This window comes from Lentibacillus sp. JNUCC-1, from assembly GCF_009741735.1.
Taxonomy (GTDB): Bacteria; Bacillota; Bacilli; order Bacillales; family Amphibacillaceae; genus Lentibacillus_B.
This window is the reverse complement of record NZ_WHOH01000001.1, coordinates 1,038,086-1,960,831: the sequence shown is the minus strand read 5'-3', so window position 1 is coordinate 1,960,831 and position 922,746 is coordinate 1,038,086. Positions and strand designations below refer to the sequence as shown.

Annotated in this window: 822 protein-coding genes, 16 tRNA genes, 9 rRNA genes, 1 other RNA gene, 52 pseudogenes, 3 riboswitches and 5 other annotated features (2 of these 908 only partly in view); of the genes and pseudogenes, 491 read left to right on the top strand and 409 right to left on the bottom strand. The window is 44.7% G+C overall.

What is annotated here, in order from left to right; translation table 11 throughout:
- The 6 genes from JNUCC1_RS09200 to JNUCC1_RS09175 form a co-directional block, all read left to right on the top strand.
- Positions 1–1,154 carry the 3' portion of a dihydrolipoamide acetyltransferase family protein gene (locus JNUCC1_RS09200; RefSeq protein ID WP_156645141.1) on the top strand. Its footprint begins 199 nt before the window's first position, so the window shows 1,154 of its 1,353 coding nt (coding positions 200–1,353); its start codon lies off the left edge, out of view; it ends in the stop codon at positions 1,152–1,154.
- Positions 1,155–1,163: 9 nt separating this feature from the next.
- The gene (gene lpdA / locus JNUCC1_RS09195; RefSeq protein ID WP_156645140.1) at positions 1,164–2,576 is read left to right on the top strand and encodes a dihydrolipoyl dehydrogenase; all 1,413 of its coding nucleotides are present in this window, start codon (positions 1,164–1,166) and stop codon (positions 2,574–2,576) included.
- Positions 2,577–2,751: 175 nt separating this feature from the next.
- The gene (locus JNUCC1_RS09190; RefSeq protein ID WP_156645139.1) at positions 2,752–3,807 is read left to right on the top strand and encodes a PTS transporter subunit IIC; all 1,056 of its coding nucleotides are present in this window, start codon (positions 2,752–2,754) and stop codon (positions 3,805–3,807) included.
- Positions 3,808–3,822: 15 nt separating this feature from the next.
- Positions 3,823–4,740, top strand: a complete 918-nt coding sequence (locus tag JNUCC1_RS09185) for a phosphate acyltransferase (RefSeq protein WP_156645138.1) — start codon at positions 3,823–3,825, stop codon at positions 4,738–4,740.
- Positions 4,741–4,746: 6 nt separating this feature from the next.
- Entirely contained in the window at positions 4,747–5,844 is a 1,098-nt protein-coding gene (gene buk, locus JNUCC1_RS09180; RefSeq protein ID WP_156645137.1) for a butyrate kinase, read from the top strand.
- A gap of 16 nt (positions 5,845–5,860) precedes the next feature.
- A complete protein-coding gene (locus JNUCC1_RS09175) occupies positions 5,861–6,796 on the top strand; it encodes a 2-dehydropantoate 2-reductase (protein WP_156645136.1) in 936 nt (311 codons plus the stop codon).
- A 120-nt stretch (positions 6,797–6,916) separates the two neighbouring features.
- Here the strand turns inward: JNUCC1_RS09175 and JNUCC1_RS09170 are convergent, their stop codons facing one another.
- The 16 genes and pseudogenes from JNUCC1_RS09170 to JNUCC1_RS09105 form a co-directional block, all read right to left on the bottom strand.
- Positions 6,917–7,558 carry a LysR family transcriptional regulator substrate-binding protein gene (locus JNUCC1_RS09170; RefSeq protein ID WP_331713733.1) on the bottom strand — a complete coding sequence of 214 codons (642 nt, stop codon included), beginning with the start codon at positions 7,556–7,558 and terminating at the stop codon, positions 6,917–6,919.
- A gap of 8 nt (positions 7,559–7,566) precedes the next feature.
- Positions 7,567–7,785 carry a LysR family transcriptional regulator gene (locus JNUCC1_RS19490; RefSeq protein ID WP_442915450.1) on the bottom strand — a complete coding sequence of 73 codons (219 nt, stop codon included), beginning with the start codon at positions 7,783–7,785 and terminating at the stop codon, positions 7,567–7,569.
- 335 nt (positions 7,786–8,120) lie between these two features.
- Positions 8,121–9,914 carry a group II intron reverse transcriptase/maturase gene (gene ltrA / locus JNUCC1_RS09160; protein ID WP_331713660.1) on the bottom strand — a complete coding sequence of 598 codons (1,794 nt, stop codon included), beginning with the start codon at positions 9,912–9,914 and terminating at the stop codon, positions 8,121–8,123.
- Positions 9,915–10,443: 529 nt separating this feature from the next.
- Positions 10,444–12,003: pseudogene (locus JNUCC1_RS09155) on the bottom strand (IS3 family transposase).
- 588 nt (positions 12,004–12,591) lie between these two features.
- The gene (locus JNUCC1_RS09150; protein WP_156644833.1) at positions 12,592–13,641 is read right to left on the bottom strand and encodes a 2,3-butanediol dehydrogenase; all 1,050 of its coding nucleotides are present in this window, start codon (positions 13,639–13,641) and stop codon (positions 12,592–12,594) included.
- 440 nt (positions 13,642–14,081) lie between these two features.
- Complete coding sequence (locus JNUCC1_RS09145) at positions 14,082–14,567, bottom strand: NUDIX hydrolase (protein ID WP_156645133.1); 486 nt, start codon at positions 14,565–14,567, stop codon at positions 14,082–14,084.
- Between the two features lie 162 nt (positions 14,568–14,729).
- Positions 14,730–14,867, bottom strand: coding sequence for a hypothetical protein (locus tag JNUCC1_RS19225; protein WP_331713687.1), 138 nt, complete (start codon positions 14,865–14,867; stop codon positions 14,730–14,732).
- Entirely contained in the window at positions 14,861–15,046 is a 186-nt protein-coding gene (locus JNUCC1_RS19220; protein WP_331713686.1) for a hypothetical protein, read from the bottom strand. Before JNUCC1_RS19220 ends, JNUCC1_RS19225 begins: the two co-directional genes overlap by 7 nt.
- 375 nt (positions 15,047–15,421) lie before the next feature.
- On the bottom strand, positions 15,422–15,901 hold the full coding sequence (locus JNUCC1_RS09135; protein ID WP_156645132.1) for an ArpU family phage packaging/lysis transcriptional regulator: 480 nt from the start codon (positions 15,899–15,901) through the stop codon (positions 15,422–15,424).
- Positions 15,902–15,949: 48 nt separating this feature from the next.
- A complete protein-coding gene (locus JNUCC1_RS09130) occupies positions 15,950–16,213 on the bottom strand; it encodes a hypothetical protein (protein ID WP_156645131.1) in 264 nt (87 codons plus the stop codon).
- 20 nt (positions 16,214–16,233) lie between these two features.
- Positions 16,234–16,467, bottom strand: a complete 234-nt coding sequence (locus JNUCC1_RS09125; protein WP_156645130.1) for a hypothetical protein — start codon at positions 16,465–16,467, stop codon at positions 16,234–16,236.
- Between the two features lie 131 nt (positions 16,468–16,598).
- Positions 16,599–16,745 carry a hypothetical protein gene (locus JNUCC1_RS18245; protein ID WP_197431681.1) on the bottom strand — a complete coding sequence of 49 codons (147 nt, stop codon included), beginning with the start codon at positions 16,743–16,745 and terminating at the stop codon, positions 16,599–16,601.
- On the bottom strand, positions 16,746–17,540 hold the full coding sequence (locus tag JNUCC1_RS09120; RefSeq protein ID WP_156645129.1) for an ATP-binding protein: 795 nt from the start codon (positions 17,538–17,540) through the stop codon (positions 16,746–16,748).
- Positions 17,541–17,552: 12 nt separating this feature from the next.
- Positions 17,553–18,356, bottom strand: a complete 804-nt coding sequence (locus JNUCC1_RS09115; RefSeq protein ID WP_331713685.1) for a phage replisome organizer N-terminal domain-containing protein — start codon at positions 18,354–18,356, stop codon at positions 17,553–17,555.
- Between the two features lie 15 nt (positions 18,357–18,371).
- A complete protein-coding gene (locus JNUCC1_RS09110) occupies positions 18,372–18,596 on the bottom strand; it encodes a hypothetical protein (RefSeq protein ID WP_156645128.1) in 225 nt (74 codons plus the stop codon).
- Positions 18,597–18,631: 35 nt separating this feature from the next.
- Positions 18,632–18,859 (bottom strand): helix-turn-helix transcriptional regulator, encoded by a 228-nt coding sequence (locus tag JNUCC1_RS09105; protein ID WP_331713684.1) that lies wholly within the window; start codon positions 18,857–18,859, stop codon positions 18,632–18,634.
- A gap of 155 nt (positions 18,860–19,014) precedes the next feature.
- On the opposite strand from JNUCC1_RS09105, the gene JNUCC1_RS09100 reads away from it, so the two are divergent.
- The 3 genes from JNUCC1_RS09100 (at position 19,015) to JNUCC1_RS09090 (ending at position 20,845) form a co-directional block, all read left to right on the top strand.
- The gene (locus JNUCC1_RS09100) at positions 19,015–19,374 is read left to right on the top strand and encodes a helix-turn-helix domain-containing protein (RefSeq protein ID WP_156645126.1); all 360 of its coding nucleotides are present in this window, start codon (positions 19,015–19,017) and stop codon (positions 19,372–19,374) included.
- 122 nt (positions 19,375–19,496) lie between these two features.
- Entirely contained in the window at positions 19,497–19,715 is a 219-nt protein-coding gene (locus tag JNUCC1_RS09095; protein ID WP_156645125.1) for a hypothetical protein, read from the top strand.
- The gene (locus JNUCC1_RS09090) at positions 19,694–20,845 is read left to right on the top strand and encodes a tyrosine-type recombinase/integrase (protein ID WP_156645124.1); all 1,152 of its coding nucleotides are present in this window, start codon (positions 19,694–19,696) and stop codon (positions 20,843–20,845) included. Before JNUCC1_RS09095 ends, JNUCC1_RS09090 begins: the two co-directional genes overlap by 22 nt.
- A 96-nt stretch (positions 20,846–20,941) precedes the next feature.
- On the opposite strand, the gene JNUCC1_RS09085 is transcribed toward JNUCC1_RS09090, so the two are convergent.
- From JNUCC1_RS09085 to JNUCC1_RS09050, 8 genes are all read right to left on the bottom strand, one after another.
- Positions 20,942–21,014, bottom strand: a tRNA-Thr gene (locus JNUCC1_RS09085).
- A 12-nt stretch (positions 21,015–21,026) separates the two neighbouring features.
- Positions 21,027–21,101, bottom strand: a tRNA-Asn gene (locus JNUCC1_RS09080).
- Between the two features lie 103 nt (positions 21,102–21,204).
- Positions 21,205–21,320: ribosomal RNA gene (rrf, locus tag JNUCC1_RS09075) — 5S ribosomal RNA — on the bottom strand.
- A 119-nt stretch (positions 21,321–21,439) separates the two neighbouring features.
- Positions 21,440–24,360, bottom strand: a 23S ribosomal RNA gene (locus JNUCC1_RS09070).
- Positions 24,361–24,440: 80 nt separating this feature from the next.
- Positions 24,441–24,513, bottom strand: a tRNA-Ala gene (locus JNUCC1_RS09065).
- Between the two features lie 22 nt (positions 24,514–24,535).
- A tRNA-Ile gene (locus JNUCC1_RS09060) sits at positions 24,536–24,612 on the bottom strand.
- A 115-nt stretch (positions 24,613–24,727) separates the two neighbouring features.
- Positions 24,728–26,294, bottom strand: a 16S ribosomal RNA gene (locus tag JNUCC1_RS09055).
- The 16S, 23S and 5S rRNA genes sit together here with 4 tRNA genes alongside, the layout of an rRNA operon.
- A 323-nt stretch (positions 26,295–26,617) precedes the next feature.
- Positions 26,618–26,824, bottom strand: coding sequence for a hypothetical protein (locus JNUCC1_RS09050; protein ID WP_156645123.1), 207 nt, complete (start codon positions 26,822–26,824; stop codon positions 26,618–26,620).
- A 190-nt stretch (positions 26,825–27,014) separates the two neighbouring features.
- On the opposite strand from JNUCC1_RS09050, the gene pdaB reads away from it, so the two are divergent.
- The gene (gene pdaB / locus JNUCC1_RS09045) at positions 27,015–27,779 is read left to right on the top strand and encodes a polysaccharide deacetylase family sporulation protein PdaB (RefSeq protein WP_156645122.1); all 765 of its coding nucleotides are present in this window, start codon (positions 27,015–27,017) and stop codon (positions 27,777–27,779) included.
- 34 nt (positions 27,780–27,813) lie between these two features.
- On the opposite strand, the gene JNUCC1_RS09040 is transcribed toward pdaB, so the two are convergent.
- Positions 27,814–28,458 (bottom strand): KinB-signaling pathway activation protein, encoded by a 645-nt coding sequence (locus JNUCC1_RS09040; RefSeq protein WP_156645121.1) that lies wholly within the window; start codon positions 28,456–28,458, stop codon positions 27,814–27,816.
- A 177-nt stretch (positions 28,459–28,635) separates the two neighbouring features.
- On the opposite strand from JNUCC1_RS09040, the gene gerD reads away from it, so the two are divergent.
- Entirely contained in the window at positions 28,636–29,280 is a 645-nt protein-coding gene (gerD, locus tag JNUCC1_RS09035) for a spore germination lipoprotein GerD (protein ID WP_156645120.1), read from the top strand.
- A 28-nt stretch (positions 29,281–29,308) separates the two neighbouring features.
- Here gerD and JNUCC1_RS09030 read toward each other — a convergent pair whose 3' ends face one another.
- A complete protein-coding gene (locus tag JNUCC1_RS09030) occupies positions 29,309–30,379 on the bottom strand; it encodes an Mrp/NBP35 family ATP-binding protein (RefSeq protein WP_156645119.1) in 1,071 nt (356 codons plus the stop codon).
- Positions 30,345–30,569, bottom strand: a complete 225-nt coding sequence (locus JNUCC1_RS18675) for a hypothetical protein (protein ID WP_231784099.1) — start codon at positions 30,567–30,569, stop codon at positions 30,345–30,347. Before JNUCC1_RS18675 ends, JNUCC1_RS09030 begins: the two co-directional genes overlap by 35 nt.
- On the opposite strand from JNUCC1_RS18675, the gene JNUCC1_RS09025 reads away from it, so the two are divergent.
- Positions 30,552–33,599 carry a hybrid sensor histidine kinase/response regulator gene (locus tag JNUCC1_RS09025; protein ID WP_156645118.1) on the top strand — a complete coding sequence of 1,016 codons (3,048 nt, stop codon included), beginning with the start codon at positions 30,552–30,554 and terminating at the stop codon, positions 33,597–33,599. The genes JNUCC1_RS18675 and JNUCC1_RS09025 overlap by 18 nt on opposite strands.
- A gap of 57 nt (positions 33,600–33,656) precedes the next feature.
- On the opposite strand, the gene JNUCC1_RS09020 is transcribed toward JNUCC1_RS09025, so the two are convergent.
- From JNUCC1_RS09020 to JNUCC1_RS19485, 9 genes are all read right to left on the bottom strand, one after another.
- Positions 33,657–40,751, bottom strand: coding sequence for a Cna B-type domain-containing protein (locus JNUCC1_RS09020; RefSeq protein WP_197431680.1), 7,095 nt, complete (start codon positions 40,749–40,751; stop codon positions 33,657–33,659).
- 178 nt (positions 40,752–40,929) lie between these two features.
- A complete protein-coding gene (locus tag JNUCC1_RS09015; protein WP_156645116.1) occupies positions 40,930–42,051 on the bottom strand; it encodes a response regulator in 1,122 nt (373 codons plus the stop codon).
- Positions 42,052–42,127: 76 nt separating this feature from the next.
- The gene (gene cwlD, locus JNUCC1_RS09010) at positions 42,128–42,841 is read right to left on the bottom strand and encodes an N-acetylmuramoyl-L-alanine amidase CwlD (RefSeq protein ID WP_156645115.1); all 714 of its coding nucleotides are present in this window, start codon (positions 42,839–42,841) and stop codon (positions 42,128–42,130) included.
- A gap of 77 nt (positions 42,842–42,918) precedes the next feature.
- On the bottom strand, positions 42,919–44,091 hold the full coding sequence (locus JNUCC1_RS09005; protein WP_331713683.1) for a GNAT family N-acetyltransferase: 1,173 nt from the start codon (positions 44,089–44,091) through the stop codon (positions 42,919–42,921).
- Between the two features lie 48 nt (positions 44,092–44,139).
- On the bottom strand, positions 44,140–44,847 hold the full coding sequence (locus tag JNUCC1_RS09000) for an ABC transporter permease (RefSeq protein ID WP_156645114.1): 708 nt from the start codon (positions 44,845–44,847) through the stop codon (positions 44,140–44,142).
- Complete coding sequence (locus tag JNUCC1_RS08995; RefSeq protein ID WP_156645113.1) at positions 44,844–45,692, bottom strand: ABC transporter ATP-binding protein; 849 nt, start codon at positions 45,690–45,692, stop codon at positions 44,844–44,846. Before JNUCC1_RS08995 ends, JNUCC1_RS09000 begins: the two co-directional genes overlap by 4 nt.
- 220 nt (positions 45,693–45,912) lie before the next feature.
- The gene (locus tag JNUCC1_RS08990; RefSeq protein WP_197431679.1) at positions 45,913–46,491 is read right to left on the bottom strand and encodes a LytTR family DNA-binding domain-containing protein; all 579 of its coding nucleotides are present in this window, start codon (positions 46,489–46,491) and stop codon (positions 45,913–45,915) included.
- Complete coding sequence (locus tag JNUCC1_RS08985; protein WP_156645111.1) at positions 46,491–46,904, bottom strand: hypothetical protein; 414 nt, start codon at positions 46,902–46,904, stop codon at positions 46,491–46,493. The genes JNUCC1_RS08990 and JNUCC1_RS08985 overlap by 1 nt, the downstream gene beginning before the upstream one ends.
- A gap of 520 nt (positions 46,905–47,424) precedes the next feature.
- A complete protein-coding gene (locus JNUCC1_RS19485; RefSeq protein ID WP_442915449.1) occupies positions 47,425–47,634 on the bottom strand; it encodes a superinfection immunity protein in 210 nt (69 codons plus the stop codon).
- A 364-nt stretch (positions 47,635–47,998) separates the two neighbouring features.
- On the opposite strand from JNUCC1_RS19485, the gene tnpA reads away from it, so the two are divergent.
- The 3 genes from tnpA to tnpC all read left to right on the top strand — a co-directional run bounded on the left by tnpA (position 47,999) and on the right by tnpC (position 50,320).
- Complete coding sequence (gene tnpA / locus JNUCC1_RS08975; protein ID WP_156645110.1) at positions 47,999–48,325, top strand: IS66 family insertion sequence element accessory protein TnpA; 327 nt, start codon at positions 47,999–48,001, stop codon at positions 48,323–48,325.
- A gap of 26 nt (positions 48,326–48,351) precedes the next feature.
- Positions 48,352–48,675 carry an IS66 family insertion sequence element accessory protein TnpB gene (tnpB, locus tag JNUCC1_RS08970; protein ID WP_197431678.1) on the top strand — a complete coding sequence of 108 codons (324 nt, stop codon included), beginning with the start codon at positions 48,352–48,354 and terminating at the stop codon, positions 48,673–48,675.
- A gap of 67 nt (positions 48,676–48,742) precedes the next feature.
- Complete coding sequence (gene tnpC, locus JNUCC1_RS08965) at positions 48,743–50,320, top strand: IS66 family transposase (protein ID WP_156645108.1); 1,578 nt, start codon at positions 48,743–48,745, stop codon at positions 50,318–50,320.
- A 193-nt stretch (positions 50,321–50,513) separates the two neighbouring features.
- Here the strand turns inward: tnpC and rpsI are convergent, their stop codons facing one another.
- The 96 genes and pseudogenes from rpsI to spoIIE form a co-directional block, all read right to left on the bottom strand.
- Positions 50,514–50,906, bottom strand: coding sequence for a 30S ribosomal protein S9 (gene rpsI / locus JNUCC1_RS08960; protein ID WP_156645107.1), 393 nt, complete (start codon positions 50,904–50,906; stop codon positions 50,514–50,516).
- A gap of 19 nt (positions 50,907–50,925) precedes the next feature.
- On the bottom strand, positions 50,926–51,363 hold the full coding sequence (rplM, locus tag JNUCC1_RS08955; protein WP_156645106.1) for a 50S ribosomal protein L13: 438 nt from the start codon (positions 51,361–51,363) through the stop codon (positions 50,926–50,928).
- Positions 51,364–51,530: 167 nt separating this feature from the next.
- On the bottom strand, positions 51,531–52,121 hold the full coding sequence (locus JNUCC1_RS08950; protein ID WP_156645105.1) for a hypothetical protein: 591 nt from the start codon (positions 52,119–52,121) through the stop codon (positions 51,531–51,533).
- A 78-nt stretch (positions 52,122–52,199) separates the two neighbouring features.
- The gene (truA, locus tag JNUCC1_RS08945; protein WP_156645104.1) at positions 52,200–52,943 is read right to left on the bottom strand and encodes a tRNA pseudouridine(38-40) synthase TruA; all 744 of its coding nucleotides are present in this window, start codon (positions 52,941–52,943) and stop codon (positions 52,200–52,202) included.
- Positions 52,944–52,961: 18 nt separating this feature from the next.
- Complete coding sequence (locus JNUCC1_RS08940) at positions 52,962–53,765, bottom strand: energy-coupling factor transporter transmembrane component T family protein (protein WP_156645103.1); 804 nt, start codon at positions 53,763–53,765, stop codon at positions 52,962–52,964.
- Positions 53,758–54,630, bottom strand: a complete 873-nt coding sequence (locus tag JNUCC1_RS08935; protein WP_156645102.1) for an energy-coupling factor ABC transporter ATP-binding protein — start codon at positions 54,628–54,630, stop codon at positions 53,758–53,760. The genes JNUCC1_RS08940 and JNUCC1_RS08935 overlap by 8 nt, the downstream gene beginning before the upstream one ends.
- Positions 54,606–55,445, bottom strand: coding sequence for an energy-coupling factor ABC transporter ATP-binding protein (locus JNUCC1_RS08930; protein ID WP_156645101.1), 840 nt, complete (start codon positions 55,443–55,445; stop codon positions 54,606–54,608). Before JNUCC1_RS08930 ends, JNUCC1_RS08935 begins: the two co-directional genes overlap by 25 nt.
- Positions 55,446–55,600: 155 nt before the next feature.
- On the bottom strand, positions 55,601–55,954 hold the full coding sequence (gene rplQ, locus JNUCC1_RS08925) for a 50S ribosomal protein L17 (protein ID WP_156645100.1): 354 nt from the start codon (positions 55,952–55,954) through the stop codon (positions 55,601–55,603).
- A gap of 44 nt (positions 55,955–55,998) precedes the next feature.
- Positions 55,999–56,943 carry a DNA-directed RNA polymerase subunit alpha gene (locus JNUCC1_RS08920; protein ID WP_156645098.1) on the bottom strand — a complete coding sequence of 315 codons (945 nt, stop codon included), beginning with the start codon at positions 56,941–56,943 and terminating at the stop codon, positions 55,999–56,001.
- A gap of 196 nt (positions 56,944–57,139) precedes the next feature.
- A complete protein-coding gene (gene rpsK / locus JNUCC1_RS08915; protein WP_156645096.1) occupies positions 57,140–57,535 on the bottom strand; it encodes a 30S ribosomal protein S11 in 396 nt (131 codons plus the stop codon).
- A 22-nt stretch (positions 57,536–57,557) separates the two neighbouring features.
- Positions 57,558–57,923 (bottom strand): 30S ribosomal protein S13, encoded by a 366-nt coding sequence (rpsM, locus tag JNUCC1_RS08910; RefSeq protein ID WP_156645094.1) that lies wholly within the window; start codon positions 57,921–57,923, stop codon positions 57,558–57,560.
- A gap of 45 nt (positions 57,924–57,968) precedes the next feature.
- Positions 57,969–58,082 (bottom strand): 50S ribosomal protein L36, encoded by a 114-nt coding sequence (rpmJ, locus tag JNUCC1_RS08905; RefSeq protein WP_080876116.1) that lies wholly within the window; start codon positions 58,080–58,082, stop codon positions 57,969–57,971.
- 33 nt (positions 58,083–58,115) lie between these two features.
- Positions 58,116–58,334: a translation initiation factor IF-1 gene (gene infA / locus JNUCC1_RS08900; protein ID WP_156645092.1), complete on the bottom strand. Its 219-nt coding sequence runs from the start codon at positions 58,332–58,334 to the stop codon at positions 58,116–58,118.
- A 4-nt stretch (positions 58,335–58,338) separates the two neighbouring features.
- Positions 58,339–58,647, bottom strand: coding sequence for a KOW domain-containing RNA-binding protein (locus JNUCC1_RS08895; RefSeq protein WP_331713732.1), 309 nt, complete (start codon positions 58,645–58,647; stop codon positions 58,339–58,341).
- A 154-nt stretch (positions 58,648–58,801) separates the two neighbouring features.
- On the bottom strand, positions 58,802–59,440 hold the full coding sequence (locus JNUCC1_RS08890; RefSeq protein WP_156645090.1) for an adenylate kinase: 639 nt from the start codon (positions 59,438–59,440) through the stop codon (positions 58,802–58,804).
- A gap of 30 nt (positions 59,441–59,470) precedes the next feature.
- Positions 59,471–60,763 (bottom strand): preprotein translocase subunit SecY, encoded by a 1,293-nt coding sequence (gene secY / locus JNUCC1_RS08885; RefSeq protein ID WP_156645088.1) that lies wholly within the window; start codon positions 60,761–60,763, stop codon positions 59,471–59,473.
- The gene (rplO, locus tag JNUCC1_RS08880) at positions 60,763–61,203 is read right to left on the bottom strand and encodes a 50S ribosomal protein L15 (protein WP_156645086.1); all 441 of its coding nucleotides are present in this window, start codon (positions 61,201–61,203) and stop codon (positions 60,763–60,765) included. The genes secY and rplO overlap by 1 nt, the downstream gene beginning before the upstream one ends.
- Positions 61,204–61,236: 33 nt before the next feature.
- Positions 61,237–61,419, bottom strand: coding sequence for a 50S ribosomal protein L30 (rpmD, locus tag JNUCC1_RS08875; RefSeq protein ID WP_156645084.1), 183 nt, complete (start codon positions 61,417–61,419; stop codon positions 61,237–61,239).
- A gap of 13 nt (positions 61,420–61,432) precedes the next feature.
- Positions 61,433–61,935: pseudogene (gene rpsE, locus JNUCC1_RS08870) on the bottom strand (30S ribosomal protein S5).
- 21 nt (positions 61,936–61,956) lie between these two features.
- The gene (gene rplR / locus JNUCC1_RS08865; RefSeq protein WP_156645082.1) at positions 61,957–62,319 is read right to left on the bottom strand and encodes a 50S ribosomal protein L18; all 363 of its coding nucleotides are present in this window, start codon (positions 62,317–62,319) and stop codon (positions 61,957–61,959) included.
- A gap of 33 nt (positions 62,320–62,352) precedes the next feature.
- Positions 62,353–62,889 (bottom strand): 50S ribosomal protein L6, encoded by a 537-nt coding sequence (gene rplF / locus JNUCC1_RS08860; RefSeq protein WP_156645080.1) that lies wholly within the window; start codon positions 62,887–62,889, stop codon positions 62,353–62,355.
- A 30-nt stretch (positions 62,890–62,919) separates the two neighbouring features.
- Positions 62,920–63,318, bottom strand: a complete 399-nt coding sequence (gene rpsH / locus JNUCC1_RS08855; RefSeq protein ID WP_156645079.1) for a 30S ribosomal protein S8 — start codon at positions 63,316–63,318, stop codon at positions 62,920–62,922.
- Between the two features lie 29 nt (positions 63,319–63,347).
- Positions 63,348–63,533 carry a type Z 30S ribosomal protein S14 gene (locus tag JNUCC1_RS08850; RefSeq protein ID WP_068446093.1) on the bottom strand — a complete coding sequence of 62 codons (186 nt, stop codon included), beginning with the start codon at positions 63,531–63,533 and terminating at the stop codon, positions 63,348–63,350.
- Between the two features lie 24 nt (positions 63,534–63,557).
- Entirely contained in the window at positions 63,558–64,097 is a 540-nt protein-coding gene (gene rplE, locus JNUCC1_RS08845; RefSeq protein WP_156645078.1) for a 50S ribosomal protein L5, read from the bottom strand.
- Positions 64,098–64,124: 27 nt separating this feature from the next.
- Positions 64,125–64,436, bottom strand: a complete 312-nt coding sequence (gene rplX, locus JNUCC1_RS08840; RefSeq protein WP_156645076.1) for a 50S ribosomal protein L24 — start codon at positions 64,434–64,436, stop codon at positions 64,125–64,127.
- 37 nt (positions 64,437–64,473) lie between these two features.
- Positions 64,474–64,841, bottom strand: a pseudogene (gene rplN / locus JNUCC1_RS08835) (50S ribosomal protein L14).
- A gap of 41 nt (positions 64,842–64,882) precedes the next feature.
- A complete protein-coding gene (gene rpsQ, locus JNUCC1_RS08830; protein ID WP_156645074.1) occupies positions 64,883–65,146 on the bottom strand; it encodes a 30S ribosomal protein S17 in 264 nt (87 codons plus the stop codon).
- 19 nt (positions 65,147–65,165) lie between these two features.
- A complete protein-coding gene (gene rpmC / locus JNUCC1_RS08825) occupies positions 65,166–65,366 on the bottom strand; it encodes a 50S ribosomal protein L29 (RefSeq protein WP_156645072.1) in 201 nt (66 codons plus the stop codon).
- Positions 65,356–65,790, bottom strand: coding sequence for a 50S ribosomal protein L16 (gene rplP / locus JNUCC1_RS08820; RefSeq protein ID WP_156645070.1), 435 nt, complete (start codon positions 65,788–65,790; stop codon positions 65,356–65,358). The genes rpmC and rplP overlap by 11 nt, the downstream gene beginning before the upstream one ends.
- Positions 65,784–66,450: pseudogene (rpsC, locus tag JNUCC1_RS08815) on the bottom strand (30S ribosomal protein S3). The gene rplP and the pseudogene rpsC overlap by 7 nt, the downstream one beginning before the upstream one ends.
- 3 nt (positions 66,451–66,453) lie before the next feature.
- Positions 66,454–66,795: a 50S ribosomal protein L22 gene (gene rplV, locus JNUCC1_RS08810; RefSeq protein ID WP_156645068.1), complete on the bottom strand. Its 342-nt coding sequence runs from the start codon at positions 66,793–66,795 to the stop codon at positions 66,454–66,456.
- 19 nt (positions 66,796–66,814) lie between these two features.
- Positions 66,815–67,093, bottom strand: a complete 279-nt coding sequence (gene rpsS / locus JNUCC1_RS08805) for a 30S ribosomal protein S19 (RefSeq protein WP_156645066.1) — start codon at positions 67,091–67,093, stop codon at positions 66,815–66,817.
- A 57-nt stretch (positions 67,094–67,150) separates the two neighbouring features.
- A complete protein-coding gene (gene rplB / locus JNUCC1_RS08800) occupies positions 67,151–67,981 on the bottom strand; it encodes a 50S ribosomal protein L2 (RefSeq protein WP_156645064.1) in 831 nt (276 codons plus the stop codon).
- Positions 67,982–68,009: 28 nt separating this feature from the next.
- Positions 68,010–68,300 (bottom strand): 50S ribosomal protein L23, encoded by a 291-nt coding sequence (gene rplW, locus JNUCC1_RS08795; RefSeq protein ID WP_156645062.1) that lies wholly within the window; start codon positions 68,298–68,300, stop codon positions 68,010–68,012.
- Positions 68,300–68,923 carry a 50S ribosomal protein L4 gene (rplD, locus tag JNUCC1_RS08790; RefSeq protein ID WP_156645060.1) on the bottom strand — a complete coding sequence of 208 codons (624 nt, stop codon included), beginning with the start codon at positions 68,921–68,923 and terminating at the stop codon, positions 68,300–68,302. The genes rplW and rplD overlap by 1 nt, the downstream gene beginning before the upstream one ends.
- A 26-nt stretch (positions 68,924–68,949) precedes the next feature.
- Positions 68,950–69,582 carry a 50S ribosomal protein L3 gene (gene rplC / locus JNUCC1_RS08785; protein ID WP_156645057.1) on the bottom strand — a complete coding sequence of 211 codons (633 nt, stop codon included), beginning with the start codon at positions 69,580–69,582 and terminating at the stop codon, positions 68,950–68,952.
- 32 nt (positions 69,583–69,614) lie between these two features.
- Positions 69,615–69,923 carry a 30S ribosomal protein S10 gene (gene rpsJ / locus JNUCC1_RS08780; protein WP_156645055.1) on the bottom strand — a complete coding sequence of 103 codons (309 nt, stop codon included), beginning with the start codon at positions 69,921–69,923 and terminating at the stop codon, positions 69,615–69,617.
- 1,208 nt (positions 69,924–71,131) lie between these two features.
- Complete coding sequence (gene tuf / locus JNUCC1_RS08775; RefSeq protein WP_156645052.1) at positions 71,132–72,322, bottom strand: elongation factor Tu; 1,191 nt, start codon at positions 72,320–72,322, stop codon at positions 71,132–71,134.
- Positions 72,323–72,437: 115 nt separating this feature from the next.
- Positions 72,438–74,516, bottom strand: a complete 2,079-nt coding sequence (fusA, locus tag JNUCC1_RS08770; protein WP_156645050.1) for an elongation factor G — start codon at positions 74,514–74,516, stop codon at positions 72,438–72,440.
- 36 nt (positions 74,517–74,552) lie between these two features.
- The gene (rpsG, locus tag JNUCC1_RS08765; protein WP_156645048.1) at positions 74,553–75,023 is read right to left on the bottom strand and encodes a 30S ribosomal protein S7; all 471 of its coding nucleotides are present in this window, start codon (positions 75,021–75,023) and stop codon (positions 74,553–74,555) included.
- 49 nt (positions 75,024–75,072) lie between these two features.
- Entirely contained in the window at positions 75,073–75,492 is a 420-nt protein-coding gene (gene rpsL / locus JNUCC1_RS08760; protein WP_156645046.1) for a 30S ribosomal protein S12, read from the bottom strand.
- A 134-nt stretch (positions 75,493–75,626) separates the two neighbouring features.
- Positions 75,627–75,878 carry a ribosomal L7Ae/L30e/S12e/Gadd45 family protein gene (locus JNUCC1_RS08755; protein WP_156645044.1) on the bottom strand — a complete coding sequence of 84 codons (252 nt, stop codon included), beginning with the start codon at positions 75,876–75,878 and terminating at the stop codon, positions 75,627–75,629.
- 168 nt (positions 75,879–76,046) lie between these two features.
- Positions 76,047–79,670 carry a DNA-directed RNA polymerase subunit beta' gene (gene rpoC / locus JNUCC1_RS08750; RefSeq protein WP_156645042.1) on the bottom strand — a complete coding sequence of 1,208 codons (3,624 nt, stop codon included), beginning with the start codon at positions 79,668–79,670 and terminating at the stop codon, positions 76,047–76,049.
- A 112-nt stretch (positions 79,671–79,782) separates the two neighbouring features.
- Complete coding sequence (gene rpoB / locus JNUCC1_RS08745; protein ID WP_331713680.1) at positions 79,783–83,322, bottom strand: DNA-directed RNA polymerase subunit beta; 3,540 nt, start codon at positions 83,320–83,322, stop codon at positions 79,783–79,785.
- Between the two features lie 390 nt (positions 83,323–83,712).
- Positions 83,713–84,315, bottom strand: a complete 603-nt coding sequence (locus JNUCC1_RS08740; protein WP_156645038.1) for a class I SAM-dependent methyltransferase — start codon at positions 84,313–84,315, stop codon at positions 83,713–83,715.
- Positions 84,316–84,427: 112 nt separating this feature from the next.
- On the bottom strand, positions 84,428–84,793 hold the full coding sequence (rplL, locus tag JNUCC1_RS08735) for a 50S ribosomal protein L7/L12 (RefSeq protein ID WP_156645036.1): 366 nt from the start codon (positions 84,791–84,793) through the stop codon (positions 84,428–84,430).
- A gap of 33 nt (positions 84,794–84,826) precedes the next feature.
- Positions 84,827–85,327 carry a 50S ribosomal protein L10 gene (gene rplJ, locus JNUCC1_RS08730; protein ID WP_156645034.1) on the bottom strand — a complete coding sequence of 167 codons (501 nt, stop codon included), beginning with the start codon at positions 85,325–85,327 and terminating at the stop codon, positions 84,827–84,829.
- Between the two features lie 67 nt (positions 85,328–85,394).
- Positions 85,395–85,539 (bottom strand) — a sequence feature (ribosomal protein L10 leader region).
- 49 nt (positions 85,540–85,588) lie between these two features.
- Positions 85,589–86,284: a 50S ribosomal protein L1 gene (gene rplA, locus JNUCC1_RS08725; RefSeq protein WP_156645032.1), complete on the bottom strand. Its 696-nt coding sequence runs from the start codon at positions 86,282–86,284 to the stop codon at positions 85,589–85,591.
- Between the two features lie 138 nt (positions 86,285–86,422).
- Positions 86,423–86,848, bottom strand: coding sequence for a 50S ribosomal protein L11 (rplK, locus tag JNUCC1_RS08720; protein ID WP_331713679.1), 426 nt, complete (start codon positions 86,846–86,848; stop codon positions 86,423–86,425).
- 166 nt (positions 86,849–87,014) lie between these two features.
- Positions 87,015–87,548: a transcription termination/antitermination protein NusG gene (gene nusG / locus JNUCC1_RS08715; RefSeq protein WP_156645030.1), complete on the bottom strand. Its 534-nt coding sequence runs from the start codon at positions 87,546–87,548 to the stop codon at positions 87,015–87,017.
- Between the two features lie 145 nt (positions 87,549–87,693).
- Complete coding sequence (gene secE / locus JNUCC1_RS08710) at positions 87,694–87,873, bottom strand: preprotein translocase subunit SecE (RefSeq protein WP_197431677.1); 180 nt, start codon at positions 87,871–87,873, stop codon at positions 87,694–87,696.
- Positions 87,874–87,910: 37 nt separating this feature from the next.
- A complete protein-coding gene (rpmG, locus tag JNUCC1_RS08705; protein WP_156645028.1) occupies positions 87,911–88,060 on the bottom strand; it encodes a 50S ribosomal protein L33 in 150 nt (49 codons plus the stop codon).
- Between the two features lie 91 nt (positions 88,061–88,151).
- Entirely contained in the window at positions 88,152–88,883 is a 732-nt protein-coding gene (gene sigH / locus JNUCC1_RS08700; RefSeq protein ID WP_156645026.1) for an RNA polymerase sporulation sigma factor SigH, read from the bottom strand.
- 74 nt (positions 88,884–88,957) lie between these two features.
- Positions 88,958–89,464: an NYN domain-containing protein gene (locus tag JNUCC1_RS08695; RefSeq protein ID WP_156645024.1), complete on the bottom strand. Its 507-nt coding sequence runs from the start codon at positions 89,462–89,464 to the stop codon at positions 88,958–88,960.
- Between the two features lie 5 nt (positions 89,465–89,469).
- A complete protein-coding gene (gene rlmB / locus JNUCC1_RS08690) occupies positions 89,470–90,222 on the bottom strand; it encodes a 23S rRNA (guanosine(2251)-2'-O)-methyltransferase RlmB (protein WP_156645022.1) in 753 nt (250 codons plus the stop codon).
- On the bottom strand, positions 90,203–90,622 hold the full coding sequence (locus JNUCC1_RS08685) for a Mini-ribonuclease 3 (RefSeq protein WP_156645020.1): 420 nt from the start codon (positions 90,620–90,622) through the stop codon (positions 90,203–90,205). Before JNUCC1_RS08685 ends, rlmB begins: the two co-directional genes overlap by 20 nt.
- On the bottom strand, positions 90,619–92,031 hold the full coding sequence (cysS, locus tag JNUCC1_RS08680; RefSeq protein WP_156645018.1) for a cysteine--tRNA ligase: 1,413 nt from the start codon (positions 92,029–92,031) through the stop codon (positions 90,619–90,621). The genes JNUCC1_RS08685 and cysS overlap by 4 nt, the downstream gene beginning before the upstream one ends.
- Complete coding sequence (gene cysE, locus JNUCC1_RS08675; protein WP_331713677.1) at positions 92,021–92,680, bottom strand: serine O-acetyltransferase; 660 nt, start codon at positions 92,678–92,680, stop codon at positions 92,021–92,023. The genes cysS and cysE overlap by 11 nt, the downstream gene beginning before the upstream one ends.
- Before the next feature lie 94 nt (positions 92,681–92,774).
- Positions 92,775–92,991 (bottom strand) — a binding site (T-box leader).
- 52 nt (positions 92,992–93,043) lie between these two features.
- On the bottom strand, positions 93,044–94,513 hold the full coding sequence (gene gltX / locus JNUCC1_RS08670) for a glutamate--tRNA ligase (protein WP_156645016.1): 1,470 nt from the start codon (positions 94,511–94,513) through the stop codon (positions 93,044–93,046).
- Positions 94,514–94,640: 127 nt separating this feature from the next.
- Positions 94,641–95,735: a PIN/TRAM domain-containing protein gene (locus tag JNUCC1_RS08665; RefSeq protein ID WP_331713676.1), complete on the bottom strand. Its 1,095-nt coding sequence runs from the start codon at positions 95,733–95,735 to the stop codon at positions 94,641–94,643.
- 183 nt (positions 95,736–95,918) lie between these two features.
- Complete coding sequence (gene radA / locus JNUCC1_RS08660) at positions 95,919–97,292, bottom strand: DNA repair protein RadA (protein ID WP_156645014.1); 1,374 nt, start codon at positions 97,290–97,292, stop codon at positions 95,919–95,921.
- A gap of 168 nt (positions 97,293–97,460) precedes the next feature.
- On the bottom strand, positions 97,461–99,893 hold the full coding sequence (gene clpC, locus JNUCC1_RS08655) for an ATP-dependent protease ATP-binding subunit ClpC (RefSeq protein ID WP_156645012.1): 2,433 nt from the start codon (positions 99,891–99,893) through the stop codon (positions 97,461–97,463).
- A 17-nt stretch (positions 99,894–99,910) separates the two neighbouring features.
- Positions 99,911–100,975 carry a protein arginine kinase gene (locus tag JNUCC1_RS08650; RefSeq protein ID WP_156645010.1) on the bottom strand — a complete coding sequence of 355 codons (1,065 nt, stop codon included), beginning with the start codon at positions 100,973–100,975 and terminating at the stop codon, positions 99,911–99,913.
- Complete coding sequence (locus tag JNUCC1_RS08645) at positions 100,972–101,526, bottom strand: UvrB/UvrC motif-containing protein (protein ID WP_156645008.1); 555 nt, start codon at positions 101,524–101,526, stop codon at positions 100,972–100,974. The genes JNUCC1_RS08650 and JNUCC1_RS08645 overlap by 4 nt, the downstream gene beginning before the upstream one ends.
- A 12-nt stretch (positions 101,527–101,538) precedes the next feature.
- On the bottom strand, positions 101,539–102,006 hold the full coding sequence (locus tag JNUCC1_RS08640; RefSeq protein ID WP_156645006.1) for a CtsR family transcriptional regulator: 468 nt from the start codon (positions 102,004–102,006) through the stop codon (positions 101,539–101,541).
- Positions 102,007–102,184: 178 nt separating this feature from the next.
- Positions 102,185–102,883 (bottom strand): MgtC/SapB family protein, encoded by a 699-nt coding sequence (locus JNUCC1_RS08635; RefSeq protein ID WP_442915433.1) that lies wholly within the window; start codon positions 102,881–102,883, stop codon positions 102,185–102,187.
- A gap of 202 nt (positions 102,884–103,085) precedes the next feature.
- A 5S ribosomal RNA gene (gene rrf, locus JNUCC1_RS08630) occupies positions 103,086–103,201 on the bottom strand.
- 120 nt (positions 103,202–103,321) lie between these two features.
- Positions 103,322–106,242 (bottom strand): 23S ribosomal RNA (locus JNUCC1_RS08625).
- Positions 106,243–106,428: 186 nt separating this feature from the next.
- Positions 106,429–107,995 (bottom strand): 16S ribosomal RNA (locus tag JNUCC1_RS08620).
- A gap of 212 nt (positions 107,996–108,207) precedes the next feature.
- Positions 108,208–108,283 (bottom strand) — tRNA-Ala (locus JNUCC1_RS08615).
- A gap of 6 nt (positions 108,284–108,289) precedes the next feature.
- Positions 108,290–108,366, bottom strand: a tRNA-Pro gene (locus tag JNUCC1_RS08610).
- 6 nt (positions 108,367–108,372) lie between these two features.
- Positions 108,373–108,449, bottom strand: a tRNA-Arg gene (locus JNUCC1_RS08605).
- Positions 108,450–108,456: 7 nt separating this feature from the next.
- Positions 108,457–108,545, bottom strand: a tRNA-Leu gene (locus tag JNUCC1_RS08600).
- A gap of 19 nt (positions 108,546–108,564) precedes the next feature.
- Positions 108,565–108,639, bottom strand: a tRNA-Gly gene (locus tag JNUCC1_RS08595).
- 15 nt (positions 108,640–108,654) lie between these two features.
- Positions 108,655–108,736 (bottom strand) — tRNA-Leu (locus tag JNUCC1_RS08590).
- A 4-nt stretch (positions 108,737–108,740) separates the two neighbouring features.
- Positions 108,741–108,816 (bottom strand) — tRNA-Lys (locus tag JNUCC1_RS08585).
- 68 nt (positions 108,817–108,884) lie between these two features.
- Positions 108,885–108,960: transfer RNA gene (locus tag JNUCC1_RS08580), tRNA-Thr, on the bottom strand.
- 39 nt (positions 108,961–108,999) lie between these two features.
- Positions 109,000–109,075: transfer RNA gene (locus JNUCC1_RS08575), tRNA-Val, on the bottom strand.
- A gap of 9 nt (positions 109,076–109,084) precedes the next feature.
- Positions 109,085–109,200, bottom strand: a 5S ribosomal RNA gene (rrf, locus tag JNUCC1_RS08570).
- A gap of 120 nt (positions 109,201–109,320) precedes the next feature.
- Positions 109,321–112,240: ribosomal RNA gene (locus JNUCC1_RS08565) — 23S ribosomal RNA — on the bottom strand.
- Between the two features lie 186 nt (positions 112,241–112,426).
- A 16S ribosomal RNA gene (locus JNUCC1_RS08560) occupies positions 112,427–113,993 on the bottom strand.
- 428 nt (positions 113,994–114,421) lie between these two features.
- Positions 114,422–115,903, bottom strand: a complete 1,482-nt coding sequence (gene lysS / locus JNUCC1_RS08555) for a lysine--tRNA ligase (RefSeq protein WP_331713675.1) — start codon at positions 115,901–115,903, stop codon at positions 114,422–114,424.
- A gap of 127 nt (positions 115,904–116,030) precedes the next feature.
- Positions 116,031–116,249 (bottom strand): helix-turn-helix domain-containing protein, encoded by a 219-nt coding sequence (locus tag JNUCC1_RS08550; protein WP_156645001.1) that lies wholly within the window; start codon positions 116,247–116,249, stop codon positions 116,031–116,033.
- Positions 116,219–116,731, bottom strand: coding sequence for a 2-amino-4-hydroxy-6-hydroxymethyldihydropteridine diphosphokinase (folK, locus tag JNUCC1_RS08545; protein WP_156644999.1), 513 nt, complete (start codon positions 116,729–116,731; stop codon positions 116,219–116,221). Before folK ends, JNUCC1_RS08550 begins: the two co-directional genes overlap by 31 nt.
- Complete coding sequence (gene folB, locus JNUCC1_RS08540) at positions 116,728–117,093, bottom strand: dihydroneopterin aldolase (RefSeq protein ID WP_156644997.1); 366 nt, start codon at positions 117,091–117,093, stop codon at positions 116,728–116,730. Before folB ends, folK begins: the two co-directional genes overlap by 4 nt.
- Before the next feature lie 37 nt (positions 117,094–117,130).
- Positions 117,131–117,981: pseudogene (folP, locus tag JNUCC1_RS08535) on the bottom strand (dihydropteroate synthase).
- A 103-nt stretch (positions 117,982–118,084) separates the two neighbouring features.
- On the bottom strand, positions 118,085–119,011 hold the full coding sequence (cysK, locus tag JNUCC1_RS08530; protein WP_156644995.1) for a cysteine synthase A: 927 nt from the start codon (positions 119,009–119,011) through the stop codon (positions 118,085–118,087).
- 87 nt (positions 119,012–119,098) lie between these two features.
- Positions 119,099–120,004, bottom strand: a complete 906-nt coding sequence (locus tag JNUCC1_RS08525) for a peptidylprolyl isomerase (protein ID WP_156644993.1) — start codon at positions 120,002–120,004, stop codon at positions 119,099–119,101.
- 13 nt (positions 120,005–120,017) lie between these two features.
- Positions 120,018–120,902, bottom strand: a complete 885-nt coding sequence (hslO, locus tag JNUCC1_RS08520) for an Hsp33 family molecular chaperone HslO (RefSeq protein ID WP_156644991.1) — start codon at positions 120,900–120,902, stop codon at positions 120,018–120,020.
- Positions 120,899–121,681: a type III pantothenate kinase gene (locus JNUCC1_RS08515; protein WP_331713731.1), complete on the bottom strand. Its 783-nt coding sequence runs from the start codon at positions 121,679–121,681 to the stop codon at positions 120,899–120,901. Before JNUCC1_RS08515 ends, hslO begins: the two co-directional genes overlap by 4 nt.
- 195 nt (positions 121,682–121,876) lie before the next feature.
- Positions 121,877–123,942 (bottom strand): annotated as a pseudogene (gene ftsH, locus JNUCC1_RS08510) (ATP-dependent zinc metalloprotease FtsH).
- 144 nt (positions 123,943–124,086) lie between these two features.
- Positions 124,087–124,635, bottom strand: coding sequence for a hypoxanthine phosphoribosyltransferase (gene hpt, locus JNUCC1_RS08505; RefSeq protein WP_331713674.1), 549 nt, complete (start codon positions 124,633–124,635; stop codon positions 124,087–124,089).
- Between the two features lie 11 nt (positions 124,636–124,646).
- Positions 124,647–126,041, bottom strand: a complete 1,395-nt coding sequence (gene tilS, locus JNUCC1_RS08500) for a tRNA lysidine(34) synthetase TilS (protein ID WP_156644987.1) — start codon at positions 126,039–126,041, stop codon at positions 124,647–124,649.
- A 79-nt stretch (positions 126,042–126,120) separates the two neighbouring features.
- The gene (locus JNUCC1_RS08495) at positions 126,121–127,053 is read right to left on the bottom strand and encodes a serine/threonine protein kinase (RefSeq protein ID WP_156644985.1); all 933 of its coding nucleotides are present in this window, start codon (positions 127,051–127,053) and stop codon (positions 126,121–126,123) included.
- The gene (locus JNUCC1_RS08490) at positions 127,025–127,756 is read right to left on the bottom strand and encodes a vWA domain-containing protein (RefSeq protein WP_156644983.1); all 732 of its coding nucleotides are present in this window, start codon (positions 127,754–127,756) and stop codon (positions 127,025–127,027) included. Before JNUCC1_RS08490 ends, JNUCC1_RS08495 begins: the two co-directional genes overlap by 29 nt.
- Positions 127,757–127,837: 81 nt before the next feature.
- Entirely contained in the window at positions 127,838–130,282 is a 2,445-nt protein-coding gene (gene spoIIE, locus JNUCC1_RS08485) for a stage II sporulation protein E (protein WP_156644980.1), read from the bottom strand.
- A 379-nt stretch (positions 130,283–130,661) separates the two neighbouring features.
- On the opposite strand from spoIIE, the gene JNUCC1_RS08480 reads away from it, so the two are divergent.
- A tRNA-Met gene (locus JNUCC1_RS08480) sits at positions 130,662–130,735 on the top strand.
- A 93-nt stretch (positions 130,736–130,828) separates the two neighbouring features.
- Here the strand turns inward: JNUCC1_RS08480 and JNUCC1_RS08475 are convergent.
- From JNUCC1_RS08475 to metG, 27 genes are all read right to left on the bottom strand, one after another.
- The gene (locus tag JNUCC1_RS08475) at positions 130,829–132,055 is read right to left on the bottom strand and encodes an ISL3 family transposase (protein ID WP_156644978.1); all 1,227 of its coding nucleotides are present in this window, start codon (positions 132,053–132,055) and stop codon (positions 130,829–130,831) included.
- 187 nt (positions 132,056–132,242) lie between these two features.
- On the bottom strand, positions 132,243–132,626 hold the full coding sequence (locus tag JNUCC1_RS08470; protein WP_156644976.1) for a S1 domain-containing RNA-binding protein: 384 nt from the start codon (positions 132,624–132,626) through the stop codon (positions 132,243–132,245).
- Between the two features lie 103 nt (positions 132,627–132,729).
- Positions 132,730–133,107 (bottom strand): FtsB family cell division protein, encoded by a 378-nt coding sequence (locus JNUCC1_RS08465; RefSeq protein ID WP_156644974.1) that lies wholly within the window; start codon positions 133,105–133,107, stop codon positions 132,730–132,732.
- A 4-nt stretch (positions 133,108–133,111) separates the two neighbouring features.
- A complete protein-coding gene (gene yabQ, locus JNUCC1_RS08460) occupies positions 133,112–133,714 on the bottom strand; it encodes a spore cortex biosynthesis protein YabQ (RefSeq protein WP_156644972.1) in 603 nt (200 codons plus the stop codon).
- Entirely contained in the window at positions 133,711–134,016 is a 306-nt protein-coding gene (yabP, locus tag JNUCC1_RS08455; protein ID WP_156644970.1) for a sporulation protein YabP, read from the bottom strand. Before yabP ends, yabQ begins: the two co-directional genes overlap by 4 nt.
- Before the next feature lie 58 nt (positions 134,017–134,074).
- A complete protein-coding gene (locus JNUCC1_RS08450) occupies positions 134,075–134,335 on the bottom strand; it encodes an RNA-binding S4 domain-containing protein (RefSeq protein WP_156644968.1) in 261 nt (86 codons plus the stop codon).
- A gap of 6 nt (positions 134,336–134,341) precedes the next feature.
- Positions 134,342–135,796, bottom strand: coding sequence for a nucleoside triphosphate pyrophosphohydrolase (mazG, locus tag JNUCC1_RS08445; protein WP_156644966.1), 1,455 nt, complete (start codon positions 135,794–135,796; stop codon positions 134,342–134,344).
- A gap of 5 nt (positions 135,797–135,801) precedes the next feature.
- Positions 135,802–137,370, bottom strand: coding sequence for a putative polysaccharide biosynthesis protein (locus JNUCC1_RS08440; protein ID WP_156644964.1), 1,569 nt, complete (start codon positions 137,368–137,370; stop codon positions 135,802–135,804).
- 152 nt (positions 137,371–137,522) lie between these two features.
- A complete protein-coding gene (spoVT, locus tag JNUCC1_RS08435) occupies positions 137,523–138,056 on the bottom strand; it encodes a stage V sporulation protein T (protein WP_156644962.1) in 534 nt (177 codons plus the stop codon).
- 136 nt (positions 138,057–138,192) lie between these two features.
- Positions 138,193–141,723, bottom strand: a complete 3,531-nt coding sequence (gene mfd, locus JNUCC1_RS08430) for a transcription-repair coupling factor (protein WP_156644960.1) — start codon at positions 141,721–141,723, stop codon at positions 138,193–138,195.
- Between the two features lie 86 nt (positions 141,724–141,809).
- Positions 141,810–142,043: an anti-sigma-F factor Fin gene (locus JNUCC1_RS08425; protein ID WP_156644958.1), complete on the bottom strand. Its 234-nt coding sequence runs from the start codon at positions 142,041–142,043 to the stop codon at positions 141,810–141,812.
- A 128-nt stretch (positions 142,044–142,171) separates the two neighbouring features.
- On the bottom strand, positions 142,172–142,732 hold the full coding sequence (gene pth / locus JNUCC1_RS08420; RefSeq protein ID WP_156644956.1) for an aminoacyl-tRNA hydrolase: 561 nt from the start codon (positions 142,730–142,732) through the stop codon (positions 142,172–142,174).
- Between the two features lie 92 nt (positions 142,733–142,824).
- Positions 142,825–143,460, bottom strand: coding sequence for a 50S ribosomal protein L25/general stress protein Ctc (locus JNUCC1_RS08415; RefSeq protein ID WP_156644954.1), 636 nt, complete (start codon positions 143,458–143,460; stop codon positions 142,825–142,827).
- A 55-nt stretch (positions 143,461–143,515) separates the two neighbouring features.
- On the bottom strand, positions 143,516–144,469 hold the full coding sequence (locus JNUCC1_RS08410; protein WP_156644952.1) for a ribose-phosphate diphosphokinase: 954 nt from the start codon (positions 144,467–144,469) through the stop codon (positions 143,516–143,518).
- Between the two features lie 15 nt (positions 144,470–144,484).
- The gene (glmU, locus tag JNUCC1_RS08405) at positions 144,485–145,864 is read right to left on the bottom strand and encodes a bifunctional UDP-N-acetylglucosamine diphosphorylase/glucosamine-1-phosphate N-acetyltransferase GlmU (protein ID WP_156644950.1); all 1,380 of its coding nucleotides are present in this window, start codon (positions 145,862–145,864) and stop codon (positions 144,485–144,487) included.
- Between the two features lie 157 nt (positions 145,865–146,021).
- The gene (spoVG, locus tag JNUCC1_RS08400; protein ID WP_156644948.1) at positions 146,022–146,318 is read right to left on the bottom strand and encodes a septation regulator SpoVG; all 297 of its coding nucleotides are present in this window, start codon (positions 146,316–146,318) and stop codon (positions 146,022–146,024) included.
- A gap of 161 nt (positions 146,319–146,479) precedes the next feature.
- The gene (purR, locus tag JNUCC1_RS08395) at positions 146,480–147,301 is read right to left on the bottom strand and encodes a pur operon repressor (RefSeq protein ID WP_156644947.1); all 822 of its coding nucleotides are present in this window, start codon (positions 147,299–147,301) and stop codon (positions 146,480–146,482) included.
- A gap of 64 nt (positions 147,302–147,365) precedes the next feature.
- The gene (gene ispE / locus JNUCC1_RS08390) at positions 147,366–148,220 is read right to left on the bottom strand and encodes a 4-(cytidine 5'-diphospho)-2-C-methyl-D-erythritol kinase (protein ID WP_156644946.1); all 855 of its coding nucleotides are present in this window, start codon (positions 148,218–148,220) and stop codon (positions 147,366–147,368) included.
- Positions 148,221–148,350: 130 nt separating this feature from the next.
- Positions 148,351–148,524, bottom strand: coding sequence for a small, acid-soluble spore protein, alpha/beta type (locus tag JNUCC1_RS08385; RefSeq protein ID WP_331713672.1), 174 nt, complete (start codon positions 148,522–148,524; stop codon positions 148,351–148,353).
- Positions 148,525–148,614: 90 nt separating this feature from the next.
- Positions 148,615–148,965, bottom strand: coding sequence for an SCP2 sterol-binding domain-containing protein (locus JNUCC1_RS08380; RefSeq protein WP_156644945.1), 351 nt, complete (start codon positions 148,963–148,965; stop codon positions 148,615–148,617).
- A gap of 104 nt (positions 148,966–149,069) precedes the next feature.
- Positions 149,070–149,336: a biofilm formation stimulator Veg gene (gene veg / locus JNUCC1_RS08375; protein ID WP_331713671.1), complete on the bottom strand. Its 267-nt coding sequence runs from the start codon at positions 149,334–149,336 to the stop codon at positions 149,070–149,072.
- Between the two features lie 194 nt (positions 149,337–149,530).
- A complete protein-coding gene (yabG, locus tag JNUCC1_RS08370; RefSeq protein ID WP_156644944.1) occupies positions 149,531–150,442 on the bottom strand; it encodes a sporulation peptidase YabG in 912 nt (303 codons plus the stop codon).
- A gap of 162 nt (positions 150,443–150,604) precedes the next feature.
- Positions 150,605–151,489 (bottom strand): 16S rRNA (adenine(1518)-N(6)/adenine(1519)-N(6))-dimethyltransferase RsmA, encoded by an 885-nt coding sequence (gene rsmA, locus JNUCC1_RS08365; RefSeq protein ID WP_156644943.1) that lies wholly within the window; start codon positions 151,487–151,489, stop codon positions 150,605–150,607.
- A complete protein-coding gene (gene rnmV / locus JNUCC1_RS08360; RefSeq protein WP_331713670.1) occupies positions 151,479–152,051 on the bottom strand; it encodes a ribonuclease M5 in 573 nt (190 codons plus the stop codon). Before rnmV ends, rsmA begins: the two co-directional genes overlap by 11 nt.
- A 135-nt stretch (positions 152,052–152,186) precedes the next feature.
- Positions 152,187–153,440 carry a G5 and 3D domain-containing protein gene (locus JNUCC1_RS08355; RefSeq protein WP_156644941.1) on the bottom strand — a complete coding sequence of 418 codons (1,254 nt, stop codon included), beginning with the start codon at positions 153,438–153,440 and terminating at the stop codon, positions 152,187–152,189.
- Between the two features lie 261 nt (positions 153,441–153,701).
- Positions 153,702–154,481, bottom strand: a complete 780-nt coding sequence (locus JNUCC1_RS08350) for a TatD family hydrolase (RefSeq protein ID WP_156644940.1) — start codon at positions 154,479–154,481, stop codon at positions 153,702–153,704.
- 634 nt (positions 154,482–155,115) lie between these two features.
- Positions 155,116–157,074: a methionine--tRNA ligase gene (gene metG / locus JNUCC1_RS08345; RefSeq protein WP_156644939.1), complete on the bottom strand. Its 1,959-nt coding sequence runs from the start codon at positions 157,072–157,074 to the stop codon at positions 155,116–155,118.
- Between the two features lie 225 nt (positions 157,075–157,299).
- Between metG and JNUCC1_RS08340 the strand changes: the two genes are divergently transcribed.
- Positions 157,300–157,584 carry an AbrB/MazE/SpoVT family DNA-binding domain-containing protein gene (locus JNUCC1_RS08340; protein ID WP_156644938.1) on the top strand — a complete coding sequence of 95 codons (285 nt, stop codon included), beginning with the start codon at positions 157,300–157,302 and terminating at the stop codon, positions 157,582–157,584.
- Between the two features lie 32 nt (positions 157,585–157,616).
- Here JNUCC1_RS08340 and rsmI read toward each other — a convergent pair whose 3' ends face one another.
- From rsmI to JNUCC1_RS08285, 11 genes are all read right to left on the bottom strand, one after another.
- Positions 157,617–158,495 (bottom strand): 16S rRNA (cytidine(1402)-2'-O)-methyltransferase, encoded by an 879-nt coding sequence (rsmI, locus tag JNUCC1_RS08335; protein ID WP_156644937.1) that lies wholly within the window; start codon positions 158,493–158,495, stop codon positions 157,617–157,619.
- Positions 158,473–158,760 carry a GIY-YIG nuclease family protein gene (locus tag JNUCC1_RS08330; RefSeq protein WP_331713669.1) on the bottom strand — a complete coding sequence of 96 codons (288 nt, stop codon included), beginning with the start codon at positions 158,758–158,760 and terminating at the stop codon, positions 158,473–158,475. The genes rsmI and JNUCC1_RS08330 overlap by 23 nt, the downstream gene beginning before the upstream one ends.
- On the bottom strand, positions 158,753–159,493 hold the full coding sequence (locus JNUCC1_RS08325) for a tRNA1(Val) (adenine(37)-N6)-methyltransferase (RefSeq protein WP_156644935.1): 741 nt from the start codon (positions 159,491–159,493) through the stop codon (positions 158,753–158,755). Before JNUCC1_RS08325 ends, JNUCC1_RS08330 begins: the two co-directional genes overlap by 8 nt.
- A 69-nt stretch (positions 159,494–159,562) precedes the next feature.
- Positions 159,563–159,907 (bottom strand): DNA replication initiation control protein YabA, encoded by a 345-nt coding sequence (gene yabA / locus JNUCC1_RS08320; RefSeq protein ID WP_156644934.1) that lies wholly within the window; start codon positions 159,905–159,907, stop codon positions 159,563–159,565.
- A gap of 15 nt (positions 159,908–159,922) precedes the next feature.
- Positions 159,923–160,753: a PSP1 domain-containing protein gene (locus tag JNUCC1_RS08315; RefSeq protein ID WP_156644933.1), complete on the bottom strand. Its 831-nt coding sequence runs from the start codon at positions 160,751–160,753 to the stop codon at positions 159,923–159,925.
- Between the two features lie 6 nt (positions 160,754–160,759).
- The gene (gene holB / locus JNUCC1_RS08310) at positions 160,760–161,749 is read right to left on the bottom strand and encodes a DNA polymerase III subunit delta' (protein WP_156644932.1); all 990 of its coding nucleotides are present in this window, start codon (positions 161,747–161,749) and stop codon (positions 160,760–160,762) included.
- Positions 161,750–161,771: 22 nt separating this feature from the next.
- Complete coding sequence (locus tag JNUCC1_RS08305) at positions 161,772–162,212, bottom strand: YaaR family protein (protein ID WP_156644931.1); 441 nt, start codon at positions 162,210–162,212, stop codon at positions 161,772–161,774.
- Positions 162,213–162,243: 31 nt separating this feature from the next.
- Entirely contained in the window at positions 162,244–162,573 is a 330-nt protein-coding gene (locus JNUCC1_RS08300) for a cyclic-di-AMP receptor (RefSeq protein ID WP_156644930.1), read from the bottom strand.
- Positions 162,574–162,578: 5 nt separating this feature from the next.
- On the bottom strand, positions 162,579–163,226 hold the full coding sequence (tmk, locus tag JNUCC1_RS08295) for a dTMP kinase (RefSeq protein ID WP_331713668.1): 648 nt from the start codon (positions 163,224–163,226) through the stop codon (positions 162,579–162,581).
- A gap of 938 nt (positions 163,227–164,164) precedes the next feature.
- The gene (locus JNUCC1_RS08290) at positions 164,165–164,359 is read right to left on the bottom strand and encodes a sigma factor G inhibitor Gin (RefSeq protein WP_156644929.1); all 195 of its coding nucleotides are present in this window, start codon (positions 164,357–164,359) and stop codon (positions 164,165–164,167) included.
- 82 nt (positions 164,360–164,441) lie between these two features.
- Positions 164,442–164,705 (bottom strand): pro-sigmaK processing inhibitor BofA family protein, encoded by a 264-nt coding sequence (locus JNUCC1_RS08285; RefSeq protein ID WP_156644928.1) that lies wholly within the window; start codon positions 164,703–164,705, stop codon positions 164,442–164,444.
- Between the two features lie 98 nt (positions 164,706–164,803).
- Between JNUCC1_RS08285 and JNUCC1_RS08280 the strand changes: the two genes are divergently transcribed.
- Positions 164,804–165,055: a hypothetical protein gene (locus JNUCC1_RS08280; RefSeq protein ID WP_156644927.1), complete on the top strand. Its 252-nt coding sequence runs from the start codon at positions 164,804–164,806 to the stop codon at positions 165,053–165,055.
- A 29-nt stretch (positions 165,056–165,084) separates the two neighbouring features.
- Here the strand turns inward: JNUCC1_RS08280 and JNUCC1_RS08275 are convergent, their stop codons facing one another.
- From JNUCC1_RS08275 to tadA, 6 genes are all read right to left on the bottom strand, one after another.
- On the bottom strand, positions 165,085–165,303 hold the full coding sequence (locus JNUCC1_RS08275) for a YaaL family protein (RefSeq protein WP_156644926.1): 219 nt from the start codon (positions 165,301–165,303) through the stop codon (positions 165,085–165,087).
- A gap of 14 nt (positions 165,304–165,317) precedes the next feature.
- Positions 165,318–165,914, bottom strand: a complete 597-nt coding sequence (recR, locus tag JNUCC1_RS08270) for a recombination mediator RecR (RefSeq protein ID WP_156644925.1) — start codon at positions 165,912–165,914, stop codon at positions 165,318–165,320.
- An 11-nt stretch (positions 165,915–165,925) separates the two neighbouring features.
- Entirely contained in the window at positions 165,926–166,243 is a 318-nt protein-coding gene (locus JNUCC1_RS08265) for a YbaB/EbfC family nucleoid-associated protein (RefSeq protein ID WP_156644924.1), read from the bottom strand.
- 56 nt (positions 166,244–166,299) lie between these two features.
- Positions 166,300–168,006: a DNA polymerase III subunit gamma/tau gene (dnaX, locus tag JNUCC1_RS08260; RefSeq protein WP_156644923.1), complete on the bottom strand. Its 1,707-nt coding sequence runs from the start codon at positions 168,004–168,006 to the stop codon at positions 166,300–166,302.
- 180 nt (positions 168,007–168,186) lie between these two features.
- Positions 168,187–168,452, bottom strand: an RNA gene (ffs, locus tag JNUCC1_RS08255) — signal recognition particle sRNA large type.
- A gap of 62 nt (positions 168,453–168,514) precedes the next feature.
- Positions 168,515–168,997 (bottom strand): tRNA adenosine(34) deaminase TadA, encoded by a 483-nt coding sequence (gene tadA / locus JNUCC1_RS08250; RefSeq protein WP_156644922.1) that lies wholly within the window; start codon positions 168,995–168,997, stop codon positions 168,515–168,517.
- A 195-nt stretch (positions 168,998–169,192) separates the two neighbouring features.
- On the opposite strand from tadA, the gene JNUCC1_RS08245 reads away from it, so the two are divergent.
- A complete protein-coding gene (locus tag JNUCC1_RS08245; RefSeq protein WP_156644921.1) occupies positions 169,193–170,056 on the top strand; it encodes a cytochrome c oxidase assembly protein in 864 nt (287 codons plus the stop codon).
- 82 nt (positions 170,057–170,138) lie between these two features.
- Positions 170,139–171,425: a glycoside hydrolase family 18 protein gene (locus JNUCC1_RS08240; RefSeq protein WP_156644920.1), complete on the top strand. Its 1,287-nt coding sequence runs from the start codon at positions 170,139–170,141 to the stop codon at positions 171,423–171,425.
- A 44-nt stretch (positions 171,426–171,469) separates the two neighbouring features.
- Here JNUCC1_RS08240 and ytxJ read toward each other — a convergent pair whose 3' ends face one another.
- The 10 genes from ytxJ to JNUCC1_RS18225 all read right to left on the bottom strand — a co-directional run bounded on the left by ytxJ (position 171,470) and on the right by JNUCC1_RS18225 (position 177,254).
- Complete coding sequence (gene ytxJ, locus JNUCC1_RS08235) at positions 171,470–171,814, bottom strand: bacillithiol system redox-active protein YtxJ (protein WP_156644919.1); 345 nt, start codon at positions 171,812–171,814, stop codon at positions 171,470–171,472.
- 90 nt (positions 171,815–171,904) lie between these two features.
- Entirely contained in the window at positions 171,905–172,219 is a 315-nt protein-coding gene (locus JNUCC1_RS08230) for a DUF3139 domain-containing protein (protein ID WP_156644918.1), read from the bottom strand.
- Between the two features lie 15 nt (positions 172,220–172,234).
- A complete protein-coding gene (locus tag JNUCC1_RS08225) occupies positions 172,235–172,471 on the bottom strand; it encodes a DUF6429 family protein (protein WP_156644917.1) in 237 nt (78 codons plus the stop codon).
- 696 nt (positions 172,472–173,167) lie between these two features.
- Positions 173,168–174,409, bottom strand: coding sequence for an MFS transporter (locus tag JNUCC1_RS08220; protein WP_156644916.1), 1,242 nt, complete (start codon positions 174,407–174,409; stop codon positions 173,168–173,170).
- A 99-nt stretch (positions 174,410–174,508) separates the two neighbouring features.
- A complete protein-coding gene (locus tag JNUCC1_RS18240) occupies positions 174,509–174,679 on the bottom strand; it encodes a hypothetical protein (protein WP_197431676.1) in 171 nt (56 codons plus the stop codon).
- Between the two features lie 584 nt (positions 174,680–175,263).
- Positions 175,264–175,656 (bottom strand): hypothetical protein, encoded by a 393-nt coding sequence (locus JNUCC1_RS08215; RefSeq protein WP_156644915.1) that lies wholly within the window; start codon positions 175,654–175,656, stop codon positions 175,264–175,266.
- A 39-nt stretch (positions 175,657–175,695) separates the two neighbouring features.
- A complete protein-coding gene (locus JNUCC1_RS08210) occupies positions 175,696–175,968 on the bottom strand; it encodes a hypothetical protein (RefSeq protein ID WP_156644914.1) in 273 nt (90 codons plus the stop codon).
- A gap of 67 nt (positions 175,969–176,035) precedes the next feature.
- A complete protein-coding gene (locus tag JNUCC1_RS18230) occupies positions 176,036–176,197 on the bottom strand; it encodes a hypothetical protein (protein WP_197431674.1) in 162 nt (53 codons plus the stop codon).
- Positions 176,198–176,462: 265 nt separating this feature from the next.
- Entirely contained in the window at positions 176,463–177,035 is a 573-nt protein-coding gene (locus tag JNUCC1_RS08205; protein WP_156644913.1) for a hypothetical protein, read from the bottom strand.
- Positions 177,036–177,050: 15 nt separating this feature from the next.
- A complete protein-coding gene (locus tag JNUCC1_RS18225) occupies positions 177,051–177,254 on the bottom strand; it encodes a hypothetical protein (RefSeq protein WP_197431673.1) in 204 nt (67 codons plus the stop codon).
- 342 nt (positions 177,255–177,596) lie between these two features.
- Here JNUCC1_RS18225 and JNUCC1_RS08200 point away from each other — a divergent pair, with 342 nt between their 5' ends.
- Positions 177,597–178,304 (top strand): hypothetical protein, encoded by a 708-nt coding sequence (locus JNUCC1_RS08200; protein ID WP_156644912.1) that lies wholly within the window; start codon positions 177,597–177,599, stop codon positions 178,302–178,304.
- 119 nt (positions 178,305–178,423) lie between these two features.
- Here JNUCC1_RS08200 and acsA read toward each other — a convergent pair whose 3' ends face one another.
- On the bottom strand, positions 178,424–180,139 hold the full coding sequence (acsA, locus tag JNUCC1_RS08195; RefSeq protein ID WP_156644911.1) for an acetate--CoA ligase: 1,716 nt from the start codon (positions 180,137–180,139) through the stop codon (positions 178,424–178,426).
- A gap of 241 nt (positions 180,140–180,380) precedes the next feature.
- On the opposite strand from acsA, the gene JNUCC1_RS08190 reads away from it, so the two are divergent.
- Positions 180,381–181,097 carry a dihydropteridine reductase gene (locus JNUCC1_RS08190; RefSeq protein ID WP_156644910.1) on the top strand — a complete coding sequence of 239 codons (717 nt, stop codon included), beginning with the start codon at positions 180,381–180,383 and terminating at the stop codon, positions 181,095–181,097.
- A 51-nt stretch (positions 181,098–181,148) separates the two neighbouring features.
- Here JNUCC1_RS08190 and JNUCC1_RS08185 read toward each other — a convergent pair.
- Positions 181,149–181,220: transfer RNA gene (locus tag JNUCC1_RS08185), tRNA-Arg, on the bottom strand.
- A gap of 129 nt (positions 181,221–181,349) precedes the next feature.
- On the opposite strand from JNUCC1_RS08185, the gene JNUCC1_RS08180 reads away from it, so the two are divergent.
- Both JNUCC1_RS08180 and JNUCC1_RS08175 read left to right on the top strand, forming a co-directional pair.
- On the top strand, positions 181,350–181,991 hold the full coding sequence (locus tag JNUCC1_RS08180; protein WP_156644909.1) for a deoxynucleoside kinase: 642 nt from the start codon (positions 181,350–181,352) through the stop codon (positions 181,989–181,991).
- Between the two features lie 13 nt (positions 181,992–182,004).
- Positions 182,005–182,685: a deoxynucleoside kinase gene (locus tag JNUCC1_RS08175; protein ID WP_156644908.1), complete on the top strand. Its 681-nt coding sequence runs from the start codon at positions 182,005–182,007 to the stop codon at positions 182,683–182,685.
- A 689-nt stretch (positions 182,686–183,374) separates the two neighbouring features.
- Here JNUCC1_RS08175 and proC read toward each other — a convergent pair.
- Complete coding sequence (gene proC, locus JNUCC1_RS08170; protein WP_156644907.1) at positions 183,375–184,184, bottom strand: pyrroline-5-carboxylate reductase; 810 nt, start codon at positions 184,182–184,184, stop codon at positions 183,375–183,377.
- Between the two features lie 146 nt (positions 184,185–184,330).
- A pseudogene (locus JNUCC1_RS08165) lies at positions 184,331–185,808 on the bottom strand (SulP family inorganic anion transporter).
- A gap of 256 nt (positions 185,809–186,064) precedes the next feature.
- Between JNUCC1_RS08165 and JNUCC1_RS08160 the strand changes: the two are divergent.
- Positions 186,065–186,480 (top strand): annotated as a pseudogene (locus tag JNUCC1_RS08160) (universal stress protein).
- Positions 186,481–186,559: 79 nt separating this feature from the next.
- On the opposite strand, the gene JNUCC1_RS08155 reads toward JNUCC1_RS08160, so the two are convergent.
- A tRNA-Ser gene (locus tag JNUCC1_RS08155) sits at positions 186,560–186,652 on the bottom strand.
- 419 nt (positions 186,653–187,071) lie between these two features.
- The gene (gene serS, locus JNUCC1_RS08150; RefSeq protein WP_156644906.1) at positions 187,072–188,346 is read right to left on the bottom strand and encodes a serine--tRNA ligase; all 1,275 of its coding nucleotides are present in this window, start codon (positions 188,344–188,346) and stop codon (positions 187,072–187,074) included.
- Positions 188,347–188,414: 68 nt separating this feature from the next.
- Positions 188,415–188,642, bottom strand: a binding site (T-box leader).
- Between the two features lie 193 nt (positions 188,643–188,835).
- Here serS and JNUCC1_RS08145 point away from each other — a divergent pair.
- Both JNUCC1_RS08145 and JNUCC1_RS08140 read left to right on the top strand, forming a co-directional pair.
- Entirely contained in the window at positions 188,836–190,470 is a 1,635-nt protein-coding gene (locus JNUCC1_RS08145) for a glutathione ABC transporter substrate-binding protein (protein WP_156644905.1), read from the top strand.
- A 116-nt stretch (positions 190,471–190,586) separates the two neighbouring features.
- On the top strand, positions 190,587–190,751 hold the full coding sequence (locus JNUCC1_RS08140) for a hypothetical protein (protein WP_156644904.1): 165 nt from the start codon (positions 190,587–190,589) through the stop codon (positions 190,749–190,751).
- Between the two features lie 125 nt (positions 190,752–190,876).
- Here JNUCC1_RS08140 and JNUCC1_RS08135 read toward each other — a convergent pair.
- The 6 genes and pseudogenes from JNUCC1_RS08135 to guaB all read right to left on the bottom strand — a co-directional run bounded on the left by JNUCC1_RS08135 (position 190,877) and on the right by guaB (position 198,483).
- A pseudogene (locus tag JNUCC1_RS08135) lies at positions 190,877–191,922 on the bottom strand (ABC transporter ATP-binding protein).
- Complete coding sequence (locus JNUCC1_RS08130; protein WP_156644903.1) at positions 191,894–192,916, bottom strand: ABC transporter ATP-binding protein; 1,023 nt, start codon at positions 192,914–192,916, stop codon at positions 191,894–191,896. The pseudogene JNUCC1_RS08135 and the gene JNUCC1_RS08130 overlap by 29 nt, the downstream one beginning before the upstream one ends.
- Before the next feature lie 33 nt (positions 192,917–192,949).
- Positions 192,950–193,870 (bottom strand): ABC transporter permease, encoded by a 921-nt coding sequence (locus JNUCC1_RS08125; protein ID WP_156644902.1) that lies wholly within the window; start codon positions 193,868–193,870, stop codon positions 192,950–192,952.
- A gap of 15 nt (positions 193,871–193,885) precedes the next feature.
- The gene (locus tag JNUCC1_RS08120; protein ID WP_156644901.1) at positions 193,886–194,788 is read right to left on the bottom strand and encodes an ABC transporter permease; all 903 of its coding nucleotides are present in this window, start codon (positions 194,786–194,788) and stop codon (positions 193,886–193,888) included.
- A 209-nt stretch (positions 194,789–194,997) separates the two neighbouring features.
- Positions 194,998–196,314, bottom strand: a complete 1,317-nt coding sequence (locus JNUCC1_RS08115) for a serine hydrolase (protein WP_156645454.1) — start codon at positions 196,312–196,314, stop codon at positions 194,998–195,000.
- A gap of 699 nt (positions 196,315–197,013) precedes the next feature.
- Positions 197,014–198,483, bottom strand: coding sequence for an IMP dehydrogenase (gene guaB / locus JNUCC1_RS08110; protein WP_156644900.1), 1,470 nt, complete (start codon positions 198,481–198,483; stop codon positions 197,014–197,016).
- A 259-nt stretch (positions 198,484–198,742) separates the two neighbouring features.
- Here guaB and JNUCC1_RS08105 point away from each other — a divergent pair, with 259 nt between their 5' ends.
- Entirely contained in the window at positions 198,743–199,708 is a 966-nt protein-coding gene (locus JNUCC1_RS08105) for a YaaC family protein (RefSeq protein WP_156644899.1), read from the top strand.
- 7 nt (positions 199,709–199,715) lie between these two features.
- Here JNUCC1_RS08105 and JNUCC1_RS08100 read toward each other — a convergent pair whose 3' ends face one another.
- The 8 genes and pseudogenes from JNUCC1_RS08100 to dnaA form a co-directional block, all read right to left on the bottom strand.
- Positions 199,716–200,825, bottom strand: a complete 1,110-nt coding sequence (locus tag JNUCC1_RS08100) for an HD-GYP domain-containing protein (RefSeq protein ID WP_156644898.1) — start codon at positions 200,823–200,825, stop codon at positions 199,716–199,718.
- 86 nt (positions 200,826–200,911) lie between these two features.
- The gene (gene gyrA, locus JNUCC1_RS08095; protein WP_156644897.1) at positions 200,912–203,443 is read right to left on the bottom strand and encodes a DNA gyrase subunit A; all 2,532 of its coding nucleotides are present in this window, start codon (positions 203,441–203,443) and stop codon (positions 200,912–200,914) included.
- A 75-nt stretch (positions 203,444–203,518) separates the two neighbouring features.
- A pseudogene (gyrB, locus tag JNUCC1_RS08090) lies at positions 203,519–205,437 on the bottom strand (DNA topoisomerase (ATP-hydrolyzing) subunit B).
- 69 nt (positions 205,438–205,506) lie between these two features.
- A complete protein-coding gene (gene remB / locus JNUCC1_RS08085) occupies positions 205,507–205,797 on the bottom strand; it encodes an extracellular matrix regulator RemB (protein ID WP_331713667.1) in 291 nt (96 codons plus the stop codon).
- Between the two features lie 13 nt (positions 205,798–205,810).
- Positions 205,811–206,926 (bottom strand): DNA replication/repair protein RecF, encoded by a 1,116-nt coding sequence (gene recF / locus JNUCC1_RS08080; RefSeq protein ID WP_156644896.1) that lies wholly within the window; start codon positions 206,924–206,926, stop codon positions 205,811–205,813.
- A gap of 54 nt (positions 206,927–206,980) precedes the next feature.
- A complete protein-coding gene (gene yaaA, locus JNUCC1_RS08075) occupies positions 206,981–207,202 on the bottom strand; it encodes a S4 domain-containing protein YaaA (protein WP_156644895.1) in 222 nt (73 codons plus the stop codon).
- A 454-nt stretch (positions 207,203–207,656) separates the two neighbouring features.
- Positions 207,657–208,790 (bottom strand): DNA polymerase III subunit beta, encoded by a 1,134-nt coding sequence (gene dnaN / locus JNUCC1_RS08070; RefSeq protein ID WP_156644894.1) that lies wholly within the window; start codon positions 208,788–208,790, stop codon positions 207,657–207,659.
- Between the two features lie 193 nt (positions 208,791–208,983).
- Positions 208,984–210,339 (bottom strand): chromosomal replication initiator protein DnaA, encoded by a 1,356-nt coding sequence (dnaA, locus tag JNUCC1_RS08065; protein ID WP_331713666.1) that lies wholly within the window; start codon positions 210,337–210,339, stop codon positions 208,984–208,986.
- 632 nt (positions 210,340–210,971) lie between these two features.
- Here dnaA and rpmH point away from each other — a divergent pair.
- The 13 genes and pseudogenes from rpmH to JNUCC1_RS08000 all read left to right on the top strand — a co-directional run bounded on the left by rpmH (position 210,972) and on the right by JNUCC1_RS08000 (position 224,351).
- The gene (gene rpmH / locus JNUCC1_RS08060) at positions 210,972–211,106 is read left to right on the top strand and encodes a 50S ribosomal protein L34 (RefSeq protein WP_019377820.1); all 135 of its coding nucleotides are present in this window, start codon (positions 210,972–210,974) and stop codon (positions 211,104–211,106) included.
- Positions 211,107–211,180: 74 nt separating this feature from the next.
- Positions 211,181–211,525 (top strand): ribonuclease P protein component, encoded by a 345-nt coding sequence (gene rnpA / locus JNUCC1_RS08055; protein ID WP_156644893.1) that lies wholly within the window; start codon positions 211,181–211,183, stop codon positions 211,523–211,525.
- A 96-nt stretch (positions 211,526–211,621) separates the two neighbouring features.
- The gene (spoIIIJ, locus tag JNUCC1_RS08050; RefSeq protein ID WP_197431672.1) at positions 211,622–212,389 is read left to right on the top strand and encodes a YidC family membrane integrase SpoIIIJ; all 768 of its coding nucleotides are present in this window, start codon (positions 211,622–211,624) and stop codon (positions 212,387–212,389) included.
- Positions 212,386–213,096 carry an RNA-binding cell elongation regulator Jag/EloR gene (gene jag / locus JNUCC1_RS08045; RefSeq protein ID WP_331713665.1) on the top strand — a complete coding sequence of 237 codons (711 nt, stop codon included), beginning with the start codon at positions 212,386–212,388 and terminating at the stop codon, positions 213,094–213,096. The genes spoIIIJ and jag overlap by 4 nt, the downstream gene beginning before the upstream one ends.
- Before the next feature lie 788 nt (positions 213,097–213,884).
- On the top strand, positions 213,885–215,261 hold the full coding sequence (gene mnmE / locus JNUCC1_RS08040; RefSeq protein WP_156644892.1) for a tRNA uridine-5-carboxymethylaminomethyl(34) synthesis GTPase MnmE: 1,377 nt from the start codon (positions 213,885–213,887) through the stop codon (positions 215,259–215,261).
- Positions 215,262–215,288: 27 nt separating this feature from the next.
- Positions 215,289–217,175 (top strand): tRNA uridine-5-carboxymethylaminomethyl(34) synthesis enzyme MnmG, encoded by a 1,887-nt coding sequence (gene mnmG / locus JNUCC1_RS08035; RefSeq protein WP_156644891.1) that lies wholly within the window; start codon positions 215,289–215,291, stop codon positions 217,173–217,175.
- 15 nt (positions 217,176–217,190) lie between these two features.
- Complete coding sequence (gene rsmG / locus JNUCC1_RS08030) at positions 217,191–217,907, top strand: 16S rRNA (guanine(527)-N(7))-methyltransferase RsmG (RefSeq protein WP_156644890.1); 717 nt, start codon at positions 217,191–217,193, stop codon at positions 217,905–217,907.
- Positions 217,908–218,160: 253 nt separating this feature from the next.
- Positions 218,161–219,006, top strand: a complete 846-nt coding sequence (noc, locus tag JNUCC1_RS08025; RefSeq protein ID WP_156644889.1) for a nucleoid occlusion protein — start codon at positions 218,161–218,163, stop codon at positions 219,004–219,006.
- A 222-nt stretch (positions 219,007–219,228) separates the two neighbouring features.
- The gene (locus JNUCC1_RS08020) at positions 219,229–220,002 is read left to right on the top strand and encodes a ParA family protein (protein WP_156644888.1); all 774 of its coding nucleotides are present in this window, start codon (positions 219,229–219,231) and stop codon (positions 220,000–220,002) included.
- Positions 219,983–220,819 carry a ParB/RepB/Spo0J family partition protein gene (locus JNUCC1_RS08015; protein ID WP_156644887.1) on the top strand — a complete coding sequence of 279 codons (837 nt, stop codon included), beginning with the start codon at positions 219,983–219,985 and terminating at the stop codon, positions 220,817–220,819. The genes JNUCC1_RS08020 and JNUCC1_RS08015 overlap by 20 nt, the downstream gene beginning before the upstream one ends.
- A 177-nt stretch (positions 220,820–220,996) precedes the next feature.
- Positions 220,997–222,223, top strand: a complete 1,227-nt coding sequence (locus JNUCC1_RS08010; protein WP_156644886.1) for an ISL3 family transposase — start codon at positions 220,997–220,999, stop codon at positions 222,221–222,223.
- A gap of 232 nt (positions 222,224–222,455) precedes the next feature.
- Positions 222,456–223,610 (top strand): aminotransferase class V-fold PLP-dependent enzyme, encoded by a 1,155-nt coding sequence (locus JNUCC1_RS08005; RefSeq protein ID WP_331713663.1) that lies wholly within the window; start codon positions 222,456–222,458, stop codon positions 223,608–223,610.
- A 31-nt stretch (positions 223,611–223,641) separates the two neighbouring features.
- Positions 223,642–224,351, top strand: a pseudogene (locus JNUCC1_RS08000) (DUF554 domain-containing protein).
- A gap of 625 nt (positions 224,352–224,976) precedes the next feature.
- Here the strand turns inward: JNUCC1_RS08000 and yyaC are convergent.
- The gene (gene yyaC, locus JNUCC1_RS07995) at positions 224,977–225,588 is read right to left on the bottom strand and encodes a spore protease YyaC (RefSeq protein ID WP_156644885.1); all 612 of its coding nucleotides are present in this window, start codon (positions 225,586–225,588) and stop codon (positions 224,977–224,979) included.
- Between the two features lie 104 nt (positions 225,589–225,692).
- Here yyaC and JNUCC1_RS07990 point away from each other — a divergent pair, with 104 nt between their 5' ends.
- From JNUCC1_RS07990 to rpsR, 6 genes are all read left to right on the top strand, one after another.
- On the top strand, positions 225,693–226,712 hold the full coding sequence (locus tag JNUCC1_RS07990; RefSeq protein ID WP_156644884.1) for a YkvI family membrane protein: 1,020 nt from the start codon (positions 225,693–225,695) through the stop codon (positions 226,710–226,712).
- Between the two features lie 90 nt (positions 226,713–226,802).
- The gene (locus JNUCC1_RS07985; RefSeq protein WP_156644883.1) at positions 226,803–227,000 is read left to right on the top strand and encodes a DUF951 domain-containing protein; all 198 of its coding nucleotides are present in this window, start codon (positions 226,803–226,805) and stop codon (positions 226,998–227,000) included.
- 238 nt (positions 227,001–227,238) lie between these two features.
- Positions 227,239–228,339, top strand: a complete 1,101-nt coding sequence (gene ychF / locus JNUCC1_RS07980) for a redox-regulated ATPase YchF (RefSeq protein ID WP_156644882.1) — start codon at positions 227,239–227,241, stop codon at positions 228,337–228,339.
- A gap of 146 nt (positions 228,340–228,485) precedes the next feature.
- Entirely contained in the window at positions 228,486–228,776 is a 291-nt protein-coding gene (gene rpsF / locus JNUCC1_RS07975) for a 30S ribosomal protein S6 (protein WP_156644881.1), read from the top strand.
- A gap of 16 nt (positions 228,777–228,792) precedes the next feature.
- Positions 228,793–229,275: a single-stranded DNA-binding protein gene (gene ssb, locus JNUCC1_RS07970; RefSeq protein WP_156644880.1), complete on the top strand. Its 483-nt coding sequence runs from the start codon at positions 228,793–228,795 to the stop codon at positions 229,273–229,275.
- A 56-nt stretch (positions 229,276–229,331) separates the two neighbouring features.
- Complete coding sequence (gene rpsR / locus JNUCC1_RS07965) at positions 229,332–229,562, top strand: 30S ribosomal protein S18 (protein ID WP_156644879.1); 231 nt, start codon at positions 229,332–229,334, stop codon at positions 229,560–229,562.
- A gap of 52 nt (positions 229,563–229,614) precedes the next feature.
- Here the strand turns inward: rpsR and JNUCC1_RS07960 are convergent, their stop codons facing one another.
- The gene (locus tag JNUCC1_RS07960) at positions 229,615–230,121 is read right to left on the bottom strand and encodes a DUF1189 family protein (protein WP_197431671.1); all 507 of its coding nucleotides are present in this window, start codon (positions 230,119–230,121) and stop codon (positions 229,615–229,617) included.
- A 243-nt stretch (positions 230,122–230,364) separates the two neighbouring features.
- On the opposite strand from JNUCC1_RS07960, the gene JNUCC1_RS07955 reads away from it, so the two are divergent.
- The 4 genes from JNUCC1_RS07955 (at position 230,365) to dnaB (ending at position 235,240) form a co-directional block, all read left to right on the top strand.
- Positions 230,365–231,312 (top strand): YybS family protein, encoded by a 948-nt coding sequence (locus JNUCC1_RS07955; RefSeq protein ID WP_156644877.1) that lies wholly within the window; start codon positions 230,365–230,367, stop codon positions 231,310–231,312.
- Between the two features lie 77 nt (positions 231,313–231,389).
- Complete coding sequence (locus tag JNUCC1_RS07950) at positions 231,390–233,360, top strand: DHH family phosphoesterase (RefSeq protein WP_156644876.1); 1,971 nt, start codon at positions 231,390–231,392, stop codon at positions 233,358–233,360.
- The gene (gene rplI / locus JNUCC1_RS07945) at positions 233,357–233,803 is read left to right on the top strand and encodes a 50S ribosomal protein L9 (RefSeq protein WP_156644875.1); all 447 of its coding nucleotides are present in this window, start codon (positions 233,357–233,359) and stop codon (positions 233,801–233,803) included. The genes JNUCC1_RS07950 and rplI overlap by 4 nt, the downstream gene beginning before the upstream one ends.
- Positions 233,804–233,869: 66 nt before the next feature.
- A complete protein-coding gene (gene dnaB / locus JNUCC1_RS07940) occupies positions 233,870–235,240 on the top strand; it encodes a replicative DNA helicase (RefSeq protein ID WP_156644874.1) in 1,371 nt (456 codons plus the stop codon).
- Between the two features lie 428 nt (positions 235,241–235,668).
- On the opposite strand, the gene JNUCC1_RS07935 is transcribed toward dnaB, so the two are convergent.
- On the bottom strand, positions 235,669–237,153 hold the full coding sequence (locus JNUCC1_RS07935) for an IS1182 family transposase (protein ID WP_156644873.1): 1,485 nt from the start codon (positions 237,151–237,153) through the stop codon (positions 235,669–235,671).
- Positions 237,154–237,388: 235 nt separating this feature from the next.
- Entirely contained in the window at positions 237,389–238,852 is a 1,464-nt protein-coding gene (locus tag JNUCC1_RS07930; RefSeq protein ID WP_156644872.1) for an IS1182 family transposase, read from the bottom strand.
- Between the two features lie 612 nt (positions 238,853–239,464).
- On the opposite strand from JNUCC1_RS07930, the gene JNUCC1_RS07925 reads away from it, so the two are divergent.
- The 11 genes from JNUCC1_RS07925 to JNUCC1_RS07880 all read left to right on the top strand — a co-directional run bounded on the left by JNUCC1_RS07925 (position 239,465) and on the right by JNUCC1_RS07880 (position 251,968).
- Entirely contained in the window at positions 239,465–240,757 is a 1,293-nt protein-coding gene (locus JNUCC1_RS07925) for an adenylosuccinate synthase (protein ID WP_156644871.1), read from the top strand.
- Positions 240,758–241,024: 267 nt separating this feature from the next.
- A complete protein-coding gene (locus tag JNUCC1_RS07920; RefSeq protein ID WP_331713662.1) occupies positions 241,025–242,497 on the top strand; it encodes a peptidoglycan DD-metalloendopeptidase family protein in 1,473 nt (490 codons plus the stop codon).
- Positions 242,498–242,798: 301 nt separating this feature from the next.
- A complete protein-coding gene (gene yycF, locus JNUCC1_RS07915; RefSeq protein ID WP_156644870.1) occupies positions 242,799–243,494 on the top strand; it encodes a response regulator YycF in 696 nt (231 codons plus the stop codon).
- Between the two features lie 11 nt (positions 243,495–243,505).
- Positions 243,506–245,338 carry a cell wall metabolism sensor histidine kinase WalK gene (walK, locus tag JNUCC1_RS07910; protein ID WP_156644869.1) on the top strand — a complete coding sequence of 611 codons (1,833 nt, stop codon included), beginning with the start codon at positions 243,506–243,508 and terminating at the stop codon, positions 245,336–245,338.
- Entirely contained in the window at positions 245,335–246,651 is a 1,317-nt protein-coding gene (locus JNUCC1_RS07905) for a YycH family regulatory protein (protein ID WP_156644868.1), read from the top strand. Before walK ends, JNUCC1_RS07905 begins: the two co-directional genes overlap by 4 nt.
- A gap of 2 nt (positions 246,652–246,653) precedes the next feature.
- Positions 246,654–247,580 carry a two-component system regulatory protein YycI gene (locus JNUCC1_RS07900; RefSeq protein WP_156644867.1) on the top strand — a complete coding sequence of 309 codons (927 nt, stop codon included), beginning with the start codon at positions 246,654–246,656 and terminating at the stop codon, positions 247,578–247,580.
- A gap of 5 nt (positions 247,581–247,585) precedes the next feature.
- Positions 247,586–248,392, top strand: a complete 807-nt coding sequence (locus tag JNUCC1_RS07895) for an MBL fold metallo-hydrolase (protein ID WP_156644866.1) — start codon at positions 247,586–247,588, stop codon at positions 248,390–248,392.
- A 264-nt stretch (positions 248,393–248,656) separates the two neighbouring features.
- On the top strand, positions 248,657–248,947 hold the full coding sequence (locus JNUCC1_RS19480) for a hypothetical protein (protein ID WP_442915432.1): 291 nt from the start codon (positions 248,657–248,659) through the stop codon (positions 248,945–248,947).
- Positions 248,944–249,873 (top strand): S1C family serine protease, encoded by a 930-nt coding sequence (locus JNUCC1_RS07890; RefSeq protein WP_442915431.1) that lies wholly within the window; start codon positions 248,944–248,946, stop codon positions 249,871–249,873. The genes JNUCC1_RS19480 and JNUCC1_RS07890 overlap by 4 nt, the downstream gene beginning before the upstream one ends.
- Positions 249,874–250,190: 317 nt before the next feature.
- The gene (locus JNUCC1_RS07885) at positions 250,191–251,135 is read left to right on the top strand and encodes an ATP-binding cassette domain-containing protein (RefSeq protein WP_156644865.1); all 945 of its coding nucleotides are present in this window, start codon (positions 250,191–250,193) and stop codon (positions 251,133–251,135) included.
- Between the two features lie 2 nt (positions 251,136–251,137).
- Positions 251,138–251,968, top strand: a complete 831-nt coding sequence (locus JNUCC1_RS07880; RefSeq protein ID WP_156644864.1) for an ABC transporter permease — start codon at positions 251,138–251,140, stop codon at positions 251,966–251,968.
- 44 nt (positions 251,969–252,012) lie between these two features.
- Here the strand turns inward: JNUCC1_RS07880 and JNUCC1_RS07875 are convergent, their stop codons facing one another.
- Positions 252,013–252,408, bottom strand: a complete 396-nt coding sequence (locus JNUCC1_RS07875; RefSeq protein ID WP_442915429.1) for a DoxX family protein — start codon at positions 252,406–252,408, stop codon at positions 252,013–252,015.
- Positions 252,409–252,586: 178 nt separating this feature from the next.
- On the opposite strand from JNUCC1_RS07875, the pseudogene JNUCC1_RS07870 reads away from it, so the two are divergent.
- Together JNUCC1_RS07870 and JNUCC1_RS07865 are read left to right on the top strand one after the other, a co-directional pair.
- Positions 252,587–254,303 (top strand): annotated as a pseudogene (locus tag JNUCC1_RS07870) (ABC transporter ATP-binding protein).
- Between the two features lie 99 nt (positions 254,304–254,402).
- Positions 254,403–254,864, top strand: a complete 462-nt coding sequence (locus JNUCC1_RS07865; protein ID WP_156644863.1) for a hypothetical protein — start codon at positions 254,403–254,405, stop codon at positions 254,862–254,864.
- A gap of 259 nt (positions 254,865–255,123) precedes the next feature.
- Here JNUCC1_RS07865 and JNUCC1_RS07860 read toward each other — a convergent pair whose 3' ends face one another.
- Complete coding sequence (locus JNUCC1_RS07860) at positions 255,124–255,666, bottom strand: GNAT family N-acetyltransferase (protein ID WP_156644862.1); 543 nt, start codon at positions 255,664–255,666, stop codon at positions 255,124–255,126.
- 304 nt (positions 255,667–255,970) lie between these two features.
- Between JNUCC1_RS07860 and JNUCC1_RS07855 the strand changes: the two genes are divergently transcribed.
- The 4 genes from JNUCC1_RS07855 to JNUCC1_RS07845 all read left to right on the top strand — a co-directional run bounded on the left by JNUCC1_RS07855 (position 255,971) and on the right by JNUCC1_RS07845 (position 260,399).
- The gene (locus JNUCC1_RS07855; protein ID WP_156644861.1) at positions 255,971–257,089 is read left to right on the top strand and encodes a carbohydrate kinase; all 1,119 of its coding nucleotides are present in this window, start codon (positions 255,971–255,973) and stop codon (positions 257,087–257,089) included.
- Entirely contained in the window at positions 257,090–258,004 is a 915-nt protein-coding gene (locus JNUCC1_RS07850; protein ID WP_156644860.1) for a pseudouridine-5'-phosphate glycosidase, read from the top strand.
- Between the two features lie 224 nt (positions 258,005–258,228).
- Complete coding sequence (locus tag JNUCC1_RS18665; protein ID WP_231784096.1) at positions 258,229–258,639, top strand: hypothetical protein; 411 nt, start codon at positions 258,229–258,231, stop codon at positions 258,637–258,639.
- Complete coding sequence (locus tag JNUCC1_RS07845; protein ID WP_231784095.1) at positions 258,633–260,399, top strand: tetratricopeptide repeat protein; 1,767 nt, start codon at positions 258,633–258,635, stop codon at positions 260,397–260,399. Before JNUCC1_RS18665 ends, JNUCC1_RS07845 begins: the two co-directional genes overlap by 7 nt.
- 53 nt (positions 260,400–260,452) lie before the next feature.
- On the opposite strand, the gene JNUCC1_RS07840 is transcribed toward JNUCC1_RS07845, so the two are convergent.
- Complete coding sequence (locus tag JNUCC1_RS07840) at positions 260,453–260,989, bottom strand: CueP family metal-binding protein (protein ID WP_442915428.1); 537 nt, start codon at positions 260,987–260,989, stop codon at positions 260,453–260,455.
- A gap of 182 nt (positions 260,990–261,171) precedes the next feature.
- Between JNUCC1_RS07840 and JNUCC1_RS07835 the strand changes: the two are divergent.
- A pseudogene (locus JNUCC1_RS07835) lies at positions 261,172–262,580 on the top strand (LysM peptidoglycan-binding domain-containing protein).
- Between the two features lie 161 nt (positions 262,581–262,741).
- Here JNUCC1_RS07835 and JNUCC1_RS07830 read toward each other — a convergent pair.
- Positions 262,742–263,050: a hypothetical protein gene (locus JNUCC1_RS07830; RefSeq protein WP_156644859.1), complete on the bottom strand. Its 309-nt coding sequence runs from the start codon at positions 263,048–263,050 to the stop codon at positions 262,742–262,744.
- A gap of 159 nt (positions 263,051–263,209) precedes the next feature.
- On the opposite strand from JNUCC1_RS07830, the gene JNUCC1_RS07825 reads away from it, so the two are divergent.
- Positions 263,210–264,556: an MFS transporter gene (locus JNUCC1_RS07825; RefSeq protein ID WP_156644858.1), complete on the top strand. Its 1,347-nt coding sequence runs from the start codon at positions 263,210–263,212 to the stop codon at positions 264,554–264,556.
- Positions 264,557–264,579: 23 nt separating this feature from the next.
- Here the strand turns inward: JNUCC1_RS07825 and JNUCC1_RS07820 are convergent, their stop codons facing one another.
- Positions 264,580–265,281, bottom strand: coding sequence for a phosphatase PAP2 family protein (locus tag JNUCC1_RS07820; protein WP_156644857.1), 702 nt, complete (start codon positions 265,279–265,281; stop codon positions 264,580–264,582).
- Positions 265,282–265,733: 452 nt separating this feature from the next.
- Here JNUCC1_RS07820 and gvpT (JNUCC1_RS07815) point away from each other — a divergent pair, with 452 nt between their 5' ends.
- The 13 genes from gvpT (JNUCC1_RS07815) (at position 265,734) to gvpU (ending at position 272,095) form a co-directional block, all read left to right on the top strand.
- Positions 265,734–266,168 carry a GvpT/GvpP family gas vesicle accessory protein gene (gvpT, locus tag JNUCC1_RS07815; protein ID WP_156644856.1) on the top strand — a complete coding sequence of 145 codons (435 nt, stop codon included), beginning with the start codon at positions 265,734–265,736 and terminating at the stop codon, positions 266,166–266,168.
- 35 nt (positions 266,169–266,203) lie between these two features.
- The gene (gene gvpQ / locus JNUCC1_RS07810; protein WP_156644855.1) at positions 266,204–266,668 is read left to right on the top strand and encodes a gas vesicle protein GvpQ; all 465 of its coding nucleotides are present in this window, start codon (positions 266,204–266,206) and stop codon (positions 266,666–266,668) included.
- A gap of 26 nt (positions 266,669–266,694) precedes the next feature.
- Positions 266,695–266,955 (top strand): gas vesicle protein GvpJ, encoded by a 261-nt coding sequence (gene gvpJ, locus JNUCC1_RS07805; protein WP_331713661.1) that lies wholly within the window; start codon positions 266,695–266,697, stop codon positions 266,953–266,955.
- Positions 266,956–267,016: 61 nt separating this feature from the next.
- Complete coding sequence (gvpO, locus tag JNUCC1_RS07800; RefSeq protein ID WP_156644854.1) at positions 267,017–267,277, top strand: gas vesicle protein GvpO; 261 nt, start codon at positions 267,017–267,019, stop codon at positions 267,275–267,277.
- Positions 267,278–267,301: 24 nt separating this feature from the next.
- The gene (gvpN, locus tag JNUCC1_RS07795; RefSeq protein WP_156644853.1) at positions 267,302–268,222 is read left to right on the top strand and encodes a gas vesicle protein GvpN; all 921 of its coding nucleotides are present in this window, start codon (positions 267,302–267,304) and stop codon (positions 268,220–268,222) included.
- Between the two features lie 13 nt (positions 268,223–268,235).
- Positions 268,236–269,003, top strand: coding sequence for a GvpL/GvpF family gas vesicle protein (locus tag JNUCC1_RS07790; RefSeq protein WP_331713730.1), 768 nt, complete (start codon positions 268,236–268,238; stop codon positions 269,001–269,003).
- Positions 269,003–269,272, top strand: a complete 270-nt coding sequence (locus JNUCC1_RS07785; protein WP_156644851.1) for a gas vesicle protein GvpG — start codon at positions 269,003–269,005, stop codon at positions 269,270–269,272. Before JNUCC1_RS07790 ends, JNUCC1_RS07785 begins: the two co-directional genes overlap by 1 nt.
- Positions 269,269–270,072 carry a GvpL/GvpF family gas vesicle protein gene (locus tag JNUCC1_RS07780; protein ID WP_156644850.1) on the top strand — a complete coding sequence of 268 codons (804 nt, stop codon included), beginning with the start codon at positions 269,269–269,271 and terminating at the stop codon, positions 270,070–270,072. Before JNUCC1_RS07785 ends, JNUCC1_RS07780 begins: the two co-directional genes overlap by 4 nt.
- An 18-nt stretch (positions 270,073–270,090) precedes the next feature.
- Complete coding sequence (locus JNUCC1_RS07775; RefSeq protein ID WP_156644849.1) at positions 270,091–270,369, top strand: gas vesicle protein; 279 nt, start codon at positions 270,091–270,093, stop codon at positions 270,367–270,369.
- Positions 270,335–270,619 (top strand): gas vesicle protein K, encoded by a 285-nt coding sequence (locus JNUCC1_RS07770; protein ID WP_156644848.1) that lies wholly within the window; start codon positions 270,335–270,337, stop codon positions 270,617–270,619. The genes JNUCC1_RS07775 and JNUCC1_RS07770 overlap by 35 nt, the downstream gene beginning before the upstream one ends.
- A gap of 24 nt (positions 270,620–270,643) precedes the next feature.
- Positions 270,644–270,979 carry a gas vesicle protein gene (gene gvpJ / locus JNUCC1_RS07765; protein ID WP_156644847.1) on the top strand — a complete coding sequence of 112 codons (336 nt, stop codon included), beginning with the start codon at positions 270,644–270,646 and terminating at the stop codon, positions 270,977–270,979.
- 15 nt (positions 270,980–270,994) lie between these two features.
- Complete coding sequence (gene gvpT, locus JNUCC1_RS07760; RefSeq protein WP_156644846.1) at positions 270,995–271,657, top strand: GvpT/GvpP family gas vesicle accessory protein; 663 nt, start codon at positions 270,995–270,997, stop codon at positions 271,655–271,657.
- A 24-nt stretch (positions 271,658–271,681) separates the two neighbouring features.
- Entirely contained in the window at positions 271,682–272,095 is a 414-nt protein-coding gene (gene gvpU / locus JNUCC1_RS07755; RefSeq protein ID WP_156644845.1) for a gas vesicle accessory protein GvpU, read from the top strand.
- 54 nt (positions 272,096–272,149) lie between these two features.
- Here the strand turns inward: gvpU and JNUCC1_RS19020 are convergent, their stop codons facing one another.
- Positions 272,150–272,659 (bottom strand): aryl-sulfate sulfotransferase, encoded by a 510-nt coding sequence (locus tag JNUCC1_RS19020; RefSeq protein WP_269448162.1) that lies wholly within the window; start codon positions 272,657–272,659, stop codon positions 272,150–272,152.
- Positions 272,590–273,645: an aryl-sulfate sulfotransferase gene (locus JNUCC1_RS07745; RefSeq protein ID WP_156644843.1), complete on the bottom strand. Its 1,056-nt coding sequence runs from the start codon at positions 273,643–273,645 to the stop codon at positions 272,590–272,592. The genes JNUCC1_RS19020 and JNUCC1_RS07745 overlap by 70 nt, the downstream gene beginning before the upstream one ends.
- 157 nt (positions 273,646–273,802) lie before the next feature.
- On the opposite strand from JNUCC1_RS07745, the gene JNUCC1_RS07740 reads away from it, so the two are divergent.
- Positions 273,803–274,528 carry a DUF981 family protein gene (locus JNUCC1_RS07740; RefSeq protein WP_156644842.1) on the top strand — a complete coding sequence of 242 codons (726 nt, stop codon included), beginning with the start codon at positions 273,803–273,805 and terminating at the stop codon, positions 274,526–274,528.
- 279 nt (positions 274,529–274,807) lie between these two features.
- On the opposite strand, the gene JNUCC1_RS07735 is transcribed toward JNUCC1_RS07740, so the two are convergent.
- The 4 genes and pseudogenes from JNUCC1_RS07735 to JNUCC1_RS07720 form a co-directional block, all read right to left on the bottom strand.
- The gene (locus JNUCC1_RS07735) at positions 274,808–275,125 is read right to left on the bottom strand and encodes a hypothetical protein (protein ID WP_156644841.1); all 318 of its coding nucleotides are present in this window, start codon (positions 275,123–275,125) and stop codon (positions 274,808–274,810) included.
- A gap of 223 nt (positions 275,126–275,348) precedes the next feature.
- Complete coding sequence (locus tag JNUCC1_RS07730) at positions 275,349–275,900, bottom strand: YcxB family protein (protein WP_156644840.1); 552 nt, start codon at positions 275,898–275,900, stop codon at positions 275,349–275,351.
- 71 nt (positions 275,901–275,971) lie between these two features.
- Positions 275,972–276,205, bottom strand: coding sequence for a hypothetical protein (locus JNUCC1_RS07725; protein ID WP_156644839.1), 234 nt, complete (start codon positions 276,203–276,205; stop codon positions 275,972–275,974).
- 175 nt (positions 276,206–276,380) lie between these two features.
- Positions 276,381–277,072: pseudogene (locus JNUCC1_RS07720) on the bottom strand (sulfite exporter TauE/SafE family protein).
- Positions 277,073–277,403: 331 nt separating this feature from the next.
- Here JNUCC1_RS07720 and JNUCC1_RS07715 point away from each other — a divergent pair.
- The 3 genes from JNUCC1_RS07715 (at position 277,404) to JNUCC1_RS19475 (ending at position 278,912) form a co-directional block, all read left to right on the top strand.
- Entirely contained in the window at positions 277,404–278,294 is an 891-nt protein-coding gene (locus JNUCC1_RS07715; protein WP_231784094.1) for a hypothetical protein, read from the top strand.
- Positions 278,255–278,731 (top strand): hypothetical protein, encoded by a 477-nt coding sequence (locus JNUCC1_RS18660; protein WP_231784093.1) that lies wholly within the window; start codon positions 278,255–278,257, stop codon positions 278,729–278,731. The genes JNUCC1_RS07715 and JNUCC1_RS18660 overlap by 40 nt, the downstream gene beginning before the upstream one ends.
- Positions 278,732–278,849: 118 nt before the next feature.
- On the top strand, positions 278,850–278,912 hold the full coding sequence (locus JNUCC1_RS19475) for a putative holin-like toxin (RefSeq protein ID WP_442915448.1): 63 nt from the start codon (positions 278,850–278,852) through the stop codon (positions 278,910–278,912).
- Between the two features lie 226 nt (positions 278,913–279,138).
- Here the strand turns inward: JNUCC1_RS19475 and JNUCC1_RS07710 are convergent, their stop codons facing one another.
- Together JNUCC1_RS07710 and JNUCC1_RS07705 are read right to left on the bottom strand one after the other, a co-directional pair.
- Positions 279,139–279,399: a hypothetical protein gene (locus tag JNUCC1_RS07710; RefSeq protein ID WP_156644838.1), complete on the bottom strand. Its 261-nt coding sequence runs from the start codon at positions 279,397–279,399 to the stop codon at positions 279,139–279,141.
- A gap of 25 nt (positions 279,400–279,424) precedes the next feature.
- Positions 279,425–279,616 carry a hypothetical protein gene (locus tag JNUCC1_RS07705; RefSeq protein WP_156644837.1) on the bottom strand — a complete coding sequence of 64 codons (192 nt, stop codon included), beginning with the start codon at positions 279,614–279,616 and terminating at the stop codon, positions 279,425–279,427.
- A gap of 109 nt (positions 279,617–279,725) precedes the next feature.
- On the opposite strand from JNUCC1_RS07705, the gene rlmH reads away from it, so the two are divergent.
- The gene (rlmH, locus tag JNUCC1_RS07700; RefSeq protein WP_156644836.1) at positions 279,726–280,205 is read left to right on the top strand and encodes a 23S rRNA (pseudouridine(1915)-N(3))-methyltransferase RlmH; all 480 of its coding nucleotides are present in this window, start codon (positions 279,726–279,728) and stop codon (positions 280,203–280,205) included.
- Positions 280,206–280,551: 346 nt separating this feature from the next.
- On the top strand, positions 280,552–281,394 hold the full coding sequence (gene xerA / locus JNUCC1_RS07695) for a site-specific tyrosine recombinase/integron integrase (protein ID WP_156644835.1): 843 nt from the start codon (positions 280,552–280,554) through the stop codon (positions 281,392–281,394).
- Positions 281,395–281,641: 247 nt separating this feature from the next.
- Here the strand turns inward: xerA and JNUCC1_RS07690 are convergent, their stop codons facing one another.
- Positions 281,642–281,845, bottom strand: a complete 204-nt coding sequence (locus JNUCC1_RS07690; protein ID WP_156644834.1) for a hypothetical protein — start codon at positions 281,843–281,845, stop codon at positions 281,642–281,644.
- A gap of 575 nt (positions 281,846–282,420) precedes the next feature.
- On the opposite strand from JNUCC1_RS07690, the gene JNUCC1_RS07685 reads away from it, so the two are divergent.
- The 5 genes from JNUCC1_RS07685 to JNUCC1_RS07665 all read left to right on the top strand — a co-directional run bounded on the left by JNUCC1_RS07685 (position 282,421) and on the right by JNUCC1_RS07665 (position 288,795).
- On the top strand, positions 282,421–283,614 hold the full coding sequence (locus tag JNUCC1_RS07685) for an IS256 family transposase (RefSeq protein WP_156643798.1): 1,194 nt from the start codon (positions 282,421–282,423) through the stop codon (positions 283,612–283,614).
- A gap of 421 nt (positions 283,615–284,035) precedes the next feature.
- Positions 284,036–285,085, top strand: coding sequence for a 2,3-butanediol dehydrogenase (locus JNUCC1_RS07680; RefSeq protein ID WP_156644833.1), 1,050 nt, complete (start codon positions 284,036–284,038; stop codon positions 285,083–285,085).
- Between the two features lie 879 nt (positions 285,086–285,964).
- Positions 285,965–287,758 carry a group II intron reverse transcriptase/maturase gene (ltrA, locus tag JNUCC1_RS07675; RefSeq protein ID WP_331713660.1) on the top strand — a complete coding sequence of 598 codons (1,794 nt, stop codon included), beginning with the start codon at positions 285,965–285,967 and terminating at the stop codon, positions 287,756–287,758.
- A 399-nt stretch (positions 287,759–288,157) separates the two neighbouring features.
- The gene (locus tag JNUCC1_RS07670; protein WP_156644831.1) at positions 288,158–288,595 is read left to right on the top strand and encodes a hypothetical protein; all 438 of its coding nucleotides are present in this window, start codon (positions 288,158–288,160) and stop codon (positions 288,593–288,595) included.
- The gene (locus tag JNUCC1_RS07665; RefSeq protein ID WP_156644830.1) at positions 288,574–288,795 is read left to right on the top strand and encodes a type II toxin-antitoxin system HicA family toxin; all 222 of its coding nucleotides are present in this window, start codon (positions 288,574–288,576) and stop codon (positions 288,793–288,795) included. Before JNUCC1_RS07670 ends, JNUCC1_RS07665 begins: the two co-directional genes overlap by 22 nt.
- A 297-nt stretch (positions 288,796–289,092) precedes the next feature.
- Here JNUCC1_RS07665 and JNUCC1_RS07660 read toward each other — a convergent pair whose 3' ends face one another.
- Positions 289,093–290,211 carry a 5-methyltetrahydropteroyltriglutamate--homocysteine S-methyltransferase gene (locus tag JNUCC1_RS07660; RefSeq protein ID WP_156644829.1) on the bottom strand — a complete coding sequence of 373 codons (1,119 nt, stop codon included), beginning with the start codon at positions 290,209–290,211 and terminating at the stop codon, positions 289,093–289,095.
- Positions 290,212–290,386: 175 nt separating this feature from the next.
- Between JNUCC1_RS07660 and JNUCC1_RS07655 the strand changes: the two genes are divergently transcribed.
- Both JNUCC1_RS07655 and JNUCC1_RS07650 read left to right on the top strand, forming a co-directional pair.
- Positions 290,387–290,848: a metal-dependent hydrolase gene (locus tag JNUCC1_RS07655; RefSeq protein WP_156644828.1), complete on the top strand. Its 462-nt coding sequence runs from the start codon at positions 290,387–290,389 to the stop codon at positions 290,846–290,848.
- 324 nt (positions 290,849–291,172) lie between these two features.
- Positions 291,173–292,330, top strand: coding sequence for a C40 family peptidase (locus JNUCC1_RS07650; protein WP_156644827.1), 1,158 nt, complete (start codon positions 291,173–291,175; stop codon positions 292,328–292,330).
- Positions 292,331–292,395: 65 nt separating this feature from the next.
- Here JNUCC1_RS07650 and JNUCC1_RS07645 read toward each other — a convergent pair whose 3' ends face one another.
- Positions 292,396–293,124, bottom strand: a complete 729-nt coding sequence (locus tag JNUCC1_RS07645; protein WP_156644826.1) for a hypothetical protein — start codon at positions 293,122–293,124, stop codon at positions 292,396–292,398.
- 273 nt (positions 293,125–293,397) lie between these two features.
- Here JNUCC1_RS07645 and JNUCC1_RS07640 point away from each other — a divergent pair, with 273 nt between their 5' ends.
- The 5 genes from JNUCC1_RS07640 to JNUCC1_RS07620 all read left to right on the top strand — a co-directional run bounded on the left by JNUCC1_RS07640 (position 293,398) and on the right by JNUCC1_RS07620 (position 301,486).
- Positions 293,398–294,591: a trans-sulfuration enzyme family protein gene (locus tag JNUCC1_RS07640; RefSeq protein ID WP_156644825.1), complete on the top strand. Its 1,194-nt coding sequence runs from the start codon at positions 293,398–293,400 to the stop codon at positions 294,589–294,591.
- A 321-nt stretch (positions 294,592–294,912) separates the two neighbouring features.
- Positions 294,913–296,223 carry a DUF2399 domain-containing protein gene (locus tag JNUCC1_RS07635; RefSeq protein WP_197431669.1) on the top strand — a complete coding sequence of 437 codons (1,311 nt, stop codon included), beginning with the start codon at positions 294,913–294,915 and terminating at the stop codon, positions 296,221–296,223.
- Entirely contained in the window at positions 296,199–297,617 is a 1,419-nt protein-coding gene (locus JNUCC1_RS07630) for a hypothetical protein (protein ID WP_156644823.1), read from the top strand. Before JNUCC1_RS07635 ends, JNUCC1_RS07630 begins: the two co-directional genes overlap by 25 nt.
- Positions 297,565–298,278, top strand: coding sequence for a hypothetical protein (locus JNUCC1_RS07625; RefSeq protein WP_197431668.1), 714 nt, complete (start codon positions 297,565–297,567; stop codon positions 298,276–298,278). The genes JNUCC1_RS07630 and JNUCC1_RS07625 overlap by 53 nt, the downstream gene beginning before the upstream one ends.
- Positions 298,259–301,486: an AAA family ATPase gene (locus JNUCC1_RS07620; RefSeq protein ID WP_156644822.1), complete on the top strand. Its 3,228-nt coding sequence runs from the start codon at positions 298,259–298,261 to the stop codon at positions 301,484–301,486. The genes JNUCC1_RS07625 and JNUCC1_RS07620 overlap by 20 nt, the downstream gene beginning before the upstream one ends.
- Before the next feature lie 157 nt (positions 301,487–301,643).
- On the opposite strand, the gene JNUCC1_RS07615 is transcribed toward JNUCC1_RS07620, so the two are convergent.
- From JNUCC1_RS07615 to JNUCC1_RS07585, 7 genes are all read right to left on the bottom strand, one after another.
- Positions 301,644–302,756 carry a hypothetical protein gene (locus JNUCC1_RS07615; protein WP_156644821.1) on the bottom strand — a complete coding sequence of 371 codons (1,113 nt, stop codon included), beginning with the start codon at positions 302,754–302,756 and terminating at the stop codon, positions 301,644–301,646.
- Positions 302,757–303,490: 734 nt separating this feature from the next.
- A complete protein-coding gene (locus tag JNUCC1_RS07610; RefSeq protein ID WP_156644820.1) occupies positions 303,491–303,871 on the bottom strand; it encodes a VOC family protein in 381 nt (126 codons plus the stop codon).
- A 341-nt stretch (positions 303,872–304,212) separates the two neighbouring features.
- Positions 304,213–305,499 (bottom strand): 3-phosphoshikimate 1-carboxyvinyltransferase, encoded by a 1,287-nt coding sequence (gene aroA, locus JNUCC1_RS07605; RefSeq protein WP_331713659.1) that lies wholly within the window; start codon positions 305,497–305,499, stop codon positions 304,213–304,215.
- A gap of 12 nt (positions 305,500–305,511) precedes the next feature.
- A complete protein-coding gene (locus JNUCC1_RS07600) occupies positions 305,512–306,615 on the bottom strand; it encodes a prephenate dehydrogenase (RefSeq protein ID WP_156644819.1) in 1,104 nt (367 codons plus the stop codon).
- Entirely contained in the window at positions 306,612–307,721 is a 1,110-nt protein-coding gene (hisC, locus tag JNUCC1_RS07595; RefSeq protein ID WP_156644818.1) for a histidinol-phosphate transaminase, read from the bottom strand. The genes JNUCC1_RS07600 and hisC overlap by 4 nt, the downstream gene beginning before the upstream one ends.
- Before the next feature lie 17 nt (positions 307,722–307,738).
- Entirely contained in the window at positions 307,739–308,911 is a 1,173-nt protein-coding gene (gene aroC / locus JNUCC1_RS07590) for a chorismate synthase (protein WP_156644817.1), read from the bottom strand.
- Between the two features lie 12 nt (positions 308,912–308,923).
- Positions 308,924–310,021, bottom strand: a complete 1,098-nt coding sequence (locus JNUCC1_RS07585; RefSeq protein WP_156644816.1) for a bifunctional 3-deoxy-7-phosphoheptulonate synthase/chorismate mutase — start codon at positions 310,019–310,021, stop codon at positions 308,924–308,926.
- A 53-nt stretch (positions 310,022–310,074) separates the two neighbouring features.
- Positions 310,075–310,297, bottom strand: a binding site (T-box leader).
- Between the two features lie 35 nt (positions 310,298–310,332).
- Positions 310,333–310,556, bottom strand: a binding site (T-box leader).
- 486 nt (positions 310,557–311,042) lie between these two features.
- Here JNUCC1_RS07585 and JNUCC1_RS07580 point away from each other — a divergent pair.
- Positions 311,043–311,279 carry a type II toxin-antitoxin system prevent-host-death family antitoxin gene (locus JNUCC1_RS07580; protein WP_156644815.1) on the top strand — a complete coding sequence of 79 codons (237 nt, stop codon included), beginning with the start codon at positions 311,043–311,045 and terminating at the stop codon, positions 311,277–311,279.
- An 80-nt stretch (positions 311,280–311,359) separates the two neighbouring features.
- Here JNUCC1_RS07580 and pheA read toward each other — a convergent pair whose 3' ends face one another.
- From pheA to JNUCC1_RS07565, 3 genes are all read right to left on the bottom strand, one after another.
- Positions 311,360–312,229 (bottom strand): prephenate dehydratase, encoded by an 870-nt coding sequence (pheA, locus tag JNUCC1_RS07575; RefSeq protein WP_331713729.1) that lies wholly within the window; start codon positions 312,227–312,229, stop codon positions 311,360–311,362.
- A gap of 77 nt (positions 312,230–312,306) precedes the next feature.
- Entirely contained in the window at positions 312,307–312,852 is a 546-nt protein-coding gene (locus JNUCC1_RS07570) for a CBO0543 family protein (RefSeq protein ID WP_156644814.1), read from the bottom strand.
- A 26-nt stretch (positions 312,853–312,878) separates the two neighbouring features.
- Positions 312,879–313,343, bottom strand: a complete 465-nt coding sequence (locus JNUCC1_RS07565) for a CBO0543 family protein (RefSeq protein WP_156644813.1) — start codon at positions 313,341–313,343, stop codon at positions 312,879–312,881.
- A gap of 515 nt (positions 313,344–313,858) precedes the next feature.
- Between JNUCC1_RS07565 and JNUCC1_RS07560 the strand changes: the two genes are divergently transcribed.
- On the top strand, positions 313,859–314,926 hold the full coding sequence (locus JNUCC1_RS07560) for an RNA-guided endonuclease InsQ/TnpB family protein (protein ID WP_331713728.1): 1,068 nt from the start codon (positions 313,859–313,861) through the stop codon (positions 314,924–314,926).
- Positions 314,927–315,498: 572 nt separating this feature from the next.
- On the opposite strand, the gene JNUCC1_RS07555 is transcribed toward JNUCC1_RS07560, so the two are convergent.
- On the bottom strand, positions 315,499–315,924 hold the full coding sequence (locus tag JNUCC1_RS07555) for a globin domain-containing protein (RefSeq protein WP_197431667.1): 426 nt from the start codon (positions 315,922–315,924) through the stop codon (positions 315,499–315,501).
- Between the two features lie 163 nt (positions 315,925–316,087).
- Here JNUCC1_RS07555 and JNUCC1_RS07550 point away from each other — a divergent pair, with 163 nt between their 5' ends.
- The 14 genes from JNUCC1_RS07550 to JNUCC1_RS07485 all read left to right on the top strand — a co-directional run bounded on the left by JNUCC1_RS07550 (position 316,088) and on the right by JNUCC1_RS07485 (position 326,298).
- Positions 316,088–316,303: a helix-turn-helix transcriptional regulator gene (locus tag JNUCC1_RS07550; protein ID WP_156644810.1), complete on the top strand. Its 216-nt coding sequence runs from the start codon at positions 316,088–316,090 to the stop codon at positions 316,301–316,303.
- A complete protein-coding gene (locus JNUCC1_RS07545) occupies positions 316,300–316,722 on the top strand; it encodes a hypothetical protein (RefSeq protein WP_156644809.1) in 423 nt (140 codons plus the stop codon). Before JNUCC1_RS07550 ends, JNUCC1_RS07545 begins: the two co-directional genes overlap by 4 nt.
- A 261-nt stretch (positions 316,723–316,983) precedes the next feature.
- On the top strand, positions 316,984–317,781 hold the full coding sequence (locus JNUCC1_RS07540; RefSeq protein ID WP_156644808.1) for a MerR family transcriptional regulator: 798 nt from the start codon (positions 316,984–316,986) through the stop codon (positions 317,779–317,781).
- Between the two features lie 71 nt (positions 317,782–317,852).
- Positions 317,853–319,406 (top strand): MutS-related protein, encoded by a 1,554-nt coding sequence (locus JNUCC1_RS07535; protein WP_197431666.1) that lies wholly within the window; start codon positions 317,853–317,855, stop codon positions 319,404–319,406.
- Positions 319,407–319,576: 170 nt separating this feature from the next.
- Positions 319,577–319,897 carry a GRAM domain-containing protein gene (locus JNUCC1_RS07530; protein WP_156644806.1) on the top strand — a complete coding sequence of 107 codons (321 nt, stop codon included), beginning with the start codon at positions 319,577–319,579 and terminating at the stop codon, positions 319,895–319,897.
- 549 nt (positions 319,898–320,446) lie between these two features.
- Complete coding sequence (locus JNUCC1_RS07525) at positions 320,447–321,613, top strand: MFS transporter (protein WP_156645445.1); 1,167 nt, start codon at positions 320,447–320,449, stop codon at positions 321,611–321,613.
- A 284-nt stretch (positions 321,614–321,897) separates the two neighbouring features.
- Positions 321,898–322,377, top strand: a complete 480-nt coding sequence (locus tag JNUCC1_RS07520; protein WP_156644805.1) for a DsrE/DsrF/DrsH-like family protein — start codon at positions 321,898–321,900, stop codon at positions 322,375–322,377.
- Positions 322,378–322,431: 54 nt separating this feature from the next.
- Entirely contained in the window at positions 322,432–323,001 is a 570-nt protein-coding gene (locus JNUCC1_RS07515) for a sulfurtransferase TusA family protein (protein WP_156644804.1), read from the top strand.
- A gap of 13 nt (positions 323,002–323,014) precedes the next feature.
- The gene (locus JNUCC1_RS07510) at positions 323,015–323,251 is read left to right on the top strand and encodes a glutaredoxin family protein (RefSeq protein ID WP_156644803.1); all 237 of its coding nucleotides are present in this window, start codon (positions 323,015–323,017) and stop codon (positions 323,249–323,251) included.
- 44 nt (positions 323,252–323,295) lie between these two features.
- Positions 323,296–324,423, top strand: a complete 1,128-nt coding sequence (locus JNUCC1_RS07505) for an MBL fold metallo-hydrolase (RefSeq protein ID WP_156644802.1) — start codon at positions 323,296–323,298, stop codon at positions 324,421–324,423.
- A gap of 20 nt (positions 324,424–324,443) precedes the next feature.
- Entirely contained in the window at positions 324,444–324,671 is a 228-nt protein-coding gene (locus tag JNUCC1_RS07500; RefSeq protein WP_197431705.1) for a sulfurtransferase TusA family protein, read from the top strand.
- Between the two features lie 48 nt (positions 324,672–324,719).
- Positions 324,720–325,496, top strand: a complete 777-nt coding sequence (locus JNUCC1_RS07495) for a sulfite exporter TauE/SafE family protein (protein ID WP_331713658.1) — start codon at positions 324,720–324,722, stop codon at positions 325,494–325,496.
- Between the two features lie 50 nt (positions 325,497–325,546).
- On the top strand, positions 325,547–325,804 hold the full coding sequence (locus tag JNUCC1_RS07490) for a metal-sensitive transcriptional regulator (protein WP_156644799.1): 258 nt from the start codon (positions 325,547–325,549) through the stop codon (positions 325,802–325,804).
- 173 nt (positions 325,805–325,977) lie between these two features.
- Positions 325,978–326,298, top strand: coding sequence for a hypothetical protein (locus JNUCC1_RS07485; protein ID WP_156644798.1), 321 nt, complete (start codon positions 325,978–325,980; stop codon positions 326,296–326,298).
- Between the two features lie 180 nt (positions 326,299–326,478).
- Here JNUCC1_RS07485 and JNUCC1_RS07480 read toward each other — a convergent pair whose 3' ends face one another.
- Entirely contained in the window at positions 326,479–327,015 is a 537-nt protein-coding gene (locus JNUCC1_RS07480) for a GbsR/MarR family transcriptional regulator (protein WP_156644797.1), read from the bottom strand.
- Between the two features lie 251 nt (positions 327,016–327,266).
- Between JNUCC1_RS07480 and JNUCC1_RS07475 the strand changes: the two genes are divergently transcribed.
- Genes JNUCC1_RS07475 through JNUCC1_RS07455 form a run of 5 tightly spaced genes read left to right on the top strand, consistent with a single transcriptional unit; the run spans position 327,267 to position 331,838 of the window.
- Positions 327,267–328,394: a betaine/proline/choline family ABC transporter ATP-binding protein gene (locus JNUCC1_RS07475; RefSeq protein WP_331713657.1), complete on the top strand. Its 1,128-nt coding sequence runs from the start codon at positions 327,267–327,269 to the stop codon at positions 328,392–328,394.
- Positions 328,391–329,041: an ABC transporter permease gene (locus JNUCC1_RS07470; protein ID WP_156644795.1), complete on the top strand. Its 651-nt coding sequence runs from the start codon at positions 328,391–328,393 to the stop codon at positions 329,039–329,041. Before JNUCC1_RS07475 ends, JNUCC1_RS07470 begins: the two co-directional genes overlap by 4 nt.
- Positions 329,042–329,055: 14 nt before the next feature.
- Positions 329,056–329,970, top strand: a complete 915-nt coding sequence (locus JNUCC1_RS07465; protein WP_156644794.1) for an ABC transporter substrate-binding protein — start codon at positions 329,056–329,058, stop codon at positions 329,968–329,970.
- Between the two features lie 17 nt (positions 329,971–329,987).
- The gene (locus JNUCC1_RS07460) at positions 329,988–330,629 is read left to right on the top strand and encodes an ABC transporter permease (RefSeq protein WP_156644793.1); all 642 of its coding nucleotides are present in this window, start codon (positions 329,988–329,990) and stop codon (positions 330,627–330,629) included.
- Between the two features lie 30 nt (positions 330,630–330,659).
- Positions 330,660–331,838 (top strand): M20 family metallopeptidase, encoded by a 1,179-nt coding sequence (locus tag JNUCC1_RS07455; protein WP_156644792.1) that lies wholly within the window; start codon positions 330,660–330,662, stop codon positions 331,836–331,838.
- Between the two features lie 409 nt (positions 331,839–332,247).
- Here the strand turns inward: JNUCC1_RS07455 and JNUCC1_RS07450 are convergent, their stop codons facing one another.
- The 3 genes from JNUCC1_RS07450 to JNUCC1_RS07440 all read right to left on the bottom strand — a co-directional run bounded on the left by JNUCC1_RS07450 (position 332,248) and on the right by JNUCC1_RS07440 (position 335,117).
- Positions 332,248–332,544: a hypothetical protein gene (locus JNUCC1_RS07450; protein ID WP_156644791.1), complete on the bottom strand. Its 297-nt coding sequence runs from the start codon at positions 332,542–332,544 to the stop codon at positions 332,248–332,250.
- Between the two features lie 4 nt (positions 332,545–332,548).
- Positions 332,549–333,391 carry a hypothetical protein gene (locus tag JNUCC1_RS07445; protein WP_156644790.1) on the bottom strand — a complete coding sequence of 281 codons (843 nt, stop codon included), beginning with the start codon at positions 333,389–333,391 and terminating at the stop codon, positions 332,549–332,551.
- A gap of 706 nt (positions 333,392–334,097) precedes the next feature.
- The gene (locus tag JNUCC1_RS07440) at positions 334,098–335,117 is read right to left on the bottom strand and encodes a DUF3231 family protein (protein WP_331713656.1); all 1,020 of its coding nucleotides are present in this window, start codon (positions 335,115–335,117) and stop codon (positions 334,098–334,100) included.
- A gap of 153 nt (positions 335,118–335,270) precedes the next feature.
- Between JNUCC1_RS07440 and JNUCC1_RS07435 the strand changes: the two genes are divergently transcribed.
- The 13 genes and pseudogenes from JNUCC1_RS07435 (at position 335,271) to JNUCC1_RS07380 (ending at position 348,017) form a co-directional block, all read left to right on the top strand.
- Entirely contained in the window at positions 335,271–336,185 is a 915-nt protein-coding gene (locus tag JNUCC1_RS07435; protein WP_156644788.1) for a hypothetical protein, read from the top strand.
- A 98-nt stretch (positions 336,186–336,283) separates the two neighbouring features.
- Entirely contained in the window at positions 336,284–336,406 is a 123-nt protein-coding gene (locus JNUCC1_RS19015) for a hypothetical protein (RefSeq protein ID WP_269448143.1), read from the top strand.
- Positions 336,407–336,571: 165 nt separating this feature from the next.
- Positions 336,572–337,198: a DUF6088 family protein gene (locus JNUCC1_RS07425; protein ID WP_156644787.1), complete on the top strand. Its 627-nt coding sequence runs from the start codon at positions 336,572–336,574 to the stop codon at positions 337,196–337,198.
- Positions 337,199–337,293: 95 nt separating this feature from the next.
- Positions 337,294–337,644 (top strand): ASCH domain-containing protein, encoded by a 351-nt coding sequence (locus JNUCC1_RS07420; protein ID WP_156644786.1) that lies wholly within the window; start codon positions 337,294–337,296, stop codon positions 337,642–337,644.
- Between the two features lie 361 nt (positions 337,645–338,005).
- The gene (locus tag JNUCC1_RS07415) at positions 338,006–340,012 is read left to right on the top strand and encodes a type I restriction-modification system subunit M (RefSeq protein ID WP_156644785.1); all 2,007 of its coding nucleotides are present in this window, start codon (positions 338,006–338,008) and stop codon (positions 340,010–340,012) included.
- Positions 340,012–341,292, top strand: coding sequence for a restriction endonuclease subunit S (locus JNUCC1_RS07410; RefSeq protein WP_156644784.1), 1,281 nt, complete (start codon positions 340,012–340,014; stop codon positions 341,290–341,292). Before JNUCC1_RS07415 ends, JNUCC1_RS07410 begins: the two co-directional genes overlap by 1 nt.
- A gap of 15 nt (positions 341,293–341,307) precedes the next feature.
- A pseudogene (locus JNUCC1_RS07405) lies at positions 341,308–344,297 on the top strand (type I restriction endonuclease subunit R).
- A gap of 212 nt (positions 344,298–344,509) precedes the next feature.
- Positions 344,510–344,635, top strand: a complete 126-nt coding sequence (locus tag JNUCC1_RS19010; protein WP_269448142.1) for a hypothetical protein — start codon at positions 344,510–344,512, stop codon at positions 344,633–344,635.
- A 140-nt stretch (positions 344,636–344,775) separates the two neighbouring features.
- Positions 344,776–345,156 (top strand): DUF2513 domain-containing protein, encoded by a 381-nt coding sequence (locus JNUCC1_RS07400; protein ID WP_156644783.1) that lies wholly within the window; start codon positions 344,776–344,778, stop codon positions 345,154–345,156.
- A 220-nt stretch (positions 345,157–345,376) separates the two neighbouring features.
- Positions 345,377–345,559, top strand: coding sequence for a helix-turn-helix domain-containing protein (locus JNUCC1_RS07395; protein WP_331713655.1), 183 nt, complete (start codon positions 345,377–345,379; stop codon positions 345,557–345,559).
- A gap of 53 nt (positions 345,560–345,612) precedes the next feature.
- Complete coding sequence (locus JNUCC1_RS07390) at positions 345,613–346,461, top strand: DnaD domain-containing protein (RefSeq protein WP_197431665.1); 849 nt, start codon at positions 345,613–345,615, stop codon at positions 346,459–346,461.
- Positions 346,439–346,657: a hypothetical protein gene (locus JNUCC1_RS18220; RefSeq protein WP_197431708.1), complete on the top strand. Its 219-nt coding sequence runs from the start codon at positions 346,439–346,441 to the stop codon at positions 346,655–346,657. The genes JNUCC1_RS07390 and JNUCC1_RS18220 overlap by 23 nt, the downstream gene beginning before the upstream one ends.
- A 235-nt stretch (positions 346,658–346,892) precedes the next feature.
- Positions 346,893–348,017 carry an MBL fold metallo-hydrolase gene (locus JNUCC1_RS07380; protein ID WP_442915426.1) on the top strand — a complete coding sequence of 375 codons (1,125 nt, stop codon included), beginning with the start codon at positions 346,893–346,895 and terminating at the stop codon, positions 348,015–348,017.
- Positions 348,018–348,483: 466 nt separating this feature from the next.
- Here JNUCC1_RS07380 and JNUCC1_RS07375 read toward each other — a convergent pair whose 3' ends face one another.
- The 3 genes from JNUCC1_RS07375 to JNUCC1_RS07365 all read right to left on the bottom strand — a co-directional run bounded on the left by JNUCC1_RS07375 (position 348,484) and on the right by JNUCC1_RS07365 (position 351,022).
- The gene (locus JNUCC1_RS07375; protein WP_231784092.1) at positions 348,484–349,086 is read right to left on the bottom strand and encodes a sensor histidine kinase; all 603 of its coding nucleotides are present in this window, start codon (positions 349,084–349,086) and stop codon (positions 348,484–348,486) included.
- The gene (locus tag JNUCC1_RS07370) at positions 349,083–349,814 is read right to left on the bottom strand and encodes an MEDS domain-containing protein (protein ID WP_156644777.1); all 732 of its coding nucleotides are present in this window, start codon (positions 349,812–349,814) and stop codon (positions 349,083–349,085) included. Before JNUCC1_RS07370 ends, JNUCC1_RS07375 begins: the two co-directional genes overlap by 4 nt.
- 239 nt (positions 349,815–350,053) lie before the next feature.
- The gene (locus JNUCC1_RS07365) at positions 350,054–351,022 is read right to left on the bottom strand and encodes a glycine betaine ABC transporter substrate-binding protein (RefSeq protein ID WP_156644776.1); all 969 of its coding nucleotides are present in this window, start codon (positions 351,020–351,022) and stop codon (positions 350,054–350,056) included.
- A gap of 252 nt (positions 351,023–351,274) precedes the next feature.
- Here JNUCC1_RS07365 and JNUCC1_RS07360 point away from each other — a divergent pair, with 252 nt between their 5' ends.
- Positions 351,275–352,570 (top strand): GGDEF domain-containing protein, encoded by a 1,296-nt coding sequence (locus tag JNUCC1_RS07360; protein WP_197431664.1) that lies wholly within the window; start codon positions 351,275–351,277, stop codon positions 352,568–352,570.
- A 264-nt stretch (positions 352,571–352,834) separates the two neighbouring features.
- A complete protein-coding gene (locus JNUCC1_RS07355) occupies positions 352,835–353,896 on the top strand; it encodes a two-component system sensor histidine kinase NtrB (protein WP_156644774.1) in 1,062 nt (353 codons plus the stop codon).
- A 138-nt stretch (positions 353,897–354,034) separates the two neighbouring features.
- On the opposite strand, the gene JNUCC1_RS07350 is transcribed toward JNUCC1_RS07355, so the two are convergent.
- On the bottom strand, positions 354,035–355,054 hold the full coding sequence (locus JNUCC1_RS07350) for a DUF3231 family protein (protein WP_156644773.1): 1,020 nt from the start codon (positions 355,052–355,054) through the stop codon (positions 354,035–354,037).
- Between the two features lie 595 nt (positions 355,055–355,649).
- Here JNUCC1_RS07350 and ectA point away from each other — a divergent pair.
- From ectA to JNUCC1_RS07320, 6 genes are all read left to right on the top strand, one after another.
- Positions 355,650–356,129: a diaminobutyrate acetyltransferase gene (ectA, locus tag JNUCC1_RS07345; RefSeq protein ID WP_156644772.1), complete on the top strand. Its 480-nt coding sequence runs from the start codon at positions 355,650–355,652 to the stop codon at positions 356,127–356,129.
- A 703-nt stretch (positions 356,130–356,832) separates the two neighbouring features.
- Positions 356,833–358,143, top strand: a complete 1,311-nt coding sequence (gene ectB, locus JNUCC1_RS07340; protein ID WP_156644771.1) for a diaminobutyrate--2-oxoglutarate transaminase — start codon at positions 356,833–356,835, stop codon at positions 358,141–358,143.
- Complete coding sequence (locus tag JNUCC1_RS07335) at positions 358,124–358,513, top strand: ectoine synthase (RefSeq protein WP_156644770.1); 390 nt, start codon at positions 358,124–358,126, stop codon at positions 358,511–358,513. Before ectB ends, JNUCC1_RS07335 begins: the two co-directional genes overlap by 20 nt.
- 108 nt (positions 358,514–358,621) lie before the next feature.
- Entirely contained in the window at positions 358,622–359,668 is a 1,047-nt protein-coding gene (asd, locus tag JNUCC1_RS07330) for an aspartate-semialdehyde dehydrogenase (RefSeq protein ID WP_156644769.1), read from the top strand.
- 77 nt (positions 359,669–359,745) lie between these two features.
- Complete coding sequence (gene dapG / locus JNUCC1_RS07325; protein WP_156644768.1) at positions 359,746–360,960, top strand: aspartate kinase; 1,215 nt, start codon at positions 359,746–359,748, stop codon at positions 360,958–360,960.
- A gap of 131 nt (positions 360,961–361,091) precedes the next feature.
- The gene (locus JNUCC1_RS07320) at positions 361,092–362,042 is read left to right on the top strand and encodes a glycine betaine ABC transporter substrate-binding protein (RefSeq protein WP_231784091.1); all 951 of its coding nucleotides are present in this window, start codon (positions 361,092–361,094) and stop codon (positions 362,040–362,042) included.
- 57 nt (positions 362,043–362,099) lie between these two features.
- Here the strand turns inward: JNUCC1_RS07320 and JNUCC1_RS07315 are convergent, their stop codons facing one another.
- A complete protein-coding gene (locus JNUCC1_RS07315) occupies positions 362,100–362,666 on the bottom strand; it encodes a hypothetical protein (RefSeq protein ID WP_442915424.1) in 567 nt (188 codons plus the stop codon).
- A gap of 96 nt (positions 362,667–362,762) precedes the next feature.
- On the opposite strand from JNUCC1_RS07315, the gene JNUCC1_RS07310 reads away from it, so the two are divergent.
- A complete protein-coding gene (locus JNUCC1_RS07310) occupies positions 362,763–363,488 on the top strand; it encodes a MerR family transcriptional regulator (RefSeq protein ID WP_156644766.1) in 726 nt (241 codons plus the stop codon).
- Between the two features lie 336 nt (positions 363,489–363,824).
- Here the strand turns inward: JNUCC1_RS07310 and pdxR are convergent, their stop codons facing one another.
- Positions 363,825–365,228 carry a MocR-like pyridoxine biosynthesis transcription factor PdxR gene (gene pdxR / locus JNUCC1_RS07305; RefSeq protein WP_156644765.1) on the bottom strand — a complete coding sequence of 468 codons (1,404 nt, stop codon included), beginning with the start codon at positions 365,226–365,228 and terminating at the stop codon, positions 363,825–363,827.
- 136 nt (positions 365,229–365,364) lie between these two features.
- Here pdxR and pdxS point away from each other — a divergent pair, with 136 nt between their 5' ends.
- Both pdxS and JNUCC1_RS07295 read left to right on the top strand, forming a co-directional pair.
- The gene (pdxS, locus tag JNUCC1_RS07300) at positions 365,365–366,231 is read left to right on the top strand and encodes a pyridoxal 5'-phosphate synthase lyase subunit PdxS (RefSeq protein ID WP_156644764.1); all 867 of its coding nucleotides are present in this window, start codon (positions 365,365–365,367) and stop codon (positions 366,229–366,231) included.
- Positions 366,232–366,555: 324 nt separating this feature from the next.
- Positions 366,556–367,713, top strand: coding sequence for an MFS transporter (locus tag JNUCC1_RS07295; RefSeq protein ID WP_156644763.1), 1,158 nt, complete (start codon positions 366,556–366,558; stop codon positions 367,711–367,713).
- A 270-nt stretch (positions 367,714–367,983) separates the two neighbouring features.
- Here JNUCC1_RS07295 and JNUCC1_RS07290 read toward each other — a convergent pair whose 3' ends face one another.
- A complete protein-coding gene (locus JNUCC1_RS07290) occupies positions 367,984–368,295 on the bottom strand; it encodes a TIGR04104 family putative zinc finger protein (RefSeq protein WP_156644762.1) in 312 nt (103 codons plus the stop codon).
- A 14-nt stretch (positions 368,296–368,309) separates the two neighbouring features.
- Positions 368,310–369,527 carry an SEC-C metal-binding domain-containing protein gene (locus JNUCC1_RS07285; RefSeq protein ID WP_197431663.1) on the bottom strand — a complete coding sequence of 406 codons (1,218 nt, stop codon included), beginning with the start codon at positions 369,525–369,527 and terminating at the stop codon, positions 368,310–368,312.
- 159 nt (positions 369,528–369,686) lie between these two features.
- Here JNUCC1_RS07285 and JNUCC1_RS07280 point away from each other — a divergent pair, with 159 nt between their 5' ends.
- A complete protein-coding gene (locus tag JNUCC1_RS07280; RefSeq protein ID WP_156644760.1) occupies positions 369,687–370,625 on the top strand; it encodes an MBL fold metallo-hydrolase in 939 nt (312 codons plus the stop codon).
- Positions 370,626–370,688: 63 nt separating this feature from the next.
- On the opposite strand, the gene JNUCC1_RS19215 is transcribed toward JNUCC1_RS07280, so the two are convergent.
- From JNUCC1_RS19215 to JNUCC1_RS07255, 5 genes are all read right to left on the bottom strand, one after another.
- Entirely contained in the window at positions 370,689–371,228 is a 540-nt protein-coding gene (locus JNUCC1_RS19215; protein ID WP_156644759.1) for a 3D domain-containing protein, read from the bottom strand.
- A 101-nt stretch (positions 371,229–371,329) separates the two neighbouring features.
- Positions 371,330–371,677: a DUF2200 domain-containing protein gene (locus tag JNUCC1_RS07270; protein WP_156644758.1), complete on the bottom strand. Its 348-nt coding sequence runs from the start codon at positions 371,675–371,677 to the stop codon at positions 371,330–371,332.
- 23 nt (positions 371,678–371,700) lie between these two features.
- Positions 371,701–372,303 (bottom strand): hypothetical protein, encoded by a 603-nt coding sequence (locus JNUCC1_RS07265; protein WP_156644757.1) that lies wholly within the window; start codon positions 372,301–372,303, stop codon positions 371,701–371,703.
- A gap of 123 nt (positions 372,304–372,426) precedes the next feature.
- Positions 372,427–372,906, bottom strand: coding sequence for a DUF4188 domain-containing protein (locus JNUCC1_RS07260; RefSeq protein WP_156644756.1), 480 nt, complete (start codon positions 372,904–372,906; stop codon positions 372,427–372,429).
- A 20-nt stretch (positions 372,907–372,926) separates the two neighbouring features.
- Positions 372,927–373,079 (bottom strand): hypothetical protein, encoded by a 153-nt coding sequence (locus JNUCC1_RS07255; protein ID WP_231784090.1) that lies wholly within the window; start codon positions 373,077–373,079, stop codon positions 372,927–372,929.
- 103 nt (positions 373,080–373,182) lie between these two features.
- Between JNUCC1_RS07255 and JNUCC1_RS07250 the strand changes: the two genes are divergently transcribed.
- Positions 373,183–373,593 carry a hypothetical protein gene (locus JNUCC1_RS07250; protein WP_156644754.1) on the top strand — a complete coding sequence of 137 codons (411 nt, stop codon included), beginning with the start codon at positions 373,183–373,185 and terminating at the stop codon, positions 373,591–373,593.
- 103 nt (positions 373,594–373,696) lie between these two features.
- Here the strand turns inward: JNUCC1_RS07250 and JNUCC1_RS07245 are convergent, their stop codons facing one another.
- Both JNUCC1_RS07245 and JNUCC1_RS07240 read right to left on the bottom strand, forming a co-directional pair.
- Positions 373,697–374,203 carry a hypothetical protein gene (locus JNUCC1_RS07245; RefSeq protein WP_156644753.1) on the bottom strand — a complete coding sequence of 169 codons (507 nt, stop codon included), beginning with the start codon at positions 374,201–374,203 and terminating at the stop codon, positions 373,697–373,699.
- A 32-nt stretch (positions 374,204–374,235) separates the two neighbouring features.
- Positions 374,236–374,424, bottom strand: coding sequence for a DUF4177 domain-containing protein (locus JNUCC1_RS07240; protein ID WP_156644752.1), 189 nt, complete (start codon positions 374,422–374,424; stop codon positions 374,236–374,238).
- 183 nt (positions 374,425–374,607) lie between these two features.
- Here JNUCC1_RS07240 and JNUCC1_RS07235 point away from each other — a divergent pair, with 183 nt between their 5' ends.
- Positions 374,608–374,793, top strand: a complete 186-nt coding sequence (locus JNUCC1_RS07235) for a hypothetical protein (RefSeq protein ID WP_156644751.1) — start codon at positions 374,608–374,610, stop codon at positions 374,791–374,793.
- Between the two features lie 51 nt (positions 374,794–374,844).
- On the opposite strand, the gene JNUCC1_RS07230 is transcribed toward JNUCC1_RS07235, so the two are convergent.
- Complete coding sequence (locus JNUCC1_RS07230) at positions 374,845–375,534, bottom strand: nuclease-related domain-containing protein (protein WP_156644750.1); 690 nt, start codon at positions 375,532–375,534, stop codon at positions 374,845–374,847.
- 271 nt (positions 375,535–375,805) lie between these two features.
- On the opposite strand from JNUCC1_RS07230, the gene JNUCC1_RS07225 reads away from it, so the two are divergent.
- From JNUCC1_RS07225 to JNUCC1_RS07215, 3 genes and pseudogenes are all read left to right on the top strand, one after another.
- The gene (locus JNUCC1_RS07225; protein WP_156644749.1) at positions 375,806–376,171 is read left to right on the top strand and encodes an NAD(P)-dependent oxidoreductase; all 366 of its coding nucleotides are present in this window, start codon (positions 375,806–375,808) and stop codon (positions 376,169–376,171) included.
- An 87-nt stretch (positions 376,172–376,258) separates the two neighbouring features.
- Entirely contained in the window at positions 376,259–377,326 is a 1,068-nt protein-coding gene (locus JNUCC1_RS07220) for an RNA-guided endonuclease InsQ/TnpB family protein (protein ID WP_331713727.1), read from the top strand.
- A gap of 163 nt (positions 377,327–377,489) precedes the next feature.
- Positions 377,490–377,816 (top strand): annotated as a pseudogene (locus JNUCC1_RS07215) (NAD(P)-dependent oxidoreductase); the annotation flags it as partial.
- 59 nt (positions 377,817–377,875) lie between these two features.
- Here the strand turns inward: JNUCC1_RS07215 and JNUCC1_RS07210 are convergent.
- The gene (locus JNUCC1_RS07210) at positions 377,876–378,265 is read right to left on the bottom strand and encodes a DoxX family protein (RefSeq protein ID WP_156644747.1); all 390 of its coding nucleotides are present in this window, start codon (positions 378,263–378,265) and stop codon (positions 377,876–377,878) included.
- 266 nt (positions 378,266–378,531) lie between these two features.
- Here JNUCC1_RS07210 and JNUCC1_RS07205 point away from each other — a divergent pair, with 266 nt between their 5' ends.
- The 4 genes from JNUCC1_RS07205 to JNUCC1_RS07190 all read left to right on the top strand — a co-directional run bounded on the left by JNUCC1_RS07205 (position 378,532) and on the right by JNUCC1_RS07190 (position 381,516).
- On the top strand, positions 378,532–379,272 hold the full coding sequence (locus JNUCC1_RS07205; protein ID WP_156644746.1) for an ABC transporter ATP-binding protein: 741 nt from the start codon (positions 378,532–378,534) through the stop codon (positions 379,270–379,272).
- A gap of 14 nt (positions 379,273–379,286) precedes the next feature.
- Complete coding sequence (locus JNUCC1_RS07200) at positions 379,287–380,306, top strand: ABC transporter permease (RefSeq protein WP_231784089.1); 1,020 nt, start codon at positions 379,287–379,289, stop codon at positions 380,304–380,306.
- 13 nt (positions 380,307–380,319) lie between these two features.
- Complete coding sequence (locus JNUCC1_RS07195; RefSeq protein WP_156644745.1) at positions 380,320–380,934, top strand: TetR/AcrR family transcriptional regulator; 615 nt, start codon at positions 380,320–380,322, stop codon at positions 380,932–380,934.
- A 156-nt stretch (positions 380,935–381,090) separates the two neighbouring features.
- Entirely contained in the window at positions 381,091–381,516 is a 426-nt protein-coding gene (locus JNUCC1_RS07190) for a hypothetical protein (protein WP_231784088.1), read from the top strand.
- Positions 381,517–381,822: 306 nt separating this feature from the next.
- Here JNUCC1_RS07190 and JNUCC1_RS07185 read toward each other — a convergent pair whose 3' ends face one another.
- Positions 381,823–382,416: a hypothetical protein gene (locus JNUCC1_RS07185; protein WP_156644743.1), complete on the bottom strand. Its 594-nt coding sequence runs from the start codon at positions 382,414–382,416 to the stop codon at positions 381,823–381,825.
- Complete coding sequence (locus tag JNUCC1_RS07180; protein WP_156644742.1) at positions 382,413–383,294, bottom strand: hypothetical protein; 882 nt, start codon at positions 383,292–383,294, stop codon at positions 382,413–382,415. The genes JNUCC1_RS07185 and JNUCC1_RS07180 overlap by 4 nt, the downstream gene beginning before the upstream one ends.
- A gap of 207 nt (positions 383,295–383,501) precedes the next feature.
- Here JNUCC1_RS07180 and JNUCC1_RS07175 point away from each other — a divergent pair, with 207 nt between their 5' ends.
- Positions 383,502–383,942, top strand: a complete 441-nt coding sequence (locus JNUCC1_RS07175) for a cell wall hydrolase (RefSeq protein WP_331713654.1) — start codon at positions 383,502–383,504, stop codon at positions 383,940–383,942.
- A gap of 232 nt (positions 383,943–384,174) precedes the next feature.
- Here the strand turns inward: JNUCC1_RS07175 and JNUCC1_RS07170 are convergent, their stop codons facing one another.
- Positions 384,175–384,393, bottom strand: a complete 219-nt coding sequence (locus JNUCC1_RS07170; RefSeq protein ID WP_331713653.1) for a DUF2187 family protein — start codon at positions 384,391–384,393, stop codon at positions 384,175–384,177.
- A gap of 257 nt (positions 384,394–384,650) precedes the next feature.
- On the opposite strand from JNUCC1_RS07170, the gene JNUCC1_RS07165 reads away from it, so the two are divergent.
- The 8 genes from JNUCC1_RS07165 to JNUCC1_RS07130 all read left to right on the top strand — a co-directional run bounded on the left by JNUCC1_RS07165 (position 384,651) and on the right by JNUCC1_RS07130 (position 391,032).
- The gene (locus JNUCC1_RS07165; protein WP_156644739.1) at positions 384,651–385,106 is read left to right on the top strand and encodes an ASCH domain-containing protein; all 456 of its coding nucleotides are present in this window, start codon (positions 384,651–384,653) and stop codon (positions 385,104–385,106) included.
- Positions 385,107–385,121: 15 nt separating this feature from the next.
- On the top strand, positions 385,122–385,706 hold the full coding sequence (locus tag JNUCC1_RS07160; RefSeq protein ID WP_156644738.1) for a nucleotidyltransferase family protein: 585 nt from the start codon (positions 385,122–385,124) through the stop codon (positions 385,704–385,706).
- 147 nt (positions 385,707–385,853) lie between these two features.
- On the top strand, positions 385,854–386,615 hold the full coding sequence (locus tag JNUCC1_RS07155; protein WP_331713652.1) for an amidohydrolase family protein: 762 nt from the start codon (positions 385,854–385,856) through the stop codon (positions 386,613–386,615).
- A 31-nt stretch (positions 386,616–386,646) separates the two neighbouring features.
- Positions 386,647–387,018 (top strand): VOC family protein, encoded by a 372-nt coding sequence (locus JNUCC1_RS07150; protein WP_156644737.1) that lies wholly within the window; start codon positions 386,647–386,649, stop codon positions 387,016–387,018.
- Between the two features lie 122 nt (positions 387,019–387,140).
- Positions 387,141–387,671: a DUF6944 family repetitive protein gene (locus tag JNUCC1_RS07145; protein ID WP_156644736.1), complete on the top strand. Its 531-nt coding sequence runs from the start codon at positions 387,141–387,143 to the stop codon at positions 387,669–387,671.
- Positions 387,672–388,023: 352 nt separating this feature from the next.
- Positions 388,024–389,010: a ring-cleaving dioxygenase gene (locus JNUCC1_RS07140; protein ID WP_156644735.1), complete on the top strand. Its 987-nt coding sequence runs from the start codon at positions 388,024–388,026 to the stop codon at positions 389,008–389,010.
- 38 nt (positions 389,011–389,048) lie between these two features.
- On the top strand, positions 389,049–389,657 hold the full coding sequence (locus tag JNUCC1_RS07135; RefSeq protein WP_331713651.1) for an alpha/beta hydrolase: 609 nt from the start codon (positions 389,049–389,051) through the stop codon (positions 389,655–389,657).
- A 442-nt stretch (positions 389,658–390,099) separates the two neighbouring features.
- Positions 390,100–391,032, top strand: a complete 933-nt coding sequence (locus JNUCC1_RS07130; protein ID WP_197431661.1) for a GNAT family N-acetyltransferase — start codon at positions 390,100–390,102, stop codon at positions 391,030–391,032.
- Between the two features lie 969 nt (positions 391,033–392,001).
- Here JNUCC1_RS07130 and JNUCC1_RS07125 read toward each other — a convergent pair.
- From JNUCC1_RS07125 to JNUCC1_RS07115, 3 genes are all read right to left on the bottom strand, one after another.
- Positions 392,002–393,225 (bottom strand): IS110 family transposase, encoded by a 1,224-nt coding sequence (locus JNUCC1_RS07125; protein ID WP_156644566.1) that lies wholly within the window; start codon positions 393,223–393,225, stop codon positions 392,002–392,004.
- Between the two features lie 549 nt (positions 393,226–393,774).
- On the bottom strand, positions 393,775–394,521 hold the full coding sequence (locus JNUCC1_RS07120) for a MerR family transcriptional regulator (RefSeq protein ID WP_156644733.1): 747 nt from the start codon (positions 394,519–394,521) through the stop codon (positions 393,775–393,777).
- 85 nt (positions 394,522–394,606) lie between these two features.
- Positions 394,607–395,638, bottom strand: a complete 1,032-nt coding sequence (locus JNUCC1_RS07115; RefSeq protein WP_156644732.1) for a S66 family peptidase — start codon at positions 395,636–395,638, stop codon at positions 394,607–394,609.
- Between the two features lie 191 nt (positions 395,639–395,829).
- Between JNUCC1_RS07115 and JNUCC1_RS07110 the strand changes: the two genes are divergently transcribed.
- From JNUCC1_RS07110 to JNUCC1_RS07095, 4 genes are all read left to right on the top strand, one after another.
- The gene (locus JNUCC1_RS07110) at positions 395,830–396,663 is read left to right on the top strand and encodes a YitT family protein (RefSeq protein ID WP_331713650.1); all 834 of its coding nucleotides are present in this window, start codon (positions 395,830–395,832) and stop codon (positions 396,661–396,663) included.
- A gap of 72 nt (positions 396,664–396,735) precedes the next feature.
- Complete coding sequence (locus tag JNUCC1_RS07105; RefSeq protein ID WP_156644731.1) at positions 396,736–397,089, top strand: hypothetical protein; 354 nt, start codon at positions 396,736–396,738, stop codon at positions 397,087–397,089.
- 19 nt (positions 397,090–397,108) lie between these two features.
- Positions 397,109–397,768, top strand: coding sequence for a cobalamin B12-binding domain-containing protein (locus JNUCC1_RS07100; protein WP_197431660.1), 660 nt, complete (start codon positions 397,109–397,111; stop codon positions 397,766–397,768).
- Positions 397,752–398,510, top strand: coding sequence for an STAS domain-containing protein (locus JNUCC1_RS07095; RefSeq protein ID WP_156644729.1), 759 nt, complete (start codon positions 397,752–397,754; stop codon positions 398,508–398,510). Before JNUCC1_RS07100 ends, JNUCC1_RS07095 begins: the two co-directional genes overlap by 17 nt.
- A 30-nt stretch (positions 398,511–398,540) precedes the next feature.
- Here the strand turns inward: JNUCC1_RS07095 and JNUCC1_RS07090 are convergent.
- The 13 genes and pseudogenes from JNUCC1_RS07090 to JNUCC1_RS07035 form a co-directional block, all read right to left on the bottom strand.
- Positions 398,541–399,589 (bottom strand): annotated as a pseudogene (locus JNUCC1_RS07090) (NAD(P)/FAD-dependent oxidoreductase).
- 32 nt (positions 399,590–399,621) lie between these two features.
- Positions 399,622–401,601, bottom strand: coding sequence for a Fe(3+)-hydroxamate ABC transporter permease FhuB (gene fhuB, locus JNUCC1_RS07085; RefSeq protein ID WP_156644728.1), 1,980 nt, complete (start codon positions 401,599–401,601; stop codon positions 399,622–399,624).
- Complete coding sequence (locus JNUCC1_RS07080; protein ID WP_156644727.1) at positions 401,601–402,617, bottom strand: ABC transporter substrate-binding protein; 1,017 nt, start codon at positions 402,615–402,617, stop codon at positions 401,601–401,603. Before JNUCC1_RS07080 ends, fhuB begins: the two co-directional genes overlap by 1 nt.
- Positions 402,618–403,292: 675 nt before the next feature.
- Positions 403,293–403,628 carry a hypothetical protein gene (locus tag JNUCC1_RS07075; protein ID WP_156644726.1) on the bottom strand — a complete coding sequence of 112 codons (336 nt, stop codon included), beginning with the start codon at positions 403,626–403,628 and terminating at the stop codon, positions 403,293–403,295.
- 121 nt (positions 403,629–403,749) lie between these two features.
- The gene (locus JNUCC1_RS07070) at positions 403,750–404,271 is read right to left on the bottom strand and encodes a QueT transporter family protein (RefSeq protein WP_231784087.1); all 522 of its coding nucleotides are present in this window, start codon (positions 404,269–404,271) and stop codon (positions 403,750–403,752) included.
- A 148-nt stretch (positions 404,272–404,419) separates the two neighbouring features.
- A complete protein-coding gene (locus tag JNUCC1_RS07065; RefSeq protein WP_156644725.1) occupies positions 404,420–405,178 on the bottom strand; it encodes a 3-oxoacyl-ACP reductase in 759 nt (252 codons plus the stop codon).
- Positions 405,179–405,399 (bottom strand): annotated as a pseudogene (locus JNUCC1_RS07060) (DUF2829 domain-containing protein).
- Positions 405,400–405,450: 51 nt separating this feature from the next.
- On the bottom strand, positions 405,451–406,434 hold the full coding sequence (locus tag JNUCC1_RS07055) for a Gfo/Idh/MocA family protein (RefSeq protein WP_156644724.1): 984 nt from the start codon (positions 406,432–406,434) through the stop codon (positions 405,451–405,453).
- Positions 406,435–406,523: 89 nt separating this feature from the next.
- Positions 406,524–406,862, bottom strand: coding sequence for a PTS lactose/cellobiose transporter subunit IIA (locus tag JNUCC1_RS07050; protein ID WP_156644723.1), 339 nt, complete (start codon positions 406,860–406,862; stop codon positions 406,524–406,526).
- 12 nt (positions 406,863–406,874) lie between these two features.
- Positions 406,875–407,267, bottom strand: a complete 393-nt coding sequence (locus JNUCC1_RS19005; protein WP_269448140.1) for a PTS transporter subunit EIIC — start codon at positions 407,265–407,267, stop codon at positions 406,875–406,877.
- 5 nt (positions 407,268–407,272) lie between these two features.
- A complete protein-coding gene (locus JNUCC1_RS07045) occupies positions 407,273–408,169 on the bottom strand; it encodes a PTS sugar transporter subunit IIC (RefSeq protein WP_269448139.1) in 897 nt (298 codons plus the stop codon).
- A gap of 49 nt (positions 408,170–408,218) precedes the next feature.
- Positions 408,219–408,539: a PTS sugar transporter subunit IIB gene (locus JNUCC1_RS07040; protein WP_156644722.1), complete on the bottom strand. Its 321-nt coding sequence runs from the start codon at positions 408,537–408,539 to the stop codon at positions 408,219–408,221.
- Between the two features lie 43 nt (positions 408,540–408,582).
- The gene (locus JNUCC1_RS07035; RefSeq protein ID WP_156644721.1) at positions 408,583–408,843 is read right to left on the bottom strand and encodes a hypothetical protein; all 261 of its coding nucleotides are present in this window, start codon (positions 408,841–408,843) and stop codon (positions 408,583–408,585) included.
- A gap of 174 nt (positions 408,844–409,017) precedes the next feature.
- Between JNUCC1_RS07035 and JNUCC1_RS07030 the strand changes: the two genes are divergently transcribed.
- Both JNUCC1_RS07030 and wrbA read left to right on the top strand, forming a co-directional pair.
- Positions 409,018–409,479, top strand: a complete 462-nt coding sequence (locus JNUCC1_RS07030; protein WP_156644720.1) for a MarR family winged helix-turn-helix transcriptional regulator — start codon at positions 409,018–409,020, stop codon at positions 409,477–409,479.
- A gap of 105 nt (positions 409,480–409,584) precedes the next feature.
- Positions 409,585–410,193, top strand: coding sequence for an NAD(P)H:quinone oxidoreductase (gene wrbA / locus JNUCC1_RS07025; protein WP_156644719.1), 609 nt, complete (start codon positions 409,585–409,587; stop codon positions 410,191–410,193).
- Positions 410,194–410,257: 64 nt separating this feature from the next.
- Here wrbA and JNUCC1_RS07020 read toward each other — a convergent pair whose 3' ends face one another.
- The 5 genes from JNUCC1_RS07020 to JNUCC1_RS07005 form a co-directional block, all read right to left on the bottom strand.
- The gene (locus tag JNUCC1_RS07020; protein WP_231784086.1) at positions 410,258–411,334 is read right to left on the bottom strand and encodes a Na+/H+ antiporter NhaC family protein; all 1,077 of its coding nucleotides are present in this window, start codon (positions 411,332–411,334) and stop codon (positions 410,258–410,260) included.
- 13 nt (positions 411,335–411,347) lie between these two features.
- On the bottom strand, positions 411,348–411,683 hold the full coding sequence (locus tag JNUCC1_RS18645) for a hypothetical protein (protein ID WP_231784085.1): 336 nt from the start codon (positions 411,681–411,683) through the stop codon (positions 411,348–411,350).
- Between the two features lie 302 nt (positions 411,684–411,985).
- A complete protein-coding gene (locus JNUCC1_RS07015) occupies positions 411,986–413,242 on the bottom strand; it encodes an MFS transporter (RefSeq protein WP_156644718.1) in 1,257 nt (418 codons plus the stop codon).
- A gap of 106 nt (positions 413,243–413,348) precedes the next feature.
- Positions 413,349–414,104 (bottom strand): SDR family NAD(P)-dependent oxidoreductase, encoded by a 756-nt coding sequence (locus tag JNUCC1_RS07010; RefSeq protein WP_156644717.1) that lies wholly within the window; start codon positions 414,102–414,104, stop codon positions 413,349–413,351.
- A 222-nt stretch (positions 414,105–414,326) separates the two neighbouring features.
- Positions 414,327–415,610, bottom strand: a complete 1,284-nt coding sequence (locus tag JNUCC1_RS07005) for an acetyl-CoA hydrolase/transferase family protein (RefSeq protein WP_156644716.1) — start codon at positions 415,608–415,610, stop codon at positions 414,327–414,329.
- Between the two features lie 210 nt (positions 415,611–415,820).
- On the opposite strand from JNUCC1_RS07005, the gene JNUCC1_RS07000 reads away from it, so the two are divergent.
- The 4 genes from JNUCC1_RS07000 (at position 415,821) to JNUCC1_RS06985 (ending at position 418,997) form a co-directional block, all read left to right on the top strand.
- A complete protein-coding gene (locus JNUCC1_RS07000; RefSeq protein WP_156644715.1) occupies positions 415,821–416,624 on the top strand; it encodes an SDR family NAD(P)-dependent oxidoreductase in 804 nt (267 codons plus the stop codon).
- A gap of 165 nt (positions 416,625–416,789) precedes the next feature.
- On the top strand, positions 416,790–417,227 hold the full coding sequence (locus JNUCC1_RS06995) for a GbsR/MarR family transcriptional regulator (RefSeq protein WP_231784084.1): 438 nt from the start codon (positions 416,790–416,792) through the stop codon (positions 417,225–417,227).
- 114 nt (positions 417,228–417,341) lie between these two features.
- On the top strand, positions 417,342–418,025 hold the full coding sequence (locus JNUCC1_RS06990) for an isochorismatase family cysteine hydrolase (RefSeq protein ID WP_156644714.1): 684 nt from the start codon (positions 417,342–417,344) through the stop codon (positions 418,023–418,025).
- A gap of 18 nt (positions 418,026–418,043) precedes the next feature.
- Positions 418,044–418,997, top strand: coding sequence for a glycine betaine ABC transporter substrate-binding protein (locus JNUCC1_RS06985; protein ID WP_156644713.1), 954 nt, complete (start codon positions 418,044–418,046; stop codon positions 418,995–418,997).
- Between the two features lie 232 nt (positions 418,998–419,229).
- On the opposite strand, the pseudogene JNUCC1_RS06980 reads toward JNUCC1_RS06985, so the two are convergent.
- The 4 genes and pseudogenes from JNUCC1_RS06980 to JNUCC1_RS06965 all read right to left on the bottom strand — a co-directional run bounded on the left by JNUCC1_RS06980 (position 419,230) and on the right by JNUCC1_RS06965 (position 422,738).
- Positions 419,230–420,590, bottom strand: a pseudogene (locus JNUCC1_RS06980) (IS4 family transposase).
- A 518-nt stretch (positions 420,591–421,108) separates the two neighbouring features.
- Positions 421,109–421,351, bottom strand: a complete 243-nt coding sequence (locus JNUCC1_RS06975) for a hypothetical protein (RefSeq protein ID WP_156644712.1) — start codon at positions 421,349–421,351, stop codon at positions 421,109–421,111.
- 48 nt (positions 421,352–421,399) lie between these two features.
- Positions 421,400–421,993, bottom strand: a complete 594-nt coding sequence (locus JNUCC1_RS06970; RefSeq protein WP_156644711.1) for a hypothetical protein — start codon at positions 421,991–421,993, stop codon at positions 421,400–421,402.
- A gap of 208 nt (positions 421,994–422,201) precedes the next feature.
- Positions 422,202–422,738, bottom strand: a complete 537-nt coding sequence (locus JNUCC1_RS06965) for a Xaa-Pro aminopeptidase (RefSeq protein ID WP_156644710.1) — start codon at positions 422,736–422,738, stop codon at positions 422,202–422,204.
- 383 nt (positions 422,739–423,121) lie between these two features.
- On the opposite strand from JNUCC1_RS06965, the gene JNUCC1_RS06960 reads away from it, so the two are divergent.
- Entirely contained in the window at positions 423,122–423,262 is a 141-nt protein-coding gene (locus tag JNUCC1_RS06960; protein ID WP_156644709.1) for a hypothetical protein, read from the top strand.
- 156 nt (positions 423,263–423,418) lie between these two features.
- Here JNUCC1_RS06960 and JNUCC1_RS06955 read toward each other — a convergent pair whose 3' ends face one another.
- On the bottom strand, positions 423,419–423,856 hold the full coding sequence (locus tag JNUCC1_RS06955; protein WP_231784163.1) for a cupin domain-containing protein: 438 nt from the start codon (positions 423,854–423,856) through the stop codon (positions 423,419–423,421).
- Positions 423,857–424,031: 175 nt separating this feature from the next.
- Positions 424,032–424,355 (bottom strand): 4a-hydroxytetrahydrobiopterin dehydratase, encoded by a 324-nt coding sequence (locus JNUCC1_RS06950; RefSeq protein ID WP_231784083.1) that lies wholly within the window; start codon positions 424,353–424,355, stop codon positions 424,032–424,034.
- A gap of 164 nt (positions 424,356–424,519) precedes the next feature.
- Here JNUCC1_RS06950 and JNUCC1_RS06945 point away from each other — a divergent pair, with 164 nt between their 5' ends.
- Both JNUCC1_RS06945 and JNUCC1_RS19210 read left to right on the top strand, forming a co-directional pair.
- Complete coding sequence (locus JNUCC1_RS06945) at positions 424,520–425,167, top strand: hypothetical protein (protein ID WP_331713649.1); 648 nt, start codon at positions 424,520–424,522, stop codon at positions 425,165–425,167.
- 159 nt (positions 425,168–425,326) lie between these two features.
- Positions 425,327–425,515, top strand: a complete 189-nt coding sequence (locus JNUCC1_RS19210; protein WP_331713648.1) for a hypothetical protein — start codon at positions 425,327–425,329, stop codon at positions 425,513–425,515.
- Positions 425,516–425,615: 100 nt separating this feature from the next.
- On the opposite strand, the gene JNUCC1_RS06940 is transcribed toward JNUCC1_RS19210, so the two are convergent.
- The 3 genes from JNUCC1_RS06940 to mqo form a co-directional block, all read right to left on the bottom strand.
- Positions 425,616–427,049, bottom strand: a complete 1,434-nt coding sequence (locus tag JNUCC1_RS06940; protein WP_156644707.1) for an NmrA family NAD(P)-binding protein — start codon at positions 427,047–427,049, stop codon at positions 425,616–425,618.
- 65 nt (positions 427,050–427,114) lie between these two features.
- On the bottom strand, positions 427,115–427,579 hold the full coding sequence (locus JNUCC1_RS06935) for a small multi-drug export protein (protein ID WP_156644706.1): 465 nt from the start codon (positions 427,577–427,579) through the stop codon (positions 427,115–427,117).
- A gap of 543 nt (positions 427,580–428,122) precedes the next feature.
- On the bottom strand, positions 428,123–429,622 hold the full coding sequence (mqo, locus tag JNUCC1_RS06930; RefSeq protein ID WP_156645438.1) for a malate dehydrogenase (quinone): 1,500 nt from the start codon (positions 429,620–429,622) through the stop codon (positions 428,123–428,125).
- Between the two features lie 337 nt (positions 429,623–429,959).
- Here mqo and JNUCC1_RS06925 point away from each other — a divergent pair, with 337 nt between their 5' ends.
- Positions 429,960–430,073, top strand: coding sequence for a YjcZ family sporulation protein (locus JNUCC1_RS06925; protein ID WP_156644705.1), 114 nt, complete (start codon positions 429,960–429,962; stop codon positions 430,071–430,073).
- 661 nt (positions 430,074–430,734) lie between these two features.
- Here the strand turns inward: JNUCC1_RS06925 and JNUCC1_RS06920 are convergent.
- The 3 genes from JNUCC1_RS06920 to fabG all read right to left on the bottom strand — a co-directional run bounded on the left by JNUCC1_RS06920 (position 430,735) and on the right by fabG (position 433,369).
- Positions 430,735–430,974 carry a stage VI sporulation protein F gene (locus JNUCC1_RS06920; RefSeq protein WP_269448138.1) on the bottom strand — a complete coding sequence of 80 codons (240 nt, stop codon included), beginning with the start codon at positions 430,972–430,974 and terminating at the stop codon, positions 430,735–430,737.
- Positions 430,975–431,049: 75 nt separating this feature from the next.
- Positions 431,050–432,555: a class I adenylate-forming enzyme family protein gene (locus tag JNUCC1_RS06915; RefSeq protein WP_156644703.1), complete on the bottom strand. Its 1,506-nt coding sequence runs from the start codon at positions 432,553–432,555 to the stop codon at positions 431,050–431,052.
- A 67-nt stretch (positions 432,556–432,622) separates the two neighbouring features.
- Positions 432,623–433,369, bottom strand: coding sequence for a 3-oxoacyl-ACP reductase FabG (gene fabG / locus JNUCC1_RS06910; RefSeq protein WP_156644702.1), 747 nt, complete (start codon positions 433,367–433,369; stop codon positions 432,623–432,625).
- Positions 433,370–433,419: 50 nt separating this feature from the next.
- Here fabG and JNUCC1_RS18215 point away from each other — a divergent pair, with 50 nt between their 5' ends.
- Entirely contained in the window at positions 433,420–433,620 is a 201-nt protein-coding gene (locus tag JNUCC1_RS18215; RefSeq protein ID WP_197431659.1) for a hypothetical protein, read from the top strand.
- Here the strand turns inward: JNUCC1_RS18215 and JNUCC1_RS19205 are convergent.
- The 8 genes from JNUCC1_RS19205 to JNUCC1_RS06875 form a co-directional block, all read right to left on the bottom strand.
- The gene (locus JNUCC1_RS19205; RefSeq protein ID WP_331713647.1) at positions 433,586–433,996 is read right to left on the bottom strand and encodes an alpha/beta fold hydrolase; all 411 of its coding nucleotides are present in this window, start codon (positions 433,994–433,996) and stop codon (positions 433,586–433,588) included. The genes JNUCC1_RS18215 and JNUCC1_RS19205 overlap by 35 nt on opposite strands.
- Entirely contained in the window at positions 433,954–434,478 is a 525-nt protein-coding gene (locus JNUCC1_RS19200) for an alpha/beta fold hydrolase (RefSeq protein ID WP_331713646.1), read from the bottom strand. Before JNUCC1_RS19200 ends, JNUCC1_RS19205 begins: the two co-directional genes overlap by 43 nt.
- A gap of 21 nt (positions 434,479–434,499) precedes the next feature.
- Positions 434,500–435,516 carry a 3-oxoacyl-ACP synthase gene (locus JNUCC1_RS06900; protein WP_156644701.1) on the bottom strand — a complete coding sequence of 339 codons (1,017 nt, stop codon included), beginning with the start codon at positions 435,514–435,516 and terminating at the stop codon, positions 434,500–434,502.
- 39 nt (positions 435,517–435,555) lie between these two features.
- A complete protein-coding gene (locus JNUCC1_RS06895; protein WP_156644700.1) occupies positions 435,556–436,563 on the bottom strand; it encodes a branched-chain amino acid ABC transporter permease in 1,008 nt (335 codons plus the stop codon).
- 39 nt (positions 436,564–436,602) lie between these two features.
- The gene (locus tag JNUCC1_RS06890; protein ID WP_156644699.1) at positions 436,603–437,463 is read right to left on the bottom strand and encodes a branched-chain amino acid ABC transporter permease; all 861 of its coding nucleotides are present in this window, start codon (positions 437,461–437,463) and stop codon (positions 436,603–436,605) included.
- A gap of 13 nt (positions 437,464–437,476) precedes the next feature.
- Positions 437,477–438,184, bottom strand: coding sequence for an ABC transporter ATP-binding protein (locus JNUCC1_RS06885; RefSeq protein WP_156644698.1), 708 nt, complete (start codon positions 438,182–438,184; stop codon positions 437,477–437,479).
- Positions 438,168–438,935 carry an ABC transporter ATP-binding protein gene (locus tag JNUCC1_RS06880; protein ID WP_156644697.1) on the bottom strand — a complete coding sequence of 256 codons (768 nt, stop codon included), beginning with the start codon at positions 438,933–438,935 and terminating at the stop codon, positions 438,168–438,170. Before JNUCC1_RS06880 ends, JNUCC1_RS06885 begins: the two co-directional genes overlap by 17 nt.
- A 753-nt stretch (positions 438,936–439,688) precedes the next feature.
- Positions 439,689–440,918 carry a substrate-binding domain-containing protein gene (locus JNUCC1_RS06875; protein ID WP_156644696.1) on the bottom strand — a complete coding sequence of 410 codons (1,230 nt, stop codon included), beginning with the start codon at positions 440,916–440,918 and terminating at the stop codon, positions 439,689–439,691.
- 158 nt (positions 440,919–441,076) lie between these two features.
- On the opposite strand from JNUCC1_RS06875, the gene JNUCC1_RS06870 reads away from it, so the two are divergent.
- Both JNUCC1_RS06870 and JNUCC1_RS06865 read left to right on the top strand, forming a co-directional pair.
- Positions 441,077–442,087 carry a DUF3231 family protein gene (locus tag JNUCC1_RS06870; protein WP_156644695.1) on the top strand — a complete coding sequence of 337 codons (1,011 nt, stop codon included), beginning with the start codon at positions 441,077–441,079 and terminating at the stop codon, positions 442,085–442,087.
- Positions 442,088–442,296: 209 nt separating this feature from the next.
- On the top strand, positions 442,297–442,746 hold the full coding sequence (locus tag JNUCC1_RS06865) for a hypothetical protein (protein WP_231784082.1): 450 nt from the start codon (positions 442,297–442,299) through the stop codon (positions 442,744–442,746).
- Positions 442,747–442,782: 36 nt separating this feature from the next.
- Here JNUCC1_RS06865 and JNUCC1_RS06860 read toward each other — a convergent pair whose 3' ends face one another.
- Positions 442,783–446,034 carry a BTAD domain-containing putative transcriptional regulator gene (locus JNUCC1_RS06860; protein ID WP_156645436.1) on the bottom strand — a complete coding sequence of 1,084 codons (3,252 nt, stop codon included), beginning with the start codon at positions 446,032–446,034 and terminating at the stop codon, positions 442,783–442,785.
- Positions 446,035–446,132: 98 nt separating this feature from the next.
- A complete protein-coding gene (locus JNUCC1_RS06855; protein WP_156644694.1) occupies positions 446,133–446,567 on the bottom strand; it encodes an Rrf2 family transcriptional regulator in 435 nt (144 codons plus the stop codon).
- Positions 446,568–446,711: 144 nt separating this feature from the next.
- Here JNUCC1_RS06855 and hmpA point away from each other — a divergent pair, with 144 nt between their 5' ends.
- The gene (gene hmpA / locus JNUCC1_RS06850) at positions 446,712–447,941 is read left to right on the top strand and encodes an NO-inducible flavohemoprotein (RefSeq protein WP_156644693.1); all 1,230 of its coding nucleotides are present in this window, start codon (positions 446,712–446,714) and stop codon (positions 447,939–447,941) included.
- A gap of 197 nt (positions 447,942–448,138) precedes the next feature.
- Positions 448,139–448,318: a hypothetical protein gene (locus JNUCC1_RS18210; protein WP_197431658.1), complete on the top strand. Its 180-nt coding sequence runs from the start codon at positions 448,139–448,141 to the stop codon at positions 448,316–448,318.
- Here JNUCC1_RS18210 and JNUCC1_RS06845 read toward each other — a convergent pair.
- Positions 448,315–448,920, bottom strand: a complete 606-nt coding sequence (locus JNUCC1_RS06845; protein WP_156644692.1) for a nitroreductase family protein — start codon at positions 448,918–448,920, stop codon at positions 448,315–448,317. The two genes, JNUCC1_RS18210 and JNUCC1_RS06845, sit on opposite strands and share 4 nt — an antisense overlap.
- Before the next feature lie 195 nt (positions 448,921–449,115).
- Between JNUCC1_RS06845 and JNUCC1_RS06840 the strand changes: the two genes are divergently transcribed.
- From JNUCC1_RS06840 to JNUCC1_RS06820, 5 genes are all read left to right on the top strand, one after another.
- The gene (locus JNUCC1_RS06840; RefSeq protein WP_156644691.1) at positions 449,116–450,162 is read left to right on the top strand and encodes a tellurite resistance/C4-dicarboxylate transporter family protein; all 1,047 of its coding nucleotides are present in this window, start codon (positions 449,116–449,118) and stop codon (positions 450,160–450,162) included.
- Positions 450,163–450,431: 269 nt separating this feature from the next.
- Complete coding sequence (locus JNUCC1_RS06835; protein WP_156644690.1) at positions 450,432–452,009, top strand: cation:proton antiporter; 1,578 nt, start codon at positions 450,432–450,434, stop codon at positions 452,007–452,009.
- Between the two features lie 84 nt (positions 452,010–452,093).
- Positions 452,094–452,792, top strand: coding sequence for a hypothetical protein (locus JNUCC1_RS06830; RefSeq protein WP_156644689.1), 699 nt, complete (start codon positions 452,094–452,096; stop codon positions 452,790–452,792).
- A 73-nt stretch (positions 452,793–452,865) separates the two neighbouring features.
- Positions 452,866–453,189 carry a hypothetical protein gene (locus JNUCC1_RS06825; protein ID WP_156644688.1) on the top strand — a complete coding sequence of 108 codons (324 nt, stop codon included), beginning with the start codon at positions 452,866–452,868 and terminating at the stop codon, positions 453,187–453,189.
- A 42-nt stretch (positions 453,190–453,231) separates the two neighbouring features.
- Positions 453,232–454,533, top strand: a complete 1,302-nt coding sequence (locus JNUCC1_RS06820; protein ID WP_197431657.1) for an aminotransferase class V-fold PLP-dependent enzyme — start codon at positions 453,232–453,234, stop codon at positions 454,531–454,533.
- A gap of 372 nt (positions 454,534–454,905) precedes the next feature.
- Here the strand turns inward: JNUCC1_RS06820 and JNUCC1_RS06815 are convergent, their stop codons facing one another.
- From JNUCC1_RS06815 to JNUCC1_RS06800, 4 genes are all read right to left on the bottom strand, one after another.
- On the bottom strand, positions 454,906–455,217 hold the full coding sequence (locus JNUCC1_RS06815) for a hypothetical protein (protein WP_156644686.1): 312 nt from the start codon (positions 455,215–455,217) through the stop codon (positions 454,906–454,908).
- A 329-nt stretch (positions 455,218–455,546) separates the two neighbouring features.
- A complete protein-coding gene (locus JNUCC1_RS06810) occupies positions 455,547–455,849 on the bottom strand; it encodes a hypothetical protein (RefSeq protein WP_156644685.1) in 303 nt (100 codons plus the stop codon).
- On the bottom strand, positions 455,842–456,339 hold the full coding sequence (locus tag JNUCC1_RS06805) for an RNA polymerase sigma factor (protein WP_156644684.1): 498 nt from the start codon (positions 456,337–456,339) through the stop codon (positions 455,842–455,844). The genes JNUCC1_RS06810 and JNUCC1_RS06805 overlap by 8 nt, the downstream gene beginning before the upstream one ends.
- A gap of 185 nt (positions 456,340–456,524) precedes the next feature.
- Positions 456,525–456,938 carry a GlcG/HbpS family heme-binding protein gene (locus JNUCC1_RS06800; protein WP_156644683.1) on the bottom strand — a complete coding sequence of 138 codons (414 nt, stop codon included), beginning with the start codon at positions 456,936–456,938 and terminating at the stop codon, positions 456,525–456,527.
- Between the two features lie 205 nt (positions 456,939–457,143).
- Between JNUCC1_RS06800 and fdhA the strand changes: the two genes are divergently transcribed.
- Positions 457,144–458,361: a formaldehyde dehydrogenase, glutathione-independent gene (fdhA, locus tag JNUCC1_RS06795; RefSeq protein ID WP_156644682.1), complete on the top strand. Its 1,218-nt coding sequence runs from the start codon at positions 457,144–457,146 to the stop codon at positions 458,359–458,361.
- A 274-nt stretch (positions 458,362–458,635) separates the two neighbouring features.
- Here fdhA and JNUCC1_RS06790 read toward each other — a convergent pair whose 3' ends face one another.
- Both JNUCC1_RS06790 and JNUCC1_RS06785 read right to left on the bottom strand, forming a co-directional pair.
- Positions 458,636–459,928 (bottom strand): acetamidase/formamidase family protein, encoded by a 1,293-nt coding sequence (locus tag JNUCC1_RS06790; RefSeq protein ID WP_156644681.1) that lies wholly within the window; start codon positions 459,926–459,928, stop codon positions 458,636–458,638.
- A gap of 491 nt (positions 459,929–460,419) precedes the next feature.
- Positions 460,420–460,884 (bottom strand): DinB family protein, encoded by a 465-nt coding sequence (locus JNUCC1_RS06785; protein ID WP_156644680.1) that lies wholly within the window; start codon positions 460,882–460,884, stop codon positions 460,420–460,422.
- 211 nt (positions 460,885–461,095) lie between these two features.
- On the opposite strand from JNUCC1_RS06785, the gene JNUCC1_RS06780 reads away from it, so the two are divergent.
- The 7 genes from JNUCC1_RS06780 (at position 461,096) to JNUCC1_RS19190 (ending at position 467,921) form a co-directional block, all read left to right on the top strand.
- Positions 461,096–462,556 (top strand): protein adenylyltransferase SelO, encoded by a 1,461-nt coding sequence (locus tag JNUCC1_RS06780; RefSeq protein WP_156644679.1) that lies wholly within the window; start codon positions 461,096–461,098, stop codon positions 462,554–462,556.
- Positions 462,557–463,024: 468 nt separating this feature from the next.
- A complete protein-coding gene (locus JNUCC1_RS06775; RefSeq protein WP_156644678.1) occupies positions 463,025–464,095 on the top strand; it encodes a PTS transporter subunit IIC in 1,071 nt (356 codons plus the stop codon).
- A complete protein-coding gene (locus JNUCC1_RS06770; RefSeq protein WP_156644677.1) occupies positions 464,088–465,083 on the top strand; it encodes a D-2-hydroxyacid dehydrogenase in 996 nt (331 codons plus the stop codon). The genes JNUCC1_RS06775 and JNUCC1_RS06770 overlap by 8 nt, the downstream gene beginning before the upstream one ends.
- Positions 465,084–465,279: 196 nt before the next feature.
- Positions 465,280–465,786 (top strand): hypothetical protein, encoded by a 507-nt coding sequence (locus JNUCC1_RS06765; protein WP_197431656.1) that lies wholly within the window; start codon positions 465,280–465,282, stop codon positions 465,784–465,786.
- A gap of 41 nt (positions 465,787–465,827) precedes the next feature.
- Positions 465,828–466,754, top strand: coding sequence for a prenyltransferase (locus tag JNUCC1_RS06760; RefSeq protein WP_156644676.1), 927 nt, complete (start codon positions 465,828–465,830; stop codon positions 466,752–466,754).
- Between the two features lie 268 nt (positions 466,755–467,022).
- The gene (locus JNUCC1_RS19195) at positions 467,023–467,442 is read left to right on the top strand and encodes a hypothetical protein (RefSeq protein ID WP_331713645.1); all 420 of its coding nucleotides are present in this window, start codon (positions 467,023–467,025) and stop codon (positions 467,440–467,442) included.
- Complete coding sequence (locus tag JNUCC1_RS19190) at positions 467,439–467,921, top strand: hypothetical protein (RefSeq protein ID WP_331713644.1); 483 nt, start codon at positions 467,439–467,441, stop codon at positions 467,919–467,921. The genes JNUCC1_RS19195 and JNUCC1_RS19190 overlap by 4 nt, the downstream gene beginning before the upstream one ends.
- 89 nt (positions 467,922–468,010) lie before the next feature.
- Here the strand turns inward: JNUCC1_RS19190 and JNUCC1_RS06750 are convergent, their stop codons facing one another.
- Positions 468,011–468,724 carry a potassium channel family protein gene (locus JNUCC1_RS06750; protein ID WP_156644675.1) on the bottom strand — a complete coding sequence of 238 codons (714 nt, stop codon included), beginning with the start codon at positions 468,722–468,724 and terminating at the stop codon, positions 468,011–468,013.
- Between the two features lie 217 nt (positions 468,725–468,941).
- On the opposite strand from JNUCC1_RS06750, the gene JNUCC1_RS06745 reads away from it, so the two are divergent.
- A complete protein-coding gene (locus tag JNUCC1_RS06745; protein WP_156644674.1) occupies positions 468,942–469,328 on the top strand; it encodes a hypothetical protein in 387 nt (128 codons plus the stop codon).
- A gap of 184 nt (positions 469,329–469,512) precedes the next feature.
- On the opposite strand, the pseudogene JNUCC1_RS06740 reads toward JNUCC1_RS06745, so the two are convergent.
- Positions 469,513–470,708: pseudogene (locus JNUCC1_RS06740) on the bottom strand (DUF4317 domain-containing protein).
- 226 nt (positions 470,709–470,934) lie between these two features.
- On the opposite strand from JNUCC1_RS06740, the gene JNUCC1_RS06735 reads away from it, so the two are divergent.
- Positions 470,935–471,807, top strand: a complete 873-nt coding sequence (locus JNUCC1_RS06735) for a formate/nitrite transporter family protein (RefSeq protein WP_156644673.1) — start codon at positions 470,935–470,937, stop codon at positions 471,805–471,807.
- A 60-nt stretch (positions 471,808–471,867) separates the two neighbouring features.
- On the opposite strand, the gene JNUCC1_RS19000 is transcribed toward JNUCC1_RS06735, so the two are convergent.
- Positions 471,868–471,996 (bottom strand): hypothetical protein, encoded by a 129-nt coding sequence (locus JNUCC1_RS19000; protein WP_269448137.1) that lies wholly within the window; start codon positions 471,994–471,996, stop codon positions 471,868–471,870.
- Between the two features lie 142 nt (positions 471,997–472,138).
- Here JNUCC1_RS19000 and JNUCC1_RS19470 point away from each other — a divergent pair, with 142 nt between their 5' ends.
- The gene (locus JNUCC1_RS19470) at positions 472,139–472,282 is read left to right on the top strand and encodes a putative holin-like toxin (RefSeq protein WP_442915422.1); all 144 of its coding nucleotides are present in this window, start codon (positions 472,139–472,141) and stop codon (positions 472,280–472,282) included.
- 270 nt (positions 472,283–472,552) lie between these two features.
- On the opposite strand, the gene JNUCC1_RS06730 is transcribed toward JNUCC1_RS19470, so the two are convergent.
- The 6 genes from JNUCC1_RS06730 to JNUCC1_RS06705 all read right to left on the bottom strand — a co-directional run bounded on the left by JNUCC1_RS06730 (position 472,553) and on the right by JNUCC1_RS06705 (position 477,097).
- Entirely contained in the window at positions 472,553–473,131 is a 579-nt protein-coding gene (locus JNUCC1_RS06730) for an SCO family protein (RefSeq protein ID WP_231784081.1), read from the bottom strand.
- A 64-nt stretch (positions 473,132–473,195) separates the two neighbouring features.
- Complete coding sequence (gene tatA / locus JNUCC1_RS06725; protein WP_156644672.1) at positions 473,196–473,390, bottom strand: twin-arginine translocase TatA/TatE family subunit; 195 nt, start codon at positions 473,388–473,390, stop codon at positions 473,196–473,198.
- Between the two features lie 42 nt (positions 473,391–473,432).
- On the bottom strand, positions 473,433–475,187 hold the full coding sequence (locus tag JNUCC1_RS06720) for a GMC family oxidoreductase (protein ID WP_156644671.1): 1,755 nt from the start codon (positions 475,185–475,187) through the stop codon (positions 473,433–473,435).
- Positions 475,188–475,973 carry a gluconate 2-dehydrogenase subunit 3 family protein gene (locus JNUCC1_RS06715; protein WP_331713643.1) on the bottom strand — a complete coding sequence of 262 codons (786 nt, stop codon included), beginning with the start codon at positions 475,971–475,973 and terminating at the stop codon, positions 475,188–475,190.
- A 380-nt stretch (positions 475,974–476,353) separates the two neighbouring features.
- On the bottom strand, positions 476,354–476,710 hold the full coding sequence (locus JNUCC1_RS06710; RefSeq protein ID WP_156644670.1) for a hypothetical protein: 357 nt from the start codon (positions 476,708–476,710) through the stop codon (positions 476,354–476,356).
- Positions 476,711–476,740: 30 nt separating this feature from the next.
- A complete protein-coding gene (locus tag JNUCC1_RS06705) occupies positions 476,741–477,097 on the bottom strand; it encodes a cupin domain-containing protein (protein ID WP_331713642.1) in 357 nt (118 codons plus the stop codon).
- A 94-nt stretch (positions 477,098–477,191) separates the two neighbouring features.
- On the opposite strand from JNUCC1_RS06705, the gene JNUCC1_RS06700 reads away from it, so the two are divergent.
- The 4 genes and pseudogenes from JNUCC1_RS06700 to JNUCC1_RS06685 all read left to right on the top strand — a co-directional run bounded on the left by JNUCC1_RS06700 (position 477,192) and on the right by JNUCC1_RS06685 (position 481,526).
- Entirely contained in the window at positions 477,192–478,154 is a 963-nt protein-coding gene (locus JNUCC1_RS06700; protein WP_331713726.1) for an alpha/beta hydrolase, read from the top strand.
- A 78-nt stretch (positions 478,155–478,232) separates the two neighbouring features.
- Complete coding sequence (locus tag JNUCC1_RS06695) at positions 478,233–478,538, top strand: nucleoside triphosphate pyrophosphohydrolase (RefSeq protein WP_331713641.1); 306 nt, start codon at positions 478,233–478,235, stop codon at positions 478,536–478,538.
- A 16-nt stretch (positions 478,539–478,554) separates the two neighbouring features.
- Positions 478,555–480,995, top strand: a pseudogene (locus JNUCC1_RS18990) (DEAD/DEAH box helicase family protein).
- Positions 480,996–481,226: 231 nt separating this feature from the next.
- Positions 481,227–481,526 carry a hypothetical protein gene (locus tag JNUCC1_RS06685; RefSeq protein ID WP_156644669.1) on the top strand — a complete coding sequence of 100 codons (300 nt, stop codon included), beginning with the start codon at positions 481,227–481,229 and terminating at the stop codon, positions 481,524–481,526.
- Positions 481,527–481,573: 47 nt separating this feature from the next.
- Here JNUCC1_RS06685 and JNUCC1_RS06680 read toward each other — a convergent pair whose 3' ends face one another.
- Entirely contained in the window at positions 481,574–484,471 is a 2,898-nt protein-coding gene (locus tag JNUCC1_RS06680) for a DEAD/DEAH box helicase (RefSeq protein WP_331713725.1), read from the bottom strand.
- A 40-nt stretch (positions 484,472–484,511) separates the two neighbouring features.
- Positions 484,512–484,904 (bottom strand): (deoxy)nucleoside triphosphate pyrophosphohydrolase, encoded by a 393-nt coding sequence (locus JNUCC1_RS06675; RefSeq protein ID WP_156644668.1) that lies wholly within the window; start codon positions 484,902–484,904, stop codon positions 484,512–484,514.
- A gap of 168 nt (positions 484,905–485,072) precedes the next feature.
- Here JNUCC1_RS06675 and JNUCC1_RS06670 point away from each other — a divergent pair, with 168 nt between their 5' ends.
- Positions 485,073–486,125 (top strand): 2,3-butanediol dehydrogenase, encoded by a 1,053-nt coding sequence (locus JNUCC1_RS06670; protein WP_156644667.1) that lies wholly within the window; start codon positions 485,073–485,075, stop codon positions 486,123–486,125.
- A 143-nt stretch (positions 486,126–486,268) separates the two neighbouring features.
- Positions 486,269–486,631 (top strand): hypothetical protein, encoded by a 363-nt coding sequence (locus JNUCC1_RS06665; protein ID WP_156644666.1) that lies wholly within the window; start codon positions 486,269–486,271, stop codon positions 486,629–486,631.
- Between the two features lie 175 nt (positions 486,632–486,806).
- Here the strand turns inward: JNUCC1_RS06665 and JNUCC1_RS06660 are convergent, their stop codons facing one another.
- Together JNUCC1_RS06660 and JNUCC1_RS06655 are read right to left on the bottom strand one after the other, a co-directional pair.
- Complete coding sequence (locus JNUCC1_RS06660) at positions 486,807–488,858, bottom strand: catalase (protein WP_156644665.1); 2,052 nt, start codon at positions 488,856–488,858, stop codon at positions 486,807–486,809.
- 269 nt (positions 488,859–489,127) lie between these two features.
- Positions 489,128–490,471: an ADP-ribosylglycohydrolase family protein gene (locus JNUCC1_RS06655; protein ID WP_156644664.1), complete on the bottom strand. Its 1,344-nt coding sequence runs from the start codon at positions 490,469–490,471 to the stop codon at positions 489,128–489,130.
- A gap of 294 nt (positions 490,472–490,765) precedes the next feature.
- Between JNUCC1_RS06655 and JNUCC1_RS06650 the strand changes: the two genes are divergently transcribed.
- Entirely contained in the window at positions 490,766–491,230 is a 465-nt protein-coding gene (locus tag JNUCC1_RS06650; RefSeq protein ID WP_156644663.1) for a MarR family winged helix-turn-helix transcriptional regulator, read from the top strand.
- On the top strand, positions 491,227–492,885 hold the full coding sequence (locus tag JNUCC1_RS06645) for an MDR family MFS transporter (protein WP_156644662.1): 1,659 nt from the start codon (positions 491,227–491,229) through the stop codon (positions 492,883–492,885). The genes JNUCC1_RS06650 and JNUCC1_RS06645 overlap by 4 nt, the downstream gene beginning before the upstream one ends.
- Before the next feature lie 181 nt (positions 492,886–493,066).
- Here the strand turns inward: JNUCC1_RS06645 and JNUCC1_RS06640 are convergent, their stop codons facing one another.
- Positions 493,067–494,674, bottom strand: coding sequence for a sodium:solute symporter family protein (locus JNUCC1_RS06640; RefSeq protein ID WP_156644661.1), 1,608 nt, complete (start codon positions 494,672–494,674; stop codon positions 493,067–493,069).
- A 414-nt stretch (positions 494,675–495,088) separates the two neighbouring features.
- Here JNUCC1_RS06640 and JNUCC1_RS06635 point away from each other — a divergent pair, with 414 nt between their 5' ends.
- A complete protein-coding gene (locus JNUCC1_RS06635; protein ID WP_156644660.1) occupies positions 495,089–495,889 on the top strand; it encodes a class II aldolase/adducin family protein in 801 nt (266 codons plus the stop codon).
- 177 nt (positions 495,890–496,066) lie between these two features.
- Here JNUCC1_RS06635 and JNUCC1_RS06630 read toward each other — a convergent pair whose 3' ends face one another.
- From JNUCC1_RS06630 to JNUCC1_RS06620, 3 genes are all read right to left on the bottom strand, one after another.
- Positions 496,067–497,218, bottom strand: coding sequence for an MFS transporter (locus tag JNUCC1_RS06630; protein WP_197431653.1), 1,152 nt, complete (start codon positions 497,216–497,218; stop codon positions 496,067–496,069).
- A 50-nt stretch (positions 497,219–497,268) separates the two neighbouring features.
- Positions 497,269–498,138 (bottom strand): YitT family protein, encoded by an 870-nt coding sequence (locus tag JNUCC1_RS06625; RefSeq protein ID WP_156644658.1) that lies wholly within the window; start codon positions 498,136–498,138, stop codon positions 497,269–497,271.
- A 341-nt stretch (positions 498,139–498,479) separates the two neighbouring features.
- On the bottom strand, positions 498,480–499,760 hold the full coding sequence (locus tag JNUCC1_RS06620; protein ID WP_197431652.1) for an IS4 family transposase: 1,281 nt from the start codon (positions 499,758–499,760) through the stop codon (positions 498,480–498,482).
- A gap of 604 nt (positions 499,761–500,364) precedes the next feature.
- On the opposite strand from JNUCC1_RS06620, the gene JNUCC1_RS06615 reads away from it, so the two are divergent.
- A complete protein-coding gene (locus JNUCC1_RS06615; protein ID WP_156644656.1) occupies positions 500,365–501,495 on the top strand; it encodes an FAD-dependent monooxygenase in 1,131 nt (376 codons plus the stop codon).
- A 37-nt stretch (positions 501,496–501,532) separates the two neighbouring features.
- Here the strand turns inward: JNUCC1_RS06615 and JNUCC1_RS06610 are convergent, their stop codons facing one another.
- Together JNUCC1_RS06610 and JNUCC1_RS06605 are read right to left on the bottom strand one after the other, a co-directional pair.
- On the bottom strand, positions 501,533–502,069 hold the full coding sequence (locus JNUCC1_RS06610) for an NADPH-dependent FMN reductase (protein ID WP_156644655.1): 537 nt from the start codon (positions 502,067–502,069) through the stop codon (positions 501,533–501,535).
- 316 nt (positions 502,070–502,385) lie between these two features.
- Positions 502,386–503,090, bottom strand: a complete 705-nt coding sequence (locus JNUCC1_RS06605; protein WP_156644654.1) for an SDR family oxidoreductase — start codon at positions 503,088–503,090, stop codon at positions 502,386–502,388.
- Between the two features lie 137 nt (positions 503,091–503,227).
- On the opposite strand from JNUCC1_RS06605, the gene JNUCC1_RS06600 reads away from it, so the two are divergent.
- Positions 503,228–503,650: a pyridoxamine 5'-phosphate oxidase family protein gene (locus tag JNUCC1_RS06600; protein ID WP_156644653.1), complete on the top strand. Its 423-nt coding sequence runs from the start codon at positions 503,228–503,230 to the stop codon at positions 503,648–503,650.
- A gap of 213 nt (positions 503,651–503,863) precedes the next feature.
- Here the strand turns inward: JNUCC1_RS06600 and JNUCC1_RS06595 are convergent, their stop codons facing one another.
- On the bottom strand, positions 503,864–504,532 hold the full coding sequence (locus tag JNUCC1_RS06595; RefSeq protein WP_156644652.1) for a DUF4956 domain-containing protein: 669 nt from the start codon (positions 504,530–504,532) through the stop codon (positions 503,864–503,866).
- A 1-nt stretch (position 504,533) separates the two neighbouring features.
- A complete protein-coding gene (locus tag JNUCC1_RS06590; protein WP_156644651.1) occupies positions 504,534–505,295 on the bottom strand; it encodes a polyphosphate polymerase domain-containing protein in 762 nt (253 codons plus the stop codon).
- A 145-nt stretch (positions 505,296–505,440) separates the two neighbouring features.
- Between JNUCC1_RS06590 and JNUCC1_RS06585 the strand changes: the two genes are divergently transcribed.
- Positions 505,441–505,677: a hypothetical protein gene (locus JNUCC1_RS06585; RefSeq protein ID WP_156644650.1), complete on the top strand. Its 237-nt coding sequence runs from the start codon at positions 505,441–505,443 to the stop codon at positions 505,675–505,677.
- Between the two features lie 41 nt (positions 505,678–505,718).
- Here the strand turns inward: JNUCC1_RS06585 and ppc are convergent, their stop codons facing one another.
- On the bottom strand, positions 505,719–508,469 hold the full coding sequence (gene ppc / locus JNUCC1_RS06580) for a phosphoenolpyruvate carboxylase (protein ID WP_156644649.1): 2,751 nt from the start codon (positions 508,467–508,469) through the stop codon (positions 505,719–505,721).
- Between the two features lie 883 nt (positions 508,470–509,352).
- On the opposite strand from ppc, the gene JNUCC1_RS06575 reads away from it, so the two are divergent.
- From JNUCC1_RS06575 to JNUCC1_RS06565, 3 genes are all read left to right on the top strand, one after another.
- Positions 509,353–510,576, top strand: coding sequence for an IS110 family transposase (locus JNUCC1_RS06575; protein WP_156644648.1), 1,224 nt, complete (start codon positions 509,353–509,355; stop codon positions 510,574–510,576).
- 536 nt (positions 510,577–511,112) lie between these two features.
- Positions 511,113–511,328 carry a hypothetical protein gene (locus JNUCC1_RS06570; protein WP_156644647.1) on the top strand — a complete coding sequence of 72 codons (216 nt, stop codon included), beginning with the start codon at positions 511,113–511,115 and terminating at the stop codon, positions 511,326–511,328.
- Complete coding sequence (locus JNUCC1_RS06565; protein ID WP_156644646.1) at positions 511,318–512,592, top strand: NAD(P)/FAD-dependent oxidoreductase; 1,275 nt, start codon at positions 511,318–511,320, stop codon at positions 512,590–512,592. The genes JNUCC1_RS06570 and JNUCC1_RS06565 overlap by 11 nt, the downstream gene beginning before the upstream one ends.
- Before the next feature lie 31 nt (positions 512,593–512,623).
- Here JNUCC1_RS06565 and JNUCC1_RS06560 read toward each other — a convergent pair whose 3' ends face one another.
- The 11 genes and pseudogenes from JNUCC1_RS06560 to JNUCC1_RS06515 form a co-directional block, all read right to left on the bottom strand.
- Positions 512,624–513,367 carry a TerC family protein gene (locus JNUCC1_RS06560; RefSeq protein WP_331713640.1) on the bottom strand — a complete coding sequence of 248 codons (744 nt, stop codon included), beginning with the start codon at positions 513,365–513,367 and terminating at the stop codon, positions 512,624–512,626.
- Between the two features lie 299 nt (positions 513,368–513,666).
- Positions 513,667–513,945: a PH domain-containing protein gene (locus JNUCC1_RS18625; protein WP_331713639.1), complete on the bottom strand. Its 279-nt coding sequence runs from the start codon at positions 513,943–513,945 to the stop codon at positions 513,667–513,669.
- The gene (locus tag JNUCC1_RS18620; RefSeq protein ID WP_231784079.1) at positions 513,942–514,130 is read right to left on the bottom strand and encodes a hypothetical protein; all 189 of its coding nucleotides are present in this window, start codon (positions 514,128–514,130) and stop codon (positions 513,942–513,944) included. Before JNUCC1_RS18620 ends, JNUCC1_RS18625 begins: the two co-directional genes overlap by 4 nt.
- 76 nt (positions 514,131–514,206) lie before the next feature.
- Positions 514,207–514,773, bottom strand: coding sequence for a DUF6036 family nucleotidyltransferase (locus JNUCC1_RS06550; protein ID WP_156644645.1), 567 nt, complete (start codon positions 514,771–514,773; stop codon positions 514,207–514,209).
- Positions 514,760–514,984: a hypothetical protein gene (locus tag JNUCC1_RS06545; RefSeq protein ID WP_156645431.1), complete on the bottom strand. Its 225-nt coding sequence runs from the start codon at positions 514,982–514,984 to the stop codon at positions 514,760–514,762. Before JNUCC1_RS06545 ends, JNUCC1_RS06550 begins: the two co-directional genes overlap by 14 nt.
- 353 nt (positions 514,985–515,337) lie before the next feature.
- Positions 515,338–516,545: pseudogene (locus JNUCC1_RS06540) on the bottom strand (M20 family metallopeptidase).
- A gap of 18 nt (positions 516,546–516,563) precedes the next feature.
- The gene (locus JNUCC1_RS06535) at positions 516,564–517,427 is read right to left on the bottom strand and encodes a MetQ/NlpA family ABC transporter substrate-binding protein (protein ID WP_156644644.1); all 864 of its coding nucleotides are present in this window, start codon (positions 517,425–517,427) and stop codon (positions 516,564–516,566) included.
- Positions 517,428–517,450: 23 nt separating this feature from the next.
- A complete protein-coding gene (locus JNUCC1_RS06530; RefSeq protein ID WP_156644643.1) occupies positions 517,451–518,113 on the bottom strand; it encodes a methionine ABC transporter permease in 663 nt (220 codons plus the stop codon).
- Positions 518,103–519,127 (bottom strand): annotated as a pseudogene (locus tag JNUCC1_RS06525) (methionine ABC transporter ATP-binding protein). The gene JNUCC1_RS06530 and the pseudogene JNUCC1_RS06525 overlap by 11 nt, the downstream one beginning before the upstream one ends.
- A gap of 119 nt (positions 519,128–519,246) precedes the next feature.
- A riboswitch (SAM riboswitch) is annotated at positions 519,247–519,366 on the bottom strand.
- 167 nt (positions 519,367–519,533) lie between these two features.
- Positions 519,534–519,893, bottom strand: a complete 360-nt coding sequence (locus tag JNUCC1_RS06520) for a Lin0512 family protein (protein ID WP_156644642.1) — start codon at positions 519,891–519,893, stop codon at positions 519,534–519,536.
- Positions 519,894–520,160: 267 nt separating this feature from the next.
- A complete protein-coding gene (locus JNUCC1_RS06515) occupies positions 520,161–520,718 on the bottom strand; it encodes a YcxB family protein (protein ID WP_231784078.1) in 558 nt (185 codons plus the stop codon).
- Between the two features lie 111 nt (positions 520,719–520,829).
- Between JNUCC1_RS06515 and JNUCC1_RS06510 the strand changes: the two genes are divergently transcribed.
- The gene (locus JNUCC1_RS06510) at positions 520,830–521,996 is read left to right on the top strand and encodes a lactate 2-monooxygenase (protein ID WP_156644640.1); all 1,167 of its coding nucleotides are present in this window, start codon (positions 520,830–520,832) and stop codon (positions 521,994–521,996) included.
- 40 nt (positions 521,997–522,036) lie between these two features.
- Complete coding sequence (locus JNUCC1_RS06505; protein WP_331713638.1) at positions 522,037–523,692, top strand: FAD-binding dehydrogenase; 1,656 nt, start codon at positions 522,037–522,039, stop codon at positions 523,690–523,692.
- Positions 523,693–523,793: 101 nt separating this feature from the next.
- On the opposite strand, the gene JNUCC1_RS06500 is transcribed toward JNUCC1_RS06505, so the two are convergent.
- Complete coding sequence (locus JNUCC1_RS06500; protein WP_197431649.1) at positions 523,794–524,636, bottom strand: malate synthase; 843 nt, start codon at positions 524,634–524,636, stop codon at positions 523,794–523,796.
- Positions 524,637–525,007: 371 nt separating this feature from the next.
- Between JNUCC1_RS06500 and JNUCC1_RS06495 the strand changes: the two genes are divergently transcribed.
- From JNUCC1_RS06495 to JNUCC1_RS06480, 4 genes are all read left to right on the top strand, one after another.
- Complete coding sequence (locus JNUCC1_RS06495; protein ID WP_156644639.1) at positions 525,008–525,289, top strand: hypothetical protein; 282 nt, start codon at positions 525,008–525,010, stop codon at positions 525,287–525,289.
- 115 nt (positions 525,290–525,404) lie between these two features.
- Positions 525,405–526,601: a DUF819 family protein gene (locus JNUCC1_RS06490; RefSeq protein ID WP_156644638.1), complete on the top strand. Its 1,197-nt coding sequence runs from the start codon at positions 525,405–525,407 to the stop codon at positions 526,599–526,601.
- A 129-nt stretch (positions 526,602–526,730) separates the two neighbouring features.
- Positions 526,731–527,798, top strand: coding sequence for a Gfo/Idh/MocA family protein (locus JNUCC1_RS06485; RefSeq protein ID WP_156644637.1), 1,068 nt, complete (start codon positions 526,731–526,733; stop codon positions 527,796–527,798).
- A 120-nt stretch (positions 527,799–527,918) separates the two neighbouring features.
- On the top strand, positions 527,919–528,695 hold the full coding sequence (locus tag JNUCC1_RS06480; RefSeq protein WP_156644636.1) for a 3-hydroxybutyrate dehydrogenase: 777 nt from the start codon (positions 527,919–527,921) through the stop codon (positions 528,693–528,695).
- 151 nt (positions 528,696–528,846) lie between these two features.
- On the opposite strand, the gene JNUCC1_RS06475 is transcribed toward JNUCC1_RS06480, so the two are convergent.
- Complete coding sequence (locus tag JNUCC1_RS06475; protein WP_156644635.1) at positions 528,847–529,767, bottom strand: substrate-binding domain-containing protein; 921 nt, start codon at positions 529,765–529,767, stop codon at positions 528,847–528,849.
- Between the two features lie 136 nt (positions 529,768–529,903).
- Between JNUCC1_RS06475 and modA the strand changes: the two genes are divergently transcribed.
- The 3 genes from modA to JNUCC1_RS06460 all read left to right on the top strand — a co-directional run bounded on the left by modA (position 529,904) and on the right by JNUCC1_RS06460 (position 532,245).
- Positions 529,904–530,725 (top strand): molybdate ABC transporter substrate-binding protein, encoded by an 822-nt coding sequence (gene modA, locus JNUCC1_RS06470; protein ID WP_197431648.1) that lies wholly within the window; start codon positions 529,904–529,906, stop codon positions 530,723–530,725.
- Positions 530,726–530,744: 19 nt separating this feature from the next.
- Positions 530,745–531,428 (top strand): molybdate ABC transporter permease subunit, encoded by a 684-nt coding sequence (gene modB, locus JNUCC1_RS06465; RefSeq protein ID WP_156644634.1) that lies wholly within the window; start codon positions 530,745–530,747, stop codon positions 531,426–531,428.
- Positions 531,429–531,609: 181 nt separating this feature from the next.
- Complete coding sequence (locus JNUCC1_RS06460) at positions 531,610–532,245, top strand: ATP-binding cassette domain-containing protein (RefSeq protein ID WP_156644633.1); 636 nt, start codon at positions 531,610–531,612, stop codon at positions 532,243–532,245.
- A gap of 77 nt (positions 532,246–532,322) precedes the next feature.
- Here JNUCC1_RS06460 and JNUCC1_RS06455 read toward each other — a convergent pair whose 3' ends face one another.
- Entirely contained in the window at positions 532,323–533,015 is a 693-nt protein-coding gene (locus tag JNUCC1_RS06455; protein WP_231784077.1) for a CAP domain-containing protein, read from the bottom strand.
- A 140-nt stretch (positions 533,016–533,155) separates the two neighbouring features.
- Positions 533,156–533,545 carry a hypothetical protein gene (locus JNUCC1_RS06450; RefSeq protein ID WP_156644632.1) on the bottom strand — a complete coding sequence of 130 codons (390 nt, stop codon included), beginning with the start codon at positions 533,543–533,545 and terminating at the stop codon, positions 533,156–533,158.
- A 199-nt stretch (positions 533,546–533,744) separates the two neighbouring features.
- Here JNUCC1_RS06450 and JNUCC1_RS06445 point away from each other — a divergent pair, with 199 nt between their 5' ends.
- From JNUCC1_RS06445 to JNUCC1_RS06425, 6 genes are all read left to right on the top strand, one after another.
- Positions 533,745–534,071: a PadR family transcriptional regulator gene (locus JNUCC1_RS06445; protein ID WP_156644631.1), complete on the top strand. Its 327-nt coding sequence runs from the start codon at positions 533,745–533,747 to the stop codon at positions 534,069–534,071.
- Positions 534,072–534,081: 10 nt separating this feature from the next.
- Positions 534,082–534,381: a DUF1700 domain-containing protein gene (locus tag JNUCC1_RS18615; RefSeq protein WP_231784076.1), complete on the top strand. Its 300-nt coding sequence runs from the start codon at positions 534,082–534,084 to the stop codon at positions 534,379–534,381.
- Positions 534,381–534,623 (top strand): HAAS domain-containing protein, encoded by a 243-nt coding sequence (locus JNUCC1_RS18610; protein WP_231784075.1) that lies wholly within the window; start codon positions 534,381–534,383, stop codon positions 534,621–534,623. Before JNUCC1_RS18615 ends, JNUCC1_RS18610 begins: the two co-directional genes overlap by 1 nt.
- On the top strand, positions 534,616–535,425 hold the full coding sequence (locus JNUCC1_RS06435) for a DUF4097 family beta strand repeat-containing protein (protein WP_156644630.1): 810 nt from the start codon (positions 534,616–534,618) through the stop codon (positions 535,423–535,425). The genes JNUCC1_RS18610 and JNUCC1_RS06435 overlap by 8 nt, the downstream gene beginning before the upstream one ends.
- A gap of 168 nt (positions 535,426–535,593) precedes the next feature.
- The gene (locus JNUCC1_RS06430) at positions 535,594–535,920 is read left to right on the top strand and encodes an ArsR/SmtB family transcription factor (RefSeq protein ID WP_156644629.1); all 327 of its coding nucleotides are present in this window, start codon (positions 535,594–535,596) and stop codon (positions 535,918–535,920) included.
- 12 nt (positions 535,921–535,932) lie between these two features.
- Positions 535,933–538,377, top strand: coding sequence for a heavy metal translocating P-type ATPase (locus tag JNUCC1_RS06425; protein WP_331713637.1), 2,445 nt, complete (start codon positions 535,933–535,935; stop codon positions 538,375–538,377).
- A 40-nt stretch (positions 538,378–538,417) separates the two neighbouring features.
- Here JNUCC1_RS06425 and JNUCC1_RS06420 read toward each other — a convergent pair whose 3' ends face one another.
- On the bottom strand, positions 538,418–539,620 hold the full coding sequence (locus tag JNUCC1_RS06420; RefSeq protein WP_231784074.1) for a dicarboxylate/amino acid:cation symporter: 1,203 nt from the start codon (positions 539,618–539,620) through the stop codon (positions 538,418–538,420).
- Between the two features lie 246 nt (positions 539,621–539,866).
- Here JNUCC1_RS06420 and JNUCC1_RS06415 point away from each other — a divergent pair, with 246 nt between their 5' ends.
- The 5 genes from JNUCC1_RS06415 (at position 539,867) to JNUCC1_RS06395 (ending at position 543,508) form a co-directional block, all read left to right on the top strand.
- Positions 539,867–540,475 carry a hypothetical protein gene (locus tag JNUCC1_RS06415; protein WP_156644627.1) on the top strand — a complete coding sequence of 203 codons (609 nt, stop codon included), beginning with the start codon at positions 539,867–539,869 and terminating at the stop codon, positions 540,473–540,475.
- 78 nt (positions 540,476–540,553) lie between these two features.
- Positions 540,554–540,757 carry a hypothetical protein gene (locus tag JNUCC1_RS06410; RefSeq protein WP_156644626.1) on the top strand — a complete coding sequence of 68 codons (204 nt, stop codon included), beginning with the start codon at positions 540,554–540,556 and terminating at the stop codon, positions 540,755–540,757.
- A 102-nt stretch (positions 540,758–540,859) separates the two neighbouring features.
- Positions 540,860–541,474, top strand: coding sequence for a YpjP family protein (locus JNUCC1_RS06405; protein WP_156644625.1), 615 nt, complete (start codon positions 540,860–540,862; stop codon positions 541,472–541,474).
- A gap of 210 nt (positions 541,475–541,684) precedes the next feature.
- Positions 541,685–542,851, top strand: coding sequence for a TraB/GumN family protein (locus JNUCC1_RS06400; protein WP_156644624.1), 1,167 nt, complete (start codon positions 541,685–541,687; stop codon positions 542,849–542,851).
- A gap of 36 nt (positions 542,852–542,887) precedes the next feature.
- Complete coding sequence (locus tag JNUCC1_RS06395) at positions 542,888–543,508, top strand: class I SAM-dependent methyltransferase (protein ID WP_156644623.1); 621 nt, start codon at positions 542,888–542,890, stop codon at positions 543,506–543,508.
- Between the two features lie 43 nt (positions 543,509–543,551).
- Here the strand turns inward: JNUCC1_RS06395 and JNUCC1_RS06390 are convergent, their stop codons facing one another.
- Both JNUCC1_RS06390 and JNUCC1_RS06385 read right to left on the bottom strand, forming a co-directional pair.
- On the bottom strand, positions 543,552–545,117 hold the full coding sequence (locus tag JNUCC1_RS06390; RefSeq protein ID WP_156644622.1) for an FMN-binding glutamate synthase family protein: 1,566 nt from the start codon (positions 545,115–545,117) through the stop codon (positions 543,552–543,554).
- A 23-nt stretch (positions 545,118–545,140) separates the two neighbouring features.
- Positions 545,141–546,856, bottom strand: a complete 1,716-nt coding sequence (locus tag JNUCC1_RS06385; protein ID WP_156644621.1) for a pyruvate oxidase — start codon at positions 546,854–546,856, stop codon at positions 545,141–545,143.
- Positions 546,857–547,101: 245 nt separating this feature from the next.
- Between JNUCC1_RS06385 and JNUCC1_RS06380 the strand changes: the two genes are divergently transcribed.
- A complete protein-coding gene (locus JNUCC1_RS06380) occupies positions 547,102–547,929 on the top strand; it encodes an ABC transporter ATP-binding protein (protein ID WP_156644620.1) in 828 nt (275 codons plus the stop codon).
- Positions 547,930–548,174: 245 nt separating this feature from the next.
- Here JNUCC1_RS06380 and JNUCC1_RS06375 read toward each other — a convergent pair whose 3' ends face one another.
- Complete coding sequence (locus JNUCC1_RS06375) at positions 548,175–548,492, bottom strand: nucleotidyltransferase family protein (protein ID WP_156644619.1); 318 nt, start codon at positions 548,490–548,492, stop codon at positions 548,175–548,177.
- A gap of 5 nt (positions 548,493–548,497) precedes the next feature.
- Positions 548,498–548,902: a nucleotidyltransferase substrate binding protein gene (locus tag JNUCC1_RS06370; RefSeq protein ID WP_156644618.1), complete on the bottom strand. Its 405-nt coding sequence runs from the start codon at positions 548,900–548,902 to the stop codon at positions 548,498–548,500.
- Between the two features lie 318 nt (positions 548,903–549,220).
- Here JNUCC1_RS06370 and JNUCC1_RS06365 point away from each other — a divergent pair, with 318 nt between their 5' ends.
- Positions 549,221–549,958 (top strand): hypothetical protein, encoded by a 738-nt coding sequence (locus JNUCC1_RS06365; RefSeq protein ID WP_156644617.1) that lies wholly within the window; start codon positions 549,221–549,223, stop codon positions 549,956–549,958.
- 62 nt (positions 549,959–550,020) lie between these two features.
- Here JNUCC1_RS06365 and JNUCC1_RS06360 read toward each other — a convergent pair whose 3' ends face one another.
- Positions 550,021–551,151: a mechanosensitive ion channel family protein gene (locus JNUCC1_RS06360; RefSeq protein ID WP_156644616.1), complete on the bottom strand. Its 1,131-nt coding sequence runs from the start codon at positions 551,149–551,151 to the stop codon at positions 550,021–550,023.
- A gap of 140 nt (positions 551,152–551,291) precedes the next feature.
- On the opposite strand from JNUCC1_RS06360, the gene JNUCC1_RS18195 reads away from it, so the two are divergent.
- Positions 551,292–551,435, top strand: coding sequence for a hypothetical protein (locus JNUCC1_RS18195; RefSeq protein WP_197431647.1), 144 nt, complete (start codon positions 551,292–551,294; stop codon positions 551,433–551,435).
- 30 nt (positions 551,436–551,465) lie between these two features.
- A complete protein-coding gene (locus tag JNUCC1_RS06355) occupies positions 551,466–552,011 on the top strand; it encodes a D-glycero-alpha-D-manno-heptose-1,7-bisphosphate 7-phosphatase (protein WP_156644615.1) in 546 nt (181 codons plus the stop codon).
- 38 nt (positions 552,012–552,049) lie between these two features.
- On the opposite strand, the pseudogene JNUCC1_RS06350 reads toward JNUCC1_RS06355, so the two are convergent.
- A pseudogene (locus JNUCC1_RS06350) lies at positions 552,050–553,110 on the bottom strand (NAD(P)/FAD-dependent oxidoreductase).
- A gap of 155 nt (positions 553,111–553,265) precedes the next feature.
- On the opposite strand from JNUCC1_RS06350, the gene JNUCC1_RS06345 reads away from it, so the two are divergent.
- From JNUCC1_RS06345 to JNUCC1_RS06280, 14 genes are all read left to right on the top strand, one after another.
- Positions 553,266–553,745: a PaaI family thioesterase gene (locus JNUCC1_RS06345; protein ID WP_156644614.1), complete on the top strand. Its 480-nt coding sequence runs from the start codon at positions 553,266–553,268 to the stop codon at positions 553,743–553,745.
- A gap of 106 nt (positions 553,746–553,851) precedes the next feature.
- Positions 553,852–554,037: riboswitch (cobalamin riboswitch) on the top strand.
- A gap of 201 nt (positions 554,038–554,238) precedes the next feature.
- Positions 554,239–556,227: a prenyltransferase/squalene oxidase repeat-containing protein gene (locus JNUCC1_RS06340; RefSeq protein ID WP_156644613.1), complete on the top strand. Its 1,989-nt coding sequence runs from the start codon at positions 554,239–554,241 to the stop codon at positions 556,225–556,227.
- 36 nt (positions 556,228–556,263) lie between these two features.
- Positions 556,264–557,196 (top strand): DUF4430 domain-containing protein, encoded by a 933-nt coding sequence (locus tag JNUCC1_RS18985; RefSeq protein ID WP_156644612.1) that lies wholly within the window; start codon positions 556,264–556,266, stop codon positions 557,194–557,196.
- A gap of 150 nt (positions 557,197–557,346) precedes the next feature.
- Positions 557,347–558,225, top strand: coding sequence for an energy-coupling factor transporter transmembrane component T (locus JNUCC1_RS06330; RefSeq protein WP_156644611.1), 879 nt, complete (start codon positions 557,347–557,349; stop codon positions 558,223–558,225).
- Entirely contained in the window at positions 558,207–559,883 is a 1,677-nt protein-coding gene (locus tag JNUCC1_RS06325) for an ABC transporter ATP-binding protein (RefSeq protein ID WP_156644610.1), read from the top strand. The genes JNUCC1_RS06330 and JNUCC1_RS06325 overlap by 19 nt, the downstream gene beginning before the upstream one ends.
- Entirely contained in the window at positions 559,856–560,545 is a 690-nt protein-coding gene (locus JNUCC1_RS06320; protein WP_156644609.1) for an ECF transporter S component, read from the top strand. The genes JNUCC1_RS06325 and JNUCC1_RS06320 overlap by 28 nt, the downstream gene beginning before the upstream one ends.
- 61 nt (positions 560,546–560,606) lie before the next feature.
- Entirely contained in the window at positions 560,607–561,146 is a 540-nt protein-coding gene (locus JNUCC1_RS06315; protein ID WP_197431646.1) for a DUF5412 family protein, read from the top strand.
- Between the two features lie 121 nt (positions 561,147–561,267).
- A complete protein-coding gene (locus tag JNUCC1_RS06310) occupies positions 561,268–562,050 on the top strand; it encodes an ion transporter (RefSeq protein WP_156644607.1) in 783 nt (260 codons plus the stop codon).
- A 164-nt stretch (positions 562,051–562,214) separates the two neighbouring features.
- A complete protein-coding gene (locus tag JNUCC1_RS06305) occupies positions 562,215–562,757 on the top strand; it encodes a DUF6773 family protein (RefSeq protein ID WP_156644606.1) in 543 nt (180 codons plus the stop codon).
- The gene (locus tag JNUCC1_RS06300; RefSeq protein WP_156644605.1) at positions 562,744–562,947 is read left to right on the top strand and encodes a helix-turn-helix transcriptional regulator; all 204 of its coding nucleotides are present in this window, start codon (positions 562,744–562,746) and stop codon (positions 562,945–562,947) included. The genes JNUCC1_RS06305 and JNUCC1_RS06300 overlap by 14 nt, the downstream gene beginning before the upstream one ends.
- A gap of 15 nt (positions 562,948–562,962) precedes the next feature.
- Complete coding sequence (locus JNUCC1_RS06295; protein ID WP_156644604.1) at positions 562,963–563,832, top strand: ABC transporter ATP-binding protein; 870 nt, start codon at positions 562,963–562,965, stop codon at positions 563,830–563,832.
- Positions 563,829–564,545 (top strand): ABC transporter permease subunit, encoded by a 717-nt coding sequence (locus tag JNUCC1_RS06290; protein ID WP_156644603.1) that lies wholly within the window; start codon positions 563,829–563,831, stop codon positions 564,543–564,545. The genes JNUCC1_RS06295 and JNUCC1_RS06290 overlap by 4 nt, the downstream gene beginning before the upstream one ends.
- Positions 564,546–565,470: 925 nt before the next feature.
- On the top strand, positions 565,471–566,790 hold the full coding sequence (ltrA, locus tag JNUCC1_RS06285) for a group II intron reverse transcriptase/maturase (protein ID WP_442915421.1): 1,320 nt from the start codon (positions 565,471–565,473) through the stop codon (positions 566,788–566,790).
- A gap of 415 nt (positions 566,791–567,205) precedes the next feature.
- Positions 567,206–567,889 (top strand): phosphoribosylaminoimidazolesuccinocarboxamide synthase, encoded by a 684-nt coding sequence (locus JNUCC1_RS06280; RefSeq protein ID WP_156644602.1) that lies wholly within the window; start codon positions 567,206–567,208, stop codon positions 567,887–567,889.
- 52 nt (positions 567,890–567,941) lie between these two features.
- Here JNUCC1_RS06280 and JNUCC1_RS06275 read toward each other — a convergent pair whose 3' ends face one another.
- Entirely contained in the window at positions 567,942–568,964 is a 1,023-nt protein-coding gene (locus JNUCC1_RS06275; protein ID WP_156644601.1) for an LLM class flavin-dependent oxidoreductase, read from the bottom strand.
- A gap of 205 nt (positions 568,965–569,169) precedes the next feature.
- Between JNUCC1_RS06275 and JNUCC1_RS06270 the strand changes: the two genes are divergently transcribed.
- The 6 genes and pseudogenes from JNUCC1_RS06270 to JNUCC1_RS06250 all read left to right on the top strand — a co-directional run bounded on the left by JNUCC1_RS06270 (position 569,170) and on the right by JNUCC1_RS06250 (position 571,792).
- Positions 569,170–569,568 carry a hypothetical protein gene (locus JNUCC1_RS06270; protein WP_197431645.1) on the top strand — a complete coding sequence of 133 codons (399 nt, stop codon included), beginning with the start codon at positions 569,170–569,172 and terminating at the stop codon, positions 569,566–569,568.
- Between the two features lie 28 nt (positions 569,569–569,596).
- Positions 569,597–569,959, top strand: coding sequence for a DUF2085 domain-containing protein (locus tag JNUCC1_RS06265; RefSeq protein WP_156644600.1), 363 nt, complete (start codon positions 569,597–569,599; stop codon positions 569,957–569,959).
- 18 nt (positions 569,960–569,977) lie between these two features.
- Complete coding sequence (locus JNUCC1_RS06260) at positions 569,978–570,394, top strand: zinc ribbon domain-containing protein (protein ID WP_156644599.1); 417 nt, start codon at positions 569,978–569,980, stop codon at positions 570,392–570,394.
- Positions 570,395–570,419: 25 nt separating this feature from the next.
- Positions 570,420–570,551, top strand: a pseudogene (locus JNUCC1_RS19465) (zinc-ribbon domain-containing protein); the annotation flags it as partial.
- The gene (locus JNUCC1_RS06255) at positions 570,549–571,043 is read left to right on the top strand and encodes an RDD family protein (protein WP_156645425.1); all 495 of its coding nucleotides are present in this window, start codon (positions 570,549–570,551) and stop codon (positions 571,041–571,043) included. The pseudogene JNUCC1_RS19465 and the gene JNUCC1_RS06255, both read left to right, overlap by 3 nt.
- Positions 571,044–571,147: 104 nt before the next feature.
- The gene (locus JNUCC1_RS06250; protein WP_156644598.1) at positions 571,148–571,792 is read left to right on the top strand and encodes a DUF421 domain-containing protein; all 645 of its coding nucleotides are present in this window, start codon (positions 571,148–571,150) and stop codon (positions 571,790–571,792) included.
- Positions 571,793–572,349: 557 nt separating this feature from the next.
- On the opposite strand, the gene JNUCC1_RS06245 is transcribed toward JNUCC1_RS06250, so the two are convergent.
- The gene (locus tag JNUCC1_RS06245; RefSeq protein ID WP_156644597.1) at positions 572,350–573,084 is read right to left on the bottom strand and encodes an SDR family NAD(P)-dependent oxidoreductase; all 735 of its coding nucleotides are present in this window, start codon (positions 573,082–573,084) and stop codon (positions 572,350–572,352) included.
- Between the two features lie 209 nt (positions 573,085–573,293).
- Between JNUCC1_RS06245 and JNUCC1_RS06240 the strand changes: the two genes are divergently transcribed.
- A complete protein-coding gene (locus JNUCC1_RS06240) occupies positions 573,294–573,719 on the top strand; it encodes a PaaI family thioesterase (protein WP_156644596.1) in 426 nt (141 codons plus the stop codon).
- A gap of 25 nt (positions 573,720–573,744) precedes the next feature.
- Complete coding sequence (locus tag JNUCC1_RS06235; RefSeq protein WP_156644595.1) at positions 573,745–574,272, top strand: gamma carbonic anhydrase family protein; 528 nt, start codon at positions 573,745–573,747, stop codon at positions 574,270–574,272.
- 36 nt (positions 574,273–574,308) lie between these two features.
- Here the strand turns inward: JNUCC1_RS06235 and paaX are convergent, their stop codons facing one another.
- Entirely contained in the window at positions 574,309–575,166 is an 858-nt protein-coding gene (gene paaX / locus JNUCC1_RS06230) for a phenylacetic acid degradation operon negative regulatory protein PaaX (RefSeq protein WP_156644594.1), read from the bottom strand.
- Between the two features lie 348 nt (positions 575,167–575,514).
- On the opposite strand from paaX, the gene paaA reads away from it, so the two are divergent.
- The 10 genes from paaA to JNUCC1_RS06180 are packed head-to-tail and all read left to right on the top strand — an operon-like array spanning position 575,515 to position 583,673.
- A complete protein-coding gene (gene paaA, locus JNUCC1_RS06225; protein ID WP_156645424.1) occupies positions 575,515–576,423 on the top strand; it encodes a 1,2-phenylacetyl-CoA epoxidase subunit PaaA in 909 nt (302 codons plus the stop codon).
- A 25-nt stretch (positions 576,424–576,448) separates the two neighbouring features.
- The gene (paaB, locus tag JNUCC1_RS06220) at positions 576,449–576,802 is read left to right on the top strand and encodes a 1,2-phenylacetyl-CoA epoxidase subunit PaaB (protein ID WP_331713635.1); all 354 of its coding nucleotides are present in this window, start codon (positions 576,449–576,451) and stop codon (positions 576,800–576,802) included.
- On the top strand, positions 576,799–577,617 hold the full coding sequence (paaC, locus tag JNUCC1_RS06215) for a 1,2-phenylacetyl-CoA epoxidase subunit PaaC (protein WP_156644592.1): 819 nt from the start codon (positions 576,799–576,801) through the stop codon (positions 577,615–577,617). Before paaB ends, paaC begins: the two co-directional genes overlap by 4 nt.
- Positions 577,577–578,143, top strand: a complete 567-nt coding sequence (gene paaD / locus JNUCC1_RS06210; protein ID WP_331713634.1) for a 1,2-phenylacetyl-CoA epoxidase subunit PaaD — start codon at positions 577,577–577,579, stop codon at positions 578,141–578,143. Before paaC ends, paaD begins: the two co-directional genes overlap by 41 nt.
- A 24-nt stretch (positions 578,144–578,167) precedes the next feature.
- Positions 578,168–578,473, top strand: coding sequence for an EthD family reductase (locus JNUCC1_RS06205; protein ID WP_331713633.1), 306 nt, complete (start codon positions 578,168–578,170; stop codon positions 578,471–578,473).
- The gene (locus JNUCC1_RS06200) at positions 578,466–579,236 is read left to right on the top strand and encodes an enoyl-CoA hydratase-related protein (protein WP_156644590.1); all 771 of its coding nucleotides are present in this window, start codon (positions 578,466–578,468) and stop codon (positions 579,234–579,236) included. Before JNUCC1_RS06205 ends, JNUCC1_RS06200 begins: the two co-directional genes overlap by 8 nt.
- A gap of 3 nt (positions 579,237–579,239) precedes the next feature.
- Positions 579,240–580,025, top strand: a complete 786-nt coding sequence (locus JNUCC1_RS06195) for an enoyl-CoA hydratase/isomerase family protein (RefSeq protein WP_156644589.1) — start codon at positions 579,240–579,242, stop codon at positions 580,023–580,025.
- A gap of 44 nt (positions 580,026–580,069) precedes the next feature.
- A complete protein-coding gene (locus tag JNUCC1_RS06190) occupies positions 580,070–581,593 on the top strand; it encodes an aldehyde dehydrogenase family protein (RefSeq protein ID WP_442915420.1) in 1,524 nt (507 codons plus the stop codon).
- A 2-nt stretch (positions 581,594–581,595) separates the two neighbouring features.
- Positions 581,596–582,471, top strand: coding sequence for a 3-hydroxyacyl-CoA dehydrogenase (locus JNUCC1_RS06185; RefSeq protein ID WP_156644588.1), 876 nt, complete (start codon positions 581,596–581,598; stop codon positions 582,469–582,471).
- Positions 582,468–583,673 (top strand): acetyl-CoA C-acyltransferase, encoded by a 1,206-nt coding sequence (locus JNUCC1_RS06180; RefSeq protein ID WP_331713632.1) that lies wholly within the window; start codon positions 582,468–582,470, stop codon positions 583,671–583,673. The genes JNUCC1_RS06185 and JNUCC1_RS06180 overlap by 4 nt, the downstream gene beginning before the upstream one ends.
- Here JNUCC1_RS06180 and JNUCC1_RS06175 read toward each other — a convergent pair.
- Positions 583,644–583,919, bottom strand: a complete 276-nt coding sequence (locus tag JNUCC1_RS06175) for a hypothetical protein (protein WP_156644587.1) — start codon at positions 583,917–583,919, stop codon at positions 583,644–583,646. The two genes, JNUCC1_RS06180 and JNUCC1_RS06175, sit on opposite strands and share 30 nt — an antisense overlap.
- Positions 583,920–583,955: 36 nt before the next feature.
- Here JNUCC1_RS06175 and JNUCC1_RS06170 point away from each other — a divergent pair, with 36 nt between their 5' ends.
- From JNUCC1_RS06170 to JNUCC1_RS06130, 9 genes and pseudogenes are all read left to right on the top strand, one after another.
- Positions 583,956–584,939 carry an NAD(P)H-dependent flavin oxidoreductase gene (locus tag JNUCC1_RS06170; RefSeq protein WP_156644586.1) on the top strand — a complete coding sequence of 328 codons (984 nt, stop codon included), beginning with the start codon at positions 583,956–583,958 and terminating at the stop codon, positions 584,937–584,939.
- Between the two features lie 54 nt (positions 584,940–584,993).
- Entirely contained in the window at positions 584,994–586,145 is a 1,152-nt protein-coding gene (locus tag JNUCC1_RS06165) for a Leu/Phe/Val dehydrogenase (RefSeq protein WP_156644585.1), read from the top strand.
- An 18-nt stretch (positions 586,146–586,163) separates the two neighbouring features.
- Positions 586,164–587,222: pseudogene (pdhA, locus tag JNUCC1_RS06160) on the top strand (pyruvate dehydrogenase (acetyl-transferring) E1 component subunit alpha).
- Positions 587,223–588,233 (top strand): alpha-ketoacid dehydrogenase subunit beta, encoded by a 1,011-nt coding sequence (locus JNUCC1_RS06155; protein WP_156644584.1) that lies wholly within the window; start codon positions 587,223–587,225, stop codon positions 588,231–588,233.
- Between the two features lie 12 nt (positions 588,234–588,245).
- On the top strand, positions 588,246–589,487 hold the full coding sequence (locus tag JNUCC1_RS06150) for a dihydrolipoamide acetyltransferase family protein (RefSeq protein WP_197431644.1): 1,242 nt from the start codon (positions 588,246–588,248) through the stop codon (positions 589,485–589,487).
- The gene (locus tag JNUCC1_RS06145; RefSeq protein ID WP_156644583.1) at positions 589,488–590,933 is read left to right on the top strand and encodes a dihydrolipoyl dehydrogenase family protein; all 1,446 of its coding nucleotides are present in this window, start codon (positions 589,488–589,490) and stop codon (positions 590,931–590,933) included. It begins immediately after the preceding gene.
- 96 nt (positions 590,934–591,029) lie between these two features.
- Positions 591,030–592,025 carry an ABC transporter substrate-binding protein gene (locus tag JNUCC1_RS06140; protein ID WP_156644582.1) on the top strand — a complete coding sequence of 332 codons (996 nt, stop codon included), beginning with the start codon at positions 591,030–591,032 and terminating at the stop codon, positions 592,023–592,025.
- A gap of 91 nt (positions 592,026–592,116) precedes the next feature.
- Complete coding sequence (locus tag JNUCC1_RS06135) at positions 592,117–593,103, top strand: ABC transporter permease (protein WP_156644581.1); 987 nt, start codon at positions 592,117–592,119, stop codon at positions 593,101–593,103.
- 1 nt (position 593,104) lies between these two features.
- The gene (locus JNUCC1_RS06130) at positions 593,105–593,899 is read left to right on the top strand and encodes an ABC transporter ATP-binding protein (protein ID WP_156644580.1); all 795 of its coding nucleotides are present in this window, start codon (positions 593,105–593,107) and stop codon (positions 593,897–593,899) included.
- A gap of 20 nt (positions 593,900–593,919) precedes the next feature.
- Here JNUCC1_RS06130 and JNUCC1_RS06125 read toward each other — a convergent pair whose 3' ends face one another.
- From JNUCC1_RS06125 to JNUCC1_RS06110, 5 genes are all read right to left on the bottom strand, one after another.
- Positions 593,920–594,648: an SIR2 family NAD-dependent protein deacylase gene (locus tag JNUCC1_RS06125; RefSeq protein WP_156644579.1), complete on the bottom strand. Its 729-nt coding sequence runs from the start codon at positions 594,646–594,648 to the stop codon at positions 593,920–593,922.
- Positions 594,649–595,281: 633 nt separating this feature from the next.
- Positions 595,282–595,680, bottom strand: coding sequence for a hypothetical protein (locus JNUCC1_RS18600; RefSeq protein WP_231784072.1), 399 nt, complete (start codon positions 595,678–595,680; stop codon positions 595,282–595,284).
- A 38-nt stretch (positions 595,681–595,718) separates the two neighbouring features.
- On the bottom strand, positions 595,719–597,029 hold the full coding sequence (locus tag JNUCC1_RS06120; protein ID WP_231747009.1) for a sulfate adenylyltransferase: 1,311 nt from the start codon (positions 597,027–597,029) through the stop codon (positions 595,719–595,721).
- Positions 597,030–597,243: 214 nt separating this feature from the next.
- A complete protein-coding gene (gdhA, locus tag JNUCC1_RS06115) occupies positions 597,244–598,629 on the bottom strand; it encodes an NADP-specific glutamate dehydrogenase (RefSeq protein ID WP_331713631.1) in 1,386 nt (461 codons plus the stop codon).
- A gap of 374 nt (positions 598,630–599,003) precedes the next feature.
- On the bottom strand, positions 599,004–600,443 hold the full coding sequence (locus JNUCC1_RS06110; protein ID WP_156644577.1) for a DDE-type integrase/transposase/recombinase: 1,440 nt from the start codon (positions 600,441–600,443) through the stop codon (positions 599,004–599,006).
- 173 nt (positions 600,444–600,616) lie between these two features.
- Between JNUCC1_RS06110 and JNUCC1_RS06105 the strand changes: the two genes are divergently transcribed.
- The 4 genes and pseudogenes from JNUCC1_RS06105 (at position 600,617) to JNUCC1_RS06090 (ending at position 606,291) form a co-directional block, all read left to right on the top strand.
- The gene (locus JNUCC1_RS06105) at positions 600,617–601,522 is read left to right on the top strand and encodes a LysR family transcriptional regulator (protein ID WP_156644576.1); all 906 of its coding nucleotides are present in this window, start codon (positions 600,617–600,619) and stop codon (positions 601,520–601,522) included.
- 184 nt (positions 601,523–601,706) lie between these two features.
- A riboswitch (cobalamin riboswitch) is annotated at positions 601,707–601,885 on the top strand.
- Positions 601,886–602,583: 698 nt separating this feature from the next.
- Positions 602,584–604,805: pseudogene (locus JNUCC1_RS06100) on the top strand (ribonucleoside-diphosphate reductase subunit alpha).
- A gap of 27 nt (positions 604,806–604,832) precedes the next feature.
- Positions 604,833–605,267 carry a flavodoxin gene (locus JNUCC1_RS06095; protein ID WP_156644575.1) on the top strand — a complete coding sequence of 145 codons (435 nt, stop codon included), beginning with the start codon at positions 604,833–604,835 and terminating at the stop codon, positions 605,265–605,267.
- Complete coding sequence (locus JNUCC1_RS06090; RefSeq protein WP_156644574.1) at positions 605,248–606,291, top strand: ribonucleotide-diphosphate reductase subunit beta; 1,044 nt, start codon at positions 605,248–605,250, stop codon at positions 606,289–606,291. Before JNUCC1_RS06095 ends, JNUCC1_RS06090 begins: the two co-directional genes overlap by 20 nt.
- 1,013 nt (positions 606,292–607,304) lie before the next feature.
- On the opposite strand, the gene JNUCC1_RS06085 is transcribed toward JNUCC1_RS06090, so the two are convergent.
- The gene (locus JNUCC1_RS06085) at positions 607,305–608,570 is read right to left on the bottom strand and encodes a hypothetical protein (RefSeq protein WP_156644573.1); all 1,266 of its coding nucleotides are present in this window, start codon (positions 608,568–608,570) and stop codon (positions 607,305–607,307) included.
- Between the two features lie 154 nt (positions 608,571–608,724).
- Between JNUCC1_RS06085 and JNUCC1_RS06080 the strand changes: the two genes are divergently transcribed.
- Genes JNUCC1_RS06080 through JNUCC1_RS18595 form a run of 7 tightly spaced genes read left to right on the top strand, consistent with a single transcriptional unit; the run spans position 608,725 to position 613,717 of the window.
- Positions 608,725–609,654 carry a hypothetical protein gene (locus tag JNUCC1_RS06080; RefSeq protein ID WP_156644572.1) on the top strand — a complete coding sequence of 310 codons (930 nt, stop codon included), beginning with the start codon at positions 608,725–608,727 and terminating at the stop codon, positions 609,652–609,654.
- 20 nt (positions 609,655–609,674) lie between these two features.
- The gene (locus tag JNUCC1_RS06075; RefSeq protein WP_156644571.1) at positions 609,675–610,322 is read left to right on the top strand and encodes a DUF4129 domain-containing protein; all 648 of its coding nucleotides are present in this window, start codon (positions 609,675–609,677) and stop codon (positions 610,320–610,322) included.
- Positions 610,323–610,338: 16 nt separating this feature from the next.
- Complete coding sequence (locus JNUCC1_RS06070) at positions 610,339–611,331, top strand: DUF4350 domain-containing protein (protein ID WP_156644570.1); 993 nt, start codon at positions 610,339–610,341, stop codon at positions 611,329–611,331.
- Positions 611,328–611,477: a hypothetical protein gene (locus tag JNUCC1_RS06065; protein WP_231747008.1), complete on the top strand. Its 150-nt coding sequence runs from the start codon at positions 611,328–611,330 to the stop codon at positions 611,475–611,477. Before JNUCC1_RS06070 ends, JNUCC1_RS06065 begins: the two co-directional genes overlap by 4 nt.
- Positions 611,477–612,406, top strand: a complete 930-nt coding sequence (locus tag JNUCC1_RS06060; RefSeq protein WP_156645420.1) for an AAA family ATPase — start codon at positions 611,477–611,479, stop codon at positions 612,404–612,406. The genes JNUCC1_RS06065 and JNUCC1_RS06060 overlap by 1 nt, the downstream gene beginning before the upstream one ends.
- A complete protein-coding gene (locus tag JNUCC1_RS06055; RefSeq protein WP_231747007.1) occupies positions 612,357–613,400 on the top strand; it encodes a DUF58 domain-containing protein in 1,044 nt (347 codons plus the stop codon). The genes JNUCC1_RS06060 and JNUCC1_RS06055 overlap by 50 nt, the downstream gene beginning before the upstream one ends.
- A 2-nt stretch (positions 613,401–613,402) precedes the next feature.
- Positions 613,403–613,717 carry a hypothetical protein gene (locus JNUCC1_RS18595; RefSeq protein ID WP_231747006.1) on the top strand — a complete coding sequence of 105 codons (315 nt, stop codon included), beginning with the start codon at positions 613,403–613,405 and terminating at the stop codon, positions 613,715–613,717.
- Here the strand turns inward: JNUCC1_RS18595 and JNUCC1_RS06050 are convergent.
- Positions 613,695–614,674, bottom strand: a pseudogene (locus JNUCC1_RS06050) (stage II sporulation protein M). The gene JNUCC1_RS18595 and the pseudogene JNUCC1_RS06050 overlap by 23 nt on opposite strands.
- A 56-nt stretch (positions 614,675–614,730) precedes the next feature.
- Between JNUCC1_RS06050 and JNUCC1_RS06045 the strand changes: the two are divergent.
- Positions 614,731–615,549, top strand: a complete 819-nt coding sequence (locus JNUCC1_RS06045) for an RDD family protein (RefSeq protein ID WP_231747005.1) — start codon at positions 614,731–614,733, stop codon at positions 615,547–615,549.
- 168 nt (positions 615,550–615,717) lie between these two features.
- The gene (locus tag JNUCC1_RS06040; RefSeq protein ID WP_156644567.1) at positions 615,718–615,930 is read left to right on the top strand and encodes a TM2 domain-containing protein; all 213 of its coding nucleotides are present in this window, start codon (positions 615,718–615,720) and stop codon (positions 615,928–615,930) included.
- Between the two features lie 651 nt (positions 615,931–616,581).
- On the opposite strand, the gene JNUCC1_RS06035 is transcribed toward JNUCC1_RS06040, so the two are convergent.
- Positions 616,582–617,805, bottom strand: coding sequence for an IS110 family transposase (locus JNUCC1_RS06035; protein WP_156644566.1), 1,224 nt, complete (start codon positions 617,803–617,805; stop codon positions 616,582–616,584).
- 714 nt (positions 617,806–618,519) lie between these two features.
- Positions 618,520–618,897, bottom strand: a complete 378-nt coding sequence (locus JNUCC1_RS06030; RefSeq protein ID WP_156644565.1) for a PH domain-containing protein — start codon at positions 618,895–618,897, stop codon at positions 618,520–618,522.
- Positions 618,898–619,042: 145 nt separating this feature from the next.
- Between JNUCC1_RS06030 and JNUCC1_RS06025 the strand changes: the two genes are divergently transcribed.
- The 6 genes and pseudogenes from JNUCC1_RS06025 (at position 619,043) to JNUCC1_RS06000 (ending at position 626,523) form a co-directional block, all read left to right on the top strand.
- Positions 619,043–619,645, top strand: a complete 603-nt coding sequence (locus JNUCC1_RS06025) for a superoxide dismutase family protein (protein ID WP_156644564.1) — start codon at positions 619,043–619,045, stop codon at positions 619,643–619,645.
- 202 nt (positions 619,646–619,847) lie between these two features.
- Positions 619,848–620,915: an RNA-guided endonuclease InsQ/TnpB family protein gene (locus JNUCC1_RS06020; protein WP_331713723.1), complete on the top strand. Its 1,068-nt coding sequence runs from the start codon at positions 619,848–619,850 to the stop codon at positions 620,913–620,915.
- A 154-nt stretch (positions 620,916–621,069) separates the two neighbouring features.
- Positions 621,070–621,573, top strand: a pseudogene (locus JNUCC1_RS06015) (ATP-binding cassette domain-containing protein); the annotation flags it as partial.
- Positions 621,574–621,654: 81 nt separating this feature from the next.
- Positions 621,655–622,851: an MFS transporter gene (locus tag JNUCC1_RS06010; RefSeq protein WP_156644561.1), complete on the top strand. Its 1,197-nt coding sequence runs from the start codon at positions 621,655–621,657 to the stop codon at positions 622,849–622,851.
- A gap of 90 nt (positions 622,852–622,941) precedes the next feature.
- Entirely contained in the window at positions 622,942–626,109 is a 3,168-nt protein-coding gene (locus tag JNUCC1_RS06005) for a DEAD/DEAH box helicase (RefSeq protein ID WP_156644560.1), read from the top strand.
- Between the two features lie 81 nt (positions 626,110–626,190).
- A complete protein-coding gene (locus tag JNUCC1_RS06000; protein ID WP_156644559.1) occupies positions 626,191–626,523 on the top strand; it encodes a hypothetical protein in 333 nt (110 codons plus the stop codon).
- A 66-nt stretch (positions 626,524–626,589) separates the two neighbouring features.
- On the opposite strand, the gene JNUCC1_RS05995 is transcribed toward JNUCC1_RS06000, so the two are convergent.
- Positions 626,590–627,852 (bottom strand): hypothetical protein, encoded by a 1,263-nt coding sequence (locus tag JNUCC1_RS05995; RefSeq protein ID WP_156644558.1) that lies wholly within the window; start codon positions 627,850–627,852, stop codon positions 626,590–626,592.
- A 359-nt stretch (positions 627,853–628,211) separates the two neighbouring features.
- On the opposite strand from JNUCC1_RS05995, the gene JNUCC1_RS05990 reads away from it, so the two are divergent.
- Positions 628,212–628,589, top strand: coding sequence for a RidA family protein (locus tag JNUCC1_RS05990; RefSeq protein ID WP_156644557.1), 378 nt, complete (start codon positions 628,212–628,214; stop codon positions 628,587–628,589).
- 214 nt (positions 628,590–628,803) lie between these two features.
- On the opposite strand, the gene JNUCC1_RS05985 is transcribed toward JNUCC1_RS05990, so the two are convergent.
- A complete protein-coding gene (locus tag JNUCC1_RS05985) occupies positions 628,804–630,024 on the bottom strand; it encodes an MFS transporter (protein ID WP_156644556.1) in 1,221 nt (406 codons plus the stop codon).
- Positions 630,025–630,269: 245 nt separating this feature from the next.
- Between JNUCC1_RS05985 and JNUCC1_RS05980 the strand changes: the two are divergent.
- From JNUCC1_RS05980 to JNUCC1_RS05935, 10 genes and pseudogenes are all read left to right on the top strand, one after another.
- Positions 630,270–631,186: pseudogene (locus JNUCC1_RS05980) on the top strand (DUF1002 domain-containing protein).
- Positions 631,187–631,531: 345 nt separating this feature from the next.
- Positions 631,532–632,560: an ABC transporter ATP-binding protein gene (locus JNUCC1_RS05975; RefSeq protein WP_156644555.1), complete on the top strand. Its 1,029-nt coding sequence runs from the start codon at positions 631,532–631,534 to the stop codon at positions 632,558–632,560.
- The gene (locus JNUCC1_RS05970; RefSeq protein WP_442915419.1) at positions 632,557–633,579 is read left to right on the top strand and encodes an ABC transporter ATP-binding protein; all 1,023 of its coding nucleotides are present in this window, start codon (positions 632,557–632,559) and stop codon (positions 633,577–633,579) included. The genes JNUCC1_RS05975 and JNUCC1_RS05970 overlap by 4 nt, the downstream gene beginning before the upstream one ends.
- A gap of 28 nt (positions 633,580–633,607) precedes the next feature.
- Positions 633,608–635,350, top strand: coding sequence for an oligopeptide ABC transporter substrate-binding protein (opp4A, locus tag JNUCC1_RS05965; RefSeq protein WP_231747004.1), 1,743 nt, complete (start codon positions 633,608–633,610; stop codon positions 635,348–635,350).
- Between the two features lie 46 nt (positions 635,351–635,396).
- Positions 635,397–636,362 (top strand): oligopeptide ABC transporter permease, encoded by a 966-nt coding sequence (gene opp4B / locus JNUCC1_RS05960; protein ID WP_156644553.1) that lies wholly within the window; start codon positions 635,397–635,399, stop codon positions 636,360–636,362.
- A gap of 21 nt (positions 636,363–636,383) precedes the next feature.
- A complete protein-coding gene (gene opp4C, locus JNUCC1_RS05955) occupies positions 636,384–637,280 on the top strand; it encodes an oligopeptide ABC transporter permease (RefSeq protein ID WP_156644552.1) in 897 nt (298 codons plus the stop codon).
- Positions 637,281–637,469: 189 nt separating this feature from the next.
- Positions 637,470–638,267: a 3D domain-containing protein gene (locus JNUCC1_RS05950; RefSeq protein WP_156644551.1), complete on the top strand. Its 798-nt coding sequence runs from the start codon at positions 637,470–637,472 to the stop codon at positions 638,265–638,267.
- A gap of 326 nt (positions 638,268–638,593) precedes the next feature.
- Positions 638,594–639,661, top strand: a complete 1,068-nt coding sequence (locus tag JNUCC1_RS05945; protein ID WP_331713627.1) for an RNA-guided endonuclease InsQ/TnpB family protein — start codon at positions 638,594–638,596, stop codon at positions 639,659–639,661.
- A 353-nt stretch (positions 639,662–640,014) separates the two neighbouring features.
- A complete protein-coding gene (locus JNUCC1_RS05940) occupies positions 640,015–641,205 on the top strand; it encodes a glycine C-acetyltransferase (RefSeq protein ID WP_156644550.1) in 1,191 nt (396 codons plus the stop codon).
- Positions 641,206–641,836: 631 nt separating this feature from the next.
- Positions 641,837–642,772 carry an NAD-dependent epimerase/dehydratase family protein gene (locus JNUCC1_RS05935; RefSeq protein ID WP_156644549.1) on the top strand — a complete coding sequence of 312 codons (936 nt, stop codon included), beginning with the start codon at positions 641,837–641,839 and terminating at the stop codon, positions 642,770–642,772.
- 62 nt (positions 642,773–642,834) lie between these two features.
- On the opposite strand, the gene JNUCC1_RS05930 is transcribed toward JNUCC1_RS05935, so the two are convergent.
- Complete coding sequence (locus tag JNUCC1_RS05930) at positions 642,835–644,457, bottom strand: ABC-F family ATP-binding cassette domain-containing protein (RefSeq protein WP_156644548.1); 1,623 nt, start codon at positions 644,455–644,457, stop codon at positions 642,835–642,837.
- A gap of 247 nt (positions 644,458–644,704) precedes the next feature.
- Between JNUCC1_RS05930 and JNUCC1_RS18590 the strand changes: the two genes are divergently transcribed.
- From JNUCC1_RS18590 to JNUCC1_RS05920, 3 genes are read left to right on the top strand one after another with little or no spacing between them, the layout of a single operon-like run.
- Entirely contained in the window at positions 644,705–644,884 is a 180-nt protein-coding gene (locus tag JNUCC1_RS18590; RefSeq protein WP_231747003.1) for a hypothetical protein, read from the top strand.
- Positions 644,881–645,333 carry a hypothetical protein gene (locus JNUCC1_RS05925; RefSeq protein WP_231747002.1) on the top strand — a complete coding sequence of 151 codons (453 nt, stop codon included), beginning with the start codon at positions 644,881–644,883 and terminating at the stop codon, positions 645,331–645,333. The genes JNUCC1_RS18590 and JNUCC1_RS05925 overlap by 4 nt, the downstream gene beginning before the upstream one ends.
- A 51-nt stretch (positions 645,334–645,384) precedes the next feature.
- Positions 645,385–646,371, top strand: a complete 987-nt coding sequence (locus tag JNUCC1_RS05920; RefSeq protein WP_156644547.1) for a helix-turn-helix transcriptional regulator — start codon at positions 645,385–645,387, stop codon at positions 646,369–646,371.
- A 100-nt stretch (positions 646,372–646,471) separates the two neighbouring features.
- Here JNUCC1_RS05920 and JNUCC1_RS05915 read toward each other — a convergent pair whose 3' ends face one another.
- From JNUCC1_RS05915 to JNUCC1_RS05900, 4 genes are all read right to left on the bottom strand, one after another.
- On the bottom strand, positions 646,472–647,092 hold the full coding sequence (locus JNUCC1_RS05915; RefSeq protein ID WP_331713626.1) for a YpmS family protein: 621 nt from the start codon (positions 647,090–647,092) through the stop codon (positions 646,472–646,474).
- Positions 647,093–647,096: 4 nt separating this feature from the next.
- Entirely contained in the window at positions 647,097–648,032 is a 936-nt protein-coding gene (locus JNUCC1_RS05910; protein ID WP_156644545.1) for an SGNH/GDSL hydrolase family protein, read from the bottom strand.
- Between the two features lie 165 nt (positions 648,033–648,197).
- A complete protein-coding gene (gene rarD, locus JNUCC1_RS05905) occupies positions 648,198–649,106 on the bottom strand; it encodes an EamA family transporter RarD (RefSeq protein WP_156644544.1) in 909 nt (302 codons plus the stop codon).
- A 35-nt stretch (positions 649,107–649,141) separates the two neighbouring features.
- Positions 649,142–649,591 (bottom strand): hypothetical protein, encoded by a 450-nt coding sequence (locus tag JNUCC1_RS05900; protein WP_156644543.1) that lies wholly within the window; start codon positions 649,589–649,591, stop codon positions 649,142–649,144.
- A gap of 195 nt (positions 649,592–649,786) precedes the next feature.
- Between JNUCC1_RS05900 and megL the strand changes: the two are divergent.
- The 8 genes and pseudogenes from megL to JNUCC1_RS05860 all read left to right on the top strand — a co-directional run bounded on the left by megL (position 649,787) and on the right by JNUCC1_RS05860 (position 661,223).
- Positions 649,787–650,970, top strand: a pseudogene (megL, locus tag JNUCC1_RS05895) (methionine gamma-lyase).
- A 164-nt stretch (positions 650,971–651,134) separates the two neighbouring features.
- A pseudogene (gene cls, locus JNUCC1_RS05890) lies at positions 651,135–652,585 on the top strand (cardiolipin synthase).
- A gap of 30 nt (positions 652,586–652,615) precedes the next feature.
- Positions 652,616–653,134: an acyl-CoA thioesterase gene (locus JNUCC1_RS05885; protein ID WP_156644542.1), complete on the top strand. Its 519-nt coding sequence runs from the start codon at positions 652,616–652,618 to the stop codon at positions 653,132–653,134.
- Positions 653,135–653,381: 247 nt separating this feature from the next.
- The gene (hutH, locus tag JNUCC1_RS05880; protein WP_156644541.1) at positions 653,382–654,908 is read left to right on the top strand and encodes a histidine ammonia-lyase; all 1,527 of its coding nucleotides are present in this window, start codon (positions 653,382–653,384) and stop codon (positions 654,906–654,908) included.
- Positions 654,909–655,501: 593 nt separating this feature from the next.
- Complete coding sequence (hutU, locus tag JNUCC1_RS05875; RefSeq protein WP_156644540.1) at positions 655,502–657,160, top strand: urocanate hydratase; 1,659 nt, start codon at positions 655,502–655,504, stop codon at positions 657,158–657,160.
- A gap of 20 nt (positions 657,161–657,180) precedes the next feature.
- Entirely contained in the window at positions 657,181–658,434 is a 1,254-nt protein-coding gene (gene hutI, locus JNUCC1_RS05870; RefSeq protein WP_156644539.1) for an imidazolonepropionase, read from the top strand.
- A pseudogene (gene hutG / locus JNUCC1_RS05865) lies at positions 658,431–659,383 on the top strand (formimidoylglutamase). The gene hutI and the pseudogene hutG overlap by 4 nt, the downstream one beginning before the upstream one ends.
- 595 nt (positions 659,384–659,978) lie before the next feature.
- Entirely contained in the window at positions 659,979–661,223 is a 1,245-nt protein-coding gene (locus JNUCC1_RS05860) for an aminopeptidase (RefSeq protein ID WP_156644538.1), read from the top strand.
- A gap of 48 nt (positions 661,224–661,271) precedes the next feature.
- Here JNUCC1_RS05860 and recQ read toward each other — a convergent pair whose 3' ends face one another.
- A complete protein-coding gene (recQ, locus tag JNUCC1_RS05855; protein ID WP_156644537.1) occupies positions 661,272–663,428 on the bottom strand; it encodes a DNA helicase RecQ in 2,157 nt (718 codons plus the stop codon).
- Positions 663,429–663,779: 351 nt separating this feature from the next.
- Between recQ and JNUCC1_RS05850 the strand changes: the two are divergent.
- Positions 663,780–665,650 (top strand): annotated as a pseudogene (locus JNUCC1_RS05850) (cation:proton antiporter).
- Between the two features lie 219 nt (positions 665,651–665,869).
- Here the strand turns inward: JNUCC1_RS05850 and JNUCC1_RS05845 are convergent.
- Both JNUCC1_RS05845 and JNUCC1_RS05840 read right to left on the bottom strand, forming a co-directional pair.
- A complete protein-coding gene (locus JNUCC1_RS05845; protein ID WP_156644536.1) occupies positions 665,870–666,052 on the bottom strand; it encodes an SE1832 family protein in 183 nt (60 codons plus the stop codon).
- Between the two features lie 23 nt (positions 666,053–666,075).
- A complete protein-coding gene (locus JNUCC1_RS05840) occupies positions 666,076–667,131 on the bottom strand; it encodes an AI-2E family transporter (RefSeq protein WP_231747001.1) in 1,056 nt (351 codons plus the stop codon).
- Positions 667,132–667,314: 183 nt separating this feature from the next.
- Here JNUCC1_RS05840 and JNUCC1_RS05835 point away from each other — a divergent pair, with 183 nt between their 5' ends.
- The 3 genes and pseudogenes from JNUCC1_RS05835 (at position 667,315) to JNUCC1_RS05825 (ending at position 670,519) form a co-directional block, all read left to right on the top strand.
- Positions 667,315–669,051, top strand: a complete 1,737-nt coding sequence (locus tag JNUCC1_RS05835; RefSeq protein ID WP_156644534.1) for a phospho-sugar mutase — start codon at positions 667,315–667,317, stop codon at positions 669,049–669,051.
- A 232-nt stretch (positions 669,052–669,283) separates the two neighbouring features.
- Positions 669,284–670,043: pseudogene (locus JNUCC1_RS05830) on the top strand (TerC family protein).
- 107 nt (positions 670,044–670,150) lie between these two features.
- Positions 670,151–670,519 (top strand): DUF488 domain-containing protein, encoded by a 369-nt coding sequence (locus JNUCC1_RS05825; RefSeq protein ID WP_156644533.1) that lies wholly within the window; start codon positions 670,151–670,153, stop codon positions 670,517–670,519.
- 13 nt (positions 670,520–670,532) lie between these two features.
- Here the strand turns inward: JNUCC1_RS05825 and JNUCC1_RS05820 are convergent, their stop codons facing one another.
- A complete protein-coding gene (locus JNUCC1_RS05820; protein ID WP_156644532.1) occupies positions 670,533–670,784 on the bottom strand; it encodes a hypothetical protein in 252 nt (83 codons plus the stop codon).
- 47 nt (positions 670,785–670,831) lie between these two features.
- Between JNUCC1_RS05820 and chrA the strand changes: the two are divergent.
- A pseudogene (chrA, locus tag JNUCC1_RS05815) lies at positions 670,832–672,012 on the top strand (chromate efflux transporter).
- A 10-nt stretch (positions 672,013–672,022) separates the two neighbouring features.
- On the opposite strand, the gene ligD reads toward chrA, so the two are convergent.
- Positions 672,023–673,801, bottom strand: a complete 1,779-nt coding sequence (gene ligD, locus JNUCC1_RS05810) for a DNA ligase D (protein WP_231747000.1) — start codon at positions 673,799–673,801, stop codon at positions 672,023–672,025.
- Between the two features lie 115 nt (positions 673,802–673,916).
- Here ligD and ku point away from each other — a divergent pair, with 115 nt between their 5' ends.
- The 7 genes from ku (at position 673,917) to JNUCC1_RS05770 (ending at position 683,580) form a co-directional block, all read left to right on the top strand.
- Positions 673,917–674,774 (top strand): non-homologous end joining protein Ku, encoded by an 858-nt coding sequence (gene ku, locus JNUCC1_RS05805; RefSeq protein WP_156644531.1) that lies wholly within the window; start codon positions 673,917–673,919, stop codon positions 674,772–674,774.
- Between the two features lie 933 nt (positions 674,775–675,707).
- A complete protein-coding gene (locus JNUCC1_RS05795; protein ID WP_331713623.1) occupies positions 675,708–676,733 on the top strand; it encodes an acyltransferase family protein in 1,026 nt (341 codons plus the stop codon).
- A gap of 15 nt (positions 676,734–676,748) precedes the next feature.
- A complete protein-coding gene (locus tag JNUCC1_RS05790) occupies positions 676,749–677,576 on the top strand; it encodes a sugar nucleotide-binding protein (RefSeq protein ID WP_156644529.1) in 828 nt (275 codons plus the stop codon).
- Positions 677,577–677,724: 148 nt separating this feature from the next.
- Positions 677,725–679,389, top strand: a complete 1,665-nt coding sequence (locus tag JNUCC1_RS05785) for a PucR family transcriptional regulator (RefSeq protein ID WP_156644528.1) — start codon at positions 677,725–677,727, stop codon at positions 679,387–679,389.
- A gap of 159 nt (positions 679,390–679,548) precedes the next feature.
- Positions 679,549–680,754: a M24 family metallopeptidase gene (locus JNUCC1_RS05780; protein WP_331713622.1), complete on the top strand. Its 1,206-nt coding sequence runs from the start codon at positions 679,549–679,551 to the stop codon at positions 680,752–680,754.
- 37 nt (positions 680,755–680,791) lie between these two features.
- Positions 680,792–682,231 (top strand): aldehyde dehydrogenase family protein, encoded by a 1,440-nt coding sequence (locus tag JNUCC1_RS05775; protein WP_156644527.1) that lies wholly within the window; start codon positions 680,792–680,794, stop codon positions 682,229–682,231.
- Positions 682,232–682,266: 35 nt separating this feature from the next.
- Complete coding sequence (locus JNUCC1_RS05770) at positions 682,267–683,580, top strand: aminotransferase family protein (protein ID WP_156644526.1); 1,314 nt, start codon at positions 682,267–682,269, stop codon at positions 683,578–683,580.
- 349 nt (positions 683,581–683,929) lie between these two features.
- On the opposite strand, the gene JNUCC1_RS05765 is transcribed toward JNUCC1_RS05770, so the two are convergent.
- On the bottom strand, positions 683,930–685,285 hold the full coding sequence (locus JNUCC1_RS05765; RefSeq protein WP_231746999.1) for a YjiH family protein: 1,356 nt from the start codon (positions 685,283–685,285) through the stop codon (positions 683,930–683,932).
- Between the two features lie 230 nt (positions 685,286–685,515).
- Between JNUCC1_RS05765 and JNUCC1_RS05760 the strand changes: the two genes are divergently transcribed.
- The 4 genes from JNUCC1_RS05760 to JNUCC1_RS05750 all read left to right on the top strand — a co-directional run bounded on the left by JNUCC1_RS05760 (position 685,516) and on the right by JNUCC1_RS05750 (position 687,442).
- On the top strand, positions 685,516–685,818 hold the full coding sequence (locus tag JNUCC1_RS05760; RefSeq protein WP_156644525.1) for a phasin family protein: 303 nt from the start codon (positions 685,516–685,518) through the stop codon (positions 685,816–685,818).
- Between the two features lie 136 nt (positions 685,819–685,954).
- Positions 685,955–686,077 (top strand): hypothetical protein, encoded by a 123-nt coding sequence (locus JNUCC1_RS18980; protein ID WP_269448135.1) that lies wholly within the window; start codon positions 685,955–685,957, stop codon positions 686,075–686,077.
- A gap of 176 nt (positions 686,078–686,253) precedes the next feature.
- On the top strand, positions 686,254–686,532 hold the full coding sequence (locus tag JNUCC1_RS05755) for a DUF5327 family protein (RefSeq protein ID WP_156644524.1): 279 nt from the start codon (positions 686,254–686,256) through the stop codon (positions 686,530–686,532).
- A 541-nt stretch (positions 686,533–687,073) separates the two neighbouring features.
- Positions 687,074–687,442, top strand: a complete 369-nt coding sequence (locus JNUCC1_RS05750; RefSeq protein ID WP_156644523.1) for a DUF423 domain-containing protein — start codon at positions 687,074–687,076, stop codon at positions 687,440–687,442.
- 18 nt (positions 687,443–687,460) lie between these two features.
- Here JNUCC1_RS05750 and JNUCC1_RS05745 read toward each other — a convergent pair whose 3' ends face one another.
- The 3 genes from JNUCC1_RS05745 to hemQ form a co-directional block, all read right to left on the bottom strand.
- Complete coding sequence (locus JNUCC1_RS05745; protein WP_156644522.1) at positions 687,461–687,727, bottom strand: hypothetical protein; 267 nt, start codon at positions 687,725–687,727, stop codon at positions 687,461–687,463.
- A gap of 90 nt (positions 687,728–687,817) precedes the next feature.
- Positions 687,818–688,288, bottom strand: a complete 471-nt coding sequence (gerQ, locus tag JNUCC1_RS05740; RefSeq protein WP_156644521.1) for a spore coat protein GerQ — start codon at positions 688,286–688,288, stop codon at positions 687,818–687,820.
- A 177-nt stretch (positions 688,289–688,465) separates the two neighbouring features.
- On the bottom strand, positions 688,466–689,215 hold the full coding sequence (hemQ, locus tag JNUCC1_RS05735) for a hydrogen peroxide-dependent heme synthase (protein ID WP_156644520.1): 750 nt from the start codon (positions 689,213–689,215) through the stop codon (positions 688,466–688,468).
- A gap of 204 nt (positions 689,216–689,419) precedes the next feature.
- Here hemQ and pta point away from each other — a divergent pair, with 204 nt between their 5' ends.
- Positions 689,420–690,391 carry a phosphate acetyltransferase gene (gene pta / locus JNUCC1_RS05730; RefSeq protein ID WP_156644519.1) on the top strand — a complete coding sequence of 324 codons (972 nt, stop codon included), beginning with the start codon at positions 689,420–689,422 and terminating at the stop codon, positions 690,389–690,391.
- Between the two features lie 58 nt (positions 690,392–690,449).
- On the opposite strand, the gene JNUCC1_RS05725 is transcribed toward pta, so the two are convergent.
- Positions 690,450–691,382 (bottom strand): lipoate--protein ligase family protein, encoded by a 933-nt coding sequence (locus tag JNUCC1_RS05725; protein ID WP_231746998.1) that lies wholly within the window; start codon positions 691,380–691,382, stop codon positions 690,450–690,452.
- Positions 691,383–691,456: 74 nt separating this feature from the next.
- Between JNUCC1_RS05725 and JNUCC1_RS05720 the strand changes: the two genes are divergently transcribed.
- The 4 genes from JNUCC1_RS05720 (at position 691,457) to JNUCC1_RS05705 (ending at position 695,530) form a co-directional block, all read left to right on the top strand.
- Positions 691,457–692,773 (top strand): HD domain-containing protein, encoded by a 1,317-nt coding sequence (locus tag JNUCC1_RS05720; RefSeq protein ID WP_331713621.1) that lies wholly within the window; start codon positions 691,457–691,459, stop codon positions 692,771–692,773.
- Positions 692,763–693,257, top strand: a complete 495-nt coding sequence (locus JNUCC1_RS05715) for a YwgA family protein (RefSeq protein WP_156644517.1) — start codon at positions 692,763–692,765, stop codon at positions 693,255–693,257. Before JNUCC1_RS05720 ends, JNUCC1_RS05715 begins: the two co-directional genes overlap by 11 nt.
- Before the next feature lie 74 nt (positions 693,258–693,331).
- Positions 693,332–693,850, top strand: coding sequence for a YwhD family protein (locus tag JNUCC1_RS05710; protein WP_156644516.1), 519 nt, complete (start codon positions 693,332–693,334; stop codon positions 693,848–693,850).
- 780 nt (positions 693,851–694,630) lie between these two features.
- Positions 694,631–695,530: a transposase gene (locus tag JNUCC1_RS05705; RefSeq protein WP_156644515.1), complete on the top strand. Its 900-nt coding sequence runs from the start codon at positions 694,631–694,633 to the stop codon at positions 695,528–695,530.
- 38 nt (positions 695,531–695,568) lie between these two features.
- Here JNUCC1_RS05705 and JNUCC1_RS05700 read toward each other — a convergent pair whose 3' ends face one another.
- Positions 695,569–697,620 carry a transglycosylase domain-containing protein gene (locus JNUCC1_RS05700; protein WP_156644514.1) on the bottom strand — a complete coding sequence of 684 codons (2,052 nt, stop codon included), beginning with the start codon at positions 697,618–697,620 and terminating at the stop codon, positions 695,569–695,571.
- Positions 697,621–697,786: 166 nt separating this feature from the next.
- Between JNUCC1_RS05700 and JNUCC1_RS05695 the strand changes: the two genes are divergently transcribed.
- The 63 genes and pseudogenes from JNUCC1_RS05695 to fabZ all read left to right on the top strand — a co-directional run bounded on the left by JNUCC1_RS05695 (position 697,787) and on the right by fabZ (position 766,858).
- A complete protein-coding gene (locus tag JNUCC1_RS05695) occupies positions 697,787–698,209 on the top strand; it encodes a DUF1934 domain-containing protein (RefSeq protein ID WP_156644513.1) in 423 nt (140 codons plus the stop codon).
- Positions 698,210–698,231: 22 nt separating this feature from the next.
- Positions 698,232–699,902: an arginine--tRNA ligase gene (gene argS, locus JNUCC1_RS05690; RefSeq protein ID WP_156644512.1), complete on the top strand. Its 1,671-nt coding sequence runs from the start codon at positions 698,232–698,234 to the stop codon at positions 699,900–699,902.
- A 198-nt stretch (positions 699,903–700,100) separates the two neighbouring features.
- Positions 700,101–702,212, top strand: coding sequence for a (Fe-S)-binding protein (locus tag JNUCC1_RS05685; protein WP_156644511.1), 2,112 nt, complete (start codon positions 700,101–700,103; stop codon positions 702,210–702,212).
- 617 nt (positions 702,213–702,829) lie between these two features.
- Positions 702,830–704,177: pseudogene (locus JNUCC1_RS05680) on the top strand (IS3 family transposase).
- Positions 704,178–704,649: 472 nt separating this feature from the next.
- Complete coding sequence (locus tag JNUCC1_RS05675; protein WP_156644510.1) at positions 704,650–705,837, top strand: acetyl-CoA C-acetyltransferase; 1,188 nt, start codon at positions 704,650–704,652, stop codon at positions 705,835–705,837.
- Between the two features lie 25 nt (positions 705,838–705,862).
- Positions 705,863–706,714 (top strand): 3-hydroxybutyryl-CoA dehydrogenase, encoded by an 852-nt coding sequence (locus JNUCC1_RS05670; RefSeq protein ID WP_156644509.1) that lies wholly within the window; start codon positions 705,863–705,865, stop codon positions 706,712–706,714.
- Positions 706,715–706,746: 32 nt separating this feature from the next.
- Complete coding sequence (locus tag JNUCC1_RS05665) at positions 706,747–707,886, top strand: acyl-CoA dehydrogenase (RefSeq protein ID WP_156644508.1); 1,140 nt, start codon at positions 706,747–706,749, stop codon at positions 707,884–707,886.
- A gap of 515 nt (positions 707,887–708,401) precedes the next feature.
- The gene (locus JNUCC1_RS05660) at positions 708,402–709,541 is read left to right on the top strand and encodes an acyl-CoA dehydrogenase (protein WP_156644507.1); all 1,140 of its coding nucleotides are present in this window, start codon (positions 708,402–708,404) and stop codon (positions 709,539–709,541) included.
- Between the two features lie 55 nt (positions 709,542–709,596).
- Positions 709,597–710,544: a methylmalonyl Co-A mutase-associated GTPase MeaB gene (meaB, locus tag JNUCC1_RS05655; protein WP_156644506.1), complete on the top strand. Its 948-nt coding sequence runs from the start codon at positions 709,597–709,599 to the stop codon at positions 710,542–710,544.
- Positions 710,534–711,175, top strand: coding sequence for a TetR/AcrR family transcriptional regulator (locus tag JNUCC1_RS05650; protein WP_156644505.1), 642 nt, complete (start codon positions 710,534–710,536; stop codon positions 711,173–711,175). Before meaB ends, JNUCC1_RS05650 begins: the two co-directional genes overlap by 11 nt.
- A 42-nt stretch (positions 711,176–711,217) precedes the next feature.
- Positions 711,218–714,457 (top strand): fused isobutyryl-CoA mutase/GTPase IcmF, encoded by a 3,240-nt coding sequence (icmF, locus tag JNUCC1_RS05645; protein ID WP_156644504.1) that lies wholly within the window; start codon positions 711,218–711,220, stop codon positions 714,455–714,457.
- Between the two features lie 221 nt (positions 714,458–714,678).
- Positions 714,679–715,221, top strand: a complete 543-nt coding sequence (gene rpoE / locus JNUCC1_RS05640) for a DNA-directed RNA polymerase subunit delta (RefSeq protein ID WP_331713620.1) — start codon at positions 714,679–714,681, stop codon at positions 715,219–715,221.
- Between the two features lie 687 nt (positions 715,222–715,908).
- Positions 715,909–717,515: pseudogene (locus JNUCC1_RS05635) on the top strand (CTP synthase).
- A 191-nt stretch (positions 717,516–717,706) separates the two neighbouring features.
- Positions 717,707–718,072, top strand: coding sequence for a response regulator (locus tag JNUCC1_RS05630; RefSeq protein ID WP_197431642.1), 366 nt, complete (start codon positions 717,707–717,709; stop codon positions 718,070–718,072).
- Between the two features lie 179 nt (positions 718,073–718,251).
- On the top strand, positions 718,252–719,115 hold the full coding sequence (gene fba / locus JNUCC1_RS05625; RefSeq protein ID WP_156644502.1) for a class II fructose-1,6-bisphosphate aldolase: 864 nt from the start codon (positions 718,252–718,254) through the stop codon (positions 719,113–719,115).
- A gap of 102 nt (positions 719,116–719,217) precedes the next feature.
- Positions 719,218–719,859 carry a fructose-6-phosphate aldolase gene (gene fsa, locus JNUCC1_RS05620; protein WP_156644501.1) on the top strand — a complete coding sequence of 214 codons (642 nt, stop codon included), beginning with the start codon at positions 719,218–719,220 and terminating at the stop codon, positions 719,857–719,859.
- A 75-nt stretch (positions 719,860–719,934) separates the two neighbouring features.
- Positions 719,935–721,221, top strand: coding sequence for a UDP-N-acetylglucosamine 1-carboxyvinyltransferase (locus tag JNUCC1_RS05615; RefSeq protein WP_331713619.1), 1,287 nt, complete (start codon positions 719,935–719,937; stop codon positions 721,219–721,221).
- A gap of 108 nt (positions 721,222–721,329) precedes the next feature.
- Entirely contained in the window at positions 721,330–722,301 is a 972-nt protein-coding gene (gene glpX, locus JNUCC1_RS05610) for a class II fructose-bisphosphatase (protein ID WP_156644500.1), read from the top strand.
- 292 nt (positions 722,302–722,593) lie between these two features.
- Positions 722,594–723,871 carry a transcription termination factor Rho gene (rho, locus tag JNUCC1_RS05605; protein WP_156644499.1) on the top strand — a complete coding sequence of 426 codons (1,278 nt, stop codon included), beginning with the start codon at positions 722,594–722,596 and terminating at the stop codon, positions 723,869–723,871.
- A gap of 164 nt (positions 723,872–724,035) precedes the next feature.
- Entirely contained in the window at positions 724,036–724,281 is a 246-nt protein-coding gene (locus tag JNUCC1_RS05600) for a type B 50S ribosomal protein L31 (RefSeq protein WP_156644498.1), read from the top strand.
- A 148-nt stretch (positions 724,282–724,429) separates the two neighbouring features.
- Positions 724,430–725,050, top strand: coding sequence for a thymidine kinase (locus JNUCC1_RS05595; RefSeq protein ID WP_156645411.1), 621 nt, complete (start codon positions 724,430–724,432; stop codon positions 725,048–725,050).
- Between the two features lie 385 nt (positions 725,051–725,435).
- The gene (gene prfA, locus JNUCC1_RS05590; protein ID WP_156644497.1) at positions 725,436–726,506 is read left to right on the top strand and encodes a peptide chain release factor 1; all 1,071 of its coding nucleotides are present in this window, start codon (positions 725,436–725,438) and stop codon (positions 726,504–726,506) included.
- 1 nt (position 726,507) lies between these two features.
- Positions 726,508–727,392, top strand: coding sequence for a peptide chain release factor N(5)-glutamine methyltransferase (prmC, locus tag JNUCC1_RS05585; protein WP_156644496.1), 885 nt, complete (start codon positions 726,508–726,510; stop codon positions 727,390–727,392).
- Between the two features lie 453 nt (positions 727,393–727,845).
- Entirely contained in the window at positions 727,846–728,472 is a 627-nt protein-coding gene (gene spoIIR, locus JNUCC1_RS05580; RefSeq protein ID WP_156644495.1) for a stage II sporulation protein R, read from the top strand.
- A gap of 85 nt (positions 728,473–728,557) precedes the next feature.
- Positions 728,558–728,959 carry a GNAT family N-acetyltransferase gene (locus JNUCC1_RS05575; protein WP_156644494.1) on the top strand — a complete coding sequence of 134 codons (402 nt, stop codon included), beginning with the start codon at positions 728,558–728,560 and terminating at the stop codon, positions 728,957–728,959.
- Positions 728,960–729,244: 285 nt separating this feature from the next.
- Positions 729,245–730,294, top strand: coding sequence for an L-threonylcarbamoyladenylate synthase (locus tag JNUCC1_RS05570; RefSeq protein ID WP_156644493.1), 1,050 nt, complete (start codon positions 729,245–729,247; stop codon positions 730,292–730,294).
- 55 nt (positions 730,295–730,349) lie between these two features.
- A pseudogene (locus tag JNUCC1_RS05565) lies at positions 730,350–730,891 on the top strand (manganese efflux pump MntP).
- Between the two features lie 150 nt (positions 730,892–731,041).
- The gene (locus tag JNUCC1_RS05560; RefSeq protein WP_331713618.1) at positions 731,042–731,662 is read left to right on the top strand and encodes a low molecular weight protein arginine phosphatase; all 621 of its coding nucleotides are present in this window, start codon (positions 731,042–731,044) and stop codon (positions 731,660–731,662) included.
- 19 nt (positions 731,663–731,681) lie between these two features.
- Positions 731,682–732,974: a methyl-accepting chemotaxis protein gene (locus tag JNUCC1_RS05555; protein ID WP_156644492.1), complete on the top strand. Its 1,293-nt coding sequence runs from the start codon at positions 731,682–731,684 to the stop codon at positions 732,972–732,974.
- Between the two features lie 41 nt (positions 732,975–733,015).
- A complete protein-coding gene (gene rpiB, locus JNUCC1_RS05550) occupies positions 733,016–733,462 on the top strand; it encodes a ribose 5-phosphate isomerase B (RefSeq protein WP_156644491.1) in 447 nt (148 codons plus the stop codon).
- Between the two features lie 15 nt (positions 733,463–733,477).
- The gene (locus tag JNUCC1_RS05545; RefSeq protein ID WP_156644490.1) at positions 733,478–734,038 is read left to right on the top strand and encodes a TIGR01440 family protein; all 561 of its coding nucleotides are present in this window, start codon (positions 733,478–733,480) and stop codon (positions 734,036–734,038) included.
- A gap of 67 nt (positions 734,039–734,105) precedes the next feature.
- A pseudogene (gene glyA / locus JNUCC1_RS05540) lies at positions 734,106–735,339 on the top strand (serine hydroxymethyltransferase).
- A 476-nt stretch (positions 735,340–735,815) separates the two neighbouring features.
- Complete coding sequence (gene upp, locus JNUCC1_RS05535) at positions 735,816–736,445, top strand: uracil phosphoribosyltransferase (RefSeq protein ID WP_156644489.1); 630 nt, start codon at positions 735,816–735,818, stop codon at positions 736,443–736,445.
- Between the two features lie 48 nt (positions 736,446–736,493).
- Positions 736,494–737,611, top strand: a pseudogene (gene wecB / locus JNUCC1_RS05530) (non-hydrolyzing UDP-N-acetylglucosamine 2-epimerase).
- Positions 737,612–737,737: 126 nt separating this feature from the next.
- Complete coding sequence (locus tag JNUCC1_RS05525) at positions 737,738–739,981, top strand: S8 family serine peptidase (RefSeq protein ID WP_156644488.1); 2,244 nt, start codon at positions 737,738–737,740, stop codon at positions 739,979–739,981.
- 1,372 nt (positions 739,982–741,353) lie between these two features.
- The gene (locus tag JNUCC1_RS05520; protein WP_156644487.1) at positions 741,354–741,722 is read left to right on the top strand and encodes an ATP synthase subunit I; all 369 of its coding nucleotides are present in this window, start codon (positions 741,354–741,356) and stop codon (positions 741,720–741,722) included.
- Positions 741,723–741,745: 23 nt separating this feature from the next.
- A complete protein-coding gene (atpB, locus tag JNUCC1_RS05515) occupies positions 741,746–742,468 on the top strand; it encodes a F0F1 ATP synthase subunit A (RefSeq protein WP_156644486.1) in 723 nt (240 codons plus the stop codon).
- 85 nt (positions 742,469–742,553) lie between these two features.
- Positions 742,554–742,769 carry a F0F1 ATP synthase subunit C gene (atpE, locus tag JNUCC1_RS05510; RefSeq protein ID WP_156644485.1) on the top strand — a complete coding sequence of 72 codons (216 nt, stop codon included), beginning with the start codon at positions 742,554–742,556 and terminating at the stop codon, positions 742,767–742,769.
- A 115-nt stretch (positions 742,770–742,884) separates the two neighbouring features.
- Positions 742,885–743,409 (top strand): F0F1 ATP synthase subunit B, encoded by a 525-nt coding sequence (atpF, locus tag JNUCC1_RS05505; RefSeq protein WP_442915418.1) that lies wholly within the window; start codon positions 742,885–742,887, stop codon positions 743,407–743,409.
- Complete coding sequence (locus JNUCC1_RS05500; protein WP_156644484.1) at positions 743,406–743,951, top strand: F0F1 ATP synthase subunit delta; 546 nt, start codon at positions 743,406–743,408, stop codon at positions 743,949–743,951. The genes atpF and JNUCC1_RS05500 overlap by 4 nt, the downstream gene beginning before the upstream one ends.
- Positions 743,952–743,969: 18 nt before the next feature.
- Positions 743,970–745,481, top strand: coding sequence for a F0F1 ATP synthase subunit alpha (gene atpA, locus JNUCC1_RS05495; protein WP_156644483.1), 1,512 nt, complete (start codon positions 743,970–743,972; stop codon positions 745,479–745,481).
- A 105-nt stretch (positions 745,482–745,586) separates the two neighbouring features.
- Entirely contained in the window at positions 745,587–746,444 is an 858-nt protein-coding gene (atpG, locus tag JNUCC1_RS05490; RefSeq protein WP_156644482.1) for an ATP synthase F1 subunit gamma, read from the top strand.
- A gap of 39 nt (positions 746,445–746,483) precedes the next feature.
- Positions 746,484–747,895: pseudogene (gene atpD / locus JNUCC1_RS05485) on the top strand (F0F1 ATP synthase subunit beta).
- A 29-nt stretch (positions 747,896–747,924) separates the two neighbouring features.
- Entirely contained in the window at positions 747,925–748,320 is a 396-nt protein-coding gene (locus JNUCC1_RS05480) for a F0F1 ATP synthase subunit epsilon (protein WP_156644481.1), read from the top strand.
- Positions 748,321–748,345: 25 nt separating this feature from the next.
- Positions 748,346–748,483, top strand: a complete 138-nt coding sequence (locus tag JNUCC1_RS05475) for a hypothetical protein (protein ID WP_156644480.1) — start codon at positions 748,346–748,348, stop codon at positions 748,481–748,483.
- 109 nt (positions 748,484–748,592) lie between these two features.
- Complete coding sequence (locus JNUCC1_RS05470; RefSeq protein ID WP_231746997.1) at positions 748,593–748,823, top strand: DUF1146 family protein; 231 nt, start codon at positions 748,593–748,595, stop codon at positions 748,821–748,823.
- Positions 748,824–749,480: 657 nt separating this feature from the next.
- Positions 749,481–750,194, top strand: coding sequence for a YwmB family TATA-box binding protein (locus tag JNUCC1_RS05465; protein ID WP_156644478.1), 714 nt, complete (start codon positions 749,481–749,483; stop codon positions 750,192–750,194).
- 36 nt (positions 750,195–750,230) lie between these two features.
- Positions 750,231–751,555, top strand: a pseudogene (gene murA, locus JNUCC1_RS05460) (UDP-N-acetylglucosamine 1-carboxyvinyltransferase).
- A 1,048-nt stretch (positions 751,556–752,603) separates the two neighbouring features.
- Positions 752,604–753,545, top strand: a complete 942-nt coding sequence (locus JNUCC1_RS05455) for an ABC transporter permease (RefSeq protein WP_156644477.1) — start codon at positions 752,604–752,606, stop codon at positions 753,543–753,545.
- Complete coding sequence (locus JNUCC1_RS05450) at positions 753,542–754,498, top strand: ABC transporter permease (RefSeq protein WP_156644476.1); 957 nt, start codon at positions 753,542–753,544, stop codon at positions 754,496–754,498. Before JNUCC1_RS05455 ends, JNUCC1_RS05450 begins: the two co-directional genes overlap by 4 nt.
- Before the next feature lie 10 nt (positions 754,499–754,508).
- Positions 754,509–755,513, top strand: coding sequence for an ABC transporter ATP-binding protein (locus tag JNUCC1_RS05445; protein WP_156644475.1), 1,005 nt, complete (start codon positions 754,509–754,511; stop codon positions 755,511–755,513).
- Positions 755,514–755,527: 14 nt separating this feature from the next.
- Positions 755,528–757,204: a peptide ABC transporter substrate-binding protein gene (locus JNUCC1_RS05440; protein WP_156644474.1), complete on the top strand. Its 1,677-nt coding sequence runs from the start codon at positions 755,528–755,530 to the stop codon at positions 757,202–757,204.
- A gap of 61 nt (positions 757,205–757,265) precedes the next feature.
- Positions 757,266–758,225 (top strand): ABC transporter ATP-binding protein, encoded by a 960-nt coding sequence (locus JNUCC1_RS05435; RefSeq protein ID WP_156644473.1) that lies wholly within the window; start codon positions 757,266–757,268, stop codon positions 758,223–758,225.
- Between the two features lie 134 nt (positions 758,226–758,359).
- The gene (gene spoIID, locus JNUCC1_RS05430) at positions 758,360–759,517 is read left to right on the top strand and encodes a stage II sporulation protein D (RefSeq protein ID WP_156644472.1); all 1,158 of its coding nucleotides are present in this window, start codon (positions 758,360–758,362) and stop codon (positions 759,515–759,517) included.
- Between the two features lie 748 nt (positions 759,518–760,265).
- Complete coding sequence (locus JNUCC1_RS05425) at positions 760,266–761,072, top strand: M23 family metallopeptidase (RefSeq protein ID WP_156644471.1); 807 nt, start codon at positions 760,266–760,268, stop codon at positions 761,070–761,072.
- A gap of 181 nt (positions 761,073–761,253) precedes the next feature.
- Positions 761,254–762,279: an AimR family lysis-lysogeny pheromone receptor gene (locus JNUCC1_RS05420; protein WP_156644470.1), complete on the top strand. Its 1,026-nt coding sequence runs from the start codon at positions 761,254–761,256 to the stop codon at positions 762,277–762,279.
- Positions 762,280–762,711: 432 nt separating this feature from the next.
- Positions 762,712–763,023 carry a sporulation transcriptional regulator SpoIIID gene (gene spoIIID / locus JNUCC1_RS05415; RefSeq protein ID WP_331713617.1) on the top strand — a complete coding sequence of 104 codons (312 nt, stop codon included), beginning with the start codon at positions 762,712–762,714 and terminating at the stop codon, positions 763,021–763,023.
- A 225-nt stretch (positions 763,024–763,248) separates the two neighbouring features.
- A pseudogene (locus JNUCC1_RS05410) lies at positions 763,249–764,249 on the top strand (rod shape-determining protein).
- A gap of 24 nt (positions 764,250–764,273) precedes the next feature.
- Entirely contained in the window at positions 764,274–765,080 is an 807-nt protein-coding gene (locus tag JNUCC1_RS05405; protein ID WP_156644469.1) for a flagellar hook-basal body protein, read from the top strand.
- Positions 765,081–765,093: 13 nt separating this feature from the next.
- Positions 765,094–765,924, top strand: a complete 831-nt coding sequence (locus tag JNUCC1_RS05400; protein WP_156644468.1) for a flagellar hook-basal body protein — start codon at positions 765,094–765,096, stop codon at positions 765,922–765,924.
- A 105-nt stretch (positions 765,925–766,029) separates the two neighbouring features.
- Entirely contained in the window at positions 766,030–766,239 is a 210-nt protein-coding gene (locus JNUCC1_RS05395) for a hypothetical protein (RefSeq protein ID WP_156644467.1), read from the top strand.
- The gene (locus tag JNUCC1_RS05390; protein WP_331713616.1) at positions 766,236–766,415 is read left to right on the top strand and encodes a DNA-directed RNA polymerase subunit beta; all 180 of its coding nucleotides are present in this window, start codon (positions 766,236–766,238) and stop codon (positions 766,413–766,415) included. Before JNUCC1_RS05395 ends, JNUCC1_RS05390 begins: the two co-directional genes overlap by 4 nt.
- Positions 766,416–766,438: 23 nt before the next feature.
- Positions 766,439–766,858, top strand: a complete 420-nt coding sequence (gene fabZ / locus JNUCC1_RS05385; protein ID WP_156644466.1) for a 3-hydroxyacyl-ACP dehydratase FabZ — start codon at positions 766,439–766,441, stop codon at positions 766,856–766,858.
- A 103-nt stretch (positions 766,859–766,961) separates the two neighbouring features.
- On the opposite strand, the gene JNUCC1_RS05380 is transcribed toward fabZ, so the two are convergent.
- Entirely contained in the window at positions 766,962–767,396 is a 435-nt protein-coding gene (locus JNUCC1_RS05380; RefSeq protein ID WP_156644465.1) for a hypothetical protein, read from the bottom strand.
- A gap of 57 nt (positions 767,397–767,453) precedes the next feature.
- Here JNUCC1_RS05380 and JNUCC1_RS05375 point away from each other — a divergent pair, with 57 nt between their 5' ends.
- Positions 767,454–767,747 (top strand): hypothetical protein, encoded by a 294-nt coding sequence (locus tag JNUCC1_RS05375; RefSeq protein ID WP_156644464.1) that lies wholly within the window; start codon positions 767,454–767,456, stop codon positions 767,745–767,747.
- Positions 767,748–767,843: 96 nt separating this feature from the next.
- Here the strand turns inward: JNUCC1_RS05375 and JNUCC1_RS05370 are convergent, their stop codons facing one another.
- The gene (locus JNUCC1_RS05370; RefSeq protein ID WP_156644463.1) at positions 767,844–768,032 is read right to left on the bottom strand and encodes a YjfB family protein; all 189 of its coding nucleotides are present in this window, start codon (positions 768,030–768,032) and stop codon (positions 767,844–767,846) included.
- A gap of 243 nt (positions 768,033–768,275) precedes the next feature.
- Here JNUCC1_RS05370 and JNUCC1_RS05365 point away from each other — a divergent pair, with 243 nt between their 5' ends.
- The 7 genes and pseudogenes from JNUCC1_RS05365 (at position 768,276) to JNUCC1_RS05340 (ending at position 777,651) form a co-directional block, all read left to right on the top strand.
- Positions 768,276–768,761, top strand: a complete 486-nt coding sequence (locus JNUCC1_RS05365) for a competence protein ComK (RefSeq protein ID WP_156644462.1) — start codon at positions 768,276–768,278, stop codon at positions 768,759–768,761.
- A gap of 163 nt (positions 768,762–768,924) precedes the next feature.
- Positions 768,925–769,809, top strand: a complete 885-nt coding sequence (locus JNUCC1_RS05360; protein ID WP_156644461.1) for a TetR/AcrR family transcriptional regulator — start codon at positions 768,925–768,927, stop codon at positions 769,807–769,809.
- A gap of 59 nt (positions 769,810–769,868) precedes the next feature.
- Positions 769,869–770,741 (top strand): efflux RND transporter periplasmic adaptor subunit, encoded by an 873-nt coding sequence (locus tag JNUCC1_RS05355; RefSeq protein ID WP_156644460.1) that lies wholly within the window; start codon positions 769,869–769,871, stop codon positions 770,739–770,741.
- Positions 770,738–773,815 (top strand): efflux RND transporter permease subunit, encoded by a 3,078-nt coding sequence (locus tag JNUCC1_RS05350; protein ID WP_331713615.1) that lies wholly within the window; start codon positions 770,738–770,740, stop codon positions 773,813–773,815. The genes JNUCC1_RS05355 and JNUCC1_RS05350 overlap by 4 nt, the downstream gene beginning before the upstream one ends.
- 1,021 nt (positions 773,816–774,836) lie before the next feature.
- Positions 774,837–775,124 carry a hypothetical protein gene (locus JNUCC1_RS18585; protein WP_231746996.1) on the top strand — a complete coding sequence of 96 codons (288 nt, stop codon included), beginning with the start codon at positions 774,837–774,839 and terminating at the stop codon, positions 775,122–775,124.
- A complete protein-coding gene (locus JNUCC1_RS05345) occupies positions 775,097–776,053 on the top strand; it encodes a CynX/NimT family MFS transporter (RefSeq protein ID WP_231746995.1) in 957 nt (318 codons plus the stop codon). Before JNUCC1_RS18585 ends, JNUCC1_RS05345 begins: the two co-directional genes overlap by 28 nt.
- 138 nt (positions 776,054–776,191) lie before the next feature.
- Positions 776,192–777,651: pseudogene (locus tag JNUCC1_RS05340) on the top strand (APC family permease).
- On the opposite strand, the gene JNUCC1_RS05335 reads toward JNUCC1_RS05340, so the two are convergent.
- The 4 genes from JNUCC1_RS05335 to JNUCC1_RS05320 form a co-directional block, all read right to left on the bottom strand.
- Positions 777,599–778,126: a threonine/serine exporter family protein gene (locus JNUCC1_RS05335; RefSeq protein ID WP_331713614.1), complete on the bottom strand. Its 528-nt coding sequence runs from the start codon at positions 778,124–778,126 to the stop codon at positions 777,599–777,601. The pseudogene JNUCC1_RS05340 and the gene JNUCC1_RS05335 sit on opposite strands and share 53 nt — an antisense overlap.
- Positions 778,127–778,870, bottom strand: a complete 744-nt coding sequence (locus tag JNUCC1_RS05330; protein WP_156644458.1) for a threonine/serine exporter family protein — start codon at positions 778,868–778,870, stop codon at positions 778,127–778,129.
- Positions 778,871–778,959: 89 nt separating this feature from the next.
- Positions 778,960–779,388 carry a DUF2935 domain-containing protein gene (locus JNUCC1_RS05325; protein ID WP_156644457.1) on the bottom strand — a complete coding sequence of 143 codons (429 nt, stop codon included), beginning with the start codon at positions 779,386–779,388 and terminating at the stop codon, positions 778,960–778,962.
- A gap of 78 nt (positions 779,389–779,466) precedes the next feature.
- Positions 779,467–779,868, bottom strand: coding sequence for a hypothetical protein (locus tag JNUCC1_RS05320; RefSeq protein ID WP_156644456.1), 402 nt, complete (start codon positions 779,866–779,868; stop codon positions 779,467–779,469).
- A gap of 910 nt (positions 779,869–780,778) precedes the next feature.
- Between JNUCC1_RS05320 and JNUCC1_RS05315 the strand changes: the two are divergent.
- A pseudogene (locus JNUCC1_RS05315) lies at positions 780,779–782,126 on the top strand (IS3 family transposase).
- Between the two features lie 121 nt (positions 782,127–782,247).
- Here JNUCC1_RS05315 and JNUCC1_RS05310 read toward each other — a convergent pair.
- From JNUCC1_RS05310 to JNUCC1_RS05290, 5 genes and pseudogenes are all read right to left on the bottom strand, one after another.
- A complete protein-coding gene (locus JNUCC1_RS05310) occupies positions 782,248–783,198 on the bottom strand; it encodes an ABC transporter permease (protein WP_156644455.1) in 951 nt (316 codons plus the stop codon).
- Positions 783,198–784,247 (bottom strand): ABC transporter permease, encoded by a 1,050-nt coding sequence (locus tag JNUCC1_RS05305; RefSeq protein WP_156644454.1) that lies wholly within the window; start codon positions 784,245–784,247, stop codon positions 783,198–783,200. Before JNUCC1_RS05305 ends, JNUCC1_RS05310 begins: the two co-directional genes overlap by 1 nt.
- Positions 784,244–785,773 (bottom strand): ABC transporter ATP-binding protein, encoded by a 1,530-nt coding sequence (locus JNUCC1_RS05300; RefSeq protein WP_156644453.1) that lies wholly within the window; start codon positions 785,771–785,773, stop codon positions 784,244–784,246. The genes JNUCC1_RS05305 and JNUCC1_RS05300 overlap by 4 nt, the downstream gene beginning before the upstream one ends.
- Positions 785,774–785,948: 175 nt before the next feature.
- Positions 785,949–787,091, bottom strand: coding sequence for a BMP family lipoprotein (locus JNUCC1_RS05295; RefSeq protein WP_331713722.1), 1,143 nt, complete (start codon positions 787,089–787,091; stop codon positions 785,949–785,951).
- A 159-nt stretch (positions 787,092–787,250) separates the two neighbouring features.
- Positions 787,251–787,975, bottom strand: a pseudogene (locus JNUCC1_RS05290) (GntR family transcriptional regulator).
- 319 nt (positions 787,976–788,294) lie between these two features.
- Here JNUCC1_RS05290 and JNUCC1_RS05285 point away from each other — a divergent pair.
- The 3 genes from JNUCC1_RS05285 to JNUCC1_RS05275 all read left to right on the top strand — a co-directional run bounded on the left by JNUCC1_RS05285 (position 788,295) and on the right by JNUCC1_RS05275 (position 792,218).
- The gene (locus tag JNUCC1_RS05285; protein WP_156645406.1) at positions 788,295–789,386 is read left to right on the top strand and encodes a glycosyltransferase family 4 protein; all 1,092 of its coding nucleotides are present in this window, start codon (positions 788,295–788,297) and stop codon (positions 789,384–789,386) included.
- 81 nt (positions 789,387–789,467) lie between these two features.
- Entirely contained in the window at positions 789,468–790,880 is a 1,413-nt protein-coding gene (gene gndA, locus JNUCC1_RS05280) for an NADP-dependent phosphogluconate dehydrogenase (RefSeq protein WP_156644451.1), read from the top strand.
- 744 nt (positions 790,881–791,624) lie between these two features.
- Positions 791,625–792,218 carry a hypothetical protein gene (locus JNUCC1_RS05275; RefSeq protein WP_156644450.1) on the top strand — a complete coding sequence of 198 codons (594 nt, stop codon included), beginning with the start codon at positions 791,625–791,627 and terminating at the stop codon, positions 792,216–792,218.
- A gap of 106 nt (positions 792,219–792,324) precedes the next feature.
- On the opposite strand, the gene JNUCC1_RS05270 is transcribed toward JNUCC1_RS05275, so the two are convergent.
- The 3 genes from JNUCC1_RS05270 to zwf all read right to left on the bottom strand — a co-directional run bounded on the left by JNUCC1_RS05270 (position 792,325) and on the right by zwf (position 795,974).
- The gene (locus JNUCC1_RS05270) at positions 792,325–793,344 is read right to left on the bottom strand and encodes a nuclease-related domain-containing protein (RefSeq protein WP_156644449.1); all 1,020 of its coding nucleotides are present in this window, start codon (positions 793,342–793,344) and stop codon (positions 792,325–792,327) included.
- Positions 793,345–793,832: 488 nt separating this feature from the next.
- The gene (locus JNUCC1_RS05265; protein ID WP_156644448.1) at positions 793,833–794,456 is read right to left on the bottom strand and encodes a cyclase family protein; all 624 of its coding nucleotides are present in this window, start codon (positions 794,454–794,456) and stop codon (positions 793,833–793,835) included.
- 30 nt (positions 794,457–794,486) lie between these two features.
- The gene (zwf, locus tag JNUCC1_RS05260) at positions 794,487–795,974 is read right to left on the bottom strand and encodes a glucose-6-phosphate dehydrogenase (protein ID WP_156644447.1); all 1,488 of its coding nucleotides are present in this window, start codon (positions 795,972–795,974) and stop codon (positions 794,487–794,489) included.
- A 110-nt stretch (positions 795,975–796,084) separates the two neighbouring features.
- Between zwf and JNUCC1_RS05255 the strand changes: the two genes are divergently transcribed.
- The 12 genes and pseudogenes from JNUCC1_RS05255 to JNUCC1_RS05200 all read left to right on the top strand — a co-directional run bounded on the left by JNUCC1_RS05255 (position 796,085) and on the right by JNUCC1_RS05200 (position 813,497).
- Positions 796,085–796,267 (top strand): hypothetical protein, encoded by a 183-nt coding sequence (locus JNUCC1_RS05255; protein WP_156644446.1) that lies wholly within the window; start codon positions 796,085–796,087, stop codon positions 796,265–796,267.
- Between the two features lie 340 nt (positions 796,268–796,607).
- Positions 796,608–798,284, top strand: coding sequence for an aryl-sulfate sulfotransferase (locus JNUCC1_RS05250; RefSeq protein WP_156644445.1), 1,677 nt, complete (start codon positions 796,608–796,610; stop codon positions 798,282–798,284).
- A gap of 854 nt (positions 798,285–799,138) precedes the next feature.
- On the top strand, positions 799,139–799,837 hold the full coding sequence (locus JNUCC1_RS18975) for an LTA synthase family protein (RefSeq protein WP_156644444.1): 699 nt from the start codon (positions 799,139–799,141) through the stop codon (positions 799,835–799,837).
- Positions 799,831–800,514 (top strand): LTA synthase family protein, encoded by a 684-nt coding sequence (locus JNUCC1_RS18970; protein WP_269448134.1) that lies wholly within the window; start codon positions 799,831–799,833, stop codon positions 800,512–800,514. Before JNUCC1_RS18975 ends, JNUCC1_RS18970 begins: the two co-directional genes overlap by 7 nt.
- A gap of 55 nt (positions 800,515–800,569) precedes the next feature.
- Positions 800,570–802,075 (top strand): murein biosynthesis integral membrane protein MurJ, encoded by a 1,506-nt coding sequence (murJ, locus tag JNUCC1_RS05235; protein WP_156644442.1) that lies wholly within the window; start codon positions 800,570–800,572, stop codon positions 802,073–802,075.
- Between the two features lie 24 nt (positions 802,076–802,099).
- Positions 802,100–802,993 (top strand): PIG-L deacetylase family protein, encoded by an 894-nt coding sequence (locus JNUCC1_RS05230; RefSeq protein ID WP_156644441.1) that lies wholly within the window; start codon positions 802,100–802,102, stop codon positions 802,991–802,993.
- A 21-nt stretch (positions 802,994–803,014) separates the two neighbouring features.
- Entirely contained in the window at positions 803,015–804,061 is a 1,047-nt protein-coding gene (locus JNUCC1_RS05225) for a GNAT family N-acetyltransferase (RefSeq protein WP_197431641.1), read from the top strand.
- A gap of 104 nt (positions 804,062–804,165) precedes the next feature.
- Positions 804,166–805,208 (top strand): annotated as a pseudogene (locus JNUCC1_RS05220) (glycosyltransferase family 4 protein).
- 906 nt (positions 805,209–806,114) lie between these two features.
- The gene (locus JNUCC1_RS05215) at positions 806,115–807,383 is read left to right on the top strand and encodes a nucleotide sugar dehydrogenase (RefSeq protein ID WP_156644439.1); all 1,269 of its coding nucleotides are present in this window, start codon (positions 806,115–806,117) and stop codon (positions 807,381–807,383) included.
- 5 nt (positions 807,384–807,388) lie between these two features.
- The gene (locus JNUCC1_RS05210) at positions 807,389–808,111 is read left to right on the top strand and encodes a WecB/TagA/CpsF family glycosyltransferase (protein ID WP_156645405.1); all 723 of its coding nucleotides are present in this window, start codon (positions 807,389–807,391) and stop codon (positions 808,109–808,111) included.
- 627 nt (positions 808,112–808,738) lie between these two features.
- Positions 808,739–811,093: a cell wall-binding repeat-containing protein gene (locus tag JNUCC1_RS05205; RefSeq protein ID WP_331713613.1), complete on the top strand. Its 2,355-nt coding sequence runs from the start codon at positions 808,739–808,741 to the stop codon at positions 811,091–811,093.
- Between the two features lie 409 nt (positions 811,094–811,502).
- The gene (locus tag JNUCC1_RS05200) at positions 811,503–813,497 is read left to right on the top strand and encodes an acyltransferase family protein (RefSeq protein ID WP_156644437.1); all 1,995 of its coding nucleotides are present in this window, start codon (positions 811,503–811,505) and stop codon (positions 813,495–813,497) included.
- Between the two features lie 458 nt (positions 813,498–813,955).
- Here the strand turns inward: JNUCC1_RS05200 and JNUCC1_RS05195 are convergent, their stop codons facing one another.
- Positions 813,956–815,374 carry an O-antigen ligase family protein gene (locus tag JNUCC1_RS05195; RefSeq protein WP_156644436.1) on the bottom strand — a complete coding sequence of 473 codons (1,419 nt, stop codon included), beginning with the start codon at positions 815,372–815,374 and terminating at the stop codon, positions 813,956–813,958.
- A gap of 151 nt (positions 815,375–815,525) precedes the next feature.
- On the opposite strand from JNUCC1_RS05195, the gene JNUCC1_RS05190 reads away from it, so the two are divergent.
- From JNUCC1_RS05190 to JNUCC1_RS05155, 9 genes are all read left to right on the top strand, one after another.
- The gene (locus JNUCC1_RS05190; protein ID WP_442915417.1) at positions 815,526–816,617 is read left to right on the top strand and encodes a glycosyltransferase; all 1,092 of its coding nucleotides are present in this window, start codon (positions 815,526–815,528) and stop codon (positions 816,615–816,617) included.
- Between the two features lie 720 nt (positions 816,618–817,337).
- Complete coding sequence (locus JNUCC1_RS05185; protein WP_156644435.1) at positions 817,338–819,044, top strand: cell wall-binding repeat-containing protein; 1,707 nt, start codon at positions 817,338–817,340, stop codon at positions 819,042–819,044.
- Positions 819,045–819,303: 259 nt separating this feature from the next.
- On the top strand, positions 819,304–820,266 hold the full coding sequence (locus JNUCC1_RS18965; RefSeq protein ID WP_156644434.1) for a S8 family serine peptidase: 963 nt from the start codon (positions 819,304–819,306) through the stop codon (positions 820,264–820,266).
- On the top strand, positions 820,263–823,568 hold the full coding sequence (locus JNUCC1_RS05175; protein ID WP_156644433.1) for a cell wall-binding repeat-containing protein: 3,306 nt from the start codon (positions 820,263–820,265) through the stop codon (positions 823,566–823,568). The genes JNUCC1_RS18965 and JNUCC1_RS05175 overlap by 4 nt, the downstream gene beginning before the upstream one ends.
- Before the next feature lie 79 nt (positions 823,569–823,647).
- Positions 823,648–827,592: a S8 family serine peptidase gene (locus tag JNUCC1_RS05170; protein ID WP_156644432.1), complete on the top strand. Its 3,945-nt coding sequence runs from the start codon at positions 823,648–823,650 to the stop codon at positions 827,590–827,592.
- 638 nt (positions 827,593–828,230) lie between these two features.
- Positions 828,231–828,620 (top strand): BsuPI-related putative proteinase inhibitor, encoded by a 390-nt coding sequence (locus tag JNUCC1_RS05165; RefSeq protein WP_156644431.1) that lies wholly within the window; start codon positions 828,231–828,233, stop codon positions 828,618–828,620.
- A gap of 618 nt (positions 828,621–829,238) precedes the next feature.
- Entirely contained in the window at positions 829,239–831,644 is a 2,406-nt protein-coding gene (locus JNUCC1_RS18960; RefSeq protein WP_269448133.1) for a S8 family serine peptidase, read from the top strand.
- A gap of 44 nt (positions 831,645–831,688) precedes the next feature.
- On the top strand, positions 831,689–833,839 hold the full coding sequence (locus tag JNUCC1_RS19175) for a cell wall-binding repeat-containing protein (RefSeq protein WP_197431639.1): 2,151 nt from the start codon (positions 831,689–831,691) through the stop codon (positions 833,837–833,839).
- Between the two features lie 813 nt (positions 833,840–834,652).
- Positions 834,653–839,782, top strand: coding sequence for a S8 family serine peptidase (locus JNUCC1_RS05155; RefSeq protein WP_156644430.1), 5,130 nt, complete (start codon positions 834,653–834,655; stop codon positions 839,780–839,782).
- Positions 839,783–840,805: 1,023 nt separating this feature from the next.
- On the opposite strand, the gene JNUCC1_RS05145 is transcribed toward JNUCC1_RS05155, so the two are convergent.
- From JNUCC1_RS05145 to tagD, 3 genes are all read right to left on the bottom strand, one after another.
- Positions 840,806–841,792, bottom strand: a complete 987-nt coding sequence (locus JNUCC1_RS05145) for an LCP family protein (RefSeq protein ID WP_156644429.1) — start codon at positions 841,790–841,792, stop codon at positions 840,806–840,808.
- A gap of 216 nt (positions 841,793–842,008) precedes the next feature.
- Positions 842,009–843,184, bottom strand: coding sequence for a CDP-glycerol glycerophosphotransferase family protein (locus tag JNUCC1_RS05140; protein ID WP_156644428.1), 1,176 nt, complete (start codon positions 843,182–843,184; stop codon positions 842,009–842,011).
- A complete protein-coding gene (gene tagD / locus JNUCC1_RS05135; protein ID WP_156644427.1) occupies positions 843,177–843,575 on the bottom strand; it encodes a glycerol-3-phosphate cytidylyltransferase in 399 nt (132 codons plus the stop codon). Before tagD ends, JNUCC1_RS05140 begins: the two co-directional genes overlap by 8 nt.
- 686 nt (positions 843,576–844,261) lie before the next feature.
- Between tagD and JNUCC1_RS05130 the strand changes: the two genes are divergently transcribed.
- The 9 genes from JNUCC1_RS05130 (at position 844,262) to JNUCC1_RS05090 (ending at position 856,564) form a co-directional block, all read left to right on the top strand.
- Positions 844,262–844,813, top strand: a complete 552-nt coding sequence (locus JNUCC1_RS05130; protein ID WP_156644426.1) for an SLOG family protein — start codon at positions 844,262–844,264, stop codon at positions 844,811–844,813.
- Positions 844,814–844,887: 74 nt separating this feature from the next.
- The gene (locus tag JNUCC1_RS05125; protein ID WP_156644425.1) at positions 844,888–847,005 is read left to right on the top strand and encodes a CDP-glycerol glycerophosphotransferase family protein; all 2,118 of its coding nucleotides are present in this window, start codon (positions 844,888–844,890) and stop codon (positions 847,003–847,005) included.
- A 30-nt stretch (positions 847,006–847,035) separates the two neighbouring features.
- Complete coding sequence (locus JNUCC1_RS05120; RefSeq protein WP_331713611.1) at positions 847,036–847,860, top strand: ABC transporter permease; 825 nt, start codon at positions 847,036–847,038, stop codon at positions 847,858–847,860.
- Positions 847,861–847,869: 9 nt separating this feature from the next.
- On the top strand, positions 847,870–849,192 hold the full coding sequence (gene tagH / locus JNUCC1_RS19170; RefSeq protein ID WP_331713721.1) for a teichoic acids export ABC transporter ATP-binding subunit TagH: 1,323 nt from the start codon (positions 847,870–847,872) through the stop codon (positions 849,190–849,192).
- A 59-nt stretch (positions 849,193–849,251) separates the two neighbouring features.
- Positions 849,252–849,983, top strand: a complete 732-nt coding sequence (locus tag JNUCC1_RS05110; RefSeq protein WP_156644423.1) for a WecB/TagA/CpsF family glycosyltransferase — start codon at positions 849,252–849,254, stop codon at positions 849,981–849,983.
- 401 nt (positions 849,984–850,384) lie between these two features.
- Positions 850,385–851,242: an alpha/beta fold hydrolase gene (locus JNUCC1_RS05105; protein ID WP_156644422.1), complete on the top strand. Its 858-nt coding sequence runs from the start codon at positions 850,385–850,387 to the stop codon at positions 851,240–851,242.
- A 458-nt stretch (positions 851,243–851,700) separates the two neighbouring features.
- Positions 851,701–853,488 carry a S9 family peptidase gene (locus JNUCC1_RS05100; protein ID WP_156644421.1) on the top strand — a complete coding sequence of 596 codons (1,788 nt, stop codon included), beginning with the start codon at positions 851,701–851,703 and terminating at the stop codon, positions 853,486–853,488.
- A 23-nt stretch (positions 853,489–853,511) separates the two neighbouring features.
- Positions 853,512–854,774, top strand: a complete 1,263-nt coding sequence (locus JNUCC1_RS05095) for a M20/M25/M40 family metallo-hydrolase (RefSeq protein ID WP_156644420.1) — start codon at positions 853,512–853,514, stop codon at positions 854,772–854,774.
- A 200-nt stretch (positions 854,775–854,974) separates the two neighbouring features.
- Positions 854,975–856,564, top strand: coding sequence for a glutathione ABC transporter substrate-binding protein (locus JNUCC1_RS05090; RefSeq protein ID WP_156644419.1), 1,590 nt, complete (start codon positions 854,975–854,977; stop codon positions 856,562–856,564).
- A gap of 324 nt (positions 856,565–856,888) precedes the next feature.
- Here the strand turns inward: JNUCC1_RS05090 and JNUCC1_RS05085 are convergent, their stop codons facing one another.
- The gene (locus JNUCC1_RS05085) at positions 856,889–858,322 is read right to left on the bottom strand and encodes an LCP family protein (protein WP_156644418.1); all 1,434 of its coding nucleotides are present in this window, start codon (positions 858,320–858,322) and stop codon (positions 856,889–856,891) included.
- Between the two features lie 297 nt (positions 858,323–858,619).
- Between JNUCC1_RS05085 and glpK the strand changes: the two are divergent.
- From glpK to JNUCC1_RS05030, 11 genes and pseudogenes are all read left to right on the top strand, one after another.
- Positions 858,620–860,112: pseudogene (gene glpK / locus JNUCC1_RS05080) on the top strand (glycerol kinase GlpK).
- Positions 860,113–860,311: 199 nt separating this feature from the next.
- The gene (locus JNUCC1_RS05075; RefSeq protein ID WP_156644417.1) at positions 860,312–861,073 is read left to right on the top strand and encodes a YveK family protein; all 762 of its coding nucleotides are present in this window, start codon (positions 860,312–860,314) and stop codon (positions 861,071–861,073) included.
- On the top strand, positions 861,048–861,746 hold the full coding sequence (locus tag JNUCC1_RS05070) for a CpsD/CapB family tyrosine-protein kinase (RefSeq protein WP_156644416.1): 699 nt from the start codon (positions 861,048–861,050) through the stop codon (positions 861,744–861,746). The genes JNUCC1_RS05075 and JNUCC1_RS05070 overlap by 26 nt, the downstream gene beginning before the upstream one ends.
- Positions 861,747–862,349: 603 nt before the next feature.
- Positions 862,350–863,339 carry a substrate-binding domain-containing protein gene (locus JNUCC1_RS05065; RefSeq protein WP_156644415.1) on the top strand — a complete coding sequence of 330 codons (990 nt, stop codon included), beginning with the start codon at positions 862,350–862,352 and terminating at the stop codon, positions 863,337–863,339.
- Positions 863,336–864,781, top strand: coding sequence for a sensor histidine kinase (locus tag JNUCC1_RS05060; protein ID WP_231746994.1), 1,446 nt, complete (start codon positions 863,336–863,338; stop codon positions 864,779–864,781). Before JNUCC1_RS05065 ends, JNUCC1_RS05060 begins: the two co-directional genes overlap by 4 nt.
- Positions 864,769–866,202, top strand: a complete 1,434-nt coding sequence (locus JNUCC1_RS05055) for a response regulator (protein ID WP_156644414.1) — start codon at positions 864,769–864,771, stop codon at positions 866,200–866,202. The genes JNUCC1_RS05060 and JNUCC1_RS05055 overlap by 13 nt, the downstream gene beginning before the upstream one ends.
- A 97-nt stretch (positions 866,203–866,299) precedes the next feature.
- Positions 866,300–867,604: an ABC transporter substrate-binding protein gene (locus tag JNUCC1_RS05050; protein WP_331713610.1), complete on the top strand. Its 1,305-nt coding sequence runs from the start codon at positions 866,300–866,302 to the stop codon at positions 867,602–867,604.
- 634 nt (positions 867,605–868,238) lie between these two features.
- Positions 868,239–869,213 (top strand): carbohydrate ABC transporter permease, encoded by a 975-nt coding sequence (locus JNUCC1_RS05045; protein ID WP_156644413.1) that lies wholly within the window; start codon positions 868,239–868,241, stop codon positions 869,211–869,213.
- Positions 869,213–870,034 (top strand): carbohydrate ABC transporter permease, encoded by an 822-nt coding sequence (locus JNUCC1_RS05040; RefSeq protein WP_156644412.1) that lies wholly within the window; start codon positions 869,213–869,215, stop codon positions 870,032–870,034. The genes JNUCC1_RS05045 and JNUCC1_RS05040 overlap by 1 nt, the downstream gene beginning before the upstream one ends.
- 86 nt (positions 870,035–870,120) lie before the next feature.
- The gene (locus tag JNUCC1_RS19460) at positions 870,121–870,282 is read left to right on the top strand and encodes a hypothetical protein (protein WP_156644411.1); all 162 of its coding nucleotides are present in this window, start codon (positions 870,121–870,123) and stop codon (positions 870,280–870,282) included.
- Positions 870,282–871,097 (top strand): formylglycine-generating enzyme family protein, encoded by an 816-nt coding sequence (locus JNUCC1_RS05030; protein ID WP_156644410.1) that lies wholly within the window; start codon positions 870,282–870,284, stop codon positions 871,095–871,097. The genes JNUCC1_RS19460 and JNUCC1_RS05030 overlap by 1 nt, the downstream gene beginning before the upstream one ends.
- Before the next feature lie 390 nt (positions 871,098–871,487).
- Here JNUCC1_RS05030 and JNUCC1_RS18175 read toward each other — a convergent pair whose 3' ends face one another.
- Positions 871,488–871,760: a hypothetical protein gene (locus JNUCC1_RS18175; RefSeq protein WP_197431638.1), complete on the bottom strand. Its 273-nt coding sequence runs from the start codon at positions 871,758–871,760 to the stop codon at positions 871,488–871,490.
- Between the two features lie 35 nt (positions 871,761–871,795).
- On the bottom strand, positions 871,796–874,870 hold the full coding sequence (locus JNUCC1_RS05025; protein ID WP_156644409.1) for a beta-galactosidase: 3,075 nt from the start codon (positions 874,868–874,870) through the stop codon (positions 871,796–871,798).
- A gap of 201 nt (positions 874,871–875,071) precedes the next feature.
- On the opposite strand from JNUCC1_RS05025, the gene JNUCC1_RS05020 reads away from it, so the two are divergent.
- From JNUCC1_RS05020 to JNUCC1_RS04925, 20 genes and pseudogenes are all read left to right on the top strand, one after another.
- Positions 875,072–875,305: a winged helix-turn-helix domain-containing protein gene (locus JNUCC1_RS05020; RefSeq protein WP_197431637.1), complete on the top strand. Its 234-nt coding sequence runs from the start codon at positions 875,072–875,074 to the stop codon at positions 875,303–875,305.
- A complete protein-coding gene (locus tag JNUCC1_RS18955; protein ID WP_156644407.1) occupies positions 875,302–875,736 on the top strand; it encodes an ROK family protein in 435 nt (144 codons plus the stop codon). The genes JNUCC1_RS05020 and JNUCC1_RS18955 overlap by 4 nt, the downstream gene beginning before the upstream one ends.
- On the top strand, positions 875,733–876,287 hold the full coding sequence (locus tag JNUCC1_RS18950) for an ROK family protein (protein ID WP_156644406.1): 555 nt from the start codon (positions 875,733–875,735) through the stop codon (positions 876,285–876,287). Before JNUCC1_RS18955 ends, JNUCC1_RS18950 begins: the two co-directional genes overlap by 4 nt.
- A 45-nt stretch (positions 876,288–876,332) precedes the next feature.
- Positions 876,333–877,247, top strand: a complete 915-nt coding sequence (locus tag JNUCC1_RS05005; protein ID WP_156644405.1) for an ROK family protein — start codon at positions 876,333–876,335, stop codon at positions 877,245–877,247.
- Between the two features lie 53 nt (positions 877,248–877,300).
- On the top strand, positions 877,301–880,009 hold the full coding sequence (locus tag JNUCC1_RS05000; RefSeq protein WP_156644404.1) for an alpha-mannosidase: 2,709 nt from the start codon (positions 877,301–877,303) through the stop codon (positions 880,007–880,009).
- 71 nt (positions 880,010–880,080) lie between these two features.
- The gene (locus JNUCC1_RS04995; protein ID WP_156644403.1) at positions 880,081–881,382 is read left to right on the top strand and encodes a glycoside hydrolase family 125 protein; all 1,302 of its coding nucleotides are present in this window, start codon (positions 880,081–880,083) and stop codon (positions 881,380–881,382) included.
- A gap of 164 nt (positions 881,383–881,546) precedes the next feature.
- The gene (locus JNUCC1_RS04990; RefSeq protein ID WP_156644402.1) at positions 881,547–882,167 is read left to right on the top strand and encodes a YesL family protein; all 621 of its coding nucleotides are present in this window, start codon (positions 881,547–881,549) and stop codon (positions 882,165–882,167) included.
- A gap of 24 nt (positions 882,168–882,191) precedes the next feature.
- Entirely contained in the window at positions 882,192–884,441 is a 2,250-nt protein-coding gene (locus tag JNUCC1_RS04985) for an AraC family transcriptional regulator (protein WP_156644401.1), read from the top strand.
- Between the two features lie 255 nt (positions 884,442–884,696).
- On the top strand, positions 884,697–885,644 hold the full coding sequence (locus JNUCC1_RS04980; RefSeq protein ID WP_331713720.1) for an ABC transporter permease: 948 nt from the start codon (positions 884,697–884,699) through the stop codon (positions 885,642–885,644).
- Between the two features lie 14 nt (positions 885,645–885,658).
- On the top strand, positions 885,659–886,570 hold the full coding sequence (locus tag JNUCC1_RS04975) for a carbohydrate ABC transporter permease (RefSeq protein ID WP_331713609.1): 912 nt from the start codon (positions 885,659–885,661) through the stop codon (positions 886,568–886,570).
- A gap of 91 nt (positions 886,571–886,661) precedes the next feature.
- Positions 886,662–888,269 carry an extracellular solute-binding protein gene (locus JNUCC1_RS04970; RefSeq protein WP_331713608.1) on the top strand — a complete coding sequence of 536 codons (1,608 nt, stop codon included), beginning with the start codon at positions 886,662–886,664 and terminating at the stop codon, positions 888,267–888,269.
- A gap of 80 nt (positions 888,270–888,349) precedes the next feature.
- Complete coding sequence (locus tag JNUCC1_RS04965) at positions 888,350–891,472, top strand: alpha-mannosidase (RefSeq protein WP_331713607.1); 3,123 nt, start codon at positions 888,350–888,352, stop codon at positions 891,470–891,472.
- 112 nt (positions 891,473–891,584) lie between these two features.
- Positions 891,585–892,588, top strand: a pseudogene (locus tag JNUCC1_RS04960) (asparaginase).
- A gap of 15 nt (positions 892,589–892,603) precedes the next feature.
- Entirely contained in the window at positions 892,604–893,632 is a 1,029-nt protein-coding gene (locus tag JNUCC1_RS04955) for a family 20 glycosylhydrolase (protein ID WP_197431636.1), read from the top strand.
- Positions 893,633–893,653: 21 nt separating this feature from the next.
- Positions 893,654–894,525: pseudogene (locus tag JNUCC1_RS04950) on the top strand (sugar phosphate isomerase/epimerase family protein).
- Between the two features lie 20 nt (positions 894,526–894,545).
- A complete protein-coding gene (locus tag JNUCC1_RS04945; RefSeq protein WP_156644399.1) occupies positions 894,546–895,490 on the top strand; it encodes a Gfo/Idh/MocA family protein in 945 nt (314 codons plus the stop codon).
- On the top strand, positions 895,490–896,473 hold the full coding sequence (locus JNUCC1_RS04940; protein ID WP_156644398.1) for a Gfo/Idh/MocA family protein: 984 nt from the start codon (positions 895,490–895,492) through the stop codon (positions 896,471–896,473). The genes JNUCC1_RS04945 and JNUCC1_RS04940 overlap by 1 nt, the downstream gene beginning before the upstream one ends.
- A 28-nt stretch (positions 896,474–896,501) precedes the next feature.
- A complete protein-coding gene (locus JNUCC1_RS04935) occupies positions 896,502–897,368 on the top strand; it encodes a sugar phosphate isomerase/epimerase family protein (protein ID WP_156644397.1) in 867 nt (288 codons plus the stop codon).
- A gap of 22 nt (positions 897,369–897,390) precedes the next feature.
- Positions 897,391–898,454 (top strand): annotated as a pseudogene (locus tag JNUCC1_RS04930) (Gfo/Idh/MocA family protein).
- A 66-nt stretch (positions 898,455–898,520) separates the two neighbouring features.
- Complete coding sequence (locus tag JNUCC1_RS04925) at positions 898,521–901,598, top strand: glycoside hydrolase family 2 TIM barrel-domain containing protein (RefSeq protein WP_156644396.1); 3,078 nt, start codon at positions 898,521–898,523, stop codon at positions 901,596–901,598.
- A gap of 149 nt (positions 901,599–901,747) precedes the next feature.
- On the opposite strand, the gene JNUCC1_RS04920 is transcribed toward JNUCC1_RS04925, so the two are convergent.
- Positions 901,748–902,779, bottom strand: coding sequence for a Gfo/Idh/MocA family protein (locus tag JNUCC1_RS04920; RefSeq protein WP_156644395.1), 1,032 nt, complete (start codon positions 902,777–902,779; stop codon positions 901,748–901,750).
- Between the two features lie 290 nt (positions 902,780–903,069).
- Here JNUCC1_RS04920 and JNUCC1_RS04915 point away from each other — a divergent pair, with 290 nt between their 5' ends.
- The 8 genes from JNUCC1_RS04915 (at position 903,070) to JNUCC1_RS04890 (ending at position 916,038) form a co-directional block, all read left to right on the top strand.
- Positions 903,070–904,707, top strand: coding sequence for an alpha-L-fucosidase (locus tag JNUCC1_RS04915; RefSeq protein WP_197431635.1), 1,638 nt, complete (start codon positions 903,070–903,072; stop codon positions 904,705–904,707).
- Positions 904,708–904,730: 23 nt separating this feature from the next.
- Entirely contained in the window at positions 904,731–905,438 is a 708-nt protein-coding gene (locus JNUCC1_RS04910) for a ThuA domain-containing protein (protein WP_156644393.1), read from the top strand.
- Positions 905,439–905,476: 38 nt separating this feature from the next.
- Positions 905,477–905,914, top strand: coding sequence for a sulfatase-like hydrolase/transferase (locus JNUCC1_RS18945; RefSeq protein ID WP_269448132.1), 438 nt, complete (start codon positions 905,477–905,479; stop codon positions 905,912–905,914).
- Complete coding sequence (locus JNUCC1_RS18940) at positions 905,872–906,468, top strand: sulfatase-like hydrolase/transferase (RefSeq protein ID WP_269448131.1); 597 nt, start codon at positions 905,872–905,874, stop codon at positions 906,466–906,468. Before JNUCC1_RS18945 ends, JNUCC1_RS18940 begins: the two co-directional genes overlap by 43 nt.
- A complete protein-coding gene (locus tag JNUCC1_RS18545) occupies positions 906,381–906,869 on the top strand; it encodes a sulfatase/phosphatase domain-containing protein (protein WP_331713604.1) in 489 nt (162 codons plus the stop codon). The genes JNUCC1_RS18940 and JNUCC1_RS18545 overlap by 88 nt, the downstream gene beginning before the upstream one ends.
- A gap of 319 nt (positions 906,870–907,188) precedes the next feature.
- A complete protein-coding gene (locus JNUCC1_RS04900; protein WP_156644392.1) occupies positions 907,189–909,525 on the top strand; it encodes a glycoside hydrolase family 31 protein in 2,337 nt (778 codons plus the stop codon).
- Between the two features lie 720 nt (positions 909,526–910,245).
- Positions 910,246–915,093 (top strand): 5'-nucleotidase C-terminal domain-containing protein, encoded by a 4,848-nt coding sequence (locus JNUCC1_RS04895; protein WP_231746993.1) that lies wholly within the window; start codon positions 910,246–910,248, stop codon positions 915,091–915,093.
- A gap of 120 nt (positions 915,094–915,213) precedes the next feature.
- Positions 915,214–916,038, top strand: a complete 825-nt coding sequence (locus tag JNUCC1_RS04890; protein WP_156644391.1) for an SLAP domain-containing protein — start codon at positions 915,214–915,216, stop codon at positions 916,036–916,038.
- A 117-nt stretch (positions 916,039–916,155) separates the two neighbouring features.
- Here the strand turns inward: JNUCC1_RS04890 and JNUCC1_RS04885 are convergent, their stop codons facing one another.
- Positions 916,156–916,521, bottom strand: coding sequence for a hypothetical protein (locus tag JNUCC1_RS04885; protein WP_156644390.1), 366 nt, complete (start codon positions 916,519–916,521; stop codon positions 916,156–916,158).
- Positions 916,522–916,798: 277 nt separating this feature from the next.
- On the opposite strand from JNUCC1_RS04885, the gene JNUCC1_RS04880 reads away from it, so the two are divergent.
- The 5 genes from JNUCC1_RS04880 to opp4C (JNUCC1_RS04860) form a co-directional block, all read left to right on the top strand.
- The gene (locus JNUCC1_RS04880; protein ID WP_156644389.1) at positions 916,799–917,797 is read left to right on the top strand and encodes an ABC transporter ATP-binding protein; all 999 of its coding nucleotides are present in this window, start codon (positions 916,799–916,801) and stop codon (positions 917,795–917,797) included.
- Entirely contained in the window at positions 917,787–918,839 is a 1,053-nt protein-coding gene (locus tag JNUCC1_RS04875; RefSeq protein WP_156644388.1) for an ABC transporter ATP-binding protein, read from the top strand. The genes JNUCC1_RS04880 and JNUCC1_RS04875 overlap by 11 nt, the downstream gene beginning before the upstream one ends.
- A gap of 585 nt (positions 918,840–919,424) precedes the next feature.
- Positions 919,425–921,176, top strand: coding sequence for an ABC transporter substrate-binding protein (locus JNUCC1_RS04870; protein ID WP_156644387.1), 1,752 nt, complete (start codon positions 919,425–919,427; stop codon positions 921,174–921,176).
- Positions 921,177–921,241: 65 nt separating this feature from the next.
- Entirely contained in the window at positions 921,242–922,201 is a 960-nt protein-coding gene (locus tag JNUCC1_RS04865) for an ABC transporter permease (RefSeq protein ID WP_156644386.1), read from the top strand.
- Positions 922,202–922,212: 11 nt separating this feature from the next.
- Positions 922,213–922,746 carry the 5' portion of an oligopeptide ABC transporter permease gene (gene opp4C, locus JNUCC1_RS04860; RefSeq protein WP_156644385.1) on the top strand. Its footprint extends 378 nt past the window's final position, so only the first 534 of its 912 coding nucleotides appear in the window; its start codon is at positions 922,213–922,215; its stop codon lies off the right edge, out of view.

The following is a 922,746-nucleotide window of genomic DNA, read 5'->3' as shown; positions in this document are numbered from 1 at the left end:
CTAAAGTCGGCGAATCAATTGTTGAAATAGAGATTTCCGATGACGAAGCTAAAAAAGTCGATTCTGATGACGGTGCTGCAGATAGCGGTGAAGAAGAAATCACTCGCGAAAAAGGTACAGATACCGTAGCAATCAGCAATGAAGAAAACAGTCATCTAAATCCATCTGAAGCTCCTAATCAGCCAGCCAATCAACAGCCGGCAGGTAAAAAACATGACTCAGATGTTGATATTAGAATGATTGCAATCCCTGCTGTACGTAAATATGCAAGGGAAAAAGATGTCGATATCACTCAAGTTCCTGCTACAGGTAAAAATGACCGAGTAACCAGAGAAGATATTGATCGCTATCTAGCTTCAGGCGGCGAGGCTGCACAAGCTCAAAGCTCACAACCAGCACAAGCCAAACAAGCTGAACAACCAGCCAAAGAAGCATCTGCTAACGAATCAGAAACTCGTGTTAAAATGACGTCTACTCGTCGCGCCATTGCAAAAGCCATGGCCAACAGTAAGCAAACATCACCACACGTTACTGTTCTTGACCGTGCTAATGTTTCTAAATTGGTAGAACATCGTGACAGATTCAAAGTCATTGCCAAAGAACGCGGCATTAAATTAACTTATACAGCTTACTTTGTTAAAGCACTTACTGCTGTCTTGGCTCGTCACCCAGAGCTAAACGCTTCACTAGATGAAGAAGCTGGAGAAATTGTTTATAAAAACTATATCAACGTCGGTATTGCAACAGATACAGACAAAGGCCTATTCGTTCCGGTTATAAAAGAAACAGACCGCAAGAGCCTATTCCAAGTAGCTCAGGATCTTTCTGAGAATACAGAAAAAGCTATGAACGGTACATTGTCAAGTGCTGATATGAAAAATAGTTCCATGACAATTACAAACGTTGGCTCACTTGCAACCAGTGGTGTTTGGTCAACTCCAATCATCAATCAGCCTGAAGTAGCTATTTTGGGCATGGCAAGAATTGAAGATGAAGTTATTCCAGATGAAAACAAACAACCTATTGTTGCTCCAATGCTGAAATTATCCTTTGGATTTGATCACCGTATTATTGACGGCGGTACAGCACAAAGAGCTATAAACGACTTAAAAGAGTATCTAGAAGATCCAGATTTACTTTTTGTAGAAGGGTAGTGAATAGTAATGGTCGTAGGAGATTTTGCTGAAGAACTGGAAACGGTGGTGGTTGGTTCTGGTCCGGGAGGCTATGTTGCAGCTATTAGAGCTGCACAGCTCGGCCAAAACGTAACCATTATCGAAAAAGATAATATTGGCGGCGTATGTCTTAATGTGGGATGTATTCCTTCAAAAGCATTAATCAATGCAAGCCATCAATATCAGTCAGCGCTTGATTCTCAAATATTAGGGATTCATTCTAAAGAAACAACCATTAACTTTGAAGAAACACAGGATTGGAAAGATAATCAAGTCGTTTCTACTTTGACAAACGGTATTGAAATGTTACTTAAGAAAAACAAAGTCAATATTATCAAAGGTGAAGCGTACTTTATCGACGGACAGACACTCCGTGTTGTCTATGACGATGAATCCGGTCAAACGTATAATTTTAAAAATGCAATTATCGCAACCGGCAGTCGTCCTATAGAACTTAAAGACTTTAAATTCGACAAACGTGTCATCGATTCAACCGGTGCACTGAATTTGAAAGAAATCCCTAAGAAATTAACCGTTATCGGCGGCGGCTATATTGGTATGGAGCTTGCCGGTGTCTATGCTAACTTCGGTACAGAAGTGACTATCTTAGAAGGCACTAAACAAATTCTGCCAGGCTTTGAAAAAGACATGGCTAAATTAGTTGAAGATAACTTTAAATCTAAAAACGTTACAATTGTGACCGAAGCAATGGCAAAATCTGTTAAACAAACTGAAAAACAAGCAACTGTCACGTATGAAGTAAACGGTAAAGAAGAAACAGTAGATTCAGATTATGTACTGGTCTCTGTTGGACGTAAACCTAATACAGACGATCTTGGTCTGGAACTTGCAGGTATCAAAACAACTGAAAAAGGTCTCATCGAAGTTGATGAACAAGGCCGCTCCAATAAGAAGCATATTTTTGCTATCGGAGACGTTGTTCCAGGTGCAGCACTTGCTCATAAAGCAAGCTATGAAGCTAAAGTAGCAGCTGAAGCTGCTAATGGCAGCAAAGGTGCAGCAGTTGATTACCTATCAATGCCAGCAGTATGCTTTACAGATCCTGAATTAGCTACAGTTGGCTATACGAAAAAAGAAGCAAAAGACTTAGGCTATAACGTTAAAGACAGTAAATTCCCACTTTCAGGCAATGGAAGAGCCCTTTCTTTAAATAAAACAGAAGGTTTTGTAAGGCTCGTTACTGAAAAAGACAGTGGTGCACTGCTAGGTGCACAAGTTGCCGGTGTAAGTGCTAGTGATATCATCGCTGAGCTTGGTTTGGCTATTGAAAATGGCTTGACAGCTGAAGACATTACACTGACAGTCCATAGCCATCCTTCAATGGGTGAAAGTGTCATGGATGCAGCTGAGCTTGCTCTAGGAATGCCAATTCACATTTAATTAATATAGAAAGTCAGGGCTTTATCAACATCGTTCCTTATTCTCCTTGGATAAAGCCCTAAGACTTTACTATATAGAGTTGGTACCTGTGATAATTTACTTTAAATAGCCTTTTTGGCATGTGAATAAATGATCAAACTGATTGTCTTTATTACCTAACAAAGGAGAATTTTCTATGGGCGAACAAACTGTAACACCTAAGAAATTTACAATGAATGTATTAAATGGCGTTGCTATTGGTACCGTTTTAGCATTAATACCAGGTGCATTATTAGGAGAGTTATTTAAAGCTTTACTGCCCTTTTTCCCTCAAGGTCAATTTGTGTTAGATGTTACTACAATGTCTAATTCACTTTTAGGTCTTGTCGTAGGTGTTGTCATAGGGTATCAATTCAAATTCACACCAATACAATCAGCCTCACTCGGACTTGCAGTAATGGTCGGCGGTGGTGCTGTTGACTTTACCGGAGAAGCATTGACCATGTCCGGCACAGGAGATGTTATTAACATGGTCTTTACTGGTGCAATTGGTGCTGGCATTATTCTTTTACTTGGTTCACGTTTAAAAAGCTATAGCATTATCTTAATTCCACCCATTCTTTTGATTGTTGGTGGCGGTTTAGGCTATGCTATTTTGCCATTAGTAGGTGAAATTACAACCGTTATTGGTCATTTTGTATCACAATTGCTTACATTGCAGCCGGTTATCATGAGTATACTAATAGCTGTACTGTTTTCTATCCTTATCACGACGCCGATTACCACAGTTGGAATTGCTTTGGCTGTTTCGCTGGCAGGTATTGGATCCGGTGCTGGAAACCTCGGTGTTGTTGCTGCAGGATTTGGGCTCGCTATCGCTGGTTGGAAAGTAAACTCAGTAGGAACATCACTCGCTCACTTTATTGGTTCACCAAAAATGTCCATGCCTAACGTTTTTGCCAAACCGAAAATTTTGTTGCCCGTCATTTGTAATGCAGCATGTCTCGGTGTCTTGGCAGCACTTCTAAACATTCAGGGCACTCCTCAGAGTGCAGGCTTTGGATTTAGTGGATTAGTTGGACCTGTTAACCATCTTAACTTAGCAGACGGTGGCTGGTCAGCTGGAAATATCTTAATTACCATCTTAGTATTTGTGGTCGCACCTATTGTTTTAGGTTTCTTTTTCAACTACTTGTTCACTAAAGTATGGCCAATTATTAAACCGGAAGATTATAAACTCGATGTAGAATAACAGGAGGCTTATAACATGTTACACGATTTTGAGGAATTAGAACAAAAGATTGCAAACATCGAAGAACCCAAGAAAGTCGCTGTTGTCAAAGCAGCCAATAATCATGCTTTAGAAAGTATTTTTGAATTGGCCGACCAAGGAATTGTCATTCCTTATCTGATCGACAGTCAATCAGAACTGGAAACATTAATTAGCAAATTGGGAATTCAAAACACTAATTATCACATCATTAATGAAGAAACTGATGAAGATGCTGCTTTTAAAGGCGTCGAACTCGTTAGAAATAATCAAGTCGATTTTATTATGAAAGGCGATATCCCCACTGGGAAATTGCTAAAACAGGTCGTCAACCGTGAAACAGGTATCCGAGACAAGGATGTTCTATCACATATGGCCCTCATTGACGTCCCTGCATATGATAAGTTGCTTGGTGTAACTGACGGCGGTATGCTTCTAACACCAGATGTCGATCAAAAAGAGGCACTGATTTACAATGCACTTGATGTGATGAAAGCTCTTGATTATGATAATCCAAAATTCGCTGTTCTATCAGCTGCAGAAGCAGTTCAACCTAAGCTGCCTGCTTCAACTGATGCAGTTGAATTAACAAAACGATTTGAATCAAACAGTGAATGCACTGTAGAAGGTCCGATTTCCCTTGACTTAGCTATTAATGCTTCCATCGCAGAAGAAAAAGGATACCAAGGTAAAATTCAAGGAGATGCCGATGTCTTAGTTGCAGCTGAGGTCGTTGGCGGAAACACACTTTCAAAAAGCATGTTGCTACTGGCTAATGCTTATATGGCAGGGGTTATTCTAGGTGCTCAAGTACCGATAGTTCTTACTTCAAGAAGTTCTTCCTCAGCCGAGAAAAGATATTCTCTTTTACTCGCATTACAAGTCAGTCACGCCAAAGAAGTGAAAGGAGAATAATTAGTTATGGCAGATCGTGTTTTATCCATAAACCCCGGTGCAACATCTACCAAAATAGGCTATTTTGAAGATGATGTGCTAAAATTAAAAAAAGAATTCACTTATTCTTATGATGATGTACAAAAGTATGACACCATCATGGATCAAAAGGAGTTCCGTTTTAACGACATTGCTGACTGGTTAAAAAGCAATGGCATAGAAAAAGGTTCTCTCGATGCTGCTGTTGGTCGTGGAGGATTACTCCCTCCCGTCAATGCCGGCGCTTATATAGTCAACGATGAAATTATTGATTGCCTGACCCATCGTCCAGTTTTGGAACATGCTTCTAATTTGGGTGCCAGTTTGGCAAGACAAATTGCCGACGAATTTGGCACACCTGACTGTGAGGCATTCATCTATGATCCTGTAACAGCAGATCAAATGGATGATGTTGCACGAATCTCCGGTGTCGCTGAAATTGAACGTAAAAGTATTGGTCATGTGTTAAACATGCGTGCAGTCTGCATGAAAATTGCAGAAGAAGAACTGCAAAAACCCTACGAAGAATCTAACTTAATTGTTGCCCACGTAGGCGGCGGCAGCTCAGCCAGCGTTCATAAACAAGGCAGAATGATTGACTTAATTTCAGACGATGAAGGCTTGTTCTCAACAGAGCGTTCAGGCGGACTTCCAATTAAAGAAGTTATTCCAATGTGTTATGAACATACCCAAAAGGAAATGACAGATCTAACACGTAAGCAAGCTGGTCTTGTTTCTTATTTTGGGACGAATGATGCCAGAACTGTTGAAGAAAAAGCTGAAAATGGTGATGAACAAGCACAACTTGTCCTTGAAGCCATGGCTTATCAAATTGCCAAAACAATCGGCGAACTCGCAACAGTTCTAAAAGGAAACGTTGATGGTATCATATTCACAGGAGGATTAGCTCATTCTGATTTAATCACTCGTATGGTTAAAGAAAGAACTTCCTTCCTCGCGCCTGTATATTTCGTTCCTGGGGAAGCAGAATTGCTTGCTTTAGCCAAAGGAGCACGTCGTGTTATTACTGGCCAAGAAGAAGCAAATATTTTTCATGAAGCAAGTATAGAATCAGCCCACAACTAACTTAAAAGGTGATAACATGAAAGTTGCAATTGCAGGCTCAGGAGCAATCGGGAGTCGATTTGGCTACATGCTCCATAAAGCCGGAAATGACGTTATACTCATTGATAAATGGCCTGAGCACGTAAATACGATTCGGAGCAATGGTTTTACAGTTGATGAAGACAACAAACAGCATGTTGTTAATATTCCCATTTATTATCCAAATGAAGTTAATGATGTCGTGGATGTTGTATTTATGTTTACTAAATCAATGGGGCTCGGGGATATGCTTGAAGATATCAAGCCTATCCTCGGTCCAAAGACAAGTGTTGTCAGTCTGTTAAATGGTATTGGGCACGAAGACGTGTTGAAACACTATATTCCCATGGAAAATATTTTCCTGGGTGTTACCATATTGACTTCGCATTTAGAGGGACCAGGACATGTTGCTTTTTCAGGAGCCGGAACGACTGAAATTCAAAACTTTGTCCATGGAGAATCAGAGGCTCAAATGGCACGTAACATTGTCAAAATGCTTGATGATGCAGGATTAAATACGAGCTACAGTGAAGACGTTAAATTCTCTATTTGGAGAAAGGCATGTGTCAATGGGGCCATGAATGCAACCTGTGCACTACTGGACTGTAATTTGGCCGAATTTGCAGCGACCAATCAGTCTGAGCCAATTATCCGTTCTATTGTTAAAGAATTTGTTAACATTGCTTCTCAAAAAGGAACACAATTGGATGAAGGTGAGATGGTCCAGTATATTCTGGAGTCAGCCAGAAATATTGGAAGTCACTATCCTTCGATGCATCAAGACCTTGTTCAGAATCATCGTCTAACAGAAGTAGACTTTTTAAATGGAGCTATTGCCAGAATGGCTTCAGAGGATTTTAATACGACAGCTCCTTATAATGAATTAACGACCCGACTTATTCACGCAAAGGAACAAGTATTAGCAACAAGGTGATTCAGATCAACTCAAAAATATATTTTAGGAAATAGATATAAGGATAGAAGCAGCAGCTTGATTAATCGTCATGACTGCTGCTTTACTTTTTATAGAGGATCGCTTGCCTCAAATAACAAGCTAGTTATGTTTGATATGGTCAATAAACTTAACAGCAACCGAATTTAATTGTTCATCTTTTCGCTTAGCTACACCGATTTCAAATTGATTAGCTTTATCGTCTAATGGAATCCATACTAATTCACCGAAATTACTCAATTTTTTCAGTGGAGTAGGCATAAATGTTATTCCACCGGTTGTTAATGTGTTCTGTAAAATAACTTCCCAGTTACTATTCGTAAAAATAATATTGGGATGAAAACCATAGTCATGGCAACGTTCTTCAATTACCCTGCCTAAAACATAACTATCAGAAAGAGAACATATCTTATACCCCTCAAGATCAGATATTTTAATAGACTTCTTATCTGCAAGCGGATGGTCATAAGGCATGACCACAGATACATCATAACTGTGATGAGATGTTTTAAGCTTTTGAATCGTAATCGATGGTTCATAATTAGGAAACGACAAAAGGCCAATATCTATTTCTTTAGTAGCTAACATTCTTTGTAATTTAACAGAGCCGCCTTGGGCGAACGCCAGTTCAACATCAGGATTCATTGTTATGTAATGAACAATTTGATCCATATATTGAATCGCGAACAAGACTGTCATACCAACTTTTAATTTCTTGTTCTCTTTTTTAACTTCTTCTTCGATATTTGTGATCAGACTACCAACATCAGCCAGAATTTTTTCGAACCTTCATAAAAAATTTGGCCTGGTTGAGTTAATCTTACACTTTGATTCGACTTATCGAATAAGTTAACATTCAATTCCTCCTCCAACTTTTGCATGTTCCACGACAATGTCGGTTGAGTCACAAATAAGCTTTTAGCAGCCTCGGAATAACTTCTCGTATTAACTATTGTAACAAAGTATTTCATTTGTCTATATTCCACGTCAGCTCACCTCTGGATGAGAAATAATAATTGCAAGGTGGAAAATGTATTTGACCTGTCAAAAACAAGCCCACAGCCCATCTTCATTATACCATGAATACAGAAATCCTACTATCTGGATGCTTTATTTAACAGTATTGCGTCTTCACTTACAGGGCGCATATTCTTGTTCCAGAATAGTTTGCAATAGGTAAGCCTTTGAGGTCATCTCCAGCTTTTCCCCTGCTCCACACGGAGCGTGCAGGTTTCCCCGCACTCCGCGTTCCATCTAACAAAATATACTGAGTTATAAGTTCCTCGTTACTTCATGTTTGGAATTTTTAAATCGTTTCAAGCTCACATTTCCTACGGAAACGATTGACTTTATTTATCATGTCTCCAGTAAGCTGAAATCCTTTTATAAGTCCATCAATCATCTTTTTATTAGTGGCATGGATTAACTTGTGTATTCCTTTATGAAGGATACGGAGATTATCAAATTGGTCATTTCCGCCAAGGCTTAATGGTACATAATGGTGACAGTGAACATCAGCCGCAGGCAATTCAGCGCCTGTGATTTCACATTTTCCCATCTTCATACTGTACCTGCTGATTCGGTTATCCATGTATTCAATACTTCGGTTTGGAAGTGTTGATTTCATGAGTAAGCCTATTTCGCTTTGGATGTCTGAACGCAGCTTTTTGTGTATCATATTCCTTCCTTCTTCCGTGAAAGGCGTCATTTTTGGAGTAAATCCAAAGGCATTCAACGTTTTTACATCCGAAAGTGGGAATAGATATACACCAGCAATTTGAAATGTTTTAAATCTATTAGGATACATCTTTTTATAAGTTGGTGGCGGATTAGCTGGATGACCGTATTTGCCCACTGGTCTAAGATGATTGTAAATGAACGCACCTAAATCATAGGCAAGACGTGAAAACTCGAGATTAACCTTGGTAGCCCTTTTGAAATATTGATGAATTCCTAAAACAAAACTATTGAAAAGCAACGCATTCATTGCCGAGGGAGAGGTTCTAATTCTCCGAATTAGTTTCTTAGCCTCTTCTTTGATTTTGCGTTTTTTACTCGCTTTAATGCCAGTGCGTGCAACACGCTTTTTACCCTTTTTGTCAGCTCGGATGGTGAATCCTAGAAATTCGGATTCTCTTTTCCGTAAATTCACTATCTGTGATTTTTCAGGCGAAATATCCAGTCCCAAACGGTCTTTGAGAAATAGCCTCACGGCATGGTACCATTTTTGGGCTGTTTTTCCATCCTTACATAAAATTTTAAAATCATCCGCATAGCGAACGAGATAGCCTTCCTTCAGATTAGTACGCTTTTTGGCTAGTGTTTCACCAGTCCTAGATTGAAAAGATTTGGAAAGAGGGAAGAATTCCCACTGTCCCGCAACCCATTGGTCGAGGTCATTCAGCACAACGTTTGCAAGTAAAGTTGATAACAATCCACCCTGCGGAACGCCTTGAGATGGTGTTCCTTCACCATCTATTTCAGCTTTGAGCATTTTGCCAATACAAGCTAGTACTTTTCGGTCTTGGATTCCCATATTCCATAGTTGCTTAATAAGCAATGTATGGTTAATATGGTCAAAGAATCCCTTTATATCAATGTCCACCACAAAATGAAAATGGGCTTGATTGATTAAAGATTGAATTCTTGCCATGGCGTGATGCGCAGAACGTAATGGTCTAAATCCATAACTATGATTATAGAACTGGGCTTCCGCAATCGGTTCAAGCACTTGTTTAAAACATTGTTGAATGATTCGATCTAATATACAAGGGATGCCGAGGGGTCTCCACTTTCCATTATCTTTTTCAATCCATTTTCGTCTAACCTTTTTCGGACAATAGTTTTCTAGCTGGTTTCGGATTTCCATCATGAGTTTTTCTTCAGACCATTTTTTCATATCACTTATCGTTCTTCTATCCGTTCCAGGTGTCTTAGACCCTTTGTTGGACTTGATAGTACGATAAGCAAGCAAGATATTTTCTCTTGATATGATAACATCGTAAAGATGTGAAAAAGCTTGTTGATTCAAACTTTTATCATATAAATCCGTAAACGTTTCCGTCATATCGTAGTAATCCCAATATCGTAAAGCTTGCACTGTGGCATCCCTCCTGTTGGAGTGATGTTCCCACGTTCCTACCCGACCGGTGCAATGCACGTATGGAAAATAACTTTTCATTTTATTAGACTTGGGGCTGTTCCTCCATTCCCATTACAGGAAATTCATCAGTCATGCCCCTACCCTCACAAGGATAAATGCCCTTCGGCATAAGTCTTATAGCAAACGTTTCGGATGACAGTCCTTGTTTCAACGTTCCTTGTTTTCCAAGTCCCTTACAACCTAGCTATCCGTACTGAACTTAGGTGTCCCCTGGAAGCCTGTGAGCTGGATACCGCCTTTGTTCGGTATAGCGTGTTTCATAGGGCGCATTTTTACTGCACACCACTCACCCCATCGTTGGATGCGGTGTTTGTCAACATAGTTGTCGCATGAAGCAGTTTAGCTTCTTTAAATTTCACGCCATATGACCATAGCTACCGCGCTTTGCTTGCTGCCCTGATGATTTGAAATGAAAGGGAAACCATTCTTTCATTTCAAATCATCAGGTGATAAAAAACCCATTCTATTAATCTCCTATAGCCAATAAAGTCTCTTCACGCATAGGATTCAATGCAACCTCTTCATGAGGTGACCAACCCCTTGTGTTTCTTGCGCCCCAGCGTTCTGGATGATGTTGCTTTGCTTGTTCATATACGTCATGCCTTTTTGCCAATATATCTTTAAATTCTCCACTATGGCATTGTGCAGGGGTCACGAAATTTAAACCGCTGTGTAAATGAACCTCGTTGTACCACTTAATAAACTGTCCTGCCCACTTTCTCGCATCCTCCAAGGAAGCAAACCCTTTATGAGGGAACTCAGGACGGTACTTAAGTGTGCGGAACATTGCCTCCGAAAATGGATTGTCATTGCTTACGCGCGGCCTAGAGAACGAGCTTTGAATGCCCAAGGTCTCAAGTAACCCAAGGAATGTCGCGGCCTTCATAGGGCTGCCATTATCAGAGTGTAGTACCAAAGGGCTGCCTTTTATCCCCTCTTTAAGCACAGCTTTCTTTACGAGTTTCTCAGCGTATTGGGCCTCCTCTGATTCCCATACTTCCCAACCCACAGCTTTGCGACTGAACAGGTCAAGAATCAAATACAGTCGGTAGAACAGTCCTTTCACAGGCCCCCAAGCCATGTGATATCCCATGTCCAAACTTGGTTCGGCGCAGTTGCTAGATGGCTTTCAGGAACCCGTCTTTTGGGCTTCTGACTGCGGCCACGATGATTCTGCATTTCTTCTTCACGCAGTACGCGATAGAAGGTCGATTCAGATGCGATATACTTCTCCTGATCGGCCAGTTGCGGCACAATCTGAGTAGGAGGTAAATCGGCATATTCTTCTCGGTTCACAACTTCTAAAATTTCTGCCCTTTCTTCTTCCGATAGTTTATTTTTAGGCGTGGGCCGTTTGGCATGCGGGCGCTGATCGACTTTGACATCGCCTTCAGACACCCACCGCTGATAGGTCCGCACATGAATATGCAATTCTTCACATGCCTTTGAAAGACGTGCGCCATTTCGATTAGCTTCTTGAATCAATTCCACGGCACGTGCGCGATCTGGTGGGCCTATCATTCGTCCTCTTGGTCCCCCAAATCGCTCGGGCCTTTTTTCTTAGGAGTAACAATGCGGCAGCTTCTGCCAGCGCCTTCTCCTTTTTTTGAAGATCCTTTTCCAATGTTTTGGATCGCTGTTTTTCCTCTTTTAGTTGTCCAGTTAACGCTTTGGCTTGGTTAAAAGCATTGCCGTTTGCCTGAAGACAAACTTGTTGCCAAGCATTAATCTGTTCACGGTACAAGCCTTTCTTGCGGCAATACTCCGCTATCTCTTCCTCATTCATGGCATATGTTTCCATAACAATCAAAAACTTATCTTCACTGCTCCAACGGTCGCTGTTTTGTCCGTTTCCAGGTGTTGCCGCACCTGACTCCCTGGCCTCTTTCCGCCATTTATACAACGTTGCGTCGGAAATACCTACTTCCTCACTTAATGCCTTTACGGATTCATTTTGTGGTGGCATCATCCGCTTCACTATCGCAGCCTTTCGTTCTTCTGAATAACGTATCCCATTATTTGTCATTACGATGACCTCCGTGTTATTTAGTTAATCATACCACGTTTGCCTCGTACGACAACTATCCTAACAGAGGGGGATGGGACATAAGTTTCCCTATGTTCAAACTTTAGACCTGTATATTCGGTTATTCGTCAGCTCCATATCTTTGAAGCCATTCTCACCATATCCAGTTTTTCAGCCGTAGGGCATATCCGTTGGCATACCTTCTCCGTGGGAGTGGCTTCAGCCTTCGTTCTGCCTTATCCACCTGTACTTCAAACCCTGTAACCTGTCAGTCACAACGCATGCAGGAGTATTGACGGGATGGTTTTGGGAAACATGGTTCCGTCATTCCCTTCCTTGGTTGTAAAGTTAGAATTCATTTATGAATTCTCCGCCTTTCACGCTTGGTAGCGTTTATAGCAAAGCTTGTCGCGCGCGCCCGTTAATGGAATTATCCACTTCTACTATTAGCTGGTATTGCAGAATATCGTCAATATTCTTCTTAAAGAAGAGTTCAATATCACTTCGCTAATTTATCTACCTGGACCTAGCTGACAGTGATAACAAAACCCCAAGTAACAGCTGCTACTCAGGGTTAAATAATACATTTTATTTCTCACCACTTAATTCAACTACTATTTTTGCTTGTGATTTATCGTTTGTCAATGCTTCGAATCCATTTTCAACAATATCATCCAATTGAATTTGGTCTGTAATAATTCCCTGTGGTTTTAATTGTCCTGTTCCCATTAAATCTACAGTTTGTTGGAATGTAGTAGGTGTATATGCGATTGTTGATGTAACTTTTACACCTGTATTTGTAAGCTGTATTGGATTCCATTCAATCTCCCTAGCAAATATAGACACAATAACCATTGTTCCACGTGCTCTTGTTGAATCAATTGCTTGTTTAAATGTTGGTGCTACTCCGGCAACTTCAAAGGAAACATCTACTCCATCTGGAACAATTTCCTTGATCGCTGTAACAGCATCTTGTTCGCTAGAGTTAACGACATGGGTTGCTCCTAATTCTTTTGCTTTCTCAATTCTAGTTTCCGACAAATCTAAAGCAATAATCTTGCTGGCACCAGCAGCTTTAGCTGCAATAATTGTCATTAAACCAATTGGACCTGCACCAAATACAGCTACCGTATCACCAAACTGCAGTTTCCCTTCTTTTACAGCTTGTACGGCAACCGCAGTTGGTTCTACTAAAGCTCCATCCTGTAGTGTTAAAGATTCTGGAAGTAGATAAACGTTATCTTCCGGTACATTTGCGTATTTAGTAAAACCACCGTCACTGTGAAGACCAATAAAGCTAAACCCATCATAAGGATCAAGGTCTTCCGGCTTATTTCCATAAGTGATTGTTGGATTAATTGCTACTCTATCGCCAACTTTATATTTTGTCACCTTTGGACCTACTTCTTCAATAACACCTGCAAATTCATGCCCCATGGTTAGCGGAGCGATTTCTCCAGTTAACGGATCCTCTTTTTCATTTGGTACAAACACCGGTCCCTCTTCATACTCATGTAAATCACTGCCACAAATACCTGCCCAAGCTACCCTTACTTTAACATCGGTATCTTTCGTTTGTTTTAGTTCTATTTCGTCTACCCGTAAGTCTTTTTTTCCATACCAGACTGCAGCTTTCATTGGATATTACCTCCTGCTTAATTAGTAGAAAATAGTTATAAGAATACTATATTGAAGGAATAATCAATATTAATTCCTATGATTTTATTATACTATTGATTTTTCCAACCTTCTATTAAATAGACTTTAATTTCTAACCAAATACACATATCTCATTAACAGTTTTGCGATTGTTTATTTTAATTCGGTGGCATGGTTTATTCTCGGGTCTTTGTTCATATAATTTTACCATTCCACGATATTTACCTTTTTACTTATCCAGTTTATTCAGTGAACTTTTATTTAACCGTACAAATATCATAAGAAGAATTCCCCCTCATCTGAATCTCTTTTTATTTTCATCGTATATGGATTATTTTATTCAATAATATGACCCTTATATATGATGCTCACGCTAATCCTTATTCAAGAATGGCGCCCTATTCTGGAACAAAGATGATTTATTTTAGAACCTGCCAATCCGTATAAACATTAGCATCTATTCCCAAGTCTTCTGTCTTTAACCATTCAAACGCTTTTAGAACTAATGGAGAAGCATTCTCAAAAGAAATATCTTTTTCTTTTACCCACACGGCACCTAATGAGTCCTGCCCCTCAAATTGTTCAGGTGTTTGTAATTTCCCGCCAATTTTTCTCACAAGGTAATAGACGGCAATATGATGGACATCCGTAAACTCTTTCCACATCCAAGGCAGCTTAAAATCCGTAGCCCCAATGTTTTTTACAATTTCAATTTCAATACCCGTTTCTTCAAGGAATTCTCGTTTCATAGCCTCCGATAAAGTTTCGCCATCTTCCAAACTTCCACCAGGTAAATCGAAACGGTTTATGTATGGTCCACCATTCTTATTTATAACTAACAATTCTTCATCTTCCACAAATATTCCATAAACTCCAAAAGCCCTGTGAAATTTATTATCGGCCATATTAAGTCCCCCTATTTCCGTTTTACTTTATGCAACAAAATGGCCCTAAACCAATACAGATTGGCACTGCCTTATTCCGCGAAAGCGCACGCTTATTGAATTGAAATTTATTCATGTTTGATTGAAGGACGCCTTCTTATTCAAGGAAAGCGCCCGATTGTTTTACAAAGCACCCCTATTCCGATGTAAAAACAACGTAAAGACATTTAATAAAATGGTAACAATGACAAGTACCGTTGAAGCAACAGCTACACCGCGCATTGTATCCGCCAGAGCAGCAAAGTCTTCAATCTTTACCAAGTAAAGGTTATAAAAGATTTGAAAACATATTGCGATAGCGCAAGCGCTGAAACTGATAATGGTAAGAGTAACCCATTTATTATTCTTTTGTTTTTTTCCACAAGATTAATAGCAGGGATTATCCAAGCTACTAACCCAAGAATCAAACTGCCGATGTTAAGCCAACCAGCATCAATCATATTTCATCCCACCCCATTTTCCCTTCTAAATTTTTCCTCAACAAACTGGCCCGTTTGTGGCATACTGGTATGTTATTTCAGCACAACAAATCCCTTTAGGTAATTATATCTAAAGGGATTTAAGGTTACAACTCTATTCAACAAAATCTTAAGCAATATTTGAACAAAACACAAAAAATAAAACAAGTAACGGAATACCTAACACCCATATCCAAAACTCAACAGATCCAACCATACTCAGATAAAATTCAGTTTGCATAAACCACTGGAGTGTAGCCAGAAATACAATCCCACATAAAGTGAAGAAAGCAATAAACAGTATTAGCAACAATATAGCTAATACTGTTTTCTTAACCCCCTTCGTCAAAACAACCATTACGACCATCCTCTCTCGCTAAATAAACCATATAAATTTCTGCCCAGCATTTCTAAAGCTTCCTTTTTTAGCTCATAGTATCTTGTCTTTCCGATAAACAATTGAGGATAAATGACTTCATCACTGTACCTGGACCCATCATTACGCTTCTTCATGTACTTCATTTCTATTAATTTCTGTTCAGCTGAAGTAAGCGACTCCATTGCATAAAATAATGTATCTAACCACTCACTAGCTTGAATAGATTTCAGAGCAAATTGCTCTGTTTTACTATGATTAAGATTTGAACCACCTGGCATATCTGATATAACGGAAGTAATGCTTGGTACATGTGTTTTTTGTGACATCGCCTTTACCTTGAAATATCGGTTCAGCCAGTTTTCCTCTGCATAGTCAATATAAAATTGTTGTTCATCCCTTAGAAATGATTCTATTTCTTCTCTCGTAAAAACCCCTTCGATATCAGCAGCAAAATTCATTTACCGTCATCCTTTCATTATTTATAGTAAAGCTCCCACGCATTCTGCTTAAATTCTTTCACAACCTCCCAAGGGAAGGGCATTCAGTAAAGCATTAATCTGTTCATATAAAGATTGAGCCGATGAATAACATTCGTGCTGTTCAGTTGATACAATTTCATACATCCCAAATCTATTTTTTGTTATTTGCATGTTTGTTTCAGGAATCTGGATAGACTGATTGACCTCTAATTCGGCTATTTTGTTATAAAGAGGATCATTTTCTATTCCAAGGTATTCATAAACATGCATTTGCGTATTCACATCAAGCATGTTGTTCCCCCCTCCATACTTCAAATTTCCATTTCTAAGCTATCTTTCTCGCTCTCATGCCTTCTCTTTTTAACTGATGGATTTCTAATTGCATACAACAGTTCATCGATATATTTTTCCTCTTCGCTATTCATCCCATAAAGTCGCTGCACAAGAAACCGATGGGATGAAAGAGCTTCACCAATAAAATGTGCTTCTGAATAACTTGCCTGTATTTGAATTTCCTTTTTATCAGTATTGTTTACAGCTCGCAAAATAAAGCCTCCCCAATTAAATCGCATACCCTTTATTTAACTATCCGTCAATGAATGGTATAATATCTAAGCATGTGTTGGGAACGTCAGAAGATACTAGGCATATCTTTTACCATGACGTTCGCCTTCTATTAATCTTTTTTAGTTTCCTCTGCCGTTGGTACATATTTGTCACCAACGGCGCTTTTATGCCGGTTCCATTCAATCCATTTACGTTCGGTTTCTTCTTGACTATCCTTTGAGTCAAATACCATTACACTTTTCATTCCTTCCCACATTTAAAACCTCTCCTTTCGTCTGTAACTTTCTCCTTCAAGGCGTACGGCTTTTGTCAGGTCCATCATCCGATCAATAATACGGCCTCCGTGATTTCCATATTTCTCAGTAAGCATTTTTTCAGAGTAATTCGTTGAGCAAATAACCGATTTATTGAGTCGCATATCGAATATTTTATACAACACATCAGATGCCCAGCTTTCATGTCCATATTCGTTTGCCTTTACATATTCAGAACCAATATCATCAAGCACCAACAAGTCTAACTCGTCTGCCATTTTGAAGATCTGCATCTCATCTAAATTTGAATTAGGTTTGTACGTGTTTTTGATAAAATCAAATAGATCAGTGACCTTTATATAGAGCGTTTTATAACCTTTTTGCCGCAGCTCTTTAGTAATTGCAAAAGATAAATGGCTTTTTCCGAGGCCACAACTTCCGCTAAACAGAAGTGAATGAACACCATCAAAGGTTTTGACATATTGTCTGGCTACTTCTTTTGCTTTCGACTGTGATGTTTCTGTCGGTATATAGGAATCAATCGTTGCTTCCTTCAAATCGTGTGTAACTCGTTCAAAAGTTGCAATAAACCGCTTTTCTTTTAGCCTTTCTCTTTCTTCTTTTGTTGGCACGTTTAGCTCCTTTAATAGTTGATGGTCCATACAATGTTTACATGCTCCAAGAACGCCTTTAGGTGTTTCATATAATTTGTACAGACTTCCACATTGCTCACATTCTTTTTCATGACATTCTTTAAAAGGGAATGACTTTTTAAGAAGTGATCCAGCTGCTTCCATCGATAGCACCTCCTAAAATCTATCTCTATTCGGATCGTACTCTATTTGACTTACAACTTGTTTATTTCGGGTTTTGTGATTCTGGTCGATTTCTTCAACGGTTAGTAAAGATTCCTTTTCCCAATTCTTTAAGATGCCTTCCGCATATTTAAGTCGTCTAGCATCATTTTCACAAGCAATATTTAATGCTTTTAAAATGATTTCGCCAGGATCTTTAAAAGAAGAATCATCCAACCACAACAACAACTGTTTTTTTGCATGAATATTATTCACACCAAATCCGTTTTCATCCCAAAACTGAACAATCTTCGCTACATCTTTTTCTTGTTCTTTTTCTATTTCTATATCTTGTTCTTTATCTAGTTCTTCTTCTGTACCGTCACGTGACGTCACGCTAACGTCCTCGGGTTTATCTTCTATTAGTTGCTGCTTCTTTCTTTCACGATATCTTTTATTACGCTCTGCATTCAGCTTTCTTACACGGTCCATTCCTTCAACATTTTGATGCTTTTCCCAGTTTGATATCCGGATAAAGGAATCATCATCAATAAAGATCATCCCGAACTCTCTTAACGTTTTTAAGGCAAGTCTCACTGTATTGAGTGACCTATCGAATATAGTAGCAAGCATTTCCTCCGTATAAGGGACATTTTCGTTCAAATAAATATAACCGTTGGCATTTGTTCTCCCAGCTTGTGAAAGCAACTTAATCCAAATGATAAGAATGGTATCAGCTTCTGGAAGCTTTTCTATCAGTCTTATTTTCTCATCATCGAACATGGCGGTGCTTAACTTAATCCATTTAATATTGCTCACTTCAACACCCCCTAATTAAATAGATCCATAGTCTTCATGTAATAACCACTCATCAATTGCATTCAGATTAAATAATAGAATGCCGGCACTTGGGCGGTTAAATGGAATGTTTTCTTGTTTGATTAACCGATATATTGTTGCCTCCGACATCTCTATACCAATTTCATTAAGTAAATAGCGTGATAAGCTTTTCGCTCCTCTAACTACTCGAACTTTAGTTTCTCTTTCTACAGTTTGCATTTATATTACCTCCTTCTGTGTTTGTACCTCATCTTCTAAAGAACATTTTGTTTCACATCGTTACATTCGTGTTCAAAAAAAATAGTCCAATCAAATTGAAGATAATCTGCTATATTCTTCGCTACTTTTGTGCTTGGATTTCTTTTTCCATTTTCGATCATATTATAATACGATCTTTTAATGTCAACTTGTCGGGCAACCTGATCCTGGTTGTATCCCTTTAAATGCCTATATTGTTTGAGCCATGTTCTTTTTGTTTCCACATATACCACCTCCCACATGTAACAATTCGTTACATTTATAATAGTATCATTTTGTTACATAGTCAAGGGTAAAAATACTTTTTTGTTTCGTTTTGTTACATTACCTTTATTGTAACGAAACGTTACAGTATAATGAACTTACTAGGAGGAGAACAATGCTAAGTAAAAGGCTGATTTATTTAAGAAAGCAAAAAAACTTGACGCAAGAGCAAATATCCAAAATTATTGGTGTTTCAAGACCTGCTTATACAGCATATGAAAAAAAGACGCGAACACCCGATTATGATATTTTACAATCTCTTGCCGATTATTATGAAGTTAGTATTGATTACCTTCTTGGAAGAACAGATAACCCTACACCTATAGATAGAAAAGATGAGAAAGAGTTTTTCAAGGCAATAACAGACCCTGACTTAGAAAGATGGTACACAGAGTTGCCTCAATCTGACGAAGAGGACTTAAAGAAATTACGTAGAATGTGGGAAATAATTAAAAGCGATCCTGACAGAAAATAAAATTAGTTACGATCTCTAGTTGAACTAGAGATTTATTTTTAACACAAAACAGAACATGTGTTTGCATTATATGATAGGAAGTATATAATAAAAAAAAAATAGCGGTAATTGGAGGTGCTCTTTTGGAAGTTCATGTATACTTTTTAGAAGGACACAGCGAAGTTAATACATTAAATGGAGAGGTAAATGTCTTTCTAAATAAGAACGACGAACAACAAAAGATGTGGTTTGAACTCATTAATTACTTGAACCAGATGACCGAGCTTAATGACGCACAAAAGTGCAAAATAACCATTTCAAGTGAAAAGGAGAATCAACAATGGCTTCATTCGTCGAATTAATACCAAACAAAAAATACAAATTGTTCGTGGAATTAGAATCAAATCCTGATGGTTCGAGAAACAGACGGACAAAGGTTATTCAAGCAAGTGGGAAAAGGGAGGCAAGAAGACTTTTAAGTAAATTTGAGCAAGAAATCATGGAGAACTCTCATTTATCTATTGATAATCCATACATGCCAGCCTTTATAGATAGATGGAGAACAAACTACGCACAAACGGAATTAGATATGGCAACACTTGAAAGTTATGATATTTCTTTAAAGCAGATAAAGAGGTATTTTAAAAAGAAAAAAATAAAGGCTATCAAACCTTTACACATTATTGAATTCTATACTGAGGAAAGAAAAGCTGGCAGAGGATCATTGGAAACGAAACATAAGGTATTGCAATCCTTATTTAAGCATGCGATCGTATGGAAATATATTGACAAAGAAGAGAATCCCATGGAGGACGTTTCTAAACCTAAAACGCAAAAGAAGCAACATAAGGACTTCTACAATAAACATGAATTAAAAGAACTTTTTAAGCTGCTAGAAGACCAGCCCGAGCATCATCAACTAATGGCAAAATGCGCTTTATACGGTGGTTTAAGACGTGGAGAAGTACTTGGAATAGCTGATGACTCAATTGATTTTGAAAGCAATACAATAACTGTAAAACGCTCTCTACAATGCACTAAGTCAAAAGGGATTGTATTAAAGGAAACGAAAGGTAAAGATGCTAGAATCATCATACTTCCTGATAAATTCATGGAGGAATTACAAGCTTATCATAAAAAGAAATTACAATTAAAAAAGGATATGGGAACTTTATGGACAGGCTTTGAGGACCAAAATAAGAAGAAAGTCTTCCTTTTATTCAGCGATGTACATGGCAAACCTTTTCGACCAGACTCTGTAACTCAACTGTGGGGCAGATTCATGAATCGTAATCAAGATAAAATCAAACGTATTCGATTCCATGATTTAAGACATTCGTCTGCATCTTTAATTTTAAGCGAAGGTGTCAACATGAAAATCGTGCAAAAAAGATTAGGACATAAAGATATTAGGACAACGTTAAATATGTATTCACATATCACAACAGAGGATGAACAAAAGGCCAGTGACGTTTTCAACGTTTTATTCTAGTTCGTCACTCGTTCCGTCACTCGAACCAAATACTTGCCTTTTATATACATGCAATAAATAAAGCGTATCCCTTATTGCCCAAGGGATACGCCGTAGAGCTTCCAGCCAGATTTGAACTGGCGACCTCTTCCTTACCATGGAAGCGCTCTACCTGCTGAGCTATGGAAGCATATGAAGTTTTTGGCTCCACAGGCAGGATTCGAACCTGCGACCGATCGGTTAACAGCCGATTGCTCTACCACTGAGCTACTGTGGATTAAATGGAGTTGTATATGTACTCTCAGATATTAATAAACCCAATGATATATAAATATCACTGAGTATTAACAAACTGTTTAGAGGTTTTAAAAACATAGTTTGCCTGGCGGCGACCTACTCTTGCAGGGGCGATGCCCCAACTACCATCGGCGCAGAAGAGCTTAACTGCTGTGTTCGGCATGGGAACAGGTGTGACCTCTTCGCTATTGCCACCAGACCTTTATGCTGTTTTAAGGACAAGAACTATTATAGCATTTTAATCGAAAAATGCAAGTTCTTTTTTAAATTTGTACCCTGAAAATCAAATAAGAGGTCAAGTCATCATCGTACTTTACGCTAGTTAAGTCCTCGATCGATTAGTATCTGTCAGCTTCACGTGTCACCACGCTTCCACACCAGACCTATCAACCTCATCGTCTCTGAGGGATCTTACTCACTCGAAGTGATGGGAAGTCTCATCTTGAGGGAGGCTTCATGCTTAGATGCTTTCAGCACTTATCCTTGCCACACGTAGCTACCCAGCTATGCTCCTGGCGGAACAACTGGTACACCAGCGGTGTGTCCATCCCGGTCCTCTCGTACTAAGGACAGCTCCTCTCAAACTTCCTGCGCCCACGACGGATAGGGACCGAACTGTCTCACGACGTTCTGAACCCAGCTCGCGTACCGCTTTAATGGGCGAACAGCCCAACCCTTGGGACCGACTACAGCCCCAGGATGCGATGAGCCGACATCGAGGTGCCAAACCTCCCCGTCGATGTGAACTCTTGGGGGAGATAAGCCTGTTATCCCCGGGGTAGCTTTTATCCGTTGAGCGATGGCCCTTCCATGCGGAACCACCGGATCACTAAGCCCGACTTTCGTCCCTGCTCGACTTGTAGGTCTCGCAGTCAAGCTCCCTTCTGCCTTTGCACTCTGCGAATGATTTCCAACCATTCTGAGGGAACCTTTGGGCGCCTCCGTTACCTTTTGGGAGGCGACCGCCCCAGTCAAACTGCCTGCCTGACACTGTCTCCGGACCGGATCACGGTCCTGGGTTAGAATGGTCGTACAGCCAGGGTGGTATCCCACCGGTGCCTCCACGTAAGCTGGCGCTCACGCTTCCAAGGCTCCCACCTATCCTGTACAAGCTGTACAAACATTCAATATCAGGCTACAGTAAAGCTCCACGGGGTCTTTCCGTCCTGTCGCGGGTAATGCGCATCTTCACGCATAGTATAATTTCACCGGGTCTCTCGTTGAGACAGTGCCCAAGTCGTTGCACCTTTCGTGCGGGTCGGAACTTACCCGACAAGGAATTTCGCTACCTTAGGACCGTTATAGTTACGGCCGCCGTTTACTGGGGCTTCAGTTCTACGCTTCGAGCCCGTAGGCTCTAACGCGTCCCCTTAACCTTCCAGCACCGGGCAGGTGTCAGCCCCTATACTTCGCCTTTCGGCTTCGCAGAGACCTGTGTTTTTGCTAAACAGTCGCTTGGGCCTATTCACTGCGGCTCCTCCTTAAAGGAGCACCCCTTCTCCCGAAGTTACGGGGTCATTTTGCCGAGTTCCTTAACGAGAGTTCTCCCGCTCACCTTCGGATTCTCTCCGCGCCTACCTGTGTCGGTTTGCGGTACGGGCACCTGTGACCTTGCTAGAGGCTTTTCTTGGCAGTGTGGATTCAGACACTTCGGTACTCAATTTCCCTCCCCATCACAGATTGGGATTGTTGGACGGATTTACCTATCCAACTCCCTCGCTGCTTGGGCGCACACGTCCATCGGTGCGCTTGTCCTATCCTCCTGCGTCCCCCCATCGCTCAAACGGTCACGAGGTGGTACAGGAATATCAACCTGTTGGCCATCGCCTACGCCTTTCGGCCTCGGCTTAGGTCCCGACTAACCCTGAGAGGACGAGCCTTCCTCAGGAAACCTTGGGCTTTCGGTGAAAGAGATTCTCACTCTTTTTTCGCTACTCATACCGGCATTCTCACTTCTAAGCGCTCCACCAGTCCTCACGGTCTGACTTCACAGCACTTAGAACGCTCTCCTACCATTGTTCGAAGAACAATCCGCAGCTTCGGTGATACGTTTAGCCCCGGTACATTTTCGGCGCAGTGTCACTCGACCAGTGAGCTATTACGCACTCTTTAAATGGTGGCTGCTTCTAAGCCAACATCCTGGTTGTCTGTGCAACGCCACATCCTTTTCCACTTAACGTATACTTTGGGACCTTAGCTGGCGGTCTGGGCTGTTTCCCTTTCGACTATGAACCTTATCACCCATAGTCTGACTCCCAAGCATAAGTATCCGGCATTCGGAGTTTGACTGAATTCGGTAACCCGATGAGGGCCCCTAGTCCAATCAGTGCTCTACCTCCGGTACTCTGATCTTGAGGCTAGCCCTAAAGCTATTTCGGAGAGAACCAGCTATCTCCGTGTTCGATTGGCATTTCACCCCTACCCACACCTCATCCCCGCATTTTTCAACATACGTGGGTTCGGGCCTCCTGTCAGTGTTACCTGACCTTCACCCTGGACATGGGTAGATCACACGGTTTCGGGTCTACGACTACATACTCATACGCCCTATTCAGACTCGCTTTCGCTGCGGCTCCGTGTCTACCACTTAACCTTGCATGCAATCGTAACTCGCCGGTCCATTCTACAAAAGGTACGCCGTCACCCATTAACGGGCTCCGACTACTTGTAGGCACACGGTTTCAGGTTCTCTTTCACTCCCCTTCCGGGGTGCTTTTCACCTTTCCCTCACGGTACTGGTTCACTATCGGTTACCAGGGAGTATTTAGCCTTGGGAGATGGTCCTCCCGGATTCCGACGGAATTTCTCGTGTTCCGCCGTACTCAGGATCCACACCGGAGGCTGCTTCTTTTTGACTACCGGGCTGTTACCGTCTTTGGCTGATCTTTCCAGATCGATTCGTCTAACAAACAGCTTTGTAACTCCATATGGTGTGTCCTACAACCCCGACAGGCAAGCCTGCCGGTTTGGGCTGATTCCGTTTCGCTCGCCGCTACTTGGGAAATCGCTTTTGCTTTCTCTTCCTCCGGGTACTGAGATGTTTCAGTTCCCCGGGTCTGCCTCACACATCCTATGTATTCAGATGTGCGTACTGCTCCATTACGAACAGTGGGTTCCCCCATTCGGAAATCCCCGGTTCAAAGCTTACTTACAGCTCCCCGAGGCATATCGGTGTTAGTCCCGTCCTTCTTCGGCTCCTGGTACCAAGGCATCCACCGTGCGCCCTTATTCACTTAACTGGCGTGTTTTATTTCAATGAATAAACATACGATTTATTTGATGTCTTGATTGCTCTTATTTGGTTTTCAAGGTACAAAAATGGAGCCTAGCGGGATCGAACCGCTGACCTCCTGCGTGCAAGGCAGGCGCTCTCCCAGCTGAGCTAAGGCCCCATGTGAAATATATATAATTGAATGGTGGGCCTGGGAGGACTTGAACCACCGACCTCACGCTTATCAGGCGTGCGCTCTGACCAACTGAGCTACAGGCCCATTCAATATAATGAGAAATTTACTCCCTCAAAACTGAACAAACAAACGAAGTGATGTCTTTCCGTTAATTTAGCTGTGATGCCGTTTGACGGGCATCTATGCTAGATATCCTTAGAAAGGAGGTGATCCAGCCGCACCTTCCGATACGGCTACCTTGTTACGACTTCACCCCAATCATTGGCCCCACCTTCGGCGGCTGGCTCCATAAAGGTTACCCCACCGACTTCGGGTGTTGCCAACTCTCGTGGTGTGACGGGCGGTGTGTACAAGGCCCGGGAACGTATTCACCGTGGCATGCTGATCCACGATTACTAGCGATTCCTGCTTCATGCAGGCGAGTTGCAGCCTGCAATCCGAACTGGGAATGGTTTTATGGGATTTGCTACACCTCGCGGCTTCGCTGCCCTTTGTTCCATCCATTGTAGCACGTGTGTAGCCCAGGTCATAAGGGGCATGATGATTTGACGTCATCCCCACCTTCCTCCGGTTTGTCACCGGCAGTCACCTTAGAGTGCCCAACTAAATGCTGGCAACTAAGGTTAAGGGTTGCGCTCGTTGCGGGACTTAACCCAACATCTCACGACACGAGCTGACGACAACCATGCACCACCTGTCACTCTGTCCCCGAAGGGAACACGCTGTCTCCAGCGCTAGCAGAGGATGTCAAGACCTGGTAAGGTTCTTCGCGTTGCGTCGAATTAAACCACATGCTCCACCGCTTGTGCGGGCCCCCGTCAATTCTTTTGAGTTTCAGCCTTGCGGCCGTACTCCCCAGGCGGAGTGCTTAATGCGTTAACTTCAGCACCAAGGGGCGGAAACCCCCTGACACCTAGCACTCATCGTTTACGGCGTGGACTACCAGGGTATCTAATCCTGTTTGCTACCCACGCTTTCGCACCTCAGCGTCAGTTACAGACCAGAGAGTCGCCTTCGCCACTGGTGTTCCTCCACATCTCTACGCATTTCACCGCTACACGTGGAATTCCACTCTCCTCTTCTGCACTCAAGCCCTCCAGTTTCCAATGACCGCTCACGGTTAAGCCGCAAGATTTCACATCAGACTTAAAGGACCGCCTGCGCGCGCTTTACGCCCAATAATTCCGGACAACGCTTGCCCCCTACGTATTACCGCGGCTGCTGGCACGTAGTTAGCCGGGGCTTTCTGGTCAGGTACCGTCAAGGCGCCGCCCTATTCGAACGGCACTTGTTCTTCCCTGACAACAGAGCTTTACGATCCGAAAACCTTCATCACTCACGCGGCGTTGCTCCGTCAGACTTTCGTCCATTGCGGAAGATTCCCTACTGCTGCCTCCCGTAGGAGTCTGGGCCGTGTCTCAGTCCCAGTGTGGCCGATCACCCTCTCAGGTCGGCTACGCATCGTCGCCTTGGTAGGCTCTTACCCCACCAACTAGCTAATGCGCCGCGGGCCCATCTGTAAGTGATAGCCAAAGGCCATCTTTTATCCTCTCACCATGCGATGAAAGGTGTTATCCGGTATTAGCTCCGGTTTCCCGGAGTTATCCCAGTCTTACAGGCAGGTTGCCCACGTGTTACTCACCCGTCCGCCGCTCGATCCACAGGCGCATGCCCCGAAGGGCAATTGCCTGCTTCACGCGCTCGACTTGCATGTATTAGGCACGCCGCCAGCGTTCGTCCTGAGCCAAGATCAAACTCTCCATAAAAGTTTGGGTGTTCATCGACACCAATCGATGAACGGTCTTAGCTTCTCAAAAAATTGATTCAGGGTTTAAAGTTTAAAACTTCTTACCTCTGACATCTGTTTTACAGACATCTGCTTCGTTGTTTGTTCAGTTTTCAAGGAGCAAATAATATGTCGTTTTTTGACGACGAAATATAATTTATCATGGCTGCGTTTTTTTGTCAATAACTTTTGAAAATAAATTTTATTTCTTTTTTCAAAAGCCACATCAATAACGGCAACAGAAAATACTATACCATATTAAAAAAGCTAAATCAACAGTTTGATTAAAAAAAATGATTGAAATTACTTAGGTATGTATCTTAAGCACTCTTGTTCAGGGGCTACGCGCTTGAATAGTTGGAATAACACACGATATCTTTTCTCCATCGCTTCTTTTATAGTCCTATCAATTCGTTCATCGTTCAAATCGAATAACAGTTCATCAAGTTCACGTTGGAGAACATATGTCATTTCTTTTTGTTCATCTTCATTAATTAATAGACCCAGCATGTTCCATCACCTCTTTGAGAATACGTTATATAATTTCCTTGTTCCTTACACATACATTTACTTCTACCCATTTAATGAGTACTTTATCCATTCTTAAGGAAATTTTTATATCTTATCCCAATAGGAATTCATATTACACCTGTTCTCTTCATAAGTTTTTAATAAGGACAAGCCGAGGGGGGCACAATGAATGGATCACTTTTATACCATCAGGTTAAATAAATGGAAACGGATATCAGTGATTGTTGTTTTTGCATTGTTTGCAGCGCTGTTTATTTGGTTTGAACGTAACGGAACTTTGTCGATCCTGTCTAATCAAACAGCTCAGCCTGCAGCACTTTCAAAAGGGGATTCAGATGAGAATGCCATTGCTTTAACATTTAATATCAGCTGGGGTGAGGAACGGGTGCACGATATTCTCGATCTGCTTGAGAAGCATCAAGTACAGGCGACGTTTTTCATAAGTGGTGAATGGGCAGAGAAACATCCGGATATTTTGGAGTCAATTAGTGATGGCAAGCATGAGATTGGAATGCTTGGGTATCGATATAAAAGTTATCTTGAAATGGAAAAAGAGCAGATTCAAAAGGATTTGCGTCACGCGAAAGAAATCTTCCGGAAGCTTGGATACGAAGACATTACACTCCTCAGACCGCCAAATGGCCAGTTTGATCAAGAAATTCTTGAGTTGACAGATCAGATGGGGTATGACGTTGTCCATTGGAACGTGAACCCAAATGATTGGGAAAATCCAGGCACAGAAAAAATCGTGAATACGGTTATGAAGAACACGAGCAATGGGGACATCATCCTGATGCATGCCTCTGATGCCGTTAAACAGACGTCTGAAGCAATCGATGCCATTCTGCCAGGGTTGAAGAAGAAAGGCTTTCAATTTGTACCTATATCAGAATTGATGAGTCAAGCACATGCAGAGTCAGAAATGATTGAATGAAACGAACCGCTCCATTGCAATGGAGCGGTTCGTTTTACTTTTTATTTGTCTGTTGATTTTTGCCATTCGTTTCAATAGGCTGCCCATGTTCATCTCTTGTCAATTTGTGCAAAACGAGCAATTGGTAGGTGTTGCACGCCAATAAAGGAACGATCATCAGCCATGCATAGTCTGTTCCTTCTGCCCGCAGTGCGGGAACCCATTCTACAGAAGTCATCACGACCATAAGAAACAGCGCTGGTACAAATGCCCGCTGATTCGTTTGCGAGGCCTTAATTTTAGCAATGATCAACCCATAGCCAACAATCGCCGCACTCATTAAGATATACCAATAAAGTGCCACTTCACCCTTAGTTTCCTGGTACGGAAAATAAACAAGATCAAATGCAACGAACGCAATTAGGAGAACCTGTACAGCCGGCCACATGCCTTTAAAGAACCCAAGTCCGAAGCGGTTAATAAACAAATAAGCAAAAAATCCCGTCTGGCTTACCACACTCGATAAAAATCCAAATCCTGTATAAAAAATAACCAACCCGATCAATTCTTTGACATTAACCGGATCTAGATAGGTTGTATAAATACCATCTGTATTGACAAAAAAGCTTGTGATGAGACCTGTTATGCCGCCAATTAATAATGTTTTAAAAAATAAACCAACAAGCTTGCGACTGTTCAATGTATAATCCTCCTGCCGAATATCCTCTATGTAGTCATGCTTCGTTCCATTTTAACACGAACAGCACGTTTTTTCCCGTGATACGTGCATATTCTTCCCGTAAAAACTCATATTAAAAATATGAAGACACGGTACACGCCTGTTTTTATGCGTTTGCCAAGAAAAGGAGGCCATTTGATGATACGCAAAATCATCATGTCGCTGTCTCTCTTATCCATCATCGTTATCTCCGCATGTGGAGGAGAAGGTGAGTCAGCAAAAGAAGCCGATTATGAGACGACGAAAAAAATGGTCGTTGACATATTACAGACAGAAGATGGCAAAAAAGCCCTTAATGAAATTTTATCAGATGAAAAAATGAAACAGCATCTCGTGATGGAATCGGATATGGTTAAAAATGCGATTAACGAATCCATGGCTTCCGAAAAGGGGGCTGAAATGTGGAAGAAGTTGTTCGAGGACCCGGAGTTTGTTAAAAAGTATGCAGAATCCATGTCTAAAGAACAAAAGGAGCTCATGAAAGCCTTAATGCAAGATGCGGAGTTTCAAAAACAAATGCTGGAAATATTAAAGGATCCAAAAATGACCGAGCAATACTTGACTGTGATTAAAAGTCAGGAATTCAGCGCCCATCTAGAGGAAACGATCCAAAAGACACTGGAAACCCCGACATTTCAAGCAAAGATGCAAGATATCTTGCTAAAAGCAGCCGAAAAACAAGCAGCTGGGAAAGAAAGCGGAGGAAAGAAGGAAGAAGAGCAACCTGAAGGCGGTGGAAGTGGTGGAGAAGGTGGAGGTGGAAGCGGTTCAGAAGGCGGATAAGCTAAAAGGAAGGGCTGGGCCCTTCCTTTTATACTTCTTCCGCTTCTTCAATTTTCGCAACAATTTTTGACGCCATTCTGTGGTACTCCTGACCTAATGGATGGTCCTGCTGATAAACAGATGGTGCGAATTCATCTTCATCTTCATAGGGCTGCATGAGCGGAAGATGACCGAGTACTTTTGTGCCGAGAACTTCAGCAAGCTTCTCTCCGCCGCCTTTACCGAAGACGTATTCTTTTTCTCCGGTCTTCTTGCTTTCATAATATGCCATATTTTCAATGACACCGAGTATTTCATGTTCTGTCTTGAGTGCCATCTGCCCTGCACGTGCTGCGACAAATGCTGCAGACGGATGCGGGGTTGTCACAATAACTTCTTTACAGGATGGCAGGAGGTCATGGACGTCCATTGCAATATCTCCTGTTCCTGGTGGCAGGTCGAGAAGTAGGTAGTCCAGATCGCCCCACTCCACTTCCGAAAAGAAGCTATTAATCATTTTGCCGAGCATCGGCCCGCGCCAGATAATCGGTGAATTATCTTCAACAAAGAAACCCATGGAAATGACTTTCACCCCAAAGCGATCAACCGGAATAATCTTCTCTCCGCGAACAGCCGGACGGTATTCGATGCCCATCATATCCGGTACACTGAAACCATAAATGTCCGCGTCAATTATCCCGACACGCTTACCCAGCCGCTTCAACGCCATAGCAAGGTTTACCGTGACAGTGGATTTACCCACACCGCCCTTGCCACTTGCTACTGCTATAAACGTCGGCTGTGAACTGCCGCCAAGTATGGTATCTTTTTTATCATCGCCAGCTGTATCCTGATATTTCTGAATCACTTCATCAGGGAGCTGTTCGAATCTTAAACCAACTGTTGTCGCCCCATTCTTCTTCAAAATCTGGACGATCTCCTGCTGCATCTGCATCTGCTCACCAGTGTTCAGCTTGGAAATGCCCACTTTAACACTCACATGGTTTTTCTCTTCCTTGACGGTAACACTGACAATTCCATCAGTTTCCTCAAGCGTTTTATGTAAAAATGGGTCCTTTACAGGGTTAAGCAGATCTATTACTTCTTCTTTCGTCAACAATCTGATTCACCATCCCTTTCAGCCATCTGTCAAGATCAAACATCGCCAGCTTGACCTTCATGTCCAAGTATAACATAAACACTGTATTTTCTAAGTGATACGAATCATAGGGTGCAAAATAGTCACTGGTCTCGTATACTTGAGTTACGAAGCATGACCCGGGGGACACACTATGAATCAAACCAATCAAATCATGTCAAAAAAGAACATCTTCTTAACCATTATCATTTTTTTGATTTTGCTTTCATCTTTCCGGCTTGGGTGGCTTTTCTATCATCAGCCGATTGACGGACCGAAAGCCGAAAATGGAATAATTGATTTAAGTGATATGAGCTTTACTGACAATCATCTCTACTCCTTAGACGGCCAATGGAGATTTTATCCTAATACCTTCGTCAAACCTAATAAACCTTTGCAATCAGCAAACGGTGTTGACGTACCAGGGGATTGGCGTCAAGTGGTGGACAAACAGGGGGATGAGCCTGCATATGGTTATGGCAGTTACCGGCTGTCTATTCAGTTGCCGGATGATGATCAAACCTTTTATGGCTTGCGTTTCATGAGCATTTCATCTGCTGCCGAAGTATACATTAACGGTGAGTTGGTGGGGCACCAGAACGCTGTGGACACAGAAAAGGGTGCTGGGAACACTGAAAAAGGACCTTTCGTTGTCCCATTCCACTCAAATGCTGATGAAATTGATCTGATCATTCACACATCCAATTTTGAGATTCCTTTTTCCGGCGGGTTAAAAGAGGCAGTAAAAATCGGGACAGAAACGGCTGTTTATCAAGAGATGAATCATTCAACAACCTTACAAATTGCAGTGAGCATTCTTTACCTCATGCATAGTTTATATGCGTTTGCCATATTCCTTCTCGGGAAAGGTAGATTTCAACGGGAACTGCTTTATTACGGAGTCATGCTGATATTGTCAACAATTGCAATCTTAATTGATGATGAAGTCGTTGTTCAATTGCCGCTGCAGCTGGAAACCCAGTACAAGCTGCTTTTGTTGTTATTTAACACCACGTTGTTCACGATGTTATTATTCATTAAGCACTTATTCGGATTAAAAACACGATTCTATTATGTATTGTACTTTTTATATGGCTTATTTTGTCTCGGACAGCTTCTAGTCCCGTTTGAGCATTATACATACCTGATAAATATGATTGCGATTTATTATCTCACAGCCATTACATTTTTATTCTATCAAACCATTAAAGCTGTGCGACGAGGTTTCCCTGACGCTATGCTTATTTTGCTTTTTATTACAAGTTACAGCTCCAATGTTCTTTGGGGAGCGGGCATTAAAGCAGGGGCCATAACAATTCCGTACTACCCATTTGATTTCATTGTCTCCATCTTCGTTATCGCACTGCTTTTATTCCGAAGACATATTCGTGTCATGGATCTGAATAAGCAACAGACCGAAGAACTGAAAGAGACCGATCGCAGAAAAGATGAATTTTTGGCCAACACATCACATGAATTACGAACACCGTTACAGGGGATTGTCAATATTGCCGACTCGGTCCTGGAAGATAAGAAAGCGCAATCGACTCATGATTACCAACAGCTCAATACACTACGTCAGCTCGCCCAACGTATGACATTTAGCTTAAATGACCTATTGGATGCAACACGGCTTAAAGATCAAAGCATCAGATTGAACCCCGTCCGTTTTAATCTAAGTGCACTTGCAACAGCAGTAGTTGATATGACCCGGACGTTCTCACAACATAAGCCGATTACATTTAAGATGAAAATAGATTCCGCGTTTCCAGAGATTTATGCAGATGAGAACCGTGTGATACAAATTATGTTTAACCTGCTCCACAACAGCATTAAGTTTACCAATTCAGGCACGGTTACGATTTCAGCCGATGTCGATGATGAGACATCAATGGCGCTTATCCATGTTACGGATACCGGAATTGGTATACAGCCCAAGCATCTGAAAACCATTTTTCAGCCTTATGAACAAGAACAGAGTACAAACCATGTACAAGAAGGGGTCGGGTTGGGTCTATCCATTTGCCGCCAATTGGTTGAACTTCACGGCGGCTTTATTATGGCAGAGTCACAGCCTGGAAAAAGAACCACCTTTACATTCTCCCTTCCACTCGCTGAAGCAGGAAAAAACGAGAAGGTTGCGATAGCCGAAACAGCCGCTACAAGTAATGAAGGGGCATTTGCGCATAATCCAGATGATACTGAAGGCACACTGGATGAACGGGCTAAAGTGCTGCTGGTGGAAGATGACCCTGTCAATCAGCAAATCCTTCATCAGATTCTGGCCGAAGACTATCAGGTAACCAGTGCCAGCAGCGGTGCCGAAGCTCTTGGCTTTCTTAAAGAAGGCGAATGGGACTTGATCATCTCAGACGTCATGATGCCGGAAATGTCAGGGTATGAATTCACCCGACAGGTACGCAAAACATATACCATTGCAGAATTACCAGTAATTCTGCTCACCGCCCGACAGCAGCAAGAAGACATTGATACGGGCTTTAAAGCGGGCGCAAATGATTACGTCACAAAACCCGTCACAGCTGTAGAGCTTAAAGCACGCGCAGCAGCTCTGACATCGCTGAAATACGCAGTCAAAAGACAACTCAGAACTGAAGCTTCCTGGCTACAAGCCCAGATTCAGCCCCACTTCTTGTTTAACACACTCAACACCATCGCGGCATTAAGTGAAGTGGACCACGACAAGATGATCCAACTTTTAGATGCCTTTAGCGATTATTTACGCAAGAGTGTTGATTTCTTTAACACAGAAGACCTGATCACCATTGATGCAGAAATCGATTTAATGAAGGCTTATTTATATATTGAACAGGCGCGGTTTGAAGACCGTGTGAAAGTGATATGGAAGATTGATGAGCACGGCACCATCCTCATTCCGCCACTCTCAATCCAGCCACTCGTTGAAAATGCCGTCAAACACGGCATCCTGAAACGGCCGGCTGGCGGGACCATTTGGATTAGAGCGCTCGACACAGATGACCATTGGGTCGTCGAAGTAGAAGATGACGGTGTAGGAATGGATGAAGAGAAAGCACAGTCTCTTCTAAAAGAAGGATCGGAAAATGGAAGTTCCGTCGCCCTCGCCAACACAAACAAACGACTCAAACAACAATTCGGAAACGGTCTGATCATCCAAAGCCAAAAAGAAAAAGGCACTAAAATGCGCTTCATAATTCCGAAATGATATAAAAAGGGCCGGGCCTCCTGGAATTAAAGTTCTGGGGCCCGGCCTTTTCTTTTTTTATGCTTCTCTACGTTTTCTGTATGCCATCAAAGTTATTCCGCTTGCAGCAAGCAGAAGCCCGATGATTAGCAGGTTAAACATGTTCGTTGCCGTTTTTGGCAATGTGTTATCCGGTTGATTCGGATCATTTGGATCGCTTGGGTCAGTTGGGCTGCCTGGGTCGCCAGGATCATTTGGATCCTCAGGGTCCTGAGGGTCTTTTGGATCTTCTGGTTCAGGCGGTGTCACGTCTAGTGTATTCGTAATTTCAAATCCACCGTCTACTTCTTCAGTCATTGAAGTATAACCTTTGACCTCATGCTCCTGGACTGAGTACACATATGCGCCACCCTGGTCATCGTACTGATCCAGTTCTGTAAATGTGTGCGTCCAATCCATATCAGATGTGATATCAACCGTCTTAATCACTTCACCATTTTGCAACAAGTCAACAGTAATGGCATCTGGCCGATCTTCTGAAGTATCACCTTTCCAAGTCTTAGACACTTCAAGATCCGTTAAGCCTACCCGAGTGTTTGTGATATCGAAGCCGTTGATGGTTGTTTTGTAACCATCAACTGGTTTTTCTTCAACTGTGTACTCGTATTCCACACCTTGCTCGTCAAACTTTTCGAGGTCGGTAAAGCTGTATGCCCAGTCATCTTCTGCTGTCACTTCTTTAGTACTGATTTTTTCACCGTTCTGCAGCAAATTGACGGTAATAGTATCAGGGCGAACTTCAGAGGTATCATCCAACCACGTTTTTTCACCCATCACTTCAGTTTCGCCGACGCGGAGGTTTACGATGTTGTAACCACCAATAGTGGTATCGTAACCTTCTACAGCATTCTCTGTTATTGTGTATTCTATTTCCTCACCAGCTTCGTATTTCGATAAGTTGGTAAAGGTATACTTCCAGTTATCTGTTTTAGTTACAACAACTGTGTCGACAATTTTACTGTTTGCCAAGAGATTTACAGTGATAGCCTTTGAACGAGTACCGTCCTGGTTATCATCATCCTTCCACGTTTTTGTTACAGGAACTTCTGTCTTTTCAGGTGTATAACTGTTGGTAATCATGATGTTTCCATGATTCTTATCATTAATTGTTACAGTATACGCCTCTGGAACATCCAGTTCTTCCACTGAGTAGTCAATTTCTTCGCCATCAGCATATTGGTCCAGTTCGCTCCAGGTATGCGTCCAATTTTCTGCTTTTGATAAGGTAACCGCTTCTCCAACTGGTTCACCATCAGCTGTTAATTGAACATCAATACTTTCCGGACGCTTTCCATCCTGGTTCTCTTCATCATTCCAGCCTTTTGTAACTGTAACACTTGTTTTTTCAGGGGTATAAGCGTTTTTAACTACAAATCCATTTTCCGCTTCCGGGTTCTCTTCAATGGTTGTAGAGTAATCTGAAACAAAGTCTTCTGTTACCCGGTAGTTGATTTCCTTACCCTTCTCGTACTTCGGTATATCCGTGAAAGTGTATTCCCATTCATTGCCTTCTTGTTCTTGAACGACTGCGGATTTGACAATTTCTCCACGATCATTCAGTAAATTAAGTTTGATGTGTGCAGGACGTTCTCCGTCTTGGTCATCAGCATCATCCCATATTTTTATAACAGGAACTTCTGTCCTTTCAGGTATATAGCTATTGGTAATGATTATGTTTCCATGATTCTTATCATTAACGGTGACAGTGTACTTTTCTGGAACATCCAGTTCTTTCACTGAATAATCAATCTCTTTCCCATCAGCATACAGGTCCAGTCCGTTCCAAGTATGCGACCACTTATCTTTTTTAGACAAGGTAACCGTTTCTCCAACTGGCTCACCATCCGCTGTTAATTGAACCTCGATGCTTTCTGGACGCTTGCCATCCTGGTTCCTCTCATCATTCCAGTCTTTTGTAACTGTAGCACTTGTTTCAGCAGGTGTATGTGTGTTTGTCACAACATAGCCATTCTCTGATTCTGGGTCTACTTCAATTGATGAACTGTATTCTGGAACATTGTTCTCAGTAACTGTGTACTTAATTTTATCACCGTTCTCATTTACAGGCAGATCTGTAAACGTATGCTTCCACCCCTTCTCTGCATTTAACACAGTTGTTCTTTCAACTTCGCCGTCAGCCAGTAAATTAACTGTTACATTATCTGGACGAACGCCGTCTTGATTACTGTTGTCATCCCAAGATTTTGCTACTGATATTTCTGTTGTTTCTGGTTCATAAGCGTTGGTAATGACTAAGTTTCCATGGTCTTTATTATCAAGACTCACTTCATACTCTTCGGAAACTCCCTTTTCTTCAACTGTGTACTCGATTGGTTCTCCATCCGATTTCAGGTCAAGCCCTTTCCACGTGTATGTCCAGCTATCTGTGGCGGAAACTTCTACCGGATCACCATGCGGGTTCCCATCTGCCAGCAATTGCACTGTAACTGTTTTTGGACGATTGCCATCTTGATTCTCTCCGTCCTTCCAGACTTTCGTGACAGTTGCAGTTGTTTTTTCAGGAGTATAGGAATTTGTTATGACACTGCTTAAACCTTCCTCTGTATTGGTCGTTACAATGTCTGTTGAATAATGCCCAACAGAATCCTCTGTTACACTGTAATCAATTTCCACCCCATCAGCAAACTTCGGCAAATCCGCGAATGTATGCTGCCATCCGTTATCTTTATTTAATTTTACTTCTCTCACAACTTCACTGCCATTCAGCAGGTTAACTGTGACGTTGTTCGGACGAAAGCCATCCTGATCCTCTGCATCGTCCCATTTTTTGGAAACTAAAACATCTATCGTTTTCGGTTCATAAGTGTTTGTAATGGTTATGTTACTATCGTCAGCCTTATCAATTTGAGACTTATATCCTTCAGGTACGTCGACTTCTTCGACAGTGTAGTTAATTTTATCTCCATTAGACTGATATTCATCTAAATTTTTCCACTCATGGGTCCAATCGTTCTTTTCCGAGAGTTCCTCACTAACTCCTATCGGTTCATTATCCGCCAACAACTGAACATCTACAGAATCTGGGCGGGCACCATCCTGATCATGGGCATCTTCCCATTCTTTTGTAACGGAAATGTCTGTTTTCTCTACAGTGTTTGTAAACTCCATCTCATAAACGTTTTCTTCAGAACCATATGGGTCGGTTACATCAATTTCTTGTTCAGTTCCATCGATGATGTAGCCGGTCGGTGCCTCTACTTCTTTTACATAATAGGTTCTAAGCGGCAAATTACCAATTAGAAGTTGTCCGTTCTCATCAGTTTGATACTGATCACCAAATTGTACACGCTCACCGTTTAAATTATAATATAACTCAAACGTGGCAGGGTTGTTGGCAATGGGATCTCCTGTTTCAGAGTCAACTTTAGTAATCTGCAAAGCTCCGCGATTTTCATTAAACTCTCCCTCTACCCAACTGAACTGCTCGGCAGTGAGTTCTTCCGAAGTGATCGTTTCGGTCTCAATGTTTTCACCGTTTAAAGAAATTTTATTGTTCACTGTATCTCCATCTTCGGCAGTGACGACTGTTGTGTAGTTAAGAGTTAATGCTTGATCTAAGGTTTCCTTGAGTTCAATGGTAAGAACGGTTTCCCCTGCTTCTGTTGTTGTTTTTGTTAGAGTGTAATCTGTTCCCTCACTTAATGATTTCCCATCTTTAGTTGAAACTTCGAGTGTGCCTTCGACATATTCCAGTCCAGCACTAATCGTATCTATTATTTCTGGATTTTCGATTACAGACAAGCTGTCGTTTACATTGACTTCCCAATCGATTTCATCACCAATGTAGACATCAGAACCTTCTTGGCCAATTGCTGATTTATCCAGAAAATGGTCATATTCTTTATAATCTACTGTTCCAGAATACGGGTATTCATCACTTCCAACTTTAACGGTTGCTTTGTTGGTATATCTTTCCTGAGAAATATCAGGTACGGTTGTTAAGAATTCCACAACGTAACGCTTTTCTACTGTTTCATCAAACGTCAATGTAAATTCATCGCCAGTTACATTTACAGTATATTTGGATGAATCTAATACATCATCTTCATTGATCGTTGTTTTACCACCGGAATCTACATCGTACGTTGAAACTTTGATGCTGTCCTCATCAATTTCACCTTTATAGTCCAGTGTGTCTGTAATTTCTACGTTATCACCAAGGTTTTGTTTTTGGTAGTTTGTATATAGTTGCCAGGCTATTTTTCTTTCTGAACCGCTTTGCCAGCCGTCTTCTAAATTGCCATCACTATCTACATTAACGAGCTTTCCTTCTTTTTTACCGCTGTTCCAAGAATCTTCTCTGACTATAGTATCGGCTTCTCTATCCTCATTAAATCCATTACCATTTTCCGTTGTTCCTTGATAGTTTGCTTTGTTTACATAAACCTGTTCATTTCCCTCTGTATTCACGTGTGGGTCCAAAGTATTACCACCGACTTCAAACTCAGGATCATAGGAAGTTGTATAATCGACGGTTAAATATCCTTTATCCAACGATGAGAAGTCACCTATAAGTTTGATGGTGAACCCTTTTTGATAGCCTTCACCTATTGGCTCTAAAGTATAATCTGTTCCTTTCACTAAAGATTTATCTTGATTGGAATGATTAACCTCTACAGAGTCATCGTCTAGAATCATTCCCTGATTTGGGAAAGTATCCGTAATTTCAAGGTCAGTTATCGCTTCTCTTTTTGGATCTACTTTAAGAGACCAATCCATGGTCTTTTTATTATAATCGATACCTTCAAAGTTTTTATCGAAACTATTTCCTGGTGGAGTAATTTCGTGACCTGTATCATGATCACCCTCACCGATGCCATCTCCACCTATTGAAACGGTGTTCTTAAAATTATCTACATCAAATTTTTCAATATCTGTTGTGTACTCTATTGTCAGATGCTTTGTTCCAACATCACTAAGATTGATAGTAACTTCTTTTTGATCGATGTCTATACTCTCTGCAGGAAAATCATTTCCGTCTTCATCGGTGATTTCAATATCATCTTCTGCGAGGCTCAAACCATCTGGAATAGTATCTGTAATTGTAAGATCACCAAATGGATGCTTTGCCTTGTTGACATCGATTGTCCAGCTCAATGTTTTATTATCATAGTCGACATTGGATTTACCCGCTTTTTCTAAAAGGGGTTCCCTGTCAAAGTCCACTGTGGCACCATCGTCACCAAGTTCATCTTTTCCATCTTTTAATGTCGTGGTGTTTGTAAAGCTATTTGTTTTCTGGTAATTACCTTCGTTAACGGCTGTGTAATCAATGTCTGTACTAAATTTGATTTCATAATGTTCATTTGCAGCTGTTTCTCCAAGTTCGATTGGGAAGTTAGCCGGGCCAATTTCTATTACTTCAGATTGAGAACCATCAACATATTTATTAACTTTCAATGTCTCTTTGACGAGTGTTAACGCATCTGGTAGCTCATCTTCAATAATAACATTGTTAATATCTGTTCCATTCTCATTGGCAACAATGGTCCAATCAATTTGACCTGTTTCATCGTTATATTTACCAGATTTTTCAATTGGGTTACTTGTTGTTAGTCCATCTACAGTAGCTGATGCAGGTAGGTCCTTAATGCCATTGTAGAATGAAGCATCATTTGTGAATTCTGTTTTATCTTTATCAGTAATAGGGGTAGTATATTCCACACGGTAACCCTTGAACGGCTTCAACTCATCAAATTTTATACCATCTGTGATATTACCAGAATAGGTATTTACTTCATCTCCTACTACTTTGTTACCATCCAAATCAGTTGATAATGATTTTACAACAAGATTTTCCGGTAAACCCAGGCCATCTGGTAAAGAATCATTCAATGTAGCGTCAGTAACTGTTTCTTCGCTATTATTGATGACATCAACGGTCCATGTAATCTCACTTGCATTGTGTTTTTGATCCGGATGTCCTTCTTTCGTAATGCTACTGGCAGTTTTATTAGGTTTTGCCACAACGTTTAATGTTGTTTCCTCTGAATCATTAAAATCAATGACCTGTTCGATATCTTCTTCAAACTTTTGTAAATTGAAGTCTAAATTTAACCCGACTTTTCCGTTGGATACATCACCATCTTCAATTTTATCATTGAATACAAACTTCAATTCACCATCTTGAATACTATAAGTACCAACAGTGATACCACTTGTAACTATATTCTTTTCAGGTGTGGAGACTTGTTCAAACACATCTGGCAACTGCATTGAAGCGGTATCCCCGCTTTTAACATCAAGTCCCTCGGTATCCCACTTAAACTCAATTTCCACTTTTGTTCCATCACCAATGTCGATAATGGACCCATCTGCAATCTCCTCGCCGTCATACGTCAAGCTTTTGAACGTAAATATATTTTCTTGTATTTCTGCAAAAGTACCTATCGTTCTCTCTTTGTCTTTTTTAGCTTCTGAGTCATTTTTAGACTTTTTTTCCTCAGTAGGCTTTTGTTCTTTCTCCCCTTTTTCCTGGTTTTTATCTATGTTTATTTGGTTGCTTTCCTCCCGCTTATCAGAGGAAGAGCTATCAGCTTCGGATTGATCGTCATTTGATTGTCCCTCATCTTCGGAAGCTTCTTTTTTGGATACACTTGTTTCATCCTCAGTTTTGTCATCTGAAGTACCCGACTTCTCGTTTGGATCCTGTTCGGATTCTTGTGCCTGCCTCATAGGAACATGATCAATTACAATCTCCCCTGAAGCATGCTCGTATTCTTCATGAATATCGTTAAGTAATACAGTTAGAACCCCCTCGACAGAAAGTTCATATGAACCGAGCGTATTATCTTCATAGATAACATCGCCCTGCTGTTTTCCCTCAATCTGCAATTGCTCCGGAAGGGAAAGCGTATATGTATCTTTCACATCCTCAATCGCTATGTTTTCCAGTGTCCAGGCTATGTGTACATTTACAGTTTCAGGCGACTGTTCGTCGCTGACTGGATTGTTCTCACTATCCGTCAGCTGGACATCGGTGAAAATACTGTCTCCAGAACTTCCCTTCGCTCCTTCTGCAAAGACAAGTCCGCCCGAAATAGATTGAAACAAGAGCATGAAAATGAATAATATGCTTAATCTCTTGTTCATGTGTTGGTCCCCCTTTTTCATAGTATGCTAGCAAATAACATACCAAGGGCTTCTGTACAGTTTCTCAACAATGAATCACTATTTCATAGAGTAGCATCTTTTTATTAGGCATATAGTCCTAATTCCTTGACGGATTCCTGCAAAAAAAACCTGATAAAACTTTTCAGCTTCATCAGGGTCAATTAGATTCATAAGTATTTTTCCATTGCTCATACCAATCGACGATATCAGGATCCATTGGAATATCCACTTTTTTCAATGCGTGTTTTAATGTGTTGAATTGATGTGTCACGAGTCCTCTATACCCGTGCAGGGCATAGAGCTTCATGAGGGCAAGTGCAGCATGTTCTTCTTCTGGTGATGTGCTGCAAATCTGGATATACCATTCCTGTGCCTTTTCCAGATCATCATGATGCTGATAAAAGTCAGCCAGTTTATACGCATGTTGGAGCCACAGGTGTTCGAGTCGGAACCGTTCATTGTCTGTCCATATGTAGTCATAGTGAGCGAGGTAAGGGGCTGTATACATATCCATAACAGCCTCATGATCGGCAATGGTATCCACTGCAACTGGGGGCATGGTTCGCACTTGTTTCTCCCATTGCCAAGTATCAAGCGCAATATTGTCTGTGTAGAGCACATAGCCTTCTTGTCTGTTTTTGACTGTCAAATAATTTTTGTAAGGGGAGAGGGTTTTTCTGATATGATAAATGGCTGTATATAGGTGAGCATAAGCTTTATCTAGATCATATTCAGTCCAGATCACATCAACCAATGTGGATTTATGAATGGTTTCCCCGGTTCTGAGCAAGAGGTAAAGAAAGAGTTCCTCAGCTTTTTTCGTTCGCCACTGAAGTCTTATGTGCTGGTCAGAACGAGCGAAATCAAGTTCCCCGAACACACTGATTTGCAGCGTATCATGATCGGATGAAACACCATCAGGCTTAGAATTTTCAATCCGTTCAATCGTCTTCTTTAAACGTTCGAGTTGAACGGGTTTCATGACGTAATCAAGGGCATTCAGTTCAAATGCCTGAACAGCATATTCGTTAAAAGCCGTCACAAACACAACATCAATACCAGGATTGACTTCGGTTATGCGTTCAGCAAGCTCCAACCCATTCATTCCTGGCATTTCTATGTCTAAAAAAACGAGATCAACGGACTCTATAATGGATGCGTGCCTATTAAGATCCAAATATGTAAATGTAGCCACGATCTCAATATTGCTGACTTTACCTATCATTCGCTCCAAATACTGAAGTGCTAAGTATTCATCATCCACTAGAATGGCTCTCATAGCATTCACCTCACTTCCATTTTACCAAATAATACCATCAAAATGCTAAAAATAAAGAGCCCTCAATTAAAAGAGCTCATTCTTCAGGTTCTTCTGTCACATATCTCAGCACACCCTGATAAATACTTGCGGCCATCTTTTGCTGATAGCCTGCCTGCACAAGCTGCTCCCGCTCTTGGTCATTGGAGAGAAACCCAATTTCCACAAGCGAACCTGGTACTTCAGCGTGCTTCAATAAATAAAGTGTGTTCACAGCAAGCGGTTCCCTGGTGGTATTTTCAAGGTTGCGAATGATTTCGGATTGAACCATCGATGCCAGGTGTTTGCTTTTCTTATGTGTGGGATGGTAAAACGTCTGGGCGCCGCTCCATTTCGGTGATGGTATGGCATTCAGATGAATGGTCAGGAAAAAATCCGCGTCTTTTTCTTCTATAAATGCCAGCCGTTTTCTAATGTCTTCTGATTTACGCTTGGACAAGCCTTTTGTGTCACCAGCTGCCAGGTCGGTATCTGTTTCCCTTGTTAAATACACGATCGCACCGGCCTGCTGCAAATAATCCCTGAGCTTCTTGGCCACATTCAAGGCAATATCTTTCTCTTGAACATCGCCTTTGCCCACCGCTCCGCCGTCTGGTCCTCCATGTCCGGGATCGATCACAATGGTCTGTCCTGTCAAAGGCAGTGACCATGTTCTGAACACGTCATCCGTCTGTGGGAGTGGCCGGGTGATTAAAACCGCGAGTAATACCGCGCCGGCCAGCCAAATAGCTATATGTTTGATTCGATTCATATGCCTCGCCCCTTATACAAGTCGCTTGTAAATCATATGGGACAAGGCATCTGTTTATGACTTTGAGTGAGAGATGTTTAGAAAAAATCAGCCAGATAGGGCTGTTGTCTCGGGATCAGTTCTTCCAGCGCTTCAATTGGATTCGCATCCGCCTCCAACAATCCGGCCGCACTCAGTTCACCCGGACGTTTGAATCCAAGCAACATCATCGTCAGCTGTTGTATGGTACACGTAATGCCCATTTCTTTCGTAGGCGCTGACACAGCCGTCACTTTAACATGATCGCCATTCGGGTTCAATTGAAAGGTCCCGCCGTTTTCCGGCAGAAAATCGTCCTGTACGTTCAGGGTCACGTTTTTTGTGGCTGGAGCAAACGGATAATCCTTCAAGAAGTTATGCACGTCAACAATCCGTGCCATGAAATAAGGATTGATCTTTTGTTCAAAACGCGGGTCTTCAGCATGCAACACAATTGGGTCATTTTCCGGAACGGTCATCTTCACCTTTTCCGCCATGGAATCATGCTGACTGATGAAATGGTAAAGCAGTTTCCGTGCATTGTTATTGGTAAAAGCGATGTCCCTGACTGTAAATGTCTCTTTTTTCACCGTATAAATGACATAGCCAATCGCTCGATCTGCTTCATCATACGCCACAGCAATATGCTGGTTATCCTTTAAAATGCGCTCCCGCCACCAGCGTTCATCCCGTTTTAACATACCGGTATACTGTTTGGCATAGGTGTTGTAGACATCCTCAAGCGTACGTATATCATCCTGCTGAATGCGACGGATGTATCCCGACCCACCCCACTGTTTTTTGAACGTTGTTATCGGAATGTCACATTCCACATCACTAAAGACAAGTTCCCAGCCGTATCGCCGGTAAAATCCAAATGAAAATGGGAAAAGGAAAGAAATTGTCTGTCCATGCTGACGCATATGGTCAAGGGCTGTTTTCAGCAATTGTTTCACAAGCCCATTGCGCCGGTATTCAGGCCATGTCGCCACAGAACTGACACCACCCATATCGAACGCTTTTCCATGTATGTATACCGAAAGCGGCAAAAGGTGTGTTTTCGCAGCCAACTCACCAGCTGCAAACATCCCCCAGATCACATGCCGCTCGGCTTCTTTTACTTTTTTCTCAAGTTCTTCCTTCGATAATTCATATTGAAAGGCGAATTGTGATAACGGAAAAATCATGTCCTGATCACGTTGCGCCTCAAGCATCCTAATTTCTGTCTTCACACTGCATCCCTCCTGGTAAAACTATAACATAGAGAGATTAGTGGCGCCTTAATCAACCATGCGTTTTTTATAGACAACAACTGTCAGGATACAACTCAGAACGACCCAGGCAAGGATCACGCCCATATGTCCCATAACCGCACCCACCCCTGCTTGTTGCTCTACTTTTTCAGCCAACTCGAGAAGCTGGAAATTCGGTAAAATGTTTAACACTTTAAGGATGGAATACTGATCCATAAACCCTTTGGCAAGTGTACCAATCGAGAACACAAAGAAAATCGGCATCACCAGAACGGAGGCATCCATAACAGACTTGGCATACAATCCGAGGAGCGTCCCCAAACAGATATAGAAAATGCAAGATAGTGCGAGTGCTGCAGTAACAATTCCGATATTACCCGGTACGTATTCAACAAAGAAAAGACTCACGAAAATAATGATTGCTGTAGCGATAAAAGAAAGCAAGCTTTTGCCAAGCAGGACCTCTGCTATACTTGCGGGTGACAGCATCAGGCCCCGCAATGTATTTTTATCCTTTTCCTCAGCAATCAGACAGCTTTGGAGGAATGAGGCGACCATTACAAATCCAACGTTAATCAGCATGTAAATAGTTCCCAGCCCATCAATGCCCATACGGCCATAAAAGGCTGAAAGGACAGGCATCAATATTAATACTGAAAACACAGCCATATTCCGTGACACATCTTTATAATCCTTGACCAAAATAGCACTCATACGTTTCCATGAAAAACTCATATCAGATTCCTCCCTGTCACATCTACAAAAATATCACCGATCGTCGCCTCGTTGGAACGAATGTTCATAACTTGGTTGCTGTTCATATAATCATATAGTCTGTCCGCTCCATCTGATCCGGTTGGAAGGATGACTTGTTCATCGTTGACCAGTGTGACGGTAATGGTCCCATCTGCATAACGTCTTTTTAAATTCTCTGGTGTGTCCATAAGTTGGATTGTACCCTCGTTTAAAAATGCAATACGATCACACAATGTGTCTGCTTCATACATGTCGTGAGTTGTCAGCATGATGGTCGTGCCTTTTGCATTAAGTGCCCGCAAACCCTTATAGATGTACTGTGTATTGACCGGATCCAGTGCTGAAGTTGGTTCATCCAGAAATAATAACTCAGGTTCGTGAAGCAGTGCACGTGCGATTAAAATCCGCTGTTTCATTCCGCGCGATAATGTTTCTGCACGCTTCTTATCAATACCTGTTAAATTAACGGTTTCCAACACAGCGTTAATTCTTGTATATGAAACATCATACAGATCACAATACAGTTTCAAATTATCATAGACCGTCAATCGATCATACAAGCCGCTATTATCAGTTACGACACCAAAGCGTTTTTGGAGAACTGGCTGTCTCAACTTGGTGTGCGGGACACCAAACACTTTTGCCGTTCCGCGTGTTGGCTCAAGTTGTCCGGTTAATATTTTAATGGTCGTTGTTTTACCAGACCCGCTTGGTCCAAGCAGACCGAAAATTTCACCCTGTTCGATTCTCAAATCCACGCTTTGGAGCGCTGATTGTTTTAAAAATGTTTTTGCAAGCCCCTCTGTCTCAATTGTATATCTCATGTTCTTCCCCCCGGTTCTTTGTCAGAGCACTTGTTGTGCCTGCATCTATAGAATACCCGGGAATGAAGATAGTCGCATTAAAATCCAGGTGAAAAGCGCCATTAAACCGATGAATGGCTTCTTTTTAAGGATGAACAGATTTACTCTGGCTGGTTATGTCATGTTTTTCTTTATGTAGCGAGCCATTATTTCCGGGGAAATAATGGCGATTTCGACAGCATTAGATTCCGAGCAGTTCCTTCAACTCTGCCATCTTGGATTTTGATAATGGAATTGTCGTTTTCTGCTTATTTTCGAGAATGAGGCTGTAACTGTTCCGTGTCCATGTCATCACTTCCCGAACTTTTTGCAGGTTCACGAGGTAGGAGCGATGGCAGCGGAAAAAGCCAAACGGAAACAAACGCTGCTCCAGTTGTTGCAACGTAAATGTGCAAGGAAAGGCTTCCTCTTTTACGTGCAAGAATGATTGCCCGTCCTGGCTCTCGATATAATCAATTTCCAGTGGGTGGAACAATACGATTTTCTCATTGACCTTAGAGGGTATTTTTTCCAACTTAACAGGGTTGGCTGCCACTTTCTCTTTTGCATCTTCACTTGCTTGCAGATTAGCGTCTGCTCCAACCTCTATTGTTCGGAGACCTGTATCATCAAGAATATAGGCCACGTCGGCTGTCTCAATCGCGCTTTCCATGCGCCCAGTTATAACCAGCACAGCTTTTTCTTCACTGCGAAGATGGTTCAGGAATGATAAGTAAACACGCTTCGACTCGAGATCGAGATTCTGATCAGGTTCCTCCATCACAAATACATCAGGGCCTGTATAGCGAGACACGCCATCTGTACCCGCTTCTGTTCAGAAAATGACAGCTGGTGAATTTTCCTGTTTTTAATAGGCTCGAGCTGCATCATATGAACGATTGATTCTATCAATTGATCTGAAGCATATAATCTCTTCGTGAACGTGAGCATTTCATTGACTTTAAGCCGTTCATATAATCCATCTTGCAAAAGAAGAAAACCAATATCTGACTGCAGTGTAAAGTTACCATAGGACAGATTTGTATCACCGGTAAGAATACCAACCAACGTTTCACGAACATTTACATTGGTATACACTGAGATCACTTGTCCATTAGGTATGGCCATATTCAAGTCTGAAAACACGATCGTATCCTGTATATGCTTCTCAGCATCCGAAAACATTAATCCCATAGAGACATACCTCTTCTCTTCAATAGCCTATGTAAATATTATAGCAAAAATCCAGTTGCAAGATTCTTCGTTTGACCCAAGGATTTTAACAATCCCCCTATATTTTCTATATATTGCATGTGCTTAAAATATCCGTTTAAAGTAAAATCCCCCAACCACATGTGGTTGAGGGATTTGCAAGTGTTGATTGATTAACGTTTTGAGAACTGGGAACTTTAAGAATGTGTTTCTACCCTTTTTCACCCCCAGAGTTTTATGCTTAGTAACCTTCACGTATTAAGGAATAAAATGTATTGGAGTACCTTGTAAAGGTATACGTGCAACTCAGTGAGAGATTGTTTCAGCTTGGTCTGTATGTTTAGAATTATAATTGCCCAAAACGTTTTGGAGCTCTATCTAAAAATATAAGTATGAAATACTCGAAGAAGTTAATTTGTGTAAGTATATTCCCATACTGACCGAAAAAAGAGTAAATGTCTTACATGAACTTTATTAAAGCGTAAAGCTTTTATTAATAAACTTACTGTTTTTCTTCTACAGGCTGATTAGGCGCTGGTGAATTGTGATTTTGAATAACAACTTGCTGTGGCGATGCATCTTTAGAAGTGGCCCATACTAATGAAATAACCCAAGCTATAAGAGACCACCCTAAAAACAAATTCAAAAGAAAAATCGCTAAGGCGTTATCCTTCTTTCTAACAAACCCAATAATTGCCGGGGTAAAGTAAATCGCCCCTACTACCGCAATAACTATAAAATAATCAAACTTCCTAGTAAATCCCCCATTCTATCACCTCCGTATAAAATAGCTAATAGGCATTATTTTACTTAATATGTAAATATTACCTAATATGTAAATAATAACATGAATAGGTCGAAGTGTCTAGGTCTATATGCTTATTTTGATTCCGAGCAAGAAAGCAAACAATCTGTATAACTTTTCATGCTTCTGCTTTGCATATGACAACATGCGTGGTGATTGTTTTTGTTGATGTATAATTAATCAAAAACGTAAGCGTCAAATAGAATACACATTTTAAATACGGAGCATCGATGAGATAATCTTTTTAGATCATTACTCTGGAGGTTATGCGATGACTCTGAAAGATAAAAGAATAGAATGGAAGCAACGATATGACGCTTGGCAAGAAAGCGAGCTGAGTGTCGCTGAATGGTGCCGGACACATGATGTCAAAAAACATCAAATGTATTATTGGGTTCGTCAATTCGAAAATGATGAAGATCCTCAGGTTAATGAATTAGGCCCAACGCAATGGCTTACTGTCCAAATGGACAGTGATCAGGTTTCGAGACCAGCTCCTATCTATATTCACTTTGATGCCATTTCAGTTGAAGTCCGTCCAGGTGCAGATACCGATCTCCTTACGGATGTCGTGCACATTTTGCAGAATCGATGTTAACAAATGCTCACTTCGAACAAGTTTACTTGGCTCGAGGCGCCACGGATCTCCGAAAATCGATCGACGGGCTAGCCGTTATTGTCAAAGAGTGTTTTGACCTTGATCCATTTTCGCCGTGTTTATTTGTTTTCTGTAATCGAAAGCGCGACAAGCTGAAAATTCTCCAGTGGGAGCACAATGGATTTTGGCTTCATTATCGGCGTCTGGAAAGAGGAACGTTTCACTGGCCATCCGCAAATGAGACGGAACCGATGGGCATCAGTCAACGCCAGTTGCGCTGGCTGCTTGATGGTTTGCCACTTAACCAGAAACAGGCGCACCGAGAGGTGACAGCCCGCACCACCCTTTAGAAAAGTGAAATATATAAATATAAGAATTCGACTAGGCAAGTCGAGTTCTTTTTCGTATACTAGTTTTATGAAAAACACAGCGCATACACCCAAGGACACAATTGAATATTATCAAGCGCAAAATGAGAAACTTGAAATGGAAAAAGAGGCGCTGGAAGCTAAACTGAAATGGTATGAAGAGCAATTTCGTCTGAGCCAGCAACGCAGATTTGGATCCTCCAGTGAAAAAACCGACTCTGATCAGCTCTCCCTTTTCAATGAAGCTGAAGACACCGCTGATCCGGCTATTGAAGAACCCACTGTTGAGACAGTTACATATAAACGAAAGAAACAGTCTGGTCACCGTGAACAAAAGCTTGAAAACCTGCCTACGGAAACGATTGAATATCGCTTATCCGACGAGGAACAGGTCTGTTCGTGCTGCGGCGGAGATCTGCATGATATGAGCACGGAAGTGCGTAAAGAACTTAAGGTCATTCCAGCCCAAGTAAAAGTCGTGGAACATGTACAGCATGTCTATAGCTGTCGTCATTGTGAGCGTCATGAGATCGAAACGCCCATCGTGGCAGCCAAAATGCCAAAGCCCGTCTTCCCGGGCAGTTTGGCTTCGCCATCTGCGATGGCCTATACCATGACCCAGAAATATGTGGAAAGCATGCCTTTATATCGGCAAGAGAAGCATTTGGAACGCTTTGGCGTTTCCATTTCACGACAAACCTTGTCAAATTGGGTTTTATACGGTGCTGATACGTGGCTACGTCTTATATATAATGAGATGCACGACCAGCTTGTGAAGCATAATATTTTACATGCGGATGAGACGCCTTTGCAGGTCCTTTCTGAACCTGATCGGCCAGCTAAGTCAACATCTTACATGTGGTTGTATCGTACAGGACGGGAAAGCAAACCCATCGTGCTCTACGACTATCAACAAACGCGTGCCAGTAAACATCCACAGCGATTCCTGGCTGATTTTCAGGGATATTTACATGTGGATGGATATGCCGGTTACAACAGCATTTCCAATGTGACACCGGTAGGATGTTGGGCCCATGCCCGTCGTAATTTCACAGAAGCATTAAAAGCGTTGCCCGCATCTGCGGAAAAGACATCTGTGAAAGCGAAAGAAGGCTTAGCCTTTTGTAATAAGCTTTTTGATATTGAGCGCGATTTAAAGGACGTAAGTCCACAAGAACGCTATGAACAGCGTCTGGAACGCAGCCAACCCGTGTTGGAGGCTTTTTCAGCATGGCTTCGTGAGCAAACACCACGCGTATTGCCGAAAAGTGCACTTGGCAAAGCCATTAAATACTGCCGCAATCAATGGGAACGGTTAGAGGGCTTTCTAAAGGATGGACGTTTGGAGATTGATAATAACCGCGCTGAACGATCCATCAAGCCTTTTGTCCTTGGCCGGAAAAACTGGCTGTTTAGTAATACAAGAAAAGGTGCGGAATCCAGCGCAATCATATATAGTGTTGTGGAATCAGCTAAGGAAAACGGGTTGAATCCGTTTAATTATCTCAGCTATCTTTTCGAGGCACTTCCCAACATGGATCCGACGGATCAAGACCAACTGGCTCAATTTTTGCCATGGTCGACAACACTCCCTGAGGCGTGTCGCGTTCCAAATAAATCTAAATAAAGCATACATGAAATCCCCATCTGATTACAGGTGGGGATTATTTGACGCTTACATCAAAAACCTCCTCTCACTATAAAAGCAAAGTGAGAGAAGGCTTTTTCAAATATATATTAGATTATGATTTTGAGAGTTGAAGCAGACAGTAAAATCCCCCAACCACCAGTGGTTGAGGGATTTGCAAATGTTGATTTGATTAACGTTTTGAGAACTGTGGTGCACGACGAGCCTTTTTAAGACCGTATTTCTTACGCTCAACCATACGCGGGTCACGTGTAAGGAATCCTTCACGCTTAAGCGCTGTACGGTATTCAGGGTCTGCTTCAAGAAGTGCGCGGGCGATTCCGTGACGGATTGCGCCAGCTTGTCCTGTGAAGCCGCCTCCGTGAACATTTACGAGTACATCGTATGTGCCTTCTGTTTCTGTAGCCTGTAGTGGCTGATTCAGAATAAGCAACTGTGTATCATATGGGAAATAGTCTTTTGCATCGCGTTTGTTAATCACGATACGTCCGGTTCCTGGAACAAGACGCACACGTGCAGTTGATCTTTTACGACGGCCTGTGCCATAGTATTGAACTTGTGCCATTAGTTGACCTCCTTCTTAATTACCCGCGAAGTTCGTAAACTTCTGGTTGTTGTGCTTGATGGTTATGCTCTGAACCTTTGTAGACGTGCAATTTCTTGAACATTTTGCGTCCGAGAGCGCCTTTAGGCATCATTCCTCTGATTGCAAGTTCAAGCATTCTTTCAGGATACTTGTTACGCATTTCGTTTGCGTTCTTTTCCTTAAGCCCGCCTGGGTGGTTCGTGTGGCGATAGTACATTTTATCGTTCAGCTTATTGCCTGTCAGTTCGATTTTTTCAGCGTTGATGATAATCACGTGATCACCAGTATCGACATGCGGTGTGTAAGTCGGCTTGTTCTTACCGCGAAGAATTGAAGCCACCTCAGTGGACAGACGACCGAGGCGCTTGCCTTCAGCGTCAACCACATACCACTTGCGTTCAACGTTCGCTTCATTTGCCATGAAAGTTGTGCGCATGATGTGTTTCCCTCCATTATTTCCGTCATTCATTTATTTTTTATTTCAACACAATTAGATTTCCGGGGCTAATCGTGGTTTGAATATAAAAATACCATAGATCATAATATACCAAAACTGCTGTAAAAGTCAAGTGTTTACCATGAATTGATCATTTATTTCTTTTGCTACTCCGTTTTTCTTATCCGTTCCAGTTCAACGCCATAATGCTGTAAGATTCTTTGAATGGCTACACGATTGGATGATATGTCATGATTGTATTCAAATGAAAGGCTTGATCCATCCTCGTACGCTAATTCGAGTGACTTGACCCGCATAGTCCCATTATCATTATACATATGGTAAACCGCTTCACTCACAGACTCCCAGGGATGTGCCGTTTCCTCTACTGAAAGAAAGTCACTCGTATAAATCCCTTGATTATTAAAGTAATAATATTGATGAACGGTCAAATAGCCAACAATTAATACAGGCAAAAGCGCTGCAAGCACGCCGATTGTTTTCTGTACTTTCTTTCCTTCAACATTATACTGGACATAAGCCATCACCCCGGCCACTGCTCCTGCATATAAAAACAGGCCGCCTGTGATGAAATAACCTGACGTCGGCGATGCAAAAAACCAGTAATCAGGTGAATGAAATAACCCGTCTTGAAGCAGTGGCAACAAGAAGAACGGCATAAATAAACTAGACATGGCCAGAATGATCGCTAAAGCAACGAAATACGGCACATACTCGGATGAATCCTTTTTAAACATGACAATCTCTCCCCCCGCAAGTCTCTGTTTCTAGGTTATACGGTTTCAACTCTGAAATGTTTCATTTAACAAAAAATTTCACGCGTAAAAAACCCGCCACAAATACAAACCTTGCGGAGGGGCCGTGACACCTGCCAGCCTGCGATCCCTTTTATAGAGCAGGTCCAAAATGTCTAACGGGGTCAACTTCCCCGTCCCAACGTCCAGCAAAATGCCGATCATAATACGGACCATATTGTATAAGAACCCATCCCCATAAAAAATAAACACGATATTGTCACCACTCTTTTCACAGCGAACGTCATGCATGGTCCGTACTTTACTGCCCTTTGTGGAAGCTTTTGCAGAGGAAAAGGTCGTAAAGTCATGTGTGCCCTGCAAGTAACTGCACGCTTCCTGTATCCGCGTCAAACTTAACTCACGGGGGTAATGAAGGGCATAATGGCGTTTGAATACATCTGTTTCTGAATCTTGATATAAGAAATAGCGGTATTCTTTTCCAATTGCATCATAGCGCGAATGAAATGCATCCGACACCCATTCAGCCTGGTGTACAAAAATGTCATCAGGAAGCAGGGTGTTCATCGCTCTTTTCCAGTTCGCTTCAGGCATGGTGAGTGGAGAGATGAAATGAATCACCTGACCCTTCGCATGCACTCCCGTGTCCGTTCGGCCCGATGCCATCACACGTATAGGGTTTTTCTTGTGCATGCGATACAAGGCATGCTCAAGCTCACCTTGAACAGTCCGCTGCCCAGGCTGAATTTGATATCCGTTAAAACCAGCACCATCATAGCTGATGGTGCACTTTAATTTGTTCATCAGGCTTTGGACCTCCCGTTAAGAATAATGCCGTGTCAAAAACAATCCAGCCAACGCAATGATAAACACCCCAAATGCAACATAGTCCCTGCTGCTGATCTTCAAGATCCTGAGCTTTGTCCGGCCTTCTCCGCCGTGATATCCTCGTGCCTCCATCGCCATGGCCAAGTCTTCTGCACGCTTAAAAGCACTGACAAATAACGGAACAAGCAACGGAACAACCGCTTTAGCACGTTCCTTAATAGGTCCTGTGCGAAAGTCCACCCCACGAGACGCCTGAGCTTTTGAAATCTTGTCTGTCTCTTGCATGAGTGTCGGAATGAATCTGAGCGAGATGGACATCATGAGCGCGAGTTCATGCACCGGGAATTTCACCTTTTTAAGCGGATTTAGAAGTGTCTCTATTGCATCTGTAATTTCAATCGGTGTTGTCGTCAGCGTGAGCAGTGAAGTCACAAGAATCAATAGGAAAAACCGGAGTGAAATTGCAAAACCCTGAATCAGTCCGCCGGAATAAATTTTAAATGAAAAAATATCTATCAGGACAGTGCCTTCTTTGGTAATAATCAGATGCAATATAAAAGTAAAACCTATCAAAAACCAAATGGGTGTTAAACCTTTGAAAATAAATCGGAGCGGGATACGCGTAATTAAGGTTGCCCCTATGGCAAAGGCTGCAAGAATTGAATAGCTGGGGGCGGAATTGGCCAAAAACACAATAAAGACAAAGAAAAAAATGACCATAATCTTTGTCCGCGGGTCAAGTTTATGCACAAGGGATTGGCCTGGCACATATTGACCGATAATCAGTGTATTATTCATCTTTGACCCGCCCTTCCAATGCACTGGAAATTTGTTCAGCAAGCTCTTGTATCGTCTGGCGGGTAAACGGGATTCGAATACCGAACCTGTTTTCAAACTTGTTCAGAAAACGGATCACTTCCGGGACATCCAGCTGGACTTTAGTGATCGCCTCTTCATCGGCAAACAGCTCCTCAGGCTTTCCTTCAAGGTAGATCGAGCCCTGATTCATGATCAAAATATGATCGGCATACTTCACGGCATCTTCCATATTGTGAGTGACCAGAATGGTGGTGTTGTTTTCTTTGTGATGCATATCGTAAAACATATCCATGATTTCTTTCTGCCCGCGGGGGTCAAGTCCTGCCGTTGGTTCATCAAGTACTAAAACTTCCGGCTTCACCGCAAGTACCCCGGCAATTGCAACCCGGCGCATTTGACCGCCGCTTAATTCAAACGGTGACCGTTCCAGAAGGTTCTCATCAATTCCGACAGCAGGTAAAACTTCTTTGATTCGCTCCTGTATGACCTGATCAGAAACACCGAAGTTCTTTGGGCCGAAAGCAATATCCTTGGCAATGGTTTCTTCAAACAATTGATGCTCCGGATACTGAAACACAACACCAACTCGGCTGCGAAGCTTTTTCATGTCTTTCGGTTTTTCTTCTGAAGTCATATGATAATCACCAATTTGAACAGAACCTGAAGTTGGTCTCAAAAGCCCATTCAAGTGTTGAATCAACGTCGACTTACCAGACCCCGTATGACCAATAATCGCCACATAAGACCCGGAAGGAATGTGGAATGAGACATCAGCAAGCGCTTTATGAGCAAATGGCGAGTTTGGTTGATATGTATAGCTTACGTCTTTGAATAAAATGTCCATAGCTCTTCAAGCAACTCCTCATGATTAAACGGTGTGTGATTAAATCCCATTCCTGTGCGCTTCAGTTCTTCAGCCAGTTTGCCGGTAAAAGGCAAATCAAGTCCAATTTGGTCAAATGCCCTGTTCTGACTAAATATATCTCTCGGATGACCTTCCGTCCAGATTTCCCCTTGATTCATAACAATGACACGTTCAGCAAGCATCACTTCTTCAAGGTCATGTGTAATCGTGATAAGTGTCATCATATAGCCGTCCAGCAGCTGTGAAATGGTTTCCATAATGCTGTGGCGTCCTTTTGGATCAAGCATAGCTGTTGCTTCATCAAGGATCAGTATCTTAGGTGATATGGCCAGAACGCTTGCAATAGCCACTCGCTGTTTTTGTCCACCCGAGAGTCTGTGTGGTTCTGTGAGCAGCTCATGTTGCATGTTAACCGCAGTAAGTGTCTCATCAATGCGCCCAACCATCTCTTCTCTTGGAAATCCACGGTTTTCCATCCCAAAGGCCACATCATCCTGAACAGTAGTCCCCACAAACTGGTTATCAGGGTTTTGAAAAACCATCCCTACGTCACGCCGAATATCCCAGATGGTTTCTTCATTGACCTTAAGACCGTTAATGATGATCTCGCCTTCTTGAGGGAAAAGCAGCCCATTCATCAGCTTGGCAATAGTAGATTTCCCTGAACCATTATGCCCAATTACAGCCACCTTCTCATTCGAACAAATGGTAAATGAAACATCCTTCAGTACCCAGGGCCCCTCTTCTTCATACCTAAAAGACACATTCCTAAACTCAACCATCTTCTCATCCATCAATACCATCCTCCCTCAACTCAAAGGCCCTTTATGTATCATTGTTTATACAAACTCGTAATAAAGAATTTTCTTTGCTAATTAGCACTACAAAAAAAGGGCGTGGATTCACCTCGTGGAAGAGATTCAGTCCTGCCCTTAATGTGTGCGATTCTTTAAACCAGTTCAATAATTGCCATATTGGCACCGTCGCCGCGACGAGGTCCCAGTTTAAGAACACGTGTGTATCCACCTTGTCTGTCTTCATAACGTGCAGCAATATCATTGAAAAGTTTCTGAATGACGTCATCGTCTTCATTGGCTTCCTTGTTGTATAGAAATGCCGCAGCTTGGCGACGTGCGTGGAGATCCCCGCGCTTACCAAGTGTGATCATCTTATCTACAGTTGTTTTCAATTCTTTTGCTTTAGCTTCTGTCGTTTCAAGGCGTTCATGAATGATTACATCAGAAGCAAGGTTGCGCAAAAGTGCCATACGTGTATCAGTTGTACGACCTAGTTTTCTGGCCATGGACAATCCCTCCCTTTCTTGTATGTCTGTGGTGTCCGTATCAATCAGTCGTCGTTACGCAGTCCAAGACCGAGGTCCTCAAGTTTGTTCTTGACTTCATCAAGGGATTTACGGCCGAGATTTCTGACTTTCATCATATCTTCTTCAGATTTGGTTGTCAGTTCTTGTACTGAATTAATACCTGCCCGTTTCAAGCAGTTATACGATCTGACTGATAGATCCAGCTCTTCTATGGTCATTTCCATAACTTTTTCTTTTTGGTCTTCTTCTTTTTCAACCATAATTTCAACGTTCTTCACTTCATCTGTCAGGCCTACAAAGATATTTAAATGCTCTGTGAGTACCTTCGAGCCAAGTGACACAGCTTCTTCAGGACGAATGCTGCCATCAGTCCACACGTCCAAAGTCAGTTTGTCAAAGTTCGTAATTTGACCTACACGTGTATTTTCCACATGATAAGTTACACGCGAAATCGGTGTGAAAATAGAATCAACCGGAATGACGCCGATCGCTTGATCGTCTCGTTTGTTCGCTTCAGCGGGGCGATAACCTCTGCCGCGTTCGGCAGTGATTTTCATATATAGGCTGCCACTCGAATTGAGTGTTGCAATATGCAAATCAGGGTTCAGCACTTCTACATCACTGTCATACATTAAGTCTGCAGCTGTGACTTTTCCTTCACCCTGTACATCCAATTCTAGCGTTTTCTCATCATCTGAATAGATTTTCAGCGCTAGCTTCTTCAAGTTCAATACGATCGTGGTCACGTCTTCGGCAACACCTTCAACCGTGGAAAACTCATGCATGGCTCCATCAATCTGTACAGATGTAACAGCAGCTCCCGGAAGTGAGGATAAAAGAATGCGACGCAAGGAGTTTCCAAGTGTAGCACCATATCCACGTTCGAGTGGCTCAACGACAAACTTGCCAAACGTTGCATCATCGCTGACCTCTACTGTTTCGATCTTTGGCTTTTCAATTTCGATCATCCCACAAAACCCTCCTTCAAAACGTCGAAACCCCGGTTAGACACGTGTCTAACCGAAATTCCCCAAATAGGCAGTTTACAATCTGCGCTATTATTCATCAATGGCATTCTGGTCGTATCCAGTCCGCTTTTATAAAAACGGACTTTTAGTTATCATAACCCATTATAGACAGGGTGACAAATTCTAAACGGTCAGATTATACACGACGACGTTTTGGTGGGCGGCATCCATTATGGGGTACAGGTGTTACGTCACGAATTGCAGTAACGTCAAGACCAGCTGCCTGCAATGAGCGGATTGCTGCTTCACGTCCTGCACCAGGGCCTTTTACGGTCACTTCAAGTGTTTTCATCCCCACATCAAGGGCTGACTTGGAAACTGTTTCAGCTGCCATCTGTGCTGCAAAAGGTGTGGATTTACGAGATCCTTTAAAGCCAAGTGCACCAGCAGAACTCCAGCCAACGACGTTACCTTGCGTATCAGTAATCGTCACGATTGTATTGTTAAATGTTGAACGGATATGCGCGATACCCGAATCTATCTGCTTTTTAACACGACGCTTGCGTGTTGTAGTTGTTTTCTTGCGTGCCATAAATTAACATGCCTCCTTTACGTTATTTTTTCTTGCCTGCGATTGCGTGACGCGGGCCTTTGCGTGTACGGGCATTGTTTTTAGTCTTCTGTCCCCGAACCGGCAGACCGCGGCGATGACGCATGCCTCTATATGAGCCGATTTCAATCAGACGCTTGACGTTAAGTGATTGCTCACGACGAAGGTCACCTTCGATTGTATACGTGTTGGTTTCCTGACGAATTTTAGAGAGTTCGTCTTCTGTCAAGTCACGAACGCGAGTGTCTTCTGAAACACCAGCTTTATTCAAGATTTCCTGTGCTGCCGTTTTCCCGATGCCATAAATATAAGTGAGGGAAATCACGATGCGTTTGTCACGTGGAATATCTATACCTGCAATACGTGCCATAGATGCTTGCACCTCCTGGTTAATAATCGCTATCCGATTGAACGGTTAGCCTTGTTTTTGCTTATGCTTAGGGTTGTCACAAATCACCATAACTTTGCCTTTTCGCTTGATCACTTTGCATTTCTCACAAATCGGCTTTACGGATGCTCTTACCTTCATTGTCTTGACCTCCTTTAGAGTCGGAGCTTGTGTCTATTTATAACGGTACGTAATGCGTCCTCTTGTTAAATCATAAGGGGAGAGTTCTACCGTTACTTTATCACCCGGTAAAATACGAATGAAATGCATCCGGATTTTGCCGGAAACATGTGCCAGTACCGTGTGACCATTTTCAAGCTCCACGTTAAATTGTGCGTTGGGCAAGGTCTCAGTCACGGTACCTTCCACTTCAATTACATCGTCTTTTGCCATCGAGTCATTCTCCCTTCTTTAAATCCGTCACAACCATACTTGCGAATTTACTGATTGCAAATCGCAATTTGCCATTTGTGACACGACCAGTTTCCAGAAGGCTGTTTTGGACTTCAGGTGATACAAAATCCATCACCTCAACATGGTGCAGATTCTTTTTCTTTGGCCGATCATATTTGCGTTTTTCGCCATCAGCAAGCCATGCAAATTGGTCATCGGTCAAGCCGATGATAACTGCATATTGGCCAGCTTCCCGGCCGCGTCTTATACGGACAATCTGCCCTAATTGCGGAACCGAATCGGATTCCTCCACAACGATCACCTTCACTTAGGCTGTTTTTAATATCAATATACCAAGCATGCATTGCAACAAATTGACCTGCAGTTTGCTCAAGTGCATCCTGTGATCATTTTACATCTGATCGGGCAACATTTCATCTCATTTGAATTGATCAATGAGCCATATTTTACAGTTTTTCTTGGATGTCGGCAAATACTTGATCAATCGCCTGATCACCATTTACGGCTACAAGTTCACCTTTTTGTTTGTAAAAGTCCAGTAATGGCTGTGTTTGCTCAAGATTGACAGATAAGCGTTTTTTGACGGTTTCAGGCTGATCATCGTCACGCTGAATCAGCTGAGCACCATCATAATCACAAATCCCTTCCTTTGCCGGCGGATTGTACAGAACATGGTAAGCTCTGCCGCATGTCGGACAAATACGACGTCCGCTCAAACGCTCCACAAGCTTTTCTTGAGGGACATCTATATGAATAACATGGTCAATGTGTTTATTGAGTTCGCTCAATAAAACATCCAAAGCTTCTGCTTGTGCAATTGTCCGAGGAAAACCATCAAGCAAAAAGCCTTTTTGACAATCATCCTTTTGCAGACGTTCTCTGACAATCCCTATCGTAACATCATCAGGAACAAGTGCGCCTTGATCCATAAATGATTTTGCTTTCTTTCCCAGATCTGTTCCTTCTTTGATGGCAAGTCGGAACATGTCACCGGTTGAAATATGAGGGACCTCATATACTTCGCTTATTTTTTCGGCCTGGGTTCCTTTACCGGCACCAGGCAAGCCCATTAAAATCAAGTTCAAGTTTATTCCCTCGCTCTCATAGCGGCAATCTTACTTGATAAAACCTTTGTAGTGTCTTTTGACAAGCTGGCTCTCCAGTTGTTTCATTGTCTGCAAGGCAACCCCTACAACAATGAGTAGACTTGTGCCGCCGATTTGTACTGCACTTGGAAGATTCGCAAGACCTCCCAGAACAATTGGCAAGACAGAGACAGCTGCCAGGAAGATTGAACCTACAAATGTCAATCTGTACATGACACGGGTCAAATACGTCTCCGTGTTTTTTCCTGGACGGATACCAGGAATATACCCACCCTGCTTTTGCAGGTTTTCTGCCATTTGTTCAGGGTTGACCTGGACAAATGTATAGAAATAAGTGAATGCAATAATCAAAACAACGTAAACAACCATACCTGCTGGTTGTGTATAATCAAAAATCCGTTCTATCCAAGCTGCAATATTGTTGCCTTCAAAGAAACCAGCTATGGTTCTTGGGGCCATAATAAAGGCGATCGCAAAGATAACCGGAATAACGCCTGCCGCATTTACCTTAAGTGGCAAGTGCGTAGAATGTCCGCCCACTGGGGAACGATTGACGAGTTTTTTCGCGTACTGAATTGGAATCTTGCGCAGTGCCTGCTGAATGAAAATAACTCCAACTGTTACTGCAACAACGACCAATGCGATCAGTACAACGGTGACAATGTTAATAAATAACTGGTCACCTGGGTCTACAAAATACTCAGCAACGAGCTGCTGCACACCATTTGGAATGGCGGCAACGATACCAGCGAAGATCAGAATGGAAATTCCGTTTCCAACGCCGTGAGCTGTAATTTGCTCGCCCAACCACATCAAGAACGTTGTACCACTTGTCAGTACGATAGCAATGATGAAAAACGTGAGGAAGCTGGGGTCTTTAATCAGCTGCCCGCCTGCCATTGCGTTAAACCCAACTGACATCGCAATACCTTGTACAAGCGATAATCCTACTGTACCGTAACGGGTCACTTGTGCAAGCTTTTTACGTCCCATTTCACCTTGCTTCTTCCACTCAGCAAACTTGGGAACAACATCCATCTGCAAAAGCTGCATAATAATGGATGCTGTAATGTAAGGCATGATCCCCATTGCGAATATCGAGAAGTTTTGCAGCGCGCCACCGCCAAATGTGTTCAGAAAACCAAACACATTTTGCTGGTTCATAAAGTCAATCGCTGCTTTATCAGTGTAAGGAACAGGTATAAATGTACCTAGACGGAAAATGACTAGCATCAAAAGCGTAAAGATTATCTTGTTTCTTATGTCACCTACACGCATCATGTTGGATAACGTTCGGAACATTAGATCACCTCGGTTTTTCCGCCCGCTGCCTCAATTGCCTGTTTTGCTGAAGCAGAGAACTTGTGAGCTTTAACAGTAACTTTTTTCTCGACAGTACCTTTACCAAGTACTTTAATTCCAGATTTAAGCTTGCTCACGACACCTTCTTCAAGCAACAACTCAGGTGTGATTTCTGTGCCGTCTTCGAATCGGTTGAGTGCATCTAAATTAACAATCGCAAATTCTGTACGGTGAATATTTGTAAAGCCGCGCTTTGGCAGGCGTTGGAACAATGGCATTTGGCCACCTTCAAATCCAACACGTGTGCCGCCGCCTGAGCGTGCTTTTTGACCTTTATGTCCTCTGCCGGATGTTTTACCGTTTCCGGAAGACATGCCGCGTCCAACACGGTTTCTGTTTTTGCGAGATCCTTCAGCTGCTTTCAATTCGTGAAGTTTCATGCTTTGCACCTCCTCTTATTGGCTTCTATATCGTTATGCTTCTTTAACCGTGACTAAATGTGATACCTTGTTGATCATGCCACGCAAGGCATCTGAATCTTCACGGATGACTGATTGACGCACTTTGTTCAAGCCCAATGCCTGGACGGTTTTGCGTTGACCGTCTTTTGAACCGATAACACTGCGCGTGAGGGTGATTTCCAATTTCTTAGACATTGTGTTTCCCTCCTTAACCCATGAGTTCTTCTACAGACTTTCCACGCAGTTTTGCAACTTCTTCTGCACGCTTCAAGTTTGTCAGACCGTTTAATGTTGCACGAATCATATTGATAGGTGTATTTGAACCAAGTGACTTGGTCAAGATGTCACCGACGCCTGCGAGTTCAAGAACCGCACGAACCGGGCCACCTGAGATTACTCCTGTACCTTCTGTAGCCGGCTTCATCAAGACGTTGCCGGAACCAAATCTTCCATGAATTTCGTGTGGAATTGTTGTGCCTACGATTGGCACTTCGATCAAATTCTTCTTAGCATCGTCCACTGCTTTTTAATGGCCTCAGGAACTTCCTGTGCTTTACCAGTGCCGAAACCGACATGGCCATTTTTATCACCAACTACAACGAGTGCAGCAAATCTGAAGCGACGTCCGCCTTTTACAACTTTTGCAACACGGTTGATAGTAACGACGCGTTCTTCAAGATCCATCTGGTTCGGATCGAATGTTTTTTTCATGCAAGTAACCTCCTTTAACTATTAAAATTCAAGTCCTGCTTCACGAGCAGCTTCTGCCAAAGCTTGAACACGACCATGGTAAAGGTACCCTCCGCGATCAAATACGATTGATTTATAACCTTTATCCTGGGCACGTTCTGCAACTGCCTTGCCAACTTGCTCTGCAGCTTCAACATTACCGCCTTGCTTGATGTCAAGATCTTTATCGACAGTAGATGCACTTACTAGTGTGATGCCATTATCGTCATCGATCAGCTGTGCATATACATGCTTATTGGAACGAAACACGTTCAAACGTGGACGCTCTGCTGTGCCTTTAATCGTACGGCGGACACGAGCATGTCTTCTTTGGCGTGTTTCATTTTTGCTTGGCTTTGTAATCATGCGCACTTACTCCTTTCTGATTCGCTAACGACCTTACTTAGCAGTTTTTCCTTCTTTTTGACGTACATATTCACCAGCATAGCGAATTCCTTTGCCTTTATACGGCTCAGGTGGTCTGATCGCCCTGATGTTTGCAGCAACAGCGCCGACACGTTCTTTGTCAATGCCTTTAACAATGATTTGCGTGTTCTTAGGCACTTCAATTTCAATACCATCCTCAGCATCAACTTCTACCGGGTGTGAATAACCAGCGTTAACCACCAGTTTGTCGCCTTGTTTCTGGGCACGGTAACCGACACCGTTGATTTCAAGACTTTTTTCAAAGCCTTTGTGGACGCCCTCGACCATGTTGGCAATCAAGCTGCGGGTAGTGCCGTGCAATGAACGATGCTCTTTTCCTTCAGTTGGACGGGCTACCGTCACTACATTGCCTTCAATTTCAACCTGCATATCAGTGTTGATTTGTCTTGAAAGTTCACCTTTAGGACCTTTTACTGTCACTTCGGCGCCATTCAATTTAACCTCTACACCTTCTGGAACCTCAATAGGTTTTAAACCGATACGGCTCATTCCATACACCTCCTCATGAAAAATCAAATATTACCAGACGTAAGCCAGCACTTCGCCGCCGACGGCTTGTGAACGCGCTTCTTTATCTGAAAGAACACCGTGTGATGTAGACACAACAGCGATGCCAAGCCCGTTAAGTACACGTGGTACCTCGTCAGCTTTTGCATAAACACGCAGTCCTGGTTTACTGATACGCTTTAATCCTGTAATTACGCGCTCGTTGTTGGCACCGTACTTAAGGAAAATGCGCAAAATACCTTGTTTATTATCTTCAACATACTCATAATCACGAACAAAACCCTCGCGCTTGAGAATGTCTGCAATTTCTTTTTTAATTGCGGAAGCCGGAAGCTCCAGTTTTTCATGGCGCACCATGTTGGCATTGCGAATGCGAGTAAGCATATCTGCAATTGGATCAGTCATAACCATTACTCATTACCTCCTTCCCAAATCGGGGTTTACCAGCTTGCTTTTTTAACGCCGGGAATTTGACCTTTATAGGCCAATTCACGGAAACAAATACGGCATAATTTAAATTTACGAATGACGGAATGTGGACGTCCGCAGCGTTCGCAACGCGTATATTCACGTACTTTGAACTTTTGAGGTTTCTTTTGTTTCGCGATCATCGACTTTTTAGCCACAATTTTCCCTCCTTCTATGCGGGATTATTTTTGGAAAGGCATACCGTGCTGAGCCAGCATTTCACGTGCTTCTTCATCAGTATTGGCCGTTGTGACAATCACAATGTCCATGCCTCTTACTTTGTTGACTTTATCGTAGTCGACTTCTGGGAAAATAAGCTGTTCTTTAATACCCAGCGTATAGTTTCCGCGTCCGTCGAATGCTTTTTTACTAATACCGCGGAAGTCACGTACACGTGGAAGTGATACTGAAATCAGTTTTTGTAAAAAGTCATACATCCGTTCACCGCGCAATGTTACTTTTGCGCCGATCGGCATACCTTCACGCAACCGGAATCCGGCAATTGACTTTTTCGCACGTGTAATAACCGGCTTCTGACCGGAAATCAATGAGAGTTCTTCTACAGCACTATCCAGTGCTTTAGAGTTCTGAACTGCATCACCAACACCCATGTTGATGACGATTTTCTCAATGGATGGTGCTTCCATAACAGAACTGTAATTAAATTTATTCATTAGGGATGGTAAGATCTCATCCCGGTATTGTTGTTTAAGTTGATTCATCGTGTGGCCCTCCTTTCACATGCGGTTTTATTTATCTATTGCCGCGCCTGATTTTTTTGCAATGCGGACTTTCTTACCGTCCTTGACTTCATATCCGACACGAGTAGGTTCACCCGATTTGGGATCGATTGGCATTACGTTGGACACATGAATCGGTGCCTCTTGATTGAGGATACCGCCTTGTGGGTTATCTTGAGAAGGTTTAGCGTGTTTCTTAACCATGTTAATGCCTTCTACGAGCACGCGGTCCTTTTTAGGATACGCTTCGAGAATTGTGCCTTGTTTGCCGCGGTCCTTGCCGGAAATGACTTTGACCTTATCTCCTTTTTTCACATGCATGCTTGACGCACCTCCCTATAGGGGTTTTCTAACCGGTTTACAATACTTCCGGAGCTAATGAAACGATTTTCATGAATTGTGCATCGCGCAATTCGCGTGCGACTGGTCCAAAAATACGCGTACCTCTTGGACTTTTGTCGTCACGAATGATGACGGCAGCATTTTCATCAAATCGAATATATGATCCGTCTTTACGGCGTACACCGGATTTTGAACGAACGATGACAGCTTTGACAACTTCGCCTTTCTTGACAACGCCCCTGGTGTAGCTTGTTTTACCGAACACACGATAACATCGCCAATGTTGGCTGTTTTACGGCCAGTTCCACCAAGAACTTTGACAGCAAGCACTTCACGTGCACCTGAGTTGTCTGCAACTTTTAAACGTGTTTCTTGTTGAATCATACCACTGTGACCTCCCTTCGGAAACATCCGAGCTTACTTGGTTAAATAATGACCGCTTCTTCGACGATCTCGACCAGACGGAAGCGTTTTGTAGCTGAAAGTGGACGTGTCTCAGCAATACGAACCACATCACCCATTTTAGCCTGGTTGTTTTCGTCATGTGTTTTGAACTTTTTAGAGTATTTTACACGTTTGCCATATAAGGTATGAAACTTGTAGGTTTCGACCAGAACAGTGATTGTTTTATCCATCTTATCGGATACAACACGGCCAGTGTATACTTTACGATTATTACGTTCAGTCATTGAGGAACCTCCTCCCATATCAGTTGTTAACGCTTAGTTCACGTTGACGTGCGACAGTTTTCATACGAGCAATTGATTTTTTCACTTCACGGATCCGTGCAGTGTTTTCCAATTGTCCAGTTGCCAGTTGAAAGCGAAGATTAAACAGTTCCTCTTTCAATGACCTTACCTTTTGTTCAATTTCGGCAGTGGTCAGTTCTCTGATTTCATTAGCTTTCATTGGATTCACCACCAATTTCTTCGCGTTTTACAAACTTAGTTCTGATCGGCAGCTTGTGGGAAGCAAGACGCAATGCTTCGCGAGCAACTTCCTCAGGTACGCCGGCGATTTCGAACAAGATTTTTCCTGGTTTTACAACGGCAACCCATCCTTCAGGTGCACCTTTACCGGAACCCATCCGAACCTCAAGGGGTTTAGCTGTATATGGTTTATCCGGGAAAATTTTGATCCAAACTTTACCGCCACGTTTCATGTAACGGGTCATTGCGATACGTGCTGCTTCAATCTGACGGCTTGTGATCCAAGTTGATTCAAGCGCCTGCAGGCCGTAATCACCAAATGCTACGGTTGTTCCGCCCTTGGCCATTCCTTTCATGCGGCCACGGTGCTGTCTACGATATTTGACACGTTTAGGCATTAACATAATGCATGTCCCCCTTCCTTATTTTTTTGGTTTTTCTGGAAGGACTTCTCCACGATAGATCCATACTTTAACACCAAGTTTACCGTATGTTGTGTCGGCTTCAGCTTGGCCGTAATCGATATCGGCACGTAAAGTATGAAGTGGTACTGTTCCTTCGCTGTAGTGTTCGGCACGGGCAATGTCGGCTCCGCCAAGACGACCGGAAACCTGTGTTTTAATGCCTTTTGCACCGGAACGCATAGTACGCTGGATGGTCTGCTTCTGTGCACGACGGAAAGAAATACGATTTTCCAATTGACGTGCGATGTTTTCAGCTACAAGCTGAGCATCCAAATCTACTTTTTTAATTTCAACGATATTAATGTGTACACGCTTGCCTGTTAAGCTGTTAAGAGCTTTTCTAAGGGATTCAACCTCGGAACCACCCTTACCGATAACCATACCAGGCTTGCCTGTGTGAATTGTAATATTGATTCGGTTGGCTGCACGTTCAATTTCAATAGAGGAGACCGAAGCAGTCTGCAACCGGTTTTCAAGGTATTCTCTGATCTTGATATCTTCATGCAACAGGTCTGCATATGACTTGTCTGCATACCATTTAGATTCCCAGTCTTTGATGACTCCGATACGCAGACCAGTAGGATTAATTTTCTGACCCACTAACTATCCCTCCTTCTTTTCTGATACAACCACCGTGATGTGGCTCGTGCGTTTATTAATTCTGCTTGCACTGCCTTGTGCGCGAGGGCGGAATCTTTTTAGAGTTACACCTTCATCGACAAAGGCTTCTGAAACAAACAAGTTGTCGGTATCCATTTCATAGTTATGTTCAGCATTTGCAATAGCAGAGTTTAGTACTTTTTCTACGACGGGAGAAACGCCTCGCTGTGTATGACGCAGGATGGCAACTGCTTCTCCAACATCTTTTCCTCGAATCAGATCAACGACTAGACGTGCTTTACGAGGAGCAATACGAACAGTTTTCGCAACGGCTTTAGCTTGCATGTTTTAATGCCTCCTCTCTTTAGCGTTTGGTTTTTCTGTCATCGCCTGAGTGCCCTTTAAACGTGCGTGTCGGGGCAAATTCACCCAGTTTGTGGCCGACCATATCTTCTGTGATATAAACAGGCACATGCTTGCGTCCGTCATATACAGCGATTGTGTGGCCTACAAATGTAGGGAAAATAGTTGAACGGCGTGACCATGTTTTAATAACTTTTTTCTTATCAGTTTCATTTTGCGCATCTACTTTTTTCAATAGATGGTCATCTGCGAAAGGTCCTTTTTTCAAACTGCGACCCATAGGAAAAGCCTCCTTCCAGAGTTGGGCAGTGCGTTTTTGCACCAGCCCTTCATCCCATTATTTTTTACGTTTACGGACAATATACTTGTCGCTTGGTTTATTGCGCTGACGTGTTTTGTAACCAATTGTTGGTTTGCCCCATGGTGATACTGGTGACGGCATACCGATTGGTGCACGTCCTTCACCACCGCCATGTGGGTGATCGTTAGGGTTCATAACAGAACCGCGTACTGTTGGTCTCTTTCCGAGCCAGCGTGAACGACCTGCTTTACCAACACGAACGAGTTCATGCTCGATATTGCCAACCTGCCCGACTGTAGCGCGGCATGTAGTCAAAACGAGACGTACTTCGCCTGAAGCTAAACGAACAAGTGTATATTTGCCTTCGCGACCTAGAACTTGTGCTTCTGCACCTGCAGAGCGTGCAAGCTGTCCGCCACGTCCTGGCTTCAATTCCACGTTGTGAATAATAGTACCAACTGGAATATTTGCTAGAGGCAAAGCGTTACCGACTTTGATATCAGCATTTTCGCCTGATTCAATTTCCTGACCGACTTTCAATCCTTTTGGTGCCAGAATATAGCGTTTTTCACCGTCTGCATAATGGATGAGAGCGATGTTTGCTGTACGGTTGGGATCATACTCAACTGTAGCAACGCGTCCTGGTATACCATCTTTGTCTCGCTTGAAGTCAATCAGACGATACTGACGCTTATGACCGCCGCCTTGGTGGCGCACTGTTAACTTACCTTGGTGGTTACGGCCTCCGCGTTTTGACTTCGGAGCAAGCAATGATTTTTCAGGTGTGTCTGTGGTGATTTCAGAGAAATCGAGAACAGACATATTACGTCTACCATTTGTGATAGGTTTGAATTTTTTTATAGCCATCGTGTTTTCCCTCCTCGCTTATGTGATTTTAGCTTTCAAAGAAGTCGAGATCTTTAGAGTCCTCGGAAAGCTGCACGACTGCTTTTTTACGATCTGAACGGTAGCCGCCATAACGACCCATCCGCTTGAATTTGCCTTTAAGATTCATTGTGTTGACCTTAATAACTTTAACATTGAAAACAAGCTCAACAGCATGTTTGATCTCTGTTTTATTCGCTTTTGGGTCAACTTCGAATGTGTACTTCTTATCTGCCATTAAATCAGCAGAGTGTTCTGTAATGACAGGGCGTTTTACAACATCGCGTGGATCTTTTTTCATTATCCAAGCACCTCCCCTGCTTTTTCAGCTGCTTCTTTAGTCAGAATCAGCTTGTCATGCATCAGCAAGTCAAGTACATTCAGTTGGTTCACCGTAATAACATGAACATGCTGCAAGTTGTTTGCTGAACGTGCAACAAACTCCTCGTTGTCAGCTGTTACGATAAGAGCTTTCTTATCAACATTTAGTGCATTTAGCATGCTGACCATGTCTTTTGTTTTAGGTGCTTCAAATGAAATGCTGTCAAGAACGACAAGATTGCTTTCTTTTACTTTTGTTGACAATGCTGACTTAAGTGCGAGTCTGCGTACTTTTTTCGGCATTTTTTGACTGTAGCTGCGTGGTGTTGGACCGAAAACAACGCCACCGCCTACCCACTGTGGTGAGCGAATGGAACCTTGACGCGCACGTCCTGTTCCTTTTTGGCGCCACGGTTTGCGTCCGCCGCCGCTTACTTCTGAACGGTTTTTAACAGCGTGTGTGCCTTGACGTAATGATGCACGCTGCAATACGACTGCTTCGTGGAGCACGTGGTTGTTTGGCTCAATACCGAATACGGAATCATTCAATTCCAGGTCTCCGGACTGTGAACCGTCTTGTTTGAACAATGCTACTTTAGGCATGACATATCCTCCCTTCGTATCTGTAATTATTTAACGTCCTTAATAGAACTTGTGATTTTAACAAAAGATTTTTTCGCACCAGGAACATTGCCTTTAATCAAAAGCAAGTTGCGTTCAGTGTCGACTTTCACAATTTCAAGGTTTTGAATTGTAACCTGGTCGCCACCCATCTGTCCTGGCAATGGACGGCCTTTGAATACCCGCATTGGGTCAACCGCACCGAGTGAACCTGGGCCTCTGTGGTAATGTGAACCGTGTGTCATTGGTCCGCGAGCCTGATTATGGCGTTTGATTGAACCTTGGAAACCTTTCCCTTTGGAAGTTCCAGTCACATCAATTTTATCGCCTGCTTCAAAAACATCTACGCTGATCTCTTGACCGACTTCATATGCGTCAAGATCCGCATGACGGATTTCACGAACGTAGCGCTTAGGGGTCGCGTTTGCTTTTTCAGCATGACCTTTTTCAGCTTTGTTGACGCGTCCTGCTTTTTTATCGGCAAAACCGATTTGCAAAGCTTCATAACCGTCGTTTTCGAGTGTCCGCTTTTGCAGGACTACGTTAGCATCAGCCTGCACAACTGTTACTGGGACCAATTCGCCCTCTTCCGAAAAAAGCTGCGTCATGCCGATTTTTTTACCTAAGATTCCTTTCGTCATCCGTTACACCTCCTATAAATAAACCGCAGTTATTATAATTTAATTTCAATGTCAACACCTGATGGCAGATCCAAACGCATGAGCGAATCTACTGTCTTTGGCGTTGGGTTAACAATATCGATCAGGCGCTTATGTGTGCGCATTTCGAATTGTTCACGTGAATCCTTGTACTTGTGCACCGCACGCAATACTGTGTAAACAGATTTTTCAGTTGGCAATGGAATCGGTCCCGATACACTAGCACCAGAACGTTTTGCCGTTTCAACGATCTTCTCCGCAGATTGATCGAGGATGCGGTGGTCATACGCTTTAAGACGAATTCTGATTTTCTCTTTTGCCATTACTTTCCCTCCTTTACGCCCATTTTATAATAGACTTGCTCCGTGAAAATTTCTTGGTCGCCCGCCATGGCAAAGGGGCCGGGTGTTCCAACAACCTTCCACTTCATAGCATTAAAACGCCGCTCGTAACGGGTAGGCTGTTGTCAATCCCCCGTTCCAAACGGACTTTTTTATGACCAACATTCACATTATATAGAATAAACGTGGTCAGTGCAACCTTTTTCCGAAGAAATTTGCCCGATCGCACATTTTTATATTATACGGCCTATAACGACCAAATGCAAGCCTGACAAGCATTTTTCACAAAAAAACTTACACATAACCTCAAAAATCAACAGTAACCCGAAAAATTACTTTTCCACTTACTATTCGACACAAACTGCGACATAGTGAAAACATATTCTGGCTGTTAAGTTAAAAGGCAAATCAACGTGCGTAATAAGAGTGGGGTGATTTCCGCTACGGACAGTTCGCTTTAACTTCATCACAGCTCAAGTGTGACATCTGTTCAAGAAAACCACTTTCACAGTGTCTTCTTTGCCAAGGGGCCTGCAGGACGCAGGTCGTTCGATTTTGGCGCAGGACGCGCCGGTTTTAATCGAACATCCCCTGACGTCTCCTTGCCCCGGCAAGGGGTATGTCGACGTTGTCCGCAAAGGACGCTCTTAGTCGACCCTCCCTAATGTACCCCTCACTGCGGGGTCTTCGGACTCATGCTATTCCCGCAGTCGACTGTCCTTCGCTCCAATCACCCTCATCTTATTCGGAAGCTTGGACGGTTCTGTACTAAATTGAATCATTTACATTCTCTCGCTTAGCTTCAGTAACCCTTAGCTTTGTGTGCAATTTATTTTTATTGAATCATCATAACACCAAGTTACGTGCTCAGTTAAAAAAGTATAATACACACTTACACCGATCTCCGGGAAAACACGGAGACTCCTATGGGAGCAAAAGCCTAGATGAGACCCCGGAGGTCGTCAGACCGAGGAGGCTCATCAGCGCCCATGGAAAGCGCAGTGTTTTCCCGGAGATCGGTGGGGGCGAGGCAGTCGCAGCATATGCCCCTACGTCGCAGTTTACGCAAAGTGCGATATAAAGCGGTTTGATACTCTTTTTGGAATAATGGCGAACTGTAGGCATAGAAAAACAGGCAGCGTGTGCACCCGCTGCCTGTTTTGTGTTTGATTTATTATTTGATTGGCTGCTTATTTCTGGATTGAAGAAACAACGCCTGATCCAACTGTACGTCCGCCTTCACGGATTGAGAAGCGTGTACCGTCTTCGATAGCGATTGGTGAAATGAGCTCAACGTCCATTTCAATGTTATCGCCAGGCATTACCATTTCAACGCCTTCTGGCAATTGAATAACACCAGTTACGTCCGTAGTACGGAAGTAGAACTGTGGGCGGTAGTTAGCGAAGAATGGTGTATGACGTCCACCTTCTTCTTTTGAAAGAACATAAACTTCAGCTTTGAAGTTTGTATGTGGTGTGATTGAGCCAGGCTTGGCCAATACCTGTCCACGGTTGATATCTTCACGGTTTACACCACGAAGGAGTGCACCAATGTTGTCGCCTGCTTCTGCATAGTCAAGAAGCTTACGGAACATCTCAACACCTGTAACAGTTGTTTTAGATGGATCTTCAGCAAGACCGATAACTTCTACTTCGTCGCCGACCTTAACTTGTCCACGCTCAACACGGCCTGTAGCAACAGTTCCGCGTCCAGTAATTGAGAATACGTCCTCAACAGGCATCATGAACGGCTTATCAGTGTCGCGCTCTGGAGTAGGGATGTACTCGTCTACTGCAGCCATCAATTCAACGATTTTCTCTTCATAGTCTGCGTCGCCTTCAAGAGCTTTCAGTGCAGAACCTTTGATAACTGGTACATCGTCACCAGGGAATTCGTATTCTGTCAACAGATCACGAACTTCCATTTCAACGAGTTCAAGCAATTCTTCGTCGTCTACCATGTCAGTTTTGTTAAGGAAAACAACAATCGCAGGTACACCAACGTTACGTGAAAGCAGGATGTGCTCACGAGTTTGTGGCATTGGGCCGTCTGCTGAAGATACAACAAGGATAGCTCCGTCCATCTGAGCAGCACCAGTGATCATGTTTTTAACATAGTCAGCGTGTCCTGGGCAGTCAACGTGTGCATAGTGACGTGTTTCTGTTTCGTACTCTACGTGAGAAGTTGCGATTGTGATACCACGTTCTTTCTCTTCTGGAGCACTGTCAATCAGGTCATATCCCATTGCTGAACCAGAACCATTTCTCTTGTGCATAACTGTTGTAATAGCAGCAGTCAACGTAGTTTTACCATGGTCAACGTGTCCAATAGTACCGATGTTCACATGGGATTTCGAACGATCAAATTTTTCTTTAGCCATTTAGATGTTCCTCCTTAGGTAAGGTGTATTATTTTTGTTTAGCTAAAAATAATGATAAAACACTTATTTGTTAGCCTTTACTCAATGTTATACTTCAGAATGCCGAAAAAATCAATTATTGACCGGCGTTTTTCTGAATAATTTCTTCTGAAATGCTCTTTGGCACTTCTTCATAGTGATCAAAGTGCATTGTATAGGTTCCGCGTCCTTGTGTGTTTGAGCGAAGTGCTGTAGCATAGCCAAACATTTCAGCAAGTGGAACAAAGCAATTGACAACTTGAGCAGGTCCGCGAGACTCCATGCCTTCCATGCGTCCGCGACGGGATGTTACATCACCGATGATATCGCCCATGTATTCTTCTGGAACAACAATTTCAACTTTCATCATTGGTTCAAGAAGAACTGGTTTACACTTCTCTTTGGCAGCACGAAGCGCCATTGAACCGGCAATTTTGAATGCCATCTCGTTTGAGTCGACATCGTGATAGCTGCCGTCATAAAGTGTTGCTTTGATATCAATCAACGGATATCCTGCAAGAACACCGCTTTCTGTTGCCTCTTCGATACCTGATTCAACTGATGGGATGTATTCACGAGGAACGACACCACCAACAATCTTGTTTTCAAATTCAAAGCCGGCACCTTCTTCGTTTGGTTCAAATTTGACCCAAACGTGGCCGTATTGTCCACGTCCACCAGACTGACGGATGAACTTGCCTTCCACTTCGGCAGAACCGCGGAAAGTCTCGCGATACGCAACCTGTGGCGCACCAACGTTTGCTTCAACTTTGAATTCACGTTTCAGGCGGTCAACGATAACGTCCAGGTGAAGTTCACCCATACCGGAAATGATCGTTTGGCCTGTTTCGGTGTTTGTTTCAGTTTTGAATGTTGGATCTTCCTCAGCAAGCTTGCCAAGTGCGATACCCATTTTATCTTGGTCTGCTTTTGTTTTTGGTTCAATTGCGACTGAGATAACCGGGTCAGGGAATTCCATAGACTCAAGGATAACTTGATCCTTTTCATCACAAAGTGTATCCCCTGTTGCAGTGTCTTTCAAGCCAACAGCTGCAGCAATTTCACCGGAGTGGATTTCAGAAACCTCTTCACGGGAGTTTGCGTGCATTTGCAGGATACGGCCGACGCGCTCACGCTTGTCTTTGGCTGTATTCTGAACGTATGAACCGGATTTAAGTACACCGGAATACACACGGAAGAAGGTCAGCTTACCAACATAAGGGTCTGTCATAACCTTAAACGCCAAAGCTGAAAATGGTGCGTCATCTGTGGAAGGACGTGTCACCTTTTCTTCAGAGTTTGGCAGGATGCCTTCGATATCTGCTACGTCTGTTGGTGCAGGCAGATAGTCGATGACACCGTCAAGGATCAATTGAACCCCTTTGTTTTTGAATGCTGATCCGCAGAAAACAGGATAGAACTCAACATCCAGCGTTGCTTGTCGAATTACTTTTTTCAATTCATCGTTGGAGATTTCTTCTCCTTCGAGGAATTTCATCATCAGATCTTCGTCAAGTTCTGATACAGCTTCAACGAGCTCAGCACGCAGGCGTTCTGCTTCTTCCCTGTATTCTTCAGGAATCTCACGCGATTCATCTTTAGTACCCAAGTCATCAAGATAGAAGTGTGCTTCCATGTTGATCAAGTCGATGATACCATCAAATTGATCTTCTGCACCAATTGGCATTTGCACCGGATGGGCATTGGCACCAAGTCTATCTTTCAAAGTGCTTGTAGCATAAAGGAAGTCAGCGCCGACTTTGTCCATTTTATTAATGAACACCACGCGCGGCACGCCGTATGTTGTCGCTTGACGCCATACAGTTTCCGTTTGTGGTTCAACACCGGATTGGGCATCCAGTACAGTTACAGCTCCGTCAAGAACTCTTAACGAACGCTCAACTTCTACTGTGAAGTCCACGTGGCCCGGGGTATCGATGATATTAATTCGATGGTTTTTCCACTGGGCGGTTGTCGCAGCAGAAGTGATTGTGATACCACGCTCTTGCTCCTGTTCCATCCAGTCCATCTGAGAGGCGCCCTCATGGGTTTCGCCTATTTTATGAATACGTCCTGTATAGAAAAGAATACGCTCGGTTGTTGTCGTCTTACCAGCATCAATGTGCGCCATGATTCCGATGTTACGTGTCTTTTCCAAGGAGAACTCTCTAGCCATGTATTCTTCTCCTTTCTGTTATAAAGTTTTAGTGAATTACCAGCGATAGTGGGCGAACGCTTTGTTGGCTTCTGCCATTTTATGCAGTTCTTCGCGCTTCTTGACTGCTGCACCTGTGTTGTTGGATGCATCAAGAATTTCATTTGCCAAACGTTCTTCCATCGTTTTTTCTCCGCGGAGACGTGAATAATTCACGATGTAACGGAGTCCCAGAGCCTGACGGCGTTCTGGACGTACTTCCATTGGTACTTGGTAGTTTGAACCACCTACACGGCGTGCCCGTACTTCAAGTACTGGCATAACATTTTTCATTGCTTGTTCGAAGACTTCCATCGGGCTCTGACCGCTTCTTTCTCCAACAAGTTCAAATGCTTTGTATAGGATTTTTTCAGCTTTACCCCGTTGTCCATCAACCATGATCTGATTGATCAGACGGGTGACTAACTTTGAATCATACAGGGGATCTGGTAATACATCTCGCTTTGGTACTGGTCCTTTACGTGGCATGTGTCCCCCTCCTTTCCTCAATCTGTTACGACTTCATCTTAAAGTCATTTTATTTCTTTTTCTTAGCTCTTTTAGTACCGTATTTTGAACGGCCTTGTGCACGGCCTTCAACACCGGCAGTATCAAGCGCACCACGGACAATGTGATAACGTACACCAGGCAAGTCTTTAACACGACCACCGCGGATCAAGACAACACTGTGTTCCTGAAGGTTGTGTCCGATTCCCGGAATATATGCTGTCACTTCCATGTTATTGGATAGACGCACACGTGCATATTTACGAAGAGCCGAGTTCGGTTTCTTCGGAGTCAAAGTACCAACACGTGTACATACACCGCGTTTTTGTGGAGAGTTTTGATCCGTGAACTTTTTCTTGAAGCTGTTGTAGCCTCTGTTCAAAGCAGGAGAATCATATTTTTTAGGTTTGTTCACGCGGCCTTTGCGGACTAATTGATTAATTGTAGGCATGATTATTTTCCTCCTTTCCTGTGTTACTTAAGGTTTTGAAGCCACCTTTCAAGGCATGTTTGTAATACCACACAGCCAGGTGGTTCATTTTTTGGCAAAAAACAACGCCTCGCCATGCAAGGCTCACCAAATGACTACCGTTTAATTCCTACGGCAGCCGCACCAACTTCTATACCAGACGCAGCGCCGAGTTTTTTCATAGAGTCGACACGTTCGCATGGTATATCAAACTCTTCAGCCACTGTCACTACTTTTCTTACAATATGCTTCTCGGCGTCATCGGCCACATATACTTCAGAAACTTCGTGTTTTTTGATGGCTTTGAGTGTTTGTTTGATTCCGATAATGACTCGTGATTGCATTTGAGTCACTTTTTCATAAGACATGTGCATATCCTCCAAAGCAACTTTTATCGGAAGTACCTTGAATATATTATCATTATCATTTTTCAATGTCAACTGTCATTTATCCCTTTTTTTGCTTTATTGACAGATGGGAGGGAGCCATAGCCGGCTCCCTTCTCACCTATCATAAATCTTGCAGGAAAATAAGGTTTACTGGATTGTTTCTGTTTGAATATCTTCGGATTCTTCATCGGCTTCAGGTTCCAGTGGAACGTCAGCATCTGGCTGGATTTTGCGGTAGCGCTGCATACCAGTTCCCGCAGGTACAAGTTTACCGATAATAACGTTCTCCTTAAGACCTAACAATTCGTCTGTCTTACCTTTGATGGCAGCATCAGTCAGGACACGTGTTGTTTCCTGGAAGGATGCAGCAGATAAGAATGAATCGGTCTCAAGTGACGCTTTAGTGATTCCAAGCAGAATTGGTTCACCGACTGCAGGCTGACCCTCTTCTTGCAGAACAGCTCTGTTTGCTTCTTTAAACTGGTGAATCTCCTGAAGCGAACCTGGCAAGACAGCTGTGTCACCGGCATCAACGACACGGATCTTACGCATCATCTGACGTACCATGACTTCAACGTGCTTGTCGCCGATTTCTACACCTTGCATACGGTAAACACGCTGAACTTCACGCAGCAGATAAGCCTGAACGCCTTCTACGCCTTGCACACGCAACAGGTCTTTCGGGTTGACTGACCCTTCTGTCAGTTCATGACCGGCAATCACCTGATCACCGACTGTCACGCGCAGACGGGCATTGTATGGCACCGCATAAGAGCGTTCTTCCACATCGCCTTTAATAACGATTTCCTGCTTATCTTTCACTTCCTTGATATCTTCCACCACACCGAAGATTTCGCTGATGACGGCTTCACCTTTAGGGTTCCGTGCTTCAAAGAGCTCCTGAATACGCGGAAGACCTTGTGTGATGTCGTCACCGGCTACACCGCCTGTGTGGAATGTTCTCATTGTAAGCTGAGTACCTGGTTCACCGATTGACTGAGCAGCGATGATCCCAACGGCTTCTCCCACTTCAACTTCATCACCTGTTGCCAGGTTGCGGCCGTAACACTTCTGACACACACCGTGCTTAGTATTACAAGTAAAGGCCGAACGGATGGTTACTTTCTCAATCCCTGCCTCTACAATCTGTTTACCTTGATCCTCAGTAATAATTTCGTCAAAGTTGACAATCACTTCGTTCGTATCAGGGTGAACAATAGTTTCAAACGCCGTTCTTCCGATTAGTCTGTCGAGTAATGGCTCGATCAACTCGGAACCGTCGGAAAGGGCTGTAATGTCAAGACCGCGATCTGTGCCGCAATCTGTCTCTCTTACAATAACGTCCTGAGCCACATCTACCAGACGGCGTGTCAAGTAACCAGAGTCAGCCGTCTTAAGGGCTGTATCGGCAAGACCTTTACGAGCACCGTGAGTTGAAATAAAGTACTCAAGAACCGTGAGACCTTCTCTAAAGCTCGATTTGATCGGCAGTTCAATAATGCGTCCAGCCGGGTTAGCCATGAGACCGCGCATACCTGCGAGCTGAGTAAAGTTAGAAGCGTTACCACGTGCCCCTGAATCCTGCATCATTAGGATTGGGTTGCGTTTGTCTAGTGATTGCATCAGTTTTTCCTGAATAACATCTTTCGCCTCAGACCAAATGGCAATAACACGATCATAACGTTCTTCATCAGTAATCAGGCCACGTCTGAATTGCTTCAGTACCCTTTCAACTTTCTCCTGGGACTCATCGAGAAGCTTACCTTTTTCCGGAAGGACCACAATGTCAGAGACACCAACAGTCATACCTGCTTTGGTAGAATATTTGAACCCAAGGTCTTTCATGCGGTCAAGCATTTTGGATGTTTCGCTGATTTTAAATCGTTTAAAGACTTCGGCGATAATGTCTCCGAGAAAGCCTTTTTTAAATGGCAACACCAATTCACGTTCCTGAATATTTTTTTGAATATCAGTGTTCGTGTCAACAAAATATTGAGCTGGTGTGTGCTCTTCCAAATTCGTTTTGGACGGCTCATTCATATAAGGGAATGTGTCGGGCAAGATTTCGTTGAAAATCAACTTACCGACCGTCGTAATGAGTAACTGGCTGTTTTGCTTCTCGCTAAAGGTTTTGTTGTTCAAGCTTGAAGCCTGAACAGCAATGCGTGTATGCAAATGGACATAGCCATTTTGATACGAAATGAGCGCTTCATTGGTATCTTTAAATACATACCCTTCACCGACCGCCCCTTCACGTTCCATGGTCAGGTAATAGTTACCGAGAACCATGTCCTGTGACGGTGTAACAACCGGTTTTCCATCTTTTGGATTCAAGATATTCTGAGCTGCGAGCATTAGAATTCTAGCCTCTGCTTGAGCTTCAGCAGACAGGGGTACGTGGACAGCCATTTGGTCCCCATCAAAGTCTGCGTTATAAGCTGTACAAACAAGCGGGTGCAATCGAATTGCACGACCTTCAACAAGTGTCGGTTCAAACGCCTGTATGCCGAGTCTGTGCAGGGTTGGTGCACGGTTTAACAGAACAGGGTGCTCTTTAATCACTTCTTCGAGCACATCCCAGACCTCTGGATGAACGCGTTCGATTTTGCGCTTCGCTGATTTAATATTATGGGCAATACCTTTTTTCACAAGCTCTTTCATAATAAACGGTTTGAATAATTCAAGTGCCATTTCTTTCGGAAGACCACACTGATACATCTTCAGACTTGGACCAACAACGATAACGGAACGTCCTGAATAATCCACACGTTTACCGAGCAAGTTTTGACGGAAACGTCCTTGTTTACCCTTAAGCATATGTGACAAGGATTTTAATGGTCTGTTTCCCGGACCAGTAACAGGGCGGCCGCGTCGGCCATTGTCGATCAAAGCGTCGACTGCCTCTTGAAGCATTCTTTTTTCGTTTTGAACAATAATGCTTGGTGCTCCGAGATCGAGCAGACGCTTAAGACGGTTGTTACGGTTAATAACCCGTCGGTATAAATCATTCAAGTCAGATGTCGCAAATCTGCCCCCATCAAGCTGAACCATTGGTCTGATCTCAGGCGGAATCACTGGCAGAACGTCAAGGACCATCCAGGACGTTTCATTCCCAGAATTTCTGAATGCCTCAAGAACTTCCAAACGTCTGATTGCACGTGTTCTTCTTTGGCCCTGAGCCGTCTTCAGTTCTTCTCGTAAAGTTGCTACTTCTTTCTCAAGGTCAATGTCTTCCAGCAGTCTCCGAATGGCTTCAGCACCCATTTCCGCTTTAAAGGTTTTACCATATTTATCGTAATAGGCTCTATATTCCTTTTCAGCGAGCAGCTGTTTCTTCTCGAGCGGCGTGTCGCCCGGATCCGTTACAATGTATGCGGCAAAATAAATGACTTCTTCCAAAGCACGCGGAGACATGTCAAGTACAAGTCCCATCCGGCTTGGAATGCCTTTGAAATACCAAATGTGGGATACCGGTGCAGCCAGTTCAATGTGACCCATACGTTCACGGCGCACCTTCGCCTTTGTGACTTCTACACCACAGCGATCACAAACAACGCCCTTATATCTGACGCGCTTATATTTCCCACAGTGACATTCCCAGTCTTTTGTAGGGCCAAAAATCCGCTCACAGAATAACCCGTCTTTTTCAGGCTTCAATGTGCGGTAGTTAATTGTTTCCGGCTTCTTAACCTCGCCATGTGACCATGAACGAATCTTTTCTGATGAGGCCAAGCCAATTTTCATATACTCAAAGTTGTTTACATCCAGCAAGGAGCCTACCTCCCTTTATTCGAATCCATATTTGCCTCAAACTCTGTTTCCAACAGTCAATCTACATGGCTGAACCCAGGCTTTAAAACTCAAGTTTTAAAGCCTGTGCAGCCTAATCCATGTCTATATTTAACTTAGTCGCTGCCTGTGTTTCTTCTTCCTCAAGCTGCTTCATGTCTATTTCAGATTGATCGCCTGAGAGCATCTTGACATCCATTCCCAGACTTTGCAGTTCCTTAATCAGCACTTTAAAGGATTCCGGAATGCCCGGTTCAGGCACATTGTCACCTTTAACAATGGATTCGTACGTTTTCACACGACCTACAACGTCATCAGATTTAACAGTCAGGATTTCCTGAAGCGTATAAGCGGCGCCATAGGCTTCGAGAGCCCAAACTTCCATCTCACCAAAACGCTGGCCGCCGAATTGTGCCTTACCACCAAGCGGTTGCTGCGTAACCAATGAGTATGGACCTGTTGAACGGGCATGCAATTTGTCATCAACCATGTGGGATAATTTAATCATATACATGATCCCGACTGATACCCGGTTATCGAACGGCTCACCAGTACGCCCATCGTAAAGGATGGTTTTAGCATCTCTGGCCATGCCGGCTTCTTCCAGGGTTTCCCAAACATCTTCTTCATTCGCACCATCAAATACAGGTGATGCCACATGAATACCGAGTTCTCGCGCTGCCATACCCAAGTGCAATTCAAACACCTGTCCAATGTTCATCCGCGATGGAACACCTAGCGGATTGAGCATGACATCGATCGGAGTGCCATCTGGCAAGTATGGCATGTCTTCTTCAGGGAGTATTTTTGATATAACCCCTTTGTTACCGTGACGGCCAGCCATTTTGTCACCCTCGGAGATCTTTCTCTTTTGCACGATATAGACGCGCACAAGCTGGTTGACGCCTGGTGACAGCTCATCGCCATCTTCACGGTTAAAGATTTTTACATCTAGAACAATTCCGCCGGCTCCGTGTGGCACTCGAAGTGACGTATCACGGACTTCACGGGCTTTCTCTCCGAAAATAGCATGGAGCAATCGTTCTTCAGCTGATAGTTCCGTTACCCCTTTTGGAGTTACTTTTCCGACAAGAATGTCGCCATCTTTCACTTCCGCACCAACGCGGATGATGCCTTGTTCGTTGAGGTTTTTCAATGCATCTTCCCCGACGTTGGGAATGTCCCTTGTAATCTCTTCAGGACCCAATTTGGTGTCGCGGGACTCTGATTCATATTCTTCAATATGAATAGATGTATAGTCATCGTCTTTAACGAGTCTTTCACTCATGATAATCGCATCTTCATAGTTATAGCCTTCCCACGTCATAAAGCCAACCATGACGTTACGGCCTAACGCGAGTTCTCCATCTTCCATGGAAGGTCCGTCAGCAAGGATCTCACCTTTTACAACCCTGTCGCCCTCTGAGATGATCGGACGCTGGTTGTAGCATGTTCCCTGGTTGGAACGGATGAATTTCTGCAGACGATAACGATCAACGTCCCCTTTGACTTCTTTGCCGTCCACAGTGGAGATGCGGCGAACTTCAATCCGGCTCGCTTCAACACGCTCAACAACACCTTCATGACGGCATATAATTGCCGCGCCGGAATCTTTCCCTGACACGTATTCCATTCCAGTCCCAACAATAGGTGCTTGGGGCTGCAACAATGGTACAGCCTGACGCTGCATGTTGGCACCCATCAGTGCACGGTTGGAGTCATCATTTTCAAGGAACGGGATACACGCGGTCGCTGCTGATACAACTTGTTTTGGCGATACGTCCATATAGTCAAGCTGTTCACGCGGCACAATCGTGTTCTCACCGCGGAAACGGGCTATAACCTCATCGTCAATGAAATAGCCGTCTTCAGATAGTTTGGCGTTAGCCTGGGCCACAATATAATGGTCCTCTTCATCAGCAGTCAGGTAGTCGATCTTTGCAGATACCTTTCCTGTTTCAGGATCAACTCTGCGGTATGGTGTCTCAATAAACCCAAACTTGTTCACCTTAGCAAATGATGACAAGGAGTTGATCAAGCCGATGTTCGGTCCTTCCGGCGTTTCAATCGGACACATACGGCCGTAGTGTGAGTAGTGAACGTCACGCACTTCGAAGCCTGCACGTTCTCTCGTTAAACCACCAGGGCCAAGCGCTGACAAACGACGCTTATGTGTCAGTTCTGCCAAAGGATTCGTCTGGTCCATAAACTGAGAAAGCTGTGAGCTTCCGAAGAACTCCTTGATTGACGCAATGACCGGACGGATATTAATTAAATGCTGTGGTGTAATGCTTGACGTATCCTGGATGGACATTCTTTCGCGAACAACGCGCTCCATACGGGAAAGCCCTATCCGGAATTGGTTCTGAAGCAACTCACCCACAGAACGCAAACGACGATTGCCCAGATGGTCAATGTCATCGGTCTGCCCGACATGGTACAGCAAATTAAAGAAGTAGCTGATTGATGCCACGATATCGGCAGGCATAATGTTTTTAATAGATGAATCTGTCGCGGCGTTGCCAATAACGTTTAATTCTCTTTCACCGCTCGGGTCTGTCGGATCCATTATTTTAATAGCTTGTAGTTTAACCTGTTCATCCAGCACACCTTCATGCGGCTCTACCAGACTTTCACCCAACATAGCATCCTCGGATTCGAGAAGCGGAATGATTTTGTCCAGAAGTTTGCGTTCAAGTTTATCGCCTTTTTGCGCAATAACTTCACCTGTTTCAGGATCTGCAATGGTTTCAGCGACAACTTGATTGAACAAACGGTTTTTAATATCTAGTTTTTTATTTATTTTATAGCGCCCAACATGCGCCAAATCGTAGCGTCTCGGATCAAAAAACCTTGAAACGAGAAGACTTTTGGCGTTTTCAACGGTTGGCGGTTCACCCGGACGGAGCCTTTCATAGATCTCAAGAAGGGCTTTTTCAGGGTTTTCCGTGTTGTCTTTATCGAGGGTGTTTTTCAGGTGTTCATTGTCCCCGATTAAGTCAATAATTTCTTCGTCAGTTCCAAAGCCAAGTGCTCGAAGCAACACGGTAATTGGCAACTTACGTGTACGGTCTATCCGCACATAAGCGACACCCTTGGCATCAGTTTCAAATTCAAGCCAAGCGCCTCGATTCGGAATAACTGTAGCGGTAATACCGCGTCTGCCGTTCTTGTCGAATTTCTCATTATAGTAAACACTTGGAGAACGAACAAGCTGCGAGACGATAACGCGTTCGGCACCGTTTATAATAAACGTTCCCGTATCTGTCATTAATGGGAAGTCACCCATAAAGACTTCTTGTTCTTTTACTTCACCTGTTTCATTGTTAATCAGGCGCACTTTCACTCGAAGCGGTGCATTGTATGTGACATCGCGATCTTTCGCTTCGTCGACTGGATATTTCGGTTCACCCAAACTGTAGTCGACAAATTCCAACGATAGATTCCCCGTAAAATCTTCAATCGGAGAAATATCATGGAACATTTCCCGCAGCCCCTCATCCAGAAACCACTGGTAGGATGCGGTTTGAATCTCGATCAAATTCGGTAGCTCCAGCACTTCGCTTATTCGTGAATAGCTTCTGCGCTGACGGTGTCTTCCATATTGAACTAGTTGACCTGCCAACTGCTTCACCCCTTAAATCATGCATTCTTCAACCAAAGTTGAACTTAACTTCTATATTGAAAACCATTTATCCGCCTCGCCAGCAAACAATGGTTTTATTCATAATGCTCATGTATTTCACAAAAAACACTTGTTCTATCAGAGGAATTCGTTTATACTTTTTTCAGAACCTCTTTTTCGCCCTGCTAAAAAATGAAAAAACAAAATGACACGCACATATTCCAAGCTGGTTTGATGTTTTCGTGTCACCCCTCCTAAAAACCGCCGCACAATAGCCAATATTACTCGATTTTACTATTGTTTCCGCACGGTAATAAAATATACATTTCAATAAAGTTCCCCTTGACAGGAAAATTCCATATTAGCATTAAACTATGTTACCACATGAAACCTCGTTGGTCAAACATTGACTGCCCGAAAAATATAATACCCTTTATTTCTTGAAACAACTTCCACTTCCCGAAACAACTCTTCCAGCTTTTCTTTAGCTGATGGGGCACCTTGCTTTTTTTGAATAACTACCCACAGTTCTCCCGCAGGCCTTAAATGTCTTTTACTCTCTTCAAACATGCTGTGTACAACTTTCTTCCCTGATCGAATTGGCGGATTCGTTACAACCGCTGCAAACTTGCAATCATTAATGCTGGCAAAGCGGTCACTTTGAATGATGGTCGCATTGTCAATGTGATTCAGCTGGACGTTTTGCTTAGCCAATTCTACTGCCCGTTCATTAATGTCAGCCATCACAATGTCACGCTTCGGAAATGCATCAGCAAGCGCAACGCCTATTGGACCATACCCACACCCGAGGTCAAGGATATCCCCTTCAGTTTCAGGAGCCGTGAAATATTCAATCAGCAGGCGTGATCCAAAATCAACCTCTTGTTTGGAAAACACACCATAATCACTCGTGAATTGATAGTTTCTTTCTCTTAATGTAAAGTGCCACGTCTTTGGTGAGCTTTTTGATTGGGGTTTTTGAGAAAAGTAATGTTCGGTCATGTTAGCACCTGCTTTATTCAGTAGATTAACATGTGTCACGGTTGGATGAGCGATGATGGTAAAAGATACAGAAAGCCCGCCGGATTAAAATCGACGAGCTTTCTTATGGACATTACTTCACTTCTATAGAAGCACCGGCTTCTTCAAGCTTGCCTTTAACTTCTTCAGCGTCTTCTTTAGATACGCCTTCTTTAACAGGTTTTGGTGCATTGTCAACAAGATCCTTGGCATCTTTCAGGCCAAGACCTGTGATTTCGCGAACCGCTTTAACAACTTTGATTTTGGAAGCACCAGCGTCTGTAAGAACAACATCAAATTCTGTTTGTTCTTCAGCAGCTTCAGCGCCGCCGCCACCGCCGCCAACAGCAACAGGTGCTGCAGCAGTTACACCAAATTCTTCTTCAATTGCTTTAACAAGATCGTTAAGTTCTAAAACTGACATTTCTTTTACAGCTTCAATGATTTGTTCGTTTGTCATAATCTATTTCCTCCTCATGGGATGTTTGTTTAATTAAGCACCTTGTTCTTCTTTTTGATCCGCAATTGCTTTAGCAGCATAAGCGAAGTTGCGTACAGGTGCCTGCAGTACGCTAAGCAGCATGGAAACCATACCTTCGTAATTTGGCAAATCGCCGAGTTCCTTGATCTGATCAAGAGTTGCAACTTGACCTTCAATAACGCCTGCTTTGATTTCAAGGTTTTCATGCTCTTTGGCAAACCCGTTCAAAATCTTTGCAGGTGCAATGACGTCCTCGTTGCTGAACGCAATAGCTGTTGGACCAACCAACGCTTCTGTAAGCTCGGATAACTCTGCGTTTTCAACAGCGCGCTTAGTCATAGAGTTCTTGTAAACCTTAAACTCTACGTCAGCTTCCCGCAGCTGTTTACGCAATTCAGTCACTTCCGCCACGTCAAGGCCGCGATAGTCCACCAAAATGGTTGATTGGCTTGCGCGTAACTTATCAGTGATCGTTTGGACCAATTGCTGTTTCTGTTCGATAATACTGGACATTGTCCCACCTCCAATTCATGATCGTCATACCGGTGCATCAAAATGTGGCATCGTTTCATAATCGTTTCTTGCCATATAAAAAACCTCCATGCAGACATGGAGGTTTTCCAACGCCAGCCTTAACGGGGCCGTCGCTGTTTAAACACACCTCGGCAGGAAAGTTTTAAGCGCTGAGGCGCTCCTGCTGTCTACGGTATAACTTGTTTATATGATTACCGCAATCATTATACATATAAAATGATTGGGTGTCAATTACTTTTTTTAGCGGACATAGCCAGATGCATCAACTTTGATGCCAGGTCCCATCGTAGAAGCAACTACAACGTTTTTCACGTAAGTGCCTTTTGATGCCTGAGGCTTAGCTTTGACAAGTGTATCTGTGATCGCTTCGAAGTTCTCAATCAGCTTGTCATTATCGAATGATACTTTACCGATTGGCACATGAATATTAGCTGACTTATCAACACGATATTCAACTTTACCAGCCTTAATATCATTGACAGCTTTTTCGATTTCAAAGGTAACTGTTCCGGTTTTCGGGTTTGGCATAAGGCCTTTAGGTCCGAGCACGCGGCCAAGTTTACCAACTTCCGCCATCATGTCAGGTGTCGCTACGATCACGTCAAAATCAAACCAGCCTTGGTTGATTTTATTGATCATATCCTGGTCACCTACGAAGTCTGCACCTGCAGCTTCTGCTTCTTTGACTTTATCACCTTTAGCAAACACGAGAACGCGCTGAGTCTTTCCTGTTCCGTGCGGCAATACCATAGCACCGCGAATTTGCTGATCCGCTTTCTTCGGGTCAACCCCAAGACGGAAAGCAGCTTCGACAGTCTCGTCAAAATTGGCTTTAGCTGTTTGCTTCAGCAATTCAACAGCTTCTTTTATATCATATGATTTAGAACGTTCAACAAGCTTGGCAGCTTCTTGATACTTTTTGCTTTTTTTCGCCATATCGTTGTTTCCTCCTCTATTGTGGTTATAGCGGTTGTACCTCCCACTTATAAAAGCACGGCGCTTTTATACAGCTGGGACAAGATCGAAAACAGTGATCTTTATGGGACCATAAAAATCACTGCAGCACCCAAGGTACTAGTCTTCGATCGTAATGCCCATGCTGCGCGCGGTTCCTTCCACCATACGCATAGCTGCTTCAACATCAGCAGCATTCAAGTCCTGCATTTTTGTTTCAGCAATTTCTTTGACTTGATCGCGTTTAACAGTAGCGACTTTGCTTTTGTTAGGCTCGCCGGAACCTGATTCAACACCTGCTGCTTTCTTCAACAATACAGCTGCAGGTGGTGTTTTTGTAATAAACGTAAACGAACGGTCTTCAAAAACCGTAATTTCTGCTGGAATAATCATGCCAGCCTGATCTTGTGTACGTGCGTTGAATTCCTTACAGAAACCCATGATATTAATACCTGCCTGACCTAGTGCCGGTCCGACTGGCGGTGCTGGATTTGCTTTACCTGCAGGGATCTGCAATTTAACAAGTTTAATTACTTTTTTAGCCACGTGACACACCTCCTTAAAGTCCGTGATGTGGTAATAGGGTTTTGACCCTCCCACTCATATATGGTCATTGCCTTTGGACATGACCATGAATAACAAAAGAATTTTAGCATGAAACGAAATAAATTGCAAGAGATTTTTGGTTATGAATTTCACAGCAGTGTGAAATCTATAGTTTTTCGATCTGTGAGAAATCAAGTTCAACCGGTGTTTCACGGCCAAACATATTCACATGGACTTTGACTTTTTGTTTATCAACATCGATATGCTCAATTGTGCCGGTGAAGTCAGTGAATGGTCCATCGTTGACTTTAACATTCTCTTTAACCTCAAAATCAACCTGGATAACACTCTCTTTTAAGCCCATCTTCTTGAGTACAGAATCAATCTCGTCTGGCCATAGAGGCGTAGGTTTGGATCCCCCGCCACTTGATCCGACAAATCCTGTGACGCCCGGTGTGTTACGGACAACATACCAGGAGTCGTCAGTCATAATCATTTCTGCAAGGACATATCCCGGAAAGAATTTCTTTTTGGCAACTTTCTTTTTACCATCTTTAATTTCAGTCTCTTCTTCTTCGGGCACAATAACTCTGAAAATATGATCTTCCATCCCCATCGTCTCAACGCGCTTTTCAAGATTGGTCTTGACTTTGTTCTCATACCCTGAATACGTATGAACAACATACCAGTTTTTTTCCATAATGATCAGGACACTTAAGCTGCCCTTCCCTCCCTTATTACCCTTTGTCTAGGGTGTGGCTTTTTTAAACAATATTAAAAAACCCGTGACGCCCGGGTTTTTTAAGAAGGTTATATAATAGTATTATAGCATATTTATACTGCTTCTATTCAAAAAATGTATTGAGAAGTTGTGAGATCCCTAGGTCAACAACCCCGAAGAATATAGCTACGAATGTCACTGTAACGATAACCGTAACCGTATAGCTGAATAATTCCTTTCCTTTAGGCCAGCTGACTTTCTTCATTTCCCGTGATACATTCTTGAAAAATTGGACCAGTTTCATGCTTGTCCCCCCAAACTCCGCCGTAAAAAGACTTTCTTTATTTCGTTTCACGATGTATGGTATGAGCACCGCAGTGTTTGCAATACTTACGTACTTCCATTCGCTTGCCTTCTGCGGCTTTACCTTTTTGTGTTGTGTAATTTCTGTTTGAACAAACAGAACATGTTAAAACGATTCGTTTCGTCATCGTATCATCCTGACAAGTGCTTAATACCCTATTAAATGTAGCACGCAGACACCATTATGTCAATTGCTGCCGACCGTAAATAGAGGTATGGTTATATGATCTTTTTATGAATAACAGATCTGGATCGAGGCGCGTCATGCTCCAGCTTGCGTTTTATACGCTGCAAGGCATTATCGATTGATTTGACATGGCAATTAAGCATACCGGAGATTTCCTGATACGTATACCCGTCGACATACAAATTCAGAACCTCACGCTCAAACCGGCTCAGCACTTCCGACAATTTGCGTTCAATATCGATGGAGCTTTCCCGGTGAACGAGCAGTTCTTGCGGGTCTACTTCACTTGGACCGGCAATCACATCCATAAGTGTCCGCTCTGATTCTTCTTCAAACATTGGCTTGTCCAGAGACACGTAGGAATTGAGCGGGATATGCTTTTGTCGTGTTGCTGTCTTAATAGCCGTGATCATTTGCCGCGTTACACACATCTCAGCAAAAGCTTTGAATGAAGAAAGCTTATCCTGGTCAAAATTGCGAATGGCTTTATAAAGACCAATCAAACCCTCTTGCATAATGTCTTCCCTGTCTCCCCCAATTAAATAATACGTGCGCGCTTTGGCCCTAATAAATCCCTTATATTTCTGAATTAAATGATCAAGTGCTTGTTTGTGTCCACGATGGACAAGCTGCAAAACTTCCTCATCATCAAGCGATTTAAGATTCGGACAGTTTTCTTTCAAAAGTTGACTCACCAAGATTGCCCCCCCGGACGACTTCGAGATATTAGCAACATTATACCGTAAGCGTTTTACAAGAGTCAACAGCAGATCGCGTATTGGCGCCTTTTCGACAATCTTAGCCCCTGAATATTAGAAAATTCGACAAACCTTCGTGCTTAGTGACCACGGCGCCACCTTTCAAATAATGCCAGCATCTCATCGTTTAAAGGAATCTTGGAATGCGGCTGGACATTGCGGTACCGTTCAATATCTTTGGCGATGCCATTGTTAATCCCTTCCAACTCAATATACAGTTCCCGAGCTGATTTCCTCAAGGCACCTTGGGCAAAAATGGTACGCTGCTCTGTATAATCGGATGTCGCCACATACACTTTTGTTTGTACGTTCTTCAAATCCTTCACATATCTTTCAATGCGCTCATCTGCCGTTTCATTTTCTTTCGTATAGATCACTTCCACACCGAACGGATTGAGCTTACTACCTCTCCCGGGGGCTTCATACGCATCAAACACCACAATGACCCTGTGGCCGGTATAAGCCTGGTATTCTGCCATCATCTCGACAAGGCGGTTACGCGCCTGGTCAATATCTTTATCCTTTAATGCTTTCAGTTCTTCCCAGTCACCGATGATGTTGTAACCGTCAACGACCAAAATAATCATATTAATCACCCGACTGGTGTCCGTTTGCGACGTACTTCATAAAGAAGCAGAGCTGCTGCTACAGAAGCGTTAAGTGAAGAGACATGTCCGGTCATAGGCAGGCTTACTGTCCAGTCACACTTTTTCTTGACGAGTTTACTGATGCCCTTGCCTTCATTGCCGATTACAAGTGCTATGGCCAGGTCTCCGGCAAGCTGGCGATAATCTTCATCGGCGTCAGCTTCTGTTCCCACAACCCAAACGTGTTTTTCCTTCAGGAGTTCAATGGTGTTAGAAATATTTGTCACTCGAACAACAGGAACGTGCTCCAAAGCCCCTGCAGCTGTTTTTGCCACCACTGCAGTCAGTCCTACTGACCGGCGCTTGGGAATAATCACGCCATGAGCACCGACAGCATCCGCTGTACGTAAGATCGATCCCAGGTTATGCGGATCCTCAAGCTCGTCCAGTATTATGAAAAAAGGCGGCTCCCCAGAAGCTTCTGCTCGGTCAAATAAATCCTGGAGTTCACTGTACGGATATGGGGCCACGAATGCGACAATGCCTTGATGATTTCCATTGTCAAGTTGGTCCAAGCGCTTGCGCGGAACCGTTTGTACGACAGCTCCAGCGCGCTTGCCTAAATTCGTTAATTTTCGCTGCAAGTTAGGATTCAGCTGCTCCGAAAGAAACAACTTGTTAATAGGTCGTCCGGATTCTAAAGCAGCAAAAACCGGGTTCTTGCCGCTGATCAGCTCTTCATGAGTTTGAGGATCCATTATTTTCCCTTCTTTCCTGTATGAGATGGAAGGCATGTTCAATGAGTTCGTTAAGACGTTCATGGTTGTCAAGCAAGTAATGATAGCCCAACAACGCTTCAAAGGCTGTGCCATAACGATAAGTCTGGACACTCGTGTTTTTGGGAACGGAACCCGATTTGGCATTCCGCCCCCTCGCTACAACGCTTTGTTCTTCTTCTGTGAGGTGTGCTCCGTCCAGCCAGTGATGGATGACAGAAGCCTGTGCTTTGGCTGAAACATATTTAACCGCGTGTTCATGAAGCTGTTTTGGCTTGATCTGACCACTGTCGAGTAAATGTTTACGCACAGCCACTTCATAGACGGCATCCCCCATATAAGCGAGGGCCAGACTTTTCATCTGTTTCACATCAGCATTCATGATTGACCTCTTTTCCATCGGACTCCCTGAGGCGTATCTTCAAGAATAATGCCTTCTTCCTTCAGTTGGTCCCTGATGGCATCTGCCCGCTGAAAGTTGCGATTTTTACGCGCTTCATTCCGCTCTGCAATAAGCGCTTCAACATCCTCATCAAGCAAATCTTCTGATGGTGCATCCGGCAAGCCTATGCCCAGCACATCCAGACCACGCAGTAGAAAGGCTTGAAATGCGTCAATAACATCAGTGGACGTCTGTTTGGACTGAAGATAAACGTTCGCTTCTTTAGCCGTATCAAACATGACCGACAATGCATTCGCTGTATTAAAGTCATCTGACATTGCCTCATCAAAACGAGCTTCAAATGTACGTACTTTTTCAAACCAGGATTCCTTTTCATTTGTTAGATTCAGGCTGGACTGTTTGCGGTGCTCAAGATTGAAATATGCTGTTTCCAGCCGTTCAAGGCTGTTCTTGGCTCCTTCCAGCAAGGCTTCCGAAAAGTTGATCGGGTTGCGATAGTGCACACTGAGCATGAAGAATCGGACAACACGGGGATTATGGGCTGTGATTAAATCTCTTGTCAAAATAAAGTTTCCAAGTGATTTAGACATTTTCTCGTCATTAACATTAATATACCCATTGTGCATCCAGTAATGGGCAAACAGCTTATCGTTTTTTGCCTCCGATTGAGCAATCTCATTTTCATGATGCGGGAATGTCAAATCCTGACCGCCGGCATGAATATCAATGGTCTCACCCAAGTACTTCTTCGCCATGGCTGAGCACTCAATATGCCAACCCGGACGCCCCTTGCCCCATGGGGAATCCCAAGCAATTTCGTCTGCTTTTGCCTGCTTCCAGAGTGCGAAGTCAAGCGGGTCCTCCTTCTTTTCTCCGATTTGAATACGAGCTCCAGAGCGCAACTCATCAATGGATTGATGGGATAGCTTTCCATACCCGTCAAACGTTCTTGGCTTAAAATAAACATCCCCGTCTGCTTCATAAGCAAAACCCTTTTCGATCAGCCCTTTAATAAAAGCGATGATATCATCCATTGTTTCGGTTACGCGAGGATTATAGGTGGCCTTTTTTACACCTAATTGCTCAACATCTTCAAGATAAGCATCAATGAAACGGTTTGTGAGAGTTGAGACCGGTTCGCCCAATTCCTGGGCTGCCTTAATGATTTTATCATCCACATCTGTGAAATTAAGAACGTAATCAACATCATATCCTTTATACTCGAAAAACCGGCGAACGGTATCAAAAACCACAGCGGGTCGTGCGTTGCCAATATGAATGTAGTTATAAACTGTCGGGCCGCACACATACATTTTAACTTTATTTTCTTCTATCGGATTAAATAATTCTTTTTCATGTGTCAAAGTGTTATAAATTTTAATGGCCATTGTGTTTTTCCCCTTCCTGTATACGCTTCAATTCCTCTTTCAATCTGTTAACTTCTTTTTGAAGCCGATCACAGCGGTCGCCTACTGGATCTGGCAGCTGATGATCGAGACGTTCTGTGACCCTTTCACCATTCTGTTTAACAATCCTCCCTGGAATACCGACAACAGTGGCCCCGTTCGGCACTTCTTTAAGCACAACAGAGCCTGCGCCGATTTTCGCATTTTCTCCAATGGTGAGGGATCCAAGCACTTTTGCCCCTGTCGCAATTAATGCGCCGCTTTTAACAGTTGGATGCCGTTTGCCTTTTTCTTTTCCGGTGCCTCCCAGCGTAACGCCTTGGAATACGGTGACATCATCTTCAATTTCACATGTTTCGCCGATCACGACTCCCATGCCGTGGTCGATGAAGAATCTCCGCCCAATTCTGGCCCCGGGGTGGATTTCGATGCCTGTGAAAAAGCGGCTGATTTGAGAAATTGCCCGGGCAATAAAAAACCATTTCCATTTATAAAAGCGATGTGCCACACGATGTGCCCATACCGCATGCAATCCTGAGTATGTTAAAACAACTTCGAAAACAGACCGGGCAGCCGGGTCATGTTCAAAAACCACATCAATGTCTTCTTTTATGCGTTTGAAAAAACCCACCTGTGAACGCCTCCCTTTTCGAGGTTCATTTGGATTGAACTCACTTTACTTTCATAACGTTTTTGGATATAAAAACGCCTCTGTGCCATAAAGACACAGAGACGTTTATCCGACGCGGTTCCACTCTGTTTAAAGCAATTTGCTTCCAACTTTGACTCTGATAACGGCAGAGGTGCCGCCGCCATATACTTTTGTTCCATGGCGGACTCAAAGGGGCATTTCAGAAGCGGTGTCAGGTATCACTCCCAGCCGGCGATGATACTCTCTGTGCAGACAGAACACTTCTTACTTCTCCTTCTCAACGTTCTTTATCGTATATTCACTATATTATATTCTACAAAATTTGTGAAGGTTATTTTGTCATTACGCTTCCAGTTGCTTTAAAATTGCATCCAGACGTGCGAGTACAATTTCTTTGCCAAGCAGTTCGATAGCAAGAGGCAACTCAGGACCATGAACTTGTCCTGTGACAGCCACTCTGATCGGCATAAATAATTTTTTACCGCGATGCTTGGTTTCTTTTTGCGTCGCTTTGATTTCGCCTTTGATCGAATCCTTTTCGAAGCTTTCCAAGTGAATCAGCTTATCCGTAAATACTTGCAGCACTTCTATGACTTGTTCGCCGCTGAGTATTTCCATGCCCTCTTCATCATAGGCAATCTCTTTTTTAAAGAACAGATCGGTCAGTTCTACAATCTCAGCCCCATAGCTAAGTTGTTCCTGATAGAGACCAATCAGGCGCTCTGCCCATGCTCTTGTAGACTCATCCATATCTGTTGGCAGTTTGTCTGCTTCAATTAAATAAGGCATGGCAAGGTCAATGATCCGCTTAGTATCAGCTGCCTTAATGTATTGGTTGTTCATCCACTTTAATTTCTTCGCATCAAACACAGCTGCGGAGGTGGATAATCGTTCTGGATCAAAGATATCGATCAGTGTATCTTTTGTAAAAATTTCCTCTTCGCCTACCGGAGACCAGCCCAGAAGTGTGATAAAGTTGAACAGAGCTTCCGGCAGATAACCCAGGTTTTTATACTGTTCGATAAACTGTAAAATATGTTCATCCCGCTTACTGAGCTTCTTGCGGTCTTCATTCAAGATCAATGTCATATGACCGAATTTCGGAGGTGTCCAGTCAAAAGCATCATACACCATCATCTGCTTCGGTGTATTTGAAATATGCTCTTCTCCTCGTAATACGTGACTGATTGCCATCAAATGGTCATCAATCGCAACAGCAAAGTTATAGGTTGGAGCACCATTTTTCTTAACGATCACCCAGTCGCCGAAATCACTGCCTTGAAAGGTGATGGGGCCTCTGACAATATCATCAAATGTATATGTGCTGTCCTCAGGAATACGAAAACGGATACTCGGGCGGCGTCCTTCTTCTTCAAATTTCGCAATGTCTTCAGCACTCAGATCACGGTGTGCCCCGGAATATTTAGGGACCTGGCCAGCTGCACGCTGACTCTCCCGCTCTGCTTCCAGTTCTTCCTCAGTCATGTAACATTTATAAGCAATCCCACGTTCAAGCAGCTTGTCCACATACTTATTATAGACGTCAAGACGCTCCATTTGCCGGTATGGGCCGTATTCACCGCCGACATCAGCACCTTCATCCCATTCCACGCCGAGCCATTTCAGGTATTTAAGCTGACTCTCTTCCCCTCCGGCAACATTTCGCTTTTCATCAGTATCTTCAATTCGGATGATCATCTTTCCATCAAAGTGTTTGGCATATAAATAATTAAATAAGGCCGTACGCGCGTTGCCAATATGTAAATTGCCTGTCGGGCTTGGCGCATAACGGACCCGGACTTCATTTGTCATAATGATTCCCCTTTCCTGCATCTGTCAGTATATCGTATATATCCATAAAAATCGCTCATCACGTATAAAAAGTGATAACCGGCACGTTATCACTTTTTATACACGGTACATTTATGTTATACCTTTTTTACAGAGCCTTTTCAAGTAATTTAGGCTTAGCAAAGATCATGCGTCCAGCTGATGTCTGAAGGACGCTCGTAATGAGCACATCAATGGTTTTGCCAATATACTCGCGACCTTCCTCAACGACAATCATTGTGCCGTCATCAAGGTACGCTACGCCTTGATTGTGCTCTTTGCCGTCTTTAATGACTTGGACGGATAGTTCTTCACCGGGTAGTACGACAGGCTTTACGGCGTTGGCCAGATCGTTGATATTGAGAACCTGGACACCCTGTAAGTCACACACCTTGTTTAAGTTAAAGTCATTCGTTACGACGACACCGCCCATAACTTTGGCGAGCTTGATCAGTTTGCTGTCCACTTCGCTGATTTCTTCAAAGTCGCCTTCATAAATCTCCACATGGACAGGTAATTCCTTCTGGATCCTGTTCAATACGTCGAGCCCGCGTCTGCCTCTGTTACGCTTCAATACGTCAGATGAATCGGCAATGTGCTGAAGTTCCCCAAGGACAAACTGCGGAATGACAAGTGTTCCTTCAAGAAAATTCGTTTGACAAATATCGGCAATTCGTCCGTCAATAATCACACTCGTATCAAGAATTTTCGGCTGAGGAAGATCTCCTCCACTTTCTTCTTGTCCGGCTTTCTTTTTATCCCGATCTTTCTTTCCAACACTCAAAATATTGACGAATTCCTCACGCCGGCGGAACCCGACCTGGAAACCCAAATACCCCAGGACGATGGTTAAAAACAACGGTAAAACCTTTGAGACTAACTGATTTCCGATGTCCAGAAGTGGAATTGTAGCCAAATAGGCCACGACAAGCCCGACGATCAATCCAACACTTCCAAAAAACAAATCACCGGCCGGCAGTTTAATCAAACCATCTTCAATCCATCTTAAGAAGCCGACAACATAGTCTGCCAACCAATAAGAAATTAAAAACAAAATAATGGCGCCTGCGACAGATCCGAAGTAGGGCGATGTTACCCATGCAGTTTCCGTCAAATTAAATAAATTGATGATATCAGGGATATACAAATAGCCGACGGTTCCGCCTGTAATGATGAAAAACAAGTGAACGATTTTTTTAAGCACCACTGTCACCTCCTATCCGTTATTATTACCTAATTAAAGTAAAAATAACCCATTATACTGCAAACTATTGTTCAACAGTAAGCAAATCATAGCACAACCAAAATTATCAGTCAAATGATTAACAGATGATCATACCATATAAAACACATCGATGTCAATATAATTTACGTCATGTTTCGACAATCATCGCGCAAGTCCTATCTCCATGGCCTCTTGAACTGTGTTAACACCAACTATTTTTATCCCTGCTGGCGGGGTCCATCCCTCAAGATTACGGTTTGGACAAATGACGCGCTGGAAACCAAGCTTAGCTGCTTCCTGCACCCGTTGCTCAATTCGGGATACACGTCTGATTTCGCCGGTTAAACCGACTTCTCCGATAAAAATATCTTCAGGAAGAGTGGCCTGATCTCTGAAACTGGATGCAATGCTGATTGCAATGGCTAAGTCAATCGCGGGTTCGTCCAGTTTGACCCCTCCGGCCACTTTAATGTAGGCATCTTGGTTCTGCAGCATGAGGCCGACACGTTTTTCCAACACAGCCATTAACAATGGAACACGGCTATGATCGACCCCAGTGGCCATACGGCGCGGGTTCCCAAAACTCGATGGAGATACAAGCGCCTGTATTTCGACAAGTACTGGCCTCGTGCCTTCCATTGATGCCACAACTGTTGAACCGGCTGCTCCCTGTGAGCGCTCTTCCAAAAAGATTTCAGATGGGTTTAAGACCTCTCTAAGACCCAACTCTTTCATTTCAAAAATACCCATTTCATGTGTACTGCCGAAACGGTTCTTCACACTGCGTAAAATCCGGTACGCATGGTGTCGCTCCCCTTCAAAATACAAGACAGCATCTACCATATGCTCGAGCATACGCGGCCCTGCAATGGCACCTTCTTTGGTGACATGACCAACAATAAAGATGGGTATGCCGTTTGTTTTAGCGATTTTCATCAATTCACTGGTAGATTCTCTGACCTGAGAAACACTTCCCGGCGCGCTTGTGATTTCTTCCCGATAAATGGTTTGAATGGAGTCGATCACTACAAAATCAGGCTTAATTTGTTCAATATGTTTCGCGATGTTGAACAAATTTGTTTCAGCAAGAACATAAAGTCCCTCAGATTTAATGTTCAAGCGATCTGCCCGTAATTTTGTCTGCTGGGTAGATTCCTCGCCAGAAATGTATAGAACAGAGAGGTTTTGATCAGCAAGCTGAGCTGATATCTGCAAAAGCAAAGTCGATTTGCCGATACCTGGATCACCGCCGATCAATACAAGGGACCCAGGCACAATCCCTCCACCGAGAACTCTGTTGAACTCTTTCATTTCTGTCGTAACTCGTGGTTCTTTTCGCGACTCAATTGCTGTTATTTTTTCTGGCTGGCTTACAGCCTGTTGGCTAACACCAAGATGATGGCGACCTTTTAACGATGCTGAATCCACTTCTTCCACCAGTGTATTCCAATTACCGCAACCAGGGCATTTCCCCATCCACTTCGCTGACTCATAGCCACAATCCTGGCATACATACTTTGTTTTCTTTCTCGCCAATGATTTTCCCCACCTTTATTATACCCTGTATGTTGTACGATTGACATAACACAAAAGTTACAGTCATTTATCATTTAAATCCAATTTACATACTTGTGCCACATTTATTGCTCCTAATGGAAAAATTGGAAGCCCCCTGTGATAGAGGCTTCCGATTGCATTCAAGATTTATTTCGGCAGAACTATAAATTCACCTTTGTTGTTGAGACCAATTTTAACCTTTTCGTTTTTAGAGATGGTTTCCTTCAGCAACTCTTCTGAAAGTAAATCCTCGACGTTTTTCTGAATGGAACGACGGAGTGGACGTGCACCGTATTCAGGTTCAAAACCGTCTTTGGCGATTTTTTCAAGTGCCTTATCAGTCAGAGTGAATTCAATCTCTTGGTCCTTCAGACGTTTCTGTAGCTGGTTAACCATAAGTGACACGATCTTCGTCATATGCTTTTCCTCAAGCGAATGGAAGACAATTGTTTCATCTATCCGGTTTAGGAATTCTGGTCTGAATGCCTTTTTAAGTTCGCTGATGACTTTATCTTTCATGTCTTTGTATTCCTGACCTTCCTCTTCCAGCGTGAAACCAACGTATTTATTTGTTCTCAGCTGGTCGGCTCCGACGTTAGAGGTCATGATCAAAACGGTATTGCGAAAATCAACAACCCGACCCTTGGAATCAGTTAAACGCCCATCTTCCAGAACTTGGAGTAGGATGTTAAACACTTCAGGGTGTGCTTTCTCAATTTCATCGAGCAATATAACAGAATATGGATTTGTCCGGACTTTTTCAGTTAATTGACCGCCATCTTCATGTCCCACATATCCAGGAGGTGAACCCACGAGCCTGGAAGTCGAGTGTTTCTCCATATATTCGGACATGTCAATACGTATCATCGAATCCTCGTCCTCAAACATTGCTTCAGCAAGGGCGCGGGCCAATTCAGTTTTACCAACACCAGTAGGGCCTAGGAATATAAATGATCCAATCGGACGTTTAGGATCCTTAAGACCTGCACGAGCTCTGCGAATGGCCTTTGATACAGCGTTAACCGCTTCTGACTGACCAATAACCCTGCTATGCAAGATTTCCTCCATATTCAGGAGTCGTTCACTTTCCTGTTTGGTCAATTTAACCACTGGGACGCCGGTCCATGTTGAAACGACCGCAGCAATGTCCTCCATGACCACTTTTGTATCGGTTTTACCTTGCTTTTCTTTCCAATCATTTTTGGTTTTATCCAATTCTTCACGGAGTTTTTGTTCAGAATCTCTGAGTGAAGCTGCTGTTTCAAACTCCTGACTTTGCACAGCAGCGTCCTTTTCTTTACGAACATTCTCTAGCTTCTGTTCCAGCTCCTTGAGATTAGGTGGAATCGTGTATGAGCGTAAACGAACCTTTGAACCAGCTTCATCAATGAGATCAATTGCTTTATCTGGGAGAAAACGATCGTTGATATAACGGTCAGACAACTGAGCAGCTGCTTCAATCGCTTCATCTGTAATGGTGACTCTGTGATGGGCTTCATAACGATCGCGCAACCCTTTTAAAATCTGGACAGTTTCGTCAAGGGTAGGTTCATCCACTTGGACGGGCTGAAAACGCCGTTCCAAGGCCGCATCCTTTTCAATATACTTGCGGTATTCATCAAGGGTAGTGGCCCCAATACACTGAAGTTCACCACGAGCAAGCGATGGTTTAAGGATGTTAGAGGCATCAATCGCCCCTTCAGCCCCACCAGCTCCGATCAGCGTATGAAGCTCATCGATGAATATGATAATATTGCCGGCTTGACGAATCTCCTCCATGACTTTTTTCAATCTGTCTTCAAATTCACCCCTGTATTTCGTCCCTGCTACAACGGTACCCATATCAAGTGTCATAACACGTTTGTTTCTGAGTGTCTCCGGAATTTCATTGTTAACGATCTGCTGGGCCAGCCCCTCTGCTACGGCTGTTTTACCGACACCTGGCTCACCAATCAAAACAGGGTTGTTTTTCGTACGGCGGCTGAGCACTTCGATAACCCGTTCAATCTCTTTACTTCTGCCGATCACGGGGTCAACATCGCCTTCTTTTGCACTTTCGGTTAAATCACGCGCAAGGGAATCGAGTGTTGGCGTGTTTGCAGTGCCTGTTGACTGTCCGCGGCCCTGGCGTCCTGCAGTCGATTCGTTGCTGCCGAGAAGCTGTAATACCTGTTGTCTGGCTTTATTCAAGCTGACACCCAGATTGTTGAGCACCCGGGCTGCAACCCCTTCACCTTCGCGAATTAACCCAAGTAATATATGCTCTGTTCCAACGTAAGAATGACCCAGTTTTCTCGCCTCGTCCTGTGAGAGTTCAACAACCTTCTTGGCTCGTGGTGTGTAATGAATCGTCTGCATAGGCTGCTTCCCTTTGCCAATCAGCTTCTCTACTTCTTCCTGGATTTTTTCGGTTTCAAGACCTATGGACTGCAGTGCTTTAGCAGCGATCCCGTCACCTTCGCGGATCAGACCAAGTAGAATATGTTCTGTTCCTATATTGCTGTGACCAAGTCTGACAGCTTCTTCCTGTGATAAAGCAAGTACTTTTTGTGCTCTTTCAGTAAAACGACCAAACATCATAGTGCATTTCCTCCTGTCTATTGATCTAACTCGATACGTTCCCGAATCAATGTTGCACGCAATATGTCACGCTCATTCGGTGATAACTTTTTGTTGGCATACTGTTGTAGAAAACCGGGCTGGATAAGAGTCATAAGTTCATTTAAAATCGGCTGCTTCACATTTTGAATGATACCCAGATCAATGCCGAGCCGAACGTCTGAAATACAATTTGCAGCCTCTTTGGATTCTATAATCCGGCTATGCTCCAGAACCCCGTAGGAACGAAAAATACGGTCTTCCAGCCGGGCTTCTGACTGTTCCTGCAGCTGTGTTCTGGCACGGCGCTCATGTTCAATCAATTGTTGTACGACACTTTGCAAGTCCGCGACAATGTCCTGTTCGCTCTTCCCCAGCGTGATTTGATTGGATATTTGAAAGATGTTACCCAGTGCCTCACTGCCTTCACCATATATCCCTCTTACTACAAGACCAAGTTGGTTGATCGCCGGGATCATACGATTAATCTGCTGTGTGAGTGCAAGAGCAGGGAGATGCATCATGACTGATGCACGCATGCCTGTGCCAATGTTTGTCGGACAGCTGGTTAAATAGCCTCTCGTTTCATCAAATGCATAATCAACTTTCTTCTCAAGCCAGTCATCAAGTTCAAAAGCTTTCTCAAGCGCCTGATCAAGCTGAAAGCCAGGGAAATAAAGCTGCATCCGAATATGATCCTCTTCGTTAATCATAATAGAAACTTGCTCATTTTCGGATATCAATGCGCCTGAGACATGGTCATGCTCAATCAGATGCGGGCTGATGAGATGCTTTTCCACTAAAACACGCTTTTCTACAGGAGATAGGTCCTGGATAGGTACAAAATTAAAATCATCATAATCCTGAAATGATACATGATCATAGGTGTTTTTCATAAACTCAGAGACTTCTTCAAGCTCGTTTTTCTCTGCGACAATAGGAAAAGGCACACGAACAAAATTTCTCGCCAAGCGGATCCGGCTGCTGAGTACAATATCACTGTCCGGACCGCCTTTTCGCATCCATGGACTGATCGCTTCATTCATAAAGTTTTGGAGTGTCATGCACCATCACCTGCTTCTCCGTCTCGAATTGTTTGTTCAAGCTCCTTAATCTTATCTCTGACCAGTGCGGCGTCTTCAAATGCCTCTTGTTCAATCAATGACTTTAATTCGCTTTTATAGGCGTCCAGCTGTTTTTTCGTATGCAGATCGCCTCCGCGCCTCTTGGGTATTTTACCGTGATGTTGTGTGTTGCCGCTATGTACCCGACGGAAAATGGAATCAAGGCGGTCATTGAATGTTTCATAGCATTTGGCACAACCAAATTTGCCAGTCTGTTTAAACTGGGAGAAGGTCATGCCACACTTTTCACACTGAAGCGTTTGTATGGGTTGGAAAGGCTGGGCACCTTGTTTCTTAGAGTTAACCGGGTAAGAATCAAAATTAAACAAACCTGAAAGGAGATGATGCAGAGAGTAACCTTCTTCCGGATAACCCATATATCCTTTTTCCTTGGCACATTGCTCACACACATGCCGTTCTGTCGTTTCACCATTAATGACCTGTTTTAAATGCAGTGTAGCCGGTCGCTTCTGGCATTCCTCGCATTGCATATGAGTCCCTCCCTATCTGTTTGAGTATTTTAAGGTGGTTAGCATGGCACTTAGAATACGCGCTCTTGCTTCGTCCCGAACAGGCAAGGGGAAAAGCAGTGTATTTCTGTCAATCGCACTTGCCGCCATTTTAGCCTCTCGTTCGGTCATAATCTCTTCTTCCAATAAACGTTCCAGAATGTCAATCGCAGCTTGCTGTGTCACGGCTGGGTTAATCATGCCAATGATTTCATCAATCAGTTCAGCTTTGTCCTGATATGTGATGCGGATAATCCGTATATAGCCTCCTCCACCACGTTTGCTTTCTACTATATATCCCTTTTCCACTGTAAAACGTGTATTAATCACATAATTTATTTGAGAAGGCACACATTGAAACTGATCAGCAATTTCACTGCGTTTGATTTCAATGACACCTTTCCCTTTTGATTCAAGGACTTTCTTTAAATACCTTTCAATCACATCAGAAATGTTACTCATAAACTTTCCTCCTCTAATCCTATGAGCAAAACAATGATGTTTTGACTTTGACTAACTTTGACTATGCATTTATTATACGACAAAATTGGTCTGTTGCAAACTGATTACTTTTAATCATTTTAGACACACATGTTAAAAACAAACCCTCTTATCGGAAAAAAGTAAAGACATTTCAACCTCATTCACTATCGTTAACGGTCCGGATCGCTTCAACTTTTGAAATGTCATTTATTAAAGCAACCGTGTTAACATCTGAACCACGCTCATACTTAATAATAATTTGTTTGCTGTTTTGTGATTCGTTAACGATCTCCATTCGCTTAATCGATACTTGATAACCTTCCAAGACTGAAATAAGGGCATTGATTTCTATGTCATCGTCCGCAAATATTTCAATAGCTTTGGAACGCTTCTTTTTTATAATCTTATTTTCAATGTTATTTAGAAAACCAAGGCTCAGTAATATAAGCAAAGTTGTATAAATTGCAGTGCTGTACATGCCCATGCCTACAACAAGCCCCAGTCCAGCCACAGCCCATATGGAAGCCGCCGTTGTCAGGCCGCGTATCGTACCGCCGTATACAATAATCGTTCCCGCCCCTAAAAAACCAATACCACTGATCACATAGGAGGGAATTCTTGCTGGGTCAAATCTGATATTATCATACGCATCAATAAGTGACTGAAAGCCATAAAGAGACAGCAGCATCATCAAGCACGCACCAATCCCGACTAATATATGCGTCCGAAAGCCGGCAGAATGATTCTTGAGTTCACGCTCAAAACCAATCAACCCTGAAAGCAGCAGCGCAATCAGGATCCTTAATGCGATAACTGAAAAATGCTGATCAAGGTACTGCTCAAACAATGCATTCACCTCCCCACTTTATAAACCATCCTAAAAATATGTATTAAGCGATACAATTATATATATGTTATACAAAAATAAACGATGATTGTCTCTTCAACGTCTATATAACCATTCCCATATTGATTTGAATATGCACCATATATTTCCCCAAAAGCAAACTAAAAAAACATCCAGATTACAATTATAATTGTAATCTGGATGTTTTGATGCCTGGCGGCGACCTACTCTTGCAGGGGCGATGCCCCAACTACCATCGGCGCAGAAGAGCTTAACTGCTGTGTTCGGCATGGGAACAGGTGTGACCTCTTCGCTATTGCCACCAGACCTTTATGCTGTTTTAAGGACAAGAACTATTATAAGCATTTTAATCGAAAAATGCAAGTTCTTTTTTAAATTTGTACCCTGAAAATCAAATAAGAGGTCAAGTCATCATCGTACTTTACGCTAGTTAAGTCCTCGATCGATTAGTATCTGTCAGCTCCACGTGTCACCACGCTTCCACACCAGACCTATCAACCTCATCGTCTCTGAGGGATCTTACTCACTCGAAGTGATGGGAAGTCTCATCTTGAGGGGGGCTTCATGCTTAGATGCTTTCAGCACTTATCCTTGCCACACGTAGCTACCCAGCTATGCTCCTGGCGGAACAACTGGTACACCAGCGGTGTGTCCATCCCGGTCCTCTCGTACTAAGGACAGCTCCTCTCAAACTTCCTGCGCCCACGACGGATAGGGACCGAACTGTCTCACGACGTTCTGAACCCAGCTCGCGTACCGCTTTAATGGGCGAACAGCCCAACCCTTGGGACCGACTACAGCCCCAGGATGCGATGAGCCGACATCGAGGTGCCAAACCTCCCCGTCGATGTGAACTCTTGGGGGAGATAAGCCTGTTATCCCCGGGGTAGCTTTTATCCGTTGAGCGATGGCCCTTCCATGCGGAACCACCGGATCACTAAGCCCGACTTTCGTCCCTGCTCGACTTGTAGGTCTCGCAGTCAAGCTCCCTTCTGCCTTTGCACTCTGCGAATGATTTCCAACCATTCTGAGGGAACCTTTGGGCGCCTCCGTTACCTTTTGGGAGGCGACCGCCCCAGTCAAACTGCCTGCCTGACACTGTCTCCGGACCGGATCACGGTCCTGGGTTAGAATGGTCGTACAGCCAGGGTGGTATCCCACCGGTGCCTCCACGTAAGCTGGCGCTCACGCTTCCAAGGCTCCCACCTATCCTGTACAAGCTGTACAAACATTCAATATCAGGCTACAGTAAAGCTCCACGGGGTCTTTCCGTCCTGTCGCGGGTAATGCGCATCTTCACGCATAGTATAATTTCACCGGGTCTCTCGTTGAGACAGTGCCCAAGTCGTTGCACCTTTCGTGCGGGTCGGAACTTACCCGACAAGGAATTTCGCTACCTTAGGACCGTTATAGTTACGGCCGCCGTTTACTGGGGCTTCAGTTCTACGCTTCGAGCCCGTAGGCTCTAACGCGTCCCCTTAACCTTCCAGCACCGGGCAGGTGTCAGCCCCTATACTTCGCCTTTCGGCTTCGCAGAGACCTGTGTTTTTGCTAAACAGTCGCTTGGGCCTATTCACTGCGGCTCCTCCTTAAAGGAGCACCCCTTCTCCCGAAGTTACGGGGTCATTTTGCCGAGTTCCTTAACGAGAGTTCTCCCGCTCACCTTCGGATTCTCTCCGCGCCTACCTGTGTCGGTTTGCGGTACGGGCACCTGTGACCTTGCTAGAGGCTTTTCTTGGCAGTGTGGATTCAGACACTTCGGTACTCAATTTCCCTCCCCATCACAGATTGGGATTGTTGGACGGATTTACCTATCCAACTCCCTCGCTGCTTGGGCGCACACGTCCATCGGTGCGCTTGTCCTATCCTCCTGCGTCCCCCCATCGCTCAAACGGTCACGAGGTGGTACAGGAATATCAACCTGTTGGCCATCGCCTACGCCTTTCGGCCTCGGCTTAGGTCCCGACTAACCCTGAGAGGACGAGCCTTCCTCAGGAAACCTTGGGCTTTCGGTGAAAGAGATTCTCACTCTTTTTTCGCTACTCATACCGGCATTCTCACTTCTAAGCGCTCCACCAGTCCTCACGGTCTGACTTCACAGCACTTAGAACGCTCTCCTACCATTGTTCGAAGAACAATCCGCAGCTTCGGTGATACGTTTAGCCCCGGTACATTTTCGGCGCAGTGTCACTCGACCAGTGAGCTATTACGCACTCTTTAAATGGTGGCTGCTTCTAAGCCAACATCCTGGTTGTCTGTGCAACGCCACATCCTTTTCCACTTAACGTATACTTTGGGACCTTAGCTGGCGGTCTGGGCTGTTTCCCTTTCGACTATGAACCTTATCACCCATAGTCTGACTCCCAAGCATAAGTATCCGGCATTCGGAGTTTGACTGAATTCGGTAACCCGATGAGGGCCCCTAGTCCAATCAGTGCTCTACCTCCGGTACTCTGATCTTGAGGCTAGCCCTAAAGCTATTTCGGAGAGAACCAGCTATCTCCGTGTTCGATTGGCATTTCACCCCTACCCACACCTCATCCCCGCATTTTTCAACATACGTGGGTTCGGGCCTCCTGTCAGTGTTACCTGACCTTCACCCTGGACATGGGTAGATCACACGGTTTCGGGTCTACGACTACATACTCAAACGCCCTATTCAGACTCGCTTTCGCTGCGGCTCCGTGTCTACCACTTAACCTTGCATGCAATCGTAACTCGCCGGTCCATTCTACAAAAGGTACGCCGTCACCCATTAACGGGCTCCGACTACTTGTAGGCACACGGTTTCAGGTTCTCTTTCACTCCCCTTCCGGGGTGCTTTTCACCTTTCCCTCACGGTACTGGTTCACTATCGGTTACCAGGGAGTATTTAGCCTTGGGAGATGGTCCTCCCGGATTCCGACGGAATTTCTCGTGTTCCGCCGTACTCAGGATCCACACCGGAGGCTGCTTCTTTTCGACTACCGGGCTGTTACCGTCTTTGGCTGATCTTTCCAGATCGATTCGTCTAACAAACAGCTTTGTAACTCCATATGGTGTGTCCTACAACCCCGACAGGCAAGCCTGCCGGTTTGGGCTGATTCCGTTTCGCTCGCCGCTACTTGGGAAATCGCTTTTGCTTTCTCTTCCTCCGGGTACTGAGATGTTTCAGTTCCCCGGGTCTGCCTCACACATCCTATGTATTCAGATGTGCGTACTGTTCCATTACGAACAGTGGGTTCCCCCATTCGGAAATCCCCGATTCAAAGCTTACTTACAGCTCCCCGAGGCATATCGGTGTTAGTCCCGTCCTTCTTCGGCTCCTGGTACCAAGGCATCCACCGTGCGCCCTTATTCACTTAACTGGCGTGTTTTATTTCAATGAATAAACATACGATTTATTTGATGTCTTGATTGCTCTTATTTGATTTTCAAGGTACAAAGTTTCGAGAGATTTGCTCCCTCAAAACTGAACAAACAAACGAAGTGATGTCTTTCCGTTAATTTAGCTGTGATGCCGTTTGACGGGCATCTATGCTAGATATCCTTAGAAAGGAGGTGATCCAGCCGCACCTTCCGATACGGCTACCTTGTTACGACTTCACCCCAATCATTGGCCCCACCTTCGGCGGCTGGCTCCATAAAGGTTACCCCACCGACTTCGGGTGTTGCCAACTCTCGTGGTGTGACGGGCGGTGTGTACAAGGCCCGGGAACGTATTCACCGTGGCATGCTGATCCACGATTACTAGCGATTCCTGCTTCATGCAGGCGAGTTGCAGCCTGCAATCCGAACTGGGAATGGTTTTATGGGATTTGCTACACCTCGCGGCTTCGCTGCCCTTTGTACCATCCATTGTAGCACGTGTGTAGCCCAGGTCATAAGGGGCATGATGATTTGACGTCATCCCCACCTTCCTCCGGTTTGTCACCGGCAGTCACCTTAGAGTGCCCAACTGAATGCTGGCAACTAAGGTTAAGGGTTGCGCTCGTTGCGGGACTTAACCCAACATCTCACGACACGAGCTGACGACAACCATGCACCACCTGTCACTCTGTCCCCGAAGGGAACACGCTGTCTCCAGCGCTGGCAGAGGATGTCAAGACCTGGTAAGGTTCTTCGCGTTGCGTCGAATTAAACCACATGCTCCACCGCTTGTGCGGGCCCCCGTCAATTCTTTTGAGTTTCAGCCTTGCGGCCGTACTCCCCAGGCGGAGTGCTTAATGCGTTAACTTCAGCACCAAGGGGCGGAAACCCCCTGACACCTAGCACTCATCGTTTACGGCGTGGACTACCAGGGTATCTAATCCTGTTTGCTACCCACGCTTTCGCACCTCAGCGTCAGTTACAGACCAGAGAGTCGCCTTCGCCACTGGTGTTCCTCCACATCTCTACGCATTTCACCGCTACACGTGGAATTCCACTCTCCTCTTCTGCACTCAAGCCCTCCAGTTTCCAATGACCGCTCACGGTTAAGCCGCAAGATTTCACATCAGACTTAAAGGACCGCCTGCGCGCGCTTTACGCCCAATAATTCCGGACAACGCTTGCCCCCTACGTATTACCGCGGCTGCTGGCACGTAGTTAGCCGGGGCTTTCTGGTCAGGTACCGTCAAGGCGCCGCCCTATTCGAACGGCACTTGTTCTTCCCTGACAACAGAGCTTTACGATCCGAAAACCTTCATCACTCACGCGGCGTTGCTCCGTCAGACTTTCGTCCATTGCGGAAGATTCCCTACTGCTGCCTCCCGTAGGAGTCTGGGCCGTGTCTCAGTCCCAGTGTGGCCGATCACCCTCTCAGGTCGGCTACGCATCGTCGCCTTGGTAGGCTCTTACCCCACCAACTAGCTAATGCGCCGCGGGCCCATCTGTAAGTGATAGCCAAAGGCCATCTTTTATCCTCTCACCATGCGATGAAAGGTGTTATCCGGTATTAGCTCCGGTTTCCCGGAGTTATCCCAGTCTTACAGGCAGGTTGCCCACGTGTTACTCACCCGTCCGCCGCTCGATCCACAGGCGCATGCCCCGAAGGGCAATTGCCTGCTTCACGCGCTCGACTTGCATGTATTAGGCACGCCGCCAGCGTTCGTCCTGAGCCAAGATCAAACTCTCCATAAAAGTTTGGGTGTTCATCGACACCAATCGATGAACGGTCTTAGCTTCTTAAAAAATTGATTCAGGGTTTAAAGTTTAAAACTTCTTACCTCTGACATCTGTTTTACAGACATCTGCTTCGTTGTTTGTTCAGTTTTCAAGGAACAAAATTGTTATGCGCTCTTGGAACGCTTAAACATTATATAACGCGTGACACATTGTGTCAAGAGTTAATTTGGTGGAGCCTAGCGGGATCGAACCGCTGACCTCCTGCGTGCAAGGCAGGCGCTCTCCCAGCTGAGCTAAGGCCCCTTAAAATGGTCGGGAAGACAGGATTCGAACCTGCGACCCCTTGGTCCCAAACCAAGTGCTCTACCAAGCTGAGCTACTTCCCGTATAAATGGCGCGCCCGAGAGGAGTCGAACCCCTAACCTCTTGATCCGTAGTCAAACGCTCTATCCAATTGAGCTACGGGCGCATTTTTATGGTGCCGAGGGCCGGACTCGAACCGGCACGGTAGTAACCTACCGCAGGATTTTAAGTCCTGTGCGTCTGCCAATTCCGCCACCCCGGCTAGACGCTTGCGCATAAAATGGAGCGGAAGACGGGATTCGAACCCGCGACCCCCACCTTGGCAAGGTGGTGTTCTACCACTGAACTACTTCCGCTTAAAACTAATAAAATGCGGGTGGAGGGAGTTGAACCCCCACGTCCGAAGACACTAGATCCTAAGTCTAGCGCGTCTGCCAATTCCGCCACACCCGCTTGATGGTGAGCCATGGAGGATTCGAACCTCCGACCCTCTGATTAAAAGTCAGATGCTCTACCGACTGAGCTAATGGCTCTTTTTCTTAATGGTGCTATATTTAAACCTGCAAAGTTTATTGCAATAAAAAACACCACATTAAGTAAGTGGTGCCGGCCAGAGGACTTGAACCCCCAACCTACTGATTACAAGTCAGTTGCTCTACCAGTTGAGCTAGGCCGGCTAAATGATAATTTGAAGTTTTGAAATTGGGTGGCTTAAATGGTGGAGGATGCAGGGTTCGAACCTGCGACCCCTTGCTTGTAAGGCAAGTGCTCTCCCAGCTGAGCTAATCCTCCATAAAACTTGCCTGGCGGCGACCTACTCTTGCAGGGGCGATGCCCCAACTACCATCGGCGCAGAAGAGCTTAACTGCTGTGTTCGGCATGGGAACAGGTGTGACCTCTTCGCTATTGCCACCAGACCTTTATGCTGTTTTAAGGACAAGAACTATTATAAGCATTTTAATCGAAAAATGCAAGTTCTTTTTTAAATTTGTACCCTGAAAATCAAATAAGAGGTCAAGTCATCATCGTACTTTACGCTAGTTAAGTCCTCGATCGATTAGTATCTGTCAGCTCCACGTGTCACCACGCTTCCACACCAGACCTATCAACCTCATCGTCTCTGAGGGATCTTACTCACTCGAAGTGATGGGAAGTCTCATCTTGAGGGGGCTTCATGCTTAGATGCTTTCAGCACTTATCCTTGCCACACGTAGCTACCCAGCTATGCTCCTGGCGGAACAACTGGTACACCAGCGGTGTGTCCATCCCGGTCCTCTCGTACTAAGGACAGCTCCTCTCAAACTTCCTGCGCCCACGACGGATAGGGACCGAACTGTCTCACGACGTTCTGAACCCAGCTCGCGTACCGCTTTAATGGGCGAACAGCCCAACCCTTGGGACCGACTACAGCCCCAGGATGCGATGAGCCGACATCGAGGTGCCAAACCTCCCCGTCGATGTGAACTCTTGGGGGAGATAAGCCTGTTATCCCCGGGGTAGCTTTTATCCGTTGAGCGATGGCCCTTCCATGCGGAACCACCGGATCACTAAGCCCGACTTTCGTCCCTGCTCGACTTGTAGGTCTCGCAGTCAAGCTCCCTTCTGCCTTTGCACTCTGCGAATGATTTCCAACCATTCTGAGGGAACCTTTGGGCGCCTCCGTTACCTTTTGGGAGGCGACCGCCCCAGTCAAACTGCCTGCCTGACACTGTCTCCGGACCGGATCACGGTCCTGGGTTAGAATGGTCGTACAGCCAGGGTGGTATCCCACCGGTGCCTCCACGTAAGCTGGCGCTCACGCTTCCAAGGCTCCCACCTATCCTGTACAAGCTGTACAAACATTCAATATCAGGCTACAGTAAAGCTCCACGGGGTCTTTCCGTCCTGTCGCGGGTAATGCGCATCTTCACGCATAGTATAATTTCACCGGGTCTCTCGTTGAGACAGTGCCCAAGTCGTTGCACCTTTCGTGCGGGTCGGAACTTACCCGACAAGGAATTTCGCTACCTTAGGACCGTTATAGTTACGGCCGCCGTTTACTGGGGCTTCAGTTCTACGCTTCGAGCCCGTAGGCTCTAACGCGTCCCCTTAACCTTCCAGCACCGGGCAGGTGTCAGCCCCTATACTTCGCCTTTCGGCTTCGCAGAGACCTGTGTTTTTGCTAAACAGTCGCTTGGGCCTATTCACTGCGGCTCCTCCTTAAAGGAGCACCCCTTCTCCCGAAGTTACGGGGTCATTTTGCCGAGTTCCTTAACGAGAGTTCTCCCGCTCACCTTCGGATTCTCTCCGCGCCTACCTGTGTCGGTTTGCGGTACGGGCACCTGTGACCTTGCTAGAGGCTTTTCTTGGCAGTGTGGATTCAGACACTTCGGTACTCAATTTCCCTCCCCATCACAGATTGGGATTGTTGGACGGATTTACCTATCCAACTCCCTCGCTGCTTGGGCGCACACGTCCATCGGTGCGCTTGTCCTATCCTCCTGCGTCCCCCCATCGCTCAAACGGTCACGAGGTGGTACAGGAATATCAACCTGTTGGCCATCGCCTACGCCTTTCGGCCTCGGCTTAGGTCCCGACTAACCCTGAGAGGACGAGCCTTCCTCAGGAAACCTTGGGCTTTCGGTGAAAGAGATTCTCACTCTTTTTTCGCTACTCATACCGGCATTCTCACTTCTAAGCGCTCCACCAGTCCTCACGGTCTGACTTCACAGCACTTAGAACGCTCTCCTACCATTGTTCGAAGAACAATCCGCAGCTTCGGTGATACGTTTAGCCCCGGTACATTTTCGGCGCAGTGTCACTCGACCAGTGAGCTATTACGCACTCTTTAAATGGTGGCTGCTTCTAAGCCAACATCCTGGTTGTCTGTGCAACGCCACATCCTTTTCCACTTAACGTATACTTTGGGACCTTAGCTGGCGGTCTGGGCTGTTTCCCTTTCGACTATGAACCTTATCACCCATAGTCTGACTCCCAAGCATAAGTATCCGGCATTCGGAGTTTGACTGAATTCGGTAACCCGATGAGGGCCCCTAGTCCAATCAGTGCTCTACCTCCGGTACTCTGATCTTGAGGCTAGCCCTAAAGCTATTTCGGAGAGAACCAGCTATCTCCGTGTTCGATTGGCATTTCACCCCTACCCACACCTCATCCCCGCATTTTTCAACATACGTGGGTTCGGGCCTCCTGTCAGTGTTACCTGACCTTCACCCTGGACATGGGTAGATCACACGGTTTCGGGTCTACGACTACATACTCAAACGCCCTATTCAGACTCGCTTTCGCTGCGGCTCCGTGTCTACCACTTAACCTTGCATGCAATCGTAACTCGCCGGTCCATTCTACAAAAGGTACGCCGTCACCCATTAACGGGCTCCGACTACTTGTAGGCACACGGTTTCAGGTTCTCTTTCACTCCCCTTCCGGGGTGCTTTTCACCTTTCCCTCACGGTACTGGTTCACTATCGGTTACCAGGGAGTATTTAGCCTTGGGAGATGGTCCTCCCGGATTCCGACGGAATTTCTCGTGTTCCGCCGTACTCAGGATCCACACCGGAGGCTGCTTCTTTTCGACTACCGGGCTGTTACCGTCTTTGGCTGATCTTTCCAGATCGATTCGTCTAACAAACAGCTTTGTAACTCCATATGGTGTGTCCTACAACCCCGACAGGCAAGCCTGCCGGTTTGGGCTGATTCCGTTTCGCTCGCCGCTACTTGGGAAATCGCTTTTGCTTTCTCTTCCTCCGGGTACTGAGATGTTTCAGTTCCCCGGGTCTGCCTCACACATCCTATGTATTCAGATGTGCGTACTGTTCCATTACGAACAGTGGGTTCCCCCATTCGGAAATCCCCGGTTCAAAGCTTACTTACAGCTCCCCGAGGCATATCGGTGTTAGTCCCGTCCTTCTTCGGCTCCTGGTACCAAGGCATCCACCGTGCGCCCTTATTCACTTAACTGGCGTGTTTGATTTCAATGAATAAACATACGATTTATTTGATGTCTTGATTGCTCTTATTTGATTTTCAAGGTACAAAGTTTCGAGAGATTTGCTCCCTCAAAACTGAACAAACAAACGAAGTGATGTCTTTCCGTTAATTTAGCTGTGATGCCGTTTGACGGGCATCTATGCTAGATATCCTTAGAAAGGAGGTGATCCAGCCGCACCTTCCGATACGGCTACCTTGTTACGACTTCACCCCAATCATTGGCCCCACCTTCGGCGGCTGGCTCCATAAAGGTTACCCCACCGACTTCGGGTGTTGCCAACTCTCGTGGTGTGACGGGCGGTGTGTACAAGGCCCGGGAACGTATTCACCGTGGCATGCTGATCCACGATTACTAGCGATTCCTGCTTCATGCAGGCGAGTTGCAGCCTGCAATCCGAACTGGGAATGGTTTTATGGGATTTGCTACACCTCGCGGCTTCGCTGCCCTTTGTACCATCCATTGTAGCACGTGTGTAGCCCAGGTCATAAGGGGCATGATGATTTGACGTCATCCCCACCTTCCTCCGGTTTGTCACCGGCAGTCACCTTAGAGTGCCCAACTGAATGCTGGCAACTAAGGTTAAGGGTTGCGCTCGTTGCGGGACTTAACCCAACATCTCACGACACGAGCTGACGACAACCATGCACCACCTGTCACTCTGTCCCCGAAGGGAACACGCTGTCTCCAGCGCTGGCAGAGGATGTCAAGACCTGGTAAGGTTCTTCGCGTTGCGTCGAATTAAACCACATGCTCCACCGCTTGTGCGGGCCCCCGTCAATTCTTTTGAGTTTCAGCCTTGCGGCCGTACTCCCCAGGCGGAGTGCTTAATGCGTTAACTTCAGCACCAAGGGGCGGAAACCCCCTGACACCTAGCACTCATCGTTTACGGCGTGGACTACCAGGGTATCTAATCCTGTTTGCTACCCACGCTTTCGCACCTCAGCGTCAGTTACAGACCAGAGAGTCGCCTTCGCCACTGGTGTTCCTCCACATCTCTACGCATTTCACCGCTACACGTGGAATTCCACTCTCCTCTTCTGCACTCAAGCCCTCCAGTTTCCAATGACCGCTCACGGTTAAGCCGCAAGATTTCACATCAGACTTAAAGGACCGCCTGCGCGCGCTTTACGCCCAATAATTCCGGACAACGCTTGCCCCCTACGTATTACCGCGGCTGCTGGCACGTAGTTAGCCGGGGCTTTCTGGTCAGGTACCGTCAAGGCGCCGCCCTATTCGAACGGCACTTGTTCTTCCCTGACAACAGAGCTTTACGATCCGAAAACCTTCATCACTCACGCGGCGTTGCTCCGTCAGACTTTCGTCCATTGCGGAAGATTCCCTACTGCTGCCTCCCGTAGGAGTCTGGGCCGTGTCTCAGTCCCAGTGTGGCCGATCACCCTCTCAGGTCGGCTACGCATCGTCGCCTTGGTAGGCTCTTACCCCACCAACTAGCTAATGCGCCGCGGGCCCATCTGTAAGTGATAGCCAAAGGCCATCTTTTATCCTCTCACCATGCGATGAAAGGTGTTATCCGGTATTAGCTCCGGTTTCCCGGAGTTATCCCAGTCTTACAGGCAGGTTGCCCACGTGTTACTCACCCGTCCGCCGCTCGATCCACAGGCGCATGCCCCGAAGGGCAATTACCTGCTTCACGCGCTCGACTTGCATGTATTAGGCACGCCGCCAGCGTTCGTCCTGAGCCAAGATCAAACTCTCCATAAAAGTTTGGGTGTTCATCGACACCAATCGATGAACGGTCTTAGCTTCTTAAAAAATTGATTCAGGGTTTAAAGTTTATAACTTCTTACCTCTGACATCTGTTTTACAGACATCTGCTTCGTTGTTTGTTCAGTTTTCAAGGAACAAAATTGCTGTGCGCTCTTCAAAAGCGACTTTATAAATATAACATCTTACGCTTTCGCCGTCAACTACTTTTTATAAAAACTTTTTGTTTTTGTTTCGTCTCGCTGACGGGCGATATTTAATTTACCATGATTATTCCCAAATAGCAAGGATATTTAACATGAAATTTATGGTATTTTTTTTAGTGGCAATAAAACCTTTAATCCACGGGTCTTTACGTCCTATTCACTTTATACAAAAAGAGACACCCATCACTTTGATGGATGTCACTTCGTATAGTGTAACTTTTATTTATTGCGCATTTGCGGAAAGAGCAGGACGTCTCTTATAGATGGTGAGTTCGTTAAGAGCATCACGAGACGGTCGATGCCAATTCCCAATCCACCGGTTGGCGGCATTCCATATTCAAGAGCTTCAAGGAAATCTTCGTCCATCAGGTGTGCTTCATCATTTCCCTGGTCACGTTCCTCAACTTGAGATTCGAAGCGCTGACGCTGATCAATTGGATCGTTGAGCTCACTGAAAGCATTAGCATGTTCCCGTCCGACGATGAATAGTTCGAATCGGTCTGTGAAGCGTCCATCTTTTTTATTCTTCTTGGCAAGTGGAGAGACTTCCACTGGGTGCCCATGGACAAACGTCGGTTGGATGAGCTTATCTTCCACTTTTTGTTCAAAGAATTCATTAAGTACATGTCCAAATGTCATTGTCTCAGTAATTTCCACACCATGTTCTTTAGCATACTGTCTCGCTTCTTCATCTGTCATATGCTCCCAGAAGTTCACACCTGTGTGTTCTTTAACGGCATCTGCCATATGCAGCCGAGTCCAGGCTGGCTTCAACGAAATCTCCAAATCATTGTAAACAATTTCGGTTGTGCCTAGAACCTCTTCAGCAATATGGGCAATCAAGTTTTCCGTAAGTTCCATAATATCATGATAGTCGGCATATGCTTCGTACAGTTCGATCATCGTGAACTCAGGATTGTGGCGGGTAGAGACACCTTCATTACGGAAAACACGCCCAATCTCATATACCTTTTCCAGTCCACCGACAATCAGTCTTTTTAAGTGCAGCTCGATGGCAATGCGCATGTATAAAGGAATATCGAGCGCATTATGATGTGTTTCGAACGGTCGTGCAGTTGCACCACCTGGGATTCCGTGCATCATCGGTGTTTCAACTTCCAGAAATCCATGGTGATCCAAATACTTGCGCATGGATTGAATGATTTTAGAACGCAGGACAAACGTATCCCGACTGTCTGGATTGGTAATCAAGTCGAGGTAACGCTGACGATAACGCTGTTCAATATCTTTTAGACCGTGATATTTTTCAGGCAGCGGCCGCAAAGATTTCGTCAACAAATGAAAGTCAGAGACTTTGACACTCAGCTCTCCCACTTTCGTCTTGAACATGGTACCGCTGACGCCAACAATATCGCCTCTGTCAATGGTATTGAAAATATCATAAGCGTCATCACCAATCGCATCTTTACGGATATAGAGCTGGATTTGGCCGCTCACATCCTGAATATGAGCAAAACCCGCTTTTCCTTTTCCGCGTTTTGTCATGACGCGCCCGGCTATCGTGACATTAATTTCTTTTTCTTCAAGTTCTTCTTTCGTATATGCTTCATAAGCCTTATGTAAGTCCTCGGCAACATGGGTACGTGGAAATTCATCGCCAAAAGGATCGAGACCCTGTTCACGATAAGCATCAAGTTTATCGCGCCTGACCCGCATTTGTTCATTTAACTCTTCTGACACTGTGATCACTCCTGTTCTTATTTGAATCGATCTCTATCATGTAGTGTTCACAGTATAACATGTTTTACTGTGAACAAAGCCTTGCAAACTTCATCCACCCTATGATGACTGCCTTTTTTGCCTCCATCTATCGTTCTTCCTTATCCTCGAGCAAAAGTTCTGCTTTGGAGATATTCAGGGTTTCGATGATCCGCTCCAATAACTGATCGTCTGGAGACGTCTTGCCCCGTTCAACAGGGCCTAGTATAGCAACAGAAATATGAAGCGATTCGGCAAACTCCACCTGAGTATAACCCTTCAGTTTCCTGAACGCTTTTATGCGTCTTCCGAGCTGTTCCTTCTCCATTGTACAACATCCTTTATATCAGATTCAGGACATTTGCCCAATAAACCACTGACGCGCTGTTCAAACCCCGGTACGTATATGTCAGGCGACAGTTCTGTAAGCGGGACGAGCACAAAAGCACGTTCATGCATGCGTGGGTGGGGGATGGTTAATCGGTCTGTGTGGACGGTTAAATCATGATATAAAATAATATCAACATCAATGGTTCTGGGGCCAAAGCGTATGGTTCTCTTTCTCCCCAGCTCATTCTCAATAGCCTGACAAGCTTCCAACAGCTGAACAGGTTCAAGACTGGTTTCAATTTTGACAGCCATATTTAAGAAATAAGCCTGATCGGTATAACCAACAGGTGCTGTCTCATAAATGGAGGACTGTTCAGCCACCGTAATGGCGGAGTGGTGCTGCAACAGCTGCAACGCTTCCTTCAAGTATGTTTCCCGTGGTTCAATATTTGTCCCAAGCGCTATATAGATCCCAGTCATTTTAATCGCTCCCGGTCGAGCTCAACAGCCACCGATTCGAACTGCCCGGGGATCGGAGCTTCAGGCTTACTCACTTTGACAACACAACGCTTCAGGGTGTTGAATTCTGTGAAAAGGGCGTCCGCAATTGTTTCAGCCACCGCTTCGATCAGGTGCTTCGCCTCGCCTTCCACGATTTCCTTTACCACGTCATAGGCAGTGCCATAATTTATGGAAGCATTCATGTCATCGGTCTGGCCAGCTTCTTTTAAATCCGTATACATTTCCAAATCAACATAAAACCGCTGGCCAAGGTGGTTCTCTTGTGGAAATAGACCATGATATCCATAAAAAGCCATCTGTTTGAGAATAATTTTATCCATGTGCACAGCTCCTTTAACTTCCTCATATCTTACGTATTTAATTTAGTGTGTCAATACGTTCCGCCGCCATCATGGCATCCATCATCCTAGCGAGCTGAACATGCAGTTTAACATCATGCACCCGAACCATGTGAACACCCTTGCTGATTCCAAGGCAGGTCGTGGCTCCTGTGCCAATATCACGCTCATTTGGGGTCGTCTCCAAAATAGTCCCAATAAATGATTTGCGGGAAGCGCCCAGAAGAACTGGGTAACCCATCGTTGTCAAGTGGTCCAGGTTATTCAAAACGACGAGATTATCAGCTTGTGTTTTAGCAAAACCAATTCCGGGATCGAGCATGATGTTTCTTTCTGGAACACCAGCCTTTATGGCAATATCAATGCTCTCATGCAGATCCCGCTGCATATCACTGATCAAGTGGGTGTAGTTCTTATTGGTGCGGTTATGCATTAAAATAATCGGAACATCAAAGTCTTTAGCTACAGATACAATCTCAGGATCTCTTTTTGCACCCCAAACATCATTTATGACGGAAGCGCCTGCCAGCAGAGCGCGTCGGGCAGTTTCCGCTTTATACGTATCAACAGAAATCGGGGTGTTGAGGTTTGCAGCGGTAATAGCTTCAATGACCGGGACAACGCGTTCGATCTCCTCGGCTCCCGTTACCGGAGCATGTCCAGGTCTGGTCGATTCTCCGCCAATGTCAATCATGTCAGCACCTTCCTGCTCCATGCGCATGGCGTGCGACACTGCTTTCTCAAGCGTCACATATGTCCCCCATCTGAGAAAGAATCTGGAGTGACATTCAGGATCCCCATAACCTGTGTCTTTTTGTGCAATTTCATTTCCTCTGGTGTTAAGTTTGTCGCGGATGTAATCATATGCATAAGTCCTTTTCATAAAGTATTCGTTCTTAATCGTACCATACGCGTGTTTGTTTTCAAAAAAAGCAGTGGTCCAAAGAGAGGCTGCCACTGCTTTTTTCTCTATTTATTCGTTCTCATCATATTGATAAAGGGGCGTTGATAGGTAACGCTCGCCATTATCCGGCAAGATCGCGAGCACTTTTTTGCCGGCTCCGAGCTGTTTGGCTGCTTTCTTGGCTGCTGCGATAGCTGCTCCGGAAGAGATACCGCCGAGGATGCCTGTAGAAACAGCCGTCTCACGGGCGTTTTCAAAAGCTTCTTCTTTGGTTATTGTGATCACTTCATCATAGATGTCAGTATTCAGAATGTCAGGTACAAATCCCGCACCGAGGCCCTGCAATTTATGCGGTCCGGGTGAGCCACCGGATAAAACCGCTGAATCTTTAGGTTCTACTGCATAAATCTTAATATCCTCGAACTTTTCCTTCAGCACTTTACCAACACCTGTAATTGTTCCGCCAGTTCCAATGCCGGAAACAAAACCGTCCAGACCGTCAGTCATCTGTTCGATAATTTCGTTGCCAGTTGTGCGGGCATGGACCTCAGGATTTGCTTGATTATTGAATTGCTGTGGCATAAAATAACCTTTTTCTTCTTGAAGCTGTTCAGCTTTCTGGATGGCGCCTTTCATGCCTTCTGCGCCAGGGGTCAAGACTAGCTCTGCTCCATAGGCACGGAGCAGGTTGCGACGCTCCTGGCTCATTGTATCCGGCATAACAAAAACCGAGCGATATCCTTTGGCTGCAGCAACCATTGCAAGCCCGATCCCTGTATTTCCACTGGTTGGTTCTACAATCGTATCACCTTCAGCAAGTGTTCCTGCTTCTTCCGCCGCTTCAATCATAGACAGCGCAATCCTGTCCTTTACAGAACTGCCCGGATTCATGAATTCCAACTTCACATAAATATCAGCCATATCTTTTTTGCCATGGTTTAATTTGACAATTGGTGTCTGACCAATAAGTTGTGTGATATTTTCAACGTTTCTCATAGAAAAAGCCTCCTGTTTAAAAGTCATTTTTACTTTAAGACGTTTATATCGTATGCAACTTCCATCAATTCATTGTCAAAAACATTCCTAGTCTTCATATACCCACTCAATATCAGCATTATTCCACAAAGGTTGGGCATTTAGGTTCTGGTCCATCTGATCAAGAGCAAGTTCGTTTTTTACATAAGGTTTCATTTCTTCATATGTGAAGGAGATCTCCGGCAGGGTCTGGTGTACATAAACAATCGCAACACGTTTCCCTATTTCAACCGGATCACTATAAGAATAGGGCTCCATGTCTTGTACAATATCCTTATAGCCATGGGGAATAAACTGACTTGTCGAAACGAAATACCCCAAATAGCCGCCATCTTCTCGTGTTTCTTCGTCAATCGAGTACTCTTTGGCAAGTAAATTAAACGATGCACCTTCATCCAGTTCTGCTTTCACTTTCTCAGCTGTTGCAAGGTCCTTGACAATGATATGGGAGATCTGGAATCTTTCACTGAAATCGTATTGATTCTTGTATTTGTCGTAAAAGGATTGGATCTCCTCTTCAGGAATCGATACACCTTCTGTTAAAAGGGTTTCCAGCTGGAACCGGTAAATAATATCTTCACGCCATTTCTCTTTCCACTTTTTAGTTTCTTCCGCAGACATAACACCGCCGATCGAAACGAGCTGGGCCAGTTCCCGATCTATAATTTTTTCAGAGATCTCAATGTTCTTTTCTTCAGCAAGCTGCTCAACTAGGGTATGGTCTATCATTTGTTTCAATTGCATTTGGCCATATTCACTGCGCAATGATTTCATCCAAGCTTCATAAGAAATGTTTTCGCCATTTATGGTTGCTGCTGGTTTTTCAACGTCGATGTTTTCCTCTTTATCAGGTAAAACCGTTGTCTCGTCGTCGCCATCACCCAATAGAATAATCGTTGCGATGTTTGTGATCAAAAGTACAATGATCAGACTGAATAAAAACTTTTTTGACATGGGTGACTTCCTTTCAGGACTGATTTATAGATTGCTTCAGTGCTTCAAGTTCAGTTTCTGTAAAATGATACGTCTCATTGCAGAAATGACAAGTCGCCTCCGCTCCATGATCTTCTTGGATCATGGCCTCTATTTCTTCTGCACCAAGTCCAATAATTGCTTGTTGAACCCGTTCTTTGGAACAGTGACAGTTAAATTGAATAGGCATGTGGTCGTGAATTTTAAGCGATTTATCACCCAACAGCTTCTCCAGGATCTCCTCAGGTGTACGTCCTTCTGATACTAATTGTGAAATTGGCGGAAACAAGCTGATTTGTTCCTCAAGGCTGCTGACAACATCATCATCTGCGCCAGGCATGACCTGAACGATAAATCCGCCAGAAGCTGCAATTGTGTGGTCAGGATTTACCAGAACACCCGCTCCGACAGCGGAAGGTATTTGTTCCGAGTGAGCAAAGTAATAAGTAAGGTCTTCACTGATTTCGCCTGAAGTAATCGGGACCTGGCCTGTGAACTTATCTTTTAACCCGGTGTCTTTTACAACACTCACCTGCCCATTTATTCCGACAGCTCTGGCCACATCCAGTTTCCCCTGAGCATTTAAATCAAAGTCTACGTGCGGATTGATGACATATCCTCTCACATCACCATTGGCGCGGCTGTCCACAATGATCGCACCCATTGGGCCGTCACCTTCTATTTTTAATGTTACGATGTCATCGCCTTTTTGCATCGCACCCATCATGGCTCCGATTGTCATTGTTCTTCCGAGTGCTGCACTTGCAGTTGCCCATGTATCCTGGCGTCTTCTCGCTTCTTCCACTGTTTGCGTGGATTGAACCGCATAAGCCCGTACAAATCCGTTGTAGGCAGTTGCCTTGATTAGATAATCGTTCATAATGACGCTCCTTTATGTAACTGATGATAGATCATGTTGAGCCCTTTAAGGGTCAAGTGTTTATCAACATGCTGGATGGTTTCCGACCCATGTGAAATTAGTCGTGCCAGCCCGCCTGTTGCAATAACGGTTGGGGTTTGGGATGCTTCTTGTTTCATCCGGGTAACAATGCCATCAACTTGTCCGACATAGCCCCAGTAGACACCGGACTGCATGGCAGAAACTGTAGACGTACCTACAACCCGCTCCGGTGTCTGGATCTCAATTTTAGGCAATTTAGCAGCTTTTTGATAAAGCGCCTCAAGTGAGACATTCACCCCGGGAGCAATTAGTCCCCCTGTGTATTGTGCTTTCTCATCTATATAACAAAAGGTTGTGGCCGTACCAAAATCAATAATAATAAGCGGTGGCTCGTATTCCGCTAAAGCCGCTTTAGCATTGACAATTCGGTCTGCCCCGATCTCCTGGGGATTGGGATAGGTCATTTTAATGATGGATGAGAAGTCAGCTTTCCCGATCACCAGCGGTTCGATATCAAAATACAGCCGACACATCTTCTCAAGCGCAAACATAATGGGCGGCACAACTGAAGATATAACGATTCCTTTAATATCTGCCGGTTTTATTTGACGGTGGTTCAGTAAAGATTCAATCAAGATCCCAAGTTCGTCTTCTGTTTGGTGACGATCTGTTTTAATCCGCCACTCATACTTAAGATGATTCTGTTCAAACACCCCAAGCACAGTATTCGTATTACCTACATCCACTACAAATATCACATCAACCATACCTTCCATTCATAATCTATAATTATTTTACCGATCAGAATACGCATTGTTCATATAGAACACAATTGTTTTTTAGAGCAGGCGTTGCTCGAACCTATTTCTTATAAATATAACATAATTTGGTTCACTAAAAGAAGAAGAAGCTAAAAACAACCTCCCATTTTAGTATGGGAGGTTGTGGTTTTTTTAGTCTTTCTTATCCTCATCATCAGATGGGGAATCATGATCCTGATTTGTACTTGATGTGTCAGGTTCTTCTGAGCTTTCGTCTCCATGCTCTTCTTTCGTCTCTTCACGTTCTTTTTCGTGTTTTTCTTCGGCTTTTTGTTTTGCCTCTTCGTAGGAAACGGGATCAGACTCCTTCTTATTGATGTTAACTTTAACATCTCCATCTTTTGATGGTGGTTCTTCTTCCTCTTCCTCGGGTTCAGGCAGTATGCCATCATCAAACAGAGATTTGATTTGTTTCGCATCAAGGGTTTCCACTTCAAGCAAGGTTTTGGCAACCAATTCAAGTTGTTCCTTGTGCTCTGTCAGAATCGTTTTCGCTCTGTCATAGCAGTAGTTAATGAAACTTTGGATTTCCGTGTCAATTTCATAAGCAATCTTATCACTATAGCTTGGCTCGTTCTGAATGTCTCGGCCGAGGAAGACTTCGCCTCCGCTGCCCCCAAACTGTAGCGGACCAATTTTGTCGCTCATGCCGTATTCGGTAATCATCTGGCGGGCAATGCTCGTTGCGCGCTGGAAGTCGTTGGAAGCACCTGTACTGACTTCCCCGAAAATGATTTCCTCAGCAACACGACCGCCCAAGAGCCCTGTAATCTTATCAAACAGCTCTGGCTTTGTCATGAAGTAGCGATCTTCTTTAGGCAACATGACCGCATATCCGCCGGCCTGGCCGCGTGGCACAATGGTCACCTTATGGACCGTGTCTGCTTCGTCCAAGACCATACCGATAATGGTGTGTCCACTTTCATGGTAGGCAACAATGTTGCGTTCCTTTTCAGATATGACACGGCTCTTCTTAGCGGGTCCGGCAATCACACGATCGATTGCTTCATCCACATCGAGCATATCGATTGTCTTTTTATCACCACGTGCAGCAACAAGTGCCGCTTCGTTCATCAGATTCTCAAGGTCAGCCCCTGAAAATCCTGGTGTACGCATGGCAATGGTTTTCAAATCTACACTGGAATCAAGCGGTTTATCCCGCACATGAACTTGAAGTACTTGCTCACGGCCTTTAACATCCGGACGGTTAACTGGAATCTGTCTGTCAAAACGTCCAGGACGTAGAAGTGCAGGGTCAAGGATATCCGGGCGGTTTGTCGCTGCGATAATGATAATACCTTCGTTCACACCGAAGCCATCCATCTCAACGAGCAGCTGGTTCAGCGTCTGTTCACGTTCATCATGACCGCCTCCGAGACCAGCGCCGCGTTGACGACCGACTGCATCAATTTCATCAATAAAAATGATACATGGTGAATTTTTCTTGGCATTTTCGAATAAATCACGGACACGGGACGCCCCGACACCGACAAACATTTCAACGAAGTCAGAACCACTGATTGAGAAAAACGGTGTTCCAGCTTCACCAGCTACCGCACGAGCGAGAAGCGTTTTACCTGTTCCCGGAGGACCGACAAGCAAGACCCTTTTGGAATACGTGCTCCAAGTGCAGAGAATTTGCGAGGATCCTTCAAGAATTCAACAACTTCAACAAGTTCTTGTTTCTCTTCATCAGCGCCGGCGACATCGCCAAATTTAACCTTGGCGTTTTCATCGCTGACGAGTTTGGCTTTGCTTTTGCCAAAGTTCATCATGCGACCACCGCCACCGCCGCCCTGGGCCTGGCTCAGAATGAAGAAAAAGATTAACCCGATGATCAGAAATGGAATCATCGTGGTCAACAAGGTCAAGAAGCCGCTGGGCTGTTCCTGCTCTTTCGTCTTTAACACACTCTGATTTTGTGCCTGTTGTATGATATCGTAATTCAAATCAGTGTTATCCGGAACCTGTGCAACAAATGGTTTCTTACCATCATTCAAAGTACCTGTGTATCGAACGATTCCGTTAACAGGCTGATACGTTACTTCATGGATTTCTCCATTGCTTAGAGCATCCATGAACTCTTGCACATTATATTCTTCAGCTTTATCACTTTGTCCTTTAAACAGGCTTAAAATACCTATTAATACAAGGAATATAAACACATATAAGACAACGTGTCGTATTACACGGCTCATTTGCAACCTCCTCCAAACGGGGAAAAACTATATTACATAGTACCATAGTAAAAAGTACCGGCACAACTAATTACGCTTACTAAAATATAAAGACAAAAACCGCATTGCTGTGTTTGCCTTGACACGGAACAAAAACAGGCTCGATCACGCTTCCGTTCCACCATAAATCTCAGGTTTAAGAACGCCGATATACGGGAGATTCCGGTATTTCTCGTCATAGTCCAGTCCATACCCGACAACAAACTCATTAGGGACTTCAAAGCCGATGACATCTGCTTTAATATCAGCAGTCCGTCCTGATGGTTTATCGAGAAGCGTCACAATCTTAATTGAATTGGCCTTCCGGTACTTAAACAAATCAACGAGATAACTTAGTGTTAACCCACTGTCAATAATATCCTCAATGATCAGTAAATCTCTTCCTTCCACTTTTGTATCAAGGTCTTTGACAATTTTAACCTCTCCGGAAGAGCGCATTCCACTCCCGTAGCTTGACACATCCATAAAATCCATTTCCAAGTGGATGTTCATATGTCTTAAAACATCCGCCATGAAGGGCATGGCCCCTTTCAACACACCAATTGCCAGGGGAAACCTGCCGTCATACTCTTGGGAAAGCTGTTGACCGATTTCCTCGCATTTTTTTCTGATTTCCTCTTCTGAAATAAGTGTGTGTTTTATGTCGTTATGCACGCAAACGCCTCCTATGAGTCTCCTTCAAAATAATCAATCTGAATATACGGGCCTTCTGCATCGCGGTTCTGGCCCTCCTCGTCTTTCTTCAATCCCGTCAGCCAGAGAATCCGTCCGCCTCCATCAACGATGACGGGCCAGGCATCTCGCTTGTGGAGCGGAATTTTCATATCAATAAATATGTCTTTGATTTTCTTGCGGCCGCTTAACCCTCTCCAGGACATTTTGTCTCCGGGGCGGCGCGTTCTGATATGTAGCGGCAAAGTAAGTTGCGCGGTAGGACTGACAAAACGGCAAGGTGTCGCTTCTGCCGGGGTATCTGTCACAACAGCAGTGAATCTTGAACCGTCAGCCCATACTGTATCCCCTGGAATATCAAGCTGTTGCTCATATTCACGCACTTCCTCATGACGTCTAAAGTAAAAAGACATTTCTCCGTACGATTTACTGATCATCAATTGGTTCGGAAAATCAAGAGTACGATTACTTTTAGAGCTGTTTAGCAGCGCAAAAAAGATAGATTCATGCCTATAAGATAAATGATCGGGCACTTCATTATACAGATATTTCAATATTAGATGATATACCCGTCTTTGTAAAGCAATCGGGTACAATTTAAAACGATCAATTTTAAAGACAGCTTTGTCTCCCATTTCGGAAAATGACACCATTTCTTCAGCTGCGTTTTCGGCCTCAGTATATAAATGCGCCTCATCTGCCTGGAGTGCTTCACTTAAATGCTGGACACCGATATGGAGGAGAGGGTTTTTCTCTTTAAGCACAGGGATTACACGTTTGCGGAAATCGTTGCGTGTATAATCCGTTTCTTCATTAGAAGCATCACGCCGCGGCTCGATATGCGCTGCTCGGCAATATGCTTCAATATCTTCTTTGGAAACTGTAAGCAGCGGTCTGATAATGGTTCCGCCCGCAAATGGCCGCACAGCCGGTATACCGGAAAGTGCACGAGAACTGCTTGCACGGGTAAGATTCATGAGCATTGTCTCGGCCTGATCATCCCCATGATGCCCAAGAGCAAGATGGTCGGCGTGTGTCAACAACATCTGCTCCTTAAAAAACCGATAGCGCAAATGGCGTGCTGCCACTTGTGTTCCGGTACCATACTTTGATTTATACGATGAAACATCAACAGAGGTTCCAATAAAGTTAATACCCCACTCGTCACAGATATGTTTCACATAAGCATAGTCATCCATCGAGTCCTGACCACGCAGCTGATGGTCCACAGAGATAGCCTTGAGGGTCAGATCATATTCTTCCTGCATGGTTTTTAATAAATGCAAAAGGGCCATCGAATCCGGACCGCCTGACACTGCGACAAGCACAGTGGAGCCTGACTCGATCATCTGATGACGTCTGATAAATGCCTTCACAATTTCTTTCATTTTATGTTCGCCCCATTAGTATATTCCGTCCTTACTATTTTAACACAGCCAAATGTATTTCTGAATGATGAAAGTTTGATTAGGGAAAAAGAAGTGATGTTACGTAATACAAAAGGGCAATAACTGCAATTGCCCCAGAGTCCTGATACAACGCTCGTCTGGAAGGAATGCCGGACCCTGGTCCCAAACGGAAGTTTTCTCTTTGTTTTCGGTAGAGCAATTGAGATATATCCCGCTTCATGGCGTGGCTTGATTGATAGGTCCCGTTTAGAGCCTTCATTAACACTGGACGATACATAGCCAGCGGGCGTGCTTTTTGCAATTTGTTCATGAGTGTCGCTTTTGGATTTGCACCTTTTTCAAACCGCCGTGGGTAGCCAAGATGCAATGCAACCATGGCGACTGCAAACAAATCATAACCGGGATCCGCTTTCCGGGACCCCATTTGCCAGTATCCACGATCAAAGAACTCCGTATATTCTTTTACCGCACGTCCGATCTGTGTGGTGCCCCCGACATCCACCCACCTGAGACGAATGGGCGTCTGAGTGACGAGTAAATTATCTGTCTTCAAATCACCAAATACCCAGCCCGATTGATGTAAATGCCCGAGGTCGTCCAAGAGCTGCATCAGAAAAACGCCAATCCATTCGTGACCTCTGGACCGGACGAATGTATGCAATGGGTACCCATTGATATACTCCATCACATAGAATGTATAACGCTGACCATTCGGCGCCACCCAATCGTCTACATCAAGCAAAGAAGGCCCAAGACGTTTGCCCTGGACCTTTGCAAAAGATTTCAGCACGTTGACTTCCACCGTGAGAGATGCACTTTGTTCACTTATTTTAAGTGCGGCTTGCTTGCCTGCTCGCCTCGTTAAATAAACCGTTCCAATGGCACCGGATCCAAGTTGTCTATCAATCACATATGTATGCTGATGCCATTTCCCGGTGATGGTAGCTCCCGGACGGATATGATTATCTGGCTTCGTCGATGTCGGATTCATGCCGCATGCTCCTCAACAACCGTTTTTTGCCAAACTGATGCATAGCCTCCTTAATAGCCGGACCTGTTGGCGTGATACCGCCACTCGTCAGCTTTGGAAATACTGTTGACACCGCATCAAGCTTCGGAGACCAATTAAACACTTTGTCAATTGGCTTGCGTTTACCCGGAAAACTGAAGATACTGAAACGATTGCGTCCTATTCGGGCATTGAGACTGATTGATAAATCGATTAATGCTTCTTTGACCATTTCCAGCTTGTCATACATACTGGCACTGGTATCCACAAGGACCAGGACTTCTAAGTCACTCGTTTCACCCATCTCTTCAACCACTTCCATAATTTCTCCGCGCTTATCGGGCTCTAATTCTTCCATACCTTTGCCCGGGCCAAGGATTTGTTTCAGCTCCTGGTTCACAAACCCTTGAAGTGTTTGGGTCATCGCCTGCTGGGTCACCATTTGGACAGTCTGAGCCAGCATTTCTTTATAGACAAGTTGACTGACCCCGCCGCCTGATGCCGCGATGTCTTCAACTTCCTGAAGACCATGGGGCTGTTCACTTTGACCATCTTCCAAAATGCCAATTACGTTAACAGTGATTCCTTGCTGGCTAGCCAATGCAGCCGCTGCAGCCGGATCTTCACCTTTGTTCGAACACCCATCCGTAATCAATAGTATTTGCTTCAATGTTCCTCTCTGCATATTCTGCACCTCCAATTATTCCACTACCATCATCACCGAAAAATGATGCTCATATACATGCAGTTGGAGGTGTCGGCCTCTTTAGCGGGCTTTTTGCTGATAGATTGGTATAGATGACCATTCAGGTGTGTGTTTCACCACTTTTGTGACCAAGACAGTCATATCGTCCGCAATTTCCCCTCCCCGCGTTCTGACGACTTCTTCCAACAGCAGATCAGCTATGGTTTGCGGATCATTTGTCTGCATTTCACGGACTTTGCGCTTTAGCCATATATCCGTATTTTGAACATGTTTGGGCCCATCAAATATACCATCACTCATCATAATCAGCAGATCTCCAGATTGCAGTTGTTCATGAACAATATCCACATCAAACTCTTCAATGATGCCCATCGGAAGGTTACTTGCTTCGATTTTAAACACCTCTTGCCCGCGCTTAATGAAGCTGGGCATTGAGCCGATTTTTAAAAATCTCACGTAGGCATTATGCAGATTGACCACGGCAAGGTCCAAGGTGGCATACATTTCATCTGTTGTTCTCAGAGCCAGGATAGAGTTGATGGATTTAATCGCAACGTGCTCCGGAATGCCCGTGTGCAGAATTTGCCGCAACAGCCTGAGTGTTTCTCCACTCTCTTCCCTCGCACGGCTGCCATTGCCCATACCATCACTAATCGCGATGGCGTATTTCCCTTCCCCGAGCTCCATCGTCGTATAACTGTCACCAGAAATGACTCCGCCTCCCATGGCAGCGTTGGCAATACCGGTATGAACTTCATATTCCTTGGCCGAACCAAATGACAGATAGCAATACCCGTTTGGAAAAGGTGAGATCTCTTCTTGCTTAACGACCACAATTTCATCCAGGATTTCTGAAAGCATGGGAGCAATTACTTTTGGCCCTTCTCCGTGGTACTCATAAAAAGATAAAACCATCTCAATATCGATATTGCCCTTTTCCAGCCGGAATATATCCAGCTTCTCCAGTTCTATACCAATCGCCTCAAGCGCCTGGAGAATTTCCGTTTCCTGTCTTTCATGCTGCTGATGTTCCTTTAATATTTCCCGGGAAAAGTCGTCCATCACCTCAGAAACACCTTGAAGCTGATCAGCGACAAACCGCTTACTTTCAAACACTTGCTTCTTCAACTTTCGATTGGCTTCAAAGAACGATAATTCTTCTCTCATGGTATCAATAACTTTCTTAGACTTTACACAATGGTTCTCAAACTGTCTGTTCAGTGTGCTGGAAGGGGCTTGGTGTTCTGTAAGTTCTTCTTTAAGATTTTCCATCAGTGTATAGGTCTTATCAAACTGGTTCTGCCAGCAGCGATCTTTCATAAAACAAAGCTGGCATGTGCTTTCGGTCACTTGACTCAGGAAATAGTCTGTTTCACGTCTGTCATCCTCTTCTTCCATGACATGATCTTTATAGCCTGAAAAGCTCTTCGACAACGCTTCGAACACATCAGAAAATTGCTCAACACGTTTAGCCGTCACATTTCGTACTTTTTGTAAATACTGTTCTTGTTCATTTGTATACTCATCAGTGCCGGGTATGTAGCGCGAGATCTGCTTGAACATGCTTGCCGGGGTCAGCAAGAACAGAAACACAGCTGCAAATGATTCAATCATTGACGGCAGAAGAACGGACGTTTCCCCGTAAATACCAACAAGGAAAGTTCCGACAACAAGACCGGCGCTGACACCAATTTTTTTCCCTTCTTTAAGAAGACCTCCAAGCAGTCCGGAAAAAGCAAGCAGGCTCATTTGATACAGATCTGCCACATTGGCAAGCGATAAGATTAATCCTGCTACAACACCGACCGTGGATCCAATCGCTGCCCCTCCAACAAATGCTAGGATTAACACAACATATCTGGAGAAAACCTGTTCAAAGGACGCATCATACAATTCCCAACCAATCGTTCCGGTCAGAACAGAGGCTACAAGAATAATCATTGATACAATTTCTTCGTTTTTAAGAATTGGTCGGTACTTTTTTGGTGATAAGAGTGGAATACTTTGCATAAAGATAAGTATGAGCACTGCTCCAAGTACACCTTCCACGACCATCAACATCCATTGATGGGATGAGATCACCCCTGTCATCGAATAGAGAAACAGCCGTGCTGAAACCGTGGATAGAAAAATAAACACAGGAATAAGAATGGATTTTTTACTCGACTGTTTGAATACACCGGCAAGAAAAACAAATACAATTAACGCAAGCGTCACAAATAAACCGTGCACCACGCTGTACGTCAGCGCCCCAGCGATCAATGCCAGCATCACCCGGGGTGCATAATGTTTATGGATCGAGAAAACCGTTGCAAGAAAAGCGACTGCAAACGGAGAAACTTCCGAAAGAATGACCGCTCGTCCCAGCAAAAACCCGACGATCACATATACCCAGCCTTTTACAAGCAGTACATGCTTCAGCTGGTTTGTAATGCGTTGATGGAATGCCTTCTTAACTTTCTCACGTTTCTGGTCGACACCTGCTACTGCTACCGTTTCAATCATACGAATCACGCCTCCTATGACCGTTATTAAATCATAGTCAGGTTCTTTTTTTTGTCAAAATGAGTGGACAGGCTCTGAAAATCGTTCGACGTGTTTCGGGCTTATCAACGTTCCGGGCGAAAGCTGTCCCCCGGGTCATAAACGGCTGGCAGCAACCGATTGACTTGAAAAGGAGAGATCCATATCCCACACTGGTGAAACTGAAAGCGAACATGCTTGCGGTGTGATTAACAAAGGTATATGTAGAAATTTGTTGCCTTTGATAGAGAGAACGGCATTTTTTTACATAGCGTGAACAGATGAAGGAAACTGTTCAAAAACTATTTTTTCTGTTGACACAACTCCATGAGTGTTGTATGATATTTTTTGTTGACTATTTGGCGGCGTAGCTCAGCTGGCGAGAGCGTACGGTTCATACCCGTAAGGTCGTGGGTTCGATCCCCTCCGCCGCTATTACGAAAAAGCAGTAGCGACCGGTTGTCCGGTCAGATGAAAAAAGGGTTCTAAGTCAAATGTTGGGGTGGGCACTTAAATGCCCACTCCTATTTATGCCACTCGAGTATTAATACGCTTGTATTGATGATGTAATAAAATTCTCATACGGAAGCGATCGAAACGTTGAAACCCAAAAGCGTTACGCTTAATAACTTTCGTCTGATTGTTTAGACCTTCAATATAGCCGTTGTTAAGATCAAAGGCAAAACTATTTATGATTTCCTTTTGCCAGTTTTGCAGGGTTTCAATTGCTTTTTGGAACTCCACAACTCCGGAAGACCTGACCAGATCATAAAATTCATATAAGCGGTCTTTGATCACCTTTAGGTGATCAGCCCCTAAAGCTTTCGCTTCCTCAAACCAATGCCGATAAGCTTCTTTTAACTGGTATGCTTCTCTTAAGTAATCTGATTGACTTAAGTAATAATCCAAATACCAACGTTGTTTAGAAGTTAAATCCTCCGGCTTTTTGTGGAAGGCATGTTTCATACGTTTACACTTTTTCCTGTCATAATCTATAAATTCCTTTTGAACCTTTATTCTTACCCGTTCCAGTGCCCAATGGATATAGCGGCAAAAATGAAACCTATCAGCTATTACAATAGGCCCGCCTAACGCCTGGTCTACAGCTGCTTTAAACGATTGACTCATATCCATTACGACTTTATTAACCTTCTGTCCATGGTGGTGTAAATAAGCCTTGAGCGTATCCTTTTTACGGTCGGGTAAAATATCAAGTGTTCTTCTGTCGACTGGATCTGCAATAATGGTTTGATACTTTTCTCCACCAGCATCTCCTTTATACTCATCAATCGCAATAGTGGAAGGTAGTTCCTTTGTTTCGTCAAGCATGCTGGATCCAATGGCGTCAAAACGTCTCATCACGGTTGTAGGAGACGTCCCCATTCGTGCAGCGACATCCGCAAAATTCTTTCCATGAATCACCTCAAGACCCATTGCTTGTTTAAACTCAACTGATTGTCGTTGATAACGCTCAACGAGAGGGTTATCTTCAGGGAAGCCCTTTTTAGGGCAATCAGAGTGTTCGCATTTATACCGACGCTTACGATAAAAAATGTAAGTGTGTCTTGTAAACATCTTGGTATGCTTAACTTTTTGCTTACGATAGTCATGAACTTTATTTGTCCACCTGTGGCACACAGGACAGCGATGGGGCTGGATTTTAAGCTCCACATGGATATGAACGCAATCTTCAAATTGAAGGGAGTTAGTAATCACAAACGCTTCAAATCCTGGTAGGTGTATGTTATTATTCAATTGCACGCAGCTCCTTTTTTGGTTTGTTTGGTCTAAACAAAGTGTAACAAAAATAGGAGTTTGCGTGTTTTTTCATTTGGAATTTTTTAAAACCCCAACATATATTGTAGAGCCGAAAAAAGCAGGGACCACATATGTGGTCCCTGCTTTTTTATATAAATGAGCATATTTAAATAGACAGCAACTGCTATCCTCTTTTAGCACCTCGACCTCCGCGTTTGGATTCCGTGTGCTTCTTTAAAGAGGCCAAACGGTCTTCTGAGTCTTTGAGAAACTGATTCATTTTCGATTCAAATGATTCCGTGCGCTCCCGTGGCTTTTTCTGGCGCGGCGGCCGATCTTTTGCTTTTTTAATGGATAGCCCGATTTTGCCGTCATCTTCCACATTGAGCACTTTAACCGTCACTTCATCTCCCACTGAAAGATGGTCTTTGATGTCCTTGACATAGGTGTCGGCGACCTCACTGATATGCACAAGCCCCGTCGTACCCTTCTCCAACTCCACGAATGCACCGAAATGTGTGATTCCGGTCACCTTACCCTGCAGTTTGCTGCCTACTTCGATCGACATAAAGAAAATGCTCCTCCTTAGATTTTTGAGAATTTGACATCGCGTAAAAAGGTGTCAAATTGATACATCCTCTATATAGTATAGTCAATTTTATAAAAGTGTGTCAATAAGAGGGCTCTTCATTCGGCAGTTTAAAAATTAATTCACCTTTTTTTGAGAAGAAATAATTTGTTCTAGCGATTTCAAGCACATATTCGTCATCGTTTAACAGCTTGATTTCTTCCCTCAAATCAACTTCAGCTGACTTTAATTTTTCCAGTTTCTCAGTCATTTGTTCGTACTCGGCCTGTTTCGCTGACTGGATACTCCTCTGTTTCACATGATAGGCTGTCATGCCGCCTACGATCAGCAGCATAATCACTGCAAAAAGAACAAGCCGTCTGATCAGTCGTTGTCTTTTTCTGTTTTGACGTTCAACATGTGCGTCATATTGCTTCATATAACTGGATTCTAACTTAGTGACTGTTCTTTTTGCAGACATCTGATTATGACCTCCATTTATTGATGAAATAGGCAGCTCGTTTTTTGATGATATTCTCTATTGTACTATAAAACCCTGCCAATTTGTGGATGAATCTCTGAACGCACTCTGGCATCAACCGATAAATCAGTTTGAACATCCATTTTACAGGCCAGTATATCACTTTAAATAGATAAATGAAAATAGAAAATAATAGATTCAATATAAATAAGACAGTCACCACAAGCACATGAAACAGCCATTTTAGGGGGAGGACAAACAGTACTCGGAAAATCCGGTGCAGTCCATGAAGGATCTGTCGTATGATGGCGATTGCTTTTTCAAGGATTCGTTTATAAGTTGGGGCAGCCAGTGCCCGGTAGGCCGAGTAACCGAGCAAACCGGCAAGAAATACATATATCCCAAGTTCCCCGTTATTAACCAGAAATAAAACATAAAACAAAAGAAGTGACTGCACCAGCCAAAAAGAAATCTCCATGACGTATAAAAGAAGCAGGCGATTTTTCCAGTGAATGGACAACCGCCGATGTGTATCCTGGGCCATGCCCAGATAAAAACCTCCTGAAATCATGGCGATCATCGTCATCAGCTGAACACTCAATGTCATCTGAAGAGCTTGCTAAAGAAGCCTTTAGCTTTCTCCTGTGAATGCTCGTCCACATAGGACAACTCGTAGATCCGGCCTTTAATTGAGACCACACCTTCAGCGACATCAAGGTTTTTCAAGTGCAGGTTTTGTCCGCGCACGATCAGATAACCCATGACCGTCTCCAAAAGAAACTCTTCATTATCAAAGCTGTCGACTTCTTTAACCCCTGTGATCTCAATGCTTTTTCTGTTAATAATCTTTAAGTGGTGTTCCTTTTCAGCACGTGGCGGAACGGTGGTTTCCTTGTTATAATAATTCATCGCTAAGCCCTCCTTGTCCATACCAGTGTATGCACGGATGGACAAGGGTAGAACTATTCTATTCAGCCAATCTTTCTTCTTTAATGAGTTTATACAACATTTCTGCTTCGTCTTTTTTCACATGTTCCTTCATAGCAGTCACTTCAATGGTTACGAGCTTCTGCCCAAATTGAATGGTAACCTGATCACCGACCGCTACATTGGCAGATGCTTTGGCTTTTTGACCATTTATTGTGATCCTTCCCTGCTCTGCAACATCTTTAGCCAAGGTACGTCGCTTGATCAATCGTGATACTTTCAAAAATTTATCCAAACGCATAATGCATTACTCCCCTTCCTTTGTCTTAGCTTCATCCCAGTACTGATCCATCTGTCGGAGCGGAACATCCTGGAGATTTAAATGTTGTTCAGTGATTTTATTTTCAATATAGCGAAAGCGGGTTGCGAATTTGGTGTTAGCAGTATTTAAAGCCAACTCAGGATTAAAGCCAATGTGACGCGTCAAATTAACCATAACAAACAACATATCTCCTAATTCTTTCTCGAGAGCTGTCGGGCTTTCATGTTGAATGGCTTCTTTAACCTCATCCATTTCCTCAGTCAGTTTATCCCAAATTTCAGTTTCGTCATCCCAGTCAAATCCAACTTTAGCGGCTTTTTTCTGGAGCTTATAAGCATGGACCAGTGCCGGAAGTCCCTGTGGTATCCCATCGAGCAACGACTTACGGGTGGCGCTTTTTTCTTCTGCTTTAATTTGGTCCCAGTTTTGATAGACTTCTTCGACGGTATCTGCCTGTACGTCTGAGAAAACATGGGGATGACGATGTATCATTTTATCGGTCAACCCTTTGATTACGTCATCAACTGTGAAAAATCCGTTGTCCGCACCAATCTGACTATGGAGCATAACCTGAAGAAGCACATCTCCAAGCTCTTCTACAATGCCCTCATCATCCTGCTCATCAATAGCTTCAATCAGTTCATACACTTCTTCAATGGCATGTTCTCTCAACGATTCGTGTGTCTGAGCTCTATCCCAAGGACAGCCGTCCGGTCCGCGCAATTCCGCAATGACGTTTTTGAGACGTGAAAAGGTGTGATTCAGCAGAGCATTTGGAACCGGCGGGATATAAACCGTTGTCAGGTTATTAAAGATGTTCTCATGATCCAGGTCGCTGAGGGTTTTGGATATCACTTTTTCCTCGGATGTTCCTGCACCATCGACGACCGTAACGATATAGTCGGCCGGCAACTCTTCCAGAAGCGCCAGTTTAACATTGGAAGCAATCATTCGGTCATACACTTGAGCAAAAATGATCCCTTGACCGAGTTTGATGTCCTCTCGTTTAAAACCGGTCGCGTCAAGCAGCTGAAAGCCGTCAATAGGGTCAATGCCGAGTGATGTAAATAGATCATCAAGAAAGCTTTGCCCACCACTGATTGTGACAGCAGCGTCAGGATGGCTTTTTAACAGCTGGACGGTTTTTTCTGCCATCATGGGGTGACCGGGCACGGCATAGATCACACGGCTTTTTTCACCCGCCTGTAGCAGTTCGTTCACAATGGCTTCATAGACTTCTTCAAATGTATCATATGATTCGTAAATGTGATCAAAGGTATGGAATGTTACACCCTCAGCTTCCAACGTTTTAATGACTGGATGCTCTCCGGTTCGTGCGTAGACTGGCCGGTTTTCGGCTTTCAACTGTTTATAGACGCCAAGAGGCAGCTGGTCAAGATCTCCTCCTCCAAGGCCAATAATATCGATGTGATGCGTCATTCGAATCATCCTTTCCGGAGTTTCATAAGTTTTGAAGCAAAAGGAAGCATGCTGATGTCATCATCGTCAAGCGCTCTAAGCTTAATGAGGATGGTGATATAAACCACTGCGCCCGCTCCCACAAGCCCTGTCACGTAAAGGGTCAGAACAAGACGGGAGGTGATGAGCGAGAATGGCAGCAGGACCTTCACAGCTAAAAGCAATCCGGCCATGCCGGACCCTGCTAAACTGAAAGCCCGCCATCTGATCACACCTTTATAAGAGAGCCCCGGAAGCTTGATGTAAAGCAGCACCAGTACCGCTGCAGTCAGGAGTCCGAGTGCCACGACCGTCGCAGCAGCGCTTCCTTTCAGGCCCCACATCGGCACAAACGCCATGTTCCCGATCCACTTGATTATGCCTGCCGATACAATTAACAATCCGGTCCATTTCATAAGTCCGATACTTTGTAAAATCGATACACCTGTTATTGAGATCGAACTCAGCAGGAGAGCCAGTCCCAGTATTCGCAGCGCGCCAGTCCCCTCGCCATTTTCATACAGCAATGTGTTCGTTTCCGGAAAAATCAGTACCAGACCAATCGTCGCGCCACCTGCCAGATAAAAACTAAACGCCAAAGCACGCCGTATGGGACCCTCTTGTTTTAAGCCCTGCTTTGTAATGGTGGGAACCAGCGCAAGGGCGAATGAAGAGCCCAGGACAGTACCGAGCTGAACGAGCGGCTGCCCCCGGTCGATGATGCCTTTTGCTGTCATCGCATTCTGTTTCGTAAGGCCATAATCTTCAAGGTGCGGTACCAGTGTCAGCATATCCACCGCCTGAATGACAATCAATGTCATATGGTTAAGTGCAGCCAGCAAACCAAACCCGGCAATCACTTTAAATATGTAAAACCCTGAGAGGCTTGAAGCAACGGCTTTTGTTTGATAAACAGCGCTATCTCTCCGCCAAAATAAGACCAGTACGATGATAGCGAGGACGGCGCCTGTTATTTGAGCCGCCGCACCGATGACCACAATATCATAAAGATTTGCGCTTGTTTGGGTGATGAGAAAAGCACCGAATGTAATGATCAGGGCTCTCGCAAACTGTTCTGTCACCTGTGAACCAGCGATAGCTACCATATTCCCATGAGCTTGCATAACCCCACGAAGAAGCGATGTAAAAGGGATCAGCAAAAACACAAAGGCGGTCACCCGGTACCCATTCGCAAGACTTGGATCACCGGTCATATGTGCAAGGAACTGTGCGCCTCCGTATAACATAATGAAAAAGAGACCATTCAAAATAGCCAATGCCAGCCAGATGCGACCGTAAAATGCTCTACTGCCGGAACCAAGTTCCCTATCGTTTTCTGCAGTAAGCCTTGAAACAGCTGAAGGAAATCCGTAAAGAGCGAGCATCAGTGCCACACCAAGAATGGGATACACTTGCTGATAGATGTAAAATCCGGTGTCACCGGTGAGGTTTTGCAGGGGAATTCGGTAGCCTGCACTGAGCATCTTGCCAATAAACCCAGCCACTGTCAGCAGCAGTGCGCCTTTAATAAGGCCTTGAGATTGTTCAGCTTTCATGATTAAACGCCTTTCATTGCCGGTAAGTTATGTTCCGACCTTGTCTGGTTTTATTATAGCACAGAGAATTGCGGGGAACAGAAAGAAACAAAACCGCGCACTTATGAAGTGCTGCGGTTTTGTTTTGTATCTATACTGTTTTTGAAGTTGAATTATTCCATTTGCTTGGCAAGGAAGCTTGCTGCAGTGGCGACAGATTTTTCTTCCACTTCCCCGATCGTTTCTTCTCTTGAGAAAAGGATAACGCTGCCGATCGGATCTCCATTGGCAATAATCGGACTCAAGCAATAGGATTGAATATCTTCTTCTTTGTCTTCCAGTAATTCCACTGCTGATGTATCTGTTTCCAAGAGGGTCGTACGGTTTTCCAATGCTTTCTCAAGCTCCGGCCCGATATGTTTGTTAAGATAATCCTTTTTTGATTCCCCTGCAACAGCAATCACCTCATCCCGATCACAAATCAGCACAGGATGATTTAATGAATCAAACAATGCCTCGGCATATTCCTGAGCGAAATTACCCAGTTCATTAATCGGTGAGTACTTTTTTAAAATGACCTCGCCATCACGATCAACGAAAATCTCCAGTGGATCACCTTCGCGAATACGCAATGTTCTTCTAATTTCTTTCGGGACAACAACCCGGCCCAGATCATCAATGCGTCTTACGATACCAGTTGCTTTCATATTAAAGCCTCTCTTTCCTTCAATGATTGATTCAGCATGTATCGACATGTGAGTCATTCATAAAGTGTGTAAAAAACACCATTTATGGGTTTAGTATGAAGCAACACCAAAGAACTATTCATTGTAAAACGGAATTCTATTCTAGTCTGTCTACTTCGCTGAGACGATCGATTAATGCTTGAACCGTTTCATACCGATTGTGGTCAATATCTTTGGAAGAACGGATGATCACTTTCAGTTGTTTGTCCTCTGTACCGAGCTGGACATGCCTGCCAAATTCATTTGCCAGCTGAAATAATTTCGCACCATCGATTCTCTGGCTCCGGTTAGCTTCAATCAGCAATTCAATCTTTTTATTGACTTCTCGAACAGACTCGACCCGTTCGCGCTTGGCCAGCATTTTAGTTGCCGCAACCGTCAGCAAATGAGCAACTTCTTCAGGATAATCTCCAAACCGGTCGATCAATTCTTCCTGAAGAGCCTCAATATCATCCTGACTGCTCACAGCCTGAACCCTTTTGTACATCGCAATCTTCTGTTTTTCATCGTCAATATATGAATCAGGAATATACGCATCCAGCTGAAGGGCCAATTCAGGTTCAAACAGCTCAATTTCGTCCAATTCTTTTCCGGCTTTTCGAGCATCGATGGCTTCTTTAAGCATCTGAGAATACATATCAAAACCAACCGAGTCGATAAAGCCGTGCTGTTGGGACCCGAGCAAATTCCCTGCCCCTCGAATGGATAAATCACGCATGGCAATTTTAAAGCCTGACCCCAGTTCAGTGAATTCTTTAATCGCCTGCAAGCGTTTTTCAGCCACTTCGGTTAAAATCTTGTCCTTTTGGTAGGTAAAATACGCGTAAGCAACGCGATTAGAGCGTCCGACACGCCCTCTTAACTGATAAAGCTGACTCAGACCCATCCGGTCGGCATCATACACGATAAGCGTGTTGACATTCGGGATGTCAACACCGGTTTCAATAATAGTCGTGCTGACAAGAACATCGTATTCCCCTTCCAAAAAGCCGAACATGACATTCTCGAGTTCTGTCTCATTCATCTGTCCGTGTGCTACCGCAATCCTGGCATCTTCTGTAATCATCGAAAGATCCCTGGCCATCTTATCAATATGTTCAACACGGTTGTAAAGGAAGAAAACCTGTCCCCCGCGTGACATTTCCCGTTCAATCGCCTCCCTGAGAACAATCGGATTGTACTCGGTCACATATGTCTGAATCGGGAAACGGTTCTCAGGCGGGGTTTCAATCACCGACAAATCCCGAACCCCGAGCATAGACATATGCAGTGTACGCGGGATTGGTGTAGCAGTTAATGTTAAGACATCGACATTTGATTTCATCTGTTTAATTTTTTCTTTATGTTTAACTCCAAAGCGCTGTTCCTCATCCACTATGAGAAGCCCAAGGTCCTTATACTGAACATCTTTGGACAGAATTCTGTGGGTGCCTATGACCAGATCAACTGTCCCTGTCTTCAGGCCGCGCAGCGTTTCCTGATGTTGTTTCTTTGTACCAAAGCGGCTTAGAATGCCAATTTCCACAGGCTGTTCCTGGAACCGTTCACGAATGGTCTCAAAATGCTGCTGAGCAAGAATTGTAGTGGGCACCAAAATGGCCACTTGTTTGCCATCTGCAATTGCTTTAAAGGCCGCTCGAATAGCCACTTCTGTTTTCCCATAACCCACATCCCCACATAAAAGCCTGTCCATGGGGCGTTCGCGTTCCATATCCGCTTTGATCTCCTCAACACATCTGATCTGATCCTCTGTTTCCTGGTAAGCAAATGCTGCTTCAAATTCTTCCTGAAGGGCTGTATCTTTGGAAAAGGCGTATCCTTTTCTTGCTTCCCGCTCTGCATATAGCTTAATCAGGTCATCAGCAATATCCTCGACAGACGACTGGACCTTACGTTTCACCTTAGTCCACTCAGAACCGCCCAGTTTATACAGTTTTGGTTCTTTGCCTTCAGAGCCGACAAACTTCTGAACCAGATCAATTTGGTCAATCGGAACATATAATTTATCGTCACCCGAGTATCGAATCAGCATGTAATCCTTGTGTTTGCCAGCAACCTCGAGTGTTTCAACCCCTAAATATTTCCCAATGCCGTGGTTGGCATGAACGACATAATCACCCGTCTTCAATTCCTGATAGCTTTTAATGCGTTCTGCATTGGATATTTTTTGACGTTTACGCGGTTTACGCGTTTTCTTTTTGAACAATTCATTTTCGGTTATAATGACCAGCTTATGCATAGGGAATTCAACACCAGCATGCATCGCGCCTATCGTGATAACCGGCTCTGTTTGATACGGCAGTTCCAGTTCATGTGACACAGCTGCAGACATATCGTAATCATGGAGGATCGACTGGATTTTATCAGCCCGATGGTCATTCGGTGCCAGTATGACGACAGAGTACTCCCCTTTTTCCCAACGCTGCAATTCGCTTTTGAGCAAGTTCATTTGACCGTGAAATTCCTGCATGGGACGTGAGGACATATTTATGATGTTTTGTGGCTGGGTATTTGAAATATGACGCAGAAAAACACTCAGATAAATGCGCTGACGCGGGGTCATGTTGTCCCAAATCGTTTGCCAATCATAAGAAAAACGCATATCACGTACCATTTGACTTGATTCAAGCAAGGAGCTGTACCACTCGGCCTCTTCTTTATCCAAGTATGTGGCTGTCTCTTGAATACGGCTCATTTCGTCAAGAATCACCAAACCATTATCGGGTAAATAATCTAGTAAACTTGCTGGCTTTTCATAGAATAAGTCAACGTACTTGTACATGCCTTCAAACGGGTTCAAACTTTTAAATTGCTCGATATCATACTCGATCACACCTGCAAGTGTTTCCTTCTCATCGTTCGTCGAAAGTTTCCCTAGTGTTTCGGCAAGGGAGGCTTCAAGCCGCTGCCCTGCCCGCATCATATCCTCTTCACTCAACAGCCATTCCGTGGCTGGGCCGGTTGTTAAAACGTCTTTTTTAGCCAATGAGCGCTGGGTTTCAGCATCAAACGTCCTAAGGGAGTCCACTTCATCATCAAACAATTCAATCCTGAGCGGATCACTTTCCGTTAAAGGATAAATATCAATAATGCCTCCGCGCATGCTAAATTGACCTGGTGTATCCACCATGTCTGTCCGCTCATAACCCATATGAATAAACGCTTTTAAATAAGCGTCAATATCGATAACATCTCCCACACTAAACGACAATTGGTATTGTGCCCAATATTTACTGGGAGGGAGAGTCCGTTTTAAAGCAGCAACAGGGGCTATTAATATGCCCGACTGCCTGGTCGTCCACTCTGTTAATGCGTCAATGCGCTGGCTTTTCAATTCTGGGCTGGCAACAGCGATCTCTGAGGCAATCAGTTCGTTGACCGGGTATAAAAAAATGTCTGTATCCGGTGCGAGCTCTGACAAATCGTCATAAAGCTGTTGTGCCTGGGCAAGTTGATGCGTCACAAGCAGAACAGGTTTATGGGCAGCTTCATGAATCATCGAGACTGTCAAACTGCGTCCCGATCCCGAAGTACCTGCTACAAGCTGTTCCATCATGCCGTTTTCAATCCCTGACATGATTGATTGTATGTCTTCACTTTGCTGTAAATACTGTCGAATTGCTTTCATCTTCTTACCCCCGAGTTATTCAAACATCCCAAAAAATAAAAGCAAAAACGCCTTGGGCAGCTGCCAAAGCATTTTAAGCTTATATGTTATTGTATAAAATGATCCAGTTCATGGTAGCCCGGATGGCGGCCCAGGGATTCCTCACAACTCTCACAGATGGCGTGAACATGAACATCCCCATTATCCTGGTATTGAATCATTTGCTGCTTATCTTCTTGAGACAATCCATCCCAGCCAAGCATTGATGCATCCGGAACCGTGCTGTTCTCAAGTCTGCCAATTTCCTGTCCGCAATGGTTGCATAAATATATGATCATCATAGACAAACCTCCTCGAAAAAAATCGGGGTCTTTCAAAGTTTGTCCGAACAACACCAATTTATACCACCATCACATACATTGGCATAACCTTATCACTTACATACCCTTTTTTCAGGTATATGCATCACTTAGCCGTTAAATTCATTCATAACCTCAACAAAAGGCTTCTCCATCCAACTCTCAATCGCATCTGCAGCTTTATGAATACTTGCTTCAACAGATTCTTTCTCATGTTTGGCAAATGGATTGAGCACATAATCAACCACTGGCGTACGATCCTCAGGACGGCCGATCCCAATTCGTATGCGGTTAAAAGACTTTGTCCCAAGATGATCAATTAGTGAGCGGATGCCGTTATGCCCGCCATGGCCGCCTTGCTGTCTCAGACGAATTTTGCCTGCTGGTAAGTCAAGATCATCGTAAACGGCCACAATATCTTTGGGTTCGATCCCATAATAATCAGCCAGGGGGCCTACAGATTTACCGGACAGGTTCATAAACGTTTGCGGCTGCACCAGCAGAATCTTTTGTCCCGAAACATGCTCAACTGTATACTTACCTTCAAATTTGCCCTGATTCAGCTTCCAGCCATAGCGCTTCAGAAGTTCATCTACAGCCATAAACCCAATATTATGGCGCGTTTTTTTATACTTTCTGCCGGGATTACCCAGCCCTACAATACATTTCATGTTATCTGCGTCCTTTAACTTCAGTTTCACCGGGGCAAACACAACAACCCCTCCTGTGAAATATCAGGAGGGTTGTCTGATTTGCTGTATGATTATTCCTCTTCTTTGTCTTCGTCAGCGTCAACCAGTTCCGGTTCAGCTGTTTCGTCACCGGCTGTTGTTTCAAGCTCCTCTTCAGTGGTTGGCGGAAGGATTGTTGCTATCGTTGTGTCTTCTTCGTCAAGAATCTCGTATTTGTCAGATGTCGGAAGATCTGCAACCGAAACCACATCACCGATTCCAAGCTCTGAAACGTCAACAACAATTTCTTCTGGAATATCTCTTGGTTTTGCGCGGACCTGCAATACGTACATTGGCTGCTGCAGAACACCGCCTTCTTTCGCACCCTCTGGTTCGCCTTCAAGACGGATAGAAACTTCAACGTCCATTTCAGATTTCATGTCAACGATGTAGAAGTCTGCATGGATTAACTGATCGCGAATAGGATCAATCTGATATTCATGCAGCATAACGTCTACTGTTTCACCGTTATCCACATCGAGTGAAATAATGGCGTTACGTCCTTCGTCACGGACTGTTTTAATCAGCTCAATGCTATCAACAGAGATGGATTTGGCTTCTTTATCTTTGCCATAAAGAACTGATGGCACGTGGCCTTTCTCTCTGATTTGTTTTGTTTCAGATTTTGTATGATCGTGTCTTTGACTTGCTTTTAATGTAACTGTCATCTTATTTACCTCCGTAGTAATCGTTTTTAGTAGTATACCATAACCTGAATTCTTGTTAATCAAACAGCTTGCTGACAGATTTCAGTTCATGGACTCGTATGATGGCCTCACCAATTAGTGAAGCAACCGAAAGTTGGGTGATTTTACCGATATTTTTCTCATCAGGAAGCGGGATCGAATTCGTGACAATCAGCTCTTTGATCTGGGAATTCTCAATCCGCTCAATAGCTGGACCGGATAAAACCGGGTGTGTACAACAAGCATACACTTCTTTAGCGCCATTTTCTATTAATGCGTTTGCGGCAAGGGTAATCGTGCCAGCTGTGTCAATAATATCATCAATCAAAATAGCTGTTCGGCCTTCAATATTACCGACTATATTCATGACTTCCGCCACATTCGGTGCAGGCCGTCTTTTATCAATAATGCCGATAGGGGCTCCCAGTCTGTCGGCCATTTTCCGCGCCCGGGTCACACCGCCGTGATCGGGGGATACGACAACGACTTCTTCCAGGTCCATCTTTTCAAAATGGCTGGCCAGAATCGGTACACCTTGCAAATGATCGATTGGCACATCGAAAAAGCCTTGAATCTGTGGTGCATGCAAATCAAGCATGATGACACGGTCGGCGCCAGCTGTTTGCAGAAGATCTGCCATGAGTTTCGCTGCAATAGGCTCTCTTGAACGCGCTTTACGGTCTTGTCTTGCATAGCCGTAATAAGGCATGACAATGTTAATGGAACGTGCAGACGCGCGCTTAAGTGCGTCAATCATAATCAGCAGTTCCATAATGTGCTGGTTTACCGGCGGGCATGTTGACTGAACAACATATACATCATTGCCGCGAACACTTTCTTCGATGTTAATCTGGATTTCACCGTCGCTGAATGTGGACACCGTACATTTGCCTAAAGTGGTACCAATGTGATTTGCAATTTCTTCTGCCAGTTCGCGGTTGGAATTCAACGTAAATACTTTTAACGATGAATCCTTGTAGCTGGATGCCATGATAATTACCCTCCATTAATCTTTTTGTCTGTTTTTAATCTTTGCTGCGTAGCCTTCTTTGTTCGTCTGCTTCTCTCGTGCAATCGCAAGTGAGTCTTCCGGAACATGTTTATTGATTGTGGAACCAGCTGCTACATACGATCCTTTGCCAATGGTCACAGGTGCAATCAAATTGGAATTGCATCCTATGAAAGCATCGTCTTCAATGGTTGTCAAAAACTTGTTCTTACCATCATAGTTCACTGTTATTGTACCACATCCGATATTCACCTGGCTTCCCACATGAGCATCACCGATATAACTTAAATGAGATACTTTGCTTTTTTCACCGATCGTTGCTTTTTTAACCTCGACAAAATTGCCGATTTTAGCATCATTGGCAATATCCGCCTCTGGACGAATATGTGCATAAGGTCCAATTTGAACCCGCTTGCCGATCCGGCTGTTTTTAGCAACGCTGTGTGTCACAACCGCTCCCTCATCGATCTCACAATCAATAATCTCCGTATGTGGACCGATTTGGGCATCAGCATGAATTACAGATTTGCCGCGTATAATGGTCCCTGGCTGGATGACGGCGTCTGCCTCAATCACAACATCCGGTTCAATGTACGTGTGATCTGGGTCAATAATGGCGACACCATTTTTCATATGCATATGGTTAAGGCGTTTTTTCATGACTTTTTCCGCTTCAGCGAGAGCTGCACGGTCGTTCACACCCAGCGTTTCGTCGGGGTCCGGAGTCATATAAGCACCGATCTTCTCACCCTTGTCCTTTAAGATCTCCACCACATCCGGCAAATAATACTCGCCTTGAGCGTTGTCATTGGATACATCCTGGATTGCTTTCCATAATGCAGCGTTATCAAAGCAATAGGTGCCCGTGTTGATTTCTGTCAGCAGCCGCTCTTCATTGCTTGCATCTTTATGCTCAACAATTCGTTCTACATGCCCATCTGCATCTCTGACAATCCGTCCATAACCTGTTGGCTCAGATACGTTGGTGGTCAGCACGGTTGCTTTTGCTTCGTTTCGCTCATGAAACTCGATGAGAGCTTGATATGTATCATGTGTAATAAGAGGGGTATCCCCGCACACAACGAGCGTTGTTCCCTGTTTATCTTTTAATATGTCTTCTGCCTGCTGTACAGCATGGGCTGTTCCAAGCTGTTCCTTTTGCACCACATAAGCACTTTGATTGCCTATTTGTTCTGAAACAGATTCCGCCCCGAACCCTACAACCGTTATGATTGAGTCAAGTTTTGCTGGTGTTAACTGATCAATGACATGCTGAACCATTGGTTTTCCCATTACAGGGTGCAGCACTTTATAGAGTTTTGACTTCATTCGTGTTCCCTGACCTGCTGCAAGTATCACTGCGTAGCGTTGTGTCATGAAGTAACCTCCATTCAATTTGTCCATTAAAATAATATCTTAAATAGCACGCCATTTCAACAATAAAGAAACAAAAACGGGAGCAGATCCTGAAGCTGAATGTAAAATGCAAAAAAGAAGTCTTATCCTGGTTGGATAAGACTTCTCTTTATACCTATTATGAAACGCCAGCTTCTTCGTAAGTTTCCTCTTCTTTCATTTCACCTGCGCGATTGTATTCAGCCAGAACAGCATCCTGGATCTTTCCGCGAGTTCCCGAATTAATTGGATGTGCGATATCCCTGAACTCTCCATCGGGTGTGCGCTTTGATGGCATAGCCACAAATAGGCCATTATTACCATCGATGACTCGAATATCGTGAACAACAAACTCGTCATCCAATGTAATCGAAGCAATCGCACGCATTCTTCCGTCTGTATTCACGCGGCGCAGTCTAACGTCAGTAACTTCCATAAGATGATCCACCCCTTTAATTTATATGAACCTATTTACTATATTCTACATAATCACATAAATTCCTCTTTTTAAATCAAAAAAATAATATTTTTTTTAGAAAAATACCACTATGTAAAAAAAACCTTCTTTATATGCGACTAATAAAGAAGGTTTAGGCATTATTTATTCTGTTGGATAATGTTACCAGGCTGGACAGAAATCCTACCCTGTCTGTCATCAACATCCATGATTTTAATTAAAGATGTGTAATCTTCTACAATGCGTTCATCTTCTTCATCATCGGCTTCAGCCAGAACACCTATAGCGGAAGGATTCGCATCAAATTCTTTCAGCAGATTAATCATACCGGTTATGGTACCTCCTGCTTTCATAAAGTCATCGACGATACATACATTTGAGCCAATTGTCAGGCTCCTTTTCGGCAGTACCATCGTCTGAATCTTTCGGGTCGCCCCTGAAATGTAATTGATGCTGACAGAGGATCCTTCTGTGACGATCGGGTCACGGCGGGCAATCACAACTGGAACCCCGAGATATTGGCCCACAGCGTATGCCAGTGGTATGCCCTTAGTGGCAACAGTCATGACGAGGTCGATATCACGATCTGCAAACTCTGAAGCAAACGTACGTCCAATTTGCTGGACAGTATGAGGGTAGCCAAGAATATCACTCATATATAAATATCCGCCAGTTAAAAGGCGTGAAGGGTCTTCCAGCTGTTTGCACAGCCCGCCGATAAAATCATGAATGTTGTCATGAGACATGGAAGGGATATACTTAACACCGCCTTGCGCTCCTGCAGTTATATCCAGATATCCTGTGCCTTCAGCTGTAAATACGTCATTGAGTATACCCAAATCTTCACTGATGGATGTCTTTGATGCTTCCATTCTGGACACAAAAGACGAAAGCTGGATATGAGTATAGGGATTTTCTAAAAAAAACTGTGTTAACACGACCAAACGTTGGCTTCTTCTCATACTTACACCTCAGAACCGAATGTTTAGATCTAATATATCATTAATGTTCGGGTTCAGGCAATACTCATCCCATTATTCGCACCAATTTAACATCGTGGCAAAAACCGCTCAAACCGTTATACGCACGTCTCGCTTTGCTGTAATAGGGGGTCAGTCCATAAAGGGTAGGCCCGCTGCCACTCATCAATACACCTGGCATGTTATACTGCTGCATTTTACTTTTAATATGCTGGACCTGAGGATACATCTTTAATGTGACGGATTCCAGGTGATTGCCGATATGTGCGCATAACGCGTCCAAATTATTTGCTTTCAATGCATCCATAACGCCGGCGGTGTATGGAGGCGGTAATTGTGCTACATTCAATTGAGGAAAAACATTGCGTGTAGACACCCCAATGTCGGGCCTTGCCAGTACGACCCAGCAAGGCGGGGGCGCTGGTAATGATGTAATCGTTTCTCCCTTTCCTGTAGCGAGTGCGGTGTGCCCATAAACACAAAACGGCACATCTGAACCAATTTCAGCTCCCAAATCGGCTAGGTCATTCGTTGTAACAGTCTCAAGATTCCACAGCCGTCTTAACCCGCGTAAAACAGCTGCTGCATCACTGCTGCCACCGCCAAGCCCAGCAGACACGGGGATGTTTTTTTCAATGTGAATGTGAATGCCCTGGGAAATGCGGTATGTTTTTTTAAATAATTCGGCTGCTTTATAAGCAAGATTGCGTTCATCATTGGGGACATATTGATTGTCAGCCATGACCGTTATGCCTGTGTCCTGAACAGGATAAAGAGAGATCCGATCAGCGAGGTCAATGGTGGTCATGACCATTTCAACATTATGATAGCCGTCCGAACGTTTATTCAATATATCCAATGACAAATTAATCTTTGCCGGTGCTTTTTCGAAAAGGACCATCGCTCCTCACCCATTCGCAAGATTATATGTAAGATTGTATCATAATTCACATGTTTGATGTAGCAGAAAATCAATTGCTGCCCAAAATAACACAACAATTGGGTATAAATGAAAACAGACCCTGAATTATTCAGGGTCTGTTCATTTGCTCTTCTGCTATTTCGATGGCTCTTTTCACCATGTTTCCGGCATCCTTTGCTCTGATGCCACCCCAACCTTCCCGTTTAACCGTGTCGTAAAAACCCAATTCCCTGGCTATTTCTTCTTTCATCTGTTGTGACATGATTCCGCCGCGTCTCGCCACGTCAGACAACCCCTTTCACCTGAGTTTCCTGGCGACACACATAGTTTGTGCAGGATTGCAGAAATCACACCTGGCATATCCAGCCAAAGCTTATATGTCGCTGAAATCGTATTGCTTAAGGAGCTGGTCAAGCTTTAAAGCCTGTCCAATCTGACCATCAATTTTCAGCTTGCCCGTCATAAAAGCGGTTGTACTGTTTAACTCACCTTTTAGAAACGCATTAAAATGGGCGGTTTTCATTTTAAGAATGCACAACGGTTCTTTTTCTTTTGTTGTATAAACTGTGATTTCCCCATGGTCAAATTCGAGTTGGTAAACACCGTCTGTTTCATCTTTAAGCTGAACTTCATATACACCCTGCATATTCTGATGCGGTGCAGGGTTGTTTTTCAGTTTCTCTTCAATCGTTTGCCACATATTATGTACCGACTGTTCTGCCATATGCACTTCCCCCAATTATACTTAATATATGATACATCACTATTTGTTTACCTCTAAGGCCAGCTTATTTACTTTATAAAAAAACAAACAGTAAACGCGAGGGTTTACTGTTCGATGGCGATGACTTCTGATGTATCTTTGCTAAAACTAAGTTCTACGCTTTCTGTCAGTACGTCTGCATAGCTGTAAGAAACACGCTCGAATGCATTCTCATCCTGATCAAGTTCAACAACAAAAACGGACGGGTACATCTCTGCAAGTGTGCCTGTACGTTCTATCGTCTTTCTCCTGCCTCCGTTGGCTTTGAGTGTTAGGCGATCACCAATACGGCTTTCGAGATGCTGCTTAATTTCGATTAATGTTTTTCCCACTATACTCCACCTCACTGTATTGACTATACCACATTTTGGCATCGTAGTCAAATAAAATATTTAATTATAACAACACATTACAAACTGTGTCAATAGAGATACACGATTTGTCATTAATATTATTGCTAAATGTTAACAAAATATGTATCCCTATTGTTATTTTTTGTGATAGTGGAAAAAATATTGCCAACGCTTTAAGAAGAATGCTGTTGTTCGTCGTCTTCTTCGGTGGTATCTTTTTCATCATCGCCTTCTTGAATATGCGGTATGCCAGTTCGCAAAAACCCTTTTGTTTCAATGCCACCGACCCCTTTTTCGCCTGTCAGTGTATTGCGGAGTACATCCCAGACGTCAACCTTCTCCATGAAAGAGGTGTAGGCAATTCTGGCAGCGATGTATACCGGATCCAGCGCATGAATGTTGATTCTTGTGGGAGAGCTGGCAAAATTAGCACCTGCCCGGATAAGTTTTTCGAAGTGGGATTGGCATGCACCTGCAAAAATGACGAGTTCATCCAGCTGCGATACGGTCTCTCGAGCTTTGCGAACCGTTTCAACGAACTCGTAAGAATGCCGGTAAGCACGCAAGTCATTCCGCTTGCCTTTATTTCTGGAATAAGAGTCATGGCCGGTAATGACAAGAATATCAGGTCGGATTTTCTCAATTAAAGACGATACTTGCTGGGACATTTCCTTTTCGTGAACGTGGACCCCGTGGACGTGCAGACCAAGCTGCTGATAAAGCTGGACGCATTTACGCAAATAAACTGGATCTCCGTCTATATGGAGTACTTGTGCTGGCAGCTGAAAAAACGATATATCCTTGTTATAGCCTTGCGTGGATTCATACTCACGTTTTTCTTTTAACAGCTGATAATCCTGCCTGAACAATCTGTATGAATACATTTCATGTTTGCGGCTTGTTTCCCGAATCTCCCGCACTTCCTTCTGATCAGCTTTTTTTAAATCATCCAGTGGTGCATCTGCTTCCAGTCGCAGCTCTTCACCATGAAGAATCGCATTCTGATTTTGAATGGAAGCAACTCTGAACAACAGGTCATGACCATAAGAAATCCGTGTCACCAATTCACCTTGTGCCAATTGCATATCATCACCTCACCGCCCTTTCCCGAATACACATTGACCTTGACAATCAGCCTATGCGAGTTTGGAAAAATAAGTGACAGATAACGTGAAGTCGTTGCTCTTTTTTTCTCCATAAAAAACAGCGTCTGATCATGAGACGCTGTTCTTGTGTTTAAATACGGTTTAATTTTGTGTCGCCTGGACGAATGTATTGGTCAGTTGGGCAAATTCCTCCATGCTGAGTGATTCCCCACGTCTGGTGCCATCAATTCCTGCCTCTTCCAGCAAGTCAGTGATCGCTTGTTTATCAAGGCGTTGTTTGTAAAAAGCATTAAGGTTATTTCGAAGTGTTTTGCGCCTTTGGGCGAAACTCGCTCTGACCAAGGTGAAAAAAAGATCCTCATCGACCACGTCAACAGGCGGCGTTTGTCGTTTTACAAGTTTCAAAATGCTTGAGTCCACATTGGGTTGCGGCATAAACGCGGTTTTGGGAACCGTCATGACGACTTGGGCTTCGGTATAATACTGGACAGCAATTGACAGGGAGCCATAACTTTTTTGGCTCGGAGAAGCAGCCATACGCTGGGCAACTTCTTTCTGGATCATCACCGTCAGCGTTGATACAGGAAGATCTTCATGCAGCAATTTCATTAGGATGGGTGTTGTAATGTAATACGGCAGATTCGCTACGACGTGAACGGGCTGCTCAGGATGAAAATGCGCCTTGATCGCTTGATTGACATCTGCCTCCAGAATGTCTTGATGAACCACAGAAACATTATCATAATCGCTTAATGTGTGCTTAAGTACCGGCAAGAGCCGCTGATCAATTTCAAAGGCTAGCACATGGTCTGAATGAATAGCAAGTTGTTCAGTCAGGGCGCCGATGCCAGGCCCGATTTCAATGACACCTGATGTTTGATCGATACCAGCATGATGGATAATATTTTCTAGGATATTGACGTCAATCAGGAAATTTTGTCCCAGACTCTTTTTAAATGTGAACCGATATTGATCTAAAATCTGTTTTGTCTGTGTCGGTGTGGCAATATACTTTTTACGACTCATCTGTATGTTCCTCCTGCGTTATGGCTGTCATGGCCGCATCCAGTTCTGATTTTGTAATCTGGAACATCGTCAGCCGTTTGAGAAGCTGTTTGCCATTGGTATGTCCAATTTTAAGCAACGACCCCAGCCGCTCACGCCGTTTAGCCGCTTCTTTTCCGCCAATCAGGCCGTGCATGACAAGATCCTCGCGAGAGATGTCACTGGTGTATTCGGGCTGGCGCTCATACACCGCATCCAGGGCTTGCTTGATCGCTTCAGGTGAGGCATGTTCAATGCCAAGACTTGCTTTCGAATGCCGTGTTGAACGGGCTTCATCACGTTCGATAAAAGCATGCTTGCATCCTGGCACTGCTTCGTCAATCAAGCTGCGAATGCGCTGGCCAGGATAATCCGGGTCAGTAAATACAATAACCCCACGCTTAGCTTGTGCATGGCGGATTTGTTCCAGAATTGTGTTGTTTAAAGCTGATCCATTGGTTTCAATCGTGTCTGCCGCAATGGCACGCTTAATATTAGCCGTGTCATCGCGCCCCTCAACGACAATGACTTCTTTAATTCTCACTGGGGTACCTCTTTCTATATTCATCTGCATTAATGGCTGAATTTATTATATTGCTGTTTATATCTAAGTACTCAGGGTAAAGTACCACTAAGAAAAATAATACCCCTGTCATAGAATCATGACAAGGGCTTTATGTTAATCAAGTATTTTTACTTTGACTTTTTTATATCCAAAACTCATTGCCTGGCTTTGTGAAGGCACATGGAGATCAATCCGGTTGCCTTTGATGGCGCCGCCAGTGTCAGCAGCTACTGCAATACCGTAGCCTTCAACCCACACTCTGGTGCCGAGCGGAATCACATTTGGATCCACTGCAACGACCTTTTTATTTGGATTGGCTTTTAAATTGATGCCGGTCCGGGTCACGCCGGAACACCCGTTACAATAAGCTGAGTAAGCTGTTGCAGTCATGGTCATTGTTTTGCTGCCATTGGAAGGTTCCTGTTTGGACGACTTTGATGCATTTGATGTCTTTGAAGTATTTGTATGATTGCTCTTCTTATCGGCCAACGTTACAAGGTTCTGTTTAGGTTCTTTCGTTCCGACAGCAATAACCTTGTTTGAACTTTCTTGAACAACGTCCTCTTTCACAAGGTCGCGTGAAACTTCTTCACCGTTTTCCATGGTGATTTCGTACGTTTTGACAACTTTGCCCTCATTACCTTTGCTGACAACCTTCTTTTTCCCTTTTTCAAGTGAATTGTCATGCTTTGTTTCTGTTTTGAATGGAACGTTATGCTCAACCTCTTCAGATTGTTTTTCCACTCTCGTAATGGCGATGGTAGTGTCCTCATTCAATTTTTTACCAAGCTTCGGCTTAACTTTGTCCAGATCACCTATGTCAATTTTTTCTTCTTTAAGCAATCCTTTGATGGTCCCTCCGGTCGTCCAGACGTTTTTCTTCTTTCCACCGTCGTTAATGGCAACCTGGAATGCTTTGTCTATTGTGATCGTTTCTCCGTCTTCTACTGCTTTATCCAGATCAAGTGATATATCATCTTTTTCATTATAAGCTATGTTATGTTCTTTAAGGAATTCTTGAATGGTTTCTGTAGTTGTGTAGTAGGTCTTATCTTCTCCATCAATGGATAATGTAACTTCTTTAGCTGTTTCATAATCGATGGTCATGCCGTCTTCAACCTTGTCTTCCGGTGCATGGGACAGATAATCGTGCTCGCCGACTGCTATATCGATGTCATCCAGCAGCACACTTACCGTATCTGCATGTGTGTTCACCGTCTGAGTCTCATCATTCGCATGAACGGTTACTTCGGCCTTTGAGGATTCATACACCATATACCCCGCGAACAATGCAAGCATCATGACACCTATTCCTGAAACAACCAGCTTTAACTTTGCGGCTGGCAAGAGCTTGGAAATATTTTTCATGCTTTTGCCTCCTTTCAACGACTCCGATTATATTAGGGTCCTAAAGTAAAGTCAAAGCCAGGAGGGTTACGTTTGGTTTACAAACATATTACAGGTTTGGAGAAAGAGTTTGAAGTGTTGTCACGACCGGGTTTAGAGGGGATTTCAAAAAGAAGAGTTACTGGATTTTTTTAGGGGGGAATTGCATTTTTTAAGGTGGACAAGGTGTTTTTTTACATTGAAATGACCGAGCCATTGTCTGACCCGGTCTTCAAATTCTGCTTACTTTTTATGAGGGTTTATATTAAATAATCGAAATGCATTTTCAGTTGTTATTCTCCCGAGTTCCTTGACATCCACCCCGCGCAACTCGGCAATTTTTTCCGCAACGAGTGCGACATAGGCTGGCTCGTTTCGTTTACCCCTGTTTGGATGAGGCGCAAGAAACGGTGCATCCGTTTCGATGAGCAGTCTGTCCCCCGGTACAATTTTAGCAACTTCTTTTGGCATTGTGGCATTTTTAAATGTGACAGGGCCTCCTAATGAGATATAAAAATTCATATCAAGGCAGGTTTGCACATAATCTGCAGAATCATTGTAACAATGCATAATGCCGCCAACTTCTGCAGCATTTTCTTCCTGAAGCACTGTTATAATGTCCTCAGTTGCTTCTCTATTATGAATGATAACCGGCATATTGAGTTTTTTGGCGAGCCGGATCTGCTTGGCAAAGACGGTTTTCTGTACGTCATGGGGTGATTTATCCCAATGATAATCAAGGCCCATTTCACCGAGTGCAACCACTTTTGGATGGGCTGATAATTCCTCAATCCAGTTTAGATCTTCTTCGGTCATATCGATTGCATCAACTGGGTGCCAGCCAACCGCGGCATAGATAAAGTCATATTGTTCCGCGATTTCAATAGCCAAAGGAATTGTTTTACGGTCAAAGCCGACGACGACCATATATTCCACACCAGCTGCCCTTGCCCGCTCAATCGTTTCCTCGCGATCCTCCATAAACTGATCCGCATTCAAATGCACGTGCGTATCAAAAAGCATCTCATCACTTCCTTTTAAAAATTAGACTTTTACTATTACTGAATTAAGACACAGCATTCATAAACTGCGAACTAACTAAGCAGATGTTATGACTGCTCCTGGCAACCGCTCGGGGAAAACACTCCGCGTTCCGTGGGCGCTGCTGAGCCTCCTCGCGCTAACGCGCTTGCGGGGTCTCACCGAGGCTTATCCTCCCACTGGAGTCTCCGTGTTTTCCCCGAGCTTGGTGAGAATGCAAAACTTTCTCTATTACTTTTGTAAGCAGAACGGTCAAAGCACTGTTTTAACATAAAGTGATTGGAGCGGAGGGAAGTCGACTCCTGCGGGAACAGCACGAGTCCGCAGACCCCGCAGCGGTGGTTTTTCCGCGAGGAGGCTGAGGCCGTGCCCGCGGAAAGCGACTTCCCGCAGCGCAAATCACGATACTCTCATTGTAGTGGTTAGTGTCATTCTCGTTAAGTAAGTGAGGTTTCTTCTATAATATTAGATTCTAGTTTTCTCTATGTCGCAGTTTATGTCGATTATTGGTCAAGGTTAGATGTAAAATCAACTTCCCTGGGGAAGGAACTGTAAATTTGAAAAGGCTGCCTTCTGAACAGGCAGCCTTTTTGGGTTGGAAAATTGGACGTTTGTATTACTTCACAACTGAGCCGTTCGGCAGTGTTTGTTCTACCGAGGCCAGTGCCAGTTTTCCATTTTCGTCTTCACCGCTCAGAATCATGCCCTGTGACATTTCCCCGCGCAGTTTCACTGGTTTTAGGTTTGTAACACAAATGACTTTTTTGCCAACGATTTCTTCTGGGTCATAATGCTCGGCAATGCCTGAGACAACCTGGCGCTTTTCTGACCCAAGATCAAGCTGCAGCTTCAGAAGTTTGTCGGCTTTTTTCATTCGATCGGCTTTGACCACTTCGGCTACACGCATATCGAGTTTCATAAAGTCGTCATAGACAATTTCTTCTTTTTGCGCTGGCTGTTCTGCTTTTTGAGATTTTTTCTCAGGAGCGGTTTTGGCCATCATACCTTTTATTGTTTCAACTTCCTTTTCCACGTCGAGTCTCGGGAACAGCTGTCCTGATTTCTGGACCTGTGTGCCTTCTTGGATGAGGCCATTTTCACTGAGGCGGTCCCATTCCATCAGGGATTCGTCCTGAATGCCAAGCTGTTTGAAGATTTCTTTCGGTGACTCTGTCAAAAATGGCTGAAGCATAACAGCTGTCTTTCTGAGTGTTTCAGCCAAATGGGCCATAACATTGCCGAGACGCTCACTGTTGGCTTCATCGCGAGCAAGTACCCACGGTTCATTTTCATCAATATATTTATTGCTGCGGCTAATCAATTGCCAGATCGAAGACAAGGCAACAGAGAACTCCATGTTCTCCATGGCTTCTTCCACGTGTTTAGTCGTGTCATTAGCGAATGTCTCAAGGTCTGTATCGACTTCTGTCTCACCTTGACGGAATGCCGGGATGCAGCCGTCAAAATATTTGTCGATCATCGCAACAGTCCGATTCAGCAGATTGCCCAAATCATTGGCTAGATCATAATTGGTCCGCTCGACAAATCCTTCCGGGGTAAATACACCATCATGTCCAAAAGGCACTTCCCGCAGCAGGTAATATCTCAAGGCGTCCAGCCCGTAGCGATCGACAAGTTTCACAGGGTCAACCACATTGCCCTTGGACTTGGACATCTTGCCGTCGCGCATCAAAATCCACCCGTGTGAGAAGATCTTCTTCGGCAGTGGCAGGTCGAGTGCCATCAGCATAATTGGCCAATAGATTGTATGGAAACGGACAATTTCTTTACTCATCAGATGCACATCGGCTGGCCAGTATTTCTGAAACAGCTCATCATTATCGGTTCCGTAGCCGAGAGCTGTGATATAGTTGGTCAACGCATCGATCCAAACGTAGATCACGTGCTTCGGGTTGCCCGGAACTTTAATGCCCCAGTCAAATGTTGTCCGAGAGACGGCCAGATCACCCAAGCCCGGCTTGATAAAGTTGTTGAGCATTTCATTTTTCCGGCTTTCCGGCTGAATGAAACCAGGGTGCTGCTCATAATAATCGACGAGCCTGTCGACATACTTGCTCATCTTAAAGAAATACGACTCCTCTTTGACTTTCTCAACCGGACCGCCGCAATCGGGACAATGACCGTCATCAAGCTGGCGTTCGGTGAAAAAGGATTCGCAGGACGTACAATACCACCCCTCATATTCATCGAGGTAGATATCACCCTGTTCCATTAACTGGGCAAAAATTTTCTCAACGATCTCTTTATGACGCGGTTCTGTCGTACGGATAAAATCATCATTCGTGATTTTCAGTTTTGTCCAGAGGGCCTTGATGCGGCCGATCATGTCATCCACATAAGCTTGTGGTGTTACACCGTTTTCTTCGGCTTTACGCTGGATTTTCTGACCGTGTTCATCAGTTCCTGTCAGATATCTTACATCATAACCTCTGAGGCGCTTATACCGTGCGATCGCATCACCTGCAACAGTGGAGTACGCATGCCCGATATGAAGATTGCCGCTAGGGTAATAGATCGGTGTTGTTATATAAAAAGTCTTTTGATCACTGGTCATGTTCATCCTCCTTAAATCGTGTAGAAAGTTCAGGGTAAAAACTACTTCCTATTGTAGCGATTTTTCATTTATAATGCCACATTTGGCTTTTATGTAATACAAAACAGGGTTCATCTATGTTCTTTTTGGGTATCTATATATATTGACGGGTGCAACATTTATTGATACGATGTTAAAAATCTTTTTCTCACAATACAAATAACCATCCAACAGGAGGCACAGCTTATGAAATCAACAGGCATCACGAGAAAACTTGATGAGCTCGGCCGGATTGTCATACCAAAAGAACTCAGGACTTCACAAGGTATTGCATCAGGAGACACCATGGAGATCTATGTAGACGGGGATCATATTATATTAAAAAAATATGAACCTAAACTTGCATCCCATATCTCCGGTGAGGTATCTGAAGACAATTTGCGGCTCGCAGATGGTAAGCTTGTCCTAAGCCGAAGCGAAGCCAGAAAGATTGCTCAGGACATTAACGAATATTTTGGAGAATCCAACTAAAGATTGGCATATGCCAGTCTTTTTTTTATGGTTTACCCTTCAACATGATAGGCCTGATACACGTCCCGTTTCGGAATGTGACGGTCTTTAGCCACTTGTTTGACTGCTTCTTTACTTGTCATGCCTTCACCATCGATATAATGCTGAACATGGTCTTTAACCTCATAGGAAGCCCACCAGTCTTCTGCTGCCGTTTGCTGATCTGCTTCATCCGCTCCTTCAACCACTATACAAAACTCACCCTTCAACGCTTCATCATCAGCCCATTCCAGCACCTCTTGAGCCGTGCCCCGAATATATTCTTCAAACCGCTTGGTCAATTCCCGTGCGAGCACCACTTGCCGCTCGCCCAGCACGGAAGCGATCGCCTGCAACGTGTCCTTTACTCTAAAAGGGGATTCATAAAAAACCATCGTTGCCCGTTGGCTTTTTAAGCGCTCCAACTCCGTCTGTTTGTCCTTCTTTTTTCTCGGCAAAAACCCGATAAACGTAAATTCAGAAGCAGGAAGACCTGATCCGACGAGTGCCAGGAGTGCTGCGTTGGCCCCAGGGAGCACCACGACAGGCAGGTTTTCTGCAATCGCCGCCTGCACAAGCGCTTCGCCTGGGTCTGAAATCCCAGGCATGCCGGCATCACTCACCAGGGCTATGTTCTCACCTGCTGCCAGACGGGAAATAAGCTCAGCTTCACGCGCGCGTTTATTATGTTCATGATAACTGACAAGGGGAACTTTAATATTAAAATGGGTGAGCAATCGTCTCGTATGTCGTGTATCCTCAGCAGCGATAGCGGCAGCTGTCTCCAGAACTTTCAGTGCCCGGAATGTAATGTCTTCCAGATTGCCAATTGGGGTCGGCACGATATAAAGCGTTCCTCCCTGTGCGGCATCAAAGCTTTTTTGGATCTGCATAAGCGTGCGGCTCCCCTTCCTGTCTGATCAAATCAAGCTTGGCGCTTCTTGACAGCTGCTTGATCTGATATTCTATCTGCATGGCTTCTTCTTTTGTCGAAAACGTTTTTCTAAGCGCAACTTTGAATGGGCCCCTGCCACGGGTATATTTAGCCCCTTTCCCATCTTCGTGAACCTTCAATCGCTTGGCAAAATCATTCGTATAGCCTGTATACAGTGATCCGTCTTTGCATTCGAGCATATAAACCGTATGCACTTTATCCACGGATGATCGCCTCGGCTTCGTCCGTATAATCACCTGCATGGTTGTATATGTACAGCGGCGGCAGAATTTTTAAGTCGGGTCGTCCGTCCCTGACTGCTTCAATTAAAAGCATGTTCGCTTCCCGCCCCTGTTTCGGATAAATAAATCTGAGTCGCTTAGGTTCCAGCTTGTACTTTCGGAATAAAGTGATGATATCCACCAGTCTGCCCGGTCGATGGACCATCGATACCTTGCCACCCGGTCGCACGTGAAGCTTACAAGCCTTTATCACATCTTCTAGTGTGCAATACAATTCATGACGGGCAATGGTTAAATGTTCGTTCAGATTATGTTCTGTTGCAGCAGGGGTTTTAAAATAGGGCGGATTGCAGGTCACCACATCGTAGCTGCTATGACCTAACACAGGTTGAAGCTCTTTCAAATCCCCCTCAAGCACTGTGATGCGCTCGTCCAAGTGATTCAACTTCACATTCCGTCTTGCCATATCCACAAGGCGGGGCTGAATGTCGACAGCAGTTATCTCAGCCTGTGTGCGTCGCGACAAAAGGAGGGGGATGATCCCATTGCCTGTTCCAAGATCCAGAATGCGTCCTCTTTTTATAGGCATATAAGCGAAATCTGCCAGTAAAACCGCATCCAGTGAGAATGAAAATACACTGGGGCTTTGGATGATCTTCATTGACTCATCAGCTGTTGCATAATCGATTCGCTCGTCATCATATAATTCACACATGAAAACCATCCATTTCTTTTTGATTTGAGAAAGCTGCCCCGCACGATGCGGGACAGCTTTTATGGCAGTTTACTTCGTCTTGTTCAAAAATTCAAGGCAAAACAGACAATCTTTATCCATGCGCGGACTTCCAAAATGGACGTTGCATATATGAAAACCTTCCTCATACAGCCGGGCGAGATTATCATAGCCTTCACCGGGGATTTCAGTGAACCCTTTTTTCATTTCTTGGTCAGCTTCTTGTTCAACTTCTGCATCCAGACGATTTCGCAAATGATGGTTTTCCATCTCGAGGCGGTTGTTTTCCTCAAGAACATGCCTCAGCTTCTTTTTCAAGTCGCCAAGCTGCTCATACAGTTCCCCGATTTGCTTTTCCATGTCTGAGACTTGGTCAAATATTTCCCCTTTTTTCATGCTTCTCTCACCCCACTATTTTGTGGCTTGGGCAGTTATAATACCTTCTTCGATGAGTTCATCCACGGTGTATTCGATCACACGTTCATTCTCGCCGCCAATTGCGATCTGCACAAGCTTCTCAAGCATATTCAGCCCAACAACCTTTCCGTTTCCATATGCTGTTGAGACTGAGGTGCCCATGTCCGGTAGCTCTCGTTTTGCCTCTTCGTACTGATCATTCTCATACTTCAGGCAGCACATCAGCCGTCCGCAAAGCCCGGAGATCTTCGCCGGGTTAAGAGAGAGGTTCTGATCCTTGGCCATCTTAATAGACACAGGTTCAAAGTCCCCTAAAAATGTGGAACAGCAAAGCATGCGCCCACAAGGACCTATTCCGCCAAGCATTTTCGCTTCGTCACGTACACCGATTTGTCTCAGTTCAATACGCGTTTTGAACTGGGCAGCCAAGTCTTTTACGAGACTTCGGAAATCGACCCGGCCTTCTGCTGTGAAATAAAAAATGATTTTATTGCGATCAAATGTAAACTCCACGTCGACCAGATTCATATCCAATCCGTGTCCTGTAATCTTATCGGAACAGGTTTCGAGCGCTTCTTTCGCTTCCTCGTTGTTTTCAAGAACCGTCCGTTTATCGGCTTCATCAGCTAAACGGATGACTTTCTTCAAAGGAAGCACAACATCTTCCTCATCGACTTCGCGTTTTGCCATTACTGCCTTACCAAACTCAATCCCCCGGGACGTTTCAACGATCACATAATCATTTGTGCTGATCTCATGCCCGGCTGGATCGAAGTAATATATTTTACCCGCCTTTTCAAAGCGGACACCTATAACTTCAATCAAATTTGTTCACCTCTGTATTTGAAGTGCCAGCTGTTCCATTACAAGCGTCTGATGCACATTTTGCTGAAGCTGCCGTTTCGCCGCAAGAATATCCTGTAAAACGCGAAGCAGCTTCTCTTGGGTGAATGTCATAACACCTTGTTCGATTCGTTCATCTTCAGGTGAGAACACGACAAGTCCATCCCATTTATCCAAATGCGCATACAATATGTCCCGATATGCAAGCAGTAATAGATCCAGCCCACGTTCCTGTTCTTGTCTGTCTTTAAAATGCGGCATCCAGCGGTTATGTACAAACAAGTACAGATCCTTTGGCTGGGTACAGGATATTTCCATCCATTGTATCATTAATTTTCGCGCCTCTGCAAACCACACATCTTCTTGAAGCGCTTCAGCTTCGGTCTTATTGTTCGTTATTTCACTTAGCAGTCTGGCACTTTGTTCATTGACACCTTCTGCAACAAGCTGTTTTCGAAATGCTGCAGGATCAAGTGGTTTTAAGTCGATGAGCTGACACCGCGAGCGAATGGTTGCAAGCATAGCCTGACTATTTTCCGTCAACATAAATGCGGTCGTCTCCATCTCGGGCTCTTCAAGGAATTTCAGTATACGGTTGGCTGCGTTATTCGTCAGTGTATCAGCTCGCTGGATCACATAAACTTTCTGACTGGATTCGAGAGCCGAGTAAGCAAATTCTTTCTGGAGGTGATCAATCTGATCTTTTTTAATGGACTGTCCATCTGGAACAATCTGATGAACATCCGGGTGGTTGCCTGTTGCAATGCGCCTGCAATCGACACATTCTCCACACGGATCCACCCCTGATTTATGAGTACAAAAGAGGGTTTGTGCCGTCAAAAGGGCGAGCGCTTCCTTGCCGGTTCCGCGCGCGCCCTGAATCAGATAGGCATGTGACATACGCCCTCTTTTGAAGCTGTTCGTCATAATTTTTGCTGCGAGCGGCTGTGTTGCCGCCATATCGCTCCATGTTTTCATACAGAGACTTCCCTTGTTATCGTTATGCTTTCAAATTAATCAGAAGACCTTTAATTTCACCGATTGTCCCAAGCAGATCGACGGTCTTTTTCTCCTGATTCATCACATCTTCCGTAAGCATCATCAGTTTCTCGTCCACTTGTCTGACGATGGCCAGTTTTTGACTGTTGCCCTGCATATTAAAACTATGGTCATGCTTTAATTCAAGCGCATTGCCCACGGTTTTTTTCAGGAATTGTTTTACCATTAATTTGAACTTAGCCAGATCTTTAAAAGACCGGTATCTGGCCAGTCTATCACCTTGAAGCGTGATATCTTTCATCAGCTGAGCAACTTCCTGCTGCTCCAATTTCACAGAGCTCGAGCGGACCAATTGATCAAACGGAGTTTTCCCAGCATGGGTACGGGCTGACTTTTTCAAAGATGTATCCAGTTGTGACGCCATTTCCTGATTGATCTTCATAGATTCGACCCCTTGTGTTTACGACACTGCGTTAAAATTGGAAGAACGATTCAATCGGCAGGATGAATACAGTAGCGCCGCCGACTTCGACCTTGACTGGCTTCGGTATATAAGAATCCGCATTGCCGCCCATCGGCGAGATCGGTGCCACCATTTGTTCACGCTGTGAGCAATTGTCGCGAATCACTCTGAGCGCCTCCTCAACATATTCATCTTCACACCCGATCATTAAAGTTGTGTTGCCTTCTTTTAAAAAACCGCCTGTTGTTGCCAGTTTCGTCGTTTTGAAATTCTCTTCACCCAGTGCATCACCGAGTCGATTAGAATCCTTGTCCTGAACAACGGCTATTAACAGTTTCAACGTTTTTACCTCCCATGTGTTTTGGATTGGTTCAGATACGCCACCACATAAGTGAGAGCCGCCTCTGTAACCTGTTCTTGTGTTTGAGATGCATCAACCATCACAATGCGGTCGGCAAACTGCTCGGCCAGTGTATGATAGGCCGTATGAACACGCTGGTGAAATGCCAAATTCTCCATATCTAAACGGTTCATTTCCCGGTGTTCATTCGCCGCAATGCGTTTTAATCCTTCTGCAGGGTCAATATTAAACAGAAGGGTCAGATCCGGCATGGCGTCATCAATGGCAAACTGGTTGATCTTGAACACATCTTCCATATTCAGTCCGCGGGCGTATCCTTGATAGGCAAGACTGGAATCAATAAATCGGTCACAAAGCACAATTTTGCCTGCTTCCAATGCCGGCAGGACCTTTTCTACTAGATGCTGACGCCGTGATGCTGCATAAAGCAACGCTTCTGTACGGGCATCCATCATCGTATGGGCGGGGTCAAGAATTACATTGCGAATGGTCTCGGCAATGTCAATCCCGCCAGGCTCCCGGGTCGTCACAACATCATATCCTTTTTCAGATAGGATTGTGCCCAATCTGGTCAAAACCGTCGTCTTGCCAGCCCCCTCCCCACCTTCAAGTGTTATAAAAGAACCTTTCACATGCGTTACTCCCTTTAGTCCTTCATCTTTAAGGAAGGATCACTTCATTATATGTTCAAGAAAGGGAAAAATTTCATCCCCTTATCAAGTTCCAAAGCTGTATAACTACTTCTAATATAACATAAACAAACTGTCACATCTATTATATGTTTCGATTGTTAATAGATGCGAGACTGAGTCCAATTCGTTTAAATGTTTTCGTGTGGGATAGTTATTTAAGGCACAGTATACGTAAACTGCGAACTAACTAGGTAGATTTAATTTGGGATTTTATGACTGCTACTGGCAACCGCTCGGGGGAAAACACTCCGCGTCCAGTGGGCGCTGATGAGCCTCGGGCCCACAGGATGTGGGTCATGAAGGCGTTGCGACAGGACGTCGCGGTTTTAGCCTTCCTTCCCCTACTGCGCGCTGTGGGGTCTCATCTAAGCTTTTGCTCCCACGGGAGTCTCCGTGTTTTCCCCGAGCTAGATATGAGAGGTTATTCTCTAACTCTTATGTGAGTAGAACCGTCCAAGCCTCTGAATTAAATAAAGTGATTTGAGCGGAGGGAAGTCGACTCCTGCGGGAACAGCACGAGTCCGAAGACCCCGCAGCGCTACACTAAGGATGGTCGACTAAAACCGTCCTTTGCGGACAACGTCGACATACCCCTTGCCGGGGCAAGGAGGCTAAGGCCGTGCCCGCGACTAGAAGACACTGTGAAAGTGGGTTTCTTGAACAAATGTCGCACTTGAGCTGTGATAAAGTTAAAGCGACTTCCCGCAGCGGAAATCACGACCCTCTCATCTTAAGTATAGCCAAGTTTTCATTAGTTCGCAGTTTGTGTCTACTGTTAGTTAGGATATTCAGCTGTGAATACAACCTTTTGCTGAAATGCACATTTATGATGTAAAAAAAGCGCCTTTGCTGAGTTTTCAGGCAAAGGCGCTTTTAATCTAGGAATATAGTGTTGGTTGGGTAATTGGTTTTAGTTTTTTAAGGTAGTATTCGTACTTTTCCTCCCGGGGTTCTGTGTGAATCATATTGTGTTCACACTCTCTGCAGATGTATAAATGATATAGATGAATGCCGTGCTGTTTCCGGTCCTCACATATGGCGCACTGTTCTTCGAGTAAAACTTTTTGTTCCATGTCTCCCACCTCCGTTAGCCATAGTATGTCCAACAGAAGTGGCTGTTATACAGAAAATCTCTGAAACATGGAATCTTTTTTATCAGATGACAAATAAATGAATGGCAGCCAGTGATGCAACGCCGAACAAACCCAGGAAACCTGATATGACAGATGTAAACAGATTGATCGGAATATGCAGCCCGAATGCCCCTCCGAACACATTAAAGAAAAACAGAAACAGCACACCGATTCCCAATTTAATTGTACCTTGAGCAACCATGCGCATTGGCTTGACCGGCGCGCCAACGAACAATAGCAACACAATCATTGCCACCATAATGGATATTACCAATGTTGAGCTCATCACATCTCACCCCTCTGAAAACTTGTCCACTAGAAATATATGTGAGAGGAAGGAGAGATATAACTCCCACGGAAAATTCATGTGTCGTGCCTCGCTCCTTGTTTGATGCGCTAACGCTTTTATATGGAGCGCTCGCACCACTATTTGAAGCGTCCGCCTACTTATTTGATGCGCTCACGCCATTATTTGATGCGCTCGCCTACTTATTTGATGCGCTCACACCTTTATTTAAAGCGCTCGCCTACTTATTTGATGCGCTCACACCTTTATTTGAAGCGCTCGCCTACTTATTTGATGCGCTCACCTATCATCTTCTTTTCCTTACGTATAATTTCCAGCAAAAAAGCTAACCAGCAAAGAAATAATCCTTCTTTACTGGTTAGCTTCGATACATTAGGGCGCTGACGTTTCTATGCTTGGCTTCTTTGAGCAGGAAGAGGTATTTTGCTCTCGCCAGGTGCTCCATATATAATGTGTTCCATGACGGGTCAATGCTTTGTTCGGAAATGGCGTGCATTTTCTTCCAATCTTCTTCAAGCCTGAAAATGGCCCCTAGCAATTCTTGATCAATTTCCCGTTTTTTGATTCGTTTAGCCATGTCGTCACCTTATTCTATAAATCTCGTCTGCCTTCAAGTGCCTTTGATAAAGTAACTTCGTCGGCATATTCCAAATCTCCGCCTACCGGAAGACCATGGGCAATGCGGGTAGTCTTGATGCCTGAAGGTTTTACAAGCCGTGAGATGTACATGGCCGTTGCTTCTCCTTCAATATTGGGATTGGTTGCTAGAATCAGTTCTTCCACCTCTTCATTTTTTAACCGTTCCAAGAGGTCAGGCACATTAATATCCTCTGGGCCAACCCCATCCATCGGCGATATTGCCCCGTGGAGCACATGGTATCTGCCCCGATATTCTTTCATCTTCTCCATGGCGATGACGTCTTTTGGATCCTGTACGACACAAATAACAGACCCGTCTCGTGAAGTATCCTGGCATATGGCGCAAGGGTCCTGATCGGTAATGTTGCCGCAATTCGAGCAGTGTGTCAGCTCTCGGGTGGCGCTTACCAAGGCATTGGCAAATGCCAGCACATCGTCATCTTCCATATTGATGATATGAAATGCAAGCCGGGATGCGGTCTTAGGACCGATACCCGGCAATTTTGTAAAGCTGTCAATCAGTTTAGAAATCGGTTCAGGATAATACATCCAGGTTCCTCCTAGAACATTCCACCAGGCATATTGAGTCCTTTCGTGAATTGTCCCATAGTGTCATTTGTTTTATCGTCAATTTGTTTCAATACGTCATTTGTTGCTGCCAGTACCAGATCCTGAAGCATTTCCACATCGTCTGGATCGACAACATCTTCTTCAATTTTAACGTCTGTAATTTCTTTTTTACCATTCGCTGTTACGGTGACCATACCACCACCGGCTGATGCTTCAAACGACATTTCATGCAGTTCGTCCTGTGCCTGCATCATTTTCTTTTGCATCTTCTGCATCTGCTTCATCATATTGTTCATATTTCCCTTCATGGAAAACCCTCCTCATTTTAATTAAAAAGATCTATTATAAAATTACATTGCATCTGCTAGTCATGGATCTGCAACAGGTCATCCCCGACAAGTTTGCGAGCTTCCTCAATAAGGGGATCCTGCTCTTGTTCTCCGGAATCTTCTGTTGCGCTCTGTTCCTGATTCTTGAGATATTCTGTTCTGAGCTCCTGCCAGTCAGGAGCGGGAATAGGAATGATTTCCATATGCTTCCCAAGTTCTTGTTCAAGCACAGTTTCAACAACTTCGCGGTTATCAAGAAATAACGAGCAATGGATTTCGTACTTGAAGGCCACCACGAGAACGGACTCGGAAGCTGCTGCAGGTTTGCTGTCTTGAATGGTTGCGTGCGCCGGGGCACTTCTTGACTTCAAACTGTTTAAAAATCCAGCCCATTTACCATGAACATCCTTCAGGTTCGGCTTTGTTGCCTCTGCTAATACATGCCGTATGCGTTCATAAGGGACTTTATAGCCATTTTTATTCTGCCTTGCTGGTTGTCTGCGCCGCTCTGGAGCAGGAGTCGCGGCAGGCTGTGCATGCGCGGGAGCCTGCTGAAGCTTTTCCATCTGTTGTTCAAGTTTAGCCAATTTGTTTTGCAGGGCCTGAATCTCACCATGATCAACAGACGATTCAGCAGCTTGAGGCGCACCTGAGTCTGTAAGCCGGTTTGTAATCGCAAGCAGGGCCATTTCTATAAATACCTTTGGGCTGTTTGTCCATTTTAGTTCCTGCTGACACTGGTTCAAAGTCAGCATAGCTTCCTGCAGCCAATCATTATTCACTTCACTGACAAGGCCTTTAAACGCGTCATTGACAAAAGCGCGTTCCAGCCGGTCTTCCAAGGCAGGGGCGCTTTTATATAATAATGCGTCCCGTAAATAGTAAATCAAGTCAAAAACGAATCGCGCCGGATCTTTACCATTCTGTATCACATCATCCAAAAGCTTCAGCGCTTCATTCACATCACCATCGTGCATCGCTTTAACGACATCTGTCAGAATGTGCTGCGCAACCCCGCCAGTCACTGCTAAGACGTCTTCCATCCCGACATGCCCGTCACTAAACGACACAGCCTGATCGAGAATGCTCAGTGCATCCCGCATTCCACCTTCTGCAGCAAGTGCCACAGATTCAAGCGCTTCGTCTGCTGCATCTATATTTTCTTCCTGAATAATATAGTGCATTCGGTCGACCATGGCCTGTTTCGGGATTGGTTTAAAGTCAAAACGCTGGCAACGTGACAAGATGGTTAAAGGAATCTTATGTGGTTCGGTTGTCGCCAGAATAAACACCACATGTTTCGGCGGCTCTTCCAACGTTTTCAAAAGCGCGTTAAATGCACTTGTGGAAATCATGTGCACCTCATCAATGATATACACTTTATAAGGAACAGAGCTCGCAGCATATTTCACCTTGTCCCGGATATCCCGGATATCCTCAACGCTTGTATGTGACGCCGCGTCCATTTCAATCACATCAGAAATAGATCCGTCCTGAATCCCGCGGCATGCGGCACATTCATTACAGGGTTCTGCTGTGGGAGCCTGTTCGCAGTTAATCGTCTGGGCAAAGATCTTCGCTGCACTTGTTTTCCCTGTGCCGCGCGGGCCTGAGAAGACGTATGCATGGGAGAACTTTTGCTGAGTAATAGCGTTCTGCAATGTCCGTGTGATATGCGTTTGTCCGACGACATCCTTGAACGTTCTTGGCCGCCATGTACGGTATAATGCCTGATAGCTCATAGTATGCGTTCCCTTCAATAATATCTCTTTCATTATACCCGATATAGATGGTGCTTGTGAACCTAAAAGATAGAACAAAAGCGGAGGCGCGTTGGTCACCCCCGAAAAGCATAAACAAGAATGTAAAGCCAACAAGAAACCCCCTTTCGCCATAATGGCAAAAGGGGGTCGTTATGTATGCCGTGCACCCACTGTCGATGCGACGGCCCTATGCGTTACCCAGCTTCGTGGCTCGGTCCAGGCACTCCCGCGGCACACAGAAGAGACCACTTACTGCTGCTTCCTTCCGGACCTGACAGGGTTCATGGGTTTCTGTTGCGCAGGACCTGAACGTCAGCACCACTCCACTGGGGCAGGCCATAAAGCCGCCGCACCTCAAGTGGGAATTCAGCCTTGCTATAGCGGATTGCAAGTACAGGGCACCGCTACCTCCCCGCCTAGCACGACATTCATTATTATACTGGTCTTATAGTTAAAATGCAATGGAAATTAACCAAGTGGATACATTTTACAACGTAGATTCGTCTTTATCCTTTTTCTTCCCTTTGCGCAGCTCTCTAAAGAAATCTTTCAACAAAGCACTGCACTCTGCTTCCATTACACCTCGTGTCACTTCTACTTGATGGTTAAATCGCTCATCCTGCAAGAGGTTCAGCAAGCTTCCGGCACACCCGGCTTTAGGATCGGGCGCCCCGTAGACGACACGTTTAATGCGAGACTGAACTATCGCTCCAGCACACATCGGGCACGGCTCGAGAGTGACGTAGAGCGTACAGTTCTCGAGCCGCCAGCTGCCAATCTTCTCGTTAGCTGCTTCTATCGCATATAATTCGGCATGTGAAAGGGTTTCTTCAGTTGTTTCCCGCAAATTATGGCCCGTGGCGATGATTTCATTTTCATGCACAATCACCGCCCCGATCGGAACTTCTCCGAGTTGTCCGGCTTTTTCAGCCTGCGCAATTGCTGCTTTCATAAATAAGATATCTTCCATATAATCCACAACACTTTCTTTGGTCTTTTCCGCTGCAAAGCCCTGCGTGTGATGTCATTCACAACGCTTTTCCTATTCAATCACCCGTACATTTGATAAACTTATGAAGAAAGACAGATATTAAACTTGGATATAGGGAATACTTTATTAATCATATACCAGTTCGACACTAAAATGAATGAGTGAGGTGAAAACATGTTGGCCTCTCTTTTTGCAGATGCACATTGGTATGACCTGGTTGGGCCAGGGTGGCTTGCTCTTGTCCTTGTAGTTGGTTATTTATATACGAAACACATTGTTCATTCAAATGAATACACATTGCCCGCAAGCAAAACGCGACTATTTTACACAGCACTTGTCTTGTTTTATATCGTTAACGGCAGTCCGTTTTCCATTATTGCCAATCAGTATCTGTTCAGTGGATTGATGCTGCAGGTAGCCTTGACGTGCTTTGTGGTTGTGCCGCTCATCATTATCGGCTTACCGACAGAACTGTTCAGGAAATATGCCTGGAATCATAAAACACGCTTGTCTATGAAAATTGCCGGGCACCCCTGGGCGACAGTCATCGTCTTCAACGCTTTGTTTACCGCTTATTTTATGCCAGGTGTGTTCAATGTCGTTCATGACAGTGTCATTTTGTCCCTTTTAATGAAAACGTTATTGTTTGTACACGCCTTCTTTATGTGGTGGGTAGTCATTAACCCACTGCCCGGCTTGAATGAGCTCGGTTATTTGACCCGGATTGCCTATATTTTCTTCGCTGCCGTCCTCCTGATGCCGATAGGTTTCTTCTTTCTGATTGTACAAGAAGCGCATTACCCTGTCTACGCAGCCGCAGCAGGTGACGTCTTCCCGGTTGTTACAGCTATTTACGACCAGCAATTTGCCGGTGGGATCTTGAAAGTGATTCAGCTGTCCAGTTTCATTTTTGCCATGTTCCAGATTCTTAAAAAATGGGGCAAGGAAGAGGATGACCAGGAAGGAAAAGTTGATGACGAAAATGTGCGGATTGTTCAAGGTATTGTAATTCGGATCGATGATAAAAATAAACGATGAAGACAGGAATGCCTGCGCATAACCCCTGCGCCTCCTTCATACATTGTAAAAGAAGCTTGCAATGATGGAGGAGGTTTTATTTATGCAAATATACGTGGTCAAGCAAGGCGACACGCTAGCTAATATTGCTTATACATACGGCACAACCATCCAGGCAATCAGTGATGCCAACGAGATTGATCCATCTGTTTCGCTCGTTGTCGGTCAGACACTTGTGATCCCAATCATCGGACAGTTTTATTTTACCCAGCCTGGTGATTCACTATATACAATCGGTCAGAAATTCGGCATCTCTTACCAGAGGCTCGCCCAGGTCAACAGCATTCCCGTCACCTTTACATTGCCAATCGGATTTCGTTTATACATCCCGCCGCGTCCAAAAGCGCCTGTCACAGCCAACGCCTACGTAGAACCGTTTGGTGACACGGTATCAGAGGTGCTCGAAAACTCCGCCCGAAAAGCAACACCATACCTTTCATATCTCGCACCATTCAGTTACAGAATCAATCGCGATGGCACACTGTCCCCGCCCCCATTGGATGACTTTAAATCTATTGCCGAAAACAATAATGCCGCCTTAATGCTTGTCGTGACAAACCTCGAGGGCCCGTCTTTCAGCACAGAACTTGGCCATATTATCTTAACCGTACAGGCCGTGCAAAACACACTTCTTGACAGCATCATCAACACTGCCCAAAAAGAAGGGTTCACCGATGTGCATTTTGATTTTGAATTTTTGCCTCAGGAAGATAGAGAGGCGTATAATAAGTTTTTGCGTAAAGCGAAGGATCGTCTCTCTCAAGCCGGTCTGTTAATGTCGACCGCACTCGCCCCCAAGACGAGTGCTACGCAAAGCGGTATACTCTATGAAGCCCATGACTATGCGGCACACGGGGAAATCGCCGACTTTGTGGTATTAATGACGTATGAATGGGGCTACAGCGGCGGGCCTGCACTGCCTGTCTCACCGATCAATGAAGTGCGCAAGGTCTTGAATTATGCTTTAACCGAAATGCCTGCCGAGAAAATTCTCCTCGGGCAAAACTTGTATGGCTACGACTGGACCTTGCCGTTTGAGGCAGGCGGCGATCCCGCTCGGGCGCTCAGCCCTCAGCAAGCCATCGCCCTTGCACGTGAACAAAATGTCTCCATTGAATACGATTTAACAGCCCAAGCACCGTTTTTCACATATTATGATACAGACGGTGCACAGCATGAGGTATGGTTTGAAGACGCTCGATCAATTCAGGCTAAATTCGATTTGATCAAAGAACTTGGTCTCCGTGGCATCAGCTACTGGAAACTGGGACTCGCTTTTCCGCAAAATTGGTTGCTGCTCCAGGATAACTTTGACATACGAAAATCATAAGCAAACATTAAAATCCCTCAGGCCGAGAGTCTGAGGGATTTTGCTTATGCACCAGTGACAGCTTGTTCGATATTTTGTTGTGTAATATCGTTGTGTGACTTGTGCCAGGTAACCTGCTTATGATCCAGCAGGAATATTTGCGGTGACTCATGCTTAACGCCTGTTGATTCAGCGATATAGGTGGAGACAGGACGATCTTCAATCACCTTCACCAAATAGGCATCAATAGGGCTTTCTGCGTCATTCAAATAAGATTGAAATTCTTCAAAGGCTTTGGCACTGATCGGGCAAGTCGTGCTGTGTTTAAACAATAGCACAGGACTGCCGCTCGTATTTTCCATAACATCAGCATATGCTTCTATAGACGTAAGTTCTTTGTATGAAGCCATTGACCATTCCTCCAATGTTTATTTGTATGTATCCTATAACAACATCAGGGATCTAACAAACTTTATGCTTCATTGAAAGCAGCACATTGCTCATTTATTTGTTCTATGATCCTCTTCGTCAATTTTTGTAATTTCTTTTGTATTGGGGCGATAGGCGTAAAAATAATCCACCTCAGGCTCATCGGTGAAATTGACTACAGCGGAATAAACCACCCCGTCCCGTCCGACATTGACCACAGTGATGTCTTCAATATCGTTTTCAGTGTCATAGCCTTGCTCCGTTAAGTAAGACAGAGTGTCTTCTTTAAGTTCTTGCTGTGCCTGGTACGCCAAAAACCAGCGTCCACCGTTAAACAGCAATAATGCTCCTAGGACAATGAGCACCACATTTCGTCCTTTCATCATGAGACCCTCCCGATTTTATTCTTCAATATTATACTTTTTCATTAACGCTTTTGCCTGGTTAATACCCTCTTCGGTTAAATAAACAGATTTGGCTCTTTTGCTTCCAGTAATATACTGATCTTCATTCAATTCATCCAATGACTCAAAAGGATAGCCCTTCCAGCTTCTATGCGCTTGGCCCAGTCCGTAATCTTCTGTAAACGATGTTAAATACAACAACAATAATGTCAGCTCATCAATTTGGTCCTTCATCCAGAAAGACCCTCCTTTAATATTAGAATGTTTGCGTATAGGTTGTTGATATGTATTATGTCACAGTATAAGTAGACTGCGAACTAAAAAGCATAGTAGCTCAAAACCCATCAATGTATATAAGAGCACCGCGATTTGCGCTCCGGGAAGTCGCTTTAACTTCATCACAGCTCAAGTGCGACATCTGTTCAAGAAAATCACTTTCACAGTGTCTTCTAGCCGCGGGCACGGCCTTAGCCTCCTTGCCCCGGCAAGGGGTATGTCGACGTTGTCCGCAAAGGACGGTCTTAGTCGACCATCCTTAATGTACTCACTGTGGGGTCTTCGGACTCGTGCTGTTCCCGCAGGAGTCGACTTCCCTCCGCTCCAATCACTCTATGTTAATCAGTGCTTGAGCTGTTTGCTCACGAAAGCAAAAGAAATGATAGACACTCCTTACCTAGCTCGGGGAAAACACGGAGACTCCTGTGGGAGGAAAAGCCTCGGTGAGACCCCGGAGGTCGATAGACCGAGGAGGCTCAGCAGCGCCCACTGGACGCGGAGTGTTTTCCCCGAGCGGTTGCCAGAAGCAGTCATTCCAAGTTTTCTCTGGTTCGCAGTTTGTGTCGATTATTCGTTAAAGGTTTTGAATGGAACGTTAAAATGACCAAATGTTATTTGAAAAATGATTCGTATACTTTACTTTTATAACAAGGGTTATTTCGCTATTGCGTTTGATTCTTCCTCCTCCTGGTAAAAATGCCTTTTATTTGGCTTTAACACTGCAAAGGTGAATACAAAAGCTGCTAGTAACATAACAAGTGACAAGGTCACGATCGTAAGTCTTAACGAAACCACATCTGCTACGATCCCAATGGCAAGAATAAAGATAACTTGAATGGCACTTTGCATCAGTTGATAGATGCTGGTGACCCTTCCCATCACCTCGACAGGAACGTTGTTTTGATAGAAAGTCATGATCCCTGCATTTAAAAACACGTTGAAGAAACCCAAGATGACAAACCCGATCACAATCGATGAAAATGACCATGAAAAGGCGTAAATCACATACCCAATGGTCATCATAACCAACCCGACAATAATCATATACCTGAGTGACAATTTGTTTGAGAAAATCGATAACAAGACTGCACCGGTAACAGAGCCAATCCCAGTTATGCTAATTAACAAACTATAATCAAACTCTGAAAGGCCAACGACTTGCTGGGTAAAAACAACTTCTTGCGCATCCATAGCAAAGGAAAAAATCATAATTATAATAAAGCCAAAATAAATAGCTGAAACATAAGTATGCTTGGACATGAACGCACGTACGACCGTAAAGTCGTGTATTACCTGCGACACGGTCAATCTAGGTATAGCCGCCTTATCTATATTTTCCTTCTCAGGCAGAAATACTAGTAAAATCGCCGGGATTATAAAAAATAAAGCATTAAGCCATAATGTGGTTTCAATTGATGTCAAAAGTATCATTGATCCGCCAACTGACGGCCCGATTATGAATGCACCCGAACTTGCAAAAGAACGCATGGAGTTGAAACGTTTTCTTTTTTCTCGAGGAATGAGAATTGTCACGTATGTCATGGAAGATGGTGTGAAAAAAGCATTAGCCATACTTAAAATAACCAGAATCCCATAGAGGACCACCATGTTCGTTGCTAAAGGAATCATGGCAATAAACGCGGCTCTGATGATGTACGTGACCATCATGACCTTACGTTTACTTCGGTAGTCAATAAAACTCCCCGTCCAGACCTTCGTTATAATATTTGTTAAAGGACCGATAACCCAAAGCCCAGCAACAGCCGCTGCCGACCCAGTAAGCTGATAGACAATGATATTAATGGCAACGAGATAAATAAAATTACCGATGTTTGAAATTCCTATAGAACATAGTAAGAGTGCAGGATGCTTCCATCCCGACAGGCTATTGATCATGAGTATGACTCCTAAGGTTAATACTTATATTTCTAAAAAACAGAACACTAACTTTCCCAAAAACACTCTCTGGTTCCTCAAGTGAAATGATAGTGGGGTTCAACTTAAAAACACTTTATTTCCAACTAAACCACCAATTAAAGCTGATATACCTGCAATAATGGCTGTAATAAAAACACTAGCACCAGGAAATAAATACTCAGAAACAAAAACCACAACACCCACAAATAATCCCGCAAATAGGATCATGCCAATGGTTCCTTTTTTCATAACAGCTCTCCCCATATATGTAATTGGGAATTGCAATATAAGTCATGGCGCAAATCCATAAAATATCAGTATAAATATAAAGGGCAGGACGTATCCAATCACAATCAAAACGGCAAGCCAAAAGATATACATCAGGATTTTCGCCCAAGTGGGTTCGAACATTTTATTCGTGAATTTAATTGATTTGAACCCTAATAGAATAAGTAGAGGTATGAAGTATAAGTACAAAAAAGTGTATACCCAGTCAAATTTTTTATTAAAACCACCGTCAATAGGATTATCATATAACTGATAGACGGAGGATATATATTGAAGTCCAATTAGAAAAACAATAGATAACAAAGTAAAATAGATGAGAAATGAAAACTTGATGCTCTTCCTTTCTTTTCGCAGCAAAATATACATCAGGATCAAGAAGATAACTAGAATAATGATCTTAAACAAATTCATCCCCCCATACACGTTTGTAAACGCAACAATCTCAATCTATCAGCTCTATTTAGTCACTTGCTTGAGGTGAACTCTACACCACATACCTCTCTTTTAGGGGGCGGTTGAAGAGGGAGACTTCTTCGGGAAATACGTTAAATTGGTAATTGAAGTTCCACTTGATACATAATATCTTCACTCACATCAAGATACCGCCCTTTCACCCCTAATTTTACAACCTCTTTGTAATAACCAATCTGGAACAACTCCCCATTATCACCATCTTTAAAAACTAACTTATAGTCTGGCAATGGGTAGTCCATATCCGCTGTTGAATAGGTTCTGGCGATATTTAATTCTTTTACAAGGTTCATTATTAATTCAGGATCCTTGATCGTCGTATGCAAAGTATCCATATCCCATTTATATACTTCTATACTTGGTATATCTTCAGTTAAGTTAAGTTGATTACTTATATGATTAACATCTTGACAGCCAATCACACTCACCGATAACAAGATTACAAGGAACAGAATACTTTTTTTCATAATTAAACTGGTCTCCTATTGGTGGATTAGCAACCCGATCTAATCTTTGTCGCTTTTAACACTCATTAACGTATATAGTACAAACAAAATTGAAGACATCCCTGTTGCAAAGAGTATGCCGCCAATGACTAGAAACTTGTTCGTGTTAGCCTCTACTTTATGTTCATACACCTTGGGAGGATAATCATATTGTGCGATCCAGCCATCTGCTAGGGAAGTTCCAAGGCTGTCACTGAATAATATGAAGCATAACCCTATAATCGCCAGTGCGGAACCTGTAAAGATAATGATCTTTAACTTTCCAATTCCCATCTCTGCACCTCATTGATCGCTTGAATGTTTATCCTAAGCATGGTTCTCATAGCGTCAGCTTTTACATCTACGGTTGATGCTTTGCAAAAGACCGGATTAGCATAGTTCCTGCCAGGACAGATAAAATCACATGCGTTTCAGGTAAAAGAAAGATATTGGGATACAGATCTTGTGTTACCCCGTACCATTTCAACCAATAAGCATTTGGTATAAAGATAATAATTGTCAAAATGATTGCTGGTATAAAAAGTTTCCAATTGAATTCAGCTCTACCTTCCAAGAGTACTTCTCAAACCTTTCCACTCCATCAAAACGCCAAACAAAAATGCCCATAAAGACATTTTCATTTGAAGCATGAATACGTCATCTGATATTTTTTCTTCAGCTATTTGAAGCTAGTAGTTTTTCACCATCATATAAAGCAATAGAATCATACCCAAAACAACAGCTGTGCCACCTAAAACTTTTTTAATAATACTTAGCCTCCTTGGATTTTAATTCTCAAACGGTACGCTCGTTTCGACTTTGCTTTCCGCAACAATGATGTCTTTTAGATCATTGGATACTTCTTTGCTCATTTGAATCACAAAGGTTATTGGTGTCGCGTCATCTGTACAAGCATCGGCACCGCCTACTACTTTTGTGTAAATGGTCATCGATTCATTTTCAGATTTGAGTTTAATATGATCAATCTCCGCAGGACAGCTGCCGGACTCATGTTCCCCAATAAAAATAATGTCTTTTTTGTCAAAGTTCACACTGGGCATTTGCGCTTCAAATTCATATAAGTTCCATGTGTCCTCAAACTCACTCTGATCTTCTGCTTTTCTGACCAGATACTGAAAATAGGGTACCTCTGACCTTTGATACGCCATTTCATCAAAATTTGAAGGCAACGTTTTTTCACGGGCGATTAATTCGATCGTCTGGTGACCAGACAAGTTTGTTTTGATTTGACCATTTATTTTACCTTCTGAAGGATCTAAGGTGTGATTACCGTTCTCGCCGCATCCTGTCAAAAACGCAATGACCCATAAAAAAATGATGAAAAGAAGAATTTTCTTCATGGTTTCAACACCTTTCTACTCTTTGCTATACATGGTATCCAACCAATCCAGATCCATAGGGCCGTTGAGAACACGATAATAACTGCCGTCTCTATAGTAGAGAACGCGCTGTTCGTCGATGGAAGCACCTGTAGGTTTGTCAGGTTCACCATTGATAAGGACCGTTATCCTAAACGATTTTCCATATTGAACAGAATCATTCCATTCATCCTCTTTCATTTACTGCTACAAAAAATGTTAACAGAAACAATACAAATAAAGTTTTGCTCTTCGTCAGAATAACACCATCACTTTAAAGTATTTTCATTGAGTATAACATAAAAATACTTAATTATGTTTAAAATCTGAATAACGTTTTTATTGGTTGATCATCAGGAAATTCTACCGTTAGCCTACCATTTATTGAAAAATGGACGGACATGCTGAGTGGTCTATCTATACAATATATCGGTTTCTACATAAGTTATCAGTGTAAGGCAGTATTCTACTTGTGAAAGTCCTTGTCTAATAGGCTTCACGAGCAAAGCACGCCTTAACAATTGTTACAAGGGGAGATATTGAATGAAAAAAAGACATTATAACCACCACAACAACTGTGGCTGTCACCATGGACAGAAATGTCATAAGTGTCACCCAGAGCATCCACCAGTACAAGGGGCTATGGTTCAACGGGTTGTATGCACCAAAGAAGTGCAAAAAACAGCGGAAATTCTTTTGCCAGCAGCGATTGGGCCACTCGGTCCAGGAGGAATTGGGGGGTTAACACCTGGTGCACTCCTTGGAGCTGTCGGAACCCTGCTCGGAGTAGTAGGTGATATCATTAACCTAAGGGTAACCCCGGATTTCACAGCTATCCAGCAAGAAGCAACCGTCATAAAGGACAAAGTCATTAACCTGGGCTATATCCCGGCAACATTAGACGTATTCGTAACTGGTGGTAACATTGAAGTGAGTGTCCCTATACAAGTATTCTTCCAGGAGCACACAGACTGTCCCGGTGCGAGACCTGGAGATACGGTAACAGAAACAGACCCAGTAGTCGAAGCTGACTTTTATCAGGATCTGTTGGCTACTGACGCGGCAGGAAATACTGTTGTTAATCTGCTGCTATTCAAAGCAATATTGTGTACGCGTGTAACGGTAACACGCCCAGCCATCGAAAAAGACGGGGAGTATTGTGATGTTGATGCTTGTTCTACTCAAAACGGTCCAACCAGAATCAAGTCACCTCAAAACTTAACACCAAATACCAGTCCTCTCAATGGCTAAAACAAATCATTCCTAACTAGCCTGTTTCAGGTCCAGGGATAAAAACCCTGGACCTTTTTATGTATATGGTGAAATTCATATAAAAAGAGGAGCAGTGTATGCTCCCCTTTGATGGTAACTTATTCTTCTAATGTTGACGTGTCGCCTGTTGGCAGGCCAAGCTCCCATGATTTCAGCAGACGGCGCATGATTTTACCGCTGCGTGTTTTTGGAATGGAATCAACAATGGTTAATTCACGTGGTGCTGCATGGGCACTGAGACCGGTTTTAACGAATTGACGAATCTCCTCGAGCAGTTCATCAGACTCTGTATAACCTTCATTCAATGTCACAAATGCCTTGATGATCTCCCCACGTTCGGGATCGGGTTTACCGATGACACCCGCTTCAGCGACAGCTTCGTGTTCGAGCAGTTTGCTTTCCACTTCAAACGGTCCGACCCGCTCACCGGATGTGTTGATCACGTCATCCAGGCGGCCCTGGAACCAGAAATAGCCATCTTCGTCACGGTATGCACTGTCACCGGAGACATACCAGCCGTTGACAAAGTAACTTTCAAATTTTCCGGGGTTATTCCAGACTGCTCGCATCATCGCTGGCCAGCCTTCTTTGATGGCCAGATTACCCATTTGATTTGGTGGAATTTCGTTGCCTTCATGGTCAACAATTGACGCGACAATGCCAGGAACAGGTTTACCCATTGAACCTGGGCGAATTTCCTGTGATGGCAGATTCACAATCATATGTCCGCCTGTTTCTGTCATCCACCATGTGTCATGAATACGAAGGTTCAGCACATCCATGCCCCAAGTGATGACTTCTGGATTGAGCGGTTCGCCGACACTGAGCAGATGACGAAGGGAAGAGAGGTCATGTTGTTTAACCGCTTCTTCGCCAGCACTGACAAGTTTGCGCAGTGCCGTCGGTGCTGTATACCAAACAGAGACGTTATATTTTTCAATCGTGCCATACCATGCGTCCGGTGAAAAACGGCCACCGCGCACGACGTTGGTCACCCCGTGCAGCCATGGACCGAATATCCCGTAGCTCGTGCCAGTAACCCAACCCGGGTCCGCTGTGCACCAATAAATATCGTCTTCCCTTAGATCCAGGGTCCAGTAGGCTGTGATGTAATGTTGAACCATGGCATTGTGCACGTGAAGGATACCTTTAGGTTTACCGGTTGAACCTGACGTGTAATGCAGCAACATGCCGTCCTCCAGGTCAACCCATTCAACGTCAAATTTAGTTGAGGCCTTAGCCATTTCTGCCTGATAATCGATATATTGCTCAGATGTTTGGTCATGTTCACCAACGAGCACGACTTTTTCAAGTGCCGGCAGTTCATCAACCGGTACGCGTTCAAGTAATTCAGGTGTCGTCACAAGCATCTTCGCTTCACTGTTTTCCAGTCTGTCACGAACGGCTTGCTCCATAAATGCTTCAAATAAAGGGCCTGCGATTGCACCTGTTTTTAAAATCCCGAAGAATGTAGCGTAAAATTCCGGACTCCTTGGCAGGAATAAGAAGACCCTGTCGCCTTTTACAACCTGATATTTTTTTAGGACATTGGCGAACTGGTTGCTTCGATCACGCATCTCAGCGAACGTAACAGCTTCTTCGCGGTCTGGTGCTGAATAATACAGAGCCACTTTATCCTTCTTGGCCGGATCCGCAGCATGGCGGTCAATCGCCTCATGGGCCATATTGACCTTCCCAGTTTCATTCCAGCTGAAGTACTTGTGTACATCATCCCATGAAAACGTTTCGCGCGTTTTTTCATAGTCCTGTAGATTATAATTTCCTTGCTGTGCGGGTATGCGCTGCATATCCATCCAAAATCACCTCTCCCATTTGTTTGCAATCGGTTACATTTAGTGGAAAAATGCAACCACTCTAATATCTTTTTACGATATAGCCCATTTTAGAACATTTTGTGACAATTTTAAAGTGAAACACTTAAATGGTTGAAATGATTCTCTTTGAATAGCAAAAGCGCAAAGTTTTAATTGATAACCATTATCATTTATGGTAAGTTATGTCTATTCAACAATAACTTAAGATAGGGGAATTCTTATGCACATATATTGGACTAAAATAAATAAAATTGTTCAAGAAGCTTCTCAAGTAAGAACTTACATGCTCGACTGTCCGGAGGGTTTCAAATGGGAAGAAGGAGCCCACACCCATTTTGCATTGGTTGGTTTTAATGCAGGTGATCGACCAAACCGCAAACTGATCCGTCATATGTCCATATCTACACTTCCCTATGAACGATCCATTGGTATAACCACACGACTTAAAGATCAGTGTTCTGAGTTTAAAACAATATTAAAAGACCTTGAAGTAGGAGACGATATTGCCATATTTAAGACACATTCGAATGTACCGCTCAAGAGGGGGAATAAAAATGTTTATCTCCTTTCTTCAGGAGTTGGTTTAGCAACTTTTAGACCACTTGTGCTAAAATATCTCAATCAGACTGCTGACATTAAACACATTTACTCTTTAAACATCGATTCTTCCAGGGAATTCTTATTCTCTGATATCTTTCAATCTGCACCTGATAAAAATTTTACAACCCGGTTCGTAACTGACCGCCACGGGTACTACAATAAATTGAAACACCTTGCCACAGATAAAGAAGGACTATTTTACATTGTCGGAAGTGATGAATTCCTCTTACAGAACATTAAAGTGCTACAACTTGCTGGTATTAAATCCGAACAAATCATACTGGACAAACATGCGTCTCAACTGCCGGAGTTTTTATCAGATGATATGTCCGTGTAACCGAAAAGACCGCAGCTGAACAAACTCGTGTTCCGCTGCGATCTTTTTTTACGCCCCCGGCAGGAATCGAACCTGCGCACACGGCTTAGGAGGCCATTGCTCTATCCCCTGAGCTACGGGGGCAAAAATTCAAGCATTACTATTATACAAAAAGAGTGGATCAATGAAAAGGAAAAGTTTTTTCCACATGGAAGCCAGGTATGTTCTATGGTAAAATAAAAATATTGTCGAACGTTGTTGGGAGGAATGACTATGCAAGGCGTGCCTTTTATTGCCATTGAAGGACCGATTGGAGTGGGGAAAACGTCGCTCGCCAAAAAATTAGCCACCCATTTCGATTTCCGTTTATTGAAGGAGATCGTCGAGGAGAACCCTTTTCTAGGGAAGTTTTATGATGACATTGATGAATGGAGCTTTCAGACCGAGATGTTCTTTTTGTGCAATCGGTACAAACAGCTTGAAGATATAGAGAAGAAGTATTTAGCACGTGAGAAACCTGTCATAGCCGATTACCATATATCGAAAAACATGATCTTTGCCCAGCGGACGTTACATGCCACTCAATTTGAGAAATATGAGCAGATCTATCACATTTTAACAAAAGACATGCCGCTGCCGAACATGTTGATTTATATCCATGCCGGGCTTGATACACTGCTTGAGCGCATTCACAGACGAGGACGCGATATTGAGCAGAACATTAAGCCGTCATATCTGGATCAACTGGCAAAGGATTATGAGAGTTATATGGAATCATTTGAACAGCTGCACCCGGATATTCCAGTGATCCGGATTAATGGGGACGAGCTGGACTTTGTAAAAAAACAGGATGATCTGGAGACCATTATTGATGAAGTCGCCGGCTATTTAAATCATCATACATCGAACGTATAAGCGAGGTACATATATGAGTATTTTAAGAAACACTTACAACATTCCACACGACAGCATTATCACCATTGCAGGCACGGTTGGCATCGGGAAGTCCACCATGACCAACGCCCTCGCAACGGCGCTGGACTTTAAAACATCTCTTGAAAAAGTCGATACAAACCCTTACTTGGAAAAATTCTATGACGACTTTGAGCGTTGGAGTTTTCATTTGCAGATTTATTTTTTAGCAGAACGTTTTAAAGAGCAGAAGAAGATTTTTGAGTATGGCGGCGGGTTCATTCAGGACCGTTCCATTTATGAAGATACAGGCATTTTTGCCAAGATGCACTACGACAATGGCACCATGTCGCCGACTGATTATGACACCTACCGGAATTTATTTGAGGCCATGGTCATGACACCATATTTCCCGCATCCTGATTTGCTTATTTATCTTGAAGGTTCGTTTGACCAGGTGATGGAACGGATTAATCTCAGGGGCCGTGAAATGGAAAAAAACACGCCAATTTCCTATTGGGAAGAAATGTATAAGCGGTATGAAGACTGGATTAATAACTTCAACGCCTGCCCAATCATGCGCTTGAACATTGCCGATTACGACGTCGTGCAAGAAACCGGATCTGTTGAACCCATCCTTGAAAAAATCGGCCACTTTATCCAGCAATCCCGGAAGTGGAAAGCAGGGCAGATATAAGGGGAAAAATATTTTCGTGTGAATGCCTGCTAATAATTGAGACGCAATTTAAGTAGAGTGCGAACTAACTAGGCGATTTTATGACTGCTACTGGCAACCGCTCGGGGAAAACACTCCGCGTCCAGTGGGCGCTGATGAGCCTCCTCGCGCTGCGCGCTCCGGGGTCTCATCTAGGCTTTTGCTCCCACGGGAGTCTCCGTGTTTTCCCCGAGCTACTTGAGTGGCGTTTACCTTTCTGCTGGCCTTCTTAAGCAGAAGGCGTCCAAGCCACTGAAAAACATAAAGTGATTGGAGCGGAGGGAAGTCGACTCCTGCGGGAACAGCACGAGTCCGAAGACCCCACAGCGTTACGTTAAGGAAGGTCGACTAAAACCGTCCTTTGCGGACAACGTCGACATACCCCTTGCCGGGGCAAGGAGGCTAAGGCCGTGCCCGCGGATAGAAGACACTGTTTAAGTGGTTTTCTTGAACAGATGTCGCACTTGAGCTGTGATAAAGTTAAAGCGACTTCCCGCAGCGCAAATCACGATACTCTCATTGTGATGGTTAGTTGCCAGAAGTAGTCATTTCAAGTTTTCACTGGTTCGCATTTTGTGTCAATTGTTCGTTAGGGTTATAGATTGAAAGCAAAATACTTTTAAAAAAAGTCTGAGGAACGTTTGGGTGACGTTTCTTCAGACTTTTTTTGGTTATTGGCCGAGTGTTTCTGAGCGTTTGCGAGCGCTGTCTACACATGATTGAATGATGTGTTCAAAGTTGTGATTTTTCAATGTGTCTATGCCTGCTTCTGTGGTGCCTCCCGGACTTGTAATGTTTTTACGCAACTGAGCAGGTTCGTGAGTGGTCGAGTCGAGCATAGCGCCAGCGCCGACAACGGTCTGAGTGAGGAGAGCCTGGGCTACATCTGGGTCCAATCCTGCTTCTGTTGCGGCTTGCTGCATGGCTTCAATCAAGAAATAAATATAAGCAGGACCGCTTCCGGATATGGCTGTGATGATGTGCATGTCTTGTTCAGCAACACGTGTAGAAGTACCAATGAATTGAAACAGCTCTTCTGCCGTTTTGACGTCGTTTTCTGTGGCAAAACGTCCGGCGCATATGGCTGTAGCAGATTCCAACGCTGCGGCTGAAGTATTCGGCATCGCTCGAATAACCGGTATGTCTGTATGGAATCTTTCTTCCAAATAGGATGTGGAGAGCCCCGCCACAACAGAGATGACGAGTTGCCGCGGCGTGAGGAAAGGTTTGATTGAAGTAATGGCTGCATCTGCATCATGTGGCTTAGTTGCCAATAGGACAAGTTCAGCATCATCCAGAGCCGTCTGCTTATCCATTGTACACGTTACACCAAATTTTTTCTTAAGCTTGGCAAGCCGTACCTGATTATCTTTGTTGGTCACATATATTTGTTCAGTCTGTAACGCATCTGCTTGCACCAATCCAGCTATGATCGCCTCACTCATAGAACCGGCACCGACAAAGCATATCTTTCCCACCATCTTATCCCCCTATAGAAAAACCGTTCTACCCTTAGAAAAGCAGAACGGTCGTGCATGACAATAGCCTATTTGTAAGTACTATAGAGTTCGGCAGACCTTTTGTCAAGATTTATTTGCAATAATGCATCATCGGCATGTGTTTGTGCTTAAGAGTTTACAGCTTCCTCAAACTTGCTATCGGTATGATGAACAGCCAGTTTTTTCAGCAGCTGATCGCTTTCCTGGTTCAGACCATTGATCTCGACTTGAATACCATTTTGTTCATATTTCATGATAACCTTATCAATGGCACCGACTGCCGAATCATCCCACAAATGCGCATGAGTCAGATCAATTTTTACCGATTGAATATCTTCCTGGTATGAAAAACTCTCAGTAAATTCGGTTGTTGAGGCAAAAAACAACTGGCCTGCTACTTGATACACCACTTTTGAAGAATCGTCTGAGGCAATTCTGGTCACTTTGATTTTGGAAATTTTAGCCGCAAAGAAAATCGCGCTTAACACGACACCGACCAAAACCCCTTTTGAAAGATCGTTGGTAAGAAGGACGGTACCCACGGTAGCAACCATCACCGTTGTATCTGTAATTGGTGTTTTGTGCAGCGTTTTTAATGTTGACCATTCAAATGTCCCGATCGATACCATGATCATCACACCGACAAGCGCAGCCATTGGAATTTGGACGACAAAGTCCTTCAGGAGCAAGATCAGGGTCATCAGAAAGGTCCCTGCAACAAGTGCTGACAAACGACCGCGCCCCCGGATTTAACGTTAATGACCGATTGGCCGATCATGGCACATCCAGCCATTCCGCCGAACATACCTGAGACAATATTGGCGATGCCTTGCCCGCGGGCTTCTTTATTCTTATCACTTGAAGTGTCTGTCATATCATCCACAATCGTTGCTGTCAAAAGGGATTCTACAAGCCCGACAATGGCGATTGATAGTGAATATGGGAAAATAATCTGCAGTGTTTCAAATGTCAAAGGAATATCCGGAATCATAAAAATCGGCAGGGCCTGGGTTAGTTCACCCATGTTGCCAACTGTGCGGACTCCGCTGCCTGTGGTAATTGCAATAACCGTTATGACGATAATGGCCACAAGGGGAGATGGCACAGCTTTAGTGATCCGCGGTAAAATATAAATGATTGCGAGAGCCCCAGCCACCATCGCATACATGCCCCAAGATTCACCTTTGAAATGAGTCAGCTGGGACATGAAAATGAGGATCGCCAAGGCGTTCACAAAGCCGACCATAACCGATTTGGGGACAAACTTCATTAATTTGCCGAGTTTCAATGCTCCCATTATGATCTGGAGTATCCCGGTCAGAATCGTTGCTGCGAGCAAGTACTGCAATCCGTGTTCTGCCACAAGCGTGACCATTAGAAGGGCAGTGGCACCAGTGGCCGCTGAGATCATCCCTGGACGCCCGCCCACAAATGCGATGACAACAGCGATACAAAACGATGCATAAAGCCCGACCATCGGATCAACGCCGGCAATAACAGAAAATGCAATGGCTTCTGGAATCAAAGCCAGCGCTACGACAATACCTGCCAGGACATCTCCTCGAATATTTCCAAACCATTCTTGCTTTAATAATTGTTTGTTCACATCTCATCCTCTTTCTATTAGTCTTTTATATTGAAGGTTTCTGTCTGTGCAGCAACCATTTTGGATATTGATACATACCTATCAGATTATACATGGAGAGTCATAATTTGTGAAATTCGCATGAAAACGTGCACATGCAGTTCTATCACCATTTATCTCTGCCATTCTTTATTTCATTGCTTCATGTTATAATGTGAAAAAAGCATTCATCGGCATTATAAATTAGCGAGTTGAATAATTGTTACAGGGGCCACTCATGTATAAGAAAATTTTGTTGGCATCTGATGGCTCAGATCACGCCTTACGCGCGGCTGACCATGCATTTGCATTAGCTAAAAATGAAGAAGAAGCGGTAGTGGACATCATCTACGTCGTGGACACAAAACACGCCAAAGAAGATGTGATTCATCATTGGGGGAAGACAGGTCCGTGTTGAGAAAACAGCGTATGGCTGTTTTTGAACAAAAAGCACAGGAATACGATGTGACGTATGACCTTACTTTTCTGCACGGTGAACCTGGACCAACGATCGTTAAACATGCCAATAAAAATGAATACGATGTCGTCATCATTGGCAGCAGAGGGCTCAACACCCTTCAGGAAATGGTTCTTGGCAGCGTCAGCCACAAAGTTGCCAAACGCGTCGACTGCCCAGTTTTAATTGTAAAGTAGGTACGCTGCACGATGCGGCAGCGGCAATATTAAACCACCACTGACATATCAGTGGTGGTGATTTATTTTAGTATTTAAATGGAGGAGGTAGAGGGATTCGAACCCCCGCGCGGTTTGACCCGCCTGTCGGTTTTCAAGACCGATCCCTTCAGCCAGACTTGGGTATACCTCCGTGCAACGTTTAATAATATACAACATTTTAAAGGACTTGTCAACGCATTGGGGAAAATTTTTCGGATTAAGGATTTCTTTAGTGTTTGATGTTCTGCTCACTAGCTCGTTATGTGCGATTGTGGGGCAGATATGCGCGCTCGTTCTTAGATTTGCACATTCATGAGCATATATGCACATTCGTTTCTGGATTTGCACATTCACGAGCATATATGCACATTCGTTCCCGGATTTGCACATTCACGGGCAGATATGCACATTCGTTTCCGGATTTGCACATTCACGGGCAGATATGCACATTCGTTCCTGGATTTGCACATTCACGGGCAGATATGCACATTCGTTCCTGGATTTGCACATTCACGGGTGAATATGCGCGCACTTAAAAAAAGGCTGGAAGCAACTGCTTCCAGCCTTTTTTTATTTAATAACTGTCTTGCCGCCCATGTAGGGCTGTAGGACTTCTGGTACGAGAACGCTGCCGTCTTCCTGCTGGTAATTTTCCAGAATAGCAGCAACGGTTCTTCCGATTGCAAGGCCTGAGCCGTTTAAGGTATGCACGTATTCAGGTTTGCCTTTTGGTCCGCGGCGGAAGCGGACACCTGCCCGGCGCGCCTGGAAGTCTTCAAAGTTTGAGCAAGAAGAAATCTCCCGATATTGATTCTGGGCGGGTATCCATACTTCAATGTCGTACTTTTTCGCAGCTGTAAAGCCAAGGTCACCTGTACACATGCTCATGACCCGGTAAGGCAGTTTCAATAACTGGAGAACCCGTTCGGCATTTTGAGTCAGTGTTTCCAATGCTTCATAAGATTCTTCAGGCTTGGCAAAGTGAACGAGTTCGACTTTGTTAAACTGATGCTGACGAATAAGCCCGCGGGTGTCACGTCCGGCAGAACCTGCTTCAGAGCGGAAGCAGCCGCTGAAGGCGACATATTTCTTGGGCAAATCGTCTTCCTGCAAAATTTCATCCCGGTGATAGTTCGTGACAGGGACTTCGGCCGTGGGAATGAGGAAGAAATCATCGTCTTCAAGCTTAAACACATCTTCAGCGAACTTCGGCAGCTGGCCAGTTCCAGTCAGGCTATCACGATTGACAATGTACGGGGGCAGCATTTCTTGATACCCGTGTTCATCTGCATGCAGATCCATCATAAAACTCATGAGTGCACGTTCCAGACGAGCTCCGAGACCGGTATAAAAGACAAACCGGCTACCGGTTACTTTTGCTGCACGTTCAAAATCAAGGATCCCAAGCTGTGTTGCGATATCCCAATGGGGCTGTGCTTCATAGGTGAACTCAGGCTGCTCTCCCCATGTGCGCACTTCAACATTATCGCCCTCATCTTCACCTACTGGAACACTTTCATGAGGGATGTTTGGAATCGACAGCATAATATGGGAAAGCTGGTCCTCAATGGTTTTCAGCTTGTCATCAAATTCAGCAATCTGGTCACCAACTTCACGCATTTCCTTTATAATGTGGTCAGCATCTTCACCTTCTTTTTTCAGTTTTGGAATTTGTTTAGATGCTTCATTGCGCTTGGCTTTCAATTGTTCCACCTGTGCAATGAGACTGCGACGATGTTCGTCAAGTTCCCCAAACCGCTCCAGTTCCGACAAATCTTCCCCCCGATGATTCAACCGGGCTTTCACATCTTCAAAATGTGTCCGCAAATATTTCATATCCAGCATATTCATACCTCCATAACATATTAATAATCGTAAACCTAAAAATATAAAAACTCCCGCCCCTAAATAAAATTAGGGACGGGAGTTGTATACCCGCGTTGCCACCCTTATTGAAAAGACTTATGTCTTTTCCGGCTCATGGCGTTAACGGTGCCGCTCCGGATCTGCTTACAAATGGAACACCCATCTTCTGCAGATCAGCTCAAGGATGGATTCGCAATGTTTTTTCACCAGCTTTCACCACCCGCTGGCTCTCTATAGAAAAAACCACTGCTACTGTTTCCTGTCTTTGCTGTTGCTATTAGTATGCCCAATAATAGAACAAAATAAAAATTTATGCAATCGATAACCCTTGATAAGCTTGAATTAAGTAGATTTTGACGATCATAACCATTAAAATATTCTTGCTATTTTATACGTTTTGTTATATATTTGTAACTAGATTGCTCCTTTTGGCAATCATTCAAACATATTATAGGGGGTATTAAAACTATGAAGTCGAGAAAGCTGCTTTGGCTTGTGTCACTACTATTCGCACTCGCCTTTGTACTCGCTGCTTGTGCGGGAGACGGTGAACCAGAAAATACCAACTCCAACAACAATGGCGATAATGGATCCGCTGAAGACAACGGGGATTCAAATGATTCAGGCGGTTCCGGAAGCGGAGATATTGTCATCGCCATGGGATCTGACGCCGTATCCTTATCCACTCAAGGTTCTAACGACGTTCCTTCAAGTAACGTAGGAGAAAACCTTTATGAAACCTTGACGGTACTTGATGAAAATCAAGAAGTACAACCAGGTCTTGCTGAGTGGGAAGAAGTAGACGAAACCACATGGGACTTCCACATTAAGGAAGGCGTTAAATTCCATGATGGGAATGAATTGGACGCAGAAGCAGTCAAAGTTAACTTTGATCGTCTCGTTGATGAAGAAGTTGCGTCCCCGCGTGCATTCTTACTAGAAGCAGCGGAGAGCTGGGAAGTAGTAGATGATTATACTTTCCGTATTAATTTGCAATACCCTTACGCACCGCTCCTGGCCAACCTGGCTCACAGCGGTACAGCGATCATGAGTCCTGACACGATTGAAAAAGATTATGAACAAATGGAAGAAGGCGGCGACCCAGACGCCTATATTAACCAGAATCCTGCTGGAACTGGTCCATTCAAACTAAAAGAATGGGTTCCCGGCGATAAAATCGTTCTGGAAAACTTCGACGAATATTGGGGCGACGAAGCTAAATTAGATACCATCACTTTCAAAGTGGTATCAGAGCAAAGCTCACGTATTGCAGAACTTGAAACAGGTTCTTCCCACATCGTGGATGCAATTGGACCTAACAATATTTCCCGGGTTGAAGGGGCAGAAGGGGTTCATGTTGTTCAAGAACCAAGTGTTTCACTTTCATACGTTGGATTTAACGTACAGAAAGAACCATTTGATGATGTAAAAGTCCGTCAAGCCATTTCAATGGCCATTGATAAAGACGAAATCATCGAGGGTGTATATAATGGCGTTGGTATTCCAGCCATCGGTCCATTGGCACCACCGGTATTCGGATATAATGAAGATGTTGAAGGGCTCGATTACAACATCGAGCAAGCAAAAGAATTGCTTGCAGAGGCAGGCTATGAAGATGGATTTGAAACAACCATCTGGACGAACGACAACGAACAGCGTGTTGACACGGCCATTGCCGTTCAGTCTCAGCTGAAAGAAATTGGTATAGACGTAGAGATTGAAGAGCTTGAGTGGGGTGCATATCTTGAAAGAACGGCTAACGGTGAGCATGACATGTTCATTCTTGGCTGGTCAACGGTAACTGCTGACGCAGACTACGGCATGTATCCATTGTTCCACTCATCAGCAGTTGGTGACCCTGGAAACCGCTCATTCCTGAAGAACGATGAAATCGACGAAATTCTCGATGAAGCCCGTAAAGAAACTGACCCACAAGAGCGTCAGGCACTCTATACAGAGGCTCAGGAAATGCTTGTTGAGCTCGCACCTATGCTGTACATCCATCACCAGGAGTACTTGCTCGGTGTGAACGACTCAGTTAAAGATTTCACCATCGATCCTCAAGGTATTTACCAGTTGAAGGATGCGTATATCGAGGAGTAAGTTTAAATTCCAAAGCTTTAATATTAAAAACAACCCACGGGCCTATGATGGCCCTGGGTTGTCTTTTGTTATAGCTTAGTCATATAATAGAATAAAAACAATCAGGGGTAAGGATTATGTCACTAATAGGGGTTATCATACTTGCGTCGATTGCCGTGATTTTATTGGTCGTTGGATTTGTAATCAAGAAAAAGTGGTTGAAACTATTTGCACTTATTTTATTTTCCATTTCCATATGGCAATTCGGCAGTTATTTAATTCAGCATGTCATAGACAGATAGAGCAACAGATACTTTTTGCGTTCTCTTCATTTGAAGAGGGCGTTTTTGTTTTGGAAGGTACATATGTAAAAAAACGGCCTGTACATGTATTTACAGTACAGACCGTTTTTTTAGTATTGGCTTGATCATTTAACCGTCTTTTTTGTTTCTTCCACACTGACATTTGGCGGATTGCCTTCATAGATCCGTTCGATGTGATGACAGGCAGCTTTGTGGCCTTCTTTCATCATCGACAGGTTCCTCAGCTGTGGTTCTTCTGTTTTACAGATGTCTGTTGCAAATGGACACCGTGTATGGAAACGGCAGCCTTTTGGCGGATCAATCGGTGAAGGGACGTCGCCTTTCAGGATGATCCGGTCTTTCTTCCGTTCAGGATCCGGTGCCGGGATTGCCGACAGCAGAGCCTTCGTATATGGGTGCTGTGGATTGTCAAATAGAGATTTTTTATCCGCTATTTCCACTACTTTGCCAAGATACATAACGATAATGCGATCAGAGATGTGGCGAACCACACCAAGATCGTGTGCGATAAACAAAAAGGTCAAGTTAAACTGTCGTTGCAGCTTCTTCAACAGATTCAATACCTGAGCCTGTACTGACACATCAAGTGCGGATACAGCTTCATCGCATATAATCAGTTTCGGATTGACTGAAAGGGCACGGGCGATTCCAATACGCTGTCTCTGCCCCCAGAGAACTCATGGGGATAGCGATCCAACTGCTCAGCATTCAATCCGACTGTTTCAAGTAATTCTACAGCTCTGTCATGCCGTTCCTTTTTAGGAATAACATTCTGAATGGCCATGGCTTCAGTCAGGATTTTTTCTACCGTTTGTCTTGGGTTTAGTGAAGCAAACGGATCCTGGAAAATAACCTGCAGATCTTTACGGCGTTGGCGCATTTGACCTTTACTCAATGACAACAGATCTTCTCCGTCAAATTCAACTGCACCGGAAGTGGGCTCATCTAGGCGAAGAATCGCTCTTCCAGTGGTTGATTTACCGCACCCGGATTCGCCTACAACGCTTAGTGTCTCCCCCTCAAATATTTCAAAGGAGATATCATCCACGGCTTTGACGTGATTGACTGTGCGGCCCAGGAATCCCCCTTTAATGGGAAAGTATTGCTTTAGATGATCAACTTTAAGTAGTTGTTTTTTCGTCAAGGACATTCACCTCCGGATCGCCATCCCAGCGTTCGTTGTAAATCCAGCAGCGGACTTTACTTTCACCGCCGACACTATCAAGCGACGGCATTTCTTCTTTGCACAGTTCAGTTGCAAATGGACAACGTGGTGCAAAGTGGCAGCCTTTAGGCATGTTTTTCGGACTTGGAACACTGCCTTTGATCGGTTCCAGATCTTCTACGTCAATATCATGACGCGGAATGGAATTCAACAAGCCCACTGTATAAGGGTGCTTCGGGCTTTTAAACAATGAATAGATGTCTTGATACTCGACCACTTTACCGCCATACATAACAGCAACATAGTCACATGTTTCAGCTACAACGCCGAGATCGTGTGTGATCATGATGACTGACATGCCCATGTCTTTCTGCAGATCATTGATTAATTCAAGAATCTGGGCCTGGATTGTCACGTCAAGGGCGGTTGTTGGCTCATCGGCAATCAGCAGATCCGGTTTGCATGCAAGTGCCATGGCAATCATGACACGCTGACGCATACCGCCGGACAGCTCATGAGGATACTGTTTGATCCGTGCTTCAGGTGAAGGGATTCCGACAAGCTTGAGCAATTCAACTGCGCGTTTGTTGCCATTTTCTTTCCCAAGACCTTCGTGAACCTTCAGTGTCTCCCGAATCTGCTGTCCAACCGTATAAACAGGATTCAGAGATGTCATAGGTTCCTGGAAGATCATTGAGATTTCATTACCGCGTATATGCTGAATGCCTTTTGTATTTAATTTGGTTAAATCATTTCCTTTAAAGTTAATTTCCCCATCTACAATTTTGCCTTTGGAGTCGATCAGCTGCAAAATGGACAGTGCTGTAATACTCTTGCCGGATCCAGACTCACCGACAATACCGAGCGTCTTACCTTTTGGCAGTTTAAAAGACACGCCGTCAACAGCTTTGATCTCGCCATCGTCATCAAAGAATGAGGTCTTTAAACCTTTTACGTCCAAGATGATATCTTCATTCATAGTCTCTCACCTCTATCTAATTTCCGGATCGGCTTACTCCAGATCAATTCGTTTATTCAGGAATTTATAAGAAATATCAACGAGCATGTTTACGAATACGAACACAACTGCAATGACCAGAACTGCCGCCTGCACGACCGGAAAGTCTCGGGCCAGTATGCGGTCAATAATCAGTTTACCCATACCATTAATAGCAAAGACCGACTCAGTCAGAACAGCACCAGCCAGCAAGCTTCCAAACTGCAGACCAACAACCGTCACAACCGGAATCAGCGCATTTTTTAACGCGTGGCGGTAGATGACCAGACGTTCCTGCAATCCTTTTGCACGAGCTGTACGGATATAATCCTGTGAAATCACGTCAAGCATACTTGAACGGGTCATTCTGGCAATAACAGCGGCTCCCATTGTCCCGAGTGTAATAACCGGGAGGAAAATTTGACTGACTGACCCCCAGCCTGTTGCCGGTACCCAGCCGAGATTAATGGCAAACCATTGCATCAGCATGAGTCCGAGCCAGAAGTTCGGCATGGAAAGACCGAATAAGGCGACTAGCATGATCGCCACATCTGAAAATGAATACTGTCTGACTGCCGAAATTATTCCGGCGATCAATCCTATAAATATACTAAATGCCGTACTGTAAACGGCCAGCTCAAATGTAACCCAGAATTTAGGCCAGAGCTCCGTCGTAACCGGTAGGCTTGTACGCCAGGAGTTTCCAAAATCCAGCGTTACAGCGTCTTTCAGGAAACTGAAATATTGTACAGGGATTGGATCGTTCAATCCAAGCCTCTCTTCAATTTGTTGAACGGTCTCCTTAGGTGCACTTTCTCCAGCAATGATGTGGGCGGGATTGCCCGGAGTCAGGTGCATCAAAGAGAATACGAGTATGGTAACCCCCAGTAGTACGGGAATTAACTGCAACAGTCGACGTACGATAAATTGAAACATATGTGCACCCTCTTCCTAGTTTTTCATTTTTGGATCCAATGCATCTCTTAAACCATCACCAAATACGTTAAATGCCAGAACAAGCAACATAATGACAAGACCAGGATACAATGCAATATGGCCTGCATTGTAAATAAAGTCGCGCCCGTCACTTAACAGTGCACCCAGTTCAGGGTTTGGCGGCTGAACCCCCATACCGAGAAAGGATAGTCCGCTTGCCGACAAAATAGCACTGGCAATAAATAAACTGGCTTGTACAATAATTGGTGATAAAATATTTGGCAAAATATGTTTAAAAATAATGCGAATATCAGATGCACCCAGTGCTCGCATGGCATCTATATATTCCAGATTTCTTGTTGCAAGAGTGGATCCCCTTACAATACGGGCAAAAGTCGGCACCGCAAAGATGGAAACAGCAATGATAACGTTTCCTTCAGAAGCCCCTAGAATACTGATCAGGGCAAGAGCGAGCAGGATACCAGGAAAAGCAAGCAAAATATCCATCAGACGCATGATTATGGCGTCAACTTTGCGGCCGTAATAGCCTGAAACGATTCCAATTAATATACCTGCCAAACCCCCGAAAAAGGTCGAAATCACACCAATTTTCATGGTAATGCCCAGTCCATGGATAATACGGGTAAACATATCCCGTCCGTGATGATCCGTTCCAAACCAATGTTCAGCGGAAGGACCTTGTAATTTAACCGAGTAATCCGTTGTATCTGGATCAAAAGTTGTTAAATAGGGTCCAAAAATTGCGACGAGAATCAGAAAAATAATCAGATAGCCGCCAACAAGGGCACTTTTATTCTTCCGCAACTTCCTGTAGAAATCTTTAAGTGAACGTTTTAAAGGACTATCTTTCTTTTTCTTAGGTTGATTGTCTTGCTGTACCGCAAGTTCTTCGTTCATGTTGTTCCCCCCTACCACTATAAATAATATAAAGAATCCGAATACTTTATGTGAACGGATACTTTTATAACCATATGAATACATATTACAATTAAAGCAAGCTTATTGCAATAATGGTTTAATGGATTGCGAGATTTAAAATTATGGAAATTTGTTATAAAAAAAGGAAATTGTCCTGCCGAATGAGCAGGACAATTGATATTTTTTGTCTAAAACCAGCCTTTAACTGTCGAATACAGACCGCTGAAAAAGTCACCTATGGAGCCAAGCATAAGCATGAACCAGTTCGACTTCTCAACAGTTTCCTGTGCCACAAGCGGAACAGTCATTGTATCATTTTCAGGGAGCACATTACCGAGGCTTTCACCATTATAAACAAGTTCAGCCGTTCCAATCTCTTGACCTTTTTTCAGTGGAGCAGTCAGCTCACCGTCGTCATTTAATAGTTTCTTATCAAATTGATAGGAGACTGTATAATTTTCTTTGTCACCTTTTTGGATGGGCAGGGGCATAAAATCCTCACCAGTGCCAATCTTCACAGTGTCTTCCTTACCTTTTGCCACAGGGGCTGATTTCTGGTCCTCCAGCTGGTAGCCTGCAGCAATAACTTCTTCCATCTTGAAATTGTTATAGCCGTAATCAAGCAGTTCTTTCGTATCAACGAATCGCTGTTCTTTCGTATCAGCGTTCATAACAACGGAAATGAGACGTCTTCCGTCCCGAAGCGCTGTCCCGGCAAAACAATTCCCAGCTTGTTCTGTAAAGCCCGTCTTGAGGCCATCGATCCCTTTATAGTTAAATTGTTTGAAGTTGACTGAATCATGGTCAAGCATCCAGTTCCAGTTGATCATCAGCTGCCCGTCAAATTTCTTTTCAGGCACACTGGATACGTCAAGTGCTTCCGGATAGTCTGTGATGAGACGATGGGCCAGCAAAGCTGTCGACATTGGAGACATAAGATTCATGTCATCTGCTTGGGTGCCTTCTGGATAGTGATCACCAAGATGGGCGTTATTTAATCCCGTCGCATTGACAAATTTATACTTATCCATTCCCATCTCTTCTGCTTTGGCATTCATCATTCTAACAAATTCACCTTCTGAACCGGCAATCAGTTCAGCAAGTGCAATCGTTGTCGCGTTATCAGAATAAATCGCCATGGCATCATATAAGTCGCGGACGGTGTAATCCACATTCTGTCTTAGCCCTATTCCGGAAAAGTTACTGTTGGCAGAAATACTGTAAGGGTAATCGCTAATTTGGGTTGTTGTGTCCCAATTAATCCCGTTTCCTTCTGTTTCAACAGCTTCCCAGACGAGGTATTCTGTCATCATCTTTGTCATACTGGCAGCCGGGAGAGCGTCATCGGGATGCTTGCCATACAAGACTTTTCCTGATTCTGCATCAACCAATATGGCAGCTTGTGATTGTATATCTACCTGCTCAGCCGCTTTTGTAACAGCTGGCTGCAAAATTACACTTCCCACCAACACCAACATTGCGATCATACGCAATGAAAAAATCATCTTCTTCACTTTCTCTACCTCCACCTTAAGTATACCTCTCTATGACAGCTCGAAGAACCTTAACCATCTCGTCTATTTTACCATATCAATTTCACGAAACATAGATGGTAAAAGCAAGTTTCAATAATTGGTAAATATATACCATTTAAGCTGAGCCCATATAACCCTTCCCAGAAGGAGACATTGCTTTTTAAATCGTGACCACTGACGAATAATTGACACAAACTCCGAACGAATGAAAACTTGACTTATACTCAAGATGAGAGAACTGTGATTTGCGCTCCGTGAAGTCGCTTTCCGCGGGCACGGCCTCAGCCTCCTCGCTCGCAAAAACCGCTCACTGTGGGGTCTTCGGACTCGTGCTGTTCCCGCAGGAGTCGACTTCCCTCCGCTCCAATCACTCTATTGTATTAAGTGGTTTGGAAGGTTTTAATCACAAAAGAGTTAGAGAGTTATTCTCTCTAACCTAGCTCGGGGGAAACACGGAGACTCCTGTGGGATGCAAAGCCTCGGTGAGACCCCGGAGGTCGTCAGACCGAGGAGGCTCAGCAGCGCCCGCGGAAAGCGCAGTGTTTCCCCCGAGCGGCTGCATGAGGCAGTCATAAGTTAGTTCGCAGTCTACGGATACTGTGATGTGTCAGAAGCCTGGATTGTATATAAAATCCCCCTCATACGATTCTCGTATGAGGGGGGTGGGTTTTACATGGAATAGTTTGGTGCTTCTTTTGTAATTTGAACGTCGTGCGGATGGCTTTCTCTTAAGCCTGCGTTGGTGATGCGGATGAAACGGGCGTCTTTCCGCAATGCGTCAACGGTGGCTGTACCGCAGTAACCCATGCCGGCACGCAAGCCGCCAAGCAATTGGTGAACAGTGTCAGCGACTGGGCCTTTGTAGGCTGTCCGTCCTTCAATGCCTTCTGGAACAAGCTTTTTCGTTTCATTTGCATCTTGGAAGTACCTGTCTTTAGAGCCGGCTTCCATAGCGCCGACAGAGCCCATCCCGCGATAGACTTTATACTGACGGCCTTGATAGATTTCAGTGTCGCCAGGGCTTTCCGCGACACCGGCCAACAAGCTGCCGAGCATGACAGCATGTGCGCCTGCTGCGAGAGCTTTGACGATATCACCGGAATATTTTATGCCGCCATCAGCGATTACAGGCACATCATATTCTGCTGCAGCCCGTGCACAATCGTATACGGCTGTAATTTGCGGAACACCAACACCGGCGACTACACGGGTTGTACAAATAGAACCCGGACCAATTCCGACTTTGACAATCGTCGCGCCTGCTTGAATCAACGCTTTTGTAGCTTCAGCGGTCGCGACATTACCTGCCATAATATCCAGTTCAGGCCAGCGTTCAGCAACACGTTTTACCTGCTCAATGACACCAGCAGAATGACCATGAGCTGTGTCAATCACGATGATATCGACACCGGCTTCTACGAGCTTTTCGATCCGCGCAAATGCATCACCTGTGACTCCGACAGCCGCAGCGACAATCAAACGTCCTTGTTCATCTTTAGCGGCATTCGGGAATTCAATGACTTTCTCAATGTCCTTAATCGTGATGAGACCTTTTAAGATCTGGTTGTCATCAACAAGGGGCAGTTTCTCAATTTTATGCTGCTGAAGCAATTTCTCTGCTTCTTTCAATGTTGTTCCGACAGGCGCTGTGATCAGATTTTCTTTCGTCATCACTTCTGAAGTGGCCATTGAATAATCTTCAATAAACTTGAGATCCCGATTGGTCAGAATGCCAACAAGCTTCTGTTCGTCAATGTTGTTAACAATTGGAACCCCGGAAATTCTGAACTTGCTCATAAGATGCTCAGCATCATACACCTGATGTTCAGGGGTCAGGAAGAATGGATTTGTGATAACACCGCTTTCTGATCGTTTTACCCGGTCGACATTCTCAGCCTGTTCTTCAATCGACATATTTTTATGGATGACACCGAAACCGCCTTGACGTGCCATCGCGATCGCCATTTCAGCCTCAGTAACCGTGTCCATGCCCGCACTGATAATTGGTGCGCGCAATTTAATTCTGGAAGTCAGTTCTGTACCGACATCAACTGCATTCGGAAGCACATTCGACTCATCCGGCACAAGCAGAACGTCATCAAACGTCAGTCCTTCTTTAGCAAACTTATCCTCTCGCATAAATGAATCCTCCTCCATCTATTGATGAATACTAACCAGTGTATATGGGTGAAACTAAATTCTAATCGATTTACCTATTAGTCTCTGCATGTCAGCGCAATAAAACACGCCATTTCCCGTGGTTGTTGCGACTGAAATCAGAGTGACTGTATATCTATTGTACATTAGAATACGCCATCAAATGAGCTTTTTCAACAGCAAATATTTGCATTGAAAAAGAAAATACATTCTAAATTTTTAATGAAAAGAGGGTCTTAAAATGAACTACGACCATGTGCCTTCATTTCTTACATATTTGCAGTCCCAGGCATCGAGCCGTGAATTCTTGCATCACTGCTATAAACGTATGGCAGAGCCTGACGCAGAGATGAAAAGTTACGAAAATGCTTCCGTCTTTATGGCATATCTTGAACATGGCTTAATTTTTTATAAACAGGGGAAAGCAGCCGATGCCAGGATTAAGCCACTCTTATACTTTTACGGTATGGTCCATTTAGTCAAGGCCTGTATTCTCGCTCAACGCCCGGATTACCCTGAATCTACGGCACATCTGGCGCACGGCGTCTCGGCACGCAAAAGGAAAAAGAAAAATTATAGCTTTTTGGAGGATGAAGTAAAAGTGCAGCATAGAGGCCTATTGCCGTATATGAGTAAACACCTTTTCGACATGGACACGCTGCCTTTTTCAAAAATCAGCATGAACCACCTGTTACAAATGATTCCGGAACTGAGTCCGTTTTATGCATGGCAAGGTCGAAAAACATTAGTAAAGGTAGGGAAGATGGGGGACAGGTTCTTGTATTTTCCCGAAACACTGCTTGACGACTATCATCTGACAGAGCGCGCTTTCTTTGCCAAAATAAAAACAGAACTGCCCCTTCTCAAAACCTTTGAGAAAATAGACAGTTCCTATCAGGTGGAGTTATTCCAGCCATTTAACACTGAAACGGGCGCTTTTTTCATCAATCAGACTGACGGAGGAATCTTCTTCCCGACAACTCGTCAAAATACCTTGGCTATGCCAGAAGTGGTCATTCATTATCTGGTTCTTTATAACCTCAGCATGCTGTCCCGCTATGAACCAGGGTGGTGGGGGGAGGTTCTGAGTTTGAAACCCGATATGGATGACGCTTTTATAAAAAGGTTTCTCGATACAACCGCTGATAAAATGCCTTATGTACTTGGTTTGTATTTGCAGAATTTGTATAAGACAGATGAGAGTTAGTCCCCGTTTAACCGAGAATATCATGGATATGAAGCTGTGTTTCATCTTTTAAAGCGATAAACGTATCATCATCTTCCATTCGCACCATTGGCTTTGTCGGGTGCTGACTGTCAATAAAGACAATTTCTGCTGTACGGTTGTTGCTCAAGATCACTTGTGTTCCGACGGTCACATTGAACAGACTGCTGGTGAATGCTTGGATCACAGACGGATCCAGGTTGTTAAACTGTTCCCGCTGGAGCAATTCGATTACTTTGAAGGGAGACGTTTTCTCACGATATAACCGCTCACATGTCATGGCATGGTACAAATCACAAACAGCTATAATTCGGGCATACATATGCACCTTTCCACCTGAAAGACCGAGTGGGTAGCCGCTCCCATCCTGACGTTCATGATGCTGGAGGACACCAAGCTTTACTCCGTGAGACAATGTCGGAAGCTTTTCCACCATGTAATACCCTTGAGTGGTATGGGTTTTAACGCTTGCAAATTCTTCAGTGTTAAGTTTGGTGTTTTTTTTAAGGATGGCAGGGGAAATTTTGGCCATACCGCTGTCAGCCAGTAAACCTGCCAGACCAATTTGCAGCCATTCACCATGGGAATAGCCCATTTTACGTCCCAGATAAGAGGCCAGGACACCGACAGCGACCGAATGATGATACAGATATGTGTCTCTAGCAGCAAAATGATGCAGGGCATATACCGCATGATTCACATCTTCTATCCGCTCGATCAATGGCAAGAACAACTTACGAAGAGCAGGGAGGTCGATGGGCAACTGGTTTTGCCATTTTTTGAAGTGTTTCATATAACCGGATACAACCACCTGATAATGTGCCTCAAAAGGCATGTCCGCTGCAGAGGCACCAGTGACTGCTGTTTGTTTCACTGGCTCCTTGGGCTGTGTTACTTGCTGAGAGTCTTCTTGTACGGCTCTTCCTTGTATATTTTTACCTTGGACAATAGAAACCGCTTCCACTTGAAACATATGTAAAATCCGGACGTGCTCATCTGTCAAAACTGTATTTTTCCGCACAATTGGTTTTCCTGACTTTCCAAAAACATCTTCCTGAAGTACCAAACCCGACTTGATCTGACCAACCTTTACCCGCATACATATTCCCCCTTGAACACTTAACCTTGATAAAAAAATTGGGCGACGGTGGGTGGTTTGGTGTCGCCCAATGGATGTTTTATGCTTTATTCTGTGTCGCTATCTTGTTCATCTTGTGACGTCTCATCTGAAGGCTGTTGGTCTTCATTAGGCGTTTCTTCCACTGAATCATTCTCAGCATCTTCCTCATCTTCCTGAACGATTGCAATGGTCGCAACGGCTTCATCATCCTGCAGGCGAATGAGACGCACGCCCTGGGTGTTCCGTCCTGTTTGCGATATGTCTTCTACAGGAGTTCTGATTAAAACGCCGGCAATGGTGATCAGCATAATATCTTCTGTGCCCGTTACCGTCTTGACGGCTGCCACACGGCCCGTGTCTTCATTTAAACGGCAGGTGAAGATCCCTTTACCACCACGGCGGGTCTTACGGTATTGGTCTTCAGGTGTCCGTTTGCCAATGCCTTTTTCGGTGACATGAAGAATCTGATCATTCGGTTCAATAATTTCCATTGAGACCACGACATCATCATCTCTGAGGGAGATACCTCTGACACCTGCAGCAGTTCTGCCCATCGAACGGATTTCTTCTTCGTTAAACCGAATGACATATCCGTCGCCTGTGCCAATCAGTATATCCTTCGTGCCATCTGTTTTTCTCACAGAAATCAATTCATCATCTTCACGGAGGCCCAGTGCAATCAAGCCGCTTTTTCGAATATTGGCGAACTGTGATAATGTCGTACGTTTTGACACGCCATGTTTTGTCGTGAAAAAGAGGAAAAGATCATCAGAGAATTCTTTAACAGATATGACCGCATTGACCCATTCCTCTTTTTCAATCTGAAGCAGATTGATCAAAGGAATGCCTTTCGCTGTCCGGCTGTACTCAGGCACTTCATACCCTTTAGCCCGGTAGACTTTACCTTTATTCGTAAAGAACAGAACAGTGTCATGGGTTGATGTCGATACCAGGTGTTCAACAAAGTCATCCTCGTTGGTCCCCATGCCTTGAATGCCGCGTCCTCCGCGCTTTTGTGTGCGATAGGTGGAAGACGGAAGACGTTTAATATAGCCTTGGTGGGTAAGGGTGATGACAATGTTTTCTTCTGGAATGAGATCCTCATCCTCGAAGAAGTCCGTGCCGCCGGTCAGAATTTCAGTTCGACGGCCGTCATCGAACCGTTCTTTGATTTCAGTCAGTTCCTCACGAATGATTTCGAGAACTTTTTCTTCGTCAGCCAAAATGGCCTTCAACTCACTGATTAATTCAAGCAGCTCATTGTATTCATTTTCGATCTTCTCCCGTTCAAGACCTGTCAGACGCTGCAGACGCATATCCAAAATCGCCTGGGCTTGCTTTTCCGAGAGATTAAAGTTATTCATAAGGCCTTCGCGTGCAATATCAGTCGTCTTAGAACCGCGGATTAAGGCTATAATCTGGTCAATATGATCAAGGGCGATTCTGAGTCCTTCCAAGATATGAGCCCGTGCTTCAGCTTTTCGCAATTCAAAAGCTGTACGGCGCTTAATAATCACAACCTGATGGTTTAAATAGTGTTCAAGACACTGTTTCAGCGTCAGAACTTTCGGCTGCCCATCCACAAGGGCGAGCATGTTAATCCCAAATGACGTCTGGAGTGCTGTATATTTGTACAAATTGTTCAATACAACGTTGGCATTCACATCACGCCGCAACTCGATCACAACACGCATCCCGTTACGATCTGATTCATCTCTGAGATCTGTTATGCCATCAATCCGTTTATCACGAACCAGTTCTGCAATCTTTTCCACAAGTTTGGCTTTGTTCACCTGGTAGGGCAGTTCAGTGACCAGAATTGTCGCTTTCCCATTTGGATGCTCTTCAATGTCCGCTTTAGCACGAATGGTGATCGAGCCTTTTCCAGTTTCATATGCCTTTCGAATGCCGCTGCGTCCTAAGATGTCACCGGCTGTCGGGAAGTCAGGACCTTGAATATATTCATCCATTAATTCTTCAATGGTGATATCAGGATCATGACTTAAGGCCAGAACAGCATCAATTGTTTCTCCAAGGTTATGTGGCGGAATATTGGTGGCCATTCCGACTGCAATCCCTGATGCTCCATTGACAAGCAAGTTTGGGAAACGGGCAGGGAAGACGACTGGTTCACGTTCTGTCCCGTCATAGTTATCTGCATAATCAATCGTATCTTTGTTGATATCACGGAGCATCTCCATAGAAATCTTGGACATGCGGGCTTCTGTGTAACGCATGGCCGCTGCAGCATCCCCGTCAACAGATCCGAAGTTGCCGTGTCCATCGACAAGCATATTCCGGTAACTGAAATCCTGTGCCATACGTACCATTGCTTCATACACAGCAGAGTCACCATGCGGGTGGTACTTACCGATGACCTCACCGACGATTCTCGCACTTTTCTTATAAGCTTTATCAGCATGCATGCCGAGGTCGTTCATGGCGTAAAGAATTCTTCTATGGACCGGTTTCATACCGTCCCGCACATCCGGAAGCGCACGTGAGACGATAACACTCATCGCGTAATCCAGGAAAGACGTGCGCATTTCCTGGCTGATATTAATTTCTCTTACATTGGGGCGTTGTTGATCCGCCATTTCATTACCTCCCTGAAAAATCCTGGCTCAAGGCCAATTCCGTCCTAAATTTAAAGCAAAACTGTCTGTGCCTGATTACACATCAAGATTTTGAACATACCGGGCGTTATCCTGGATAAAGTTACGACGCGGTTCCACTTTATCTCCCATCAGTATGTCAAACACCTGATCCGCATCAATGGCATCCTTCAGTTCCACTTGAAGGAGGGTGCGTGATTCAGGATTCATGGTCGTTTCCCACAGCTGGGTGGCGTTCATTTCACCAAGACCTTTGTAGCGCTGAATACCTGGTTTCGGCTGCGGTGATAAACCGGCGAGAATCTCATCCATTTCCTCGTCATTATACGCATAATGGATCGCCTTGCCCTGCTGAACCTTATACAACGGTGGCTGAGCAATGTAAATATAACCATATTCAATCAATGGCCGCATGTACCGGTAGAAGAAGGTCAGCAGCAGTGTACGGATATGGGCCCCGTCAACATCGGCATCTGTCATGATGACGACTTTATGGTAGCGTGCTTTAGTTATGTCAAAGTCCTCAGCAATGCCTGTGCCAAGCGCTGTAATCATCATTCTGACTTCGTTATTGGACAGAATTTTATCCAAACGTGCTTTTTCTACGTTAAGAATTTTACCTCTAAGGGGCAAAATCGCCTGAAAATGTCGGTCACGACCCTGTTTAGCACTTCCGCCGGCAGAGTCCCCTCAACAATGTACAATTCACTAATGGAAGCATCTCTTGAAGAACAGTCAGACAGCTTACCAGGCAGATTGGAAATTTCCAGTGCCCCTTTACGACGTGTAAGTTCGCGTGCTTTTTTGGCTGCCAGACGCGCCCGTGAAGCCATAAGACCTTTTTCTACAATGATCTTGGCAGTGGAAGGATTCTCATATAAAAACTTGGAGAATGTTTCACTGAACACACTGTCTGTTACAGTGCGCACCTCACTGTTGCCAAGTTTTGTCTTTGTCTGTCCCTCAAACTGCGGATCCTCGTGCTTGATGGAGACAATAGCTGTCATGCCTTCACGCACATCGTCACCCGAAAGATTCGGATCTGATTCACGGAATAGGTTATTTTTCCGGGCATAGTCATTGATCACTCGAGTCAGACCAGTTCTGAAGCCGACTTCATGTGTGCCGCCTTCATAGGTGTGGATATTGTTGGCAAATGAGTATAAATTGCTCGCAAAGCCATCGTTATACTGGATGGCAACTTCCACAGCAATATCATCTTCTTCGCCTTCTGCATAAAACGGTTCATGCAGCACTTCTTTGGTCCGGTTGATATACTCTACATATGAGCTGATCCCACCTTCGTAATAGTAGCTGACAGGCTCAGAATCATCCCGTTTGTCTTCTACAGTGATGGTGATCTTTTTATTAAGAAAAGCCAGTTCACGCAAGCGCTGTGTCAAAATCTCCATATCAAATACAGTCACTTCAGTGAAAATCTCCGGATCTGGCTTAAAACGGGTGACGGTTCCAGTGTGGTCTGTTTCGCCAACTACTTCCAGTTCGCCCTGTGGAACGCCTTTCTCAAAACCGAGATAGTGAATTTTCCCATCTCTGTGTACATGCACATCCAAATGTGACGACAAAGCATTTACAACGGACGCCCCTACGCCATGCAAGCCGCCAGATACTTTATATCCGCCACCGCCGAATTTACCGCCTGCGTGCAAGACGGTCAGAATAACTTCCACAGCCGGTCGACCGGTTTTTTTCTGTATGCCGACCGGAATTCCGCGACCATTATCGACAACAGTGATACTATTGTCTTTCTCAACGATCACTTGAATATGGTCACAATAACCAGCCAAAGCTTCGTCAATGCTGTTATCGACAATTTCCCAAACAAGGTGGTGGAGCCCTTTCTCACTTGTCGTTCCAATATACATCCCAGGTCTCTTGCGTACCGCTTCAAGCCCTTCAAGCACCTGAATCTGTTCAGCATCATATGCTTGCTGATTTGTTAAATTCTCATCCATCTTACTTTCACCTGCGTTTCTATTAGTTAAAAGTTGTTTTCATAAGTTTTTAGTTCACTTGCCAGATCACTATGCTTCGTCTATTTCATCATAATCTGTATAATCATCCAGTTTTTCGATCACAGAGCCATAACCTGTTCTTTTCTTTAACGTGTTAATTGATAAAGAACTATAGTAGATTCTCTCAGTCGTCACAACAATGGTCTTGGCGTTGGTTGGTTTCCCGTAGAGCGTCTTATTTTGCCTTGCTGCTTCAACTGTTTCCTGTGTGATGGTTGAAGACGTCACCACATCCAGGTTAATAATGCTTACGATGTCACTCACCCGAAGCGCGTTGTCACCACCAATATGAATAAACACGTTAATCTCCTCCTCAACTCTCACGAATCATTCCGTCATGCACCCGAAAAATGTCAGCTTCCCGCAATGTCTTATGGTCTATCCCATCAACTGTTGTCGTTGAAACAAAAGTTTGTACTTTTCCCTGAATGGTATTGAGCAGATGTGATTGACGAAAGTCGTCCAATTCACTCAGCACATCATCCAGCAAAAGGATGGGGTATTCTCCAATTTCGTTATAAATCAATTCAATTTCTGCCAGTTTCAAAGAAAGGGCTGTCGTGCGTTGTTGGCCTTGGGATCCATAAGTCTGAACATCCCGGCCATTCACATGAAACACGAGGTCATCACGGTGGGGACCAATCAATGTCGTCCCACGTTCAACTTCTTTGTCTTCGATTGATTGAAAATGAGATATGTAGGCATTTCCTATTTTTTCCTCATTCGTTTCTTCTGATACATCTATTGTCGGCATATAAAGGATTTCAAGGTTTTCCAGTTCTCTGCTGATGCTGTAATGAATGGGTTCCGCCCACGTTCTAAGGCGTTCCAGGAATTTAAACCGGCGTGACAGCAGTGCCGCAGCATGGACAGCAAGCTGATCAGTCAATACATGTAACATGGTTCTGTCCCGTGTCTGCCCGCGCTGTAATTGCTTCAGCAAGTGGTTGCGTTGTCGCAGTATTTTTTGATACAGACCAAGATGGTAAATATATCTCGGCTGGATCTGCCCCAACTCCATATCGATAAAACGCCGCCGATTTTGCGGCGGGCCTTTCACCAGTCCAAGATCTTCCGGGGCAAACATGACAATATTCAATGCCCCGATATAATCACTTAAACGCCGTTGTTCCAGTCTGTTCAGGCGGGCTTTTTTGCCTTTGGAAGAAATCGTAATGTCAAGTGGAATCGATTGATTGCGTTTAAGAATACGACCATCAATGCGTGCGAAATCCGCATCCCATTGAATGAGTTCTTTTTCTTTTGACGTCCGATGTGATTTTGTAAACGCAAGGGTATACATCGCTTCCATCAGATTCGTTTTGCCTTGTGCATTTTCACCAATGATGACATTCACTTTATTCTTAAAAGTCATGTCCAGAGACTGGTAGTTGCGGAAATGCTTTAATGCCAATTGTTCAATATGCATGTGGACTCCTCATTTGATTGATATCGGTCAATTCATGACAGGGTCATAGGCGCTTTATGATTCACGGCCGACAATGAACGTACCGGCCCCTTCAATTTCCACGATATCTCCTGGATAAAGCTTGCGCCCACGGCGATGTTCCCGTTCATGATTCACAACAGCACCTTCATCTTGCAAAAAAGCTTTAACAATACCGCCTGATTCAAATATGTTTGCCAACTTAATAAATTGCCCGAGCGTAATATACTCGGATTGGATATGAATTTCCTCATGCATCTCAATCACCTGCCATGTTGAAATGATCTGATCGTGCCAATTGCTCATTTCTGATGTATTAATATTGCTTACTAACCCGTTAAAATGTCCGTATATCTATTTTACTAAAGTTTAACCGTATTTGGAAGGGATGACCCTTGAAACATTAAAAAACGCATATAATAGCCTAAAAATGATTTTTCAGCTCTTTTACTTACCACCTTTCCCATTTTTCCCCCATAAAATAAGCTAAAAAATCCCTGGCCTTAACAAGGGTCAGGGATGTATATGGTATTTTCATTTATGAACACTTATATAACGCCTCAACAGCACCGTGATATCTGCTCCGGGAAGTCGCTTACCGTGGGCCAAAAACGCAGCAGCCCCCGCGGAAAGCGCAGTGTTTCCCTCGAGGGCTCGCCAGAAGCAGTCATAAAATCCTTAGGGTAAGCGTCATTTGACAAGCAACATGAGTTTAGTATGTCCGGACTGGGACGATGAGCTGCAGTATGGAATTGTCGTTTGCTGGTCTGATGATGAATGGCCGCATAGCGCCTGTAAATTCGATTTTAATTTCTTCAGAATCGATGGCTTTTAACGCATCGAGCATATAAGCCGAGCTGAATGAAATGTTTAATGACTCACCTTCCATATTCAAAGCAGGAAATTCTTCTGTCACTTGACCAATATCCTGAGTATGACCAGACAATTCCATAACTCCGTCAGGCTCTGCAACAAGTTTCACAACACTGTTGTCATTTGTCTGTGCTAGAAGGGAAGCACGGTCAACAGTATTAATTAATTGTCTTGTATTGGCTTGGATACTTGTTTTGCTGTCGTCCGGTATCAGACGGGAAGTTTCAGGGTAATTGCCTTCGAGCAATCGGGACATAAAGGATAAATGCGGCGTCTGAAAGAGAATTTGATTTTTAGTCAGACTGATATCAATTTGCTCCTCTGAATCATCCAGGATTTTATTTAATTCACTCATGCTTTTGCCTGGTACCACACATGTGAAATCCGGAATAGATGCTTCCACTGGGATCTCACGCGCTGCCAGCCTATAGCTGTCTGTCGCTGTGAAATTCAATGTATTGTTGGTCATCTGACATTTAATGCCTGTCAAAATCGGGCGGGTTTCCATCGAAGACACAGCAAACACGGTTTGTTTAATGAGATTCTTCAACAAACTGATATCAATGCTGAAACTTTCGTCTGCAGTGATTTTAGGCAGCTGTGGATATTCTGAAGCATCCTGACCGTTTAAGTTAAAAACGGCTTTACCCGAGCGGATCGTTACCTGGAGCTGCTCGTCCACTGAGATTTCTACGGTTTTCTCCGGAAGCTTGCGTACGATGTCGGAAAAATATCTCGATTGGATGACGATAGAGCCTTCTTCTATGTTTTCAACTTGAACTAGACCATTTTCTTCTGTTGGGATAAAAGCTTCGATGGATATATCTGAGTCACTGCCTGTCAATGTAACGCCATGGTTTCTGACGTCGAGTTTCATGCCAGTCAAAATTGGAATGGCCGTTCTGGGTGATATGGCTTTACTGACATCTTGAATACTCGCAATTAATGGATCACGTTGTATTGTGAACTTCATCGTTTTAAGCCTCCTGAATGCATATTATTATATATATTTCTTTTTAAAAAACAGTAGTAATAGTAATAATGGCTGTGAGTATGTGGATAACCCTGTTGATGGTGTGCAACCCGTGGATATCCACATGTGTATAAAAAGTTAATAATGTGTTCTGTTCATCCACGGTATTCACAGGTGGATAAATCAAATTCTATTAAACAGATTTTAGCTGTTCTTTCAATTCCTCGATGCTGCGTTCAAGTTCGACATCATTTTCAAGCAGTTTGGTAATCTTGTCATGAGCATGAATGACTGTTGTATGATCGCGTCCTCCAAATTCTTCGCCAATTTTCGGTAGGGAGAGGTCTGTCATTTCTCTCGCCAAATACATGGCAATCTGTCTTGGAAATGCAATCGATTTTGTCCGTTTCTTTGCTGCAAAGTCTTCTATGCGTACATTGTATTTTTCTCCGACGATTTGCTGGATTTTAGGGACGTTGATCATACGCGGTCTGCTGCTTGGGATAATGTCTTTTAAAGCATCGGCAGCAAGAGAAGCGTCGATATCCTGATTTACCAGTGACGAGTAAGCCACAACACGAATGAGTGCGCCTTCCAGTTCACGGATGTTGGTGTCGATTTGATTGGCAATGTAAATCATGACTTCATCCGGAATATCCAGTGCTTCAGCTTTTGCCTTTTTATAAAGAATCGCTGTCCGTGTTTCGAGATCCGGCGGTGTAATGTCAGTGATGAGGCCCCATTCGAAACGCGATCTCAGCCTGTCTTCCAATGTCGGTATTTCCTTCGGTGGGCGGTCACTGGAAATGATAATCTGTTTGTTATCCTCATGTAATGCGTTAAATGTATGAAAGAATTCTTCTTGGGTTGATTCCTTCCCGGCTATAAACTGAATGTCATCGATAAGCAGAATGTCTGCATTGCGATATTTGTTGCGGAAATTAATCGTTTTATTGTCCATAATGGCATTAATGAATTCATTGGTGAATTTTTCCGATGACAAATAAACCACATTTGCTCCAGGGTTATGTTCCTGGACATAATGGCCGATGGCATGCATCAGGTGGGTTTTTCCCAGGCCGACACCACCATAGATAAAAAGTGGGTTATACGCTTTGGCTGGTGCTTCAGCGACAGCCAGAGATGCAGCATGGGCAAAACGATTGCCTGCTCCGATAACGAACGTATCAAATGTGTATTTTGAATTCAGCATGGTTTTAGGGGCAATGGTACCGTTCTGTCCGCTGATCTGCGTCACGGTCTCATTACCTGTGTCTGTTTCTTCAGCAGCTTTAGCTTTTCTTTCCGGGATGACAAATTTAACGGTTAGCTCTGCACCTGTCAGATCTTTTAATATCTCACTGATTAACGATGTATAACGGTTTTCCAACCAGTCTCTGGCGAATTCATTAGGGGCTGTAACCGTTAGTAAGTCGCCTTCCAAATCTGTGGCCATCGTATTCTCGAGCCATGTCTCATAACTTGGTTTGCTGATTTTATCTTCTATCTCTTTTAAGGTGGCAACCCATAACTCTTCAATATTTTCCACGCTTGTCACTCCTTTCTGGTCATAAATCTATCAATGTTTCCATATGATAAGAGTGACAGAAAAAGCCTCTCTCGGATGACAGTTGAAAGAGGGTGTCACTGGTTATATGCCGATTATGTAATTATAAAACCGAACAAATGAATTGATCAGCCTGACATGGGGTGCTTGTGGATACGAGGGAATAGTGTCTTTATAGGATAACATCAGTTGTCGACACCGTCCACACAATTGTGCATAACTTTATCATAAAGCTGTGAATAGTTATCCACATGTTGTTCACACTCTGTGTATAATTAGATACTAGTGATTGAATTATACACAAGGTAAACAACAATATCGTATCAAAAAAAGCTTGTTGGTGCAACGGTTATTCGACAGTTATCCACAAATTCCACCCCTTGTGGTCAAAAGTCGTCAACAGCTCTGTATATTGTGATTAACTTGTCGAAAATATGTGGGGAGGAAAATATGGGGATGCATGCTTTGTGAATAGCTATGTGGATAAAATATTTTCTCATGCTGAGAGAGATTTGAATCAATTTGAAGTTGACATGGCGTGTATAATTTACGTATAATGACTAAGACTGATTTTTACTTGGGTTGTTGAGATCCCTCGGGGAGGTGCAAGATAAATGAAAAGAACGTTTCAACCAAATAATCGTAAGCGTAAAAAAGTACACGGCTTCCGTACACGTATGAGTACAAAAAACGGCCGTAAAGTTTTGGCACGCCGTCGTCGTAAAGGAAGAAAAGTATTATCTGCATAGGCCACTGATATTCAGTGGTCTTTTTTCCACTTTTATGGAATGATCAGGGTTGTATAGGTGTAAGGGTGAACAAGATGAAAAAGCAATTCCGAATCAAGAAAAATAAGGAATTTCAAGCAGTATTCAATAAAGGCCGGACCTTTGCCAATCGACAGCTTGTCATATATTACCGTGAAAACCCAGACCAGTCTTACTTTAGAGTCGGGTTATCAGTTGGGAAAAAGATCGGTAATGCAGTCACACGGAATCGGATTAAGCGATATTTGCGTGAAGCGTTTCAGGCACTTTCGCCAGGAATTTCAGGTGGATATGACATTGTCATCATTGCACGGAAACCGACGAAAGATCTCGGTGCTGAAGAAATTAAAAGAAGTCTTCATCATTTGCTTGCCAAACAGGGATTATTCCGTAAAAAATAGTAATGGTTTTAATGGATTGCTTGCTGCTGTTAATGGTAAACTTACATTATATAATATACATAGGTTATGATTTGGTCTTTGTTAGGAGGAACGAAATTGCGCAAAAAGCTTATGCTCGTCGCAGCCTTTATTGCGGTTGCTGCGTTGTTGTCCGGTTGTATGGACATTAATGAACCAATAACAAAAGATAGTGAGGGGATCTGGAACAATTGGTTTGTATGGCCAATGGTTCTGACCTTAAGATATTTCGCTGATGTGTTTAATGGCAGTTATGGAATCTCAATTGTCGTTGTAACGATTATTATTCGTCTTGTTCTGCTGCCTTTGAACGTCAAGCAGCTTAAAAGTTCAAAAGCCATGCAGGATATACAGCCTGAGTTAAAAGAACTTCAGGCAAAATACAGTTCCAAAGATGCCAACACCCAGCAGAAACTGCAGCAGGAAACGATGCAGCTCTTTCAAAAGCATGGGGTCAACCCGCTTGCCGGGTGTTTGCCGATCTTTGTGCAGATGCCGATTCTGATTGCCCTTTTCCATGCGTTGAGACGTCCAGAGGGAATTGAAGCAGGACAGACCTTCTTATGGTTTGCGCTTGACTCACCGGATTATATTCTGCCGTTGATCGCCGGAGCTGCGACATTCCTGCAGCAGAAACTGATGATGTCCGGAAGCCCGGCAGCACAAAACCCGCAAATGCAAATTATGCTTTATGTCATGCCGATTATGATCACCGTGTTTGCCTTCTTCTTCCCGGCAGCACTTGCATTGTACTGGGTTGTTGGTAATATATTCATGGTTGCTCAGACACTTTTCATACGGAAACCGATGATGAAGGATCCTGAGACTGGAGGAGACAAAAAGTGAGAGAACTAACTGCTAGCGGACAAACTGTTGAAGAAGCGGTCCAATCAGCATTAGAGCAGTTAAACACAACACGGGACCAGGTCGAAATTGATGTGATTGATGAAGGCAAGAAAGGTTTGCTAGGGGTCTTTGGCTCAAAGCCAGCTTTTGTGAAAGTGATGGCGAAAGACGCTGACACTGAAGAGCCGGAAACAGCTGAAGCACCTTCATCTGATGAGAGCCATCCTGAGCCAGAAGAAGAGCTGATGGATGAGAACGATCCGATTGAAACAGGAAAAGATTTTATAACAAACGTTGTTGCTAAGATGAATATGGACGTTCAGGTGGTGGTTACAGTTGAAGGCCAGTATGTGACCTATACCTTTGAAGGCGATCACCTCGGTAAATTGATTGGCAAACGCGGCCAGACTTTGAATGCCATGCAGTATTTGGTTCATTTGGTTGTCAATAAACATGCTGATACCCGTTATGCTGTTATTCTTGATGCAGAAGGATACCGGAAAAGGCGCCAGGAATCTCTCGAAGGACTTGCTGCAAAGATGGCGGATAAAGCAATTTATAAGAAGCGAAAAGTTGCGCTGGAACCGATGCCTGCATTTGAACGGAAAATCATTCATAATGCCTTGCAAGGCCACACCGGGGTGACAACCACTTCAGATGGCCGAGACCCACACCGCCACGTGGTAATCGTACCAGACCAAGCCTGATCACAAATAAAACCATATAAAAACCCGCAAGCGCCATCCAGCACTTGCGGGTTTTTCGCGTTTTTTACGGTTCTATTCTAAAACACTTAACAAATAATAGGACAAACTGCGAACCAGTGAAAACTTGAAATGACTGCTTCTGGCAACCGCTCGGGGAAAACACTCCGCGTCCAGTGGGCGCTGCTGAGCCTCCTCGGTCTATCGACCTCCGGGGTCTCACCGAGGCTTTTCCTCCCACAGGAGTCTCCGTGTGTTCCCCGAGCTTGGTCAGAAGGGTTAATTCTCTAACTCTTATATGAATAGAACCGTCCAAGCCACTGAATTACATTGAGTGATTGGAGCGGAGGGAAGTCGACTCCTGCGGGAACAGCACGAGTCCGAAGACCCCACAGCGAGCGGTTTTTGCGAGCGAGGAGGCTAAGGCCGTGCCCGCGGAAAGCGACTTCCCGGAGCGCAAATCACGGTGCTCTTATATACGTTGATGGGTTTTGACCTACTATGCTTTTTAGTTCGCAGTTTACGGAAATTGAGCCATAATGTGGTAACGATCTGTACTAAAACAGCTTTGTTTCTTTAAGGTAGGGTGTTTTATTATTATCCACATGTGTATAACTCTCTCGTCTATTGGTAAAATTTATTTGTGTGGATAGATTTATTTTTGTCGTTTTTTATGGTATTCTATTTAGTTAGTGACTTGTCTACATGTGGATAGGCACTAATGTTGAAATGAAGCTCAATTCGTATTGTATATAGATGGGAATAGATTAGAAAGAAGGAAGGTGCGGCTGATGGAGACAGATACGATTACGGCAATTTCCACACCTATAGGTGAAGGGGCCATTTCCATTGTTCGTTTAAGCGGGCCAGAAGCTATAACAATTGCTACGGGTGTTTTTTCCGGAAAACCGCTCGAGGAAGCTGCTTCACACACCATTCATTATGGTAAAGTTCTAGATCCGGAAACGGGAAATGTTGCAGAAGAGGTTATGGTATCTGTCATGCGGGCCCCAAAAACCTTTACCCGAGAAGATATTGTTGAGATCAATTGTCATGGGGGACTCACGGCTGTCAATCGGGTGCTGGATATCTTGCTCTCAAGCGGTGCGCGCCTTGCTGAACCAGGAGAATTCACGAAACGAGCCTTCTTGAACGGTCGGATTGATCTGTCACAGGCAGAAGCGGTTATGGATCTGATTCGTGCCAAGACAGATAAAGCCATGTCGGTGGCTCTAAACCAAATGGAAGGCAGACTGTCAGACCTGATCCGCAAGTATCGTCAGGAATTGCTGGAAACAGTTGCACACGTGGAAGTGAATATCGATTATCCTGAGTATGACGATGTGGAAGAAATGACCCATGACATGATGCGGGAGAAAACGAAAAAAGTGCACGACGATATAGAAGAACTGCTGACAGTCGCTAAACAGGGCAAGATTTTGCGTGAAGGTATTGCCACCGCAATTATCGGAAGGCCCAACGTTGGAAAATCATCTCTATTGAACGCGTTGGCCCAGGAGAATAAAGCCATTGTGACTGAGGTGCCGGGCACAACACGGGATGTGATTGAAGAATACGTGAATGTACGCGGGGTACCTTTGAAACTTGTCGATACTGCGGGTATTCGGGAAACTGAAGATATCGTGGAGAAGATTGGGGTAGAAAGATCGCGTCAGGCTTTAAAACAGTCGGATTTGATTCTTTTCGTTTTGAACCATAATGAGCCATTGTCTGATGAGGACCGGCAGTTGCTGGAACTGATTGGAGATCTGGACTATATCGTAATTATTAACAAAACCGACCTGCCGAAAAAGCTTGATCTTGAACATGTTAAAGCACTTTCCGGCAACCATCCTGTTGTGGAAACGGCGCTGATTGATGCAAAAGGTGTGGATGAGTTGGAAGAAGCAATTGCCGAGATCTTTTTTGCCGGAAATATTGAGACAGGGGATATGACTTATGTATCAAACGTGAGGCATATCCAGCTGCTGAAACAAGCAAAAGCGGCACTTGAAGATGCCACGAATAGTTTAGAGATGGGCATGCCGCTTGACATTGTACAAATTGACGTGACGAGAACGTGGGAATTTCTCGGTGAAATCATCGGTGATACCGCAAGTGACAGCTTGATTGACCAGCTTTTTTCCCAGTTCTGTTTAGGAAAATAAACACACAAAAGAAAGGAATGAAACACTATGGTCTATAATGCAGGACGTTATGATGTCATCGTCGTTGGCGCCGGTCACGCTGGTGTTGAAGCAGGACTTGCTGCTGCCAAAATGGGTGCGAAAACCCTGATGCTGACACTTAACCTTGATATGATCGCTTTTATGCCATGTAACCCGTCGCTTGGCGGGCCTGCCAAAGGGATTGTTATCAGAGAAATTGACGCACTCGGCGGTGCAATGGCAAAAGTTATTGATAAAACGTATATCCAAATGCGAATGCTGAATACCCGTAAAGGCCCTGCTGTGCAGGCATTGCGGGCTCAAGCAGATAAACCGGAGTATATTAAAGAAATGAAACATTTGATTGAACAGGAAGAAAACATCACCCTTCGTCAGGGAATGGTGAACGAACTCATCATAGAAGACGGCGTCTGTAAAGGAGTTGTGACCGAGTCTCATGCAGCTTATTATGCAGGGAGCGTCATCGTCACAACAGGCACGTTCATGCGCGGTAAAGTATTAATGGGTGACCTGGAATACGAAAGTGGTCCGAATAACCAGCGCGTATCCATTAAACTTTCTGAATATCTGGAGCAGAAAAATGTTGAATTGACACGATTTAAAACCGGTACACCACCTCGGGTAAACAGCAACACAATCGATTATTCCAAAACGGAAATTCAGCCTGGTGATGAAGAGCCACGTGGTTTTTCTTATGAAACAACGGAATTCATAACAGATCAGATTCCATGCTGGCTCACGTATACCAATGAGTTCACCCATGAAATCATTAATGATAACCTGACCCTTTCAGCCATGTACTCGGGCATGAAGCGTGGAACCGGACCGAGATATTGTCCATCAATTGAAGATAAGATCGTTCGCTTCAATGACAAACCACGCCACCAGATCTTTTTGGAACCTGAGGGCAGAAATACAGAAGAAGTGTATGTACAAGGCTTGTCCACCTCACTTCCTGAATCTGTCCAACATGGGATGGTCAGAAGTGTAGAAGGGCTTGAAAATGCTGAAATCATGCGGGCTGGCTATGCGATTGAATATGACGCGGTCGTGCCAACTCAGCTGTGGCCGACACTTGAGTTGAAACAAATTCCAGGTCTGTACACAGCCGGTCAGATCAATGGAACGTCAGGCTATGAAGAAGCAGCGGCTCAGGGTTTAATGGCAGGGATTAATGCTGCTCGTAAAATGCAGGGAAAAGATCCTGTAATTCTTGATCGTTCACAAGCGTATATCGGCGTCATGATCGACGACCTTGTCACAAAAGGCACACAAGAGCCGTATCGTTTGCTGACATCACGTGCGGAATACCGTCTTTTGCTCAGACATGACAATGCTGATCTGCGACTGACTGAGCTCGGCCATGATCTCGGTATGATATCTGATGAGCGCTATGAAGCATTTACAGATAAAAAAGCGCGTGTGGAACAGGAAATCAAACGTTTGCGGAAAATCATCATTAAACCATCAGATTCGGTTCAAGAAATGCTCAAAAGCGCCAATGCCACGCCACTAAAAGAAGCCGTTAAAGCGTCTGATTTGCTCAAACGGCCGGAAATGAATTATGCGCTCGTCGAATCGATCATTGAATCAGAAGAAACTCTGCCTGAACATGTTAAAGAACAGGTTGAAATCCACATTAAGTATGAAGGCTATATTAAAAAAGCCAATGACCAGGTGGAACGTATGCTTAAGATGGAAGATAAGAAAATTCCTGAGAGAATTGACTACGATGCGATCACAGGCATCGCCTCAGAAGCGCGGGAGAAATTGAAAGAAGTCCAACCGCTATCAGTGGGGCAGGCTTCCCGTATTTCTGGCGTTAACCCGTCTGACGTGTCCATCCTGCTCATTTATATTGAACAAGGAAAAATGGCTTATACAGCCGAATAAGAAGGAGACTGTGCTTTGAACCCTGAACAGTTTGTTTCCGCATTACAAGCAAAAGGCATCACGTTAAACCAGCAACAAATCGACCAGTTTGCGGCATATTACCGGATTCTGGTCGAATGGAATGAAAAAATGAATCTAACAGCTTTAACCGAAGAACAGGATGTGTATCTAAAACACTTCTATGATTCTGTAACAGCTGCCTTCTATGTAGATTTAAACGGTGAAAAAACAATTTGTGATGTCGGGGCAGGGGCCGGTTTTCCCAGCATTCCACTGAAAATCTGTTTCCCTGATCTCGCTGTCACGATTGTGGATTCTTTAAAAAAGCGCATCGGTTTCTTAAACCATCTCGCAAGTGAGCTTGGTTTAACCGGTGTGGCATTTTATCATGATCGCGCAGAAACATTTGGAAAAAATCAAAAATTCCGTCAAACATTTGACGTTGTAACGGCACGCGCTGTTGCGCGCATGTCGGTCTTGAGTGAACTATGTCTGCCTTTGGTTAAAAAGAATGGAACGTTTATTGCTATGAAAGGCAGCCAAGGTGAAGAAGAAATGGCTGAAGCGCACAATGCCATAGAGTTACTTGGTGGCAGCCTGAAGGATGTTCATACATTTTATCTGCCAAGCGAAGACAGTGAACGGACAATCATCACCATTGATAAAGTTCGCCAAACACCTAAAAAGTACCCTAGAAAACCAGGCACACCGAATAAGCAGCCACTCGAGTAAAACGTGCTGTAAACGATTTATACACCATGTCGATTATTGTCACAACTGGATTTTCTTGCAATATACTCCCTTTCTCAGATTAAATATGATAAAATAGAAGCATTGCCACATAGCACAGTAGCTGACATGTTGCAGTGCTTTGTACATAATGACACGTTTTTCCGTGTCTGTTAACAATCATTGACGGGTCTAACATATAGAAAATGTTTCACGTGGAACATTCGTTTTAAAAGGTGAATGAAAGGTGGTGTCAATGATGTTCAATCGAATTTTTAGCTCAGGAGATAAACAGGAACAAAATGACTCTCTAATGTCCTCTGACGAAGTGATTGAAATTCCTGTTGCTGATATACATGCCAACAGGTATCAGCCTCGTACAATTTTTAATGAAGAAAAGATACAAGAACTATCTCAAACGATTCATACGCATGGTATGATTCAACCGATTGTGGTCAGGAAATCTGGCGAAACAACATATGAAATTATTGCAGGTGAACGGAGATGGCGCGCTGTACAATTGCTTGGATGGGATAAGATCCCCGGAATTGTACGAGAAATGACAGATACTGAGACAGCCTCAGTAGCGTTGATTGAAAACTTGCAGCGTGAAGAACTGACAGTGATTGAAGAAGCAAAAGCATATGCTCAGCTCATCGATCTTCACGAACTAACACAGGAAGCACTCGCCCAACGCCTTGGCAAAAATCAATCAACCATTGCGAACAAGTTACGACTGCTTAAACTACCGGTTGATGTACAAACAGCTGTGTTAAATAAAGAAATCACTGAAAGACATGCCCGTGCACTTATTAAATTGAACGATGAAGAAGAGCAGTCCAAAGTGCTCAGTGTTATTAAGGAGAAAGAGCTGAACGTTAAAGAAACGGAAGCTTATATTGCTCAGCTTCAGTCAAAATCTGAAACCAAAAAGAAGAAACGCCCTAAACTCAAGGGCATCAACAAAGATATTCGTATTGCGATGAACACCATCCGTCAATCGTTAAACATGGTCTCTGATACCGGTGTAGATGTGGAATCAAATGAAGAAGATCTTGACGATTATTATCAAATAACCATTAGAATACCAAAAAAGAAATAATTACTTTATTAATCCCGGATTCGCAAACCCATCTTTATTATGCAGGAGATGGGTTTTCATTTGTCTGATGATGCCGTTGGTTTAATTCATGAGATACAGATGATAAAATATAACACATGCAAAGCTTTTAATATTAAACATAGATTAAATTTGTAGGATCTTACGAGCTTTTAAGACAAAACATGATAAAATAGATTTATATTGTAAGAGGTAGGTGCCAAAATGGGTAAAACAATCGCCATAGCCAATCAGAAAGGTGGCGTCGGCAAAACAACATCAGCTGTAAATCTGAGTGCAGGACTGGCTCAAATGAATAAAAAAGTCCTTTTAGTGGATATAGACCCTCAGGGAAATGCCACAAGTGGGGTCGGAATCAATAAAGCCGATATGGATCAATGTGTGTATAATATTTTAGTAGAAGGTCTTTCAGCAGAAGCCGTCTGTGTGCCAACAAAAGTGGCCAACCTCGACGCTATTCCGGCTACCATCCAATTGGCGGGAGCTGAAATTGAACTTGTGCCTACGATCTCGAGAGAAATCCGCTTAAAAAAGGCATTAGATGAGATACGAGACAACTATGATTACATTATCATCGATTGTCCGCCTTCACTTGGACTTCTAACCATCAACGCCCTCACTTCTTCAGACTCCGTACTCATCCCTGTGCAATGCGAGTATTATGCATTGGAAGGACTGAGTCAGCTTTTGAATACCATTCGGCTTGTGCAAAAACATTTAAACAAGTCCCTGGCGATTGAAGGCGTATTGCTCACCATGCTGGATGCCCGTACAAATCTGGGGATTCAGGTGATTGAAGAAGTGAAGAAGTACTTCCAGGACAAAGTATATAACTCTATTATTCCGCGTAATGTGAGACTAGGTGAAGCACCAAGCCACGGGAAACCTATTATGGCTTATGATGCAAAGTCAAAAGGTGCAGAAGTATATCTTGAATTAGCTAAGGAAGTGATGAGGAATGACACGAAGGTTGGGTAGAGGGTTAGATGCTATTTTTACAGATATAGAACAAAACGACTCTGACACGGTTCAAGATATACCAATTAATCAGTGCCGGCCAAACCCGTATCAGCCGAGAAAGACTTTTCATGCAGATGCAATCGAGGAATTAAAAGAATCCATCCTTGAATATGGTATCATTCAGCCGCTTATCGTCAGACAAAGTATCAAAGGCTATGAAATAGTCGTCGGTGAACGACGTTTCCGAGCAGCCCGTGAAGCAGGTCTGGAAACAGTTCCTGCCGTTGTCAAAGAGTTGACCGATGATAAGATGATGGAACTTGCGCTGCTTGAGAATCTGCAGCGGGAAGATCTGACACCGATTGAAGAGGCACATGCTTATTCCAATTTAATGAACGAATTGAACATCACTCAAGAAGAACTTTCACAAAGACTAGGTAAGAGCAGGTCGCATATCGCCAACATCGTGAGGTTGCTTACCTTGCCAGATCAAATTGTTGCTCACATTAACAATGGGGAGCTCAGTATGGGCCATGGTCGTGCACTTTTAGGTCTTAAAGATAAAGATAAACTCAAGCCGCTTGTCAATAAAATCAGGTTGGAAAAACTTAATGTGCGCCAGGTTGAACAATTGATTACCAAAGCCAACTCAGCTCCTGTGAAAGAAAAACCGAAACAAAAGAAGGATATTTTCATCCAGGAACGTGAATCTGTCTTACGAGACCGCCTGGGAACTGCTGTAACGATTAATCGAGGTAAGAAAAAAGGTAAAATCGAAATAGAGTTTTTCAGTGACGATGACCTTGATCGTCTGATAGAGGTTCTGGGCCAATAAGTGAAATGTCAAAAGGCGCAATGCTGCTGCATCACCACACCTGCATTGCGCCTTTTATTTTTTGGCTCTACAATATATGTTGGGGTTTTAAAAAATTCCAAATGAAAAAACACGCAAACTCCTATTTTTGTTACACTTTGTTTAGACCAAACAAACCAAAAAAGGAGCTGCGTGCAATTGAATAATAACATACACCTACCAGGATTTGAAGCGTTTGTGATTACTAACTCCCTTCAATTTGAAGATTGCGTTCATATCCATGTGGAGCTTAAAATCCAGCCCCATCGCTGTCCTGTGTGCCACAGGTGGACAAATAAAGTTCATGACTATCGTAAGCAAAAAGTTAAGCATACCAAGATGTTTACAAGACACACTTACATTTTTTATCGTAAGCGTCGGTATAAATGCGAACACTCTGATTGCCCTAAAAAGGGCTTCCCTGAAGATAACCCTCTCGTTGAGCGTTATCAACGACAATCAGTTGAGTTTAAACAAGCAATGGGTCTTGAGGTGATTCATGGAAAGAATTTTGCGGATGTCGCTGCACGAATGGGGACGTCTCCTACAACCGTGATGAGACGTTTTGACGCCATTGGATCCAGCATGCTTAACGAAACAAAGGAACTACCTTCCACTATTGCGATTGATGAGTATAAAGGAGATGCTGGTGGAGAAAAGTATCAAACCATTATTGCAGATCCAGTCGACAGAAGAACACTTGATATTTTACCCGACCGTAAAAAGGATACGCTCAAGGCTTATTTACACCACCATGGACAGAAGGTTAATAAAGTCGTAATGGATATGAGTCAATCGTTTAAAGCAGCTGTAGACCAGGCGTTAGGCGGGCCTATTGTAATAGCTGATAGGTTTCATTTTTGCCGCTATATCCATTGGGCACTGGAACGGGTAAGAATAAAGGTTCAAAAGGAATTTATAGATTATGACAGGAAAAAGTGTAAACGTATGAAACATGCCTTCCACAAAAAGCCGGAGGATTTAACTTCTAAACAACGTTGGTATTTGGATTATTACTTAAGTCAATCAGATTACTTAAGAGAAGCATACCAGTTAAAAGAAGCTTATCGGCATTGGTTTGAGGAAGCGAAAGCTTTAGGGGCTGATCACCTAAAGGTGATCAAAGACCGCTTATATGAATTTTATGATCTGGTCAGGTCTTCCGGAGTTGTGGAGTTCCAAAAAGCAATTGAAACCCTGCAAAACTGGCAAAAGGAAATCATAAATAGTTTTGCCTTTGATCTTAACAACGGCTATATTGAAGGTCTAAACAATCAGACGAAAGTTATTAAGCGTAACGCTTTTGGGTTTCAACGTTTCGATCGCTTCCGTATGAGAATTTTATTACATCATCAATACAAGCGTATTAATACTCGAGTGGCATAAATAGGAGTGGGCATTTAAGTGCCCACCCCAACATTTGACTTAGAACCTATTTTTTAGGCTTTGTAGAATTTGGGCGTGTGTTTCAACGGCTCGTGTGAAACGCATTAAAATCGAACAGGAGAACGCGCTAGTTTAATTTTTGGTCCAGCTAAGTATAACACGCACAAATAAAAGCATGATCATATTGAATTTTAGTTAGGTGTTTTTAGTTTAATGGAAGGAGTGGTGCTCTGTGATTAATTTTGATCAGGCAGCAACATCTCATCCTAAGCCCCAAGCTGTGATTGATGCAGTTGTAGATGCCATGCATGGACTCGGTGGGAATGCGGGGCGTGGAGTACATAGAAATGCACAAGCAACAGGTGAAATCATGCTTAAAGCGCGTCGTAAGGCTGCTTCTTTATTTGGATGTTCCAGAGCGGATCATGTACTTTTCTTTGCAAATGCAACAACTGCCCTTAATCAGGCATTAAAAGGATTTGATTTACAGCAAAATGACCATGTGATTGCGACAGCTTTTGAACATAATTCTGTCCGTCGACCATTAAACCATTTGGCACGCACTAAGGGCATTGAGCTCTCCTTTTTAAAATGGTCAGGAGATAATGTGAGCTTGCTCGACAAGATCACACAGTCGATCAAGCCAACTACAAAATTATTGGTGCTTACACATGCATCGAACGTGACTGGTACTGTTCTGCCTATTGAAAAGGCTGCACATATAGCAAAAAAACATGGTATAACCGTAGTGGTTGATACCTCTCAGACTGCAGGACATCTTCCAATTCATATGACTGATACAGGAATTGACATGCTCATCATGCCTGGTCACAAGGGATTAATGGGGCCCCAGGGAACGGGTTTGCTTTTGGTTGCAGAGGATATTGACTTGGAACCAATTCTTCACGGGGGTACAGGCCATCATTCCGAGACCCCAGAACAGCCTCAAGTGTGGCCTGAGAAATTTGAAAGCGGCACTTCAAACATACCTGGGATTGCAGGGCTTTATGCTGCACTCAATGCCTATGAAGAGAGACAAACGGAAATTGTTCCACGTGAAACAATCTTGGCTAGAAAGATTCGTTCAGCTTTGGAGCAACTGTCAAATGTTACTGTGTATGGACCAGAAGTAGAGCACATGGAACTACCAATTATTGCGTTTAACATTCAAGGTGTGGATTCTCAAGAGGTCGCAATGATATTGGATTCCCATTATGATATCGCAGTAAGGGCAGGGCTCCATTGCAGTCCACTTGCGCATGAGGTGTTAAATACACTTGAAACAGGTATTGTCAGGGCGAGCCTTGGCGTATATAATACAGAAACAGAAACGGATACATTTATACAAGCGCTTGGTGATATTGCAGCAGCATATAAGGAGCAGTAGAACCCTTTCGCTTACGAATGGGGGAGATGCTATGGTTTTATTTGGGACCATTGTGAATGGGTTATGTATTATTTTAGGCAGTTTACTGGGAATGTTTTTTTCAAAGATCCCCGATCGGGTGAAAGAAACTGTTACACATGGCATCGGTTTGGTCGTGATCTTGATTGGTATGCAGATGGCCTTCAAAACAGAGGTTATCATTGTGGTGTTATTGAGTATGCTGCTCGGTGGTGTGATAGGTGAGTTTTTAAAAGTGGAAGAGTGGCTGGACCGCATCGGCAATTGGTGTGCGAATCGATTTGCCCGCTCCACGACTGAAGGGGCAAGAGCTTTTCACAAGGTTTTGTCACAGCAACTCTCATATTCGGTGTTGGCGCAATGGCGATTATCGGCTCACTGGACAGCGGCATCCGAGGTGATCATGAAGTATTGCTGACTAAAAGTGTTCTGGACGGCTTTACCGCACTGGTGTTGACGACCACACTCGGAGGTGGTGTCTTATTATCATTCATCCCAGTTGTGCTCTATCAGGGGACCATTACTTTGCTCGCAACACAAATCGAAAAATGGGTGCCTGAGGCGTTTTTGAACGGTTTGATTGCTGAAGTGACGTCCATAGGTGGTGTATTGATCCTCGCCATTGGCTTGAACTTCTTGAAAATCACCAAGATTCGAATTGGGAACCTGCTACCATCCCTTGTGTTAGTGGCCATCATTTATTACATTTATTATTTGTTTTAAACAAAACCATCCTCCGAAAAGATGGGTGTTATTTAATTTTTTAGCCAAAAAGATTCTTTCTTCAAGCACAGCGAAGTGGGGAGTAGTTCACAAAGCATTATTTCCATAAAATGCGAACTAACTTGTGACTAGGGAGGGTCGACTAAAACCGCCCTTTGTCCAGCATCTTTGTCTTAAGAAAGAATACTCTGTGGCATAAACCGCCACTCCAAATTCTTTCTTAAGCTTGTCGGGGCTAACCGGGCAAAGATGCTTTTCTTTGGCTACGTGGATATATCCCTTGCAGGAGCAAGGAGGCATCAGGGGATGTTCGATTAAAACCGGCGCGTCCTGCGCCAACATCGAACGACCTGCGTCCTGCAGGCTTCTTGGCAAAGAAGACACTGTGAAAGTAGGTTAGTTGAACAGATGTCGCACTTGAACTGTGATAAAGTTAAAGCGACTCCCTAAAGCGGAAATCACGACACTCTCATCTTGAGTATAGCCAAGTTTTTTCTGGTTCGGAGTTTGTGTCTACTTTTCATTGACTGGTTTAACTGCGCAGGGGAGGCATCTGTTTTAAATATAATGGAATAGTTTAGTTATGTCTTAGCGACCTTTCGTATTGGAAGGTCGTTTTTTTGTGTTAACCCGTCTGATTGTCAGATCGTTTTACAACAGCGGGTGGGGTGAGGTGTGTTAATTGGCGATCGAGCATATCAAAAATAGCTGCAATTTGTTTAGCCATGTCATATACAATGGAAAGTCTTGTGTTTTGCAAAACAGAATGGGCCATAAAACCGCCTATATTTACAACGCCTGTCAGATGAATATCTCCAATTTCCGGGAGTGCCTTATTTAGCGCTGATCCAGGCTTTAAAGATGCTTTTTCTGCAATCAAGGTCCCAATGGAGGAGGTTTTCCCAAGACAGGCATCGACTGCAATGATAAAAGGATTTCGGTGTTGCTGATGGATAAGGGTGTTATAGTCGTTAAGATTCATGGCATGCACTGGCTCGTGCAAAGTGCCGTAAATGGTAAGGTGTCTTGGCTTTAGGTCTGCTAAGTAAGAACCGGCAAGCGGCCCGAGGGCATCGCCCGTGGAACGGTCTGTCCCAACAAACACCACAACATATTCCCGTGGTGTTGTAGGTGTCCAGTTAAGCAGCGTCCGGGCTATGGTGGTAATGGCCTGGGGATCTGTATGTTGAATTCGCACATAAGTGTTTTTCTCCTGTATTTGTTTCCCGAGATTCATAGCTTTGCCTCCACATACATATTGATATAAGTATACGGATAAAAAAAGCTTTCTATACATCAATCTGAAAAATGTACGAGCATACTTGAATCTGGGGGTCATAGATGATGCGGGGCGGTTTAAGCTGGATGTTTTTAATCATTGGAACAACGATTGGAGCAGGATATGCTTCCGGACAGGAGCTGTGGCAGTTCTTTGGGCATGAAAGCGGACTGGCCATATTATTGTTTGCAATCTTTTTTTCAACAAGTTGCATTGTAATTATGCTGGTCAGTCATGAAAAGCGTTCGACGCAATATTATCCGGTTTTGCAGATGATTGTCGGGAAACGAATGACACGAATCTATGATATTATGATTTTTATTTATTTGTTTACAACCACTGTTGTGATGATTGCGGGGAGTGGGGCGACGGCTCAGGCATTTAATTTCTCCTATTGGACAGGTATCATCGTTATGGTTGGTGCGTTGATTGTGTTGTTTTTGAATGATATTAACGGATTGATTGCCATTAATCGTTATATATTGCCACTGCTTTTGGGTGGACTGCTGTATGTGTTGTTAAAGTTCACGCATGACCAGGAATTAATGCTCTTTTCCCATTGGCATGAACAGAGCAACTGGACAGCTGCGTTTCCTTTTACAGCGCTAAATATATTGCCGCTCATTGCGGTATTAGGGGCAATTGGTTCTAAAATTAAATCTAAAAAAGAAATTATGATCGCAGGGATTGGAAGTGGGCTGATCCTTGGAACGATTTCGTTCATCTATAACAGCAGCTTGATTCAGATATCTGAAGAGCTCTTATTGTATGAGATTCCATTGTTTGCGATACTTAAACATTATTCCTTTCATATGCTATTGCTGATGTCTGTTTTGCTGTGGTTTGCCATATTTACCACAGCTGCATCTGGCATTATGGGGCTGGTCACACGAATGGCAAACAGAGTCAGACTGCCGTTGTGGCTTCTGGTTACAGGTCTGTTGTTAGCGATGCTCCCATTGACAATGCTCGGTTTTTCAACTTTAATTGGGTACATTTATCCTATATATGGACTATTAAATCTCTATGTGCTGACACGACTGCTTTTATTTCCGTTATGGTATAAAACGGCTAAGAAATAAAAGCCATGATCTGCAAGCTTCCAAATTAAGTGAATTTGTTATAGAATTTAAGAAGGTGAACACAGTGAGTGGATCAGGGAGGAAAGACTGATGGCAGATAAAGAGTTTGAATTGAATGATATTGTTCAAATGAAAAAACCGCATCCATGCGGAGAGAATCGCTGGCAGATTATTCGCATGGGGATGGATATTCGCATTAAATGTCTGGGGTGCGGGCACAGTGTCATGATTCCGCGTCGTGACTTTACGAAAAAAATGAAGACCATTTTGGAAAAAGCAGAAGGTTAATTTATTTTAATATTACAAATTCAAAAATAGGTTAAATTTTTGCCTAACAGATGTGAAATGACTATTTGAAGCTTCTGTTTGAAACAAAATAGAGGAATTGCTGCTAAAAAAGCAAAAATGGCTTTTGCAACGGGGCTATTTTTGCTTTTTCATTTCTTGTCAAATGGGGCGGTTGACTCTATAATTGGTATGACCAACGCGTTCATATGAATGGTAACCTTAAGGAGTTGAAAGTTTTATGGCTTTAACAGCAGGAATTGTCGGGCTGCCCAATGTCGGCAAATCAACATTGTTCAATGCGATTACCCAAGCTGGGGCAGAAGCTGCAAATTACCCGTTTGCAACGATTGATCCAAACGTGGGGATTGTGGAAGTTCCCGACGATCGCTTAAATAAATTAACAGAAGTTGTGAATCCGAAAAAAACAGTCCCAACCACGTTCGAATTTACGGATATTGCTGGTATTGTAAAAGGTGCCAGCAAGGGTGAAGGACTGGGCAATCAGTTTTTATCTCATATTAGACAGGTCGATGCGATTTGTCAGGTTGTGCGCTGTTTTGAAGATGAGAACATTACCCATGTCTCTGGTAAAGTCGATCCAATTGATGATATTGAAACCATTAATCTGGAGTTGATTTTGGCAGACATGGAAACGGTGGCTAAACGGCACCAGAGAGTGGAAAAGTTGGCCAGACAGAAAGACAAAGATGCAGCAGCTGAGTACAATGTGCTGCAGAAATTGAAGGAAGGTCTCGAGTCCGAGCTGCCGGCAAGAGCCCTTGAATTCAGTGATGAAGAATACGTTATTGTAAGAGGTTTGCATCTGTTGACCTCCAAGCCGATGTTATATGTGGCTAATGTAAGTGAGGAAGAGGTTTCTGAGCCCGAAGCCAATGCCTTTGTCCAAGCTGTCAAAGCGCATGCTGAAAAAGAGGGTTCGGAAGTCATAACCATCAGTGCGAAAGTGGAAGAAGAAATTGCTGAACTTGACGCTGAAGAAAAAGCAATGTTCCTTGAAGAGCTTGGGATTGCTGAATCTGGTCTGGACAAGCTGATAAAGGCAAGCTACCATTTACTCGACTTAGGCACCTTTTTTACAGCAGGTGAGCAGGAAGTGCGTGCTTGGACATTTCGAATCGGCATGAAAGCGCCGCAAGCAGCAGGCATTATTCATACAGATTTTGAGCGGGGCTTTATCCGGGCCGAGACGGTTTCCTATGATGATCTGATTGAAGCTGGATCGATGGGAGTCGCACGAGAAAAAGGCAGAGTGCGTTTAGAAGGCAAGGCATATGTGGTAAGAGACGGTGACGTCATACATTTCCGGTTTAATGTGTAAAACAAAAACAAATGACAGGATCCCTTAAACTGTTGTGTTTTTATATCAGATTTGATATAATCAATCGATGTGAGTAATGATATTTAATTGCTCCTTGCTCCTTTTTAAATAAAAGGGGCCGCCAAGACCAAAAGGAGGTGTAACGGATGAAAAAATATGAAATCATGTACATCATCCGCCCGGACATGGAAGAGGAAGCACAAACTGCTTTGATTGAGCGGTTTAACAAAGTGCTGACTGACAACGGCGCGGAAGTTGAAAAAGTTGATGATAAAGGCAAGAAACGTCTTGCTTATGAAATTAACGACTATCGTGATGGACATTATGTTGTTATTAATTTCTCTGGCGACGAGAATGCAATCAATGAGTTCGATCGTCAGGCGAAATTCACCGATGACATTATCCGTCATATGGCAATTCGCGAAGAAGATCAATAAATAAGGGGTGGTTCTGATGTTGAATCGTGTCGTCTTAGTCGGCAGATTAACGAAGGATCCTGATCTACGTTATACACAATCCGGAGTGGCAGTAGCCAATTTTACCATTGCAGTAAATCGGCCTTTTTCCAATCAGCAAGGCGAACGTGAAGCAGACTTTATCAACTGTGTCGTTTGGCGCAGACCAGCTGAAAACCTGGCAAACTACATGAAAAAAGGCAACATGGTCGGTGTCGATGGACGCGTCCAGACACGGACTTTCGAAGCCCAGGATGGGAAGACTGTTTTCGTTACGGAAATCGTAGCTGACAGTGTACAATTCCTGGAACCAAAAGGCTCTTCACAAAATCGCGGGCAAGGTGCATCAGGATACCAGCAGAACCAGAACCAATATCAGGGACAAAATCAGTCTCAAGGGCAAAATCAGCAGAAAAAAGATTCTATCTTTCAGGATGAAGGAGAGCCAATCGACATTTCTGATGATGACTTGCCATTCTAACTGATGATTTAAACAAACCTTGAACTTTTAATTCATGAAAAAGGGAGGCGTAAACTATGGCAGCTCGTCGTGGACGTGGAAGACGTCGTAAAGTATGTTATTTCACAGCGAACGGTATTACGCACATTGACTATAAAGACGTGGATTTGCTGAAGCGTTTCATTTCTGAGCGTGGAAAAATTCTTCCTCGCCGTGTAACTGGAACATCTGCAAAATATCAGCGTAAATTGACAAAAGCAATTAAACGCGCAAGACAAATGGCTTTATTGCCGTATACCGCAGAATAATAAGCAGAAGGCCCTCAATGGTTCAATCCATTGGGGGCCTTCCTTATCTCATTTATCGGTCATGAGAGGGATGCGGTTTCTTTATTTTGCGTTTTGGATAAACGGTAATCATTTTGACGAGGTAGATCATTATAAATGCGATCATGAGCCACATGATATATAAGTTGAGCGGGAATATAAAAGCATAAAGTGTATAAGCAAGTGCCGGAATCGTACTGGCATAGGCGCTCATTTTCCATAATAGGGATAATTTGAGTTTTCTATTCAGGAGTTTAGCGATTAGAGTTCCGATGTAGGCCAATAGTGTCAGTGCTAGAAAGACCACCACAGTGATCGGCAGATAAAAAATAAAGAAAAAGTAGACGAGCCAAAACGCAATATTTATTCCTGCTTCATTCGTACCTGATGTGAGCATATGAACAGCTGTTGGTATGGAGCTCAGGAAAATGAGAATTAGCATATAGATCACAGCCATATCCATGCCGGTACGGTTTAATTTAAACATCGCTTGTTTGCTTGGCAGCTTAAGACTATGTATGAAGGTGTGCCAGAGCACCATTGCCATCATCCTTTTGAGTTTAATGTTCGCATACCGACCATTATAACTGAAAAAGAGCAAGACTGCTTGTAAGGTGCTTATGATGCAATGAACATATCAAAACGAAATGAAAGTTGTCGATTATTGCCCGGGAAATTATTTCTGGCAGATCATACACCAATTAAACCGGAAATCATGTTATCATAGAGTAATGAAGCGTTTAGACAAAGTGCCCTGAACAGGGTAACAGAGGTGTCCGAAGTCGTGAATGTATCAAAGAAAATGGCAGACGGGGCAATGATGAGTGCTGTTTTCATTGCACTGTTAATCGTTGCTATGTTTATTCCCGTCTTAAACATATTTGCCAACATCGCTTTGCCGATTCCATTCGTGGTGTATGCAGCCAGGTATGACCTGAAAGCTGTCGGCTTGATGTTTGCAGTTACACAAATTTTAGCCTTATTATTTGGCACGCTAGTCGCAATCCCAGTTGCTGTGTCAGCAGCATTTGGCGGCATTATGATCGGTGTCGCCCTCCGCAAAAAACTTACCCCTTACGAAACATGGGCGAGCGGAACTATCGGATTTGTGGCTGGTTTGGCCTTCGTATTTGTGTTCAGTCAGTTTGTGTTCGACGTCAATTGGATTGATGAAACGAACGAACTGATTGACAGGTCGCTGAGTATGACAGAAGAGATTGTTTCGACAGTTGGGCTTAACGAAGAAGCGAGTCAGCAAATGGAAACCATGAAAGAGCAATTCAAGCAATTGCCGGACTATATGCCGGCTGGTCTCGCTGTTGCTTCGATCTTTATGGCCTTTATCACCCAGTGGCTCAGTTATAAAGTGCTGAATCGTATTGAACGAAAGACGTATCGATTCCCGCCATTTCGTTCCATGCGCTTACCGACATCGATTATATGGATCTACTTTTTTGCACTTATAGCCGGGTTGTTTGTGCAGGATGCAGATAGTCTGATTCTGCTGGCAGCAAATAACGCTATGATGCTTGTTGGCTTGTTGTTGACATTGCAGGGCTTTTCGTTTATTTTCTTTTTTGCTCATACGAAATCCCTATCAAAAGCAATCCCTGTTGTCGCAGTCGTTGTAACATTATTATTGCCATTTATTATGCTTTACATTATCCGGTTAATCGGTATTGTCGATATTGGATTTGGGGTCAGGGAGCGTATGGAAAATCGTGAAAAATAGACCGATTAAAGAACAAAGTGGAAGGCAGCGGAAACAGAGTCCTTTCACCAAAAGCAGGAAAACAGGAGCTGATGAGATTGCCTGGTATCAATAGAAAACGTAAACTCGGAAGCCATTTACTTGTGATTTATGGTTTATCGATCGGTCTGTTAGCTTTTATATGGTATTTCAACTGGGTGCTTGGCATTGTGATGACCGTTTTGTTAGGGTTATCCATTTACTACAGTTTGTGGGTGGAAAAGACACTCATATATGAAACAGAAAGCTATATTTCGACGCTCAGTGCCCGTATTAAAAAAGTGGGCGAGGAAGCCTTGCTCGAGATGCCGATTGGTATTATATTGTATAATGACGAATATATGATTGAATGGACCAACTCCTATATCAGCAACCTTGTCGGGGAAGATACCCTGATAGGGAAATCACTCAATATCTTTTCTGAGGATCTAAAAGAACATATTGAAGATGACGAGGATTACATGCTTCAGTTTGGCGACTATGTATTTAAAGTAACGATTAAAAAAGAAGAACGTCTGCTTTATTTATTCGATCGTACAGAACAAGTTGATATTGAGAAGAAATTTAAAGAAGAACAGACGGTTTTAGCCGTAATATATCTCGATAATTATGATGAAATCACTCAAAACATGGAAGACACCCGTAAAAGTCAGCTGAATTCTCAGGTTACGGCTCTTTTAAATAACTGGTCTCATGAGAATGGTCTTTATCTGAAACGGACATCACAGGAACGTTTTCTCGCGATTGCTTCCCAAGCGATTCTTGAGAAACTTGAGAAAAACCGGTTTGATATTCTGGATGAAGTACGTAATATCGATACCGAACAAAACGTTCCGCTTACGATCAGTATAGGTGTGGGGGCGAGCCGGATACCGCTTCCGGCACTTGGAGAACTTGCACAGTCGAGCCTTGATCTTGTGCTCGGACGCGGTGGTGACCAAGTCGCCATTAAAGACGAGTCGGGTAAAGTTCGCTTCTATGGCGGCAAAACAAATCCAATGGAAAAACGCACCCGAGTACGTGCCCGTGTAATTTCACATGCTTTGCGTGAACTTGTGAAAGACAGTGATAATGTGATCATAATGGGGCATCAGATGCCTGACATGGATGCGATTGGGGCAGCAATAGGTGTTTCCAATATTGCCCGGGCTAACGATGTGAACGGTTATGTTGTGTTTGATCCAGATGATAATGACACAGGGGTCCACCGTTTAATTGAAGCGGTCAAACAGGATGAGGATGTCTGGGAGTATTTTGTCACCCCAGAGGAAGCAGAAGACCTTACAACATCAGACAGTCTGATTGTTGTGGTTGATGTGCATAAACCTTCTATGGTCGTTCATCCGCGGCTTCTGAACAAAACAGATAACAAAGTGGTGATCGATCATCACCGCCGGGCAGAAGAATTCGTCGAGAGCCCGACCCTCGTTTATATGGAACCTTATGCATCATCCACGGCTGAGTTGGTAACTGAACTGCTGGAATACCAGCCGAAAAAACTTAAACTCAAAATGCTTGAAGCGACTGCACTCCTAGCAGGCATTATCGTTGATACGAAAAGCTTCACCCTCAGGACGGGGTCCAGAACATTTGATGCGGCATCTTATCTGAGATCTCAGGGCGCTGATACAATATTGGTCCAACAGTTTCTCAAAGAGGATCTTGACCTTTATATCAAACGGAGCAGGCTCGTTGAAACTGCGGATATGTCCCATGATAATGTTGCCATTGCCAAAGGAGAAGAAGGCAAGACGTACAATCCAATTTTGATTGCCCAAGCTGCTGACACCTTGTTGACCATGTCAGGTGTTGAAGCATCCTTCGTCATATCTGAACGAAAAGACGGCAGGATTGGCATTAGCGCAAGGTCACTTGGCAGGGTTAATGTGCAAGTCATTATGGAACAAATGAATGGCGGCGGCCACTTGACCAATGCCGCAACGCAAATTGAAGACACAACAATTGCAGATGCTGAAGCCTTATTGAAAGATCTGCTCAGTGATTATTTTGAAGGGGGAGACGAAACATGAAAGTCATTTTTCTGAAAGACGTAAAAGGAACAGGTAAAAAAGGTGAAGTGAAAGATGTGGCAGATGGCTATGCCCGCAACTATCTCTTGAAACACAAACTGGCTGAAGAGGCGACAAAAGCCAACCTGGATGCCCTCAATGCCAAGAAAAAGAAAAACGCCCAGCGTGAACAGGAAGAAAAAGATGAAGCCATTGATTTTAAAAATAAACTCGCTGATCTGACTGTTAAAGTTAAAGCCAAGTCTGGGGAAGGCGGTACATTATTCGGCTCTGTTACCAATAAACATATCGCCGATACCCTGAAAAAGGACTACGGATATAAAATTGACAAACGGAGAATTGAACTGGATGAACCTATTCGGTCACTTGGACATACACGCGTCCCGGTTAAATTGCATCATGAGGTGACCGGCACGATTCAGGTGCAAGTGGTTGCAGAGTAAAGGACCTTCATTAAGGTCCTTCTCTTATGACGAATGGGCAGAGCCTCTGGGAGAGGGGGAATATACATGAATGAGTCATGGAGTGATCGCACACCTCCGCATAATATAGAAGCAGAACAAGCCGTATTGGGTGCCGTTTTTCTTGAACCGGAAGCATTCTCATCAGCCGCTGAACGTCTGTTGCCTGCTGATTTTTACCGTGCAGCCCACCAGCGTATTTTTGACACGATGACCAAGCTGACCGATCGTGGTGAACCCATTGACCTTGTAACTGTGACCACTGCACTTGCCAACGAGAAAACACTCGATGAGGCAGGCGGGGTTTCGTATCTGTCTGATCTTGCCGGAAGTGTGCCGACTGCGGCCAATATCGAATACTACAGCAAGATCGTTGAGGAGAAAGCTTTGCTCCGCCGGCTGATTCGGACGGCAACCGATATCGTTTCAACCAGTTATGAAAAAGAAGACGATGTTGAAGACATTTTAAACGAAGCTGAGAAAAACATCCTTGACGTTTCCAGCCGCAGAAACACCGGCGCATTTAAAGAAATAAAAGATGTTCTGATTGATGTCTATGACAATATTGAAATGCTCCATCATAATAACGCAGACATCACCGGTGTACCAACCGGGTTTCGTGATTTGGACCAGATTACATCAGGTTTCCAGCGCAATGATTTAATTATTATCGCTGCCCGTCCGTCAGTAGGTAAGACGGCTTTTGCTTTGAATATCGCTCAGAACGTGGCGATTAATACAGAGGAGAATGTGGCCATCTTCAGTCTTGAGATGGGGGCTGATCAGCTGGTGTCACGTATGTTGTGTGCGGAAGGTAATATCGATGCCCAGCGTCTTCGTACAGGGAGTCTGGAAGCAGAGGACTGGGGCAAGTTGACGATGGCGATGGGAAGCTTGTCCAATGCCGGCATCTTTATCGATGATTCGCCTGGTATCCGTGTGAATGAAATTAGGTCAAAATGCCGCCGGTTGAAGCAGGAACATGGCCTTGGCATGATTGTCATTGACTATTTACAATTGATCCAAGGCAGTGCGAACTCACGTGAGAACCGCCAGCAGGAAGTCTCCGAAATCTCCCGAAGCCTTAAAGCACTGGCACGGGAATTAGAAGTGCCCCTCATAGCTTTGTCCCAGCTATCACGTGGTGTTGAATCTCGTCAGGACAAACGGCCGATGATGTCCGACCTCAGAGAATCAGGCAGTATTGAGCAAGATGCTGATATTGTTGGCTTCTTATATAGAGACGACTATTACGATCAGGAGTCTGAGAAGCAGAACATCATTGAAATCATTATTTCCAAACAGCGTAACGGTCCTGTTGGTACAGTCGAATTGGCCTTTGTTAAAGAATATAACAAATTCGTCGACCTCGACCATCGCTACAGCGAAAGCGACATCCCAGCCCCAGCACACGCATGATCCACATGAAACAATCCGAACTGAGACAACAAATCAGTTCGGATTTTTTTGGATCTGATGAACAAACTAAACGATAAGATCGTGATCTCCTCTCCGGGAAGCCACTTAATTAATACTTAAACGCTTCTTGAATAGTATTAGATAACTTGACAGTTTAGAAATGCTTCTGGCAATCGCTCGGGGAAAACACTCCGCGTCCAGTGGGCGCTGATGAGCCTCGGGCCCACAGGACGTGGGTCATGAAGGCGTTGCGACAGGACGTCGCGGTTTTAGCCTTCCTTCCCCTATACCGCGCTGTGGGGTCTCATCTAGGAGTCTGTCCGACGGAATGTTATTTAAGGGGTCAGATTTAACTTTTTGAGCATATTTCTCCAAAAAAACGCTATTTTGAAGTGAATAGTGTTTAAATCCAGCCTTATCCGTGCCCTTTATGATAACTTTTTCAGATTTTGGACAGACTTATCCCTTGTTTGCTTTAACACGTTTTTTGGATGCTTAAGAAAATGAAGCTTCCTAAGGTTATGAGCCAACGCAAGCAGCACAAATTCACCCGAAACTTTTTCTTTTCCGCGGAGGTGAAATTGCCGAAAGCCTTGACACGCTTTCAGTTGCCCAAACACCGGCTCTACAATTGCTTTACGTTTCTTGTAAATGTCTTTCCCTTCGTCACTTTGAACTTTCGTTCTCATAGCTTCACGTATTGGATCAGCTTCTGTACGTTGTATAGTTCTTTTGCCTGTTTTAGATTTTACACACTCACTTTGAAAGGGGCAGTCTAAGCATGCTTGACCTTCATAAATCCATGTTGTAGGTCTGGTCTCATGATGGCGGTATTTAACTTTTTTAAGCACCATGTTTTGACCAATAGGGCAGATATAAGTATCTTGCTCTTGGTCATAAGTGAAATTCGACTTGTCATAAGGATTACCATTTTGTTTGCCTTCTTTGGTTGCTGCAATATAGGCATCTACTCCATAGGTTTCGGCTTGTTGAATGTTGGCTGCACTAAAATAACCGGCATCTGCTGTAACAATCTCTGGCATGGCACCCATATTCTCCCGAATAGAGGATAAGACATTTTCAAACTGTTGTTGATCACTGGAATTATTACTCATGGCCATTCCAACGATAAAGCCACGGTCTGAATCAACTGCAACTTGTGGATTGTAGCCTTGTATCACGCCTTGTGTCCGGGTGTTCATAATTCGTGAATCATCGTCCGTAAAATTAGCCTGATCCTTGTCAGCTGTTGCTAAAGCTGATTCAGGTTTGCGTTCTTCTAGTTTTTGTAATGCTTCCTTGATCGTTTCCAGGCGCTTTTGATGATCTTGTATACCTCGACTTGTGGGTTCCGTTTGTTCATCTTCGATGGCATCTTGCAGCTGGGCTTCGTTCAAGTGATCGGCAATAAGCTGTTCCATACGCTTAATTTCTTTTTTCATATAGCCGCGTGTCATCGCTTTGTGCTTTGAAGCATTAGCCTTGAACTTTGAACCGTCAATGCTTACATGTGCCATGGATACATGACCTAATTCTTTAGCGATTAGAATAACCTGACTAAATAAAGGGGCCAAATTATTTATGTTGTTTTTTCGAAAATCACTAATAGTGCGGTGATCAGGCTTCTGGCCACCGGCCAGCCAGCGAAAGGGAATGCTTTCTTGAATTGCCGTATGCAATTTACGGGATGAAAACACACCCGTTTGATAGCCATAAAAGAGAATCTTAATCAACATCTTCGGATGGTAAGCTTCTTGACCACGATTTTTATAGTGAATTGTCATATGAGAAATATTTAGTTCATCAACAATGTCGTTAACAGTGCGAGCAAGGTGATCAGAAGGAATCAAATCCCCAAAATACGTCGGGATTAGCTCTCCTTGCTCCACTGAATAAGGCTTAAATGGTGCCATGGTGGAATGCCCCTTTCTTTTTCCGTTCAATCTTCACTTTGTAATATTAATTATACATGAAAGTTCGGCATTCCACCCATTTATCTGGTAATACTTTCATTCCGTCGGACAGACTCCTAGGCTTTTGCTCGAGGCCACTGAAAATCACCCTCTTTTTTTAGGAAGAGCGAAACAAGAAAAATAAAACAAAAAAACGGAGCTTTTTTTCGCAGTAAAAAGAAAAAAAGCTCCTCTATTACTCAGAAGCTTGCTCTTTTTTGTCTATCAGCTTCATTATTCTTTTTAAATTAACTACAAATATCGTCGCCGCACTTTGCAATTCCATGCCAAATAAACCCGAATATGCGGCTCTGTCGTATCCGTGCCTATTTTTCAATTCACTATTCTTAGCCTCAATCATGTATCGATCTTTTGCTATTTCTTTAAAAGCTTCACTTTGCTGGAAAGCCTCCTGATCTTTATGTTCCGTTGACTTCACTGAAACAGAATACGTTTTGGTTTTGGCTCCATCTTTATAGCATCCGTCCCGTAAAGGACAAGTTTTACACTTATCCACATCAAAGTAAAACTTTAATTGGGCATTTCGATTTTTTCTATTCTTGTATAACTTTTTTGTTGCTAAATGTCCTGCCGGACATACAAACATATCTGCATCCTTATTAAATTCAAACCCAGTATCGTGTCTTTTTCCATTTGTAATAACCGGATGCAGTTTGGACACTAATTGAAACGATTCTTCTTTTGCTAACTTTAAGTTATTCGTTCCAGAGTATGCAGTATCTCCAATAACTGTATCTACTTTCATGCCAGCATCTTTGCTTTTTTGTACGAGTTCTTTTAAATACTTACCATCACTTTTCTCTCCTGTAGTAACTGATGCAGCTGTAATAATTCTCTCCCTTGAAATAGCCAAATGTGTTTTGTAACCAAAAAATGAACTATCTGATGTCTTGTGCCCTGTGCGGGCATCCTGGTCATCCGAAAGAACTGTTTGATGTTCGCAGTCATCCAAGACTTCTTTTAATAGATTTATTCTTTCCTTCACAGTCGGCATGTTGCTGATTTCCGGTTCTTGTTCAATCGTCTTGATTAGAGACTCACAATACTCAGTTGTTTCATTAATATCATCGTAAGAAGGTTTGACTGGAAATTTTTCTTTCATAGATTCATCAAACCCATATACAGCTTTACGCACCAGCTTCGCTTTCTCTTTTAAAAAGTCATTGGCTGATTTAGAATTGTTTCGAGAAGCGGTATGTGTGGCATCCACAATTAATATATTACTCTCGAGTACACCTTGTTCTATCCCGATTTCAACGGTTTTATTAATAAGTAAATCTAACATATTTTTATCCTCGAGACGCAATTTGCGAAACTTTGTTAAGGAACTCGAATCAATGACTGGGTCCTCAGGAGCCATTTCCAAAAAATATTTAAAGGACATATCATATCTTGAGCGTTCTACAACGTCACTATCTGATAGATCATAAATACGTTTCAACAGTAGGTATTTGAACATTCGAATAGGGGAGACCGCATTTCGTCCATTATTATGAGAATACTTATTTTTTAATTCCTCTATAATAAAACTAAAATCAACTAGCTCATTGATGCGACGGAGAAAATTATCATTAGGAATAATGATCTCGTAGAGATCCGTATAGGAGCTAATGTTTAAGGATTGTTGACTTGCTAACATTTACGATCTCCCACTTTCTTTTTTATTATTTTCATTATAAGCAATCGCAGATTATAAATCACCTCCTACCTAGATATTTAGAGGACTTTTTCAGTGGCCTCTTTTGCTCCCACAGGAGTCTCCGTGTTTTCCCCGAGCTTGGTATGAGAGGGTATTCCCTAACTCGTATGTGAGTAGAACCGCTCTAGCCACTGAATTAAATAGAGTGATTGGAGCAGAGGGAAGTAGAGGACATTGTGGTGTATAGCTGCTTTTGCGATACATGGGTGACTGCAGGAATAGCACGAGTCCAAAGACTTCGCAGGGTTACATCAAGAAGGGTCGACTAAAACCGCCCTTTGCGGGCAACGTCGACATATCCCTTTGCAGCAAAGAAGACACTGTGAAAGTGGGTTTGTTGAACAGCTGTCACACTTTAGCTGTGATAAAGTTTTACAATCAGCATAGGAACAATACCTCTGAAAAAACATTTAATAATATGTCAAAACACGAACATTAAACTTTAAAAGCAATATTATGTTCGTGTTATGGTTGACGCAGGGGTGTCAAATTGGTAAACTGAGTGGTGGATTAAGATAAACACATATTAAACGAAATTCTTGGAGGTGCGTCATGTCCTCAGTAGTCGTAGTAGGAACACAGTGGGGCGATGAAGGAAAAGGAAAGATTACCGACTTTTTGTCAGAGCATGCAGAAGTCGTGGCACGATACCAGGGCGGAAATAATGCCGGTCATACGATCAAGTTCGAGGAAAACACATATAAATTGCATTTGATTCCATCAGGGATCTTTTTCGGTGATAAGCGGTGTGTTCTGGGAAATGGAATGGTGATCGATCCGAAAGCATTTCTTGAAGAGCTGGACTATTTGCATGGCCATGGTGTAAATACGGACAACCTTTTTGTGAGTAACCGGGCCCATGTGATATTACCTTATCATATTAAGCTTGATATTCTGCAGGAAGAGGAGAAGGGCGCCAACAAAATTGGCACAACAAAAAAAGGGATTGGTCCTGCGTATATGGACAAAGCTGCCAGAGTCGGAATTCGAATTGCCGATCTGCTTGATAAGGATGCTTTTTACAAGAAATTGGAGCAGAATCTTAAAGAAAAGAATCGCCTGTTTGAAAGAATGTATGATGCACCTGCATTGGATATAGATGAGATTTTTGAAACCTATTATGAATATGGGCAGAAAATAAAACAGTATGTCTGTGATACGTCTGTTGTTCTTAATGATGCCTTGGATGAAGGACGTCGTGTGTTGTTTGAAGGGGCACAGGGTGTGATGCTTGATATTGATCAGGGCACGTATCCGTTTGTTACGTCTTCAAACCCGATTGCCGGTGGGGTTACGATCGGCTCGGGTGTCGGTCCGACGAAGATTGACCATGTTGTCGGGGTGACCAAAGCCTATACCACACGCGTCGGGGATGGTCCATTTCCGACTGAACTGAACGATGCGACAGGTGAGCAAATCCGCGAAGTAGGCCGTGAGTATGGGACCACAACAGGTCGTGCACGCCGTGTTGGCTGGTTTGACAGTGTGGTGGTCAGACACGCACGCCGGGTGAGCGGTATTACAGATCTGTCATTGAACTCACTCGATGTGCTAACAGGCATTGAGACGTTGAAGATTTGTGTGGCTTATCGTTATAGAGGTGAAGTGATTCATCATTTCCCTGCAAGTCTTGATGTTCTTGCTGAATGTGAACCGGTTTATGAAGAACTGCCGGGATGGACAGAAGACATTACAGGAGTCACAAGTCTTGATGAGCTGCCGGCAAATGCACGGCATTATCTTGAACGGGTTTCACAACTGTCCGAAATCCCGTTGTCGATTTTTTCCGTGGGTCCAGACCGTACTCAGACGAATGTCGTTCGCAGTGTATATAGCTCAAAGTAGGTCGAAATACCCTGTAATATTTTGTAATCTAATTGTAAATAAACATGTTGAAAAAGCTCGAAATATGTCGAAAAGATCACCTCAAAACCGGGGTGGTCTTTTATTTTAATCGTATAATGGAAAATATTGTAAAACAGAATACAGTTTGTTTACATTCCTCCTTAACACCTATCTTACCGGGTTTTACTATGGTAGATTAGTATCTGGGTAAAATAGATCATTAGATAAAGACATATATACATCATTTAGTTAGGGGGAAGACCCGTCGTGGCTTCTAAAAACACATTAAACAAAAGACCGTATCCAGTGGCTGCAGTCTGGATTTTGTTGTCGTGCATCACTTTGTTTTGGGGATTTTCATCAACCACTATTCTAGCAGGTGATCATTCACTTTTTAAGAAGGTCTATCATGTCTATGTCGGTGAAGAACATATCGGTGAAATTGAAGACCCCAAATTTGCAGAAGATATTTTGGATCATAAGCTGGCCGCTGCAAAAACAGATGAAAAAGGAATCAATCTTGTTTTGAGTGAAGAGGTTAGTTATGTGGAGGAGAGGGTTTTTAACCCCAAGTTCACGAATGAAGAGGTTGCAGACTATCTCGAGAAAGAGATATCGGTTCTGGCGGAAGCTGTTGAGTTGAAAGCTGGAGATCAAACTGTTGGATATTTTAAAAACGAGGATACAGCCCAAAAGCTCATTCATAAGTACAAGACTAAATTTGTTGACAGCGATGTGCTTGATACGATTAACAGCCTCAAACAAGAAACATCAAATGATGGAGCAGATTTTAATAGATTAAAAGAGGAAGACATTACCCTCGAACCCGGTGATAAAATGGTAACGGATGTTACATTGTCCGAAAATGTTTCATATGAAACAATTCAGGTTGAACCGAAGCAAATGATGTCTATTAAACAAGGTATGAAGAAACTGCAAAAAGGCACGCTTGAAGATAAAGTACATAAAGTGGAAAAAGGCGATGTGCTGGAGTCAATCGCCCAACAATATGACTTAACGAAAAAGACTATCATGGAATTAAATGAAGGCCTTACAGATGAAACGGTTCTGCAAATCGATCAAGAGATTCATGTCACAGAGTATGAACCTCTCGTAAAGGTCCTTGTTAAAGAAGAAGAGCGTGTTGAGAAAAAGATTGCATATGAAACTGAACACAAGCAGTCCGACGAGCTTCTCAAAGGTGAAACCAAAGTGAAGCAAAAAGGAAAAGATGGCAAAAAGCAGCTTCATTATGTGATCCAGCAAGAAAACGGGAAAGCTGTGAAAAAAGAAGTGGCAAATGAGAAGGTCACCAAAGAGCCTGTTAATAAAATCGTGATTGAAGGGACTAAGGTCATTCCATCACGCGGCACAGGCACCTTTACATGGCCGGCACACGGTGGTTACGTATCCAGTCATATGGGTGCCCGCTGGGGCCGAATGCACAAAGGAATTGATATCGCTGGACCAAGCAGTCGGGGCATCAAGGCAGCAGACAATGGTGTTGTTGTGTCAGCCGGTGCTGATGGCTCCTATGGGAACAGGGTGGTTATCAGCCATAACAATGGCATGAAAACCCTCTATGCCCATTTGTCTTCGATCAAAGTTCATCCCGGGCAAGTCGTGCAAAAGGGGCAGCAGATTGGAATCATGGGCTCAACCGGACGCTCGACAGGCATCCACCTGCATTTCGAAGTCTATAAAAATGGCGCATTGCAAAACCCGCTGAAATACTATTAACAAACACATAACAGCAGGCCTGCCAAGGAGAACCCCTAGCAGGCCGCTTTTTATATATTTTTTACAAGAAAATAGAGCGATCTCAGAGCCCTGAAAGTTCCTTCAGCTTGATAATGGTTCATCTGTTAAGAATACATTGATTGGTGTAAAACCAGCAATCCTTTAGAAAAGCATCTTTTAAATTGAAGGTCAAGACATTTTGGCTGAAGTACGTTAAAATGAAGTCATGGATTCTTTTATGATGATTGAATATAAGTATGTGTAATAGATTTATTTATAATATAAGCGAGGACGTGAGAGAATGGCGTACAAAGTATTGGTGGTAGACGACGAAAGACCGATTGCAGACATCCTGCAGTTCAATCTTGAAAAGGAAGGGTATGACGTGGTTTGTGCCTATGATGGGGATGAGGCCATTGAGCTTGCTGAAGCTGAAAAGCCAGATTTGATTCTGCTGGACATCATGCTCCCGAACAAAGATGGCAATGAGGTCTGTCGTGAGATCCGCAAAACCCAGTCGATGCCGATCATTATGCTGACGGCAAAGGATTCAGAGATTGATAAGGTGCTTGGTTTAGAACTGGGCGCGGATGACTATGTGACGAAACCATTCAGCAACCGAGAGCTGATTGCTAGGGTTAAAGCGAACTTACGTCGCCAGGAGACCGTTCCTGAAGATGACAGTGCATCAAAAGACATTGCCATTGGTGATCTGGTGGTCCATCCTGATGCCTATATTGTGACTAGAAACGGGGAACAGATTGAATTAACGCACCGTGAATTTGAGCTGGTTCATTATCTCGCACGGCATATTGGACAGGTGATGACACGTGAGCATCTGCTGGAAACGGTGTGGGGCTATGATTATTTTGGTGATGTCCGTACCGTGGACGTGACAGTCCGCCGTCTGCGTGAGAAAATAGAAGAGAATCCAAGTAACCCGAACTGGATTATCACGAGAAGAGGGGTCGGGTATTATTTGCGTAATCCTGAGTAGGAGCAATTGTCATGCATAAAGTCGGTTTTTTCCGTTCTGTACAATTAAAATTTATAATCGTATATATCTTGCTCTTGCTCATTGCCATTCAGGTGATTGGGTCGTATTTTGTCCGTCAGCTGGAAGAAGAACTGGTGGATAACTTTAAGACTTCGATCGACGACCGGATTGATGTGGTCAATGTTTATCTGGAACAGGCCTTTGAAAAAGAGCGTCCGGAAGATGGCAGTGGTCCGACTCTGCAGGAGGAAATCCAGCGCATTGTTAATGAAGTGGATACGGCGGAGATCACGAGCTTGCAGGTCATCAATAACCAAAGACGGATTCTTGGTACGAATAACTACATGGAGCAGGACAACATTGGTAAGAAAACAACAGAAGATATCGTCCAGAACGTGCTCCGCAATAAAAGTGAGCAGCATACGACTCAGTTGAACAGTAACACGGGAAATCGCGTGTTCATCAAAGCAGTGCCGATCTGGAACGAGGATAACACCCTGGCTGGGGTTATTTATGTGGAAGGCAATATGGAAGGTGTGTATGCACAGCTGCAGCGCATTAACGGTATTTTTATCAAGGCCTCCATATTGGCTGTGACGGTGTCAGCCCTGCTCGGGATCATAGTTGCCCGTTCCATTACAAAGCCAATCAAAGAAATGCGGAGACAGGCGCTTACGATGGCACAGGGTGACTTTTCTCAAAAGGTTAATGTGTATGGCAATGATGAAATCGGACAGCTTGCAGAGACATTCAACGATCTGAATGACAGACTGCGGGATTCCCGGGCTACGACAGAAGAAGAGCGGCGCAAGTTAAGTTCAGTGCTCTCTGACATGTCAGAAGGTGTCATTGCGACAGATGAGACTGGTGCTGTCACGTTAATGAACGATGCAGCAGGTTATTTGATTGGACGAGATCCCGACGAGGTCAGAGGCGACTTCTTGCTGGACGTCATTAAAGTGGAGGAGCGGGTAGAAGACATATCCGAGCTCCATGAGAATGGTTCAATGGTGATCGATTACAGTGGAGAAGACGAGCTGTTTCTCATCCGGGCCAATTTCTCCATTATTTCAGATGAGGAAGACCAAATAACAGGCTTCATCACCGTTCTGAGTGATGTGACTGAACAGGAAAAGATTGAACAGGAACGCCGTGAGTTCGTCTCAAATGTGTCGCATGAGCTACGAACACCGCTGACAACGATGCGGAGTTACCTTGAGGCGCTGACAGACGGAGCCTGGGAAGATAAACAGATCGCACCGAAGTTTCTGAATGTCACTCAGAATGAGACCGAGCGCATGATACGCATGGTGAACGATCTTCTTCAGCTTTCAAGAATGGACAGCCAGGAAGATACGATTCATAAGGAGAAAGTGGATTTCATCAGTTATTTCCATGAAGTCATTGATCGGTTTGAGATGAACACCGCAGATCGTTTCACGTTAAAACGACGGCTACCGCCATCCCCATTATATGTTTGGCTTGATAAGGACAAAATGACTCAGGTGCTCGACAACATTATTTCCAATGCCATTAAATATTCGCCTGAGGGTGGCACGATTCACCTTGATCTCAAGAAGCAAAACAGATATCTCGCGGTCAGCATTAGAGACGAAGGAATCGGCATCCCACCAGATAAGCAGGATAAGATATTTGACCGCTTCTACAGGGCAGACAGAGCCCGGTCACGGAAGCTTGGCGGCACAGGCCTTGGACTTGCGATCGCCAAGGAGCTGGTTGAAGCACATCACGGGAAGATTTGGGCAGAAGGGAAAGAAGGCCAAGGCACAACGATCCTCTTTACCCTGCCGCTCATCAGCCAGAAGCGGAGGAAGAGAAAATGAATTTTGAGACGATCAAATCATTCATACTCGGCGTGCTTGTGGCTGTAAGTTTGCTGCTGACCTTCAGCTTGTGGAGCTATCAGCCACAAAACGATCTGCTGTCCAATAAGCCTCTTGTCAGTGAGGAAGAGATGGATATTCAAGGTGCTAAGGAAACGAAAAAAGAGCTGATCCAGCCGACAGATATGATTTTTCACAGTAATGGTGCGCCCTATGGATTTACAAACCCTAAAGAGGTGGAGCGTATCTACAGTGATATGCAGTCCTGGGTGATGTATGATTTCAGTATCCGGAATAATGTAAAAGAGCCTAATGATGACCATATGGTGGAAATTGTGTTTCCGGAAGCCCTGCCGATGCAGTTTTTAAATAACCTGTTTACACTGAATGAAGATCCGTATCTGCCGGAATGGTCATTTAAACGGATGTATATCACATTTTCCGAGGATCAATCGCAGCTGAACGTCCGTTTCGAAGCGACCAGAGGGGACGAATATGCTACGGTGGTTGTCAATAACTCGAGAAAATATGATTTGCTTTATAATTATGTAACGACCCATGATCAACTGGAATCACTCGTAAAGGTTGAGAATATGGCAAATGAGATTTATGTGCCGGCGACCCCGGTGGAAACGTATAACTGGTCATTTACAACCAACGCCATTGACCCGAATCAGCTGGTCAATGCTTTGTTTAACAACCCGTCACTTGTTAAACGGAATGTCTCTAACGATGAGATTAATTATACGGACGGCTTACAGGGGATGCGGATTGATAAAAACAAACGCAGTATGGAATTTTATAACCCATACGACGCACGTAATTATGAACAAATGGATTTGAGTAACTTAATTGAAAGAAGCATTACCAGTGTTAATGAACACAAAGGCTGGACAGATGATTACCATTTTTGGGCATTCCGCCGGCTTGATAACCATATCACTTACCGCATGTTTTATGAAGGCTATCCAGTGTTCAGTTCAAGTGACTATGCTACCATCGAACAGATGTGGCGTGAGAATGAGCTGTATCAGTATACGCGCCCGTTATTTTCCATTAATAACCAGATTGGAGCGACCAAAGCGACGCTGCCATCCGGTGAAGAAGTGATCAGCCTGCTCGAGAGCGGTCAGTATGCAAGCTATGAGCCGGAAAAAATACAGGACATTCGGGTGGGCTATCAATTAACCCATAAAGAATCTACCGCTTACATTATGACCCTTGAACCAGCATGGTATATGAATTACAACGGCAAATGGATCCAGTTGAAATTGGATAAAGACGTGCTGCTATCAGAGAAAGGGAGGGACTGAAGATGCAATGGACACAAATTAAGACGCTGTTCATCTTCAGCTTTCTCATTCTCGATTTATTCCTGCTCACCCAGTTGTTAAGTAAACAGCAGGAAGCTGACCTTGAAGTTATGGAGAGGAATAACACGACGATTGAACAGCAGCTAGAAGATGAAAATATTGAAATCACGGCTTCGCTTGAAGAAAACGGAGACAAAGATAAGCTGGAAGAGAATTATATTGCTGTTGGACAGAAGAACCTTGGAGACAAGGAGAAGTCTGAGCTGAAAGCACTTGATAACCAGACTCCTCAGATCATCGGTAATAATGTAATTGTCTCTAACTTTAAAGATCCGATAAAAATTCCAGAGGATGGCTCTGAAGAAAACATTTCAGCGCTTTTCGGTCAGTTGTTTCTATACCCGGAACAGTACACGTTTTGGAACTGGAACAAGGAGATGAACGTCCTGCTGTTTTTCCAGGAGAAAAGCGATCGTCCGGTTTACTACAACCAGAGTGGTATCGTGATGGTATTTTTAAATGATGATAATGAGATGACGTTTTATGTGCAGACATTGCTTGGGGATGCAGAGAAGAGCGGAAGTGAAAAGCAGCTGATTACCCCGCTGACGGCCATCGAGGAATTGTATAAGGCAAAAGAATTATATCCCGATGATGAAGTGACTAAAGTCGATATCGGTTTTCATACGATGGTGCCGCTGCCGAATGGGATTCAGTCATTCGCCCCGTCCTGGAAAGTGACTGTCAATGACAAGAAGCATTTCTTTGTGAATGCGATTGAAGGACGGATCTTTTTCAGTGATGAACTGCAGTTTTTAGAGGATACGATTATGTCTATGCGTGACAAGATCCTGGAATCGGACATGGATCAGAAAGAGAAAGAAAAGATTATTGCACAACTTGAGGAGAAACTTGATACATCGGAGTGATCAACATGACGCTGCGTTTTAGTGTACTTGCTTCAGGCAGTACAGGAAATGCATTTTTTATAGAATCAGACGAGACCAAATTGCTCGTCGACGCGGGACTCAGTGGCAAACAGATGGATAGGCTGTTCAGCGAGGTCAGTGTAGACCCGTCTGAACTCTCAGGGATCCTTGTGACCCATGAACACAGCGACCATATTAAAGGCCTCGGGATCATCGCGCGCAAATACCAGCTGCCGATTTATGCCAATGAAAAAACGTGGTCGGCAATGGAGAACAGCATCGGCAAGATTTCCCTTGACCAGAAGTTTCACTTTGGCATGGAACAGGTGAAGACATTCGGTGACATTGATGTGGAATCGTTTGGCGTGTCGCATGATGCGGCTGATCCCATGTTTTTCACCTTTAATAAGGACGGGAAAAAAGTGGCCCTTGTGACAGATTTGGGCTATGTATCCGACCGAATTAAGAAAACGGTTGAAGGCGCAGATGCGTATATATTTGAAGCGAACCATGACGTATCAATGCTGCGGATGGGACGCTACCCATGGAGCGTGAAGCGCCGCATTCTTGGCGACTCGGGCCATGTGTCGAATGAGGATTGTGGCCTGGCGCTGTGTGACATCGTAGGGAACGAAACAGAGCGGATTTATCTCGCCCATTTGAGTCAGGATAACAATATGAAAGACCTTGCACGCATGTCGGTGGCAGATGTGCTGCAGACACGCGGCATCACAACTGACCTGCACGTTACTGACCCCAATACGCCTACACCTATTCACGAAATAGGATTATCATCATCAAAACTCCGGTAGCGACATGCCGGAGTTTTTGTGTGTTTAACTGGCTGTCAACTCTTCATTTCAAGGCCTCTAAATTGAAATCGCCGATATATACCCAAAAACGCCGATATATGAGCGGAAATCGCCGATATATACCTCAAAAACGCCGATATGTGAGCTGAAACCGCCGATATAAGTTAAAGGCGGATCTTTTTGTGCGGTTTATGGTGCTGTATTGGTTTGGGGGAAATTGGGCATTGTATTAGGTAGGAAATGATTGATCGGGAGGTTGTGTTGATGGGCTATTATAACCGCGGTCGAAGGGGAATGCGCTCAGGCGGCCGTTACTTTTTACTGGGCGGGATTATTATAGGCATTATTGTTGTATTGCTTGTGTACCCGCAGATGGAAGACCGTTTTTTTAACGATACGGCAAAGGAAAATACTGAGGAAGATTTGACCGTGACAGATCGTGATGATAAAGGTGAGGTAGCGGTGCCTGATGGTGTCAAGCGTAAGACGACAATGGACGTGCATACACAGGTGACAGATGTGGTCCGTCGTGTAGCCCGACTGTGGTTGGTGTGATTAATATTCAGCGGGAAGAGGATTTCTGGAGCCAGCAGATGGAAGGCAGTGAAGCGGGAACCGGATCTGGTGTGATTTATAAACAGGAGGGGGATACCGTTTATATTGTCACAAACCATCATGTGATCGAGGGCGCGGATACGGTGGAAATTGTCTTGTCTGATGAAACCCAGCATGAAGCGGAAGTCGTCGGGAGTGATTTGTTTTCCGATCTGGCTGTTTTGAAAGTGAGCGGTCTGGGTATTGATCAAGCTATGACCATTGGCTCTTCGGAAAATCTCAAAGTTGGTGAACCAGCTATTGCGATTGGGAGCCCGCTCGGCATGGCTTTTTCCGGATCGGTGACACAGGGCGTGATTAGTGGTAAACAGCGCACGGTCCCACAAGATTTTAACAGGGATGGACGAGCAGATTGGCAGGCGGAAGTGATCCAGACCGATGCGGCGATCAACCCCGGGAACAGCGGCGGGGCACTGATTAACATCGAAGGGCAGCTGATCGGAATTAATTCCATGAAGATCAATGAACAGGATGTGGAAGGCATTGCGTTTGCGATTCCGGTCGACAGTGCCTTGCCGATTATGAAGAAGCTTGAGGAGACTGGGGAAGTGGTGCGTCCGTATATGGGCGTGGAGATTTATTCTCTTGAAGAAGTGCCACAAGCTGAATGGCAGTCGACGCTGAAACTGCCTGGGGACGTGGATGGCGGTGTGTATGTCTGGTCCGTAGAGCGGCTGTCTCCGGCTGATCAGGCTGGGCTCCAGGAGCTCGACGTGATTACGGAGCTTGATGGCAAACCTGTTATGAACATGATCGAGCTGAGACAAATTTTGTACTATGAAAAAGAAATCGGTGATGATGTCGAGGTCACCTACTATCGTGAAGGTGACCAAAAGAAAGCGACGATTAAACTGGGTGTGCAATAGAACGTGTGGAGAAGCGTTTTAGTTTTAAATAGCTGAACCCGCTTTTTGGGGATAAGTCGAGTTGTGCACATCATTCGCTAAGATTCGACAAAGCTTTTCCACAAGAACCTGTGAATACCGTGAATAACCCCAATATATTGTAATAGATGTGCGTACTATATCTAAATATCCGGCAGAACATTTGTGCATATGTGGGTAACGTTGTGGATAAGTGAATCGGTTGGGTATGTTATCGATCATAAGTCATGTTCATAATTACCATTTTAAGGGATATATTGTTTGTATGACGGGTAAAGGCGTATGAGGAGGGGGTTGTATTGTCAGCTATTATTGATGTTCAGAACTTGAAGAAGTCTTACAAAGCGGTTGAAGCCGTTAAAGGTGTTCAATTTCAAGTGGAAGAAGGCGAGATATTTGGTTTTCTGGGTCCGAATGGGGCTGGTAAGAGCACAACGATCAATATGCTGTCGACGATTATCAAGCCTACAAGCGGCCATGCAAGTATAAACGGTTATGACAATGTTAAAGACCGTAACAAAGTCCGTGAAAGCATCGGGCTTATTTTTCAAGAAAATACATTAGACGAAAAGCTGACCGCTAATGAAAATCTCATGCTGCATTGCAAGTTTTATAATGTACCGCGTAAACTCCGGGAGGAACGGATTCAGGAGGTTCTTGAGATTGTGGATTTGACTGATAAGCGCAAACTGATTGTCGAGACGTTCTCTGGCGGCATGAAGCGGCGTCTGGAAATTGCGCGCGGTCTCTTGCACTATCCGCGTGTCCTCTTCCTGGATGAGCCGACAGTTGGGCTGGATCCGCAAACCCGTGATCATATCTGGGAATATATATTGCGGCTCAAGCGAAAGCAGGGCATTACCATTTTCTTGACGACGCATTACATGGATGAAGCTGAAATTTGTGACCGGGTCGCTGTCATGGATCATGGTGAACTAATTGCGCTTGATACACCCGAAGCCTTAAAAACGGATGTCGGGGGAGACATCATTGAAGTGGATACGGTTGATAATCAGCAGGCGAAAGCAGAAATTAAAGAAAGATATGATACAACGGCGGATGAAGGTGATGACGGGTTGACCTTCAAAGTTGATAAAGGCAGCGAATTTCTGGTGCAATTTGTGAAAGAATTTCCGGTTGAAATTACTCGGGTGAATTTACGGCGGCCAACATTAAATGACGTCTTCCTGAATTTAACCGGACGGGAAATTCGTGAAGAAACGACTTCGAAAGGGCGTGGTTGATTATGACAGGGATGATCGCTGTATGGCAGCGTGACGTCATCAAATTTTTCCGTGATAAGCCGCGTTTGTTTGGGTCTTTTGCGATGCCATTCATGTTTTTAATCTTGTTTGGCAGCGGTATGAGCGGGGCGATGAAATCAATGATCGGCGGTGGGGCTTCTTCAGGTCCACTAGCAGATTTTGATTTTGTATCGTTTATGTTCCCGGGCATTATTGGTATGGTTGTTTTCACAACTGCGGTTTTTTCTGCGTTGTCTGTCGTGGAGGATAAGGATTTCGGCTATATGCGCGAAATACTCGTGTCTCCCATGTCACGCACAGCCATTGCCATTGGCAAAGTGCTTGGCGGCTCCACTGTTGCCGTGATTCAAGGATTAATGATGCTCGTGTTTATTCCTTTTGTCGGCGTGTCACTCACGTTTATGATGGTGCTCAAGCTGATTCCGACGATGTTTCTTGTGGCGTTTACCATTTCGTCAATTGGCCTGCTTATTGCCAGCACTTTGAAAACTTCCCAAGGGTTCCAGATGGTCATACAGATTCTGTTGTTCCCGATGCTGTTTTTATCCGGAGCATTTTTCCCACTAAATGGTATGCCGGGGTGGATGGATTTCATTGTAAAAATCAACCCGCTTACGTATTCAGTAGACATGTTTAAGAAAATTGTGCTCCAGCCGGAAACGATGAGTGCACCATTGCGTGAGGCGATGGGCCTTGATTTATCTATCTTTGGCCACGTCATTTCATTTGCAGAAGAAGTGCTCGTGCTGCTGGTGATTGGTGCGGTGTTTGTCGTTCTGGCAACGCTGAAGTTCTCCCGTGCAGAAGGGTGAAAAAGCGGTTGTGTCCAGGGGGGCTCACACAACCGCGCCCCTGCTCATCCGAGCCTGACGGGCTTGCTTGGATTGTGCACGAACAGTAAGAGCAGCAGAATAATCATGACCACGTCCAGACGAGATTCGAACATAAATGGCAGCAGCCCCTGTTTTAAGAGGACAGGCAATTTGGTTAAATACATAGCGACCAACATGATTAAGAGCAGGGGGATACTTGCCCGTTTTACATAGAGACGGGCCGCGATTAACGTCCCGCATACGAGCTCTGTCACAGCGACAAGGAACAAGGTCGACTCGGGAAACGGCACTTGTAAACTCATGAAAATTGCTTGAAATTCACTCGAAATCAATTTCATAATGCCTGACGTAATAAATACGAACGCCACGGCATAGCAGATCCACGGCATAACCGGCATGGATAATCTCAAGCTAAACACCTCCTTATACGTGAGCTTGTTTAATGGTATGCGTGGATGTGGACAAACTTGCCTTTTGAGCGGGAAAAGATCCTTAAAGTTTCAGGACAAGCATCAATCTTGCCGCTTGCTGCGAATAAATCTATAATCGACTTTATGACAGCTTTCATTTTTCACATAAAAGGACGTGTCCGCAGTTATGATTAAGCGATTTTTTTCCTATTACCGCCCGCACAGGCGGTTGTTTATCATTGATTTCACCAGTGCAGTGATCGTTGCTATTTTCGAGTTGTTTTTCCCTTTGGCGGTCCAGTGGTTTATTGATGAATTGATTCCAGAGAGTGAGTGGAATCTGATTATTACGGTGAGTGTGCTGCTTCTGATTGTCTATTTGCTCAGCACAGGTTTGCAATATGTTGTAACGTATTGGGGGGCATAAATTAGGTACCAATATTGAGACTGATATGCGGGAGGAACTGTTTCAACATGTTCAGAAGCAGTCATTCCGTTATTTTGACAATACGAAAACCGGTCATGTGATGAGTCGCTTTACCAATGACCTGTTTGACATTGGCGAGCTTGCCCATCACGGGCCGGAAGACCTGTTCATAGCAGCGATGACCTTCTTCGGGGCGTTTGCCATTATGTTTTCGATTAACTTTAAGTTGGCCCTGATCATTCTCATCTCGGCACCGATTCTGATTTTCCTGATCTCCTACAGCAATATCAAGATGAGCAAGGCATGGCGTGCGATGTATAGTGAAATTGCAGACGTCAATGCCAGGGTTGAAGATTCGGTTTCCGGTGTGCGCGTTGTTCAGTCATTTACAAATGAAGCTTTTGAAATTGACCGCTTTACAGACAATAACTACCGCTACCGCCGGGCCAAGCTGATTGCTTACAGGGTCATGGCCTTTGTGAATTCGAATATATACATGCTCATGCGGCTCGTGACACTGCTTGTACTCGTAGTTGGCGCTTACCTCAGTTTCAGCGGTGAGTTGAGCTACGGCGAATTTGTTCTGTTCGTGTTATTTGTGAACGTCCTGTTCAAACCGATAGAAAAAATCAGTGCGCTGCTTGAGCTGTATCCTAAGGGAATGGCCGGATTTAAACGCTTTACAGAGATGATTGACACTGCGCCTGAGGTGGTGGATCGTTCTGATGCCAAGGTGGTTGACCATTTGGACGGGAATATTGGCTTTCACAACGTAACATTCGGCTATGAAAAAACCCAGCGGCCCGTCCTTGAAAAGATATCGTTTCATATTAAGGCGGGAGAGACGATCGCATTCGTAGGTCCTTCTGGTGCAGGGAAAACGACGATCAGTTCTTTAATCCCCAGGTTTTATGATGTACAGGAAGGGAAGATTACGATAGATGGCCTGGATCTTCGTGACATGACCAAGCATTCCCTGCGCGGCCAGATCGGGATTGTCCAGCAAGACGTCTTTTTATTCACCGGGACATTGCGCGAAAATATTGCTTATGGAAAACTTGATGCAACCGATGAAGAAATCGAACATGCCGCTCGCCAGGCTCACATGGAAGGATTTATTCAAGAGTTGCCAAATGGCTACGAAACACAGGTCGGCGAGCGAGGGCTGAAACTTTCCGGCGGACAAAAGCAGCGTATCGCTATTGCCCGCATGTTCTTGAAAAATCCGCCCATCCTGATCCTAGATGAGGCCACATCGGCACTGGATACGGAAACGGAAATGATCATCCAAAAGGCTCTGAATGAACTCGCTAAAAACCGGACGACTCTGGTGATCGCGCACAGGCTGGCCACGATTAAAAACGCCGATCGCATCATGGTCGTCACCAAGGAAGGCATAGAAGAAGAAGGCAGTCATAAAGAACTGCTCGCCCGGGATGGTGTGTTCGCCCAGCTGCACCGGATTCAGATGCAGTAGATGTGGTGTGTGCTGAAAAAAGTTTTTCCGGATTCTCAGCGAATTCTCAGAAACGGGGGCTATACTAGAACTATCATACATCAAAAGGAGTTTTTAACGATGAAACAAATTATAATGGGAGCTTTGTTTTTTGTTGTTATGACATTGGCGGCCTGCCAATCCGGAAATGACAATGGCAACAATGACGCTGCGGATAACCAGACAGCAGACAACAACGCCCAAACTGAGGAAAATACTGATATGGGTAATGAAGGAAACAGTAGCGATCAGGCAGAAGGTACAGAGGAAGACACCAATGAGGACAACGCTGGAAATGCTGAGGAAACCGGTGAACAGTCTGAGGTTGCACAAATGGAAGAATACAGCACAATCGAATCTGAAGTAGATGTCGATGGTCTGACATCTGAAGTCGTTGAAGACAACCCAAACAAACGCGTCATCCTATTTAAAGATGGAGATCGCGAAGCATATAAGTCTATTTTTATTAAAAATGAAAAGCGCCTGAAAATCATTGGTATAGAAGATGATGAAGGGCAAGTGTATAACGAGATTATTGAATAAGAAAAAGCCTGCACATGGTGTGCAGGCTTTTTTAGTAGTTAAAGAGTGATAAGAGAGACGTTTTGGTCGAATTTCCGATATATCGTCAAAATTTCCGATATCCGCGCTGGGATTTCCGATATATGCTCTCAAACTTCCGATATCGGGTGTGGAATTTCCGATATATTGCTTCGAACGCCGATATGCGATCGTGGAATGTTAGTGAATCGATATGAAACAGTTCCCCCTTATCATTACCGGACTCGATTCCTAAACAACGCTATACCCGCCACTCTGCTGCCAACAAGCCGTATACAACATGGTCGACATAGTGATCGTACAGCCATTCGCCAGCCCGGATCCGGCCTTCTTCAGTAAAACCGAGTCGTTCGGGAATGGCGCGGCTCTTTGTGTTGCCGACTGCCGCACGGATGTCTATACGGTTCATGCCCAGGTCGTAAAAGGCATGATCAATCAGCCTCATGACCACCTTAGTCACAATACCACGCCCCTGCCAGGATGCTCCGAGCCAGTAACCGATTTTGGCGATGTTATTACGCCAGTCAAGCGCATTAAATCCTGCCACACCGACCAGCTCTCCATTATAAAAAATACCGGCTGTTAACCCTTCACGATTGTTGTACTGATCAAATGTATTTTTTATAAAAGAATTATAGACTTCCGGACCGGTAATGTCATCGACCCACGGCAGCCATGCACGTAAATGGGTGCGAGAGCCATCCACGAGCTGGAATAGCGCTTCAGCCTCGTCGGCACGAAACATGCGCAGTGTAATATTTTCATCGATTTTTTCATTAAACATTAAGAACCCCCCAAGCTAAGCGTACTCCTGAATATCATATCATAGGCGGGCCATAAGGGAACAATTCTTCAAAAAAACAAGACAGCCGGCACAACCGGCTGTCTTATCCAAATATATTATAGGGGGAGATTCGTATTTATAGTATAGCCCGTTTTGCCATACTCTAAACGGGACTATAGAACTAACTTTGTAAAAAAAATTAGTGTAAGCGGTTGACCGATGAGCTTAGCAGATGTAAAATATAAACATAAGTTTAAAAACCAAACAAAAGTAATGAAAATGCATTTGCAAAGGAGGTGCTCTCATGACAGATAATAAATGGCATGCGATGTCGCCGAATGAACAGCAAATTTATGATCTTATTAAAAACGACCCATATATCTCCCAGCAGGTTTTGGCGGACAAGCTGAACCGCTCACGCCCGGCGGTGGCGAATCTCATTTCCGGTATGATTAAAAAAGGGTATATCAAAGGAAAGGCTTACGTTTTAAACGAACCGCGCCAGATCGTATGTATTGGCGGGGCGAATGTGGACCGTAAGTTTTACGGGAAAGGACCGCTGCAGCAGGGGACTTCGAATCCGGTCCGATCTACGCAAAATGCTGGGGGCGTCGCCAGGAATATCGCGGAAAACCTGGGACGGCTCGGGCAGGATGTCTCGCTTTTGACCGCGGCTGGGCGTGATGCGGACTGGACAGCGATCGCGCAAGACTCTGCACCGTACATGAATCTGGAGCATGTCGCTTATATGCCTGGTGTGAATACTGGGACATATACCGCTGTGCTTGATGAGACGGGGGAGATGGCGATTGCGTTTGCCGATATGGATGTGTACGATACGCTGACACCAGAGTGGCTTGAGAGTCAGAAATCGCTCATTACGCACGCCGGGTGCATCATCGCTGATTTGAACTGTCCTAAAGAGACGCTCGAAGCGTTGATACACATGGCTAAACAACAGGGAATTCCGCTGATTCTTATTGGTGTTTCGGCGCCTAAGATGGCTCGGCTCCCGGCGGATTTGACCGGAGTGACTTGGCTGATTACGAACCGGGATGAGTCAGAAGCCTTTTTCAATGAAATCATTGAGAATGATCAGGACTGGGAGCGGATCGTTGAGAAGTGGATCAGCACCGGTCTGGAGCACATTGTCGTGACTCGTGGGGAAAAAGGGGCGATGCTTGGCAGTCAAACGGACCCCGTCCAGCATGTTCCTGCCATGGACCCTGAAACGATTGCTGACGTGACCGGGTCAGGGGATGCTTTTTCAGCTGCTTTGATCTATGGCTGGCTCAAAGGTTTTCCTTTAAAGAAGATCGGCCAAGCCGGTATCATGAATGCAACGAAAACTCTACAATCACCGCATACAGTCAGACCTGATTTAACTGAAACACAATTACAAACAGACATGGAGGCATTTTAAATGAATCAATACCTTGTTTTTTCCCAAGAAGTCCAAGACGCACAGGCCGCTGGCAAACCTATTGTAGCACTGGAATCGACGATCATTTCACACGGCATGCCGTATCCGCAAAACGTTGAGACCGCACGTGAAGTGGAACAGCTGATCCGTGATGAAGGTGCTGTGCCAGCAACGATCGCGCTAATGGACGGCAAAATAAAAATCGGTCTTTCAGATGATGAACTGGAATTGCTCGGCAACAGCACTGACGCAGCCAAAGCATCCCGCCGCGACCTGCCGTATTTACTTGCCACCAAACAGACTGGCGCTACCACCGTTGCTGCAACTATGATTTGTGCTGATCTTGCTGGTATCCGTATTTTCGCCACTGGTGGAATTGGCGGTGTGCATCGCGGTGCCGAGACGTCGATGGATATTTCGGCTGATCTGGAAGAACTTGCTCAGACCAATGTTGCTGTCGTTTGCGCCGGCGCCAAGTCGATCCTTGACCTCGGCCTGACACTTGAATATCTCGAAACCAAAGGGGTGCCAGTGTTTGGCTACAAGACAGATGTGCTGCCGGCCTTTTACACACGGACAAGCCCGTTTTCTGTAAATGTCCGGGCTGATGATATCGAGACGATTGCCGGCACATTGAAAACGAAAGCCGATCTCAACCTGACTGGTGGAGCGGTAATCGCCAACCCGATTCCGGAAGAACACGCTATGCCTGAAGCTGAGATTACAGATGTCATTAACCGCGCCCTTCAGGAGGCCCATGCTAATGGCATAATTGGTAAGGATGTCACGCCATTCTTGCTTACCAAGGTAAAAGACCTCACAGATGGCAAAAGTCTGGAAGCGAACATCGCACTCGTCAAACACAATGCCACAGTCGGCGCCCAACTCGCCGTGCAATTGAATCAGTTGAAATAAGACAGCGGGGGCCAGTCCCCGGGCTAAAAGGCCCGGCGACTGGCCCCATTTTTTCATTGCTTAGGAAATTATATAGTATCCGAGTGTTGATAAACATTGCCAAGGGCGCCACGTCCAGCTCCAACGCCTACCCCTCGAGTCATAAGCAATAACGTTTCGTGGCAAAGACCGCCACTACGCGTTCTTGCTTATGATTTTCGGTGGTTAGCAAGGCGTTTCCGCTTTTGTTTAAAAGTGTTATAATTGATGATTTCAGGGTATATAGATATGATCAGATTATACATTATGATTTGGGGATGATCATGATTACAGAGCATGCATGCATCAAGAAGTCCTATTATCAAACGATCATTGATGATAACCAGCAAGGCCATCCAATTGAAAAGTTGGGTAACATGTATATAGAGGAAATGCAGCAGCAACTTCCTGAATTATCGTCTATTCGCTTCGCACAAGGTGAAATCTATTATATGTATCATGATTACGAGGCCGCTATATTTAAATGGCAGCAGCCTCTAGATGAGGCGTTTTTGCCGTGGGCACAGAAAAACATAGCAGATGCACACATGGAAATGGGGTTGCTGGAAGACGCTGAGGGATTTATAACCGCGTCGAGACCACATCTCTTATGTTAAAGTCTGAAGTGTTATTACAGCTTTTTTCTTTGTATGTCCAACAAGGCAAACCAGAAAAAGCTGTGCGCACGATTAAGGAAGCTGTTGAGTTGAATCCGGATTATTCTGATGTCACACAGGTCGCTCAGACTTATTTAGAAAGCATCAGCGATTGGGACAATGCCGTCGAATTAGCGGTAGGCGAGGCGCTGCGTACACAATCGCCCTCCTGGTTTGATGTTTTGTCAGGGTATGTTGAGAAAGGTTTAACCGCGCATTACGAACCACGTTATTTTAATGATGTGCTGGAAAGTCTCTTGCACATTGATCATGAGCGGTTTGAAGATTTTACGACTGTATTGTGGAGCAGTTACCAGCCAACTGGCTATTATTTGGAATGGCTGCGGGTTATGAATCAGCTGCTTTTGACGTATCAGGATCAAACCATTCACGATTGGCGAAAACTCCCGGCCCTGTACCAAGAAGCGTACTTGGATATGGTCAGCGGACGGTTTCTGATCAGAGAGATTTCCGATTTAATGCCCGACCATTTACAGAACTGGTTAAACATAACCTCTGAATCAGCTGCTTTGGTGTCGTCGACTGCTGCTCTGGCTTGGAATGAAACATTTTCTTCCAAACTTAATGACGCGTTGGTACGCCAAGCCGAATTTCAGTTTGAGACATCCAGTTCAAATGAAACTGGCAGAAAAGACGGGATTGCGCTATTCGATTCCATCCAGATGTGGGCTCAGAAAGAAGGTTTACAGCAAGCTTTATCTGAAGTTACAGACCCAATGCTGAGGGAAAGCTCGATTGAGGCATCAAGCCCGTTACGAATTCGGGAGCTGATTAAAACCTCGATAGCGTTTCTGCTGGAGCAAAAGACAGAACTGGAAAAAGGCATCCAGGAAGAAATCGAATGGCATGAAACGCTGCTGGCGAGGTTGAGTGACACCCATAATCAAGTAGGCGAAATGGAAACGGATCTGACAGAACATATCACAGATTCATTCCGCAGTTTCAAAGAATCGTTGACTCAAAAAATGATGCGCGAGATTCCTAAGCGGCTGCAAAGCTGTTCTGAGTACATTAAAGAAGACAGCAACTTTTCAACCCTTCATGAAGAGCTCAATGCCGAAATGAACAAACAGGTGGCGCTTTATTTGAGGCATTTCACCAAAAACCATCTAAAAGATGCGGTTCAGCGATGGATTGAGTATTGCAAAGGCGAATTTCAGGACAGTCAGGCGACATGCAATGAATTTAGCGCGCAGATCAATCAGCAATTTAATGAAGAGAAGATTGCCCTGCAGTGCGACTTTAGGGTGCTGGAGGATTGGCAGCGTGATTTGGACCGAATGTCACGGAGTTTGGTAAATACGGGAAATATAACAATTTTGCGCAACACCCCTTCACAATTGTTATTAAAAAGTGCAGGAAAGGTGTTCCACTCCATTTCCAAAAACAACGACATGCTTCACAGCAAATATAAAAACTATATTGAGCAGGCCGATTACAGTGAAACCGCAAAAGAGATCGTTGCACCTTTCACACAGCAGCTGGAGTTATTCGAGGGATCAATAGAGTGGGATATTCGAGAATTTCTATCGAATCCATTAGATGAATTGAAACGTGAGACGGAGCAGGTGCAGGTGAATAAAGAAGCACACGAGAGTGCGCTGCATAAAATGGAAGAGAATCCTGAAGTCTATCGGGACCCGCTCACATTGTTTAAGCTGAAACTGCGTCAATATGAGCTCATGAACGGTATTAGTTAGAATAAGAAAGGCGCGCAACCCCTCGGAGGGTCTGCGCGCCTTTTTATCATCTGTTAGGTCATCTGTAGATCTGTCACACATGTCCCGTCTTCTTCATTAGTAGAGAGCTCTGACTCCACTGTCTTACCGTCATGGGAGAACTGCACGCGGAAGGTCTCGTCACGCGGCAGCCAGAAGTCGAGGAAGCCGTTCTCTGGTGTTGTCATCGTTTTGTCCACAATGACATTACCGTCCATATCTTCAATGACCACGTCAATATCCTTATTCACAAGCTCGCCCTGACAGCCGGTCAAGCTGTGGTCGAAGCATGGGTGGGTTTGATTGATGAACGGTGCAACAGATACAAAGAACTCATCATCAGGCAAATCATACGCTGTTTCGTTCTCATCGCTGTCAGTTACGACTAATTTTTCCGATGTGATCGATGCCTGTACATCCGTATAATCACCGGTGCTGTAATCATTCACCAATGTTTTTATATCTTCAGGCTCATTGTTGTCTGCCGGGGCTGCGTCTTCATTACCACTGTTTCCGCAAGCGGCGAGCAGAACGGTTAAAAGCATGATAACGGTCAAACTTTTCAGCTTCACTAAACATCACCTCAGTTTGGATTTCACCTTAATAGTATAGCATGTTTATCGCTCATTCAATCACACTTGGCAAAATGTCACCAGATGTTCATGAAGTGGACCAATGCGTTTATCTCCTCCGAACACCGGACACATATCACGCGTTTTTGCATATAGTAGAGACAGTATTGGAGGAGATAATCGTGCTTATACATGTTGTTGGGAACGGTGAGTCGCTATGGCAAATCGCGGGGCGTTACCAAGTGGATATCAATGCGATGGCCCAATTAAATGAATTGCCCAACCCCAATCAATTGGTCCCAGGGCAGTCGCTGGTCGTTCCTGTCCCCGGCACCGTCCACACGGTAAAAAGCGGGGACACGCTATGGACGATCTCACAGCAATACGGGGTACCGCTGGCCACCCTTGTGCAGGTCAACCAGCTGGCCAATCCGAATCAGTTGCAGGTGGGTACCAAACTGTTCATTCCGCCGATTGTACACACCGTTCAGCCTGGAGAGACGTTAGGGCAAATCGCCAATCAGTATGGCGTCTCAGTTCAGGCGCTGGTCACTGAAAATCAGATCCAAAATGTGAATTTGATTTATCCGGGCACACAGCTCGTGATTCCGAGACCCAAGCCGGTCATCGAAGTGAATGCTTATACGTATCAGCCTGCAGAAGAAGCAGTCAATTCCATTCAAAAGGTCGGCAATCTGCTCACGTACTTAAGCCCATTCGCGTATTTGGTTGGGGAGGACGGAAACTTAACCCCTGTTGAAGATGAGCCCCTCATTTCTGCTGCCAGGGCAAAAAATGTCGTACCGATGATGGCTATTACAAATTTCACGTCATCTGCAGCGGGCTCCAATGTTGCGCATACCATCTTGGCAACGCCTGAGATCCGTGACAAAACATTAGACAATATCCTTAAAGTCATGGATGAAAAAGGCTACGAAGGGTTAAACATTGATTTTGAAAATGTCCTGCCCGAAGACCGTGAGCGATACAACGCATTTCTTCAGCTGGCCGTCGACCGGCTGCATCCAAAAGGCTACTTTGTCTCAACAGCTGTGGCACCAAAAACAAGCAGCACCCAACCCGGCTTGCTGTATGAAGCGCATGATTACGCTGCACATGGCCGCATTGCCGATTTCGTCATACTGATGACGTATGAATGGGGCTATCGTCTTGGCCCGCCACAGGCCATCTCACCGATCAATCAAATGAGGCGTGTGGTTGAATATACGTTATCCGTGATGCCTCCGGAAAAAATCATGCTCGGATTCCAGACGTACGCCAGAGATTGGCTGATTCCCCATGAACAGGGCAGGAAGCTGAAACATTCAGCCCCCAGGAGGCCCTCCGGCGTGCCGTCAAATACGGTGCCGTCATTCAATATGACACCACCGCCCAATCACCGTATTTCCGCTATACAGACGAACAGGGCCGCGGACATGAAGTCTGGTTTGAAGATGCCCGCAGCGCTCAAGCTAAGTTCAACCTCATTAAAGATTACAACCTCCGCGGTGTCAGTTACTGGGCCCTAGGCTACCCCTACCCTCAGAACTGGGCATTGCTGAGCGACAACTTCACCGTTAGAAAACGATAAGACTGAGGCAACATAACTTAACCAAACAAAAACCCGAACGATTCCACTTGAATATTGGAATGTTCGGGTTTAGTGTTTTAGCGCAGTGTTTTCCCGGAGCGGCTTCGCAAACGCTAAGTCAGTATTAGAATCGAGTGTGCTCAGAATTCTATTTCCCAGCCTTATGCGTTCAGTTCACTCAAAAACCTGAATGCCTGATCCGCTTCTTTTTTATGAACCTGCAGCTGCAGTGTGGATTGGGTCGAGCTTTGTGCCCCTCTCATGCCTGCCATTCGGATCGTGCTGGGGGTGTGATTCTTCAAGCGGCAATGGAGGCCTTTGCTTTTAAGATAACTTTCACGGCGCTGGATCTCCGCTGTTTGGTGCCCCTGTGCTTCATACACAGTTTCCCACTTGCCTTTGTCATCCAATTTAATCAGTATAAAAACGCCAATCAGAGCAACAAGTAATATAATGGTCAAACCGGACATTGGGAATCCCCCTCCGTTTTTTTGCAACATAACACTAATAGCAGACAGTTTTCAACTTTATCCCTTTGGCCGTTCATTTAATATTGCGGCTGCGGCATGGTAATATTAAACAAGAGAAGCTTCAGTTAAATAAAGCTACCATACATCAAGGTGATTCCAATGCCAAAGAAAAAACCGAAAACGTGGCTGTTTGTGCTGACAATTGGGCTGGGGACGATGTTGAACCCATTGAATTCGTCGATGATTTCCGTCGCACTGACCCGTCTGCAAAATGAATACATGCTTACATTCGCTGATGCCTCATGGCTAATCTCTATATTTTATCTGGCAAGTGCAGCGGGTCAGCCGGTTATGGGGAAGTTAAGCGATATGTTCGGTGCCAAGCGGCTGTTTATGACAGGGTTGGTTCTTGTCGCTGTTTCCTGTGCGCTGGCACCTTTATCTCCAAATTTCGGATTCCTGCTCGGCTGCCGTGCGCTTCAGGCGATTGGAAGTTCGACCTTATTTCCGAGTGGGATGAGCATGGTCCGATCGGAAATCACCGATAAACAGGCACGTGCCATCGCGGTATTGTCTGTTTTCGCATCGACATCTGCAGCGTTTGGTCCGTCCATTGGTGGGTTTTTGATCGCGTCATGGGACTGGCCAGCCATATTTCTGATCAATTTCCCATTTATCATTGCCGGCTTTCTTTTAGCGTTATTTATTCTGCCCAAAACAGGACAGGTCCGCTTCGACACCAAGAAAATTGATTTTGCCGGGATCTTGCTTTTCGTCGTGTCGATCGCAGGACTTATTTTGTTTCTCTTATCACTCGATCAAACCATCCGCTGGTGGGCTTTGATGATGTTTGCAGTGGCGGGCATTCTGTTTTATATACAAGAAAAAAAACGAACCGATCCATTTATCGATCTGGACGCTTTGAAAAAGAACCGCAATGTCACAATGATCTATCTGCAGTTTATGAGTATTAATCTTGTTTATTATTGCTATTTCTTTGGATTTCCGACCTTTTTACAGCAGGTGCGCGGGTATAGTGAGGCACATACTGGTGTCATTATGCTGTCTCTCGCTGGTTTCAGTGTGATAGTGGCGCCCCTGGCCGGACGTCTTGTGGATCACCGCGGTTCCAAGCTGCCGATGTTTATCGGGGCGGTCCTCCTTCTGGCAGGTACCGGCTTGCTGCTGACCTATCAGGAAAGCTCACCGCTTTGGTGGCTTGTTGTGATTATGGCAGTACTGGGCATGAGTAATGGGTTCACAAACATATCGACACAGACAGCGCTGTATGAACAAGTCACGCCCGAAGAGACCGGTGCGGCGTCGGGGCTCTTTCAAACCAGTCGCTACATGGGCTCCATTTTGTCTGGAAGCCTTCTCGGACTGACATTTAACACCCATCTCGACCAGGCCCACCTGCATCTTGTCGCCATGATTTGCTTTGCGTTTTGCCTGCTGATCGTGGGACTCTCCCTGAAATTACCCGGAAAAATGGCTCGCGGATAAAAAATAGAGAGCGGATCAAGGACTTAGGCACCTTGATCCGCTCGACTTTTTTCTCGTATCCCAATTTTATGAAGCACCCCGCGCAAGCGTTCTTCCACCATGATATACACGGCAACGGAAATGAATGCCGAAGCCAGTCCAAAGCACACGCCGGCCACCACGTCTGTTGGAAAATGGGCACCAAGGTAGATTCGTGTGAGCATCACGTACACAATCACCATGGACGTAGCGAGCCCTATGAGTGCTTTTTTCCAAGCTCCTGACACTGTAAGGATGATCACCAACCCTACTAACCCGTAAAATAAAGACGTTCCAACCGCATGCCCGCTCGGGAAACTGCCATTTGTCTTTTCCACCAACTGCAGAAACTCCGGTCTGTCTCTATCAAATCCTTTTTTCATGAACGATGTCAAAATCACACCGCAGAAAAGGATTGTGCCACCGAACCACAAACCTTCAGCAAACAGCCTTTTTATAAACAGCACAAGCGCAATTATGATGGTCAGCACAATGATCAGCTTTAGATCCCCAAGCACTGTTGTCGTCTTGGCCAGCCATGTTATAGGGGTGGCGATATGACTTTGGATCCGGTCAATCCAGTAGATGTCAAACGCATCCACCCAGGCAACCTTTGACGTAACCCCCCAAGCGACCACAGCAAAGCCGATTAAAAACAAAGCGCCCCACAGCAATAATCCCGCTACAGAATGTCTTTCTCTTAACATGTTGATCCTTCTTTCTATCTCTTCATACGCATATACTTTCCTATCATATCAAGTTAGAAATTAAATGCAATCTATCTTATGGGAATCTGTCATGCACGACAGTGTTTCAGGAGAAAGGTATAAAAGTCTGTTACAGAAATTTCATTATCCTGTAATGTGGTGTCTTTATAGGTCAGTGAATAAGCAGATGTGATATGAAAAAAATCTGATAAAAGCCGGTTTGTTCGTGTATAGACTTGTGTGTATTTCCATTTAAAGGAAGCACTTATATTACAAATAAATCCCTAACACACCAAGTGCTTGTCTTACTTCGTTTATATAGGTTTGAATGTTGTGTTAAAAGGCTAAGAAAGAGTAACTCCTTGAAAGTTGCGGCTTTCGAGGAAGGTGAGCTGAGAAAGATGCTCTATAACCATACGGTGGGCCTTTTAACCAGAAAGGAGGAAATATATGTGACAAGCGAGACAACCCAAAGTAAAACCACGATCAACCCAGTTATTATCGGGGGCGTTATTGGAACAAGTGTCGGTATTTTGGCGAGTGCCAATACAGGCAAGAAGGTTGTTGGAGGCATTGGCAAATCAGCTTTTGTTCAGAAAGCAGGAGAAGAACTGTGTGATTTGGCAAGGGAAATGATTTACGACCAGACCAAGTTCATGCTTAAACAAAGCCTTTCAAATTCGTTGGCCAACTATCAGCAAAAAATATTTCCCGCACTGGAGACCCGAGACGATGAAACAAACGATGAAGCAAAAACACATAAACAAGCTCAAACAAAGTCGAATGACCCATATAAAGAATTGAAGCAAGAAAACCAAGAACTCAAAGAAAATCTGAGCCGGATAGAAGATAAACTGAATCAATTGCTGGGAGCCATGGAGTCGTAACAACAACACACAAAATGGTGAAAAGGAGGGAAACAATGGGCGCGGGGCCTGTAAAGAAAACCGTTGGGAAGCTGGCAAAGAAAGCTGTTGAGAAAGCGCCGGACGAACTGAAAGAAAAAGCCAAGGAAGAAGCTCAGAAGCAATCCGCTGAGAAAGTTGAAGAGAAGATCCAGGCTAAAGCTGGACAAGCCTCTGAGAAACTGGAAGAAAAAAAGGAAGACAATGCTGATAAAGCACATGATGCAGCCGAAAAGGCCAAAGAAAAGACCCAAGATGCTTTACTGACATTGAAAGACAAACTCAGCAATTTAAAAGAAGCCGGAGAAGAATTTCAGGAAAAGGTTTCTTCTTCTGATAAAAGTAAAGATAAGGTGAAAGGCGTCCACGATATTAAAGGTGTTTCAAATATCAAAAGCGCCACAAATATTAAAGGCCCTGCTGATGTGAAAAAGTCGTCAGATATCAAATCTTCCAATGATATCAAGAAGGTCGGCTCATAGAGTGACATTCGAAAGGAGAATTTAAAGTGGCTGTACAAAAATCAACAGACAGTTCAAGTTTGGCAGAAGTCATCGACCGTATTCTTGATAAGGGTATCGTCATTGATGCCTATGCAAGGGTATCTGTAGTTGGTATTGAAATTTTAACAGTAGAAGCAAGAGTGGTTATAGCCAGTGTGGATACATGGTTGCGCTATGCTGAAGCTGTTGGGCTTTTGAGAGATGACGTGGAAGAAGAAGGACTTCCGATGCAACAGAATGAACGAAACGCACAGTTCAGTATCTAAATAGTCAATGAAGGGGAGACGGCCTCCCCTTCTCTAACTATACAGCAGATGGAGGAGAACTATGGCAATTAAAGAAGTGATGGACAATGTGAATGCGTTTTTTTCCGAACATGTCGCCCCTCCGCACAAGATTACCGCTGTTGAGGAAGCTGAAGACGGCGGCTGGCAGCTGACAGTGGAAGTGATCGAGGAAAAGGAATACATGAAGAGGTATGCAAAAGACGAAATGCTGGGTATTTATGATGTGAAAATGAACAAAGACAAAGAAGTCACTTCATTTAAGCGGCAGGAGATCCGTTACCGCAGTAAAATCGACAATTGATGATGTGACTGGAGGATAATGCCGATGAGTTTTTTACAAGATACTGCACACACACAACCAAACCAGCTCATTCAAGATGAAGAAACGAAGCAACTGCTGTCCCGCTCTCTTAGCTATCTGAAGACGGGGTACCCTGTGCATTTCACTGGGCCTGCCGGGACAGGCAAAACCACACTTGCTTTGGCTCTTGCCCGCAAGAAGAGAAGGCCTGTGATGCTCATTCACGGCAATCACGAGCTGAACAACCGCGACCTGATCGGGGATTTTACAGGGTACACAAGCAAGAAAGTGGTCGATCAATATGTCAGAACCGTTTATAAAAAAGATGAAACTGTCACAGAATCATGGCAAAATGGGCGTCTGCTTGAAGCGGCTATGAATGGCTACACGCTTGTGTATGATGAATTCACCCGTTCAAGACCAACGACCAATAATATCTTCTTGTCTATATTGGAAGAGAATATTATTCCGCTCTACGGAACCAAATCAACCAAGCCATTTGAACGTGTGCACCCATCATTTTCGATCATATTCACAAGCAACCCAGCTGAGTATGCCGGGGTGTATCAGGCCCAGGATGCGCTATGGGACAGGCTGATTACCATTCCCATTCCGGATTTGAAAGCTGAACAAGAAGCTAAGCTGATCGCTGAAAAATGTGAAGTGGACCCGGAAGAAGCCAATGAAATTACTCGCATCGTCAGAAAGCTGAGAACGTCGTGTGAAAAGTCGCAACAACCCGGGCCGAGCTTAAGGGCTTCGCTGATGATCGGCCAGCTTGCTCAGGAAGAGGATATTCTCATTGATGGTAAGGATGAAGACTTTCAACAGTTATGTCTTGATATTTTAAACTATACATTGAGCTTATGTATGGACAGTGATGCGCCGTTACAAGAAGCAGAAGAATTGATTGTGAAAACATGTAAAAACCCAGAAGCAAGTTAGGGGAGGGAAAATAATAATGGAAACAACAGAGGCAGGGATTTATATATTTTGCGGCGTCCAGCTGGAAGAAGAAAAAGATTTCGGATCGATTACTGTAGAAGAAACAGATCGAAACATCTTCACCATCCATTTCAAAGATGCCGCAATGGTTGCTGCAGAAGTTCCGATGAAAATTTACAAACCGTCTAAAGAAAATCTGATGATGCACCAAAATGTGATTACTAAAGTGATGAACACGTGTGACACCGTTATTCCAATCAGCTTTGGGAATGTGTTTAAAACCAAAGAAGACGTCGCTGTCTTGCTGGAGAATCTGTATCCGCAGTCTTCGGAGCTGTTTCCGAAGATTAAAGGCAAGATAGAAGTTGGCTTGAAAGTGATCGGCAAAAAAGATTGGCTCGAGGAACAGGTGCAGCAAAAGCCGGAAATAGGTGCCATCGCAAGCACTGTTCACAGCAAGTCAGAAGCAGCCGGGTATTATGATCGAATTAAGCTTGGTGAAGCGGCCCAGAAGATGATTACAAGTCTGCAGCAAAATATCCAAACAGACATTTACCAGCCTCTGGAAGCCTATGCAGAGGCAGCGGTATTGAACGATCCGATTGGAGAACGGATGCTTTTAAATGCTTCATTCTTAATTGACAAGGAACGTGAAGCTGAATTCGATGAACAGGTGAACATCGCCCATGATCAATGGCAAGATAAAGTGGATTTTCAATATACGGGCCCTTGGCCGGCGTATAACTTTATCAACATCCGTCTTACCGTCGAGGAAACGTAATGTTATTCAAATTGTTTACAGCGCCGATGCATCTCGTTAAGAAGGTCGGAGAAAAAGTTCAGGAAGAGGCAGATCAGGAACTTTATGACTTAAATACGATCCAACGTAAATTGGTTGAGCTGCAAACGATGTACGAACTCGGTGAAGTGTCTGAACAAGCATATGAACAGCAAGAAGCAGAGCTCATGGACCGCTATGAAATTGCAAAACAAAAGGAACTGGAGCAATGGGAAGAATTGACGAAACAAAAGGATGAAGATGACACATGAATAAAATTTATTTATACGCACTCATACCAACATATGAACTCGAATTAACCCCCCTCCCTGAAGTGAAAGGTTTTGATGGCCAACATGAGCTATATACCCTGTCAATGGATGAGGTAACGGCAATCGTCAGTGATTTGGAAGGGGAGGAATACACTGAGGAGGCCATTAAAGAAAAAGTGAGTAACGACATGCCTTGGCTGCAGGATAAAGCCTATCACCATCATCAGGTACTCACACAACTCAACGAAACGTATACGATTATCCCGCTTAAGTTCTGTACGATCTACAATCATGCAGACAGTTTAAAAGCATCAATAGAACCTCAGCAAGATCATATCCGGGCCTCATTCGAATTGGTTAAGGACCATGAAGAATGGACCGTTAAAATATATTGTGATGAAGAACAGCTGAAAGAGCGCGTGAGCCAAAACAGTCCTGTTATTGAAGAAAAGAAACAAGAAATCGCAACCCTTTCTCCTGGACGGCAATTTTTTGAGAAGAAGAAGATTGACAAGCTGCTCGAGACGGAGGTGGAGAAGGAACAGGAGCAGCGATGCCAGCTTGCTCATGAGAAATTCAGCGGCTCAGCCCGGGATTCCGCTATCAAAAAGAATCTGGGTAAAGATGTGACCGGACTGGAGCAGACGATGTGCTGGAACAGTGTTTACCTCGTTCCGGAACATCAAGTAAGTACCTTTCTGGAAACGATCCAAGACGAAGAACAGGATATGGAGAAAGCAGGTTATCAAATTCAAGCCACCGGGCCATGGCCTGCTTATCACTTTTCGAGTTTTTCTTAAAGCAAGGGAGCTGATTGGATGCCGACATTAAGAGAAACCGTTGAAAATAAAGAAGTGGGATTGATCGATATTCTCGACGTCATCCTCGATAAAGGGGTGGCGATTAAAGGTGACTTGATCATATCGATCGCAGACATTGACTTGGTTTATCTGGATTTAAGGGTGCTGATTTCGTCAGTTGAAACACTTGTCCAGACATATGGACAAGAACGAAAAGATGTCAGATCCGATATTTTCGATGAACAAAGGAGGGAGCTTGTCCATGCAACCGGCCAACCAGACAAGTGGACGGATTAATCTCGATCCTGACAATGCAGAAGATGGACTTGCCCAGCTGGTTATGACTGTCATTGAACTGCTGCGGCAAATTGTAGAACGCCACGCCATTCGGCGCGTGGAAGGAGGCAACCTGACTGATCAGCAAATTGAAGATCTGGGTGTCGCCTTAATGAATCTGGAAGAGAAGATGGAAGAATTGAAAGATGTTTTCGGACTGACAGCAGAGGATCTGAATATCGATCTCGGTCCATTGGGAAATCTGTTGTAATGCTGAGAAATGGAGGTAGAAATCATGGCTGTTGAACATCCAATGCAATCGAACACGATCGTTGATGTCCTGGAGAAGGTGCTGGATAAAGGCGTTGTCATCGCTGGTGATATCCGTGTCGGGATTGCTGATGTGGAACTGATTACGATTAAAATCCGCTTAATTGTCGCCTCAGTCGATAAAGCGAAAGAAATCGGTATGGATTGGTGGGAGAATGATCCTTATTTAAGCTCCCAAGCCAATCAAAACGCGTACAATTCTCTTGAAAATGAAAACAAAGAGCTCCGTGAACGTCTTCAAGCACTAGAAGAAAAGCAAGAAGTTACCAATAATCGTTTAAATCTATCAGAGGACAACTAACAGGAGGTTTTAGCCATGTCTGATGAATCGAAAGAACGGACAAACAGCAGTGCTTTTAAACGTGCAGTCGTTGGTGGTGCTGTCGGTGTCGCGGCGGGATACCTGTCTTCATCGGAAAACCGCAAAAAGATCGCCGAAGCAGCAACGAAGGAAGCTGTGAAAGAAAAAGGCAGTCAGCTGAGTGACAAAGCAAAAGAAACCATGTCTTCATTCAAAGAGAGCAGTAAAGACAAGTCGAGTCAGGCATTTCAAAAAGTCAAAACGTCAGCATCAAATTTATTTAGCAGTGAAAATGGAAATGCAGAGAATGAAGACGAAGAATTGGTGGTGGAAGACACCGAATACGATGATTTAAAAGAAGAGCATGACGAGCTGAGAACACGACTGGATAACCTGGAAGGAAAAATGGATCAATTGCTGGATGCTGCTTTGAATAACCAAGAGGACGCCCAGGAAGATGAGGCGTCAGAAACCGAGAAAGAAGACGATTCAAAACAGGATAATAGCCAGAAAAATGGTTCAAAGAAAGCAAAGACTTCAGCAAAAAACAGCAGCAAACAGTCTGGAAAACAAGCATCTGGCAGCAAGAAACAAACCAGTTCATCAAAGAAGCAGAATAATAGCAGCGATGAGGCGGACACTGCTGTCACAAGTGACGATGACACCTCGTCAGACTGATTAATTACGATAGGAGATGTTACCATGAGCGACGCTTCAAAAGACAACATTCTGGAATTCTTTGTTTATGCGGCAAACAAACACGGATTTGAACTCGATATCACCCTAGTGGTCAACGGTGCGATTGTTACTGGGACGATCATCCCTGCTTATGACTACCTGGATCAGCTGAGTGAATCATTTGAAGGCGGCAACGACGTTTCCCAGAAACTGAGTGAACAGCTGGCCGAGGCTGGTAAACAAACGGAATCCGGCGGCAATGAAGACGTGAATTTCATCCATTTGAAAAACACCCGTATTTATTGTGGAGACAGCAAACCAACCCCATCAAAAGGTAAAATCCTATGGAGAGGCAAGTTAGCCGAAGTTGACAGCTTTTTCCTAGGTAAGATATCCGAACCTAAAAGCAGCAGCGGAGGCAGCAGTAAAAAGTCATAAGCGAAAAGCAGGTCCAGGCGCCCAGATCATATGACCAGGGCGCCTGGACTTCTTTTAGAAATAAAGTGGCAAACGCCATGCGCGGTATGTCAGTTCTCCTGCATTCTTTTCAAAGCCTGACAGTTTCAGTTCAAACTGAGTTTCAGGTGAGTTGCCGCTACTTACTTCCACAACGAGACTTTCACGCTGGTCGGACGCTCCTTCAGATTGGACGTGCCCAGTGGTGATCAATCGGTTGCCAGTGTGTTGCAGTTGCTGGACGTTGCCAACGATATCCGAGTAAAACGCTCGGCCCCGCTGTTCGCCGTATGACCAGACTTCTTCAACAGAGCGTTCTTTCTCATTAATCCGGTACTGAACCATGCGGCTGTATGTTTCGCTCACAGCGCGATTGCCGCGTGTAATGACAAGGTTGTTATCAAAGAGAATGATGTCTGTCACGCCATCTTCCGTGTGCTGCAAGGTTTTCACAGCATGCTGCCCGCCTGGAAATTTCACATGAGGATTCTTCGGCCGCAGCAAATACGGTTTATACGCATCCGGCCACTTCTCATCAGCCGCCAGCAGCCATTCCAGCTCACCCCCGGATAGGACAGCTTGATGACAGCATCCTGCCTGCGTCCTGACACGTAAACACTCTCGTCTTTAGCGTCATACCACAATGCGTTTATGTGTATCCAGTCATTTTGATTGGGCATAATCCCATCATAATTTTCATAGGCAGAGCGCGGAAACACATCCTTCAGATTAATCGCGTTCAACGTTGCACCTGTCTGGCGGTCGATTTCAATCATGTGGTCTTCCTCGTAAACAGAATCCGGATCCTGCACCGTTACGAGTAAATTCCCACTAGGCAGTTCAATCACGTCATGGGGGATGAAGTCTTCCGGCTGGTTCGGAACTGGAAGCACATCATAGGCATGTTCAATCCTCCCCAGCAGATCCATTTCTAGGAGCAGCGCGTAACTGCTTTCCGGCGCATCTTTTGTCACCATGACGATGTTGCCATTTTCCAAGCGATTAAAAATAAACCTGCATGGCATATCCAAATACCAGCGTAATGCGGCATTTTCATCAACTGCGAATAGCTTGTTCTCTTTGGGCACGACAAACGTCATCCCATTCTCCATATGATTAGGCTCCGAGGTAACCAATTCTATGTTTGGAAGATCATTTGGGAGTGGCCCAGGATCCATAGTCAGCATGGATGACTCTGTGTTTCCATCACTTTCATAGGCAATCACATGGACCTCATTCAATGTATCAGGCTGCAGACCAAGTACTGGAATGGTGTGTTCAGTATGGAAGCTGTCCCATTTCTTTCGGATAGGCTTTGAAGCCGCTGCGTTTTGGACAACGACTTCAATAGCTGCAGGGTGTTCTGTTTGGAACTTGATCAAGGCTGTGAGCGGCGATCTCCCATAAGGATCGACCTTCACGAATGGTTTCTTTAAGGTATAGGATGCTTTTTGGTATCCCTTTTCAAGCTTTTCATCGATTTCTTTCTGTTTATTTACATATCGTTCTGCGTATATTATTTGCTGCTTCATATCTAGCTCACCTCTGTATGGCTAATTGTGCTTGTCTTTTCCTTTAAATAGAAGTGGCCAAACAAGATTGTAGGCGGCTCGATTCCAAATGCTTTGTTTAACAGCTATTTCATGTGGAAGAAGAATAGTAGACACGTATTTAGAGGAGGGTCAATGAATGGTAATAGATTGGAGTGTCACACAAGTCTACAACACGATCATGGCGGTGGCGACAGGGGTTGCGCTGCTATTGATCATTCGTTTTGGCAAACACCTCAGAAGGGAAAAAATAGGACAGCTTGAAGGATGGGCGATCGGGTTTGCTGTTCCGGGCTTCATCCTGACCATAACAGGCGCCCATATGTCCCTCACATGGCCGCTTGCTCAGATCGGCTTCCCGTTTGATGACATTATTTTTGGTGAACCATCACTTGCCTTTGGTGTCCTGCTGCTCGCAGCGGCTGTGCTGCTATGGCGGAAATCCAACCAGTTCATCAGCCAGGGCGTCAATGTGAAAAATTCCATGGATGTGTCCAAGCTGTTGAAGGAGGAGCTGCCAGCTCTGCTAAAACCGATGTCATATTTCGCAGCGGCTATGGGACTGGGATTGATCTTCATCGCAATTGCCGGTGTCACATATCAGTTATTCGCCGCTCCACCTGAAGAGCCTATTTCCGGCGCCTTCGCTGATTACCCCTGGGTCGAAGCGATTTTCATATCAGGGCTGTATGCCATCACAGGCCTTGGCGCGCTTCTGTTTCCGCTCATTTTGAAAATTAAGCCCAAACCATCGCTGATCGCCATTGTGAAATGGTGCTGGCTCATCGCAGGGGTTCTGTTTGTTGTGTTCGGTGCCATGAACTACTTTACCCATATTGGTCTCGTGGTGAATACGATGGAGTAAGTGTGCCTGTTATTTGCTGAAGGGCGGGGATGGGATTGCAGCTTCAGTTGTGGATATGCGCGTTTGTTTCGAGATATGCACGTTCAAACGCGTATATGCACATTCGTTTCCGGATATGCACATTCAATCGCGTATATGCACGTTCGTTTCGGGATATGCACATTCAAACGTGTATATGCACGTTCGTTTCGGGATATGCACATTCAAACGTGTATATGCACGTTCATTTCCGTATATGCACATTCGATCCACGCTCATCCAAGCGCTCCAGGCTCTAACTCATTTTACAGTTCTCTGCCGGTATAAAATCAAAGTAACCGCGTTCAACAAAATCGTTACGCTTAAAAGAACGGCTGAAGCGAATGCCACCGCGCCGATGGTATCCATAAGGGCAGACAGGTCTTCAATTTTAACCAAGTGATTGGTATAGAAAATTTGAAAAGACAAAGAGATCGCACAAGCACTGAAACTTATAAATAACAGGACTAACCATCGTTTGTTTTCGGGCTTTTTAGCCTGCATAAGGTTAACGACAGGAAGGGTCCAGGCAATGAGTCCAAGCACAAGACTGCCAACATTAAGCCAAGCGACATCCATGATCCATCACGCATCCTTTGGTTTAGGAGTTATTTTCTGAACTTCTCCGGATTTTCAATTCTGATAGAAACGACTTCACCACAATTTAAACAAAACGTGTAAATTTTATTTGAACCGGTGAACGAGGATTTTTTAAGTTAACTGGCATGAAATCGGTAGCTTCTTCAAATTCATTCCCGTTACATGATGGACAATTTTTTTCGGTTTTCATATGATCCATCCTTTATTGCCATTTTGTTTTTTGTGTTGTTATGTTTCTGCGAATAATCTGCTTAAGTAATTGTTTTTGCTCGTCTGTTTCCAAAAACCTTTTTGGCAAAATAATTGCTTTGTACTTTGAAACATACAATAAATACATTTCTTGAAGTTCATGGATTGAGCGCACGTCACTCCAGTCATAATACTTGTTTGAGTTGGTTCTATTCAGATGAATGCCGTCGTCACCAAATGTGTAAAATACGTCATTTCTGATGTCCTGGTCACTTTTGTACTCTGAGGATGAACGGTAACGGATGATCAACTTAAACCACAGATACACTAAGACTGCACCGACTAAAGACAAGATGAATGCAAGGACTGCTTCTATTAATAATAGGTCCATCCCCAGTATATCTGAAAAGATGATTCGCATCATAATGAATAAGATCGGAGCAAAAAGTACAAAAGTTGTAATAGAGCCTATTAAACCTACTAATCTCAAATGATAGTGTTGAAACTGCTTGAATTCTTCATAACTTAAGGCACCATGGGCTGAAACACTTGCGTTATTACTCAAAGAATCGCCTCCTATATTGGTTGTGGTTCTCTTGAGGAATATTGACTTATGCCTAATAAGGCGTCAATGCGTTAAGAACGTCCCCGGCGGTATTTCGCGGTCATTGAAACACCCACAATGATTTCAATAACGGCTAGCCCTAATACATATAACCCAATCGAAGGCAGCGTCAAAGCCCCCATAACCACATGGAACCCTGCCGAAATGTACAAGCCTACTGGTTTCTTCATATAAATGCTGAAAATCGCATAAAGCAATACAACTGTAATCAATGCGATAATGACCCAAAACATCCAAGCACTCATTTTTAGACCCTCCTTTAAAGAACCGTGGTGAATCACCGGTTTCATTGTAAAGCATATCAATCTGTGAAAAACTTTCTATGGTCCGTATTTTAACATAACATCGCTTGTTATTTATATGAGCGGGCCCTGGTGAGGGAGCTCGATAAACAGCAACTCCTTCATTTTCAAAAGCCTGTTACGAGCAAATAACCCCCGTAAATATCAAAATCACATAAGTTATCATCCGAAATGTCTGCTGGCTCATCCATCGAATAAAAAGCTGTCCTAAAAATATACCGGCAAAAAGCGCGGGGATAGCGATAAGCGAATCTACCCATACCTCCTTACGTGTACCGCCAAATGTGATTTGCATGATTAAACTGACAGAGTAAACAAAAAGGTAATAGGCCAATGTCGTACTGCGCAGGGTGACTTTATCAATTCCCGCGCTGGAAAAATACAGCAGGAGCGGCGGGCCAGGCACACCAATACTTGTTGTTAATAATCCTGAAAGCCCCCTGCTGCAAAGTCCCTGTTTTTCGTTCGGATGAATGTTACCTGAAAGACGAGGAGTGTTGTTACCATCAGAATAAGCACGCCAACAAGCATCTTCAATAATTGAATGTCCGCGAAAAGATAAATGAAAATACCGCAAACCAACCCGGCACCACTGCCTTTGATCAATCTCATGAGCAATGTTTGGTCGACTTCTTTTCTAATTTTAAAAATCATAAACGCAGAAAGACAAATGGAAAGCACAATGTTAATCTGAATCGCTGTATGCACAGGATACATGAATAACAAAAAAGGTGTGCCTATAATTGAAAAACCATATCCGGTACTGCTTTGTAAAAATGAAGCTGCCAGTACAATTAAATCTGCTGCCATATTACATCACCAATCCAATACATCAAAGTTCACCAAAAAGCTCAAATTGAATGAGCCTTAGCTTTAAAAGATTATGTACATCCATTATCGTTTCTTATTGAACATATTTCCACACTCTTTTTTAAAAAAGGATTGACTGTACTGACATTTGACCTTGTTCTTAATGGCTGGCAGTGAAATATGATTAGGGGAAAATGGGATGTCTTTGGATCTCTAAATGATGTTACCATAAACGATGTTTACGCTATAATAGGGCCTGTTTCAAAAAAAGGGGTTTTTTTAATGCACCAAAAGATATATAATCCTTATAAATGACAAGGGAGTGGATGCTATGGATACAAAGAATATCATCATTGTCGGTGCAGCGGGGCGGGACTTTCATAATTTCAATACATACTACCGCAATAACGAAGCATACCGAGTTGTGGCTTTTACAGCGGCACAGATTCCGGATATCGATGGACGCCGTTATCCTGCTGAGCTGGCGGGTGAGCTGTATCCGGAGGGCATCCCGATTTATGCACAAGATCAGCTGCCGGAATTGATTCAGACGCACCAAGTGGATGAGTGCGTTTTTGCTTACAGCGATATTCATTATGAAGAAGTGATGGCGACGAGTGCAATCGTCAACGCGGCGGGAGCTGACTTTACATTGCTCGGGCCAAAGCGCACGATGTTAAAGAGTAACAAGCCAGTGATTTCTGTATGTGCGGTCAGAACGGGAACAGGCAAAAGCCAGACGTCCCGTAAAATCATCGAAACACTGATGGCGCATGACCTGAAAGTTGTTGCTATCAGACATCCGATGCCGTACGGGGATTTAAATGCCCAACGTGTTCAGCGTTTTGCCACTGTCGACGATTTGAAAAAACATCATTGCACGATTGAAGAAATGGAAGAATACGAACCGCACGTGGCCCGGGGAAATATTGTCTATGCCGGAGTGGATTATGAAGAGATCCTGGCAGCGGCAGAAAACGACCCAGACGGCTGTGACGTGATCCTTTGGGACGGCGGCAACAATGACTTTTCTTTTATCGAGCCTGATTTAGCTGTGACCGTTCTCGACCCGCATCGTCCAGGGCATGAATTGACCTATTATCCCGGTGAAGTGTGCTTGAGGACGACAGACGTGGCCATTATCAACAAAGTCGACAGTGCAGGGAGGAAGCTGTTCAAATCGTGGAAGAGAACATCAAGCGGACCAACCCGAACAGTGTGATTGTAAAAGCCGAGTCAACCATCACAGTGGACGAGCCGGAACGTATAGCCGACAAACGCGTGCTCGTCGTTGAAGACGGTCCGACTTTGACGCATGGGGAAATGAAGCTCGGCGCAGGAACCGTCGCAGCCGAACGTCTAGGTGCAAAAGAAATTGTTGACCCGCGCCCATTCGCAACAGGTACCTTGGTCGATACGCTGAACAAATACCAGCATATCGGCAACGTCGTCCCAGCCATGGGGTATGGTGACCAGCAGCTGAAAGACCTTGAAGACACGATCAACAACACCGACTGCGACACCGTTATCATCGGCACACCAATCGACCTGAACCGTGTAATTTCAATTAACAAACCAACCGCCCGTGTCCACTACGACCTGAACGAACTCGAAGGCCCGAACCTGGACGGCATATTGAAAGACTTTATAAACAAATAGACGCAGCATAGGGAAGAAATAAGAAGGAAAAGGGAAGTGCCAGGCACCAAAACATTTGGTGCCTGGCACTTGTCGAATTTTATAAGTACGATAAAATTATGATTTGAACAATGTATTAATGCTGATGATTTCTTTCGGCATGTTAATTGTTTTGCTCATGTCTGAAATCAACAAAAAATAATCCCTCATGTGCTGTCCAGGCGCTTTTGAGGGATTATTCTTAAACCAGTGCCTTCCCCCTCTTGATGGGGTTGGTCTATTGGAACCGTTCCATGCACCAACATGGGACGGTTTTTAATATTGTATACAAAACACTATGTCTTATGTGTACTATACCACAAAAAGTTGTGGTGTACACGTGAACCGCTAATGTGAATTATAATACCCCTTGTGCTAAGGTCAGGCATTTATTTCTTATATTCTTTCACGATCAGCCACCACATCAAAATGATACCTGCAGCGGCCACTGCCGCACCAATCAATATAACACTGGCCACTGCAAATCCAAGTCCTGTCCAACCATCATTCACATAACCAACGACATACAGAACCACACTCAAGACAACCGCCCCAACCGGGAAAAGTAGCTTTTTCTTAAGTGTGTGGGCCATCAATGAAAGAAGTACAATCACTATGGTTGCTAAGACTAGTGCCAAAAACGGTTCCAAGTTGTTTGCTCCTTCCTTTAGAAGATCAGAAGGGTAGAAGTTCTTTTGCTAAGCTTAACATACGTGAACGCCACAAATAAACACGCCAACTTCCCTGATACAAGGCTAAACTTTCATGATTATCACCAAAACTCCAGCGATTGAACAGCAAACGCCATTGATAAACGTAGAAACTCCAGCGATACAACCCAAAACTTCCCGGATAGCCTTCTCCCATCAAAGCCAGACACCTATGTCCAAGTGACCTCCCCAAGCGAGAAATCCCACCCAAATTCATGTATGATAAACCTAACAACCACCAATCCAATCCACAAAGGACGATACCTATGAAAATTCAAATCATCACCGTCGGAAAACTAAAGGAAAAGTATCTGAAACAAGGCATCCAGGAATACATGAAACGCCTCAGCACCTACGCCAAAGTCGAGATCATTGAAGTCCCTGATGAAAAAGCACCCGAGAACCTTTCAGATGCCGAAGCCACCACTGTCAAAGACAAAGAAGGTACCCGCATCATGAACCACATCCAGCCCGACACGTACGTCATTACCCTGGAGATCAACGGCACCATGCCCACATCCGAACAACTCGCCAAAAAATTCGACACCCTGGCCACATACGGCAACAGCAAAATCGCCTTCGTCATCGGAGGATCACTTGGACTGAGTGAAGCTGTTCAGAGCCGGAGTGACTACGCCTTGTCATTTTCCAAAATGACCTTCCCACACCAGTTGATGCGGTTGGTATTGCTGGAGCAGGTGTATCGGGCTTTTCGGATTAATAGGGGAGAACCTTATCATAAGTAAAATGCAAAGCGAAAGGCATTCTCCATTTTTATATGAGAAAGGAGACCGATAGAAATTGTCTATGAAAATAACAGAGTGTCCAAAATGTGGTGAGACGGAATTAGGCCGAGGGAAGCAAACGGGGATGGGGACTATTATTCCGAACGGTAAAGTAAGCTTCGGTGAGGAAGTTGAGCATCTTATCTGTTCTCAGTGCGGTTTGATTATCGAAAGCTATGTAAAAAAACCAGAGAAATTCAAGGGTACGTACTATTAAGCGGCGTATTCCGATTGTTGAATAACCGCTCTACATCCAGTCCATACTGTAATCAAGTTAATTGATTAATAGTATGGGAGTGTGAAAAATATGCTACTATCAGAGGCATGGGAAAAGTATCAGTCTGATAAACGAATTGAAGGTTATTCCCCGCTTACGCTTAAAATGTATGGATATCAATATAGACTTTTAAAACGTTATTTCGATGAGCTTCAAATGGAAAAATTCACAACGGACAATTTAAAGCAATACCTTTTTGAACGTGGGGATCATTTGCAGCCGTCTAGTTTAGGTCATCGTATACGATTCATTAAATCTCTTTTTAAATGGGCACATGAAGAAGGCTACATTTTAAAGAATCCGGCTTCGAAGTTAAAGGAACCTAAGTTAGGGCAGCGTATTCCAAAGTTCCTTTCTGAACACGAAATTGAGCATTTGCGTGAGAGCTGTCAGACAACAATGGAAAAGGCTCTATTTGAATTTTTTTATTCGACTGGCTGCAGAATAGGAGAAGTTGTGAAGTTGAATAAAGATGATATTAACTTCATGGGAAACTCAGTAATTGTGCACGGGAAGGGTGATAAGGAAAGAGAAGTTTATTTTAACATACGCTGTGCGATTTGGCTGAAAAGGTACCTGGAAGAACGTGATGACGACGAATCCTGTTTATTTGTGACAGAGCGTAACCCTAAAAGGCGCATGAGCATAGACACCGTGAGATACATTATTAAGCGTATTTCAAACCGCTCTGGAATTAAAAAAGCGATTCACCCTCACCAACTGCGTCATAGTTATGCAACCCATATGGTGGACAACGGCGCGCCTCTAGAAGTGATTCAAAGCCTTCTTGGTCATGAAAAGAGTGAAACAACGAGGATCTATGCACATTTGAGTGGGAAATTAAGACATGATTTTTATAGTAAATACTTTTAATACTCAATTAAAAAATAACTGAACATTTACGTTACTGGGAAAATAAGTTATGATAAGAGTATAGGTTTACGGTTTTATAGTTCCACAATCGGGCCAGTTTGTTTAGCAACGCTCGTAAAGCAAATGGATTTTTTATGTTAGGATAAATGGTGATTGTGAAGAAATGTACTTAAAGTAACGGGCAGGTTAGTTCAGATTCTGTTTTATTTAAATAAAAGACGGTGAAAAAAGCACCGTCTATAATTCGCTATTTACTTTGTGTTAATTCTTTGTAATAAAGGTAATTGACTTTATGCTTGGTAGCCATTAACTGCGAAGCCAAAACCGCCGTATAAACAGTGGTTAGTACAATTGCTCCAATACCAAGACCTGAAAGGTTTATCTTATTAGATGTACTCATTCCATTATTACTTGTGCTCATAGCATTATTACTTGTGGGTGCTTCTGCCATTTTATTAACCCCCTAATTTGTTATAGGAGTATTATTTGTAAAGGCATTTAAACTTATACTCTAAAAAATAACTGAGAGAAAGAAAAGAGGCAGGTCTTAAAACCTTTAAGTTTGTGAACAAATATACTTAAACAAACGGGCGCCATTCTTGAATAAGGATTAGCGTGAGCATCATATATAAGGGTCATATTATTGAATAAAATAATCCATATACGATGAAAATAAAAAGAGATTCAGATGAGGGGGAATTCTTCTTATGATATTTGTACGGTTAAATAAAAGTTCACTGAATAAACTGGATAAGTAAAAAGGTAAATATCGTGGAATGGTAAAATTATATGAACAAAGACCCGAGAATAAACCATGCCACCGAATTAAAATAAACAATCGCAAAACTGTTAATGAGATATGTGTATTTGGTTAGAAATTAAAGTCTATTTAATAGAAGGTTGGAAGAGAGTGTAAAATAGTTTGTGTAAATAGAAATGACGATTAAACGATCTTCATTTAAAAAAGGAAGCCCCTTTCTGTAGAATAGAGTTAGCGACAACATTCACAGAAAAGAGGTCTTCCCTATGAACCATCTTACTACAGATTTAATCGAAGCACTAGCCCAAAAACAAGACATTGAAGAGGTTTTTCGTCGCCATCTTGAAACAGCGGTTAATCAGTTGTTAAAACATGAACTAACTGCTTTTCTGGATTATGAACCCTATGCCCGCGAAGGATTCCATTCCGGTAACTCACGGAACGGATTCTACGATCGCACCTTTAAAACAGAATATGGTGAACTTCAGCTTGCGATCCCCAGAGATCGAAATGGTGAATTCCAACCGGAAACTCTCGCTCCGTATCAGCGTTCCAATGACACGTTGGAACAGTTTGTCATTCATCTTTATGAAAAAGGTATCACAACCGATGAAATTGCAGATTTGATGGAGCGAATGTATGGACATCATTATTCCAGACAAACCGTATCCAACTTCACACAGCTGGTTGCGGAAGATGTACAGGCTTTTCATGAACGGAAACTGGAGAAACGATATGTCTGCATCTATCTGGATGCAACGCACATTCCCATTCGTCGTCAAACGGTTGAAAAGGAAGCCGTTTATATTGCCATCGGCATTACTGAGGAAGGAACGAAAGAAGTCCTAGACTTCACCATCGCACCAACAGAATCGACGCATGTTTGGGAAGAAATGATCCAACACCTACAAGCGAGAGGATTGGAACAAGTCCTTCTATTCATTTCGGACGGTTTACCCGGCATGACGGACGCCATTCACCGTGTTTATCCAAAAGCCAAGCATCAGGTCTGCTGTGTTCATGTTGCCCGCAACATTGCCAGTAAAGTGCGGGTGAAAGACCGCCCAGCCATTCTGGATGATTTTAAAAACGTCTACCAAGCCAAAGATCGGGACGAAGCCGTAGATGCTTTGAATGCATTCCAGGACAAATGGAAAAAGATTTATCCACGTGTGATTGACGCGGTGGTTGGGAACGAACAGCTATTAACGTTTTATGATTTCCCTGCTTCCATTCGCCGTAGTATTTACTCAACCAATCTCATCGAAGCGTTTAATAAGGAAATTAAGCGATACGTGAAGCGAAAAGAACAATTTCCCAACGAAGATGCCCTGGAGCGATTCCTGGTTACTCAATTCTTAGATTATAATCAAAAATTCGGCATCCGTTGCCACAGGGGATTTGATCAAGCTAAGCCAGAATTACTGCATATGTTTGAAGATCAACAAGTGCAGGCTTAATCTCAAGTCCGCCATCCTTGACCATGTTTCGCGGTCGTGGTGGTGCACGAATGGAGAGATGGCAAAAATAAAGCCCTAAGGGCTCCATCCGCACACCCAGCGTACAACGCCCGATCTCTTTCTACGCTCTCGCCGGTCGGGAACCCTGAACCCAACACAACGAATCGAAAAGAAGAGGCAACATGGTCAAGGACAAACAGCTGTGCTGTGACTCAGAGCAATTTATACAAAAAGAAATTTTTTCTGAATTTATCTATCAGCTAGCCGTTCTACCAGAACAGGGTCATTTACACAAAATTATTGACACACCCGGTTGGAAAAATCAATAGTATAATAAAATCATAGGAATTAATATTGATTATTCCTTCAATATAGTATTCTTATAACTATTTTCTACTAATTAAGCAGGAGGTAATATCCAATGAAAGCTGCAGTCTGGTATGGAAAAAAAGACTTACGGGTAGACGAAATAGAACTAAAACAAACGAAAGATACCGATGTTAAAGTAAGGGTAGCTTGGGCAGGTATTTGTGGCAGTGATTTACATGAGTATGAAGAGGGACCGGTGTTTGTACCAAATGAAAAAGAGGATCCGTTAACTGGAGAAATCGCTCCGCTAACCATGGGGCATGAATTTGCAGGTGTTATTGAAGAAGTAGGTCCAAAGGTGACAAAATATAAAGTTGGCGATAGAGTAGCAATTAATCCAACAATCACTTATGGAAATAAGCCGGAAGACCTTGATCCTTATGATGGGTTTAGCTTTATTGGTCTTCACAGTGACGGTGGTTTTACTAAATACGCAAATGTACCGGAAGATAACGTTTATCTACTTCCAGAATCTTTAACACTACAGGATGGAGCTTTAGTAGAACCAACTGCGGTTGCCGTACAAGCTGTAAAAGAAGGGAAACTGCAGTTTGGTGATACGGTAGCTGTATTTGGTGCAGGTCCAATTGGTTTAATGACAATTATTGCAGCTAAAGCTGCTGGTGCCAGCAAGATTATTGCTTTAGATTTGTCGGAAACTAGAATTGAGAAAGCAAAAGAATTAGGAGCAACCCATGTCGTTAACTCTAGCGAACAAGATGCTGTTACAGCGATCAAGGAAATTGTTCCAGATGGAGTAGATGTTTCCTTTGAAGTTGCCGGAGTAGCACCAACATTTAAACAAGCAATTGATTCAACAAGAGCACGTGGAACAATGGTTATTGTGTCTATATTTGCTAGGGAGATTGAATGGAATCCAATACAGCTTACAAATACAGGTGTAAAAGTTACATCAACAATCGCATATACACCTACTACATTCCAACAAACTGTAGATTTAATGGGAACAGGACAATTAAAACCACAGGGAATTATTACAGACCAAATTCAATTGGATGATATTGTTGAAAATGGATTCGAAGCATTGACAAACGATAAATCACAAGCAAAAATAGTAGTTGAATTAAGTGGTGAGAAATAAAATGTATTATTTAACCCTGAGTAGCAGCTGTTACTTGGGGTTTTGTTATCACTGTCAGCTAGGTCCAGGTAGATAAATTAGCGAAGTGATATTGAACTCTTCTTTAAGAAGAATATTGACGATATTCTGCAATACCAGCTAATAGTAGAAGTGGATAATTCCATTAACGGGCGCGCGCGACAAGCTTTGCTATAAACGCTACCAAGCGTGAAAGGCGGAGAATTCATAAATGAATTCTAACTTTACAACCAAGGAAGGGAATGACGGAACCATGTTTCCCAAAACCATCCCGTCAATACTCCTGCATGCGTTGTGACTGACAGGTTACAGGGTTTGAAGTACAGGTGGATAAGGCAGAACGAAGGCTGAAGCCACTCCCACGGAGAAGGTATGCCAACGGATATGCCCTACGGCTGAAAAACTGGATATGGTGAGAATGGCTTCAAAGATATGGAGCTGACGAATAACCGAATATACAGGTCTAAAGTTTGAACATAGGGAAACTTATGTCCCATCCAACGATGGGGTGAGTGGTGTGCAGTAAAAATGCGCCCTATGAAACACGCTATACCGAACAAAGGCGGTATCCAGCTCACAGGCTTCCAGGGGACACCTAAGTTCAGTACGGATAGCTAGGTTGTAAGGGACTTGGAAAACAAGGAACGTTGAAACAAGGACTGTCATCCGAAACGTTTGCTATAAGACTTATGCCGAAGGGCATTTATCCTTGTGAGGGTAGGGGCATGACTGATGAATTTCCTGTAATGGGAATGGAGGAACAGCCCCAAGTCTAATAAAATGAAAAGTTATTTTCCATACGTGCATTGCACCGGTCGGGTAGGAACGTGGGAACATCACTCCAACAGGAGGGATGCCACAGTGCAAGCTTTACGATATTGGGATTACTACGATATGACGGAAACGTTTACGGATTTATATGATAAAAGTTTGAATCAACAAGCTTTTTCACATCTTTACGATGTTATCATATCAAGAGAAAATATCTTGCTTGCTTATCGTACTATCAAGTCCAACAAAGGGTCTAAGACACCTGGAACGGATAGAAGAACGATAAGTGATATGAAAAAATGGTCTGAAGAAAAACTCATGATGGAAATCCGAAACCAGCTAGAAAACTATTGTCCGAAAAAGGTTAGACGAAAATGGATTGAAAAAGATAATGGAAAGTGGAGACCCCTCGGCATCCCTTGTATATTAGATCGAATCATTCAACAATGTTTTAAACAAGTGCTTGAACCGATTGCGGAAGCCCAGTTCTATAATCATAGTTATGGATTTAGACCATTACGTTCTGCGCATCACGCCATGGCAAGAATTCAATCTTTAATCAATCAAGCCCATTTTCATTTTGTGGTGGACATTGATATAAAGGGATTCTTTGACCATATTAACCATACATTGCTTATTAAGCAACTATGGAATATGGGAATCCAAGACCGAAAAGTACTAGCTTGTATTGGCAAAATGCTCAAAGCTGAAATAGATGGTGAAGGAACACCATCTCAAGGCGTTCCGCAGGGTGGATTGTTATCAACTTTACTTGCAAACGTTGTGCTGAATGACCTCGACCAATGGGTTGCGGGACAGTGGGAATTCTTCCCTCTTTCCAAATCTTTTCAATCTAGGACTGGTGAAACACTAGCCAAAAAGCGTACTAATCTGAAGGAAGGCTATCTCGTTCGCTATGCGGATGATTTTAAAATTTTATGTAAGGATGGAAAAACAGCCCAAAAATGGTACCATGCCGTGAGGCTATTTCTCAAAGACCGTTTGGGACTGGATATTTCGCCTGAAAAATCACAGATAGTGAATTTACGGAAAAGAGAATCCGAATTTCTAGGATTCACCATCCGAGCTGACAAAAAGGGTAAAAAGCGTGTTGCACGCACTGGCATTAAAGCGAGTAAAAAACGCAAAATCAAAGAAGAGGCTAAGAAACTAATTCGGAGAATTAGAACCTCTCCCTCGGCAATGAATGCGTTGCTTTTCAATAGTTTTGTTTTAGGAATTCATCAATATTTCAAAAGGGCTACCAAGGTTAATCTCGAGTTTTCACGTCTTGCCTATGATTTAGGTGCGTTCATTTACAATCATCTTAGACCAGTGGGCAAATACGGTCATCCAGCTAATCCGCCACCAACTTATAAAAAGATGTATCCTAATAGATTTAAAACATTTCAAATTGCTGGTGTATATCTATTCCCACTTTCGGATGTAAAAACGTTGAATGCCTTTGGATTTACTCCAAAAATGACGCCTTTCACGGAAGAAGGAAGGAATATGATACACAAAAAGCTGCGTTCAGACATCCAAAGCGAAATAGGCTTACTCATGAAATCAACACTTCCAAACCGAAGTATTGAATACATGGATAACCGAATCAGCAGGTACAGTATGAAGATGGGAAAATGTGAAATCACAGGCGCTGAATTGCCTGCGGCTGATGTTCACTGTCACCATTATGTACCATTAAGCCTTGGCGGAAATGACCAATTTGATAATCTCCGTATCCTTCATAAAGGAATACACAAGTTAATCCATGCCACTAATAAAAAGATGATTGATGGACTTATAAAAGGATTTCAGCTTACTGGAGACATGATAAATAAAGTCAATCGTTTCCGTAGGAAATGTGAGCTTGAAACGATTTAAAAATTCCAAACATGAAGTAACGAGGAACTTATAACTCAGTATATTTTGTTAGATGGAACGCGGAGTGCGGGGAAACCTGCACGCTCCGTGTGGAGCAGGGGAAAAGCTGGAGATGACCTCAAAGGCTTACCTATTGCAAACGTTTGTTGAATAACAAGGTGAATATATCAAGAACCGTTCAATCAATATGAGCGGTTTTTTTGTTTTAAGGCATAATAGTTTTGTTGGTATTTGTTTGCATCAGAACTCATTTCTTCAATCTTCCTGGAGAAATTTTGATCTAGGGATAGGAAAAACAGAAATGTATAAATAAAAATTTAAGAATATGCACATAATGTTATGTGCATGTACATAATGTACACAACGTACATAATATGCTACTATAGGAGGTGAAAGGAGATGACTAATGTGACTACATTGTTGAACGCAACAGATGTCCGTAAACACTGGGGTCAATTTAACGATGATGTCGTTAGAGATGGACCTAAGTTTGTCAAACGTAACAGAGACAAATGGGTTGCTTTAAGCTCAGAACATTTAAAAGCGGCTTTCTCGCGTTTTACTTTTACAGCCAGGTTTTTGCAAGAGGAAGATGGCACAATTACCGCTACTCTTGATAACTTTGATATTGTTGAGAACGGGGACAATGAAGAAGAAGTCCTTGATTTAGTTGTAGATGAATTGATTGAGTATGCGAATGAATATCAAATTAATTTTAATCTGTATTTCAATTCTCCAAATAGACGTGATCAGTTCCCTTATATTTTGAATGTTTTGGCTCAAAATAGTAGTGAAGAAGTTAGAGGATTAGTTTCATGCCAAGCTGGAGAGAAATAGAGCGTTTTTGTAGACGAGACGGTTGGGAAGAATTCAAGAAAAAGGGGCATCACATCTATTTTAGAAAAGAAAATGACGATGGGACTGTAAAACGTACAAAAGTTTCGAGGGGAACGGGAGAAGTAAGAGGTAATTTGTGGAAGGGAATTCTAAAAAAGCAATTACAAGTAACAGAAGAGGAGTTTAACGCCAAGAAGTAGTCGATATAAGTCTTTTGTCGCCTTAATACATTAGCAATGCGAAGACAGAGACGCATTACACACGAATAAGTGCATCATTGGTAAAATGAAATTAGAATGTGTACAATCACAACGTTTGTGATCTAATAAATGTAAAAAGTTCATATAAATTAATAAAGACCGCTCCATGCTGTAACATGGAGCGGTCTTCAATAGACCGACCCCCGTTAAGAGGGGGTGCAGCGAGTTAAAAATACTCCCTCACATACCTGCTAGAGTGCGTGAGGGAGTGTTTTTAATTTTTTTCATAAGTGAAGCCTATTCCGCCCAAACTCCTCCAGCAATCCGCACCACATGGCGCAATTTCTCCCACTGTTCTTCTTCTGTCAAAAGGTTACCTTCTTCTGTAGAGGCGAATCCGCATTGCGGGCTCAGGCATAGCTGGTCCTTGTTTACGTATTGCGTTGCCTCTTCAATCCGTGCCTTGATTTCAGCTGGCTCTTCCAACTCAGGTGTTTTCGATGTGATTAAGCCGAGTACGACTTTTTGATCCTGAATGAATCGCAAGGGGGAAAAGTCTCCTGCGCGATCGGTGTCGTATTCCAGGAAGAAGGCGTCGACGTTGACGCGGGAAAACAGTTCCTTTGCGATGGGTTCATAACCGCCCTGGTAGAGCCATGCTGATTTGAAGTTGCCTCGGCAAATATGGAGTGTGATCGCCATATCGGCTGGTTTCTTCGCTACAGCTTCAACGGTGATATCGGCAAACTTTTTAACGAGTTCGTCTGGGTCAAATCCTTGGGCACTGATCTTTTCTCTGAAATCCGGACTGAACAAGGCGCCCCAGCTCGTGTCATCCAGTTGTAAATACCGGCATCCGGCATCGTAAAATGCTTGGATGGCATCTTGATAGACTTTTACAATGTCTTGAGCCACTTCATCTAATGACGGATAGGCCGGGTTGTTCAAGTAAGGCTGGCTTCCGACCACCCCTGAGTAAAAAATCATATTCGGACCTGGGATCGTTATTTTCGCAACGTGGTCCCCGGCAATGCTTTTTAAATAAGCGAAGTCTGCTAAAAATGGGTGGTTTTTCGGAAAGCTTAACTTGGAATCGACGGTATAGGCTTCTGCTTTGGTCATGGCGCCGTTAAACGCACCAGTCAAGTCTACTTCATAGGTGCGTATCCCCTTGATGGCTCTTATGAAATCCAGGTGCCACCATCTTCTCCGGAATTCGCCGTCGGTCACTGCCTTCAGACCGGCTTCCTTTTGTCTTTCAACAATCCTTGCAATCTCGCTATCTTCCAATGCTCGTAATGCTTCTTTTGTGATGTCACCTTTTTGGTAATCTGCTCTTGCTTCTTTAAGCGTTTGCGGGCGTAACAAGCTCCCGACGTGGTCTCCTCTGAATGGTGCTTTTGCAGTTGTAAGCAATAAAACATCTCCTTTGTATTTAGAATTTGTGTAATATTATATATTGCAAGGCGAAATAAAGATAGGGATACATTTTAAAATTAAAAGCGGGTAACGATTCAAGAGATGCGGGTCCTGTCGTATAATAGGGGCAAGTCGCTCAGCTCGGTCTACTAATTTAAGAGGTGATAGAAACATGGAATGGACGACACATTTGTTATCAGGCGTGGCTGCTGGGTTTGCTGTGACTGGCGGTGATTGGAGAGGTGCGGCTGTCGGCGGCGTGGCTGGGGTGGTCTCAGATCTGGATGAGCATAAGTCCAGGTTCGGTAAGATTTTCTTTCCGATATCATTCATTATTAATAAAACGGTTGGCCACCGGACGCTCACACATTCGCTGTTGTTTGTAGCGGTGGTTGGCGCCCTGTTATCACCGATTTTTGACCCGTGGGTGGTATCGTCCGCGTGTGCAGGGATTTTAGCGCATATCGCAGGGGATATGCTGACGGGGAAGGTGAAGCTCTTTTATCCGTTTCAAACATCTGTCGGGCTATCTGTGAGTCGCAGGGAATTTAAGATGATTGATAAGGTGGCTGCGATCGTGTTGATTGGGTTTATTGTGTATGAGTGTGTGCCTTTGTTGAGGAATGTGTTTTAAATACATACGAGAGGCTGATTTTATCCGAATTTCCGATATATGGGTTGAATTCGCCGATATAATCCTCAAAAACGCAGATATCCACTCCAAAATTTCCGATATCCGGGTCAAATATTCCGATATCATCGAGAGAAAGCATGCCTCTCCAGACGCCAGTCACCCGCTTTCCCAGTGCGCGTCAGCCTTATGATCATGATTAAAATTAAAATCAGGTTCAAAACAACCATATTTTACCGTATAATAAGATAAAATACAGTGAGAACCTTGGTCCTCGAATAAAACTGTTCAAGCGGGGCCGTGATTCTTTGGGAAAGTGGAGAGGTCATGAAAACAAAAACCGGATTACTTTATATCAGCTTAACGGCGGTGGTTGTTATTGTGTTCATCCTCCTCCTCACACCATCGATGCGCCTGGGTTTATTTTCGGACGTGCCAAAAGCGGTGAAGCAGCACACGCCAGCAACAACTTCAATCAACGCCAAGGCACAAGCCCCCGACCCAGATGCGGTAAACGTAAACCAGACAGAAGCCAAGTCGGACGCCGCTTTTGAACCGAACCAACTCGCTTTCGTCAATGTCCCTGTTGCCACCCTTTGGACTGAGCCTGGGTTGGACCGGCCAGTTGACGCCGTCGCGGTCGGGAACCCGGCAGACATGCGCAAGTGGACAGAAGACATGAGCATTACTGAAAAGAAGTGGCTGATCGGCAACCTGCAAACACAGGCATTGTACGGCAATGCGGTCACGATTATGCAGGTAACGGACGGCTGGGCTGAGGTGGGAGTGCATGGGCAGCCGGAACCCGGGAGTGACGCGGGCTATGTCGCTTGGTTGCCTCTCAATCAATTAACCTATGAAACCACTTATGAAAATGCGGTCGAAACGGGTGCGTCTGCGATGGTGACAGCACCAACAACGTGGCTGTACACCGATCAAGACATGCAGACGCCATTCATCGAGATCAGCTATAATACAAAACTTCCTGTGCTTGAACAAGAGGAACAGACCGTGCTTGTCGCTACGCCTGGTGACGGGCAACATTGGATTGCCAAAGACGCTGTGGGCGTTACCAAAAAAGGCGAAGAGGTACCAGAGCCGACTGGAGATGCGCTTGTCCAGAGCGGCAAACAGTTCTTGGGGCTGCCGTATTTATGGGCAGGTGCGTCAGGGTTCGGGTTCGATTGTTCGGGATTCACGCACAATGTGTATAAAGCCCATGGGATGACGATTCCGCGTGACGCCTCGGCTCAAGCTTTGCAGGGTAAAGAAGTGGCAAAAGCAGATTTGCAAAAAGGGGATTTATTATTTTTTGCCGATGAGAATGGGGAAGGGCATGTGCACCATGTGGGCATGTATATCGGCAATGGCGAGATGATCCATGCTCCCAATACGGATAAAACTGTAGAAATCATCCAGGTTTTTCAGTCGGATTATTGGTCCAATGAATACGCGGGAGCCAGAAGGTTTGTTGACGAGCCATGACGGGCCTGATGATCCATCTAGGTTTTAAAAAGTGATCCAGAGACACGCTCTTGGACCACTTTTCTTTATGGATTTTTAATGCTGTTGGGAAGGGTTCTTAAACTATTGGACACACGTTCCACGACAGATTCATAATCATCTTGCCGGTCTTCAGGATATTCGATGGAAAGCTTCACAATATAATCGTCGGCCATCAGTGATTTTTTGTAGACGATATTGTCGCCATCCACATAGGACAGGACATACCAGTCGTCTGCGAGTTTCTTATAGCCGATCGAATGATTGTCTGCTTTCAAATCAGCCAGCTCATCTTCATAGATCGGTTTAATGGCGTCAAGGTCACTAATGGGCGTCCCGCCATATCCCATATGGCTGCCTGAAGCAATAATGACGGCTGATTCGTCATGGACTTCGATGCCATCACCATTGTCGGGCATATAGTCGGCTTCAAAAGATGATGGATATTCGATAGCAAAACCGAATCTCGGGTTTTGATACGTTTTGTAGCCGTCGCTTGTTTCTTCGTCACCTTGAACTTGAGCTTCTTCTGACTGAGTCGTGTCTTCAGTGTTCGTGTTATTGTTTTGGTTTTCTGAGGCGGCATTGGTGGTGTTAGAGTCACTGTTCTCCGGTGCCGCGTCTTGATCGTCCGCTGTTTCGTTCTCTTCCGTGTCTTCCTGAGTTGCCTGGTCATCATTGGGTATGGCAGCAGGATCGCTGCTATTATCACCACAGGCACTTAGCAACAGCCCCATTGCGACTGCCACCGCGATCGTACCGAAATGGTTCCTCATGTCTAGCACCTCAATTTTTCGAAAAATAGCCTTATTATTCCAATTCCCTTTTACCTTGAAATGATAAACGTGTATGCTTTTGTCCTTAGCCCAATTGAGTTCTGACTTTTCGAACCAAAGTATGTACATAATCGGCGTAATATGCGACAATATGGACGGAATGTATTGATTTTTACAGCATGAACACATAAAATTAAAGTAGTAATCTGAAAATTTTGTAACATCATTTGAAACGCGCATCAGCGCTCAATAGACATCAGTGGGGGTTAAGTAATGAAGCTGGATACAAAAGTCATTCATGGCGGTCCGTTGACAGATCAACATACTGGGAGCTCGTCCATACCAATCTACCAATCATCTACCTTTCATCAGAAAAATTTTGCAGAAGCACAGGAATTTACATATACGCGGTTCGGCAACCCAACGAGACAAGCGCTTGAAGAAACAATTGCATGTTTGGAGTTTGCTGAGCATGGTTATGCCTTCTCTTCTGGAATGGCGGCGATTTCTGCGGTGCTGCTGAACTTTTCAGCGGGTGACCATGTCGTGTTCTGCAAAGATATCTATGGCGGCGCACATCAGCTCGTCTCTGAAATGTTTCCCAAGCACGGGATCGAATATTCTTATGTCGATGAAACAGATCCATCCGCATGGGAAACGGCGATTCAAGCGAATACGAAAGCCTTCTATATTGAAACACCGTCCAATCCTTTGCTGAAAATCACCGACATTCAAGCGGTGGCGTCTTTGGCAAAAGAGAATGGCATCACAACGATTATTGACAACACATTCATGACACCTGTGTATCAAAACCCGATCAAACTCGGCGTCGACATTGTCATTCACAGCGCTACGAAATTCATCAATGGCCATAGCGATGTTACCGCCGGCCTGGTTGTCACGAGTAACGAGGAGATCGCAGAAATGCTCTGCAAAACGCAGAAGATGTTCGGAAGCATGCTCGATCCGCACAACTGCTGGCTCGTGCTCCGCGGCATTAAAACGATGAAAATCCGCATGGACAGCAAGACGGAAAATGCCGCATTTATCGCGAACGAACTTCAGCATCATAACAAAGTCAGAGCTGTCTATTATCCTACGCTTGCGAATCACGCAGGAGCGGATATTCATGCTAAACAAGCAACGAGCGGAGGGGCGGTACTGACAATTGATCTGGGTACTTACGAAAACGCAGCGGTCTTTTTCGAAAACATCACCGTCCCGATCGTCGCCGTGAGTCTCGGCGGGGTCGAGTCGATTCTGTCATATCCATATACGATGTCACATGCCTGTGTTCCTGAAAAAGAACGCATCGAACTGGGTGTCACAGAAGGCCTGATCCGCTTAAGCTGCGGCATTGAAGATAAACAGGATCTGCTGGATGATATCGTGAAGGCGCTGGAATATGTTGATGCAGGTGCGGTGTCACAGGATGCGGGACAAGATTCCATGGTTGAGCCATTCTAGATAAATTTCGGCGTCTTACACTCGCTGCATCATAGCTAAAAAGGTCCAGTCACCAGTCGTCTGGGCCTTTTTAGCATGCTAAATTAAAACTCCACTGATAATCAGTAAAACTTCCCTGATAGAATCATGAACTCCCCTGATATTACATAAAACTCCACTGATAGAACCGCAAACTCCCTGGATAACGTCTTTGGATAAGTGTCAGTCCCCACATCGCTAAAGCTTTAAAACGCGCCAAGGCACTTCACCTCCTGAAATGCCCTCACCTTTAAAAATGTTTTCATGTTAAAATGAATACATAACCACTGGGGAGGGTGCTTGATGCTAGATGAGTGGTTGGGTTATATAGCTGAGTATATTTTACTTAAAAATGAAGAATTGTCTATGATTGATATGAAACAAGATAATGGTGTTGTATATATTTCCGTCATAAAAAGGACTGCAAGGACGAGACGGGTGGTGGCGCGTTTTTCTTTTGGACTGGCTTCTGTTGCGCCTGTCCCTCCTGATGCGCTTGTGAAGGCTTTTGCCAGTCCGAAAGTGAAGAAACGTTTTGCCGCCAGTGAAGAAACTTTTGACTGGATCCGCAATGGTTGGATCATCCGGGAATATCGTTTCGAGAAGGATGAACGAACGGTGAAAAGCGAGCAGTATCGAATGGGACTGGCTTTGTTTAAGCACCTTCAGCGTCTCGAAATAGAGAGGGCTGAAGTACAAGCCCGGCTTATTCTCGACTGGCGTTCACGTTGGGAAAAAACAGAGAAAGTATCTCATACGACCGGGTCTCTCCGATCGCTGGCTCTGAGAACGCTTGAAAATGAGTTGGAAACAATAGCCGGGGGCGTCCAGAATATTTCACCCGGAAACGGTGGGGTTGAACAATTAAACTGGATTATTGCGAGCTGGCGGTTTCAAAAGCAGATGTCATTTCTGCATTTCCTGCTTGCTCTGTATCAAATAGCGTGTGAAGAAGAGATATTTGATTGGAAGCAAATCGGAGCGCGCTATTACCGAAAGATCGGCGGTTCAAAGGAATTTGATGTACATAAAAAGGAATTCATTGAGGAAGCAGAACAGCTGCTTCAGCGACCGCTGCACTTATACGGTCTGGCAACTCTCGGGACCATCACGCCTATTTTTTTCACTGGGGAGATGCACGGGGGAAATGTGTCATACCATCATGGCAGTGTCCATGCGACCACAGATTTGGCCGTGTTTACCGATTCCTTTCAAACAGAAGCTGAGGTCTTATGGCTCGTGGAAAATCGCGGCGTGCTGACACGGATGGCTTATGAAAAAGACTTCCTCATCAATTCGAAGAGTCTTGTCCTGGGAATTGACGGTCAGATCAGGTCGGCCCACCGCCGATTGATCACCCAGCTCGCCCCACATGTGAAGCAGGTCATCATTTGGACTGACGTTGATGAAGCAGGCCTCACGATTGCGAGAGAAGCGGCTGGAATCTTAGTTAAAGAAGGTATTACAACGAAATGGGTAGTGCCGCCGCTCGAGATCGTAACCACACTCGAACAATTTGAACAGCGATACATACAATCCATTCAAATAAACACGGAAGAGCAGGAACAAGAGATTGGAGGCGTCCAGCATTGGAAAACATGGATCAAGCATTGATTTCCATCTTTGATGTGGAAAATGACAAACCCGAGCTGCTCCAATCAATGCGAGACCTTGCAGCACTATCAGGGGTGCTGAACGAGCTGAGTGATAAAGAGTACTTTCAGTCACCGTTTCATGTGCTGCGCTTCCTGCGAGTGCTCAACATTATCAATCAGGAAGCATTGGGAATTGCCGACCCAATTGAGAATGAAGACACTTTGTATTATCGGTATCGCCATACGTTTGGCTATGACGAGGCTATGACGATCGGGTATATCAAACACCTTGTTTTCGTATTGGGGAAATTCAACTGGATTGCCAAAACTGCCAAACGGATCAAGATGCGGGATGTCGGGAAACGCATGATGGATGTATTGATCCGGCTCGCCAATGATTCACTTGCTTACTATTTAAACGATGAAGTGGCCAGGTCTCTTTTCCAGGCCAAGCGAGATGCGGAGTTAAGTGAAGCCTACGACGATAAAGGCATCTCAGGGGGAAACAAGCTGGCCAGCATGATTAAAAATGTCGAGGAAGCGGTGGAACTGCTCAAGGAACGAGAGCTCGAATACCTGTCTGACCGCAACGCACTTAACCAGGTTGAGGTGATCCACCAGCTTATGCAGGAATTGGAAGATAAGATGACAGAGCGGCTTGAGAAGTTCGAGACACTGGATCAGGAACTTGTTTTTGCAGCGGTACGACAGCGAGGCACCGCTGCCATGAGTGAAGGTGTCAAGATCAGCCTAGGAACGATTAATAAAATTCTTAAGTTCACCCATTTGCAGAGAACCGATTTTATGCATACCATCCAGCCGGAAGCCCTGCGCAACTTCATCGTTAAATCATTTGATCCACCGATTGGCTCGGATATACCTAATGCCCATCAGATTCTCAGTTTTATGGAACAGGAGCAGTACCGAGGGGAAGCCATGGACGGGCTGTGGGTGCCGGTTAAGTTCGCTTCGCCTTTATCCCCTGAAGCGATTGATCAGGGCATTCATTATGTGGAAAATTACGAGCCCATCACAAAAGAAATTGAAGACACCATTGAGGCCGCCTACACCGATCCGGATGAAGTGCTGGAGGATCAGTTGGAAGAATTGATGGGAGACTCGAAATGGCAAATGACCAAACAAATGATTCACACCGAGGAAATCGAAGCCTATCTCGAGCAAGTGGATGAGGCGGGGTTGGATGAATTGATCATTGAAACCGGCTCGGCAAAGTGGAGTGATGTTCTTAACGGTTTAATTGGAGTCTCAGCCCTTGTCGCTAATAAAAAAGCAGATATAAATGAAAATGCCAGGAAACCGCTCAATAAAGATGAAACAGAACGCGATTGGAGGTGGGCAGATGACGAACAAGGAACCTATGGCATCCGGAAAAGAGGTAGAAGAAGTGAATAATCTCAATCCCCTGGCAGCCATGCAATCCGTGCAGGGATTTTTAACGAAGGAGGAAGAACTTGCTTTTATGCATATCTTGTTCTCTTCTTCAGCCACGATTCGCAGCGGCAATTTCGGTCTGTCAAAGAAAGAAGTGGAGAAGCTACTCGATGTTCATAACGACGAAGCTGCTTTCGACTCATTTATCAAACGACTGAACCAGGTGCTCAGCCGTTATTTCCAAGTGGTTTATGACGAGCGCCGGGATCAGGTGGCTGCCCTGATGCGGGTCCCGGCCAGACAAGCCCGGAATGTGTTAAACAAGGAAAGCCTGTCCCTCCTGATGTTTATCTTCTATCATCAGGAAGTCCTGCAGAACGCGTACACGCTCTTCTCCCAACTGGTAAACAGCTTCGGACATGAATCCCTCCAAGTGACAAGAAGAATCCAGGCAAATCTGGATCCTTTGAAAAAAATCGGCGCCATCGAGAACGTTGATACCGATTCAAGTGAAGATGCCTATCAGCTCACTGCCATCGGTGTGAACATGTTCTCAGATTCATATTTACGTAGATATGCAGAATTCAGCCAATCCAACCAGCTTCACATGGAAGATGTTCTGCGCTTCTTTAAACGCTATAACCTAAAAGGGGGCATGCACGATGATTCCGTGGAGACTTAAGTTTTCTGGCATACGAGACTATACCCCGACTGTCATGGACTTTTCCGGTAATGATGATCACGTTCTGATCTCCGGTCCGAACGGGGCTGGCAAATCCACCGTGACGTTCTGCATGGGTGGTGTGCTGTACTCCAGCAAGGTGGACCTTGAAGGCTTAAAGTCGAACAACCTCCCGGATGACCAGACGTGGCGGGCCAGTATTGAACTTCTGTTTAAAAATGACGGTACCAAGAAGGTGGACGCGCCTTTGTTCGTTCAGTTCCGGTTGGATATTGAGCAGCACCCCGGTGAACCAGTCAGAAAAGAGTTTTATATAGAAGAAGGCGACAGGATTGACGAGTGGGATAGAGAAATGAAATTCGCTGCTGGCGGGAAGCTCAATTTCTCAGAGTATAAGAATCTGGTTTTTTCCAAATATGCCATTGACCCCGACAGCTTCTATCTCATCTGGTATCAGAAAGAAGTCAACCAGTTTGCGGTGATGGCTCCTGAGGAACGTTTCCGGATTTTCAGTGAGATGAACGGCATCGACGACATCCAGAAGAACTGGGAAGAAAGCAAGGAGCTTGTGAAAGAAACGGAACAAAGCTTAGAGGAAGCCGAGAGTAAGCAGCGCCTTAATAAAATGAATCTTAAGCAGAAGAAATCGGAGCTTGAACGCTATGAAGATCGTAATCGCAGGCTTGAGCAGGGGTTTAAGCAATATTACACAAGCTTGCTCTGGCTTGAACATTATCACATGACTCAAATTCAATCATTGAAAAGGGAGATAGTAGAGCTAAAAGGTGACAAAGAAGAAACGCTGGGAGAGAGACGAGAGCTGGAAATCGATCATGCCGCGCAAACAGAACTGCAGGACGCGCTGGCTCACATGATCGAGCAGTGTGAAACCCGTGAAACGGAACTGATGGCCGATCTGGACCGTCTTAAACAACAGCTCCAAAGTACACAGGAAAAACGTGATGCCATCTCAGCCGACATTCATGAAATCACCAACCGAGTCGATCGGATTGGCATGACAGAGCAGGATGTCAAAGAGAGATTGCAAGAGGCAGAAGAGGCCTGCAGCCGTTTTAACCAGTCCATCAATGATATAGAAGAAGCGAGCAGCAACCTTTTGCAACAGATGAATGAGCTCACATCCGAAATCGCAAAGCTAAGCGTTAAAATTGAACAGGACCGTCACCGTGAAAAAGAAGTGAACGACTTGATTGCAGCTTATCGCAGCAGCAATGTTGTTCAAGATGAAATGGATCAGAATGACCGCCGGATCGAATCTGACAAAGATTTGCTGCGTGATCTTGGTGCCCAAGAAAAAAGCCTGTCCCGGGAGCTGGACCATCTCCGTCAAAACAAATTGCTCTCTCCCAGGCAGGAGACCTCGCTCCAATATTTTGCCAGACAAAACATTGCTGCCTACCCGCTGCGGGATCTGCTCACACTGGATGATTCTGCAAAACACCGGGATGAGCAACTGTTTGATGCGATCAAATATACCCTGTTTGTTAATACAAAAGCTTTTCGTGCGCCAACGGATCTATATCACGTGCCCCTGCCTCAAGTGGTGCCGGAAAAGACCATCACCCATTTGCCGGAGCAGCACATCAAAGTAAAGGACGGGTTAACGGACGAGCAGTATGCATTTGCTGTGAAGGCACTCTGGTGGACACGATCTTTTTTTATAGAAGAAAAACCGGTTATTGACAAAGGTATGCTGGTTGATCCAAGAGGTATCAGGGGCCCGCAAGAAGATCAGAAAATCATCTTGAGTGAAAAAATGCTGCAAACATACCAGGCTGAAGTTGAGCAGGAGCTGGCTGACATTAAGGCCCAGCGCGAGAAGCTTACAAAAAGGATTGAAGACCTCAAGAATGTAAACTCAACTTTGTTCAGCCGGCGTGAATCACTGAAAGATGCCGAAGCTTTTTTAAGACATGCAAACGAGCGGGAATGGCAACAGAATCAGCACACTAAACTTAAGCAGGAGCTGACCGATCTTGAACAGGTCCAGCAGCAGGCCCAGCGTGATTTGGACGGCCTAAAAACCACACTCGCCGAATGGAAACAACAGGCTACGACCTACCAGGAATATCAAGACACCTATGCGCAATACAGACAGGAGCAAGCCAAGATCAAGGAAGTGCAAGAGTTGAACGAACTGCTTGACTCGCTTAACCGTGACAAGAAAGTTAAAAATAAACAACTGGACCAATTGCATGATGACCTGGATACAAAGCGACGGGAACAACGCCAGCTCAATACTAAACTGGATGCCATCGCCGAGAATATCAACTATCAGGACCGAGAAGTTGAACAGATAGAACGGCAAATCAGAGACAGGTCAGAAGCCCATGTAACAAACGAGGAGAGCTACAGTCGGACAAGGAGAGAAATGCGGCGGCTGCATGAATCGGCCCCACATTTCATGAACCAGTTTAAAGAAGAACTGCAACAGCTTCCTGAGATGACCAAACCGACTGCTGAAGAACACCGGGAACGAGGTAAAGCAACTTATGACAATGCTGTAAATGAAACAGGTATTGACGAAGCTGCTCCCGAGAACTATGAGAAGATGAAGGAAGCGTATGACCGGTCAGAAAATGAAGTCAAGAAATCCAAGATCCTACTGGAAGACTATACAGAAAAAATGGAAACCCTAAAAGAAGATCTGGAAAGCACCATCAACATGAAAATCATCGCCGTGAATCAGAAGTTTGTGCATTACATGTCCTTATTCGGATTTGAAGGGAAAATCGAGTGGGATATGAATACCAATCGCCGCGGCCAAATCCGCTATACATTATTCATTAAAGCAAGGAAAGAAGGCCACCGAGGCAAAGTGGAGGATGTCAGTGAGAAAGCGAGGGGTGGCAAAGTCGGAAAAGGTGTCTCAGGTGGGGAAGAGTCACTCAGCTCCCTGCTGTTCGCGCTCGCCCTGCTACAAACCATCGAAGCCTCACCCGGATACATTGTACTCGACGAATTCGACAGTGCCCTTGACGAAGGCCGGAAAGACAAAGTGTTCGAACTATATGAACAGGAATTGAACCGCAAAATGATCATTCTCACACCAAAATCACACGAAGAAGCATATCTATACCGCTTTTCAAAAGCTTACGTCGTCCACCACAATCCCAACATTCCCAAAAGCACCATCTTCAAGGTGAAAAGAACCACAGGAACAGGAGCTACCGTCCAAGAGAAGTAGATGAGAAGCACAGGTTCCATGGACCAGACAGCAACAGGGGCAATGGTGGATTGGTGGCCCAGTTTATTGCATTTAAAAAGTCCGGGTACGTTCCCCGGGCTTTTTAAATAACTATCTTACAAACTCCACTGATATTAGCGTCATCTTCTTTGACCCTTTACTGGTAATTCACAATCGCCGGATTAGGATCCAGCTTCAGCACCTCTTCAGGAGTCATGATTGGTTCATCTTTTTTATAAAAAATTTTAAAGCCGCCGTATTGGACGGCTTCGTTGCGCACGAATTTGCGATAAAGCGACTTCTTCGTCGATGCATCGCCCCAGCCGTCATAGTTCAATGTGACTTGCACATGTTCGCTTGGTCGAATGGCTGATTTGTTTGTGATCGCGTCATCTATGAACTGATGGACGACGATCATTTTATCCGGCAAATCATTTTCTTCCACCAGGTCTGTCAGATATTCCACCGCTTCCTGGACTTCAGCACCGTCAACGCCGCCAAGATCGACGCCGGGTGTTTCGCCTTCAGCCACGTGGAATTCGGTGTCGATGGCGAGGTGGACGTAAGGAAGCTTCAGCCACTCTTCAAGCAATTTAACCTGATGAAGAACAGAATCGGTTCCGAGCTGAACATCCAGCATCAGCAGGGCATCGTTCTCCTTGGCGAGATCGGCATATTCGTCAATAAGCTCTGGTGGTGTCCTGTGATAATAATGGCCCTCAGGACCTGGATCCCGCTGTGCAACAGTGGAAATGAGCTCGATCATGGGCACAGCCGGCCGTTCAGGATCCGCATCTGAATACGCCTGTGTCTGTTCTTTCAGCTTTTTCATGAGCTCGTCCTTCCCCATCTCCCCTAAAATTCCCATGTTTTCAGAGTTCGGATGTCCATAATAGGCGACAATCCTATGATTTTTCAAAGGGCCGTTTGTTTGGTCCTCCGCCCCTTTGACCAATGTTTGGCCAACCGGAACCATGCGGGCGGGGTCGCTTCCATGAGCTTCGGCATCGGGCATATTTTCAAGTTCTTGTTGAGTGAGTTTTTGTTCAAGAGGCTTGGCATCCTCTGCCGGCTTCAGTGCTTTATAAGGTTGAGCCGGTTCCTTGTCTTCGGGCTTTTCTTTGTCTTCAGGTTCAGGTGCTGCATTTTCCTCTGTGTTTGAATTCTCTTCTTTTCCATTGTTCTCCTCTTGATCCGCATTGTTATCCGAACAAGCGGCCAGCAACAGAATAAGAAACACGCCCAAAATTAAGGCGACAGATTTTTTCATGATGGTCACTTCCTTATGTATTGATCACTTCTATCTGGGTATACCCTGAATTTGATTATTATAACAGAGGAAATTTTAGTGTGGATTGTTGCCAGAGTTGAGGGATAGAAGCCGTAAAACTGCGAACTAAGCAAACCCAATATACTTTTATGAGAGGGGCGTGATTTCCGCTACGGGAAGTCGCTTTAACTTTATCACAGCTCAAGTGCGACATCTGTTCAAGAACACCACTTTCACAGTGTCTTCTAGCCGCGGGCACGGCCTCAGCCTCCTCGCTCGCAAAGAACGCTCACTGTGGGGTCTTCGGACTCGTGCTGTTCCCGCAGGAGTCGACTTCCCTTCGCTCCAATCACTTCATGTTAAGTAGGTGCTTGGACGTTTTGCTCAAGAAATCAAGAATGAACGTGAACTTTTCGTGAGCAGCTCATACTAACTCAACTTATGAGTGGTAATTGCCGATTTCATGAGGCGCATTATACTTTCAATTCTCCTGCTTACAAAATCGAGAACGAGAGTAAGGACGCTTCACCAAGCTCGGGGAAAACACGGAGACTCCAGTGGGAGGATAAGCCTCGGTGAGACCCCGGAGCGCGGTAGCGCGAGGAGGCTCAGCAGCGCCCACGGAACGCGGAGTGTTTTCCCCGAGCGATTGCCAGAGGCAGTCACTCCAAGTTTCCGCTGATTCGCATTTTGTGTCTACTGTAACTGTGAAAAGAGCTTAACAAAACCCACTGTCAAAATCCAAATGTCATGATTTCAAACAAGCATCCGTCGACGTTTGTCCAAAACAGTCCGCGAGGTGCAAAGTCGTGGTCGGTGCGCATGTTTTCCCTGTCAAAAGGGCTGCTGCCGTAAGCAATGTCCTGTTTCTTGAGTTGCTTGAGGATCCGGTCAAAGGTCCGCCCATCCACATCAAACGCCATATGCTGCTCCAAACTGATTTGATCCCGCTCCATGAAATAAATCGAAAGCTCATTGTTTACCTGAACCGCTGAAAAGTCATAACCGGGCCCAGCAATTCTCCCGACACGCACCCCCATCACATCGGCAAATTCGCGCGCTGCTTTCTTGTGATCCTTGGCATATATCACCGTATGATCCAGTCTGATAGACATGTTCAGTTCCCCTTCCAAGTTACAATCTCTCTTAATTATATCACTTCGACTTTTTTCGTTAAGAAGAAAGCTGTTGGGTTTAAAAGTTAAAGGCCCCAATCCGCAAAACTTCCCGGATTGATAGCCTAACTCCCTGGATACTCATGGAAACTCCAGCGATAGGTAGCACAACTCCCCTGATACCTCCCAAAACTCCATTGATAACAACCCAAACTCCATTGATACTCGCAGAAACTCCCCAGATTGCCGCCACTCCCAAACCCGTTCCAAATAAATAAGCCAGACAGAACAACATGTTCCGTCCGGCTTACCTGCATACACCTCAAAACCCCGGCCTCACTCTAATACAAGCCCTCCAGACGTTCAAAGAAGTCAGGAAAGGACACATGAATAGCCTCGCTATTTTCCACGACAGTTTCACCCTCGGCAATGCAGCCCGCGATGGCAAGCATCATCCCGATGCGGTGGTCGCCGTGGCTGTTGACCGTTGTGCCTTTTAGCGGGGTGGGGCCATGAATGATCATCCCGTCGTCGGTCGGTTCAACATGGGCCCCCATTTTATTCAATTCCATTGCAACCGTATCGATGCGGTTCGTTTCTTTCACCTTTAATTCTGCGGCATCTTTGATCACAGTCCGTCCTTCTGCTTGTGTGGCAGCAAGGGCGATCACCGGAATCTCGTCGATCAGCCTTGGAATCAAGTCTCCGCCCAACTCAATGCCCCTCAAAGGCCCAGATTGAATGTGAAGATCGGCAGCTGGTTCTGCGCGTTTCTCGTCGAAGTGCTTTATGGTCAAAGAGGCTCCCATGTCTTGAAGCGCGTCAATGATCCCAGATCTGGTAGGGTTCATGCCGACGTTTTGAATCAAAATGCTGCTCTCTGGAACTACAGCGCCAGCTACCAGAAAGAAAGCAGCCGATGAGATGTCACCGGGAATGTTCAATGTGGTTCCTGTCAATGTTTGTCCGCCCTCGATGGCGATGGTATTTCCATTCACATCCACCTGTACCCCGAATGCCCGCAGCATGCGTTCTGTATGGTCTCTGGACAAAGCGGGCTCTGTGACCGATGTTGTGCCCTCAGCTTGTAATCCCGCGAGCAAAACAGCTGATTTAACCTGTGCGCTTGCGACCGGAGACTGGTAATCAATGCCTCGGAGACCGCCGCCTCGAACAGAAAGCGGGGTATACATGCCATTACCCCGGCCATCAATCGCAGCGCCCATAAGACGGAGCGGCTTGGCGATTCTGCCCATGGGCCGTGTCGCAAGTGAGGCATCGCCCTGCAAGACGGAATGGAACGGTCGGCCTGCCAGAATGCCCGCCAGTAACCGAATCGTCGTGCCGGAGTTTCCCAATTCAAGGACCTCCCGCGGTTCCTGCAAGCCCGCCAGCCCATTCCCCTCAATTTCAACATAAGCGTCTTCCTGGGTGATCGCCACCCCCATTTGCCTGAAACAGCTGATTGTCTGCAAACAATCTTCTGCGTTCAAAAAGCCGTTCACAATGGTTTTACCTTTTGCCAATGAGCCGAGCATCACCGCCCGATGTGAAATGGATTTATCACTCGGCACGTGCATCGTGCCGGTAAGCCCTTGTTTATTTTTTGCTACAATGTGTGACGACACGGAATCTCCTCCTCAAGCTGATGCATACGTCTGATAGGCGCTTTGTTCGAGTAATACTCGGGCCCGCTCACGATCTGACTCATTTTGAAAACTTACGCGCAGGACACCGAGCAAGCCTTCCCGTGCTTCCATAATATGAAGGTTGGTCACGCTGATCCCTTCTTCAGCCAGGAGAGCTGTAATCCGCGCAATGGCGCCTGGCACATCAATTACATCGACATCCAGATCATAGTAAGGCTGGAGTGCGCCTTTGGAATGGACCGGAAGTGAATCGCGATAGGTCTTGGCCGCTTCAAAAAATTGAAGGATCTCGGCTTCATCGTCTTCCGTCAGAACCATCTGGATGTGGCGCATTTCAGCCATCCAATTGTCCAATAGCTCCAGCAGATTACCGCGATTTTGTTTGACGATATCTTTCCACATAACGGGGCTGCTGGAGGCAATTCGGGTGATATCCCGAAATCCGCCTGCTGCCAGCATGCTGATCAGTGGATTTTCCGTGGCGTGTTTTTGGGTGAGGTTGACCAAACCAGCCGCAATCACATGGGGAAAATGGCTGATGACGCCTGTAATGGCGTCATGCTCCTCGGTATCCAGCACAAGAAAGTGTGAGCGTGTGCCGCTGAGCCAGTGTTTCAAATCCGCTATTTTGTCTGTCGGCGTATCGTCGCACGGTGTCAGCACGTAATAGGCATTTTCAAATAGATGAGCTTTGGCGCTTTCCACTCCTGTTTTATGTGACCCTGCCATCGGGTGTCCGCCGATGAACGTCAGCCCGCTTTCCCTTATCATCTCCGCAAATTTCATGACCCCGCCTTTGGTGCTGCCCGTATCTGTGATGATCGCATTTTTTCTGAGATTCAGACTAGGTAATTGCCTGATAAGCGGCTCCATGTTGAGCACGGGCGTTGCCAGGATAATTAAATCAGCTCTCTCCGCTCCGTAGCGAAAGGACGCGGCCTGGTGATCAATGATGCGGCGTGCCGAGGCTTTGTCCATTTCACTCTGATTCACGTCGTATCCATATATTTTAGCATCGGGATGGGCACTTTTAATGGCGAGGGCCAGCGACCCGCCGATTAAGCCGAGGCCTGCAATTAATACGTTACCTTTCATGCCAAGTCACCTTGGGGCTGTGCCGCCACATGCTGTTTCAATTCGTCAATGGCATGCCTGACCTGTTCGTTTTGATCTTTCGTCCCAATGGTAATCCGGGCACACGTTGGGAAACCCAATACGGCCCCCGAACGCACGATCAACCCTCTTCTGAGCAGAAACTCGGCTGCAAAGTCCCCGTCACATTGAAGATCGATTAATATGAAGTTGCCTTGGGTTGGAAAATATGAAAGCCCATGACGCTGGCAAAACTGATAATACTTTTCCTTTTCTTCTGCGTTTGCCTGTCGGCTTTCGGCCACAAAGTCAGGATCATCAAGAGCAGCGGCTGCCGCAAGCTGACCCAGCGCATTAGTATTAAACGGCGGTCGGGCTGGTTCTAATCGGCTGATATTTTCCGCAGTAGAAATGCCATATCCGACACGGAAACTGGCCAGCCCATAGCCTTTCGAAAAAGTTCTCGTGATGAGCAAGTTGGGATACACGTCAATCAATGCCAGCGAATCGTCAGGGTCATCAACATATTCGTAATACGCTTCGTCCAACACCACGAGCACATCACTCGGAACCGAATCCATAAACGTCCGCAATTCCGTTTGCGGCATATATATCCCAGTCGGATTGTTCGGGCTGCAGAGCCAAACAATCGCCGTCTCATCGTCAATGGCCGCAAGCATTTTGGACAGATCGTGACGCCCCTCCACGACAGGCACTTCTCGCACTTCAGCGCCTTCAATCACAGCATTATGTTTATACTGGGGAAACGTCGGTGTTGGCATGACGGTGTTTTTTCCGGGTTCCAGCAGTGCCCTGGACACAATCTGAACGAGTTCATCTGTGCCATTAGTGAAAATCAACTGGTTCTGATCGACGTCCAGGAAGCCGGCTGTTTTTTCACGCAATGTCTGTGCGCTCCCATCCGGGTAAAATCTGAAAGAGTCACCGAAGTTGTTTAACGCCGTATCGACCATGGGAGAATACCCGTATGGATTTTCATTCGACGCCAGTTTGACGATGTTGTTTAAGTTGTACTCCCGCTTCACTTCTTCAATCGACTTTCCCGGTTGATACGCTCGCAAATGAAGCATTTGTTCTTTCCATTTCATCGCTCTTCCTCCTCTGGTTAAAACGTTCGCTCGTGCGCCCGATGCTCAGCCACAGCTTGCTGAAGCACGTCGTAACGGTCACTCGAAAATTGGCTGGTGATCGCGGCGGCCAGTTCCCAGGCTACCATGGCTTCGGCAACAACACTTGCAGCGGGCACGGCACAGCTGTCAGACCGTTCGATGCTTGCTGTAAAAGGTTCTTTTGAATCGATATCAACACTTTGCAAAGGTTTCATCAGCGTCGGAATCGGCTTCATGACCCCTTTAACAACGATCGGCATTCCGGTTGACATGCCGCCTTCAAATCCGCCCAGGCGATTGGTGTCGCGCGTATAGCCGTCTTCTGCGCTCCACGCAATTTCATCGTGCACCTGACTGCCGGGTTTGCGTGCCATTTCAAATCCCAATCCGAATTCCACGCCTTTAAACGCATTGATGCTCATGATAGCCCTTGCCAAATTGGCATCCAGCTTGCGGTCATAGTGCACATAACTGCCCACGCCCGCTGGCATGCCCTCGACAATCACTTCAACAACACCGCCAATTGAATCGCCATTTGCCTTGGCGTCATCAATCGCCGCCATCATGTCTTTTTCCGCCTCTTCGTCAAAACAGCGGACAGGCGATTCCTCCGTACGGGTCTGTAATGCTTTCAAATCGGTATACGATGCGGGCTGTGCTGTCACACCGCCGATTTCAACGACATGCCCGGCGACCTCAATCCCGAGGCCTTTTAACACCTTTTTCGCAACCGCGCCCGCAGCCACTCTGACAGTCGTTTCCCGTGCCGAGGACCGTTCGAGCACATTCCGCAAATCCCTGTGACCATACTTGATGCCACCGGCCAGATCCGCGTGTCCGGGTCTCGGCCGTGTGACTTGCCGTTTTACCTCACTTGCGGCATCGTCGTCAATGGGCTCAATGCCCATGATGCCGGTCCAGTGCTTCCAGTCATGATTCGTGACGTTCAGCGCCAGGGGCGAGCCAAGCGTATGGCCATGACGCACCCCAGCAGTAATATCTGCTGCATCCTTTTCAATTTTCATCCGTCTGCCGCGGCCATGGCCTTTTTGCCTGCGCGCCAGCTCATAATTGATATCTTCCGCCGTCAACGGCATGCCCGCCGGCAGTCCTTCGATAATCGTTGTCAGTTGAGGCCCATGTGATTCCCCGGCCGTTAAAAATCTCATCGCTATTTCCTCCTATGCGTCCACTGCTTTTTGTAAAACCGGACCAGCAAGCCGATCCTTCATCTGCTTCAATTCCTGATGAAACACTTCGAACTCCGCAATATCCATCTGCTGCGCTGAATCTGAGAGTGCCACCGCGGGATCTGGATGCACTTCTGCCATGACGGCGTCTGCCCCGATCGCGAGTGCTGCTTTTGCTGCCGGAAGCAGTAAGTCTTTACGCCCGGTCGAATGGGTCACATCAACTACTACTGGCAAGTGAGTATTTTTCTTCAAAATAGGCACCGCTGAAATGTCTAATGTGTTCCGTGTCGCTTTTTCATATGTGCGAATTCCGCGCTCACATAGAATGATTTGGTCGTTACCGCGGGACATGATGTATTCCGCCGCATGCATGAATTCATCAATCGTCGCTGCCAGCCCGCGCTTCAGCAGCACAGGCTTGTGTACCTCGCCGACCGCTTTGAGCAGTTCAAAGTTTTGCATATTCCGGGCACCGATTTGAATCACATCAACGTAATCCAATGCTGTTTCCACGTCATGCGGTGTCAGGATCTCACTCACAACCGACATGCCCGTTTCATCGGCCACCCTTCTTAAGATCTGCAGGCCTTCAATCCCCAATCCCTGGAAGTCGTACGGTGACGTTCTCGGCTTGAACGCCCCGCCACGCATCAGGGTCAGCCCTTGTTCTTTCATCGCCAAGGCAACAGCTTTTACTTGCTCATAACTTTCAACAGCACACGGTCCGACAATGAAACGCTGTTCACCGTCTCCTATGCGCTCACCATTCACATCGACAACCGTATTTTCCGGATGCGCTTCCCGGGACACGAGCAACGCCTTGCTCTTATTATCCTCCTGAAGCTCCAAACTTGCTTTGAAAATTTCCTTGAAAATATGCTGAACCGTCGTTGCTGCGAAGGGACCGGTATGGTTTTCAGCAATCAAGTCCAGGGATTGACGTTCACGAACAGGGTCAAACCGGGTGACACCTTGCTCACTTTTCAAGGCCCCAATTTCCTGCACGATTTCCGCCCGTTTGTTTAACAATGTTAAAAGCTCCAAATTCATCGCATCTATTTGATCACGCAACTGTTCTAAACTCATTTTACATGCCTCCCAAAAATTTTTTAAATAAAAAACGCCCCAGCTGAATAACCAGCAGGGACGTTTGAACACGCGGTACCACCCTTGTTGTGAACGAAATTCCGTTCACCACTCGATATTTGATAACGGTCAAATGACCGCTTTTTCTCACATGAATGCGGGAAAAAGAAAGCTCCAGGACTGTAATTCATGTTGATCTATGGCTGATTCGCACTCACCATCAGCTCTCTGCAACAGGGAGACCAAACACTACTGTGATCCGTTCATAGCCTATTCATTATAAAATTAAAAAACGCCCCAGCTGACGCATCAGCAGGGACGTTTGAACACGCGGTACCACCCTTGTTGTGAACGAAATACCGTTCACCACTCGACATTTGATAACGGTCAAATGACCGCTTTTTCCCACGTGAATGCGGGAAAAAGAAAGCTCCAGGACTGTAATTCATATTTGATCTATGACTGATTTCCACTCACCATCAGCTCTCTGCAACAGGGAGATCAAACACTACTGTGATCCGTTCATAGCCGTTTTCTATAGAACTTGAATTTTTAATAAAATTTTAATTCTGTTCATCATACCGGGTTATGAATGGAATGTCAATGGGTATTTCAATTATTTTTTAAAAAGATTGAAAGAAGGGGGAGAGGACGCGGCAAAACGCCCCTGATCGGATAACGTGGGAGGGCGGGAGGAACTGAATGTGCATATCCAGGAGTGAATGTGCAAATAAACGTTTGAATGTGCAAATCCGGGAATGAATGTGCAAATAAACGTTTGAATGTGCATATCCGGGAATGAATGTGCAAATCCGGGCCCGAGTGTGCATGTAAGCGTTTGAATGTGCAAATCCGAGAACGAACGTGCATATGTAGGCTGAGACAAGTCAGTTCAGTGCATTACTGGAAGCCTCTGCGTAAAAGGGTTACGTATAATGAACAATGGTCACTTGCTGCAAAAGAACCTACATTGTTACCTTATGGCATATAGCATATAATGCTTCATAAGGAGATGATCTTTATGACTAACATTAAACCAATTTCGGATTTGAGAAAATATACAGAGGTACTCAATGAGGTCGCTGAGGGAAGTCCGGTTTATTTAACCGAAAACGGACGTGGAGCATATGCAATTGTAAAAATTGAGGAGTTAGATAAACTGAAAGCAACAGTCAATTTATTGGCGAAATTAGAGGTGGGTGAGAAATTAGCAAGAGAGCACGGCTGGTTGTCGGTAGAGTATGTTGAAAATCAATAAGAATCGTAATTTGAACAAAAGGGGAGGAGTCAGCTCCCCCATGTCATTAAAGCTTCAAGTGTCTGACATCCTTTTTCCCACTACACCCGAGCCCGTTCCTCCGCGCTGTAACACGGGTAACTGCCAATAATACTCACATGACATCCCAGTGCCTCTAATTCCGCTTGCACCCCTGGAATCAACACGTTATCCTTTACCTGATCCGCATCAATGATAAAGAAATAATTGCCCAGGCCTGTCTTCGTTGGACGCGATTCAATTTTAGACAGGTTGATTTGCCGCCACATGAATGCGGACAACACCTGATGAAGGGCACCGGGGAAGTTTGACGGCAATGTAATAATCATCGTCGTTTTATTTTTTAAAGCAGTCTTATGATCAAGTTCCAGCCGTGCGCTCTCGCCGCTCAAGACTACAAAGCGGGTATGGTTATTGTTATAATCATGCACGTTCCATTTGACGATCTCCAATCCATACAGCTGGGCAGCGGCTTCATTGCCGATCGCACCCAGGCATTCCTCGGGATGGTTTTTAACCCATTGCGCGGCTTCGGCGGTGGAATTCTTGAACGTATGCCCGGCGTCCGGAAATGTGCCGGTTAGAAAGTGGTGGCACTGCGAAATGGCTTGTGGATGTGAATGGATACCGGTCACGTTCTGCCATGCGTTGGCATGCTGCGGATGGACCATCAGATGCTGTTTGATCGGCACAACCACTTCCGCAACAATGGGCAACGCCTGCTGATGAACGAGATAATCAATGGTCAAGTTGACTGAGCCTTCAATGGCATTTTCAATTGGAACGATACAATAATCGACCGCCCCACGAACAACATCCTCCATACATTCCGGAATCGTCTTGCAAGCGTGAAGCTCACCGCTAGGAAAAGCAGTTCGTGCAGCCATTTCTGTGAAAGTTCCCTTAGGTCCTAAAAATCCTATTTTCGTTATCCGCAATTTTGATTCCTCCGAACGAATTTTTAATTACTATACTATGGGAGTTGAGGGCGGATTACAAGAGCGAATTTCTATTGATAATGCTGATCCAGTTGTTTAAATTTGTTGATCATGTACTTGAATACAACCGCTATTATAAAATAAGGCACGACTGAATAGATATGTTTCCAATGATATGGTTCATATATTTGTAACCATATCAGGAGGGGCTCCAGCATAAATGCGAACACTAAAGCATTGATTGCGGAGGCTCTTAAAAAAGTCTTCCATGTTTTAAAGTACTGGTAAATCACCATATAAATAACAGGCATGAGCACCTTATGTATTTCAGCAGTTACAGGAATAGGTGTTAACGTATTGGGGTAACTCCATAGCACCAATGCAACGCCTATTGAGTCTGCTGTGAATGCTAGAGTTGTCACAAGACATCCGTATGTGATGATCTCGAATATTCTCTTTTTATCTAAAATCATGATCCAACCTGCAAAAGCCGCAATGGTTGTAACAAAAAGAACCCACCAACTGAAGGTAAACAGATTTTCGTTTAACCAATATTCTATTTTTGCATCTCTAAACTGCTGTGTTAATTCAAGAACTTCCTGCCAAGTAGGCTGCATCCCGGCGCCCCCCCTTTTAGTTGGAATTAACGTCCATGTATTAACGAGTGACTTGAGGTCCACTTATGATGGATATAGAAGAAAATAAATAACATCCAATCAGATGCATACGAGAATCCTATGTTCCACCATAAGCCATGCTCAATATAGCCAGTGGACATAAAAAACATCTCAAGCATGATGACGAAAACAGACCAATAAAATATATAGCGTGCGAGCGACAATACAGTTTGCTTTTTGGGGAGCAGCTGAAGAAAAAAGTAGATCACGACAAAATATAACCCAAATGCATTCAGTAATTGAATCCAAAATGTTTCCAGCTTTGACCCCGGGTAATGCCATAAAGGATAAACATATATCATTAAATCCGAAAGCAATGCCAAAATAATACCTACATAGCCAGTGAGCACATACAACGGAAATTTCTTCTTGTTGGAAAATAGTAAAAATGCTAACCAGCTTATTATAAAAGTGACTGTTCCACTGAACACTGAATAAACACCTTCTATCGTCAAAAGAGCCGTAATGATTGTAATGTTATCTTTTTACAACCTGCCGAAACTATACTTGCATGAAAACATCATACCTATTCTGAATTATTAATGTTATACTCATTATATGAATTCAAGAGGAGTTAAAAAGGAGACTTCAAACATGGCCGCCACTCACTCTGAAACGCAAAAACGTCCTTGGTACTTAAGGAAAGTTTGGGTATATGTCATGTGTTTTATATGTTTGCCTGTTGGCGTCATTAATGTTGTGATCCATCGAAATGTTTGGGAACGTGAGGAACGCAGGGGATATATAGGCGTCATTATCATTTTGAGTTTCTTTTGGGTATTGAACCTTTTACCGTACTAATGAGCGGGAAAGCCCATTCCTTCAGGTGTGGGATGAGAGCGAATATATTAAGACATGATCTTAAAAATAAAAGGTTCAAAACAATTAAAATAAAACTGGAACATATGTTCTATATTTGATATAATACAGTTGAGGAGGTGAAATGGTGCCAACAATTTCTCTGAAAGTAGAATTGCTAAAGCCGACAATAGAAAAACAAAATGTGTATCAAACAATGACACAAACAAACACGGATTTCGCTAATTGGCTTTTGACTTATGACGATCTGAACAAAGCGACATCCAAAGTTTTCAAGCTGTTCTCATCCAACAAACACCTGCCCTCAGCAGTTGTTAACCAAACGATTCGAGACGTGAAAAGTCAAAAGGGACACCAAAAAGCGAAAAGATATAAACGACTTTGGTGTGCTTTCAATAACCAAAACGCCAAAATAGAATATGACAGCCTTTATAAAATCAGCTTCCCGACACTTGAAAAACGCATCGGCGTGCCTTTAGTCGTCCGACCGTTTCAGCAAAAATGGCTCGATAAGATTTTAAACGGTGAAGCCAAACAAGGTACGGTTGACCTTTTTAAAAAGAGAGAACGCTGGTTTGTGACAATTGCCATTTCCTATGACGTAGAAAAAACGACCAATGAGAAGGTATTGGGTATTGACCTTGGGTTGAAAAACATCGCCACATGCAGTGTCGGCACGAAAAGTTTATTTTTTAAAGGCAATCAAATAGCCTTCAAAAGAAGAAGATTTTCTTCAAGAAGACGCAAGCTGGGCAAGCTGAAAAAACTTCAAGCTATCAAAAAATCAAAAGATAAAGAGTCCCTTTGGATGAGAGAAATGAATCATACCATATCCCGTCGAATCATACGGTTTGCCAGGTCCAACGGTGTTGGACTGATCAGAATGGAAGATTTGACAGGTATTCGCATGGCTAAATCAAAAAAAGAAGCAGGCAGAAACCTAAACAATTGGAGTTTCCATCAGCTTCAGACATTCATTCAGTATAAAGCAGAAATGGCAGGCATCACGGTTGAATATGTCGTGCCAAATTATACATCGCAAACATGTAAATGCGGAAATTGTGACAAGCAAAACCGCAATGGTTTGAGGTTCAAATGTAAAAAGTGCAGCTATAAAAACCACGCGGATTTAAATGCAAGCATCAATATCGCAAAAGCCCTGTCAGGCATCTCCAAACATAAACAAGTTATATAACTCGTGTACCGATAACAGGTATACCGCCAATTGCGGTACAATTCATAACGCAGTTGGACGGGGCCATGGCAGCCCCCTTAACTTGAGGCTAGTTCAAAACTGAAAGGGACTGCGAACGTCTTAGCACTCGAGAATCCCACTGCTTCAGCTGTGGGAGTGTCAACCGATGATTTGTCAGGAACAATTTTCTTTATAACATTAATAGCACTAATGATCATTGGTTCAATCATGCTTTTACGAAAAGCCTGAATGGCGGTGCGGTGATGTCTCTTCCAGATAAAATTATCAAGGAAATTGACATGTTAAGTGATGGTGAAAGGTAAAAGGTCCTCGATAAAATTAAAGAAAAGTATATGGCTAGGGATGTTATTTTGCTAAATGAAAGTTATGCTTGGTGGGATAATGAGGAGGATGACATCTATAATAACTAATAGGACGAAACAGCTATACAGCTTGCTATGGCTGGGAGCGCCAGATGAAAAACCAGTGCTTCTATACGAGAGACAGATGTCAGTCCCGACTGCGCTAAAGCTTGAAAGCCACAGGGGACTGACACCAATTGTAAGGGGCTATTATTTAATTGTTCCGCTAATGACCTCGTCCTTATGCGCCGTGAAAGCGCCAAGTACTTCATTTTTCTCTTTTTCAGGAACATCGAAATGATCCAGTGTGTCCGCCAATACTTTACCTGCAGCATCAAACTCTTCTGCTGTCAGTTTCATATCATAGTGTGTTGGCTCAAGGTCCAGGCTATTGTCATTTGGAACCGTGCTGACATATTCATAAGGACCGCCAGCCTTTTCGCTCACCCACAGAGTTGTCAACACGACAAACCCAGGTTCTCTCCATTTTCTATTCGCATACCAATCTTTCAGGAAGGGATTAGACGTGTTCTCTCCTGCAATTGGATCTTTCGACAATTCTTCCGCAAAATGATTAACGACAGCCGCAATGTTGTAGATCCCGCCAAGACGTTCATATAGCGACTTTTCAGACATAATCATCCTCCTTTTTACTTTCCGGATACCCTAAATACCGCCAATTTAAACAAGCAGAGGCATGACATCACGTTTTATCAACTGTAAAGAGCTCTTTACACATAAGCAGCTTTTTGTTATTCTATGTGTAAAGAAGTCTTTACGTTAGATGGAGGTCAGGCCCATGGCAGTGATCAATCATATTCGCCAGATCCGTTTGGAAAAAGGGATCTCGCAGGTGAAAATGGCCGAGGACCTGCAAGTCACCCGGCAAACGATCAACGCAATTGAAAAACACAAATACAACCCGAGTCTGGAATTGGCATTGAAAATCATCACTTACTTCAACATGCCGATCCACGATATTTTCATGTTAGAGGAAGAGGAGGATGAACAATGAACACCCACGATCGAAAAACCTTAAGCAAGAAACTGGAAAAATGGTCACAATACTTCGTTATCATCTGTACCCTGATCGGAACGGCACTTGGCTCGTTCCTGGTCTACCTGTTCCAAGGCGAATTCCCGTACGAAGTCATGGCAGGCGGTTTGGCAGCGGCGATTATCCTGACCATCATCCAACTCGTTAAACACAAACGCAAAAAGGACAACCTGCCCGAAGCCGACGAACGCGTTATTCATAATGTCTTCCGGTTTTTAGCATTCGCATCCCATATCACACTGGCTGTATTATTCATCGGCCTGGCTGTTTTCACACTGCTCGGGTATGATGCCATCCCGATGCTGTATCTATGGATTCTGTTCTTTGTGTATATTTGGGTGGCAGGAATTGGCGGCCTTGTGATTAAGAGGCGGTGAGAGCTTAAAACAGATTGAACATGAATAAAACAGCCAGAGAATACCCCATATAACTAGTACTGTCGGTCACACGAATGGACATACAAGCTGGTTTGATTGGAATTTGCCAAGAAAGACATCAACATAACTTAAAAAACAAAATTCACCGCCTTTCAAACTTCACCCCACTGGTTTTTCTTAAATTAATATCTTTTTTGCTTGCCTGTTCCGTTACGTTATACGTTAATCTGAAGTTATACCATCATAGCGGGAGGCAGTTTTATGGAAAATAAAAAATTTGTTCTTACGATCAGCGAGTTTGCAAAACGTGCCAGGACAACAGTGAGAACGTTAAGGTTTTACGAGGAAATGGAATTAATGAAACCAGAAAGGCAAAACAACTCTGGTCACAAATTGTATGGGTTTGAGGAATTGGCAAGACTGCAGCAAATTCAGGCGTTGAAGTTCTTAGGTTACTCATTGCAGGAGATCAAAAGCTTGGTGGAAAATGACTCAGACGCCACCAAACAACTTGAAAGGTCGTTGCCCTGGCAGTATAAGCTTCTTAAAGAGAAGAGAGATGAATTAAATCGGGCCATTGAAGCAATAGAGCGTGTACATTTTCTTTTGGCAGAAGGGAAGCCCATTACATGGACAATTTTAAGTTCACTTCTCTTTCAAATGGAAAATGAACAAGACCAGTTGGAATGGGTGAAAGAACACTTTTCAGAAGAAATCACGGAACAGTTTTCTGCGCTCCCGATAGAACAACGACACCAGATGGATATGGAGATGTTGGATTGGTTGGAAACACTTAAAAAGCTTATGAGCGATGGCGTTTCTCCAGAATCACCTCAGGCAATAAATCTTGCCGTAAGATTGTCAGATATCGCAACAAAACACATAGAGAACAAAGAAGAACTTGCAAAGCAAATGGAAAAGGCACTCGAATCAGTGGAAACTGAGACAGTAGATTTTAAGTTTCCTACAATTTTATCACCGGAAGAAGAGGCCTTTTTAGAAGAGATAGGGAAGTCAATCAAAGCGCAGTATCAATCGGGACAATATGGAAATGACTAGGGAGATTTTACATGGCTTATTTATACTTGGCAATTGCTATTTCAGTAATTACCGTACTGATCAACGTAACAATGGAGCTGAAGAGAAAAAAAGAAATTCTAACGCTGTGGAATAGAAATGCAGTCTTGAACAATGAAACGAATTACCATGAAACTTTCAAGCATTATTATGAAAATATGAGTAAAAATGGCAGAAGTGATGATTATTCTGTGGATGATATTACATGGAATGATTTAGATATGACAAAGATATTCCGAGAAATAAATTATACATTTACTTCTGTTGGAGAAGAGATGCTGTATTACAAACTTAAAAAGGCCCATGTAGAACATGATCCCAATGAAAATATGATTCATAAAATAACAAACAATCCACAATATCGAAATCGTTTATCGCTGATTTTGGCTAAAGCAGGAAAAGTCATACATGCCAATTCTTCTAAGTATATTTTCAACAAGCCAGACCATTCATTCAATAAGATGTATTTAATCCTAAGCATACTGCCCGTTGTTGGCATTGGAGTTTTTTTTCTTTTGCCTACAGCCGGTTTAACCTTACTTATAGTAAGTGCATTAACAAACGTGAGTGTGTTTTATTCGATTCGTTCTAAAAATGAAAGTGAGTACGGCAGTTTGTTTTATTCAGTGAATTTAATTTCAGCCTCTAGGAAACTGGCGAAGTTAAACAATGATCAAACATTTCTGGACCAAACAAGAAAAATCAGTAAAGCACCATATGTAAGTGTCTTACTGGTGAAAGAAGACCCTAGTGGAACCAATATATTACTTCATCTCTTTACATTGCTCAAATCTATATTCTTAATTGATTACATTGTATTTCACTATGTCATTAACTTAATTAATCACAATCAAGAGCTATATGAAAAGGTTTGGTTGACAGTGGGGAAGGTGGATTGTCTTTATGCAACAGCATTATGGCGGAAAAATCTACCATACTATTGCCTCCCAAATTACAACGACGAAAACATATTGACTGTTAAAGACGTGTATCATCCCCTGTTAAATAAACCTGTGGGCAACCATTTCAAATTCAGTAAGAACACTTTATTAACGGGTTCCAATGCTTCCGGGAAGTCTACTTTTATCAAAACGATCGCAACGAACGTTATTATGTCACAAGCGCTAAACACGAGTACCAGCAAAGATATTTCTTTAACCAGAGGACTTGTGTATTCATCCATGGCGGTTACTGATGATATTGAAAAAGGTCAAAGTTATTTCCTGAGTGAAGTCTACGCGCTTAAACGCATCCTTGATGTTAGAGATAGAAACAAAGAGAATTTTATATATTTGTTTGTTGATGAAATATTTAAAGGAACTAATACGATCGAAAGGGTTGCAGCAGCGGAATCTGTCCTAAGTTACCTCAATGATTACAATAAGACGAAGATTATGGCTGCCACTCATGACTTGGAATTAACGGATAAACTGTCAGCAAAGTACTGTAATTACCATTTTAGAGAACAGATCATAAATGATGAAATTACGTTTGATTATATCATTAAAAGTGGGCCCTCCAGAACAAAGAATGCGATTGAATTACTGAGACTGACAGGATTTCCGAGGGATGTTTATACCAAGGCTTTATGTAATGCCAAAGATTAAAGTGGTTCGACACTTCTTTTTTAACATATGTTAAACTGATGAAGTGCACATAGGTTTTGAACTTTCGTGATAAGGCAGAAAATATAAAGAGCTTGTACTTGTATAATCCCAAAAATGAAGTTGAAATGTATGTCGGGCGTGTTGTCACAATTTCGAAGGAGGGTTAGGTCATGCAATCAGCAGCAGAAGAGCACGTACAATTCGTTTTAAATGCCAATCTAAAAAGAGGTATGGAATATGTGGGCGGGAAGTTAAAAGTTACCAATGAAAAGCTGTATTTTAATCCCCAACCTGCTAATATCCAAAAGAAGAGATTAGTGATCTCCGTAAAAGAAATTAAAGCCATTGAAAAAACAAAGATATTAGGAATTTCCCCCAACGGTGTCCTCATACATCTTAAAAATGATGCCAGTTATAAATTTACGATTGGAATGCCTTGGGCAAATAAAAACCAACAATTCATTGATTATATTAATGATTTGATTACTTGATTGATAGATGCGTGTCAGTCCATTTGCTTTAAAAGAGCAGGGGGCTGACATTCTTTTTATAGTGGTAAAATTACATCGTTTCATTCGAGTGTGTGATATAAAATCGTTGTTTTACACAGATGAGTGTTGCTATTTCTGATTCCACCTTAAACAATTTCCTCCGTTATTCTTTTTAACTCTTTTCTAGAAAAAGTCAGGGAGTGGTTGGGTATATTGTAAGACTCTCAGTTCCAAAGTGTCAGGGGTTTTCCGAGTTGTTTGTATATGCACATCTACGCGCCTTGCGAGGTCAAAACACACCTGCACAGGCGCTTGTATAAATTGTGTGTGTGTTTGATGATTGGCATCGGTCAGTCTCCTTTTAATCCCGTGAAAAACGTCTCCTATGTTACCCATAGAACAACCTATTCTACCATTATTAGTTTACTCTTCATAACTTGTTTAGTTGATTCTACCATCCATAGTGTATATAATGGCATGTTACCTGCGTTAAAAAAACCAATGTGTATATACATAATTTTTCAAATGGGAGTGTTGCTTATCCACAAAATGTTAAAACCGACGATTATATCCATTTCAATGGCGACTGTTATGGCCGGGGCGGCGATTTCTCCTGCACTTGGACTCATAGCGGAGGCCTTTCCTGACGCGAGTCCAACGCTGATTAAGCTGATCTTAACAGCGCCTTCTATTATGATTATCCCTTTTTCTTTTCTATCAAGTTATTTAACCTCAAAGATTACAAAACGCACGATTATCTTGATTGGCTTGATCATTTACCTCGTCGGGGGTGTGGTGCCGCAATTTGTGTCTGCGATCGAATGGCTGTTGGCTTTACGGTTACTCTTGGGAGCCGGAGTCGGGCTTATTATGCCTTTAGCCATGTCGCTGATCAATGACTATTACACCGGTAAAGAACGCACTCAAATGATGGGGTACAATTCTGCATTCAGTAACTTTGGCGGCATCATTACGATGCTGGTGGCGGGATGGCTTGCCTCGCTTGGCTGGCGTATCCCCTTCAACGTCTACTTCCTTGGGCTGGGTATTTTTATACTCGTCTATTTCTTCTTGCCAAAAGGAAAACTTCAGAAACCCGATCAAAACACACGGAAATCAAAAGTGCCACTTGCTACATATGGCTATGCATTGGCAATGGGCGGGATCATGTTAGCCTATTACTCGATCGCTACAAACATGGCGCTTTTTTTAGAACAAAATAACATAGGCGGGGCGACGCTTGCCGGGACAGTCGTTTCGTTCACGACAGTTGGCGGGATGATCACCAGCCTGCTTCTGGTTCAGATTGAAATGACATTCAAAAGGCTGGTTATTCCGGTGATGCTTTTTGGGATGGGGGCTGCTTTTCTCACTTTATCACTCACAAACAGTGTCGTCCTCGTCATATTCAGTGTATGCTTGATTGGATTCGGTCAAGGATCATTGTTTCCGATATTATCGTTAAAAGCTTTGGATAGTGTTCCAATGCATCAAGCTGACCGGGCCGTTGCTCTGACATCCAGCTTTACATTTCTGGGACAATTTTTATCCCCTGTTGTACTCGACGGTGTTGGGAAAATCGCCAATCGTACGTCCATCCGCTTTCAATATGGCACCCTATCCATCTTTATATTGCTGACCGTCCTGATCAGTACATTTTTAATCATAAGGGCCAGTCAGCGTGTAGCCTTACAAGAGAAGGAAAAATTCAGTTAAGATATAAACGATGGCTCTATGCACTAAGCACAGAGCCATCGTTATTTTCTAAAAGAATGAGCACCACATTCGACAAAAACTGACAAAAACCGGGAAGTGACAGGCACCATATGGGTATTGTGTTTTTTTTGGGGTGTTGGGGTTGACATTATACCTGTGGGGGTATATTATGTGAGTTAACGTCATGCAGATAGGTGGTTGCTACTGCATTTTTTTGAGGGTTGACACCCCTTTTTATTTTAATAATTTTAATACCCCTATGGGTAATTTAGAGGAGGCTTAATATGTCGGGAAAGAAAAAAACCACGATTGTACTTTTCAGTGGTGATTATGATAAGGCGATGGCGGCGTATATTATTGCGAATGGTGCGGCGGCTTATGATCATGAAGTCACCATATTCCACACGTTCTGGGGCTTGAATGCACTCAGGAAAGATGCCATTGTTGATGTGAAAAAAGGCTTTATGGAGAAGATGTTCGGCAAAATGATGCCAAAGGGCGCAGATAAGATGGGGCTGTCTAAAATGAATTATGCAGGTATGGGTCCTAAAATGATCAAAGGCGTGATGAAAAAGCATAATGCGATGTCTTTGCCCAACTTAATTGAGATGGCACAAGAACAAGAGGTCAATCTCATCGCCTGCACGATGACAATGGATTTATTAGGCCTGCAAAAAGAAGAATTGCTGGATGACATTGGTTATGCCGGTGTCGCAGCTTATCTGGGTGAAGCTGAAGATGGGAATGTGAACCTGTTTATATAAGAACAAAAATTTTTACACCATAATATACCCATGCAGGTATAAGGAGGCTGACATATGGATGCTATAAAAACGAATAAAACAGTCGATGCCAAAGGGCTGGCTTGCCCAATGCCCATTGTTAGAACAAAAAAGGCTATGAAAGATATTGAGCCTGGTCAGGTTATGGAAGTGCAGGCCACTGACAAAGGATCAAAGGCCGATATAGAAGCATGGGCCAAGAGCGCTGGCCACCAATACCTCGGCACGTTAGAAGATGGCGAAGTTTTACATCATTATTTACGGAAGTCATCAGAAGAAGAAACAATTGAAAAGAAGCACCCGCATACCATCACAAATGAGGCATTGGAAGCGAGCATCGCTGAAGACACTGTTGTGATTGATGTGCGTGAACCGGCAGAATATGCCTTTAACCATATTGCAGGTGCTGTATCTCTGCCATTTGAAGAACTGGAAGAGCGTATGAATGAACTTAATAAAGAAGACACCATTTATGTCGTGTGCCGTACAGGAAATAGAAGCGACCTGGCAGCACAGAAGTTGGCGCAAAATGGTTTTGAACATGTGATTAATGTAGTGCCGGGGATGAGCGCATGGAATGGCGGCACCGCTGCATTAAATCATTAAGGAGATGGATGATATGACGAATTCAATAACAGTCTATACAACGAGTCAATGTCCGTATTGCACAATGGTGAAGAATTTTTTGTCAGAGAAAAAAATCGCCTATAAAGAAGTCAATGTCGAGCAAGATCCAGCGACCATGCAGCGGGTTGTCGAAACAACAGGACAAATGGGTGTCCCGCAAACAGATGTGAATGGCGTCTGGGTACTTGGATTTGATCCGGAAAGCATTATGGGAGCCCTAAAACAATAACACGATATTTTTTTAAAACCAATAATACCTAAGGGGGTAAAAGAATGACTGTCAATATCATGACCGCACAGGAAGTGACACGAAAAGTGATTCATCAGGAAGACCTGTTTATTTTAGATGTGCGGAATGAAGATGCATTTGCAGATTGGAAAATTGAAGGCAAACATTTTGAGTACTTGAATGTGCCTTACTTTGACCTGTTAGACGGGGTGGAAGGTATCCTTGGGAAGCTGCCATCAGATCAAGATATTTTAGTTGTATGTGCGAAAGAAGGCTCATCTGTCATGATCGCTGAGATGTTGTCTGAAGAAGGATTGACAGTGTCATATCTTCAGGGCGGTATGAAAGCCTGGAGTGAGCATCTTGAACCTGTGAAGGTCGGGGACCTCAACAAAGGAGGGGAGATTTACCAATTTGTGCGCATTGGCAAAGGCTGCCTGTCCTATGTGGTGATTTCTGACGGTGAAGCAGCCGTAATCGATGCGACACGTATGACAGATGTGTTCGTGGACTTCGCTGCAAGCAAAAGCGCAACGATAACCCACGTGTTTGACACACACTTGCACGCAGATCACATTTCCGGCGGGCGCAATATTGCCGAACAGACGGGTGCCACTTACTGGCTTCCGGAAAAAGATGCCGAGAATGTGACCTTCAACTATCAAGCGCTGGAACACGGCAACACAGTCACGATCGGTGATACAGCGATTGATATCCATGCCCTGTATTCACCAGGACATACGATAGGTTCAACATCGATCATAGTCGATGACACCTACCTTTTGTCAGGCGATATCCTCTTTATAGACTCTATCGGACGTCCTGACCTGGCTGGAAAAGCAGAAGACTGGGTCGGCGACTTGAGAGAAAGTCTATATTCACGATACAAAGTTTTGTCAGAGGACTTAATCGTTCTGCCGGCTCACTTTATGATCATGGATGAATTAAACGAAGACGGCAGTGTTGCTGAAACATTAGGCACGCTTTTTGAAAAAAACCATGGCTTGAACATTGAAGATGAAGATGCGTTCAGAAAAATGGTGACAGAAAACCTGCCGCCGCAACCGAATGCATATCAGGAAATCCGCGATACGAATAAGGGTATCATTACCCCGGATGAAGAAAAGCAACGCGAAATGGAAATTGGCCCGAACCGTTGTGCCATACGATAACTTACGAGGAGGAATTCATGATGAACGTAGCAAAAGTTTTAGATGCAAAAGGATTGGCATGCCCAATGCCGATTGTAAGAACAAAAAAGGCGATGAATGAACTGGAACAAGGTGAGATTCTTGAGGTGCATGCCACTGATCAAGGGTCCAAAAGCGATCTGACCGCATGGGCGAAATCAGGCGGACACGAACTGCTGGATGATCGTGAAGACGATGGTGTATTCAAATTCTGGATTAAGAAAGCGTAACAGTAGAGGGCCATGCTTATGGCCCTCTTTTTAAAGGAGGCAGCAGACGTGGATTTTGCTTTTATCATTGTTGTATTTTTAATCGGTTTTGTCGGATCTTATTTATCGGGGATGTTGGGCATTGGCGGATCAATCATCAAGTACCCGATGCTTTTATATATTCCCCCATTATTGGGCTTGAGTGCATTTACAGCACATGAGGTATCCGGTATCAGCGCGGTTCAAGTATTATTCGCAACGATAGGCGGGGTATGGGCATACCGAAAAGGCGGATATCTTAATAAATCGCTGATTGCGTATATGGGTATTAGTATTCTGATTGGAAGCTTTATCGGAGGTTACGGGTCAAAACTGTTATCAGAGGGCGGCATTAACCTCACTTATGGTATATTAGCTTTAATTGCAGCTGTGATGATGTTTGTCCCCAAAAAAGGGATTGACGACGTAGAGCTGGATCAAGTCACCTTTAACAAAGGGCTGGCAGCTGTATTGGCGTTAATTGTCGGCGTCGGAGCAGGCATTGTTGGCGCAGCGGGGGCGTTTTTGTTGGTCCCTATCATGCTGGTCGTCCTTAAGATACCGACCCGCATGACGATCGCTTCATCACTCGCGATCACGTTTATCTCATCCATCGGTGCCACCGTCGGCAAAGTAACCACAGGCCAGGTGGCGTATTTTCCGGCAGCGATCATGATCATCGCCAGTTTAATCGCTTCCCCACTGGGGGCACATGCTGGTAAGAAAATGAACACGAACATTCTGCAGGGAATCCTCGCCGTGCTGATCGCAGGAACGGCCATCAAGATATGGATGGATATATTTTAAGGTGAATAATGAAGATGGTATAATTTTATATAGGAAGGGGCGTTGTTAAGATGGAATATGATACTAAAATGATCAATAGAATGAAAAGAATTGAAGGCCAAGTCAGAGGCGTAATAAAAATGATGGAAGAACAAAAAGATTGCAGAGACGTCGTTACCCAAATGTCTGCAGTAAGAAGCAGCATCGACCGCGCCGCCGCTGTAGTTGTGAGCAAAAACCTAGAACAGTGCATTCGTGAAGCACAAACCGAAGAAGACTCTGAAGCTGTCATTAATGAAGCCGTCAATTTGCTTATAAAGAGCAGATAACCTGAGAAATAGATGGCGCACGCAACCTGAAACAAGCCGGACAAGCCCTTAAGCTAACCTTGTCGGGCTTGTTTTTTTGATAGCATTTGTATTTTTTTGGCCGCGATATGTTACGGTGGGGTTGAAGGTCACATGTGCCGACTGGGCTAAAACGATTCTGGGAGGGACGGATCATGATGTCATCTCTGACGGCTGCATGGATTGTTGTTCCGATTGCTATCGTATTAATCTGGATCATTTGGAATGATAAACGGAAATGGAAAACGGTTTATGAAGTGTCGGGTGGTCAATCAGACGAGATACAAGTGAGATACAACTACCTTAAAAGGCAAGGGATCCAATGCCGCGTGAAAAGTTTTACACCGTCGAATGTAAAATCGATCGGCACACAATCCAAACAAATTCCTAAACAATCCACCACCCATCTTCAAGTGAACAAGAAAGAAACCGATCGGGCTTATAAACACCTGGCTGATTTTAATAACATCAGATGACGCTTAGGCATACTGTAGAGGATTTTCGGCTCACTCCACCCGCACCTTAAACGCATAAAACGCATCTCCAAGCGCCAGATCTTCCTCGGCTTCATCCATCCACCACATTCGACAAAAACTGACAAAAACCGGGAAGTGACAGGCACTCTATCGGTGTGGCACTCTATCGGTGTCGGCGCTTTATTCTTTTCGTTTGGGGACGTGTTTGAAGATTTCGCCGGATTCGAAAAAGTCGACGAGGTCTTCTATCCAGTTGAAGAATTCGAGCGATTCTTGGGTGTCGTCTAAGTACATTTTGGCTTCGTTTATTTCTTCTTCGCTGGCATCACTGTCGTTGACAATGCCATCCAGATCCTCGATTAAATCCTGCTCTATTTTTTTATTCCTGATATACACTTCACGCCAATTGGAGGTGAATAAGGATATAAACGTCTTATAATAATCACTTTCAATGGTGTAATAATCCTTGCGTGATCCTTTAACAAAAACCTTCTCCGCAATATTCAGCTGAACCATTTCTCTTAATACCTGACTCATTCTCGTTTTACTCATGCCAGTTTCTTGTGCAAGCTCATCAAGTGACATGGGCGCATTATGATAATAGACAACCGCAATGACATGACCAATGGTGCCGGGGTAGCCGTAAGACTTCATGTTGGTAGTGATTTGCTGGATAATTTTATGATGTATATTTTCTAACGCCTGCTTATGATCCATGATTGAAATCGTTTCCTTCCCCTATAATTTTAATCAATATAACATAGATTACCAGACTTTGTTAGTGTTGTTTGAGGTAGAATATCGATGAATTATAAAGGAATTCTAAGAATACACCTTAAAAAACAAACGTTAATCTCTCTCAGCGTAAACTTTGTACAATTTAAAGTTTATACAGCGTTTTTCCTTTCTGCCTCCTTTCTATAGAATGACTGTTAGACATTAAGACGAGTCATCAAAGGAGGAATTCGGTGATCCAATTAAAAGATGTTAACAAAACATACGAGGACGGCTTCCAGGCTTTGAAGAGCATCAGCCTTGATTTCCAGGATGAGAAGATTAATGTGCTGATCGGGCCAAGTGGTTGCGGAAAAACAACTACGATGAAGCTGTTGAACAAATTAATTGATTACACAGAAGGCACCATTTTAATGAATGGGAAAAACATTCAGGAGATCAATACGATCGAATTGCGCAGGGAAATGGGATATGTCATCCAAAATATTGGCCTGTTTCCGCACATGACCATCTTCAATAATGTGGCAGCAGTTCCTAAACTATTGAAGTGGGATAAGAAACGGATTGAGAAAAAGGTGCACGAATTACTGACGATGGTTAATCTCGATCCTGATACATACAAAAACCGCTATCCTTCTGAACTAAGTGGGGGACAGCAGCAGCGGATCGGCGTTATTCGCGCCTTGGCAGCGGACCCTGACATCATACTTATGGATGAACCTTTCAGTGCCTTGGATCCAATCAGTCGGGACCAGCTGCAGGATGAACTGATCCGTCTGCAAAAAGAGATCAAGAAAACCATTATCTTTGTGACACATGATATGGATGAAGCGATCAAAATAGCGGACCAGATCATTTTAATGAAAGACGGGGAAGTCGTTCAAAGAGGCGCACCTTCTGAGTTGCTGGCTAACCCTGCTAATGATTTTGTAAAGGAATTCATTGGCCCTAAACGGTTGTTAACCCATGAGTCAGCACTAGAACTGAGGCGTATGATCAACACTGACACCCCTACCGTTCGACCTGATGAATCTATTGAAGAAACGCTGAAAATCATGATAGATAAACAGATTTCCTACGTTCCAGTTGTTTCAGAGGACAAAAAATTCAAGGGGATTGTCAGCATTTATGACGCGATTGCTCAATCCGCGGGCTCTGTTAAGGAAATTACACATAACCCGCCGGAGCTGATCCGTGAGGGACATGATGCAGCAGAAGCCTTGAACATCATGGCTGGATCGGACGCTTCACTCTTCCCGGTAGTGGCTGAAGATAACACGTTCATTGGTGTGATCCATAACCATGATCACATGAAGCTGCTTGAAGAGAACGTGGCCATGCAAGGTGGGAGCGCTAAATGAATGTAATCCTGGACTATATTGATTTCTGGAAGGACAGGTATGAAACCATTGGCGAGTACACCTATCAGCATATCGTTCTATCATTAATTGCGATTTTGCTGGCGATTGCCATTACCATCCCATTGGCCATTTATATGACCAAAATGAAACGTGAATTTGTGAAAAATATCATCTTTAACATTGCCAATGTGTTTCAGACGGTACCGACCATCGCATTGTTTGCGATTATGATTCCGTTTCTCGGCGTTGGCTTCAAACCAGCCGTTGTCGCTCTGTTTCTATATGCTTTGTTGCCCTTGCTCAGAAACACATATGCAGGCATGGAAGCCATTGACCCAGATGTGATTGAAGCGTCAAAGGGGATGGGATACAGCCAGATGCAGCGGATTTTCAAAGTAGAGATTCCGATGGCCATGCCTTACATTATGTCGGGTATCCGGACAACATCCGTTTACATCATCAGCTGGACAACCCTTGCTGCAGTGGTCGGAGCCGGTGGATTAGGCGGACTCGTTTTATCGGGCATCGGGTTTAATGATAAGAACATGATCTTTACCGGTACCATTCTTGCCATCGTCATGGCGCTGATCCTGGACGGGATCTTCGGCTTAATTGAAAAGAAGAATTTCAAGAAACAACAACAATAGGAGGCTTTTTACACATGAAGAAAATATTGATTGGAAGTATGTTGCTTGTATTAACGTTGACACTCGCTGCTTGTGGCGGGAATAAAACATCAGCCGATGGCGGTGAGGTGTTTGAATACGGTGCTCAGACTTATTCTGACCCTAAAATTATGGGCCATATCGTGAAATTGCTGGTTGAAGATCAGACAGATCACGAGGTGGAAGTGACGGAAGACATTCAGGCCAGCCCGCAGATCCTGGGTGCCCTGGATAAAGGCGAATTTGATTTTGCAACATTGTATTCTGGAGAAGTTTACAACAATCATTTTGATGAAGACAAGGTTGAGTTTTCTACAGATCCTGATAAAACAATGGAACAGGCGCAAAAGCTATTTGGTGATAAGTATAACGTGAAATGGTATGACACAACTGGGTTTACAAACCAATACAGCATCGCGGTCAAACAAGACTTTGCTGACGAAAACAATATCGAAACCCTGACAGAATTAGGTGTATATGCACCAGACATGAAAGTGGGTGCTGACTCCGCCTGGAAAGAACGTGCAAACGATGGCTACCGTGACTTTGTGAAAGCATATGGCTATGAATTCGGTGATGTGAATGGTATGGAGATCTCTCTGATGTATGAAGGCATTGCCGGCGGAGAGTTGGATGCGATCACTGCATACACAGTGGACCCTCACATTTTAGAAAATGATCTGGTCGTGCTGGAAGACGACAAAAACTTCTTCGCCCCGTACCAAGGTTCAATTGTTGCTAAAAATGAAGTGCTGGACGAATACCCTGAGGTGAAAGAAGTTCTTGATTCGATTGTTGGTCTGGTCAGCACGGATGAAATGACTGAGCTGATCCGTGAAGTGGATATCAATGAACGCAAGATCCCTGAAGTAGCAAAAGAATTTTTGCAGGAAAAGGATATGCTGGACTAAAAAGAAAAGGTGATTAGATGGAATTCATAACAAAGCTGGGCCAGTATATGCTGGACAATCAAGCTGAACTGCTGGCCATGACAGGCACACATATTTTATTGGTGATCTATGGAATTGCCCTGGCCTTGGTGGTCGGTGTTCCGTTAGGGATCGTGGCGGCAAAGTTTGAGAAAACAGCTCCATTCATACTTTCGCTGACCAATATCCTGCAGTTAATTCCCAGCCTTGCCATGCTAGCGATCTTAATGCTGTATCTGGGACTTGGGTTTCAAACAATGGTTGTGGGACTGTTCTTCTACTCCCTGCTGCCGATTGTCAGAAATACGTATGTCGGTATTAAAGGTGTCGATGAAAGCATAACAGAAGCCGGCACAGGAATTGGTATGACATCCATGCAGCTCCTTGGAAAAGTTCAGCTCCCATTATCATTCCCATTTTTAATGGCAGGGCTCAGGGTGGCGTCTGTTATTGCAGTAGCCGTTGCCTGTATCGGACCGTATATCGGTGCAAGCGGGCTCGGTGAGGAAATCATTGCAGGCATCAGTCTGCAATCAGATGTAAAAATATATGCCGGTGCGATTCCAGCCACATTGCTGGCCATCATTGCCGATTTGATTCTGGGGCAAATGGAGAAAAAAACCAAAGCAAGACTCGCGTAAGATATTTATAAAAGAGGTAAGGTGTTCATCATGAAAGAAACAATTTTTAACAAACTGGATCAACTGTATGACGAAATGGTCAATGTACGTCGTGAACTGCATAAGCATCCAGAGCTATCCTTTCAAGAGGAAAAGACAGCTGAGTTCATTGCTGACTACCAGAAGAAACTCGGACTGGACGTCAGAACTCATGTCGGCGGAAATGGTGTCGTGGCAACTTTGAAAGGCGGCAAACCAGGCAAAACCGTAGCGATACGGGCTGACTTTGATGCATTGCCGATTTACGAGGAGAACGATGTCCCATACAGATCACAAAATGACGGTGTCATGCACGCATGCGGTCATGACGCCCATACCGCCATCGCACTGGGAATCTCTAGAGCATTGGTAGATGTGAAGGACGAGCTGCACGGCACGGTTGTATTTGTACACCAGCATGCAGAAGAAGAAGATCCGGGCGGTGCCAAATCCATGGTGGCAGACGGCGCTCTGGAAGGTGTCGACGCCATCTTCGCCACGCACATGGAAAATTACACACCAGTCGGAAGCATATGGCATAACGATGAATATGTCCTCGGCTCATCAGACGATTTTCAGATTGAAATCAAAGGCACTGGCGGACATGCCGCCTTCCCGCAAGACACAACCGATGTCATTGCGATCGGAAGCCAGCTTGTCAGCAGCCTGCAGCACATTGTCAGCCGTCAAACAGACCCGCTGAAATCAGCCGTGCTGACCATCGGCTCTTTCCAAGCAGGCGAAAAAGCTAACGTTATCTCCGGCAGCGCCATGCTTGAAGGCACTGTGCGCACATTCGATGAAGGCGTGAGACAAAACATCCACGATTCAATTCATAAGATCACCGCCCATACCTGTGAAGCCTTTGGAGCGGATCACGAAATCAATTATCAATTTGGCTATCCTGCTACCAAGAATGACCCAGCGATGAACCAAATCATGGTCAACGCAGCAAAAGGCGTTATATCAGAAAAGGATATCATTGAGATGGAACCGAATATGGGCGCAGAAGACTTCTCATACTTCGCCAAAGAGGTACCGGGTGCATATTTCTTCACCGGCTCAGCGAATGAAGAGAAAGGCTTTATTTACCCGTATCACCATCCTAAGTTTGATATTGATGAAAAGGCGCTGCTTAACGGAGCTAAGGTGCTGGCTGCGTCGGCGTTGGATTATTTGGATATGAAGTAGATTAAATAGGTGTCAGTTCCCCAGTTCGCTAAAGCTTTGGGGGACTGGCGCTTTTTTTTCGGCGCTACAAGAACCACAAAAGCAGATGGAGCAGTTCATGAATAATCAAATGGAGTTTAACCAAAAGATGCTTGAAAAAATGGAAGCCCTGGATCACCCGACAAGCAGAATGTGAAGCTAAACTTATGGACGCAATGAATCGAGTCCAGGAAATACAAAAACAACTAGCGGCAGCAAGCCAAAAGAAACATTTCATTTATTTAATAAAGTTGTTACAGTGTGCTAGAAAAAAGCATCGCCAGTTGGCGATGCTTTATTAGGGGAATTTATGTTGGGTTCATCTTAAAGACTTCTTTTTTTTCCTTCCCCCATTCTATCATTACTTGAACAGGTTTGTTTTCATCTGTCACTAAGCACCCCGAACAAGATGAAGGTATATTAACACTCCCCCCTTATATTCACTTTCATTGAGCGTTATTTCACCATCATTTATAACAATTTTTAGATTTTTAATTATGGTCTCTTCTCTTGCGTTTTTGTATCTAAATATATACTCTCCATTCTCTGACGAGCCACTAATATTCGCGCTATAACTTCCTTCCCAATTTTCACTCTCTCCATTAAATTTAACATTATTTTCATTACCTTCATTACATCCAGAGATAAATAAAGTGAAAAAAAGGAGGGACATAAAAAACTTTTTCAAGCACTCACCTTCCCCTATGAGTTTTTATAGCAAATGTTAATTGCTCACTCTTGTTACTATGAACTTTGTTAGTTTCCCAGATAATTAGGTGCATAAACCCCCAAGAGTTTGAAGGATTTCCAACTAATTTAACTGTTACATTAGATGCCATGCCTAATTGGTAAAGCGCATTTGTATTTACATAATCCCAGCTACTGGGAGCATAATATGTGTAAGAATTCCCTGTAGGATATCGGTCTCTTATTTGATTGGAACCTGCAGGGAACCCAATAGTCCCATAGCTAACTTTTCTATTAGAAATGTAAACACGATTATCTACTATATTCCATCCTCCCGTTACTTTTGTAAGCTTTGCATAGGGGATATTATCCATTGTCTTTCTTAAAAAGTAAATTCTGGTGTATGCTTGTACTGATGAAGATTTGTCCCATTCATTTTCACCTTTATCTCCCACTGAAAACAACTGATTTCCTTTGGAATCCTCTGCATAAATATCATGGAATATAGTTAAAGCAATCAGCTCTTCTCCTGTATGGATATTTTCGTGTAGTTTTTGTGCGGTTTTATGTTCTTTTACAAAAATATGTTCTTGAGTATTACTTTTAAGCTGAGATGGTGTTGTATATAAATCTAATTCTTCAAGGGGGACATCAGATGTGTTACTTACAGCGTCTTTATAGGACTTCTCAATACTCTTAGGCTTTTCTATCGCTAATTGATTCACAAACTCATTTTGATCGTTTCCTACTTCTTTTACATTCATGCTGTCAGCATGTATATAGTTGTTGCCGCCACCTATAACAATAAGTGTAACTAACAATGCAACTACTTTAGTTACCGCTTTCATTTAATTCCTCCTTTAAATATTTGAATAAAATGTTAACAAAAAAAATTAAAAAAGTAAACGGCTATTTATATATTTAAACAAGTTATAAATATTCAATACCTAATTGTATTTAAAGTTGTAAAATTATTAAAAGGTTTTAGACTGCACAAAAAAGTACTGTTTTTTGTGCAACAGGCAATCGCACCGATTCATACGACAGTGTGAATCGTTTCTCAATTACGTGAGATTGTACACGTTACAGAGTATAGCGGTGTGAGCTGTACAGATCTAAATGGGAAACCGTGAAACACACAGGCGGCGGAGCAGATTGGTGACTGTGCGAAAAATCTGGGAAAACTCAATGATAAGACCTATAGTCAAAAGTATAAGCTGGCAAGGGGGGCTGCCTCGTGATGGTGTTGGGGATGTACTTGAAGGGCGGTGCGATAACCCTGTGAGAACTCTATCTGACATCCGAAGTGAATATTGTGGATAGAGTAGTCAGACGTTCTCATAGTACGGAAGGGGAACGACCTATGGCTTTACATTCTCTAAACATGTGTATTGCAAACAGTCACGTTACTGCGTAAGACGGACTGGAAGTACATATTGAAAGGAAGTGAATAGGTGTCAGTCCCCCAGTTCGCTAAAGCTTTAAAGCGGTGGGGGACTGTCACTTTTTTTCTCGACAAAAACTGACAAAAACCGGGAAGTGACAGGCACCCTATTAGCACCTGCTTAAATTACCTTGTGCGAGGTCTTTGCGGTTTGAGGCCAATGGGGGCTCTTCTAACCATTTGTTTTTAATCATGATATTGCCCCCGTCCTCTAAGTATTTCTGTATGCCCAGTATCAGTTTATTATACATTACACCTAGATCGATTCTAGGACTTTGTGCAATAGCTGTACCATAATAGCCAATACTCAAACCTATCAAGGTGGTCGTGTAGAACATCATGAGTTTGTCCGAAAATGTGTGCGCAGTGCTTTCTGTTACATCTGCTCTTATCATTGGTACTGGGAGATTTTCTGCTCCTAACTTTTTTCCAAAAGATTGGATATGCTGCTTTGCAATTTCAATGCCTCGCATCATAAATTGTGTAACATCTTTTGACTTAGCTACTTGGCTGAATCCTATTAAGGTAGCAATCCCTAATGCATTCCTTTTAATGTTCGCATCCAGGTTTGCAATTTCAATTGCTGATAAGGGTCTTTTTTCACCAAAAATATCCCAAACAAACCCTTGCTTCTTCACATATTCAATTTGCTCTAAATCGGATATATTTGGTGGCCGCTGGTATAGTCCTTTTTGTAATAGCAAGTCCTTTGACATCTCATAGAGTTCCATTGTTTCTCGAACACATTCTTTAAAATAGCCAGTGAGATCTGACCTTGATGTTAGACTTAGACTCGTTGCATATGAGGTAAGCCCAATTTGAGCCATCTGATTTATGAAATTTAACGCATAACTGTCCGGATAGAGTCTGGGTGCAGTTAAATCAACATCCTCATCTAACTTAAAACCATAAGGGATGACATTCTTTTCCTCAGTAAGTATTTCTGCGATCTTCTGAACGTGGGCCTGGGATAATTCCAGCGCATGTGCTATGACAGGCTTTATTTCGGTGTCCTCAGCCTTTTCCAAGAAATAGGTCAACATACAGATACTTGCAGAATCATTCATGTATTGCCCCCAAAGTTCACCCATTTCAGAGGCTGTGAGTCTTATTTGTTTTCCTTGCTCCACGTAAACCCCTCCTTTGTTAAAATAACTTATTGTGTTATTATGCAGAGTTGATTTTAATTTATGCAGAATTGGTCGTAGCATGGGCGTCTTTTTGGTGTGTTATAATAAAGATGAATTTGAGACACTTTAGCAGAAGTGTTAAAGGAGTCAGACATGATAAAAGATAACATTATTGATGAAATTGTTATAAGGGAATACGATGAAACAGATGAGGTCCAATTAAAAGAGCTATTAGATTTTTCTTTTGAAGATGAAAGCTTATTAAATATTGTAAGGGGTTTCAAGTACAAATTTGCATATTCAGCACTTGTTGGCGATAAATTAGCAGGCGTGATATTTGGCTGGATAAGTGGATTTCACCCCTATTGTACGTACTTTCGAATTTTGAGCAATCCGTTTTATCAAATGTATGGTCTGGAAGAAAGATTGCTCACCAAGGTTGAAAGCTTAGGAGTTATTGACCGGCCCTTGCAAACTTCAATTTGGGAAACTGCTATTAACGAACGGAATCTTTATGAGAGAAATGGGTTTAAGGAAATCAGAAGAACGTATATGCCAACACTTAAGGTATCTGATATCAAAGGGGAAATCCCCTTTAGTGATAAAAATAATCATACAGTCAAAACTTTAGCAGAAATCTCCTCAAACAATGAACTGATGCAAAAACTAACGCTTCTGGTTAGAAAAAACTATGAAGAAACACATAAAATGAATCCAGCAGCAGATGTGGAACTTGATGAATGGAAAGCGTTGATTTTAGCGAATGACACGATCATGGATGGGAGTTACGCTTTTGTAGACTCAAGTGGCACAGAGATATTAGCCTATTCATTTCTTCATGAATCGGATACTAAACATACATATGAATTAGGATGGTGCGGTTGTTCGAATAATTCATTTAAAGAATTGATTCCACAGCTGGTGTTAGAGCATATCGAATACTCCGTTCATCAAAATGTGGAAGCTATTGCAGGTGAGTTTGATACAACCGATGATTACGCCATGGAAGTATTAAAAACATTTCCCTTTGCGCCTTGTCCAACTTGGATTACTTATCGGAAGAAGTAGGGTGACGCAAGGAGAGCTGTTCACGGTTGACACCATTTTCCTAGAAAGGAGTTTGGAAAGGCATTTATAACCACTGTGAAAGGGGAGATCGCTGCCATATGAAGTCAGAGATGGAATTACACAGAACACTTGCAGATGCAGAAGACGATGTAAAAAATGAACGCATTGCACCCATGCAGAAATCATTTGATGACATTCGTGTCTCTTTGCAGGGGATTTAAACGCATGAATAAGGCAGTTTATAGATTTGATCCATTATTTTGCTAAAGCTTTTAGACTTTAGAAGTAGCATTTTTCACGCAAAATGTCACGTTTGGGAAATTGAATTGATATATATCGTTACATATTTCCGTTTTGGGGTATAATAAGGAGGGGAGAGATGTTAGGTGAACAAGGTATACGAGACCATTATAAAAAATTATGGATATGACGAGCCTGTATTCACGAGGGACTTAAAAAAACGTATAGAAATGTCAGACGAAGCCTTGCGTCAAAATCTCAAAAGGCTATCTGATGGAGGTTCATTAATTAAGGTTAAAAATGGCATTTATTATGTTCCGAGAGAAAACAGTGTTCTGCGGAACCCGCGTATTAATTTGGATAAAGTAATTACAAGAAGGTATATGAGAACGTCTAATAATAAAGTTATTGGATATACAACCGGTATAAACTTTGCGAACAAGCTTGGCCTAACAACCCAAACCGCCAGCGTATCTACAATCGTAACGAATGAAGTAGGCAGGCCTGAGCATGAAGTGAAGTTTGGCAAAAAGATTGTGAAACTCAAGAAACCAAGAGTGAGAATTGATGCCCGGAACTACAAACTTCTGCAAGTGCTGGATTTGCTTAATGAATTCGATCGGGTGAGTGAGGTTCCGCTGGAGAATGCCGTTGGTGCTATTAAAATATACTTAAATGATAATGATTGTACTAGCAGTGAGTTGAATATATTTATCAAGAAGTATCCTAGAAAAACGTTGGAAAATTTAATAGAAATGGGTGGAGTTTTATAATGGATCTGCAGAAAACTAAAGAACAAATCTGCAAATGGTAGAGCTATAGCTTAGACAGGGTTATTCTTAAAAGAAAAGCAAGGTGGGATAAACCAATGGAACACCGCATGGGTCTATACGACACACCATTTAACTCGATAAAGTCAGGCAGGAAGAAAGTTGAAGTCAGGTTAAACGATGAGAAAAGAAGGCAACTGAAAGTCGGTAATACCATTACATTCACCCATATCCCTAACAGCAGTAAAAAGCTTACTGTCAAAGTTACAGAGTTGGTTGCCTACCCGACATTCCGGGAGATGTACGAAGACATACCCGCAAGTGATTTGGATGCAACTGGTTGTTCCATTGATGAGATGGTGGAACAGACTTATGAGATCTATACGTCCGAGCAGGAGCATGAGTGGGGGACGCTGGCGATTGGGGTTGAGATGGTTAAAGGAAAGTGAATGTAGAGTGATGGCATGAGTAACAAATACTGTAGGCCAAGCAGCCGGTTTATACGATAAGCCTGAAAGACGAAGGAAAAGGCGCCTTACTTCAAAGTTAAAAGAAATCATGGTTCTTGATTCATAGTCAATAGCCATGATTATTTTTGTACTTTATATGGAATTGACGTCAATGTATAGAAAAGCCATGCGTATTACTGGTACAATAGAACTAGGTTGAACAGAACTGTATTAAAACCCTCTAAATGAAGCGCTTTCATCCAAGTTGCGTGGTCAGGTAATTGTAACAAGTCTACGCTATAAGAAGTTCAACCCATCACAAAAAAATAGAACTGAAACACAATTTGAAGGAGACGTCACGATGCAAAATTTCCAAGAAAAAGTAAGCTTCATATGGTCTATAGCAGAACTACTCAGAGGACCCTATCGCCCGGAAAATTACGGGGATGTTATTTTGCCAATGGCCGTATTAAGACGGTTTGATGCAGTACTGTCGGATACAAAAGAAGATGTGCTGCGTGAAAATAAGAAATACGAATCTTTGCCTGAAACAACACGCGATGAAATCTTAAACCGCGTTGCCAAGCAAAAGTTCAACAATACAAGTCAATTTGATTTTGCAAAGCTGTTGAGTGACCCGGACAATATTGCGGATAACCTGCGTGATTACATAAACGGTTTTTCGTATGAGGCACGCGAGATTCTGAGTCATTTTAATTTTGATAATGAAATCGATAAAATGGATGACAATAATTTGCTGTATCTCGTTGTCAGGCGGTTCGGGGAGATTGATCTGCATCCGGATCAAGTCACCAACATTGAAATGGGTTATATCTTTGAGGAACTCATCCGACGCTTCTCTGAACATGCGGAAGCAGGGGATCATTACACACCAAGAGAAGTCATTAAGCTTATGGTTCATCTGATGTTTTTAAACGATGACGAGATTCTTCTGCCTAGTGTTACACGTACGTTATATGACAGCTGTGCCGGAACCGGGGGCATGGGGACTGTGGCGCAGGATTATATTAGAGATTACAATCCAACGGGGCACCTGGAGTTTTTCGCCCAGGAAATTAATCCGGAGTCCTATGCAATATCGAAGGCTGACATGCTGATCAAGGGCCAGGATGCCCGAAATATTAAAAAAGGCAACACCCTTTCCAATGACCACTTTAAGAATAAAAAATTTGATTATATGATTACCAATCCACCATACGGGGTTGAATGGAAACCTGCCAAGGATGCAGTTGAAGCTGAATATAATGATTTGGGGTTCAGTGGCCGTTTTGGGGCTGGCCTGCCAAGAATCGGCGATGGACAGCTTTTGTTCCTGCAGAATCTCGTCGCCAAAATGAAACCAGTAACTGAACAGAACCCCAATGGATCCCGGATTGCCATTATTATGAACGGATCACCATTATTTACAGGCGATGCCGGCAGTGGAGAGAGTGAAATTCGCCGCTATTTATTTGAAAATGACTTGGTCGAAGGAATTGTTGCGCTTCCAGATCAGCTCTTCTATAACACAGGCATCTCCACCTATATTTGGATTTTAACCAATCACAAAACCTCATATCAAAAGGGAAAGATCCAGCTTGTGAATGCGGTTGATATGTATCAGAAAATGCGCAAGAGCCTTGGAAACAAGCGTAATGAAATATCAGAAGAACAGATCAACACAATCGTGGAAATGTACGGACAAACAAAAGAAAGCGATAATGTGAAGATCTTTAACAATGAGGACTTTGGCTATTACCGAGTGACTGTTGAACGCCCGTTGCGGTTGAATTTCCAAATTACAGAAGAACGCATCGCTAGACTTGATGATGAGAGAGCTTTTGCTAACTTGGCCAAATCCCGTAAAAGCGGCGAGAAAAAAGAAGCAGAAATTGCAGCTGGACAAGCACAACAGGAAACGATTAAATCAGTCCTGACTGAAATGCAAAGCGACACGGTTTATAAAAACCGTGAAGCATTTATTGATAGGATCAAAGCAGCTTTCAAAGACACGGATATCACGCTTCGAGCACCGCTATTAAAAGCGATTTGGGCCGCTCTATCTGAGCGGGACGAAACAGCAGATGCCTGCATGAAAAATAAAAAAGATGTCGAACCTGATCCAGAGCTGCGGGATACAGAAATTATTCCTTTGAGTGATGATATCGAGGCCTATTTTGAACGGGAAGTATTGCCGCATGTGACAGATGCTTGGATTGATGAGGAGAAGACGCGCATTGGTTATGAAATTCCGTTTACCAGGTATTTTTATAAATATACGAAATTGAGACCTTCTAGTGAAATTAAAGCAGAAATACAGGAACTGGAAGAGAGTATTCTTGAGAAGTTGAAGAAGGTGATGGCGTGATGTCAAGACTTAAACAATATCTTGAATATAAAGACAGTGGTATTGAATGGTTAGGAAAAATACCAGGTCATTGGAAAAAGATGAAGTTATCTCGATTGTTTAAAGAGATTGGCAGTGGTGGTACGCCTGATTCAACAAATAAAAGTTATCACGTTGATGGCAGCATAAAATGGATTAATACGGGAGACTTAAATGACGGTTATTTAAACGATACAAAAAATAAAATTACCCAACTCGCTTTAAATGAGGTTTCTACATTAAGAATATATCCTAAAAACTCATTAGTGGTAGCAATGTATGGTGCTACGATAGGTAAGTTGGCTATCACAAATATTAAAGGCGCAGCAAATCAAGCATGTTGTGTTTTGACTGATCCTATTAATACTCGAGTTAAGTTTATGTTCTATTGGTTTCTGGCTAATAGAGAGGATATTATTAACTCTGCAAGTGGTGGTGGACAACCCAATATATCCCAATCGTTAATTAGGTCTTTAAGTGTTTTTTTACCAAGCTCATTACACGAACAAGATAGTATTATACAATTTTTAGATGATAAAACATCAGAAATTGACGCCCTTATCTCTTACAAAGAACGCTTAATCGAGTTGCTGGAAGAAAAGCGTCAGGCGGTGATTACGGAGACGGTGACCAAAGGGCTTGATCCAAATGTGAAAATGAAAGATTCAGGGGTTGAGTGGATTGGTGAAATACCAGATCATTGGGAAACAGTTAAATTCAAGCGACTGATTAAGGTCATGAACGGCAAGGAAATTGAGAACGAATTAAATTTTGACAGTGAAGATGCCATTGATGTGTATGGTTCAGGTGGGGTCTTTAAGAAAACTGATAAGTATATTTTTGATGGCGAGTCGGTATTATTTGGTAGGAAAGGTACAATAGGAAAACCGATCTATGTTAATCAGCCTTTTTGGACTGTTGACACAATGTATTATACACACTTTTATAAAGGTGCTTCTCCAAAGTGGTTTTATTTCTTATTTTGCATTTTCCCTTGGGCTATCCACACAACAAATACGGCTTTACCCAGTTTAGTTGGATCAGATATTGAAAATGATATTTTAGCAGTACCGAGTTATGAAGAACAAGTTAAGATAGTAGATCATCTTGAAAAGGAAACGTCTGGAATTTTTGATGTTATAAGTGAAACAAAGACTCAAATCTCTAAACTCAAAGAATACCGCGAGTCCCTTATTTATGAGGCTGTTACGGGTAAAATAGACGTAAGAAATTACGCACCAGAAACAGAAGAACTTCACTAGAAAGGAGGATCACAATTGGCCATTGATTACTCAGAAATGGGGTTGGAAGAAAACATTGAAACAAGTTTAATGAATGCCGGATATATAGAACGTCGTCTTCATGGAGAAGCACTCAAGGTCTTTCAAGATCGTGCTATCGATGTCGAGATGTTGTTTCAATTCCTGGAAGCAACCCAACCGAAGAAATTCGAACGGCTCAAAACGATTCATGGTGATAAATTTGAGAAACGTTTTCTTGATCGATTGGACCAGGAGCTGAACCGTCGTGGTGTGATTGACTGTCTGCGTCATGGCATTAAGGATAGAGGGGTGTCTCTGAGGCTGGCCTTTAATAAACCGCCAAGCACCCTGAATCAGCTCTTGATGCAGAACTATGAAAACAACATCTTCACCGTTAGCCGGCAAGTGTATTACAGCAGTAAACATCATAATAGCCTTGATATGGTGTTGTTTCTCAATGGCTTTCCACTTGTTGTTATGGAACTGAAGAACCCTTTAACACAGCAAACCGTTGAACACGCGAAACGCCAATTCAAGAAAGACCGTGACCCGAAAGAATTGCTGTTTCAGCCGAAAAAACGTGTAATGGTTTATTTTGCTGTGGACACGGATGAAGTTTGGATGACGACAATGCTCAATAAAGAAAGTACTTTTTTCCTGCCTTTCAATCGTGGCAACCAGGGTGGTAAGGGTAACCCTGTGGTCTACAACAACTACCGCACGTCTTATTTGTGGAATGATATTTTACAAAAAGACAGTCTGCTGGATCTCTTGTTCCGCTTTGTATATATCGAACAAAAAGATATACGCGATAGTACAGGGGAGATCGTTGATAAGAAAGAAATTGTTATTTTCCCGCGCTATCATCAACTGGATGTCGTCCGGAAAATTGAAGCCGATATTCAATCAAAGAAAGTCGGTGGCAACTATCTTGTACAGCATTCGGCTGGAAGCGGCAAAACGAACAGTATTTCCTGGTTGTCACACCGCTTGGCAAAAGTGCATGACGAAAATAACGAAGCGATTTTTGACAGTATTATTGTCATAACAGACCGTCGTGTACTTGATAAGCAACTGCAGGATGCGATTTATCAGTTGGAGCATGAGGCAGGGGTGGTTCAAAAGATCGATGAAGACTCCAACCAGCTTGCCGAAGCCATTCAAAACAAAACGCGTATCATTATTACAACGCTGCAGAAATTTCCGTTCATCATCGAAAAGGTTGGCGAATTTTCCCGTGGCAAATATGGCATTGTGATTGACGAAGCTCATAGTTCACAAGGTGGTAAAGCTTCGACGGCGATGACGAGCATCCTTTCCGATAAGTCGCTGGATGATGCCTATGCAGCGGATAAAGTAATGGAAGATGAGCTAGACAGTACAGAGGAAAAATTGTAGAAACGATCGAAAAGAGCGGTAAACAGGATAATATCTCCTTCTTTGCCTTTACAGCAACGCCTAAACCAAAGACGATTGAAAAGTTTGGGACATATAATCCAGATACGGAAGTACCAGAACCTTTTCATATCTATTCAATGCGTCAAGCGATTGAAGAAGGATTTATTCTTGATGTGCTGCAGAACTATGTCACATACGAGACCTTTTACAAAGTCGAAAAAAGTATCAGTGACGATCCAGAAGTAGCTAAAGGAAAAGCCACCCAAGAAATTGCCCGGTTTGTATCCCTGCACCCGCATAGTATTACTCAGAAAACAGCGATCATCGTGGAGCACTATCGGAGAGTGACTCGGCACAAGATTGGCGGACGTGCCAAAGCCATGCTCGTGACTCGAAGCAGACTCCATGCTGTCAGATACAAGCATGCGTTTGATGCGTATATCAAAAAACATAACTATACAGATATGAAAACACTGATCGCCTTTTCAGGAACGGTTGACGATGATGGGTTATCCTATACGGAGGCTGGCATGAACCAAATGAGTGAAGGTGAACTGCCAGATAAATTTTCAACCGATGAATACCAAGTGTTGATCGTTGCTGAAAAGTATCAGACTGGTTTTGATGAACCTTTACTTCACACGATGTACGTTGATAAGCCATTGAGTGGTATAAAAGCCGTTCAAACATTATCACGATTGAACCGAACATGCCGTGGTAAGGAAGATACGTTTGTGCTGGATTTTGTAAATGACCCTGAAGTCATTCAAGAAGCTTTTCAGAGCTACTATGAAGTGACTGGATTAAGTGATGTGACTGACCCGAACATCCTATACGATTTGCAGTATGAGCTCGATTCCATGCAAGTGTATACAACGGGAGAGGTCGATTCCGTCAGTGAGTTGGAATTCAACGGAAAGCTAAGAGACAAACGTGCCCAGGAACGCTTGAACCCGGTTCTGGATCAAGCGGTGGATCGGTTTAATAAAGAATTAACCGAAGAAGCACAAGATCAATTCAAGAGCGCCGCCTCTAAATTTATTCGGACCTATTCATTCGTGCTGCAAGTGGGCCCGTTCACCGATATCGACCTGCATAAACGATATGTGTATCTGAGTTATCTGCTCCGTAAACTGCCAAAAAAGCCAAATGAGCGCGTGTATTTGGCAGATGACGTGGCCTTGGAATACTACCGCAACCAAAAAGTATTTGAAGGCAGCATTCAACTTGAAACACAAGGAAGAGTAGATATTGATCCGCCCCAGCATGCAGGAGGAGGCGCGGCGCCAGAAGAAGAGAAGGAAAGACTCTCTTCCATTATCGATAGAATGAATGAAAAGTTCGGTACCGACTTTGATCCGCAAGACAAACTCTCACGGGACCAACTTGTAGAAGATATGGTACAAGACGAAGAACTTCAAGATAGAGCTAAAAACAACTCCATAGATAACTTCACCTTCAGTTTCGAAGACAGATTCATGGACTTCCTGATTGACCGTATGACTGAAAAGAACTTCTTCCAGAAAATGATGGAGAATGAAGAGCAGCGTGCGTTTTTGATGAATGAGATGAAAGAGGAAGTTTATTATCGGGCTAGGGAAGTGTAAAAATAGAAAGCTAATTAATAATCCAGCATAGTAAATTCAACTTTACTTTGCTGGATTTTCTTTTTTATACACAATATGTAGTGTTATTCCATAAGTTATACATCTATATGTTGATGTTATTATATTTGTATGTTAAAGTTACGTTGACAAATAGATTGGTATAAATAGGAAACGGAGGGCAGGTTTGGTTTACAAATAAAGGAGGGATTAAATTGGCTAAGCACTCAGGAGGAAAAGTCGGAAAAGCAGGCAAGACTCTTAGCAGCAAAGCTTCTTCTAAAACGGCTAAAACTAAAGCAGGTAAAACGCTTAAAAAACATCAGGATACGAAGCATTAGAAGTCCTGATTCACGTTTACGGTTCAGTGTTTTCCAATAGGAGACGGTTCATAGCTTTTCATGGAGAGACTTCAGTATGGATTGACTTAATTTAGTAAATGTTATCTTCATCTAATTTCATTAAAAAGTGAGGAAGATATATGGAACTTAATCACGATTGTGCTAGAGACTTACTATTGTCTATAGAAAAACATACAAATTTGAATGAACATCTAATGCACGACGAAGTAATCAATTTGCCAGAACTGATAGACTATAATCGAGATACAATAATTTACACCGCTCAAAAACTCCAAGAAGCAGGTTTTATTAATGGTAACTTCGATTCTTATTTTGACGGTGTTGTATACATTTCTATTAGTTCATTAACCTATAACGGCCACGTGTTTTTAGATACAGTTCGTGACAACGTGGTATGGAAAGAAACAAAAAAAGCAGCATCAAACTTTTCAAGTGTTTCATTGCCAATTCTACTAGACATAGGTGCAGCTTATTTGAAAAATAAACTGAGTTTACCATAGTAATGACGCTTTAATCTTTTATACTAAAATCTGGGTATTACAAGTGGTTGGTGCTTCATTGTTGATTAAAATCACCAAACCACCGAAACTAGCTCATCTTAAAAAAGACTATGAATTCACTCCCCGATCCACTCGATTTTTGTCGAACAACTAATTCAACCCAAAACGCCCCTTTTCGTCTCTTCCGTTCGATTATATTAATGAGCGGCGGCGAAAGGGGGTGTTTGTTTTGGAACGAGAACGTATGACGGTAAAAGAAGTTGCAGCATATCTGGGTGTGCATGCAGATATGATCTATACAATGGCGAGGAAAAATGAGATTCCGCATTTTAAGATGCGAAGTAAGATTCTTTTTACGCGTGATGTGATTGAAAAGTGGGTTCAGGACCAGGAGCTTCAGTAAGTGGAGCTCCTATTTGGCATGGGAAAAATTAAACAAATGAGGAGATGTTAAAGATGAATTATATTAAAGAATTGAATGCTTTCAAGGAATGGAAGATGATGAATAGATTGTCGCCGAGCGCGGTTGCGTTATGGTATGCGCTGATGTCAATAAACAACTCAGTGAGGTGGAAGAGGGCGTTTAATGCGCCGAATTCAGCTGTGCAGCAGCTCACATGTCTCTCCAAACAAGGCGTCGTTAATGCCCGTACCCAGCTCGTGGACAAGGGGCTGATCAGGTATGAAAAAGGAAATCGCAGCGGCGCACCAGTCTATCAAATGATCTCTTTGGTCCAATCAGTTGACCTACCTGCTGACCCAACACTTGACCTATCTGGGGACCAGGACTTGACCATACATAAATATAAACAAAAACAAAAAAGCAGCAGAAGAAGCGCCCGCGAGGAAATTGATTCATTGATCGTTTTTGAAGAGAATTTTGGGAAGGTCATACCGATAATCAGGGAAGCGATTTTGGAATGGAATGACAAGTTAGGGGATGAAGCTGTCATTCACGCGATGAACCTAACCGTCCGAAGGGGCGGTAAAACACTCGGGTACATCGAGCAAATTTTAAAAGAATGGACGAAAGCAGGGTTGACGACGTTGGATGAAGTGCTGGCGTATGAAGCAGACAAAGAGGAGAAACGCAGGCATAAAGTTGTCGTGAAGGAAAAATCACGGGAGAGCTATCATGCGATATTTGAAGCATACCTTCAGGGGGTACAGGCGAATGACAAAAGAAGAAGCTGTAGATATTTTGAAAACGATCAAAGAGGTTTATCCAAACTTCGAAATCACGCAAAGAAAGATTGGGATACTTGTGCCGCTGTTAAAGAAAATGGATTATCAAGCCGTTTTTGATAAGCTCTCACATCATGTAGCGACCAGTCCCTATGTCCCGACGCTCGCAGAAATTGCCGCATACCCGCCAGAGGAGAATCTGCACCTGGAGCAGATGAAGCAATGGAAGGCAGAAGCTGCGAAAGTTCCACAGGAGACTAAGGAGCGATTCCTCGAAGCCATGCACAAGCTGATCAAAGAGAAGAGCGGGGCATGATTGTGGAAAGCATGAAGGAGAAGCGGTCGTTCTGAACAGCTGGTGACAAGCACTTTTTAACGAAAGAGTGCCTGTCACTTCCCGGTTTTTGTCGAATGGTCAGAGGACGAATGGGGATGCACTTAGTTTCACCACTATGCCCTAAAGGGTATCCAAGACTATAGATTGGGAGTTTAAACAGCCATAATATGTATACCGCAACACAGTCATCAATTTTTAAAAAGGAGTGATGAAGGTGTCATTACAACCTATAACCGCAAAAGAATTGGCTCAAAAGATACTTGCTGACGAGAACGTATTCCTGCTGGATATTCGCGGGGAAGATGATTATAATGATTGGTCCATACAAGGGCGAAATGTTACCAGCATGAACATCCCTTTTAAACAACTGGAAAATGAAACGGAAACCGTGGAAAAACAACGTCCTGACAATCAGACGATTTATGTGGTATGTGCCAGGGGTATTTCCTCTCAAAAAGGTGTTGAAATCCTGGAAGAAGCCGGGATTGACAATGTGACCTATCTGGAAGGCGGCATGACTGCTTGGAGTGAACATTTGGAACCTGTGAAGATTGGTGATTTTTCGGATGGTGGGGAACTCTACCAGTTTCTCAGAATCGGGAAAGGCTGTCTCTCCTATATGGTTATTGCTAATGGGGAGGCGCTCGTTGTCGATCCTGTAAGAATGACGGAAGTCTACAAGAACTTCGCGAAAGACAAACAGGCCTCCATCACAACGGTCGTGGACACGCATCTCCATGCAGATCATATTTCAGGCGGGAAGATATTGGCGAAGGATTCAGAGGCCAATTATTATTTTCCATCCCAGGATGATGAAGGCCTGACCTACGATTATAATAAGCTGGAAGATGGCACAACCTTTACTGTTGGCGACTCAATTGAAGTCAATGCTTTCCACTCACCTGGCCATACCACAGGGAGCACAAGTCTTATCGTGGACAACCAATACGTTATGACAGGCGACACCTTGTTCATTGAGTCGATAGGCCGTCCGGATCTGGCCGGTAAAGCAGATGAGTGGGTCGATGATCTTTATCAGACCTTATATGAACGCTATAAAGAACTGTCTCAGGATTTAATGGTCCTGCCCGGTCATTTTGGTGAAATGCAAGAAATCAATGACGATGGCACGGTGCAGGAACAGCTGGGCCGTCTCTATCAACAGAATGAACGCTTGCAGGTAGAAGAGAGAGAAAAATTCAAGGACCTTGTCACAGACAACTTGCCGCCACAGCCAAACAGCCATGAAGAAATCAGAAAGACCAACATGGGCAAGAAAAAACCAGAAGAAGACGAACGGAGAGAAATGGAAGTAGGCCCCAACAGGTGCGCCGTGTAGAAGCGGTGCACGACTGCGGTGCCTGTCACTTCCCGGTTTTTGTCGAATGGTGTTTATCCAGGTTTTTTCCAACTTATCCAGAACTTCCGCACCCTTATCCAGAATTTCTGGCGGTATATCCGGGTTTTGATGACATATATCCATGTTTTCACACCATATATCCAGGTTTTTGCTCCACGGGTAGGAGGGCCGGCGCCAAGCCCTCCTATTCATCTGATCCATGCCCTACACCTATTGTTTTGAGAAAACGATATAATGATCTGGTACCTTACTCATAAGCAGTGTATATGATGTGATGAATGGTTAAAAGAATGTTAATCAAGGATGTACTTAATCTTAAGCTTAAGTTCCATTTCACTCCAACGCCTACCCCTCGAGTCATAAGTCATAACGTCTCATGACAAAAAAAGTCACTACATATGCTGGCTAATGCTCTTGGGGGTGCTCAAGTCGTTTTTGTTCTTTTTTACCCTCGTTCAACTGTCTCCGATTTCAATAAACTTACAGTAACTTTTGTCCCTTTGCCAACCTCGCTGTCTACCATCAATTGACCGCCATGGGCTTCTGCAATCTTTTTGCATATTAACAATCCCAAACCTGCGCCATTTGGCTTCGTTGTGAGAAAGGGTTGTCCCAGCTGATTAAAAATATGATCCGGGATACCTGGGCCGTTATCGGAAACCGATAAATTAAAGTAATGAGGAGCGGCTTCTTTTGCTTCAAGTGTGATATGGCCTTGATCCATAGCTTCAATGGCATTTTTGACTAAGTTGATGAAGACCTGTTTCATTTTTACTTCGTCACATATAATGGTGCAAGTGTCATGCTCTGTCTCTACGCTTATGGTGATAGACTTGGCAAGTGCTTGCGGTTCCATATGATTTTTCACGTTTTCAAACAGCTGAGTGACGTTGACTTCTTTTTGGGCACCTAGATGAGGTTCGGCAAGTGCCGCAAACTCAGCTGTTATGTGTTCGATTTTGTTCACCTGAGCGCTGATTGTTTTCAGGTATTTGGTTTGTTGCTCGCTGCCATTGCTTTTGTCAATTAATTGCAGATATCCCTTCATAACCGCAAGCGGATTGCGAAATACGTGGGAGATATTTGAGGCCATGTTCCCGCCAGGTGTAATTTTTCATAATTGATTTTTTCGCTCTCCTCTGAATTGAGTAATTCAATTTGTTCCGAAATGAATGGCGTTTGGACAGGCTTTTTCTGATACAGGTGAGAATAGGTTAAATGTGTATCTGTCATATGGTATTCATGCGTTTTTAAGAGCTCATTCATCAATTCTGATGGTAGAGTTTTCTCGTCATATGCACAGAGACTCATAATCTGTTCTTTTTGGGAGATTAAAGTGTCATATTCTTGCTCGTATAATGTTAAATTTTGCGTCAGCACTTTAGGGTCCTGTGGTTTCCATTTCACCAAGCCCCAAGCACGAATGGGTCTGTGTTCTTGAAAGAGCGGTTCGAGGATCTCCCCGGCGTTTTGGCTAATGGCCTTAACGTTAAAGGCTTCATCAATTCCATAAAACGTGTCAGAGTCCCCAAAAATAACGTGCTGGACCTGATCTCTAGAATAACCGGCTTCCTCAAGTTTGTGTTTAATAACATCAAAATGTTCAGGGTATCCGATGTGAATGTTGAATTGGTTTTGATCTATCCCCTCGGCGATGTATGAGGTGGCGTTTTCCAGGTACTTTTCCATGTTGTTAAAGGTGTAAACAATGTGGTTGCCAATTGTGACGTCTGACAGGAACTCTACTTTAATTTCCTTGCTTGGTGATTCTGCCATTGTATCCCTCCTTTATTTTTTGAAGACAACTGAAAGTGAGGTCATGCTCCCTCGGAGTAATGTTTTTGAATATTTCCATATTATAAAAACAAGTATACCATAAAACTTTTTAAGACAGCGTTTTTTTGAAGAAAAATAGAGAGAATTTGTAATACAAAATGAACCGGTATCCGTCGTGTTATTCGCTCAACTACTAAAAAGACCCGGAAGCCATTTAAGGCTTCCGGGTCTTTTGAAATTTACTGCTTCTCAAGCCATTTATCAACGACATCCGGGTTATTTTCTACCCATTCCTCAGCGAGTTTTCTTGGCTTTTTATCTTCGTCGTTAATTCCGATGATCCATTCCTCTATCATATCAAGATCAAGGCTCATATTTGAAAAGAGTGTGTACGCCGTTGGTGATTCTTCTTCAAATTCTGGGATGACACCGACTTCAACATCGTCATGATTCCATGTGCCTTTAGGGTCATCGAGGAATTTGATGTCGTAGTACACGAACATAGGGTTGGGGCGCCATGCGTTGAACACGATTGGCTCTTCTTTGTCTGTAGCGCGTTTAACTTGTGCAAGCATTGCGGCAGTACTGCTATTGCTGATCTCAAAATCATCCATACCATAGTCTTCCACCATGGCCACGGTGGTTTCACCCATACCGCTTCCCGGTTCGATGGCATATATTTTGTTATCAAACATCTCAGCGTTTTCGATAACATCTTCAATGCTGTTAATGTCTTCCAAGTATTTCGGGACGGCAACGCCAAGAGGGAGATCAGAAATGAGCGTGCCGGCTGTTACAAATTGGTCATCATATTTTTCAATATATGACTCGTGCAGTTTGGGTCGGGATACATCGACATATGCATCAATATCCTTATTGGCAAGGGCTTGGTAAAGAATGCCGACTTCGGCTTCCTGAATCTCCACGTCATACCCTTCCTGCTCTAAAATCACCTGGGATAAATAAGCTGGAACGGTGGAATAGTCGTAAGGATCCAGTCCAACAGTAATTGAAGTTTTTTCGTTGGAGGTATCATTGCTGGCATTTTGATCAGTGCTTTTTTCATCAGCGTTGTCATTGTTGCCACATCCTGCAATTACAAAAATTGTTGCCAAGGCAATTGCCAGCTGGATAATTGATTTACGTTTTACTTTAAATGTAATGGGAATCACTCCTTTGTATGTTTGAACAGCGATGTCTTTTTCCATTAAGCATACTATAATAAAACCTCTCGCCACTCAAACTGGTGATCATGTTAAGTTTTGGAGGAATGAACATTAATTGGGCGGAAATGCAGACTGTCAGTTCCTGATTTGTATTATTTCAACTTGTACGCTCCAATGAGAGGTTATTCATTACTTGACTTGTATCAAGCCTTGTCCTACTAGGCTGTTCCATCGAACATGCGCGTTTTGTATGATAAAATAAAGATAAGGAAGCACACTAAAGAAGGTGAAGAGATGAATCCCTCAATTGCGGGTGGTTTACATAAAGTATTGATGGATGGCCTCAAAGATATGGTATTTGTGATGCGGGTCACCGACCAGTCTGATTTTATTTATGAATTTGTAAATCGCCCTGCCAGAAAAAAGACTGGTATTAGCGAACAGGACTTAGGAAAAACAATTCGAGAGGTTATGCCGCACGAGATCATACAAATCTTGTATAAGTATTACAACAAAGTTCTGTCCACACAAAGCGCTGTAACCTATGATGATTCTTTTTTCTCCCCTTCTGGCGAAAAACGGTTTTCGGAAGTTGCGTTAACACCCCTTTTTGATGAACAGGAAGGGCTTTATTTAATAGTAGCCGTTATCAAGGATGTCACCAAAGAAAAGACAGCTGAGCTTGAAAAGAGAGAAGCGAGGGAAAAGTTAGAAGAGAACTTAAAACGGTTTCGGATTATTGCTGAAAATGCTCAGGATATGATTATGCTATTGGATGCGAATGGGATGGTTAAATACGCTTCACCATCGTGTACAGAGGTGTTGGGACATGATCATCAAGCCTATGTCGGTCAGTCATTTTTGCATAATGTTCATCCGGAAGACCAAGCACGGGCTCAGGAAGCTATTACACAAGCAATTGATTATGATCAATCTTTCACAATTCGTTTGAAGCAATATAATTCAGACGACCAAACCGTGTGGGTCGAATCCCGTGGGACACCTGTATTTGATCAGCAAGATAACTTGAAAGATTTGGTTGTCGTTACAAGGGACATCAGCTTGCAGAAGGATTACGAATCAAAACTTGAATATGCTGCCCTGCACGATCCGTTAACGAACATGCCGAATCGGCGATTGTTCATGGAGCGTTTAACTGAGTGTTTGGAACAATTGGATGGTCATCACGACGGCTTAGCGATTATTATGATGGATATTGATCGCTTTAAATTCATAAATGATGAATTGGGCCATGATATGGGCGATGAAGTGATTAAGGAATTTGGCGAAAGAGTGCATGCGTCTGTGCGGGAGTGCGATATGGTCGCGAGGCTTGGCGGAGATGAGTTTATAGCGCTCCTGCCTGTTGTCGGTTCAATGGAGCATGCTGTCTCAATTGCCGAAGATATCCAAAAGGCAATTCAACTGCCGTGGCATATTAATGGCTATCACCTGGATGTGACCACAAGTATGGGAATCGCAACGGCTTCCAAACCTGACATAACCGCTTTCTCAATCCTAAAAAGCGCCGACATCGCCCTCTACCAAGCAAAAAAAGCTGGAAGAAATTCATATAAATTAGGAGAATGAGAGAGGGAAATTACTCAAGCAGCCTAACCCCGCTCGGTAGAATTCGACAAGTGCCTGTCACTTCCCGGTTTGTGTCGGTTTATGTCGAATGGTATTGCCGGAGCGTATGCCTAATCGATTCCATTCTAAGCTTAACGACGCTTGTGATTCAAATAACAATATGAAAGCCTTTACATAACTACGCATACCATTTATATTATTGAATAGTATAGTAGTTTTCATTTTTAATTGTTAAAGTCATGAACAAAGGTGGGGGGAATCTGCTTGATTACGGAGGTAGATGGCACAAAATTAGATTTTCATCAGTTACTCGAGCACTCTACAGCAGCGACGTTTATAATAAGGGATGCAGAAATAGTGTATATCAATAAGGCTGCTCTCCATTTATTGAAGGCTGAGAAGAGAGAAGAGGTTCTAAACAACAGTTATCATGAGTTTATCCTTTCAGATTATCATGATCTTTGTGAAGAACGGCTGAATGTACTTAAGGAAGGCGGTAAACTTTCCAGTCCCATCCAGGTAGAAGTGATGGATGCAAAAGTAAATATCATTCCTGTTGAAATCAGTTCAGGTGCTTTTTGCCATAATGGTATAACAATGATACAAGCTGTTGCCCAGGACATCACAGATAAAATTGAACTGCAACGTGTGACAATGGAATCGGAAAAAATGGCAGTTATGGGAGAATTGGCAGCTTCAATTGTTCATGAGGTGCGCAACCCTTTAACTATTATTAAAGGATTTCTGGATTTGATCCGTCATGAAGTTTCGGGAAAACATCTAATCTATACAGAGACAATGGCCAAAGAAGTTGAACGCGTTGAAAAGATCGCCAACAATCTGTTGTTTTTTGCAAAACGACACGATCAGAACTTTGCGCATCTCAATGTGGTTGAAGTTGCCAAAGATATGATTACGCTTGTAGAAGCTAAAACTGAAAAGAAACATATCGGCATTTCCCTGGAACATGACACGGAATTCATAGACGTGTACGGTGATGAAGTTCAGCTCAAGCAGGCATTATTAAATATTGTCGTTAATGCTATTGATGCGACTGACAATCATGGTAAGATTGCTGTTGCTGTACACAAAACCAGTAGCAATGAAGCAACGCTCACCATTTCAGACACTGGGCAAGGTATGTCTCAAGAACAACTGGACCGAATGTGGGAATCCTTTTACACGACGAAAGAAAAAGGCACGGGTTTGGGATTAAAGGTAACTCGTAACATCGTGCAGAATCATAATGGAACAATTCATGTCGACAGTGTAGAAGGAAAAGGAACGACATTTACAATTAAGATCCCCGTGGTAGCGGAACAGTAACTAAGCTTGGAGCTATCCCGATAGCTCTGGCTTTTTTGATTTAAAAATGATGATTAAACGTCATTCATTTTTGTTACTTTCTGATGCAGCCTAACCCCGTTCGGTAGGGGTTAGGTTTAGTGAGTTTGCTCCTTGTGCTTATTCATCATGTTTTTGCTTTATCAATTTTTCACGATCTTTCGGAGTGGGCGGTTTTTCAAGCCAGTTGTTCTTGATCATGATATCAGCACCACTCTTGGCCAGACGGGCAACTTCTAGTGATAAGCGTTCATAGTTAACCATGAGGTCGCTCCGTTGGCTTGCGGCACCGGCTGTGGTATAGTTTCCGATCCCAGCTGCTTCAAGCAGGTTGATATGAAACATCATCATTTTGTCTGAAAAAGTTTGTGTCGTTGATTCACTGACACTGACATCTGGAGCCTGTGGTGTAAAAATATCTTCTTGCATTAATGTATCCGTGAAAATTTGAATGTGTTTTTCTGAAATTTCTTTGGCACGAATCATAAATTCTTGAACCTCCTTGGACGGAGAGGTTTGGGCAAATGCCATGCTTAATTTGGACCCCAGTTCATTTGTCAGCACATTCCCATACAAATAAGAGATTTCAATAGCGTTTAATGGTCGTTTGTTGCTAAAGGGTTTTAACCCGCTAAAGTAATCTTTTTGATCAATATAGTCACTTTTCTTGGGAACTTCTATGCTTGGTGGTCTGCTATTCACCCCTTTAGAGAGCATGACATCCTTTGACTGATTATATAAGCTGGACGCCTCAGTCAAAGCCTGAGTAAAATGATTCCGTATGTCTTCTCGATCGATCATGGCAACGATTCCGCTATAAAAGACCATTCCAACTTTTGTCATATGATTTACATATATCAGGCAAAAAACATCAGAAAAAAGCCAAGGTGCCTGCATGTTGACGTCTTGTTCCGTGAATCCATCTGGAACTGCAAAATCTTCTTTTTCAAAAATACCCAACAAACGTTCAACCTGATTGATGGACATTTGATAGGAGGCCTGAACGACAGGCTTGATGTCCGTATCCTCAATGTGCTGCAGCACAAAAGCCATGACCTGCTTTGTCATACTTTCATTCATATAAGCAGTCCAAAGAGACCCAATCTCCCCAGAAGTCAAATTAATTCGCTTACCCTCCATACCCACAACCCTCCTAAAAATGAATACACGATATTATAACCACAAACGTGGTAACTATGTGCGGAGTGGTCCCACGAGATGGTCCCAGCGCTGGGGCGGTACCTGTGGAGCGGTGCCTGTCACTTCCCGGTTTATGTCGATTGTTGTCGAAATAAATAAACGGGTTACGTTAATTTTTTATGAAGGAGGGTGATCATACCTCCTTAATAAACGCACCGCTGGATATAAAAAACCAAAAATTTTTTCTTGAAGAGAAATATCAATATTTATGATTTTTGTAGAACCTCTAATAAACCTTGTCATATCAACACTTTAAGGGCGATTCCGAAACGCACTTCCATAAATTGGGTTAGAGAAATTCGGCGCATACGCTTCTAATTCGGAGCAATTAAGTCTTTATAAAGATCAAGCTCCCTCCAGCAAGTTTAATGAACATATATGGTTAAATATCTCAATTAACCGATTTTGACTCTAATTTTAATACTGTTATATTGAAATACATGCGTTAAGTTATTCTCAGCACATCACAAGTGCGAAAAAAACGGAGGTGATTTTCATCCCAGCAAGAAGCGCAACGGTAAGTAAAACAGAGGCAATGGAAACGTTTCGCGAGCCCACTTTAGATGATGGGGCAGGCGTATGGACATTGATCAAAGAAACAGGAGTGCTTGATTTAAACTCCTCATACAGCTACCTGATGTGGTGTTCTGTCTTCAGCGATACATCTGTGGTGGTAGAGGCTGATGGTCAGATTGTCGGTTTTATCTCTGGCTTCATCAAACCTGCATCACCTGATAAATTGTTCATTTGGCAAGTTGCTGTCGACGGTGAACAACGAGGAAAAGGTTTGGCTTCTAAGATGCTGCATCATATTTTGGAGCGCGACATTTGTGAAAATGTTCGCTATGTAGAGGCGACCGTATCACCCTCGAACACCCCATCACGCAAGCTATTCAACGGTTTGGCACGGAGCTTAGACACAAACATCGAAGTGTCTGACTGCTTTACCGCCGAAGATTTCCCTGAAGAGGGACATGAAGATGAACTCATGCATCTCATTGGACCTTTTAAATAAAGGCATTTTTATAAAGGTTGTTGCAATAAGAAGGCACGATATCCATAAACTGCGATGTAATTGAGCTCGCTATATCTGCCTCCTGCGGTCGCTCGGGGTAAACACTGCGCTTTCCGCGGGCGCTGCTGAGCCTCGGGCCCACAGGATGTGGGTCATGAAGGGGTTGCGACAGGACGTCGCGGTTTTAGCCTTTCTTCCCCTATATCGCACTCCGGGGTCTCACCGAGGCTTTGCATCCCACAGGAGTCTCCGTGTTTTCCCCGAGCTTGGTGAGGAGTGCTTCCTTTCTTATAACTTTTGGGAGAGGTATGGCTCAAGCTCTGACTAACATGAAGTGATTGGAGCGGAGGGGAGTCGACTCCTGCGGGAACAGCACGAGTCTGAAGACCCCATAGCGGTACATTAAGGAGGGTCGACTAAAACCGTCCTTTGCGGACAACGTCGACATACCCCTTGCCGGGGCAAGGAGGCTGAGGCCGTGCCCGCGGCTAGAAGACACTGTGAAAGTGGGTTTCTTGAACAGATGTCGCACTTGAGCTGTGATAAAGTTAAAGCGACTTCCCGGAGCGCAAATCACGATTCTCTCACCTTGAGTATGAGCGAGGTTCTCTCGTTCGCAGTTTGTGCCGACTATCGGAACTGTAAAAGCAACTACCTTTCAAGCCTAAATAAAAGTTAGTAAAAAATAGGAGGATACATTTTAATGACTGTTTTAGAACAGGATTCACCCATGCACGTTTTTGAAGAGTTGGAATCTCAGGTGCGCAGTTACAGCCGGAGCTTTCCAACGGTCTTCAAAAGTTCAAAAGGATATAAGATCTGGGACGTTGACGGCAATGAGTACATTGACTTTTTTGCTGGCGCCGGGACCCTTAATTACGGACATAACAATGATCAAATGCAAGAGAAACTGATTGAATACATTAAAAGCGACGGGATTGCTCATAGTTTGGATATGGGCACCGTGGCACGGAAAGACTTTTTGGAACAGTTCAACGAGACCATTCTAAAGCCAAGAAATATGGATTACAAAATCATGTTCACTGGGCCGACGGGTGCCAATACAGTTGAAAGTGCGCTGAAACTTGCCCGCAAAAACACAGGTCGCAAAACAGTTATTGGCTTCACGAATGGGTTTCATGGAATGACGATCGGAGCGCTTTCTGTCACAGGGAATGACGCGAAACGCAAAGGTGCCGGAATTCCATTAACCAATACAGTTGCCATGCCTTTTGACAACTACATGGAGGGGCTGGACTCAGCCGTTTACCTGGAAAAAATGCTGGAAAACGGAAGCAGCGGTGTTGAAATCCCTGCAGCGATTATTTTGGAGACTGTTCAGGGAGAAGGCGGTATTAACGCTGCCAGTTTTGAATGGCTGCAAAAAATTGAAGCGATTTGCAAGCGCTGGGACATCTTGCTCATTGTTGACGATGTTCAAGCTGGGAATGGCCGAACGGGAACGTTCTTCAGTTTTGAACCAGCAGGGATCCAGCCGGACATAATCTGCCTTTCGAAATCAATCGGCGGTTACGGTTTTCCAATGGCGATCACTTTGATCAAACCTGAACACGACACATGGAGCCCTGCGGAACATAACGGAACATTCCGCGGCAACAATTTTGCGTTTGTTACAGCAACTGAGGCGCTGTCGTTTTGGAAGGATGACCAATTCAGTCAGTCTGTTCGAGAAAAAGGGGACTATGTCAGCGAAAAATTGGCAGAATTGCTCGTTAAATATCCAGACCTTAAAGGTGAATTACGCGGTCGAGGTCTGATGCAGGGGATTGCCTGGGAAGGTGACGGCGTGGCGGAAAAAATATGTAATGCCGCCTTTGAACGTGGCCTGATCATGGAAACCTCCGGATCAGACGATGAAGTTATGAAACTTCTGCCGCCGCTGGTCATAGACAAAGAAGGTTTGGATAAAGGTTTTGAAATTATCGAGGAAAGTATTAAACACGTACTGAATACAGTGGTTGGGAGGCCTATGCATGCTAGTAAAAACGCTTGAAGAAGTTATCGGGTCAGAGGATGAAACATCAACAGAAAATTGGTCGAGCAGACGTCTGCTTTTGACCAAAGATAATATGGGTTTTTCGCTGCACGATACGATTATTCGTGCAGGCACCGAAACACATATCTGGTATAAAAACCACCTTGAGGCTGTGTATTGTATTGCAGGTAACGGCGAGATTGAAACCGTCAGCGATGGAAAGGTGTATCCCATCAAGAGCGGTACCGTCTATGCGTTAGATGAGCATGATGAACATTATTTGCGCGGCGGCACAGAAGACATGCGGATGATCTGCGTGTTTAACCCGCCATTAACCGGAAAAGAAACGCATGATGAAGAGGGCGTCTATCCTCTATTGGAGGCTTAATTAAGCAGCCTTTTTGAAAAAGTCTATGAAGACCAATTGGCAGGAGGCGCGCCCTCCTCGCCGATTGGAACACATGACGTATAACTGCAGAAAAAGGAGTTATATACATTGGTCGATAAAGAGTCTAAAAACATAGCCGTTGTCGGTGCAACAGGGGCGGTTGGCGAGGAAATTATCCGTTTGCTGGAAAAGTCATCCTTGCAGATCGGCACTATGAAATTGCTTGCATCTAAACGGTCTCAAGGTAAAAAAGTCACATTCCGTGATACAGAACTTACGATTGAAGAGGCCACACCGAACAGCTTCGAAAACATTGATATTGCATTATTTTCTGCAGGCGGCTCGATATCGCGCCAGCTTGCCGAGGCGGCTGTCAGTAGTGGCGCGGTCGTGATTGACAATACAAGTGCTTTTCGAATGGATGAAAATGTGCCGCTCGTTGTGCCTGAAGTCAACCATGGGGATTTGGATAAGCATAACGGCATCATTGCCAATCCAAATTGCTCAACGATCCAGATGGTAACGGCATTAAATCCGCTCAAACAGCATTTTGGCTTGAAACGGATCATTGTCTCAACGTATCAGGCTGTTTCGGGAGCGGGGCTTGAGGCAAACGAAGAGCTGGCAGCACAAACAGGACAATTTTTAAAAGGTGAAGACATGACCAGTTCTGTTCTTCCGGTTAAAGGGGACGAGAAACATTACCCGATCGCCTTCAACGCGCTGCCGCAGATTGATGTTTTCACAGATAACGGGTTCACCTTTGAGGAAATGAAAATGGTGAACGAGACGAAAAAACTGCTTCACATGCCGGATTTAGCCGTATCTGCCACTTGTGTACGCCTGCCTATTTTCCGTTCGCATGCGGAAAGCATCTATATTGAGGTGGAGCAAGATGGTGTTTCCGTTGCGGATCTTAAACGGATTTTAAAAGATGCGCCGGGTGTTGTGCTTGAAGATGATCCGGACAGTCAGCTCTATCCAACACCGCTCAGTGCTGAAGGAAAAGATGACGTGTTTGTAGGACGGATTCGTAAAGACTTGGACAATGATCGCGGATTTCATTTATGGGTCGTTTCCGATAACCTGCTGAAAGGAGCAGCATTGAACACGGTTCAAATCGCTGAAAAATTGGCGGGGAGCGGACAGTCTTAATTAATGACAGGTTTTCTTGAGATGTACGTTATAAAGCAATTGCAATTTTTTATCAATGATAAAAGTAGGGGGAAAGCATGGATATTTTAGTGCAAAAGTTTGGTGGAACTTCTGTTCAAACTGCTGAAAGTCGTGAACATGTTACAGGTCATATTAAAGAGGCTGTGGGAGCGGGTTATAAAGTTGCCGTCGTTGTTTCAGCGATGGGCAGGAGCCCGGATCCATATGCGACAGATACGCTGCTCGGTCTGGTGGATGACTTGGGGCAGAACAGTTCCGATCGGGAGCTTGATCTGTTGGTGTCCTGCGGTGAAACGATCTCAGCGGTCAAGATGGCAAATGAGTTGGGGAAACGTGATGTGTCAGCGACAGCCCTGACCGGCGCTCAGGCTGGGTTTATCACAGATGACCATTTTACAGAAGCGACCATTAAACGGATCGAAACGAAGCGCTTGATGCATGAATTCAAAACACATGACGTGGTGGTCGTGGCGGGATTCCAGGGCAGGACCGAGCAAGGTGACATAACCACCCTCGGGCGGGGAGGAAGTGATACCTCGGCTGCTGCGTTGGGAGCTGCTTTGAAAGCTGAACGCATTGAAATTTTCACCGACGTCAGTGGAATCATGACAGCAGACCCGCGCGTCGTTGATGATGCACGTCTGCTTGATGTGGTTACTTACAAAGAGATTTGTGATTTAGCCTATCAGGGGGCTAAGGTTGTGCATCCCTATGCGGTGGAAATCGCGATGCAAGATAAAATTCCAATGCGTGTTCGCTCCAACTATTCCTCGGAAACCGGCACGTTGATTACCGAAACGAAAGAAACTGAGACTGAAAGCCGGACTGCTCAGTTGATGACAGGCATTGCCCATATGTCAGAAGTCACCCAGATTCAGATTGTCATCAACGACGAAATCAATCACCATCAAACATTAGTCTTCGAAGCGATGGCCGACGCAGGAATATCGGTCGATTTCATCAATGTTTCACAGTCGAAACTGATTTATACCATCCCACACAAGTTGATGGATAAAGCAGTTCAGATATTGGACTCATTGGGGTATGAACCCGAAATCACTCAGAACTGTGCCAAGGTATGTGCTGTCGGGCCAGAGATTACCGGTGTGCCTGACGTCTCATCCAAAATAAACGGGGCCCTTACAAACTCCGACGTGCAGGTACTGCAATCAGCCGAAAGCCATACAACCATATGGGTCCTCGTCCACGACAAAGACCTCAAAGTCACCATGAACGCACTACACCAAACCCTCGGCCTCGCCGAAGCATAAACAACCGGAACCCAGAACAACCCCAGGCACCTTTCGTTAGAAAGGTGCCTGTCACTTCCCGTTTTTTGTCGTTATATGTCGAATAATTTTCTCGTGATTTTATTCAATATATCTTAAAGGAGGAATGATGTTTGAAGAAGAAAATCATCATGATTGGATTGGTCATCATTGTATGTACAGCGCTCATTTCTGCATGTGGTCAGGATAACAACTCGCAAGAAAATGGAGCAGATGACAATGCTGATCAGAAAGAAAACGATACAACAACGATTGAACTTGGTCAAAAAGAGCTGTCACTTCCCTATGTTTCATGGGCCACAGCAATCGCCAGTGCCAACGTGGCTAAAGTCATTTTGGAAGACGTCGGCTATGAGATTGACTTAAAACAAGTGGAGCCTGGTGCGTTGTATTCAGGGATCGCCAGTGGGTCAGCCGATTTTAACATGGGTTCCGTGACGTTACCGAATACACACGCTGATTACTGGGATGAGTATGGTGATGACATTGTTGATATTGGCAAAACCCTTGAAGACAGTGTCACAATGGGGCTGACGGTTCCCGAGTATGTAGACATAGATTCGATTAAAGATATGGCGGAAAACACGAATGGTATCGGGGACAAAGTGAATTGGAAAATCGTTGGCATCGATCCCGGTTCAGGGCAAATGAACATCACGGAAAATGATGTGATGCCAGGATACGGGTTAGATGCGTGGACATTGCAAAGCAGTTCCGGTGCGGGTATGACTGCAGAGTTAAAACGTGCGATTGACGCAAAAGAACCGATTATAGTAACACTCTGGGAGCCACATTGGGCTTTCATCGAATGGGATTTGAGATATCTTGATGATCCTGACAACCTTTTCGGAGATGCAGACAGCAAACATGCAGTGGCACGAAAAGGGTTCAAAGAAGATGCTCCGGCCGCCTATAAGATTTTAGAACGATTTGAATGGACGGCAGAGGATATGGGCGAAGTGATGGACATGACCCACAAAGGCATGGAGGCCGAAGAAGCTGCAAGAAAATGGGTGGAAGACAATCAGAGCATGATTGCTGAGTGGACAAAAGATATTGAATAGATACCAGTTGTCTTGTGGTCAGAGGGGGAAAACTGCCCCCCTATAGACCTATGCGAATCAACCCTTGGCTTTTGTCGGCCATATGAAATGGCTGACCGCAAATATAAAATCGATCCCTAGTACCAGCGTCCATATTTTTAAGAACCCGGAGAGGACTTCGGTTCGGGAAGGATCGTTAATCAAATAGATGAGTCCAAATAATATACCGGCACCGATGAGATATGCCAATACATGCTGTCCCCAGCTTTTAAAATAGTGTTTTGCATAATCCATGCCGTATCGTTTAACCGGTTTCGGCCCTTGTTTCATGACATAATATTGAAAACGCTCATCTGCCCAGGCGAACATACTTTTCCCAAACGCAACAGAAACGCCGATATAAATCGCAGCAACGCCATGCACTTGTGTTGCGGTTGCTCCTCGATATAAGTCTACACTCGTCGCGATCAGCAATATAGCGTCGATAACAGGTGTCAGAGCTAATAAAAAGAGCCCAAGCCGATTTAATTTAAAAATGTAACGTGTCAAAAGTCCAGCCAAAATGAGGACCCAAAATCCCACTTCACTGATCACAATCATCCAGCCAACAAAATTCAATTCAACACTTCCCCTTAATTTTCCCATCGATGTATACCGCAAGCTGATTTTTTGTATGATATAATCCAACTATAATGGGTGACGCTGCGTAACCTTCAAGCTTTTTTTCGAGGAGCGGGTAAAATGAAACGATGGACTACGGGCGAACTGGCCAAACAACGAAATATTTCCGTGCGGACGCTTCGGTATTATGATCAGATCAATTTGCTTAACCCCAGTTATAAGGACGCAAATGGGAAACGCTATTATTCAGAGGAAGACTTCTTTGAATTGGAAAAAATAATGATTCTAAAATCCATTTCGCTGCCACTGGAGGACATTCGTGGCGTCCTGGATCAGTTGTCCTATAAACAAATTCTGATCTCGCATTATAATTATCTGCAGGAGCAACTGGCGGAATTGCAAAGCAGTATTTCCAATACCACTTCGCTGATCAATATGATTGAGCTTGAGGAGGAGTTGCGTTGGGAGCACGTTTCAGAGCTTGTACGAAACGCACAGCATAACTCTAAAAAGTGGATTGATTATTTTCAGGAGGATGAACAAGAGCTCTTGAAAGCCGTGCTTCCGAATCTCAGTCACAATGATGAGAAGACACAACAGTATATTTCATTGCTGCGACAGATTGATTGGTGCATTGAGAACGGCGTTAAACCAGAATCAGAAGAAGGCGCGCGAATCGCTGCTACGATCAACGAGCTCTCAAATGAAGCATTCCAGGGCGACGCGGCACTGGAAGAGAAGTTCTGGGAAATTCGAAAACGGCCTGCCGAGGAAACAGGGCTGTACCCAATCTCAGACGACGTACTCGAATTTATAGAACGCTGCGTCGCCTCGGTAGAGACATAAGAGGGAAGCTCCAGAAGAGGCTACCCCTGTGCCAACAAGTATCCGCTTCGAAAAGCACCCACTTCGGCAAGTGCCTCTCTCGACAAGTGCCTGTCACTTCCCGGTTTATGTCGATTTATGTCGAACGGGGGTTATCCAGGTTTTCTGCTCACTTATCCGGAATTATTTTGATTTATCCAGAATTACTGACCTCTTATCCAGATGTTTGGTCGGTATATCCAGGTTTTCAGAGCACATATCCAGAATTTCACACCATATATCCAGGTTTTCGCTGCGTCGAGCTGAAACGCGACCCAGAATGTGCGCCCCCGACTCCTCAGCCTCACCAACACGCCCTCACGCAATCCCCCAGCTCTTCAAAAGCATTTCAAGTGCGGTTCCTAATTCAGCTTCTGGAATGCCGGCAAAGCCGAGGATCATTTTCGGTGATGGGTCGGCTTCTTTTTCAAGCAGGTAGGATGAGAGCGGGTGAATTTTAATCCGCTCGTTCCACGCCCGCTCTACAAGTTCTTGCTCTGTCATGCCATTTTTCACCTTGAGCACCATGTGGAGTCCAGAGTGTTCGCCGATGACGTCGACGGTGTTTTGATATGGTCTCAGGATGTCCAGTGTTTTTTCCAATTTCCGCCGGTAGACTTTTCGCATGCGATTGAGATGCTTTTCAAACTCGCCGTCTTGCATGAATTGGGACAAGATATGCTGGTCGATTCTAGATACTGAACAGTGATAGTAGGACAAGGCTTTTGTTTTATATTTTTCCAGCAAATGATTGGGCAGGACCATGTAGCTGATCCGGAGTGAAGGGATTAGCGATTTGGAGAATGATCCCAAATAAACGACTTTCTCCCGGTGGTCCATACTGTGCAACGATGGGATTGATTTTCCGCTGTAACGAAATTCGCTGTCATAATCATCTTCTATAATATAGCGGTTCGCTTTTTCGGCTGCCCAGTTCAGCAGTTTGATACGGCGGTTAACGGACAGAACAGCCCCATATGGAAAGTGATGGGAAGGGGTCACGTAAACCGCGTCAATGTTCGTGCGCTCAACAGATTCTATTTTCACGCCATCCGCATCAACATCGAGCGGATGCACGTGATTGTGGTAACGGTCCAAAATATTGAGGATGACATGATAACCAGGGTTCTCGACGCCGTAAACCGTATGTTGATCCAGCAAAAAAATGAGCTGCTGCAGGAGAACATCGCTCCCTGCACCAACGATAATTTGCTCAGCTGTACACTTCACGCCGCGTGCATGGTACAAATAATGCGCAATTTGTTCCCGCAATGCCTTTTCGCCTTGTTTATCGCCAAGCCAAAGCAACGATTGGTGAATAGGATCAATCGTGTCCCGTGCATATTTTCGCCATTGGGCAAAAGGAAAATGCTCTGTGTCAATGCGGCTGGGGTGAAAATAGTAGGCAATAGATTGTTCCTCGGCCGGTTGCTCATGTGGCGCCCCGGCGTCTGGCTGTACATACTCCAAGTCTTCATAGGCGAGGACAAAGTAGCCTTTACGGGGCAAACCTTCAATATACCCTTCCGCCGCCAACTGAGCGTACGCATTTTCTACGGTATTTTGACTGACCTCTAAAAACTCGGAAAGCTTCCGTTTCGAAGGGAGCTTGGCACCGTATGCCAGCCGTCCTTCTGTAATTTCCGCTTTGATAAAATTGTATAATTGCTCATATAAAGGACTGCCCGGTGCTCGTTTTAAGTGGCACGCTAACATATCCATATCGATCATCCCCACCATAGTTGATTTTGAATCTGGTATCATTAAAAGATGTGAAACTGACCATTTTAATAGGGTCACTTATTTTCTATAATAATCAATAGAGCAGTCAAACACAACTTTGAATGGAGTGGCACAGATGGGAAACCAAAAAGATTTTATCGAAATACCTAAAGGTGGCGTCATTATGGACGTCATTAATGCAGAGCAAGCGAAAATTGCAGAAGCAGCGGGTGCAGTTGCTGTCATGGCTTTAGAGCGGGTGCCATCTGACATTCGTGCAGCGGGTGGCGTGGCGCGAATGGCGGATCCGCGGATCGTGGAAGAAGTCGTGCAGGCGGTCAGCATCCCGGTGATGGCAAAAGTGCGCATTGGCCATATTTCGGAAGCGCGGGTGCTCGAGGCTATGAACGTTGATTATATTGACGAGAGTGAAGTGCTGACGCCGGCAGATGAGGAGTTCCACCTTCTGAAAAGTGATTATAATGTGCCGTTCGTTTGCGGCTGTCGTGATCTGGGAGAAGCTGCCCGTCGGATCGGAGAAGGGGCATCAATGCTGCGGACAAAGGGTGAACCTGGGACTGGAAACATCGTGGAAGCAGTGCGTCATTTGCGAAAAGTGAATGCACAAGTGCGGAAAGTGACGCGCATGAATGATGATGAGTTGATGACCGAAGCCAAAAGCCTCGGCGCGTCTTATGAGTTGCTCAAACAGATTAAAGCGGAAGGGAGACTTCCGGTCGTGAACTTTGCGGCAGGCGGTGTTGCAACGCCGGCTGATGCGGCTTTAATGATGGAACTCGGCGCAGACGGTGTATTTGTCGGTTCCGGTATTTTCAAATCTGAAACACCAGAATTGTTCGCCAAAGCGATCGTCCAAGCGACAACACATTACCAAGATTACGCACTCATCGGCAAACTCTCAAAAGACCTCGGAGCAGCCATGAAAGGCATAGAAATATCCACACTCAGCACCGAAGAAAGAATGCAAGACCGCGGCTGGTAGGATAAATAGGAAGCGAAAAAATCGGAAAGAGAAAAACCGGGAAGTGCCTGTCACTTCCCGGTTTTTGTCGGTTTATGTCGAATGGGTGGTGCATATTTATTGAAAGGCGTTTCTTGTCCGGGTGATTGATGGTATAATACAACTCAGCTAACTGGATTCGTATCGGGTATTTGGTCTATGTTGACCGTTCCATGTTCCAGCATGGAGCGGTCTTTATCATGATGCAATAATAGGTTTAGTACTACAACGACATGCGTGTTTGTACACGTGGAAATGCGGGGCCTGGCCCTATTCCGCTAATTGCTAGAAAGTGAGTTGTTTTGTTTGGTCTCTGCAAATGTAAGGTTTTGGATTTTAATCGGCATTGTTGGCATATCGGGATTTTCCCAAGGGATGCTGATGCCGACGATTGCAATTATTTTTGAACATGCGGGTATCAGTTCCTCGGTGAACGGCATCCATGCGACCGCATTATATATTGGCATCCTCGTGGCATCGCCCTTTATGGAAAAGCCGATGATGAAAATGGGGTACAAGCCGTTTATCGTGCTCGGAGGCGTCTTGGTCTTTGTGTCGCTGTTTTCGTTTACGCTATGGGATTCGCTGATTTTTTGGTTTGTGCTGCGTCTGTTGATTGGCATCGGGGATCAAATGCTGCACTTCGGGTCACAGACTTGGATTACGACAACCGTTTCGGAAAAAACACGCGGCAGAAGTGTCGCATTGTACGGGCTGTCGTTCGGACTCGGGTTTGCAATGGGGCCTCTGTTGACAAGGCTTGTCGAAGTTAATGAAGCATTGCCATTTATGCTTTCTGCTGCCCTCAGCATGACCATGTGGTTGTTAATTTTCCTAGTGCGCAATGAGCGGCCGGATATAGAGGAAGACAGCTTCAAGACAGTTGGCTCTACCAGAAGAATCGCTAAAACGCTGAAAATTGCCTGGGTGGCGATGCTGCCGGGATTTACATACGGTATTCTCGAAGCAACGCTGCATGGTATTTTTCCGGTGTACGGACTGCGGATCGGGCATGACGTCGGGGCGCTATCCCTGATTATCCCGCTGTTTGCGCTCGGAAGTGTGGTCACGCAATTGCCGTTGGGCGCCTTGAGTGACCGACTGGGGCGCCGGAAAGTACTGATTGCTGTCTTTTTCACCGGCATTATCTGCTTCACGCTGGCAGGGGTCCTGGAATCCTCAGTTGTCGCGCTGTTTATCTTATTTGCCGTGTCAGGTATGGCGGTGGGGTCCACGTTTTCACTCGGCATTGCTTACATGACAGACCTGCTGCCAAGAGCCTTGCTCCCAGCCGGCAACATCCTGGTGGGCGTCTGCTTCAGCCTCGGCAGCATCATCGGGCCATTTCTCGGAGGACTGTTCATCGAAACATTCCCCCATGTCTCCCTGTTCTACCTAATCGTTGGCATGCTCACCGCCGTCCTCATCGTCCTGCTCATGAACCGGGAAAAAGCAATACCCTAGTGGTGCCTGTCACTTCCCGGTTTATGTCGGTTTATGTCGAAAGTGAGGCGTGAACGGAATAGGATTGTCAGTATGGCAATTTCAGGATCTGGCGGGGATTCGTTTATCCAGGTTTTTGGCCAGCTTATCCAGGATTTTTTCGTTTTATCCAGAATTTTACCCCATATATCCAGGTTTCCGAATCGTTTATCCAGGTTTTTACTGCACTTGTAGTGTCAGTCACCCCACTCTGTCAACGCTTTACCGTGTGGGGAGGCCTGGCACCATTTACTAGCTCTTATAAAAATCAAAATATCTCTCATCACTGCTTAAATCCACCAAAAACGGATGCAAAAGAAAAGCAATAGCAGCCAGAACTGGAAATAGACTGAGCAGGATAACTCCCGGCACATCAAAGAACAATTGAATCAAGAGCGGCGATAAAACGATAGCCGTCAGAAAGCTGACTTTCAGTTTGGACCTTTGTGTCTGATACTGCTTCTCCCCACAATATGGGCAACTCATCTCATGATCTAAAGTTGATGTCTTTTTAACGGTTTGCTTCCAAGTCCATTTTCGTTCACACACTTCGCAAGTTGGCATTAAAAACGACCTCCTTACTTACCACAACAATGTTTGAACTTTTTCCCGCTGCCGCATGGACAGGGATCGTTTCGCCCAATCTTTTTCCGGGAGTTAAATGAAATGACATTGTCCTTTGGCTGTGATTGTGAAGATGCCTTCTCCTTTTCCTCAGCAAATTCTCGAAGCTGCACGGGTGTATAGCCTTTTAAAACCCATACCCTTGTGTTATTAAACATTAAAATAAATTGATCGATAAATCTTCGCAGTTCGTCTTCGCTACTAAATTCAAATGTTTGCTGAGCGTCTAATATAAGATCGTTGAGGCTCCGGTTGTTTCGAATCGCCAGCTGGGAAGATTCGAGTAAAGTATCTGCCTCATCGTTGTTAATATCATAGTGCCCGGTCAAAAATTCAAAGAACTGCCGGTAGCTTTTGTTGCGGTCGACATACCCTGGAACCCCCGCTCTCAACAATTCCTCCCTCGTAAATGGATAAAATGGTACATCTTCACGCGTCCGGTGAGTGTAGGCAATGTGCTCCGGGTCGTTAACCTCCCTATACGAAACACCGTTCTCATCAAACTTGATGTATTCATAGCATGATTTCGCATCATGTATGACTTTAAGAAAATCCATTTCATCCATATCATAGCTCGAATACTGTGTTACTTTTTCAATCAATTGTGCGGTGGAAAGTGTGCCATAAAAGTACAAGAGCCCTTGTGTCATATGAATCCACTCAGTATTTCTCTGGACCCGGTCTTTAACACGCGCATGGTCAATCTCGTGGAAAAGGGCAACCAGTTCGGATGGCAACACAACCAATTTATCTCCTTCGTCTTCACCGGTGAACATAACCCCGTATGTTCCAAGAAACCTGAGCTGACTGATTTCAAAGTTCGCAGCCGCTAGAGCCCCGCCATGATGAGCTGCCTTTTCAATCATACGGTAAGCATCAATGTCCAGTCTCGCAAGGATAGATTCGAACCTGCCCTGAATCGCGTCTGTCAACAAAGCGATGAGCTCAGCTTTTCTCAAAGAGCTGGCCCTCTGGATGTCCAACTGCTGACGAATATTTGTCAGTTCGTCTTTCGTCAACCGTGCCAATGCTTCATCGAGCCGGATTGGGCTATGAATTTTCCGCCAGAGAAGCAGCGCCTCTCTTTTTGCTGCGTCCTCTTTCATACCCTCAATGGCTGCCAGCATATTTTTAAAGTCTTTCTGGTCTATAATGCTTCGATTTTTACTCAAGCCTAACCTCTCCCTCATGAAGATCACATGCGCGAAATACGCTTGAATCTACTCCTATTTTAGCACAAAGCGGATTGTTATAAGAAGGCTGAAATATTTTAACGAACGTAAGACTCCGTTATAATGAATAGGAATACGCTTCCAGAGAGGTGTGGTAAAATGCTCGAACATTTAGGCGTACAATCCGTTCGGCTGGATTTGCCTTTCCGACTCAATCATGTGAATTGTTTTCTTGCGGAAGGGGAGAATGGCTGGACCGTGATCGATACCGGTTTACATAACGAACAAACGGCAAGCAGATGGGAAAAGGAATTGGCGGGAAAAGACGTCACGAATATCTTGCTCACACACTATCACCCCGACCACTTTGGATATGCAGGCCAGTTGCAGCAAAAGACGGGAGCCAAATTGGCCATGACACAAATAGATGAGCAGGCGGCACAAATGGCATGGGACATGGACTTCCTCAATACACTTGCGGAGAATTACAAGGTGGCGGCGATCCCCGAAGACATTGCTGGTCAAATGATTGAAAATACCAAAGCGTTCGTGCCGCGTGTCACGCCTTATCCGGCGGTCCATCACCATTTCGAGGAAGGGGAAAAGGTCGTCATTGGCCGCTATGTGTATGAGGTGATCTTTACCCCTGGACATTCGGATGGTTTGATTACTTTTTATAACAAAGAGCAGCGGGTGTTGTTTTCAACAGATCATATTTTACCGAAAATCACTCCGAACATTTCATACTGGTTCCACGGGGATCCGAATCCGCTGGCAACCTATCTGGCTTCCCTTGAAAAAATGAAAAAGCTGGATGCTGAGCTGGTCATACCATCACATGGCAGGCCCTTTTACGGGGCGAACGACCGGATCGATGAGATCATGGCCCACCACGAACAGCGGCTCGATCAAACACTGACAGCTGTTGGAAAGTCGAGCCGTGTATATGATGTATGCCAGAAATTATTTCCCAAAGAACTGACCATCCATGAAACCCGCTTTGCCATCGGGGAAACCCTTTCGCACCTGGAATACTTGCGGGCAAAAGGGGAACTCGGGCGCCATACGCAAGACGGACAGTGGGTTTATCTGAAATAGTGTTTGAGGTTTGGACAACCCAAATAAAAAAGGCCCAGGGATCTATTGCCCTGGACCTTTCTATTAATCAAGAATGGTAACATCGACAGATTGCCTGCCCCATTTAAATGCTTGTTTTTCAGACGGGATAAACAGATCGACCCTGTCGCCCTGGATAGCACTGCCAATATCCTCGGCGGTTGCGTAGCCATAGCCTTCTACATATACTTTTGACCCAAGTGGAATGACATCTGGGTCAACAGCAATCACTTTGGCGTCCGGATTGGCAATCAGATCAACCCCTGTATAAGTGGTGCCTGAACAGCCGTCACATGAAGCGGTGTAAGCCGTTGCCGTAACAGGGATCGTTTTACCTTTCGGGGCGTTGACTTCTACGTGATCGGCTTGTTCTGTTTCAAAAAATTTCAATGGTTGTTTTGAGTTGATGCTCGTATGTTTCAGTCCTTGTATATGAACCAGTTCATCGTCTGTGATATCGTTAATATTTAAGAATGCGTTAAAGTTATCTCCTATTTTTACCTCATCTTCTTGAGCCGAAACACCTATTGCGGTTGCACAAAAGGTAAATAATATTGCAGCAAAAAATGCAGCGAATTTCTTCATTATAAGGCCCCTCCTTTGTCGTACACAAGGAACATCATAACAAAGGAGCAGCAGGAATACAGTAACAAAACGATTAAGAAAATGTTACAAAAGACCTATTTTTATCGCAAAATCTTTTCCATCGATTTTCCTTTGGCGAGTTCATCGATCAGCTTGTCCATGTAGCGGATTTCCTGCATGATCGCTTCTTCAATCTCTTCCACCCGAACACCGCAAATCACTCCTTTGATCTTTTTTCGTGCTGGATTCAATTGTGGGGCGTCCGTAATAAAAGTCTCAAAATCAGTCTGGTTCTCTAATTGTACATCCAAGTCCCCTTGATCATACCCCGTCAGCCAATGGATAATTTCATCGACTTCTGCTTTCGAGCGTCCCTTTTTCTCTGCCTTTGCAATGTAATGCGGATAAACATCAGCAAAAGGCATGGTGTAGATTTTGTGCTTAGCCAAAATGAGCCCTCCTTTGTTTGATCTTAATTTCCAACAGGAACCTCGGTTTCAATTGGATTATTTATATATTCTTCAACCATCGTGATCGATTCTATTCCCTGGGAAATATCCTTGTTTGCTTTTACGACGTGTGTTCTTGGGGTTGCCATTTCATCACAGCCATCGTTCGGGCCTATTAGCTCAACTATGAACACCTTCATTGCCTTGGCGTCACGGTCCAATTGAATATCCTTGATTATCGCTGGACAGTTTCCATCTCCTTCACCAGACTCATACATTCCGATGAAATAAGCATTTTCTGAGTCAAAATCGATGTTCGGCGCTTTGCCATCAAGTTCATAAAACCCCCACGCATCTTCATATTCGGATTGTGTGTCAGCCTTTTTGATCAAATATTGAAAATGTGGCACCTCTTCTCTTTCCAACGCTAAATCCTCAAATTTTGCAGGGAGATTCTTTTCACTTGCTGCCAATTCAATGGTCTGATCACCGTTTTCGTACAGAACTTTTCCTATCTGTTCATCCACAGTAGTGGCATTGTTTTGTTCGTCTTTATCGTTCGAATCGCAACTAGCCAAAAAAACCCCCGTACATACAAATATCAAAAGGAATACAAACCTTTTCATAGTTCAGCCTCCCTAAAAAGAATTTTGAACATTAGACGGGCCTGTAGAAGACAAGTTTCAGCTACATCTAACACACCATGAATTCGACACCAACCGACAAAAACCGGGAAGTGACAGGCACCATTAGGGAGTCGTTTTTAACCGCTTTCTTGCACCGTTTGATGTATTTGTAATCGGTATTTGCGGCAGTGCTTTGCTCAATCCGTGCAGCGGCATATTTCCATAAACAGATTCGTAATGTTCTTTCTTAACCTGATAGCTTTCGTGGAAGATACCGACTGCGGGGTTATTTCCGACTTTTCGATTAAAGTCCCGCCATGCGATCAAATGCTTATCGTTTCTTGCATATGACAAAAGATCCTCTAAAGAGCGCCAATACTGAATCATGACTGTCGTCCGCAGTCCAAAATAAGTTTCCATAGACAAAAACCCAAGCTTATCCCGATTCTCTCTCAGTTCTTTCATCATAGGCGGCATTGCTGAAAAGACCGGCAGCCATTTATGAACAGCAAACCATTTGTTAACACGCATGCCAAAGATGAAAATGACAAGATCGTCTTGATTTTCAGTTGTATAACGCCCACTGAAAATTCGCTTCCCCATGATGCGGTCACTCCTCACGTCTATTGAATCATCCACAAACCTACAAACAGCACAGCCACGGCTCCGTATATGAGTACTTCAACCTTGGGCGCGTGCTTGATGTTGGACTTTCTGGTTGCCCAACCTAAGATCACCGCCAGGAACAATACACCCATGACAAGAAAAACCGGCATCACCAATGTCGTCCCCCCTAATCATTTTCCGTTTTACACTGTCTTAGTAAGCATAAATTGGACTGGTAAGGGCACTCTATTTTGCAAAAAGGCGGGTGTACCCATGCATAAAATGATCATTTCCACAGTCGCGATTGTTGTTCTTTTACTTGGTTTTTCAAGCCCAACAATAGATGCCAGGGCAGAAACTGAAGTCATCCCTCTGGATCAACCTCCGAGTTTAATGGAAAAGGCCTTTCTGAGAAGTCTTGGTGAAACGATCTTTGATGTGATGAGGCATCATGGTGATCACCAGTTATTTGAATTTGGAAGAATAGAAGAAATAACTGGAGATGATCCATATGATGTCACCTTGAGCGTCATCGGTTTTGAAGGCCCACATAACCCGCCGCACAAGTTCATTCGCATGACCCTACGCATACCAGGGAAAGCGGAGGCCGATTATACTGTTTTGTCTTATTCTCATCGACATCTCTCCAGAAAAGAATATCGCAAGCTGACTCAATACAGATAACCGAGGGATTGGCCAAGCGGAGCCATCTCGGTTCAATTTTTAAAGTTATCTAAGTCAAATTTCGCTATTTCTTCATTTTCTATTGTTACAACTAGAAATGCGTCTAGTGCATGATTTTCAAGCTCATCCAAAGTCTCTCTTGAAGGCACCAGAAGTGGCACGGTAGGATTTTTTCGCTTACGCCCAAGTCATAGTAAAGCGCATTTTCAGCCTCTTCGCCGGATTCAAGAATGGATGAAGTCGTACTGCCATATCCAACCCCGCTTTCCTCATATTCTTCGGGATTAAAAACATTGAAGCCGATGAGCGCCTCTGAAGTCGATTGCAATTCCTCTTTAGGCTCAATTCTAAAATTCAATCCTTTGTATGCATCGGCTGTTCCCAGGGTGGCGCTGCCTGCATTTTCGATCGTGAATTCGTAATACAACGCTGTCGGAATCAGCGCTTCACCTTCTCTTTCTCCTTCAGTGATGCTAATCGAGCCAAGCAACGCTTTATCTTTCACAATCTGCACATCCGCATCAACGAGCTCAACAGAAGGCTCCGCTGAACAAGCACTCAAAAAGAGTGCCACCAGTAACAAGATTGGAAAGCCCAAATATTTTTTCAAGTCAATGCCCCCTAATTATAAGCCGAGATTCTCTACTGAACTTCTCTTTCAAAAATCAGCTCAAAATAACTCGCCATGCCATAGGAGCTTGTGCTAGGCGCAAAAATCTGAACCAATCTCCAGCCGTCTTTTGCATGTTCACGTATGATTTCGTGATGATCCTCTTGAGGTTTCGTGAAGAATCCTTTTAACTCAACCTTTTCAAACTTGTACTCATACATTTTATTCACCTTCTATATTTTTTCATCATTAATAATAATACGATTTATTTATACGAAAGTTTCATAAAACCTTTCTTGTTAAGAGATTGTCCCAATAACGCCCAAACCATTTCCATGCAAACAGCATAAAAATATGTTAAAATTTAGATAATAACAAAATCATTCACAGGGAGGAGACTGAACATGTCTGAGCATGGTCGTCGCATGATCCAAAGGGAAAATGAGATGCGGACAGAAGAGATCTCGAGGATGATTGATGAAGGTGGGCTGGGAGCGGATAAGTATTATGACATCTTAAAAAGTAAAACCAGTGATATAAACAGCTATGAAAATGTGGAATCACAGTGGCGAAGTGAACCGAACCGTTAAACGAGGTGTCAGTTTCCGCGCGCTTAACATGCGAGGAGACTGGCACCAAACTCATCTTGCCCGAAGTGCCGCAATATGTGCTGACTTTACCGCATCATCAGCATTCGCACCTTCCTTTAAGATTCTATAAAATTGATCGACTTCCTTTTGTGATAATATCTTTTCGCTCCGTTTGATGTCGCGTTTGATCACACGTGCCAGATGCTGTCTGTTGAGTACTTTCACATGCGGGGAGGTAACAGTGATTTTTTTCAGCTGACATCGCTTGCTGAAAATAATGTACGATGTAAAAATGTCATCGATTTTGGTGCCAAGGGCATGTTTAATAGCACGAATATGGCCTTGATTTTGCCGGATCGGGTTGTAAAAGCGATATTTTCTCCGGTTAGGCAGGCTCTGCGTCCAGTTCCGGTTCTTTTCATTTCCGAAAATCCAGCCACTGTAATTTTTCGATTCAATAACATAAACGCCCCACTCAGAAAGCATAACCAAATCCACTTCCGTCGTCTTACCATCCTCTTTTTCTATATATATATTGGTTAACAGCTTGTGCGGGAATTTCAGTTTCTCGAGAGCGACAAACGTCAAGTATTCCCCATAATTCCCCTTGTCCAGGATGGTCTTTAGAAAAGGATTGCCACTCGCTTCCTGATAATCAGAAGCAGAGAATTTCAAATAAAAAACCAACATAAGCAAGCCAAACGTTAATAAGAAAAACACCACAAACGCAACAGCAAACATAAATCTCCCGCCTTATTCAGTTTTTGGGTAAAAGTTTCCATGATTGTTATATACAACACCTCAGTCAAAAACTCCTTCTAAATCAAGGTTTTCCCCAGTCCTCTCCCAGCGCCCCCTCGCAGTGCCACCGCAGTGCCTGTCACTTCCCGATTTATGTCGATTTATGTCGATTAATGTCGAACCTCGAGTGGGGTTTTTTCAAATGGCGACTGAGGTCTGGTATACTTCTTTTACTAGCGCTACTGTGCAGAAAAGTGAAGGAGGGGGTCTTTTGAATATTCTTTTGTTAGGTGCGACCGGGCGAGTTGGTGGGAGTGTTTTGGATAAAATGCTGCAAGACGGCCATCATGTTGTCGCCGTTGTCCGTTCGCCAGAGAAGTTATCAACCCAACACGCGAATCTCCAGGTAATTGAGGGGGATGTGCTTGATATGGCAACGCTGGAACAGGCTATGTCAGTCTGTCCGATCGAAGTTGTTTTCTGCGCGTTGAACACAGACAAAAATAACACCCTATCCAGATACACACCAAATATGATCCGCCTTATGAATGCACACCACATCCATCGTTACCGTACTAATGAGCGGGAAAGCCCATTCCTTCAGGTGTGGGATGAGAGCGAATATATTAAGACATGATCTTAAAAATAGTAGGGTCAAAACAATTAAAATAAAACTGGAACATATGTTCTTCATTTGATATAATAGAGTTGAGGAGGTGAAATGGTGCCAACAATTTCTCTGAAAGTAGAATTGCTAAAGCCGACAATAGAAAAACAAAATGTGTATCAAACAATGACACAAACAAACACGGATTTCGCTAATTGGCTTTTAACTTATGACGATCTAAACAAAGCGACATCCAAAGTTTTCAAGCTGTTCTCATCCAACAAACAACTGCCCTCAGCAGTTGTTAATCAAACGATTCGGGATGTAAAAAGTCAAAAGAGACACCAAAAAGCGAAAAAATATAAACGACTTTGGTGTGCTTTCAATAACCAAAACGCCAAAATAGAATATGACAGCCTTTATAAAATCAGCTTCCCGACACTTGAAAAACGCATCGGCGTGCCTTTGGTCGTCCGACCGTTTCAGCAAAAATGGCTCGATAAGGTTTTAAACGGTGAAGCCAAACAAGGTACGGTTGACCTTTTTAAAAAGAGAGGCCGCTGGTTTGTGACAATTGCCATTTCCTATGACGTAGAAAAAACGACCAATGAGAAGGTATTGGGTATTGACCTTGGGTTGAAAAACATCGCCACATGCAGTGTCGGCACGAAAAGTTTATTTTTTAAAGGCAATCAAATAGCCTTCAAAAGAAGAAGATTTTCTTCAAGAAGACGCAAGCTGGGCAAGCTGAAAAAACTTCAAGCTATCAAAAAATCAAAAGATAAAGAGTCCCTTTGGATGAGAGAAATGAATCATACCATATCCCGTCGAATCATACGGTTTGCCAGGTCCAACGGTGTTGGACTGATCAGAATGGAAGATTTGACAGGTATTCGCATGGCTAAATCAAAAAAAGAAGCAGGCAGAAACCTAAACAATTGGAGTTTCCATCAGCTTCAGACATTCATTCAGTATAAAGCAGAAATGGCAGGCATCACGGTTGAATATGTCGTGCCAAATTATACATCGCAAACATGTAAATGTGGAAATTGTGACAAGCAAAACCGCAATGGTTTGATGTTCAAATGTAAAAAGTGCAGCTATAAAAACCACGCGGATTTAAATGCAAGCATCAATATCGCAAAAGCCCTGTCAGGCATCTCCAAACATAAACAAGTTATATAACTCGTGTACCGGTAACAGGTATACCGCCAATTGCGGTACAATTCATAACGCAGTTGGACGGGGCCATGGCAGCCCCCTTAACTTGAGGCTAGTTCAAAACCGAAAGGGACTGCGAACGTCTTAGCACTCGAGAATCCCACTGCTTTAGCTGTGGGAGTGTCAAATTGCGATTGGTACAGCTGGGATCCTCAATAGCAGAGGAAACCCGAACATCTACCGTTTCCAGTCTTCAGAGTCCAAGCGAAAATCTACGACCGCTGCTGAAGACCATCTGGCGGCATATCAAAGATTAAAAGTGTCAGATCTGGATTGGACCCTCGTATGTCCGACGTATTTACCGGATGAAGAAGAAACAGGGGTTTATCGTGTAGAAGCAGATGTGCTGCCTGAGGGTGGCAAGAAAATCAGCGTTCAGGATACGGCTGCATTTGCTTACGCTCAGATAGAGAGTGCACGATTCGTTGGAAAACGGATCGGGATCGCTTACTAAGCATGCCAAAAAGAGTGACAAAAAGCCCGCGGATATTGAATCCCGCGGGCTTTTTTAACTCAACTTTTCGCTGTTTCGCTGTGATCTCTTCTCCCAAGGGTCAGAGCGCCTGCGATCAATGGAATTTGTAACGGCAACCGCAGCCATAATAGCCACGGATTCGCATTATCACCAGGGCGAACAGCGATTTTTTTCACAGCCATATATACATTTGCCGGGAACACGGCCACCATAAATAACGCCAGAAGTTTACTCGTAATCTGCTGACCCTTTTTCACCCAAAGCAAAACTGAGAACATCAATTCAAAAACACCAGTAATCAATACGATGCCCCGCCGAAAAGGCAGTGCTTTTGGAACAATCCTCCGAAAGACAGGCTCCCGCACAAAATGCAAAACCCCGGCGCCAAACAAGATCGCCGAATACAACCCACGAAAAAACAACTTCATAACAACCCCACCTCATAACCCCTTGAAGTGACAGGCACTTTTTGTACAAAAAGTGCCTGTCACTCCCCGACTTTTGTCGACTCATGTCGAAAGTCGGAGGGCGGTTTTTGTTCATTATAAACGATAGGGGCTGATGTTTCTATAGATGTGGATATAAGCATAAAGCCACCCCATACTTTGGTTTACATTCACCTTATTATTTGGTAATCTAAAACAAAGTGAGTAATCACTCACACTCAAACACTCACTCAAAGGAGGTGCTCTCAATGACACCACATGTCCTTCTCAAAAATGTTCAAAAGTCTTTCAAAAACGAAACGGTCCTAGAAGACATTTCGCTTTCCATTCCGGAAGGTCAGCTGTTCGGCCTGCTAGGTCCATCTGGTTCGGGCAAAACAACGCTTGTAAAAGTCATGATTGGTCTGCTTGAGCCAACGAGTGGGATGGTGATGATCGCGGGAAAGAAGATTCCGAGTCTGAAAGTGATGAAGGATATTGGCTACATGGCCCAGGCTGATGCCCTATATACAGATTTGACCGCTCGGCAGAACCTCGCCTTTTTTGCGGGGGTGTATGGCATTCCGGGTAAAAAACGCAAGGCGCGGATCAGGGAGGTCGCGCAGATTGTGGATCTTGAAAGCAATCTTGATAAACGACTGGAGCAATTTTCTGGTGGGATGCTTAGACGGATGTCACTGGCAGTGGCGCTTTTAAACGATCCGAAGCTGTTGATTTTAGATGAGCCGACAGTTGGGATTGACCCTGTGCTCAGGGCGTCGATCTGGAAGGATCTGAAGGCGCTGCAGGAGAAAGGGACCACGATAATCATCACAACGCATGTGATGGATGAAGCTGAAAAATGTGACAACCTAGCGTTGCTGCGGGACGGATATGCCATTGCTCAAGGCTCCCCGAGCGAATTGAAGCAAAAGAGTCATCAATCAACACTGGAAGAGGCTTTCCTCCATTTTGGCCAAGGGAACTGGACGCCAACAGGGAAATCATAACGAAATGAGGTGAGATGATGAAAATATGGTCAATTATGAAACGGGTTGTTCAGCAATTTGTAAATGATAAGCGGTCGCTGGCATTGCTCGTCGTAGCGCCACTCTTTGTTCTGACCTTGCTCTGGGTGGTTCTGGACATTGAAAAATATGAACCTACCATTCTGCTGACCGATGTGCCCGATCAACTAACTGATGCTTTAAAAAAAGAAGATGCAACGCTCGAAACGATGAGCATCGATAAGGCAGAGACAGCACTGAAAGCCAATGAAGCGGATGCGCATATCCGGCTGACGGACGGTGAGCTTCAGATTACAATGGAAGGGAGCAATCCAACCGCCACAAAACGGGTTCAGCAGGTACTCAGCCAGGGGATGCAAACCCTCAACCCCAAGGCGACGGACACCGAGGTCAACTTTCTGCACGGATCAGATGATCTGAAAGCATTTGATAACAGCGGACCAGCACTTGTCGGGCTGTTTGTATTCTTTTTTGTATTCTTGCTGAGCGGCGTGACGTTTTTGCGGGAACGAACCCAGAACACACTTGAGCGACTACTTGCAACCCCTTTGAAAAGATGGGAAATCGTACTTGGGTATCTCGGCGGTTTCGGCATTTTCATCGTCATTCAGTCGGTCCTCATTGTCCTGTATGCCGTTTACGCGCTCGGCATGTACATGGAAGGGTCGATCATCAGCGTGCTTGTCATCACCATTCTGCTCGCACTCGTGGCACAGAGTCTCGGCACATTGCTGTCGGCGTTTGCCAAAAATGAATTCCAGATGATTCAGTTCATCCCGATCGTCATCGTGCCGCAAGTGTTTTTCTCGGGTATCTTTTCAACAGAGCAGGTGGACTGGATTCACGTGATTTCCAAAGTCATGCCGCTCACTTACGGAAGTGACGCCCTAAAAGCGATCATGCTGCGCGGGCAGGGGATGGGCGACTCGCTGCTGGAGATCGGTGTCTTGATCGGATTCTTCGTCGTTTTTCTGACGCTGAACATCACCGCATTAAAAAAACACCGTAGAATTTAAAGGAGGGATTGAGATGATAAACGAGGAACAGATGACGCCCAAGCAGAGGCAGATCGTACAGGCGGCCATCGAGCTGATTTCGGAAAAGGGGTATGCCGCCACATCGACGAGTGAGATCGCCAAGCGCGCAGGTGTGGCCGAGGGAACCATTTTCCGGCATTACAAAACAAAACAGGATCTGCTGTTTGCCATTGTGCACCCTGTGATTATCCAATCTCTTGCACCAGTATTTGCTGATCAATTTGTCGATGAAGTATTCCGGAAATCCCATCCTAGTGCAGAGGATTTTCTATTCCATTTCATCCAAAATCGTTTTGAGTTCGTGAAGCAGAATCTGCCGGTTATCAAAATTGTGCTCCAGGAGCTCGCTTTCCAGCCGGAGATCCAGAGCACTTACAAGCGCACATTTATGGAAAAAGTCTACCCCGCCATGAATCGCACCTTGGAGCACTTGAAGGCAACAGGTGAATTCCGGGATCTCGACAACGAACAAATCATCCGCTTGGTCGCCCCCACAATCATGGGTTTCCTGATGACCCGTTTCATCATCCAACCCAATAAAACCTGGAACGACACCGAAGAAATCAAAACAACAGTCACATACATCATGCAAGGCCTCAAACCATAGAAAAACCGGGGAGTGACAGGCACCTTTCGTCCGAAGGGTGCCTGTCACTCCCCGGTTTATGTCGACTATTGTCGAAGGTTTGTGAGGGCTCTTAGTAGGTTGAATTACACAATGTACATAATATGATATTATAGGAGGTGAAAGGAGTCGATGCATATGACAGCACTTAATGCTACTGATGTCCGCAAACATTGGAGTCAGTTTAATGATGATATTGTTCGCGAAGGCCCTAAGTTTGTCAAACGGAACAGAGACTATTGGGCTGCATTGAGCATAGACCATCTCAAAGCAGCTTTTTCGAATCTAGAATATAAAGTGCGTTTTTTAGAAGAAAAAGATGGGACAATGACAGCTTCACTCGAGCGATTTGATATTGTTGAAAATGGTGATAACAAACAAGAAGCACTTGATTTAGTGGTAGACGAACTCGTTGAATATGCAAATGAATATCAAGACAATTTTAACCTGTATTTTAATTCCTTGAATAGACAGGACCACCTCCCCTATATTTTAAATGTCCTGGCACAAAGTACTCCTGAAGAGGTTAAAGGTTTAATCCAATGCCCAGCTGGAGAGAAATAGAACGGTTTTGCAGAAGAGATGGCTGGGAAGAGTTCAAAAAGAAAGGTCATCATATTTACTTCAGGAAACTAATGGAGGATGGAACGGTTAAAAGGACAAAGATCTCGAGGGGAACCGGGGAAGTAAGAGGTCATTTATGAAAAGAATTTTGAAAAAACAATTGCAGGTTACAGAAGAAGAGTTTAACGAAAAAAAGTAGTATGATTCTGTCCACCAGACGGTCCATACTACTTTTTGCTTACACATAATTTATGGTTGGCGAGAGCCCTACCTAATTTTCGCATAAAAGATATTTCCGATGAAGCTCTAAGTCTCATCTACACGCTTATCCTTCAAACAAGCCTCTGCTTCCACACCCCCATCATCACCACCCAGTTTTCGAAATTTGAGCAACTGATAAAGGAATATGATTTCGACAATCAAAGTCGCCCCCGTGCTAAGCGTTGTTATGGTCATCAACGCGCTGCCGTATGTGTTAATCGTAAAGGGTATGGCAATATGAGCAGCAATAAATGTGACGGCATAGATCCTCATTGCGCTGGTTGTACTTTTAACAAGCTGCGGATCTCCCAGCTTCCGCGCATTCGCGATCATCAGCTGAAACACATAGAAGACGAGCACCAATTTCAATACGCCCAAAGCAAAATAATAAATCCCCCACATGGTGATGAGGTCCGTTACTGTATTTTGCGGAATAAATACAGTCGGAACCGACACAATCGCAAGCATGATCCCCGTTATATGTACTTTCCTTCCCCCAGAGAATTGCTCGATCAGAACCGATACACCGGAGCATACTAATAAAAAGCCAATCGGATCAGGCAATAGATCAATAGGAATGTTTATATCAATCAGCACCAGTATAAATCCCCAAAACATGCGTCCATAAGCAGTTCTCAATCCGAGTCACCTGCTTTCTTTTCTGCAATGATATCGGCGATTTCATTTTCTGGGAAATAAGCCATATCATTCACATAAACATTTTCCGTAAAAGCTTCTCCGTTGTCTATTGTGCCTTTGATTTTCAGACCCAATTCTAAGAAACTTGTGCGATCCGAGATGACCTTTGTAAAAACTCGAAGGCGATCATCCTTCTTTACGGTTAAAGGCAGTGAGCCCGCTTCTGATACGTCGAGCGCTTCATCCGGGCGAGACATTCCCACGTCAATTTTAACACTCAGTTCGTCGCTGATCTCGTCCGCAAAAGGAATCAAAACGTCTTCTATGTTAGCGGCTTGCAAGACGGTGACAGAGGTCTCACTTGTCCCGTCACTGCTGCTCGAGCCCGAGGAGAAATCAAATACATCAGGGCTTCCCTGGTGATGGGCGATCTCTGTTTTGCCAATCGAAGCCTTAACCTTCTCCCGGTCCGAAAACGTAACATGCATCGTTTCAAACATCCAAGTTTCATCTGACCCTGCTTCAATGGGTATTTGATCTGCTGAAATCTCAATCGTCACCGGAACAATATAATAATGGCTGAACTCCTGCACATAATGAATTTGAGGCTCATCATTCAAGAAAAACCCATGCTGATCATAAACGGGATAGGCCTCAACCCCGTCAATATCCACAAAAGCAACCCTTTTCGGCTGTTGCTTGTTCGTGATGTAATAAAAAGTCAGATCGACGGTACCCTCCAGATCATAAATTTCCTCTGTATAATAATGATCAAGAAAAATAGGCTGGTCCAGCTGCTTGGAATCAAAAAACATATAATTCCCCGCCACACTTACCACCACCACAAATATCCCAATCCACAAAAAACGCTCCCGCACCACAAACTCCCCCCCAATAAACACAACTCCCAAAAAATCTTACCACAGCACAAGACCCCCGACAAGCACCCCTCGACAAAAGGCACCTTCGACAAGTGCCTGTCACTTCCCGGTTTATGTCGACTTTTGTCGAAGGGGTTGTCCTTTTGTATGTTGTTTTCATTTTTGTGGGGGTTTGCTCATATATTGATCTGAGAGGTGATGATTGTGCCAAGAGTCAAGTACACGGAAAGTGACGTTAATCTGGTGGCGAGGATGATGCGGGCTGAGGCAGAGGGGGAGGGCAAGCTGGGCATGCTGATGGTGGGGAATGTGGTAGTGAACCGGGCCATCGCCAATTGTCTGGACTTTCAGGACTTGAGATCCATTTCTGATGTCATCTATCAGATCCAGGGCGGCAACTATTCATTCGAAGCCGTTCAGAAAGGCAATGTCTTTTACAATCGAGCAAGAGAAGTCGACAAACGGTTGGCTAGGCGCACCTTGGACAGATGGCGGCAGCACCCATCCAAGTACGCCCTCTGGTACTTCAATCCATATGCGCCATGCCCACCCACCTGGTATGGTCAGCCATTTACAGGCCAATACAAACTCCATTGTTTTTACGAACCGCAAGCAGATACATGTGATGCAGTTTATATGGGCTAATAAGCAGAAAGCGTTACCCAGCCCCTCCTCATCCCACATCTTCGCAAAAACATCCCAGCAGCAAAAAGGCCTGAACAACAAAACCCGAACAACGCCATTTCTAATGGTCCGTTGTTCGGGTTTTACATTCGTTTCATCTTTTCATATCGATTCATTTGTAACTTTTCCTTCAGCTGTTCGTATATAGAGTACAAGATAGATCGAAAAAAGGGTTTTGTCAAAAAGCAGACAGTCAATCCCTTGCCGTCTCAATAACCCTGTAATTTTCGTGGTGGACAATGGTGTTTGTATAACCGTGATTCAAGTCTTCATAATCCTTCACGTCTGATATGTCCACCATAATGCTGTTTTTTGTATTCGATGGCAGGACTTTGCCTCTCACTAAAACGCCCGCCTGTTCAAACTCGATGATATCACCAAAATGAGCCTTATTTTGATCTGGTTTAAACACGTCCATCCTCCTCAAAGTCCGACCTTTTATTATGTATGGACCGAAAAACCCGTAGATTTTTCGATCCCAAAGGGGGGAATCACACTAACCATAACGCTTAATATTGGCACAAATTTGTAGGAAATGTGGCATAATCATGTAAATGCGATTTTCTAAAATCGAAGCTTATGAAGCGGTCCTACTATTTAAATATTTACGCCACAATTACTAAGGGCAGAACAACCCATATGAACACTACTAAGAGGTGATGAAATACAATGACATGTAAAACAGCCAACGAACTATGGAACGCTTATCGAAAAATAAACCCAGATGCACCGGAGGAGTACGAGGCATGGGCTTTTGGTGATTCAAAAGACATGGCTGATGAACTTGCCGAATTGGTGTTAGCAGGAACGAAGACAGCAACTGCATCTAATTATATGCTTTATGAACTGGAAAACGAGCCTCTGCCGCATGTGGGGCTCCATAACGTAATTCTTAACGGGGAAGGCGAAGCTGTTGCAATTGCCAAAACCATCTCCTTAGAAGTCATGCCATTCGATGAAGTGACTGAAGAACATGCATATATGGAAGGTGAAGGGGACCGCTCGTTGAACTATTGGCGCAGTGTTCATGAAACTTTTTTCAAAAAAGAACTTGAAAGCGTTAATCTCGTGTTTCATACTAAAATTCCCGTTGTGTGTGAGCAGTTTGAGGTGGTTTACAAGTGAGTGGGGGGTTTTGATATGGAGCTTAAAAACGAACAAGATATCTTAACTTTAATTCGTGAAGATGATTGGATGATGTATGTTTTGGCTGCGGCAAAATCACTCAGTTTACCGGATTGGTGGGTGTGCGCAGGTTTTATTCGGTCGAAAATTTGGGATGCGTTACATGGCTACAGCGAACGGACGCCTATAATGGATATTGATGTGATTTACTATGACGAAGCTAATATAGATGAAACTGAAGAGAAAAGGCTAGAGCAAGAGCTGACGAATAGACACCCTCATGAACCCTGGTCGGTGAAAAATGAAGCAAGGATGCACATCGTAAACGACATTCCCCCATACGCATCCGCTGTCGATGCCATTTCTAAATTTCCTGAAACGGCTACAGCACTTGGGGTGAAGTTGGACGAGCATGACAACTTAATATTAGCTGCCCCGCATGGCGTTGAAGATATTTTGAATTTACAAGTGAGGCCAACTGAGTATTTCACGCAAGTCAAGAAGCGTGCAATGATTTATGAGGACCGTTTAGTAAAGAAGAATTGGACGTCAAATTGGAACATGGTCAGTATTCAGCATATAAACCTACCACTCGATTAGCGGTCTTTTCATAGGGGTATACCCAGTTTTCAAGCCTGCACTGTGATAACAAATACTTATACCATTAGTTACGAAATTAGTATTTTAACTGATGACACAATCACGGTATGATGGAAGCAGGATATGTGAAAGGGAGGAAACATTGATGTGAGGATTTTCGATGCGCATTTTCATATTATTGATTATAACTTTCCAATTAAAGAAAATCAGGGGTACACGCCACCGAGCTATGTTGTGAGTGATTATCAAAAAGAAATTGCCGATCTGAATGTACTTGGCGGTGCAATTGTATCTGGATCTTTTCAGGGATTCGATCAAAGCTACTTATTGAAAGCCCTTAAACAGATGGGGCCGGCTTTTTGTGGTGTAACACAGTTACCGCACACTGTGACAGATGAGGCAATTGTAAGCCTACATAACGCTGGAGTCCGGGCATTGCGGTTCAATATCAAGCGAGGCGGTTCAGAGGATGTGTCAAAGCTCGATTATTTTGCCAGGCGTGTGCATGAACTTGTTGGATGGCACAGCGAACTTTACATAGATGCCAAGCACTTGCCTGATATCGCATCAACTATTGAAAAATTACCCGCGGTATCAATTGATCATTTAGGGTTATCTGAAGAAGGATTACCTCATTTACTAAAGCTTGTGGCAAAAGGTATACGCGTTAAAGCGACTGGTTTTGGGCGTGTTGGATTGAACATAGAGAACGCCTTAACCTCAATCTATGATATGAACCCGGATGCTCTGATGTTTGGCACTGATTTGCCATCTACAAGGGCGAAAAGACCTTTTACTTACACAGACATTGAGCTGATTCAACAATTATTTGATGAGGAAGCTGTCGATAAGATCATGTATACGAATGCGTTTAAATGGTACTTTAAGTCACCTAGCTCCAACATTTGAAGAGCTGGGATCTGAAAGAGGACGGTGTTTTATGTTGTATTCATTCTTAGGAATTGATCACGTGCAACTGGCAGCACCAAAAGGAAGCGAAAACGAAGCACGGCGTTTTTTCAAAGGGATTCTTGGGATGGAGGAAATCCCCAAACCGGAAAACTTGGCCAAACGCGGCGGGGTATGGTTTCAATGTGGAGCGCATCAACTGCATATTGGGATCCAAGAACCGTTCAACCCTGCTAAAAAAGCACATCCAGCTTTCCGTGTCGATCATTTAGAAGCCTTGCGGGAAAAACTCGTGGACGCCGGTGTGAAAGTGAAGGACGATGAGCCGCTCGAAGGTGCTGAGCGTTTTTATGTTGATGATCCATTCGGGAATCGGTTGGAATTTCTTCAACGAGCCGAATGATACATGCGAACTTCCCCGAAATTCTCAGTGAGACGACTTATTCGTCATTCAAGGCACATACACGATCGAATCATAATGCTTTGAATAGGATAGCATAAGTCTTGTTTCGGGGAGGGGGTGTTTTGGATGATCGAACTAAAGGTCTTTTAGGGTACTGGTTAAACGCAATAGGCCAAACGATGTCGGCAGTGGCAGCGACGCCAGCTTTGGTAAAAGATGCGAAAATGCGCACACAGCTTGAATTATGGGGGAATGTTTTACAGAGCACAGGGTCGGCTTTAATCACAGACAGCGAAGAGGGCTCTTTTTTAGAAAAAACGGGTGCCCATCTTGGCTCTATAGGAAATGCTGTGAGTGCCATGGGGGTTTTGGCTCCTGCTAGCGAAACGGTTAAGGCGGAAATTGGTAAAAAAGGAAATCTGATTTCAACGCTAGGCGCGGGTGTGCTTTTGCCAGATGCATGGGAAGAAGGGTTCACGCTGGAATCCTTTTTGGACGTCTATGGACAGTTTCTGTCGGCCATTAAAATTAAAGGTGTTGATGAGGAACTGGTCGACATGATTGCGGAATGGAGCCAGGCCATCGCATCTGTATTAGCTTTACAAAACGCCATTAACAGTGAAACAGAGCAGCCATCATACGAAAGAGGTTGAGTCGAAATGGGATCGATAATTTTATCCGTTCTACGAGTCATTGCACTGATACCACGTCCGATACGGAATCCGCCTACACAGAAGGAGTCTGGATATATCACTCGTTTTCCTGGATATATGGATGAAAAGTCTGGATAAACGCCCATATTTCTGGAAAACACCTAGAAAAACCTGGATATGTGAAATTATTTCTGGATAAAGCTCTTAAAACCTGGATAAATCCTCACTCAACCAAGTCAAAACACATAAGGCCACAAAGCCAACCTCTTTTCATTGACCCCGCACTGCACTCTGTTATACAATTACCTCGAATTCGAGATAATCAACTGCAACGAAAACAGGAGGCTCAATTATGAAACCATTAAAAGGCGTCCACCATGTCACAGCCATAACGAGCAGTGCTGAGAAGAACTATGCCTTTTTTACAGAAGTCCTGGGCATGCGACTGGTGAAAAAGACGGTCAATCAGGATGATATACAGACATACCATTTATTTTTTGCCGATGATACAGGAAGTCCGGGGACAGATATGACGTTTTTTGATTTTCCTGGTGTGCCTAAAGGGGTGCACGGGGCGAATGAAATAGCTCAGACGGCTTTCCGTGTGCCGAGTGATGACGCCCTGGATTACTGGGTGAAGCGTTTTGACCGGCTTAAGATCGAGCATACAGGCATCCAGACACAATTCGGCAAGCAAACCTTGTCGTTCACAGATTTCGATGATCAGAAGTATCAACTGATTTCTGATGAAAAAAATACCGGTGTCCCAGCAGGAACGCCGTGGCAGAACGGACCCATTCCACTCGAGTATGCCATTACAGGCCTCGGCCCGGTATTTCTGCGCATGACTGAGGTTGCGGCTTTTAAACAGCTCCTTGAGAAGGTGTTTAACTTCAGACATGTCGCACAAGAGGGCGCTCTTGATTTGTTTGAAACAGGTGAAGGCGGGAACGGCGCTCAGGTGATCGTTGAACATGCACCGTCAAGTCCACAGGCGCAACAAGGCTATGGGACCGTGCACCATGCGGCTTTCCGCGTTCAGGATAAAGCAGAAATCGAAGCGTGGACAGCGTGGCTGAAAAATTTCCGTATACCGAATTCAGGCTATGTTGAGCGCTACTATTTCGGATCGCTGTATATTAGAGTCGCACCGCAGATTTTATTTGAAATTGCGACTGATGGTCCAGGCTTTATGGAAGACGAGCCCTATGAAACCCTCGGGGAAAAGCTCTCATTGCCACCGGCACTCGAGCCGAAACGCGACAAGATTGAGCAGCTTGTCCGTCCGATTGATACGGTGAGAAGCACGAAGATCTTTGAAAAGGAATATGAAAAGTAACGCTAGACAAGTTAACTAACAAGGACGAGGTGAACCAAGTGGAACATATTTTCAAACAAGGAAGCGATGCGTCAAAGCCGACCTTATTGTTGCTGCACGGGACCGGCGGCACTGAAGAGGATTTGTTGTCGCTGGCGGAGATGATTGATCCCGATGCTACCGTGCTGAGTGTCAGAGGAAATGTTCTCGAAAACGGCATGCCGCGCTTTTTCAGACGCCTGGCTGAAGGGGTATTTGATGAAGAAGACTTGGTATTCAGGACAGAAGAACTGAATGCATTCCTGGACGAAGCGGCTGAACGGTATCAATTTGACCGTGACCGAGTGCTGGCGATCGGATATTCAAACGGCGCCAACATTGCCGCGAGCCTGCTTTTCCATTATGAACAGGCTTTGATGGGTGCGGTGCTGCATCACCCGATGGTTCCGCGCCGCGGCGTGGATCTGCCTGATCTGTCAGGGAAGCATGTCATGATTGCAGCGGGTGCCAATGATCCGCTGTGTGCGCCCGAGGAGTCGGAGGAATTGGCATCCATGCTGCAAACCGCTGGAGCCCATGTCGAGTTACATTGGGAAGACAACGGACATCAGCTGACACCCGGAGAAGTGAGAGCTGCACGTTCATGGTATGCAAGTAGAGATCTCTAATAGAAAAACGGATGATGAATATCTCAGAATTGTTTACAAAATCACGCCATGTGGTATAATAAATACAGAACCACATACCATATTAAAAACCGCTCCATGCTGGTAACATGGAACGGTTTCAATAGACCAACCCCGTCAAGAGGGGTGGGCACACATTTAAGAGTAATCCCTCAAAGGCGCCGCTACAGCACATGAGGGATTATTTTTTATTATTCGCGGACATGACCACTGCAATTAACATGCCAAACGAAATCATCAGCATGATGTTATCAGTCGTGATCATTTGCATCACCTCCCTCCATGGGGTAAACCCCAGAAGGAACATGTGCCGCAACCCCTCATGTGAAGCCAGTCTATTGTAGTTATGGCATATCACATTCGTACATTTGTTCCCATAACTAACTTCTATTATTTTCTGAAAGGGCAAGAAAGGATGGTTTATTTGACGTTAAAACTTCACCACCTGACTTCGAAAAATTTTGCCGACCTCGTCCGTGAGTCGAGTGAACACCTGCCAGACGCTGATACCATTAAAATGTTGGAGGGAAAAGGAACAGAAGAAACGGTCTTATACATATTAGGTATTTTAACACCAGAAGGAAGAATGGTTGGCTTTGGCATGTATGCGTCCGGCCCTTGGGATCCGATTCTGAAACCGGGTTACGCCGATGTGACCATCAAAGTCGATCAGGACTGGTATCATCAAGGCGTTGGCAACTGGCTTTTGGATGAAATTGAGACCCTCGCACGGGAACGCCATTCCAAAGCGCTTCAAACCATGGTCCGGGATAATAACGACGTGGAGCTTGATTGGGTGAATCAGAAAGGTTTTGAGATCACCAACCATTCCTTTGAGTCCCGATTAAACGTAAAGATGTTTGATATCCACTCGTACGATGCCCTTTTTAAAAATCTGGAAGCTTCAGGCATCAAATTCACCTCCCTTGCCGAGTACACGCAAGACCCTGATATAGAGCATCAATTTTGGGACTTCTGGTGGAAGCTTGTTCAGGATGTGCCAGGCATGTCGGATAAACCGCGTCCTGACAATGAAAAGATGATGAACATGACACGTGATGTAGATAAGGAAGGTTTTATTTTAGCAGTTGATGATGGCACGTGGGTCGCCATGTCCATGGCCATAGATGAATCAGAAGGGGTTGTTTATAATTCCATGACCGGCGTTGACCGACGTTATCGCGGAAAAGGCCTTGCCCAAGCGGTAAAAGTCAAAGCCATAGAATACGCCTTGAAAAATGATGCTGAATACATGAGAACGCATAATGATTCGGAAAATGAGGCCATGCTATCAGTGAATGAGAAACTAGGCTATGAAAGAAGGCCTGGGATATTTGGGCTGACAAAGTTGATTTAGTTAAAAGTATGAGCACGGCTGATAGCAAGTCAATCATTCGGTTACCTCAGAATTGTTTACAAAACGGGTCCATGTGGTATAATAATTACAGAACACCATACCATATTAAAGACCGCTCCATGCGCTAACATGGAACGGTTCCAATAGACCAACCCCATCAAGAGGGGTGGGCACATGTTAAGGAATAATCCCTCAGAGCGCCTCGACAGCACATGAGGGATTATTTTTTGTTGTTCGCGGACATGACTACTGCAATCAACATGCCAAACGAAATCATTAGCATGATGTTATCAGTCGTGATCATTTGCATCACCTCCCTCCATGGGGAAAACCCCAGAAGGAACGTGTGCCGCAAACCCTCATGTGAAGCCAGTCTATTGTTAATATAGTATACCATATTCGATCGTATGTTCCTATTGAAAACTTCTAGTACAAGTACTTGTAACCAAGATTCGCTAGTGTCTGAATTAAAAGAGGAATAATAGAACTAAATTAGAAGCTTACTCAAAGACGAAAAAGAGATCACCCAGTGCGGTTCTCTTTTTTTATATCGGCTGTTTTCGTACAGATTCTTGCTATTTATTAAAGCACATGTATCCGTAAACTGCGAACTAACTAATAGCTGCCTCACGCGGTCGCTCGGGGGAACACTGCGCTTTCCGCGGGCGCTGCTGAGCCTCCTCGGTCTAACGACCTCCGGGGTCTCACCGAGGCTTTGTATCCCGCAGGAGTCTCCGCGTTCCCCTCGAGCTTGATGAGAGTGTACCCCCTTCCTCTATACTTTTGTATTCAGGGTGTTCAAGACACTGACTAACATAAAGTGATTGGAGCGGAGGGAAGTCGACTCCTACCATGAAAATAAAAATACTATAAAACTTAAAAATGGCAACACTAAAGTAGACGCAGCTCATTCATTTTTAAAAAAGTAGGAGAGCGCCAATGTCTAATGGCTATAGAATCAGTAAGATGTTAAGATACTTCTTGTTCCTTAATATCAACTGTATATCCTAAACTTTCTAGGCGGCGCAGTGAATGGTTAACAATAGATTGTTTTCTTTGCTTGTCGAAGTGATCTTCGCCTAAATCTACATACATCTCTTTACGAGTTAGTAGATAGTAGGCTATTCGTAAAATGGCATGAGCAACTACAATTGCTGCTCGTTTTCTACCCTTACGGGCAGCCGTACGACGATAGAGTGCTCCGAGATAGGTCTTGGAACCCCGAAGTGAATGAGCTGCTTCAATTAATGCAGATTTCAAATATTTATTTCCATTCCTAGTTCTAGATGATTTACGTTTCCCAGCACTTTCATTATTACCGGGAACTAACCCCGCCCATGAACACATTTGTGGTGCAGTAGGAAATTGTTTTTTAATATTTGTTCCAAGCTCTGCAAGTATTTGTTCAGCCATTCTTGTTGCGATTCCTGGGATTGAATCCAGTCGCTCAATATCTTCCTGATATTCACTCATTCTTTGAGCTATCTCTTCATCAAGCATATCTATTGTGTTAGTAAGGTAATCATAGTGGTCTATAATAGTCTTTATCATGAACCGCTGATGATCTTGTATATAACCTTGTAGAGCAAGTTTTAGTTGTTCTTTTTTCTGTTTCATTACGCCTCTTGCATAATTGGCTAAAACATCAAGGTCTTCAACGCCATTAGCTATAGACCGAAGCATATCAAGAGAAGAGACGCCTGTAATGTTAGAAACAACAGAACCTAGTTTGATGTTAGCGCCTTCTAGGACTTTCTGAATTCGATTGAGTTGTCTCGCACGTTCTTCGATGATGCTTCTACGATACCGAACAAGTTCACGTAGTTCCCTTTGTTTCCGATCTGGAATGAAGCTAGCCTTTAGTAAACCATGACGAAGAAGCTTAGCAATCCATTCAGCATCTTTGACATCTGTTTTTCTTCCTGGAACAGCTTTAATATGTTGCGCATTCACTACTAGGAATTCAATATCTTCTGCTTCTAACAAATTAACAATTGGTTTCCAGTAGACACTCGTGCTTTCCATCGCAACATGTGTGCATTTGTGTTCCTTGATCCAATCCACTAATCCGATCAGATAAACAGTTTTGGTTGAAAATGTTTCAATCTCCTTTCCTTTTGGTGTGATAATGCATGCAGTAATGTTGTCTTTGTGGACATCCAAACCGCATGCTCTTTCAATGAGTATATCCATTGAAAAGCATCCTTTCTACGGCATCAAATATTTTAAGGCTGGCGCAACAACCAGAATAGGGTTAATCTACCATGAGTGCTTCCCGAAAGGGAGCAACAATAAGTGATGCGCCGTGGTCGAAGGAGTCAGACTGCGGGTAGGGCTCTAAGGCACCAAGGAGTATCGACCTTCCTCATCCAGCCGTAGCACTAGTATCGCCACCCTACATCTATTTTCATCCCCTTGTGGTGTATAGCGTTTTTTGCGATACATGGTTGACTGCGGGAACAGCACGAGTCCGAAGACCCCACAGCGTTACATTAAGGATGGTCGACTAAAACCGCCCTTTGCGGGCAACGTCGACATACCCCTTGCCGGGGCAAGGAGGCTGAGGCCGTGCCCGCGGAAAGCGACTTCCCGGAGCGCAAATCACGATACTCTCAATGTGGTTAGTTTCCAGATGCAGTCATTCAAGTTTTCATTAGTTCGCAGTTTGTGTCAACTGTGTTATAGAAGTATGCTAAAACACTGGAACAAAGGGCGGTTATCGCCCTTTGTTCCAGTGTCATTTCAATTCTTTCTCTCAGCAAACACAATCATCGCTTCACTCATCAGCTGGGCCAGGCCTTCGCCGTATTGGTCGATGTTTTTTGTGAAGCGTTCATCGGCCATGTACAGCTGGCCGAGACCTGCGAAGGCTTCGGGTGAGTAGGTTCCAAAATTGGCATTGAGAAAATCGTACCACTCCCCGATCGCTACTTGCACTTCTTCTGAGTTCGCTGCATATCCGCGCAATTCTGCGAGTCTGCGGTATAAATCTTCCCATTGCACAGACAGATCACCTTGCTCCTTCTCACTCAAACGGCTCAGCTTTTCCTTAGAAACGTCAACGGCTTGGTCGCCCCAGCGTTCACGTGCTTCCTGCTCATACGGATCTTTGTCAAAATGAAATCCTTTGAACTGGTCGTGTTGTGTCAATTGAATCTCTCCTTTCAAACCCTGGATGGTGCGGTCAATCGTATCGATGACGTCATCCAGCTGCCGGCGTTTTTTAAGGAGCATTTTCCGCTGCAGTTCCAAAGCTTCTTCACGGTCAAACGCTGGGTTATCCAGCATTGTTCGAATCTCTTTTAAAGGAAAATCAAGCTCTCTGAAAAACAGAATTTGCTGCAACCGTTCAAGGTTTTCCTTAGAATACAAACGGTAACCGGCTTCAGTCACCGCATCCGGCATGAGCAAGCCGATCTCATCATAATGATGGAGTGTGCGCACGCTCACCCCTGCAAGCTCAGCTACTTCTTTCACCTTCATTGTCATCGATACGACCTCCTTCACGTTCTACCATAAGGCCTGACGCAACGTGAGAGTCAATAGTTTTTCAACAAATGCGAGTACATAAGTTTCACTGAACGCCGCTCTCTAAGATTGCAAATGTCTGATTCTCACAATCGATCTCTGCCTCGGCGCCATAAGGCAGAATCATTTTCGGTTCAGTATGGCCAAAATTCATGTTGTACATGATTGGCAGATCGTCAAGTCCGTACTCCCTCATGACGGTTTTGATCGCCTTTTTATATGCCTCGTAATAAGCTTCATCTTGGGGCTTCCCAAAAATCATGCCGTTTGCTTTCTGTAAAATACCTTGGGCGGCGTAATTTCTGAGCCAATACGTCATCAGCATGGGGTCAGGCTTCTCTTCAGATGTCTCAAAAAAGAGAATGCTGTTGTCCCAGTGTTCCGGTTCAGGCCAGATCTCTGTGCCTTTGGCAAATTCCAGCACCTGTATACATCCGCCGATCAAACGCCCCCTTACGACACCCGCGCCCTGAAGCAGTTCATATCCCGAGTTTGGCTGCATCGTCCGCTGTGTGTATTTATTGGCAATTTCCCACTCCAGGCGCTCACTTGTCCATTGCTTAGCAGGCGCGATCTGTCCGATTGGCTCATCAGTGAAAAGTGTCCGTTGCACCATCTCAACCGTATACGGATCCATTGCCACATTTTCAGCAAAGTCAGTCATAATCGCTGGGCCGTAAAACGATGAGAGACCCGCTTTCAAGCAAAAGAGATGTGAGATCGTCACATCTGAATAGCCCATAAAAATCTTTGGGTTATTGCGTATCACGCTGAAATCTATATGTGGCAACAGCCGAATGCTCTCACTGCCGCCAATGTTCGTAATGATCGCTTTAATGTTGTCATCCCCAAACGCCTGCATCAAGTCCTCGGCTCTCGCTTCCGGATGTTCATATAAATAATCAACACCTTTCAAGCTGTTTGGCATTGCGACGACATCGAGTCCGAATACATCTCGCAGGCGTTCCACTCCTTGGTCATACCGCCAGCGCAGTGCTTGTTCTCCTGCGATTCCCGCTGAAGGGCTGATAGTGGCAACTGTATCGCCCGGCATGAGTTTAGTTGGTTTTTGAAGCATAAACGGACCCCCCTTTGTTCGTATCTTCATTATGATTCAAGGCATAAAATTGTCAAACTCCGAAGACAAATGTTCCATATTTTGCTATCATCATTTCCATCGCATAAGCAGTCACAATTTGTTTACACATTTAAATTCCGGGAAAAGTACGGTTGATATCTTTTTAAGGCAGAAAGAAGGGGGCGATTGAGGTGAAGGCTTGGGTGCGCGACATTGGCATGATTGTAGTGGGGTCATTCATTTATGCTTTGGCATTGACGGTTTTGGCCATTCCAAACCAACTGGCGGAGGGCGGCGTTTCGGGTGCTTCTATGATTATTCATTATGCATTTGGCTGGTCTGTCGGGTTGACCAACTTTGTCATCACAAGTGTCATCATGGCGATTGGTTACAGGTATCTGCCCAGGCGGACGATCGGCTTGACCCTGCTGACGGCCCCGCTTATCTCTTTTTTCATTTATGTAACTGAGGGACGTGTCGGTGCGCTTGGAGATCCGCTTGTATCAGCGGCCTTTGCTGGTTTTTTCATCGGAATTGGTGCAGGCCTCATCTTGCGGACGGGCAGTTCCATGGGGGGTTCAACGGTCATTGCCAAGATGTTCAATCGTAATTTCGGTTGGGATTTGACAAGAACCAACTTGTTTCTCGATATTGCCATTGTTGCTTCGGGCATCGTTGTCATTGGCCCTCTCAATACAATGTACACGATCGTCTCGCTGTTTGTCGGCAAGAAATCAACCGACATCATCCTGGAAGGGCTTGATACAAGAAAAGCTGTCAGCGTGATTTCAAGTGATGCTGTAGAGATTGCTGATACGGTTATTACCCATATGAAAACGAGTGCCACCGTGTTTGAAGGTTATGGCGGCTATCTGAAAGAGGAAAAAGATATGGTGTATATCATCATCAATAAATACCAATTGTTTAGACTTAAGAACCTTATTAATGAGGTTGATCAGGAAGCTTTCGTCGTGGTTCACGATGTCCGCGACGTCTTTGGCGGCAGTTTTTCCTGGATGTCTTAGCTTGTATTCTTTGAACTCATGCATAATCTATGTTATTTTCAAAAGATCATATACGGCAAGGTGAGGTAAGTTATGGACGAGCACATCAAGCAGCAGATCGCCGAAACACTCACAAATGATATATACCAAAGCTACCCTTATCTATGGAATAAGTTTGGCGAGAGCGTTTACGAGCACACCATCGCTGATAACTTACACCATTTAAATCATTTAGAGTTGGCTATTCAACTAGAGCAAAGCAATATATTTCGTGATTATACAAAATGGCTCGACACCGTGCTAACCACACGAGGAATTGGAACAGACTTAATTATTGATAATTTTAAACGACTTCAAATTACACTCCCCGAAAAGCTGGAACAAACTGAAGCCGAAGCCTGTGTCCGTCAGCTTGAAGATACCATCGTTCTACTAACAGATGGTTGACCGTAAAGGAGTGTCTCTCATGAATGAATATGCACAAGAATTGGTTCATTATCTTTTAAGAGGAAATGATGAAGAAGCGATTAATTATATAACAGAAATAATAAACGATCAAAACCATGTCTCTTTGTATGAGACCCTCATTACCCCCGCTATGCACCATATCGGCAAACTTTGGGAGTCCAATCAAATAAGCGTTGCCGACGAACATTTAGCCACCGCCACATGTGATTTTGTCATTACGACTATAGAAGCTCAATGGTTGCAAACTGGTGAGTCAAACGACAAAAAAGTAATGTTGTTTGGTGTTGAGGAAGAAGAACATTATCTAGGTCTGAAAATGGTGGCCACCGTATTTAGAGAAAATGGGTGGAATGTGCGCTATATGGGACCTAACTTGCCGTTTCGCCATGCTAAAACAGCGATAGAAATATGGAAACCTGACGTAGTGGGGGTTTCTGCAGCGTTATCTTATCGTTTGCCAAAATTACTTGAAACCATTGAACAGTTGCAAGAGATTGAACATCAGCCTGACATTATTCTGGGTGGCCAGGCTGTAGGGCATTATCATGTGCCTCCAGAAGCAGCGAATCAAGTATTTGCAATGAGAAATTTAACTGAACTGCAAAGTTGGCTGCAGCAGGATAGAAAAGGAGAAAAGAATATTGATTTCACGCCTTGATTCACTTTACCCTTTACCAGCATATATTATTGATGAGAATTTGGACATTCAAGAAGCCTCAGCGGAAGCAATTGAGATGTTTGGCGAGTCTGTGTCTCTTTTCAACATTCTGGAAAGGGGAAGCCATGATAAAGCCAAAAAGTGGCTGCATCCGGATCAAGGCAAAGTCAAAGTTGAACTGAACTTACATCAGCCAGAATCAAGTACCATAACCCTCGCTGATTGCTATGCAGGGTGGAAGAACGAACATCATGGTGAAATTCTGGTGATTACGAAGAACCAAGATACGGCTGTTATATCCAGTCAATTAAAGGACCTTCGCACAAGGCTTCAGGACACAGACATCAAACTCCTTCAGGAAAAAGAGCATGCAGAAGCACTGTTAAAAGAGAATAATCGCCTTTCTGCTCCGTTCATTAAGGTGACAGAAGATATTGGCCTGATCCCTATATTTGGAACGCTTAACGAGGAAAAAGTTGCAGCGGTTCAAGAACGGATATTGCATCATGTGTATCATACAGATGCCAGTCAATTGATTTTTGACTTCACCGCAGTGAATGACGTCACAATAGAAGGCCTTTCCCAGTTTAAAGCCCTTTTTCAAACAATAAAAATTCTAGGCAAACACATCAATATTACCGGCATTAAGCCTGACTTGGCAAAACAACTCCATCACCTTAACTTACCCCTCCATATGACCTACCAATCTTCATTGGCGCATATGATTAGGAAGTTAATATAAAAGTAAGACAGCTACTGAGAGCTGTCTTTTTTAGTAATCAAGCATATCATCCACAAGCGCGCGGTTCCGTTCTTTCAGCTTGTCGTGGTGGGTTGAAACCATGGCGACTTTTCGGGCTTCTGGCTGAAGAAGCTGTTTGGCTTTATTGACGGCATTGGCCGCATCCTGATAGGCGCCTGCGATCAGCTTGAGTTTACCATCAAAGCGCACAACATCTCCTGCTGCATACAAGCCCTCCACTGATGTTTCCCCGTGTGTATTACCAGCCACATAAAGCTCATCCTGCAAAGCAATCGCAGGTGTACTGCTTTTCAGCAGACTTGTATCCCGTTTATATCCGTGATTGATAATGATGTCATCAACATCCATCGTTGTCTTTTCGCCGGTTGCCTGGTGACTGAGCTCCACTTGATTAACGTAGCCCCACTGTTCGTTTGAATGTTTGTAATGCTTCTTTCCGGCAAAAATTCAACTGAGCCTTCCAGCAGCTGTTCAATCATCGCTTCATGTCCGCCAAGCGCTTCTCCTCTGTAAATCAAGTAAACGTGTTTAGCCACACGCTCTAGTTCATTGGCCCAGTCGATGGCTGTGTTGCCCCCTCCTGAGATAAGGACCGTTTTATCTTTAAAATCTTTAAGCGATTGAACGGCATAGTGAATGTTAGGGGCTTCACATTCGCCGAGTCCCTCTACTTCCAGTTTATGCGGGTCAAGAATGCCGCTGCCAATAGCAATAATAACGGTTCTGGAATAGTGTCTTTCGCCTGAGGCTGTTTCCAGAACAAAGTGCCCTTGAGCTGTTTTGGTGATCGCTGTGACCGTCTCGTTAACGACAACGGTCGGATCAAACGTGAGACCCTGCTCAATCGATTTATCAATTAGATCTGCTCCTGTAAGTGGTGGCAGGCCGCCGACATCCCAGACCATTTTTTCAGGATAAACATGCATTTTGCCGCCAAGTTCTCCTGTGGTTTCAATGATCTTCGTGGACATACTTCTTAAACCGCTGTAAAATGCGGCAAAAAGACCTGCAGCGCCTCCCCCAATGATCGTTACATCAAATGTATCTGTCTGTTTCACCTTCTATCACACTCCCTTTATTGAGTTGATCCTTATATCTTTCTCAGCAAGTAAAGTAAATAAGGTGTCCCAATCAGTGCTACGACAAGGCCTGAAGGGATTTCTTTCGGAGCAAGCAGCAAGCGTCCGAGAAAGTCTGCTGCCACCAGTAATATTCCACCGATAAATAGACTGATGATAATCACCTTTTTATGCTCAACCCCTACCATACGCCTAGCAATATGAGGGGCCAATAAACCGATAAAGCCAATTGTTCCGACAACCGACACGCTTGCTGCCCCCATAGCAACACCGAGGAAAATAGCAATGATTTTTGTGCCGGATACGCGCAAGCCCAGCCCCATAGCCACGTCATCACCGAAGGATAGCACGTCAAGTCGCCTAACAAGTAAAACCGTGATTGGGATAGCGACTAGCGCAACCAAGGCAACAATCCTCAAGTCTTCCCAGCCTTTTCCATATGTTGAACCAGCAAGCCAGGTCAAAGCAGGAGCCACGCCGAGTTTGGCCCTTACAATCAATATTTGAATAATCGCTGATCCCACAGCTGATAATGCCACACCGACAAGTGCCAGGAGTACGGGATTCCATTTGGATTTCCGTGTGGCCAGCAGAATAATTGTCATGGCGAGAAGTGAACCGGCAAGCGCTGCAAACGGCAGTAATTTTACAGAGGCAGCCGGAAAAACGACCAAAAAGATCATTGCCCCTGCCCCGCCACCTGAGGTAATACCCAGTACAGAGGGGTCGGCAAGCGGATTGCGGAGGACGCCTTGCAAAAGAACCCCGCTCATTGCCAAGAGCATCCCGACTACAAAGGCCGTGAGCACTCTCGGGATCCGGAAATTAACGATAAATGTTGAGAAAATAGAGCCGTTCAACCATTCTTCAAGCGTTAGAAATGCAGTTCCACCAAAAGATATGGCCAGGAAAAGCACGGTTGCCAACAGCACGGTCAATAGACTGATCAGCGCGAAGAAAGGCACGGGAATTTCATATCCGCCCAAACGGGTATCGCTTTTTTGATATTGTTTGCCAGCCCGGTAGGCTAAGAACATCAGCCAAGGACCGCCGATAATCGCTGTCATCGCACCCACCGGCATTTCTTGGTTCGGTGTGAGCAGGCGCGCCAGGACGTCAGCGCCCACCAGAAGAATAGCGCCCCATAAAAAGGAGTGCAACACCAGACCACGATGGCCCTTGACACCCAGGAATCTGACAATGTGCGGTGCCATCAAGCCAACAAACCCGATTGGGCCTACCACACTGACGGTTGAAGCCGCGAGCAGAATCGCTGTGCCCCACGCCAGAAGCTTTACTTTCGTTACCGACTGGCCAAGGGATGTCGCAACATCGTCACCCAGAGTCAGCACATCCAATTTGCTGCCGAGGAGTATAGCAAGGAACGCCCCGCCAATGACAAATAACACAGCAAACCGGACACCAGACCAATCAAGCTGAATCAACGTACCTGAACCCCATAAAAACAAACCGTTCGTTTCATTTTCATAAAATAATTGCAGTGTGCCGGTGAAAGATGAAAATAAGAGCGATATAATCATACCCGTCAGCGCCACACGTACAGGGTCCATCGTACGTCCAACGAGTGTCATCACCACGATAGCCGCAAACGCTGCGCCGAGAAGGGATACAACAAATGGATGCTTCCCGATCAATGACGGCATGAAGATCGTAAAAACTACGACAAAAAAATAAGCCCCGGCATTAATCCCCAGTGTCCCAGCTGAGGCAAGCGGGTTTTTTGTCAGCGTTTGTAAAAATAAACCCGCCACCGCAAGTGCACCACCTGCCAGTATACCAATTACAACTCTGGGAAGACGCAAACCAACAACAATATCCTGCACACGTCCCGGCTGCCACACCTCTGTCAACAATGCCTGAAACGAGTAATCTGCCTGTCCCTGTGTCAGGTGTATAAAACTCATGAGCATCAAGAGAAGAAAGCCTCCGAGGTATAATCCAGAGGCTTTCAGCAAAACAGAGCGATTCATTATTTAGACTCCACAACATTCACAACTTGATCCACGACAGTTTTGGCTGACAATGGTCCTCCAAAGAGCCATGCGTCTCCCCCGAGAGGATACATGCGGTCATTTTTTACGAAATCAAGGTTTTTCCATACGGCATTGTCTTTCAACTGATTTTCAAAAATATTGTCATCATCTTGCACAACATAGAAGAAATTCGCATCTTCCAGAGCTGGGAGAGACTCAACATTCAGCGTTGAATAGCCATACACTTCAAACTGATCTGGCTCGTACGCATTCTTAAGACCAATCTTTTCAAAAATCTTCGAGGCCATTGAGTTTGGTGTAAATACACGTAAAACGGGAGCCTGTTGTGAACTGAACGCCTGAGTGAGCACGAATTCATCTGTAGAAAGATCTGCTGCATCTATGGCTTCTTTAGCCTCACTGTATTTATTATCCAAGTCCGCGAGTACTTCTTCCGCTTTATCTTCTTTATTCACAGCTTTAGCAATGGTTTTGAAGGTTGTAACCATTTCGTCGTACTGTGTGATGCTTTCATCCTGAGGATATGCCTCAAAAAAGACGGTTGGCGCAATTTTTTCAAGTTCGTCCTTAATACCCTCATGACGGAATTTCGGTGCAATGATTAGATCTGGCTCCAGCTGGGCGATTGTTTCGAGATTCGGTTCCTGACGTGTGCCAACATCTGTGACGTCATCAGAAAGTTCCGCCTCGATGTCAACCCACTTGTTGTACCCTTCTATGTCTGCTAGTCCGACAGGCTGCACGCCAAGAGCGAGCAGGTCTTCGGCATACGTATATTCGAGGGCAACAATATTTTCTGGTGTTTGATCCAATGTGGTTGTGTCCATGGCATGTTCGATTGTAACTTCTTGAGATGTTTCTTCATTGGTGTTTGTATCTGTATCATTTCCGTTGGCGTTTTGATTAGAGGTTCCTCCCTCATTGTTGGACTGACCGCAAGCCGCCAGCGTGAAAAGCATTATGATTAAAACAAATAAACCGAGCTTTTTCATTATGTAAAGCCTCCCTTTATTGGTTATGAGAATTATTATCACCCAGGACGTTATTATACACTGAATTGAGAATGATTTTCAATCAGAAACTAAAACTTTTTCGAAAAAAGCTGTTTCCGTATAGATCGCTGCCTTTTATTAATGCACAATTTCTGTAAACTGCGAACTAATTAGATCCACTATAATTTTATGAGAGGATCGTGATTTATGCTGCGGGAAGTCGCTTTCCGCGGGCACGGCCTCAGCCTCCTCGCGGAAAGACCACCGCTGTGGGGTCTTCGGACTCGTGCTGTTCCCGCAGGAGTCGACTTCCCTCCGCTCCAATCACTCTATGTAATTCAGTGGCTTGGACGCTTCTGCCCGAAACCAAGTATGAATGACTTCAGTTTACCGGCTATTATCAATGTCTATACGCAATTCAAACTTTCATCTGTTCTGCCCACGAAAGCGGGAAGGAAGGTGAACACTTCTCACCCAGCTCGGGGAAAACACGGAGACTCCTGTGGGAGGAAAAGCCTCGGTGAGACCCCGGAGGTCGATAGACCGAGGAGGCTCAGCAGCGCCCACTGGACGCGGAGTGTTTTCCCCGAGCGGTTGCCAGAACCAGTCATTTAAAGTTTTCTCTGGTTCGCAGTTTGTGTCTACTATTCACCAAAAACGTAAGGGTCTATTCATTTATAAGAAAGATTGGCGGCTGCCGTTTTGTCCGTGGTCTGTAATGTTGAGCGGGGTTTGGTGTGTTTTTTCTAAAATGAGCTGGTAGTTGTAATTAAGAGCCTTGAAGAATCTGTAGAGTATATAAAGGCCAACCAGAACCTGCACAGCACCGATGATTGTATAGAGCATAGGCATGGCGGTTATCTGAATGCCAATCATGACCACCACCAATAACAATTCCAGTAAAATTGCTTTCACACTTTTTAACATCACAGCAAAAGCCAAAACAAACAGTGCTGCAATGAACAGTAAAGGCGCCTGTGTGATAAACACGGCTAATGAAACATCCATCATCTGACTCCCCTCCATGTCTTAGGCATTTTCCAGTAATCAAATCGACCCCTCACTTTTATAATGAGGGGTGCAGATGGTTTATGCCTTGACATAGATCAATTTTCACTGAGCATGCTTAATATTATCGTGCTAAATTCACCTTCTGGCTCAAATAATAGATTACAATACCACCGATAGACATCGACAGTAATTCTCCAGCTCCAACTGTGAGCCAAGTATAAAAGAATGGAAGATCAAACAAAATCGTAAGCTGGAAAGCTACTGTAAACATGGATAAACTGAATATAACAGCTGTGACACCAAGTTTGACAGCAACATTTTTAATTCGGCGTGTGACCAAACGGCACAGCAGAAGAACCAATAGCGTTGCAGTTCCGCCAACGGGCACGTCCAACACCCATGTTGGTGACATGAAATTAACGATCACGACACCTGCAGTAACAGCAACGACATAGCGTTTATGGAATAAGGCAAGGTAGTTGAACATTTCAGACAGGCGAATTTGAATCGCTCCGAAGCTGATCACGGCAAGAAGGGCGGTGACAGTGACGTATAAGGCGGCGACAAGTGCCATCTTAGTCATTTCGGATGCGGATGTCAGTGAGGGCTGTGCGGCGGTTGGCTGGGTCATAATTTTAGACATATTTAAGTAAGCTCCTTTGTAAAATAGCGTTCGGCTATTTTAGTAATAACTGCGACCAAAGGAAAGAAGTGTCACAGTGCCGGCTCATTGGCCAGCCGTACCATTATAACAGAATGAATATCGGGCGTCTATGGAATTTGAATCACGTTTATTGGACTGTCCAACCACCATCAAGCGGCAGCACCGCCCCGTGCATATAGCTAGCTCGGTCACTGGCTACGAACAGTGTCAGATCCGCAACTTCTTGTGGGCTTGCCCAACGTTTCGCAGGGGTTTCGTTGGCCACCCATTTCGCCATGTGGGCATCGCCTTCGAAATCAGCTGCGTTCATAGGTGTTTGAATAGCTCCTGGAGCAAGTGCATTCGCTCGGATTCCTTGTGCGGCATAGTCATATGTCAGCTGTTTTGTATAACCGATGATCGCGTGTTTGGAGGCGGTGTATGCTGCTCCGCCACCGCCTGCGACAAAGCCTGCGATGGACGCCATGTTGATGACCACACCGCTGCGCCTCGCAAGCATCTTCGGCAGTACCGCATTCGTCACAAGATACATGCCTTTTACATTCGTTGTCATGATCGTATCCCACAAAGCTTCGTCCGTTTCGAGGGTTGGTGCAAAGCCATCGAGAATACCTGCTGTATTGAGCAGGACGTCGATCTGATCAAACGTGTTTAGGCAGTTCTGAACGGCTTCTGTCACGGATGCCTGATCTGCTACACTGCCGATATGGAATTGAAATGTTTCTCCATGCGCTTCAGCCAGTTGCCGGAGCCCTTTTGCTTCAAGATCCATACCAAACACCCGTGCACCCTGCTCCAGAAATGCTTTTGCCTGAGCCTGTCCGATACCTGAAGCTGCACCGGTGACAAACACGACTTTTCCAGAAAAGTCCGTCATACCGCTCATTTATTCCACAACCGTCCAATCTTCAGCCAAAATGTCACAAACGGTTGGGGTGAACATTGTATAGCCTTCCCCTTCAACGTTGATCAGAAAGTACGGGTTCAGCTTCTTCCCGTCATGTTCACTTTCTCCGACAAGCTTCACATAAAGTTCAGGACCGCCCATCCAGCCCGGATCACTTTTTTACCGGCTTTCAGTTCTGGAAGAATGTGTTCGAATGTCATAGTCATTTCCGTCCTTTCAAAATAGGATATGCAACAGTATACCATATCACATTACTGTTCCACACCGAACACAATCCCATTTTCTTTACGGACTTTTTCCGTGATGGATAAAACTGTATAACTGAGCGTGTTCAGTTTTTCGTAATATGCCCTGTCCCCATGTTGAATAATGTGGTAAAAAGCTTCAGCTTCAAAATTCATATTGTTAGCGTATGTTTCTGTGCCAAGCGCCTCAGCTTCTTTTGTATCATTTCGAATCAGTTGAGCCGCGTGCATCTCACTGGCTCCTTCAAACGTCATCGTTCCCGTGTCACCGTGGATTTCACATGCCTGATAAGACTGGGCTACCTTTGAACACAGGATTGTACAGACCATATTCGGGTATTTCAACACAAGTGTACCGCTCCCGTCCACACCTGTTTCGAGCTGTACGGGGGAATAAACAGTGTCCTCAGGCTTCCCAAACAAAGCCACCGCCAATGCTAACGGATACACGCCCAGATCCACCAAGGCTCCGCCAGAAAATTCCGCTGTGAACACATTCGGCCGCTCGCCGTTCTTATACTTTTCATAACGGGACGAGTACTGAACAAACGGCAGAATCACACTGCGGATTGTCCCCAAATCACCGATACGGTTCTTAATCTCCTCAAGATTCGGGCTGTGAATATGTCGCATCGCTTCGAATAAATACACTCCATGTTTCTCTGCTGTTTGATGTGCTTGTTCCCATTCAGCTGTATTGGAGAAAATCGGTTTTTCACAAATGACATGTTTGTTGTTTTGTAAAAAAAGCACAGCCTGTTCATAGTGCAGAGCGTTGGGAGAGCCAATGTAAACAACGTCAATATCCTCCGCTGTGGCCATTTGCTCAAGATTTGTATATGTATATGCAAGTTTATGTTTCCGTGCAAACTGTGCAGCCTTGTCCTCATGCCTGGAATATACCGCCAGAGGTTCAAACACCCCAGCAGATTGTGCGCCTTCGATAAATGCTTCCGTAATCCACCCGGTTCCAATAACACCCAGATTCATATGAAACGCCTCCTTATGATTATTTAAAAAAACTGCCCAACCTCAGTATAGAAGGTCGGACAGTACTTTTCCCGTCATCTGCTTGTCACTCAGCTGTTTTGTTCAAGTGCTTCCAGACGCTTTTCGATTTTCTCAGTCGTTCTAAGATGTTCGATCATGCGTTTAATCAGCTGCATTTCTGCTTGTGCGGTCATCACATGGTCTTGCGCGTGAATCATGACAAAGCTTGGTGCCGCATCTTCGTCTTGGTTCTGAATGAGTGCCGTCTGATGCTTGTGTGCTTCAAGAAACTCATCATTGGCTTCATCCATGAGTTTTTCAGCTTCGTCAAAATTAAATTCTTCTGCCTCGTCCAGTGCTTCATACGACAAACCGCGTGCGTTGCCGCCATGAAGGATTAACTGTGTCATAATTTCTTCATAATTCATGGTTGATCACTCCTAGCTTTGTGCTGGTTCTGCTTCTGCCTGTTCTTGTTCTGTCAATTCTTTTTCATATCTCTTGAAGAATGGCCAGTAAATGACGGCTGCAATCACGGCATTCATAATCTGGACCAGACCGGCAAGGACAGATCCGCCTGTTGCAATGAATCCGCCAAGGAAAATAGGGACAGTAAACGGCGGCTGCAAAATAACCGGTGGCAGGATGCCGGTTGCAAATAAGAAATAGTTAATGGTCACGATAATGGTTGGACCAAGAACGAATGGAATAATCAAAATCGGGTTCAATACGATTGGCAAACCGAAAATGACAGGTTCATTAATATTGAACAGGGACGGAACAATGGCTGTTTTTCCAACTTGCTTCAGTTGAACCGAAGCGGAGAACAGCATAAAAATCACGAGTCCAAGCGTGGCACCAGAACCCCGATATGTGTGAACATATGGAAGAATGGCTCGGTCACGATACCGGTTGCTTCAGATCCCGCTTTAACAGCGTCAGCGTTCTCAGCGAGCTGTGTCATCCAAAACGGATAGGCCACAGACGATACGACGTTCATGCCATGGATACCAATTGCCCATAGGATGAGCATCAGCAGGATCATACCGAGTGCTGCCCAGTATGAATTGGACGCAGCAACGAGCGGGCTGAACAGATCGAGTACAACTTGTGGAATGGTCCTGCCGAAGTTCGCCCACACCGCCCAAGCTATGAGCCAGACGGCCGGCAAGATCAGCATAAATGGAATGAGCGCCCGGAATGTACGCATGACATATGGCGGCACACCCGCAGGCATTTCAAAAGTAAAACCTTTCTTAATTAAAAAGCGCATGGCTTCAGTTGTTAAAATCCCTAAAATAATTGCCACAAACAACCCTTGTCCACCAAGGTATTGTAAAATATCGCCAAACGGCACTTCTTCAAGGTTGACTACCGGAAAGGTCGTCATGAAGAAAGCGAGCATGGATAGTATACCGGCCATCACCGCATCCATATCTTCACGGATGGCCAAACTATACCCGACACCAAACGATACCGTCAGCGCCATCAGTCCGAACGTTAAATTAAACGGGAATAACAGCTGTGCCTGAATCGGCTCAATGGCATTTGCCCATGCATCAATAATCCCCAGATCGATTGAGGTTGGCGGATTGGCTATAATTAAAAATATTGCCCCGGTAATAATCACTGGCAAAGCGAAAATAACGAATGCATCACGGATCGCCTGCAAATATTTATTTTGGGCAATTTTTCCGAGTGGTTCCATTAAGTGATTTTCTAACCAATCAATCATCTTGATACCTCCCTATAGAACAGGCCTCTTATGAAAGAAGCCTGTCCTGTTATTGGTTGATCATATTGAGAACTTGATCCAATACCTTGTCGCCATCCATGAGGGCGAAAGCACGCTGGTCAACAAGTTCTACCGGAATTCCTGCGTCATCTGCTATCCGGGTAACTTCTTTTTTCAGATGACGAACTTGGGGCTCAAGCAGGGCGGCATTGTATTCACTTGCTTTATTTTTAAACTCACCAGTACCACCTGCATCTGCTGTTACCTCAAGACCACGCTTATCTGCTGCCTCTTGAACTTTTTTCGCCAGCTGACTGGATGTTGCACCCCAGCTGCACAAAATAATTAATTTGATGGATTCTTGACCCATGTTAATCCTCCTCATATTGATGTATTTAAATAGAGCTTAGTCCTTATCTCTTGTTTACAAGTTTGCGGTGTTTGGCCGGATTAGCCAAAATATCCTTTGCCATTCTGTCAATGCGGCCGTAGTGACCCATTAACCAGTATGCAAGCCATGATGCCAGACACACCACAACGGAAAAACCAAGTCCAAATCCAAGCACGGTCCCGCCGGATGGTTGCTGCGTCGCTACTGCATATATGCCATATCCGACCCAGATCAAAGAAAACACACCGGCATAAACGATCATAAACTTTTTCAGTTTCGGCAAATGGGATCCCTCCTTCCGGCCTCACATATGCTCTTATAATCACCTGTTATTATGCAATCAGGCACTTATTTTATACACATCTGTACACTTAGAATATGAGGCGTTGTTGACAGATTGTTTCACCAGTCGTATAATTGGTACGAATTCGAGATAATTGTTTGGAGTGAACCGCACATGACAGATCATGAAAACACACCTCAAGACCGCAATATGTCGCTGAAGTTGTTCGTTGTTTTAACCCGGGCTTTGGAATCAATAGAGAAACAAGTGATTAAGGACATTAAAAGTCACGGTCTCAATTTAACCGAGTTCTCTGTGTTGGAGTTGCTTTATCATAAAGGCGACCAACCGATACAGAAAATCGGGCAGAAAATATTGCTTTCCAGCAGCAGCATGACTTATGTTGTTGACCAACTTGAGAAAAAGAAATGGCTGGAGCGAAAGGCGTGTCCAAAAGACCGACGTGTAACGTATGCAGCGATCACATCGACAGGACAGGAATTAATGAACCGTATTTTCCCACAGCACACTGAGGCCATTCATCAGATCATGGACGGTTTAACCACCGATGAAAAAGAATTTATGATCGGACAGCTTAAAAAGCTTGGCTATCATGCGCGGTCATTGCAGGAATAACTCCCCAAACGGCAGTGGTCGTTTTATTTTACAATGGTATCTCGAATTTGTACTATATGAATGTGAGGTAATTTCAAGCCTCACAAAAAAGAAGGAGTGTTACAGATGACAAAAGTTAATTTAGCCGTTATTTATTATAGTTCGACAGGTATCAACCATCAGCTGGCCACTTGGGCTGAAGAAGCAGCACAGGAAACCGGAGCCAATGTTAAAGTTCTGAAAGTACCGGAGTTGGCTCCTGAAGAAGCAATCGCGTCAAATCCGGCGTGGCAGGAACATTATGAAGCAACGAAAGATCTGCCCAACGCCACTTCTGATGACATCGAATGGGCCGATGCTATTCTGTTTAGTGTGCCTACACGGTTTGGCAATGTCCCAGCTCAAATGAAGCAGTTCATTGACATGCAAGGCGGCCTGTGGGGTGCGGGCAAAACAGTTAATAAAGTTGTCAGTGCCATGTCGTCAGCTCAAAACCCGCACGGTGGACAAGAGGCAACTATCCTGAATTTATATACGTCGATGATGCATTGGGGAGCGATCATCGTACCAACAGGATATTCCCATGACTCGGTATTTGCAGCGGGTGGTAACCCGTATGGCACAAGTGTCAGCCAAGGCTCCGACGGCGGAATGGTTGAAGACGTTGAAGCAGCTGTCAAACACCAAACACGGCGCACAATCGGCATCGCAACACGCGTTAAAGCCGGATCCTAACGATCAAAACAGTTAAAGGGCCAGACCCTCAGGATAAAAGTCCTGGGGCCTGGCCCTTTGTATTTTAAGCTTCGGCTAGCTTTTTAACTTTGCCGCCTTTTTTCATTTTAAGTTGCTTTCTTTCTTTCATTGCATAACCCGTAATGCCATAGATCAGTGTGAACATAGGGGTCAAAAAGGCAAGAAAGCTGAACGGGATGTATACTGCCGGCGATACGCCGAGTGCGCCTATTGTAAACAAACCACCAGCTGTCCATGGTACAAGTGGTGCACTTTGTGTAGCTGTATCTTCAATAATGCGGGATAAATTTTCGGGGCTTAGATTGAATTTCTCGAATAACGGTTTAAGCAGTGTGCCTGTCATGACACCCGAAAACGAAAACGAACCGCCAATACCCATCATGGCATAACCTGTAAACATCGAGACACCCACGAGAACACCGCGGCTTTTGATATAGCCGGTCACACGCTCGAGTATGGCTTCAAGAAACCCGTAGGCATACAGGAGACCGCCGAGGCCAAGCGCAAACAGTAGCAGTGCCACAATCGGCAGCATGCTTGTCATACCACCCTGTTGTAACAGCGTATCGACAATATCAATGTTGGATTCTACATAATAACCGCTGAAAAACGTCTCAAACACTTGATTCATGGATGCACCCTGATACAGGACAGCCACTGCACCACCGGATGCGGCACCAATAAAGATCGATGTGACCGGGGGTTGTTTCATAATAATTAAGGCCACGACAATGAGCGGTGGAATCAAAGGGATGATCCCGATGTTAAAGTTCTCAGACAGATATGTCATGAGAGCATCCACCTCAGCTGCACTGCCTGAAGCACCACCGTAGATTAATCCGAGGACCGTAAAGATGATCGCCGTGATCACATAAGCCGGCCCAGTCGTCCAAAGCATATGTTTAATATGATCCATCAGATCAGCATCGACTACCGCTGCGGATAAATTCGTGCTGTCTGAAAGCGGCGACATTTTATCACCGAAGAATGCGCCACTGACAATAGCCCGGCGGTCATCCCAACCGGAATGCCCAGACTGTGGCCAACTCCCATCATAGCGACACCCGCCGTACCGAGCGTGGCCCAGGATGCGCCTGTTGCCAGTGAGACGATGGAACATAGTATAAGTGTCGTCACAAGAAAAAAGCGGGGTGAGATCGCTTCAATTCCATAAAAATAATCGTCGGAACAGTGCCTGAACTCATCCAAGCACCAATTAAAATACCGACAGTCGTCACGATAAGCGCAGGTTGCAACGCCTTCAGCATGGAGTCGTACATGCTTGTTTCAACTTCTTTAAACGAGTAGCCAAGTTTCATAATAAATGGGATCACCGCAAGCAGCGCTGTAAACATCATGATTTGAATCGATGCGCCAAAAAGCAGCATCCCTGTTGCAATAATAGCAATCACCATTGTTAATATTGATAATGCATACCAAAACGAAGGTCTTTTCGCTTCGTTTTCCATTTAAACACTCCTTTGAAATATACCCTCCGCTAAAAGGGCTGTCAGGAGTACTCCGTTAATTGTTCGAACAAATTGTAATTGGATCCACTAAGTATTGATTTATTACCCTATTATACCAAAAGTTTAAACTCTAAAAAAACGTATTATTTAGCGACCTCGCTTTATCAGATCCCATATAACAGAACAAGCCCGCTGTAATAACAGGTATTTGTAAACATCATCAATTTTAATCGAATATGCTCGCCATTATTAAAGGGCCAGGCCCCCAGTTCTAAAATCCGGGGGCTGGCCCTTTTTATAAATTAGTTGTAAAGGCCTTTTTCTTCCAGGTTCTTTTTCCCTTTGAAGGCTAGTGTAATAAGAATGATGTTAATGATGAGCATCGCAATGATCATATAAAGCACCAGTGTATAGCTGCCGGTTATGTCATATACAAATCCATAACCTGGAAGCGCGACGATCCCGGCTACTGCCAGGCCGATCCCAATCGTTGCATAGATCTGGCCATATTCTTTGTTTCCAAAGATAGCTGAGGTAAGCAGTGGACCAAGCGTACCAATTGAAGCCGTAACAAAGCCAAACATACCGATCGCCGCACTGAAGACGACAGGATTTCCCGGTACAAAAATTAATAGAACGAGTGCAATAATACCAACAATCATAGACATATAACCTGTATTGCGTGCGCCGATCTTATCAGTCAAGAAGCCAAATACAAGCGCACCGACAAGCATACCTACCATAAATGAGCCCATAACTTGTCCGGCGAACTCAATAGAATATCCTGTTCCTATCGCATAAGGACCGATGTGCTGTGCGAAACTGCCGATCGCTGTCATAAAGAACAAGAATAATAGCATTGAGAAAAATGCCAACGACTTTTTCGCATCAGCAAAGGTCACCCCTCGCAGCACATTTTCTTCTGGATTGAAATCCGCATCTTTTCCATCTTTCATCCCATATGGCAATAATCCTTTTTCTTCCGGGTTTTTACGAATCATTAATAGGATTACCGGAACAATCACAACGATAGCGCCTACACCAAGGATCATATAAGCATTGCGCCAGCCTTGCTCAGCAATTAAATTCCCGGCAAAAGGCTGAATGAATGCACCGAACAAACCAACCGCAGCCATCATTAGACCCATGGCCAAACCGTTATTCTTTTTAAACCAGCGATTAATAATCACGGGACCAGCAAGTGTGGTAATAAATATAGCGCCAAATGCCATTGGTGCCGATAGAATGTACCAGCCCCACACAGACTTCATAAAACCAAATAAAGCAAATGAACCCGCCTGCAACACGATCCCAAAAATCAGAAGGCCGCGTATGTTGTACTTTGCCAGCATCTTCCCTGCAAGCGGCAAAAACAGCATGGTTATGATCGATGAAATACTAAGATAGATAGATAAGCTCCCAATGCCAATACCCAGATCTTCTGAAACTGGACTTAAAAACAAGCCTCCCGCGTTATTAACGCCCCCGCGTGCCACACCCATCATAATTGACAAACCGATCAGCACAATCCAAGCAAAGTGAAACTTCTTTTCCCCCATTAGCCTGACTCCTTTTGATGTATTTTTTCATGCGTTAAGTCACAAGCCTGAAACCATGTGGGTCTCGACTTGTGATAAACGTGTGAAATAGATTATATTTTGTTTCTTAGCGTAACTTAATCGAACCACCGTCAACCATAATGGTTTGACCGGTAATATAGTCAGAATCCTCGCTTGCTAAAAAGACAGCAACGCGTCCGATGTCCGATTCAAGTTCACCAGCACGGCGCAACGGTATCCCTGAGAGCATTTTTTCATAGTACTCCGGATTTTCATCTGCCCACTTAACCATTCCCTCAGATTTAGCGATCGGCGAAATGATATTGACGTTGATGCCATAAGGACCGAATTCGTTGGCTGCGACACGCGTAATTCCGCGGATGGCTTCTTTGGCTGCAGCATATGAACCTTGGTTTGGGTCCCCTTTAATGCCGGCACCAGATGCAAAGTTAATGATCTTGCCTTTTGTTTCTTTCAAGTATGGCAAAGCAGCCTGCATAAAGTAGAACGTCGGGTAAAATCCTGTATTAAATGAAAAATTGAGCTCTTGTTGTGTTGTTTTTTCAATGGAGGCCATTTTAGAGGCATGCGCATTGTTGACCACAATATCAATTCTGCCAAGCTTGTCCCCTACTTGTTTCACAACTCCAGCCAGTTGATCGTGCTGGGTCAGATCCTGCTGGATAAACAGGCATTCGGGTACATAGCTTTGCAGTTCTTTGACCACCGTGTGCCCTGCTTCTTCATTTAAATCAACAATGACCACTTTTGCGCCTTCTTTAACAAAAGCCATCGCCATACCGCGGCCAATGCCACCGGCTCCTCCTGTGATGATCGCGACTTTATCCTGTAATTTTCCCATTTTATTCAACCCCTCTTTTCATTTAGTCATGAATATTTGCATCTCTATCATATAATTCGTTGACTCATTAATCACATACTATACCTCTATTTTCCAGGGCCTGACATTGTGGAACGCAAAAGACCTTCATCCAATTAACGTCACGACAGATATGGGGCTAGATCTCCTCATGGGTTAACCACCTTCGCGTGAGCAGCAGATTCCTAGTGATCTGCTGCTCATTTAAAGATGCCCCATCACCTTAGCTTGGTAGGTTAATTCATCACGGAATTTAGGATGGGCGATATTGATGAGTGCCCGTGTGCGTTCACGAATCGTTTTGCCTCTGAGCCGCGCCACACCGTATTCTGTCACGATATAATCAACATCGTTTTTTGACGTCGTAATTGGTGTACCAGGTTTCAGTGTCGGAACAATTTTTGAGATGGTGTCATCTTTTGCTGTGGAATACAGACAAATGACCCCCCTGCCACCTTCGACCACACGTGCGGCCAATTGGAAATCTGCCTGTCCCCCTGTTGAGGACCAGTACGTATCAGCGACTTTTTCCGCGTTCACTTGCCCAAGAAAATCCACTTCCACCCCAGCATTAACAGTGACAAGATCTTTCAGCCCATGCAGCTTTTCTCCCACGTTTGTTTCATTCACCGGGAGCATATAAACATCTTCATTTTCATGCAAAAAGTCATATAGCTGACGTGAGCCATATGCAAACGTTGCTGTCATTTTACCTTTCACAAAAGGGTTCTTCTCATTTGTCACGGCCCCGCTTTCAAATAAATCGATGACTTTTCCCGGGATCATTTCTGTATGGATGGTCAAATTGCGATAGTGTTTTACGTAATCCATTATGGCATTTGGTATCGACCCAAAACCGACTTGCAGCACATCACCATTCTTGATCAGACCTGCGACATGATCACCAATGATTTGGTCTTTTTCTGATTGATGGAGGATGGCTGGGCCTTCCGGGATCGGCTGATGATGCTCTATAAACGCCGTCACCTCTGAGATGTGGATCTGGTTCTTTCCGAAGGTGCGCGGCATATGTTCATTAACTTCAAGCACAACAGCTCCTGCATGTGGAATCAATGTAGCGATGTAATCACAATTGGTTCCAAGTGAAAAATACCCTTTTTCATCCATCGGAGACACCACAGCCATGACAACCGGGTTCGTTGTAATGTCGCGCAGCAGCTTTGGCACATCAGAAAAGTGGTTTGGCAACAGATCGATCTCCCCCGCTTTATATGCCTGACGTTCATAAGCACCCAAAAACATGCTGGTAACCCGTACCTTATCAGGGTCTGTGTTAATCACCTCACGGGTCGACAGCATCTGAAACAAACGATTGTCCTTCAGATGACCGCATTGCTCCAGCTGCTTCATCAGTGTGTAAGCCTCGCCGGCAAACAGCGTTGTAATAATGTCCTGACCCGGTTTAATATAGTTTCCTATAGCGTTTACGTGGACGTGCTTTTGTTCATATTCCTTGTTTAAGCACATTGAAAAGACCTCCTTGCTCTTACTTTCCCTTTCAGCTTTAGAATACTAAAAATGATACAGGTAAGCTAGCAACGCAACAACCCAATTGCTCAACATTTCACAAATATGACATCAAATGGGGGTTGTCTTTAGATCTATAGACGATCATAATTAAAGTGTAGACACCAACATCCTAAAATTTGGATGAAATGATGTTAAGGAGTGGTAGATATGGGACGTGTACAAGATAAAGTAGCACTCGTAACCGGTGGCGCATCAGGCATTGGTCTTTCCACAGCCACACTATTGGCAAAAGAAGGTGCAAAAGTCGTCATCGCCGATTTCAACGAGGAAGGCGCCAAGAAAGCGGCTGAAGACATCAAAACTGCCGATCATGAAGCAACAGGAATTTTCCTTGATGCCGGCCAGCAGGAATCGATTAAGGAAGCCGTCGACTTCACCGTTAACACATATGGCACCATAACGGTCCTCGTCAATAACGTCGGACTGACCAATATGCAGAAAGACCTAGATGTGGTCAACATCGACATTGACGAATGGCATCGCCTGATTGACGTGAATTTGACAAGCGTGCTGCTCGGTTGCCGCTATGCGATTCCTTATATGAAAGAAGCCGGCGGAGGTTCTATTATCAATACGTCATCCATGGCCGGATCTGCCAGTGATTCGATTAGAACAGCTTATGGATCGACCAAGGCTGCCGTCAACCATCTGACCAAATATGTGGCCACCCAATACGGAAAAGACTCTATCCGCTGCAATGGCGTTGCACCTGGATTAATTATGACACCGGCTGCTGAACAAAATATTCCGGAGACAATCAACAAAGAATTTTTGCGTCATAACGCCCTCCCTTATCATGGCGAAGCGGACGACATTGGCTATACCATCTTATTCCTGGCGTCTGATGAGTCCAAATTCATTACTGGACAGGTTATTGATGTTGAAGGCGGACACTACATCGCCAACCCGACCACCCCATTGTTTAATGAAATGATGCAACAGCAATCTTAATACAGATATAATTTGAAAAAGCTTGCCGGAATTCCGACAAGCTTTTTTGTCGTTCAAGCAATCGAATTTGACATCCTCATTCTATTTGTGTATGCTATAAACCAGTTGTTCAATTTGTATTGAACATTTTAAACAGATTAAACCACCGCTGAAAGGAGGGGCAAATTGACTCAAAGAGATGATCTGCAACGCATTGAAGAATCACGGGATATTTTAATCAGCGCGATCGCTCAGACAATGGTCATTTACGGTGTAACGCCATCTGTCGGGAGAATCTACGGTGTGCTTTATTTTGCCAACAAACCGCTCAGTCTGGATGACATCAAAGATGAGGTCGCCATGAGCAAGGGCAGTGTCAGCACGGGTTTGCGTGACCTCCTCGATACAGAAATGGTCATCAAAGTCTGGAAAAAAGGCAGTCGTAAAGACCACTACATCGCTGAAAAAGATTTCTTTAAAAACTTCTTTGCCTTTTTTGTAAAAATCCTGCGTCAGGAACGCAATATTATTTTAAGAGCGAACGATCAAGTCGAGGAAACCTTGAAAGACATTGCTGTAAACGGAGAATCCGAGGAAGCGAAACAAATGGCTCAAGGGACCTAGATGATATAAACGACACGATGTCTTATTTTGACTGGACAATGAAACTGGCCAATACGATGGAATCTCGGGAGATATTCAAACATATCCCGGTAAATGAAGAAGAAGGTGACAGCAATGAATAACACAAACACAGCGCTGCTTCTGATCGATATGCAGAAAGAAAGCGATTTCGGAATTGAAAATATGGAGACAGCCGTCAGCAATGCCGAGCAAATGATTGCGGCATGCAGAAAGCTGGATATCCCGGTCGTTTATACGCGGCACATTAATCGGTCAGACCAAGTCGGCCTGTCGAATAATGAGCCGATGGACCAAAAGGGAAAGCCGCTTTTTTACAATGATCTAACCGCTGCGATAGAAATCGTTGATCAAATCAAACCCGCAGAAAAAGATATCGTGATTGATAAATATCGCTGGAGCAGTTTTTATGACACGAGTCTGGATTTAATGCTCAAAAGCATGGGCATTAAACATCTAATCGTCGGCGGTTTCGTGACGGACGGATGCTTGGTCACAACAGTTTTTGATGCCTATTTTCGAGATTATCAAGTTAACCTTATCAAAGACATGAGCGGGGCTACAAATGAAGGTTCCCAAATGGCATCTATATTGATGATGGCCAATTGGGTGTATGACCTTGCTGTGTATGATACTTCTGAGATGATTAAACAACTTGAAGGCAAACCGGCAACAAGCTGGCAATCCAGCTTTCCGGATCAGCTTCAGTTTACACCTGAAACGATGAGAGACGTATTTGAAAAACTGAATCAACCACATTGCAACAAAGACCAAAAATAACAGGGGGCATTTATTGATATGTGGAAAAAAATAGGACTACTAAGTATTACAGGACTGATATTAGGTATGCTGCTTGCTGCTTGCAGTGACAACAGCAGCGATGAAGCCGCAAATGGCAACGGGGAAGATAAAAGTGACAATAACGCTGCCGAAGAAGACACCAGTTTAGAGCTTGGCCAAAAGGAACTTACAATTCCTTATGTGGGCTGGGACTCAGCAACGGCCAGCAACCATGTGATTGAAGTTGTGCTGGAAGAAGCAGGGTATGACGTGGATCTGAAACAAGTCAACTCAGGCGCCATGTATACGAGTGTGGCAGACAGTTCTGCAGATGCAACAGTCTGTGTCTGGCTTCCGAATACAGACGCAGACTACTGGGATAAATATCAAGATGATCTTGTACATCTCGGTCCAAATATAGAAGGCACGCCACTTGGACTTGTTGTACCGGAATATATGGATGTAGACTCTATTGAAGATCTGAAAGAAAACAAGAATTCCGTGGGTGATCAAACAGAGTATACGATCACCGGCATTGAACCTGGCGCAGGACAAATGAATGTGACCCGGGAACAGGTTATACCTAAGTATGGGTTGGATCAGTGGGAACTGCAAGCCAGCTCATCTGCAGCAATGGCAGCAGCTCTAGGTGAGGCCATCAAGAAAGAAGAGCCCATCGTTGTAACATTATGGTCCCCACACTGGGCATTTGCCAAATGGGATCTAAAGTTTCTTGAAGACCCGCAAAATGTTTACGGAGACCCGGATAACATCAACACCATCGTCCGTAAAAACCTAGAGGAAGACGCGCCTAAAGCGTATAAAATTCTCGACCAGTTCCATTGGACAAAAGAACAAATTGGTGAAGTCATGACTAAAATCAGCAATGGCATGGAACCTGCTGATGCAGCCCAAGAATGGGTCAGCAATAATCAGGACACTGTTGAAAAGTGGACTGAAGGCGCACAATAAAAATAGTAGGTGAACAAAAGCGGAAACGCCTTGATCACCCCCGAAAATCATAAGCAAGAACGTGTAGTGGCGGTCCTTGCCACGGAGCGTTATTGCTTATGACTCGAGGGGGTAGGCGTTGGAGCTAGACGTGGCCCTTGGCGATGTTTTTTAATAAACCATAGTTTTCTAAGTAAAAGACAAAAGCCGTCTGGTGTTATGCATTTCCAGACGGCTTTTTGATATTAATAACTCAACTTTCGCAGACTGAAATAGGCAGGTAAACCTTTATATAACTCGGCAGACCCGCAATCCATTGTTGTAGTTGACTTTTGATGAGTTGCTGTATTTTCTTATTCGTCTTTTTCAAGATATCTTCAAGAAGCTCGAATAACTGCTGTAAAGCCACAGCCCAATCGAGGTCATTAACTTCATCACATAATTCGTAAAATATACCGCCCAATGTGCGTTCATCTGTACTACAACGATTTTGCCATGACAAGACAATATACCTTGCAAACACAATGGTTGTATGGCAGATAAGAGCGTCATAAGAGCGGCTCTGGAACTCCTTCTGGAGTTTCAAAAGTGACTTCGTCGTTTTGAAGAAAACTTCAATATCCCAGCGCATGCCATAAATTCGAATAATTTCCCGGTCACTTAATGTGCAATCTGTGCTCAAAATAGCCAACCAATCACTTTTCTTATTTCGGTTACGTACGAACACGATTTTAACCGGCACACCATTCGCCTGCGTTGTGTGGATGGAGCGTAAAATGCCACTTTTTCCATCAGTCAGGGCAGCCATACGATACAATTCATCCAGACTAACACGTTTGCCATCTACCAGATAACGCTGCTTTAATTTTTTAACCATGCCAATCACGTCAAGACCTTGTTCTGTCAGATCTTTAACAAGGGCTGTTGTGTAAACCATGAATCCATCAGTACATAAGAAGCATCGATACCAGCGTTCATCGCACGTTTAATCATACCTGGAATCTGTTCCGGCGCTGTTTGTAACGCTTCTTGACGACGCTTGTAACCAGAACTGCGTTTATCAATATTTTCAGAGATTCCATTAATCTTGCTTTTTTTCGAACTTAACAGCGAAAAATCAACAGGCAGGAATGTAGCACCATCAGACCATCCCAGTGTCAGCATGCGAAACCCTTTGTAAAAACGCATTTTCTGTGATGCATGATCAAAGCAGCGAGCCAGAAGTTCTACATGTTTACTTCGGTTCCGATCATAAGACGAATCATCTAAGATGAATACTTTTGGACGGTCATGACGTGTGAGCTTTGATACCTTACTTATGGTATAAGCGACTAGTGAAAGCAAAAATCGGCGCCAGTTAAACGTCGACTGATTCAGAAACCGGTAAATAGTATCCTTAGCCGGAACATCCGCGGCTCTTTTGCCTTCCAGCGTTCGAAACCAATTTTTATTTTCAAAGATCAAACTAAAGATTAGCTGGAAAATGTAAGCACACGAAAAGCCAAAGGACTTTGTAATGCCAGCGTTACGCAAGTGCTTGAGCACTTTTAATTCCTTAAATGTTGATTTTATTTCATTTGGCAGTTGATTATTCGAGTTGTTTTTAGCTATCATATAGAGAGCACCTCTTCTTTATGGTATGTGATTCTCATCAAATCAACTATACCAAAAGTTGAGGTGTTTTTTCATGTTAAAGTCTAAAGTCAAGCGCTATATGTCAGACCCAACGGGTCCTGATAGGCGTTGAATTCATTAAGACTTTTTTGGTGCGAAAGTTGAGTTAATAAGCTGATTCGGCGGCCATGGAGGGGGACAGACTCCCATGACTCAAGCTCATAAGAAGGAATGAATTCCTTGCTCCCTTATACCTTATCCGCTGGTTACAAGAAAGATACAAAAGCGTTACCAAGAGTTCATATGAGAGTAGATTATTTCTCATGAATGTTTAATGGATTAGCAGCCGGGTTAAACTCAGGCGAATTAATCGCCTCTTTTATATACTTTACCCTTAGAATATATATATTTATGGCTTGTTTCTCCGATAATAGAATACAAAATTGATCCTTCTTCTAATTGCGTTGCCTCATAGTTTTTTAATTGATATTCCGGGTTATTTTTTTCCGCACTATTGATTACAGTAAAATTAATTTTTCCCAATTCCTGATCAACTTCTTTTTCATGAAAGATGACGACATTTCCTCGTCAAAATGATAAAGCTTATCGTTCCACTTGACAATATCGGCCCATTCAACTGAAGATTGTTTTTCACCCTCCGCTTCTTGTTTTGCGTCGTCTTGACTTCCAGAAAAACCAATTGAACATCCAGAGAGTATAAACAAACCTACAAAAAAAGTAAAAAATAACACTCTTTTCAAGGAATACACCTGCCTTTTCTAAGAGGTAGTAAATTAATGAACAAATGGCTACTTGAACTTCTGGAGTATTTCTTCTTGTAACTCTTCATATAAAGCTACCTCTTCAAGATCATTTGAAAGAAAACTAAACTGCTCAAGGTCACTAAATGTATTAAAACCTGTAATTTCACCGTATTTAGCGCTCTTATTTATTGAATACTTTCCATATCCTAATGATGCAATCCCATACTCATTTTTATTATCTCCATCGAAAAGAAAAAGGAAATATTCTTCGCCATCAAGCATTTTGATATAAGCTTCTGTAGAAATATACTTCCCGTCTTGAACATGGCCTGGTTCTATTACAACAATTTCATCATTGCCAATATCTTGTGTATAAGATTTGATTACACTAACTTTCTTTTTCGAACCAAAAACTTGACCATCTATTACATCGTTTCCCAGGTCATGTAAAGCCTTTACTTTAACGATATAAGTTGAAAAATTAATTAAATCATTTACATTACCTGGAACCTCATAATCTGCACTGGATTGAAATTCACTAATGGAAGTGGTCCGATTTAAGTAAATAGAAGTATCAAGTTGATTACAGCCCGCAATAACTATTAATTTAACAATTAACAGCATAAAAAAACTTTTCACAACATACCCTCTCCTTGTATAGTATATTTAGGCCTTGATTTCCTAATTCACACGAGAAAGGAGCGTTTCATGCAGCATAAACAGCTTCAGTATTTTCAATAATATTTACAGGGTTTGTTTAGTGATGTCATTTTTTGATAAATTGAACCTTGATAACTTTATACCTTATATTTTTCTCTTGACATACCACCGCAAGTCCTTTAATGATTTAGTATCTATAAGCTAAATTGGATTTATCTAAACTACTATAACTGTTATATGGATATTTGCCAGATTTCATAACAGAACCAACACTAGAATGTTGGTGTTTCATATAAAAAGCATGCCCAAGCTCATGCATTGCAGTTTTATTATAATTGGAAGCAGTATAATTAGCTCTAGTAGTAGTGTAATTATTTAATCTTAAAAGCGCACTGTTGGAGTTCCATGAGGCGTGACCATACCATGAATAATTAGATGAATTTATAGATCTCATATTAATATTTGGAGTGGATCCTCTAGCTAATCTGATGTTAGCACCTGATACAGCGTTCATTTGATTAATAGCATTTAGGTATGCTGCTTCGTGCCTAGGGTAATAAGTACTAATATTATATTTAGCATTAGAATGATAATTATTTTTACCTGAAAACGCCTCGGCATTTCTTAATTCGTTTCCTGTAGATGCTGCTACAAAAGTGTTTATTTGAAAAGAGTAAAAGAAAAGAACCATTACTAGAAACAAACTGGTAAGTGCATTTCTCATAATAAAGCCTCCTCGTATAATTTGGATTTTAAAGATCATTTTCTTGTTTAGCCACATTTAAACATGTTTCTTCTCTTTGTAATATAAAACGTGCTTATGAAAAAAGAACCTTTAAGGAAAATTATAAATTTTGTGGCATTCACGCCCCCTTTATTAAATCATCGAATTGGTTCCTTTTAAATATCTGTCTGTTTAAGCTTTCCAATATGCTTAAAATCTTCGTATACCTTGGCTATTGGGTATTTTACTACAATACTCTAATTTTAATGATATTAGAACCTTAAATATCTAAATCCCACAAAAACATTACAATGATACGGATAACATCAACACCATCGTCCGTAAAAATTTAGAGGAAGACGCCCCTAAAGCGTATAAAATCCTTGATATTCCATTGGACAAAAGAACAAATTGGTGAAGTCATGACTAAAATCAGCAATGGCATGGAGCCTGCAGAAGCAGCCCAGGAATGGGTCAGCAATAACCAGGACACTGTTGAAAAGTGGACTGAAGGCGCACAATAAAAATAATAGGTGAACAAAAGCGGAAACGCCTTGATCACCCCCGAAAATCATAAGCAAGAACGTGTAGTGGCGGTCCTTGCCACGGAGCGTTCTTGCTTATGACTCGAGGGGGTAGGCGTTGGAGCTAGACGTTACCCTTGGCTATGCTTTTTGATATTAATAAGCTGATTCGGCGGCCATGGCCTGCTGTTTGGTCCAATGAATCGTTCCCGGATCATGGGCAGGCGGGGCATAAATCGAGTAAAGTTTAAGAGGAACACGTCCGGTATTGATGAGGTCATGCCATGCTCCAGCCGGCACCAGGATGGCATCGCCCGCCTGAACACGGCGCTCAAAGGTCAGCTGGTCTCTGCTGTCCCCCATCCGTACCAGGCCTGATCCGCTTTCAACGCGGAGAAACTGATCAAGTTCATGGTGCACTTCTAATCCAACCGAATCCCCCGGGTTAATACACATCACCGTCACCTGTAAATGTTTCCCAGTCCATAATGTTCGGCGGAATGCCTGGTTTGCTTCAGTTGCAGAATGTATATTCACGACGTACGGTTGCCTGCCCCAATCCATTGCTCCACCGCAATATGGACATGTTTGCATCGGTACAGGTGCTTGGACATGCTGAAAACCACTCTCATAAGATTCCTCGTACATTTGACTCAATCCCTTCAATCCATAATCTTCATTATGCTATTCACCCAGCGCAAAAACTGTGTATATGTCACAAAGGGGCCAGGCCCCGGGACTAAAGTCCTGGGGCCTGGCCCCTTTGTTGTTATTGTTCATAGATTGAGTCGAAGTCTTTAATCATTTCGATATCGAGTTCTGTAATGCCTTTTGCACGCCAGGAGGATATTTTGATGGTGACTTTTTTATAATCAATTTTAATGGACGGATGGTGCTGCCGTTCTTCTGCATATTCGCCAATTTCTTTCGCGAAATAGACACCGTCCAGATAGTTGTCAAACTTATATTCTCGCGCAATCCATTGTTCACTGACTTTCTGCCACTCTGGTGATTGCTTCAACGCTTCATCAAGCTTTTTCTGACTTAAAGGAACCATTTCATATTGATCTTCCGTCTTATGCTTATCAGACAAGCTGATCCCTCCTTTATAATGCTTTTAAACTGTACCCTGGAAAATCACTTTAAAAACAATGGTTATTTTGACAAGAACACTTGTTCCTTTTCCGGTTCTGTGCTATGCTCATTTTAGAATAAACACCTTGTTATAACTTCATTCCACCTTAGGGATGTGTTAAAATGCAAGTAATTGAACGTGTCAGAGAACGATCTGACGAGACCACGTATGCTGCCTACCACCACGACCTGTTGTTTAAGCAACTGATCCACACTTTTTTCGAGGAGTTTCTTGAAGCGTTTTTTCCTGATGTGCACCAAAACATCGATTTCCGATACCTCAGTCCGATCTCTGAAGAAGTCTTCACTGATCTGCACGAAGGCGACACCAGGCGACTTGATATTGTCATGGAAACCAAGCTGAAGGACGAAGATGTTATCCTCATCATCCATGTCGAACCACAAAGCTATACTCAAACCAACTTTCATGAACGCATGTATCATTACTTTAGTATGCTATACAATAAATACCGTAAACCGATTGTTCCGATCGCTGTGTTCAGCTATGACCATAAGCGGGAGGAACCGACCGAATTTCATATGACGTTCCCTTTCTTTCATGTCCTGACGTTTAACTTTCTCGCACTTCCATTAAAGCAAACAAACTGGCGTGATTTTATCAAGTCCAATAACCCGGCTGCTGCAGCTCTGTTAAGCAAGATGGGCTATACGGAAAAAGAGAGAACACAAGTTAAATTTGAATTTTTACGTATGATGTCTAAAGCGGAAGTGCCTTGCTCACCCCCGAAAATCATAAGCAAGAACGTGTAGTGGCGTTCTTTGCCACGGAGCGTTCTTGCTTATGACTCGAGGGGGTAGGCACTGGAGCTGGATGTGTCTAAAATGGAGCTGGATCCAGCTCGAATGCGTTTAATTTACGGTTTTTTTGATAGATATCTGTCATTAAGTGAAAAGGAGGAGAAGATGGTGATGGAAAAGGTTAAGCATTCGCCGGATATGGAAAAGATTATGAAATTGCCGATTTCCTATGAGGAGAAAGGGAAGGAAATGGGAAAAAAAGAAGTGGCAGCTTCGATGCTTGAAGAAGGATTTACATTAGAAGTCATTGCCAAGGTCACCGGTTTGAGCCATGCAGCTATAAAAACATTGAACCATTAGGAAAAGCGGGCTCAATTGATGAATCAATTGAGCCTCCTCCAGCGGGACTGCTAATTTCTTATGAAAAGAAATCAATAGAGAATGTCGACGCCGTAACAGATTAAGTTCTTTCAACACTAAGCTCATCCATGGACACCACCGTCTGGTTAAGACTGATTTTTCTCATGTGCCGTTTGTAAAGATGCATGATCATCAGATGCACATTCGCTTGTGTATAATGATAAACAAACCATGGCAGTGACGGAGTGAAATCGTGAATGGCGATGATGACTTCATCCGCACCTGGAATTTGACGAAATTCCATCCGGCCGCGTTCATTTTTCTTTCCATCTGTCAATAAACCGCCTGTAATATAATATAAGGCACGGTCCTGGGTACTGCGTTCTCTGGAATATGACATCTCCAGCAGTGTTGTTTGGCCAAGCAGACCTATTTTGCAATTCAAATCCGCATCTGTCGCTGTATTGATCCAAGGATTTAGAAGGTCTTCAAGCCATTTTACATAATAACGCCCTACCCAGTCAGCACTTGCACCTTCTGGAAGTGCTACACGCTGCACGGAACGGACATCCTGCTTAATCGGTGTTAAGACCCGTTTTTTACGTGATTTACTTCCCTTTCCATCTGTTTTCATGGCGTCAGCTGCTGCTTGTCGAAATGGTATTTTACCATTGCTGATCCCCATTACATGATGAGCATCTTGAACCGTCATTTCATGTTGCAGACTTTCTACGAGTGGGTAGACAATTTCTTTTGGCGTTTGAGTCACTAATCTTAGCCATAGCCTTGAGAGTGTCAAAGAGAAAAAAGGGACATTCAACATGAGGCGCTTCTTTCCGAGAACTTGCGCCGTTTCTTCCATCATCGCTCGGTAAGTGAGCACATCTGGACCGCCAATATCGATTGAACGATTTTCTTCTGCCTTATCCAAAACGACAGACGTGAGAGATGTCATCACATCTTCCAGTGCTATAGGCTGAGTTTTTGTTCGCGTCCACTTGGGCAGGATCATCATCGGCAGGCGCTTCACCAGCTTAGCAAGGATCGGAAATGACGAGCCTTTGGGGCCAACGATCAACCCTGCACGAAGCGCTGTCACTGGGGTACCGTATGCCCGCAAAATGCGCTCGACCTCAAGCCTGCTTTCAAGATGCCGCGAAAGCAGGGCATCGTCACTTGGAACAATCCCGCCAAGATAAACAATTTCTTTTATCCCCTGGCGCTTGGCCGCCTGAGCAAAATTATCAGCTAAAATGACATCCATATCTTCAAATGTCCCTTGAGTCAATTTGGCGGAGGGCATCATAGAGTGAACGAGGTAAATTGCAATGTCAGCTCCTTGCAAACCTTTTTCAGCATCTGCCATGGAAAACAGATCACATGAACGCCATTTGACTGATTCTGTGCTTTTCCGTTTGTGACCATTTCGAGAAAGAGCAATCAGGTCCACTTTATGCTTTAGCTTAGAAATAAGATTTTCGCCAATATAGCCACTGGCTCCTGCAATGGCCACCACCGGTTTTGCCTTTGTCATAATATTGGCCCCCTTGTCTGATAGTTGCATGTACCCTAAGCAGAAACTTGGAAAACAGACGGCTCTTATGGATCAGGTAAAAACGGCACCTTTTTCACAAATAAATCAAAACCGAGGGCTGTCAGAATGCCAATGACGAGAATCCAAAGAGCAATACTGATCGCCATCCAAAAAAGCATACCCTGCTTGGTCGCTCCCATTGCCATGCCAATAAAAGCAGCTATATGCGTCCCCAGAAGAACGGGTCCGAGAAATGCCAGTCCAATCACACCATACTTTTGAAACAGCTTGACTGCTCTGACACTGCTTTTTGATGGCTTTCCTTGTTTTTGCCGGCGTGCGACATACCAGCCTTTCAACCTCTCAAACGCTAGAACAACTGGAACAAGTGTAACCATGTTGCCCAGAAACCCAACGATCATTACGATTGCCGGAGACAGGCCCCATAGGATGCCGATCGGAACAACTGCTAGTACTTCAATCCATGGTATCGCTGCACCTACAAACACAAGGAGGTACTTATAAAGCATGCTCACCTGCCCCCTTCCGAACTAAAATCTACTTGCTATTATACGTGAATTTTTCCTGAAACGATACGAAGTCGATTTATGGCCCAACAAAAAGCCAACCCCAAGTACGTAACAGGATTGGCAAATTACGGAAAATGATATTTTGTTTAAAGCAGTTTAGCAAATTCGTGTGTTTGCGCCTCAAGCTCGCCAATGGCTAAATTTTCTTCAAGCGCTTTCACCACGTGGGCGTCAGTCACTTTTTCATGGGTTTGTGTATGTATCATGCTTGCTCCTCCTCAAACTGTGCATCACCATGGTTGCAACATCAATTATATGTTTAGGAGGGTGGATACACGAATGCTTCTGTCGATGATGAGCTACCTTTATCCAGCCTCTTAACGTATACAGTTGAACAACGACCACCCGGGACTTATTTCCTATACGCCATATTATAAACATATCCTGTCATTAATACCATTTTATGGATACCCCTTGAACGAAAAAAAGACGAAACAGCCTTGTGAAGGTGTTCCGTCTCTTGTGGGTTGAGAATCTATTATATTAGCTGGAAACCGATTCTTTCGCGGAAAGTCCAAGTGTTTCAGCAGTTGCTGCATGGATTTCACGAAACATTTCCGGATGATCAGCCAGCGACACACCGTAAGAAGGGACCATCTTCTTAATATTTGGTTCCCATGCTTCCATATACTCTGGGAAGCAGCGATTCAAAATGTCGAACATGATCTGAACAGCAGTGGATGCGCCTGGTGATGCACCGAGCAGTGCTGCAATGGTACCATCTTCAGAATTGATGATTTCTGTTCCGAATTGAAGTGTGCCTTTCCCGTCTTCAGTATCTTTGATTACTTGGACGCGTTGGCCGGCTGTCACAATATCCCAATCGGCTTCTTGAGCCGTTGGTACAAATTTGCGCAGCTCATCCATCCGTTTATCACCGGAGAGCATCACCTGTTGGATCAGGTATTTGGTCAGCTTCATTTCTTTTACACCTGCTGACATCATCGTAATCATATTATTTGGCTTCACTGACCCGATGAGATCAAAGTTTGAACCTGTTTTCAAAAACTTGGGGGAGAACCCTGCGAATGGGCCAAATAGCAATGTATCCCGGCCCTCGATATGCCGTCTGTCCAGGTGTGGCATAGACATCGGCGGCGCACCCACTTCTGCTTTTCCGTATACTTTCGTGTCATGCTTGGCAATCACGTCCGGGTTGTTGCAGACCATAAACAAGCCGCTTACAGGGAAACCACCGATATGTTTCGATTCGGGGATGCCTGTTTTCTGGAGCAGCGGAAGGCTCCAACCGCCGGCACCAATAAATACGAAATCAGCATTATGGTAAACAATGCGCCCGTCTTTATGGTCGTATACTTTTACTTCCCACGTGTGATCATCATTTCGTTTAATATCATCAACTTGGTGATTGTACTGAACACGGACATCCTTTTCCTCTAAATGGTTAAATAATATCCGAGTCAACTCACCAAAGTTCACATCAGTTCCTGAATCAATTTTCGTTGCTGCAATGGGCTCCTCAATGTCTCTGCCTTCCATAATGAGCGGGATCCATTTCTCGAGGACTTCTGGATCGTCCGTGAATTCCATTCCAGAAAACAACGGATTCTGGGACAATGCTTCATGACGCTTTTTTAAAAACTGTACGTTGGCTTCACCATGAACTAGACTGATGTGCGGTAGCGGCTGGATAAATTTTGATGGATCAGGGATCTGGCCTTTGTTAACGAGATAGGACCAAAACTGCCGGGAGATCTGAAACTGTTCGTTAACCTTGGTTGCCTTGCTCGTATCAATCGAACCGTCTTCCCGTTCTGTCGTGTAATTCAACTCACACAGAGCAGAGTGGCCGGTTCCGGCATTATTCCATTCGTTGGAACTCTCTACCCCGGGCTGTTCAAGTTTTTCATAGACTGTGATATTCCATTCCGGCACCAGTTCCTGCATAATTGAAGCCATTGTGGCGCTCATAATCCCCGCGCCGATCATGACAATATCCTTTTTCTCTTGTGAATTGTTCATCATTGCACTCACCTTCCCCTTTATCTGCTTGCATACATGCCTGACTCCTTCTTAGGCAGGCATCATTTACTATGAATCATTTATTTAATTAACCTCATATGGCAGCGTTTCCTTTTGCAGTTGCATGGATAAATGTATAATCACTACCCATTATATCATTTTTTCTAGAGAATAAAGGGAAAAACGAATAAAAAAGCCTTTATGCAAACGGGAAAAATTGTCATCCTATCCTTCGTCATTGACTTTCATGGAATATATTGGTGCATTTGTCCAGTTCCAAATTCGGTTCTTTGACATAGTTTAATGTGTAGCGATTTATTTTAAAGGGGGTAAGAACATGGGATATGAAGCAGAAAAAGGATGCGGCTTCGGCGGCGGATTTGCCCTAGTCGTTGTACTGTTTATTTTGCTGATCATCATCGGCGCATCTTATGGCGGCTACGGGTATTAAATGAAAACTCTACACCAAAAGATTGCTGCCTCTGCAGTTAAAAACCTTAATAGATTGAGGACACAAACTGCGAATCAATGAAAACTCTAGCCTAAACGCTTTTTATAGGGCTTTCTGGCTAGCGCCGCTGGAATATACTCGCTTTCCAGGGGCACGGCCTCAGCCTCCTTGCCCCGGCAAGGGGTATGTCGACGTTGCCCGCAAAGGGCGGTTTTAGTCGACCCTCCTTAATGTCCTCTCCGGGGTCTTCAGACTCGTGCTGTTCCCGCAGGAGTCGACTTCCCTCCGCTCCAAACACTTTATGTAATTCAGAGGCTTGGACGGTTCTGCTTGAGAAAGCCAGTAGGAAGGGGAGCGCCACTCAACTAGCTCGGGGGAAACACGGAGACTCCTGCGGGATGCAAAGCCTCGATGAGACCCCGGAGCGCGCATTTTGGGAAGGAAGGCTAAAACCGCGACGTCCTGTCGCAACGCCTTCATGACCCACATCCTGTGGGCCCGAGGCTCAGCAGCGCCCGCGGAAAGCGCAGTGTTTCCCCCGAGCGGTTGCGAGAGGCAGTTACAAGTTAGTTCGCAGCTTACGGATACTGGAGCAAAATCTATGTGAAAGTAGTCTAAAAAAACTTCTGTACCTCAAGGGGTACAGAAGTTTTTTGTGTCTCTATTTCTTACCCATCATCTTTTCTATAGAAGAAAGGTCTTTTGGGACTTTATTGTTTAGTATGGCATTTACCATCATTTCTTCTTTTTCTCTGGACACTGGTTTTCTTGCAAGTGCTGATACTTGTCTGATCACCCTTCTAACCGTTTTTTCATCTTTAAAATCTGCGTTCTGCAGGGATTTTGCAAGCTTCATCGCATCATTCATTTTCACACCTGTTTTTTTCTCAAGGTTATCCATGACGCACATTCCTCCTTCCAAAACTGTGTTACAACACATTTTATGAAAGGAGGCGGATAAATGTATGAGCTCGTGTCACTGTTTTAGAGAAGTCATACGACCTTGATAACCGTTCCGTAATGCTTTTTTGTCAATTTTTCCAACGTGGGTTTTGGGCAGGGTATCAAGGAGACAAAAATCTTTCGGTACTTTATAGGAGGTGAGTTTTGCCTTGCAGTACGCGGCGAGTTCGTCTGTCTCAAGTGCTGCTTTAAGCACAACAAACCCTACAACTTTCTCGCCCCATTTCTCATCTGGAACACCAACGACAGCTGCTTCATCCACAGCATCATGTGCTTCTAACCAGTGTTCGATTTCGAGCGGATAAACGTTTTCCCCACCGGTAATGATCATATCCTTTTTTCTTCCGACGATATACACATAGCCATCTGCATCCTGCCGCGCCAGATCTCCTGTATGCACCCAGCCGTCCACGAGTGTCGCGTCTGTTTCCTCAGGGTTGTTCCAGTAATATTCAAATGAATGATGTCCGCGAATCAACAGCTCGCCGATTTCTTCAGGCTGTGCTTCATAACCTGTTTCGGTAACAATCCGGATGTCGTTGAACAGCATGGGTTTGCCGACTGATCCAGGCTTGGCGTCCGTGTCGCGCGGGTCGATGTAAAAGTTGTTTGGACCGGCTTCTGTCAGACCGTAGCCCTCTTTGAATGCAATGCCTTTTTCACGGAAAGCATCGTAAATTTTTTGCGGACAAGGTGCGCCGCCGGAAACGAGTACTTTTAAATCAGGAAATTCCGCTTGCTGGAACATGTCTGTCTGCACCATCATATGGTACATGGTCGGTACAAATAACGCGGTGGTACACTGGTATGCGATGAGATCTCGGACGGCTTTTTCCGGGTGAAAGTCTGGTGCAATGACAACTTTTCCGCCAATCAATAGCAGGGGCAGCGAAAATACATTGAGTCCTCCGGTATGGAACATGGGGAGGGTCGTCAAGGTTGTGTCATTCCGGCTGAGATCCCATGTGATGATGGTATTGAGCGCATTCCACAAAATGGATCTGTGTGAGAGGACGACACCCTTAGGCCTGCCTGTTGTGCCGCCTGTGTAGATCATGGCGAGAGGGTCTTCCTCTGTAATCGTTACCGGGCTAAGGATGTCGCTGTCTGAAACATGGTCGACATATCCATTGCCGTCTAAAATCATCAGCCGGGTTTTTAACGTATCCAGCTGTACCATATGCTCGAGCGTTGTCTCTACTGCAATCACTTTCGGATCACAGTCGTTGAGAATGTAGAGCAGCTCGTCCTTGGCCAATCGATTGTTCACCGGGACGAAAATACAACCGAGCTTCATGGCTGCCAGGGCGAAATCAAAATAACTGATGTGGTTCGGTGCCAGAAGCGCAACTCGATCGCCTTTTTGCACACCTTTGTTTGTCAAATGAGCGCTCAGTTTCTCAGCACGTGCATTCAGATCGGTGTAAGTCCATTCTTCTTTTGTTTGAGAATCTATAACAGCTGTATCGTTTGGGGTCAGTGCCACCCGGCTTTCAAACCAATTTATATTTGCCTGCATAAGAGCACTCCTTTAACGCCAACGTGATGTATGAAACCAATTGTAAAATGCCACGGTCACAGCTGAGTTACATCATAATGCCGCCATCGACATGAAGAGCGTGACCGTTAATGTAATTCGATTCTTCCGATGCCAGGAAAAGATAGGCGTTTGCGATATCTTGCGGATCCCCGAGACGCTGCATCGGCACCTGTGACACGATCTGATCGATCACTTTCTGAGGGACGGTTTCTACCATATTTGTGGCGGTGAAACCTGGGACAACCGCGTTGACGTTGATCCCTTTATGTCCGAGTTCTTTGGCCCAGGTTTTCGTCATGCCAACGATCCCCGCTTTGGTGGCGGCGTAATTGGTCTGGCCGACGTTACCATATACACCTGAGACAGAGGATGTGCTGATGATTTTGCCTTTTCCTTGGTCTAGCATGGCTGGCAGAACAGCCTGGGTGCAGTTGAACACACCTGTTAAATTGACCTCCAGCACCTGTTGAAATTGTTCTGGGGTCATTTTGCGGAACATGGCGTCACGGGTAATGCCTGCGTTGTTGACGAGAATATCGACTTGGCCATATGTGGATGTTGTGTGTTCAACCATTTGGTCCACACTGTTTCGATCTGCAACATCGACTTGGACGAACATGCAGGTTAAGCCTTTGGCGTTGAGTTTCTCGGCACTCGCCTCACCACTTTTGACGTCGTAATCGGCGATGACAACTTTGGCGCCTTCCAGGGCAAACGTTTCTGCCGCCTGCAGACCGATCCCGTTTGCTGCACCCGTTATAATCGCTACTTTGTTTTCCAGTCTTTTCACCATAAACACGCTTCCTTTCTTTCTGCTATCGATCTTTTTATGAAAATTTACTTTTGCTCATTGAGAAATCCGCTCTATCGGATAAGCCAGTCATGCTATCGGAGGAAGAATGCATCCTATCCAACGAGAATGTCGTTCTATCAGAGCAAGAAGGCATTCTATCACAGCAACAACACTTTCTATCCAACGAATGTGTCAGTCTATCAAAGCAACAGCCTGTTACTGTTTTAGAAATTCGTCCAGGACGTGAATGAGCTCTTCCCGATCATCGATCAGCGGAGAATGGCCGCTGCCGGTAAATTCGTGATACGTAGCGCGATCGCCGTAGTCTTCGCGCAGTTCGTCGGTCATGTCTTTAGTCACGACCAGATCTTGATCGCCCCGGGTAATCATGACGGGGATGTCGATCTGCCGCACCTTATCCTCACCGGGTACAAGCCCGTTAGGATGACTGCTTATATTAAACACGTTCAGCGCATGGTAGCATTCTGCCAGGTTCCGCTGGGTGGTCATGTCTTCCAGATACTTTTGATAGCGCTCCTCGTCAGGCTTCTGACCAGTGTAAATCAACATATCCCACAGCTGTCTTAGAAACGCATAATTGTGGGTATCGTACGCTTCCTGGACCATATTCCGCTTGTCATCGTGAAACATCTCATCCAGTGTTGCCACACGATCATGCACATCTGGCATGCCATCTGCGCCTGTCCGGTAATACGCATAACCCGTGAGGACGCCGAGGCCAGCAAGAACAGCCGGTCACAATACCCCGGATAATCTGCACAGAACTGCTGACTCACCGCTCCGCCAAGGGACCAGCCAACAAGTGCGAACTGCTTTAAACCAACGACATCGACAAACTGCTTCACGTCATCTGAGAAATCTTTGATCGACGTAATTTGCTTATGATAGCTGGATTCGCCAAATCCCCGCAGATCCACAGCGTATAGCTTGTAATTCTCAGGCATGTGTTCGAACACAACATCCCAGTGCACAGAAGACGTCATATTGCCATGGATCAGCAAGACCACGTCGTCTCCACCATCACGTTCGCGGTAAGCAAGTGTTTCGCCATTCGACAATTCTACCTTTTTCAGCTTTACATTTCCCATGATGATTCCCTCCTGTAAAAATCAGTCAGTTTCTCCCCATCTGATCACATTTGCACCCCATGCATAGCCAATGCCTGCTGAAACGAGCACAACAATATCTCCATCATGCAGCTTTCCTTCTGCTTCTGCCAACTCCAATGATAAAATCTGGTCAATTTGGCCGATATGTCCGTAGTCTTCCAGATAAATAGATTTGTGATGCGGTACCCCCAGCGTGTCGAGCACATAATGATGGGCAGATCGTTTCATATGCAGCATTGCGACATAGGCAATGTCTGCCGCGGTATAACCGCTTTTTTCCAAGGCTTTTTCAATGGCAAAGATGAAGTTGGCCATCGATTTATCCGCAAGACGCTGTTTCATGCCCTCAGGATCGAGAACATCAAGCTGATACTGCCCCGCGGCCAGAGTTTCTGCCGTAACAGGGTTTTTTGTTCCCCCGGTGGTCACGACAACATCTTCGGAAAAAGACCCGTCTGTCATCATATGGGTGCCTAACAGAATGTTTTTTCCATGATTTTTCTGAACAATGATCGCACCACCCCCGGCTCCAAGGTTATACATAAACCGGGTTCGCGGGTTGTCGTAATGGATGAAATCCACATTCCGGTATCCGCCGGCAAGCAGCACGGTCTTAATATCGGGATCTGCGGTCATCATATCTTTGGCCAGTTTAAGCGCCATAATCGTTGTGCCGCAGCGGAGGGCGGTATCAAATGCCCAGGCATTAACGGCGCCAATGTCATACTGCAATTTAATGCCTGCTGTCCATAACGGATATTCCTTATGTTCTTCCCCGATATAAATGACAAGATCAATGTCGGCTGGATCCACTCCCCCTTTTGCCAGGGCCGTCCGAGTTGCCCGCACGCCCATCTCTACTGTGTGGTCGCCTTCCCCGGGAAGCGGTTTTTCCATGATGCCCATTTTTTGTTCGACAATGTCCTGGGGAATACCCGTCGCCTGGGACAATTCTGCAGACGTCATCCGTTTTTCAGGCAGGTATATCCCCGTACTTACTATTCCAATGGTGTCCATTGCATGTGCCGCCTTTCTTTAATGATTGCTGTCACGCTATCACGCACTTTCTGGTTTCTCTTCGGTTTGTTTTTGTGTGATGCCTTTGACTGGTCGATTGAAAAATTTAGCGCGAATCGTCCCGACAATGCCAAGCGGGAAGAAGATGACGACAAGGATATAAATCGTACCGTATAAAATAATCCACCGCTCGAAAATCCAGTGTACATCGGACAAGCCTGACAGCCAGTGATGGGCAAATTCCACAAGTCCTGCCCCAATGATCGGCCCAATCAGTGTGCCGACACCACCGATAATCGTCATGAGCAGCACATCAATCGTTACTTCAGTGGCAAACACACTTGTGTCCACAAATCTGAGTGACAGAATATACAGCACACCAGCGATGCTTGCAACAAGTCCTGAGACGACGCTTGCCATGACTTTGTAATACACCACGTTAAAACCGAGTGACGCGGTTCGTTTTTCATTTTCCCGGATCGCCATGAGCACCCGTCCAAACGGGGAGTACGTCAGCCGTCTGAGCCCGAAGAATAAGAGCACCAATGCAGCCAGACTGATAAAGTACATTGTCAGCGAATCCCGCAAAAAGGGCGGCAGACGAAATGTGAAACCATCGTTTCCCCCTGTCAGAGGTGTCCATTTTTCTGCAGCAACTAAAAATAATCCAGCCAGCGCAAGGGTGAGCATGGCATAAAAGTGACTTTTCAGGCGCAGTGTGAGCACCCCGACAATCAAACTCACCACGCCGGCAATCACGAGCGCAATGACAACTGACAACAACACTGCGCCGAGGGTTGCCTCAAACCGGTCCAGCACAATCGCCGTTGAATAGGCTCCGATTCCAAAAAACATCACATGTCCAAACGAAATAATGCCTGTGTAACCGAGCAGCAGATCATAGCTCATGGCGAAAATGGCAAATACGAAAATCTGAATCAGCAGAAACTGCATGCTCCGGCCAGTCACGAAAAAGGGCACCACACATAGTAAGCCGGCGATCAACAAATAGATCCAGGTGCTTTTATCCACATTGCGTATGTTCATTAATCATCATTCCTTTCCCCAAGGACACTTTTCCAAATATCACGCCTTGGCTGTGAACAGGCCCTGTGGTCTGAAAATAAGAACCGCCGTCATTAACAGCATGTTTGTGGCCAGAGACAAAGCCGGAACATAATAGGCCATAAATGCCTGTGTCAAGCCAACGAGCAGTGCCGCAAACAGCGATCCGCGGAAACTCCCCATACCGCCGATGATGACGACGATAAAAGCAAGAATGGAGAATTCCAGCCCCATTTCTGCATATAACACACCGGAATACGGCGCGTGCAGCACACCACTTAATGCTGCCAGAGCGGATCCAAGCATAAACACAGCGGTAAACACCAGCTTAATATTGATGCCGAGTGACTGGACCATTTCCTTATCGATGACCCCAGCCCGGACAACGAGTCCAATCCGTGTTTTACTGAACAGGTAGGAAGTGGCGATAAACACAAACAGTCCCAGTAGAATAATAAATAATCGGTATTTAATAAACACCACATCCCCGACCACAAAACTCCCGTCCAGGAAAGCTGGCGGCGAAACTGCAATTTGATGTGGTCCGAAGACGACTTTGATCACTTCTTGGAGAACAAGCATAAATCCAAGCGTGATCAGAATCTGCTGGATGTGATTGCCGTATACCGGTTTGACGATCACCTTTTCCATGATTAACCCGAGGACAAGTCCGGTTGCAATCGCCGTCACGATCGCAACTGTGAAACTGTCGGTTAAGTGATAAAACCAGACGCCACTGTATGCGCCCCATATGAACAGCCCGCCATGGGCGAAGTTCAGCACATCCATCAGCCCAAAGATCAGTGTCAATCCGGAAGCAAGGAGGAATATGAGCATGCCTGTCGCCAGACCATTGATTCCCAAGGTTACAAATAAGTCCATTTACATCCCCCTCCTACGAGATTCCCAAGTATTTATGCATCGTTTGTTTATCTTCTTTCAGAGCATCCATCTCACCACGATGAACTGTTTTACCATCATCAATGATGAAGAAACGATCACCAATGCCGCTTGCCATCATAAAATTCTGTTCAACGAGCAAAATCGTAGTCCGTTCTTTCATCTGCTGGATGGATTCCATTACTTTTTCCACAATGATTGGAGCCAAGCCTTTGCTCGGCTCGTCAATCAGCAAGAGATCATTTTCATTAATGTACGCCCGTGCGATTGACAGCATCTGCTTCTGCCCGCCGCTCAACTGACCGCTCGGACGGGACCAGAACTTTTTCAGATCCGGGAAAAGGTCCATAATCCAATCTAGTCGTTCTGCCGTCTCCGCGTCTTCACGTTTCATGGCGACACGCAGGTTTTCTCCGACAGTCAAATCTCCAAAAATCCCCTGATCCTCGGGCACATAGCCAATCCCTTTGTTGGCAATGATGTGTGGCTGTTTATTGTGGATTGGTTGGTCTTTATAAGTGATGGCGCCTGAAAAAGTTGGGTTCAGCCCCATAATTGTCCTGAGCGTCGTCGTCTTGCCTGCCCCGTTTCTGCCGAGCAGCACCGTCACTTCCCCGTTTGGCACGTCAAGCGACACGTCGTGCAATATGTGATACTGTCCGATATGCGCCCGGACGTTTTGCAGTTCAAGCAAATTGTTCATCGTAAGCCCCTCCCAAATAAGCCGATTGTACCGTTTCATTCTTAACAATCTCTTCCGGTGAACCGTGTGCAAGCAGCTCCCCGTGAAACAGCACAAGCACTTCATCGGACAAGTCCATAATCATATCCATTTTATGTTCAATCAGCACAATCGTCCGGTCTTCCCGGGCATGGATTTCTTTAATGACGTCCATGATGACCGGGACTTCTTCAACCGCCATTCCTGCTGTTGGCTCATCCAAAAGCAACACATCTGTATCAAGTGCAAGCAGCATCGCAATTTCGAGTTTCCGCTGCTCACCATGCGCAAGATTCACGGCCAGTGCGTCTGCTTTGTCTGCCAGGAATACACTTTCAAGCAGATGATGGGCTTTTTCATGAAATTGTTTATAATGGCGGAAATGGGCAAAGATCTGGTAACGGACCTTGGCATTGGATTGTACAGCAAGCCGGACATTTTCCAGTACGGTCAGGTTCGGGAAAACATTCGTAATTTGGAATGACCGCCCAATTCCAAGCCGGGCTCTGTTTGTAGCGGACATTTTGGTAATGTCACGGCCTTTGTAATAAATCTGACCGCGTGTCGGGGCCAGTTCCCCACTGATCAGGTTAAACAGCGTTGTTTTTCCAGCACCATTTGGACCAATAATCGACGTCAGCTTCTTCTCCTCTAAAGCAATAGACACCCGATCCACCGCCGTATGCCCCCCAAACTTAATCGTCAAACCCTTCGTCTCCAACACAGCCGACATCAGCATACCCTCCTCTCAATTTCAAAACTCTTTTCTAAAATAATGTTGTTTTATAATTAACACTTTAATGAATGATAGATACGAACCAGAAAAAGACTTGACATACTCAAGATGAGAGCATCGTGATTTGCGCTGCGGGAAGTCGCTTTAACTTTATAACAGCTCAAGTGCGACATCTGTTCAAGAAAATCACTTTCACAGTGTCTTCTAGCCAAGGGGCCTGCAGGACGCAGGTCGTTCGATGTTGGCGCAGGACGCGCCGGTTTTAATCGAACATCCCCTAACGCCTCCTTGCCCCGGCAAGGGGTATGTCGACGTTGCCCGCAAAGGGCGGTTTTAGTCGACCCTCCCTAATGTAACGCTGTGGGGTCTTCGGACTCGTGCTGTTCCCGCAGGAGTCGACTCCCTCCGCTCCAATCACTCTATTTAATTCAGTGGTTGGACGGTTCTACTCACATAAGAGTTAAAGAATAGCCTCTCATACCTAGCTCGGGGAAAACACGGAGACTCCTGTGGGATGCAAAGCCTCGGTGAGACCCCACAGCGCGGTAGCGCGAGGAGGCTCAGCAGCGCCCGCGGAAAGCGCAGTGTTTTCCCCGAGCGATGGCCAGAAGCAGGTCTTCAGTCATTAGCTTGCACATCGCAGTTCCCAGAAATTGTGCCTTAGTGATTAGACACAGCGTAGACGTTACTAGATTTTTCAAAAAGAAAGGAGGTGTTTTAAGATTGACTTGGACACCTCCTTCCGCTTGTTTATTGGTTCATAATCGGTGGTGCGGTTTCTTCTGGTGTCAGGACGCGTTCAAGGACTGGGACTGGATAGTCGACGCCGTCTTGTTCTTCAAGTGTAATCGCATACAATTCCTGCAAAGCCTGATGGTCTTCTTCACGGAACGTCATCGTGCCCTTAGGCGTATCAAACGACATGCCTTCCATCGTTTCAATCAGCGTATCAGCATTGGTGTCGCCATCAGTCTGTGTCAACGCATCAACAATGGCAATGGCTGCACTCATGCCGCCTGGCGTAAACAAGTCCGGCACATCACCGTCGTACTTTTCCTTGTGTTTCTCGACAAGCCAGTCATTCACTTCATTGTCTGGAAGCGTGTGATAATACACGGTAAAGCCTTTCATACCGACAAGCTGCTTCATCGTTGCCAGTGCCGCAATATCAGGGGCACCGGTTGTAATCTGAATGCCTTTGTCCTGCAGTTTCATATCAGAAATCTGATTCCACGGCGTGTTGGCTCCTGCCCAAACAACGAACAAATAATCCGGATCTGCTTCAATGATCTTCTGGATATTCGCTGTGAAATCTGTTGCGTTCTGGTCAGCGTATTCTTCATGTGTGATATTAGCGCCGAGATCTTCTGCTGCGGTGACAAATGCTGATACACCGTCACGGCCAAATGAAGAATCCGGTGCCAGTGTGGCTATATCTACCCCATCACCTGCAATTGCCGCCGCTGCCGCAACCGCATCCTGAGTGGAGTTCCGGGCTGTCCGGAAAATGTAATCATTGTACTCAGAACCTGTGATGCTGTCAGCCACAGCTGGCTCAACCACCATGATCCGCTCATACTCTTCGGCGAGCGGCGTTACAGCGAGTGTGTCACCTGAACTGGATGAGCCCATAAGAAAGTCAACTTCCTCATCTTCTAACAGCCCGAGTGCTTTTTGCCTAGCGACTTTGGGATCTGTTTCTGTATCTTCGTAAATCACTTCAATTTTCTTGCCGGCAACTTCCATTGTGCCGTCTGTGGCGTACTCGAGACCCAGCTCAAAACCGCGTTTCGTCTGTTCACCATATGATTCCAGTGCACCTGTCAGCGAGGCCAGAACGCCAATTTTTACTGCACCCTTGTCCCCGTCGCCGGCGTTCTCACCGGATGCTTCACCTTCTTCACCGCCGCAAGCAGATACAATCAATGTCATTGCAACGAGCAGGCTGAACAACAACCCCCATTTACGTATCACCTTCATTTGATTTCCCCCTTGAATGGTAGTGACATGAGTATACCGCCCACCAGTTACAGAGAAGTTACAACTGTTTAAAGCGGCAACACCTTGAGTATCCTTCATACATATTTTTTGCTCATTAAGAAAAGCTAAATAAAAACATTAGATCCAGGAGGCAATTTATGAACTCTAATAAGCCAGAATTAACATCATCGGAAATTGCAGCACTATGGAGTCAATATCAAAGTGATTCAATGAGCGTACAAATCATCAGCTATGCACTGCACCATGCGGAAGACGAATACATACGCTCGGTATTGGAATTTGCTTTGAGTTTATCACAGGAACATGTTCAGCTTACAGAAAACCTGTTTGGTGCTGAACAAATCGCTATACCTGAAGGCTTTTCAGCACAAGATGTCAATTTAAATGCACCTCGGCTTTACACAGACAACTTCTTTCTCTTGTATATCCAGAACTTAGCTAAGCTGGGGTTGGCCGCTTATACGATGGCTATGTCAAATGCGGCACGCTTGGATATTGTTCAGCATTTTAAACAGTGCCTAGGCACCTCTGCTGAGTTATTGGAACGGGCAACTCAAATCAAATTGGACAAAGGTATTTTTGCAAGAGCGCCCTTTATTCCAAAACCGAAAATGGCTGACTATGTTAAGGAACAGGATTACCTAAGCGGCGGGTGGTTCAGTGATAAACGTCCGCTGAATGCGATTGAAATCTCAAACTTATATTTTAATATTGAAAGAAATGAAGTAGGGAAAGCTTTAATTATGGGATTCAGCCAAGTGGCGCAATCACAAGAGGTACGAAAGTATATGGCAAAAGGCCGGGATATTTCTGAAAAGCATGTGGGGATCTTTAGCAAAATCATGAAAAATGATTATTTGCCAGTTCCTTCAACATGGGACGGACAACCCACCGATGCAACGGAATCCCCATTTTCCGATAAGCTCATGATGTTTCACATTACGACGATGAACGCCTCAGGCATTGGACAGTACGGAGCAGCGATAGGAGCAAGTCAAAGGGCGGATCTTGTGACCGCATATACCCGTCTCACAGCGGAAATTGCCAAGTACGCCAAAGAAGGTGCAGATCTGATGATTCAAAATAACTGGTTGGAAAAGCCTCCACAAGCGGCAGATCGGGAGCAAATCGCAAAGAATAAAGAATAGAACGGATTGGCTTCGAAATGACTTGGAGGGTTATTTGGATGGACGACGGTTCATTTAAGAAAAAGAAGCGGGGATCAAAAAGGAAATGAATTGTTGATCACAAGATGAGTGCGTGAAAAACATACTCTGGGAACATTTTGCTTTAGGCGTAGCAAAAGTGAAAGCAAGCGGCTGGTGTTCCCGTGCATTAGAGAAAGGCGGACCTGTTAATGGTTTTTATCTTGAGTTCCATTATCTTGTTTTACATCATTATTTTTATGATGCCGAAACATATAACAGGTCTGGATATGTATGCAAATGCTTTGTTTGCGCTGCTTTTAGTTTTAATTGTTGATATATACCTGGGCCTTAAACTGGATCTATATGGGTATTTCGCCATGGGCGTTATAGACTGGAGAGGCTTAATCATTCACTTAGGTGTGTTTCCGGCTTACAATATTATTTTCTTGAATTTCTTCCCTAAAGTAAACCGTTATAAACTGGTGTATATCTTGGCTCATTCGTTGATTGCACTTGCTTATGAATGGACCACGTTTAAAGTAGGGGTTTTCTATTATAATGGGTGGCTTCCGGTGTATTCTGCTATAGCCTATCCCTTTATCTTTTTAATTCTTCTTTGGAATTATAAATTGCTACGCATATTAAAAAAACGCGCCTGAGATTTGGGGTACGGGCACGCGTCTACCAGCACCCCATCAATCAATCCGGACGTGTTCAGATTCTATAATCAAATGGTACATATCCTGGGTCGATGCCATCGGCTCCACACCGAGTTCACCGTCCAGAATATCGCAGCACCGTTCATACCAGCGGATCGCCTGTGGACGGTTGTCTTTCTGATAGTAGCTGTACATCATTAACCGGTAGGCTTCCTCCCAGGTCGGATCTGTTTGGAGAATGTGCTCACACCATTCGATGCAAGCCGTAAAGTCGAGAAGCCGGACAAACAACTGGGCCATCTTTTCCGCACCGTGCAGGTATAAGAGCTGGAGCCGCTCCCGTTCACTCTGAGACCACTCCGCATGCGGCATGTCGGCGAGATAAGCCCCTCTGTAATACTGCAGCCCTTTTTCCAGCAAATCTTTGGCATGTTGCATGTCTTTTTCCTTAATTCCGGCATTGACCATATGTTCAAACGTCACGACATCTAGTTCACAGCTTCTGTCGGCATGGAAAACGTAAGCACTGCCTTTTCGGGTGATAAAAAAGGAGTCTTCCCGAGCTTTGCGATTGGGCTCGAGTGTTTTGAGGAGGGCATTAAACGTAACTTTAAATTTCTTTCCGGCTCCATCTTCGGTTTCATCTGGCCACAGAGCGTCATAGATCTCCGACTTTTGCACAGGTCGTCCTCGGTTCGTAATGAAGAGTCCAAACAGTTCTTTGGATTTTTCACGCTGCCACTGGCACGGTTCGTCTTCTGATTTTCCGAGCACGACCTCAAGTCCGCCCAGTGTGTCGATCATGAGGGTGTAACCAGGGTGATTCGTCATACCCTTGTCAATTTCAAGTAATTCAAATAGTTTTCCGAGATAATACGGTGCAAGTTCTTGCTGTTTTGCAGTCATCAGCATTGGGACTAGGTTTTGCATGTCTCTCGGGCCAAACGTCGTCCGCCGCAAGATGAAAAAGTCGTAGTCCCCAGCTTCCATCTCTTCAAGAAACAGCTTCATTGCCGCTTCGAACTGGTCTTCCGCGCCGGTCTGCTGGGCAATATATGCTTGCCAAAAGCCGCACACCATCAGAATATAGCGGTCACCACAGATCAGCATGTCTGCTTCAACATCACGAAAGACAGCCTGTGCTGCAACGTATTCACCCTGGTATACATATGTCAGACCCGTGCTTACTTTGATTAGGGCACTGAGCCAGCGGTCGTTGACTTTCTCCGTCTCCTGCAACCCGTTCCGTGCATGACGCTCTGCCTGATCAAACTGATGATCGGCCGCGTACACGATCGATAAACCCATATGCGGCTCGGCTTTCCCGCGAGAGACATTGATTTTTTCCATGATCCCGAGTGCGGTCTCGTAACATTCACGGGCCAGATGTTTGTCATATCGGTCCAAAAGCTGAACCGCATGCCCCATCCGCATCCAGCCACATGCCTCGACAAATGGAGACTGAATGGCGAGTCCAAGATCAATGCCTGCTGCGGCATGGGCCTTGCTTGCTTCGGCATTCCCCATAAACGCTTCAATGATCGACAGCAATATATCTGTTTCCCGGTGGGCTTGCGGCAGGTGTTTATGTGTGAGACTCGGTGTGGTTTGCTGGCGTTTCTGGAGTGTGGCTTTGGCTTTGGCCAGTTTTCCTGTTCTAAGGTAGATCCGGGCTTGAAGATTGCTGTTTTCAAGTGTCAGTCCTTCTTTTTCAGCCCGGCCCAACCATGCTTCAGCTTTGGCCGCATAACCGGAATTCAGCAGATTCTCCGCCATGAGTATGTACAACTTGCCCATATCTTTCTTAGGGGCGTTCGCCTTTTCCCGCATATCAATCGCCTGTTTGATGAACCGTTCGGCCTTGTCCGGCTGGATCGTATCAAGATAGATCCGTGCTTTGCCTTCAAAGGCGAGCCCCATTAAATCAAAATGCTGCTGATCATAGCCGGGGACAATCCGAATGATTTGCTCGTAATGTTTCTCCGCTGTTTCATACAGCGACCGGTACCGTTCTATTTCTCCCTGACAAAAATACAGAACCGGGTACATTTCTTTGTACCTCTCCGGCACTGTCATCAGCATGTCGTACAGGGCTTGCAGACGCCCGGACGCAAGCATATCCATTCCGTGCTCATGCAGCAGCTTGGCCACTGCTTCATCAGACCCGCGTTTTTGCTGATGAAACATAACCAGGTCAGTCGCACCCTGGCGTTGATAATAGACTGCTGCCCGTTCGTGAAGCTGATCATGCGCCTCAAGGTCGTTTTTTTCCAAGCGATTTTCCAGGAAGGCTTTGAACAGCGCGTGATAACGGTAAGTGTCCTGGTTCCCTTGTGCAATAAACACATTGCGCTCAAGCAAGTCCCGCAAAACGGTCTGGGAATCTTGACGCAGGAGTACCGCATCACATGCGTCAGGTGTCAGCACGTCCAAGACGCTCGACTGCAGCAGAAACCGCTGTATATCGGGCGGCTGCTTTGCCAGCACTTCTGCAGCCAAATAATCGAACAAATCCTTGAGTGAGTTGTGCCGATTGGCAAGGACATATGACGGAGATTGGCCGCTTGCCAGTTGTTGTGCCAGCATATTGAATGCAATCGCCCAGCCTTCTGTCAAGTCAGATATGCTGTCCACATCCGACTCTTCTACTGTGAGGCCGTACACATCTTCCAGCATAAATTGCATTTCATCTGTTGCGAGTGTCAAATCCGCCTGAGAAATCTCCAGCAGATCACCTTTCACCTTCATCGTTGTTACGATATCCCACTGCGGCTTCTTGCGCGTGGACAGAACGAGGTGCAGGTTGTCCGGCATATGTTCAAGCAGCAGCAAAATCCACGCTTCTATTTCCTGAGATGCTGACACATGATGAAAGTCATCCAAGATGAGGATGATCGTCTTCTGGTGGCGGACGGTTTCGTTAATGAATGCCGAAACGAGTGTATACACATCCTCTGTCTGTGCATACCCGTCAATTTGTGCAATCTCATCGAGCAGCGCCCCGCCAAATGAAGGGTGGTGTTGCTTGATCGCATGACAAACCTTTGTCAAAAACGGAAAGATATCATCGTCATTTTTGGAAATCGTGTACCATGATGGCGTGTGGCTCAAGTCTGACGCAAACGCAGCCAACGCCGTGCTTTTCCCGTAGCCGGCCCCTCCGTGCATGAGTGTGACCGGCGCCGATGGAATGTCCTGAAGCTTTTTATTCAATAGACGCCGCTGCACCTCTCGTCCCCTGTTGGCGGGCGGTGCAAACTGGCTGACGATGATCGGTATGTGTACCATCACGAAATCTCCCCTTTAAAACATTTTACCACATTTGCAACCGCTTTCTACTATTCTATTACAGCAGAAAGTGTTTTTATTCCTTAATTGCAGATATGCTAAATCCCCATCAGTTCACGCAGTTCTTGCTCATTTGTGACGAGATCTCTTACCGTATAGCCATCAAGCACAGTAAAAAAGGCATGTAGAGCGTGATTTAGTGCGTGTTTTAACGTGCAACCCGGTGAGATTACACAATGATTGGTGTCTTGATCAAAGCATTCCAGAATTGTAAAATCACCTTCGAGCATGCGCACAATCTTCCCCACATTCATTTCTTCAGCCGGCTTGGCGAGTCGTATGCCGCCATAGCGTCCGCGGACTGATTCAATCAATTCAAGCTTGGTCAGCTGGTGCACAATTTTGCCGAGGTGATGGGTGGAAATGCCATACACATCGGAAATCTCCCGGATGCTCGCCAGCTCATCTTCCGGCTTCATCGCGGTAAAGATCAACACACGCAGCCCATAATCGGTATATTTTTTCAAGTTCATTAGAAACGTCTCCTTGTTTGTTACCATCTTCACATAATTGTAACACAAACCTTGGTTTACCCTATTGAGATAGTGTTAACGCCATTATACAATAAACATGTATTCAAAATACATCTTTAAAAATTAAAGGAGTGCATCCTTATTATGACAACTCAAACGACTTCCGTATTGGACCATGAAACAAGAGATATTATTAAAACAACCGTACCTGTTTTGCAGGAACATGGAACTCAGATTACCAAACGTTTTTATGAATTGATGCTCGGCAATCACCCTGAACTGAAGAACATTTTCAACATGACCAACCAGCGAAAAGGCGATCAGCCCAAGGCACTTGCCAACACGGTATACGCCGCTGCTGCCAATATTGATAACCTGGAAAACATCCTCCCTGTCGTAAAGCAAATTGCCCATAAACATAAGAGCCTCAACATCAAGCCGGAACAATATCCGATCGTCGGCAAGCACCTCTTGCTCGCCATTAAAGACGTGCTCGGTGATGCGGCCACTGACGACATAATGGAAGCCTGGGAAAAAGCTTACGGCGTGATTGCGGATGTCTTTATCAGTGTTGAAAGAGATATGTATCAGGAGGATTTGAACAAGGTCGGCGGATGGGTAGACTTCCGCAACTTTAAAGTCGTGAAAAAGGTTGTGGAAAGTGACGTCATCACGTCCTTCTACCTGGAGCCAGTGGACGGCGAACCGTTTCCGGCTTATGAACCCGGCCAGTATATTACCGTTAAAGTGAACGTAGACGGCTCACCATACACCCATCTGCGTCAATACAGCTTGTCTTGTGCTCCGGGAGAAGGCCACTACCGCATTTCTGTCAAGCGTGAAGACGGACTGAACGGGCTCCCAGACGGTGTTGTTTCAACGCATTTACATGCCAACGTGGATGAAGGCAGCATTCTTCCAATCAGCGCACCAGCCGGAGACTTCTTCTTGGACCAGTCAGACCATCGACCGTTGGTGCTCATGAGCGGCGGTGTCGGCCTGACCCCGATGATGAGCATGCTCGAAACCGCTGTGCGCACACAGCCCGAACGCGAAATCATCTTTATTCATGCAGCTCAGTCCAGCAAGGTCCATGCCATGAGAGACCGTGTGACTGAGATCAGTGAGAAACATGCTAATGTGAAAAGTTATGTCGTCTATGGTTCCCCTTGCGAAGGTGACGCATGTGACAAGGAAGGCTATATTGACGCAGAATGGCTTGGCAATGTCGTGCCAACAAACGATGCCGCCTTTTACTTCTGCGGACCAAAAGGCTTCATGCGTGCGGCTTATCAGATTTTAAAAACACATCATGTCAGTGATGCTGATATTAACTTTGAAATCTTTGGGCCAGCTGAGGATATTACGGCGTAGTATAGGCTGCCGAATTTGTTTTGGAAGCGCACAAAAGCAAAACACGTGAAGGACGACTTAGGGTCGTGTTCACGTGTTTTTTTGTGTGGTGATGAATCGTTCATTATTAGACCAGGTCCAAGTTGGTACTCGAAGTAGTTGCGCTTGCTTGCTTAACACGAGGCAATGCTCTCGTATTAAGCACTTCTGCTCTCGTAATGCATGGTCTTGCTCTCGTAACAACCACTTCTGCTTTCGTAACGCGCGGTCTTGCTCTCGTAACAACCACTTCTGCTCTCGTAACGCGCGGTCTTGCTCTCGTAACAACCACTTCTACTCTCGTAATGCACGGTCTTGCTCTCGTAGCAAGGGCTCTTGCTACCCTTTTGCAAGATTAGATCCCTTCCACTTCCCGGCCAAATTCCCCTTCAAATACGATTTCTGACAGCGGGTTTCGGGATGATGGTTTCTCACGCTCACGGAATTGTTCCGGAAGTGCTTCCGCTGCACCTTGATAGCCGATGGCAGCGATGTGGTTGATTTCGTATTCATCCGGGACTTCCAGAACTTCGCGGGCCTTCTCCCGGTCAAACCCGCCCATGCCATGGGTTGCAAGCCCGAGCATTTTGGCTTGGAAAGCAATGCTTGCCCATGCTGCACCTGTATCCATCTGATGAAATGGATTTGGCCGGCCATCTGGCATGGTCTTTTTTGAAATGAACAGAATTAGGACCGGGGCTTGCTCACACCATGCACGGTTGCTGTCAAAAATGAATGAGTGGAATTTTTCGCGGTCGGCTTTTGTTTGAGCGATGATAAAACGCCATGGCTGCCAATTCGAGGCGGACGGGGCCCATTTGGCCGCTTCCAGAACGCTGTGTAACACTTGCTTGGGAATTTCTTTATCGGTAAATGAACGTGGTGACCAACGCTCAATGAATAACGGATCAACATCATATTCGGGAATACGCGTGTTTTCAATGGAATGGTCAGTTGTCATAATCAATCTCCTCACATCAAAATATCTTCCTGCTTAGTATGACGCAAAAAGCCTTTTCGATCACATGATCTGCTTATATTTGAACTCGAATGATAGGCAGGCGTTGTGATGTTTTTCACGGTTACCCTTATGAGCAGATGGTATAATGATCCCCATTATGCCACAAAATAACGTTCAACCGTGAAATGGGGTTAAATGATGATTAACGTATTCAAACAGCATCTTGAAGATTTCTTTCCCGGGTATTTTGCATTGGTGATGGCGACCGGGGCCTTGTCAATCGGTAGTCATTTGCTTGAGATGACAGTGGTTTCCAAGGCTTTGCTTTTTATCAATATCGGTGCCTATCTCATATTGTGGGTGATTACGCTGCTCCGTCTGGGTTGGTTTCCAACGAGACTCATAGACGATCTGACAAGCCACACCCGCGGTCCATCTTTCTTCACGCTTGTGGCCGGCACCAGTGTGTTTGGCAGCCAGCTAATCATTGTCGGCGGGCTTCATACGGTGGCATTTTATTTGTGGGGACTGGCGGTGCTGTTGTGGCTGGTGATCATGTATACTTTTTTCTTCGCTGTGACGGTACGGCGGGACAAACCGACCCTTGCTGAAGGCATTAACGGCGCGTGGTTGATTGCTGCGGTGGCGACACAATCTATATCCATACTTGGCACACTTTTGATCCCTTTTGTGAATCATGGTCAGTCAGTCGTCCTGTTTTTTACATTATGCATGTACTTTCTCGGATGTATGCTCTATCTGAACATTATTACGTTAATTTTCTACAGGTTCACCTTTTTAAATTTAAAATTCTCAGCCCTCACGCCGCCTTACTGGATTAATATGGGGGCAGTGGCGATCACGACATTGGCGGGGTCCACGCTGATCCTTCATGCCGAGCATTGGGAGCTCATCGATGAAATCACGCCCTTTCTCAAAGGATTTACATTGTTTTTCTGGATCACGGGCTCATGGTGGATTCCATTATTATTCATGCTCATGATCTGGCGCCATGCGGTGAACCGATACCCGCTCACCTATGATCCGCAGTTATGGGGGATGGTGTTCCCGCTTGCTATGTATACAACGAGCACGTTCCAGTTATCAAAAGCGCTTGATTTTGGGCCGCTAACGGTCATTCCGCACTTCATGGTGTACGTGGCGCTCTTGGCATGGGTTTTCGTTATGCTCGGACTTGTTCATCATTTGTATAAAGATGTTTTGGTGCGACAACCGCGTTGAGGGTTTTGGCGGGAGAACGGATATCGGAAATTTGGGTAGCGATATCGGAAATTTTGGCTTGGATATCGGAATTTCCGAGGCATATATCGGCATTTTTGGGTCATATATCGGAAAATCATAGAAATAACAGCACAACCTGAAACTTAAAGACCGTCCTGCCTAGGAGATCTTTAAGTTTTTTCTTAAATGGATCAACTGTCTTTGTTTAAGGTTCCTTCCATCAGGTAATGGCTATACTATTACAAACCGTTTAGAAAGAATGGTGTCGCATGGAAAATCTGGATCTCCACCACATCGTACAGCTCGGCCTGTTCCTGCTCATGATCGCAGCAGGCATCACCGCTATTGCGAAAAAATTTGATAAACCCTATCCGATTGCGCTCGTCATTGTCGGCGCCATCATTGGGCTGTCCAATATCGCTGTCTTGGAGCCTTTGAAAGATTTCATTACAGAAGGCGAAATCTTTAACTTTGTCATCATTACGTTATTTCTGCCGGCGCTTTTGGGTGAAGCTGCGCTGAAATTGCCGTTTTCCCACCTCAATGCCAACAGGGCTCCCATTCTGACCCTCGCTTTTGGCGGCACATTTCTCTCCTTTCTTGTGGTCGGTTTCCTGTCACTGTGGCTGCTCGATTTCCCGATCGCGGCTGCATTTGTGTTCGCAGCTGTCATGAGTGCCACAGACCCGGTGAGTGTGCTGTCGATTTTCAAAGGCCTCGGGGTGAACAAAAAACTCTCCACCATCATTGAAGGGGAAAGTCTGTTTAACGATGGTCTGGCCGTCGTCTTGTTTAACATCTCGGCATTCTCGCTTGTGGCTTACATGGACATGGGGCTCGGCGGTGTCGGTATGGGCTTGTGGGATTTTATCAAAGTCGTTTCCCTCGGGATCGTGATTGGCAGTGTGTTCGGCTTGGGATTTTCCCGTTTGACCCGTTACTTCGATGACTATCCGCTGGAAATCATCTTCAGCATCATTTTGTTTTATGGTTCCTTTCTGCTCGCTGAAAGTGCAGGTGCATCAGGTGTTATTGCTGTTGTCGTCGGCGCACTTGTTTTCGGAAATTACGGGGCAAAAATCGGGATGAGTCCCACCACCAAATTAAATATCAACAACTTTTGGGACGTTGCCGCCTTGCTTGCAAACTCCCTGGTCTTCCTGATGGTCGGACTGGAAATTGCCCGGATTAATGTTCATGAAAAATGGGGGCTGATCTTCCTAGCCATTGCGATCGTACTGGTTGCCAGAAGTGCAGCGGTTTACCTTAGCATGGCCTTCATCCGCGACATACCGATCGGCTGGAAGCATGTACTCAACTGGGGCGGATTGCGAGGTTCTCTCTCTATTGCACTTGTTCTAAGCCTGCCGCGAGACTTTCCAGCGCGGGAAGATATTCTGCTTGTGGCCTTCAGTGTCGTTCTGTTTTCACTGCTGATTCAGGGTTTGTCCATTAAGACGCTGCTGGGACGGCTTGGCATTACTCAAAAACGGGAAGGCTACACAGAATACGAGAAAGTCATTGCAGATTCTCACCAATACGAAGCCGCCATTGAGGAGATCCAGCGCGTGAAGGACAATTTATTTGTAACCCGGGCCGTGTCTCAAGAAGTTGTCGACGGCTACAAAGAAAAACTCGCGGCCTTGCACAGCGAGTCGGATAAGCTGCTCGAACAGTATCCCGAATTAAAACAGGAACAGCAGGTTGTTTTGAAAAAGTACGCCCTCTACGCCCAATATGACGCCATCGAGTCCTTGCAGAAAAGTGACGTCATCTCCGCTGACATCGCTGATCAGGAAAAAGACGTGATCACGAAAAAGCTGGTCGAGTTGGAGGATGATGAATAACACCAGTTGAAGCACGGTTGTAACATTTAAAACAAATAAACGTCATATATCATAAGAACCGATCTTCATTCCTGGAGGGATAATATGCGTTTGTGGGTCCTAATGTTTGCCGCGCTTGCCTTTATAACTGCCGGGTGTGATGCCCAACAGCCTACTGAAGAGCATGTCATCATTGATTGGGTAGATTTTGTGAAACTGAATGATGTCCAGTACGAGGCTAGCCACACCAGTGTGATTACAGATCCTTCATTTGTTGGTGAGAAGATTGGCGACGTGACGTTTAACGTGGATGACAACATTTCCAACACCAGATACACCATTAAAAATGGAGACGCCGCTTATTTGGAAAAAGGCACCCTTGTTTATCAGGTTAACGATATGCCCGGCTATGCTGCAGTGCCGGATGAATATGAAATCAGCGGCTACAGGTTATATAGTGGTGGTGAAGCTGGTGAGAACGATATGCCTCAGCATTTTAGTGATTTGACTGCGGAATCGGTGAAGAAAATTGAGGTTTATATGATAGAGGGCAAGCCTAAGCTGGTGAACACTTTATCTGAAGAAGCAGGGGTTTCGAAGTTTATGTCGCTTTTGGACAGCGGTGAAAGTGGATCGTACACACCAGACACCTCATCCGGAGACCCGGATCGGTTTGCGCTTGTTTTTGACTATGGGGAACCGATTGCTTACACCAGCACGATTTTTTATGATGGGGTCAAGTGGTACTGGCATGAACAAGAGATGACTCTTCTTCCTAACGATGTGAAGCAGTATGTGCAGTGACAGACGTTTCGCAATTGAAGATATGTTATAATATGGAAAGTTTAAATCCGCTGCAGCCGGGGAGGCTCAATTCATGGAAGAAACGATTTCTCTAAGCACTTTAAAAGCTTTTGCTGAAGAGAAGATTCATAAGAAATTGCTGATCAAAGTCATGTGGGGCGATCAGGAGAAACTGACCCTTCTGATTGTGCCCAACATGAAAGTGAATTCATTTATTTACGATGAAAAGGAAGGCTATCTGTTCTACAATGCAGAGGGCAAGCCAGTTACATACACGATTCCTTGTGTTTTAACAGAGGATCAATTTACAGATGGACAAGTCAGATTGGACGGCCCGATTCGTATTGCAGGACAGCCATTATCTAAAGAAGACATGCAGGTTTTACGTTCCAAATGATTGAAGACAATGCATGGACATTCAGGGGAAAAGGAGAATTTAATGAATAAGGATCATTTAATAAAAACGTTTGAGCAGGCGCGCGGTTATTTCCCGGCATTGACGGAAACGCCCGAATCAGAGCCCATTTATTATTTGGATAACTCTGCCGGCACACAGGTTTCCAGGTTTGTAACCGATCGAATCAATACTTTTTTTACGGACCACAATGCCCAAAAAGGAACGATTTTCAAACGGGAAAAGCGAATGTCTGAGAAAATCCTTGAGGCACGGCAATTAGCAGCCGATTTGGTCGGCGCCAAAGACCATACCGAGATTGCGCTCGGTCTGAATGCCTCATCCTTTTTCCAGGCGATGGCCCACCATTTGGCCAGAGATTTCAAACCGGGAGACCATATTGTTGTGTCTGAAATTGGTCATTGGAGCAACATCGACCCGTGGCAAGAGCTTGAGGAACGAGGCATCCACGTCCACATGTGGCGCGGTGATGCGGACGGCAATCTGGATTGGGCTCATTTTGACGAATTGCTCGCATTGTCACCAAAAGTGGTGGCGGTTGGCTGGGTGTCCAACGCCACAGGAACGATTTCTGACATTAAAAAAGTGGCTGAGGCAGCACACAAGGCCGGTGCGCTTGTCGTGGTTGATGCTGTGCAGCAAGTCCCGCATTTACCCACTGACTTTACAGATGCGGACATAGACTTTGCCGCTTTTTCAGGTTACAAAGTGTTTGGCCCCCACCTTGGATTCGGTTATTTTAATAGACAACATCCAGAGCGGCTCGAAGGCTATAGAATCAAAGAAATGCTTAGCCAGGACGCGACTGCTTTTGAAATTGGCACCCAGAATCATGAGGGCATTCACGGCTTTATCGGTGCTATGGCATATCTCGAGCAGTTTTCCAAAGATGGGGTTCGGAATGGACTGTCTGCAGATATCGCTCATGTGCCGGCGACTGCGGGTGAAGAACGACGTAAACTTTACCATGCTATGCATCTGATAAAAGCGTACGAGCAGATTCTATCAGACTACTTTTTTGAAAAGCTGAGCGGCATCGAGGGTGTAGAGTTATATGGTGTGACTGCGCGCGACCGCTTGGAGGAACGTGTACCGGTGTTTGCGTTTAATATTGAAGGCTGGTCCGCTGAGGAGATCGGAAGCAAGCTTGATGCGTTTGGGATCGAGGCCCGAACCGGCAATTTCCATAATAACGATGTTAAGCAGCTGGCCAAACGTTTCGGCGGTTCGGCCGTTCGCATCAGTATGATCCATTACAATGCCTTAGCAGACATCGATTATTTATTCCAGTGTCTGGAGCAGATTTTAGATGTGAAGGTGAGCTAGGAGTAATGAGGTCTGGTGTGTGTGATAATGGGAGAGCGGCTCGTATTGATATGAGCCGCTTTTCTTTGTGCTGGTGTTGATGATGGCTTGCTGTCGGCTGGCCTTGGATCGCATGCGCGTGATCTGGATATGCACATTCGGATGCGGATTTGCACATTCGTTTCCGGATATGCACATTCGGACGCGGATATGCACATTCATTCCCAGATATGCACATTCGGACGCGCATTTGCACATTCATTCCCAGATATGCACACTCAAACGCGCATTTGCACATTCATTCCCAGATATGCACATTCAGACGCGTATTTGCGCATTCATTCTCAGATATGCACATTCAGACGCGATTGACACCCCAACACCCCCGCTCATTTACGGATTATCATTTAACATAAAGCCGAGCGCCATTATGACCGGCACCAGAATAAAAAACAGGGTAATCAGGATTGGCATGAGGATCCCGATGTATTTTTTTGTGCCAGCTTCTTTATTTTTTATCCCTATTATACTGGTGACAATCCCTGAGATCAGAGAAAGCCCGGCCAAGACCATCAGCAACATGATTATTCCTGACATAAGGCCTTGCGGGTGGTCAGGGGCAACTACATAACTGGCAATCAGAAATAGAGTGCCCGCAAGCCCCATTACAGCAGACCAATAGCCGTATGGTTTGTTAAAAATCATTTTACCCCTCCTGAGCTGAGATACTAACTTTCATAAAAGAAGACCGTGCCCATAACAATGATGATCGTGTATAAATTGATTAAAATGCTTATTAATGGCGTGCTGTCTGTTCCTTTTCTCATAAACAAAACGATGGTGCACAATAACATGGCCCTAATCCCAATGAAATGTTTGTGAAAATATAAGCGGGTCGACCTATTAAAACGTTCAAGTTCATAAAAAACAGATTAATGATTAGCAGAATATATGCCACACCATGTATCAGACTGCTTATCTTCAATTTACGATTTGACAGTTTCATAAATCGTCGTCTCCTCTGTAAAGTTACGTTACTGTGGCAGCAGATCGAATACCATTGCAAATAAATGAATGGACGGTGGTATGAGTAGACCGACTACTAAAGCAATGAGTCCTGTTCGTATATAGGCTGAGGATTGGCTGCGTCGCAGTATTTTCCTGTCAACTTCCGGATTGCGGTTACTTTCATTCGCCTCATCTTCTGTCTCTGCCTCCAAAAAAGCTTGATACTGTTCAAGTTTATCCAGTTCACCTTCCATTTGGATTTCTTCTTCTTCAGTCAAGGTCCCTTCCCGATACTTTTTAAAGTTTGATTTGAATTCTTCACTATTCAAGAGGTTCATCCTTTCCTTCCAAAGCGCGTTTCAGTTTGCGTTTAGCTCGGAACACTATACTTTTAAAGTTTGAAACCGTCACATCCATTTCCGCAGCAGCTTCCTTGTAATTTAATTCTTCAATATACACATACCGAATGGCATCACGATAACGATCTTTGAGATTCATGATTTCTTTCTGCAGGTTTTGAATGTTTTCTTTTCTGAACAGTTGGTCCTCGGGTGTAACCTCAGAATCAGGAAGCATTGAAAAGTCGTAGTCGACATCTGCTGTCTTTTTGTTTTTTCTTAAATGATCGTAATACATATGGCGGGAAACGGTGAATAGCCACGCTTTATTGGGCGGATTTCTGTAGCTGTTCATATTTAAAAACGCCCGGGTGAATGTTTCCTGAACAATGTCTTCTGTTAGAGATCTGTTTTTTGTTAACGAAAAAATGAATCGATAAACATCGTTAAAATAGGCACTATACAGCTCATCAATATTCATCTTTGAAATATCCTTTCACTTAATCAACGATCTCACAAAAGGTTTGTTGCACCAAATATAATAAAACTTATTAACAAACCAAGCTGAGTTTCACCCAACCAGCAATGCCCCATAGTTTTCCCGGTCCATTACAGAACATGCTCATATGTAAAAAACCTCCCACCCCGGGAGGTTTTTATTAATCTTTATTTTTCTGCATTAAAGGTGTCAACGGCTGCCTGGGCTACTTGGACGTCTTGCGGTACTGCACCGCCGCTGACGCCAACGGCTCCGACTATTTTTCCGTCTTTTTCTAGTGGAAAGCCACCGCCGAACACGACAATTTTTCCTTGGTTGGTGGTGTTAAGGCCCCAGAGTTCTGCGTTTGGAACGGTCGCTTCCTCGAGGTTACTTGTTGGCATTTTTAAAGCGACGGCTGTCCAAGCTTTGTTTCTCGCGATGTCTACACTCGCTAGCCATGCATCGTCCATGCGGTGTGTTGCAACGAGATTGCCGCCATCGTCCATAACGGATATCACCATCTGGACGCCGATATTACCGGCTTCTTTCTCCGCTCCTGCTATGACCTTCTTCGCCAATTCCAAATTGATCTTCTCCATTAATAACCTTCCTTTCTCTAGAAAATTATGTCTCTCCAAATGCAATTCCCGCCATTACTGTTAATAAACATTTAAACTAAAAAGTCCGGCTTTTCTTGTTTTATAAGTAAAAAAGCGGGAATATGAACATGTAAGCGGCTTCATGATGCATGAAAGTCTCATGGCAGTCTACACTGTCAGCTCATTTTTAAAGGAGGTTTTTTTGTTGGCAGACAATCGCGGTGTCGTTTACTTAGGGAACGGAAAAGTTGAGGTGCAGGATATTTCGTACCCGGATCTTGTATTGCATGACGGACCTGGTGTGCCGCCCTCTAACGCAGGACGGAAGTGTGAGCATGGGGTGATTATTAAAAATATCGTAACCAACATTTGCGGCAGTGATCAGCATATGGTCAGAGGCCGCACGACTGCCCCGGAAGGTATGGTATTGGGCCACGAAATTACCGGAGAGATTGTGGAAGTCGGACGAGACGTGGAATTTTTGAAAAAAGGAGATATCGTATCTGTTCCATTTAACGTCGCATGCGGCCGCTGTAAAATGTGCCGCCGTCAGGATACACACATCTGTGAGAACGTTAACCCAGAGAGACCAGGCGGCGCATACGGTTACGTTGACATGGGCGGCTGGGTAGGCGGCCAGTCTGAATATGTGATGGTTCCATACGCAGACTTCCAACTGTTGAAATTCCCTGATAGAGATCAGGCCATGGACAAGATTCTGGACTTAACAATGTTATCAGATATTTTCCCAACGGGGTATCATGGGGCCATTAATGCCGGAGTAACGACGGGATCCAGCGTCTATGTGGCTGGTGCCGGCCCGGTTGGTCTGGCAGCTGCCCACTCGGCACAACTGCTTGGTGCCGCTGTCGTTATTGTAGGGGATTTAAACGAAGAACGGCTGAAGCAGGCCAGAAGCTTTGGCTGTGAAACAATTAATCTACAAAAACATGACGATGTCGGTGAGCAGATCGAGCAGATCCTTGGTGAACCTGAAGTTGATTGTGCGATTGACGCGGTAGGTTTTGAGGCTTACGGTCATGGCACAGATTACAATGACGCACCCGCAACAGTTCTGAACACGATGATGGACGTTGTTGAAGCGGGCGGCCAATTCGGCATTCCCGGCCTGTATGTGACAGAAGATCCAGGTGCAAAAGATAAAGACGCACAGCAAGGGTCGCTCAAAGTGCGATTTGGACTCGGCTGGTCAAAAGCGCATTCCATGCATACCGGCCAAACGCCAGCCATGAAATATCAGCGTCAATTAATGAACGCCATTTTACATGGAAAAGCGGATATCGCCAATGTGGTGAACGCCACCGTCATTTCGCTCGACGAGGCACCACAAGGCTATGCAGACTTTGACAGCGGGGTTGCGAAGAAATTCGTGATCGACCCGCATGGAAGTTTGAGTAAATAGAGTTAGAGAAAGGGAGGCTTTTGGGCCTCCCTTTTTAATTTGGAGTTATTGATTGCGGGGGTGAGGCGTGCTGGGCGGATCGATTGCTCGTGCTCAAGGTCGGATATGCACTTTCGTTTCCGGGATATGCACACTCATTTCCGAATATGCACATTCATTCCGAAATATGCACGCTCGTTCCCAGATATGCACATTCATCGCGAAATATGCACGTTCATTCCGAAATATGCACATTCGGTACGCCATCAGTAACCCACCAAGTCTCCCCTTTAGGTCACTTTTGATAGTGTTGCCTAATCAAATCGGTCAGTCCGGTCTTGTCCAACAGAGGTATAGGGACGAGGAATGTGACGGTGACAACGCCGGGATTCCGTCCAATGTCGATGGACCCGGTAATGGTCGCTCGGTTCATCACCTCTTCCACACTGATACCGAACAGTTTTGCCGCGCGCTGTAACCCATTATCTGTCGCTTCGTTCAACGTCGCACCTGAGCCGACAAATGAAACGGGCAGACTGTCTTCTACTTCAGACATGCCCCACCCTTTTGCCACGTCGAGGGCTGCGGCTTTTTCCTGCTCGGTGAGGGGCTTAGCTGAAAAAGGCAAGTCCTCTTCCACCGGCAATAAAATTGGACCATCCAGCTCAAGTCCTTTTATAACTTTCACCTGGAGGTTCACAATGCCTGATACATCTGTCGTGTGTCCGGCGATTTCTCCATTGCCTTGCATGGCGTGCATATCACCCAGATAGACACCGCCGCCTGCTACTTTAACAGGCGCAATCAATACAGCGCCGGTACGTACGCGGTTAATATCCATATGGCCGTCTGTGCGGTGCTTCAATTCCTCTTTAGGCATACCATAATCGTGCGGCGCATCAATCAGAAACTGAGCAAAATCTCCTGCATTATGGGAGTCAGGGAAAGCTTTTGACGGTGTCGTGCCAAGCTGTCCAAGAAACGCTCTAACCCTGGCAACCGTTCCGACAAGATCGTGTGGTGCAAAGCTGACCACCGGATTCTGAACAGAAGCTTCTGGTGTGGCCATAAAGTCTTTTCCATTTTCACCGACTGCTTCTGCCCCGTCTTTATTGAGTGTTACCCCGACTGAACGATTGGAGTCGAATGCCATTGTATAGCCATTGGTAATGACGAATGGTGTCACGTCTGCGCCACAGTTTTGGCACCTGATCGCTTCTTTACCAAGCCCTTCCACGGTAGAGGCCGGATTCAACCCACCGCATTCCGGACATTTTCCAGCAACGAACGGATCTCCAACGAAACGCCCGTCCACAGGGGAATCGCTGCCCGACGCTGTTGCCTGGGATGTGATCTGGATGGATTTGATGCGAATGGCAATCGCATCCCCCACTTCCGCTCCCTCCACATATACGGGCTTTGTCACTTCATGTCCGCCTTTCAGCTGCGGTGTCATCATCGGGCCCCAACACCCTGGCGCAGTATTGGCTACGATATGTCCACCATCCGCTACAGGGCCGAGCATCTTCTTATTCGGGTCAAGAATGCCATCTGTAAATTCGTTTACAAATACGGTCTGTTGTACCATTGAACATCTCTCCCTCTGTAAGTGCTTACACCCATTATAGATGCATGGTGTCGAACAAGCTAGGAATTGGTTTTACTTTGACGAAAAGTTAATACTATATATGGACTTTAGAAATGTTAAAATAAAAGGCAGTTAAGTCGTGGAGTAGTAGATCTTATATGACATTATATCGGCGTTTTCGCTGCTGATATCGGCGAATCTGAAGTGTATATCGGCGTTTTCGGGGCTTTTATCGGCGAAATCATCTATTTTAACGTTCAAAACTAAGATTATACCGGGTTACATCAAACAGGATCCGCTTAAGACTTTTACAAATTCAAATATGAGAAGAGTTAGCTTATTAAAAAACCCAATCAAAATGATTACATGCATATTGTGTTGAGATGGAATGAGAGAAGTCAATTTTATTCAGAAAGAGTAGATTTGAACCCTGACAGTGTTATAGGCAAGAAAGCACGGGACAAACCTGCCCCGTGCTTTCTTTTTCAACTTTAAAGCTGTGTCGGATGTTTCATGAAAAATGGAACTTTCTCAACGCCTGTCAGACGGACGTATGTGAACAGCTGTCCTTTATGATGGATTTCATGGTCAATGGCATTGGACAGCCAGAAGCTGCCTGGTGCCTCGTCACGGTTGAACTCAATGGTTGTGTTGAGCTGGTTCTTGGTTAATGAGCTGAGATCGAGCTGTGTTTTTTGCGTATAACGGTCGACGATGTCGCGCACATCCTGCAAGGTTTCAAACGTTTCTTCGTTTGGGGGTGAGAATTTGCCGTTAAGGATTAGTTTGGTGAACATGTCCATTGACGTGGCAATATGAACGGCGAGCCCGCCCAGAGACATCGCGCCGTCCCATGGTTTGTAATGGATGTCTTTCTCATCCACGAGCACGAGAAGGTCCTGAACCACCCGTCGATGCTTGAGCCATCCGTTTACCACTTCATTGATTGTATCCATATTACTTCCCCTCCTGAATTTTACAGTTCGATAAAATCCATTTTAACTTATCTCCGTCTATATATCCAAGACTTCATTTCCATGATACACTTGTTCTTAAGCAAACAAATATCATACAGGATAAACAACTGTATCATTTCTATGGTTATACAAAAAATAAACCTACTACTAAAGTTGTGCGTCTGCACACGATACAAAGGATGAACACACTATGACTAAACAACAGCGAAATTGGCATCTAGCAGACAGTTACACACAATTGCCGCACATTTTTTATAAACCAACCAATCCGACACCTGTTAAAGCTCCGAAGCTGCTCATTTTCAACGAAGAACTGGCAGCGTGGCTTGGGCTGGATACGGACTTTTTAAGAAGTGATCAAGGGATTGATGTGCTGGCGGGCAATGCTGTCCCTGAGGGTGCGAATCCAATCGCCCAGGCTTACACCGGCCACCAATTCGGCATGTTTACGATGCTTGGAGACGGCAGGGCAGTACTTTTGGGCGAGCATAACACGCCACAGCATGAGCGTGTTGACATTCAGCTTAAAGGTGCTGGCCGAACGAATTATTCCCGTGGCGGGGATGGACGGGCAGCGCTTGGCCCGATGCTCAGGGAGTATATGATCAGTGAGGCTATGCACGGACTCGGGGTACCGACGACGCGGTCACTTGCTGTCGTATCAACCGGAGAACCCATTATGCGGGAGACCCCACTCACAGGAGCCGTTTTGACACGGGTGGCCAAAAGTCATTTGCGTGTGGGTACGTTTCAGTACGCTGCGCGCTTTGGCTCGTTCGATGATGTAAAAGCCTTGGCTGACTATGCAATTGACCGCCATTATCCTGAGCTGAATAACAAGTTGCATCCATACTTGTCCTTTTTTCAGGAAGTGATCAAAGAACAGGCCAGCCTGGTCGCCAAATGGCAGCTCGTCGGCTTTATTCACGGGGTCATGAACACGGATAACATGGCTATCAGCGGCGAAACCATCGACTACGGTCCGTGCGCATTTATGGACACGTATGACCCGAGAATCGTGTTCAGTTCAATCGACGTTCAAGGCCGGTATGCATACAGCAATCAGCCGCCTATTGCCCATTGGAATCTGGCGCGGCTGGGAGAAGCGATGCTGTCGCTCATCGACGAGGATGAAGACCAAGCAGTCAAGCAAGTGGAGAAAGAGCTTGAAGCATTTCCGCGCCTGTTTAATGATCATTGGATGAATGGCATGCGCGCCAAACTCGGATTGTTTAACGAAGAACCTGAAGATGACAGTTTGATCACCAGCCTGCTCGACATTATGAAGACTCACAAAGCTGATTATACAAATACCTTTTTGGGCCTGACATACGACAAGCTTGATGATGCGACAATTTTTTCTACTGACGACTTTCGAAAATGGCATAAACGCTGGTTGAGGCGCGTTGAGAAGCAACACGAAACAGACGAAGAACGAAAAGATTTGATGCGCTGTAACAATCCAGCTGTCATTCCAAGAAATCACCGTGTGGAAGAAGCACTCACAGCAGCCGTTGACAACGACGATTTGACACTGGTTGAAGAGCTCTTGCACCTTATGAAAGATCCCTATGCACACACTGACGAACAAATTGAGTACGCGAAGGCTCCCATTCCGGAAGGTCCCTATACAACGTATTGTGGAACCTAAGCGGAAGTGCCGCTGCCCCCTCCCTGCGATTTCAGGGAGGGGGTTTTTTGTGTTGTTGGACTGGGGGTGATCGTATGGGTAAGGTGGGCCTCATTTGGTTGATATCAGAAATTTTGGTGTGGATATCGGAAATTCGTAGTCGGATATCGGCGTTTTTGCATCATATATCGGCGAATTCATGTGATATATCGGAAAAATGGGATTCGATGTATTTTTATGTCAGGTGGTCAGCTGTGGTCTTAAATGCTCAACAGCTATTAATTTGTTTAATTTGTCACATATGGATTTACACACTTTCATGATGATTTTTTTGATTTTATAACATAAACCCATTGTAATAGTCCTTACAGTGTTTTGTTAAAATATGACAGTTGTATAGTTTGTGAAATATTACTTTATCTTATTGTGAAATACTTCACATTATGATACGCTATAACCGTACTTAAAAAACAAAGGAGTGACACACCAATGGAAAAAATTAGTGTTGGAGCATTCATTAATAAAATATTAGCTGGTGTGGCATTGGGGATCGTTGTTGGATTGGTTCCAAACGCCATTTTAGGAGAGCTGTTCAAATTCCTCTCACAATATCATGATATCTTCGCCACTTTAAACAGTGTTGTGGTAGGTATCCAATTTACAGTGCCGGTCATTGTTGGAGTGCTGATCGCTATGCAGTTTAAGCTAAATCCGCTTCAGACCGTTGTCGTAGGTACAGCCGCTTTTGTCGGAAGTGGTGCCGCTTCCTTCCAGGAAAATGTCTGGATTCTTACAGGGATCGGAGACCTGATCAACACGATGATCACCGCTGCCATTGCAGTCTTAATGATCCTGTTTATCAAAGACAGGTTTAAGAGTCTGACCATTATTTTACTGCCGATTACAGCAGGAGGCATTGCCGGGTTTATAGGTATTATTCTTTTACCTTATGTTCAATTAATCACAACTGGGCTTGGCCACATGATCAACAGCTTTACAAATCTACAGCCTTTATTAATGACTATTTTAATTGCAATTGCCTTTAGTATTATTATCGTTTCTCCTATTTCAACTGTTGCAATTGCTATGGCCATTGGTATTTCGGGTATAGCAGCCGGAGCCGCAAACATTGGGATCGCAGCAGCAGCATGTATGCTCGTCATTGGCACAGTAAGAGTGAATAACAGTGGTGTTCCGATTGCCGTTTTTCTCGGTGCCATGAAAATGATGATGCCGAACCTGCTGAAAAACCCGATCATCGCTGTCCCGATCGGATTAACAGCAATAGTTACCGCGGTTGCAGCCAGTCTCTTCGGTATTCAAGGCACACCTGAATCAGCCGGCTTTGGTTATTCAGGCCTGGTTGGACCTATTAACGCCTTTAAGTTTATGGATGGAAGTGTTCTGCTTAACTTGGGAATTCTGTTACTTGTTTACTTCATCATTCCATTTATCGCAGCGTATTTGATTCACAACTTATGTACAAAAGTACTAAAACTATATGACCCATCTGTATTTAAATTTATTGCAGAAGAGGAAAGCGGGGATAAAAATGACTAAAATAATAATGTTTGGTGTACGTGAAGACGAGAAGGACGCTGCCTTGAATTGGGCAGAAGCAAATGCAGTGGATTTAACTTTGACTGACGAACTACTCACTATGGACAACGTCGACCGTGTAAAAGGCTTTGATGGGCTTTCCATTCAGCAAACGATTAAAGTCGATAACCAAATCTATCCACGACTGCAAACGTTTGGCATCAAACAAATTGCTCAGCGCAGTGCAGGATTCGACATGTATGATCTGGATGAGGCACGAAAAAATGACATCATCATCTCAAACGTGCCCAGCTATTCGCCGAATTCTATCGCTGAATACGCTGTGACCGCTGCCTTGCAACTGGTGCGCAAAACCGATCTAATCCAGCAAAGAGTCGCCGCTCAGGACTTCCGCTGGCAAAAGTCAATTATGGCTAAAGAGATCAAGAGCTTGCAAGTAGCTATTATCGGCACCGGACGCATCGGCCAAATCACAGCACAAATTTTCAAAGGATTTGGTGCCAAAATTGTCGGCTTTGACTTATATCCAAACGAGCAAGCAAAACAACATCTTGAGTATAAAGACACCATTGAAGAAGCTGTTGAGAATGCCGATATCGTTTCAATTCATATGCCAGCTACGAAAGACAACTACCACCTATTTGACGAAGCGCTTTTCGCACATTTTAAGGACGGTGCAGTATTTATCAACACAGCGCGGGGAACTGTCGTTGACACGCAGGCTCTCCTGACAGCGATCGACAGTGGGAAACTTGCTGGAGCAGCATTAGATACGTATGAAAATGAAACTTCCTACTTTCCTAAAGATTTCCGGGGCCAGACGATCACCGACCAGGTTATGTTAGAACTCATCAGTCGTCGGGATGTCATCTTAACCCCACACATCGCCTTTTACACCAACATTGCCGTGCAAAACCTTGTAGAAGGCGGATTAGATGCAACTTTATCCGTTATTCAAACAGGCACATGTGACACACGATTAAACTAATTTGAGAAGGACCAAGGGTGATTTGCCCTGGTCCTTTTTTTGTCTCAAAGGATCTTGAACAGAGCCAGGTGTCACTTGACTTATTTCCTCGGAATTTCCGCTTGAAAATTGACCTGGGTCAATTACGGTTCCCTTCCGCGGGTGTACGATGTAGATAAAGGATTGACACCTATTCCGCTTAAAGAAGGGATGCTTTATGGCGTTTACATTGTGGGAAGTCCGACAAGTTGTCCTCGGGCTGCATATATTGCTGGCAATCGCATGGGTCGGTGGGGTGTTGTTTGTTGGTTGGGGTGTGTTTCCGGCTGTCAGAAAGCTTGCCTATCGCGAACAACAACGTGTGCTTTATCTTGTGATGAAACACGCGCATCTTTTGCTGACATTGGCAGGCGCGGCCGTGATTGTCACTGGTATATTGCTCGGCACAGTCTTCGGTCCCTTGAAACAATGGGATGATATTATTGGAACAGCTTATGGCCATATTTGGGCAGCGGCCCTGTTAACAGCTATTTTCACCCTTTTATGGGGCGTATCGATCGGCTTTCGTCATGCCATGCGTATTTTAAAAAATGATCAACTGTGGATAGACGCGGATCAAGGGGTTAAATCACCTTTAATTAAGGGGCTGATTTCCATCGCTTTGTTTGAAAGTGTAGAGGTGGTTGGGTTTATCGTGCTGATTGGTTTGATGGTGACGCTTTAGAAGTGCAGACCGAGGAGGGAATTCATAAGGAGGTTTTGGTCATGAGCATAAATAAGATTCATATGGAGGAAGGAAGCCTTGGTCAATATTATTATAAACAATCTTGGGTTTCCCTATTTAGACCGCTGACACTTTCCGGGACGATCAGCCCTGCTTTAGCAGGTACCGCAATCGCCGGATGGCAGCATGAGATTCATTTTTCATTGTTCTTGGGTGTCTTGTTTGGGGCTTTGCTGATTCAGGCCGCCACCAATCTGCTGAATGATTACTTTGACTTTAAAAATGGTCAGGATAAGGAGAAGTGGACAACTGAACCGATGTCCGGACAGCATTTGCCTGCACACCACACTTTGCCGATTATTGCCGGGGTTATGATGACCGTCGCCGCATTCATCGGCATCTGGCTCGGCTCGGTCACAAGCGTTTGGCTGATTGCTGTAGGGGCAGCAGGCGTGGCAGCCGGATACGCCTATTCCGCCGGCAAGCGCTCACTTGCTGCGAGAGGTCTCGGTGAGCTGACAGCCGCAGTTTTTCTCGGGCCCGTGATTACGCTGATCGCATTTACCGTGCAAGGCGGTCGGATTTCAGCCGTCATCTTGGGCGTGTCATTGGTTTTTGCCTCGCTCATCGCATCAATGATTTTAACCAATAACATCCGCGACCTGGAAAAAGACCGTCTTTTCCGCAATACGCTTGCAAACCGTCTCGGAAAATCTGGTGCGGTAAAATTGCTCGCCGTTCTTCTGGCAGTGCCTTATCTTGTGGTGATTGTACTTGTCATGCTACAGCGCCTGCCTGTGGTTTCATTGCTCGTTTTAGGCGCGATCCCCGTGGCCGTGATGTTGTACCGATCATACGCACCTGATGCTTCCAAAAAGCAACAGCAGCTCGGCATGAAATGGGCAGCCCGCCACCACTGGGTCTTTGGTTTGCTTCTAACTGCTACCTTGCTGATCCCGTACAGTTGAACTTAGGAGGGGCCGGTCTCCCACGCCAAAAGGGTCTCGTGACCGACCCCTTAAGTTATATCGGAAATTTTGGTGCGGATATCGGAAATTCCAGGTTGGATATCGGCGTTTTCGGACCATATATCGGCGAATTCATGTGGTATATCGGAAAAATGGTTGTCTTTTCATCCTTTTTAGGAACACTTGTTCTTTTTAAAGTTATATGATATAGTAATTTTCAGAGTAGACATCTTGTTATAACTTCATTCCACCTCAGGGATGTGTTAAAATGCAAGTAATTGAACGTGTCAGAGAACGATCTGACGAAACCACATATACTGCCCACCACCACGACCTGTTGTTTAAGCAACTGATCCACACTTTTTTCGAGGAGTTTCTTGAAGCGTTTTTTCCTGATGTGCACCAAAACATCGATTTCCGCCACCTCAGTCCGATCTCTGAAGAAGTCTTCACTGATCTGCACGAAGGCGACACCAGACGACTGGATATTGTCATGGAAACCAAGCTGAAGGACGAAGATGTTATTCTCATCATCCATGTCGAACCACAAAGCTATACCCAATCCAACTTTCGTGAACGCATGTATCATTATTTTAGTATGCTTACAATAAATACCGCAAACCGATTGTCCCGATCGCTGTGTTCAGCTATGACCATAAGCGGGAGGAGCCGACTGAATTTCATATGACATTCCCTTTCTTTCATGTCCTTACGTTTAACTTTCTCACACTTCCATTAAAGCAAACAAACTGGCGTGATTTTATCAAGTCCAATAATCCGGCTGCAGCAGCTTTGTTAAGCAAAATGGGTTACACGGAAAAGGAGAGAACACAAGTTAAATTTGAATTTTTACGTATGATGTCTAAGATGGAACTGAATCCAGCTAAGATGCGTTTGATTTATGGATTTTTTGATAGATATCTGTCATTAAGTGAAAAGGAGGAGGAGATGGTCATGGAAAAGGTTAAGCATTCGCCGGATATGGAGAAGATTATGGAATTGCCGATTTCCTATGAGGAGAAAGGGAAGCGTATTGGAGAAGAGATTGGGAAGGAAATGGGAAAGAAAGAAGTGGCGGCTTCGATGTTGCGAGAAGGATCTCCAATTGATTTCATAATCAAAGTAACCGGTTTGAGCCATGATGAAATAGAAGCATTAAAACGATAAAATAAAACCAGGCTTAACTGATGATCAGCTGAGCCTGGTATTCCCTACAGGAGGACTCTGCCTCCTCGTTCCCTTATATCATCAAAATTCTAATCGGTCTGTTCTCCTCTGGCTTTCCCCAGTTTATCAATCATATACTGATAGTCCACGTCATCCAGATTGGGGTAGGTATCAATCATTTGCTTCACATCGATCAGTTCCTGGGGCAGTTTGTCATCCTTGTTGCTGGTGAATATAGATGCAATGGTCCCTGTCACAAGACCGATTACACCAATGCCTGCAATCATCAGCACACTCGCAATCAGCCTTCCAACTGGGGTTTCCGGTGACAAATCGCCGTAGCCAACCGTTGTCATTGTAACAATTGCCCACCACAGCGCATCCCCGTATGTGTGGAAGCTCGGCTCAATGATCCTCATGGGTAGCGCAATTAAAAACAGCAACACCATGATAACAATAATGAAGCGATCAATCATATACTTTTTCAAAAACTGATCAAGAAATAATGTCCGTCTGTTCATGATCATCAGCAACCTCAGGATTCTGAAAATCCTCACAAACCGGGCCATACGAAGAATTTGATCCAATGGCAGTATGGCGATAAACTCCAGTGGATGACTCTTAAAGTACGCCCACTTGTTGTCGCTATTGAAAAACCGAACCGAATAATCTATAAAGAAAATAAGCCAGATCACCCAGTCAAAGATGGCCCCTTCAGTTGATGGCAAGTCCAGCACCAAAGATAGGATCACCATTGTAGCCAGAAAAATTTCGTACACCATACCGAATTTAATTTTTTTCATCAAACCCCCACTTTGCTAAAATATCCACCAAAAATGCTATACGAATATAGTAACAAAGCTAGAGGGCATTGACAGCAAAAATTTAAGTTTGAGATGCGTCTTTTATTGAGGTAGGCGTCTGATTGTTGTTTCAAACAAAACATTTTTGATCGGCTCTTATTAAACGTATACTTAAAATAGAAACGGTTGAAATCTTTTTTCAAAAGGAGATATTTCCATGCTCAATAAACAAAAGTTTGCATGCTGTGTTTGGCCTGATTTTGCCCTGCCTTTGGGTAAAAGTGGTAAGGACTTAGTTAAATATTTTAATGAACAATATGACATAGATATAGAATATCTAGAAGCCGTGAAGACCACACCTGGCAAAGGCCCACAAGGTGGAAGGATTGATCAGATCTTCAACATTTATGGAGACGATGTGGATCGTTTTGCTGAAGTCAAAACAGAAATTGGTGCTGTTTTTGCTACTGAAATTGTGCGCGACAAAGAGCACCACTATTATAATGAACGGGTGTATAACATGTATTTTAGACAAATTGAGCGGAAGCTGATTAAAACAGGAGAGTTATCAGAATCAGACAAGTACCCGCTCAAATTTGATTAGGACGGGGTATGAGGTATGCGGCACTTCACTTGGTTGGTACCGCATATGCACGTCCATTTCGAGTTATGCACGCACATTCTCGGATTCGCACCTTTGTTTTAAGAAATGCACATGCATTCTCGGATATGCACACTCAGCCAGCACCGGACTTGCACGCGCACTCTCTGTCATGCAAGCCCCTAGCTCACTCCGTATCCTCTTTCACCTTTTCAAAAAGCACTTCCGGAATCATCTCAAAACCCTCAATTACCGTGTTTTCCTCAACTTCGATCATTAAACACAGCTTCCCGTTCACATGGACCTGACGAAGGAATCTTAAGTCCTGGGGGCTTACTTTAATATCAGCCACCTTGGTCTGAATTTTGATCGACTTGGAAGTGTATTTCGGCACGATATTGTTGGCCTTAAGCTCATACTGCTCGTCATCTGTCACACGTTTAATCGCAGACTCGACCTTTTCGGAGCTGACGTCCTTAACACCGCTATTCCTCAGGACCATTTCCATGTCTTTGCCATCAAGCTTGGAATCGTCCTCCTCATTCTCTTCACTTTCCTCCATGACGCGGTAGATTTCATCGTACACGTTGTAGAGCGTCTCTGTGTTCATCCGGTCGCCCGTAACATCTCTGACAATCTCTTCAAATACGAACTTATCCTCTTCTGCTGTCATCACATCTTCTGCGTTCAGTACGTTTTCGATCAGATGATAGTCCAATTCATTCGCTTTTCCTGCTGAAAACAACACATGATTTACATCAGACGTGCCCCCGGTGACCGCCGGGAAGAGAAATCCGGACATCGGGGCTTTCAGGTTAATAATTGGGTCAACGACGATATTGTACTTAAATTCTTTTTCCACATAATCAAACAGCAACTCTTTCTTGGGGTCCTGCGTCTGATTCATGCTGCACAAAATAAACGGATGGGAATAGACCGCATCGCGCTCACTTTCCTCCGCCTCGTCATTGCGGCGCTTCATGGGTTTCATGTACTCCCGCGGATAAATGTCAAGACCACATCCATGTCGTACTGCTTGTCAGTGAGCATTTTTTCAACGAGCCGGAGCATCTCATCGGTCCAGGCTTCCCGGTCGTCGCTTAAGAGTCCCTGATGGAGGATCAGCTGACTGCTGTCCTCAACATCACGCTGAAATTTCAGTTCAAACAGCTTCTGGTCCAGCTGCCCTGTCAGCACCTTTTTAAAGTTGGCCATGAACAATTCTTTCTGTTCGTCTTCCAGCAATTCGAACGACGTGCTTTGCTGGTGATAAACCTCGCTTGATTCTTTCATAATATAGACGTTAAAAATGTCATGTATCTTAAGCAAATCATTATTGAGTTTAAACTGTTTACGAATGTCGGCAATATCTTTCTTATTCAAAATCCATTCCACTCCTCGTTCCGTGATCAAAGCACATTCTCTTATTCTATCATACAGAAACCAGACACGGGATAAGGATTTGGCGCGTAACTTTCCACAGAAGCCATGATGCCTTTCATTCGACAAAATTCGAGCAAATTCGGGAAGTGACAGGCACTTGTCGACAGTCGTTGGATTAAAGTTGTGGTTGAAGGGGTATGAAAGAAAAAATGGAGGTGAATGCACTATGGATGAGAATCAAAATAAGGAGCAGGCGAATCCGGATAAGACGCATCAGCCTGACCGGCAGTTTTATATTCCGGCTCAGATTGTGGACGAGTTCGGTGAAAAAGGCAGGGAACACTTATACCAGAAGCCTTTGGCCAAGTTTCTGCTGGCTTTTACAGCAGGCTCGTTTATGACGTTTGGTGCCCTGTTTTCCATTTTGCTGGCAACAGGGATTGATGTGAAAGGTTATTACTATTTAATGTCCGGAATTGGATTTGCGTCTGCTTACGCTATGGTCTTCATTTCGGGATCGGTTTTATTTACGGAAATTAACGTGCTTCTTCCCTCCTATTTGTTTAACAAAAGCGGGCTTCGAAGCCAAAACATCTACAAATTCTGGCTGACAGCTTACGTTGGGAATATCATTGGCGCACTTGCTGTAGCCATTCTCATAGAATTATCGGGGTCTTTATCCCCGAGCTTTTACCCTGAGCTTTCAGAATATCTCAGCCACAAAATGAAATTCATTGAACATGGATGGATTGGGTGGTTTGAAGTGCTCATTTCGGGAATATTGGCCAACTGGCTGATTGGGATGGCAGCGTTTCTTACCACTGCAGCACGTGATATCACTGGCAAGTTCCTGGGTACCATTTTCCCGGTAATCCTGTTCGTTGCTGGTAACTTCCAACACAGTGCGGCGAATATGGGATACTTCAGTATGGGATTTCTCGCAACAGATGATTACACGTGGTACGAGTATATCTTCCTGAACCTCCTGCCAGCCAGTATCGGCAACCTGATTGGCGGTGCAATTCTGGTATCGCTGCTGTTCTCATTCGCGTATAAAGATGAAATACAGACCAAGCTTGATAAGAAAAATGACAGCTAGCCCGCCTTACTGGAAAAACAATCCCTTAATGATTTTAACAGTCACTTTGGGGATTGTTTTTTATGTGTTCTCATCAACACATTCAAAACAATAAAGCTCATGATTTTCCGTCACCACCCCATCCAAAAAACCATCCCGACAGTAAACGGTTTTACCACAGCTGACACAGACACCGACTTCTTCTTCCATACCCGTCGCCTCCTCTCAATAACCTTTTTAGTTCGATTGTACCTGACCTGGGTCTCCAGAACGATTCTAGTCTTTTTTAGTTAAAAATATAGGAACATGTGTTCTTTTATGATAAGATAAACTCACAATAGATACGCTTCACATGAGGGCCGAGGCACGCAATTTCCCCGCGGGAGACTCCCTGCAGCAGGAGGTGGTGCCAATGGATATCAGCGACGTACTGACACTGATGATCTCTTTCGGCATGTTGATCGCAGTCCTCATGTCGGCTAAAAACGAGAAATGATCCCTCTCATGCCTTGCACAGCGTTTGAGAGGGATCATCCTACAACGTGCCTTCCCCCTCAATTTGGGGTTGGTCTATTGTAACCGGTTCACGCTGCAACGTGAGCCGGTTTTTTGCATGGGCTGCATCCCCATGCTTATTGGCATTATATCATGAGCAGAACGGACTTACACGTGTAACACCGCCCCCGCCAAGTCCATTCGACAATTATTGACAAAATTCGGGAAGTGACAGGCACCGCTCTAGGTCATCTCTGCTTTTGGGCTTGCTCTATAGGACTTTTTTTAGGTCTTGTGTGATTGATTTTATGCCTTGTGTGGTCATGCCTTCGTATTTTTTTACGACTTCTCCTTCGGGGTTGACTAGGTAGAAGGCGGTGCTGTGGATCAATTCATGTTCCTCAGGGCCGCCGTCTTCCAGGGCAGCTTTAAAAGACGTGTTGGAAAGCTTTTGAATCTCTTCAAACGCGTATCCGGTTAAAAAATGCCAATTGCTCAGGTCCACCGCATAATTGCTCACATACTCTTTTAAGACGTCAGGCGTATCTGTCTCAGGCTGGACACTAAAGGATACAAACGCCACACCCTCCAGACCCGAATCATCCAACTCAGACTGAACCCTGGCCATGTTCGGTACCGTTGTCGGACAGACGATTGTGCAGCTCGTATACATGAAGTGCGCTACCCACCAGCCGCCCTTGAGATCTTTCAGGCCGAACGGTTCATGATCTTGTGTTGTAAATTCAAAGTCTGCTACCTCACCAGACATGTTCGTATCGATTTCCGCGCCACCACAGGCAGTGAGTATAATACTCAGCACGATTGCAACAATACTAAATCGTCTCATCATCAGGCCCCCTTTTTGTCGACACAAACAAGAGGGCGCCCGCCGCAGGGACACCCTCTTGCTGTCATTATTTTGACTCGTCCTTTTTTGTTTCAGAGCTGCTGTTGCTATCTGACATCATGTCACCTGCTGTATTTTTAAATTCTCTTAATGTTTGCCCGGCAGCTTTCCCAATTTCGGGCAGCTTTTTAGGGCCGAAAATGATGAGCGCAAGGATTAGAATAAGAATCATGCTTGGTATACCAATGCTTCCAATACCCATCTGTGTCACCTCCCATACATAGCGACATGTGTAAGTCATGCTTTAAGCTTTTTGCGTTGTGCGTTTAGCTTCTGCCAGCTGTCCGCCCTCATCCATATATTTTTCAATGCCTTCTGCGGCACGATAGGATAAAGCGCCAATCGTAGGCGTTGGGTGGTGTCCGCCAAATTGCGGAAATGCTGAACCGCCGACAACGAATAGATTATCAACATCCCACATTTGCAAATAATTATTCACAGCTGATGTTTCCGGGTCGTCACCCATCACGACGCCACCGGTATAATGCCCGCCGGTAAAGCTGTGATTGAACTCTTCCGGAACTTCATCATCTTCAATAATATCTGCGCCCATTTCTTCCATAATTTCATGGCATCTGTCTATGCCGAATTTGGCTATGTTTCTTTCCTGATCGCCAAATTTGTACGTGGCACGCAACAATGGGTCGCCGTACTCATCTTTATACGTTGGATCCAGGTCCAGATAATTATGCCAGTATGACATGGCAATGGCTGTATACCAGATCCGCAGTGCTCTGTATGCGTAATGCAGGGAGTTTTCTTTGTATTTTTTGCCCCAGCTCGGTGTCCCTTTAGGCACGTTGCCGCTGCTTGAAATGGCACCGAAACCGTATTGTCTCAATTCGATCGCACCGCCGCCAATGAAATCCAGGTCCGTGTGGTCGAAGTTGTCGGCTGCATAGTCATTGACCGCTGCTCCGAGTGCGCCTGCACCCATGTACAGGTTGAACTTCTTATCCTCGAAAAAGCCGAGTGTGCCGTTGAATGAGGAGTTGTACTGTCCATTAAAGTTCCGTCCGATAAGGCCTTTTCTGGTCTTCGGATCGTACTGCTCACCAATGTTTGACAGCATCAGCAAACGGTTATTGGTCAATGCAAATCCGGAGAGCACTACGACATCTGCCGGTTGCTCGAATTCCTCACCTGTTCTTTCGTCGACATACAAGACACCCGTTGCCTTGCCGCTGTTCTTATCATACAGCACCCGTCTGACATAGGCTCTTGTCCGAAGCTCATAATTATCATGCTTTAAAGCTGTGGGAATAACCGTTGCCAGCGGGTCTGCTTTTGCAGAGAAATCGCAGCCATGTCTTGTACAAAAAGAGCAGTACATACAAGCATTAAGGGTTTCGCCGTCCGGATTTTCATATTGCTCGGACATATTGCCTGCAGCCACTTGAAATGGATGGAGTCCCAGATTTTTCGTGGCGTCTTTAAACAACTTCAAACTTGGCGTTTCCTTTAGCGGAGGGTTTGGCCATGGGTTTTTCCGTTTAGGGGCAAGCGGATCCTGCTCACCTGATATGCCAGCTGTTTTCTCCCACTTGTCATAGTACTTTTCCATTTCCTCATACGTAATGCCCCAATCCTGCAGATTCATGTCTTTGGGGATCTTATCTTTTCCATAACGTTCGATGGTTTTGCTGCGAATTTCAAATTCATAAGGCCAATAACGATATGTAGCGCCTGCCCAGTGCACACTGCCGCCGCCAAGGTCTGTCCCGACCTGCATGTCATTGCGTGTTCGAATCGGCAATGCTGTTTCGTCAATGTTATTTCTTGAAGTCATTGTTTCGCTCGATAGGTTCTGCATGATCTGATAGCGATTATCGAATCGAAGTTCGTCTTTTACACCGATGTAGTCGCTTCTTTCTTTATGTCTGCCGCGTTCCAGTGCGACAACTTTTTTGCCTGCTTTGGCCATTTCTGCACTAATAATGCCGCCTGCCCAGCCAACGCCTACGATTACGACATCGGCCTTGTCCAGTTTCTTAGCCATTTATACACCGCCTCCCTGATATGCGCGTAAGCTCGTCGGCTCTTTTGATAAAAATTCTTCTGCATCTATGTCGTTCGTCCAGCCCACATAAGGTCCTGGATATTCCATCATCTTCCATCCCTGCATATCCTTATTGCCGCCATATGCCGGATCGGAATAGACGCCTTCAATGGTGGTATTTCTAAGTAACGTAAAGAACGTATCTGACCTCATACCGCGGATCTTCACATCGCCTGACTCAAAACTTTCGAGTATCGCGTCCTGTGTCTCGCCATCAAGGTCATAAAACTTCTCATCGTGGTCTTTCTTGCTGATCTCTTGCATCCGCTGCAGACCAACCAGGAACATTTCGCCCCGATTCATTTTGGACTGAAGGCCATGCGTATCTGAGGCCTGTGGTTTAAAAGGGCCTTTCGTGTAATCTTTACTATTCGAACCCCAGAACCCTGCCAGCTGTTTGTCGATAAAATACGGCACGCCCAGCTCAATAGCACCAGGCCCGTTATCATCTTCAGGATATATACGTTCCGTTGCAGCTGCCAATGTTCTAAAATCTTCGCTGCGACTGAAAAACGTCCGCGCTTCCTGCAAAGGTTCTTTTGCTTTGTTATCCGTTGTAGTAGACGTTTCTTCCGTCTTGAATGGATTACCAAACAATCCCCCTAATAACGCACCTCCGACAACGCCGCCCGCTGTATAACCGGAGTTTTTTAGAAACTGCCGTCTTGAAACATCCTTTCCGTCATGGGCTTGTTGATCCTTGTTGTTCGGATTATCATTCGCCACAGTTGTTCCCCTCCCATGTTTAACTACTAATTACCTGACTATAAATAGAAAATTCTGTACTTATGTCAGCGCACTATGACATTTTAGCATCTCGAAATATATTAATCTATGAAAAGACATTATTTTTGTGAAAAAAATTAGAAGGGATGCTGCTCGGGTGTTGTGTTGCGCTCCAGAAGAGAGGATATCGGAAATTCCGCTGCGGATATCAGAAATTTTGAGTGGTATATCGGCGATTTCGGGTGATATATCGGCGAAAATGCAGTGGATATCGGAAAAAACGTAAAACCCTCGACACTTAATGCCAACAATGCTGTGCAAAGTCGCAGCATATAAAAAAACTGCATCCCGAAAAGATGCAGTTTACGAGCATAGTCGTATTAAAACATAAACGCAATCATAAGAGCGATCTCAAACAAGATGGCACAACACACGATCCACACCGTCTGTATTTTAACAAATGACTTGAAAGAGCGGTCATTTTTTAACTGCGCTACATGCCCCGCCACTTTCAGATTGATTGGCGCAAAATAAAAAGCAAATAGAAAACCCGCCGACAGGGACACAGCCGCATGCAAGACGAGCGGGTTCATCGTTAAATGCCCCATTGCTCCCCCAACAATAAAGACAGGCACGCCTGCCCAAAGGAAAAAAGTGAACACCATGAGACCGACGGCCATAATGACGAGCATGAAGTTCTTTTTTAGTACGTGCAAATATGATTCGTATAGGTGCATGCTTAGCGCCTCCAGTCCAGTTGATCATTTTCACTTCTTAAGAGACATCATTGCTCCAGGATCGAGCCCGTCACTTTCAATCACAATTGCCGTTAAGCCTTGATCTGTTTTGGTCTCATGCCACTCGTCCTCTCCCCAAAACACGGCTTCACCTGCCTGAACCGGCACAAAACTTTCCTCCCCGCTTCTGACAAAACCTTCCCCTGTCACAATTAAAAGCAGCTGAGGTACAACAGCCTGATGATAGCCGATAACACTATTTTTCTCTAAATACATGCAGCAGACCTGTGCTGGTTGGTCGGTTTGAACAATATGGGACATAATGAAATTGGAGTCAAACTGAGTGACTCTTCTTCCATTCGATTGGCTGAATGTGTAGATTTGCACGGAATCCCCTCCAGTATCTCTATCATACTACATATTCACGTATGACACTTGCTGGAGAAATTTCCTTTTTCCAGATATGATGGTACTAGGGGGAGTGGTCATTTTGAAAAAGAGAATACTGATTATCGCATCAAGTCTCATCGCCGTTTTAGTGATTGGCTTGATTGGAGCGGGCAACTATTTTTACAGTCAAGGCATCAAACGGGGCACGGAAGTCGAACTTCACAGGGAAGCTGAAGCTGTCAATACAATGGCAAGCACAGCCGATCAAAACCTTCTCGACGAGGCCCGCAGTTGGTATGCAGCCCAAGAGAAAGAAGCGCTATCAATGGTGTCGTACGATGATTTAAAACTGAATGCGCAGTACATACATAACGATACAAACGTCGGCAAAACTGTCATCTTGGCTCACGGCTTTAGAAATACCGGTGATGACATGGGCAAATTTGCAAAACTTTACTATGACCTAGGGTTCAGCATCCTGCTGCCAGATGCCCGCGGACATGGCGACAGTGAAGGCGATTATATTGGCTACGGCTGGCATGATCGGCTTGACTACCTGGACTGGATCGATCGGATGATCCGAGAATACAATGCCGATGAGATTATTCTGCACGGCAACTCAATGGGCGCCGCAACCGTTTTAATGAGCAGCGGCGAACAACTGCCAGACCAGGTGAAAGGGATCATCGCCGACAGTGGCTACAGCACCGTCAAAGCAGAATTGGCGCACCAACTGAAGCATCTGTACAACCTGCCGCCTTTTCCATTACTGGACGTCACAAGCGCCATCACAAAACTGCGAGCCGGCTACATGCTCGGCGAAGCATCCGCTGTCGAACAGGTCAGGCAGAATACACTGCCACTGCTCATCATCCACGGTGAAAATGACGACCTCGTTCCAACAGACATGTCCGACGAAATTTACACCGCAGCCGGCGGAGAGAAAGAACTGTGGCTCGTCCCAGACGCTGGCCATACGAAGGCATTTGATATTGTGACGGAGGCATATCAAGGGCGGGTCGAGGCGTTTGTGGAGCGTGTGGTTGGGGAGTAGAGCTGCCCGTTCTTCCCGTTTGCCTCCGCTCACCATTGTCCATTAAACTGAAGATAAAACATTATGGGAGGAGAAACTATGCCCACACACCATAAATTAGTACGCGATCGGATTCCGGAAATCATTAAGAACTCTGGTAAACAGTTAAAAACTAAAACACTTTCTGAAGATCGTTACATAGAAGAATTGAAAAAGAAACTAAACGAAGAGGTGGCAGAATACCAAGAAGCGGCTACTGACGGTAGGGCTTTGGAAGAACTCGCAGACATCCTGGAACTGATGCACGCCCTCACTCATCAACACGGGGCAACCATAAAGGAAGTTGAACAAATCAGAACGAAAAAAGCTGACGAGCGGGCGGTTTTGAAGATAAAGTTTTTCTAATTGAGGTTGAGGACGATTGAAGCCGCTCTCTTTGCATACCAGTCAGCTGCATAAGGAAATAAGAGCGGCAATTGCAGAGTCGTCAACTGTTTACATCCTGACCTCTTTCATTATGAAGTCAGGTGTGGAAATGCTATTTGAGGTGCTGGACGATGCCTTGAAAATGGGCGCAGACGTGAAAATCCTCACGGGTGATTATCTGTATATCACTCAGCCAAAAGCCCTTGATAGATTACTGGATTTACAGGGAGATAACCTGGAAATCCGCCTTTGGAAGAGTAGCGGTGTCTCGTTTCACCCAAAAACATATATTTTTAAGCATAACGAAAAAGGATCTTTGGTCGTTGGCTCATCAAACATGTCCCGTGCCGCCTATACATCTGGTGTCGAGTGGAATCTTCAAATGCAACGACAGGCTTCCAGTGAAACATTTGATTACGCCATTGAATCGTTCATCGAACTGTTTTATGCAGATGAAACGATGCCTATCAATATAGAAACCCTGAAAGTCTATCAAAAGGACTATGATCACTTTCATGCTACCCATGCGGATTTGCTGACCACTTGGACACAGCAAGAGGAAATAGATTTAACCCTTCCTAATGAAGAAGAAGCCTTTCCAGAAAACGTGCAGGAGCCAAAACCGGCTTATCCAGCCAAACTCGAACCCCGGCAGGCTCAAACTGAAGCACTGGCTGCATTGGAATCTACATTAGAAGAAGGCTACAACAAGGCAATGGTGGTCATGGCCACCGGACTCGGTAAGACATACTTAGCTGCTTTTTTTGCTCAGAGATATAAAAAAATCCTTTTCATCGCCCATCGAGAGGAAATTCTCAAACAGGCTAAAAGGAGTTTTGAACAGGTCAGGCAGCAACAGGTGGACTTTTATATGGCATGAAAAAGGACAGACACAAAGATATGCTGTTTGCGTCTATATTCACGCTCAGCATTCAGGAACAACTACATCAGTTTGAGCCAGACGAATTTGATCTGATTGTTGTAGACGAATTCCACCATGCGGCTGCCAAAAGCTATCAACATGTGATTGACTACTTTAAGCCAAAGTTTATGATGGGATTGACGGCAACCCCTGAACGAACAGATGGACAGGACGTATTTGCTTTATGCGAAGGAAACGTTGCTTATGAAATCACCTTCATCGAAGCCATACAGCGCGGTTGGCTGACACCTTTTACGTACCATGGCATTATCGACGAAATTGACTATTCATCCATACGTTGGATCGGTACAAAGTATGATCAGCATGAGTTGATGATCAGACAGTTACAAACTGGGAAAGCACAACATATTTATCAAAAATGGCAGGCGTTAAAACAGACCCGTACACTTGGATTCTGTTCCTCCGTCCAGCAAGCTGAATTTCTGGCTAACTATTTCAATGAGAAAGGTTCCCAAGCTCTAGCTTTAACATCCAAGTCACAGGCTCATTCACGTGCAGAAAGTATACGCATGCTGGAAGCTGGTGAACTCGATATTATCTTTACTGTCGATCTGTTCAACGAAGGGGTCGACATCCCTTCAGTAGATACCCTTTTATTTGCGCGACCAACTGAATCGCTCGTTGTTTTCACTCAGCAGATAGGTCGCGGTTTAAGAAAATTTGCAGGAAAAAACACTTGTGTGATCATTGATCTGATCGGTAACTATCGCTATGCCGATACCAAACTAAGTGTATTTGATACAGAAGACTCGATCGATCAACCGCGAAAGCGCGATAATATCGCACCCGTCGTTCCGGCCACATGTGAAGTGCACTTAGATACAACTGTTATTGACTTGTTGAAAGAAATGCGAAATAAACGCAGCCCCAGGAAAGAACGTATTTTCCAGGATTATTATCAAGTAAAAGCGCAGTTTGGCAGACGCCCCACCTATAAAGACGTCCATTTGAATGGCAGTATCAACTCCAAAGAATATAAACAGGCTTTTGGCGGATTCTTCCCTTTTTTGGACACATACGGAGAGTTAACTGATCACGAGACTCGGGTCTATCAAAAACACTACCAATGGCTTAACAAAGTGGAAAAGGAAACCATGTCCAAGTCTTATAAAATGGTGGTTTTACAGTTTTTGCTTGATAAAGGGCATGCAGATTGGCTTCAACCTGTCACACCGGAAGAAGTCGCTCCTTACTTTCATGAATTTTACATGGAAAAGAACTACCGGAAGCAAATTGATTTTTCCAGCAAAAACACAAAAGCCATGTGGCAGTATGACGAAAAGAAGGTCGCTAAATTAATTGCTGATATGCCTATGAGTAAATGGGTTGGCAAAGATGGTTTGATTCGATTTGAAGATGGACAATTTCAAATCAATTTCACGGTGGACATAGAGGATCAAGAGGTTCTGCATGAGATGACTCAGGAGATTTGTGCGTATAAAATACAGTGGTATTTTGAGCGGAAGAAAAATTCAGCTGTGAAAGGAAATTAGCATGAAATTTGAGTATTGATAGGACACTAAACAAACTGAAATGATTCTAAACCGTACATTATAGATTCTTGGAGACTTTCATGGTTAAATGACCGTCTAAGTACTCGTAGATCGGTTTTATAATTAGTCCCCTTCTTGGTATGGTCAGAGAGGTTTAGAATTGAATCCCTTAAGGACACGCTATAAAATAATCGTATCTATACCACTCTAAAAAGAATGGAGACATAAGTTATGTTTAATTGTGCCTGGTGCAACAAAAAAATTGGAGAAAATCAAGCTTTGTTTGGTTTGAATGTTAAATTTGTCGAAGGATCGGAACTCTCAAGTAAAGAGGGAGAGATTACCCACGTTTATCTAACATCCCGCGGTACAAAAGTACCCATGATCGTTACTACAGCCGATTCAGAAGCGAAGAAAGAAGGCGTAGATGGCGTGTTTCCCATTTGCAGTGAACCCTGCAGTGAAAAATTAAAAAAAGCACTTGAAAAGGAAAAAGACCTGTTTAAAGAAGTCTCGGATTTGGGCGATTAAGGCGTCCCTTAAAACTGTGGACCAGGTGGCTAGCCACCTGGTCCATTTTAATGATCACCATGTACAATATAATGATATAACTTATGCTCTATCGGCTTGTCTAAAATCATATTCATGTGGACAACCGGGATCTCTTTTTCGTTCTTGTCGAGCATTTTATCTTGTTCTCCAGTACTTTTGTCAGGCACCGTTTGTCCTAAATAATAAAAGCCACTGCCTTCATCGTCATCTTTTTTAATAAACAAATGAAGGTCCATGTTTGTTTCTTCCGCTTGTATGATCTTTTGCACTTCCTCTGAGGCCAAGGTTCTTTGACTTCGAGTATACCATTTAAACACTTCAGGGCTGATAAATTCATCCCCGTAATCAACGCTTGCTTCTACTTCATCATTTTTGTGATACGTCACAAAGATTGGGCATGTTTGATGCTTTGGTTTATACCCAAAAATCGTAGCGCTCTCATCTTTTTTCCAATTTAATAGCTTACAAGCATCTTTTCTTGTATATTTTTCATACCGGGTAAGCTGTTTCTCTGAACGATACTTTTTGTTGCGTTCTAAACCGCTCATAACGACATCTGTTACTAAATCCTTGAATGTAGGGTTCGACTGCAAGCTGTGGCTGATAGCGTCGTTAAATGAATACGTGTTGTCACTGTTATGCTCTATAATAGGTCTGTCACCATACTTCTTACGGTCAGTTTGGGTGAAAAAGGCCAAATCAAATATGCGCTCGACAGATTCAATCGTTTGTTCATCAACTGTACAACCCGCTTTTTCCAGTTCTATCTTATACCCCCTATCAGGAACCATCTCTTGCTCCAGTAATAATTTAAGCAATATCAGTTCATGTTTGCGTTTGCCATCTAACACTTCTGAAGAGAGCATTGTCAAAACACTGCTTTCATATGTGCTAATAGATGGAATTTCTTTTTTCATTTTAAGAAGGAGTGCATAGTAATTCTTATATTTCCCTGCAATGACGACAGGATCGATAGAGTGGTTCGTAATAAAATCATATAAATAAGGTGTTCTGCCGAGTCGATTCTCTAGTTCCGTAAAGGCCTCTTTTAAAACCTTCATTGCTGTTAAATTACTTGCGTTGATAGACTTGAATATCTGTTTCTTAGCAACCTCTTCAAAGTTAACCGTTGACACGCCTTTGATATAGCTTGCTTCTGTTGCGCGTCTGCGTATATTATCCTTGTTTTGTGATCGATCTCCAGAAAGAGCTATTGGGATGAGATAATTGTTTTTATAATTACCGATGAAATCAATCACAGTTACGAAGTCTTTGGAATCGTGTTTACGCAGTCCGCGTCCCAGCTGCTGAATAAAAATAATGCTAGACTGCGTTTGTCTCAACATGACCACTTGATTAATGCTCGGGATATCAATCCCCTCATTAAATATATCAACGGTTATAATATAATCCAAAGTGCCATTTTCAAGCTGTTCAACTTGATGCATGCGCTCCTCTTGAGAATGATCTCCTGTTAAAGCAACGGTGCGAAACCCTCTTTGGTTTAGAGCCTTAGACATCTCCACAGCTTCATCTTTACGGCTGCAAAACATCAGCCCTTTTACCGCCTCACCTGAATGGCTATAATAATCAAGCTTATCAACAATATGTTCTACACGTTCATCTGTGACGAGCTTGGATAAGATTGTCGCGTCATCTATGATCTCGCCGTTATATTCAAAATCTGTAACCCCAAAATAGTGGAACGGGCAAAGCATATCCTCTTCTAGCGCTTCTTGTAGGCGAATTTCGTATGCAATGTTATAGTCAAACAGCTCATAAATGTTGAAATCATCCGTTCTTTCAGGGGTTGCGGTCATTCCCAATAAGAATTGAGGCTGAAAATAATCTAGGACCCTTAAATAAGAAGCCGCACCAGCTTTATGAACCTCATCCACTAAGATATAATCAAATTCGTCACGATTAAATTGCTTCAGCGTTTCGAGTTTAGAAATGGTCTGTATAGTGGTGAATAAATACTTTGCATCCATTTGTTTATGGAACCCTGATAAAATTCCAAAGTCTTTGCTCAGCCCACCCATAATCCGCTGGAAATCTGCTTTGGCTTTATGCAGGATTTGCTCTCTGTGTACGACAAATAACATGCGTTTTGGAGCGACACGCCGCACATCAAAAGCCGCCAAATAGGTTTTACCTGTTCCTGTGGCTGAAATAACGAGCCCCTTATCGTGTCCCTCGTCCCTCACTTGCTGGATCTCTGCCAATGCCGCTGTCTGCATTGTGTTCGGTTTTATACTTGTTGCTGTTTTCAATGGATTAACGTCATAATCTGAAGGCAGTTCTACCACTTTTGAAGCTGCTTGATAATCAATAGGTTTATAGACCTCTTCATAAGACGTAATCCACGCATCGGTTAACGGTGTGGCGTCTTTCCATACATCTTCAAATTGATTCTTAAAATGGGTAATAACCTCGCCATCTTGGTAAGAAGTCAGTTTCACATTCCATTCATAATTAACCTTTAATGCTTGTGCAGTAAGGTTTGAACTTCCAACAATCAAAGAATAATACTGATCATGCTCAAATATATACCCTTTGGAATGGAATCCTTCCAATTCGGTTAATCTCACTTCGACGTTTGTTATTTTCATAAGCTCTTTAAAGATCTTTGGTTGGTTAAAGTTCAGGAAAGTAGACGTCAGGATCTTGCCTTTTATACCTTTATGTTTGAGATCTAATAAATGAGACTTTAAAGTAGCGAGGCCACTCTCAGTAATAAATGCAACAGAGAATATAAAGGCATTGCAATGGTCCAGCTCTTCCACGAGTGAGGTTAAAACATCCTCATTCTCTTTTGCATTATTAATGAGCAATCTAGGTTTATATGTATCCATCTTGCCATAGTGCCGATCAATAAATCCCTTGTGCAAAGAATCCTCCAGATTTCTGAGAAAGTTCTCCACTATAATCACCACACTAACTAAAATATTTCTTTGTCAGAGATTATCCTTTTGCTATTGTTTCTATCGCGGGAATATCTGCCGGAGCCCAGTCCAATGTGAATAATTTCTCTTTAGGAAGCCATTTAATAGCTACGTGCTCTGTTAAAACTGGATCCCCCTCAAGAAGGGCACAATAAAATGTTGTTAAATGGACAACGCCAAAATCATACTCGTAAACAGTGTGTTCCACTTGATTGCCAACCTCAATTTCACAATGCATCTCTTCTGCAATTTCACGTTTCAATGCTTCTTTCGCAGTCTCGCCTTGTTCAACCTTACCGCCTGGAAATTCCCATTTATAAGCGAGCGTTTTGGTTTCCCCTCTTTGCGCACAAAGAATTTTATGATCTTTAACGATAACCGCACCAACGACATGAATATCTTTTTTCTTCAATGTTTTCTCTCCTGTTATATATGTAGTCTATTAAAACTAATTATACAGGGAGAAAATTATTGAAGCCAATATTTTCAAATAGTAACTATAATGGTGTGAACTTGCTGGAAAAGGGTAAATACATAGGGTAAAAACAATATCCCACAAAACTTCAAGGAGGCTTTTATTATGAAAGCAGCAGTATGGTATGGGAAAAAAGATATTCGAGTAGAAGATCGTGATGTACCGAAAGTTGGAGAGGAGCAAGTCAAGATCAAGGTGGCTTGGACGGGAATCTGTGGCAGTGACTTGCATGAATATAATGCTGGTGCAAGCCTTATCCCTGAGAATGAACCCGACCCAATAACGGGCGTAAAAGCACCGTTGACGATGGGGCATGAGTTTTCAGGTGTGGTTGAAGAGGTTGGCTCCAAGGTAAAGAATGTACAGAAAGGGGATCGTGTTGCTGTTAATCCGCTCATCACACGAGGGGACAGTGACAATCCTTTAGTTGATATGTACAATGGCTTCGGCTTTGTCGGCTTGACCGCTGATGGCGGATTCGCAGACCATGTGGTAGTCGATGAGAAACATGCGGTGAAATTACCTGATGGCATGTCACTTGAGCATGCGGCACTGGTTGAGCCGACAGCTGTAGCGGTACAGGCCATCAGGGAATCGGGCATGGTTTTCGGAGACTCTGTGGCTGTTTTCGGGGCAGGACCAATTGGGCTGTTGACCATTATTGCCGCAAAAGCTGCGGGTGCTAAGGAAATCTTTGCTTTCGATTTGTCTGAAACACGACTGGAAAAAGCACAGGAAGTCGGTGCCACGCATGCTGTTAACTCAGGTGAGAAAGATCCAGTAGAATATATTCATGCCCTGTACCCTGAAGGCGTGGACGCAGCGTTTGAAGTGGCTGGAGTTGAGCCAACCTTTAACCAGGCAATCGACGTCACCAAGCCACGTGGGGTCATGACCATTGTCGCCCTTTATGAAAAACCGCTGCAGTTCGAACCGATGAAACTGACAGCGAGCGGTGTGCGCCTCGCCTCTTCTCTCGCCTATGAACCGGATGTGTTCGAGTACACCATTACATTGATGGGCACGGGGCAGCTTGATCCGTCACCAGTTATTACGGATCACATCGAGCTGAAGAACATTGTTTCTGACGGGTTTGAAACCTTGCTGAATGATAAATCTCAGTCGAAGATTCTCGTGAAGTTGAGTGGAGAGAAGTAAGGACTCTTATAGATAAGCAAAAAGCGCTCAAATTGTATTTGGGCGCTTTTTTATATTTATGATCTCCGCTAGAAAAGTAGACTCTCTTTTGCTATGATTATGTTTCCCTAAATAACTGTTACCTGGCTTCAAGGAGGTTCCCCATGAACGAAAAACCAGACTGGCTGCCGAGCTTACTGATCACGAGTGGTGGATTTTTTACGGTATTATATTTTATTAATATGTTTAACGAGCTTCAAGCGTCACATGAGCAATCGAGTGGTTTTTTGAGTGCTTTTTCCGGGTTAGCGCTTTTGTTGAGCGGACCCTTGATTATACCGCTTTTCATGGGTGGTGTTGTCGCTATTCTCGGGGTGATTTCGTTTTGGAAGCAGCACTTGGGATTGGCCGTGGCTGCATTAATTCTGGCGTTTGTGCTGTTGAATTGGGTTGGGAGCATCCTTTCTGCAGTTGGAGCGATTGTAGGCGTGTTCTTCTGGAGAAAACGTGCGGTTGATCGGGAATAGCTGGTTAGAACGCGATTGAATTAATGTTTAGCCTAGCGGATTATTTTATCGGAAAATCGAGCGCTGATATCGGAAATTTGGTGTGATATATCGGCGAATTCACACTTTATATCGAAAAAAAGAAAAAAAAAGCGACAGCCATTTTAAAATCGTGGCTGTCGCTTTTGCAATTTTTTTATGAAGTCATATCCCGCTCCCAGAACCGGTGTTTCGCGACCATTTTGGCAAATTTACCTGCGAATGAGGTGCTGTCTTCATCCGCTTGAAGAACGCCTGGGCTGTCTTCGATGTCGAGTGTTTTTATAATGGGTGTGGCGAGCGGTTTGAAACAGATGGGCTTAAAGTGTTCAAAGGCTTCTTGTATATAATCCGAAGCATCCCTTGCAAAAGCTTCGTCTGCTTGGTTACCACTTGCGATCAGCACTGCGTCAAACAGAACGGATGGGCCTGTCTGAAAGGTTTTGGTAACTTCAAATTCGGTGCCGTCATCGCCTTGAAGTGCGCCGAGTTGTTCCCCAATAAGTTCAGGAACGAGACCTGCTTTTTCCATGTCGGTAAGGGTGTTCTTGAGCCATTCGGCATTGAAGCCTTCTGCGACGAGAACAGCTACTTTACGGGTGTCTGGCACATGGTTGGAAGTCGTCTGGCTGAGTGCTGGTGATGTTTTGCCATCACCAGTTACACCATCTTCTGGCATGTCTACACCAATATTTTTCGCCACCGGGCGGGCGAGATCGAGATGCACATTGGCGAACATATCAATGACCTGCTGGCGGACAGATTTACTTTGAACCATGCCGAGCTCAAATGTGAGACCGTCAATGGTGTGTTGCTTTTCAGCTGAAGACAGACTTCTCCAGAACAACGTTGCTTGGGAAAAATGGTCCTTAAAGCTGTCGTGACGGGCTTTGACCTTGTATCCATCGACTCTTTCCTGATAATGTTCATAGCCGCCTTCTTCCGGACTTGCAGGGGACGGCTGATTGTTGGCGAGTGAATTTTTATGATAAGCGACCTGACCGACGTTAATGGTCTGGCGTCCGTAGCCGTCACGCTGATTATTGTGAAACGGACAGACTGGTCGGTTGATCGGCAACTCGTGAAAGTTGGGCCCGCCAAGGCGGATCAGTTGCGTGTCCGTATAGGAGAACAGTCTTCCTTGCAGAAGCGGATCGTTGGTAAAGTCAATCCCTGGCACGACATGTCCCGGGTGAAACGCAACCTGCTCTGTTTCGGCAAACACATTGTCGACGTTACGATTGAGCGTCATTTTCCCAATGATTTTCACCGGAACGTCTTCTTCAGGCCAGATTTTCGTTGGGTCTAGAATGTCGAAATCAAAGGAGAATTCGTCTTTTTCCTCGATTATTTGCACGCCTAATTCCCACTCTGGATAGTGTCCGGCTTCGATGGCTTCGTACAAATCCTGGCGATGGAAATCCGGATTTTTACCATTTAGTTTCTGTGCTTCATCCCACACGACAGAATGCACGCCGAGTTTTGGTTTCCAATGAAATTTTACAAAATGAGCTTTTCCCTCATTGTTTACAAAGCGGAATGTATGCACACCAAAGCCTTCCATCATACGGAAACTTCGGGGAATGGCTCTATCCGAAATGAGCCATGTGGCATGATGTGCGGCTTCCTGATTGTTGGCCACAAAATCCCAGAATGTATCATGGGCAGATGCTGCCTGTGGGATTTCATTATGCGGTTCAGGCTTCACTGCATGCACCAGATCTGGAAATTTAACGGCATCTTGTATGAAAAAAATCGGCATATTGTTCCCGACAAGATCATAGTTGCCTTCTTCGGTGTAAAATTTCGTGGCAAATCCCCGCACATCGCGGGCGAGTTCACCAGATCCTTTACTGCCTGCCACTGTCGAGAAGCGGACAAATACGGGTGTCTTCTTGCCTGCTTCGCTGAGAAAGTCAGCTTTTGTGTAAGGTGTCATTGATTCATAAGCTTCAAACTCACCGTGGGCTGCGTAACCACGGGCATGCACCACACGCTCGGGGATCCGCTCATGGTCAAAATGGGTCATCTTTTCCCGGAAATGGAAGTCTTCCATCAAGGTCGGGCCCCGCTTACCTGCTTTCAGGGAAAATTCATCCTCAGATACTTTTAGTCCCTGATTTGTTGTCATATGGTTCTCTGTATCATAAGCACGTACATCTTCCAGTTGTTCATCTTTACGGTTCTGCTTGTTCCGATTGTCAGCCATAATGGTGAAAACCTCCTTGAGAGATGAAAAACAATATGGTTTTATTTTCCCGGATGGTGGTTGTCTGAAACAATTATTTAAGGTGAGAGACGGGTATGCCATTCTGGGGCTGTAGTACGGGGCGTGTGGTTATATCGGAAATTTTGAATGATATATCGGCGAATTTGCACCTTATATCGGAAAAATGATTTTTGTGGGGCAGTATCTGAAACAGAAACGCACGCTATGGGCCCGTCTTGGCAGGCCCCCCGCGTGCGTTATCTATGACTCTACTTCCATTCGTGATCTATCTCTCTTAATCGCTTCAATATTTTCAAAAACACGTTGTCTGCCACTGCTTGTGCCCACGTGCCCTCATTGAATCGTTCCTGTCTTACATAGCCTGTCAGAATCGCTCTGAGCTGTTCGAAATCTGCGCTGTCTATTGCCTGAACCTTGTCTTGAGTAGGCAGTTGGCGTGTGATGTCTATATAGTTAGGGTGCATGAGCGTTGTGGCTGAGAATGTGTTGATGAACTGTTTCAGTGTCGGGTCATATGTGGGGTAAGGCATGCTGAAGCCCTTCTCTCCCAGCTGTTGGCCGCCTTCCCAATGAGCGACTTTTTCAGGATCCACCGTTTCGAAATAGGGGATGTAGGCTGTGAGCTTTCCGACTTCAATGGCAGTCATGGCTGTGCTGAGTTGGTGGCAAAAACTCTCGACATATGCTTGTTCAACCAGGGACTCGAGCCATTCTTGAGGGATGTTTTCGTATCCGTAATAAAGACCGGCCAGTCCGCCGGCAACTGCTGCGACGGTATCTGTGTCCTCGCCCAGATTGACTGCTTTTAATACACACGCCTGATAACTGTCGGTTTGGAGCAGGCACCAGACAGCCGCTTCGAGCGTATCAACGACATAGCCGCTGCTTTTAATCGCTTGGCGAGGCTGTTCGGCGAATCTATCTTCTTCCAGTCGGTTAAAATGGGTGAGTTCATCGGCAAAACGCGCTTGTTTCTGGTAGTAGGATCGGGCTTGACGGATGCCTTCGCTTACGGCTGTGGGCACGTCGCTTGCTTCCTTAAGTTTGGAAGCTATGGCAATATAGATGCCGCATGCGATCTGACTGCGCGGATGGGCGTGTGTCAGTGCTGAGATGTGATGGATGATGTTAAAGGCTCCGTCTGTTTTCATGAAGTCTTTCCCATAAGTCGCTTCCAGATAAAATAAAATGGGCAGGATTCTCATTAATGATCCATTGCCATTGTCATATTCTGAAGCACCTCCGCATTCGAGTGGCGGTGTGCCGTTTTCATAACGAGCGATCGCTTCTCTTGTTGAAATCCCGATGTCAAAAGCGATGCCAAAGGGTGTGTAGGCACCATCATTGTACCAGCTTGCAAAGTTTTTCATTGCCAAGTCATAATTCACCCCTTTTGAAAGGCTATCTGCAAGACATAGTGTCAATGAGGTATCATCAGACCATGTGCCAGCAGGCTGATTGTAAGTTCCGTACGCACGAAAACCCACAACAGGATCGCGATCCAGGCTCTCCCTGCTTTCGAATTCAACCGGGACGCCGAGGGCATCCGCAACCGTGAGTCCCATAATGCCATTTAAGATGTGATCTGCCATGACTTTCCCTCCATATTGGTGTGACTCCTTTCATTGTACAACATGAGTGCTGGGGTTGGAAGCTCTGGTGGGGCTGCGGTTTTGAGGGTGATGATTATATCGGAAATTCCGGTGCGGATATCGGAAAAAACACCAGAAACGCCTAAAACGCAGGGGCACACGCGGGTGAATATCGTGGCCCGCTAACGGCCAAAAAGGCATTGACTTCCCGCCTTTTTAGGTATATACTAATTAACACTTTAATCATTAAACTATTTTATAGTTAAACAATCATAACTTTAGGAGGTGAAGCAGTTGTCATCGGAGGAATCAGAGCGTTTCCCTGAGTTTGAGCAGCTGTTTTGGCAAGTTTCACGGAAGATGGGGTATGTGTGGACGAAGATCTACGAAGAGGTGTTTCCGGGTTCGCAGTCATATATTATGTTTATGCTGGAGCAGCGCGGGGCGACGCGGATGTCTAAGATGGCTGAAACACTGCATCTGACACCAGGCGCGGTGACTACAGCTTCGGATAAGCTGATTGAACGCGGGTTCGTGACACGCGTTCGTGATGAACAGGACCGCCGTGTGGTGTATCTGGATATTACCGATGACGGGAGCAAGTTGTTGTCTGAGCTGCGGGATGAGGGCCGGGCGGTTATGAGAACTGTGTTTGCGCACCTCACCGAGGCAGAATTGGATCAGCTGATACATGTGTTTGGCAAAGCCTCACACAATATAGAAAAGATTGATTACAGAGGGAAGGAATTAGATAGATGACCCATTTAACAGAAAAGAAGAAAGTCACCATTATGATCGCGATTATGATTGCGATGTTTTTTTCTGCGATTAACCAGACGATTATTGGTGTGGCCATGCCGCGGATTATCGCCAAGCTGGGCGGGATGGATTATTATATATGGGCGATTACGATTTATTTGTTAACGACGACGGTGGCGTCCATTCTTGTTGGGAAACTCTCCGACATCTATGGTCGTAAGCCGTTTATCCTCGCCGGGATTGGCTTTTTCACGGTCGGGGCTTTGCTGTCCGGCTTTTCGGGCAATATTTTTCAATTGATTGCGTTTCGCGGAATCACCGGGTTTGGTGCCGGTATCATTATGTCCACCGCGTTTATCGCTGTTGGAGACTTGTACCTTCCGCGTGAACAGGCTAAATGGACCGGCCTGATGAGCGGTGTGTTCGGGATTTCCAGTGTGCTGGGGCCTTTGATGGGCGGCTATATTGTCGATCATCTGGATTGGCACTGGGTATTCTGGGTCTTCCTCCCGCTTGGTATCGTCGCTTTTGCCATCATTGCGATTCTATTTCCAAAAGTACCGCGGCGTGAAGGGGAGAAGATCGATTACGTCGGATCTGTATTTTTAACGGTCACGGTTGTATCGCTGCTGCTGGCCTTCAGCTTTGCTGGTGAAGGTCCGGGCAAATATGCATGGACGTCTTGGGAGATCCTTGGATTGTTCGGCTTGACCCTGCTTGGACTTGCGGCGTTTATTGTGACAGAGTCAAAAGTGAAGTCCCCTGTCCTTCCATTGTCTTTATTTAAAAATGACATTGTCACCTTATCCAATATTTGCGGATTTCTGCTTGGCGCGGGTATGCTGGGTGTCATGATCTATGCACCGTTCTTTATTCAGGGTGTTAAAGGGATTTCGCCGAGCGGTTCCGGGTATATGATGATGCCGATGTCGATTGTGATGGTGTTTGCAACGGCGTTTGCTGGACAATTCATGACGAAAACGGGCAAATATAAAGGTATGGCTGTTGGCGGATTGGCCACGACAGCTGTGGGCATTATGCTGCTGCATTTGATCTCGATTGGCACACCGATCTATTTGATGATTGCATTTCTCTGCATCATTGGCGCGGGTCTCGGTGCGAGCATGCCTGTATTTTCACTGACAGTGCAAAATGCGGTGCCGCTGAGAGACTTAGGCGTGGCCTCTGCCTCTGCCCAACTTTTCCGTAACTTGGGTAACACAATCGGCATTGGTGTGCTAGGAACGGTGATGAGTTCACGTATGGCGACGCGGATGACTGATATGTTTTCCGGCGGATCTGGCGATGGCGGCGACTATTCACAGCTGCCACCTGAACAAACTGAGCAATTTGCCAAGTTGATGAATCCTGAGATTTTGCTGGATCAGCCTAAGTTGGATCAAATGCTCGGTCAGATGCCGGCTGAGGTTGTGCCGTATGCTCGGGATATGGTTGACAATCTGCGCGTTGTTTTCAGTGACGCCTTGACGACTACATTCCTCGTTGCAGCTATCATTATGATCGTAGCGGTGGTTATTGCGCTGTTTATTCGCACGATTCCGCTCGTCTCTGCAGCTGACCAGGCGCCTAAAGAAAAGCAGACGGATGCGCCTGTGTCGAAGGAAGAGCATGTTAAGCCGGTTTATGAAGGCTAGGCTTGTATGTCTGGATTGATTATATCGGAAATTCTGGAGCCGATATCGGAAATTCCGGAGTGGATATCGGAAATTTTGACCCATATATCGGCGAATCTGCACCGTATATCGGAAAAAAGCTGATTTCTGCACTAAAAAGCGACAGCCCCATTTGCAAATGGTGGCTGTCGCTTTCTTTAGTTTAATAGATATTAACCGGATAATAATAGTAAAAGAAAGTAAAGCCGATAATGATAAAGCCAAAGATGATCAGGGCGTTGGCGAATCGGTTGGTGACTTTGATCTCTTTCCTGTCAAACAAGTTGCGCGGGGCTGTGAGCAACTTCTTCAAGTAGTCTTTTTCCTCGGAAGTGGCTTCTCCTGTTCGAACACCGTAAATCACGCCGACGACAGAGAGAATGACACCGATGAGAACCGGTTCTAAGTAAACTGGCAGCGGATAGATGAAAAAGCTGAACAACTCTCCACCAACGATTCCGACGAGTCCTAGCAGCATGCCCCAGAAAGCAGACTTTTCATTGACCCGTTTCGAGTGGATGCTCGTAAAGCCGACGACAGCCCATGATGCTGCGAAGATCGTGGCTGCGAAGAATCCAATCCACAATACGGCTGGCGGCGGAAATATGGTGATGATCAGAACGACGACACCTGACATGAGCATTAAGAGCTTGGACATGCGCAGTGTTGTGGTGGGACGTCCTTTTCTAATTTGTTTATCCAGATTAAATATGTCGTTGGCCAGACTGTTTCCGATCAGCTGCAGGAACGTTGAGGCGGATGACAGACCTGCTGCCATGATTCCGCTGATCACGACAACTCCGATAAAGGTTGGAACGAAATTTTTAGCTGACCAGATAAAGACCATTTCCGGTGGATCAATGCTCGGGTTAATCAGGTTGACCGTTGCCATGGTGATAAACAAAATAATATAGATCGAAATGACGGAAATGGTGGCCACGACCGCTGATCTCAAGATGACGTGTTCGTTTTTGGCCATGAGATAACGGCTTGTCTGCCATGGGCTGATCGCCAGCACACATGTCCAAGCAAGACCGAGAATAATCGCCCAAATCAGGGCCTCGTGAGGCATACCGTGAAATGCGCCTTCTCCGGTAATGCCGTGCCAGTCGAGAATGTTCGGCTGGTTCACCAGATCGTGAGCGGTCTTTGATATCGCTTCAGGCCAGCCGCCAACTTTTTTCAAAATGAAGGGGATCGATATGAATGTGGCGACGGTGAAGACAAAATACATGATGGTATCTGTCAGTAGGACCCCTTTTGCCCCTGACAAAAATGTTAAGAGGGTGTAGGTTGTCCACACGATCAAAAGAGCGTAAATGAAGTCGATCTCGAGTAAATTCGAGACCAATAAGGAGATCCCTTGGGTAACGGATACCAAATAGGCACCCATTCCGATAATGGTGGTGATGGCGGACAAACGTCTGACACGCTTGGAATTAAAACGTTCACCGAAATATTGCGGCAGCGTCAATGCTCTGCTTCTTCTTATGTAACGCCCGAAAAAAATGGCCCCGATCACATAGCCGCTGACGTCGATACTGCTCAGCAGCAGCATGATCAAAGGATAGCCCAGATACGCGTCTCCAGCCTCTCCCATAAAGGCGACCGTACTGAAAAAGGATGCAATCAATGAGCCCGCGATCAGAATGGTTGAAGCATTTCTGCCGGACACATAATAATCTTCCACGTCTGTTACTTTTCTCGATACAACAATACCAATAACAATTGTGATGATAACAAAACTCAGAACACCGATTGTGAATATCATAATTGCCTGCTTTTCCTATCAATTCGTCTGACATACAGTTTCAGGAGAACGCCGTACGAAATCATGAGCCCTCCAAAAACAAATGAAATAATTAAATTCCCGATGTCGATCAACTCCTCTTTTAAGTCTTATTTGGTATTGTCTGAGATGTGTAAAAAGACGCACGTTTAATAGTTTAACGCTTCAGAATTGAATCAGCAAAGCGCATTCTGGGAGTCATTCAGGAAAGGATCGGCTTATAGAGGCGTTTTCCAAGTGTGAGCAATGATAAATGTCGTATTTTGTCGATAAACGTGAAAATACTGTGTTTTCCTTAGAGAACATTGAGCTTGTGGTATGTATTTTTTTACTTGTTTGATTTTGATTTCCCGTTGAATTAAGCTATAGACAATGTAAAATTCAGGAGGTTTTTTTATGTCAGCAAATAATCAGCAAGGTGAACGTGTCTTAGGTAAAGGTGTAGAAGAGTACCTGCAGAAGCCTGTGTTTATAACGCTGGATGAGGAGCGGCAGCACAACAAGCAAAAGTTGGCCGGCGCCTTTCGCCTGTTCAGCAAGTTTGGATTTTCGGAAGGGGTAGCCGGACATATTACATACCGTGATCCGGAGCTGACGGACCACTTATGGGTGAATCCGTATGGCATGCATTTTAGTCAATTTAAGGCATCTGACCTTGTGCTCGTCAACAGTCATGGAGAGGTTGTTGAAGGAAAATATGGCGTGCATAAATCAGCATTTGCCATTCACTCTGCCGTGCATGAAGCCCGCCCAGATGTGATTGCATCTGCTCATGCCCACTCAGTACACGGAAAAACATGGTCCGTCAGCGGGAAGCTTTTGGAGCCGCTCACACAAGATGCCTGTGCCTTTTATAATGATCATGCGATTTTCGATGAATATAAAGGTGTGGCCTATGACGAGGAAGAAGGCGTGCGCATCGGGAAGGCGCTGGGTGACAACAAAGCCGTTATCCTCCGCAGCCACGGTCTGTTGACAGTGGGCGAGTCGGTCGATTCAGCCGCCTTCTGGTTTATCACGATGGAACGGTCTTGCCAATCTCAGCTGCTGGCCGAGTCTGCTGGGATCGTTAATCCGATTGCACCAGACGACGCACGCCACACAGCCAACCAAGTGGGCAGAGAAGTTGACGGCTGGGAAAGCTTTCAGCCCATGTGGGAGCGGATTGTCGCTGAACAGCCGGACTTGCTGGAATAAAGCAGGCTGGTATTTAGAGGAAGTGCACACTTGTTTGAGGACGAGTGCGCACTTCCTTCATTTTTGCAGTGAGTGCGGTTATATCGGAAATTTCGATGCTGATATCGGAAATTCTCTAGTGGATATAGGCGTTTTTGAACGTTATATCAGAAATTTTGCATGATATATCGGAAAAAATCACTTTAACCGTGCTTCACTCCGCGGGGCCAGCAACAGTTTGCTGCAGGCGATGACCGCTGCGAGCAGGAACATCCATTTATAGCTGGTGAATGTGAGCATGCTGCCGAAAAGTGCGGGTCCTATGATTGCGCCGATGTTTAAGATGACGACGGTGACGCTGAAGCCTTGCGCCGGTGCGTGCGGATAAACGTCAGCGCTCCAGATTGGCAGGAAGGCAGCGTACATCATAAATGAAGCGCCAAACAGCACGCCTGACAGCACGATTGCCCCAGCTGATTGTGAGGCAAACAAAATCACCATGCTGGATACATAGATGCCCACTGTCAGATAAAAACTTTTGCGGAACCCGATACGATGGACAAGATCGCCTGCCCATAACCCAGCGAGCCCACAGATGCCAGTAATCAGAAAGAACACGGCATTAAAGGCGGCGATGTTCAGCACCTGTTGAGCGAAGTCGGCGGCATACGTCCAGTAGGTGGCTTCGGTCATGCCAAAGAGGATGGCTGCGGTGAATAAGTGAATGGACTTCCGTTGAAAAAGCGGAATGTGCGGACGCCCGTTTGTGCGAGAATAACGTGCGGTCGGAATGGTTTTAAGCACCACGGCCAACAGGATCAGGCCGCCGACGCCCCCAATGGTCCAGACGATCCGCCAGCTGCCTGAGGAAAATGCGATATACAGCAGACAAATCACCGCGAGCCCAAGTGAAGACCCAGTGCTGATGACGGCCAATGAACGTTTTTGCAAAGCATCATGGACGTGTTCGCTGACACTATTCGAAAATGGTGTCCAGCATAAGCCTGGGCAAAAACCGGCAATGATGCAGCCGATAGCAAATACGAGACCATTTGGAGCGAAAGCTGAGATCAGCAAACCGATTGATGCTGCGGCGAGGCCGGTGGCGATAAACACACGGGGCCCAAGTCGCCCAATAAAAAAAGTCACCAAGAGGGCCCCACCCATAAATGACAAAAATGACAGGCTGGAAATGACGCCGAGCGTGGTTTTCGTCAGGTTAAAATCAGCTTGAAAGTCAGGAAGCAGCAAGCCGTATCCATACCGGACAAAGCCAAAGACGATGGCCATTGACAGGAGTCCCACAATGGAAATGAGCGGGATTCCTGCTTTTATTTTCGCAAAAGGCATGACGCTCCCTCCTTGCAAACGGTTGGGACAAGCTGCTAGCATACTAAGGTTTAAGATTTGCGTAACCGCAACCGCCGCTTGGCTTTTTCTGCTCTATACCCTTTTCCGACGATTTCATGCACACTGTGTACGGTCACATAAGCATGTTCATCGATCTCACCTACAACATTTTTCAGCTTGACGATTTCCTGTTTGCTGATGACGAGGTAGAGCACTTCCTTGTTCAGACGGGTATAACCGCCCCGGCCTTCAAGCACTGTCACACCGCGCGACATGTTTTCTGTAACTTGTTCGAGCACCTGATCCGGGTAATTGGAAATGATCAGCACTGACATCTGCTCGCTCAAACCCTCGACAATGAAATCAATCGCTTTGGAGCCGATGTAAACCGAAATTAAGGTGAACATCGCTTTTTCAATTCCGATAATAAAAGATGAAGACGCAACAACAGCCAGGTCAATGAGCAAAATGCCTTTGCCGATCGACCAGCCCCAAAGCTGGTTCGCCATCCGAGCGAGCACAGTGGTACCACCGTTTGTACCGCCTGCCCTGAAAATGACCCCAAGCCCTGCTCCTACTAAAAGCCCTGCGAAAATAGCTGCAAGCAGTGTGTCATCGGTGAGCGTGGTTTCAACGCCTTCTGTGAAATGCAGCAGGAGTGAGGTCGACGCAATTGAGATGATCGTGTAGACCATCGCACGTCGGTCAAAATATTTGTAGCCGATGGCGAGGAGCACCATGTTCAGGATAAAGTTGACCGCGCCTGGCGACCAGGCAAATAGGTAATATGCCACTACTGTAATCCCGATGATCCCGCCTTCAGACAGCTGGTTCGGGATGACGAAATAATTAACACCTAAGGCAAACAAAAGTCCGCCGATTAATATCAATAAAATCTCTTTAATAACCGTTCCATTCATCAAATCACCTCGTTATTCCATTGTATTGACTTTCTCCCCTCTGTTCAAACTGTTTTCTTTGTAGATTTGTTTTTGTGGTGTAGTGTCTGTAGACTGCGACGTAACTTATGACTGCTCCTAAGCACTCCATACGTTTGAACGAGTACCGTGATTTGCGCTGCGGGAAGTCGCTTTAACTTTATCACAGCTCAAGTGCGACATCTGTTCAAGAAACCCACTTTCACAGTGTCTTCTAGCCGCGGGCACGGCCTCAGCCCAATGTCAGAAAGCTAGTGTGGAAATAATTTACAATACATTTCCATAAGTTTTCCTTTTTGACGATTTTGGCTGTATTTTGTATTCTAAGGAAGAGCCCCTTTCTGGTTCAGTGCATAAGGGTTAGAGCGTAGAGTTTCATTTCTTGGACACCTTCTGCCTGGCCGTTCAGGGGTTTTTTCTTCCTGTGCTTCATCTATTAATTGTTTATACAACTGCTTTAAGGCAGACCACTCTCGCATATTGAAAAAATAAATAAGATACTCCTTCAACTTTGCAATGACTCTGTTCATATTTGCTTTGTATTTATATTTTAGTGATTTATCATGATCTTCCCGCTCAATACATTCTGTCGTTTCGCCATGTATCAAACTTGCCATGTTAATTAAATAAAAAGAGGCATAGAAATCCTGTTCGACCGTCAGTGGTGTAGTTCCGCTGAAATTTTCCACATTTAATTTGTTTTTTAATGTATCATATTTTACTTCTATTCCCCACCGTTTAAAGTACAGGTCTTTAAAAGTAGGTACGTCGAATGATTGGTCCATGATGTTTGTAAGGAGAATTTCTTCTTCCCCGGAATCCAAAAAGAAACGAATAACCCTAAGATTATATACTTCCTTTTTGTATTTCATTTGAATGGTTTGATCCTTTTTCGTTGTATTCTTCACCTCTTTCATAACGCCGCTTTTTGGACAACGCATCACATATTTTATGCCGCTTCTTTCTAAGTAGTCTACAAACTCCCGTGCAGGATAACCGCGATCAAAAAGGATAAGATCCTGCACTGAGTTCTTAGAGGGGAGGCTGTCGATGAGTTCTTTCGCTAAATCCCGTTCACTTGTAGCATAAGGAGCTATTTTGGCTCTACGAAAAAGATCATTCTGTATATCATATATAGCACCCGCGTTAGCACGAGCGCGATTCACTTTTTGATTTTGCGCAGTACCATAATAGTCAATTAACGGTTGCGTATGATGTAATTTGATGGTCGTTCCATCCACAGCACAAAGGCGATAGCCACGGAACGTTTTATATTCCGTAGCTTCATAATAGGCATCTGCGATCGAATGAAATAAATAGGAAAAAGCGTATGGATCTATCTTCTTTCTCGCCTCCAAATAGCCTTGTTTAGAGATGTTCGGCATTTGGCAATCCAGCTTTTTACAGAAATCATCGAGTTCCAGTTGCAGGGACTTTCTCACAATCGAGAGATGAAACAAGATTATACTTTGAAAGGTCAATTTATTGTTTCCTTGACGTGTAAAGTAGGTAGACTTCCGTCTGGACGCTATCATGAAATTAACATTGTGAAGTATTTCCTTTGTTTTTCCGATGGCTTCGAGGAAAGTAAATGGTGATTTCATGGCGTTAATACCTCCCTGTAAACTTGATGCTACCTTCATTTTTTAATATTTATAGCGCCATCGTCAAGCATTATTTTCATCATATGGAAAATAATGGAACAAAAACTTTCTGGCATTGGGCCTCAGCCTCCTTGCCCCGGCAAGAGGTATGTCGACGTTGCCCGCAAAGGGCGGCTTTAGTCGACCCTCCTTAATGTAACGCTGCGGGGTCTTCGGACTCGTGCTGTTCCCGCAGGAGTCGACTTCCCTCCGCTCCAATCACTTTGTGTTAGGCAGTGGCTTGGACGGTTCTACTCGCATAAGGGTTAAAGAATGACCTCTCTTACCTAGCTCGGGGAAAACACGGAGACTCCTGTGGGATGCAAAGCCTCGGTGAGACCCCGGAGGTCGGTAGACCGAGGAGGCTCAGCAGCGCCCACTGGACGCGGAGTGTTTTCCCCGAGCGATTGCCAGAAGCAGTCAATACAAGTTTTCACTAGTTCGGAGTTTGTACCGACTATCCATTAAGGCTTTTTACATTAAAAATAACGATCTTATAGAAAAAGGGCTTTCTTTATGGGGGTTTTCGGGAAGAGGTATACTGGAGATTAATGGAGGTGGATGTATGGAGATCGCGATTGTTGGTGGTGGGATTGGTGGTCTGGCTGTGGCTGCTGGTCTGCATAAGATTGGGATCAAAACGCATGTTTACGAACAAGCTCACGCGTTCAAGCCGCTGGGTGCGGGGATCGGTATTGGCAGCAATGTGATGGTGGCCCTGGAGGCACTCGGCGTGAGTGAGGAGATTAAGTCACGCGGTATGACCCTTAAGGAGCAGCGTTTTTTGAACGGGGATTTTAAAGTGATGAACCGGATTGATTTTTCGTTGTTAAAAAAACGATTTGGAGAAGAAAATATCACGATTCAGCGGGCTGATTTGCACCATGCCTTATTTGAAGCGGTGGACCCGGCCTATGTTCATTTTGGAAAAAAGGTGGCTAACTTCCAGCAGACACAAGATAATGTCACACTTGCTTTTATCGATGGAACGGAAGCTGTGGCTGATTATGTGATTGCAGCGGATGGGATTCATTCTGTGTTCAGAGAGGCGCTGGTAAATTCAAGTCTGCCGAGGTATACAGGATACACGTGCTGGCGCGGAGTTTCCAGCAGCCAGCAGGACGTGCCGGCGCATATTTCTTCTGAAGCCTGGTCTAGGCGCGGGCGGTTCGGATGGGCACCGCTTTATAACGGAGATGTGTACTGGTTTGCCTGTGTGAACGCTGAGGCCGATGATACGTATTATCAGGGGCTGGACCAATCGGGAACGGCTCAACTATTTGCTCACTTCCCGCCAATCGTCAAGCGGCTGATCACGGACACGGATGATACGTATTTTTTACATCATGACATTTATGATATCGAGCCGTTGTCGACGTTTGTTTATGACCGAATTTGCCTGCTGGGTGATGCGGCCCATGCAACTTCGCCCAATATGGGGCAAGGTGCCGGGCAATCGATTGAAGATGCGTATGTGCTAATGGATGCGCTGCAACATGAGCAAAGTGTTCGAGAAGCGTTTGATCGATATGACGCCCAGCGCGTGTGGAAAACCGGAAAAGTCGTCAAACTCTCCCGTCAGATCGGAAGTGCTGCCCAATGGGACAATCCCTTTTTAGTAGCATTTCGAAATGGCGTGTTTCCGCTTATCCCGAAGTCATTGTTGTTCTGGCGCCTGACTTTTTTGTTCAAATGACAGTTGGTGCGGCCGAGGATTCGATCCAGGCCGCTGCTTATCCGTTGATACCTTTTTGCAAGGAAATCATTTCTTCGGCAAGGGCACTGATGCGTTTCAACACATAATCATCGACAATTTCGTTCACATCGCTGTAGCAGTCACTGTGAATGAACACATTGTTCGTTGGCACGAGGCCTTTTAAATAGGAAAGGATCGGCTTCAGGTGGTACTCGGATACGAGGAAATGCTTTTCAACAGCGCCGGTGGTCACGATGCCGGTCACTTTGCGTTTGAAAGCGTCCACAGGAAAATAGTCGAGCAGATTTTTCAGCGCACCTGTAATCGACGCTTGATAAATCGGTGTGCCGAACACAAGCATATCCGCCTCAGAAATCTTGGTAACGACCTCCCATGTGTCATCGTTATAGTAAGCGAGCGGGTCTCCGCGTACGAATTCCACATCAAAATCTTTCATTTCAATTAACTCAGTCTGAATCGACGGATCGGCGTTCTTCATGGCTTCAAGCACATAATGCACCCCAACGGTCGCTTTCCAGCCCGTCAACTCTCCTGCAACACCTACAACCTTCATGTTCCTGCCTCCAATATAACTTTCTATGAAAAGTGTAACATATTACCGCGGAAAATAACGGCTGCCGGCCTGGCTCGGGCTGGGCCTGGTGATGTGTGCCCGTGGTTCCGGCGGGCGTTTGATCCAGCTCTGTCAGTGGAACGTCGTGACTTTGGTGAGCATGATGAACCTGGATATATAGCTGTTTTTTCTGGATATATGCCCGCAAAACCTGGGTATAGGTTCAATTTTTATGGATAACTACGTGAAAATTTTGGATATGCGCGTTTTTTTATGGATAAGTACCCTCTAATTCTGGATAACGCCGCTGTTCAATCTACTTCGGCGTTACAGTAATTTCATTGACGTTCACGTAATCCGGCTGGGTTACGGCGTAGACAACTGCGCGGGCAATGTCAGTTGGATCGAGCTTTTTCCGGTCGTCGTCAAACGGGCTGTCGGTGGTAAGGGGCGTATCGACCATGCCTGGTGAAATATTCGAGACGCGGACGCCGGTGTGGGCGAGTTCTTTTTCCAGCCCCATTGAAATAGCCCGGACAGCGAATTTCGTTGCGCTGTAAACGGTTCTGTGTTTCGGGACATAAAAACCCAAATCTGATGCGATGTTGACGATATGCCCGCTGCCCTTTTCTACCATGGCAGGCAAAACGGAATCGACACCGTATAAAACGCCTTTCACATTCACATCGATCATCGCATCCCAGTCGGAAACCGCGCCGGACGTGACGGTGCATTCGCCCAGCTGGCCTGCGTTGTTGACGTAAATGTCCACGTGCCCGAATGCTTCCTTCGCTTGTTTGGCCAAATTTGCTACATCGGACTGCTTGGTCATATCTGCTGTGACACAAAGCGTCTGCGCCGGCTGTCCGATTGCTTCTGCTATGCCTGCCAACTTGTCCTGATTGCGCGCGGCCATCACCACATTTGCCCCGGCTTCGACGAGCGCTTTTGCAATGGCCGCACCGATTCCGCTGCTTGCACCGGTAACGACCGCTGTTTGTGCTTTCAATTGTTCTGTCATATGATCAGCCTCCCTTTGTTTGTTAAAAGTGTAACACAAGTGGGGAGACGCTTACATTGTGCGGCTCGAATGTTTAAGGCTGCTGTAATCGGTGAAAGATAGAAGTGCAGCATACATTACATCAAGGAGTGGAAACAATGAATCAAACAGAAATTAAGTCCATTGCCGAAAACATACTCAATAAATCCTTTGTTGGCCCGATGGCAACGGTAAAAGGCAACAAACCGCATTCACGCTACATGACGTTTATGAACGACAATTTGACTTTGTACACTGCGACAAGCAGAGAGACTGATAAAAAAGACGAAATCGAGGCAAACCCCTACACCCACATCCTGCTCGGTTATGATGGCGAGGGCTTCAACGATGATTTCGTGGAATACACCGGAAAAGTTTCCATCCATGACGATGAAAGCATGAAGGAAAAGATGTGGAACGAACATATGAAACACTGGTTCGACGGCCCCGAAGATCCTGATCTGATCGTGTTGAAGATCACGCCAGTCGCGGTCCGGGTTATGAATAAGAAGAACTTGCCGCCGAAAGAGGTTGAGCTATAATAGAAAGACCGACTCACCAGTTGATGAGTCGGTCTTTTTAGTTTCTGGATATACGTCCGGTTATTCTGGATATATGTCTGCTAAATCTGGATAAACGCCTATATTTCTGGATATGTGCCCCAGAAACCTGGATATAAGCTAATTTTTCAGGATAAACCTCTGAAAAACCTGGATATCTTGAACGCGGCAAGTCAAAGCCGCTTGATCACTTCATCACAAATACGTTAAAGCAACCTTTAAATTAGCATTTTTCTCCCGAATTCGGTCGAGCATTTCCCTGTCGTTGGATTCATTTTTACAGCGAATCGCATAGGTATATAAAATCATAGTGCCGAGGTTTGTTGTCTCTACTTGGCGAAGCTCATGACTTATAGTGAACTCGGCAAAAATATCGTCAAGCAAATTTTCGTGGTTCAAATTTTCAGGGACAGTGACTTTCAAGATCTGAGTGTCCTTACCTTTGCCGTACTGAAATTTATACAAGAGATAAAATAAAATGCTGGCGAAAACGGTGAGCACGACGGCAAGGTCAAATTGGAACAGGCCGCTCGTCATACCGACACATAAACCGAAGAAAATATAGGCAATGTCTTTCGCGTCGGTGACCGCACTCCGGAAACGAATGAGTGAAAATACGGCGAAGAGCCCGAATGCAACACCTGCATTGCCGCTAACGACGTTCATGACTACAGAGACGACGACGCTCATAATGATAATCGTATGGACAAAGGCCTGAGAGTAGCGTTCTCCTGTAAATGTAATCTGGTAAACCTTCGTAATGACTAAACTTAGTACGGCTGTAATGGCCATGGCAACGAGGCTCATCGTAATCGATGAATCCGTTCCATTGAAGCCGTTCGCCAACTGATCAAAAATTTCCATTCTAATGTCCTCCTACTGCAATGAGTTCTTTTTGCACGCCATTTGGCAAGCGATCACTTTTCAATAATTCCATACTGGTACAAAACTTCGATGCACTCTTCTGCTCACAATTAAGCGCCTGCAAAATCCGCACAAGCCACAGCGGCACACTGTCGTCCACCTTGACCTCAAGCACAATTAGATTCGGATCAATGAAGTTCGCCCCGTATGGTCCATGCTCCAGCTGCAAGTCTTCGTCCCGGCAGCGCAGATTCATGTCAAATGTCATCCGGAGATTCTCGTCATACAAACCGTGCAAGGCGTGACGGTCATAGCTGACGACCATACCGGGCTCAAGCTCATACAGATGACGGAAATAATCAATCTCCCTTAGCACCTGTAAATTGGTCGTCTCGAATTCCTCCAGATGGTCATTTTGTTCGGCCGACAAATACCGGTATGCTTCTGAAAGCGGAAGAAGCATGCGGCGTTTGTTCACGACCTTTTTATGTTTTTGCTTCACTTCGAAAAAAGCGGTGCTGTTCAAGTCTGCATCGTTATAAATCCGCAAACGCAGCTTTTGCCTGTATCGCAGCTTGTTTTTTGTTTCAAAATAGATCTTGTAATCCCGACTTTCAAAATACAGACTGCTTACCGTATATCGGCCGTCCACACCGAATTTATCTGGTCGCATATTCGGCTGGATTTGTTTCACCAATGCCTTGTATTGCTCACGGGTGATCAGATACTTCTGTTCTTTTCTCTTAAATATTTCAATAGCCATCCGTTCCGCCTCCCTTACCCAACAATGATAAGCCAGCAAGGTGAGAGGATCCTGTGAATCAGATTAGAAAACGATGAGAAAATGGGGTAAGAGTGGGCACACTGGTCGATGGAAAGTATTGAAGTGGTTTTTCTGAGGGGGGAGCATGGGTTTATCAAAGGAAGAATTGAGTCTATCAGAGGAAGAGGGCATTCTATCAGAGCAAGATCCAGTTCTATCCAAGCAAGCAGGCACTCTATCAGAGCAAGATCCAGTTCTATCCAAGCAAGCGCGCACTCTATCAAAGGAAGATCCGGTTCTATCCAAGCATGCAGGCACTCTATCAAAGCAACAACGCCCCCTATCCAACGAACACAAAAAGGGGCCAGATCTCCGGGAATAACTTCCTGGAGGTCTGGCCCCTTGTGTCATATATTATAACCATCAGCCTGTGTTAACAAGCCCGGCTGCGACGCCGTTGATGGTGAGGAGCACTTCGGTGACGAGGTCCTCGGATGGATTGTCGGTTTCGCGCAATTGCCGGATCAGATCCACTTGCAAGAAGTTGATCGGGTCAACATACGGATTCCGTAAATAAACCGATTCTTGGATATTTGGTGTATGGCTGAGCAGGTCGTCGTTTCCTGAGATTGCGAGCAGAGCCTTACGCGTGCGCTCGTATTCATCAGCGATGTCAGCGAAAATCCGCTCAGCAAGCTTTGGATCCTCGACCAAATCCAAATATTCCTTCGCTGTTTTCATATCGGCTTTCATTAAGGCCATCTGCAAATTGTTGATCGTTGAATGGAAGAATGACCACTCACGATACATCGTCTGCAACACGGCCAAATTGCCCGAGTCAGCGTCAATGAACGCCTGCAAACCGGTGCCTGCCGCATACCAGGCGGGAAGCATATGCCGCGACTGGGTCCACGCAAATACCCACGGGATCGCACGCAAGTCTTCAAACTTCTGGCTGTTCTTGCGGCTCATTGGGCGGGAACCGATATTCAGGGCGCCTAGCTCGGTCAATGGGGTTGCCTGATGGAAATATGTCAGAAAATCTGGATCGCCAAACACGAGGGATTGGTATTTGGTCAGCGATTTTTCCGAAATGGTTTCCATCGCCTCTTCCCATTCTTTCTTGCGCAGCTCCATCTCCTCAGGCGCACTCGACGCCCGTGCACATGCTTCGAACAACGCTGAAGCGGCCTGCTCCAGATTCCGGTACGCAATGTCCTCAAGCAAATACCTCGATGACAGCACTTCACCCTGTTCGGTAATTTTCACGCCATCACCCAGCGTTTCAACCGGCTGTGACAGGATACTCGTATTCAGCGAACCACCGCCACGGCCGAGTGACCCACCACGACCATGGAAAAATTTCAGCCGAATATCATATTCTCTGGCCATGTTATGGATCTCTTCCTGAGCCTTAAACAGTTTCCAGTTCGCGCTCAATGTGCCGCCGTCTTTACTGCCGTCAGAGTAGCCGAGCATGATTTCTTGATTATTCTTGCGTGCGCTAAGCTGCTTTTGGTAGACCTCTGTTTCAAACAGCTTCTGCATGATCTCCGGTCCGGCAATCAGATCGTCAATCGTCTCAAGTAATGGGGCGACATCGAGGTCACTTTCCACACTGCCGTCTGGGTACAGCCGGTACAAACCGGTTTCTTTTGCCAGCACGAGCACTTCAAGAAGATCACTTGGCGCTTCTGTCATACTGATCAGATACACCTGAATCGCGCGTTTGCCAAATTCATCATGGGCGTTTTTGATCATCCGGAAGACGCCCAGCATTTTTAAAGTCGCATCTGAATAACTGTCATCAAACAGCAAGAGCGGTCTCGGGTCGTTCAGCGCCTGACAAAGCACCGCTTGCTTGTCAGCCTCGGACAGGGACGCATAATCATCAGACACATGAACCGCCTGCAAAATCTCGTGCACAGCCGCTTCATGTTCGCCACTGTGGTTGCGGACATCGAGTGTGGCCAAATGGAATCCGAACAGCTGCACCTGGCGAATGACTTTGCGAATTGTCTTGAGCTTTTTCGTCACTGGCAAATGGGCCTCGGCGTTTTTCTTAATCTCGATCAAATCCGCCACAAGCTCATTGGAATGATCATACCCGTTTTCCGATTTCCCAGTCTCACGCAGCCGCTTTAAGATCACCGCAAACTTGCGCCGATACACTTCAGAGGCTACATACCATTTTTCTCCCGTTTCCAAGTATCGAGCCTCTTCCGCCTCAGTCCGATCAATAAACGCCTGACTGATCGAAATCCGCTCACTCGATTGACTGAAACGCCGCATCAAGTCCACAAGTGACGCCTCATACTTTTTCAAAATCAATTCACGCTGCATCTCAAGCGTCGTCCACGTAATTTCCGGGGTCACATTCGGATTCCCATCTCGGTCCCCGCCGATCCACGAACCGAAATGAATGAAGTTCGGCACTTCCCAGTCTTTTTCAGACACCTGCTCCTGCAGCTGCATCTCCAGCTCATGAAACACCGCCGGCAGGGTCTCAAACAGTGTCTGGTCAAAGTAGTACAGTCCGTTTTTCACCTCATCGAGCACTTCAGGCTTGCGGTGCCGGAGTTCATCCGTGTGCCACAGAGCCGTTATCTCGTTGAACAAACTTTCCTCCACTGTCGCCTTCTCGCGTTCGGTTGCCAGCGGGTTGTCCAGCTTTCGCAAATTATGCGAAATCCGCTTTTGTGTTTCCAGCACTGTGCGTTTCGTTGCCTCTGTCGGATGGGCTGTCATGATTAATTCAATGGACAAGTCATCCAGCACATGTTGAATCCTGTCTGTGTTGAGGCCATACGCTTTTACTTTTTCAACAGCCTTTTCAATCGAAAACGACTGGCTTGTCTCCTCCTCGAGCAAATACTGGCGCCGCCGTCTGATACGGTGGTTCTGTTCGGCAATGTTAATCAGATGAAAATAGATTGAAAACGCACGGATCACTTGCTGGCGCATCGGCGGTTTCAAACTGCTGATTTCTTTTTTCAAAGTATCATAGGTTGTCTGATCAAAGTCTTGTCGGATGCGCTTCGTCATTTCACGAATCCGCTCCACTTGGTCAAACAGCTCACGTCCTCCATGAAGCACCAGGATCTCTCCCAGTATATTTCCGAGCACGTTCACATCTTGTCTTAATAAAGCATTATGGTCAGTTGTTACGGTCATCCCGTTTCCTCCTTGTGCAGTCCTTGGTGTATAAGTATTTCATTCTTTTCCCTAAAGGGGGATCTCTGAATCTATCCACTTATTTCCCCACTCACAAAGGTGATCATTACATTTTACCATAAATCTGATGAAATTGATAGTTCTGTTAATTTTGGAGGGCGAGCGACCTTTATGTAAAGGCTCTGCTCTAAAAAATTGTTTCCTCCGCAAATAAGGGCTTAACGAATAGCAGACACAAACTCCGAACTAATGAAAAACACACTTAAGACCCCTGGCCTGTAAAGTTTTAGGTTGCGACTAGTATAGTAATTTCATGTGATTTTTCGATATATGAGATAAAATGCCGATATAACACATAGAATTTCCGATATAGCTAAGCCAAACACCATATATGTTTGTAAGAGCATCGTGATTTCCGCTGCGGGAAGTCGCTTTAACTTTATAACAGCTCAAGTGCGACATCTGTTCAAGAAAATCACTTTCACAGTGTCTTCTAGCCGCGGGCACGGCCTCAGCCTCCTTGCCCCGGCAAGGGGTATGTCGACGTTGTCCGCAAAGGACGGTCTTAGTCGACCCTCCTTCAAGTTCTCGCTGTGGGGTCTTCGGACTCGTGCTGTTCCCGCAGTCAACCATGTATCGCAAAAAACGCTATACACCACAAGGGGATGAAAATAGATGTAGGGTGGCGATACTAGTGCTACGGCTGGATGAGGAAGGTCGATACTCCTTGGTGCCTTAGAGCCCTACCCGCAGTCTGACTCCTTCGACCACGGCGCATCACTTATTGTTGCTCCCTTTCGGGAAGCACTCATGGTAGATTAACCCTATTCTGGTTGTTGCGCCAGCCTTAAAATATTTGATGCCGTAGAAAGGATGCTTTTCAATGGATATACTCATTGAAAGAGCATGCGGTTTGGATGTCCACAAAGACAACATTACTGCATGCATTATCACACCAAAAGGAAAGGAGATTGAAACATTTTCAACCAAAACTGTTTATCTGATCGGATTAGTGGATTGGATCAAGGAACACAAATGCACACATGTTGCGATGGAAAGCACGAGTGTCTACTGGAAACCAATTGTTAATTTGTTAGAAGCAGAAGATATTGAATTCCTAGTAGTGAATGCGCAACATATTAAAGCTGTTCCAGGAAGAAAAACAGATGTCAAAGATGCTGAATGGATTGCTAAGCTTCTTCGTCATGGTTTACTAAAGGCTAGCTTCATTCCAGATCGGAAACAAAGGGAACTACGTGAACTTGTTCGGTATCGTAGAAGCATCATCGAAGAACGTGCGAGACAACTCAATCGAATTCAGAAAGTCCTAGAAGGCGCTAACATCAAACTAGGTTCTGTTGTTTCTAACATTACAGGCGTCTCTTCTCTTGATATGCTTCGGTCTATAGCTAATGGCGTTGAAGACCTTGATGTTTTAGCCAATTATGGAAGAGGCGTAATGAAACAGAAAAAAGAACAACTAAAACTTGCTCTACAAGGTTATATACAAGATCATCAGCGGTTCATGATAAAGACTATTATAGACCACTATGATTACCTTACTAACACAATAGATATGCTTGATGAAGAGATAGCTCAAAGAATGAGTGAATATCAGGAAGATATTGAGCGACTGGATTCAATCCCAGGAATCGCAACAAGAATGGCTGAACAAATACTTGCAGAGCTTGGAACAAATATTAAAAAACAATTTCCTACTGCACCGCAAATGTGTTCATGGGCGGGGTTAGTTCCCGGTAATAATGAAAGTGCTGGGAAACGTAAATCATCTAGAACTAGGAATGGAAATAAATATTTGAAATCTGCATTAATTGAAGCAGCTCATTCACTTCGGGGTTCCAAGACCTATCTCGGAGCACTCTATCGTCGTACGGCTGCCCGTAAGGGTAGAAAACGAGCAGCAATTGTAGTTGCTCATGCCATTTTACGAATAGCCTACTATCTACTAACTCGTAAAGAGATGTATGTAGATTTAGGCGAAGATCACTTCGACAAGCAAAGAAAACAATCTATTGTTAACCATTCACTGCGCCGCCTAGAAAGTTTAGGATATACAGTTGATATTAAGGAACAAGAAGTATCTTAACATCTTACTGATTCTATACCCATTAGACATTGGCGCTCTCCTACTTTTTTTAAAAAAGAATGAGCTGCGTCTACTTTAGTATTGCCATTTTTAAGTATTATAGTATTTTAATTTTCATGGTAGGAGTCGACTTCCCTCCGCTCCAATCACTTTATGTTTTTCAGTGGCTTGGACGCCTTCTGCTTAAGAAGGCCAGCAGAAAGGTAAACGCCACTCAACTAGCTCGGGGAAAACACGGAGACTCCCGTGGGAGCAAAAGCCTAGATGAGACCCCGGAGCGCGCAGCGCGAGGAGGCTCATCAGCGCCCACTGGACGCGGAGTGTTTTCCCCGAGCGGTTGCCAGTGGCAGTCATAAAACCCCAAATTAGATCTAACTAATTAGTTCGCAGTTTACTTTAAATGCACATAAATAGCGATGTTATGTGTAAGCTGATCTTTGTCATACGCTTTGTTTTGTAGAGCATTATATTAAGCGATATAATCATAACGCGGTTTATGATAAAATGCAGGAAAGAGATGTAAGGAGAGTCGGTTGATGAGTAATTGGTTGTATATCGTTTATTTTGCTATTTTGGCTGTAATATCCGTTGTGACCGGTGAAATTGTCACGTTCATCATGCTGGGTTTGATCTTGCTCAGTCTCAACAACATCAACACCACATTAAAAAAACTGTTACATAAACAAAACAACGAACAAGGAACCACTAATCAACATGAATCCAAACAAATGAGGGAAAAAAATGACATATGATGTAATCGTAATCGGCGGCGGTCCTGCCGGGCTGATGGCGTCAGTCGCTGCGGCTGAAGCAGGGGCGTCGGTACTTTTAGTTGATAAAGGCAAGAAACTCGGTCGTAAACTCGCCATCTCTGGTGGGGGACGCTGCAACGTCACAAACCGGATGCCGCTCGATCAATTGATCAAACACCTGCCGGGGAATGGAAAGTTTTTATACAGTGCCTTTTCTAATTTCAACAACGAAAGTATCATTCAATACTTCGAAGGGCTGGGCATTCCGTTGAAAGAAGAGGACAGGGGGCGGATGTTCCCGGTGTCTGACAGCGCCAAGACAGTTGTAGATGCATTGTTGAATGAGCTCCGCCGCCACGGGGTGACAATGCGGACGTCCACGCGCGTACAGGACATTCTCTATCACAACGACGCAGTGCAAGGCATCCGTCTGGACACTGGTGAAGAAATTGAAGCACCGAGCGTGATCCTCGCTTCTGGAGGGAAGTCTGTGCCAAACACAGGCTCAACGGGGGATGGCTACCCATGGGCAGAAAAGGCCGGACACACGATCACTGAGCTGTATCCGACAGAAGTGCCGCTCACGTCCAGCGAACCTTTTATCAAAAACAAGACACTCCAGGGCTTGTCCCTCAGCGATGTCGCACTCACTGCATGGTCGCCAAAACAAAAGGCCATCAAAACCCATCGCTGGGACATGATTTTCACCCATTTCGGTGTATCGGGGCCGGCCGCCCTCAGACTGAGTCAGTACGTGGTTAAGGCTTTGAAAAAATACAATGCGAGCTATGTGACGATGACGATTGATCTTTTCCCGGACGAAGGGGAGCAAAATGTGTTCGACCGTCTCCTGTCCGCTTCGAAACGCGAACCGAACAAAGCACTTCGAAACGTTTGGAAGCCCATTGTGTCTGAGCGGTATCTCTTGTTTTTGTTGGAACAGATCGGACTTGATGCCAAAACGACGTATCATCAGCTTCCTAAACAACAGGTGCGCGAACTTGTCAAACTGATCAAAGCGTTTCCGGTGAAGATTGACGGTACGCTCTCAATCGAGAAAGCTTTTATCACCGGTGGGGGTGTCTCCCTGAAAGAAGTCAATCCTAAAACACTTGCTTCAAAAAAGATGGACGGCTTGTACTTTTGCGGTGAGGTCCTCGATATCCACGGATACACTGGAGGCTACAACATTACCGCAGCCTTTGTGACAGGACATGCGGCTGGGACGGACGCAGCCGAGCGATCTGAGTGGTTTAGAAAATAAAAAAATGGACCATGGGGAGTCCCTGGTCCGTTCATTCCTTCTTTCTCCCCGAAGTGAACCACCCAATCACGGCTATGGCTGCCAAGGTTGCCCAAAAGGTGATCTTCCAACCTGAACTATTGGGGAAGGTTTCATCTAAAACACCGACTGATTCATGGCTCAATGTGATCACAGCAAGTTTCACCCCGACCCACGCTACAATCAAGTAGGCGGTTGTTTCAAGACCCGGCCGCTTAGCAAGTAGGCTGATGAACCAGTTGGCGGCAAATTTGATCAAGATCAACCCGGCGATCCCTGCCAAAAGCACGATCCCAAACTGCGCACCGTCCATTCCGCCAAAATTCGGCAACGGGCTGTCTGGCAGCACGATCGCAAGGGCAACCGCCGCAAGAATGGAATCGATGGCAAAAGCTAGGTCAGTGAGTCCAATTTGAAAAACAGTTGGCCAGAATCCGGCACCTTTGTTTTTTTGCTTATTGTCGTCTTCATCACTTTTCGAACGAAACAAGACATGCTTCATGCCCAGATAAATCAGGTAAGCCGCTCCGACTGCCTGAACCTGCCATACATCCGCAATAAATGAAATGACAAACAGGGCGCCAAACCTGAAGATAAACGCCCCGATAATGCCGTAGTTGATCGCTTTCTTTTTCTGATCCCCCGGCAGATGTTTTGCAATCACCGCCATGACAAGGGCGTTGTCCGCAGATAAGATCCCTTCAAGCCCGATCAGCACCAGTAATGTCCATGCATATTCCAGCCAAATGCTTTCCACAACCATTGCTCCCTTCGAAAACAACAAAATAGAGGCTCTTACCACCAATGTGGCAAAAGCCCCTTACAAAACAGACCTTTCCCGCACTGGCAAAGGTCTTGCTAACAACATGTCCACGTTGCCAGTAAAGCCGAGAATGCCAAGCGGGCACTCCGTCCTGACGACTTTACTGTCACAGCTACTCCCCTTTAATCTTAAGTTTATTTAACCACTTTACTGCAAAATTTGTCAAGAAGGCGGCTTTTGTACTATGAGTATTCGCTTAGGGGTGGAGGTCTATACAGGACATATGTAAAAGTTTATGAGCAATCTGGCTTAAGCGTTGAATCTATCTGTACATCTGGCGCCCGCTCTTGTAACTCCTTCAAAAACATCCCCTGATCCTCTGGTGATATTTTCACACTGCCCATCAGCCCCGTTGTGTAAAACAATTCCAGACCATCACGGGAAGATAGCACGCGATATCCTGTGAAAACATCGTGTGATGGGCTCACGCGCGTAATGTCTTTGTAAGCAATACGACTGCGGAAGGGCCCGCCTTTAATATACAAATAGTCCTCGTAAAACACATACTTCACTGAAAAAGCAGTCCACAGAATGAGGCCGGCCCGGAGAAAAATGTTAAAGATAATATCATAATCACTTTAAATTGCATGCCATCTTCAAGGAATAAAGGCCAGAATGACGCAGCGGCAATCACGCCTACCGCAACACCAATGAAAGTGATGAAAAAACCGTCTATCTTTGAGCGGAATAGCTTCAATGTACTTCCCTCCATTTGTATATGATACGAAATAGAAGGGAGAAGGTTTCGTTTTGGCGATGTTCATAAATGTACCTTATACTGAATCGTCTAACCATAATTGCAGCTTTTGATAAGTGTTGTCTTTTTGTGACGTGGTACAGAGGTAATTGAGATCAAGCTTTTCCTGATGAAGTAAAAAAAGGCGTTTGCCCCACTCACAATCAGATGAGGATTTCCAGTGGACACATGCCCGTAACCGGTCTAGAATAATATCTTCTATACCAATCACATAGACGTGTTCTGATTCTGAAAGATTGAGTTTTATGACGCGATTGTAGTCAGCACCCTCCAACATGTCATCAGGTATTTCCACGCTGATCATTAATTGCTCGTGATACCAATGACGTCCTTCAGCGATAAATCCCAGTTGTTCTAAATACTCATCAGCCAATTGCCGCTGGCTGAAAACAAGGTCTATGTCTAAAGTGGTGTATTCACTGCGCGTATAGATTTCAACAGCCAGTCCTCCTACAATAATGGGCTTTAACTCTTCCTGTTCAAACACCTGAGTTAATATCGCCGCTGTCTGCACCATTTTTTCGAACTTAGATTTTCCTTCAAGTTTCTTTAAACTGATTTTCGCTTCCTCAATCAAGCTCATAATACCACTCCGTTTTGGAGATATATTTGATCTTTCCTGCCTGCTCTGCTTGTTTCCATCGCTTTATACACAGTTTATCAAGAATGCGTTGCTCATCAGGATCTCTTTCTCTCGTCCGGATACGTGGCGCCTCACCACGTGTCTGCACCATGCGGCGTTCAACATCTGGCTTTTTACGGTCAATCCGTTTTTTGAGGTCATCCATATCCATGTTTTCCACCCAAATCACCCCTGAAAAGGTCTTTGCCTTCAGTATATCATGAGGGCACTGCTTATAAACCTGAAATGGTGTTAACAGGTCTATATCTTTTATGATGAGTCTCTGTATTTTTAAAACGCTGTAATCGTATAGAGTGTTAACACTAAAAGGGTGCTCAAGTTAATTATATCGGCGTTTTCCACCAGGTATCGGCGGATTTAACTCGTATATCGGCGCTTTCGAGGTTTATATCGGCGTTTTTGAAAATATATCGGCGAATCGGCTAAAATGACGCCCTGGCTGGAACTCAAAAACCTCCTGGTTAGGGAGGTTTTGAGCTTTTAAACGATCACCAGAAGCTTCCCCTACGACTGTGTTTTCTCAGCCAGTGACCGCTCAAAGTTCTGCCGGATGCGGTGCAGCTTTTCGGCATCGGTCAGGAGTCGAAAGCCTGTTGCGGCGAGGGCTTTGGCACCGGTGATCAGCGCCTGGTCACCGAGATCCGATTTGGCCGCTTCACGGAAGGCGTTGGTATGCCCAATCAAATCGTCAGGGCCAATTTTGATATGTCCATGAGCAGTTGGGACTTCGTAGCTAATATTGCCCGCGTCTGTTGATCCTTTTCCTTTACCGCGTTCCGTATGGACCACTTCCCCGAGGGCTTCGAGTTCTTCGCCGAGCACTGAGTCCAACTCCTGATTCAGCACAAAGTCTTTAACTTCATTTTGGAACCGCTCGACTTTGACCGTTGCTCCTGTGGCAAGACCGGCACCTTCAGCGATGGCCCGCACTTTATCCGACGTTTCAACCGTTCGTTTCCACGTTTCCGCTCGGATGTAAAAGCGGGCCTCGGCATATTCCGGGATGATGTTTGGTGCATCTCCGTCATGGGTGATGATGCCGTGGATCCGGACATCGGACGGGAGCTGCTGGCGCAAGGCGTTGATCCCGTTAAAAAGCTGAATGACGGCATCGAGTGCATTAATGCCTTTTTCAGGTGAACCTGATGCATGTGCCGGCTTGCCGTAAAAATGAAAGTTGAGCGGATCGACGGCAAGCGTCTCACCTGACAAGGATGTTTTGCCTGATGGGTGCAGCATGAGGCGGCGTCGACATCTTCAAGATACCCGTGTTTGGCAAAGCTTCCTTTGGCACTGCCGTTGGGCCCGCCTTCTTCAGCGGGTGTACCGAGAACAACAACACGGCCGCCCGTTTCAGGAAGCGCCTCTGCCAAGGCAATCGCAGCGGCAACGCTTGTCGTGCCGATAATGTTATGTCCGCATGCATGGCCGAGGCCGGGAAGGGCATCGTATTCGGCCAGGAAGGCGACAGTTGGGCCGTCAAGACCGGAGTCTTTTACAGCGTAGAACGATGTTTCGTGTCCGGCGACGGCTTTGTCTATCTGAAAGCCAGCATCTTCCAGGAAAGCAATCAATCTGTCACTCGCGTAAAATTCCTCGTTGCCAATTTCCGGATGAGCATGGATATCCTGACTGGCTGCGATATACTGCTCACGACGTGCCTCAATAGATTCATATAAAGCTTCGATAGGATTCTTAACTGCTTCTGTCATGGTAAAACCTCCATCAATTTATTTTTTCAAGTTCTCAAATGATTGATCCAGTTCTTCCTGAGTGAGATCGACGAGGAAAGAACCGCCGTTGGTGTCTTCCTTAATGGCTTCAGCGATCGCTTCTTCCTGATAAAGCTCTGCTATGCGTTTATAGGTTTCGTTGTCTTTGTCTTCACCGCTGACGGCTAGAATATTGACATAAGGGTGGATGCTTTCATCTGATGCTTCTTCTTTGAAAATCGGATCCTCAGCTGGGGAAAAACCAGCCTGGCCGGCGACCCCATTATTGATCACTGCTGCAGCGACATCCGGCATTGAACGCGGAGTTTGCTGGGCTTGCATCGGAATAATGTCTAGGTTCAATGGATTTTCAACAATTTCTGATGGGGTGCCAAACAAGCCAAAGTCATCTGTCAAGGTAATCAGTCCAGCGCTCTCCAACAGCCGAAGTGCCCGGGCCTGGTTGGACGGATCATCTGGAAGTGAGATTTTATCGCCTTCCTTGATCTCAGAGACGTCGCTGATTTTTTCCGAATAAATCCCCATCGGTGCAAGCATGGTGGACCCAATTGGCACAATTTCTTCGCCACTTTCTTTGACGAATTGTCCAAGAAATGCAATGTGCTGGAAGGCGTTCATATCAATGTCCCCTTGAGCAAGCGCATTGTTCGGTAGGGTGTAGTCGGCAAACTCAATCAGTTCAATGTCGATGCCTTCTTTCGCTGCCTTTTCTTTTAAAATCGGCCACTGGGCACCATCTGTTCCGTTAACGCCAACTTTCACTTTGACGGTATCCCCGTCTTTGGCTGCAGTGTCGCTCGAGCATGCTGCCGTAACACTTAAAGTTAAGACTGCTAAAGCAAGTAGTAGAACTCGTTTCAAGTTTGATAACCCTTTTCCCGTCATTAACGACGCATTAATTTTTTAGATAATGTATTGCCAATCCACTGTGCAAGCTGAACCATAAGAATCAGAATCACGACGGTGACGAGCATGACACTGCCGTCGAAGCGTTGATAACCATAAGTCATGGCGATATGACCGAGCCCGCCACCACCGACTGTTCCTGCAACAGCCGAGAAGTCAATCAAGCCGACTGAGATAAAAGTAAGTCCAAGGATGAGTGGCCCCAGTGCTTCTGGAATCAAAATGGTGAATACAATTCGGGCTGGACTCGCACCCATGGCCTGAGCGGCTTCAACCACGCCCGGGTCAATGCTGACAAGATTGTTCTCGACTACCCTCGCAATGGAGAAACTCGCAACAATGGTCATCGGGAAGATTGCTGCCGCTGTGCCGATCGTTGTGCCGACAACAAGCCGTGTCAGCTGCGAAATGGCCACCAAGAAAATGATAAATGGGACAGGACGGATGATGTTGATAAGGATATTTAACGCTTGAAAAACCCATTTGTTTTCCAAGATGTTGTTTTCCCGGGTAATAAAAAGCAAGAGTCCCATCCCGATACCAATAATCGAACCAAAGATCAGTGTGGCAACAACCATGGTAAGTGTTTCACCAGTTGCTTCAACGATACGCGGCCAAAATGTGGTCCAATCAACTTTCAATGTCTGTCACCTCCCCAATTTTGACCAGTGTTTTCAATTCCTCCAGGGTCTGTTTGACAGCCTGTTCGTCGCCTGCAAATGACACCAGCAGATTCCCGAACAACTTTCCTTGGAGTTCTTGCACGGATCCATAGACAATGTTGAAATTGACATCATGCTTTCTCGTCACAGAGGACAAGACAGGTTCATTCGTGTTGCCCCCGTGAATACAACCCGGTAAAGTGCGCCGTCGTTATGTAAGCGCCATTCCTCCAAAATATGTTTGGACGGGAGATCCTGTTGAACAGAGCCAATAAATCGGCGTGTGGTGGCGTGCTGTGGCTTGGTGAATGTGTCAAACACAGGTCCGTGCTCGATCACAGCACCGTTTTCCATAATCGCGACCTTGTCACATATGGACTGGATGACATGCATTTCGTGTGTGATAAGAAGAATCGTGATCCCAAGATCGTGGTTCACCTTTTTCAAAAGCTTTAATATGTCGCTAGTTGTTTCCGGGTCAAGAGCTGATGTCGCTTCATCACAGATCAGGATATCGGGTGATGTGGCAAGCGCCCGTGCAATGCCGACACGCTGCTTTTGGCCGCCCGATAATTGATCAGGGTAATGTCTGGCTTTGTCGGATAACCCGACGAATTCGAGCAGCTCGGCAACGCGTTCTGTAATTTTCGCCTTACTCCAACCAGCAAGCTTGAGCGGATAGGCAACATTCCCCGCAACCGTCCGCGACAGGAACAAGTTGAAGTTTTGAAAAATCATACCGATGTTACGCCGTTCTGCCCGCAGCTTCTTCGCTGGCAGTTTTCCGACATCGACTCCTTTGATCAGAATGGTGCCTGAAGTCGGGCGTTCCAGCATGTTAACCAGTCTGAGCAATGTCGATTTTCCAGCCCCGCTGAACCCGATAATGCCGTATATCTCGCCGCGGTTTATGGTTAAGGAGACATCTTTGACCGCTTGGATTTCGCTTTTTTCAACCTTGAATGTTTTGCTGACATCTTTAAATTCAATCACTGAACGCAACTCCCTTCATAAATCTCTCTCTTTCTCTCCAATAAAAAATCCCTCTTTTTCTTAAAAGATAAGAAAAAGAGGGATGCGTTGTCATTGGTATATGCCGAACCATCGTCTCTTTCTTATCTTCCAAATGCCTGCTGGCTGCAGGTGCATTTGTGGGAATTGGCACAGTTTTCCATATGGAATCCGTTGCCGAGACGTCACAGGGCCCATCCCTCAGTCTCTCTTGATAAGAAAATGAAATAGTATTAAGTTTTTTCTTGAGATTAAATGCTACTCTAAACATTTTAGCTGACAAAGTCAACAGGATTTTAAAAATAAAATAATTCAGACATAATGTGTATTTTTAAGGGCCAGGCTTCAAGTCTTTAGACTTTGGAGCCTGGCCCCGTTTTTACACTTGCTAGTATCCGACCTCAACAGCAGCGTTAACCATATACATCAAATCATTTTCGTCGTTTTTATCCTCTAGCATAATTCCGCTTGATGTGGCCATGCCGCCGTCTGTAACATCAACGGTTACGGTGCCATACGGGATGGCATTTTTAATTTGCTTGGTGTCCAGTTTTTCTCTGTCAAGCGGAACAGCAACCCGCACGTTTACCTTCATATTGTCCAATTTCTGCTCGGGCAATATTTTTTCGATCCCGGGCATGGAGTTGGACCAGATTGCATTTTCTACAGCACGAACAGCCGCTTTTGTTACATCTTGACCATGCACATCAATACCGGTTCCCGTTTGAATGAATAGCACTTTATCCAAAATAAACACTCCTTTGTCGAATGAAGGTTATACCAATCAATTCCCGCTAATGGCGTGTATCAAACTGAGAAGCTACATTGGAATGATTAGCATGAGCGATGAAGTGATTTTATGCTGGACAGAGAAATTAATGGCCTGAGCAGAGAAATAAACCGCCCGAGCGAAGAAATAATCAGCATGAACAAAGAAAAAAACCGCCCGAGCGAAGAAATAACCTGCATGAGCAAAGAAATAAACCGCTGCTTAAAAGTGCGAGCCTACCCCTAATTACTTTCCATCCTGAACAGATGCCTGAACGCGGTCATGATAATCTGCTGTTTCCTCGGCATTCAGGTCACCGGGGTCTTTCGGCAAGACCAAACCGTTTAAGTCTGTCTGATACAGAAAATAATGTGTGTCGTCTTCACCAAGCCGTGTAAAATCTGCCCAGTCAAAAAAAGTCACATCTCCGCTGATTTCCCGTTCAATCCCTGTATCAGTTAACGTAATCTTACAAGGACCAAGAACGCTGCTGTAATCTTGTTTTGCCATTTGACTTTGTGATCTGGAAAAGGCTGCTTTGTTGTACAGCGAAGGAAATGCCAGTAAAACAATGACCACTGCAACCGCTCCGACCATGGCAGAGGTGAGTGATGGCCCGAACGGAAATACAATCGCAAGAAACACCGCGACGGCAAGCACCCATTTGTAGTACATTTTTTTAATGTGGTGGGTATATGAATGCTGAATGACATCCTTTTGCAGTGCCAGGATGTCGTTAAATTCAAGGTGGCAGTGAAATGTCATAAAATACATGTCCTTTCCATAAGGGGCTGCTGTTATCATAGCCGATATTTTCTAAGACAATCAAGAAAAGGGTATCTTCATCTTTTTGACGAATATTCAAAATAAATATATACTATTATTAATAGTTGGAAAAAGAAGGGAGAAATAGTGATGAAAAACATAGGTAACAAAACACAATACGAAATATACATGACGATGCAAAACCCGGATCCTGATCGACTCCCGGTTGTCTATGAAGAATGGGAGCAACTTGCACGGGAGAAGATGACGGACGGACCATATTATTATGTGGCAGGCGGAGCCGGTGGGCATCATACCATGAACGCAAATTTGAAAGCGTTTAACAAATGGAAAATTATGCAGCGTATGTTGCGTAACGTTGAGGACCGCGACTTATCTACAGAGCTTTTCGGTCGCACGTATCCAACTCCGATCCTTCACGCTCCAATCGGGGTCCAGTCCATTATTCATCCCGATGGCGAACTTGGTTCAGCTCGGGCTTGCAAGGAACTAGGCGTCCCTTTCATTGCCAGTTCTGCTTCAACTGTCCCTATGGAAAAAGTGGCTGAAGAGATGGGGGAGGCGGAAAAATGGTTCCAGCTTTACTGGAGCAATGACCCTGATGTGACAGCCAGTTTTCTGAAACGTGCTGAGAGTGCGGGCTTTTCAGCTATTGTGGTTACGTTGGATACACCGATGATGGCCTGGCGTGAATATGATTTGAAAAATGTGTATTTACCGTTTTTGGCCGGTGAAGGTGTCGGCAATTATTTTACCGATCCCGCTTTTTGTTCCAAGTTGGAAAAGTCACCTGCAGACGACCCACAGGCAGCCATTATGCACTGGACTCAGGTATTTGGAAATGCACGTCTGACGTGGGACGATATCGCATTTTTAAAAGAACACACAAGCTTGCCGATCATTTTAAAAGGAATCATTCATCCTGATGATGCCAAGTTGGCGCTCGAACACGGCGCAGATGGCATCATTGTATCGAATCATGGGGGACGGCAAGTCGATGGTGCACTTGGCGCCCTGGATGCCCTGCCTGGTATCGTTGATGTTATACAAGGTAAGATTCCCGTGCTGATGGACAGCGGTATTCGGCGAGGGTCAGATATCATTAAGGCGATGGCACTGGGTGCAGATGCTGTTCTCGTTGGCCGGCCGCTTATGTATGGCCTTGCTGCAGCAGGTGAAACTGGCGTTAAGGAAGTCATGCGTAATCTATTATCTGACTTGGACCTGACACTTGGTTTGGCAGGTGAAAAATCTGTTCGCGACTTGGACCCAAGCCTACTGAAAAAAGATGTCTAAACAACAATTTAAAGAGTGAACACGCGGGGAGGCGCTCAATGTGAACTATGATGTGATCGTGATAGGAGCGGGTCTGGCCGGCCTTGTAGCAACAGCTGAATTGGCCGATGCAGGAAAAAAGGTACTGCTGTTAGATCAAGAGCCGGAAGCATCGTTTGGCGGGCAGGCATGGTGGTCGTTTGGAGGCCTGTTTTTGATTGATTCACCCGAACAAAGGCGCATGGGTATAAAGGATTCCAAAGATCTGGCCTGGCAGGATTGGCTCGGTGCTGCCGGCTACGATCGCTTGGCTGATGAGGATTATTGGGGCAGAAAATGGGCTGAAGCTTATGTAGATTTTGCAGCGGGTGAAAAGCGTGCCTGGCTGCATGAAATGGGCGTTCGCTTTTTCCCGGTGGTCGGATGGGCGGAACGTGGCGGTTACCATGCGGGTGGCCACGGCAATTCAGTTCCGCGCTTCCACATAACATGGGGGACAGGACCTGGGATTGTTGCCCCTTTTGCAAAACGTGTGCGCGATCATATAAAAAGTAATCAGGTGATTTATAAGCCGCGGCACCAGGTGGATCATCTTCTGAAACACAGCGGCAGAGTCACAGGTGCAGCTGGATCGGTGCTCGAGGCGAGTGACGTCGCTAGGGGTGAAGCCAGTTCCCGTCATGTGATCAGCGAGTTTCATTATGAGGCTTCAGCGGTGCTTGTCGCGAGCGGTGGAATCGGGGCCAATTTGGACATGATCCGTAAAAATTGGCCTGAGCGCCTCGGCACACCGCCAGAGAAAATGATTTCCGGTGTGCCCGCACATGTGGACGGACGCTTACTTGAGATATCAGAAGAAACAGGTGCCCGTCTTGTGAACCGGGATAGAATGTGGCATTACACAGAGGGCATCAAAAACTGGAACCCAGTCTGGCCCAAGCACGGCATCCGGATTTTACCCGGACCGTCATCCATGTGGTTTGACGCCCGCGGGCACCGTTTGCCATCACCTAATTTTCCCGGTTTCGACACCCTCGGGACCCTTGAGGCGATCAAACAAACCGGCTATGATTATTCCTGGTTTATTTTAACGCAAAAGATGATTGAAAAAGAATTCGCATTATCGGGTTCTGAACAAAATCCGGATTTGACAGGCAAAAGCCTCAAAGATGTTCTAGGACGTGTTCGACCTGGCGCGCCTGGACCGGTGCAGGCGTTCATTGATCAAGGCGAGGACTTTGTTGTGGCAGATACAATCGATAATCTGGTTATCAAAATGAATCAGCTGACAGGGGAACGACGCGTGGCTGCCGATCACATTATTGAACAAATCCGCGCCAGAGACCGTGAGCTCGACAATACGTTTACAAAAGATCTGCAGGTGGCTGCACTTCGCAATGCCCGACACTACATCGGTGATAAATTGATTCGAGTCGCTGCGCCGCATAAAATATTGGATCACCGAAATGGTCCGTTGATTGCGGTTAGACTCAACCTGATCAGCCGCAAAACACTCGGTGGGATTCAGACAAATCTATCCGGCCAGGTTCTGGATGAAACGGGTACTGTCATACCAGGTCTGTTTGCTGCCGGTGAAGCAGCCGGTTTTGGGGGTGGGGGCCTGCATGGCTATCGTTCGCTTGAAGGAACGTTTCTCGGTGGATGCCTTTTTTCCGGACGGGAAACAGGCAGAGCCATTGCAGGGCAAGTTCTGTAAACATGGTAGAGAAAAAATGTCCATAAAAAAGAAGCCCTGTGCTGGGCTTCTTTTAAATAATAGGCTTAAAGGGCACGAGATTCTGCTGACCGTCGAGCAGCTTATGATTGTTTCAATGCCCCATTTGCCTCAGGGATGTTTTCCGGATCAAGTGCGTTCATTTGACAGAAGTATTCCAGAAAACGCTCAACATGTTTAATTTCCTCTTCATCTGTTTTTAAAGCGATGATATCTTTCAGGATTTGAGCAGTCCATTCATTATCAAAATACCGATATTTGCCCGAATTCCATGAAGTTCGCTCCGGATAGTTCTCGTTAATATAATAATTCCAGAACAGCATTTTTTCAGCTTCCTGGTCTGTAAGCACAATCCTGAATTCTGTATGCGACGGCACCATGTCATCTTCGCTCAAACTGCCGGAAAACGTTTCATTGACCATATAAAGACCAAGAATTTTTCTTTCAGTTTCTGGTTGTTCGGTATCTCTTACGGTCAGAAGCGCTGCGCTGTTGGGTCCCAGACGAGCAGCTCTGTTTGGCTGACCTTTCGTCTTGCCGGTTTGAATCTTACCTGTAGATACTTGCCAGTCGGTAAATACATTTTGCTGCTCGTCCTCATCCATCCAAAAAACAATTTGTGAGCTTTCATGGATTTTATGATTTTTGAGTTTTTTCCTGCGTTGCTCCTCAAGTGCCTGGCGCTCTCTTTCTTCTTCACGTTGCTGCTCAAGTGCTTCTTCCTCCTTCTCTCTTTCTAGAAGGACCTCCTGCAAGGACTCCGCTGCATCTTGGTCAGTTAATGTGATAAAGTTTCCAAACGCGTCGGGATAGACAAACTTTTTTGTTCCCTCTTCAAAGTCAATGGTGATAATAGATTCGTCTTGATCGACGATGTTTCCCTTGCCAAAGACTTTATGCGTTATTTCTTCATTAATTAAATTCACTGCCCCACACTCCTAAATAAAATTTACTTTGACATCCAGTCTCAACCGTCTGTTTTCAAAAACCTTCAGTTGATTGGAACAAAAGACAGTCTTTAGATCAAAAAACCGTGCTCAAAAGTTGCGCACGATTGCCGAATCCAGTCTCAAAAATCTATTCAACCTTTACAATAACATATAATCTAAAATGTTTCAATTTAAAGGTTGACAACACTGGTTTAGTTATCGTATAATAAACCGTTTTATGAATAGCTGGCGTTGCGATGTGATATGCGGGACTTTTGATAAAACACTTTCACAAAATACATGAAACGTGTAAAATAGACATACCCTAACATCAAATATTGGGTGAAATATGTTCGCGGAGGCGTTCCATGGAGCCAGTTGCCATTTTTCCGTATTACAAAGTTGAACAGGAAATCAGTGCTACAGGTCTCAGCAAGTGGGAGGACAAACGGTATCTGCGCTTATATCCGACCGTCCTGGAAACGAAACACCGTCAATTTCCGACAAAAGATATTCTGGACCTGTCTTATCGGGCAATGGACGGCGAGGCCGGGATGCTTTATCTGCATACTTCCAGCGGTATGTTTACATATTTAGTGAAAACATCTCCGCACAAGTTTATTGAAAAAGCCCTGCGCTACATCGGCTGATAAACAAAACTTTGTTTTCAGCTTCTTTTACCTGTCTCTAGATTGAGCGCTCGTTCACTCATTTACCCCCATAAATTGCAACATTACATCACGAACAGACACAGGAGGAATTGTTATGCTTTTTGCTGCGCCACTCATTCAGGATCCGATGGCCATATTTGCTTATTTGACCGCTGTTGTGGGTCTTATTTTTATTTTGGGTGAATCACAGAACCCGTTTCTAAAAAAATTCTTTCATTATGCACCGCCCCTGATATGGACTTATTTCATTCCGATGATTTCAACAACAGTTGGCATCATACCAGACCAGTCATCTTTGTATGATTTTGTCTCCACATACGTCTTGCCATTTGGGCTATTGCTTTTGCTGTTATCAGCGAATGTTCCCGCAACGCTGAAGCTCGGTTCTAAAGCGTTGATCATGTTCTTTGCCGGTACATTTGGAATTATGATAGGCGGACCAATTGCACTCGCGATCTTCCAGCCGCTTCTCCCGGACCAGGCATGGACTGGGGTGGCCGCGCTTGCAGGCAGTTGGATTGGCGGCAGTGCAAACATGGCTGCCCTGATCGAAGCCACAGGCACCCCACAGGAAATTTTGTCGCCGATTATTGTCGTTGATACTGTTGTTGGGTACAGCTGGATGGGAATCATGATCTTCCTTGCCGGTTTTCAGGATAAATTCAACAAATGGAATAAAGCTGATAACTCGGTCATTAAACAGGTGAACGAGGACATGGCTCAGATCGAAAGGGAAAACGCCCGCCCAGTCGCAGTGCCCCAGCTTGCTGCCATCATTGGTCTTGGTTTCGGTGTGTCGTTTATCATTCGCAAGTTTTCCGAAACGCTCCCGGTGACATCAGTGTTATCAGCCGGCACATGGACCATCATGATTATATCTGCAGTCGGAATCCTGCTTTCGTTTACACCCGTTCGCAAGCTGGAGAATTTCGGCGCCAGTAAAGTCGGTTATGCCGGCATTTACATCTTGCTTGCGACAATCGGGGCGAAAGCTGACCTTGCTTACGTGCTCGATGCACCACAGTATGTATTTATGGGTATCGTCTGGCTCGCTATTCACGTCATTATCATCTTTGGGATGGCGCGTCTCCTCCGGGCACCGCTGTTTTTCGTAGCTGTTGGATCTCAGGGGAACGTCGGCGGGACAAGCTCTGCTCCGGTTGTGGCATCTGTATTCCAACCATCCCTTGCACCCGTTGGACTCTTAATGGGGATTCTGGGTAATGTTGTTGGAACCTATGCCGCCGTCGGGACCGCAGCCCTTGCCGAGATGGTGTCCAAATTCTTTTAGCATCTGTAAAAAAGCTCTCCCGTTAGTGGAGAGCTTTTTGTGTGCTCAGATATGTTTACTGCGACGGATTGGGCGTTTTCTGTTATGATAAAGTCAGTATATTTAGTCTTATAAAAAGGAGTGCTGGAGATGTCCGGTTATAAAGTTGGAATCATTGGAACAGGATTTGGAGCTAGAGTTCATGCGCCCATGATGAAAGTTCATGACGGGTTTGAAGTCGTAGCGCTTGCAAGCGTGAGAGGAAATACGGAAGCTGCCAAGACATTAAGCGGCATTCATAATGTATATACGAATTGGAAGAAAATCCTTGATCATGAATCGCTTGACCTGCTCGTAGTGGCCTCAGCTGTTTTTGCACATAAGGAAATGGTCGAGGAAGCTTATTCTAGAGGTATTCACGTTTTATGTGAAAAACCCATGGCCCTGACGCACAATGAAACGACCGATATGATCGAAGCGCGGGACCAAGCAGGGAAGCTGGGTTTCATTAACCATGAATTTCGCTTTTTACCTGCGCGTACTGAAGTTAAGAAAATGATCGAAGCAGGAAAACTTGGGAACATCATGCACATTCGCTACGAATACACCCACCCAGCCTATCAGCCCTTAACGTCGAAAAAACGAGGCTGGCTTGGACAAAAAGAGGATGGCGGCGGCTTGCTGAACGCGCTAGGATCCCATATGATCGATTCTTTGCATTGGTGGACGGACAGCTCGTTTAAAGCGTTGAATGCCCATCTCATGACACATATCCCAGAATTTAAAGATGAAAATGGAAAGGTTGAACACAGAACGGCCGATGATGCTTTTCACGTGATTGGTACGTTGAAAAACAACACCACCGTTACACTAGACCTGGTTTCGGCTGCCCGAAAAGCCCAGCATGGGAAACGTCTGGAAATATATGGAGACGAAGGCACCCTTGTGATGTTGGATGACGCTCAACTCCTTTTTGCAAAAGAAGATCAGGCATTTGAGGCGATCGAACTGAACAGCCTGGCTGTGCCAGAAACACTCCCATCAGCTGCCGCTCCATATTATAACGGCCTTAAGCCTTTGCTGGATGCCTTATATGAAACATTGGAAAGTGGGGATCAACACCCCTATCTGGCAAGTTTTGAAAACGGCCAGACAACGCAAAAAGTACTCGACGCCATCCGCCGCTCAGACCGCGAAGGCCGTCAAGTGACATTGTGAATTTTTCAACGTTCAACTAATTGAATGGAACGGTAGCGCAAATCACGGCGCTCTCATCAAGATCAAATACAGAATCCAATTCGATGTAAAATAATCTATAAAAATAATAGGAGGGGTACGATGGTTCAGGATAAAGTTGTGTTTATATCGGGCTCAGCGAGTGGGATCGGTTATCAGATGGCGCGGTCGATTATGGAAGAAGGCGCGAAAGTGGTGCTGAGTGACATTAACGGGGATAAGCTTAAACAGGCTGTCCAAGAAGCGAGAGCAGCAGGTGGGGAATGCTCAAGTGTTGTCTGCGATGTGTCCAATGAAGATGAAGTGGTCTATGCGCTTAATTATGTGAAAAACACATATGGCAGGATCGATGTGCTTATTAACAATGCCGGTATCCAGCATGTAGCATCAATTGAAGACTTCCCAACAGACACTTATGAAAAAATGCTGCAAATCATGCTCGCGGGTGCATTTAAAACGATTAAGCACGCTCTGCCTGACATGAAGCATCAAAAGTGGGGAAGGATCATCAACATGTCTTCCATCAACGGTCTCATTGGATTTTCCGGCAAAGCCGCCTACAACAGTGCTAAACATGGCCTTATCGGCTTAACGAAAGTGGCTGCGCTTGAATGTGCAGAACATGGCATAACGGTAAACGCGCTCTGTCCGGGGTATGTGGATACCCCTCTCGTGCGCGGACAGTTTGAGGACCTAGCCAAAAACCGCGGTGTGAATGTTGAAGATGTGTTGGAAGAGGTGCTGTACCCGCTTGTGCCGCAAAAACGCCTGCTCGATGTCCAGGAAATTGCTGACTATGCCCTGTTTCTCGCCAGCGATAAAGCAAAAGGCGTCACAGGCCAAAGTGTCGTCCTGGACGGCGGTTATACCACTCAATGATCAGAGAGATGGTCAGCTAGATGCAAAATGGGAAAAATCTCGTGTATTTCATGCTGGGGTTTATGGTAGGTTATTGTTTATTAATCCGTTGCTTAGAAAAAAGGGGGCGGCGCTGTTTTTGGCGTCACCCTCTTTGTAAGTTTAGTATGGGTTATTGCTCCCACAGTACTTCCCCCATATGACTCACCTCATATCCCAGTGCTTTAAGCTTATTCTGGAAGTCAGTGTCACTCAAAATTGTTTTCACATGGGCAACGAGCGGCTGAGTCTCTGGTGTTTTCAGCATTACTAAGTCATATTGTTCCTGAACCATTGGCAGGAAATCAACCTCGGCTGCCAGGGCGGCGTGTTCGATACCGACGCCGACATCTGCTTTGCCGGATGCCACCATTGATGCGACATCTTGGTGGCTCAGGACTTCATCCCCGTAGCCTACCACGCTGTACCGATCGACGCCATTTAACCTTAGCTGTTCGTCCAGGAGCACCCGCGCCCCTGCTCCAGATTCGCGGTTCACCATCTTGATCCCTTTTGTTGCAAAATCCGTCCAGGTCTGAATGTTTTTCGGGTTGCCTTTTGCCACGTATAGCCCCGCTGTTCTTTCAATAAATTTAACAATAAGAAATGATTTGCTGACAAATAGCTTCCGCACATACGGTACATTATAATTCCCAGTATCCCCGTCGAATAAATGAACACTGACTAAATCAGCCTCACCATTATACATATTCATTAAATTGTCAAGACTGCCAACGTAAGACCTGAGCGGCCGCGTGTTTTCAAGGTTCTGCTCCAATTCTTTGGCCAACACATCCAGGCTGCTGTCCTGCCCGCTGATCACAATTTGCCCGCGTAAGGTGGAAGCAGATTGTGCTTTATTTTGAAACGACGGGACCTCGCTTTTTTCACGTCCTCTATGTTTATAGACTTCCAGATCAGCTGCGTCAATCCGCATTTGGCGGCCAACACGGTAGGCTGAAAGCTCCCCTTTTTTGATTAAATCATACACAGTCAGCTTGGACACTTTGAGCAGCTGAGCAATTTCTTCAGTCGTATAAGAGACATCATCCATCGTTTAAATCACCTCAGTTCGCATGCGTATATTCATTCTATCATACCCTTGACAAACATATGAAACTATCATTAACTATAATTAGATATAACTCGTTATAACTACATATAAGTAAACAGAAGAGGGGGGCGATGAGATGACCACACCACTCGATCGATGGCGTATAGGCTTAATATTGGTTGCAATGCTTGCCTTGGCAGGTTGCGGTGGCAATAGTGATGACCCAAGTGCGAATGCCGCAAATGACTCGAACGCTGAAAACAACGACGAAGCACCCGCAGAATTAATCGTTTCCGTTGCTGCCAGTCTGGCAGATGTGATGGAAGACATTAAGGCTGATTATGAAAAAGACAATAATGTCGAATTGACGTTTAATCTCGGCGGTTCAGGCACCCTAGCCCAGCAGATTCAGCAAGGTGCGCCAGCAGATGCTTTCATTTCAGCGAATCAGAACTGGATGGATACCCTGGAAGAAGAAGGCTTGCTGCTGGAAGGCACACGTGCAGACGTGACAGGGAACAATCTCGTGTTAATTCAAAACAAAACATCTGACCTGGACTATGAGTCGTTTCAAGATGTGAATACTGATGACGGGCAAGTAGCGGTCGGTAATCCGGAAAGTGTGCCGGCTGGAAAATATACTGAACAGGCGTTAAAATCAATCGAAAAGTGGGACGAACTTCAAGGCGCTATTGTGTTTGCCAAAGACGTGCGTCAGGTGTTAACGTACGTTGAGACCGGTAACGCGGAAGTAGGCTTTGTATACGAAAGTGATGCATTCATTTCTGACAAAGTTGATATCATAGCTAAGTCGGAAGAAGGGATGCACGATCCGATTATTTATCCCGGCGCGGTTCTTGCCGATACAAAGCATGAGGCAGAAGCGAAGGCATTCATTGACTACATGCAATCAGATGAAGCACAGGAGAAGCTGGCCGAATACGGTTTTAATAAATAACGAACGGGATTGAATCTGTATGATCGATGATAATCTGTCACCATTATGGCTTTCATTTAAAACCGCAGCCCTTGCGACCGTCATTGTTTTCGTGGTCGGAGTCTTTTTGGCGCGGTTGATCGCACGCCGGGAATTTCCGGGAAAAGGCATTCTCGAAGCCGTCTTTCTCCTGCCACTCGTTTTGCCGCCGACGGTTGTCGGATTTGGCCTGCTCGTGTTTTTCGGCAAAAACGGACCGATCGGCAAGCTGTTGCAAGAATGGTTTGACGTACAAATTGTGTTTACGTGGAGCGCAGTTATTATCGCAGCGGTTGTGGTCGCTTTTCCGTTGATGTACCAGAGTGCGGCGGCAGCGTTTCAGCAATATGATGAAAATGTCGAGCGAGCGGCTTACACAATGGGGGCTTCCAGATGGCGGGTGTTCTGGACGATCTCATTTCCACTTGCCTGGCCGGGCATTTTGTCAGGAACGGTGCTGACATTTGCCCGCGCGCTCGGGGAGTTCGGCGCCACACTCATGCTTGCAGGCTACATACCTGGCATTACCGATACGATTCCATTGTCTATTTACTTCGCCGTCGAATCCGGCAACATGGAGAAAGCAACCTTCTGGGTGGTGATTATCGTCGCTCTCGGATTCAGCGCCATTCTCTGGCTCAACTGGTGGAGCAAGCGCAACATGATGCGGTATCGGGAGAAGTGATGCCAGTGGGCAGGCAATGTTGAAAAATAGACGCTGGCGTTCCTTTGATAGAATGCATGCTTCCTTTGATAGGCACCGATCTTCCTTGGATAGACAGCCATCTTGCTTAGATAGAAGTATTTTGCCCTAGTTAGAGAACAACCTCTTCCCTAAAAATAATCTGCCTTGGAGGTGCCCCCTCATGCTGCAAGTGGATATTCAAAAAAAACTCACCCATTTCCCATTGGACGTTGATTTTACAGTGGGGAATGAGATCGTTGTTTTGTTTGGTCCATCCGGATCCGGCAAAACAACGATTCTCAATTGTCTGGCTGGACTCACCAAGCCGGATGAGGGGTCCATTCAATTAAATGGCCGTTATTTCTTTCGAAAAAACGGCGTATCGCTTCAGCCCCAAAGCCGGAACGTCGGCTATCTGTTTCAGGATTATGCTCTCTTTCCTCATATGACTGTATGGAAAAATGTGATGTATGGCGCGAAAAGTGAGGCCCTCGCTAAAAGGCTGCTGAGTCAGCTGAACATTGAGCACCTCAAGCAGCAATATCCTCTCCAGATCTCTGGCGGAGAGAAGCAGCGTGTCGCCATCGCTCGGGCCTTGGCAACAGAACCGGAGCTGCTTCTGTTGGATGAACCGTTTTCCGCGCTGGACGATGTCACAAGGGAAAAAGGTCATCAGGAGTTAATTGAGCTTCACAAACTGTGGAAAATTCCGATCATCATGGTGACCCATTCCCATGCAGAAGCAGAGGAACTGGGCGACCGAATTATGTATGTGGATAAAGGACAATTGCAGCTTAGCCACAATGCAATCCTATGAAAAAGCGAGACAGACGGAGAATTCATCCGTTTGTCTCGCTTTCGTTATTTCCCGGGAAAGAATGCACCGGCAGCGCTTTATCTTTCAATGAACATTTGGGACCAGTAATGACCATTTGCCACGTAGCCAACACCGATATGCGTATAATTCCGATTGACTATGTTAGCACGGTGGCCAGGGCTGTCCATCCACGCATTAACAACCTCTTGGGGTGCCGGCTGGCCGCGGGCGATATTTTCACCGGCTGATTTGTAGGTGACACCGAACTGATTCATCATTTCAAAAGGCGATCCATATGTCGGACTATTGTGTGAGAAATAGCCATCCTGCTGCATGCTCCGCGCCTTCTCCAATGCCACACGTGTTAACGTCTCGTCGGCGATCAGCGGATCAAGGCCGAGTTTCTCTCTTTCTTCATTGGTTAGAGATATAACGGCTGATGTAAATTCATTCATGCCTTGACTCGGTCTTGTCGTGTCAGGGTTCGTCGTATTGTCAAACTCGGGCGGCCTTTCATCAGCCTGCCGTCGAGGTGGAATACGCTTGGCTTCAGGATTCTTCAGCGGGTCATACCAAGTGCTCTCGGGCGGCATACCATTTCGTGCATTCCGCGTTGGCTCCAATGGCATATGTTTATGGCTCGGCTTTTCCGTGCTGTCGTTTGATATATTCAGGTTGTCATTGCTGTCCAGCGAATTGCTGTCGTTCGCGCACGCAGTTAGCACCACCAGAGCAAATCCAATCAGCATAACGGTTATTCGTTTCATCATTTCATCTCCTTACACACTTTTCCATAGCGTGTGCAAAAGGAAGAAATTTATGAGCGGAACTTTTTTCGTGCCCCGGTTTGGTGTCATTTTTAAAAAAAGCTTCCATCCCTATAAAGGGACGGAAGCTTCCTCTCTATTACTTACACATGATCACGGCTTCGAACGTTGGTGAACACATTCGCAATGAACAGAAGGATGGAAATTGCCAATGCACCGCCACCACCCCATACAGTCAGTTCAATCAAAATGGGTGGTACCGGAATTGCTGGTTGAATAATAAACATCCCAATCAATAACACCGGCAGTCCAATGTTATACAGCCAAAATTGAGCTTTCCCCATCGCACTGTTTCCAGCTTCTGGATAAACGGAATAAATGAGTCCGATCGCGACCGTTGTCAGCCAACCAACCACGTTGATATGCGCGTGTGTGGCCGCCCATTGCAATTCAATTGTAGAGTGCATGTAAAGACCGAACCCTACTCCAAGTAAGAAATAAAACACGGAAACCTTAATCCATTTGGCTCCCATTTTTACCCTCCTTTTATCTTGTTTTCAATTTATCAAATATTACATAGTGTGTAAAATAATTGAACTATACTTGAAATATATGCTTAATAAGGCTTTATATGTAATGTGATTCACTACCTTGCTATAAACAGTACTATCTGTTATAGTGTGCTTAGATCAGTATTGTGCATTAAATAGTACCATGAAAGAAGGCGAAACGATGAACATACAATTTAAAAAAGGCGTGCTTGGTATTTGTGTCCTTGCCCTTTTGAATAAACGTGAACACTACGGCTACGAGCTAGTCAGGGAGATCTCTGCTCAAATTGAAATTTCTGAGGGGGCAGTGTATCCGTTGCTGAGGCGTTTAAAACAGGACGGCTATTTAACAACCTACTTGCAGGAATCCATTGAGGGCCCACCACGAAAGTATTATAAGTTAACTGAAGAAGGGCGTCAGTATATGCAAACGCTCGTTCAGGAATGGAACGATTTTTCTAAAGGGGTTAATCATTTAATTGCGGAAGGTGTGGATGAAGGTGAATAGAGAGACATTTATGAGGGAGGTGGAGACGGGTTTAAAGACACTCAACAAACATGATCAGGCAGAAATCCTTCAAGATTTTGAAGAGCACTTTTCCAATGGACTGTCAGAGGGGAAAACGGAATATCAGATTTCTGCAGCACTCGGGTCACCTAGACATATCGCAAAAGAAATACTGGCTGAGTTTCATATGGAAAAGGTGAAACATAACACATCGGCAGGCAATATGATGCGTGCTGTATGGGCCGTGTTTGGTCTCAGCATGTTTAACTTGATTATTGTGCTAGGTCCTTTTGTGGCGTTGGTGGGGTGATGGCAGCAGGTTGGATTACAGGTGTTTCATTTACTGGCTCCCCGCTGCTTGTCATTTTGAATGCTGTGCTACAACCGGAAACATTTATATGGTTCGACGTTTTTTTCTCCTTGGTGCTGGCAGGTATAGGCGTATTGATAATCGTTGGCATGTATTACCTGACGCGCGTTGTTGCAAAAGGCTTTATCAGATATTTGCGTTTTAACATGAACATGGTTAAAGGAGGAATGGAACGTGCGTAGATTGAAGATATGGATTGCAGTGGCCGTTATATTGATCGTAATTGGAGGCGTCGGCAGCTTTCTGACATTCACATCAGCATCGGCAGCGGATGAAAAGGAAGAATCACATACGGTTAATGTGCAAGATGTCACATCGATTGCAATAAAAGCCAGCAATGAAGCGATCGTGATCAAACGAGCTGATCAGCAAGAAGTAACGGTGGCCTGGCAAGGGAAAACTGCGAAACGTGATCAAGATCATGTCAATATTAAAACGGATGGTTCCAAGCTATCAGTCGAAACAGTCAAAGAACCTTGGAAGTTATTTAGCTTTGATTTTGGTTTTTTTACCAAACGAACACTCGAGATCACGCTGCCAGACAAACAGTTTAAACATATAAAGCTGGATAATGATAATGGGAGCACTCATATTGATGACTTAAGCACAGAAAACTTAAAGATCGACACAGACAACGGGAGCATCAATCTTACCAATGTAAACACATCCAACACCGAGGCCCGCACTGATAACGGCAAGATTCATCTCGATCACGTTGACGGTCATATAAAGGGGCGTTCTTATAACGGTTCCATCACATTGAAAACACAAACCCTTAATCAAGACATTGAACTCAAAACAAGCAACGGAAAGATCACTGTAATGACGTCAGAAACACCAACAGATGCCTTTTTTGATGCGACAACAGACAATGGCAGCATCAGCCTTTATGGCGAAAAAGGCGGCAGCAAACTCATTGGGGATGGCACACATACAATTACACTCACATCCAACAATGGTTCCATTACAGTAGAAAAAGAATAAAGCAGGTAAATACGCAGGCTACACTAAAAGGATTTTCTCGACTTTTTTGGTGTACCCTGCGTTTTTATATTACGCCTTTCTAATATGAGTTGACACACATATTAGAAAGGCGTAATATGATAACTAATATCATATTAGTATTATCTAATGTGAACGGAGGGTTTGTATATGCAAACAGTAGACCTTGATCTAAAAGTCAAATTCCTGCATGGATTTTCTCATAAAGTTCGGATTCAGATTCTGGATACGATCAAAGAAGGTGAAAAAACCGTCTCAGAAATCATGAACGAGGTGAGTGGCAGTCAATCCAGTATTTCTCAACACCTCGCTTGCCTTCGGGGATGTGGACTGATTATTGGCAGACAAGAGGGCAAATTCATGTATTATCGCTTGCTCAATGATAAAGTCCGTCACCTGCTGGATACGTTTGACGATGTATTAATGGATGTTCAATCAGATGTCCTGTCCTGTGAAGGACAAGTGGATGAAGAATAGGAGGTGAGGCGTGTGTCAGACAAAAAAGATCACACGTCAACTTGCTGCAGTTCTCAAGACGCCTCTGAAAGCTGCAGTCAAACAGAGAACAATCATTGCAATGATGTTGCTCAAGACCATAATAGTGGCTATAAAAAAAATATAGGTGGAGAAACAACGGAATACCGCGTTTATGGTATGGACTGCCCATCATGTGCTGCCTCCATTGAGAAAAGTTTGGAAAAAATGAAAGACATTTTTCAAGCGAATGTGAGTTATGCCACTGGAAAGTTAAAAGTAGTGGGTGCAGCTGGATTATCTGGAGATACCGTTATGCATGAAGTTGAAAAACTTGGATTCACAACTGAACCCATTGAACAAACAAACAGCCTTACAACCTACAAAATTGACGGCATGGATTGCGGAAATTGCGCGATTGGGATTGAAAAACACATGACCTCTTTGCCCGAGGTTGAAGAAGCACATGTTTATTTCTCCACAGGCCAGATGAAAATTGCTCACACGATGAGTGATGAAGCGGTCATAGGTGAGGTAGGAAAGCTGGGCTACACTGCTGAACCTGTCACATCCAGCCATGAGTCGACAGAACAGACTAAGAAGACATTCGGGTTCAGTTCAATCATCTTATCCGGTATTTTTATCGCTGCCGGATTTGTCGGCCAGCAGCTTGACAGTCCCTATTGGCTGACAACGATTTTGTTTGCAGCAGCAATCGTGATCAGCGGTAAAAAACCCGTCAAATCGGCTTTTTATTCCATTAAAAGCCGTTCTCTCGATATGAACGTTCTGATGTCAATGGCGGCCATTGGGGCAGCCATTATTGGGGAGTGGCTGGAAGGTGCAATGGTCGTATGGCTGTTCTCACTCGGGAATGTGCTTCAGGATCGTTCGATGGAACAGACCCGCCAGTCGATCCGAGGGCTGATGGATATGGCCCCGTCCAAGGCATGGGTGAAAACAGCGGACGGACTTGTTGAGAAATTGGTGGAAAACATTGCGGTCGGCGATGAAATTGTTGTTAAGCCCGGGGACCGTATACCGTTGGATGGCAAGATTCTTTCAGGTGAAACGAGTGTGAACCAGGCTCCCATCACAGGGGAATCTGTGCCAGTTGATAAAGCACCAGGTGATACAGTTTATGCCGGGACCATCAATGAAAGTGGCTCTTTGGAAATGACCGTTACGAAGCTTGTTGAAGACACCACCTTATCGAAAATTATTCATATGGTGGAAGAAGCGCAAGAACAAAGAGCGCCAAGTCAGGCATTTATCGATAAATTTGCAGCCATTTATACGCCAATCGTGTTTGCTGCGGCCCTCGCTGTCATTGTCCTGCCGCCATTATTCGGATTTGGTGCGTGGGGAGAATGGGCCTATAAAGGTTTAGCACTTCTTATTGTTGCCTGTCCGTGTGCCTTGGTTATTTCCACCCCGGTTGCGATCGTGTCTGCTATCGGCAATGCCGCCAAAGAAGGTGTTCTGATCAAAGGCGGTACTTTCTTGGAGAAAGCTGGGCATATCAATGCGATTGCTTTTGACAAAACCGGTACCCTGACAGAAGGGAAACCGAACGTAACCGATGTAGTGCCATTGTCGGTTTCAGAGAATGAATTGCTGTCACTTGCACGGACGCTTGAGGAATATTCCACACATCCAATCGCCAAAACGATTGTCAACTATACGCGGGATCAGTCCGTTCAAGCCAAATCTGGGACCCTGTTTGCCAATCTGACTGGAAGAGGGGTACAGGCAACGATTGAAGGCACCGTCTATTATGCCGGCAATAAAAAGTTGTTTAATGAATTGGGAAGTCTTCCGGAAGAAGTGGAAGAACGAGTGGATCAGCTTCAAAAACAAGGCAAAACGATTGTTATTGTCGGAACGGAAAGCGACATCTTTGGCGTTATTGCCGTAGCTGACACCATCCGTCCCATGACTGTCGGAGCACTTGATAGTCTGAAAAACATCGGCATCAAACAGGTCGTGATGTTAACCGGTGATCAGGAAGAAACGGCGAAAAATATCGCTCAATCGGCTCATGTGAACAGATACTTTTCCGAGCTGATGCCGGAAGATAAAGTACAAGCGATTAAACAGCTGCAATCGGAAGGCTACAAGGTGTCTATGGTTGGCGACGGGATTAACGACGCCCCAGCTCTTGCGACTTCAGAGCTCGGTATCGCAATGGGTGGTGCCGGTACAGATACAGCAATGGAAACTGCTGATATCGTGCTGATGGCTGATAATCTTGAGAAGTTACCGCACACCATTAGGCTGAGCCGCAAAGCGTTGAATATCATTAAGCAAAACGTCTGGTTTTCGCTGTTGATCAAATTTGCTGCTTTAGTTCTGATTTTCCCCGGGTGGCTGACACTTTGGCTGGCTGTGATTAGTGACACAGGAGCCGCAGTTCTAGTCATATTAAACTCACTTCGTCTATTAAAAATAAGAGATTAAAAATAAAGAGGCCACTCGAATCCATCGAGCAGCCTCTTTATTAATGGCTAAATTCTGGGGTAGCTTTTGCGCGACCCTTAGTTTCTGATTTATCGACCACGGCAGCTCCAATAACGTCTCCCATGACGTTAGATGCTGTACCAGCCATCCCTATGAGGGCATCAACTCCAGCGATTAAGGCGACAATTTCAAGCGGCAGCCCAAACATCGTCAACACAGCGGAAAGTGTAACAAGCCCAGCAGCCGGTACCCCTGCTGTTCCAACCGAGAGCAGTGTGCCAATCACGACAATAACGAAGAAATCTGTCGGTGATAAATTTAAGCCTGTAATGTTGGCAGCAAATACGAGGGAAACTCCCATTCTAAGTGCACCGCCATCAGAATTAAATACAGCCCCTAATGGCAGTGAGAAGTTCGCTGTGGTATCTGAGACACCTGCTTTTTTCGCAGCGCTAATAGCAATCGGCAGCGTGGCGATGCTGCTAGATGTGAAGAATGCTGTTAGAAGGGCTTCTCTGGTCTGCTTGAAAAATTGGATGACTGAATATCCTGCGAGCTTTAAAAATGTTGTATAAACAAACAACATTAATAAAGCAACTCCCCCATAAAAAACACCCAAAAACTTAAGTAAAGATAAGAGCGTATCCCAGCCTTGGCTTCCAAAGGATGTCGCACTGATGGCGAAAATTCCAATAGGCGCATACAGCAGAACACCGTTCAGGATTTTATAAAACATCTCATTAAGTGCTGAGAAGAAAGTGTTAAGCATCTCCCCATATTTATTGGATTGCTCATTTGTCGAATAGCGCATGACAGAAATCGCAGTTCCAGTAATGATTGCTATAAATAAAATGGCCATTAAATCGCCATCGGTAAACGCCTGGAATAAATTTTTCGGCACAATCTGCAGTAAAACATCAGAGAAAGCTGGCGTATCAGGCTGCTCAACTTCTGTATTCGGCATTGTCACCCCTTCTCCAGGGTTGACCCAAAGCGCAAGGCTCACACCTATTAAAACAGCAGCGGCAGTGGTAGCCATGTAATACAGTAAAAGCTTACCGCCCATACGCCCAAGCTGTTTTGTATTCATACTGTCTACAGCGAGCACGACCGTCAGAAAAATAACCGGAATGGCCACTAAGCTGAGCAAGTGAATTAAAAGTGTGCCAAGCGGTTCCAAAAAAGAGGCTTGTCCTTTAAATATAAGTCCGACAATAATCCCAAGCACGAATCCGACTGTCATTTTTATTACAAGAGAAGTTTCCTTATACCAAGTCCATAATTGCATCGTTTGTCATCAACACCTTCAAGTCATTGTATTATTTATTGTAACAACAAATAGATACAATGTGTAATTTGAACAATGTATTGAAAGGCGTATAGGTAAAAAGAACCAACCAAAAACATAAAATTGAGACTTTAGATTCACGATATATGGGTCACCCTTAGATATGATAAAGAGAATGAACAAATTTAAGGGGACTTTAGCATGTTTCGTACATATGGACTCGTTATGACACTTATACTCACAGGCCTTATTCTAAGCGGTTGTTTTGGTGGCAGTGATGAAGAAGCAGAGGCGAATGGAAAAGCTGATACCAACGAACAGAACGCTGCTGAAAAAGAGAATGAAGACAATCAAGCAAAAGAAGAGACGGAGAACGCGGGTAATGAATCTGATTCGGAAAGTGAAGAGTCTAAAGGAGTTGCCCCCAAGTCAGCTTCAGAACAGGTTTCTTATACTCAGGTAACATGGTTCGGCGGCTCTCCCAAACGACAGGCAGAGCCGGGAGTTTGGTATTACACAGCAGATGACCATCCAAGTAATCTGGATGACACTTTTGAATGGGAAGATGAGGATATTCTTCTATGGCAAATTGGAGACGAAAAATACGCCGGATATGATGCTGATACAGAAAAATTGGAAATCGCCGGTGATGATTTAATTAAAATTATCGTATCCTTTGATGAAGATGGCCCAAGCGATTTACACCCCGATCGCATGCCCAGAAATTATCTGAAAGTTGATAAGGACGTGTTGTCTGGTAAGAGCTTTCTAGTTGAGACGACCGACGGAGAAGAACTAAGTTTGAAATAACGTGTATCAATACCACGCAGATTATTAAGCTGTGTGGTGTTTTTTTGCACTTGACAAATTGCCTCAAGTGGTTCACCAATGTTTATTACCATATCTGCCGTCTTGACAAGCTTGATAGCAGCTCTGACGGTTGGTGGAAAAGCCGTATGTAAGACGATCGCAATTTATAAATCAACAGACATCATCATGTTCACAGGCAGAATGATGTATGTGGGCAAAGTGATTTCACGTATATTCAAAATCAAGACGCCTTTAAGAAAAAGTTCTAAAACTGCCGTATAGAGGTTGCCAGATTAATAGTGTGTTATTTTTCAAAAATCTATGGAAAGTTATGCACAGACGTGTTAAAATTTAAATAGAGAGCATGTGAAGGGAACGACGCTTATGAAACGATGGATGCAGAAAATATTCGTAGCAATGATCGCCGTCTTAACCCTCGGCCTTTACATACCGCAACCCCCTGTTGATCTTGACCATGACAGCAGTAAAGGCGAGATTCAGTCTAAGTCCGGCACAGAGAATAAGGTGCATGCGGAAGCGACTGTCTATGAACCGCCGCCTGTCGAACTGGAGTCAGCAGATGCTATCGATGAACCAGTTGACTTTGCCTTTATGATAAAAGAGCAGGCAAAGCAGCAGGCTGAAATGAAACTCGGTCCTAGGATTGCAAGCCGTATTGACGTTGATTTCAACAGAGACATTCTTCCTGAAATAGAAACAGTGCTCGATACACTGATTACAAAAGCTGGTGATGAGAATGCTGCATATTACAGCATTACCGAAGAGCCTGCATCAGGTTTTGGGGAAATGATCTTCAACGTCTATGATGAGCGAAGCCAGGAAGATATTGCGCGTTTCCATGTGCGTCGGGATAATCGGCCACAGGAAGGCTACTGGTTTAATTTCCATTATCATTTAAATGACGATCATTTTGAAACCCATCACACCCTCGGCGATATCTACTGGGATAAAAACACCCCGCCAAAGTGGATGGCGTAAGTAGCAGAAGTTCAAATAACAATGCAGATCCGCTCTTGTTAAGGGGCGGATTTTTTATTGATGAAAAGTTGGTAATGCGTTTGTTTTGCATCTGATTCACAATCCCCATTGTGAACCGATTATGTTATGATAAACTAATAAAGCAAGCGTGTTTATAAGTTGAAGGCAGGCTGTCTATACAGCTCGCTTATAAAGGAAGGTCTAAAGATCATGTCAGAAGAAAATATTACCCGGCTGACGCTGGATCAAAAAGAAATTGTCTTAATCGGTACGGCACATGTTTCACGGCATAGTGCTGAACAAGTGAAAGAAATCGTTGAACAGGAAGCGCCGGACACGATCTGTGTGGAACTGGATGAACAGCGTTTTCAGTCCATTCGAGAAGGAAACAAATGGCGGGATATGGATATTTTTAAAGTCATTAAGGAGAAACGGGCGACCCTCCTTCTAATGAACCTTGTTATCTCCTCATTTCAAAAAAGAATCGCTAAGCAGTTTGGGATCAACCCTGGTCAGGAAATGATCCAAGGGATTGAGTCTGCAGAAGAAACGGGTGCTGAACTTGTATTGGCTGACCGTAATATCCAGATTACTTTTGCACGAATTTGGAGCAATGTCGGACTGATGGGCAAGGCAAAACTGCTCATGCAGATTGTCGGAAGCATTTTTATTCAGGAGGATATTTCTGAAGAAGAACTTGAAAAAATGAAAACACAGGATATGCTCGATTCGATGCTAAAAGAGTTTTCTGAGCACTTCCCGAGGTTGAAAACCCCTCTTATTGATGAACGTGACCAATATCTGGCCCAAAAAATCAAAACAGCACCGGGCAATAAGATTGTTGCGGTTCTGGGAGCTGCCCATGTGCCTGGTATCACTAAAGAGATTCATAAAGAGCATGACCTGGCAAAGTTAACCGAACGTCCGAAAAAGTCAAAAGCGCCTAAAGTGATCGCCTGGATGATCCCGGTGATTATATTGAGCATCATTTTATATACGTTTATGAATAACCCATCTGCAGGGATTGAGCAGACACTCAGCTGGATTATTTGGAATGGCACTTTCTCAGCTATGGGAGCCTTAGCCGCATTGGGGCATCCGCTCACGATTCTGACAGCATTTGTAGTTGCCCCGATTACCTCACTCAATCCGCTCATTGCAGCCGGTTGGTTTGCCGGCCTTGTCCAGGCGTTCGTGAAAAAACCGATTGTTGCGGACTTCGAGCAATTGGCGGATAATGTGCATACGGTCAAAGGGTTTTGGAATAATCGTGTCACACGAATTTTACTCATCGTCGTCCTTGCCAACATCGGTAGCTCGATTGGTACGTTTATAGGGGGCGCTGACGTCATCCGCGTATTTCTGGAAAACCTATAGTTGACTGGGCGAACCATGACGTAAGGACGTGAGGATATGTTGAAGGATACGGGAGAACGTGTAATCCCAGAAAAGATGGATGTTCTCAATAACCTGTTGATTGAACATTTAGCCCGGTACCATTTTTCCGTTCCCCATGCACGGGGCCGGGTGCTTGATATTGCCTGTGGTTCGGGGTACGGAACACATATTATAGCCAAAGAATGTAAAGCGCGAATCGATGAAATCATTGGCGTGGACATTGATCCGGCTACATTGGATTACGCAAGAGCCACCTATTATCATCCGCTATCTAGCTTTATAAAAGGCAATGTGACAGATCCTGATCTGCCAGAAAAACTAGGACAGTTTGACGTCATTCTCAGTTTTGAAACGATTGAACACGTTCACGAAGAAGCGCAGTTTATGGACAACCTATACAGCATGCTCAAGCCAGGTGGAACGTTGATCCTGTCAACCCCGTTTGGAAAAGGACGGGGCATTCCAAGTGGCCAACAATTCCATGTCCATCAACTGACACCAATGGAATTCACCGCGCTTTTTACCCCATATAAAAACGTCAAGTTTTATGGGCAGAACAGAGCGCTGATCGAGCCCGCAGCATTTCACGACAACACACTTACACACCCACTTGGAATTGCGGTGTGCCAAAAATAGAAAGGGTCTCTCCCTGTAAAAAAGGGAGAGACCTTTTTATGTTTTACCCTGTTACTTGTTCGTTCGTTTCTCTTCCAAGGGAACGGAAGTAGGATTGATATTCAATATGCTCACGGGTGAATTGGGTTGGTGAACTCAAACCTGCCACTGCGGCAAGTTCAAACAATGCCTGTCTTAATGTAACAAGGTAGTTGCAGGCACGGTATTTCTTTTCATCGATGACAAGACCCTTTTGCAAATGAGGATCAGTGGTTGCAACCCCGACTGGGCACGTGTTTTTATGACACACCTGAGACATGATGCAGCCGACACTTAGCATGAAGCCACGGGCGATATTTACAAGGTCTGCACCAAGTGCCAGCGCCATAGCAACTTTATCTGGAGTTAATAATTTGCCGGACGCAATAATCTTAGTCTGCGAGCGTATACCATATTCTTTAAGGCAGTCATCAACCATGGGCAGAGCCGCAAAAGCTGGAAGTCCAACAGAATAAGCAAGCTCATAATAAGAGGCACCGGTCCCGCCTTCACCACCGTCAACCGTAATGAAATCAGGAACGATCCCAGACTCAGCTATTGCTGAAACAAGTTTCCTCACATTCGCCTCATTGCCGACCACAATTTTCATGCCAACCGGCTTCCCGCCAACTTCTCTGATCTCTTGTAAAAATTTGAGCAATTCTTCGGGGGTTGATATTCCCGGAAAACGGTTGGGACTGTTGATTTCCTCGCCGGATTTGACTTTACGGATCTCGGCGATTTCTTCTGTTACCTTGCTGCCATCGACATGACCGCCACGCGTTTTCGCGCCTTGACCGAGCTTCAGTTCAAATGCTTTCACCTGATCGATTTCACTATGTTTCTTGAACTCTTCCCAGGAAAAGTCACCGTTTTCCGTGCGAACCCCGAACAGTCCGGGACTGATCTGCATGATGAGGTCGACATCGCCTTTCAAATGGTAAGGCGAGACACTGCCTTCTCCGGTGTTCATCCATGTACCGCCAGCCATACTGAGCCCTTCTGAAAGGGCGGTAATGGCATGGTCACCCAAGGATCCGAAGCTCATGGCGGACTGCCCGATCAAGCCTTTAAGTTTAAAAGGCTGTCGAGCAGTTTGTTCTCCTAAAATGACATAGTCATCTTCTTGTAGAAAAGCAGGCTCCAGTTCTGCTTCTTTTCGGTGTTCATCCCGAGTGAATAAATCGTCTTTCTCAATATCATAGATGTATGTGTTGATCTTTGGCTCTTGTACAATTTTCATTTCGTTTTGCATGGAGGGGAACATGTTGTTAACCAAATAAAGCCCATCTTCGTCAAAATGTCTTTCAGCTCCGTAACCGAGCATTCTCGTGTTGTATTTACCGGCTTTATACACAAACTCAAACTGTTTACGGTTGAAAGGCCTGCCTTCCATGTCATTATGAAATAAATACTGTCTCAATTCGGGGCCGATTTTTTCAGTAATATACCGAACCCGACCTAGTATGGGAAAGTTTTGGAGAACCGCGTGCTGTTTTTGTTTCCGATCATGCAGATAGAGACGCAATATGATAAAGGCTGGCACTAAAACAATCAGTGCCAGCAACCCGATAATAATCCAAGTTTTCATGATAACACTCCGTTCTTAAAAATTTAAAACATCCGTTTAGCGATGGTTTTGAGTGACGGCATATCCCAGTCGTCTTCTCGTTCTATCAGCTTTTTTAACAAGTGTTTGGAATAGCCCATGGCCTGACTGAACTCTATTTTTCCAGGGAGCGGGGCTCGCTCTTCTATAGCCGCGTCAATAATCGTAGGAACTGTTGTGTGCTGGCTGGCTTCAAGTGCTTGAATCAATTCTGTTTCACTGTTTGCCTGATAGCCTTCACCTCCGCACGCTTTTGCGAATTGGGCATAGTCCATATCTTCAAGTGGGGTTTCATAAGGAATGTTACCGATCTCTTCTTGTTCAAATTTAATCATACCAATTCGTTTATTGTTCAGGATTATAACGGTAATCGGCAATTCATATTTCACTGCTGTGAGAAAGTCTTGCATCACCATAGAAAAACCGCCATCTCCACAAATGGCCAGCACTTGTGTGTCGGGTTCGTTTATTTTTGCCGCGATTGCACCTGGCAGACCGCAGCCCATCGTCGCAAGCCAGCTGGATATGACAATTCGCTGCTGGGTCATTTGGAAAAAGCGAGCTGTCCATGAAGAAACGTTGCCTACATCAACCGATAGAATGGCTTCATCATCTACAAACCGCTGCAAATTACGGATCACTTGAGGTCCTTGCATCGCTTTATCCTTCTCTCCGGAAGAGATGTCATCGAGATGCTTCCACCAGTTTTTCATATTTTCCTGACATGACTCGAGAAATTTCCGATCATCTTTTTCTTGCAAATGGTCGTTAAACCAGGTTAGAACGTCCTCAGACGAAGCAACGATACCAACATCAACTGGATATCTTTTTCCAATCTGTGTCGGATCGGTGTCAATCTGGATGGCAGGTGCTTTGTCAGGCAAAAATTCTCTGTAAGGATAAGACGTGCCAATCATAATCAGCAAGTCTGCTTCTTCCATGGCTTCATAGGCAGGTTTGGTCCCGATCTGTCCGAGGTTGCCCAAGTTGTAAGGATGTTTATCAGGCAGAACGCCTTTGCCTCGTAGTGAAACAATCACAGGGGCAGCTGCCTTTTTGGCGAATGTCTCAAGTTGTTCCTTTGCTGGCAGAGCGCCTTTACCTGCTAAGATAACGGGTTTTTGGGCATCGACGATTAAGTCCATGGCATTCTTCAAGTCTGTTTCTTTCGGTGTCAGTTGGGGAGCGGTATATGTTGAGGAGCGTTCTTTGGTTGATGCAACGGTTTCCTTAAAGACATCATCTGGTACGGTTAGAACTGCAACGCCTTTATGAGTATAAGCGTCTTTGAAAGCTTGTTCCAAAAGCGGACGCAGTTGTTTCCCAGATGTAACACGATGGTTGAAAACTGATACATGATCAAACAGTTTTTCCAGATTGACTTCCTGAAAGTTTTCCGTACCCAAGAGTTCATGTGACACCTGTCCGGTAATGACAACAAGCGGGGCACCGTCAGCTTTGGCATCATACATGCCGTTCAGAAGATGAATGGCTCCTGGTCCGCCGATTGATAAACAAACGCTAACATTTCCGGTCAGCTTTGCTTCTGCAGAGGCTGCCAGGGCGGCAACTTCCTCGTGACGTACCTGTACAAAGCCGATTTCATCTTCGTGCTTACGGAATGATTCCACAAGATTGTTGACTGAATCCCCGGGATATCCGTACACATGCTTGATATTCCAATCTTTCAAGACGTTAATAACCGATTCTGCTGCTTTCATCGTTCCATCTCCTTTATTTCAATGCTTTTTCCACATACATGTGTTATGTAACTCATACCCATTTAAAAACAACAATAATCGCTTGAAGGTGTTCACACGTATGTGACACATAATGAAAATGATTCTCAAACTCATTGACAGACATGGTTTCGTCCTCTAAACTTAAGATAGTAAACATATGATTCTAAAACGGTTCACCATATAGATGATTGTGCATCAGAACGAACAGGAAAGGGGACCATTCAATGAACGCCATTACCACCCAATCATTAACCCTTGGTTACGGAGAAGGCAGTATCATAGAAGAGTTGGATTTGAATATTCCTAAGGGAGAAGTGACAGTATTCATAGGGAGTAACGGTTGCGGAAAATCGACTTTGCTCAGATCTCTTGCCCGTTTACTCAAGCCCCAATCCGGATCTGTTGTGCTTGACGGTAACAATATTTCCCGTATGTCGACTAAGAAAGTAGCGCAAAATCTGTCCATTCTGCCACAATCTCCTGTGGCACCTGAGGGGCTGACCGTTTCCCAGCTTGCTAAACAAGGTCGTTATCCGCATCAAAGCTGGCTGCAACAGTGGTCAAGTGCAGATGAAGAGGCTGTCAATAAAGCGCTGGAAGCAACGCGGATGGTTGAATTTGCTGACCGCAAAGTTGACGATTTATCCGGTGGCCAACGCCAGCGCGCATGGATCGCAATGAACCTGGCCCAGGACACAGACATTATGCTGCTGGACGAACCAACCACCTATTTGGACTTGGCTCACCAGATTGACATTCTCGACCTGCTTCACGAATTGAACGTCCAGGAAAACAGAACAATCATTATGGTCCTGCATGATTTGAATCTGGCTTGCCGTTATGCCGATCACATCGTCGCCATTAAAGATAAAAAGGTCTATAAACAAGGCAGCCCAGATGACATTATCTGCCCGAATCTCGTACACGATGTATTCGGTCTCCGCTGCCAGATCGCCTGTGACCCGTTCTGCGGCACACCCATGTGTATCCCGTTCAGCAAAGGCAGACATATGAAGCCTGCAGAACCGGAAGTTTCAGCTGTTAATGCGTAGAATAGATCAAAATCCCTGGAACATAGTAATGTTCCGGGGATTTTTGAATTTATTGTGAGCGAACATAGATGCAGGGTAAGACAATATATCGGAAGTTTTGATGCGGATATCGGAAAATCCGGGGCTTATATCGGAACTTTTAGGTGGAAAGGATGTTAATAGACATGGAATTTTTGTTTCGGAGTTTAACTTGAAATGGAGGCTATAATTCTGATGAAAAAAGACAGCAAAAAACCGATCGTGCTCTAATTCGTAATCTGGTCAGAATAGTTTAGGATTTTCCCATACTTGTCAATGTGCTCTTTGAGTTGTGCGTTAGATAATGCTTCATAATGGACAATGTCAAACATATACGGGAGGGGATATTCTTCATTTAAATAATCACTGATCATGGCGACTGTGTGAGGTGAGACGCTTTTTCCAAGTAACGCAATATCTACATCAGAACCGCGCTTATAATTGCCAAGTGCCCGGCTTCCGAATAAAACGGCCTTTTCTATCTCAGGAAAGGCATCAATGGCTTTGTGAATATAATAGAAATCACGCTCGATTAACCCGCACATGTGGGTCACTCCTTTTCGTTTAATAATGCTTGGTATAACTGATCCATGGCAGGGAAATACATTGATTTAATTTTTTCAATGAGTTCTTCTGCAAGTTTTTCATCATACGTATGTGTCGTTTTGTTTCTATCCGTCAAAGCTTCCATCCAGACATGACCATCTTCAATCATATCAATTTGAAAAGCCTGCTTGATGGTTCCGCGTGGGCTTTTTGTCATGTATCCGACTGACTCAAGGTAATCTTTCAAAACTTTCCACGCTAATTCAAACGTAACTTCAAATAACTGAATGTATCCAGCTCTTTCCAGTTCTGTATTCATGGGGTGGTTTGTATATTTTTTCATGGTTTCAAACGACTTTTCAAAATTTTCAAATCGTTGCTTCCATCGTATGTTTTTTGGATGCTCCATAGTCTCGCCCCTTTGTTCGTTCTCAAACGTAGTTATTATTATACATGACCATACTATAATAGAAAAGTGAACAAGGTGTCTGTCCGCTCCTTGAGACACTATATCGGAAATTTTGATGCGGATATCGGAAAATCCAGGGCTTATATCAGAACTTTTACATGATATATCGGAAAATTTGAGGGATATATCGGAAATTCCAGTTCCAATGCAATCCTCAGCCTGAAAAATCACACCTCCACATGCAGTTCCATCACTTCGTTTACGAGCATAGGCTATTGTAATCTGTCGTAAGGGAAGTTGATGTGGATGAAACCTTATATGAATACAGACGCTCACCCTGATGTGTTTCAGAACAGGGGCGAGGTGACAGCGCCGAACCAGGATTACTTTAAACGAAATGCGTTTGACGAGTGGAAACGTGATCAGGATCAGATGCGAGCGCGTCTTATGCGGACAGTCGCAAATTTAAATAAGCAATATAAAGCACTATCTGTTCATCAAAAGTCGGACGTCGAAAACCTTCAGGAACAGCTTAATGCACTCACTGAGGAAACCAGTTTGCATGAGCAATTTAGAAAGGAGACAAAGAGGTGGTTGACCATGCTCGAAGACAACCAAGCGAAACTTCAGCAAATGCTTGAGCATGACGAAACGTTTAAAGAGGAAATGAAACAGGATATGATGGATTTCAGTACTTCACAGCAGGCGTTGCTGGATGAATTGCTGGAAGCCCGTACTGAGTTGACATCACAAACAGAGCAGTTGATGGAGTTCCGCAATCAAGTATTGGAAAGCTTGATTGCTCAAGATGATCAACAGACCCATCTTCTTGAACGGATGGACAATCAGGAAGCACTTCTTGAGAAAGTCACACGTCAAGTTCACCATTTTCGCTCTATCTTATTTGAGCGATCCAGTTACCTTGCCGAAAAAATTGACAACAGCTGCCAGAAAACATCTGATTATGTGTATGAATGGGTGATGGGGAGTGATCAGTCCCTCACATTATTAAATTCAAAACGCTCCAATGAAACGGGGAAAGTTCGGGAGAAGTAGGGAATCTATACAAAAAGCACCCATTGGCGAAGTGTGTCATCCTCGCCTTGGGTGCTTTAAAGTTATGTGAAATCCTTTTCCGATGCTTGGTGGCTTCTCTGATCATGCAGCATAACATCCTGCTGATCAGTTTGATTCACATACAAATGCTGACTCGGAATGGCGATGGATACGCCTTCCTCTTCTAATATCCCCATCATGGACAAATTCACATCCTGCTTGACTGCTAAGTACGCGTCCCATGACGTTGTTTTGGTGAAATAATACAGCATAACGTCGTATCCATAGACATCAAGTTCATCAAAGGAAACCACGATATATTCTTGGTGCACGTCCTCATGATTTCGCAACAAGTGGTCAAAACGCTCAACCACTTTTTTGACTTTTTCACGTGGTGTTTCATACCGCAGTTTGATTTTGGTGAAAATCTCCCGCTTTCCCATTTTAGTCCAGTTGGTAATCGCTTCGTTGGATAAGGTGGCGTTGGGAACCGTCACAAGCCCTTGAGAAAAGGTGCGTACCTTTGTGCTACGGAACGTAATGTCTTCCACAGTCCCTTCCACAGTCGGGGTCATAATCCAGTCGTCTATGGTAAAAGGTTTTTCTGTAATGATGATCACACCGCCAAACAAATTGGCAAGGGCATCTTTTGCAGCTAGAGAAAAAGCAAGACCACCAATACCAAGTCCGGCCACAAGCCCGCTAATTTCATAGCCAAATACTTGTAAGACCACTGTTAAACCGATTGCTAAGACAATAAATTGTATCGCCCGCGATAAGAAAGGAATCATGATTTCATCGATTTTGATGCTTGTACGCTCATTGATACGTCTGAACATCATTGAAGATGAAGAGGATAAATTGAAAATACCCCAGACGACGATGACTACGATCAATGCTTGAAACAAAGCTTTCATTGAGTTACTTACGATAAACGAATTATGAGCATAACTCAACAGCGCGACATAAAAACCGATAATAACAAATAGCGCACGGACAGGCTTTTCAAAAGCTAAAAGAACATTTGGCAGTAGCGGATGCTTCGATTTGCGTACAACTTTAAGCAGTAAAGCAAAAATATATTTTGTGAAGATTTTGCGAAACAATGAAAAAAGCAATATGATCCCGACTGCAATGCCGAGACGAATGAGATGTTTTGTTGAAGTTATATATTCCCAGTCAAACCAATCCATAAAAAATACTCCCATCATTTGATGCTATAAACGTATCATAATGGAAGACCACGGTGATGTAAAGATTCTAAAGTCGCACTTGCATAAAAAGCCCTATAAGTCCCATCCTAATAGGGTACATCACAAAAGGAGGCAAACTTATGAATAAACAACAGAAATTCAATAATCAATTTAAAGAACGAAAGCCGAGCGGAGAACATCGCAATGGGCGCAAGAGTCAGTATAAAAATTCGAGCGTGCACGGCGGAGCACCAGACGAATATGTGGATGACAATAAAGAGTAACGTGTAATGTGAGGGAGAGAGGTGGCTGCAATGGCAAGAGGGATGTTTCTTGATCGGGACGGCGTGATTAATGAAGTGCTTTCGGATAGGGTGAAATTCGTTAACAAGCCTAAAGATCTGTTCCTGCTAGAAGGCGTCGGCGAGGCTATCCAAACGTTTAACACGCTCGGTTTCAAAGTATTTATCGTGACTAACCAAGGAGGCATCGGGCTCGGCTATATGAAAGAGGTCGAACTTGGCAAAATTCACAAAGCTCTGGCTGATGAACTAGGACGGTGGGGAGCGCGTATTGACGATATCGCGTACTGTCCACACAAACCGAAAGCTGGTTGTGCCTGCCGCAAACCCAAGCCGAAAATGATTACCGATTTGGCTGAGCGACATGGCGTGGATTTGGCCCAGAGCTGGATGGTCGGTGACCGCGAACCGGACATTCAGGCAGGGAAAGCAGCCGGCACGAAAACCATTCTAGTCGGAAGTCGTGAAGAACAGTACGGAGTAGAGGCTGATTTAACCTTCTCCAGCCTTGCTGCCGCAGCAGAATGGTTTGTTGAGAAAGAGAAAGACAGACACTAAAAAGCACCGGCGACCCTGGTCAGTGCTTTTGTTCTGTATTAATGACGTTTGTGCAACCATAGAACGCCTGACTTTGCAACGCGTGGAAGCCAGCCGGTAAAAGGCTGCTGAAACATGTTGCCGAAGCCATCTGAACTTCCGAGGGACCCGAGTGTGCCTTTCAGCTTGGGCTCCTTTGGAATACGCGGTTCTTTTCCGTGGAGTACTGAGTGCAGTACATCTGTGATGGCATCCCCCTGGGCCCCTGCAAGCTGGCCGCTCGGGGAGAATTCCGAAGATGCACAGTCACCCAAGACATAGACGTTTGGATCACTCGGCACCTGATAAAAATCATTGACAACGATCTTATTCTGTTGATCCTTCTCATATGGGAGTGCTCTGACCAGATAATGCGGCTGCACACCCGCTGTCCAGATGGTAACATCGTTGACATAACACACCCCGTTATTGCATACGCCATCTTTTTCAACGTATTCAACATTGGCATGATGAAGCACTTCGACGCCATTTTTTGAAAACCAGTCTGACACATGGGCCTGAATCCGTGGACTGAATGCCCGCAAGACGGAGCCCCCTCTATCAAGCAGTCTGATGTTTAAATCAGATCGGCTCTCACGGATTTCCGAAGCCACTTCAATGCCGCTCAAACCGGCCCCAACAACTGTCAGCTTTCCATAAGCCTTTAAATTTCCGACAGCCATACCAGTGTGACGGGCCTGGGAGAAAGTCTGAACACTTTCTGTATATTCCGGAGCTCCGTCGACCCCATGATAGTTGTCCTCACAGCCAAGGCCTATGATTAAATAATCATAATGCAGATGGTCGTTTTTATCACTGAAAACAATTTCTTTAGCTTCTGTGTCTATGTCCTGAACATGGGCAAATACATATTCCACTCTGTCATTATCAGGAAAATCCATTCGCACGTTTCGCTCTGCTTCTGTGCCTGCTGCAATGGTGAAGAATTCAGTCTTAAGCGAATGGTATGGATTTTTGTCCACCACTATCAGCCGAACATCATCGGGCAATGAACGGCCAAGCAATCCGTTCAGCACCTGAATGCCACCATAACCTCCCCAAGAATCACCACGTTTCTCATGTCACCAACCCCTTAGTGATAATGCTGTTATATATGTATAAGATCAATTCTCTCCAATCTAAAGACTAACAAATTTGTCCCGGAAAAACTAGCAAAATCCATGCCGTATGATATACTGAACCCATTGATAACGTTTTCAAAGGGAGAGATGAAGATTGATCGATATTGAACATGCAATTCAAGATGATTATGGAGACGATTTCGCCTGGTGTTATGGTTGTGGCCGTTTAAATGAAAAAGGCCTGCAGCTGCGCACCGGATGGGAAGGGGAAAAAACCGTCACGGTCTACATGCCACACGAAGAACACATGGCGCTTCCGGGCTTTGTATACGGCGGGTTGATCGGCTCGATTATTGATTGCCATGGGACCGGGTCAGCTTCCCTGGCACTCCACCGCAAAAATGGCCATGAACCGGGTGATGGTGTCGAACCGCCGCGTTTTGTCACCGCATCGCTTCACGTGGATTTTGTCAAACCGACGCCTCTCAATGGACCGCTCAAAGCAGTTGGTACAGTTGAAGAAATCCATCCAAAGAAGTTTCGTGTTCTGACAGAGCTATTTGCTGGTGACAAGGTGTGCGCAAAAGGGGAAGTCGTTGCAGCAGTTATGCCAGATACCTTTTTGAAAAAATAACCCCTCTGCTAAAGGTTTTTCATGTGGCTCTGAGGCGTTTCTCCCTTTTTGTCCATAAACTATTGATTAAGGCATAATGTTCGTCTATAATTAAAGCGATTACAAAAATTGGATATGCGCTTTTGGTTCTTTTGCCGCAATAGCAAAGGATTAAAAAGGAATCAGGTGAAAATCCTGAACGGACCGGCCACTGTAAATGGTGAGCGACCTCCAAATGCCACTGGTATAACCGGGAAGGCGGAGCAAGCTGTGACCCATGAGTCAGGAGACTTGCCAAAACGCTTCTAAGTTCACGCCTTCCAGGATCAAGGTATGTGTTTTTTGGCATGATATCGGGACGTGTTTTCCGTATGATGACATAACATTCTGCACCCTTGTCTTTTTAGGCAAGGGCTTTTTGATGCTCTGGGAGCCGGGAATATCGGCCCGCTGCAGGAGGTGAAAACAGGGCGCTCTGAATCAATCATACATAATCATAGGGGAGAGAATTTATTTGAGATTTAAATCAAAATTGTTGTATACACTGTTGGCGTTTTTAATGGTTATGTTCACAGTACTGCCAGGATTGAATACGGCACAAGCTTCCGGGGGTAAGGATTATCGGGATGAAGTGAACGCTGCGATTGATGCGGCGGTTCAACATATATTAGACAGTGGTGTGAACTCCGAGTGGGAAGCCATTGGTTTAGCAACGGCAGGGAAAGATGTACCGGCATCTTATGAAGAAAGAATGCATCAGCATATTAAAGATCAGATTGTCAGAGGCCTTGATAATGGAAGAATTAAGATTACAGATATTGAACGGATTGCCATGGCAGCTGCTGCTATTGGTAAAGAGCCCAGACAAATCGAATCGTTAAATCTGATAGAACTGATTTATAATAGTCCAAACCGACGCGGTGACTTCGATACGATGACATTTCAAGGGAACAATGGACCAGCATTTGCATTAATCGCACTGGACACAAAAAAGTATGATGTGCCTGAAGATGCACGGTGGACACGGCAGAAACTCGTTAACCAATTGTTGAGCACGCAAAATGACGATGGAAGCTGGAATCTGAACGAAGCTTTTGATTCGCCAAGCATCGATATAACTGCAATGGTGATCATCGCAATGAGTCCATATAAAGATCAGCCAAAAGTTAAAACCGCCCTTAATAAAGCTGTCACCTGGCTTTCCGGCGTCCAAAAAGAAGAAGCAGGCTTCGATGGCGGAGACTTTGTCGGAGGGATTACAAGTGAAGCTGCCTCTCAAGTAGTGATAGGGTTGACAGCTTTTGGTATCAACCCTGCTGGAGACAAATTCACGAAGAATGGTCATGATGTGATTAGCCATTTACTTAAATATCAACACGAAGACGGTGGTTTCAAGCACACAATGGGTGATTCAGCCTCTAATGCCATGGCAACAGAGCAGGCTCTCCAAGCTTTGGTTGCTTATAAAAAGTTTTTGAATAACGAAGGGCCTTTGTACCATTTTGGAACAAGTGCCCCTATAAATCCGCCCGAAGAAAAACCAGATCCAAAACCAGAGAAACCTGATAATCAAGTAGACAAAGGGAACACCCATCAAGTGCCAGATAGTAAAACATCCGTTCAAATGCCAGATGATCTGCCAGACGGGACAACATTGGATGTACAACCATATGAAAAAGCCGTTAACGATACGGTGCTGAAACAAGCTGGAGAAGCTTTTACATTTACGTTTAAATATCCAGATGGCGAAAATCCTGAAGACAAATTTGAGTTAGTGATGGGATTGGATCAAAGCGTTGAGCATCCAGAAAAGGCTGCGATCTATTATTTGGATGAAGAAAGCGGCGAATGGATATACCAAGGTGGAAAAGTCGATGCTGGCAAAGGAACCGTTACAGTGGATGTAGATCACTTTTCAACATATGGCGTGTTTGTTGACGAGAAAGCACCGTCAGATCTGGTACTCAAAGCAACAGACATTACCACTGACAAAGTGACACTGGAGTTTTCTGCGACAGATGCTTCCGGAATCAAGCAGTATGCCATTTATCGAGATGGTGAGCTTCTAGGAGAGGTAACGGAAGGTCGTTTCACAGATAAAGAGGTTCAGGCAGAGACAACTTACGAATATAAACTTAAAGCAACTGACAACCTGAACAACACGGCTGAGACATCGACGACGGTTACCACACCAGAAACAACTGAAGATAAAAAAACGCCAGAAGATCAGGAGAAACCAAATAAGGAAGAAGAGACTCAAGGACCGGACAAAAGGGATGACGACCAGGATAAGGGCGTCCCATCAGCAGATCAAAAAGATGGTAATCAAACCAACACCGGTTCAAATGTAAAAAATAACGATCAGTCGGAAAAAACAGGGCAATCACTCCCTAAAACCGCTTCAAACATGTTTAACATTCTTACCGCAGGCATGGCGCTTTTAATCATTGGTGGTGCAACAGGAGCTGTATATGTTTACAGAAAGAAAAAAGCTTTGAATTAAAATTGTAATGAAGGTAATACGCGGGGAGGGGACGATGTGAAGCAATCGATTAAGCTCATTTTATTCATGGTGCTGGCAGCGGCTCTTTTAGTGGGATTGGGCGGTTGTGGGGATTCGCTTAAAAAACCTACAGGACTTGAGTCGAATGAAGGAAAACCACAAACCGATGAACAAGTCGCTGTTGGTGATGCCGATGAGGAACTGCCAGATCAGGATCATAAAACAATCGAACGATCGACAGAGGACAAAGAGCAGGTTGAAAGCTCTGATGAAAAAGGAGCCTCTAAGTCTGAACAGGCAGGTTCTTCTGGTAAAAGTGATTCATCTTCCAAAACCAATGATTCCGGAGAAAAAGAGCGTCAGTCAAAACATGACACCAGCAGTTCAGAAGATGGAAAGGCATCTGACCCAGGTCAATCTCAATCAAAGTCTTCTACCAAAAAGTCAGACTCAAAAAAAGAAAACACGTCCTCTGCAAAGCAAGATAAAAAACAAAAGCAGAAGCAAGACAAGAAATATGATCAGAAACAAGAGAAGAAAGATCCGCCCAAAAAGAAGGACAGCAAATCCGAGGATGAAAAACCAGCGCCACCGCCTAAACCAAGCAAGCCGTCTGTGACCCACTCGATCGTTATTGCAGCAGAAGGTTCATCAGGCCAGCAGTGGTGTAAGGATAACCCGGGAAAAGGTGGGTGTCCGACTGACGGATCTGCTGAAGTCCCGCTTCCACCTGTCAAAGTCGATATTACTGAGGAAGAAACGGTTCTTGACGTGCTTATCCGCGTCACCCGGAACAGAAAGATTCAGATGGACTACCGCGGTGGTCAGGGTGCTACGGCATATGTAGAAGGCATGCGGAACGTGTATGAATTTGACCGCGGGCAAGGCAGTGGCTGGATGTATAGAATTAACGGCGTTTTTCCTGATCGGGGGCAGGGGTTGTGCCTTTGTGTGATGGAGACAGAATAGAATGGCTGTACACGAACAATCTCGGAAAGGACTTGGGTGCAGATCTGAAACCGGTCCGTCGTGACGGCAAATGTCCTAACTAGACGCCAAAATGATCCGCAGCCTGCCTGGCAGCGCTGCGGATCTCTTCTTTTGATAGGAGTGTATGAAATGGAAAATGGCATTCACGGGTATCATCCTTTTGTTATGCTGATGTATTATATCTATATCGGATCGCTTGCCATGTATGTCACGCATCCCATCTTTCTAGTGATAGGTACACTTTTAATTGTAGCGGTGAATTTTACACATGACCGGGGCAGGACACTGCGCAAATGGTTCCCAATTTACGGTGCAATGATCATCCTGATTGTTGTGCTGAATCCATTTCTCGTCTCACGCGGTACAAATATTTTATTTTATTTCCGCGGCAAGCAGGTCACATTAGAAGCACTGATGTATGGCATTGTTATGGCACTCTCAATCGTCATCATTTTAATGCTGTTCCTATCTTTTAACCATGTTTTAAACGGCAATAAGTTTTTATTTATATTTTCGCGTATTTTACCGAGAACAGCATTTTTAATGATGCTTGCTATTCGATTTGTGCCACTTTTGAAAGACAGGCTGGATGAAATCAATGCCGTGCAGCGGGTGAGGGGCTTAACGATGACGGATGGACCGATTCGGCAACGGGCCAAAACAGGCCTTGTTAAAATCCAGATCCTTTTAACATGGTCCATGGAAGAGGCGGTTCAGACTGCAGACTCCATGAAAGTAAGGGGATATGGATCTGGCCGAAAAACATCGTACATGCCGTATCGGATGGAGGGCCGGGACTGGGGATGGCTTGCTAGCATGACAGGCCTGTTCGCAATCGTAATCGCCGGGGGCTCGCTTGGCTATGGAAAAATACTCATTTACCCCGAGCTTGGCACACTACATTTATTTGCATTGGATTGGGTTGTGCTGGCAGCGATGACAGTGCTGTACAGCTTCCCATTGCTGGTTGAAGGGAGGGAATATATACGATGGATGCGTTTAACATAGATGAAGTGACATTTTTTTATCCAGATATGGACGCGCCTGCTCTTAAAAATGTATCGCTAAGGATCAGTGAGGGTACGTTTACGGTTGTGTGCGGTCCAAGTGGCTGTGGCAAAACAACGTTGCTCCGTTTGCTTAAACAAGAGCTGGCCCCCGCTGGGCTTATCACAGGTCAAATCAGTTACTTTGGCACCCCGCTTGCGGACTGGGATGAGAAAAAGCTGATGGAAGAGGTTGGGTTGGTGTTTCAAGATCCTGACAACCAAATTGTAATGGATGATGTGATGCAAGAGCTGGTATTTGCTATGGAAAATCTCGGCTATGACCGATTTGAAATGCGGCGCCGCGTGGCTGAGATGGTTCACTTCTTTGGAATGGAAGCAATGCTTGATCAAAAACCGTCCGAACTCTCCGGCGGACAGAAGCAAATGCTGAATCTGTTATCTGTCTTACTGCTGAAGCCGAGCGTCCTTTTGCTGGATGAACCCACATCACAGCTTGATCCGATTGCTGCTAAAGAACTCATCACCATGCTTGAGCGTTTAAACGAGGAGCTGGGCATGACGATTGTTCTCGTAGAACATCGGCTGGAAGAACTATTTTCTGTAGCAGATAAGGTCGTGATGATGGACAAAGGCACAATAGCAGTAGTAGGACCAAGCAGAGAAGTGATCAAACAGCTTTACAATGGGCAATCATACCTGCCTTATATCCCAACCTTGCCTGCGTTATATCTGGAGAAGTCGTGGGAAGCCGAAGCCGGAAAATTGCCGCTCACCGTTAAGGACACGAAAGCATGGCTTAATACATATCAGAACCTATTGTTCTCGCGAGAGCCCTCAGCAAATAAGCATCCTCATTCCGGAAAGTCAGCTTTCCTTGAGCTGGACCGAATCTTTTTTCAGTATGGACGCCATGCCCCTTTAATCCTTAAGAATCTATCGCTAAAAGTTGGGCATGGAGATTATTTGGCACTTGTAGGAGGCAATGGTTCAGGCAAAACAACCCTTTTAAAAGCGTGTATTGGCATGATTCAACCACAGCGGGGAACCGCTAAGTTGAGCGGGAAGCCTGTCCATAAGCTGAAAGGGGATGAGCTGTCTCGGGTGATGGCTTATTTACCCCAGAATCCGCGTACATATTTCCTGCATGATACAGTTCGAAAAGAAATGGCAGCGGTGCTTGCAGATATGGATGGGAAAAAGCAGGTTGGAACAATTGCAGAGATGGCCAGCCGTTTCGAGTTACAGCATTTGCTTGATCGACATCCGTATGATTTATCAGGCGGGGAAATGCAGAAGGCTGCCCTTGCGTGTATGCTGCTGGGTGAGCCAGATGTGTTATTAATTGATGAACCGACTAAGGGGCTTGACCCAGCGTTTAAGCAGCAGCTGGCAGACATACTCAAAGAGCTGAATCAGTCGGGCTTGACGATTGTGATGGTCACACATGATATCGAGTTTGCTGCAGAAGGTGCTCATACTTGTGCCATGCTGTTTGACGGGGAAATCACGGCAATCGGCACACCTGCTGAGTTGTTTAAAGGCAATTACTTTTATACAACGGCGATTAACAGAGCCACAAGGAATGGACAACATCCCGGTGCATTAACCCTAGGGGAGGCGGTGCAGACATGGCAGTGCGATCGCGCTTATTCTTAGCAGCTGCAGCCGTGCTCATTGCTCTCCTGCTCGGGATTATGTACGTCCTTTATAATTACCATGCTTACTTTTTATTGAGTATGATCATTCTAGCGGCTACGATGATTCCATTCTTTATCCGCTTTGAATGGCGTGATGTGCAGGCACGGGAAGTGGTCATCTTAGCTATGCTTGCGGCAGTCGCAGCGGTGAGTCGGGTACCATTTGCCGGCTTGCCGAGTGTCCAGCCGACCACCTTTGTCATCATCGTAGCAGGTATCGTGTTTGGTGCTGAATCTGGCTTTATGGTTGGTGCTGTTGCGGCTATTGTATCGAACATCTTTCTCGGCCAGGGTCCATGGACACCGTGGCAAATGTACGCATGGGGTATGATCGGGATGACAGCCGGGCTGCTCAAGAACACTTGGATCATGCGGAACACGTGGATGCGCCTTGTGTTTGGCTTCGTGTGGGGCATTCTATTTGGCTGGATCATGAACCTCTGGATCGTCACCAGTAATATGGAGAACGTTTCATGGGAATTCCTGATTACTCTATATGCCAACAGCATCTCACATGATGTCAGTCACGCCCTGTCCAATGTGTTTTTTCTCGCGGTATTTGGTGCCAGCTGGATTCGTACGTTGGAGAGATTTCAGAAAAAATATGACCTTTTGAGGTAGATTAATATGGTAAAATGAAGATACTACTGATCCTAAAGGTGGGAGACGTATTTTACTTAACTTGCTGGGCATATTATTATTCCCGGCCACAACGGTCTTATTCATCATATTTTCCTATAACCTTGTTGCTTTCCTGGTGAAAAAGAAGCCCTTCCCGAAAAGATGGGCGGCAGCATTAGTGGTGGGCATCACTCTGACATCAGCCATAATGGTATATCGGTTGTATTTCTTCAGCTTTTCCGGTCTTGAAGGTGAGCATTATAAAGCCCCATTACCTTCACCGGATGGCCAATACACTGCCGATGCCTATTACAACACATATGGTGGAGCGGCAGGTGGCGTGAATGTATGGGTTGATGTGACAGACCACAACAACGGCGATCATGTGAAGACGATCTATTTAGGCAATGCAAAAGAACAATTTTCATTGAAGTGGACAGACGGCGAAACCCTGTATATCCAGAATGAAACATCTGGAAACAACAAATATGAAAGAAGTATTGAGCTCAACGTCATGACAGAGATTTACCATGATACAGGACTTGCTTGTCAAAGTTTGCTCCTGAAAGAGACGTATGAGACATGCTACGAGCATGAATGACTTCATACCCCCTTGCTGTGGAAACATGGCAGGGGAGTTTTTATGGGGAGAAATCATACAAAATAAAAGGTGACAGAAGCCTCTCGAATCAGTAAAATAAGCAAAGGGGGAGCGTGATGTAATGAAACAGATTAAAATGACATGCAGAACGATATCAGAGCACCCGGTATTCATGAATGTGATTATCGGATTAATATTGGTGAATGCCGTGCTTGTCGGGTTGGAGACGTATGAATCGGTTGCCGTTAAATATGGGAGCCTCATATATATTGTGGATCAGGCCCTGCTTTGGATATTTACCATTGAAATTATCATTAGACTCATTGGCAGCACGTCCTTGAAAGCATTTTTCACAGATCCGTGGAGTTTGTTTGATTTTGTCATTGTTGCCAGCGGGCATATTTTAGTTGGCGCATACTATGTAACAGTGCTGCGAATCTTGCGTGTGCTCCGTGTTCTCCGGGCGATTTCCATCGTACCGTCATTGCGCCGGATGGTGAATGCGCTGCTCTTGACGATTCCATCGATGGGGACGATTTTACTTTTGCTCAGTTTGTTTTTTTACATATATGGTGTGATTGGCACGATGCTGTTTAAGGACGTAGCACCAGAGTACTTTGGTAGTTTGCATTCGTCGCTGTTAACTCTGTTTCAGGTTGTGACTTTGGAATCTTGGGCAAGCGGTGTGATGCGTCCTATTTTAGCACTGGATCCTTCATCGTGGTGGTTTTTCGTGACGTTTATTCTGATCGGGACGTTTGTGATCTTCAACCTGTTTGTCGGTGTTGTCGTGAACAATGTGGAAGAAGCGAATGCTGAGGAAAACCTGTCACCAACAGAGGTCAAACTGGCTGAAGTGCAGAAGGAGCTTGAGGAGATTAAGCAGTTGTTAAAAGAAAAGTAAGTCTATAAAATATCTGCCTGCCCAAACATTAGGGCAGTTTTTTTTATGAAAAAACATTTTATATTACATTTTGCATTATTATACAGTCAAAATGACAAGTATATATTGCAAAATGCTACAAAATAGGGTACGATTATTTTAGATACAAGAAAGGAGCCGTCAATATGGGGATTTTCAAAAGAAAGAAAAACGAAGATGAGCGAATTGTTAACGTCAGAAACAAGATTTATGCTGAATTGTATATTGTAGTCATTGTGATTTGCATGAGCTCAATCATTATCAAACAATTTGTTTACGATATGAGCACAGAGCATAATCGGATTTACACCGAGTTAATCATCCTGATCGGGGGCGGCGTTTATTATTTATTTCGTTCGGCACGACTGGGCATATACTCAGCTGAAGTCGAATTGCATGACCGCACAAGCAAATGGTCGATGCGCAAGAAAACTCTTGTCATAAGTATTGCACTTGGCATCGGCATGGCACTTGCTTTCGGAATTAACAGTGCTGTGCAATATGCGGATGGTGTGGGCCAAAGCATTTATTACTTTTTCATGGTGGCATTTGTATCCCTGATGATTTACTTGCCGTTTTTTATCATTATCTTGGTTGTAACGAATGAGGTGGCCAAACGGAAAAGTGATGAGGTCGTGGATAAAATGCTTGACGACGATGAGTCAGGTGATGACGATGAAAAACATTAAGCTGAAAATGGCGAGGGTGGAACATGACCTGTCACAGGCCGAGCTTGCTGAACGTGTTGGAGTCTCGCGTCAGACAATTGGCCTAATTGAAATGGGGAATTATAATCCGACGCTGAAATTGTGCCTGTCGATCTGCCACACGCTCAATAAAACGCTCGATGATTTGTTTTGGGAAGAACCAGATTCATAAAAGGGGTGGAGCAGTATGCATGTGAAAGATATCAGTAAAATGTACGGTAAACAATTAATTCTTGACGATATTGATCTGGACATTAAAAGGGGTGTTATAACTGGCTTAATAGGCAAAAATGGAGCTGGGAAAACAACCTTGATGAAGGTTCTCTGTCAGATCATACAAAAATTTGACGGTCAGTTGGAAAGCAGAGGTCAGACGCTCGGTTATCTCATTGAACATCCAAAAGCTTATCAGCATCGAAGCGGCGGGTATAATATCGTTTATTTTTCTGAGGTGTACGGCGTCCATGACCTTGATTATGTCAATTATTTATTAGAAACTTTGGGAATGAAGACGTACATTTATAAAAAGGTACGAACCTATTCAATGGGGATGAAGCAAAAATTAGGTATTGTGTTGTCTATGCTGAAAAAACCGCACTATTTGATTTTGGACGAACCAACAAACGGTATGGACCCTGACAGTTCACAGGAGGTTCTGAAAACCATTAAACATCTGGCTGAGGAATTCCAGATGGGTGTTCTGATTTCCAGTCATAAGCTGGAAGATATTGAGCAAGTGAGTGATGAAATCGTCTTTATCGACCAAGGCGTCATCGAGAGTCAAATTGAAGTAACACAGCTGGCTCAATCGGGATCTATTGTAATTAAAGTACACCCTGAAGATAAAGCAGTTGCAATTAGTATCGCGAAGAAGGCGTTCGAAAAAGTTGAAGCAGAGGAAATGACCATTAAAATTCCTTATACAGAAGATATGTCCCCATTACTCAGCCAGTTCGCAGAGGAAAATGTATTTCCTAAATATATTTCAACCGAGAAGCACACATTAAAGGACCATTATTTTAATATGACTAAGCAGCATGGAGGTGTAGCTCAATGAAAGTGTCTAAGCTCGTTGCTTTTGACGTCAAACGAATCATATCCAGTTGGTTGCTATATTTAGCACTTGGTTTATCATTTCTGGCGGCATTCGGAATCGCTTATTCCATTAAACATTTGAGCGGTCCGTTTACAATGAGTCATATCACATCATTTTACGCCATGTTCGGAAGCATATTCAGTGCCGTTATTGGGATGCGTCTATTCTCTGTGGATCTCTCTAGTGAAACCATTAGCTTACTGTTAAACACGAAAACCAACCGTGTGAAATATGGCTTGTCCAAAATGATTGGCTTTGGGATTGTTGGTTTGATATTTGGAATCGCTTGTGCGGTAACGGTTTATATCACCAAGATCTATACTGGGGTTGATGTGGAGCAGATGTTGTATTGGAAATCGATTTTAAATTATGTTTTGTTTACGATGTTTTACGCAGCTTTGTTCTTCACGATCAGTCTCTTCTATAGAAAGGTCACCGTATTGTTTGTTGTGGCAGTTTTGGCTGTGTCCTTCCTGCCAAACCTCTTAGATACGCTGCTTCAGGCTGACTTGCCAGCGTTTTTGGCATCTAGCATTGAGCACCTACCGCTCTATTTCTTTCCGATCTATATCGGGTCCCATAATTTGGAGTTGCTTCAATATGGGGTTGTCTTTGGCTCCATAGCACTTCTGGCGGTCTTGTCTTTTACTTTTATCCAAAAGCAAGATTACTAACCTTCTTAATGAACAATAGACACAAACTCCCTCAGATAGATCCATTTTGCTGCGAACTAGTAAAAATTCAAAAAGCAACCCCCCTGGCCTAAGAAGTTTTAAGTTACTACTCGTATGGTGATTTCACGTGGTTTTCCGATATATGAGTTGTAAACGCCGATATAACTAAGTCAAACACCATATATGTTTGTATGAGAATCGTGATTTGCGCTGCGGGAAGTCGCTTTCCGCGGGCACGGCCTCAGCCTCCTCGCTCGCAAAGACCGCTCACTGCGGGGTCTTCGGACTCGTGCTGTTCCCGCAGGAGTCGACTTCCCTCCGCTCCAATCACTTTATGTTAGTCAGTGCTTGAGCCGTTCTATTCCTAAAAGAAGCGAAGAGGGTAAATCCTTATCACTCAGCTCGGGGAAAACACGGAGACTCCTGGTGCGGCCGAGCATAGGTCGTAATATATAACGGGTGGAATCCCCGTCGAGAAAGAACTAGCCATTCGCTCGTAGCGAGTCTTGGACGGCAAATGGTAACATTTGCCCTTAAGCGTAGACAGCGAGGTGATGGGCCGTAAGCCAAGCGGTTGAAGGGATTGAGCTCCGAAATTCGTGCTTTCAGGAAGGTCGATATGCTCAGGAGCATAGAAGGCAACATTGCTATGATCGACAAGGCAAGATCATAACAGCTTCCTCGGAGTCGGTGACCTCGGCACGTCACACATTGATATATTATGGCAACTCGGGAGGTCCTTTAGATCTCTTCTGACGAAGAGTAATGACGAACAAGCGATAATAAAGTAAGGGCTGTCAGATGTCTAAAGGAAGTCGGATAGCGGCATAGTACCAAAGAAATCGGGTAACTCCGATGGAGGGAAGGCCGCTACCTGTCATCGACCTTGAAAGGGAAACATTATCTACACCCAGAGGTGGAATTAATGATGGAAACGAAACTAACAAGGATAGCAGAATTAGCTAAGAAAGATAAGAATATGGCGTTTACGTCATTGGCACATCTCTTAAACGTGAACAATCTTAAACAATGTCATTATGAATTGCCTAGTGAAAAAGCCAGAGGTACAAAAGGAATTTCTAAGGAAGGCTACGGCGATAACCTCAATGAAAATGTCGATGATCTGGTCAAACGGCTTAAGAACAATGCTTACCGCCCTGTACCAGTCAGACGCACTTACATTGATAAGCCGGGCTCGAGAAAGAAAAGACCTTTAGGTATCCCTGACCATGAGGATAAGATTGTTCAACGGGCTATAGGGAAGATTCTTAATGCCATATATGAGAATGATTTTCTTGAAAGCTCTTTTGGCTTCCGCCCTAACAGAAACTGTCATGATGCGTTGAAAATCCTGAATGTATATATTGAAAAGCGCCCCACCAACTTTGTGGTGGATGCTGATATTAAAGGATTCTTTGACAATGTCGATCATGACTGGATGATGAAGTTTCTGAACCATCGTATCAAAGACCCGAACCTCTTAAGAATCATCCGACGCTTCCTTAAGGGAGGTTACATGGAGGAAGGAAAGTATTTTGATACGGATAAAGGGACTCCGCAAGGAGGGATCATTTCCCCCATTTTAGCGAATGTGTATTTGCACTATGTACTAGACCTATGGTTTGAGAAACGGGTCAAGAAGCAATGCAAAGGACATGCATACATCGTGCGCTATGCCGATGACTTTGTATGTTGTTTTCAGTATGAGGACGAAGCAAAAGCTTTCTACTCAGCATTAATTAAAAGACTAGCCAAATTTGGCTTGGAAATAGCTGAAGACAAAACAAGTATCATTTCATTTGGTCGAAACGCTGGAAATGGAGGATCTGGAAAGCCATCTACATTTGATTTTCTTGGCTTCACGCACTATTGCAGTAAAAGCCGAACCGGTAACTTTCGTGTTAAACGAAAGACCAGTCGCAAGAAAATGAAAGCCAAGCTAGCGAATCAAAAGGAGTGGCTGAAAGCCAATCGAAACAGAGATATTCAAGAGATTATGGCAAGACTCGATCGGTCACTTAAAGGATATTACAACTATTATTGTATTACAGATAATACGTTGGCGGTGGAGGAATTCCTCTACCGGGTCAAGCAATTGTTATTTAAGTGGATGAATCGACGGAGTCAAAGGAAATCTTTTAGTTGGGATAAATTCAACTTATTCTTAAGAAAATACCCCTTGCCCAAGCCGAAAATGAAAGTGAACATTTACGAACTAAGAAACGAGATTAGCTATATTTTGTAAATGATGATAGGAAGAGCCGTGTGCGGTAATACTGCACGCACGGTTCTGTGAGGAGTGAGGAATACTCTCGAAAACTAGAGAGTATTCCCGCTTACTCGACTGGGAGCAAAAAGCCTAGATGAGACCCCGGAGGTCGTCAGACCGAGGAGGCTCATCAGCGCCCACTGGACGCGGAGTGTTTTCCCCGAGCGGTTGCCGGTGGTAGTCATAAAATCTGTCTAGTTAGTTCGCAGTTTACGGATACTATGAATTAAATAGCAACACTCCTGTGCAAAAGTAAGCTACTTTTCATTTTATTTGTTAAACCACTCAACCCGGATTTTAGTCAATATATCCAATGGACATTTACATGTGAGTCTAGGCTGTGCCATAATATGAGTGACTATGTACAAGAAAACAAGTGAGGGGTCGGCCGATGAATAAAGTTTATACTGGAAAAACAAAGGATGTTTATGCACTTGATAGCGGGAACTATTTGTTGCAGTTCAAAGATGACGTGACCGGTGAGGATGGGGTGTTTGACCCTGGCGCCAACACGGTCGGTTTATCCATTGAAGGCGCTGGAAAAGCAGGGCTTAGGCTGACCACGTACTTTTTTAAGAAATGCCTTGAAGCAGGCATTCCAACGCACTTCGTCGAGGCAGATATCGATGCGCAGACGATGACTGTGGTCCCTGCCACTCTGTTTGGTGAAGGGCTTGAAGTGATCTGTCGTTTCAGGGCGACGGGCAGTTTTATGCGGCGTTATGGGAAATACGCTGAAGAGGGACAGGCGCTAGATGCATTTGTTGAAGTCACATTGAAGGATGATGAGCGTCAAGACCCTCCGATTAGTGAAGATGCGCTTGATATGCTCGGTATTTTATCAAAGGCGGAATACAGCATTTTAAAACAGAGGACTCAGGAAATTGCGTGCTTGGTGAAAGACGAGCTTGCCGAGCGGAATATTGATTTGTATGATATTAAGCTCGAGTTTGGCCGGGATCAACATGGCGACATTCTGCTGATTGATGAAATCTCTGGCGGCAATATGCGTGCTTTTAAAGAAGGCGTTTATGTGGAGCCACTTGCACTGACGGAGTTAATAGTTAGTAACTAATATAACGAAAAAACCGCAATTCTATTATAGAACTGCGGTTTTTTGCTTTTCGCTATGACATTAAGTCTCCGATGATCTCATAGGAGCGCAGACGGTCTTCTTGATGATAGGTTTGTTCGGTAATAATGAGTTCGTCGGCACCCGTCTTTTCAATCAGGTCTTCAAGGCCTTTTCTGACAGTGTCTGGTCCGCCCGCAATACTCGGCTCAATGGCGCCAGGCCCTGGGATGGGCATTGGTGCGGTTTGATAATCTTCTACCTCACCGACCGGTGGTTGTAAACGCCCAGGATTGCCACGTCTTAAGCTTTCACGCATTTGTTGCTGAGACGAAGCGATCCACTGTGCTTTCTGATCGGTGTCTGCTGCAATCACACTTGCCCCAAGCATGACATAAGGTTCTTTTAGCGCTTGACTCGGCTGAAAATTATTCCGATAGATTTCAAGTGCTGGCAGGGTGTTTTCGCCGGCAAAGTGGCTGGCGAAGGAAAAAGGTCGCCCGGTTTCCGCTGCCAGTCGTGCGCTGAAACCACTGGAGCCGAGCAACCAGAGTGGAATGTTCTCTCCAATACCCGGGATCGCTTTAACACGCGCATCACCGGTGAAATAAGATTCCAATTCCTCAACCTGTAGTGGAAAATCCTCAACACTCTGATTGAGCGTTCTTCTCAGTGCAAAAGCTGTGATCTGGTCTGTTCCGGGAGCGCGTCCAAGACCGAGATCAATCCGATCTGGGTACATCGCAGCGAGCGTCCCGAATTGTTCAGCTATGACGAGACTGGCGTGATTAGGCAGCATGACCCCGCCCGAGCCCACACGGATATGTTCGGTCTGTTCAGCTAAATGTCCGATCACGACAGAGGTGGCTGAACTCGCGATCCCGGGGTGGTTGTGGTGTTCCGCTACCCAATACCGGTTAAAGCCTAATTGGTCAACGTGTTTTGCAAGTTCGGCACTTGCTGCTAAAGATTCCTGAGCACTGCCGGTATCTTTGACAGGTATGAGATCGAGAACAGATAACGGTATATTGTTAAGCATTTTCTTTCCTGATGGTCTATATAATGATAGTGTGTTCATTTTACATACCTCCTTGTTAAGCAATATACGTTTCATAGCTTTATAAAACCAATAATCCGCTCAAAACCATAGTCGCTAAGTACCGAGTTTCGACTTTTTTCTACAAATATATGGATATTTTTGCTTGATTAGGCTATGATTGTTTATTGAGTTATAGATTAGAATGATTTTCTAATAACAATTCATAATTGGGGGAGAGACAAACATGTATTGCAGAGAATGTGGGAATGAAGTTGGCGAACACACGGATGTTTGCCCGAATTGTGGTGTCAGGCCGCTCAACAGTACCAATTACTGCCAGTCATGTGGCGTTGAGACGAAGGCCGAGCAAGAGTTATGTGTCAATTGTGGCGCCCGCCTGAAAAGTGCTGGAGGAAATGTTGCTGGTACAGCAGGGCCGGATGAGCCAAGTGCCCTCATTAATGTCGCATCGTGCTGTGTTCCAATTCTAGGCTTAATTCTTTATATTGTTTGGAAAGACGAAAAACCATTATCGGCTAAGTCAGCTGGTAAATGGGCAATTGCCGGCACTGCAATTGTTGTAGGTATTTACATTTTATTCTTTGTGTTTACCTTTTTCCTCGCTATGCTTGGCAGTGTCTAAAAATCTGTTTTTCAAAGGTAGATGAAATATGCAAAAAGCACTGAATATATTGTTCGTCTGCCATCGTCTGCCAGAGCGATCCTTTTTTTACAGAGGTCGTCAATTTCCACTTTGTGCCAGGTGCACCGGTATTTTGTTGGGGTATGTGATTGGGATTGTTTACGGGATTCTGTTCGGCGCAATCTCGTTTTGGATTGCTGCCATATTAATGCTTCCATTTGTTATAGATGGAAGCATTCAATATGCAGGTAAGCTCGAAAGCACGAATGCTCGCCGCTTTGTAACAGGTATAACAGGTGGAATTGGTATCGTTTTTGTTCTGTATGGCATTGGTGTGCTGGGAGCGAATCATGGGAAGCAGATGGCAGAATTTATTTTGTCGGTCTTGTAAAAAGGAGGTTGGATCTATATGTATTGTCCAAACTGCGGCGAGCGGATTTCTGATAAGGCTGAGATCTGCCCAAAATGCGGTGTCAGGCCGTTTCGTGTCATCAGACATTGTTATCATTGCGGAGCAGCCGTGAATGAACGACAGGAAATGTGCGTGTCGTGCGGGGCTGCAGTGAAGAAGAACCCTTCAACCTCTGGCGCTGTGCCTCAAGAACCGTGGCTTATGGTATTATTGTCATTTATTCTTCCAGGGTTAGGTCAAATTTTGTTAGGGCAGGTTGCGAAAGGCGTCATTATTATATTTGTAAATCTGTTCTTTTTATTTGTGTTTACGCTTTTTTGGTTTATTACAGTGCCGCTTTCAATTGTTGATGCCTACTTAATTGCTAAAAAGAAGCAAGATGGCAAACAAGTTGGGGAGTGGGAATTCTTCTAAACAGTAAGTTGAGGTGAAGTTAAGAATGTATTGCAGACAATGTGGCAGTCATGTTTCACAAGGAGCCGAATTCTGTACGAACTGTGGGTTTCGTCCGTTGAACGGCGATCAATTTTGTCAGGATTGTGGGACTCCCACAAAGCCCAATCAGGAAATGTGTGTGAACTGCCACAGAGAACTAGTAAGTATTAAAGGGACCAAGTATGCGGGATTTTGGATGCGTTTTGCGGCTTATATGATTGATGGTGTTATTCTCGCTATTCCAATGATGATTATCGGATTTATCGGCTTTTTTATCGGAGCTATATTAATTGAAATGACCAACCCTTACATGACCGCGTATGAGTATGACTCTGCGATGACTGGGATTGTTATAATTATTTATTTGATTGCGGGGATACTTGGTGTGCTTTATTTTGCGGGTATGCATGCATCCAAATGGCAAGGAACGGTCGGCAAGAAGGTTGTAGGCATTAAGGTGATCAATGAAGACGGCGGTCGTATTTCCTTTCTGAAAGGTGTGGGGCGTTACTTCGCATTATTTATATCAGGTATGATCTTCTATATCGGATTTATCATGGCAGGCTTCACATCAAAAAAACAGGCGCTGCATGATATGATGGCTAAAACTTTAGTTGTGAAATCTTAAGTTGTTAAGTTGACATGCTATAGCATGTCAACTTTTTTCATGGAATAAAGTATACTTCCTGCGGCAAACTAATTTGAGATGACGTTCGTGAGGAGGCATATTTTATGGAATGGATTTGGAAGGCGGTTGTGATTGTTATTGCGGGAACCACTTTATTGCGTATAGCCGGGAGGAAGTCCATATCTCAGATGACCCTGCCGCAGACGGTGTTAATGATTGGGATTGGTTCGTTGCTTATTCAGCCTCTTGCGGATAAAAACATTTGGATGACGATAGCAGTGGGGGCCGCTCTTGTTTTAACGCTTGTCATCATTGAGTTTGCTCAAATCAAAGGTAACTGGCTAGAGAAACTGTTGATCGGTAAGTCCAAAGTTGTCATTAAAGATGGAGTCCTTCAGGAAAAGGAATTGAAGAAGGTACGGATGACAGTTGATCAGCTGGAAACCAATCTTAGACAGAACAACATTGCTCGTACGAAGGATGTGGCTTGGGCAACACTGGAACCGAACGGACAGATCGGTTATATGTTGAAACCGGAAGCCCAACCGGTTACAAAGAAAGAATTCCAGGCTTTCGCGAGCTCTATTGAGTCGTCTTTAGCCAGGATTTCTGCCATACCAGATACCTCAGAGCTGCAAAAACAGCTGCAAGAGCTTCAAACACAATTAAACGAGGCAAAAAGCGGCCACCTATTTATAGAAGTAGATCGGAAATCACACATCAACCCACCACCAGAACACCTGCAATAATGAAAAAGCCAAACACCTACCATGAAAAGCGGCGCTGACAATTACCTCAGCGCCGCTTCAATACTTATACTTTTAAAAAATACAGTTAAACTCTAATGCATAGAGACACAAACTACGAACCAGTGAAAACTTGGAATGACTGCTTCTGGCAACCGCTCGGGGAAAACACTCCGCGTCCAGTGGGCGCTGCTGAGCCTCCTCGCGCTACCGCGCTCCGGGGTCTCACCGAGGCTTTTCCTCCCACAGGAGTCTCCGTGTTTTCCCCGAGCTTGGTGAGGTATGTGTTCTATTCCCTTTATTATAGAGCAATTCGCTAATGTTAGCCGCCCACAAACATGCCAAAAATAGGGGGCACCCATATAGCGGAGAAAATACATGAAGACTCCTGCGGGAACAGCACGAGTCCGAAGACCCCACAGCGGTGGTCTTTCCGCGAGGAGGCTGAGGCCGTGCCCGCGGAAAGCGAAATGTATTTTCGGAGCGACGGCTTTCCTCGTACAAGCTTAGTTCGCAGTTTACGGATATTGTGTCTTAATTAAGCTATAGGAAGCAGTGTTTTACAATGCTGAATAGCCGCCGTCGATGGCGAGTTCTGCGCCGGTAATGAAGGATGCTTCGTCACTGGCTAGGAACAGAATGGCGTTGCCGACTTCTTCAGGCTTGCCGAGACGTTGAAGAGGTGTCATGGCATTGATGCGTTGTAACTGTTCAGAACTCGATTCAAGACCTTCTGTCATAGGTGTTTGAATCACACCAGGGAATACGGCGTTGATGCGTACATTGAATTGGCCATATTCGGTTGCTGCTGCTTTTGTGATAGCCCTGACAGAGCCCTTAGCCGCAGTATACGTGTTAAGTCCCATACCAACAAGTGCTGTAACAGATGACAGGTTAACAATCGCACCTTTCCCAGCTTCTTTCATATAAGGCAGCGTATGTTTCATGCCCATCATTGTACCAAAACCATTGATTTTGAGCATGAATTCCCAAACAGCATAGTCTGTTTCATGAAGTTGTTTTTCAGTACTGACGCCGGCATTATTGATTAAAATGTCAATAGCGCCAAATTCCTCTTTAACTTCTTTAAGCATGTTTGCCCAATCATCTTCATTTGTTACATCAAGTTTTTTCCCGTGAATACCTTCAATTTCAGATACCTTTTTCAATGCATCTTCATTAATGTCGGCAGCGATGACAGTTGCACCTTCATCTTTGAAGAGCATTGCCAAACGTTCACCGATTCCTGAGGCACCACCTGTAATAATTGCAATCTTATCTTGAAGTCTTCCCATTATAATACCTCCTAGGCATATTGGATTGAGATGTCCCATAGGTATTATACCATTCATAGTCTCTTGCTAATCATTTTGAGAGAAAGTGTCAAAATATGTTCACCATTACACAAGTTTTTCACCGATTGACTTTTGTTGATATTCTGTATATTGTTTATGTGACGTTATTAATACGGTTTTTATAATAAACGTTATAAAGGTGGTTGGAGATGCCGAGAAAATACTCAGTAAATGATTTGAAAAAAGTTGCTCGTCAGGAAATGGATCCCCCTGCCTGTGATCAAACATTGCAAGTTGTGGTAACTGAAGCTGTTGAAGGAGTGGCACATGGTGTTTGGACAGTTGATGAAGCTTATATGAACGGGCTCGGAGTGGCGATGGGCGGCTTTCTTGCCTCAGCAGCTGACATTATGATGGCATATGCTGTGACCTCCCAACTTTCAAATGAACAAGGGTTTGCTTCTATAGACATACATACCACATTTCACCGACCCGCATTACAGGGGACTGTATACATTACCGCTCGAGTGGAGCGCTTGGGACGTAAACTTGCTTATCTCACAGCAGATCTTGAGCAGAAAGATAAGAAAATCGCCACATGTGTATCATCTATGCTTATCATGACACTTGATTGATTTAATCAAAAGGAGGTATTGATTGATGCTATATCAATATAAGGACCACAAACCGATAGTGGATGAGACGGCATACATTGCAGACGGTGCTCGCGTGATTGGCGAAGTTGAAATTGGAGCACGTTCAAGTATATGGTTCAACGTTGTTATACGTGGTGATGAAGGTCCGATCAGCATAGGTGAGAATTGCAATATCCAGGAAAACACAGTTTGTCATTTATACGAAAAGTTTCCGCTGATTCTGGAAGACAATGTTTCAGTTGGGCACAGCGCGATCATCCACGGATGCACCCTGAGAGAAGGGGTGCTTGTTGGTATGGGTGCAACGGTTCTTGACGGAGCTGAGATCGGAGCCTACTCCATTATTGGTGCCAACACCCTCGTGCCCTCGGGTAAAAAAATACCCCCACGTTCACTCGTGCTTGGTTCTCCTGGAAAAGTCGTTCGGAAACTCACGGATCAGGATATGGCCATGATTCAAAAAACAATCGAGACATACACCCAAAAAGCTCAAGATTATAAACAAGAACAGATTTTTAAGCGAATAGAATGAGTATTAAGGCGCGCACCCATTGTGGGTGTGCGCCTTTTAATCTGAAAACTGTACAGTATTGGGAATCTCAGCCTGGCTGAAAACCGTCTCAAAAAAACGGGTGGCTCGTTCGGCGAGCAGCTGGTAGTAGTCATTGAACAGCGTAGCAGCTGAATCACCAAGCCATTCCTCTGGCAACAATTCATGCGGAAGGCTCGGATCTACAAATAAAAATTTCCGGTATTGATGGACGAGCAGGGCACATTTGACAAAACACTGTTCATCACTCAAGTCATTGCGCTGAACACGGCTTTTATCATGTATGTATTTTTGACTGTATGTTTCAACAAACTGGGCATACCGGTCGTTCACTTCAGTGAGGTCCCAGCATTGGCGAACAAGGTCCTGAGATGATTGCATCCCCTCATGGACAGCCGTGAAAAATGACACATGAGTCGCAATCTCATATTGATCAATCAGTGTATGTACTTGTTTTTCCAGCGGGTTAGGCGTGATCCAACAGCTGTTCGCCAATAATCCGAAACCGCTCCATGTAAGTTCTTTGCGCAACTCATCGCGTACATGTCTTTTTTCTTCAGGAATGGTATATACCAGTATGCGCCATTTTCCGTCCCACTCTTCAGCTTCCGATTTGTAAATACGTCGGGAAGCCTCTTCCATGCGGGCCTTTCCCCGTTCAGTCAAAGCATAATAGCTTTTGTTGCCGATGCGTTCAGCTTGGATCCAACCTTGCCGGCTCATACGGGAGACCGCTGCTCGAACAGACTGCTCGTTATGTCCGAACGCCTCCAAAAGTCGGATGAGACTGCCAATCCAGATCACATTCCCATAATGCCTGATATAGTCCCCATATATGGTGAAAATCATTGCTCGCGTGTTAAACGATTGCTCCATAAAACCATCCTTCCATCTTGAGCCAACCAACGTCCATTGTAGCACAGGTCTCAAAGGGAACAAAGCATGACGAAATTCTTACGTCAAATTTTAAAAACGTATAACGGTGACTTTTGAACATTAATTCATACGATGAGAATTGCTATTAAGGACAGGTCTCGACAATATTTTACAACAATTTAAAACCTTTTTTGTTTTGACAATATAAGCTTGATTAATATGTGACGGTTTGGTATCATAACGTTAAATAAACGTCATGGAGGTGTGGCTGTGTATAATTACGTGGAGGATGGCGATTCACCTGGCCGTGTGTTTGCTGAAGGAGATGAAGCAAAATACGAAGCGTTTATGAACCGGATTGAAGCGGGGGATAAAATCGAAGCGGATGATTGGATGCCCGATGATTACCGCAAGGCATTGATTAAATTAATTTCAATGCATGGCATGAGTGAAATTATGGGTGCCCTTCCTGAGAAAGAATGGGTTCCAAAAGCACCGACACTCAGGCGAAAACTTGGGATTATGGCTAAAGTACAGGACGAAATGGGTCATGGCCAGCTTCTGCTCAGAGTGGCTGAAGATCTTATGGCACCATATGGCAAGACACGCGGTGATCTCATAGAAGATTTGCTTGGCGGCAGACTGAAGTTCCACAATGTGTTTCATATGCCGACGAAAACTTGGGCAGATGCAGGCATGGTGGGCTGGCTGGTTGACGGGGCAGCCATTATTTCCCAGACCAATATGCTTGATGCATCATATGGACCGTATCAGCGGGCCTTGCAGCGCATTTGCCAGGAGGAGGTTTTCCACGCCCAGCACGGTGAATCCATTATCATGGCTCTGGCAGAAGGTACAGATGAACAACGGGCCATTCTTCAAGATTCGCTTAATCGCTGGTGGGAAGCCTTACTCATGTTTTTTGGCCCGGCATCTGCGGAAACGACCGGTTCATCTAAACAGGACATCATGATCAAATACCGCATTCGGAAAAGCTCCAACGAAGAACTGCGGCAAGCTTTTCTTGATAAATATATGCCACGTGTATTCGCCCTCGGTCTGACAGTGCCGGACGACACGATTCATTATGACACTGAAAAAGAAAAGTGGCTTTACAAACAACCCGACTGGACACTTTTCAAACAGATCATCGGCAATAATGGACCACGTTCCAAGGCACGTCTGAAACTCCGAACCATTGCTTATGAAAACAACCGTTGGGTACGTCAGGCTTTGGCTGCGGAGGCTGTGCATTAATTCAGAACTGAAGGGGGGATGGCGTGTGCGTGAAGAAGGGCAGTTTTATAAGGAATATGAAGTGTTCAGCAAGCGTAATCACAAAACACCGCTCCAGCATCAATTTAGCTTGCTCGCGCCGAATGAAGAAATGGCGCTATTAATGGCTCAGGAGAATTTTATGAGACGCCAGGAAGTTGTTGATCTTTGGGTGGTTCCGCGTGAAGCGGTCAGAGCATTGAATGCATCAGAACGTCAACAGCTGACGCAACGGTTGGACAATAAAGACTACCGAACGACAAAAGGGTATGGCTATTTGCGCAAGAAGTGGCGGGAGAAAGAGCAGGGCATGTTGGATGAAAAAGAGATCATGTCCTGGAAAGAGGTGAAAAAATCATGATGCACCTGGTGACAACCGCCCGCGAGGCACAGGCGAATCCTACTTATTCAAAAGCACTCAAAGAATTGCTGTATCAATTGGCAGATGATGACTTTATCATGGCATTTCGAGGTTCGGAATGGCTTGGACTCGCACCGCATATTGAAGAAGATGTTGCGTATTCTTCCATCACTCAAAACACGATGGGTCATGCTGTCATGTATTACACCCTCCTTGAAGGGCTTGGAGAAGGAGATGCTGATGTGATCGCCCATGAACGTTTGCCGGGAGAGCGGCGCAATGCGGTTTACTTTGAGCGGCAAAACGGTGACGGGGCGTACTGGGAAGAACCTTATTATGACTGGGCGCTGGCAGTTGTTCGCAATGTTTTATATGAAACGTTTAAAAAAGCAAAATTGGAAGCGGTTGCACGTTCGACTTATAAACCGCTTGCCCTTGCCGCTGAAAAAGTACTGCTTGAACAAAGCTACCATTTGGCACACTGGTCCTTGTGGCTGCGGCAATTGCAAGGGGCAACAGATGAGGCCAAGCACCGTATTCACGAACGGATGCAAGAGGCATGGAGCTGCATTGGGGATGTGCCGCTCTTGGGCGAAGAAAAACAAGCGATGGAACAGTATGGTCTGATCGGAAGTGAAACAGACTTGGCAAAGACTTGGAAGGCAGCCATTCATTCGATCGTTGCTGACATCCCCGGGCGTGAATGGGGACTTGAAGAAGGCAATGGACGTTTGGGTGAACATACCGGGGACCTTGATCAGGCGCTTGTTACGTTTGCCGAGGTTTACAACAGCGACAGAACAGCCGTCTGGTGACGAAAGGGAAAGGGTGATCAAGTCAGAGATGTTGAGACTTCAGGAAGTGCAGAAGATTGTGCAGACGGTTGATGATCCAGAACTGCCGAATGTAAGTGTATGGGATCTTGGCATGGTTCATGATATTGCGATCAATGATAGCGATGTTCAGGTAACAATGGTGCCGACCTTTGCAGGCTGCCCAGCACTTGAATTTATCGAACGGGATGTCCGGGAGGCGGTACAAACACTAGGGTGGGTGATGTCATGTACAGTAGCCTTCACTTTTGAAGTGCCCTGGACGACAGATGCCATTACAAAAGAAGGCAAACGCCAGCTGAAAAAGCATGGTATATCACCTCCTCCAGAGGATTACCACCCTGGAGAGATGTGGACGGTTGACTGTCCTTATTGCGGCTCAGACTATACATCAATGGAAAACGTCTTCGGACCGACCGCATGCAGAAGCATTCTCTACTGCATGGCATGCCGCAATCCATTCGAAGCGATGAAGCCAGTCATTAAAGATACCCCCTCAACCATATAATGGACAATAAAAGGAGAGATGCAAGTGGTTAAATTGATTGCATTATATAAGCAACCAGAGGACAAAGCAGCCTTTGACGAGCATTATTTCAATGTTCATACCCCGCTCACACAAAAAATTCCGGGTTTGCGTGACATGAAAGTTACGAAAATCGTCGGCTCACCGATGGGAAAAAGTGAGTTCTACTTGCTGTGTGAAATGTTTTACGATGATCATGAGGCTCTTCAGGAAGCAATGAAAACCGATGAGGGCAAAGCTTCCGGAAAAGATGTGATGCAGTTCGCCGGAGACCTGGTCACATTGATGATTGGTGAGGATGTGGATGCCTGAATTCATACAAGTATCTGTGACTGATCACGTCGGAATAGTGACATTGAACCGGCTGGAAGTTTTGAATGCGTTAAACCGGCAGATGATTACAGAAATTGCTGCCCAACTAGAGGCGTTTGATAAAGATCCAGCCATACGCGTCATGGTTATAAATGGAGCAGGCCGAGCTTTTGCTGCTGGAGCAGATATTGATGAAATGATGACGGAAACGCCTTTGTCCATGGAACGCGCTGATCCATTTGCAGACTGGGACAGGTTAAGACGGATCAAAAAGCCTATTATTGCCTCTGTTCATGGCTTTGCGCTTGGCGGCGGGTTTGAGCTGGTGTTGCATTGTGATCTGATCATGGCTGCGGAAACCGCTGAGTTCGGTTTTCCAGAAGTGAAATTGGGTGTCATGCCTGGAGCTGGCGGCACACAGCTTCTCACGCGCGCAATGGGCCGACGCAAGGCACTCGCGTATATTTTGCTGGGAGACACCATGACTGCGCAGGAAGCAGCTCACTTCGGTGTGGTTGATCGGATGGTCGCTGAAGAAATGCTCCACGAAGAAACCATACGTCTTGCCAGACAGCTCACAAAGCAGCCGCCCCTTTCAGTCCGTCTGATCAAAGAGACCGTCCTTCGTGCAGAGGATCTGAATTTAGACGATGGACTACTGTTAGAGCGCAAAAACTTTTATATGCTGTTTGATTCCCATGATCAAAAAGAAGGTATGCAGGCTTTTCAGGAGAAGCGAAAGCCAGAATTTAAAGGGGAGTGACAGATGGCAAACGTGACATCAGATACGATTAAATATGAAGCACGTAATGGTGTGGCAACCCTAACGCTGAATCGTCCGGAGGCGTTTAACGCGTTCACACCAGATATGAATCAGGTGATCATTAAGACACTTAAACAGGCCGGGAAAGATGCGGATGTTCGTGTGATTGTATTGACAGGTGCAGGCCGTGCTTTTTGCGGCGGGGAAGATCTTGGGGGCGTGGATGAGCAGACCAATCATGCCGATGTTTTACGTGAACGTTACCACCCGATGCTTATGGCTATGAAAGAGACGCCTAAGCCGATTATAGCTGCAATTAATGGGACGGCAGCAGGTGCTGGGATGAGCTTGGCCCTGGCAGCAGATTTTCGCCTAATGCGTACAGATGCCAAGTTCGTCAGTGCGTTTATGAACATTGGCTTAATTCCAGACTCGGGCTTTTTGTACATGCTGCCTCGCTTAGTCGGGTATGCCAAAGCGCTTGAAATTGTGACTCTGGGCAACCCGGTGTCGGGACAAGAAGCCTATGAGTTGGGGATTGTCACACAGGCGTTTTCCCCAGATGGATGGGATGAAGGTGTCCAGGCATTTACAGAGCGACTGGCTGCAGCGCCGACTCAAGCATTTTCTCTCGTGAAGCGTTATATGATGGATAGCATGCATGAGACATATGAAACCTTTTTGGAAAAAGAAGCGCAGGCACAGCGCATTGCCGGGAAAACTGCAGATCATGCGGAAGGACTATCAGCTTTCAAGGAAAAGCGCAGGGCCCAATTTACAGGACAATAGGACACATGGATGAATTGGTATTTTAGTAGAGGAGGAGATTTTGAATGTCAGAAACAACCGCAAAAGATATCGTCACAGAAGTCGGTTCCATGAAACGATCTCATTATGGAATGATTATTAACGGAGAACGGATGGAAAGTGCTTCAGGTGAGACCTTCGAGACGTATAATCCAGCTACGGGTGAAGTTCTTGCACGTGTAGCAAAGGCGAATGAAGCCGATGCGGAAAAAGCTGTCCAAGCCGCTCGTCAGGCGTTTGATCATGGTAAATGGCGCAAATATCCTGTTGGCAAACGCTCTCGGGTGATGAATCAAATCGCAGCGCTTATGCGTGAGCGTTTTAAAGATCTTGTTGAGATGGAAGTGCTGAACAGCGGGAAATCAGTTGGGGCCGCCACCGTCCAGATCAATCAGGCAATTGAGGACTTTGAGTTCTATGCTGGTGCGATTGTGGGACACCGCGGAACAGTCAATAACATGCCGTATGGCTTTTTCAACTATACCCATAAAGAGCCAGTTGGAGTGTGTGCCCAAATCATCCCGTGGAACTATCCGGTCATGATGGCAGCATGGAAAATAGCCCCCGCGATTGCGGCCGGTTGCTCGGTTGTTGTGAAGCCTGCAAGCCTAACCCCCGTGACGGCACTACTAATCAATGAAATCTGTCATGAGGCTGGGGTGCCGGAAGGGGTTGTCAATACCGTCCCAGGTTCTGGAGCGGTTGTCGGTGATTATCTTGTTCAGCATGAGGCCGTGGATAAAGTGGCATTCACGGGTTCCACGCCAACAGGAAAAGACATTATGGCGAAAGCATCCGGGACGTTGAAGCGGATTACCCTTGAGCTTGGCGGGAAGTCGCCAAACATTGTATTTGACGATGCAGACATGGAAGCGGCAGTCGCGGGTTCACTTTTCGGTATTTATTTCAACACCGGTCAGTCCTGTGAAGCACGGTCACGGATGTTTGTTCATGATGATATTTATGATGAATTCATTGAGCAGTTTGTCGCGAAATCTAAGAAGCTTGTTCTCGGTGATCCGTTTGACAAAGGCACACACATCGGCTCAATCATCAGCAGGGAACAACTTGAAGTCATTGATGGGTATGTCCAGTCGGCCGTGCGTGACGGGGCGACCATTTTAACAGGAGGTAAGGAAGCTGAAGTGCCCGGATTTGAAGGCGGACATTGGTATGAACCGACAGTTATTGCTGATGTGACGCCAGATATGAAAGCCGTAAAAGAGGAGATTTTTGGACCGGTCGTCGTTGTAGAGCGTTTTTCTGATGAGAAAGACGTGATTAAACGTGCCAATGATACGAAATACGGACTTGGCTCTTCTATCTGGACGACGAATCAGGGGAGAGCGACACGGGTAGCCCACCAGATTCAGGCCGGTATCGTTATGGTAAACAGTCCATTTTCCGCATTCCCCGGAACCCCATTCGGCGGCTATAAAGAATCAGGGTTTGGCCGGGAACTTGCCGTAGAATCGCTTGATTTATATATGGAAGATAAGAGTGTTCTATCATACTACGGATCAAAGCCGCTCAACCCGTTTGGAGTTTAAAAATGACAATCAACGATATAACGGTTGTCGGGGCGGGTGTGATGGGACGAGGAATTGCTTATGTCTCATCCCTTGGCGGTTTTAGAGTGACCCTCGTTGACGTCAGCACTGCTCAATTAAGTGCAGCCTGTGACCATATTGAAAGATTAACAGAGCAAGCGGTGGACCGGGGGAAGTTGACGGAAGCATCCGCCGCCAATCTACTGGACCGGTTAAACACTTCAACCGATCTACAAAGTGCCGTAGCTGAGACAGATTGTGTCATCGAAGCAGTTCCGGAAAAACACGACCTGAAGCAAGACGTTCTTGAAACAGCAGGACGTTATGCGCCAAGTAAGGCCATTTTTGCTTCCAATACTTCCACGATCAGTCCGACCGAGCTAGCGTCCTATACAGGAAGACCAGCGCAATTTGCGGTGATGCATTTTTTCAATCCGGTGCATAAAATGCGGCTTGTCGAGATCGTAAAAGGGCTCGAAACAGCTGAAGACACCGTTCAATTGATCAAACAGGCAGCTGAAAAGATGGGGAAAGAAACGGTAGAAGTCAATGAATTTCCAGGCTTTGTGACAAGCCGGATCAGTGCGCTTGTCGGTAACGAGGCTTTCCATATGCTGCAGGAAGGGGTCGCAAGCGCTGAGGATATCGATAAGGCCATTAAGCTGGGCCTTAATTACCCGATGGGACCGTTGGAGCTTGGGGATCTTGTGGGGCTTGATACCAGACTCAACAATTTACGGTATTTGCATAAAACCCTTGGAGATAAATTTCGGCCTGCTCCGTTACTGGAAGCGTATGTGAAAGCAGGACGGCTGGGACGGAAGTCCGGGCGTGGCGTGTATGATTATACGGATCAGGGCAGGGGGTGGCGCACGTGAGGGAAGTGGTGATTGTAGATGCAGTCCGGACGCCTGTCGGGAGGTATAGAGGTGCCCTTGCCGGCGTGCGGCCTGATGACTTGGGTGCGTTGGTAATTAAAGCGCTGCTCGAGAGAAATCCCGATGTACCGAGCAGGGCTATTGAGGATGTCGTGCTCGGAAACGCTAACCAGGCGGGCGAGGATAATCGGAACGTCGCGCGGATGTCTGCTCTTCTCGCTGGCTTGCCTGTGGAAACCGGCGGGACAACAATAAATCGGCTTTGTGGTTCGGGACTTGATGCCGTTATTTATGCGGCACGGGCCATTGCACTTGGTGAAGGAGAGGTTTTTATCGCTGGCGGTATGGAAAGCATGACCCGGGCCCCGCTGGTTACATCGAAACCAGAACAGCCTTATCCGCGTGGGAATATGGAACTTTTTGATACGACGATTGGCTGGCGTTTTACCAATGAACGATTGAAAGCAATGTATGGCGCGGAATCCATGCCTGAAACCGCTGAAAATGTAGCCCGTGCGTTTCAGATATCACGAACGTCACAGGATGCTTTTGCCTTGGAAAGTCAAACGCGGGCGAAGCGGGCCATGGAGAGTGGACGGTTTGAGGAAGAAATCGTTCCAGTAAAATATGAGAATCACCGTGGCGAAACCATTCGTGTGGAGAAAGATGAGCATCCGCGCCCAGACACAACCGTTGAAAAATTGGGTAAGCTGAGGCCGTTATTTCCAGAAGGCACCATCACTGCTGGTAATGCATCAGGCGTCAACGACGGGGCCAGCGCCTTACTGATCATGTCAGCTGAGAAAGCACGGGAATACGATTTAACCCCTCTCGCTACGTATAGGACCAGTGCTGTATACGGTGTTGAGCCATCAACCATGGGACTTGGTCCGATTGGTGCGACGAAAAAAGCACTGGCGCGTGCGGGGATGAGTGTCGACGATTTGGATCTGATTGAACTCAACGAAGCATTCGCCTCTCAATCTCTTGCTTGCATCAGCGAGCTCGGGCTTAGCCAGGATAAAGTGAATGTTAATGGAGGCGCGATTGCACTTGGCCATCCGCTGGGGGCAAGCGGCGCACGGATCCTGACCACGCTTTTGCATGAAATGAAGCGGCGGGAAAGTAAACGGGGTCTTGCCACCATGTGCGTCGGTGTCGGGCAGGGCATTTCAATGATTGTGGAGAGGGGCAGGCGGTGAGAGTGCTGGTGTAGAGGTTGAGCGGCGGTATTTACGGCTGAGTGGTGATAATTCGCCCTGAGCGGCGGTAATTCCGGTTGAACGGCGATAATTCGCCCTGAGCGGCGGTAATTCCGGTTGAACGGCGATAATTCGCCCTGAGCGGCGGTAATTCCGATTGAACGGCGATAATGCGCCTTGAGCGGCGGTATTTCCAGTTGAACGGCGGTCTTTTCTCCCGAACAACGACCAATCAGTCCCGCTCACATCACACAACTTTTCCAAAACACAAGGAGGGATGACATGGCACTTGTTAACCAGGTTCTCAACATCCAATACCCCATTATTCAAGGCGGGATGGGCAACATCAGCAGTGCTGAGCTGGCCGCTGCTGTATCAGAGGCAGGTGGTCTTGGCACAATCGGGTGCGGCACAATGGATCCTGAAACCGTTGAGAACTTGATTGTGCAAACAAAAGAACTGACCAGTAAACCGTTCGCAGTCAATATCCCGATCAATGTCACCCCGTACACTGAAAAACTCGTTCAGCTCGTTATTGATCATGGTGTCCCGGTCGTATCCCTTTCGGCTGGTAACCCACAGTCAATTCTCCCGCACCTTTCTGCGGCTGGAATCACAGTCATAGCCATCGTTTCTTCTGTCAAACATGCCAAAAAAGCAGAAGCAGCTGGAGCGGATATCTTGGTAGCAGAAGGATTTGAAGCAGCCGGAATCAATTCGCCGCTGGAGTTGACCACGTTCACGTTAATTCCTCAAGTGGTGCGGCAGGTTCAGGCGCCGGTGGTTGCTGCAGGTGGGATCGGTGATGGAAAAGGTCTGGCCGCAGCTCTGGCGCTGGGTGCACAAGGGGTTCAAATTGGAACACGGTTGATAGCCACCCAAGAAGCGCCCTTTCATGATGAATACAAACAGACTCTTCTTAATGCAGACGGGACCGATACGTTGGTCATTGGGCGCACGTTCAACCGACCGAGACGTGTGCTTGCAACACCATATGCACATCACTTAGACGCACACGAACATAGGGGTATGACGGCAGAAGCATACAGTGAAAAAACTTCTGAAGCGTTTCACATCAAAGGGGCACTGGAAGGTGACGGAGAAAATGGTTTTATGAACGGCGGCCAGATTGCAGGGCTAATCGATTCGCTGCCAACAGTTCAATCCCTTTTAAAAGAAATGGTGGAAGAAGCAGAGACACAGTTCCGCACGCTATCTGTTAATTTTTCTAAAAGTATCACCCCAGCTCCAGGGAAAACATTCTAACCAAAACAGATTTAATATCAAGTCGCTTAACCTAAACGGTGAAGGAGGCAAAATATGAGTGTAATCAATAACCCGGCGCGCCTTCAGGACAGCACATTGTTGAATCAGCTCTCAGACCATGAGCAAGTTGTTTTCTGCAATGATAAGCACACGGGACTGCAAGCGATTATCGCGATCCATGACACGACGCTCGGTCCGGCCCTTGGCGGCTGCCGTATGCACCCCTATGAAACGGTCGATGCGGCGTTAACTGATGCCTTGCGTCTCTCAAAAGGGATGACCTATAAATGTGCTGCTGCCGATGTGGATTTTGGCGGCGGAAAGGCTGTCATCATCGGCGACCCGAAAACCGATAAATCACCTGCACTGTTCCGGGCGTTCGGCCAATTTGTGGAGACTCTGGGAGGCCGTTTCATCACAGGGACAGACATGGGGACGACAATGGACGATTTTGTTCATGCGCTGAAAGAAACGAACCATATCGTTGGCGTGCCTGAAGCATACGGAGGCGGGGGCGATTCATCCATACCGACCGCAAAAGGGGTCCTATACGGCTTGATGGCCACGAATCAAATGCTGTTCGGACGTGACGACCTTCAGCAATCAACATACGCAGTACAAGGGCTTGGAAAAGTTGGATTCAAAGTGGCAAAAGGATTACTCGAAGCAGGCGCAAAGCTTTATGTTTCGGATATTGCTGATGAAAAAGTCGGCCAGCTGGAGGCTGAAGCAGCTGGTCTTCCCGGCAGTCTGGAAAAAGTACCGGACAGTGCGATCTGCAGTCAGTCCGCAGATATCTTTGTACCGTGCGCGCTTGGCGGCGTTCTCAATGATCACACTATCCGTGAGCTGCGTGTCAAAGCCGTTGCAGGGTCTGCCAACAATCAACTTGCTTCAGATCAGCATGGGAGCAAGCTTGCTGAACGCGGGATTTTATATGCGCCGGATTATATCATTAATTCTGGCGGTCTGATTCAAGTGGCAGACGAGTTATATGGCGCAAACGAACAACGTGTCCTGCTAAAAACCAAAGATATCTATCATATAATGCTTGATGTCTACCGTCAGGCAGAGAGTGATCAGATCCCGACTGCAGAGGCAGCTGATCGAATCTGCAGACAGGTGCTGATCGATCGAAAACGCCTAAACAGCTTTTATACCCGGTCTGTCCGGCCGAAGTGGAATCTTGCACGACGCACACAATGAATGGAGGGAGAGGGGCCAGTGAAGAATGAATTTCCAATATCGAAGATCATAAATGATGATGGGACATTGCTCGATGAATCTTATGAGACCTTGATCGACGTTGATTTGGCATATCGTTTATATGATCATATGTACCGAATCCGCACCTTCGACCGTAAAGCGATCAGTCTGCAGCGGCAGGGTCGGATTGGTACATATCCGCCATTTGAAGGGCAGGAAGCTGCACAGGTTGGGAGCGCACTTGCACTTGGTGAAGATGATTGGGTGTTTCCGACCTATCGCGATCACGGTGCAACCTTAACGTTTGGAGCGGATATGACCCGGATGTTTTTATATTGGAATGGTCGGGTGGAGGGATGTGTACCGCCGGAGGGCAAACGTATTTTCCCAGCGGCTGTCCCAATTGCTACGCAAATCCCCCATGCTGTGGGAGCTGCCTAGGCAGAAAAAATGAAAGGAACGGACAATGTGGCCATAGCTTACTTCGGCGATGGTGCGACCTCGGAAGGCGATTTTCATGAAGGGCTCAATTTTGCTGGTGTCTTCCAAACGCCAGTCGTCTTGTTCAACCAAAACAACGGGTACGCCATTTCTGTGCCTTTTGAAAAACAGACCAACAGTAAGACAATTGCCCAAAAGGCGATCGCATATGACATTCCAAGTGTGCGGATCGATGGCAACGATTGTTTTGCCGTTTATTTTGCCACAAAACAGGCTGTGGAAACTGCCCGAAAAGGTGAGGGGCCCACTTTGATTGAAGCCGTCACATGGCGAACAGGCGCCCATACAACAGCGGATGACCCAACAAAGTACCGGCCAGATCATCTCGGGGCCGACAAGATCGATCCTCTCGACAGACTGGAACGCTTTATGAAGAAACACGACTACTGGGATGCGGAAAAAATAGCCGATATGGAAGAGCAGCGGGAGACGGAAGTTGAACAGGCTGTGAAAGAGATGGAAAGTTATACAGAAGCCAATGTTGCTGATATGTTTGACCATGTTTTTAACGCAGTGCCCTCACATCTTGCTCAGCAGAAGTCTGCTTATATGGAAGATTTAAAGGAGGAATCCTAAATGGTTCACACGCAAACTCAAACGGCGCCGGCCACTCGCCAAATGACGATGGTTCAGGCAATTAATGACGCTCTGAAAAGCAAACTTGATCAAGATGAAGCAGTGATCCTTTTAGGAGAAGACATTGGCAAAAATGGGGGTGTTTTTCGGGCGACTGAAGGGTTGTATGATGCTTATGGGTCGACGCGTGTAGTGGATACACCACTTTCGGAATCAGGGATTGTCGGAACTTCTGTTGGCCTTGCTGTCAATGGATTTAAACCTGTCGTTGAGATGCAGTTTATGGGCTTTATTTACCCGGCCTATGACCAGATCATGACCCATGTTTCCCGGATGCGGATGAAATCGATGGGACGGTTTACTGTGCCTATGGTAATCAGAGCGCCATATGGTGCAGGCATCAGAGCACCTGAAGTGCATTCTGACAGTGCAGAAGCGCTGTTCACCCATATGCCCGGCATAAAAGTGGTGTGCCCAGCGACGCCCCACCAAGCGAAAGGGCTTCTTATGGCTGCGATTGATGATCCGGATCCGGTCTTGTTCATGGAGCCGATGCGCAGCTACCGCTCAGAGCGAGAAGCCGTGCCGACAACACCTTATACATGCGAGATTGGCAAAGGGCGGCAGGTGGCAGAAGGGGATGATATTTCCCTGATTGCCTGGGGAGCCATGGTCCCAGTTGCAAAACAAGCGGCAGACGCAGCCGCGGAAAAGGGTATCAGTTGTGATGTGATCGATGTTCAAACGCTTTATCCGCTTGACCGTGATCTGATCCGTGACTCCGTACAGAAAACGGGTCGCGCTGTGATCGTGCACGAAGCTCAAGGAACAGGCGGACTGGGCAATGACATCCTATCTATTATTAATGACGAAGCATTTCTTTATTTGCGGGCACCTGTTCAACGGGTCACTGGTTTTGACGTGCCGGTGCCGTTTTTTGCGCTGGAAGAACATTACTTGCCGAATGTGCCTCGTGTTTTGAAACAGATTGAACAGACTGTTAACTTTTAGGAGGTGACAACAATGCTGGAAGTAAAGCTGCACGACATCGGGGAAGGTATGACAGAAGGAGAAATTGTTCACTATCTCGTGAAAAAGGGTGACATGGTTAAGGCGGATCAGCCTCTTGTGGAGGTGCAAACAGATAAGATGGTCGCCGAACTCCCTTCGCCTGCAGAAGGTATCGTGACGGATATTGTCGTCACACCGGGTGAAACCGTTAAAGTAGGCACAACTCTGATGTACATTGACAGTGCCGGTGATGCCGCTGTTAAACCCTCACAAATGGAAAAAGAACCGCAAATAGACCATAAGCCCATGCGTCAAACACCTCAGCCAACACAAGCCGGCCGTGTATTTAAGCGCGTGCTCGCCACGCCTCATACAAGACGCATTGCCAGGGAGCGGGGCATTGATATCGAACAGGTTCCCTCGTCTGACGCTTCCGGGCGGGTGAGTGAAGCAGATGTAATCGCCTATGCGTCGGGGGAACAGGCGTCTCAGACACATAAAACTGAAACAGCAGTAACGGTGGAGACGCTTCGTGCACCAGAAACGCCAGAGATTGAGAAAAAGCAAGAGACGATACCTTTTCGGGGCATGCGCAGGCAAATCGCCCGTAACATGACAAAATCGCTTTATACGATTCCCCATGTGACACACTTTGACGACATTGACATGACCAGGCTGTCAGATCTGCGTACGAGCCTTAAGACAGATGGGATCCACATTTCTGTTCCGGCTTTTCTAGCTAAAGCGCTGGTGTATGCTTTGAAAGAATTCCCGATCTTCAATGCTGAACTTGACGAGAAAAATGAACAAATTGTTTTGTATCACCACTATAATATCGGTGTTGCGACTGATACTGAGCATGGCCTTGTTGTACCGGTCGTAAAAGATGCCCACCTCAAATCCTTAACACAACTCCACGCAGAAATCAGGCGTCTTACCGATCAAGCCACAACCAATCAACTTTCCCGGGAAGATATGCAGGACAGCACTTTTACCATGAGTAATGTCGGTCCTCTCGGCAGCACTGGTGCAACACCAATCATCAACTATCCGGAAACCGCCCTGATTGCCTTTCATAAAACAAAGAAAACCCCTGTCGTTGACGAGAATGATGAAATTGTTATCCGCCAGATCATGACGTTATCCCTATCATTTGATCACCGTGTGGCGGACGGGGCGACAGCTGTACGTTTCACCAATTACTTCGCCACCCTCCTGGAAAATCCGTATAAATTGATGCTGGAGATGATATAAATGGTCGTTGGAGAATTAAGCGAGACACGTGATCTTATCATTATTGGCGGCGGTCCGGGTGGCTATAACGCAGCGATCAGAGCCGCCCAGCTCGGTATGACAGTGACGCTGATTGAAGCCGAGGAGCTTGGTGGTGCTTGCCTGAATAGAGGGTGTATCCCTTCAAAAATATGGACCCATGCTGCTTCCGTGCATGCTCAGATTCAGAAGGCAGGCATTCTCGGACTTGATGTGGAAACCTCTGCGGTTAATCCTAAGAAATTGCTCAAACGCAAGGATGCTGTCATCAAGCAATTGAAGCAAGGCATAGAAACACTGCTTAACAGGAATCAGATTGAAGTGATTCAAGGAAAGGCTATTTTCACAGGTGTGAATAAGGTTGGCGTCGAGCATGGACACCAATACCAAACATATACATTTAACAAGGCGATTATTGCAACAGGAAGCACCCGGCGATTGCCCGCAGGTATCACACCGAATATACCCCGCGTTTTACTTGCGGATGATCTGTATCGTTTGGATGAATTGCCTGAACATCTCGTCGTTTATGGAGATGACTACCTGGCCCTTGAAATGGCATCCGCTTATGCTGCTTATGGCTCGAGAGTGACATTGCTGCTGGGAAACAAGGGCGAGCTCCTTTTTGACGAATCGCTTCACAGGGAACTGACCCGTCAATTTAAAAAACAAAAAATTAAAATGCATAAACAGGCAATGATCACTGAGGTAGCAGAACATGATCAGGGTCTGAACATTACCTGGAATCAAGCGAATGAGAGGGAACAGGTAATTGAAGCCACTCACCTTTTTGTAAGCGGAGAGGTGTGTCCGAATACGTCTGAACTTGGTTTGGAAAGAATTGGCGTAGAATTGACGCAAGAAGGCTTTGTTAAAGTGAATCCAATGCAGCAAACATCGATGGACGCAATTTATGCTATTGGAGATATTACTGAAGGGCCGCCACTTGCAGTAAAGGCCATCAAAGAAGGGAAATCAGCAGCTGAAGCCGCGGCAGGAGGACATCCAGACGTCAATTTAACTTTTGTTCCTACCATCGCCCGAACCATTCCGTCTGTCGTCTCAGTCGGAACGTCCGAACGAGAAGCCATTGCACAACACTTGGAGGTCCGAACAGGTCGGTTCAATCTCAGCGGGAATGGCTACAGTGTTCTAACAGACAAATCTGATGGCTTTATTAAGATCATTACCGATTCACAATCCGGGATCATTCTCGGGGTCCACATGATCGGGGACGGAGCTGCGGAACTATCTGCTGTATTCGTACAACTGCTTGAAATGGCAGCTAAAGAAGAGGATATGATCTATCCGATGATGATTCATCCAGGCGTCGGCGAAAGTTTGCAAGAAGCAGCTGAGGATCTGATAGGCCATGCCATTCACAACATGCCTGCACTGCGTATGGAAGTGTCAAGTAGACAAGATTAATAAGTGTTTTTATACTGAAAGTTTCTAAAACACCTTGACTAAACATATATGTGTGATATACTCTTTAAAATTTTATAAAAAAGTGGGGGATGGGCAATGAAAAAATGGTTGGTGACGGGAATGGCAATTTTAGCGTTGTTGGTAACAGCTGCATGTGGGTCTGATGCTTCTACTGATGGGTCTTCAAATGATTCTTACACGGTTGGTGCCACACAGATCTTGGAACATCCGTCTTTGGATGCGGCGTATGATGGTTTCAAGGCAGCGCTTGAAGATGCTGAACTTAATGTGGAATACGATTACCAGAGTGCCCAGAATGATCAAAACAACGTCGCTACGATCAGTTCAAATTTTGTCAATGATGGCGTTGATTTGATTTTTGCCAATTCAACTCCGAGTGCGCTTGGTGCGCTGTCGGCAACTGCAAAAGCAGGCGGGGATATCCCAATCATTTTCACATCGGTAACAGATGCGGTTGAAAGTGATCTCGTCACGGCTATGGATGAGCCAGGTGAGAACATTACGGGTGTCGTTGACCAGCATCCGGAAGCGATCCAGAAAACAGTTGGTTTTATCGATCAATATTTTTCAGGTGCCAAAGTCGGTTTAGTGTATAACGCTGGCGAGCAAAATTCCGTGTCTCAGATTAACGCAATCAAAGAAGCAGCCGATGGCAACTCCCTCAGCTTTGAAGAGCGAACAGTAGGCAACTCAAGTGAAGTGCAGCAAGCTGCCACATCTCTTGCGGGTGAGGTTGATGTGTTTTACATTATTACCGACAATACGGTTGTGTCAGCTCTGGACAGTGTAGTTGGTGTGGCCAATGAGCAAAAGATACCGCTGATTGTGGCTGAGCCGGATTCACTCGCCAAGGGTGGCTTTGCAACGTTTGGAATTGATTACTATACAATTGGTTACCGCTCAGGTGAAATGGCGGCAGAGATCTTAAAAGGCGATAAAACGACAAAAGACATTCCTGTGGAGTATCCATCCGGAATGGAGTTGTTCATTAATAAAGAAGCGGCAGAAGCCCAGGGTATCGAGTGGAACGATGACTGGGATGACGCAGAAATGGTGGAAACCGAAGAATAAAAGGTAGCCAGAAGTGAGGAAGGCGGGAAAGAAGCCCTTTTTCCCTTCAACCAAATGTATTGCCATTTCATAGCCAATCGGGGGGGACACGATGCTCTTATCATTATTTAATGCAATCGAACTGGGAATCATCTATGCGATCATGGCACTTGGGGTATATTTATCCTTCCGTGTTCTTGATTTTCCGGATCTAACAGTAGATGGGAGCTTTGTAACCGGTGCAGGTGTAGCCGCCATCTCAGTCATGGCCGGAGTTTCGCCAATCCTGGCAAGCATATTCGCAGCATTTGCTGGATTTCTAGCCGGTTGTTTGACAGGTATTTTGCACACCAAGGGCCGGATCAATGCACTGCTGTCCGGGATCCTTATGATGATCGCCCTGTATTCGATCAACTTACGTATCATGGGAAAACCGACATTATCACTCTTAAATGAATCCACGATTTTTAAACAATTGCGGTCTGTATGGGAAAAGACTGGAATCGATAATGTCTTATACAGCTTTTTGACAACCATTGGCGTTGATCGCTTGCCGTCCACTTGGGGCATTATTTGTGTCATGATGGTTGTAACACTGGGTATTAAGCTGCTGACAGACTATTACCTGAAAACCGAAGTGGGGCTGGCGCTTAGGGCAACAGGAGATAACCAAAAGATGATCCGCAGTCTCTCTGCCAATACGGATCGTCTGATTATCGCAGGAATTGGAGTGTCCAACGCCCTCGTTGCTTTGTCAGGCGGACTGATTGCCCAGCATGGTGATTTTGCCGACGTGAATATGGGGATTGGCATGATCATTATTGGGTTGGCGTCGGTTATTATCGGGGAGGCGCTGTTTGGCATTAAGACGATAGCTCGGGCGACATTAGCCGTTGTCGGCGGGGCAATTATTTACCGGATCGTTGTCACATTTGCTCTGCGTGTAGATTTCCTAGACACAGGGGACATGAAACTCATCACGGCTATTCTGGTCATTGCTGCACTTGTTACACCAAAGATCATGAAAGCAAGACAAGAGAAAAAGCGCCGTTTGCAAAAACGTGCAGAACTCGAAGCCATTAAAACGGAGGGAGCTTGACATGCTGAAACTGGAAAACATCTCAATGACCTTCAACGAATCCACTCCTGACGAAAAGAAAGCATTGAATGATGTAAGTCTTGAGTTGAACAAAGGTGACTTCGTTACAGTAATCGGCAGTAATGGTGCTGGGAAGTCGACTTTAATGAACGTCATCTCAGGGACTCTGATTCCGGATGTAGGGGACGTGGTCGTTGATGGAAAACATGTAGCGCACTTACCTGAATACAAGCGGTCACGCCTCATTGGCCGGGTATTTCAGGACCCAATGGCAGGCACTGCTCCGTCCATGACAATAGAAGAGAACCTGGCCATGGCTTATGCCCGCAATAAAAAACGCCGGTTTAAACTTGGCGTTACAAAAAAGCGTAAAGATATGTTTCGTGAATACCTCGAATCTATTAATCTCGGCCTTGAAGACAGGCTAAATGCTAAAGTTGGTCTGCTGTCAGGTGGTGAGCGCCAGGCCTTGTCCTTGTTAATGGTGACGTTCACCGAGCCCAACATTCTTCTGCTTGACGAACATACAGCAGCCCTTGATCCATCCAGGGCTGAACTGATCACGAATTTGACTGAAGAGGTCGTGGGAAAATTTGGCCTGACGACTCTGATGGTCACCCACAATATGCAACAGGCGCTTGACCTCGGCAACCGTCTGATCATGATGGACAAGGGGAAGATTATATTCGAAGTGGAAGGCGCAGAGAAACAAGCATTGACGATAGAAGCCCTTCTGCATAAAATTAAGGAAAAACAAGGTGCGGCGTTCGGCAACGATCGCGCTGTGCTTGGGTAAGTGAACTATTTTTGTGCGCCCTATTTGCTATTTTCCAGTAATGCATCAATTTCGTTCAGCACGTGTTTAATGTTTTGACCATGGATACATCTGTCTGCCATATAATCCATGACAGTCGGTTCGCGATTGATAATCACAAGCTTTGCACCATTTTGTTTCGCCACGGCCGGGAACATGTTGGCCGGCGTGACGCTTAATGATGAGCCGAGAACAATGAACAAATCCGCTTTCATCGTAAGCTGTTCAGCCGCGGAAAAAGTTGTTTGCGGCAGTGTTTCACCGAATAACACAATGCCGGGTCGGATGGTCCCCCCGCATGTACAGGTAACATGACCATCAAGATAGGCATCACGCTCATATGTTTTGCCACATTCATGACAGTGGAACCTGCGAAAAGTGCCGTGCAGTTCATGCACTGTTTCATTGCCGGCATCCGTATGAAATCCATCCACGTTTTGTGTGATAATCCCGTCAATCAGCCCTTGCCGCTCCCACTTTGCCAAGGTATGATGACCGGCATGGGGCGTATACTTGTTAACCTCCCTAAGACGAAATCGGTAAAAGTCGACGAACTCCTCAGTGTTATTGAGGAGCGCATCGACATTTGCCAGTTCATCGGGATTGAACTTTTCCCAAAGTCCACGATCTTTTGATCTGAAATCAGGAAGGCCGCTCTCGGTTGACATGCCCGCACCTGTGAAAATAACGGTATGCTCCGCTGCACGCAGCCACTCTGCCACCTGCTGCATAACATCACTCCCAATCCTCTATACTGCCCCTATTCTCTCACGACAGCACCAGATTGTCATTGATTCAAGTGCCGCGCCTATGCAACGCACTAGATGTATCTCCTAAACCCTCAAATCTATTAAACCATTCACCTGCCAGCCCGTAGCCTCTTGAACTATTACTTAACAGTGGACTCAAATAGCGAACTAGTGAAAGTCTGGGATGACTGCTTCTGGCAACCGCTCGGGATAACACTGCCTTTTTCGCGGGCGCTGCTGAGCGTCGGACCCACAGGAATCTCCGTATTTACCTCGAGCTTGAAGAGGGGTTCCCTCAGCGCAAATCACGGTGCTCATTTAAACGAAAATGCACATTCGATCCCGGATATGCACAATCAAACGCTTATATGCACATTCATCCCTTGATATGCACATTCAAGCGCTTATATGCACATTCGATCCTGAATATGCACCTTCAAGCGTTTATATGCACATTCGATCCTGGATATGCACCTTCAAGCGCTTATATGCACATTCGATTCCGGATATGCACCTTCAAACGCTTATATACACATTCATTCCCAGATATGCACATTCAAACGAATACGAAAATCAGCCCCTATGAACAGTCGTCGACTAGACCACTAATGGTTTTTACTTTTTCTCTCCAGCTACGGTTTTGTCTTTGGTTTCTGTTTCTTCAGGGTCATCCCCGCTTCGGTAGCGGCGGTATGGCATTGGGTTCCATGTGCGGTAGGCAACATCTTCTGCTCTGATAGCGGGTGGAATATCGGCAAGTATCTTCTGGGCGACATCCCGTTCTTTTTCAGCTTCGGCTTTGTCCTGATACATATATTCATCAGAAGCCGAGGCTGGTGCTTGCTGAACCTTTTCCTCAAGATCACTAATCACCATTTCCTGCTGGTGCTGCATAGCAGCGCGAGCGTCAGCAACCCACTCCGGTTGCAGGTTACGATTCGTATCACCCGCATAGGTATACGCATCATACACCTCTTTATAAATACGATCGGCATTTGAGCGTGCATCGAGCACGGCTGACTCCAGATCGCGATTTGTCAGTTCTTCTATCGTCAGTTGCTTCTGGCGTGTGCTTCCCCTAATCCAGTCTTATCCAGATAATACGGGAAAATGCTTTTGATCGTTTTTCCAGCTGGGGTAATGGACTGATTGTTGTCGTCGAGTCCCTTTGGCTGCACACCTTGAATGGCTATCCGTGCAGACTCTGGTCGTACGATTTCCTTCGGTGGCAAGACGCCATGACGCAATAGCTCCCTTATGCCTGTCCCGGAAATGTTAATGCGAAAACGTTCGTCATGTGGACACGTTTGCTGGGTGGCGGGATTATCACATCTGGTGCAATAAAATACTTCAAAATAAAGTCTGACATCAATTCCCAATTCTTCAGGCGGGAAGTCTTTGAAAATTGTGTGGCTGGCATACTTGTCATAATAATCCCCAATTCCTGCATGATCACGCCCAATCAAGGCATGGGTACAGCCGTAGTTTTTCATGATCAGTGCATGAAGGATGGTCTCCCGCGGCCCGGCGAAAATGTATGTGACCCTAAGCGGGGACAAAACAGGACGTCCTTTTGGATAATAGGTATCCATGACGCTTTGATATGACAACATGCGAAACTCATGTCGTGTATACTCCCGTTTGGCCATTTCCACAAGGGGCTGTATTAACAGACCGTCAACTTCTTCCAGGATATTTTTATGAATGTACTCATGGCCGCGGTGCAGCGGATTGGCTCCGGTGATGAAGCCGGCAACTGAGCGGAACTTGCGCTCTTCATAAAAGCGATGCCACATGTCTTTTGGCTCTGTGCGCAGTTTTTCAAACGGACCCCAATCGGCGCGCTGGAGCAATTTAATAGGGCCGCCTAACGATACATCTCCCATACGCCGGTAAATGGCGTCAACGCCAGGATGATTACGGTCGGTTGTGCCGAAGACGTGGTGCGCCCGCTTTTCTTTGTCATAGTTAAAAATATCCGTTACATCTAGAATGGCAACCGGTTCCTTTTGATCGTTGACCAGCGCAACCTCATCCCCAATGGAGAGGGAAGATACAACCTGATCATTTAGCTCGCCAATCGGTGCAAAACTGAGTGGTACTGGCCAGACGACGCCGTTTTCCAGGCGGCCATGCTCGAGGACAGAATCATAATCCGCTTTGTTCATAAACCCTTCATTTGGAGAAAGCACCCCCGTTGCAATCATCTCAATGGTAATGACCGCTTCAAGGTCTACCATGATAGAGGGCATTTCTCTCGCTCGCTTCATGGCTTCCGTTCGTCGCTCTCCTGTCAACACGCGATCGACAAGTTTTCCCCCGTGCGGCTGTTGTGGGTAGTTGTCAAAAACAAGTTCCTCCATAAGATCAATTCCTCCCAGTGGTTTTGTATCTCATCAAAGATGTTTATGACGTCAATACTTCATTTATTCATGTTGACAACGATTACAAAACATAATTTTAAATTAAATTTTGAATATTATTATATGATTGTTTAATTCTAAAGTCAATACGATACATAACAATACCCCCGCCTTAATCAGACGAGGGGAATTAATTAGCTCATTCACAAATGGGTTAAATGACACCTTGCTCAATCATTGCGTCCGCCACTTTAACGAATCCGGCGATATTAGCTCCTACCACGAAGTTACCGGGCGCATTGTAGGTTTTGGCAGCCTCGGAACAATTGTTGTAGATATCTCCCATGATGTCTTTTAACTTTTTGTCAACTTCCTCAAAAGTCCAGGCGATGCCCGATATGTTTTGCGTCATTTCCAGAGTTGACACAGCTACACCGCCCGCATTCACTGCCTTGGCAGGAGCATAGAGAATATCGCTTTCAACAAAAAGTCTGACCGCCTCTGTCATGGACGGCATGTTCGCGCCTTCTGCCACAACTTGGACGCCGTTGTTAATAAGTGTTTGAGCCGCTGTTCCGTCTATTTCATTTTGGGTGGCACATGGCAGGGCGATATCACACGGAATTGCCCAAATGCCAGATGGCTCATTTGAAAAAATAGCATCTGGATGGTAGTCCAGATAGTCATGGATTCTTCGGTTGTCTTGTTCTTTAAGTTGTTTCACGGTCTCAAGATTAATGCCGTTTTTATCATGAATAAAGCCATCTGAGTCACTGCAGGCTAAAACGGTTGCACCAAGTTCGATCGCTTTTTCCATGGCATAAATCGAGACATTGCCTGATCCGGATACGATGATACGCTGTCCTTTTAAATTAAGTCCTTTTGCCTTCATCATATTTTCCACAAAGTAAATCGCACCATAGCCAGTTGCTTCTTTACGTCCCAGACTGCCGCCAAAGTTGAGTCCTTTCCCTGTAATGGCGCCTGCTTCAAAGCGGCCGCGCTGTTTTTTATATTGACCGAACAAATATCCAAGTTCTCTGGAGCCAACACCGATATCTCCAGCAGGTACGTCGACATCGGGGCCGATATGGCGGGTTAATTCAGACATAAAACTCTGACAAAATCGCATGATCTCCCCATCTGATTTCCCTTTCGGATCAAAGTCAGCACCACCTTTTCCGCCACCAATTGGCTGTCCTGTCAGTGCGTTCTTAAAAATTTGCTGGAAACCAAGAAATTTAACAACGCTAATATTTACGCTGGGATGAAAACGCAACCCCCCCTTATAAGGTCCGATTGCGCTGTTGAATTGCACACGGAAGCCACGGTTGACTTGCACCACGCCGTGATCATCTACCCAAGGAACGCGAAAGGTGATGGTGCGCTCTGGTTCGGTCAGGCGATCGAGGATATGGTTCTCTACATATGTGGGATTTTTCACAAGTGCGGGTTTAATTGATTTGAAAATGACCTCAACTGCTTGATGGAATTCAGTTTCGTGAGGATCGCGCCATTTGATTTGTTCAAAAACACGATCGATATAGTCTTGGACCTGATCTTCCCATTTGGTTTCATCTTTTATTAATGTTTTATGCACCTTACTCACTCCTTCCATTTCATTGTGCGGTATTTTAACACTGTTCTTTCATTTTACATGGCTTTTTCAATCGAAACAATATAAAATATAGATATAATCAATGCTGTTATGAGATCGATTTGAGGTAGTGTAAAAAGTTCTATGAAAACAACTGAAAAATAAAAAAGTCAGATGTTTGAAATGGTGATAAGCTACCGCCATCGCTCTTGACAAACACGCCAATGGTTTATATATGAGTTGTCAAGGGCGAAGGGAACAAAAGAAGGCACGATTAATAAGCCCTTGACTTTTGCCATTTTAAACCATTGTCCAGTTCGGTTTGTCAAGAGTTCGCTACGCCGATGGCTAATTCGTCGGGCTCAGCTAAACAAAAGCTAGGCTGACAGCTCGTCCACCAAGAAGTCCTGAGCTATTGAGATTAACTTGGTCCATCTTTCCGGCATATTCGGCATTTTTTCGAGTTCTGGAATGATTACAGGTGATTTGTATTCCAGCGACGCATGTGGCCTTAAGAAGTTAAAATATGCTACAAACAGCGTCACAAATGAGACAGAACCTTCTTGGGAACCAAAACCGGTTGTCGCTCTGTAGTTCCCCTTAAAGGTGCGATTCAGCCGTTCAATAATTTGTTTTAGTGGACGATATTCGGTTGAAACAGGATCATCGTTCGTTAGCCCAATCACCTTATGAATATCAAAGTGAATGCCATATTGCGCAAAGTAATGTTGAGCCAGGATGTAAATCGGATTACCGTCTACGACAAACATCAGGTCCTCCGGAATCGTCTTAAACTTTTGTAAGACCTGATCCAGCGCTTTAATTGCGGAGAGTGTATCTCGATTGGGCGAGACAGGATAAGACAAAATTATTTTTTTGACTGCATCAAAGAAAAAGAAGAGATAATGCCAACGCCCTTTGACACGAATATAGGTCTCATCCCCACAAAAGCTATTGGATAACTCATAAGGATAATTGTCAATAAAAGGCTTGGCGATTAAAGCAACGCTATTATCGTAATTCAGAATCGTTTGATGTGAGATTTTAATACCATGTACGTCGTACATCAATGCAGCTGTCTTGCGCGCGGAGAGGCCATAGTTCACGTGATACGTTAATATAAGTCCTAGCGTATGTGGTGACACATAGATTCGCGAAAGATCTACTTTCGGTTTAACAGGCGAGCCCTTGGATAAAGGCTTAAAATCAAAGGTAAACTCACGAAAGATATACCTAACTTTAAATGCTTGTGGATCCTGTTTAAATCGCTTCTTTTCATCTGCAGTCATCTGATTTAGTTTCTGTTGATAAAACGAACAGTTATTGTTCTTACACTTGAAAACGTAGAAATCCTTGCGCTCCTTTATTTTTTCAAGGGTCTTTAGACAATGCGGACACTTGATGATTGCTTGCTTCAGGTAGCGATTTTGCTTACTAAACAGACACGCACACACTTTACATTGATATTGACCTTTACCGCCATTGTTAGCGTACAGATAGGCCGCAGGCGCGGAACACTTAGGGCACGTCATTGTCGCCGGTACTTCAACCACACTGTTTTTGTGACGTTTGACTGGTTTTAATTCTTTGCCATGCGAAGCTTGGTAATCATTAAGTAACTCTTTATAATCGAGTTTTTCTGGGACTTCAATGACGGGCATTTCATCAACTTCCATTTTTCGATAAGGTTTATTAACTGGCTCATCGTATAATGCCCTGGCGACTGATTTACCAAGAATGATGCCAAGAAGGCCATAAATAATTTTCTCTTGAAACTTGATATAAGTAAGTAAATAAGTTATAAATTGAGGTAACAACTTGTCACTTCCTTTCCAAATAGGTATTTTTGGGCGTGTGGTTACCTCAATAAATACCCTATTTTGGAGGGGGTGGCAAGTTTTTTTGTATAAAAAGGCTTTATATCAACGAAAACGTAAGTTTTAGCTATAGAACTTTTGACAATACTCGATTTGAAAGAAGGAGGGTGAATATGGAAATCAGGCAAATCAAATATTTTATGGAGGTCGCCCGGCGTGAACATGTAACTGAGGCGGCGAACGCGCTTCATGTTGCTCAATCTGCGGTCAGTCGGCAAATTGCTAAACTAGAGGAAGAACTGGGGGTAGCTCTTTTTATTAGAGAAGGTCGTGTTGTGAGGCTGACACCGATCGGTAAGGTGTTTCTTGAACAAATGGAACGGGCGATGAATCGTTTTGATGACGCGCAACGCATTATTGAAGAATATACAGACCCTGAGCGAGGAACCATACATATTGGCTTTCCGAGCAGTGTTGCAGCATATATTCTACCAACTGCACTTTCTAGATTCCGTCGTGATTATCCGAATGTGAAATTCGAACTCAAGCAAGGGTCCTATTATGAAATCATTAATTCGGTCGTCAAAGGTGAGGTCAATATGGCTATGGTTGGGCCGGTTCCTGCAGATCATCCGAAAGTGGCAGGCACCATTTTATTTACTGAAAAAATAGCTGCGTTGGTGCCTGCTGGTCATCATCTGGCTGACAGAACAGCTGTTACATTGAACGATTTAAGGAACGATCCCTTTGTCATGTTCCCAGAAGGATATGTATTAAGAGATATGACAGAAGAGGCTTGCCGGCAAAGTGGGTTTCGCCCAAATGTTTCATTTGAAGGGAAAGACATGGATGCCATTAAAGGGCTTGTTTCGGCGGGTCTCGGTGTGTCGCTTGTCCCTGAAATTACATTAATTGACAGTTTGCCGCGGGCAACCGTCCAAGTTCCGATTAAAGAGCCGGATATGGGGCGGACAGTGGGGTTGATTGTGCCACGGGACCGAGAATTGCTCCCAACAGAAGAATTGTTTCATGGGTTTGCACAGGCTTTCTTTGATAGATTGGAAAGATTTCAGAACTAGTTACTAAAAATATTCTTAAAAAGATAGATTCGATTGCTTTGTTTTTCGCGTTATTTCGCTGTAATATTAGCTGAGTGTGAATTTCTAAATCAGAATTAGGTATTTTTCAGTGTTGCTAAGGTTTTGGTTATATGGTAGTGTGGTATACAAGATATAGATAGTTAATATCATGTTTAATACAATATATAGTGTTTTTGCGAGAGGTGACACACAACTGTTTAAAAGGGAATCCGGCCATTCCGGAGCTGTCCCCGCAACTGTGAGTGCTGACGAATGAGAGAACCACTGTATGGATGGTCATATGGGAAGGCTCAGGAAGGAAGACGCACAAGCCAGGAAACCTGCCTCTTTAAAAATGTTTCATCACTTCGGGCAGAAAGCGGATGGAACGACAGACGCCGCCGCTCGGGCGAAATCTGTCGTTTTATGCCGTCCTGCTTACCCTGGGACGGCTTTTTTAAAACTATTTTCTTAAAGGAAGTGCTTGTAGAGTCGTAATTTCTGCAAAGTGCGAACTAACTTAAGACTGCCTTATGCAGCCGCTCGGGGGAAACACTACGCTTTCCGCGGGCGCTGCTGAGCCTCCTCGCGCTACCGCGCTCCGGGGTCTCACCGAGGCTTGTCCTCCCGCTGGAGTCTCCGTGTTTCCCCCGAGCTTGGTGAGAAGTGTTCATCTTTCTTCTCGCTTTCGTGAGCAGAACGGATGAAAGTGTGAATGGGCATATATGGAAAAAACCATAATCAGAAATAAATACCCATAAGTAGGCCGAGAGTACGATTAAACAAGGAATAATACCTATTAGCATCCAGCTCAAGAAATCTTCACGTTAATACTCGATTTTTCGGGTGTATATCGGCGTTTTCAACTCATATATCGGAAAATCACATGAATCTGTCATATAAACCGTAATTTAAAACTTCCCAAGATCGAGTTGAGAAGGTTTATCAAGTTTTCTCTGGTTCGGAGTTTGTGTCAGCTACTGGTTACATATTTAATAGAAACACGAAAATATATTATACATATTGAATGAACAGGAGGCAATATTATGGGGAAAGTTGTTATGAATGATCTGGCGGGTGAGGCGCTTGAGAAGGTTGATCTTTTAACTGAGGGGCTTTCGGTTGATGGCGCAGAATATCATAAGGTGCTGTCTAAGAAGCTCTCAAACGATCAATCTGTTGAACGTGTCCGGGATATCATGGTCAAGTCAGCCCTTGAACGAATGGATGAGTCTGAACCAGATTGGACATATGTGGCTGCCCGAGCTTATTTGGACGGGTTATATCAACAAGCGTCCGAAAACCGTAACTATGAAGCAAGCAAGAAATATGGAGATTTTCAAAGGTTGGTCCAGGTTCTGACTGATGAAGGTATCTATACGCCAGCTCTTCTTGAAAAATACACTGAAGCAGACCTTAGTGCTTTTGAAGCGGCCATTGTGCCGGAGCGGGATCATTTATTCAACTATCTTGGACTCTATACACTTGCAACGCGCTATCTGGCAACTGATCACGAGAAAAATATATATGAATTGCCACAGGAACGCTGGATGATCATTGCAATGCATTTGATGCAGGATGAGCCGGCGGAAAAGCGCCAGACGCTTGCCACTGAAGCTTACTGGGCTCTGAGCAATCTGTATATGACTGTGGCGACACCGACGATGAACAATGCTGGAAAAACACACGGTCAGCTGTCAAGTTGTTTTATTGATACGGTTGATGACAGCCTGCAATCCATCTATGATTCGAACACAGACATTGCCAGACTTTCAAAAAATGGCGGTGGTATCGGTGTTTACATGGGTAAAATTCGCGGCCGCGGTAGTGCCATTAAAGGTTTTAAAGGCATGTCAAGCGGTGTTGTGCCTTGGATTAAACAGCTCAACAATACAGCGGTTAGCGTCGATCAGCTTGGAACGCGCAAAGGTGCGATCGCTGTTTACCTTGATATTTGGCACAAAGATATTGAAGCATTCCTCGATTTGAAATTGAATAATGGGGATGAACGCATGCGGGCCCATGATATTTTCACTGGGGTCACACTACCGGACTTGTTTATGGAGAAAGTTGAAGCACGTGATGATTGGCATCTATTCGACCCGCATGAAGTGCGCCAGGTGATGGGCTTTTCTCTTGAGGACTTTTATGACGAAGAAAAAGGAAGCGGTTCGTTCCGCGAGCGCTACCAGGCTTGCGTGGACAACCCGGACTTATCGCGCAGAACAGTGCCTGCTATTGAACTTATCAAACGTATTTTAAAATCACAACTCGAATCCGGTACACCGTTTATGTTTTACCGTGATGAAGTTAATCGTAAAAACAATAACCCGCATGAAGGCATGATTTACTGCTCGAATCTTTGTACAGAAATCACGCAGAACCAGTCGGCCACTCAGCTGATCGGGGAGACGACAGATGATGACGGTGTAATTGTAAAGAAATACAAATCAGGTGACTATGTCGTCTGTAATTTAAGTTCTATTAATTTAGGACGGGCAGTACCGGCAGATGTGCTTGATCGCCTGATAAAAATTCAGGTGCGGATGCTCGATAACGTAATCGACATCAATACGCTTCCGATCAGACAAGCTACAATGACGAATCATAAATATCGTGCAATCGGTTTGGGTACGTTTGGCTGGCATCATCTGCTTGCCAAGAAAATGTGGCCTGGGAATCCGAAGAAGCCGTCAACTATGCTGATGAGCTGTATGAAACCATTGCATATTTAACGATTAAAAACAGTATGGAACTGGCACGCGAAAAAGGCAATTATCCAGCATTTAAAGGCAGCCGCTGGGATGATGGATCTTACTTTGACATCAGAGGCTATGGAGATGACAAGTGGACAGCGCTCAAAGAGGATGTTCAGACAAATGGCATGCGTAATGGTTATTTGATTGCGGTCGCGCCAAACTCCAGCACATCGATGATCGCCGGTTCTACTGCAAGCATTGATCCAGTCTTCCAAGCTTTCTATTATGAAGAGAAAAAAGATTTTAAGATCCCGAATGCTGCACCTGAGCTGGATCATCGTACGTACAACATTTATCGCAGGAGCGCTTATATTGTTGATCAGCGGTGGTCGGTGAGCCAGAATGCCGCTAGACAAAAACACGTAGATCAGAGTATATCGTTTAACTTTTACGTTCCATACAACATTAAGGCGTCCGTTCTACTCGATCTGCACATGCGCTCATGGCGTGAAGGACTGAAAACCACTTATTATGTCCGTTCAACCGCCAACGATATTGAAGAATGCGAGTGGTGTGAGTCTTAAAGGCTATGAAAGAGAGGGTGAGACAGAATGAGAGCGTTAATTGCGTATTTATCATTTAGCGGCAATACAGAAGAGGTTGCCGAGCTGATTGCAAACACTGTGGAGCAGTATGGTATCAGGCCTGACATGCATGAAATCGGGCTTGATGCTCCTGTTGAGGTCAGTCGCTATGATTATATATTTCTAGGCACGTTCACATGGGATCAGGGGGCAACTCCTGATGAGTTTAAAGACTTTGTGCTCGAAGTCGGTTATAAACCGAATAATGTGGCTGTGTTTGGAACAGGTGACACTCAATTCGGAGGAGATGCCTTGTTCTGTCGGGCTGTGGACAAACTTGCTTACTTTTATAACAGTCGCTGGTCCGGGCTGAAAATCGAACAGTCGCCACGCGGCTCACAAGAAACGGATGTTAGAAAATGGACGGAAGGAGTGTTGGAAGATGCAGTCGTCTTTGCTTAGTAAGGCTAAAACACTGGAACCACGCAATCCAAATAAATCAACGGGTCTGTTCGGTGGCGAATCCAGCGGTATTTTGAATTGGAATGATATTGCTTATCCACACTGGTATAAAATGTACAAACGGCTTGTTGGTAACTACTGGCAGGCAGATGAAGTCAATATGTCGGCGGACGTGAAGCAATTTGCTACGCTGACAAAAGATGAGCAGGACGCTTATCTGAAAATCATCGGTCTTTTGTCAACGCTGGATGGCCCGCAGACCCGGACAGCACTTCTGTTGTCACTGTATGCAACAGATCCATCTGTTCAATCGATCATGGCTGTCATTGCTCAACAGGAAGCTGTGCATAATGAAAGTTATTCATATGTATTGTCATCTGTCGTATCGCTTGCAGAACAAAATGAATCATTTGAAATGGGACGTCGTGATCCTGTTCTGATCAAGCGGAACGAAGCAATTACTGAGCATTATAATTTGTTTGTGGAAGAACCGACTGTGGAAAACATCTTGAAAACCATGGTGTATACCGCTTTGCTTGAGGGCATGTTCTTCTATTCCGGTTTCGCCTTTTTCTACAATCTGGCGCGCGACAATAAGATGGTTGGCACGTCTACGATGATCAGCTATATCAATAGAGACGAGCTTGAACATGGACGTTTTATTGCAGAATTGTTCCGTGCAACTCTTGGAGAAAACCCGGAAGAAAACACAGGAGAATTGACTGATTGGGTATACGAGCGGTTCAAGCAATCGGTTGAACTGGAAATCGAATGGTCCACATATGTCCTGGCCAAAGTGGAAGGCATCGACCTTGAGGAAATGGCAGGCTATATCAAATACCGTGCAAACAAAATGCTGCGGATGATGGGACTGGAGGAAATCTACCCTGATTATGTCGACAACCCGATGAAATGGATCAAAGCCTATGTCGACAACTTTGACGGTACCAAAACCGACTTTTTCGAACAGAAATCAAGACAGTACACCAAAACAAGCGAACTCAACGGCTTCGACGACCTATAAAACAACACAAGCGCCGCTGAATCCCTGAGAGGAATCAGCCGCGCTTTTTCCAATGGTGCCTGTCACTTCCCGATATTTGTCAAATATTGTCGAAGTCCCACACTCGTTTTTTGTTATAAGAACTTAAGAAACGGTAGAGTTTGTTTTCGTGAAGGTTGTAATTATGAATTAAAGCGTAGTGTCTGTAGATTGCGAACTAACTATGACTGCCTCATGCGGCCGCTCGGGGGAAACACTACGCTTTCCGCGGGCGCTGCTGAGCCTCGGGCCCACAGGATGTGGGTCATGAAGGCGTTGCGACAGGACGTCGCGAACTTAGCCTTCCATCCTTTGTGACGACCTCCGGGGTCTCACCGAGGCTTTGCATCCAGCAGGAGTCTTCGTGTTTCCCCCGAGCTTGGTATGAGAGAGTATTCTCTAACTCTTATGTGAGTAGAATCGTCCAAGCCACTAAATTAAATAAAGTGATTGGAGCGGAGGGAAGTCAACTCCTGCGGAAACAGCACGAGTCCGAAGATTCCACAGCCTTACAATAGGGAGGGGCGACGTGCCAGCGGCTAGGAGACACTGTGAAAGTAGGTTTCTTGAACAGATGTCGCACTTGAGCTGTTATAAAGTTAAAGCGACTTCCCGCAGCGGAAATCACGGTGCTCTTACAAACATACATATATGAGGTTCGGATTTAGCTATATCGGAAATTTCACCTAGGATATCGGAAATTCTGAGGGTTATATCGGAATTTTTGAGGTATATATCGGCGTTTTCAACTCATATATCGGAAAATCACATGAAATTGCCATATAAACCGTAATTTAAAACTTCCTAAGATCGAGCTAAGAAGGTTTATTAAGTTTTCACTGATTCGCAGTTTGTGTCTACTGTCCTTCAAGGCTTATAAATATAAGAACAACAATCTTTTAAATAACAGCCAGACCTCCCGGAGGGCCATTCGACAAAAACCGGGAAGTGACAGGCACTTCCCGGTTTTTCTCACTTCCCGATTTTTGTGTGTGCTAGAGTTCGTTGAGTTCGATGTGTTGGCCGGTTGTGGCGTCTATGCCATATAGGCAGTCGAGTCGGCCGCTGAGGACATAATGACCGAGTGTTTGATCATATACATAGGTGGGGCTTAACTCAATATCGTCCCGCAACTGTTCAAAGGCTTCCTTTGCTGAAATACGGGCATTTTCAGCTGGAGTGTAATTTTCAAACATGTCCAGAAGCATTTTGTTATCGATGGCATTCACAGCTTCATAGTCAGTGCCGTCCAATACGACCTGAATCTTCCGCTGGAAATAAGCGTCACCAACGTCAGCGGGCTTCAGGTCAGCGAAAATATAGCCGTTCTCCCGACGCAGTCCGACAAGACGCCACTGGCCGCTGTCTTCCGGAAAAACGCGCTTTAGAAAACGCTTGGCCTCTTCAACACATACTGTTTCAGCTTCTGCTGTAATTGGCAATGTATCCGGATGTGCCTTGCGATTAAAAGCCTCGTCCGCAGTTGCCTTAAGAGCAAGATCCAACTCCTGCTGCTCAAAAGGGGTCTCATCCCGCTCATCCCACTCTAGAATCAAGTCCTTTTCAATCATCGTTCCGAGCACATTTTGACTTGAAAGACTGATCGTTTCCCGACCATCATTCTTAACAAAGGCTTCTTCAATTGTATAGATTGGCTGCCAACGCTCTTCACTCTCAATCGGTATATCAATCAGACGGCACTGCTGTTCTGCCACATATGCAATCTTGTCAAAAGTGAGGGCAAACGGTTCCCACTCTACTTCAGAGTCATTAGGGAAATGCCCGTCCATTGTGAACATCGTCAACTTGCCATCATCAAACTCTACTCCGATCCAACCAGTTGGGCTGACAGGGATATGATCCACGGCAGCCGCGAACGCAAATTCATCCTCATTCTGTTGAGCGAGGGTGAATTGTTTGCCATAAACGAGCCCGGTCATCTCTTCAATCCACTCAATAACATCAGATTCATTAGGCTCGGGATAAGATGCTTGATCTGCTAACGTCGTCTCATGCACAAACACAAGCCGGCGCAGTGCCTTTGAATGCAAATCAATATCGACAACAGCAGTGCCAGCGGGGTTAAAGTCTTCATCATCTGCGGCATCAACTGGGAACCACTCCGTTGAAAATACGTAATATGTTTCATTTAATATGTTTTTCTCGGGGAACAACTCATGACGAACAAGTCGATACTGATCGCCAAAACCGAGTCGTTTTTGAATATCATCAGCTGCTTCTTGCAAGCGTTCATCCATCATACATCAAACCTCATTTCGCTGGGATTACGTCCAGTATAGCAAAACATATCTTCATTTGAAAAAAAGACAAAATTCACGTGATAAACATATAAAAGATGATACAATGGACTATACGGATAAAAAAACGGGAGATTCAAAGGGAGGACCTCAAACGATGAATGGGAACGCACAAAGTCCAAAGAGCTTTGGACAAATCCTGGACTATACGTTCAGATTAAGTAAACGTTATTTTAAGGACTTTTTCCTGATTGTTCTTATCTTTACCGGACCAGTTTATTTAATCCAAGCTTTAATCGAGCTTGCTTCAGGGACCAGTCTCGTAACAGGACTTAGTGAGGGCGGATCGTATCTGGACAGACTCGTATCAAGTGTTGATGAGACCGCAAATACGAGCTTGTTTCAAGATGTTTTATTGATGCTGACGGGGTTGGTTTCGATCATTCTGGGACCACTTGCAGCTGTTGGTATTATGCATGGTGTCCATCATGCGAGCCGCGGAGAGCGAGTTGATGCTGGGGATCTGCTTAGAAGACCGCTGGCAAAACTCTGGCCGATTATTGGCAGCAGTCTGCTGGTTGGGGTGATTTTTTTCGCGATCGTGTTTGTACCGCTGATGATCATTATTTTCATGGGCGTTTTCGGAGCGTTTATTGAACCGATTTCGGCCATCCTTTTCTCAGTTTTAATGGGGCTTGGCCTAATGCTCGGTGTCGCTTTGCTTGCTGCGCGCTGGGGTTTTTATCTTGGACCGGTTGCATTTGAAAACAACACCCCCGGCATAGGAAGAAGCTGGCATCTTTCTAAAGGGCAGACTTGGAAAATCGTCGGTATTTTTCTCATACTGTTCATCATTACAGGGACGATTACGTCTGTGATCGATTTTGTCATGACGCTTTTGATGGGCTATAGTGTGTTGCACACTGTCTTGACGGGTGTGGTGACGCTCGTTCTTAATGTCATTATGTATGTCGGATATGCGGTCGTTTACTTTGATCTTAAAGTCAGAAATGATGCTGATGATCTGGAGGGTATGATTGCAGATTACAGTCAGACAGAACCAACTGAACCTCCATATCAGCAGTAAACACTAAAGCAGGTGATGAAGTGGCTAACGTTGATGAAGCCCGCGATAAACTGGATAAAATCTTGTCACAAAGAGAATATCAAGTGTACTACGAGGATAACCGCAACTTTTTGGAGATCGCCTGGGATAAGCTTAAAGCATGGGTGATGGACCTGTTGTCACAGATATTTACATCATTGGAGCCGTCCAACGCGCTGGGCAATGCCGTGGTCAGTGTCCTCATAATGTTGGTTGTCGCTCTCCTGGGGATCACCATCTGGCTGGTAGTTCGTTCAGCAGGACGGAAACGAAAATTCGGTGCCCATCCGCCACTTGAGGCGGGCAATGAATTATCCTGGTCATGGCAAAAACACCTGGCCAAGGCTGATGATTTTAGCGATAAGGGTGATTTTGCCGAGGCGACCCGGCACGTGTTCCTGGCGCTGCTTTTGTATTTTGACGAGATTGAATGGGTTAAAGCCAGAAGCTGGAAAACAAATTGGGAGTATTTTGCTGAGCTGAAGCGTGTAGATAAAAATGGAGCCGAGGCGTTTCAACGGCTGGCACTTATCTTTGATCAAGTATTTTACGGCGGCCAGTCAATGGAACGTGCCGATTATGAACGTTATCGCAAAGAAGCCGATCAATGGCTAGAGCTGGAACGTTTGCATCAGAAGGCTGAAAGTTGAGAGGGGAGGGTGATTTGTGAAAACGGCATTAGCAGATAAAAAAGGTTGGCTATGGATTGCCGGCTTGTTAATCGTATTGATCGGGGTGGGTTATTTGACCAAATCGGATCAGCCCAAACCATACCCGCCGTATACCCTCGACTCTCCTGCCCCAGATGGAATTAAAGGGTTTTATACATATTTGAAAGATACGTCAGCTGATGTAGCAGAATGGCGCTCATCACCAGAAAAACTCTCCTCCCGAAAAAACAGCAAGGATGAGCTGCTGGTGATGACGCAGCCGCCTTATATAGAAGAAAGTCAGGTTGAAGAGGCCTATCTGGATTATATCAAAAATGGCCATACAGTACTCATGCTGATGTCAAATCCGGATGGGATGCTCGGTATCAAGACGGAACTTATGCCGCTCGATCCAGAGACTGTGGTTAAAGATCATCAGGAACAAGATCATGAAGCAGTGATTAATTCCATGGTGCGTTTACGCGCTGAACAGGATGATGAGGTGCTCCTTTCAGATGATGACGGTGTGATTGGACTTAAGCGTTCTGTTGGTGAAGGCACACTCATTGCGATTAATGCCCCAAACTGGATGACCAACGAAGAGATCCTTGAACATGATCATCTGCCGCTCGTCCTGGATATATTTGCAGAAGCAGGTGCCGGCGAAAGCCAAATTCTATTTGATACGTCCAGCGGAAGAACAGCCACGGGAGGGCGGCTGATCGACGTATTCCCCGACTGGATTGTCGCGCTCTCGATATTGGCACTTGTCTGGACAGTCTTTTGGCTATTGTATCAAGGGAAACGTTTCGGCAGAGTCGTCACGCCGCGCGAAGCAACTGTCCGTTTCAGCGATGAGCGAATCAGGGCGCTCGGAGCCTGGTATTTACGCGGCCAGCAGTATCCGGACGCTGTAGCCATTCAGGCGGATTTTCTTAAATTTCTGCTTCAGGAACGTTGGGGGTTCCATACAGACATCCATGGCATGACGTTACTGACATGCTGGTGAGGAAACTCAATCATATACCGGAGAAAGAGATCCAATCGTTTATAACAGACCTTGAAGTTGTCTTGCAAAAAGACCGTATGAGTAAACAGGAATTTCTGCAATGGACGAAAAGGATTGATCAAGTGAGAAAAGAGGTAGAAGCATGATGAGGGAACAATTAAACGCATTACTCGAAAGATATGAAACACAAATTCTCGGACAACCGAAAAATACGAAACTGTTGCTTTCGGCGATTCTATCAGACGGCCATGTTCTGCTCGAAGGCGTGCCGGGCACGGGTAAAACTCAGATGGTGCGGACGCTGGCAGCTCTTCTCGGTGGAACGTTTAATCGGATTCAGTTTACACCAGATCTCCTGCCAAGTGATATTACCGGAAGTGAAATTTACAACATGAAAGATGGCGGCTTTGAAACATTGAAAGGGCCGATTTTCACAAATGTGCTGCTAGCCGACGAGATTAACCGGACACCTGCAAAAACACAGGCTGCTCTCTTGGAAGCCATGGAAGAAAAGCAAGTGACGATCCACGGAACAACTTACAATTTGCCTGACGTATTTTTTGTCGTGGCCACACAGAACCCGATCGAATTTGAAGGCACGTACCCATTACCAGAAGCACAGCAGGACCGCTTTTTATTCAAATTGAAGATTGATTTTCCATCGTTTGAAGAAGAAACCGATGTGTTAAAGCAGGTGATTGAAGGTACACTGGCCCCGTCAGCAAGTGAAGTTCTTTTGGATATGGACACTTTTCTCGCCATTAAAAAGGATATCGAAAAGGTCACCTTGCATGAAGACGTGCTTGGCTACATTATGCAAATTGTCCGGCAGACACGCACAACGGAATCCATTCGCTTTGGTGCCAGCACACGTGCGGCGATCTCTATTGGACGTGCAGCGAAGGCTTGGGCCTACTTAACAGATCGAGATTACGTCACACCGGATGATGTGAAAATGGTGGCCGTTCCTGCACTCAGACACCGGATACAAATTTCTCCTCATATGGAACTGGAGGGCGTAACCATTGACCAAATCGTTGAAGAACTTGTGGGCGCGGTTACTGTTCCGAGATAGAGGGATTGTTCCGACAAAACGCTTTTTGATTCTGTTTGGGATATACGGTGTGGTGATGATCGTACTGGCGGCAACAGCAGGCATGGGCTGGTTACAGCTCATTGTGACAACGGTTTTGCTTATTGCGCTCAGCCTGATTGATCAGGTCGCCTCACCCAGACGAAAAGATCTGACTTTTAAACGCGAGATGCCGAACGAACTGGAACGTGATGTGACCTCGGAAGTGACATTGGCCATCACCAATACATCCAGCCGGACGGGAAGCCTTATTATAAAAGATGATGTCCACCAGTCCATCCATGCGGCACTGCCTTTAAAAACGTACGTACCGCCTCAATCGCGTATAACTGCTTCATATGAAATAACAGCACCGATACGTGGGGATTACCATTTGGAGGCATTATTTGTGCGGATTGCGAGCAGGTTCAAATTGTGGGAGAAGCAAACAGCGGTACAGCTTTCAGATTCATATAAAGTCATCCCAGATTTGACCGACACAAGGCATTTCCTCGAAAATGCCCAGCAATTTCTGCTGCATGAAGGGATTCAGGTTCGTAAAATGCATAGAGGTGAAGGAGAATTTGCCCAGATCAGGAACTACGTGGTGGGGGATGACCCCCGTAAGATCAATTGGCGGCAAACAGCCAAACTGCGTGAACTGATGACCAATGAATACGAACCTGAGCATGGCAAACACATTACGATTTTAATTGATTGCGGTCGGATGATGGGGAGTGAATTGTCTCAAGGCAACCGTCTCGAAAAAGCACTCGAGGCAGCAATGACTGTGGCAGCAGCGGCTTTGAAAAATGGAGATTACGTAGGGCTGCTTGCCTTTGGAACACGGGTTCAGACGCATGTCCCTGCAGCAAAAGGTATGGATCATATGCAAACCATTCTGCATGCGATTTATAACCTTAAGGTGGAGGCGGGAGAATCCAACTATGCAGAGATGATGACCTATCTCCAGACCACCCAGAAAAAAGAAGCCTGATTATGCTGTTTAGTGATGTACACACATTTTTGCACGAAGAGAGCGCCCTTGTTTATTTACAACGGCTTCGCAGGCGTCATATGTTTATGATGATCGGTGTTCTGGACGAGTGGCTTGAAGCCCAAACAAAAGCGATGCCGGATGAAGTGCGTGGTGCCATGACCAAAACGATGGCCCAGCAGCAAATGCAAATTAAAAAGCATAGAAAAGCAAAATGGGAACGCCAAGGACTTGTGATGATCGAAGCGAAAGAGGAGCGACTGGCTACAGCAGCCGTCTCCAATTATATTCGCATTATGAATCAAGGGCTGCTTTAGCATCGGCCTTATCAAGCAGCAATTTCCCAACCAAGGTGTAGAGGATCAGACCAAACACAGTGACAATCGCAACGGCATACTTTGTTTCAAGTGATAAACTGGCTGGCGTAATGAAGCCTTCGATGATCCCGGCAATAACGAATAACGGAATCGTACCGAGCAGGAGCTGGACAGAACGCCGTGCTTGCACTTTGAGCTGATATCCTCTGGAATAGGCTCCCGGAGCGAATAATTTATAGCCCATCAGCAGCCCGGCTCCCCTGCTATAAAAATAGCTGCCAGCTCGATCATGCCGTGAGGAACAATATAAGCCCAGAACTCGTAAGTCATACCGTGGTTCCAGAATAACCCGGCAAGCGCTCCGATGAGCACCCCGTTATAGACCATTAAGTAAGTGGTTAAAAGACCGAACGTGACGCCACCGGCAAACGCCAGGAAAGCGACCTGTATATTATTGGTCATAATTTCTGCAGACATGGAAGCAGAGTCAATAGAATCATGATTTTCTCCCAATTGATCAGGAGCAACGCTTTGAACCATATCACTCGGCAGAATCGTGTAAATATGCAGCGGATCATTGATCACCGCTAGAAACGCGGCCAGTCCGCCAAAAACAAATAGTAATGTGGCCACAAGGACTGCTTTCCACTGTTCGATCAAAAGGCCGACAAACGTTGTACTGAAGAAATGACGCACTTGTTTAAAGCTGGAGACTTGATCTTTGTATAATAAATTATGGCTTTTCGCTACAAGATCGTTGAGGTAAAATGTTACCTCTTCATCGGGAAAATAGGTCTGGCTGTACGATAAATGCTGAGCTGTTTTTTGATAAAGTGCATTAAATCTTTCAATCTCTGCACCTGTCACATGTTTGCGGTTTTTATGCAGCGCTGCCATCACAGCTTCAAGTTCATGCCACTCATCCCGGTGCAGTTTAACAAATTGTTGAACCTTCAAAAAAACCCTCCTAACGGTCGTTGATATTGCTTCTATTATACGTTGTCTTTTAAAGAATGAAAACATTTGATTTGAAAGGGGTGATTGTTATGCAGGAAGAACGGGTGGATGTTAAAACACCGGAATATGTTTCGCTCAATTTCAGTCTGGCTGGACTCGGGAGCCGCGCAGCCGCATTGATCATTGACCAAATTCTCATATCAATTGTCATGCTCGCATTTATGTTGATATTCTTCTTTGCCATGGGAGCGGATTTAGTCGGTGATTCCTTGTGGCCATTTGCCGTATTAATCATTGTTGTCTTCATTTTAAACTATGGCTATTATTTCGTAGCGGAATACTTTTTTGCAGGTCGGACAATCGGCAAACGCTTAATGGGGATTCGTGTTATTCAGGAAAATGGCCACAGCATCACGCTCTTGTCCAGTCTGATTCGTAACCTGGTCCGAATTGTAGACATGCTGCCACAAGGTTATTTTATTGGGATGCTGATGGTCTTCCTCCATCCGAAACATAAACGTCTTGGAGATCTCGCAGCCGGGACAATTGTTGTCCATGAGCGAAAGGTGAAAAAGAAGGCATCTTCTGCTCTGGAAACAGAAATCAGCATGCGGCAACTTACCAAAGACAGCACTCTGATCGCGGGGGCGAATCTGAGTGCCCTTGGACAAAAGGAATGGAATTTGCTTAAAACGTATGTCCACAGACTGCCGCAACTGGATCCATCAACCAGAGTCTCCATGACAAGACAACTCGCCAGCGCCATCTTCCCTAAAGCGAATCTGGCCGTCGGAACAAAAACAAATAAGCAACTTGAAGACATCCTGATCGTTTTGTATTTGAATTTACGAGATGAATGGGAGTATGAGCTTTAACGTTTGCTTTGACGTCAGGTTAAATTAGTTCACATTTAATATTAATTATAATTGCATAGTTAATTTAGTTAAGGTATAGTTACGATGTGAACGAAATGTGTCGAAAGTTTGTCGAAAAAAAGAAAACAATGACTTTTGACATTTTGTTGAGGGGAGGTGAGATAATAGATGAAATCAGACAAAGACTGGCTTGTAACTGTTTTGCTATCATTTTTCTTAGGCGGATTTGGTGTACATCGTTTTTACGTTGGTAAAATCGGAACCGGTATCTTGATGCTTGTAACACTAGGAGCTTTTGGTGTGTGGACCCTAGTTGACTTCATTGTCATTTTGGTTGGTAAGTTTCGCGACAAAGAAGGTAATTTGATTACCAATAAATAGGGGAGATAGCCAAAAAACCGGCGTGCTTGTTAAGTACACCGGTTTTTTGGTCTTTACTTATATTATCTCTAAAAAGGTTGTTGCTTTTACGTTAAATCCCACTAACGAATAGTAGACACAAACTGCGAAACAGTGAAAACTTGGGATGACTGCTTCTGGCAACCGCTCGGGGAAAACACTCCGCGTCCAGTGGGCGCTGTTGAGCCTCCTCGGTCTATCGACCTCCGGGGTCTCACCGAGGCTTTTCCTCCCACAGGAGTCTCCGAGTTTTCCCCGAGCTAGGGGAGTGTTGTTTATCTTCTTGCTTTATTGGGTTGAACGTTGAAGCGCATATAGGGGCTGGAAATCACTCATAAACGGAATAAATGCTCATAAGTAAACCGAGATTACGTCTGAATTGGAAATAATACGTATAAATGGACCTAGTACTAACTGTTTAAGAGTGTTCACGTTCTTACTTGTTTTCTTGAACAGGACCGTCCAAGCATTCAATTAATATAAAGTGATTGGAGCGGAGGGAAGTCGACTCCTACCATGAAAATAAAAATACTATAAAACTTAAAAATGGCAACACTAAAGTAGACGCAGCTCATTCATTTTTAAAAAAGTAGGAGAGCGCCAATGTCTAATGGCTATAGAATCAGTAAGATGTTAAGATACTTCTTGTTCCTTAATATCAACTGTATATCCTAAACTTTCTAGGCGGCGCAGTGAATGGTTAACAATAGATTGTTTTCTTTGCTTGTCGAAGTGATCTTCGCCTAAATCTACATACATCTCTTTACGAGTTAGTAGATAGTAGGCTATTCGTAAAATGGCATGAGCAACTACAATTGCTGCTCGTTTTCTACCCTTACGGGCAGCCGTACGACGATAGAGTGCTCCGAGATAGGTCTTGGAACCCCGAAGTGAATGAGCTGCTTCAATTAATGCAGATTTCAAATATTTATTTCCATTCCTAGTTCTAGATGATTTACGTTTCCCAGCACTTTCATTATTACCGGGAACTAACCCCGCCCATGAACACATTTGTGGTGCAGTAGGAAATTGTTTTTTAATATTTGTTCCAAGCTCTGCAAGTATTTGTTCAGCCATTCTTGTTGCGATTCCTGGGATTGAATCCAGTCGCTCAATATCTTCCTGATATTCACTCATTCTTTGAGCTATCTCTTCATCAAGCATATCTATTGTGTTAGTAAGGTAATCATAGTGGTCTATAATAGTCTTTATCATGAACCGCTGATGATCTTGTATATAACCTTGTAGAGCAAGTTTTAGTTGTTCTTTTTTCTGTTTCATTACGCCTCTTGCATAATTGGCTAAAACATCAAGGTCTTCAACGCCATTAGCTATAGACCGAAGCATATCAAGAGAAGAGACGCCTGTAATGTTAGAAACAACAGAACCTAGTTTGATGTTAGCGCCTTCTAGGACTTTCTGAATTCGATTGAGTTGTCTCGCACGTTCTTCGATGATGCTTCTACGATACCGAACAAGTTCACGTAGTTCCCTTTGTTTCCGATCTGGAATGAAGCTAGCCTTTAGTAAACCATGACGAAGAAGCTTAGCAATCCATTCAGCATCTTTGACATCTGTTTTTCTTCCTGGAACAGCTTTAATATGTTGCGCATTCACTACTAGGAATTCAATATCTTCTGCTTCTAACAAATTAACAATTGGTTTCCAGTAGACACTCGTGCTTTCCATCGCAACATGTGTGCATTTGTGTTCCTTGATCCAATCCACTAATCCGATCAGATAAACAGTTTTGGTTGAAAATGTTTCAATCTCCTTTCCTTTTGGTGTGATAATGCATGCAGTAATGTTGTCTTTGTGGACATCCAAACCGCATGCTCTTTCAATGAGTATATCCATTGAAAAGCATCCTTTCTACGGCATCAAATATTTTAAGGCTGGCGCAACAACCAGAATAGGGTTAATCTACCATGAGTGCTTCCCGAAAGGGAGCAACAATAAGTGATGCGCCGTGGTCGAAGGAGTCAGACTGCGGGTAGGGCTCTAAGGCACCAAGGAGTATCGACCTTCCTCATCCAGCCGTAGCACTAGTATCGCCACCCTACATCTATTTTCATCCCCTTGTGGTGTATAGCGTTTTTTGCGATACATGGTTGACTGCGGGAACAGCACGAGTCCGAAGAACCCACAGCGTTACATTAGGGAGGGTCGACTAAAACCGTCCTTTGCGGACAACGTCGACATACCCCTTGCCGGGGCAAGGAGGCATCAGGGGATGTTCGATTAAAACCGGCGCGTCCTGCGCCAACATCGAACGACCTGCCTCCTGCAGGCCCCTTGGCTAGAAGACACTGTGAAAGTGATTTTCTTAAACAGATGTCGCACTTGAGCTGTGGTGAAGTTAAAGCGACTTCCCGCAGCGGAAATCACGATGCTCTCATGAAGAAATGTAACGTGCTTCATCACTTTTTTAGAGACCTAGTAAGTTCGGGTTTTACGGATATTGGGCCTTAATATTCATTAAAACCCTATACGACCCCCATTAATAATAGTGTCCTAATAAAACAACAACCGGTGTCCATGGTAGAGGCACCGGTTGTTGTATTAATAGAATTAGCCTGTCACATACGCATTCAATACACTTTGCACCTTGAAAATGTTCAGCTGCTTGTTGAATGTTTTTTCAACCGGTGCACTGCTGCCGGAGACCCAGATTTTCATTTCTGCGTCAAGGTCAAAGGTGCCAGCCGTCTCGATTGAAAAATGAGTGATGCTTTTATACGGGATAGAATGATAATCGGTCTTCTTTCCGGTTACACCCTGCTTGTCTACAAGAATCAGTCGTCTATTGGTGAAAACGAGAAGATCCCGAACCAGTTTGTACGCGTGCTCCACGTTCTCACCAGAAGATAATAATTCCCCAAGTTCCTTTTCCACGTCAGAATTTGCTATTTCAGACGCATTGCCCATCATGCCATCAAACAAACCCATCTGTACCACCTCCAAAATATGTGCTCTCATTATAACAGCTGCATGGGATATAGATCTATCATTTTTTGTTCAGCCACACGTTTAATTCTCAACCTCCATGAGCATAATTGAAATGATATAGATCAATGATATGGAGGTATGTGTGATGTTGAATAAAAACTGGCTGCTGGGGTGTGTTTTGACTTTTTTTGTGATCACTCTGGCAGCGTGTAATCCTTCTCCGGATGCTACACCTGAGCAACAAGAAACTGAAGATCCTGGAGTGGAGACGTCTAAAGCCGCAGAAGCAGGGCCTGAGCAGGTAGAGACAACGCTCATTAACTCAGAAAATGAAACAATTGGCTCTGCCGTTTTAACGGAAAAACCTGATGGGGTGCATATTAAGCTTGAGGCAAAGGATCTTCCGCCGGGCAAGCACGGTTTTCATATCCACGAAAAGGGTGTCTGTGAACCGCCATCCTTCAAAAGTGCAGGGGGGCACTTCAACCCGACCAACAAAGAGCATGGGTTTGACAATCCTGAAGGCCCCCATGCAGGCGACTTGCTTAATATAGAAGTTTCCAAAAGCGGGACAGTTATGACTGAAGCCTTAGCTGACAAAGTCACATTAAAGCCTGATCAGCCCAATTCACTCCTTGATGGAGAGGGTACGGCATTAATGATTCATGCCAAAGCCGATGATTATAAATCACAGCCGGCTGGTGATGCGGGAGATCGGATTGCATGTGGTGTGATTGGGGCTGAATGATATTTTGAAGGGCTGCTGTTTCATTTGTACAACAGCGGCTCTTTTTACCGTACTAATGAGCGGGAAAGCCCATTCCTTCAGGTGTGGGATGAGAGCGAATATATTAAGACATGATCTTAAAAATAGTAGGGTCAAAACAATTAAAATAAAACTAGAACTTATGTTCCCCTTTGTGATATAATATATATGAGGAGGTGAAATGGTGCCAACAATTTCTCTGAAAGTAGAATTGCTAAAGCCGACAATAGAAAAACAAAATGTGTATCAAACAATGACACAAACAAACACGGATTTCGCTAATTGGCTTTTAACTTATGACGATCTAAACAAAGCGACATCCAAAGTTTTCAAGCTGTTCTCATCCAACAAACAACTGCCCTCAGCAGTTGTTAATCAAACGATTCGGGATGTAAAAAGTCAAAAGAGACACCAAAAAGTGAAAAAATATAAACGACTCTGGTGTGCTTTCAATAACCAAAACGCCAAAATAGAATATGACAGCCTTTATAAAATCAGCTTCCCGACACTTGAAAAACGCATCGGCGTGCCTTTGGTCGTCCGACCGTTTCAGCAAAAATGGCTCGATAAGATTTTAAACGGTGAAGCCAAACAAGGTACGGTTGACCTTTTTAAAAAGAGAGGCCGCTGGTTTGTGACAATTGCCATTTCCTATGCCGTAGAAAAAACGAACAATGAGAAGGTATTGGGTATTGACCTTGGGTTGAAAAACATCGCCACATGCAGTGTCGGCACGAAAAGTTTATTTTTTAAAGGCAATCAAATAGCCTTCAAAAGAAGAAGATTTTCTTCAAGAAGACGCAAGCTGGGCAAGCTGAAAAAACTTCAAGCTATCAAAAAATCAAAAGATAAAGAGTCCCTTTGGATGAGAGAAATGAATCATACCATATCCCGTCGAATCATACGGTTTGCCAGGTCCAACGGTGTTGGACTGATCAGAATGGAAGATTTGACAGGTATTCGCATGGCTAAATCAAAAAAAGAAGCAGGCAGAAACCTAAACAATTGGAGTTTCCATCAGCTTCAGACATTCATTCAGTATAAAGCAGAAATGGCAGGCATCACGGTTGAATATGTCGTGCCAAATTATACATCGCAAACATGTAAATGCGGAAATTGTGACAAGCAAAACCGCAATGGTTTGAGGTTCAAATGTAAAAAGTGCAGCTATAAAAACCACGCGGATTTAAATGCAAGCATCAATATCGCAAAAGCCCTGTCAGGCATCTCCAAACATAAACAAGTTATATAACTTGTGTACCGGTAACAGGTATACCGCCAATTGCGGTACAATTCATAACGCAGTTGGACGGGGCCATGGCAGCCCCCTTAACTTGAGGCTAGTTCAAAACCAAAAGGGACTGCGAACGTCTTAGCACTCGAGAATCCCACTGCTTTAGCTGTGGGAGTGTCAACACCGTTATCCGCATGAATTCTCAGGCGGGCAGCGGCAACGGATAGGCATTGCACGTGCTTTGGCACTCCAGCCTAAACTGGTAGTTGCTGACGAACCTGTCAGTGCACTTGATGTATCGATTCAAGCTCAAGTGATTAATTTGCTTAAAGAACTACAAACAGAATTCGGACTGACATATTTGTTTATCGCTCATGACCTGGCTATGGTCAGATATTTAAGCGACAGGATTGGTGTTATGAAAAATGGCCGGCTTGTTGAAATGGCTGATAGCGATGAACTGTACAATCATGCTTTTCACCCCTATACACAATCGCTGTTGTCAGCGGTGCTCACACCAGATCCGCGCCTGGAACGTTATCGAGAGCGTATGCATTATGATGAATCAGCGTGGGAAGCAGAAGACGCAGCGGCGTCCTTAATGGAAATTAAACCAGGACATTGGGTCAGATGCACTGAAAAAATGTATGCGCGTTATCGTCAATCTCTTGAATAATGAACCGGAAACAAGTCTTTGTTTATTTTGCCTTCGTTGTCCTGTATAATATATTTCTATACACGAAAGAAGGGACAAACCATGGACGTCAACACAACTCAACAGACACAATCAAGTCCAGATAAAATTTGGTCACGAGATTTCGTGCTCATTTGTCTGGCTAATTTTTTTATTTTTCTCGGCTTCCAAATGACACTGCCGACATTGCCGCTGTTTGTGAAAGAACTGGGCGGAAGTGATCAGATGATCGGGGTGATCGTGGGCAGTTTCACGTTTACTGCACTGATTTTCCGGCCCTATGCCGGACATGCTCTGGAATCAAAAGGCCGTCAGTTTGTTTATATGGTAGGGATTGCTGTCTTTACAGTTTCACTCGGAACGTTCGCGTTTATTACAACGATTGCCTTCCTAATCATGATGCGCATGGCTCAGGGAATCGGGTTTGGCCTTGCGTCAACTGCAACAGGGACCATTGCAACAGACCTTATTCCTCCAAAACGGCGCGGAGAGGGGATGGGTTACTTTGGTTTATCCGGTAACCTTGCACTGGCATTCGGACCAGCACTGGGACTGACCCTTGCAGGCATTATCTCGTTCAAGGCTTTGTTTTTGATAACAGCTGCCCTTGGTTTGACAGCCTTTTTGCTTGCATCACTCATTCGTTATAAAAAGGTAGAACAGTCACCGAACAAAGCAGTTACTGTTAAATTTGATATTTTTGAGAAAACAGCATTGCAGCCGTCTATTCTGCTGTTTTTCATTACGTTCACGTTTGGTGGAATTGCATCATTTTTACCTTTATATGCTGCTAAAAAAGACATCCCAGGCATTGAAGGGTATTTCCTGGTGTACGCGTTGTTCCTCATGGTTTCCCGCTTGTTCGCAGGAAAAATCTATGACCGGCGTGGCCATATTGCTGTTTTTCTCCCCGGCACGGTTCTCATTTTTATTGCCATGATCCTTTTATCATGGCTGCCAAATATGGGTGTTATGCTATTGGCCGCGGGCATCTACGGGCTCGGATTTGGTGCTGTACAGCCTGCCCTGCAAGCATGGGCGGTTGACGAAGCGCCAGGCAATCGTAAAGGCATGGCGAATGCCACGTTTTTCTCATTCTTTGACCTCGGGGTTGGGTTAGGCGCTCTTATATTTGGGCAAATTGCCTTTATGTTTGACTATGCGGTGATCTATGCAACAGCAGCAGGTTCGGTGCTCTTTTCGATGATGCTGTATATTTACTTGTTACTCAGAGCCCGAAAGAACACACCGAGTACTTGATGGAGTGCTTTTAACTTGAGTAAAAGTCATGTATAATATGGGATTGAACAAATTCGAGCGTAAATTTAAAGGGAAGACAGGAGCGAGAGCATGAATGCCATTAGTAATTTGAATATCCAGCGCCTTTTTCCGGATCAGACGTTTCGCCGCGGCTTTGACTATTACCGGCGTAACCTTGTCAGTGATCTCAAATATGACCGCAATTTCGAACTATGGACGGCTATTGTCAGCGGAACTGAAGATTACTTTGTTGAAATCGATACATCGGACTTGGGAAATGGAATTCTAAAGACTCGGTGTGAATGCCCCGCCTATGCAACATATGATTCCTGTAAGCATGTGGTGGCAGCGCTTCTGAGCATTGCCAACGACGATTTTCAAGACCCTTCTGTTCTTAAATATAAAATGACGAACAGGTTCATGGAAGCTGTATCAAGAACCAATGAAGCCTCCCGAGGAAATCTTGATTTTAAGGGTGAGCGTGTGCCGATGCACGTGGAATATATCCTGAAACAAGACCATAATGATAGGCTGCAGTTGGAAATGAAAGCTGGTGCTGCCCGTTTGTATGTCGTTAAAAATATCGGTGATTTTTTAGAACATATTTTGCAGGAACCAGCAAGCTACACATTCACGAAAACATTTGCCTATTCCTCGGAAGAGCATTATTTTCTCGAGCAGGACCGGGCCATTTTTCAAATTCTCAATGCCATTATTCAAAATGAGGAACTGTACAGAGGGGACATCCCCTATTATCTGGATACATGGTCGAGTTCTAAACGCCGTCTCACGATACCGCCACTTGTGGTCCATGAGCTTTTGAGTCTGCTGTCAGAACGGGATGTCAAATTAGAGACTAACGAAGGGTCGTATGAAGATATCTCTATGGTGACAGGCGATTTGCCACTTCAGTTTGCTTTGCAAAAGAATGCTGAAGACGATCTCGTGCTTGATGTTGGCCGGTTTAAGGAAATGGAATATTTCAGTGACTATAAATTGTTGTTTTATAATGGGACTTTCCATAGACCTGACAACCAACAACTTGCGCTCTTGGATTCCCTTTATGACCTGGGCCAGATCAGCGGTGAGTTGCCGGTTCCCGCAGAACAGGCTGATGCTTTCGTCTCTGAAGTTCTGCCTTCGTTAAAGAAGCTGGGCAGCGTGGGTATCAGTGACGATGTGGCGCGGGGTATTGTGCAAAAACCGCTTAAAGCAAAACTGTTTCTTGATCTTGAGGAAGCTGCCATTACAGGCAACTTGGAATACCATTACGGACACCATCTGATCCATCCTTTTCAAGATGATGCCGAACGTGACGTTATGATCGTTCGGGATGTTGAACAGGAACAAAAAATCATGCAGCTGATTGAATACGCCAATTTCCGTTATAATGGACGGCACTTATACATTCAGCTTGATGAAGATGATTTGTATGTCTTTTTGTATGAGATCCTGCCTGTACTGGATGAGCATGTAGAGCTCTATTTGACCACAGCTGTCCAGAATCTCATTGTCGACAATGCCCCGTCCCCAACAACAAGAGTCAGTGTTGACGCGGCCACAAACCTGTTGGAAATTGGCTTCGATTTGAGCGGTATCGATCAAGATGAAGTAACAAACATTTTGGATGCTGTCATCGAGAAGAAGCGGTATTACCGGATGAAGAATGGCGGCTTGTTGTCCTTAGAAACCAATGAATTCGAATCGGTCGGCCAGCTGTTTGCCGATTTGAACATTGATAAAGGAGATATTCAAGACGGACGTGTAGAGATGCCTGTTTACCGGAGCACCCAGGTTGACGAGCTTATTGATACGAAAAAGAGCTATGATCCCTCTTTTCAGAAATTGCTCCATCAGCTTAAAGCACCTGAAGAGCAGGTCTATGACCTGCCGGACAATCTCAATGCAACGTTGCGGAACTATCAAATTACTGGATATCAGTGGTTCAAGTCGCTGAGCCATTATCATCTGGGCGGGATTCTTGCTGATGACATGGGTCTTGGTAAGACATTGCAGACGATCGCCTATCTGCTGTCGGAGCCGAAAGAACATCCGCATCTCATTGTTGTGCCTTCTTCAGTTGTTTATAACTGGAAGAATGAATGTGACAAATTTGCCCCAGACCTTGAGGTGGCGATTATGACCGGTACTCCCCAGGAACGGCTTCAGAAACTGACTGATCGCAAGGACGCAGATGTATGGATTGTTTCTTACGGGACTCTGCGGCAGGACTTTGAACTGTATCAAGAGCAGACGTTTCAAACGATGATTCTGGATGAGGCCCAGTATATCAAAAACTATGCAACGAAAACATCTCGTGCGATCCGGCAAATTAAAGCTGGACGTCGTTTTGCTCTGACAGGAACCCCGATTGAAAATTCAATAGATGAATTATGGGCGATTTTCCAAGTGATTTTACCAGGGTTGATGCCCAATCAACGTGCGTTTCGTCAACTTTCACATGAAAAGGTCGCTGCTTTGACGCGGCCATTTATCTTACGCCGTCTGAAAAGGGATGTCCTGACAGAATTGCCGGAGAAAATTGAGACAGTCCATCACTCAGAATTGACGGACGAACAGCGCAATCTGTACGTCGGTTATTTACGGAAGCTGCAATCCGAAACCGCCGCTTCACTCCAACAAGGCGGATTCAATCAGAACCGCATGAAAATACTAGCTGGCTTGACGCGTTTGAGACAGATTTGCTGTCATCCAGCTTTGTTCATGGAGAACTACACCGGCCATTCCGGTAAACTGGAGCAATTGCTTGAAACGGTGGAGAACGCCAAAGCCAGCGGTCGGCGAATGTTGATCTTTTCCCAATTTACCAGCATGCATGAGATCATTATGAAAGCACTGGATACACGCGACATTGATTACTTCTATCTGCATGGAGGTACCAACTCCGAAGCACGCGTGGAGATGAGCAATCGTTTCAACGACGGTGAAAAGGATGTTTTCCTAATCTCCTTGAAAGCGGGGGGCACAGGTCTGAACCTGACTGGAGCTGATACAGTCATTCTGTATGATTTATGGTGGAACCCGGCTGTGGAAGACCAAGCTGCTGGCAGAGCGCACCGTTTCGGACAAAAAAATGTCGTCCAAGTGATCCGACTCATTTCCGAAGGCACGATTGAAGAGAAAATATATGAATTGCAGCAGAAAAAGCGGGAGTTGATCGATCAGGTCATCCAACCCGGCGAAACGATGCTCTCAAGCTTGTCCGAGGATGATGTCCGGGAATTGCTGAGCATTTAATATGGCTTACGCAAGGATTAGAATGACAAGAATGTGGGAATACTCCAATAAAGATCATTTGAAATGAGGAGGGTATTCCTTATGGACCAACAAATTCATGCCTACTTTAGAACTGAAGATGATGCAGAAAGTGCTCGTGCCCGTCTGGAAACACTTAGAACAGCTGATATACAGGTGGAAGAGATGGGTGAGGACGCCAAAACGTTGACTTTCTTCCCGATTCCAGTCAGCGGTATGACACCTGGTGTCGCCGGTACAGCTGACCCAGCTGAATTCCCTGGAATGGCTGAAGCGAGACCCGATCAGGACGGCCCGATGACACAACTGTTGACGGCCAGTGTTGATGAATCGGACTATGCTAAGGCCATGAATATCTTGCGTGAATCAGGCGGACACCAGAAACCCGATCAATAAATGTATATTCCAGCACCACAAAGCGGCATCTGTTGTATTTAACACCAGATGCCGCTTTGTGTATAATTACTGATTGATTTGAAAAAGTTTTCTTGGGCGGCCGCGGAGGTAAGGTTTCTCTTCACCTACCGCCTTAATGACTTCGCCGTTTATCAGTTTGCCCAGCGTCCGTTCAGCACTGCGCTTTGTAACGCCGTAGTAAGTGGCGAGATCCTGGGATGAGAATGGCTCATTGTTTCGGTTGGCGATAAAGTCCAGGAAATTGTATGATAACTCATTGTTTAAGCGGGCTTTATGGATAAGAGCCTGATAGAGCTTGCCAGTGTCAAATTTTTTCTCGACACCGACTGGACCAATTGTTTCACCGCGCTCATTAACGATAAAGCAACTTCCCGTTTCTTCCTTGCTACAGGATTTGAGTGCTAATCTGGCGTAATGTTCAGCTTGGTTGGCATATAATCCGAAGCCAAAACCGATGTCGACTTCGCCAGACACCCGTTCTTTCAATTCTTTTTGGAGCGGGAAATGGCGATAATTATTGGTGATATATTCAAGCAGCTTTTTCGTGCCAAAAATAACATATGCATCTCCAGATTGAACGACAGCAGAACTCGTCACATCACCGAACTCGTCAAGGATGTCTTTAATTTTATCCATATTCTCATTTTCATTTCCGTCACCGTGTTTTAAACGGACATACCCAGATACCATTTGTGAACTTGTGTTTTGATTCACAAGTGCAATGGATTTCGCTTCTTCAATGCGATTCAGCAAATTCACCATTGGAATCTGGATGCGTTCAACCGGGACGTTCGCTTGTTTTAGCTTCTCTTCCACGATATTACTTGAAGTCAGTACGAGATCGACATGGTCGGACTCCCATAAATTTTTATGGAAGAACACGATTTGATCAATATCGATCGACCGGTCGTTTCCATAGCTGTACACATGAAATCCACTCTTGTCCAACTGTTGTTCAGCGACAACCGCATCAACATACTTACGGTCATCAATGTCAATGGACATGCGGGGCAAGGTATCATCATTTTGTGTCTTCAATTCATAAAACGCGTTAAGTATCATGTACTCGTCTATTGGCACATAGACTGCTGGCAGCCGCTTTTTGTCAATCTTGTCTTTTGCGTACAGGTAGGACAAGGGGCTTGTAAATAGATAGACGTCGCACATAACAGCCTTTTCCACAAGGTCATAGACTTCAGCTGCATCTTCATAGACAAATGGAAACAGTTCAGACTTGCGGTCTGTTTCATGTTGAGCAAGTTTGTCTATAATCTCCTTCCTCCCAAACACAGCAACTTTTACCCTCATAGTTTTTTTGCCTCCTATTAAAATTTATATGATGTGGTGAAGCTCTCTCTATATATAAAAACCTGTACTTAGCTACAGGTATTTATCCAATTTATAATAAAGGACACTCTATTTTACAGAGGTGTTAATGACACGATAGGGAATTTTCATAAAATTGTCAAGTGAATTTGGCTACTAATATTACAATTGACATTATGTTAAAAAAATGTCCTTGTAACAATTATACACAAATTTAGAAATGATGCACGTCTTTTCTGAAAAATGATTCAAAAGTATAAACATATGATAAGTTTTTGTGAATGAATTTTGATATGATAGAAACGGCATTCCAAAAACACATTCTTTAAGGAGGACCAGAGATGCTTAAACAAGTACACTCAGATAAAGCCCCTGCAGCCATCGGACCATATTCACAGGCGATCAAAGCAGGTGACTTTCTCTATGTTTCGGGCCAAATCCCACTTGATGAAAATACGGGAGATGTTGTCGAAGGAATTGAAAATCAGACGAACAAAGTTCTCAGTCATTTAAAATCTATTTTAGAAGAGGCTGGTGCTGATTTTTCTAAAGTGGTTAAATTCACCATCTATCTTGATTCGATGGATGACTTTGCAGTGGTGAATGAGATTTATGGAAGCTATTTGCAAAAACCATATCCGGCACGTGCTACAGTAGAAGTCAGCCGCCTGCCGAAAAACGTCCTCGTTGAAATGGACGTCGTAGCATATCTCGGCTGATCTAAACGAGCGTCTGTGATACCGCTCCGGGAAAACACTGCGCTTTCCGTGGGCGCTGCGCGCTGTGGGTCTCACCGAAGCTTTGCATCCCAGAGGAGTCTCCGTGTTTTCCCTCCGCTAAATCATAAAAACCCGAGCAATGATCCATTGTGAAATGGAGTTGTTCGGGTTTTCTATGGTTGAATTTCTTTCGTCCTAGTCTTTTGTTAAAAGACTAGGTTCGCACTTTTGACATTGATTTGTGTCCGGCGTATTCGTGTTTGTACCAAGCGTGAAGCATGATGATGCCGGCAAGAATGAGTAATGCGCTGGTTACGAAGAAGACAGACGAAATTCCGAAGAACCCGGAAAGCATTCCCCCAAGAGCCGGGCCAATAACGTTCCCGAGAAAACGGAGACTCGTATTGTAACCAAGCACTTCACCTTGCATGGCAAGCGGTGCTTCCTGCCGGATATAAGCGACCCTGACAGGAATAATTCCACCAATAGATACACCGAGCAAAAAGCGCAGTATGACGAGCTGCCAAATTGAGGTGACAAAGCCCCCGGGAAAGTACACAATACCGGCCATAAACAATAGAATGATCAGGATTTTGATGTATCCAACCTTATCTCCAAGTTTACCCCACTTCCGGGTCATCAAAAGGTTGCCGAGACCCGCAGCTGAAAAGGCAATTCCTGAGAAAAAGGCGATACTCTCAGGTCCGTGCAGTTCAGCAACATATAATGATAAAATCGGCTGAACACTGAAATGCGCCACTTGTACCAGAACAGAGACGATCATCACAATTAAGAGGACGGGGTGTCCTGTAATATGCTTGATGACCTCTTTACTTGAATAGACTTTAGATACTTCATCATCCTCAGGCGTTTTCTTCAGTTCTCTAATCCCAATCGTCACAATGGCAGCAGAGAGAAATACTGTGAAAGATGTCCACTTGAAGGTGTCACTGTATGAGAATAGATCTGCTAAAACACCACCAAGCATCGGGCCCATGAGTGTTCCAGTAATACTTCCTGTTTGAAGAGTCCCTAGAACTCTGCCAGCAATGTGTTTCGGTGTTTGTGTCGAAATAAACGCTTGTGATGTCGGGATAAACCCAGTAAACACGCCCATAATCAACCGGAGGATAAACAGCTGCATTACGGAAGTTGCAAAGCCCATAAGCATAATGGAGATTCCAAGGCCGACAGCCGAGATCATTAATATCTTTTTACGTCCAAACCGATCACCGAAACGTCCCCATATCGGTGAAAAAATAAATGCCGATACAAAAGTAATTCCAAAAATCCACCCTGACCAACTTTGCACATAAGCGTCTGAGAAATCGCCAAATTCCTGGATATACAAAGAGATAAACGGGAGGACCATTGTCATGCTTCCGGCAATAAAAAAGTTGGCAAACCACATGATTGCCAAATTACGTTTAATCATATTATTAGAATCGTCGATTGCAGACCCTTCTTTCGAAAAATACTTCGTTACCCTAAATATAACGTATTTTTTCCCTGGAATAAAGGATTTTGCTTGCATAGTGGCGTATGGTATATAGTGGTCACCAAAAGCAATTATGGATATCTTGTCCAAATACGCTATAATATATGAAAGCCAGCTTAATGATTGTCCAAACCAAAGCATATGATGGTAAGAGACTTACCTATTTGAAAGGAATGGTGGCTATGCAAAAGCTATTCAGCAAAAGTGTGTTCGGACTAATGACGGTGCTGCTTATATTAATGGCAGCCTTACCTGTCCAGGCGGATGATAAAGTCATAGATGAAAAGCGCGGGGTACCGATTGTGGTGTATGGCGGTAATTTGAGCGATGCCCAGATTAATGAAACGAAAAAACTGCTTGAAGTGCCGGACGATCAAAAGGTTGAAGAACACAGTGCTACAGGGGAAGATTTGGCCAAGTATATCGGGGCAACCCTGCTGCGAATATGTATTCTTCCGTTAAAATTGTCTGGGAAGAAAAGGGACACGGGATCGATATTAACGTTGTGACACCAGATAAGATCACCCAAGTAACATCAGATATGTATGCCAATGCTTTACTTACGGCAGGTGTCGAGAATGCAACAGTTGCCGTAGCATCTCCGGTGAAAGTTACCGGTCATTCTGCTCTTACAGGCATATATAAAGCCTATGACGCGGAAGGCGCACAACTTGATAAAGAACGCATGGAGCTCGCTAATGAAGAGTTGGGCGTGGCGACGGATCTTGTTAACGATAGCAACCTTAGTCAAGAAGAAGTCAGCCAGTTGCTGACAGAAATTAAACAAGCCATCTCGGAAAATAAGCCGGCCACAAAAGAAGATGTAGAACAGATTGTCAATGAGCAATTGAAGAAACTGGACATTTCCCTGTCGGACGCCGACAAACAGATGTTGATCGACTTGTTTGAGAAAATGAGGAATCTGAACATCGATTTTGACCAGGTTAAGGAGCAGCTTCAGGATATTGCCAATACGGTAAAAGATAAAATGGATGAACTGGGTCTGGACGCAGGCTTTTGGGAGAAGGTCGGTAACTTTTTCAGCGATTTGTTTAACTCTATTGGCGATTTCTTTGGCGGGTTATTGGGATCTGAATAGAACAAAACAATGGTTCCTATGTCCTGTAAAAAAACAAAGTTGCAATATCAATAGAATATAGTATAATGCAGAATATTATCGAAAGCGAGATAAGCATTAAAGAAGATGGCTGGGTATATCGGAATATAAGGTTTTATGACTAAATAGGCCAAATATATCCAGCCTTTTAACTCAATTATTGCAAATAAGTTACAAAAAAGCCTTGTGTTACAGCTCAGTATATTATATAATTTAAACTATCAAATACAAATTTGTTTGAATATTATCAAATAGCAATGAACATAAATTGTTTATTTTTTTACTTGATATGTTAGAATATTTTAATTCTCGAAGGGGGAAGAGCAGTTGTCACAACAAGAGAAAGATCTGCTCCAGGTTAAAAATCTAAAGACAGGTTTCTACATAGAGGGTGAACTGCATCACGCCGTGTCAGATGTCAGCTTCGAAGTCAAACCGAAAGAGGTTGTCTGCGTTGTAGGCGAATCAGGGTGTGGTAAGAGTGTTATGTCTCTGTCAATTATGCAGCTGCTTCCGGAATTAATTTCAAAGATCGATGGTGGAGAAATTCTGTTTGAAGGGGAAAACCTCATCCAAAAAACAGATAAGCAAATGAACAAAGTGCGCGGAAAAGACATCGCCATGATCTTCCAAGAGCCAATGACAGCTTTAAACCCAGTGTTTACGATTGGTTATCAACTGCAGGAAGTTTTGTTTAATCATACCAAAATGAATAAAAAAGAAGCGCGTGAGAGATCCATAGAGTTGATGAAAGAAGTTGGAATCTCACGTCCGGAAGCAATTATAGATGAATACCCGCATCAGCTTTCAGGCGGAATGAGACAGCGTGTCATGATCGCCATGGCAATTGCGCTGCATCCTAAACTGCTGATAGCGGATGAACCAACGACTGCACTTGATGTAACAGTGCAAGCACAGATTCTAGATTTATTGAATCAAATTCAGGAAAACTCAAATATGGCTATTATGCTTATCACGCATGATCTCGGTGTTGTGGCAGAGGTAGCAGACAAAGTCGTCGTCATGTATGCCGGGGAAGTTGTCGAAGACGCTGAAGTGACGGAATTATTTGCTAATCCGAAACACCCATACACTGAATCACTGCTCGCGAGTATCCCGAAAATGGATCAAAAACAAGACAGGCTGAACACAATTGGCGGCATCGTGCCTTCTATAGAAAATATGCCACAGGTTGGATGCCGATTTGCCGATCGTTGCCCGATGGCGTTTGGTGATTGTAAAAAAGTAACACCACAACTCGCTGAAGTTGCAGACGGACACTTTGCAAGATGCCTTCTCAACAAAGAAAGCTATCCAGAGGATCATCCAGAGCACAAGGAGGCAGCCGTACGATGAGTGAACAGACAGTAATGGAACAATCAAGCAATCAGGCAAAAACAGATTCAGATGTTTTGCTTGAAGTGAAGAATTTAAAAAAATATTTCCCTGTAACAGCTGGTTTCTTCAAGCGAAAAGTAGGAGATGTTAAGGCAGTTGACAATGTTTCGCTGACCTTGAAAAAAGGTGAAACATTCGGGCTTGTAGGTGAATCGGGCTGTGGCAAGTCAACAACCGGCAGAACAATTCTGCGTCTGACCAGCCCAACTGATGGTGAAATTCTATTTGAAGGCGAAGACATCACAAGGTTGCGTGGAACGCGCCTGCGAAAATTCAGACAGAATTTCCAGATGGTGTTCCAGGATCCATATGCATCCTTGAATACGAAAATGATGGTCGGCCACATCGTCGATGAACCACTTCGTAACTTCACCAACAAATCTAGCAAACAACTTAAAGAAGAAATAAAAGAATTATTGGTACGTGTGGGACTCAGAGATACGGATTATTATAAATACCCACATGAGTTCTCAGGTGGTCAGCGTCAGCGGATCGGTATCGCCCGAGCACTCGCCGTTAATCCGAAACTCATTATTGCAGATGAACCTGTAAGTGCCTTGGACGTATCTATTCAATCACAGGTACTGAATTTGCTTCAGGATTTGCAGGAAGAATTCAATCTGACATATTTATTCATTGCACACGATTTGAGCGTTGTAAAACATGTGAGTGACAGAATTGGCGTTATGTACTTAGGGCATTTGGTGGAAGTTGGTTCTAACGAAGCAGTATACAGAGAACCGCTCCACCCCTATACACAGGCTCTAACCTCTGCGATTCCTGAGCCGGATCCGACTAAGAAGAAAGAGCGGGTTATCTTAAAAGGTGATGTTCCAAGTCCGGAAAATCCGCCTTCAGGGTGCGTCTTCCACACAAGGTGTCCGGTCGCGATGCCGAAGTGTAAGGAAATCGTGCCTCAATTAAAGGAGGTGAGGCCGAACCACGAAGTCGCATGTTTACTGTATGATGAGGAATAAATTTATAACAATTAAGGGGGAAATTTTGTTGAAGAAAAAGCTATTGGTTTTATTAGTATTAATGTTTTCTTTGACACTGATGCTTGCAGCTTGTTCAGACTCAGATGATACAGGCGGCAATAGCGGTGGAAATGATGGCGGTTCAGACAACGGTGGAAATGACAATGGCGGTGAAGAAGCATCCGGACCTCAGGAAGGCGGCACAATGGTGTACGCACTTGACACTGAACCAGATGGTATCTACAACATTAACTTCTACGGCACAGCTACTGACGCCGAGGTTATTGACTTTTTCGATGACGGTTTAATCACATATGATGATGAATTAAAACCTCAGCCACATATTGCTGACTGGGAAACTGATGACAATCAGCATTATACATTTACATTCCAAGAAGGCGTTAAATGGCACAACGGTGAAGAACTGACTGTTAATGACTGGGTGTTTGCACTTGAAACCATTTCACACCCTGACTATGATGGTCCACGTTGGGCAAACGTTCAAACAATTGAAGGTGCTAAGGCCTTCCGTGATGGAGAAGCAGATAGCATTTCCGGTATAAATGTTGTGAGTGACTATGAAATTGAAATTACGTTTGATCAGCCACGCGTAAACAACTTGGAAAACCTTTGGACATACCCAATGTCTGAAAAAGAATTTGAAGGTGTTGAAGTTGCAGATATGTCTTCTTCACCACAGGTTCGTGAAAACCCTGTAGGTACAGGTCCATTCAAAGTTACCAAGATTGTTCCCGGCGAATCCGTTCAGTTTGAAGCGTTTGAAGACTACTGGCAAGGTAAGCCACATCTCGACGGTGTTGTTTTGAAAGTTATTGATCCAAGTCTCGTAATCGGTGAACTGAAAAACGAAGATCTTGACATGACTTCTTTCCACCCAAGCAACTATGAAGAAATTGATGCTTTGGATAATGTTGAAGTACTCAAAGCACCTGGCGTAAGCTATTACTACATTGGTTTCCGTCTCGGAAGCTATGACGGCGAAACAGCTACAATGGACTTTGAGAAGTATCAGAATGAAGAATTGCGTACAGCTATGGCACACGCTATTGACCGTCAAGCTTGGAACGACGAGTTCTTCTTTGGACTTGGTTCACCAATCAACCGTCCAGTACCATCTGCACACTGGATTGCAGCAGATGATTCTGACCTCGAAAACCATTTCGAGTATGACCCAGAACTAGCTAAAGAAATGCTTGATGATGCAGGCTATGTTGACACGAACGACGACGGCTGGCGTGAAGATCCAGACGGTGAAGAATTTGTCGTGAAGTTCAGTCACTATGCAACAAACAACCCAACGTTTGAAACACGTGCAAAATCGATCACGCAGTTTTGGGAAGATGTAGGTCTTAAGACAAAGCTTGAAATGACAGACTCTGGTCTGTATTACGACTTGCTTGAAGAAGCAGACGAAGGTATGGAAGTCTTCTTCGGCGGCTGGTCTACAGGTGCAGATCCAGATCCGACAGCACTTTGGCATTCAGATGCTCTGTGGAACTTCCCACGCTGGGTAAATGAGAAAAACGACCAGCTGATGGAAGATGCACTTGATATGGATGTTGTTGGCACTGACCAGGATAAGCGTAAAGAACTTTATGTTGAATGGCAGCAAAACATCAACGAACATGTTCCAATGATCCCAATTTCTGAACTTGAAGAAGTTATGGCTACAAGCAAACGTCTCCAAGGTGTGGAAATGGATCTATCCGGAACAAACAGCCCGCATGAGTGGTGGGTTAAGCAAGACTAATTGATTACGAAGCAGTTGCGACGTACTAGATAAGGAGTATTGCATTATGTTGAAATACACCCTCAGAAGAATACTGGGCATGATTCCAATGTTATTCCTTGTCTCCATCGTGGTATTCACCCTGGCAAAAATGATGCCAGGGGATGCCCTTGGTGGAGAGATTGATCCACAGAACTCTGACCCGGAATACATTGAAGAAATGCGTGAAAAGCTGGGTTATAATGATCCTATTTATCAGCAGTACATAGACTGGGTCGGTGGCTTTGTACAAGGCGATTTTGGAAAGTCCGTCAAATACAAAATGCCAGTACTCGATCTTTTAAAGGAGAAACTGCCTAACACGATATTTCTTGGGATAATGTCTCTTGTCATTACGTATATACTCGCTTTTATCATGGGTATTTATGCCGGACGAAAGCCGTACACGATTGGTGATCATGCTATAGGTGGGTTAAACTATCTTGGCCTTGCGATCCCATCTTTTGTAGCAGCCGTTTTTGCCATTTATATCTTTTCGTTCCAGCTAGGATGGTTCCCGTCCAACGGTTCTGTCGACATAATGGTTCAGAATGGTACGCTCGATTATTGGTTGAGCAGACTACACCATGTTATATTGCCAGCAATTGTACTTGGTGCATTGGGTACAGCAACCTATACTCAGTTCTTAAGAAATGACATCATTGAAAACAGCAGAAAAGACTTTGTCCGGACTGCAAGAGCAAAGGGCACTAAGCGTACGAAAATCTATAACGTTCATATTTTGCGTAATTCCATTATCCCTTTGGTCACATTTCTCGGTTTTGATATCGTCTCGATTATCGGCGGGGCAGTTATCACTGAGACCATTTTTACGTATCCTGGTATTGGACAACTATTCGTTAACTCAGTAAACTCCAGAGACTATTCGGTTGTTATGGCCATTACAATGATGTTTTCCGTGCTTGTTTTAGTCGGGAACCTTGTAGCAGATATTCTCTATGGAATAGTTGACCCACGGATTCGATTGGACTAAGGGAGGGAGGAGAACGTGAATATGGAACAAGCAACTATAGAACAGCCGAAAAAAAAGCAAAACACATCACCATGGGCGATAGCCAGAAGAAAATATTTAACCAACAAACTGGCAATGATCAGTTCTTTCTTCCTGATCTTCGTTATTGTCATATCTTTTCTGGCCCCATATATTACGACAATCGATATATCTCGTGTCAATATTGGTGAAACTTCTCTCACACCTTCCTCTGATCATTGGCTTGGAACCGACAAAAGTGGAAGGGATGTTTATACAAGACTTCTGTATGGCGGAAGGGTATCTTTGACAGTTGGTTTGTCGGTTACAGCCCTCGTTATCGTATTTGGTACATTGATCGGATCGATTGCCGGATATTTTGGCGGCTTTGTTGATAGTGCTTTAATGCGCTTTACCGACTTTGTATTGAATTTCCCATTTCTAGTATTCGTTATTGTCTTAAACACCCTTTTATTTGGACAAGTAAGTGGTGTGTGGGTACTGATAGTCGTTATCAGTGGCCTCAGTTGGGGTGGTATAGCACGTATTGTCCGAAGTAAAATACTGGCTGAAAAAGAAAATGAGTATATTTTGGCGGCTGAGTCAATCGGAACGCCATCATCTAAAATCATTACAAGACATTTATTGCCGAATGTTTTGTCGACAATTATTGTGCAGGCAACATTAACATTTGCCGGCATGATTGTTGCCGAAGCTGGTTTGAGTTATCTTGGCTTTGGTGTCCCGCAAGAAGTTCCAAGCTGGGGCAACATGCTGTCTTCAGCTAATGAACCGGATGTTTTGCAGGACAAGCCTTGGATATGGATTCCACCAGCTATGGCCATTGTTATTACAATATTATCTATTAACTTTATCGGTGAAGGGCTCAAAGATGCATTAAACCCTAAATCAGATAAATAGAAAAAACCTCTCTGCCTATGATTAGGTTAGAGAGGTTTTTTGCTGTGCTTAAAGTTTTCTATTAAAACATGTAATATTTTATAGAAAAACTGGCAACCCTTGTAACAGACTCTTAAAAGTCTTGTAACCACAATGGCCGTCCTAGTGTGATAGGATAGACATTGTGAATTTTAAAGGAGGGTATTGCCCATGAGGAAGCTAGTAGCGTTATGTGCTACTCTATTCATTGTAGCTACAGGCACAGTGACCGCTTCAGCACAGGTTTACGAAGTTGAAAAAGGAGACAGCCTCTGGAAGATTGCCAACGAGAATAATATGAGTGTCGATAGATTAATTGAGATTAACAATCTCAAAACAACCGTCATACAGCCAAAACAAAGTATCACACTGTATGATTCGTATCAAGTGGAAAAGGGAGACACCCTTTCAGCCATTAGTAAAACTTTTGATGTTACAGTTGAAGACTTAATGGAATGGAATGACTTGTCCTCCGACTTAATTTTGATTGGACAAGAATTAACTATCAAAGATGGTGCTGAAGCAGTCAAAAAAGATACAGCCAGTAAAGCCAAGCGAACCGAACAACAGTCAAACGATGACAAAGTAGCCGCAAAACAAGCGGTTAACACAAGGAAAGCCGAAACGGTTTCAAACTCCAGTGCAAAAGCGAGTCAGCCAACTGAGCAAAAAGCAGACGGTAAAACCATCAGTGTTCAAGCAACAGCCTATACGGCTAAATGCGATGGGTGTTCCGGTGTCACTTACACAGGTCTCGATTTAAATCAAAATCCGAATGCCAAAGTGATTGCAGTGGATCCAAGCGTGATTCCGCTCGGCACAAAAGTATATGTTGAAGGGTATGGCTACGCTACAGCAGCAGATATCGGCGGCGCAATTAAAGGTAACCGTATCGATATCCACGTTCCTACTAAAAAAGAAGCGTATAGCTGGGGCGTCCGCGAAGTTAACGTAACAATCGTTGAATAATAGATTTAAAAGCCACTTTGCTTGTTAGAGATAACGAGCGAGTGGCTTTTTTTAATTGCATTTCTACTAGGTACAAAGTTTTAGGCAGGTCTTAAAACACTGCCATTTTCCGGATCAACAACTTGACCGGGACCATCAGGCTGAAGGTATCCAACAATCCCAAATCCGATTACCGTACTAATGAGCGGGAAAGCCCATTCCTTCAGGTGTGGGATGAGAGCGAATATATTAAGACATGATCTTAAAAATAGTAGGGTCAAAGCAATTAAAATAAAACTGGAACATATGTTCTTGATTTGATATAATACAGTGGAGGAGGTGAAGTGGTGCCAACAATTTCTCTGAAAGTAGAATTGCTAAAGCCGACAATAGAAAAACAAAATGTGTATCAAACAATGACACAAACAAACACGGATTTCGCTAATTGGCTTTTAACTTATGACGATCTAAACAAAGCGACATCCAAAGTTTTCAAGCTGTTCTCATCCAACAAACAACTGCCCTCAGCAGTTGTTAATCAAACGATTCGGGACGTGAAAAGTCAAAAGAGACACCAAAAAGCGAAAAAATATAAACGGCTCTGGTGTGCATTCAATAACCAAAACGCCAAAATAGAATATGACAGGCTTTATAAAATCAGCTTTCCGACACTTGAAAAACGTATCGGCGTGCCTTTGGTCGTCCGACCGTTTCAGCAAAAATGGCTCGATAAGATTTTAAACGGTGAAGCCAAACAAGGTACGGTTGACCTTTTTAAAAAGAGAGGCCGCTGGTTTGTGACAATTGCCATTTCCTATGACGTAGAAAAAACGACCAACGAGAAGGTATTGGGTATTGATCTTGGGTTGAAAAACATCGCCACATGCAGCGTCGGCACGAAAAGTTTATTTTTTAAAGGCAATCAAATAGCCTTCAAAAGAAGAAGATTTTCTTCAAGAAGACGCAAGCTGGGCAAGCTGAAAAAACTTCAAGCTATCAAAAAGTCAAAAGATAAAGAGTCGCTTTGGATGAGAGAAATGAATCATACCATATCCCGTCGAATCATACGTTTTGCCAGGTCCAACGGTGTTGGACTGATCAGAATGGAAGATTTGACAGGTATTCGCATGGCTAAATCAAAAAAAGAAGCAGGCAGAAACCTAAACAATTGGAGTTTCCATCAGCTTCAGACATTCATTCAGTATAAAGCAGAAATGGCAGGCATCACGGTTGAATATGTCGTGCCAAATTATACATCGCAAACATGTAAATGCGGAAATTGTGACAAGCAAAACCGCAATGGTTTGAGGTTCAAATGTAAAAAGTGCAGCTATAAAAACCACGCGGATTTAAATGCAAGCATCAATATCGCAAAAGCCCTGTCAGGCATCTCCAAACATAAACAAGTTATATAACTCGTGTACCGGTAACAGGTATACCGCCAATTGCGGTACAATTCATAACGCAGTTGGACGGGGCCATGGCAGCCCCCTTAACTTGAGGCTAGTTCAAAACCGAAAGGGACTGCGAACGTCTTAGCACTCGAGAATCCCACTGCTTTAGCTGTGGGAGTGTCAAGCATCTTGATCATTCCTTTTGAATTTCATCACACAAATTATATTATAACCGATTTTTCACTAACCACAAGACGGTATTTTTTAGAAAAACACGTATAGCTTGTTGATGAATAGATCCCTATAGTTGTGTTATGATGTGTATGGATATGAAGGTAATTTTAATGCAAACATAAATGAGGAGGACATTTTACATGACGAGTCATATTTTGCAAACGTTTTTGGACGAGAACATAAAAGATTTGAAGGAACGCGGTCTCTACAATGAAATAGATCCGATAAAAGGCGCCAATGGTCCGGAAATATCAATCGAAGGAAAGAAATTAATCAACCTTTCTTCAAACAACTATTTGGGGCTGGCTACTGATGATCGACTTAAAAAAGTGGCTCGTGAAGCTGTTGATTCCCATGGAGTCGGTGCAGGAGCCGTCCGTACCATTAATGGAACAATGGATCTTCACTTGGAGTTAGAAAAGAAACTTGCGGAATTCAAAGGTACAGAAGCGGTCATTTCATTTCAATCTGGTTTTAATTGTAATATGGCAGCTATTTCCGCTGTAATGGACAAGAACGATGCTATACTGTCAGACGCTTTAAACCATGCTTCCATCATTGACGGGTGCCGCTTGTCAAAAGCAAAAATCATTCCTTTTAACCATTCTGACATGGATGATCTGAGACAAAAGGCGAAAGAGGCTGTGGAATCAGGTCAGTATAATAAGATCATGGTCATAACAGATGGTGTGTTCTCCATGGATGGTGACATTGCCAAGCTGCCAGAAATTGTTGAGGTCGCTGAAGAATTTGATTTAATTACGTATGTCGATGATGCACATGGTTCAGGTGTGCTTGGTAAAGGCGCTGGGACAGTTAAACACTTTGGCCTGCAGGATAAAATTGATTTCCAAATGGGCACACTTTCAAAAGCAATCGGCGTTATTGGCGGTTACGTTGCGGGTAAACAAAATCTGATCGACTGGTTGAAAGTCCGCTCCAGACCGTTCTTGTTCTCAACAGCTGTCACTCCAGCAGACGCTGTCGCTGCCACTAAGGCCGTTGAGATATTGATGGAAAGCACAGAACTGCATGACAAACTTTGGGAAAATGGGCGCTATCTTAAAGACGGCCTGAAGGAACTTGGATTCGACATCGGTGAAAGTGAAACACCAATCACACCATGCATCATCGGTGATGAAAACGACACCCAAACATTCAGCCGCCGCCTATACGAAGAAGGCGTCTATGCCAAGTCAATCGTATTCCCAACCGTTCCACGCGGCACAGGACGCGTACGCAACATGCCAACCGCCGCCCACACAAAAGAAATGCTCGACCAAGCCATTAAAATATACGAAAAAGTCGGCAAAGAAATGAACATTATCTAACCTGAAACACCCAAATTGGCTATCAACATCAGTCATGAGTAAATTACAGACTGAGACATAGTGGAAACTTTAAATGACTGCTAATATGACCGCTCCGAAAATACATTCCCTTTCCGCGGGCACGGCCTCAGCCACCTTGCCCCGGCAAGGGGGGATGTTGACGTTGTCCGCAAAGGACGATTTTTAGTCGCCCCTCCTTAATGTGACACTGTGGGATCTTCGGACTCGTGCTTTTCCAGCAGGAGTCGTCATGTGTTTTTTCCGCTTAGAGTCTGCCACACAAGGTTGTGTTGCTTATAATTGGAAAATATAAAATGACGTGCTCACGAAAAAAGTGAGAAATACACCCTCATCGAGCTCCGGGAAAACACGGAGACTCCTATGGGAGCAAAAGCCTAGATGAGACCCCACAGCGCGCAGCGCGAGGAGGCTCAGCAGCGCCCATGGAAAGCGCAGTGTTTTCCCGGAGCTCGGTGGTGCGAGGCAGTCACAATATGCTCACTTACATCGTGGTTTATGGGAGCTGTGTCTTTAAGATATGTACGAAAGCAGTAGATAAGAGGCACTGAGGGTTCTCAGTGCCCGGTAAATCGTAATCATACATTAATTGATATCAAGAGAGGGTTATCTTATGAAGAAGATACTTGTAACCGGCGCCATGGGGCAGATTGGATCTGAGCTTGTTGATCAGCTGCGCCACACTTATGGTGCGTCAAATGTTATTGCAACAGATATTAAATCAGGCGGCCAATCAACTGAAGGCCCATATGAAACACTGGACGTTACTGACGGCGAGCGCTTCCATGAATTTGCAAAAAAATATCAAGTCGACACGATTATGCATCTGGCAGCACTTCTGTCCGCTAAAGCAGAAAACAATCCTAAATTTGCTTGGGACCTTAATATGGGTGGGCTTGTAAACGCGCTTGAAGTAGCGCGTGATTTAAATACACAATTTTTCACGCCAAGTTCAATTGGCTCATTTGGACCATCCACACCTAAAGATCAGACACCACAGGACACGTTGCAGCGGCCTACAACGATGTATGGTGTGAATAAAGTAGCTGGTGAGCTGCTTTGCGACTATTATTATCATCGTTTCGGACTGGATACGCGAGGTGTGCGCTTCCCAGGTTTGATTTCATATGTGACACTACCGGGTGGCGGGACGACTGATTATGCCGTTGACATTTATTATGAAGCGGTTAAACAGCAATCCTACACCTCGTTTATTGCAGAAGGTACATATATGGATATGATGTACATGCCAGATGCTTTAAATGCAATCATTAAGCTAATGGAAACTGATCCCGCTAAGCTTAAACATAGAAATGCCTTTAACATTACAGCTATGTCTGCGGCACCTGAGGATTTTGAGAAAGCAATTCAGGCACATATTCCGGAGTTTAAACTGTATTATGATGTCGATCCGGCCCGCCAGCGTATTGCTGAAAGCTGGCCAAATGGTATCGATCCGACAGCCGCCAAAGAAGAGTGGGGCTTTAAAGCCGAATACGACCTCGCTGCCATGACCAAAGACATGCTGGAAAAAGTTCGTAATAAATAATAGCAAACGCGCTGAACCATACAGGGATCAGCGCGTTTTTCTTTTTAATATACGGTTGAAAATTAGACGGCATACATAGCTTCGACACGGTCTTGAATCTCTTTGTCCTGAACGTATTCTTCATAAGAGATTTCTTTATCAAAGATCCCACCCGGCGTGATTTCAATCAGTCGGTTGGCAACGGTATTGATAAATTCATGGTCTTGAGTTGTGAAAATGATAGACCCTTTGAATTTGATTAAGCCGTTGTTGAGAGCGGTGATTGACTCCAAATCTAAGTGGTTGGTTGGCTCATCGAGTAATAGCACGTTTGCGTTTGAGAGCATCATTTTAGACAGCATACAACGCACTTTCTCTCCACCGGATAACACGTTTGCTTTCTTCAGGGCCTCTTCACCAGAGAAAAGCATCCGTCCGAGGAAACCACGGAGAAATGTTTCTGTTTCGTCTTCAGGTGAAAATTGACGCAGCCAGTCAACAAGTGTCAGATCACTATTTTCAAAGTAAGCTGAATTGTCTTTAGGGAAATAGGATTGTGACGTGGTCACGCCCCATTTATAAGTCCCTTCATCTGGTTCCATTTCACCCATTAATATTTTCAGCAGTGTTGTATTAGCGATGTCGTCTTTTCCGATCAGCGCGATTTTATCATCTTTATTCATTGTGAAACTGACATTATTCAGCACTTTTTTACCGTTAATGGTCTTTGACAGACCCTGTACCTGTAAGAGGTCATTCCCTATCTCACGTTCAGGTGTAAAGGCAATGTACGGATAACGGCGTGAGGACGGTTTAATATCGTCAAGGGTGATGCTGTCGAGCAGTTTCTTTCTGGATGTCGCCTGTCGTGATTTGGAAGCATTGGCACTGAAACGGGCGATGAACGCCTGTAATTCCTTAACCTTTTCTTCCTTTTTCTTGTTCTCTTCTTGTGCCATTTTCTTGGCGAGCTGGCTGGATTCATACCAGAAGTCATAGTTGCCGACATAGATCTCGATCTTGCCGTAGTCAACATCTGCAATGTGTGTGCATACCTTATTTAAAAAGTAGCGGTCGTGTGAAACGACGATTACGGTATTTTCAAAGTTGATCAAGAAATCCTCAAGCCACTGTATTGCCTGGATATCGAGCCCGTTTGTCGGCTCATCCATCAAGAGAACATCAGGGTTGCCAAAGAGAGCTTGGGCAAGGAGGACTTTGACTTTTTGATCGGCGTTCAGTTCGGACATTTGCAGCTGGTGTAAAGATTCATCGATGCCGAGCCCTTTTAATAAAACAGCTGCATCAGATTCGGCTTCCCAGCCATTCATTTCAGCGAATTCACCTTCGAGTTCAGCCGCGCGCATGCCATCTTCTTCGGAAAAATCGGCTTTCATATAAATAGCGTCTTTTTCCTGTTTCACGCTGTAAAGTTTTTCGTGTCCCATCAGGACGGTGTCAAGCACCTGATAGTCTTCATAAGCAAAGTGGTCCTGTTTCAGAACGGCCAGTCGCTGATCCCGTCCGAGTGATACATGGCCGGATTGAGGTTCGATTTCACCTGAGAGGATTTTTAAAAAAGTGGACTTACCTGCACCATTTGCACCAATAACCCCATAACAATTGCCAGGGGTAAACTTCAAATTGACATCTTCAAACAGTTTTTTATCACCATATCTTAAACCAACGTTGGTTACATTTATCATTTGTGGTTCATGCCTCCATCAATCAAGTAGATTGGTGCCAGTTTGTTTCACTGGCAACAAGGTTAGCTTAAGCGATTTAGCCGCTCACGTCAAACAATTAATCGCAAATTTTTAGTTTAACAATGACTTTTGTCAAAAGCAAACGAACGCTTCGGGGAAAATCTGTTATAATGAAGTAACTCATATATACAGAAACGTGTTACACGATATACCATCGCTCAGTTAAAGCGAAGGGGGAGAAAGAAACATGGGGGAACAGACGGTTTATTTCCTATTTACAGACACAGGAACATACTTGTCAAAGGCGATTAACTATTGTACAAAACAGCCTTTGAATCATGTGTCAATTGGGTTTGATGACGAATTGTCGGAAGTCTACAGCTTCGGCAGGAAACGTCCCAAAAACCCATTTATTGGGGATTTGTGAAAGAAGACATTAAAAGTGATTTTATGCGAAACTCGGAATGTGCCATTTATAAATATACGATCGCACAGACTGAATATGAACGCGTGATTTCAGAAATTAAAGGGATAGAAGCTCAAAAGGATTTTTATAAATATAATTTTCTGGGGTTATTCGGTGTACTGTTGCGGATTAAGATTGATCGGCCTCATGCCATGTTCTGTTCGCAGTTTGTAGCGACGGTCCTCAATGACTCAGCTTCGGCCAGATTCATTAAAGAGCCATGTTTCATAACGCCAGCTGACATACGCAATATGGAAGGGATGGAGCTGATTTACCGCGGATCACTCGGTCACTATCAGTCTCAGTCATTCCTGACCCATGACAAGGAAGAGGCAGAAAGAGAAACTGGCGAACAGTCTTCGTTTAAACTGAACATTACCAGACAGATCAAGCGATTCGTCATGCGATAATAGAGCCTGGCTAGTTGAAGGGCTCTTGATACATAACAGGAGGTTGAATCGATGGAACGCGGCAATAATTATCGATTAATGAAGTTGCGGGATATGCTGTTTGAAGAAACGGACGAAGAACATGAATTAGGGATTGAAGAACTCATTTCTAAACTCCAAAATGCCGGGGTTACAGGGAAATTTGACAAACGAACGATCAAACGTGACCTTGAAATTCTTGACGAAGCTGATTTTGAAGTGATTGTGAATAAGAGAAAGTTTGGCAAGCATTTCTACAGTCATCAGTCACGACTGTTTGAAACTTATCAGCTGCGTCTGATTATTGACGCCATCCTGTCAGCACGTTTTATCACGAAAAATGAAAAAGAAAATCTGATTCAAAAGATGAAGCAGCTTACGAGCAAACATATTGGGAAGACCTTCCCTGAACCTGTTCTGTTTAATCAATCGACGAATATGGATTATGAACAGGTGAAGTTCAATATTGATTATGTACATAGAGCGATTTCCGAACAGAAAGTGCTGACGTATCAATATGGGAAGTATGATGTAGACAAAGCATTTCGTTTCCATCGGGACGGAGCTGTGTATCATGTTGAACCCTATGCGCTTATATGGGAAAAGGATTATTATTATTTGATCGGGCACTATCAGCCGAATGCCGAAATACGGCACTACAGGCTCGATCGTATCCGCAATATCACCATTACGGATGAACATTTTGTGAAAGAAGACTTTGAACTGCAAGCGTATGTGGATCAGACGTTTCAAATGTTTGCCGGTGAAAACAGCCGCATTAAAATTCGTTTCGATAATGATTTAATCAACGTTGTTCTGGACCATTTTGGACATGAAGCTGATATTAAAAGAGATGGGGACGACCATTTTGTCCTGTCTACAAAAGCAAAACTTTCTGACGGCCTCATCAACTGGATTCTGACCTGGGGCAATAAAGCCCGCGTTCTCTCCCCAGCCCACCTTGTAGAAGACGTGAAGGAGAAAATCAACCTCATGCAGGCATTGTATGAAGTGGATTAAAGAGAAAAAGGCTGCTTTCTTAAAAACAGCCTTTTTTTCTTTGCTTAGGAAATTATAAATTATCCGAGCTGTTCATAACCATTGGGAGCCTAGCCAGCCTTCACTCAATGCCCATTGTTTTGTAAGGGACGCGGATTTTAAAGGCTAGGTTGTCTGATTCGAGGTCGAGTTGTTCAACAGACACATGGAAATTACTTTTAATGTCCATCTCGGTAACAGCGACGTAAATCTCTTCTTTTTTTGCATCAACTGTAACCCATTCAGGCATCGGCAAGTATTTACCCATATATTCCATGATCTTCTGATTCGGCAGCTGGAGCAGCCCGACTGATATGGACTTTTGTTTCAACACGACATCTCCGTTTTTCTGGACTTCCGGGTCGAAATGCATCGAAAGCGGAACAGTCGTTGTGAAAACAGGCAACTCCCCGTTCAGCTCCACATCTTCATTCAAGGAAAGGCTATACTGATGATTGGTTCCTTTAAGCAATTCTTCAAGATACGCATTAGCCAGATCGTCGACATTTTGCTTTGTTGTCCGAACGATAAATTCTGAGCTTTCGTCTTTAGGCTGTGGCTTGGCATCGGGTCTGTCTGTTTCAGAAACAGGCCAGAACAAAAGGATTAACAGGCCGACCACCAGCACACCATTTGCAACTAAAAGCGATAAGAAAAGGATTTTCCATTTGTTTTTCTTATGTTGGGAACGTTTCTCTGTCACAAACTCACTCCTCTTGCCCAGTATATTCAAGAACACGCTCGGCCATAAGCCTATAGCCGCTGTAATTCGGGTGGAAGTGATCTTCTGCAAACAGTTCTTCCTCAGTATTGCTGAATAAATCATCAATGGGAATGAACGTGGCTTTGTCTCTTCCGTTGGCCACTGTCCGGCTTGTTCTATTCCATTCGTTAATAATCTCATCGAGTTCTTCTACATTTTGAAAGTATTGCTGGAATGGATTGTAAAAACCAATAAGGTATATATCGGCATCACTGTTAAGCTCTGTTACTTTATCAAAAATGGATTCGAGCCGCTCTTTGTAACGCTCACGCTCTGCGGTGAACGGTTCGAATGTTAGATTGGTGATGTTCTGTTTCACAACCTGCATCACGTCGTTAGCGCCTATTGTGATAAGGACCACATCAGCATCTTTGATCGAATCTTGAATCTCTTCTTTTTCCAGCCGTTTCAACAGTTGATCAGATCTGTTGCCGCGTTTGCCATAGTTATCAAATGTAACAGTCGTGTCGCTGTTGGTGTTGACGGTGCGCTCAAGTATGCCGACGTAGCCCCCGCTGTCATACTGGTCACCGACACCTTGTGTAAGGGAATCCCCAATAGCGGTAACATGTGTGTCCTGGTTGGAGAACAATTCAACCGCTTTTTTCATGGATTTTGACAGAATGGTCGTCAGCTGCTCTGTCAAAGAATCCATATCTGTCTTTTCAGGTTCATCCTCTTGTGTTTCCTCATCTTTATTCTCGTCATGTTCTTTTTTGGAGGTCTGATCGGCTTGTTTGTGTTCAGACTGATCTTCGTCATTGGCAGAGCTGAGTGAGACAGGCACGGCTGTTTCACTGTTTGCAAACCAATACACTGTACCCCCGGCACCCAAAAGAAAAATTCCGAGTAAGATAGCCAATATATATTTTCGTTTCATAAATGATCACCTGTATGATTTCATATGGGCGGACCGTACAAGATATGCTATTTCATTTGTATACCCTAATTGAACAAAATCAATCATACCTATAAGCTCGCCGTCATCACAAGTATAACATGAAAAAAGGTCGTACAATATAACTGTAATAGAAGCTTAATCGTTTTAATGTTCTGCTTGCCGATCTTTTCGCGATGCTCGCTTAAACCAAGAACTCATATATATGAAGAGAGCGCTCCATATCAGAACAAAAGCAATGAAATGGGCACTTGTAAATACTTCGTTATATACAAAAACACCTAATATGAGCATAAGCGTCGGTGCGATATATTGCAAAAAGCCAACCATCGACAAAGGGATTTTTTGTGCCCCCGCAGCAAATAACAATAGGGGAACCGCTGTGGCTGCGCCTGCCCCCATCAAAAGCAAGCCTGTTGGCGTGATCGCTGATTCCAGCGTGAGTGCCGGGTTGCTGACTGCGGAAAGATAGATCAGGGCAATAGGCGTGACAAACATTGTTTCTATTGTCAATCCGAACATGGGACCGATGGAAATGGTCTTTTTAATCAGCCCATAGAAGGCGAATGACAAGGCAAGCACGATTGATACCCATGGAAATACACCATAGCTGAATGTCAGGTACAAAACACCCAGCGAGGCAAGAATGAAGGAAACGATTAAGCGTCTGGAAATGCCCTCTTTTAAAAAGACAATCCCAAGAACGATGCTGACGAGCGGATTGATATAATACCCGAGGCTCGCCTGGACAACATGCCCGCTGTTTACCGCCCATATAAACGTGAGCCAGTTAAGGGTGATCACCAAAGAAGCAGCCAGAAGCTGAACCGCTTGTTTTTTAGTTTGAAACAGTGCTTTGAAAGCATGCAAAAATGGACGCCCTTTCTTTGTAATAAGGACAAGGACAGACACAAAAACAAACGACCAAACAATCCGGTGAGCGAGAATCTGCCCCGCAGGCACCTCGTCCACCAGCTTCCAATAAATCGGCAGCAGCCCCCACAGAAAATAAGCCCCCGCTGTATACAAAATCCCGAACTTTTCATCCTGTTCCATGGCTATCACCCCTTTGTATAACGATTAAAGTTTGATTATATATTGCTGAGCGCGTCGAATAATGTGTCGAGCGCGTCAATTAAAGTGCTGAGCGCATCAAATAACGTGTCGAGCGCGTCAATTAATGAGCTGAGCGCATCGAATAACGTGTCGAGCGCGTCAATTAATGAGCTGAGCGCATCAAATAATGGGTTGAGCGCGTCAATTAAAGTGCTGAGCGCATCGAATAATGGGTCGAGCGCGTCAATTAATGAGCTGAGCGCATCGAATAATGGGACGAGCGCGTCAATTAATGAGCTGAGCGCATCGAATAATGGGACGAGCGCGTCAATTAATGAGCTGAGCGCAACGAATACTGAGTCGAGCGCGTCAATTAATGAGCTGAGCGCAACGAATACTGGGTTGAGCGCGTCAATTAATGAGCTGAGCGCAACGAATACTGAGTCAAACGCATCAATTAATGAACTGAGCGTGTCAAATAACATGCTGAGCCTCAAAATTAAAAGGAGATTCATTTAAATATAGGTAAGTATTGCTATCTTTAAAGTAAATGATATTATTTTAAGCCTCTCCAGAATAAAAAGCAATGTATTTTTATACGGTAAACGCTTTCATTTTATTGGTGAATCACATATGATGGGGGTGTGGGATTTTTTAAAAAGACAGTGAGGGGGAGTTGTATGGATAAAGAAAATAAGCGGATGGAAACGATGGTTATTCATGGGGATATGATTCAAAGACGATGCAAGGCAGCCTTGTTCCGCCATTATTCCAGACATCCACGTACACATTTGAATCGGCTGAACAGGGGGAGAGGAGGTTCGCGGGGGAAGAGCCCGGATATGTTTATTCACGGCTCGGCAACCCGACTGTGACGGTGCTGGAAGAACGGATTGCTGCGCTGGAAGGGGGAGAGCGCGGGCTTGCTTTTGCTTCGGGGATGGCTGCTGTGTCCGCTGTGCTGGTTGCGTTGACAAAGGCCAACGACCATGTGCTATGTTCTGAAGGGCTGTACGGGTGTACATTCGGCCTTCTGTCTATGATGAAAGAAAAATATAACATTGACAGTGACTTTTCGGCTATGGCGACGAAAGAGGATATTAGAGCGCTGATCAGACCGGAAACAGCTTGTATTTATATTGAAACGCCGATCAATCCAACGATGAAGCTGATTGATTTGGAAATGGTCGCTGAGGTTGCGAAAGAATTCAGCATTCCAGTGGTCGTTGATAATACATTCTCATCGCCTTATCTGCAGCGGCCGCTTGACCTTGGCTGTGACGTCGTGCTCCACAGTGCCACAAAATATATCGGTGGGCACGGAGATGTGATTGCAGGACTTGCGGTTGGGAAAAAAGATTTTATGGATGAAGTGGCGATGACGACGCAAAAAGATATTGGCGGTGTAATCGCTCCGTTTGATGCCTGGCTGTTATTGCGTGGTTTAAAAACTTTGCCACTCAGAATGGATCGGCACTGTGATAACGCGGAACGGATTTTCGAAAAACTCCAAGCGCATCCGAACGTGGAACGTGTGTATTTTCCAGGTGATGAAAATCATTCAGATCACCATATTTGCGAGCGGCAGATGAAACGTGGCGGGGGAATGCTTGCATTTGAGGTGAAAGGCACAAAAGCAGATGCCCAAGCACTCTTGAATCGCCTGTTCTTCTTGAAAATTGCTGTTAGTCTTGGGGATGCTGAAACATTGATTGAACATCCAGCCTCTATGACACATGCGGTTGTTCCGCCAGAAGCCCGGCTGGAGATGGGCATTCGTGATGAACTGATTCGTTTATCAGTCGGACTGGAAGCATGGGAAGACATCTGGTCAGACCTTGAACAAGCCTTGAACCAAATGTAAACAAATATGAACAATAAAAACCAGTTGCCCGGGAATTTTGCAGCTGGTTTTTGTGTATTAGGATTTGAGGATTCCCGGTTATGGATGAAGTATGCTATATTATGGGTATATGGAAGTATAGGAAAATGACATGGTTTCTTTGGTTCTGAGAGGAGATTTCGTGTGTGGAGTATTTAACAGTTCCGAACATTTTACTGGGATTTTTTCTTTTTTTTAATATTGCGCTCGGCTTCTCGATCATTTTTCTTGAGAGAAAAGATGCCAGTGCGACTTGGGCATGGCTGATGGTGCTGTTGTTCATTCCAATCGGCGGGTTTTTGCTGTATCTGATTTTTGGGCGCCGGTTGAGCAAGCGGCGAATCTTCACTTGGGATACCAAAAGTAAGTTGGGTGTAAAAAAAGCTGTCCAGGCACAGCTCAGAGCCATTGAAGATGATGAGTTTAATTTTAAGGACAAAGAACTGGCTGCGTATAAAGATTTATTTTACATGCATCTTCGTAACAATGATGCCATTTTTACCCAGGATAATGATGTCCGGATCTTCACCGACGGGAATGATAAATTTAACGCTATGCTGGATGATTTGGATCAGGCAACAGATCACATTCATCTGTTGTATTATATCATTCGGTACGACAGACTCGGGAAGCGGATTACCGACACGCTCATCCGGAAAGCCCAACAGGGTGTAGAGGTTCGGGTGCTGTATGATGATATGGGTTCACGGTTGTTAAGCAGGAAATTCATTAAACGGCTCCGCAAAGCCGGCGCCCATGTGGATGCATTTTTCCCGCCTAAAATCCCAAGGTGAACTTTAAAATCAATTACAGAAACCACCGTAAGCTTGCTATTATAGACGGGCAGATTGGTTACATTGGCGGCTTTAATATAGGTGATGAATACCTTGGCGAAAGCCGTAAATTCGGCTATTGGCGTGATACCCATTTGCGACTGTCTGGAGATGCAGTCAGAAATATGCAGACACGATTTATTTTGGATTGGAACCAGGCTTCTCGCAACCATATTGGCTATGAGGAACGTTTTTACAATGCTGAACCTCAAGGCAATGTCGGCGTACAGATCGTCTCAAGCGGGCCGGACTCAGAGTGGGAGCAGATTAAGTACGGGTATATTAAGATGATTTTATTGGCAAAAGAGTATGTGTATATTCAGACCCCCTATTACATACCTGATGAAAGCCTGCGTGATGCCTTAAGAATAGCAGTGTTGTCCGGGGTGAAAATAAAAATAATGATTCCTAATAAGCCGGATCATCCATTTGTTTATTGGGCAACGCTTTCTTATATTGGGGATTTGCTGAGTGCGGGTGCTGAAGTGTATATTTATCAAGGTGGATTTTTACACGCGAAAACGATAGTGGTGGACGGGAAACTTGCGTCTGTTGGTACAGCGAATATTGATGTGAGGAGTTTCCGCTTGAATTTTGAAGTGAACGCATTTTTGTATGACACAGCAATTGCCCAAGAACTGGTAGAGGCGTTTGAAAAAGATGTTCATAAATCAACGCAAATGACGAAACTCCTCTACCAAAAACGATCACTCGGGATCCGGTTTAAGGAGTCCATCTCACGGTTGTTGTCACCGATCTTATAACATTAAAGCTGATATGAAGGAGAGATTTTTATGGAAGCAAAACCTTGCAGTTATTCATTAGCCGTTAAGACGTCGCATGTTTTGCCGCCTGACACGAATGCGCATGGCACACTTTTTGGCGGGAAACTGGTGGCTCATATTGATGATGTGGCAGCTATTGCCGCAGTCAGACATGCCCGAAAGCCGGTTGTGACAGCCTCAATGGATTCTGTTGACTTCCTCGAACCTGTTCGTGAAGGAGATTCAGTTTGTGTGGAAGCCTTTGTCACTTGGACCCATGAAACGTCGATGGAAGTCTTTGCTAAAGTTGTAACTGAAGACTTGTTAACGGGAGCGAGAAAAGTGTGCACCACTGCTTTCTTAACCTTTGTCGCTCTTGGAGAAGATGGGAGACCAGATATGGTGCCACCGGTGTACCCTGAATCGGAACATGAGAAAAAGCTGAATGAACAAGCTGCCGAGCGAGCCGCACATCGTAAGCAGCGACGTAAACAATCAAAAGAATTTGCCCAGATATTCGGCACAGATTACCCATGGCTGCGCGAATAAACGGGAAAACGGGGCCAGTCTGCTAGGATTTTAGTTCTGGGAGTCTGGTCTCAAAAGTTTCTTGACAATAATTTGGTAAACGCTTACAATGGTAATCAAGAAATATTTGAATATTTGGGGGATGTCCATGATCCGGTGGGAGCGCAGTACATTCAAACACCTAAGGAAAGAGGCTCGATGAATCATACAATCGGGGCTCTTTTTTTATGGACTTTAATACATTAAATCACTGCTGTGGAGGTGTGAGATGTTGATTTTATACGGGGACCGGCTGACGCTTAAAGAGGCGGATGCGATTGCCTGGCAGAGTGAACATATAGAATTGTCCCAGAAAGCAAGAAAGCGGATTGTGGCAAGCCGTAAGACAGTCGAGTCTATGTTAGAGGAACGCCGCACAATGTATGGTATTAATACCGGATTTGGGAAGTTCAGTGATGTCGTGATTGAAGAAGCGGATCTTGATGACTTACAGCGCAATTTAATACATTCACACGCTTGTGGGGTTGGGGCGCCATTTTCTGAAGAGGTTTCACGAACGATGCTGCTGCTCAGGGCCAATGCGCTGGCAAGGGGGCAATCGGGTATACGTCCAGAGCTTATTGAACAGATTTTGTATTTGTTGAATGCGCGCATTCATCCAGTTGTCCCCGAACAAGGGTCACTGGGCGCAAGCGGGGACCTTGCTCCACTGGCACACTTAGCGCTTCCGTTGTTAGGTGAGGGGGAGGTCTTTTACAATGGTGAACGCATGAAAGCCCGTACTGCTTTAAAACAAGCCGGGATCACGCCAATTAAGCTGAAAGCAAAAGAAGGGCTTGCTCTTATCAATGGGACACAGGCGATGACTGCCCAAGGGGTGATCTTGTACGGGGAAGTGTGCAAGCTTCTTAAGCAGAGTGAGCTAATCGGCGGAATGACGATGGAAGGGCTGAACGGCATTATTGATGCCTATGATGCCGACCTGCACGAGGCCCGCGGTCACCAAGCGCAAAACAATGTGGCTTCCCGCATGCGCAAGATCCTTCAAGACAGTGCCCTTACGTCACATCAAGGTGAAATCCGTGTTCAAGATGCCTATTCGCTTCGGTGTATTCCACAAGTACTCGGTGCATGTTGGCAGACGGTTCACCATGCCAAAGACGTGCTCGAAACGGAAATAAATGCCGTTACAGACAATCCGCTTATTTTCACAGATCCGGACAAAGTTGTTTCAGGCGGAAATTTCCACGGGGAGCCTGTCGCGTTTGCCATGGACTTTCTGAAACTTGGCATTGCTGAGACAGCTAATATATCTGAGCGCCGAATTGAACGGCTTGTCAATCCGCAACTGAATGACCTGCCCCCGTTTTTAAGTCCGAACCCTGGTCTGGAATCTGGCGCTATGATCATGCAATACACAGCTGCTTCACTTGTTTCAGAAAATAAAACCTTGGCTCATCCAGCTAGCGTGGATTCGATTCCGTCTTCGGCGAACCAGGAAGATCATGTCAGTATGGGGACTATTGCGGCAAGGCACGCACGTGACATGCTCGCTAACACCCGGCGTGTCGTGGCGATCGAACTGATTTGCGCGATGCAGGCGGTGGAATACCGTGGCATTAATCGCATGGCAACAGCGACCCGCCGGTTGTATGACAATGTAAGACCCTGGCTTCCAAGTATTACAGAAGACCGGATTTTCTCAGAGGATATTGAAAAAGTAACCGACTGGCTCAAAAATGCTAACGACAGTGACGTCGCAAACTACACCAGTGAAACGGTCCAAATCAAGTGAGCTCACAGCAAATCAATCAACATAAACAGCTGCAATTTATAGGCGCAACTTCCGTAAACTGCGAACTAATCAAACCCAATATACTTTTATGAAAGCACCGTGATTTGCGCTCCGGGAAGTCGCTTTCCGCGGGCACGGCCTCAGCCTCCTCGCTCGCAAAGACCGCTCACTGTGGGGTCTTCAGACTCGTGCTGTTCCCGCAGGAGTCGACTTCCCTCCGCTCCAATCACTCAATATAATTCAGTGGCTTGGACGACTCATCACTAATATTCATTTGGGACATTTACACGCTCTACCCAAGCTCAGGGAAAACACGGAGACTCCAGCGGAAGGATAAGCCTCGGTGAGACCCCGCAAGCGCGGTATAGGGGAAGGAAGGCTAAAACCGCGACGTCCTGTCGCAACGCCTTCATGACCCACCTCCTGTGGGCCCGAGGCTCAGCAGCGCCCACGGAAAGCGGAGTGTTTTCTCCGAGTGGTTGCTAGAGGAAGTTATTTCAAGTTTTCTCTAGTTTGCAGTTTGTGTCGAATGGTCTTTAGGAGATATCGGCAACTTTTTGTATTAGGTTTGTTAAAAAATTAAAAAGGTGGGGATGTTTGTGGAACGTGTTGGGGTTAGAGCAAAGCGAGGGACTGTGTTGGAATGTAAGGGATGGGAACAGGAAGCGGCGCTTAGAATGATATGCAATAACCTGGACGCTGAAGTGGCTGAACGGTCGGAAGACCTTGTTGTATACGGTGGGATTGGCAAAGCTGCCCGGAATCACGAATCATTTGATGCAATTGTCAAAACGCTTAAGAATCTTGAAAACGATGAAACGATGCTCATTCAATCAGGCAAACCAGTCGGGGTATTCAAAACACACAAGCATGCCCCGCGCGTATTGTTGTCAAATTCTGTTCTTGTTCCCAAATGGGCCAACTGGGAGCATTTTCACGAACTCGACAAAAAAGGCCTCATGATGTATGGCCAGATGACAGCCGGAAGTTGGATCTATATTGGCACTCAGGGCATTTTGCAAGGAACGTATGAGACGTTCGCAGCCATCGCCAAACAACATTACAATGGCTCCTTAAAAGGTACAATCACACTCACAGCAGGTCTTGGCGGGATGGGAGGCGCTCAGCCGCTCGCTGTTACGATGAATGACGGTGTGGTGATTGCGGTGGAAGTAGACGCAGGCCGGATTCAAAAACGCTTGGACACAAAGTACTGTGACGTCTCCACAGATGATATTGACGAAGCCGTCCGTCTGGCCGTAGAGGCTCGCAACAACAATCGCCCTTTGTCGATCGCGCTTTTGGGCAATGCAGCAGAAGTCCATGAACAATTACTTGATAAAGATATACAAATCGATATTATGACCGATCAGACATCAGCCCATGACCCGCTAAATGGTTATGTACCAGCAGGCTATACAGTTGCTGAAGCAGATGACCTAAGGCGACGAGATCCGGATTTGTATGTCAGTCTGAGCCAGAAAAGTATGGCCCGCCATGTAGAAACGATGCTTGCTTTTCAAAAGAAAGGCACAATAGTTTTTGACTATGGCAACAACATTCGTCAGGTCGCTCAAGATGAAGGTGTCGAGCACGCATTCGATTTTCCCGGCTTTGTTCCAGCTTATATCAGGCCGCTTTTCTGTGAAGGGAAAGGCCCATTTCGCTGGGTGGCCTTATCAGGAGACCCTGAAGATATTTACCGTACAGACCGACTGATTAAAGAGCTTTTTCCGAAAAATGAGCCATTGACACGCTGGATTGACATGGCTCAGGAACAGGTGGCGTTCCAAGGGCTGCCATCGCGCATTTGCTGGCTTGGTTATGGTGAACGGGTGAAAATGGGGCTTGCGATTAATGAGCTTGTAAAAACAGGCGAGCTAAAAGCCCCGGTCGTCATCGGGAGAGACCATTTGGACTGTGGCTCTGTCGCCTCGCCCAACCGAGAAACTGAAGGGATGAAAGATGGCAGTGATGCAGTCGCGGACTGGGCTGTGCTGAATGCCCTGATTAACACGGCTGCAGGCGGTTCATGGATTTCTTTCCATCACGGTGGCGGAGTTGGTATGGGATATTCGCTACATGCTGGTATGGTTGTTGTTGCAGACGGAACAGATCTTGCTCAGGAACGGCTGGAACGCGTGCTGACGACTGATCCAGGAATGGGTATTATCCGTCACGCCGACGCCGGGTATGAAGAAGCAACACAATTTGCCGATGAACATAACATACACATCCCGATGCATGAGTAATCATGGAAAGGAGCATTAAGATGAACGTTGATGTGCTGATAACAAATATCGGAGAACTGTTACCTATGAATGCGGATGGTGCTGTAAAAGGGAAGGCAATGAATGAGCTGGAAATCATAAATGATGCAGCCATAGCCATCCGAGGTGACCATGTTGCATGGATCGGCAGCATGGCTGAAACCACAAACATTCAAGCGAAAAAAACAATTGATGCTGACCAAAACCTTGTCACCCCTGGACTTGTTGAACCGCACACGCACCTCGTGTTTGGCGGATCCAGGGAAAAGGAAATGGCTTTAAAACAACAGGGCGTAGACTACCTCGAAATTTTGGAAGAGGGCGGCGGCATTCTGGCGACGGTCAATATGACACGCAAGGCAACATTTGATGAGCTTTACAAAAAAGCACGCTTTCACCTTGATCGTATGATGATGCATGGTATGACAACCGTTGAAGCAAAAAGCGGCTACGGTCTTGACTATGAAACCGAGATGAAACAGTTGGAAGTTGTGCAGAAGCTTCAACAAAATCACCCGACAGACCTTATCTCAACTTTTTTGGGTGCGCACGCCATCCCGCCTGAATACAAAGACGATACAGATGGATTTTTGGAGAAAATGGCGGATATGCTGCCTGAGATTAAGGAAAAGGAATGCGCTGAATTTGTCGATATTTTTACAGAAACGGGCGTTTTCACCGTCGATCAGTCTCGGCGCTTTTTACAAAAAGCCAAGGATGCAGGCTTTCGTGTAAAAATCCATGCGGATGAGATTGATCCGCTTGGGGGGACAGAGCTGGCTGTAGAGGTGGGCGCAGCGAGCGGAGACCATTTGGCAGTTGCGTCTGATGAAGGTATTGCCCGATTGGCGCAGTCAGATACGATCGGAGTCATTTTGCCGGGAACGAGTTTTTACCTTGGGAAAGATGCTTATGCACCGGCCCGTGCCATGATTGATGCGGGCGCGGCAGTGGCGATCTCGACTGACTTTAACCCAGGGAGCTGTGTCACGGAAAATCTCCAGCTGATTATGTCCATAGCGGCGCTAAAGTTAAAAATGACGCCAGCAGAAATCTGGCATGCGGTAACCGTGAACGCCGCACATGCGATTGACCGTGGGAGCACGGCAGGCACAATCGCTGTTGGACGCCAAGCAGATATCGTTATCTGGGATGCACCCAATCATATGTATATCCCGTACCATTACGGGGTGAACCATGCCCGGACAGTACTGAAAAGCGGCCGAATCATGTATGAAAGGCAGGCGATACAATGAAACAGATTCGTCATTTAAAAGAGGCGGGGGGCGCGGGCTTTGTCGATCGCTATACAAGGAAAGCGGACACCTTGCTTCAGCCGTGGACTGGCCGGGAAAAAGGAAAATACGGTCTAGTGGGTCTCCCGCTATCCAAACCATCGATCAGTCATTCCGGCGCTTCTCTTGCCCCGGGCGCGATACGAAAGGCACTGGCAGGGTATTCAACTTATTCAGGAGAAACAGGGATTGAACTCGAGGATACCATTATCGACTTTGGGGACTTTTATATGGATCCAACAGATGTAACAGGCAATCAGGAGCGGCTGGTGGAGGGGATGAAAGATGCTTATGAAACAGAAGCGGCCGAGCATATGATCATGCTCGGTGGTGACCATTCCATCAGTCACGCTACAATAAAGGCACGGTCTGATCAGGGTTTACGTATTGGAGTGATTCAGTTTGACGCGCACCATGACCTTCGTAACACCGAAGACGGCGGGCCGACAAACGGCACACCGTTTCGCCGTTTGATTGAAGAAGAAGCCATAGCCGGGCATGACTTGGTTCAGATTGGTATCAGGGATTTTTCTAATGCAAAAGCTTATTCGGATTATGCTGCGGAAAAAGGTGTCCACGTCTATACAATGGGCGATGTTAAAGAAAAATCAATCCGAACCATTCTTAAAAAAGAACTCGAACGTCTGGCGCATGTTGTTGATGAAATCTATCTGTCTATTGATATGGATGTCGTTGATCAGGCATTTGCACCGGGGTGCCCTGCGGTCGGACCGGGGGGATGGATAGTGATACCTTACTGAAAGGGATCGCACTTGCAGCGGAATACAAACACGTCCGTTCCATGGACATCGTCGAAATCGACCCAACTGTCGATATCCGCAACATGACAAGCCGCCTCGCCGCCTACGCTTTACTGCAATTTATGCTTGCTAAAAAAAGAATCCGTTAATGATCTATTAGCACCCAGTTTCTGTAAACTGCGAACTAATTAGTTAGATCTAATTTGGAATTTTATGACTGCCACTGGCAACCGCTCGGGGAAAACACTCCGCGTCCAGTGGGCGCTGATGAGCCTCCTCGCGCTGCGCGCTGTGGGGTCTCATCTAGGCTTTTACTCCCACGGGAGTCTCCGTGTTTTCCCCGAGCTAGATATGAGAGGTTATTCTCTAACTCTTATGTGAGTAGAACCGTCCAAGCCTCTGAATTACATAGAGTGATTGGAGCGGAGGGAAGTCGACTCCTGCGGGAACAGCACGAGTCCGAAGACCCCACAGTGAGCGGTCTTTGCGAGCGAGGAGGCTGAGGCCGTGCCCGCGGAAAGCGACTTCCCGCAGCGCAAATCACGATACTCTCATTATGGTTAGTTGCCAGAAGCAGTCATTCCAAGTTTTCACTGGTTCGCACTTTGTGTCGATTGTTCATTAAAAAAATAACTGCAAGTGCTTTAGGGTATGGTTACATACGGTATACCTAATTGTTTGAGGCGGCTGGGTTTTTGTGAAATAATACAAACATTAACTGTTTACACAATTGGAGGAAGGATTATGATTGATCAACAAACGAAGGAAAAATATGCAGAACTTGCTTTGAAAAAAGGTGTTAATTTGCAAGAAGGACAGGCTCTTATGCTGAATGCACCGATTGAGGGTGCTGATTTCACAAAGATTGTTGTCCGCAAAGCTTACGAAATGGGCGCGAAAGATGTTCATGTAAACTGGGTTGACGACGAACTGACTTTGCTTAAGTATGAGAATGCGCCTGAAGAAGTGCTGACGAATGTGCCTGAATGGCGTGTGAAACTGCATGACTTCTACGCGGAAGACGGAGCAGCTGTTCTCTCGATCCGCTCCACCAATCCGGATTTGCTGAAGGACATTGATCCCGGGCGCATTGCCAAAGCGAATAAAGCGAATTCGGAAGCGATGGTGAATTTCCGCAAATATACAATGAACGATAAAATCACTTGGTCAATTATCTCTATCCCAACCGGTGACTGGGCTCAGAAGATTTTTCCGGACGAATCCAAGGAAGAGGCGATTTCCAAGCTGTGGGACGCCATTGTTAAAATTGTACGCGTTGATCAGGATGATCCTGTTAAAGCGTGGGATGATCACAATGCCACACTGGAAACAGCTCGGGCGATCCTAAACGAAAAGAAATACAAAAGACTTATTCTGACAGCACCAGGCACTGAGCTGGAAGTTGACTTGCCTGATGGACACATCTGGAAGGGCGGAACTGCTGAATCCGAAAAGGGTATTGTGTTCAACCCGAACATGCCAACTGAGGAAGTGTTCACAATGCCGCATAAATACGGTGTCAATGGTCATGTTTCCAGCACAAAGCCATTGAATTACGGTGGCAGTCTGATTGACAACTTTACGTTGACTTTTAAAGATGGTCAGGTCGTCGACTTCAAAGCTGAGCAAGGAGAAGCAACTTTGAAGCATCTCTTGGATACAGATGAAGGTGCCAAGCGTCTTGGAGAATTTGCACTTGTACCGCATGAATCACCTGTATCACAATCAGGACTTATTTTTTACAACACACTATTTGATGAAAATGCTTCTTGTCACATTGCACTCGGCAAGGCTTATCCGACCAACATTGAAGGCGGCTCTGCTATGAGTGATGAAGAACTTGACAAACATGGCGTTAACGACAGCTTGACCCACGTCGACTTTATGATTGGCTCTGAAAAGCTGGACATTGACGGCATGAAAGCTGACGGTACCACAGAAGCTGTGTTCCGCAAAGGGACATGGGCAATCGATGTAACCGGTAAATAATATTTAAAAGCCTCGTTCCAATTTTGGAACGAGGCTTTTATAATATCTTTACATAAAGCCATTTTTAACGAGCACGGCTTTGATACAAGGATAACTGTATCCCTCTGGTAAAACTTCTTTGAGCTCCCTTAGACGCGGTTCTTCAATTTCTGAGCGGGCTTTCAGCACTTCTGTTTCTTGTTCTTCATCGAAAAATATGGCCCATGCTACCGGATAGCCTTCTTTGGCGGCTTTGAAAATATGTTCCTCAATGGTTTGAGGTGTCATGTCGCGCCGGGTTGCAATGTCCTTTATCGATGTGCCTGATTGAAACATATTATAGCTGATCATATGGCTCGGCCGCTCATCTTTCTCCGCTTTTTTCACTTCGCGGACGACAGGACCTTGATCGATTCGCACTTTTTTATTCTTCGCAGCTTCTGGATGAGCTTCAATCCACCTCAAGATAACTTCAAGAAAAGTCTCTCCGTACTGAGCGTATCTCTTCTCGCCAACACCTTTGATCGCCAGTATTTCCTGTTCAGTTTCAGGCAAATATCGGGCAAATTCTTTCAATGTGGCATCGGAAAAGAGAACATAAGGCGGAACCCCTTGTTCATCCGCCATCGTTTTCCGCAATTTCCGCATTTCCTCAAACAGCTCCGCGTGATAATCTTCCTCACCCGCACTAGCAGGCAAAGGTGCTGCTTTCATCATGACGGTGCGTTTGCCTTTTAGGACGTCCACTGAGTTTTGATTCAATTTCAGAGTCGGGAATTTGCCCTCTTCGGTTCCTAAGATATTTTCCGCCACGAGAAATTGAATGCGCTCTGATACATCTTTTTCTGTGTAGGCTGATAAAAGGCCAAATGTCGAGAGCCGGTCGAGACCAAACGAACTGACACGTTTGTCGCGAGAGCCTTTTAAAACTTTGGCGGTCAAAGAAGCACCGAAGCGCTCGCCCATTCGTTTTACGCAGGAAAGGATCATCTGAGCTTCCTCGGTAATATCAACTTTTTCCTGATCATCGATACAGTTGCTGCAGCGACCGCACATGCTTTGGGCTGGCTGATCCCCGAAGTATTGCAAGATATAGGTGGTCAGACAGCTGTTCGTATGACAGTAATTGATCATGGCCTGAAGCTTACGATATTCCTGTTGCTTAGCGCCTTCGTCAGCCAGGGATTGTTCAATGAGAAACTTTTGCAGCTGAATGTCTTGCGGGGAAAAGAGCAATATGCAGTCACTCGCTTCACCGTCACGACCAGCTCTGCCGGCTTCCTGATAATAAGACTCGATGTTCATCGGCATTGCATAATGAATCACGAACCGCACGTTGGATTTATCAATTCCCATTCCGAATGCATTCGTTGCAATCATAATGGCGGCTTCATCATACACAAAGGCTGCCTGGGCTTCCCGTCGCTCATCTTCTGAAAGTCCTGCGTGATATTTCTTCACAGCAAGATCGCGGCGTGAAAGCTGTTCATATAAGGTATCGGCCTGCTTGCGGGTAGCTGTGTAAATAATGCCGGATTCACCTTTATGACGTCCCAGGAAGTCTTGGATGTAACGCGCTTTATTCTTCCCTTTGACAATATGAAAATTCAAGTTGGAACGTTCAAATCCAGTATTGACCATATGTTCCGGTGTGATATCCAAAAGCGCGCGAATGTCATCCATGACTTCTTCTGTTGCGGTTGCCGTCAGTGCCATGTAAACGGGAATGTTTGGGATGGCCTTTAAACGGGGCACAACCGATCTGTAGCTGGGACGGAAATCATGACCCCATTGTGAGATACAATGGGCTTCATCAAAAGCAACAAGAGAAATGTTCATACGAGAGATGGTATCGACAAACCGGCCTGAATCAAATCGCTCCGGCGCCACATACACGAAAGAATAAGCGCCCTCAGCAATATCATTCAAGCGCTGGTTTTGTTCCCCGGGTGACAGTGAACTGTTGAGATATGTAGCACTAATGCCGAGTGCTTTCAGAGCATCAACCTGATCTTTCATTAGTGAGATTAACGGAGAAATAATAATAGCAGTCCCATCCAACATCAGACCGGGGATTTGATAGCAAATGGATTTACCTCCGCCTGTCGGCATCACCGCGAGCGTGTTTTGGCGATCGATTACCGTCTCAATCACCTGCTTTTGCCCAGGTCGAAACGCGTCATAGCCGAAATATGTTTTAAGTAAATGTTCTGGTTTTGAAGACATGTCCGATCCTCCTCATTAGACTCTATCCTATCACACTATTAATTACAGGGGCACTTATTTTTAATAATCAAGATACACTTAAATAGCCCAGCTCATAACACCAATTTCAACCCTCAAAACTTTAATAAATTGAAGATTAAAGTTCTCCCAGGCTCTAAATCCACTAATTAAAAAAAACTGCATGATAAATTAGACTGTAAAAAATTATATTTCTTTGAAAAACTGTTTACTTTATTTGGGTTCACATATAGAATGACGTTATGTTTATCAAACTTTTAATGGTGATCGAAAATAGTAGAGATTTATTGATATAAATATACGCAAAAAGCTTGAAACGAATGGGGGCAGGTTATGGTTCCTTCAATTTTATTTGAAATTATGCTGATCGGGTTACTTGGCATCGGCTCTCAATGGCTGGCATGGCGATACAGGATGCCAGCGATTGTAGTGATGTCGATTACTGGGCTTTTAGTTGGGCCGGTTTTTGGTTTGATGAATCCTGAAGAAGACTTCGGTGGTTTGTTCAGTCCGATCATTTCAGTGGCAGTGGCCATCATTCTATTTGAAGGCAGTTTAAATTTAAACTTTAAAGAAATACGCGGGTTGGGAAAACCCGTATTTCGCATATCCACTGTTGGAGCGTTTCTCGCCTGGATTTTGGGCTCGCTGACGGCGCATTATATTGCAGGTTTGTCCTGGGCTGTGGCTTTTGTCATTGGCGGTTTGTTTATCGTGACAGGGCCAACTGTTATTATGCCGCTTCTTCGCCAATCCAAGCTTAAACCGCGTCCAGCTAAGATATTGAAATGGGAAGGTATTATTGTTGATCCAATCGGGGCACTCTTAGCAGTATTTGCATTTGAAATCATTGCTTTTTTAACATCTCAAAATCCTGATGGCTCCAAACTTGTGGCCTTCTTTGCAGCATCCATATTTGCCGCAATCTTCGGCTGGGCGCTTGGCCGTGGCATTGGCTGGATGTTTGAAACAGGGCATGTCCCTGAATTTCTGAAGTCACCGGCTGTGTTTATCGTGGTGATTTTGTGCTTCACCGGGGCAGATGAGATCATGCATGAAACTGGACTTTTATCTGTTACGGCAATGGGGATCACCCTTGCTAACATGGGGATCAGTTCTGTCGAGGATATGAGACACTTCAAGGAAAACATCTCGATTTTGCTTATATCTGCAATATTCATTATGCTGACGGCTTCCCTACAAGTGGATACATTGCTTCACATTTTCAATCCGAGCATAATTGGCTATGTATTATTAATGATGTTTATCGTTAGGCCGTTGTCGATTTTCATATCAACGATTGGGTCAGGGTTATCCTTAAATGAAAAAGCTCTCGTCGGGTGGATTGCCCCACGCGGCATTGTGGCTCTGACGGTATCCAGTTATTTTGCATCGATCCTGTTGGATGCTGGCTATGAAGATGCCGAACTGTTGACAACGCTGACGTTTGGACTTGTATTTTTCACAGTAGTGGCGCACGGGTTTTCCATCAGCTGGCTGGCAAGAAAACTGCATTTATCAATGGAAGGACGACCAGGCACACTTATCGTAGGCAGCAACCCATTTACGGTTGAGCTCGCAAAGTCATTGGCCAAGTCAAAAGCACCCGTCATTATTGTTGATTCTTCCTGGGAAAACCTCCGCTACGCCCGTAATGGCGGTGTCCCGTTTTATCACGGGGAAATGCTGTCAGAGCAGACGGAGTACAATTTGGATACAATACCATATGAATATATGCTGGCAATCTCTGAGTATCATTCATACAATGCGCTTGTCTGTACGACATTTATGCCGGAATATGGCCGGACCAATGTCTTTAAAATCAGCCCCTTGAGCAGATCGCAGGGCGAACAAGTGATATGGTAGACAAAATTGGGGGACGCATTTTGTTTAATGAAGAGGTGCTGCTTGAAGATTTGATTGATAAAGTCCGAGAGGGGTACGTTTTCCGTCAGACGACGATTACCCAGCAGTATTCATATAAACAATATATTGCTGAGCGACATGAGGAGACCGTGCTCTTGTATCTCATCAAACCCTCAGGGCAGATTAAATTCTACTCCGAGGAGATGCGTACAGTGCCTGGGGTAGGAGATGTGATTGTCAGTTTTACACCACGTCATAAAGAGCAGAAAAAGATTCAAGTGCGTCTCGAAAATCAGCGTAACGGCAACGGCAATGGCACATTCAAAAAGAAAGACTAATAACAAAGAGGCTGAGTCCACCAAACCGGGCCCAGCCTCTTTGTTCAGATTAAGGTAATTAACAAACCACAACTTTCTTAATATACGATGTACGGTTGGAAAGAAAAACATTATATATGTTTATGAGAGTACCGTGATTTCCGCTGCGGGAAGCGGAGTGTTTGTTTTCCTCGCCTGGTTGCCAGAATCGGTCATTTCTAGTTTTTAACCTCGATGTCTTTACTCTGGCAGTTGGTCGAGTTTTTGGTTGACGCGGGCGATTTCTTCTTCGAGGCGAATGAGCTGGGCTTCAGCTGAGGAGACTCTGCCGCGTACGTATTCAAGTTTGTCCATGTCGCTTTGGATGCGAACGTAATCTGCCTTTAGGTTGGCCAATTCTTCTTCAAGTTCTTTCTTATTCATTATGTTTCCCCCTTGTTGTAACATTAAATAAGTGCATCATCTTTATTTTTCTTGGAATCCACATAGGTTTCATAAAAGTGTACAATAATGGTTTTAATCACTGCATAGAACGGCACGGCAAACAAGATGCCGATAAAGCCGGCGATGCTTCCGGCGGCCAGGATGACTGTGATAACGGTGAGCGGATGTAAGCTCAAAGCGCGGCCCATCACATTTGGCGAAATGAAATTACTTTCAATCTGCTGGGCGACAAGCATGATCAGCGCGACCAATACGAGCATAATCGGAGCCTGAAAAGCACCAACAATCAAGGCAGGCACCACAGCAATAAACGGACCGATAAAAGGAATCACGTTCATCAGCATGCCGAACAAAGCGAGCGTGAGCGAATAATTCAGGTCAATAATCCAGTATCCGATGAACAGCAGAACGCCGACACAAAAACTGACAATCAGCTGACCTTGAATAAAAGATGTTAAAGTGTCATCTATTTTGCCCATTAAAGCGCGGATGTTTGCAGCTTTCTTTTTATTGAAGATCTGCGTAATAAAAGGCACAAACTTATCTCCGTCTTTCAGCATGAAGAACAGAAATAGCGGGATAAGTACAAGAGCTGTAACAAAGCTGATCAACTGGCCTATAAACCCAAAAATGTAATTAATGACATTCTCCACATAGGATTGCAGATTGTTCATGAAGTCATTAATCGCACTATTTACTTCATCAGGTATAATTGTCTGGTTCGACTGCCAGTATGAAATGAGATCTTGTGCCCAGTCAACCATTTTCGGGATATTCCCAATAAGGTTGGAGAATTGACGCTGGGCGATTGGCACAATGTACATGAAAAAGAAAAATATAATGAGTGCCAGGACAATATAGACAAGAAATATAGAAATAATGCGGTTGATTTTGATCCGTTCAAAAAGATGCATTAATGGTTTGCTCAGGTAATATAGAATACCAGCGCCGATAAACGGAATAGCGACGGCACCAATGGTTTTAAATATGGGATCAAAAATAAAGTTTGTTTTCTCAACGAGTAAAATAATTAAGAACAACAAAATAAAAAACATCATCGTCTGGAACCAGCGTTTTTGGACCAATCACATCACAACTTTCACTCAAGTTTGTTTCTATAGTCTAACATACTGATCCATAAATGTGGCACATAATGGGCAAACTCGAAAGCCAATGGATAAAACGGTCAAAATGTGTTACTATTTTACAAAAGATGACGATTTCAAGGGGGAAGTCAGTAAATGTCAACTTGGCAGGAATCTTATCAGCGGTGGAGCAATTTTAAACAGCTTGAACCAGCGCTCAGAACAAAATTGGATGACCTTGCAGGAAATGAGCCTGCTTTGGAGGATGCATTTTATAAAGAACTTGCATTCGGTACAGGCGGTATGCGCGGTGTACTTGGACCAGGCACCAACCGGATGAATTTATATACAGTGAGAAAAGCAGTGGCAGGACTTGCCCGCTATTTAAATGAAAATTGCGTGAATGTAAAAGACAGAGGTGTCGTGGTGGCGTATGATTCACGCTACCAATCCCAGGCTTTTGCAATTGAAACAGCTCGTGTTCTTGGCGTGTACGGCATTAAGACATACATATTTAAATCACTCAGACCTACACCTGTTCTTTCCTTTGCGGTGCGACACCTCGGAACGGCTGCAGGAATCATGATTACAGCGAGCCATAATCCACCTGAGTATAACGGATTTAAGGTCTATAATGAAGACGGCGGCCAGATCGTGCCAGCCGAAGCAGAGGACGTTATCCAGTGTATTAACAGTGTTGAGAGTGAGCTTGAAGTACCGGTGTTGGATCAGCAAGAAGTTGAAGATAAAGGGCTGTTGAACTGGATCGATAGTGAGGTAGACGACGCATATCTGGAGAAACTGCTGCAAGTTTCGAAACTGAACGAAACGGAACTTCAGAAATCCAAAAAGATAGGCATCGTGTTTACGCCCCTGCACGGCACCGCACATAAACTTGTTACAGAGGGATTGAAGCAACTGAACTTCAGCAATGTCACTGTCGTTGAAGAACAAGCCGAACCTGATCCCGAATTCTCGACGGTCGAATCACCGAATCCTGAAGAACATCAGGCTTTTGCTATGGCCATTGAGGAAGGCGCACGGGTAGGCGCAGATATACTTCTCGGGACAGATCCAGACGCCGATAGACTCGGGGTAGCGGTTAAAGACAGTCATGGGAACTACACCGTCCTCACGGGCAACCAGCTGGGCGTTCTCATGCTTGACTATCTCTTGGCGCGAACAGACCACCACGTGCTCAAAAGCGCCCGTGTCCTGAAAACCATCGTAACAACTGAGCTGGGCCGGCGCATTGCTGAATCTTACGGGGCAAAAACAATTGACACTTTGACCGGGTTTAAGTTTATCGGTGAAAAAATTCGTGAGTTTGACGCCACGGGTGAAACGTTTGTGTTTGGATTTGAAGAAAGTTATGGTTACCTGATTCAAAACTTTGCCCGCGATAAGGATGCTGTTCAAGCCGCCATGGTTGCCAGTGAAATGGCTTATGAATGGAAAAAGGAAGGCAAAACGCTTCTCGAAGCCTTGGATGTACTATATGAAAAGCATGGTTACTATTTTGAAGATATGTCCTCACTCACTTTGAAAGGTATCGAGGGTTCGGAACAAATTAATCAGATCATGTCAGAAATTCGCTCCAATCCGCCTCAAGAAATTGGCGGGCTTGAAGTGCAAAGAATGGAAGACTACATGGTTGGCGCTCGTTTTCTGCTTCAGAAAGATCAGCATGAACCACTCGATCTTCCTAAAGAAAACGTGGTGAAATTCCTGCTTGAAGAAGACAGCTGGGTCACTTTGCGGCCATCAGGAACAGAGCCTAAAATCAAATGCTATTACGGGGTGTCAAGTAACGATCACACCACAAGCAAAACACGTCTCAAGGCTATGAAAAAAGAAATGGAAGCATTGATGGATGGTATAGTTAACGCTTAATCGGGTAATATGAAGGTATCCCATCTTATAGTTGACATTTTTCGTCAAACAGGTTTTAATAAAATTACACTTAAAGGGGAGTAGCTGCACAATCAACGTCGTCATTACGAGATCTCATCTCCGGCGTGATTGGCAACACCACGTTGTTAGCGAGACCTTTACCGTTGATGGGTAAAGGTCTTTTTTGATGCCTTTTTCCTGGAACGGAATCACTTAAAAAGGAGACATCAATATGGAAATCTCGCTACTGCTTGAATATTTATGGGTTCTCGTTGTTTTGGTCGGACTTGAAGGGCTTCTCGCTGCGGATAACGCACTCGTATTGGCCATAATGGTTAAGCATCTTGAGCCTAAACAGCGGAAGAGAGCGTTGTTCTATGGCTTGGCAGGCGCTTTTGTACTTCGCTTCGGATCTTTGTTTATCATCTCGTTCCTTGTCGATATTTGGCAAGTTCAGGCTTTAGGGCTGCGTACCTGCTCTTTATCGCAATTAAACATTTGTATGATAAATACAAAAGAAAAGATGAAACCAAGAAACCCGATACAAGCGGATCTGGTTTCTGGATGACTGTATTAAAAGTGGAATTTGCTGACCTTGCCTTTGCGGTTGATTCCATTCTGGCAGCAGTTGCAATCGCCGTTGCACTGCCTGCAACTGGTTGGGGAACGATCGGCAGCCTTGATACCGGTCAGTTTATCATTGTGTTTGCCGGGGGTATGATCGGCCTGATCATCATGCGCTTTGCCGCCAATGTGTTTGTTCGATTATTGAACAAGCGTCCCGGTCTTGAAGTGGCTGCCTTTTACATTGTCGGCTGGGTGGGCGTCAAACTGGCCGTCATCGTTATGGCTCATGAAGATATTGGCTGGATTCCGCACGAATTTCCGCATTCCACCCCATGGAAGCTGATATTCTATGGTGTCCTCGTCGCAATTGCAGCAGGGGCTGGTTTCTATCAAAAAAACAGCCGGAACAAGAACAGTCAAGTTGATAAAGGTATTAGAGCCGGGTATTTCCTCTGGGAAACTACCCGGCTTTTAATATGTGGCTAAAAAGGGTAATGATGTACCATCAGACAAACATAGGAGGTATTTACAAATGCCAGTTAATTTGAAACGCATTTATGATGATGCAGAGGAAAAAGACGGTTACCGGGTATTGGTGGATGGCATTTGGCCAAGAGGAATGGCCAAAGAGGATGCGAAAATTAATGAATGGCTGAAGGAAATTGCTCCATCCAATGACCTGCGCAAATGGTTTGGCCATGATCCGGACAAGTGGGAAGATTTCAAGTCCAAGTATAAACAGGAGCTTGAGAGCGGCAAGCAACAGGAAGCACTGGAAACCTTGAAACAGCGGACACGGGAACACAACAAAAATCTTACATTGCTCTTCGGTGCAAAAGATGAGCAGCACAACCAGGCTCAGGTGTTAAAAGAAATTGTTGATCATCAGCCTGGAAAGTAACAAAAACGTGATGTTAATTTTGTGTAAAGTCTCCCAATTGATTCATGGTTAATGGTAAGATGAGAGCACATGCAGCACGTTGAACGGGGTCCGTGCTTGGATAGGATGGGTTCTTGCTTTGATAGAAGGCATTCTTGCTTGGATAGATTGGGATCTTGCTTGGATAGAAAGCGCCTTTGCTCGGGTAGAGTGCGATCTTCCTTTGATAGACCGTCTTCTTGCTTTGATAGGAAGCACTGTTGCTCCGATAGGATCCACTATTCATTGGATTGCGTTCACACGGCGTGCGCAAACATTTACTTTGGAGGAATCATGGGACAGAAACATTCATTATGGGAGATCTTGTGGACGGCTTTTAAGCTGGGGCTGACGTCATTTGGCGGCCCTGTGGCACATTTGGGATATTTTAAAAATGAATATGTCGACAAGCGCAAGTGGCTGGATGACCGGACGTATGCAGATATTATTGCTTTATGCCAATTTCCTCCGGGACCCGCGAGCAGTCAGGTTGGCATTTCCATTGGGATGCTTAGAGGTGGGCTCACTGGCGGTATTCTCGCATGGTTTGGATTTACCATACCATCGGTTGTTGTTCTCGTTCTGTTTGCGCTTGTTTATCAATCACTCGCTTTTCAGGAGCCTGCGTGGATTCTAAGTCTGAAGGTTGTGGCAGTCGCAGTGGTGGCTCATGCTGTCCTTGGTCTTGGCAAAAAGCTGACACCGGACAAGCCACGGATTGCAATTGCACTCGCTGGGACACTCGTTATGCTCCTTGTTCCGTCTGTCTGGATGCAAATCGGCGTCATTGTCGCATCTGGTTTTGTCGGGTGGCTTTTTTTACCCGTAAAGCAGATGCCTCGGGCTCATCTTTTCCAATCAGAATCTCGAAAAAGGTGGGTGCAGGCGCTTTGACAGCGCTCGGTCTTCTGTTGGCCGGTCTCCCTGTTTTGGCCCGAGTAATAGATCATGCATTCATAGCACTTTTTGACACATTCTTTCGTGTCGGTTCGCTCGTGTTTGGGGGCGGGCATGTCGTGCTGCCGCTTTTGGAGCAGGAAGTTGTGCCGCCTGGTCTTTTAACAGGGAGTGAATTTTTGTCAGGTTACGGGATGGCTCAGGCTGTGCCAGGTCCATTGTTTACGTTTGCCGGCTACCTTGGTGCCATGATCCATGGTATAGCCGGAGCGGCTGTTGCCACCATCGCGATTTTTCTGCCGTCGTTTTTACTGATCATCGGTGTGCTGCCTTTTTTCGAAGCGTTACGCAAACGTCCGACGTTCCGAGGGGCACTAACCGGCGTGAATGCGGGCGTTGTCGGTCTCCTGTTGGCCGCTTTTTATGATCCGGTTTTTACGAGCGGGATTACCAATGGCGCTGATTTTGCACTGGCTGCCATTTTATTTGCCATGTTGTCTGTCTGGAGGCTACCGGCTTGGGTCGTCGTGATAGCAGGTGTTGTATTGGGGAGCGGGATGACTCTGTTGTTAGGGTAACAGCACTTGTTCACTTGATCCGCTCCAACAGCGCCTCCAGCTTCTGTTCTTTCCCGACCGTAAAATAATCGGCAAAAGGACACCCCATTGTTTGAACCCTGGACACAACGTTTTCAATTGTAAAAGCTTCCGGACGCAGGTCTTCTGTTACTTCATGCCAGAATAACGGCGTGGCCACGGTTCCTTCCGCCGAACTTCGGGGTGAATACGGTGCAATGATCGTTTTGTCTTTGCCATGCTGAACATAGTCGATATAAAGCCGACCCTTGCGCTTGTTTTTCATCCGCTCGGTCGTAAACAGATCCGGTTGCGCCTGTTCGACTGTTTTGGCAATCGCTTCTGTGAAAAGAGCTGTATCTTCGTAACTGAGCGCTGAGTCAGGCAATGGAATGTGAATCTGCAGACCTTTTCCGCCAGATGTTTTAATAAAAGATGCAAGATGCAGCCCATCAAGGAGCTGTTTAATCAGGTGGGCAGCTTTCACGGCGAGTTTCATCTGTTCCCGGTCAGGCGGATCGAGGTCAAACACGATTTCAGAGGGCATAGGCTTTCCGATCATTTGAAAGGGCATGTGATACTCAAGTGTCCCGTGGTTGCCAAGCCATATAAGCTCTTGTAATGTCCGGCACTGGATCAATACGTCATCCCCGCTGCCCGACCTTTTGAAAAAGTCCGGTGCATAATCTGGCAGATGTTTTTGATAAAAGTGTGTGCCCGTAACACCATCAGGGAAGCGGATGAGGGTGAGCGCTCTGTCTTTAAGAAAAGGCAGCATATAAGGTGCTATTTTCCGCAAGAAAATAAGCATATCGCCTTTCGAGAGCAAGGCATCCGGCCAGAACAACTTATCGGCGTTCGAGAGGTCGACTGATTCTGGATACAAGGCTAAGTCGTGTTCCAGCTGGTCCGCAGTCCATTGCTCTGTTAAAGGTCCGACACGAACGAATTCCGGCTCCCTCAGTTCAGCCTCATACAAATCCAACGTGTGAATTCCAGCCTCAATCGCTGGAGGCAGTTCCAGTTGACCTTTGTGCGCTTTCCCATGAGCCTTGAAAAATTGCTCAAGCGTGTTTCTGGATTCTGCATCCAGCCCATGTTTGCATTTACCGATCTCACGCCAATGATCCCCGTCTTTTACTTGTACAGTAAAATATCCGTTCGAAGTGTTGTAACCGGTCAGAACACCTTTGATGGTGCGCCAATTTTTCACTTTGAACCAACTATGGTGCTGCTTGCCTTTCTGATATGTACCCGTCTTCCGTTTGGCAATGATGCCTTCACCCCGGTGAACAAATACGTCCTGCCATAAAGCGTTAATGTCTCGCGTCGCTGGTACATAGCGCAAACGCAATCCACCCGTGCCAATCAAGTCTTTCAGTTGCTTTTTTCTTTTAGAAAAAGGAACTTGAGTATCATCATTCCCATTATGTTTTACCAGATCAAATGCCATATAAGTCGCTGGACGCATGTTGGCTTTTTCAGCAATCGTTCCAGCGTTTTTCAACCGTCCGCGCTGTTGCAGCAGCGAGAAATTGGCTTGCAATGGGGTGTTTAAAATAACGAGTTCGCCGTCCAGTGTCAATGGCGGCTTGGCAGCAAAACTTTCACGGACGTCTTCTGTAATCTCAGGAAACTTAGTCGAAAGATCCTTGCCATACTTGCTCGTCAGTGAAACTGAATTGCCGTCCCAGTCAAGCACACACCGAAACCCATCATACTTCACTTCATATAACCATTCTTGCCCAACCGGCCACTCAGCTCTCGCTACCGGCTTCATCACCTGTTGCATGTCAAACACCTCCCAATGGTTTAATATCCCCACGTCATCTGCCAAATACTCACAAGCATAGTAACCCTACGATAAACCACACTAACTAAAAAGAACTCTAAAAAGGAGGCCTACCATGCACACCATGTGGAAAGGAACGATCAGTTTTGGCCTTGTCAATATTCCTGTCAAAATGCATGCCGCAACAGAAGACAAGGACATTAGATTCCGTCAGTTGCACACTGTCTGTCAGTCCCCAATTAAATATGAAAAGGTCTGCCCGGCTTGTGAACGAGACGTGGCAAATGACGAAATTGTAAAGGGGTACGAATACGCGAAGAATCAATTCGTTCTGCTTGAGGAAGAAGACCTGGCATCCATTAAGGGCGAAAAAGGTGAGCAGACCGTTGAAATTATGGACTTTGTGGAGCTTAATGAGATTGACCCGATCTATTTTCAAAAAAGCTATTATTTATCACCAAATGAAGGCGGTTCGAAAGCATATGGACTGCTGCGATCTGCTCTAGCTGACACTGGAAAAATCGGTGTGGCCAAGATGATGATACGTTCCAAAGAACAGCTCGCCGTCATCCGTATCTACAAGCAGGCCCTTGTGGTCGAAACAATTCATTATCCAGATGAAGTGCGACGCGCAGAAGACGTCCCGAATGTTCCGGATGACGTTGACATGGGAAAGAAAGAACTTGATACAGCCAAAATGCTGATCGAACAGCTGACAACCGAGTTCAAACCCGAGAACTATCAGGACGACTATCGAGAGGCTGTCCTCAACCTCATCGAAGCGAAGAAAAACAACGAAGACATCACAACTGCACCAACGAAACCGCAGAATGATCAAGTGAGTAACCTAATGGATGCACTCCAAGCTTCACTCGATAAAGCCAAACAAGACAAACCTAAACCAAAACCAGCAAAACCAAAACGCAAAAAAACAACAGCAACCACCAAAAAGAAAACAGCATCAAAATCCTAAAACCTTGCTTAAAACTGAAGTGACCGCTCCTGGCAACCGCTCGGGGAAAACACTCCGCGTCTCATGGGCGCTGCTAAGCCTCGGCCCACAGGACGTGGGTCATGAAGAAGTGGCGATTGACGTCGCGATTTAGCCTTCCTTCCTTAAATGCGCGCTTGCGGGGCCTCTTCGAGGCTTATCCTCCTACTGGAGTCTCCGTGTTTTCCCGAGCTTTATGAGAAGTGTAAAATTCCAATACTTGTGAGAAGCTTCCAAGGCCACTGACTGAAATACAGACAATACGAGCGCAAGACCCGCTCTTACGGGAGCATGCGTAGACAATACGAGCGCAAGACCTGCTCTTACGAGAGCATGCGTAGACAATACGAGCGCAAGACCCGCTCTTACGGGAGCATGCGTAGACAATACGAGCGCAAGACCCGCTCTTACGGGAGCATGCGTAGACAATACGAGCGCAAGACCCGCTCTTACGAGAGCATGTGTAGACAATACGAGCGCAAGCCCCGGTCTTACGAGAGCATGCGTAGACAATACGAGCGCAAGACCCGGTCTTACAGAGCATGCGTAGACAATACGAGCGCAAGACCCGGTCTTACGAGAGCATGCGTAGACAATACGAGCGCAAGACCCGCTCTTACGAGAGCATACACAGACAATACGAGAGCATCACACACACATACGTGAGTAAACGCAGACATTAGAAATATAGTACGTCGCAGTTTAAAGATGCTGTGTTTTAATAACAGTATCGAGCCGAGTTGCGCGTTGTTTCATATCGCAAATTAATGTAAAAGATGACAATTACATATCAGTCATTGTCATCTCGGCAACAATTCATTCTCAAAACCGTTAAATCGTCGAAAACCCCGTGTTGCAAATAGACATTCGGGTATATCCTGCATAGGAACAGGTCTATTTGAACTTAAGGAAAAGGTGATTGACGTGAGAGATGCTTATTTTGACAACGCGAGGGTGCTGCTCATATTTCTCGTCGTGTTCGGACATGTGATGCAGCCGTATACAGGTGATTCAGCAGCATTGAACACGCTCTATATGTGGCTTTACACGTTCCACATGCCAGCATTTATACTGATCGCAGGTTTTTTTGCAAAAGGTTCAGGGAATATGTCCTATATAAAGAATCTCATAAAAAAGCTATTAGTACCGTATGTGATATTTCAGGTCGTTTACACCGGCTACTACTTCCTGCTCGGTAAGTCAGGTTGGGAATCTGGGCTTTTTCACCCTCAATGGTCATTGTGGTTTTTGTTCAGCTTGTTCAGCTGGCACATCCTACTGATTTTATTCAAAAAATGGCCGCCAATTCTCGGAATGCTGATCGCCGTGCAGGTTGGATTGATTGTCGGCTACTTCGGAGATATCGGCCAGGCGTTCAGCTTATCCCGGACATTCGTATTCTTCCCGTTTTTCTTAATGGGTTACTGGGTCACAAAGGAACACCTGATGAAACTCAAGCAGACGCCAGTGAAAGTGGCTTCAATCGTGATAATGGTCTTAGTCGCTGTGGGTATTGCGTTGGCACCGGACTTTAATTCAGGATGGCTGCTGGCTTCCAAGTCCTATGACATTCTGGGAGAACCGACATTTGGCGGTGTGGGTCGCTTGCTTATTTATATTACAAGTGCCTTGATGACCGCTAGTGTGCTCGCTTGGGTGCCAAGAAGATCGTTCTCATTTACCAAAGTCGGGGTTTACACATTATATGTCTATCTGCTGCATGGTTTTCTGATCCAGTTCCTGCGGGTAAAGGATATAGAAGTCAGCATATTTGACAGTGCACTCGATGTCTTGGTGTTTACCGGGGTGGCAGCGCTGATCGTTTATGTATTGTCGACAAAACCGATTCGCCTGATTACAGAACCACTCATAGAAGGCCGTGTATCCGGCTGGAAAAAATTAAAAGCAGCTCAAACAACGAACATTAAAAAAGCATCTTAAAGGAAGGTGTTACCCATGAAAATATGTATATTTGGAGCAGATGGTTATGTAGGCGCATCCGTTTATAAGCGCGCGAAAAATATTCCTGGGGCAGAAGTTACCGGCGTTGACCTGCTTAGACAAAGCCCCTTCTCAGAAGTGAGTCAGCTTGATGTCAACGATCCAGAAGCTTTCTCAGAGCTTTATAAACAGGAGGACCCCGATGTTGTGGTCTGGTCAGTTATGAGCGGTTTTGATGAAGACCGTCTGATTGAACAAGGGCTCATACATGTGATTAATCATCTTAAGCCGGAAACAAAGCTGGTTTATATGTCAACCGACTTTGTTTTTGGAGAAGGAGACGGACCATATACAGAAGAAGCGCCATTGTCCAAACTGCCGGAGGATCACTTGTTCAGCACGTACAACAATGCCAAAGTTAAAGCAGAGCGCTTAATCAATAATGAATTGAACAACTTTGTGATCCTTCGTGCCGGTCCAATTTATGGTGAGAATGACGTTGGGAAATGGGATGACAGGACAGAAGAACTGTTGTATCAGCTGCGATCAGGACGTGAAATCGAACAGCGCGAAGATCTTGTGCGGACATTTGTCCATGTCCGGGATCTGGCCGACACAATCATAGACATGGTTCAGAATAATGACAAGGGCATCTATCATGTCGGTCCTAAAACAGATAAGAGCTATTACGAATTTATGCAAACCGTTGCTAAAGAGAATGGTTTCAGTCCGTCCCTTATCAAAAAAGACACCAAACCTGAAGAACCGGATTACGAAATCCCGAAAAACACAGCTTTGGATACCCAAAAAATTAACCAGGCAGTCAAAGTCGGCTACCGTTAAAGCATTTAAACCATCCTTCGTTAAGGGATGGTTTATTTTTGCTTATGATTTAATTGTTAAAAAATTATTGATAATAAATAGGAAGAAATATATAATTCAGTTAACAAGTGATCTGATTCCAATAGGTTTTGAAAGGTGGTGTCAGCCCGTGCATCTAACCGTTGAAGATGTGATGAAACTGCCGCTTTTGCAAACGAGTGATCTCGTGACGGGTCAAGAGGTGTTAGGAGCGCGTCAGGTTGAGTGGGTGTCGGTGATTGAGGGAGCTGTAGAGGATTTCGTGCGAGATAACGAACTGATCCTTACCATGGGAATGGATTGTGAGAACCAGCCTGACAAATTGTTTTCATTTGTGAGAGAGGTTTATGAATCAGGAGCTTCTGCGCTTGGAATTGCGGTAGGAAGATACATATTTGACATACCTGACTCTGTTATTGATTTTGCCAGGCATAACCGGTTTATCATTATGGTGATCCCTTGGGAAATTCGTTTTTCTGACATACAACGTGCTGTGATGGCGGAATTGAATGCTTGGCAGGAAGATGTCGCTAATCGATCACGCAGGATTCAAAAAAGACTTATCGACCTTGTTGTGCAAGGAAAAGCTTTATCCGATATTGTCCAATATGCAGAACGGTCATTGGGTTGGCGCATTGTTTTTGTAGATAAAAATGAAAAAATCATACCTGATATAGATCGTGCCTACAGGTTGGCTGATTTATGGGCTGAACGGCAATCTGTGGATGAGGATGCTATCCTTGAACCTGTGTCCCAGCATATTGAACAGACTTATCACGATGAACAGCATTTGCTTAAAAAATCTATATCAGCAGGAGGCGTTAATCAAGGCAGCTTCATTATAATGCTGCCGAAAGGGGTGCGGGCCACCGGGAATGTTTTGCACATCTTGGAATATTTATCAGCTGCTGCTGCCTTATGGAAGTCTCGTGAGGATGCTATTGTTCATACGGAAAATCGGCTGCGGAATGACTTTATCTGGAATCTTGCCAAAACGCCTGGCTATTTAACAGACCACATTCACACCCGGGCAAAAATTCTTGGCTATAACCTCTATTTACCTTACGTGTGTATTGTTGGTTTTTTGGAAAATGTCGATGAACTATCAGAAGCGCGTTATGATGACCCGCAATATGGCCTTGAGAGTCTCATTTTTTATATGGAAGAAGAGATCCGCTATGCATGCGGGATTGTCAGCAAACAGGCGACTTTTACATTTGATGACGATGTGCTGATTATATTCTTTGAGGCAGAGGACGAAGGCATACACGGCTCTGTTCATTACTTTTTGGACCTTGTTGAAAAGCGGATGAATGCGCTGATTCCAGGGGTTGTATTTTCCTGGGGCATTGGCAAGCATGAAGACGGCATTATGGTCTTTCACAACAGCTACCAAAAAGCCCGCGCCGCTCTAGATATGGGGCGACGGCAAAAAGGTAAGGGCGAGCGTGTGCACTATGAGGATACGCAGTTGAATAGGCTGATGCTGACGCTCGCAGGCCATGAGGATATTCAGGACATTATGTTTAAAACGGTGGCCCCGTTGATCAGGCATGATCGGGATCGAGGTGCAGATTTGATTGAGACCTTCAATGTGTACATGAGCCAAAACAGCAATGTCAGCCGATCTGCACGGATTCTGAATTTACACAGGCAGTCTTTGTTGTACAGATTGCGTAAAATTGAATCACTCACAGGACTGTCGCTCGTTAATCCGGATGATGTGTTTCTATTGCAATTTAGTGTGAAGGTATGGCAGACAGGTGTATTAAGCGATAAACTGCCTGATTCATGAAGTGCGTTCAGTAACGCACAGCAACAAAGACAGCGCTTTCATACAAATTGTCTAAAACGGATTCTGAAAGTTCATACATAATGGTCATGACGCCCTTCCTTGCCGATGCGTATACTGGGGATATAACCTGTTGAACCACAGGCAAGGGAGGTAAGAGATGTGTTGTTTAGTCAAGATGAGTATCAGGCGTATCAGGAGCGGTTGCTTAAGACAAAGCGTGAGATGGAAAAAGCAGGAATAGAAGTCCTCCTTATTAATAATCCGTCGAATATGTATTATTTGACAGGATATGATGCCTGGTCTTTTTATGTTGAGCAGATGGTGATTGTAGCCTTGAAGTGGGAACAGCCGGTCTGGCTGGGCAGACAGATGGATGCTGCCGGAGCGCGGATGACGACTTGGATTTCACATGAAAATATTATTGGTTATCCTGACGATTATGTGCAGTCATTAACGAAGCATCCCATGATGTTTGCTGCGGACTACCTAACAGAGCACGGACTGGATACAGCGCATGTTGGATTGGAAATGGACGCATATTTTTTTAGTGCCTATGCCTATGAAACACTGAAAACCCACTTGCCAAATGTGCAATTTAAACACGCAGGTTTGCTTGTCAATAAGTTGCGTATGATTAAATCAGATTATGAAATTGAGCATATGAAAAAAGCAGGCCGTATTGTAGAGAACGCCATGTATCAAGCTGAACAGGCGATTTACCCCGGCGCTCGCCAATGTGATGCAGCGGCCCAAATTTATTCTGGACTGATTTCCGGTACACCGGAGTACGGAGGCGATTATCCGGCAATTGTGCCAATGCTTCCGACCGGCGAGCGTACTGCAGCGCCTCACCTGACTTGGTCTGACCAGCCATTCAAAGATGGAGAACTTGTAATTGTGGAGATGGCCGGCTGTTATAAGCGGTATCATGCGCCGCTCGCGAGAACCCTTTCTCTTGGAAAACCGAATGAGCGGATGGTTGAATTGTCCAAAATTGTTGTGGAAGGTTTGAACGAAGCACTGGATGCCGTAAAGCCAGGCGTAACTTGTGCAGAAGTAGAGGCAGCATGGCGAAAGGCAACATCACGCTATGGCATTGAAAAAGAATCGCGTCTTGGCTATTCGACAGGTCTCAGCTACCCGCCTGATTGGGGAGAGCATACGGCAAGCTTGCGCCCGGGAGATCAAACCGTTCTGCAGCCGAATATGACGTTTCATATGATTCCGGCACTTTGGTTTGATTATGAAGGGATCGAAATCAGTGAAACATTCCGTGTCACCGAGACAGGACATGAGGTTCTGTCCAACTACACCCGGGATTTAATTATAAAAGGCGACTTGGATGTGACACCAGTCATTAGCTGAATGATTGAGAAAATCAACTGGAACTGGGGGGTTGTTCATGCAGACGACAGTAAAAGGAAAGCAGATGTTTTTGGCGGGAAAATGGGAGGATCGTGGAACGGTTATTAAGGTGTTTAACCCTGAGGACGGGCGCCTGATCACAACCGTCCCGAAAGCCTCGGCTGAAGATGCGGTTTTTGCCGTCGAAATGGCAAAACGGGGTGCAGATACAGCAGCAAATATGCCTGTGCATGAGCGTATGGCAGTGCTGGAGAAAACAGCAGCCTACGTGGCGAATCATCGTGACGCGTTTATCCAGACCATTGTAGCAGAGAGCAGCAAGACGATTCGCGAGGCGCGCGGTGAAGTGGAGCGCTGCATTCAAACCTTGCGTTTATCTCAAGAAGAGGCACGGCGCATTACCGGTGAGACCATTCCCTTTGATCAGATGCCGGGGCATGACAATCGGATCGGGTATTATTACCGCTTTCCAATCGGTGTGATTGCAGCGATTACGCCTTTTAATGATCCGCTGAATCTGGTCGCCCATAAGATTGGGCCGGCTATCGCTGCAGGAAATGCGATTATTGTTAAACCGGCCTCTCTTACGCCACTCAGCGCCCTGATGCTGGCAGAAGCATTTGAAGCAGCAGGTCTGCCAAAAAATGTGCTTACAGTATTGACAGGGAGCGGGCAGGAAGTCGGTGACACACTTGTCAGTCATCCAGCCGTTCGTATGGTGTCATTTACAGGTGGACTTGAAACTGGAGAAGCGATTGCACGGAAAGCGGGCTTGAAAAAGATAGGTATGGAGCTTGGATCCAATTGTCCTACGATCGTATTGGATGACGCCGATCTTTCCCATGCGGTTGATGCTTGTGTTTCGGGAGCCTTCTCTACGGCCGGTCAGAATTGCATCGGTGTACAGCGCATTTATGTTCAGTCTTCTGTCTGCCGAACGTTTGAGGACAACTTTATCAAAAAGGTGCAAACACTCAAGACCGGATTGAAGTATTTAGAAGAAATGGATATGGGCCCTTTAATCAATGAAAACGAAGCACGCCGAGTTGAGGCATGGGTGAATGAGGCTGTAGACAAAGGTGCTGAAGTGTTGATTGGGGGGAAACGTGAAGGGGCTTTTTACATGCCAACCGTTTTGAAGAACGTTCCTGCAGGCTGCCGAATCGCCCATGAAGAAATCTTTGGGCCCGTCGTTTTGCTATATGAGGCAGCAGATCTTGATGATGCCATTGAAAAGGCCAATCATGTGGATTACGGCTTGCAGGCAGGAATCTTCACCAATCAGATTGATGCGGCCATGACAGCGGCCCAACGCTTGAATGTAGGCGGTGTCATGATTAACGACAGCAGTGATTACCGCATTGACAGCATGCCGTTTGGCGGTGTAAAAGGGTCAGGACTCGGACGAGAAGGCGTGAAGTTTGCCATTCAGGATATGACTGAACCAAAAGTTGTTCAATTTAACTTGAAGCCTTAAAAGTGATTTATAAACTTATAAAGGAGGCGTTTAGAATGCAAGCGGCTTTTAAACAAAATCGGACAGATCTGCACAATGAGTTGGTGGCGCTTGATCAGGCGCACTTTCTGCACCCGACATCATCACTCAAACAGCTTCAGGATGACGGACCAAGCCTGATCTTCACAGAGGGTGATGGCATCTTTCTGAAAGATATTACTGGAAGAACATTTATTGATAGCCTGTCTTCGCTTTGGAATGTCAATATTGGCCATGGGCGCAAGGAGCCGGGGAAAGCAGCAGCCGAACAGATGGGTAAACTCGCGTTTAGCTCAACATTTTCCAATTGGAGTCATGAGCCGGTCATACGCTTGGCGGCCAAAATTGCCAGCATGACGCCTGGAGATTTGAATACAACATTCTTCACCTCAGGGGGTTCAGAAGCGAACGATACGGCTTTTAAGACTGTGCGGCATTATTGGAAGTTGAAGGGCCGGCCGGAGAAACGGAAAATCGCGTCAAGGAAAAAATCGTATCACGGTGTGGCCATGGGTTCTACCAGTGCAACAGGCATTCAACCGTTTCATGATTTCACCACATCGATGGCGTCAGACTTTTACCATGTAGGAAATACCGTTCAGGCATTCCAGGATTTTATTGATCAGGAAGGTGCAGATACGATCGGGGCCTTTATCGCTGAACCTGTGCAAGGCTCGGGCGGTGTGAACCTGCCGCCGGAAGGCTATTTCCAGGAAATCCGTGAGATTTGTGACAGACATGATATTTTACTCATTAGCGATGAAGTCATTACAGGATTTGGCCGGACTGGGAAGATGTTCGGAATGGATCATTATGATGTGGTCCCGGATATGATGGTCATTGCAAAAGGAATCACAAGCGGCTATGCACCTCTGGGCGGTATGGTGATCACAGACAGACTGTACCAGGAATTGACCGATTTGGCAGAAGGAAATTTCATGCATGGGTACACGTACAGCGGTCACCCGGTCGGTTGTGTCGTAGCGATGGAAAACCTGGAGATTATTGAAAGGGAAAATTTGGTGGAGCACGTGCATGAAATGGGGCTTGAGCTGTTGAAAGGCTTTAAATGGCTGCAGGATCAGCACACTTGCATTAAGAGTTATCGCGGTCTCGGGCTGCTTGGCGCTATAAGTCTTGACTCGGGCATAGAAGGAGAGACTTTAGCACCGAAAGTTGTCGCAGAAGCGCTTAAGCGCGGCATGGTTGGCAGAGCCATCGTCTATCACGGCCAAGACACACTCGCCTTCGCACCACCATTCGTCATAACCAAAGAACAAATCCAAGACATGATCACCATCGTCCACGAATCCCTCCTCGCAGCAAAGTAAAAATAGCACACAAAAAACGCAGGCCCTGTAATGGGCCTGCGTTTTTACTTTTGAATAGTTGACAATAACCATTTCCGGTTTCGCGCCCGCGAGTAGCATCGAAAGTCATGTCAGGCCGTGAATGTGCATATTTGCGAATGAATGTGCAAATCCGGCCGTGAATGTGCATATTTGCGAATGAATGTGCAAATCCGGCTGTGAATGTGCATATTTGCAAATGAATGTGCAAATCCGGCTATGAATGTGCATATTTGCAAATGAATGTGCAAATCCAGCCGCAAATGTACAAATCCGTTACCGATTGCTCTATTTTCATTCTCCTCAGGTATTGTCAAAGCGCAATCAACCATCAGAATATGATATGTGCGCATAGGACGATGATTGGGAGGGTGATCAGGGTCCTTAGGATAAAGATAACCACTAGGTCGAGAAATGAGACGGGTACTTTTGAGCCGAGGAGCAAGCCGCCGACTTCTGACATGTAGATCAGCTGTGTAATGGATAAAGCCGCGATGATGAAACGTGTAATTTCCGCTTCAATCCCACCGCCAATAATCGCCGGCAAGAACATATCTGCAAACCCGACAAGCATGGTCTCTGACGCCTCCGCAGCATATGGAACTTGCATGAGTTCGAGTAATGGCACAAATGGAACGCCAAGCCATGTGAACAATTGTGTGTACTCCGCAAGAATCAGCGCAATCAGCCCGAATGCCATGACCACCGGGGCCACGCCCATCCACATGTCCAGCACGTTTTGACTGCCCTCTTTGAGAAATTGGTAAACGCTCCGTTCGTTTTTAGCACGAGCAAGCGCCTTTTTATAGCCAAATGTAAAGACATTTTCATTTTCAGGCACCGTTTCATCGATGCCTTCAGCATTTTCAATCGCATACGTATCGGCCTTTCTTGATAACGGTGGGATGCGCGGCATGATCAGCGCCGCTACAAATCCGGCCAATAAAACCGTTAAGTAAAATGGGACGAACATATGTGCAAGACCGACTTCAGAAATGACTACAAGTGTAAAAGTAATAGAAACAACTGAAAATGTGGTTCCAATTACAATAGCCTCGCGCTTTGTATAATACCCGCCTTCATATTGCCGGCTCGTTAACAGCACCCCGATTGTTCCGTCTCCAATCCAGGAGGCAAGGGAGTCAATCGACCCGCGGCCCGGGAGTTTGAACAACGGACGCATAATTTTTGTCATCAACGTTCCGAAAAACTCCAGCAGTCCAAAGTTCATCAAGAGCGGCAGAAACAACCCCGCAAATAGGAATACAGCAAATAATACATGCAGAAGGCCGCCATCTCCAATCAATGTACCCCCAGTGTCACCACTGTAAATGGCTTCAGGGCCAAGCTTAAATACAACCATGACAGCAAAAACAGCCGCAACAACCCGCGTAATTGTCCAAAATAAACTTACATGGAATAATTGCTGGAAAAAAGGGGTTTTCTCTAATCGGTCACGTCCAACCACCTTAGCCAGTACTGTCAACACAGCAGTAACGATAATAATGAGCATCATAATAACAGATAATTGATTTGCCAGTTTCGCCTGAACCCAGTCAGCCAAAACAGCGATTGGAATGGTCGTACCTTCTTTCGTTGGAACGGGTGTCATGAACAAAAGAATGCCAACTAAAGATGGGATGATGAAGCGCAGATGATCACCCAGCGAGTACGAATTGTTTTTCAATGTGACTTCCCCCTTTTCAAATGATAATTTCTTTTATTATAAAGATGAAACCATAAAAGTCAATGGAAGATTTGATTCTCAAGCATAACCATTTCTTCATCAGGGTATAGATGATTAGGGTGCCAATGTGTTTTGGTCGTTTGCCAAGTGAAGATCTAGTATAATAAAAGAATAAGAAGAGTGAGAAGGATACCACTTATGAACATTTATGTCAAAAGGAGGCAATACGCATGAATGATATATTACGAAAAGGCTTTTTATTGGGAATTGGTGCAGCTGTCAGTGGTAAAGAACGTGTCGAAAAAATTGTTGATGAGCTTGTCGAAAAGAATGAATTAACTCAGGAGCAGGCCAAAACAGTGTTGAACGATCTTATTGAAAAAGGTGAAACCAAAACCGGGAAATGGGATGAGAAGCAACAGGAACAAACGCGTAAAATCGCTGACGACCTTGGTCTCGCTTTGAAGAAAGATGTCACGAAACTTGAAGAGCGCATTGCTCAATTGGAAGAACAGCTACAGGATCAAGAATAGGACATAAGCAAAAACCACCAACCTGCTTTGGTGGTTTTTGTTGAAAATTGAATGAAAAATGAGGTTGAATAATTCCTTCTCACAAGATACAATAATATTGAAAACATTTTTAATGTATTTGTAAGGGGGCTTTGGTATGGAGGAATTTGAAAAAACGTGTGATGCACTGGAAGAAGAGCTTGGGAGACCTTTGTGTGTCAGGGAAGTATTCTTTGTAACCTGGCTCACAGAACAGCAGGGTGAGAAAGAAGCTGTATAGATCGCATACATATTAAAAAAAGCCGTTGGTACGGCTTTTTCAGTGTGGCTAAAGATGCTGCAAACGATTCATATCTCCAAACCAACCCCCGGTAAAGTCATACCCGGGCTTTTTTAGTTTTCCGGCAGCCTTGTCTGTATTATACTGGGAAGAGTGACAAGAGAGGAGAGAAGGGCATGAATGTAAGCCATGATAGGATCATACAAAAAATGATCGATGAATTACAGGCGACGCGTCGCGGTGATTTAAGCGAAGAAGCTATCGTTCAGCACGTCGCAAATGCACGTCTTCTAGCTGACTTGATCCTTGAAGACCGAGACGTGGGTGATATGCAAGCAAGTCCTGAAACCCAGTTGCCCAAGACTAACTCAAACCCAAATACGCAAACAGACTTAAAAAATACAAATGGTTTAAAACCAGCTGACGAACCCGAAGACTCCATTTTTGATTTCTAAAAGCTGCTTTTAAAGAACAGTTAACCTTAAATAAAATTAAATACAAACAGCGAAGCATATGAATCTTATAATTGCTTCTGGCAACCGCTCGGGGAAGACACTTCGCTTTCCGCGGGCGCTGCTGAGCCTCCTCGCGCTACCGCGCTCCGGGGTCTCACCGAGGCTTATCCTCCCGCTGGAGTCTCCGTGTTTTCCCCGAGCTTGGTTAGAGCGTGTATGTGCCCTATATGAATATGTGCGCAGAGCCGTCCAAGCCTCCGAATTACATAGAGTGATTGGAGCGGAGGGAAGTCGACTCCTGCGGGAACAGCACGAGTCCGAAGACCCCACAGCGAGCGGTTTTTGCGAGCGAGGAGGCTAAGGCCGTGCCCGCGGCTAGAAGACACTGTGAAAGTGATTTTCTTGAACAGATGTCGCACTTGAGCTGTGATAAAGTTAAAGCGACTTCCCGGAGCGAAATCACGGTTCTCTCGTAAACTTTTAAGCAACTCTCTTACGCAAAAATACAGTGTTTTTTAACTAAAAAAGAGGTGTAATTTATATGAAGATATTCTTGCTGATTGGCATTGTTAACGGATTTTTGGCTGTGGCACTTGGGGCGTTTGGTGCGCATGGTCTTGAAGGTAAGCTATCTGAAAAAATGCTTGGGACGTGGGAGAAGGCGGTTAATTATCAGATGTTCCACACAACAGCCCTACTCATTACTGGACTGATACTTGCAAAGGTTCAGAGTGCAGGCATGATGTGGGCGGGGTGGATGTTTACACTTGGCATTATCCTGTTCTCAGGTTCACTTTATATTTATTCAACGACAGGTGTTAAAGCCTTAGCCATGATTACGCCATTTGGCGGTGTGGCTTTTCTGGTGGGCTGGGTCCTGCTTGGTTATGCAGTAGTTAAATATATTTAAAAAGCGACACACGTATCATTATGTCGCTGTATTGTACCAGATGCTGATGATTAATGTGGCTAGAATGATAAGAATAATGGCCCGCAGAAATTGCTTGATGCCGGTGACCGGGTGACGTGTTGACATGGCTGCCATGCCACTGAAGATCATACTGGCGGCAATCCCGTATAGCCCTATAATCATCAGCAGAAATAACCCTTTGGCAATTGCTATAGTGCCCACAATCAGCACGACAATCAGGGCTATGAGTTCCATTTTCATCAATTTTTCAAAAGGATGGTTCATAGGGATCGCCTCTTTTGCCCATACAATTGATAACAGCAGCACAGTGACACGATCACTGTGCTGCTTTTGAATCCTGTCGTCCTAACGGAATCATCTGGGCTGATACATACTCATTTGGCTGCCCGCACCATACGGATAATCGTAATTGATTTCTTCGTCAAACGTAACGTAGTCAAGGTAAATCATTAATAAGAGATACCGTTTGCCTGTTTCGGGGTCACTGATGATAATATGATCGCGGCCGGCCGCTTCGATCACACCTTTAAATACTTTTGCATTCCACTGACTGTTGTTTTCAAACGTCATGTAAAGGGTGGCGACTTTACCCCGGTTCAATCGTAAAATATTTTCCACGTAAGACTGTTCCATTGGCAGCATTCCACTCACATCAGGCGCTGAAGGCTGCTGTTGTTGTGGCATCTGCGGTTGATTATACTGGTATGATGGGTAATATGCTGGAGATGACTGCGGATAGTAGTAGTTGGGATACCCTTGATACATATTCATGTATGGGGCGTTCATATACTGCTGCCGATACTCGTTTTGATCTTTTTCACTCATGAGAACCCTCCTCGATTATTGACTTCTGGATGAGACATGTTTCGTGCATCCACTCAATTATACGTATGCCCAAATAGCCTGTTATATGATGTTTAATATCCAAAATAAAAAACGTTCTGCTCGTGTGAACAGAACGTTTTTAAATTACTTATGATTTTCGGGTTTCGCTTTTTGTTTTTAAACATTTAAATAAGCAGGGATGGCATCTTTGTCAAGGCGGTGGCCAATGAAGAAATAGCCGAATTCTCCGTATCTGGAACTCACTTCGTCAAAACGCATTTGGTAAACGATTTTCTTGAATTCCAGTACATCGTGGGCAAATAATGTAACACCCCACTCCCAATCGTCGAAACCGATTGAGCCTGTAATGACTTGTTTCACCTTGCCTGCATATTGACGGCCAGTTTTGCTGTGTTCGTACAGCAATTTGCCACGCTCGGATTTTTCTAGGGTGTACCAATTTTCGTTGCCTTCCCGGCGCCGGTTCATAGGGTAAAAGGACATATACTCCCATTTCGGCAAAATTGGCTTCAGACGTGCTTGTGTTTCTGGTAGCGTTTCAGGATCAACGCCATCTTTTTGTGGGCGGTATTTAGCCAATTCCACAACCGAAACATACGAATGGGCCGGAATTAGAAAATCACCCATTTTGGATTTATTTAATTCGGTTTCCATATCGGTTAATTCTTCAACTGTCGGCCGGAGCCACATAAACATCAGGTCTGCCTTTTGTCCGACGACTTTGTACAAAGCGTGGCTGCCTTCTTCGGCCTCTTCCACAGCTTCCCATTTTGTAAGCAGGTTGGTAAGGCTTGCAAGCGCCTCTTCACGCTCCTGGTTTGTAGCGAGCTTCCAGGACATCCAGTCAATTGAGCGCATATCATGCAATGCATACCAGCCATCCATTGTTTCTACAGCTTCAACCATGCTAACTGTCTCCTTTTCGATAAAAATCGTATTGCGTTTTTACTATAACACAATTGGGTATACTGCACATACTGAAGGCATTGTCACGGATGAATCGTCAAAGGATTGTCAAAGATTTTTCCTGCAGAGCCTGTGATTTCTTTGTGAATGGTTTATCATAAAGAGAGGACAGTCATTCATGATGATTAAACTGGAGGCGTTAGAATGGAAAATATACTTGAAAATGTCACAGAACGGATTCGCGGCAAAGGGCGCTCGATCGTCTTTCCTGAAGCAGTGGACGAGCGGATCTTGATTGCCGCCAGTCAGTTAAGTGCTTCCGGCATACTCCAGCCGATCCTGATCGGTGAACCTGGGGAGATTGAAGCAAAAGCACGTCAAGCCGGTGTCGATATCAGCACATGTAAAATACTTGATCCAGCCAACTATGATCAGTTTGATGAGATGGTGGCTGAATTTGTCCGATTGAGAAAAGGGAAGGCCACTGAAGAATCAGCTAGAGAAATTCTCAAGTCTGTAAATTACTTTGGCACCATGCTCGTTCAGATGGGTGAGGCAGATGGACTTGTCAGCGGAGCAACCCATTCCACCGCTGATACGGTGCGACCTGCTTTCCAGATTATTAAAACCAAGCCAGGCATCCAAAAAACGTCAGGTGCCTTCATTATGGTGCGTGAAGAGGAAGCATACGTGTTTGCCGATTGCGCGATTAACATTGAGCCGGATAGCCAAGCTTTAGCCGAGATCGCCATTAAAAGCGCTGAGACAGCTGAAGTGTTTGGAATAGACCCGCGCGTCGCAATGCTGAGTTTCTCTACAAAAGGTTCAGCTCACTCTGAGGTGACCGAGCGGATTGAAGAAGCCTTGGCCATTGCACGGGAAAAAGACCCCGCACTTGTGATCGACGGTGAATTGCAATTCGATGCTGCTTATATTCCTGAAGTTGCCGAATTGAAGGCACCTAATTCCGCTATTCAGGGAAATGCAACGGTTTTCGTATTTCCAACACTTGATGCGGGAAATATTGCATATAAAATTACCCAGCGACTCGGTAAATTCACAGCGCTTGGGCCCATTTTGCAAGGGTTAAACAAACCTGTTAACGATCTCTCACGCGGATGCAGTGCTGACGATGTTTATAAAATTGCCGTCATTACGGCCGCGCAGGCTGATTAACACGATAAAAACCGTGCCCCGCACAGCTGAAGTCTCTGCTGTCCGGGGCGCGTTTTTTTTAGATGTTCTGCATCTGTAAGATATCTTGATTGCGTTCCTGCATTTGGGTGTACCGCTTTTCGAACGTCTGCCGTTCCAGCGCTTCATCATGGTTTGACGTTTCCGTGAGCCCTGATTGGGCAAGGACAGTCCGCGCCCGGTGAGCAACATCTGAAATGGTCAAGTTAAGGCCGAGCAGATCATTCAATGACCCCATTACTTCTGGTTCAACGTCCGGATAAGTAAATTTAGTCGCCTCACTGCCACGCGTTTTCTTGTAAAAGTCTCTGATCATTTCTGCGCGTTGTTGACTGTCACCAAATACATCGAGGTAGATCTGCACGGCGGCTGCATCCCGAATACGCCGCTGGGAGATCCCCGCAAACTTTCGCCCGTCTATACTCAAATCAAAATCACCCGGACAATATGATCCGACGATTTCGTAAGCCTCTATCGCATCTGTCACATCAGCGAACATTTTTTTGATGAAATGAACCATGGCTTCATATCCCGCATTAATGGATAAGTGCCTGGCATCAGACAAAATGAGGGATATGTTTAATACGCCTTTGTCCAAGGCAACAGCAAGTCCGCCTGAGTTTCGGATCATCACCTGAAATCCGTTGTCATTAAGATGTCTTATACCATCGGGCAGCAGCGGCAGCCGACCATCAGGAATCCCAAGGACCACGGTCTTGTCGTGCACCCAGAAACGGATGGTTGCCGGTGAACTGCCTTTGGCAATCGCTGTCGCCAGGGCATCGTCCGCAGCAAAAGAAGCAATCGCCGAATTCGGTTTTTGATAGATGGTATTTGAATCAATATGGTTGATTACCCTGTAAAGCTGTTCCTCTTTAAAAAGTTTATTCCATTGCGTCATAACGGCCACACTGTACCTTTCCGGAGCCCTCAAAAACGGATACAACACAGCAGCCCCTTTTTCTATCAGCATTTCTATTATATACTAGATCTATGCTTTCAAAAAGACCGATAAAATAAGGACATATCAGAAACGGGTTGATGCAGGTGGCATATAAAGATGAACAATTAAGTGAAGAGAAAGTATTTAAAGACCCGGTCCACCGGTATGTGCATGTCAGGGATCGGGTCATTTGGGATTTGATCGCCACACCGGAATTTCAGCGGCTGCGCAGAATCAAACAGCTGGGCACGACAAATCTGACTTTCCACGGTGCCGAACATAGCAGGTTTAACCACTCTCTTGGTGTCTATGAAATTGTCCGGCGCATTATATACAATTTCCACGACAGGCCGAATTGGGATCCTGACAAGCGGTTGCTCGGTTTGTGTGCCGCACTGTTGCATGATCTCGGACACGGGCCTTTCTCTCATTCCTTTGAAAAGGTATTTAAACTGGATCATGAACAATTTACCCAAGATATAATTTTAGGAGATACATATGTTAACGCAATTCTGGAACGCGTCCAACCGGGGTTCAGCCAGGATGTTGCGGACGTCATTGCGAAAACTTACTCAGATCAGCTTGTGGTCAGTCTTATATCGAGCCAGATCGATGCAGACAGGATGGACTATTTGCAGCGGGATGCCTACTTTACCGGGGTCAGCTATGGTCACTTCGATATGGAGCGGATTCTTCGCGTCATGCGACCGATGGAAGATCAAGTCGTCATTAAGGCCACCGGCATGCATGCAGTGGAAGATTATATTATGAGCCGTTATCAAATGTATTGGCAGGTCTATTTCCATCCCGTGACCCGGAGTGCAGAAGTGATCCTGTCCAAGATTTTCAAGCGCGCCAAGCATCTGTACGAATCCGGATATACCTTCAAACTTGAGCCGACACACTTTATATCGTTTTTAGAAGAGCGGCATGATTTGGAGGCCTATTTGAAGCTTGACGAGGCTGTGGTGCATTATTATTTTCAGTTATGGCAGGAGGAAACAGATCCAATCCTCAGCGATTTATGCGAACGATTTATGAACCGCCGTTTATTCAAATATATTGAATTTAATCCGAATAAACAGTTGGATGCGTGGATGGAATTACACGCTTTGTTTCGTGAAGCCGGCATCGACCCCGAGTATTATCTTGTTGTCGATTCATCCTCAGATCTGCCTTATGACTTTTACCGGCCAGGGGAGGAAGAAGAGCGTTTGCCGATCCACCTTCTCATGCCAAACGGCGACTTGCGTGAACTCTCCCGCCAGTCCGATATCGTTGAATCCATCTCAGGGAAAAAGCGGACAGACCATAAGCTGTATTTCCCTATGGATATGCTTGAAAAAGCGGATGATGCTGCCCTCGTGGCCCGTATTAAAAATATCTTGAACATACAAGGAGCTGTCGTTGATGCTGAGTAATCATATTAAGCTGATGCACTTTTTCTCAGAAGCGGGTATCGTGGCAGGCCGGAAAAAGCTGCAGAAAATCATTTATATTTTGCAGGCATGCGGTATGCCGTTTGAAGAAAAATATGCGTTTCATAAATTCGGTCCGTATTCGGAGGAATTGTCGCTTAGAATGGAAGAACTGTGTAACCTTGGGTTTATAGAAGAAAACAAAATTATAAAAAGCAATTATACCCAATACCAATATGCCATGACAGAAGAGGGGGCAGGATTTTTGGAACAGTTTACACATGATATGCCTGAACTGCATCCCCATATCGATTTGCTCCAGCATGAAAGTGCCCGATTTCTGGAATTGGTGGCGACCATGCTGTATTTCAGGGATTTGCCGCGATTAGAAGTGGCAGAAAAGATCCATACCGTTAAGCCGAAACAAAATTATACTGAAAAAGAATTGGAAGATGCATGGGCTTTGATTGCGAAATTAACCCACTAAGGCCCATTTGATGAATCACTCTGGTTAAATATGCTACAATGAGTAACAGTGAATGAAGCAGAGGAGGATCATGTATGAATAAAGATCAGTCTTCCGGTAAGAAAAAACAATCTTTTACGATCATTAAAGACGATTCGGTTGATGGCCATGGCGGTTATGGCGCAGGGTCGATCAGCCTGGAAAATATGTCATCCGTCATTGTGGATCCGAATGAGGACACGGCGTATGTCGACATGGACGCGATGCATGCCCGCAGTGATATCGAGCGGCGTGTGAAGTACGTGCAGGACAAAAGTGAAGTTCCTGATCCAAAGCAATATTGGATTGTTTGGGTCACTGTGGAAAAAAGTGAGACCGGCCCATACTATGCAGGTGTTGGAGCATGTGAGCTGCTCGTTGACCGTCCTAACAAACGCGCATTCAAATCCATGGCAGAACACGTGACCAACATGGAAAAATCACTCAAAGGCAAAATCATCGTCGACCGCATGGACGACCATTCCAAAACACTCCTGCGTAACTTCCTGCAAGACTTCGATGAATCCATGTGGAACAACTCAACAGACGAACTCAAACAAGCCCTGGCCACCTAACGGCAGGGCTTTAAAATTAAAGAGATATCAGATTTGAAGTTGACACAAACTGCGAACCAGCGAAGATATTATGACTGCTTCTGACAACCGCTCGGGGAAAACACTCCGCGTCCAGTGGGCGCTGATGAGCCTCCTCGCGCTGCGCGCTCCGGGGTCTCATCTAGGCTTTTTCTCCCACAGGAGTCTCCGTGTTTTCCCCGAGCTAGGTATGAGAGGTTATTCTCTAACTCTTATGTGAGTAAAATCGTCCAAGCCACTGTATTACATAAAGTGATTGGAGCGGAGGGAAGTCGACTCCTGCGGGAACAGCACGAGTCCGAAGACCCCACAGTGAGCGGTCTTTGCGAGCGAGGAGGCTGAGGCCGTGCCCGCGGAAAGCGACTTCCCGCAGCGCAAATCACGGTGCTCGTTTAAACATATGAAATGCTTAGTGGCTGTCATTAGTAGCGTCTACTTACTTCGTGGATTACGGATAATGGGGTGGGGCGGGTTTTTTGGTGGAGTTTGTGGCTGAAATGTGAACGAATGGTGAATAATTGCTGAAAATGTTGAACTTCACTGTAGAACTTTGTAAAATAGATCTACATGGGCTACTCATGTTTTACTAGGACACTAAAGAAGCCGACGTTTTAAGCAGGTGGACACTGCTTGATTCTGTCGGCTTCTTTACTTTTTGAGGAAACTAAACAAGAACACTTGTTCTTTTAAAAGTTCTATGCTATAGTAATTTCAGAACATACATCTTGTTATAACTTCATTCCACCCCAGGGATGTGTTAAAATGCAAGTAATTGAACGTGTCAGAGAACGATCTGACGAAACCACGTATACTGCCCATCACCATGACCTGTTGTTCAAACAACTGATCCACACTTTTTTCAAAGAGTTTCTGGAAGCATTTTTTCCTGATGTGCATCAAAACATTGATTTCCGACATATGAGTCCAATCTCTGAAGAAGTCTTCACTGATCTGCACGAAGGTGACACCAGACGACTTGATATTGTCATGGAAACCAAACTGAAGGACGAAGATGTTATTCTCATCATCCATGTCGAACCACAAAGCTATACCCAATCCAACTTTCGTGAACGCATGTATCATTATTTTAGTATGCTATACAATAAATACCGCAAACCGATTGTCCCGATTGCTGTGTTCAGCTATGACCATAAGCGGAAGGAGCCGACTGAATTTGATATGACGTTCCCTTTCTTTCATGTCCTGACGTTTAACTTTCTCGCACTTCCATTAAAGCAAACAAACTGGCGTGATTTTATCAAGTCCAATAATCCGGCTGCAGCAGCTCTGTTAAGCAAGATGGGCTACACGGAAAAAGAGAGAACACAAGTTAAATTTGAATTTCTGCGAATGATGTCTAAAATGGAGCTGGATCCAGCTCGAATGCGTTTAATTTACGGTTTTTTTGATAGATATCTGTCATTAAGTGAAAAGGAGGAGAAGATCGTGATGGAAAAGGTTAAGCATTCGCCAGATATGGAAAAGATTATGGAATTGCCGATTTCCTATGAGGAGAAAGGGAAGCGTATTGGAGAAGAGAAAGGGAAGAAAATGGGAAAGAAAGAAGTGGCGGCTTCGATGCTTAAAAAAGGCCTATCAATTGACCTTATAGTTGAAGTGACTGGTTTAGATGCCAAAGAAGTAGAAGGGTTAAGACAATAACAAGATGCCAGTTTCTCAGTTTTGAGAAACTGGCATGTCTATGACCCGAAAAATACGTCAAACCACTTTTCAAATATCCCTTTTTCGTTATTTTTATCCTTCTCTTTAGGAGCTTTTTGCGGATCACCTGGCATGTGAACGTTGCAGTAATGCTTGGGTTCTGTTCCTTGCTCAAAATACAAGGTCGTCCTTGTATCACAATAAGGTGTCGCTAAAAGTCCGCTTTCCGGATCGATTTTCACTCCGACTACGCCTGGTGGTGCTTGAAAAGTTTTCTTGGATTGGCCAGCATGGGCTTTTTCCATAAAGTCTGCCCAAATCTGCTTGGCGTACATAGATTCTTTGGCTTTTTTCAGTGTGCGGTTGTCATCGTAGCCGTTCCATACACCTGTAACGAGATCAGAGCTGAAGCCAATCATCCAGCGGTCTGCCTCAGTTGAGCCGGTTTTACCCGCGTATTCTCGTGATAATTGTCCGGCGATCGGAGCACCGGTCACGGTCATATGAACATTCAGGCTGGTGTCGAACATACCTGTCATCAGTTTGGATAGTATAAACGTCTTCTTGGGATCAAGTACAGGCTCTGCATCAGGAACAGTTGGTGTCCGTTCGTAGACTGTCTTGCCATCCTTTGATTCAATTGAGCTAATGGTATGGGCCTTCACCTCGTGCCCGCCGTTTGCGATCATGCTGTAGGCAGTGGTCATGTCCGCCATTGTTACAGCGGCTGTTCCAAGTGCAAGAGAAGGGACTTCAGGCAGTTCTCGATCAATACCAAATTTACGGGCGGCTTGAATAAGCTTGTCTGTACCAATAAATAAATTCGTTTTCACTGCAAATATGTTATCAGATACAGCCAGGGCTTCAGCAAGCGTGATAGGTTCGTACGCATAATAGTCGTTAAAATTACTGGGTGTATAGACCTCACCGTCATCAATCTTGAATGCTGTTGGTTTGCTCACAAGTCGGGTTTTGGCATTATAACCGTGTTCGAGTGCAGCATAATACAAGATCGGCTTAAACGCTGATCCTGGCATTCGTTTTGCCTGGATCGCCCTGTTGAACTGACTGTCATCATATGACCTGCCCCCAATTAAGGCTCTGATACTACCGCTCTCAGGTGCCATAGCGATCGCACTTGTTTCGATATCACTTTTTGTCGCTATGGTGTTTTGGGCGGTGTCAATGAGTGATTGCTGCAGGGCGCTGTCTAGCGTTGTGTGAATCTTATAACCTGAAGATCGTATAATTTCGGGATCCATTTCCAGAATATGGGCTGCTTCTTTTAAAACTGTATCCAGAAAATGAGGCGCAAAACGTTCTTCGGAAGCCTGTTCAGGGTCCCGGAAATCGAGATGAGCGCGCTGGGCGAGAAACATAGCTTGTTTTGAGACGAAATCTTCTTCATGCATCTGATTGAGAATATGTTCCTGCCGTTTTTTCGCATTGGCGTAATTGTTAAATGGGGAGTAATAGGAAGGCCCTTTTGGAATGCCAGCTAGCATCGCCGCTTCAGCTAGTGTCAGATCTTCTGCAGGATGATCGAAAAAATGCCGACTGGCTGCTTCAATACCATAAGCCCCGTGTCCGAAATAGATCGTGTTCAGATAACCTTCCAGAATGGTGTCTTTGTCATAGTGCATTTCAAGACGGATCGTGTAAAAAGCCTCATACAGTTTTCTTTGCCATGTCTTCTCATGGGATAAATATAAATTACGGGCATATTGCTGCGTAATGGTGCTGGCGCCTTCTTTAAGCGACTGTGTTTTCAAATCAGCAATCGCAGCGCCGATAATACGTTTGAGATTGAACCCGCCATGTTTGTAAAATCGCTGATCTTCAGATGCGATCACAGCATTAATTACACTTGGGGGTATATCCTCAAGTGCTGTATGGAATTGCTCTCTCAGGCCGTGTTCTTCACCAATGACATCTCCTGTACGATCGTAGTAGCGCGTTTTTTCCTGTGTTGAAATGTCGGGTGGGCCGAGAATGAATGCAATAAGGTAAATGGTGGCAATACTGATAATGCCAAGTCCTGCCAACCCAAGTATGGTTATCCTTAAGGTTTTTAATATTTGGTTCTTCATGGGCAAGGTCTCCATCACGTTTATGATAACGTTCAAAGTTTATCTCCATTATGGGACCAACCCGTCATAATTAAACACCATCATGTAAAAAAACGGTTAGTGATTGATTCCGGGCAAGGTTTATCGGTATAATAAGGTATTATACATACGGGAGAGAGGGACAGGGTTGAAAGTAGCGATTGAATTGCGGACAGCACTGGATGACCAAGGGCAGCTGGAGTATCATACAACAAAAGCAAAGGGCAGCCTTTATCAAAAGGGCATAAAAGATGTGGTGATCTTTGAAGAGGACACAGAAGAAGGCGTGATTAAAAACATGCTGACGATTCAATCTGATAAGGTCAGCATAAAACGAACCGGTGCCATGACGATGCATCAGCAATTTTCCACAGAACGTTCTACGGAAAACGTGCTGCGGCACCCGTATGGAACGATACATATGGAAACAGACACACAAACCATTCACTATGATCAGGACGCGGGGCATCTGACAGTAGATTATGCTGTTAAATTGAACGGGCAAGAGCCTCGGCAACAGCAGCTAGAAGTGTTGCTCGTCAGCGATAACGGTCAGGAGGAAGAAAGGTAGTATAAATAGAGGAGGCAGCCACATGAACGTATTGGCTCAGACAGAAGACACATTAAAACAAGCAATCAGACAAGCTGTCCTTGATGCTGGCTTAACAGATGATGAGAACATGCCGGAAATTGTTTTGGAAAAGCCAAAGGAAAAAGCACACGGAGACTATGCGACAAACATGGCCATGCAACTGGCGCGTATTGCTAAAAAGCCACCACGGCAAATTGCCGAAGATATTGTTGCAAACCTTGGTACGTCCGGTGCTTCAATCGACCAGGTTGATATTGCCGGTCCGGGCTTTATTAACTTTTTCATGAAACAGGATTACCTTGGAGATGTTGTAGAGACTGTAATTGAAGCGGGTCCTGACTATGGACGAACGAATGCGGGGGGCGGCAAACGGGTTCAAGTGGAGTTCGTTTCTGTCAATCCAACTGGTGATCTGCATGTTGCCCACGCCCGTCATGCCGCATTCGGAGATGTACTGTGTAATTTATTTGCTGCTGCCGGTTATGATGTAGACCGCGAGTATTACATCAATGATGCCGGTAACCAGATTGACAATCTCGCTCGCTCAGTGGAAGCACGTTACTTCCAGGCGCATGGCGTCGAAATGGACATACCGGAGGACGGGTATAGAGGTGACGATATTGTTGACATTGGCAACACATTATACAAAGAATACGGGGATCAGTGGGTAGATGCAGATCCGTCTGAACGGCTTGCCTTTTTCAAGTCATACGGATTGAAGTTTGAACTGGACAAGCTGGAACAAGATCTGGCCCAGTTCCGTGTTCACTTTGACAGATGGTTTTCGGAACAAAGCCTGTATGATGACGGGAAAGTTGAAGCAGCACTGGAAAAGCTCAAGGCGCGCAATTTCACCTATGAAAAAGACGGTGCAGTCTGGCTTAAATCGAGTGAATTCGGTGATGACAAAGACCGTGTACTTATCAAACAGGATGGCAACTATACGTATCTGACCCCAGACATTGCTTATCATCAATACAAATATGATCGCGGTTATGACAAAGTGATCAACGTATGGGGCGGAGACCATCATGGGTACATTCCGCGCATGCGTGCGGCAATTCAGGCACTCGGTTATCCTGTTGAGAAATTTGATGTGAAGATTATTCAGATGGTTAACCTTGTGGATAAAGGTGAACGGGTCAAAATGAGCAAGCGTGCCGGAACAGCCGTTTCATTGCGTGAACTGATCGAGGTTGCCGGTGTAGATGCCGTTCGATACTATTTCGTCATGCGTTCCAATGAGTCTCAACTCGATTTTGACATTGAATTGGCCCGGTCAGAAACAAATGAAAATCCAGTTTACTATGTTCAGTATGCCCATGCCCGAATTTCCACCATGCTGAAACAAGCAGTCAACAAAGGCTTTGAAGCGAACGGACCTTTTGATGCAAGCCTGTTAACGAACGAAAAAGAAACAGACTTACTCACACGGATTGGAATGTTTCCTCAAGTGATTGCTGAAGCGGCAGAGAAAGGCGCTCCTCAGCGCTTGACACAATATGTGTTCGATCTGGCATCAGCTCTGCACAGTTTTTATAATGCAGAAAAAGTGCTTGATGCGGACAATCCTGAGCTGACACATGCACGGATTGCTCTGATGAAAGCAGTCAAACAAACCATTGCCAACGCGCTGAAACTTCTCGGAGTCAGTGCGCCCGAAAAAATGTAAATGATGAACTGGCCGGTGCGCCTTCTGTCAGGAAGGACACCGGTATTTTGTCTGACAACTGTCATTTCTTCAGTTTAGTGTTGACTGAATGATCATTCACATTTAAAGTAGTATATAAGTGTTATAGAAAGCAATTATATTTCAGAGGAAAATGAAAGGGTTATCATAGCGAACGATCATACACAAGGGGGAGCGGGAATGGATACATTTTTAATCATTAACTTACTGGCCTTTATTGCGATCACGCTGTATGGCTTGTATTTGTTTGGAAAAGTTGTCACCACACGGCTTGCCTATATCAAACTTGGACAGAAGTCAGAGTTTGACGGCGAGATCAAAATGCGTTTGAAGCGCGTCTGGACCATTGTGTTCGGGCAATCAAAGTTATTGAAGGACAAGAAATCAGGGGCTATACATGTCATGATGTTCTATGGCTTTCTACTTGTTCAATTTGGCGCCATTGACATGTTTATTAAAGGCATTTCGCCTGGCAGTCATTTGCCGTTCGGACCATTGTATCCGGGTTTTACATTTTTCCAGGAGCTGGTGACACTCATGATCCTTGTCGCCGTGGTCTGGGCTTTCTACCGGAGATATGTGGAAAAGCTTGTGCGTCTGAAGCGCGGTTTCAAAGCCGGTCTCGTACTTTTGTTCATTGGGACACTCATGCTTTCAGTCTTACTTGGTAATGGCATGCTTCTTGTCTGGCAGGGTCATGATCCGGTTTGGACAGAACCTGTGGCCAGCTTAATTGCGCTTGGAACCAGCTGGATAGGCGGAACGGCTGCAATGGTGCTGTTCTTTGTGTTCTGGTGGATCCACACCATTACAATTTTGTCTTTCTTGGTATACGTGCCGCAATCCAAGCACGCCCACCTGATTGCCGCGCCGATCAACGTATTTTTGTCGAAGCGCGTACCGGGTAAACTCAAAACACTCAACTTTGATCTGGAAGACATGGAAGAAGGCGACGAAGAGGATATTTCTTTCGGTGCCGGAAAAGTAGAGGACTTTGATCAGTTCCAAATGCTCGACTTCTATGCGTGTGTTGAGTGCGGACGTTGTACAGATGTTTGTCCGGCATCAGGCACCGGTAAAATGCTTTCTCCGATGGACATTATGATCAAACTTCGGGATCATTTGACGGAAAAAGGGGCAGTAGTCACTGGCAAAACCCCGTGGGTGCCGACATATGCATTTAACCAGACAAAAGGCAATCTGGCAGCTGCCGGAGCAGGTCAAGCAGCTGCAACGGTAGAAGCAGCCAGTATGATTGGGGATGTGATCACAGAAGAGGAACTCGCTGGCTGTACCACATGCCGAAACTGTGAAGATGCCTGTCCGGTGATGAATGAGCACGTGGGCACAATCATTGATATGCGTCGTTATCTGGTCATGACCGAAGGAAAAATGGACTCTGATATCCAGCGTGCGGTTATGAACATTGAACGTCAAGGCAATCCATGGGGACTGTCGAAAAAAGACCGTATCAAATGGCGTGAAGAAGATGAATCCGTTTATATCCCAACGGTTAAAGAACTGAAGAAAGAAGACAAATCGTTTGAATACCTCTTCTGGGTCAGTTCAATGGGATCTTATGACAGCCGCAGTCAAAAAATCGCTCTTGCGTTTGCAAAGCTGATGAATGAGGCAGGCGTGAGCTTTGCCATTCTAGGAAACAAAGAAATGAACTCAGGCGACACAGCCCGTCGGATCGGCAACGAATTCTTGTTTCAGGAGATTGCCGAGAAGAACATTAAAGAGTTTAATAAACATGATGTGAAGAAAATCGTAACGATCGATCCGCATGCTTATAATATTTTCAAGAACGAGTATCCTGATTTGGGTTATGAAGCAGAAGTGCTGCACCATACGCAGATGCTGTTTGACCTTGTCAAAGAAGGTAAACTCAAGCCCGAGCGTGCCATTAACCAGCGCTTGACCTACCATGATTCATGTTATCTGGGGCGTTATAATGGGGTCTATGATCCGCCAAGGGAAATCCTGACCTCCATTCCAGGTCTTGAACTTGTAGAGATGGAACGTTCTAAAGAGAACGGTATGTGCTGTGGTGCGGGTGGCGGTCTGATGTGGGCAGAAGAAACTACTGGAAACCGCATCAACGTTTCCAGAACTGAACAGGCCTTAGCTGTTAAACCGCAAATGATTTCCAGTGCTTGTCCGTTCTGCCTGACGATGCTCAGTGACGGAACAAAGGCCAAAGATGTTGAAGAAGACATCAGCACCATGGACGTTGCTGAAATTCTTGCATTGTCCGTCTTTACCGAAGACGAGGAAAAAACAGCTTAAGAGACTGCCATTCGGTTTTGTATATAAGAGTATGATAGAATACAAGAAAGAGGGGGCGCACAACACCCCTCCTTCTTTAAAACAATAACCTGAGCGAACGTTCAATCGAACAATCGTAAGCGGTTTCAACTAAATAACTTACATCTAAATATAGGAGCTTCTAGGCCGAAGACAGTTGATAAATCTGAACATTACCTTAAACTGCGATGCAACATGATCTAATGAAAACTTGAATGACTGCTTCTGGCAACCGCTCGGGGAAAACACTCCGCGTCCAGTGGGCGCTGATGAGCCTCGGGCCCACAGGATGTGGGTCATGAAGGCGTTGCGACAGGACGTCGCGGTTTTAGCCTTCCTTCCCCTACTGCGCGCTGTGGGGTCTCATCTAGGCTTTTGCTCCCACAGGAGTCTCCGTGTTTTCCCCGAGCTAGTTGAGTGGCGCTCACCCTCCTACTGGCTTTCTTAAGTAGAACCGTCCAAGCCACTATATAAAATAGGTGATTGGAGCGGGGGGAAGTCGACTCCTGCGGAAACAGCACGAGTCCGAAGACCCCGCAGCGAGTACTGAGCTGCACCCCTAATGTTGGACACCATATCCAACATTAGGAGGTATAAAAATGTCCAAGTTTACCAAAGTTTTTAAGTTACAAATAGCTAAAGACTATGTGGGCGGAAAGTTCAGTTACCGAGACCTGGCAAATAAACTCAACATTGATGAATCTGTGATTAGGTATTGGGTGTTGTTATTTCAACACCATGGTGATAAGGCATTTGATTTTCCCTATACAAACTATTCGAGAGCCTTTAAACTAAAGGTAATAGAATTCATTAATGAAACGCATTATTCCATTCGAGAGGCATCTGCCATTTTCCATATACCTGATCCTTCTATGGTTCGAAGGTGGAGGAAAAAGTGGGAGAAAAGTGGAGAAGATGCCCTTGAATCAAGAAAGGGCCTTCTGTTATGAATTCTCGCACTCAAAAGAACAAGCAGGAACCTGAGAATCAATCAATAGAAGCTATGGAAAAAGAGCTCGAATACCTTCGTATGGAGAATGCTTATTTAAAAAAGTTGAGAGCCTTGGTTCAAGAAGACCAATCACCAACAAAACCAAAACAAAAGTAATACTTGAACTAAGGCATAAATTCCCGGTGAGTAAGCTTGTAAAGGTTGCAGGTATTAAAAGAAACACTTATTACTACAACGTCAATCTTTTAAAACAACCGGACCCTGATCGCAAGTGGAAAAGAAGAATTAATTTTATTTATCACCGACACAGAGGCCGTCTTGGCTACCGTCGCATAACAGATGTCCTTAAAGAAAAAGGCCATGAAATAAATGAAAAAAAAGTACTTCGGTTAATGAGAGAGCTCGGGATCCATTGTGTCGTCCGAATGAAAAAATACAAGTCGTATAAAGGCCCATCAGGCAAGGCAGCACCAAACGTTCTTGAGCGTAACTTCAAAGCAGAAAAGCCGAATCTAAAATGGGTTACTGATGTAACGGAATTCAGGCTGTTTGGCGAAAAACTGTACCTTTCACCTGTATTGGACCTGTTCAACGGGGAAATCATTACGTACACACTTCAAAACAGGCCTACGTTCGATCTGGTGGAAAAGATGTTAGATCAAGCCTTGGAACACAAAAAGGACAGCGACGAACTGTTAATTCATTCTGATCAGGGCTGGCATTATCGAATCCCCCGATATCGGAAAAAGCTCGAGCAACATAACATTACACAAAGCATGTCCCGCAAGGGGAACTGTTATGATAATGCCGTCATAGAAAACTTTTTTGGGATACTAAAATATGAATTCCTGTATTTAGAGGAATTTGACAGCATTGAGCACTTTAAAAAAGAACTGGAAGACTATATTTATTACTACAATCATTTAAGAATCAAATCAAGATTAAATCGAAAAACCCCAGTAGCTTATCGTAAGCTCTTTGAGTTAAATGCATAAAACCGAGTGTCCAATTTTATGGGTCCAGTGCAGTACATTAAGGAGGGTCGACTAAGAACGTCCTTTGCGGACAACGTCGACACACCCCTTGCCGGGGCAAGGAGGCGTTAGGGGATGTTCGATTAAAACCGGCGCGTCCTGCGCCAACATCGAACGACCTGCGTCCTGCAGGCCTCTTGGCAAAGAAGACACTGTGAAAGTGGGTTTCTTGAACAGATGTCGCACTTGAGCTGTGATAAAGTTAAAGCGACTTCCCGCAGCGCAAATCACGAGCCTCTCATTATGGCTGTTGTTTGTCCCTCTTAGTTAAGTAAGTGAGGTTGTTTTTATTGTGTTAGATTTAGATTCTCACTAGTTTGCAGTTTGTATTATTTGATGTTTAAGATGCTTTTGTCAGTAATACGAGGAAGCTAAATGATATTGGTAAGGTTATTTGCTATAAATAAATTTTAAATTTGAAAGGATGAGGGTTATGCGTAAGTCAGTTATTGTATCGGGTGCACGGACGCCTTTTGGTAAGTTTGGAGGGTCTTTGAAGGCTTTGACGGCGCCGCAGCTGGGCGGGATTGCCATTAAAGAAGCTTTGAAGCGCGCTGCTCTTGATGGCGGAGATGTGGATGAAGTGATTATGGGCCATGTGCTCCAAGGCGGGCAGGGTCAGATTACATCAAGACAGGCAGCACGTGAGGCGGGAATTCCGTGGTCAGTCAAAACAGAAACCATTAATAAAGTATGTGCATCCGGACTCCGCAGTGTGACGCTTGCAGACCAGTTGATCCGGCTTGGCGATGAAGACACCATTGTTGCCGGCGGTATGGAAAGCATGTCAAATGCACCGTATTTTCTGCCTGACGCACGCTGGGGACACCGGATGGGGGATAAAACGGTTAAGGATATGATGATTCATGATGGTCTTACGTGTTCTTTCAACGGTGTACATATGGGCACGTATGGCAACAGTACAGCAAATGAATTTGGACTGACCCGGGAAGCACAGGATGAGTGGTCTTACCGCAGTCATCAGCGCGCTGTGCAAGCAACAGAGACTGGTAAATTTAAAGAAGAAATTGTGCCAGTTGAAGTTCCGCAGCGTAAAGGGGATCCTGTTGTAGTTGATACAGATGAAGCGCCGCGTAAAGACACAACAACAGATGTGCTCGCAAAGCTTCGTCCTGCTTTCGACAAAGATGGCACAATCACAGCAGGCAACGCACCTGGGGTTAATGACGGTGCAGCAGCATTTGTTGTGATGGCTGATGAAACAGCTGAAAAGCTCGGTAAAAAGCCTTTGGCAACGATCGTTGGTCATGCTGAAGTCGCCGTTGAAGCAAAAGACTTCCCGCAAACACCAGGTCTTGTCATTAACACATTACTTGAGAAGACAGGTCACACGGTTGACCAGATAGATTTGTTTGAGATCAACGAAGCCTTTGCGGCAGTATCCCTAGCCAGCGGTCAAATTGCTGGTATTGACCCGGAAAAAATCAATGTTAATGGCGGTGCCGTTGCACTTGGCCATCCAATTGGAGCAAGTGGCGGACGGATTATTTTAACACTGATTCATGAACTGAAAAGACGTGGCGGCGGTCTGGGTATTGCTGCTATTTGCAGCGGCGGCGGACAAGGCGATGCGGTTATGATCGAAGTTCCGCAACAGTAAAACAATTATCCGAGGAGGCAAACACATGGAACCAAAAACCATCATGGTCGTTGGTGCAGGACAAATGGGTGCTGGAATTGCACAAGTGTGCGCCCAGTCCGGCTTCAACGTCTATTTAAACGATATGAATGAAGCAGCCCTTGAAAAAGGCATCTCAGGCATTGGGAAGCGTTTGGACCGAGCTGTTGAAAAGGAACGCATCACTGAAGAGGATAAAAACGCAGCGCTTGAGCGTCTTGAACCTTCCAACACACTGGAAGATGCCAAGGATTGCGATGTCGTTATTGAAGCGATTGTGGAAAAAATTGAAGTTAAAACAAGCGTGTTCCAGGAGCTGGATACCCACGCCCCTGCTCATGCCATATTGGCGACCAATACCTCTGCACTTCCAATTACGGAAATTGCTGCTGTAACGAATCGTCCGGATCAGGTCATTGGCATGCATTTCATGAACCCAGTCCCTGTCATGAAGCTGGTAGAAATCATTCGCGGTTTGCAGACAAGTGACGAGACCTACAAGATAATTGAACAATTGACGCATGCCTTGTCAAAAACCCCTGTGGAAGTGAACGATTCCCCAGGATTTGTGTCGAATCGGGTTTTAATGCCTATGATTAACGAAGCCATTTATACTGTCTATGAAGGCGTTGCAACACCGGAAGATGTGGATACGGTTATGAAGCTGGGTACAAACCATCCTATGGGGCCATTGACACTTGCTGATTTTATTGGTTTGGATACGTGCCTATACATTATGGAAGTTCTGCACGAAGGGTTTAAAGACAGCAAGTACAGACCTTGTCCACTGCTCAGAAAATACGTCAACGCTGGCTGGCTCGGCAAAAAGTCCGGTCGTGGCTTCTACACTTATGATTAATCATCAAACAGCGCGGCTGAGGAGGCTTGCAGATGCAGCTTACATTTACTGAAGAACAACAGATGATGCAAAAAATGGTGCGTGATTTTGCGAAACAAGACGTGCTGCCGGAAGTGGAACGCATGGAACAAGAAGATCGTTTTCCGAAAGAATTGATTGCTAAAATGGGAGAACTCGGGTTAATGGGTGTACCCGTTCCAGAAACATATGGTGGCAGCGGCATGGATTTTACGTCCTATATTATCGCAATCCATGAATTATCCAAGGTCAGCGCTGCCTTGGGGGTTATGCTGTCGGTTCATACATCAGTCGGCACCAACCCAATTTTGTACTTTGGCACAGAAGAACAGAAAAAGCATTACATTCCAAAACTGGCATCTGGTACATATCTTGGTGCCTTTGCTCTGACAGAACCTGGAGCGGGTTCAGATGTGGCCAACTTGAAAACACGCGCCAAAGCAGATGGGGACGACTATCTGCTTTCAGGTGAAAAAGCGTTTATCACTAACGGCGGAGTGGCGGACACATACATTACCTTCGCTCGAACAGGTGAAAGTGCCGGAAGTAAAGGCATCAGTGCATTTATTGTCGAAAAAGACACGCCTGGATTTGTCATCGGCAAACAGGAGAAAAAAATGGGGCTTCATGGTTCTCAAACAGTAGGGCTGACATTTGATAATTGTCGTGTATCGAAATCACAGATGCTCGGTGAAGAAGGTGACGGGTTCAAGATTGCGATGGCGAACTTGAACGTTGGAAGAATCGGGATTGCAGCTCAGGCACTTGGCATTGCTGAAGCTGCATTGGAACACGGTGTTGCCTATGCGAAAGAGCGGGAACAATTCGGTAAGTCAATTGCGCATAACCAAGGCATCTCATTTAAGCTTGCAGATATGGCCACAGAGGTTGAAGCGGCCAAGTTGCTGACTTATAACGCTGCAGCAATGGTTGGACGCGGTGAACCTACAGGAAAGCAAGCTTCAATGGCGAAGATGTTTGCATCTGAAACAGCAACCAAGACCGCTATCGAAGCACTCCAAGTGTATGGTGGCTACGGCTATACCGAAGATTATCCGATGGAGCGCTTTTTCCGTGATGCCAAAGTCACCGAAATATACGAAGGCACAAACGAAATCCAGCATCTCGTCATAGCGAAACAATTGCTGGGCTAAACAGCTTGCTACTGCCTCCCCCGCTCGGGGAAAACACTCCGCGTCCAGTGGGCGCTGATGAGCCTCCTCGCGCTGCGCGCTCCGGGGTCTCATCTAGGCTTTTTCTCCCACAGGAGTCTCCGTGTTTTCCCCAAGCTAGGTATGAGAGGTTATTCTCTAACTCTTATGTGAGTAAAATCGTCCAAGCCACTGTATTACATAAAGTGATTGGAGCGGAGGGAAGTCGACTCCTGCGGGAACAGCACGAGTCCGAAGACCCCGGAGCGAGGACATTAAGGAGGGTCGACTAAGACCGTCCTTTGCGGACAACGTCGACATACCCCTTGCCGGGGCAAGGAGGCTGAAGCCGTGCCCGAGGCTAGAAGACACTGTGAAAGTGGTCTTCTTGAACAGATGTCGCACTTGAGCTGTGATAAAGTTAAAGCGACTTCCCGCAGCGGAAATCACGTCTCTGCTACAAGTGATGTTGGACTTTATTAAAATGAGCTACTGTCAATTTAAGGAGGAAGTTTGATATGGATTTTCAATTAACGGATGAACAGAATATGCTGCGGAAAATGGTTCGGGATTTTGCTAAGAAAGAGGTGGAGCCTACAGCGGCAGAACGTGATGAAGAAGAGCGTTTTGATAGAGAGATTTTTGACAAAATGGCTGAACTGGGACTGACAGGAATTCCTTGGCCGGAGGAGTACGGTGGCATTGGTTCAGATTATGTCAGCTATGTAATTGCAGTTGAAGAGCTGTCCCGTGTGTGTGCATCAACAGGTGTTACCTTGTCGGCCCACATATCACTTGCCAGCTGGCCGATCTTTAAATACGGCAATGAATCACAGAAGAAAAACTTCCTTCACCGGCTGGCCACAGGGGAAGCTCTTGGTGCTTATGCCTTATCAGAGCCAGGAGCAGGCAGTGACGTGGCTTCGATGAAAACTGTCGCCAAACAAGATGGTGATGATTACATTTTGAGCGGGAGTAAAGTATGGATCACTAACGGCGGCGTCGGTGATATTTATATCGTGTTTGCGAAGACAGATGCAGATGCCAAGCACCGCGGCATCAGTGCCTTCATCGTAGAAAAAGGCACTGAAGGTTTCAGTTTCGGGAAAAAAGAAAAGAAGCTTGGCATTCGGTCATCCCCGACAACAGAACTTATATTTGAAAATTGTCGGATCCCGAAAGAGAACATGCTCGGGAAAGAAGGTGATGGCTTTAAAATTGCCATGTCCACCCTTGATGGCGGGCGCAACGGTATTGCCGCACAGGCGCTTGGGATCGCACAAGGCGCATTGGATGCAGCAGTCGATTATGCGAAAGAGCGTGAGCAGTTCGGAAAGCCGATTGCCCACAATCAGGGAATTTCTTTCAAGTTAGCTGATATGGCAACTGAAATAGAAGCTTCACGTCTATTAACCTATCAGGCGGCCTGGCTCGAATCAGAAGGCCTGCCATACGGCAAAGCTTCTGCAATGTCAAAACTGTTTGCAGGAGATGCAGCGATGCGCATTACAACTGAAGCCGTTCAAGTCTTTGGCGGCTATGGCTATACGAAAGACTATCCGGTTGAACGCTACATGCGCGATGCCAAGATTACACAAATTTATGAGGGTACAAATGAAATCCAGCGTCTTGTTATCGGACGTATGCTGACGAAATAACTTAAGGCTTAACGAGCGGAATTGCAGCTCAGTGCCTGGAGAAAGGATGGCTTCTATGCATCCTATAGTGGAAAGAATTGCCCAAAAAGACGTTCGCGCGCTTGCTAAAGCGATTACCATGGTCGAAAATGATGCGCCGGATAAGCTTGACATGCTGAGCGACGTGTTCAAGCTTCAAGGCAAAGCAAGGCTTGTAGGGCTCACAGGGTCACCCGGGGCCGGCAAGAGTTCTCTTGTCAATAGACTGATAGCCAATTTGCGGGCACAGGGCAAAACAGTGGCTGTTATTGCCGTTGACCCGACAAGTCCTTTCAGTGGCGGTGCTCTCCTTGGGGACCGGGTGCGCATGCATGAACATTTCACCGATGAGGGTGTTTTTATTCGCAGCATGGCGACCCGCGGCAGTCTCGGCGGGCTCGCCCGTGCAACGAAAGACGCACTCAGACTGTGTGATGCTTACGGGTTTGATGTGGTCATCGTTGAAACGGTCGGTGTTGGCCAATCAGAACTTGATATTATGAAAATTGTCGACACAACAGCGGTTGTGCTCACACCAAACAGTGGTGATGTGCTGCAAATTTTTAAAGCTGGGATTATGGAAATCGCTGATCTTTTCGTTATCAATAAAGCCGATCTGCCTGGTTTTGGCAAATTAAAAGCGATGTTGAAAGAACTTGTCATGATCACTGCGACGCATGAGCATGAAAAGGCCATTATTAAAACGATCGCCACCGATAACAAAGGCATCGATAAGTTGCTTGCAGCTGTAGATGCTCATCATGACTATTTATATCAAACACAAGCAGGCAGAAGGAAGCGCGAAGATCAGCTGAGATTCGAAGTTTATGAGCTGATCAGGGAAGAAATTTGGCGTGATGTGGCAGCTTTTGTCGATCACCATCCCCCAGAGGAAGGATTTTCTGAAACGACAGATCCTTATCGTACAGCCAAGCGCCTATATGCCAAATGGAAAGAGACAGGAGGGAGCGCACATGAGCAATGAATCGTCCCTTTCATCTGTAAAAGATGAGCAGCTTGTTGCCAAACGAAGGGCCCAGATGATTCAGGGCGCCCTCAAGCTGTTTAAGGAAAAAGGGTTTCACCGGACCACCACCCGTGAAATTGCAAAGGCCAGTGGATTCAGTATCGGCACCTTATATGAATATATCCGCACGAAAGAAGATGTGCTGTATTTCGTCTGTGAATCGATCTATGAACAGGTGCATGAGCGGCTTGAAGAAGCCATTGATTTTGAAAATGCTTCGGTCAGTCATTTGGCTGCGGTTGTGTCGTCCTATTTTCATTTGGTCGATCAGATGCAGGAAGAAATTTTGATTATGTATCAGGAGGCTAAATCGCTTTCTAAAGAAACCAAATCATACGTTTTGCAAAAAGAACGCGATATGGTGGCGATGCTTGAACGGGTGATGATCGCCTGTTTGCCCGAGGATATGCCGAAAAGAGATGTCTCTTTAATTGCCAACAATATATTCATTCAAGGTCAGATGTGGGGATTCCGGCGCTGGATGCTCCATAACCAATTTACGCTGGAGGCCTATATCGACAGGCAGATTCACTATCTGTTCAAATCACTTGGGCTTGAAGAGGAAGAAGCGAGTAATCTGACGGGATAAATGACTTATTAAAATTAACAGAAAACAAAGGGGAGAGGTTTCATGCAAGAAACAACAGTTTACAAACCGGTCCATGCAGTCCGCTTTGTGACGGCATCCAGTTTGTTTGACGGTCATGATGCATCAATCAATATTATGAGACGGATCATGCAATCGAGCGGTGCTGAGGTGATTCATCTGGGCCATAACCGCTCTGTTGAAGAAGTGGTTCATGCGGCCATCCAGGAAGATGTTCAGGGGATCGCCATTTCATCCTACCAGGGTGGGCACGTCGAATATTTCAAGTATATGTATGATCTCTTGCAGGAGCTGGATGCTGGTCACATTAAGATCTTTGGTGGCGGCGGCGGGGTGATCATACCGCGCGAAATTAAGGAACTTCACGACTATGGCATCGATTGGATCTTTTCACCAGAAGACGGCCGGGAAATGGGTCTGCAAGGCATGATCAACCGCATTGTTGAATTATGCGATTTTCTGCCCCCAGTTGACCTTGAAAAAGACAAGGCGAAATTGGCAAAAAGCGACCGTCAGACTGTCAGCCGTTTTATAACGTATATGGAAAACGAGGAAACAGAAGAAGCAGATCGGGAGCGGGTTTTAAAAGATTTAAGAGAACAATCCAACAACGCGCCTGTTCTTGGAATCACAGGAACAGGTGGCTCGGGTAAAAGCTCTTTGACAGATGAATTGATCAGGCGTTTTATCAATGAAGTCCCTGACAAGAAAGTGGCGATCATTTCCATCGACCCAACCAAACGCAAAACAGGTGGAGCGTTGCTTGGAGACCGGATTCGCATGAATGCCATATTCTCGGACCGTGTTTATATGAGATCGCTCGCCACAAGAGATTCGAGGTCAGAATTATCGCGTGCGATTGAAGACGTGATTACCGTTGTTCGGGCAGCGGGCTATGATTTTATCATTGTCGAAACGAGCGGTATTGGACAAGGGGACGCAGCCGTAACTGATATTACCGATTTGTCGATGTATGTCATGACAGCAGAATTCGGTGCCCCCACACAGCTGGAAAAAATCGACATGATCGATTTTGCCGATTTTATTGTCATTAACAAATTTGAACAAAAAGGCTCTGAGGATGCGCTCAACCAGGTGCGCAAACAGTATGAGCGGAGCCATATGCTCTTCCATCAGGATAAAGAAGCCTTTCCAGTATTCGGCACCATTGCCAGTCAATTTAACGACGCTGGAACCAATGCCTTATTTGCAAGCATCATTGATACACTGAACGACCGCTACGGCTGGGAAAACCAAATAGACTTTGACAGGCACGTCATTGCCGAAAAGCAAAATCTGATCATCACGAACGAGCGACGCCACTATTTGCAGGAGATTGCTCAGCATGTGCGCGGTTATCATAAACATACTGAAGACCAAAGCGCCATCGCACGGAAACTCTATCAGCTTAAAGGTGCTCAATCGATCCTGGACAGCAACGAGGCGGCCGCGGCAATTGACGAAACGGTTGCAACATATGAAGAACAGCTTCATCCGCGTTCAAAGAAGCTGCTTGACAGCTGGGATGAAACAAAAGAAAGCTATGAGCAGGACACCATGACGTTTAAGATCCGTGACAAAGACATCACAATGGATCTGACAACTGAAACCCTTTCAGGACTTAAAGTACCAAAAGTTGCGTATCCGAAATTCAGCGACTGGGGCGAGCGCCTTAACTGGCTGATGCGGGAAAACGTCCCAGGCGCCTTTCCGTTTACAGCAGGCGTCTTTCCTTTCAAACGAAAAGGTGAAGATCCAACACGTCAATTTGCCGGTGAGGGGACCCCTGACAGAACGAACCGCCGCTTTCATTATCTATCCAAAGGGGAGGAAGCCAAGCGTTTGTCCACTGCATTTGACTCTGTGACATTGTATGGCGAAGACCCTGCACATCGGCCGGATATTTACGGGAAAGTCGGCGAGAGTGGCGTCAACATATGTACACTTGAAGATATGAAAAAGTTGTACGAAGGATTTGATCTGACCGATCCGAAAACTTCTGTCTCTATGACCATCAATGGTCCGGCTCCTATTATCCTGGCGATGTTTTTCAATACAGCGATTGACCAGAAAGTGGCGCTGTTTGAAGAAGAAAACGGCCGCAAGCCTTCTGATCAAGAATATGAAACGATCAAAAACGAAACCATTTCGGTTGTCCGCGGCACGGTTCAGGCAGATATTTTAAAGGAAGATCAGGGTCAGAACACGTGCATCTTCTCGACGGAATTTGCACTGAGAATGATGGGAGACATTCAACAGTACTTTATTGACAAAGAAGTGCGCAATTACTACTCTGTCTCTATTTCGGGCTATCATATTGCTGAAGCGGGGGCCAATCCGATCACACAGCTTGCATTCACATTGGCAAACGGGTTCACATATGTGGAATATTATTTGAGCCGCGGCATGGACATTAACAAATTTGCGCCGAACTTGTCATTTTTCTTCTCAAACGGACTTGATCCGGAGTATACCGTCATTGGTCGCGTGGCCCGACGGATCTGGGCCATTACGATGCGAGATAAATATGGTGCAAACGAGCGCAGTCAGAAGCTGAAATACCATATTCAGACCTCCGGGAGATCACTGCATGCACAGGAAATTGATTTCAACGATATCCGGACGACTTTGCAGGCGCTGATTGCCATTCAGGACAATTGTAATTCCCTGCACACAAACGCTTATGATGAGGCGATTACAACACCGACAGAAGAATCTGTGCGCCGTGCGATGGCGATCCAGATGATCATAAACAAGGAAATGGGCTTGACTAAAAACGAAAACTCTCTGCAAGGCTCGTTTATCGTCGAAGAGCTCACAGATCTTGTCGAAGAAGCTGTCCTTCAGGAATTTGAACGCATGAATGACAGAGGTGGAGTTCTTGGCGCGATGGAAAGACAATACCAGCGCGGAAAAATCCAGGAAGAATCCTTGTATTATGAAGGAAAGAAACATTCCGGAGAACTGCCGATCGTCGGGGTGAATACCTATTTGAATCCAAATCCGCCGACAGAAGATGAGATCAATGCCATGGAGTTGGCACGGGCATCCAAAGAAGAGAAAGAACAACAGATTACTCAGTTAAAGGCTTTCCAAGAAACACATGGCGACAAAACAGAAGCTGCTCTGGAGCGGCTTAAGAAAACCGCAGCATCAGGCGGCAATATTTTCGAAGAGCTGATGGAGACGGTCAAAGTCGCAAGCCTTGGCCAAATTACCGGTGCACTATACGAAGTTGGCGGCCAATATCGCCGAAACATGTAATTTATATTTTTTAAAGCCTGGAAAAACAGTTCCATATTCCAGGCTTTTCTTTTTGGGATCATAGGTTTCATCATAAGTGGGGAAAACAAAAAATATACGTGCTTTTTCTTGGCATAATCGTATGTACTTTGATTATAATGTATGATATGGTTTTGAACATGACTAAGAAATAAGCAGGTTTTACCACCTGGGATTATATAAGAAAAAGGGAGTGCTTTGCCGTGAGTTTGAAAACCGTTGGCCAAGATGAACTTAAAAAGATTTCTATGCTCGAATTGGCAGACATGATTTTGCATGAAGAGGGAAAAGCGATGCATTTTAGAGATGTATTTGCCAAAATCCAAGAAATTAAAGGCTTTAGTGACGACGAATCATCAGATCGTCTTGCACAATTCTATACAGATCTGAACCTGGACGGACGCTTTTTGACCACAGGAGAAAACATGTGGGGCTTAAAACGCTGGTATCCAGTTGAACAAATTGATGAAATTATCACCACTGAATCACCGAAAAAGACCAAAACTAAAAAGAAGAAAACAAAAAAGAAAGCTGAACCGGTCGAGGAAGAAGCGGAAGACCTTGAAACCGTTGATGACGATATTGATGAACTGACACGTAACCTTGCAAAAGGCGATGAAGATGAGGACACAGCATTCACGCCAGAGTATGATGACGATTACGATGAAGAGTTTGACGACGAAGACTTTGACGAAGATGATGAAGACGGGTCATATGAGGACGAAGAAGAGGAAGAAGAGGAATAAAAACACCCTTGACTTTTCCCGGCATTATGCTAAAATTCCTATTGGGCTCTTTAAAAGAAACCACACAAGCGTTTCCCCATGCAAAACAATGGGGGAGCGCTTTTATTATTTAACGCACGTATACAAACCGTCCATTGATAAATGGCAAGCACAAAATTTGTGACTGCTTCTAGAGGCCGCTCGGAGGAAACACTGCGCTTTAGAATTCATAGTGGCGAATTAGGGCACGGATCATCTTTTGTTTAAAGACCTTGAGGGGCTGGGCGATGATGCTGGACTAAGGCCGGTTTTAGTCGACCATCCTTAACGTGTTCTCAGCGGATCTTCGGGAGGGTGCTATACCAGTAGGAGTCTTCATGTATTTTCTACGCTATAAATCTGATACTCAAGTTTTTGCTGCTGTTAATGGGCAAACATAAAGTGACGTGCTCATCAAAGAGTAAAAAATAACCCATCACCGAGCTTCGGGAAAACACGGAGACTCCTATGGGATGCAGAGCCTCGGTGAGACCCCGGAGCGCGGTAGCGCGAGGAGGCTCAGCAGCGCCCATGGAAAGCGCAGTGTTTTCCCGAAGCTCGGTGGTGCGAGGCAGTCATTATATGTACGGTAATCTTTTATTATTTTTATATGAATAAGCTTTGGGACATTGAGGACGATATATTATAACGGAAAGCGAGAGGTTGAACATGACCAAGTATATTTTTGTAACCGGTGGTGTTGTGTCATCACTTGGTAAAGGCATTACGGCTGCTTCTCTGGGCAGACTTTTAAAAAATCGTGGACTGAAGGTAACACTGCAGAAATTCGACCCGTATCTTAACGTCGATCCTGGCACCATGAGCCCTTACCAGCACGGCGAGGTATTTGTTACAGAAGACGGTGCAGAAACCGATCTTGACCTTGGTCATTATGAGCGGTTTATTGACATCAATCTGAACAAATACTCCAACATCACAACCGGAAAAGTATATTCCAGCGTCATCAAAAAAGAACGGCGCGGTGATTATCTCGGTGCGACAGTACAGGTGATTCCCCACATTACCAACGAGATTAAAGAACAGGTTTTCAGAGCTGGACAAGCTACGAAAGCAGATGTGGTCATTACAGAAATTGGCGGTACGGTCGGTGACATTGAATCCCTTCCTTTCCTTGAAGCGATCCGTCAAATCAAAAGTGACATTGGTAAAGAAAATGTGATGTACATCCACTGTACACTCGTTCCCTTTATTCAGGCAGCGGGTGAAATGAAAACAAAACCAACACAGCATAGCGTGAAAGAACTGCGGTCACTCGGTATCCAGCCTGACACGATTGTTCTCAGGACAGAACAGTCCATCAGCAGGGATAACAAAGAGAAAATTGCTTTGTTCTGCGACATTAATGAACAAGCGGTGATCGAAATGCGCGATGCAGATACACTGTACCGGATTCCGCTTGCCCTGCAGGAACAACATCTCGACCAACTTGTCTGTGACCATTTGAAACTTGAGTGTCAAGAAGCTGATATGGATGATTGGAAAGCATTGCTTGAGCGTGTTACGCATTTGTCCAAAACAGTCCATATCGGTCTTGTAGGCAAGTACGTTGAACTGCCTGATGCTTACTTGTCAGTCGTTGAGGCACTGAAGCACGCAGGATTTAAGCATGATACAGATATTGAAGTCCATTGGATCAACGCAGAGACCCTTGACGATTCCACAATCACAGCTGCTTTGACCAAAGTGGATGGGATCCTTGTTCCTGGTGGCTTTGGTGATAGAGGAATTGAAGGCAAGATCACAGCCATTCGATATGCACGGGAAAATAACATTCCGTTTTTCGGCATTTGTCTGGGTATGCAGCTTGCGACAGTCGAATTTGCCCGCAATGTTCTTGGGCTTGCTGGCGCGCATTCCGGTGAAATCGACCGGCGCACACCACACCCAGTCATCGATCTATTGCCGGAGCAGAAAGCCATCACCGATCTCGGGGGACCCTTCGTCTCGGCAGTTATCCTTGCATGCTGAAAGACGGTACAAAAGCAAAAACGGCCTATGACAATGCAAACATGATTGAGGAACGTCACCGTCATCGTTATGAATTTAACAATGACTATAGAGAACAGATGGAAGCTGAAGGTTTTGTCTTTTCAGGGACAAGTCCTGATGGGCGTTTGGTTGAAACGATTGAACTGGCTGACCACCCTTGGTTTATCGCCAGTCAGTTCCATCCCGAGTTCAAATCGCGTCCAACACGTTCGCATCCGCTGTTTGCCGGTTTTATTGGTGCAGCTCTTCATCAGCGGGAGAACTAACAGACTTAAAAAGACTTTAGCATGAAAATGTGCTAAAGTCTTTTTTGTATTGAGGAAGGGCCCTTTGTACCAAATAAATACTTGATTACAAAGACTTTAGTCTTATTTTAAAAAACGTTCTTTAAAAAGAAGGTTTTTGAATATTTAGTGTCGTATATATCACTATGGTAATAAATTTATGGGGCGCTCTTATGAAGAAGAACATACTGGTTGTGGACGACCAAGCAGGCATCAGAATGCTGTTGGAAGACGTTTTGACATATGAAGGGTTTGAAGTTAAAACGTGTGCGACAGGAATGGAAGCACTCACTGAGTTGCGCCAAGTACCGTATGATCTGGTGATACTTGATTATAAGCTGCCTGTGTTGGATGGCATGGAAGTGATCAGACATTTAGAAGCAGAAAATATTGATGTGCCTGCTGTTTTGATCAGCGGATTAGTCGAGGAGTTCAGTGAAGCTACAGAAGACTCTCAATTAATCAAGGCAGTAATCGGCAAACCCTTTAATGTGCAGGAAATCGGCAGTGTCATAAAAGGGGTTGTTAGCCCACCGTAATCTTAATTGAGACATTGAATCCTGACTCTCACAATTGTGTTCTTATTCACATTATAGACAAATACAATCCGACATTATGCGGTAATATGTTGCCTGTTTCTTCTTAAGTTGGTATTCTTGTATTGTGAACTAATATAATCAAACATAATTTTTGTTTTCAACTTTGAGGAGGATGCAGCATGCCGCTGGTTTCGATGAAAGAGATGCTTGAAGAGGGTAAAAGTAATGGCTATGCAGTCGGGCAGTTTAACTTGAATAACCTGGAATATGCTCAGGCAATTCTGCAGGCAGCAGAAAAAGAACAATCCCCTGTTATTCTTGGGGTATCAGAAGGTGCAGGCAGATACATGGGCGGTTTTAAAGTGGTTGTTTCCATGGTAAAGGCTTTGATGGAATCTTACGGGACGACGGTTCCGGTTGCGATTCATCTGGACCATGGTTCAAGCTTTAAAGCCTGCGCTGAAGCCATTCACGCGGGATTCACCTCCGTGATGATTGATGCCTCAGCCCTACCTTTGGATGAAAATATTGCTTTAACAAAAAAAGTGGTTGAGCTGGCCCATATCCATGGTGTCTCTGTAGAAGCTGAACTGGGCCGTGTCGGCGGTCAGGAAGATGACCTGATTGTAGAAGATGCGGAACAAGCGTATGCGATCCCGTCAGAGTGTGAGCGTCTCGTTAAAGAAACCGGCGTAGATTGTTTTGCGCCCGCCCTCGGATCTGTTCATGGACCGTACAAAGGAGAACCAAATCTGGGTTTTGACAGAATGGAAGAGGTCATGAATCTGACCAACATTCCGCTGGTTTTGCATGGGGGAACAGGAATACCAACGAAAGATATCCAGCGTGCCATTTCTCTTGGCTCAGCGAAAATCAATGTGAACACTGAAAATCAAATTAATCAAGCTAAAGCTGTTCGTAAAGTGCTTAATGAGCAGCCTGAACAATATGATCCGCGTAAGTATCTGGGACCAGGCCGTGAGGCCATAGAAGAAACCGTTATTGGAAAAATGCGTGAATTCGGATCGTCCAACAAAGCTTAACGATCAACTTAACAGAACGAAAGCAACGCCTTGGGTGCTTTGCTTTCGTTTTCTTTACATGAGGGCATTCATTTAATTTACAAAAAGGAGGAAGTATTATATATGAAGTTTTTTATTGATTCAGCTAATATTTCGGAGATCAGAGAGGCAAAAGAACTCGGCATTTTGGCAGGGGTAACGACTAACCCGAGTCTTGTAGCGAAAGAAGGCGTGTCTTTTCATGATCGTCTGAGAGACATTACAGCAGAAGTTTCAGGTTCTGTCAGTGCTGAAGTTGTGGCAGAAGATGCGGCAGGTATGATTGAAGAAGGCAAGGAGCTTGCAGCCATCGCGCCAAACATCACGGTGAAGGTTCCGATGACTTTGGAAGGTTTGAAAGCGGTCAAAGCGTTCAGTGATTTAAACATTAAAACGAATGTGACACTTATATTCAATGCCAACCAGGCGCTTCTGGCTGCACGAGCTGGGGCATCTTATGTGTCGCCATTTCTCGGAAGACTTGACGACATCGGTCATGATGGGATGGACCTGATTGCAACAATCGCCTCTATTTTCGACCGCCACAACATAACAACCGAAATTATCGCTGCATCGATTCGTCATCCTTTACATGTTACGGACGCAGCCTTGAACGGAGCTCATATAGCTACCATTCCTTATAAGGTGTTTGGGCAGCTTGTTAAGCATCCTCTGACAGACCAAGGTATTGAAAAATTCCTGGCTGACTGGAATAGTCAAAAGTAAAGAGCATAAAACTGGAAAAAGCATGCAGACTAAAGAATGTCTAAACGATTTTAAAGGTGAAGCGGGGTTTTTGAAGTGCAGAAAATTTTAATTGAAGGCGGGCGTTCTTTAAAGGGCCAAGTACGTATTGGCGGTGCCAAGAACAGTGCTGTTGCCCTATTGCCTGCTGCAATTCTTGCCGACTCAGATGTGGTAATAGAAGGGTTGCCGAATATATCTGACGTGTATACACTCGGCACGCTTCTTGAAGAGATTGGCGGAACGGTGGAATGGGAAGGTCAGACGGCACATATAGACCCATCTGAAATGGTTTCTATGCCGCTTCCCAATGGACTTGTGAAAAAGCTTCGCGCCTCCTATTACTTCATGGGCGCCATGCTCGGTAAATTCAATAAAGCGGTTATTGGGCTGCCAGGCGGCTGTCATTTAGGCCCGCGTCCGATCGACCAGCACATTAAAGGTTTCGAAGCACTCGGAGCCAAAGTAACGAATGAACATGGAGCTGTCTATTTAAGAGCCGATGAATTGAAAGGCGCACGTATTTATTTGGACGTTGTGAGTGTCGGGGCGACCATTAATATCATGCTTGCGGCTGTTAAAGCCAAGGGGCAGACAGTGATTGAGAATGCCGCCAAAGAGCCGGAAATCATTGATGTGGCCACGCTTTTAACAAGCATGGGCGCGAATATTAAAGGTGCCGGAACAGATGTCATTCGGATAGAAGGCGTTGAAAAGCTGAAAGGATGCCGTCACACGATTATTCCTGACAGAATTGAAGCTGGGACGTATATTATTGCAGCTGCTGCAGCTGGAGAAGACGTGATTATTGACAATGTTATTCCACAGCATCTGGAATCGCTGCTTGCTAAACTAAGAGAAATGGGTGTGTCCATCGAAGTCGGGGATGAACAGCTGCGGATTAAACCGCCCGAACAAATGAAAAGTGTCGACGTCAAAACACTCGTATATCCTGGATTTCCCACCGATTTGCAGCAACCTTTTACGACACTGCTGACTCAGGCATCTAATACTGGTGTGATCATTGATACAATTTATGCAGCCCGATTAAAACATATTGACGAACTAAGGCGTATGAATGCTATAATAAAGGTGGAAGGCGGATCAGTCATTGTGTCAGGTCCTGTGCAACTTGAAGGTGCAAGAGTGAGTGCCAGCGATTTGCGCGCAGGCGCAGCACTCGTCATTGCCGGTTTGATGGCTGATGGCATTACTGAGGTGACTGGTCTTGAACATATCGACCGAGGGTATGAAAAGTTGATAGAAAAGATGAGTGCACTCGGCGCCAAAATCTGGCGGGAAGATATGACCGATCAGGAAATCAGTCAACTCCAGAACTCTTAACAGCATGTATGGGCAATGATGACTGCCCCGGCCAAAAGGCCCTCCGCTTTTTAACATAGAATCTTCTTGGGATGAGGCTTCATATTTGTTAAAAGGGAGAGGGGAAACATGGAGAGAAGTTTAACGATGGAATTGGTCCGTGTCACAGAGGCAGCCGCATTATCCTCGGCACGCTGGATGGGCCGCGGCAAGAAGGAAGAAGCTGATGACGCGGCAACGTCTGCCATGCGAAAGGTTTTTGATACCATCCCAATGCGCGGAACAGTCGTCATTGGTGAAGGCGAAATGGACGAAGCGCCTATGCTTTATATTGGCGAAAAACTGGGTATGGGAAATGGTCCTGGTGTTGATGTTGCCGTTGATCCGCTTGAAGGCACCAACATCGTGGCCCAGGGGACATGGAACGCACTTGCTGTTATCGCGATCGCGGATGAGAAAACGCTGTTGCATGCACCAGACATGTATATGCAAAAAATTGCTGTCGGACCTCAAGCTGTAGGGACCATTGATATTAATGCGACCACTGAAGAGAATCTGCAAGCAGTAGCCAAGGCTAAGAATAAAGATATTGAAGATTTGGTTGCCATTGTCCTTGATCGTCCAAGACATGCCAAGCTTGTGGAAGAAATCCGCTCGGCGGGTGCACGCATTAAGCTTATTCCCGACGGTGATGTGGCAGCCGCAATCAATACGGCTTTTGAAGATACAGGCGTGGATATTTTATTCGGAATCGGCGGTGCTCCTGAAGGTGTACTCGCAGCTGTTGCCCTGAAATGCCTCGGCGGCGAGATTCAAGGCAAGCTTGTGCCATCGAATCAGGAAGAACAGGCCCGTTGTGAAGGCATGGGCATCACTGATATAAACAAAGTGTTTTATATGGAGGACTTCTGTAAAGGAGACGACGCCATTTTCGCCGCAACAGGTGTCACGGATGGCGAATTGCTGAAAGGTGTACAGTTCAAAGGCAGCCGTGCCACCACACAAACAGTCGTCATGCGTGCCAAAAGCGGTACCGTCCGATTTATAGATGGGGCACACAGTCTGAATAAAAAACCGCACCTCGTCATGGAAACAGAATAAATTCATTGGGAAGGCGGGCTAGCTTCAACCGCCTTCCCAATCATCATATATATAGACCTTCCTAAGAAAATCCCAAACGATTTAACATTTCCTATTAACAATACAAACTTATAACCGATTAAAAATAAGAAAGATTGGCTACCCTTAATAAAACAGATTGCCATCAACTTTCAAACTTCTGATTACGCTTCAATAGATCCTTTAATAGATGGAATGCCCCTAAGCTTCCACCAAATAATCAAAGCATTTCAAGTGAAACATAGTCATAAAAAAGAATAGGCAAGGTGATAGAATGACAGGATTGACGATATCCAAACTGGAAACATTAACACTTAAAGACCTTTATGCGCTTGCAAAAGAGTATAAAGTCTCGTATTATGCGAAACTGACAAAACGAGAATTGATTTTCTCCATACTAAAAGCCCAGGCTGAAAAAGATGGCTTTTTATTTATGGACGGTGTACTGGAAATTATTCCTTCAGAAGGTTTTGGTTTTCTCCGACCTATTAATTATTCTCCAAGTGCAGAAGATATCTACATCTCGGCATCACAAATCCGCCGCTTTGACCTCCGCAACGGTGACAAAGTATCAGGGAAAGTAAGACCGCCAAAAGAAAATGAACGCTATTATGGCCTGTTGCATGTGGATGCGGTCAATGGTGAAGACCCTGAAGCAGCCAAAGAGCGTGTGTATTTTCAAGCTTTAACGCCACTTTATCCAGATCGGTTTATGCAGCTTGAGCGGGAAACCAGAAGCATTTCTACCCGCATAATGGATATGATGACACCTGTAGGCTATGGGCAGCGCGGATTGATTGTAGCACCGCCCAAAGCGGGTAAAACGGTGCTCATCAAAGAGATGGCCAACAGCATTTCTGAAAACCACCCGGATGCCAAGCTTATTATCTTACTCGTTGATGAACGGCCTGAAGAAGTAACAGATATTGAACGCTCTGTTCACCCGGGTGTTGACGTGGTTGCTTCGACTTTTGACGAAGTGCCCGAAAACCATATAAAAGTGTCTGAACTTGTGCTGGAACGGGCCATGCGCCTTGTCGAGCATAAAAAAGACGTGATTGTGCTGATGGACAGCATTACGAGACTTGCCCGCGCATATAACCTCGTGATCCCGCCAAGTGGACGAACATTATCAGGCGGTATTGATCCGGCCGCATTCCACCGTCCTAAACGGTTCTTCGGTGCTGCGCGAAACATTGAAGAAGGCGGCAGCTTTACCATTTTAGCAACCGCACTTGTGGACACCGGCTCCCGAATGGATGATGTGATCTATGAGGAATTTAAAGGGACCGGCAATATGGAACTGCATCTTGACCGCAGTCTGGCAGAACGCCGCATTTTCCCTGCGATTGACATTATGCGTTCTGGTACGAGAAAAGAGGAACTGCTTGTTCCCAAAGCACATCTGGATAAAATGTGGGCCATTCGCAAAACAATGCAATCCACCCCAGACTTTATTGAACGTTTCCTGAAACGACTTCGGTCTTCCAAAAACAATGAAGAATTTTTCCAAATGATGGATGATGAGATGAAACGGCGCGGAACGAAATAGTCTAGCGCTTGTCGTGAAAAATCTGAATAACATTGAGTGGTTGCAATCAAGGCTTCAGGCTGATATAATCTTTTTATGTGAGTTTAGAGAGGTTAGCAGACCTTTGACGGCTCTTATAATAAACTCTGTTTCCAAAGGATTCAGGGCAGAAGGAGTGGAAAGAAATGAAAAAAGACATTCATCCGGAATACAGACAAGTTGTATTTCTTGACACAAGCTCAGATTTTAAATTCATGAGCGGCTCAACATTGGCTTCTGATGAAACCATTGAATGGGAAGATGGCAATTCATACCCATTGATTCGCGTTGAAATCAGTTCAGATTCACACCCATTCTATACAGGCAAGCAGAAAGCCGATAAAGTGGGCGGACGCGTGGATCGTTTCAAGAAGAAATACGGCATGAAATAATAGCTTAAATAAAAACAGGCAAACTTTTATACCTTTGCCTGTTTTTTATTTGTCTGATTTGAGGTTTTTAATCAGCCGTAAGCGTGGTAAACTAAAAGTGATACATAACATAGAATATAGAACAGCTTGGAAGGGAGCGCCCCTGAGTATGTATGAAATGAAGGAGCCCGGCTGGGTGGAAGTGATCTGCGGCAGTATGTTTTCAGGTAAGTCTGAAGAATTGATCCGTCGCATCCGCCGTGCCACATATGGCAAACTGAACGTTAGAACATTTAAACCAGCTATAGATAATCGCTTTAAAGGAGATTCCGTTGTTTCCCATGATGGGTCATCCGCCATCGCTCGGCCGGTGGAAAGGGCAACAGATATCTTGGAGCACGTCGACGATGATGTTGATGTTATTGGAATTGACGAGGCACAATTTTTTGATGAAGCATTGGAACCGGTAGCTGAATCATTGGCAGATGCAGGCAAGCGCGTTATCGTCGCCGGTCTGGATACCGACTTCCGTGGCGAGCCATTTGGTGCTATGCCGCGACTCATGGCCATGAGCGAAGCTGTGACCAAGCTGAATGCCATCTGTCCGGTATGCGGATCTCCCGCCAGCAGAACCCAGCGCTTAATTAATGGGAAACCCGCTTCCTACAACGATCCAATTATCCTTGTTGGCGCTAGCGAAAGCTACGAACCACGCTGCCGCCACCACCATGAAGTCCCTGGCAAACCGGGGAACACGATCGCTTTAAAAGCATTTGATACCCTGAAATAACCCAATGCACAGCCGCTCAGAATCGCAAAGGCTGTGCATTTTAGTATCTGGTTAAATTTTGACCCGAATCCCTGGTTATACTATAATTAGAATGTTAATCAGGACGATAGAATGAGTGGTATAGTGCTGGAAGGTGCGAGCGTGCATAACCCGGGTCGCGAATGTGCATAAAAGGAATTGAATGTGCATAACGGGCGACGAATGTGCATAAAAGGGATTGAATGTGCATGACGGGTGGCGAATGTGCATAAAAAGAATTGAACGTGCATAATCGTGAATTTAATATGCATAACCAGGTGGGACCGATGCAAATGCTTCTATTTTTCAGGGAAGATTGCTGAGGCAATACTATTTTTAAAGCTTAATATCAAAAGAGGTGACTGTGATGCTTGATCGTTTGCAATCGTTAGAAGATCGCTATAATAAATTGAACGAACTGCTCAGTGATCCTGAGGTTATCAGCGATACGAAGAAACTCCGTGAATATTCAAAGGAACAATCTGATCTGGAAGACGTAATCCAGGCGTACCGTGATTATAAAAATGTCACATCCGAATTAGATGATGCCAAAGTAATGCTTGAAGACAATTTGGATGATGATATGACAGATATGGTGAAAGCGGAGATTGAAGAACTGACAGAACGAAAGGCTGAACTAGAAGAAAACATGAAACTGCTGCTTCTCCCTAAAGATCCGAATGATGATAAAAACGTCATCATGGAAATACGAGGCGCTGCAGGTGGCGACGAGGCAGCGCTGTTTGCCGGCGATCTATACAGAATGTACAGCCGCTATGCGGAAAACCGTCGCTGGAAAATTGACGTTCTTGAAACACACTCAACAGGTGTTGGCGGCTACAAAGAAATTATTTTTATGATCAGCGGCACAGGGGCCTATTCCCAGCTGAAATACGAAAACGGTGCACATCGCGTGCAGCGCGTTCCTGAGACAGAGTCCGGCGGCCGGATTCATACCTCAACCGCAACCGTTGCTGTATTACCTGAAACCGAAGATGTGGAAGTGGACATTCATGATAAAGATATCCGAGTGGACACTTTTGCTTCCAGCGGTCCTGGCGGGCAAAGTGTTAACACCACGATGTCAGCTGTACGCCTGACACACGAACCAACAGGCGTGGTCGTTTCGATTCAGGATGAAAAGTCGCAAATTAAGAACAAAGAAAAAGCGATGAAAGTGCTCCGTGCTCGTATTTACGACATGTATCAGCAAGAAGCACAGGCTGAATATGATGAAAACCGTAAATCTGCTGTTGGCACTGGGGACCGTTCTGAGCGGATTCGCACCTATAACTTTCCGCAAAACCGAGTAACTGATCACCGGATAGGTTTGACCATCCAAAAACTTGACCAGATTTTAGAGGGCAAGCTTGAAGAATTTATCGATGCACTTCTGCTTGAAGAGCAAGCTAAAAAATTGGAACAGATCGGTGAATGATATGAATAAAGCCATCAAACAATATGAAGTCCTTAACAGGGCTTCTCTTTTTTTACAGCAGCATAACCGTGAAGAAAAGGTAGCAGAGCTTCTGCTTATGCATCATTTAGGCGTAAGCAGGAGTGCTTTCTTTGCCATGATGCGTGATGAAATTGAACCAGAGATATTGAACCCGTTTTGGCGCGATGTGGAAAAGCATGCGCAAACTGGGGTACCTGTCCAGCATTTGACAGGGTATGAATCATTTTATGGCCGTCGCTTTACAGTGACACCTGATGTGCTTGTCCCGCGCCCTGAAACAGAAGAACTTGTGGAACATATTTTAAATGCAGTTAAAGATAAAACGCGATTTAATCACCCTCTTACGATTGCAGATATCGGTACAGGCAGCGGCATCATTGCAACAACACTCGCACTTGAGCTTCCGGATGCTGTTGTATACGGAACAGATGTCTCAGAAAAAGCTTTAAAAGTTGCGCGAAGAAATGCTGAAATGCTGGAGGCAGAGGTGACATTTTATCAAGGGGATTTTTTACAACCTCTTATAGATCACAACCGTCTTCCCCAGATCATCGTGTCAAACCCGCCGTATATTGCACATTCTGAGAAAGACCTTCTCGCTGATACTGTACGTGACTATGACCCAGAGCTCGCCTTATTTGCCGACAACGATGGCCTGGCTGCTTATGAAGCCATTATTCGGCAGTCACAGAAACTGCCTGTTAAGATGCTTGCATTCGAAATCGGTCACACCCAAAGCAAACCCATCACAGCTCTAATCAAAAAAGCCTACCCAGAAGCACGTGTGGATACAATACAAGACATCAACCAAAAAAACCGTATCATCACAGCCCAACTGTATACGCCAACAACCAATTTCGGCTAAAGATCTCTAGGAGCCAGGCTTTGATTCTGGAAAAAGATGCTATTAGCAGACTCCCCTTAATATAGTCTCTTAGATCTTCGGACTCGTGCTTTTTCCGTATGCGTCGATTTCCACCGCATCAATCAAACTATTTCGGCGGCGTGGATAGCTTTATTATAAAAACAATGAAGAAGGTACACACGCTTCATCAAGCTCGGGGAAAACACGGAGACTCCTATGGGAGCAAAAGCCTAGGTGAGACCCCACAGCGCGCAGCGCGAGGAGGCTCAGCAGCGCCCATGGAAAGCGCAGTGTTTTCCCCGAGCGACTGCCAGAAGCAGTCGTTTCCAGGTTTTCGCTAAGTAATTCAAAGTCTATTATTCTCGCAAGGCTAAAAATAAAAGTGTTTTAGGAGTTTAAAAGATTCTCTTGCTGCCCATACTGTGAATAACAAACACAAAAGGGGTGCGGGAGATGAGACAGGTTATTTTTATTGCAATGATTAGTGTTATTTTACTTTTTAGCATGCCGAACCAAGGTGTCACGCAACAAGCTGGGGGCGAATCTTTTCAAGTTATCCCCGATGAAGCCATTCGCCTGAGGATTCTTGCCAACAGCGACTCTGAAAAAGATCAAGAGCTTAAGCACAAGGTGCGAGACGCCGTTAATGACCAGATTAATGGGTGGGTCGAGCATTTAACCGATATCCAGACTGCAAGAGACCTGATTGCTTCACGGATTCCAGATATTCAAGAAACTGTTGCAGGCATTCTGAACGAACAGCGCTCTGAACAAAGTTATGAAGTATCTTATGGTGAAAATGTCAACTTTCCGGTTAAGCTATATGGATCTTACGTTTATCCTGCTGGTGAATATGAAGCTGTGCTGATTACACTTGGCGAGGGACAAGGTGCGAATTGGTGGTGTGTCTTATTCCCGCCGCTCTGCTTTCTGGACTTTTCAAACGGAACAAGCACAGGTGAAGACGAAGCGGAGGAAGAGCCTGGGGCAACTGAACAGGTTACTGCTCATGCAGATGACCAGGAAGATGATGGCGTTAAAATTAAGTTTTTTCTATTTGATTGGCTTGGCTGGTCATAGATGAGAGAGTCCTCACATAGACTGGTAGAGATTCAACTCTGGCAGGCGCACTTTGCCAGAGTACCAGACTACGAGAGGTGATCGTATGAAAATCATTCGCGCTGAACATGTAACAGACGGTACAATTGACCAGTTACTCACACTTAATCCAGACTTGGACCAGCAATTGCTTAAGACCTGTGGATATGTTGTGGATAATGATGGCCTAACAGCAGGGTGTTTCGCTTTGGAGCAGGTTAAGTCGGATGTATATTGGCTCAGGCAACTTCAGCTAACCCCGGAAATGGCCGGTTCTGTGATTGTACTGATCGAGACGGTGATCAATATGGCAAAGGAAAAAGGTGCCCAGGCCCTCTACGTCCACAGTCATCAGCCCCAAGTTGATACACTGCTAACGGCTTTACAATTTGATGAAACGACTGTCACTCCAGGGGATGTTCAAGCTCCCGAACAGGCAGGGAAGTGGTGGATTTACCACATATCGTAAACATTACCATCAGTCTATTCACACTATCCACAGTCACTTGTGCATAAGCTGTATAAAAACTGTGGGAAAATGAAATTCCACTGTGGATATCCACAAGTAAGTAACGCTTAATCGTGAATAAATCAGCTTTTAAAGCTGTGTATATATGTGGATGAATTTTTGCGGGGTTAACTTTTGCGTATCAGCCAGGTTTGGCCTAAACTAATAAATAGATTCTTCGTCATGGCTTTGCCCAACAGGTGCAAGCCATTTATTTTTAAAATGGTTCAAGAAAGGCTGACCTATATGATAGAAACAAAACGATGGAACCTGACGTCTCATGCACCGTCGTCAGGTCAGGAGCCTGCAGACCAGGCAGTCTTGGATGCTTCCCATATGCTTCAAAGCGGCAAGACAGTTGCGTTTCCGACCGAGACGGTTTATGGACTTGGGGCTGATGCGACAAATGAGTCAGCTGTACAGCGTATTTTCACGGCGAAAGGACGTCCGGCTGACAACCCTCTGATTGCGCATGTTGCGACCAAAGATCAATTACAGAACCTTGTGGAAGAATTGACACCACTCGCTGACTGTCTGATTGAAGCATTTGCGCCAGGTCCGATTACATTTGTGCTCAGGAGCAATGGGGTATGTGCATCAAATGTCACGGCCGGCTTATCCACAGTTGGCATTCGCATGCCGGCACACCCTGTCGCCCAAAGGTTGTTAAGCACCTGCGATATCCCACTCGCAGCACCGAGTGCGAACACTTCTGGAAAACCGAGCCCTACTCGTGCTGATCACGTCTGGGCAGATTTATATGGACGTATTGACGGACTGATTGACGGCGGCAAAACAGGTGTGGGTCTTGAATCAACGGTGGTCGATTGCACCGGGGAAATCCCCGTCATTCTAAGGCCAGGCGCCATCACGCAGGACCAAATTAAAGCAGCCTGGGGAAGTGTTATGACAGATCCTGCTCTGGTGGCAACCACCTCGCAGCCTAAAGCACCGGGGATGAAATATACCCATTATGCCCCGGAAGTTCCGCTTATTCTGGCCAGCGGCACAGCTGACTTTTTACAGAAGCAGATTACAGCTGAGCAAGCTCAAGGCAAACGGGTTGGGCTTTTAGCAACAGATCACACGGCAAAGGACATACACGCTGACAGAATCTATACACTGGGCGATGAACTGCCGGTAGTGGCACAGCGTTTGTATGACGGCTTACGACTGTTTAAGAAAAGTGATGTTGACGTCATTTTTTGTGAAACATTCCCTGAGGAGGGCATTGGTCTGGCCATCATGAATCGGCTTAAGAAAGCGGCCGATGATAATATGAACGGCTTCTCATAATATCTCCTGGACATGCATATGTATGAGGCAGAAGCATGTCCGAGGAGGATGAGGAATGACGGCAGAATGGATGTCACTATTATTTATGGCGCTTGCCTTGGGGATGGATGCTTTTTCCGTTAGTCTTGGCATGGGGATGCAGCGTCTCAGACTCAAACGTATTGCCCTGATCAGTTTAACAGTGGGCGCGTTCCACGTGATGATGCCGGCTGCGGGCATTGCGGCGGGCCATGTTTTGTCTGGTCAGATTGATCAGATTGCTGCACTTGCAGGGGGCTTTTGCTATTTGCAATTGGCGCGCAAATGTTTTTCTCTGCATTTAATTATCAAGCAACTCCGCTTGTGGCCCCGGCTGGAGCAGGGCTGATACTAATGGCTTTCAGTGTGAGTCTGGATAGTTTCTCCGTTGGGCTCAGCCTCGGCATTACCGGATTTCAAACAGTTATGGCCATCGTTATGTTCGGCTTTGTCAGTATGGGATTAACTTTAAGCGGTCTGCTGTTGGGGAGAAAAGCACGGAGCGTTCTTGGGGTTTACAGCGAAATGCTCGGCGGAAGTATTCTGTGTGCATTCGGATTGTATTTTATTTTTGGTTAAAGATCAAAAACTTCATGTGTAGGCATGAGGTTTTTTTGTGGAATAAATGTGAGTGACTTTTTGTGCCTTCAGTGATGTATGTATGATATATTGATAATAGAAACGAACATGACGTATAGAAAAAGTTATGACCAAGAGTGTGGGGGATCAATGATGAACATTTTGTTTGTTTGTACGGGAAACACATGCCGCAGCCCCATGGCCGAGGCCCTTCTTAAACAAAAATACCCAGACACAGCAGTCCGGTCAGCAGGTATTTTTGCCGGTAAAAATGAACCTGCTAATCCACAGGCTATTCAAGCACTGGCGGAGCGGGGGATCACACTGGATCATCAAACACAGCCCGTAGATGATAAGCTGTTGAATTGGGCTGATGTGGTGCTCAGCATGACCACCGGCCACAAACAAAATCTTATGACTGATTATCCGGCTTATCAGGAGAAATTTTTCACGCTAAAAGAATACGTATCTTCGGCCGATAATAAAGTATGGGAAGAATTAAGAGAACGCTATGCTGATCTTGAGACAAAGCGGGCGTTGTTCGTTCGCGAGCATGGTCAGAACATGAGCATGGTTGAGCTGGATAAAGCTTTGCGCGAAAGGTTCAAGGCGGAAATGACAGCGATTGAAAAGCTGGAAATGACTTTAATCAGTTATGACATTTCAGATCCTTTTGGCGGAGATATATCTGTTTATGAACATACCTTGAACGAGCTTGACGCCTGCATGGACCATCTTATGAAAAAAATTCAGCATCAAGCAGATCAGTAGGTAAAACGGGGGAAGCTTTATGAGAAAAAGATATCGGGCCGGGCTGCGGTTGAAGTTGATGATGTTTACAACCATTTTGGCTGTGATTACGTATTCCACAAGTGCTTTATTCATGTATGTGCTTTATGACTATATCAAAGAATATTGGGCGGTTTCGTTTGAGTTGTACTCGATTTTGATTCTTTTGGGCGGTGTTTTCTGGTCCGGGCTACTGGCTTACCTGGCAGCAGGTTTTATAACAAGACCGCTTGAGAAACTGGAGCGTGTGGCGACCAACGCAGCGGAAGGGGATTTAAACCAAACGGTTGATATCCATGCATCAGACGATGAAATCGGGGCGCTCACTGTTGCATTTGATTCGATGCTTGCCAATCTGAAAACAATGGTGCATAACATCGAAAACCATTTTGAGCACACCAATGAAACAGTTGTTAAAATCAAGACAGCTTCACATACGGTGTCACAGCACACACAGCAAATCAGTGCTTCTATTGATGACATTTCAAAAGGTGCCGAAAGTTCGTCTGAAGCGATCCAAGGAACAGTTGCTGCTGTGGAACAAGCGACTGACCTCGCTGAAACGGTTCAGAACAAAGCGAGCGACTCTAAGGAAAAATCGCAGGCAATGCTTGAAACGCTTAACAGAAGCCAATTTGTGGTACATCAATTAGTAGAAGGCATTCAGGCGCTGGCAGCTGATCAGACAGCCTCTCTCAATGATGTCAATCAGCTGAAAGAGCATACTGGACGTGTTGAATCGATCATTTCCATGGTGGGCGATATTGCCGAACAAACAAATTTGCTTGCATTAAATGCCTCGATTGAAGCAGCCCGTGCCGGTGAACATGGTAAAGGGTTTGCGGTTGTGGCAGAAGAGATCCGCAAGCTGGCCGATCAAAGTGCCCATGCGGTTAACGAGATCACACATCTTATATCGGCTATGCAGGGGAATGTCCTTCACGTTGTTGAGCAAATCAATCAAAATGTCTCTTATGCCAAACGAGAGGCGGCAAATGGCCAAGAGACAAATGAAGCAATCGAAAGTATGTCCAATTCAGTTCTGGAAGTGGCGAATGATATTGATGAAATGACGGGGCTTTTGGACAAGCAGTTGCAGTCCATCCAGACAACGGCAGCCCAATCGCAAGAAGTAGCTGCTGTAGCGGAAGAGACCTCCGCCGGGGCCGAAGAAGTCAATGCAGCTGTTTATGAACAGTCCAGTACAATTGAATCGCTCGATCATCTGGCACAAGAGCTGGAAAAGCAATCGCAAAGCCTGAAAAAGCATATATCCGTCTTTAAAGTTCGATAATGAGAGATAGACACCATACCTTACTAAAGGAGCTGTTTTAAATGAAAGTCCTTTTAACATCTGATCACGCCGGTGTTGAACTTCGCAAAGAGATAAAAGGGTTGCTTGATGAAATGAATATTTCATATGAAGATGCCGGCTGTGATTGCGGCACATCCGTGGATTATCCGGATTATGCCCTGCCAGCTGCAGAACGTGTTGCTTCAGGAGAGTTTGACCGGGGCATCTTTATCTGCGGCACAGGCATAGGCATGTCCATTTCTGCCAATAAGGTTAAAGGCATTCGCTGTGCCCTGACCCACGATGTCTTCAGTGCTAAAGCCACACGACAGCATAACAATGCCAATGTCCTTGCAATGGGCGAGCGTGTCGTTGGCCCAGGGCTGGCTAGAGAGGTCGCCAAAGCATTTCTGGAAACAGAATTTGAAGGCGGGCGCCATCAGAACCGTGTAGGTAAAATTGATGCATATGAGAGCAAAAATCTTTAAAAAGGATGTGCTTTAATGACTGCAGATATGCAAAAGATTGAACAGGATATTGATGTGATTGTGTCTAATTGGCTGAGAGAAGAGAAACTCAGAGAAGATGACGTGTTTGTGATTGGCTGCTCCACAAGTGAAATTACCGGAAAAGCCATTGGTTCAGCGGGAAGTGAAGAAGTAGCAGATACCATTTATAAAGCCGTTTCCAAGCTTGTTGACCGAAAAGACTTGCGACTGGCTTTTCAGTGCTGTGAACATTTGAATCGGGCTCTTGTTGTCGAACGTGATACCATGCTCGATCTCGAACTCACTGAAGTCACTGCAGTTCCTGTCCCAAACGCAGGCGGCTCAATGGCAGCCTGTGCCTTTAGCAAGATGGAAGATCCTGTTCTGGTGGAATCCATTAAAGCAGATGCTGGTCTTGATATTGGAGAAACCATGATCGGGATGCATCTAAAGCACGTGGCTGTTCCGCTCAGATTTGGACAAGATACTGTCGGTGATGCACGCGCATCATTTGCGGTAACCCGGCCGAAACTGATTGGCGGCGCTCGCGCCCAATACCCGTCAAAGGAATCTTAATGCTTTGACGGTCCCCTGTTAAGGGGATTTCTTTTGGCATCACTTAATCTATTTGGGAGGTTTACATATGAAACATTTACAACAAGCAGACAATGAAGTGTTTGAAGCCATCAACAAGGAGAAAAAACGCCAGCAGGATAAGATCGAACTGATCGCCTCAGAAAATTTTGTATCAGTAGCTGTTATGGAAGCAATGGGTTCTGTATTAACGAACAAATATGCTGAAGGTTATCCAGGTCGCCGCTATTACGGCGGCTGTGAATACGTTGACATCGTGGAAAATCTGGCGCGTGACCGTGCAAAAGCCCTTTTCGGCGCAGAACATGCCAACGTTCAGCCCCACTCTGGTGCTCAGGCGAACATGGCGGTTTACCAAGCGTTTCTTGAACCCGGGGATACAGTACTTGGCATGAATCTGAGTCACGGGGTCATTTAACCCACGGAAGCCCAGTCAATTTCAGTGGTAAACTTTATAACTTTGTTGATTATGGTGTGGAAGAAAAGACAGAGCAACTTGATTATGACCATGTTTTGCAAAAAGCAAAAGAGGTCAAGCCGAAAATGATCGTAACAGGGGCAAGCGCCTATTCACGTGAAATAGACTTTGCAAAGTTCCGCGAGATCGCCGATGAAGTTGGCGCATATCTCATGGTGGACATGGCCCATATTGCCGGTCTTGTGGCCGCTGGTTTGCATCAGAATCCGGTTCCATATGCAGACTTTGTGACCACAACCACACATAAAACGCTCCGTGGACCACGCGGGGGATGATTCTATGTAAAGCAGACGATGCCAAAAAGATCGATAAATCTGTATTCCCGGGCATGCAGGGCGGCCCTCTTATGCACGTGATTGCTGCGAAGGCTGTTTCTTTTAAAGAGGCTCTGTCAGACGAGTTCAAGACATATGCCCAGCACATTGTTGACAACGCTAAAGCCTTGGCAGAAGCACTGCAGGAAGAAGGCCTTCGCGTCGTTTCAGGTGGAACAGACAACCATTTGCTGTTAATGGACGTCAAACCGCTCAATTTGACTGGTAAAATCGCCGAGGAAGTTTTAGACGATATCGGGATCACAACGAACAAAAACACCATCCCGTTTGACACGGAAAGTCCTTTTGTCACAAGTGGTGTCAGAATTGGCACGGCAGCTGTCACAACACGCGGCTTTGGAACAGAAGATATGAAAGAAATCGCCAGCATCATTGCTGATACACTCAAAAACCATGAGGACAAGCAACAGCTCGAAACTTCCCGGTCAAGAGTCGATGCCCTTACCGGCAAGTTCGTACTGTACGCATAATGAAGGAGAAAAGACATCCGGGGTCGGATGTCTTTTTTCGGTGTGGTGGGGCTGAATGTGCATATCTGGGATTGAATGTGCAAATCCGCGGCTGAATGTGCATATCTGGGATTGAATGTGCAAAACCGCGGCTGAATGTGCATATCTGGGAATGAATGTGCATATCCGGGATTGAATGTGCATATTCGGGATTGAATGTGCATATTCGGGATTGAATGTGCAAATCCGAGAACGAATGTGCATATCTGGGAATGAATGTGCATATCCGGGATTGAATGTGCAAATCCGGAATTGAATGTGCATATCCGAAAATGAATGTGCAAATCCCCAAACAAGGGCGCATATCCCAGCCGCTCCCGTGTTTACCTCAATACACCCCGACTCGCTGACAAACATTCCGGGTAATCGGTTGAATCAAAAGCCTTTTTTCTGTACAATTTACAGGATGCAAATAAAAAATATGGGAGTGTTGAACGATGGGACATGTACACGTACTGGACCACCCGCTGATCCAACATAAATTGACGTATATTCGTGATAAAAATACTGGAACAAAAGAATTTCGTGAGCTGGTCGATGAAGTGGCAATGCTGATGGCTTTTGAAATTACGCGCAACCTGCCTATCCAGGAAAAAACGATTGAGACCCCTGTTATGGAAACCCAAGCCAAAGTTCTGGCCGGAAAGAAAATTGGTCTTGTTCCGATCCTGAGAGCAGGACTCGGTATGGTTGATGGTGTTCGTAAACTGATTCCGGCAGCGCGTGTTGGCCATGTGGGATTGTACCGTGATCCGGAAACATTGCAGCCGCACGAATACTATTTTAAGATGCCGTCCGATATTCAAGACCGTGAGCTCATCGTCATTGATCCAATGCTCGCCACCGGAGGCTCTGCCAACGACGCTATTCATTCTCTGAAAAAGCGCGGCGCTCAACATATTCGCCTGATGTGCCTGATTGCTGCTCCTGAAGGTGTGGAAGTCATCAAAAAAGAACATCCTGATGTTGACATTTACCTGGGAGCACTAGATGAGAAGCTCGATGAAAAAGGCTACATTATTCCAGGTCTTGGTGACGCTGGTGACAGATTGTTCGGCACCAAATAAAAGCACATGCGACATAGGAAAATATGACGTAATGGAGTGTACATGATAATGGAAAAACGCATTAAAGTGATGTCAATCTTTGGGACGCGGCCTGAAGCGATTAAAATGGCGCCGCTTGTTCTAGAATTGAACAAACGCCCTGATCAATTTGAGTCCATCGTAACTGTGACGGCCCAGCACCGGGAAATGCTTGACCAGGTCCTCGGTATTTTTGACATTCAGCCAGATTATGATCTCAATATTATGAAGGACAAGCAGACCCTTGCCCAGATCACAACGAGGGCGCTGGAAGGTCTGGACACAGTGATGAAAGAGGCACAGCCGGATATCGTACTTGTGCACGGGGATACGAGCACAACTTTTGCTGCGTCCCTTGCCGCCTATTACAATCAGATCGCGATTGGACACGTTGAAGCAGGGCTCCGCACGTGGAATAAATACAGTCCATACCCTGAGGAAATGAATCGTCAACTTACAGGTGTGATGGCAGACTTGCATTTTTCTCCGACAGAGCAAGCCAAAGAGAATTTGCTTGAAGAAAACAAAGATCCTGAAACGATTGTTGTTACAGGCAACACGGCTATCGATGCCCTGAAAACAACGGTGAAGGATGATTACAATAGTCCTATTCTCGATGCGATAGAGGACAAACGTCTTGTTCTCATGACGGCTCATCGCAGAGAAAACCTTGGCGCCAACATGCAGCAGATGTTTCGGGCGATCAAGCGGTTGGTAGAGACGCATAAGGATATTCATGTGATCTACCCGGTCCATTTAAACCCTATGGTCCGACAGACTGCAGACGAAATACTGGGTAAAGATGACCGCATTCAATTGATCGCCCCCTCAGCGTGGTGGATTTCCACAATTTCGCCAGCAGGGCCCACTTGATTCTGACCGATTCCGGCGGGGTGCAGGAAGAGGCGCCTTCACTTGGTGTACCAGTGCTTGTGCTGCGTGATACGACAGAACGTCCGGAAGGCATTGCAGCAGGCACCTTGAAACTGGCCGGCACTGATGAAGATACAATCTTTAATCTGGCGGACGAGCTGCTGACAGATGGCCTTGAATATAAAAAAATGGCTAAAGCAGCAAACCCGTACGGTGATGGGCAAGCATCCGCACGTATCGCCGATGCCATCAAGTCCTATTTTGCCAACCAATAAATCCATAGAAAAAGACCTGTTACCACGTGCGTATCAGGTCTTTTTCATTACAAAACGATCAAAATCCTTACATATTATCGCTCTCATTTTCAAATACTACATCTATCTGAAAAGGGAGGGTAGCATATGCGTTTTTTGTTAATAGTCTCTGTGATGATGACCATGATGATACCTTTTGCCACCGTGCAATCTGCTCCCGATCATGAGAATCAGAAAACAATGATCTTGGAAGTGGAAGGGGATCCTGCTGAGCGTGCTAAAATCATCGTGAGCCATCACCCATACATAGAAGTGGTGGATGTTTATGACTTGCTGCTTCAAGCAGTGGCAGTGAAAGGCCCCCAGGAAAAAATGGCCCGGATCGCATCCCACGATTTTATAAAAACGATCCACCCTGTCACAACCTATAACCATCCCCACGGAGACCTTGCTGCTTCACAAGCGGAATTGCCGGTTAAGGCGTCTCTCCCTGGCCCAGTATCAGAACAAGATGCCCTCATCAATCCTCAGGTGATCCCCGGAGATTTGAATACGACACCATTTACAGGAAAAGGCGTGAAAGTTGGCGTCATAGATACAGGGATAGACTTCAACCATCCGGATCTGGCTGACAATTACAAGGGTGGGTATGACTTGGTTGATTTGGATGATGAACCTATGGAAACCCAAGTCTCTGAGGGGATCCCGACCATCCATGGTACACACGTGGCAGGCATTATTGCGGGCGATGGGGCACTTAAAGGGGTCGCACCAGATGCTGAACTCTATGCTTACAGAGCGCTTGGCCCTGGTGGGCAGGGCACATCAGTACAGGTAATCGCAGCGCTTGAGGAAGCTGTGAGAGACGGAATGGACGTGGTTAATCTGTCGCTTGGCAACGCCATCAATGGGCCTGATTACCCGACCAGCCAGGCCGTCAACAGGGCCACAGAGAAAGGCACCATGATTGTCATCGCAAATGGCAACGACGGACCTGGTGATTGGACAGTTGGCTCACCGGCGACAGCTGTAAATGCTTTGAGTGTCGGCGCCACTGCACCGAAAACCATGATGCCTGAATTATATGTGCCTGTTCTGGATCAGGACATTGCGCTCCAGCCTATGCGGGGTTCAGTTCCATGGGCCCTGTCAAAAGATTTCCCTTTTGCGGAGCTGACAGATCCCTCCCGTAATGTGACCGACCACATAGTACTGACTAAACGTGGTCAAACCCCTTTTTATGAGTTGGCACAGGAAGCCGAGGCAAAAGGGGCAAAAGCTCTGCTGGTGATGAATAAGGAAGATGGCTCATTTCAAGGCTCTGTAGCTGGGGAAAAACCGATTTCGATTCCTGCTGCCGGTATTTCAAAAAAAGCTGGTGAGGCGCTCATCAAAGCAATGGCAGACCGTGATCATTTATATCTGGAAACGGTCTATAGCACCACTGAGAAACATATGGCAGCCTTTAGTTCACGTGGTCCAGTAACGGTCAGTTGGAATATTAAGCCGGAAATTTCAGCGCCGGGCGCCAATATATGGAGTACCGTTCCAGGAGGCTATAAAGAGCTTCAGGGCACAAGCATGGCAGCACCGCACGTGGCAGGGGCATTGGCAGTCTTAAAAGAAGCCCATCCAGACTGGTCAAATAAAAAACTGACCAATGCACTCACAACAACCGCAAACCCGCTTGCAGATCCCACAGGCAAACGTCTCACTCCAATAGAACAAGGAGCAGGCGACATCCAACTTGATCAAGCCCGCACAACAGATACAATTATACACGAGGGATTTTTAACCTATGGGAAATTTGCGGACTACAGCCAAAAGGAAACCATCGATCTTACGATTGAAAATGTGAGTGATGAAAGTCTCACATACACGTTTGTCATGCCGAAGAAAGAAGCTGGTGTCGTGTGGGACCTTCCTAAAACGTTTACGGTCCCACCGCATGAAACAGCAACCATCTCCATCGGAATGACAGTCACATCGATGCGTCAGGACAGCGGCCTTCATCAAGGGTATTTGCAGTTAAAGGAAGGATCCGAAACCTTTCACATTCCGTACCTATACATGAACCAGACAGCCGACTATCCGAAAGCGATGGGGATCGGGGTCACACTAAAACCTTTTTCAGCTGATGCGTATACCTACCAATATTATATGACAGAGGATGTTAAAGACTTAAAGATTGACTTATACAATCCACACACACTCATTCATGAACGTGTATTACTGGAAGACCGAGACGTCAAACAGGGATTAAATAAAGGTGAAATGAACAAAAAAGAAATCGGTCCTCCAGGTGAGTATAAAGGCATGATTATTATGGAACTGGCAGACGGTACGATCGAAACAATCGAAACAGACATATTCATACCGCCATCCCACTAAAAAAAGTAAAAAGCCAAAAGGAATGGATCGAATAAAGCCCCTTTTGGCTTTTTATATTAAACCGTCTTCATTTAGACAGCTGTTATTTATTAAGACTTAGTTTATGTAAACTGCGAACTAACTTATGACTGCCTCTGGCAATCGCTCGGGGAAAACACTCCGCGTCCAGTGGGCGCTGATGAGCCTCCTCGGTCTGACGACCTCCGGGGTCTCATCTAGGCTTTTGCTCCCACAGGAGTCTCCGTGTTTTCCCCGAGCTGGATATGAGAAATCAGTTTTCCAGCTCTTATTATGAGTAGAACCGTCCAAGCCACTGAATAAATAGAGTGATTGGAGCGGAGGGAAGTCGACTCCTACCATGAAAATTAAATCTCTTAAGAATCGCAAAAAGACAATATTTAAGTAGACGCAGCTCATGTTTTTTAAAAAAACTAAGATGAGAGCGTCGCTGTATTGGTGCATTTAGGTTAGTAAGATAATGTGTTCTTGATCTCCTTCCTAAGACATACGGCATCCGTTATTTATTAAGGCTGGCGCAACAACCAGAATAGGGTTAATCTACCATGAGTGCTTCCCGAAAGGGAGCAACAATAAGTGATGCGCCGTGGTCGAAGGAGTCAGACTGCGGGTAGGGCTCTAAGGCACCAAGGAGTATCGACCTTCCTCATCCAGCCGTAGCACTAGTATCGCCACCCTACATCTATTTTCATCCCCTTGTGGTGTATAGCGCTTTTCGCGATACATGGTTGACTGCGGGAACAGCACGAGTCCGAAGACCCCACAGCGGTGGTCTTTCCGCGAGGAGGCTGAGGCCGTGCCCGCGGAAAGCGACTTCCCGCAGCGCAAATCACGATACTCTCATTGTGGTGGTTAGTTGCCAGAAGCAGTCATTCAAGTTTTCATTAGTTCGCAGTTTGTGTCAACCATTCATTGAAGGCTTTAACTGTTAAAGCAACTCTCTCTACGAAAAAAAGACGACTTATCGTAAAACAGTGGTTTGGAGTATTGAATAAAAATGTGGGAAGATTGTTCACAGAAATGTCACGTTCACACGAGTGGTTTTTCCTTTATAATGACTTAGTGTTGATGCGACAAGTCAGCTTAGCGGAATTGTAGTTTTGGAGGACTGACCTAAAGTGATTGACAACCGGCAGCACCTATTGGTAAACTACTAGCGTGTAGGTGGCAAGGGTTGCAATTTCGTTAAATTTTTTGCACAAGGAATACATAGCGTGAAGAATGTTCCCGTTTTCATAATTCAAGGGTGATTCGGATCTGATAGGCAAAAGCTTTTCAAGAGAGCTGGACAGGCTCACTATTGCCTTCAATTTTTAAATGGGCGCTTTGTGTAGCATTGAAGGAGAAAGCGATCATGTCGAATTATGAAGAAATGTCGAACCGTCAGCGTAAATGGATGCTCTATCTCATGGCCTTGTTTGTTCTCGGCTGGGGATTTACATCGTATACGTCAATTTTTGCAGGGCTTCTCCTGGGCGGTGCTGTCAGTTTTTACAACATGTTCCTGCTCCAGAAAAAAGTTGCCGAATTCACCGGTGCAATTGTCTCCAAAACAAAGACACGCGGAATTGGCACATTGTCAAGATTCGCTGCCGCTGCATTTGCAATCATCATCGCCATTCGATTTGAAGAACACGTCAACCTGATTGCCGTCGTCATAGGGCTAGTGACGTCCTACATCGTCATAATGGCTGACATGATTGTATTCAGAAACAAAGACTAATTTATGAGAGAGAGGTGACTGATATGGCCGATCATGAAGCACCACTATGGGAGAATGTGTTTGGCATACCATGGCTTGATTTCAACCCGTCAAACATCCTGATGATGTTCGTCACATCATTGATTGTCTTTGTCCTGTGTGTTTTGGGAGCCCGCAAGCTGCAGATGAAACCGACCGGGGCCCAGAACGTCATGGAGTGGGTGCTTGATTTTGTAAAAGGCATCATCAACGACACGATGGACTGGAAAACCGGCAGAATGTTTTTGCCGCTAGCCTTGACACTCTTCACTTATATTCTAGTGGGGAACTTACTCGGTGTTATGACAAGTGGTGTTGTCGGTGACGAATTGTGGTGGAAATCTCCAACAGCAGACCCAGGTATTACACTATCACTGGCTGCCATGGTGATTGTAATGTCCCATTATTACGGGGTTAAGTTAAAAGGCGGGAAAGAATACTTTAAAGATTACTTCCGTCCAGTATGGTTTATGTTCCCTATTAAAATAGTAGAGGAATTTGCCAATACACTCACATTGGGTTTACGTCTTTTTGGAAACCTATATGCAGGCGAGGTATTGCTCGGATTACTGGTAACACTCGTTACATCAGGAATTCTTGGTGGTGTTTTAGGATTCATACCATTACTCGCATGGCAAGGTTTCAGTGTGTTTGTCGGCGGAATCCAGGCGTTTATCTTTACAATTCTATCCATGGTGTATATCTCTCACAAGGTAGAAAAAGCATAAAGGCCGCTTGAAAATGTAAACAATTGATTCAATCCTTTTAAAAAGGAATTTATAACTCATAAACAAAACGAGGAGGATTTATATTATGGGAGCTTTAGCAGCTGCAATCGCAGTAGGATTAGGTGCACTTGGTGCAGGTGTAGGTAACGGTTTGATCGTAAGCCGTACAGTAGAAGGGATTGCCCGTCAGCCAGAACTCAGAGGTCAATTGCAAACAACTATGTTCATTGGTGTTGGTCTGGTTGAGGCTGTGCCAATTATCGGCGTTGTTATCGCATTTATTGCCCTATTCACAGCGTAAGAACATACGGAACCATCAACATGGCGAAGATTACGTAAACCTTCGCCGTTGTTTGTGGTATGAATGATTTGGAATCTGACAAATGGCTTGATTGCAGGTGAAAGGAGTGGAACACGTGCATGTGTTAGCAGATATGACAATGCTGTATGCAGTAGGCCGACTGAACGTTGGTGACATGATCTTTCAGCTCGTCTTCTTTATCGTACTGCTTCTGCTTGTCGGTAAATTCGCTTGGCGCCCCGTTGTTGATATGATGCAAAAACGGGAACAGCATATCGCCAGTGAAATTGATACAGCCGAGCAAAGCCGTGCTGAAGCTGAGAAAGATCGCGCTGAAGCAGCTAAACAATTGAAACAAACAAGGCAGGAAGCCCAGCAAATTATAGAAGATGCCAAAGACGCCGGCACAAGACAAGAGAAAGACATTGTCCTTGCCGCACGTGAAGAGGCAGAGCGGATTAAAACAGCCGCTCAAGAAGAGATCAATAACGAGAAAGAAAAAGCACTTCAGGAACTCCAGGACAAAGTGGCTTCATTATCCGTTATGATCGCTGGTAAAGTCATTGAAAAAGAAATCAGTGCACAAGATCAGGAAAAACTGATCGATGAATACATCAAAGAAGCAGGAGGAGAAAAATGAGCGAGGTCGTGGTAGCCAAACGTTATGCCGATGCCCTGTATCAGTCGGGCAACGAAAAGGGTACCATCGATGAGCTTGTTGAAGAATTCCGTACACTGAAAACAGTGTTTGAGAATAACCAGCAGCTTGTCCCTTTTCTGTCGCATCCACGTCTTTCGATGGACGACAAAAAGGCATTCGTTGCCAAAACGTTCAATTCCTGCTCCGTGCTTGTTGTAAATACGCTTAAGCTACTGGTGGAACGCCACCGTATTAATCTGCTGCCTGCGATTGTTGATGAATTTGTCGACAGAGTCAATGAGTCAAGAGGTCTTGGAGAAGCGACAATTTATTCTGTTCGCGAATTGTCCTCTGAGGAACTATCAAACCTTGAAAAAAGTGTGGCCAAACGGTTTGGCAAACAGTCGGTCATTTTCACACCGGTTGTAGACCCTTCAATACTGGGCGGCATTAAAATCCGCATGGGCAACACCATCATTGACGGAACCATCAGCAGCAAACTCGAGCGTATTGAACGCAGCATGAAACTAGCGAACAATTGAAGATAGGGGTGAAATGGTATGAGCATCAAGGCTGAAGAAATCAGTACTCTGATTAAGCAACAAATCGAAAATTACGATTCAGACATAGAAGTCAGTGATGTCGGCACGGTTATTGAAATCGGTGACGGTATCGCACGTGCCCATGGTCTTGATGATGCCATGTCAGGAGAGCTGCTTGAGTTCTCAAATGGCGTCATGGGGATGGCACAAAACCTTGAAGAATCCAACGTGGGGATTGTAATCCTTGGCCCATACACAGATATTAAGGAAGGCGATGAAGTGCGCCGCACAGGGCGCATCATGCAAGTGCCAGTCGGGGAAGCACTTCTCGGACGCGTCGTCAATCCATTGGGGCAGCCGGTAGACGGCAGAGGACCTATTGAAACTTCAAAGACACGTCCAATCGAATCACCTGCTCCAGGTGTTATGGCTCGTAAATCCGTTGATGAACCATTGCAAACAGGGATTAAAGCGATTGACGCACTTGTGCCAATCGGCCGCGGTCAGCGTGAATTGATCATCGGTGACCGCCAGACGGGTAAGACAACTGTTGCAGTGGACACAATTCTGAACCAGAAAGACCAAGACATGATTTGTATCTACGTAGCCATCGGACAGAAAGAATCCACTGTTCGCGGCACGGTTGAAACATTCCGCCGTTATGGTGCACTTGATTATACCATCGTTGTAACTGCAAGTGCCTCAGAACCGGCACCGCTTCAGTATCTGGCACCTTACTCAGGCGTTTCAATGGGTGAAGAATTCATGCATAACGGCAAGCACGTTCTTGTCGTGTATGATGACTTGTCAAAACAGGCAGCAGCATACCGTGAATTGTCCTTGCTCCTGCGTCGTCCGCCAGGCCGTGAAGCATTTCCAGGAGATGTTTTCTATCTGCACTCACGTCTTTTGGAGCGTGCAGCCAAGCTGAACGATTCCAAAGGTGGCGGATCATTGACTGCCTTGCCATTTGTTGAAACACAGGCAGGCGACATTTCCGCTTATATCCCGACGAACGTTATTTCAATCACCGATGGACAGATCTTCCTGCAGTCAGACTTGTTCTTCTCAGGTGTTCGTCCGGCGATCAACCCGGGTCTCTCTGTATCGCGTGTTGGGGGTTCAGCCCAAATCAAGGCTATGAAAAAAGTAGCCGGTACACTGCGTCTTGACTTGGCATCATTCCGTGAACTTGAGGCATTTGCCCAGTTCGGGTCAGATCTCGACAAGGCGACTTTGGCTAAACTGAGCCGTGGTGAACGTACAGTTGAAGTACTGAAACAGGGTCTCCACGAACCGCTTGCTGTTGAAAATCAGGTTATGATCATCTATGCCCTGACAAAAGGCTACCTGGATGATATTCCTGTATCAGATATTACGCGTTTTGAGAGTGAGTTCAATGCATGGCTCGCAGATAACGGTAAAGAAGTACTTGCGACAATCCGTGACACCGGCAAGCTTCCGGAAGACGATGATATGGTACAAGCAATCGAAGGCTTTAAGAAAACGTTCCTGCCAACAGAAAGCTGATCGTAACCATTTAAATACAAATTCATGACGCTGGAGAATATGTCGGATGTATTCTGCCATACGATCCAGCCTCTGATATCTGTTCAGGAAGGGCGGTGAAACAGCTTGGCATCATTAAGAGAAATTAAAGGACGTATAGATTCCACACAGAAAACGAAACAAATTACGAGTGCCATGGAAATGGTATCTGCATCTAAAATGTCAAAAGCAGAACAAAATGCTCGGTCATTCCTCCCGTACAGCAATAAGATTCAGGAAGTTGTGGCTAATATTGCGAGCAATAACTCCGACGCCAGCCATCCAATGCTTGAGAAACGTGAAGTCAAAAAGACCGGTTATCTTGTTATAACATCGGATAAAGGCTTGGCAGGTCCTTATAACAGCAGTATCTTAAGACATTTAATGCACACACTTGAAGAGCGGCACAGTTCGACAAGTGAATATACCATTATTGCCATTGGCCGTGTCGGCTATGAATTTTGTAAAAAGAGCAATCTGCCGGTTGCACAGAGTATTATCGGCTTGCATGATCAGCCGAACTTCTCAGAGATCAAGGAATTGGCCTCGGAAGCGGTGCAAATGTTCAGTGATGAAGAAATTGACGAATTGAACATTTTTTACAATCACTACATAAGCGCCATTTCTCAAAAAGCAACTGAGAAAAAACTATTGCCTATTACAGAAATTGACGCACAAGCATCCAAAAGCAACTATGAGTACGAACCAAACCAGGAGGATATTCTGGCCGTACTCCTTCCACAGTATGCTGAAAGCTTAATCTACGGAGCGTTGCTGGACGGAAAAGCCAGTGAACACGCTGCACGGATGACAGCGATGCGAAGTGCTACTGATAATGCTAATGAGCTGATTGATGACTTAACATTATCATATAACCGGGCTCGCCAGGCAGCCATTACACAAGAGATCACCGAGATCATTGGCGGAGTGGCCGCACTCGAATAAATTGTTGTTATTTAAGGTAGTCAGTGAGGAGGGAAATCGATGTCGAAAGGACATATTACACAAGTCATGGGACCTGTTGTTGACGTTAAATTCGATGACAACAACCTCCCAGACATTTATAATGCTTTAACTGTCAAGGCTGAAGCTGGCTCCGGCTCGGAAGTTGATATTGACTTAACGCTGGAAGTCGCCCTTCACCTTGGCGATAATACCGTCAGATCGATCGCAATGAACTCAACAGAAGGCGTCAAGCGCGGCATGGAAGTCATTGATGCCGGTAATCCGATATCTGTTCCCGTTGGGGACGTGACACTCAGCCGAGTGTTTAACGTGCTTGGTGACAATATTGACCTTGACGAACCATTGGGAGAAGACGTTCGCAGAGAGCCGATCCACAGAGAAGCACCACAGTTTGAAGATTTGTCAACCGAAACACAAATTCTTGAAACTGGCATAAAAGTCGTTGACTTGCTTGCACCATACATTAAAGGTGGTAAAATCGGCCTCTTTGGTGGTGCGGGTGTAGGTAAAACAGTTCTAATTCAGGAACTGATCAACAACATCGCCCAGGAACACGGTGGTATTTCAGTATTCGCCGGTGTTGGTGAACGTACACGTGAAGGTAATGACCTTTACTTTGAAATGAAAGACTCTGGTGTTATTGAAAAAACAGCAATGGTCTTCGGTCAGATGAACGAACCGCCTGGTGCCCGTATGCGCGTGGCGCTGACTGGTTTGACAATGGCTGAGTATTTCCGTGATGAACAGGGTGCTGACGTGCTCTTGTTTATTGACAATATTTTCCGTTTCACCCAAGCAGGTATGGAAATTTCTGCTTTGCTTGGCCGTATGCCTTCAGCGGTTGGTTATCAGCCGACATTGGCAACTGAAATGGGTCAGCTCCAAGAGCGAATCACGTCCACGAACAAAGGTTCTGTTACATCCATCCAGGCTATTTACGTGCCGGCGGATGACTACACAGACCCAGCGCCAGCCACGACGTTCGCACACCTTGATGCGACAACAAACTTGGATCGTAAGCTGTCAGAGCAAGGGATCTACCCTGCCGTTGACCCGCTTGCCTCCACATCACGTGCGCTGGACCCGAAGTAGTCGGGAAAGAACACTACGAAGTGGCGAACGAAGTCCAAATGACACTTCAGCGCTACCGCGAGCTTCAGGATATTATCGCGATCCTTGGTATGGATGAACTGTCCGATGAAGACAAGAAGACAGTTTCCCGCGCACGCCGGATTCAATTCTTCCTGTCACAGAACTTCCACGTTGCCGAACAGTTTACAGGTATGCCAGGTTCATATGTGCCTGTTTCTGAAACAGTAAAAGGGTTCAGAGAGATCCTTGACGGCAAACATGACGACCTTCCAGAGGATGCATTCCGTCTCGTCGGACGCATCGAGGAAGTTGTCGAAAAAGCTCAGGGCATGGAATAAGGCTGCTGCCATACTAAGGAGGGGTTTCGTTGAAAACACTAACAGTCAGTGTTGTTACTCCTGACGGCCCGGTATTGGAAAAAGAATATGAAATGATCAGCTGTAAAGCTGAAAACGGTGAACTTGGTATTTTGCCTGATCACATTCCTATGGTTGCACCACTCACCATCAGTTCCATCCGGCTGAAGAATGGTGAACAACAGGATATGGTTGCAGTCAATGGCGGCTTTTTAGAAGTTCATAAAAACAGAGTCACCGTTTTGGCACAATCAGCTGAAGTTCCAACTGAAATCGATATCGAACGCGCCAAACGGGCCAAGGAACGTGCCGAACGCCGCCTTGAGTCTCAGCAGGATGCAATCGATTATCACCGGGCCGAAATGGCACTCAAACGGGCAATGAACCGTTTGGATATTACGGGGTAACCAATTCTCATACATGTGTCTGTGCATGCGTTCAACAGCACAGGTCAGTTATAAAATCACCCACAAAGCTGAAAAGCATAAAGTGGGTGGTTTTTCATTTGAACGTGCTGTTGCTGTCGATATTTCCCGGGAAATGACAGGACGTATGTCGATTCGTGGATGACAGCTGTGCTGCTGAAGTGGTGGTTATGGCATAATTGACAAAGCCAAGCATTCGTGGCACAGTAACACTAGATAATAAATCGTACAAATGAATGTTGAGGTGTGGTATTTTGGATTCAATTGGAATTACGGCCGTGACGGGAATCGTTTCTCATATCATTTTTATTTTAATTACATGGCGCGTGCTGCAGGCAATTAATTTTGATCCTTTATTTCGAAAAGGACGTGCAGCTGAAGCGCGATTGCTGCTGCTATTAATTGCGATCGTCGTCGGCACAGGAGTCAGTCGTTTCTTCCTCGACATACTCCAATGGTCACAAGACCTAAGATATCTCCTGTAACAAAGCAAACAAACGCACAACCATCCGCCCTTAAACAGGCGGATTTTTTGTGGCTTTAATTTAAAAAATAATATCTAACAGTTGACACAAACTGCGAACCAGTGAAAACTTGAAATGACTGCTTTCTAGCAACTAACCACCACAATGAGAGAATCGTGATTTGCGCTGCGGAAAGTCGCTTTCCGCGGGCACGGCCTCAGCCTCCTCGCTCGCAAAAACCGCTCGCTGTGGGGTCTTCGGACTCGTGCTGTTCCCGCAGGAGTCGACTTCCCTCCGCTCCTATCACTTTATATTTTTTAGTGGCTTGGACGAACCTTCTACTTAAGAAGGCCAGCAGGAAGGTGAGCGCCACTCAACTAGCTCGGGGAAAACACGGAGACTCCCGTGGGAGCAAAAGCCTAGATGAGACCCCACAGCGCGCAGCGCGAGGAGGCTCATCAGCGCCCACTGGACGCGGAGTGTTTTCCCCGAGCGGTCGCCAGTGGCAGTCATAAAATCCTTAATTAAATCTAACTAGTTAGTTCGCAGTTTACAGAAAAAGCGGCGTGATTGTTAGTGGTGAATCTTGAATTCTATTAATCTGTTATTGTATGTATGATGTTTTCTCTCGAGGGCAATAATGAAGGTAATATTGAATGATACGGGGGAGGAAATACAATGAAACAGAAAATGGTCTTTATTTTTATGATATTAATATTATTTGCCAACAGCGCAGCAGCAAGTACCAAAGCAGATCCGCTTGTTGACCTTGCCCAGTTCGCTCAGTCATATATTGCACCAGTGGATACTTGGGAAGTGACGATAAAAGAACATCAATCAAGATCCAACCTTATGACAATTGTCGAAAACGCACGTGAAAATGGTCATAAGGTCACTGTTACGCCATCAAAAAAAGCAGTATACTATTCATGGACCAATACTGATCAAAAGTCAGGCATCACTACGGCATTCAAAGTGGTCGAACCAACAAATGATTCTTTTGCATCAGAACTGGTCGCTGTTATATCCGGATCTTCGTGGAACGACAACATTCGCCAATCCTATAACCAGATCCGACAAAATGCGCAAGAAACATATTTCATGCAAGATTTTGTTGTATTTACTTGTCTGACCACTCAAGAACGTGATATAATAAACAACGTGTATGTCGAGCGTAAGCTTCAAGATCGTTTGGATTTAACATACATATCGAGTCAAGAAGATTTTATAAAAGATGTGCATAAAAAAACAACATACGGGTATACACACCTATGGGCGACAAAAATTGACATGATGGACAAACCTCTTAACTTTCAAATGGTCGTTCGTCAAGGCCCGAATGATGGGGAGCAAGCTGTGTTAGGCACACCTATCCTCATCCATGAATACTAATATATAGTGAAATTGCATTTGAAGGAGAATTTAAATATGGATAAAATCATCGTAAGAGGTGGAAGGCAGCTGAGCGGCACTGTGAGAGTTGAAGGCGCCAAAAATGCAGTGCTTCCGGTCATTGCCGCGAGTATTCTTCCGAGCCAAGGAAAGAGTGTTATTAAAGATGTTCCTGATTTGGCTGATGTTTACACAATCAACGAAGTCATCCGCAATTTAAATGCTGACGTACAATTTAATGACCATACGATCACCGTTGATGCAACACACAAACTCAAAACAGAAGCACCGTTCGAATTTGTCCGGAAAATGCGCGCTTCAGTGTTGGTACTTGGACCACTGCTCGCGCGTTACGGCCATGCAAAAGTAGCTATGCCAGGCGGCTGTGCAATTGGTTCTAGACCAATTGACCTCCATTTGAAAGGGTTCGAAGCAATGGGGCCACTGTCCATGTTGGGAACGGATTTGTAGAAGCGCATGTAAACAAACGATTGCAGGGCGCCAAAATTTATTTGGATATGCCAAGCGTGGGTGCAACAGAAAACATTATGATGGCTGCAGCATTAGCTGAAGGTCGCACTATTTTGGAAAATTGCGCCAAAGAACCTGAAATTGTAGATCTAGCCAATATATTAAATAAAATGGGTGCTAAAATTGTTGGTGCAGGCACGGAAACTATCAAAATAGATGGCGTTGACCAGTTGAATGGTGTGGAACATTCGATCATTCCTGACCGTGTTGAAGCCGGCACATTTATGGTAGCAGCGGCGATCACGAACGGAAATGTATTAATTGAAAACGTTGAGAGAGAGCATCTGCGTTCGGTTATTTCAAAACTGGAAGAAATGGATGTTCAGATCCTTGATGAAAAGGATGGACTGCGCGTTATTGGTCCTGAGCACATTAAAGCAACTGACATTAAGACTTTGCCGCATCCTGGGTTTCCGACTGACATGCAATCACAAATGATGGCACTCATGCTATGTGCAGAAGGTACAAGTGTGATCACTGAAACGGTTTTTGAAAATCGTTTTATGCATGTGGAAGAATTCAGACGCATGAACGCTCAGATGAAAATCGAAGGCAGAAGTGTCATTATTGAAGGTCCAAGAGAACTCCAAGGCGCAGAAGTCGCAGCTACTGACTTAAGAGCTGCAGCTGCTTTGATTCTTGCCGGTTTGCGGGCTGAAGGCTTAACACGTGTAACAGATCTGCACCATCTAGACCGTGGTTATGTGAACTTTGCCGGAAAACTGGCCAAACTTGGAGCAGACATTGAGCGCGTTGATGAGAATGGGGATGTTGTTGAAACCTACGTCGAGATGAAACTATCCGAGAACCAAATTACTGCTGAAATGTAGGACTTTTGACTGGCTACTTTTGAAGCAGACATTACAACATAAACGATCTCAATATATTCAATACACTTATAAGAACCACATGTTCACGTTTTTGCGGACATGTGGTTTTTATGTGTTTCTGCATACATATAGTCATCAGACATTAGTAGACTTTTCACATTTATTAAAAAACCAGTTGACATCTTGTTTATATTCTGCTTAAATATAAACAAGTCGAATGAATTGTGGATATTATATAAAAAATGCGCATTTTTACACGTGAAATTGAAAGCACTTACATAAACACGGCATTAAATTGTCATACAGGCCACCCTTACCATCATAAACTGTACAAACATCACAGTATCTTACACCCATACTTCATGTTTTGGAAGAAGGCTTTTTAACTAAAACCTTGTAACGTTTAAAGTTAAAATTCCTAACAAACAGTCGACACAAACTACGAACCAATGAAAACTTGAAATGACTGCCACTGACAACCGCTCGGGGAAACACTGCGCTTTAACTTTATCACAGCTCAAGTCCGACATCTGTTCAAGAAGTTCACTTTCACAGTGTCTTCTTTGCCGCGGGCGCTGCTGAGCCTCGGGCCCACAGGATGTGAGTCATGAAGGCGTTCCGGGGTCTCACCGAGGCTTAACTTCCCGCTTGAGTCTCCATGTTTTCCCCGAGCTTGATGAGGTGTATGTTCCACCCTCTTTTTAATAGACCAATTGCTATTGGTAACCGGTCATAAACATTACATAAAGTGGTGTCACACATATAGCGGAGAAAATACATGAAGGCTCCTGCGGGAACAGCACGAGTCCTAAGACCCCACAGCGCGTACATTAGGGAGGGTCGACTAAAACCGCCCTTTGCGGGCAACGTCGACATACCTCTTGCCGAGGCAAGGAGGTTGAGGCCGTGCCCGCGGAAAGCGAAATGTATTTTCGGAGCGATATCTTTCTTCATATAAACTTAGTTATCTCGTAGTTTACGGAAACGAGGTTTTATCCACTAGCAACAACCTATACAAATACAGCCTGCTAGAAAGGGGTCGAAAACTTTGCTGCGTTACATATTGAAACGGCTTGCAATTATGGCAATCACTTTATGGATCATTATCACGCTGACGTTTGTTTTGATGGTCAGTGTACCCGGTTCACCATTTAACGACCAGGATCGCAATACCAACGAAACGGTTCAACAAAATTTAGAACGTCACTATAACCTCGATAAACCTTATGTCGTTCAATATGTACTCTATTTAAAATCTATTGTCACTCTTGACTTTGGCCCATCAATCAAACAATCAAACCATACTGTGAACGACCTCCTCAGCAGGGGTTTTCCCATTTCATTTGAATTAGGCATGGTCTCAGTCATTGTTGCAGTTTTATCAGGCATCATTCTCGGTGTATTTGCAGCGCTCAGGCATAACGGCATCATTGATTACTTTGCCATGACGGTTGCTGTACTGGGAATATCGATTCCAAACTTTGTGCTGGCAACATTGCTGATTCAGAAATTTGCCGTCGACTGGAACCTGCTTCCAACCGCACGCTGGGAAAGTCTCGCCCATATGATTTTGCCTATTGTAGCCTTGGCCACAGGTCCGATGGCCATTATCGCAAGGTTGACACGTTCAACCATGCTCGAAGTCTTGACACAGGACTATATCAAAATGGCACGAGCAAAGGGCTTATCACCCTGGAAAATCATCATTAAACATGCCCTCAAGAATGCGCTGATGCCAGTCGTTACCATTATGGGAACGCTTCTGGCGGGTATTTTAACAGGAACCTTTGTCATTGAAAAGATTTTCGCGATACCTGGCATGGGTCGTTATTTTGTAGAAAGCATCAATCACAGAGATTATCCGGTGATCATGGGGACAACGGTTTTTTACAGTGCTTTTCTGATCTTGATGTTGTTTTTAGTGGATATTGCGTACGGCATTCTGGACCCTAGAATTAAAATTCATAAACGTGATGGTGAAAAGCGATGAAACAATACACAAATGCTCAACAAACCTATACACCTGAAAACGTTCCTGATGACTGGTTCAGATGGAGAGAAGGCGATGGAGGGGAAGCTGAAGTGCTTGCGAGACCCTCGCTGTCCTACTGGAAAGATGCCTGGCGCCGGCTGTTGAAAAATAAACTGGCAATGGCAGGATTGATCTTTTTAATTTTACTTGGACTCTTGGCTATTTTTGGTCCGATGTTGACCCCGTATTCTGTGAAAGATACGTCGCTGCCGAATCAATTCAAGCCGCCGTCAAAGGATCATTGGTTTGGCACAGATAATCTCGGTCGTGATGTGTTCACCCGCACCTGGTATGGGGCGCGTATTTCATTGTTTGTTGGAATCATGGCAGCTTTGATCGATTTTTTTATCGGGATTATTTATGGCGGTGTTGCTGGCTATAGAGGTGGGCGGACAGATGGGATCATGATGCGTATCATTGAGATTTTATACGGTCTTCCCTATTTGCTCGTCGTTATTTTGCTTCTGGTGGTTATGGGACCGAGTTTGACGACGATTATCATTGCCCTTTCTGTTACGGGATGGGTTGGCATGGCGCGTATTGTCAGGGGACAGGTACTCCAGCTGAAAAACGATGAATTTGTGCTCGCGTCACAGTCGTTTGGAGCGAAAACCCCTCGGATCATACGAAAGAATCTGCTGCCGAATACAATGGGCCCGATTATCGTGCAGATGACCTTGACGGTTCCGACAGCGATTTTTGCCGAAGCCTTTCTCAGCTTTCTGGGACTGGGCATCCAAGCACCGCACGCGAGTTGGGGTGTTATGGCAAATGATGCTCTGGGCGCCATTCTCTCAGGGTATTGGTGGACTTTGTTTTATCCGGCCTTTTTCATATCGTTTACGATGTTTGCATTTAACGTATTGGGTGACGGACTGCAGGATGCACTCGATCCAAAGCTTAGGAAGTAGGTGATGAACCATGACCTTGCTGGAAGTGAAAGACTTACACATTTCGTTTACAACGTTTGGCGGCACTGTGAAAGCGGTGCGGGGGGTCAATCTACATGTGGAAGAGGGCGAAACGCTGGCCATCGTGGGGGAGTCCGGCTGCGGAAAAAGTGTGACCGCCAATGCAATCATGCGTCTCATCCCGTCACCCCCAGGTAAGATCACAAATGGACAGATTTTATTTAAAGGAACAGATCTTGTTCATGAAACCGAAAAGGCGATGCGTAACATCCGTGGTGTTGATGTTTCCATGATTTTTCAGGATCCGATGACAGCGCTGAACCCCACACTTACGATCGGGACGCAATTGATGGAAGGGCTGCGGCAGCATACAAAGCTTTCCAACAAGGAAATCCAACGAAAAGCACTTGATATGCTGAAGCTGGTGGGCATTCCTGACCCGGAAGCACGACTTGCTCAGTATCCGCACCAATTCAGCGGGGGCATGCGGCAGCGCATCGTGATAGCGATGGCACTCATTTGTGACCCGGAACTGCTGATTGCCGATGAACCAACTACAGCACTTGACGTAACCATTCAGGCGCAAATTCTTGAGTTGTTTGAACATATTCAGCGGGAAACAGGCGTTGCGGTAATTCTCATCACCCATGACTTGGGGGTTGTGGCGAAAATTGCTGACAGAATCGCTGTGATGTATGCCGGTCAGGTGATTGAAAGCGGTGATAAGCGGGATGTCTTCTACAGGCCTGAACATCCATATACACAAGGGCTGCTGAAATCTGTACCGAGACTTGATTTAAAAGAAGAAAAATTGACTCCGATTGAAGGCACACCACCTGATTTATTTTCACCGCCAAAGGGATGTCCCTTTGCAGCACGCTGTCCTATGGCGATGGAAGTCTGCCGGCATGTTCCGCCGCCGCGCACACAGCTCAACGATACCCACCATGTTCATTGCTGGCTTCAGGACGACAGAGCACAGGCACTACTGGCTCAAACAGCCATTCAAAAATAAAAGGGGGAATCAACATGTTCAAGAGAGTTTTTTTACTGCTGCTGGCCGTTTTCGTTCTGGCGATTGCAGCGGCATGTACGGCGACAGACAGTTCGCAGACAGACGATGGAAATGCATCCAATGCGTCCAATGAAACAAATGATGGCACAAGCGATAACACAGAAAAAGAGGCGGCGGAAGAAGAAAAAGTACTGCGCATTAACAATGGCGATGAACCAACTTCTTTTAACCCGCCAAAAGGATTCGATTCTGTTTCCTACAGTCCCTTGAACAATATGATGGAAGGACTCACACGTCTTGGAGACGACCATACGCCACAACCGGCTATGGCTGAGGAGTGGAATGTGTCAGAGGATGGTACAACATATACGTTCACGCTCCGTGAAGATGCGAACTGGTCCAATGGCGATCCAGTCACAGGTGAGGATTTTGTCTATGCCTGGACAGAACTGCTTGACCCGGATAATGGGTACCCATCCGCATTTCTCGGTTATTTCATTAAAGGCGGGGAAGCATTTAACAGTGGAGAAGGCTCAGCTGATGATCTTGGACTCAGTGCACCTGATGAGAAAACGTTTGAAGTTGAACTGGAAGCCCCAGCAGGCTTTTTCTTGAACCTCGTCACTAATCCAGCGTTTTTCCCGGTCAACAATCAAGTGGCCCAAGACGATCCGGATTGGCATGCTGAAGCAGACACTTTTGTCGGCAACGGTCCATTCAAACTGGAATCCTGGGAGCATGACAACGAATTTGTCATGGTGAAAAATGAGGAATATTGGGATGCTTCTACCGTTAACTTGGATAAAATTCGGTGGTACATGGTGAGTGAAACAACGACGGAATATCAGATGTTTGATAATGGTGAATTGGATATTTCCTCAATTCCGTCTGAGCTGTCAGATCAGTTGATCGATAATGAAAATGTTGTATTTGAAGATCAGGGCGGACTCGAATTTTTCCGGTATAATCTTGAAAAAGAACCGTTCCAGAATGAAAAGATCCGAAAAGCATTTGCCCTTGCCGTTGATAAGCAGGAAATTGCTGACTATGTGGTAAAAAATAAAGCGAAACCTGCATTTGCTTTTGTTTCACCAGGTTTCCAGTCGCCGGATGGCAGTGATTTCCGCGAGGCGAATGGCGAACTTGTGCCATTTTCCCCTGATGAAGCAAAACAGCTGTTGGAAGAGGGGATGAAAGAAGAAGGCTATGATGAACTGCCGGAAGTGATTTTGTCCTATAACACGAGTGAAACCCATAAGTCTGTAGCTGAAGCAATTCAGAGCATGTATACAGATCACCTCGGTATCGATGTCACACTTGAAAATAAAGAGTGGCAAGTATTCTCGGAAGAACAGAAAGGTTTGGAACTGCAACTCTTCCGAAGCTCATTCCTATTTGATTACGGGGATCCAGTCAACTTCCTGGAAAGCTTTGTCACAGATTCATCGATGAACAGAACAGCTTATTCTGACTCAGACTATGACGAACTGATTCAAAAGTCGAAAACAGAAAGCGATGAAGCAAAGCGTTGGGAGCACATGTATGAAGCAGAGAAGATGCTTGCTGAAGATATGCCGATCTTCCCAATTCGTTACTATAATCAGGTCGCGATTCAAAACCCTGATTTGAGCGGCGTGCTTCGTCACCCTGTTGGATACCTCGAACTGAAGAAGGCTGATTTAAAGCAATAACGCTACCATAAGCCCCGCCCAGGCAACTGGGCGGGCGGTGTTAAACAGAGGAGAGACCGTCATGAATGCACCAATGCTGGAAGTCAAAAAACTAAAAAAACACTTTGAAGTCGGAAAGAAAAGCATCTTGCAGGCCGTCGATGGCATCACTTTTGCCATTGAAAAAGGGGAGACATTCGGCCTTGTCGGTGAGTCTGGCTGCGGCAAATCAACTGTTGGACGCACGATCATGGGACTGTATGACCGCACGAGTGGGGATGTTGTTTATAACGCGCAAAACGTGCATACGTTAACAGGTGTAGATAAGGAGCAATTTCACCGCAGCATGCAAATGATTTTTCAGGACCCGTATGCGTCTCTTAATCCCCGTTCAACAGTCAGAGAAATCATTTCGGAACCAATGGCAGTGCACGGGATTCGTCCCAAACGAACAGAGCGCCTCGATTATGTGATCGAACTGCTTGAAGAAGTGGGTTTAAACAGGGATCATGCCAATCGGTACCCTCATGAATTCAGCGGGGGACAGCGGCAGCGGATTGGAATCGCCCGCGCTCTTGCTCTGGAGCCTGACTTTATCATCGCTGATGAGCCAATCTCGGCACTCGATGTCTCGGTACAGGCGCAGGTGGTGAATCTGATGCAAAAATTGCAGCAGGAGAAAGGGCTGACATATTTGTTCATTGCTCATGACCTGTCCATGGTTAAACACATTTCTGACCGGATCGGTGTCATGTATCTCGGCCATCTTGTCGAACTGACCGAGAGCCGCACCCTGTATGACGATCCGCTGCATCCATATACACAGGCGCTTCTCTCGGCCATACCGATTCCCGATCCGGATATCGAAATGAAGCGGGAGCGGATCATATTACAGGGCGATCTGCCGAGTCCGATTAACCCGCCGAGCGGCTGCGTATTCCGTACCCGCTGTCCAGCCGCAATGGACATATGCTCACTGGAAAAGCCCGAATTCAAGCAAGTCGAACCCGGCCACCATGTCGCCTGTCATTTATATAATTAAACACCATAGAACGCCTTGGATGGAAAAACCATTCAAGGCGTTCTATTTTTGCTTGTCCGTGTATATAAATGGTAGTAGGGATAATAGAGAGGTGCAAATGTCAGAGACTCAAACATTGTGCAAGGAGGTTCGATATGTCAAAACCATTTAAACCAAAACTGAAAACATCACCACGAAAACGCATATACACCAAAGTCAAACAACTGCAGAAAAAGACAGGTGCAAGGCCATCAACCCTACGAACCAAATCAGGCTGGAAGAAGCCATCCTGGAAATTACCCGGACTTGTCGTTTTCGCAAGTTTAATGGCCATAATCCTTATTATCCCGACATTAATTGTCGTCCCATTCATCGAATCAGAATCCACAACAGATCTGGTTCATGAAATGCCAGCTCCCATAGAGGTTGAAGAGGGTGATGAACAATTAGCGGTTAATGTGATGAGAAGCGGATCGGAGGACATTGAAAAGGTACCCCTGGAAAACTATGTTGCAGGAGTCGTATCCGCCGAGATGCCCGCAGAATTCGAGCTTGAAGCATTAAAAGCACAGGCCCTCGCTGCAAGAACCTATATTGTGAACCATCTTCAGCATCAGGAAAATCAAGAGGATGCAGCGATCACAGACACAATTTCCCACCAGGTCTATAAAAGTGACACCGAACTTCGGGAGCGCTGGGGAAAAGACTACAATTGGAAAATGGAGCGCATTCGAGAGGCTGTATCAGAGACCGAGGGAGAGGTGCTCACCTACAATGATGTCACCATCACACCGGCATTTTTCTCAACGAGCAACGGATACACTGAAAACTCGGAAGACTATTGGGAGAATGAGCTGCCCTACCTTAGAAGCGTAGAAAGCCCGTGGGATACCTCATCCCCGAAATACTTGGATCAGAAAACATTCACTTTGGAAGATATAGAACAGGCACTTGGGGTCCAGCTGCCCAAACAGTCAGCTGTGCCTATGACCATCACCCGTACAGAAAGCGGCCGGGTCCAATCACTGGCACTTGGTGATGAGACACTATCTGGACGAAAAGTCCGGGAAAAACTCGATCTCAGGTCAAGTGATTTTTCTATCAAACAAAAAAACAACCACTTCATTTTTACGACAAAAGGCTTCGGCCACGGGATCGGCATGAGCCAATACGGCGCCAACGGCATGGCCCAAGAAGGAAAAACATATAAAGACATCGTCGCACACTACTACCAAGACGTAAAAATCAGCTCCCTCGCCGAAACCGTCCCAACCTTAGTCATGGCCGACCAGGAAGATAGTAACAAACAATAAACAAATAACAACACCGCCTTCGAATATAACTTTGAAGGGGGTGTTGTTTTTACGAGGGAATTGGTTTACTTGGATTAACTCAGCAGCGAGTGTGCAGACCGAGGGCGCGAGTGTGCAAATACGGGGCTGAATGTGCATATCCGTCCGTGAATGTGCAAATATGGGGCTGAATGTGCATATCCGTCCGTGAATGTGCAAATATGGGAATGAATGTGCATATCCGTCCGTGAATGTGCAAATATGGGGCTGAATGTGCATATCCGTCCGTGAATGTGCAAATATGGGAATGAATGTGCATATCCGTCCGCGAATGTGCAAATATGGGGCTGAATGTGCATATCCGTCTGTGAATGTACAAATATGGGGCTGAATGTGCATATCTGTCCGTGAATGTGCAAATATGGGAATGAATGTGCATATCCGTCTGTGAATGTGCAAATCGGGGAATGAATGTGCATATCCGCCCGTGAATGTGCAAATACGTGAAGGAATGTGAATAAATAAAGGGGAAGGAAGGCTAAGACCGCGACGGCAATCGCCACTTCTTCATGACCCACATCCTGTGGGACCGAGGGTCAGCAGCGCTCACGGAACGCGGAGTGTTTTCCTCGAGCGGTTGCCAGAATCAGTCATTCACGCCTTACTCCGGTCTTTGTTTGTAGGTGTTTTTCAATTATATAGAAATATTTTCCTCAACATGTATATAATCACATTTTTTTGATCAGAATGGTTGTTGAGGTGATAACATATGAAGGAAGAACAAAATCCAAAGTCAAGTTGGAGACGCATTTTCCGGAAGAAGTGGTTTTTCCCGGCAGTCTATCTAACTGTTGCTGCCCTGTTGCTGACCGTCGTTGTCTGGTATCAAAATATCGATAATCAGATGCCGGATATGACAGAAGACCAGGATGAGATTGCGGACAATAATTATGTGCCGGATCCTTTCGATGAAGATGCAGACCCTGTCGTTGATCAAGAAGAAGTCGTTGGCATGCCTGCAGCTGAAGATGTTCAAGCAGAAATCGTCACTAAATTTTATGATTACAACGCAGAGGATACGGACAAGCAGCAAGCGCTCGTCCAACACAACAACCGCTGGTACCAAAGTACGGGCATTGACATGGCAGCTGCTTCAGGCGAAACATTCGATGTACTCGCGTCTATGGGCGGTGAAGTGTCAGAGGTTAAAGAAGATCCGCTGCTTGGCCATGTGGTAAGCTTGTCCCACGGAAATGACGTTGAAACCCATTATGCAAGCATGGGCGATGTCACTGTCAAAAAAGGCGACAAGGTAAAACAAGGTGACGTACTCGGCACAGCAGGGAAAAATCTGTTTGGCAAAGACAATGGCATCCATGTCCACTTTGAACTGCATAAAGGAGATCAGAAATTCAACCCTGAAACTTACTTTAATCAGCCAGTAAGCAAAATGGATGAAGCCGAATCCGAGTCAGTCCAGACAGAAGAGGATGCCGAACCATCAGACATTGATGATCTGTTAGAAGAAAAAGAGGATCATCCGGAAGGCATTCCTGAAGAAAGCGAAACAGAATAATAGCTTCGATTAAAAACTCCAGTCCATGCAGGCTGGAGTTTTTAAGTTGCTGTCGAATCGTTCATGAATTTGTCGAACGATTGTGATATCATTTTAGGACACATTATGATATGATATTTCTCGTGTGAGTAAAGACCTACCCACATCTATAAACCCAAATCATTGAAAGGGGTTGCCTTCCATGGAACTCTCCCAACCAGCTCTGGATCAATTCATGTCCGCCTCAGACCATTCCTCTATGCACGTCATCATGCTGTTACTGAAAAAACAATTCACTGAAGAAGAAGCAAACGACAAGATGCGGCAATATTGTTTGGAATCGCACAGTGATCGCATTAAGAAAACAGGCATGGAATTCCTATACATGCACGGATTTTATGAGGATTTGCAGCAGTTAATTTACAAAAACCGTTCTTCTCAAGATCTGTCAAGGCAAAACTGGGCTCTGGTCTATCAATATATGCTTGATCGACACCGCTGCAAAGTAACACCCCCGCTTTTGATGGAACGCTTTAACGCAATCAGAACTTCTGACCCTGAACTCGCTTGCCTTGTTGACTTTGGCCGGATGTCTATCGAACTTGATACAGGGAATTTTGATAGGATCGGAAAGTATATTCAGAAGAACTACAAGCGTTTTGAAGAGATCCAAGACGTTGCTTTGCTCGATTTTTTCCAAACAAGAATGCAGCAGAATTTGTTCGTATACTATTGGCACCGCAATGAACTTATTATTGCTCGCAAGCTGGGGTTTCAAGCTTTGACCCGTACTAAAAACATGCGCACAAAAATCAGCATTCATGCTAATCTTGGGTTGACTTACTTATTTGATACGTATGAGCAAGCTTTCTATCATATGCAAGAAGGATTGAAACTCGCAGTGAAGCATGGATACAAAGATTTGGAGAAAATGATTACAGAACATAATATACCATTTCTCGCGGCCGAATTTGGCATAACGGATCATATTACGACAAGCGACGCGAGTGAACAGGCACACTTGGCCATCGCTGAAGGAAATTATGAAAAGGCACGGCATATTTTGAATGATATTCCTTCTGACACGCCGTTTCGCCTGTATTATCTTGGTTGTGCCACACAGGATCCTCATATGCTCATGAAATCCTATGGCGCGTTTATCCAAAAGAAAAGCGATTATTTCTTCAGTCGCCTCCCGCTGCGAGCGCTGCAAAAGTTAAGATCATAACATTTCAACATGCCCCTTGTTCATCATGCATATGATGGCACAAGGGGCTTTCTCATGTCCAAATCCTTGTCAGCGCTTGTCCTTTCTGGCTTAATACTTAATTTTGATCATATTTCCACTGCTTTGATAATAAAATGTTATAAATCAAACAATCTTCAATGTCTGAGGTGAGATCATGTGTGGCTGTTGTAACAGAGCATATTGAAGTGTTTACTCAACCTTGTTGTGAAGCCCTATTTCCAGGTTATCTGAATACATACCCTTACATTTTCTGCAGTGTTGATCCTATTAACGGCATTCGTGTGCTCATAACACCCACTTTTACCGGTATTTGTTCAAACCATCGTCTTATGTCCAATAACAAGCCATGTAACTGTATCACCTTGTCTCGATTCACACCTCGGAAATATCCAACTTAGGGAGGCGAACGGTGTGCACGATTACATCAAAGAAAGAACGATCAGGATAGGGAGGCAAGTCGTGGAGACGAGGAAAACTGTCAGAACGATCGCGAAAGAATTTGGCGTTTCCAAGAGTACCGTCCATAAAGATTTGACTGAGCGATTGCCTGAAATCAATCCTGAATTGGCGAATGACGTAAAAGAAGTCCTTAATTATCACAAATCGATCCGGCACATACGCGGCGGCGAGGCCACGCGTAAGAAATATAAACTTAAAACAACACAGGCGGCCAAAATCAATGGCAAAACGTCACCGCCCAGAGGCCCAAAACCTGTCGGGTGAGTATATCCTAACCTGACGACGCGCAGCATGCGTACATGCTGCGCGTTTTTCGTGTGCACGACTGTATGGAGACGTCAGGAAGAGATATACTAAGGGAACGAAAATAATCCATAATATTTTTGCGAAGTATGCAGTTATGCGTTGAATTTTGTGGTAAAATAGTTCATTAGAGGCAGTATGTACGAAACGTTGTTCAAATATAAATTTCAGGAGGTTCACCAACGTATGTTTTCTAGGGATATCGGAATTGACCTTGGTACGGCTAACGTGCTCATTCACGTGAAGGGCAAAGGGATCATTTTAAATGAGCCGGCAGTCGTTGCAATGAATCGCAATACAGGAAAAGTGCTTGAAGTGGGAGAGGCGGCGCGCCAGATGGTCGGTCGTACCCCAGGCAATATTGAAGCGGTTCGTCCGCTGAAAGACGGCGTCATTGCTGATTTTGACATTACAGAAGCAATGCTGAAACATTTTATCAGTAAAATAAATGTCCGCGGATTTCTGTCCAAACCGCGTATGCTGATTTGCTGCCCGACCAACATTACCAAAGTCGAGCAAAAAGCGATTAAAGAAGCAGCGGAAAAATCCGGCGGCAAGAAGATTTACTTGGAAGAAGAGCCGAAAGTTGCGGCGGTTGGTGCTGGAATGGAGATTTACCAGCCAAGCGGAAATATGGTTGTGGACATTGGCGGCGGCACGACAGATGTGGCTGTCCTCTCCATGGGAGACATCGTCACGGCTCAGTCGGTTAAAATGGCCGGGGACAAATTTGACGTAGAAATCCTGCAGTACATAAAACGCAAATATAAACTTCTGATCGGGGAGCGCACGGCTGAAGACATTAAGATTAATGTCGCTACCGTCTATCCGGGTGGAAGGCATGAAACGATGGACATCCGTGGGCGTGACCTGGTGTCAGGACTGCCGCGTACGATCTCGGTTCACTCTGATGAAATTGAAGAAGCGCTGCGTGAACCAGTTTCGCTGATCACCCAGGGTGCTAAAACTGTTCTGGAACAGACACCGCCTGAACTGTCTGCTGATATCATTGATCGAGGCGTCATTTTGACAGGGGCGGCGCTTTGATTCACGGCATTGATCAACTGCTGGCGGACGAGCTCAAAGTTCCTGTTTTATTAGCCGAAGAACCGATGAACTGTGTGGCCAAAGGAACGGGCATCATGCTGGAAAACATCGATAAGATTGAACGCAAAAGCATCGTTTAACCTTTTTTCAAAGGAGAGAGGATCATGTTAAGAGGCTTTTATACCGTTGCAAGCGGCATGCAGGCTCAGCAGCGTCGGCAGGAAGTGTTATCAAACAATATGGCCAATGTCAACACGCCGGGCTATAAAGCGGATGATGCAGCCATTCGTGCGTTTCCGGAGATGCTCACGTATCATATGGGAAAAAAGACGATTCCGGTATCGCATTCGTTTAACATCCCTGTAAATGAGCAAATTGGATCGTTCAATACAGGGGTTTATGTTCAGGAAACGATCCCGAACCATGCACAAGGCGATATCCGGGAAACAAACGTTTCGACAGATCTCGCGCTTGTAAATGGGAAGGTGCCGGATGAAACGGGGAGCCTTTTTTTCACCGTCCAACTGGAAAATGGGGATACAGCCTATACACGCAATGGGCACTTCACTGTTGATCAGGACGGGTATTTAACAGCGGGTTCCGGACATTATGTGCTGGACAGCGCCGGCAATCGGATACAAACAGACGGTATGACGTTTACGGTCTCTTCAAATGGTGTTGTCACGACAGCGGCAGGCAATACTGCTGAACTTGGCATGAGTTATGCAGCGGATGCGAACGATCTTGTTAAAGATGACTATGGATTTTTTACAGGGGATGCAGGTGAAGTGCCTGCTGGAGCTGAATTTACCATTCAGCAAGGGGCCTTGGAAGGTTCGAATGTTGATGCCATGCAGACTATGACCGAAATGATGAGCGCTTACCGCTCTTTTGAAATGAACCAGCGTGTGTTAAAAGCCTATGACCAGAGCATGGGTAAAGCAGTAAGTGAGATTGGACGAATCGGGTAGAGGAGGGTAAAGCATGTCGCAAACCATGATACAGGCCGCCGTAACGATGCGGGGACTTCAGCAAAAGCTGGATGTGATCGGGCATAATATGTCAAACAGTCAAACGACCGGTTATAAGCACCGTCAAGCCGATTTCTCTTCCCTTTTGTTTCAGCAAATCAATAATATGACAGACCCTGCCAATGCGGAGGGTCGCGTGACACCAGACGGGATTCGGATTGGGTCAGGTGCCAAGTTGGATGATATCACGATCGATCTCACACCAGGTGCACAAAAACCGACAGATCGGGAGCTTGATACAGCTTTGCTCAAGGACAACCATCTATTTCAAATCCAAGTGACGGAGAATGGCACGTCAGAAACGCTTTATACGCGAGATGGCGCATTCTATCTCAGTCCGATGGCGGATGGCAGTGTGCTGCTGACGACAAAAGACGGAAATCCTGTCCTGGGGGAGAATGGACCGATTGAAATTGCAAACGGCTTTGATGATATTGCCATTCAGCCAAACGGTGTTATTGAAGTTTCACGCCAAGGGGTGACTGAAACAGCAGGACGTCTTGCCATTGTAGAAGCTGTTCGCCCCCGTTTATTGGAAACTGCCGGGGCCAATGCTTTCCGAATGCCTGATGCTGAGACCCTCGGCTACAATTTCGATGACGTTATTCAGGTGGTTAACCCACAGGGCGACCTCATCAAAAGCGGAGCATTGGAAGCGTCCAACGTTGATGTGGCCAAACAGATGACAGACATGATGATGACACAGCGCGCCTACCAATTCAACGCTCGGACAATCTCGATGTCAGATCAGATGTCCGGTTTAGTCAACCAGCTCAGGTCATAACAAGGGCTGTTTATGCCCCGGGAGTGCGGGGAATAAAAGGATTAAGAAATGAATAAGATACTGCAGTGACAAGCTTATTTTTTGCAAGTGAAGGAGTAACAAGCCATGGCAACCCAAACAAATTCTACCGAAACAACAACCAATCAGACATCAGAAACCGAAAGTGCCAAGCAACCCAAGCGCACCTCTTCGGTTGACCTGGAAAAAGGCAAAAGAACGGTGACCAAACAGAAGCAGAAAGAGAAAGCCAAACCTTCTGCACGCGAAGAACATAAACAGAAAAAGAAGGCGGAAAAGAAAAAGGCAAGCGCGTGAAAAGACGTCTATTGCCGATCTGGCTCCGTTTGATTATTGTTTTGGTGCTGGCGGTTGCTGCGCTGATTTTAGGACTTGGAATTGGGTACAGTGTTCTTGGTGATGGCTCTTTTAAAGAGATATTTGACAGGGAAACATGGCAGCATATTATCGATATTGTAGAAAAGGAAAAGTAGTCATTTGAGGAGGTTTAAAGCGAATGGATATTGAAGAAATTAAGCAAACAATTCCGCACCGCTACCCTTTTTTACTGGTGGACCGTGTGCTTGAAGTGGAAGAAGGCAAGCGCGTCGTCGCATTGAAAAATGTAACCGTGAATGAACCATCTTTCCAGGGGCATTTTCCAGATTATCCGGTCATGCCAGGTGTTTTAATTATAGAAGCACTTGCTCAAACAGGAGCCATTGCTGTGTTGGGACGTGAGGAAAATCAAGGGAAGATCGGCTTTCTCGCCGGTATTGATAAGTGCCGCTTTAAGCGTCAGGTCAAGCCAGGCGACCAGCTCCAGCTTGAAGTGGAGATCACCCGTCTGAAAGGGCCTGTTGGAAAAGGTAAAGGAATTGCGACTGTGGACGGCGAAGTTGCCTGTGAAGCTGAGATTATGTTTGCCATTCAGTAACGTGCGTGGCGCTTGATCAAACGTTTGAATTAAAATGGATGTACATATATGGAGAGCAGTTCTGCCGCGTTTGGCATAGCTGCTTTTTTTATCGGCGCTCGGCTCACAGTCCGAGCGCCGATAAAACACCGCGAGCGCCGATAAAACACCGCGAGCGCCGATAAAACACCGCGAGCGCCGATAAAACACCGCGAGCGCCGATAAAACACCGCGAGCGCCGATAAAACACCGCGAGCGCCGATAAAACACCGCGAGCGCCGATAAAACACCGCGAGCGCCGATAAAACACCGCGAGCGCCGATAAAACACCGCGAGCGCCGATAAAACACCGCGAGCGCCGATAAAACACCGCGAGCGCCGATAAAACACCGCGAGCGCCGATAAAACACCGCGAGCGCCGATAAAACACCGCGAGCGCCGATAAAACACCGCGAGCGCCGATAAAACACCGCGAGCGCCGATAAAACACCGCGAGCGCCGATAAAACACCGCGAGCGCCGATAAAAGTTTCCGTGATTTTTCTAAAAGGCGTATTCAAATGAATGTCTTGGTTAAACTACTCGTGACATCGAAATGAATTCAAGGAGGGATAGTTATGAAAAGGAAATGGATGTTGAAGATGCTTGCCCCGTTTTTAGCACTTGCCATCATGACTGCTTGTGGTAATGATGATGACATGGATCCGGTGGATAACAATGATAATGATGCCCCGATGAATGAGGAAAATGACGGCGGGGATATGAATAACAATGAGGATGATATGCTCGATAACGATACCGACAATGGTGACGATGACATGCTTGACAATGACGAGCAAGACAAGAATAATGACAAGCAGAACAATAACGACACCGGAAACAATGACATGAACGACGACAAAAACGAATAAACGGCCAAATATTAAAAGGCAAGAAGCGAACCGCATTGAAAAGCGATTCCTTCTTGCCTTTAACAAACCTTGAGCTTTGAATTAAAATACCTCTGCCTAAACCGACAGATCCACCTGACTGCCAAGGTTGGGATGAGGTGCTTGTGGTGCTGAAGCTTCAAGCATTTGTACAAGCTGGGCACCTTGCTCTTCCATGACGTTTTTTGTTCGGTTGAGAACCATCATGCTCGCATCGGCTTTTGTCTGTTGATTCGCCATGACGACAGAAAGTGCTGCAATATCCATTAAGATCCCTCCCTCGTCTTATATCGGTAAAACATTCATTTTGTTAAATCACCCCTTCAAATCTCCTCATTTCGACAAAAAGTTTAAATTTTATCACTTTAATATTGGCATCTGATTCACAGTATAGTAAAATATAACTAATTTAACAAAAGCCTCCTACATAATTTTACCTGTAAACACGTTGTATTTGCAGCAGTCACACATATTGGCTTTTAGTACATATGAAAGCGTTGTGATGTATTTATGGGACGTTATGCTTACAAAATTACACCCTTTACAAAGGCTATTCAGTCGTATGATTCTTCATTTTATAAGGCACGTGTCTATGAAGGGAACAGATGGATTAAAGTGGCCAAAACCACTGAAAAGATTTTAGAAGACAGTTGTTTTGCGAACAAATCGACCTTGAATGGACGTCGTGATTATGCCAGGAAACTCCTTAATGTTACCTACAAAGTTCCTATCCCCATAATTCCGCATCTCGGTGTGTTCATGTTTCCCATTATTACCAAGCGTAATAAGCAATGTTACTGGATCGCGCTTGACCTTATTGAACGTTATGAAAAGTTAGAGCCTGACACAGTAAGGATCCAATTCAGAGATGGGACCTTCCTTCACTTAGACACTTCATTAGACACGTTTCAAAAGCAATATCAAAGGACAGCCCAACTTAAAATCATGATGAACCGACCCTCTTATTATGACGAGCTTGACCCGCTTTTTGATTGAATTTCAATGAATGCGTTATCATTTAAAAATACGAATTCTAAGCTTGTGCTTACGGCCTGATCTGTTTATAATAAGGATTAGGTTTTTTTAGTGACTGACCGGTAAGTATAATTAATGAAACCAATGAACGGTTCAATCCGTAAACGTAAGGCAGGTTAGAAAAATGAATGACAAACAGATGCTTCTTATGAGTTCCGGTATGAAGTTATTTGCAGACAAAGGGTATCATAACACGTCAGTGCAGGAAATTGCTGCAGCGGCGGGGATGTCCAAAGGTTCTTTTTACTTGTACTTTCAATCAAAAGAGGACTTTCTTACCAAAGTGATTCAGTATTATTATAAAGAAATCATTAATAGGCTGGAAGCCATTAAAAATCACAACGATTTTGATGCGAGGGCCAGCTTTGCAGCGCAAATCAGTGTTCTAGCCAATTATGTTTACACATATAAAGACTTTATCAGGATGCACATTAGAGAAAACATTCCAGCCGGACAGTATACTGACCAGTTGGTCAACCAAATGAAAGTCCATAATTTTCACTGGCTGAAAGATAACCTTCTGGCCATTTACGGACCTTCTGTCAATGACTGTTTGATCGACACGATTATTCAAAGTGATGGGCTGATGAACGGGTACTTTAAATGGATGGTCACAGATGGTCTGCAAATAGATACAGAACAGACAGGCAACTATATCGTTGAGCGGATCGATAATCTGATTCAGGGTATGCTGGCAGATTCATCGCCACCGCTGATAACGGCAGAAAATCTGCCTGACATCTATACAGATCACTTTGCAGATGTCAACGGGGAAAGCCTTATGGACCTTATTGAGCAAGCTAAAGCAGCGGTTTATGAGACAGATTTATCCGCTGATCGTCAGGCAGAACTTTTGGAAGCAGCCGATATGATTGCTGTGTCGGCCAAAGAGGAGCAACCCAGCACGATGGTCATTAAGGGGATGCTTGCTTATTTTCAAGCAGAACCGGCTCTAAAGCCGTTTGCGGTAAAAATTGCGGATCGGCTTCAAATAAAACTGATACAATAATGATCGGTATATGGAGATCATCATTACAATAGAGATGTGAATATTGGGAGGGTACATGTATGAAAAAAGTATACTTAATGATTGCAATGCTGTTTGTAGTGGGGCTTCTGGCCGCATGTAACGGAGAAAACGAGGATAATGCTGAGGAAAATGATGAGCAGCGCCCAACACCGGTACACACAGCTGAGGTTTCGGAAGGAGATTTGGTCGTTAATCGAACCATGACAGGCCGCACATCTCCATCAAGTACGACACCGGTCATGCTTCCACAACCAGGAGAGATTGATTCACTTGAAGTGGAGAACGGTGACACGGTTGAAGAAGATGACAAATTAGCTACCCTGGCAAGCCGGGCAGGCAAGCAAACCATTAAAGCACCAAAAGCCGGGACCATCATTAACTTGAGTGCCAATGAAGGTGACATGGTTTCTGCCGAAGAACCTTTTGCCATAGTGGCTGATCTCGATGAAATGACAGCCGAGTTTGGCGTAACATCAAACGTTCTGGACTTAATCAAAAAAGACAAAACCTATGAGCTGACGTTCCAAGGCGAGACGTATGAAGCCGACGTTACTGAAAAAAGCGTGATGCCGAATGACCAGGGTCTGTACACGGCGAAAGTATCTATTGAAAACAAAGGTAATGTTCTGCTCCCGGGGATGGTCGTGCAAATGATGGTACCTGAAAAACGCGTAAAAGATTCTGTCCTAATTCCAACAGAAGCACTTGTTGAAGAGAGTGACGGAGCTTACGTTTATGTTGTTTCAGACGGAAAAGTAACTAAAACTGAAATTGAAACTGAAGAAATTCAGTCAGATAAAACAGCCGTCAAGTCTGGTTTGAAAACAGGCGACCAGGTTGTGGTGACAGGACAAACGTCACTTGCAGACGGCAGTGAAGTTGAGGTTGTGAAGGAAGGAGAGTCATCGTGAAATTAGTTCAAACATCTGTCAAACGGCCCGTCGGCGTCATCATGATCGTCCTTGCGATCATCGCCCTTGGCGTCGTATCGGTCAGAAGTCTTGCGATCGATCTGTTTCCTAAAATAGAACTGCCGATTGCGGTTGTCGCAACAAGCTATCCCGATGCCGCACCGGAAGATGTGGAAGAACTAATCAGCCGCCCGATTGAGGGATCTGTCAGTTCAATTGAAGGGATCGACACAATTCAATCCCAATCCCAGCCTGGGGCCTCGCTGGTTGTTATGATGTTCAAGAATGGCACAGATCTTGATCAAGCGCTCCTTGATGTCAGGGAAAAGATTGATCAGACCAAAGGATTTTTGCCGGAACAAGCCAACGAACCAAGTATTATCCGTTTTAATCCAGACCAGCTTCCGCTCATGTGGGTCAGTCTCACAGGAAAAGAAGCAGCCGAACTGACGAGCATTGCTGAAGATCAGGTTGTCCCTTATCTCGAGCGGCAGGGCGGGGTTGCTTCTGTCAATATTGAAGGGGCAAAAACCCGTGAGATTCAAATTGAACTCAATGAAACAGCGATGCAGCAGTACGGTGTGACGGCACAAACGATTACCCAGTCACTCAACAGCACCAACCAGTCCTCATCTGTCGGTGTGGTAGAGAAGGGAAGTAAAAATCTGCAGCTCCGGGTTGTCGGGGAGTTCACATCAGTTGACGACATTAAACAAACGATTGTTCAATCCGAAACGGGCGCAACGATTCAGGTCGATGATGTTGCGGATGTGAAAGATACGTTTAAAAAATCATCTTCAGAAACACTTGTGAACGGCAAGTCCTCAGTCGTTTTGTCCATCATGAAGAAGACAGATGGCAATCCAGTGGATGTCGCCGGTAATGTGAAGGATGCCATCAGTGACATGAAAGGTGATTTGTCATCAGATGTTGATCTTGATGTGGTGATCGATACCTCGGAATTCATTGAACTCTCGATCAATTCCGTTGTGCAAAACATCCTGATTGGTGGCATTATTTCCATCTTTATCTTGCTGCTATTCCTAAAAAGCATCCGGGCAACACTTGTCATTGGTGTATCGATCCCGATTGCCATTATCTCCACGTTTACCTTGATGTATTTCACTGGAGAAACGCTGAACGTCTTGACACTCGGCGGTTTGGCGCTCGGTCTTGGAATGATGGTCGACAGTTCGATTGTTATTTTAGAGCATATATACACCTACAGGCAACGCGGTTACAGTCTGAAAGAAGCGGCAATTAACGGTGCTTCTGAACTTGCACCAGCCGTAATTGCATCCACGACAACAACATTGGTTGTGTTCCTGCCGATTATTTATGTTGAAGGCATCGCATCAGACCTATTTACACCGCTGGCCTTGGCCGTTTCGTTCGCATTAATCACATCGCTGATTGCCGCGATCACGCTCGTACCGATGCTTTCGTCCAAACTTCTGGCCTCGGCGATGGGAGAAGAAGGACGCCGATACTGGTTTAACCGCTTTTTGGATAAAGTCGGAAACCTCTACCAGCGCATGCTCAAATGGGTACTGAAGTTCCGGAAAATTACCGTTGCCGCGACACTTGCCATTATCGTCGGCAGTCTGGCCCTGATCCCTATGATTGGCGCGGAGTTCATACCTTCCGCAGACCAGGGACAGGTGCAGATATCAGTAAAAACAGCTTCAGGCACCTCACTTGAGGATACAGAAGATGTTGTAGAGCAGATTAACGATAAAATAACAGATTATGAGTCCTTGATCGAAACGAACTTTGTCACAGTTGGCGGTGGCGATCAGATGGGTGGTGGCGCAGGAGGCAGCGGCAATACTGCATCCTACATGATCCAGCTGCTCCCGGCTTCTGACCGTGATCAGTCAACTTCTCAAGTTGTTGCCGATATTGATGAAGATCTGCAAGGTATAGCAGGCGCCGAGATTACCGTCAGTACTATGGACGGCGGCATGAGTACCGGAGATCCGATTCAGATCCAGCTGCACGGCCCTGAACATGGTGTCCTGCGTGATCTTTCAGAAGATGTGATCGATGAACTCAATCAGATCGATGGTGTTCATAATCCGGAAAGCAGCGCCTCTGAAGGCCTCCCGCAAATGACGATCAAGGTGGATGAATCAGCCGCTGCAGCCTACGGGTTAAATCAACAGCAGATTACCGGCCAAGTTCAGATGAAGCTAAACGGTCAGACAGCAACACAATACCGTGAAGGCGGTGAAGAGATCAATGTTGTGATGAAGTATCCGGAAGAGAACAACCGTACCATCAGTGATCTGCTTGACCTGAAAATACAATCTCCTTCCGGTGCAGTGATTCCGCTTCAGGAAGTGGCAGACCTGACACAGACTCAAGGACCTGCTACACTGACAAGACAAAACCAGCGGCCGCAATTAAATATCACGAGTGGGGTCATGGACCGGGATCTGGGCAGTGTGGTCGACGATGTTAAAAAAACCCTGAACGACATGCCTTTTCCTGAAGGCTATGATTTTGACATTGGCGGGCAAGCGCAGGATATGCAGGAGTCCTTCCAGGATCTGGCTCTGGCACTCGTATTCTCGATCTTCTTGGTGTATGCAGTCATGGCGGTGCAGTTTGAAAACTTCCTGTTCCCGTTCATTATCATGTTTGCTATGCCAACGACAGTCGTCGGGGTGTTGCTCGGGCTCTTTATAACCGGCATTCCATTGAGCATTCCAGGCTTTATTGGGATCATCATGCTCGCCGGGATCGTGGTCAACAACTCGATTGTGCTCGTCGATTATATTAATATATTGCGGCGAAAAGGAATGGAACGTTACGAAGCGATTCTGGAAGCCGGCCGCAGCCGTTTGCGTCCGATCTTGATGACGACATTAACGACCGTTCTGGCAATGGTTCCGCTGGCACTTGCTCTTGGTGAAGGGTCCGAAACCCAGCAGCCGCTGGCAGTGACCATCATCTTCGGTCTCAGCGTTTCCAGCTTGTTCACACTACTGCTCGTACCAGTCATCTACTCATTCTTTGATGACTTCACAGCAAAAGTGACACGACGGAACAAACGTAAGAAGAATGTTTAAGATATGAATGAAGAAAATCCGAACCAATCCATACTGCTATGGATCACGGTTCGGATTTTCTACGTTTTACAGTGTTATATTTTGGGCAGTGACCATTGATTAAGATGTGGAATCCGTAAAGTGCGACATAAGGGAGTATGTTATGACTGCCTCGCCCCACCGATCTCCGGGAAAACACTGCGCTTTCCATGGGCGCTGATGAGCCTCCTCGCGCTGCGCGCTGTGGGGTCTCATCTAGGCTTTTGCTCCCATAGGAGTCTCCGTGTTTTCCCGGAGATCGGTGAAAGAATTGTTTATACTTTTATAACTGAGCACGTAAAACTTGATGTGATTACTCAATCAAAAAACAAGGATGAAAATCACATGTATTTAGAACGGGGCTGCGTGTGATAGTGAAATTAGTTCACACGCAATTGTGTAACGAACCGTCCGAGCCACTGACTAACATAAAGTGATTGGAGCGAAGGGAAGTCGACTCCTGCGGGAACAGCACGAGTCCGAAGACCCCACAGCGTTACATTAGGGAGGGTCGACTAAAACCGCCCTTTGCGGGCAACGTCGACATACCCCTTGCCGGGGCAAGGAGGCTGAGGCCGTGCTCGCGGCTAGAAGACACTGTGAAAGTGGTTTTCTTGAGCAGATGTCGCACTTGAGCTGTGATAAAGTTAAAGCGACTTCCCGTAGCGCAAATCACGATTCACTCATTGTGATTGTTGGTTGCCATTCTCATTAAGTAAGTGAGGATCCTTCTAGATAAAGTTAGATTCAAGTTTTCATGGTTCGCAGTTTAATTGAATTACCTGCAAATGCACTATTTTTCAGATAACGAACTTAAAAGAGAAGGTCAAATACAAGTATATCCATTTGCGGATTGGGCACATCAAGACACGTGCATGTGCTATAATGAACAATGTACCGTAACGTCTGGCCTATTTGGATCAGGCGTTTTTTAGACCGTGAATTTCAATCAATACTGCTGTATGACAGACCGCAAGCTGACTCAGCAAGAGGAGGATGCTTTGTGCAAAAATACAAATACGAACAGCTGAAAAGCTATAATCAATTCCTGCTGATTGCCAGTATCATTATGGTGGCATTTAACCTGCGTGCTGCGATTACTTCCGTTGGCCCTGTGATCGGCATGATCCGAGAGACGCTCACCCTGCCGAACTGGAGCATTGGAATTTTAACGAGCCTTCCGCTGTTTGCGTTTGCTATTATGTCTCCAGTCGCACCGAAACTAGGCATTAAATACACCAACGAAGGGGCGCTTATAGGGGCATGGTGTTGCTTGCACTTGGGATTGTGATACGTACCATTGCCCATCCCGTCCTGCTGTTTGGCGGAACCTTGATGATCGGAATTGGGATCGCTGTATCCAATGTTTTGTTGCCCGGCATTATAAAAGAACGTTTTCCTAAACGGGAGACGCTTATGACGAGTATCTATGCAACGTCCATGAGCCTGAGTGCTGCCTTGGCCTCGGGACTTAGCATTCCTATTGCGGAGCACTCGGCATATGGCTGGCAGGCGGCATTAGCAGTCTGGGCTATTCCGGCAATTATTGCAGCCCTTATGTGGATTTATTTTGTCAGACACCGGACCTCCGCTAACAAAGTCCGGATGGAATTTGTTTATGCCAGTGATATGCGTATGTGGCGTTCGAGGCTTGCTTGGCAGGTCGCTGTTTTTATGGGCATGCAGGCTTTTGTGTACAATGTCATTATCACGTGGCTCCCTGAAATGCTCAGAGATTACGGGGTGACCAGCAGTGAAGCAGGCTGGATGCTGTCGGTAAATCAATTTGTGGGGCTGCCCATCGGTCTTATTGTGCCAATTCTTGCTGGAAAAATGGCATCTCAGCGCTTGATAGTGAGCATTCTTTGCGTATTGTCGTTCATAGGTTTAGGTGGGCTTTTTTATGGTGACAGTTACACGATGATGGTCATCAGTGTTCTGTTGATCGGCGTTGCGCTCGGCGGTCTATTCCCATTGGCTCTCACATTTCTGGGGCTTCGTGCTTATACCGCTAAACAAGCAGCCGAGCTTTCAGGTATGGCCCAGGCGATTGGGTATTTCCTTGCTGCAACTGGACCAATCCTTATGGGCTATGTCATTGATGCGACTGGAAATTGGTCTGCGGCACTTCTGATTTTAATGTTCATGACGCTTCTAACTTGGGTGGTAGGACTTGGGGCCGGACGTAATCGCGTCGTTTCAGATGACTTTTCCGGATAACCATGTGTGCGGTCCATCCATAAAAGGTGGCCTTTTGTGATAACTTTTCCTCTTAAACATGTTTGAGATGATGAGATTGGGGAATAGTGAGATATGTTAAATTACATATCCTGTCACAATTGTTAAAGGAGATACACAATGGAAGAGCGGACAACATTGGAAAAGACACTGAAGCCCAGATGGGTCTGGGCGATCGCGCTAGGATCATCTATTGGATGGGGGCGTTTGTACAGCCGACCAACTGGATGAGTGAGGCGGGTCCTCTTGGTGTCATGATTGGCTTTGGAATCGGGGCATTGCTCATGATGCTCATTGCGGTCAGTTACGGATTTCTCATTAAAAGCTTCCCCGTATCAGGCGGGGAATTTGCTTATGCATTTATCTCGCTCGGTCGTGTTCATGCTTTTATTTGCGGCTGGTTTCTCACGCTTGGGTACATATGTATCGTTGCTTTGAACGCATCAGCCTTTGCGCTTATGTTTAAATTCATTTTTCCAGCCTTTGTGGAAAATATTCATCTTTATACGGTTGCCGGTTGGGATGTCCACTTAATGGAAATCTTGATCGCCTCGGCCGTCTTGGTTGCGTCTGGTTATTTAAACATAAAAGGAACAGGTCTTTCCGGTCGCATGCAGTTTATCTTTTGCTTGGTGATGGTGGCAAGTGTGCTCGTCATTACCACGCTTGTTGGGGTGAATCCGGATGCGAGCGTCGCTAATATGGTACCACTTTTCCCTGAAAATACGGGATCCATTGCAGCGATTGTGTCGATCGTGGCAATTGCACCGTGGGCGTTTGTCGGATTTGACAACATCCCCCAGGCCGCTGAAGAGTTTCACTTTTCGTCCAAAAAAGCTTTTACATTGATTATTATGGCGATCCTTGCAGCTGGCGTGCTATACAGTCTGATGATTTTTGCCGTATCCATGATTGCACCGTGGGAAGGTCTTGTCGAGGCAAATACTGTATGGGGTGCAGGGGCTGCGATTAAAGACTTGCTTGGCCCACTGGGACTTGGGTTGCTTGTTGTCGCGTTGACCATGGGAATCTTTACAGGTTTGAACGGATTTATTATTTCCTCAAGCCGTTTGTTGTTCGCCATGTCACGTGCGAAGATCCTGCCAGCAGCGTTTGAAAAATTGCATCCCAAATCTAAAGCACCGTATGTCGGAATCGTATTTACCGTTATCTTGTCCATGTTCGCACCATGGTTTGGACGAGAGGCGTTGCTATGGGTCGTTGACATGTCCTCGATCGGTGTCACCATTGCGTATTTTTACACATGCTATACAGCGTTCACTTTGTTCAAGTGGAAAAAAGAAGCCGATTTTAATTCGAAAAAACACGTCGTGGCCCCTGTTAAAAAGACCATCGCCGGCCTCGGGATGCTGGCAGGCGTGACATTTCTCGGACTGCTGCTCATTCCAGGATCGCCTGCAGCACTTGGCGTCGAGTCCAGGATTGCACTCGTCGTCTGGGTTGTACTTGGTTTGGTCTTTTACCTGATCAAGCGCACAGAATTTAACAGCATTCCAAAAGAAGAACTCAACTACCTAATTCTTGGCAGCAAAAAAATCGAAGCCGAAAACCGCGCATAAGTGAGAAGACGTAGCCCCGCTGTGGTTCAGCGGGCTGAATTTTTCTGGTGATTTGTGAAGCAACTTCAGAGAACATGAGGCCCATGGCAATACCACCTGCGAGGAGCATGACTTGGACGGAAAGTTGGACACCGCTGAGATAGTCTGCTTCTACAAAGTGGCGCATTGCATCATAGGCAACCCCACCCGGCACGAGCGGGATGATGCCGGAAACGTTAAAAATAATAACCGGTGTCTTGTGCCATTTTGCGGCGAATCGGCTTAATACCCCAACAAGGACTGCTGCGATCACCGTTGCCGGCATCAATTCGAGTCCCTGAAACACAAGCCCGTCGTATAGCATCCACCCAGCCATGCCAACAAGCCCGCACGTCGCAATTTTGCCCCGAGGCGCGTTAAACAATATTCCAAAACCAGCCGCAGCAACAAAACTCGTCACCATCTGCACAATAATGTCCATCCAAAACCCTCCCATCTATACAAAAGCAATTGCAACCGCAACACCCGCGCCAATCGCAAACGCCGTCAGCACAGCTTCCATGCCCTTAGACACACCTGCAACGAGGTGGCCGGCCAGCAAATCTCGGACAGCATTTGTAATATGAAGCCCAGGTACGAGCGGCATCACTGCACCTATGATGACTTTTTCCAATGAAACACCGAAACCAATCGATAAAAACAAGACAGCCAGAGCACCGATCACAACCGAAGCAAAAAAGTCTGCCACAAACCGCATGCGAACAATGTGATTCACACCAAGCATAGCGGCATAAGCAACGCCACCCGTTAGACATGCTGGCATAAAATCACCCGCCGCCCCGCCAAACATAATGGCAAATGCGCCGCTTACAAGCAGCGCTGCCACCACCTGAAGCCACCAAGGGAACAGATTATATGTATGATCAACCTCAATGAGCCTTTTAAAGACCTCGTCCAAAGTGAGATCACCGTCTGAATACCGCCGGGAGATCTCATTTACATCAGCAATTTTATGCAGATCAGTAGACCGTTCGGAAATCCGCATAAAATGCGCCGGCGCCGATCGTCGTACGGAAAAATGAATCGCAGTCGGAGCAGCATAACTTTCCGCACCTTCAAGTCCTGCTGTCCGTGCCATGCGATTCATCGTATCTTCCACTCGGTATGTCTCAGCCCCGCTTTCAAGCATGACTTTTCCCGCCAGCATACACACACGTATGATTTTATCCTGATCTGCCATATCCTCACCTGCTTTCGCTTTAACTGTATTATAGCGGATTTTGGAAAAAATGACAGCAGAACTGAGCCCATCAGCGGGCGGGGAGGGGTTCAATTTTTCTGATACAAGATCGTTTGGGCGATGCCGATGAAATACTCTGATTCATCAACGATATGATCAATGACAACTTGAGCCGTGTGATTCCCAACAACAGCCTGGCTTTCCTTCTTTAACTTCCGACAAAGTTCAATAAACGCCATGCTCTCCTTCAAACTGAACGACACCAATTGCAACACTTGCTGATACAGTTGCGGCGGCAGCTCGGGATTGCTTCTGATTACCGACTCCACAAAGCGTTTCACATGCTGATGGGTCGTCGTGAGTGCTTCTCCCCATTCTTTCAATGCCTCCACATAGTGCTGCTCGAGATCAGGCAAAAGCTCAATCATGACAGTCGTGTGTTCGGCCTCCTGCATTTTCCAAAACTCCGTCTCATCCAAAACCCTGAGCGGCATTTGTTGCCCATAATAAAACTGCATCCAGCATCCCCCTCTGAAAAACATTTCCTATCTGTAAAATGTATGTTCAGAAAGAGAGTGGCATGCAGAAGTTTGAAATTACGGCAACAAGAGCAGCAGACCCACTATCGAGATGATGGGAATCGCCATAACGAGCGCAATGCCGATCATGGTCATTAGCGTGACCGCTGTTCGGGATTCCTCATTCACACCGACAGCCCGCTGTAAAAACATGAACACAACCGCAAACAGCATAAGGATAACCACAATCGCCCCGGGCAAATAAAGCTCGGAAACGCTGCCAACACTCTCCAATTGGTTGAAACCCAAAATAATAAGAACAATTGGGATCACTTCAGCTACGGCCACGCCTATGAAGAATTGCGTTTGAAGCTTTTGCGCATTTTCCGGCTTAAGCTTCAGCTTATCAATCAAAACTTTATAAACACCAGTAATCGTCAAAACCGCAACAGCCGCAGCCGCTACAAATAAATAAGGCATAACACACACTCCTTCTACAATTAAGATCAGTACCCCTTTACAATATCACATTTCCTATTTTCCCCGTTCCAAAACTCAAAAGAGAAGGGGACAAGCGAAGTATCACCCCAACCTAACAAAAAGACATGCGCCTCAAGAGAGCACATGTCTAGATAAACTACGGAACGGATATACGCGCTATGACAGCCTCTGTCAACCGCTCGGGGAAAACACTGCGCTTTCCGCGGGCGCTGCTGAGCCTCCTCGCGCTACCGCGCTCCGGGGTCTCACCGAGGCTTATCCTCCCGCTGGAGTCTCCGTGTTTTCCCCGAGCTTGGATAGGTATAATCCATTCTTCTTTAATCGAGTAATTCGCTATCGCTACCCGTCCACAATCATTACAAAATATACACGTAAAGCGGAGAAAATACATGAAGACTCCTACCATGAAAATTAAATCTCTTAAGAATCGCAAAAAGACAATATTTAAGTAGACGCAGCTCATGTTTTTAAAAAAAACTAAGATGAGAGCGTCGCTGTATTGGTGCATTTAGGTTAGTAAGATAATGTGTTCTTGATCTCCTTCCTAAGACATACGGCATCCATTATTTATTAAGGCTGGCGCAACAACCAGAATAGGGTTAATCTACCATGAGTGCTTCCCGAATGGGAGCAACAATAAGTGATGCGCCGTGGTCGAAGGAGTCAGACTGCGGGTAGGGCTCTAAGGCACCAAGGAGTATCGACCTTCCTCATCCAGCCGTAGCACTAGTATCGCCACCCTACATCTATTTTCATCCCCTTGTGGTGTATAGCGCTTTTCGCGATACATGGTTGACTGCGGGAACAGCACGAGTCCGAAGACCCCGCAGCGGTGGTTGAGCTGCACCCCTAATGTTGGACACCATATCCAACATTAGGAGGTATAAAAATGTCCAAGTTTACCAAAGTTTTTAAGTTACAAATAGCTAAAGACTATGTGGGCGGAAAGTTCAGTTACCGAGACCTGGCAAATAAACTCAACATTGATGAATCTGTGATTAGGTATTGGGTGTTGTTATTTCAACACCATGGTGATAAGGCATTTGATTTTCCCTATACAAACTATTCGAGAGCCTTTAAACTAAAGGTAATAGAATTCATTAATGAAACGCATTATTCCATTCGAGAGGCATCTGCCATTTTCCATATACCTGATCCTTCTATGGTTCGAAGGTGGAGGAAAAAGTGGGAGAAAAGTGGAGAAGATGCCCTTGAATCAAGAAAGGGGCCTTCTGTTATGAATTCTCGCACTCAAAAGAACAAGCAGGAACCTGAGAATCAATCAATAGAAGCTATGGAAAAAGAGCTCGAATACCTTCGTATGGAGAATGCTTATTTAAAAAAGTTGAGAGCCTTGGTTCAAGAAGACCAATCACCAACAAAACCAAAACAAAAGTAATACTTGAACTAAGGCATAAATTCCCGGTGAGTAAGCTTGTAAAGGTTGCAGGTATTAAAAGAAACACTTATTACTACAACGTCAATCTTTTAAAACAACCGGACCCTGATCGCAAGTGGAAAAGAAGAATTAATTTTATTTATCACCGACACAGAGGCCGTCTTGGCTACCGTCGCATAACAGATGTCCTTAAAGAAAAAGGCCATGAAATAAATGAAAAAAAAGTACTTCGGTTAATGAGAGAGCTCGGGATCCATTGTGTCGTCCGAATGAAAAAATACAAGTCGTATAAAGGCCCATCAGGCAAGGCAGCACCAAACGTTCTTGAGCGTAACTTCAAAGCAGAAAAGCCGAATCTAAAATGGGTTACTGATGTAACGGAATTCAGGCTGTTTGGCGAAAAACTGTACCTTTCACCTGTATTGGACCTGTTCAACGGGGAAATCATTACGTACACACTTCAAAACAGGCCTACGTTCGATCTGGTGGAAAAGATGTTAGATCAAGCCTTGGAACACAAAAAGGACAGCGACGAACTGTTAATTCATTCTGATCAGGGCTGGCATTATCGAATCCCCGATATCGGAAAAAGCTCGAGCAACATAACATTACACAAAGCATGTCCCGCAAGGGGAACTGTTATGATAATGCCGTCATAGAAAACTTTTTTGGGATACTAAAATATGAATTCCTGTATTTAGAGGAATTTGACAGCATTGAGCACTTTAAAAAAGAACTGGAAGACTATATTTATTACTACAATCATTTAAGAATCAAATCAAGATTAAATCGAAAAACCCCAGTAGCTTATCGTAAGCTCTTTGAGTTAAATGCATAAAACCGAGTGTCCAATTTTATGGGTCCAGTGCATGGTCTTTCCGCGAGGAGGCTGAGGCCGTGCCCGCGGAAAGCGAAATGTATTTTCGGAGCGGTCTTATTAGCAGTTACTAAACCAGTGTTTACCGTGTACCTTTAATATAAGGAATACCATTAGCTTTTGGTGCTTCGGCGCGGCCGATGAAGCCTGCTAGTGCGAGAATGGTCAGGACGTATGGTGCGATCAGCAAGAAGACCTGTGGCACATTCTCGAGAAGCGGTATGCTCGAACCGACAACACTCAAACTCTGAGCAAGCCCGAAGAATATCGCAGCACCCATCGCTCCAAGCGGATGCCACTTACCAAAGATAACAGCTGCTAAGGACATAAAGCCCTGACCAGCGATTGTAGCATGCGAGAAGTTCGATGCAATGGTCAGCGCGTAAACACTGCCACCAAGCCCACCGAGCATCCCCGAGAGAATAACAGCGGTGTAACGCATTCTGAAAACATTAACCCCATTTGTATCTGCAGCCATCGGGTGTTCACCGACAGAACGGAGACGCAAACCGAATGGTGTTTTGAACAAAACAAACCAAGCCGCAATGGCAAGGAAGATTGCCAGATACGTTGTTAAATACATGTTCTGGAAAAAGATCGGTCCAATAAAAGGAATCTTGGACAAAATAGGGACGTCTGTTGTATAAAATGGTGCTTTAACCATTTCAGTCTGACCGCGGCCGTACCATTCTTTAGTCAAGAAAACCCCAACACCGAGTGCCAGCATGTTGATGGCAACACCACTGACCACCTGATTGGCCCGGAGCGAAACAGAAGCGACAGCGTGAATAATCGAGAATATTCCCGATACAACCATGGCTGCGATAATGGAGACCCATGGCGTCCACGAGCCAAATGTATCATAGAACGTAAGGTTGAACACGATCCCGACGAAAGCACCCATGATCATCAAACCTTCAAGTCCAATGTTGATGACACCAGAGCGTTCACTGAACACGCCGCCCAAAGCTGTAAAAATGAGGGGTGCTGAGAAAAATAATGCCGTTGGTATGATCGATTGTAAAAGATCCATTATTTACGTCCCTCCTTTGAGAAGCGAAGAATAACCCAGCGAATCATGTAACTGGAAGCGACAAAGAAAATAATGAGTGCAATGATGATATCTACAAGCTCATTCGGAACGCCGGCTTGCAGCGGCATACTCAAGGCCCCGATTTTCAAGCCACCAAATAACAAGGCCGCAAGGATAACACCTGGCGCGGTATTGGCACCGAGCAAGGCAACGGCGATTCCGTCAAATCCTAAGTTGGTAAATCCGGATTGTGTCGACATGTATCCAAACGTTCCGAGCCCTTCCATAGCACCAGCCATACCTGCAAAGGCACCAGAGATGACCATTGCCAGAATGATGTTTTTCTTGACGTTCATACCGGCATATTTTGATGCATGCTGGTTGAATCCAACGGCACGCATTTCGTACCCCATTGTCGTGCGGTTAATGATGAACCACATGACAGCTGCAGCGAATATCGCAATCAGCAATCCGTAATGCAATCTGGAATGGGACGTTAAAGTCGTGATCCACTCAGCTCGGAGTGAAGCTGTTTCTTTAACCGTTTCAGTTTGGTCACGGCTGTCTGTTAATACATACCGGACAACCGCGTTGGTGCTGTAGAGCGCAATATAGTTCATCATGATGGTAATAATAACTTCGTGTACACCCCGATAAGCTTTCAAAAGCCCCGGGATAAAGCCCCACAACGCCCCAGCTAGTGCAGCAGCCAAGACTGCGAGCGGGATATGAATAATGGCAGGTGCGTCAATGCCAAGACCCACCCAAACAGCTGCGAGCCAGCCAACAAAGACCTGACCTTCTGCACCGATGTTAAACAACCCAGTACGGAAAGCAAAAGCTACAGCCAGACCTGTCAATATTAAAGGGGTGACCTGACGAAGGGTTTCCCCAAATACATAAGCATCTCCAAAAATGCCGTTCCACAATGCGGCATAACCCTCTATCGGACTATAGCCAAAACCAAGCATCAAGAAGGCACCGACAATGAGGCCCAGAAGCACGGAGATGATTGGAACAAGAATGTTAAACCAGCGATTGGACATCATGATGTTTCACCAGCCTTTTCAGAAGTACTGCCGGCCATCAAGAGACCGAGTTCATTTTCATCAGTTTCTTCCGGCTTGCGGCTTGCAACAATCTGCCCGTCAAACATAACCACAATCCGGTCGCTCACGTCGAGAACCTCATCAAGCTCGAAGGAAACGAGTAGCACAGCTTTGCCTTGATCACGTTCCTCGATTAACTTTTGGTGGATAAATTCAATGGCACCGACGTCCAAGCCACGTGTTGGCTGTGCGGCGATAAGCAAATCAGGAGAGCGATCAACTTCACGAGCAATGATTGCCTTTTGCTGGTTACCGCCCGACATTGAGCTGGCATGAGCATGGAGGCCCGATGTTCTGACATCATATTGTTCGATCAAAGTTTCAGCTTTCTTGAAAATGTTTTTGAAATTCAAGACGCCATATTTGGAATTGGGCGTTTGATAATAGGTTTGCAGGGCCATGTTTTCTCCGACAGAGAAATCAAGTACAAGTCCAAATTTATGTCTGTCTTGCGGGATATGCCCGACACCACTTTCGGTTACTCTTCGCGGCGTCAGATTGGTAATATCTTTTCCGTTAAGCGAGATTGTACCTGAGTGACTTTTGGTCAGCCCCGTAATCGCTTCAATCAATTCGGACTGTCCGTTCCCGTCAACTCCGGCGACACCTACAATTTCGCCAGCTCTGAGGTCAAGATTTAGCCCTTTTACCATATCAACTTTTCGAGAGTCTTTCACATAAAGGTCTTTCACGTTAAGTACGGTTTCTTTTGGTTCTGCAGGTGTTTTCTCCGTTGTAAAACTGACTTCACGACCGACCATGAGAGAAGCAAGCTCATTAACGTTCGTGTCAGCCACATCGACCGTGCCGATTCCTTTTCCGCGGCGGATAACAGTACAGCGGTCACACATCGCCATGATCTCTTTCAGCTTATGTGTAATCAGAATAATGGATTTGCCTTCTGCGATTAGGGACTTCAAAATTTCAGTGAGTTCATCAATTTCCTGTGGGGTCAAAACAGCTGTTGGTTCGTCGAGAATCAGCACCTCTGCTCCCCGGTAAAGTGTTTTCAGAATTTCAACCCGCTGCTGCATCCCAACTGAGATGTCTCGGATTTTTGCTCTTGGGTCGACCGCAAGTCCATAACGATCGGACAGTTCCTGAATTTCTTTTTCAGCTTTTTTAATATTAATGCGGCCGCCGACTGTCGGCTCACTGCCGAGTATGATATTTTGGGTGACTGTAAATGTATCGACGAGCATGAAATGCTGATGGACCATCCCAATGCCGTAACGATTCGCAGCGTTTGGACCATCAATGTTAGCTTTTTCTCCCTTAACACGGATTTCGCCTTTTTCCGGCTGATACAGGCCAAACAACACGTTCATCAGTGTTGATTTACCGGCACCGTTTTCACCCAGCAAGGCATGGATTTCTCCTTTTTTCAATTGAATTGTAATGTCGTCATTTGCCACAACGCCCGGGAATTCCTTGCGTATATTGAGCATTTCGATGACGTAATCCATGGTATACGTTCACTCCTTCTGTAAACAATTGGTGAGACACGTGAAAATCACCAAATAAAGAGGCCGGAAACCTTCTCTTGATTTAATGACTTTCTGATCATTCCACTGGCTGCTGGATAGGGTATAAATGGGAGAAGGCCGGTTAACCCGGCCTTCTCAAGCCAATTTCTAAAACTTACAGGCTGCCGAGGTACTCTTCAAGACCATCGTACTTGCTTGGTACTTCAACTTCGCCTGAAGTGATCTTTTCTTTCCATTCTTCTACTTTCTCAACAATTTCATCAGTCATGGCTTCGTTTGTAGTTGTGTAGCCAACACCTTCGTCGCTAAGGTCGAAGCGGAGCATTTCACCGCCAGGGAAGTTGCCTTCCATAGCCATGTTGCTCACTTCCTGAACAGCATTGTCAACACGCTTAACAGCAGAAGTCAAAGTAATGTTGTCATCACCGATTTGACCTTCTTCATGCTGGTCACGGTCAACACCGATTGCCCAGATTTCACGTTCAGGATCATTTTTCTTCAAGTCTTTAGCCTGGTTGAACAAACCGTTACCAGTACCGCCAGCTGCGTGGAAAATAATGTCACGGTCTTCGTTATACATGCTTGATGCGATCAATTTACCTTCGTCAGCTTTGTCAAATCCGCCTGCATACTGAACACTGATGTCAATATCAGGGTTAACAGATTTGGCACCTGCGCGGAAACCAACTTCAAATGCTTCAATGATATCTGATTCGGTACCACCGATAAAGCCGATCTTGTCAGTGTTCGTTTTCATAGCTGCAGCTACACCCACGAGGAATGAGCTTTCATTATCAGCAAATCCGATGCTGACAACGTTTGGCTGATCTACAACAGAGTCAACAATACCATAATGCTTGTCAGGGTTCTGCTTGGCAATTTCTTCAATGCCGTTTTCAAGCTTAAAGCCGATTCCATAGATCAAGTCATAGTCTGCACGTGTCAACTGCTGCAAGTTTGGAATGTAGTCTGCGTCAGTGTTGGACTGTGCGTAGTCATAGCCTTCACCTTTTGAAAGGCCATGTTCCTCACCCCATGCCTGGATGCCTTCCCATGCGGACTGGTTAAAGGACTTGTCATCAACACCGCCCACGTCAGTAACCATCGCAACAGTGAAGTCTGTGTCACCGCCTTCAGAATCATTACCGGCTGCGTTGTTTTCTGTGTTGTCACCGCTGTTACCTTCGTTACCGGAAGTGTTGTTGTCACCGCCGTTATCATTGCCACCGCCACAAGCTGCGATGATCATACCCATTGCAATCAATAAAGCCAATAATATAAACCGTTTCTTCATTATGAAACCCCTATAATCATTTTTAAATCATGTACAGAAATGGACGACAATTATGTGCGCGCTATGATTGTCGTAGACCACCCCTTAAAGGTTGTAAAATATGTAGTACTTAAAGCCCTGACAGCCCCTGGTCAAAATACCCAGGACTAAGCCAAAAAAACGCTATATCCTTTTACGGACAAGGTGAAAGTCAACCATATCCGGACGAAAATAATTCACTGAGTACAGCACCGGCTCGTCTTCTGGTGTATAGTGCATCTGCTTCAGTTGCAGGAGCGGCTGGTCTTTCGGACAGTCTAGAACGCTGTAAATGGCCTCATCGTATCCGACAGCATCAATGTGGGAAACCGCATAGGCGATTTGCTTATTGGCATGTTTGTCCATCAGTTCAAACAATGAAGCGACGCGTTCAGCCACTTCCACATCAATTAAATCCCCGGGATCTTGTCGATGCAAAATACCACAGGCTTCTGATTCGCCGTTCGCACCCGTTCAATTCGGATCAAATCGCCGACCACCCGAGGGGCAAACTCGGTGCAATCTTCGTCTGTTTTCCCGACGCGTTCAGCCTTTAACACAGTCGCACCAGCCTTTTTCCCGGATTGTTCTATCAGGGAAGTGATGCTTGTGAGCTGCTCAATACCCGAGGAAAACAGGGGATCCGGATGAACGAATGTTCCGACACCGTGCCTGCGCTTGACGATATTCTCTTCTTCAAGCACACGTAATGCCTCACGAAGCGTCGCACGGGAAACCCCCATGCGCTTGGCGAGGTCGGTTTCAGATGGCAGTTTCTCATTTTCTTTAAAACGCCCATTCTTGATGTCCTGCTTTATTTTATCAATAACCTGCAAATACAACAAGCGCGAATCTACTTTTATCGACATGGCATCCCCTCGTCTCAAGAGATCAGACCTCTGACTTTAATCATCTGTAGTATAACATGGACTGGATTAAAATGTAAGCGTTTTTTAAAAGAAATATGGGCGGATTGGTGAACGCGCTTTCAAACCCTTCAAAGAATGCGAACAAGGAATTTGTTCTTCTTTCATTTGCTAATCATTGACTCTGTTCGATATAATATTTATAGAAATCGATTGTTTTCGACAGATGGGGAAGAGCAGACATATATAAATGCATTACAAATGAGTTGTAAGGAACAATAGATATAATTGGATTTAGATTACATTAAACAGGGAGAAAATGATGTTCAATGAAATAAACATGGGAATCGCCTTCATAGTCGCTTTTGCTGGCGCATTAATCTTAACCTATCCGGTCAAAGCCTTTTCAATTAAAATTGGAGCTGTGGACTTTCCCAACCATCGGAAAATCCACACAAAAGTCACGCCCCGCATAGGCGGAATTGCTATTTTTCTCGGTGCGTTGGCGGGGGCTCTGGTATTACAGCCCCGACACGAACATGTTCCAGAAATATTGCTGGGCGCAATTGTGATCGTCATAACGGGAGCCTTGGATGATCGTTTCGGTCTCAGACCTGTTGTAAAGCTGACAGGGCAGCTGATTGCGGCCTCTTTTTTGGTGTCGGATGGTTTGATTATTGAGTACATTACATTGCCGTTGCTTGGGCAGGTCGAGCTCGGATTTGCCAGCGTACTTGTCACGGTCTTCTGGATTGTCGGCATCACAAATGCGATCAACTTAATTGATGGGCTGGACGGGCTGGCTACAGGTGTATCAACAATTGCGCTTTCAAGCATGCTCGTAATGGCGCTTGTCGATGGCCGTGTTGCAGCGGCTTACTTATGTATCGTCTTGATCGGCGCGAATCTTGGCTTCTTATACCATAACTTTTACCCGGCAAAAATATACATGGGTGATACCGGCTCCAACTTTCTTGGGTTTATGATCGCCGCTGTATCGATTATGGGGTTATTTAAAAACATTACCTTATTCAGCTTCATCATTCCTGTTATTGTCTTGGCAGTGCCGATCTTTGACACGTTATTTGCCATCATTCGCCGAGCCTGGAATAAAGAAGGCATCATGACGGCTGATAACAAGCATATCCATTATCAGCTGCTTGCTGCGGGTTACAGTCACAGAACAACGGTTCTAATCATATACGCTTTCAGTGCTTTGTTTGGCGGGCTCGCAATTTTATTTTCCTACTCAAGTCAGACTGTGGCTGTTTTGGTCACCATATTGGTATTGTTTTTGCTGCATATTTTTGCGGAGGTTGCTGGCATTGTCATGGGAGGGAAGCGTCCGGTTCTAAGCTTTATTGCTGGTTTATTCAGGCAGAAACGGAAGCACGACGATAATGGTCAAAGCTAATCTCTTTACGCCTTCGTGAAAAAAGGACAATATATATAGATGGATAAATCCCTATATAATAATGAAAGGATTGGATATACAATGACAAAACAGCACATCGGCGTCATCGGCATGGCCGTTATGGGGCGCAATCTCGCACTTAATATTGAATCACGCGGCTATTCTGTGGCCGTTTATAACCGTTCAGCTTCAAAAACGGAAGCGATGCTTGAAGAAGCTGCTGGAAAAAATGTTAAAGGTACATACAGCATAGAGGAATTCGTGCAATCCCTCGAAACACCGCGCAAAATCATGTTGATGGTGAAAGCAGGCGCCCCGACTGACGGTACAATAGAGGCGCTGCTGCCACATCTTAACAAAGGCGATATTTTAATTGACGGCGGCAACACAAACTTTCGTGACACCCAGCGCCGCAGCGAAGAGCTTGCTGAACACGGAATACACTTTATCGGTACAGGTGTTTCCGGCGGGGAAGAGGGCGCATTGAAAGGACCATCCATCATGCCCGGCGGACAGAAGGAAGCACACGACCTGGTGCGTCCGATGTTCGAAGCCATCTCGGCAAAAGTTGACGGTGAGCCATGCACGACATACATCGGTCCAGACGGCGCCGGTCATTACGTGAAAATGGTTCATAACGGCATCGAGTACGGTGATATGCAGCTCATTTCGGAGGCGTATTCGTTGCTAAAAAATGTCCTCGGCATGGATGTCGATCAGCTGCATCAGGTATTTTCCGAGTGGAATAAAGGGGAACTCGACAGCTATCTGATCGAGATAACCGCTGATATTTTCACCAAAAAAGATGATGAAACAGGGGAGCCTCTCGTGGACGTGATCCTTGATACGGCCGGGCAAAAAGGCACGGGTAAGTGGACGAGCCAGAACGCGCTGGACCTCGGCATTCCGCTTCCGATCATTACCGAATCTGTCTTTGCACGGTTTATTTCGGCCATGAAGGATGAGCGCGTCCATGCGAGCACCGTTTTGAACGGTCCGACCGTGAAGCCGCTCGTCGGTAACAAGGACGAGCTCGTCGAAGCCATTCGTGAAGCACTCTATATGAGTAAAATCTGTTCATACGCCCAAGGCTTCGCACAAATGCGCGCCGCATCAGATGAATACGGCTGGGACTTGCAGTACGGCGATATCGCCATGATCTTCCGCGGCGGCTGCATCATCCGCGCAGCCTTCCTGCAGAAAATCAAAGAGGCATACGACCGCGATCCCAAGCTCGCTAACCTGTTGCTCGACCCATACTTCAAGGAAATCGTTGAAAATTATCAGGATGCCCTGCGCAAAGTCGTCATACTCGCAGCCGAAAACGGCATCCCCGTCCCAGGCTTCTCAGCGGCTCTGTCCTATTTCGACAGCTACCGCAGCGCCCGCCTGCCAGCCAACCTGCTCCAGGCCCAGCGCGACTACTTCGGCGCCCACACGTATCAGCGTGTAGATCGTGAAGGAACGTTTCATACGGAGTGGATGGGAGAATAGAGTGAAGGACGCTGCATCGGTGAGGTGCAGCTTTTTTTTGATGGTTGGTGTTGTGGGGCCACGTGTGGCGGGAGGTCGTAAAGTGATATGTCGTTCGCAGGGGGATGTTCGATTTGAAATCTGCACATTCGCGGCGGGATATGCACATTCGATTCGAAATATGCACATTCGCGGCGGGATATGCACGTTCGTTTTGAAATATGCACGTTCGCGGCAGGATATGCACATTCGATTTGAAATATGCACGTTCGCGGCGGGATATGCACATTCGATTTGAAATATGCATATTCGATTCGAAATATGCACGTTCGGGGCAGGATATGCACGTTCGATTTGAAATCTGCACATTCGCGGCAGGATATGCACATTCGATTTGAAATATGCACATTCGCGGCAGGATATGCACATTCGATTCGAAATATGCACATTCACGGCAGGATATGCACATTCGATTCGAAATATGCACATTCGATTCGAAATATGCACATTCGCGGCAGGATATGCACATTCAATTTGAAATATGCACGTTCGCGGCGGTATATGCACGCTCGATTTGAAATATGCACATTCGCGGTCGTATATGCACATTCGATTCGATATATGCACATTCACGGCGGTATATGCACATTCGATTCGAAATATGCACATTCACGGCGGTATATGCACATTCGATTCGAAATATGCACATTCGGGCCGGGATATGCACGCCCCACAGCCTTTAAATTTTGTAAAAGGAATGATCTTATGACGAATTTAACGGATGATGTCCGTGCGCTTGTACATTTATACGGGCGGGTGCCAAAAGGGACAATTATACATATTTTAAATCAGCTGACCGAGGGTGGGATGGACGAGGAAACGCTTGACCGTCAAATCGATCGGGAGCAGCTGGAAGCTTATAAGATTGATATTATAAACGACCATTATGTGTTGCAGCACTTCTTGGAGATGGATTATTCGGAGGAAGAATTGCGAAATAAGGAGCAGCACCCCTATTATATGCCGCTGGGTTATGATCTCGAATATTACCGGGATGAAAGGTATTTTGAGCCAAACGACGCTTTCGATCAGTTGCATGAGTTTCTAAAAACGTGTTACGTACGAAAAAAGAAAGCGGAAAAAGTGGCCCATGGTATTCAATTTCACTGTCGGGCTGCCAAACGGTTGGAACAGCTCCCTTCTTATTTAAGTCAGCAAAGGTTAAAGCTGAAGCCGGAAGAGAAAGATAGCTTTCGTCAGCTTATTTTTAACCTTGTTCAGCAAACTAGAATGTATGATTTTAATGGCCATACGCCCAATGAACTCGGATGGAAACTTGAGCTTGATATGAATTTGTGATGTGCGTTTTAAGATCCAAAACGTTAACGAGCAAGGAGGAAGCCGTGCGGTATTGACTTCCTTCTTGCTCTTATATTTACTTCGCCACCTGATGAATGTAAGATCGTCAGCCGATACGTGTTCGGGCGTTTATCGGAACTGGGGTGTCTTGTGGATAGTCATGAAGTAATGGCGCGTGGTATTTAACCCCTTTTTGATTCCCGCTTGTTCGCAGGTTCATTTTTTTCAACAAATTAAGCACGCCACTTCGGCTATCATAGTTTAATAGGGAACGACATTCCGAGTTTGTGATGGTCGGTTTGCCAAGCAGGAAGGAATCCAAGATGACTTGCACATGTGCATCGTGACTCATGAATCCGCAATTTTGACAGACCCATTTGCGGGCCACGCGTTTCAAAGGATAGGCTTGGCAGTGTTCACATGGAATGCCTTTAATAAAATGGCTGTCATTCAGGTTGTATTGAGCGATTAAGTCAGGGTTGAGCGGTTCATCGTGGGTCTTAAGCAAGTTATACAATTTACGTCGGTCTCTTGAGGATAGGATGTTCTGTGGGTGTTTTGCTGCCAATTCCTGAAGTTTTTCCGGGAGGGCTTCAACGTGAATGAGTTGATCAAATATCGTCTGGTCTGCTTGGGGATGATTGATAATGGCATTGGGATTGCTAATGACAGATAGTGTTTCAATCGGAACGGAAGGAAATGAATGTGATTTGAGCCACTCCCCAAATTGAAGTTTATGAGCTGTGGATTGCTGGATGGGGTTGCGTTGCCGTTTTCTCTCGGCTCCGATGGTCTGGATAAATTGATCGTGGGTGCTGTCATACGATAATTCCCCTGTCATATTTTTGATTTCCATCAAAAGAACAAATCCGGGCGTTATTAAAGGTGTATCAATCTGAAAAGGGTGGCGTTTATGTCTTAATCTGACCCCGGGGTAAGCAGCAGAATCAGGGAGGGGGTGAATGGACAAGGTGTAGTCAACATATTTCTCACCCTGAAAACCAGCTGCATGTTTGGCATAATCTTTCTGAATGAGTGGGTGACTGCGATGCTTTGGCAACAATTTACGCAATAAAGCTTCATACTTGAGTAAGGTATACGGTTTTGGTCTGTTTTCAATGAACAAACAATTCACTTCCTTTAGTTAATTGAAGATATTGTACACCAAAACATGTTATTATGCACCTTATATCTTGGAAAGAATAAATCTTACATTGAAAAAGCAAGAAGGAAGTTTCCACTGGGGTGACTTCCTTCTTGCTTTTTGTATGAATTTAACTTTATATAACGTTGGCTATGGCCGTATATGCACATTCGCGCGGGGATATGCACGTTCAATCTCATTTATGCACATTCGGGCTGTGATATGCACGTACAATCACATATATGCACATTCGCGCCAGGATATGCACGTTCAAACTCGTATATGCACATTCGCGCGGGGATATGCACGTTCAAACTCATATATGCACATTCGCGCTGGTATATGCACGTTCAAACTCGTATATGCACATTCGGGCTGTGATATGCACGTACAATCGTATATATGCACATTCGCGCCGTGATATGCACGTACAATCTCAAATATGCACATTCAACGCCGCCGGTCCCTGCCTAATGCACTGAAACGCCGTCCATCAACAGCACCCGGGCCGGGGATGCGTCGGTGCCTTCGATCCGCAGTGGGGCGGCGACCATGAAGTATTCGCCTTCTTCCACCTCGGCGAAGCGCAGGCCTTCCATGATCAGGACCTCGCGTTTGAATAATATGCGGTGGGTCGGGTGATCCGGCTGGGCGCGTTCGATGCCAAGAGAGTCAATGCCAATGCCTTTCACACCGACATCAGCCAAGAATTGTGCGGCGTCCTCAGCCACGTAAATGAAGTCAAAATTGAATTCTTCGTCAAACGAATTCTTTGTCTTGAACAGGACAAAATCGCCGCGTTCGATCCCGAAGCCTTCGATATCATCTTGGGTAATCGCTTCTTCGATATGTGTGACGTCAAATAGCTTCACCTTGCCGACAAGACGTTCGATGTCGATGGTTTCAAATGTATTGCCATCGTTGATCATGTGCAGCGGGGCGTCGACATGTGTGCCTGAGTGCAGGTCCATCGAAATCCGTGACTCGGTAACATGACCGTTTGTGACCGTTTCGATCTTCGGTTGTTTTTCTGGTTTATTTTTATAAACTGGCATTCCTTCAAAAATCGGTGCAGATACGTCGTATATTTCCATTAAGCATACACTCCTACCATTATATATATGTTATTTTTCCTCTTTACCCGTCACATGCCACCAGTGAAACCCGTCTGCTTCAAGAAGCTGGTTTGCTGCTTCGGGGCCCATGGAACCGGCGGGATAATTCGGGAACTCAGCTCCGTTTTCATGCCAAGCAGCTGATACGGAATCGATAAATGCCCATGACAATGCCACCTCGTCCCAGTGGGTGAAATTCGTCATGTCACCGAGCATACAGTCATACAGCAGCTTTTCATAAGCCTCGGGCGTGTTGATCGCATTTTCCGCATCATGCGTGTAAGCGAGCTGAATCGGTTTCGCCTCGGGCTTTGTGCCCGGTTTTTTCGCGTTTAAGTGCAGCGTCACCCCTTCATTCGGATGGATGGTGATGACGAGCAAATTGGGATGCTGCGCGTTTCCGTCAGCGTAGTACAGATTCATCGGTATGTCTTTAAATTCCACGACGATCTTGGTTACTTTGGCTTTCATACGTTTGCCCGTCCGAATGTAAAAAGGTACCCCGGCCCAGCGATAGTTATCAATCATCAGCTTGGCCGCGACATAGGTTTCAGTATCAGATGCCTGGCCCAGTTCTTCTGCATAACCCGGCACCATCGCATCGTCAACCTCGCCTGGACCATACTGACCGCGCACAAAATAGTCGCCCACGGCTTCAGCGTCAATCGGGCGGAGGGCTCGCAGCACTTTGACTTTTTCCGAGCGGATTTCATCTGTCGTCAACTTAATCGGCGGCTCCATCGCAAGCAGGGCCACCATCTGAAGCATGTGGTTTTGCACCATATCCCGGTTGGCCCCAGCTGTATCATAATAACGTGCACGGTCCTCAACACCGACTGTCTCACTCGAAGTTACCTGGATATTCGAAATAAACCGGTTGTTCCACAGATGCTCGAAAATGCCATTGGCAAAACGGATCACTTCAATATTCTGCACCATTTCCTTGCCTAGATAATGGTCAATCCGGTAAATTTCATCTTCGGCAAACGCTGACCGAATATCTTCATTTAGGGCGATTGCTGATGAGAGGTCATGGCCAAACGGCTTCTCAATCACAAGTCGCGTCCAGCCATCTGTATCTTTCAGCCCGTGTGCTTCCAGATTATTGGCAACAGGTCCGAAAAACTCCGGTGCCATTGCCAGGTAAAACATCCGGTTGCCGCCTGTTTCGTAACGGCCTTCCAGCTCATGCAACAGCCCGTCCAGTGCTTGGTAAGACGACTCATCCTGCACATCGAACGGCTGATAGTAAAAATGGGATGTAAATGCGTCACAAACTTCTTCAGGCGCACCAGCGTTGGCAATCGACTCGCATACCTTTTCACGGAAGATGTCATTCGTCCACGGGCGTCGCGCGACACCCACGACGGCAAAATCATGACCGATTCTGCCGTTTTGAAACAATTTATAAATAGAAGGGAACAACTTGCGCTTGGCTAAATCACCGGTTGCCCCGAAAATCACAATAACAGCTTTTGGTTGGTCATGGTTGTTCATTCCAATACCTCACTTTTAACGTCAAAAATAATGCACGTCACAACGTGCACCTTCTTATACTACCCCATTTTAATCTCAACACCCCAGTAAAGCAAACACCAAGCTCGCTGTTGGTAATTAGATGTCACATACAACGTGAAGCCAACGCACAAACAGATTCACATGTCCAGAACGGTGACGATGTGCTTACAGCGCCAAACATTTCCCCCGCCCTTGTTTTAGAAGGCATGGCTATAACAACTGCGAATGGTGAAGAAGTCAGTGAAGTAACAGTGCCGGCTGGCAGCAGCTGACATCACAATGGGTATAGATGTGAGTGACATCGATCCAATACTAAAAGCAAGCTTTGTGAATGGGGACAGGCCACAATATATCCAGAATTTCTCATCACTTATCCAGGGAAAATTCGGTATATCCAGGGTTTCCCTCATGTGTCCAAAAAAACGCATGATATCCAAGCTTTAGCAGCATATATCAAGAATATCACCACATCACATTTTACCATGTTTTTCCGTCCACATGCAGCCATATTCATCTTTACGCAAAAGTGCCGTTTTGTTACGATAATAAGCGTATATAACATTAATTCAACGTACGAACACAAACTATCAAACTAACGGAGGCGTCTTTTTCATGAATAAAAAAATATGGACGATCATTGGGGCTGTTCTAGCGATTGGTGTGATTGCGCTGACTGCTGTGTTAATAGGTAACAACTCATCGTCTGACCAGGCGACTGATGATGAAAAGCCATCCATTCAAAAAGAACCCCAAAAGTTCAATCCAGAACCAGACCCAAACGCCAAACAGGTGACTACCTATCATAAGGAACGCATCACTGATCAAGAGGCCATTGAAAAGCAGCTGGAAAAAGATTTCAATCCAGAAACGCATACATTAAAAGACCCATTCATCAAACTTGACCCATACGGTGTTGCACCACTCACCGCACTGGTCAAATTTACAACAGAGACCCCAGCTGAAATCACGCTGACCGTTCAAGGTAACGATAAGGAATCAACCATTCAAAAAGTATTCGAAGGCTACAATACGAAACACAGCATTCCTGTATATGGCCTTTATGCCGATAAAAACAATACAGTCACACTAGAAGCAACTACAGAGGATGGAGATGACACCACCACTGAATTGACCATTCAAACAGAACCACTGCCAGAAGATTTTCTCCAAGTTGATCTCGTTGAAGCACAACCAGACAAAATGGAGCCCGGCCTGACATTTATCAACCCAAGCTCACGTTATACGTTTGGAGTAGATCATAATGCAGACGTGCGCTGGTATTCGACACTATGGAATTCCCACGTTTTCAAGCGGCTGGAAAATGGGCATATACTCTACATTACAAAAGAAGAAGGGCAGGAAAAATACAACGACCTTCTTGAAATGAATTTACTTGGAAAAGTGTACAACGCCTATTTATTTGATATTGGCGAATATGACAAAACAAACGTTGTCCACCACGATGTCATCGAACTGCCAACCGGAAATCTGCTTGCTACAACACATGACACAGAATCCGAATATATTGAAGACGAAATGGTTGAAATCGACCGGGAAACAGGGAAGACAGTGAGGAACTTCAGCTTTCAGGACATCTTCCCGGAAGAATTTTATAAGGACTATGACGGCGCTCTCGCGGAAGATGGTGACTGGTTCCATCAGAACGCCGTTTGGTTCGATGACTCGGATAACAGTTTGATCATCTCAAGCCGGCACCAGGATCTGGAGATGAAAATGACGTATCCGGAAGGCGACATCAAATGGATTCTGGCCGCACATGAAGAATGGCCCGAATCATTCAATCAGTATTTGCTGGAGCCTACTAACGGTGCAGTGAAATTCCCGGGCGGCCCACATGCCCCAATGACCATGCCTGACCAAGACAACAACCCGGACACACTGGACATGATCTATTTTGACAACAACCATGTCATCACACGGGGCGATGAAAAAGTGAGCGGCGAATACAGCCGGGCCGTACAAGTGCGTATCAACGAAAAAGACATGACCGTCGAAGAAATTTGGTCCTACGGCGAAGAGCGGGGTCGCAATCTTTTCTCAAAAATTGTCGGTGATGCGGATTATTTACCTGAAACCAAAAACCGTCTGATGACAACCGGTTATATAGCAGTGGAAGAAGGTGAAGATCCCCGCAACAGCCGGATCATTGAAGTCATAGAAGATGAACCGGCTAAAGTTCTCTATGAAATTGTTATCTCCGGATTTGATAAAGACAGTCATAGGCAGGCTTATAGAGCTGAACGGATGGAAGTTTATGAGGGAGAATAATGTATAGCTGCTTCTCAAATAGGCCCTAAAATATGAGGTATACGATCATAAAGATAAACGACTCAAAACATTTAAGTCTAAGTCTAGTGTTATTAATTATGTCAAACCAAAAACAGATGTTTACGTTTTTGACATAATAACCGGAGAAATCATTTGTTCCAATTTTGTAGTCAAAGATTCTTTGAATGGGAATTGTTTAGAACTTATTCTGAACAAGATGCTGCGGTCTACGCTGAAAAGTGGAAGATTACCTTTGTGAACGAACGGAAAATAGATGAAAAAACCTGGACGCATTATCTCGACCTCAAATGATTTTATATTGCATCACTCAAAACAAATCCAGCTCTTGAGCCTATCTCGAGAGCTGGATTAAATTTAAGCTATAAATCCCAGGAGCATAATGGTATTATAAAGTTCAGATGATTAAAAGGAGATTAAATATGTTGAGTCTAAAAAGGGTATTAAATGGTTATTTCTTCTTCTTTATGATTATTACCCTTAAGTTTATTTTGGTCCGCTACCTGTTATTTGGTGACGTGGATATTCTTTAGCCAGTATACTATGAAGCTAGCATGGTATTAGTATTGTTTGCGTTAATAGAGCTTTTCGGCATTGTGCATACATATCACGACTTGGGTCAGGCAGATCAGGCTGCATCAGTAAGGAGAGCGCCTGGTTGATGGTTGAACGCATAGACCCATGATTCTTTTTGGACTTCATTATATTGTCTCTTCTGCTAATCGCAAGAATATGAATAAAGAAAAAAACAATTACCGTCCAACATTCATATAAACCTAAAAGCAATAGCAAGCGTATTAACTGTCGGTATTATCATTATAAATGTTAATTTTTGGGTGAATAAAGATGAAAAAATTTTAGGTCAGATACTATTTTCCGAGCGACATGGGTTCAACAATGGACAAATTGTTAAAGCTTATCAGTTGGCAACAGAATCTGATAGCCCTGAAGAATTTATTGAGGGTATAAGTGCTAAGGACATCATTGAATTAAAAGGAAATGAATATGTCTCATTTGAGCAACATGTTCTGCATGGCGCCGATAAAGATAAGAACCTGCTTATTATCCAAGTCGAATCGCTGCAAAATTTCGTTATGGCTCTGACTGTTAACGGCCAGGAAATAACCCCGACGATTAATGAATTAGCTAAAAACAGTCTTTACTTTAACAACTTTTTTCAACAGATTGGTTCAGGCAATACATCTGACGCTGAATTCATGATGAATACATCTATCTATCCAATTGGAGAGATCCCCACGTCAAAACAAATTGAAGGCAAAACCATTCCAAGCCTTCCGCGCACCTTAAACGAAGAGGGGTACACAACCTCCACTTTTCATGCGCATGAGATCACTTATTGGAATCGGGATAAAATGTACCCTGCGCTTGGATTTGATGAATGGTTTGCTATGGACTTTTACGGTGAAGAAGATATTGTAGGCTTTGGGCCCTCAGATGGTCATTTCTATAAAAAACCATCGAACAGCTGGAGAAATATTCAGAAGATGAATCTCCATTTTACGCTCACTTGCTGACACTCACAAGCCACACGCCATTTGAAATGCCAGAGGACAAGGAATTACTGGACTTACCTGCTGAATACAACGGAACACTAACAGGAGATTATTTGCAGTCTGTCCGATATGCTGACCATACACTCGGATTATTCATTGACGATTTAAAAGAAAAAGGGTTGTGGGAAGATACGGTTATAGCGCTCTATGGAGATCATTCGGGTGTGCACGGGAGGCTTGTGACAGATAAAGATGTCCAGCTTTTGCATGATTTGGTGGGCCAGCCCTATTCTTTGCCATTTCGCTTTAATATCCCATTTATTGTTTCAATACCTGGGGATGTAGATGGTAACAAAGAAACGATCGAGACAATGGGAGGGCAGCTGGATATGATGCCGACAGTGTTAAATATTATGGGGGTTGAACCGCCTGCACTATATTTCGGTCAAGACTTGCTGACCTATCATCATAACCTGTTCGGTATGAGGTATTATGCTGCTACAGGGACATTCTTTAATGATGATGTGCTATTTCTCCCGGAAACGAGCAAGAGAGACATCCGCGTGTATAATTTAGATGAGAAATCAACCTATAAAAAAGAGAATGTCACGATGGGAACTTTCAGAGATCAAATAAATAAGTTGCTGCAGATTTATAAATGGTCAGATGCTTATTTTAACAGTTTAGATAATAAGTGATCTATGATAAAATTATTCTGATGTAAGTATGCGAAAATAGAGAGAGGTCTTTTGTTTGAAATCAAAACTAGGCTTGGCGAGCGTCCTGTTTATCGGGGCCTCTTTAATCTTAAAGGTATCTGGTTTGCTTCGCGACATGGTTATCGCATTTTATTTCGGGGATAGCTATGTGGCTGACGCTTACCTGGCTGCTTTTATTATCCCAAACATGTTTATACTGTTTATGACCACTGGGATGAAAAACGCCTTTGTTCCCAGTTATATAGAAGCCCTGGAACAAAAACGCGGTGCCTACCACTTAGGTCAGGTTTTCAAAGGCACCATTCTCATCAGTTTTGTAATCTCAGTATTGGGTTTGGCACTGGCGCCAGTCTATATACCTATTCTGTATCCTGAATTTCATGCAGATGCAGCCAAAATTGCTATAACAGTAGCGATGATATTTTTTGGTGTCATCTTTTTTGTGGGAATGAATGCTGTGCTTGAAGCATTCTTTGATTCTGAGAATAAATTCTCACTCTCTGTTGTCTCACAAATCATTGTCATTATGTCATCGATTATCGGGGCAGTATTATTTGCTGATCAGATCGGGGTTTATGCCCTGGCGATTGGGTATTTTATAGGGGCAGTGATTTCACTTATATTTAAGCTCATATTAGTAATCCCTCGAAAAAAGATGAAACTAAAAGGTAAATTTGATTGGATCGAAATCAAACATTTTTATTGGATTTTTATTCCAGTTGGATTGACCGTTGCAGTCGGCCAGATCAATTTAATGGTTGGAACCATTTTTGCGAGTTATTTTGAAGAGGGTTCTGTCACATATATCAACTACGCTAAGAACCTGGTTCATATGCCACAAGGGATATTTGGTGTCACCATAGGGACCATTGTGTTTCCGTTGTTATCGAAAGCAATTGCTACAGATGATCGCAAATTATTCAAACAAGGTATTGAACGCGGTTTTACACTTATGTACCTGATTTTGCTGCCGTCAGTGATCGGCATGATGATCCTGATGCCGAATTTAATCGAACTGATTTACCAGCGTGGCGCATTTTCGGATGAAGCAGCATTGGCAACAACCCAAGTAGCCTATTTATATTTTGGATCTGTGTTGTTCTTCAGTTTGAATAACATTACCAATAAAGGATTCTATTCCTTGAAAAAAGGGCACCTTATCTTGTTTATAAGCGGACTGTCCATTGTGTTAAATGTCATTCTGAATTTTATATTGACAGCTTGGATGGGCTATAAAGGCATCCCGCTGGCAGCCTCAATTATGGCCTTTTGTTATGTAGGTGCCCAGTTTATTGTGTTTTATAAACTTGTGAATGGTCTTGATCTGAAATATCTGGTGCTGGAATTCACAAAAATCACCATAGCAACTGGAATTATGGCACTAAGTCTGTGGCCAGTACTCCTATTCTTTTCAGAAATGCGCAGTCTTGTGCAAATTGCCATTGTTGCTATCACTGGATCTGTTGTATATATATTAGCAGCTTATCTATTACGATCGAAGTCTTTTTTCTTTTTAGCAAAAAGATTCCTGAAGAAATAAAGTGAGTGAAAGAGGCGTTACTGTATGAAACCGAAACATTTTCTGATGAATTTGTTAAAGCCCGTTAATTTGCCTATTACCAAATATGTGCTCAAAAAACACTATGAAAATGGCAAGGCCCTTTCCACAACAAATAATGCCAAACGGATATTAGTGCTGGCGCCTCACGCGGATGATGAAACGATTGGGCCGGGAGGGGTCATACGGAAACATGCCAATGATGGGGCTGAAATCCACTGTGCTTTTATAACAGATGGCTCCAACAGTGTCAGTGATTTAAGCAGGGATGAATTAATCGAAGCGCGGCTAAAAGAAACTGAAGCAGTCAGATCCATTCTGGGGATTCACATGATCCACTATTTGGGGCTACCGGATGGTCATGTATTCAATACAGAGTATGCTCAAGGGATTTTCCAGGATCTGATTGACACCGTGAAGCCTGATATTATTTATTGCACATCATTCATAGATGCACATCCGGATCACACAGCAACTGCAGGGATTTTAGCATCTGTTCTGGAAAATACTGAACAAAGAGACCTTATAATCAGATTGTATGAAGTGAATTGTCCAATACCGCCTGAGTACATCAATTGTGTAATGGACATTTCTGAAACGCTCAAAGAAAAAGAAGCAGCAGTAGACGTATTTGCTTCTCAAACAATTGCTTTTGATGGGTTTATTGAATTGAACAAAAAGAAAGCTCAGCTGGTACATGAGGATATAGCTGCTGCGGAGGTCTTTTTTGAACCTTCAATTGAAACCTTTGTCCAGCACTGTAAGCGTCTTGAGCAAGACGCCTCCAAATTTAAAAATCTTTTTAAACAAGCGAATCGGACGGACACTTTGATGTGGGCCATATATAAAAACCTGTCCGTAAAAAAACAACTCTATGAGAAAAGCTTAAACAGTAAATGAGTATAAGGGATGAGATGGCATATGACTGTAAGATTCTACAAACAGGGTGATGAAGCCGGGATAAAGCAATTGCATCTTGATGTCTTCAAAAAAGAGATGAGCTCCAAACTTTGGGAGTGGAAATACCTGGACAAGCCAGGGCAGCAAAATCCCTTCATTCTTGTTTTTGAGGAAGCAGGTGTGATCAAAGGCCATATTGCACTCTGGGTTTCTGAAGCGTATATAGAGGGAAAAGAAGCAAAGATTGCGCTTCGTGTGGATACGATGGTTCATCCTGATGTAAGAGGGAAAGGCATTTACACCAAACTGAATCAGGCTATGCTTCAACAAGCTCGAGCGGCGGGTGTACAATTGCTGTACGGCTTCCCTTCAGAACAGGCCAAACCACCTCTAATTGGCAAAACCGATGCAATTGATGTTGGAGGCATATCACGCTACATGAAAATCGGCAACCCTTTCAATGTCCTATCTGTCTTGTTTAAAGGTATAGGATTCGTCCTCAAGCCTTTTGGCCGTTTCCAAGCACACTACAGAAAGAGGGTCAAAATGCCTGCGTTACCTGAAGATTGGGCTTTTGAGGAAGTTACTCATTTCGACCCAAGATTTAACAAATTGGCTGAAGAGGTTTCAGACATCAAATCCGTTATATTAAAACGTGATGCCAACTATTTGAATTGGCGTTTTTTTAAGCATCCGAATCATACGTACAAAGTATTTGCTTTAAGTAATAAAGACCGTTTATTAGGGTATGCTGTTATCAATATAGAAGAAAAAGATTTTGATTATGGAAGACTCGCAATCGGTCAGCTGGTAGACTGCTTGGCAGTTAATGATAATAGCGTGTGGCAATATTTGATCGATCATACACTTCACCAATTACGGGAAACAGATATCGTACAAACCTGGCAATTCCCTGACCAGCTTCCTGCCATCAAGCTGCGTAAGGCACGGTTCAGAGAAAAAGACCGTCCAATGAACCTTGTGATCCACATTTTAAATGGGCATGATGATTCTTATATGAATTCTACTGATTGGTGGATCAGTCAGGTAGATGTGGACTCTTTTTAATAATCGTGTATAATATGACAAGGAACCTATGAAACTTTTATGATTATGATCCGTCTATTAATTAATACAGTTGAAAGATATGTCCGTTTCTTAGGAGGATACAAATGGTATATTTCGCCTTGGCAATTTGTTTTGTGATGGCATTGATCGTGACACCGTTCGTGAAAAAATTAGCAATATCGATTGGAGCAGTAGACCAACCCAATGAACGTAAGGTTCATCAAAAGTTGATGCCTCGTTTAGGGGACTTGGAATATTTATTAGTTTTTTGTTCGGTTTTTTAATTTTTTTACCGGAGACAGGTCAATTATGGCCCATTATGGCAGGCGCTTCAATTATCGTAACTGTCGGTATTCTGGATGACTTAATGGAACTATCAGCCAAGGTGAAATTCGCTGCACAGATTATGGCCGCAATTGTAACGGTTTTGGGTGGTGTGCAGATTGAATTCATCACACTTCCGTTTGGTGATCGTGTTGAATTTGGATATCTTGCCATACCTATTACACTACTCTGGATTGTTGGTGTAACGAATGCGATTAATTTTATCGATGGGCTCGACGGCTTGGCAGCAGGCGTAACATCTATCGCATTGCTGACGATTTCCGGAATTGCAATTTCAATGGGAAATGCGGCAATCGGGCTGGCTGGTATGCTGCTGCTCGGTAGCACATTGGGTTTTTTGGTGTATAATTTTCATCCTGCTAAAATATTTATGGGTGACACAGGATCTCTATTCTTAGGGTATATGGTCAGCGTGCTTGCTGTTATGGGATTGTTCAAAAATGTAACTTTCTTCTCACTGATTGTCCCGATTATTATTTTAGGTGTCCCCATTCTGGACACATTGTCAGCGATTGTCAGACGCATCAGACACAAACAGCCGGTCACTTCTCCTGACAAACTTCATTTGCACCATTGTTTGATCAGGCTTGGTTATTCACACAGACAAACTGTCATTTTAATTTATGCTGTGAGTTCTCTTTTCAGTATTGCCGCTATTTTGTTTACCAGAGCAACAATGTGGGGCTCTGTCATGCTAATCGTGTCATTGATTTTGCTTGTTGAATTGATCGTTGAGATCACAGGCATTATTGGTGAAAACTACCGACCCATCTTAAACATCATTCGTAAAAGCAGACCATAATCGTTCGTCTTCTGTAAAGAGCGGGTCATAAAGATGACATGCTCTTTTTTTTTGAGAAAGCTATCAAGAAGCGACAATTTATGATAATATAACAGGGTGATAAAAGTCAGAAGTATTGAGATGTGTAGAGTGGGAAACAGGTGAAAAACATATAAAATTAATTGTTAGGTTTGCTATGTGAGACAGACTTTTATGATTTTATAGAGATGTTATCTCAACTCAAATTGTTATTGCAGTAAGCTTGAGATAAAATATTTGTATTAATCGTTAGGGTTGTCGGATCTACTCCACTTAACCCAATAGTCATAATGCCTAATTTATTTAACGCTTGGTTAATGTATATACGAGGTCGTTGATTGGGCATTGCATTATATTTGCTGTGTCCCCTCAACCCCCTCTAAATTCTTTGCATAACTATTAAGAAGAAAAACGTCCGTAAGCAAATTATCATTATAGTGGTCAGTGGAAATGTGTTTGTTATCTCGTCAATTAACATACTAGAAAAGCTATAAATAAATCCGGTAAACATTCGTAATCCTAACAAATAACAAGGACTAAGAAGTTTTAAGTTCTAATCAAATTTATTAAAATCATGATCTAAGAGGTATGTTTAAACAATAGTATTCGGAAAATATATAAACCAAAATCCAGATCGTTATAGTGAAACATTTGTGGTGTTTAAGCTATCGATGTTATGGCGGACTTAGCATAAATGCTAATCATATCTCTTATCTCGTATGTTATTGATCAAAATGTGTTTTAAGCGTATTGCTCAATAAAGTATATTTCTGTGGAAATCAGGTTCTTCGCTGCAGTATCTCATAATGCTATACTGACCTGAATGGAAACAATAAAAAACGGAAAGATAATTATTTAAAAGTAAAACAAAGAAAGGGGATCCCAACAATGTCTAAAATATGTGTGATAGGTTTGGGTTATATAGGTTTGCCGACTTCGATTATGTTTGCCAAACATGGATATGAGGTTCATGGCATGGATGTAAACGAAAATGTTATTGCAATGCTGCAACAAAAAAAACTACATATAGAGGAGCCAGGTCTGCTGTACTCCATGATTGAAGCCATGGACGAAGGGAAATTGACCGTTTCAACTGAACCAGTCAAGGCGGATATTTTTGTCATCGCTGTTCCTACACCAATCACTGACGATAAGAGAGCTAACTTGGAATATGTGAGAGAAGGAACCAAAAGCATCGTACCTTACGTGAAAAAAGGCGATCTCGTCATCCTTGAATCCACTGTTCCACCCAGAACAGTGGAAGATGTTATGAGACCTATTCTTAAAGAGACCAATCTGGTCCTGGGCGAAGAATTATACCTCGCTCATTCGCCTGAGCGGGTTATACCTGGAAATATCATCAATGAACTTCAGTCTAATGACAGAATAGTGGGCGGAATCGATGAGACATCTGGCCGACTCGCTAAAAAACTGTATGAGTCATTTGTGCAAGGCACAATCCATCTGACTGATGCCACCACTGCTGAAATGGTGAAAGTTATAGAAAATACATTTAGAGATATTAACATTGCTTTTGCAAATGAACTGGCTGTTATCAGTGAAGCACTGGGTGTGAATGTATGGGAGGCCATAAAGTTGGCCAACTATCATCCTCGTGTTAACATTCATAAACCAGGACCGGGTGTAGGTGGGCACTGTATCGCGATAGATCCATGGTTTTTGGCTGAAATGCAACCGGAAGAAAGCAAAATGATCCAACTCGCTCGTGTGAAAAACGACGCGATGCCAATGTACACCGTGGATAGAATCAATGACATATTAAAAGAATACGACGATCCGAAAGTTGCACTACTGGGCCTATCTTTTAAAGGAAATGTGGACGACATGCGCGAAAGCCCGGCATTAAAAGTCATGGAGCACATGAATGACATGAATTTGTCGTACAAAATATTTGATCCGCATATAAAGGATATCAGAGTACCACACCAAACAGAGACCCTCGATGAAGCTCTGGAACAAGCTGATATGGCTGTGATTCTGACTGACCACTATCAGTTCAGTGAATATAAGCCTTCAGAAGTCGGCAAAGCCATGTGTAACAAAATTGTATTTGATACTAAGAACTGCCTGGACGAAATGAAATGGCGCCAAGAAGGTTTCGATTTCATACGTTTGGGAGATACGAAAAACAGGTGAATAAAATGACTGCCAAAGAAACAATCTTAGGCGTAAATGTTTCCAACCACACATATGAAACTCTGGTCGCTCAAGTATACGACAGAGCTGAACAAAATAAACAATCATTTATCGTTGCTGTTAATCCTGAGAAAATAGTCAAGGCTGAAAAAGACGCGGGCTTACGTGAGCTTATTAACAGTGCCGATTTTCAAATTCCTGATGGTGTCGGTGTATTGATTGCCTCCAAGATACAAGGGGGGTCAATCAAAGAACGTATTACCGGTGTGGATTTAATGATCGAAATTGTTAAAGAAGCTCAAGCACGTCAAAAATCAATATTCCTCTACGGAGCAAAACCTGGCATTGCTGAAAAAGCAAAAGCCAGCTTACAGGAAGAATATCCCTATCTACAAGTTGCTGGGGTCATGGACGGATACAATCATTCTGATGAAGCTGTTATCAAAGCCGTTAATGAAAGCCATTCAGACATATTATTTGTGGCAATGGGCAGTCCGCGACAGGAGGAATGGATCAACCAGAACAAAAATAAAATATGTGCGCGCGTCTTTCAAGGTGTAGGCGGATCGTTCGACGTTCTTGCCGGCGTTACTAAACGCGCTCCCGCTTTTTTTAGGAATGTCGGGTTGGAGTGGCTCTACAGACTTCTAAGTGAACCTAAGCGATGGAAACGACAAATGGCTTTGCCAAGTTTTATATATAAGGCTTTAATAATGAAGAACAAATAACAAGACGAAAACATAATCTCCCTGAGGTTGTGTTTTTGTTTGTCAGGTGTAAAAAGGGTATCTGGCTCTTATAAGAGAAACATTCGAGGATAAAATGGTTAATTCTAGTTTTAGGTCTGTGAGTAGTCTGAATAGAGTGACCGATGAAGATTGAAACTTTGGATTCATATTCTCGTTTACAAAGGCTACACAGAGATTCAAATATAACAAAAAAGGTTGTCGAACAAAATTTAATACTATAGAATAAATAAAGGTACTGCTTTACCAATGACTTAAATGAGGGAGTGGGTTGACATAAACAATGGATAAGTAAATGGTCTATGTTATAAAGCTTACCGACTGATATGACTATGCTCAAATAGGCTTCATGAGAAGTTATCTTGTAAATGCAGTAAGCCACATATAAAGCAATATAAGTTCGATAGACTCAAATTAAAATTTACAAGAGTCGTACATTGAAACACAGTTTTAATTAATGGTAGGAATTATTTGGTACCTATAAAAAATCAATAGATTGGCTATAAAAAATAATTTGGTCTAGAAAATGAAAGACTTGTTTAAAGGAGAGTGTAAACGATTAAGAGTCAAGGTGTAAAGTTAATAGTAGTTATGTTAGTCTTTTTTGCAGTGTTTTTAGCACCACAAATAAGTTTTGCTGACCAAGAAACGGGTTCAAAAGAATTTTATTTTGAACGAGGGGAAACAAAAACTGAACTGAGTGATAACAAAAAAATAATCGTTTCCAACGAGAAAAAAATATCAAAATTCACAATTCAACAAAATGGCCGCACACTTTTCGACAAAGAGCTTTTGGATGGAAATATACTAAGTTTAAAAATCATTACCGTTGACAATCAAGAATATGCTTTGGTCGTTTATCGCCAGAAAGGTTCTGACAATGCCCTCTCTTTTGATGTGCTGACGATAAATGGATCGAAGGTCAACCATCAATTTAATTCTGATTATTATTCGCGTGGGAAAATAATGATTGATAATAATAAGATTAAGCTACAGTACCCTGAATATGAAGCTGAAGATAGTATGACAGAACCATCTAGAATTATAGAGCAAGAATTCGTTGTAACATCTAAGGGGGTAGAAGTGGGGGAAAAGCGCACAGAACTTGCAAAACTAAAGCCCACATCATTTATGAGTCTCCAGGGATCAAACCCTGATTTTTCTGAAGTTAATGATATCTTAACTGAGGAAGCCTTAAAAGCCGAGATTTCTCCTGAAATTTTAAAAGCCATTGCATCCCAGGAAAGCTCTTGGGAACAATATTGGTCAGTAGTTCCTAAAAGAATTAAGGGGTGTAAAAAAGACTCTAAAAAAGGAACGCTTGCTTACGATGGAACAAATGCAAAACTAGGTTATGACTGCATTGGTGTAGGAATCATGCAAATATCAAATCACATGTATATGGATGAAGGGCCCGCAAAGGAGGCGTACATTAATCGTCTGAAGACAGATATCCGTTTCAATATCCAGGAAGGCATTAAAATCTTAAAACAAAAGTGGAATTATTCAAATAGCGGTTTAATCCCTACAGTAAATGATAACGACCCTATGGTTATAGAGAACTGGTATTTTGCAATAATGGCATACAATGGGTTACTCCCCCGTAATAACCCTCTAGAGCGCCCTTATGTAGCCTATCAAGAGCGTGTTTTTGAACGTATGAAGGATTACAGTTTAATAGACTTAACACCATTTCCAACCCATACGCTTAAGCCATATATCCGTTCAGATGGCATCTTACAGTTTAAAAATGATAATATAAAAATAAATGGTCCTGTACATTTATCCAGTCAATCATTAGCTCAAGGTGATACAGCGTATGTGACAGTTAACGGCTTAAATATGCGGAAAACCCCAGGTGGAACGACTATTGGCTCTTTAAGTAAAGGAACTAAGGTAACGGTTACTGGTAAATATTCAGGTAATAATTCTCGGGTGAATCAGTATATCTGGATGCCAATAAAAACAAGCAACGGACAAACAGGCTGGGTCGCTTCCAGCTATTTGGACAAAAATGGATATATTAAATCGTACGCATTAGAGGGCGTTAATAGATACGATACGGCTGTATCTATTGGAAATCATGGATGGCATTGGGATCGTCCTAACTCTGTTATTTTAGGACGAGGCGATCTTCCAATAGATTCATTAACAGGGAGTGTTCTAGCTTCAAATCTCAATTCACCTCTTCTCTTGACACAAAAAGATATGTTGACAGAATCTACAGCTAAAGAGATTGCTAGATTGACACCTGAAAATATCTTTATTCTTGGTGGAAAAAAAGGGGCGATTTCGGCTGAAGTAGAGTATGAGCTAAACAAAAGATTCGGGAATAACACAAACATTTTAAGAATTGATGGTGAATCACGTTACGACACGGCCTATCAAATTGCTAAAAAAGTTATGGAGACGAGTGGGTCTAAAGAGATATTCATTACGACAGGTGATGAAACATCTTCTGATCCATTGGCAATTGCCCCCTATGCAGGTGAGAACAATATACCTATTCTACTCTCAAGAAGTAAGACTTTGAATGAAAACATTAAAAGATTTATTCGTGATTATGATATAAAAAAGGCAACAATTATAGGTGGTACAATGCCTGTTTCAAATAAAGTAGAAAACGAGTTGGCATCAATCCTAGGCGCTAATAATGTTGAGCGTGTTAAAGGAGCCACCAGGTTCGAAACTAATGTAGACATTTTGCATAGATACTATAAACTTGGAAGTACAAGTAAGTTATTTATCGCCCAAGGGTTTAACACAACTGACGCTTTGTCTGCTGCACCTATGGCTTCTAGAAATGGCTCTCCTATTCTTTTGACTAAAACAGGAAGTGTGCCAGGAGAAATAAAAAATTTACTTACTAATCATATACATGGTAAACCTAATTTGTATTTTCTTGGAGGCACAGGCGCTATATCAAAAAATACTAGGAGCGAATTTAAAGAAATGGCTAAATAGCTCTTAAACAGCCACGGCATAGACGTGGCTGTTTAAAGTGTTGAAAAATTGTTGACTGAAGCTGGAAGATAAGGTAAAGTCATTTTGGATAGATGTTCAAGGGTGCAATCTATAACTATAGTAGCAGTATTGTGTTACTATAGTTATCTCCTTATAGCTTGCCTAATCTACTGAACCTCTTTTCTAGCTGAATGATTTTTCGGACAGTGAAAGGTGTGGATATGAGTATGACTATTGTTAAATCATATTCAGTTATAGAAGCAAATATTTAACGCTGAGAAGAATGGAATGTTATCTTTTTAATAAGAATATACATCAAAGTTGGTTAGACTTTTGATACATACTTATACTCTTATGGTTTAGAAGTTGTATATAATTAGCGAGTAATTTAATGAATGGAGTCAGTATAATGAAAGATTTACGAATACCAGAAAAGAAATTTCGACCAGAGCTGGAAGGGGTAAGAGCAGTTGCTGCCCTTTTGGTTGCCATTTATCATATTTGGTTTGGGACAGTATCAGGTGGTGTCGATGTATTCTTTATCGTCTCTGGTTATTTGATTACCACCTCCCTGGTGACCAGAATTGAAAGGGAAGGCAAAATAAATTTTCCTGAATATGTATTAGGCTTATGGAGGCGGCTATTTCCCAACGCATTTATAGTTATGTTTTCTATAGTTATCTTGTCCTTTTTATTGTTGCCAAGCGTCCAGTGGAATCAGATTATGGCAGAAATATATGCGTCTATGTTTTACTTTCAAAATTGGGAGCTCGCCACCAATGCAGTTGATTACTTAGCACAAAATAATGAAGCCACGCCCTTGCAGCATTTTTGGGCTTTGTCGATACAAGGGCAATTTTACATCTTGTGGCCGGTTCTAATATTTATTATTTTTATAATGGTACGTAAGGTTCTAAAAACTCCTTTTCGCAAAACACTTGTAGCTGCTTTAGGTGGTATCTTTCTGACTTCGCTGATTTATTCAATATATATAACTAACGTAAACCAGCCATGGGCTTATTTTGATACGTTCGCACGTATGTGGGAATTCAGTTTGGGTGGTATTCTAGCCTTATTCATACCCTATTTAACTCCTAAAAAATGGTATAGCACAGTTGGTGGATGGATAGGTTTAGTTATTATTGTTACCACGGGAATGGTATTACCAGTTTCGACTGTATTCCCAGGATATGCTGCATTGTTACCCATATCAGGCGTTATACTTGTCATTGTATCTGCTGAAAAATACAGCAAATACAGTGTTAAAAAATTATTAGGGTCACGCCCGCTGATGTACATCGGTAGTATTTCTTATGCTTTTTACTTGTGGCACTGGCCACTGCTCATTTTTTATTATGCTCTGTTTAACACTGACAGCGTTACATTTTTCAATGGGTTGATAATTTTGTTAATAACTTTTATCTTATCAATATTATCAACCAAAAAAGTTGAATCACCGGTTAGAAAAATTTCTGTGAAACACTCAAAAGTTAAGCTTCTGTCAACACTGGTTGTTTTTTTAATTCCAGTACTAACATTAAACATCTTTTGGGGTATTTTTGAGCAACAGACACAAGAAATGTTCAAGCATCAAGTTGAAAGAGAGAATTATCCTGGAGCAAAGGTGATTTATGATAATGCTGAGGCACAACAAGATGTTCCACCAATTGCAACACCTCCCAAAGCTAATAGCAAATTGCCTACATTTTATGAAGATGATTGTTATGTTGGAATGAATGAAGCTGGGTTAAAATTATGTTCTTATGGTGAGACTGAAAATCCTGAATTTACCATTGCGCTTGTTGGTGGCTCCCATTCAGGACATTGGTTTCCTGCTTTGGAACAATTCGCACAGGACTCCGGTGTGAAAATAGATGTGTACAATAAAGATGCATGTAGATTCTCCACGCAAGACTTCGATGGTTTGCTGTCAGCTACGTGTATGGAGTGGAATGAAAGAATTATTGAACCGCTAATGGATAATCCACCTGATTTAATTGTTACTACAGCTTCTGTAAATGCTGGTGCCAAAGTTCCTCAAGGATATATTGAAATGTGGAAAAAGTTCCAAGGTATCGCAAATATATTTGCAATTCGAGATAATCCAAGAATGAAAGAAGATGTTCCATCCTGTGTAGAATTAAACGGTCCAGAAGAATGTTCTGTCCAAAGGAAAGAGGCCTTAAGCGAAAAAGCACCATGGGAAAATACAACAAACATACCTAACAATGTCTACTTTGCGGATTTGTCTGATTACTTTTGTGTGGGAGATACATGTCCTGCGGTGATCGGGAATGTGCTAGTATACCGTGACCAGCATCATATCAGCACTTTGTACTCAATGACGCTTGCGGAACCGTTAAAAGAGCATATATTTGAAGCGTTAGAGACTTTTAAGAAGTAACCTAATATGTACTATAATTAGTTAAATAAGTGTCTGACGGTGACTTAGGGTGAAGCCAATGTTACTATCAACGATAATAGTTATTTCGAAATCAAAGAGGCTAGAACACGTCGGAGTTAGTTACAGTAGATATTACCGTGAACAAATGTCAACAGACTTCAATTATTTAGCACAGTCTAGTTTATAGCAAAAAACATTAGTTTAAATGCTAGATTATAAATTGGGCTGTGTTAGGCCTGTGTCTATAACTAGAGTAGATAGTCATAAATTAATTCGCTTAGATGGTATAACTAGAAATGATACTGGTTCAGAAATTAGCCAGTTAGTCTGGAAGTTCATTGATATAGCCTTGGAGCCACTAATAGGCAAATGCGCTTGTAGGCGCTCTGCTATGAGTTAGTAAGGTGTTCCATGTCGTAAATGGTAACCAACTATAGTTCACAAAAAAACCAGCATAATTATGCTGGTTTTTTTGTGAACTTTTCTCCATAATGCTTAAGGTTAAAAAAGAGTAAGCAGATTGCTATTGAATAGTACAAGCTGACAGCTGGAGAAAACCATATATGTCCGGCGATAAGAGCAATACTGCTTCCTAAAATAATTGATGTTCCCATCAGAATATTTTTGATATCTAATACTTGTTTGACAGAAAATAACATTGCTTTAATAAATATAATAAATATAAGGGCTAGCGGTGCAGATATTAACAAGAATCCTACCACGCCAAAAGAGAAGAAAGCATCCAAGTAATCCATTTCTATGGTTTTCCTTGTGCTTGTATAATTGCCTGCATACCCCATACCGAATATCTTCTGAAAAATATTTGCGTCTTCAAACTGGTAATATTGGCGTGTTACGTAAAAGTGTCGCGAGCTCAAAATCTTATTGACTATACTCGAATCGAGCCATGCGGGAAGTTTTCGTTTATCTTCTGTACTCTCTTCTTCAATACTGTTTTCATTTTGCTCTAAATGCCTCTCCTTATCTTGCTCTTGTACAATCTTATCCTTGTCAGGAATAGGCATTGAGACGGATAAGTTTGTAATAGAAGGAGTAAATGGAGCAATTATAGTAAATACAATGCTAAGAGATATACTAAATAAGAATACTTTGTAATATTTATTTTGTATTCCTTCTTTTTTAATATGTGTCATCCAGTGTATAGAAACAGAGATAAGCATGACAAGTAAACATCCAATAACTGCAAACAGACCAACCTTTGTGCCGATTATCATTCCAGTCACTGCGAGCAGCAGTGGTCCGAACCAGTATTTATAATCCTTTATGTTATTTGTTTTAATGACAGTATATAAGAAAACTAAAGGTAATGTAACAGCAAGAATTGCTCCTAATTCATTTCCAGAATAAAACCAGCCTTTGTAACCGCTTTTAACCCATTCATAAGTGTTGTTGGAGCTACCTGTTATTATGGCGACAAAAACAGTTCCTATAACTATTAATAGAGCCGCATAAATGGCTTTTAATAATTGAACTTTGATACGGTGGTATGACTTCTGCACGCTTAGCACTAAAAATAAACTACAAAACATTACAATATAATAGAAAATCTTTGCGCTCCATTGGGCTTCTAATAAGAGATTAAAAGTGGGTTTAAAAAAAATGTTGCCTATGAAGCTTGTACTTAGAGTTATTATAACTAAGACAAGATAAATTATAATTTGCTTTTTATACGGGCTTTCTTTGCTGAAGAAAAAAATGTATGCTAAAGACACAATCATAAATAACATTCTTACGATAATACCTACAGTTATATTTAAATTAATATATAATGAAAATGTTGTTAGGATATCAAGAATGGGTTGAAGCATGATAAAATAAAATAATAATAAAAAAAACCAACTTTCTTTCGTATGCATGTAATAACACCCCTTACACGAACTTCGCAATAGCGTTCTTAGTATATAATATAATATAGAACATTGTCTACATGAATCGAAAAAAATAGTGTTTTTATATAAAGTTCTATGAGATAAGTGTTATTATCACATCTAACCAACAGGTAAAGGGATGTTGTCAGTGTCAAAAAAAGTACTCGTACTAAGTAATATGTACCCTTCTAAGCATTCTAAAACATTCGGCATATTTGTTGAAAAACAAGTTGAAGCGCTTAAGACTAAAGGTGTGCAAGTCGATGTCATAGCCATTCGAGATCCCAGAAAGGGAAAAACGTTCCTTTTGAAAAAGTATATTATGTTTGCTTTAAAAGGGTTATGGAACTTAATGATTTACGGTAAAGGTTATGACGTTGTACATGTCCATTATATTTTCCCAACTGGCCTATTAGGCATTTTACACAAAAGACTATGGAAAACTAAGTTGATTGTGACCTCTCATGGCGGAGATATAGATCAAATGAGCAAAAAAGGGAGTGTAATTAAAAAATATACAAAAAAAATATTAGATAATGCTGATCATATCATTACTGTTGGGGAAGAGCTTAAGTCGAACATGGAAGAACAATTCTCTCTAAATGAAAATAAAATCTCTGTCATTAATATGGGTGTAAACAGACACATATTTCATCATCGAAACAGGTATGAAGCTAGACAAAGCTTGGAATTACCTAAAGAAGAAAAGGTAATTTTGTATGTTGGTAATATTATTAAAGCAAAGGGGCTTGATGAATTAGTACAAGCGTATAAAGGGCTGTCAAATGTGATTGAAAATCCTTCCCTCCATTTAATAGGGGAACCGAAAGATGCTATGTATTTTAATGAACTGAAGGCAAAGGCGGCTGAGGAAGAAACTATATATTTCCATAATGCCATGAATCAAGAAGAAGTTTCTCGTTGGATGGCGGCTTCAGATGTATTTGTACTACCTTCTCATATAGAAGGCTTTGGATTGGTTGCATTGGAGGCGATGGCTTGTGGATTGCCAGTAGTGGGATCAGATGTTGGTGGGCTTCATTATTTGCTTGGAGATGGTGCTGGAATAAAAGTTGAACCGAATAACCCAAAAGACTTGGCTGAAAAACTGCATATTGTATTGGAAGATCAAGCGTTACAAAAGAAAATACAACAGAATGGGTTAAAGAAAGCTGAAAAATATGACCATCTTACCCAGACTGAAAAAGTTTTGTCCTTATATAAAAATTAAATAACACAATGCGAATTAAGTTGAAAGATAATGAGCTGGTTAGCGGGCGTCGTACCTATCTTGCTCACCAATTCAGCAATTAATCTAAAAAGTGCGCGGAAATATCAAAGGCATTTAGATGATTACCAATAAAAGTGAGAAAGACCTTGCATTGAAATACAATACGAGCTAAGATTAATATTATAGATTAGTGGCGAGGAGTTGATATATCTTCATTCTTTTCGAAGGTAAGCTGCCATGTTCATTGTGTGATGCCATGGATCTCTCCTTCTTTGAGTGGAAGTTGAAATTGTATGCTAGCATTTTGGAGGGTTACTGGAGATGCAAAGTCAATTATCATACGCATTGAATTTCCCTCACTGTTGATCAAGTTTTTATTTACCCATCATTGTTCGGACAAAACCGTAAACTATCTATTAAATTGCAAATGTGTACACCTTTTTAAGGTGTGTTTGATAGGATCTTTATTTATATATGTCACGTAGGTGTTAAATAGACAACCTAATATTTAAATGGACAATCACAATGCTCCTAGCACCTTTACATATCTGGTAAAGGACGGTTGAATTGAATTTATGTTTGAGATAATAAACTAAACCAAACATCTATTTCTGGCTGCCTTTATTGGTATCTCTATTTTCATGTTTTTAATAGACTTTGAGTTTTAATGTTTATGAGAAAAAGTTATATTACAAAGAACGAGGAGAAGTGATCCATTTCATGAGAAAAATATTCAATATTACAGTTATATTGATCATCACATTATTGCTAGGGACACCGTTTGAAGTGGCTGCAGGAGAAGACGAAAGTACAAAAAAAGCGAACATAGATGGAATTGATTTAAACACCTTGACTGAGGACGAACTGATATATATACCAGAAGCACAGCGAGAGGGTAAGGAGGTAGATGAAGGTTACTTGCATTCCAATTTAGATGCGGCAGATATTCCAGTGCTTTATAATACATACCCTAACGTGAATAAATACATAAAGGACAAAGGTTTCCAGGCGGCTTCTGTTGAATATAACCATCTTGATAGGCTTAAAAAGTTTCCTTATCGTGATGGATATGGCGAAGTGGAAGGTGTGGTTGCACACGAAACCGCCAACCCGAATTCAACAATTGATGGTGAAATAGCTTGGATGAAAAGAAACCATAAAAACGCATTTGTTCATGCCTTTGTCGATCACGAACGTATCATCGAAACGCATCCTTTGGACCTTGGCGCCTGGGGAGCAGGATTCTATGCCAACCAACGCTTTGTTCATGTAGAGCTCGTTCGTGTGCATAGCTTTGATGAATTTGCGCGCTCAATAAACAATTATGCAGAATATATTGCTGGTATTCTATTTGATTATAATTTAGGTGTAACAAGTGCAGAAACTACAGGAGAAGGAAGCTTATGGTCACATAAAGCAGTATCCAAGTTTCTTGGTGGGACAAATCATGTAGACCCACATGGATATTTTGGTATATATGGATATAAGTGGGACGACTTTGTGAAGTTGGTCAAAGAAAAACACAACAACCAGGTTAAACTTGAAAGAATAGCAGGAAATGATCGCTACCAAACAGCTGTTGAAGTTAGCAAAGAGGGTTGGAATAAATCTGATGTTGTCGTCTTGGCACGGGGAGATGAATATGCTGATGCACTTGCAGGTGTCCCGCTTGCAAAAAAACACGATGCACCAGTACTATTGACTCGGTCGAATATACTTACGAGATTAACTAAAGAAGAAATAGCTAGATTGAAGACAAATAAAGTATTTATTCTTGGTTCTAAGAAGGCAATTGGAAAAAACGTGGAAAAAGACATCTTGTCAATGGGCATTGAAGTAGAAAGGATTGAGGGGGCAGATCGCACGGAAACTGCTGCAAATATTGCTCGAAATCTTTTATCAAATAGCACGAATAAAAAGGTGGTTTTGGTGAATGGCTATGACTTTCCAGATGCACTGAGTGTTGCTTCATACGCCGGAAAGGCTGGTATGCCCATATTACTTGCTAAAGTGAACAAACTGCCCGATGCGACCAAAAAAGTACTCGATGATTTGAATCCAAAAAAGACCACGATTATCGGTGGTAAAAAAGCGATTAATAACAAGTTGGAGAGTAGTCTTCCAAACGTAAACAGGATTGCTGGAAATGACCGGTTTGATACGGCAGTTGAGGTTGCACGACACTTTGAAAAAGATGTTAAAAATGATTATTATGTTACTACCGGCAGAAGTTTTCCCGACGCCATAACTGGTGCTGCACTTGCTGCTAAAGAAGCAACTGGGATATTGCTTGTCCATGACCAGGTGCCGAAAACACTTGCTTCATTCATTGAAAATGAAAATACAAATAAAATTAAAATCATAGGTGGTACACAAGTTGTAACCAATGATGTAGAACGTAAATTGATATATTATTTAAGTCAATAAACTGTTTATCGCATAGCGTACATATACTCCCCAAGAGTATATGTACGCTTTTTTGCGTAGTTAACGTTTTGGAGAAATTAATGCTGCGGTCTCAAACTAGTTGCTTACTAGTAATAATTTTATCAAATTTTGTCAAAATTGGTTTGACAATACTTTTAAATTATATATACTGTAAACTATGAAGATTTCACATAGTGATGAATATCTGTACTATGAGAAGTCTGTTTATTAAGTCTTAAAAATTTTAGGAGGAATTTATTTGACCAAAAGCATGATATCAAGGACTTTAGCGGTTCTTATGGCTTTAATGCTTATTGTTGGCACGATTTTGCCTACAAGTATCATGGGCTCAAGTGAAAGCGAGTTACAGAAAAAGTTTGGACACGGTTCTTCTTATGCCTTGAAGAAAGCCATTGAAGAACAAGAATCTTTTTACGAACGGAGTCCCGCCTTACATAATAGCTTGCAAGGTTTAGATGGGGACAAGAACATACCGGTCATTGTTCACTTTTCGAAGAATCCGGTTGCAGTGGAAAAGGGAAAACATAGACTGAACAACACCACTTTTTCTAGATCCGAGAAAGAATCCGTTGTACAAAAAATACAAAAGGAGCAGCGGGTTTTTTCACAAGAACTTGAAGATGCTGATATTCAAGCTGAAAAAAGGTACATATATAATAATGTATTAAATGGTATGGCCTTAACTTTAGCAGAAAAAGATGTTGAAAAATTACTTGATTTAAGTGGTGTTATTTACGTGGAACCTGACGAAGAAAGAGTAGCATTGTCGAAAGGTGCCGACGAAGACTTCAAAGCTGAGGTTTCAATGAATTCAAGCATTTCACACCTCAACATTGAAAAAGTTTGGAATATGGGTTATGAAGGAGAAGGTATTAAAGTTGGTGTTATTGATACCGGAATTGACTATAATCATCCTGAGTTTGCTGATGTATATAAAGGCGGCAAAAACTTTGTTGAGCATAATGAAGATAAGTATCTGAGTCCGCGTGATGAGGACGATCCGTATGAAACGTCACCTCTTGACCGTCCGGATAATATGGATCCAGTTAACAGTAATGGCAGTGCATACGAAACTTCGCATGGAACCCATGTTGCAGGTATCATTGCTGCTGGAGGAGTAAATGACTATGGTATTAAGGGCCTTGCCCCAAAAGTAGATCTATATGCCTATCGTGTTCTGGGGCATATGGTACGGGGATGACGTCATGGATTATTGCTGGCATTGAAGAAGCTATAAAAGCGGAAATGGATGTTATTAATCTATCACTTGGTGGTTCAAATAACGATTCTATCACAGCCGATGCACAAGCGGTGAATAATGCAATGCTTTCTGGTGTTGTAACTGTTGTCGCGAATGGAAACTCTGGTTCGGACCGGGAAAGTGTTGGTTCTCCTGCAACAGCAGTCTCAGCCATATCAGTTGGCAATTCGACCAATCCGGAAGAACATCAATCAGCACAAGTCACAATGAGGGCAGGCGATTTTTCTTCCGAGGGTGAAATGAATTTGATGAGCTGGACATTTGGTGAGCGTCCAAGTGAAGCAATTAGTGGCACATTTGATGTTGTCAGTGTTTCCGGGGTGGGAGAAAAAGGTGATTATGATGATGTTAATGCAGAGGGCAAGTTTGCACTTGTCGAACGCGGTGAGATCCCCTTTGTGGATAAAATCTCAGCAGCAAAAGATGCTGGTGCAGTAGGTACACTTATTTATAACACTGCAGATGGTGATAATGCACCTGGCCCTGCAGATGTGTATCTGGGAGATGATTTTGATTTACTGCCGTCTTTTGATATGTCCTATACTGATGGTCAAGTTTTTACAGAAGCGCTTGAATCAGTTAATGGAGAGGGGACTGTGACATTTGCTTCATTTGATAAGACTGTCACCGAAGGCGACGAGGTCAGTGATTCGAGCTCACGTGGGCCAGCTAATCCGCTCTATGATATCAAACCTGACGTTGTTGCACCAGGTTCAAATATCATGTCGTCTATAGCGGAGTACCAGAAAGACTACCCTGAGGCGACTTATGAAAAAGCGTACGAACGCAAATCGGGAACAAGTATGGCTGCTCCACATATTGCTGGAATTGCAGCACTGTTATTAGAGAAGAATGGAGACTGGAGTCCATTCGATGTCAAAGCTGCACTTTCCAATACAGCAAAAGTTCTTGACAAAGAAGCCTTTGATGTATTCGATCAGGGTGCTGGCAGGGTGGTGCCAACAGCTGCCATTAATCCAGCTATGATCGCTTCGGTCAACAATAGTGATGAGAAAAATGGTGAAGTGGAGGGTAGACGTGGAACAATAGCATTTGGCTATACTTTACCGTCGGAGGAAGAAAAATCTACTTTTTCCAAAGAAATTTTGATTGATAATCAGATAGGGAAGCCAGAAGATTACACTGCTGACGTTGAGATAATCTCGCATCCGGATGGAGATATGACTGATGCAGAAGTTACTGTTGACAAACCATCTTTCCATCTCGAGGATAATCAAAAAATACAAGTGAATTTGAATTTGCCTGCAGGTAAGAGTGACACAGGGGATGAGATACTTGGCTATATTCATCTAAAGAGTAAATCGGGTAATATCTCCTTACCGTTTGCTGCTTCCTTGGCGTTTAAACCAGAATTTGGTATTAAAAATATGGAACTCGAAAGCTATCACATTTCTCCTAATGATGACAAAAAGGCAGACAGTACAAATCTGACTTTCGAATTTCATGAAATGCATTTTTTGTCGGTTGTCTACTTTTGGGATGTACTTAATCCGACAGGCGGTATTGACGGTGAAGGTACAGCTGGTGACATCTATCAGGAGGTAGGTCTTGAGCAAGGTCCACACAATATAGAAATCTCCAATGTTATTCTTGACCCGGAAGATAATAGTAAAGAATCAACGATTCCGGACGGGGTTTATACTGTTGAACTCTCAACATTAACTTTTGAAACAAATGAAATTGACGATGATAATGACGGACCGATTTTCATTGTTACAGAAGCACCGGAAATTGAAGTTAATAAACCAAAAGCTGACGCTGCTTATGTAGCTGGAAAAGTTGATAGCAAATACTTTGATTTCGAAGAACCGCTTAACACCATCTATAACCTTGGGTACAATCCGAAAGATTACCTGCATGGAACATATACGATTACTGATGTAGCGGGTGATAAGGTGAAAGATGGGACGTTTGATGTTGATCATAATGGATCATTTAAAATTAATACAGACAATCTTGCAGGTGGTTCATATACGATGCACATCCATGTTACGGACGAGGCAGAAAATGAAGTAGAAACTGCCGTATCCTTTCCCGTGGAAAGCGAAATCACCAATATCCAGCCGGCAGAAGACCAGTATTTAACACCGGGTGATAAAGTGAAAGTGACATTTGAAAGTAATGCCAAAGGGGGAGAAGCGAACTTCCATGTATCATTGCCATCGGCAAAAATGGCTGATACAAACGCAAACATGGAAGAAGTTGAGCCTGGTGTTTATGAAGGTATATGGACAACCCCAAAAAATGTAAATTTGGAAGGCGCGGAAGTAATTGTCTCACTTGAAAATAAATCTGGTAATGTGGTAACGGCAACCGCCGGTGGAAATCTATTTATCTATCCTGATAATGTAGAACGTATCTCCGGAGATCTACGCTATGACACCGCAATTGAAACTAGCAAAAAAGGTTGGGACAAGGCTGATACTGTGGTCCTCGCACGCGGGGATGAATTTGCTGACGCCCTTGCGGGCGTACCACTTGCCCACGAGCTGGACGCACCTATTCTACTGACACCGACTGATGAACTTTGGGAAGGAACAGAGGAAGAGGCAGCCCGTTTGGAAGCGAATAAAGTGATCATTCTCGGTGGGGAAAACGCTATAAGCGCTGGTGTAGAACAAACATTGTCTGACTCAGGTCTTGATGTCCGGCGGATTAACGGAGCAGACCGCTTCGAGACGGCGACATTGATTGCAAAAGAAGTAGCCCCTAATGGGAGCAACAAAGTAGCCGTGGCCAATGGAATGGACTTTCCTGATGCGCTATCTGTCGCGGCCAGTGCAGCACAGGAAGGGATGCCGATTTTGCTAGCCAAAGAGAGCTGGCTGCCAGAAGCAACAAAAGAAACGGTCAAAGACTTAGGGGTTGAAAAAACCTATGTGGTCGGCGGAACAACAGTCATTAACGATGATATCACCAAGCAATTGCCGAAAGTTACACGTCTTGCAGGGGATGACCGCTACGACACGAATATTAAAGTGCTTGATCATTTCGAAGCCGCCAGCAAGCACATGTATGCTGCAACGGGCAAAAACTATGCGGATGCTCTGACAGGTGCAGTCCTTGCAGCAAAAAATAACAGCCAAATCCTGCTTGTGCATGACAAAGTACCAGATCTGACGGCAGACTATATTTCAGACAAAGATATTAGTCGATTTACAATATTTGGTGGACCAAATGCAGTGAATAAAGATATTCAGCAGACTTTAAGGGATTACTAGAATTAAATTTAAAGAAGTGGTTGACTTTCTCTTGATTAGGAGGAAGTGAGCCACTCTCTAAATAATGGAGGATTATTAATTGCATACAAATAAAGGAAAAACTTACAAACTCATACATATTTTTGCGGTGTTTTTAATGCTAGTATCTGTCATCTTGCCTGCATCTTCACAGGTAGAGGCAAGTGAACGAAATCAAAATCAATTGAACAAAAATTTATTAAAAGAATTTGAGACAACGGAAAAGGTAACCTACTTGGTTAAATTTAAAGAAAAGGCTGATACGACAAAAGCCATAAAAACAGCGGAAAAACATGCCAGTAATAAGAATCTCAGTAAATATAAAAGAGCCTTGACAAGAGAAAAAGCGGTTATTAAGTCGCTAAAGGAAACTTCTAAAACATCACATCAGGATGTCTTATCTTACTTAAAAGAAAAAGTTAAAACTGGTGAAGCTTCTGATATCCATTCCTATTTTATTGTAAATGGAATGGCGGTTACGTCTACAAAAGAAGTGGCGGAAGAGATAGCGTCATTTAGTGAGGTAGAAAAAATACTGCCGAATAAAAGACGTCAGTTGATTACTAATGACGTTAACCGCCTTAAGAAAGGAATTGATGATAAGAAAAGTATAGAATGGAATGTGGATCGTGTTGGCGCACCTGCTGTCTGGAACGAGGGGATTGACGGCGCGGGCGTTGTAGTTGCAAGTATTGATTCAGGAGTACAATGGGATCACCCAGCTCTGAAGGAAAAGTATCGTGGCTATAATGCTCAAACAGGGACTGTCAACCATGAATTGAGTTGGTATGACGCCCTGGATGAATCAGATATTCCGTTTGATGATGTCGGCCACGGGACACACGTTACCGGTACAATGGTCGGATCTGAGACGGACGGATCTAAGAATATTGGTATGGCCCCAGGCGCTAAATGGGTTTCCGTCAAGGCATTTGCAGAAGAGGGAGGCGGAACTGATGTAGATCTATTAAGAGCTGCAGAGTGGATTATGGCTCCAAAAGATGCAAATGGCAATGAACATCCCGAAATGCGACCGGACATTGTAAATAATTCTTGGGGTGGGGGAACCGGTTTAGATGAATGGTATCGAGATGTCGTAAAGTCATGGCGTGATGTAGGGATTTTCCCGGTTTTTGCTGCTGGTAACATAAGTATGTACAACCCTGGTGGTCCCGGATCTGTAGAAACGCCTGCGAACTACCCGGAATCGTTTGCGGTCGGAGCAACTGATAGTGATAATATGATTGGTGATTTCTCTTTAAGAGGACCATCTCCGTATGAGGAAATTAAGCCTGATATTGTTGCACCAGGTGTGGCGATTTACTCATCTGTTCCAGGAAACGATTATGCGGACAAAAACGGAACGTCGATGGCAACACCTGCTGTGTCAGGAGCTGCAGCATTACTTCTTTCTTATGACGATAGCTATTCGGTTAAACAAATAGAGAATATATTAATACAGACTGCTGAACCACTTACGGATCAAGATCACCTTGAAGTACCAAACAACGCGTATGGCCATGGGTTGGTCGATATTTTTAATGCTGTTTCTTCTAGTCGTGAGGGATTGGGAACAATAGAAGGTCAGCTAACTGATACAGAAGGTAATCCTGTTACACAACCGGGATATATAACTGTTGAGGAAACAGACCGAACAGTCAGAACAAAAAAAGATGGCTCATTCACCTTGGTTCATCCTGTAGGAACTGTCACATTAAAGACAGATGTATATGGCTATCACATACAGAAAGAACAGATTCAGATCAAAAAAGATGAAACAATTCAAGCAAAATTGAAGCTAGAGGAAATATCCAAGGGCACATTAAGTGGACAAATTAGTGATATTAACACAGGTAATACTGTTGAGAATGCTACGTTACTGCTGAAAGAGGACGAAAATGTTGATCCAGTTCGATCAGATGAAAAAGGAAGATATATGCTAGAGGCATATATGGGACATTATACACTGATCGTAACTGCACCTGGGTATAAGGATCATGAGGTAAAAGTTGATCTCAATGAAGGGGAGCAGACGAAAGATATTTCTCTGGATCCTTATTACACATATCCAGGAGATGAAATAGGCTATGACAATGGTGTCATTGATAATGGTAGCATGTATTTTGGCGGCGGTGCCGGGTGGGCGGTAAAAATGACTTTGCCGGATGATCATGAATCAGCTGTTGTCAAGGAGGGCGTATTCGCATTCATTGATAAAGGTTTTTCTGAGGAATTGGGAACAGAATTTGCAGTAGAAGTGTGGGATGCAACAGGCCCAAAAGGTATGCCAGGCGAGAAACTTGCTGGTCCTATCGATGCTGAGGTCACTTGGGAAAATGAATGGACAAGTGTTGATCTAAGTGAAGAAAACATAAAAGTAGATGAAGAATTTTATATTGTCTATGTTCAGACAATGGAATATCCAAACGCACCAGGACTCGCGACAGATAACGGAAACCCATATGCTGGAAGAAGCTATCAATATACGGATGGAAGCTTTTACCCGGCATTTGTAGAAGACGGGAATTATATGATACGTACCCGCGTTGATTATAAACTCGACCAGCCCGTCATTACTTCTCCTGAAGATGGTGCAGTAACGAGTGAAGATACAATTACAGTACAAGGAACCGGCTCACCGTATACGGCCATTCAGTTAATGAATAATGAAAAAGATGCTGGTGAAGTGGTAATAGATGAAGATGGTACGTTTGAGGCACAAGTAGATTTAATGAAAGACAATAATGAATTAAAAGCTATATCCACCGTAGAAGGAAGCGAGTTGGTAGAATCAGATTCAGTTACGGTTACACGGGAAAAACTGAACATTATCAATATCGAGCCGGCAGAAGACCAGTATTTAACACCGGGTGATAAAGTGAAAGTGACATTTGAAAGCAATGCCAAAGGGGGAAAAGCGAACTTCCATGTATCATTGCCATCGGCAAAAATGGCTGATACAAACGCAAACATGGAAGAAGTTGAGCCTGGTGTTTATGAAGGTATATGGACAACCCCAAAAAATGTAAATTTGGAAGGCGCGGAAGTAATTGTCTCACTTGAAAATAAATCTGGTAATGTGGTAACGGCAACCGCCGGTGGAAATCTATTTATCTATCCTGATAATGTAGAACGTATCTCCGGAGATCTACGCTATGACACCGCAATTGAAACTAGCAAAAAAGGTTGGGACAAGGCTGATACTGTGGTCCTCGCACGCGGGGATGAATTTGCTGACGCCCTTGCGGGCGTACCACTTGCCCACGAGCTGGACGCACCTATTCTACTGACACCGACTGATGAACTTTGGGAAGGAACAGAGGAAGAGGCAGCCCGTTTGGAAGCGAATAAAGTGATCATTCTCGGTGGGGAAAACGCTATAAACGCTGGTGTAGAACAAACATTGTCTGACTCAGGTCTTGATGTCCGGCGGATTAACGGAGCAGACCGCTTCGAGACGGCGACATTGATTGCAAAAGAAGTAGCCCCTAATGGGAGCAACAAAGTAGCCGTGGCCAATGGAATGGACTTTCCTGATGCGCTATCTGTCGCGGCCAGTGCAGCACAGGAAGGGATGCCGATTTTGCTAGCCAAAGAGAGCTGGCTGCCAGAAGCAACAAAAGAAACGGTCAAAGACTTAGGGGTTGAAAAAACCTATGTGGTCGGCGGAACAACAGTCATTAACGATGATATCACCAAGCAATTGCCGAAAGTTACACGTCTTGCAGGGGATGACCGCTACGACACGAATATTAAAGTGCTTGATCATTTCGAAGCCGCCAGCAAGCACATGTATGTTGCAACGGGCAAAAACTATGCGGATGCTCTGACAGGTGCAGTCCTTGCAGCAAAAAATAACAGCCAAATCCTGCTTGTGCATGACAAAGTACCAGATCTGACGGCAGACTATATTTCAAGCAAAGGACTCAGGCATTTATCAATATTTGGCGGTAAAGTAGCTGTAAGTGACGAGGTTGCAATCGCATTTAAAAGTATTATGGAGTAGTTTTTCACTTGAAATTGCTTACATGAGAGTGATTTAAACGAGCTCAGACATTTCTGCCCCTTATATAGGGGCAGTTTTTCATGTCATAGAAATATACGTTGAATTAGTTCCGAAAATAAACATTTTCATTTATTGAATGATAGCAAGCTGTATTTCATAAAGAAGGTTTGTTGCTTGTCGCCCACAATATTTGAGAAAGCACAAACATACACCCTATCTAAAAAAATTTTACATCCAAATGGAAAAGGAATACCATAGGGTATGAGATTACGTTAAATTAAAAGCTTGATATGTTTGTGTTTGAAACTCAGTACTTTTATGAAATAGTATACAATTTAATCCGATTGATTTTCCAAGCAGCTTTGTCCTATAGTTTAATAGATAAGACCCCTCCTCCTGTCGAGTTGAATTGGTCTTAGATTTGGATGGCCCTCTACCTTATAATTCTCAAGATATTTTCATTTCACAAAGGATCACATGCTTTTCCTGTAAGGACACACAAATGAGGTGTATTTAATGAATAGATTTATGGTTGGATTGGTAATCTTACTTGTTATAGTCATTGGTGCGTACTTCTTGGTTTTTAATAACGGAGATAACAAGTCTGATTTAACACTAAAAAAAGGAATGATCAGCAGATGAAACAGCGCTTTAATCCTGGAGAAGGTCAGCAGAATAGTCATAAGCTGATCTTTATACTTAAAGAGAACAATGAGAAGAGTGACGGAATACGAACTATTAATTATACAGTGAAAAATGACAGCGCCAAAAGAGTGAAATTGGAATTTAGCTCTAGTATGAAATACGATTTTTATATCACTGACGAAAACGGTAATGAAGTATATCGGGATTCGAAAGGAAAATCATATCTCCAAGTCCTTCAGTATATCGACTTGGGATCAGGGGAAGCGGAAACATTTAAACTTAAATTACCTGAACTCGATCCCGGTGAATATACGTTAACGGCTAAACTGGCTGCAAAAGGATATGGTAACAAGGGATCTAGTATTGAAATTTCAGTGAAGTAGAACAGAATATTTTTGAGTGAGTGTTGTCTATAATGGCTATCACTAGATTAATCATTTATTTTAAAGGCAGCTTAGTGATAGTCGCTGCTTAAAACTCAGTTATATTTCACGGCTTATGACTATTATTGTCTACCCCTTTAGGCTTTTATGGAAAAGCCACTCCAAGCCACCTCCATTCCTATTGTTTCAATGCCAACCTTCTCGCTTTTTACTTTTATAACTTTATATGTGTAAGCGTGAATTGCTTTCTCCGACGTGCATCTTCCATCGATTGAGTCTACCTTAATATCCATCAATTAAATGGATTCAGGGCCATCGTAGTGTTCATTGCAACTTTATAGTTTATTTTCTTTTTTCGAATGAACATTAAATTAACCACCCTACTGCTCTATGCAAGATCAGAATTGAAAAAGAAACTTATAAGATTGCAGACATTTGTCGAATAATGCAATAAATAGGGCTCGAATTTTAGGTCCAATCAGACTTAATGTGTCATTCTTAATTGATTAAATCGTTTGACTATAATGGAAAAATCTACTATACTATTATCAATCGTAAATAGAGAGGAGGTTAGTAGCTAAAATATCTAAAAATTTAAAAAATAGGAGGGGAAGTCGTTTGAAGATTAAGAGAATACTTGTATTGTTATTAGCGTTTATGCTTGTGTTTTCCAATAGCACCTTTGCTGCTACTGGTTCACTTTCGAAAAATGCATCATCAAAGAAAAGTGAAATCGTTAATAACAAGCAAAAATTCATGGGGAACGAGAATGATGAAAAGTATAATGATGATGAAAAGGTACGAGTGATAGTTGAGGTTGAGGGTAATCCTGCGATTACATACGCAACCGAGAAAGGGAAGAAATTCAGCAGTTTAGCTGAGTCCCAAAAAACTGACCTGCAGGAAAAAGCACTCAAGACTCAGCAGAATGTTAAGGAAAATATAGCGAATAAGAAAGTTAAAGTGGAATATGAACAAAGTTTTACGACTGTATTTAATGGGTTCAGTGGTATTGTTGAATATGGAGATTCGAAACGAATTGAAAAGCTACCAGGCGTAACAAGCGTTACAGTGGCAACCGAGTATGAGCGTCCAATCGTCGAACCGGAAATGAAATACAGTAAAGAGCTTGTTCAAGCTCAGCGTACATGGGACGAATATGGGTATGATGGTGAGGGGATGGTTGTTGGTGTTATTGACACAGGCATTGATCCCACTCATAAAGACATGGTGCTTACAGACCCATCTAAGGCTAAGCTGACAGAAGAAAAAGTTGCATCCGGTAATTATCCCGGAAAGTTCTTTACAGATAAAATTCCATATGGATACAACTATATGGATGAAAGTTATGAGATTCGCGACATTGGTCCTGAAGCTTCTATGCACGGCATGCATGTTTCGGGGACGGTGGGAGCAAACGGGGATGAAGACAACGGTGGTATTAAAGGTGTTGCCCCTGAAGCTCAGTTACTTGCGTTGAAGGTTTTTGGAAATGATCCACAAATGGGATCAACTTGGGGTGATATTTATATTAAAGCGATTGATGATGCCATCCAAATGGGTGCTGACGCTCTTAATATGAGCCTAGGCTCTACAGCAGCATTTGTTGATTCAGATTCTCCCGAACAACAGGCCGTGAAAAGAGCAGTTGAAAATGGTGTTATTATGTCAATCTCAGCTGGGAATTCGGCGCATTTAGGGAATGGGCACTGGAACCCTTATGTTACGAATCCAGATATAGGTGTTGTTGGAGCTCCAGGTGTTTCGCATGACTCATTGCAAGTAGCTTCGTTGGAAAATGAGTTCATAGATTTGGAAGCTTTGACATATGGATATGGAGAAGAAAAAGGCAAAGCAGGATATTTATCCGCAGGTAATATACATCCTTTTGATCTTGAGCAAAATACTTTTCAGCTTTTAGATGCAGGTTTAGGGAGCGTTGAAGATTTCGAAGGCAAGAATTTCAACGGTAAATTCGCATTGATTCAGCGCGGAGAGTATGCATTTACTGAGAAGACTTTAAATGCACAAGCTGCAGGTGCTGCTGGCGCTATTATTTACAACAACACCGATGGAATTGTAAATATGGCGACAGAGGATACAATAAATATACCTCAGATGTTTATGTTAAAATCCGACGGTGTTTTATTGGCTGAGCAGTTGGAAAATGACAGTGAAGTTACCATTACCTTTGGGGATGAAACAGTTAAAATTCAAAATCCGACAGCAGGACAGATGTCCGACTTCACTTCTTGGGGTCTTACACCGGATCTTGATTTCAAGCCAGAGATTACTGCCCCAGGTGGAAACATTTTATCGACACTTCAAGATGATCAATATGGTGTCATGAGTGGAACATCTATGGCTGCACCTCATGTGGCAGGAGGTTCTGCCCTTGTTTTGCAACGTGTAGACGAAGCGTTCAATCTTGATCATCGGGCCAGAGTTGAAATGGCTAAAAACCTTTTGATGAACACATCTGAAGTCGTTAACGACAAAGGATATGCCCAGTCGGTTCTTGAACAAGATAATCCTTATTCGCCACGTAGACAAGGGGCCGGTCTGATGCAACTGCATTCTGCTATTAAAACACCTGTAGTTGTAACTGAAAAGCAAACGGGTGAAGCGAAAGTCGCATTGAAAGAAGTCGGTGACCAATTCAGTATGACACTTGAGGCTAAAAACCTTACGGATGAAGCTGTATCATATGACCTTGCAGCAAATGTCCAAACTGACTTTGCTTTTAATGGGGTGCTCGGGAATGCTTTTCTGAGTGGTGAGTTGGATAAGCTTGAAGCTCAAGAAGTTGTGGGTGCTAAAGTGAACTTAAATAATGGCAAGGAAACAGTCGAAGTACCTGCCAATGGTTCTGTTACGGTTGATGTTCAAGTAGATCTATCCGAAGCAAAGGTCTTCAGTGAACCTGGAGCAGATCCGGTAAAACCAGAAGAAATCTTCACAAATGGATACTTTGTGGAAGGTTATGTCACTTTGACAGACTCTGATGATGTGAACCCGAGTTAAGTGTTCCTTACGTAGGTTTCAAAGGAGATTGGAACGCTCCACCAGTGCTTGATAAGCTTGCTTATGACGATAATGATTCTTTCTATGAAGAAGGAACCTTAGTATATGAAGGCGCCGATGGTTACTATACTCTAGGATATGATCCAGTTAGCGAAGAGCGTAAAACTGAAAAAATCGCTATTTCGCCTGATGGAAACGGCGAACATGATCAAATCATTCCAGTATTATCTTACTTGCGTAACGCTAAAACAGTAGAATACAATATTCTGAATCAAGATGGCAAAGTGGTACGGAAGTTGCTCTCAGAGAACGAGGTCAGGAAAAATTATTTTGACCGAGGTATTGGGGAAGCCTATAGATTTGACCCTTCAATTAGATGGGATGGCAAGATTAATGGGGAAACAGCTGAAGATGGTCAGTACTATTTTGAAATAAAAACGGCCATTGATTTCCCTGACAAAGAAGCGCAATCACTTAAAGTCCCAGTCACGGTTGATACTCAAGCACCTACAGTTGAAGCTTCGCTAGACGGGACTACTCTCAATGTTGAAGCAAAAGATGATGGATCTGGTGTTGCTTATTACCAAGTAATGATAGATGGCGACGCGTTAAAACCGATTTATGGATCTGATACGAAACAAGTGGAGCTAGATGAATCACTTATCTCAGACAATACGGAGGTCGCAATACTGGCTGTAGACTTTGCAGGCAATTCTACAGCACATGTTGTGGGTGACGGAGAAGGCCCTGTTATTGAGATATATGTGCCCGGAACATTTGAAGTTATGTCTGACAATCTCGTATATGTGTTAGGTCTTGTCTCCGATGACAGTGGAATCTCCGAAGTAACTGTTGAAGGTGAACCGGTAGAACTCGAATCGTTTGGTGGCGGGACATATTTGTTTGAGGCAGAAGTTGAATTTGAAGACGGTGTTCACCCAATTCATATTACAGCTACTGATATCAATGGTAACGTAACGAAACTGGCGAACAGCCGGACAATCTTTGTAGATAGTACACCGCCAACACTTGAAACAAAGGCGCCTGATTATGTAGAGCATGACACAGCTAAAATTACACTTGAATCACTCATCACTGACAACTTTGAGGAGTTGCGTCTGAAAGTTAACGGCAGTGAAGTCTTCTATAACGAAATGGCTGAGAATCAAATGAATCAGTTCAGCACAACAGTTGAAACGGAAGTAGATCTTGAACCTGGTAAGAACACTTTTGATCTTGAACTGACAGATCTTGCCGGGCATGTAACAACTGAAGAGGTTACGGTTTACCGTGCTGAGTCAGGTGAAGATCGTGTTTCACGCGTTTCAGGTGAAAGTCGTTATGACACTGCTGTTGAAGTCAGCAAAGAAGGTTGGGACAAAGCGGATGCAGTTGTATTGGCGCGCGGTGATGATTATGCCGATGCATTAGCGGGTGTCCCGTTGGCTAAACAAAATGATGCACCTTTATTGCTGACCAAAACAGACGCACTTTCCCCTGTGACTAAGGCTGAAATCGAAAGACTCGGCGCTAAAACAGTTTATCTCCTTGGAGGAGAGGGTGCAATAAGTGCAGATGTTGGGAAGCAATTGAAAAAAGAAGGAATTAAAGTAACTCGCATTTCAGGAAAAGACCGCACTGAAACAGCAACTGAAATTGCTAATGAAATAACAGGCGGTTCAGCTTCGGAAGTCGTGCTTGTAAATGGTTATAACTTCCCTGACGCTTTATCAGTTGCTTCACATGCAGCAGATCAGGGATTGCCAATCTTGCTCACAAAGGATGACACCTTATCCAAAGCCACTAAAAAAGCAATGTATGAATTAGGCGTAAATAAAACATTGGTAGTTGGTGGTACTGTAGCAGTATCTGACTCCGTTGCTGCCGAAGTTCCTAATGCATACAGAGTATCTGGTAAAGATCGTTTTAGCACAGCAGTTGAAGTAGCTGAACATTTTGGAGTCGATTCAAAACATTATAATGTTACAACTGGAATGGATTACCCTGATGCCCTATCAGCAGCTGCATTGGCAGCCAAAGAAGGAACAGGTACAATTCTGGTAGGGAACATTGTGCCAGAAACCGTAAAAGATTTCGTATCTGAACAAGGATTCAATACCTTGACCATTATTGGTGGTACGGCTGCAATTGATCCAGAAATAGAAGTCGAGCTAAGCAAACTTCTCCAAAAGTAACTAAATTTTAAAAGAGACTGCCGTTCTTCGGCAGTCTCTTTTAAATGCATTTAGTACCTGGAATATTTACAGAAAGATTTGATCATGGTGAATCGCTTAATTGCGGGGAAGGTGATTCGGTTAAAAGTGCGCCAATAAATGAAAGAGAAATACGTTTTCTGTTAGTTAAAGCGATAGCCAAAACCAACAGAAAGGGGTTCTTCTGATATCTACTTTAACGCAGCAAGGGTCAAATAGAATGCACTTTTTAAACCAAGAGCATCGATGAGATAATCTTCTTAGATCATTACTCAGGTTATGCGATGCCTCTTAAAGACAAAAGGATAGAATGGAAGCAAAAGTATACCATCAAGCAACCAGCGTGGTGTTGACTGGTGCCCATAGGTTCTGTCCCATTTGCGGATTAACTGCTTAGCTGTCGATGGATTTTCGGAGATCCGTGCTGCCATAAGCCAAGTAAACTTGTTCGAAGTAAGTATATGTCAACATTGATTCTGCAAAATGTGCACGACACCATTTGGCGATACTTACATCGTTTTAGTGCCAAGCATCAATTGATTAGCTAATAACGGCCAAGCTCCTCATCAAACAATATCTTTCAATATATGTATTAGGACTTTATCATCATTTTAAATAATTTACTATATTCTGCAAGATTCGACTGAAATTGACAAAGGTATTATGATAGAGTGAATTTTAGAAGTTTATTATATTACAATTATAGAAAGGTGGGATACTTATCTAATTGTTGCTCATTATAATTGCCAGAATGCAGTTCGGCTAGCGTACCATCTACAAAGGGGAGGATTTATTTTGATCAGACGTAAGAAACAATGGATCAGGTATGTATCGTCATTTTTCATCGTAGTGCTCGTGGTTGGTCAGCTGATGCCTTATGTAACTTTTGCAGAATCCAAAAGCCAGAAGGAAAATGATTTTAAAGCTTTTATTCAGCCCGAATTGCAGGAAGCATTTGTTGAAGACGACTTTGTTCAATATCTCGTTATACTTAAAGATCAGGTAGATACCAATGAAATTGCTGATAAAACCGAGCTTAGAGCACAAAATCAAAGTCTATCCAAAGCGGAAGTAAAGGTGAAGAAACAAAAGACAGTTGTAAGCAGTTTAATGGAAAAATCAAAGTCCACTCAAAAGGGACTAGAAGCCTATTTAGAGAAAGCAACCAAAAATGAGCATGTTAAAGCATTTAACAGTTATTATATCGTCAACGGATTTTCTGTGACCGGTGACGTAGATAGTATGGAGGAGATCGCTCAATTCTCTGAAGTAAAATCTGTTCTTCTTGATGAAGAGAAAAAGTTGATACTCCCGGAAGAACAACCTGATCAACAGAAAACAGAAAAGTCTGCTGCTGAAGATGTGGCATGGAACATTGAGCGAATGGGCGTCCCTGAAGTATGGGACAGAGGCTACGATGGTGAAGGAGTCGTCGTAGCCAATATCGATAGTGGTGTAGATTGGGCACATCCAGCTCTGAAGGAAAAATATCGAGGGTATGACCCTGATCATCCAGATGATCCAAACCATGAATTCAACTGGCATGACGCTACTTCCAACATAGGCGTGCCGGTAGATTCAAATGGACATGGGACACATACAATGGGGACCATGGTTGGTCAAGAGCCAGATGGTAGTAATAAAATAGGGGTTGCCCCCAGCGCTAAATGGATTACAGCACGCGCATTCTCAGGGGGGACCGGCAATGATTCCGACATACTGGAAGCTGCAGAATGGATTCTTGCCCCTAAGGATGAAAACGGTATCCCACACCCGGAAAAAGCGCCAGATATCGTCAATAATTCCTGGGGAGGTAACCCGATCGATAATGACTGGTTCCGTCCGATGGTACAATCGTGGAAAAGTGTCGGCATCGTGCCTGTTTTTTCAGCGGGCAATGCATCACTTTTCATGGGAGCCGACCCAGGCACTATATCCTCACCAGGTAATTATCCAGAATCAATTGCTGTTGGTGCTACTGACGAAGATGACAACCTGGCAAGCTTCTCATTGCGGGGACCGACAGAAGGAGGAGAATTAAAGCCGGATGTTTCCGCTCCCGGTGTTAATATCCGTTCGGCCTATCCTGGCGAATCATGGGATGAATATGAATATAAAGTATTGAATGGTACATCAATGTCAGCACCAGCTGTTGCTGGTACCATAGCATTAATGAAGCAGGCGGATGAAGAACTGACAGTTGATGCTATTGAGGACATACTGAAGGTCTCTGCTGTCCCAAGGACAGATGATGAATATCCAGATTCCCCCAATAACGGCTATGGATATGGTCAAGTGGATGCGAATACTGTCATGCAGGCAGTGGAAGAGGGTGTCGGCACGATCAAGGGACAGATCGTCGGAGAAGGGTCTGATAATGAAAACCCGACATTTGACCATGAACCACGTGAGATATTATTTAAAGGAGAAGAAGCTTATTTCTCTATTCACGCGTCTGACAATATCAGTGTGAATCAGGTGACGTTGACACTGACAAGTGAAGACGGCTCAAAAAAGAGTTATAAAGGTGACCGTAGCGACGGAGACCATTTGGAAGGATCTTATGAAGTGGTAGTTCCACCGGAAGATATTTCAGGAAGCGAAATGGACTACCAATGGACTATTGCAGATTTCAGTGGCAGAAATGTCAAGAGTGAAGTCTATACGACAGAAGTAAAAGAAGGTGTAACAACTGGATATAGCGAAGACTTTGAAAGTTATCCTGATGGCTGGTATTCGTTTGGAACATTTGATACATGGCAGTGGGGAGAACCCGTTTTTGGGCCGGACAGTGTTTCTTCCGGGAAAAAAGTGATGGGTACAAACCTAGACGGTAATTACGACATGGATACCGATATGACACTTATGATGCCTCCAGTGCTTGTGGAAGATGGTACAAAATTACGCTTTCAACAATGGTATCATCTGGCACCGTTTGGATGGGACGTTGGAACTGTGTACATCTCAACAGATAAAGAAAATTGGGATGCGCTGTTAGAGATCCAAGATGAAAACCAAAACTGGCATGAGGTCGGTATCGATCTTTCAGACTACGCAGGCAAGAAAGTCTATATTGGCTTTAATCTTACATCACTCGATAATGAAAGACCTGGGTGGTATATTGATGATGTAAAGCTTGTCAATGACAAAACGTCAGAAACTGAAGTGACAGAGGAAGGAGAAACTGGTGTATCACTTAGAGAAGGGGAAAAGTCATTTCCAATAACTTCTTCACAAAACAATGATATCCTACCGTTAGATGCAACGGTTCAAGTTGAAGAAACCGGGTGGAAGACAAAAGCAGACCCGCAGAATGGTGAATTCACCATTCACCACAAACCAGGAGAATATACACTTAGCATTAATGCTTATGGATATGAGTCCGTGACAGAAACTGTATCTCTTTCGTCACGAGGTACCATTTCTCCTGAAATATCCATGAAAGCAATGCAGAAGCAGACGATCACGGGAAAGATAACAGATCAATTTGGCAATGGTGTGGATCAAGCACAGATCTTCCTTCTTGAGGATGATCAAATCAAACCGGTCAATTCTGCACCTGATGGCACATATAAACTGGAAGCATACGAAGGTGAGTATACCCTACAGGTTTATGCAAAAGGCTTTTATAAGGGAAGCAAAACAATCACCATTAAGCCAGGTGAAAATTTAGATCTTAATCTTCAGTTGACCCCGTTTTACACCAATGATGACTCAGAAATAAAATACGATAATGGGTCCTATGGCAAGAATCTTGCAATGGGGAAAAAGGGCAGTGGTTTTGCCGTCAAAATGTCTCTCAAAGAAGGGGAGGAAATGGCGATGCTCAAGGGTGCGAAATTGCAGTTCTGGGCTGACCATGTACCTGTCCCGGGTGGAGACGATATAGTCATCTCTGTATATGACGCAACTGGTGAAAATGGCTCCCCAGGTAACAAGATTGCCGGACCATATGAAGCAAAAGCTGAACGTGATCTGTACTCATGGACAGAAGTTGATTTGTCAGATAAAGGCATTGTTGTTGAAGGAGACTTTTATATTCTCTACACACAATATGCTGATTACCCTTATGTTCCAGGGTTTGTTGCTGATGGTGATAAAGACAATGCAACAGGGAGAAGTTGGGATTATTTCGGTGGACAATGGTTTCAGGCAGAGGACGATGTCGGTAACTATATGATTCGCTCTGTTGTCGATTATGGTGATGATGCACCAAATCTTGAGAAACCAGTTATTAACAAACCTGAATTCGGAGAATTAACAAATGATGCAAGCATCGAATTAGCAGGAGATGCGACACCGGATTCAGCAATCGAAATTACGAATAATGGTGAAAATATCGGTGAAACGGAAGTGGATAGTGCTGGTCAATTCACTTTAAATGTCGACCTTGATGAAGGTGAAAATAAATTGCGAGCAATCGCAGTTTCCGGTGGTACACCAGTGGCTGCATCAGATCCTGTGTCTTTAGTACTGGACACCAAAGCGCCGGAGCTGACAATCGACAGTCCTGATGATGGTGAAACAATTAATGAAGATACAGTGCTGGTTAAAGGAACTGTTTCTGATGACCATTTGGACTGGGTTCGGGTTAATGATGAAAAAGCCGAACCTGAAAATGGCACCTTTGAGGTGGAAGTCGCTCTTAAAGAAGGTGAAAATAAAATTACCGCAGAGGCAATGGACAAAGCCGGAAACAGCAGTGAAAATTCAATTACGGTCGTTTATGAAAAGGGGAATATCGGGGAGATTTCCCCGTTAGACGATCAGCATGTATTTGCTGGTGAGGAAGTTGCAGTTTCGTTTGAAAGTAATACCGAAGGTGGGGACGCCTCATTCAAAATTGCACTCCCAGCAGCACTCCAATCCGAAAACGCAACGGATCATGCTATGGTTGAAACGAAACCAGGGTTTTATGAAGGCACATGGAACGTTCCTGAACATCTGCATGTCGAAGGTGCAGTCATTGAAGTTCAGGTGACCAGTGAAGAGGGTGTACTAGCCACCGGAACAGCAGAGGGGAGAGTGTACGTCACAGAGGAAACAATCGACCGGATTGCCGGTGATATCCGCTATGATACCGCCATAGAAATCAGCAAGAAGGGCTGGGATGAAACGGAGACTGTCATTTTGGCGCGCGGGACCGAATATGCCGATGCACTTGCAGGTGCACCATTGGCCCATAAACTGGATGCTCCCATTTTATTAACACCAACTGATGAACTATGGGGCGCCGCTATGGAAGAAATTGATCGCCTTGGGACATCTAAGGCAATTATCCTGGGTGGATCGAACGCCGTCAGTGATAATGTTGTAAGCGAGCTGGAAGACAATGGTCTCGATGTGGAGCGTATAGCGGGGAAAGACCGCTTCAAGACAGCGGAGAAAATCGCCAGAAGAATGGCGCCCGATGGAGCAAAGAAAGTAGCGATAGTGAATGGCATGGATTACCCAGATGCATTAACTGTCGCATCACATGCCGCAGAGTCTGGTATGCCAATCTTGCTTGCGAAATCGGAGTGGATGGCTGAGTCCACTGTTGATACCATTACAGATCTGGACGCAACGAAGAGCATCGTTGTTGGAGGCACACAGGTCATTGAAGATGAATTACTCAATGAGTTGCCTGCCCCTCTCCGCCTTGCAGGGCAGAACCGTTATGAAACAAACATTGCCGTTAACGAACACTTCGGCGTGGACAATGCGCATATGTATGTAGCAACCGGCAGGGAATATGCAGATGCCTTAACCGGTGCCGTGCTGGCGGCAAAAGACAATAGCACTGTCTTGCTTGTACATGAACAAGTTCCTGAAGAAGTGGCAACGTACATTCAAGAACAACATGTGAAGCGTCTAAGTATCTTTGGTGGCCAGAACGCCATAAGTAAAGGTGTATTTAGTGAATTAAAAAAAATGTTACAATAAAACGTATAAAAAGGAGCTCGTCTCAAATGGTGATGGGTTCCTTTTTTATTGTTGTTTGGGTAATTTTAAAAGATGCGTCACTTGTGATTAACTTATAATCACAAATTTTAGTATCATAGTTTCTAGTGAAATCTATGAAAACCGGACAAAGAAAAGGATGCAATTGTTTGTTCCACATTCACCATCTGATGTTTTGATGTATAAAACCCTGTTAGCTTGTGTCATTATATAAATCGAGAAGAGAATGTGTTCGGTTGCGAGTGATACATGGCTCTAAACTGATTTTTTTAGTCAGATAAGAAATTGGATTTACCAGCAAGTAAATGTACCATAGCGACTATATTTTTATAAGAGCGATAACCTTTGCCTGTACGCTTAGCTGCTTGAAATAGACTGTCAATACCTTCTAGAGTTCCATTATTAAGTTGAGATTAAAACCACTGCATGACACCAATATATTGAGAATTCCTTCACATTGGGTGCATAAGGTAATCCCCACTGGATCTAATCTTCCAACACCATTGGAGCGGTTTGGGAGGGGGATTGATATATATTTTTTAAGGCATAGTGCCATGTGGTAATCCTTAGATGTATCCAGTTATCTTTCAGCTTGTCTAGCATCGTTTTTGTTTTTGTAAGGGTTTTTCAATTTTCAACCATACGTACCATGCGTTCTGTCCTCCGAACATCATCGATGGCCCTGTTTGCTTCTTGGATGATGTGAAAATTTATTTATCAAATGTGATGGTAGCTCCAGGAAAATACTCAGATGTACCTTTAATAAAAGCTAGTAACATGCTCATAATGAACCAAACTGATTTCTTTGTGCTGATATCAAGGACAATAATTAATAAAGTCCAGAAGGAAGTCAACACCATATAAACTTCCCTCTGGTTTCGACTGAGAAGGGATTGAAACCGGATAAACCAATTTCTCCATGTGTCTCGGGTTTGTTATAGTCTTTCCATATATGTAGCAAAAAACCCAGACACCATCGAAAGGTGTCTGGGTTTCCAAATGATCTTATTCTACTTCTAAATGGCTCTTTAATTCCTGTTCAACCACACCCAGCGCTTCTTCGTCCAACTGATACAGATACATGCCGCCAGGGCCTGTGCTGTCATGACCATGGAGAGTGAAGGTTTCAAGGTCTGGACCGCCACCTTTCAGACCGTAAGATAGCAATTTATTCATTTCACTGAACTCCATATTGGTCTCCATATTTTCACCAACACTTTCGATCATGTCGTCAATTTTAAAGACGGAGCCAAGAGACAAGGATTGTTTCATAACAGCCTTGATCACTTCCTGCTGGCGTTTGCCCCGTTCGATATCGTTGTCGTATTTACGAGTGCGCGCGAATGCCAGTGCTTCTTCTCCGTTGAGTTTCTGTTCGCCAGGCATGAGATGAATAGCGTTTTTCCGGTCTTTGGAGTCCTGTTCCCAAATTTCATAAGGCACGTCAATCGTTACCCCGCCAACGTCTTCAACCACTTGAATAAATGCTTCGAAGTTAAGTGTGACAAAATAATCCACAGGCACGTCAAGCAGGTGTTCAACAGTTTCCATTGCAGCTTTAGGACCTCCATATGCATGAGCATGGTTGATCCGCGTTTTGATATCTTTGTACGGGATATATACATAAGAATCTCGCGGCATACTGAGCAGTTTGACGCTTTTTTCTTCTTTATTCAGTGTGGCGAGCATCATCGAATCAGATCTTGGGTCCCCGTCGTTTTTACGCTTTTCGCTGATATCGATACCCATGATTAGGATAGATACGTTGTGTTTGCCGGGGTCTACGGCCTCATCCCGTAAATCTGACTTCTCTCTGTCAATGTCTTTAACGGCATCAGAAAATACGGAATCAGCTTTCAACCATAATGAACCAGCGTATACACCGACTCCAATAAAAGCCAGTAAAAATGGCATTAAAATAAGCCATAATCGTCTTCTTCTGCGGCGTAATTTGTTGCGCCTTGCCGAACGGACGTTTTGGTGTTTTGTCATAGTGATTCCCCTTCTGAAAGCGACACGCGCTGTCATGCAGTCTTAATTATAGGTTGTACGGTCATGCTGATTTTATGAGCTATTCCGTATTGTACAGTAATTATGAGAAACCGTACATCACACCTATATTACATTTCAATGAAAAATAAGTGTGAATCCTTTAGACGTTTCAGACGCCGTAAAGGTTGCACAATTTCTGTAAAGATTTGTCGATCGTTATTTCACCATTTGCTGATCCAGGTCGGTCTGATTCAGGAAACGGGCAACGTTAAAGCTGGATTGTCCGTTAGAGTACCGGTTCCACGCTTCGGCAAATCGTTTGATCTCGTTTTTGTCAAATTTGCTTTCTTGGACGATGCGAATAATGTCTTCGGTCGTGTAAGCGATTGGACCAGGCATATCAATCTGATATTGATACAACAGACCGCGTGTGTTTTTATATTCCTGAAGATCGTACGCATAGAAAATCATGGGACGTTCCAGAAGGGCAAATTCACACGGGATCGATGAATAGTCTGTTATCAGAATGTCTGTAATAAGCAAGATATGGTTTGCGTCATAGTAGTCTGATACGTCGTAAACAAATGAATCAAGTTCCTGGCTCAGATGGTAAGTGACAGCAGGGTGGTTTTTAACAAATAAAACGTACGCGTCACCAAGTTTTTCATACATTTGCTTAATATTCAGCTGTATTTTATAGTTATCCAGTTCATCATCACGAAACGTAGGGGCATATAAAATGACTTTCTTTGTTTCTATGACAGGGTACATTTTGCGCAATACTTTTATAATGTTTTTTTGTTCATTGCTATCAAAAAAAACGTCTGTGCGCGGTACGCCGGTACGGATGATGGCGTCATCTCCCAGAGAAAAACTTTTTTGAAAGATCTGTGCCATTCTCTCAGATCCTGCAGTTACATAGTCAAATCGACTATATACATTCTGGAACCTTTGTTTTGCGCGTTTTGAACGATTTGAAATGGACGGGTCCATCAAGGCGAACCGCTTCAGGGCGCCGACTGCATGCCAGAGTTGGACACAAACGGTTCCAGGTTTGAAGTTGGTTACAGCCAAAAAACCGAAATAGTTGTCCACAATGACGGTTTTAGCAGTGGCCAAGTGATAGATTGATAGGAAATAGGCAAAGGGATGCTTGATGTCGAATGGTACAATGTCAGCAACTGAAGCATCAAATGCATACCGGCATTGGCTGTCTTTCAGAATAACCACTCTTTCATCTGAAACATCCCTTATAGCAGAGGCTGTATAATAAATGTTATCACCAAATGACGCCACACAGACTGTCTTGTTCTGCTGCGGAAATAATTTTAGCATGCTGAACACAATCCGGAAGAAGAACAAGTAGGCCGTGATGGCCGCTTCTCTAACCATTGTTCACCTTGTTAAGGTCCTTTTTGATTTTGGTCGTTGAAATGCCGATCGTTCTTGGCAAGTAGACCACATCACAGTGTGCTGACAGAAAATCAAACTCACCTTTCCAATCGTCTCCCATCACGAACAGATCGATGTCATGCTTTTGCACGTCTTGTGCTTTCTGACCCCATGTTTCTTCAGGGATGACTTCATCCACATAACGAATGGATTCGAGAATTATTTTTCTATTTTCATAGGAATGGTAGGCTTTTTTATTTTTAAGGGCATTGAATTCGTCAGTGGACAGGGCCACGATGAGATAGTCACCCATTGCTTTTGCCCGGCGCAGGATATTTATATGTCCAGTATGAAGCAAATCAAATGTGCCATACGTGATGACTTTTTTCATTACAGATTCTCCTTCATAAAAAAATCTTTTACTCTATAAAGCTTATCATTATTATAATACCACAGATTAACAAAAACTTAACAAAGATTTTTCAATTTCATGACTGGCAAAAGCTGTTTTTCTAAAAGAATTGTTGATTTGACAGTTGATCCTTTGATAAATAGTAGATACAAAAATGCGAACCAGTAAGAGCTTAGCTCATAGTCAAGATGAGAGCATCGTGATTTGCGCTGCGGGAAGTCGCTTTCCGCGGGCACGGCCTCAGCCTCCTCGCGGAAAGACCACCGCTGTGGGGTCTTCGGACTCGTGCTGTTCCCGCAGGAGTCGACTTCCCTCCGCTCCAATCACTTTATGTTTTTCAGTGGCTTGGACGGTTCTGCTCACATAAGAGTGAGAGCATAACCTCTCATACCAAGCTCGGGGAAAACACGGAGACTCCAGTGGGAGGATAAGCCTCGGTGAGACCCCGGAGCGCGGTAGCGCGAGGAGGCTCAGCAGCGCCCACGGAACGCGGAGTGTTTTCCCCGAGCGGTTGCCAGAAGCAGTCACTAAATATTTTCTCCGTGTTGTTGTAGTTCAACGTGTAAAAGGAATCTGTTCTGTTCGCTTCATAAAAAACGTTCAAGAGTGTTTATGTTCATGGTATGATAGAGGATGTGTAAAAATAACGTTAATTGGGTGATGGGATGAACATCTTGGCTGTTACAGGCTATAAACCGATGGAAATGAATATTTTTAAAGAAGATGATCCGCGGATCTCATTTGTTAAACAGGCCCTGCAGAAACGGCTGGTCTCTTTAATAGAGAACGGGCTGGAATGGGTGCTGGTATCTGGCCAGATGGGGGTTGAGCTTTGGACAGCAGAGGTGGTGCTTGAACTGAAAGAACAGTATGAGGTGCAACTCGGAGTGATTCCGCCATTTGAGACGTTTGCTGAGCGGTGGCCGGAGCCTTTGCAGGAAAAACTGCAGATGATTACGGACCAGGCTGACTTTTACAAGCCATTGTACAAAGGGGCTTACGTAGCACCGTATCAATTTCGGGCGCGGGATGTATGGCTCGCGGATAAAAGTGACGGAGCGCTCATTTTGCTGGATGAAGATTTTCCCGGAAGCACACGATTCTTTCTCGAGGTAGCCCAGAATACGGAAAATTACCCGATTCAAACCATAACACCAGCTGATATAGATGATGCCGTAGAAGAGATGCGGATGACAGATCCGGATTATTGGACTTAATAAGTACCGTCTTTTCATTCAGAACCCCCGCTATATAATAGGGATAGTTGCAGTGAGAGGAGTAAAGGCTTTTCATGGTTACAAAACGAAATAGACAGATGACAGGAATGGATCTGCACGGAAATACATATAAAATGCAGATCCTGATTAAAGCTGATCAGCTTGAAGATCTTGACAGCTTTGCATTTACGCTTGAGAACAGGTTAACGAATCAAGTCATCGCGCTTGATATTACAGATGAAACGATAGATGACCCATATATTCGATTTGAATTGGCTTTTGATTACCATCAGCATGCCGGCACAGTTTTTGAACATGGGGAAAGCAGCTGGGATGTGTACTTGAACCGGACAAGGGAAGATGATCACCATAAGAGCCGGATCAGAAGTGATTACAGCGACATTGGCTTTTTGGCAATAACGCTTCCGGATGAAGAAATGGTGTTTCAGCCGTTTACAACGCGGAAAGGCAATGTGTCATTCCGACTGACCCACTATCAGCTGGATGCCAGAATTGATCACGTAACGCTTGAAGGTGCACAGATTAATGTATCTGGTCATATCAATTTCCCACCACTCTACCAGGCGGACGATCATCAGCTGGAGGGGATCCAGCTTGTGGTTACGAACAATCGTGACGACCGGGAAATGACATTCCCATTGGAAAAAATCGAACGCCCTGATCTGAGTGGGGCGTTTTCGGGTAATGAGTGCCTTTTGAATAGTGGCATCAGAGCAACACTTCCGCTCAATGATTTTCTGACACTTGAAAAACCGGTGTTTCTAAAATTGTATGTGGATATGAGCTATACCCATATGGGGGAGACCGCAACAATTCGAAGTACGCGCGTCCGACTGGATCATCGCGTTGTGACACAACCGGTGCAGGAAAAACTACGCCGAAATGGTAAGGCGTTCAAAATAACGGTTACACCGACACGGGATTCCAAACACCTATCTTTGAAGATAGCGGATTATCATTGGCGCAAGGAAATGGCATCCAATATTAAGGGGACATGGGTACGCGTCCGGCGCAGCAAACAGCTGTTGCGGCTTTACGAAAAGGCGTTTCGCGTGCTCGGGAAGCTTCCAGTTCGGAAAAAAACAGTCGTATTCGAAAGTTTTCATGGGAAGCAATACAGTGACAGTCCGCGGGCGATTTATGAATATATGCAAACCCATATGCCTGATCACCAGCTGTATTGGAGTGCAGATCGCCGGCACTTGGATTTGTTTGCGGCAAAAGAGCTCCCATATGTCCGCCGTTTTTCTGTGAAGTGGCTCTTCCTGATGGCGCGTGCGGCATACTGGGTGTCTAATGCGCGGCTGCCGCTCTGGATTCCAAAACCGAAACACACGACATATGTGCAGACGTGGCATGGCACACCGCTCAAACGGCTGGCGGCTGACATGGATGAGGTGCATATGCCAGGTACAAATACGGAAAAATATAAAGAGAATTTTACAAGAGAAGCAGCAAAATGGGATTATCTTGTTTCGCCAAATGCGTATTCGTCCTCGATTTTCCGGAGGGCGTTCAGATTCAAAGGTGAGATGATCGAGTCGGGTTATCCGCGCAATGACTTTTTGCTGAATGGGGACCAGACGGATCTTGAAGACATCAAAGCGCGCTGCGGTCTGCCGCATGATAAAAAGGTGATCTTATATGCGCCGACCTGGCGGGATAATATGTTTTACCGGAAAGGGCGGTACAAGTTTAACCTTGAACTTGACCTGGAACAAATGCGAGAGAAGCTTGGGGATGACTATGTGATTGTACTCAGGTTGCATTATCTTGTGGCGGAGAACCTGGACTTGAGCGGCTTTGAATCGTTTGTATATGACTTGTCGGCCCATGAGGATATCCGCGAATTGTACATGATTGCCGATATGCTGATCACGGATTATTCGTCGGTTTTCTTTGATTATGCCAATTTGAACCGTCCAATGATCTTTTTCGTGTATGATATAGAGGACTACCGGGATAATTTGCGTGGTTTTTATTTTGATTTTGAACGAAAAGCCCCCGGTCCGCTTGTGAAAACAACAGATGAATTGCTCGAAGTGATAGAAGAGATTGATCAAAATGGGTATCAGCCAAGCGAGACGACAGATGCGTTCAGGGAGCGTTTCTGTTATCTTGAAGACGGACATGCGACAGAACGTGTGGTTAACGCGGTCTTCCGCTCGTGAACAGGGGCTTGGTGAAGAGAGGGAAATAGGATGCTGCAATCTGCGCGTAAGGTGTTACAGGAACAAATACAGTATTTTTATCTCGTCAGGCGTTTGTCCCTGTATGAACTGAAAAGCACGAATAAGAATAATTACCTTGGCATGGTCTGGGAGCTGCTCAATCCGGCAATTCAGATCGCAATTTATTGGTTCGTGTTTGGCACGTTGAGAGGGCGCGATCCGGTGATGGTTGGTGATGTAGAAGTTAAATTCTTCGCCTGGCTCCTTGTCGGATTTATCGTCTGGATCTTTTTTTATCAAGCGACAATTCAAGGGTCGAAGTCGATCTACAGCAGGCTCCGGTTGTTATCAAAAATGAATTTTCCGATGAGTGTGATCCCGGGGTATGTCATTTTTTCAAAGTTTTACGTGCATCTTTTCCTGTTGGCGATTACGGTTATCGTGCTGCAGGGGTTTGGATTTTTCGTAAATGTTTATTATATCCAGCTGTTGTATGTCACCGTGGCTACGGTTTGTCTGATTTATGCTATTTCCTTGATTACCTCAACCTTGTCGACGATGATCCGGGACGTGCATATGTTCATTAATTCAACACTAAGGATGTTGATGTATTTATCCGGGGTACTGTGGCCGATTACGATTTTGTCGAAATGGCCGCTCTTGATGGATATTATGAAACTGAATCCGCTGTATTATTTAATTGAAGGTTATCGATATGCGCTGTTCGGTTCCGGCTGGTTTATAACTGAAGAATGGGGCTATACGTTGTATTTCTGGGGTGTGGTGCTTGTGCTGTATCTGATAGGCGCGGCGCTTCATGTTAAGTTCCGCCGGCATTTTATAGATTACTTGTAAAGGCAAGTGATGATCATGGATAAGATCATAGACATGAAACATGTTTATAAAAAATATACATTATACCCAAGCATGAAGGCGCGGTTCTTTGACCTAATGACTCCGAAGTCGTACGGGCGGGACTTTTATGCGCTTGAGGATGTGGCTTTTTCAGCTGAAAGTGGGGACATTGTCGGTTTTGTCGGCATTAATGGTTCCGGCAAGTCGACGCTGTCTAACATTATTGCTGGCATTGTACCGGAAACCTCTGGGGATATTGCCATTAACGGCAATGCAGCCTTGATCGCTGTTAATTCAGGTTTGAAGGGTGATCTGACTGGACGGGAGAATATAGAGTTGAAATGTCTGATGCTCGGGTTCAGTATGCAGGAGATTCGCGCACTGGAACCGGATATCATCGAATTTTCCGAGCTTGAGGAGTTTATTGATCAGCCTGTGAAATCCTATTCCAGCGGGATGAAGTCTCGTCTTGGTTTTGCGATTTCAGTTAACATTGATCCGGATATTCTATTGATCGACGAAGCATTGTCTGTCGGTGACAAGGCATTTGCGGAGAAGAGTCTGAACAAGATGCATGCGTTTAAGGAGCAGGGGAAAACGATGATTTTTGTCAGTCATTCCCTTAGCCAGATGCGGGAGTTCTGTGATCAGATTCTATGGCTCGAATGGGGCCGTGTGAAGGAATATGGGTCAGTAGATGAGGTCTTGCCGCAATATGAAGCGTTTCTCGACCTGTGGAAAAAGCTGCCCAAAGGCGAGAGACAGGCTTATAAACGCGATGTTCTGAGCGGGCGTGCCGGAGATCTCCCGACCTGGATTGCTGAAGAGAGTGATCTTAAACCCACGGCGCTTTTCAAAGAAGTACCGGTAAGCCGAATCGGACATATTAAAGAAACGGCGCGCGAATTGTATGCTGATCCGAGTGATGAAGCGAGTGCGTTTGCAGCGGACGAGCACCGCGAACGTGTTTATTTTTCAAAACGCCGGGTGGATATGCTCGGCGAATCGTATTACCAACTGAGTACTGAACGAAGCGGGGTCCGCGGGGTGGTCGGCTGGATCCGGAAACAGGATTTCAATTCCCGCCAGCATACTTTGATTGATGAAGATCCGAAACAATTCAAGGTGAAGGATTCTGTTTTTGGTCATGAAGAGCCATGGGGCGGTCAGAAAAACAGAGTGATCTCGGATGCTGATTCGCTCTCGACAAGACAATTTGCTGTGGAGCGGACTGAGCGTGTCGGGAAGAAACTCTGGTTTTACGGGCTTGTGGACGGCAAGGCAATGTGGATTCACAACAAGCATTTGGGGGAAATTGAAACGGAAGACTAAAACAGGCAACCCAAGACACGGCATGTGTGCGGGGTTTTGCAGGAAAGGGTGCCAGACAAATGGAGAGGCACAATCTGGTTCCGATTATGGGGATCGAATTTTTGAACATAACAAGAATGGATTTGCTGGAGGACGTGCTTATGCCGCGACTTGATCAACGGGTGAAGACCTTCCTCGTGACAGCCAATCCGGAAATGGTTATGCAGGCGCGAGCGGATGCCGAATATAAAGCTGTGGTGCAGGGCGCGGATTATGTGATTCCAGACGGTTCGGGGATCCTGGCAGCCGGAAAAATCCTGGGAACGCCTATGCAGGAGCGCATACCGGGCTATGAGCTGATGATGGACCTGTTGCAAATTGCCGAGGACAAGGGACTGAGTTGTTACTTTCTTGGTGCGAAGCCTGAGGTCAATGAACAGGCGGTCCAAGCTGCACAGGCTGAATTTCCCGGTTTGAAAGTGGCGGGGCGGCATCACGGTTATTTTGCCGAGGAAGAAGCATCGGTCGCCCAAGACGTGATTGCTTCTCAAGCTGACCTCATATTTGTGGCACTCGGCATGCCCCGTCAGGAAAAATGGATCAGTGCTCATATGAAGGATGCTGATCACGGGCTATTTATGGGGGTTGGCGGCAGTTTCGACGTGCTCGCTGGAGCCTTGAAGCGCGCCCCGCAAGCTTGGATCAACCTGAACCTTGAATGGCTGTACCGCCTGCTGAAGCAGCCTTCGCGGATTAAACGCATAGGAAAAGTGTTTGAGTTTATGTTCCGGATTGTTTTTAGGGGAAAATAGATGGTAAAGGCCAGAAGGAAGCCGATATGAGGAGGGCTTCCTTCTGGCTTTTTTGTGGTGGGAGTGAAAACCTGGATATAATCCCCATAAACTTGGATATAGGACTGATATTTCTGGATATACGGCTATTATTCTGGATAAGTGCCTGGAAAACCTGGATAACGGTTAATATTTTTGGATAAATGACTTTAAAATTTGGATATCTGTCCTGATCCAGCTGACACAGTTAAGACGCATGATTGGCAACTTACTCCACTACTTAATTTAAATAAAAATTTTCAAATCTATTGATCTCACTTTTGATTTCTATTATGATAAACCTATTAATTACTTCCAGTTCCGAAGTAATTTGCAACTTAAATTATTTCAATATTTAAACGTTACGCGAAGGAGGGGTACGAATGTTTGCGGAAGTCAATGGCACGCGGTTGTTTTTTGATGTGGAAGGTGCGGGGGTCACTGTTGAAGGTGGGGCGCTCGTCAAGAAAGATGTATGTTTTGTGCTGCATGGCGGGCCGGGTGGAACGCATCTCGGGTTCAAGCCATACCTCAGTCCGTTGGCGGAGGATCTACAGCTGGTGTACATAGACAATCGTGGCAGCGGTTTTTCGGCTACAGGTCCGGTTGAAACGTATACACTTGATCAAAACATTGAGGACATTGAGGCGCTGAGGCAGCATCTTGGTTTGGAGCAGATTGTGTTGTTCGGCCATTCATATGGCGGTATGACAGCCATGGCATATGCGGCGCGGTATCCGAAGAATGTGAAAGCCCTCCTGCTGTCAGCGACGTCACCGAGCTATCGTTTTCTCGATAAAGCCAAGCAATATGTTGAGAGGCATGGGACGGCTGAGCAAAAGGAAATGGCGCAGTTGCTGTGGGATGGCGCTTTTTCATCAGATGCAGAAGTGGCGCATTATTACGAGGTCATGGCACCGTTATATTCACGGAAGACGGCTGATGGTAAAGCTGAGCCGAGACCTGAGATGAACAGATCCTATGAAGCTTTGAATCAGGGGTTTGGTGGTTTTCTCAGGAATTACGATTTGACCGAGGATTTGAAAACGCTCCAATGTCCGGCTCTCGTCAGCGCCGGCCGACATGATTGGATCACGCCGGTTGAGGAGAATGAATTGATTGCGGAATTGCTGCCGAATAGTGAGTTTGTGGTATTTGAAGACAGCAGCCATGGCATTTTAAAAGACCAGCATGAGGACTTTATTAATACAGTCCGAGAGTTTATTAGAAATTCCGTTTAGATGGGGTTGGAAAAAAAGTTCATGTTATAAGCGCCTCTATGCGATCGCTCGGGGAAAACACTCCGCGTTCCGTGGGCGCTGCTGAGCCTCCTCGGTCTACCGACCTCCGGGGTCTCACCGAGGCTTATCCTCCCACTGGAGTCTCCGTGTTTTCCCCGAGCTTGGTGTGGGAGCTTAACTTTTTAACTCTTCTATGAGTAGTACCGTCCAAGTAGCTGAATAAAATAGAGTGATTGGAGCGGAGGGAAGTCGACTCCTGCGGGAAAAGCACGAGTCGAAGACCCCACAGTGAGCGATCTTTGCGAACGAGGAGGCTGAGGCCGTGCCCGCGGAAAGCGACTTACCGCAGCGGAAATCACGATGCTCTCTCAAAAGTAAATAACGAACTCTAAACAATGCTACGGTCTTTTAGATATTTATAAAAATTGTAAGCGGTAAAATATACACAAGGAGTGTTTATGACTTTGACACCTGAAGAGAAACTGCAAGTCTATTTAAAAGCGAATTCTGCCTATCAATCTGAGGCGATTCCGGGACAGAACAATTTCACCTTTATTTCAAAACTGACAGGGTTCCCGCAAGCGTGGACGGTGGACGAGCAAGGCGAGCCGGTGCAATTTGGGGTGTTTGATGATCGGGTGATGAGTGTGCACCATGCGCCTCAGGGGGACAAAACGGTACTGGGCGTGGATCATAAGGGGAATGAGAAGCAGCAGCTTTACTTGATGGAAGGCACACATGCCGCGACACCACTTGTCGTTGAAGGCGCGTATTTTCATAATTTCGGAGGCTGGTCGCCAGCGGGGGATAAAATTGCCTTCTCGAGCAACCGCAGACATCCAGGCTATTTTGATGTGTTTGTCCAGGATATTGAGACGAAAGACGTTGAAACGGTATATACATTTGATGGAAAATGTGAACCGCTGGCCTGGTTGCCGGACGGTGCGCATCTGCTGATCAGCATCCAGGAAACCAATCTGAACAACGTCGTGTTGATTCTGGATTTGAACACCGGAGAAACGACACAGTTGGGCGACAAAGGAACGGGTGCAGCATATAAATCGATTGCCCTCACTGAAGACGGGGAGGGCGGGTATCTGGTTACAGACCTGAACGATGAAACGGCCTATGTGGCGCGATTCTCTTTTGATAATCCTGGCCACTTGACAAAAGTTTTTCAAAAAGAAGGCTGGGATGTTGAGGAGCTCAAGCTTTCACCAGACGAACAGACGCTGATTTTCATTGTGAACGAAGGCGGGATTTCCCGGTTGATGGTGTATGACGTCGTGACAAAAGAGGTCACACAGCTTGAGGATCTTGCGGACGGAGTTGTGAGCAGTTTGTCCTGGATTGATGCCAACCGGTTTATTTTCACGTTGAAAACGCCGGTCGAACCGGGGGATATTTGGCAGGTGTCATTGGCGGGCTGGGAGATCAGCCGTCTGACACGACTGGGTGAATCTGTATCATCTGTGCCGTTGTACGAGCCATCGCTGTGTTCGTTCAAGTCATTTGACGGGCTTGAGGTGCCGTACTTTTATTACGACAAAGCGGGCGCGAGCGATAAGCCGGCTGTGGTCTACGTGCATGGTGGTCCTGAGGGTCAGACGCGCGCCGATTATAACCCCGTCATTCAGTATTTGACGGAACAGGGCTTTGCTGTGGCGGCGCCGAATGTGCGGGGCAGCAGCGGGTATGGTCGTACATATATTCACTTGGATGATGTGCGGAAACGGATGGATTCGGTGCAAGACCTTGCCTGGCTTGTCCAGGACTTGATCAAGACTCATAACGTCGGCGAGGATAAAATCGGTATCATCGGCCGGAGTTACGGGGGCTTCATGGTACTGGCCGCCATGACACATTACCCTGAGCTTTGGGCAGCAGGTGTTGATATTGTCGGCATCTCACATTTCAAGACGTTCCTGGAAAATACCGGGGCATGGCGCCGTCATCTTCGTGAAAGCGAATATGGATCGCTTGCTGAAGATGTGGACTTTTTCGAGGAGATCGCCCCGCTTAACCATTCGGATAAAATTCAGGCGCCGCTGCTCGTGTTCCACGGACGTAACGATACACGCGTGCCGGTCACAGAAGCACAGCAGCTGGTCAGCGATATGAAAAACCGCGGCCAGGAAGTGGAGTTGACGATTTTTGAAGATGAAGGGCACCAAACGGAAAAATTGGAGAACCATATCACCATGCACAGCTCGACAGCGGACTTTTTCGAAAAACATCTGAAGTGAGCAAGATCAATGGAGGTAATCGTATGCAGCACAAAGAAGTCAACGTAAAAGCAACGTACGCCGCGCTGCTTGAAGAGGCTTCTGTTCAAAAAGCCTTGACGTGGATTGAAGACAATCATAATAAGACGGTGCAGACACAAATCGATGTTACTGAGATTCCGGCGCCACCTTTTAAAGAACAGCGCCGGGCTCATGACTTTAAAAAGCGACTAGAAGCACTTGGATTAAAAGACGTCACAATGGACGCTGAAGGTAATGTGTTCGGACTGTATCCCGGAAGCGGGGAAGGGCCGACACTCTTTGTCGCCGCCCATTTGGATACGGTTTTTCCAGAGGGAACCAATACAGAAGTTCGGGTTGAAGACGGCATTCTTCATGCGCCAGGGATCAGTGATGACACGCGCGGCCTGGCGGAAGTACTCGCAATCATTGAAGCGTTCAACACAGCAGATATGCGTCCGGCCGGAGATATCATTTTTGGCGGAACGGTCGGGGAAGAAGGCACAGGCGACTTACGTGGCGTGAAGGCTTTTTTCAATGAACGGGACGATGTTGACGGCTTCCTGTCGATCGATGGGGCGCCGCCGAACAATATCACCTATAAAGGGACAGGCAGTTTCCGCTATAGAGTCACATTCAATGGACCAGGCGGGCACAGTTTTGCCGACTTTGGCCAGCCAAGTGCGGTGCATGCGGCTGGGCGAGCGGTTGGCGCCTTGGCCGACATGGAAACAGCGGATGACCCGAAGACGACGTTCACCGTTGGCATGATGGAGGGTGGAACGTCGATCAATGCGATTGCCGAGACAGCCACTGTGATGGTGGATCTGCGGTCAAATGAACAAGAAGCGCTTGATGAACTCGATGACCGTTTTTGGACAATCGTGCGTCAAGCTGTCGTTGCTGAGAACGAACGCTGGGACAGCAAAGGCATCACGGCTGACATTGAAAAAATCGGTAACCGCCCGCCTGCCGTACAAGCAGACGACGCACCAATTGTCCAGGTGGCTCAAGGTGCAGTTCAGGCGCTGGGCGGAACTCCGCAACTGGCCGGGCCCGGCAGTACCGACGCCAACTATCCGATGAGCCTCGGAATTCCAGCGCTCGCACTAGGAATCGGCGGCCATGGAAGTGGGATTCATACGGTTGATGAATGGTATGACCCAAAAGATGCCTGGCAGACGGTGCAGAAAAACTTTCTCACCATCGTTGGTCTGGCTGGTGTTGCTGAGGTGACTGAGCCTTTATTGGCACAGCGTCTGCGTGATGGCAGGCGAGAAGTCTAAACCTGGATAATAGTGGAAAAAACCTGGAAATAACGCTGGAATTCTGGATATATCGAAAATTTTTTGGATATAAGCCTTATAATTTTGGATATAACACATAAAACCTGGACAACCATCCGGAAATTCTGGATAACGCGACCAGACCCAGCAGTGAAACAAGCACAAATCTTCTACCAAACAACTAGACGGAGGGATATCATATGAAAAAGAACACATTCATTTTGACAGTTTTAGGCGCACTCATGCTCATTCTGGCAGCGTGTGCCGGGGACGGGGAGCCGACGAACAGTTCTTCAGGAAACGGAAACGGCGATGAAGGCGGCGGTGACCTTGTCATGGCCTTGGGTGAAGATGTTGTCTCCATGTCCACACAGGGATCAAATGATGTTCCTTCAAGTAACGTGCAGGAAAATGTATATGAAACGTTGACCATGCTAGATGAAAACCAAGAACCACAGCCTTGGCTTGCAGAAGATTGGGAAGAAGTTGATGACACCACATGGGATTTTCACTTGAAAGAAGGCGTTAAATTCCATGATGGTGAAGAGTTTAACGCAGAAGCTGTAAAGAAGTCATTTGATCGTCTCGTTGATGAAGAGATCGGCTCCCCGCGGGCATTTCTTTTAGATCCGGTTGAGAGCTGGGAAGTGGTGGACGAATATACATTCAGAATCAATTTGAAGTTTCCATTTGCTCCTTTACTCGCCAATCTGGCTCATATCGGGACGGGAGTCATGAGCCCGGCGATTATTGAAGAGGACTATGCTCAAATGGAAGACGGCGGTGATCCGGATGCTTATATTAATAAAAATCCGGTAGGGACAGGTCCGTTCGAGTTCAAGGAATGGACCCCTGGTGAAAAAATCGTTTTGAAGAGAAATGACGATTATCATGGAGACAAAGTTAAATTGAATACGGCAACATATAAAGTGGTGACAGAGCAGAGTTCACGGATTGCGGAACTTGAAACAGGCGCTTCCCATGTGGTGGATGACATCGGACCGAACAACGTGGAGCGCGTAGAAAACAGCGAGGGCATCCATGCGATCAAACAGCCAAGTGTATCGTTGAACTATGTTGGCTTTAACATAGAAAAAGAACCTTTTGATGATGTAAAAGTACGCAGAGCCATCTCCATGGCAATAGATAAAGAAGCAATTGTCGAAGGTGTCTATAACGGAATCGGCATCACGGCAAAAGGCCCGCTTGCACCACCAGTATTCGGGTATGACGAAGACGTTGAAGACATTAGCCATGACCTGGATCAGGCAAAAGAACTCATGAAAGAAGCAGGACTTGAAGACGGGTTCTCAACAACGCTCTGGACAAACGATTCAGAAGAACGTGTAGACACAGCGATTGCCGTTCAGGCTCAGCTGAAAAAAATCGGCATTGACGTTAAAATTGAAGAATTGGAGTGGGGCGCTTACCTGGAGCGACTGGCCAATGGTGAGCATGACATGTTTGTACTGGGCTGGTCCACGACCAACGCAGATGCGGACCAAGGGTTGTATCAGCTGTTCCATTCTTCACAGCACGGTGCTGCAGGGAACAGAACGTTTATTGATGATGAAGAACTCGATAACATTCTGGATGAAGGACGGAAGGAAACGGATCCTGAAAAACGTCTGGAAATCTATTCACGGGCACAAGAGCGCCTTGTCGAATTGGCGCCAATGTTGTACCTCAATCATAGAGAGCATTTGATTGGCGTGAATGATTCGGTAAAAGATTTCAGCATTTCTCCTCAGGGTGTTTATCAGATTAAAGATGCTTATATAGAAGAGTAATAAAAAGCCCCGGTTCTGAATGCCATCAGAGCCGGGACTTTTTTATGGATTTTGTGAAGCCGCTCCGGGAAAACACTACGCGTTCCGTGGGCGCTGCTGAGCCTCGGGCCCACAGGATGTGGGTCATGAAGGCGTTGCGACAGGACGTCGCGACCTTAGCCTTCCATCCCTTATACCGCGCTCCGGGGTCTCACCGAGGCTTACCCTCCCACTGGAGTCTCCGTGTTTTCCCTCCGCTAAGTCATAAAAACCCGAACAATGATCCGTTGTCAAATATAGTTGTTCGGGTTTTGTTCACTTGAATTTTTTGTCTTAATCTTGTTTTCATGGGTTTTGTGAAGTTTTGTTTTCGGGTGTTTCATTCGTGTTTGTGCTGTCGTTCGTGCTGGTACTGTTTTCGTGTTGTTTTGCTGATTCTGGGTTACTGTTTTCTGTGCCGTTTACAGGTTCTTCCTTGGGTTGATCGCTTGCTTTATGATCAGGGGCCTGTTGTTTCTTTTGGTTCCTCTCAACAGGTGCGCTTGTTTCTTCTTGTGTCTGGTTCCCGCTTGGTGCGGAATGTCTTTGTGTGCTGGAAGACGAAGGCTGTTTCGGCGTTTCTTTGTGTTTTGTCTGATTGGATGTTTGGGTGCCTGATTGATTCTCCTGATAGTTGGTTTCTTGTTCAGCATAGCTATCCTGAGAACCTGGCGGGGTCATGCGTTCCTGATCATCTTGGAACACGCGTAAACCGACTTCAGGCAGGTCAAGGTGGTTTCTAAGTTCGTTTGCCACGTTCATTTTCGTTTCATTATCGACGACGTAATACCATAAACCGTCATCCATATAGCCGCCCCACCCATCAAGGTCTACGGATTCAATGGAAAAGTTATTGTTCATACCGTATGACAGAAAGCTCTTCATATTGTCGAAAGTCAAATTTGTTTTCAGGTTATCACCCACTGCCCGCATAACATCATCAAATTTAAATACGGAGGAGGCTGATGTTGCTTCGTCGGCAATAATTTTAATGATTTCCTGCTGACGTTTCCCGCGTTCAATGTCACTGTCATACTTGCGTGTCCGGGCAAGGGCAAGTGCATGTTTGCCGTCCAATTTCTGGTAGCCCTTTTCGATTTTAACTGCATTGCGTTTCCCTTTTGTATCGACTTCGCTCATATCAAAGGGCACATCGTAATAAATCCCGCCCAGTGCATCAACAGTGTCGATGAAGGCATTAAAATTCACTCGGACATAGTAATCGACAGGCACGTGGAGAAATTCTTCCACAGTTTCGATTGCGGCCTCGACACCGCCATAGTGATGGGCATGGTTGATTTTTGTGTAACGGTCGACTTCGGGTACGTATGCATAAGAGTCTCTTGGAATACTGAGCAGTTTCACATTGCTTTCCTCTTTGTTAAACGTCGCCAGCATCATGGCATCTGTACGGAAATGACCATCTTCAGTCCGTTCTTCGCCGTCATCAATTCCGAGAATCAATACAGAAATATTGTCTTCAACAGGATCGACAGCTGATTCGCGCAAATCAGAGGCACCTTGATCTCGATCGACCTCTTCATACGATTGATCAGCCGTTTTCTGAGCTGTGGTATAAATATGAGCAGCATAGGAAATGCCCGCGACAAGTAATATGGCGATGGGAATCCCGATATACAGCAGCAGTTTCTTTTTATTGCGGTGTTTTTTAGGTGTGGATTTCCGTTCAGTGCGACGGGGTGTCTCAGATGGCTGATTGGTGTTTTTGAAATCTGACATATAGTCACCTCATATTAATCATAAGCATATAAAACTTATTTTACTACAACAAATGTGAAGTGTCACGTTCTATTGGAGAATTAAGTCGGAACTTGTCCCATTTAAAATGGACCTTGGACAAGTTTACAAGTTTCGTGTCTGCTTACGGGCAATTATTAATCACTCGACATTATTTCCCGGGAAATGACACCCATGTCTCGACAAGATAATAAACGTAAAACGGTTGCAACCTCAGGGTGTTTGAAGGAAAATAGAGGGTAATAGAAGAATGCATCAAATGTGACAGGAGGGACAAGGATGAGTGAACAGTTTATTTTAGCGTTGGATCAAGGCACGACAAGCTCGAGAGCGATCATTTTCAACCAAGCCGGAGAGGTGGTTGGTACGGCTCAACGTGAATTTGAGCAGTTTTTCCAGAAACCGGGCTGGGTGGAGCATGATGCCAATGAAATCTGGACGTCAGTGCTCGGCTGTATGGCTGAAGTTTTGCGGATAGCGGATGTGGGCCCCGAGCAAATTGCGGCGATCGGAATTACAAATCAGCGGGAGACGACGGTTGTCTGGGATAAACATACAGGCAAACCAGTTTACAAAGCTGTTGTATGGCAGTCCAGGCAAACAGAGCCGATTTGCGAGGAATTGCGCCACCAGGGTCATGAAGAGCTGTTTAGGGAAAAGACCGGTTTATTGCTGGATCCATATTTTTCCGGGACGAAGGTCAAATGGATTCTGGATAATGTGGATGGTGCTCGGGAAAAGGCTGATCGCGGTGATTTGTTATTTGGCACAATCGATACATGGCTTGTCCACAAATTGTCGGGCGGTGCCGCTCATGTGACCGATTATTCCAATGCATCCCGGACCTTGATGTACAATATTCATGATTTGCAGTGGGATGATGAGCTGTTGGATATCTTAGGTGTTCCAAAAAGCATGCTGCCTGAGGTGAAACCGTCCTCCGAGGTGTATGCGCACACAGTGCAGTATCACTTTTTCGGCCATGAAGTTCCGATTGCTGGGATGGCCGGCGATCAGCAGGCTGCTTTGTTCGGTCAGGGCTGTTTTGAAAAAGGCATGGCCAAAAACACATACGGGACAGGCTGCTTTGTACTGATGAACACCGGTGAGGAAAGTGTGACATCTGAGCATGGATTGCTGACAACCCTCGCATGGGGCCTTGACGGAAAAGTGGAATATGCGCTAGAAGGCAGTATATTTGTGGCAGGTTCTGCCATTCAGTGGCTGCGGGACGGCTTACGTTTGATTGAAGATTCCCCACAAAGCGAAACACTGGCTAATCAGGTGTCGTCTACAGATGGGGTGTATATGGTGCCAGCTTTTGTCGGACTAGGTGCCCCGCATTGGGACAGCAACGCACGCGGTGCTGTTTTCGGTCTGACACGCGGTACGACAAAAGCCCATTTTGTGCGAGCAACCCTTGAAGCGCTTGCTTATCAGACAAAAGATGTGGTCGATGCGATGATTGAGGATTCCGGGATTGACTTGAAAACGCTCCGTGTAGACGGGGGCGCAGTAAAAAATGACATGCTTATGCAGTTTCAGAGTGATATGTTGGGGTAGACGTTGAAAGGCCTGAAGTCCAGGAAACAACGGCCCTTGGTGCAGCCTATCTCGCCGGGCTCGCTGTCGGATTTTGGGAGAACAAACAGGATATTGCGGATAAACGCAAAAATGAGGAGACATTTACAAGTCAAATGTCTGATGAAGAACGCTATCAACTATACAGTGGCTGGGAGAAGGCTGTGAAAGCAACACAATTGTTTAAATAAGGCAGAGAGGGTCAGGCTCCCGGGACTAAGGTCATGGGGCCTGACCCTATTTGGTTGGATTGGCATAATTTAGATCAGGAAAATACAAATAATGTCGAAAAAAGCTCTCTTTTTCTTTAAAGAGTATGATATACTTGTAAATATGTTTTTTGAAAGACACATCTAAGAATTTTGTTGAATAAACGGAGGTACATTCGATATGGAAGAAACGATTTCGCTGCAGGAGATCTTTGCGGTTATTAAAAAGCGCATGCTCCTCATTATTGGTCTTATCGCTGCAGCGGCAGTGATTGCTGGGGTGGTCAGCTTTTTTGTGCTCACACCAACTTACCAGTCTACATCCCAGTTCATTGTGAACCAGGGACAGCAGGATCCTAATGCTCAATTTAATGTGAACGACATCCGGACAAACGTTGAACTTATTAATACATATACCGTTATTATTAAAAGTCCGGCTATTCTTGACGAGGTCGTGGATGAGTTGGATTTGCCTTATACGGCAGGGACGCTGGGTGAGAAATTCCAGGTATCCAGTGAACAAAATTCCCAGGTTGTAACTGTAACAGCGACAGATCCAGATCCTGCAATGGCAACTGAACTGTCCAACACGGTTGTCGAAGTATTTCAGGAAAAGGTCCCTGTCTTAATGAACGGTGTTGACAATGTGAGTATCTTGTCAGAGGCTAAGACTGTTGACAATCCATCACCTGTATCGCCCAAACCAATGCTGAATATTGCCATTGCCGTCGTGCTTGGTGCCATGGTTGGTGTCGGGTTGGCATTCTTGCTTGAATACCTTGATACAACTCTCAAGACAGAAGAAGACATTGAAAAACATCTTGAACTTCCTGTTTTGGGCATTGTCACGCATGTATCTGAAACTGAAGCTCGTGGCCGTCCAGCTCAAGCACATAGACGAGAGAGGGGGAAGCGCAATGTTCCGCAAAAACGCTCGATCTAAACAAAAAAGCACAGCACGGGCACTGATCACGAAATTAAACCCGCGTTCTCCAGTAACCGAGCAATACCGAACAATCCGGACAAATTTACAATTCTCCGCGGTTGATGAAGAGTTTCATACAGTAATGCTGACATCTGCAGGACCAGGTGAAGGAAAGTCGATGACAGCTGCGAACTTGGCAGTCGTCTACGCTCAGCAGGATAAAAAAGTGCTGCTCGTTGACGCTGATATGCGTAAACCGACCGTGCATTATACATTTGGCTTAACGAACATGACCGGATTGAGCAATGTGCTCGTTGGTGAAACCATTTTAACTGATGCCATCAACAGTACCGATGTGCCTAATCTTGAGGTCATGTCTTGCGGACCGATCCCGCCTAACCCGTCAGAATTGCTCGGCTCGAAACGCATGCGCGCATTTATCCAGCATGCCCGCGATCAGTACGACATGATTATATTCGACACACCACCTGTTCTGGCCGTAACCGACGCCCAGATTCTTGCCAATATCTGTGATGGATCACTTCTTGTGGTCAGAAGTAAAGTTACAGATACAGACGGGGCAAAAAAAGCGATAGAACTTTTAAACGCTGCCGATACGAAAATTCTCGGCACGGTGCTGAACGATGTTGAGGCGAAGAACTCGAATTATTATTATTATTACGGATCATAAATGACAAGGCCGGAAGTGCTTATCCTTACAAGACAAGCATATTCCGGTCTTTTTAAAAGGCTTTCTCCGTATAGATTAATGGTATTTACCAAGCCACAGTTGCCGTAAACTGCGAACTAACTTATGACTGCCTCATGCGGCCGCTCGGGGGAAACACTGCGCTTTCCGCGGGCGCTGCTGAGCCTCCTCGCGCTATCGCGCTGTGGGGTCTCACCGAGGCTTATCCTCCCGCTGGAGTCTCCGTGTTTCCCCCGAGCTTGGTATAAGAGGTTATTCTCTACCTCTTATGTGAGTAGTACCGTCTAAGCCACTGAATTAAATAGAGTGATTGGAGCGGAGGGAAGTCGACTCCTGCGGGAACAGCACGAGTCCGAAGACCCCACAGCGGTGGTCTTTCCGCGAGGAGGCTGAGGCCGTGCCCGCGGAAAGCGACTTCCCGCAGCGCAAATCACGATTCTCTCATTGTGGTGGTTAGTTGCAAGAAGCAGTCATTCAAGTTTTAATTAGTTCGCAGTTTGGGTCTACTATTCACTAGGGTTTTTAGCTATAAAAGCAATAATTTTTTCAGATTTTTTTATAAAATTCTCTTGAGCGGGTGAGACAATGAACCCAGTCTTAAAGCAAATGGTATACATATTGAGCGGTGTGCTATTCCTGTTTAGTTTTTCGGGCATGCTCGTTTATGGCTATAAAACATTTTATATTGCCGCTGAGCAGCCGGAAACACAGGATTATGCGTATCACTTTGTGCTTATAGCAGAGGAAAAGGATAACGAATATTGGCGTCTGGTTGAAAAAGGGGCAAAAGAACAAGCCGAAGAAAATGATGTTTATTTGGAGTATGTGGCGCCTCAAAAAGCAGACAATGACGAGATGTTGGTGCTTTTGGATAGGATGATATCGGCAAAAGTGGATGGTATCATGATTCAGGGGGTCAACGGACAGCGCTTTGTCGATCTAGTCCATAAAGGCATTGAGCGCGGCATCCCCATCATTACGGTCGATACCGATGTGAAAAGCAGTGAACGCAAGGCATATGTCGGAACAGACAATTATTATGCCGGACAGTTGATGGGACAGACTCTGATCAAGCATACGTCAGAAGAGCAGCACGTTGGTATTGTAACAGGCCGATTTGATGCGATCAGTCAGCAAGAACGGATTGAGGGTCTGAAATATGCACTTGAATCTGTACCGAGGATCCACATTGCGGATATAAAGGAATCGAACATTACAGCGGTGGGAGCCAGTCAAGCTGCATATGATTTAATCAAACAGAATCCGCAAATTACGGCGCTCGCAGGAACGAGTGCATTGGACGGACCGGGGATTGTTGAAGGGTTAAATGAAATCGCTCCCAACCGGAATGTGTTCATTACGGCTTTTGACATTTTGCCAAGAACCCTTGAGTTAATCAAGCAGGATCACATTGATGCAACGATTGCTCAGTACCCAGAAGAAATTGGTCATAAGGCGCTAAACGTCATGCTGAAACTGCAGTCGAATGATTTGGTAGAGAATGAGATCTTTACAGAAACACGTGTGATCCAGAAAAAGGACCTACAGACCGATCACAGTGGTGGCATACAATGATGAAAACCATTCGCGGCAAACTGCTTGTTTATTTTATGGTGTTCGTCATTTTGTTCCAGGTGACGGCGATATCAATTTACGTCAGTTCCAATCAGCTGACAAATGTTTATCACGACAGTTTTGAACGCTATTTACTGCTCAACGCGATCTCACAAAAGTCTAATGACATGTATACCTTCACCAAATCGTTTGTTGCTGACCCGGAAGCTGTGGAAGTCAGTGATTATTATGCTTTGAAAAAAGAACTTGAAAGCAAAAAAGAACAGCTGCCCGGTCATTTTCGCAATGCCGAAACGATTGAAATTAAAAACTATAACAACTTGATCGAAACGTTCATTCACGAATGCGAATTGACGATTGGATTTGTCATTCTGAACGATATTGAGCAATACACAGATCATTTGCGGGAAGCCGATCATGCATCAGGGTATATTCAGACGTCAACGCTTGAGATGATTGATGTGGAATTGACCGCTTATCAATCTTTTTATAATGATTTGCAAGTCCGGAATAAAGACTTTTTCCTGTTTATTGTTTTCTTGTTTATGTCAACATTGATTTTGGCTGTTTTCTTTGTCATTTGGTTCTCTAAAGGCATTACGCGTCCGTTGAATCAATTATCTCGTGCCGCGAAAGAGGTGGCGGCAGGTGATTTGGCAGGCGATCCGGTTGACATTCAATCCAAAGATGAATTGAAACTGCTGGGCGATACCTTTAACCATATGCGTTCAAACATAGATGAGCTTGTTCAGGAAATTAAAGATCAGTCTGAACTGGACCGTCTGCTAAAAGAGATGGAATTGAAACATTTACAAAACCAAATCAATCCTCATTTTCTCTTCAATACCTTGAATACCGTTTCCAAGATGGCCTATCTTGAAGATGCTCATGCGACATCTTCTCTGATCGACTCTGTAGCAATGCTGCTGCGGCACAGTTTGGGTGACATTAATAAAAGTGTCACACTTAGCGAAGAGGTGGACGTGGTTAAAGATTATTTCCACATACAGAAGCTGCGTTTTGCCGAACGTGTGCAAGTGTCCTATGATATTGATGACACCTGCCTTGAGGGGCCCATTCCGCGCTTAACATTGCAGCCACTGGTCGAAAATGCGTTTATCCACGGTATCGAGGAACGGGAAGAGGGCGGGAAGATTACGCTTCATGTCAGTCAAACGTCTGACTGTGTTTTTGTAGAAGTGAGAGATGATGGTGTCGGCATGGAGCAGGTGACTATCACACAAATCCTGTCTTTGGCCAAGCAGGATGACGACCATGTCGGGCATTCTACGGGGATTGGTCTCAAAAACGTGATCCGGCGTCTGCAGTTGTTTTATCAGGTGGAAGATGTTGTCGACATCCACTCAAAGCCGGGGACAGGCACCACCATCCGGGTCAAGATACCAAAACATTTTAAGGGTGATCAAGCATGCGAATCTTAATTGCAGAAGATGAATTGCTGGAACGAAAAGCGATGAAAAAGTTTATAGAAGTCAACTTTTCAGATATGGAAGTGGTCGGAGAAGCAGCCAATGGACGCCAAGCGATTGAATTGGCTGCAGCCGCCAATCCGGATATCATTTTTATGGACATTAAAATGCCCGGCATTAACGGGCTGGAGGCGATTGAAAAGATCATGGCCACCAACCCGTCTGTCCGGTTTATCCTTGTATCCGCATACGATTCGTTTGATTATGCCAAGCAAGCGATGCGTTATGGGGTTCGTGATTATATTTTAAAGCCGGGGAAGAAGGATGAAATTGTCAAAGCTCTATTGCGCATTAAAAAGGAAATTCAACTGGAGCAGCAGGATGAAATGGAGAAACTGGCGTCACGGCGTTTGAGTAAGGAAAGTTTCTTAATAAAGTTAACAAAGCACCCTGTGGGAGATGAGGTGTATGAGCTTCAGGAAAAATTGTTTCCCGATATGGTGAGCGGGTGTTTTCTGGTGATGTCATCACATGAAGAAGAGCAATCGCTGCACAAAATAGAAGCAGCATTGAAAACACATGTAGAAACAGATTTTTTGACGGCTGTAAACAATGAATGTGTGAACGTCTGTCTGATTTCGGATCGTGTCATGCAAAAGGAAACCCTGTTAACAGCAGTCAGGAAACTTCATGTCGAACTTGGCAATGATCTGTTTATAGGCATTGGCCGTCCTGTTGAGTCATTGGAGAAGCTGCCATCCTCATACCATGAAGCGTATACGGCTTGTTTCCAGCTTAAAGCAGATCGTAAAAGCCGCTACGGGTTTATCCAGGCTGAAAATGCGCCCGAGCAAGCCGGTGAAGTGATTGCTGAAATATGCAACCGAATTGAGAAGGGGAACAGCGAGGAAGCTGTCCAGCATTTTGACGAAAAACAACACCTGATGTCAGAAGCAGATCGAGAAACATTGTACATAGCAGCCAGAACGATTTTAGAAGCACAACATGTGACATTCCCGAAAACATCTCTTTCCAGTCTTCGTTCACAACAGGATTGGATTGCTTTTTTAAAGATTTGCTGTATGAAATTAAATGAGATGTACACGTCCAATCAGCATATATCCCGTGCAAAACAGTATATTAAGGAAAATTTCAATAAGACCATAACCCTGGAAGAAGTGGCTGAATTTGTCGAACTGAGCCCCAATTACTTATCAAACCTGTTTAAACAAGCGTACGGGGATACGTTTATCGACTTTCTGACAAAGGAACGTCTGAACCAAGCTAAATATCTTCTGCAGGAAAATAGCTATTCATTAAAAGAGATCAGTTTTATGGTCGGGTATAATGATCCGAACTATTTCAGTCGGGTGTTTAAGAAGCATTATAACCTTTCTCCTAGACAATTTCAGAAAGAGATCTTTAAAAAGTGAAGAAAACCGTGGAAATGTATAGAAATCAAATGACTGCGGAGGGACTGATATCTATTATAATGATTTATGAAAACGTTAACAAAGGGGGATTAATAAAGTGAAGAAATTATTTGGGTTACTCGTTTTTGTGGCACTGGCTGCCTTTGTTGTGGCCTGTGGATCCAACAATTCCGATGAAACAAGCGGGAACGGCGGAAACTCCGGCGATTCCGGGGACAACGGCGGGGCCACAGGGGAAGTTGAGATCTTCAGCTGGTGGACAGGTGCTGGTGAAGAAGAAGGTTTGCTCGCATTAATTGAACAATTTGAAGAAGAGCATTCTGATATTACAGTTGAAAACGCTGCTGTTGCGGGCGGTGCCGGCACGAACGCCAAAGCTGTTCTGGCAACAAGAATGCAGGGTGACGATCCGCCTTCAACATTCCAGGTTCATGGCGGGGAAGAACTGAACAAGAGCTGGGTTGCTGCTGATAAAATGCAGCCGCTCAACGATCTGTTTGAGAAAAATGAATGGATGGATAAGTTTCCGGAAGATTTGATTGACCTTGTCAGTGCAGACGGAGATATCTACTCTGTTCCATTAAACATACACCGTGGAAACCCGGTATTTTACAACATGGAAGTGTTTGAAGAGCATGGCATCGAACCGCCAAAGACATTTGATGAGTTCTTTGATGCAGCTGAAAAGCTTCAAGATGCAGGGGTAACACCACTGGCATTGGGTGATAAAGAATCATGGCCTGCTACCCAAATCTTTGAAAATGTGCTGCTCGGCGTACTCGGGCCAGACGACTACGATAAGCTTTTCAAAGGTGAAATTGCTTTTGACGATGAGCGTGTTGTCGAGGCAGCAGAAACATTCGGTAAAATGCTTGATTACGTGAATGAAGATCACTCTTCCCGTAACTGGCAGGATTCAGCCCAGCTTGTTTCCAGCGGGGAAGCAGCGATGATCAATATGGGTGACTGGGCCAAAGGGTATTTTGTAAATGACTTGAAGATGGAAACGAATAAAGACTTTGGTTACTTCGCTTTCCCTGAAACAGAGGGAACATTCCAGATCATCACAGATACATTCGGCTTGCCAAAGGGTGTTGAAAATCCTGAAGAAGTGAAGACATTCCTGACGTTCCTCGGCTCAGTTGAGGCACAGGATACATTCAATCCGATCAAGGGTTCAATCCCGGCAAGAGTCGATGCTGATCCTGAGAAGTATGATGCGTATGGACAGGATACAATTGAAGACTTTAAGACCGCTCGTCTTGTGCCAAGTCTGGCGCACGGATCTGCAGCTTCAGAAGGGTTTTTGACAAAAGCAAACCAGGCCGTCAATATCTTTGTAACACAGAGAGATGTTGATAACTTCATTCAGGCACTGCAAAACGCAGCACCGGAAATGTAAAGTAGAAAGAACCAGAGGCTGCCTGCAAACACGGCAGCCTCTCTTGGTTTTGAGGGTAACTGTTTTAAAGTTTATGGGAGTTAGTAAGCTGTGATGTAGAGGAACCGCGATTATGACTGCTTTTGGCAACCGCTCGGGGAAATTAGAGTGTCTGCTAATATGACCGCTCCGAAAATACATTTCGCTTTCCGCGGGCACGGCCTCAGCCTCCTTGCCCCGGCAAGGGGTATGTCGACGTTGCCCGCAAAGGGCGGTTTTAGTCGACCCTCCTTAATGTAACGCTGTGGGGTCTTCGGACTCGTGCTGTTCCCGCAGGAGTCTTCATGTATTTTCTCCGCTATGTATGAGCCACCTGATTCTTTGTGGCTGTTTACGAATGGAAAATAGAGTGACGTGATCATAAAAAAGTGAAAAATATACTCTCACCGAGCTTCGGGAAAACACGGAGACTCCAGCGGGATGCAAAGCCTCGGTGAGACCCCACAGCGCGGTAGCGCGAGGAGGCTCAGCAGCGCCCGCGGAAAGCGCAGTGTTTTCCCGAAGATCGGTGGTGCGAGGCAGTTATAAGATGCTCTACGTCGGAGTTTCTGTAAAAGGTGTTTAATATTTGCAAGGATTTTACGAAGGTTTTTGAATGAATATTACCTCTAGTGAGGAGGGTGAGTGCGTGGCGGATTCTCAGGTTACGTCAAAGAAGAAGAAACGTTTGTCGAAGGATCATTGGACTGCGATTGCTTTTCTGCTTCCGTCTTTTATATTAATCCTGATTTTTGTTTATGGTTTTATAGGGTGGACGGGATATGTGTCGCTGAGTAATTATAATACGATTGTGCCCGACTTTTCCTTTGCAGGCTTGAAAAACTATATATACTTGTTTAACGATTTCCGCTTCCAGGCGGATCTTCGTAATACATTATTTTTCACCGTCTTGTTTATCGGTCTTGTCATTGTGTTCGGTATGGGATTTGCCATATTAATCGATCAGAAACTAAAAGGTGAATCGATTTTCCGAAACATCTTTCTGTTCCCGATGGCTTTATCCTTTATTGTGACAGGGGTTGTGTGGCAGTGGCTATTAAACCCTTCGACTGGCTTTAACCAATTCTTAAGCATATTTGGCATCAAACCGAAATGGTACACCGATACCAATATACTGGCCGGATTTGAATGGGGCAGCATTGAATTTGGTTTGCCAGTTGCGATTATCGCTGTTGTGATTGCAGCGGTTTGGCAGATGACCGGTTTTTCCTTGGCCATGTATCTGGCAGGATTGCGTGGAATCCCCGATGAACTGCGAGAGGCAGCCCGTATTGACGGGGCTAGTGAGTTCCAGATCTATCGCAAGGTGATTTTGCCGATGCTGATGCCGATTACAGTCAGCGTGGTCATTATTATGGCCCACATTTCTTTGAAAATATTTGACTTGATTTATGCGATGACAGGTCCAGGTGCGAACTTTGTTACCGATGTGCCTGGGGTTTACATGTTTGAGACAACGTTCAGGGGCAACTATTATGCAAATGGCGCTGCGATTGCCATTATTATGCTGCTGCTTGTAGCAGTATTCATTGTTCCTTATTTATGGACCAATCGAAGGAGTGATAATTGATGGCGTCATTTCAATGGGGAAAATTCATTAAGTATGTCATTCTGATATTCTTCGCGATACTGTTTCTGGCGCCTGTTTACGTTATCATCGTAACAAGTCTGAAGCCGCTGGACCAGGTTTCGCTCGCCGAAATGTGGACATTGCCGTCTTCTATAGATTTCAGCTCTTATGCTGTGGCCTTCTCTAAGCTGGCCCCGAATTTAATGAACAGTTTCTACCTGGTTATTCCGGCAACACTGATCTCTGCATTGCTTGGTGCGATGAATGGTTATGTGCTGTCCAAGTGGAAGTTTAAAGGTTCAGAGACCATTTTCACAGTTATATTATTTGGCATGTTTATTCCGTATCAGAGCATCCTGATTCCAATGATTCAGTTTTTGCGCGAGATTGGTTTATATAACTCAATCGCCGGGCTGATCTTGGTTCATGTGGTGTATGGTCTCCCAATCACAACATTGATGTTTAGAAACTTCTATGCCAACATACCTGACCAGATGATCGAAGCAGCCAAAATTGATGGTGCAAGCTTCCTGGGTGTTTTCCGGCACATTATTATTCCATTGTCGATTACCGGTTTTGTGGTTGTCGCCATCTGGCAATTTACGAATATATGGAATGAATTCTTGTTTGCGGTAACGGTCACAACGTCTGACAGCCAGCCTGTGATGGTGGCGCTGCAGAATTTATCCGGAAGTCAGATTGTCCAGTGGAACGTGCAAATGGCCGGTGCGCTTATTGCGGCGATGCCGACCTTGCTTGTGTACATTTTCTTAGGTAAATATTTTGTGCGTGGTTTATTAGCCGGTTCTGTAAAAGGATAAATCTTGCTCTTTAATGCTCTCATTCATATAAAATGTGCGGATTTTTGATAGAATGGGAGTTAAGCATGAAATATAGAGGTGTCTAAATGAGTGATCAACAACATAAGAGCTGTTGTTCAGCCAAACGATCTGATATAGCTGAGCCTGCTGTATTAAAGGAACTAAAACAGTCTGCAGTTGAGACGAACGAGGATGCGCTAGGTTTTGCAGAGCACGACATGGCCTTCATCCCCGGGGTACATTCCTGATGGGCACGACAAGTAAGGAAGGGTTTCCGGACGACGGGGAAGGTCCGATTCACAAAGTTAAGGTCGATCCTTTTTACATGGACATCCACACTGTGACGAACCGACAGTTTCAAAGGTTCATTGAAGCAACTGGGTATGTAACGGAAGCTGAGCAGTTCGGGTGGTCATTTGTGTTCTATTTATTTGTCGATGAGGCTGATTTGGGGAATGTTCGCCAGCGTGTGCCCGGTGTGCCATGGTGGCTCGTCGTGGACGGGGCAACATGGGCACATCCGGAGGGTCCGCATTCATCGGTTGAATGGCGTTGGGACCACCCGGTTGTCCATGTGTCCTGGAATGATGCTCAGGCATATTGTCAGTGGGCTGGACTGCGTCTGCCAACTGAGGCAGAGTGGGAATTCGCGGCGCGCGGCGGCCTTAAGCAAAATAAGTATGCTTGGGGCGACGAGCTGACGCCTGGCGGAGAGCATTACTGTAATATTTGGCAAGGTGATTTTCCACGGCATAATACTGGGGAAGACGGCTTTGTAGGAACGGCACCAGCTAAGAGCTTTCCGGAAAATGGCTATGGCCTGTACAATGTCGCCGGTAATGTCTGGGAGTGGTGCTCCGACTGGTTTGCCACGAATATTCATAAGCGTGGCGGACGGGACAATCCCCAGGGCCCGGATTCAGGGGAAACCCGCGTTATGCGCGGTGGCTCCTATCTGTGCCACCACTCCTATTGCAACCGGTATCGGGTGGCGGCTCGGACCTCGAACACCCCGGACAGTTCGACAGGGAATATGGGATTCCGCTGTGTGCGGGACGTGTGAGGCGTGATTTGTGTAAAGACCATCTCTGCTTGAGGGCGGGAGATGGTCTTTTTTGATGTTTCCGAGTTGAATGTTATGATGATATGCCTCTCGTCTGGGTGTGCTCGCATAAAAGCGTGGGTTGCGCTCGTATTGTCTGTGCGTGCTCACGTATGTGTGTGTTGCGCTCGTAATGTCTGAGTTTGCTCTCGTATGTGTGCGTGTTGCGCTCGTAATATCTACGCATGCTCTCGTAAGTATGTGATTTGCGCTCGTATCGACTATACTTGCTCACGTAACGTATCAATTACGAGGCGAATTCTGGATAGCCATAGATAATACACTTTACATCCTACATAAAGCCAAAAAGCCAGAGGAAGCCACCAGGCCTTGGGGACTTCCTTTTTAATATTATATGGCAGCGTTGTTTGGATAGGATATGTTTGTCGTTTGATAAAAGAGTGTTTTGCTTGGATAGGACGCGTTCTTCGTTTGATAGACGTGCTTCTTACTTGGATAGAGTGCATGTTTCGTTTGATAGACGTGGCTTTTGCTTGGATAGAATGCTTTCTTCGTTTGATAGACGCTCGGCTGGTCAAGAATGAGCCACTGTCCTGAACGAAAAAGCAGAAAAAAGGAAAGAAGGAAGCCACCGGGCCTTGGGGACTTCCTTCTGAACTTCAATATGGCAGTGCTGCTTGGAAAGCCCATCCGACTCATCAACTCTCGTAAATGGTTCCTTCACCTGGCCGATAGACGTTTGTTACGCCGCCCTTCTCGTCCGTGGCAAACATGACAACGCGCTCGCTGTCCACCTGGAAGTCATAGCGCACTTTAGTCAGCGGATCTTTCACTGCGACAGGCACATCCTGCCCGAATTCGGAGACGAAGATAAACAATGCGCCGTCTGCAAAATCAAGTTTTCGACCATAGATGCCAGAAACGTCGCCTTTGAGCCATTCCAAGTGACGCTCAACTTGGGCTTGCCCCATGGCATACTCATACAATGAAGCAATTGAAGCCGGACGGTCGTTCAATTCAACCGGCAACGGGCTCCAAATTACGCGGCCTTTACCCAAATTAGCCTCCTGCAGACTCCAGTCTGAATCGGACTGTGTCACGCCTTTCATCGTATCACCAATCCGGTCGCCGCCGAATGAAACAGGCATCGGTACATCATTAATCGTAAAGACATCTTCACGGGTGACATTCGCGGTGGAGACCTCACCGAACAGCTTCTCAGCTCGAGCGGTTTCCTGCCAATATTCATCCAAATGAATCGGTCCCGTAAAGAGCAGTGTGCTCCCGTGTTTTTCCACGGTGCTCAGCAAACGATCAAAAGCGTCATTGCTGAAGTTGTGCGGACTTGGCACGACAAGCAGCTTCGGTGGATCCATTTCAAGCGCCTCCAGCTGATACTCCCCAAATGCGCGGAACGGGACATTCATGTCATATGCAAGTACACGCGTTAGCTTGGTCGTAGCATCTGTCGCCAGTTTTCGATTGGAAAAGTCATTGGAATACGGGAAAACAACGCCGACTTCTTCCAACTGACGGTCTCGGAACAAGTCACGAATTTCTCCCATAAACGCGCCGAAGTCATATGAGACATTGGTCTCCGGTTTTTCCGTACCATCTGCGCGAATGGCGCCGATGTTCGATTCATTGATGTTATCCATGAAATAATTTGTGTTCCACAGCCATTGCACAGCTCCGGCCCCGCCGGTTGAAAACGCATAGGCATATTTGCGCTCAAGAATATTGCGCAGTTCGTACTCAGAACGCTTGCCCATATTTCGCGGCGTTTCCACATACATGATCCCTGTTTCTTGAATCAAATTAGGCTTATCCGGCGCCTTCGTAAAAATGCCATCCCAGACCAGATCGTCCAGCAGCCACCATGTGTGGTTGGTCGTATAGTCAACTGCTTCACTGTAAAAGAACGGCGATGGCCGCTGACCAGCAAGCGCCTCATCTTGTCCGACTGTTACCAAGTGGCCTGGTGCCGCTTGCTTAATTGCACCCGAAAGCTCACGAGCCCACTGGTTATGCATGTCCATCGTGTACAATACATAGTCGAGCCATTTGAGCCCCTTTTTCCCGGTGATCATGTCCCGCGTGCCAAAATTAATCTCACTCTGTTCCGGCGGTTCAACCGCGTCAAATGACGGCAGCTCGAGCGGGCTCATGTTCCAGCGCTCCTGAAGATCGCGGATCGAGCTGTGACGTTTCTGCAGCCAGTCCCGATAAGCTTGGCGATCAAAGTCGTCGTGCAGTGGTTGCGGTCCAGCGAATACACGCTCAGGGTCAAACAAGGACGGTTCGTTGATCAAATCCCAGTCAACATTCGTCGTGTCAGCATGCCGCGAAACGATCGATGTAATAAACCGCTTCTGCGCCTCAACACTGCGCGGATCCAAGTACGGATTCTCACCTTCCCATGCTTCAGGGGTGAAGGAGAAAAAGTTAAACGTCACATGCAGATCATGTTTTCTCGCACACAAAATAAACGCATCAATCGCGCGCAGAACTGACTCATCAACGTGTCCATCGACAAACATCATATTGCGCCACGCCGTCCAGATCCCTGTCCGGATATAGTTGATGCCAGCACGCTTCATCTGAGCCATATCGCGATCCCAGACATTAGGATTCGGCAAAAATAAGAAGTAACGTGCCACGTCTGATGTCATGTAGGTCATCCCAACAATCGGCAGCGGACGTCCGTCTTTTTCAAAATAATCCCGACCGGCCGTGAGCTTGCTGCCTTCTTGAAGAAGTGCATTGTCCATACCCCAAAATCCTTGGCGCAGGATGCGTGTTTCACCTTTTTCCGAGACAAGCTCACACGTCACCTCATAAAAGCCTGGCGTGATGTCTTTTGGAATGACAAATGTTTGTTTTTCCAGGAGACGACCGGTTTGCAATGTTTCTTGAGCACTGAAGACCTCTTGCTTATTTTGAGAAACAGAGAGTCTCAAGCCCCATTCAGCTGGCGTCAACAAAGCCTGATGCTGAAATGTCAGCGTGGCCCGCTCACCGGGTTCATACGTAGCATAGGTTGATTTGAGCGACATGTCTGTTACGCCGGCCTGCACAAATGCCGCGATTCGCAGCAGCGCGCCAGCCCCGTCAGTGCTCCAGAACTTTTCGTCAAGCTTTTGATTAATGAACACCCAACGGCCGCCAGCATACTGACCTTTAGCGTTCTCAATCAGCACGCTCGGCGCGGCGATCTCACGCCCAGATTCTGTTACCCCTTTCAAAAGCGGATAAATCCGTGCATCCATCGGCCCGACAGACCCCATCTCATGCTTGATGGCGATCTCTTTGGTCGGATGCATGATGAAGTTATATGTATTTGATATGCTGAAAAGTACCTCAGCTTCAGCTAGGACAGGAATATCTTCGTTGTGCACAAGCCCAGTCACATCGAATGAGTCAACCGGCAATGTTTCATGAATATCCAGTGCCTGATGATAAGCCGTCTGCTCATCTTCCGCATGCCACGCACCTTCAGACTGATAGCATGGGCGACGAAATGGTGCTCCCCCAGTGTGTACGAAACCTTTTCCGGTACTTAAATAAGTCTGAATGCTTTTCCAAGCTTCTTTAGGAAAATAAGGGCCATGCAGATTTACAAACACCTCTGTTTCAGATGCTGCCAATGCTTCGTCTAACTCTTCCGCTGTACAAACACGCACTTTCGGTCCTAATGTGTCAAAAAATGCCTGTTCAGGACGCGGACCTTCGAAAGGAAATTGTGTGTCATAAAATAGAACGATTTCAGTCATGTGAAAACCTCCAGTGATATGTAAAATATCCAATTTATCTTGGACTTGAATTATGCCTGCAACATGATATACTTTACTTATTAAATCTAGTTTAATAAGATTGGCCTTTAAAAGTCAATTAAATATATTCCGCATTTATGAAAGCGATTGAATGGCTACCTTATAACATTTAATTAAATAAGGCACAAAAAGGAGATGACCATGTCCACAATTCATGTAGTCCACAGTGATACGGTGAAACAATTGAATCGTTCGCTCATTTTGAAAGAAATACGGAAATTCGGGCCGATCACGAAGATTGATATTGCCAAGAAATTCGGTCTGACATTTCCGGCGGTAGGAAATATTGTAGCCGACCTCCTTAAAGCCGGTGTAATTGAAGAGGCAGGTTATGGCGAATCTAGAGGGGCCGACCGCCGCTTTTATACGCGATGAATTGGAACAGCGTTTACGTCATCTCTGTTAGCGTTGGTGTTACAAAGGTTTCGGCCGCTGTCATGAATCTTAAAGCAGAGATCATTGACCATGTTGTGATGGAAGAAACATGTGCTGAACCACTAATAGACACCGTTTACAGGCTGATTGACCAATTGCTGGAAAAACATGATCAAACCGAAATTGCTGGTATAGGTGTGTCTGCACCGGGGCCGATCGACGAAAGTGATAGCCGAATGTTAACACCGCCAAATCTCAAAGGCGTGGTTAATCTGGATATTAAGGCTTTGCTTGAAGAGCGGTATCAGCTGAAAACTATTCTGGAAAAAGACGCAAATGCCGTAGCACTAGCTGAGCAATGGTTTGGACATGTGCCTTCAAATGAAAGCATCCTGTACATATTTGATGATGAGGGCTTGGTGGCGGGGTGATTGTCCAATCAAGAATACACCGAGGTTTTGGAAACGGTGCCGGTGAAATTGGGCATATGTCGATTGATATTGATGGCCCATCATGCAATTGCGGAAACTACGGTTGTTTAGAAACACTGTCATCCGGGATTGCGATTAAACGCCGAATGCAAGAAGAAATTCGCCGCGGTGTGGAGAGCTCTCTTTCTTCATTTGAAGCAGAAGCAGCCCCTATCACTTTGAAAATGATAGCTCAGCATGCACAAGAAGGGGACAGGCTCGCAAATGATTTATTGGAGGAAGCGGCCAGGTATCTGGGACTTGGGGTAGCGAACGTCATTAATCTGTTGGCACCGGACCGGGTGATCTTTGGCGGGGAAGTAATTGATATTTATCCTCAAACCATTCAAACTGCAGAAAAAATCGCAAAGGCAAGGACATTTTCACCGCAAACGAAGAATATCCCCTTCATTAAATCCAGCTTTGGCGAGCAGTCAGGACTGATCGGAGCAGCAGCGATCATTCAGCAGTGGGTATTTGACACTCCAGAGACCACTGTTATGCGTGTTTGATGAGAGCCATTTTGTGCTTGCCATAAAATCGAAAGGAAGATGACCATGAAGTACTCAATTGGGGTAGATATCGGAGGCACCAAAGTTGCAATTGCCGCCGTTGATCAGGAGGGACAGATTGAGAAAGAATCGATTATAAAAACAGATCAAACCATACGACCACAAGATATGATTGCGCGGATAAACGCTGAAATTAAACAATTGCTTGCAGAATGTGAAATAGGTTTCGGCGACATCAAAGGAATAGGCATAGGTGCACCGGGGCCGCTGAACGTCAAAAAAGGGGAAATCACCTGTCCGCCAAATCTTCCTGCCTGGCGGGATATTCCTATCGTAGAGCTCGTGAAATCGGAATTTAATATTCCGGTTCGCCTGGAAAACGACGCGAACGCCGCCGCATTAGCCGAGAAATGGATTGGTGCCGGAAAAGGGTTTAGTGATTTCATTTACATGACTGTCAGCACGGGCATCGGGGCTGGTGTCATTGTCGGTGGTGACCTGTTGAAAGGTCAGAATGGCAATGCGGGAGATATCGGCCATATGGTCGTAGATCCTGCCTTTGGACAGTGTACATGCGGTCAGGAAGGCTGTCTGGAATTGGTTGCCTCAGGGACTGCTATAGCCCGAAAAGGGTCTGAGATTGCAGGTCGTTCTCTGACGACAGCTGAAGTATTTGACCTCTATCACGAAGGTGAACCTGAGATTGTCGCGTACATAAACCTTGTCTTCAAACGGCTCGCAGCGGGCTGTGTTTCATTGATCAACACGTTTGATACCGAGGCGATTGTCATTGGCGGTGGCGTTTCGAAAGTCGGGGAGCCCCTGTTTAGCGTGCTCCGGAATTATGTGGCCCAGTATGCACTAAATCCTAAAGGCAGACAGACTGAAATCATTCCAGCCAAGCTTGAACAGAGTCCAGGTGTGATCGGGGCAGCGGCGTTGTGGTTTGAACTCGAATAAAAATATTATTAAACTCTTAATTCAACTTAAATAATAGCTTAATGGAGGAACTTATGACACAAGATAAACAGATTCACATTATATCTCATACCCACTGGGACAGAGAATGGTATTTGCCGTATGAAAAGCATCATATGCAGCTGATTGATTTAATGGATACGCTCCTTGAAACGCTTAAAACAAAGCCTGGCTATAAAAGTTTTCATCTGGATGGACAGACAATTATTCTGGATGACTATTTGCAAGTCCGTCCGGAAAAAAGAGAAGAATTGGAACAGGCGATTCAAAAAGGCCAGATTCATATTGGACCATGGTACATTTTGCAGGATGAATTTTTGACAAGCAGTGAGTCAAACGTACGCAATCTGCAGTATGGCATGAAGGATTCAAAGCAATGGGGAAATATCGCCAAGGTGGGTTATTTTCCGGATTCGTTCGGCAATATTGGACAGGCGCCACAGCTGATGAGTCAGGCAGGCATTAACAATGCAGTGTTTGGCCGTGGGGTTAAACCGACTGGCTTCAATAATAAGGTGATAGAGTCGGACAGTTTCGAATCTCCCTATTCTGAGATGTACTGGCAGGCCCCTGATGGTTCAAAGGTATATGGAATTCTTTTTGCAAATTGGTATTGCAATGGCAATGAAGTGCCTGTTGATGAAAAACAGGCTTCTGCATATTGGGAAAGCCATTTTGCTGCCCTTGAAAAATACGCAGCCAGTCCCCATATGCTCATGATGAACGGATGTGACCATCAGCCAATCCAGACCGATTTGCCGGAAGCAATACAGACGGCGGAAAAATTGTATCCAGAAGTGACGTTCAAGCATTCTAATTTTAATGATTATGTCGCTGATTTGGTGAAGACTTTGCCCGATGATTTGAAAACGGTGGAAGGCGAATTGCGGAGCCAGCAGACAGACGGCTGGGGAACGCTGGTGAACACGGCTTCTTCGCGCGTGTATTTGAAGCAAATGAATCGAACAGGTGAAACATTGCTTGCCAAGGTAGCAGAGCCGCTAGAGACATTTGCTCATATGCTAGGGGAACCATATAACCATCACAAACTCGAATACGCTTGGAAGAAATTAATGCAAAACCATCCGCATGATAGCATTTGCGGGTGCAGCGTTGATGAAGTGCACCGAAACATGGTGACACGTTTTTCCGACAGCCGGCATGTAACGGAAACGCTGATTGACGCGTCTCTAACAGCAATCACAGCGCATGTTGACACCACGTGCTTTGAAAATGAGCATGCCTTGCCGTTTGTAGTGTATAATACGAGCGGCTATGAACGCACAGGTGTACTGTCGGTAACGCTCGATGTGAAGCGTGAATATTTTGCTGACGGGGTTAATAAAGAGGCATTGAAAGCATTTGACCTTGGTGCCATGAAACTTGTTGATCATAGTGGTCAGGCTTTTGCGTTTTCCATGGAAGATCTTGGCATTCACTTTGACTATGACCTGCCAAACGATCGCTTCCGACAGCCGTACATGGCGCGTCGAGTGAAGGTGACTTTTGAAGCAAAAGGCGTGTCTGCGCTTGGGTATAAAACATTCGCCCTTGTGCCTGCAGATAATGTCGATGGAGCGGTGGAAAGCGCCAGCCTTGTGCCAGCTAAGTATCAGATGGCTAATGACCACCTGCACGTACAGATTGAAGGAAACGGTTCCCTTACAGTTTCAGATAAAAAGACTGGGCGCACATTCGAGCAACTTGGAGTTTATGAAGATACTGGTGACATTGGTAATGAATACATGTACAAGAAGCCTGACGGCGAGGTGCCGCTCACCACGAAAGACTTGCCTGCCAACATTGAATTGGTAGAAGATACGTCATACCGCGCGACCTACGTCATTACACATGAGTGGGCGCTGCCTGAGAGCGCTGATGACTTACTTGAGAAGGAACAGCAGGAGCTTGTAGGATTTAATGTGAGAAAAGCAGGCCGATCGGAAAAGACGGTGCCGTTTACTATCACAACGCGTGTATCACTTGAGAAACATGGTAAAGGTGTTCAGGTTGAGGCATCTTTCAACAACCAGGCGAAAGATCATCGCTTACGTGCATTGTTCCCAACTGGTATTGAGACAGACCATCACAAAGCTGACTCTATTTTCGAAGTGGTGGAGCGTCCGAATAAACCTTCTGAGGAGTGGACTAACCCTGATAACTCTCAGCACCAGCAGGATTTTGTTTCTGTTGGAAATGACGAGGCAGGGTTGACGGTTGCCAACTATGGATTGAATGAGTATGAAGTCTTGCGAGATGCGCATAACACGATCGCTGTAACGCTGCATCGCTCAGTTGGAGAAATGGGCGACTGGGGCTATTTCCCAACACCGGAAGCACAGTGTCTCGGTGAGCAAACTGTTTCATATGCGATTTATCCATACGGCGGGGATGCTAATGAAAGTTACCAGCAAGCTTATCAGTATCAGGTGCCGTTGTCTGTCAGTCAAGCATCCATTCATGAAGGTACACTTGCACCAGCTGGTTCATTCATAAAATGGGAAGGCGACACGCTTGCGTTTTCGTCGCTGAAAGTATCTCAGTTGAGCGGTGATGTGCTGCTCCGTTGGTTTAATCTGAATTCGGAAGCGGAAGAGCTCAAACTAAAGATTTCAGGGAAGGGGAAGGCCTACAAGAGTAATATTATTGAAGAAAACATTGGTGATCTGAACATAGACTCAGAACACAACGCTACCTTGCCCGTCCGCGGCCATGAGATCGTAACAGTAGGGTTTAAAAACTAGATTATATCAGAGGGGCCCTGCCCCCTAATACTAATTTTTGTCTTATATGATGAGTAGAGGAGCTTTTTGATATGGGAAAGCAATTACCAGATTCGATGGAAGCAATGATTGCGAAGGTTGACGAGTGTTTTGCTGATGACGAGAAACTACGCACGATGTTCGCGAACTGCTTTTCAAACACCTATGAAACAACGATTCGCCCACAAGATGATGGCACCACCTTTGTCATTACTGGCGACATCCCGGCCATGTGGCTGCGGGATTCAGCGGCGCAAGTGAGACCGTATTTGCTGCTGGCGGAAACCGATCCTGCTATGGCTGATATGATTCAGGGTGTTATTCAAAAGCAAATGGAATTTATTATTCATGATCCATACGCCAATGCGTTCAATGAAAAGGCGAACGGGAACAGGTATCACGATGATCAAACTGAGATGACCCCGCTTTTATGGGAGCGGAAGTACGAAATCGATTCTCTCTGCTATCCGATCCAGTTGGCGTATTTATTCTGGAAGGCGACTGGCCGGACAGATCATTTCAATGATACGTTCAAGACAGCGGCGGTGGCAATTTTCGATACGTGGAAAGTAGAGCAGAATCACGCTGAGTCTGACTATCATTTCGTCCGTGACAACTGTCCGCCTCAGGATACGTTGTCCCATGACGGCTACGGCGCACCAGTCGGATACACGGGTATGACCTGGTCAGGATTCCGCCCGAGTGATGATGCTTGTAAATATGGTTATCTTGTACCGGCGAATATGTTTGCTGTCGTGGTTCTGGACTATTTGGCTGACATTGCGATGGACGTTTTGGGAGATGAAGCACTTGCGCAAAACGCTCGCGATCTGCGAGAGGAAATCAATGGCGGCATCCAGCAATATGGCACTGTTGAGCATCCTGACTTTGGCACGATTTATGCATATGAAACAGACGGACTCGGCAACCATGTTTTGATGGATGATGCAAATGTGCCAAGTCTGTTATCCATGCCATATCTCGGCTATTGTGATGTGAATGATCCAGTTTATCAAAACACGCGCCGGTTCATTTTAAGTGATGCGAACCCGTATTATTATGAAGGCAAAGTAGCAGCCGGCGTGGGAAGCCCGCATACGCCTGAACGCTATATTTGGCATATAGCACTCTCGATTCAGGGTATGACTGCTGCAACTTCAGAAGAAAAAGCGCAGATCTTAGAGACGTTTAAGACAACTGACGGCGGCACGAACTTCATGCATGAAGGTTTCGATGTGGATGATCCGGCTCAGTTCACGCGTCCGTGGTTTTGTTGGTCAAACTCGATGTTCAGTGAGTTTGTACTGAGCCAATGTGGCATCCGGGTGAAAGGGAGCCCATTGACTGATAGATAAGTGGCATGCTGAATCATGAAGGCCAGGCCCCTAAGACTTTTAACTTGGGGCCTGGCTCTTTCATAAAGGTGACTGTTTTATGTGGGACAAGATCCCTATTGACAAATTTCGCGAAAGTTTTATGATTATAAGGTGTATTTTTATGAATTGAAGCAGGTGATGTTATGAATAATCTCAACGGTGCCTTTAAATGGGTTTATGATATAGGGAATTGGTTGTTTAAATTGATGTATCTGCAAGTGCTTTGGGTGGCGTTTACGTTGCTTGGACTGGTTTTATTTGGTTTATTCCCTGCCACCGCGGGGGTGTATGCGGTCGTCAGAAAATGGACGGAATATGATTATGATGTCCCCATTTTTAAAACTTTTCTAGCGAATTATAAAGGATACTTTCTGAAAGTGAATGGTCTAGGATATGTAATGTTTCTGATCGGCTTGTTTTTGAGCTATGACTACTTTATTTCTAAATCGCTTTTGAATTCTTTCTTTCTTCACATCATTTTGTTGGGTATTATTTTGGTTTACGTGCTGACATTATGCTACATATTCCCAACGTTCGTACATTATGAATTAAAAGCCATGCAATATATTAAACAATCATTCTTGTTAATGCTTTCCAACCCTTTAGAAACAATTGGTATGATCGTGTGCATGATTATTTTATACTATTTGTTTGCACTGTTACCGGTTGTGTTTGTATTTATGGGCATGTCCGCTATTGCATATCCGACGATGCGTATTGCCTATAGTGCGTTTAATAAAGTGCAACAGAAAAAGAACCCGTGATTCTTGCGTAGAGGGGGGCAGACAATGAAAACGCTTATAAAAAGACTTCGCTCACAATTATTCTTAAAATATACCTTATCTTATCTATTTGTTTTTATTGTTCCTTTCGCGCTTATGAGTGTCTTTTTGTATCATAATTCAATAGCGGATCTTCGTGATCAGGCAAAGGATTCTATTCAGAACAAAGCACAGCAGACAGAACGTTACACAACTGAACGGTTTAAAGAACTTGACCAGATTGCCGCCAGAATTGCAAATGACTATCATCTCACGCCCTATTCGGTCAATCATGATTATTACAGCAAAGAAGCGATCACTCAACTTAAGAATTATAAAGACAATAGTGCAATACTAAAAAACATTTACCTGTACTATCGAGGAGATGATAACATATTCTCCTCTGAGGGATCCTATCATCTGAACACCTTGCTTGAAAATGTTACACCTTTTTCGCAATGGGCCATGAAGGACTTCAAGAAAAAAATCCGAACGACAACAAATGAAACATTCTTACTTGACCATACTCTTATATCCATCCACCCCATACCAACTGGTAATCCAAACCCGTACGGAGCGGTCGTATATACCTTACAAGAATCTACAGTAACCCAATCTCTGGAGAGTATTTTGAATGATTTCCAGGGGAATGCCTATCTTTTGGACGCTACAAATGATGTGATTTTATCATCTCAACAAGACGAGAACATCAATACTGGTCTGTTGAATAAAGCAATTCAAAAAAAGAACGCAGAACAAAAGCTTAAATACAAAGGAAAAACTTATTTTATCTCAACTGTCGCATCGGAGTACAATGACTGGAGCGTTGTTTCAATTATTAATATGAAGGAATTTGACAAGGTTTTCCTTATGCAAAAGCTGCTTTTTGCTAGTTTACTAGTCTTATTATTGATCTCAGGTTTCATCATTGCTATTTTTCTTGGAAATCGTCAATACAAGCCTATTCATAAGCTTATAAGCAAAATGAATTATAAAGACCCTTCTGAAAAGAGCTTGAGTAAAAATGAATTCACCCTTCTCGATGATGCTATTTCAGAAATTTATGAACAAAATGAAAACTTGAGTAGTGCCATGATGATGCAAAAGCCATATGCACGAGAACAAATTTTACTTAAATTGCTCAAAGGGAACGTCAACCTAGAACAGGATTATGAAGAGCTTTTCAAGATTTTAAATATATCGATGTATAAAGGCGCTTATATTGTAGCAATTGTACAGCTTCCGGCTTTAGGTGATTATGACCGGGACCAATTATCACTTCAGGAAGAACTTATTATGTACCTTGAGACAACAGAAATATCAGGTATTAAGATTCATGCGGTGGATTCGTTAGAAAACGCTCTTGCCTTGATTATATCCACCAGCTATTCATTGGAGAGCACCGTTCAAAAGCGTAAAGAGATCATCACAGTGATTAATGAAAATATATACGAGACATTTACCTTAAGTCCTAATATGAGTGCAGGTCTTCCTTATCAGGATCTACGATTGTTGAACAGGTCGTATATTGAGGCATTGGCAGCAATGAACACCCATCTGCAACACAGTACAGATCAAGTTGAAGCCGGTGTAATTGCTTTTTATCAAGACCGGGACGTAAATGAGACTAAAGAAATCAGCTATCCACATGAAGAACTGACGAAATTAACTCAGAGTATAAGACAAGGGAATCATGAGGTAGCTAACGAGGCTTTAGAGAATATCTTTGCATCTGTACACCAATCAAGCATACAAATGAATTATATGAAAGCTGTGTATTTCGACATTGTAAATACTATTGTTAAAACCATTATTGATTTGGGGATTGCAGAAGAAGTTACAGACATTGAACAAGTTGTCAATTTTTCAAATCCGAGAGAGCTGAAAAAAGATCTACACAACATGATTGATCAAGTTTGTCGTATAGTTGTTACGAAAAAATCAAATTTTAACGAGCAACTCGTGGTTAAAATGACAGATTATATCCATAACAACTTTAAAGCCTACGATATGAGTCTCGAAAAATTAGCAGCAGAATTCAAATTATCTGTACCTTATTTGAGCCGTTTCATCAAAGAGCAATTTGGATCAACATTTTCTAACTATGTATTTTCCCTCCGTCTTGAGGAAGTAAAAAAACAATTGCTGTCCAGTAATCAATTAATCAAAGATATTATCACGGATGTGGGATACCGGGACGTGTCAAATTTCACCCGTGAGTTTAAGAAAATAGAAGGAATGACTCCAGGACAATACAGAAAAATGCACAGTAAATAACAGTCTCGCCCCTGACACCAAGCGGCGGGGCTTTTTTTCGACCTTCAATAGTAGCATAAATTTCACACATCATAATAAAAACCACATATTGAATAGATTGGAAATCAAGATGAAGTAGGCTTTGTGTTAGGAAAGCACTCATATATGAAAACGAATACAAAAACCACATATTGAGCAATTTCTTTTCGCGTGATTAAATGAAAGCAGTTACATAAAAGGAGGGCGATCGATGTGAATAATCAATCAAACAACGCAATTTCACAAGGTCATAGTAAAAAGTACTTCAGACAAAAAAGAAGACGAGAAAGAAATAAAAGGATCATCCAAAACTGGCAACTGTATATATTAATTCTTCCAGCTTTCTTATACTTTCTTATCTTTCACTATTTTCCTATGTACGGGATACAAATTGCCTTTAAAGATTTTATGCCCGCTGCAGGGATTTGGGGGAGCGAATGGGTAGGTTTTGATCATTTTAAACGCTTTTTCGATTCCTACTACTTTTGGGATCTCATAAAGAACACGCTGGGTATTAGTATATACGAGCTGATCGTAGGTTTCCCATTACCGATCATATTGGCACTTGCTCTTAACGAAGCAAAAGATGGTTTTTATAAAAAATCGGTACAGACAATTACATATGCCCCACATTTCATTTCAGTTGTAGTGTTGGCTGGTATGGTTATTGCATTCCTTGCACCAGCAACAGGTATCATTAACCATGCCATTCAACTACTTGGCTTTGATCCGATTCCATTTATGGAAGACCCAAAGTGGTTTAAGACGGTTTATGTTATGTCAGGTGTCTGGCAAAACACAGGTTGGGGAACAATTATTTACTTAGCTGCATTATCAGCAGTGGACCCTCAGCAGCATGAAGCGGCAATTGTGGATGGCGCTACACGCTGGCAACGTATTATTTACATTAATATTCCTACCATTATTCCAACGATGGTTATTTTGTTGATTATGAACGTCGGTAATATTATGGCAATGGGCTTTGAAAAGATTCTCTTGTTGCAGAACCCATTGAACTTGGAGTCTTCCAACGTTATTGCAACATTTGTGTACCAGGCTGGACTATTGGACGGACAATATAGCTTTGCGGCAGCAGTTGGTTTGTTCAATGCGATTATTAACGCAATATTACTTGTAACGGTTAACCAAATCGCAAGAAAAACCAGCGAAACCAGTCTATGGTAAAGGAGGAATAAGGCGTGAATTCACATACACACATCAAAGATTTAAAAGCTGATACAACCTTTAAAATCTTTAACTATTCATTTCTGACAATTGCGATGGCAGTCGTGCTTTATCCACTGATATATATCATTAGTGCTTCAATCAGTGATCCCGCAGCCGTTAACTCTGGAAAGATGTGGTTGTTTCCAAAAGACATCACGTTTGAAGGGTACAGGTTGATTTTTCAAAATGATGCAATCTGGCGTGGGTATTTAAATACAATTTTTTATACGGTACTCGGTACAACCATCAACCTGGCTGTAACCCTTCCAGCAGCATATGCCCTTGGTAGAAAAGACTTCGTCGGCCGAAATTTCTTTACAGGAATGTTCGTCCTGACAATGTTCTTTTCAGGTGGTTTAATTCCAACATACTTGGTCGTCAAAAACTTGGGATTGATTGACACGATCTGGGCTATGGTGCTACCAAACGCAGCGGCCATCTGGAATATTGTCATTGCAAGGGTGTTCTTCCAGAGTACGATTCCAACTGAATTGGAGGAATCCGCTAAAATTGACGGGTGCTCTAATTTTAAACTGTTCTTTAAAATTGTCTTACCACTCTCAGCACCGATTATTGCAGTAATGGCTCTATTCTACGGAGTGGGACATTGGAATAGTTATTTTAACGCTTTAATTTATCTGTCTGACCGTTCATTGTACCCCCTACAAATGGTACTGCGAGAAATTTTAGTATTACAGGAAATGGCATCACAAAATACCAATATGACTGGCAGCATGGCTGAAATTATGCATAGTAAACAGCAGCTGGCGGCAATCATTAAATACGGGGTCATGATTGTTTCAACCTTGCCAATAATCATCGTTTATCCATTCCTTCAGAGATATTTCGTGCAAGGCGTAATGATTGGCTCATTAAAAGGTTAATCGGTCGGCAATAAGGGAGGTGATGCTCGGTTAATCAGTTCTAATGCAATGTAATGCTTTAATTTTATAAATTAAAAAGGGGAGAAATAACGTGAAGAAACTATTAATGCTGACTTTCATCGCTGTACTGTCACTAGGCTTGTTTGCGGCTTGTTCTTCAGAAGACAACGATGATAAAAACAATGATGCTGCAGCTGATGTAGAAGTTAATAAAGAAGGATATCCAATTGTCGATGAAGAGATTACACTTTCAATGATCGCACCAGGAACAGGATTGGCTGAGTGGGAGGATATGCCTTTTCTTCAAGAGTATTCCGAGAGAACTAATGTTTATTTTGACTATCATACACCACCACTGAATGACTTTCAGACAAACTTGAACCTAGCATTTGCAAGTGGTGATATTCAGGATGTGATTTTTGGTGCTGGTACATCAAATCTAACACCAGCGATGGAAGTTGACTACGGTGCGCAAGGCATCTTGCTTCCACTTGAAGACTTAATTGATGAATATGCACCTAACGTTAAACAAATGCTTGAAGATAGACCTGACATTGAAAAGTCGATTACATCTTTAGACGGGCATATTTACACATTGCCAATGGTCAGCACCGAGTATTCATCAAGCTGGATCAGAGGCCCGCTCTGGTATAATGGTCAATGGTTAGATGCCTTAGGTGTTGAAGAACTTCCAAAAACCACTGATGAGTTTTATGAATTACTTAAGCGTTTCCGTGATGAAGATCCGAATGGAAATGGTGAAGCCGATGAGATTCCATTGCTCGATGTTGAAATGGACAGCACACGCCCTTGGATTATGGCTGCTTTCGGTATGAAAGAATGGGGTATCGAAGAACAAGACGGTGATGTCAGATATACCCCCGTTCAGCCAGAGTATAAAGAGTATCTCAAGTATATGAACAAATTGTATGAAGAAAAACTTCTTGACCCAGAAACATTTTCGCAATCAGATGAACAGAAAAAGGCTAAAGGGCAAAACAATCGTCTTGGAGTATTTCCTGATTGGTTCTCCTTCTTCACAACAGGTGAGACTGAAGAAGAAGCTATGAACAATCCTATGTTTTATCCTTTAACACAAGATCCTGATAAAGAGCCCGTTGTGCCAATGAACTCAGGAATTCAAAGAGGTGCATTTGCTCTTTCAAGTGATAATCCTAATCCAGAAGCAGCTATGCGTTGGGTGGACTACTTTTATTCACAAGATGGCTGGGAAGAGCTGAATATGGGGCCTGAAGGCTATATCTGGGAATGGGATGAAAATAAGGAAACGAAAATTGAACTCGATCCACCTGAAGGATATGAATCAAGAGAAGAATATCGGGCCACTTTAACACCGGACTATGGTATCGTAACACCGACTTTGAAAACACCAAAACAGTATCAGGAACTATCTGAGTTTGATGAGTATTTGACTGCAGAAACAGAGGAAAAAATTGATGCTTACGGCGAAGTTCCATTTCCTCTAGTGTACTTCTCAAGTGATGAGCAAAAAGAAATCAACACAATCGAAGTTGATCTAAAATCATATGTAAGACAAATGGAAGCTAAATTCATCACAGGCGTGAAATCTTTTGACGAGTGGGATGAGTATATCAAAACCATCGAAAACATGGATGTTGACAAATATGTAGAACTGCATCAGAAAGCCTACGATCGCTGGGCAGAAGCAGGCGAATAAAACTGGGGGCTTGTATACAATCGTGTATACAAGCCTTCACCATAAAATGAAATAAAGATATTGAGGGAGGTCATTACAACGTGTTTTTCACTGAAAGAAAAGCCCAAGCAAGAATTAATGAACTATCAGAATACAGGTATAGAGATAAAACCAGCCTGAAGGAATGGCAATTTGTAGAAGATGCTGGAGAAATTGGCACGCATCCATCTGACAAACCCGCAGTTGGGGCAAAAACCGTATCAATAGGGGATCATTGGAAAGGTCGAGATCTTTATGCGTGGCTTTCCAAAGAAATCATATTACCTGACAATTGGTCTGAGAAGAAAATTGTCGGGGTTTTTGACTTTGGCAATACAGGAGGCGGCAACAACTCAGGGTTTGAGTCACTGCTTTTCCTTGACGGGAAACCTTATCAGGGAGTGGACTCCAATCATAAAGAAGTATTTTTCCCAAGTGATAAAGCGGGAGCGACGGCAGTACTGGATTTCCGTCTCTGGTCTGGAATGGAAGGCGGCGGGATGCCTCAAGACCAGGAATATAAATTCAAACGTGCCGATCTTGCTTGGTTAGATGAAAAAGTAGATACGTACTATTATGATGCCCGTGCTGTTATCGAAACCGTAGCTGTTCTTACAGACGAACAGTCTGAGAAACATCAGCTTTTGCAGGCGCTTAACCATTCCTTAAACTTAATCGAGTGGCTAAATCCCGGTTCTGATGCCTTTTATCAAACCGTATATGAAGCAGGGAATTACTTAGCAGAGCAAATGAAAAAAATTGAAAAGCACCATGATGTGACGTTTCATTGTGTCGGACACACACACATTGACGTGGCTTGGTTATGGCAACTTAAGCATACCCGTGAGAAAGGTGCGCGTTCGTTTTCAACTGTTTTACGTCTGATGGAGGAATACCCTGAATATTTATTCCTTCAGAGCCAGCCACAGTTATATGAGTATATCAAAGAAGACTACCCTGAAATCTACGAACAAATGAAACAGCGAATCAACGAAGGACGCTGGGAAGCAGAAGGCGGTATGTGGCTTGAAGCCGATTGCAACATTCCTTCGGGAGAGTCCCTTGTGCGGCAATTGTTACTCGGATCCAATTTTCTTCGTGAGGAATTCAATCAAGAAACCGAATACCTCTGGCTGCCGGATGTATTTGGCTATAGCTGGGCACTTCCGCAGATTTTGAAAAAGTCCGGCATTAAAACGTTTATGACAACAAAAATCAGTTGGAACCAGTATAACAGAATGCCTCATGATACATTTTACTGGCGGGGTATTGACGGCAGCGAAATATTGACTCACTTTATCACGACTGCGGAGCCTTGGCCGGAATCGACTTATTATACATACAATGGTTTTGTCACGCCTCAGGTCATTAAAGAATCTTGGGAGGAGTATAAAGACAAGAATATCAACCAAGATTTGCTTCTTTCGTATGGCTATGGAGATGGTGGCGGTGGAGTAAACCGTGATATGCTCGAGATGCGCAAGCGCATTGATGATATGCCGGGTTTACCTCATGCCAAGCCTGCACGTGCCGGCGACTTCTTCAAGCAGCTGCATCATAACATTGAAAATACGGAAGGGTATGTACACACTTGGGATGGCGAGCTGTATCTCGAGTTTCATAGAGGGACCTACACCTCTCAAGCCTTCGTTAAACGTATGAACCGAAAACTGGAACTGCTGTACCGTGAAACTGAATGGCTGAATGTATTGGCTGGCTTAGAAGCTAAGACAATGGCTGATTACCCAGCCACAGCGTTAACAGACGGCTGGAAAACCATCCTGCGTAATCAGTTCCATGACATTATTCCCGGTTCATCGATTACTGAAGTTTACGAAGACGCAAAGGTAGAATATCAGGAAGCTGAACAGTGGGGGCGTGACGCTTGGGCACAGGCGAGCACGTCGTTGCTCAGTCAAAATGAGAATACATGGACCGTATTTAACTCGGCTCCATGGAAGCGTAACGACCTGATTTATATCGATGTGGATGCAGATGGCACATGGCAAGATGAAAATGGGACATGGTTGGATGCCCAGCGTGCAGATGGCGGTCATTATGTTCAGGTGAAAGATGTGCCTTCAATGGGGTATGCTTCTGTTACGTTCAAAAAAGCCTCTGCTGGACTCAACGAAGACAGTCCTTTTACATTACATGAAGGTGGGCTGAGTACTCCGTTTTACAACATAAGCTGGAATGACAAGGGACAATTAACCAAGATTTTTGATTTAGAATATGACCGTGAAGTGCTGGCACCTAAAGCCCGCGGCAATGTATTGCAAACTTTTGAAGACAAACCGATGATGTTTGACGCTTGGGATATTGATATTTTCTATCAGGAAAAAATGACTGAAGTCACAGACCTCGTCTCTGTCGAATGTATTGAGAATGGCAGCCTTCAAGCTGTGGTTAGATTTGAATGGAAATTCGGTTCATCCGTCATCAGCCAGGACATGGTTACCTATGCCGATTCGCGCAGGATTGACTTTAAAACCCATGTTGATTGGCAGGAGCGCCAGCGGTTGCTGAAGGTTGCTTTCCCGGTGGACATTCGCTCGACTGAGGCTACCTATGACATTCAATACGGTAACGTGAAACGACCAACACACTGGAATACAAGCTGGGATTATGCCCGCTTTGAAACTGTTGGGCATCAATGGGCAGACTTGTCTGAAGGCGGCTATGGTGTCAGTTTGATGAATGATTGTAAATATGGTTATGACATTAAAGACCAGACAATGCGTTTGTCATTATTGAAGTCGCCAATTCATCCCGACCCATATGCCGACCTTGGCGAACATCAATTCACATACTCGTTACTTCCGCATGACGGAAGCTGGCAAGAAGGAAACACTGTCCGTGAGGCATGGCAGTTAAACAATCCGTTGACATCTGCAGAAGGGGAAGCTGCCCAGCGCGGCCAGTCCCTGCTTGAGAGCTCGACTGACAACATTATGATTGATGCCGTTAAGAAGGCAGAATATGAAGATGCTGTAATTATCAGGGTCCATGAATACAATGGAAAACGGGTAAACGCAACGCTCTCAAGTGATTGGTCAATAGAAGAATGGCAGGAGTGCGACTTGATGGAACGTCCACTCAACAACACCAAAAATCTGGGGGGTATCCAATTTCACATTAAACCATACGAAATCAAGACATTCTTAGTAAGATTCAAGAAGTAACATTAGAGTAGCATCATGATTTCAACTGTAGAAATCCAAAAAAATCAATCACGGCAGGTCCAGTTGGCTTTCTGGATCTGCCGCGAATGGTTTGTGTGAGGGAGGCAGGGTCATGAGCTCTGTGATTTTAGCGAGTGATTATCGAAATGAAATTTTGGAAAATATTCATCCTGGTCACGTATGTGGTGTGAATATAGAGGGCAATATTCAATACAGTGCGGGAGAGCCACAACACATGACTTTCTTGCGCTCTGCATTTAAGCCTGTTCAAGCCATCCCTGCTATTAAGCACGATATACAGGGGTATTTCGGCTTGACGAACAGAGAAACGGCACTCATTACAGCTTCCCATCGAGGGGAAGCATTTCATATTAAAGAACTTGAGCAACTTTTGGAGAAAATAGGTGTGCCGGAAGAAGCACTATTATGCCATCCAGCATATCCGCTGAATCCGGGGCTAAAGATAAACTGGTAGCTCAGCGTGAGCCGAAGCGAAAACTGTACCATAACTGCTCCGGTAAACATCTGGGCATGATTGCACTTGCCAAAGTCCTGGGTGTTTCAATTGAAGGTTATTACGAACCGGAACATCCGGTTCAGCAGGAAATACTTCAGGCTCTCAGTATGATGTCTGACAGTGAAACAAGTGAGATCGTAAGGGGCGTAGATGGCTGCGGCGTACCAGTCTATGCACTGCCGTTAAACAAAATCGCTGAAATGTACTTAAGATTTGCTCGTCCTGAGTTAATCACGGATGGATCACTGAAGAAGGCTGTTACCGATATAGCTGCGCTTATGAATGAACATCCGGATATCATTTCGGGTACAGACGCGATCTGTACAAGTTTATTGATGGATAAAAATATTGTGGCCAAAGGCGGCGCACAAGGTGTGTATTGCTTTAGTCTAAAAAAAGAACAACTTGGCTTTTCTCTTAAAGTCCTGGACGGGACAGAGGAACAATGGCCGATTGTCGTGGCATCGATTTTAGAGCAAATCGGGTATGAGAATGAAGATACCATTAATAGACTGTATCAGATTTCCGGTAAAGACATTTTCAACGATAATGATAAACGTGTTGGACATAAAGAAGCTTCTTTCAAACTGACTTTTTAAAGGGAGTTGTTGGTGTTGAATAAAAGTAAACCAGTAAGGGCTTTCCATTTGCGATTCGGCTCTCATGATTTGGTTGATGACTTCAAAGTATTTATTGAAACTGTTCTGGCCCCTAAAAGCATTAATCATCTTGTGTTGGAGTGCAATACAGATTTTGTTTTTGAATCACACCCCGAGGTGACCGGTGGCACATTAACGAAAGAAGATGCAAAAGAAATAGCTGCAGTATGCAAAGAGAACGGGATTCGACTCATTCCCCTCATGCAATGTCTCGGCCATCAGGGCTGGGGCGGTGGACGCAGTTCTCTCTTGAAGGCTTATCCGGAATTTGATGAAACGCCACATGTGCCTGAGGACGCTGAATGGCCGGCCTTTTTTGCCCCGAGTTGGTGTCCATTGCACCCAGATGTGAATGGGGTGGTGTTTGATCTTATGGATGAGTTGCTTGATGCATTTGACGCCGATGCATTCCACGTTGGAATGGATGAAGTATTTGCGCTTGCAGACGATCAGTGTCCGCGCTGCAGCGGTAAAGATCGCGGGGAGCTGTTTGCGAAAGCTGTTCAGGATATGTACGGCCACTTGGTAGAAACACGTGAGGTAGAGATGTTTATGTGGGGAGACCGTCTTAACAGCAGTGAAGCAACAGGCTATAATGAATGGGAAGGTGACACATTCGGCACGTCATCAGCTATTGACCATATTCCAAAAGATATCGTCATCATGGATTGGCATTATGAAAAGCTGGAAGCCTATCCTTCCATTGGTATTTTCATAGATAAAGGGTTTACTGTCATTCCAGCCTGTTGGTTTGATACAGAAGCGGCAGTGGACTTGCTGAACGAAAGCAAACGCCAAGCCGAGGAACGGGATGCTGGAAACCGAATGCCTGGAATGCTTATAACTTCTTGGCATGGCTGGGATAAAGCATCATTTGATAAATTCAACCATATGAAGCCAAATACTTTTAAACCAGATGACGCATTGGAAGAACTGGAGGAACTATATCGGACCCTTGATGTCATAACCCATCAGCTTAAGTAGATTTAAAAGGAGAAATCAGATATGAAACTTGGTTTAAGCACGTACAGCTTACTGGATGCGATTAAAGCAGGAGAGATGGATGTATTGGATGTGGTTCAGTGGATTGCTGATAATGGTGGCGAACATATGGAAATTGTGCCTTATGGTTTCACTCTCGTTGACAATCTTGAGCTGGCTGACAGAGTCCGTGACAAAGCAAATGAAGTTGGCATTGAATTGTCCAACTATGCTATGCCGGCGAATTTTGTTCAGGAGAGCCAAACAGAATTTGACGCAGAAGTGGCCCGGATTAAGGAACATGTTGATCTTATGAATCGAATGGGAATCAAGCATATGCGTCATGACGTGACAGCGTTTACACTTCCGCCGGAAAAAAGAACCATTGCCTATTTCGAAACGCATTTAGATCAGATGGTTGAAGGGAGTCGCCTGATTGCTGACTATGCTGCACCGTACGGCATTACGACGACAGTTGAAAATCATGGTATGGCTGTCCAGCACAGCGATCGTGTGCAGCGGCTTGTTCAAGCAGTGGATAGGCCTAATTTTAAAACCACACTGGATATTGGCAACTTTTTATGTGTTGACGAAGATCCAATTGTCGGTGTTAAGAAAAACTTGCCCTACACATCGCTGATACACTTCAAGGATTTCTATATTCGCCCGTATGATAAAAACCCCGGGGCGGGAAATGGATCCGAACGGCCAATGACAATTATCTGCGCGGATCCATCGTTGGCCAAGGGGACGTGGACATCAGACGAATCGTTAAACTAATTAAAGACTCGGGATACGACGGGTATATCTCACTTGAATTTGAAGGTATGGAAGCGTGTCGGGAAGCGAGTAAAATTGGTATGGACAATATTAGACGGTTTTGGGAAGAAGCTTAATAAAGGAAGAGGTGTCTCATATGACGAGAGTCGCAATAGCAGGCTATGGGGAACAGCTGATAGAGCGGTATGAAGCATGGTCTAAAATCAAGGATTTCACTGTTACGGGAGTGTTAGACCTCTCAAATAAAACAGATTATTTGACGCATGAAATGAAAGAACTGTGTATTAATAGTCTGAATGCATTTCAAGAACAAGAGGTTGATTGGGTTGATATAAGTGTTCCTGTTGAGAACAGACCTGAACTGATACGACTAGCAGCTGATATTGGTATGCACGTGACGTGTGATATCCCATTTGCTCGCACGGTTGAAGAGTCTGCTGCTTTGATTGAAACATGTCAGGAAAAAGGCGTGGGAATACACCCGATTGGGTCATTAAGATTTTCACCAGCTTACCAGAATGCAAGTGGTCAAGTTGCCTCTGGAGCCATCGGAAAGACAGGTGTATTACGTCTTGCAAAAGGGTCCAAACATCCTGGTGTGGAGAAAGATATTTTTCTTGACCTCGGATTAAGCCAGTTTGATTGGCTGCTGTCTACGTTTGGTTCTGTGGGTCATGTTCTAGGTAAACACATACAAACCCAAAATGCTGCAGGAGACACAGTTGAATATGCAGCTGTGACATTGAGGATGGAAGATCAGTCCATCGCACACATTGAGTTATCATGGGCTCAGCCGTCAGGCAGTGCCAGCTTTGAGTTAACAGGTGATTCGGGTATGCTCTCCTATGATTCTGCCAGCAGCCAGCCGATTGTTCTGAACATATCTGAAAAAGTTCAAGGGGATGTTCTTGCTGTTTCTGTATTGGAACGCGAAATAAAACATTTTGCGGATGTTGCACATCAAGAAGCAGAGCTGCTTGTAACAGGAGCGGATATTCTCGAAGCAATGAAGGTGGCAGAAGCTGTGCGGCAATCTGTTGAAACAGGTGAGCCTGTTTACATGGAAAGGAGCGGTTCCTAATGAAAATCGGATTTATCAGCTTTGCACATATGCATGCTTACGCGTATGCTGACATCGTCACGAGACATTCTGAAGCTGAACTTGCTGCTGTGTGGGACGCAGATTCAGAACGCGGAAGAGCGGTCAGTGAGCAATATGGAGCTCCTTATTTTGAAGAACTATCAGACATGCTGAAAACAGACCTCGATGCTGTTATTGTCTGTTCTGAAAATGCGAACCATAAGGAACACGTGCTCCAGGCAGCCGCTCATAAAAAGCACATTTTATGTGAAAAGCCAATTGCTACTGAAATTGCGGATGCTAAGGAAATGATTCAAGTTTGTGATGATCATGGTGTCTCATTGCAAATCGCCTATCCTGTCCGTTTTATTCCAGCCATTCGTGAAGCTAAAAACCTCATACAGGCAGGCAAGGTAGGTGATGTCATTGCGGTGAATGCGACGAACCACGGACAGATGCCAGGTGGATGGTTCGTTGAAAAAGACTTATCAGGCGGTGGCTCGGCAACCGATCATATCGTTCATTTGATGGATGTATTGCGCTGGATGTTTAACGATGAAGCAAAACGCGTCCACGCCGAGTTTGACACTCGTTTTTACAATATTGATGTAGAAGACTGCGGATCCGTTATGCTGGAAATGGACTCCGGCATGATCGTCTCCATTGATCCCAGCTGGTCTCGGCCGAAAACGTACCCTACATGGGGAAATGTCACGATGAAATTTATCGGGACGGAAGGGACCCTATATGTGGATGCATTTAAACAGCATTCACTCTATTACAATGATAAAGATAGCAATATTGCTGAACAGCCATGGGCGGATGATATGAATGAACAGCTCGTCAATGATTTTATCAACTGTGTTCAAACAGGCAGAAAACCTTTTATTACCGGAGAAGATGGGCTGCGGACACTTGAAGTGGTCAAAGGCGCTTACGCATCTGACCGCACTAAGCAGTCTGTCGAAATTCACCGCAGCTGACGTTTGCAGATATTGGAGGTAATCGTAAATGAAACTTGGTATGAGCAGTTACAGCCTTGTCGGAGCCCTGAATAGCGGGGACATGACGATTCTGGATGTAGTCGACTGGACTGCAGATCATGGCGGAAAGCATGTGGAACTCGTTCCTATGGGCTATACACTAACAGATAATCCTGACCTGATTGAAGCTCTGCTGGCCAAAGCAGCCGAACGGGATATTGAGCTCTCAAATTATGCGATAGGAGCCGACTTTTTGCCCGGATCAGAAAAAGAATTTGAGAAAGAAATAGATCGCGTAAAAAAAGAAGTTGACACCGCAGCCCGGCTAGGGATAAAACGTATGCGCCATGATGTCTCATTCAAACCCCCTGAGGAAGCCTCTTACCGGCAGTTTGAAGAAGACCTGCCCCGATTGGTGGAAGCGTGTCGACGGATTGCAGATTACGCCCAGGGATATGGCATTACAACGAGTATAGAGAACCATGGATTTTACATTCAGGCAAGCGAGCGCATACAGCGCATCATCCATGAGGTAGACCGTCCCAACTTCAAAACAACACTGGATACAGGAAATTTTCTATGTGTAGATGAAGAACCCGTGGCTGCTGTTCGAAACAACTTGCCATACGCCTCGATGGTTCATATAAAAGATTTTTATCAGCGGCCTCGGTCTTGGTATCATCCTGGTCCTGGATGGCTTACAACAACCGCCGGCAATTATTTGAGAGGGGCGATTACAGGACACGGTGACATTGATCTGCGGGAAATCATTAAAGCCATTAAAGATTCAGGTTATGACGGGTACATTTCAATAGAGTTTGAAGGTCTCGAAACGTGCCAGGAAGCAGCCAAGATCAGTATGGACAACGTCAAAAAACTATGGGAAACGGTTTAACTGAATAGAGGAGGTTGAGACAATGGAAAAAATCAAAGTAGGTATTATAGGAGCTGGCTCTATATCAGAACTGCATTTTGAGGCTTATAAGCAAAACAAAAACGTTGAAATTGCAGCAGTGTGTGATTTAAATGAGCAGCGTGCCAAAGATAAAGCAGATATGTACGGAGCAAGTCAATACTTTACCGATTATCATGATTTGCTGGCATTGGATGAGGTTGATGCCGTCAGTATTTGTACGTGGAATAACTCCCATGCGGAAATTTCCATCGCTGCCCTCAATGCTGGTAAACATGTGCTGGTTGAAAAGCCGCTTTGCAAAACAGTGAAAGAAGCACTGGAAATGGCAGAAGTTGCTAAATCCCATCCTGAACAAGTCATGCAGGTAGGGTTTGTCAGACGTCATGGCACCAACGCCAAGGTCTTGAAGAAATTCATCGATGCAGGCGATATGGGCGAGCTCTATTATGCAAAAGCTTCTTATATAAGGGCTATCGGAAACCCGGGGGCTGGTTTGCGGATAAAGAGCGTTCAGGTGGCGGACCATTGATTGATATCGGCGTGCATGTCATTGACCTGTCTTGGTATTTGATGGGCAAGCCAAAAGTGGTGTCTGTCAGCGGAAACACTTACAATCGTTTAGGCAACCGGTCACATATTGAGAATAAATCATTTTATAAAGCGGCCGATTATGATCCTGAACACAATACTGTGGAAGATATGGTCAACGCTTTGATCCGCTTTGAGAATGGGGCCTCCATTATGATTGATGCCAGTTTCTCCCTTCACGCCAAAGGTGACTCCGGGGAGCTCAAGGTTTTTGGTGAAAAGGGCGGTGCTGAAATTGACCCGCGTCTTAATCTGACAACCGAGAGGCATAACACGATTTTGAACATGACACCTGAGATCGATGCTGCTGCATTTGATATGATGGATGGGTTCCAAAATGAAATTGATCATTTTGTGGACTGTGTCAAAGGTGAAACAGAAACCATCGCACCGGTTAACGATGGGGTTGAGATAATGAAGATCCTCGCGGGGATTTATGAATCTGCTAAAACAGGCAAAGAAGTTTATTTAGATTAGCTGGATGAATAAATGAGGGAGATCAATGGTCTCCCTCATTTATTATAAGAGAGGAGACGGGTATTGATGTTGCTGCAAGACTTAGAGAATATCAATGTGCTGCATCGCAACCGCGAAAAAAATCGCTCGTATTTTATACCATTTAGAGATGAACAGACTGCTTTGACATATGATTGGACTGAGTCTGATCGGATTAAGACACTGAATGGCTTATGGCAGTTCAAGTTTTCAGATAACCCTCATGAAGCACCTGCTATTGAACAGATGAAACATGAATATATGACTGATTGGGATACCATTCAAGTCCCGCACCACTGGCAGCTGCAAGGCTATGATAAACCACATTATACAAACGTTTCATATCCATTCCCTGTCGATCCGCCCCATGTACCGACTGAAAACCCGACTGGATTGTACCATCGCCAGTTCACCCTTCCCGAGAAATGGAAGGGGTATGAAGTTTTTCTGCGCTTCGAAGGTGTTGATAATAGTTTCCATGTTTGGGTAAATGGGCAGGAAGTTGGTTACAGCACAGGCAGTCGTTTGCCGGCAGAATTTAATATCACCTCATTCCTTAGAAAAGAACAGAACACTCTAGATGTCCGGGTTTATAAATGGTCAGCTTCCAGTTACATAGAAGATCAGGATATGTGGTGGCTGAGCGGGATCTTTCGAGACGTGTACCTAGTAGCCAGACCTCGAGCTTATGTCCGTGATGTGTTTGTTCGACCTTATTTAGATGAGTCATATCACGATGCAAGGTTGCATGTAGAGGCAGAGCTGTGTTCAAAAGCGGCTGGCGTAGGGGAAGCGGTAACTGTTGAATACAGGCTTCTTGATGCAAATTATAAGGAGGTCGTGTCAGGAGAGAAAGAACGCATCGCCATCCCAGAGCATGGAAAGAACATAACCTTCGATGCGGATATTGAAAAACCAAATAAATGGTCAGCAGAAAATCCTTATTTATACCATTTGGTGTTAACGCTGAAAAATAATCAGCAGGAAACGATTGAGGTCATTATGCAAAAGGTCGGGTTCAGGTCCATCGAGGTTAAAAATGGGCTGTTGCTCATAAATGGCGTTCCGTTAAAGTTTAGAGGGGTTAACCGCCATGACAATCATCCAGACCTCGGCCGTGCTGTGCGCCGCGAGCATATGGAAAAAGACATCATCCTAATGAAGCAAAGCAATATTAATGCTGTACGCTGTGCCCATTATCCGAACGATCCTCAGTTTTATGACCTCTGTGACGAATATGGGTTATATGTCATTGATGAAGCCGATCTGGAAACACACGGATTTGAAATAACGGGTAATATACATGAATTAAGTGATGATCCGACATGGAAGTCAGCTTACATCGACCGGGTGGAGAGAATGGTGGAACGGAGTAAGAACCACCCTTCCATTGTCATGTGGTCCCTGGGAAATGAATCGGGATTTGGCTGCAATCATATAGCAATGCATCAATGGGCACATCAGCGCGATGATACCCGTATCGTTCATTATGAAGGCGAATGTCAAACTATTCCTTATTGGGATGCAGAGTCAACATCTGAACCGGTCGCCTCGGATGTCTTTTCTTCGATGTATACGACCATAGACAGGTTGGAAAAATTGGGATCTCGTACCGATTACAGCAAACCACACATTCTTTGTGAGTATGCACACGCCATGGGGAACGGTCCCGGTTCGCTTAAAGAATACTGGGAGACCATTTACAGATATGAGCGTCTTCAAGGCGGATTTGTATGGGAATGGGCGGATCATGGCTTACGGGCTCAGACGAACGATGGTGAGGCATATTTTGCTTATGGTGGCGATTTTGGAGATGAACCAAACGACTACAACTTTGTTATTGACGGACTTGTCATGCCGGACAGAACGCCTTCTCCAGGATATTACGAGCATAAAAAAGTGATCGAACCCATTAAAATTGAAGAAGTGGATGCGAATAAAGGTGAATTTAAGGTCTATAATCGGTATGATTTCTTAGATCTGTCCCATATACACGCATCCTGGAATATAGAAGCAGAAGGCCGCATCCTTCAGAGCGGAAGCGTCTCCGTCGCGAAAATTGGACCACGGTCCTCAAAGGGGGTCCAAATCCCTTTTGAAATGCCTGACATGTTAAAGTCGGATACGCAATATGTACTGAACATATGTTTTAATCTGGCAAACGACACACAATGGGCTAAAGCCGGTCATGAATTAGCGTGGGCACAGTTTGTTTTGGCTGACACGACAGGAAACTTACAAAGGATTGAGGCTCAGCATATGAATCAGCTGAGCGTATATGCAAAACAGAATGTCCTTAATATTGAAGGCAGCGATTTTCATATGACCTTCAACACAATTACAGGAGAAATGGCATCTTGGAATGTTAGCGGCCTTTCTCTGTTAACAGCCGGGCCAAGGCTTCAATTCTGGCGGGCAGTGACCAACAATGACCATCGCCTGGAACCTGTCTGGAAACAGTTTGGCGTTGATAAGCTGCAGCAGCGCACGAACAACGTAAAATGGAAAGTGAGCTACTGCCAAACAGAAGCTGTCATAACAGTGTCCCAGCGGATAGCACCACCTGTTCTTGCATGGGGTATTCGTGTAGAGCTTGTCTATACCATCGACGGAGATGGTCGAATGGTTGCAGAAGTTTCCGGAACGCCTGAGGGAGACGCTCCAAGAACTCTGCCCCGTGTAGGCTTGGAAATGGAAATACCCTCCCACATGGATCACGTGAAGTGGCGTGGCAGAGGGCCGGGTGAAGCCTATGCTGACACTAAAGAAGCTGCCAGGTTTGGAACGTTCAGTAAAACGGTCGATGAATTGATGACCAACTACGTGTATCCTCAAGAAAACGGCAATCGGACAGATGTCAAATGGGCGGGATTTACCAACGAATCAGGAATGGGTATTAAAGTAAAGGGAGATCCTGATTTTAATTTCAGCGCTCATCGTTATACAGTAGAAGACTTTGATCAGGCACGGCACACCTATGACCTGCAGCCAAGGGATGAAGTAACGGTTCACTTGGACCATAAACAGTTCGGCATCGGCAGCGCAAGTTGCGGACCAGACGTGCTTCCGGAATATGAACTTTTAGCAGAACCATTCCGCTTTAAATTTTATTTGGAACCCGTTTGAAATTGGGCGTTCAGTTCATACGGCGTGTGATTTTTATATGCAGTAGCGACGCAAAATGAAGAGACAGTGCTTTTTAAACAAGCTAAACAAAAGATCCGAACATGATTCATTTGAGGAATCATGTTCGGATCTTTGTTTAGTGGCAAGGATCAATCAAAGGCGACACGCTTCCCGGATTTACCTGAATCGTAGACAGCTACGATCATTTTCTGTGTTTTTAAGGCTTCTTTTCCAGTAATATCCGGCTGTGTGCCAGCTTTTAAGGCGTCATAGAAATTATTAATTTGTTTGATATGATTGACGCCCCAGTAGCTTTTAACGCCTTCTTCATATTCAAACGTTTCATTTGGGTTATTTTCTGCAGTAAATGTGCGTCCGTCATTGAGTTTGATTTCGGCATAATCGCCAATCATATTGACGATGCCATTTTCACAATGCAGCTCTGCTTCCACTGGTGCATCGTAAGAATAATAGTTGATCGCGTAAAAGGCAGTCACAACACCGCTCTTATATTTAATAACGCCCTCTGCAGTGTCTTCAACCTCAATGAAATCGTGTGCTCGATTGGCAATGACAGCATCGACATAATCAATCTCGTCATCGATCAGCCAGCGAACAATGTCCATTGTATGGATGGCTTGGTCTATAATGACACCGCCACCCTCTTTATCCCATGTGCCTTTCCAGTCACTTTCCCGGTAATAATCATCAGAACGATCCCAAGTGAGGGAGAGTTTGCTGGATTTGACCGCACCCAATGTGCCATTTTCAAGCATGTTTTTAATCAGTTGTGAAGACTGATTGTACCTGTTTTGAAAAATGACGCCAAGGGAGATATTATTTTCATCAGCGGCGGCGACCATGTTTTCAGCATCCTCCATTGTAATTGCCATGGGCTTTTCCGTTAAAACATGGATCTTACGTTTGGCAGCTTCAATGGCTACCGGTGCGTGCAGGTGGTGCGGGAGACAAATATGTATCGCGTCCATATCCTCTTCTTCAAACATTGTCATGTAATCGGTATACGATGCACAATTATGTTTTGTGGCAGCTGTTTGAGCGCGCTCTTCTTTGATGTCACATACCGCGACCAATTCAAGATCCTCTCTGACCTCAACAGGCAATGCATGCATTGGGAAAATGCGTCCGCACCCAATAATTCCTACCTTTATTTTTTTCATTTATTGCTTCCCCTTTCTATATATGGATTCTCTGTTACTGATTAAAAATAATGTACATAAGAGCATAAATAGTGGCACAATCGCACAAACATGTTACAATACACTTATTAAAAGGGATTTAATAAGATGGTATATTAATACGGTTACATGGTGCGAATTGCTTTTTTGAAGAATGTTATGCTGCTACTTATTATAATAACTTTAATAATATCTTAATAGAGTTATTGGCTTAATTCAACTTTAAAGGTTCATTGGGTTACATATTTTTAAGAGCAAAGGGTGATCTGGAGTTGGGAAAAAAGTATGCGGTTACAAATGGTATTTCTGGAGGGGTTGATCTGGATAAAAAACCGGTCACAGCCAATTGGCAGCGCCTTCAATATGGCATGTTCATCCACTGGGGGCTGTATTCTGTATATGGCGGTGAGGTGAACGGGGAACCGGTCCGTGAGGGGTACAGTGAGCAGATTCAGATGTGGGCTGGCATGGCTGAAGCGGAATATGTGCAGGCAGCGGCTGAGTTTACGGGTGAAGGGTTTGACCCGGATGCGATCTGCCGGTTGGCCTTGGATGCGGGCATGCGGTATATCGTGATCACGAGTAAGCATCATGATGGGTTTGCCATGTTTGATACCGCCACGACAGATTATAATGTGGTCAAGCAGACGCCGTTTGGCAGAGACCCCCTGAAAATGCTGGCAGAGGCGTGTGAGCGGCATGGACTCGGATTTGGAGTCTATTTTTCGCTGGTAGATTGGCACCTGGGACATGACTTTGATCTGAATAATAACAATCCGATTCCTGTTTCGATGGAGCCGGCTATTGAAGCACAGTTGACAGAGTTGATGACGAACTACGGTCCGATTGTTGAGGTGTGGTTCGATATGTCTTCGCCGACGCCTGGACAGAGTGCAAAGTTTGCTGGGATTGTGAGGAAATATCAGCCTCATGCAGCCATTAATAGCCGGATCTGGAACAACACGGGTGACTTCCGAACACTCGGAGATAATCAGATTCCAGCGCAGACACTTGAAGGACCGTGGCAGACGCCGGCGTCGATTTATCGCGAAACATGGGGCTATCGGAAGTGGCAGGCACGTGAAGGTTTTGAGGGCAAAGTGCGTGATCTGATCAAGGGACTTGTCAGCGTTCGGGCCCGGGGCGGCAATTATCTGTTGAACATTGGGCCGCGCGGGGATGGTTCGGTTGTGCCGTTTGAGCGGGAAGTGCTTGAAGCGGTGGGGGACTGGCTTAAGCAGTATCCTGATTCAGTAATAGGTGCAACAGCTACCCGATTTGGCGGTCAGCCTTGGGGTGAGGTGACAGTGAACGGTCGAGATTTGTACCTGCATCTTTTTTCAAAACCGGAAAATGGTCAAGTTGTGCTCCCGGGGCTTGGATCGACTGTTGCAGAAGTAACTGATGGCGACGGGAACACGCTTGATTGGGTAATGTCGAATTGCGTGCTTACGGTGGATGTTTTCGAACAACAGTTGGATGTGATTAAAGTAAGGCTGGAGTCGGATTTGACGATCGTGCCGGAACAGACGTTGAAACTTGCAGCGGGCGATGAGGTTCATGCTGAGATAACTCAGATTGAGAGCGGCTATGGATTTGCTGATCGCGGAAATTATAATACCTTAACGGAAACCACATTACGGCACTCAGTATTTTTCCTGCCTGAGGAAAGCGGTGAGGTGCTGGTGCGACTGACAGGGACAAGCACTGATTCGGAGCGGCGTTACAAGGTGACAGTGGCCGATCGTGCGGTTGTGGTGTCGGCTGGAGATTTACTGCGTGAACCGATTGGGCCATTTGCAGTGACGGCTGACCATGTATATGAATTGTCAGTTGTATTGGACGAGCCGGCTTTTGCAGAGGCGGATTTGGGACTTGAGGTGACTGGTGTGAGTCTTAGCTTGAGCTGATGTTTGAGAAAGGAGGGCTTTTGATGCGCGTGACAGTTTGGAACGAATTTCGTCATGAGCAGGAGGAAGCGGCTGTTCGGGACGTTTATCCGGATGGCATTCATATGGTGATTGCTGACTTTTTGAAAAAAGAAGGACATGATGTGCAAACGGCTGTGCTGGATGAGGCGGAGCATGGACTGTCAGATGCGGTTTTGGACCGGACGGATGTGCTTGTTTGGTGGGGGCATAAGGCGCATGAGGAAGTTGAGGACGAGATCGTGGAAAAGGTGCAGGCTCGTGTGCTCAAGGGAATGGGGCTTATCGTGCTGCATTCAGCGCATTTTTCCAAGGTATTTAAGAAGCTGATGGGGACGTCTTGCGATTTGAAGTGGCGGGAAGCTGGTGATACAGAGCGGCTTTGGGTCGCTGATCCAACGCATCCGATTGTTGAAGGGATTGACGAGTACATAGAACTTGAGCAAGAAGAGATGTACGGTGAGCATTTCGATATCCCGACACCGGATGAACACGTATTTATCAGGTGGTTCTCAGGCGGCGAGGTGTTCCGAAGCGGGGCGACGTTCAAACGGGGCCGCGGGAAAATATTTTACTTTCGTCCCGGGCATGAGACGTATCCGACTTATCATAACCAGTCTGTTCAGCGTGTTATTAAAAACGCTGTCAAGTGGGCTGCACCGCCTAATACATCTGAGCCGGTCCGCGGACATTATTCGGGGCCTGGCCTGTAGCGCGCAAAATTGTATTAAATTTTGAAAGGGGAATGTAAATGGTACAAACACAGCCGAATATTTTATTTATTATGAGTGATGATCATGCGGCACATGCGATGAGTTGTTATGGGAGCCGCATCAATGAGACGCCGAATCTGGACCGGATTGCTGAGGAAGGGATGCGTTTTGACAATTGTTTCTGCACGAACTCCATCTGTGCGCCGAGCCGGGCGGCGATTATGACCGGCCAGTATAACCATATGAACGGGGTTAAAACGCTGGGCGACACATTCGATGGCAACCGGCCGAACGTCCAGAAAATTTTACAGAACAACGGTTACCAGACCGCCATCGTCGGAAAGTGGCATCTTGGCCATGGCGGCAACAATGATCCAACCGGGTTTGACTACTGGAATGTGTTGCCCGGCCAGGGGAATATCACAATCCGCCGATGTATGAAATGGGAGAGGAGAAGCAATATGAGGGGTATGTGACCGACATCATCACAGACCTCTCGTTGGACTGGCTGAAAAAACGAACCGAGGATCAGCCGTTTTTCCTAATGTGTCACCATAAAGCCCCCCACCGGCCGTGGGAACCTGACGCGAAACATGCCCATATGTATGACGAGGTCGACATCCCTGAGCCGGTCACCTTTAACGATGATTATTCAAACCGGTCCAATGCTGCAAAAGAGGCTACTATGCGGATTGAGAGCGATTTGAATGAAATTGATTTAAAAGTTGAACCGCCCGAGGGCTTGACCCCGGCTGAGTTGAAAAGCTGGAAATATCAGCGGTACATTAAGGATTATTTGCGCGTCGTTGCCTCGATCGATGATAACGTCGGACGTATGCTTGACTATCTGGATGAAGCCGGACTGGCTGACAACACGATTGTGATCTATACATCTGACCAAGGATTTTTCCTGGGGACCACGGCTGGTATGATAAGCGGTTCATGTATGAAGAATCGCTCCGCATGCCATTCATCGTCCGCTATCCAGAAGGCGTGCGAGCTGGGACCACGACAGAGGATTTCGCTTTAAACGTGGACTTTGCGGAGACCTTCCTGGATTACGCGGGCGTTGAGATCCCCGAGTTCATGCAAGGGACAAGTCTGCGTCCGGTGCTTGAGGAACGGACGCCCGACGACTGGCAGACGTCCCACTACTACCGGTACTGGGAGCATCTGAGTGAACCGCACAAAGTCGTAGCCCATTACGGCATGCGCACGCACCGTTATAAGCTAATCTATTATTACGGCGAGGCGCTGGGTTCGTCCAACACACTTGATGAATCCCGTGAACCTGAGTGGGAACTGTTCGACTTAAAAAAAGATCCCCATGAGCTGAATAACGTTTATGACGTTCCTGAGTACGCCGAAACCGTGAAGACGTTGAAAGAAGAGCTGTATCGGTTGAAAGATGCTGTGGAGGATTATGAGTGAAGTTTTTGCAGGGGCGTTGTGATCAGGTGAAACCTGGATAAAACCGCTTAAATTCTGGATAAAGCGCCCGAAATTCTGGATATACAGAAAATATTCTGGATATCCGCCTGAAAAACCTGGATATACGAAAATAAACCTGGATACCATACTCGAAAACCTGGATAAAATAAAAGGCCAGAGGGAAGCGACCCCATGAGAGGACTTCCTTCAGGGCTTGATTTTAATGGAGACAGTTACCAACGCGGTGCTTTCACCCAGGTCACAGGTATCAGCGACAGCCCCCATGATATTATCCCTTTATAAGTCAGGAGGTTTTTGTATGCTAGACGATACGAGTTTTGCGATTCATCCGGGGAATAGCCAGGCAGAGAAGCCGGTTATTTACCGTGATGTTGGCAGTTTGAATAGTTATGAAAAAGATGGTTCTACTTATTTATTTTCGTGTGAGAACGCTGAAGTGGCGGTTCGGTTTTTCCGGGCTGACATTGTGCGTGTGGTGATGAATCCCGAGAGTACGCCTGCCCTTGATCAGTCTCGGGCAGTAATTGCAAACGCGGAAGATGTCGCGGTGCGGGTTATTGATGAGGATATCTACCTGACGCTCGCAACAGAACGTCTTGAAATTCATATCACAAAAACACCGTTCCGCATCACGATTAAAGACTCAAGCGGCCAGGAGCTTGTCGGGGAAGGGGAGCGCGGCATGTGCTACCAAGCAGACGGTACAGTGGCTGCGTTCAAAAAAATGCATGGGGCAGATCACTTTTATGGCTTTGGGGAGAAAAGCGGACATCTCAACAAACGCGGTGAAGCGCTCGAGATGTGGAACACGGACGTGTATGCCCCGCACAATCCTGAGACCGATCCATTGTATGAGTCGATCCCGTACTTCATGACACTCCGCGAAGGCCGGGCGCATGGCATCTTTTTTGACAATACATTCCGGTCGTTTTTTGACATGAAAACATCTGAAGACACGTACAGCTTTTCCGCAGAGGGCGGTCAGCTTGATTATTATGTCATGGCTGGGCCTGATCCAAAAGCTGTCCTTCAGCAGTACACCCATTTGACTGGACGCATTCCACTCCCGTCAAAATGGTCGCTCGGCTATCATCAGTCACGCTACAGCTACGAGTCGGAAAAAGAAGTGCGTGCACTCGCTCAAAATTTTATCGACAAAGACATTCCAATTGATGTGATTCACCTCGATATTCATTATATGGATGGTTATCGCGTGTTCACGTTCGACAAAGATCGCTTTCCCAATCCGAAAAAATTAATCGCTGATCTGCGTGACATGGGCATCCGAGTCGTTCCGATTGTTGACCCAGGTGTGAAAAAAGACAGCGAATATGCGATTTATCAGGAAGGCGTTCGTGATGATCTTTTCTGTAAATACCTTGAAGGAGACATCTACTTTGGCGATGTATGGCCTGGAACCAGTGCATTTCCAGACTTTACTGAGCAAAAGGTGCGCGACTGGTGGGGAGAGAAGCATGCTTTTTACACCGAAATCGGCGTCGAGGGCATTTGGAACGATATGAACGAACCAGCTGTTTTCAATGAAACGAAAACGATGGACACGTCGGTCATGCACCGAAACGACGGACGCCCAACAACACATCGCGAACTCCATAATGTGTACGGTCTTTTGATGGGCGAGGCAACTTATGAAGGGATGAAAAAGCAGCTCGACGGCAAGCGGCCATTCCTGTTGACCCGTGCAGGCTATGGCGGCGTACAGCGGTATGGGTCGGTATGGACTGGCGACAACCGCAGCTTCTGGGAGCATTTGCAAATGTCGCTTCCAATGGTGATGAATCTCGGCCTTTCCGGTGTTGCATTCACAGGCCCGGATGTTGGCGGATTTGCTCATGATACCAACGCCGAACTTCTTACCCGCTGGACCCAGGTCGGCGCGTTTACCCCATTTTTCCGGAACCACTCAGCGATCGGTTTTCGCTACCAGGAACCATGGCAATTCGGGGAAAAGTATGAAGCGATCATGCGCCGCTATATTCAGATGCGTTACGAATGGATGCCACAGCTGTACAGTCTTTTTTATGAAGCGAGTGTTTCAGGACTCCCTGTGATGCGCCCATTGTTCATGGAATTTCCGGACGATGAAAAAACATACAATTTGAATGATCAGTTCATGATCGGCGACAACGTGATGATCGCCCCAATCTTGCAGCCGTCTGTGACAGACCGCGCTGTGTACATGCCAGAGGGCACCTGGGTCGATATCATGACTGAGCAAGAATATGCGGGTGGTATGTCACACCTGATTCATGCTGAACTTGAAGACCTCCCGATTTTCGTGAAAAAAGGGACCGCTTTTGTCATGGGCGACTGGACATCCAACAAGGACAAAACACCAAAAGATGTGACATTGAACGTTTACCATGGTGAACCGGGAGAGACGTATCGGATGACATTTTACGACGATGACGGGGAAACGTATGCCTATGAAAACGGTGATTACATGAAGCTTGAGCTCAAAATCGTGAGCGAAGCCAAGGGCGTTGATGTCCGCGTTGTGGGCCAGAGTGGAAATTTCAAGCCGGCTTATGGGTCGATATTAGTTGGATTTCATGGAGATTCGGTGGATGATGTAAAGGTGAATGGACAGCAAAAGAGACAGATAGACCTTTAATTTTTGGTTCTATCAAGTCGAACTGTAGTTTGAATGAGATAATTACAGATATATAAAGACAGAAGGAAGTCATTCTTGGGTTGGCTTCCTTCTGTCTTTTAGTTTATGAACGTTGCCACAGAAATTGATAGGTAAATTATTTAGTTATGGTCCATACAAAGCTAGAAAGAAGTCACTCCTTGGAACCGACTTCTACCCGGCTTTTTTATATTTTAAATTTTTAAACTAAAGTCGAGAATTAACCTTACAAGACTGAATATCAACTTATTTTAAAGGGATCTTTCTTCTCTTAGGATTGAACAATTTGGCTAATGTCTGTCACTTTCAAGTTTTATAATTCCAGCAACCTTTCACAAACAGTTTATATTAATACTAATACAATAGTCCCGAACTAGGTCTTTTAACTCTTATAAGAACAGCTGAAAATGACCACAAAGAACTATTTACAGTCGAATAAAAACATTATTAAAACATCTTTAATTGTCGCTAATATACATTGACAACCTTATAATAGTTTAGTAACTTACATTGTAGGAACGGCTTACTTTTACAGAAAGCGAGGTGTTCTTATAAATGTGAAAACGCTGTCAAAGTGCGCGTTTGTATCCATTAATTAAATCTATCTCTGGATCCTGAGATATACATATCAATAGAAACATTCTAACTAGAGGTTGACAATTTTTTAGGACAGGGATAAATAAACCATAGGGAGAGACAAAGATGCATTTAAAAGCAAGACAAAAGCACTATAGCATATTGTTGATTGCTGTTCTTTTGCTGAGTTTGTTTACCCCAGCAGCTGCGCCATTTACAGTTCAGGCAGCGGATGCTGATCATTCTATTTCTGTAGCAGAGGCAATTGGATTGGATAATGATGGCAGTGACAAGACCGTCAAAGGATATATTGTTGGGTACGCTCTAAGTAAAGATAATGTTACAAAAAATCCTGAAGAATTCCCTGAGGATTATAATTACGCAATCGCTGATAATAAGGATGAAACCAATACGGATAACATGCTGTACGTACAGGTTTCAAAACAATTTAGATCAGATTTTGGTCTGAAAACAAATCCTAATAACGTTGGGAAAGAAGTGATTGTAACTGGGAAACTTTTGGGTTATATATCGTCACACTACGGATTGAAAGATCCAACAGAGATGAAATTCACCTCCGAATCCGAAGAGCCTGCTCCACCACTCGAGCTTAAGACCATTACAGAAGTTCGAGCTCAAGAAACGGGTGAAGCTAAAACAAAAGGCATTGTAACAGCAAAATTAAAAAACTCCATACAGATCCAGGATGATAATGCCGCGATTGCGCTTCGTCCACCGTCACTCGATGTGCAACTTGGTGATGAGATTACCGTAACCGGATCTTTGGATAACTATAATGGCCTGTTGCAATTACAAGGCACGACCATAGAAGAGAAAACCGCGGGTGTTGGTGTGCCAAGTGCCTTGCCGATTGATGGCAGCCAGTTAAAAAACCATCAATCCAAGCTTGTCATAATTGAAAACGTTAAACTCACAGGTGTCGATGGCAGCAACTATAGTGCCGAAGATGCTGATGGCAACGGTTTTGTCGTTCGAGATGAAACTGACGCACTTGGGCTCAACACTGATAGAACCTATGAATCTATCACAGGCATTGTGACCCAATTTGGCGATGTCCATCAAATCATTCCGAGAAGCAAACAGGATGTTGTAGCTGATAGTTCGAAAGTACGCCCTGTTACAGCAAGCCCGAATGCAGGTACCATCCCGGCTGATTCTGAAGTCACACTCAAAACGGGTACTGAAGGAGCGGAAATTTTTTACACCACTGACGGAAGTGATCCAGAACAAGGTAAACTTTACAATGGACCAATAACAGTCAGTGAGAACATGACAGTCAAAGCTATTGCCAAAAAAGATGGGTTGACGACAAGTGACCCAGTTGAATTTAGTTACACGGTTTACCAGGCAGAAGATGGCGTGAAAATCCACCATATCCAAGGGGAGAGTCACGAATCACCAATGAAAGGTCAGAATGTGGAAAATGTCGAGGGCATCGTGACATATAAGTATGATATTAGAGGCTCCCACTACTTCCACATGCAGACACCCGAAGATCAATACGACGGCAACCCGAAAACATCTGAAGGGATCGTCATTTATACTGGAAAAGCAGAAGACGTCTCAGTCGGCGATCTTGTTGAAGTCACAGGTAAGGTAGACGAGTATTATATTGACGGCTATAGTGACAAAGAAAAAACCGATTTGCCGGTTACTCAGATCAATGCCCGTGATGATAAGGGCGGTTCTGTCAATATTCAAGAAAAAAATGTTGAACTTCCTGCCCCGGTTAAAATCACATCAAGTGATATTCCATCTAAGATCGCTGGAGAAGATACATTTGATGTTTTTGAACCAAACAAATACGCTATCGATTTCTGGGAAAGCATTGAAGGCATGAGAGTGGAAGTGGAACCTGCCAGAGCGGTTGCACCACAGCAACATGGTGATCTCGTTGTTGTAACTGATGAATTCAAACCAGAAAACACAACTGTTAATGGCGGCATTCGTCTGACAGAAAACGGGCCGATGGCACAAGCGGTTCAATTTAAATTGCAGCCAAACGGGCCAGCACGGGATTTTGCCGTTAAAACTGGAGACAAATTTACGGAGGCCATTACAGGTGTAGTCAATTATGGCTATGGCAACTATAAGGTCTATTCAAATCTCGATGAAGTTAAATCTGTTTTTAAAGAAGGCAATACAGAGCCACAAAAAACAACCATCACAAAAGAAGCTGATAAACTGACTGTTGCTTCTTATAATGTGGAGAATTTCTCAAATAACAAAAGTGAGACGCCACCTAAGAAAGCTGAAAATATTGCTAAAGCTTTTGTTGACGGCATGAACAGTCCTGACATCATTGGTATTGTTGAGGTTATGGATAATAACGGACAAGACAAAGGTCCAAACGATGCTGATGCGTCAGAAAGCTATGAACGACTCATTTCAGAAATTAAGGCTCAAAATGGTCCAACTTACGAATATGCTAATATCAACCCAGAGTACAACAAAGACGGCGGAGCGCCAAACGGTAACATCCGCGTTGGTTATCTCTATAACCCTGATCGTGTAACTATGATTGACGGGCAAAAAGGTTCGTCTACAGCGGCAGTTGGATATGAAAATGGTCAGTTGACCCTTAACCCTGGTCGTGTGTCACCAGATACTTTTGAAGGGACACGGAAACCTTTGGCAGCACAGTTTGAGTTCCAAGGGGAAAGTGTTGTCGTCGTCAACAATCATTTGAATTCCAAGCGTGGCGATGACGGAACATTTGGACAGAACCAGCCACCAGTTCTCGGGAGTGAAGCCGAGCGTATTAAGTTGGCTCGTGCAGTTAATGACTTTGTAAAAGAAATCAAACAAGACAACCCTAAAGAAAATGTGGTTGTGCTCGGTGACATGAATGATTTTGAATTCTCGACACCGCTTAAGGTTTTAAAAGGTAATGAATTGACTAACTTAATTGATCAGGTGCCTGCTGAAGAACGTTACAGCTATGTGTTCCAGGGGAATTCCCAGGTGCTGGATCACATCCTTGTTTCTAATAATCTGTCCGAAGCCTCAAAAGTCGATGTTTTACACGTAAACGCCGACTTTACAGACATGCATGGACGCGCCAGCGACCATGATCCAGTGCTCGCACAACTTGATCTGGCAGCTGCAGATAATTCCTATAAACTGAATATCATGCACATGAACGATACGCATGCACGTGCAGAGCAATTGCCTAAGATGCTCACGGCTATTAAAGACTTTCGAGCAACACATCCAGAATCATTGCTACTTAATGGTGGAGATGTATTTTCTGGAACGCTTTATTTCAACGAATTTAAAGGTCAGGCAGATTTGGCCATTATGAATATGATGGACATTGATGCCATGGTCTTTGGAAATCACGAATTTGACCTTGGAGACGAGGAAAGCGGCCAAAAGTCCCTTTCTGAATTTGTTGCAGGGGCAGAGTTTCCATTTCTCGGTACGAATATTGACTTTTCCAAAGATCCATTTATGAAAGATCTTGAAACGAACGAATCACTTGCAGAAGACCCTAATAATGGGGAAATCTATAACAGTATTGTCAAAGAAGTTAATGGTGAAAAGATCGGTATTTTCGGATTGACGACTGAAGATACGATTAATATTGCCAGCCCAATGGATGTTAAGTTTGAGGACTTCAAAGCCTCCGCTGAAAAAGCGGTCAAGGAATTTGAAGACGCCGGTATTAACAAGGTAGTAGCCGTTAACCATCTTGGCTATGACAGTGCGCCGGATGTCGGAAATGACTTGCGTCTTGCTAAAGAGGTCGATGGTATTGACGTCATTATTGGTGGGCATTCTCACTCTGAGGTAACACCGCCTGATGTCATTACAAAAGGTGAAAATGGTAAAGAAAAAGCTCCGACAGTCATCGTTCAAGCTGGTGAATACGGAGAATATCTCGGCACACTTAACGTATCATTCGATGATAACGGTGAAATCGTTGGGCATGCTGGAGAATTGCTTGAAGTGGATAACTATGAAGCTGATCCTGAAGCTGAGAAAGTTCTAGCGGCGTATAAGGAGCAAATTGACGAAGTTATGAATGAAGAGATCGGTGCTGAAGCCATGAAAGATCTCATTAACCCTCGTCAAGACGAGCCAGGTGACGATAGTGTCCGCGCTAACGAAACAGAACTCGGCAACTTGGTTACGGATGCGATGCTCGCGAAAGCTAAAGAAAAGTTTCCAAAAACAGTCATCGCTTTTCAAAACGGTGGTGGCATCCGGGCTCCGATCGACAAAGGTCCGATTACAACAGGTGAAGTTATCAGTGTCCTGCCGTTTGGAAATGACCCTGTTATTGCTACATTGACAGGACAGGAAATCAAGGACATTCTGGAACACGCCGTGCGTCAGGCCCCTGCTGAAAATGGCGGATTCCTGCATGTATCCGGTATGAAGTACTATTATGACAGTACAAAAGAACCGGGTGATCGTGTTGCCAAAATGTATCTTGACCGAGGCGGCGAGTTAATTGAAATTCAGCCTGATGGTGAATATTTGGTTACCACGAACGGCTTTACAGGACAAGGCGGAGACGGGTTTGAAACATTCGCCAAAGCTTATGAAGACGGACGTGTTAAAGACATTGGTGAAACTGATTGGCAGCAGCTCCGAGATTATATGGTAGAGGAACAATACCTCGATGGTGTTGTCGATCCTGAAAGAGAAGGTCGTATTATTGACCTTAAAGGTGAAGAAGCGCCTGAAATCCCTGGTGAATCAGATGAAAATGGAGATGACACCACACCTCCAGGATCTGACGGGGATGGCGATCAAAACGGTACACCTCCAGGATCTGTTGGAGACGGTGACAAAGATGGCACACCTCCAGGCAGTGGCGGAAATGGCGGCCAAAAACTGCCTGTCACAGCAACAACCATGTATTCCATTTTGTTGGCAGGGATTATTCTGATCCTGTCTGGTACCGCCCTTGTGCTTTACCGCAAGAGAAAATTGGCACACTAAAAAAAGAACAACCGCCGGGCATGATGCTCGGCGGTTATTCTTTTTGAACGATGAAGGCTTTTGATATATGACATTCAATACTATAATAGAGACAACACGCGATACAAGGATGTGACCTCAATGACAGATCGATATAATAAAAACGCTGGACGTGAGAAACGATTTGCGACAACATTGCGTATCCCCTCTGGCAAGCTTGTTTCGGATGACACTTACCATTACTATGCTTCACACAACGATAAAAGCCCCAAGTTAAAAAAAGATCAGCTCTCCCTCTATGGAATTGATCTTTCCCAGTTAGAGGATGGCAGTTTGCAGGCAACCGCCCTCATCCGCAGCACCGTACATAAGCCAGTCCGTCTGAAAGAGTCTGAGATTGTTATTTTGGATGAAAATGGGCAGCCGATTGCGAGGATTACGGAAAATTTTTCGAGCCTAGAAGCTCTGCAACCGAATACAGCATACCCTTGGCAATTTGTATTTCCGCCTGAATCTATCATGGGGGATGAAGTCCCTTGGGATTCGAACGTATGGTCATTGGCTTTTGAAACCAAGCCCGCTCATAAGCTGGATATGACTGATGAGGAGAAGGCCAGTATTTCCGAAGTATCCTTGGCAAAACTGCGTAAAATTGTAGAACAGGCTCCTGCGCTCGACAAAGACGAGTTGTCTTTTATGGGCCTGTCCATCAGACAAACAAAAGATGATGAATTGATTACGACCTTGCTCGTGCGAAACGGCACCATACAAGACTTGGAACTTAAGCAGGTTCCTCTGATCATTTATGATGCTTTAGGCGAGGCGGCCGCAAGAGGCACCTTCAAACTGTCACATCTCACCATTAAAGCGAACTCCAGCAAGCCCATCACCCTCGTCTTTCCAAAGGAAGCGCTGGTCAAAGAGAAGCTTGATTTGTCCAGCTGGAAAATCGAACATGTAGAGTAGGCTGCTGGATTATTATATTCGTGAAAGCGAGAAAGAAGTCGTCATGAGGGCGCTTTTGAAGCCTTTAGTAGAAAACGACCGACGCTACACAGAAAAAGAAAATTCGGGAAGTGACAGTCACTCCCCGAAATATGTCGAATGATCTTTTGAAGGGCAGAAGGAAGCCACCCATGGGACGGCTTCCTTCTGGCTTTTTGGTGTGCGTGGGATTTTGGTGGTGTTGGGGGGTGGATAGGATGAAGGCTTGCTTGGATAGAGAGTCTTCTTCGTTTGATAGAGTTGCTTCTTGCTTGGATAGTCTGTGTTCTTCGTTTGATAGAACTGCCTCTCGCTTGGATAGACCAAACTTTTCGTCTGATAGAACTGCCTCCCCTCAGATAGACCAAGCAGATAATCTACCGCCTCACCCAGCTCCGCCACACACATTTCAAAAGGTCCAACTTCCCCTAGCTCCTCACTTCCAATCCCCAATAACACTTCCACGATTTCCCTTCAATACGCATTTTTCAGCATTATCCAACGTATTTTCTCATAATCAACCATAATAGATGTCTAAAACTATTAGGCTACAAATCTCTCATGTATGCGCCGGTTTAATACAAAGAAAGCGCTTTGCGATCGATTTAGTATTACCCTATAATAAAACGTGTTCATAAAGAAAACATGTTCATAAAAATAACATGATCACAGAACTATCCTATTACATGCAATTCCACTCAGCCTCAAAGGTCCCGCTGAATATACATAAAGGAGTGATGAAATGGCATCTGACAATGAAGTGCTGAAGGTTGACCATTTGAAGACCTACTTTTATATGAAAGACGATAAAGTTGCCAAAGCTGTTGACGATGTATCATTCACCATTAAACGAGGGGAAACAGTTGCCTTGGTTGGTGAGTCAGGCAGCGGTAAAAGTATGACGGCCTTGTCGGTTATGCAGCTGATTAAAAAGCCTGGCAAAATTGCGGGTGGCGATATTTATTTGGAAAATGAGTCGCTGACACAGTTTTCCAAGAAAGAAATTGAACGTGTCAGAGGGAAAGACATCGGGATGATTTTTCAGGAGCCGATGACCGCACTTAACCCTGTTTTCACCATTGGCAATCAAATGATCGAGATGATTGTCAAACATAAAAAGGTCAGCAAAAAAGAAGCCAAGCTGAAGGCGATCGAGTTGTTGAACTTAGTCGGGATCTCCCGCCCGGAACAGATCATTAAAGATTATCCCCATCAATTATCCGGAGGCATGCGGCAGCGTGTAATGATTGCGATAGCGATCTCGTGTGAACCGAAGCTGCTGATTGCCGATGAACCTACCACAGCACTGGATGTAACGATTCAGCTGCAAATACTTAAACTGCTATTCGATCTCCAAAAGAAGTTTAATATGGCGATACTGTTTATCACCCATGACCTGGGCGTCGTTTCTGAGCATGCGGACAGAGTGATGGTCATGTATGGCGGCCAGATTGTCGAGGAAGCTGCAACGAAAGAAGTGCTGTTTGATACCAAGCACCCTTATACAGAGGGGTTGCTAAACAGTTTGCCTCATATGCACAAACCCGTTAAGCGACTGCAGGCTATTGAGGGCACGATCCCGCCTGCATATGATTTCCCCAAAGGCTGCCGGTTTGCGCCGCGTTGTCCTTATGCGATGGATGCCTGCAGAGAAGGCCCGATTCCGTTATATGAAGCAGCCGATGACCATTTGTCACGCTGTATCTTGCATAAAGAAGGAGGCGAACATCATGACAGCTAACCAAACAGTTATGCATAATTCGAAATCTGCGGCATCTCCTGATCAAGATGACATCCTGCGTGTGAAAAATATTAAAAAATACTTTCCAATCAACGGCGGGATATTAAGACGCCCCGTCAACTATGTGAAAGCGGTAGATGACGTCTCTTTTTCAGTCCGGCGCGGTGAAACGCTCGGGATTGTCGGAGAATCTGGTTGTGGAAAGTCAACGCTTGGTCGTGTCTTAATACGACTGCTGGATTCCACTGAAGGCGACATCATTTTTAATGGGGAAAATATAGCAGAGGCGCCTTCCCGCAAAATGCGTTCCTATCGCAAGGCGCTGCAAATGATTTTTCAGGATCCGTTTGGGTCACTTAACGCTAAAATGAGCATTCGGCAGCTGATTGAAGAACCGCTGATTGTGCAAACCGATCACTCAAAAGCCGAACGTACTGAAAAAGTTGAATCCATGATTCAAAAAGTGGGGCTGCGCATATCAGATTTGCAAAAGTATCCGCATCAGTTTTCTGGCGGGCAGCGGCAGCGGATTGGCATTGCGAGAGCGCTGATTGTCGAACCGGAGCTGGTTGTCTGTGATGAGGCAGTCTCAGCGCTGGACGTGTCAATTCAGGCACAGGTGCTGAATCTGATGCAGGACTTGCAGGACGAGTTGAATTTAACATATTTATTTATCTCGCATGACTTGAATGTTGTGAATCATGTGAGTGACCGGGTGGCTGTCATGTATCTTGGCCGCGTGGCAGAGATCGCGCCAAATGACGCTTTATATTCGAAGCCGCTTCATCCATATACACAGTTTTTGCTGAAGGCGATTCCTGAAGTGACGGAAGACTCTGAGGCTACCGATGACGTCTTGTCCGGTGATATTCCCAACCCGGCGAACCCGCCATCAGGCTGTGCATTTCGGACAAGATGCCCATTTGCAAATGACCTTTGCGCCCAGGTCAGACCTGAGCTGCAAGAAATCGAGTCAGGTCATTACGTCGCCTGTCACGCATACGACACCGATAACCCAGAGAGACCAGAGTTGAAGAGGTAAAAATACTTTGGGATGGAATTAGGAACTTATAACGGCTTCATGCGGCCGCTCGGAAGGGAACACTCTGCGTCCAGTGGGCGCTGCTGAGCCTCGGGCCCACAGGACGTGGGTCATGAAGGCGTTGCGACAGGACGTCGCGGTTTTAGCCTTCCTTCCCCTACTGAGCGCTGTGGGGTCTCACCGAGGCTTTGCATCCCACAGGAGTCTCCGTGTTTCCCCCGAGCTAGGTAAGAGAGATTATTCTCTAACTCATAGGTGAGTGGAACGGTCCAAGCTACTAGATTAAACAGAGTGATTGGAGCGGAGGGAAGTCGACTCCTGCGGGAACAGCACGAGTCCAAAGACCCCACAGTGAGCGGTCTTTGCGAGCAAGGAGGCTGAGGCCGTGCCCGCGGCTAGAAGACACTGTGAAAGTGGTCTTCTTGAACAGATGTCGCACTTGAGCTGTTATAAGGTTAAAGCGACTTCCCGCAGCGGAAATCACGGTGCTCTTATGAAAGAAGATGACTGTATTTGCTCCATAGTTTAACGCCACGAAAATTTTCAAAAACAACTGAACATAATACCAAAGGAGATGACCGCAAAATGACGATTAATAAACGAATTCTTTCTATAGTAATGCTGCTTTTAATGAGCGCTATGCTGATGGCTTGTGGGGATGATGCTAAGAGTAATAACTCAAATACATCCTCTGAAGATCCAGGTGAACCTCAGGACGGCGGTAAGGTCGTTGGGGCACTTGGTACTGCACCAGGCGGTGTGTTCAACCCGATTTTTTACACTGATGCCTATGAAGAAAAAATGCTTGAACTGACACATGAAAGTCTTGTGACTCAGAACGATCAACTGGAATTTGTCCCACAGCTTGCTGAGGACTGGACCATTAATGACGACCAGACAGAAATCACATTTAACATTCGCGAAGGTGTTAAATGGCATGACGGGGAAGAGTTTACGGCTGAAGATGTTGTGTTTACGTATCAGACGCTGATGGATCCGGAGTATGTAGCATCCGGCGGTCTTAGAACGATTTTTGTAGAACCGCTGAAGGATTACGACGCATACAGTTCTGGTGATTCAGACGCATTTGAAGCTGTTGTTGCTGAGGATGATTACACAGTTACATTCAAATTTGAAAATGCCAATGCGAACTTGCTTTATTATACGAGCTTTCCACTGATTCCGGAGCATGTATTCGGCGATATGGCGATTGCGGATGTCATCAGTTCACCTGAATCAAAAGATCCTGAGAAAATTATTGGTACCGGACCATTCAAGTTCGACAGTATGGTTGAGCGTGAAAGCTATGAAATGGTACGAAATGAAGACTACTGGCAAGGCAAGCCGCATCTTGATGGTGTGGAATGGAAAGTGGTTGATACATCGGTCATGATCGGTCTTTTGGAAAAAGGCGAGATCGACTTTATCGCTCAGCCCGACAACATTCCGGAAGCAGACTTTGAACAAATTGAGCAAAACGACAATATAGAAACGATTAAACAGCCAGACTTTGCGATTCATGTGCTGGGCTTTAAGCTGAACCACCGCACAACCAAAGACGTTAAGAATAAAACGATCGACCCGGATAACTGGGAAGAAAATGAAAAGATTTCCAATCAGAAGGTACGCCAGGCCATTGCCTATGCGGTTAACCGTGAAGGCATCATTAAAGGTTTATTGTATGGACAGGGTGAGATTGTTGAATCCCCTATTCCAAGGAAGTTCTGGGCTTATGATGAAGAAGCCGTTAAAAACTACTCGTTTGATCCTGAAAAAGCCAAGGAAATTCTCGACGAAGAAGGCTATGTTGATGTCGATGGCGACGGTATGAGAGAAGATCCTGACGGAGAAAAGTGGGTATTGAATCTGAATTATCCTGCTGAAAAAGACCGTTTTGGTCCGATTATTCAGGAACAGCTTGAAGAAGTTGGGATTAAAATCGATTTGCGTCAGCCGAAAGAGTTCTCTGCGTTTCTAGAGGAAATCGAAAATGACAACAACGACTGGGATCTATACCTAATCGGATGGGGACTGAACCGCCGTGATCCGGATCCTTCTGAGATCTATTCGATTAAAACACCTTACAACTATGCGCGTTGGAACAATGAAGAAGCCAATGAGCTGTTGAAGCAAGCGACAGAAGGCCCGAAATCGTTTGAGCAAGAAGAACGGGCGAAGCTTTATTCAGAATGGCAAGGGATCTTCTCACGTGATTTACCTGAGCTGATTTTGTATGAAGAGCAAGCGCTTTGGGGCTATAACAAGCGTATGCACGGCATTGACCCGCTGCCATTTACAATGTATCACAATGCACATGAATGGTGGGTCAGCAAATAATTCAAGACTAAATGGGGGGAGGCATCATCCCTCCTTCCCAATCATTTTAAAAAAGGGGTGATGGAATGGCTCAATATATTATCAGAAGAATTCTTGTGTTTATCCCGATGCTGCTGATCTTGACTGTGATTATATTTGCACTTGCGAAAGCGGCACCAGGGGATCCTTTCACAAAAAACATCGACCCGAGCATTGATCCGGAAATATATGAACAGCAAAAAGAAGCACTTGGATTGAATGATCCATTGCCTATTCAGTATTTTAATTGGCTGGGCGGCTTTGTTAAAGGTGACTTTGGCGAGTCGATTCAATATAAAGGCCGCTCTGTTGAAAGTATTGTTGGCGAACGCATCACAAATACGATTTATCTGAGCTTGTTTGCACTTGTGATTACTTTTATATTTGCAATCCCGATTGGCTTGTATTCCGCCAGACGCCCCTATTCGCTATTGGATTACACAGCGACAACATTTGGTTTTCTCGGACTGGCGATACCGAATTTCTTCTTTGGTCTTGTGGCGATTTATGTGTTTTCAATCAATCTGGACTGGTTTCCTGCACAAGGGTCTATTTCCGGTGACAGTGAAGGGTTTGGACGTGTGCTGGACAGACTCCATCACCTGATTCTTCCGGGCTTCACGTTGGGACTTGCCGGTATCGCTACATATATGCGCTACGTGCGTTCTGAAGTGCTGGACATTATGAAGAGCGACTATATCCGGACAGCCCAAGCCAAGGGGATGAGCGAATCGAACATTTTGTATAAACATACCTTGCGCAATGCGCTTATTCCGATCGTTACACTGCTCGGATTTGAGTTGGGCGTTCTGTTATCGGGAGCAGTCATTACAGAACAGGTCTTTAATTACCCTGGCTTAGGTACGTTGTTTATTGATTCCATAGTGAATCGGGATTACCCGGTCATTATGGCCATTAACCTGCTGCTTGGTGTGACGATACTCGTTGGAAATTTGGTCGCTGACATCTTATACAGTCTGGTTGATCCTAGAATTCGATATGATTGAGAGGTGATTGGATGAGTCAAAACAATCAGGATACAGCACTAGATTTAGGGAACGAACTCATAGAAAAACCGAAAACACCCCGTCAGATGGCGTTTGAACGCTTTATGCAGAATAAGCTGGCGGTGCTGGGCACGGTTGTGTTGGTTTTAATCGTTTTGATGGCAGTCTTTGCGCCATTACTCACGGAATATGACCCGACTAAGAGTGATTTAATGCTCGTGGAACAAGGGCCGTCAAGTGACCATATTCTTGGGACAGACGGTTCTGGCCGTGATAATTTTTCCCGTTTGCTGTACGGGGCGCGCATCTCTTTGATTGTTGGGTTCAGTGCCATGCTGTTCACGCTGGTTTTCGGGATATTAACAGGCGCGGTGTCCGGGTATTATGGCGGTAAAATTGACGCATTGATCATGCGTGCGGCCGACTTGGTGTATGCACTGCCATTTTTCGTTCTGGCGTTAACGATCATTTCCATTGTGGAAGAAGTGACAATCGGAATTTTCGTAACCGTCATTGCGTTTACGACTTGGCCTAACTTGGCACGG

Bases quoted from the DNA above. Each gene is read 5' to 3' on its own strand.
- JNUCC1_RS08990 (WP_197431679.1), bottom strand. From the start codon at position 46,491: ATGGAGGAACCTGATCAGAATCTCGATCTCGAGTCGAAGCGTGTTTAC.
- JNUCC1_RS07445 (WP_156644790.1), bottom strand. From the start codon at position 333,391: ATGAAAGCGGTAACTAAAGTAGTTGCATTGTTAGTTACACTTATTGTT.
- JNUCC1_RS07360 (WP_197431664.1), top strand. From the start codon at position 351,275: ATGAATCCCTCAATTGCGGGTGGTTTACATAAAGTATTGATGGATGGC.
- JNUCC1_RS05185 (WP_156644435.1), top strand. From the start codon at position 817,338: ATGAGAAAAATATTCAATATTACAGTTATATTGATCATCACATTATTG.
- JNUCC1_RS05435 (WP_156644473.1), top strand. From the start codon at position 757,266: ATGAATGCACCAATGCTGGAAGTCAAAAAACTAAAAAAACACTTTGAA.
- JNUCC1_RS06990 (WP_156644714.1), top strand. From the start codon at position 417,342: ATGAATAACACAAACACAGCGCTGCTTCTGATCGATATGCAGAAAGAA.
- JNUCC1_RS07640 (WP_156644825.1), top strand. From the start codon at position 293,398: ATGAAGCTGGATACAAAAGTCATTCATGGCGGTCCGTTGACAGATCAA.
- JNUCC1_RS07250 (WP_156644754.1), top strand. From the start codon at position 373,183: ATGCATAAAATGATCATTTCCACAGTCGCGATTGTTGTTCTTTTACTT.
- JNUCC1_RS05040 (WP_156644412.1), top strand. From the start codon at position 869,213: ATGGCGTCATTTCAATGGGGAAAATTCATTAAGTATGTCATTCTGATA.
- JNUCC1_RS08930 (WP_156645101.1), bottom strand. From the start codon at position 55,445: ATGGATGAGAAGATGGTTGAGTTTAGGAATGTGTCTTTTAGGTATGAA.
- rpsJ (WP_156645055.1), bottom strand. From the start codon at position 69,923: ATGGCAAAAGAGAAAATCAGAATTCGTCTTAAAGCGTATGACCACCGC.
- JNUCC1_RS07520 (WP_156644805.1), top strand. From the start codon at position 321,898: ATGTCGGGAAAGAAAAAAACCACGATTGTACTTTTCAGTGGTGATTAT.
- JNUCC1_RS07895 (WP_156644866.1), top strand. From the start codon at position 247,586: ATGACGCTGCGTTTTAGTGTACTTGCTTCAGGCAGTACAGGAAATGCA.
- JNUCC1_RS08650 (WP_156645010.1), bottom strand. From the start codon at position 100,975: ATGACACTCCAAAACTTTATGAATGAAGCGATCAGTCCATGGATGCGA.
- yabP (WP_156644970.1), bottom strand. From the start codon at position 134,016: ATGAATTATTATAACAAGGAAACCACCGTTCCGCCACGTGCTGAAAAG.
- JNUCC1_RS07005 (WP_156644716.1), bottom strand. From the start codon at position 415,610: ATGTGCTTAAACAAGGAATATGAACAAAAGCACGTCCACGTAAACGCT.
- JNUCC1_RS05000 (WP_156644404.1), top strand. From the start codon at position 877,301: ATGACACAAGATAAACAGATTCACATTATATCTCATACCCACTGGGAC.
- JNUCC1_RS05130 (WP_156644426.1), top strand. From the start codon at position 844,262: ATGAACATCTTGGCTGTTACAGGCTATAAACCGATGGAAATGAATATT.
- prmC (WP_156644496.1), top strand. From the start codon at position 726,508: ATGAATAAAGCCATCAAACAATATGAAGTCCTTAACAGGGCTTCTCTT.
- JNUCC1_RS05520 (WP_156644487.1), top strand. From the start codon at position 741,354: ATGTCGAATTATGAAGAAATGTCGAACCGTCAGCGTAAATGGATGCTC.
- JNUCC1_RS07195 (WP_156644745.1), top strand. From the start codon at position 380,320: ATGATAAACGAGGAACAGATGACGCCCAAGCAGAGGCAGATCGTACAG.
- JNUCC1_RS18595 (WP_231747006.1), top strand. From the start codon at position 613,403: ATGCTGTTTAGTGATGTACACACATTTTTGCACGAAGAGAGCGCCCTT.
- JNUCC1_RS06895 (WP_156644700.1), bottom strand. From the start codon at position 436,563: ATGAACATACGCAATGTGGATAAAAGCACCTGGATCTATTTGTTGATC.
- rpmG (WP_156645028.1), bottom strand. From the start codon at position 88,060: ATGACGAAACGAATCGTTTTAACATGTTCTGTTTGTTCAAACAGAAAT.
- JNUCC1_RS05020 (WP_197431637.1), top strand. From the start codon at position 875,072: ATGTCCACAATTCATGTAGTCCACAGTGATACGGTGAAACAATTGAAT.
- nusG (WP_156645030.1), bottom strand. From the start codon at position 87,548: ATGGAAAAAAACTGGTATGTTGTTCATACGTATTCAGGGTATGAGAAC.
- JNUCC1_RS05025 (WP_156644409.1), bottom strand. From the start codon at position 874,870: ATGACTGAAATCGTTCTATTTTATGACACACAATTTCCTTTCGAAGGT.
- JNUCC1_RS06375 (WP_156644619.1), bottom strand. From the start codon at position 548,492: ATGTGCGGGTTAATCGAGCGTGATTTCTATTATATTCACAAAGCCATT.
- rpmC (WP_156645072.1), bottom strand. From the start codon at position 65,366: ATGAAAGCTAATGAAATCAGAGAACTGACCACTGCCGAAATTGAACAA.
- JNUCC1_RS06085 (WP_156644573.1), bottom strand. From the start codon at position 608,570: ATGATGGATGAACGCTTGCAAGAAGCAGCTGATGATATTCAAAAACGA.
- JNUCC1_RS07620 (WP_156644822.1), top strand. From the start codon at position 298,259: ATGATTCCGTGGAGACTTAAGTTTTCTGGCATACGAGACTATACCCCG.
- infA (WP_156645092.1), bottom strand. From the start codon at position 58,334: ATGGCAAAAGACGATGTAATTGAAGTGGAAGGTACCGTGACTGAGACC.
- JNUCC1_RS06865 (WP_231784082.1), top strand. From the start codon at position 442,297: ATGGTTTTTATCTTGAGTTCCATTATCTTGTTTTACATCATTATTTTT.
- JNUCC1_RS08645 (WP_156645008.1), bottom strand. From the start codon at position 101,526: ATGCAATGCGAGGAATGCCAGAAGCGACCGGCTACACTGCATTTAAAA.
- JNUCC1_RS06145 (WP_156644583.1), top strand. From the start codon at position 589,488: ATGGTCGTTGGAGAATTAAGCGAGACACGTGATCTTATCATTATTGGC.
- JNUCC1_RS07685 (WP_156643798.1), top strand. From the start codon at position 282,421: ATGAACCATCTTACTACAGATTTAATCGAAGCACTAGCCCAAAAACAA.
- JNUCC1_RS08425 (WP_156644958.1), bottom strand. From the start codon at position 142,043: ATGATGATCATATATTTATGCAACCATTGCGGACAGGAAATTGGCAGA.
- JNUCC1_RS06235 (WP_156644595.1), top strand. From the start codon at position 573,745: ATGCTATATCAATATAAGGACCACAAACCGATAGTGGATGAGACGGCA.
- pta (WP_156644519.1), top strand. From the start codon at position 689,420: ATGGAAAATATACTTGAAAATGTCACAGAACGGATTCGCGGCAAAGGG.
- JNUCC1_RS07785 (WP_156644851.1), top strand. From the start codon at position 269,003: ATGTTATTCAAATTGTTTACAGCGCCGATGCATCTCGTTAAGAAGGTC.
- rplI (WP_156644875.1), top strand. From the start codon at position 233,357: ATGAAAGTCATTTTTCTGAAAGACGTAAAAGGAACAGGTAAAAAAGGT.
- recF (WP_156644896.1), bottom strand. From the start codon at position 206,926: ATGCATATTGAACAATTGGCATTAAAGCATTTCCGCAACTACCAGTCT.
- JNUCC1_RS07770 (WP_156644848.1), top strand. From the start codon at position 270,335: ATGCAACCGGCCAACCAGACAAGTGGACGGATTAATCTCGATCCTGAC.
- JNUCC1_RS04880 (WP_156644389.1), top strand. From the start codon at position 916,799: ATGGCATCTGACAATGAAGTGCTGAAGGTTGACCATTTGAAGACCTAC.
- JNUCC1_RS07625 (WP_197431668.1), top strand. From the start codon at position 297,565: ATGACGAACAAGGAACCTATGGCATCCGGAAAAGAGGTAGAAGAAGTG.
- recR (WP_156644925.1), bottom strand. From the start codon at position 165,914: ATGTATTATCCTGAACCGATTTCTAAACTGATTGACAGCTTTACAAAA.
- JNUCC1_RS06320 (WP_156644609.1), top strand. From the start codon at position 559,856: ATGGCAGTGCGATCGCGCTTATTCTTAGCAGCTGCAGCCGTGCTCATT.
- JNUCC1_RS07045 (WP_269448139.1), bottom strand. From the start codon at position 408,169: ATGATTGATTGGTTAGAAAATCACTTAATGGAACCACTCGGAAAAATT.
- JNUCC1_RS05005 (WP_156644405.1), top strand. From the start codon at position 876,333: ATGAAGTACTCAATTGGGGTAGATATCGGAGGCACCAAAGTTGCAATT.
- JNUCC1_RS07115 (WP_156644732.1), bottom strand. From the start codon at position 395,638: ATGCTTCAAAAACCAACTAAACTCATGCCGGGCGATACAGTTGCCACT.
- JNUCC1_RS06030 (WP_156644565.1), bottom strand. From the start codon at position 618,897: ATGGGTTTGTTTGATGGCATGATGGGCAATGCGTCTGAAATAGCAAAT.
- JNUCC1_RS07600 (WP_156644819.1), bottom strand. From the start codon at position 306,615: ATGAAAGGTAACGTATTAATTGCAGGCCTCGGCTTAATCGGCGGGTCG.
- JNUCC1_RS07665 (WP_156644830.1), top strand. From the start codon at position 288,574: ATGCCAAGCTGGAGAGAAATAGAGCGTTTTTGTAGACGAGACGGTTGG.
- JNUCC1_RS05790 (WP_156644529.1), top strand. From the start codon at position 676,749: ATGAAAATATGTATATTTGGAGCAGATGGTTATGTAGGCGCATCCGTT.
- JNUCC1_RS05075 (WP_156644417.1), top strand. From the start codon at position 860,312: ATGGAAGAAACGATTTCGCTGCAGGAGATCTTTGCGGTTATTAAAAAG.
- JNUCC1_RS08950 (WP_156645105.1), bottom strand. From the start codon at position 52,121: ATGTTTAAAAAGGATTCATCCGAGTATGTGCCGTATTTCGTTGCTTTA.
- JNUCC1_RS06765 (WP_197431656.1), top strand. From the start codon at position 465,280: ATGGCGTTTACATTGTGGGAAGTCCGACAAGTTGTCCTCGGGCTGCAT.
- rpsI (WP_156645107.1), bottom strand. From the start codon at position 50,906: ATGGCACAAGTTCAATACTATGGCACAGGCCGTCGTAAAAGATCAACT.
- JNUCC1_RS05230 (WP_156644441.1), top strand. From the start codon at position 802,100: ATGAAACCGAAACATTTTCTGATGAATTTGTTAAAGCCCGTTAATTTG.
- JNUCC1_RS07465 (WP_156644794.1), top strand. From the start codon at position 329,056: ATGAAGAAAATATTGATTGGAAGTATGTTGCTTGTATTAACGTTGACA.
- JNUCC1_RS07650 (WP_156644827.1), top strand. From the start codon at position 291,173: ATGAAAACAAAAACCGGATTACTTTATATCAGCTTAACGGCGGTGGTT.
- cysK (WP_156644995.1), bottom strand. From the start codon at position 119,011: ATGAGAAACGTTGAAAATATCACACAACTTATTGGTCAGACACCAATT.
- JNUCC1_RS04895 (WP_231746993.1), top strand. From the start codon at position 910,246: ATGCATTTAAAAGCAAGACAAAAGCACTATAGCATATTGTTGATTGCT.
- spoIID (WP_156644472.1), top strand. From the start codon at position 758,360: ATGTCAAAACCATTTAAACCAAAACTGAAAACATCACCACGAAAACGC.
- JNUCC1_RS06060 (WP_156645420.1), top strand. From the start codon at position 611,477: ATGAGGGAACAATTAAACGCATTACTCGAAAGATATGAAACACAAATT.
- JNUCC1_RS05425 (WP_156644471.1), top strand. From the start codon at position 760,266: ATGAAGGAAGAACAAAATCCAAAGTCAAGTTGGAGACGCATTTTCCGG.
- tilS (WP_156644987.1), bottom strand. From the start codon at position 126,041: ATGAAAGAAATTGTGAAGGCATTTATCAGACGTCATCAGATGATCGAG.
- atpE (WP_156644485.1), top strand. From the start codon at position 742,554: ATGGGAGCTTTAGCAGCTGCAATCGCAGTAGGATTAGGTGCACTTGGT.
- rplA (WP_156645032.1), bottom strand. From the start codon at position 86,284: ATGGCGAAAAAAAGCAAAAAGTATCAAGAAGCTGCCAAGCTTGTTGAA.
- JNUCC1_RS19460 (WP_156644411.1), top strand. From the start codon at position 870,121: ATGAGTGATCAACAACATAAGAGCTGTTGTTCAGCCAAACGATCTGAT.
- JNUCC1_RS05760 (WP_156644525.1), top strand. From the start codon at position 685,516: ATGAATGATATATTACGAAAAGGCTTTTTATTGGGAATTGGTGCAGCT.
- JNUCC1_RS04940 (WP_156644398.1), top strand. From the start codon at position 895,490: ATGAAAATCGGATTTATCAGCTTTGCACATATGCATGCTTACGCGTAT.
- JNUCC1_RS04890 (WP_156644391.1), top strand. From the start codon at position 915,214: ATGACAGATCGATATAATAAAAACGCTGGACGTGAGAAACGATTTGCG.
- truA (WP_156645104.1), bottom strand. From the start codon at position 52,943: ATGAACAAATTAAAGTGCACCATCAGCTATGATGGTGCTGGTTTTAAC.
- JNUCC1_RS09145 (WP_156645133.1), bottom strand. From the start codon at position 14,567: ATGGCCGATAATAAATTTCACAGGGCTTTTGGAGTTTATGGAATATTT.
- wrbA (WP_156644719.1), top strand. From the start codon at position 409,585: ATGACAAAAGTTAATTTAGCCGTTATTTATTATAGTTCGACAGGTATC.
- JNUCC1_RS06250 (WP_156644598.1), top strand. From the start codon at position 571,148: ATGGAATGGATTTGGAAGGCGGTTGTGATTGTTATTGCGGGAACCACT.
- JNUCC1_RS07850 (WP_156644860.1), top strand. From the start codon at position 257,090: ATGAATCAATACCTTGTTTTTTCCCAAGAAGTCCAAGACGCACAGGCC.
- rplC (WP_156645057.1), bottom strand. From the start codon at position 69,582: ATGACGAAAGGAATCTTAGGTAAAAAAATCGGCATGACGCAGCTTTTT.
- JNUCC1_RS06590 (WP_156644651.1), bottom strand. From the start codon at position 505,295: ATGGCTATTGAAATATTTAAGAGAAAAGAACAGAAGTATCTGATCACC.
- JNUCC1_RS05900 (WP_156644543.1), bottom strand. From the start codon at position 649,591: ATGTTATTTGACACGCTCAGTTCATTAATTGATGCGTTTGACTCAGTA.
- JNUCC1_RS06665 (WP_156644666.1), top strand. From the start codon at position 486,269: ATGAACGAAAAACCAGACTGGCTGCCGAGCTTACTGATCACGAGTGGT.
- JNUCC1_RS06195 (WP_156644589.1), top strand. From the start codon at position 579,240: ATGGCAAACGTGACATCAGATACGATTAAATATGAAGCACGTAATGGT.
- JNUCC1_RS06925 (WP_156644705.1), top strand. From the start codon at position 429,960: ATGGGATATGAAGCAGAAAAAGGATGCGGCTTCGGCGGCGGATTTGCC.
- JNUCC1_RS18210 (WP_197431658.1), top strand. From the start codon at position 448,139: ATGCATGGTCTTGCTCTCGTAACAACCACTTCTGCTTTCGTAACGCGC.
- JNUCC1_RS08220 (WP_156644916.1), bottom strand. From the start codon at position 174,409: ATGATCAATAGCCTGTCGGGATGGAAGCATCCTGCACTCTTACTATGT.
- JNUCC1_RS09025 (WP_156645118.1), top strand. From the start codon at position 30,552: ATGAATCAAACCAATCAAATCATGTCAAAAAAGAACATCTTCTTAACC.
- JNUCC1_RS08465 (WP_156644974.1), bottom strand. From the start codon at position 133,107: ATGTCTGCAAAAAGAACAGTCACTAAGTTAGAATCCAGTTATATGAAG.
- JNUCC1_RS07055 (WP_156644724.1), bottom strand. From the start codon at position 406,434: ATGAATCTGGGTGTTATTGGAACCGGGTGGATTACGGAAGCATTTATC.
- JNUCC1_RS07075 (WP_156644726.1), bottom strand. From the start codon at position 403,628: ATGATGGATGTTTCATTAGCCGTGTTTATCACACAGGCGCCTTTACTG.
- JNUCC1_RS07000 (WP_156644715.1), top strand. From the start codon at position 415,821: ATGGGACGTGTACAAGATAAAGTAGCACTCGTAACCGGTGGCGCATCA.
- JNUCC1_RS05630 (WP_197431642.1), top strand. From the start codon at position 717,707: ATGAAGAAGAACATACTGGTTGTGGACGACCAAGCAGGCATCAGAATG.
- JNUCC1_RS07505 (WP_156644802.1), top strand. From the start codon at position 323,296: ATGACTGTCAATATCATGACCGCACAGGAAGTGACACGAAAAGTGATT.
- rpsQ (WP_156645074.1), bottom strand. From the start codon at position 65,146: ATGACTGAACGTAATAATCGTAAAGTATACACTGGCCGTGTTGTATCC.
- holB (WP_156644932.1), bottom strand. From the start codon at position 161,749: ATGAAAACATGGAGCGATATGGCGGCAACACAGCCGCTCGCAGCAAAA.
- JNUCC1_RS19470 (WP_442915422.1), top strand. From the start codon at position 472,139: ATGAGGGCCGAGGCACGCAATTTCCCCGCGGGAGACTCCCTGCAGCAG.
- JNUCC1_RS04875 (WP_156644388.1), top strand. From the start codon at position 917,787: ATGACAGCTAACCAAACAGTTATGCATAATTCGAAATCTGCGGCATCT.
- JNUCC1_RS05330 (WP_156644458.1), bottom strand. From the start codon at position 778,870: ATGGCAGATCAGGATAAAATCATACGTGTGTGTATGCTGGCGGGAAAA.
- JNUCC1_RS06130 (WP_156644580.1), top strand. From the start codon at position 593,105: ATGCTGAAACTGGAAAACATCTCAATGACCTTCAACGAATCCACTCCT.
- JNUCC1_RS07535 (WP_197431666.1), top strand. From the start codon at position 317,853: ATGGAGCTGAAGAGAAAAAAAGAAATTCTAACGCTGTGGAATAGAAAT.
- JNUCC1_RS05065 (WP_156644415.1), top strand. From the start codon at position 862,350: ATGAACCCAGTCTTAAAGCAAATGGTATACATATTGAGCGGTGTGCTA.
- mnmE (WP_156644892.1), top strand. From the start codon at position 213,885: ATGGAGACAGATACGATTACGGCAATTTCCACACCTATAGGTGAAGGG.
- JNUCC1_RS05985 (WP_156644556.1), bottom strand. From the start codon at position 630,024: ATGATTAAACGTAATTTGGCAATCATGTGGTTTGCCAACTTTTTTATT.
- JNUCC1_RS18980 (WP_269448135.1), top strand. From the start codon at position 685,955: ATGGAGGAATTTGAAAAAACGTGTGATGCACTGGAAGAAGAGCTTGGG.
- yyaC (WP_156644885.1), bottom strand. From the start codon at position 225,588: ATGAATCTCGGGAAACAAATACAGGAGAAAAACACTTATGTGCGAATT.
- JNUCC1_RS08350 (WP_156644940.1), bottom strand. From the start codon at position 154,481: ATGCTTTTTGATACGCACGTGCATTTGAATGCGGATCAGTTTATGGAG.
- JNUCC1_RS07410 (WP_156644784.1), top strand. From the start codon at position 340,012: ATGTCAAGACTTAAACAATATCTTGAATATAAAGACAGTGGTATTGAA.
- JNUCC1_RS19195 (WP_331713645.1), top strand. From the start codon at position 467,023: ATGCAAGTAATTGAACGTGTCAGAGAACGATCTGACGAAACCACATAT.
- yycF (WP_156644870.1), top strand. From the start codon at position 242,799: ATGGCGTACAAAGTATTGGTGGTAGACGACGAAAGACCGATTGCAGAC.
- JNUCC1_RS07745 (WP_156644843.1), bottom strand. From the start codon at position 273,645: ATGAAGCAGCAAATAATATACGCAGAACGATATGTAAATAAACAGAAA.
- rplO (WP_156645086.1), bottom strand. From the start codon at position 61,203: ATGAAACTTCACGAATTGAAAGCAGCTGAAGGATCTCGCAAAAACAGA.
- JNUCC1_RS07030 (WP_156644720.1), top strand. From the start codon at position 409,018: ATGACAGATCATGAAAACACACCTCAAGACCGCAATATGTCGCTGAAG.
- JNUCC1_RS18590 (WP_231747003.1), top strand. From the start codon at position 644,705: ATGGGGGAACAGACGGTTTATTTCCTATTTACAGACACAGGAACATAC.
- JNUCC1_RS08120 (WP_156644901.1), bottom strand. From the start codon at position 194,788: ATGAACGAAGAACTTGCGGTACAGCAAGACAATCAACCTAAGAAAAAG.
- JNUCC1_RS07420 (WP_156644786.1), top strand. From the start codon at position 337,294: ATGGAACACCGCATGGGTCTATACGACACACCATTTAACTCGATAAAG.
- rplV (WP_156645068.1), bottom strand. From the start codon at position 66,795: ATGCAAGCTAAAGCCGTTGCGAAAACTGTTCGTATTGCTCCTCGTAAA.
- JNUCC1_RS07435 (WP_156644788.1), top strand. From the start codon at position 335,271: ATGATAAAAGATAACATTATTGATGAAATTGTTATAAGGGAATACGAT.
- JNUCC1_RS09100 (WP_156645126.1), top strand. From the start codon at position 19,015: ATGCTAAGTAAAAGGCTGATTTATTTAAGAAAGCAAAAAAACTTGACG.
- JNUCC1_RS07350 (WP_156644773.1), bottom strand. From the start codon at position 355,054: ATGGAGGGTAAGCGAATTAATTTGACTTCTGGGGAGATTGGGTCTCTT.
- JNUCC1_RS07530 (WP_156644806.1), top strand. From the start codon at position 319,577: ATGCAATCAGCAGCAGAAGAGCACGTACAATTCGTTTTAAATGCCAAT.
- JNUCC1_RS06265 (WP_156644600.1), top strand. From the start codon at position 569,597: ATGCAAAAAGCACTGAATATATTGTTCGTCTGCCATCGTCTGCCAGAG.
- hisC (WP_156644818.1), bottom strand. From the start codon at position 307,721: ATGAAATGGAAAGAACAAATGCTTCATTTGCGAGCGTATCAACCGGGA.
- JNUCC1_RS08190 (WP_156644910.1), top strand. From the start codon at position 180,381: ATGCACATATATTGGACTAAAATAAATAAAATTGTTCAAGAAGCTTCT.
- JNUCC1_RS05995 (WP_156644558.1), bottom strand. From the start codon at position 627,852: ATGAGGGTAAAAGTTGCTGTGTTTGGGAGGAAGGAGATTATAGACAAA.
- JNUCC1_RS07930 (WP_156644872.1), bottom strand. From the start codon at position 238,852: ATGTTAGCAAGTCAACAATCCTTAAACATTAGCTCCTATACGGATCTC.
- JNUCC1_RS06620 (WP_197431652.1), bottom strand. From the start codon at position 499,760: ATGAAATCACCATTTACTTTCCTCGAAGCCATCGGAAAAACAAAGGAA.
- JNUCC1_RS08550 (WP_156645001.1), bottom strand. From the start codon at position 116,249: ATGGAGAAGGAACAGCTCGGAAGACGCATAAAAGCGTTCAGGAAACTG.
- JNUCC1_RS06385 (WP_156644621.1), bottom strand. From the start codon at position 546,856: ATGAAAGCAGCAGAATCGGTTATTAACGTCTTGAAAGATTGGAATATC.
- JNUCC1_RS06090 (WP_156644574.1), top strand. From the start codon at position 605,248: ATGCAGTCGTCTTTGCTTAGTAAGGCTAAAACACTGGAACCACGCAAT.
- JNUCC1_RS07080 (WP_156644727.1), bottom strand. From the start codon at position 402,617: ATGAAAAAGCTCGGTTTATTTGTTTTAATCATAATGCTTTTCACGCTG.
- JNUCC1_RS06260 (WP_156644599.1), top strand. From the start codon at position 569,978: ATGTATTGTCCAAACTGCGGCGAGCGGATTTCTGATAAGGCTGAGATC.
- hutU (WP_156644540.1), top strand. From the start codon at position 655,502: ATGTTTGTGGAACGTGTTGGGGTTAGAGCAAAGCGAGGGACTGTGTTG.
- JNUCC1_RS08205 (WP_156644913.1), bottom strand. From the start codon at position 177,035: ATGAAGAAAATTCTTCTTTTCATCATTTTTTTATGGGTCATTGCGTTT.
- JNUCC1_RS05405 (WP_156644469.1), top strand. From the start codon at position 764,274: ATGTTAAGAGGCTTTTATACCGTTGCAAGCGGCATGCAGGCTCAGCAG.
- JNUCC1_RS07365 (WP_156644776.1), bottom strand. From the start codon at position 351,022: ATGGAAAAAGACATCGCTGTTCAAACATACAAAGGAGTGATTCCCATT.
- JNUCC1_RS05750 (WP_156644523.1), top strand. From the start codon at position 687,074: ATGAAGATATTCTTGCTGATTGGCATTGTTAACGGATTTTTGGCTGTG.
- JNUCC1_RS06575 (WP_156644648.1), top strand. From the start codon at position 509,353: ATGGATATACTCATTGAAAGAGCATGCGGTTTGGATGTCCACAAAGAC.
- JNUCC1_RS06400 (WP_156644624.1), top strand. From the start codon at position 541,685: ATGTCAGAAGAAAATATTACCCGGCTGACGCTGGATCAAAAAGAAATT.
- JNUCC1_RS07705 (WP_156644837.1), bottom strand. From the start codon at position 279,616: ATGGGAGAAGGCTATCCGGGAAGTTTTGGGTTGTATCGCTGGAGTTTC.
- rsmA (WP_156644943.1), bottom strand. From the start codon at position 151,489: ATGAGTCGTAAAAAGTATATTGCCACACCGACACAGACAAAACAGATT.
- yabQ (WP_156644972.1), bottom strand. From the start codon at position 133,714: ATGACATTGAGTGTTCAGCTGATGACGATGATCGCCATGATTTCAGGA.
- JNUCC1_RS08415 (WP_156644954.1), bottom strand. From the start codon at position 143,460: ATGACAGTTACATTAAAAGCAAGTCAAAGACACGATCATACAAAATCT.
- JNUCC1_RS06695 (WP_331713641.1), top strand. From the start codon at position 478,233: ATGCCCACACACCATAAATTAGTACGCGATCGGATTCCGGAAATCATT.
- tadA (WP_156644922.1), bottom strand. From the start codon at position 168,997: ATGGAAGATATCTTATTTATGAAAGCAGCAATTGCGCAGGCTGAAAAA.
- modB (WP_156644634.1), top strand. From the start codon at position 530,745: ATGATCGATGATAATCTGTCACCATTATGGCTTTCATTTAAAACCGCA.
- JNUCC1_RS06915 (WP_156644703.1), bottom strand. From the start codon at position 432,555: ATGCAGGCAAATATAAATTGGTTTGAAAGCCGGGTGGCACTGACCCCA.
- JNUCC1_RS06800 (WP_156644683.1), bottom strand. From the start codon at position 456,938: ATGGAGAAGATCAATTTGGAATTGGCGAAGAAGGTCATAGCAGGAGCG.
- JNUCC1_RS07935 (WP_156644873.1), bottom strand. From the start codon at position 237,153: ATGGCACCATTTAAGCCTTATTCAGTGGAGCAAGGAGAGCTAATCCCG.
- JNUCC1_RS06200 (WP_156644590.1), top strand. From the start codon at position 578,466: ATGCCTGAATTCATACAAGTATCTGTGACTGATCACGTCGGAATAGTG.
- rsmI (WP_156644937.1), bottom strand. From the start codon at position 158,495: ATGCAGATCCAAAAAAGCTTTGATGCCGCACAGGGAGGAACGCTTTAT.
- recQ (WP_156644537.1), bottom strand. From the start codon at position 663,428: ATGTCTTCAAAACCAGAACATTTACTTAAAACATATTTCGGCTATGAC.
- JNUCC1_RS06360 (WP_156644616.1), bottom strand. From the start codon at position 551,151: ATGGATTGGTTTGACTGGGAATATATAACTTCAACAAAACATCTCATT.
- gvpN (WP_156644853.1), top strand. From the start codon at position 267,302: ATGAGTTTTTTACAAGATACTGCACACACACAACCAAACCAGCTCATT.
- JNUCC1_RS08640 (WP_156645006.1), bottom strand. From the start codon at position 102,006: ATGAGTAACATTTCTGATGTGATTGAAAGGTATTTAAAGAAAGTCCTT.
- JNUCC1_RS06095 (WP_156644575.1), top strand. From the start codon at position 604,833: ATGAGAGCGTTAATTGCGTATTTATCATTTAGCGGCAATACAGAAGAG.
- JNUCC1_RS09000 (WP_156645114.1), bottom strand. From the start codon at position 44,847: ATGAGTTTTTCATGGAAACGTATGAGTGCTATTTTGGTCAAGGATTAT.
- JNUCC1_RS07370 (WP_156644777.1), bottom strand. From the start codon at position 349,814: ATGGCAGAATCACCAAGCAAGGAAATTAAAGTAGAGTTCCTGTCAGAC.
- JNUCC1_RS06255 (WP_156645425.1), top strand. From the start codon at position 570,549: ATGTGTGTGAACTGCCACAGAGAACTAGTAAGTATTAAAGGGACCAAG.
- JNUCC1_RS08490 (WP_156644983.1), bottom strand. From the start codon at position 127,756: ATGCAGAGAGGAACATTGAAGCAAATACTATTGATTACGGATGGGTGT.
- pdaB (WP_156645122.1), top strand. From the start codon at position 27,015: ATGGATCACTTTTATACCATCAGGTTAAATAAATGGAAACGGATATCA.
- JNUCC1_RS09135 (WP_156645132.1), bottom strand. From the start codon at position 15,901: ATGAATTTTGCTGCTGATATCGAAGGGGTTTTTACGAGAGAAGAAATA.
- JNUCC1_RS06515 (WP_231784078.1), bottom strand. From the start codon at position 520,718: ATGATAACAGCAGCCCCTTATGGAAAGGACATGTATTTTATGACATTT.
- JNUCC1_RS08470 (WP_156644976.1), bottom strand. From the start codon at position 132,626: ATGTCGATCGAAGTAGGCAGCAAACTGCAGGGTAAGGTGACCGGAATC.
- JNUCC1_RS07615 (WP_156644821.1), bottom strand. From the start codon at position 302,756: ATGAAAAAATCTGTCGCCTTAATTTTGGGCGTGTTTCTTATTCTGTTG.
- JNUCC1_RS19000 (WP_269448137.1), bottom strand. From the start codon at position 471,996: ATGGAAGAAGAAGTCGGTGTCTGTGTCAGCTGTGGTAAAACCGTTTAC.
- JNUCC1_RS06745 (WP_156644674.1), top strand. From the start codon at position 468,942: ATGCTCAATAAACAAAAGTTTGCATGCTGTGTTTGGCCTGATTTTGCC.
- JNUCC1_RS06170 (WP_156644586.1), top strand. From the start codon at position 583,956: ATGGCACTTGTTAACCAGGTTCTCAACATCCAATACCCCATTATTCAA.
- JNUCC1_RS18645 (WP_231784085.1), bottom strand. From the start codon at position 411,683: ATGGAAAACGAAGCGAAAAGACCTTCGTTTTGGTATGCATTATCAATA.
- JNUCC1_RS07070 (WP_231784087.1), bottom strand. From the start codon at position 404,271: ATGTCTAAAATTATGACCCAGCCAACCGCCGCACAGCCCTCACTGACA.
- rpmH (WP_019377820.1), top strand. From the start codon at position 210,972: ATGAAAAGAACGTTTCAACCAAATAATCGTAAGCGTAAAAAAGTACAC.
- JNUCC1_RS09120 (WP_156645129.1), bottom strand. From the start codon at position 17,540: ATGGAAGCAGCTGGATCACTTCTTAAAAAGTCATTCCCTTTTAAAGAA.
- JNUCC1_RS05300 (WP_156644453.1), bottom strand. From the start codon at position 785,773: ATGGATTACGTCATCGAAATGCTCAATATACGCAAGGAATTCCCGGGC.
- JNUCC1_RS07265 (WP_156644757.1), bottom strand. From the start codon at position 372,303: ATGAAAAGGTTTGTATTCCTTTTGATATTTGTATGTACGGGGGTTTTT.
- JNUCC1_RS07120 (WP_156644733.1), bottom strand. From the start codon at position 394,521: ATGACAATGAAGGTGAAAGAAGTAGCTGAGCTTGCAGGGGTGAGCGTG.
- JNUCC1_RS05045 (WP_156644413.1), top strand. From the start codon at position 868,239: ATGAATATTACCTCTAGTGAGGAGGGTGAGTGCGTGGCGGATTCTCAG.
- JNUCC1_RS06150 (WP_197431644.1), top strand. From the start codon at position 588,246: ATGCTGGAAGTAAAGCTGCACGACATCGGGGAAGGTATGACAGAAGGA.
- JNUCC1_RS06790 (WP_156644681.1), bottom strand. From the start codon at position 459,928: ATGGTACAACAGACCGTATTTGTAAACGAATTTACAGATGGCATTCTT.
- JNUCC1_RS05595 (WP_156645411.1), top strand. From the start codon at position 724,430: ATGTATGAAATGAAGGAGCCCGGCTGGGTGGAAGTGATCTGCGGCAGT.
- JNUCC1_RS06480 (WP_156644636.1), top strand. From the start codon at position 527,919: ATGGTTCAGGATAAAGTTGTGTTTATATCGGGCTCAGCGAGTGGGATC.
- JNUCC1_RS05085 (WP_156644418.1), bottom strand. From the start codon at position 858,322: ATGTCAGATTTCAAAAACACCAATCAGCCATCTGAGACACCCCGTCGC.
- JNUCC1_RS06610 (WP_156644655.1), bottom strand. From the start codon at position 502,069: ATGAAGGTTGTAGGTGTTGCAGGAGAGTTGACGGGCTGGAAAGCGACC.
- JNUCC1_RS05265 (WP_156644448.1), bottom strand. From the start codon at position 794,456: ATGGAAATATACGACGTATCTGCACCGATTTTTGAAGGAATGCCAGTT.
- JNUCC1_RS05665 (WP_156644508.1), top strand. From the start codon at position 706,747: ATGCAGCTTACATTTACTGAAGAACAACAGATGATGCAAAAAATGGTG.
- rplJ (WP_156645034.1), bottom strand. From the start codon at position 85,327: ATGTCCAGTATTATCGAACAGAAACAGCAATTGGTCCAAACGATCACT.
- fsa (WP_156644501.1), top strand. From the start codon at position 719,218: ATGAAGTTTTTTATTGATTCAGCTAATATTTCGGAGATCAGAGAGGCA.
- JNUCC1_RS06805 (WP_156644684.1), bottom strand. From the start codon at position 456,339: ATGAATATTGATGAGCTGTATAGTGCCTATTTTAACGATGTTTATCGA.
- JNUCC1_RS06780 (WP_156644679.1), top strand. From the start codon at position 461,096: ATGACTAAACAACAGCGAAATTGGCATCTAGCAGACAGTTACACACAA.
- JNUCC1_RS05060 (WP_231746994.1), top strand. From the start codon at position 863,336: ATGATGAAAACCATTCGCGGCAAACTGCTTGTTTATTTTATGGTGTTC.
- JNUCC1_RS05320 (WP_156644456.1), bottom strand. From the start codon at position 779,868: ATGCCTTATTTATTTGTAGCGGCTGCGGCTGTTGCGGTTTTGACGATT.
- JNUCC1_RS05055 (WP_156644414.1), top strand. From the start codon at position 864,769: ATGCGAATCTTAATTGCAGAAGATGAATTGCTGGAACGAAAAGCGATG.
- JNUCC1_RS09015 (WP_156645116.1), bottom strand. From the start codon at position 42,051: ATGAGAGCCATTCTAGTGGATGATGAATACTTAGCACTTCAGTATTTG.
- JNUCC1_RS07775 (WP_156644849.1), top strand. From the start codon at position 270,091: ATGCCGACATTAAGAGAAACCGTTGAAAATAAAGAAGTGGGATTGATC.
- JNUCC1_RS08935 (WP_156645102.1), bottom strand. From the start codon at position 54,630: ATGGACATTTTATTCAAAGACGTAAGCTATACATATCAACCAAACTCG.
- ispE (WP_156644946.1), bottom strand. From the start codon at position 148,220: ATGGTCCTTTTCGAAAAAGCACCGGCAAAGATTAATTTGTCATTGGAT.
- JNUCC1_RS07480 (WP_156644797.1), bottom strand. From the start codon at position 327,015: ATGGATCATAAGCAGGCGTTAGAAAATATACATCATAAAATTATCCAG.
- JNUCC1_RS06860 (WP_156645436.1), bottom strand. From the start codon at position 446,034: ATGGTACACATACCGATCATCGTCAGCCAGTTTGCACCGCCCGCCAAC.
- fusA (WP_156645050.1), bottom strand. From the start codon at position 74,516: ATGGCTAGAGAGTTCTCCTTGGAAAAGACACGTAACATCGGAATCATG.
- glpX (WP_156644500.1), top strand. From the start codon at position 721,330: ATGGAGAGAAGTTTAACGATGGAATTGGTCCGTGTCACAGAGGCAGCC.
- JNUCC1_RS05285 (WP_156645406.1), top strand. From the start codon at position 788,295: ATGTTCAATGAAATAAACATGGGAATCGCCTTCATAGTCGCTTTTGCT.
- guaB (WP_156644900.1), bottom strand. From the start codon at position 198,483: ATGCGAGAGGATAAGTTTGCTAAAGAAGGACTGACGTTTGATGACGTT.
- upp (WP_156644489.1), top strand. From the start codon at position 735,816: ATGGGACATGTACACGTACTGGACCACCCGCTGATCCAACATAAATTG.
- JNUCC1_RS04985 (WP_156644401.1), top strand. From the start codon at position 882,192: ATGAAAACGCTTATAAAAAGACTTCGCTCACAATTATTCTTAAAATAT.
- rpsH (WP_156645079.1), bottom strand. From the start codon at position 63,318: ATGGTTATGACTGATCCAATTGCAGATATGCTTACTCGCATTCGCAAT.
- mnmG (WP_156644891.1), top strand. From the start codon at position 215,289: ATGGTCTATAATGCAGGACGTTATGATGTCATCGTCGTTGGCGCCGGT.
- JNUCC1_RS05725 (WP_231746998.1), bottom strand. From the start codon at position 691,382: ATGCTGATAGAAAAAGGGGCTGCTGTGTTGTATCCGTTTTTGAGGGCT.
- JNUCC1_RS06570 (WP_156644647.1), top strand. From the start codon at position 511,113: ATGAGTAATTGGTTGTATATCGTTTATTTTGCTATTTTGGCTGTAATA.
- JNUCC1_RS08125 (WP_156644902.1), bottom strand. From the start codon at position 193,870: ATGTTTCAATTTATCGTACGTCGACTGTTGCAGTTAATTCCCGTACTA.
- JNUCC1_RS07855 (WP_156644861.1), top strand. From the start codon at position 255,971: ATGACAGATAATAAATGGCATGCGATGTCGCCGAATGAACAGCAAATT.
- JNUCC1_RS05190 (WP_442915417.1), top strand. From the start codon at position 815,526: ATGTTGTCAGTGTCAAAAAAAGTACTCGTACTAAGTAATATGTACCCT.
- cysS (WP_156645018.1), bottom strand. From the start codon at position 92,031: ATGGCCATTAAAATTTATAACACTTTGACACATGAAAAAGAATTATTT.
- JNUCC1_RS05200 (WP_156644437.1), top strand. From the start codon at position 811,503: ATGAAAGATTTACGAATACCAGAAAAGAAATTTCGACCAGAGCTGGAA.
- JNUCC1_RS05950 (WP_156644551.1), top strand. From the start codon at position 637,470: ATGAGGAAGCTAGTAGCGTTATGTGCTACTCTATTCATTGTAGCTACA.
- JNUCC1_RS06355 (WP_156644615.1), top strand. From the start codon at position 551,466: ATGGCAAGAGGGATGTTTCTTGATCGGGACGGCGTGATTAATGAAGTG.
- JNUCC1_RS04995 (WP_156644403.1), top strand. From the start codon at position 880,081: ATGGGAAAGCAATTACCAGATTCGATGGAAGCAATGATTGCGAAGGTT.
- JNUCC1_RS07235 (WP_156644751.1), top strand. From the start codon at position 374,608: ATGTCTGAGCATGGTCGTCGCATGATCCAAAGGGAAAATGAGATGCGG.
- JNUCC1_RS07460 (WP_156644793.1), top strand. From the start codon at position 329,988: ATGGAATTCATAACAAAGCTGGGCCAGTATATGCTGGACAATCAAGCT.
- hutI (WP_156644539.1), top strand. From the start codon at position 657,181: ATGAACGTTGATGTGCTGATAACAAATATCGGAGAACTGTTACCTATG.
- rpsS (WP_156645066.1), bottom strand. From the start codon at position 67,093: ATGGGTCGCAGTTTGAAAAAAGGACCTTTCGCAGATGACCATCTATTG.
- JNUCC1_RS06140 (WP_156644582.1), top strand. From the start codon at position 591,030: ATGAAAAAATGGTTGGTGACGGGAATGGCAATTTTAGCGTTGTTGGTA.
- JNUCC1_RS06125 (WP_156644579.1), bottom strand. From the start codon at position 594,648: ATGCAGCAGGTGGCAGAGTGGCTGCGTGCAGCGGAGCATACCGTTATT.
- JNUCC1_RS08275 (WP_156644926.1), bottom strand. From the start codon at position 165,303: ATGGCTAAACGAATCAAAAAACGGGAAATTGATCAAGAATTGCTAGGG.
- JNUCC1_RS07540 (WP_156644808.1), top strand. From the start codon at position 316,984: ATGGAAAATAAAAAATTTGTTCTTACGATCAGCGAGTTTGCAAAACGT.
- JNUCC1_RS07310 (WP_156644766.1), top strand. From the start codon at position 362,763: ATGAAACGATGGACTACGGGCGAACTGGCCAAACAACGAAATATTTCC.
- JNUCC1_RS06420 (WP_231784074.1), bottom strand. From the start codon at position 539,620: ATGACAGTCGGATTCGTGCTTGGGATTATTGTCGGACTTATATTTAAA.
- rplP (WP_156645070.1), bottom strand. From the start codon at position 65,790: ATGTTAATGCCTAAACGTGTCAAATATCGTAGACAGCACCGTGGCCGC.
- rpsR (WP_156644879.1), top strand. From the start codon at position 229,332: ATGGCAGCTCGTCGTGGACGTGGAAGACGTCGTAAAGTATGTTATTTC.
- JNUCC1_RS05910 (WP_156644545.1), bottom strand. From the start codon at position 648,032: ATGAAACGAAAATATATATTGGCTATCTTACTCGGAATTTTTCTTTTG.
- JNUCC1_RS07200 (WP_231784089.1), top strand. From the start codon at position 379,287: ATGATGAAAATATGGTCAATTATGAAACGGGTTGTTCAGCAATTTGTA.
- JNUCC1_RS04990 (WP_156644402.1), top strand. From the start codon at position 881,547: ATGAATAATCTCAACGGTGCCTTTAAATGGGTTTATGATATAGGGAAT.
- JNUCC1_RS06485 (WP_156644637.1), top strand. From the start codon at position 526,731: ATGTCCGGTTATAAAGTTGGAATCATTGGAACAGGATTTGGAGCTAGA.
- ligD (WP_231747000.1), bottom strand. From the start codon at position 673,801: ATGCAACAGGTGATGAAGCCGGTAGCGAGAGCTGAGTGGCCGGTTGGG.
- walK (WP_156644869.1), top strand. From the start codon at position 243,506: ATGCATAAAGTCGGTTTTTTCCGTTCTGTACAATTAAAATTTATAATC.
- prfA (WP_156644497.1), top strand. From the start codon at position 725,436: ATGCTTGATCGTTTGCAATCGTTAGAAGATCGCTATAATAAATTGAAC.
- JNUCC1_RS05355 (WP_156644460.1), top strand. From the start codon at position 769,869: ATGAAAAAAGTATACTTAATGATTGCAATGCTGTTTGTAGTGGGGCTT.
- JNUCC1_RS05275 (WP_156644450.1), top strand. From the start codon at position 791,625: ATGACGAATTTAACGGATGATGTCCGTGCGCTTGTACATTTATACGGG.
- JNUCC1_RS18545 (WP_331713604.1), top strand. From the start codon at position 906,381: ATGTATGAAGAATCGCTCCGCATGCCATTCATCGTCCGCTATCCAGAA.
- spoVT (WP_156644962.1), bottom strand. From the start codon at position 138,056: ATGAAAGCAACTGGTATCGTAAGACGCATTGATGATCTGGGCCGGGTT.
- JNUCC1_RS08225 (WP_156644917.1), bottom strand. From the start codon at position 172,471: ATGAAGGACCAAATTGATGAGCTGACATTATTGTTGTTGTATTTAACA.
- ku (WP_156644531.1), top strand. From the start codon at position 673,917: ATGCACACCATGTGGAAAGGAACGATCAGTTTTGGCCTTGTCAATATT.
- tnpC (WP_156645108.1), top strand. From the start codon at position 48,743: ATGAAAAACACAGCGCATACACCCAAGGACACAATTGAATATTATCAA.
- JNUCC1_RS07680 (WP_156644833.1), top strand. From the start codon at position 284,036: ATGAAAGCTGCAGTCTGGTATGGAAAAAAAGACTTACGGGTAGACGAA.
- JNUCC1_RS05835 (WP_156644534.1), top strand. From the start codon at position 667,315: ATGTCAACTTGGCAGGAATCTTATCAGCGGTGGAGCAATTTTAAACAG.
- JNUCC1_RS06630 (WP_197431653.1), bottom strand. From the start codon at position 497,218: ATGCCTTTTGCGAAAATAAAAGCAGGAATCCCGCTCATTTCCATTGTG.
- JNUCC1_RS06955 (WP_231784163.1), bottom strand. From the start codon at position 423,856: ATGCAAACATGTCCATATTGCGGTGGAGCAATGGATTGGGGCAGGCAA.
- rplX (WP_156645076.1), bottom strand. From the start codon at position 64,436: ATGCATGTGAAAAAAGGAGATAAGGTCAAAGTCATTTCCGGCAAGGAC.
- JNUCC1_RS07490 (WP_156644799.1), top strand. From the start codon at position 325,547: ATGGAATATGATACTAAAATGATCAATAGAATGAAAAGAATTGAAGGC.
- JNUCC1_RS06330 (WP_156644611.1), top strand. From the start codon at position 557,347: ATGGAAAATGGCATTCACGGGTATCATCCTTTTGTTATGCTGATGTAT.
- JNUCC1_RS06655 (WP_156644664.1), bottom strand. From the start codon at position 490,471: ATGGCAGATCACATCTTAAATGGCATTATGGGACTCACGGTTGCGGAT.
- tagH (WP_331713721.1), top strand. From the start codon at position 847,870: ATGATCATGGATAAGATCATAGACATGAAACATGTTTATAAAAAATAT.
- JNUCC1_RS18245 (WP_197431681.1), bottom strand. From the start codon at position 16,745: ATGTGGGAAGGAATGAAAAGTGTAATGGTATTTGACTCAAAGGATAGT.
- JNUCC1_RS08210 (WP_156644914.1), bottom strand. From the start codon at position 175,968: ATGGGAATTGGAAAGTTAAAGATCATTATCTTTACAGGTTCCGCACTG.
- gyrA (WP_156644897.1), bottom strand. From the start codon at position 203,443: ATGGCGGATCAACAACGCCCCAATGTAAGAGAAATTAATATCAGCCAG.
- JNUCC1_RS05820 (WP_156644532.1), bottom strand. From the start codon at position 670,784: ATGAATAGTGGATCCTATCGGAGCAACAGTGCTTCCTATCAAAGCAAG.
- secY (WP_156645088.1), bottom strand. From the start codon at position 60,763: ATGTTCCGAACGTTATCCAACATGATGCGTGTAGGTGACATAAGAAAC.
- JNUCC1_RS05670 (WP_156644509.1), top strand. From the start codon at position 705,863: ATGGAACCAAAAACCATCATGGTCGTTGGTGCAGGACAAATGGGTGCT.
- JNUCC1_RS05710 (WP_156644516.1), top strand. From the start codon at position 693,332: ATGAATAAAGATCAGTCTTCCGGTAAGAAAAAACAATCTTTTACGATC.
- JNUCC1_RS06945 (WP_331713649.1), top strand. From the start codon at position 424,520: ATGCAAGTAATTGAACGTGTCAGAGAACGATCTGACGAGACCACGTAT.
- JNUCC1_RS06155 (WP_156644584.1), top strand. From the start codon at position 587,223: ATGGTTCACACGCAAACTCAAACGGCGCCGGCCACTCGCCAAATGACG.
- rnpA (WP_156644893.1), top strand. From the start codon at position 211,181: ATGAAAAAGCAATTCCGAATCAAGAAAAATAAGGAATTTCAAGCAGTA.
- JNUCC1_RS07860 (WP_156644862.1), bottom strand. From the start codon at position 255,666: ATGTTTAATGAAAAAATCGATGAAAATATTACACTGCGCATGTTTCGT.
- xerA (WP_156644835.1), top strand. From the start codon at position 280,552: ATGCTACTATCAGAGGCATGGGAAAAGTATCAGTCTGATAAACGAATT.
- JNUCC1_RS05715 (WP_156644517.1), top strand. From the start codon at position 692,763: ATGCTGAGTAATCATATTAAGCTGATGCACTTTTTCTCAGAAGCGGGT.
- JNUCC1_RS08215 (WP_156644915.1), bottom strand. From the start codon at position 175,656: ATGAAAAAAAGTATTCTGTTCCTTGTAATCTTGTTATCGGTGAGTGTG.
- JNUCC1_RS05465 (WP_156644478.1), top strand. From the start codon at position 749,481: ATGAAACAGAAAATGGTCTTTATTTTTATGATATTAATATTATTTGCC.
- JNUCC1_RS04900 (WP_156644392.1), top strand. From the start codon at position 907,189: ATGCTAGACGATACGAGTTTTGCGATTCATCCGGGGAATAGCCAGGCA.
- JNUCC1_RS07390 (WP_197431665.1), top strand. From the start codon at position 345,613: ATGAATTATATTAAAGAATTGAATGCTTTCAAGGAATGGAAGATGATG.
- yaaA (WP_156644895.1), bottom strand. From the start codon at position 207,202: ATGCATGAGGAAATTCATATCCAATCCGAGTATATTACGCTCGGGCAA.
- JNUCC1_RS05500 (WP_156644484.1), top strand. From the start codon at position 743,406: ATGAGCGAGGTCGTGGTAGCCAAACGTTATGCCGATGCCCTGTATCAG.
- JNUCC1_RS06875 (WP_156644696.1), bottom strand. From the start codon at position 440,918: ATGAAGGTGATACGTAAATGGGGGTTGTTGTTCAGCCTGCTCGTTGCA.
- JNUCC1_RS06190 (WP_442915420.1), top strand. From the start codon at position 580,070: ATGTCAGAAACAACCGCAAAAGATATCGTCACAGAAGTCGGTTCCATG.
- JNUCC1_RS08325 (WP_156644935.1), bottom strand. From the start codon at position 159,493: ATGTGTGAATTATATGATGACGAGCGAATCGATTATGCAACAGCTGAT.
- JNUCC1_RS06885 (WP_156644698.1), bottom strand. From the start codon at position 438,184: ATGAACAATTTGCTTGAACTGCAAAACGTCCGGGCGCATATCGGACAG.
- JNUCC1_RS07900 (WP_156644867.1), top strand. From the start codon at position 246,654: ATGCAATGGACACAAATTAAGACGCTGTTCATCTTCAGCTTTCTCATT.
- JNUCC1_RS06880 (WP_156644697.1), bottom strand. From the start codon at position 438,935: ATGTCGGCTGTGTTGGAGACGAAGGGTTTGACGATTAAGTTTGGGGGG.
- JNUCC1_RS18940 (WP_269448131.1), top strand. From the start codon at position 905,872: ATGTATGAAATGGGAGAGGAGAAGCAATATGAGGGGTATGTGACCGAC.
- JNUCC1_RS07580 (WP_156644815.1), top strand. From the start codon at position 311,043: ATGACTAACATTAAACCAATTTCGGATTTGAGAAAATATACAGAGGTA.
- JNUCC1_RS08920 (WP_156645098.1), bottom strand. From the start codon at position 56,943: ATGATCGAAATTGAAAAGCCAAAGATCGAAACAGTAGAGGTCAGCGAT.
- JNUCC1_RS09150 (WP_156644833.1), bottom strand. From the start codon at position 13,641: ATGAAAGCTGCAGTCTGGTATGGAAAAAAAGACTTACGGGTAGACGAA.
- rpsF (WP_156644881.1), top strand. From the start codon at position 228,486: ATGAAAAAATATGAAATCATGTACATCATCCGCCCGGACATGGAAGAG.
- JNUCC1_RS05600 (WP_156644498.1), top strand. From the start codon at position 724,036: ATGAAAAAAGACATTCATCCGGAATACAGACAAGTTGTATTTCTTGAC.
- serS (WP_156644906.1), bottom strand. From the start codon at position 188,346: ATGCTGGATATGAAATATTTGCGGACACATTTTGAAGATGTGAAAGCC.
- JNUCC1_RS06605 (WP_156644654.1), bottom strand. From the start codon at position 503,090: ATGACAGAACAATTGAAAGCACAAACAGCGGTCGTTACCGGTGCAAGC.
- JNUCC1_RS05195 (WP_156644436.1), bottom strand. From the start codon at position 815,374: ATGCATACGAAAGAAAGTTGGTTTTTTTTATTATTATTTTATTTTATC.
- JNUCC1_RS07925 (WP_156644871.1), top strand. From the start codon at position 239,465: ATGTCCTCAGTAGTCGTAGTAGGAACACAGTGGGGCGATGAAGGAAAA.
- gvpJ (WP_156644847.1), top strand. From the start codon at position 270,644: ATGGCTGTTGAACATCCAATGCAATCGAACACGATCGTTGATGTCCTG.
- dapG (WP_156644768.1), top strand. From the start codon at position 359,746: ATGGATATTTTAGTGCAAAAGTTTGGTGGAACTTCTGTTCAAACTGCT.
- yabA (WP_156644934.1), bottom strand. From the start codon at position 159,907: ATGAAAAAAGGGGAAATATTTGACCAAGTCTCAGACATGGAAAAGCAA.
- JNUCC1_RS07100 (WP_197431660.1), top strand. From the start codon at position 397,109: ATGAATGAATATGCACAAGAATTGGTTCATTATCTTTTAAGAGGAAAT.
- JNUCC1_RS08410 (WP_156644952.1), bottom strand. From the start codon at position 144,469: ATGGCATCCAGCTACAAGGATTCATCGTTAAAAGTATTTACGTTGAAT.
- JNUCC1_RS05475 (WP_156644480.1), top strand. From the start codon at position 748,346: ATGCGTTCAACAGCACAGGTCAGTTATAAAATCACCCACAAAGCTGAA.
- JNUCC1_RS09130 (WP_156645131.1), bottom strand. From the start codon at position 16,213: ATGCTTGATGTGAATACGCAAATGCATGTTTATGAATACCTTGGAATA.
- JNUCC1_RS06840 (WP_156644691.1), top strand. From the start codon at position 449,116: ATGATGATTAACGTATTCAAACAGCATCTTGAAGATTTCTTTCCCGGG.
- JNUCC1_RS05095 (WP_156644420.1), top strand. From the start codon at position 853,512: ATGCAGCACAAAGAAGTCAACGTAAAAGCAACGTACGCCGCGCTGCTT.
- JNUCC1_RS06825 (WP_156644688.1), top strand. From the start codon at position 452,866: ATGGAAGAAACGATTTCTCTAAGCACTTTAAAAGCTTTTGCTGAAGAG.
- JNUCC1_RS05675 (WP_156644510.1), top strand. From the start codon at position 704,650: ATGCGTAAGTCAGTTATTGTATCGGGTGCACGGACGCCTTTTGGTAAG.
- JNUCC1_RS06010 (WP_156644561.1), top strand. From the start codon at position 621,655: ATGGACGTCAACACAACTCAACAGACACAATCAAGTCCAGATAAAATT.
- JNUCC1_RS08175 (WP_156644908.1), top strand. From the start codon at position 182,005: ATGAGTATTTTAAGAAACACTTACAACATTCCACACGACAGCATTATC.
- JNUCC1_RS08355 (WP_156644941.1), bottom strand. From the start codon at position 153,440: ATGAAAAATATTTCCAAGCTCTTGCCAGCCGCAAAGTTAAAGCTGGTT.
- yabG (WP_156644944.1), bottom strand. From the start codon at position 150,442: ATGCAATTGGCACAAGGTGAATTGGTGACACGGATTTCTTATGGTCAT.
- opp4C (WP_156644552.1), top strand. From the start codon at position 636,384: ATGGAACAAGCAACTATAGAACAGCCGAAAAAAAAGCAAAACACATCA.
- JNUCC1_RS04935 (WP_156644397.1), top strand. From the start codon at position 896,502: ATGAAACTTGGTATGAGCAGTTACAGCCTTGTCGGAGCCCTGAATAGC.
- JNUCC1_RS07830 (WP_156644859.1), bottom strand. From the start codon at position 263,050: ATGTCCGGTTTGACCATTATATTACTTGTTGCTCTGATTGGCGTTTTT.
- rpmJ (WP_080876116.1), bottom strand. From the start codon at position 58,082: ATGAAGGTAAGAGCATCCGTAAAGCCGATTTGTGAGAAATGCAAAGTG.
- JNUCC1_RS06405 (WP_156644625.1), top strand. From the start codon at position 540,860: ATGAAACGATGGATGCAGAAAATATTCGTAGCAATGATCGCCGTCTTA.
- JNUCC1_RS05940 (WP_156644550.1), top strand. From the start codon at position 640,015: ATGACGAGTCATATTTTGCAAACGTTTTTGGACGAGAACATAAAAGAT.
- JNUCC1_RS06005 (WP_156644560.1), top strand. From the start codon at position 622,942: ATGAATGCCATTAGTAATTTGAATATCCAGCGCCTTTTTCCGGATCAG.
- JNUCC1_RS07645 (WP_156644826.1), bottom strand. From the start codon at position 293,124: ATGAGGAACCATTTCGGTACGATCGCGGTGGCAGTCGCAATGGGGCTG.
- tuf (WP_156645052.1), bottom strand. From the start codon at position 72,322: ATGGCTAAAGAAAAATTTGATCGTTCGAAATCCCATGTGAACATCGGT.
- JNUCC1_RS07550 (WP_156644810.1), top strand. From the start codon at position 316,088: ATGGCAGTGATCAATCATATTCGCCAGATCCGTTTGGAAAAAGGGATC.
- hmpA (WP_156644693.1), top strand. From the start codon at position 446,712: ATGACAACTCAAACGACTTCCGTATTGGACCATGAAACAAGAGATATT.
- JNUCC1_RS06615 (WP_156644656.1), top strand. From the start codon at position 500,365: ATGGAGATCGCGATTGTTGGTGGTGGGATTGGTGGTCTGGCTGTGGCT.
- JNUCC1_RS05705 (WP_156644515.1), top strand. From the start codon at position 694,631: ATGCAAGTAATTGAACGTGTCAGAGAACGATCTGACGAAACCACGTAT.
- JNUCC1_RS09110 (WP_156645128.1), bottom strand. From the start codon at position 18,596: ATGCAAACTGTAGAAAGAGAAACTAAAGTTCGAGTAGTTAGAGGAGCG.
- JNUCC1_RS05575 (WP_156644494.1), top strand. From the start codon at position 728,558: ATGAAAATCATTCGCGCTGAACATGTAACAGACGGTACAATTGACCAG.
- JNUCC1_RS07780 (WP_156644850.1), top strand. From the start codon at position 269,269: ATGAATAAAATTTATTTATACGCACTCATACCAACATATGAACTCGAA.
- pdxS (WP_156644764.1), top strand. From the start codon at position 365,365: ATGGGAAACCAAAAAGATTTTATCGAAATACCTAAAGGTGGCGTCATT.
- ychF (WP_156644882.1), top strand. From the start codon at position 227,239: ATGGCTTTAACAGCAGGAATTGTCGGGCTGCCCAATGTCGGCAAATCA.
- JNUCC1_RS06135 (WP_156644581.1), top strand. From the start codon at position 592,117: ATGCTCTTATCATTATTTAATGCAATCGAACTGGGAATCATCTATGCG.
- acsA (WP_156644911.1), bottom strand. From the start codon at position 180,139: ATGGATATGCAGCGCATACCCGCACAGCAAGGAAATTATAATCTACAG.
- JNUCC1_RS06585 (WP_156644650.1), top strand. From the start codon at position 505,441: ATGGGTTTATCAAAGGAAGAATTGAGTCTATCAGAGGAAGAGGGCATT.
- JNUCC1_RS04870 (WP_156644387.1), top strand. From the start codon at position 919,425: ATGACGATTAATAAACGAATTCTTTCTATAGTAATGCTGCTTTTAATG.
- JNUCC1_RS05445 (WP_156644475.1), top strand. From the start codon at position 754,509: ATGACCTTGCTGGAAGTGAAAGACTTACACATTTCGTTTACAACGTTT.
- JNUCC1_RS05125 (WP_156644425.1), top strand. From the start codon at position 844,888: ATGGTTACAAAACGAAATAGACAGATGACAGGAATGGATCTGCACGGA.
- folB (WP_156644997.1), bottom strand. From the start codon at position 117,093: ATGGATAAAATTATTCTCAAACAGATGGCTTTTTATGGATATCATGGT.
- JNUCC1_RS05745 (WP_156644522.1), bottom strand. From the start codon at position 687,727: ATGAACCATCCTTTTGAAAAATTGATGAAAATGGAACTCATAGCCCTG.
- JNUCC1_RS07515 (WP_156644804.1), top strand. From the start codon at position 322,432: ATGGATGCTATAAAAACGAATAAAACAGTCGATGCCAAAGGGCTGGCT.
- rpsM (WP_156645094.1), bottom strand. From the start codon at position 57,923: ATGGCACGTATTGCAGGTATAGATATTCCACGTGACAAACGCATCGTG.
- JNUCC1_RS06105 (WP_156644576.1), top strand. From the start codon at position 600,617: ATGGAAATCAGGCAAATCAAATATTTTATGGAGGTCGCCCGGCGTGAA.
- JNUCC1_RS09185 (WP_156645138.1), top strand. From the start codon at position 3,823: ATGTTACACGATTTTGAGGAATTAGAACAAAAGATTGCAAACATCGAA.
- JNUCC1_RS07570 (WP_156644814.1), bottom strand. From the start codon at position 312,852: ATGCAGCCTACTTGGCAGGAAGTTCTTGAATTAACACAGCAGTTTAGA.
- JNUCC1_RS04945 (WP_156644399.1), top strand. From the start codon at position 894,546: ATGACGAGAGTCGCAATAGCAGGCTATGGGGAACAGCTGATAGAGCGG.
- rpsG (WP_156645048.1), bottom strand. From the start codon at position 75,023: ATGCCACGTAAAGGACCAGTACCAAAGCGAGATGTATTACCAGATCCC.
- JNUCC1_RS07525 (WP_156645445.1), top strand. From the start codon at position 320,447: ATGTTAAAACCGACGATTATATCCATTTCAATGGCGACTGTTATGGCC.
- JNUCC1_RS06565 (WP_156644646.1), top strand. From the start codon at position 511,318: ATGACATATGATGTAATCGTAATCGGCGGCGGTCCTGCCGGGCTGATG.
- JNUCC1_RS07280 (WP_156644760.1), top strand. From the start codon at position 369,687: ATGCTCGAACATTTAGGCGTACAATCCGTTCGGCTGGATTTGCCTTTC.
- JNUCC1_RS06185 (WP_156644588.1), top strand. From the start codon at position 581,596: ATGACAATCAACGATATAACGGTTGTCGGGGCGGGTGTGATGGGACGA.
- JNUCC1_RS06450 (WP_156644632.1), bottom strand. From the start codon at position 533,545: ATGGGAGCCAAATGGATTAAGGTTTCCGTGTTTTATTTCTTACTTGGA.
- JNUCC1_RS08245 (WP_156644921.1), top strand. From the start codon at position 169,193: ATGTTGGCCTCTCTTTTTGCAGATGCACATTGGTATGACCTGGTTGGG.
- JNUCC1_RS05215 (WP_156644439.1), top strand. From the start codon at position 806,115: ATGTCTAAAATATGTGTGATAGGTTTGGGTTATATAGGTTTGCCGACT.
- fba (WP_156644502.1), top strand. From the start codon at position 718,252: ATGCCGCTGGTTTCGATGAAAGAGATGCTTGAAGAGGGTAAAAGTAAT.
- JNUCC1_RS06785 (WP_156644680.1), bottom strand. From the start codon at position 460,884: ATGGATACAATCAATGAAGTGGTAAACGGATGGCTCAAGCATCGACGG.
- JNUCC1_RS06595 (WP_156644652.1), bottom strand. From the start codon at position 504,532: ATGGAAATTTTTGATCAGTTGGCGAACGGCTTCAATGGAACGGATTCA.
- JNUCC1_RS06325 (WP_156644610.1), top strand. From the start codon at position 558,207: ATGGATGCGTTTAACATAGATGAAGTGACATTTTTTTATCCAGATATG.
- JNUCC1_RS05545 (WP_156644490.1), top strand. From the start codon at position 733,478: ATGACTGCAGATATGCAAAAGATTGAACAGGATATTGATGTGATTGTG.
- JNUCC1_RS05090 (WP_156644419.1), top strand. From the start codon at position 854,975: ATGAAAAAGAACACATTCATTTTGACAGTTTTAGGCGCACTCATGCTC.
- JNUCC1_RS05175 (WP_156644433.1), top strand. From the start codon at position 820,263: ATGACGTCATGGATTATTGCTGGCATTGAAGAAGCTATAAAAGCGGAA.
- JNUCC1_RS18610 (WP_231784075.1), top strand. From the start codon at position 534,381: ATGGCAGCAGGTTGGATTACAGGTGTTTCATTTACTGGCTCCCCGCTG.
- JNUCC1_RS06685 (WP_156644669.1), top strand. From the start codon at position 481,227: ATGTTTAATTGTGCCTGGTGCAACAAAAAAATTGGAGAAAATCAAGCT.
- JNUCC1_RS09090 (WP_156645124.1), top strand. From the start codon at position 19,694: ATGGCTTCATTCGTCGAATTAATACCAAACAAAAAATACAAATTGTTC.
- JNUCC1_RS06365 (WP_156644617.1), top strand. From the start codon at position 549,221: ATGAATACAGACGCTCACCCTGATGTGTTTCAGAACAGGGGCGAGGTG.
- JNUCC1_RS07825 (WP_156644858.1), top strand. From the start codon at position 263,210: ATGCCAAAGAAAAAACCGAAAACGTGGCTGTTTGTGCTGACAATTGGG.
- JNUCC1_RS08130 (WP_156644903.1), bottom strand. From the start codon at position 192,916: ATGAATGAAGATATCATCTTGGACGTAAAAGGTTTAAAGACCTCATTC.
- JNUCC1_RS07415 (WP_156644785.1), top strand. From the start codon at position 338,006: ATGCAAAATTTCCAAGAAAAAGTAAGCTTCATATGGTCTATAGCAGAA.
- JNUCC1_RS06040 (WP_156644567.1), top strand. From the start codon at position 615,718: ATGAAATCAGACAAAGACTGGCTTGTAACTGTTTTGCTATCATTTTTC.
- JNUCC1_RS07455 (WP_156644792.1), top strand. From the start codon at position 330,660: ATGAAAGAAACAATTTTTAACAAACTGGATCAACTGTATGACGAAATG.
- JNUCC1_RS08290 (WP_156644929.1), bottom strand. From the start codon at position 164,359: ATGGAACAAAAAGTTTTACTCGAAGAACAGTGCGCCATATGTGAGGAC.
- JNUCC1_RS08695 (WP_156645024.1), bottom strand. From the start codon at position 89,464: ATGATTATTTTGGTCGTTGACGGTTACAACATCATCGGTGACTGGGAA.
- JNUCC1_RS05360 (WP_156644461.1), top strand. From the start codon at position 768,925: ATGAATGACAAACAGATGCTTCTTATGAGTTCCGGTATGAAGTTATTT.
- JNUCC1_RS08380 (WP_156644945.1), bottom strand. From the start codon at position 148,965: ATGGCAGAACAGTCGGTACATAATATGTGGCAAACGATTGAAGAGAAA.
- JNUCC1_RS19005 (WP_269448140.1), bottom strand. From the start codon at position 407,267: ATGCTGTTCTCCGCTTCGGTTCAACTGAAGCAAGTTGGAAAAACAGCC.
- JNUCC1_RS07725 (WP_156644839.1), bottom strand. From the start codon at position 276,205: ATGAGTGCTTGGATGTTTTGGGTCATTATCGCATTGATTACAGTTGTA.
- ssb (WP_156644880.1), top strand. From the start codon at position 228,793: ATGTTGAATCGTGTCGTCTTAGTCGGCAGATTAACGAAGGATCCTGAT.
- JNUCC1_RS07670 (WP_156644831.1), top strand. From the start codon at position 288,158: ATGACTAATGTGACTACATTGTTGAACGCAACAGATGTCCGTAAACAC.
- JNUCC1_RS06820 (WP_197431657.1), top strand. From the start codon at position 453,232: ATGAATAAGGATCATTTAATAAAAACGTTTGAGCAGGCGCGCGGTTAT.
- spoVG (WP_156644948.1), bottom strand. From the start codon at position 146,318: ATGGAAGTTACTGACGTTAGACTGCGCCGCGTGAATACAGACGGAAGA.
- mazG (WP_156644966.1), bottom strand. From the start codon at position 135,796: ATGACGCATCACATCGATATTATTGGCCTTGGAGGAGGAGATCTTGAC.
- JNUCC1_RS07230 (WP_156644750.1), bottom strand. From the start codon at position 375,534: ATGTTTGCTGTTGCGTTTGTGGTGTTTTTCTTATTAACGTTTGGCTTG.
- JNUCC1_RS19480 (WP_442915432.1), top strand. From the start codon at position 248,657: ATGGGCTATTATAACCGCGGTCGAAGGGGAATGCGCTCAGGCGGCCGT.
- JNUCC1_RS07205 (WP_156644746.1), top strand. From the start codon at position 378,532: ATGACACCACATGTCCTTCTCAAAAATGTTCAAAAGTCTTTCAAAAAC.
- JNUCC1_RS07715 (WP_231784094.1), top strand. From the start codon at position 277,404: ATGGATACAAAGAATATCATCATTGTCGGTGCAGCGGGGCGGGACTTT.
- rpiB (WP_156644491.1), top strand. From the start codon at position 733,016: ATGAAAGTCCTTTTAACATCTGATCACGCCGGTGTTGAACTTCGCAAA.
- JNUCC1_RS07985 (WP_156644883.1), top strand. From the start codon at position 226,803: ATGGCAGATAAAGAGTTTGAATTGAATGATATTGTTCAAATGAAAAAA.
- JNUCC1_RS06290 (WP_156644603.1), top strand. From the start codon at position 563,829: ATGAAAGTGTCTAAGCTCGTTGCTTTTGACGTCAAACGAATCATATCC.
- JNUCC1_RS07735 (WP_156644841.1), bottom strand. From the start codon at position 275,125: ATGGATGTCGCTTGGCTTAATGTTGGCAGTCTTGTGCTTGGACTCATT.
- rlmH (WP_156644836.1), top strand. From the start codon at position 279,726: ATGAAAATTCAAATCATCACCGTCGGAAAACTAAAGGAAAAGTATCTG.
- JNUCC1_RS05570 (WP_156644493.1), top strand. From the start codon at position 729,245: ATGATAGAAACAAAACGATGGAACCTGACGTCTCATGCACCGTCGTCA.
- JNUCC1_RS06855 (WP_156644694.1), bottom strand. From the start codon at position 446,567: ATGAACTTGAAAAAATATACCGATTATGGGCTGCGTGTGTTGATCTTT.
- JNUCC1_RS07610 (WP_156644820.1), bottom strand. From the start codon at position 303,871: ATGTCTATCAGACTGGATCATACGGTGATATATGCCAAGGATCACAAG.
- rplR (WP_156645082.1), bottom strand. From the start codon at position 62,319: ATGATTACAAAGCCAAGCAAAAATGAAACACGCCAAAGAAGACATGCT.
- atpA (WP_156644483.1), top strand. From the start codon at position 743,970: ATGAGCATCAAGGCTGAAGAAATCAGTACTCTGATTAAGCAACAAATC.
- JNUCC1_RS05030 (WP_156644410.1), top strand. From the start codon at position 870,282: ATGGGCACGACAAGTAAGGAAGGGTTTCCGGACGACGGGGAAGGTCCG.
- mqo (WP_156645438.1), bottom strand. From the start codon at position 429,622: ATGAACAATTCACAAGAGAAAAAGGATATTGTCATGATCGGCGCGGGG.
- argS (WP_156644512.1), top strand. From the start codon at position 698,232: ATGAACGTATTGGCTCAGACAGAAGACACATTAAAACAAGCAATCAGA.
- JNUCC1_RS06025 (WP_156644564.1), top strand. From the start codon at position 619,043: ATGTTGAATAAAAACTGGCTGCTGGGGTGTGTTTTGACTTTTTTTGTG.
- JNUCC1_RS05225 (WP_197431641.1), top strand. From the start codon at position 803,015: ATGACTGTAAGATTCTACAAACAGGGTGATGAAGCCGGGATAAAGCAA.
- JNUCC1_RS08740 (WP_156645038.1), bottom strand. From the start codon at position 84,315: ATGACCGAACATTACTTTTCTCAAAAACCCCAATCAAAAAGCTCACCA.
- JNUCC1_RS07015 (WP_156644718.1), bottom strand. From the start codon at position 413,242: ATGGGGGAAAAGAAGTTTCACTTTGCTTGGATTGTGCTGATCGGTTTG.
- JNUCC1_RS06890 (WP_156644699.1), bottom strand. From the start codon at position 437,463: ATGGACTTATTTGTAACCTTGGGAATCAATGGTCTGGCGACAGGCATG.
- JNUCC1_RS07210 (WP_156644747.1), bottom strand. From the start codon at position 378,265: ATGAAGTTGTTTTTTCGTGGGTTGTATTCGGCGATCTTGTTTGGCGCC.
- JNUCC1_RS05755 (WP_156644524.1), top strand. From the start codon at position 686,254: ATGAATGTAAGCCATGATAGGATCATACAAAAAATGATCGATGAATTA.
- JNUCC1_RS06310 (WP_156644607.1), top strand. From the start codon at position 561,268: ATGAAACAGATTAAAATGACATGCAGAACGATATCAGAGCACCCGGTA.
- JNUCC1_RS07510 (WP_156644803.1), top strand. From the start codon at position 323,015: ATGACGAATTCAATAACAGTCTATACAACGAGTCAATGTCCGTATTGC.
- JNUCC1_RS07555 (WP_197431667.1), bottom strand. From the start codon at position 315,924: ATGTCTGAAAAGTCGCTATATGAACGTCTTGGCGGGATCTACAACATT.
- JNUCC1_RS07020 (WP_231784086.1), bottom strand. From the start codon at position 411,334: ATGTTCCATCGTCTCACTGGCAACAGGCGCATCCTGGGCCACGCTCGG.
- tnpA (WP_156645110.1), top strand. From the start codon at position 47,999: ATGACTCTGAAAGATAAAAGAATAGAATGGAAGCAACGATATGACGCT.
- gvpO (WP_156644854.1), top strand. From the start codon at position 267,017: ATGGCAATTAAAGAAGTGATGGACAATGTGAATGCGTTTTTTTCCGAA.
- JNUCC1_RS06495 (WP_156644639.1), top strand. From the start codon at position 525,008: ATGGAGCCAGTTGCCATTTTTCCGTATTACAAAGTTGAACAGGAAATC.
- JNUCC1_RS05885 (WP_156644542.1), top strand. From the start codon at position 652,616: ATGGAAGCAAAACCTTGCAGTTATTCATTAGCCGTTAAGACGTCGCAT.
- JNUCC1_RS05440 (WP_156644474.1), top strand. From the start codon at position 755,528: ATGTTCAAGAGAGTTTTTTTACTGCTGCTGGCCGTTTTCGTTCTGGCG.
- JNUCC1_RS05145 (WP_156644429.1), bottom strand. From the start codon at position 841,792: ATGACAAAACACCAAAACGTCCGTTCGGCAAGGCGCAACAAATTACGC.
- JNUCC1_RS06845 (WP_156644692.1), bottom strand. From the start codon at position 448,920: ATGACAACTGACCATTCCATTGAAAACACGCGTATTCCCGAATATGAT.
- fabG (WP_156644702.1), bottom strand. From the start codon at position 433,369: ATGGTGAAAAGACTGGAAAACAAAGTAGCGATTATAACGGGTGCAGCA.
- folK (WP_156644999.1), bottom strand. From the start codon at position 116,731: ATGACTGGGATCTATATAGCGCTTGGGACAAATATTGAACCACGGGAA.
- gvpU (WP_156644845.1), top strand. From the start codon at position 271,682: ATGAGCGACGCTTCAAAAGACAACATTCTGGAATTCTTTGTTTATGCG.
- JNUCC1_RS08105 (WP_156644899.1), top strand. From the start codon at position 198,743: ATGAACTACGACCATGTGCCTTCATTTCTTACATATTTGCAGTCCCAG.
- metG (WP_156644939.1), bottom strand. From the start codon at position 157,074: ATGACCAGTGATCAAAAGACTTTTTATATAACAACACCGATCTATTAC.
- JNUCC1_RS06280 (WP_156644602.1), top strand. From the start codon at position 567,206: ATGAATAAAGTTTATACTGGAAAAACAAAGGATGTTTATGCACTTGAT.
- noc (WP_156644889.1), top strand. From the start codon at position 218,161: ATGATGTTCAATCGAATTTTTAGCTCAGGAGATAAACAGGAACAAAAT.
- gerQ (WP_156644521.1), bottom strand. From the start codon at position 688,288: ATGAGTGAAAAAGATCAAAACGAGTATCGGCAGCAGTATATGAACGCC.
- modA (WP_197431648.1), top strand. From the start codon at position 529,904: ATGACCACACCACTCGATCGATGGCGTATAGGCTTAATATTGGTTGCA.
- JNUCC1_RS04925 (WP_156644396.1), top strand. From the start codon at position 898,521: ATGTTGCTGCAAGACTTAGAGAATATCAATGTGCTGCATCGCAACCGC.
- JNUCC1_RS06165 (WP_156644585.1), top strand. From the start codon at position 584,994: ATGAGTGTAATCAATAACCCGGCGCGCCTTCAGGACAGCACATTGTTG.
- clpC (WP_156645012.1), bottom strand. From the start codon at position 99,893: ATGATGTTTGGTCGTTTTACTGAAAGAGCACAAAAAGTACTTGCTTTA.
- paaA (WP_156645424.1), top strand. From the start codon at position 575,515: ATGAACCGGATTGAAGCGGGGGATAAAATCGAAGCGGATGATTGGATG.
- JNUCC1_RS06730 (WP_231784081.1), bottom strand. From the start codon at position 473,131: ATGATGAGACGATTTAGTATTGTTGCAATCGTGCTGAGTATTATACTC.
- JNUCC1_RS06550 (WP_156644645.1), bottom strand. From the start codon at position 514,773: ATGAGCTTGATTGAGGAAGCGAAAATCAGTTTAAAGAAACTTGAAGGA.
- JNUCC1_RS19205 (WP_331713647.1), bottom strand. From the start codon at position 433,996: ATGGTCCAGGAAGCGTACGATACCCACAATTATGCGTTTCTAAGACAG.
- JNUCC1_RS05555 (WP_156644492.1), top strand. From the start codon at position 731,682: ATGAGAAAAAGATATCGGGCCGGGCTGCGGTTGAAGTTGATGATGTTT.
- JNUCC1_RS06710 (WP_156644670.1), bottom strand. From the start codon at position 476,710: ATGCACCTATACGAATCATATTTGCACGTACTAAAAAAGAACTTCATG.
- JNUCC1_RS07960 (WP_197431671.1), bottom strand. From the start codon at position 230,121: ATGGTGCTCTGGCACACCTTCATACATAGTCTTAAGCTGCCAAGCAAA.
- cwlD (WP_156645115.1), bottom strand. From the start codon at position 42,841: ATGAATCGAATCAAACATATAGCTATTTGGCTGGCCGGCGCGGTATTA.
- JNUCC1_RS07655 (WP_156644828.1), top strand. From the start codon at position 290,387: ATGGAATGGACGACACATTTGTTATCAGGCGTGGCTGCTGGGTTTGCT.
- JNUCC1_RS06935 (WP_156644706.1), bottom strand. From the start codon at position 427,579: ATGCTTTATAAGTACCTCCTTGTGTTTGTAGGTGCAGCGATACCATGG.
- JNUCC1_RS05250 (WP_156644445.1), top strand. From the start codon at position 796,608: ATGAATAAAAAAATATGGACGATCATTGGGGCTGTTCTAGCGATTGGT.
- JNUCC1_RS07880 (WP_156644864.1), top strand. From the start codon at position 251,138: ATGACAGGGATGATCGCTGTATGGCAGCGTGACGTCATCAAATTTTTC.
- rpsL (WP_156645046.1), bottom strand. From the start codon at position 75,492: ATGCCTACAATTAATCAATTAGTCCGCAAAGGCCGCGTGAACAAACCT.
- JNUCC1_RS06835 (WP_156644690.1), top strand. From the start codon at position 450,432: ATGGAAAATCTGGATCTCCACCACATCGTACAGCTCGGCCTGTTCCTG.
- dnaX (WP_156644923.1), bottom strand. From the start codon at position 168,006: ATGAGCTATCAGGCATTATACCGTACATGGCGGCCAAGAACGTTCAAG.
- JNUCC1_RS08450 (WP_156644968.1), bottom strand. From the start codon at position 134,335: ATGCGTTTGGATAAATTTTTGAAAGTATCACGATTGATCAAGCGACGT.
- JNUCC1_RS08020 (WP_156644888.1), top strand. From the start codon at position 219,229: ATGGGTAAAACAATCGCCATAGCCAATCAGAAAGGTGGCGTCGGCAAA.
- JNUCC1_RS07820 (WP_156644857.1), bottom strand. From the start codon at position 265,281: ATGTTAAGAGAAAGACATTCTGTAGCGGGATTATTGCTGTGGGGCGCT.
- hslO (WP_156644991.1), bottom strand. From the start codon at position 120,902: ATGAACGATTATCTAATCAAGGCAACTGCCTACAACGGATTTGTACGG.
- JNUCC1_RS05560 (WP_331713618.1), top strand. From the start codon at position 731,042: ATGATGAACATTTTGTTTGTTTGTACGGGAAACACATGCCGCAGCCCC.
- JNUCC1_RS06830 (WP_156644689.1), top strand. From the start codon at position 452,094: ATGCGTTTGTGGGTCCTAATGTTTGCCGCGCTTGCCTTTATAACTGCC.
- JNUCC1_RS06625 (WP_156644658.1), bottom strand. From the start codon at position 498,138: ATGAATGGAACGGTTATTAAAGAGATTTTATTGATATTAATCGGCGGA.
- JNUCC1_RS05525 (WP_156644488.1), top strand. From the start codon at position 737,738: ATGCGTTTTTTGTTAATAGTCTCTGTGATGATGACCATGATGATACCT.
- JNUCC1_RS08140 (WP_156644904.1), top strand. From the start codon at position 190,587: ATGTCACTAATAGGGGTTATCATACTTGCGTCGATTGCCGTGATTTTA.
- ytxJ (WP_156644919.1), bottom strand. From the start codon at position 171,814: ATGGCTTCATACAAAGAACTTACGTCTATAGAAGCATATGCTGATGTT.
- zwf (WP_156644447.1), bottom strand. From the start codon at position 795,974: ATGAACAACCATGACCAACCAAAAGCTGTTATTGTGATTTTCGGGGCA.
- JNUCC1_RS06395 (WP_156644623.1), top strand. From the start codon at position 542,888: ATGTTGAAGGATACGGGAGAACGTGTAATCCCAGAAAAGATGGATGTT.
- proC (WP_156644907.1), bottom strand. From the start codon at position 184,184: ATGGTGGGAAAGATATGCTTTGTCGGTGCCGGTTCTATGAGTGAGGCG.
- JNUCC1_RS07260 (WP_156644756.1), bottom strand. From the start codon at position 372,906: ATGGGGAAGCGAATTTTCAGTGGGCGTTATACAACTGAAAATCAAGAC.
- JNUCC1_RS06720 (WP_156644671.1), bottom strand. From the start codon at position 475,187: ATGGCTAAGAAACTGGACAAGGCCGATGTCGTAATCGTAGGCGTTGGC.
- JNUCC1_RS06270 (WP_197431645.1), top strand. From the start codon at position 569,170: ATGTATTGCAGAGAATGTGGGAATGAAGTTGGCGAACACACGGATGTT.
- JNUCC1_RS05105 (WP_156644422.1), top strand. From the start codon at position 850,385: ATGTTTGCGGAAGTCAATGGCACGCGGTTGTTTTTTGATGTGGAAGGT.
- JNUCC1_RS07845 (WP_231784095.1), top strand. From the start codon at position 258,633: ATGTTAAAGTCTGAAGTGTTATTACAGCTTTTTTCTTTGTATGTCCAA.
- JNUCC1_RS06475 (WP_156644635.1), bottom strand. From the start codon at position 529,767: ATGGATGATGTCTCTTATACGACTGAAGAAATTGCTCAGCTGCTCAAA.
- JNUCC1_RS18220 (WP_197431708.1), top strand. From the start codon at position 346,439: ATGGATTATCAAGCCGTTTTTGATAAGCTCTCACATCATGTAGCGACC.
- JNUCC1_RS06510 (WP_156644640.1), top strand. From the start codon at position 520,830: ATGAAAAACATAGGTAACAAAACACAATACGAAATATACATGACGATG.
- fhuB (WP_156644728.1), bottom strand. From the start codon at position 401,601: ATGAATCGCTCTGTTTTGCTGAAAGCCTCTGGATTATACCTCGGAGGC.
- JNUCC1_RS05165 (WP_156644431.1), top strand. From the start codon at position 828,231: ATGAAACAGCGCTTTAATCCTGGAGAAGGTCAGCAGAATAGTCATAAG.
- JNUCC1_RS08755 (WP_156645044.1), bottom strand. From the start codon at position 75,878: ATGTCTTATGAAAAAGTGACTCAAATGCAATCACGAGTCATTATCGGA.
- JNUCC1_RS19210 (WP_331713648.1), top strand. From the start codon at position 425,327: ATGGAAAAGGTTAAGCATTCGCCGGATATGGAAAAGATTATGAAATTG.
- JNUCC1_RS07375 (WP_231784092.1), bottom strand. From the start codon at position 349,086: ATGAAGGGATATCTGCAATTAATTGACAAAAGCAATGGCAGCGAGCAA.
- JNUCC1_RS06670 (WP_156644667.1), top strand. From the start codon at position 485,073: ATGAAAGCAGCAGTATGGTATGGGAAAAAAGATATTCGAGTAGAAGAT.
- gvpT (WP_156644846.1), top strand. From the start codon at position 270,995: ATGTCTGATGAATCGAAAGAACGGACAAACAGCAGTGCTTTTAAACGT.
- JNUCC1_RS08685 (WP_156645020.1), bottom strand. From the start codon at position 90,622: ATGAATGCTGATGTGAAACAGATGAAAAGTCTGGCCCTCGCTTATATG.
- purR (WP_156644947.1), bottom strand. From the start codon at position 147,301: ATGAGAAGAAGCCAACGTTTGGTCGTGTTAACACAGTTTTTTTTAGAA.
- JNUCC1_RS07740 (WP_156644842.1), top strand. From the start codon at position 273,803: ATGGTAATAGATTGGAGTGTCACACAAGTCTACAACACGATCATGGCG.
- JNUCC1_RS06045 (WP_231747005.1), top strand. From the start codon at position 614,731: ATGAAAACATTTGATTTGAAAGGGGTGATTGTTATGCAGGAAGAACGG.
- JNUCC1_RS19215 (WP_156644759.1), bottom strand. From the start codon at position 371,228: ATGAAGAAATTCGCTGCATTTTTTGCTGCAATATTATTTACCTTTTGT.
- tatA (WP_156644672.1), bottom strand. From the start codon at position 473,390: ATGGGTATTGGAAGCATTGGTATACCAAGCATGATTCTTATTCTAATC.
- JNUCC1_RS07990 (WP_156644884.1), top strand. From the start codon at position 225,693: ATGATGCGGGGCGGTTTAAGCTGGATGTTTTTAATCATTGGAACAACG.
- hemQ (WP_156644520.1), bottom strand. From the start codon at position 689,215: ATGGTTGAAGCTGTAGAAACAATGGATGGCTGGTATGCATTGCATGAT.
- rplD (WP_156645060.1), bottom strand. From the start codon at position 68,923: ATGCCTAAAGTAGCATTGTTCAAACAAGACGGTTCACAGTCCGGAGAC.
- JNUCC1_RS07165 (WP_156644739.1), top strand. From the start codon at position 384,651: ATGACATGTAAAACAGCCAACGAACTATGGAACGCTTATCGAAAAATA.
- rpsK (WP_156645096.1), bottom strand. From the start codon at position 57,535: ATGGCACGCAAGAAAACAACTACAACACGCAAGCGTCGTGTTAAAAAG.
- JNUCC1_RS08305 (WP_156644931.1), bottom strand. From the start codon at position 162,212: ATGAAGATCAATCAGGAAATGGCGTCACAACTGGATACATCTTTGAAA.
- JNUCC1_RS06120 (WP_231747009.1), bottom strand. From the start codon at position 597,029: ATGGAGGAACTTGTTTTTGACAACTACCCACAACAGCCGCACGGGGGA.
- JNUCC1_RS05450 (WP_156644476.1), top strand. From the start codon at position 753,542: ATGAAACAATACACAAATGCTCAACAAACCTATACACCTGAAAACGTT.
- JNUCC1_RS06940 (WP_156644707.1), bottom strand. From the start codon at position 427,049: ATGACAAAGGCAAAACCGGTGGTGGCCATTGCAGGAGCCAGTGGCTAT.
- JNUCC1_RS05395 (WP_156644467.1), top strand. From the start codon at position 766,030: ATGGCAACCCAAACAAATTCTACCGAAACAACAACCAATCAGACATCA.
- paaX (WP_156644594.1), bottom strand. From the start codon at position 575,166: ATGGAGCAATCGTTTAACACGCGAGCAATGATTTTCACCATATATGGG.
- mfd (WP_156644960.1), bottom strand. From the start codon at position 141,723: ATGAAAGCAATTCGACAGTATTTACAGCAAAGTGAAGACATACAATCA.
- JNUCC1_RS06245 (WP_156644597.1), bottom strand. From the start codon at position 573,084: ATGGGAAGACTTCAAGATAAGATTGCAATTATTACAGGTGGTGCCTCA.
- JNUCC1_RS05660 (WP_156644507.1), top strand. From the start codon at position 708,402: ATGGATTTTCAATTAACGGATGAACAGAATATGCTGCGGAAAATGGTT.
- JNUCC1_RS08145 (WP_156644905.1), top strand. From the start codon at position 188,836: ATGAAGTCGAGAAAGCTGCTTTGGCTTGTGTCACTACTATTCGCACTC.
- ltrA (WP_442915421.1), top strand. From the start codon at position 565,471: ATGATGGAAACGAAACTAACAAGGATAGCAGAATTAGCTAAGAAAGAT.
- JNUCC1_RS05345 (WP_231746995.1), top strand. From the start codon at position 775,097: ATGGTGTTGCTTGCACTTGGGATTGTGATACGTACCATTGCCCATCCC.
- JNUCC1_RS06415 (WP_156644627.1), top strand. From the start codon at position 539,867: ATGTTTCGTACATATGGACTCGTTATGACACTTATACTCACAGGCCTT.
- JNUCC1_RS05845 (WP_156644536.1), bottom strand. From the start codon at position 666,052: ATGAATAAGAAAGAACTTGAAGAAGAATTGGCCAACCTAAAGGCAGAT.
- JNUCC1_RS07140 (WP_156644735.1), top strand. From the start codon at position 388,024: ATGAAACCATTAAAAGGCGTCCACCATGTCACAGCCATAACGAGCAGT.
- JNUCC1_RS07255 (WP_231784090.1), bottom strand. From the start codon at position 373,079: ATGCCGGTTTTTCTTGTCATGGGTGTATTGTTCCTGGCGGTGATCTTA.
- JNUCC1_RS07400 (WP_156644783.1), top strand. From the start codon at position 344,776: ATGGAACTTAATCACGATTGTGCTAGAGACTTACTATTGTCTATAGAA.
- gerD (WP_156645120.1), top strand. From the start codon at position 28,636: ATGATACGCAAAATCATCATGTCGCTGTCTCTCTTATCCATCATCGTT.
- JNUCC1_RS07865 (WP_156644863.1), top strand. From the start codon at position 254,403: ATGAAACAAATTATAATGGGAGCTTTGTTTTTTGTTGTTATGACATTG.
- JNUCC1_RS05860 (WP_156644538.1), top strand. From the start codon at position 659,979: ATGATTGATCAACAAACGAAGGAAAAATATGCAGAACTTGCTTTGAAA.
- JNUCC1_RS08340 (WP_156644938.1), top strand. From the start codon at position 157,300: ATGAAATCAACAGGCATCACGAGAAAACTTGATGAGCTCGGCCGGATT.
- JNUCC1_RS18945 (WP_269448132.1), top strand. From the start codon at position 905,477: ATGGTACAAACACAGCCGAATATTTTATTTATTATGAGTGATGATCAT.
- rplF (WP_156645080.1), bottom strand. From the start codon at position 62,889: ATGAGCCGTATCGGTTTAAAACCTATTGAGGTTCCAGAAGGTGTAGAG.
- JNUCC1_RS05770 (WP_156644526.1), top strand. From the start codon at position 682,267: ATGCAAGCGGCTTTTAAACAAAATCGGACAGATCTGCACAATGAGTTG.
- JNUCC1_RS07470 (WP_156644795.1), top strand. From the start codon at position 328,391: ATGAATGTAATCCTGGACTATATTGATTTCTGGAAGGACAGGTATGAA.
- JNUCC1_RS08240 (WP_156644920.1), top strand. From the start codon at position 170,139: ATGCAAATATACGTGGTCAAGCAAGGCGACACGCTAGCTAATATTGCT.
- buk (WP_156645137.1), top strand. From the start codon at position 4,747: ATGGCAGATCGTGTTTTATCCATAAACCCCGGTGCAACATCTACCAAA.
- rarD (WP_156644544.1), bottom strand. From the start codon at position 649,106: ATGGAACAGGATGAAAAGTTCGGGATTTTGTATACAGCGGGGGCTTAT.
- JNUCC1_RS06295 (WP_156644604.1), top strand. From the start codon at position 562,963: ATGCATGTGAAAGATATCAGTAAAATGTACGGTAAACAATTAATTCTT.
- JNUCC1_RS08115 (WP_156645454.1), bottom strand. From the start codon at position 196,314: ATGATTTTTTCATTGCGTATGATCGCAATGTTGGTGTTGGTGGGAAGT.
- JNUCC1_RS07500 (WP_197431705.1), top strand. From the start codon at position 324,444: ATGAACGTAGCAAAAGTTTTAGATGCAAAAGGATTGGCATGCCCAATG.
- rho (WP_156644499.1), top strand. From the start codon at position 722,594: ATGACAGGATTGACGATATCCAAACTGGAAACATTAACACTTAAAGAC.
- JNUCC1_RS07315 (WP_442915424.1), bottom strand. From the start codon at position 362,666: ATGGGAAAATTAAGGGGAAGTGTTGAATTGAATTTTGTTGGCTGGATG.
- JNUCC1_RS04865 (WP_156644386.1), top strand. From the start codon at position 921,242: ATGGCTCAATATATTATCAGAAGAATTCTTGTGTTTATCCCGATGCTG.
- JNUCC1_RS05700 (WP_156644514.1), bottom strand. From the start codon at position 697,620: ATGAAGAACCAAATATTAAAAACCTTAAGGATAACCATACTTGGGTTG.
- JNUCC1_RS06490 (WP_156644638.1), top strand. From the start codon at position 525,405: ATGCTTTTTGCTGCGCCACTCATTCAGGATCCGATGGCCATATTTGCT.
- dnaB (WP_156644874.1), top strand. From the start codon at position 233,870: ATGAATGAGTCATGGAGTGATCGCACACCTCCGCATAATATAGAAGCA.
- JNUCC1_RS08180 (WP_156644909.1), top strand. From the start codon at position 181,350: ATGCAAGGCGTGCCTTTTATTGCCATTGAAGGACCGATTGGAGTGGGG.
- JNUCC1_RS04910 (WP_156644393.1), top strand. From the start codon at position 904,731: ATGCGCGTGACAGTTTGGAACGAATTTCGTCATGAGCAGGAGGAAGCG.
- JNUCC1_RS08995 (WP_156645113.1), bottom strand. From the start codon at position 45,692: ATGAGATATACAATTGAGACAGAGGGGCTTGCAAAAACATTTTTAAAA.
- JNUCC1_RS08100 (WP_156644898.1), bottom strand. From the start codon at position 200,825: ATGCGGGTAAAGGTTGGTCAGATCAAGTCGGGTTTGGTACTTCAGGAA.
- JNUCC1_RS07290 (WP_156644762.1), bottom strand. From the start codon at position 368,295: ATGCCAACTTGCGAAGTGTGTGAACGAAAATGGACTTGGAAGCAAACC.
- JNUCC1_RS06445 (WP_156644631.1), top strand. From the start codon at position 533,745: ATGAACATACAATTTAAAAAAGGCGTGCTTGGTATTTGTGTCCTTGCC.
- spoIIR (WP_156644495.1), top strand. From the start codon at position 727,846: ATGAGACAGGTTATTTTTATTGCAATGATTAGTGTTATTTTACTTTTT.
- JNUCC1_RS06815 (WP_156644686.1), bottom strand. From the start codon at position 455,217: ATGATTTTTAACAAACCATACGGCTATTGGTCTGCTGTAATGGGGCTT.
- JNUCC1_RS05120 (WP_331713611.1), top strand. From the start codon at position 847,036: ATGCTGCAATCTGCGCGTAAGGTGTTACAGGAACAAATACAGTATTTT.
- JNUCC1_RS18955 (WP_156644407.1), top strand. From the start codon at position 875,302: ATGAATTGGAACAGCGTTTACGTCATCTCTGTTAGCGTTGGTGTTACA.
- JNUCC1_RS07160 (WP_156644738.1), top strand. From the start codon at position 385,122: ATGGAGCTTAAAAACGAACAAGATATCTTAACTTTAATTCGTGAAGAT.
- JNUCC1_RS08200 (WP_156644912.1), top strand. From the start codon at position 177,597: ATGAAAAAAAGACATTATAACCACCACAACAACTGTGGCTGTCACCAT.
- JNUCC1_RS05370 (WP_156644463.1), bottom strand. From the start codon at position 768,032: ATGGATATTGCAGCACTTTCTGTCGTCATGGCGAATCAACAGACAAAA.
- JNUCC1_RS05310 (WP_156644455.1), bottom strand. From the start codon at position 783,198: ATGGATCTTTTACAATCGATCATACCAACGGCATTATTTTTCTCAGCA.
- JNUCC1_RS09050 (WP_156645123.1), bottom strand. From the start codon at position 26,824: ATGCTGGGTCTATTAATTAATGAAGATGAACAAAAAGAAATGACATAT.
- JNUCC1_RS07635 (WP_197431669.1), top strand. From the start codon at position 294,913: ATGCTAGATGAGTGGTTGGGTTATATAGCTGAGTATATTTTACTTAAA.
- pdxR (WP_156644765.1), bottom strand. From the start codon at position 365,228: ATGGATATGTTAGCGTGCCACTTAAAACGAGCACCGGGCAGTCCTTTA.
- JNUCC1_RS07050 (WP_156644723.1), bottom strand. From the start codon at position 406,862: ATGAATTATGAAGAAATTATGACACAGTTAATCCTTCATGGCGGCAAC.
- JNUCC1_RS06640 (WP_156644661.1), bottom strand. From the start codon at position 494,674: ATGATATTCACAATCGGTGTTCTGAGTTTTGTTATCATCACAATTGTT.
- JNUCC1_RS06390 (WP_156644622.1), bottom strand. From the start codon at position 545,117: ATGAAAACTTGGATTATTATCGGGTTGCTGGCACTGATTGTTTTAGTG.
- JNUCC1_RS19200 (WP_331713646.1), bottom strand. From the start codon at position 434,478: ATGGGAAATGTAAAGCTGAAAAAGGTAGAATTGTCGAATGGCGAAACA.
- pth (WP_156644956.1), bottom strand. From the start codon at position 142,732: ATGAAATGTATTGTAGGGCTGGGTAATCCCGGCAGAAAGTATAAAAAA.
- JNUCC1_RS05335 (WP_331713614.1), bottom strand. From the start codon at position 778,126: ATGGGAGGGTTTTGGATGGACATTATTGTGCAGATGGTGACGAGTTTT.
- rplE (WP_156645078.1), bottom strand. From the start codon at position 64,097: ATGAATCAACTTAAACAACAATACCGGGATGAGATCTTACCATCCCTA.
- JNUCC1_RS19490 (WP_442915450.1), bottom strand. From the start codon at position 7,785: ATGAAATACTTTGTTACAATAGTTAATACGAGAAGTTATTCCGAGGCT.
- JNUCC1_RS06760 (WP_156644676.1), top strand. From the start codon at position 465,828: ATGAGCATAAATAAGATTCATATGGAGGAAGGAAGCCTTGGTCAATAT.
- JNUCC1_RS07905 (WP_156644868.1), top strand. From the start codon at position 245,335: ATGAATTTTGAGACGATCAAATCATTCATACTCGGCGTGCTTGTGGCT.
- tagD (WP_156644427.1), bottom strand. From the start codon at position 843,575: ATGAAAAAAGTCATCACGTATGGCACATTTGATTTGCTTCATACTGGA.
- JNUCC1_RS05930 (WP_156644548.1), bottom strand. From the start codon at position 644,457: ATGATAAATGTAACCAACGTTGGTTTAAGATATGGTGATAAAAAACTG.
- JNUCC1_RS06870 (WP_156644695.1), top strand. From the start codon at position 441,077: ATGAACTCTAATAAGCCAGAATTAACATCATCGGAAATTGCAGCACTA.
- JNUCC1_RS06380 (WP_156644620.1), top strand. From the start codon at position 547,102: ATGAACGCCATTACCACCCAATCATTAACCCTTGGTTACGGAGAAGGC.
- rplQ (WP_156645100.1), bottom strand. From the start codon at position 55,954: ATGGCCAGAAAACTAGGTCGTACAACTGATACACGTATGGCACTTTTG.
- JNUCC1_RS08525 (WP_156644993.1), bottom strand. From the start codon at position 120,004: ATGTCAAAAAAGTTTTTATTCAGTCTGATCATTGTACTTTTGATCACA.
- JNUCC1_RS06660 (WP_156644665.1), bottom strand. From the start codon at position 488,858: ATGGCTGACAATCGGAACAAGCAGAACCGTAAAGATGAACAACTGGAA.
- JNUCC1_RS19015 (WP_269448143.1), top strand. From the start codon at position 336,284: ATGAAGTCAGAGATGGAATTACACAGAACACTTGCAGATGCAGAAGAC.
- JNUCC1_RS06275 (WP_156644601.1), bottom strand. From the start codon at position 568,964: ATGAACACACTATCATTATATAGACCATCAGGAAAGAAAATGCTTAAC.
- JNUCC1_RS05070 (WP_156644416.1), top strand. From the start codon at position 861,048: ATGTTCCGCAAAAACGCTCGATCTAAACAAAAAAGCACAGCACGGGCA.
- JNUCC1_RS06900 (WP_156644701.1), bottom strand. From the start codon at position 435,516: ATGGACACCATTGGAATAGTAAGTACGGGGATATACCTGCCTGAAAAA.
- JNUCC1_RS04920 (WP_156644395.1), bottom strand. From the start codon at position 902,779: ATGAAAAAAATAAAGGTAGGAATTATTGGGTGCGGACGCATTTTCCCA.
- JNUCC1_RS06645 (WP_156644662.1), top strand. From the start codon at position 491,227: ATGACCCATTTAACAGAAAAGAAGAAAGTCACCATTATGATCGCGATT.
- JNUCC1_RS05305 (WP_156644454.1), bottom strand. From the start codon at position 784,247: ATGATGTCCAATCGCTGGTTTAACATTCTTGTTCCAATCATCTCCGTG.
- JNUCC1_RS06035 (WP_156644566.1), bottom strand. From the start codon at position 617,805: ATGGATATACTCATTGAAAGAGCATGCGGTTTGGATGTCCACAAAGAC.
- JNUCC1_RS06430 (WP_156644629.1), top strand. From the start codon at position 535,594: ATGCAAACAGTAGACCTTGATCTAAAAGTCAAATTCCTGCATGGATTT.
- JNUCC1_RS05775 (WP_156644527.1), top strand. From the start codon at position 680,792: ATGCAGACGACAGTAAAAGGAAAGCAGATGTTTTTGGCGGGAAAATGG.
- JNUCC1_RS06750 (WP_156644675.1), bottom strand. From the start codon at position 468,724: ATGAAAAAAATTAAATTCGGTATGGTGTACGAAATTTTTCTGGCTACA.
- JNUCC1_RS07585 (WP_156644816.1), bottom strand. From the start codon at position 310,021: ATGAGTTTAGAACAGTTGCGTGATCAAATAGATGCGATGAATTTGGAG.
- hutH (WP_156644541.1), top strand. From the start codon at position 653,382: ATGTTGATTTTATACGGGGACCGGCTGACGCTTAAAGAGGCGGATGCG.
- gltX (WP_156645016.1), bottom strand. From the start codon at position 94,513: ATGACAAATGAAGTCCGGGTCCGTTATGCGCCAAGCCCGACAGGCAAT.
- JNUCC1_RS05920 (WP_156644547.1), top strand. From the start codon at position 645,385: ATGGAACGCGGCAATAATTATCGATTAATGAAGTTGCGGGATATGCTG.
- JNUCC1_RS06410 (WP_156644626.1), top strand. From the start codon at position 540,554: ATGTTTATTACCATATCTGCCGTCTTGACAAGCTTGATAGCAGCTCTG.
- JNUCC1_RS08285 (WP_156644928.1), bottom strand. From the start codon at position 164,705: ATGAGCTCAACATTGGTAATATCCATTATGGTGGCAATGATTGTGTTG.
- JNUCC1_RS05100 (WP_156644421.1), top strand. From the start codon at position 851,701: ATGACTTTGACACCTGAAGAGAAACTGCAAGTCTATTTAAAAGCGAAT.
- JNUCC1_RS06735 (WP_156644673.1), top strand. From the start codon at position 470,935: ATGGATGAGAATCAAAATAAGGAGCAGGCGAATCCGGATAAGACGCAT.
- JNUCC1_RS06370 (WP_156644618.1), bottom strand. From the start codon at position 548,902: ATGGAGCATCCAAAAAACATACGATGGAAGCAACGATTTGAAAATTTT.
- JNUCC1_RS08940 (WP_156645103.1), bottom strand. From the start codon at position 53,765: ATGAATAATACACTGATTATCGGTCAATATGTGCCAGGCCAATCCCTT.
- JNUCC1_RS07065 (WP_156644725.1), bottom strand. From the start codon at position 405,178: ATGAGCGGTATGACGGACTTTTCTGGAAAAGTCGTGTTTGTCACCGGT.
- paaC (WP_156644592.1), top strand. From the start codon at position 576,799: ATGATGCACCTGGTGACAACCGCCCGCGAGGCACAGGCGAATCCTACT.
- JNUCC1_RS05400 (WP_156644468.1), top strand. From the start codon at position 765,094: ATGTCGCAAACCATGATACAGGCCGCCGTAACGATGCGGGGACTTCAG.
- JNUCC1_RS07150 (WP_156644737.1), top strand. From the start codon at position 386,647: ATGTTGTATTCATTCTTAGGAATTGATCACGTGCAACTGGCAGCACCA.
- JNUCC1_RS08265 (WP_156644924.1), bottom strand. From the start codon at position 166,243: ATGAAGGGAAATATGAACAATATGATGAAGCAGATGCAGAAGATGCAA.
- opp4B (WP_156644553.1), top strand. From the start codon at position 635,397: ATGTTGAAATACACCCTCAGAAGAATACTGGGCATGATTCCAATGTTA.
- JNUCC1_RS05840 (WP_231747001.1), bottom strand. From the start codon at position 667,131: ATGATGTTTTTTATTTTGTTGTTCTTAATTATTTTACTCGTTGAGAAA.
- JNUCC1_RS18225 (WP_197431673.1), bottom strand. From the start codon at position 177,254: ATGAAAGAGGATGAATGGAATGATTCTGTTCAATATGGAAAATCGTTT.
- JNUCC1_RS05650 (WP_156644505.1), top strand. From the start codon at position 710,534: ATGAGCAATGAATCGTCCCTTTCATCTGTAAAAGATGAGCAGCTTGTT.
- JNUCC1_RS06455 (WP_231784077.1), bottom strand. From the start codon at position 533,015: ATGATGAAACGAATAACCGTTATGCTGATTGGATTTGCTCTGGTGGTG.
- rlmB (WP_156645022.1), bottom strand. From the start codon at position 90,222: ATGGATCCTCAAACTCATGAAGAGCTGATCAGCGGCAAGAACCCGGTT.
- JNUCC1_RS09020 (WP_197431680.1), bottom strand. From the start codon at position 40,751: ATGAACAAGAGATTAAGCATATTATTCATTTTCATGCTCTTGTTTCAA.
- icmF (WP_156644504.1), top strand. From the start codon at position 711,218: ATGCAAGAAACAACAGTTTACAAACCGGTCCATGCAGTCCGCTTTGTG.
- JNUCC1_RS05110 (WP_156644423.1), top strand. From the start codon at position 849,252: ATGGAGAGGCACAATCTGGTTCCGATTATGGGGATCGAATTTTTGAAC.
- secE (WP_197431677.1), bottom strand. From the start codon at position 87,873: ATGAAACTGGTCCAATTTTTCAAGAATGTATCACGGGAAATGAAGAAA.
- JNUCC1_RS06300 (WP_156644605.1), top strand. From the start codon at position 562,744: ATGAAAAACATTAAGCTGAAAATGGCGAGGGTGGAACATGACCTGTCA.
- JNUCC1_RS05990 (WP_156644557.1), top strand. From the start codon at position 628,212: ATGCTTAAACAAGTACACTCAGATAAAGCCCCTGCAGCCATCGGACCA.
- JNUCC1_RS06000 (WP_156644559.1), top strand. From the start codon at position 626,191: ATGGACCAACAAATTCATGCCTACTTTAGAACTGAAGATGATGCAGAA.
- JNUCC1_RS06635 (WP_156644660.1), top strand. From the start codon at position 495,089: ATGTCAGCAAATAATCAGCAAGGTGAACGTGTCTTAGGTAAAGGTGTA.
- glmU (WP_156644950.1), bottom strand. From the start codon at position 145,864: ATGACACAACGCTACGCAGTGATACTTGCAGCAGGTCAGGGAACACGA.
- fabZ (WP_156644466.1), top strand. From the start codon at position 766,439: ATGGATATTGAAGAAATTAAGCAAACAATTCCGCACCGCTACCCTTTT.
- JNUCC1_RS05420 (WP_156644470.1), top strand. From the start codon at position 761,254: ATGGAACTCTCCCAACCAGCTCTGGATCAATTCATGTCCGCCTCAGAC.
- JNUCC1_RS09190 (WP_156645139.1), top strand. From the start codon at position 2,752: ATGGGCGAACAAACTGTAACACCTAAGAAATTTACAATGAATGTATTA.
- spoIIE (WP_156644980.1), bottom strand. From the start codon at position 130,282: ATGATTGAAACGGTAGCAGTAGCAGGTGTCGACCAGAAACGTGAGAAA.
- JNUCC1_RS07040 (WP_156644722.1), bottom strand. From the start codon at position 408,539: ATGGGTCAAGAATCCATCAAATTAATTATTTTGTGCAGCTGGGGTGCA.
- JNUCC1_RS07125 (WP_156644566.1), bottom strand. From the start codon at position 393,225: ATGGATATACTCATTGAAAGAGCATGCGGTTTGGATGTCCACAAAGAC.
- JNUCC1_RS18195 (WP_197431647.1), top strand. From the start codon at position 551,292: ATGAATAAACAACAGAAATTCAATAATCAATTTAAAGAACGAAAGCCG.
- JNUCC1_RS05970 (WP_442915419.1), top strand. From the start codon at position 632,557: ATGAGTGAACAGACAGTAATGGAACAATCAAGCAATCAGGCAAAAACA.
- rplL (WP_156645036.1), bottom strand. From the start codon at position 84,793: ATGACAAACGAACAAATCATTGAAGCTGTAAAAGAAATGTCAGTTTTA.
- JNUCC1_RS08015 (WP_156644887.1), top strand. From the start codon at position 219,983: ATGACACGAAGGTTGGGTAGAGGGTTAGATGCTATTTTTACAGATATA.
- JNUCC1_RS06965 (WP_156644710.1), bottom strand. From the start codon at position 422,738: ATGAGAAATGCACTTACCAGTTTGTTTCTAGTAATGGTTCTTTTCTTT.
- JNUCC1_RS08495 (WP_156644985.1), bottom strand. From the start codon at position 127,053: ATGAATCCGACATCGACGAAGCCAGATAATCATATCCGTCCGGGAGCT.
- JNUCC1_RS07485 (WP_156644798.1), top strand. From the start codon at position 325,978: ATGATGTCATCTCTGACGGCTGCATGGATTGTTGTTCCGATTGCTATC.
- meaB (WP_156644506.1), top strand. From the start codon at position 709,597: ATGCATCCTATAGTGGAAAGAATTGCCCAAAAAGACGTTCGCGCGCTT.
- JNUCC1_RS19190 (WP_331713644.1), top strand. From the start codon at position 467,439: ATGACATTCCCTTTCTTTCATGTCCTTACGTTTAACTTTCTCACACTT.
- rpmD (WP_156645084.1), bottom strand. From the start codon at position 61,419: ATGTCTAAGAAATTGGAAATCACCCTCACGCGCAGTGTTATCGGTTCA.
- JNUCC1_RS07240 (WP_156644752.1), bottom strand. From the start codon at position 374,424: ATGTATGAGTACAAGTTTGAAAAGGTTGAGTTAAAAGGATTCTTCACG.
- JNUCC1_RS08440 (WP_156644964.1), bottom strand. From the start codon at position 137,370: ATGAAAGCTGAACAATCTCAAGGCCTTATTAAAGGCGCACTGCTGCTG.
- JNUCC1_RS05375 (WP_156644464.1), top strand. From the start codon at position 767,454: ATGAAAAGGAAATGGATGTTGAAGATGCTTGCCCCGTTTTTAGCACTT.
- JNUCC1_RS07335 (WP_156644770.1), top strand. From the start codon at position 358,124: ATGCTAGTAAAAACGCTTGAAGAAGTTATCGGGTCAGAGGATGAAACA.
- ectB (WP_156644771.1), top strand. From the start codon at position 356,833: ATGACTGTTTTAGAACAGGATTCACCCATGCACGTTTTTGAAGAGTTG.
- JNUCC1_RS07690 (WP_156644834.1), bottom strand. From the start codon at position 281,845: ATGGCAGAAGCACCCACAAGTAATAATGCTATGAGCACAAGTAATAAT.
- JNUCC1_RS07105 (WP_156644731.1), top strand. From the start codon at position 396,736: ATGGACGAGCACATCAAGCAGCAGATCGCCGAAACACTCACAAATGAT.
- JNUCC1_RS06770 (WP_156644677.1), top strand. From the start codon at position 464,088: ATGACTAAAATAATAATGTTTGGTGTACGTGAAGACGAGAAGGACGCT.
- JNUCC1_RS18240 (WP_197431676.1), bottom strand. From the start codon at position 174,679: ATGAAAAAAGGAACCATTGGCATGATCCTATTTGCGGGATTATTTGTG.
- JNUCC1_RS05685 (WP_156644511.1), top strand. From the start codon at position 700,101: ATGGATACATTTTTAATCATTAACTTACTGGCCTTTATTGCGATCACG.
- rplM (WP_156645106.1), bottom strand. From the start codon at position 51,363: ATGCGCACAACTTTCATGGCAAATGAAGCGAACGTTGAACGCAAGTGG.
- JNUCC1_RS05935 (WP_156644549.1), top strand. From the start codon at position 641,837: ATGAAGAAGATACTTGTAACCGGCGCCATGGGGCAGATTGGATCTGAG.
- JNUCC1_RS19220 (WP_331713686.1), bottom strand. From the start codon at position 15,046: ATGATTGATGCTGGTTGGCTTAACATCGGCAGTTTGATTCTTGGGTTA.
- JNUCC1_RS07190 (WP_231784088.1), top strand. From the start codon at position 381,091: ATGACAGCACTTAATGCTACTGATGTCCGCAAACATTGGAGTCAGTTT.
- JNUCC1_RS08230 (WP_156644918.1), bottom strand. From the start codon at position 172,219: ATGATGAAAGGACGAAATGTGGTGCTCATTGTCCTAGGAGCATTATTG.
- JNUCC1_RS08985 (WP_156645111.1), bottom strand. From the start codon at position 46,904: ATGGGATTAATGTTTTCGGATGCTGAGAAGCATATACAGGATACGATC.
- gndA (WP_156644451.1), top strand. From the start codon at position 789,468: ATGACAAAACAGCACATCGGCGTCATCGGCATGGCCGTTATGGGGCGC.
- JNUCC1_RS06600 (WP_156644653.1), top strand. From the start codon at position 503,228: ATGAATCAAACAGAAATTAAGTCCATTGCCGAAAACATACTCAATAAA.
- JNUCC1_RS06985 (WP_156644713.1), top strand. From the start codon at position 418,044: ATGTGGAAAAAAATAGGACTACTAAGTATTACAGGACTGATATTAGGT.
- JNUCC1_RS05825 (WP_156644533.1), top strand. From the start codon at position 670,151: ATGCCAGTTAATTTGAAACGCATTTATGATGATGCAGAGGAAAAAGAC.
- JNUCC1_RS06240 (WP_156644596.1), top strand. From the start codon at position 573,294: ATGCCGAGAAAATACTCAGTAAATGATTTGAAAAAAGTTGCTCGTCAG.
- aroC (WP_156644817.1), bottom strand. From the start codon at position 308,911: ATGAGATTTTTAACGGCCGGGGAATCACATGGGCCTCAACTGACAACG.
- JNUCC1_RS06920 (WP_269448138.1), bottom strand. From the start codon at position 430,974: ATGGATAACCTTGAGAAAAAAACAGGTGTGAAAATGAATGATGCGATG.
- JNUCC1_RS07010 (WP_156644717.1), bottom strand. From the start codon at position 414,104: ATGGGAAAATTACAGGATAAAGTCGCGATCATCACAGGAGGAGCCGGT.
- JNUCC1_RS05325 (WP_156644457.1), bottom strand. From the start codon at position 779,388: ATGCAGTTTTATTATGGGCAACAAATGCCGCTCAGGGTTTTGGATGAG.
- JNUCC1_RS05210 (WP_156645405.1), top strand. From the start codon at position 807,389: ATGACTGCCAAAGAAACAATCTTAGGCGTAAATGTTTCCAACCACACA.
- JNUCC1_RS06460 (WP_156644633.1), top strand. From the start codon at position 531,610: ATGCTGCAAGTGGATATTCAAAAAAAACTCACCCATTTCCCATTGGAC.
- lpdA (WP_156645140.1), top strand. From the start codon at position 1,164: ATGGTCGTAGGAGATTTTGCTGAAGAACTGGAAACGGTGGTGGTTGGT.
- JNUCC1_RS05365 (WP_156644462.1), top strand. From the start codon at position 768,276: ATGGGACGTTATGCTTACAAAATTACACCCTTTACAAAGGCTATTCAG.
- JNUCC1_RS06775 (WP_156644678.1), top strand. From the start codon at position 463,025: ATGGAAAAAATTAGTGTTGGAGCATTCATTAATAAAATATTAGCTGGT.
- JNUCC1_RS06305 (WP_156644606.1), top strand. From the start codon at position 562,215: ATGGGGATTTTCAAAAGAAAGAAAAACGAAGATGAGCGAATTGTTAAC.
- JNUCC1_RS06545 (WP_156645431.1), bottom strand. From the start codon at position 514,984: ATGGATATGGATGACCTCAAAAAACGGATTGACCGTAAAAAGCCAGAT.
- ectA (WP_156644772.1), top strand. From the start codon at position 355,650: ATGGAAACGTTTCGCGAGCCCACTTTAGATGATGGGGCAGGCGTATGG.
- atpB (WP_156644486.1), top strand. From the start codon at position 741,746: ATGGCCGATCATGAAGCACCACTATGGGAGAATGTGTTTGGCATACCA.
- ppc (WP_156644649.1), bottom strand. From the start codon at position 508,469: ATGACCGTAACAACTGACCATAATGCTTTATTAAGACAAGATGTGAAC.
- JNUCC1_RS06080 (WP_156644572.1), top strand. From the start codon at position 608,725: ATGAATGGGAACGCACAAAGTCCAAAGAGCTTTGGACAAATCCTGGAC.
- JNUCC1_RS09175 (WP_156645136.1), top strand. From the start codon at position 5,861: ATGAAAGTTGCAATTGCAGGCTCAGGAGCAATCGGGAGTCGATTTGGC.
- rplW (WP_156645062.1), bottom strand. From the start codon at position 68,300: ATGAAAAAAGATCCACGCGATGTTGTAAAACGCCCTGTCATTACAGAA.
- JNUCC1_RS05140 (WP_156644428.1), bottom strand. From the start codon at position 843,184: ATGGTTAGAGAAGCGGCCATCACGGCCTACTTGTTCTTCTTCCGGATT.
- gvpQ (WP_156644855.1), top strand. From the start codon at position 266,204: ATGGGCGCGGGGCCTGTAAAGAAAACCGTTGGGAAGCTGGCAAAGAAA.
- JNUCC1_RS07545 (WP_156644809.1), top strand. From the start codon at position 316,300: ATGAACACCCACGATCGAAAAACCTTAAGCAAGAAACTGGAAAAATGG.
- JNUCC1_RS18615 (WP_231784076.1), top strand. From the start codon at position 534,082: ATGAGGGAGGTGGAGACGGGTTTAAAGACACTCAACAAACATGATCAG.
- dnaN (WP_156644894.1), bottom strand. From the start codon at position 208,790: ATGAAGTTCACAATACAACGTGATCCATTAATTGCGAGTATTCAAGAT.
- rplB (WP_156645064.1), bottom strand. From the start codon at position 67,981: ATGGCTATAAAAAAATTCAAACCTATCACAAATGGTAGACGTAATATG.